Genomic DNA, 894,339 nt, shown 5'->3' on the forward strand with positions numbered 1-894,339 from the left:
CCCAGGCGCGCGAAGGCGCCGGTCGGGACGGTGGTCCAGGTGCGGGCATGGCGTTCGCCGCAGAGCGTGAGCGTGACCGGCTCGCCGCGGCGGGCGGCGTCGAGCAGGGCGGCGATCTGGCCCGTGTCGAGTGCCTCCCAGGCGGTTTTCCAGACAGCCCAGTCGTTGCGCAACGCGGCCTGGCGCAGGGCATCGGGCATGGTGGGCGCTTCGGCCAGCGCCGGCACCGCATCGAGCGCGCCCGCGCCATGCACCCAGAAGCCGTTGACCGGCAGCAGGCCGCGCGCGGTGCGCGCATCGTGCACCGGGTGGGTATAGAAGAGCATCTGCGCTTCGCTTTGCAGCCGCTTGAGCAGGCGCGCACCGGCCGGGTTGGCAGGGCTTTCGGCCAGCCAGATGTCGACCATGCGGCCGCTCACCCGGTCCAGGCTGCCGCTGGCGATGCCCCGCAATGGCTCACCGCTGGCATGCCACTCGGTCGGGCTGTCCCAGCGCAGGGTGATGCCGTCCTCCAGGCACAGGGGCGCAAAGGCATCGAACAGGGCGCGCGAATCCGCCGCGTCCAGGCCCAGTTGCGCCCCTGGCAACAGCGAGACCTGTTCCATGCCGACCTGGTAATGGCACAGGCTGAACCAGGCCTGGGGCTGCGTGGGGGTGTCGCTCTGCGCCGCCGCCCAGGGCGTCAGCCCGTCAGACGCCGGCAAACCGAGCGCGCGGGCCAGTGCGCGTTCGTGCGGCGGGCTCAGGCTGTGGTCGTCGCAGCGGTCGGCCAGCTGTTCGCCCAGCAGCGGCAGCAAGGCTTTCAGATGGGGCAGGGCGAGCGACGGCAGCAGCGCCTGGCACTCGGGAGCGCTGGCGGCGGCAAAGGGGATCAGGAGGTGTTGGGGCACGGGGGCGGGGAGTACAGCGCGTTACGGAAGGGATTGTCGGGGATGCCACAATCGCCGCTGGATTCCATCGATGCAAACCCCTTACGAACTCATTCTTGGCTGGCGCTACACCCGCGCTGGTCGCGCCACCCGGCGCAACGGCTTCATTTCCTTCATTTCGGGCGTGTCCATGCTGGGCATCGCGCTGGGCGTGGCAGCACTGATCGTGGTGCTGTCGGTGATGAACGGCTTTCAGAAAGAAGTGCGCGACCGCATGCTCGGCGTGCTGTCGCACATCGAGCTGTATGCGCCTGGCGGCGAGGCGATTCCCGATCTCGCATCGGTGATGGCGACGGTCCGCAAACACCCGGAAGTGATCGGCGTCGCGCCCTTCGTCGGCGCACAGGCGCTGATGGCACGCGGCGAAGACATGAAGGGCGCGCTGGTACGCGGCATCGACCCGGCGCAGGAGCCGCAGGTGACCGAACTGGCCAAAGAGCTGTCGCAGACCTCGCTGCCGCGGCTGGTGCCCGGTTCTTTCAACGTGATCCTGGGCGGTGAACTGGCCCGCAACCTGGGTGTCGGCAACGGCGACACCGTGACCCTGATCGCACCCAGCGGCCAGGTGACACCTGCCGGTGTGGTGCCGCGCGTGCGCCAGACGACGGTGGTCGGCACCTTCGATTCCGGCCACTACGAATACGACTCGGCGCTGGTGCTGCTGCACCAGGACGACGCCGCGCGCATCTTCCGCGTCGAAGGCCCGACGGGGGTGCGCATCAAGATCAAGGACCTGCACCGGGCGCGCGAAGTGGCGCTGGAGCTGGCGCCGACGCTGCCCGACGGCCTGCTGATCAAGGACTGGACGCGCCAGAACCGCAGCTGGTTCGCGGCGGTCCAGCTGGAGAAACGCATGATGTTCATCATCCTGACGCTGATCGTCGCGGTCGCTGCCTTCAATCTGGTGTCGACGCTGGTGATGACTGTGACCGACAAGCGCGCCGACATCGCCATCCTGCGCACCCTAGGCGCGAGCCCGAAAAGCATCATGGGCATCTTCATGGTCCAGGGCGCGATGGTCGGCGTGATCGGCACCGGGGTCGGTCTGCTGCTCGGTCTGGGCATCGCGTTCAACATCGACACCATCGTGCCGGCGATCGAACATGCGCTGGGCGCCAGCTTCCTGCCCAAGGACGTCTACCTGATCAGCCAGATGCCCAGCGACCCGCAGCGCGCCGACATCCTGCCGGTGGCAGTGATCTCGCTGGTGCTGTCGTTCGTGGCCACCATCTACCCGAGCTGGCGTGCCAGTCGTGTGAATCCCGCCGAAGCGCTCCGATATGAATGACGTTGTTCTGCAGGCCACCGGCCTGACCAAGCGCTTCTCCGAAGGCCGGCTGGATGTGATCGTGCTTCACGGCGTGGACCTCACGGTGCGTGCGGGGGAGACGGTGGCCATCGTCGGCGCTTCGGGTTCGGGCAAGAGCACCTTGCTGCACCTGCTGGGCGGGCTGGACGCGCCGACCGCCGGCAGCGTGACGCTGATGGGCCAGGCGCTGGCCGGGCTGAGTGCGGCGCAGCAAGGCGACCTGCGCAACCAGTATCTGGGCTTCGTCTACCAGTTTCACCACCTTTTGCCCGAATTCAGCGCGCGTGACAACGTGGCGATGCCGCTGTGGATCCGGCGCATGGATCGCGCAGCTGCGGGCGAGCAGGCGGCGCAGGTGCTGGCGAAAGTGGGGCTGTCGGAGCGGTTGCTGCACCGGCCGGCCGAACTCTCGGGCGGCGAACGTCAGCGTGTGGCCATCGCGCGGGCCCTGGTGGCGAAGCCGGCCTGCGTGCTGGCCGACGAACCGACCGGCAACCTGGACCGCGGCACGGCCGACGGTGTGTTCGACCTGATGATGCAGCTGGCCCGCGACCAGGGCACAGCCTTTGTCGTCGTGACGCACGACGAGACGCTGGCCGCGCGTTGCAGCCGCGTGCTGCGCCTCACGGCCGGGGTGCTGTCCTGACGAAGCGCAGCGGCTGGTCCATGCCCTGCGCGTGGATCAGCAGCGTGTCGCCCTTCACCTCGTAGCGCTGCGCCTTCTGCAGCGCGCCCAGGTAACGCGACTCCTGTTCGCTCGCGCCGCCCATGCAGGCCATCTTGGTCGAGGCCAGCGGGCCGAACTTCAGGCGGTCGCGCTCGATCTCGACGGTGCCGAAGAAGCGGTTGCAACTGCCTTCTCCAGCGACCTGGCCGCTTTTGGGAAACGTCAGTGTGGCGGCCTTTTGGGGCAGTGCGGCCTGGCCGCCGATGTCCTGCAGCCGCCACTCGCTGCCCCACAGCGGCTCCGGAGCCGCGGCGGGTGCCGGGGGAGTGCCCGCCGCACAGGCGCCCAGTGCGCCGGTGACGGTCAGGAGCGTGAGCGACAGGAAACGGTTCAGGCGTGGCGACATGGGAATTCCTCCGTGGTGAAAACCTGCCGAGGTGGCAGGGGCACAATCTTCGGAGGAGTTATACCCCCGATGTGGATCGACACCCATTGCCATCTCGACGCCCCGGAGTTCGGCCCCGACCATGGTCTGGCCCGGCAGGCGCGCGCACTCGCGGCACAGCGCGGCGTGGGGCTGTGCGTGATCCCGGCGGTGATGCGCAAGAACCTCGACACGGTGCGTCTGCTGGCACACCGGATGGGCGACGCCTACGCGCTGGGCATTCATCCGCTGTACGTGCCGCAGGCGGTCGATGAGGATCTGGATGCGCTGGACGCGGCGCTGACCGCGCACCGGGGCGATCCGCGCCTGGTTGCAGTGGGCGAGATCGGGCTGGACTTCTTCGTGCCGGCGCTGTGCGAGCCGGCCATGCGCGAGCGGCAGGCGTTTTTCTACCGCGCGCAGTTGCGCCTCGCGCGCCAACACGGCCTGCCAGTGATCGTGCATGTGCGGCGAAGTGCCGATGCCGTGCTCAAGCACCTGCGCGAGCTGCCCACGGGCGGCGGCATCGCGCACGCTTTCAACGGCAGCGCCGAGCAGGCGCACGCCTTCATCGGCCAGGGTTTCGCGCTGGGCTTCGGTGGCGCGTCGACCTTCGAGCCGGCGAAGCGCTTGCGCGCGCTGGCGGCCGAGCTGCCGCTGTCGGCGCTCGTGCTGGAGACCGACGCGCCCGACATTCCGCCGCAGTGGCTCTACGCAACCGCCGCCGAACGCGAAGGCGGCAAGCCGCAGGGACTGAACACGCCGGCCGAACTGCCGCGCATCGGCGAAGTGGTCGCAGGACTGCGCAACATGACACCCGACGCGCTGGCGTCGGCGACCACCGCCAACGCCGTGCGCGTGTTGCCGCGCCTGGCCGCGCTGGAGCCTGTCGCCCGATGACCCGCCTGGTGGGCCTGCCGCCGGTGATCGGCCCTGGCACGCGTCTGCTGGTGCTCGGCAGTTTTCCGGGCGTGGCTTCGTTGCGCGCGCAACAGTATTACGGCCACCCACAGAACCAGTTCTGGAAGATTCTTTCGGTGCTCTGGAGCGTCGATCTGGTCGGCCTGGCCTACGAAGACCGGCTCGACGCGGTGCGCACGCGCGGCCTCGGCATCTGGGATGTGTACGGCGCCTGCGAGCGGGAAGGCAGCCTCGACACCGCCATCCGCCACGCCGAACTCAACGATTTCGCCCGGGTCCTGCGCGAGTGCCCGGTGCTTCAGGCCATCGCACACAACGGCGGCGAGAGCTTCCGCCACGCCAAGCACACACAGGCGCTCGGCCTGCCGGTGCACAGGCTGCCCTCCACCAGCCCCGCCAACGCCAGCTGGAGCTTCGAGAGGAAGTTCCAGGTCTGGCGGGAGGTATTTGCGACCAGCGGTCTGCTGGCCTGAGCGCTCACACCGTGCGGTGCGCGACGGGGGTTTCCGGCACCGGGTAGCCGGCCGCGCCAAACGTCGTGACGATCGCCTTGTGGGTGTCGAAGTAGACCTGCCAGTAGCTGTCGTTGTGGGTGTACGGGCGCACGCACAGCAGCGGGCCTTCGGGCGTGAACTGCAGGATTTCGATGTCCGGCGCCGGCGAGTCCTTGACGTTCGGGATCGCGGCGATGGCCGGGCGCAGGCGGGCGATGGCGTCCATCACGTCCACGCTGTTGGCCACCTTGGCCACGCAGTCGACGCGGCGGAACGGTTCGGCGCTGAAGTTCTGCACGTTGTCCGAGAACACCTTGTTGTTGCCGACCACGGTCATCACGTTGTCGGGCGTGAGGATGGTGGTGGCGAACAGACCCAGTTCCTTGACCGTGCCCAGCGTGCCGCCGGCGTTGATGAAGTCACCGACCTTGTAGGGCCGCAGCACCTGCAGGAACAGCCCAGCCGCGAAGTTGCCCAGCATGCCGCTCCAGGCGGCACCGATGGCCAAGCCCGCGCCGGCCAGAAGGGCGGCGAACGAGGTGGTCTTGATGCCGAAGATGTCGAGGATCGCCAGCACCAGGATCAGCGTCAGCAGCACCGAGATGATGGACTTGAGGTACTGCGTCAGTGTGGCGTCAATCTTCTTGCCCTTTTCGAGCCCCGAGCCGATCAGCCGCACCGCCAGCGAAATCAGCCAGCGCCCGATCACCCAGGCGGCAATCGCACCCAGGATCTTCAGACCGAAGTCCGTGCCCTGCGTGCTGAGGAAATTCCAGACCACTTCCATGTTCATAATGAATCCTTTCTCCTGGAACACCTTGTCCCGATGCGATCTTTGTTCGCCAAAACGAATCCCCCGCGACATGCACGCCTCTCGAACAGGCTTGGCGTGCCTTTTGTGATGTGCGTGTTGCTTTCCGTTGTGACAGGGGGCTTCGCATGAGGACTCCGTCACGCAGCCCCAAGGTGGAACTGCCCGAAGTGACGCTGTCGGAAGACGGCGAGGTGCGGTTCCTGCACCTGGGCACGGAATGGATCCAGGGCTCGATGATCATTGACGACCCGTTCGCCATCGAGCTGGACTATGTGCAGCGCATGATGGCCTGGCTGCTGTTCGTGGAACCCGACTCGGTCGGCAAACGCCGCGCCATGCAGCTGGGGCTGGGCTCGGCCGCCCTGACCAAGTTCCATTACAAAAAGTTACGAATGGACACGACGGCGGTCGAGATCAATCCGCAGGTGGTCGCCGCCTGCCGGGGCTGGTTCAAGCTGCCGCCCGACGGACCGCGTCTGCGGGTGCTGCTGGCCGACGCCGGCACCGAGATCCGCCAGGCGGTGCACCAAGGCGTGGTCGACGCCCTGCAGGTCGACCTGTACGACCACGAGGCGGCGGCGCCGGTGCTCGACAGCCCGGATTTTTATGCCGATTGCCGGGCACTGCTGAGCGACGAGGGGGCCATGACGGTCAACCTGTTTGGCCGCGACGCCAGCTACGAGCGTTCGCTGGAAAGCATCTGCGCGGCGTTCGGTCGCGACGCGGTGTGGGCCTTCAAACCGACGCGCGAAGGCAATACGATTGTGCTGGCGCAGCGGACGGCCTCGCGCCCGACGCGCATGCAGCTGCTGGCGCGGGCCGAAGAAATCCGCTCGCGCTGGGACCTGCCGGCCGTCAAGTGGCTGCGCATCTTCAAACCGGTGGAATGAAACACGCATGAAAACCTCGACCAAGTCCGCACCGTCCAAGAAGGATGCGTCCGGCCCGCTGGACTGGCGCAATCTGGTCAGCTGGCTGCGCGAAGACGGTGTGATCTCGTCCGACGAGGCGGCGCGCACGGTGGCCCGCTGCGCGTCGGCGCACAGCGCCCAGCACCCGCTGCAGCGGCTGGCGATCGTGGGCATGACACGGCAGTCTGACGGGCAGGTGATGGATGTCGAGATGCTGACCCAGTGGTTGGCCGTGCGCAGCGGACTGGAGTATTTCCGCATCGACCCGCTCAAGGTCGACGTGGGCAAGGTCGGCGAGGTGATGAGTGCGGCCTATGCCGAGCGCCACAAGGTGCTGCCGGTGCAGGTGGGTCCGGCCGAGGTGGTGGTGGCGACGCCCGAGCCGTTTGTTCGCGACTGGATTCCGGAAGTCGAGCGCCAGACACGCAAGAGCGTGCGCGTGGTGGTGGCGCCGCCGCAGGACGTGGCGCGCTACACCGGCGAGTTCTTCGCTCTGGCCCGTTCGGTCCGCGCGGCCAGCAAGATGGGGAACCAGGCCAACCCCTTCGGTACCTTCGAACAACTGGTCGAACTGGGCAAGGCCAACAAGCTGGACGCCAACGACCAGCACGTGGTGCAGGTGGTCGACTGGCTCTGGCAGTACGCCTTCGACCAGCGCGCCAGCGACATCCACCTGGAGCCACGCCGCGAGCAGGGTGTGATCCGCTTCCGCATCGACGGTGTGCTGCATCCGGTCTACCAGATGCCGATGACCGTGATGAACGCGATGATCGCGCGCATCAAGTTGCTGGGCCGCATGGACGTGGTCGAACGCCGCCGCCCGCAGGACGGTCGCATCAAGACGCTGCGCCCCGGTGTCGGACAGAGCAAGGGCGACGAAGTCGAAATGCGTCTGTCGACGCTGCCGACGGCTTTCGGTGAAAAGCTGGTGATGCGGATCTTCGACCCGGACGCGACCGTCAAGGACCTGGCCGCGCTGGGCTTCTCGTCCGTCGACGCTCCACGCTGGGAGGGACTCACCAAGCGCCCGCACGGCATCATCCTGGTGACCGGTCCGACAGGCTCGGGCAAGACCACGACGCTGTACGCCACGCTCAAGCGGCTGGCGACCGAAGAGGTCAACGTCAGCACGGTCGAGGACCCGATCGAAATGATCGAGCCGGCCTTCAACCAGACCCAGGTGCAGCCACACCTCGACCTGGACTTCGCCCAGGGCCTACGGGCCCTGATGCGGCAGGACCCGGACATCATCATGGTGGGTGAAATCCGCGATCTGCCGACCGCAGAGATGGCGGTGCAGGCGGCGCTGACTGGTCACCTGGTGCTCTCGACGCTGCACACCAATGACGCGCCCAGCGCGATCATGCGGCTGATGGAGCTGGGTGTGCCGCCCTATCTGATCAATGCGACGGTGCTGGGGGTGCTGGCGCAGCGGCTGGTGCGCACGCTGTGCCCTTCCTGCAAGGTGCGCGAGGACGACGCCACGACAGCGACCTCGCTGGTGGCGCTGGCCGAGGTGGTCAAACCCTGGCAGATCAGCGGCTCCTACCGGCCCTACCAGCCGGTCGGCTGCGTCGAGTGCCGCATGACCGGCTACCGCGGTCGCACCGGCCTGTACGAGCTGCTCACGATCAGCGAAGCCTTCAAGGACAAGGTCAACCACGAACCGCGGATGGAAACCCTGCGGCGTCAGGGTGTGACCGATGGCATGCGCCCACTGCGCCTGGCCGGTGCAGCCCGGATCGCCGAAGGCCTGACCACGCTGGAAGAGGTGCTGGCCAGCACGCCGCCGGTCAACGGATGAGGTCGAACGCGTGATTCCCATCAAGACCGAATCGGCCTGGCGCGGCACCGCGGATTGCCGTGCCTGCGGCATCCGCGAGGAGATGCTGTTTGCCGACCTGCACGACGAAGACTTCGACCTGATTCACACGCCGATCGACGATCTGGAGTACGCGCCCGGACAGCCGCTGGCGCGTGCGGGCGACACGGCGACTTCGCTGTTTGCCGTGCGCTCGGGCATGGTCAAGCTGGTGCGCAACACGCTGGATGGCCGACAGCGCATCGTGCGTGTGCTGCGCAGCGGTGACGTGATCGGCCTGGAGGCGCTGCTGGGGCCGGTGTACGAGTCGGATGCGATCGCGCTGACCAGCGTCAAGGTCTGCCGCCTGCCGCTGCAGGTGATCCAGCGTCTGGACCGGGAAACGCCGCGCCTGCATCAGCGCCTGCTGGAACGCTGGCACAGCAGCCTCAAGGAGGCCGACGACTGGCTGGCCGACCTCAACTTCGGCAATGCGCGCCAGCGCCTGGCCGGTCTGATCCTGAAGATGCGGTCTCCGCACGATCCGGACATCTCCACGCTGTTCTCGCGCGAGGACATGGGCGCGATGCTCGATCTCAAGCTGGAAACCGTCAGCCGCACCCTGAACGCATTTGCCCGCGAGGGCCTGATCGAATCCATGGACAAGATCGGCCGTGTCTACCGCATCGTCGATGCGGCCCGCCTGGCTTCGCCCAAAGACTGACGGCGAAGGCGCCCATCGCCAAGTGCGACAGCCCGTGCGCCGGGCGCTGCCGATAATCGAACCGATGACGGTTTCCGCCTCCCGACCTCCCCACCTGGTTTCCGGCCTGATCCTGGCGAGCGCCGGATCGATCGCGTTCAGCGGCAAGGCCATCATCGTCAAGCTGGCCTACCGCCACGGCGTCGACGCCGTGACGCTGATCATGTACCGCATGCTGTTCGCGCTGCCGATGTTCCTGGCGCTGGCCTGGTGGGCCACCTACCGGCAGGGCGGCGGTGCGCGGACGCCGCTCACCCGCAAGGACTGGCTGGGCATCCTAGGCCTCGGGGTGACCGGCTACTACCTCGCGAGCTTTCTCGATTTCTGGGGGCTGAGCTACATCAGCGCCAGCCTGGAGCGGCTGATCCTGTACCTCAACCCGACCCTGGTGCTCGTTCTCGGCTGGCTGCTGTACGGCCGGCGCATCAGCGGCCTGCAGGCGGGCGCCATGGCGGTGAGCTATGCGGGCGTGCTACTGGTGTTCGGCCACGAGGCCAACTTCGCCGGTCAGGGCGCCGTGCTGGGCGCGGTGCTGGTGTTCGGCAGCGCCATCAGCTACGCGATCTATCTGGTCTACAGCGGCGAGATGGTCAAGCGGCTGGGTGCGATGCGCCTGGTCGGGCTGGCGACCAGCGTGGCCTGCCTGCTGTGCCTGGCGCAGTTCGCGCTGCTGCGGCCGATGAGCGCGGCACAGGTCGCGCCCGAAGTGATCTGGCTGTCGGTGCTCAACGCGACTGCCTGCACCTTCGCGCCGGTGATCATGGTGATGATGGCGATCGAACGCATCGGCGCCGGACTGGCGGCGCAGACCGGCATGATCGGTCCGATGTCGACCATCGCCATGGGCGTGCTGATCCTGGACGAACCCTTCACCGGCTGGATCGTCGCCGGCACGGTGCTGGTGGTGTCCGGCGTGTTCATCGTCACGCGCTTCGGTCGTCCGGTGACCGAGACCAGGCAAGCGTAGACGTCCTCAAGTAACCGGAGCAGAAAACATGGATCTGGGCATCGCAGGCAAACGGGCGCTGGTGTGTGGCGCGAGCAAAGGCCTTGGCCTCGGGTGTGCGCAGGCGCTGGCCGCCGAGGGGGTGAATGTCGTGATGGTCGCGCGCGGTGCAGAGGCTCTGCAGGCGTCTGCAACGCGGCTGCGCGAAGCGTTCCCGGGCGTGCAGATCATTGCCGTGGCTGCCGACATCACCACTGCCGAAGGCAGGGCCGCAGCCTTCTCGGTGCCAGGCGGCCCGGGTACGGACTTCGACATTGTGGTCACCAATGCGGGTGGTCCGCCGACGGGTGACTTCCGCAGCTGGGACCGGGATGCATGGATCCGGGCCGTGGACGCCAACATGCTGACACCGATCGAGCTGATCAAGGCCACGGTCGACGGCATGGCGGCGCGCGGTTTCGGCCGCATCGTCAACATCACCAGCAGTGCAGTGAAGGCGCCGATCGACATCCTGGGCCTGTCCAACGGTGCGCGCAGCGGCCTGACGGGTTTTGTGGCGGGCGTGGCGCGCAGCGGCATCGCGGCGCAGGGCGTGACCATCAACAACCTGCTGCCTGGCAAGTTCGACACCGACCGCCTGCAGGGCACGCTGGCCGGCGCCGCAGCCAAGACCGGCAAGAGCGTGGATGAGGTACGGGCCGCGCAGGTGACACAGATTCCAGCCCGGCGTTTCGGCTCGCCCGACGAGTTCGGTGCCATCTGCGCCTTCCTCTGCAGCCGGCAGGCGGCGTACATCAACGGGCAGAACATCCTGCCCGATGGCGGCGCCTACCCCGGCACGTACTGAGGCCTAGCGCCGCGAGCTGACGAGGATCCCGCCCACGATCAGCACGAAGCCGGCGAGGTGGTACAGGTGTGGCGGCTCGCCCAGCAGGGTGGCCGACATCAGCGCGGCGAACAGCGGTGTGAGGTTGCTGAAGAAGCCGGCCACGGTCGGGCCGACCCTAGCAACGCCGGCGCCCCAGGCGCGGTAGGCCAGCAGCGACGGACCGACCGCCACATAGAGCAGTGACAGCGCCAGCGGCCAGCCCCAGCGCAGGTGATGCTCGCCTTCGGGCAGCGTCGGCAGCAATGCCCATTCGCCTGCCGTCATCACGCTGGACCACATCAGACCAAACGTGACCTGGGTCAGGAGGAACGCCGCCCAGTCGCGCCGCACCTCGGCCGGTTCGCTGCCGGGCGCGGGCCGCGCCAGCATCCAGCTGTAGCCGGCCCAGGTGATGGATGCGGCGACCATCCAAGCGTCGCCCGGCACCAGCTGCAGCGCGCGCAACTGGTGCCAGTCGCCGCGGGTCAGCACCACCACCACGCCGGACAGCGAGAACAGCGCACCCAGTGCCGCACGGCGCGTCACCGCCACCCCGTAGAACACACGTCCCAGCAGCAGCATCCAAACCGGCATGCTGGCGGCGACCAGGGTCACATTGATCGGTGTCGAGGTCTTGAGCGCCATGTACTGCAGCGCGTTGTACAGCGCCACGCTCAGCAGGCCCAGCAGGGCAAATCGCCGCCAGTGGGCCCAGACGGGGCTGCGCCGGCCGATGGCCCAGGCACCCAGCGGCAGCAGGAGGGCAAACGCCAGCACCCAGCGCAGAAAGTTGAAGGTGATCGGCGGGATGCTGCCCTGCATCAGCCGGCCGACGATGGCGTTGCCGGCCCACAGCAGCGGCGGGACCAGCAGCAAGGCGGCGGTGGCAGGTGTCAGGCGGGCAGAGGCAGTCATCGGGCGACTGTACCCACGCGGCCATGCCCCGCGCCGGCGAGGGGCTGGTCGCCTGTGCTGCTGGCGACACGATGGAATCGTGGCAGCATGTGCGCTGTTGCCAACCTGAGGAGACAAGACATGACCCAGACCAGCCGCGCCGTGCGCATCCACGCCCATGGCGGCCCCGAACAGCTCGTGGTCGACACCGTGGAGGTGGGCGATCCCGGCCCCGGCGAAATCCGCATCCGCCACCACGCCATTGGCCTGAACTTCATCGACGTGTACCAGCGCACCGGCCTGTATCCCAACCCGATGCCGCTGGCGCTGGGCATGGAAGGTGCGGGCGTGATTGAGGCAGTGGGCGAAGGTGTCACCCACCTCAAAGCCGGTGACCGCGCGGCCTATGCGGCCGGCAAGCCAGGCAGCTACTGCGATGTGCGGGTGATGCCGGCGATGAACGTGTGCCAGCTGCCCGATGGCATCTCGTTCGAGACCGGCGCGGCCATGATGCTCAAGGGCCTGACCGCGCAGTACCTGCTCAAGCGTTGCAAACCGGTCGAGGGGCTGGAGCCGGGCGACTTTGTGCTGTTCCACGCCGCCGCGGGCGGTGTGGGGCTGATCGCCTGCCAGTGGGCCAAGGCGCTGGGCCTGCGCCTGATCGGCACGGCGGGCAGCGACGACAAGTGCGCGCTGGCGCGCGAGCACGGCGCCGAGTTCAGCGTCAACTACCGCACCGAAGACTTCGTCGCCCGCGTGAAAGAGATCACCGGCGGCCAGGGCGTGAAGGTGGTCTACGACTCGGTCGGCAAGGACACTTTCGAAAAGTCGCTCGACTGCCTGCGGCCCTTTGGCCTGATGGTGAGCTTCGGCAACGCCAGCGGCCCGGTGGCGCCGTTCGCGCCCGGCATCCTGGGTCCCAAGGGTTCGATCTACGTCACGCGCCAGACCCTGTTCACCCACATCAGCAACCGCGAACGCACGCAGGCCATGGCCGACGACCTGTTCGCCGTGGTGGGCAGCGGCGCGGTGAAGATCCGCATCGACCAGCGCTTTGCGCTGACCGATGTGCGCAAGGCCCACGAGAGCCTCGAAGCCCGTGCCACCACGGGCTGCACCGTGCTGCTGCCCTGAGCGTCAGAAGCGGAAGCCGACGCCGGCGGTGATGCCGCCGAGTGTCTTGCTGTCCTTGTCCTGGTAGCGGGTGTAGTCGAGGTTGAGGTAGGTCGTCTTGCTCAGGTCGTAGGTCGCACCCGCGCCATAGGCCAGGCCGGTGCTGGTGTCGGAGACACCGCCGAACTTGAGGCTGGTGCGCGCCACGCCGACGCGGCCGTAGAGCTTGAAGGCGTCACCCAGGGGCAGCTGTGCCTTGCCGAACACGCCGATGGTGTTGTCCAGCTTGAGCGTGCTGCCCGCGACGGTGTCCGACTTCGCGTTCAGACCGAGCACGCCTTCCACCGCAAGCTGCGGCGTGATCTCGTAGCCGATCAGGCCGCGGACCATGCCGGGACTGGCCTTGAGGCCCGAGGCCTTGTAGTCCAGACCGGTGTAGCCCACCTCGCCGTACATGTTCTGCGCCTGTGCAGCGGTGGCCAGCAGGGCTAGGCCCAGGGTGGTGCTGAGGGTAACGATTCGGGTCATGGGATCTCCAGAAAGATAAGGGTGATGCGCAGGGATTGCGCACACCCTCATCGTGGAGTTCTCACATGGCTGAGGCGTATCGGCCGCTTGTCGACTGCGTGAAGTCGTGTGAACGCATGTTGCATGCGCACACTCGATGTGTCTGCCGTGTCAGGCTGGCACGGCAGCGGGCGCCACCGTGGCGAGCGCAGTGCGCAGGTGGTCCACTGTGTGGTTCACGTCGTGCCACTTGTCCAGCCCGAACAGGCCGATGCGGAAGGTCTTGAAGTCCGCACCTTCGTCGCATTGCAGCGGCACACCTGCGGCGGTCTGCAGGCCGGCGGCGAGGAATTTCTTGCTGTTCTGGATGTCGGGGTCGGTCGTGTAGCTGACCACCACGCCGGGTGCCTGGAAGCCGGCCGCCGCCACGCTGGCGAAGCCGTTCGACTCCAGCAGCTCGCGCACTTCGCGGCCGAGCGCGATCTGTTCGTCGCGCACCTTGGCGAAGCCGTAGGCCTTGGTTTCCTTCATGGTGTCGCACAGGCGTTGCAGCGCGTCGGTCGGCAGGGTGGTGTGGTACGCGTGGCCACCGCCTTCGTAGGTCTCCATGATCTGCAGCCACTTCTTGAGATCCATCGCGAAGGTGGTGCTCTGCGTGGCGTCGATGGCTTGCCGGGCACGCTCGCTGAGCATGACCATGGCGCAGCAGGGCGAGCTGCTCCAGCCCTTTTGCGGGGCCGAGATCAGGATGTCGACGCCCGTGGCCTTCATGTCGACCCACATCGCACCGGAAGCGATGCAGTCCAGCACGAACAGGCCGCCCACGGCGTGCACCGCCTCGGCCACGGCCTGGAGGTAGTCGTCGGGCAGGATCATGCCGGCCGCGGTTTCGACGTGCGGCGCGAACACCAGCGCCGGCTTCTCTTTCGCGATCGCGGCCTTCACTTCATCGATCGGCGCGGGCGTCCAGGGCGACTGCGCGCCGGGTGTCACTTGCCGCGCCTTGAGCACCGTGTGGCTGGCCGGGATCGAACCCATGTCGAAGATCTGGGTCCAGCGGTAGCTGAACCAGCCGTTGCGGATCACCATGACATGCTTGCCGTGCGCGAACTGGCGCGCCACCGACTCCATGCCAAAGGTGCCGCTGCCGGGCACCAGCACCGCCGAGTTCGCACCGTAGACCTGCTTGAGCATGGTCGAGATCTCGGTCATCACGCCCTGGAAGCGCTTGGACATGTGGTTGAGGGCGCGGTCGGTGTAGACGACCGAGAATTCCAGCAGTCCGTCGGGATCGATGTGGGGCAGCAGTCCGGGCATGGTGTGTCTCCAGTGGGGAAAATCGAAAAATCAGGTTAGCACAGCGCCTTGTGTTCAGTGGCGAGGCGGAGTCTCCAGGCCCTGCAGACGGCTGTCACGCAGGCGGCTGGGTGCGAGGGCGCCGGCCGAGTCGAGGATCGGGTAGGCGATCGAGCAGATGTGCGAGTTGATGCGCTTCAGATCGCTGATCAGGTCGATGTGCAGCGAGCTGCTCTCCATGCTGGGCGTGCTGCGGTCGGCCAGACGTTCCAAGTGGCTGCTGGCGTACTCGCGCTCCATCTCGCGAAAGCGCACCTTCTCTTGCAGCAGGCGCTGCGCGTCGCGCACATTGCCGTCGAGGAAAACGCTCATGCCCAGGCGCAGGTTGTCCAGCAGCCGCGCGTGCATGGCGCTGATCTCGGTCATACCGGCTTCGGAGAACTCGCGGCCCTTGCGGATCTTCTTGTCCTCGATGTCCAGCAGCACCCGCTCGACCGTGTCACCGATCTGCTCCATGTTGATCGTGAAGCTGATGATGTCGGTCCAGCGGCGGCTTTCCTTGTCGGTGAGCTGTTCGCGCGAAATCTTGGTCAGGTAGTACTTGATGGCTGAGTACAGTCCGTCGACCGTGTCGTCCATCTTGCGCAGGTCCTGCGCCAGCTGCAGGTCGTTGGTCTTGATCACCGTCATCACGCCGCGCAGCATCGTTTCCACCACGTCGGCCTGGTGCAGCGCCTCGCGCGCCGCGCAGGAAATCGCCAGCGACGGCGTGGCGAGCGCGGAAGGGTCGAGGTGGTTGGGGCGGTCCAGCGCGCTGCCCGAGCGCTGCAGCGGCATCAGGCGGTCGACCCATCCTGCCACCGGGCCGGTCAATCCGATGAAGCAGGTGCCCACCAGCGCGTTGAAGCAGAGATGGAACAGCACGGTCTGGGTTGCAGGGTCGGGGACCATTGGCGAGACCCATTTGAGCCACAACGGAATGAGTGCCGGAGCGATGGCCACGCCCATCAGCTTGAACAGCAGGTTGCCCAGCGGCACCTGACGGGTGGCGAGGTTGGACTTGGCGGTGGTCAGCACTGCCAGCAGGCCGCTGCCCAGGTTGGCGCCCAGCACCAGACCCAGCGCCACATCGATGCCGACCACGTTGATCGCCAGCGTCGCGGTCAGCAGCACCACGGCCAGACTCGAATACGACAGCACCGCGAGCGTGGCACCGACCAGGATCTCGAGCACCCGGTCGCTGGTGAGCGATTCCAGCATCAGCTGTACCGCCGGGTTGCCGGTGAGCACGTGGGTGGCCTGACCCACCAGCTGCAGCGCCAACAGCATGAGTCCGAGGCCGATGAGCACGCGGCCCACGTCACCGATCTGCGACCCCTGGCGAAGGATGAACAGCGTCACTCCGACAAAGATGAAGAGCGGCGAAAGCCAGGACAAGTCGAACGAGAACACGACGGCCATGACGGCCGTGCCGATGTCGGCGCCCAGCATGACGGCCAGTGCGGCCGGCAGGGTGATCAACCCGCGGCCGACGAAGGAGGCGGTGATGAGGGCGGTGGCGGTGCTGGACTGCACCAGGGCTGTCACGCCCAGGCCCGAGAGCGCGGCCTTGAAGCGGTTGGACAGGCTGGCCGCCAGCACCTGCCGCAGCTTGCTGCCCATCACCCGCAGCACACCGGTGCGGACCAGATGGGTTCCCCAGACCAGCAGCGCGATGGCCGCCAGCAGATTGAGCAGCTGTTTCATGACTGCGCAGACTATACGCCGGGCCGCAGAGCGGGGGAGCGTGGGGGCGACCGATCCGGCGCCGGGCCGCCCCAAGCCGGATCGGCCCCACACCCGGCAATGACCGGGCGATTCCCGCTCCTGGGGCAGCGACCCGCGCAGCGGCGGAGCGTGGGGGCGCTCCTTCTAGCGACTCTTGCGGACCCGCAGGATCTCGTCGAGGATCAGCGCGATGGCACCGATGGTGATGCCCGCGTCGGCGATGTTGAAGGCCGGGAAGTGGCCGCCGGGGAAGATCCCGGCGAGGAACGGCCAGTGGAAGTCGAAGAAGTCGACCACGTAACCGTGCACCACGCGGTCGATCAGGTTGTTGCCGATCGCGCCGGCCAGGATGCTGGCGAGCGCGAAGGAAAACAGCTTTTGGTTGGCATGCGAGTGCAGCATCCAGACGATGAAGCCGGCCACGGCCGTGCTCAGGCCGATGAAGAACCAGCGCTGCCAGCCACCGGCCGAGGCCAGGAAGTTGAAGGCGGCGCCGGTGTTGTGCACCCGCACGATGTTGAAGAAGCTGGTGACGGGCGTGCTGTCGCCCAGCTGGTACTGGCCGAGGATCAGCCACTTGGTCAGCTGGTCAAGCAGCACGATGCCCAGGGCCAGCGCCAGCCAGGGCCAGAGGGAAGCTTTGCGTTTGGCCATCAGGCGATCGTCCTCGTTTCACCGGCGCCGGTGCCGGCCGCTTCGGCCAGGTTGCTCACGCAACGGCCGCAGAGGGTCGGATGCCCGGCGTGGCTGCCCACGTCGTCGACGTAGTGCCAGCAGCGCTCGCACTTGGTCGCAGCACTGGGCGTCACCGTGACGGCCAGTTCGGCGCCGTCAACCACGGCCACGGCCGAGGTGATGGTGACGAACTTCAGATCGGCGCCCAGTGAGCGCAGCAGGGCCGCGTCGTCTGGGCCGGCGGTGATCGTCAGCGTGGCCTGCAGCGAGGCGCCCACCTGTCCCGCGGTGCGCAGGTCTTCGATCGCCTTGTTGGCGGTGTCGCGGATCTCGCGGATGCGTGCCCACTTGGCCAGCAGCGCCTCGTTGGCCGAGGGCAGGGGCGAGAAGGTCTCGAAGAAGATCGAGCCCTTGGTCGAGTCCTTGGCGAACACGGCCCAGGCCTCTTCGGCGGTGAAGCTGAGGATGGGCGCCATCCAGCGCAGCATGGCGTGGGTGATCTGGTGCAGCGCGGTCTGGGCCGAACGGCGCGCCAGGCTCTTGGGCGCCGTGGTGTAGAGCCGGTCCTTGAGCACGTCCAGGTAGAACGCGCCCAGGTCTTCCGAGCAGTAGACCTGCAGCTTGCTCACCACCGGGTGGAACTCGTAGACGTCGAAGTGCGCCAGGATCTGTGCCTGCAGCTCGCTGGCGCGGGCCAGCGCGTAGCGGTCGATCTCCAGCATCTGGTCCAGCGGCACGGCGTCCTTTGCCGGGTCGAAGTCGACCGTGTTGGCCATCAGGAAGCGCAGCGTGTTGCGGATGCGGCGGTAGGCGTCGACCACACGGGCCAGGATCTTGTCGTCGATGTTCAGGTCGCCCGAATAATCGGTCGCGCCCACCCACAGGCGCACGATCTCGGCGCCGAGCTTGCTGGTGACCGACTGCGGCTCGACCGTGTTGCCCAGCGACTTGCTCATCTTGCGGCCCTGGCCGTCGGTGGCGAAGCCGTGGGTCAGCAGACCCTTGTACGGGGCACGGTCGTAGATGGCGCAGCCCAGCAGCAGCGAGCTGTGGAACCAGCCGCGGTGCTGGTCGTGGCCCTCAAGGTACAGGTCGGCCTCGGGGCCTTGCGCGTGGCTGGCGCCGTTCGGATACGCCTTCGCGTGCGAACCGCGCAGCACGTGCCAGAAGGTCGAGCCGGAGTCGAACCACACTTCCAGGATGTCGGTGCTCTTGGTGTACTGCGGAGCGTCGGCGCCCAGGATCTCTTCGGCGGTCACGCGGCTCCAGGCTTCGATGCCGCCCTTTTCCACGATGTCGGCCGCCTGGTCGAGGATCTCCATCGTGCGCGGGTGCAGCTCGCCCGAATCCTTGTGGAGGAAGAAGGGCACCGGCACGCCCCACGAACGCTGGCGCGAGATGCACCAGTCGGGGCGGTTGGCGATCATGTCGCGCAGGCGGGCCTTGCCGTTCTCGGGGTAGAAGCTGGTGTGGTCGATCGCGTCCAGCGCGAGCTGGCGCAGGGTCTTGGGCGCCTTGTCTTTCGTGAAGACGCCTTCACCCTCGTCCATGCGCACGAACCACTGCGCGGCGGCGCGGTAGATCACGGGCGTCTTGTGGCGCCAGCAATGCGGGTAGCTGTGGGTGATGGCCTGGGTGGCCATCAGGCGGCCATGCTCGCGCAGCGTCTCGATGATGACCGGGCAGGCCTTCCAGATGTGCTGCCCGCCGAACAGCGGCAGTTCTTCCGCATAGACGCCGTTGCCCAGCACCGGGTTGAGGATCTGGTCGTAGCGCAGGCCGTGGGCCACGCAGCTGTTGAAGTCGTCCACACCGTAGGCGGGGGCCGAGTGCACGATGCCGGTGCCGTCGCCGTCGCTGACGTAGTCGGCCAGGTACAGCGGCGAGAGGCGCTTGTAGCTGTATTCGTTGCCGCTGTCCGGCAGGTCGCTACCCACGTCATATAGCGGATGGCGGAACACCTGGCCGCGCAGGGCCTCGCCCTTGGCCGTGGCCAGCACGTTGCCGGTCAGGCAGAAGCGCTCCAGGCATTTCTCGACCAGGCTGGCGCCCAGCAGCAGCACGCCCTTGGGCGTGTCCACCAGGGCGTACTCCAGCTCGGGGTGGGCGTTGAGCGCCTGGTTGGCGGGGATGGTCCAGGCGGTGGTGGTCCAGATGACGGCAAAGGCCTGTTTGCCGGCGGGCAGGGCGCTCAGGCCAAAAGCCTGGGCCAGGCCGGCTGCGTCATTGGACTCGAACGCCACGTCCAGCGTGTCGCTCTTCTTGTCGGCGTATTCGATCTCGAACTCGGCCAGCGAGCTGCCGCAGTCGAAGCACCAGTACACCGGCTTGAGGCCGCGGTAGACGAAGCCGCGCTCGATCACGCGCTTGAAGGCGCGGATCTGGCCGGCTTCGTTGGCCGGGTCCATCGTGCGGTACGGGCGCTCCCAGTCGCCCAGCACGCCCAGGCGTTTGAAGTCTTCGCGCTGCTGGTTGATCTGTTCGGTGGCGTAGGCGCGGCTCTTGGCCTGCATGTCGTCGCGGCCCAGGTTGCGGCCGTGCAGCTTCTCGATCGCGTTCTCGATCGGCAGACCGTGACAGTCCCAGCCGGGGATGTACTGCGCGTCGAAGCCGGCCAGTTGGCGCGACTTGACGATCATGTCCTTGAGCACCTTGTTCAGCGCATGGCCGATGTGCAGCTTGCCGTTGGCGTACGGCGGGCCGTCGTGCAGCACGAACAGCGGCGCGCCCTGGCGTGCGTCGCGCAGGCGCTTGTACAGGCCACCTTCGTTCCATTCGGCCACCCAGGCCGGTTCGCGCTTGGGCAGATCGCCGCGCATCGGGAACGGCGTGTCGGGCATGTTCAGCGTGGCGCGGTACGCGCCGCCGCTGGCTTCGGGCTTGGCCTCTTTTTTCGGGGCAGCGGGTTGGTCAGACATGGTGTTTCGGCTTTCGAATTCGGGAAGGCAAGGGCAGGCTCGGTGGTGCGGCGGGGCGCACGGGAAGGGGGCGGGTCGCCCCGAGCCAGTCAGAGGGCGCGCGGCCCGGGGCGTTCACCCCGGCAGCGGCGTCAAATTCGGTCGCGCGTGGTCTGCCGGTGCGTCTGGGTGTGCAGCGAGGCAAAAAACGCGCGTGCGTCGTCGCAGTCCTTGGCGATGCCCTTGGTCAGGGCGTCCAGGCTGTCGTACTTGAGCTCGTCGTGCAGTTTGTGCAGCAGTTCCACCCGGATGATTTTACCGTAGGCCTCCCCATCGGGCAGGGTCGCGGCCAGTTCGGCTGGCCAGTCCAGGCAATGGGTTTCGAGCAGAACACGCCCACCGTTGACGTCGTCGGGGTCCAGCGAGGGGCGCACCCCCAGGTTGGCCACGCCCGCGATCGGCGGGCTGCCCGCAGGCATCAGACCGTGCACCTGCACCGCGAAGATGCCGCTGGCGGCCGGCTTCCAGTGCGAAAAGCGCAGGTTCAGGGTGCGAAAGCCATCGCCGCGACCGGGTGCCGATTCGGCCAGCTGGCGGCCCAGCTTGCGACCATGCACAACGTGTCCGCTGACGGCGTAGGGGCGGCCCAGCAGCGCTGCGACACGGTCCATGTCGCCAGCCGCCAGGGCCTCGCGCACGGCCGAACTGCTGACGCGTGTGCCATGCACCTCGTAACTCTGCATGCGCGCAACGTCGAAGCCCATGCCGGAACCGGCGGCGTCCAGCATCGCGTAGTCGCCCGCGCGCTGGGCGCCGAAGCGGAAGTCGTCCCCCACCAGCACGTACTTCACCCCAAGCGCATGGACCAGGATGTCCTGGATGAAGGCTTGCGGCGGCAGCGCCGCCAGCCGCTGGTTGAAAGGCAGCACCACGCACTGGTCGACCCCGCAGCGTTCCAGCTCTTCGAGTTTGTCGCGCAGGGTGGCGATGCGGGCCGGGGCGAGTTCGGGCTTGCGGTGCACAGCAGCAAAGAAGTCGCGCGGATGCGGCTCGAAGGTCATGGCGCAGGTTGGCACGCCGCGGTGGCGTGCCTCGTTGCGCAGCAGCGCGAGCATGGCCTGGTGGCCGCGGTGCACGCCATCGAAATTGCCAATGGTCAGGGCGCAGCCGGTGGCGGCGGGGGCGCGGTTCCAGAGGCCTCGGAGGATTTTCATGAATGGTTCCGGCCGGGCGTTCCGCCCCGCGTCGGGTGTCTGTCACACAAGCGCGTTATATTGACACATGCGCGGAGGCCCTTTCAGGGCAGGCTGGCGCGGCAAAGACAGATGTTCCGGTTGTGTTTCAACATGGAGGTGGTCTTGAAGGTCTTGAAGCTCTCTGCCCAGGGGCTGCCACAGTCGTGGATCAGCCTGGAGGAAGCGGTCCTGCATTACGCCGCGGACGAGGTGCGCTGGGAAATGGGCGCCGAGATTGCCGTGTTCCACGGTGGTCACAACGCCATCACCGGGCGCCAGTCGGTGATCGCCGTCAACTCGATCATCGGCACCAAGGGCGTGCCCAACATCAATCCCTTCGACCTGCGCCCGTCGCTGACCAACGCCAAGCTGTTCGCCCGCGACCGCTGCCTGTGTGCCTACTGCGGCCAGCATTTCCACGACGACATGCTCACCCGCGAGCACATCGTGCCCATGGCCCAACAGGGGCGGGACCACTGGATGAACGTGGTGACGGCCTGCAAGGCCTGCAACCACCGCAAGGCCAACCGCACACCCGAACAGGCGCACATGGCGCTGCTCTACGCGCCCTATGTGCCCAGCCTCTGGGAGGACTTCATCCTGCGCAACCGCCGCATCCTGGCGGACCAGATGGAGTTCCTGATGTCGTATCTGCCCCGCAACTCGCGGCTGCACGGCTGAACCCCGCGCCGACGGTGCTGCGGGCCTGCTCTGGGCCCGTTTTTCCCTCTTTTTCCGGCGATTGCCCGGTGACCCCGTCGATAGCATGGGTTCATGGTTTCAACGCGCCCGCTCCGCCTGCTGGTCACCGACGACGACCCCATCCAGCTGCGGGCCGCTGCACGCCTGCTCAAGACTCTGGGACACACCGGCGCACTGGCCACCCAGGGCCAGATGGCGCTGGACCTGCTGGAGCGCCAGAGCTTTGACGTGATGCTGCTGGACCTGCGGATGCCGGTGCTGGACGGTCTGGAAACCCTGGCGCGGCTGCGGCCCAGGCATCCGAAGCTGCCGGTGGTGCTGGTCAGCGGGGACGACCTGGGCGTCAACTGGTCCTTCTATCGCGATGCCGGCGCCGACGCCTATCTGGTCAAACCGCTGGACATCGACACCCTGTCGGCCTTGCTCCAGCGGCGGTTGCGCTGACATGGCTCCCGGCGTCTTCCGTCACCAGCGCCACCTGACCATCGGCCTGATGGTCATCGGGGGCCTTCTGACGCTGGCAGGGCTGCCGCTGCTGCACGGTCGGTGGTGGCACACCGACTACAGCCTTGGCGCGGGCGTCGCCCTGCTGCTCACCGGGGCCTGGCATTGGCATTCGCTGGGAAAGACCCGCCTGCTGTTCCATGAGCTGACGGGCAAGCTGGCGATGATGGCGCGGGTGGCCCAGCACACTGGCAGCCCCGTGCTGGTGATGGACGAGGATCTCAAGGCGGCCTGGTGCAACCAGGCCTTCGAGCGGGACACCGGTTTCGGGTTGGCAGAGATCCGCGGCCAGCGGATGGGGCGCATCCTGCGTTCACCCAACGCCGACCCGGTGGCACTGGCCCGCATCCGGGACGCGCTGCGCAGCCACACCGACATCGACATCGAACTGTTGCACCGCTACCGCGACGGGCGCGACCGCTGGGTGCGGGTCATCCTGGCGTCGCAGCGGGACGACGCGGGCACGTTCTGCGGCTTTGTCGCGGTGATGGTCGACATCGACGCGCAGTGGCGCATCCGCGAAGACCACCGCAAGTCGCTGCGCGATCTCAGTGCGCTGATGAGCACGCTGGAGCGCTACGTCATCGTCGCGGAGACCGATGCCCAGGGCCGGTTGACGCGGGTCAACCGGCGCTTCACCGACATCAGCGGCTACAGCGAGGCCGAACTGCTGGGCCAGCGCTTCTCCCACATTTCGTCAGGCTGGCACAACAAGACCTTCTGGGAAGAGATGTGGTCACGCATCGGCCGTGGACTTCCCTGGCAGGGTGAGATCTGCAACCGCAGCAAGGAGGGACGCCTGTACTGGGTGCAGACCTTGATCGCGCCTTTTGTCGGGCCCCGCGGAACGGTCGAGAAATTCGTCGCCTTCCAGACCGACATCTCCGAACACCGGCTGGCACGGATCGAGCTGAGCAAGAGCCAGACGCTGCTGACACGCACCAACCAGCTGGCCGGCGTCGGCGGCTGGTACGCCATGCTGCCGGGCGGCATCCTGACCATGACGCCGGAATGCCGCCAGGTGCTGGGCGTGCGGGAAGGTGAAGCCGGATCGGTGCAGGAACTCTGGCGCCTGTTTCAGCCTGGGGCGCGGCTGGTGGTGCGGCGGCAGCTGGAAGACCTGGTGCAGCGCCGTTGCCAGGAGGTGAGCTTCCTGGCACCGCTGCGCAGTCCACCGGACGGCGCCCCCGGCGAGCCCACCCGCTGGGTGAAGCTGGTGGCCAGCTTCGGCGACTCGGACGGTGGCGGCGCGGCCCGCCAGCACGCCCGCATCATCGGCGCGGTGCAGGACTACACGCCGCAAGTCCGCGCGCAGGAACGCATCCGCGGCGAGCAGCGCCTGCTGCACAGCGCGATGGATTCGATCGGTGAGGCGTTTGCGCTGTACGACCCGGACCGCCGGCTGGTGTATTTCAACGACGAGTACGCTGCCTGGATGCCCCCCGGCGAGTCGCTGCGTCTGGGCATGCGCCACGAGGACGTGCTGCAGCTGAGCCTGAAGCATTCGCCGTTCAAGGACGCCGAAGGACGCGAAGCGGAATGGATGCAGGAGGTGATCCGCGCGCCGCGCTCGAACGAACCCGACCGCATCCGCCAGACGGCCGACGGACGCTGGATCCGCTTCGTGGACCGCATCACGGCCGACGGCTACCAGGTGGTGTTCCGCTACGACGTGACCGAGCTGCAGAACGCGCTGATCCAGGCCGACGCCGCGGCGGTGAGCAAGGGCCAGTTCCTGGCCAACATGAGCCACGAGATCCGCACGCCGATCAACGCGATCATGGGCATGCTGCAACTGCTGGGCTACACGTCGCTGGATGTCAAACAGTCGGACATGGTGAGCAAGTCGCTGGGTGCGACGCGCTCGCTGCTGGAGATCATCAACGAGATCCTGGACTTCTCCAAGATCGAGGCCGGCATGATGCGGCTGCACCTGGGCAGCTTCCGCCTGTCGGACCTGCGCAGTGAGATCGAGGTGATCCTTTCCGGCGCCCTGGGCAGCAAGCCGGTGGCGCTGGTCTACGAGATCGATCCGGCCCTGCCCGAGGTGGTGGTGGGCGATCCGGTGCGGCTGCGCCAGGTGCTCATCAACCTCGGCGGCAATGCGATCAAGTTCACCCCGGAAGGCAGCGTGACCATGCGCTGGCATCTGGTGCAGCGTGAGGCGGGGAGGGCGCGCATCCGGTTCGCAGTGGAGGATACCGGCATCGGCATCGCCGCCGATCAGCAGGCCAGCGTGTTCGAGAGCTTCTCGCAGGGCGAGTCGTCGACCAACCGCCGCTTCGGCGGCTCTGGCCTGGGGCTGACGATCAGCCAGCATCTGGTGAGCTGCATGGGCGGCCGCATCGCGCTCACCAGTGCGCCCGGCCAGGGCAGCACCTTCCATTTCGAGATCGATCTGCCCGAGGGTTCGGTGGCCGACCTGCCGCAGGGCGACGGGCTGGCGTCGGGGTCGCAGGGTGGACGGCTGCAGGGCATCCGCCTGCTGCTGGCCGAGGACAACGCGCTGAACCAGGAAGTGGCGACCGAGATGCTGCAGCGGGAAGGGGCGAGCGTGGTGCTGGCCGAAAACGGCCTGCAGGCGGTGGACGCGCTGCGGGCCTCGCCGACGGGTTTCGATGCCGTGCTGATGGACATGCAGATGCCCGAACTCGATGGCCTGCGCGCCACCGAGCGCATCCGCGAGGAGTTGGGCCTGCGCGAGCTGCCGATCATCGCGATGACGGCCAATGCCATGCCCGCCGACCGGGACCGTTGCCTGCAGGCCGGCATGAATGCGCACATTGGCAAGCCCTTCGACATCCACGAGGTGATTCGCGTCGTGCGCCGTTTCACCGGCCGGCACAATGCTACGGACGAACCAGGCCTCGCCACCCGTCCTGCAGAACTGCCTGGGCGATCGGAGGAGCCGCAATTGCGTGGCGACGAGGCAGCCCTGCGGCGGCTGGGCGGCAACCGGGTGCTGCTGGCGCAGTTGCGGGCCCGCTTCACCCATTCTTCGGAAGAGCTGCTGCGACTGGCGCAGGCATGCGCCGCCCGCAGCGACTGGGCTGGCGCTGCCGACGCGGTGCACCAGCTCAAGGGCAGCGCCAGCGTGGTCGGTGCCGAGCGGCTGGCGCTGGAGGCCGCCAGTGCGGAGCGCATGCTGAGGCCCGGTTCGGCAGAGTCTGTAGTGCGTGGCCGCAGCACAAGGCTGCAGTCGCTGGGTCAGTTGCTCGGTGACTTTCTGCAGGCCCTGGCGGAGGACCCTGGCCCGGCTCCGGTCGCACCTGCACCCTCAACACCCGCCCTCGGCCATGGCACTGGTGCGGATGCCGAAGTGGCCTGTCTCGAAGCGCTTCATACGGTCAAACCGTTGCTCGACGACGCCGACATGTCCGCCATTGATGCGTTCGATGCGTGGCAGGAGCAATTCCCCGCGGCACGGGGCGAGCGCTACGCGCCACTGCGGTCGGCGATGGATCTCATGGACCTGCAGGCGGCGGCCGAGGAGTGTGGCCGCCTGTTGCTGGCGACCGAGGGCGTCGATCTGGAAATCGAATAAAGGCCTCGGAATCACCAACTTATGCGGCCTTCGGTCCGGCGTCTGCCTCGGGACAATGAGAAAAACTTCCGGTGCGTGTGGCCCATGGGCACATCCCGGTCCGTCATCCTTCCACTCCACCAGGCCCGAGCATGAGGAAGAACCTACCCGTCAGCCAGAAGCAGTACGACTTTCCGGCTGACCAGACGCTGATCTCGGTGACCGACCTCAAGGGGCGGATCACCTACTGCAACTCGAACTTTGTCTCGGTCAGCGGCTATGCACGGCCGGAACTGATGGGGCAGCCACACAGCATCGTGCGCCACCCGGACATGCCGGAAGAGGCCTTCCGCGATCTCTGGGCCACCGTCGAAAGCGGCCAGCCCTGGACCGGCATCGTCAAGAATCGCCGCAAGAACGGCGACCACTACTGGGTGCGCGCCAATGCAACGCCGGTGCGCAACGGCGAGCGGATCGTTGGCTACCTCTCCGTGCGTTCCAAGCCCAGCGAAGAAGAGATCCAGGCGGCCGATCAGCTGTACGCGACCATGATCGGCGAAGCGGAGTCCGGCCGGCTGGTGCACCGCCTGCACCGGGGGGAGGTGGTCAAGTCCGGCCCGCTCGGATGGCTGCAGCGGTTGCGCTCGCCCAACCTGCATGTGCAGCTGTTCCTGCTCTCGGTGTGGGCTGCGGCGGCGCCGGTGCTGAGCGCCTTCTTCGATGCGCCGCTGCCGGTCACGGTCGGTGCGGCCCTGCTGTCGATCGGCAGCGCCTCGTTCCTGTGTTCGCGCGTGGCGCTCAAGCCGCTGAGCGATCTGGTGAACATGGCCAACCTGATCGCCAGCGGAGACCTGACCCACTCGGTGACGGTCAATGGCCGTGGCGAGATCCGGCAACTGCAGCTCGCACTGGCGCAGCTCGTGGTGTCGGTGCGTACCGTGGTGCGCGATGTGCGCCATGAGGTCGCCAACCTGCGAGGCGCGACCCAGGAAATCGCCGCCGGCAACCAGGACATGTCGGTGCGCACCGAATCGCAGGCGGCCAACCTGGAGCAGACGGCCTCGTCGATGGAAGAGATCAACGGCACCACCCAGCACACCAGCCAGCTGTCGCAGGACGGCGCGCAGGTCGCGCGCGAAACCTCGGGCGCCGCGCGGCGCAGCAACGAGGCGGTGGTCGCGGTGGCGGACACGATGCAGGGCATCGCCGATTCGTCCAAACGCATCGGCGACATCATCCAGGTGATCGAAGGCGTGGCCTTCCAGACCAACATCCTGGCGCTCAACGCCGCGGTCGAAGCCGCCCGCGCCGGCGAGCAGGGGCGCGGCTTTGCGGTGGTGGCGGCCGAGGTGCGGGCGCTGGCACAGCGAACTTCCGCGGCCTCGCGCGAGATCCGCGACCTGATCGAGGAGTCGGGCCAGCGGGTGGAAGTGGGCGCCCAGCGCACCGCCGACGCACGCATGCGCATGGACGAAGCCATGCATTCTGTGGAGCGTGTGAGCTCGGTGCTCGAAGAAATCAGTCACGCCACGCAGGAGCAGACCACGGGCGTTTCGCGCGTCAGTGCGGCGCTGATGGACATGGACGGCATCACGCAGCAGAACGCGGCCATGGTCGAAGAGCTGGCGGCGGCGGCCAAGTCGCTCAACCACCAGGTCGAGCAGGTGCACGACTCGATCCGCGTGTTCCGCCTGACCGACCGCGACATCACGCTGGCCGAAACGGATGCTGTCGAACTGCGCCGGGCCGGCAAGAAGGCCAGTCCGGGGGCCGACGGATCGGTTGATCAGGAAGAGGTGATGCGGGAGCACCAGAAATGCGTGGTCGACCTTCGCAACGCCATCCTGCGCAAGCTGCAGATGGACGTGAGCGCCATGCAGCGGGACGACTGCTGCCACCTCGGCCAGTGGCTGTCGGTTGGCGGCGCGCGCTATGGACACGCGCCGGTGTTCCGCGAACTGGTGCGCCAGCACAAGGCGCTGCACGAAGACCTCGGCCGCGCGGCCGACAGCGTGAACCAGGGGCGCTATCCCGAGGTCCGCGCCATGCTCGAGCCCGGACAGAAGCTGCAGCACACCTCGCGCGCGATGATGGGCGCGCTCAAGGGCCTGCTGGAGCAGTTCTCGCCGGTGGTCGAAACCGAGTCGGCGGACTACTGATCCCGGCCCCAGTAGCCGGGTCGGCGGTCAGGCAAACACGCCGGCCGTTTCTTCCATGCGCGCCGACACCTCACCCAGGTGGTGCAGGGTGTCGCCGAAGCTCATTTCCAGCTGGGTCAGCTTCTTGAAATAGTGGCTGACGATGTACTCGTCGGTCACGCCGATGCCGCCGTGCAGCTGTACCGCCTGCTGACCGACGTAGCGCATCGACTGCCCCAGTTGCACCTTGGCGCGCGAGAGCGCGCGGCGGCGTTCGTCGGCCGGCGCATTGAGCTTGAGGGTGGCGTAGAAGCTCATCGATCGCGCCAGCTCCAGCTGCATCTTCATGTCGGCGATGCGGTGGCGCAGCGCCTGAAAGCTGGCGATGGCGACGCCGAACTGCTTGCGGGTGTTCAGGTACTCGGCCGTCACCGCCACCGTCTTGTCCATCACGCCCACGGCTTCGGCGCAGGCCGCCGCGATGCCGATGTCCACCGCGTGTTCCAGCGCGGCCAGGCCGTCGGCCGTGACCAGCGTGGCGGGCGCGTTCTGCAGCGTCACTTCCGCCGCACGGCCGCCGTCCTGCGTGCCGTAGCCCTGGGTCGACACGCCGCTGGCACTGCGTTCGACCAGGAAGAGGGCGATCTTGCCGTTGGCGTTGGCGGGCACGAGGAAGGCATCGGCCTGGTCGCCAGCCGGCACCACGCTCTTGGCTCCGCTGACCGTCCATCCACTGCCGGCCTCGGTGGCCGTGGTCTTGCAGACGTCCAGCCGGTAGCGCGCGGCGCGCTCCTGCTGCGCCAGCACCACCAGCGCTTCGCCCGAAGAGATCCTGGGCAGCCAGGCAGCCTTCACGTCCGCACCACCGTAGGCGCCGATCACACCGCCGCTGATCAGCGTCTGCGTCAGCGGCTCCAGCACGATGCCGCGACCGAGCTCTTCCATCACGACCATGCCTTCGACAGGGCCCATGCCCAGGCCACCGTCGTGTTCGCTGATGTACAGACCCGCCAGGCCGAGTTCGGCCAGCTCGTTGTAGGCCGCACGGTCAAAGCCGCCCGCCTTCACGATCCCGCGGCGGCGCTCGAAGTCGTAGCCCTTGTCGACCCACTTGCGCACCGCGTCGCGCAGCTGTTCCTGGTCGTCGCTGAAATCGAAATCCATGTGAATGCTCCTTAACCGAGGACCGTCTGGGCGACGATGTTGCGCTGCACTTCGTTGGAACCGCCATAGATGGTGGTCTTGCGCATGTTGAAGTAGGTCGAGGCCAGCGGCGCGTTGGCCACCACGCCACCGGGGAAGTTGCCCTGCCAGCCGGCCTCCATCGCTTCTTCGATGAAGGGTGTGGCGAATGGCCCGGCGGCCAGCATCATCAGCTCGGCGTAGCGCTGCTGGATCTCGCTGCCCTTGATCTTGAGCAGGCCGGCGATGTCCAGCGGGTTCTTGCCCGACTTCTCGGCCGAGAGCACGCGCAGCACCAGCATTTCCAGCGCCACGATGTCGACCTCGATCAGGGCGATCTGGTCGCGGAAACGGGCGTCGTCCCACACGCCTTCGGCCTTGGCGATGCGCTTGAGGCGCTCCAGCTCGCGCTTGGCGCGGTTGACGTCGGCGATGTTGGTGCGCTCGTGCGAGAGCAGGTGCTTGGCGTAGGTCCAGCCCTTGTTCTCTTCGCCGATCAGGTTCTCCGCCGGCACCTTGACGTTGTCGAAGAAGACTTCGTTGACCTCGCACTCGCCGTCCAGCAGCTTGATCGGGCGCACGGTCACGCCGGGCGACTTCATGTCGAGCAACAGGAAACTGATGCCAGTCTGCGGCTTGCCTTCGGTGCTGGTGCGCACCAGGTTGAACATCCAGTCGCCGTACTGGCCCAGCGTGGTCCAGGTCTTCTGGCCGTTGACGAGGTAGTGGTCGCCGTTGCGTTCGGCGCGGGTTTTGACCGAGGCGAGGTCCGAGCCGGAACCCGGTTCGCTGTAGCCCTGGCTCCACCAGACCTCACCGCTGGCGATGCCAGGCAGGAAACGCTCCTGCTGCGCCTTGTTGCCAAACGCCATGATCACCGGCGCCACCATCACCGGTCCGAACGGCACGACGCGTGGCGCGCCGGCCAGGGCGCACTCTTCTTCGAACAGGTGCTTCTGCACGGCAGTCCAGCCCGGGCCGCCGAACTCCTTGGGCCAGCCGTAGCCCAGCCAGCCCTTCTTGCCCAGGATCTTGGCCCAGCGCTGCATGTCGTCGCGCGAGAGGCGCAACGCGTTGTGGACCTTGTGGGCGATGTCGGCGGGCAGGTTGTCCTTGACCCAGCCGCGAATCTCGTCGCGGAACGCCAGCTCTTGCGGCGTGAATGCCAAATCCATGCTTGTCTCCGTGGTCGGGGGATCGACGGCCGCCGGGGGTGGCGACCCGATCCACGGAGTTTCGCACGACCGTTCGTTTTAAGGCTGTCCGGGCTGCGACAAGCCGAGCTGTTCGCGCAGCTCGGCCACTTGCGCCTGCAGGGCTGCGACCAAGGCTTCCAGCGACTCGACGCGCGCGGCCAGGACGCTGTCTCCGCCCGATGGTTCGGCCGCCGCCGGAGCCGTCAGATCCACCGGACCGCACAGCAGGTGGGCCCAGCGCTGCTCGCGGGCGCCGGGCGCGCGCGGCAGCCTGACCACCAGCGGGCCGCCTTTTTCGTCGCTGCGGTCCTGCATCTCGTCGAGAAAGCCCTCGACCGAAGCGATGTCGAGAAACTTGTACCAGCGGTCGGCATTGATGCGCAGCTCGCCCGCGGTCTGCGGACCGCGCAGCATCAGCAGGCCCAGCAACGTGGCCGACTGGTCCGGCACGCCGGCCGCGCGGGGAAAGTTGTGTTCGTAGCGCGGCACCCGCGAGCCGCTGGACTCGATGACCATGGCGTAGTCGCGCAGCACGTCGATGGCGTCGCCGATCTCGGCTTCACTCAGGTTCATCACCGGTTCGCGCGCGGTTTTCTGGTTGCAGCCGCTGTGCAGGCTGTTGAGCGACAACGGGTAGCTGTCGGGCACGGTGCGGGCCTTTTCCATCAGGGTGGCCAGCACGCGGGCGTCGGCGGGGGTCAGGGGGCGGGTGCGGAAGTCGTGGGTCATTACACTTGGCGGCCCCATCGGGCTTTGAATCGGGCAGTGAATCGGGTCGTGAACAAGAACATCGTCATTCTCATCTCAGGCGGCGGCTCCAACATGGCCGCCATCGTCCAGGCGGCGCAAAAAGGCCACTGGCGCGAGCGTTTCGGCGCGCAGGTTGCGGCCGTGATCAGCAACAAGGCCGAGGCCGGCGGCCTGGCCTGGGCCCGCGAGCACCACATCCCGACCGCCAGCTTCGACCACAAGGCTTACCCCTCGCGCGAAGATTTCGACGCGGCCCTGATGGAAGAAATCGACCGCTTCGCCCCCGTGCTGGTGGTCCTGGCCGGATTCATGCGCATCCTCACACCCGGTTTCGTGGCGCACTACGAAGGGAGGCTGATCAACATCCACCCCAGCCTGCTTCCGGCATTTGCGGGGCTGCAGACCCACCAGCGCGCGATCGACGCCGGCTGCCGATTCGCCGGCTGCACCGTGCACCGGGTGACCGCCGAACTGGACCACGGCGAATACCTGGACCAGGCCGTGGTGCCGGTTATGCCCGGCGACACCGCCCAGACCCTCGCCGCCCGCGTGCTCACGCAGGAGCACCTGATCTACCCGCGGGTGGTCGAGCGCCTGGTGGCGACCGCCTGACGCCAGCGTCTCAGCGTTCGCTCAGCGCCAGTTTGCCCGCCATGGCTGCAAAAGCGGCCGCAAATCCTTGGCGCAACCGGTTCTGGATGGTCTTCGACCCCAGCACGCGCTCGCGGAATGCATGGGCCAGCAGCCCGTAGAGAGCGAAAACCCCCAGCGTCATGCCCATGAAGATGAGGCTCAGCAGGCCAAATCGCCACAGCGGGGCTGGATCGGTGGGCGATACGAACTGCGGAAGGAACGCCATGAAGAACAGGGTGAGTTTGGGGTTGAGCAGGTTCAGCAGGATCGCCTTGCCCACGAGAGGGAGCGGCGCCATGGGCGCTGCCGCTGGGTCCGCCGAAAAAGCCGTGTGGTCGCGCCAGGTCATGAAGGCCAGGTAGAGCAGGTAGGCCACACCCGCCAGCTTCAGCGCCTGGAAGGCCAGCGCGCCCGCGTGCAGGACAGCGCTCAGACCCACGGCCGCAGCGACCATGTGGGGCACGATGCCGAGCGTGCAGCCCAGGGCCGCCCACAGGCTGGCCAGTCGGCCCTGCGAAAGGCCGGTCGAGACGGTGAACAGCACGCCGGTGCCGGGTGTGATCACGACCACCGCCGAGGTGAGGAGGAACTCGAAACTGACCAAGGGAGGCTCCTGTGAGGACTGAGACCCGGTCGGGTCGGTGTCCTGCACTGTGGCGCCACCGGCGCTGGCGGTCTTGAACGTTATTGCAGAGGGCTGGCCATGGCCCGCTGCCACTGGCCGGGCGTGCAGCCGAAGCTGCGTGTGAACTGGCGGTGCAGGTGGCTCTGGTCGGCGAAACCACAGGCCGCTGCCGCTGTGGCCAGCGGGGTTCCCGCCGCGACCATCTGCCTGGCGGCGCACAGCCGCTGCTGTTGCAGCCAGGCAAAAGGCGGCAGCCCCTGCCAGCGGGTGAACTGCCGCACCAGCTGGAAGCGGGACAGACCGGCGATCTGTGCCAGATGTCCGAGTGGGGGCGGGTCGTCGAGCTGGTCCAGCAGGCAGTCCCGGACCCGGTGCAGGTGCGCAGGGGCGTCCACCTTGCAGCGGCGGTTGGAATGTCGCCAGGCCAGCAACCCGCAGGCCTGTGTCAGGGCCTCTTCGAAGCCGCCGATCTCCAATGGGGTGGTGCGCGCATCCAGGTCGTCCCAGCAGGCGAACAGGCGGTCGATCGACTGGCGGACGGCGGCGTCAGCGAACACAGGCCGGGTGTATTCGCGCTCGTCCATGTCCACTAGGCGGGCCATGGCCCCGGGTGACACATGCACCATGCGCCAGCGCCGGGCCATGGAAGCGAGCGGGATGCCGTCGTGCACCTCCGCGGGGTTGGACGTCACGATGTGGCCCGGCAGTGCCTCCACGGGACCGCGCCCGCTGGCGGAGCGGTGACCACCCGCATCCATCACACCAAACCCGTAGCTGTCGTGCCAGTGCCGGCCAAAGCTGCGCGCGCTGCACAGGACTTCCGCATGCACCCCTTCGAGGGGGCTGCGCCGGACCCGGGCCTGGTGAATGGGTGGGTTCACATCGATTTGTGGAACACGAGACCGGCGTGCTCGCGCATGGCGTGGAACTTGATTTTCGGCCAGTTGGCCTCCACCGCGCGCAGCGTCGCCCCGTGGTCCAGCAGGACCGTCGGCGCGTCCACGGCGTCCAGCGCCACGCGGTGGGCGTTGGCGTCGATGAAGCGCTTGAGTTCCTGCTCGCCGCCGTCTTCGGGGGCGCAAGTCACCCAGCGCGCCACGTTGTAGGAACTGCCTGTGATGCGGGCGCGCACGCCGTACTCGTGCTCCAGCCGGTGCGCCACCACCTCGAACTGCAGTTGACCGACGGCACCCAGCAGCAACACCGTGCCCGCCACCGGGCGGAACACCTGGATCGCACCCTCTTCGCCGAGCTGGGTCAGCCCGGCGCGCAGCTGCTTGGTCTTGAGCGGGTCGGCCACTTCCACGCTGCGGATGATTTCCGGCGCGAAGAAAGGCAGGCCGGTGAATTGAAGGGCTTCGCCTTCGGTCAGGGTGTCGCCCAGCTGCAGCACGCCGTGGTTCGGGATGCCGATGATGTCGCCGGCAAAGGCCTCGTCCAGCAGCTCGCGGCGCTGCGACAGGAAGCTCACCACGGTGTTGGGCCGCAGTTCCTTGCCGCTGCGCACCACCTTCAGGCGCATGCCGCGCTCGAAATGGCCGCTGGCCACGCGCACGAAAGCGATGCGGTCGCGGTGCGCCGGGTCCATGTTGGCCTGGATCTTGAAGACCACGCCGCTGAACTTGGGCTCCACCGGTTCGACCACGCGCTGGATTGCTGCCTTGGCGCCGGGCTGCGGCGCCAGGTCGACCAGGGCGTCCAGCACCTCGCGCACGCCGAAGTTGTTGACGGCCGAGCCGAACAGCATGGGCGTCTGCGTGCCGTTCAGGAACGCTTCCTTGTCAAAGGCCGGCGACGCGCCTTCGACCAGTTCCAGCTCGTCCTTGGCCTGGGTCCATTCCATGCCGAAGCGGCTGGCGCTCTCGGCATTGTCCAGGCCGGCCAGCACCTCCTCGTCGCCGCCGCGGCGGTCTTCACCCGCGGCGAACACGCGCATCTGGTTCTCTCGGCGGTCGTACACACCGCGGAACATCTTGCCCATGCCCACCGGCCAGGTGAAGGGCACGACGGTCATGCCCAGCTCGCGCTCGATCTCGTCCATCAGGTCCAGCGGCGACTTCACCTCGCGGTCCATCTTGTTGACGAAGGTGAGGATGGGCGTGTTGCGCGCGCGGCAGACCTGCAACAGGCGCCGGGTCTGTGGTTCCACGCCATTGCCGGCGTCGATCACCATCAGCGCCGCGTCCACGGCGGTGAGCACGCGGTAGGTGTCTTCCGAGAAGTCCTGGTGACCCGGGGTGTCCAGCAGGTTGATGACGCAGTCGCGGTACTCCATCTGCATCACCGACGAGGCGACGGAAATGCCGCGCTGCTTTTCGATCTCCATCCAGTCGGAGGTGGCATGGCGCGCGGCCTTGCGCGCCTTGACCGAGCCGGCGATATTGATGGCGCCCGAGAACAGCAGCAGCTTCTCGGTCAGGGTGGTCTTACCCGCGTCGGGGTGCGAAATGATGGCGAAGGTGCGGCGGCGCTGCACCTGTTGGGCGATGTCGGACATAACCCTCGATTATCCCCGGTGGGACAATACCGCCCATGCACCCCAAAGCCCTCCTGGACGAAAGCGCCAGCCTGATCGAGAAAGTCTTCAAGTTCGACCACCCGGCCGACGCCGTGGCCGCGCGCCATTTCCGTGAGAACAAGTCGCTTGGTCCGCGTGAGCGCGCCACGCTGTCGGACACCGTGTTTGCCGTGCTGCGCGAGCGGCTTAAGTTTGAGTGGCTGGCCCGTTCGGGCAGCGGCTCCAAGTGGCGCAGGCTGGCGATCCTGGCGTTTCCGGGTGAGCGTGACTTCCTCAAGAGTGCGCTCAGCGACGCGGAAAAGACCTGGTGGGACGCCTGTGTGAAGGTGCCCGATTCGGAACTGATGGCGCAGCACCGCCACAACCTCCCCGACTGGCTGGCGCAAGCGCTGCGCGAGCAGGTGGGCGACGAGTTCGATGCCCTTGCCACCAGTTTGCTGAGCCCGGCGTCGCTGGACCTGCGGGTGAACACCCTCAAGCAGAAGCGCGAGGTGGCGCTGGCCGCGATCCGTCAGGCTGGTCTTTCGGCCGAGCCCACGGCCCATTCGCCATTGGGCATCCGCCTGTCCGGCAAGCCCAACCTGGCCAAGCTGCCGGTGTTTGCCAGTGGTGAGGTGGAGGTGCAGGACGAAGGATCGCAGCTGCTGGCCCTGCTGCTCGGCCCCAAGCGCGGCGAGATGGTGACCGACTTCTGCGCCGGCGCCGGCGGCAAGACGCTGGCCCTGGGTGCCGCGATGAAGAACACGGGGCGCCTGTATGCCTTTGACACCTCCGGCCACCGGCTGGACGCGATCAAGCCGCGGCTGGCTCGCAGCGGACTGTCCAATGTGCATCCGGTGGCGATCGCGCACGAACGTGACGAGCGCATCAAGCGCCTGGCGGGCAAGATGGACCGGGTGCTGGTCGATGCGCCGTGTTCCGGTCTGGGGACGCTGCGCCGCAGCCCGGATCTGAAGTGGCGCCAGACGCCCAAGACGGTCGCCGAACTGGCCGAGTTGCAGCTGCGCATCCTCACCAGCGCCGCGCGGTTGCTCAAGCCTGGCGGTCGGCTGGTTTACGCGACCTGCAGTCCGCTGCCGCAGGAAAACGAGGCTGTGGCGCAGGCTTTCGGTCAAGCGCACCCCGGTTTTGAACCGGTGCCGGTGGCCGATCTGCTGTCGGCCGGGCAGGTACCCGATGTCGCCGGACTCTGTTCGGCGGATGGCCGCTTCATGCGCCTGTGGCCGCATCGCCATGGGACCGACAGCTTTTTTGCCGCCGCCTGGCAACGCAAGGACTGACTGGTTTCTGCGACTTGATTTCACATCGTGGTGCGCAACTTGGGGAAATCGGACCCCGCCGGTAAAATCCCAAGGTTTCGCGCAAGGGCGCGCATTTAGGAAATCAATGTCTTCTTCCGACTCCGGGATCCTGTCCCTTCTGTGGGACAGGCTGGTCGACTTTTTCGCCAATGGCCTGACCCATGCTTCTGGCTGGCAGATGCTGCTGGTGGCGCTGGTGCTGACCCACATCACCATCGCGAGCGTGACCATCTACCTGCATCGCCATCAGGCTCACCGCTCGATGGACCTGCACCCGATCGCCTCGCACTTTTTCCGCTTCTGGCTCTGGATGACCACCGGCCAGGTGACCAAGGAGTGGGCCGCGATCCACCGCAAGCACCACGCCAAATGCGAGCGTGAGGGCGACCCTCACAGCCCGCATGTGTTCGGCATCAAGACGGTGTTCTGGACGGGCGCCGAGCTGTACCGCGCCGAGTCGAAGAATGCCGAGACCATGGAACGTTATGGTCACGGCACGCCCGACGACTGGATCGAACGCAAGGTCTATTCGCGCTATTCGGCGCTGGGCGTCAGCCTGATGCTGATTCTTGATGTGACGCTGTTCGGTCTGGGTGGTCTGGCGGTGTGGGCCCTGCAGATGGCCTGGATCCCGATCACGGCCGCCGGCATCATCAACGGCATTGGCCACTGGTGGGGTTACCGCAACTTCGAAGCGGCCGATGCCAGCACCAACATTTCGCCCTGGGGCATCATCATTGGTGGCGAAGAGCTGCACAACAACCACCATACCTACCCCACTTCGGCCAAGCTCTCGGTCAAGCCCTACGAGTTCGACATCGGCTGGATGTACATCAGCATCCTGAAGGCCCTCGGTCTGGCGTCGGTGAAGAAGGTCCCGCCCAAGATGGCGTTTGGCGAAGTCAAGCCGGTGGCTGACGAAAAGACACTGGAAGCGATCATTGCCAACCGCTACGAAGTGATGGCCGGTTTCGCCCGCGAATTGCGTGCGGCCTGCCAGCGCGAAGTGGAGGCCCTCAAGACCCGCAGCGGCGATGCCGCCGCGCTGGACGCCGCCCGTCGCTGGCTGCACCGCGACGACGACAAGGTGCCCGCCGAGGTCAAGCCTCAGCTGGCGCTGGCCCGTGCCAAGCACCCGGTGCTGGACAAGATGGTCACCATGCGCGAAGAACTGCGTTCGCTGTGGACGGGCACGAACGTGACCCGCGAACAGCTGGCAGCCGATCTGCAGGCCTGGTGCCGCCGCGCCGAAGAAAGCGGCATTGCTGCCCTGCGCGATTTCTCGATCCAGCTGCGTTCCGCGCGAGCCTGATCGAGGCATCTATCCCGTGCCGCGAAAGTGGCGCGGGCAACAAAAAAGCCGCTGTTTCCACAGCGGCTTTTTTGTTGGAGAAATGGCTGAATTACTTCAGCTTGATTTCCTTGTAGTCCACGTGCTTGCGAGCCTTCGGATCAAATTTCTTGATCAGCATCTTCTCGGGCGTGGTCTTCTTGTTCTTGGTGGTGGTGTAGAAGTGGCCGGTCCCAGCGGTGGATTCCAGCTTGATCTTCTCGCGTGCGCCTTTGGTTGCCATGGTCGGTTACTCCTTAAGCCTGGCCACGTGCGCGCAGGTCGGCGAGCACAGCGTCAATACCGTTCTTGTCGATCAGGCGCAGGGCAGCGCCCGAAACGCGCAGGCGAACCCAGCGGTTTTCGCTCTCGACCCAGAAACGGCGGTATTGCAGGTTCGGCAGGAACCGGCGCTTGGTTTTGTTGTTGGCGTGGGAAACGTTGTTCCCGACCATGGGCTTCTTGCCCGTGACGTCGCAGACGCGTGCCATGTGGACACTCCGATACTTTTAAACAGCTGCCGCAGCGGGTCGGCTGGTCTGACTAGCAGAAACAGCCAACTGGCGGTCGAGCCTCACCTCGCCAGGAAAGGGTGGCGGTAACCCGGGATTCGCTGCGCAACCAGCCCTCAAAGGGCTCAGGAATACGCAGAAAAGCCTGCCATTATAGCCTCAAGCCGGGTGTTGTTCCAGGAAGCGCTGTGCGTCCAGTGCCGCCATGCAGCCGGTACCGGCGCTGGTGATGGCCTGGCGGTAGATGTGGTCCTGCACGTCGCCGGCTGCGAACACACCGGGCACGCTGGTCATGGTGGCCAGGCCGTTGTTGCCCGATTGGGTGACGATGTAGCCGTCTTTCATTGTCAGCTGGCCTTGGAAGATTTCGGTGTTGGGGCTGTGGCCGATGGCGATGAAGCAGCCCTTGACCGCGACGTCTTCGGTGCCGCCGGTCTGCACATTCTTCAGCCGTGCGCCGGTCACGCCGCTGGTGTCGCCCAGCACCTCGTCGAGCACGCTGTGCAGCTTGAGCTCGATCTTGCCTTCCTTGACCTTGTCCATCAGCTTGTCGATCATGATGGCTTCGGCGCGGAAGTTGTCACGGCGATGCACCAGCGTGACTTTGTTCGCGATGTTCGACAGATAGAGTGCTTCCTCCACCGCGGTGTTGCCCCCACCGACCACGGCCACTTCCTGGCCCCGGTAGAAGAAGCCGTCGCAGGTCGCGCAGGCGCTCACGCCCTTGCCCATGAACGCCTCTTCTGAGGGCAGTCCCAGGTAGCGGGCCGATGCGCCGGTGGCGATGATGAGGGTGTCGCAGCTGTATTCGCCGCTGTCGCCCTTGAGCACGAAGGGGCGCTTGCTCAGGTCGACCGCATTGATGTGGTCGAACACGATCTCGGTGTTGAAGCGCTCGGCGTGCTGCAGGAAGCGCTGCATCAGGTCGGGGCCCTGGACGCCGTGCACGTCGGCAGGCCAGTTGTCGACCTCGGTGGTGGTCATGAGCTGACCGCCCTGGGCGATGCCGGTGATCAGCATTGGGTTCAGATTGGCGCGTGCAGCGTAGACGGCTGCGGTGTATCCGGCGGGGCCGGAACCTAGAATGAGAACTTTGGCGTGCTTCATCTGGATATCCCCGACGAACGCGGGGAGCAAGTGGTTTAGAGTCGATGGGTATGCAATCGGGAACATGGTCCCGTCGTGCCGCGACGCAATGGATTGATCGGCATTGTAAGTAACGCGCCTTGTGCGCATTCACTGCAAAGGTATTTGGCATGGCCATTCTTTCCAACCTGGAACTGATTCGTCGGGTTCCCCTGTTCTCCACGCTGACACAGGCGCAGGCCGAGTCGGTCGCCGAGGCGGTGGTCAAGCGCCGCTACAAGCGCGGCGAGGTGATCGTCGAACAGGGCAAGAAATCCAATTTCCTGGCCATCGTGCTCACTGGGCGTGCGCGTGTCATCACCACCGACAGCCGTGGGCGCGAGGTGATCCTGGCAACGATGAACCCGGGCGATTACGTGGGTGAGATGAGCCTGATCGACAACCAGCCGCACTCGGCCACGGTGCGTGCCGAGGTGCAGACCGATGTGCTGATCCTGGGGCGGGTGGAATTCGCCCGCTGCCTGCCGGAAAACACCTCGATGGCCTATGCCGTCATGAAGGGACTCGTGCTGCGTCTGCGCCACGCGGACCGCAAGATCGAATCGCTGGCGCTGATGGACGTGTACGGGCGTGTCGCCCGAGCATTGCTGGAGTTCGCTGCGCCCGACAAGGATGGCCGCCTGGTCATCCGCGACCGGGTGTCGCGCCAGGACGTGGCCAAGATGATCGGCGCCTCGCGCGAGATGGTCAGCCGCGTCATGAAGGACCTTGAAGACCGCGGGTTCATCGAGGTCGATGCCGATGGCACGACCATCATCAAGGAACGCCTGACCTCGCTGGGCTGAGCGTGTGGCAGCACGGAACATCCGTGCAGTTCTGACACAAGGTTTTACCAATGCGGAGCGGTGCCGTAGCCGCCATCCGTTGGGGTAAGCTCGCCGCAGGACATCTGCGAGGTCTATGACGTATTCACTCAACACGCTCAATGCCGACCGGGCCAATGCGCCACCGAGCGGCCTGTCGCGTTTCGCTCATGAAGTGGCACTGGTTGCTGGAGCCTTGGCGCTGGGCTTCTGGCTGGTTGCGCTGCTGAGCCACTCACTGGCCGATCCCGCCTGGAGCACGACCGGCAACCGCGATCTGGTAGGCAACTGGGGCGGACAGTTCGGCGCCTGGCTGTCGGACGCGAGCTATTACCTGTTTGGCTTTTCGGTCTGGTGGCTGGTGTTCGCAGGACTGCGCGTCTGGCTGTCGGCGCTGGCGGACCGGTTGCGCGGCAATGCGCTGTCTCCGGTGGCAGCGCCTGCCGACGAAGTGGAGTTGCCTCTGTGGCAGCGCCCGGCGGTGCGGCGCCTGGCCGCCGTGCTGTCGCTGGTGCTGCTGATGGTGGGCAGCGTGATTCTCGAGTGGAGCCGTCTGTACCGTTTTGAGCCTTTGCTGCCGGGGCATGGCGGCGGCGTGATCGGTCACCTGCTGGGACTGTGGGGTGTGCGCTGGCTCGGTTTCACGGGTTCGACGCTGCTGGCGCTGGCATTGATTGTGATCAGTCTGCCCAGGGTGTTCCATTTCTCCTGGGGTCAGTGGGCCGAGCGCCTGGGCAGCCTGTTTGACGGCTGGTTCGAGTCGCGCCGCGAAAAGCGGGAAGCGGTGGAGGACCAGCGCATCGGTGAGCAGGCCGCGCGGGAGCGCGAAGAAGTGGTCAAGGTCGAGCGGGTGGAGATCGAGGAGCACCACCCGATGCCGGTCGTGATCGAGCCGACGCTGGTCGATGTGCCCAAGAGCGAGCGCGTGGCCAAAGAGCGCCAGAAACCGCTGTTCACCGAGATGCCCGACAGCAAGCTGCCGCAGGTCGATCTGCTGGATGCCGCGCCTGTGCACCAGCAGGGTGTGGATGCGCAGACGCTGGAGATGACCAGTCGCCTGATCGAGAAGAAGCTCAAGGATTTCGGTGTCGACGTGCGCGTGGTCGCCGCCGCACCGGGGCCGGTCATCACGCGCTACGAAATCGAACCGGCGACGGGCGTCAAGGGCTCGCAGATCGTCAACCTGGGGCGTGATCTGGCGCGTTCGCTGTCGCTGGTGTCGATCCGCGTGATCGAGACCATTCCGGGCAAGAACCTGATGGCACTGGAGCTGCCCAATGCCAAGCGCCAGACCATCAAGCTCAGCGAGATCCTGGGTTCGCAGGTCTACCACGATGCCAAGAGCATGCTGACCATGGGCCTTGGCAAGGACATCGCCGGCCTGCCGGTGGTGGCCGATCTGGCCAAGATGCCCCACTGTCTGGTGGCGGGTACTACCGGCTCGGGCAAGTCGGTCGGCATCAACGCCATGATCCTGTCGCTGCTGTACAAGGCCGACGCCAAGGACGTTCGATTGCTGCTGATCGATCCCAAGATGCTGGAGCTGAGCGTCTACGAGGGCATTCCGCACCTGTTGTGTCCGGTGGTGACCGACATGAAGCAGGCAGCCAACGGCCTGAACTGGTGCGTGGCCGAGATGGAGAAGCGCTACAAGCTCATGAGCAAGATGGGCGTTCGCAACCTGGCCGGCTTCAATGCCAAGCTGGACGAGGCCCGGGCGCGCGGTGAAATTATTGGCAATCCGTTCAGCCTGACCCCCGAGCAGCCGGAGCCACTGGAGCGTCTGCCCCACATCGTGGTGGTGATCGACGAGCTGGCCGACCTGATGATGGTGGTGGGCAAGAAGATCGAGGAGCTGATTGCGCGTCTGGCGCAGAAGGCGCGTGCGGCCGGCATCCACCTCATATTGGCGACACAGCGACCCAGCGTGGACGTGATCACGGGCCTGATCAAGGCCAACATCCCGACCCGCATTTCCTTCCAGGTCAGCAGCAAGATCGACAGCCGCACCATCCTTGACCAGATGGGCGCCGAGAGCCTGCTGGGCATGGGCGACATGCTCTACATGCCTTCCGGCACGGGTTTCCCGATCCGGGTGCACGGTGCTTTTGTCAGCGACGACGAAGTGCACCGGGTGGCCACCTACCTGAAGGACCAGTTCGGCGAGCCCAACTACATCGACGGTGTGCTGGAAAGCAGCCTGGGTGACGGTGAAGGCGGCGACATCTTCGGCGAAGGTGGTGGCGATGGCGGCGAAAAAGATCCGCTGTATGACCAGGCCGTGGCCATCGTGCTGCAGGACCGCAAGGCCAGCATTTCGTATGTGCAGCGCAAGCTCAAGATCGGCTACAACCGCGCCGCGCGTCTGCTCGAAGACATGGAAAACGCCGGTCTTGTCAGCGCGTTGACGAGCAGCGGCCAGCGCGACATCCTGGTCGCGCCGCGCGGCGACTGATCCGCCGGGAAACCTTTTCGGGAGCCCGAGGCTCCTAGCCTTCATGAACCTCAAGAACCTGATTCCCGCCGCTCTGGCCTTGACACTGCTGTCGGCCCAAGCCGATGGTCTGCAAGACCTCGAAGCCTTTTTGCGCGACGTCAGGAGTGCCCAGGCCGGCTTCACCCAAGTGGTGACGTCGCCCAAGCGAGAGGGCGAGGCGGTGGGGCGCAGCAAGACTTCCAGCGGCCGGTTTGAATTCCAGCGCCCGGGGCGCTTCCGCTTCGAATACACCAAGCCCTTCGAGCAGACCATCGTGGCCGACGGCCAGACGCTCTGGCTGTACGACGCCGATCTCAACCAGGTCACCGCGCGCAAGCAGCAGGACGTGCTGGGCAGCACGCCCGCAGCCTTGATCGCTTCGGGCACCGACCTCAAGGCGCTGTCGGAGTCTTTTGAACTGAAGGCCGCGCCCGCGAAGGACGGCATGGAATGGGTCGATGCGCGCCCGAAGGCCAAGGACGGACAGTTGCTGAACGTTCGGGTTGGCTTCAAGCAAGGGCAGCTTTCCGTGCTGGAGATTCTGGACAGCCTGGGTCAGCGCTCGGTGCTCAGTTTTGCCCAGTGGCAGGGCAACGCGGCCATCAAGCCCGAGCGGTTCAAGTTCCAGCCGCCGGCTGGCGCCGACGTCATCCGTCCCTGACCTCCGTGGCCACCGCTGCCCACCAGCCTCTAGCCGAACGCCTTCGCCCGCGCACGCTGGGTGAGGTGATCGGCCAGCAGCACCTGCTGGGAGAGGGCATGGCGCTGCGGCTGGCGTTCGAGTCGGGGCAACCGCATAGCTGCATCCTCTGGGGCCCGCCGGGCGTGGGAAAGACCACGATCGCTCGTCTGATGGCCGACGCGTTTGACGCGCAGTTCATCACCATCAGCGCCGTGCTGGGCGGGGTCAAGGACATCCGTGAGGCGGTCGAACGGGCCGAGGCGGCGCGCGATGGACTGACGTCGCAGCGCACCATCGTGTTCGTCGACGAGGTGCACCGCTTCAACAAGAGTCAGCAGGATGCCTTCCTGCCCCATGTGGAGAGCGGTCTGTTCACCTTCATCGGCGCGACCACCGAGAACCCGTCGTTCGAAGTCAATTCCGCCTTGCTGTCGCGAGCAGCGGTGTACGTGCTGCAGCCGCTGGGCGAAGAAGACCTTCGGCAGTTGCTGGTGCGCGCACAGGACATCGGAGCGGTACCGGCCGCGGAGAAGGCCGCTGCCGATCGCCTGATCGCCTACGCCGATGGCGACGCCCGCCGCCTGCTCAACACCCTGGAGACGCTGGCGGTGGCGGCCGGTCGCGAAAAGCTGACCGAGGTCACTGACACATGGCTGTTGCGTGTGCTGGGCGAACGCATGCGCCGCTATGACAAAGGTGGCGAGCAGTTCTACGACACCATCAGCGCTCTGCACAAAAGCGTGCGTGGCTCCGACCCGGATGCGGCGCTGTACTGGTTTGTGCGCATGCTCGATGGTGGTGCCGATCCGCGCTACATGGCGCGCCGGTTCATCCGCATGGCGGCCGAAGACATCGGTCTGGCCGACCCGCGCGCGCTGCGGTTGGCGCTGGACGCGGCCGAGGTGTACGAGCGTCTGGGTTCGCCTGAAGGAGAACTGGCGCTGGCCGAGTGCGTGGTCTATCTGGCGGTAGCGCCCAAGTCCAATGCGGTCTACAAGGCCTTCAATGAGGCCAAGGCCTTTGTGAAGAAGGATGGCAGCCGGCCGGTGCCGATGCACCTTCGCAATGCACCGACCAAGCTGATGAAGGATCTGGACTACGGCAAAGGCTACCGCTATGCCCACGATGAGGCAGGCGGCTTCGCCGCGGGCGAAAACTACCTGCCCGAGGGCATGACCGGTACGCAGTTCTACCGGCCGGTGGACCGCGGCCTGGAAATCCGCATCGGCGATAAGCTACGCGAGCTCAAAAAGCTCAATGATCAAAAAAACTAATGAATTGCCTGATGCGCTGATGCAGCGCGTTCCAACCGTCCGAAACAAGGGAAAACCCGCGCCAGATCAGGGCTCCCACGTATCCGGGGCCTCGTCACCCTTGGCTACAATCCGCCTCCAACCCGCCGTCTGCCCTGTGACAAGGTCCGACCTGGCGGGTTTTTTGCTAAGTTGAAGCGGGTCTGAACACGGGGCCCCGCGCTGCACAACGGCGCGGGATCGGATTTCCCGGTCGATGTGTCCCGGCCTGTCAAAAACACGGAGAAAACTTCATGGACGTCTTGCTGCAGCAGATCATCAATGGTCTGGTCCTGGGCAGTATGTATGCGCTGGTGGCGCTGGGATACACGATGGTGTACGGCATCATCGGCCTGATCAACTTCGCGCACGGTGACGTGCTCATGGTCGGCGCACTGACCAGCTGGACCATCATCGGCTGGATGAGCAGTGCCTCGCCCGACCTGCCGGGCTGGCTGGTGCTGCTGCTGGCCACGCTGATTGCGATGGTCGTTTGCGGTGCGCTGAACTACAGCATCGAAAAACTGGCTTACCGGCCGCTGCGCAATTCGCCGCGCCTGGCACCGCTGATCACCGCGATCGGCATGTCGCTGCTGTTGCAGACCTTTGCCATGATCATCTGGCAGCCCAATCCCAAGGCCTACCCGGCGATGTTGTCGCGCGAACCGATCGAGTTCGCCGGCGCCGTGATCTCGGTGACGCAGATCGTCATCCTGGCCGCGACCGCGATCACCCTCGCCTTCCTGATGTGGCTGGTCAACAAGACCAATCTGGGCCGCGCGATGCGTGCCACCGCCGAGAACCCTCGCGTGGCCGCGCTGATGGGCATCAAGCCCGACGTGGTCATCTCTGCCACCTTCATCATCGGCGCCATGCTGGCCGCGATCGCTGGCGTGATGTGGGCCTCCAACTACGGCACCGTGCAGCACGCCATGGGCTTCATGCCCGGCCTCAAGGCCTTCGTGGCAGCCGTCATGGGTGGGATCGGCAACCTCGCCGGTGCAGTGGTCGGCGGCATTGCGCTGGGCCTGATCGAGTCGCTGGGCGCCGGTTATCTGGGCGAGCTGACCGGCGGCGTGCTGGGCAGCCAGTATGTCGACATCTTCGCCTTCATCGTGCTGGCACTGGTGCTCACGCTGCGTCCTTCGGGCCTGCTGGGTGAACGTGTGGCCGACCGCGCCTGACCGGGAGACGCACCATGACGAACACCAAGAACGGCAAGATCATTGCCTTTGCACTGGCCGGCATCGCTCTGCTGGTCCTACCCCTGCTGCTGCAGGCCACGGGTTCCAACTCCTGGGCCCGCATCGTGGACCTGGCGCTGCTGTATGTGCTGCTGGCACTGGGCCTGAACATCGTGGTCGGCTACGCCGGCCTGCTGGATCTGGGCTACATCGCGTTCTACGCGGTGGGCGCCTACATCTACGGCCTGCTGGCTTCGCCGCACCTGGCCGATACCTTCCCGGCCATCAAGGAAATGTTCCCCAATGGGGTGCACGTCAATGTCTGGCTGGTGATGCTCGCGGCCGCGGCCATTGCGGGTCTGGTCGGCATGATCCTCGGCGCGCCGACACTCAAGCTGCGCGGCGACTACCTGGCGATCATCACGCTGGGCTTCGGTGAAATCATCCGGATCTTCATGCTCAACCTGGACCGCCCGGTGAACATCACCAACGGTCCCAAGGGCATCGCGCAGATCGACGCGCTCACCGTGTTCGGCCTCAACATGGGGCAGCGGCAGACCTTCTCGCTGGGCGACTGGAGCTACACCTTCCAGCCCGTGACGATGTACTACTACCTGTTCCTGTTCTTCGTGCTGCTGTCGGTACTCGTGTCTTACCGCCTGCAGGACTCTCGCATCGGCCGCGCCTGGATGGCCATCCGCGAAGACGAGATCGCCGCCAAGGCCATGGGCCTGAACACCCGCAACCTCAAGCTGCTGGCCTTCGGCATGGGAGCCACCTTTGGCGGCATGTCCGGCGTGCTGTTCGCGTCGTTCCAGCGTTTCGTCTCGCCCGAATCGTTCTCGCTGATGGAGTCGGTGATGGTGGTGGCCATGGTGGTGCTGGGCGGTATCGGCCACATCCCCGGCGTGATCCTGGGCGCGCTGATGCTCGCCGGTCTGCCCGAACTGCTGCGTCACATGCCCGACCTGTCCTATGTGACCGGCGGCCGGTTGGGCCCAGAGGTGTTGCGCCAGCTGCTGATCGCGCTGGCCATGGTGGTGGTGATGCTGCTGCGTCCGAAGGGTCTGTGGCCCTCTCCGGAACACGGCAAGGCTCTGACGAAGTAACCGAAGGACACCACCATGAGCGAAACCATTCTGAAAGTGGCCAATGTGTCCAAGCGCTTCGGCGGCCTGCAGGCCCTGAGCGACGTGGGCATCACCATCGAGCGCGGCCAGGTCTACGGTCTGATCGGCCCCAACGGCGCCGGCAAGACCACGTTCTTCAACGTGCTGACCGGCCTTTACACGCCCGACAGTGGCAGCTTCGAGCTGGCTGGCAAGCCCTACACGCCGACCGCGGTGCACGAAGTGGCCAAGGCCGGCATCGCCCGCACGTTCCAGAACATCCGCCTGTTTCCCGAAATGACCGCGGTGGAAAACGTGATGGTTGGCCGCCACGTGCGCACGCATTCGGGCCTGATCGGCGCCGTGCTGCGCACGCCGGGCTTCAAGAAGGAAGAGGCCGAGATCCGCAGCCGCGCGATGGAACTGCTGGAGTACGTGGGCATTGCCAAGTTCGTCGACTACAAGTCGCGCACGCTGAGCTACGGTGACCAGCGCCGTCTGGAAATTGCCCGCGCTCTGGCCACCGACCCGCAACTGATCGCGCTGGACGAACCCGCGGCCGGCATGAACGCGACCGAAAAGGTGCAGCTGCGCGAACTGATCGACCGCATCCGCAAGGACAACCGCACCATCTTGCTGATCGAACACGACGTGAAGCTGGTGATGGGCCTGTGCGACCGTGTGACCGTGCTCGACTACGGCAAGCAGCTCTCGTCCGGCACGCCGGCCGAGGTGCAGAGCGATCCCAAGGTGATCGAGGCGTATCTGGGCACTGGTGGCCACTGAAAGAGAGAGCAGACATATGGCAAACACACTCCTCAAAGTCAGCGGGCTGAAGGTCTCCTACGGCGGCATCAAGGCCGTCAAGGGCGTCGACCTGGAAGTGCGCGAAGGCGAGCTGATCTCGCTGATCGGCTCCAACGGCGCCGGCAAGACCACCACCATGAAGGCCATCACCGGTTCGCTGGGCTTCGAAGGCGGCGACATCGAATACCTGGGCCAGAGCATCAAGGGCCGCGGCGCCTGGGATCTGGTCAAGCTGGGTCTGGCGATGGTGCCGGAAGGTCGCGGTGTCTTCACCCGCATGACCATCACCGAAAACCTGCAGATGGGTGCCTACATCCGCACCGACAAGGCTGGCATCGCCACCGACATCGAGCGCATGTTCGGCATCTTCCCGCGCCTCAAGGAGCGCAAGGACCAACTGGCCGGCACGATGTCGGGCGGCGAGCAGCAGATGCTGGCGATGGCGCGTGCGCTGATGAGCCAGCCCAAGGTGCTGCTGCTGGACGAGCCCTCGATGGGCCTGTCGCCGATCATGGTCGACAAGATCTTCGAGGTTGTGCGCGACGTGTCCGCACAGGGCGTGACCGTGGTGCTGGTCGAGCAGAACGCCCAGCGGGCGCTGCAGATCGCCGACCGCGGCTATGTGATGGACTCCGGCCTGATCACCATGACCGGCGCCGGCAAGGACCTGCTGGTCGACCCGAAAGTGCGTGAGGCGTACCTGGGGCATTGACCTCCAGGCCGGAACTTACAATGACGGGTTGCGCTTTTCGGGCGCAACCCGTTTTTATTTGTCCCACACCATGACCACCGAACACCCACCCACCGACGACAACCAGCTGATTGCGGAGCGGCGCGAGAAGCTCAAAGGCCTGCGCGAAGCGCAGCAGCGCGGCGAGGGCGTGGCCTTCCCGAACGACTTCAAGCCCCGCGACACCGCCGAAGCGCTGTTCGCCACGCACGGCGAATCGAGCAAGGAAGCACTGGAAGCCAATCCGGTGCGCGCCAGCGTGTCCGGCCGCATGATGCTCAAGCGCGTGATGGGCAAGGCCTGTTTCGCGACCATCCAGGACGCCACCTTCGGTCCCAGCGGCGGCCGCATCCAGCTCTACCTGAACACCGACAGCGTGGGCGAAGAGAAACTGGCCGCGTTCAAGCACTGGGATCTGGGCGACATCGTGGCTGCCGAGGGTGTGCTCATGCGCACCCGCACTGGCGAACTGTCGATCCATGCCGACCAGATCCGCCTGATCACCAAGAGCCTGCGTCCGCTGCCCGACAAGTTCCACGGTGTGGCCGACCAGGAGATCAAGTACCGCCAGCGCTATGTGGACCTGATGACCGACGAGGCCTCGCGCCGCCGTTTCGTCACCCGCAGCAAAGCCCTGTCCAGCATCCGCGACTACATGGTCAGCCACGGCTTCCTGGAAGTGGAGACGCCCATGCTGCACCCCATTCCCGGCGGTGCCAACGCGAAGCCCTTCAAGACGCACCACAACGCGCTGGACCAGGAAATGTTCCTGCGCATCGCGCCCGAGCTGTATCTGAAGCGCCTGCTGGTGGGCGGGTTCGAGCGTGTGTTCGAGATCAACCGCAACTTCCGCAACGAAGGCATCAGCGTCCGCCACAACCCCGAGTTCACCATGATGGAGTTCTACGCGGCGTACTGGAACTACCAGGACCTGATGGACTTCAACGAGCAACTGATCCGCCACGTGGTCAAGCAGGTGCACGGCGACACGCCGCTGACCTACAACGGCCAGCCGGTGGACGTGTTCTCGCCCTTCGAGCGCCTGACGATCCGCGAAGCCATCCTCAAGTACACCGAGGCCGGCGCCGGGGTGGACGACCCGGCCTGGCTGATCCCGGCGCTGCGCAAGCTGGGCATGAGCGAAGAGAAGCACCAGCTCTCGACCCGGTCGCTGGCCAGCCTGCAGGTGCTGTACTTCGAAGAGACGGTCGAAGAGAAGCTCTGGAACCCGACCTTCATCATGGAGCACCCGACCGAGATTTCGCCGCTGGCCCGCGCCAACGACGACCGCCCGGAAGTGACCGAGCGTTTCGAGCTCTACATCACCGGCCGCGAATTCGGCAACGCCTTCTCAGAGCTGAACGACGCCGAAGACCAGGCCGCGCGTTTCCACGCACAGGTTGCGGCCAAGGACGGTGGCGACGAAGAGGCGATGTACTACGACGCCGACTTCATCCGCGCGCTGGAATACGGCATGCCCCCGGCCGGCGGCTGCGGCATCGGCATCGACCGCCTGATGATGCTGCTGACCGACTCGCCCAGCATCCGCGACGTGATCCTGTTCCCGGCGCTGCGTCGCGAGGCCTGATGGTGCGGCGTGGCTTCGACCGGTAAAAAGGAAACCGCCCTCGGGCGGTTTCCTTTTGGGTGATCCGCTGCGGATCAGGCGAATTCGGCCAGCGCCTTGCGCATCTTCTTCATGGCCGCGACTTCGATCTGGCGAATGCGCTCGGCGCTCACGCCGTACTCGGCCGCCAGTTCGTGCAGCGTCATGCCGCCCGAGCCGTCGTCGTTCACCTTGAGCCAGCGCTCGGTCACGATGCGGCGCGAACGGTCGTCGAGCTCGCCCATGGCGCGCGCCACGCCTTCGGTGGCCAGCGCGTCGCGTTCGGCGGATTCGAGCACGGCGGTCGGTTCGTGGGTCGCGTCGGCCAGGTAGGCGATGGGGCCGAAGCTGTCTTCGCCGTCTTCGCCGGGGCTCGGGTCGAGCACCACGTCGCCACCCGAGAGCCGGGTTTCCATCTCGCGCACTTCTTCGGGCTTGACCTTCAGGTCGCGCGCGACCAGATCGACCTCACCGTCGGAAAACGCTTCGCGGTGCGTGTCACCGTCCAGCGCTTCGGCACGGAAACCCTGCTTCATCGAGCGCAGGTTGAAGAACAGCTTGCGCTGGGCCTTGGTCGTCGCGACCTTGACCATGCGCCAGTTCTTCAGGATGTATTCGTGGATCTCGGCCTTGATCCAGTGGATCGCGTAGCTGACCAGGCGCACGCCCTGTTCGGGGTCGAAGCGCTTGACGGCCTTCATCAGACCGACGTTGCCTTCCTGGATCAGGTCGCCGTGCGGCAGGCCGTAGCCCAGGTACTGGCGGGCGATCGAGACCACCAGGCGCAGGTGCGACATCACCAGCTGGCCGGCGGCGTCGAGGTCGTTGTGGTCGCGCAGACGGCGGGCGGCCGACTGCTCTTCTTCCAGCGTCAGCAGCGGCATGCGGTTGACGGCGGAGATGTATGCGTCCAGGTTGCCCAGCGGCGGCAGCGTCAGCGAACGGCTCCACGGGCTGGCAACGGCCAGCGTGGCGGAGGGCAGGGCAGCAGCGGGGGCAAGCAGGGTGTTGGACATCAGAAAGAACCTCCTAAGTGGTCTTGCTCAAATATTAGCACTCTCTATGAGTGAGTGCTAAAAGAATGGTTCCTTGACCGTGAAGGCCTTGGTGGACAATCGCTCCGGTTTCTTGTACTGTACATAAAAACAGTATTTAGAGCCTTGAATTTGCCATGTCCGCCTTGCCCCAGCGTCTGTCCGGCGACTTGCCGGAGGTTTCCGCGTCCGTTGCCGTTGTTGGCCGGCTGCCGCGCGAAACCATGCCGCAGGCGCTGCCGCGTGCGGTGGCCGAGGCGATCTGGCGCGGTGACCAGCTGGGGCGCCCGGTCATGGCCACGCTGTCCAGCGGGTTCGAGTCGCTGGACGCCGCCTTGCCCGGTGGCGGCTGGCCCTGCCAGGGGCTGACCGAGGTCCTCAGCACCCAGGGAGGCATGCTGGAGTGGCGTCTGCTGGGGCCGGCGCTGTCCCGGGTCTGCGCCGCCGGTCGCAGCGTGGTGCTGGTCGGGCCGCCGCAGCCGCCGCACCTGCCGGGTCTGCGTTTCGAGGGGGTGACCGAGCGGCAACTGGTCTGGGTGCAGGCCGAAACGCCGGCCGAGCGCCTGTGGGCGACCGAACAGCTGCTCAAGGGGCGCTCCTGTGGCGCGCTGATCGCCTGGCTGCCCAAGGCGCGGCCCGAGCAGCTGCGCCGCCTGCAGGTGCTGGCCGGGGCGGGCGATGCGCCGGTGTTCCTGTGCCGGCCGGCGGAGGCGGCCCGCAGCGCCTCGGCCGCGCCGTTGCGGCTGCTGGCGCGGGTGGCGCCGGACTGGTGCCTGGCGGTCGAGGTGTTCAAGCGCAAAGGGCCGCCGCTGGAGACTCCGTTGCACCTGCACGCCATGCCGGGAGGTCTTCAGGCCATCCTGACGCCGCGGCTGCGCCAGCCCAGCATCCTGCTGCCGCGCGATCCGGCGCGTGTGCCCGAACCGGTGGTGCCGGCCGGACCGGCTTTTCACGAGAGCGACCATGCTCTGGTCAGCGCTGCTGCTGCCACCGCCCGACGACAGCGCCTTGCCCACTGACGCGGCGCTGCAGGCGCTGGCGCTCTGGGCCCTCCAGTTCACGCCCCGGGTCGCCGTCGCCGACGAAGCCGTGGTCATGGAGCTGGCGGCCAGCGTGCGCCTGTTCGGTGGCCGGCGTGCGCTGCACGAGCGCGTACAGGCCGAAGGTGCGGAACTGGGTGTGGGCCGGATGGCCTGGGCGCCCAACAGCCTGGCGGCGCTGGCGCTGGCGCGTGCCGGCATGTCCAACGGATTGGCTGGACCGCTGGGGGCGCTGCTCGACGCCCTGCCCATGGAGACGCTCAGCGCCGTGCGCCCGCACCGGCTCACGCTGGCGCACATCGGTTGCCGCACCCTGGGCGATGTGCGCCGACTGCCGCGGGGTGGCGTGGGCCGCCGCTTCGGCCAGCCGCTGCTGGCGGCGCTCGACCAGATCTACGGCCGGGCGCCCGAGGTGCACCAGTGGATCGAGCCGCCCGAGCGCTTTGCGCAACGGCTGGAGCTGATGTTCCGGGTGGACGACGCGCCGGCCCTGCTGTTCGGCGCGCGGCGCCTGCTGCTGTCGCTGTGCGGCTGGCTGGCGGCGCGCCACAGCGGCACCACCGCGTTCACGCTGCACTGGGCGCACGACGCCATGCGCGCGAAGTCGGCGGGCGAGGGCGGTTGCCTCACCGTGCGCACGGCAGAGCCCACGCGCCAGATCGACCACCTGTGCCGCCTGCTGGCCGAGCACCTGGCCCGGGTGGAACTGCTGGCGCCGGTGGGCGACCTGGAACTCACCGCCGACGTCGTGCAGCCGCTGGAGGAGCACAGCGCCTCCTGGCTGCCCGACGAGGACGCCGGCAGAGAGGCGCTGCCCCTGGTGCTGGAGCGCATCGCCGTGCGCCTGGGACCGCAGCGTGTGCTGCGGCCGGTGCTGTGCGAAGACCACCGCCCCGAGTGGATGTGCCGCTGGCAGCCGGCGGGCGAACCCTTGCCGCGCAAGCCCGTCCCGGACAGCGATGTGCCGCAGCCCGGGTTCATCCTGCCGGTGCCGCTCAAGCTGCTGGTGCGTGGTGACCGGCCGTATTACCAGGGTGAGTTGCAGCTGCTCGCCGGCCCGCAGCGGGTCGAGGGCGGCTGGTGGGACCGCGACGAGGCGGCCGGCCAGATCCGCCACGTGGCACGTGATTACTGGGTCGCGCAGTCGGTGCACGCGGGCGTGCTGTGGGTGTTCCAGACGCGGCTGGATGCGGCACCTGCATGGTTCCTCCATGGAATATTTGCCTGACCCCCGCCGCGCTGCGCGCGACCCCCTTCCAGGGGGCGATGCGAGCGGCCCGGCAAAGCCGGTTCCACCGCATCCTGGGTTCGGGCATGTCGCGCCGGAGCGGTCACTATGACGCCTGCAACACCCGGCATTCCGTCCTACGCCGAGCTGCTGTGTTGCTCCAACTTCAGCTTCCTGCGCGGAGCGAGCCGGCCGGAAGAGCTGGTGCAGCGCGCGCATGCGCTCGGCTACCACGCGCTGGCGCTGACCGACGAGTGTTCGCTGGCCGGGATCGTGCGCGCCCACGTGGCCGCGAAGGCACTGGAGTTTCCGCTGCTGGTGGGCAGCCAGTTCCAGGTGCAGAGTGATGCGCCGTTCACGCTGGTGGTGCTGGCCACCAACCTGAATGGCTACGGCAACCTCTGCGAATTCATCACGCGCCTGCGCCGCACGGCGAGCAAGGGCACGTACCGGCTGTTATTGAAGGACATCAGTGCCGACGCGCTGGCCGACTGCCTGGTGATCGCCGTGCCGCAGCGCGGCAGCGCGCAGGCGCAGATGGACACGTTGGCGCGCTGGCTGCTGCAGCACTTCGTGGGGCGCTGCTGGCTGGGCGTGGAGCAGCTGCGCCTGATGGACGACGAGATGCGCCTGCACCGGCTGCGCCAGAGCAGCGAGCTCACGGCGGTGCCGCTGGTGGCGGTGGGCGACGTGCACATGCACGTGCGCTCGCGCAAGGCTCTGCAGGACGTGCTCACCGCGACCCGCGTCGGCAAGCCGCTGACCGGGTGCGGCCACGCGCTGGCGCCGAACGCCGAGCAGCACCTGCGGTCGCGGCTGTCATTGGCGCAGTGTTACCCCGAGGCCCTGCTGGCCGAGACGCTGAAGGTGGCCGAACGCTGCCGTTTCTCGCTCGACGAACTGGCCTACCAGTACCCCAGCGAGGTGGTGCCGGCGGGCGAGACGCCCGCGAGCTACCTGCGCCGCCTGGCCTACGAAGGCATGGGCCGGCGCTGGCCCATGGGCGCGTCCGCGAAGGTGCAGCAGCAGGTCGAGCACGAGCTGGCGCTGATCGCCGAGCTGGGCTACGAACACTACTTCCTCACCGTGTACGACATCGTTGCCTTCGCGCGTTCGGAGCACATCCTCTGTCAGGGGCGCGGGTCGGCGGCCAACAGCGCGGTCTGCTACTGCCTGGGCGTGACCGAGGTGGACCCCGACCGCACGGCGGTGCTGTTCGAGCGCTTCCTCTCGAAGGAGCGCAACGAGCCGCCCGACATCGATGTGGATTTCGAACACGAACGGCGCGAGGAAGTCATCCAGTACCTCTACGCCAAATACGGCCGCGAGCGCGCGGCGCTGACCGCCACCGTCATCAGCTACCGACCGCGCAGCGCTCTGCGCGACGTGGGCAAGGCGCTGGGTTTCGACGAGGCCGCGCTCGACGCGCTGGGCAGTGGCCACCGCTGGTGGGGCGAGGACGGCTTCGCGCCCGAACGCATCCGCGAAGCCGGGCTCGATCCGGACAGCCTGCAGGTGCGCCAGCTGGTCCGGCTGACCGCGGATCTCATGGGCTTCCCGCGCCACCTCTCGCAGCACACCGGCGGCTTCGTGCTGACCCAGATGCCGCTCTCGCGCATGGTGCCGATCGAGAACGCCGCCATGGCCGACCGCACGGTGATCGAGTGGGACAAGGACGATCTCGACGCCATGGGCCTGCTCAAGGTCGATGTGCTGGCGCTGGGCATGCTGACCGCGATCCGCAAGTCGCTGGACTTCATCGGGCAGCGCAAGGGCTTCGTGTTCCAGATGCAGGACATCCCGCCCGAAGACCCGGTGACCTACGACATGATCTGCGCCGCCGACACCGTGGGCGTGTTCCAGATCGAGAGCCGTGCGCAGATGGCCATGCTGCCGCGCCTGCTGCCGCGCTGCTTCTACGACCTGGTGGTCGAGGTCGCGCTGGTGCGTCCCGGTCCGATCCAGGGTGGTGCGGTGCACCCGTACCTGCGGCGGCGCCAGGGCAAGGAACCCATCGACTATCCCAAGGGGCTGGAGGGCGCACTGGAGCGCACGCTGGGCGTGCCGGTGTTCCAGGAGCAATGCATGCAGATCGCCATGATCGCGGCCGGCTTCACCCCCGGCGAAGCCGACGGCCTGCGCCGCGCCATGGGCGCGTGGCGCCGCACCGGCGGGCTGGGCGCCTACGAACACCGGCTGGTCGACGGCATGACCACACGGGGCTATCCGCTCGAGTTCGCGCAACGTGTGGTCGAGCAGGTCAAGGGGTTCTCCAGCTACGGTTTTCCCGAGAGCCACGCGGCCAGCTTCGCGCTGCTGGTCTACGCCAGCTGCTGGATCAAGCGCCACCACCCGGCCGAGTTCCTGGCCGCCATGCTCAACAGCCAGCCGCTGGGCTTCTATTCACCCAGCCAGCTGGTGCAGGACGCGCAGCGGCACGGCGTCGAGGTGCGGCCGGTGGACGTGATGGACAGCGACTGGGACTGCACGCTGGAGGAGACGGCGGACGGGCAGGCCGCCGTGCGGCTGGGGCTGCGCATGGTCAGCGGGCTGTCGATAGCGGAGGGGGAGCGCCTCATGGCGGCGCGCATCCTGGGGCCTTTCATGGACACCGAAGACCTGGCCCGGCGCGCGGGGCTGGACCGGCAGACCATGGAGCAGCTCGCCGCCGCCGACGCGCTCATGGGCCTGAGCGGTCACCGCCGCCAGCAGGTCTGGGATGCGGTGGCCCTCAAGGCGCCGCCCGCGCTGCTGCGGGACGCGCCGGTCGAGGAAGACGTGCTCGAGCTGCCCGAGGCGCCCGAAGGCGAAGCGATCGTGTGGGACTACGCGAGCCTGGGCCTGACGCTGCGCCGCCATCCGCTGGCGCTCTTGCGCGAGCGATTGAACCAGCGCCGCTTCATGACCGCCGCCCAGCTCAGGGACGCGCCCGACGGACGCCTGGTGCGCGCCTGCGGCATCGTCACCGGGCGCCAGCAGCCGGACACTTCGCAGGGCGTGGTGTTCGTGTCGCTGGAAGACGAGACCGGCGTGGTGCAGGTCATCGTCTGGAAGTCCGTGCGCCAGCGCCAGCGCAACGAACTCACCCGCGCAAGGCTGATGGCGGTACACGGCGTGTGGCAGCGCGAAGGCAATGTCTGCAACCTGATCGCCGGCCGCCTCGAAGACCTCACCCCGCTGCTGGGTCGGCTGGCGACGGAGAGCCGGGACTTTCACTGAGCGCGTCCAGCAGCTCGATCTCGCCGTAGTGCAGCCGCAACCGGCCGCGCGCTTCCAGCGTCTTGAGCGCCTTGTTGATGCTCTGGCGGCTCACGCCCAGCATCTGCGCGAGCACCTCCTGCGCCAGCCGGATGCGCCGGCGAGGCGCATCGCGGCTGCCGTAGCCCAGGGCCACCAGCTGCAGGCGGCGCCAGACGCGTTCTTCCAGCGGCAGCTGCGCCAGCTCCTCGATGGCCACGAAGACCACCCGCAGCTTGCGGCAGGCCAGCTTGCCCAGTTCGCGCCACATGGCCGGGTGGGCATCGAGCCAGGCCAGCAGCGCCTCGCGCGGCACCACCAGGACCTGTGAAGGGACGTCGGCCACGGCGTCGTGGGTCCGCGGGCGACCGTCGATCAGCGAGATCTCGCCGAACCACTGGTAGGGCTCCAGGTACGCGAGCAGGGCGCTGTCGCCCTCGGCATTGAGGGCGCCGATGCGCAGCGCACCGGCCATGACGCAGCACAGGCCTTCGGCATCGCCGCCGCGCGCGAACAGCGACTCGCCGGCGGCCAGCTTGCGCACCCGGCCCAGGCGCAGCAGCTCGTCGCGCAGCGCCGGGGCACAGTGGCCGAACCATTCGTCGCTGGCCAGGGCGGCGTGCAGACCGGGGGGGACAGGGGTGGAAGGTGGCATGGCGCGGGCTTTGTCGAAATTTTGACAGACGCTCCCGCGCCATGCAGCGATCCTTGCCGCTTTGCCGAACAACCACAACAGGAGACCACCATGGACTTGGCCACCCGCCAGCTGATCGAGTACGCGCGTTACCACCGCGACCCGCGCAACATCGCCACCCACTTTGTCGGCATTCCGCTGATCGCCTTCGGCATCGCGGCGATGCTGGCGCGAATCCCGCTGGGCGCCGCCGCCGCGCTGTTGCCCGGGGCGCACTGGCTGGTCTGGGCCCTGACCGGCGTCTGGTACCTGCGGCAGGGGCGCTGGTCGCTCACGGTCCCGACCATGGCGGTGCTGGCGGCTCTGGTGGCGCTGGCGCAGACGCTGGGTGACGCGCCCACCACCGTCTGGCTCACCTGGGGCCTGGGCAGCTTCGTCGTCGGCTGGGTGTTCCAGGCGGTGGGGCATGTCTGGGAAGGCCGCAAGCCGGCCTTCTTCGACGACCTGCGCGGCCTGCTGGTTGGTCCGATGTTCGTGCTGGCCGAGATCCTGATGGCGCTGGGGCTGCAGCCCGGATTGCGGGAAAGCATCGATGCGGCCGCCGGACCGGTGCAGCGGCGGGGCCCGCGCGCGGTGGCTGGCCGATGACGGTTGCGCAGAACGATCCGAAGGCGGCCGGGACGGTGCTGGTGATGGGCGCCGGTCTGGTCGGGTGTTACCTGGGGGGCCGCCTGCAGGCGGCCGGTGTGCCGGTGGACTTTGTCGGGAGACCGGCAGTGCTGGCGGAACTGGCGATGCACGGTCTGCGCCTGACGGATCTCGGCGGGGGAGAGTGGCGGGTGCCTGTGTCCGAACTGCGCCTGCATGAAGACATTCCGGACGGTTGCCGGCCTGCTCTGGTGCTGCTGTGCGTCAAGCGGCCGGCGCTGACGTCGGCCCTGCGGCGGCTGGCGCAGGTGCTGCCCAGGGAGACGCCGGTGCTGTGCTGGCAGAACGGCCTGTTCCCGATCGCCGATGCCACGCTGGCCTCGCCCCAGCTGCATCTGCTGCCGGCCATGGTGCCGTTCAACGTGATGCGGCGCGGGCCGGGGCACTTCCACCAAGGCACGGCCGGCCAGCTTGCGGCCCAGAGTGCGGCCTGCCTGGCGCCGTGGCAGGCGGTGTTCCTGCGCGCCGGCCTCTCGCTCGGTCTGCATGCCGACATGCGACCGGTGCAATGGGGCAAGCTGCTGCTCAACCTCAACAACCCGGTCAATGCGCTCTCGGGCCTGCCGCTGAAGGCGCAACTGCTGGATGCGACCCACCGCCGCCGATATGCGGATCTGGTGGACGAGGCGTTGCGCTTGCTGCGACAGGCCCACATCGAGCCGCACCGCGTGACGCCGCTGCCGTGGGACCGCTTCCTGCGTGTGCTGCGCCTGCCGACGCCGCTGTTCCGCCTGATCGCCTTTCGCATGCTGCGCATGGACGCACACGCCCGCTCCAGCATGGCGGAGGACCTGGCGGCCGGGCGCCAGACCGAGATCGACGACCTGTGCGGCGAAGTGGTGCGGCTGGCGCATTCGCTGGGCACCCGGGCACCCCTGAACGCGCAGATGGTCGAGGCCATCCATCTCCTGCGTGGAGCGGGAAAACTTTCTGGAGGAACCACATGACGTCATGGAACGAGGACCGGGCGACGCGCCGGACCGACGGGATGACCGCGGTGCTGATCGCCGCCGCCAGCCTGCTGCTGGTGTTTCTGGCGGCGGCGTGGACGCGCGAGTGGTCGCTGTTCTCGCTGTCGCCGCCCGGCGGCAGCGCGCCGGACGTGCTGCCCGGTCAGCGCGAGGACCTGCACCGCACCTTTTTCACCATCTGGGCCTCGCTGCTGCTGGCGGCACCCGCATTGGCGCTGCTGCCGCTGGCCGGTCGCTCGGCCATCGCGGCGCGCTTCTGGCGCATCTGCTGGACCGCGTCGCTGCTGGTGTTCGCGGTGCACTTCTGGTGGGCCGTGGTGGTGCTGTTCGGCAACGACTGGTCGCGCGTGCTGCACACGCCACGCGTGAGCGCACCGCGGCTGGACACGGTGTTTGCGGTCTGGTGGTGTGTGGACGTGTTGCTGGCCTGGACCGTGCGGCCTGACCGGGTCTGGGTGCGGCTGCAGCGCGCCGGTGTGCACCTGCTGGCCTTTGTGCTCTTCTTCATGGGCGCGGCGCGCGAGGGCGAGTTGCCGGTGTCGCGGGCGTTGGGGTGGTCGTTCTCCGCGGTGGTGGCGCTGGGCCTGGCCGCCTGGGCGTTGCGGCGGATCAACCGCCCAGCAGCTGCCCGGTGATGAAGCGCCAGTGCGCCTCGGTCACCGGCGTGATCGAGAGCCGGCTGCCACGCTGCAGCACCACCATCTCGGCCAGCGCTGGCGTGGCGCGCAGCTCGGGCAGGCCGATCAGGCGGGTCTTCTTCAGCGCCTGCACGTCGCGCAGCAGCCAGCGTGGCGCGTCGACTTTGGACTTGCCGTCGAAATAGGGCGAGGCCGGGTCGAACTGGGTCGGGTCGGGGCGGATGTCCGAAGCCACGCGCGCCAGGCCCACGATGCCCGGCTCGGCGCAGCTGGAATGGTAGAACAGCACGCCGTCGCCGATCTGCATCGCGTCGCGCATGAAGTTGCGCGCCTGGTAGTTGCGCACGCCGGTCCAGGGCACGGTGGCCTGCGGGGCCGCCAGCGCGTCGTCGATCGAGCACTCCTCGGGCTCGGACTTCATCAGCCAGTACTGGGTCATGGCGCGATCTTAGCGAGGGGTATCGCGCTGCGGACGGGGTCTGTCAGCGAATCGGGGTAGCCTCGGGGTTTTTCGCCGGGCCGAGCCCGCAGCCCCGCCCGCATGACCGAATCCTCCGCACGCCCCCAGCCGCACGGCTGGCTGATCGCCAACCTGCTGGCGCAGCTCGCCTTCGGCCTGCTGGCCATGACCATCTGCCTGCCCTCGATGCAGGAGTGGGGCGCGATCTTCGGCAGCTCGCAGGCGGCGGTGCAGCTGAGCTTCAGCGGCTACGTCGTGACCTACGGTTCGCTGCAACTGCTCTACGGCCCGCTGTCGGACCGGCTGGGCCGCAAGCGTGTGCTGCTGTTTGGCCTCTCGGTGTCCTTCACGGGTTCGGTGCTGGCTGCGCTGGCGCCCAGCCTGCCGCTGCTGGTGGCTGCACGCGTCCTGCAGGGCGCAGGCGCGGCGGCCGGCATGGTGGTCGGTCGCGCCATGGTGCAGGACCTGTTCGCCGGCCCGGAACGCACCCGGGTCATGGCGTATGTCGGCATGGCAATGGGCCTGTGCCCGCCGCTGGCAACCATCATCGGCGGGCAGTTGCATGTGCGCCTGGGCTGGCAGGCCAACTTTGTGGTGATGGCGGCGCTGGCAGTGGTGCTGTTCGTGGCTGCCTGGCGCGGCCTGCCAGACCACCGCGCCCCGACCACCGTGCAGCCGCACTGGCTGACGGCGATGCTGGGCTCCTACGCCCGCCTGGCGCGCGAACCCTCGTTCCTGCTGCATGTGGCCATCCTGGCGATGACGACGGCCACCTTCTACGCCTTTCTCGGCGGCGCGCCGATCGTGCTGGGCAGCTACGGCGTGAAGCCCGACGGCATCGGCTTCTACATCATGTGCGTGCCCGGCTCGTACATCGTGGGCAACTTCCTGGCGGCGCGGCTGGCGATGGGCACCGGGCCGGTGCCCATGATGCGCTGGGGCCAGGCGCTGACCCTGGGTGGCATTGGATTGATGCTGGTGCTGGCCTATGCAGGATGGCGCTCGCCGCTGGCGTTCGCGCTGCCGCTGACCCTGCTGGGCATCGGGCATGGCCTGCTGGTGCCACCGGCGCTGGCAGGCACGGTCGGTCTGGTGCCGGCGCTGGCAGGATCGGCAGCCGCAGTTGCGGGGCTCTCGCAGCAGCTCACGGGCGCGGTCGGCGGATTCGCCGTCGGCCTGTTCCCGCACGACGGCGCCGGCAACCTGGGCTGGCTGATGATGGGGTTTGCGCTCTGTGGCGCGCTGGCACAGTGGGCGCTGCACCGCCGGCCACGGCCCTGACACCGGCGACAGCACTGGCCCGCCCCATCGGGGAAAATCAGCGGCTTTCGCCCACCTGCCGAGGTTTGCCTTGCCGTTGCCGCCGCCCGCTCCCCGTTCCCTGATGCACACCCGCCGTGTCGAATACCGCGGCTTTCGCCGCGAGGATGGCCTGTGGGACATCGAAGGCGACCTGCTCGACACCAAGCCTTACGCGTTCGAGATCGAAGGCGAGGGCGAATGGGCGCCCGGTGAGGCGATCCACCAGATGAGCATCCGCGTGACGCTGGACGAGGCGATGGTGATCCGCGATGTGGTCGCCTGCATGGACGCCCATCCGCACGATCCCTGCCCGCAGGCCATGCCGCCGATGCAGGGCCTGATCGGTGAGACACTGGGCAAGGGCTGGCGCAAGACCATCGAGCGCCACCTGGGCGGCACGGTCGGCTGCACCCATCTGCGCGAACTGCTGTTCAACCTCGCCACCGCGGCCTTCCAGACCAAGGCCTCGTCGTTCGCACCCGCCGGCGACGGCCGGCCACCCATGCACCTGGGCCAGTGCAAGGCATGGGCCTTCGACGGACCGGTGGTCGAAAAGGTCTATCCGATGTTCTTCCGCTGGCAGCCGCCGGCAAAGACCGCAGGCTGAACCGCATGGCGCTGGAGATCCACTTCGACGCGGTCGACACCGCCCCGATCGATTCGGCGACCGTGATGGTGCTGCGCGACGGCCCGCAGGGGCTGGAGGTGCTGATGGTGCGCCGTCACGGCGACTCGGGCGTGCTCGGGGGCGCGCATGTGTTCCCCGGCGGCAAGCTGGACGCCACCGACGGCGAGACCGCTGTCCGTGGCGAGCCGCGGGAGCCATCGTGGTACGCCGCCACCCTGAATGAACCGCGGCTGCCGCCCTCCGTGGCGCGAGGCCTGTTTGCGGCCGCCGTGCGCGAGACGCGCGAGGAATGCGGCCTTGACCTGCCGGTGGACAGCTTGTGGCCCTGGTCGCGCTGGATCACGCCGCGCCAGCCTTCGGTGTCCCGCAAACGCTTTGACACCCGTTTCTTCGTGGCGCCGGCGCCGCATGGGCAGGAAGCCATTCACGATGCGGTGGAAGCCACCGAAGCGGTCTGGCTGATGCCCAGCAACGGGCTGCAGCGCTACTGGGCCGGCGAGATCGACCTGGCGCCGCCGCAGATCATGAGCCTGGTGCAACTGGTCCGCGTCGCCAATGTGGCGCAGGCGATGGACGCCGCACGGCAGCGGCCACCGGTGCTGGTCGAGCCACATCCGTTCGACGAGGACGGTGAACGGGTCATCTGCTACCCGGGCGATCCGCGGCATCCGGTGCGCGGGACGGCGTGGCAAGGGCCGACCCGCCTGCGGTTCCGCAACCGCCGCTTCGAACCGGAAGGCGGTCTGGAGGCCCTGCTGGGCTGAGCACGCAGACGACAGAAACGACAACGCCCACCGAAGTGGGCGTTGCGCGGAATGAATTCCTGGCGGAGAGAGAGGGATTCGAACCCTCGGTACAGGAATACCTGTACGCCGGATTTCGAATCCGGTGCATTCGACCACTCTGCCATCTCTCCGTGTCGAAGCCCGAGATTCTAGCAGCAGCCAGCAAGCCACTTTTGTGTTGCTTTTCCGGGGTTCACATCACGATGTGCGGTGCGACAATCGCCGCCACTGAGCGCCTTCCATGCTTGTCGATACCCAGCCCGCCACCTACCAGCACGTGCCGGCCACCGCCGAAGTGCGTGACCAATGGGTGAACTCGCGGCTGATCGCGGTGCTGATGGACAATGTGATGCCGACCTTGGGCGCCGCGCTGCTGGCGATCCCTCTGGTGGTGTTCATGCTGTGGAACGAGGTCAACGGCTACCTGCTGGCCGCCTGGGCGTCCGCGCTGCTCTGCATGATTGCGTTCCGCTACCGCATGCTGGGCATCTACCGCCTGCGTTTCGACAGCCAGGAAGGCCCGCAGCGCATGGCCTTCATCAAACGCTATCAATGGTCCTGGGTCGTGATCGGGATCCTGTGGGGCGGCGTGGTGGGGCTCAGCTACGGCCGGGCCAGCATCGGCGTGCAATTCATCTGCGGCATGCTGGTTCTCGGACAGGGGCTGATCACCCTGGTGTCATTCAGTTCCTACCTGCCGGTGTTCCGCCGCTATGCAAATACCGTGGTCGCGGTGGTTGCGCTGACCCTGTTGGCCGATGCACTGCTCAATCGCGAACCTACTGCAATGCCGCTGCGCACCAGCACCGGACTGCTGGCGCTGCTGGCCCTGTTCTGGTGGCTGCTCATGATGGCTGGCAAACGCTTGCACCAGGTCTATCGCTCCAGCTTCGAACTGCAGTTTTCCAACCAGGAACTGATCGATTCGCTGACCCAGCAAACCCGCGCTTCCTTGCGCGCGGTGGCGACCAAGAACCGTTTTCTCGCGTCGGCAGCCCACGACCTGCGCCAGCCGGTGCACGCGCTGAGCCTGTACGCCGACTGGCTGGCGACCGAGCCGGACATGGCGCGCGAAATTTCACCGCGCATCCTGCAATCGACGCGGGCGATCAACGAGCTGTTCGACTCCCTCTTCGACCTGACCCGCATCGACGCGGGCAACTACAAGGTGCGGTTGCAGCACGTGGACGTCCAGCAGCTGTTTGCCGATCTCTCGCTGCAGTTTTCCCCGGTGGCGGCGGGAAAGTCGCTCAAGCTCAAGACCCACACCCGTCCCCTGCAGCTGTGGGGCGACCCGGTGGTACTGCGCCGCATCCTGGGCAATCTGCTGTCCAACGCCCTCAAGCACACGAGCAAGGGCGGTGTGCTGCTGGGGCTGCGGCAGAAGGAGGACATGCTGGTGTTCGAGGTCTGGGACACCGGCGTGGGCATTGCCCGCGAACACCAGCAGGCGATCTTCCAGGAGTTCTTCCGCGTGTCCCAGCATCACGGGACGGAGGACAGTCTGGGCCTGGGGCTGACCATCGTGTCCAAGCTGGCGACGATGATGGGCTATCAGCTCGCGCTCTCTTCCGAGGCGAACCGGGGCAGCGTGTTCCGGGTGATGCTGCCGATCTACACCCAGCAGCAGGGCATGCCGGACGTGCCGACCTGAATCACATGTCCAGGAGACCGGCGGTGCGGGCCAGGTGGCTGGCTTGCGAGCGGCTCTTGACGTTCAGGCGACGGAACAGGCGCCACAGGTGCACCTTGACCGTGTGTTCGCTGATCTGCAGCGCTTCGGCGATGTCGCGGTTGGACAGGCCGCGATCCAGCATCACCAGCAGCTGTTTCTGCCGCTTGGAGAGCTTCTCGGGGATGGTCGGCGCGTTTTCGTCTTCCGGTTCGTCCGCCAGGAATTCGCGCAGCACGCGCCCGATCTGAGCCGCACCGGCCGACTTCTCGACATAAGCGTCGGCGCCGGCTTCCTTGGCCAGGTCTTCGTAGTCGGAAGCCGGCGAGGCCGACAGCACGATCAGCGAGGTGTCGGGCAGCATCTGCCGGACTTCCCGCACACCGGAGACGCCATGGGTGTCGGGCAGCTTGAGGTCCAGACACACCAGCTCCGGCTCACCGTGTTCAGCGATGGCCCTGCTCACGGTGGCCAGCCGCTCCAGTTCCACGACCTGGGTGGAGGTTCGCAGGCGCCGCAGCAGCATCACGACGGCTTCGCGCATCAGGGGGTGGTCGTCGATGACAAAGATACTCATGGCAGAGACTGGAATGTGTTGGGTCTGTAGTAGTGCAGCATATCCATATCGGGTGCTCTTGGCGATAGCCAAAAGGACATGAATGCAGACCTTGTTTTTAGTTTTGCCGGCCCGGGCATGCGCTCATGGGAACTCCGGACTTCCTGAAGAATTGTCTCACCCGGGCGCACCTTCTCGGTGCTCTGGGCGCTCGAAACGCAGGGATCAAGCGGAATTCTGCGCAAAAAACCGAAGCGCATCCGTGACTTTCGAGATGTCTGCCAACAGATTCAATCGCCCTTTGAGCGCGGTCAAGCCGGCATCGCCGTCTTGTTGCAGCTGGGCAATGGCCTGGGCGGCGTCGCGCGGAGCGGGGAAACCGGTGCTTTGCAGCAGCAAGTCGCCCTGGGCGTCGACCAGTTTGAAATAGAACTGGCCGTCCTTCTCGCGGTACTGCTTGAAGGAAGGAGCTGCGACCTTGGCGGCTTTCGTGGCTTTCTGCCCAGACATCTGGTCCAGCGAGCGCAGGCCCACGGCGTGGCGCAAGCGGGCAGTGAAGGGCGTGGCGATGCTGCGGGCCTTCTCGGCGCCGGCCTTGAGGGTCTTCTCGATCCGGGCCGGTTCCTGGATCAGCTGGTCGTAGACCTCGCGCATCGGGGCGATCTCGCGGTCCAGGCGCTCGAACAGCACCTGCTTGGCTTCACCCCAGGCGATGCCATCGGCATAGGCCCTGGCCAGCGCGGCGGTTTCGTCGGTACTGGCAAAGGCCTGGTAGAGCTGGAACAGGGCCGAACCTTCGGTGTCCTTGGGTTCGCCGGGCGCGCGCGAGTCGGTCAGGATGCCCATGATGAGCTTCCTGAGCTGTTCCTTCGGGGCAAACAGCGGAATGGTGTTGTCGTAGCTCTTGCTCATCTTGCGGCCATCCAGGCCCGGCAACAGGGCGACGTGATCTTCTGTCACCGCTTCGGGCAGCGTGAAGTGCTCGCCGTAGAGGTGGTTGAAGCTGGAGGCGATGTCGCGCGCCATTTCAATGTGCTGGATCTGGTCGCGGCCGACCGGCACCTGGTGGGCGTTGAACATCAGGATGTCGGCCGCCATCAGCACCGGGTACATGAACAGTCCGGCGGTCACGCCCGCGTCCGGGTCTTCTCCGGCGGCGTTGTTCTTGTCGACCGAGGCCTTGTAGGCATGGGCGCGGTTGAGCAGGCCCTTGCCGGTGACGCAGGTCAGCAGCCAGGTCAGTTCGGGAATCTCGGGGATGTCGGACTGGCGGTAGAACGTGACCTTGTCCGGATCCAGTCCGCAGGCCAGCCAGGTGGCGGCAATCTCCAGTGTGGAACGCTGCACGCGCACCGGGTCACCGCCGGTCTTGATCAGCGCGTGGTAGTCGGCCAGGAAATAGAAGTTCTGGGTGTTGGCCTCGCGGCTGGCGCGCACGGTGGGGCGCACGGCGCCGACGTAGTTGCCCAGGTGGGGGGTGCCGGAAGTGGTGATGCCGGTCAGGACGCGTTGGAGGCTCATGGGCGGGAGAGTCGGGAAAATCAGAAAAGAAGGGCGCGCAGCGGGGTCAGAAGCAAATCGATCAGGGCTCTGGTCACGCTCATCAGCGGGTACATCCAGAGCGACCCGATGACGCCCATCACGACCAAGGCCATCACGATGAAGAAGCCCCAGGGTTCGATGCGGGAGACTGCCACGGCCTGCTTCCAGGGCAACAGGCCGACCAGAATGCGCCCGCCATCGAGCGGGGGCAGCGGAAAGAGGTTGAAGGCGAACATCACCAGGTTCACCGACACGCCTCCTTTCGCCATCTCGATGAAGAAGCGCTCTTCGATGCCGGCAAACACCTGCAGGTAGAAGACGATGTTCCAGAGAATGGCCTGTACCAGATTGGCACCAGGACCGGCCAGCGCAACCCAGATCATGTCGCGCTTGGGATTTTTCAGCCGCCCGAACTGCACCGGCACCGGCTTGGCATAGCCGAACAGGAAGGCCCCGCCGGTGGAGAAGAACAGGATCAGCGGCATCACGATCGTGCCGACCGGATCGATGTGTTTGAGCGGGTTGAGCGTGATGCGCCCGAGCTTCCAGGCGGTGTCGTCGCCGAAATGTCTCGCGGCATAGCCGTGGGCAGCCTCATGCACCGTGATCGCGAAGAGCACGGGCAGGGCGTAGATGGCAATTTTTTGAACGATATCGGCAAAGTCCATGCCGCTATTGTCCCAGACTGCGCTGCAGCAACGGCCCGCCGCGGGTCGACCTCACAGACCCAGCGGCTGCAACGGTCCCTGGCCCTGCCGCACCACCTCGGGGTCACCGCCGTTGCCCATGGGCGTGAGATCGACCACCGTGGTCGGCTCCAGTGCACAGGCGCCGGCGTCGATCACGCCGTCCAGGAGCTTTTCGAAGCGCTCGCGGATCTCGCTGGCGTCGTTCATGGGTTCGCGCTCGCCAGGAGCGATCAGCGTGGTCGCCAGCAGCGGCGCGTTGTGCAGGTCGAGCAGGGCCTGCAGGGCGGTGTGCTGTGGCACCCGCAGGCCGATGGTCTTGCGCGAGGGGTGGCTCACGCGCCGCGGCACCTCCTTGCTGGCTTCGAGGATGAAGGTGTAGGGGCCCGGCGTGGCGAGCTTGAGCAGCCGGTACTGGCGGTTGTCGACTTTGGCGTAGCTGGCGAGTTCGCTCAGGTCGCGGCACAACAGGGTCAGGTGGTGCTTGTCGTCGACCTCACGAATGCGGCGCAGCCGGTCGGCGGCGGCTTTGTCGTCCAGATGGCAGACCAGGGCGTAGCTCGAATCGGTTGGCACGGCGAGCACGCCGCCGCGTTCGAGCAGCTGCACCGCCTGTTTGAGCAGCCGCGGCTGCGGATTCTCGGGGTGTACTTCGAAGAACTGGGACATGCGCGTATTGTGCGCGCGCCGCCGCGCCCGCTCAGGCCTCCGGCGGCTCCAGCAGGCGCTGGTCAGCCGCACAGCAGCGTGACCACGAGCAGTGTGATCATGACGAAGGCGGTGAATTCGCGCACCGGCTGAACTGCACGCTAACAGCCGAGGATGCTGATCGTGAGCGGCACGGCGCCGCGCAACACCTGCCAGCGCGGCGCGGCTTTACGGAACGCCCACGCGGGACGTGCTCACTGGATGCGCGATTCGAGCAGCGACCAGACCGGCGTGAGGCCGTTGGGCAGTTCGGGCAGCTTGCCCAGGTCGGTGTGGCTCTCGTCGGGGCTGTGGAAGTCGCTGCCGCGGGATGCCACGAGGTCGAACTCGCGACAGAACTCGGCGTACTTCACGGCGTCGGCCTGGCTGTGTGCGCCGGTCACAACCTCGACGCCCTGGCCGCCATGCGACTTGAACTCGTTGAACAGCGCGAACTCTTCGTTGGCGGTGAACTTGTAGCGTGCCGGGTGGGCAATCACCGCGACACCACCGGCGCCGGTGATCCACCGCACCGTGTCGCCCAGGTTGGCCCAGCGGTGTGGCACGAAGCCCGGCTTGCCTTCGGCCAGGTACTTGCGGAACACGGCGTTGGTGTCGGGGCAATGCCCCGACTCGACGATGTAGCGCGCAAAGTGGCTGCGCGAAATCAGGTCGGGGTTGCCGACGTACTTCATGGCGCCCTCGAACGCGTCGGGGATGCCCACGCGGGCCAGTTCGGCGCCCATCTGCCGGGCGCGTTCTTCGCGGCCACCGCGGGTCTCGCGCAGGCCGCGTTCAATCTGCGGATCGGTGGGATCAAAGCCCAGACCGACGATGTGCACCGTGACGTTGGCGAAGGTGACCGATACCTCGGTACCGGTCAGATAAGGCAGGCCGACCGCACGGGCCGCTGCCATCGCGCGCGCCTGGCCGCCAATTTCATCGTGGTCGGTCAGGGCCCAGAGTTCGACGCCGTTGGCCTTGGCGCGGGGCGCCAGTTCCTCGGGTGTGAGTGTGCCGTCCGAGACGACGGAATGGCAGTGCAGGTCGGCGTTGAGCTGTTGGGTCACGGATTCATTCTAGTGGGCCGACCAATCTCGCACAGTCTGCGTGGCGATCGGGCTCAGCCCGTGTTGCGCAAGCCGGCGGCGATGCCGTTAATCGAGATGTGGATGCCGCGGCGTACCTTCTCGTCGCGGTCGGCGTGGTTCTCGCCCGCGCGGTAGCGCCGCACCAGCTCGACCTGCAGGTGGTGCAGCGGGTCGATGTAGGGGAAGCGGTGGCGGATCGATCGCTGCAGCGCGGCGTTGTTGGCCAGGCGCTGCTTCTCGCCGGTGATCATCGTCAGCGCTTCGGCCGTGCGGTGCCACTCGGCCTCGATCGCGCCGAACACCCTGGTGCGCAGCTTCTTGTCGGGCACCAGCTCGGCGTAGCGGCTGGCCAGCGCCAGGTCGCTCTTGGCCAGCACCATGTCCATGTTGGACAGCAGGGTGCTGAAGAAGGGCCACTGCTTGCACATCTTCTGCAGCAGCGCCTTCTGCTTGGCGACGCCCTTGTCGCCCTCGGCATGCAGGAAGGCCTGCACCGCCGAGCCGAAGCCGTACCAGCCCGGCAGGGTGAGGCGGCACTGGCCCCAGCTGAAGCCCCAGGGGATCGCGCGCAGGTCTTCGATCTTCTGGGTCGCTTTGCGCGAGGCGGGGCGCGAGCCGATGTTGAGCTCGGCGATCTCGCGGATCGGGGTTGCCGAGAAGAAGTAGTCGGCGAATCCGGGGGTGTCGTAGACGAGGGCGCGGTAGGCCTTCATGCTCTGGCTCGACAGTGCATCGGCGGCCGACAGGAACTCGGCCGGCGCGTTGCGCGTGGGCTTGAGCAGCGTGGCTTCGAGCGTGGCCGCGACCAGGGTCTCGAGGTTGCGGCGGCCGATCTCGGGGTTGGCGTACTTGGAGCCGATGACCTCGCCCTGTTCGGTCAGTCGGATCTGGCCGCGCACCGTGCCGGGAGGCTGCGCCAGGATGGCCTGGTAGCTCGGGCCGCCGCCGCGGCCGACCGTGCCGCCACGGCCGTGGAACATGCGCAGGCGGATCGGGTGGTCGCTGCCTTTGTTGAGCGCGTCGAACAGGCCGACCAGCGCGGTCTCGGCGCGGTACAGCTCCCAGTTGCTGGTGAAGATGCCGCCGTCCTTGTTGCTGTCGGAGTAGCCGAGCATGATGTCCTGCTCGCTGTAGCCGCTGGCCGCGCCCCGCAGCACCATGGCGCGCACGCCGGGCAGTGCGTAGTAGTCGCGCATGATGGGCGCGGCGTTGCGCAGGTCCTCAATGGTCTCGAACAGTGGCACCACGATCAGGTCGGCCACCGCGTCTTCGGCCAGCAGGCCGCGCACCAGGCCGGTTTCCTTCTGCAGCAGCAGCACTTCCAGCAGGTCGCTGACGGTTTCGGTGTGGCTGATGATGGCGTGGCGGATCGCCTGCGCGCCCAGGCGTTCGCGGCCGGCGCGCGCGGTCTCGAAGATCGCCAGTTCGCTGCGGGTGTGATCGGAGTAGCTGGCGCCAGGCACGCGCAGCGGGCGTGCGTCGTTGAGCTGGCGCAGCAGCACCTCGCGCTTGGCCATTTCGTCGAGCGCGCTGTAGTCGGCCTCGACGCGGGCGGTGGCCAGCAGCTCGGCGATCACTTCTTCGTGCTTGTCCGAGCTCTGGCGCAGGTCGACCGTCGCAAGGTGGAAGCCGAACACCTCGACCGCTCGCATCAGCGGGCGCAGGCGGCCACGGGCCAGCGCTTCGCCGTGGTGCGAGAGCAGCGAGGCTTCGATGGTTTGCAGGTCGGCCAGCAGTTCGTCGGCGCTGCGGTACGGATCCTGCGGCGCCACGGCGTGGCGCGCGGCGTCGCCGCCGGTCAGTTCCTTGAGCGTGGCAGCCAGGCGCGCGTACATGCCCGTCAGGGCGCGGCGGTAGGGTTCGTCCTGGCGGTGAGCGTTCTTGTCGGGCGAACGTCCGGCCAGCGCCTGCATTTCTGGGCTGACCGAGGCCAGCATGGCCGAGACCGACAGTTCGGCGCCCAGCAGGTGCAGCTGCGTCAGGTGGTGGCGCAGCACCATTTCGCTCTGGCTCTGCAGTGCCAGCTCCAGTGTCGGCGCGGTCACGAAGGGGTTGCCGTCGCGGTCACCGCCGATCCACTGGCCCATGCGCAGGAACGGCGCCACGCTGCGGTCGCCCAGTCCTTCTTCCAGGTCGCGGTACAGGCGCGGGATCTGCGAGAGGAAGGTGCTCTGGTAGTAGCTCAGCGCGTTCTCGATCTCGTCGGCGACGGTCAGCTTGGTGAAGCGCAGCAGGCGCGTCTGCCACAGCTGCGTCACGCGGGCGCGCAGCTGGGCTTCATTGTCTTCGAGGTCGCGCGGCAGCAGGCCTTCGCGCTCGGCCAGCAGGTGGGCGATGGCGCGTTCGGCGTCCAGGATGCTCTTGCGCTGCACTTCGGTCGGGTGCGCGGTGAGCACCGGCGAGATGTGGCTGTTGGCCAGGGTCTCGACCACCTGTGCACTGCCGATACCGGCTTTCTTGAGCCGCTGCAGCGTCATCGCCAGGCTGCCTTCCTGCACGTCGCCAGCGCGGTCGTGGATGGCGCGGCGGCGGATGTGGTGCCGGTCTTCGGCCAGGTTGGCCAGGTGGCTGAAGTAGGTGAAGGCGCGGATCACGCTCACCGTCTGCTGGCCCGACAGGCCCTTGAGCAGCTTCTTGAGCGCCTTGTCGGCCGAAGCGTCGTCGTGGCGGCGGAAGGCCACCGAGAGCTGGCGGATCTGTTCGATCAGCTCGAACATGTCGCTGCCTTCCTGCTCGCGGATCACGTCACCGAGGATGCGTCCCAGCAGACGGATGTCACCGACCAGTGGCAGGTCCTTGTCGTTGCCCTTTTTCGAAGGGGCGGTGCGCGACCGAAGGGCAACGGAGGTGGGGCTCTTGGCGGTGGTTCGGCTCATGTGGAGGGCGGTGGAGGTGCAGAGGAGTTGCTGAAATTTTGGGCAGCGGCCATGCTAGCATCGTTGATTGCTTTTCCCGTTACCAAGCGGGTACGAAAACGCCCGAAGCGGCGTGATCTTTTCTGGATCTCCCGACGTGTCCATTTCAAACACCTCAGACAGCCTGAACATCACCATCGCCACCCGCGAAAGCCGGCTGGCCCTCTGGCAGGCCGAGCACGTGAAAGCGCTCTTGCAAGGTTTGGGCCACCGCGTGACGCTGCTGGGCATGACGACGCAGGGTGACCAGATCCTGGACCGCAGCCTGTCCAAGGTCGGCGGCAAGGGGCTGTTCGTCAAGGAGCTGGAGGTCGCGCTCGACGAGGGCCGTGCCGACATCGCCGTGCATTCGCTCAAAGATGTTCCGATGGACCTGCCGCCGGGGTTCGCACTGGCCTGTGTGATGGAGCGCGAAGACCCGCGCGATGCCTGGGTGTCGCCGGCCTGCGCCTCGCTGGCCGATTTGCCTCAAGGCGGCGTGGTCGGTACGTCCAGCCTGCGTCGCCTGGTGCTGCTGCGCGAATCACTCGACCGTCTGGGCCGCCAGGATGTGCGCATCGAACCGCTCCGTGGCAACCTCGACACCCGCCTGCGCAAGCTCGACGAAGGCCAGTACCACGCCATCGTGCTGGCGGCCGCGGGCCTCAAGCGCCTGGGCCTGTCCCCGCGCATCCGAGCCATCTTCGAGCCCGAACAATCCCTGCCCGCCGCTGGCCAGGGGGCGCTGGGCATCGAGGTCCGCGCCGACCGCACCGATCTGGTGAAAGCGCTGGCCCCGCTGGTGCACATGCCCACCTGGCTGCGCGTGGCGGCCGAACGCACCGTCTCGCGCGCCATGGGCGGCAGCTGCTCGATGCCGCTGGCGGCGTACGCCCGCTGGGACCACGATGCGCCGCAGACGCTGAAGCTGGACGCTGCCTGGGGCGACCCGGAAGGCCGGGCGCCGGTGGTGCGTGTGGTCGAACAGGCGCGCATCGAGACGCTGGAACAGGCTGAGGCGCTGGGCCAACGCGTGGCGCAGGCGCTGCGCGCCGGTGGCGCCCTGGCTGCGGGAGGCTGAGGCTTGGTCGCGGCGCCGCTGACGCGCCCGACCCGCTGGTCCCGCGTCTTCGTGACGCGTCCCAGCGACGAAGGAATGGCCTGGGTCGATGCGCTGCGGAAGCTGGGCTGGCCGGCGCTGTCGCTGCCGCTGATCGACATTGGCGCGCCACGCGATCCGGCGGCTCTGGCCGCCCTGGCGCAGGCGCGCGCCAGCTGGCATGAGAAAGACGTACTGATGTTCGTCAGTGCGGCTGCGGTGCAACACTTCTTTGCCGACCTGCCCGCTCCGTCCTTGCACCAAGACCGCCGCACGCGCTTCTGGTCCCCCGGCCCCGGTACGGCCCGGGCACTGGCCCGGGCGCTGGCACCACTGGGCATTGAAGCGTCCCGTATCGACGCTCCGCCTCCCGATGCCGCGCAGTTCGATTCGGAGCATCTCTGGCCGGTGGTCGGGTCGCAACTCCATCCTGGCACGCACCTGCTCGTGGTGCGCGGCGCATCGACAGGCACCGACGGGGAATCGCAGGGTGGCGCCGCTGGCAGTGGCCGCGAATGGCTGCTGGAGCGCTGTCGCGAGAAGGGTGCGCAGGTCGATCTGTGCGTTGCCTACGAACGTCACGCACCTCAATGGAGCGAGGCCTGGCGCGCCGAGGCCCTGGCAGGAACAGGTGCCGACAGTCTCTGGCTGTTCAGCAGCTCGGAAGCGATCACTCACCTGGTGGCCGCGCTGCCCGCCGCCGACTGGTCGCGCGCGCAGGCCCTGTGTACGCACGAGCGCATCGCGCAGGCGGCGCGGGACGCCGGCTTCGGGGCGGTGTTCTCCAGCCGGCCGGCGCTGGACGATGTGTTGCGCAGCCTAGAATCGCTGCAAAGCCTGCCATGAGCACAGATACCCTCGACACACCCACTTCGGCACCCGCTGAGACGACATCCGTTTCGAGCGGAGCGCCCGTCGCCGCCCCTGCGGCTGGCCGCGGCTTTGGCGCCTGGCTGACCTTGGCCGCGCTGGGCGTGGGTGGGCTGGCGCTGGTGATGGCGGGTCTGCTGTGGCAGAAGCTGGACTTCACTCAGCGCGAACTGGCCCGCCGCAGCCAGGACAGCGCGACCCAGTCGGCGGAGACCCGCACGCTCGCGCTGCAGGCCGAGGCACAGACCAAGGAAATGCTGGCGCGGCTGGCCGTGGCCGAGGTCAAGCTATCCGAGGTGAGCCTGCAGCGTTCGCAGCTGGAAGAGCTGATGCTGACCCTCTCGCGTTCGCGCGACGACAACCTGGTGCAGGACATCGAGTCGGCCCTGCGTCTGGCGCAGCAGCAGGCCCAGCTGACCGGCAGCGTGCAGCCTTTGCTGGCAGCGCTGCAGGCGGCCGATGCCCGCATCGCACGCGCGGCCCAGCCCCGGCTCAATCCGGTGCAGCGCGCGATCGCCCGCGACGTGCAGCGCATCCGTGGTACCACGGTTGCCGACGTGCCCGCGCTGGTGCAGCGGCTGGACGATCTGGTGCGCAAGGTGGACCAGTGGCCGGTACCGAATGAAGTGGGGCCTCTGGCCACCGCGACCCGTCCCAAGACCGCTGCGCCAGCGAAAGCGCCGGTGCGTGCTGCGGCCAAAGGTGAGGCCAAGCCAGCGGCGCCGGTCAATGTGCCGACGCCGATCGGTCCGACCGAGCCCGTGGTGTCGGGCTGGGATGGTGCCGTGCAGTCCTGGAACGGTTTCTGGCGCCAGGTGTGGGACGAGACCACGCGCAGCGGCCGCGAACTGGTGCGGGTCAGCCGCATTGACCGGCCCGAGGCCGTGCTGCTGGCGCCCGAGCAGGCTTTCTTCCTGCGCGAGAACCTGAAGCTGCGTCTCCTGAACGCGCGACTGGGCCTGCTGGCTCGGCAGATGGACGCGGTGCAGGACGACCTCAAGAACATCGATGCCGCGCTGGTCCGCCATTTCGATGCCAGCTCGCCTGAGGTTGTGGCAGCGCAGGGTGTGGTCACCCAGCTGCGCGCCGAACTGGCCGTGACCCAGCTGCCCCAGCCGGAAGAAAGTCTGGCGGCGCTGGCCGTGGCGGCCGGGGGACGTTGATGCTCGGGCCGCACCGTCAGTCGGGCGCCATGCGCAATGTGTTCTGGCTGTTGGGGCTGGCCGCACTCGCGGTCGCGCTGGCGCTGCTGGTGGGACACAACCAGGCCATGGTCAGCCTGTTCTGGCCACCGTACCGCTTCGACGTGTCGTTCAACTTCGTCCTGTTGTGCCTGGTGGTGGGCTTTGTGCTGCTCTATCTGGCCATCCGCGCGGTGACCATGCTGCGCGAACTGCCGCGCCAGGCCAAACGCTGGCGCAGCCTGCAGATGGAGCGCGCGGCGGTCGGCGCGGTGATGGATTCGCTGGCCCACCAGCTGGCCGGCCGCTTTGTGCGGGCGCAGTCGGCGGCGCTGTCGGCACTGGAACAGCTCAATGGCCAGCCGGCCGAACAATGGCCGCGGCGTGGTCAGCTGCAGTTGCTGGCACACCTGCTGGTGGCCGAAGCGGCGCAGTCGCTGCAGAACCGCAGCACGCGCGACGAACACCTGCAGGCCGCCCTGCATCCCCAACTTGCCAAGGCCTCGCCCGAAGTCCGCGAAGGCGCCTTGCTGCGCGCAGTGCGATGGGCGGTGGAAGACCGAGACGTGCAGGCGGCCCGCAGCCACCTGGCCGAGCTGCCGCAGGGTGCGGCCCGGCGCATCCAGGCGTTGCGCCTGAAGCTGCGCGTGGCCCGTCTGGGCGGTGCCACCGGGGAGGCGCTGGAAACGGCACGCCTGCTGGCCAAGCACCGGGCGTTCTCGCCCGAAGCCTCGCGCAGCATCGTGCGCGGCCTGGCGCTGGACGCCTTGCGAGAGGCGCACGACATTTCCCGACTGCAGACGGTCTGGTCGAAGCTGGACGCTTCCGAACGGGCCATGCCCGAGCTGGTGCTGGCCGCGGTGGACCGTGCCCACCGCTTTCCTTCGGACGACCCGCACGGTGACGAAACGACGCAGGTGCACACACTGGTCAGTGCCTGGATGGAGCCGCTGTGGCCGCAGTTTGCGTCGCTCGGTGCCGATCAACAGAAGCAGCTGGCGCTGGCGCTCGAACCCGGTCTTGCCCGGCTGGAGGCGGCGGGCCTGGCGCGGCTGGAACAGAGCCAGCGGCAATGGCCCAACAATCCTTATTTGCAATACCTCACCGGTCAGGCCTGTCGCCAGCGGCAGCTCTGGGGCAAGGCAGCACAGCTGCTGGGGCAGGCCAGCCACAGCCTGAACGACCCATCATTGTTGCGTCGCACCTGGTGCGCACTGGCGATGCTGGCCGAGGAGCGGGGCGATGTCGCAGGTGCGCAGAATGCCTGGAAGCGGGCTGCGCTCATGGACCACTGAGACATGCGCCCACTTCAGGGTGCCCAACAAAAAAGCCGACCTGCTGGTCGGCTTTTTTGTGGCTCCCTCCCGCGCAGGAGGAGAGTAGGGAGTTTCCAGGGTCAGTGGTTGTCGAAAGGCAGGCTGACGTTGCTCAGATCCTTGCGGGTCTCGACCAGCACCAGCGGACCTTCATCGACCACCACCACCGGCTTGAGTTCACGCGGCACATGGATCGGCTTGGGTTCGGCGGCGATGGCGGCCTGCACCTGGGCGACCTTGGCAGCGTCCGAGTTCACCCACTCCAGACCACTGGCCTGCGCCACCTGGCTGAGCTGGTCCAGCGACAGCGTGTACGGAGCAACCTTGGGCATGCCAGCGGCGACCGGGGCCGCCACGGCGACGGGGGCGGCCACCGGGCGGGGTGCCGGCGACTGGCGCACCGGCGCCGCAGGTGCTTGTTCCGCCACGATCACCGGCTCTGCGGCCGGCGGCGTCACTGCGGCAGCAACCGGTGCGGCCGGCTGGGCGAAGTAGCTGCGAGCAGGGCGCTGTTCGCTGCTGTCTTCGGCGATGGGGGCCGCAGGAGCGACTTCGGTCACCGCATCAGGCTGCGTATCGGCCTGGGCCTCGGCGGTGTCGCCGTCGCGCGGGCCACGGTCACCACGGCGGTCACGGCCGTAGCGGTCGCGGCTGCGGCGCTCGCGCGGAGCGCGGGGTGCCGCGTTGTCGCCGTCGGCGCCTTGCACTGCGTTGCCGTCCACAGGCGCATCGGCAGCTGCTTCGGCAGCTGGTACACCGACATCGGCCACCAGAGCTTGCGCAGGTGCCTCGCTGCCGTCACCCTGGCGGCGGCGGTTTTCACCGCGGCCGTTGCGGCGTTCACGGCGACCATTGTCGGCGGCGGCATCGGCAACTTCTGCGGTCGGCAAGGCAACGTTCAGGTTGTCCGTAATGCCAGCTTCGGCTGCATTGACGGCGTTGGCGTCGGTGCGGTTGTCGCGGCGGCCGTCGCGGCGCTGACCATTGCGGCCCTGGCCTTCGGTGCGTTCGCCTCGGTTGTCGTTGCGGCGTTCACCGTTGCGACCTTGGCCTTCGGTGCGCTCACCGCGGCCTTCACCTCGGTTGTCGCCCCGACCTTCACCTCGCGGCGGACGGTTGCCGTCGCGGCGTTCACCGTTGCGGCCCTGGCCCTCGGTGCGTTCACCGCGACCTTCGCCACGGCCTTCACCGTTGCGGCCACGGCCACCACGCCCGTCGCGCGGGCCCTTGTTGCCATCGGCGCGATCGCCCTTGGTGGTGTCCGACACGGCTGGCGCGGGCGCCACGGGCGCAGGTGCCGGTGTGGCACCGAACAGGTTCTTGATCCAGCCGAAGAAACCCTTCTCTGCCGGCGCCTTGGCCACCGGGGCCGGTGCAGCAACCGGAGCGGGCGCCGCCACCGGAGCCGGTGCGACGACCGGAGCTTCGGGCTTGGGCGTGGCGACCGGGGCCGGACCATCGAACACGACACCCTTGATCACCGGGTCCTGCTTGTTGGTGCGTTCCTGGCTGCGGCGGGTGAAGCCGGTCGCGTCGTCGGCTTCTTCGGCGAGCTTGTAGCTGGCGTCGAGGTTGTCCAGGCGCGGGTCGTCGTGCTTGAGGCGTTCGAGCTTGTAGTTGGGCGTGTCCAGCGACTTGTTGGGCACCAGCAGCACACTGATGCGCTGCTTGAGTTCGATCTTGGTGATCTCGGTGCGCTTCTCGTTGAGCAGGAAGCTGGCCACTTCGACCGGTACCTGCACCAGCACGGCGGCCGTGCTGTCCTTGAGCGACTCTTCCTGAATGATGCGCAGGATCTGCAGCGCTGAGCTTTCCGTGTCGCGGATGTGGCCGGAACCACCGCAGCGCGGGCAGGGGATCGAGGCGCCTTCGCTGAGCATGGGTTTCAGGCGCTGGCGGCTCATTTCGAGCAGGCCGAACTTGCTGATGGAGCCGAACTGCACGCGGGCACGGTCCTGGCGCAGCGCGTCGCGCAGGCGGTTTTCCACTTCGCGGCGGTTCTTCGACTCTTCCATGTCGATGAAGTCGATCACGATCAGGCCGCCGAGGTCGCGCAGGCGCGCCTGGCGCGCCACTTCGTCGGCGGCTTCCAGGTTGGTGCGGGTGGCGGTTTCTTCGATGTCGCCGCCCTTGATGGCGCGGGCCGAGTTCACGTCCACCGCCACCAGCGCTTCGGTCTGGTCGATCACGATGGCACCACCGCTGGGCAGCTGCACGATGCGGCTGTAGGCGGTCTCGATCTGGTGCTCGATCTGGAAGCGGCTGAACAGCGGTGCGTCGTCGCGGTAGCGCTTGACGCGGTGGCCGTGCTCCGGCATCACGTGGCTCATGAACTGGTGAGCCTGCTCGTAGATGTCGTCGGTGTCGATCAGGATCTCGCCGATATCACCATTGAAGTAGTCGCGGATCGCGCGGATCACCAGGCTCGATTCCTGGTAGATCAGGAACGCGCCCTTGCCACCCTTTGCGGCGCCGTCGATCGCGGTCCACAGCTTGAGCAGGTAGTTCAGGTCCCACTGCAGCTCGGGTGCGTCGCGGCCGATGCCGGCGGTGCGCGCGATGATGCTCATGCCGTTGGGGTATTCGAGCTGGTCCAGCGCCTGCTTGAGTTCCTGGCGGTCTTCACCCTCGATGCGGCGGCTGACGCCACCACCACGCGGGTTGTTGGGCATCAGCACCACGTAGCGGCCGGCCAGGCTGACGAAGGTGGTCAGGGCCGCGCCCTTGTTGCCACGTTCTTCCTTTTCAACCTGTACCAGCAGTTCCTGACCTTCCTTGATGACGTCGTTGATGCGGGCCTGCGACGGCGAGACGTTGCCCTGGAAGTACTGTTTGGAGATTTCCTTGAACGGCAGGAAGCCGTGGCGGTCTTCGCCGTAGTCGACGAAACAGGCTTCCAGCGAAGGCTCGACGCGCGTGACGACGGCCTTGTAGATGTTGCCCTTGCGCTGTTCGCGTCCTTCGATCTCGATTTCGTAGTCGAGCAGTTTCTGCCCGTCGACGATCGCCAGGCGGCGTTCTTCAGCCTGCGTGGCGTTGATCAGCATGCGCTTCATGATGCGTTTCCTTTTTCACTGTCACTGACAAAAGCGCGCGGACAGGCCGCACGCCGGTTTGCCGGGAACCAGCGAAAAAACGCGAACAGGGGAGGAATTGCCGGAGAGCCGTTGACCTGGAACAGTCCCGAGCAACTCGGGCGCTCATGTTGTCGGGTGCAAGGTTGCGGCAATGCGCCACCTCGCACCGGGCCGGGTCAGGGCGTAGGCGCGTGGATGTGGGTGAGCAGGCGGGGCCAGATGGATGTCGTCGACATGGATCTTGCCGGTTCGGTCTCTGTCTTCACTTTGTCCTCGGTCAGCCCCTGTGTCCGGCGCGCTGGGCGCCGTGGGAGTGGCTGGCCGATTGGGGTATTCCGTAATCGGGTTCGCTTCTTTTCAGGCCGGTTCTCCTGCTGCGCTCTTCCAGAGTGGCCCTGTCGGGAGCGTCGATCACGCATTCCGGACAAGGGTCCCAACCGGCTGCAGCAGGTGGCACGGGTTACCCGTCGCGCCCGTTTTCAGCCTTGCTGTCCGGGCCTGGTTGCGGGTGACTGCCTTAAACTCAGGAAAATCAATCACTTACAACGCACGACTGGTGCGACACATTATAGGGGGCTGCCCCGGTCTGTGGCGCAAAGTTGGCGGTGGCAAACCCTTGAATTCTTCTTTTTCTGATGGTCCGGCGGCCGTGCGCCATCTCCTGGTGGACGAAGAGTCCGCCGGGCAGCGCCTGGACAATTTCCTCTTCCGGGAGCTCAAGGGCGTTCCCAAGACCCACATCTACCGGATCATCCGGTCCGGGGAAGTGCGTCGCAACAAGGGCCGGATTTCTGCCGACGACCGGGTCGAAGCGGGAGATTTGTTGCGCATTCCGCCGATTCGCCTGTCCGAACGTGCTGCCGAAAAGGCGCAGGCCGTGGTACCAGCGCGTTCGTTTCCCGTGCTGTTCGAGGACGAGGCCTTTCTGGCGCTGGACAAACCTGCTGGGGTGGCGGTGCACGGCGGCAGTGGCGTCAGTTTTGGTGTCATTGAGCAGTTGCGCCAGGCTCGCCCTCAGGCCCGCCTGCTGGAATTGGTCCACCGGCTGGACCGGGAAACCAGCGGATTGCTGCTGATTGCCAAGAAGAAAAGCGCGCTCAAGGCCTTGCAGGACCAATTCCGGGAGCGGGAAACCGGCAAAACCTATTTGACGCTGGTGAAAGGCCGGTGGCCGGAGCGTCTGAAGGTGTTGGACCAGCCTCTGCACAAATACTTGCAGGCTGACGGGGAGCGCCGGGTGCGGGTGGTGGAGCCTGGGCATCCCGACGGCATGCGGTCGGTCACGCTGGTGAAAGTGCAGCAGCACATTCCCGCCAGGGCCGGCCTTGAAGCGCTTTGCCCAGAAGGCCTGACGGTGCTGGAGGTCACGATCAAGACTGGCCGCACCCATCAGATCCGGGTTCACCTGTCGCATGCAGGACACCCGATTGCTGGTGACGACAAGTACGGGGATTTTGAGCTGAACCGCCAATTGGCCAAAACCGGACTGCGACGGATGTTTCTGCACGCCTGGCGATTGCGGCTGGCCCATCCGATATCGGGTGAAGCCATGGAGTTACATTCGGAATTACCTTTGGAGTTGAAAAAGTGGCTCGAATCCTGAAGGATGCCTATTAGAATGCCCTCCGGACATCGTTGGGATGTCGAGATCGTTGGAAGCAACCCAATCAAAGGACAATCAATGGCAACCTATTCCGAACTGATGGCGCAAGCCCAGGCACTGATGAACCAGGCCGAACAGGCCCGTAAAAACGAGCTTTCGTCGGCAATTGCAGACATCAAGGCCAAAATGAAGCAATACGGCATCACCGTCGCTGACCTGGGCGGTGCTGCAGCGGGAGGCGCCAAGAAGCCGGCCAAGTCCAAATCGAAGGCTGCTGCCAAGTACAAAGGCCCCAACGGTGAACTGTGGGCCGGCGGACCGGGCCGCAAGCCTGAGTGGGTGCGTGCTGTGCTGGCTTCGGGCAAGAGCATCGAAGACTTCCGTATCTGACCCGTCAGGGCAACACGACCAAGGCACCTTCGGGTGCCTTTTTGTTTTCTGGTGGCATCGATAATCGGAGCACTTTCACTCCTTCGTCCCATGCGCCCGCGCCAATTCGACCTCATCGCCTTCGACTGGGACGGTACCCTGTTCGACTCCACCGCCCTCATCGTGCGCTGCATCCAGGCGGCAGTGAAAGATGTCGGTGGCACCGTACCTACCGACGCGGCGGCGAGTTACGTGATCGGCATGGGGCTGATGCAGGCGCTGGCACACGCGGCGCCGGATGTGCCGCCCGACCGCTATCCGCAACTGGGCCTGAGGTACCGTCACCACTACGCCGCGCACCAGCACGACATCAGCCTGTTTGCAGGGGTGCTTCCGATGCTGGCGGCGCTCAAGGCCAGGCACCACTGGCTGACCGTGGCGACCGGCAAGAGCCGGCGCGGGCTGGACGACGCCTTGCATGCGGTGGAGCTGCAGGGCTTGTTCGACGGCTCGCGCACCGCCGACGAGACCGCGGGAAAGCCCAGCCCACTGATGCTGGAACAGTTGATGCGCGAGTTCGGTGTTGCTCCTGAGCGCACGCTGATGATTGGCGACACCACCCATGACCTGCAGATGGCGGTCAACGCCGGTTGTGCCAGTGTCGGGGTGAGCTACGGCGCCCACGAACCCGACACTTTCTCTGCCCTGTCGCCTCGGTTCGTGGCGCACTCGGTGGCTGAACTGGATGCCTGGCTGCGCGCCAACGCCTGAAGGAGGCAGCATGTCCGGGAGTGACCTTCACCCTCTGTGCAACAGCAAGGACCTGGCCGAGGGCGGTGTGGCGGTGCCATTCGATGTGATGCATGCCGGGCAGACCTGCAGGGCGTTCGCGGTCCGCTTCCGCGGCGAGGTGCATGCCTACCTGAACCGATGCTCGCACGTGGCCATGGAAATGGACTGGCAGCCCAACCGTTTCTTTGACGACAGTGGTCAGTGGCTGCTGTGCTCGACCCATGGCGCGGCCTATGACCCGGCAACCGGGGCCTGCCGGGGTGGTCCGTGCCGTGGCGGACTGGTGCCAGTGCCCGTGGTCGAGCGCGAGAACGTGGTGTACTGGCAGGCACAATACCCGTTTGCGCCTCTGGCCTTTTGAGTGGCATTCACATGAACGACAAAACGCAAGATCCGTCTGCCTCCTCGGCAGTGCCGTCCCAACCTCAGCCGCAGACCCCGCGGCATGAGGTGGCCTGGGAACGCGAGACGATCGAAAAGCTGGTGCTCGCGACCGTGCGGGAGCAGCAGTCTGCCCGGCGCTGGAAGCTGTTCTTCCGGCTGGCCTGGCTGGTCTTGTTTGCGGCGGCCATCTGGACATGGGTCAAGCAGACCGAAGGGCAAGGGCCGGTGAGCAAGCCGCATACGGCGCTGATTGAAATCAAGGGCGAGATCGCCTCCGGTGCGGGCGCCAGCGCCGACAACGTGCTGGGCTCGCTGCGCACGGCGTTTGAAGACGATGGTGCGCAGGCCATCGTGCTGCTGATCGACTCGCCCGGCGGCAGTCCGGTGCAGGCGGGCATCATCAACGACGAGATCACGCGGCTCAAGGCGGTCCACCACAAGAAGGTGTACGCCGTGGTCGAAGAGACCTGCGCCTCGGCCGCGTACTACATCGCGGCCGCCGCGGATGCGATCTATGTCGACAAGGCCAGTCTCGTGGGCAGCATCGGCGTGCTCATGGACGGCTTCGGGTTCACCGGCCTGATGGAGAAGGTGGGTGTTGAGCGCCGCCTGATGGTGGCGGGCCAGAACAAGGCCATGCTCGACCCGTTCAGCCCGCAGGACGATGCGCAGCGCGCCTATATCCAGGCCATGCTGGGCGAGATTCATGCTCAGTTCATTGCCGTGGTCAAGCGTGGTCGGGGCGAGCGTCTCAAGGAGACACCCGACACATTCAGTGGCCTGGTCTGGAGCGGCCAGCAGGCGGTGGCTCAGGGTCTGGCCGACGGCCTGGGCAGCCTCGACTACGTGGCGCGCGAGATCGTCAAGGCCGAAGACATCGTGGACTACACCCAACGCGAGAACGTGGGCATGCGCCTGGCGCGCGAGCTGGGTGTGCACATGGGCGTTGGCGTGGTCAAGGCCGCTCGCAGCGCAGGCATTTCACTGCGCTGACACGCACTCAACATCACAACCACAGCGAACACTCGTATGCAGATCCAGAAAGCAGTCTTTCCTGTGGGTGGCATGGGCACCCGTTTCCTCCCGGCCACCAAGGCCATCCCCAAGGAGATGCTGCCGGTGGTCGACAAGCCGCTGATCCAGTACGCGGTGGAGGAGGCCTACGCAGCGGGCATCCGCGAAATGATCTTCGTGACCGGGCGCCACAAGCGCGCGATCGAAGACCATTTCGACACGGCCTACGAGCTGGAGGCCGAACTCGAAGCCGCCGGCAAGAAGGCCTTGCTGGATCTGGTCAATTCCATCAAGCCCGACGACATGGACTGCGTCTACGTGCGCCAGCCCAAGGCGCTGGGGCTGGGGCACGCGGTGCTGTGTGCCGAGCGGCTGGTCGGCAACGAGCCGTTTGCGGTGCTGCTGGCCGATGACCTGATGCTCGGCACCCGGCAGGGCGATGGCGGGCCCACGGTGCTTCAGCAGATGGTGCAGGCGTACCAGTCAAACCCCGGCACCGTTCTGGCGGTGCAGGACGTTCCCAAGGAAGAAACCGGGCGCTACGGCGTGGTGGATGTGCATGGTGCGCATGCCACGGTGGCTGAAGTGTTCGCCATGGTCGAGAAGCCCAAGCCGGATGTGGCGCCGTCGACGCTGGCGGTGGCCGGGCGCTACATCCTGACGCCGGCGGTGTTCGAGAGCATCCGCCGACAGCCGCGGGGCGCCGGTGGCGAGATCCAGCTGACCGACGGCATCGCGGCACTGATCGGTACCGAGAAGGTGTATGCCTTCCGCTACGAGGGCAAGCGCTACGACTGCGGCAGCAAGGAAGGTTTCCTGCAGGCGACCATTGATCTGGCGCTGGCCAATCCGGAACTGAGCGCCGCCGTTCGCGCTCACATGGTGGCGGCGCTGGCCTGAGCCGGCTGCGGCCGCCAGCTTCTCAGCGCCCGATCAGGAACACCGCTGGCAGCGCCAGCGGAAGTTGCGAGGACAGGTTGCGTGACTTCCACTCGTTCACCAGAGCGCTGCGGGTGCACTGGCGCGGCAGTCCGAGTCCGCAGGCCACCGCCAGACGGGTGTGCGGGTGCAGGCTTTGCTGCAGGGCCTGCAGCAGCGCGGTGTTGCGGTAGGGAGTCTCGATGAGGATCTGGGTTTGCCCGGTCTTGAGCGCCAGCGATTCGAGATCCCGCAAGCGCGCGCCCCGCTCGCGCGGATCCTGCGGGACGTAGCCGACAAAAGCAAAATCCTGGCCATGCAGCCCACTGGCTGCCAGGGCCAGCATCAGCGACACCGGGCCGGTCAGCGGAATCACTTCGATGCCCAGCGCATGGGCTGCGCGCACCACCGAACTGCCCGGGTCGGCGATCGCAGGCATGCCGGCTTCGCTCACCAGTCCCATGGCATGTCCTTCGAGCGCGGGCGACAGCAGCGCGCGCGCCTGCGCGTCGCCGGCGCTGGCCGGGGAGTGGTCGCCTTTCTTGTGGGCCTGCCGAGGCAGCTCGGTGATCTGTTGCGCTTGCAACGGTGCGGCAAGACGCTGCACTGCATCGACACGCTTGAGGAAGGCTCTCGCGCTCTTGGCGTTTTCTGCGATCCAGTGCGTGAGGCTGGCGGCCACCTGAAGCGTTTCGTTGGGCAGCAGCAGCTCCAGCGCCGCAGGCGTTTCGCCTTCAGGCACAGCGCCGAAGTCCAGGGGCGTCGGCACCAGGTAGAGCTTGCCCAGCGGTGTGGCGGGGGCGCTCACAGGATCTTCACGCCAGCGGCGCGCAGCATGTGGCAGGTGCGGATCAGCGGCAGGCCGACCAGCGCGCTCGGGTCGTCGTTGTCGATGCGGGCCAGCAGGGCGATGCCCAGTCCTTCACTCTTGGCGCTGCCCGCGCAGTCGTAGGGTTCCTCGGCCCGCAGGTAGCGCTCGATCTCGCCATCGTCCAGGTCGCGAAACACCACGCGCACGGGGGCGAGATCGACCTGTTCAAAGGAGGTCGCTTGACACACCACTGCCACCGCGGTCTGGAACACAACCGTCTTACCGCGCATGCGCTGCAACTGCGCCACTGCGCGCTCGTGGGTGCCTGGTTTGCCCAGCGGTTCGCCGTCCAGATCGGCCACCTGGTCGCTGCCGATCACGACCGCTTCGGGAAAGCGCCGGGCCACGTCCTGCGCCTTGGCCAAGGCCAGGCGCAATGCCAGCGCTTTGGGAGATTCACCGGGTTGCGGTGTTTCGTCGACGTCCGGGCTGGCGGAATCGAAGGGCAGTTGAAGGCGGGAAAGCAGCTCACGCCGGTAGCGGGAGGTCGATCCCAGCACCACGGTGCGTGTCGCGGGAGTAGAGGAAAGCGTGCTCATGAAGCGATTGTCCCCGGCTTTGACGGAGCCATCTTTTACACTGCCCGAATGAAGACAGCCGCCCACAAGTCCTGGAATCCCCGCCGCTTCGATGTGCTGGCGTTTGCCGAAGCCGGCGCATCGCTGGAAAGTGTCGATGCACTGGAGAGTTTTGAGCGACTTTTTGCGGAGCGCCATGCCGAAGGCGAGGCATTGTCCCTCGTGCAGTGGTCGGTTCAGGGCGAAATGCGCCCGGATGCCGGCGGCAAGCGGGCGCCTTGGTTGCATCTGGCGGTCCGGCTGGACCTGCCGGTGGGGTGCCAGCGCTGTCTGGGTCCGGTGGTCGTCGCCCTGGAAGTCGATCGCTGGTTCCGCTTTGTGGCCGACGAGGCCACCGCCGAAGCAGAGGATGACGACAGCGAAGAAGATGTGCTGGCGATGGAGCCTCGTCCGGACCTGCTCGGGCTGGTGGAAGATGAACTGTTGATGGCCATTCCCTTGGTGCCGATGCACGAGGAATGTCCAGAGCCCCTGACGGCTCCCCGCGAAAAAACTGGTGCCGACGCACAAGAGCTTCCCTCAGATGCGCGCCCCAACCCATTTGCGGCCCTGGCGCACCTCAAGAAATGAGCTTGCGGGCCAGATTTGGTGAGTCTGGCTTGTTCGGGCTATAATCCTTGGCTTTGCGCTGCCGCCTGTATGAACAGGCCGGATGGCGGGTGAATCCCACTTGGATATTCCCGGATCGGCGCAACCCTCACCAACACCGATTTCAGGAGCCCATCATGGCCGTCCAGCAGAACAAGAAGTCCCCCTCCAAGCGCGGTATGCACCGTTCGCACAATGGTCTGTCCGTCCCGGGCACCGCCGTTGAGCCGACCACCGGCGAAACCCACCTGCGTCACCACATCAGCCCGAACGGCTTCTACCGTGGTCGCCAGGTTCTGAAGAACAAGTCCGAAGCCTGAAGTGTCGGCAAGCTGCGCCCTGCCGCTTGAACGCGTCAGGTGCGATGGCTGCTGTCCAGGTACAGGCCCGCATGAACCTCATGCGGGCTTTTTTCATGCTGGTGGCGCCCGTTTGGGCGCCCCGATCGGGAAGTTGACATGATCACCGTCGCAGTGGATTGCATGGGGGGAGACGTCGGTCCGGCGGCCACCCTGCCGGCCTGTGCGGCCTTTCTCGCCAGCCATCCTCAGGCCCAGCTGTTGCTGGTGGGTCAGCCGGAGGCGTTCAAGCCCTGGCCTGAGTTGCTCAACAACGTGCGCTGCCAGGTCGTGCCCGCGAGCGAAGTGGTCACCATGGACGATCCCGTCGAGGTCGCCATGCGCCGCAAGAAAGACTCCTCGATGCGGGTGGCCATCCAGCAGGTCAAAGACGGCGCGGCAAATGCAGTGGTTTCGGCGGGGAACACGGGTGCGCTGATGGCGATTGCCCGCTACCTGCTCAAGACGATGGACGGCATCGACCGCCCGGCCATTGCCAGTCAGATGCCAAATGCCAAGGGCGGTGCCACCACGGTGCTGGACCTGGGTGCCAATGTCGACTGCACCGCCGAGCACCTGCTGCAGTTCGCCGTCATGGGCTCGGCCCTGGTGGTGGCGATCACTGGTCGCGAGGAGCCCACTGTCGGCCTGCTCAATGTGGGCGAAGAAGTCATCAAAGGCAGCGAAGTCATCAAAGAGGCGGGCGTTCTGCTGCGAAATGCGGCCAACACTGGCGATCTGAACTTTTTTGGCAATGTCGAAGGCAACGACATTTTCAAGGGAACCGTGGACATCGTGGTCTGCGACGGCTTTGTGGGCAACGTGGCGCTCAAGGCCAGCGAAGGTCTGGCGACGATGATCGGCAACTTCATCAAGGCAGAGTTTTCGCGCAGCATTTTCACCAAAATTGGTGCCTTGTTCGCCTATCCAGTGATATCGGCGTTCAAAAAACGCATGGATTACCGGCGCTACAACGGCGCAGCCCTGCTTGGTCTGCGTGGTCTGGTGTTCAAGAGCCACGGTTCGGCCGACGCCTTTGCGTTTGAGCAGGCGCTGGCACGGGCTTATGATGCGGCCCACAACCAACTGCTCGACAAGGTCAAGGAGCGCATTGCCCACGCGGCACCGCTCATCTCTCCGGAAGACATTCCCAGCGATCTCAAGAGCATTCCGACGATCTGACTGAGTCTTCCCTTTCCGCATGACACGTTTTGCCCGTATCTCCGGCACCGGCAGCTGCCTGCCTCCACAGCGCCTGACCAATGCAGACATGGTGACCCGGCTGGCGGCACGGGGCATCGAAACCAGCGACGACTGGATCGTCGAGCGCACCGGCATCCGGGCGCGGCACTTTGTGGCCGACGGCGTGTTTGCCAGCGACCTGGCCGCTGAGGCCTGCCGGCAGGCCATGGCCGCCGCCGGTGTCGCACCGCAAGACATCGACCTGATCATCGTGGCGACGTCGACGCCGGACATGGTGTTCCCGTCAACTGCGGCGATCCTGCAGCACAAGCTGGGTATCGCGGGTTGCCCCGTGTTCGACGTCCAGGCCGTTTGCAGCGGTTTCATCTATGCGCTGACCGTCGCCGATTCGCTGATCCGCACCGGCAGCGCCCGCAAGGCACTCGTGGTCGGTGCCGAGGTGTTTTCCCGCCTGCTCGACTTCAATGACCGCACGACCTGCGTGCTGTTTGGTGACGGCGCAGGCGCGGTGGTGGTGGAAGCCAGCGACGAGCCGGGCATTCTGGCCACCGACATCCACGCCGATGGCAAGCACGTGGGCATCCTGTGCGTGCCCGGCCATGTCAGCGGCGGCGAGATCCTGGGCGATCCGCTGCTCAAGATGGACGGCCAGGCGGTGTTCAAGCTGGCGGTTGGCGTGCTGGAAGAGACGGCGCGTGCGTCGCTGGCCAAGGCCGGCCGGACCGAGGCCGACATCGACTGGCTGATTCCCCACCAGGCCAACATCCGCATCATGGCGGGCACCGCGCGCAAGCTCAAGATGCCGATGGACAAGGTGGTGGTCACGGTGGACCAGCACGGCAATACCTCGGCCGCTTCCATCCCGCTGGCACTGGACCACGCGGTCCGGCTGGGCCAGGTCAAGAAGGGCGATACCCTGCTGCTCGAAGGCGTGGGCGGCGGCTTCACCTGGGGCTCGGTGCTGCTGGATTTCTGAGGCGTCCTCGCGTCACCATCCGCTCATTCTCTTTCCCGATCGATTCATCGCTGGACCTGTCCATGACCGCTTTCGCATTTGTATTTCCCGGCCAGGGCTCGCAGGCCGTCGGCATGCTCGACGCCTGGGGCGACCACCCCGAAGTGGCTCTGGTGTTGAAGGAAGCCTCCGACGCCTTGGGCGAAGACGTGGGCCGACTGATCCAGGAAGGCCCCAAGGAGGCGCTGGCGCTGACCACCAACACCCAGCCGGTGATGCTGGTGGCGGGCGTGGCGGCCTGGCGCGTCTGGCGTGCAGAAGGCGGCGCCTTGCCGTCCGTGGTGGCCGGGCATTCGCTGGGTGAATATTCGGCGCTGGTGGCGTCCGGGGTGCTGACGCTGGCGCAGGCGGCTCCGTTGGTGCGTTTCCGCGCCGCTGCCATGCAGGAAGCCGTGCCGGTGGGCACGGGTGCCATGGCCGCGATCCTTGGCATGCCTGCCGATCAGGTGATCGCCGGCTGCGCCGAGGCGCAGGCGACGTTTGCTACCGAAAGCGGTGAAGTGGTCGAGGCAGTGAATTTCAATGATGCGGCCCAGACCGTGATCGCCGGCAGCAAGGCCGCGGTCGACAAGGCTTGCGAAGTGCTCAAGGCCAGTGGCGCCAAGCGCGCGCTGCCCCTCCCCGTGTCGGCGCCGTTCCATTCCAGCCTGATGAAGCCGGCCGCCGACAAGCTGCGCGAAAAGCTTGCGACGACGGTGCTTGCGGCCCCGCAGATTCCGGTAGTCAACAACATCGATGTATCGGTCGAAACCGATGCCGACCGCATCCGCGACGCGCTGTACCGCCAGGCATTCGGGCCGGTGCGCTGGGTCGAATGTGTGAAGGCGATCAAGGCACGCGGTGTGTCCACGCTGGTGGAGTGCGGGCCCGGCAAGGTGCTGGCCGGCATGACCAAGCGCATCGACGCCGAGCTGACTGGCGCCGCGCTCTACGAGCCGGCCAGCCTGGCCGAAGTGAAAACCCTATTGGCCTGATCGAGGAGACGGCATGTCTGAAGTCAAGTTTGCGGGCCAGGTGGCCCTGGTGACCGGCGCCTCGCGTGGCATAGGCGCGGCCATTGCTGCCGAGCTCGTGGCGCGTGGTCTGATTGTGGTGGGCACCGCCACGTCGGACGACGGCGCCACCAAGATTTCCGCTGCCCTCAAGGCGGTGCCCGGTGCGGCCGACGGCTGCCGCGGTGCGAAGCTGGATGTAAATGACGCCGCCGCTGCCGAAGCGTTGATCGACGAGATCAACAAAGCACACGGCGCGCTGCATGTGCTGGTCAACAACGCCGGCATCACACGCGACATGCTGGCCATGCGCCTGAAAGACGAAGACTGGGATGCGGTGCTGGACACCAACCTCAAGGCGGTGTTCCGCATGAGCCGCGCCGTGATCCGTCCGATGATGAAGCAGCGCTACGGCCGCATCATCAGCATCACCAGCGTGGTCGGTGCTTCCGGCAATCCCGGCCAGGCCAACTACGCCGCAGCAAAGGCCGGGGTGGCTGGCATGACCCGCGCGCTGGCGCGTGAGCTGGGAAGCCGCAACATCACCGTCAACTGCGTGGCGCCCGGCTTCATCGAGACCGACATGACCGCATCGCTGCCAGAAGAACAGCAGAAGGCGCTTCTGGGCCAGATTCCGCTGGGCCATCTGGGCAAGCCGGCCGACATCGCGCACGCCGTGGCCTATCTCGCCAGCCCACAGGCTGCCTATGTGACGGGGCAGGAGCTGCACGTCAACGGCGGCATGTTCATGGTCTGATTCCGTACAGCCGCCGCGGAGCCGTCCGGCGGGCCGTCTAGGGACCTCTCCCTAGCCCGGCTAAAATGGCGGTTTGTCATCCAACCACCCTCAGAGGGACTTATGAGCGATATCGAAGCACGTGTGAAGAAAATCATTGCCGAGCAACTCGGCGTGGAAGAAGGGCAAGTGACCCCTGAGAAGGCTTTCGTGGCCGACCTGGGCGCCGACTCCCTCGACACGGTGGAACTGGTGATGGCTCTGGAAGACGAGTTCGGCATCGAGATTCCGGACGAAGACGCTGAAAAGATCACCACGGTCAAGAACGCCATCGAATACGCGCTGGCCCACCAGAAAGCCTGATGCATCCATGAGCCGTCGTCGCGTCGTCGTGACCGGTCTGGGTTGTGTCTCGCCCGTGGGCAACACGGTGCAAGACGCCTGGGCCAATATCCTGGCCGGCCAGTCCGGTATTGACCTCATCACCAAGTTCGATGCGTCGGGCATGGCCTGCAAAATTGCGGGTGAGGTCAAGGGGTTCAATCTCGAGTCCTACATCAGCGCCAAGGAGGCGCGGACGATGGACAGCTTCATCCATTTCGGTATCGCTGCGGCCCACCAGGCCGTGATCGATTCCGGCTTGCCCACGGGTGAGGCACTGGATGAAGAAATGGCCACGCGCATCGGCTGCATCGTGGGTTCCGGCATCGGCGGCCTGCCGCTGATCGAGGAAACCCACGCCGAATACGTCAATCGCGGGGCTCGGCGGATTTCGCCTTTCTTCGTGCCGGCGTCGATCATCAACATGATCTCCGGCCATGTGTCGATGCGCTTCGGTTTCAAGGGGCCGAACCTAGCCGTGGTGACCGCGTGCACCACCGGCCTGCACTGCATCGGCGAAGGCGCCCGCAAGATCGAGTACGGCGATGCCGACGTGATCGTGGCGGGTGGTTCCGAAGCGACGGTCTCTCCGTTGGGGGTCGGTGGCTTTGCCGCGATGCGAGCCCTGTCTACCCGCAACGATGATCCCAAAACGGCTTCGCGTCCCTGGGACAAAGACCGTGACGGCTTCGTGCTGGGTGAAGGCGCTGGCGTCGTGGTGCTCGAAGAGTACGAACACGCGAAGGCCCGTGGCGCCAAGATCTACGCAGAGGTGGTCGGTTACGGCATGAGCGCCGACGCCGGGCACATGACGGCGCCGAACATGGACGGCCCGCGCCGCGCCATGCTCAATGCGCTGCGCAACGCCGGCGTCAATGCCGACGAGATCGACTACCTGAACGCGCACGGGACTTCGACGCCGCTGGGCGACGTCAACGAAACCAACGCGATCAAGGCCGCGCTGGGTGAACATGCCCACAAGGTCGTGGTGAACTCGACCAAGTCGATGACGGGTCACCTGCTGGGTGGTGCCGGTGGCATCGAAAGCGTGTTCACGATCCTGGCGTTGCATCACCAGAAGAGCCCGCCGACCATCAACATCTTCAACCAGGATCCGGAATGTGATCTGGACTACTGTGCCAACACAGCTCGGGACATGAAGATCGACGTCGCTGTGAAGAACAACTTCGGCTTTGGTGGCACCAACGGCACGCTGGTGTTCAAACGCGTTTGATGTTTCACGGTAGCCCCGGCTGACAGGACATGCGCAGCGCCCCATCGGTCACATACCCGGTGGGGCGTTCTGCTTTTCTGGGTTGGCTTCTGGCCGGTTCAGGTGCAGCCTCCCTTGCTGCGCTGCTGTTGGGGGTGAGTTATCAGATGCAGGCAATGGCGGGCTGGTGGCTGGTCATGGGCGCTTGGGTGCTGTGGGTAGTCATCGCAGGGTCTGCATGGCGGCGGCAAGCGGGAGGCCAGCTCGCGTGGAAAGCGGCGCCACGCCGGCCCGAGGGTCATTTAGCGGAGCCGTCTCGCGGTGAATGGGTCTGGATCAGCGCTGCGTATCTTGAGGGGGTCACCCTGCAGCGGGTTGAGCGGGTTTACGACCTGCAGGCCTGGATGCTGCTTCGTCTGCACAATCCCGACGGCGCACGCATCTGGGCCTGGGTTGAACGGTCCAGGGACGCCCGGCGGTGGGGCGATCTGCGGCGTGCCTTGGTGGCGCACGCCTGAACTTCCCCGCACTAACGGGGCTTGGGTTATATTTCCGCCGCCCCATTGCCTCACGCATGACACCGCCCGAAGACCATACAGCTCCTCCCTCACCGGACAGCGACGCCATGCTGGTGCAGCGCACCCTGGCGGGCGAAATGCGGGCCTTCGAACTGCTGGTGCTGAAATACCAGCGCCGCGTGGAGCGCCTGATCGGCCGCATGGTGCGCGACAGCGATCTGGTGCAGGACATCGCGCAGGAAACCTTTATCCGGGCTTACCGGGCACTGGCGCAGTTCCGTGGCGACGCCCAGTTCTACACGTGGCTCTACCGCATTGCGGTCAACACGGCCAAGAAGCAGTTGATGGAGCTCAAGCGGGATCCATTGGTGTTCCAGTCCCAGCTCAGTTCGGGCGACGACGATGAAACTTCCTCGGTCGAACGCGAACTAAGCAGCAGTGCGACCGACTCCGAGACGCCAGAAGCGGTGTTGGCCAGCAAGGAGATCGCCGAAGCAGTCAATGCGGCGATGGACGCTTTGCCCGAGGAATTGAGGATGGCGATCACTCTGCGGGAAATCGAGGGCCTGAGCTATGAAGAAATCTCGGTTGCCTTGGATTGCCCGATCGGAACGGTGCGCTCCCGGATCTTCCGGGCGCGCGAAGCGATCTCGAACCGGATCAAGCCCATGCTGGAACGCCAGACGGGCAAACGTTGGTAGTGCACATCCTGTGAGCCAGTGACCCATTGGGAATCAGACATGAATGCAGAAATGCGCAAACCTTTTTCTGACAGCCAGTCACCGGGGCTGGAGGACCGTCGCGCTATGGCGGTGTCTGCACTGGTCGATGGTGAGTTGTCGATGGCCGAACTGGATGAGCTGTTGCGCGACGAAGGCACCGCCGTCTTGCATGCCGAATGGACGGCCTACCACCTGATCGGCGACGTGTTGCGCAGTGGTGGGGTGGGGCTTGCGGCCCGGTCCGGTGACGACCTGGCCTCCATGATCAGCCGCCGCCTTCGCGACGAGAAACTGGAGCCCGGCCCGCAGGCCGGAGCGGTGGTGCATGTGCGTGGTCCTGCTGCAAATGCTTCGGTGTTCCGCTGGAAGCTGGTCGCCGGTATCGCGTCGGTGACGGCGGTCGCTGCGGTGGGGTGGGCGCTGACCGGTTTGGTCGGCGGTCCGGCCAATACCGGCGGTCAGCTCGCGCTGATTTCTCCGCAGAACGCGCCCGTCGCCGTACAGGAAGTGGTCGTGCAGACGCCGCAAGGGCCCATGTCCCGCGACCCCCGCCTGGAGCAACTGCTTGCCGAGCACCGGCAGTACGGCGGCATGTCGGCGTTGCAGACGCCAACCGGTTTCCTGCGCAATGCTACCTATGACACGGCTCCCCAGCGCTGAATCCGCCATGCCCGCTTTCGTTTCTCGTGCCGCGTATTGCCGCAACCGCTGGAAGCATTGGTCTGCCGCCGGGCTGCTCGCGCTTGGCCTGTGCCAGACGCTGCTGGCCCAGACATCGGCAGAAGCGCCGCCTTCGCGCAGCCTGACCGAGTGGCTCACGCGCATGCATGAAGCATCGCGCCAGCGCGCCTACACCGGCACGCTGGTCGTGTCCTCCGCCTCGACCATGTCGGCCTCGCGCATCTGGCACATCTGCGACGGTACACAGCAGATGGAGCGGGTCGAAACGCTGACTGGCGCGCCACGCTCGACCATTCGGCACAACAACGATGTCATCACCTTTGTGCCGGACCACAAGGTGGCCTGGGTCGACCGCCGTGAGTCGCTGGGTGTGTTTCCCGAACTGCTGCGCACTCCGAGCAACAGCCTGCCGGAGTTCTACAGTGTGCGCGAGGGTGCTGCCGAGCGTGTAGCAGGCCACCTGGCCGACGTCGTCGACATCCTGCCGCGCGACAACCTGCGGTTCGGCTACCGGATCTGGTCGGAAAAGAAAACCGGGCTGGTGGTGAAGCTGCAGACCCTGGGCGAGCAGGGCGCGGTGCTGGAGCAGGTGGCCTTCTCGGAATTGCAGCTGGATGCGCCGGTGCGCATGGACAAGCTCAAGAAGATGATGGGCGACACCAAGGGCTACGACGTGCACAAGCAGGTCCTGCGCAAGACGACCGCCGAAGCTGAGGGCTGGCGCCTGAAAGAGACCGTGCCGGGCTTCCAGTCGATGAGTTGCCACACGCGTGAGACCGAAGCGGCCGGCACACCGGGCCAGGCACCCATGCAGTGGGTGTTCTCCGATGGTCTGGCGTCGGTGTCGATGTTTGTCGAACCGTTTGACCCGAAGCGCCATGGGACGGAAGGCGCAGCCGTGACAGGCGCGACGCATTCGGTGACCCGGCGCATCGGCAACCATTGGGTGACTGTGCTGGGTGAGGTCCCACCTGTGACCGTGCGCCGCTTTTCGTTGGCGCTTGAACGGCTTCGCTGACCATGCGCTGCAGCGGCTAGAAATTCTCCGCTTGGGCACCTGAATATCTGTCGGGTTCCTGCTTGTTTGTGAGGACTTAGATGAACTTTGCCTTTTCTCGCCAACGCCTGTCGACGCGTGCTGTGCTGAGCGCCACTCTCATGGGGGCTTGCACCTTGATGCTGCCGGTCATTCCGGTGGTGGCGGGCGCGCAGTCTGCTCCCGTGGTGCGTGGGTTGCCGGACTTCACCGAACTGGTGGAGCAGGTCGGACCGTCGGTGGTGAACATCCGGACTTTGGAGCGTGCCAGCGCTGATTCCGGGACGGGGAGTGCCGACGAGCAGATGCTGGAGTTCTTCAAGCGTTTTGGCATTCCGGTGCCGCCCGGGGCTGTGCCCAAGACGCCGCGGCAGGATCGTGCTCCGTCGGAAGAGGCTCAGCCCAGAGGGGTGGGTTCCGGTTTCGTCCTCAGTGCAGACGGTCTGATCATGACCAATGCGCACGTGGTTGAAGGCGCCGACGAGCTGGTGGTGACGCTGCCGGACAAGCGCGAGTACAAGGCCAGACTGGTGGGCACCGACAAGCGCACCGATGTGGCGGTGGTGAAGATCGAGGCGAGCGGTCTGAGCGCGGTGCGCATTGGTGACGTGAACCGGCTCAAGGTGGGCGAGTGGGTGATGGCCATCGGATCACCGTTTGGTCTGGAGAACACCGTCACGGCTGGCATCGTGAGCGCCAAGAAGCGCGACACGGGCGACTTCCTTCCTTTCATTCAGACCGATGTGGCGATCAACCCCGGCAACTCTGGTGGGCCGCTGATCAACATGCGGGGCGAAGTGGTCGGCATCAACAGCCAGATCTACTCGCGCTCGGGGGGCTTCCAGGGCATTTCCTTTGCGATTCCCATCGACGAGGCCGTGCGCGTGTCCGACCAGTTGCGCAGCAGCGGTCGCGTGACCCGCGGACGCATCGGCGTTCAGATTGGTCAGGTCAGCAAGGATGTGGCCGAGTCGATCGGCTTGGGTCAACCGCGCGGGGCATTGGTCAACGGTGTGGAGCCCACCTCACCCGCGGCGAAGGCGGGACTGGAACCGGGTGACATCATCTTGAAATTCGATGGGCGAGAGATCGAGAAGTCGACCGATCTGCCACGCATCGTCGGTAACACCAGGCCTGGCAATCGCAGCACCGTCACGGTGTTCCGGCGCGGCAGTCAGCGCGACCTGTCGATCACCGTGGCTGAACTGGAGCCCGAACGCGCAGACCGCAAGGCAGCTGCGCCGGAGGCCAAGCCACCAGCCTCCGGTGTGGTGACTTCGCTGGGCCTGACGCTCGGTGAGCTGACAGCCGCGCAGAAGAAGGAGCTCAACATCAAGTCCGGCGTACGCGTCGACGGTGCCGAAGGTGCAGCGGCCAAGGCCGGGCTCCGCGAAGGCGATGTGATCGTGGCCGTCGCCAATACTGAGGTGGGCAGTGCCAAGGAACTGGAGGCGGTGGTCGCCCGCCTGGACAAGTCGCGCCCGGTCAACGTGCTGTTTCGCCGCGGCGAATGGGCGCAGTACACGGTGATTCGTCCGTCTCGGTGAGGCGCTTGGAAGAACTCGAAATTTGTTGAGCAGCCGTGAATAACCCCTTGTCCTGATTGGGATTAAGGGGTTATTGGTCGAGTTGGTTGTTTTGCCACAGGGTGGTTTCGGCCCTCCAAACGTCCAGGAGCGAGAGATTGGTTGGTGACCGCTCACAAGCTTTTGGGGCATGTTGACCGATTTCGATAAAATCGGGGCTCTCGAACCATGATTGCGGCATCGAACACTGTTCAGTGTTCACCATGTGGGAACCTGTCGACTCAGGTTCCAGTGCTCCACAGCTGGTGCACAAGTTACCCAGTTTTCTTGTGGATGATCTGTGGATAAAATGGGCGTTGTTGCGCTGCAACGGGCGTTGTCCGTGGGTTTCAGGGTGTGCAGCCCGGGCTTTTTGCCTACAATGAAATCCCAACTATCGCAGTTGCCATTGATTGTTGGTTACGGGCGCGTCACGACCTGACGCGCCCTTTTTTATGGTCCGCCATCAGGTGGTGCCGACCCGGTTTCCTGACTGTTTCCCGATGAATCACATCCGCAATTTTTCGATCATCGCGCACATCGACCATGGCAAGTCCACGCTGGCCGATCGCATCATCTCGCGCTGTGGTGGCCTCTCCGACCGTGAGATGAGCGAGCAGGTGCTCGACTCGATGGACATCGAGAAAGAGCGTGGCATCACCATCAAGGCGCAGACCGCAGCACTCAAGTACAAGGCACGCGACGGCAAGGTCTACAACCTCAACCTCATCGATACGCCTGGGCATGTGGACTTCTCCTACGAAGTGAGCCGCTCGCTTTCAGCCTGCGAAGGCGCGCTGCTGGTGGTCGATGCCAGCCAGGGCGTGGAGGCGCAGACGGTGGCCAACTGCTATACCGCGCTCGACTTGGGCGTGGAAGTGGTGCCAGTGCTCAACAAGATGGATCTTCCCAACGCCGATCCGGACAACGCCAAGGCCGAGATCGAGGACGTGATCGGCATCGACGCGACCGACGCCATTCCCTGTTCGGCCAAGACCGGCATGGGCGTGGAAGACATCCTCGAAGCGGTGGTCGCGCGCATCTCGGCGCCCAAGGGCAACCCGGATGCTCCTCTGCGCGCCATGATCGTTGACAGCTGGTTCGACACCTATGTGGGCGTCGTGATGTTGGTGCGCGTGGTCGACGGGCGTCTGCTCAAGGGCGAGCGCTTCAAGATGATGGCGACCAACACGGTCTACAACGCCGACAACCTGGGCGTGTTCACGCCAGCCAACGAATCGCGCGACTCGCTCGAAGCCGGCGAGGTGGGCTACATCATCGCGGGCATCAAGGAACTGCAGGCGGCCAAGGTCGGCGACACGATCACTCTGGAAAAGAAGCTGCCCAACAATCTGGGCCCGGCTTCAGAAGCCCTTCCGGGCTTCAAGGAAGTGCAGCCACAGGTGTTTGCCGGCCTGTACCCGACCGAGGCCAGCGAATACGACGCGCTGCGCGATGCCCTGGAAAAGCTCAAGCTCAACGACGCTGCGCTGCATTACGAGCCCGAGGTGTCGCAGGCGCTGGGCTTCGGGTTCCGCTGCGGTTTCTTGGGCCTGTTGCACATGGAGATCGTGCAGGAACGCCTGGAGCGCGAGTTCGACCAGGACCTGATCACCACCGCGCCGAGCGTGGTGTACCAGGTGGTCCGGGGCGACGGAGAGGTCATCATGGTCGAGAACCCGTCCAAGATGCCCGACCAGGGACGCATCGAAGAGATCCGTGAACCGATTGTGACGGTGCATCTGTACATGCCGCAGGAATACGTGGGTGCGGTCATGACGCTGGCCAACCAGAAGCGCGGCATGCAGCTGAACATGGCCTACCACGGCAAGCAGGTCATGCTGACCTACGACATGCCGCTGGGCGAGATCGTGCTGGACTTCTTCGACAAGCTCAAGTCGGTCAGCCGCGGCTATGCGTCCATGGACTACGAGTTCAAGGAATACCGCGCGTCCGACGTGGTGAAGGTCGACATCCTGCTCAACGGCGAAAAGGTCGACGCTCTCTCCATCATCGTGCACCGGTCGCAGTCGCAGTACCGCGGGCGTGCGGTGGCTGCCAAGATGCGCGAAATCATCAGCCGCCAGCAGTTCGACGTGGCGATCCAGGCGGCCATCGGTGGCAACGTGATTGCGCGCGAAACCATCAAGGCTCTGCGCAAGAACGTGCTGGCAAAATGCTACGGCGGTGACATCACCCGCAAACGCAAACTCCTCGAAAAGCAGAAAGCAGGCAAGAAGCGCATGAAACAGATCGGTTCGGTCGAAGTGCCCCAAGAGGCATTTCTTGCCATTCTGCAGGTGGAGGATTGATGCAAAAGACCATGGGTGTGGTCACCTCCGTGATCCTGGCGGCTTTTGCCGCCTACGCCGCCGCGTTCTTCTTCGGCGTCATCGAAGGCAACTTTGCCTTGTTGCTGTTGCTGGCAACGACCATCACCGGCTTGTACTGGGTGGCAGAGAAGTTCTACTTCCTGCCAGCGCGGCGCAAGGCCACCGAGCAGGCCGCCCAGGATATCCAGCGACGCCAGGAAGAGTTGGCCCGCCAGGGAATCGCCCGCACGGACCTGAGCTTTGACGAGGGCACCCGCCAGAAGCTGCTCTCGCAGCCCTGGTGGCTCGACTGGACGGCAGGACTGTTTCCGGTGATCGTTGCGGTGTTCGTGCTGCGCAGCTTTCTGTTTGAGCCGTTCAAGATTCCTTCGGGCTCCATGATTCCGACGCTGCGCGTGGGTGACCTGATCCTGGTGAACAAGTTCTACTATGGCGTGAGGCTGCCGGTGATCAACACCAAGGTGATCGCCAACCACGATCCCCAGCGCGGCGACGTGATGGTGTTCCGTTACCCGCCACAACCTAGTCTGGACTACATCAAGCGGGTCATTGGCGTGCCTGGCGACGAGGTGGCCTATCTGAACAAGCGTCTGACGGTCAATGGCCAGCCTGTCCCGCGAAGCAATCAACCGGACTTCTTTGATGGCGAGCAGATGCGCTATGTGAAGCAGTTCGGCGAGGACCTCGGCGGTCGTCGCTACAACACGCTCAACGACGACATGCGACCGCCGTTCGTGACGCCAATGGTGGAATACAGCTTCCGCGAGAACTGCCGCTATCCGGCAGAGGGCGTGGTGTGCAAGGTGCCACCTGGCCACTATTTCATGATGGGCGACAATCGGGATAATTCGCTGGATTCCCGTTTCTGGGGGTTTGTACCGGAGTCCAACATTGTGGGCAAGGCCTTTTTTGTCTGGATGAATTTTGGCGACCTCGGGCGCATTGGTTCGTTCGAGTGAGTGACGCAACTACTGGAGGTAGGGTGATGAAGCTGAAGCAACGGCAACGCGGCCTGACGTTTTTCGGTCTGCTGTTCGTGGGCATATTCCTGGCCTTCGCGGGCGTGACGCTGGCGCAAGTCGTACCGACCTATATCGAATACATGGCTGTTCAGAAAGCTGCGCAAAAGGCCTCTGGTGGTTCCACTGTGGCGGATGTACGCAGTACCTTCGACAAGGCGGCCCAGATTGATGACATCACTTCGATCACAGGCAAGGAGCTCGAAGTGAGCAAACAAGGTGACAAAGTGATCGTGTCCTTTGCATACAGCCGCGAGATTCATCTGATGGGACCTGCTTATCTGGTGATGAAATACGAAGGTGCGTCTCGGTGATGCGGAAATTCCCACTGCCTGACAGGGGCAGTTGCGCGTGTCTTTGACGGCGGAGTTGACGGCGCTCCAGCGGCGCCTTGGTCATGTCTTTGCCAATCCGCGCCTGCTTGAGAGGGCGCTGACACATCGCAGCTTTTCGGCCGATCACAACGAACGGCTGGAATTCCTGGGTGATTCGGTCTTGAATCTGTCGGTTTCAGGCTTGCTGTTCGAGAAACTCGACCAGATGCCCGAGGGCGACCTCTCGCGGGTGCGTGCCAACCTGGTGAAGCAAGACACCCTGCATCAGCTGTCGGTTGGACTTGGCCTGTCGACCAGCTTGCGACTGGGCGATGGCGAGAAACGCTCTGGGGGTCACAAGCGACCTTCCATCCTGGCCGATGCGCTGGAAGCCGTGATCGGGGCCGTGTATCTGGATGCCGGGTTTGAAGTGGCCTGCGCGCTGGTGCTCCGCCTCTACAGCGGTATCGAGCTGAATGCACAGATGAGCGCCATGGGCAAGGACCCCAAGACCGATTTGCAGGAATGGCTGCAGGGGCGCAAGATGAAGCTGCCGCAATACCGTGTGGTGGCCACACTGGGTGAGGCGCACCGGCAGACCTTCGACGTGGAGTGCACGGTGGAAGAACTCAACCGCAGCGAGCGAGGCATTGGTGCCTCCCGCCGCGCTGGTGAGCAGGCGGCTGCCGCCGCCATGCTGCTGCACTTGCGGGCAGCCGAGCCGTCGCATCCGGCGGCATCCCGTTGACCTTCGTCCGCCCTGTTACCCGAACACCTTTTCTTCCATGCCCCGCTCGACCCGTCCTTCTTCCGATCCCGCACCCACTGCCGCACCCGACGCTGATCTGGAGGCCATGCTGGCGTCTGCATTGGGCAAGAGCGTTCCGGCACCAGCGGAGGCTGAAGCACCGGAAGTTCCCGAGCCCGTCGACCCGGCGCAACAGCGGTGTGGCTATGTGGCGATTGTCGGCAAGCCCAACGTTGGCAAGTCGACGCTGCTGAACGCCCTGGTGGGCCAGAAGATCAGCATCACGTCGCGCAAGGCTCAAACCACCCGGCACCGCATCACCGGGTACCGCACGGTGGGTGCTCACCAGTTTGTGTTTGTCGACACGCCTGGATTCCAGACCCGGCACGGCAACGCCCTGAACCGCGCGCTCAACAAGACGGTGCTGGGCGCGGTGGCCGATGTGGACCTGATCCTGTTTGTGGTCGAGGCCGGGCATTTCCAGCCGGGCGACGCCAAGGTGATGGAACTGCTGCCCGACAACGTGCCCGTGATCCTGCTGGCCAACAAATTCGATCTGGTGCACCGCCGCGGTGATCTGGCGCCCTGGCTCAAGTCGATGCAGGAAAAGCGTGCCTTTGCCGAGTTCGTGCCGATGTCGGCCAAGACGCCGCGCGACATCCAGCGCCTGTTTGCCATCTGCGAGAAGTACCTCCCCCAGCAAGCCTGGATGCACGACCCCGAAGAGCTGACCGATCGCAGCGAGCGCTTCATGGCCGCCGAGATGGTGCGCGAGAAGCTGTTCCGTCTGACCGGAGACGAACTGCCCTACACCTCGACGGTGGTGATCGACAAGTTCGAGGACGAGGGCACGCTCAAGCGCATTGCCGCCACCATCGTGGTCGAGCGCGAAGGTCACAAGGGCATGGTGATCGGCGAGAAGGGCGAGAAGCTCAAGCGCATCGGCACAGAGGCCCGCCAGGAGCTGGAGAAAATCTGGGACTGCAAGGTATTCCTGGAGCTGTGGGTCAAGGTGCGTTCGGGATGGGCGGACGACGACGCGCGTGTTCGCTCCTTCGGCTACGAGTGATGAATGGCCACGCGCCGCACCTCTGAAGAACCTGCTTTCGTCCTGCACCGCTACGACTGGAGCGAGTCCAGTCTCATCCTCGAGGTCTTCACCCGCCACCACGGCCGTATTGCGATGGTGGCCAAGGGGGTCAAGAAGCCGACCTCGCAGTTCCGCCCGGTACTGCTGCCTTTGCAGCCCTTGCACCTGTCCTGGGGTGGCGATGCCGAGGTGCGCACACTCAAAGCGGCGCAGTGGCAAGGCGGTCATGTCATGCCCACCGGCGACGCACTGCTTTCGGGCAGCTACCTCAACGAACTGCTGATGCGCCTGCTGGCGCGCGACGATCCGCACCCCGGGCTGTACGACCACTATGCGCTGGCGGTGCAGCTGCTGGCGGAAAAGTCCGATGCGCAGCAGCTGATCCTGCGGGCCTTCGAGCTGCTGCTGCTGCGCGACATCGGTTTGCTGCCCGACCTGTCGTGCGACGGCAGCACGCTGGCGCCTTTGCAGGATGCGGTGGGCTATGTGGTCAGCCCGGAGACCGGTCTGAGGATGGCCCACGGCGATGACACACACTCTCTTGACGGTGTCCAATGGCGGTCGCTGCAGGCGGCACTGGATGATCACGACCCGCTGATCGCGACCCTGCGTGCCTGCGCTGGCTGCCAGCAGTCCCTGCAACCCCAGTTGCGCGCGCTGCTGCACTACCATAGCGGCGTCCGGGTGTTCCGGACCCGCCAGCTGATGCTGGACGTGCAGTCCCTGGTCCGGCCGAGAACGGGCGACGATCAGGACGCTTCCTCCGGTCCCTCGACCTCCTGACCATGGCCCACGCTGCATTCCATCCGACCGCGCTATCGGTCAACCTCAACAAGGTCGCGCTGGTGCGCAACACACGCCACCTCGGCATTCCATCGGTCACCCGCGCTGCGACCCTGTGTCTCGAAGCCGGCGCGCGTGGCATCACGGTGCACCCGCGCCCCGACGAGCGCCACATCCGCCTCCACGACGTGTTCGATCTGGCCGCACTGCTGCAGGCCTGGCCCGACCGCGAATACAACATCGAGGGCAATCCGTTCCACAACCTGATGGCGGTCGCGCGCGAGGTCAAGGAGCGCGGCCTTCCGCTGCATCAACTGACCTTGGTGCCCGACAGTGAAGGCCAGTTCACCAGCGACCATGGCTGGACGTTCCCGCAGGACGCCGAGCGTCTGCGACCCCTGATCGCCGAGGCGCAGGCGCTGGGTGCTCGCGTAAGCCTGTTCATGGATCCCGAGCCTGCACAGATGGCGGCCGCGAAGGCCGTGGGCGCCGATCGGGTGGAGCTTTACACCGAACCTTATGCCGCAGCCTGGCACACGTCGGACCGTCAGAACCAGCTCGAGCGTTACCGCGCGGCGGCACAGGCGGCGCTCGATGCCGGGCTGGGTGTGAACGCCGGCCACGATCTCAACCGCGACAACCTCACGGCCTTCCTGCGCACCGTGCCGGGCGTGAGCGAGGTCTCGATCGGCCACGCGCTGATTGCCGACGCACTGGAGCTCGGTTATGCCGCGACGATCGTGGACTACAACCGCTGCATCGCGGATGCCTTTGCATGATTTTCGGCATCGGCACCGACATCTGCGACGTCCGGCGCATCGAGGCGACCTTCCAACGCCAGGGTGAGCGCTTCGCACAAAAGGTGCTGGGCGACCAGGAACTGGCGATCTGGCAGAGCCGCAGTGCTCGCTGGCCACAACGTGGCCTGAGTTATCTGGCGACCCGCTTTTCGGCCAAGGAGGCGTTCTCCAAGGCCATCGGACTGGGCATGCGCATGCCCATGACATGGCGCAGCTGCGAAATTCTCAATCTGCCCAGTGGCCAGCCGGTGATCGTCCTCCATGGCGAGCTGAAGATCTGGTTCGAGGCACAGGGCCTGCGCGCCCACGTGACGGTGACCGACGAAACCGACTACGCCGCGAGCTTCGTGGTCGTGGAAAAAGACTGACATGCACACACACGCTCCCCTCATCATCGACGTCGCCGGCTTCGAGCTGACCGACACCGACCGCCAGCGCCTGGCCCATCCGCTGGTCGGCGGCATCATCCTGTTCGGCCGCAACTGGCAGAACCGCGATCAACTGACCCGCCTGTGCGCGCAGGTCAAGGCAGTGCGGGCGGACCTGTTGATCGCGGTGGACCACGAAGGTGGGCGCGTGCAGCGCTTTCGCACCGACGGCTTCACTCATGTGCCGCCGATGGCCGCCTTCGGCCAGTTGTGGCTGTCTGCGTCGAAGAAGGGCGAAGGGGAGGGCGGCCCTGCCATGCGCGCGACCAATGCGGCAGCGGCGGCGGGCTACGTGCTCGGCGCCGAACTGCGCGCCTGCGGCGTCGATCTGAGCTTCACGCCGGTGCTCGATCTCGATTACGGCGAGAGCTCGGTGATCGGTGACCGCTCGTTCGGGCGCGATCCCCGTGTGGCGAGCGTGCTGGCGCAGGCGCTGATGCACGGCCTGCGGCAGAGTGGCATGGGCAACTGCGGCAAGCACTTTCCAGGGCACGGCTTCGTGAAAGCCGACTCGCACCTGGCGATCCCGGTCGACAAGCGCAGCCTCAGGGCCATCCTGGCAGAAGACGCGGCGCCCTATGGCTGGCTGTCGGCCAGCCTGGATGCCGTGATGCCGGCGCACGTGATCTATCCGAAGGTGGACACGCGACCGGCGGGATTTTCATCGCGCTGGCTGCAGGACGTGCTGCGACACCAGCTGGGTTTTACCGGCGCCATCTTCAGCGACGACCTGAGCATGGCCGCGGCACGAAAGATCGAAGGCCGCGAGGTGAGTTTCACCGAGGCAGCGCTGGCGGCACTGGGTGCGGGCGGGGACATGGTGCTGCTGTGCAACCAGTCGGTGGTGGACGGTGGCGCGCCAATCGACGAGGCGATCGAGGCCTTGTCCAAGGCGCTGGTGCTGGGTGACTGGCAACCCAATCCGGCAAGCGAAGAGCGTCGACAGGCACTGCTGCCGCGAGGTGACGCCATGGACTGGGACAGCCTGATGGTCAGCGCGCGCTACATGCAGGCGCTGTCATTTCTGCCTTGACTAACGTTCCACGCCGAGTTTGTCGAGCAGGTCCGAGATCAGTTCGAGCCGCAGCATCGGGTTGTCCAACGCCATCAGACGCTGCTTGAGTTCGGCCGGTGCCGGCAGCAACTCGGTCCAGCGGTTCGCCACCCAGCCGCTGTCGTCCCACTGGTAAGGCGGCTGCAGCGGCAACTCGTTCATAGACTCGGGTTCGCGCTCTCGCAGGTTGGCCAGCACGCGTTGCAGCGCATCGCGCGTGCTGCGCAGGTGTTCGGGCACCGGCACCACCCGTTCTGGCTCGTCCAGCTGCACATCGGCCACCCACAGGCCGTGTGGCAGGCGATGGCTTCCAGTGATGCGGAAGCGCTGTAGTCCCCGGCAATGAATGACCATCAGACCCGCTTGCGGGTGCTCGATCTGTTCGATGCGGGCCAGGGTGCCGACCGGGTGGAACGCCTCGTGCGCAAAGCTGTCGGGGGAAGCCGGATCGACCCGCCGCACCTCGCTGCCCTCGCTCAGGCAGACCACGCCAAACGGCGCCCCCGCAGCATGGCAGCGCTTGATCATGTCGAGATAGCGCACCTCGAAGATGCGCAGCGGCATCCAGCCGCCGGGAAACAGGACAGTCTGCAGTGGAAACAGCGGCAGCTGTTTCAGCGTCAGCGGACCGTCTCCGCTCAATCGGGCACCACCGCGTCGGCGCTCTGGCGCTGCAGCATGGCCAGGGTGTTGGCCACGGTGCTGCGCAACTCGCGGCGGTCGCAGATGAAGTCCACGGCGCCCTTGGTCTGCAGAAACTCGGCGCGCTGAAAGCCCTCGGGCAGCTTCACGCGCACGGTGTTCTCGATCACGCGCGGACCGGCAAAACCGATCAGCGCCTTGGGCTCGGCGATCACCACGTCGCCGACAAAAGCAAACCCAGCCGAGACACCGCCCATGGTCGGGTCGGTCAGCACGCTGATATAGGGCAGGTTCTTCTTGGCCAGTCGGGTCAGCGATGCATTGGTCTTGGCCATCTGCATCAGCGACAGCAAACCTTCCTGCATGCGCGCGCCGCCGGTGGCGGTGAAGCAGACGAAGGGGACCTTCTGGGCGATGGCTTCCTCAACACCGCGCACGAAGCGCTCGCCGACCACCGAACCCATGGAGCCGCCCATGAAGTCGAACTCAAAGCAGGCCACGACCAAGCTGATGCCCTGCACCGCGCCGCCCATGACGATCAGCGCATCGGTTTCGCCGGTGTTCTCCAGTGCTTCCTTGAGGCGCTCGGGGTACTTGCGGCTGTCCTTGAATTTCAGAGCATCGACCGGCAGCACCTCCTGCGCCAGTTCGTAGCGGCCTTCGGCATCGAGGAATGCGTTCAGCCGCGCGCGCGCGCCAATGCGGTGGTGGTGGCTGCAGTGCGGGCAGACATTCTGGTTTTTTTCCAGATCGGTCTTGTAGAGCACGGCCTCGCAGCTCGGGCATTTGATCCACAGGCCTTCGGGCACGCTGCGGCGCTCGGCCGGGTCGGTGTGCGTGATCTTGGGCGGCAGCAGTTTTTCAAGCCAGGACATCGGATGCTCCTATCGACACGCCGGGCCGGGGCCCGGAAAAAGTGAAACGGATTATGCGTCCAGCGCTTTTCGGATGGTGCGCAGGAAATGCGCTGCCACCGGGACGACTTTTTCGAACGGTTCGTCTTCGATCAGCTGGATGATCTTGCTGCCGATGACGACCGCGTCCGCGGTCTTGCCAATCGCCTTGGCGGTCTCGGCGTCGCGGATACCGAAGCCCACGCCGACCGGAATGCTCACATGCGCGCGGATGCGCGGCAGCATCGCTTCCACCTGGCCGACGTCCAGCGTGCCGGCGCCGGTCACGCCCTTGAGCGAGACGTAGTAGACGTAGCCGCTGGCCACGCGCGCGACCTGCGCCATGCGCTCGTCGGTGGACGTCGGGGCCAGCAGGAAGATCAGGTCCATGTTGGCCGCGCGCAGCGCCGCCGCGAAGTCTTCGCATTCCTCGGGCGGGTAGTCCACCACCAGCACGCCATCCACGCCGGCGGCCGATGCATCGCGCACGAAACTGCCCGCGCCATGTTTCTGGTCGTAGCGCTCGATGGGATTGGCGTAACCCATCAACACCACGGGTGTGCGGTCGTTGTCCTTGCGGAACTCACGCACCATGGCAATCACCTGCGCCAGGCCGATGCCCAGCGCCAGCGCGCGGTCGCCAGCCTTCTGGATCACCGGACCGTCGGCCGACGGGTCGGAGAACGGGACGCCCAGTTCGATGATGTCGGCGCCGCCGTCGACCATGCCGTGCATCAGCTTGGGTGTGACGTCGGCGTAGGGGAAGCCGGCTGTGACGAAGGGGATCAGTGCCTTGCGGTTCTGTGCCTTGAGATCGGCCAGTGCTTTTTCGATGCGGCTCATTTGGAGACCTTCACAACAGATTCGGCGCCGCCCTTGACGGACTGGCCGCGGCAGCTGGGGCGGCAATAGAAGTCGGCATTCGACAGGTCGGCCACCGTGCCAATGTCCTTGTCGCCACGGCCAGAGAGATTGACCAGCACCGACTGCGTGGGCTTCATGGTCTTGGCCAGCTTCATGGCGTAGGCCACGGCGTGGCTCGATTCGAGCGCGGGGATGATGCCCTCGGTGCGACAGAGGTAGTGGAAGGCTTCCAGCGCTTCCTTGTCGGTGATGCCAACGTACTCGGCGCGGCCAATGTCCTTGAGGAATGCGTGCTCGGGGCCGACGCCCGGGTAGTCCAGGCCGGCGCTGACACTGTGCGTCTCGGTGACCTGGCCGTTGTCGTCCTGCAGCACATAGGTGCGGTTGCCGTGCAGCACGCCGGGGCTGCCCTTTTGCAGAGAGGCCGAGTGCTTGCCGCTGTCCAGGCCTTCGCCAGCTGCTTCCACGCCGATCAGGCGCGTGGAATTGTGGTTGATGTAGGGATGGAAGATGCCCATGGCGTTGCTGCCGCCGCCCACGCAGGCGACCACGGCGTCGGGCTGCTCGCCCTCGCAACCCGCCTCTTTCAACATCTGCGGCATCTGCACCAGGCACTCGTTGCCGATCACGCTCTGGAAGTCGCGAACCATCATCGGGTAAGGATGCGGGCCGGCCACGGTGCCGATGATGTAGAAGGTGTTGTCCACGTTGGCTACCCAGTCGCGCATGGCTTCGTTGAGCGCGTCCTTGAGCGTCTTGCTGCCCGACTCCACGGGCACGACGGTCGCGCCCAGCAGTTTCATGCGGTAGACGTTGGGGCTCTGGCGCTTGACGTCCTCGCTGCCCATGTAGACCACACACTCCAGCCCGTAGCGGGCGCAGATGGTGGCGGTGGCCACGCCATGCTGGCCGGCACCGGTTTCGGCGATCACGCGCGGCTTGCCCATGCGCTTGGCGAGCATGGCCTGACCGATCACGTTGTTGATCTTGTGTGCGCCGGTGTGGTTGAGGTCCTCGCGCTTGAGGAAGATCTGGGCGCCGCCCTGTTCGCGGCTCATGCGCTCGGCGTGGTAGATCGGACTGGGCCGGCCGACGAAGTGCGCCAGTTCCTTGCGGAATTCGGCCAGAAACTCGGGGTCGTTCTGGTACTTCGCGTAGGCGGCCTTGAGTTCGTTGATGGCGTGCGTGAGCGTCTCGCTCACGAAGCTGCCACCGTAGATGCCGAAATGGCCGCGGGCGTCGGGTTGCTGGTAGTTGCTGGTGTCCATGGGGTGTTTCGGTTCTGGGGCCCGAGCCACCCGTTCACATTCGAACGATGGGTCAGCTGGGGCGGGAGTTTTGCGCATCGGCCGCGCGCACGGCGGCCACGAAGGCGAGCATCTTGTCGGGGTCCTTGATGCCTTTGGAGACTTCGACCCCGGAGCTCACGTCAACGGCCCAGGGCCGTACGCGGCTGATGCCATCGGTCACGTTTGCAGGCGTGAGTCCACCAGACAAAACGAGGCGAGAGCTGGCGTTTAGTTGTGGATGTGACCAAGGGAAAGCATTCCAGTCGAAAGATTGACCACCGCCGCCATAGCCCTCGACGTGGGCGTCGAGCAGGATGGCTTGGGCCGCAGCGAAGTCGGATGCATATTTTATGAGATCAAAGCCCGCGCCGACAGGCCCAGGGGGAATGCGGGCAGCGCGCAGGAACGGGCGACCGGCGGCAGCGCAGTCGGCCGGCGTTTCGTCACCGTGGAACTGCAGCAGGGCGTTGGGCACCGCCGCCACGCCCTGGGCGATGAACTCGCGGCTGGCGTTCACGAACAGCAGCACCGGTGTAACGAAGGGCGGCAGGCGGTTCGCCAGTTCACCCGCACGCTCCGGGCTCACGAAACGTGGGCTCTGTGCGTAGAGCACGAAACCGATCGCGTCCGCCCCAGCGTGCACAGCGGCATCCACGTCACTCTCACGTGTGAGGCCACAGATCTTGATGCGGGTGCGGTGCATGGGCGTTTCAGGGCAACCAGTCGAAGGCGGGCGTGCGTTCCGGGATGTTCCACGACGGATCGTAGACCGGGCCAAGGAAGTACAGCCCGTCGGGGGCAAAGGTTGGCGCAGCGGCGTCGCGGCTTTTTGCGGCCAGTACCTCAGCCATCCACGCTGGCGGCCGGTTGCCGCTGCCGATGGCGATCAGGCAGCCCATGATGTTGCGGATCATGTGGTGCAGGAAAGCCGAGGCCTCAAACTCGAAGCGCCAGTAGGCGCCACGGCGGGCGATTTCGATGCGGCGCATGTCCTTGACCGGGGTGTGTGCCTGGCAGGACGACGCCCGAAACGAGGTGAAGTCGTGCACTCCGAGCAGCACGCTGGCGGCCTGTTCCATCGCCTTCTGGTTCATCGGGCGGAATACCCAGCCCACCTGCCCGTCGTCGACGCTGGGACGAACGGGCGACTCCAGCAGCACGTAGGCGTAGCGGCGCGATGTGGCTGCGGCACGTGCATGAAAACCGGCTGGCACGTGGCGTGCCCACTGCACCGCAATGTCGGAGGGAAGAAAGCTGTTGGTGCCACGGACCCAGGCGTTGTCGGGGCGTTCCAGCACGCAGTCAAAATGGACCACTTGCATCAGGCCGTGCACGCCAGCGTCGGTACGGCCGGCGCATAGCGTGCTGACCGCAGGCGCATCGAGAAAGCGTGCCAGCGCGCGTTCGAGCTTGTCCTGCACCGTGTTGCCATTGGGCTGGCTCTGCCAGCCGTCGTAGGAACGACCGTTGTAGCTCACCCCCAGCGCCACACGCCCACCAGCCCTTGAGGGCAGGGAGGCGTGTTCCGTATCCAGGTCGGTCAAGGGGCTCGGATCGATCAGGCCAAGTCGGCCAGGAAGGCCGTGGCCTTGGTCTTGAGCGTACCGCTGGCCTCTGCCAGAACCTCTTCCGCCAGTGATCGGGCGCCTTCAAGGTCACCAATCGCACGGAACTCTTCGGCCAGCGACAACTTTGTCTCCAGCGGGCTTTCGGCGCCCAGCGTTCCGTCGGTGGTCGGGGTGTCTGCGGCAGACGGCTTGTTCAGGTCCAGGTTCAGGTCACCCAGGTCAAAGGACATCAGGTCCCCAGGCTTGGATGGCTCGGCCGGTGCAGGTTCCGAGGGCGCCGACAGGTCGAAGTCGGGCAGAACCTCTCCATCGTCGAAGGTCGAGCTGGCTTGCGCAACGGGTTCCGGCGTCAGCGGCATCGGGTCGGACGGGAAGTCCAGATCGAAGTCCATCGGACGCGAAGCCGGCGGGTTGAGATCCACCGGCTTGGAGGTCAGCGCGTCGGTCTGAGACAGGTCGTCCATGGCCGACACCGGCGGCCGATCGACCACACCCGCTGCGCTGGCCAGCGGGGCGCGGACCGACTCTTCGATGAAGTCCAGATCCAGATCCAGATCGCCGTCTTCGCCGGGCTTGGAGTTCTGGCCCAGCGTGCTGCTGCCAAACGGCACGGTGTTGGGGGCACCACCACCCACCGGCACCGGCATGCCCGCGCGCGCAGCGGGAGCGCCGCCCGGCTGGTACATCGGATTTTCCGGATCCAGATCCTTGCCAAGCTGGCAGGCGTGTTCCCACTCTGGGCCCTGACCCTGGGTCAGGCTGTAGGCTTCGGTCGCCACCACCTCGAAGGCCTTCGAGTCACGGCGCTTGGCATAGATTTCCAGCAGCTTGTTGTGGATGGCCACGCGGGTGGGCGCGCTGCGCATCGCTTCCTTGAGGATTTCCTCGGCTTGCAGATCGCGGCCATAAGCCAGATACACATCGGCTTCGGCCACCGGGTCCACGTCACCGGCTGCATCGAGCTGGCTGGGGGAATAGACCATCGACGAACCCGATGCCGGAGCTTCGTTGGTGTCGATACGCTGGCCGCCGCTGGAGCCGAAGAACGAGTCGGGTTGAAGACGGCTTTCCAGGAACGAGCTGTCGACGCCATTGCCTTTCTTCTTCTGGCGCATGCGGTAGAAGCCGAAGCCACCCAGCAGGGCCAGCAGCACGCCAGCGCCCGGAAGCACAAGCGGGTTTTCCGTCAGCTGGCTGATGAAAGACGTTTCTTCGGGTTGCGGTGCCGGAGGGGGAATGACGACTGGCTTCTTCAAGGCGGGCGCTGGTGCCGGTGCGGGCTCAGGCGCGGGAGTGGCAGGCGCGGCAGCGGCGGGTGCAGGTTCTGTGGCCGGTGCAGGTGCAGCTGCGGCAGGGGCTGGTGCAGCCGCTGCCGGTGCTGGCGCGGGTGGCGTTGCAGCCGGGGCTGCGGGTGCCGGTGCGGGAGGAGCGGCAGGAGCGGCAGGAGCAGGCGCGGCGGCGGGCTTGGGTGCCGCGGCCGCAGGGGCCGTCGCCGGAGCACCGATCGGTACCGCAGGCGTGGGGACGGCGGCGCCGGGTTTGGCGGGCGCTGCAGCGGATCCCGCGGGTGCCGGGGGTGTCAGCTTGGAAAGGTCATTGATGTTGCGTGAAATCTCGGCAACCCGGGTCGAAGACTCCTGGGCCTGCCGATCTTTGGCGATCTTCTCTTCCTTGGCGTTCTGGCCTGCAGAGCCTTTTGACAGCGTGAGCTTGTCCTGGGTGGCTGGTGCCGGTTTCTTGTCTTCGACCTCGGTCTGCACCTTGCCGGTGGCCTGGCGGTCGGCGGCGGACACGCCGGCCGCTGGCACGGCGCCTGCGAGACGGCGACGGAACTCGTTGAAATCACGGCTTTGCGCGGCCACGATGCGGCGCGCTTCGGGAGCGGTCACGCCGGTGGACCCTCCATCGGTCGGCAGATCCAGAATGGCGCCGGCCTTGATGCGGTTGACGTTGCCGCCGATGAAGGCCTTCGGGTTGGACCTGAGCATGGCCACCAGCATCTGGTCCAGCGAAGCGTTGGACGGCAGGTTGGCTGCCGCAATGCGACCGGCGGTTTCTCCAGCCTTGACGCGTACTTGCTTGCGGTCGCCTTCTTCGGCGGCCGATTTCTCGGCGGGCTTGGCGGCAGGGGCTGCAGCCGGTTCGGCCTTGGGCACTGCTGCGGGCTTGGCGGTCTTGGCAGCCGGACGGCCGGAGGCTTCCGGTGCCGTCACTGCGGCTGCCGGCGCGGCAGCGGTCGGAGCTGCTGAAGCCGGGGCGGGTGCACGTGCCACCGCAGCATTTAGCGGCGCAGGTGCCGGAGCGGCGATCTTCGGCGGATCAAGCAGCAGGGTGTAGTCCCGCACCAGCTTGCCAGACGCCCAGTTGGCTTCGAGCACCATGTCCACGAACGGTTCGTTCACCGCGCGCGAGCCCACCAGGCTCAGATAAGGGCGGCCATCGGCCCGGCGTTGCAAAGTCACCTGCAGACCACTGAGCGCACCGTTGAACTCCATGCCCGCGGCACGGAAGGCGTCGACGGTTGCCAGGCTCACACGCAGGCTGCCTGCCTCTTCCGGGGTCATTTCCAGCACGTCGACCTCGGCGCGCAGGGGTTCACCCAGCGCGGATTGCACTGCGACACGTCCCAGCGCGAGGGCCGAAGCATCTCCGTGGTGCATCAGGCTGGCGCACAGCAGCGCGGCGGCGGCCACGGTCTGTAACCTCATTGCGCCTCGCCTTCCGGCATCAACGGGAGCTGTCTGGGTCCCGAACAAAGGGGTGTGGCGGGTGGAATTGGGCACATGAACCTCAACGTAAAAATCCGAGAATTGACCTTAACATCAACGTATTACGGTGACAAGCTGAGAATCCGCTTGAGTTTCCCGGGCGACCTTTGGTCGGTTGATGGGTGGCTTTGTCGTTGCGGCCTCACAACGACAAAGCCGGCGCAGGGCCGGCTTTGTTGTGAAAGTAGGTAAGAAGTAGTGTCAGGCGTCGAGCAGGATGCGCAGCATGCGGCGCAGCGGCTCGGCAGCGCCCCAGAGCAACTGGTCACCGATGGTGAACGCGCCGACATACTCCGGGCCCATCGCCAGCTTGCGGATGCGCCCCACCGGGATCGACATGGTGCCGGTCACGGCGACGGGCGTCAGATCCTTGATCGTGGCCTCACGCGTGTTCGGCACCACCTTGGCCCAAGGGTTGTCGGCGGCGATCATGGCTTCGATGTCGGCCACCGGCACGTCCTTCTTGAGCTTGAAGGTCAGGGCCTGGCTGTGGCAGCGCATCGCGCCCACACGCACGCAGAAACCGTCGACCGGGATGGCGGCCGAGCCGAAGCCCTCGCCCAGACCCAGGATCTTGTTGGTTTCGGCCATGCCCTTCCATTCTTCCTTGGACATGCCGTTGCCCAGGTCCTTGTCGATCCAGGGGATCAGGCTGCCGCCCAGCGGCACGCCGAAGTTGGCAGTCTCGCCAGCGGTCAGGGCACGCTGCTTGGCGATGACCTTGCGGTCAATTTCCAGGATGGCGCTCTTGGGATCGTCCAGCAGGGCCTTCACCTCGGCATTCAGCGTGCCGTACTGCGTCAGCAGTTCGCGCATGTGCTGGGCGCCGCCGCCAGAGGCCGCCTGGTAGGTCTGGGTGGACATCCACTCGACCAGACCGGCCTTGTACAGCGCTCCCACGCCCATCAGCATGCAGGAGACGGTGCAGTTGCCGCCGATCCATTCCTTGCCGCCCTTGGCCAGGGCGTTCTTGATCACCGGCATGTTGACCGGGTCGAGGATGATGACGGCGTCCTTTTCCATGCGCAGGGCGGAGGCGGCGTCGATCCAGTGCCCATTCCAGCCAGCGGCGCGCAGCTTGGGGTAGACCTCGTTGGTGTAGTCGCCGCCCTGGGCGGTGATGATGATCTCGCAGCGCTTGAGGGCGTCGATGTTGTTCGCGTCCTGCAGCGTGGTCTCGTTCTTCGCCATCGCGGGGGCCTTGCCGCCGGCGTTCGAGGTGGAGAAGAACAGCGGCTCGATCAGGTCGAAGTCTTTTTCTTCGACCATGCGATCCATCAACACGGAGCCGACCATGCCACGCCAGCCGACCAGACCAACCAACTTGCTCATTTCAAACGCCCTTTCAAGTGAATAAACAGGTCCAGACCAGACCGACTTGCCCGGCTCGTCTGGCCGGGGAGGGCGCACGACGAACCAGGCTGGATCAGCCCTTAATGGTCGTGGTTTTGATGGTGATTGCGCGCGCAGCGACACCGGCCATGGCGGCGGGTGCTTTGTTCAGGAGGAACGGGCTGGCGACAAACATAGCCGGCGATTCTAGTACAAGGCCCTTGACACGAATCTGACCGTTGGTCAGGCGTTGTGCGGCTGCACCAGATAGGAGGCCGTACCTTGGGACCATGCAACGAGGCGGTCGATGTTAGGGTGCTTGCCCGGGTTCGCAGCCGCATCCGCGGTGTGCTCGGCGTACCACTGCAGGCCCAACGCCGCAGCGGCGGGGGTGATCTTTCCATCGTGCTGTTGCGCCAGGCCGTGATAGACCGCCAGCGAGCCCGCCTGTCCGGGCTTGTTGTGAAGAGAGGCGATGACCTGGCCGCCGCTGTCCAGCAGGTCGAGCGAGGCAAGGTGGGCGACGGAAGGCAGGGTCTTGAGTCGTTCTGCAAAATTCATGGGCCGCATTGTCGCTGCTCCATCCCCATCAGACCCATGACAACAGCCTCAGCTTCTCATGCCTTCTATCCCATCGGTGCACCCGGACAGCCCTGGGGATTGGCCGAAGTGGCTCAATGGCGCGCGGCCCAGCGGCGCCAGCGCAGCCATGCTCTAGAAGTGATGGGGCCGATCGAGCGGTTGGGCTCCCGCTTCGATGTGCAGAGTTACGGCGAAGTGGTCTACGGCGAAGAACGCTACCCGCTGCCGGTGCTGCGCAACCGCACCTGGGTGGCGGGTCGCCCGGTCGTGCTCATCACCGGCGGCGTGCATGGCTACGAGACCAGCGGCGTGCATGGCGCATTGCGGTTTCTCGACCAGCATGCGCAGGCTTATGAAAACCGGGTCAACCTGCTGGTGGTGCCTTGCGTCAGTCCTTGGGCGTACGAGCGCGTCCAGCGTTGGAACCATGATGCGATCGATCCCAACCGCTCATTCCGCACACCGAGCCCGGCACAGGAGTCGGCGGCGCTGATTCAACTGGTGGCAACGTTGAAGGGGCAGTTCGCCGCGCACATCGACCTGCACGAAACCACCGACACCGATGAATCCGAGTTTCACCCGGCCAAGTCCGCCCGCGATGGGGAAGTCTTCGAGCCCTGCACGATCCCCGACGGTTTCTATCTGGTCGATGACACCGAGAACCCTCAGCCGGCATTTCAGCAAGCCATCATCACTGCGGTGGAGCGGGTGACACACATCGCTCCCGCTGACGCGCAGGGGGGCATCATCGGCTCGCCTCTGGTGGCGCATGGCGTGATCCGCTACGCGCTGCGCGAGCTCGGACTGTGCACCAACATCACCGGCGCGCGCTACACGACCACCACCGAGGTCTACCCCGACAGTTCGCGTGCGACACCAGAGCAATGCGACGCTGCGCAAGCGGCGGCGGTCTGCGCGGCCATCGAATTCGTGCTGCAGGGGGATCAGTAACTGTGCTCTTTTTTACGAAGCGGTAAGGCCAATACAACACTGGTCTGATCGGGCATTGGCTCGGCGGCAACGGAGCCTTGCCCGGCGCTGCCGGGCGCGTAGAGTGGGTCGGTGATGGCCACTTTCAAACCACTTGACGATGTCTTTCCCGGTCGTGCCCTGCCCCTGGCGCGCATTGACCGCGAAGGTCGCCCTACACAGCTGTATTGCCAGGTTCCTGACCTGGCGTCCTTGCAGGAGCTGGAGCGCTCGACCGGGCGCGTGGCGCTGACCTACGTGCCCGTGCTCGGCTGGGCGGAGCATGCCCTGGCGCGCTGGGAGCGTGAGCAAGGCACTGTCGTTGCCACCCCTTGGCGCTCTTGCTCCGGCGGACTGGCTGTGCCCACACCGGTGTACCGGCTGGACGAAGAGGGGCTGGCGATCGTGGACGAGGCGGGGAGCGTGAAGGCGGTGCTCGACCTGGGGCAGCATGTGACGCACATGCCGGGTATCTTTCTGTCCGAACCGGCCGGGTTCGATGCCGAGGGGTTGGACGAGGCCTGCTGATCGCTGCGTTCAGACCACACCCTGCATCCAGGCGGACCAGTGTTCGATGCAGGCGCGGATCTTGGGCAGGCGGTGGCGCTCGTGCAACATGACCGCGTAGATCGGCACCCGGCTGCGGTCGAACCAGTCGTCCAGCAACGGCACCAGTTCGCCCGATGCGAGATGACGACGGCTGGCCACATCATTGAGCCGCGCGATGCCCACACCTTGCAGGACCAGCGCCAGCGTCAATGAGGTGTTGTCGCTGCGTGTGTGGCCCTTGGCCTGGAACACGCTGTCCTTGGACTGACCCGCCTTGGCCGACCAGGGCCAGCGGTTGAGCAAGGGGCTGGCGCTGCTGGTGATCAGGCGGTGCTGCGCGAGATCGTCGGGGTGCTGGGGCGTGCCAAAGCGTTGCAGGTAGGCGGGAGAGGCGAACAACCGCCGGCCGTGTTCGGCGATCGGGCGCGCCACCAGGTTGTCGCCAGCGGGTGAACCGGTGCGGATTGCGATGTCCACGCCGTCGCGCGCCATGTCGTGCAGGCGATCGTCTGCCATCACGTCCACCTGCAACTGCGGGTACTTCTCGTAAAGCGAAGGCAGGCTAGGCGCAATCACCGCTTCGGCCAGCACCGGGCTCACCGCCAGCCGCACCCAGCCGCTGGGCCCGCCGCGCTTGATGTGCAGCGCCGCCGCCAGTTCGTCGCGTGTGTCCACCAATCGCCGCGCGTGGGCGGCGAACGTGTCGCCCTCGTCGGTCAGGCTCAGTCCGTGGGTGGTGCGGTGCATCAGGCGCACGCCGCAGCGCGCCTCCAGCCGCGCCAGCGTGCGCGAGACCTGGCTCACCGGCGCATTGCGCTCGCGCGCTGCGGCCGACAGCGAGCCGAGCTCGGCCACACGCAGGAAGAGGGCGGCTTCGTCCAGGTCCAGATTCATCAAGGGCTCCTCGGTGTTGCAAGAACTGCAAAGCCAATTGTCTCTGATGGTGGTTTCCGTGTTCTGGTTTTGCTGTGAAAGTGCAGTCACCGCCAACCATCCATCGGAGCCCGCCATGACACCCGACCGCCTCGACACCCTCATCCGCGCCCATCAGCATGCCGCCGCACGTCGCTTGGCCGAGGCCGACCGCCAGGTTGCCATCAACGATTTCTGGCGCGGTGCCGACGCCGCCTGGGCAAGGATCCAGCAGGGCGCCAGCGAGCGACTGAGTCGCAGTACCCGCCGGTTGCAGGCGCGGCTGGACCGCCGCGCCGCCGCCTGACCCCGACCGGAGCAGCCACCATGCCACTCGTCACCCTGACCCTGAGGCAGCGCCGGCCCGCCGTGTACAAGGCCGCCGTGCTCGACGCCATCCACGCCGCGCTGGTGCAGGCCGGTGTGCCCGGGACCGACCGCTTCCAGCGCGTCTTCACGCTCGATCCGAGCGACGCCCACATCGACCCGACCTATCCGGACCTGGCCCGCCCGCGCACCGACGACGCGCTGCTGATCGAAATCCTCTGGTCGGTCGGCCGCAGCGTGAAGGTCAAACGGGCGTTGCTGACCGACCTGATGCAACGATTGGCGGCGCTGGGCATCGATACCGAACAGGTGATGGTGGTGCTGCAGGAAACCGCCTGGGAGAACTGGAGCTTTGGCGGCGGACGGCAGTTGCACGCCTAGGCCTCAACCCGCGATCAGCTGTGCCAAGTCCAGGTGCCGGTACAGATTCGCCTGGCCGTGGCGGTAGGTGATCTCACGCTCCAGGGTCGCGCCGAGTCGCTGCGCCACCGCCTGTGAGGCCGGGTTGTGCACCGACACCACGCTGACCGCCGTGGTCCAGCCGAAGTCTTCGTACGCGGCCTGCAGCGCCCGGCGCGCGCCTTCGGTGGCGTAGCCCTTGCCGTGGGCGCCGGGCACCAGCGCCCAGGTGATCTCCGGTTCGGCCCAACCTTCGGGGTACCAGAGGCCGGTGAGACCGACATACTGGCCGGAAGCCTTGTCTTCCAGTGCCCAGGGACCGTAGCCGCGCAGCAGCCAGTGGCCCGAATACACCGCGAACTTGCGCCACGCATCTTCGCGACTGCAGGGCCCTCCGTAGTAGGCCGACACCGGGTCGGCGAAGAACGCGGCCATCGGCTCGAAGTCCGACTGGCGGAACGGCCGAAGGATCAACCGCTCTGACTCAAGGGTAGGTATCGGGGAGATCGACATGGCGGATGGAGCAGGCTCAGAGGTCGTACTCGACCGATGTCTCGGGCAACACGCTCAGGTCCAGCGGCCGCACGGCGCCCATCCACAGGGCGCGGTCGCGGTGATCGACCAGATCCTGCCCGGTGATCGGGTGGACGAACACCACCAGACCCTGGCGGTTCAGGAGCAACCAGGGGATCACGTCGGCGAACAGGGCTGCCTTGAAGGCCAGCTGGCAGCTCCAGTCCGGGTGCGGCCCCACAGGCTTCTCATGCACCCGTCCCATCTTGAGTGGAAAGCGGGCTGCGGCCGCCTCGCACAGGGAGCGCGCTTGCGCGAGCGTGTCGGCGTTGAAGTACACATGGGCGTGATAGCCGTAAATACGGGGATCGGTCGCCGAGGGGGTGTCGGTGGGCGTGGTCATGGTGCGTATGTTCCCACGATAGGTTCAGCGCCCGTCGACCTCGACCGCCTCGACCTCGATCACGCCTTCGAACAGATCGATCGCCGTCGCCGCGACCTGTGCGGTGTCGACGTAGGCATAGGCACCCATGCCGACCGCGCCAATCACCGGTACCCAGCGCGCCATGCCCTTGCCTGCCGCCTTCTGCGCCAGCTTCGCGCCGATGCGGCGGGTGATGTTGCGGATCAGCAGCGGCGAGGCCTTGCGCACCAGCGCGCGCTCGCCCACGCGCACCACCAGATCGCGCACACCCTGCGCCGCTGTGTGCTGGAACAGGCAGTACACGACCTGCTCCGGCGTCAGCGTCGACTGCTTGCCGTAGATCGCCGCGATGTCGGCCACCAACTGCTTCTGGATCTTCCAGACACCCATCATTTCCGGAAGGATCGTCAGCCACCCGACCACGCCCGGTGGAAGCGCCAGCGCGCCCGCGGCGAGCGCCGCCTTGGCCGCCGCAGCGTTGGCCTTGCGGCGCGCGTCTTGCGCTGGCTGGCGGCTCTTGGGTTCCTTGGACGACGGCACCTTGCCGATCAGCGAGAGGATGGCCTGGCCGATCAGTGACGGGTCGGCATTGTCAGAGCGAGTGTGGGCGGACTTGCGATTGCGGGTGGTCATTCGGGATTGGGCAGTCACTGTGTGGCGCTTTGAGAAAGCTGATGGTTCCGCCTCTCACCGTATGGAACCATTGGCCGGAACTTCCAAGAGTGCAGGATTCTTCGCAAGTTCGATGCAGGTGTAGAACCGCGAGGGTTGCTTCCACAAGGCCATGGCTGGCGCGTCGCCGATTCCGGGCTGGAGCTTCCGGAAAGTATTCCAGTCCTTGGCCATGCACGCGTAGTAGGCAAACGCATTGAGGTTCCACTGTGAGTTGGGGTAGTCCTGCATCAGGCGTTCGAAACCCTGCTTCATCGGAAGCCACTCCGCGTTGCCGGCATCGAAAGTTTTGTCTCCCAGTTCAGACAACATGTACCAGTAGATGCGCGTGTACATGGTCATGCCTTCGGTTGCCTTGGTACGGGTGACTGCGTCATCCACGAATTTTCGTATCTGGGCTTTGCTCCCGTGCCATTGAGGCAGGTAATAGTCTGCAGCCTTGAAATATAAAAACTCATATCCAGGATAGGCGGTGACGGCTGCGTTGAACAATGCACCAAAGCTCTGTGGGTCCCAGGATTGGAGATTGGCAATCGTCAGCATCTGGAGAAACCAGAGAGGGTGCTTTTCTTTTTCGAAGGTGGGACTTTCCAGGAGGCTGCGGGCCTCTCCAACCATCCGGTTGAAAAAGCGCAACCGTTCCGGATCGATCTGCGAGGCGTAGCCGCCACCTCGGATTGCCCATGCATATCCCAGCTTGATGTAGGACGAGGCGATTTTCGGGGCGGAGTTGAACGGGGTCTGCATGTCCCAATTCACGACCAGTTGGGACTTCACCCCCCATTCTTCGTAGTTCTTGTTGTTGAAGCTGGCGGAGTCCAGTTGGTCGTACAAAAAGGTGACGCTCCAACGCCCGTCCGAGAGGCGTTGCCTTTCTTTGACTGTCCTCAGCTCCTTGTCCAAATCGTTGATCGCCTGGAACTGGCGGGTGTAGAAGAGCTTGTCCACCGTCTCGGAGATCTGACGAGCCTCCTCAACCGCGTCGCCAAGAGAGCTGGCAGCAAAGGCCGGTGTAGCCAGAAGCAGCGAAAAGACCCAACGCAATAAAGCCATTTATCCTCCCTTTGGTATTTGTCCAGCAAAGCTCAAGCTTGCCACACGGAAACCCTCCCGGTGTCTTGAAACTGCCTGAAAGTCGAGGGTCACCTGTTGCTGGCAACAGCGCAGGGGACGTAGCATTTCGCCACGTCTGCACCGTTTTGCAGGAACCCACCACATGAGCGAAGTCGACCGGCTGCCAGCCATCAAGCAGGGCCATTGGTTCTATGGCGGGTTGACCGCTTGCCCGGTGCGCATCGTGCAGCACCACACGCTGTTCGGCACGCACGATCCCGAAGACCCGCCAGAGCTCGCCGCCGACCAGGCGACCGAGTGCTTCTACATCCGCTACCACCCGCCCGGGCGGCACGAGTCATGGCACGACGGCGGCATTGCGCTGTCGCTGCGCGAGGCGGTGTTCCTGGCGGAGCGCAAGCTGGGGCCGGTGGTTCAGTGGGAGGCGTGAGCCCCGCGTTCCTCCATTCCCGTCGTTGCCCGGGGTGGTCAGCATGCCTGGTTGGCCCGGCTGGTGGTGTCGTTTCAGTGTGGGCTCCCTGAATCTGCCTTGGTGCGTGCGATTGACACAGGGTTGAAACCTGTTTGTCGTAAAACGGGTCATGGTCAAGACACACAAGCCTTCCCGTTCGCACCCGTCCGCATCCTCGACGCCGTTGTGGGACCGCGAAGTCTGCCTCTCCTTGATCGATCGCCTTTGGGCGCTGCGCCGGTCGATGCTGGACAGCGAGCAGCGATTCGCGGCTGCCATCCAGCGTGTCGGCGCCCATCAGCGCGACAGCGCCCGCAACCTGGTGCATTTCCTGGCGATGCGGGCAACCGACTTGCGCGATCTGCAGGGGCAGCTGGCGTGGCTGGGAGTGTCCTCCCTGGGGCGCTCGGAGTCCCATGTGCTGGCCAGTGTGGACAAGGTGCTGGGTCTGCTGCATCGGCTGACCGGCCAGGGGTGGCACGACCACTCGGACGAAGAGCCGGTGGGCAGCGTGTCGGGGCCGGCGTTGTTGCAGTTGCACTCGCTGGCGCTCCTGGGACCAGTGGCCCGCGACCGGCAGGTGCGCATCATGGTGACGCTGCCCAGCGAAGCTGCCACCGACCTTGCGATGGTGCGCCGGCTGGTGGAGGCCGGGATGGACGTGGCGCGCATCAACTGTGCGCACGACGATGCGTCGGCCTGGAAGTCCATGGCCCGGCTGGTGCGGCGTGCGGCCAAGGCGGCGCAGCGTGAAGTGAAGGTGCTGATGGATCTGGGGGGTCCCAAGATCCGCACCGGGCCTCTGGCCGAGGGGCCCGCGGTGCTCAAGCTCAAGCCGCTGCGCGACGAACTCGGCTTTGCCACCCATCCCTGGCGGCTGCGCTTGGAGCACACGGCATCCGATGCGGCGACAGCCGCTGTGCCTTGCGTCGTGGTCGACAAAGACTGGCTGGCACGTCTGCGCACCGGGCATCAGGTCCACCTCACCGACGCCAGGGACAAGAAGCGCCGCCTGCTCGTGGTCGAAAGCGATGACCGAGGTGCGGTGGTCGAGGGCATGGACACCTGCTACCTCACGCCAGAGACGCCGCTGTCGGTCAAGTCTCCGCACGGCCGCCGGATCCACACCGCTTATCCCGCCGGCATCGCACCCACACCGGCCGCGATCCGGCTGCACCGGGGCGACCTGCTGCACCTGACCGCCGATCCCGTGCCGGGCGACGACACGGAGGGCGCTGCGCCGCCGAGGATCTCCTGCACCCTGCCCGAAGTCATCGGCCAGGTGCGCGCCGGCGAGCGGGTCTGGATGGACGATGGTCGCATCGGCGCCGTGGTGCGCAAAGCCTCGCGCCGCCACCTGGAGCTGGAGGTCGTGCAGGCGCGCGACACCGGCGAAAAACTCATGGCCGACAAGGGCATCAACTTCCCCGACAGCCAGCTGGACCTGCCAGCCCTGACCGACAAAGACCTGCAAGACCTGCAGACCGTGGCGACGGTGGCCGACGTCGTTGGCCTGTCGTTTGTGCAACGGCCGGACGATGTCCACCAGTTGCTGCACATGCTCGAGGCCTTGGGCGGCGACAAGGTCGGCGTGCTGCTGAAGATCGAGACGCTGCTGGGCTTCGAGAACCTGCCCGAGCTGATGCTGGCCGCGATGGCCGCTCCTTCGGCGGGCGTGATGATCGCGCGAGGCGACCTGGCGGTCGAATGCGGCTACGAGCGCATGGCCGAAGTGCAGGAAGAAATCCTCTGGTGTTCCGAAGCCGCGCACATGCCCGTGGTCTGGGCGACGCAGGTGCTGGAAACGCTGGCCAAGACAGGCATACCGTCGCGCGCAGAAATTTCCGACGCCAGCATGGGCGTGCGCGCCGAGTGCGTGATGCTCAACAAGGGCCCGTACATCGACGAGGCCATCCGGATGCTCGACGACATTCTCCGGCGCATGGCGGGGCACCAGTCCAAGAAGACGCCGATGCTGCGCGCGCTGCGGGCCTGGACTGCGCAACCCTGACGCCCCCCGGGAAATGGTCGCTCGGGTCGATGCTGGCGTCCGGAAAAGGCGAGCCTTCACGGCCCATATCTGCCCTTAGGTGAACTGCGTTGCTCTTTATCCTGCAAGGAGACATTCACCGGAGCCACCATGACCACGAGCCTGAGCAGTTCGCTGCACGACGCCCATGAGCGCACCCAGCTCACCAGCAACAACCAGTTCGAGCTGATGCTGTTCCGGCTCGGCGAGGCGCCCGACAGCGAGCGCCGCGAGCTGTTCGGCATCAACGTCTTCAAGGTGCGCGAGATCCTGGTCATGCCCAAGATCACCGGCATCGCCAACGCGCCGCCGCAGGTGCTCGGCGTGGCCAACATCCGCGGCCAGATCATTCCCGTGATCGACCTGCCGGCCATGGTGGGCTGCACGCCCAAGCGCGGGCACAACATCCTCATGGTCACCGAATACGCGCGCACCACCCAGGCCTTTGCGGTCGAAGAGGTGGACGAGATCGTGCGGCTGGACTGGACCGACGTGCTGGCCGCTGAAGGCAATGGCGGTGACCTCGTCACCAGCATCGCCAAGCTCAACGGCGACACCGAAGACTGCCGGCTGATCCAGGTGCTGGACGTGGAGCAGATCCTGCGCAACGTCATGCCTGGCAACAAGGAAGAGACCGCGCTGGAGGAGGCGGGCGACGCGGTCGTGCTGCCACAGGGCACCATCGTGCTGGCCGCGGACGATTCGCCGGTCGCGCGCATGATGATCGAGCAGGGGCTCGGCGCCATGGGTGTGTCCTTCGTCATGACCAAGACCGGCCAGGAAGCCTGGGACCGCCTGCAGACCATCGAAGCCGAGGCTCAGGCCGAAGGCCGCACGGCGCTGGACAAGGTGGCCGTGGTGCTGACCGACCTGGAAATGCCGGTGATGGATGGCTTCACGCTCACCCGCAACATCAAGCAGGACCCGCGTTTCAAGTCCATCCCGGTGGTCATCCACTCCTCGTTGACCGGCACCACCAACGAAGCCCATGTGCAGTCGGTCGGGGCCGACGCCTACGTCGCCAAGTTCATGGCCTCCGAGCTGGCCGCCGCGCTGCGGCAGGTCATTCACCACTGACCGCACCGGGGTGTCCGCCGCTGGAATACCATGCGGCCATGAGCGACACCCCCACCCCCAAGACCCCCTACACCCCTCCCGCCGTCTGGACCTGGGACCAGGCCAACGGTGGCAAATTCGCCAACATCAACCGGCCCATCGCCGGGCCCACGCACGACAAGGCGCTGCCCGTCGGCAAGCACCCGCTGCAGCTCTATTCGATGGGCACGCCCAACGGCGTGAAGGTGACGGTGATGCTCGAAGAGCTGCTGGAGCTCGGCCACGCCGGCGCCGAGTACGACGCCTGGCTCATCAAGATCAACGACGGCGACCAGTTCTCCAGCGGCTTCGTCGACGTCAACCCCAACTCCAAGATTCCGGCCCTGCTCGACCGCAGCACCGAGCCGCCCACTCGCGTGTTCGAGTCCGGTTCCATCCTGCTGTACCTGGCCGAGAAGTTCGGCGCCTTGCTGCCCAAGGACCATGCCGCGCGCACCGAGACGCTCAACTGGCTGTTCTGGCAGATGGGATCTGCGCCTTACCTCGGCGGCGGCTTCGGGCATTTCTACGCCTACGCGCCCGAGAAGTTCGAGTACCCGATCAACCGCTTCGCGATGGAAACCAAGCGCCAGCTCGACGTGCTCGACCGCCACCTCGCCACGCACACCTACATGGCCGGCGACGCATACACCATCGCCGACATCGCGATCTACCCGTGGTACGGCTGGCTGGTCGAAGGCAAGCTCTACAGCGCTGGCGAATTCCTGTCTGTGCACGAGTACACGCACGTGCAACGCTGGGCCAAATCCATCGGCGAACGCCCGGCCGTCAAACGCGGTCGCCGCATCAACCGCGTGTGGGGCGACGAGGCAGACCAGGTGCCCGAGCGGCACTGAGCGAGGCCTGCCAAAGGAACTTCGGCCCGGCGCCGGGGTCTGTCATGCAGGGCCGAGGCGGGGCGGACATCTTTCTTGGCTGCCTGCCCGCAAGGAGCAACCGCATGAACAGCCCTCCCAAAGCCCTCCGGCGCCTGGCCTGCGCACTGGTCCTCATGGCGCCGCTGGCACACGCCTTCGCGGCTGGCATCGACCGCAACACGATCAACGCCCAATACCAGACCGACCGCAGCACGTGCATGGGCAAGCAAGACACTGACGCGCGTCAGTCCTGCCTGCGCGAAGCGGGCGCTGCCCGTCAGGAGGCCCTGCAGGGCAAGGCTGGCGACAACACCACCTCCACCGACTGGCGCCGCAACGCACTGGCCCGCTGCGGCGTGCACAAGGATGCAGCCGACCGCGCGACTTGCGAGCGCCTGGTCAATGGCGACGGCCAGGCGCGGGGCAGCGTCGACGGCGGGGGCGTGATCCGCGAGATCACGACGGAAGTGAAGCCAGACGCGGCGCCATCCCGGTGACCAGCCACCAGATCAAGCCTGCCAGACCCCGAACCCCGCCGAGCGCAGGTCGATGCCGATCTCGACCTCGCGTTCCTGCGCAGCCTTGTAGGTCATCGGATTGAAGCCTTCGTAGAGATCGGGCAGCAGCCGCAGCCCGTACTTCGTCACGTACGCGTTGGCCTGGATGCCGGCCTTGTGTTTGTCGAAGCGCACGTCCGGGTCCAGCCCCGTCATGCCCACATACACGCACGGCTTGCCTTCGACGTAACCCGGGTTGCACTGGCGGAACTTGCGCTCCTGCAGCACATCCGGGTGCAGTTCGATCACATAGACGTGGTGGTGGGGGCGGGGCATCGGGTGGCGCAGCAGCACGGGTTGGGAAACACCCGCATTCTCGGCTGCCGCGTCAGACCAGGTTCTCCGCCGGATACCGCGTCCCGCGCGGCACCACGTTCACCTCTGCCGATTCGGCCCAGAACGCGATCGACAGCAGGTTCTTCACTTTCTCGGTGTCCATGTCGTTCTGGCAGGTGTAGACGTCGGCGCTCACGAAGCGGCGGGCGGGAAACGTGTGGAAGCTGATGTGGCTCTCGGCGATCATCACGAAGCCGCTCAGGCCGCCCGGGTCCTTGCGGTTGAGCGGGCCGACTTCCACCACGCAGGGCTCGCAGATCGCGTGCATCCCCAGCGCGCGGGGAAGGTCCTTGAGCAGGTTGCGCAGCATGTCGAGGTTGGACAGGCGTTCGGGCGAAGCGCCGTAGCCGTCGAACATCAGGTGAACGCCAAACTGTTCGGTGCGGATCATGATGGACTCCTTGGAGAAGGTGCGGGCGTTGCGCTCGGCGTCCTGATCGGCCGCAGGCGGTCAAAGCACCAGTGAAAAACCCAGGCATAGACGGTGTAGAACAGGGTCAACCCCAGATCGAGCAGGAGGGCGTCGAACCACGAATAGCCGCCCATCCACACAATCAGCGGCAGCGTGGCGAACAAGGTCGACAGCTCGTGGCTGAACGCGTGCACCCAGCGCGAAGCCCCACGGCGGTCGCTGGCCACGCGGCCAAACCAGCGGGCATCGAGCCAGTCGAACACCGTGTTGTGAACCGGTGACCACAGCATCACCGCGACCGACAGCGTCACCAGCAGCTGCAACGACTCGCCCGCCGACACCCTGAACAACCACTGGTACAGCGGTGCGGCGATCAGCAGCGCCCCCAGCTCGTACGACAGGGTCTGGATCACGCGCTCGCGCAATGAACGCAAGGGGACGTTTCGCTCGGTGGACATCCGGCACCTCCATGCCCGAAGGACATGCGCGAATGCTAGGAACCCGAGGCGAGCGCCGCATCCTTCAGGAGGAGGAAACGGGTACTCCGAGAGGGGAGGAAAGCGGTCTCCCTGCGCTTCAGCGCGCGTCGGTACCTCTACGCATTCCGCATCGGCAACGTCGCCCGGCACCGCGGGTAGTTCACGCAACCCCAGAACGCCGCGCCGCCGTTCTCCGGCGCACGCTCCACCATCTTCACGCCGCAGCTCGCGCAGGTCGGGCGCCAGTACTCGCCTTCGGTCGCGACCGCCAGCAGCGCGGCCTGCTGCTCGGGCGAGCGGCTGCGGATCATGCGCAGCAGGGCGCTGCCGTCTTGCGCGTTGATGCCGTTGGCCTTGGCGAATGCGAGCGCGTCGCTGGTGTAGGTCGACGAGGTCGCGTAGGTGCCGCGCTGGAGGCCGTGCGACACCATCACGCCCAGGAACTCGCGCATCTCACGCACGCCCACCGGCTTTCCCTGCCAGTGCTTGCACTGCACCACCGCCACCGGCCCCTCGGCGTTCTTTGAATGCAGCCAGATATCGACGCCGCCGTCCGCACCGTGCGACTGGCTGCGTGTCTCGAAACCGGCCTGTGCAAACAGCGCCTCGACCAGTGCCTCGAAACGGCGCCACTCGATCACTGCCAGCACGTCGTCGTTCCACGAGGTCAGCGCAGGCGGCTGCTGCTCGCTGGGGAGCGGCGCCATCACCGGGTCTTTGCGCTCGGTGGCGTTGCGGCTGCGCCGCGGTGTGGTCGCGCGGGGAGAGCTTGGAGCTTCTTCCTCTGGTTCAGCGGCTCTCCTGACCAGCGCGTAGATCACCAGCAGCACCGCGCCGATGCAGGTCAACAGCTGGGCCGGTATCCGCAAGCCTTTAGCCAAGGCGCCCAAGATCGGGTTCCCGTTGAGGAACACCGGCGCCACCCAGAGGGCAATGCCGATGACCAGAACGGTCAAGCCTGCTTCAAGCAACTTTTCGGAGCGGCGAGGGTTCGAATGCCGCTCCCTGTTTTCAAGTGGTTTTGTCGGGCTCATGCTGCGGTGATTCCTCCTGGCCGATCAGCCATATCTTTGGCTGTTGCATCACGCGGTTGATGAACGCATTGTCGCCCTCCAGCCGGGCGCGGAAATCGGCTGCGGTGTAGAGGGCAGGGTTGATCGGTCGGCCCAGCGTCTGACTGGCGTTTTCCAGCGCGCCAAACACCTCGCCGTAACCCAGCGTGTCGCTCACCACCAGCAGGTCCACATCGCTGGCCGCTGTGTCCTGCTGACGGGCGATGGAGCCGAACACGAAGGCCCGCTCGATCTGCGGCGCCAGGGGCGCCAGCGCAGCGCGCAACACATCGGCCAGCCCCATCGTCTTGAGCACCAGCCCGCGCAGCTCGGCAAACACCGGCGACGCTGCGTTGGCCTGAAAGTGCTTCTGGTTGCCTTGCTTGCGCACAGTGAGCAAACCCGCACCGGCCAGATCGGCCAGCTCGCGCTGCACCGCGCCCGCACCCGACTGCGCCAGGCCGATCACCTCGTTCGTGTAGAAGCTGCGGTCCGGCGCGCCGAACAACACGGCCAGCACCCGCTGGCGAACCTTGGGGAAGAGGGCGTCGGCGGCGGACGAAGGAGTGGGAGTGCTTGAAATACCCATATTGGGTTCAATCATACCCAAAATAGGTTTTCAAAGCCACACCGACCTCGGCGCTGGGCTGGTCTGGATCTGGAAGTCGGGCGTGCCGCCCAGCACGAACGCGCCCAGCACCAGGCTCAGCACCGCAATGAACAGGCTGGCCCACAGCGCCGTCCAGAACCCGTCGACCTTGAAACCGTTCACCAGCTTCGCCACCAGCAACAGCATCAGCGCATTGATCACCAGCAGGAACAGGCCGAAGGTGATCAGGGTCAGCGGCAGCGTCAGCAGCACCAGCAGCGGTCGCACCACTGCGTTGGCCAGCCCCAGCAACAGCGCCGACACCACCAGCGCGCCCGTGCTGCTGAACCGGATGCCCTTGAACAAGTGGCTGGCAACCCACAGCGAGACCGCGGTGATGGCCCAGTGGAGCAGGAAGGGGGTGAGGTTGGCGAGCATGTAGGTGACACTCAAGTACCGTGACTTAAAGAGAGTCGGCTGCCTTTGGTTGGCTCTGCGCCTGGAATCCTCTGTATGCGCAGGTGTTTAATCGATATTTGGTAGAAGGAATAAACCTCTTAGAAATGATCTAAGAGGTTTTAGGAATTCTGGATCATTTTTAATGATCCAAGAAATTAGAGCTGGAGTGTCTCTTGTTTTCCTAAACTCCACTTTTGCGTTAGAGGTCTCTAAGAAGATGCCTCTAAGTGCAGATGCGCCATCTATCATTGAAATACTTTCTTCTGCCATTAATTTGCCTAGTATGGCTTCTATAGACTCAATGGAGGTGCTGGTTCCTCGATCCATTAGAATGGCTTGAATGGCATTGGGATTGAGAATGTAATTCTCAATCATTCTTCTGTCAAGAAACCTTAGCTTGCCTCGGGATTCGTCTGTGGCTTTGTTTTTTTCGTCTACGCTTTTAGTTTCGCCATCCAGTAAAATGCACACCATTGGCGGGGCAAGAGCAGATGATTCTGACAGTCGAGAATAGATGCTGGCAACTTCGGACGCTGCAATGCTCTTCTTTCCGAATGTTCCGGTCTTCTCCACTCGCAACACCGCTATGCCTGCGGCATGTTCAGGGCATGACCAACGGAGAAGGTCTGGGAAGGCGATTTCTTCTGTTTGTCCCTCAACCCATAGCACACGGTCTTTTGAGTGAAGATCCGTTATTCGAATCCCAAGATCAGATAGCTCGCTGCGAACTTGGTACAGCTCTTTGTGGTCAACTTGCTTTGCGGTTGTGCAATAGTTTTTAAGTTCCAGTATGGTTATTGTTGTAGGTTTGATTGCGGTAAGTACGTCTGCAGAGTGAGCGGTAAGAATGTATTGATGCTGACTGCCATTTGTTTCGAGGATGGATAGTAGTTCTCTCAATGCCCTTGGGTGAAGAAATGCATTTGGTTCATCTATTGCAATGACCTGTGGAAGGCGTGAGGTGAGGACTACATATAGGATTGCAATGACATTTCCTATCCCTGCTCCCATCGAAGATACCGATTTTGCAAGATCTGGTCTTTGCTCTCGCGGATGCTCTGGAAGGCAAATCAGATCAAACATTCCCCCCGAGTTTGGAGGCGCTTGAATCCAGGCTACATCTGGAAAGATCCTATTTACCCAAGAGCAAAGTTGCTCATGGGCATGCGAATCTGTGGAGTTTAGATGGTTAATGCAGTATGGCAGTGTTGTCGCTTCTGCATCTAAAATTGGTGTTGTTGCTACGCCGCAGGTGGCACTCGGTCTACGAAGCGCATTGAACTTATAGATTCTGTTTCTATAGGTTTCAAATTGGACGGCGCACTGATTGTTGGTGTCTCCATTTCCTCCAATTTCGATTGAAAATTCGTTTTCTTGCTGGGCTTTTGTGATCTTCCCGGAGAAAACTACTGAGCCTTCATATACGTTACTGGAGACTATCTCTTTTAGCGAATTCTCGTATGTATAAAATAGCTTGCTTATTCCGGATCCAAATTCGTAGTTTAATTTTATTATTCCGTCTTCGGCAATGAATTGCTTGATTTTTTCTTGCAATTCATTAATTGGCGTGGAAGTAAGTGGAAGTGCTACGAAGTTGGTTCTGTTTGAGCTCCAGTATTCAGAAAACTTGCATGCAAGGGTTGCAGTGAGTATTGACGCTGAAGGTTGAAAATGACCAAACTCTGGCGACGTGATGCGAGATCGGTGGGGGTCTACAAGATTTGGGTCTAGTCGTAAGCAGTCAAGAATGGAAGTCTTGCCGGAGTTGTTTGATCCTATTAATAGATTGAATCCCTGGTCGAGCGCTATTTCCTGTCTTGAAAGGAAGCTCTTGTAATTTTGGATAGATAGGGATTTGAGAATCATGCAATTTCCCGGAGGCCGCTCTCTGCTTTTATGTCAACAAGAAACCAATCTGAATCAACTGGGAAGATCACTTCCCCCAAGAATCCTTCAACCCCGTCACCCGGTTGAACACCACTTTCCCACCCACGCCGTGGTCCGCCCTGTCGGCCACAAAGTAGCCGTGGCGTTCAAACTGGAATTTCTGGTCCGGCTTCGCGGCGGCCAGTGACGGCTCGACGTAGGCGGTCACCACCTTCAGGCTGTCGGGGTTCAGCGCGTCCAGGAAGTTTTTGCCGCCCGCGTCGGGTTGCGGGTCGGTGAACAGGCGGTCGTACAGGCGCACTTCAGCGCTCACGCCGCTGGCGGCGCTCACCCAGGTGATGGCAGCCTTGGCCTTGACGCTGTCGGCGCCGGGGGTGCCGCTCTTGGTGCCGGCAATCACTTTGGCGTGCACTTCGGTCACCTTGCCTTCTGCGTCTTTGGCGCCGACGCCGGTGCATTCGATGACGTAGCCGCCTTTGAGGCGGACGACGTTGCCGGGGAACAGGCGCTTGTAGCCCTTGGGCGGCACTTCTTCAAAGTCTTCGCGTTCGATCCACACGTCCTTGCCGATCTTGAACACGCGGTCGGGCGGGGGCGTTTGCCCTTCGGCAATGGCGCTGTGGGGCAGGGCGGGCTGGGTGCAGTCTTCGGTGTAGGCGTCAGAGCCGAACACCTCGGTCCAGTTGGTGAGCACCAGCTTGACGGGGTCGAGCACGGCCATGCCGCGGTGGGCCTTGTTTTCCAGGTCTTCGCGCAGGCAGCCGTCGAGCGTGCTGTAGTCGATCCAGGAGTCGCTCTTGGTCACGCCGATGCGTTCGGCAAACAGCTGGATGGCTTCGGGCGTGTAGCCGCGGCGGCGCAGGCCGACGATGGTGGGCATGCGCGGGTCGTCCCAGCCGCTGACTTTTTTCTCGTTCACCAGCTGCGCCAGCTTGCGTTTGCTGGTGATCACGTAGGTCAGGTTCAGTCGCGCAAATTCGTACTGCCGCGGCGGCGGGGCCTTGAGCAGGCCGCCCACGACGCTGCCGTCAGGCAGGGTCACCGATTCCGACAGGCGCTCCAGCAACCAGTCATAAAAGGGGCGCTGGTCTTCAAACTCCAGCGTGCAGATGGAGTGGGTGATCTGCTCCAGCGCGTCCTCGATGGGGTGCGCGAAGGTGTACATGGGGTAGATGCACCAGGCGTCGCCCGTGTTGTGGTGCGTGGCGCGGCGGATGCGGTAGATGGCCGGGTCGCGCAGGTTGATGTTGGGCGAGGCCATGTCGATCTTGGCGCGCAGCACGGCGGCGCCGTCGGCCAGCTTGCCGTCGCGCATTTCGCGGAAGCGGACCAGGTTTTCGTCCGGCGTGCGGCTGCGGAAGGGGCTGTCCACGCCGGGCTTGCCGAAGTCGCCGCGGTTGACGCGCATTTCTTCGGCGGTCTGTTCGTCCACATAGGCGTGGCCGGCGGTGATGAGGTGTTCGGCCGCGCGGTACATGAAGTCGAAGTAGTTCGACGCGTAGTACAGGTGGTCCTCGGTGACGGGTCCGTTGGGGCCGTTGAAGCTGCTCTGCCAGTTGAAGCCCAGCCACTGCACCGCGTCGAGGATGGAGTCCACGTACTCCTTCTCTTCCTTCTCGGGGTTGGTGTCGTCAAAGCGCATGTGGCAGACGCCGCCGTAGTCGCGCGCCAGGCCGAAGTTCAGGCAGATGCTCTTGGCGTGGCCCACGTGCAGGTAGCCGTTGGGCTCGGGCGGGAAGCGGGTGCGGATCTTGGCCGGGTCGGGCTGGCCGGCGTCGTGGAAGGCGGCATCACCCGGGCCACCGCCCCACTGTCGGCTGGCGTAGGTGCCAGTCTCGAGGTCTTTCTCGATGATCTGGCGCAGGAAGTTGGAGACCTTGTGCTCCTCGCCTTCGGCGGCGGCGGGAGCGTTGTTTTTAGGGGGGTTGGAAGAGGCGTTGGTGGGGGTGTTGGAGCTCATTCGCCCATTCTAGGGCGGGGCCGAACCCGAAATCGCGGGTATTCAGACCGACATCACAGGTGCTTCGGGCGTGCGCGCCTCGGCGTACTGGTGCGAGGCCTGTGTCTGTGCGTTGGTCTGTTCTCGCTGGTCGGCGCTGGCCATCTGGGCGCGCGAGTCGGCGGCGTCGGTGTTGGCGGCCGTGCGGGCGTCCACCTGGCCTTCGCGAATGCCAAACCCGTCCTGCTGCGCAAAGCGGATTTGTCCGTCCTTGACTTTGAGGTGGTCGATGCCGGTCATGCCTTGTTCGCGGGCTTCCAGCGCGACCGCATGGACGGTGTTGTCCATGCCCTGGTCCCAGGCAAGCTGGTGGCGGTCGGTGAGGGCGCGGACGTGACGCTCGCTGTCCTTCAGAAGTTGCTGGCTCTCGGGAGCGAGGGCGAGCTGGAATTCGGTCGGTGCTGGCTGGTTGTTGTTGAGGGAAATGGCCTCACCGATGTTCGAGATGCCCAGGTCCTCCGATGATCTGGGTTTGACATCCTTGTCCAACGGCTTTCCCGAACCCGGTGCCAAATGTCCCGTGATGCCGTCCTGGGTCGGTTGTTTCAGTCCGGCATCGTTGAGAACGCTGTCCGCCAGGGTGTTCGAGTTCTGGCGGATCGGGTCGTAGGGATACAGGTTGTCTTTGGTCTTGGCGTTCTCGACCATTTCCGACCACTTGGCCGAGAGGTCGGCTCCCTCGGTGATGGTTTCGCGGTACTGCTTCTGGTCGGGATGTCTTTCGGCCGAATCAGGGTTTTCTGAGTTGTAGGGTGCGTCTGCCAACACCCTGATTTTTCCAAAGGGCAGTTCTTTCGAGGTGTTGGCTTCGTCGGTCCAGCCGCTGATGGTGTGCTGGTTCCCCGACTTGTCGGTGTAGAGCAGGAACTTGTGGTGGTAGTCCACCCCGCCCATCGTCCCGATGTTGCGATAGCCCACCTCGATCTTTTCGACAGCCATGGTGGCCTCCCGAATTACAGGTTGTTCGACTTGTCGATGTGGGAGGTGAGGGACTGGATGTTGTTGTTGGCGTCGAACTGGATCTTCAAGAGGATGTCGCGGCGGTTTCCTTTGATTCCTTCACCCTGACGGGTTGTGTAGGCGATGTGGCCGGGGGTCTCATCGATCTTGCCTTCTCCCAGACCCTTGAGAAGTTCGAGCGTTTTGGTTCTGCTGGTTCCAACAGGCAGGTACCTCGAGACGATGCCGCTGACGTCGGCGCGTTGCGTTGCCACATTGGTGATTTTTGTGCCGTAGATTTCATTCAGCATGGAGCTGTCCCCGCTGGTGGTGTTTGTTGGTTGTGCGCAAGCAGCCATCGCTGCGGTGATGAAGATCGGAAAAATGAGTTTTTTCATGAATTGCCTCACCTGATTCTTTGGTTTTAAGGGGGGTGTTGAAAGTCGTCTGCGTAGCGCAACCGCTGGCGTCTTGCAGGGAGCAGCGAAGGACCGAATTTGTATCGTACAAGCGGTCACCGGTCGCGGCCCTTGTCTGGAGCCGTACTGACTTTCTTCGGGATCTGCGAGAACACGGCGTCGAAATGCGCGCGGTGACCGGCGCTGGTGCACAGCGAGTCGTCGCCGCTGGCGGGCAATGCCCAGCCAGCCGGTTGGTTTTGCGGGTTGGAAGACACGGGAACGTCCGCCCGGCCATTGACATAGAAGAACGTGCCTTTGTGCGTGGCGACGGTCAGGTAAGGTGCCCCGGCCGGCGTCATGCCTGTCGACATGTGCTTTCGAAAGTCCTTGGCCTGTGCAGGAAAGGTGGATGCGCCGTGGCCGGTGGAGGCAGTCATCGTCAGATAGACATGGCCGGGGTTGTCCTTGGGATTGCCGGGGAAGGTGTCGAAGCCGTTCGAAGCGCACAGGGCGATCACGCGGTGGTCCCGCAGCTCGCAGGAAAAGCCAATCGTCTCGCCGGCCTTACAGGGGGACGGGGCTTGCGCTGCGGCAGTTGGCGAGCTTGTGCGAGCGGGTTGGCCTGCGGACAGGGGGATGCTGGCGAAAAACAGCATGGCTGCAGACAGCTGCAGCAGTCGGAATGAAGCGTACTGGCGGGGAGCGTTCATGGCGGAAGGCAAGTCGGGATGTAAGTCATTGTGATTCATTGAGGCACGATTCTTGGGGGCTGACAGGCAACGAATTGTTTTTTGACCCGTTAGAATTTCTGTCTTGACAGAAATTTCGGATCGGCGCACGATTTCGCCCATGGAACTGACCGATACCGCACGACGCTTCGTGGTCCACTGGGGCGAAATGGGCACTGCCTGGGGCGTGAACCGCACCGTGGCGCAGATTCATGCGCTGCTTTTCTTCCACGGCCGCCCGCTGCACGCCGAAGACATCGCGACCACGCTGGTGGTGGCGCGCTCCAACGTGAGCACCAGCCTGCGCGAGCTGCAGAACTGGGGCCTGATCCGGCAGACGCAGGTCCTGGGCGACCGGCGCGACTACTTCGAAACCTCCTCGGACGTGTGGGAACTGTTCCGCACCATCGTGCGCCAGCGCAAGGAGCGCGAGTTCCAGCCGACGGTGCAGATGCTGCAGTCGCTGGTGGGCACGCCGGAGTTCGAGAAGGAGTCGCCCGACGCGCAGGACCGCGTGCGCGAGACGCTGCGTTTCATGCAGACGCTGGGCGTCTGGACGGACGAGATGCTGCGGCTCTCGCCGGCGACGCTGGAAAAGGTGATGCGCCTGGGCGCGTCGGTGCAGAAGTTCGTGCGCTCCGAGACCTGACCGGTCGCAGGGGCTTTTTTTTCGGTTCATATTTCTGTCTAGACCGAAATAACTGAATTGTTCAACAAGGAGTTCGCGATGGCCGAGACGCTGTATCCCCTGACGCTGTACTACGACGGTGCTTGCCCGTTGTGCATGGCCGAGATGCGCAACCTGATGCTGCGCAACGAGCGCGACCAGCGCTTGCGCTTCGTGGACATCGCCGCTCCGGGGTTCGAGACGCCGGCCGGTGTGACGAAGGAGGCGCTGGCGCGCCTGCTGCACGCGCGTTCTGCCTCGGGTGAGTGGCTGCGCGGGGTGGACACTTTTGTGGCGATGTACGAGGCGGTGGGTGTGTCTTGGGTGGCGCGTTCGCTGAATTGGCGCTGGCTGCGGCCGCTGGCCGACCGCTGGTATCCGTGGGTGGCGGATCACCGCCATCTGTTCCCGCGCTGGCTGGCGCACCTGGTGTTCGAGACGGCCTGGCGCCGTGCGGCGCGCCGCTCGGTGTCGCCGTGCGCCGATGGCGTGTGCCGGAGGGACGCATCATGAAAGTCTTTGTCGTTGGAGCTTCGGGCTTCGTGGGGCGGCATGTGTCGGCCGCGCTGTCGGCGGCGGGGCATGAGCTGGTGACCGGGCCGCGCGTCGATTTCGCGCAGGCGACGTCGGCGGCCGACTGGTTGCCGCGGCTGCAGGGCGTGGACGCGGTGGTGAACGCGGTCGGGGTGCTGCGCGACACGCGGCGGCGGCCGATCTGGCCGACGCACGCCGAGGGGCCAAAGGCGCTGTTCGATGCCTGCGCGCAGGCGGGCGTGCGCCGCGTGGTGCAGGTGTCTGCGCTGGGCGTGGACAAGAGCGAGACGGTCTACGCGCGCAGCAAGCGCTCGGCCGACGAGCACCTGTGGTCGCTGGTGCAGGCGAGCAAGCTGGACGCGGTGGTGGTGCGGCCGAGCGTGGTGGTCGGGCCGGGCGGCGCGTCGACGGCGATGTTTCTCGCACTGGCGAAGCTGCCGGCGGTGATCCTGCCCGGGCCGGTGGCGCGCGGGCTGGCGCAGCCGGTGCATGTGAACGACGTCGCCGAAGCGGTGCGGCGCAGCCTGGAGGGCGAGGCGGATGCGCTGGTGGCGGGTGGGCCGAATGCGCTGCCGGTGGTCGGGCCGGAGGTGTTCACGCTGCGGGCGCTGATCGCGGGTTGGCGCGCCGCGCTGGGCCGTTCGCCCGCGCTGGTGGCGCTGCTGCCGGACGCGCTGAGCCGGCTGAGCGCGCGGATGGGCGACCAGGTGCCGGCGGTGCCTTGGTGCACCGAGGCGATGGCGCTGCTGGCGCAACCGAACACGGGCGATGTGCAGCCGCTGACGCGCCTGCTGGGCCGGGCGCCGGTGTCGGTGCGGGAGTGGCCAAAGGAGCTGCGGTCGTGAACGGCCTGGAGCGCTGGAGCCTGGTGGCGCTCTGGTGGGGCACGGCGCTGGTGTCGGCGCTGGGCTGGGGCGGCATCAGCCACGGGCTGGTGAGCGAGGCGGGCCTGGTGCCGGCGTCCTGGGTGTCGCCGCTGGTGGCGGCGGGCATCGCGCTGGATGTGGCGATGGGCGCCTGGCTGGTCTGGCGGCCCGGGGCGGCGGCCTGCCGCGCGGGCATCGTGGTGGTGCTGGGGTTCACGGCGCTGGCGACGCTGCTGGTGCCGGGGGCCTGGCTGCACCCGTTCGGGCCGCTGTTGAAGAACCTGCCGATCCTGGCGCTGATGGTGCGCGGCAGCGGCTGGTGGGGCATGGACGCCGGGGAGGGCGTGCGATGAACCTGTATCTCTTGCTCAAGACGCTGCACATCGTGTCCAGCGTGGTGCTGGTGGGCACGGGCTTCGGCTCGGCGTTCTATCTGTTCATGACCAACCGCAGCGGCTCGGTGGCCGCGCAGGCGGTGGTGTCGCGCCTGGTGGTCAAGGCCGACTGGTGGATGACGACGCCGGCGGTGATCGTGCAGCCGCTGAGCGGCATCGCGCTGGCGCATCTCGCGGGCTGGCCGCTGACCACGCCGTGGATCGCGTTGGCGCTGGGGATGTATGTGCTGGCGGGGCTGTGCTGGCTGCCGGTGGTGGCGCTGCAGTTGCGCATGGCGCGCATCGCCGACACCGCAGCGCGCCGTGGCCAGACGCTGCTGCCGGCCGCCTACTGGCGCATGGCGCGCTGGTGGGAAGGGCTCGGTTACCCGGCCTTCGCGGCGATGGTGGTGGTCTTCTGGCTGATGGTGTTCAAGCCGCCGCTCTGGGGCTGAGGCCGCTGGCCGGGGCTCAGAAGCTGGTGTGGCCCCAGCCGGTGGCGGCGACCAGCCGTTCCAGGGCGAAGGCGCCGAGCACCGAGTTGCCCTTGGCGTCCAGTTCGGGCGCCCAGACCGCGACCGTGCCGACCTCGGGCACGATGGCCACGATGCCGCCGCCCACGCCGGTCTTGACTGGCAGGCCGATGCGGTAGGCGAAGTCGCCCGCGGCGTCGTAGGCGCCGCAGGTCAGCAGCAGGGCATTGACGCGCCGGGTTTCGTCCGGGCCGAGGAACTGCTCGTCCGGCTGCCCGGTGCGGCTGAGGTCGCGGCCGTTGTTGGCCAGGAACAGCGTGGCCTGAGCGAGCTGGGCGCAGCTCATTTCGGTGGCGCACTGGCGGCAGTAGTTGTCGAGCACGGTTTCGGGCGCGTTGTGGAAGTTGCCGTGGCTCTTCATGAAATACGCCATCGCCATGTTGCGGTGGGCGGTTTCGCGCTCGCTGCGGGCCACGCGCGGGTTCCAGTGCAGCTCGGGCTCGTCGGCCAGCCGCCGCAGCGCGCCCAGCAGGGCGTAGTCGAGGTGGGCGTATCGGGTGGTCAGGATGTCGGTGATGACCAGGGCGCCCGCGTTGATGAACGGGTTGCGGGGCACGCCGTTTTCGGTCTCGAGCTGGACGATGGAGTTGAAGGCTGCGCCCGAGGGTTCGCGGCCGACCCGCTGCCAGAGGGCGTCGCCCTCCAGCTTGAGCGCCAGCACGAAGGTGAACAGCTTGGTGATGCTCTGCAGCGAAAACGGCGTGAGGGCATCGCCGACGCTGTGGGTCTGCCCGTCGACCGTGGCGATCGCCATGCCGAACTGGTGAGGATTCACTTCGGCCAGCGCCGGAATGTAGTCGGCCACCTGCCCCTGGCCGAACAGCGCCTGGGCGTCCTGGTGGATCTCGGCCAGCAGGGCCGGAAGGTCGTTGTGTTTTTGCATGGTGGGCGCGGATTCTAGGCGCGGGCAGCCGACAAGGGGAGCGCGGGGGGGTGTCAGCGGCTGGCGGTTTCCGATATCGTTGCAGGCATTCGTAAAACCCGTGCTGTCGCATTGGAGAGGGCGAGAAGATGAACAAGGACAACCCCGACACCTTCGTGATGGAGGACACGAGCGAATGGGAAGCCACCCAGGTCGACGATGTCTTTCTGCCCTCGGTGCAGGTGCTGATCCGCTGGAGCGATGTGGAGGCGGCGGTGGCGCGTGGTGCCGTCGTGCCGACCGAAGCCCACGGCCTGTGGGCCAGCTGGGCGGCGCCGGGCAGTTCGCTGCGGCGCATGGGGCAGACCATCGAGCAGCCTTTCCAGTCGACGCAGCCGCCGGACTCCGAGATGGACGACCTGCCGCCCCTGCCGCCCCCGGGTGGTGGCATCAAGCAGGTGGTGATGCTGCTGATTGGCGTGGTGGTCGGCGCCGCGCTGATGTTCGCCCTGGGCCGCTGAGCGGCTTCTTCCTTCTTCTTCAGTCGGGCTGGTTCCAGCCTTTGGCCGGTGCATGCTGGCGCTGCTGCGCCAGGTCTTCCTGCATCTGCCGCTCAAATTCTTCCCTGGCTTCGCGCATGCGCTTGACGATGTCGTCGCGCTCGTCCACCTGACGCATCTGGCGGGCGTGTTTCACCGCGCCTTCCGAGTGGCGCCGGAAGTCGTCGGCCAACTGCCGGGCGTGGAAGCGGTCGAAACCCAGCAGTTCCAGCGTGACGCGGGCACTGCGCAGCGAGCTCTCCAGCACCTCGCGCTGGGCATGGTGCACATGCGCGTCCATCAGGTCCATCTCGTGCACCGAATCGAAGGCGCGCGCGACGATCGGCAGGTCCGGGTGGCTTTCGTGAAGCTCTTGTGCGAGCCGCGTGGCCTGCGTGCGGTCGTCGATGGCGATCACGAAGGCGCGCGCCTTGCCCACGCCGGCCGCGTGCAGCAGGTCGGGTTGGGAGGCGTCGCCGAAGTGCACCTTGAAGCCGAAGCGGCGCGCGGAGTCGACGGTGTCGGCGTCGTGGTCGATCACGGTCGGCTTGATGCCGGCGCTCAGCAGCGTGCGCGCGACGATCTGGCCGTAGCGGCCGAAACCGGCCAGCAGCACCGGCGACTCGTTGTCTTCGATGGTGTCGGCGGGGCGGTCGTCGGTGTCGGGCCGGCTGTGGCGGTCGAAGGCGATCAGCAGCAGCGGCGTGGTCACCATCGACAGCGCAGCGATCAGGGTCAGCAGGTCGGCGGTGGCGGGCGGCAGCACCGAGGAGGCCTTGGCCGCAGCGAGCACCACGAAGGCGAACTCGCCCACCTGCGACAGCAGGATCGCCAGCAGCGAGCGTTGCGAGCCGGTGAGGCGGGCGACCGGGCCGAGCAGCCACAGCCCCAGCGCCTTGAGCCCGACCACCAGGACGAGGCCGACGATCACCTGCAGCGGCGCTGTCAGCAGCAGGCCCAGCTGCATGCTCATGCCGACCGCGATGAAGAACAGACCCAGCAGCAGGCCCTTGAACGGCAGGATGTCGTTCTCCAGCGCGTGGCGGTACTCCGAACTCGCCAGCAGCACGCCGGCCAGGAAGGCACCCAGGCCCATCGACAGGCCGACATACTCCATCAGCGCCGCAACGCCCAGCACCAGCAGCAGCGCGAAGCCGGTGAACAGCTCGCGCACCTGGATGCGGGCCACGAAGCGCATCGCCGGGTAGGCCACATAACGGCCGACCACGACCACGCCGCCAATCGCCGCTGCCTGCAACAGCAGGCCGCCGTGGGCAGCGCCGTGGCTGGCTTCGGCGGCTTCGGGCGCAGCGGTGCCGAGCACGGCAGCCAGCGCCAGCAGAGGGATCGCCGCGATGTCCTGGAACAGCAGCATGGCGAAGCCGGTCGTGCCGACCGGGCGCGGCATCAGGTTGCGCTCTTGCAGGATCGCCACCGCGATCGCGGTCGACGACAGCGACAGCGCCAGCGCGGCGACCAGCGACGCCTGCCAGCTCCAGCCCAGCAGCAAGCCCACCGGCATCAGCAGCGCCGCACAGAGCAGCATTTGCAGCGCGCCGCCGCCGAACACCGCCTTGCGCATGGCCCACAGGCGCTGCGGTTCGAGTTCGAGGCCGATCACGAACAGCATCAGCACCACGCCGAGTTCGGACACGTGCAGGATCGCGGTCGGGTCGTTCACCAGACCAAAGCCGACCGGACCGATCACCATGCCGGCCACGAGATAGCCAAGCACCGAGCCCAGCCCGGCGCGCACCGCCAGCGGCACAAACACCAGCGCGGCGAGCAGGAACAGGATCGCCTGGGTCATGCGGCACCCCTGCCCAGAGCGGCCTGCGCCTGCGACAGCCGCTGCAGCAGGCCGCCGCAGCAAGCGCTGATCTGCGCAGGCGAGTTGGTGTGGCCGCCGTGCACGACGTAGGGTTCGAGCCAGTGCATGCCGCAAAAGCGCGCCGTGTGTTCGATCGGGGCCACGAAGTCCGCAAACGGGCGACCGTGCACGCCGCCCGGTGTGTAGTCGCTCAGCTGGCCGCCCGCGCTCGTGACCCACCAGGCGGTCTTGCCGCGCAGCGCATGCGCGTCTGGCCCGTAGGCCCAGCCGTAGGCGAGCACCTGTTCGTACCAGAGCTTCATCAGCGCCGGCACGCTGTACCAGTGCACCGGCGACAGCCAGATCACCAGTTCGGCCTCCAGCAGCGCCGCGCGTTCGGCGGCGATGTCGATGTCGAAGTCAGGGTAGAGGTCGTAGAGCGCGCGCACGGCCGTGTCGGGCTGTGCTTCCAGGGTGCGGCGCAGGGCCTGGGTGACCAGCGAGGCGCTGGCGCGCGGGTGGGCGTGGATGACGAGAGTCTGGGGCATGGGGCCGGGGTTACTGCCCGAAGCGCGGGCCGTTTTGCAGGAAGGCTTCTTCTTCGGCGGTGCTGGTGCGGCCCAGCACGGCGTTGCGGTGCGGGAACCGGCCGAAGCGCGCCACGATGTCGGCATGTTCGCGGGCAGCCTTCAGGTTGCCGTCCAGGCGCCCCTGCAGCGCGGGCGGGCTCTGCCGCCACAGGGCTTCGAACTTGATCACGCATTCGTCCTGCAGCGCCGGGCTCTCGGCGTGCATCAGCGGCATGTAGAAGAACACCCGGCCGACCACGGGCAGCTCGGCGTCCTGCTCCAGCGCCAGGCTCTGCAGCACCAGCCGCTGCGCCCGGCCATCGCCGGCGAAGGCGCGCGCCTGCCCGCGGTGTGCGTTGCGGGTGAACTGGTCGAGCAGGATCACCAGCGCCAGCCGCGAGGTGGGCGTGGCTTCCCAGGCGGTCAGGCCCCCGTCCAGCGCCTGCTCCACCAGCGGACCGAAGCGTTCCCGGATCTCGGCGTCGAGCGCCGGGCCGCCACGGAACCACAGCCCGCTGCGGTCGTCGGATGGCCATCCCAGGGCCAGGCCGTCGCCGAACCAGAAGTCGAGGATGTCTTGCGGATCAGAGGTCATGCGGGTAAACGATGGGGCTGCTGTTACGAATGGCTACGACATTGACGGTGCGTGGGGTGCAGGTTACCGGCAATCGGCCTGTAATTCGTCCATGGGAGCTATTTCAGCGCCATTGACATGGAGAACCTCACGATGAATACCCTGACTCACCGCCTGCCCGGCACTTCTCCCGGGCTTCGTGCCCTCGCCGCGCTGGGTCTGGTGGCCGGCGCCTGGGCACTGACGGTGGCCGCCAGCAGCGCCCACGCACGCAGCGATGTCTACTGGTCGGTGGGCGTGAATGGCCCCGGCGTCGCGATCGGTGCCTCCAACGCTCCGGTCGTGGTGGCATCGCCGCCCGGCTACTACTACGACCCGCGTCCGGTGGTGGTCCGCCCCGCTCCGGTGTATGTGCAGCGGCCGCCCGTGGTGTACGCACCGCAGGTGGTCTACGGCCCGCCGGTCGTGTACGCGCCCCGTCCGGTGGTGATCGGTGGCCCTGCTTACTGGGACGATGACCGGGGGCATGGTTACTGGCGCGGCCATCGCCATGGGCACCGGCACGACCGCGACTGGGACGACGATCGTCGCGGTGATCACCGGCGTTAAAGACCCCCACGCTCCGCCGCTGCGCGGGTCGCTGCCCCCCGAGGGGGCTGATCCGCCTTGGGGCGGCCCGGTGCCGGCTCGCTGACCGCCCACTACCCGCGGGCCATGCGGGCCGCGATGCGGGCGGCGACCCGGGCGGTCACGCCGGCCGGGTCCATCGCGGGGTTGAGCTCCGCAATGTCGCTGGCGACCAGGCGTCCCGACGCCAGCACCTGATCGATGAAGGTTTCGACCTGGGCCAGTGGCAGGCCCAGCGTCGACGGCGCGGAAACGCCGGGCGCGATCGGCACCGGCAACACATCCAGGCACACCGTCAGGTACACACCATCGCAGGTCTGCAGCGCCTGGGCGAGCGATGCCTGGGCCTCGGCCATCTGCGCCGGACTCTGCAGGTCTTCATCCAGCCGGTAGCGGACGCCGAGTTCCTCCGCGCGGTCGAACAGCGCGCGCGTGTTGGCGAAGCGGCTGATGCCCAGCACGTGGTAGTCGAACGGGCGCCCCTGTGCCGCGCACCACTGGGCGATCTGGCGAAACGGCGTGCCCGAGTTGCCGCGAGCGGCCTGGCGCAGATCGAAGTGCGCGTCGAGGTTGACGATGAGCGGCTTTTTCAGATCCGGCCGGGCGAGCATCAGGCCCTGGAACGTGCCCCAGGCAACCTCGTGGCCGCCGCCGAGCACCAGCGGCCGGCAGCCCTGCGCCATCACCGCGGCGACGCGTTGCGCCAGCGCTTCCTGCGCAGCTTCGAGCGCGTCGTCGGTCGTGTCACCCGCGCATTCCACATCGCCCGCATCCCACAGCGCAGGTTCACCGAGCACCGGCATGTTCGCCAGTGCGGCGCGCAGGGCCCGCGGGCCTTGCGCCGCGCCGGGCCTTCCGCCGTTGCGGCGCACGCCTTCGTCGACCGCGAAGCCGATCAGCGCCACGCCGTCGCGCGAGCTGGCTTCGAAGGGCGAGACGCGCTGGTGCCAGCGCGTGCTGTCGCCGCTTTCTTCGGCGTCCACGCGGCCCTGCCAGATGAAGGGGGCGTTGGAGGGGGTGTTCATGCTCGCTCCTGTCCCGCCGCCACGACGCGGCGGCAGGGGTTGTGGCCGAACCAGTAGGTCAGCTCGTTCGGGTGGTCGAGGTCCCAGGCGACGAAGTCGGCGCATTGGCCGGCGGCGAGTTGTCCGCGGTCGCGCAGACCGAGCGCCTGCGCGGCGTGGACCGTGATGCCGCGCACCGCTTCGAGTGGCGTGAGGCGAAAGAAGGTGCAGGCCATGTGGGCCGCCAGCAGCAACGACAGGCCGGGCGCCGTGCCGGGGTTGTGGTCGGTCGAGACCGCCATCGGCACGCCGGCTTCGCGCAGCGCCGCCATCGGCGGCAGCTTGGTTTCGCGCAGCATGTAGAACGCGCCCGGCAACAGCACCGCGACCGTGCCGGCTGCTTTCATCGCGGCGATGCCGTCGGCGCTCAGGTGTTCGAGGTGGTCGCAGGACAGGGCACCGAACGAGGCCGCCAGCGCGGCGCCGCCCTGGTCGGAGAGCTGCTCGGCGTGCAGCTTGACCGGCAGCCCCAGCGCCCGCGCGGCCTCGAACACGCGACGCGTCTGGGCAGGCGTGAAGCCGATGGTTTCGCAGAAGGCGTCGACGGCGTCGACCAGGCCTTGAGCATGCAGTTGAGGCAACCAGCCGCAGACCGCATCGATGTAGTCGTCGGGCCGGCCTTCGAACTCCGGGGGCAGGGCGTGGGCGCCGAGGAAGGTGGTGCGCACGCCGACGCGGCGGTCGCTGCCGATCTGCCGCGCCACGCGCAGGCAGCGCGCCTCGGTCTCCAGCGACAGACCGTAGCCCGACTTGATTTCCAGCGTCGTCACGCCCTCGTCCATCAACGCCTGTGCGCGCCGGGCCGCCTGGGTGAACAGCTCGCCCTCGCTGGCGGCGCGCGTGGCCGCGACGGTGGAGCGGATGCCGCCGCCCGCGCGGGCAATGGCTTCGTAGCTCGCACCGTTCAGCCGCATCTCGGCCTCGGCGGCGCGGTGGCCGCCGTAGACGAGATGGGTGTGGCAGTCGACGAGGCCCGGGGTCACCAGCAGGCCGCCCAGGTCGACCTCGCGCGCGCCGTCGGCCGCCACCGGCCGTTCGCGCAGCGGGCCGGCCCAGACGATGGCGTCGCCCTCGGTCAGCAGCGCACCGTCGTCGATCAGGCCCCAGCCGTCGGCGGCGCCATCGGCCAGCGTCGCCAGCCGTGCGTGGTGCCAGAGCGTGCGCGTGGCCATGGGTTCAGGCCCAGAGTGCTGCGAGCAGGTCCTGCTGGCCTTCGCCTGCGGTGCCGTCCAGCACCAGGCGCCGTGCCGCTTCGATGTCGGGGGCGAACAGCCGGTCTTCGCCATAGAACGGGACCTGTGCGCGCAATGCACCGTGGGCCTTGGTCAGGCGCGGGCTGGTCGCCAGCGGGCGGTGGAAGTCCACGCCCTGCGCCGCGGCCAGCCACTCGATGCCGAGGATGGTGGCGGTGTTGTCGGCCATCTCGGCCAGGCGGCGGCCGGCGTAGGTCGCCATGCTCACGTGGTCTTCCTGGTTGGCGCTGGTGGGCAGGCTGTCGACGCTGGCCGGGTGGGCGTGCGACTTGTTCTCCGATGCCAGCGCGGCGGCGGTGACGTGGGCGATCATGAAGCCGCTGTTGAGGCCCGGGTTGTTCACCAGGAAGGGCGGCAGGCCCGAGAGCGTGCTGTCGATCAGCAAGGCGATGCGGCGTTCGGAGATGGCGCCGATCTCGCTGATGGCCAGCGCCAGCGTGTCGGCGGCGAAGGCGACCGGCTCCGCGTGGAAGTTGCCGCCCGAGAGCACCTCGTTGGTGTCGGTGAACACCAGCGGGTTGTCGGTGACGGCGTTGGCTTCGATCAGCAGCGTGCGCGCGGCGTTGGCGATCAGGTCGCGGCAGGCGCCCATCACCTGCGGCTGGCAGCGCAGGCTGTACGGGTCCTGCACGCGTTCGTCGCCCTCCATGTGCGAGAGGCGGATCTGGCTGTCCGCCAGCAGGGCGCGGGTGACGCTGGCCTGCGCGATCTGGCCGGGCTGGCCGCGCACGGCGTGGATGCGCGGATCGAAGGGCGCGTCGCTGCCCTTGGCGGCGTCGACGCAAAGCGCGCCAATGACGGTGCCGGCTTCGAGCAGGCGCTCGGCCATGAACAGGCCGTGCAAAGCGAGCGCGGTCGAGACCTGGGTGCCGTTGATCAGGGCCAGCCCTTCCTTGGCCGCGAGCGTCAGCGGCGCGATGCCGGCGGCCTTCAGCGCTTCGGCGGCCAGGCGCATCTCTCCGTTCACGCGCACCGGGCCTACGCCCATCAACGCGAGTGTCATGTGCGACAGCGGCGCGAGGTCGCCCGAGGCACCGACCGAGCCCTTGACCGGGACCACGGGCATCACTCCGGCGTTCAGCAGCGCCAGCAGCGTGTCGATCACCACAGGGCGCACGCCCGAGTAGCCGCGCGACAGGCTGGCCGCCTTCATCAGCATCACCAGCCGCACAGTGGCGTCGCTCATCGGTTCACCGGTGCCGACCGAGTGCGAGAGGATCAGGTTGCGCTGCAGCTGCTCCAGCTGCGCGTCGGGGATGCGGGTCTTGGCCAGCTTGCCGAACCCGGTGTTGATGCCATAGGCGGCATCGCCCTTGGCAACGATGGCGTGGATCGCGGCGGCCGAGGCGTCGATGGCGGCGCGCGCGTCGTCCGTCAGCGCGACGGTCACCGGCTGCTGCCAGACGGTGCGCAGGTCGGCCAGGGTCATCTGGCCAGGGTGGAGGGTGAGGGTGTGTTTCATGGTGGGAAGTGTCATCCGATCATGGGCAGCTTCAAGCCCTGCTTTTTCGCGGTCGCAATCGCCAGTTCGTAGCCCGCATCTGCGTGGCGCATCACGCCCGAGCCGCAGTCGTTGACCAGCACGCGCGCCAGCCGCTCGGCCGCGGCGTCGGTGCCGTCGGCCACGATCACCATGCCCGAGTGCTGCGAGTAGCCCATGCCCACGCCGCCACCGTGGTGCAGGCTGACCCAGCTCGCACCGCCCGCGGTGTTGAGCAGGGCGTTGAGCAGCGGCCAGTCGGAGACGGCGTCGGTGCCATCTTTCATCGCTTCGGTCTCGCGGTTGGGGCTGGCGACCGAGCCGGTGTCCAGGTGGTCGCGGCCGATCACGATCGGGGCCTTGAGTTCGCCGTTCCTGACCATCTCGTTGAAGGCCAGACCAGCCACGTGTCGCTCACCCAGGCCCAGCCAGCAGATGCGCGCGGGCAGGCCCTGGAAGGCGATACGCTCGCGCGCCATGTCCAGCCAGCGGTGCGTGTGGTGGTTGTTCGGGAACAGTTCCTTGATCTTGGCGTCGGTCTTGTAGATGTCTTCCGGATCGCCCGAAAGTGCGACCCAGCGGAACGGGCCTTTGCCCTCGCAGAACATGGGGCGGATGTAGGCGGGCACGAAACCGGGAAAGTCGAAGGCGTTGCCCACGCCTTGATCAAACGCGACCTGGCGGATGTTGTTGCCGTAGTCGACCGTGGGGATGCCCATGGCGTGGAAATCCAGCATGGCCTGCACGTGCACCGCACAGCTTTTGGCGGCGGCGTCCTGGAGCGCGGCGTGCTGCGCCGGATCTTTCTGAGCGGCCTTCCACTGCGCCACCGTCCAGCCCACCGGCAGGTAGCCGTTGATCAGGTCGTGGGCCGAGGTCTGGTCGGTGACGATGTCGGGGCGGATGCCGCCGGCCTTCGCGCGCTTGACCAGCTCGGGCAGCACTTCGGCGGCGTTGCCCAGCAGGGCGATGGAGACGGCTTCGTGCCTGGCCGTGTGTTCCCGGATCAGTTCGAGCGCGTGGTCGATGTCGCGCGCCTGCTTGTCGACATAGCGCGTGCGCAGGCGGAAGTCGATGCTGCTCTGTTGGCATTCGATGTTGAGCGAGCAGGCGCCGGCCAGAGTGGCGGCCAGCGGCTGCGCACCGCCCATGCCGCCGAGACCGGAGGTGAGGATCCAGCGGCCCGAGAGGTCGTTGCCGTAGTGCTGCTTGCCGGCCTCGACGAAGGTCTCGAAGGTGCCCTGCACGATGCCCTGGCTGCCGATGTAGATCCAGCTGCCGGCGGTCATCTGGCCGTACATGAACAGACCCTTGCGGTCGAGCTCGTTGAAGTGTTCCCAGTTGGCCCACTTGGGCACGAGATTGGAATTGGCCAGCAATACGCGCGGGGCGTTGCTGTGGGTCTTGAATACGCCGACCGGCTTGCCCGACTGCACCAGCAGGGTCTCGTCGTCGTTCAGGTCCTTGAGCGAGGCCAGGATCTGGTCGAAGCAGGCCCAGTCGCGCGCGGCGCGGCCGATGCCGCCGTAGACCACCAGGTGCTGCGGGTTCTCGGCCACCTCGGTGTCGAGGTTGTTCTGCAGCATGCGGTAGGCCGCTTCGGCGATCCAGTTCTTGCAGGTCAACGTGCTGCCGCGCGGGGCGCGGATCACCCGGGTCGGGTCGAGGCGGGGATCGGTGTTGGTGCTCATGGGTGTCTCCTTCTGTCCGGACAAGTCAAGCCATCGGTTGGCTAAATGTATATACAAATTGTGCCGAAGTAAACTGAGCTGTCAAGTCAATAACCCTGCGGCGATGAGCAACACCCCGACCCCACCGGCCTACCAGCGCGTCAAGCAGCACGTGCTGGAGCGCATCCAGAACGGGCAGTGGAAAGAGGGCGACGCGATCCCGGGCGAGGAAGCGCTGGCGCGCGAATTCGGCGTTTCGCGCATGACGGTTAACCGCGCGATCCGCGAACTGAGCGACGAACAGATCGTCGAACGGGTGCAGGGCTCGGGCACCTATGTGGCACAGCAGAAGTACCAGTCGACGCTGGTCGCGATCCGCAACATCGCCGAGGAAATCGCCGCGCGCGGCCACCAGCACCGCAGCGAGCTGCACAAGCTGGAGCGCGTGAAGGCGGGCGAGGTGCTGGGGCGGGCCTTTGGCCTGAAGCCCGAAGCAACGCTGTTCCATTCGGTGGTGGTGCACTTCGAGAATGGCCAGCCGATCCAGGTCGAGGACCGGCATGTGAACCCCGAGGTCGCGCCGGACTACCTGGCGCAAGACTTCACCTCACAGACCCCCAACGCCTACCTGATGCGGGTCGCGCCGCTGCAGGGCGTGAGCTTTGCGATCGAGGCCTGCCTGCCGCCGGCGGGCATCGGCGAGATGCTGGCGATGCCGGCGAACGAGCCCTGTCTGGTGCTGCGGCGGCAGACGCGGTCGATGGGGCGGGTGGCGTCGGTGGCAGCGATGTGGCACCCGGCTTCGCGGTATCAATTCACCGGGAGTTTTTGAGACTCCCCCCTGCGCCGCTGCGCGGCTGACCTGGAACCAGGCTACCTGTCTCGGGATGCGCTTACATCGCCTTGAAACGGCCTGCGTACAGCCGGCTGACCGGCACGCGCTCTTTCAGCCCGCGCACTTCCAGGCTGAGCTTGCCGGCCTCGTCGCGGTGCACGCTGCGGATCGCGGTGGCGCGCACCACGGTGCCTCGGTGCACCTGCCAGAACACGCTGGCGTCCAGCTGCGGCAGCAGGTCCTTGAGCGGGGTGCGGATCAGCAGGTCGGCCTCGCCGGTCAGCACCCGCACGTACTTGTCGGCGGCCTCGAAACACAGCACCTCGTCGACCGGCACCAGGCGGATCTGCTGGCCGACACCGGCCTGGATCACACGCAGCGGCTCGACCGCGGCAGCACCCGACGGAGCGAGCAGCGCGCGCAGCTTCTCCAGCGTCGCATCCAGCGGCGCATCGACGGCCGGTGAAGGCGATGTCGCCGTCGTGCGTTGCGCCAGCAGCGACTGCACCCGCTGCACGGTGCGCGCCAGGCGCTCGGCCTGCACCGGCTTGAGCAGGTAGTCGACCGCCTGTGCCTCGAAGGCCTGCACGGCGTACTGGTCGTAGGCGGTCACGAACACCAGCGCGGGAAACGGGGCACCGTCGGTGGGCCATTCGTCGGCCAGCTCGGCCGCGGCTTCGAGGCCGCTCATGCCAGGCATCCGGATGTCCATGAACACCACGTCAGGGCGCAGGGTCAGTGCCTTGTCGACGGCGGCTGCGCCGTGGCCGGCGGTGGCGACGATGCGCAGTGCGGGCCAGGCGCGCGCCAGTTCGGCCTGCAGCGCGGCAGCCAGCAGCGGTTCGTCTTCGGCGATCAGGGCGGTGGCGTTCATGCGGGTTCGGCGTGGTTCAGCGGCAGCGCGAGGCGGATGGTGGTGCCCGCGCCGGGGCGGCTGTCGACGTCCACACGGCCCGGGCCGCCTGGCAGGCTGTCCATGCGCTCACGCACCTGCGACAGGCCAAAGCCGCCGTCGCGGCGTGGCGCCGGGGTGGCCGTCGTGTCCATGCCGACGCCGGTGTCGGCGACTTCCAGGATCAGCAGGTCGCCGTCGCGGCGCGCACCGACGCTGATGTGGCCGCCTTCGACGCGCGGCTCCAGCCCGTGGCGGATCGCGTTCTCGACCAGCGGCTGCAGCAGCAGCGGCGGCAGCGGAAAGGCCTGCAGGTCATCGGGCAGCGTGAAATCGAAGGCCAGCCGCGTTCCCATGCGCACCGCCATCAGTTCGAGGTAGTCGTTCAGTCGTGCGAATTCATCGGCCAGCGTGTGCGTGCCGGCGGCGGTGTCGCTGCGCGAGGCGCGCAGCGTGGCGCGCAGGTAGTCGTTGAGCCGGTCCAGCATCTGGATGGCGCGCGGCGGGTCGATGGCGATCAGCGCGCGCAGATTGGCGAGCGTGTTGAACAGCATGTGCGGTTCGAGCTGGCTCTCCAGCAGCTTCAGCCGCGCTTCGGTGGCCTGGCGGTGCAGGTCGTCGGCCTTGGCGCGCTGGTAGAAGCCCAGCACGAAGAAACCCGAGATCACCAGCCCGGACACCCAGAAGCCCAGCAGGCGCAGCGGCGACTGGTGGACCATGTCCCAGGTCGAGCGGCCTGCGTAGGCGTCGCCGACGGCGGTGCCCAGTGCGTAGCCGACCGTGCTGCTGACCACCATGTACGCCAGCATGCGCAGCGAGGGCTTCCAGTAATGGGGCGGCGCAACGCCCAGCCAGCCGCGCAGGGCGATGCGCACCGGATCGCTGAGAAACCAGATCGCCGTGCTGATTGCGTAGCTGTAGACTAGGGCGATGTCCAGCGGATGCGTGCGCGCACCCGAACCCCAGAGGATGAGACCGATCGCCAGCGCCACGGTCCAGACCACCACCAGGCGGCGCAGGGTGCGCTCGCGCACGCCAGCGGGGAGCCAGCCGAACAGGCGGTTGGCGATCAGGCGTTTCATGGTTGGGTCATCAGGTGCTGGCGGTGGAACGCGACGATTCTGTCATGCGCCTGCGTCAGGAGCGCCGGATCGAGACCCGGCGTGACATCGCCGCCGCGCACCTGCCCGGCCGCGACCTCGCGTGCCACCGCCTCGGGCCAGGGGCGCAACAGGTCGAAGTGGCCTGCACCCGGCAGTTCGGTCAGCAGGCGGCAAGTGCTGCAGTTCGCCAGCACCTGGCCACTGTGAAACCGGGGCAGCAGCACACGGTCATTCTGCGTTGCCACGATACCGACCGGCACGCGGATGCGCGCCAGGCTCTCGGGCGTGAAGATCGCCGCGACCGGCACGGCCAGCGTGACCGCTGCGATGCGCGGATCCGGCCGCGGTTCGGGCTGGTCGGTGGTGGGCGTGCGGCCGCCTTGCAGGGCGCGCAGGTCGGCCGGCAAGTAAGCGTCGGGCACGCCCTTGGCCGCTTCGAAGCGCTTCGCGCGCTCGGCCTTCTGTTCGGGTGTGACCGCGCCCTGCAGGCAGAAGCCGGGGTCCTCGTCGAGATGCGCGCCGCAGTGACGGACCAGCGCCAGCATGCTCCACTGCCCACCCGCCAGCGACAGCGCCGTCACGCCGCCGGCCGACATGCCGTGCACGCCGACGCGGGAGAGGTCGAGCTGCTTCGACCACTTCGGGTCGGCGGCCAGCGCGTCAATGGCCTGAACCGCCTCGGCGGGGCGCCGGCGGAACGAGTCGGGGCCGGAGAGCCGGTGGTCACGGAAGTTGTCGCCCTCATGTTCGACCTGGGCGACGACGAAACCGGCGCGGGCCAGCGCGGCGGCCAGCGCGTGGTCGGCGGTGGCCGATCCACCGGTGCCGTGCGACATCACGATCAGGCGGTGCTGGCCGGGCGACAGCGGCGCATCGGGTGCGACGTCCAGACGGAAGGGGCCGAATTCGACCGCGCGTGCGGTGCTGGCGGTGGGATAGACCAGGGTCAGCGGGCGGCCCTGGACGGGCAGGGTGGCCAGCCCGACCTGGGCCTGGGCCGACAGCGCGGTCAGCAGGGCCAGGCCGGTGGCGAGGCGGGTGAGGTGCTTGTGCATGGGCGTGTCCGGTGGAGCCGTTGGGTCAGGCGGAGTGCGGGCCTTGCTGACCCTGCAGACGCTGGCGTTCGGCCTGCACCATGCGTTCGCGCAGCCCGCTGCCGGTCACCAGCACGCGCAGACCGTGGATGGCGAGTGCCAGTCCCCAGCCCAGCGCGGCGCCCACCGGCAGGTGGCGGCCGTTGGTGTAGGCCAGCAGGCTCAGGCCGCCGATGACGGCAAGGTAGACGGCGGCGTGGGTCAGCCAGCCCAGGCGGGTCTTGACGGTGCGGCGGGCCTGGCGGTCGAGGTCGCGGGAGAGGTCGGTGGTGTGGGTGGTGTTCATGGTGGGCTCCTGGAAAAGGGGAAAGAGGGTATTGAGGGTGACGACAGGGAAAGCGGTTCAGGCGCAGGCCGGGGTGGCGGGCTGGCGGGCGGCCAGTTGCCACAGCGAGAAGGGGCGGGCGGCGAAGTAGCCGGTGAGGGCGCCGTAGCCGGCGCACATCCCCAGGGCGAAGGCGGGTTCTAGGCGCAGGGTGGGCTGCATCGCGAGTTCCACGCCGATGCCGTACTTCAGGAAGAAGATCGCCAGGATGGTGAGCAGCGGCACCACACTGCCAGGCACCACGAATCGGTCGGCAGACGCGTCGTAGCGGGTGCCGGGGCGGGGACCGGAGCGGGTGCCCAGCAGCATCAGCACCGCGAAGGCGGCCAGCCAGACCAGCAGGCCGGGGGCCAGCCAGGGCGTGGACGACAGGTCCCGGGCCAGGTTCACGAGCGAAAACAGCGCCAGGCCGATGGCCGGGGCGACGGCGCGGCGCCAGGTCAGGCGCCGGGTGCGCAGTTGCGACACCCCCAGCAGCACCAGGGCGGCCAGCAGCCCCCAGACCCAGGATGGGGTCTTCTGAACGATGGTGAGGGCGGCTTCGGGGTGGTCGGTGAGCAGTTGGAACAGCATGGTGGTCTCCGGTGGGTGGGTCGATGGAACGCACTGTGCCGACGGGGCTGCGCCGGCGCCACGGCCGCGGGACGGAATGGCCGGATCGGTGCGCGAAACGTTTCCTGACGGGAGCGAAACGCGGGTCTTCCTACAATCGCCCGTCCGGCTGCCCCTGCGACAGCCACCCTTGTCGGACCTGAAAAGGACCATTTCCCATGCATCTGACGACCCCGTTGCGCCGCCGGCTCGCTTTTGGCGCCCTGATGGCGCTTGCCCTGGCCGGTTGCGGCGGGCTGCCCACCGGCCCGCGCCAGATCGACATCAGCGAGAGCCAGCTGCTGGCGCGCATGTCCGCCCAGCTGCCGGTCAAGCAGCGGTACCTCGGCCTGTTCGAGGTCACGCTGGACCAGCCGCGGCTGCGTCTGCGGCCGGAAGAAAACCGGCTCGGCAACGATGTGGCCTACCGCATCGAAGTGGCGCTGCCCGGCATGGCCGACATCCGGGGCCGGCTGGAGATGAGCTACAGCCTGCGCTTCGAACCGTCGGACACCACGCTGCGCCTCACGCAGGCGCGCATCGAGCGACTGGATGTCGAGGGGCTGAACGCTGCCCAGGCGGCGCAGGTGAGGAAGGTGGGCGGCCTGCTGAGCGAAGACCTGATGAAGGAAGCGGTGGTGCACCGCTTCCGGAAAGAAGACCTGGAGTCGCTGGCCGGTCGCGGATACCGGCCCGGTGCGATCCGTGTGGTGCCCGGCGGGCTGCGCATCCAGCTGGACCTGATTCAATAAGACCAAGCGAACATGGACCTGATTTTTCTGATCAAGACCGCCCTGATGGGCGTGGTGGAAGGACTGACCGAGTTCCTTCCCGTGTCATCGACCGGCCACCTGATCCTGGCCGGCTCGTTGCTGGGTTTTCACGACGAACGCGCCAAGGTGTTCGAGATCGCGATCCAGACCGGTGCGATCCTCGCGGTCATCATCGTCTACTGGCAACGCATCCGCCAGACCATCGTTGACCTGCCCAGCCAGCGGCAGGCGCAGCGATTCGCGCTCAATGTCGTGATCGGCTGTGTGCCGGCGGTGGTGCTGGGTCTGCTGTTTTCCAAGGCCATCAAGGCGCACCTGTTCAACCCGACCTCGGTCGCGATGGCGTTCATCGTCGGCGCCTTCGTGATCCTGTGGGCCGAGAAGCGGCCGCAGTCGGCGGCGCGCGTGCAGGCCATCGACGACCTCACGCCCATCGATGCGCTCAAGGTCGGGCTGGCGCAGTGCTGCGGCCTGATTCCCGGCACCAGCCGCTCGGGCTCGACCATCATCGGCGGCATGCTGTTTGGCCTGTCTCGGCCGGTGGCGACCGAGTTCAGCTTTTTCCTGGGCATCCCGATCCTGATCGGTGCCGGGGCCTACGACACCTACAAGGCGCGGGCACTGCTGTCGGCGGCCGATGCGCCGATGTTTGCGGTCGGCCTGCTGTTCTCATTCCTCAGCGCCTGGGTCTGCATCCGCTGGCTGCTGCGTTATGTGGCCAGCCACAGCTTCACACCGTTTGCCTGGTACCGGATCGCCTTCGGAGCACTGATCCTGCTGTCGGCCCACTTCGGTTGGGTCAACTGGGCAGGGTGAAGCTGAAGGTGGCGCCCTGACCGGGGGCGCTGTGGGCTTCCAGCACGCCACCGTGGCGCTGCACGATGAGGCGGGCGGTTGCCAGACCGATGCCCAGACCGGCGAACTCGTTGGGCTGGTGCAGACGCTGGAACGGCTGGAAAAGCTTGTCGGCGCGACCCATGTCGAAGCCGGCGCCGTTGTCGCTGACGCAGATGAACCTCGCACCGTCGCGCAGCTCGGTGAAGACCCGGATCTGCGCGCGCGGCGCGGCCGAGGTGTATTTCCAGGCGTTGTGCAGCAGGTTCTGCATCAGGGCTTCGATCAGCGGCGGGTCGGCCAGCACCTCGATGTCCGGTTCGACCGACCAGTCGACGTGGCGCAAGGGGTCTGCGGTCGTGAGCTCGTCGAGCTGGTGCTGCGCGATGCCGCTGATGCTCAAGGGCACCCGCTGCACCTCACCCCGTCCGTACTGCGACAGCTTGAGCAGGCCGTCGATCAGCTCCCCCATCTTCTTGCTCGCGGCCATGATGCGCGAGAGGTGGTCGTGTGCGGCGGTGCCCAGGTCGGGCTGGTCTTCCTTGAGGGCCTGCGCGAAGCCGTTGATGATGCGCAGCGGTGAGCGCAGGTCGTGCGCCACGGCGTAGGAGTAGCTTTCCAGTTCGTCGTAGGCATCGCGCAGGGCACGCGTGCGGTCCTGGATGCGCTGCTCCAGCGAGGCATTGAGCCGCTGGAATTCAAGCTCGATGCGCTTGCGGTCCGTGATGTCCAGCGTGACGCCCAGGGCACGCACCGCATTGCCCTTGTCGTCGCGTTCGAACTCTGCCTTGACCGAGTGCCAGTACTCCTTGCCCTCGAGCAGAACCCGGTATTCGATCTCGTACGGCACCTCGCCCTTGACCGCCCTGGCCCATTGCTTCTGCACCCTGGGCTGGTCGCTCGGGTGGATGTGTTGCAGCACCTCGCTGATCGCATAGTCGCCGCGCGGAAAGCTCAGGAACGTGCTGCTGCCCGGCAGGGCCGAGATGCGGCTGGTCTCCATGTCGGCTTGCCAGGCCCCCATCCGGGCCAGCTTCTGGGCCTGGTCGAGCAGGTTCTTGCTTGTGCGCAACGCTTCTTCGGCCGACTTCTGCGCGCTGATGTCCTGTGCCACGGAGATGAAATAGTCCGGCTGGCCGTGGGCCTTGCGCACCAGGGCCACGGTCAGCTGGGCCCAGACGGTGTGGCCGTCCTTGTGGAAATAGCGCTTGACCAGGGTGTAGGCCGAGCGACGACCGGCCAGGGCTTCCTGCAGCAGGGCCAGATCGGGGGCGAGATCGTCCGGGTGGGTGATGTCCTGGAAGCGCAGCGTCTCCAGCTCTTCCTTGCTGTAGCCGATCATGTCGCAGAAGGTCTGGTTGGTGCGCAGCAGGTGACCGTTGATGTCGACGTGGCTGATGCCCGAGGCGGCGTGTTCGAAGGTGTCGAGGAAACGCTGCTGATTGAGCTGCGCCTCGCGGATCACGTCTTGCATGTGCCGGTTCTGGCGCTGCATGATCCCGATCGTGCCTATCACCACCGCCTGCGTCAGCAGGTGCCATGCGTTGAGCCAGAAAGCCTCGGAGGGGTTGTCGATCGCCAGCGTGCCGTAGGGAGCGACGAGGAAAAAATTGACCAGCACCGTGCCGAGAGCCGTGCTCAGGATGCCAGGGCCCACGCCGCCGAACAGCGCCGACAGGACAACCGCCAGCGAAGCGGTGACAAAGCGGCCGCCCGAATCGGCCGGTGCCAGGGCGATGCGGATCCAGATCGCCAGCACGGTCAGCACAATGGCTGCGCCGTAGCGCTGCCAGGCCGGCCGTCCATGCGGCAACCAGCCTTGGTCAGGCACCCGGGACGCATTGTCCCGGTCGTGCAGGTCGGTGAATCGGGCGCTCATGTCAGCGCACGATCCTACTCTTTGGGACGGCGTTTCACCCTGACAGGGCCTGCAGGACGCCGTCGATGCTGGCGGCGGTGTCCTGGGGATGCTCCATCGGGAACAGGTGGCTGCCCTCGACCATGCGGATGCGCTCGGGGTGCGGGCCGACCAGGCGGTGGGTCATGGACATGCCGACCTGCTGCATTTCCAGCGACCCGGTGCCGCCCAGGAAACCGACCGGGCACTGCAGCGGATGGCGGCGCAGCAGGCGGTCGAGGTTGTGCGGCAGGGTGTTGTAGATCGCGGTTTCGACCTCGCGGTCGAAGGCCAGGACACGCTGCGTGCCGTGGGGCATGTCGGCGTCGACCGTGCCGTGTTCGATGTAGTCGCGCAGCACCTGCGGGTCCCAGCGGGCGAAGGCCTTCTTGCGGGCAAAGTGGTCGAAGGCCGACTGCGCGTCGGTCCAGGCATTGCGGCGCCTGCGGCTGATCTTGCCGGGCGAGATCGAACCCACCAGCTGGGTGCGTTTGGCCAGTTCCAGCGCCCGGGCGCGCCAGCCGCCGAGCACCGGCGAGTCGATCAGCAGCACACCACGTACCCCATGCCCACCCAGCTGCGGATGCCGCGCGGCGCACATGATGGAGAGGAATCCGCCCAGCGAATGGCCGACCAGCCAGGCCGGCTTGCCGTGCTTCTGAATCTCCGGGCCGGCAAAGTCGGCGAGTTGCTGCACCAGGTGCGGCCAGTTGCTGCTGACCGGGTACTTCGGATCGTGACCGAACTTCTCCAGCGCCCGCACCGTGTGGCCGCGGGAGCGCAGCGACTTGAACAGCACGCCATAGGTGCTGGCCGGGAAGCTGTTGGCGTGGGAGAAGACGATCAGCGACATCAGATCAGCTTCTCTTTGGGGTTGGTGATCTTCTTGAGTGGCAGGCTGCGGGCCGTGTCGCAGATCAGCGGGACATTGGTCGGGCTGCCGTCCCACGCCGGGTCTTCGATGCTGTCGAACACCTCGCGCAGCTTCTGGCCCCAGGTGCTGTGCACCATGCGGAAGTAGGGGTTGTTCTCGTCGATGCAGGTGATCTTGTCGCTCTGCAGCTTGTTGGCTTCGTAGACCGCCATGTCCAGCGGAAGTCCCACCGACAGGTTGGACTTGAGGGTGCTGTCCATGGAGACCAGCACGCACTTGGCGGCTTCGTCCAGCGGTGTGTCGGGCGTGATCACGCGGTCGAGCACCGGCTTGCCGTACTTGGATTCGCCGATCTGGAAGAACGGCGTCTCGGGCGTGGCTTCGATGAAGTTGCCGGCCGAATAGACCTGGAACAGGCGCATGCCTTCGTTGCCGATCTGGCCGCCGAAGATCATGGAGACGTTGAAGTCCACGCCAGCGCGTTTGAGCGAATCACCGTCGCGCTCGAACACATGCCGCACTGCCGAGCCCAGCACCCGGGCGGCGTCGAACATGCTCTTGGCGTTCCAGATCGTGACCGGCGCTTCGCCTTCGTCGCCCGACAGTTGTTCGACCTGCAGGATCTCGCGCACCGACTGCGAAATGCTCAGGTTGCCGGCCGAGAGCAGGCACATGAAGCGGTCTCCCGGCTTCTCGTAGACGATCATCTTGCGGAAGGTGCTGATCTGGTCCAGGCCCGCATTGGTGCGGGAGTCGGAGAGAAAGACCAGTCCGGCCTTGAGTTTGACGGCGACGCAGTAAGTCATGGTTGTTGTGAAAGTTTCTTGAGGGCGTACAACTGGTCCAGCGCCTCGCGCGGACTCAGGGTGTCGGGGTCGATGGCGGCCAGGGCGGCGACCACCGGGGGCGTTTCGGGTTCGGGCGCGGCGGGCGGCGGCGCGAACAGGTCGACCTGCACGCGGCTGCTTTCGCTGTGGGCTTCGAGTGCCGCCAGCGCGTGTTTCGCGTGTTGCACCACCGCGCCGGGCACGCCAGCCAGGCGCGCGACCTGGATGCCGTAGCTGCGGCTGGCCGGACCGGGTTCGATCTGGTGCAGGAACACGATGCCGCTCTTGCCGCCGCCTTCGACCGCGCTCACGTGCACGTTGACCGCGCCATGGTGGCCGGCGGGAAACTCGGTCAGCTCGAAATAGTGGGTGGCGAACAGGGTGAAGCAGCGTGCCTTGTCGTGCAGGTGGGCGGCGATCCCGCCGGCCAGTGCCAGGCCGTCGAAGGTGGAGGTGCCGCGGCCGATCTCGTCCATCAGCACCAGGCTCTCGGGCGTCGCGGCGTGCAGGATCTGCGCGGCCTCGGTCATCTCGACCATGAAGGTGGACTGGGCATTGGCCAGGTCGTCGGCCGCGCCGATGCGGGTGTGGATGGCGTCGATCGGTCCCAGTCGGCAGCTGGCGGCGGGCACGTAGCTGCCCATGCTGGCCAGCAACACGATCACCGCGACCTGGCGCATGTAGGTGCTCTTGCCGCCCATGTTGGGGCCGGTGATGACCTGCATGCGCTGTTTGCCGCCCAGCACCGTGTCGTTGGCGATGAAGCTGCCGCCGGTGGTTTCATTGAGCCGCGCTTCGACGACGGGATGGCGACCGCCGCGGATCTCGATGCAGGGCTCGGGCGTGAACTGCGGTTCGGTCCAGGCCAGTGTCAGCGAACGCTCGGCCAGGGCGCACAGCGCATCCAGTGCGGCCATGGCGCGGGCCAGCTTCGTCAGCGGGTCGATCCAGGCCTGCAGTTCGTCCAGCAGCAGTTCGTAAAGATGTTTCTCTCGCGCCAGTGCACGGTCCTGCGCCGACAGGGCCTTGTCTTCGAAGGCCTTGAGTTCCGGTGTGATGAAGCGCTCGGCGTTCTTGAGCGTCTGGCGGCGGCGGTAGTCGCCCGGCACCTTGTCGATCTGGCCCTGCGTGACCTCGATGTAGAAGCCGTGCACCTTGTTGAACTGCACCCGCAGGTTGGCAATGCCGGTGCGGGCGCGTTCGCGGGTTTCCAGGTCGATCAGGAAGCCGTCGCAGTTGGTCTGGATGGCGCGCAGTTCGTCCAGCTCGGCGTCGAAGCCGTCAGCAATCACGCCGCCGTCGCGGACCAGCGCGGCCGGCTCGGGCTGGATCGCCTGCGCCAGCAGTTCGGCGCAGCCGGCCGGTGGCTTCAGTTCGCCGGCAATGCGCTGCAGCAGCGCCGGGGGCGTGGCGCCCAGACCTGCGGAGAGCGTGCGCGACAGTTGCAACGAGCGTCCGAGCGTGGCCGTCAGCCCGACCAGTTCGCGCGGGCGCACCTGGCGCAGCGCGGTGCGGGCGGTGATGCGCTCGACGTCGCTCGATCCCTTGAGTTCGACCCGCAGGGTCTGCCACAGGCCATGGCGCAGCAGACCGATGGCGGTCAGCCGCTCGCGCGCTTGCGTGCGCTCGCGGCGCGGCTCGAGCATCCACTGGCGCAGCGCGCGGCTGCCCATGCCGGTGTGGCAGCTGTCCAGCAACGAAAACAGCGTGGGGCTGGTCTCGCCGCGCAGGGTGTGGGTGAGTTCGAGATTGCGTCGTGTGTTGACCGGCAGGTCGATGAGCTCGCCGCTGCGGGCGACCTGCAGGCTCTTGACATGGGTGAGGGCCCGGCCCTGCGTGTGTTCGGCATACGACAGCAGGGCGGCGGCAGCGCCGTGGGCGTCTTTCAGGTCCTGTGCTTCCCAGGCGGCCAGGCTCGCGGCCTGCAGCTGTTCGAGCAGCTTGCGTTCGCCGAGGTTGCCATCAAACGCCCAGGCCGGCCGAACCACCGCCACCGCGCGCTGCCCGCTGGGCAAAGGCTGGGCCGTCAACTGCTGCAGCGTTTTTTCAAACGCGGGCGTGACCTCGGCGCTGTAGAGCAGCTCGCCAGGGCCGACGCGGGCGATCCAGTCGCCCAGTTCGTCGCTGGCGCACTGGGCCAGGAAGACAATGCCCTGCGTGACCGAGAGCCAGGCCAGACCCATGCCCTGCCGGGCACCCGGATGCACGGCCATCAGCATCGCCTCTGTCTTTTCCGACAGCAGCTCGGTGTCGGTCAGGGTGCCGGGCGTGACCACGCGCACCACCTTGCGCTCGACCGGGCCCTTGGCGGTGGCCACGTCGCCGACCTGTTCGCAGATCGCCACCGACTCGCCGAGCTTGATCAGGCGGGCCAGGTAACTTTCGACCGATTGGAACGGGACGCCGGCCATGATCACCGGCTCGCCGGCCGACTGGCCGCGCTGCGTCAGCGTGATGTCCAGCAGCCTCGAGGCCTTTTCGGCGTCGCCGTAGAACATCTCGTAGAAGTCGCCCATGCGATAGAACAGCAGCGTGTCCGGATACCCGGCCTTGAGGGCCAGATACTGCTGCATCATGGGAGTGTGGCGGTCCAGCGGGGCGGTCAAGGCGGGCTCGGAAAACGGGGCGGAAAAGCGGACTACTTTAGCAGTTCGGGCTCTTCCCCTGCCTGCGGCGGTGCCCCACAATGGCCCGGTTTTCCACCCGTGTCGCCCCGTCCATTGCTTCATGCCGTCCGACCCCACCGAAACCCCGCCACCGAACGGTGTACCCGCTGCGGCATCCTCGCTGCCCTTTGACCGGATGTTCGAGGCGTCGCCGCTGGCGGCCTGTCTCACGCGCCGTGCCGACGGGAGGTTCATGGCGATCAACCGCGCCTGGGAGGCCTTGACCGGCCTGTCGCGCGAACAGGTGATCGGGCGCACTGGCGTCGAACTGGGACTTTGGCACCAGGTGCAGGACCGCGAGCAGTACGTCAACGCGCTGCAGTTTGGCGACGGCCCCAGCTGCGCGACCATGATCCGGGGACAGTTGCGCCATGTGCGCATGCTCACTTCCGTGATCGAACATGGAGCTGAACCGGCGTTGCTGGTCTACCTGCTCGATATCAGCCACGAAGTCGAGGCCGAGAAGGAACGGGATCGCACGCAGGAAGCCCTGCAGGCCGCGAACCGCGATCTGCAGCAGCAGGTCGAGCTGCACGCCGCCATCGAGAAGACCGCACAGGTCGGGCACTGGACCAACGCGCCCAGCGATGAAGAGGTGATCTGGTCGCCCGGGCTGTATGAAATCACGGGACTGACACCGCAGCCGACATTGCGGCGCGGCCTGGGACGGGGTGGGATCCATCCCGATGACATGCCCGCCTGGCTGGCGGCGCGCGAGGCCTGCGACGGGAGCGACGTCGAATTCCGATGGACGCGCCCCGATGGGCAGGTGCGCTGGATGCGCACCCGCATCAGCCAGACGGCAGTCAAGGGCATCCCGCGCACCGACTTCGGGGTGGTGCAGGACATCACGCCGCAGCGGGACGCCATCCGCGTGCAGGCCGAGCAGCTGAGCCTGCTGCAGAACATCACCGCGCGGGTGCCCGGCGTGGTGTTCCAGGGACGGGTTCCCGTCAAGGGGTGGGGCAACTTCCAGTACGTCAGCGACATGGTGCGCGACCTGATCGGGCTGGAGCCGGAGCAGCTGTACCTGGACGGCCGTGCCCTGTTCACACGCGTGCATCCGGACGACGTGATGCCGATGAGCACGTCCATCTGGGAATCCACCACGCAACGGACCTTCTGGTGCCAGGCGTTCCGCGTGAACCACCCGACCAAGGGACTTCGCTGGTGCAGCGCGGAGGGCCTGCCGCAGCTGCAGCCCGATGGGTCCGTGCTGTGGCACGGCTATGTGCACGACGTGACCGAAGCGCGTCAGGCAGCCCAGGAGATGGAGCGCCAGCACCGCATGCTGGACGCGGTCCGTCTGGCTCAGGCTGCCTACATCGAGGCCGACGACAAGCGCCAGGCCTTCGACGGCCTGCTCACGGCTTTTCTCGCGGTCACCGACAGTGCCTTCGGATTCGTGGGGGAGGTGCTGTACGACGATGGGGGGCTTCCCTACCTCAAGACCCACGCGATCACCAACATCGCCTGGAACGATGTCACCCGCCAGATGGTTGCCGAGCAGATGGATGCGGGTCTGGAGTTTCGCAACCTCAAGACCCTGTTCGGTCACTCGCTCGTGACTGGCGAGACCGTGATCACCAACGACCCCGCGTCCGACCCGCGCAGTGCGGGCCTGCCGCAAGGTCATCCGCCGATGTTGTCCTATCTGGGCATTCCGCTGGCCATCGGCGGGAAGCTCATTGCGATGGTGGCCCTGGCCAACACGCCGGGTGGCTACCGGGAAGAAGACGTGGAGTTCCTGCAGCCGCTGCTGGGCACCGTGCGGCAGCTGGTGATGGCGCGGCGTGGCCACGCCGAGCGGCAGCGCTCGCGGCTGCAGCTGCAGGCGACCAGCGCGCTGCTGGCCGAAAAAAGCGCCGCCCTGCAGGTCACTCTGGACAGCATCAGCCAGGGGCTGTCCAAGATGGACGCCACCGGGCGGGTCACCGTCTACAACCGCCGCCTGCTGGAACTGCTGGACCTGCCCGACGAGCTGCTGTCAAGCCAGCCTTCGCACGAGTTCATCGTGCGGTACCAGACCGAGCGGGGGGACTTCGGTCCAGGTTTCGAGCTGGTGGAGCCGGCCGCGCGCGAATACATCTCGACCCACAAGGTGCCGGCACCAGACAGCTACTGGCGACGCACGCGCGATGGCCGCACGCTGGAGATCCGCTCACGCACCCTGCCCGAAGGTGGCCTGGTGCGCACCTACACCGACGTGACCCCGTACATCGAGGCGGAAGAGGCTTTGCGGGACGAACGGCAGCGCCTGGAATGGGTGCTTGAGGCCACTGGCCCAGGAATCTGGGAGCTGGACGTCACGACCGAACAGCTCATGTTCAGTGAGCGCTGGGCTGCGCTGCTGGGCTACCGGCAGCGCGAGCTGGAGGCGGCGACACGCGACACCTGGCGCGCGCTGGTGCATCCCGACGACCTGGCACGGGCCCAGTCGCTGCTGGAGACGCATCTTCGGGGTGAATCACCGGTGTACGACTGCGACCTGCGCATGCGCCACAAGCGCGGCGACTGGCTCTGGTTCAATGACCGGGGCCGGGTGCACCAGCGCGATGAAAACGGCGCTCCGCTGTATATGTCCGGCACCCTGCTGGACATCCACCTGCGGGTGACGGCCCAGGAGGAGGTTCGTGCGCTCAACGCCAGCCTGGAGCGGCGCGTGGCGGAGCGCACCGCCGAACTGGAACGCTCGATGCGCGACATGGAAGTGATCTCCTACTCGATCGCCCACGACCTGCGTGCGCCGCTGCGCTCGGTCAACGGGTTCGCTTCGCTGGTCGAGGAGCTGGACGGCGAGCACCTGAGTCCCGAAGGTCGCATGATGTTCGTGCGCATTGTCGCGGCCTCGCGCAACATGGGCCAGATGATCACGGACATGCTGGAGCTGCTGCGCGTCGTGCGGGTCGAGATCGAGCCGGTGGCGGTCGACATGAACGCCCTGGCCCGCTCGGTGGTCGAGGCGCTGGCGCCGGGCGTGCCGCACGCTCGGATCAACCTGCACCCGCTGCCACGCGTGATGGGCGACGCCAAGCTGCTGCGACAGCTGCTGGCCAACCTGATGGACAACGCGCTGAAGTACTCGCGCCACCGCGGCGAGCCGGTGATCGATCTCGGGTACAGCAGCGAGCGCTCGGCTTTCTACCTGCGCGACAACGGCATGGGCTTCGACATGGCGCATGCCCACAAGCTCTTCGGCCTGTTCCAGCGCCTGCACGCGGGAGCCTCGGCGCCTGGCGGCACGGGTGTGGGGCTGGCGATTGTGGCGCGCACCCTGGAGCGGCACGGCGGCCGCATCTGGGCCGAAGCAGAGCCCGGGGTCGGCGCCACCTTCTGGTGGAGCCTGCCCCTGGTCTGAGGGCCGGTCAGAACGGGGCGACGTGCACCGTGGGCGGGAAGTCGTCGGCCGGCGGTTCGTCGCCATCGGGCTTGCCTTCTGCGGCAGCAGCCGGTTGGCTCGCCTGGCGCACCGCAGCCTTGTCGCCGGCGCTGGCGAACTTGCTGTACTTGCCGGTCAGGCCCACCAGCTGGCCGTAGATCCGCGGGTTGGCGGCCAGGCACTCGCGCTGCTCCAGGAAGTTCGATTCTCCGGTGAAGTTGCCGATCAGGCCACCGGCCTCGGTCACCAGCAGGGCGCCGGCGGCCACGTCCCAGGGCGAAAGTCCCATCTCGAAGAAACCGTCGGTCATGCCGGCGGCCACATAGGCCAGATCCAGCGCGGCCGAGCCGGGACGGCGCAGGCCGGCGCACTTGGGCATCACGTCGGCAAACATCTGCATGTAGGTCTGGAAGGCGTCGCCCGGACGGAACGGGAAGCCGGTGGACAGCAGGCACTCGCGCATCGAATTGCGCTTGGCCACGCGAATGCGGCGGTCGTTGAGGTAGGCGCCGCGGCCACGGGTGGCGCAGAACAGGTCGTTGCGGGTCGGGTCATAGACCACGGCCTGTTCGATCCGGTCGTTCACCATGAGCGCGATGCTCACGCAGTAGACAGGGAAACCGTGGATGAAATTGGTGGTGCCGTCCAGCGGATCGATGATCCAGACGTGGTTCTTGTCGCGGCCCTTGCCTTCTCGTCGTCCGGATTCTTCGGCCCAGATGCCGTGGTCGGGGTAGGCCGTCTGCAGGGTTTCGATGATCACGGCCTCCGCCGCATGGTCGACTTCGGTCACGAAGTCGTTGGTCTGCTTGACCGAGACGCGCACGGATTCGACGTCGAGCGCGGCGCGATTGATGATGGCGCCGGCGGCGCGGGCGGCCTTGATGGCCACGTTCAGCATGGGGTGGAGGGTGGACGACATGAATTGTGTTCCTTGACGGGCCGCTGGAAGCGGTCGTGGGCAGGGGGATGAGCGGGAGCGCGGGTTCCGGCGATGCGGGGCGGCGACAATGGTGCCCATTTTACCGGGCGCGGCCGATCCCGCCGAGACAGATTCCACACGATGCGCACGAGATTCATCCTGATCCAGACCAGCCACGCCGGCAATGTGGGCGGCGCCGCCCGCGCCATGAAGGTCATGGGCTTCGACGAACTGGTCCTGGTCGCGCCGCGCTGGCCCAACGTGCTGCGCAAGGAAGAGACCATCCAGCGCGCCAGCGGCGCCAACGACGTGCTGGCGAATGCGCGCATCGTCGAAACGCTGGACGAGGCGCTGGTCGGCGTGAGCCACCTCTGCGCCACCGCCATGACGCCGCGCGATTTCGGCCCGCCCACACGTGCCCCGCGCGAACATTTCGCGCAGTTCCTGGCCGAGGCAGCGGCGCCCGGCGCGGTGCAGCCCGAAGGCATCGCTTTCCTGTTCGGCTCGGAGCGCTTTGGCATGCGCAACGAAGACGTCTACCGCTGCCACGCCTGCCTGTCGATCCCGACCAGCGAAGGTTTTGGCTCGCTCAATCTCGCTGCGGCGGTGCAACTGATCGCCTATGACTGGCGCCAGGCAGTGGGTGGCTTTGCGCTGCCGCCGACCACGCCGGAGCGTCCTGCCGCCGACGCGGCTTCGGTCGCGGGCATGCTCAGCCATCTGGAGCAGGCGCTGGTGGCGGTCGACTTTCTCGACCCGGACGCGCCGAAGAAGCTGATGCCGCGGTTGAACGGTCTGTTCAACCGGGCGCAACCGACACCCGAAGAAATCCACATCCTGCGCGGTGTTGCCAAAGCCATGCTGCAAACCGCCGAACGCGCAAAGCGCTAGACTGGCTCCCCGTTCACATACTCCCGGCCCCATGTTCGCCCGCATCCGATCCGACATCCAGTGCATCCTCGAGCGCGACCCTGCCGCGCGCAGCACCTGGGAAGTGATCACCTGTTACCCCGGCCTGCACGCCGTCTGGCTGCACCGCCCGGCGCACTGGTGCTGGACCCACGGCCTCAAGTGGCTGGGGCGCTTCACCTCGCACATGGGCCGCTGGCTCACCGGCATCGAGATCCACCCGGGCGCGAAGCTCGGCGAGCGCGTGTTCTTCGATCACGCCATGGGCACGGTGGTGGGCGAGACGGCCGAAATCGGCGACGGCTGCACGATCTATCAGGGCGTGACACTGGGCGGCACCTCGCTCTACAAGGGCGCCAAGCGCCATCCGACACTGGGCAAGGACGTGGTGGTCAGCGCCGGCGCCAAGGTGCTGGGCGGCTTCGTGGTCGGCGACGGCGCGAAGATCGGCAGCAATGCGGTGGTGATCAAGCCGGTGCCGGCGGGCGCGACGGCGGTCGGCATTCCGGCGCGCATCATTCCGAGCAAGTCGGGCGAAAGCGCCGATGTGACCGAAGCGCACCCGAAGTTTCAGGCCTACGGCATTACGCAGGAAGACGACCCGTTGTCGCAGGCAATGCGCAGCCTGATCGACAGCGCGGCCGGGCAGGAGCACCAGATTGCCTTGCTGTGGCAGGCGATCGAGAAGCTGTCTTGCGCGCAGAAGGGCAACTGTGTGCCATCGGACGCGGCGCGCGAAGAGTGTTTCGAGGCCGACAAGCTCAATCAGCTGGTCGGGAAGTAGATCCAGCCCCGCGGCGCGGGGGTGGGTCAATGGTGATGGCCGTGTGCGCCGTGCGCATGGCCATGCGCGATTTCTTCCGCTGACGCAGCCTTCACGTCCAGCACCTTGAGCTGGAACGTCAGGGTCTGCCCGGCCAGCGGGTGGTTGCCGTCGAGGTGCACGGTGTCGCCCTTGATCTTCACAACCGTGAAGACCTGGTGGCGGCCCTGCTCGTCGTGGCCTTCGAGTTGACCGCCGACCTTCACGCCGGGCGGAAATTCTTTCTTCGGCATCGTGGTGACCAGCGATTCGTCGCGTTCACCGAAAGCGTCGGCGGGAGCGAGCTTCACTGTGGCCTGGTAGCCGGCTTCCTGGCCTTCGAGCGCATTTTCAATGCCGGCCAGGGTGTTGCCGTAGCCGCCGTGCAGGTAGCTGCGCGGGGTCTTGCCGTCTTCGAGCAGCTTGCCGGTGGCATCGCTGGCGCGGAAGGTGAGGGTGACGACGGTGTCTTTGGTGATGTTCATGGGCTTATTTCTTCTTCGGACGCCAGGCCTTGATGACCTCGTCGTTGGTTTCGATGTAGGGGCCGTCGATCAGGTCGATGCAGTAGGGCACGGCGGAGAAAATGCCGTTGACTCTGGGTGTGCCGTCGGCGTTCTTCAGGCCTTCGAGCGTCTCGGCAATCGCCTTGGGTTGACCGGGCAGGTTGATGATCAGGCTGTTGTCGCGGATCACGGCGACCTGCCGCGAGAGGATGGCGGTGGGCACGAAGGCCAGGCTGACCTGGCGCATCTGTTCGCCGAAGCCGGGCATTTCCTTGTGTGCGACCGCCAGCGTGGCCTCGGGCGTCACGTCGCGTTTGGCCGGGCCGGTGCCGCCGGTCGTGAGTACCAGCGCGCAGCCGGCGTCGACCAGGGCAATCAGGGCCTCGCTGATGAGAGGTTGTTCATCCGGGATCAGGCGTTCGTCGAAGGTGATCGGGTTCTTCAGCGCCTTGCCCAGCCATTCCTTGAGTGCGGGCAGGCCCTTGTCTTCATAGACGCCGCTGCTGGCGCGGTCGCTGATGGAAACGATGCCGATTCGCACCGGGTCGAAGGCATTACTCATCGTCATCCTCTGAATCGCTGTCGTTGTCTGCTTCCTCGTCGTCGCGCGAGAGCGTCGCACGAACCAGCTGGAAGATCTCGCGGAAAGCCTTGCCGTGGCGTTGCGCCTCGCCCGGGCGTTCGCTCACGCCCTGGGCGTCCTTGCGGGCCTGGCGGATCAGGGCGCGCAGCTGCTGCACGTCGGCTTCCGGGTCGGACTGCAGCCACTCGGTGAGCGCACCGTCGTCGGCGATCAGGCGGTCGCGCCAGTGTTCGGCCTGGTGCAGCGCCAGGGTTTCGCGTGCCGAGGGCTTGCGCTGCTCTTCGAGCGCGGCCTCGATGCCAGCGATCGTGGCGTCGTCGAGCTTGCGCATGAGCTTGCCGATGAACTGCATCTGGCGGCGCTTGCCCTCGAAGTTGGTGATGCGCCTGGCTTCCTGCAGCGCTTCGATCAGCTTGTCGCCGATGTCTTCATGCTGCTCGCGCAGCTTCGCCATCAGGTCGCTGCGCAGGGTGAGCAGACTCTCGCCCAGCGCCTGCAGGTGGTCGCTGTGCTTCTTGAGGTCGGTCTTGCTCATGTCGACCGAACCCTTGAGTTCGCGCTTGAGTTCGAGGTCCAGTTCGCTGCCGGAAGCGACGAATTGGCCACGGACGAAGTAGCCTTTTGTGGGTTTGCGGGACATGGGAGGGGGGAGAAGAGGGCGGCAAGTATCATAGCCGCCGACATGAAAAACACCTCTGCCACCCCCATTTCGACCCCTGCCGACCCCGCGATGCCGCTGGCCGGGTTCCAGTATTCGCGCAGCCGTTTCGAGGAGGTGGTGGATCTGGCCCTGCAACATGCGAAGAAGCTGGGCGCTGCCGACGCAGCGGCCGAGGTGTCCGAAGGCGCTGGCCTGAACGTGGGCGTGCGCAAGGGCGAACTGGAAAACGTGGAACGCAACCGCGACAAGTCGCTGGGCGTCACGGTCTATCTCGGCCACCGCCGCGGCAACGCGTCGACGTCCGACTTTTCGCCCGCCGCGATCCGCCAGACCGTGCAGGCTGCCTATGACATCGCGCGCTTCACCGCCGAAGACCCCGTCGCCGGATTGCCCGATGCCCAGGACATTGCCGACACCTTTTCCGACCTGGACCTGTTCCACCCCTGGGCGATCACGTCCGATGAGGCCGTGCGCGTCGCGCTGGCCTGCGAACAGGCGGCGTTTGCCACCAGCCGCAAGATCAGCAACAGCGAAGGCGCCAGCGTCTCGGCACAGCAATCGCATTTTTTCAGCGCCCAGATGCGCGGCGGCGAGCGCGGCAAGCCCGGCATCTTCAGCGGTGGCTACGCCAGTTCGCGCCACAGCATTTCGGTCGCGCCGATTGCCGGCAAGGGCGCGCACATGCAGCGCGATTACTGGTACAGCTCGGTGCGTGCGCCGCAGGAACTGGCCACGCCCGAGGCCGTGGGCCGCTACGCCGCCGAGCGCGCGCTGGCCCGCCTGAACGCCCGCAAGATCGCAACCACCGAGTGCCCGGTGCTGTTCGAGTCGCCGCTGGCCGCCGGCCTGCTCGGCGCCTACGTGCAGGCCACCAGCGGTGGCGCGCTGTACCGCAAGACCACCTTCCTGGCCGGCAGCCTGGGCAAGAAGGTCATGGCACCGCACCTGGACATCCTTGAAGACCCGCACATCGTTGGTGGCAAGGGCAGCGCGCCGTTCGACGACGAGGGTGTGAAGACGGTGCGCCGCAAGGTGCTGTCGGCCGGCAAGGTGCAGGGCTATTTCCTGTCGACCTATTCGGCCCGCAAGCTGGGCATGCGCACTACTGGTAACGCCGGTGGATCGCACAACCTGACGCTGACCAGCCGCCTGACGCAGCCCGGGGACGACCTCAAGGCCATGCTGAAGAAGCTCGGCCGAGGCCTGTTTGTGACCGAGCTGATGGGCCAGGGCGTGAACTACGTGACGGGCGACTACTCGCGCGGTGCGTCCGGCTTCTGGGTCGAAAACGGCGAGATTGCGTTCCCGGTGCAGGAAATCACCATTGCAGGCAACCTGCGCGAGATGCTGCTGGGCATTGAAGCCGTGGGCGCCGATGCCTACACCTACGGTTCGAAAACCGTCGGATCGATCCTGGTCAACCGGATGAAGCTCGCCGGTAGCTGAGTCGTGACCCCTGCTCCACACTGCACGGGTCGCTGCCCTCGGTGGGGGTAATCCCCCATCTTGGGCGGGGTAGTTGCCCATCCAAAGGTATTTCCATCCCGAGCATTGAACGCAAGTCGTTGATTTGCATGGAATGCCTGGCTGGTACACGGTGTGCAAGAAGGACGTTGGCGTGCCGCTTCCGGTCGCCGGTTGTCCAACTTCCCAGGAGCTGCTCATGCGCCATACCTTCGCCCGCCTCGCCCTTCCCGTTCTCGCCACCCTCGCGGTCGGTGTTCTCTCGCCGTCGCTCGCCGTGGCCCGTGAGGGTGCCCAGAGCGTTGGTCATGGCATCAAGTGCTACACCGCCGCCGTGACCAACGCGGACGGCACCGTCACCTACACACGCGTCTGCTACAAGGGCGTCTGATGGGGTGGCGCTGGCCAGTGCGGCGGACAGCCCACCGCATCCTGGCCGGCGTGGCACTGGTGTCGACGGCGGCCCATGCGGCCCCGATCGACGCCGGGTTGCCAGTGATGCAAGAGCCAGCCGTCCGCGTCGATGTCGAAACGGGCATCGGCCACGAGTCGCAGCAGGCGCCGCTGTTTCAGGTCTCTCCCGAGAGCGCCATCATCTATCTGGATGGCGTCCAGCGCCACGGCGGCGGGCATCTGCGCTGGCGCGTGCAAGGCTCTTACGAAAGCCCGCTGGACCAGGGGCGGGGGTTCGGCATTCAGGCCGACCTCCAGGTCAAGCGCGCACCGCGCGAACGCCAGCTCGACCTCTACAGCGCCTCTGTGCAGCCGTTGTGGCACGTCGCCTGGGGCGGCGACAGCATCGGCGGTGGACTCGACCTGCAGACCATGGGGGTGGCCGGCCAGGCGTTTCGAGACTCTGCGTCGTGGGTGGGGCACTGGACCCGTCCGGTGCCGGGTGGTCTCTGGGCATTGATCGGCGAGTGGGGACGCGATCGCCACCACGGCGATTTCTCCGACATGGATGCCAGGATCCACAACGCCGTGCTGCAGCGCCGCTGGAACGAACCCTTCCATGGCGTGAACGGGGCGACGCTGACCGTGCTCGCGGGCAGGGAGTCCAACCAGCGCGGCCTGCCGGAGCTTTCCCACCGCAGCCTGATGTTCAGCGCATCGCTGGAGGGCAGCAGTGCGGGGCTGGACTGGACCCTGCGTGCCAGCCGGCTCACCGCACGGTTTGATGCGGGCGTGTTTGCCGGCGAAGCTGCCCGCCGCGACCGGACCTCGATGCTGGATGCCATCGTCGAATGGCCGGTGACCGATCTGGACGATGTGCGGCTGGAGTGGAACCTGCTGGACAACCGGTCCAGTGTCCGCCTCTACGACACCCGCTACCGGCAGTGGTCGCTCAGCTGGAGCCGCCACTGGCGGTGACGGGCCTCACTTCTTGCGCTGCACCACCAGGTTGCGGCGTGCGTCTTCCGGGTAGGCAAAGGTGATGGCACCGCTCTTGACCTTGCCCATCACCAGCATGTTGGGCGTGATGGCGTCCTTGTCGTCGAGACTGAAGGGTTTGTCGTAGGTCGAGACGACCCCGTAGTACACCCGGGAGATGTTCTCCAGCGCGGCCTTGATGGCGGGGCCGTTGAACTTGCTGTCGCGGATCCCCAGCAGCGCGTAGGTCAGCAGGTAGGTGGTGTCGTAGGACTGGGCTGCGGCCATCGGCACGGCAATCTTCTGCTTGAACTTGCGGTTGTAGGCCGAGAGGAAGGCGGCGCGGCGCTCGTTGCTGGGTTCGGCAATGAAGGTCTGCGCCATCAGCGCGCCGTCGGCGGCGGACTTGGCGCCGTCGATGAAGAACGGGAAGGACAGCGTCCACGCGCCCACCTGCGGCACGTCCCACTTGATTTCCTTCTTGCTGTTGGCGATGACCGCGTTCTCCGGGCCCACGGTGTAGCTGAAGACCACATTGGCCCCGGCGTCCTTGGCCGCCGCCATTTCCTTGGTGAGGTCCTTCACCCCGAGGCCGAAGCGGGCCACGTACACCGGCTTGAGCTGCTTGGCGGCCAATGCGGCTTCCACGTCCTTGAGACCGGCTTCCCCGTAGCCGGTGGTGTCGGCAAAGATGGCCACCTTGGTCCAGCCGCGCTTGACCAGATCGTCGACCACGAACGGCGCCTGAATGGCGTCCCGCGCCGAGGTGCGGAAGATGTAGCTCTGTGGAGCGGGGAACTTGGTGGTCAGCGGTGTGCCGGTGGCGCAGGGGATGATCAGGGGCATCTGCCCGTTCTGGAACACCTCCAGCGACTTGGCCGCGACGCCGGTGTTGCAGAAACCGATGGTGGCGATCACGCCCGGGGTGTTGGCGACCTCCTGAGAGGCCTTGAGGCCGACGTCGGGGTTGCCCTGGTCGTCCTTGACCACAAGCTCCAGCGGGCGGCCCAGGTAGCCGCCAACGGCGTTGATTTCGTCCACCGCCAGCTGCACGCCGTGCAGCATCGGGTTGCCGAAGTCAGAGGAGGGGCCGCTGAACGGACCGATCACGCCGATGCGCACCGGCATGCCGCTCTGGGCATGCACGGTCGAAGCCGTCAACAAGGCTGCTGCCAGAAGCCCGGAAGTTGCGGACAGGCGGACGATGGAACGGAACACGGGCACCTCCAGAAAAGTGCCGCGAGTGTAGGCAGGGCCGGAGCGGTCGCGTGCCCCGGTTTACCCTGAATCAGCGCCGATGTTTGCGCTGCGTCAACCCGCCAGGGCGGCTTTCACGGCAGCCGAGACCTGGCCCATGTCGGCCTTGCCTGCCAGGCGCGCTTTCACCGCACCCATGACCTTGCCCATGTCGCCCGGGCCTTTGGCACCCAGCTCGGCCACGATGGCCCTGACCTCGGCCGCCACTTCCTCGGCCGACAGGCGCGTCGGCAGGTAGGCCTGCAGCACCTTCATCTCGGCGCTTTCCTTGTCGGCCAGGTCCATGCGGTCGGCCTTGGTAAAGGCTTCGATGCTGTCCTTGCGCTGCTTGATCAGCTTGTCGACGATGGCGACAACCATGGCGTCGTCCAGCTCCACGCGCTCGTCGACTTCCTTCTGCTTCATCGCGGCCGTCAGCAGGCGGATGGTGCCCAGGCGTTCCGTGTCCTTGGCGCGCATCGCTGCCTTCATGTCTTCGGTGATCTGTTCCTTGAGGCTCATGGTGTGCTTTCCGTGATTCGGTGAACCGGCGATTGTCTCAAACCTGTTCCAGCGCCAGCAGCTCATCCACCGTCTGGCGGCGGCGGATGAGGCGGTGGCTGTCACCGTCGACCAGCACCTCGGCCGCCAGCGGCCGGCTGTTGTAGTTGCTGGACATCGAGGCGCCATAGGCCCCTGCGTCGTGCAGCACCAGCAGGTCGCCCACCTGCGCCTGCGGCAGCGCGCGCGTGAGCACGACGCCGCCTTCGGCCTGGGTGAACACGTCGCCCGACTCGCACAGCGGGCCGGCGACCACGGTCTCCACCGTCGCGCGCGGTGTGTCGTCGGCCGGGATCAGGCCCATGCCGTGGTACGCGCCGTACATGGACGGTCGCATCAGGTCGGAGAAGCCGGCGTCCACCAGGGTGAAGCGGTTCGATCCCATGGGCTTGATAGCGCGCACTTCGGTGACCAGCACGCCGGCCTCGGCCACGAGGAAGCGGCCTGGTTCGAGTTCCAGATGCACGGCGTGACCGAGGAGATGGGCAATCTCGCGGCGCGCGTCGTCCCAAAGGCTGAAGTAGTGCGCGGTGTCGATGCGCGGCTCACCGTCGCGGTAGGGGATGGACAGGCCGCCGCCTGCCGAGATCGCCTGCAGGTCGGTGCCGGCGCGTTTCACCAGCTGCACCATGGCCTGGCAGACCTCCTGCAGGTGCGCGTAGTCCACGCCCGAGCCGATGTGCATGTGCAGGCCGACCAGCTTGAGGCCGTGTTGCTTCACGGCGGCCAGTGCGTCTTCCAGCTCGGCGTGCCAGATGCCGTGCTTGCTGTGTTCGCCACCGGTGTTGGTCTTGTTGCTGTGGCCGTGGCCAAAGCCTGGGTTGATGCGCAGCCAGACCGCGTGGCCGGGCGAGACGGCGCCGAGCTGGTGCAGCATGTCGATGGAGCCGGCGTTGACCGGCACGCGGTGTTCCACCACGGTGGCCAGGGTGGCGTGGTCGAACAGGTCGGCGGTGAAGACGATGCCTGATGCGCCCTGGACGTTCACTTCGGCGGTATAGCCGGCGGCCAGCGCGCGAAGGATTTCGCCACGCGAGACTGCGTCGACCACCACACCCTGCTCGCGCATCAGGCGCAGCAGGTGGATGTTGGAGTTGGCCTTCTGGGCAAAACGGATGGTGTCGAAGGCGCGCAGTTCGGCAATGCGGGCGCGGATCGTGGCGGCGTCGTAGACCCACAGCGGGGTGCCGTGCTGGCGGGCGAGGGACTGGAGGAGGGCGTCGGAGAAGGGGTTCATGTTGCCAATGATCCCGGTTCTGGTCATATTGAGCAATGCCAGATAATTCCATATCAATTCAAATTTGATATGAAACTCAGCCACCGCCAGATCGACTTCTTCCGTGCCGTCATGGGCACCGGCCACGTCACGCGCGCGGCCGAGCTGCTGCGCACCTCGCAGCCCACGGTGAGCCGCGAGCTGGCGCGGCTGGAGCAGGTGCTGGGATTTGCCTTGTTCGAGCGCGTCAAGGGGCGCCTGAAGCCCACCGTGCGGGCGCTGGCGCTGATGGAGGAGGTGGAGCAGTCCTACGTGGGGCTGGAGCGCATCGCTGCCACGGCGCTGGGCCTGCGCGCATATGCCCATGGCCGGCTGCAGCTGGCCTGTCTGCCCGCGCTTTCGCACGCCTTGCTGCCCGATGCGATTCGCCGCTTCGCCCTGCAGCAGCCCGAGGCAGCGGTGGGACTGACGCCCATCGAGTCACCGCAACTTGAAGCGGCATTGTCGGAGCAGCGCTTCGACCTGGGCCTGAGCGAACGCCACGAGGCGCCGGCCGCCTGCACGCTGCAGACCCTTTTGGTGGCCGATGAGGTGGCGGTGCTGCCGGCGGGGCATGCGCTGGCGCAGAAGGCGGTGCTGGCGCCCGCCGATTTCGCGGGCCACTCCTTCATCAGCTTCGCGCCGGCCGACCCCTACCGCCAGCAGGTCGACGCGTTGTTCGCCGCCGCCGGGGTGGAGCGACAGCTTCGGCTGGAAACCCCGAGCGCGGTCTCGGTCTGCGCCCTGGTGCGGCAAGGGCTGGGGCTGGGCATCGTCAACCCGCTGACGGCGCTGGAACTGGCCGGGGAGGGTCTGGTGGTGCGGCCGCTGAGTGTGAGTGTTCCGTTCCATGTGGCGCTGATCCGCCCCAGCTGGCGCACCGAGCATCCGCTGCGGGCGGCCTTCGAAACGGCCTTGACCGAGGCCGCTGGCGCCCTGAAAACCCGACTGGCCCGGACCGCGCAGACGTAAAAAAACCCGCTGCAGCGTCCTGAGCGGGTTCTTGTCGAAGCGACTGAAGAATCAGTACAGCTTCTTGGGCAGCTGCATGCTGCGCACGCGCTTGTAGTGGCGCTTGACGGCGGCGGCCTTCTTGCGCTTGCGCTCGGCGGTCGGCTTTTCGTAGAACTCGCGGGCGCGCAGGTCGGTCAGCAGACCCAGTTTTTCGATGGTGCGCTTGAAGCGACGCAGAGCGACGTCGAACGGCTCGTTGTCTTTAACACGGATGGTCGTCATTGAAGGAGAGATTCCAGAATGCACAGAAAGAGGATGAACGGGAAGATCGGGCCCAGGCATCGTTTCTGCAAAGTTCCCCCGCCTGTTAACTAGTATTGGCCGACGGGGGTTTGCCAGCAAAGCCTTGGATTATAGCGTCCTGCCGGTAGAACGCCAGCCCCGTTGTGGTTGGCCTGAACGGTGTTCAAAGCGACGGTCAGAGAGCGACTGCGCACGCGTGCGCACTCGCCCAGGCCCACTGGAAGTTGTAGCCGCCCAGCCAGCCGGTCACGTCGACCACCTCTCCAATGAAGTGGAGGCCCGGCTGTTTCGATTCCATGGTCTGCTGCGACAGGTCGCGGGTGTCCACGCCGCCCAAGGTCACCTCGGCCTTCTTGTACCCCTCGGTGCCGGTGGGCACCAGTTCCCAGCGTGCCAGCCGCTCGGCCAGCCGGGCCAGTGCCTTGTCGCTGCATTCCGCCACGGGGCGCTGCCATTCCTTGTCCTGTTCCACCCAGGCCTCGGCCAGGCGGGACGGCACCCACTGCGCCAGTTCGTTTACGAGCAGCTTGCGGGAGCGCTGCTTCGCGTCGGCCAGCGCGGCCGGCAGGTCGACCTCGGGCGCGAGGTTGATGCGGATCGGGGTGCCGGGTTTCCAGTAGCTGGAGATCTGCAGCACCGCTGGGCCAGAGAGGCCGCGGTGGGTGAACAGCAGGTCTTCGGCGAACACCATGCGGTTCTTCTTGTCGCCGGTTTCGATCAGCACCGGCAGGGCCAGGCCGGCCAGTCCCGCGTAGGGCGCCCAGCCTGTGCCATCGAAGGTCAGAGGCACCAGGCCGGGGCGCGGTTCGACGGTGCGTAGGCCGAACTGCTTCGCGACCCGGAACCCGAAGTCGGTCGCGCCGATGGCCGGGATCGACAGACCGCCGGTGGCGATCACCACCTTGTGCGTCTGCACCAGGCCTTGGTCGGTGTCGAGTTCGTAGCCGCCGTCCGCGGCAGTGCGCAGCTCTTTCACGCCGCAGGGCTGCCGGCGCTCCACACCGCCGACCGCACATTCGGCCAGCAGCATGTCGATCAGGTCGCCGGCCGAGCGGTCGCAAAACAGCTGGCCTTTGTGCTTTTCGTGAAATGCGATGCCGTGCTTGTGCATCAGGGCGATGAAATCGGCCGGCGTGTAGCGCGAAAGCGCCGAGCGGCAGAAGTTCGGGTTCTCGCCGACGAAGTGCTTGTGCGGCTGGCGCACGTCGATGTCGCGGTTGGTGAAGTTGGCCCGGCCGCCACCAGAGATGCGCACCTTCTCGGCCACCTTCTCGCTGTGGTCGAGCAACAGTACCTTCAAGCCGCGCTGACCGGCGATGCCCGCACAAAAAAGGCCGGCCGCGCCCGCGCCGACCACCACGACATCGAACCGGCTCACGGGTTCAGCCTTTCCAGACGAAGGGGAACTTCACCTGTTTCCAGAAACCGTTGGGAACATAGTCGCCCAGCACGCCGTAGCGTTCGGGCCAGGCCTTGTCGCTTTTCACGGCGGTGCCAAACAGGTGGTCGATGAAGGCGAAGTGCGCCGCATAGTTTTTGTCCAGCGCCTCCTGGTCCTGGCTGTGGTGCCAGTGGTGGAAGTTGGGCGTGACGATCAGGTAGCGCAGCGGGCCGAGCCGCACGCTGACGTTGGCGTGGTTGAACACCGCCTGGAAACCGACCACGATGATGTAGGCGTCGATCACGTCCTTGGAGAAACCCATCATGTAGACGGGGACCAGCACCAGCGTGCGGGTGATCAGGATTTCGATGACGTGCTGTCGCGAACCGGCCAGCCAGTCCATGTGTTTGGCGCTGTGATGCACTGCGTGCAGGCGCCACAGCAGCGGCACCTCGTGGTAGGCGCGGTGGGTCCAGTACTGCACCAGGTCGGCCGCCAGAATGAGCAACGGCAGCGCCACCCAGAACGGCAGCCCGCCGACCCAGCCGCGCACGCCGTCGACCGCGGCCCAGCCGAACAGCTTGTGCACCAGCAGGTTGGTCGCCAGCAGCATGAAGCCGATCAGCATGTGGTTGACGATGAAGTGGTGCAGGTCGGTCTGCCACTCGGGGCGGAACACCGGCTGGTCCTTGCGAAGGGCGAACAGTTTCTCGATGAAGATGAAGATCAGCGCCGAGCCCAGCAGGTCCAGGATGAACCAGTCCAGGCCGATGTAGGGCGTGTGGTCGGGGAAGTTGGGATCGACCTCGACCTTGTGGCCGCCCAGCAAGGCGCACAGCAGCACCAGCGCGAACGCGGCACCCGCCAGCCAGGGCGCGCGCCGGAACACGAGGTTGACCAGGCTGAGCGCACCCGCGACCACCAGCGACCAGAACATCAACTGGCGGATCATCGCCACGTCGTAGCTCTTGCGCAGCTCGGGCGTGGTCAGGTACTCGGGGAAGTGGAAGGCCAGCACGCCCAGGAAACACAGAAAGGCCAGGCTGAGCGCCAGCACGCCGGTGACCAGGCCACGCCCCGGTTTGAGTGCGCCGTGGCCTTCGGTCAGTTCGTTGAGTTTGTCGAGCACGTGGTTCCCCCTCGCGCCGCTGTGGGCGGCCTGTTGTGGTAGTGGTGCGGGAGTGTAGCGGGCGCGTTAAGCGCGTTGATCCGGGGTCTGCGAATCTGATCGAGGGCAACGACCTTTAGGTGCTAAGGCTGCTGCATCGGATTCAGGCTGCCCAGCAGTGCACTGTCAATCAAGGTATGTTCATCGCGCTGCGGCAGCTCGTAGTGCCACCACTCGTGAGGCAGGTGCTGAAAGCCCGCTTGCTCCATGGTGTTCAGCAGCAGCAGCCGGTTGGCCTGGGCCACGGGTGATACCTGGTCAGAAAAGTGGTGCGACAGTGCGCTCATGTGGTCGAAACCGGTGCCCATATCTAGCTCATGGCCGTTGGCATCCACCAGTGTCAGGTCGATGGCCGTTCCGCGGGTGTGGTTGGACCCCAATTTGGGGTCGGCAACATACAGTTTGTCCACCGCTGTTTCCCACAGCTCGACCTGGGCCTCATGGGGTCTGAAGGCATCAAATATTTTGAGTTTGCAGCCCGCCTGGGCCGCCAGCCGCACGGCCTTTCGCAAACACAACTCGGCATCTCGGTGCAGCAGACACAGCTGGCGCCCATATATGGGCCGGCCCGCGATGTTGTTGGAGGTTGCGTAGACCAGATCCACGATCACATCGTGGGTCGCTTCGCTCAGGGGAACCAGGGGATTCATGGAGTCCAAAAACAGGGGAAAAGAAAGCCGTCAATGGGTGCGGGAGACGCCAAAGCCCGAGGCGCAGCGCTCCATGCTTTTCATGGAGTGTCCAGGGCGGGTATGGAATGTCACTGCCGCGCAAAGGCCTGCAACTCACCGGCTCGGTGGCAGCGCGCAGCATGGGGGCCCGACCCCTGCTCTAGCAGCGCCTGGGGCTGATCGCAACCGCTGGCAGCAAACGGGCAGCGCTCGCGAAAGAAGCAGCCCACGGGCAGGCGGCGGTTGCTGGGCAGTTCGGTCTCGCCCACGGCCAGACCGGCGTCCAGCGAACGCCCGATTTCCGGCACCGAATCAAGCAGCAGCCGGGTGTAGGGGTGGGCGGGTTGGCTCAACACCGAGGCAGCATTGCCGATCTCCACGATCTGCCCCAGGTACATCACCGCGATGCGGTCACACATGTGGCGGATCACCGAAATGTTGTGCGAGATGAGGATGTAGGTCAGACCCCGGCTTTTGCGCAGCTCGACCAGCAGGTTGAGGATTTGCGCCTGCACCGATATGTCCAGGGCCGAGGTCGGCTCATCGAGCACGATGACATCCGGCTGCGACGAGAGTGCACGCGCAATCGCAATGCGCTGGCGCTGGCCGCCAGAGAACTCGTGCGGGTAGCGGTCGAGCTGCTCGCGCCGCAGGCCCACCTGCTCGGCCAGTTCAGCGGCCAGTTCGCGCAGCGCGGTGGTGCTGCGCTGCTCTTTCAGAAACACCGGCTCGGTGATGACGCGCCAGACCGGCAGCCTCGGGTCCAGCGACGACTGCGGGTCCTGGAACACGATTTGCAGCTTGTGTGCCGTGCCCTCCGCCCAGACCATACGGCCTTCGGTCGGTGTGACCAGGTGGGTCAGCACATTCGCCAGCGTCGACTTGCCGCAGCCTGACTCGCCCACCACACCCATCACCTCGCCCTTGGCGACAGACAGGTCCAGGCCATTGAGCGCGTGCACCACTGCAGTGGGGCGGCCGCGCCAATCGGCACCTACGGGAAAGAGGACATGCACTGCGTCCAGTGTCAGCACAGGGGGCGTGTTCATAGGGTCTCCTGGGTCAGCCAGCAGGCTGTGCGGTGGTGGTGGGCAACCGTGTGCAGCGGCGGCTTGCTGCTGCACGGGGCCTGCGCCTGAGCACAGCGTGGCGCAAAGCTGCAGCCGGCCAGGGGCTGCGACAGGTTGGGCACGGTGCCGGGGATGGACTGCAGCAAGGCGCCAGGCTGGGCGTTTTCCGGCAGCGCACGCAGCAAGGCGCGGGTGTAGGGGTGCATGGGCGTGCCCAGTACCGCGCCGGTGGGGCCGTCTTCGACCACGCTGCCGGCGTACATCACATACACACGGTCACAAAACTGCGACACCAGCGCCAGGTCGTGACTGATGAAGAGGATGGCTGTGCCCAGGTCACGCGCCTTGGCACGCATCAGCTGCAGCACCTGGCGCTGCACCGTGACGTCCAGCGCGGTGGTGGGTTCATCGGCAATGATGATTTGCGGGTCGCAACTGAAGGCCAGCGCGATCAGGATGCGTTGGCGCATGCCGCCCGAGAGTTCAAACGGGTAGCGCTGCATCACCTGCTCAGGGTCCGCAATGCGCATGTCGCCCAGCAGGCGGATGGCCAGCGCGCGGGCTTGCGGCTTGCTGCAAGGGCGGTGCAGGCGGATGACCTCCAGCATTTGCCGCTCAATGCGCTGAGTCGGGTTGAGCGCGGTGAGCGGCTCCTGGAAGACCATGGAGACATCGCGTCCGCGGATGTCCAGCATGTCGCGCTCCCGAACGGCCAGCACATCGCGACCCAGCAAGCTGACCGAGCCACCGGTCACCTTGAAGCGCCCTTCGGGCAGCAGGCGCATGGCCATCATGGCGGTGACCGATTTGGCCGAGCCGGACTCACCCACAATGCCCACGACCTCACCGCGTTCCATCTGCACCGTCACGCCGTTGACCGCGCGCACCGCGCCTTGGTAGATGGGGAATTCAATCGACAGGTTCTGGATGTCCAGTACCGTCTGCAGGGATGGCTGATTCATTTCAACGGCCTTTTTGCTTGGGATCGAGCAAGTCGCGCACACCGTCGCCCAGCAGGTTGAAGCCGGTGGCGGTGAACAGGATGGCAAAGCCCGGGAAGGCCGAGTACCACCACTGGTCGAGGATGTAGTTGCGCCCGGTGGAGACCATGGCACCCCATTCGGCCGTGGGTTGCTGCGCACCCAAACCGATGAACGACAGGGCCGAAGCCATCAGGATGGCGCCACCCAGATCGAGTGTGGCCTGCACGATCAACGGCGGCATGGCGTTGCGCGCCACGTGCCAGCGCAGGATCTGCCAATTGGAGGCGCCGAATATTCTGGCGGCCTTCACGTACGGCATCTCACGGATGGTGAGTGCCTGCCCACGGGCCAGGCGCACATAAAAAGGAACGCGCACCAGGGCCATGGCGAACATCGCGTTCACCAGGCTGGGGCCCAGGGCGGCGGCGAGTGCCATGGTGATCACCAGCGAGGGCACGGACAGCACCACGTCCATGATGCGCATCAGCACGGTGTCGACCTTGCCGCCCACGATGCCGGAGATGCAGCCCAGCAGGGTACCACTGATGCCAGCAATGGCCACGACAAACACCCCCACCCCGACGGACAGCCGGCCGCCGTAGATCACGCGGCTGAACAGGTCGCGGCCCACCTCGTCGGTGCCGAACCAGTGCTGGGCCGATGGCGCCAGCAACCGCATCTTGAGGTTGATGGCATTGGGGTCGTGGGTGGCGATGAAGGGGGCGAAGAGCAGCAGCAGCAACACCATCACAATCATCACCAGGCCCACCAGCGTCAAGGGGCTGCCGCGCAGGCGGTGCCAGAGAAAGGCCCAGTCAAAACCGCTGGCTGGTGTGGCAACGGAGGCGGCGGGCGCCATGGCCATCGGGGTGCTCATCTCAGTTCACTCCTTGGATGCGGGGATCAATCAACAGGTACACCAGATCCACCGCCAGGTTCACCAGAACATAGGCAAACGACACAACCACGGCAAAGCCCATTACGGCCGGAAAGTCCAGCGACTGGATGGAATTGACCACGTAGGCGCCCATGCCCGGCCAGGCAAAAACGGTTTCGGTCAGCACGGCGCCGTAGAGCAGGTCGCCCAGCGCCAGGCCGAGCACGGTGACTGATGGAATCAGCGCATTGGGCAGGGCGTGGCGCAGGATCACTCGCCACTTGGAGACGCCATTGGCGCGTGCCGTGCGCACATAGTCCTGCTGCAGCTCGTCGAGCAGGGCCGAGCGGATTTGCCGCGCCACCACACCCAGGTGAATGAAGCTCAGGGTGAACGCCGGCAGGATCAGATGCTGCAGCGAGCTCACAAAGGCCGGCCAGTCGCCCGCCAGCAGGCTGTCGACCAGGTACAGGCCAGTCACCCTGTCGGGCGGCAGCATTTCTGTGCCGATGCGGCCCCCGCTGGGCAACCAGCCCAGGTTGCCGTAGAAGGTCATGATCAGCAACAGGCCCAGCCAGAAGGCGGGCGTGGAGATGCCGGTCACGGCCAGGGTGCGCACCACATGGTCGATGGGTTTGTCCCGGTAGACCGCGGACAGCACACCCAGTGGTGCGCCCACCAGTACCGCCAGCAGCAGCGCCACCAGGGCCAGCTCCAGCGTGGCGGGGAAGAAAATGTTCAGGTCTTCGGCGACCGGGCGGTTGGTGCGCAGCGATGTGCCCAGGTCGCCCTGCACGGTGCCCGTGAGGTACCTCCAGTACTGCTCTGGCAGCGGGCGGTCCAGCCCCATCTGCACCCGGATGCTCTGCACCACCTCTTCGCTCGCACGCTCACCGGCCACCAGGCGCGCCGGGTCACCCGGTATCAGGTGTGAAATGGAGAAGGTGATGACCGATACGCCCAGCACCACCAGCAGCAGGAAGAGCAGGCGCTTGCGAATGACATTGACAAAGGACATGGTGATCTTTCTGGATCAGGATCGACGGCGAACCCAAGCAGGCAGGACCCGGCACGCGCATGCGCATACGGCGTGCCGGTCCTGCCACTTTCGTCAGCGCAACTGGGCGCGACTCAGCGCACTTCAGCGCGACTTGGACATACCGCCGAAGTTGTAGATCTGCTCCAGCATCGGGTTGAAGACAAAGCCGCTGACGCGGTCGCGCATGGCGATCTGGCTGTTCTTCTGGTAAAGCAGCACGTAGGGGGCTTCCTGCACCACGATGTCCTGTGCCTGCTTGTAGAGCTTCACGCGCTGTGCCTGCGCGGTCTCGGATGCGGCGCTGCGGATCAGCGAGTCCACCTTGGGGTTGTTGTAGAAGGCCCGGTTGCCGGCCATGCCCTGTTTCTTGGAGTCGAACCAGAAATTCATGAACATGTACGGATCGGCGAAATCGGGACTCCAGTTGCCGATGGCGATTTCGAAATCGCCTTTGCCCAGGCGTTCACGAAAGGCGGCCTGCGCCAGCTTTTCCAGTTTGACCTCGATGCCCAGTGGCGCCAGATTCGCCTGCAAGGTCAGGCCGATGGGTTCCCAGCGAGGGTCGCGGTCGGAATACAGAAAGCTCAGCTTGCTGGGCTTGTTGCCCGCCTTGGCAAACTCGGCCTTGGCTTTGGCCAGGTCGAGCTTGTACTGGAAAACGCCGGGGTCGGCCCCCCACATGCCCACGGGGATGGGTCCGCGCAGCTGCTTGGCTTTGCCGTCAAGAATGCCGTCGATGATGCCGGTGTAGTCCACCGCCCATGAGATGGCGCGGCGCACTTCGGGCTTGTCCAGACCCGGCTTGGTGTTGTTCAGGTACAGGATGGTGGTGCTCAGGCTGGGGAACTCTTCGATCTTGAGTCCGGACTTGCCTTTCATCGCGCTGAGCTGGTCGCTGGGCAGGTCCTCGGCAATGTCGAGGTCACCGCTCTCCAGCTGCAGACGTCGCGCGGAGGCTTCGCCGATGATCTTGATGCGCACCTTGGAGAACGCCGCTTTGGGTCCGGCGAAGTGGGGGTTGGGCTCCAGCACCAGGCTCTGTCCCTTCTCCCAGCTGACCAGCCGGTACGGGCCGGAGCCTGCCGTGTTGCCGGCCAGCCAGCCCTTGGCCGCGTCACCGTCCCGCACCTTGGCTTGCACCTTCGGGTTGACAATGCCCGCGCCGTTGTTGGCCAGTGTGTACAGGAAGGGGGTGTAAGCCGTTGCCAACTTGAAGCGCACCGACATGGGTCCGGTGACGGTGACCACGGTATCCGCCGGGAAGGCCTCTGAGGGGCCCTGCTTCAAAGCGAACAGGCGGTCGAAGGTGAACTTGACGGCCGCGGCGTCCACCGTCGTGCCATCGTCAAACTTGTTGCCCGCCTTGAGTTTGAAATCCCAGGTCAGGCCATCTTTCGACACCTTCCAGCTCTCGGCCAGTTCGGGCTCCACTTCGGTGCTGCCCTTGCCGCCGGCCGACTGGTAGCGCACGAGGCGCTGATAGGCGTGGTAGGACGCGGTCCAGTCGTTGTTGTCCATGGTCACGCCGGGGTCCAGCGTTTGCGGATCTGCGGTCTTGCCGATCACCAGCACATCTTTGGCACTTTGCGCGAACACGGGGGTTGCGCACAGCGCCAGCGCCGCGAACAGGGCGGCCAGCACGGTGGAAGGACGGGAAGGCATCCGCTTGCGCGATGCGGCCGGACGGTGGTCAATGGTCATCTGTCACTCCTGTTGCTAAAAAAACGACTTCGGCAGCCCATCTGCCGAAGCCCCTACCAAAAAAAGGCAAACGAATGCCCCTGCAGCCCAATAAGCGCGCTGCACCGGTGAACGAAACGGGGGGGGGGCGTGGTTACTTCATGTACTGGCCAAACAGCTCTTGCGCCTGAGACAGCAGCTTCATCTGCTCGCGCACGCTGTCGCCCAACTCGTCAATGACGTCCTGAATCAACAGGTTCAAGCTGAAATGGATGGCCGTGGTGGGGCGGAAAAAGAAGCCCTCCTCGGAAGGCAGGGCCACCACATAGGGCGTGATCGACGCCGCCCAGTCGCACAGCTCGTCGCAAAAAATCACCACATCCGCTCCGCGGTCGCGGGCTGCCTTGGCCAGCACCGGGCCGTTGCGGCCATAGCGATAGGTGTCGATGATGATGAGCGTGCGCCGGGGGGCCGGATCGGTCAGCAACCTGGCGTACACGCCGTCGGTGCCATCAAGTTCGTGCACGTTGGCGCGCACATAGCCCAGTCGCTGGACCAGGCCATTGGCCAGGTAGCCCATGGTCTGAAAGCCGGTGGCGTACACGCTGTCGGCCTGCGCCACCAGGCGCACGATGTCGCGCCAAAAAGGCTCTTGGCAGACCTCGCAGGCCCGGCTGGTGGCGGCTGCTGCAGACTGGAAATGCGCAGAGTGGTCAGAAGCAGCCCGCGAACGCTGGAACTCGTCGAAGCGTTTGCCGATGGTGCGCATCTCGCTGCCATACAACTCGCTCTTCAAAGCGTCCTTGGCAGCGGCGGCGCTGTCAAAACCCAGCTTCTTGAAGAAGCGTGTCACCGTCATCGGGCTGACATGGGCACGCTCGGCAATGGTGCCACTAGTCTCCACCACCAGGGCGGTGGGATGGGCAACGAAATACGCCGCAATCCGTCTCTCCAGCTTGGTCAATACGTCGTGCCGGTCATAGACCAGCGCTATGAATTCGTTTTCCATGTCAGGTATGCGGAGGTGTTGGATGCAGCGTGAGGGGTGGAGTCATTGCAGCAGGTATTGATCTAACATTCCATAACAAAAGATATGAACAAAACATTTTTCCTTGGTCGTCACTGGGTTGAAGTGTTCAGGGTGGCTACGGATGCCAGTCAAACGATGGACCGGTGTGCACGTCGATTCCTTTGGTGGAAAAGGCGCTGTTGATCAGCCCGACGAGGGAGCACCGATCGCGCAAGAAACGGCAGTTGACCGCGTGCTTTCCGTTGGGAATACCCGTGAGCACCGACGAGATGGCCCACAACGGTGTTCCAGGCGCGGGTGATGGCCCGAATGGTCCTTTGGGCACACCATGGGGTGTGCTGGCTGGGGCCGCTTGCGGCTGGCTGTGGCTGGCTGCGTTGTTCCGCCTGGCCTGAACACTCCCAGGCGATCTATTCGGGTCTTCCCAGCTGCAGCCGAGAGGTTGTGCCCGGGTCGCTTGAATCAACGGTACGCAGGTGGCGTGAACAGCGCCTTGTTCAAAAGCGGTCAGGCAGCGTGTTGCTGCGGCGATGGAACGGCCACGGCCGCGATGCCGCGCACCACGTCGCCGACCACGATCACCGAGGGGCTGCCAAGGCCTTCGCTGGCCAGGGTGGCGGTTAGCGTTCCCAGGGTGCAGACCGCGTGGCGCTGCTGCGGCAGGCTGGCGTGCTGGACGATCGCCAACGGCGTGTCGGCCGGCAGTCCGGTCAGCAGGTCGGCCTGGATCTGGGTGGCGCTGGAGACGCCCATGTAGATCACCAGCGTGAGCTTGGCGTCGCGCGCGGTGGCGGCGAGCTGCTGCCAGTCGGTGCCGGAATCGCCGGGCTTGGCGTGGCCGGTGATGAAGACGACGCCGTGCGCGTGGTTGCGGTGTGTGAGCGGTGCGCCCAGCAAGGTGAGGCCGGCCAGGCCGGCCGTGATGCCGTTGAGCACCTGCACGGTGATGCCGGCTTCGCGCAGGTGTTCGACTTCTTCGCCGCCGCGGCCGAAGATGAACGGGTCGCCGCCCTTGAGCCGCACCACGACCTCGCCTTCGCGCGCGGCCATGACCATCAGCTTTTCGATGAAGGCCTGCGGCGTGCTCTTGCAGCCGCCGCGTTTGCCCACGTGCACGATGCGTGCGCGCGGGCTGGCGTGTTCCAGCACACCGTCGCTCACCAGATCATCGACCAGCAGCACGGTGGCCGCGGCAATCGCGCGGGCGGCCTTGATGGTCAGCAGTTCCGGGTCGCCGGGGCCAGCGCCCACGAGGGTCACGGTGCCGGGAAGGAACTGGGTGCGGGATTCAGTGGGCATGGGCAGGGGCTGCATGGTGCGACAGCTCTCGCAGGATGTGTGCCACCTGCAGGGCGATCGGGGTGGGCACGGGGAGACGGCCATCGAGGACCTCGCGGATGTACGCGGCGGTGGCTTCGGCAGCAATGTCTTTGGGCAGGTCGGGCAGTGCGCCGAGAGAACCTTCCTGCGCGGGCTGCAGCAGGATGCGCTCGCCGTTGCGGAAAGCGTCCATCTGCGGTGTGCGCCGAGCATCGGCCACGGGCTCGCCTTCGGTGCCGCGCAGCAGCAGGGCGTGCGCGCCGACCAGGGCGAAGGTGTCGGCCATGGACACCGCGTATTCCGGGTGCGTGTAGCTGCCCACGATCAGTGCGCGGCCTTCGCAGGGGTTCATGAGCTTGACCAGGCTGTGCGCCGGGTTGCGCAGGCCGACCACGCGGCGCACATCCAGCAGGCGCTTGAGGCCGGGGTGCAGCACCTCGGTGGGGACGAAGGCGCATTGGCCGGCCGACAGTGCGGTGACGGTGGTCCAAGCCGAATGCCCCAGCGCAGCGAACACCGCCTCGCTGGTCACGCGCTTGTTTTCGGTGGCGGTGCCGTGCACCAGCACGGCCGCGCCTTCGCGCGCCAGCAGCAGTGCCAGCAGGGGGGTGAGCACCGGCAGCTTGCGCGCACCGTTGTAGCTGGGCAGCACCACCACAGGTGCACCGGCATCGGGCAGGCGCGAAAGGCGCTGGTGCGTGGCGTCCAGGAAGCCGGCCATCTCGTCGGGCGTCTCACCCTTGATGCGCATTGCCAGGCAGAAGCCGCCGATCTCCAGGTCGGTCACCGTGCCATCCAGCACCTGACCGAACAGGTCGCAGGCCTGCTCACGCGAGAGCGAGCGGGCGCCGTCCTTGCCGCGGCCGATTTCCTTGATGTAGTGGCTGATGCTCATGGGGCGCCATTGTCCGCGAGGCCAGATGACTTCAGGTTATATGCAAACCTCGCGATCACACCGCCACCAACGATGCTGGCACGGCCTTCACCAGCCGCCGCAACTCGGGGATGCACGATCCGCAGTTGGTGCCGCACCGGAGCTTGCCCTGCAGTTCCGCCAATCGCTGGTCAGCGCTGCCGCCGCAACGCGGCAAAGCGGCGCGGATCGCTTCCTCGCTGACGTTGAAGCAGGTGCAGACCTGGGGGCTTCTGGCGACCACCGCGACCGGGGGTGAGGCGCCCGGCATGAGCAGCAGGCGACCGTAACTTCCCGCAGGAAGCTCTTCCTGCAACAGGGTCTTGATCCACGACTCGGCCCTGGTGTCGCCGGCCAGCATGAAGCCTTCGAGTGTGGTGGTGTCGCCGCTGCGTTGCAGGCGCGCCGTGCGGCGCTGCTGGCGGCGCTGGTCCACGTAGCGCAGGACTTCGGGGGTGTTCAGGCCCAGCAGCGCTTCGATGCGCTCGATCGTGGCCGGGTCCGGCGCCTCGTGCGCGGCGGCCCGGAACAGCACACCGGTGCGCTCGCGGCCGAACGGGACACACGATGCGAAGTCGAACGATGGCATCAGCGCGCGCAACGCACCTAGCGCCGTCAGCGCCACGTCATCGGGCAGCCAGGCCACGCCCAGCAGGGACCAGGGCAGTTCAGCCTTGAGGATCTTCACGGCCGCGTGCTTGAGCTCGGGCTGTTTGGAGATGGGGCAGAAGGCGGACGTGGTGAGGGCGTTGACACCCGCCAGCGGCTCACCCTGGCTGCTGCGGCCGCTCAGGTATTCGGGGCCCCAGTGCATGGCGATGAAGGCCTGTGTGGTGTGGACCGTGCGCGAGCCTTGCACCGGCAGCACGATGGCGCCGCGTTTGCTGGTCACGTGCACCAGCTCGCCGTCCTTCAGACCGCGGCGCTCCATGTCCTGCGGGTTCATCTGCACCGACGGCTCGGCCACATGACCGAACAGCCGGCCGAGTGTGCCTGTGCGCGTCATGCCATGCCAGTGGTCGCGCAGGCGGCCGGTGGTCAGCGAGAACGGGAAGCGTGATTCGCGCGGCTCGGCGGTCGGCCGGTAGGGCAGGGCGGCGAAGCGGGCCTTGCCATCGATGGTGGGGAACACACCGTCGGCGTAGAGACGCCGTCTGCCTGTCTTGTCGCCCACGCGCAGCGGCCATTGTTGCGGGCCCTGGTTCTCCAGCATGTCGTACGACAGGCCCGTGATGTCGAGGTCGCGACCGCGGGTCGATGCGCGGTGTTCGTTCCAGATGGCTTCCGGCGACGCGTAAGGGAACAGCGTCGCGTGCCCTTGACGCAGTTGCACCTCGAGGCGCTGCGCCACGTCGACCGCGATGCGCCAGTCGTGCCGCGCCTCACCGGCGGGCGGCACGGCCGCGCGCACGCGGCTGATGCGGCGTTCGCTGTTGGTGACGGTGCCGTCCTTTTCGCCCCAGGTGGTGGCGGGCAGCAGCAGGTCGGCGAAGTCGCAGGTCGCGGCGGTAGAAAACGCTTCCTGCACCACCACGAATTCGGCGCGCTCCAGTGCGCGGCGCACGGTGGCCTGGTCGGGCATGGACTGGGCCGGGTTGGTGCAAGCGATCCACAGCGCCTTGATCTCGCCGTCGGCCGCGGCCTGGAACATCTCCACTGCAGTCTTCCCGGGTTTTGCGGGGACGTCAGCCACGCCCCAGAGCGCGGCCACTTCGGCCCGGTGCTGCGGGTTGGCCAGGTCGCGGTGTGCGCTCAGCAGGTTGGCCAGGCCGCCGACTTCGCGCCCGCCCATGGCGTTGGGCTGGCCGGTCAGGCTGAAGGGGCCGGCGCCGGGCTTGCCGATCTGGCCGGTGGCCAAGTGCAGGTTGATGAGGGTGGCGTTTTTGGCGGTGCCGCTGCTGCTCTGGTTCAGGCCCTGGCAGTAGAGGCTGAGGGTGGCGGCGCGAACCTTCGGGTCGCTGCTTGCTCCTGTCGCAAACCACTGTGCGGCCTTGAACAGGTCTTCCTTTGGCAGGCCGCAGGTCTGCGCAACCACGTCGGGCGTGCATTCGCGCACCAGCGTCTTGAGGTCGTCGAAGCCACTGGTGTGCGCAGAGATGTAGGCGTTGTCGATCCAGCCTTCCCACAACACGGTGTGCAGCAGGCCGTGGAACAGCATCACGTCGGTGCCCGGCTGCAGCGGCAGGTAGAGGTCGGCCAGTTCGGCGGTGTCGGTGCGGCGCGGGTCGGCCACGATCACTTTCATGCCCGGGTTCTTCTGCTTCGCGGCTTCGATGCGACGGAACAGGATGGGGTGGGCGTAGGCCGCGTTGCTGCCGACGATGAACAGGCACTGTGCATGGTCCACGTCCTCGTAGCAGGCGGGCGGTGCGTCGGCGCCCAGCGTGGCCTTGTAGCCCGCGACCGCGCTGCTCATGCACAGGCGCGAGTTGGTGTCGACATTGTTGGTGCCGATCAGGCCCTTGGCCAGCTTGTTGAAGACGTAATAGTCCTCGGTCAGCAACTGGCCGCTGAGGTACAGGCCCACGGCGTCGGGGCCGTGGTCGCGCACGATGCGGCCGAAGGTGCTGGCAACCTTGTCCAGTGCCGCATCCCAGCCGATGGCCACCGGCGCCTGGCCGCGCTGCAGTCGCTGCATGGGCTGCAGCAGCCGGGTCTGGCGCGTGATGGCGGGCGTGGCCGTCAGGTGCAGCGTGCTGCCCTTGGTGCAGAGTTTGCCGAAGTTGGCCGGATGGTCCGGATCGCCGCGCACACCGGTGATCTGCGGGCCATCGCTTTCGATGATGACGCCACATCCCACACCGCAGTACGGGCAGGTGGAGCGTGTTTCGGTCATGGCGTTCAGACTTTCGCAGCGCGGCGCACGGGACCGGCGATCGGTCGGACCAGATCGGTCCCGTGCGTCGCCAGTTCGTGCGCATCCAGGAACACCTGGCCGTTCTCCACCTTCACACTGAACTTGGGCGTGCAGCCTTCGTCGGGTGCCGAGGCCTGGCCGTCACACAGACCAATGGTCCAGTTGTGCAGCGGGCAGGCGACGTGCGTGCCGAACACGATGCCTTGCGACAGCGGACCGCCCTTGTGCGGGCAACGGTCGAGCAGCGCAAACACCTCGTCCTTGTCGTTGCGGAAGATCGCGACGTCCAGACCCTGTTCACGCGCCACGCGGCGCGAACCCAGCACGGGGATTTCTTCCACCTGGCAGATGGGGCTCCATTGGCTCATGTTCATGGCTCTCTCGATGATCGGAACGGGGCTCAGGCCTTGACCAGGGCCACGGGTTCGAACTGGCGTGTGTCGACGGCCGCTTCCTGGAAGTCGAACCACGGATCGGGCTCGCCGTCGAGCGCGAACTGCAGCTGTTCCCACAGCGCCTTGCGGCCGGCCGCGTCGTCCAGGATGCGCTTCTTGATGTAGTCCAGGCCCACGCGGTTGACGTAATGCACCGTGCGCTCCAGGTACCAGCCTTCCTGGCGGTACAGCTCGCAGAAGGCGCCGGTGTACTCCATCACCTCCTCGGCCGTCTTCACCTTCACCAGGAAGTGCGCCACCTCGGTCTTGATGCCGCCGTTGCCGGCGATGTACATCTCCCAGCCCGAGTCGACGCCGATCACGCCCACATCCTTGATGCCGGCCTCGGCGCAGTTGCGCGGGCAGCCCGAAACGGCGAACTTGACCTTGTGCGGCGCGTACATGCGCCACATGGCTTTTTCCAGGTCCTTGCCCATCTGGGTCGAGTCCTGCGTGCCCATGCGGCACCACTCGCTGCCCACGCAGGTTTTCACCGTGCGCAGCGCCTTGGCGTAGGCATGGCCGCTAGGCATGCCAATGTCTTTCCAGACGTTGACCAGGTCTTCCTTCTTCACGCCCAGCAGGTCGATGCGCTGGCCGCCGGTGACCTTGACGGTCGGAATCTTGTACTTGTCCACCGCGTCGGCGATGCGGCGCAGCTCGTCGGCCGTGGTCTCGCCGCCCCACATGCGCGGGATCACGCTGTAGGTGCCGTCCTTCTGGATGTTGGCGTGCGAGCGCTCGTTGATGTAACGGCTTTGCGGATCGTCCTTGGCCTGCTTGGGCCAGGTGCTGATCAGGTAGTAGTTGATGGCCGGGCGGCAGGTGGCGCAGCCGTTGGGCGTCTTCCAGCCCAGGGCGCTGAAGGTGTCGACGATGGTCAGCAGTTTGTCGTTGCGGATCGCGTCTCGCACGTCCTGGTGGCTGTGGTCGGTGCAGCCGCAGATGGCCTTTTTCTTGGGAGTGGCCGAGTAGTCGCCACCGGCCGTGAACATCAGGATCTGCTCGACCAGACCGGTGCAGGAGCCGCAGCTCGCGCTGGCCTTGGTGTGCTTCTTCACCTCGTCCAGCGTGAACAGGCCTTTGTCCTTGATGGCCTTGCAGATCGCGCCCTTGGTCACGCCGTTGCAGCCGCAGACCTCGTCGCTGTCTTTCATCGCGGCGGCCTTGTTGTGGCCCTGGTGGCCCACGTCGCCGATGTTCGATTCGCCGAACATCAGCTTGTCGCGGATGTCGCTGACGGTGCGGCCTTCGCGCAGCAGCTTGAAGTACCAGCTGCCGTCCACCGTATCGCCGTACAGGCAGGCGCCGACCAGCCTGTCGTCCTGGACGACCAGCTTCTTGTAGACGCCGCCGACAGGGTCGCTCATGACGATCTCTTCCGTGCCTTCGCCACCGGTGAAGTTTCCGCAGGAGAACAGGTCGATGCCTGTCACCTTGAGCTTGGTCGAGGTGAGCGATCCGGTGTAGCGGCCGATGCCGAACTCGGCCAGGTGCGTCGCGAGTACCTTGCCCTGCTCGAACAGCGGCGCCACCAGGCCATACGCAATGCCGCGGTGCGCCGCGCATTCGCCCACCGCGTAAATGCGCGCATCGGTCACCGTCTGCAGCGTGTCGCTGACCACGATGCCCTTGTTCACATGCAGACGCATGCTCTCGGCCAGCGCGGTGTTGGGCCGGATGCCCACGGCCATCACCACCAGATCGGCCGGTACCTCGTTGCCGTCCTTGAAGCGGATCGCCTTGACCCTTCCATCCTCGTCGCCCACCAGCTCCTGCGTCTGCGCGCCGATCAGGAACTGCATGCCGCGCTCTTCCAGCGACTTCTGCAGCAGCTTGCCCGCCACGTCGTCGAGCTGGCGTTCCATCAGCCAGGGCGCGACGTGCACCACGCTGACGGTCATGCCGCGCTTCATCAGGCCGTTGGCCGCTTCCAGGCCGAGCAGGCCGCCGCCGATGACAACGGCATGCTTGTACTGGGTGGCCGCGTCGATCATGGCCTGGGTGTCTGCGATGTCGCGGTAGGCCAGCACGCCCTGCAGGTCCTTGCCGGGGATCGGCAGGATGAAGGGGTTGGAGCCGGTGGCCATGATCAGGCGGTCGTACCCGGCCGAGATCTGCTCGCCATTCGGACCGACCGAATGCACGATGCGTTTGACGCGGTCCACCTCGGTCACCTTGTGACCGGCGTGCAGAGTGATGCAGTGGTCGGTGTACCAGGACCAGTCGTTGAGCACGATCTCGTCTAGCGTCTGCTCACCCGCGAGCACCGGCGACAGCAGGATGCGGTTGTAGTTCGGGTACGGCTCGGCGCCGAACACGGTGACTTCGTAAAGGTCCGGAGCGATCTTGAGCAGCTCTTCGAGCGTGCGCACACCGGCCATGCCGTTGCCGACCATCACCAGCTTCATCTTTGCCTTGGGGTTCGCGCGCATGTCCATGGCAGCCTCCTCAGGCGACTTTTTCCACATGCGACTGGCGCGTGTAGAGGAAATCGATCACGGCCTTGCGGTACTGCTGGTACTGCGGGTCGTCGGCCAGGGCCACGCGGTTGCGCGGGCGCGGCAGCTCGACGCTCAGCACTTCACCGATGGTGGCGGCCGGGCCGTTGGTCATCATCACGATCTTGTCGGACAGCAGCACGGCCTCGTCCACGTCGTGCGTGACCATGACCACGGTGGCGTGGGTCTTGGCGACGATCTCCAGCAGCTCGTCCTGCAGCTTGGCGCGGGTCAGGGCGTCGAGTGCGCCGAAGGGTTCGTCCATCAGCAGCACCTTGGGTTCCATCGACAGGGCCCGGGCGATGCCCACGCGCTGCTTCATGCCGCCAGAGATTTCGCCGGGGCGCTTCTGCGCGGCGGCGCTCAGGCCCACCAGGGCCAGCGCGGCCTCGGTGCGTGCTTTCAGTTGCGCCTTGTTTTCTGTGGCGCCAAACACCCGTTCGACGGCGAGGTAGATGTTCTCGAAGCAGGTCAGCCAGGGCAGCAGAGAATGGTTCTGGAACACCACGCCGCGCTCGGGGCCGGGGCCGGCGATTTCCTTGTCGGCGCACAGCAGCACGCCGCTGGTGGGCGTGGTCAGGCCGGCGATCAGGTTCAGCAGCGTGGACTTGCCGCAGCCCGAGTGGCCGATGAGGGCGACGAACTCGCCCTTGGCGACGCTGAGGTGGATGTCCCTGAGCGCCGGGAAGAGGCCCTTCTTGGTCTTGAAGGTCTGGTCGACGTTCTGGATGTCGATGTACTTCGTGTTCATGCCTTCACCTCTTCATAGGTAAACAGGGACGCCAGCTTGATGAGCGCGAACTCCAGCAGCAGGCCGACGATGCCGATCACGAAGATGGCGATGATGATCGACGAGACGTTGAGGTTGTTCCACTCGTCCCAGACCCAGAAGCCGATGCCCACGCCGCCCGTCAGCATTTCGGCCGCCACGATCACCAGCCAGGCGGTGCCGACGGCCAGTCGCACGCCGGTCAGCAGGTAGGGCAGCACGGCGGGGAACAGGATCTTGGTGAAGATCTTCCATTCGCTGAGGTTGAGCACGCGGGCCACGTTCATGTAGTCCTGCGGCACGCGCTGCACGCCCACCGCGGTGTTGATGACCATGGGCCAGATCGAGCAGATGAAGATGGTCCAGATGGCGGCCGGGTTGGCGCCCTTGAACACCAGCAGGCCGATCGGCAGCCAGGCCAGCGGCGACACCGGGCGCAGCAGGCTGATCAGCGGGTTGAACATGCGCGAGAGGAACACCGAGCGGCCAATCGCAAAGCCCGCCGGAATGCCGACCAGCGCAGCCAGGCCGAAGCCGACCGCCACCCGCTTGAGCGAGGACAGGATGTTCCAGCCGATGCCCTGGTCGTTCGGGCCGTTGCTGTAGAACGGGTCGGAGAACACCTTGACCGCTTGCGCCCAGGTTTCGGCCGGCTTGGGAATGCCGCTGTTGGAGGTCGACGCGATGCCCTGCCAGACCAGCACCAGCAGCGCCAGACCGAGGATGGGCGGCAGCACCGCCATCCAGAAGCCGCGCCAGTCGCGCGCCGGTTTCTTCGGTGCTGGAGCGGCCGTCTCGGCAGCGGTGACGGGCTGGGTCATGGGCTTGGCGGGTGAGGTCGGTGCGGCGCTGGCGGTCGGCACGGTGGACGCCTCCAGCGGTGAGTGAAAAACAGCGGCAACCATGGTGGTTCTCCTTGGCGGGAATCAGGCCTTGACCTTGAACGAGTCGGCGTACTTCTTCGGGTCCTTGCCGTCCCAGACCACACCGTCCATCAGCTTGCTGCTGCGCATTTCGGACGGCGGCAGCGGCGTGCCCGAGGCGGTGGCGGCCTGCTTGTAGATGTCGATGCGGTTGACCGCCTTGGCCACGGCGAGGTAGTCCGGGTGGTCCTTGAGCAGGCCCCAGCGCTTGTGCTGCGTGAGGAACCACATGCCGTCCGACAGGTAGGGGAAGTTCACCGCGCCGCCGTCGAAGAACTTCATGAAGTTCGGGTCGTCCCAGGTCTTGCCCAGGCCGTTCTGGTAGCGGCCCAGGATGCGCTGGTTGATCGCGTCGACGCCGGTGTTGACGTACGACCGCGAGGCAATCGTCTCGGCCATCTTGTTCTTGTTGGACAGCCCGCTGTCGATCCACTTGCCGGCTTCCAGGATGGCTGCCGTCACGGCGCGCGCCGTGTTGGGGTACTTCTGGCAGAACTCGGCCGTGGTGCCCAGCACCTTCTCGGGGTGGTCTTTCCAGATGTCCTGCGTGGTGGTGGCGGTGATGCCGATGCCGTCGAGGATGGCGCGGTGGTTCCAGGGTTCGCCGACGCAGTAGCCGTCCATGTTGCCCACGCGCATGTTGGCCACCATCTGCGGTGGCGGCACGGTGATGACCTTGGCGTCCTGCATCGGGTTGATGCCGTTGGCCGCCATCCAGTAGTAGAGCCACATGGCGTGCGTGCCGGTGGGGAAAGTCTGGGCGAAGGTGTATTCGCGCTTCTCGGCGGCCATCAGCTTGGCCAGGCTGGCGCCGTCCACCGCGCCCTTGTCGGCCAGCTTCTTCGAGAGCGTGATGGCCTGGCCGTTGCGGTTGAGGTTCATCAGCACGGCCATGTCTTTCTTGGGGCCGCCGATGCCCATCTGCACGCCGTAGATCAGGCCGTACAGCACATGGGCGAAGTCCAGTTCGCCGTTGACCAGTTTGTCGCGCACGCCGGGCCAGCTCGCTTCCTTGCTGGGCACGATCTTCACGCCGTACTTCTTGTCGATGCCCAGTTCGGCCGCCATCACCACGCTGGCGCAATCCGTCAGCGGGATGAAGCCGATCTTGACCTCGGCCTTTTCGGGGGCGTCGGAGCCGGCCGCCCAGACGCCGCTGTGGCCCAGGGTCGAGAAGAAGGTCGCAGCGGCCGCGCCCTTCTTGATGAAGTCGCGGCGCGAGCTGTCAGCGGCGGGGGCGGCGGTCTCGGATGTCGTGGCGCGGTGGTCGGTCATGCTCAACTCCTTAGAAGAAAAAACTGAAAAAGCAAATCCGGAAAACAAAAACGGCGTCCATTTCGGGACCCCGTTGCGGGGGTCGAGAAATGGACGCCGTTGTCCTGTGTGTCTTGAAAGACGGTCGGGATGGTGTGCCGCCGTTGGCACGTCCCGTTGCGTCACCTGATGCAGGGACCGTGCCAGGCCGAGGGTTTGTACCCATACTGGCGGCAGTGCACGCGTAAGTGCTTGATTTGAAAGAGATGGCCTTGCCGGCCCGGGCGGCGATCGCTCCGGTGGCAGAGCATCAATCTGGTGCGCAGACCGGGCGGGGCACGCTATTTGTGCACCGCCCCAGAGCTGTCAGCGCTTGCCGGACGGCAGGATCTCGGCCATGGCCAGCACGGCCTGCGCCACGTCCACCAGGCGCCGGTTCTGGTTCATCGCCATCTGGCGCAGGGCGGCATGCGCTTCGTGTTCGCTGAACTGGCGGTGTGCCATCAGCAGTCCCTTGGCGCGTTCGACCAGCTTGCGCTCGTTCAGACTCGCGCGCACCGTGTCCAGCTCGTCGCCCATCTGCTGCAGCCGCTGGCCCTGTTCGTGCACGAGTTCCAGGATCGAGCGGTCGACCTGCGGCCCATAGCCCTGCACCGGGGGTGTCGGCGCCGCCTGGCTGTCGCCGAAGAAGTCGCTGCTGCCTGGCAGCGCCGGGCCGGCTTCTTCCCATTGACGCAGGCTCTCCAGTTCGTGCTGCGCTGCTTGCAGGCGATCGCGGCAAAGGGCCTCCAGCTCGGCGGCCAGCGCGTCTTCGACCGTCTTCATGGCGTCCATGTGCGCGGTGCAGGCGTCGAACCAGACCTGGCTCAGGGCGGTGTCCAGCGGGCCGCCCGGCAGGGAGGTCGCGAGGATGCGGCGCAGCCGCTCCAGCGAAGCCAGGGTGTCATGGCGCTGCACCGCCTTCCAGGCCTCGCGCAGCGGCTCGCTGGCGAAATCGGCGAACACTTGCAGGCAGCGTTCCTGCGAATCGATCAGGTGCAGCAGCCGCTGTTGCCCGTCTGGCCCCGCCGTGCCGGAGGCGAACAGCGCGGAGCCGGTGGCGCGCTCCTGGCCGGCGAACTCCTTGCCCTGCATGAAGTTGAAGAGGGCGACCAGGCGGCGCGAGATGCCGGGGTCGGAGGCGCTGTCGGCCGCCTCGAACACCACCGCCAGCAGGCCCTGGATCAGGCGGATGTAGCCGTCGGTGGCCCGCGCGGCGTTCCACTGGCGGGTCTGCACCCGCTGGCGCAGCACCGGCAGTGCGTCCAGGCCCTGCAACACATAGGCAATGCGGCCGAACAGGCGCGTGCCGTGGCCGGCGCGGGCAGAGTCTGTGTCCAGCGAGTCGAAGGCGGCCCGCACCTCGGCCTGCAGCGCGTCGCAATGCGTAGTCTGTGCCAGGCGTTCATCGGCCCAGCGCTGGCCCTGCGAGGCCAGATAGAGGTTGGACAGTCCACGCTCGCGCTGCAGCGCGTGAATCAGGCGACCGGTGGCGTTGACCAGGGCACTGGTCAGCGCGAGCTGTTCCAGCCCGGCGATTTCTCCGCGCTTGGCGGCGATGAGGAAGCTGAAGGCCGATTTCATCGGTGTGTCGGGAATGGCATGAAAAACACTTGGCAATAAGCGTGCCATCGTGCACGAACCGTGCGGCCGGTCGGGCGCAGCACGCCGCCTGTCAGCCTCAAAGGCTCTTGCGGCTCACCACCCCCGCCGCATCGGGTCCAATCCACTCTTTGCACACGATTTGGACATGGTGTCCGGGGGATTGAACATGGGTTGGATGTCACGGCGTTGTGCCTGGGTAGCGGTGGTTTCGGCGGTCTGGCTGGCCGGATGTGGTGGTGGCGCGCAGACCACCGACGCACAGACCAAGTCGCTGCAGACCGTGGCGGTGACACCCAAGGTGGCCGACGCCGAACGCGTGGCGGTTTTCCGGTTTTACAACACCGGCGCCGGCGTGCACTTCTACACCTCCAGCGTGGACGAGCGCGAGCAGGTCTACCGCACCGCGACCTACATGGAGCCGGAAGGCGAAGCGTTTTTTGCCGCCAGCGTGCCCTCGGCCGGCGTGAGCCCGGTGTACCGCTTCTTCAATTCCCAGACCGGCGTCCACTTCTACACCATCAGCGAAGAAGAAAAGAACACGGTGCAGGCCAGCCTGCCCCAGTACCGCTACGAGGGCATCGCCTACTACGCCAGCCTGACACCGGCTGCCGGCTTCACCCCGCTGTACCGCTTCTACCTGAAGGGCAAGGGTGTGCACTTCTACACGGCGAGCGCCGAAGAGAGCCAGTCGGTGCAAGCCAATCTGGGTGCGACCCACCAGTACGAAGGCATCGGCTACTACGTGATGACCGCCGCCTGCGGCTCGCCGCCCTGCGGTGTGGTCGGTCCGAACCGCCCTCGCGTGTTTATTCCGCTGACCGGAAACAACGACCTGGCCACCAACGCGGCATTTGATGCGCAGTGGAGCTATGTGCGCCAGAACGCGCATGGCATCTGGGGCAACAACGCAGGCATCACCGATCCCGAGAGCGCCAGCCTGATTCGCAAGCTGAACACCCGCAAGCTGATCACCGAATACCCGGTGCCGTCGCCAGGCAGTGCGTGGCTGCCCCTGGAGGCGTTCACCAACATCCAGCGCCTGTACCCCGACATCCTGCTCAACCCCGAGGCGATCGCGTTCTACACCAACCAGCCCAGCCAGTGGAACGGCCGCACCATCGCGCAGGCGGAAGCGATCTACACCGACTCCTCGGCGCCGGCCACCCAGCGCTACCACGACGTCTACACCGGCTGGCAGCCGCAGAACTTCGACGCGGGCAGCAGCTTGTACCTGTACGCCAACCCGGCCGCGATCCTGGCCTTCCGCAGCAGCGAAGGCACCTTTGTCGAATGCCCGGTGAACCTGTGCGCCAGCGGACCGTTCGGTGACATGTTCCGCCGCGCGATCCGCGAGACGCATGTGCGCGGCCGGCCGTTCATCTGGTTCACCAGCAACACCAGCATGTCCTCGGGCTGGCTCACCGCGTTCCAGGAAACCTACAACGCGATCGCGGCCGAGGGCCTGTGGCGGTCCGACGACGTGGTCGTGATCGTCAACTACGGCGGCCGGTACCCCAAGGTTCCCGAATCGGTGGGCAGCGCCGCGGCCGACACGGCGATGGGTCTGGCCTACTGGGCCATCAAGCAGCGGGTCGCCGCAACGCCCTGAGTGCAGCGGCGGAACGTGGAGGCTCAGACACCTTCCATGCCGTGGCGGCGCTTGAGGTCGGCGGTGTCCGGGCTGGCGAGGAACTGCAGGAAAGCCTGCACGGCTTCGGGCTGCGCGCTCACGCTGGCGCACGCGGCCGAGAAGGTGGTGACGATCTGAACCGCCTCGGGCAGGCCGCCGATCACTTCGATGTCCGCCACGCCCATCATCTCGCTCAACTGCTGGAAGCCCAGCGCGACCTCACCCTTGGCGACCAGCGAACCAACCGACACGCCCGGCGGCGGGGTGACGATGCGCGGGGCGATCTGTTCGGCGATGCCCCAGCGTTCAAAGAGCTTGGCCAGCTGAACGCCGCTGGGTCCGGTCGAATAGCCCAGGGTCGGCGCGGCGAGCACGGCAACCTGGAGGGCGGCTTCTGTCGAGATGTCGGGGCGCGGCGTGCCGGCCGGAATCGCGACGGCGACGGCCGAACGCACCATGTCGACCCGGGTTGCTTCCTGCACATGACCGTTGGCGGCGAGCTTTTCGATCGCGTCCGAAGCCAAGGCCACGATGTCGAAGGCTTCGCCGGCCTGCACGCGCTTGGCGGCGTCGACGCCGCCGACCGAGGTCACGGTCACCGCGACCTCCCGATGTTGCTTCGCGTACTCGGCCACCAGATCGGCCAGCAGGGCCTTGGTGGCCATCGAAGAGATCAGGGTCAGGGGTGTGGTCGGCATGGCGTGGGCGGGCGTGGGTGGAGCCTGCCAGCGTAGCAAACCGGGCGCCGTCTGGCCCCGGGTCGGGCGTTCTTTCTGTTATCAGGCCGCGGCATGGAACGCCGCGGGCGCGTCGGCCCCGACCGCCGGCGCAGCCTGCACCAGCTGGGCCCGCACCGACACCACTCCGCCGATCATGATCAGCGCAGGTGGGCGCACCTGGTGACGCAGCGCCAGCGCGGGCAGCTCGGCCACCGTGCCGGTGATGCAGCGTTCGTCGGGCAGCGTGGCTTTTTCGACCAGCGCGGCCGGCGTGTGCCCGGGCAGGCCGTGGGCCTGCAGCTGGCGACAGATCTCGGGCAGGTTGTTCACGCCCATGTAGAGCACCACGGTCTGGCGCGCGCGGGCCAGCATCGCCCAGTCCATGTCCAGTCCCTGGCCGTCGCGCAAGTGGCCGGTCGCCAGGACCAGTGAGCAGGCGTGGTCGCGGTGGGTCAGCGGGATGCCGACCGAGGCGGCAGCACCCTGCGCCGCTGTCAGACCGGGCACCACGGTGAACGGGATGCCCTCGGCGGCCAGTGCCTGCGCTTCCTCGCCGCCGCGACCGAAGATGTAGCCGTCGCCGCCCTTGAGCCGCAACAGCGAGCGGCCGCTGCGGGCCAGCCGCACCATGAGTTCGATGATCGAGGCCTGCGGCAGGGTGTGGCGCGAGGACTCCTTGCCGACGTAGATGCGCTCGGCGTCGGGGCTCAGATGGTCCAGTACCGCCGGGCTGACCAGGTGGTCGTACAGCACCAGCCGCGCCGCCTGCAGTGCCTTCACCGCCTTGACCGTCAGCAGTTCGGGGTCTCCGGGACCGGCACCGACCAGGGTGACCGTGCCCGGGGGGACCAGGGCGCCATCGGCGGGGACAGGCCGGGCGGGGGTGAGCAGGTTGACCAGGTTCATGCAGTGCTCCGTCGTCATGGGGCGGCGGCCCGGCAGGTACGCCGGGCCGTCTGTGTGGTTGGTGCCCATTGTTGGGAAGCCACGAAGGGCCGTCCTTGAACCAGTTCAAGGACAGGCTGCGCCGCTGTGCCGACCATGGTTCCCGTGCGCACGGCCATGGACAGCCGCCGGGCGGACGGGCCACGGGTCCTCCCAGGGACGGCCACTTCAAACGCTGATCCACGACGGAGAGAGAACACCATGAAATCCCGCACCACGATTCGCCTGACGATGCTGGCGATGGCGGCCCTGGTTGGCGCTGGCGCGTTTGCGCAGACGGCGGCCGACAAGAAGGTCAGCCCGGCCGAGGCCAACTACCAGGCTGGCGGATCGCCCCTGGCCACCGAGCCGATGTACCAGGCGACCAATCCCAAGGCGCCGCCGATGACGCAGGCCGAGTTCGACACCGCCCGCAAGATCTATTTCGAACGCTGCGCGGGCTGCCACGGCGTGCTGCGCAAGGGCGCGACCGGCAAGCCGCTGACCCCGGACATCACCGTGGGCAAGGGCACCGACTACCTCAAGGTGTTCATCGCCTACGGCTCGCCGGCCGGCATGCCCAACTGGCAGACCAGCGGCGAACTCAATGAAAAAGAAGTGGACCTGATGGCCCGCTACATCCAGCACGACGCTCCCACGCCGCCGGAATACAGCCTGGAAGACATGAAGAAGACGTGGAAGGTCATCGTTCCGCCGGAGAAGCGTCCGACGAAGAAGATGAACAACTACAACATCGCCAACATCTTCTCGACCACGCTGCGCGACACCGGTGAAGTGGCGCTGATCGACGGTGACACGAAGCAGATCATCAACATCGTCAAGACCGGCTACGCGGTGCACATCTCGCGCACCTCGGCGTCGGGCCGCTACCTGTTCGTGATCGGCCGCGACGCCAAGGTCAACATGATCGACCTGTGGATGGAAAAGCCCGACAACGTGGCCGAGATCCGCACCGGTCTGGAAGCCCGCTCGGTGGAAACCAGCAAGTACAAGGGCTTTGAAGACAAGTACGCGATCGCCGGCACCTACTGGCCGCCGCAGTTCGTGATCATGAACGGCGACACGCTGGAGCCGCTGAAGATCGTGGCGACCCGCGGTGTGACCGTCGACAAGCAGGAATACCACCCCGAGCCGCGCGTCGCCTCGATCGTGGCCAACCACTTCAAGCCCGAGTTCGTGGTCAACGTGAAAGAAACCGGCAAGACCCTGCTGGTCGACTACTCGAACATCGACGCGCTGAAGATTACCGAGATCGGTACCGCGCGCTTCCTGCACGACGGCGGCCTGGACTCCTCGCACCGCTATTTCATGGTGGCCGCCAACAACAGCAACAAGATTGCCGCGGTGGACCTCAAGGAAGGCAAGCTGGCCAAGCTGATCGACGTGGGCAAGATCCCCCACCCGGGCCGCGGCGCCAACTTCGTGCACCCGCAGTTCGGCCCCGTGTGGTCCACCGGCCACCTGGGCGACGAGACCATCTCCCTGATCGGTACCGATCCCAAGCGTCACCCGAAGGAAGCCTGGAAGGTCGTGCAGACCCTCAAGGGCCAGGGTGGCGGCGCGCTCTTCATCAAGAGCCACCCGAAGTCCACCCACCTGTACTCGGACACGCCGCTCAACCCCGATCCGAAGCTCTCGCAATCGGTGGCCGTCTACGACATCAAGCACCTGGACAAGGGCTACACCGTGCTGCCGATCGCCGAATGGGCCGACCTCAAGGACGACGGTGCCAAGCGCGTGGTGCAGCCCGAGTTCAACAAAGCCGGTGACGAAGTCTGGTTCTCGGTCTGGAGTGCCAAGAACAAGCAGAGCGCGCTGGTCGTCGTCGACGACAAGACGCTCAAGCTCAAGGCCGTGATCAAGGACCCGCGCCTGATCACGCCGACGGGGCACTTCAACGTGAACAACACCCAGCACGATGTGTATTGATCTCCCCCCTGCGCCGCTTCGCGGCTTCCCCCCGTAGGGGGGACGGCCCTGGTGGCCCAGCGAAGCCGGTTCCACGGGGCCCTTGGGTTGAGTTCACTTCGTCTTCGTTGTGTTCCTTCTTTCTTCTGGAGAAATTCATGAAAGCTGTTTTTTCTGCTGTGTCACTCGCTGCTTTTGCGCTGTCTTCCGGCGCGGCGTTCGCGGATGCGGACGCGGTGCTGAACAAGGCCGGGTGCATGGCCTGCCATGCCAAGGACAAGAAGGTAGTCGGTCCGGCGTTCAAGGACATCGCCGCCAAGTACAAGGGCAAGGACGCCTCTGCGCAGCTGTTCGACAAGGTGCGCAAGGGCGGCTCGGGCGTGTACGGACCGGTGCCCATGTCGCCCAATGGTCCCGACAAGATCAGCGATCCTGATCTCAAGGAAGCCATTGAGGCCATCCTGAAGTCTTGATCCGGTGGACATGCCTGTGCGCACCGCTGTTCTTCTGCCGTTGCTGCTCGGGCCTTTGCTGGCTCTGGCGCAGGCGCCCGCTGCACCGGATACCGCCCGCTCGCGCGAGCTGGTGCGCATGGTGCGGCAGGACTGCGGCTCGTGCCACGGCATGCGCCTGACCGGCGGCCTCGGCCCCGCGCTCACCCGCGAGGCCTTGGCCGAATTCCCTCTCGACAGCCTGGCCGCCGTGATCTTTCACGGCCGGCCGGGCACCCCCATGCCGCCCTGGAAGGCGATGCTCAGCGAGCTCGAAGCACGCTGGATCGCGCAACGCCTCCAGCAGGGCTTTCCTGAAGAAGTGGTGAAAGCACCATGAAGCGCCGTGAATGGCTGGCCGCTGCGGCCACCCTGTCTTCTGTCGCCGCCCTTGGCGGCCTCACCGGTTGTGCCGCGCCCACGCTGCGCGGCACCGGCGACCTGGGGGTGGTCATTGGCCGCGCCAACGGCACGCTCTATCTGGTCGACACGTCCAGCCGCAGCCTGATCGGCGAGGTGCCCGGGCTGGGCGATCTCTCGCACGCCTCGGTCGTGTTCTCGCGCGACGGGCGTTTCGCCTATGTGTTCGCCCGCGATGGCGGCCTGACGATGGTCGACCTGCTGACCCAGCGCATCACCCGTCGCGTGATGCAGGCTGGCAACTCGATCGGTGGTGCCATCAGCGACGACGGCACGCTGGTCGCGGCGCAGAACTACACGCCCGGTGGCGTGAAGGTGTTCGACGCGCGCACGCTTGAAATCGTGGCCGACATCCCGGCTCTGTACGACCCGTTGGGCACGCCCGGCAAGCTCTCCCGCGTGGTGGGCCTGGTCGACCTGCCGGGCCGCCGTTTCGCCTACAGCCTGTTCGACGCCGACGCGATCTGGGTCACCGACTGCTCGGACCCGAAAAAGCCTCTCACACAGAAATTCAACGGCATCGGTCGACAGCCCTACGACGCGCTGGTGACCCCCGATGGCCGCCACTACATTGCCGGCCTGTTCGGTGAGGACGGTCTGGCGATGCTCGACCTCTGGGCCGACAACCCTGGCGTGCGCCGCATCCTCGGAGGCTACGGCAAGGGCCAGGAGCCGCTGCCGGTCTACAAGATGCCGCACCTGCGCGGCTGGGCCGTGGCCGGGCGCCGTGCCTACCTGCCCGCCATCGGCCGCCACGAGGTGCTGGTGGTAGATACCGACAACTGGCAGGAAGTGGGCCGCATCCCGGTCGCCGGTCAGCCGGTGTTCGTGATGGCGCGGCCCGATGGCCGCCAGGTCTGGGTCAACTTCGCGGTGCCCGATTACCACCGCGTGCAGGTCATCGACACCCAGCGCCAGCAGATCGTGCAGACCATCGAGCCGGGCAAGGCCGTGCTGCACATGGAATTCACGCCACGCGGTGACGCCGTGTGGATCAGCAGCCGGGACGACGACCGGGTGAGCGTGTTCGACACCGCAGGCTTTCGCCGCCTGGCGCAGCTTGAGGTGCCCGCGCCCAGCGGCATCTTCTTCACGTCGCGCGCAGCGCGCATGGGGTTCTGAACATGAATGCCCCGACGGATGCACGCTTTCGTGTGCTTAACGAATGGCAGCACGGGTTTCCACTGTGCGCCGATGCCTTCGGTGTGCTCGCCCGGGAAGCCGGTCTGGACCGGGCGACGGTGCTCGACACCCTGCGCATGGCGCAGGAAGACGGCCGCCTCAGCCGCATCGGTGGCGTGTTCGCCCACGGGTCGGGAGGCGACGCGGTGCTGGCTGCCATGGCTGTGCCCGCGCACCGCATCGATGCGGTGGCCGACACGGTCTCGGCCCACCCGGGCGTCAACCACAACTACCTGCGCGAACACCACCACAACCTCTGGTTCGTGATGACCGGTGCCAACCGCCAGGCGGTGGAAGCCGGCGTCGCGGGCCTGGAGTGTGCGACTGGTCTGCCGGCATTGCAGCTGCGCATGCTGCGGCCCTACCGCATCGACCTGGGCTTTGACCTGCGCGGCGAGACGGCGCAGGCTCCCATGCGCCGGTCCTTGCCGGTGCCGACCGCACCGCTGCCGACCGATCTCTGGCCGCTGGCGCGGCTGGTCGAGAACGGACTCCCGCTGGTCGATGAGCCCTTCGCCCCATGGGCCGCCGCACTCGGCCGTGGCCAGATCTGGGTGCTGGAGCGCATCGGCGACTGGCTGGACCAAGGCCGGCTCAAGCGCTTCGGTGTCGTGGTGCGGCACCACGAGCTGGGCTTCGATGCCAACGCCATGACCGTGTTCGACGTGCCCAACGACCAGGTCGATGCCTGCGGACAGGCATTGGCCGAGCAGACGGGCGTGACCCTGGCCTACCGGCGTTCGCGTGCCGAGGGGTGGCCCTTCAACCTCTACGCGATGGTGCACGGCACGCACCGCGACGCGGTGACCGCCGTGATCGATCGTGTGACGCACGTGGCCGGCCTGTCCCGCTATCCGCGTGAGGTGCTGTTTTCCACCCGCCGCTTCAAGCAGACCGGCGCGCGCCGGTTCCGGGGCTGGGCGTCGGCCCCCGCCGTTGCTCCCTTGCCGGAGGTGCGCCATGCCCTCGCCCGATGACCTGCGCCTGATCGACCGCCTGCACGGAGGCTTCCCGCTCTCCGACCGGCCGTTTGCCGACGTGGCCGCTGGCCTGGGCTGCAGTGAGGACATGCTGATCGACCGCCTGCAGCGCCTGCTGGCGCACGGCGACCTCACGCGCTTCGGCCCGCTGTTCCAGATTGAGCGCGCCGGCGGCCGCTTCGTGCTGGCCGCGATGGCCGTGCCCGAGGACCGTTTTGACAACGTGGCGGCGCAGTTGGGCGCGCTCAAGGAGATCGCCCACAACTACCGCCGCGAATCTGCCCACCCCGACCAGCCCGGCGCGACCACGCTGAACATGTGGTTCGTGATCGCGGTCGAAGCGGCCGGGCAGATCGACCGCGTGATCGGAGACATCGAGGTGATGACCGGTCTGCCGGTGTTTGCTTTTCCCAAGGAGCGCGAGTTCTTCGTCGAGCTGCGCCTGCCGCTTCTGCCTGGAGCCCACCATGGCGCTTGACGAGATGGACCGCCGCATCGTCCACGCCACACAGTCGGGCCTGCCGCTGGTGCAACGACCCTACGAGGCCGTTGGCGCTGCGCTGGGCATCAGCGGCGGGCAGGTGCGCGAGCGCCTGCAGGCCATGCTCGAAGAGGGGCTGATCCGCCGCATCGGCGCCGTGCCCAACCACTACCGCCTGGGCTTTACCGCCAATGGCATGAGCGTCTGGGACGTGGCCGACGAACGTGTCGACGAACTCGGCGAGCAGATCGGGAAGCTGCCCTTCGTGAGTCACTGCTACCGCCGCCCGAGAAGACAACCGGTCTGGCCCTACAACCTGTTCGCCATGCTGCACGGTCGCTCGCGCGACGAGGTCGAGCAGCAGGCGCAGGAAGTCGCAGCCCTGCTGGGCGAGGTCTGCCGCGCCCACGACATCCTCTATTCGACCGCGATCCTCAAGAAAACCGGTCTGCGCATTTCCGAAAGCTGAAACACCATGTTCCGCATCAGCCAGTACCTGCGCGAACTCGCGCAAGCCGAACAGACCGGGCAATGGCCCGCCGCCAGTCGCCGCAGTTCGGGCGCACCTTCCGGTCCCGTCGTGATCTGGAACCTGATCCGCCGTTGCAATTTGACCTGCAAACACTGCTACGCCCTCTCGGCCGACCACGACTACGCGGGCGAGCTGAACTGGCGCGAAGTGGTCACGGTGATGGACGACCTCAAGGCCTTCCGCGTGCCTGTGCTGATTCTCTCGGGCGGCGAACCGCTGATGCGGCCCGACATTTTCGATATCGCCCAGCGCGCCAAGCTGATGGGCTTCTACACCGGCCTGTCGACCAACGGCACGCTGATCGACGCGCCCATGGCAGACCGCATCGCGGCCCAGGGCTTCGACTACGTGGGCATCAGCCTGGACGGGCTGCGCGAGACACACGACAAGTTCCGCCGGCTCGAAGGCGCCTTTGACCGCAGCCTGGCGGCCGTGCACCTGCTGCGCGAACGCGGCGTCAAGGTCGGCCTGCGCTACACCATGACCGCGGTGAACGCGCACGACTTTCCGCCGCTGCTGGACCTCATGCGCCGCGAGCGGGTCAACAAGTTCTATTTCTCACACCTGAACTACGCCGGCCGCGGCAACATCCACCGCGGCAAGGACGCGCAGTTCCAGTCCACCCGCGAGGCGCTGGACCGGCTCTACGACCGCGCCTGGCAGGCCGCCCGCGAAGGTCTGGACGAGGAATACGTGACCGGCAACAACGACGCCGACGGCCCCTACCTGCTCCAGTGGGTGGCGCGCCGCTTCCCGCAGTGGGAAGCCACTCTGCGCGAGCGCCTGGTCGCCTGGGGCGGCAACGCCAGTGGCGTCAACGTCGCCAACATCGACAACCTGGGTGAGGTGCACCCCGACACCATGTGGTGGCACCACAACCTGGGCAATGTGTGCGAGCGGCCGTTTTCGCAGATCTGGATGGACACGAGCGACCCGCTGATGGCCGGCCTGAAGGCGAGCCCGCGCCCGGTCGAAGGCCGCTGCGCCCGGTGCCAGCATTTCGCCATCTGCGGCGGCAACACGCGCACCCGCGCACAGCAGCTGACCGGCAACGCCTGGGCCGAAGACCCGGGCTGTTACCTGACCGACGAAGAGATTGGCCTGTCGCCTGCACAGGCCGCCGCGTCCCCCCGCAGGACGACCATCCTGCTCAAGGAGGAGGCCGCCAATGCGTGACGCTCTCCGCCAACGCTGGGTCGACCTGCTGGCCGACCTGGCGCGCACGGCCCTGGTCGCCGGCCTGTGCTGGATGGGCGTGGACATGGCCAGCGCGCAGAACGCGCCCGCGCCAACGACCCCGGTCAATGCCGCCGCGCTCTACCAGCAACACTGCGCCGCCTGCCACGGTGAACAGCGCACCGGCCTCATGGGACCGGCCCTGCTGCCCGAAAGCCTGGAGCGCCTGCGACCGGCCGAAACGCTGCAGGTGATCACCAAAGGCCGACCCGCCACGCAGATGCCGGCCTTCGCCGACCAGCTCAGCGCCGCCGACATCGCGGCGCTGGCCGCGCACATCCGCACGCCGGTGGTGCCCGCGCCGCGCTGGAACGACAGCGACATTCGCACCTCGCGCAGCTTCAACGCCGCGCCCGCCGGTGAGCCTGCCACACCGCTGTGGACCGCCGACCCGATGAACCTGTTCGTGGTTGTCGAAGGCGGCGACCACCACGTCAGCCTGGTCGACGGCGACAAGTTCGAGGTGATCACCCGGTTCGCCAGCCGCTTCGCGCTGCACGGCGGGCCGAAGTTCTCGCCCGACGGCCGCTACGTCTACTTCGGCTCGCGCGATGGCTGGATCACCAAGTACGACCTCTGGCGCCTGCGCGTGGTGGCCGAGGTGCGCGCCGGCCTGAACATGCGCAACGTCGCGGTCAGCGGCGATGGCCAGTGGGTCATGGCCGCCAACTACCTGCCGCACACGCTGGCCCTGTTCGACGCCGACCTGAACCTCAAGCAGAGCTACAGCGCCGCCACGTTGGACGGCAAGCAGACCTCGCGCGTCTCGGCCGTCTACGACGCCACGCCGCGCCACAGCTTCGTGGTCGCGCTCAAGGACATTCCCGAACTCTGGGAAATCTCCTACGACCCACAGGCCGCGCCGATCTACGACGGTTATGTGCACGACTACAAGATGGGCGAGGGCATCGCCAAGCCGGGCTTCCTCGGAGTGCGTCGCACGCCGCTGGACGAACCGCTGGACGACTTCTTCTTCGACCAGAGCTACCGCCACGCGCTCGGCGCCACCCGACCGAAGTCGGGCGACGGCGCCGCCACGGCGCAGGTCGTCAACCTAGACGCCCGCCGCAAGATCGCCGACCTGCCGATCGCCGGCATGCCGCACCTGGGCTCGGGCATCACCTTCGCATGGAACGGGAGCACCGTTCTGGCCTCCCCCAACCTCAAGGGCGGTGCGATCGACGTGATCGACATGAAGACCTGGAAACCGGTGGCGACCATTCCCACCCCCGGCCCCGGCTTCTTCATGCGCAGCCACGAGAACACGCCCTACGCCTGGACCGATTCGATGATGAGCCCGACCGCCAAGGACACCATGACCATCATCGACAAGGCCACGCTCAAGCCGGTTGCGACGGTCATGGAACCCGGCAAGACCCTGGCCCACATCGAGTTCACCAAGGACGGCAAGTACGCGCTGGCCAGCGTCTGGGAGATGGATGGCGCCCTGATCGTCTACGACGCAGCGACCTTCAAGGAGATCAAGCGCCTGCCCATGAGCAAGCCGGTCGGCAAGTACAACGTGTGGAACAAGATCAACAGGTCCGAGGGAACGTCCCACTGATGGCGGTCGCTCATGAGGAGCCGCGCCTGGCCGGCGACGGTGTGGTCTGGTTGCTGGTGCTGGCCGAGCTGCTGACCTTTGGCCTGCTGTTCGCTTCATTCGCGGTCGCGCGCTGGCGCGAGCCCGCCCAGTTCGCGCAGGGGCAGTCGGCGCTGAGCCTGCACACCGGTGCGCTCAACACGCTGCTGCTGATCGCAGCCAGCTGGGCGGCGGTGCGGGCGGTGAAGGCGTTTGCATCGGACCGGGGCGATGTCGGCGCGCACTGGCTGCTGGCCGCGCTGGCCGGTGCGCTCGGTTTTCTGGTTGTCAAGTCGCACGAGTTCACGGGAAAGATCGCCGCCGGCTTCGACTGGGCCACCAACTCGTTCACGCTGCTCTACACCTTGCTCACGGGGTTTCACTTCCTGCACGTGGTGGTGGGCGCCATCGTGTTCACCTTGCTCTGGCGCAAGGCACGGGCCGGCGCCTACGGGCGGGCGAACCACATGGCGCCGGCCTCCGGTGCGGTGTTCTGGCACATGGTCGACCTGCTGTGGATGGTGCTGTTTCCGCTGGTCTATGTGATCCGCTGAGGAAAGGAACCAGCATGCGCTTCACCCGCACCGACACCGTCTTCACGCTGCTTGCACTCGCCACGCTGGCGGGCTGGTGGCTGGGGGAGGGTGCGGCGGTCAGAGGTCAGCGCCTGGGCGGCGTCACCACCTTGGCGGTGTTGGCGCTCGCCGCCTTCAAGGGGGTGTTGATCGCGCTGGACTACATGGAGCTGCGCAGCGCGCCCGCGCTGTGGCGGCGACTGGTGCTTGGCTGGCTGGCGGTGATGCTGGGGCTGATCGCGCTGTTCAGCCTGCTGTCGCGCGGCTGATCAGCGCCCGCGCCGCACCGCGCGGACCATCACCGCGCCGAACAGCACGAAGGCCAGCGCATGGCCGGCGCCCGCCAGCATCAGCCCGGTGGGCCATGCCGTCACCGCCGACGCGACCCGCAGCGCCAGGCTCGCTCCCAGCAGCGACAGCGGCAGCAGCGCCCAGCGGGTGGGCTCGGGCCGCCAGCCGGCCAGGGTGGGCAGCATGATGGGCGCGTGGCCGAACACCATGGCCATGACGAAGCCCAGCCAGAGCGCGTGCCAGGCGACGGTCTGGCCCAGCAGGCCCAGCACGGCGGCCATCGCCAGCCAGACGTAGCCCACCAGTAGGCAGATGGCAGTGTGACCGGCCCAGCCATTGGCGCGCCACTGCCGCGTGGCCACGTCCCACCGCAGCAGCCAGGCGGCCAGCAGTGCCATGGTGATCCACCAGAGCATGCCTGCGAGATCGGGCCTCAGCAGGGCCATCAGCACGGCCGCGACCGCTCCGGCCCACCCGCCCAGGAATGCTTTCGAAGCCCAGCCCGGCAGCTTCACCAGCCGCGTGAGCTCGCGCCGTTCGCCGGCAATGGTGAGCACCAGGAACGCACTCCAGCCGATGCGCGCGGCCTCGGGCTGGCCCAGGGTGAACGCGGCGTTGGCGACCAGCAGTGCCAGCGCGCCCGAGGCCTCGACCGCCAGCGGCAGCGACACGGCACGGTGTGATCCGGCCCAGGCATATAGCCAGACCAGCCCAGCGGCGGAGGTGACCCACAGCACACCCGCGGCGGTCCATTGGCCCACGCCCCAGCCGAGCCAGCCACCCAGCGCGGCCAGCACCGGCACCCACAGGCCGTGCCGCAGGGCGACCACGCGTTCGAGCGCGATCAGCGCGCCGAAGAAGCCGGCCATCATCACCGCGCCATGGCCGCCGATGGCCTGTGCGCCCGTCGGGCCGAGGTTCGTGGCAGGCAGGGTGCCCAGCCGCACCAGGCCGCCGACGACGGCGCTCAGCAGATTGGCGATGGCCATGAGGGCGGCCGCACCGATGGCCCAGCGGGGCAGGGGCGGCGGATCGGCCGCGCGTGGCCGGGCGGTCGTCACCATCCGAAGCGCTCGCGCAGGGCCGGGGCCAGCTGTTCGGGCGACCACGTGGTGTCCCAGTCCATGTGAACGTCCACCTCGGTGCCGGGCGGACAGACTCGCTGCACGGCGGTGAGGGCGTCGTCCACCACCACGTCGGCCATGGGGCAGGTGGCGCTGGTCGGGATCAGGCTGACGCGCACGCTGTCGCCTTCGACCAGCAGCTCGCCGACGACGCCCAGGTCCACCAGGTTCTCGCCCATCTCGGGGTCGTCCACGCTGGCCAGGGCGGCCATCACGGCCGCGTGCAGATCGGTGTCGGGTGTCTTGGTTTCCATGGGGCCTCACTGTGATCGGGCCTTCGGACCCCATCCTTGAACCAGTTCAAGGACAGTACCCGAGCAAAAAAGGAGGATTCGTCCATCAATCAGTGATGGAGGGCTTCATGAGCCAAACGCAAAGCGGGTTCACCAAACAGACCGCCCGCAACATGTTCTACGGTGGCAGCGTGTTTTTCGTGCTGCTCTTCGCGGCCATCGTGTTCGACAGCGAACGGCGAATACCCGAGCGCTCGAACGCGCAGGCCATCACACCCGCCGTGGTCGCCGGCAAGAAGATCTGGGAGACGCGCAACTGCATCGGCTGCCACACGCTGCTGGGCGAGGGTGCGTACTTCGCCCCCGAGCTGGGCAACGTCTACCAGCGCCGCGGTGGCGACTTCATCAAGGCCTGGATCAAGGCGCAGCCGACCGGCGCGCCGCACCGCCGCCAGATGCCGCAGTTCAACCTGAGCGACCAGCAGCTGGATGACCTGGTCGAGTTCCTCAAGTGGACCAACGGCGTGAACACCGAAAAGTGGCCACCGAACATCGAAGGCTGAGAGGAGAAACACCATGCACATTCCTACCCTCAAGTACCAGAGCCAGTCGGTCTCCAAGCTGTATTTCATCGCCGCCATGGCGCTCTTTGCCGGGCAGATCCTGTTCGGCATCGGCCTGGGCCTGCAATACGTGATCGGGGACCTGTTCTTCCCCTACATCCCCTTCAACGTGGCCCGCATGGTCCACACCAACCTGCTGATCGTCTGGCTGCTGTTCGGCTTCATGGGCGCGGCCTACTACATGGTCCCCGAGGAAGCAGAGACTGAGCTGCATTCGCCACTGCTGGCAAAGGTCCTGTTCTGGGTCTTCCTGGTGGCGGGTGCCCTGACCATCGTCGGGTACCTGACGGTGCCCTACGCCAAGCTCGCCGAACTCACCGGCAACGCGCTGCTGGAGACCATGGGGCGCGAGTTCCTGGAGCAGCCGCTGCCGACCAAGGTGGGCATCGTGATCGTCGCGCTGGGCTTCCTGTTCAACATCAGTATGACGGTGCTCAAGGGCCGCAAGACCGCGATCTCCATGGTGCTGCTGATGGGGCTGTGGGGTCTGGCGTTGATGTTCCTGTTCAGCTTCGTCAACCCGAACAACCTGGTGCGCGACAAGATGTACTGGTGGTTCGTCGTCCACCTCTGGGTGGAGGGCACCTGGGAGCTGATCCTGGGCGCGCTGCTGGCCTATGTGCTGGTCAAGACCACCGGTGTGGACCGTGAAGTGATCGACAAGTGGCTGTACGTGATCATCGCCTTCGCGCTGATGTCCGGCATCCTGGGTACGGGCCACCACTTCTACTTCATCGGCCTGCCCGGCTACTGGCACTGGATCGGCTCGATCTTCTCGGCCATGGAACCGATCCCCTTCTTCATGATGACGGTCTTCGCCTTCAACATGGTGCAGCGCCGCCGCCGCGAACACCCGAACCAGGCCGCCGTGTTGTGGGCCGTGGGCACCTCGGTGCTGGGCTTCCTGGGTGCCGGTCTCTGGGGCTTCATCCACACGCTCAGCGCCGTCAACTACTACACCCACGGTACGCAGATCACCGCGGCCCATGGCCACCTGGCGTTCTACGGCGCCTATGTGCTGGTGGTCATCACGCTGATCAGCTATGCCATGCCCACGCTGCGCGGCCGCATCGCCAACAGCGCCAAGGCACAGAACGTGGAAATGTGGAGCTTCTGGATCATGACCATCGGCATGGCTGTCATGGTGCTGGCCCTGACCGGCGCCGGCATCCTGCAGGTCTGGCTGCAGCGCATGCCCACGACCGGTGCGATGGGCTTCATGGCCACGCAGGACCAGCTGAACTTCTTCTACTGGACCCGCATCGCCGGCGGCGTGATCTTCCTGATCGGCCAGTTCACCTACTTCTCCAGCTTCTTCATCGGCGGGGAGCCGGTGCGGGAAGGCAGCGTCAGCAACGGTCTGGTCGGCGTCCGCGCCGCCTGAGCCTCAAGGGTGAACCACCATGGACCACAGTGAACTGCAGCACCTGATGGCGGCGCCGTTCTACGCCGAACAGGCGGGCGAGATTGCGCTGTTCGAGCACGCACACCGCCAGCGCCTGCCGGTGCTGATCAAGGGACCGACCGGCTGCGGCAAGACGCGGTTCGTGGAACACATGGCGGCTCGGCTGGGCCGGCCGCTCATCACCGTGAGCTGCCACGACGACCTGAGCGCGGCCGACCTGGTCGGCCGCCACCTGATCGGCGCCGACGGCACGGTCTGGCACGACGGGCCGCTGGCCCGCGCGGTGCGCAGCGGCGCGATCTGCTACCTCGACGAGGTGGTCGAGGCCCGCAAGGACACGACGGTCGTGTTGCATCCGCTGGCCGACGACCGCCGCGTGCTGCCGATCGAACGCACCGGTGAACAGCTGGTCGCACCGCCGGGTTTCATGCTGGTCATCAGCTACAACCCCGGCTACCAGAACCTGCTCAAGAGCCTCAAGCCGAGCACGCGCCAGCGCTTCGTGGCGCTGACCTTAGGCTACCCGGCACCGGAGGTCGAGCGCCGCATCGTGAGCACCGAGGCCGGCGTCGACCCGTCGCTGGCCGGACGGCTGGTGAAGCTGGCCGAGGCGCTGCGGCGCCTGACCGACCACGACCTGGAAGAAACCGTGAGCACGCGCTTGCTGGTGATGGCGGCGCGGCTGGTGGCCAGCGGCCTGCCGCTGCACCTTGCCTGCCGCTCGGCCATTGTCGATGCGCTGACCGACGACCACGAGACCGCCGCCGCCCTCGACGAGGTCGTGCAGGCGATGCTCGGATCGGTCATCTGAATTGTTTTGCAGCGGCGGCGCTGCGCCTCTCCTCCTCTGTTTGCCACACACCATGCAGCGCCGCCGCCTCTTCTTCCAGTTGGGCTTCTTTGCCCTGTTCCTGCTCGCCCCTGCGTTGAACCTGCTGCGCTTCGATCTGAACGAGGCACAGCTGTGGTTCCTGGGCCAGCGCTGGTCGCTGGGCATCGACGCCTTCCGCGCCGGTGACATCACGGCCAACCAGGCCGCGATCCAGATCTTCGCGCGCGCCTTCCTGCCGGGCATCGCACTGATCGTGGCCTTCCTCGCGGTGGCCTGGCGCTACGGGCGCCTGTACTGCGGCTGGCTGTGCCCGCACTTCACCCTGGTCGAGACGCTCAACACCGCGCTGCACCGCGCCTGCGGCAAGCTCAGCGTGTGGGACCAACACCGGACGCCGCGCGCGGGCGTGAAGCCTTCGGTGCGCTGGTGGCCGGTGTTCTTTGTGTTGTGCGTGGTGTTCGGTTTTCTCTGGGCGATCACGCTGCTGAGCTACCTGCTGCCGCCCGCTGAGGTCTGGGGGAACCTGCTGACCGGCCAGTCCACGCCCAACCAGGCGCGTTTCCTCATCGCCGGCAGCACCGTCTTCACGCTGGAGTTCGCGTTCGCCCGCCACCTGTTCTGCCGCTTCGGCTGCGCGGTCGGCTTCTTCCAGAGCCTGGTCTGGATGGCCAACCCCAAGGGCATGGTGGTGGCCTTTGACCGCGACCAGGCGCGCGATTGCCGCTCCTGCAGCACTGCCACCTATCCGCAGGGCTCAGCCTGCGACAACGGCTGTCCGATGCGGCTGCATCCGCGCAACATCAAACGCATGATGTTTTCCTGCGTGCAGTGCGGGCAGTGCCTCGACTCGTGTGAGGAGACGCAGGCATCGAAGGCCCGCGAGCCGCTGCTGGAGTGGAAGGTCGGTGCCGATGCGGTGCGCGAAACGCTGCGACAACGCAAGGCAGACCGTGAAACGGCCGTCCTGTTCGAAAGGAAGATCTGATGGAAGAGTGGGTCGGCAAGCAGTGGGACCGCTTCATCCGCCGCGTGGCGCACCGCCAGCACGATGAGGCCGCCGTGTCGCTGTCGCAGGTGCAGCGCAGCATCGGCCTGATGTTCCGCGCGGCCGGTGGTGCGGCGGCGGTGCGGGTGGGCGAGGCCGGTGAGACCCGCGTCGGTGGCGCGCGCGACTGGCTGCAACGCGTCGCTGGCACCGGCACCCACGCGGCCACCGCGCGGCTCGAACCCGAGGTGCTGTCGCTGCCGCCGCGCATCGCGGTGCATGTCGATGCGGCCCTCAACCGCGCGCTCTACCTCTGGCTGGCCGTCCAGGCTGCGCACATCGAACCGACCGGTGACTGGATCGCCGACAACCGGCGCGCCAGCCTGCGCGCACTCGAACAGTTTCCCGGCCTGCGCGATCGCCACGAACGGCTGCTGGCGGCCGAACGCGCGCTGCGGCCTGATCCGTCGCACCTGCGGGGTCCTGCTGCCGAGGCCGAGCGGCTGGTGCAGCAGGCGCTGGCAGGGCAAGGCGCCGACGGAACCGGCAGTGTGCAGCCCGAAGCGGTGGCGCCGGTCTGGATGTGGCTGGACACTTCGGCGGCCTCCTTGTCGCCGGTGGCCCGCAACCAGGACCCGGCCGCGACCGATGCGCAGCGGTCGCCCACCACCCAGAACGCGCGCCGCCGCAAGGCCCAGGCGGTGATCGACGAGCGCGACAAGGCGCCGCTGATGATGTTCTTCCGCGCCGAGTCCATCCTGTCCTGGGGCGAGTTCGTCAAGGTCAACCGTGCCAGCGACGATGACGACGACGGCAACGCGCTGGCGGCGGCCAATGACATGGACGTGCTGGCCATCGCGCCCGAAGGGCAGACCACGGCCTCGCGTGTGAAGTTCGATCTCGACCTGCCCAGCGCCGCGGCCGACGACCGGCCGCTGGGCCCAGGCATCCGCCTGCCCGAGTGGGACTGGCGGCGCGGCGCGCTGATCCCTGACCATTGCACGTTGCAAACCCTGGAGAGCGCGGCGCCGCCGACTTTCGCTCCCGCACCGTCGCTGCGAGTGACCGCCCGCCGCGTGCGCCGGCGCATGGAAGTGCTGCGCGGTGGGCTGGGGCGGCTGCATGCCCAGCCCGACGGCGAAGAGATCGATCTCGACGCCTGGATCCGGCACCACGTCGAAGCGGCCGCTGCGCCCCGCAGCGACGCGCCCGCGGTGTTCACGCGCCGGGTACGCAGCGAGCGCAGCCTGGCGACGCTGCTCCTGGCCGATCTCTCCCTGTCGACCGACGCCTACGCGACGCAGACCGCGAGGGTGATCGACGTGATCCGCGACGCGCTCTACGTGTTCGGCGAGGCGCTGTCGGCCAGCGGCGACCCGTTCGAGGTGCTTGGCTTTTCCTCGGTGCGGCGGCAGAACGTGCGCATCCACCAGCTCAAAGGCTTCGGCGAAGCCTGGGGCACGCGCACCCGCGACCGTGTCGGCGCCATCAAGCCCGGTTACTACACGCGCATGGGCTCGGCGATTCGCCACGCCACGGCGCGGCTCGAACAGCGCCCCGAGCGCCAGCGCCTGCTGCTGCTGCTGACCGACGGCAAGCCCAACGATCTCGATGTGTACGAGGGCCGCTACGGCCTCGAAGACACGCGCCACGCGGTGCAGGCCGCGCGCGCCGCCGGGCTGCTGCCGTTCTGCATCACCATCGACGAAACCGCGCACGACTACCTGCCCATGCTGTTCGGTCAGCAAGGCTATGCCCTGGTCCACCGGCCGCAGGACCTCGTCAACAAACTCTCGGCAGTGCACCAGCGCTTCATGGCCCGTGCGGCCTGAGGGCTGCACCTAGGACGGCCGCCGGTTCGCGGCTACAGTTGGCAGCCCTGCCGAACCGCCTGCTCATGCCCATGGATCTGTCCCGCTTCGACCTGCCGCGCTACCTCTCGATGCTGCCGCTGTTCCAGGAGATGCGGGCGGAAGAGTTGCAGCGGCTGGCGCAAGGCAGCCGCCTGCGGCAGTTCGCGCGCGGCGAGGATGTGTTCCGCACCGGTGAGCCCTGCGAGGAGTTCCATGTCACGGTGTCGGGGCAGGTCAAGCTGTTTGCGATCTCTCCGGCCGGGCAGGAAAAAATCATCGAGCTGGTTGGACCCGGGAGCACGTTCGCCGAGGCGCTCATGTTCATGGAGCGCCCTTACATCATCAATGCGCAGGCGCTGACCGACACGCTGATGCTCAGCGTCTCGCGTGAGGCCGTGCTGCGCGAAATCCACAACGACCCGCAGTTCTCCATGCGCATGCTCGCCGGCCTCTCACGCCGGCTGCACGGGCTGGTGAATGACGTGCAGGCCTATTCGCTGCACAGCGGCGTCGAACGCGTGATCGGCTACCTGGTGCGCGACCTGCCCGAAGACGGCGGCGAAACCGCCGCCAGCGTGCTGCTGCCCGTCAGCAAGGCCTCGATCGCCTCGCGCCTGTCGATGACGCCCGAGTACTTCTCCAAGGTGCTGCGCGAGCTGGAAGACAAGGGGCTGATCGAGGTCGACAAGCGCGAGATCCGGATTCCAGATCCGCAACGGCTTACCCGTTACCCCCTGCGCTGAGCCGCCCCGTACACTCGCGGCCCATGCTGATCCTCGGATTCGAATCCTCCTGCGACGAGACCGGTGTGGCGCTGGTCGATGCCAGCGGCACGGCCACGCCGCGCCTGCTCGGCCACGCGCTGCACAGCCAGATTGAAATGCACCAGGCCTATGGTGGTGTGGTGCCCGAGCTGGCCAGCCGTGACCACATCCGGCGCGTGCTGCCGCTGACCGACGCCGTCATGGCACAGGCCGGTGTGCCGCTCTCGGCGGTGGACGTGATCGCGCACACCCGCGGGCCTGGCCTGGCAGGGGCGCTGCTGGTGGGTTCGGGTGTGGCCTGCGCGCTGGGCATGGCGCTGGGCAAGCCGGTGATCGGCGTGCACCACCTCGAAGGGCATCTGCTCTCGCCGTTCCTGAGCGCCGATCCGCCGGAATTTCCATTCGTGGCGTTACTGGTCTCGGGCGGTCACACGCAGCTGATGCGTGTCGACGGGGTGGGGCGCTACGAGCTGCTGGGTGAAACCATTGACGATGCCGCGGGCGAGGCCTTCGACAAGTCGGCCAAGCTGCTGGGCCTGGGCTATCCCGGCGGTCCTGCATTGTCGAAGCTGGCGCAGCAGGGCGACCCGGCCGCGTACAAGTTGCCGCGCCCGCTGTTGCACAGCGGCGATCTCGATTTTTCCTTCGCCGGCCTCAAGACGGCCGTGCTGACCCAGGTCAAGCGGCTGGCGAAGGCGCATCCGGACGGCCCGGCCACCATGCACCTAGCCGATCCATTGACCCTGCAACAGAAGGCCGACGTGGCAGCCAGCGTGCAGGCGGCGATCGTCGATGTGCTGGTGAAAAAATCTCTCGCCGCGATCGCGGACACGGGGTTGAAGCGCCTGGTGGTGGCCGGCGGTGTCGGCGCCAATGCGCGCCTGCGCGAACAGCTCAACGCCGCCTGCGCGCAGCGGCAACTGCGCGTGCACTACCCCGAGCTGCACCTGTGCACCGACAACGGCGCCATGATCGCGCTGGCTGCCGGGCTGCGGGTGCAAGCCGGACTGGTCGACCTCGCGGCGGCCGGCGGCGACTACCACTTCGACGTGAAGCCGCGCTGGCCCCTGGCCGAACTCGCCTAAACCACAGCGGCCCTGTGACGGGTGCTTGCAGAGCTTGCCGGGTGTTGCAAGGGCAGGGCGCGCCCGCTGAACAGAATGGTTGCAGGAGGGCCTGGCGACCATGAAACATCTGCGCGGCATCGACGATCTTGAGACGGCCGACATCGCGGCGGTCTTTGACACCATCTGGCGCTACCGCGCGGGCCGGGCCTTTCCCAGGACGCTGGAGGGCAAGCAGGTCTGCCTGGCGTTCTTCCAGCCCAGCACGCGCACCCGGGTCGGGTTCCAGCGCGCCGTGGGTCTGCTCGGCGGCACCGTGACCGGGTTTTCCGGGCTGGGCGAGACGCGCGCGGTGCCGCCCTATGGCGAAAGTATGTCCGACAGCCTGCAGGTGCTCGCGCAGATGGCCGACGCGCTGGTGTTGCGCAGCCCGGTCGAACTTGGCGACATCGACGATGTGGAGTGGCTGGACGTGCCCTTGGTCAACGCTGGTGACGGTCACCACGAACATCCCGTGCAGGCGCTGACCGACGCCTGGTGCATTGCCTCGCGCCGTCCCGAGTGGGCCGACCTGACGCTGGGCCTGGTCGGAGACATCGGCGCGCGGGTGGTGCGCAGCCTGCTCAAGCTGTGTGTGCGGCTCGGCTTGCGCCGCTGCCTGGCATACGCTCCCGACGTCGAGGCCCTGCCGCCCGACGTGGCCGAGCTGCTGCGGGTTCGTGGCGTGCGTTTTGATTTCGTCGATCGCCTGGAAGACCTGGTGGCGCACAGCGATGCGATCGAAGTGTTGCCCTACCGCATGCCCGATCGCGAGCGCGGTCCCGCACCGCCAGATCCGGCGCGCACGGTGACGAAGGCACTGGTGCGGCGCTGCAACCCGCAACTGCTGGTGCTGCATCCGGGGCCGCGATCCTGGGAGTTGCACCCGGACACCGACGAACTGCCCCACAGCCTGTTTTACGAGCAGGTGCGGGCCGGTTGCGGCGCCAAGATGGCAGCATTGATGTGCTTGTTGGCACCCGCTGCGTTGGCGGTGCGGGAAAAATCGGGTTCCGGGGTGCGCAAGAGCCGGCAAGTACACTCCGCAACCCTGTCGCGCGTGTGACACATCACGCACTTTCCCTACCCGGTGGCCTGGGGTCACCGCCATTGTGAAGACCCGATGAACCGACGTTCTCTCGTTTCCCGCGCTGCCCGTTTGCTGGTAGCGGCCATCGCCTCTGTCCCCTTGTTCGTCTCCGCACAGACTGCTGCGCCGGTCCGCATCGGCATGATCGAAGGCCTCTCTGGCCCGTTTGCCAACACCGGTGAAGCGGTCTGGCGCAACCTGGTGTGGGCCACCGAGCGCGTCAATGCGCGAGGCGGTGTGAAGCTGCCCGGCGGCAACCGTCCGCTGGAGATCGTGCGCTTCGACAGCAAGGGCCAGACCGAAGAGGCGCTCTCAGCCCTGCGCGCTGCCGTCGACAAGGACATCGCCATCGTCACCCAGGGGAATTCGTCGGCCGCCGCGGCCGGCCTGATCGACGCGATCAACAAGCACAACGAGCGCGAACCGCAACGCCAGGTGCTGTTCCTCAACTACTCCGCCGTCGACCCGGTACTGACCAACGAGAAGTGCAGCTACTGGCACTTCCGCTTCGATGCCCACGCCGACATGCGCATGAGCGCTCTGATGAGCGTCGTCAGGGACGACAAGGCGCTCAAGAGCATCTACCTCATCGGGCAGGACTATTCCTTCGGGCAGACTGTGCTGGCCGAGGCGCGCAAGCAGCTCGCGGCCCAGCGGCCCGACGTGAAGATCGTCGGCGACGAGCTGCACCCGATGGCCCGCATCAAGGACTTTGCCCCTTACGCCGCCAAGATCAAGGCCAGCGGCGCGCAGGCCGTGCTGACCGGCAACTGGGGCAATGACCTGACGCTGCTGGTCAAGGCCGCGCGCGAAGCGGGCTTCGAAGGCAGCTTCTACACCTTCTACGGCAACGCGCTCGGCGCTCCGGCGGCCATCGGCGATGCCGGTATTGGCAAGGTGATCGCTGTGGCAGACTGGTTCCCCAACACGCCGGGCAAGGCGTCCGAGGCGTTCTATCAGTCGTTCCGCCAGCGTTTCCCCAATCCGGCCGACGACTACGTGCACATGCGCATGCAGCTGATGGTCGAGTCGCTGGCGCAGGCGATTGAAAAGGCCGGATCCACGAAAGCCGCCGACATCGCGGCCCAGCTGGAAAAGGTGCAGGTCACGCTCGCGGGCCAGACCGCCCAGATGCGTGCGGGCGACCACCAGTTCCAGCAGCCGCTGGCGGTGGCGGTGATGGACCGGCAGGGAACGCCCGGCGCGAAGTTCGACGTCGAAGGTTCGGGTTACGGTTTTCGTGTGATCCGACAGCTGACACCGAAGCAGGCCGAGCAGCCGCACACCTGTACGATGCAACGTCCCTGATACATAGGAGCGTTCATGCGGCCGGTGGTGGAAAGTCTGGAAGAGTCGCGCATCCGCGAGGTGGCGAATGCGGGCATGGGCCGCAAGGACGTGCTGAGGTTCTGGTTCGGTGAGAGCGACGAGGTCACGCCCGAGTTCATCCGTGACGCGGCGATTGCCTCGCTCAATGCCGGTGAGACGTTCTATGCCCATAACCTGGGCCTACCCGAACTGCGCCACGCCATCGCCGGCTACACGCACAGCCTGCACCCGCAGCAGCCGACCGACCACTGGTTTGACCGCATCGCCGTCAGCTCGGGCGGGGTCAATGGCCTGATGCTGGCGTCGCAGACGCTGGTCGAGGCGGGTGACGAGGTGGTGGTGGTCACGCCTGCCTGGCCCAACCTGGTCGCGCAGCCGCAGATCATGGGTGCCCGGGTGCGCACCGTGCCGCTGACGGTGGCCGCCAATGGCGCATGGGTGCTGGACCTGCAGGCGCTGCTGGCGGCGGTGACGCCGGCGACCAGGCTGCTGATCGTCAACGCCCCCAACAACCCCACGGGCTGGACGCTCAGCCGACCAGAGCAGCAGGCGATCCTCGACCACTGCCGCCGCACCGGCACCTGGATCCTGGCCGACGAGGTCTACGAGCGCCTGTATTACGCGGGCGATTCGGCCAACGGCGCTGCGCCGAGTTTTCTGGACGTGGCCGGGCCAGACGACCGGCTGATCGTGGCCCACAGCTTTTCCAAGAGCTTCCTGATGACCGGCTGGCGCCTGGGTTGGCTGGTGCTGCCTCCCGCGCTGACCCACGCGGTGGGCAAGCTGATCGAGTTCAACACCTCCTGTGCCCCGGTGTTCGTGCAGCGGGCCGCCACGGTTGCCCTTCAGCGCGGGGATGAGGTCACACCAGCACTGGTGAAGCACCTGCAGGCCTGTCGCGACACCCTGGTGCCGCTGTTGCAGGCGGTGCCCGGCGTGACCCTGGCCAACCCGAACGGTGGCATGTACGCCTTCTTCCGGCTGGAGGGCCACGACGACTGCCTGGACGCCGCCAAACGGCTGGTCCGGGAGGCGGGGCTGGGCCTGGCGCCTGGCAGTGCTTTCGGGCCGGAGGCCGCCGGATGGCTGCGCTGGTGTTTCGCCAGCCGCGACCTGCACCGGCTGGAGCAGGGCGTGGAACGGCTGCGCGGTTGGCTTGAAGGGCGGCCTGGGCTATAATTGCCGGTTGCCGTCTGTTCTGGATGGCAATTCACGCCCGTTGCGGCGGCCGTCACCCCCGGGTGAGCCCGGCCTGCTGCGTCGGGACGCACGTCACTGACAGGAAATCCAAATGATCGAAAAAACCGTCAAGGCCGCCGTGGTGGCCGACAACGCCCGCGCTGCCAACGATACCGGTAGCCCCGAAGTGCAGGTCGCCATCCTGACCGCACGCATCAACGAACTGACCCCCCACTTCAAGCAGCACGCCAAGGACCACCATGGCCGCCGCGGTCTGCTGCGCATGGTCAGCCGCCGCCGCAAGCTGCTGGACTACCTCAAGTCCAAGGACGCTGACCGCTACGTTGCCCTGATCGCCAAGCTGGGTCTGCGCAAGTAATCTTGAGCTTGCCCTGACACGCAAAACGCCTGAGTTGGTTCGCTGGCTCGGGCGTTTTTCACTTTGAATTTCGGAAAAAGGGGACGAGCAGAGCGAAGCTGTGTCATTCCAAGGGGTTTGCGTCATCGCAGATCCGCTGGAATGGCATCGTGTTCTGCAGGTTTCTGACTCCGGGCCGCGGGCGGCGCCAAAGACGCCCACTCAACAGGAGAGACACATGACCATGTTCAACAAAGTCACCAAGACCTTCCAGTGGGGCCAGCACTCGGTCCGCATGGAAACCGGCGAAATCGCCCGCCAGGCCAGCGGCGCCGTGCTGCTCGACATGGAAGGCACCGTGGTGCTGGCCACCGTCGTCGCCAAGAAGGACGCCAAGGCTGGCCAGGACTTCTTCCCCCTGACCGTTGACTACCTGGAAAAGTCGTATGCCGCCGGCAAGATCCCAGGCAGCTTCTTCAAGCGCGAAGGCCGTCCCAGCGAATTTGAAACTCTGACCAGCCGCCTGATCGATCGCCCGATCCGCCCGCTGTTCCCCGAAGGCTTCTTCAACGAAGTGCAGGTGGTCATCCACACCGTGTCGCTGAACCCGGAAGTGGATGCCGACATCGCCGCCATGATCGCCACCTCGGCGGCCCTGTCGATCTCCGGCATCCCGTTCAATGGCCCGATCGGCGCTGCCCGCGTGGGCTACGTCAACGGCCAGTACGTGCTGAACCCCGGCCAGACCGAGCGCCAGAACAGCCAGATGGATCTGGTGGTCGCCGGCACGCAAGCCGCCGTGCTGATGGTCGAGTCGGAAGCCGACCAGCTGTCTGAAGAAATCATGCTGGGCGCCGTGGTGTTCGGCCACGAGCAGGGCAACATCGCCATCGCCGCCATCAATGAGCTGGTGCGCGACGCCGGCAAGCCCGAGTGGACCTGGCAAGCCCCCGCCAAGGACGAGCCGCTGATCGCCAAGGTCGAAGCTCTTGGCAAGGCCAAGATCGAAGCCGCTTACCAGATCCGCAACAAGCAGGCCCGCACCCAGGCCTGCCGCGAAGCCTACGCCGCCGTGATGGACGGCCTGAAGGCCGAAGGCGTGGCGTTTGACAGCGTGGCCGTCGAAGGTCTGCTGTTCAACATCGAAGCCGGCATCGTGCGTGGCCAGATCCTGGCCGGCGAGCCCCGCATCGACGGTCGCGACACCCGCACCGTGCGTGCCATCGAGATTCGCAACAGCGTGCTGCCGCGGACCCACGGCTCGGCCCTGTTCACCCGCGGTGAAACCCAGGCCCTGGTGATCGCCACGCTGGGCACCGACCGCGACGCACAGCGCATCGACGCCCTGTCCGGCGACTTCGAAGACCGCTTCATGCTGCACTACAACATGCCTCCCTTCGCCACCGGCGAAACCGGTCGCGTGGGCAGCCCCAAGCGCCGCGAAATCGGCCACGGCCGTCTGGCCAAGCGCGCGCTGATCGCCGCGCTGCCGACCAAGGAAGACTTCCCCTACACCATCCGCGTGGTGTCGGAAATCACCGAATCCAACGGTTCGTCGTCGATGGCTTCCGTCTGCGGCGGCTGCCTGGCGCTGATGGACGCCGGCGTGCCGATGAAGGCGCACGTGGCCGGCATCGCCATGGGCCTGATCAAGGACGGCAATCGTTTTGCGGTGCTGACCGACATCCTGGGTGACGAGGACCACCTCGGCGACATGGACTTCAAGGTGGCCGGTACGACCAACGGCGTGACTGCCCTGCAGATGGACATCAAGATCCAGGGCATCACCAAGGAAATCATGCAGGTCGCACTGGCCCAGGCCAAGGAAGCCCGCATGCACATCCTGGGCAAGATGCAAGATGCCATGGGTGAAGCCAAGACGGAAATCAGCAGCTTCGCGCCCAAGCTGTACACGATGAAGATCAACCCCGAGAAGATCCGCGACGTGATTGGCAAGGGTGGTGCCGTGATCCGTGCGCTGACCGAAGAGACCGGTTGCCAGATCAACATTGAGGAAGATGGCACGATCACCATCGCCGCCACCGACGGTGCCAAGGCCGACGAAGCAAAGCGCCGTATCGGCGAGATCACGGCCGAAGTGGAAGTGGGCAAGGTCTACGAAGGCCCGATCACCAAGATCCTGGACTTCGGTGCCCTGGTCAACCTGCTGCCCGGCAAGGACGGCCTGCTGCACATCAGCCAGATCGCCCACGAGCGCGTCGAGAAGGTCACGGACTACCTCAAGGAAGGTCAGATCGTGAAGGTCAAGGTCCTGGAAACCGACGAAAAGGGCCGCGTCAAGCTGTCCATGAAGGCGCTCCTGGACCGCAACAGCGGTGGCGAGCAGGCCCAGCAACAGCAGCAGTAAGCCGCGGAGCGTCCGAGGTCCATGCAAGCGGTCGAAATCAGCAGCTTCGGTGCCCCCGAGGTCCTGCGCCTGACGGAACGTCCAGCGCCGGTCGCGGGCGCCGGCGAGGTATTGATCCGCGTACGGGCTTCGGGTGTGAACCGGCCCGACGTGCTGCAGCGCAGCGGCGCATATCCGCCACCACCCGGAACTTCGGACCTGCCGGGTCTTGAGGTCGCCGGTGTCATCGAGTCTGGAGATGCCGATGCGATGGCGCAGGCGGGCTTCAAGGTTGGGGACCGCGTTTGCGCACTGGTGGCTGGCGGCGGTTACGCTGAACAATGTGTAGCTCCCGTGGGCCAGTGCCTGCCGGTGCCAGCCGGTCTCGACGACGTGCAGGCCGCAGCGCTGCCCGAAACCTTCTTCACCGTCTGGAGCAACGTGTTCGATCGCGGGCACCTCCAGCCGGGTGAAACCTTGCTGGTGCAGGGCGGCACGAGCGGCATCGGCGTGACCGCGATCCAGCTGGGCAAGGCGTTCGGCGCGACCGTGATTGCCACCGCCGGCAGCGACGACAAGTGCGCCGCTTGCCTGGAGCTTGGTGCTGACCATGCGATCAACTACCGCACACAGGACTTCTTGGCCGTGGCCAAGGATCTGACGGGCGGACAAGGTGTGAACGTGATCCTCGACATGGTGGCGGGCGACTACGTGGCGCGCGAGGTCGAGTGCCTGGCGGAAGACGGCCGGCTGGTCATCATTGCGGTGCAGGGTGGCGTCAAGGCTGGCTTCAACGCAGGCCTGGTGCTGCGGCGCCGGCTGGTGATCACAGGTTCCACATTGCGTCCGCGCCCGGTCGCGTTCAAGACCGCGATTGCGCAGGCGCTGCGCGCCAGGGTCTGGCCATTGCTGGAGCGGGGGCTGGTGAAGCCGGTCATTCACAGCACCTTTGCTGCTGCACATGCGGCCGACGCCCATGCATTGATGGAAACCAATCAGCATATCGGCAAGATCGTGCTGACCTGGGCTTGAACCAGGAATTCCCGGAGACTTTGATGAGCAGAAAACTGATCGCAGGCAACTGGAAGATGAACGGCGGACTGGCCGCCAACGAGGCGCTGATCAAGGCCATGCTGGCTGACATCGGCCAGCCGGCTGCGGATGTCGCACTGTGCGCACCCGCACCCTATCTCGCCCAGTTGCAGGGATTGCTGCAAGGTACCCCGATCGGCTGGGGCTCGCAGGACGTGTCCGCTCACGAGCAGGGAGCCTACACGGGTGAGGTGAGCGTCGCGATGCTCAAGGATTTTGGTTGCCGCTACGCCATCGTCGGTCACAGCGAACGACGCCAGTACCACGGCGAAACGGATGAGCTGGTGGCCGCCAAGGCACAGCGCGCTCTGTCGGTGGGCGTGACTCCCATCGTGTGTGTCGGCGAGACGCTGGCGCAGCGGGAAGCCGGCGAAACCGAGGCTGTGGTCAAGCGCCAGTTGGCTGCCGTGATCCATGCGGTCGGCCATTGCATTACCGAGTTGGTGGTGGCATATGAGCCCGTGTGGGCAATTGGTACCGGCAAAACTGCCACGCCCGAAATGGCACAGGCGGTGCACGCGGTGCTGCGTGCGCAGCTGGCCGCCGCGACCACGAACTCCAAGCGGGTGCACATCCTCTACGGCGGCAGCATGAATGCCACCAATGCCGCCAGCCTGCTGGCGCAACCTGACATTGATGGTGGTCTGATCGGGGGCGCTTCCCTCAAGGCTGCCGACTTCCTGCAGATCGTCGCCGCTGCTGGCTGACGCTCGCACTTTTCTCGAATTTTCGGAGCAGACATGAACGTTTTGATGACCATCCTCCAGGCTGTCCAGATCCTTGCCGCGATCGGCATGATCGGCCTGATCCTGATGCAGCACGGCAAAGGCGCCGACGCTGGCGCCGCCTTTGGGGGCGGTGCTGGCTCCGCCAGCCTGTTTGGTGCCACCGGTGGCGCGAACTTCCTTTCGCGGATGACGTCGATCCTGGCGGGCGTCTTCCTGGCATCTACCCTGGGCCTGGCTTACTTCGGGCACAGTGTGCCGGCGGCGGCCAAGACCGGCAGCGTGCTCGAGTCTGCAGTCCCCGCTGCGCCGGCCAATACCGCACCTGCTGGTGGCGCTGCTCCTGCTGCATCGACCCCTGCCCCTGCCGAAACCCCTGCAGCGCCCGCAACGGGCGCTGCGCAGATCCCCGGTAAGTAAGTCGGCTGACAGCCAGCTTTCGCAGCGGTGATGGCTGTGGCGCCATCACCGCTGCGCCCCTGAAAAAGCCTCGGGTTGCTCCAAAACCCGGGGGGTTTCAGGGTAAACTCTATGGGTTGTCAAGAACGCTCACATCAGCCCTCGTGAGCCAGACAACGCAGACCCAGCCGACGTGGTGAAATTGGTAGACACGCTATCTTGAGGGGGTAGTGGCGAAAGCTGTGCGAGTTCGAGTCTCGCCGTCGGCACCAAATACAGGCAGGCATGGCGCCAAAGCCATGCGCATGGAACCGACCCACGATGAGTCTCGAACAATATCTCCCCGTGCTCTTGTTCATCCTGGTCGGTCTGGCCGTTGGCGTGATCCCCCAGGCCCTTGGCTACATCCTGGGTCCCAATCGCCCGGATGCCGCAAAGAACTCGCCGTACGAATGCGGCTTCGAAGCCTTCGAAGACGCCCGCATGAAGTTCGACGTTCGCTACTACCTGGTGGCGATCCTCTTCATCCTCTTCGACCTTGAAATCGCGTTTCTGGTGCCGTGGGCCGTTGCGCTGACCGACATCGGTTCGGCCGGTTTCTGGACAGGTGTGGTGTTCCTGATCGACCTGCTGGTCGGGTTCATCTACGCCTGGAAGATTGGCGCCCTGGACTGGGAATGATGCGCCGTCAGGCGATCTGGAGCACACATGATTGAAGGCGTCCTCAAGGAAGGTTTCATCACGACGAGCTATGACTCGGTGGTGAACTGGGCCAAGACCGGCTCGCTCTGGCCCATGACCTTTGGTCTGGCCTGTTGCGCGGTGGAAATGATGCATGCCGCTACGGCCCGCTACGACATTTCGCGTTTCGGCGCTGAAGTGTTCCGCGCCAGTCCGCGGCAGTCCGATCTGATGATCGTGGCCGGCACGCTGTGCAACAAGATGGCACCTGCCCTGCGCAAGGTGTATGACCAGATGGCCGAGCCGCGCTGGGTGCTGTCGATGGGGTCCTGCGCTAACGGTGGCGGCTATTACCACTACAGCTACTCCGTGGTGCGCGGTTGCGACCGCATTGTCCCGGTGGATGTCTACGTGCCCGGCTGCCCGCCGACCGCCGAGGCTTTGCTGTACGGAATCATCCAGCTGCAGCAAAAGATCCGCCGCACCAACACGATCGCACGCGCCTGACCCGCAGGCCACTGTCCGAGAAAGCCGATCCCATGAGCGATACCGCCCAAGCTTTTGCCCTGCGCCCCGAGGCGATCAAGGAGGCGCTGTCAGCGCTCCTTGGTGATCGCGTGAAGTCGATCCAGGTGGCGCGTGAAGAAGTCACGGTCACTGTCGATGCTGCGCAGTACGTCAGCGTGATGCAGACCCTGCGCGATGCTCCCGAAGCCCGTTTCGAGCAGTTGATCGATCTCTGCGGACTGGACTACTCCACCTATGGCGAAGGTCGCTGGGAAGGCGCCCGCTTCGGTGTGGTGGTCCACCTCCTGTCGGTGAGTCTGAACCAGCGGGTGCGCGTGCGCGTGTTCGCTCCGGAAGACGACTTTCCGGTGGTGGCCTCGGTGTCGGAACTGTGGTCATCGGCCAACTGGTACGAGCGCGAGGCGTTCGATCTGTACGGCATCGTGTTCGAGGGCCACAACGACCTGCGACGCATCCTGACCGACTACGGTTTCATCGGTCATCCCTTCCGCAAGGACTTCCCGCTGTCCGGGCACGTCGAAATGCGCTACGACGCCGAGCGTCAGCGCGTGGTCTACGAGCCGGTGACGATCGAGCCGCGCGAGATCACGCCGCGCGTGATCCGTGAAGACAACTACGGCGGATTGCACTGATCATGGCTGAAATCAAGAACTACACCCTGAACTTCGGTCCTCAGCACCCGGCCGCGCACGGCGTGCTGCGACTGGTGCTCGAGCTCGACGGTGAGGTCGTGCAACGCGCCGACCCGCACATCGGGCTGCTGCACCGCGCCACCGAAAAGCTGGCCGAGCACAAGACCTTCATCCAGTCGCTGCCCTACATGGACCGCCTGGACTACGTGTCGATGATGTGCAACGAGCACGCTTACTGCCTGGCGATCGAGAAGCTGCTGGGCATCGAGGTGCCAGTTCGGGCGCAGTACATCCGCGTGATGTTCAGCGAAATCACCCGCATGCTCAATCACCTGATGTGGCTGGGTTCACACGGCAACGATTGCGGCAGTTCCACAATCCTGATCTACGCGTTCCGCGAACGCGAAGACCTGTTCGACATGTACGAGGCGGTGTCTGGCGCCCGCATGCACGCCGCCTACTTCCGTCCGGGTGGCGTTTACCGCGACCTGCCGGACACCATGCCGCAGTACAAGCACAGCAAGATCCGCAATGCCAAGGCAATGGCGGAGATGAACACGAACCGCCAAGGTTCGCTGCTGGACTTCATCGACGATTTCACCCAGCGCTTCCCGACCTACCTGGCCGAGTACCACACGCTGCTGACCGACAACCGCATCTGGAAACAGCGCACGGTCGGCATTGGTGTCGTCACACCCGAGCGCGCGCTCAATCTGGGCATGACCGGACCGATGCTGCGCGGGTCCGGCATCGCCTGGGACCTGCGCAAGAAGCAGCCCTATGAAGTGTATGACCGCGTCGACTTCGATGTTCCGGTCGGCAAAACGGGCGATACCTACGACCGCTATCTGGTTCGCATGGAAGAGCTCAAGCAGTCCAACAGCATCATCAAGCAGTGCGTGGACTGGCTGCGCGCCAATCCGGGGCCGGTCATCACCGGCAACCACAAGGTGGCGCCGCCCTCGCGCGAGGCGATGAAGTCGAGCATGGAAGAGCTGATCCACCATTTCAAGCTCTTTACCGAAGGTTTCCATGTGCCCGAAGGCGAGGCCTATGCCGCCGTCGAGCACCCCAAGGGTGAGTTCGGCATCTACCTGGTGAGCGACGGCGCCAACAAGCCGTACCGCCTGAAGATCCGCGCCCCCGGTTTCACGCACCTGTCCACGCTGGATGAAATGGCCAAGGGTCACATGCTGGCCGACGCGGTGGCCATCATCGGCACGATGGACATCGTTTTTGGAGAGATTGACCGATGATCTCGACCCCCGCACACAACGGTCCCGTGACTGCCATCGAGCTGTCCGAGGCGACCAAGGCGCGTTTTGCCCGCGAGGTCGCCAAGTACCCTGCCGAACAGGCGCAGTCGGCCGTGATGGCCTGCCTGTCGATCATCCAGCAGGAGCAGGGATACGTTAGCAACGCCGCCGAGCAGGCGATTGCCGACTACCTCGGCATGCCGGTGATGGCCGTCCACGAAGTGACGACCTTCTACAACATGTACAACCAGCGGCCGGTGGGCAAGTTCAAGCTCAACGTCTGCACCAACCTGCCGTGCCAGCTGCGCGACGGTTACACCGCGCTGCACCACCTGGAAAAGAAGCTGGGTATCGCGATGGGCGAGACCACGGCCGACGGCATGTTCACGCTGCAGCAAAGTGAATGCCTGGGCGCATGTGCCGACTCGCCGGTAATGTTGGTGAACGACCGCCACATGTGCAGCTTCATGAGCAATGACAAGTTGGACCAGCTGATCGACGGCCTGAAGGCCTCGGAGGGCAAGCAATGAACGCCCAGCAAGTGTTGTCGCAGTTCAGCGCCACCGGCGCGCAGACCTGTTTCCACGGTCGTCACATCGAACCCCAGATCTACAAGGATCTGAACGGCAGCAACTGGTCTCTCAAGGAATACGAAGCCCGCGGCGGCTACCAGGCCCTGCGCAAGGTGCTGGGCATGGACGGTTCGGCGCCGAACCCCGAGACCGGCTTTGTGGGCATGACCCAGGACCAGGTGATCGCGACCGTCAAGGACTCCGCGCTACGCGGTCGTGGCGGCGCCGGTTTCCCGTCGGGTCTGAAGTGGAGCTTCATGCCCCGCCAGTTCCCGGGCCAGAAGTACCTCGTCTGCAACTCCGACGAAGGCGAGCCGGGTACCTGCAAGGACCGCGACATCCTCATGTACAACCCGCACATCGTCATCGAAGGTATGGCGATTGCGGCGTATGCCATGGGCATCAACGTGGGCTACAACTACATCCACGGCGAGATCTTCGAGGTGTACGAGCGCTTCGAAGCGGCCCTGGAAGAAGCCCGCGCCGCCGGCTACCTCGGCAACAACATCATGGGCTCGAACTATTCGTTCCAGCTGCACGCGTTCCACGGTTTTGGCGCCTACATTTGCGGTGAAGAAACCGCGCTGCTGGAATCGCTGGAAGGCAAGAAGGGCCAGCCCCGCTTCAAGCCCCCGTTCCCGGCCAGCTACGGCCTGTACGGCAAGCCAACCACCATCAACAACACCGAGACCTTCGCTGCGGTGCCCTGGATCATCCGCAACGGTGGTTCGGCCTACCTTGAGTGCGGCAAGCCCAACAACGGCGGCACCAAGATCTTCTCGGTCAGCGGTGACGTGAACCTGCCGGGCAACTACGAAGTCCCGATGGGCACGCCCTTTGCCAAACTGCTGGAGCTCGCCGGTGGTGTTCGCACCGGCCGCCAGCTCAAGGCTGTGATTCCTGGTGGTTCGTCCTCGCCGGTGCTGCCCGCGTCGGTGATCATGGAATGCACGATGGATTACGACTCGATCAGCAAGGCTGGGTCGATGCTGGGGTCCGGCGCCGTGATCGTGATGGACGATTCGCGCTGCATGGTCGAGTCGCTCAAGCGCCTGTCCTATTTCTACATGCACGAGTCCTGCGGCCAGTGCACACCCTGCCGTGAGGGCACCGGCTGGCTCTGGCGACTGGTCGACAAGATCGAACGCGGCGAGGCCAAGCCCGCCGACATGGACCTGCTGGACAACGTGGCCGAGAACATCATGGGCCGCACCATCTGCGCCCTGGGCGATGCCGCCGCGATGCCTGTGCGCGCCATGCTCAAACATTTCCGGCACGAGTTCGCGGCCATGATCAAGGCCGATGTGGCCGCCTGAACACGAGACGACACACCATGGTTGAAATCGAACTCGACGGCCAGAAGGTCGAAGTGCCCCCGGGCAGCATGGTCATGCATGCGGCCGAGAAGGCGGGCACCTACATTCCGCACTTCTGCTATCACAAGAAACTCTCCATCGCCGCCAGCTGCCGCATGTGCCTGGTGGAGGTGGAAAAGGCCCCCAAGCCCATGCCCGCCTGCGCCACGCCGGTGACCATGGGCATGATCGTGCGCACCAAGTCCGACAAGGCCATCAAGGCCCAGAAGTCGGTGATGGAATTCCTGCTGATCAACCACCCGCTGGATTGCCCGATCTGCGACCAGGGCGGCGAGTGCCAGTTGCAGGACCTGGCCGTGGGCTACGGCGGTGGCGCCTCGCGCTACGACGAAGAAAAGCGTGTGGTGTTCCACAAGGACGTGGGTCCGCTGATCTCCATGGAAGAGATGAGCCGCTGCATCCATTGCACCCGCTGCGTGCGCTTTGGTCAGGAAATTGCCGGCGTGATGGAGCTGGGCATGTCCCACCGTGGTGAACACGCCGAGATCGAGACCTTTGTCGGCCAGTCGGTGGACTCCGAGCTGTCGGGCAACATGATCGATGTCTGCCCGGTGGGTGCGCTGACCAGCAAGCCCTTCCGCTACAGCGCCCGCACCTGGGAGCTCTCGCGCCGCAAGAGTGTGAGCCCGCACGATTCGACCGGTGCCAACTTGATCGTGCAGGTCAAGAACCACCAGGTCATGCGCGTCGTCCCGCTGGAAAACGACGCCGTCAACGAGTGCTGGATCGCCGACCGCGACCGTTTCTCGTACGAAGCTCTCAACAGTGAAGATCGTCTGACCCAGCCCATGCTCAAGCAGGGTGGTGAATGGAAGACGGTGGACTGGCAGACCGCACTGGAATACGTGGCCAATGGCCTGCAGCAGGTCAAGGCCAGCCATGGCGCCGGTGCGATCGGTCTGCTGGCCAGCCCGCACAGTACGGTCGAGGAGCTCGCACTGGCTGGCGCTCTGGTCCGCGGCCTGGGCAGCGAGAACATCGACAGCCGACTCCGCTATGCCGATTTCGGCAACGCGACATGGGCCAACCAGTCGCGCTGGCTGGGTCGCCCCATCGCCGAATTGTCGCAACTCCAGCGCGTGCTCGTGGTGGGATCGAACCTGCGCAAGGACCACCCTCTGCTGGCGCAACGCATTCGCCAAGCCGCTCGCAAGGGTGCACAGGTCAATGTCCTGAACGCTCAGGCGCAGGATTGGGCCATGTCCCTGAAGAATGTCGTGCTGGTCGACAGCAGTGTCTGGGTCAGCGCGCTGGCCGGTATCGCTGCCGCCGTGGCTGCCGAAACCGGCGTTCAGTCGCCCGTCGCCGGCAACGTGAACGATGAGGCCCGTGCTGTGGCCAAGTCTCTGCTCGGTGGTGAACAGAAGGCCATCCTGCTGGGCAATGCGGCCGCTCACCATGAGAAGGCTTCCAGCCTGCTGGCGCTGGCCAACTGGATCGGTCAACAGACCGGTGCCACGGTCGGCTACCTGACCGAAGCGGCCAACACCGTGGGCGCCCAACTGGTGCGCGCCCTGCCGGGGCTGGGTGGTCTCAACGCTGGTCAGATGCTGGGCGGCCATCTCAAGGCGGCCGTGCTGCTCAACACCGAGCCGGCCTTCGACACCGCGGTCGGTGCTGACGGACTGAAGAGCGCCGACATGGTGGTCACGCTCAGCCCGTTCAAGGCCAACCTGGACATCAGCGACGTGCTGCTGCCGATCGCTCCGTTCACCGAGACGTCCGGTTCTTTCGTCAACGCCGAAGGCCGCCTGCAGAGCTTCCACGCTGTGGTCCGGCCACTGGGCGATACGCGTCCTGCCTGGAAGGTGCTGCGAGTTCTGGGCAACCTGCTGGGTCTGCCTGGCTTTGATGCCGATACGTCGCAGGCCGTGCTGTCCGCCGCCCTGCCGGGCGTGGCGTCCGGTGCGGTTGTGGACGCGGCCCGCCTGAACAATGCCGATGCGAGCGTGGGACCGGCTGCTGCCGACCAGTCGCCGGCGCAGTCTTCCCCCTGTGTGGCAGCGATCTACCAGCTGGACGGCCTGGTGCGCCGAGCCACCTCGCTGCAACTCACGAGCGACGCCCGAGGAGCCCGCGCATGATCGACGCGATGTACAACGGGGGCCTCGGCCTCATCAATGCCGCCTGGTGGACCACCGCAGCATGGCCTGTCATCTGGGGCCTGATCAAGATCGTGGCCGTGCTGGCACCGCTAATGGGCGCCGTGGCCTACATGACGCTGTGGGAACGCAAGCTGCTGGGCTTCATGCAGGTGCGTGTCGGTCCCAACCGTGTGGGTCCCAAGGGTCTGCTGCAGCCAATCGCTGACGCGGTCAAGCTGCTGACCAAGGAACTGATCAATCCGACGGCTGCCAGCAACGGCCTGTTCCGCCTGGGGCCGGTCATGGCCATCATGCCGGCGCTGGCCGCATGGGTGGTTGTGCCGTTTGGCCCGGAAGCCGTGATTGCCAACATCAACGCTGGCCTGCTGGTGATCCTGGCGATCACATCGATCGAGGTCTATGGCGTGATCATCGCTGGCTGGGCGTCGAATTCGAAGTACGCCTTCCTGGGCGCCCTGCGCGCCTCGGCGCAGATGGTGAGCTACGAAATCGCCATTGGTTTCTGCTTCCTGATTGTGGTGATGGCTGCTGGCAGCCTGAACCTCGGTGACATCGTTGTCGCGCAGTCGACCGGCCGCTGGGCCGAGTTCTGGAAGGGCATCGGCCTGGACTTCATGGGCTGGAACTGGATCCTGATGGCTCCGGTGTTCCTGGTCTATCTGATCTCCGGTGTCGCTGAAACCAACCGCCATCCGTTCGACGTGGTCGAAGGCGAAGCTGAAATCGTGGCCGGTCACATGGTCGAGTATTCGGGCATGGGTTTCGCCATCTTCTTCCTCGCCGAGTACGCCAGCATGTGGCTGGTGTCGATCCTGGCCGTCCTACTGTTCATGGGTGGCTGGAGTTCGCCAATCGGCTTCCTTTCGTTCATCCCTGGCTGGATCTGGCTGGGCGCGAAGACCTTCTTCGTGATCTCGTGCTTCATCTGGATCCGCGCCACCTTCCCGCGCTACCGCTATGACCAGATCATGCGTCTGGGCTGGAAGATTTTCATTCCCGTGACCCTGGTCTGGCTGCTCGTGGTTGCCGCCTTGATTCAGTCTCCCTGGAATCCCTGGAAATAACAGCGGGCGAAAGAAAGATATGTCCACTACCGCCGTCGCTCCCTTCTCGCTGCGCGACTTCTTCAAGAGTTTCATGCTGGTGGAGCTCTTCAAGGGTATGGCCCTGACCGGCCGCTACGCCCTGCGTCGCAAGGTCACGGTTCAGTTCCCGGAAGAGAAAACCCCGCTGTCGCCACGCTTCCGCGGTCTGCACGCGCAGCGCCGCTATGAAAACGGTGAAGAGCGTTGCATTGCCTGCAAGCTTTGCGAAGCCGTTTGCCCAGCGATGGCCATCACCATCGAGGCTGGCGAGCGCGAGGACGGCACGCGCCGCACCACCCGCTATGACATCGACCTGACCAAGTGCATCTTCTGCGGTTTCTGCGAAGAAGCCTGCCCGGTCGACGCCATCGTCGAAACGCACATCCTGGAATACCACGGCGAAAAACGCGGTGACCTGTACTTCACCAAGGAAATGCTCCTGGCCGTCGGTGACCGCTACGAGCCCGAGATTGCCGCCGCCAAAGCCGCGGACGCGAAGTACCGCTGAATCAGCCGGCGAAAGACAAGACCATGGACTACCAGACCGGCTTCTTCTACCTGTTTTCGGCGGTGATGCTGTTCGCCGCCTACCGCGTCATCACGTCGCGCAATCCTGTGCACGCCGTGCTCTACCTGATGCTGGCTTTTTCCCAGGCGTCCGGCCTGTGGCTGCTGCTGAAGGCTGAATTCCTCGGTCTGACCCTGGTGCTGGTGTACCTGGGTGCCGTGATGGTGCTGTTCCTGTTCGTGGTCATGATGCTCGACATCAAGCTCGACGGTGACCGCTGGGGCTTCTGGCAGAACTTCCCCCTGGCCGCGACGCTGGGTGGTCTGGTTGCTGCCGAACTGATCGCCGTGCTGTGGATTGGCTTTCCGAAGCTGGTGGCACCGGTGGCCGAACAGGCCGCCAATGTGCCGAACACCAAGCTGCTGGGTCAGCTGATGTACACCAAGTACCTGTACCCGGTCGAAATCGCCGCCGTGATCCTGCTGGTCGCCATGTTTGCCGCCATCGCACTCACCCTGCGCCAGCGCAAGGACAGCAAGGCCATCGATCCGGGTTTGCAGGTCCGTGTGCGTGCCGCAGACCGTCTGGTGGTCGTGAAGATGGCCGCCACCAAACCATCCGCGCCTGCCCAGGCAGTCGCCGCCGAGGAGGGCAAGGCATGAGCCTCACATTGGGACATTTCCTGTCGGTTGGCGCGATCATGTTCGCGCTGTCCGTGATCGGCATCTTCCTGAACCGCAAGAACATCATCGTGCTGCTGATGGCCATCGAACTGATGCTGTTGGCGGTCAACATGAACTTCGTTGCCTTCTCGCACTACCTGAACGACCTCAACGGTCAGGTGTTCGTGTTCTTCATCCTTACCGTGGCCGCCGCCGAGTCGGCCATCGGCCTGGCCATCCTGGTGCTTCTGTTCCGCAGCAAGACGACCATCAGCGCCGAAGAACTCAACACTCTCAAGGGTTGACGCCCGGGACACGACAGGCAAGCACACCATGAGCACCACCCTTTCCGCAACGACCCTGCTGGCCGTGCCCCTGGCACCGCTGGTGGGTTCGGCCCTCGCCGGCATTCTGGGCACCACGTTCGGCGGCAACCTGATCGGTCGCCGCGCTTCGCATTCCCTCACGATCCTGGGTGTGCTGGTGGCCTTCGTCATTTCCGCCCTGACGCTCAAGAGCGTGGCGGTCGACGGCGCCCGGTTCAACCAGACCATCTACGAATGGATGACGGTCGGCGGCCTGAAGATGGAGATCGGATTCCTGATCGACGGTCTGACCGCCATGATGATGTGCGTGGTCACCTTCGTTTCGCTGATGGTCCACCTCTACACCATCGGCTACATGGAAGAGGACGCCGGCTACAACCGCTTCTTCGCCTACATCTCGCTCTTCACCTTCTCCATGCTGATGCTGGTGATGAGCAACAACCTGCTGCAGCTGTTCTTCGGCTGGGAAGCGGTGGGCCTGGTGTCCTACCTGCTGATCGGTTTCTGGTTCAACAAGCCGACCGCGATCTTCGCCAACATGAAGGCGTTCCTGGTGAACCGCGTGGGTGACTTTGGTTTCATCCTCGGCATCGGCCTGATCGTGGCCTATGGTGGTTCCCTCAACTACACCGAAGTGTTCGCCAAGGCGCCCGAACTGGCCAAGATGGGCTTCCCCGGTACCGACTGGCTGCTGGTCACCGTGATCTGCATCTGCCTGTTCATCGGTGCCATGGGCAAGTCGGCCCAGTTCCCGCTGCACGTCTGGCTGCCGGACTCGATGGAAGGTCCGACCCCGATCTCCGCGCTGATTCACGCCGCCACCATGGTGACGGCCGGCATCTTCATGGTCACGCGCATGTCACCGCTGTTCGAGCTGTCCGACACCGCGCTGAACTTCGTGATGGTGATCGGTGCCATCACGGCGCTGTTCATGGGCTTCCTGGGCATCATTCAGAACGACATCAAGCGCGTGGTGGCCTACTCGACACTGTCGCAGCTGGGTTACATGACCGTGGCTCTGGGGGCTTCGGCCTATTCGGTCGCGGTGTTCCACCTGATGACCCACGCGTTCTTCAAGGCGCTGCTGTTCCTGGCTGCGGGCTCGGTGATCATGGGCATGCACCACAACCAGGACATCCGCTGGATGGGAGGCGTGCGCAAGTACATGCCGATCACCTGGATCACCTCGCTGCTGGGCACGCTGGCCCTGATTGGCACACCGCTGTTCTCGGGCTTCTATTCGAAGGACTCGATCATCGAGGCGGCCCACTTCTCGAACCTTCCAGGCGCCCATTTCGCCCACTTTGCTGTGCTGGCCGGTGTGTTCGTGACCTCGTTCTATTCGTTCCGCCTGTACTTCCTGGTCTTCCATGGCAAGGAGCGCTACGACCAGAACCCGGACGCGCACCATGGTCACGACGAACACCACGACGACCATGGCCACCATGGCGATGGCAAGCCGCATGAAACCCCCTGGGTGGTGACCGTGCCGCTGCTGCTGCTGGCCATTCCTTCCGTTGTCATCGGCTTCATGACCATCCAGCCGATGCTGCTGGGTGATTTCCTGCGCGATGCCATCACCATCAACACCGAGCTGCATCCGGCGATGGAGAAGTTCGCCGAGGAGTTCCACGGGCCGCTGGCCATGGCCATGCACGCATTCACGACCGCACCGTTCTGGCTGGCTCTTTCCGGTGCCGTGCTGGCCTGGTACATGTATCTGATCAATCCGGCGGTACCGGCTGCGATCGGTCGCGCGCTCAAGCCGATCGTCACGATTCTGGAAAACAAGTACTACATGGACTGGTTCAACGAGAACGTCCTCGCCCGCGGCGCTCGTGCTCTGGGTACGGGGCTGTGGAAGGGTGGAGACCAGGGTGTGATCGAGACCGGCGTGGTCAACGCAAGCTGGCGCTTCGTCGGCGGCTTCTCGTCGGTGGTGCGTGGCTTCCAGAGTGGTTATCTCTACCACTACGCACTGCTCATGATCGTGGGCGTGTTCCTGTTCATGACGTATTTCGTGTGGCTCGCCAAATAAGGAGAACAAGAAGATGGGTTTGCTGAGCCTTGCGATCTGGACACCGGTCCTCTTCGGTGTCGTGTTGCTGGCCCTTGGTCGCGATGACCAGGCCAGTGTGGTGCGTTGGATCGCCCTGGTGGGATCGCTGATCTCCCTGGCGGTGACGATTCCGCTGTACACCGGCTTCAAGCTGGGAACGGCTGCCATGCAGTTCGTGGAGAAATCGGTCTGGATCGACCGTTTCCATGTCAACTACCACCTGGGCGTGGATGGCATCTCCCTGTGGCTGATCCTCCTGACCGCATTCATCACGGTGATCGTGGTGCTGGCGGGCTGGGAAGTGATCACCGAGCGTGTGAACCAGTACATGGGCGCCTTCCTGATCCTCTCGGGTCTGATGATCGGTGTCTTCTCTGCGCAGGACGGCATGCTGTTCTACGTGTTCTTCGAAGCCACTCTGATCCCGATGTACCTGATCATCGGTATCTGGGGAGGTCCGAACAAGATCTACGCCGCGTTCAAGTTCTTCCTCTACACGCTGATGGGCTCGCTGCTGATGCTGGTGGCCCTGATCTATCTGTACAACCAGTCCGGTGGCAGTTTCGATCTGGCGACCTGGTACAAGCTGCCGCTTGGTGGCCATGCACAGACCCTGTTGTTCTTCGCTTTCTTCGCGGCGTTTGCCGTGAAGGTGCCGATGTGGCCAGTGCACACCTGGCTGCCCGACGTGCACGTGGAGGCCCCGACCGGTGGCTCCGCCGTGCTGGCGGCCATCATGCTCAAGCTGGGTGCCTATGGTTTCCTGCGCTTCTCGCTGCCCATCCTGCCCGACGCTTCGCACCAGTGGGCGTGGCTGATCATCGGTCTGTCCCTGGTTGCCGTGATCTATGTCGGCCTCGTGGCCATGGTTCAGAAAGACATGAAGAAGCTGGTGGCCTATTCGTCGGTGGCCCACATGGGCTTCGTGACCCTGGGCTTCTTTGTTTTCAGCGACCTGGGTGTCTCCGGGGCCATCGTGCAGATGATTGCCCACGGTTTTGTCTCGGCCGCCATGTTCCTCTCCATCGGCGTGCTGTACGACCGCGTGCACTCGCGCGAGATCGCCAGCTACGGGGGTGTCGTCAACACGATGCCCAACTTCGCGGCGTTTGCACTGCTGTTCACCATGGCCAACTGCGGCCTGCCGGGAACGGCTGGTTTCGTGGGTGAGTGGATGGTGATCCTGGCTGCGGTCAAGGCCAACTTCTGGATTGGCATGGCAGCGGCGTCGGCACTGATCTTCGGAGCGGCTTACTCGCTGTGGATGTACAAGCGGGTGTATCTCGGCCCGGTCGCCAACGACCATGTCAAGGAGCTCACCGACATCGGCAGCCGCGAATTCCTCGTGATGGCGCTGCTGGCGATTGCCGTGCTGGTCATGGGTGTCTATCCCAAGCCGTTCACCGATGTGATGGATGCGTCGGTGGCCGAGCTGCTGCGCCACGTCGCCGTGTCCAAGCTGCACTGATCCCTAGCCGAGCCAACGAATAAGCGAGTCTTCTCATGATTGACCAACTCAGCTGGGTGGCGGCCTACCCGGAACTTCTTTTGCTGACGATGGCCTGCGTGATCGCGCTGGTCGATCTGTCGGTCAAATCCCCCAAGCGCAACGCGACCTACGGCCTGACGCTGCTGACGCTGGCCGTGGTGGCCTACCTTCAAGGCACTGTTGCGGCCACTGGCCAGACGATCCTGGGCTTTGGCGGCCTGATCGTCAGTGACCCGATGGGCCAATGGCTGAAGTGCTTCGCCGCGCTGGCGATGATGGTGACCCTGGTGTATGGCCGTGACTACGCCAGTTCGCGCGACATGCTGCGTGGCGGTGACCTGTTCACGCTGTCGCTGTTTGCGCTGCTGGGCATGTTCGTGATGATTGCCGGCCACAACTTCCTGGTGATCTACCTGGGTCTGGAGCTGCTGACCCTGTCGAGCTATGCCCTGGTGGCGCTGCGCCGCGACGACGGCAAGGCGATTGAAGCTGCCATGAAGTACTTCGTGCTGGGCGCATTGGCCAGCGGTTTCCTGCTGTACGGCCTGTCGCTGGTGTATGGCGCGACCGGATCCCTGGACGTGACGGGTGTGATGAAGGCCATTGCCGGCGGTCCTGCCACGCTCAAGGGTTCGTCGCAGGTCCTGATGCTGGGGCTCGTGTTCGTGGTGGCCGGTCTGGCGTTCAAGCTCGGTGTGGTTCCGTTCCACATGTGGGTGCCCGACGTCTATCACGGTGCTCCGACAGCCATCACGCTGATGGTCGGTGGTGCACCCAAGCTGGCCGCCTTTGCCATCGTGATCCGGTTGCTGGTCGAAGGCATGGCGCCGTTGGCTGTCGACTGGCAGCAGATGCTGACGGTGCTGTCGGTGGCCTCGCTGCTGATCGGTAACCTGGCGGCCATTGCGCAGACCAACCTCAAGCGCATGCTGGCGTTCTCCACCATCTCCCAGATGGGCTTCATGCTGCTGGGTCTCCTGGCCGGTGTGGTTTCCAGTGCCAAGGGCCTGGACACCAGCAACATGGCCAACGCCTACGGTGCGTCGATGTTCTATGTGGTGACCTATGTGCTCACCACCTTGGCCACGTTCGGAGTGATCCTTCTTCTCTCCCGCGATGGCTTCGAGTCCGAAGAGATTCGTGACCTCGCCGGTCTGAACCAGCGCAGCCCGTTCTATGCCGGCGTGATGGCGGTGTGCATGTTCTCGCTCGCCGGTGTGCCGCCGCTGGTCGGCTTCTACGCCAAGCTGTCGGTGCTGCAGGCGCTGCTGGCCTCGTCTCAACCGATGTACATCGGTCTGGCGGTGTTCGCCGTCGTCATGTCGCTGATCGGTGCGTTCTATTACCTGCGACTGGTCAAGGTCATGTACTTCGATGCGCCGACACAGACGGCTGGCATTTCGGCCGGCATGGACGTGCGCTCCGTGCTGTCGGTCAACGGTGCGCTCGTGCTGATCCTGGGCATCGTGCCTGGTGGCCTCATGACCCTGTGTGCGAAGGCGGTTGCTTCGCTGTTCGCGTGAACGCTTCCGTTTCGGTCTGGCTGGTGCTGGCTGCGGCCATCGTTGGCGCCAATCTGCCGTTTCTGAACCAGCGCTGGCTGGGGGTGATTCCACGGTCGGCGCCCAAGACCCTTGGGCTGCACGTGGCGGAGCTGGTGGTCTGCTACTTCCTGGTGGGAGCTCTTGGGCTGGCGCTGGAAAAGGCCGACGGCCAGATCTACCCGCAAGGGTGGGAGTTCTATGCCACCACCGCCGCACTGTTTCTCACGCTGGCGTTTCCCGGCTTCGTCTACCGCTACCTCTTCAAGCGGCACGCCTGATTCTGTCGCCGCATGAGCCAAGACGCCCACTTGCGTGAAGAGCCGGTGTCCCGCTCAGAGTTGCTGCGCGGACATTTCCTGCATGTGGTCCGCGACACCGTGCGCCTGCCTTCCGGGCGAGAGGCGACCCGCGAGTACGTGCTGCATCCTGGCGCCGTGATGGTGATCGGTTTGCTGGACGATGGCCAGCTCATCATGGAGCGGCAATACCGCTACCCGATGCGCAGCACCATCGTCGAGTTCCCTGCGGGCAAGCTGGATGCTGGCGAGGGCAGTCTGGCCTGCGCCAGACGTGAGCTGCGGGAAGAAACCGGGTACAGCGCCAACGAGTGGGCGTTTGCCGGACGTCTCGCACCGACCATCGCTTATTCAGACGAGATCATCGACATCTGGTTTGCGCGCGGACTCGTGGCTGGCGAACGCCATCTGGACGAGGGAGAGTTCCTGGATGTGTTCAGTGCCTCGCCCGACGAGTTGCAGGCCTGGTGCCGCGACGGCACGATCATCGATTGCAAGACCCTGGTGGGCGCCCTTTGGCTGCAAAACGTTCTGTCGGGGGCATGGTCGCTCGACTGGTCGGGTGCCATGCCGCCCGAGGTCGCCAGATAATCTCTGCATGAAGGTTCTCAACCTGCAGTGCGCGCACCAGCACGACTTTGAAGGCTGGTTCGCGTCGGAAGTTGATTTTCACCAGCAGCTGGATCGTGGCTTGCTGAGCTGCCCGCTGTGCGGGGATGCGCAGGTGCGCAAAATGCTGTCGGCACCCCGTCTCAACCTTGGCAGGTCGCGTGAGGAGGCTGCTGCCCGTCCAGCGGCAGCGGAAGGACAGGTCGAGCTCGGGCGCACGGCGCCGGGCTCCGAGTTGCAGGGGCGACTGCTGCGCGCGATGCGCGAAGTAATGCAGCAGACCGAAGACGTGGGAGAGCGTTTTGCCGACGAGGCGCGCGCCATGCACCACGGCGAGATGGAGCAGCGAAATATCCGCGGTCGCACCACGCCCGACGTGGCGATGGAACTGATCGAGGAGGGCATCGAGGTGATGCCCTTGCCGTCACTGCCGCCGCTCAAGGAAACCTTGCAGTAAAAAGCCCCGCATCGCGGGGCTTTTTGTCGGGTGTCAGGGATACAGACCGCGCAGGTCGCGCGCATGCAGGATGCGCTTGCAGGCGACGATGAAGGTCGCGGTGCGCAGGCTGACCTTGTTGTCCTGTGCCACCTGCCAGACGGCGGCGAACGCGCCCTTCATGATCTTCACGAGGCGCTCGTTGATCTCGTCCTCGCTCCAGAAGAAGCTGGAGAAGTCCTGCACCCACTCGAAGTAGCTCACCGTCACACCGCCGGCATTGGCAATCACGTCGGGCAGCACCAGGATGCCGCGGTCGTGCAGGATGTCGTCGGCCTGCGGCGTGGTCGGACCGTTGGCGCCTTCGATGACCATCTTCGCCTGGATGCGGCCTGCGTTGGCTTCGGTGATCTGCTGCTCCAGCGCGGCCGGGATCAGGATGTCGCAGGGCACGCCCCAGAAGGCGTCGTTGTCCATCACTTCGGCGTCGGTGAAGCCGGCGACCGAGCCGACACGGGCCACGTGGGCCAGCAGGGCGGGAACGTCCAGTCCCGACTCACGGTAGATGGTGCCGCCGTGGTCCTGCACAGCAACCACCTTGGCGCCGGCGTCGGCGAACAGCTTGCCAGCGACACCGCCGACGTTGCCGAAGCCCTGCACCGCCACGCGTGCCTTGCTGATGTCCATGCCGATGTGTTTGGCGGCTTCGGTACCGACGGTGAACACGCCACGACCGGTGGCTTCGCGACGGCCGAGCGAGCCGCCCAGGTCCACTGGCTTGCCGGTGACGACACCGGTAGCGGTCGAGCCTTCGTTCATGGAGTAGGTATCCATCATCCAGGCCATCACCTGCTCGTTGGTGTTGACGTCGGGCGCGGGGATGTCCTTGGTCGGGCCAATGATGATGCCGATCTCGCTGGTGTAGCGGCGGGTCACGCGTTCGAGTTCGCCGAGGCTCAGCTGGCGCGGATCGACGCGGATGCCCCCCTTGGCGCCGCCGTAGGGCACATTGACGGCCGCGTTCTTGATCGACATCCAGGCCGACAGTGCCATTACTTCGGACAGGGTCACGTTCTGGTGGAAACGCACGCCGCCCTTGCCGGGTCCGCGGCTGGTGTTGTGCTGCACGCGGTAGCCTTCGAAGTGGGCCACGGTGCCGTCATCCAGGTGAATTGGCACGTCGACAATCAGGGTGCGCTTGGGGCGCTTGAGCGTGTCGACCCAGCGCGCGAGGCTGCCCAGGTAAGGGGTGACGCGGTCAACCTGTTGCAGGTAGATGCCCCAGGGGCCGAGGTTGGCCGGGTCGAGGTAGGAAGGCAGGGCGTTGGTGAAGGCGGCGGGGCTGTTGGCCGCGGCGCCGGCCGGGTGCGGTGCTTGTGACATGTGCGAGGGGTCCTTGTGGGTTGTCTCATCGCTTCCGTGTGGAACCGATGGGCGCGACTGTACGGACCCCGCTCATGAACTGTCCAAGGCCGAGTTGCCATCTGGTTATGCATCGGACGCATAACCATGGCTGTTGTGCTCCGACTCAGGAACCCCAGACCGCGCGCGCCACCCGCGCCATGTTGCCGCCCAGCGCCCCTGCGATCTCAGCATCGTTCATGCCAACGGCACGCAATGCCTCGGGCATCTGTGGCCAGGCGTCCACCGGGGCGTAGCGCATCTGGCGGATGCCGTTGCCGTAGCCTTCCGATGCGGGCCACCAATAGCCCGGATCGAAGGGCGGCGGTGGATCGTCGTCCAGACCCGGCTGGCCAAAGCCGATGTCCAGTCCCAGGCCGACGTGCTCGGCGCCGACCAGTTGCGCGACATAGGCCATGTGGCGGGCCATGTCGGTCGCACAGGGTTCTTCCACGCCAAGAAAGCGCGACACCCCGGACATGCAGACCACGCCGCCGGTCGCGGCGCAGGCGCGGATCTGCTCGTCGGTGATGTTGCGGCCATGCTCGACCAGAGCCAGCGGATTGGCGTGGCTGAACACGACCGGCTGGGCCGAATGGGCCAGGATGTCCAGCGTCGTGCGGCGCTCGGTGTGCGAGCAATCGAGGATCACGCCCGCCGCGTTGGCTGCTTCGACCATGCGCCGGCCCAGCGCGGTCAGACCCTGCGGCTCGTCGTGGCAGCCGCCCGCGACGCTGTTGTTGCGGTTGTAGGCGAAGTGCATCTGGCGCACGCCAAGATCGCGGTACAGCGCCACCATCTCTGGCCGTTCGAGCAGCGGCAGAGCGCCTTCGAGGTCAAAACCGACCGCGAGTTTTCCCTCGTGACGCGCGCGTTCGATGTCCGCTACCGTGTCGGGCAGCAGATAGCGTTCGGGATGCGCGGCGATCTGTGCACGAAAGGAGGCGATCACCGGCAGGATCTGCGTGAGCGGGTTCATGTCCATGCCCACATTGATGCTCACGTAGTGCACGCCGGCGGTGCGGTAGCGCTCCAGTGGTGCAAGCGTGGCGTCGGGGTGCAGGGGCAGACAGGTGTGGGCTTCCCAGAGGATCATGTGAGTGCTCGTTGGCGCGTGCTGCGCAGTGGCACCGATTTTGCAACCCTTGATGCGGGTCAAGTGGACCCTTTGTTCTGCATCGGTGGCTCCACCGTCGGTGACAGGGCTGTGACTTTTTGTATTGATAATGCTTTTTCGCATGACGGCCCGGGAATCCGCCCGGGTCGACCAACCTGAGGATGACCTATGTTTGAACTGAAGAAACTGGCCGTGGCACTGGGCCTGACGGCGGTGGCGATGGCTTCGCATGCAGCGGGCACGCTGATCTACTGTTCCGAAGCCAGCCCCGAAGGCTTCGACAACGCGCAGTACAGCGGCGGCAACACCTTCGACGCCTCCGGTCACGCGATGTTCAACCGACTGGTCGAGTTCAAGAAGGGCTCCACCGACATTCGCCCCAGCCTGGCCGAGTCCTGGACCATCTCCCCCGACGGCACCGTGTACACCTTCAAGCTGCGCAAGGGCGTGAAGTTCCACACCACCGACTTCTTCAAGCCCTCGCGCGAGTTCAACGCCGACGACGTGATCTTCACCTTCGGCCGCATGGCCGACAAGGAACATCCGTTCAACAAGGCCTATCCGGCCACCTACCCGTTCATGTCGGACACCGGCCTGGACGGCAACATCGAATCGATCACCAAGACCGATCCGCTGACGGTGATCTTCAAGCTCAAGAAGCCCGACGCCGACATGCTGTCGAAGATCGCGCTGCCCTTCGCCTCCGTGCTGTCGGCCGAGTTCGCCAACAAGCTGGTCGCCGAAGGCAAGGCCTCGCAGATCAACCAGCAACCGGTCGGCACCGGCCCGTTCGTGCTGCGCCGCTACGAGAAGGACGCCCAGATCCGCTACGTGAAGAACAAGGAATACTGGAACGCCAAGGACGTGCTGGTCGACAACCTGATCTTCGCGATCACCACCGATGCCTCGGTGCGCTTCCAGAAGCTCAAGGCTGGCGAGTGCCACATCATGTCGCAGCCCAAGCCGCAGGACATTGCCGCGATGAAGGCCGACCCGGCCCTGAAGGTCGACACCGCGCCAGGCTTCAACATCGGCTACCTGTCCTACAACACCGAAAAGCCCCTGTTCGCCAAGCCCGAAGTGCGCCAGGCGCTGGACATGGCGATCAACCGCAAGGCCATCCTCGACGCGGTCTATCAGGGCCAGGGCCAGGAAGCGACGAACCCCTTCCCGTCGTCGCTGTGGTCCTACAACCCCAAGCTGAAGAACGCCGCCTACAACCCGGAAAAGGCCAAGGAGCTGCTGAAGAAGGCTGGCGTGGCCGAAGGCACCGAATTCACCCTGTGGGCGATGCCGGTGCAGCGTCCGTACAACCCCAATGCCAAGCTGATGGCCGAGATGATCCAGGCCGACTGGGCCAAGATCGGCATCAAGGCCAAGATCACGCAGTACGAATGGGGCGAGTACCTCAAGCGCCTGAAGCAGGGTGAGCACGACACGGGCCTGATCGGCTGGACCGGCGACTACGCTTCGCCCGACAACTTCCTGGGCGTGCTGCTGACCTGCGAAGCCATCGGCGGTTCCAACTACGCGCGCTATTGCAGCAAGGAGTTCGATGCCCTGGTGCTCAAGGCCCGCAACAGCGTGAACCAGAAGGAACGCACCGAGCTGTACACCAAGGCGCAGGAAGTCTTCAAGAAGGACCTGCCGTGGTCGACCATTGCCCACTCGATGGTCAACCAGCCGATGCGCAAGGAACTCAACGGCTTCAAGATCAGCCCCTTCGGTGACTACAACTTCGAAGGCGTCAGTGTGAAATGACCCCCCGCGCCGCCCGCGGCGTCCCCCCCCCGGGGGGCAACGCGAGCGGCCCGGCGGAGCCGGTTCCGCCGCGTTCTGGTTCAGACACGTTGCTCCGGAAAGATGGCGGGCGTCATTTTTGACGCCCGTTGTCGTATTCCTTCAAGAACAAGAGGCATCTGCGCATGCTGAGTTACATCTTCCGGCGTCTGCTGGTGCTGATCCCCACGTTTCTGGGTGTCACGCTGCTGACCTTTTCCCTCATTCGCCTGATTCCTGGCGACCCGGTGGAGGTCATGGTGGGCGAGCGCACGCTCGATCCCGAGATGCACGCTGCGGCACTGAAGCGACTGGGCCTGGACCAGCCGCTGCACGTGCAGTACGGCCGCTACCTGGGGCAGTTGCTGCAGGGTGATCTGGGCCATTCGCTCAAGACGCAGGCCAGCGTGTGGAGCGAGTTCAAGACCCTGTTTCCGGCCACGCTGGAACTGGCGCTCTGCGCGCTGCTGATCGCGCTGGTGTTTGGTCTGATCGCTGGCGTGATGGCGGCGGTCAAGCGTGGCAGCTGGATGGATCACACGGTGATGACGGCGGCCCTGACCGGCTACTCGATGCCGATCTTCTGGTGGGGCCTGCTGCTGATCCTGATCTTCTCGGTCGGGCTGGGATGGACGCCGGTGTCCGGACGGCTGGACCTGATGTTCGACGTACCGCCGCAGACCGGCTTCATGCTGGTCGATGCCTGGCTGGCGGAGCGCGCCGATCCCGAACTCAACAACGGTGCGCTGTGGGATGCAGTGCGCCACCTGATTCTCCCGGCCATTGTGCTGGGCACGATCCCCCTGGCGGTGATCGCGCGGATGACGCGTTCGTCGATGCTGGAAGTGCTGCGCGAAGACTACGTGCGCACGGCGCGCGCCAAGGGCCTGTCGCCCGCCCGCGTGATCTTCGTGCACACACTGCGCAACGCGCTGATCCCGGTGCTGACCGTGGTCGGCCTGCAGGTCGGCACGCTGATGGGCGGCGCGGTGCTGACCGAGACCATCTTCTCCTGGCCGGGCATCGGCAAGTGGCTGATCGAAGCCATCGGAAGGCGTGACTATCCGGTGGTGCAGAACGGCATCCTGCTGGTCGCCACCCTGGTGATCCTGACCAACTTCACCGTGGACCTGCTCTACGGTGTGGCCAACCCACGCATCCGGGTGACGTCATGAACTTCGGCGAATTTTGGCGGGCGTTTTCGCTCAACAAGGGCGCGGTGGCCGGGCTGGTCTTCATGGCGATCGTGGTGGTGCTGGCGCTGCTGGCGCCCTGGGTCGCACCTTACAGCCCGGTCGAGCAATACCGCGAACACTTCCTGCAGGCGCCGTCCTGGGCCGGTGGCAGCAGCCAGTTCCTGCTGGGTACCGACGAGCTCGGGCGCGACCTGCTCTCGCGGCTGATCCACGGCGCCCGGCTGTCGCTGCTGGTCGGACTGATGTCGGTGCTGATGGCGATGGTGCCGGGCGTGATCCTCGGGCTGGTGGCGGCGTTCGCCGGCAAGTGGGTCGATGCCAGCATCATGCGGGTGATGGACATCGTGATGGCACTGCCCTCGCTGCTGATGGCGGTGGCGATCATGGCCATCCTCGGCCCGGGCCTGCTCAACGCCATGATCGCGATCGCGCTGGTGCAGCTGCCGGCCTATGTGCGGCTGGTGCGGGCGTCGGCCATGAGCGAGCTGCAGCGCGACTATGTGACGGCCGCACGGCTGTCGGGCGCGCGCACGCTGCGCCTGATGTTCGTGACGGTGCTGCCCAACTGCACCGCGCCGCTGATCGTGCACGCGACCATGAGCTTCTCCGCCGCCATCCTCGAAATCGCGGCGCTGGGCTTTCTCGGTCTGGGCGTGCAACCGCCGCTGCCCGAGTGGGGCACCATGCTCGCCTCGGCGCGCGACTACATCGAACGTGCCTGGTGGGTGGTGACGCTGCCGGGACTGACGATCCTGCTGTCGGTGCTCGCGATCAACCTCGTGGGTGACGGCCTGCGCGACGCGCTCGACCCCAAACTCAAGTCGGCTTCATGAGCACGCAGGAAACACACACCATGAGCCTGCTGGACATCCAACAACTGAGCGTCGAGTTCGGCGCGAAATCCAAGGCCACGGGACACGCCTTCCGCGCCGTCGACGGGCTGGACCTGCAGCTCGACCAGGGCGAGGTGCTGGGCATCGTCGGCGAGTCGGGCTCGGGCAAGTCGGTCGCGATGATGGCGATGATGGGCCTGCTCGCGGGGCAGGGTCGGGTCAACGCCGAACGCCTGCACTTTGATGGTCAGGATCTGCTCAAGATCAGCGACCGGCAACGCCGCAAGATCCTGGGCAAGGACATGGCCATGATCTTCCAGGATCCCATGACCTCGCTGAACCCCTGCTTCACCGTGGGCTATCAGCTCGAAGAGGTGCTGCGCGAGCACATGGGCCTGCGGGGCGCGGCGGCGCGCGCGCGGGCGCTGGAGCTGCTGCAGATGGTCGAGATCCCTGGTGCGGCCAGCCGGCTCGACAGCTACCCGCACCAGTTCTCGGGCGGCATGGCACAGCGCGTGATGATCGCGATGGCGATCGCCTGCAACCCCAAGCTGCTGATCGCCGACGAACCGACGACGGCGCTGGATGTGACCATCCAGGCGCAGATCATGGAGCTGCTGGTGCAGCTGCAGAAGGCGCACCACATGGCGCTCATCCTCATCACCCACGATCTCGCGGTGGTGGCCGAGGTGGCGCAACGCGTGGCCGTGATGTATGCCGGCCAGGTGGTCGAGCAGGGCGCCGTCTCGCGCCTGTTCGCCGCACCCTCGCACCCTTACACCGCAGCGTTGCTGCAGAGCGTGCCTGAACACAGCCGCGGCGCGCGCCGCCTGCACACCCTGCCGGGCATCGTGCCGGGGCAGCACGACCGGCCGGCCGGCTGCCTGCTCGCGCCGCGCTGCCCGTACGTGCAGGACCGCTGTCAGAACGAGCGCCCGCCCTTGCGTGCGCACGAAGGTGAACAGGTGCGCTGCTTCTTCCCGTTGATGGCCCAGGAGGCGTCATGAGTTCCGCCCCCGAAACCCTCGCCGCCGGCGTGCCCGTGATGGTCGCCGAGTCGCTGACCCGGCATTACGGTGTCTCGCAAGGCGCGCTCAAGCCCAAGCTGACCGTCAAGGCGCTGGTCGATGTGTCGTTCCAACTGGCCGCGGGCCAGACGCTGGCCGTGGTCGGTGAATCCGGTTGCGGCAAGAGCACGCTGGCGCGCCAGCTCACCCTGATCGAACCACCGACCGAAGGCCGGCTGCAGGTGGGCGGCGAGTGGGTGGTACCCGGCGACCGCGCGCAGTACAAGCGCCTGCGCAGCCAGGTGCAGATGGTGTTCCAGAACCCCTATGCGTCGCTCAATCCGCGCCAGAAGATCGGCACCCAGATCGCCGAGCCGCTGCTGTTGAACACCACGCTGTCGTCCGACGAGCGCCGGCAGAAGGTGCAGGAGATCCTGCAGCGCGTGGGTCTGCGGCCGGAACATGCCGACCGCTATGCCCACATGTTCTCGGGTGGCCAGCGCCAGCGCATCGCGATCGCGCGTGCCATGGTGCTGCAGCCCAAGATCCTGGTGGCCGACGAGCCGACCTCGGCGCTGGACGTGTCGATCCAGGCGCAGGTGCTCAACCTGTTCATGGATCTGCAGGAGCAGCTGAACACGGCCTACGTGTTCATCTCGCACAACCTCGCCGTGGTCGAGCACATCGCCGATCACGTGATGGTGATGTACCTGGGGCGCGTGGTGGAGTCGGCGCCGAAGAAGACGCTGTTCGCCAACGCGTTGCACCCGTACACGCAGGCGCTGCTGTCGGCCACGCCGTCGATCGATCCGGCGCAGCGGCAGAAGAAGATCCCGATCACCGGGGAGCTGCCCAGTCCGCTGAACCCACCGTCAGGTTGTGCGTTTCACAAGCGGTGTCCGCGGGCGGATGCGCGCTGTGCCGCCGAGTTGCCGTTGTTGCGGGAAGTCGAAGGGCGGCTGGTGGCTTGCCACCACGTGTGATGTCTCTGGTTCAGGCGTTGAACTGCAACGCCGCCAGCCGCGCATACACCCCGCCCAGCGCCACGAGTTCTGCGTGCGTGCCTTGCTCCACCAGACGCCCGTGGTCCAGCACCACGATGCGGTCGGCCTGCTGCACGGTCGCCAGGCGGTGCGCGATCACCAGCGTCGTGCGGTCTTTCATCGCCGACTCCAGCGCCGCCTGCACCATGCGCTCGCTCTGCGCGTCCAGCGCACTGGTGGCTTCGTCGAGCAGCAGCAGTGGCGGGTTCTTGAGCATGGCGCGCGCGATCGCGATGCGTTGACGCTGCCCGCCCGAGAGCCGCACGCCGCGTTCGCCCAGGAACGTGTCGTAGCCCTCGGGCAGTCGGGTGATGAACTCTTCGGCGAAGGCCGCGCGCGCGGCGGCCCGCACCTCCTCGTCGCTCGCGCCGGGCTTGCCGTAGCGGATGTTCTCCAGCGCGGTGCCTGAAAAAATCACAGGGTCCTGAGGCACGATGCCGATGCGCTGGCGCAGGTCGTGCAGGCTCATCTGCTGGACCGGCACGCCGTCGAGGGAGATCGTTCCGGACGACGGGTCGTACCAGCGCAGCAGCAGGCCGAACACGGTGGTCTTGCCGGCGCCACTGGGGCCGACCAGCGCGACGGTCTGGCCGGGCAAGACGTCCAGCGACAGGTCGGTCAGCGCAGGCTGCGTGGGGCGCGACGGATAGTGGAAGCCCAGGCCGTCGAATCGCAGTGCGCTGCCGCCCTGAGGCCAGGGCACGGCGACGGGTTGTTCGGGCGACTGCACTGGCGAAGTCATCGCCAGCAGTTCCATCAGGCGTTCACTCGCACCGGCGGCACGCAGCAGATCGCCATAGACCTCGCCGAGCACGGCGACCGCACCCGCGAAGATGATGATGTAGACCACGGTCTGGCCGAGGTGGCCGGCGGTGATCTCGCCGGCGATCACTGCCTGTGTGCCCTGGTAGAGGCCCCAGAGCAGCAGGGCGGCGGTGCTGATGATGATGAAGGCCACCAGCGCGGAGCGGGCGCGGCTGCGGCGCACGGCGGTGCCGAAGGCGTTCTCGGTGGCGGCGGAGAAACGGTCGGATTCGCGGTCTTCGCCGTTGTAGCTCTGCACCACCGGGATGGCGTTGAGCACCTCGGCCGCGATGGCGCTGGAATCGGCCACGCGGTCCTGGCTCGCGCGCGAGAGGCGGCGCACGCGGCGGCCGAACCACATGCTGGGCAGCACCACCAGCAGGATGATCAGCGCCACCTGCAGCATCACATACGGGTTGGTCCAGACCAGCATCACCAGCGCGCCGATGCCGGTGACGGCATTGCGCAGCCCCATCGACATCGACGAGCCGACCACGGTCTGCACCAGGGTGGTGTCGGTGGTCAGGCGCGAGAGCACCTCGCCGGTCTGCGTGGTCTCGAAGAACTGCGGGCTCTGGCGCAGCACATGGCTGTAGACCGCGTTGCGCAGGTCGGCCGTGACGCGTTCGCCCAGCCAGCTCACGAAGTAGAAGCGCGCCGCCGAGGCCAGCCCCAGCACCACCGCCACGCCGAACAGCAGCACGAACTGGCCGCGCAGCGCCATCGCCTGCTCGCCGCGCAGACCAGGCACCAGTCCGCCGTCGATCAGGCCGCGCAGGGCCATCGGGAACATCAGGGTGGCGCCCGCAGCCAGCATCAGGAAGAACACGGCCGTGGCGACCTGCCAGCGGTAGGGCCGCAGGAAGGGCCAGAGGCCACCGAGGGACGTGGGGCGGGTGCTGCGGGGGCGGTCGCTGCCGGTGGGAACGCTCATGGGGTGGGGGCGGGATAATCGCGGGTTTGTTTCCGTCGTGACAGAGCCGATGAACCTTTTACCACTTCGATCCCGTCTTCTGCGTCTGGCACTCCCGCTTGCCTGCGCTTTCCTCACGGCCTGTGGTGGCTCGGCGGGCAACGACGGCAGTCAGGTCACCATGGACACCTGGGCGCGCTTCAATGCCTCTGGTGCTCCGTTGCCCGAGCTCTCGGAAGACGAGAAGAACGAAACGATGCTGGGCCATGCGGCGCGGCTCAACCGCAGCGAGCTCGACACCAAGCGGGCACAGGCCCTGCGGACCGGCGGCAGCCAGCTCTCGGGCCTGACGCGCAAGGTCTACGCCGATCAGATGCCGGTCTACCGCTTCTACAACAGCAGCACCGGCGCGCATTTCTTCACTGCCGCCGAGGCCGAGCGCGACCAGGTGATCGCCTCCCTGCCGCAGTTCCAGTATGAGGGGCAAGCCTTCGTGGTCAGCCGCAGCGCCCAGCCGGGGCTGTCGCCGGTGCACCGCTTCTACAACGCCGCCCGCGGCGTGCACTTCTTCACCATCAGCGAAAGCGAAAAGGCCTACATCCAGGCCAACCTGCCCGCCTACCAGTACGAAGGCATCGCCTACCACGCCAGCGCCACGCCGGGCGCCGGGCTCAAGCCGCTGTTCCGCTTCTACCGGCTGGGCGTGAAGTCCCATTTCTACAGCGGCAACGTTGGCGAGCGCGACACGGTCGTCCAGACCCACTGCGATTACCGCTACGAAGGCACGGCCTACTACGTGATCGACCCGTCTGCCAGTGGTGTCGAACCGCCCGCGCCGCACACCAACCGCACCGTGCTGCTGATCGGCGATTCGCTGACCCAGGGCTACGGCTACGGCGTGACCAACGAGTGGTTCTCCTTCGTGTCGCCGGGGCAGGTCTGGTCGCAAACGCTGGCGGCGGCCATCCCGGCGCGCACCGGCCACGGCTGCGACCGGCTGGTCGACGTGAGTCTGGGCGGCATGCAGACCCACCACGGCGTCGAGCGCCTGGGCGGCTGGCTGGACCGCTACTGGCCGTCGCACATCATCCTGGCGCAAGGCACGAACGACGCCTGGCAGTCGGTCGACATGGACGATATCCGCGCCAACCTGAACTGGATGGCGCAGACCACCCGCAATGCTGGGGCGCGGCTGTATGTCATGGACTTCCTGTTCTATCCGCGGGGCGACGACTACCAGCGCGAGCTGACATCGACCTACCAGTGGGTGGCGGCGGCAAACGGGGGCGTGTACATCAGCGCCACGGGCCATCTGCCCAGGGTCGACACCTACTTCTTCCCGGACGACGTGCACCTGCGCGACGCGGCGCAACCGTCGATCATGGAGACGGTGTGGAGTGCCCTGCAGCCATCGTTCTGAGCCCCAGGCTCAGAGCGGCGCGTGGGGGTTGCCGAGCACCCGCGTGTGCACCGCTTCCAGATCGTGGATCAGCACGTCGATCTGTTCCATGAACTGGTCGCGGCTGGCGTGGGGATGGCGGGTGATCAGCTCCGTGGACCGGTCGGCCAGTTCGGGCTCGCCGGCCTGGCGGGCCCAGCGGCGCACTTCGCAGTAGGCAAGCAGGGCCAGCCGCCCCATGTCGCCGGTGCGGCGGGCATGGACCATTTCCCCGAGGATGTCCTCAAGGCCGTGTTGCAGGGGAGCGATCAAAGTACTCATGTTGCAACGCAGCATTATCCGGATAACGGTAACGTCTTGCAACGAATAGGCTTACTTTAGGGGTGGCACCCTTGCGGCAGCGGTTTCATACCCCGGATGCGCTGCACCGCGACCGTCTGGCAATGAAAGCGGGCGATCACATCGTGGGCATCGGCCCGCAAGGCACACAGCTCGCCGGCCGTGCTGGCACGGGCGATGCGGCGCTGCAGGCGCAGGGAACTGGTACTGGCGCAGTCGCGGACCGCATCGTGCAGGGCGTTGCGCATGCACTGCAGTTCGGCCAGCGTCACAGGCCGGGGTGACGGCACCGGGGTGCGCCGGAATTTGTCGAACAGTCGCTGCAGGTCGGTCTTCATGGTGGAGCCCTGAATGGATCGCATCGCGGGATCGGCGTCCGGTCTTGTGGATGGCTGCCGATGCTTCAAGAATGAATTGTTCCGGTTTGCGCTCCACATTTGCCGGGAGCGCAGTCCAGACGCGCAGTGCAATGCGTCACGGATCTGTGGACGCGCCGCCCCACACCCGCGCACCTGTCGGCAGGGATGACCGGTGGTCCGTCACCGCGGCCATGGTGCGCCAGCGCACCGACGCCAGCGCACACACGGCCTAAGGTCAGCCCCATGGTTTCTTCAGTTCGCTGACCTGCCATGGGGCGCCGCCTCCGGTGGCGCTGACCGATCCACACCGTACAGAAAGCCCCTCATGAAACTCCAGTCACATGTTGCATTCGTCCTGCTCGCCACCGCGTCGTTCGCCTTTCTCGGCGGCTGCGCATCGTCGTCAACCCAGGAAAGCACCGGCCAGTACGTCGACGACACCGCGATCACCACCAAGGTGAAGGCGGCGATCTTCCAGGACGACGTGCTGAAGTCGGCCGAGATCAATGTCGAGACCTACAAGGGTGCGGTCCAGCTCAGCGGATTCGTGCGCAGCGAGGCCGACATCCAGCGCGCGGTCGCACTCGTGCAGAAGGTCGGTGGCGTGCGTTCGGTCAAGAACGACATGCGCCTGAAGTAAATCCACGCCAATCCGGCCATCCCCTTTTTTTCCCCCATTCCAGAGGCATCCCCATGAACACCAGCAACGATCCCCTCAAGACCCTCGGTGAAGACGCCGCTTCGGTGGCGCACGCCGTCGCGCAGACCACCGAACACGCCATGCGTTCCGCCCAGCAAGGCATGGACCGTGTGTCCGACAGCATGAACGTGGCGCGCAACCAGTCCGGTACCGCGTTGCGGCAGTTCGCGCACCAGACCGAAGCCCTGGCCAGCGACGGCATGGAAGCGGTGCGCGAAGGCGCCCAGCAGCTGCGCGAGAAGTCGCTGCAGGTGCGCGACGCCACCACCAACTACATCCAGCACGAGCCGGTCAAGTCGGTCCTGATCGCGGCCGCGGTGGGTGCCACGCTGATGGGCCTGGTGGCTCTGTTCAGCCGGCACGGCAGCACCGGTCGCTGAGGCACGGGCCTGGCCATGATCCATCCGGTGTTCCGTCTGGCGGCGGCACAGCCCCTGTGGCTGGCCGAGCATGCCGCGGCCTACGCAAGCCTGCTGTCCGAGGAGCTGGTGCGCAACGGCGAGCGGTTGCAGCGCCGGCTGGTCCTGCAAATGGCGGGCGGCGCCTGTCTGCTGGTCGCAGCCACGCTGGCCGGTGTGGCGCTGCTGCTGTGGGCCAGCCTGCCCGACGCGGGAAGCATGCGCATGCCCTGGCTGCTGTGGGTCACACCGGCCGTGCCGGCGCTGCTGGGCCTGTGGGCGCTTCGGATCGCGCAGGCGCCGGTGACGCAGGAGCCTTTCGCCCGCCTGCGTGAGCAGCTGAGCATGGACGCGGCGCTTCTGCGCACGCCGGACGCACCATGAAACCCGACACCCCGTACAAACCGAGCCCCGCTGCGGCCAGCGCCGCGCAGGTGCGGCTGGCCGAGAGCCGGGAGCGTCTGGCGCTCTGGCTGGCGGCCGACCGCGCCGGGCAGGGCCGTCCTACGCTGGGGGCGCTGGCCGCCGGCGTGGTGTGGCCGCTGCTCAAGGGCTTGCGCGAACATCCGTCGGCCTCGCTGGCGCTGGGCGCTCTCGCTCAGGGCCTGCTGCGTCCGACGCCAGCGCGCACCGCCTTGCGCGAAGCGACACCGCCAGACGCGAGCGAGGGTCTGGCGCTGCTGCGCCGCCATCCGAAGGCGGCGCTGGCCCTTGCGGCCGCTGTGGGCGCCGTGTGGTTCTGGAAACGCTCGCGCACCCGTTCCCCCACCCGTTGAAACAAGGAGTCTTCCATGCTGTACACCATCGCACTCATCCTGCTCATCCTCTGGCTGCTGGGGCTGGTGACGTCCACCACCCTGGGTGGCTTCATCCACGTCCTGCTGGTGATTGCCATCGTCATCGTGCTGCTGCGGGTGATCAGCGGCCGCAACCCGCTCTGAGCTTTTCCTCCAGCGCAAAAAGGGTGGCATTGCCACCCTTTTTGTTTGGGACCCTTGCCGGGTCATCGGCCCCGCCGCCGACCCGGTCACCGCTTCAGTCGCGCGGCTCGCCGTCTTCGTTCACCGTGATGCCTCGGCCCTGCGGTGGTGAACGCATCTGCACGTGGTGCGTGACGCCGCGGAAGCGGTAGATCACGTCCCAGTAGGCGGGCTCGCTGCTCACGGCGTCGTTTGAGCATCGCTGCACATCGCGCGTGGTCACCGGATTGCCGTAGCGGTCGTTGCCCACGCTGGAACCGATGAGCACGCCGGCCACCGCACCACCCGCGGTCGCAATGTCCTTGCCGGTGCCGCCGCCGACCTGGTGGCCGAGGATGCCGCCCAGCACGCCGCCGATGATCGCGCCGGGCACGTTGGGTGCCGGACGCTGCGGCGCCACCGATTCGCGTTCGATCCAGCAGTGCTGTCCACCCGGACCCATCACGGCGCGCACCGAGGTGATGTCGGCTTCGTAGAGCCGTTCGTTGTCGCGCCGCTGGTAGTCGCGGCCGGGTGAGGAGCGCCAGTCGGATGCGGGTGCGCGTGCCTGGACGATCATCGGCTCGCCTTGCGGATAGGGGGCTGCGCATGCCGTGAGGACCACGGTGGCGGCAGCGATCGGCCACCCCTTCAGATGCTGGAACAAGGTTCGGGGCTGTTGGGTGTTCATGGGGATTCCTGTGGAGTTGGTGCCCCACGGTAGGGCGGCCAGACGGCAAGGTCTGTTCGTCGGCGCACAGACCGCCGGCACGCTGCGCCGTACAACCGGAACACGCTGCAAACCCACCCCTTCCACCTTCACACGAGGTCCTGGCCATGCCCAAAGTTTCTTCACTGGCTCCCAGCTGGGACACCGCTTCCCTGGGCCATCCGGCAGACATCTCTCCCCTGGAACTGTCGGTGCTCGGCGAGCATCTGAACCTGTGTGGTCACCTGCGCGGGCCGTGGCAGAGCCTGCAGGCCGGCGCCGACCAGATGCAGGGCTTTCTGGCCGGGCGCGTGGTCACCACGGTGCTGGTGGTGACCCTGCTGGCCGGCGGCTTCTGGCTGATGCTGTAAGGCATGGTCGCCGCAAGCCTGTCGTCGCGCTGGAGCTGGGTGCCGCAGAGGCTGGCACAGACCCTGGATGCCGCGCACGGCGTCGCACTCGACCCGATCCGCGCCGAAATCTTCGGCCCCGAGCGCTTTGCCCAGCACGGTGCCAGCCTGGGCGCCACCCACCGGGCCGGGCCGGCGCGCTTCGGGCAGGCGACCTTCTACCCGCGGCTTCAGAGCAATGTGCGCACGCTGCGCCTGGCCTACCGCTACATCGCGGCGGAAGCGCAGGAGGGCCACGACATCAGCCCGGCCGCCGAATGGCTGCTGGACAACTTCCACCTGATCGAAGCCCAGTTGCGCGAGATCCGCGAGGGCCTGCCGCCGCGCTACTACCGCTCGCTGCCGGTGCTGCAGGACGCGCCGCTGGTGGGCCTTCCACGCATCTACGGCGTGGCCTGGGCTTTTGTTGCGCACACCGACAGTGCCTTCGACGAAGCCCTGCTGCTGCGGTTTCTCGACGCGTACCAGGATGCACGCGAACTCAACCAGGGTGAACTCTGGGCGCTGCCGACCACGCTGCGGGTGGTGCTGGTGGAGAACCTGCGCCGTCTGGCCGACCGGATCGCCAGCCACCGCGCGGCGCACGAACTCGCCAGCCTCTGTGCGGCCCGCATTGGCGGGCTGACGCTCGACGGCGTGCGGGCCATGCTGGCGCTGATGGAGCGCCGTGGCGTCGGGCGGGTGTTCCTCTCGCACCTGGCGCAGAGCCTGGCCGGCCATGCGCACTCCGCTTCCTCTCTCGTCGCCCACGCCGGTGCCGACTCACCGCTGTCGCAGGTACGGCGGTGGTTGCATGAGCAGGAGCCAGACCTGGCGGCGCTGCAGGCGCAGCAGCACGCGGCACAGGCGGCCGACCACCTGAGCGTGGGCAACGCGGTCACGGCGCTGCGCCTGATTGGGGCGGCCGACTGGGCAGACCTGGTCGCGCGCACCAGCCGCGTGGTGCGCGTGATGCTGGCCTCGCCGGTGTTCGCGGCCGAAGACGACGCCACCCGCAACACCACGCTGCACGGCATCGAGCGCCTGGCGGCGCAGAGCGGGCAGAGCGAGTCGGCGGTAGCTCAGGTGCTTCTGGGCCTGATGGGCACACACACCGACGATGCCGCGCTGGCTTCGCACTGGCTGCAGGGCGAAGGCCGGGTGGCGATGGAGCAAGGGCTGGGCCTGCAGCGGCGCGCGGCGCAATGGTGGCGTTCCGCATGGTCGGTCTCGCGCACCCCCGCCTACCTGGGCGTCTTGCTGCTCGGTTCGCTGCTGTTGGTGGCCATGCTGCTGCGCCAGCCAGGCTGGCTGTCGGCCGGATGGGTGACACAGCTGGGCACGCTGCTGCTCGCGGCCCTGATGCTGCTGCCAGCGTCGGAGACCGCGGTGGCGGTGCTCAACCGCCTGATCGGCGAGTCGGTCAAACCGTCGCATCTGCCGCGCCTGCTGCTGGCCGAGGGCATACCGTCCGAGGCCCGCGTGATGGTGGTGGTGCCCGCGATGCTGAGCCACCGCGCGGCGATCACGCAATTGGTGCACCGGCTGCACCTGCACCACCTGGCCAACCCCGAAGCCTTCGCACAGTTCGCGTTGCTCAGCGACTGGGCCGACGCCGACACCGAGCAGCACGCCGACGACCTGGGCCTGCTGGCCTTCGCCGAACAGGCCATGACCGCGCTCAACGCCCGCTACCCCGCCGCAGGGGGACAGGCGTCGCGATTCCTGCTGCTGCACCGTGCACGCGAACTGAGCGCCACGCAGGGTCGCTGGCTGGGCTGGGAGCGCAAGCGCGGCAAGCTAGAGCAACTGGTCGCCGCCCTCGCGACCGACAGCGCCGGGCCGTTCCTCGATCTGGGTGCGCTCTCGCGCGCCGCGCCGCACACGCGCTACATCCTCACGCTGGACAGCGACACGCAACTGCCGCCGGGCCGCCTGCGCACCCTGGTCGGTGTGGCCGAACATCCGCACAACCAGCCGCATCTGGACGCCAGCGGGCGCGGCGTGGCGCGTGGCTACGGCATCCTCCAACCGCGCGTGGTGCCGCCGCTGGCGGGCGACGAGCCGCGCACCGCGTGGCAATGGCTGTTCGACGGCCAGCGCGGCATCGACCCCTACAGCGCGATGAGCTCCGACGTCTACCAGGACCTGTTCGGCGAAGGCAGCTTCACCGGCAAGGGCCTGCTGCACGTCGCGACACTGCACGCCGTGCTTGGCGGTCGTTTGCCAATCGACCAGGTGCTGAGCCACGACCTGCTCGAAGGCGCCCTGGTGCGCTGCGCGCTGGTGAGCGACGTGACCCTGATCGAACCGGAACCCGCCCATGCCGACGCGGCCGCCGCGCGCGGACACCGCTGGGTGCGTGGCGACTGGCAGCTGCTGCCCTTCCTGCTGCGGCACCGGCTCTGGCCCTTGGGTGCCATCAACCGGTGGAAGCTGCTGGACAACCTGCGCCGTTCGCTGGTGGCGCCGGCTTCGCTGCTGCTGATCGGGCTGGCCATGCTCGGCTTCGGCCTGACGCTGCCGGTGGCGCTGGCGCTCACCGTGGCCGCCTATGCCGCCGGACCGCTGATGGGTGCACTCGCCGCCTGGGTGCCGCGACACTGGCACCTGTTGGGCGAACGCTTTGCGCTGGCCGCAGCGCACGATCTGGCGCGCGCCGTGGGCGGCGGGCTCTGGCACCTGGCGCTGCTGCAGCAGCAGGCCCTGATGTCGCTTGACGCCGCGCTGCGCACCCTGCACCGGCTGGCCGTGAGCCGGCTGCGCCTGCTCGAATGGACCACCGCCGAATCCGCGCAGGCCGGCCTGAGCACGCGCCTGTGGCCCACGCTGCGGCGCCACCGCGCCGAACCAGCCGGCGCGCTGCTGTGGATGGCGGGGCTCTGGCTGCTGGCCACGCCGCCGGGCGCACTGGCGATGGCGGTGCTCGCGCTCTGGGGGCTGGCGCCGCTGCTGGTCTGGGGCGCCAACACGCCGTGGCCGCGCCGCCGCCAGGCCCTCCCGGCCGCCGACCGCACGCTGCTCGATGGCGTGGCGCGCGACACCTGGCGGCTGTTCGAGCGCTGCGTCGACGCGCAGAACCACCACCTGCCACCCGACAACCTGCAGATCGCGCCCTACGAGATGCTGGCCCACCGCACCTCGCCGACCAACATCGGGCTGTACCTGCTGGCCACGGCCTGCGCACGCCAGTTCGGCTGGATCGGCACGCAGGACCTGCTGACCCGGCTCGAAGCCACGGTGGCCACACTGCAGCAGATGGAGCGCCACCGCGGCCACTTCCTGAACTGGTACGACACCGAGACCCTGCAGCCGCTGCTGCCGCGTTATGTGTCGACGGTCGACAGCGGCAACCTCTGCGCGCACCTGCTGGCGGTGGCGCAGGCCTGCACCGCGCTGGCCAGCGATCCGCACGACCGCGCCCCAGCCCTGCGCGCCATCGCGCTCTCGCGCGAGCGTCTGCAGGCGCAGCTTCCCGTGCTGCAGAAGCTGCTGCACCAGCCGCTGGCGCACACCGCGATCGGTCGCCTGCTCGCGACCGAACCACCCGACGCCTGCGAGCCAGCGGCCTGCGCCGCGTTCCACGCGATGCTGCTGGAGGCCGAAGGCGAGCTGGGCAGCGTGCTGCAGGCGCGCAACCCGGCCATCGTGAACCACCCCACCACGCCGCAGGACGAACTGCGCTGGCTGCTGGCCGACCACCTGGCCACCCTGCATTCCGAAGGTCTGGACGCGGCCGCCCGCGGCGCAGGTGGCGGCGAACGCGCCGCACAGCGTCTGCGGTCTCTTGCGGTGCAGCTCGACGCCCTGGCCTGGGAGGCCGACTTCCGGTTCCTCTACCAGCCCAAGCGGCACCTGCTGCACATCGGCTACCAGGTCGACAAGCAACTGCTGGACACCAGCTTCTACGACCTGCTGGCTTCCGAATCGCGCACCACCAGCCTGCTGGCGATCGCCAAGGGCGATGTGCCGGTGCGCCACTGGGCTGCGCTGGGGCGGCCGTTCTTCGCCAGCGGCCGGCGGGCGGTGCTGCAGTCCTGGTCGGGCTCGATGTTCGAATACCTGATGCCGGCCCTGGTGGTGGCGCAGCCGCGCGAGAGTGCGCTGGCCGAGGCCGGCCGCTCGGCGCTGCAGGAACAGATCGCCTTCGTGCGCGGCTCGTCCATGCCCTGGGGCATCTCCGAGAGTGCCTACGCCGGGCAGGACCACACGCTGGCCTACCAGTACGCGCCGCAGGGCGTGCCACGGCTGGCGCTGCGCCGCACGCCGCTGTCCGAACGGGTGATCGCGCCGTACGCGACCGTGCTGGCCGCGCAGGTCGACGCGCGCCTGGCCTGCCGCAACCTGCGCGCCCTGAGCGTGCTGTCGGCGCGTGGGCGCTACGGCTTCATCGAGGCGCTGGACTTCACCGTTTCGCGCCAGATCCACGGCACGGCCTGCACGCCGGTCCACACCTTCATGGCACACCACCAGGGCATGAGCATCGTGGCCCTGGCCAATGTGCTGCTGGGTGGCGTGGCGCAGCGCTGGGGCATGGCGCATCCGCGCATCGAGGCGCAGATGGCGCTGCTGCACGAACGCGCACCGCGCGAGCTGCCCGCCATGCGGCCGCTGGAGCGCCAGCCACGGCAGGACCCGTCGCGCCGTCTGCCGGACCACGTGCGCACCCTGCATCCCGGCGCCCAGGCGCTGGAGCCGACCCATCTGCTGTCCAACGGCCGCTACAGCGTCACGCTGCGCGCGGGCGGCGCGGGCTGGAGCCGCTGGGGGCAGACCGGCATCACCCGCTGGCGCGACGACGCGCTGCGCGACGCCAGCGGCGCCTTCCTCTACCTGCGCATGGGCGAGGGCGGCGCGCCGGTCTCGCTCACCAGCCGTCCCGCGCCCGATCCGGGCGCCAGCTACCAGTGCCGTTTCCACACCGACCGCGTGTGTTTCGACGCGGCGTGGCCTGAGTTGCGCGCCAACACCACGGTCTGGGTCAGCCCGGAAGACGACATCGAGCTGCGCAAGGTGGTGCTGTCCAACCGCAGCAGCGAAACGATGGAGCTGGAGCTGATCTCGGCGCTGGAGGTGACCCTGACCAGCCACGCCGCCGACGAGGCGCACCCGGTGTTTTCCAACCTGTTCGTCAAGACCGACTGGCTGCCCGGTCAGCAGGCGCTGCGCTGCGTGCGCACGCCCCGGCTGCACACCGAGAACACGGTTCAGGCGGCGCACTTCGTGGCCGCGGTCGAGGGCGAGGTGCTGGGTCTGCGTTGCCAGACCGACCGCCTGAAATGGCTGGGTCGGCTGCACGCGCCGGGCCAGCCGCTGGCGCAGCTGGACCCGGTGCCGCTGGAGCCGGTGGCGCTGGACACTGGGCTGGACCCGGTGGCGGTGCTGGGCGTGCGGCTGCGCATCGCACCGGGCGCGCAGGCCACCGTCACCTTCGCCACCGCGGCCAGCGACGACGCAGGGACGCTGATGGCCGTGATCGACAAGTACCGGCAGCCCAGCTACGTGGAGCGCTCCTCGGTGGTGTCGGCCACGCTCGCCGGCATTCCGGCGCTGCCGTACCGCCCGCGCACCGACCACCTGCCGGCGATGCAGGCGCTGACCACCGCGATGGTGCTCACGCTGCCCCGGGCCGACGTGGTGCCTGCGTTGCAGGTCGATGTGTCGCCACGCAGCGACCGCCGCGCGCTCTGGCAGCTGGGCATCTCGGGCGACCGTCCGCTGCTGCTGGTGCACGCCGGTGCGCCGCAGGGGCTGGGGCTGCTGCGGGTGCTGGCGCTGGTGCTGCGCGAATGGTCGCGCGGTGGCGTGGCTTGCGATGTGGTGGTGCTCAGCCGCGAAACGCATTCGTACGAGATGCCGCTGCAGCGCGAGCTGGGGCTGCTGGCCGAACAGCACGAGGCCGACCTGCAGCTGCGCCCCGGCCTTGCCGTGACCGGCTGGCACCTGCTGCGCACCGACGAACTCTCGCCGGAGCAGATCGCCACACTGCAGGCGCTGGCCCGGGTGCAGCTGCAGGCCGACGGGCAGACCCTGGCGCACCAGGTGCGCGCCTGGTGCGAGCGCCACGAGACACCGGTTTCGCGGCTGTGGATCGGGCTGAGCGTGGCGTCCGATCCGGTGCCGCTGCATGGTGGCGAGACGGCCTTGCGCGCCCCGGTGGGCCGCTTCAGCGGCGCGCGCAGCGACTTCGTGTTCGAGGCCGGTGCCGGCGTGGCGCCGCTGCGGCCGTGGGTCAATGTGCTGGCCAACCCGGACTTCGGTGCGCTGGTCTCCGACAGCGGGGCGGGCAACACCTGGGCGGGCAACAGCCGGCTCAACCAGCTGACCGCCTGGGCCAACGACCCGGTGGCCGATCCGCCGGCGGAGTGGTTTCTGATCCAGGACCGGCGCAGCCGCGAGATCTGGAGCGTGGCGCCGGGCGCCTGGGGCGAGGCCGGCCTGCACCACGAGGTGGTGCACAGCCAGGGCCTGACCACGATCCGACACCAGCGCGGTTCGCTGGCGATCACGGTGAGCTGGTGTGTCGACGCGGACCACGCGGTCAAGCAGGTGCGCATCCGGCTGGAGAACCGCGGCACGGGCAAGGCGCACCTGCGCATCGTCGGCATGGTCGAGTGGATGATGGGCGAGAAGCGCAGCGACCGCGCCAGCCTGGTCACGCGGCCGCACATCATGGGCGCGCCGGGCGCCGGCCTGATCGGCCTGCTCTGCACCCAGACCGAAGCGGCGGGCGGGCTGGGCGGTGGCACCGCGTTCTTCTGCGAATCGCGCGCAGGCGTCGACGACCCCGAGGGCATGGACTGGACCTGCGACCGCCGCGCGTTCTTTGACGCGTCGGGCCGGCTGGTGCTGCCGCAGCGCCTGGGCCGGCAGAGCGGTCACGGCCTGGACCCCTGCGCCGCGCTGTCGCGCCCGCTCACATTGCGCGCCGGCGCGACGCTGGAGCAGGTCTTCCTGCTCGGCCATGCCGCCGATGCCGAATCGGCGCGTGCGCTGATGCACCGTGCCCGCAGCACCGACGCCGACGAGCGCGAACGCACGGTGCAGGCGCGTTGGGACAGCCTGCTCGGCGCCACGCAGGTGGCCACGCCCGACCCTTTGTTCGATGCCATGGTCAACCGCTGGCTGCTTTACCAGACCGTGTCTTCGCGCTTGTGGGCCAAGGCCGGCTTCTACCAGGCCGGCGGTGCGACCGGCTACCGCGACCAGCTGCAGGACACGATGGCGCTGGTGTGGGCGCGGCCGGACATGCTGCGCCAGCAGATCCTGCGCTGCGCCGCGCGCCAGTTCGGCGAGGGCGACGTGCAGCACTGGTGGCACGCGCCGGGCGGTGCCGGCGTGCGCACGCGCTTTTCCGACGACCTGCTGTGGCTGCCGCACGCGACCAGCCACTACCTGCGCTCGACGGGCGATGCGGCGCTGCTCGACGAAGCGGTGCATTTCCTCGACGGGCCGCCCGTGCCCGAAGGTGCCGAAGACCGCTACGACACGCCCGCCGTCAGCGAACACAGCGCCAGCGTGTACGAACACGGCGCGCGCGCCATCGACCACAGCCTGCGGGTGGGCACACACGGCCTGCCGCTGATGGGCGGGGGCGACTGGAACGACGGCATGAACCGCGTCGGCATCGAGGGCCGCGGCGAGTCGGTCTGGCTGGGCTGGTTCCTGTGCGCCATCGTGGTCGACTGGCTGCCGCTGGCGCGTGCGCGCGGCGAGGACGAACGGGTGCAGCGCTGGGAGAGCGCCCTGTCGGGATGGCAGGAGGCCCTGCGCACCACGGGCTGGGACGGGGCCTGGTACCGGCGCGCCTTCTTCGACGACGGCAGCCCGCTGGGTTCGGCCACGCAGTCCGAGGCCCGCATCGACCTGATCGCTCAGGCCTGGGGCGTGCTCTCGGGGCAGGCGCCGCCCGATCGGCAGCGGCTGGCGATGGACGCGGTCGAGGCGCAGCTGGTGGACCCGGACCTGGGCCTGATCCGGCTGCTGACGCCGCCGCTGACGCACGCACAACCGAGCGCGGGCTATATCCAGGCCTATCCGCCCGGCGTGCGCGAAAACGGCGGGCAGTACGCCCACGCAGGGGTCTGGGCGCTGATGGCCGCTGCGGCGGTGGCGCTGAACGAGCCCGGACATCCGTACGCGCACAACACGCCGTACCGCTACTTCACCTACCTCAGCCCGGCGCACCGCGCCGCGCAGGCCCGCTGGGGCGCGGTGTATGGGGTGGAACCGTATGTGGTCGCGGCCGACGTCTACAGCGCCGAGCCGTACGCGGGGCGTGGCGGCTGGTCCTGGTACACCGGCGCGGCCGGCTGGCTGCACCGCGCCTCGCTGGAGTCCATTCTCGGTCTGCACATCGAAGCCGGCGTGTTGTGGTTCACGCCCTGTCTGCCGGTGCACTGGCCGCGCGCCGAGCTCACCCTGGTGCGCGAGGGCCGGCGGCTGCGCTGTGTGCTGCTGCGGGGCGATGCGTCTGCGGTGCTGGCCGCGTGTGACGCGCTGCAGGCCCAGACGTTGCCGGTTGGTGCGCGGCTGGTGTGGGGCGATCTGCCGTCAGACAGCTGCCGTGTGATTCCGTTGGACAACGCGGCCTGAACCGCGTCGCACAAGGGTGTTCAGCTTCGCCGTGGGCCGGCGGTCTGCCGGACGGTCTTGTGGCCCGCGGTCTGCATCACATGGTCCCAGAAGCCACTGGTCACGCCATAGCAGCAGGGTTGTTGCAGGTGGTGGTGGCGGGCGTGCCAGTACTTGCGCCGCTGCAGCCAGAGAGCATTCGACGACCAGTGGTGGACCGCGTGGTGGGTGACTGCGTAGCCGAGGTAGCCGGTCAGCACCCCCAGGGTGAGCGCGCTGCCGTGCCACTGGCCCATCAACCCGACGGCCGGCAACCACACCAGGCCCCCGATCAGCGACGCGCTGAGCAGGGTGGGGGCGCAGATCAGTGCCGCGGGGCGCCGGTGGTGCTCACGGTGCCAGCCCTTGAACGGCGGCAGGCCGTGCAGCACGAAGCGGTGCAACGCGTACTCGAGCGCGCTCCAGGCCAGCAGGCCCGCACCCGCCAGCGCTGCGAGTTCCAGGCCACTGCCTGTCGGCCCCAGCAGCGTCAGCCAGGCGCCCAGCGCGATGACGGCACTGCCGTAGAGCACGAAATCGGCCCGGTAGGCCCAGCGGCTGTGTTCGATCGACATCCATGTCATGCGGTGTTCCCCAGGCGCGGCGCCACCGGCGGTGGCGCAAAGATCGCCTCGTCACATGCTGGCAGGCGGCCGGTGGCCGGTCTGTGCAGTGACGCACAGAGGAGAAACACGGGCGGGACATTGATGTATGTACGCTGGCGCACATACGGCGCACACTGCGACCTTTACAGTCGAAAACGTCACACACCCCGTCTCCAGGCGTCGCGCCTGCAATGAGAACCGCCATGGAAAAGATCATCGACCCGTCAGCCAACGACCTGCTGGCATCCCTGCCGCCGGCCGAGTGGGAGCGCCTGAAGCCTCTGATGGAAGCGGTGGACCTGCCGCTGGGCCAGGTGCTCTACGAATCCGGCAGCAAGATGGGCCATGTGTATTTCCCCACCACGGCCATCATTTCGCTGCTCTACGTGATGGAGGATGGCGCGTCCGCCGAAATCGCGGTGGTGGGGCACGAAGGCCTGGTCGGCATTGCGCTGTTCATGGGCGGTGAAACCACACCCAGCCGGGCGGTGGTGCAGAGCGCTGGCAAGGGCTACCGCCTGCGCGCCCAGGCCGTCAAGGACGAGTTCAACCGCTCCGGCCCGCTGATGCACCTGTTGCTGCGCTACACGCAGGCCCTGATCACCCAGATGGCCCAGACGGCGGTCTGCAACCGCCACCACTCGCTGGACCAGCAGCTGTGCCGCTGGCTGCTGCTGAGCCTGGACCGCCTCAGCGGCAACGAGCTGGTGATGACGCAGGAGCTGATCGCCAACATGCTGGGCGTGCGCCGCGAGGGCGTGACCGAGGCGGCGCTGAAGCTGCAGAAGATGGGCATCATCCGCTACGCACGCGGTCACATCACGGTGATCGACCGGCCCGCGCTGGAAGAACGTGTGTGCGAGTGCTACGGGGTCGTCAAGGCGGAATACGACCGCCTGCTGCCGGCCCGGATCGCGGCCTGAACCGCGGCCGGGCTCCCCGCCGCACTCACTGCCACTGCACCTGCAGCTGTCGGTCATCGCCGTCGGCGGTGACGATCCAGTCGGGGCCGTCCTGGCGCACCGACGCATGGCCGCGCACCACCCTGAACTGTTTCTTGTCGCCCTTTGGCAGCACCCAGGCGAGCTGGTTCAAGCTCGCGCTGCTGCTGGCGATGAACCCGCCCTGCGTGCCTTCGCCGGGTGTGGGTTGCCATTGCACCAGGGCGCGCCGGTTCATGAAGTCCGAGAGCTGCGCCATGGTGTACCAGCGAAAGCGTCCGAGGTCGGCCAGGCGCCGGCTCTCGGCCATCAACACGTCGATGCTGACCAGGTGCTGTGTCGCGGCCGGCGGGTGGAAGTAGAACAGCCGGGCCTCGTGCGTGTCGGCCACGAAGCGGGTGAGATCGGCCAGGTAGGCCGCCATCTCCTGCGGTGGCACGGGCGGCTCTTCGTTGCCAATCTCCTCGAACGTGGCCACGCGCCGGTAGCTTGACACTGGAAAGGCCCACAGGTTCGATGGCTCGGGGCGGCGGCCCTGCTCGTAGGAGCGGGTCGGCCCCAGGCCGTTGTCGCCGGTGGAGTAGAAGCCCTTGAAGCCTTCGCGGCGCAACCAGGCGGTGGCCCAGGCGGGCTGGTTGCCCATGGGCGCCGAGTAGCTGCTGGGGACCGAGCCCGTGGCGGCGCTCATGCTCATCTGGTTGAGCGCCAGCATGGGCTCGAAACGGTCGCGGTTGGCCTCGCTGGCCTGCTTGCCGAACAGGTTGTGGTTCCAGCCGCCGTGGTTGCCGACCTCGTGTCCGCGCGCGATCTGGCGGCGCAGGAACGACTTCATGTCGGGGTTGTCCTTCACGCCCACGCCCAGCCCGTCGCCTTCACTCTCGGTGTCGGGGCCGGCGGTGACGTGGATCGAGAACGGCCCCTGGTCGAACCAGCCTGCCTCGTCAAGCACTTTCAGTGGCTTCAGCGAGGCGTTGGAATCCACATGCAGGTTGAGCACCAGGCCGCCGATGGCCTGCGGCACCGGTGAAAGGTGCGGCTGCTGCAGCATGCTGCTGGCGAAATGGCCGAGCAGGCGGTGCAGCAGGTAGGCGTCGGTGCGGGTCTTGAGGTAGCCCAGGGGCAGGTTGGCGAACAGCACCTGGCCTTTGCCGTAGTGGTTGGTCGACACCACCACGTCGCCGTTCTCCGAGCTCAGCAGGGTCCTGGCGCTGGTCGGCGCATCGGTGCGGAAATGACTGTGGCGCAGGTGCGGGTAACCGTAGGTGGTGAGCTCGCCCAGTGGCAGCCGGGTGCTGGTGCTGAAGTCGAACTTGCCGGGCTGGAGCCCCAGCGTCTTCACGCTCCCGGCGCTGCCGTAGACCGGGCCGAGCGCGATGGTCTGGTCCTTGAGCTGGGCGTACATGGCGTAGCGCACGCCCGCGAGCGTGGACAGGCGCGACTGCGCAGCGGCGTAGAAGCCATTCTGGCTGTCGAGCAGGGCGGCGTCGAAGGTGAGGAAGAGCTGCCCGCCGGCCTCGACATAGCGGTGCAGCTGGTTCACCAGCATCTCGGAAGCCTGCGGGTGCACCGTGTCGGGCAGGATCACGCCCGCGATGCGCTGGCGGTCGCCGCCATAGCGCAGGAAGGTGTCGTCGGTCATGGGCGTCAACGACAGGCCTTCTTCCTGCGCCGCGTCGATCCAGGCCTGCGTCACCGGCAGCGCCAGCGCGGCCTCGCTGGGCACCAGCAGCACGATGGAAGGACCCGTCGCGAGCGAACGCGAGTACAGCGTGGCCACACCGCCGAGCAGCAGCAACGCGCCCAGCAGCACCCACAGACGGGTCGGGATGGCCGGCCACCACCGCTTCATCGCCGATCTCCTCCGGACAGCGCGCGGGCCGGGGCCGTGCTGGCCAGCCAGGCATACAGCGCCACGAACACCATCAGGTCGAGCACGGCGCCGAAGCACAGGTACAGCATGGGCATGAAAAGGGCCGAGAAGTGCTGCACCACCACCGCGTGCAGCAGGGCCTTGTGCGGCAGCATGACCGCGAAGTACGCGAGCATCAGCACCGGGTAGAGCAGCTTCTGGTGCAGCGGCACGCGCAGCACACCCCAACCCAGCGCCAGCAGCAGCGGCATCGCCAGCATCAGGTAGAAGCCGGCGTTCAGCATGGCTGAGAGGTGCCCGGTCATCGTGTAGGGGAAGCGGTCGGGCGTGAACATGAAGAACAGCAGGGCACTGGCCTGGACCACGCACAGGGTGCGCACCAGGTACTTCAGCGGCACCTGCCGGTCGCTCATCCACCAGGTGCTGGCGAAGGCGCCGATCACCGCGGCAGCAGTGAGCACACCGGTGAGTGGCGTGGGCACCAGGCTGCCGGTGTAGCTGACCAGCCATTCGAGCGAGGTGTTGTCGCCTGTGCGCACCAGTTCCAGCGGCAGACCCAGACGCTGGCTCCACCAGAGCATCACGCTCTGCCATGCGTCCATCAGTTGCGGGCGCACGGCGAGCAGGGCAGCGCCGGGCAGCACCGCCATGAGCAGCAGCTCGATCGCGCCGCGCGGCGTCATGCGCAGGCTGGCGTTGTCCGGTGTGGCGCCGGCGGACCGGGAGGCACGGGCCAGGCGCACGGTGGCCTCGTGGATGGCTGCCTGTTGCGCCGGGCCGACGGTGAGCTGGCTGGCCGGGTTCATGGCAGTTCCCAGAACAGGCCGAGCGTGGCGCCGGCGCGGTGGTAGTAGGGGTTGTGGTAGCGCTCGATCCCGGCGGCCAGGCCCCAGTCCGCACCGAGCCAGTGGCGCAGGTTCAGGCTGCTCTGGTGGCTGGAAAAGTCGACCAGGGCGTCGCCGTTGCCAATGGTCTGGTAGCCCTCGCGGCCCCAGGCGTGGCGCGCCGTGATCTGGGTCTGCTGGTCGCGGCCCCAGGTGAGGGCCACGAACTGCTGGCGCGTGGTCACGCTGCCGGGACGGCTGTTGTTGAAGCGCACCTCGCCCTGCAGGATCCAGGGTTCGCTGAAGTAGTAGGTGGCGCCCAGGCTGGCGCTGCGGTCGTTGTGGCCGTCGGGCGCGCGGTAGTAGGCCGCGCCCAGGCTGGCGATCAGGTTGCGGTCGGCCAGCAGCTTGCGGTGGATGAAGCCGTCGATCCGCGCGCGGGGCAGGTAGGACGCGCCGTCTCCGGCACCGACCGACAGGCTGCCGAACCAGTCGGGATCGAAGGAGTAGGTGTCGCCCAGGCCGATGAAGTTGCCCGACTCGCCGAAACGGCGCATGGTCGCGGCCTCGCCTTGCAGCACATGGGCACCCATCGTGTGCGAGCCGCGCACACCGATTTCTTTCCAGTTGCCCAGGCCAGCCGTCAGGTGCTGCGCGCTGGTGTAGAGCAGCAGGTCGGTGCGCGTCGCGCCCGGCTGTGCCGATGCCTCCGGCGAAGGCATGACCGGCTCCCGCGGCGCCGTGGTCGACGGCTCCATCAGGGACGACTGCGCGCGCACGGGCAGGCTGAGAGTCAGCGCCGCGAAGGCGCCCAGGGCGGCCGCACTGGCGGCCAGTTTCATGGGGGTGTGCATGGTGGAGCCTCCGGGTTCAGGCGGTGGTGGAAAGGATGTCGGCGATGCGTTCGGCCGAGTGGCCGTCGCCGAAGGGGCTGGTGGTCAGCTGCATGCCCTGGTAGGCCTCGGGTTGATCGAGCAGGCGCGACGCGGCTTCGACGATGCGCGCGGTGTCGGTGCCGACCAGCAGCGCCCCGCCGGCCTGCACCAGCTCCTGTCGCTCGGTGCTGTCGCGGGCGATCAGCACCGGACGTCCCAGCGCCGAGGCCTCTTCCTGGATGCCGCCCGAGTCGGTGAGCGTGAAGTGGCAATGCGCGAGCACGGTGATCAGGGCGGGGTAGTCCAGCGGGTCGGTCAGGCAGGCGCGCGCGCGGCACTCGGGGCTGAGGCCGTTGAACACCGACTCGACGTCGTTGCGCACGGCGGGGTTGGGGTGGATCGGCCAGACCACGATCAGGTCGCGGTGCTGTTGCAGCAGCTGGCCGACCGCGGTGGCGATGTTGCGGATCGGCTGGCCCCAGTTCTCGCGCCGGTGCGCGGTGACCAGCAGCAGGTGCGCACCCGGATGCGCTGCGAGGAATTCGGGCAGTGGCGGGGGCAGGGCGGCGAGGGCATCGCTGGCCATGTGTTCGCGCACCCACAGCGCGGTGTCGATCACCGTGTTGCCGACCAGGTGCACCTGGGCGGGCGCGATGCCTTCGCGCAGCAGGTTGTCGCGCGACTGCTCGGTGGGCGGAAAGTGCCAGTGCGCCAGACGGCCGATCAGTTCGCGGTTCTTCTCTTCGGGGAACGGTTCGCGCTCGCCGGTGCGCAGGCCGGCCTCGATGTGCGCCACCGGCCGGTCGTTGTAGTAGCCGGCCATGGCGCCGACCAGGGCCGAGCTGGTGTCGCCCTGCACCAGCACCACGTCGGGCCTGGTCTCGGCAATCACGCGGTCGACGTTGTCCAGCAGATCGGCGGTCAGGTTGCCCAGCCGCGGCGAGGTGCGCTGCAGCCGGATCTGCAGGTCCGGGCCCATGTCGAAGAAGCGGTAGAGCACGTGCGCCATCTCTTCGTGTTGCCCGGTGTGCAGCACGCGGATGCTGTCGCCGCGCGCCTTGAGCACGCGGTGCAGCGACGCCATCTTGATGATCTCGGGGCGCGTGCCGATGCAGGCGAGGTAGCTGGTCATTGGCAGTTCTTTTCAGGAGGTTGGGGAGCGATGGAACGCGCTTGCAGGATCTGTTGCACCACTTCGTCGGTCACGGTCCAGTGCGGGCCGTGGCGCGCGGGCAGCGCTTTCTGTTGCCAGCAGCGCACCGAGACCAGGTCGCCCTGGTGCAGCGACACGGTCGCGATCAGGCCCCAGGCGAAATCGGTCTCGACCTGCCGCAGCCATTCGGCGCGGTGCTCGGTGATCCAGCGGCGGTAGTGCGCCTTCGCGCCGCCGGGGATGAAGGGAAAGTTCACCGTGTGCGGAAAGATCTGCGCCACGGCGTCGGGGTAGAACTTGCTGGCGGCCGTCTTCTGCTCGGGCTGGGTCGACACGTGGTAGCGCAGACGCTCGGGGTCCCAGAACACCGACTGGATCGAGGCGCCAAACGAAGGGCGGGCCTTGTTCTGCGTGGCCGCGTGGGCGGGCAGGTAGGTCCACACCTCCAGGTTGTCCATGAACAGGCCGTGCATGTAGACCGGCGAGACCAGGTAGATGCCGGTGGGCGGGCTCACCAGGCGCAGCAGCGTGGCGCTGGCGGCAGCGGCGCTCTGCACGAAGGCGGGTTCCTGTCGTACTGCAGCCGGCAGCGTGTCGATGAAACGCAGCCACAGGGCCAGCAGGGCATCGTCGGCGTCGGCGGTCTTGCAAGGCTGCCAGACCGGGCCGTTGCGGCAGAAGCGGTCGAAGGTGGCGTCGGGCTTCTGCCGCGCGAGCAGCCAGCGTGCCCACGGCACGTCCAGCCCGCGGGTGTCCAGGCCGTTCTCCTTGGCCAGCAGCAGTGCCTGCAGGGTGAAGTAGGGGTCGACCGTGTTGCCGCGGTGCTGGATGGCGACGGCGCCCGAGGTATCGGTGTAGCCGCCCAGGTCCAGCACCTGCGTGTGACCAAGGGTGCCTGTGGCCATGCACAGGACGAGCAGGCTTGTGGTCGTGAGGCGGCGCAGCGCGCGGACCGGGTTCATGCCGGGCCCCACACCAGACCGGCCTGCGAAGCGCGCACGCTGCCGTGGGCGGTCGCGCCGTCGCCGGCGAGGATCACGGCCGCGCTGACGCTGGTGGGCGCGCGCAGGCTTCCAAGCCGGGCCCCCGAGCCCAGCTGCAATACCGTTTCGCAGACCAGCGGACCGCCCACGAATGCGTCGTCGAAAAGGCGCACGCCCTGATCGCTGACCACACTGCCGGTCACCCGCGCGTGTTCGCCGATCAGCACACCCTGGTGCGCCTTGACGTCGCCTTCCACACAGGCCCCCTTGCCGATCGACAGCAGGCCGGTGACCACCAGCGAGCCGTTGAAATGCTGGCCGCCCTGGATGACGCAGTCGCCCGCGACCCGCCAGCCGTGCAGTCCCCAGCGCTGTGCACCCATGATCGGGGCGTGTTCGGGCTGGCGGTGGGCCTCGGAGCCGTCATGTTCCGGCTGGCGACGGTGGCCGAACACGATGCGCGGCGCATCGATCTGCTGGAAGCAGCTGCCCTGGGCGAACGCAAGGCCTTGTGCCTGGGCATCGCTGGTGCCCGCGCCGTCGGTGCGGTCGACCAGCGTCGGCGAGATGCCGGACAGGACGTCCTGCAGCGAACCGGAGGCCACGGCCTGACCGCTGCCGCGCAACTGGGACATCTGCTGGCGCAACAGGCGCGCCAGGCTGGCCTGGCTGTCGTCGCCGGCCGCCATGCGCAGGGCCAGCCGGTCGGTGGGCCGCTGCCACTCGCGCCAGGCGGGGTAGAACGGCAGCAGCAACAGCGCCGCGCAGACCAGCAGGAAGAGCGCCAGCGCCAGGTCCGGATCGGCGCTCATGCCTTCACCGCCACGCGGTATCGCAGTGTCTTGTGCCAGACCATCTCGCGGCCCAGCAGGCGGTCGGTGATCGATTCGAGCAGCGCCTGAGAGATCGCGAAGAGGCTGGCGAAGAAACACAGCAGGTTGATCGGCAGCAGGCGGATGCGGCGGCGGTGGCCGTCGATCAGCACCGCCATCACGATCTCCAGGAACGCTGCGAAGTTGCCCAGCGCGCCATAGGCGACCAGCGCCATCAGCGGAATGAACACCGCGACCAGCGAACCGGCATTGAGGTAGTACAGCACCAGTGCCAGCGACCAGCCCAGCAGCAGCACCGGCGGCATCAGGAAGACCTGCAGCAGCATCAGACCGTCGATGCGCTCGCGCAACGTGACGTACGGGCTGGTGAGCAGCTGGCGCCAGTAGCGGAACAGCACCTGGTTGTGGCCCTTTGCCCAGCGGCGCACCTGGCGCATGCGCACGGCCCACTCTTCCGGCACCTCTTCGTAGCACTCGGCGCGGTTGTTGTAGACCGTTTTCCAGCCGTTGATGAGCAGGCGGAAGGTGATGTCGGTGTCTTCGGCCAGCGTGTCGTCGTGCCAGCCGCCGACGGCCTGCACCGCCGACAGGCGCACGCCGCCCACGGTGCCGCCGTACTGCGGTACTGCGCGCAGGTTCATGCGCGCCTGCTGGTCGACCTGGTAGCCGGCCGCGCGTTCGAGATCGAGCATGCGGGTGAGCAGGTTGGTGCCCGCATTCACCGGCACCACGCGCCCCATCACGGCGCCGACCTCCGGGTCGAAGAATGGCGCGGTGAGTTGGCGCAGCAGGCCAGGACCGGGCGTGTAGTCGGCGTCGAAGATGATGGCGATGTCGCCCACGGCCAGCGCCATCGCTTCCTTGAGCGCCGCGGCCTTGCCGGGTTTGCCGCCGGTGCGGTGGAACGGCACGATGCGACCCGGAAAGCGCGCCACATAGTCGTCGACGATGGCCCGTGTGCCGTCCTGCGAGCGGTCGTTGACCGGCACGATGCGGATGCATTCCGGCGGGTAGTCGGTGTGCAGCAGCGCGTCGAGGCAGCCGGCGATCACCTTCTCTTCGTTGTGGGCGGCGATGAACACCGTGATCTGCGGCCAGGTGGCGGTGTGGATGCCAGCGTACGGATAGCGCTGGCCGCTGAACAGGCGGCTGAGGGTGAAGACGACGTGGCGCACGCCGTAGGTCGTCATCACGATCACGATCAGCCCCAGCAGCAAGGCCAGGCCCAGCACCACGGGGCGCTCGGTCCACGACTCGGTGATGGTCATCGCCGCGGCGCTGGCCAGGGGCTGGTCGGACCACGGTGAAGCAGCGACGGCGCTCTGCAGGAAATCGCGAACGGGAGGCATGCTGGGGTTCCTTGGACGTGGGCTTCAGTGGGTGCCGCGATTCTGTGGATCGCGCCTCCCCGGGTCTGTGCGTCAGCGAACACGGGCCGGCGAATGTCAGCAAATGTGGGTTCGTCAACGCACAGACCGGAAGGCCCGGTTTGCCTAGCCTCGCGCAGCGGATGTGGTGACCTTTCGTCGCCGTGCCGAACCCCTCCAATCACTGAAAGAATCTCCATGCAGCTTCAACGCATCTTTGGCACCGACGGCGTGCGCGGGAGGGTTGGCCAGGCACCCATGACCCCGCAGACCGTGATGCATCTGGCCCAGGCGGCAGGCGCGGTGCTGGTCGAGCAGAACCTCGGTGTCTGCGCACGGCCGGCGGTGGTGATCGGCTCCGATACCCGCGTGTCCTCGGACATGGTGGAAGCCGCCTTGCAGGCGGGTTTTGCGGCCGCGGGCGTGGACACGGTGATGTGCGGCGTGCTTCCGACGCCGGCGGTCGCCTACATCGCGCGGCTGCGCGGATTTCAGGCGGGCGTCGTGGTCAGCGCCTCGCACAACCCGTACGAAGACAACGGTATCAAGTTCTTTTCCGGCGAGGGCGACAAGCTCGGCGACGCCGCGGAGCTGGCGATCGAGCGCCGCATGCAGACGCCACAGGACTGTGTGCCTTCGCGGCTGCTGGGACGCAGCTGGCGGATGCCGTCGGCCGGTGGTCTCTATGTCGATTTCTGCAAACGCAGCCTGCCGGCCGACGTCGACCTGTGCGGCATGCGCATCGTGCTGGACACGGCACACGGTGCCGGCCATGCCCTGACACCCCAGGTGTTCGAGCAGCTGGGCGTGCAGGTGGTCTCGACCGGGGCTTCGCCCAACGGCCTGAACATCAACGACCAGGTCGGCGCGACGCGGCCCGAGCACCTGTCCGAGATGGTCCGGCACCACCACGCCGACGTCGGTATCGCGCTCGACGGCGACGGTGACCGGCTGGTGATGGTCGATGCGTCGGGCCAGATCTTCGATGGCGACCAGTTGCTCTATCTGCTGGCGATGGACGCGCTGCAGCGGGAGCAGCGTTGCGAAGGTGTGGCCGGGACCGTAATGAGCAACCTCGGACTGGAGCAGGCACTGAACCAGCAGGGGCTGGCGTTTGCACGCGCCGCCGTCGGCGACCGGCACGTGATGCAGGTGCTGCGCGAGCGCGGCTGGCGCCTGGGTGGTGAGACCTCGGGGCACATCCTCTGCCTGGACCAGCACACGACGGGCGATGGCGTGATCGCGGCACTGCAGGTGCTGGGCGTGATGCGCCGCTGGCACAAGGACCTGGCCCAGCTGTGCGAAGGCCTGAGCCTGCACGCGCAATGCCTGATCAATGTCCCGGTGCCCGCTGGTGTCGATTGGACCGGACACGAAGGCATCCGCCGGTGCCGGGAATCCACCGAGCGCCTGCTGCGAGGCCGTGGCCGGGTGTTGCTGCGGGCCTCGGGGACCGAGCCGGTGTTGCGGGTGATGGTGGAATGTCAGGATGCCGAGCAGGCCGCGGGGCTGGCCTCGACACTGGCGTCGGAGGTAGAGCTGGCCCTGGGTGCACGCGCCTGGAACGAACTGGCGGTGGCCTGAAGAAAAAAAGGCCTGCGACCTGCCCTCGGGCAGGTCGCAGGCCTGGAGGCTCAGTGGGTGCCGCTGACCTCGACTTCGACGCGGCGGTCCGGCTGCAGGCAGGTGATCAGCTTGGCCCGGGACAGCTTGTCGGAGCAGTCTTCGGCCTTGGTCACCGGTGTGCCCTCGCTCATGCCGACCGCGCTGATCTTGGCCGGGTCCAGCTTGCCGGCCGTGACCAGATAGTCCTTGACCGACGAGGCGCGTTCGTTCGAGAGGCCCTGGTTGTAGTCCGACGAACCCATGCGATCGGTATGCCCTTCGACCTTGATCGACTGGTAGGTGGCGCCGTTCAGCTGGTTGCTGAAGTTGTCGAGCGCCACCTTGCCTTCAGGGCGCACGGTGGACTTGTCGAAACCGAACAGCGTGTCGGCCGAGAAGCTCACCCGCTGGGGCACTGGTGCCGCAGGCATCGGGGCGGGCGCAGGAGCGGCAGCGACGACGGGCGCCGGCATGGGGGGCGGCGCGACATAGGCCGGCTCGGCCATGGCCACACGCTGCGCAGCCGGACGACCGAACGGGAACACCAGGCTGGCCGAGGCCACATCGACGTTCTTGCGGCGGCCGGTGATGTCCTTGACCCGGTAGCGTTCCAGTTCACCGCGGATCCACACCGACGGGGTCATCTCGTACTGCACGCCCAGGCCGACCTTGTAGCTGGGGTCGTTGTGCTTGGTGGTGCTGGAGACGCTGGCGCCGGCACCGGTGCCGCGGAACTGGTCCTTGGACCAGGCCTGCTGGAAGCCGACGCGGGCCAGGCCGGAGAACTTCTCGGTGAAGGGCGCCTTGCCCACCAGGTCGATGTTCATGCCCTGCACCCGGGTTTCACCGGTCAGCGTGCCGGCCGGCGAGGTCTGGGAGATGAAGCGGCTCTTGCCGAGATCGAAGTACCCGCTTTCGACGGCGAGGTTGGGGGTGATCTGGTAGCCGCCAAACAGCTTGAAGGCGGTGTCGCTGCGGTCAACACTGCTGCCAATGGTGTTCACGCCCGGCAGCACGATGCCGGTGGTGCGCGGGGTGTCCATCTGGGAGCGCGACTGGCCCACGGAGACGCCGCCGTAGAAGTTGGAACTCATCTGTGCCATGGCAGGAGCAGCGAGCAGGGTGCCGATGCCGGCGAGGCTGAGCAGTCGGAAGGTGTGGTGGCGGGTCATGGAGGCCTTTCTTGCGTCGGGGACGCGTTGCGCGATATGCGTGACCCGGTTGTAGGTGTGCGTGTGGGCAGCGTCGGTGCGCTGGCGAACATGCGCGCACACATCACACCAAACTGTGTGCGGTGGCAGACAGTCAGGGCCGCGCAGCCGGTTCCACACTGCCTGCATGCCTACGAACACCGCCCGCAACTTGCTGATCCAGCGCCTTCCTTCTGCGGAGAGGGCCCGTCTGCTGACACTGTGCGAGCCCTTTGACATGCTGCTCTCCGCACAGCTGAGCGTGCGGGACAAGCCTTTGACCCATGCCTACTTTCCGCTGGAAGGCTTCGTGTCGCTGGTGATCGATGTCGACACCTACCCGGCGCTGGAGGTAGGCATGGTGGGGCGCGAATCAATGATCGGCTCTGAGCAGGTGCTGGGCCTGGCGCCCACGCCCTGGCGTGCGCTGGTGCAGGGCGCCGGTACCAGCCTGCGCATTGCCAGCCAGAGTCTGCGCGCCGAGATGGATGCCAGTCCCGCCCTGCGGCAGGTGGTGCAGACCAGCCTGCTGGTGCGGCTGCACCAGCAGACGCTGGCGTCGGCTTGCGAGCGCTTCCACATGATCGGTCCGCGCCTGGCGCGCTGGCTGCTGATGAGCCAGGACCGCGCGCAGTCCGACAGCTTTCACGTCACGCAGGAGTTCATGGCGCTGATGCTCGGCGTGCGCCGCGTCGGTGTGACGGTGGCGGCGGGCGCGCTGCAGAGCCAGGGCATGATCCGCTACCACCGCGGCGAACTGACCGTGCTCAACCGGCCCGCGCTGGAGGCGCAGGCCTGCAGCTGCTACGCCATCGACAAGGCGATCCACACGCGCCTCACGCGGCGCTGAACGGGTGTCGCGGCGCTCAGAGCACCAGGCGCCGCGCGTAGCCGGTCATCTCCAGGTAGCCGCGGCCGACGCGTTTGTTGTTGCTGTCGAACAGGTCCGACAGGCCTTCCCAGTAGACCGTGCCGGTGCTGGACTGGCCGTCGAGTTCCTGCGCGTCGATCACCGCCTTGATGGTGTAGAAGTCGGTCGGCGTGCGCACCATCCACTCGACCGGGTAGCGCGCCCGCGTGCGCGGACTGGTCCAGTAGCGTTGCGGCCGCCAGTCGAGTTCACCGGGCCGGAAGCGGTAGATGTCGTTCGGGTCCTGCGCGCCCGAGGCTGCGCGGAACGAACCGCCGGCCCAGAGCGCGCTGCCGTCCTTGCGGCGCAGCTGGAAGGCGGTGATGCTGTGGCCGCCTTCGAGGTTCATGCCGATCCAGTCCCATCCCACCGCGTCGGGGTGCATCAGCGATTCGCTCCATTCGTGGTCCAGCCAGGCCGCACCCTGCACCTCGAAGCGCTGCCCCTGCAGCCCCAGCGTGCCGCGCACCGCCAGCTGCGGCTGGCTGACGTAGAAGCTGGCCTGCGAGGGGTCTGGACCTTTGCGCGAGAAGCCCTTGTCGCCTTGCAGCAGCCAGGTTTGCGTGGGTGTCGCGCTCAGATCGATGGTCAGCGCGTCGCTGTGCGCGGTGGCGGTGTAGGCGCCACTGGACTCGCGGCGCAGGCGCCAGTCACGGATGGCGACGTGGGTGTCTTCGGTGCTGGCGAACACGGCGTTGTCGCTCTGCGCTGGCGGTGCGCCGTTCCAGCGGCCGATGCGCTGTTCGTGCCACAAGCGGCCGCCCTGTACGTCGGTGATCGCTGCGTGTGCAAACACCAGCTGCCGCGCGGCGAGCCGGCTTTGCAGCGCCTCGGTGCCGTCGACGCGGCTGCGGAAGAAGGTCAGCTGGAAGCCGAACTCGCGGCCCTTGGTGTCCCTCGCATGGCCCGTGAGGTACCACCACTCGGTGCGGGTGTCGTTGTGCGAGCCGTGGTCGCGCGGGAACACGAGGCTGCGCGGCGAGAGTGCTGGCGCATCGGCGGCCAGCGTGGGCACCAGCGGCGTCGCGAGGCCGGCGGCGATTAGCGCGCGGCGGGTCAGTCCATCCATCACCAGTCCTCCTTGACCGCCTGCACCGCATCGCGGCTGGCGGCGGCGCGCCCGGCCAGCCAGGCCGTCGCCGTGCCGGCCACCACCACGGCGGCGCACAGCGCGAGCAGGCGCCACCAGGGCAGGGCCAGCTCCATCGTCCAGTGAAAGCTCTGCGGATTCACCACGTGCACCAGCACCACGCTCACCGCCAGCCCCAGCGCCAGGCCGGCAAGCGCACCGAGCACCGTCCATGCCAGGCCTTCGAGCGCGACCACCCCCAGGATCTGCTGCCGCGTCAGTCCCAGGTGCGCCAGCAGCCCGAACTCCTTGCGCCGCGCCAGCACCTGCGCGCTGAAGCTGGCCGCCACGCCGAACAGCCCGATGCCGATCGCCACCGCCTGCAGCCAGTAGGTCACCGCGAAGCTGCGGTCGAAGATGCGCAGCGAGATCGCGCGGATCTCGCCGGCCGACGCGAACTCGATCAGGTCCTGGGCGCCGGACGATTGCGCCAGCGAGCGGATCGCGGCGCGCACCTGGTCTTCGTCCGCGCCCACCGCCAGGTGCAGCGCCAGGTCGTTCACCCGCGTGTCGCCCGAGAGCCGCACATAGTCCGCCAGATCGATCACCACGCTGCCGTGCTGGCGCGCGTAGTCGCGCCACACGCCGGCGACGAAGAACCGCGTGGCGTCGGGCAGGCGCGGGAAGGCGCTGGCCAGCGGGTCGAGCCAGGAGCCGGGACGGGCGCCATACAGATCCACCATCGCTTCGCTGACGTACACGGGCACCGCCTTGGTGCCGGTGGGTGGCAGGATCGCCGGCGCGACCAGCGGCAGATGCTGGCCCGCCACGCCAGCGTCGTCGTGCGCCAGCGGCCGCGCCAGCAGGGTCACCGCGGGGCGGGCCGGGTCGATCAGCACCGTGGTCGCGCGCAGCGGATCGGCGCGCTCGATGCCCGGCAGGCGGCGCACGGCCGACACGAAGTCGGGCGGCAGGGTCTGACCGTCGCCCAGTCCGTTGCCGCCGCTGCGCACATACAGCTGCGCGGGCAGCACGCCGTTGAGCCATTGCGTGACCGAGTCGCGGAAGCTCGCGACCATCACCGTCAGCGCGACCGACAGCGCCAGACTGGCGACCACGCCGCTGGTCGCGACGGCGGCGGTGTCGCGCAGCCGCCGCGAACGTTCCACCGCGAGCAAGGGCAGGGCCCGGCGCGCGACACGCGGTGCGAGGCGGTCCAGCAACACGCCCACGGCCAGCGGCAGCGCCGCGATGCCGCCGACCAGCAGCAGACCCACCGACACATAGGCCGCCAGCGGAACGCCGGCCACCGGTGGCGCCCAGGCCAGCGCCACCGCCAGCAGCATCAGCGCGATGGCAATGCGGTGGTTGCGCCGGCCGTCTGCGTTCACCGGCCCCAGGCCCTTGAGCGCCAGCGCAGGCGCCATCGACGCGGCCGCCCGCGCCGGCCACCAGCCGCCCACCAGCGCCGCGACCACGCCCAGCGCGCCGTACGTCAGGGCCGCGGGCGTGCTCCAGTGCAGTGTTGGCGCAACGCCGGAGAAATAGCCCCCGCCCAGGTCGCCGCCCAGCAGCCGCAATGCCAGCGCCGCCAGCCCCGTGCCCAGTGCGATGCCGAGCACGCTGCCCAGCAAACCCACCAGCGCCGATTCGGCCAGCACCAGCCGCATGCGCTCGGGCGCAGACAGGCCGAGCACACCGAGCAGCGCGATCTGCTGCTGGCGCCGCGCGACCGACAGCGAAAGCACGGAGAACACCAGGAAGCCGCCGGTGAACAGGGCCACCAGCGCGAGCACGGTCAGGTTGACGCGGTAGGCGCGCGAGAGGTTGTCCGCGCGTTCGCCGTCCTCTCCGGGGCGCTGCGCGATCACCTGCGGCGGCAGCCCGAGCGAAGCCAGCAATGTGGCGGGATCGGTCCCCGGCCGCAGCCGCAGGTCGACCCGGCTGACCGTGCCCACCCGCTCCATCAGTTGCTGCGCCGCTGCCACGTCCGTCACCAGCATCGGGGCGCCAGGCGCGTTAACCGATCCGGCGACCCGCAGGTCCACAAGCCCCAGTCCGCGCTGGATCTGCACGGTGGCCGGCGCCGCGGCGCCGTTCGACAGCGCCTGCCGCGCGGTGGCGTTCAGGTACACGGCGTCGGGTGCGAACAGGTCGAAGCGGCTGCGTTGCTCGCCCTCGACGGCCGGTGCGGGCACGGGCATCAGGGCGGGCGATACGAGCGCGACCGAGAGCGCGTCGACCCCGACCAGGCGGACCGCGATCCGCTTCGCGCCGGCGCCGCCAGTGGTGGCCGAGGTGCCCAGCTCCAGCACCGGACTGGCCGCCGCCACGCCCGGCGCCTGCGCCACCCGCTCGACCAGCGCATCGTCCAGGCCACCCTGGCGCGCACGCAGCGACAGGTCCGGCTGTCCGTTCACGGCGCTGACTGCGCCGGAGAACTCCGCCAGCGCCGAGGCATTGATCAGTTGCACCGACAGCGCCAGCGCGACGCCCAGCATCACCGCCGCCACCGCCGCGGCCGTTCGCCAGGGGTGGTGCCGCAGTTCCTGCCAGGAGAAGGTGCAGAGCAGCGCAAACATGGCATGAGCTTAGCCCCTCGGCCCCAAGCCCATGTGATTGTCATGTTAATAAGTGCCAGGGCGATAATTGCCTAGGCATATATAATTTGCCCATCTCACCGGAATCCACCATGTCTCCACCTGTCGAACCCGCCCGTTTCTACAGCGCCAAGAACTTCGCGGCCGAAGAAAGCGTCGGCTTTCTGATGAAGCGCGTGATGCTGTCGCTGAGCCAACAGATGGACCAGCGCCTGGCGTTGTACGACCTGACCACGGCCCAGTGGAGCCCGCTGATGCGTCTGAAAAAGGAAGGCCCTTGCACCGTGGCCGAGTTGGCGCGATACCAGCCGATCGACGCCGGTGCCATGACCCGTCTGCTCGACCGGCTGGAGAAAAAAGGTCTGTGCAAACGCACGCGCTCTCTCGAAGACCGCCGCGTGGTGCAGGTCGAACTGACTCCTGAGGGCCACGCCGCGCTGCGCAACGTGCCGGCCATGCTGTCTGAAGTGCTCAACCTGCACCTGGCCGGCTTCAGCGAAGACGAATGGAACACGCTGCGCAATCTGCTGCGCCGTCTGGCCGAGAACGGCGAGAAGCTGCGCGACCCCAACTGAATGACCGAACCCACCATGAAGCTCCCTGTTTTGTTCCAACGACCCGCTGCCGTGCTGTTGTCGGTGGCTGCTGCCGCACTGATGGCCGCCTGCGCCAGCAGCAGTGGGATCGACGCCAAGGCCAACCGCATCGATCCGGCCACCGTCGGTCTGGCGTCTGGCCCGGCCGAAGTCGTGCCAGCGGTACGCGCCCAGTGGTGGCGCGATCTCGGCGACGCCAGCCTCGACGCGCTGGTTGACCGCGCGCTGGCAGGCAACCCGAACCTGGGCGTGGCGCAGTCGCGGCTGGACCGCGCAAACGCCGCGATCGCCGGGCAGGAAGCCGATGGCGGCGTGAAGGTGGGCTTCTCGGCCGACACCACCCGCCAGCACTTCAGCGCCAACAGCATCTATCCCGCGCCCTTGGGCGGGTCGACCCGCACGCTGGCCAATGCGCAGTTCGCCGGTTCCTGGGAGTTCGACTTCTTCGGTCGCCACCGCGCGTCCATCGACGCCGCCGTCGGCGGTGCCCGCGCCGCCGAGGCCGAGCTGGCCGCCGCACGTCAGCTCCTTGCCACGCAGGTGGTGCAGGCCTATGTGCAGCTTGCGCTTCTGCGCGACCAACGCGTGGTCGCCGAGCGCGCGCTGCAGCAACGCCAGGAACTGCTGGGGCTGGTGCGCCAGCGGGTCTCGGCCGGCCTGGACACCAGGATCGAGCTGCGCCAGGGGGAAGGCGCGTTGCCCGACACGCGCCAGCAGATCGAACAGATCGACGAGAAGATCATCGCCACGCGCCTCGTGCTGGCCGCGCTGACCGCTCAGCCGCCCGCCGCGGTGTCGGGGCTCGCACCCTCGCTGGCTGCGCTCAAGTCCATCGCCCTGCCTCAAGCCGTGCCGGCCGACCTGCTGGGCCGGCGCGCCGACATCGCGGCCGCCCGCTGGCGCATCGAGTCGGCCACGCAGGGCGTGCAGGCCGCGAAGGCGCAGTTCTATCCCAACGTCAACCTCAACATCTTTGCCGGGCTGGCCAGCATCGGGCTTGACGAACTCGTGAAGTCAGGCAGCCGCCAGTACGGCATCGGCCCGGCGATCCACCTGCCGATCTTCGATTCGGGCGCGCTGCGCGCCAACCTGGGCGTGCGCACCGCCGACCTCGACACCGCGGTGCAGACCTACAACGTGGCCGTGGTCGACGCGGTGCGCGAGACCGCCGACCAGCTCAACACGCTGCAGTCGGTGGCGCGCCAGCAGGCCCAGCAGGTGCAGGCGCAGTCCGCGGCCGAGTCGGCCTATGACATCGCCCGCCAGCGCTACCGCGCCGGTCTCACCAACCAATTGGTGCTGATCCAGGCCGAGACCGCGGTGCTGTCCCAGCGCCGCCTTGCCCTCGACCTGCAGGCCCGAGCGCTGGCGGCGCAAGCCGCGCTGGCCCGCGCTCTCGGCGGCGGCTACGCCCCACAGGCCTGAGACACCCCGACTTTTCACGCACACACCGATCACCGATTTCCCTGGAGTCCGACATGACATCCCCCGCACAGAACAACAACCCCGCACCGTCCAGCGCCAACCCGGCGCGCAAGAAGGCCCTGGCCGCCGTGGCCGCCATCGTCGTCCTGGGCGGCGCCGCCTACGGCACCTACTGGGCCCTGGTGCTCAACCACTTCGAGACCACCGACAACGCCTACGTGCAGGCCAACGTGGTGCAGGTGACGCCGCAGATCGGTGGCACGGTGCTGGCGATCCAGGCCGACGACACCGACCACGTCAAGGCCGGGCAGTCGCTGGTGCGTCTGGACCCCGCCGACACCAAGGTCGCCCTGGAGCAGGCCGAAGCGCAGCTGGCGCAGACCGTGCGCGAAGTGCGCACGCTGTACGCCAACAACCGCGTCTCGCAGGCACAGGTCGCGCTGCGCAGCGCCGACCTCACGCGCGCCAAGGCCGATCTGTCGCGCCTGCAGGAAGACGTCGACCGCCGCCAGCCGCTGGTGGCCACCGGTGCCGTGGGCCGCGAAGAGTTCCAGCACGTCTCGTCGCAGCTGGTCGCGGCGCGCAGCACCGTGGCCGCCGCCGAATCGGCGCTGCAGGCAGCGCGCGAACAGCAGCTTTCGGGCCAGTCGCTGACCGAGGGCACGACACCGGAGGAACACCCGAACGTGCTGCGCGCCGCCGCCCGCGTGCGCGAGACCGCGCTCGCGATGCAGCGCACCGACCTGCTCTCGCCGGTCGATGGCTATGTGGCCCGCCGCAACGTGCAACTGGGGCAACGTGTGCAGGCCGGTGCGCCGCTGATGTCGGTGATCTCGCTGGACCAGGTCTGGGTCGAAGCCAACTTCAAGGAAAGCCAGCTGGCGCGCCTGCGTCTGGAACAGCCGGTCGAGCTGACCGCCGATGTCTACGGCAAGAAGGTGGTCTACCACGGCGTGATCGAAGGCCTGGGCGCTGGCACCGGTGCAGCGTTTGCGCTGCTGCCGGCGCAGAACGCCACCGGCAACTGGATCAAGGTGGTGCAGCGCGTGCCGGTGCGCGTCAAGCTCGATCCCAAGGAACTGGCCGAACACCCGCTGCGCGTGGGACTGTCGATGGAAGCCAAGGTCGACATCAGCCGCACCGAAGGCCGCGTGCTGTCCGATGCGGCGCGTCCGGCGGCCACCATGCAGACGGCTGTGTTTGATCAGGACGCTGCGGCGGCCGATGCGCGCGTGAGCGGCATCATCGCCCGCAACCTGGGCATCAGCCCGGCCAAGGCTGCCGCCGCCCTGGCGCATGCGACCTCGGCACCGCTTGCCGTGAGCGCGGCGCAACCTGCTCCCCACGCCACGCTGGCTCTGGCCCACTGACCGCGTTGAAAGCTTCCTGAGATGAACACCGACGCGATCAACGCCGCCGGACCGGCGCGGCCAAACTCCGCCCCGCCGACATCGGCGCCACCACCGCCCGGCCGCGCACCCGCCTTCGCGCCGCTGCAGGGTGGCCAACTGGTGCTGGGCACCGTGGCCCTCTCGCTGGCCACGTTCATGAACGTGCTTGACACCTCGATCGCCAACGTGTCGATCCCGGCGATCGCGGGCGACATGGGCGTGAGCCCATCTCAGGGCACCTGGGTCATCACCTCGTTCGCGGTGGCCAATGCGATCTCGGTCCCGCTGACGGGCTGGCTGACGCAGCGCTTCGGACAGGTGCGCCTGTTCATCATGAGCGTGCTGCTGTTCGTGGTGGCGTCGTGGCTGTGCGGCCTGGCGCCCAACATCGGCATGCTGATTGCCTTCCGCGTGCTGCAGGGCCTGGTCGCCGGCCCGATGATCCCGCTGTCGCAGACGCTGCTGCTGGCCAGCTATCCACCGGCCAAATCAGGCATGGCGATGGCGATGTGGGGCATGACGGTGCTGGTGGCTCCGGTGGCCGGGCCACTGCTGGGCGGCTGGATCACCGACAACTTTTCCTGGCCCTGGATCTTCTACATCAACATTCCGGTCGGCATCTTCGCTGCCGCGCTGACCTGGTCGATCTATCACAAGCGTGACCCGGGGCCGCGCCGCGTTCCGCTGGATGTGGTCGGCCTGGTGCTGCTGGTGCTGTTCGTCGGCGCGATGCAGATCATGATCGACAAGGGCAAGGAACTCGACTGGTTCCAGTCGGGCGAGATCATCCTGCTGACAGTGGTTTCCGCGGTGAGCTTCCTGTTCTTCCTGGCCTGGGAACTGACCGACAAGCACCCCATCGTCGACCTGCGCCTGTTCGCGCGCCGCAACTTCGTCACCGGAACGCTGTCGCTGTCGGTGGCCTACGGCCTGTTCTTTGGCAACGTGGTGCTGCTGCCGCTGTGGCTGCAGCAGTTCATGGGTTACACGGCCACCTGGGCCGGCCTGGCGACCGCGCCCGTCGGCCTGCTGGCGATCGTGCTCTCGCCTTGGGTGGGCAAGAACGTCAGCCGCATCGACCCGCGCAAGCTGGGGACGGTCGCGTTCGTGGGGTTCGGGCTGGTGCTGTGGATGCGTTCGCACTTCAACACCCAGGCCGACTTCTTGACCATCCTGATTCCGACCCTGTTGCAGGGCGCGGCGATGGCCTTCTTCTTCATCCCGTTGCAGGCCATCGTGTTCTCGGGCCTGCCGCCGGAGCAGATGCCCTCGGCCGCAGGCCTGTCGAACTTCGTGCGCATCACGGCCGGTGCGGTGGGCACCTCGCTGTTCACCACGTTGTGGGAGAGCCGCGCCGCGATGCACCATGCGCATCTGGTCGAGGCCATCCATCCAGGCAGCCAGACCGCGATGGCGACGATCAGCCAGCTCATGGCGGGCGGCCTGACGCGCGAGCAGGCGCTGGCCAGTGTCGACCGGCTGGTGAACCAGCAGGCCTTCACGATGGCGGTGACCGACCTGTTCTTCCTGTCGTCGGCGCTGTTCTTCGTGCTGGTGCTGGTGATCTGGACCTCGCGCCCGGTGCGCGGGGCGGGAGCGGGCGGCGGTGGAGCGCATTGACAGGCGAACCCCCACGCTCCGCCGCTGCGCGGGTCGCTGCCCGGCGCTGAATCCTGGCTCTTTCATCTCGCGAAAGCGGCGTGTTCTTCCTGTGGTCCAATAGGGGGTTTTCAACCAATCTCCCCCTGGAACCGACATGGGCAACAAACTGATCACCGAAGCCGACCGCCGTGCCACCCCCCGTCCCACCGCCGCCAATGGCGCCGTGCTGCCGACCCCCGGTCGCGGCCAGCGCGTGAGCCTGGAGCGTGGTGTTGCCACCCGCACCAAGAAGAACCCCGGCAAGCGCTCGAAGAAGGGCGGCTGATCACCGCAGGCCGGTTCAACGCCGGTCCTCAACGATCCCTGCAAAGGCCCCGTTCGGGGCCTTTTGCTTTGGCGCCGCCCGGTTCAGCGGCGCAGGTGCAGGAAGCGGCCCTTGAAGGCCTCGCCGTTCTCCAGCTGACGCTCGGCCGACTCCATCGTCAGCACGAAACCCAGCAGCGCCATCTCGCGACCGAAGGCGCTGCGGTTGCCACGGTCCGGGTCGACGATCAGCACCTCGGCGCCGGGCGCGGCGTGCTGGTCGATGAATCGCGCCAGCTGGGCCGGCTGCTGGCGTTCGTAAAGGATGTCGCTGCCGATGATCAGGTCAAAGCGCCCCAGGCCACTGGCGCCGTCGGCGTCGTCGACCGACCAGTTGCCGGCGTGCACCTGCAGCGGCCCCAGCCCATTGGCCTGCAGGTTCTGCTGCAGGAATTCGGCGGTCAGCGGGTGCCAGTCGCTGACCGTGATGTCGCCACCGCGCCGGTGGATCACCAGGCTCGCCAGCGCCAGCCCGGCGCCAATCTCCAGAACGCGCTTGCCCGCGATGTCATGGCTGTCCATCGCCAGCGCCAGTACGCGCGCCGACGGCCAGACCTGGCCGAACAGCGGCCATCCAGACGCGCCCATGCCGGTGTCTTCGGCCGTCCCTTGCGGGTCGGCGTATTGCTGGTTGTCGAGCAGGGAGCGGATGGCATAGTCCCGACCACCAATGGTGACGGTCTGGTGCCTGACCTGGTAACCGGGCATGGGCGAGGGTTCTCATGATGAGCGCGGTGCAAATGGTTCTGATCGAACGGGCACACATCGCCACCGGGCGAACCGGGCAGGGCACATGCAGGGTCGAGGAGTTCCTCGGAGCCACCCGTGGGGTGACCGGTGCACCATAACACGCACTCCCGCAGGGTCCGTTCTACAATGCGGGCCTTCACCGGGGGTGCCGGTCCCGCAAGGGCCGGCTGAGAAATACCCCTCTCACCTGATCTGGGTTGTGCCAGCGTAGGGAGCGTGACAAGCCGGTCCGCCGTTTGCCGTGGCCCGTCCTTTTCAGCCCCGAAGCGGGCGTTTGACAAGGCGGCTTCACATGCAACGGCGGATTCTTCTTTCGGCTTTCTTCTCCCTCACCTCGCTGTCCTTCGCGGGCCTGTCCCACGCGCAGTCGCCCATGCCGCTGCGGGTGCTGACCCACGCCTCGTTCGACCTGCCCAAGGACCTGCTGGCACAGTTCGAGAAAGAAGCGGCGGTCACGCTGCAGATCGTCAAGGCCGGCGATGCCGGCGAGATGGTCAACAAGCTGATCCTCACCAAGTCCGCACCCATCGCCGATGTCGCCTTCGGCATCGACAACACCCTGCTGCCGCGCGCGCTGTCGGCGGGCGTGGTGGACCCCTACACCGGTCCGGCCGCGCAACGCAAGGCCGAGGTCGCGATGTCGGGCGGTGTGGTGCCGGTGGATTTCGGTTACGTCAATCTCAACATCGACAAGGCTTGGTTCGCCAAGGCAGGCCTGGCACTCCCCGCTTCGCTGGACGATCTTGCCAAGCCGGCCTACGCCAAGCTGCTGGTGGTGCAGAACCCCGCGACCTCCAGCCCCGGCCAGGCCTTCCTGTTTGCCACCATCGCCGGCCTGGGCGAAGAGGGTGCGTTCAACTGGTGGGCCAAGGCCCGCGCCGGTGGCGTGAAGGTGGTCAAGGGCTGGAGCGAGGCCTACTACACCGAGTTCACGCGCAACGGCGGCACGCGCCCCATCGTCGTGAGCTATGCCAGCAGCCCGGCAGCCGAAGTGTTCTACAGCAAGGAAAAGATCACCGAGTCGCCGACGGCCAACCTGTTCCTCAAGGGCGGCGTGTTCCGACAGGTCGAGGGCGTGGCCCTGGTCAAGGGCGGCAACCCCGCGGCGCGCGAGGCCGCCGGCCGCTTCATCGAGTTCATGCGTTCTGCACCGGTGCAGCAGGCGCTGCAGACGTCGATGTGGATGTTCCCGGTCGAGGCCGGCGCCGCGCGCGTCGATGTGATGAAGGCCCATGCGACCGAGCCGGCGAAGTTCGACAACGCCACGGCCGAACGCATGGACGCGAACGCCAAGGCCTGGCAACAGCGCTGGACGCAGACGGTCTTGAAGTGAACCCTGAAGTCGGATGACCCCCCTGCGCCGCTTTGCGGCTTCCCCCCTGAAGGGGGGAAGCACCTGGTGCGCCGGCGCAGCCGGTTCCACGGGTGCCTTGGCCAAAGTCCTTCCGGCCTTGCCATTCCTGTTTCTGTTGGTGATGCTGGTGGCGCCGGTGCTGCGGCTGCTGGCCGAGGGGTTTGCGGACGGTGCCGAAGTGCGCTGGCTGCTGGTGTGGACCGATCCCTATCTGCGATGGCGGGTGTTGTGGTCATTGGCGCAGGCGGCCATCACCTGCGTGCTGGCGCTGCTACTGGGAGTCCCTTGCGCCTGGGTGCTGGCGCGGCGCGTGTTTCCTGGCCGGGCGCTGGCGCTGCGCCTGCTGATGTTGCCCTTCGTGGTGCCGACGCTGGTCGCGGCCATGGGCGTGCTGGCGCTGTGGGGGCCGCGTGGCCTGTTCGGCGCGCCGCTGGCCGAGGCCGGCATTGATCTGAGCGATACGCCATGGCTGCTGCTCTACGGCAACCTGTTTTTCAACCTCTGCCTCGTGGTGCGCGCGGGTGTCGATGCACTCGGGCAGGTGAGCGCGCAGCGGCTGGCGGCGGCGCGCACGCTGGGCGCCACGCCCTGGCGCGCCTTCTGGCGCATCGAGTGGCCGGCGATCGCGCCCTGGCTGGCGTCGGCGCTGTGCCTGGTGTTTCTCTACTGCTTCGCGGGCTTTGGCCTCGCGCTGATCCTGGGCGGGCAGCGCTACGCGACCGCCGAGGTCGAGATCTACACCCTGGTCGCCCACGAGCTGGAGCTGGGGCAGGCAGGTGTGCTGGCGGTCTGGACCATGGCGCTGACCGGTGCGGTGGCCTTGGCCTACGCCTGGCTGGAGCGGCGGCTGGCGGCGCCCGCGCGCGTGACGCCCATCCTCCCGCGCCCACCGCAGGGCGCGGGGCAGTGGCTGGGCGTGGCCGGCGCGATGGCCTTGCTGGCGCTGGTGTGCGCCGCGCCGCTGGCGGCCATTGTGTGGCGCGCGGCGTCGTCGCTGCTGACCGGGCAGGGCTGGGCGGTGTTGATGGAGGGCGACACGCTGGCCGCGCTGGGCAACACGCTGCGCTTCTCGCTGGTGGCCTTGCTGCTGGCAACGGCGCTGGGCCTGGCGCATGCGCTCTCCGTGACGGCCCGTGGTCACCTGTCGCTGGCCTGGCGGGCGACGGCGTTCCTGCCCTTCGTGGTGTCGCCCGTGAGCGTCGCCTTTGGCCTGTTGCTGCTCTATCCAGACTGGAGCGCGAGCCTGGCGATGCTGCTGGGCGCGTACGCGCTGCTGGCCTGGCCCTTCGTGTCGAAATCGCTCACCGCCGCGCTCGACAGCCTGCCCGCGCAATATGCGCAGGCTGCGGCCTCGCTCGGCGCACGGCCCTGGCGTGTGTTCTGGCGCGTCACGCTGCCGCTGGTGGCGCCCGCGCTGCGGCGTGGCATGGCGTTTGCCGCTGCCACCGCACTGGGTGAATTCGCGGTCACGCTGTTTCTCTCGCGCCCGGAGTGGTCCACGCTCACCACCCTGATTCACCAGCACCTGGGCCGGCCCGGCGCCGCCAATCTCGACGCCGCCTTTGTGCTCGCCGCGCTGCTGATGGTGCTGGCGCTGCTGGCGTTCACGCTGATCGAAGGCCCCGCCTCGAAGGACAATGCCCGCCATGCTTGAACTGCGCGACATCCACAAACACTGGGAGGCCTCTCCCGAGTGGTCGCTGCTGGCCGGAGTGAACCTGCGTGTGGACGCGGGCGAAACGGTCGCGCTGCTTGGCGCTTCCGGCAGCGGCAAGAGCACCCTGCTCAAGATCGTGGCCGGGCTCGAAGCGCCCGAACGCGGCAGCGTCTGGTTCGACGGGGTGGACATCACCCACTTGCCGCCCGAGCGGCGCGGCTTCGCACTGATGTTCCAGGACTTCGCGCTGTTCCCGCACCTCAACGTGCGCGACAACGTCGCCTTTGGCCCGATCGAGCAGGGCGTACGCAAGGCCGAAGCCCGCGAACGCGCACAGGCCATGCTCTCGCGCTTCGGCCTCGCCAATCACGGCGATGCGCGGGTCTGGACGCTGTCGGGCGGGGAACAGCAGCGCGTGGCGCTGGCGCGTGCACTCATCACGCAGCCGCGTGCGCTGCTGCTGGACGAGCCGTTTTCCGCTCTCGATGCCGCACTGCGCGAGCAGCTGCGCGCCGAATTCCGCGAACGCATCACCGAAGCCGGCATGACCGCGATCCTGGTGACGCACGACGCGCAGGAGGCGCGCGCCATGGCCGGCCGCATAGTTTCGCTGGATGCCGGGCGCCTGGTGCCGGTGGCCTGAGCAGCTGCTTCAGCCGGGCCGCAGCGCTGCGTCGTACGCCGCGTAAAGCTCGGTCAGCACTTCGAGTGTGCGTTCGCTGGTGGTCGCCGCGTTCTGCAGTGCGGCAACGTCGGTACCAGCCTGTGTCAATGTGGCGCGCAGGAACGTCCACTGACCTTCGATGAGCGGCATGGCCGCGTCCGTCCTGGCGCTGCGGACTGGTGACTGCTTGAGGTTCTGCAGCAGCGTTTCGAAGGCACGCCGGCCGGTGTCCACTTCCTTGAGCTGCTCGGTCGGGTCGATGCCTGCCCGCGACAGGAGGTAATGCACGGCCAGATGCTGCGTGAGGCGCTGCAGATCGGCCGTGGTCTGGAGCACCGAGGCCGTGGGCTGACCGATGGCCTGCACATACGCTGTCACCAGCCTGTCGATCGAGGCACCAGCCTTGTCGGCGAGGACCGCGAGCTTGCCCAGACCCGCCCTGTCCTCGGTGCGGAAGCTCTCACTGGCACTGAGCAAGGCGCCCAGATCCTGCTCCGCGCTGGCCAGCAGGGGGGCAATGGCGGCCGCGCCTGCGCCTTGCTGCTTCAGGGCTGCCATGATGGTGCGGGCTTCGGCCACGGAGTCGGCCAGCATGCGTTCGGCGCGGGGCGTGAGCACGCCCAGCAGGCGTTGTGCCTGACAGCGCGTGATGCGGTCGGTGAGGATCGACAGGCGGGTGCCCCTGGACACCATGCCGCGGTAGTCCACCGCAGTCTTGGCGGACTGAGCGAACACGGCCGCAGGAAGACCGGTGAAGACCAGCGCAAAAGGAGCCATCGACGTCAGGCGGCGGCGGGAAAGGGTGAAAGTCGGTGGTGTGCAGGCTGGAAGAGCGGAAGACATGTTGTGCCAAGTCGGCGGGCTGAAGCCCTTGTGGTGTTCCCTGAATGTCAAAATCGATTCTGCGCCGGAACGTCTTCTGGCCACAAGGAGGTTTCGATGGGATGGTTTTCCAGGAGTACAGACGGCTTTTTCCTCAGCACCACCACGCCGCCCGACATCGCGCGCAGCCAGTACGTGGGTGTGGTTAACGGCGAAGCCATCATCGGCGCCAACATCTTCCGGGACATGTTCTCGTCCGTGCGCGACGTGGTCGGCGGGCGGGCCGGTGGCTATGAGCGCGCGCTGTCGGGTGCGCGAGATGCGGCGCTCGAAGGCTTGGTCGAGGCCGCGAAAGAACTGGGCGCCAACGGCGTGATCGGCATCGACTTCGACTACGAAGTCATGGGCGAGGCCAACGGGATGATGATGGTGGCCGTGAGCGGGACCGCGGTGAAGCTGGGGTGAAACCGGTCAGCAGCGCGGCATAGTCATCTGGGTGCAGTGCCCGCACTTGGCGTTGTTTCGACCGCCGCCCCTAAATGTCCATGTGGGCGTCGAGCACTCGGCAAAGCAGGCCGCACTGGCTTCGTAGGCCTTCTTCAGTGCTTCGCACTCGTCCTGCGAATACTTGGCCTTCTTTTTCGGATCTGGCAACTTGGTCTTGTTTGCAGGGACCGTCGGGGCGGCAGGTGTCGGGGGAAGGGCATCGCCAGAGGCGTCGGTCGGGACCGGCACAAACCGTTTGGCGACATTGGGGGGCGGGATCGCCACCGGCTTGTCCTGCCGGTTCTCGGGAGTGGACACCTTGTCGGCGAAGTGCTTCCTGCCCTTCTCGTCGGTCCACGTGTACACATCCTGGGCGCTCGCCCACAGGTGGCTGCACAGCAAGCCCCCGACCATGACCCATCTCCACCACCACGTTGAACGCTTCATCATTGTTCTCCCTGTTGGTCCGGATTCTGCGCCCTGACTCAACGCCCGCGCAATGCGCGCAGCAGCTTCATCCCTCCACGCCCGTTGACCTCCTGCCCCAGCCGCGCCTGCTCGATGCGGATGGCGGCGCGGCTCTTGTCGCCGAGCATGCCGTCGACCTCGCCGATCTCGTGACCGCGCAGCACCAGCAGTCCCTGCAGTTCGCGGCGTTCGGCGCGTGAGAGGCCGGGGTCGTCGGTCGGCCAGGGGGTGACGAACGGGCCGGCGCCGCGCAGGCGGTCACTCAGGTGCGCGATGGCCAGGCCGTAGCTTTCGGCGGCGTTGTAGCCGTAGATCGCATCGAAGTTCCTGAACACCAGGAAGGCCGGGCCCTGCGGGCCGGAGGGTGTCATCAGGCCGGCGCTGCCGAGGCTGGCGGGCAGGGGTGAACCGTCGGCCTTGCGCACGCCGCGCGCGATCCATTCGCTGATCGGGCGCTTGCTGCGCCGCCCTTCCTCGGCGGTGTTGAGCCCGGCGGGCAGCTTCACTTCGAAGCCCCAGGGCTGTCCGCTCTGCCAGCCGGCCTTGGACAGGAAGTTGGCGGTGGAGGCGAGCGCATCGGCGGTGTTGTCCATCAGGTCGCGCCTGCCGTCGCCGTCGCCGTCGACCGCGAGGCGCTCGAAGGTGGTGGGCATGAATTGGGTGTGGCCGAAGGCGCCGGCCCAGGAGCCGACCAGGCGCTCGGGCGCAATGTGGCCGGCCTGCAGGATGCGCATGGCCGAGTACAGCTCGCCGCGGAAGAACGTCTGGCGCCGGCCGATGCAGGAAAGCGTGCCCAGCGCCTGCACCAGCGGGTACTTGCCCAGGCTCTGGCCGAAGTTGCTCTCCACGCCCCAGACCGCGACCACGGTTTCCGCCGGGACGCCGTAGCGCTGCTGCACACGCTCGAGCACAGCCGCGTGTTGCCGCAGCATGGCCTGACCCTGCTGCACGCGCTCGTCGTCGACCAGACCGCTGAGATAGTCCCAGATCGGCATCTGGAACTCGGGCTGGTAGTTGAGCTTGTCGATCACGCTCATGTCGGGCACCAGGCCACGCGTGAGCGTTCGGTAGGTGGCTTCGGAGACGCCTGCCGCGCGGGCCTCGCCCTGCAAGCCGTCGATGCAGCGGCTGAAGTCGGGCGGAGCGGTGGCCGGCGTGGTCTGGGCGAGCGCGGACAGGGAGGCCGCGAGCGAGGCAGCCAGGAAGATGGGTTTCAGCAGGGACATGTGGTTGAGAAGATGGTCAATCCGGAAAGTTTCAGGCAGCCCAGGTGCTGCCGTGTTCGGGGACGAGGGCGCGCCAGCCCAGTTCGTGTTCGATGCGCTGGCGCAGCGTGTCGGAGGCGGCCAACTCGCCGTGCGTGACGAACACGCGGTGCGGCGCCGAGGGTGAGGCGCGCAGCCAGTCCATCAGCTGGCTGGCGTCGGCGTGGGCCGAGGCGGAGGCCAGCTGCACGACCTCTGCGCGGATGGGAATGTCCTGGCCATGGATGCGCACAGTGGGGCTGCCGCCGGCCATGGTGGCGCCGCGCGTGCCGGGCGACTGGTAGCCGGTGAGCAGCACCATGTTGCGGTGGTTGCCCAGGTGCATCGCGAGGTGGTGCAGCACGCGGCCGCCGGTGGCCATGCCGCTGGCCGAGAGGATGATCTTGGGGCCGTGCTGCTGGGCAATCGCCTTGGACTGATCGACCGAGGTCACCATCTGCGCACCATGCTCCATGTCGTGACACTGCGCGGCACTCAGCCGGTGCTCGCCCAGGTGGCGCGCGTACAGGCCGGTGGTGTGCACGGCCATCGGGCTGTCGAGATAGACGGGCAGGGCGTGCGGCAGGTCGCCGCGCGCCTTGAGCTGCGCTATCGCATGCAGCAGCGCCTGCGCCCGGCCGACGGCGAACACGGGGACCACGGCGGTGCCACCGCGCGCCGCGACGCGCTGCAGGGCCGGCGCCAGTTCGGCCAGCACGTCTTCTTCCGGATGCTCGCGGTCGCCGTAGGTCGACTCGATCACCACCACGTCGGCCGCGGGGGGCGCCTCGGGCGGCTTCATCAGCAGGTCGTCGGGGCGGCCGAGGTCGCCCGAGAACAGGATGCGCTTGCCGCCGACTTCCAGCAGCAGGCTGGCCGCACCAAGGATGTGGCCCGCACCGGTGAAGCGCGCAGTCCAGCCCCGCAGGGGTTCGAAGGCTTTGCCCATGGGGGCCGTGTGCATGAGCTTCAGGCAGCGCAGTGCGTCGTCTTCGGTGTAGAGCGGCAAGGCGGGCGCGTGCTTGGAGAAGCCCTTGCGGTTGGCGAAGTTGGCGTCTTCTTCCTGGATGTGGCCGCTGTCGGGCAGCAGGATCTGCGCAAGGTCGCGCGTGGCCGCGGTGGACCAGACCTTGCCATGGAACCCTTCCTTGGCCAGCAGCGGCAGGTAGCCGCTGTGGTCCAGGTGCGCGTGCGTCAGCAGCACGGCGCCAATGTGGTTGGGCATGACCGGCAGCGGGTCGCGGTTGCGCAGGCGCAGCTGCTTGAAGCCCTGGAACAGCCCGCAGTCGACCAGCAGGCTCTGGCCGTCGTGCTCGACCAGGTACTTGGAGCCAGTGACCGTGCCGGCGCCGCCAAGGAATCGGATATGGACGTTCATCCGGGCATGGTACCCCCCACGCATGGGCCGTTACCCGGTGCAGACCACCGGGGGCTGTGGAGGTTGCTTAGTTGATTTGGTAATAAACAAGTGAGAACGTATTCGTTCCAGTTTTGACGACCGGCTTTCATGATCCGCTCCGTTGTCCATTTCCCCCCGGAGAAAAACCATGCAAACCCGCCGCAGCTTCCAGTTCGCCCTGCTCGCCGCCAGTCTCGTGACCGCCGCCGGCGCCGCCCTGGCCCAGACCGCCCCCGTCACCTTGCTCAACGTGTCCTACGACCCGACGCGCGAGCTCTACGTGGAATTCAACGCCGCCTTCGCCAAGTACTGGAAGGGCAAGACCAGCCAGGACGTGACCATCAAGCAGAGCCACGGGGGCTCGGGCAAGCAGGCCCGTTCCATCATCGACGGCCTGGACGCCGACGTCGCCACCCTGGCCCTGGCCGGTGACACCGACGCCCTGAACGCCAACGGCGGCTGGATCCCCAAGGACTGGCAGAAGCGCCTGCCGCACAACAGCACGCCCTACGCCTCGACCATCATCCTGGCCGTGCGCGAAGGCAACCCCAAGGGCATCAAGGACTGGGACGACCTGATCCGCCCGGACGTCAAGGTCATCACCCCGAACCCCAAGACCTCGGGCGGCGCCCGCTGGAACTACCTCGCGGCCTGGGAATTCGCCAAGCGGAAGTACGGCGGCGATGCGAAGGCCAAGGAATTCGTGGCCAAGCTGTTCGGCAACGTGCCCGTGCTCGACACCGGCGCCCGCGGGTCCACCATCACCTTTGCGCAGCGCAACCAGGGCGACGTGCTGATCGCCTGGGAAAACGAGGCCTACCTGCTGGAGAAGGAGTTCAACACCAAGTTCGACGTGGTGTACCCCTCGATCTCCATCCTGGCTGAGCCGGCCGTGACCGTGGTCGACAAGAACGTGGACAAAAAGGGGACCCGCGCCGTCGCGACTGCCTACCTGGAATACCTGTATTCCGAAGAAGGCCAGGACATCATCGGCAAGAACTTCTACCGCCCGGTCATCTCCGCCAAGGCGCAGGCCAAGTACGGCAAGCAGTTCCCCAAGCTGAACCTGTTCAAGATCGACGAAGCCTTCGGCGGCTGGGACAAGGCGGCGAAGGACCACTTTGCTGACGGCGCCTCGTTCGACCAGATCTACACCAAGAAGTAACCCTCTTCGGCTGTCACACAAGGAGTCTCCGAAGATGTCTGTCCTTCTGATTGCAGGAAGTCCCACCGAGCACTCGCGGTCAGCCACGTTGCTCGACGGGGTGGAGACGCGGCTGCATGCAGCAGTCGATGACCGTCGGCTGCACGTCGACCGGCTGCGCATCCGCGACCTTTCACCTCAGGCCTTGCTACTGGCCGACTGGGGTCACCCCAGCATCGTGCGCGCCATCGAACAGGTGGCCAATGCCCGGGCATTGGTGATTGCGACACCGGTCTACAAGGCGGCCTACAGCGGCGTGCTCAAGGTCTTTCTCGACCTGCTGCCGCAGACGGCGCTCAAGGGCAAGGCAGTGTTGCCACTGGCTACCGGGGGCAGCCCCCACCACATGCTGGCGCTGGACTATGCGTTGCGGCCGGTGCTGCAGTCGCTGGGAGCGCGTCACATCCTGCCGGGCGTCTACGCCTCCGACAGCCAGATCCCCAAGGACGAAAACGGTGGCTATGTCATTGAAGGCGAGATCGCCCAACGTCTGGACGACGCGACCCACATCCTGCTGCATGAGGGTTTGCGCCTGTTGCCGACCCCCGGGTTCAAACCGGTTCCCTTTGCACAGGCGCAGTACAGCGTGTGAGCCCTCCATGAAGCCGTTCGACGAAAGTCCCTTGCCCCGGGAACTGCCGGATTCGCTGGACCCTTCGGAGGGCATCACCGATGCAGAGCGGGTGGTGAATCTGTTGGTGGCAGCCGTCCTGGTGGCCTTCGGCCTTTACGCCTGCTTCAAACCCTTCTGATTTTTGAAACCCATTCTTTTTTACTTTGGAGTCTTCTATGTCTATTCAGGCCATCAATGTGCGCAACCAGTTCAAGGGCAAGGTCCGCGAGATCATCCGCGGCGACGTCGTCTCCGAGATCGACGTCGAGACGCCCTGGGGGATCGTCACCTCGGTCATCACCACCCGCTCGGTCGATTCGCTGGAGTTGAAGGTCGGCTCCGATGTCGTCGCCCTGGTCAAGTCCACCGAGGTGTCGATCGCCAAGATCTAAGCATGAACTTTCAACAACTGCGCTCGGTCCGGGAGACTGAGCGCTGCGGATTCAACCTGACCGAGGTGGCGGCCACGCTGCACACCTCGCAGCCCGGCGTGAGCCGCCAGGTCAGGGAGCTGGAGGAAGAGCTCGGCGTCGAGCTGTTCGTGCGGTCGGGCAAGCGCCTTCTGGGCATGACCTCAGCCGGCCGCGCGCTGATGCCGATCATCCACCGCGTGCTGCTGGACGCTGAAAGCCTGCGCCGCGCGGGACAGGAACTTCAAGGCCGCGAAGAAGGCCGTCTGTCGATTGCAGCGACCCACTCGCAGGCGCGCTACGCGTTGCCGCATGTGGTGCGCGACTTCCGCCAGCGCTATCCGCGCGTCACGCTGCATCTCCACCAGGGCTCACCCAAGCAGGTCGCTGAGATGCTGCTGGCCGGCGACGCCGACATCGGCGTGGCGACCGAGGCGCTGGCCGGTTATGACCAGTTGGTCACGCTGCCCTGCTACCGCTGGAGCCACAGCATCGTGGTGCCGCCGGGGCACCCGCTGCTGTCGATGGGCCGGCCGGTGACGCTGCTGGATCTGGTGGCGTTTCCGATCATCACTTACGAAGTCGGCTACACCGGACGCTCCCACATCGACGATGCGTTTGCCGCCGCAGGCCTGCACCCGGACGTGGTGCTGACCGCCATGGATGCGGACGTGATCAAGACCTATGTCGAGCTGGAGATGGGCGTGGGCATCGTGGCATCGATCGCCTTCGATGAAGAGCGCGACACCCACCTGCATGCCATCGACGCCGGGCACCTGTTCCAGATCAACCTGACCCGCCTGGGGCTGCGGCGCAACCACTGGCTGCCGGGGTTCGCCTACGGATTCATCGAGACGTTCGTGCCGACGTTGAACCGCGAGGTGGTGATGCAGGCGCAGGAAGCGGGCTGAGGCCCGCTTTCTTCTATTCCTCCTGCGCCCTTGCGCGCGCCACCAGCAGCACCAATGGGGCGCACACCAGATAGCCGGCCTGCAGGCCGGCCCAGGCTCCGAAGGATCCCCCCAGCAGACCGCCCAAGAGGGCGCCGCCCGGACCGGCAATGGCATTGAGCCCGGCCATGCGCCCTTGACCAAGCCGGGCACCCAGCGCCGCCATGCGGCCCAGCACCTGCACCTCGACCACGCCCAGTCCCAGACCGAGCAGGGCGCTGCCCACTAGCAGCAAAGGCATGCCACCGGCTTCGCCAAGACAGACGCAACCCAGCGCCGCCAGCGCAGCGCCAGCTGCAGTGGCGCGGCGACCCAGCCGCTGGATCGCCGTGCCCAGTGCCAGAAGGGCGAGGATGAAGGCGGCCCCCTGCACTGCCACCAGGCTGCCGGCCGCTGCGGCGGGCACGTGCAGGTCCTGAACTGCGATCACGACGATAAAGAACGCGTGGTACATGTTCAGGCCCTGGATGCAGGCCTCGGTCAGTGCCAGCCGCCGCGCTTGCGGATGCGCCAACACCTGCGCCATCGATGCGCGGATGCCTGGCCGCTGTGGCGTGACCGGTGAAGCCGGCGCCGGCAGCGGGTGCAGCAGTACGCGCTGCGACAGTGCGACCGTCAGCAGGAACATCAGCGCCACCAGCCAGTAGCTGCCCGCGTGACCCAGGTGGGCAATCACCGAGGCGGTGATCAGCGGGCCGAGCAGCAGCATGCCCGACATGTGGGCTGCGCGCTGCCAGCCGGCGTTGGCGGTGCCGATCTGCTGCAGCATCGCCATGAAGATGGTCTGCAGCGAGACGAAACGCGTGGGCATGACCAGCCCGGTGAGCACCGTCATGCCCAGCAGGAATGCAGCGTGCGGCACCAGCGGCAGCAATGCATAGAGCAGGCCGCCCGCGAGGCTGCCTGCCATGAACAGGCGGCGCGGACCGACGCGCTCGACCCACACACCGACCGGCAGGGCGGTGATCAGGATGCCGACGCTCTGCGCGCTGGCGATGGCACCCAGCCACCAGCCATGCGCACCCAGCTGCAGCGCGTAGAGAGTGGTGGTGACTTTGGCCAGCCCGACGCTGATTCCCATGAACAGGGACAGCACTGCGAAGGACAACAAAAAGCGGTGGCGTGTGTGCCACGCCACCGCCTGTCTGGCGAAACCGGACAACTCAGGCCGCCCTGGCCTGAGGCTCTGCGTAGCGGCTTGCCGGGCGCTCCAGGCCCAGGTTCTCGCGCAACGTCGTGCCTTCGTAGGCGGTCCGGAACAGGCCGCGCTTCTGCAGCTCGGGCACCACCAGATCGACGAACTCGTTGAGCGATGCGGGCAGCACCGGCGGCATGATGTTGAAGCCGTCGGCCGCGCCGTTCTCGAACCATTCCTGGATGCGGTCGGCGATCTGCGACGGCGTGCCCACCACCACCCAGTGGCCACGCGCACCGGCGAGGTATTCGTACAGCTGGCGCACGGTGTACTTCTCGCGGCGTGCGAGTTCAAGCACGACGTGGGCGCGGCTGTTGATGCCTTTGGGTGGTTCCGGGATGTAGGGCGGGCGGGCATCGAGGTCCCACTTGGACAGGTCTTCGCCCGGCCAGAATTGCGCCAGCGTGGCCAGGCCGACCGAAGGATGGATCAGCCCCTGCAGTTCGGCCCACTTGGCCTTGGCCTCCTCTTCGGTGCGGCCGATCACCGGTGAGATGCCGGGCAGCACCAGCAACTGCTCAGGCCGGCGGCCGTACTTGGCGAGACGCCCCTTCACGTCCTTGTAGAAGGCCTGGGCTTCTTCAAGGCTGGTCCAGGCGGTGAAGATGGCTTCGGCGGTGGCAGCGGCGAGCTCCTTGCCGTCTTCGGACGAGCCGGCCTGCACGATCACCGGGTATCCCTGCGGTGGTCGCTCGATGTTCAGCGGCCCCTTGACCTTGAGGAACTTGCCGATGTGGTTGAGCTCGTGCAGCTTGTCCGGGTCGAAGTAGACGCCGGAGGCCTTGTCTCGGCTGAAGGCGTCATCCTCGAAGCTGTCCCACAGACCTTTGACCACGTCCACGAACTCGTGCGCCCGCTCGTAGCGCGTGGCCGGGTCCGGGTGGGCTTCGAGACCGAAGTTGCCGTGCACGTTCTCGGCGCTGGTGGTCACCACGTTCCACGCCGCGCGGCCCTTGCTGATGTGGTCCAGCGAGGCGAACTTGCGCGCCAGAAGATAAGGGTCCTCGTAGGTGGTGGACGCGGTGGCGACGAAGCCGATGTGTTTGGTCACCGCCGACAGCGCGGCCCACAGCGTGACCGGTTCGAAGTGCGAGAGCCGGCCCTGGCGGCTGAACGATTCGCGGTCGCCTTTGTGCCAGATTCCTGGGCTGTCGGCCACGAACACCTGGTCGAACAGGCCGCGCTCGGCCGTCTGGGCCAGTTCGATGTAGTGGTCGATGTTCACGCCGGCATCGGCCTGCGATCCGGGGTGCCGCCAGGCGGCGATGTGGTGGCCGGTGGCCATGATGAAAGCGCCCAGGCGCAGCTTTCTTTTCGGGTGCAGTTGCTCTTGTGTCATGTCGGTTTCCTCCTTGTGGTGCGATCAGAAGGTTTTGTCGGCCGTGATCGTGATGCGGTGCAGCTTGCGGTGCTGCGGGAAGAAGTCGCCGACCGCGTAGTGCTGGGTCGAGCGGTTGTCCCACACGGCCAGCGAGCCGGGGGCCCAGCGCAGGCGGGCCTGGAATTCGGGCACACGGGCCAGTTCGAACAGCTGGGTCAGCAAGGCGTCGCTGGCCGAGCGCGTGAGGCCCTTGATGTGGCTGGTGAATGTGCTGTTGACGTACATGATCTTCTTTCCCGTGACCGGGTGCACGCGCACCACCGGGTGTTCCACCGGCGGGTACTTCGCGCGCGCGGCCTTGAGTTCGTCGCCGCTGGCGTCCTTGGCCAGCAGGTACTCGGTCCAGCCGCTGATTTCCCAGGTGTGCACTGCGGTCAGTGTTTCCAGGTAGGCCTGGAAGGCCGGTGGCAGGCTCTCGTAGGCCTTGGTCAGACTGGCCCAGACGGTGTCGCCGCCGGTGGCGGGGATCACCTGCGCGTACAGGCTGGTGCCCAACGGGGGCTGTTCCCGCCAGGTGATGTCGGCGTGCCAGTTGCTGGCGGCCTTCTGGCGCTCGGCCGTGCTTTCGACGATTTCGATTTCAGGGTGGCTTTCAAGCCGCGGGAAGAAGGCCTTGACCTCGGCGACACCGCCGAAGGTTCGCGTGAACGCGACGTGCTGTTCGGGTGAGAGGTCCTGGTCGCGGAAGAAGATCACTTCGTGGCGGGCCAGCGCATCGCGCAGTTCGTCTTGCGTCGCCGGGTCCAGCGGGTGGCGCAGGTCGAGACCGTGGACCACGGCGCCGATGTTCGGGGTGTAGGGCTCGACCTTGAAGCGGGTGTACGTGCCGGGCAGATCGTTGAGCTGGGACATGGGAACTCCTTGGGATGAATCGGTGGTGTCGGAACGCGCCGGATGCGCCGTCCTTTTTTCAATCTAGGTGCGCAGGCACTCGACGGGAACGAAGCGTTTTGCATATCCATGCGCGGCAAACACAGGGTGCATATGCCTTCGCGCCATGAACTCATCACCCAAACATCGGCGAGCTTGTTTATCCGTTTTGATTCGTTCCGCGAGCAAGGCAAGGTCCGTAGATTCCGTCCGGTCAACAGCCATCCATACCACCGGAGGAAACATGCATCCACGTCGACGTCTGAGCCTGCTCGCGCTGGCCTTCTCCTTGTCTGTCACGGGTCTTGCCCTGGCCCAGACCGCACCCGAGCCGCTGAAAACCATCCGCATCGGCGTGGCCACCGGCGGGGTCGGCAGCAACCCGATCCGCCACGGCGGCACGACCACTGCGCTGGCCTACACCGACGGCGCCTTCGAAGAGGAGTTCCGCAAGGACGGTGTGGAGATCAAGTGGGTGTTCTTCAAGGGCGCCGGTCCGGCGGTCAATGAGGCCCTGGTCAACAAGCAGCTGGACTTCGCCTGGCAGGGCGATCTGCCAGCGATCGTGGCGCGCGCCAACGGTGTGAAAACCAAGCTGATCGCGGGCAGCGGTGTGCGCACTGGCCTCTACGTCGCGGTGCAACCGGAATCGGGCATCCAGAAGCTGGAAGACCTGAAGGGAAAACGTGTTGCGCTGTTCAAGGGCACCAACCTGCACCTGGCGGCGTCGGCGGCGCTGGCAGCGCACGGCCTCAAGGAAAGTGACCTCAAACTGATCAACCTCGACCTGGCCGGTGGGCGCACGGCTTTTGTCAACAAGGACGTGGACGCCATCTTCGATTACGTTGGCGCTTTCGACCTGCGCGACAAGGGGCAGGCGAAGATCATCTGGTCGGCCGCAGCCGACAACTACAAGTACACGCGCCAGACGCACCTGCTGGTGACCGAAGACTTCGCCGCGAAGAACCCCCAGGCAGTACAAAGGATCGTGACCACGCTGGTGAAAGTGGCACACCGCTATTCGAACGAAGCCAACCGGGCCGACCTGTTCGAACGCTGGGGCAAGACCGAGTACCCGGAGAAGATCTGGCGCGAGGACTTCATCGGCCAGCCCCTGCGCGTGCGCCTGTCTCCGCTGCTCGACCCCTTCCTGGTCTCTCGCTACAAGGAAGCCGCCAAGGATGCCTACGCGCTCAAGCTCACGCGTAGCGTGCCCGAGATCGACAGCTGGTTCGACCGCCGCTATCTGACCGTCGCCCTCAAGGAACTCAAGCTCGAGACCTATTGGCCGGTCTACGGCCCGGATGGCCAGCTGGCGAACTGACGCAGCGCCTTTAGTGGAGAGCACGACCATGTCCTCATCTCTCGGTGCGACCGTGTCATTGCCCTCGCCGGTACCTGCCGATGCCGTGCGACACGCCCACGCCTTGCGCTCGCGATGGCCGCTGCAATGGCTCTGGGCCTGGCCGTTTCCGCTGGCGGTGCTGCTGCTGTGGCACCTGTCGTCTGTCTGGGGCTGGGTGCCCGAGCAGGTGCTGCCGCCGCCGGCCGTGGTGTTCCAAACCTTCTGGGACATGCTGGTCAGCGGTGAGCTCTGGACCAACCTCTGGATCAGTCTGGTGCGGGTGTTCACCGGGTTCTCGATCGGCTTGGTCGCGGGCCTGCTGCTAGGCGTGTCGATGGGCCTGTCGCCCGCGGTGCGCGACTACCTGCTTCCCTCGTTCAAGGCCTTCAGCCAGGTGCCGGTGATCGGCTGGCTGCCGCTGCTGATGCTGCTGGTCGGCATCGACGAAGGTCTGAAGTTCCTCCTGATCGCCAAAGCCACCCTGGTCCCGGTGACGATCAACACCTGCCTGGGCATCCAGAACGTGCCCAACCGCTTCATCGAAGTGGCCAAGGTCTATGGCTTCACGCGCTGGCAGATGCTGACCAAGGTGGTGTTCCCGGCCGCCACGGCGCCGATCTGGAACGGTGTGCGCTATGGCCTGACCCACGCCTGGCTGGCGCTGGTGGTGGTGGAGCTGCTGGCCTCGTCCGAGGGCATCGGTTTCCTGATCGTCTACGGCCGCCAGCTGTTCCAGCTGGACGTGGTGCTGGCCTCGGTGCTGGCGGTGGGCATCGTGGGGTTGGTGATCGACAAGCTGCTGTCGCTGACCGAAGCCTGGCTGCTGCGCTGGCGCAAGCCGGGTCTGTGAAGGAGGGCGATCCATGTCCCAAGAAGAATCCTCCGGCCTCGTGCCGCCCGCACTGCGCGGCTGGGTGCTGCCGGTGCTGCTCCTGGTGTTCTGGTGGTGGGCCGTGGGCTCGGGCTGGTCGACCTCGCCACTGCTGGTCTCGCCGGTCGCGGTGTGGGACCGCGCGGTGCAGCAGGTCGCCAGCGGCGACCTCTGGGCAGCGCTGGGCGCCAGCCTGTGGCGCAACGCCTGGGGCTTTGTCATCGGTGCCGCTGCCGGTCTGCTGGTCGGCGTGCTGATGGGCTGGTCGCGCTGGTTCGACCGTCTGGTCGGCCCGTCGTTCCACACGCTCAAGCAGATCTCGCTGTTCGCCTGGATCCCGATGCTGTCGATGTGGTTCGGCCTGGGTGACGGCGCCAAGATTGCCTTCATCGCCATGGCGGCCTTCTTCCCGATGGTGCTCAACACCTTCGAGGGCCTGCGCAGCGTACCGCGCGAATACATCGAGGTCGGGCGGGTCTACCGCTTCGGCGTCTGGCAACTCCTGAGCCGCGTGATCGCGCCCTCGGCCGCGCCCTCGGTCTTCACCGGCGTGCAGCTGGCGCTGATCTACAGCTGGCTGGCGACGCTGGGCAGCGAGTACCTGATGGCTTCGGGCAAGGGCATCGGCAACACGCTGATCGATGGTCGTGAGCACTTCTGGATGGACCTGGTGCTGTTCGGCGTGGTCGTGATCGGCCTGGTGGGCTTTGCATTGAACTGGACGCTGGGCGCCCTGGAGCGTCGACTGCTGGCTTGGCGCGACCGCACCGTCGCGCGCTACTGAACACGAAGGAGAAACACAACATGGCACACGCCGGCACCCTCGACATCCGGGGGCTCAACAAACAGTACGAGGTCAAGGGCCAAGCCCTGCCCGTGCTGCAGAACATCGACCTCACCATCGAACCGGGTGAGTTCGTCAGCATTGTCGGCACCAGCGGCTGCGGCAAGTCCACGCTGCTGCGGCTGATCATCGGGCTGGAGGAGGGCTACCAAGGCGAGATCCTGCTGGACGGTACCCGCATCAAGGGCACCAACCTCAACCGCGGCATCGTGTTCCAGGAGCACCGATTGTTTCCCTGGCTGACGGTGGAGAAGAACATCGGGCTGGGTCTGTTGAACGCAGGGCTGACCGAAGGCCAGCAGCGCCAGACCGTCCGCGAACACATCGAACTGGTGGGACTCAAAGGTTTTGAGACCGCCTACCCGCACCAGCTCTCAGGGGGCATGTCGCAACGTGTCGCCATCGCCCGAGCGCTGGTGAACCGGCCCGACATCCTGCTGCTCGACGAGCCCTTCGGCGCGCTCGACGCGATGACCCGCGCCCATTTGCAGCAGGAACTGCACCGCATCTGGCAGGCCGAGGGCATCACCATGATCCTGGTCACGCACGACGTCGAAGAGGCGGTCTACCTGGGCGACAAGGTGGTCGTGATGGAACCCCGCCCGGGCCGCATCCGCCGCACGATCCCGGTGCCGCTGGCGCACCCGCGTGACCGCGCGTCCTTCGCCTTCACCACGGTCAAGGAGACCGTGCTGCGCGAGTTCGGCGAGCACAGCGCGGCCGACCTGGCCGAGCCACCTCTCAAGCCGGAGCGCCTCGAACCCGAGGTAAGCGCCTGGCAGTTCGCGATCTGATTTCCTTCTCCCACCTCTGAGCCGACCCATGAAAAACAATCTCCCAACTTCCCTCCCGCGCCGGCGGTTCGTCGCCGGCCTCGCCGCCGCCGGTCTGGCCACGCCCTGGCTGGCCCGCGCGCAGTCCGCACCCGCCAAGCTGGTGCGCATCGGTTCGCCCGATCTGGGCACCGCCGGCAAGCCCTCGCCCGGCGCCAGCAGCCTGGCGATCCTTCAGGCCAACAAGTGGCTTGAGGAAGAGTTCGCCAAGGACGGCATCGAGGTGCAGTGGAACTTCTTCCGCGGCGCCGGCCCGGCCATCGCCGAAGCCCTGGCCGCCAGGCAGCTGGACATCGTGTACCTGGGCGACTTGGCCTCAGTGCTGCACAAGGCCCGCGGCCTGCCCACGCGCTTCATCGCCGCCACCAGCCGCGGCACCGACAGCTACCTGGCGACTGCGCCGGGGTCGACCATCAAGACCGTCGCCGACCTCAAGGACAAGAAGGTCAGCGTGCTCAAGGGCACGGCCTATCAGCGTCCTTTCGACAACCTTCTGGCCGCTGCCGGCCTGACCGAAAAGGACGTCAAGCTGATCAACATGGACTGGCCCAGCTCCAAAGCCGCGGTGGTGTCCGGACAGATCGACGCCACCTTCGGCGGCCCGGACCTGTTCATCCTGCGCGAGAAAGGCGTGAACATCCTGCCGCTTACGCGCGGCAAGGGTCCGGCGTTCACCATCAACTCGGGCATGCTGGCCACTGAGGACTTCCTGGCCGGCAACGCGCCGATCGTGCAGCGCGTGGTCAAGCAACTGGTGCGCGCCTCGGCCTGGGCGTCGCAGGAAGCCAACCGTGACGCACTGATCAAGCTCTATGTTGCCAACAGCGGCAACCCCGACCTGGCCTTCCGCGAAGAGCTGGCCGGCGACAACCTGGCGGTGCGCTATTCGCCTTTGCTCGACGAAGGCTTTCAGTCCAACTATCAGCTGGTGCTCAACGATGGCATCCGCCTGGGACTGATCCGCGGCGAGGGTTTCGACGTCAAGACCTGGTTCCAGCCGCAGTTCGTGCAGCAGGCCGTCAAGGACCTGAAGCTGGAGAAGGTCTGGCGCGAGACCGACGCCAGCGGCAAGGCGAAGGGTGCCGCATGAGCGGTGCATCGAAGCAGCCCAACATCGTCTTCATCCTGGCCGACGACCTCGGCTGGGCGGATCTGAGCGTCTACGGGCAGAACCACTACAGCACGCCGCACCTGGACGCGCTCGCGGCCGGCGGCGTGCGCTTCACGCAGGCCTATGCCAACTCGGCGGTGTGTTCGGCCACCCGCTTCGGCCTCATCACCGGGCGCTACCAGTACCGCCTGCGCGGCGGGCTGGAAGAGCCGCTGGTGCGCACCGCGCATCTGCACGGCTTGCCGACCGACCACCCCACCCTGCCGTCGCTGCTGCGCGATGCGGGCTATGAGACGGCGCTGATCGGCAAGTGGCACCTGGGCAACCTGCCGAACTACGGCCCGCTCAAGAGCGGCTACAACCGCTTCTTCGGCAACTACGGCGGTGCCATCGATTACTTCACCCACAAGCCGGGCATCGGCGCGGCGGTGCCGCGCGACCTTTACGAGGGCGAAATGCCGGTCGAGCGCGTGGGCTACTACACGCAGCTGCTGGCCGACGAGGCTTCGTCGTGGATCGGCCAGCAGAGGGATGCGAAACCATTCTTCCTCTCGTTGCACTTCACCGCGCCGCACTGGCCCTGGGTCGGTCCAGAAGACGAACACGTCTCGCGCGACCTCACAGACATCTTTCACTACGACGGAGGCAATCTGCACACCTACGCGAAGATGGTGCGCTCGCTCGACGCCGCGGTGGGGCAGGTGGTGCAGGCGCTCAAGGCCAAGGGTGTCTTCGACAACACCATCGTGATCTTCACCAGCGACAACGGCGGCGAGCGATTCTCGAAGACCTGGCCCTTCACCGGCCAGAAGACCGAGCTTCTCGAAGGCGGAATCCGTGTGCCGACGCTGCTGTCCTGGCCCGTGCGCCTGAAGCCACAGGTCAGCGAGCAGGTCACCATCACCATGGACTGGCTGCCCACGCTGCTGTCGGCCGCGGGCACGGCGCCTCACCCCAGCTACCCCAGCGACGGCGAGAACATCCTGCCGGTGCTGCAAGGTGAGGTGCCGGTGCATGAGCGCCGTCTGTTCTGGCGCTACAAGGCGCAGCGCCAGCGCGCGGCGCGCGAAGGCCGTTTCAAGTACCTGCGCATCAACGACAACGAGTTCCTGTTCGACGTCGAATACGACACACTGGAGCGCGCCAACCTCAAGGACAAACATCCCGAGTTGTTCACCCGCCTGCGCCAGGCATGGGAGGACTGGAACGCGCAGTTCCTGCCGATCACCGACGAGGTGCTGACGCACGGCGTGACGCCGGACATCCAGGCCGACCGCTACGCGCCCGAGCGGGACGGGCGAGGAATGTGAGGCTGTGGCGGTGCGGCGGGCGATGCCCGCGGCACCGCCCGCGCTTCAGGCTGCGGCTGGCTGGAGGGCTCCAGCCGCCTCGGCGGCCTGCCGCAGTGCGCGGATATCGTCCGGCCCGGTGCGGCAGCAGCCACCGATGAGGCGGGCGCCGCGGCCATGCCAGCGCATGGCCTGCGCGGCAAAGTCGTGCGCCTGGCCATCGCCTTGCCACACCTTGTCCACCGCGTCGTAGTGTTCGCCGGAGTTGGGGTAGACCACGATGGGTTTTCCCGTGCGCGCACGGGCGCGCTCGACCAGCGAAGGCACATACTCGGGCGACGTGCAGTTCAAGCCCACCGCTGCCACCTGGGGCACGCTGTCCAGCGCGGCCACGCAGTCCGCCAGCGCCTCGCCCTGGCTGTTGTGCTCGCCGTCGCGGCACGAGAAGCTGATCCAGGCCTGCACCCCGGGGAATTCGGGCAGGAGGTCGGCGATGGCCAGGCCTTCGGCCAGGCAGGGCAGGGTCTCGCAGGCCAGCAGGTCCGCTCCGGCGTGGGCCAGCACCTGCAGCCGGGGGCGGTGGAAGGCGGCCAGGGCCTCGCGCGACACGCCTCCGTAGCCGCGGTATTCCGAGCCGTCGGCCAGCATGGCTCCGTACGGCCCCACAGAGGCGGCCACCAGGGGCTTGCGCCGGCCCGTGCGGTTGATCGGGTCCGACCAGAAGGCGTCACGGGCTTCGCATGCCAGCTGGACCGAGCGGCGCATCAGGTTCGCCGCCTGTTTGTGGTCGAGACCGCGCCGGGCAAACGCTTCAAAGGTGGCCTGGTAGCTGGCGGTGGTGGCCACGTCGGCGCCCGCGAGAAAGTAGTCCAGGTGCACCTGCCGGATCAGATCGGGCTGCTCGATCAGCAGCTTGGCCGACCATAGCGGGTCCTTGAGGTCGGCTCCGCGCCGCTCCAGTTCAGTGGCGAGGGCGCCGTCGAGAACGAAGAGGCCTTGTTCGGCCAGGGCTTGTTGCAAGGGGTTGGAGTGCATGTTCATGTCGGGGTGGGAGTTCATGTGGAGCCGTGGTCGGGTGGTCTAGCGTCGGCCTGCAAGGCCAAATCGTTTTTCGATGAGCCGCACTGCCAGCACGATCAACAGGGTGATGGCGCCATACACCACGCCGGCCATGACCAGGGCATCGGTGGTGTATGCGGCCGTAGACAGGCGACGGGCCACGCCGGTGAGGTCCAGCACGGTGATGGCGCTCACCAGCGCGGTGGCTTTGAGCTGCGCGATCACTTCGTTGCCCAGGGCGGGCGTGGCGATGCGCCAGGCAGCCGGCAGCACGATTCGCCGGTTGACCCGGTGGACGCCCATGCCCAGGGCCAGGGCCGCCTCCTTCTCGCCGATGGGCACGGCCAGGATGCCGGCGCGCAGGTCCTCGGCCATGTAGGCTGCCAGGTTCAGGCTCAGCGCCAGCAGACCGCAATAGAACGCGTCTTCCAGCAGCCACCAGAGGGGTGAGTTGCGCACCGCTTCAAACTGGCTGACGCCGTAGTAAAGAAGGAAGAGCTGCACCAGCAGCGGGGTGCCACGAAACGCAGCGCTGTAGCTGCGCGACAGTCGGGCCAGCCACGGGCTGCTGGAGGTGGCCGCCAGCGCAAGCGGAACCGCCAGCACCAATGCCAGCACCACCGACCCCGCCAGCAGTTGCACCGTGATGACCAGACCTTCCCAGACCTCCAGGGCGCTGTCGGCGGGCAGGCCCAGCCAGGATTCCAGCTGCTCGAAGTTCATGCGGATCTAGGTCCGAAGCCTGCACCTGCGCGCTGCTCCAGCCAGCGCTGAACAGGTTGGGACGCTTGAAGAAAGACGAAGTAGACCGCCGCGGCCGCCAGCAGGAAGACAAAGGGCTGGTGGGTGGCCTGGCCGGCCATGTTGGCTTTCTTGAGCAGGTCTTCCAGCCCGACCACAGACACCAGCGAGGTGTCTTTCAGCAGCGACTGCCACAGGTTGCCCAGGCTGGGAAGGGCAACGCGCCAGGCTTGCGGCAAGCGCACGGCAAAGAAGGTCTGCGCGGGCCGCAGGCCCAGGGCCTGTGCTGCTTCGATCTGGCCTTTGGGGATGGCTGCGAAGCTGCCACGGAACACCTCGGCGGCGTACGCGGAAAACACGATGGACAACGCAAACACACCGGCCACGAACGGGCTCAGGTCGAAGGAACCGCCGAACTGGGTGTTGATCACATTGGACAGCCAGAAATAGCAGACCAGCACGATCAGGAACTCGGGGATGCCGCGCAGCACCGCGGTCCACAGCATCACTGCCCGGCGCAACAGGGGCTGCCGGCTCAGACTGCCCGCCGCCAGCAGCAGGCCAAGCACCATGCCCAGCGCCAGCGAGCACACGGCCAGCTGCACGGTGATGCAGGCACCCTGCAGCACCTGATCGGCATACAGCCACAAGTCATCCATGTGTTCCCACCCGAGAAAAGAAAAACCAGGCCATCGAAACGGATAGCCTGGCCAGGACACCTTCCCGCTTACTTGGAGGTCGGTGCGATGCTGAAGGGGAACACCTTCTTGTTTTCGGCAGCAAAGCTGCCATCGCTCAGCACCTGCTTGATCGCACCGTTCAGGCGCGTGCGCAAGGGGTCGCCTTTGCGCACAGCGATCCCGGTGCCTTCACCGAAGATGGACAGGTCGCTCAAAGGCTTGCCGACCAGCGCGAAGCCCTTGGCCTTGCCAGTCTTCTCCAGCCATTCGTGGGCCACCGTGGTGTCTGTCAGTGCGGCCTGCACCCGTCCGGCTTCAAGGTCCAGCCAGATCGGGTCCTGTGACGGGTACGACTTGGTGGCGATTCCCGACGTGTTCTTGGGCAGGCGCTTCTTGAGGTAAGTCTCGTGGGTCGACCCGCTGTATACGCCCACGGTCTTGCCCTTGAGTGTGGCCGGATCGTCGGAGATGCCCGAGCCTGCCTTGGCCACATACTGCACAGGGGCCAGCGTGAACAGGTCGGTGAAGTCCACCTCCTTCTTGCGTTCCTCGGTGATCGACATCTGGGCCACCACCGCGTCGATCTTCTTGGCTTTCAGTGCGGGGATCAGGGCATCGAAGTCGATGGTCACGAACTCGCACTTGGCTTGGATGTTCTTGCACATGATCTTGGCCAGCTCGATCTCCATGCCCTTGAGCTCACCCTTGGCGTCGCGGTATTCGAAGGGCGCGTAGTCCGACAGGGTGCCGATGCGGACTACGTCCTGTGCGTGGGCGAAACCACTGACCGACACCACGCCGGCCACCAGCCAGCTCAACAACGAACGACTCATTTTTCAATCTCCAGAAGAAAACACGTCGGAAACCCGACAGAACAACTCCGCCGGCAGTGCCGGGGATCAAGGAATGGGCAACCATGGAAGGCAAAACAGGTGCCATTGCCGGTACCGCCCATCACGACGGGGAAAGTGTCCCGGTGTGAGGAACAAACTGCATTTTTTCAGCGCAAAAAGCTTGGGAAGTATCAATGCTCGGAAAGCGGCGTGGCGGCAAAAACGCTGTGTATGGCGCTGCCAGGCCGCGAATCGGGTTGGTGTGCTGCGCGGCAGCGGCGCGCGCACGCCGTGCCTAGAATCGCCGCATGGACAGCGAACTGGACGTTTTCGACCGCAAGATCCTGGACCTGGTCCAGAAAGATTGCCAACTCAATGCCGAGGTGATCGCCGAGGCGGTGGGTCTGTCTGCATCGGCCGTCCAGCGCCGCCTGCGGCGCATGCGCCAGGACAAGACCATCAGCGCTGAGATTGCGGTGGTGGACCCGCAGGCGGTGGGCAAGGCCATGCATTTCCTGGCGGGGCTGGAGATCAAGGACAACTACGAGACCTTGCCGCGAATTCGCCAGTGGGCACAGGGTGAGCCGACGGTGCAGCAGGTCTATTACGTGACGGGCAGCTTCGACATCATGATGGTGGTGGTGGCCAGCGACGTGAAGGCTTACGACGCGTTGTCGGCCCGGCTGATGGCCCACATCCCACAGGTGGTGCGCATGACCACCCACGTTGTGATCGACACCATGAAGCAAAGCCTGTACGTGCCCGTCCAGTAGGTCGGGGCGCGGACGGAGCGGGCAGGCAAACGCTCGCCAAAGGACGTTGCGGGCGCACGGCATGAACGACCGTCGGGTGGTCTTCGCCTTCAAGTGGGCTATGCGGCGTTGCCTTGTCAGGCCATCGCGGCGAGCGCAGTTGAGCGCCACAGTCGCGCGATCGACCGGTCCCCTGGCTGACCGGCCCGTGATGACGCGGTGGCTGCATGCTTCGCCGCCCGCATGGGCGCGGGGTCACTCGCTTTTCTCATAAGCAAACGCAGAAACCTTCGTTCGTGTTCTGTGGTGCGGCTCCTAGAGTGAGGTCCATCGCTTCAACGAGCCACACCGAAAGAGACACACCATGAGCGCGACCTTGGACACCACCCCGGAACTTGAAGCCCTGGCGCAGGCGCGCCAGGCCGCGGCCGTTGCTGGCCTGAGCTACGCAGGCGGCGTGTCCCCTCAGCTGGCCTGGCGCCTGTTCGACACCGGGCAGGCGGTATTGGTTGATGTGCGCAGCGCCGAAGAGCGCAAGTTTGTCGGGCACGTTCCGGGCAGTGCGCACATCGCCTGGGCCACCGGCACCAGCCTGACGCGCAACCCGCGCTTCGTGCGCGAGCTCGAAGCCAAGCTGGGCAAGGTGCAGCCAGTGCTGCTGCTGTGCCGCAGTGGGAAGCGTTCGGTGGCGGCGGCCGAGGCCGCTGCGGCCGCCGGCCTGCACAACGTGTTCAACGTGCTCGAAGGCTTCGAGGGTGAGATCGATGACCAGCAACACCGCGGCGGCAGCGATGGCTGGCGTTTTCATGGTCTGCCCTGGGTGCAGGACTGATTCAAGGAGCTCCCATGTCACAAAACATCTTCGACGACAACGCGCTCTCCATCGGCCGCACCCCACTCGTTCGCCTGAACCGCATCACCGACGGTGCCAAGGCAACGGTGCTGGCCAAGATCGAGGGCCGCAATCCGGCCTATTCGGTCAAGTGCCGCATCGGCGCGGCCCTGATCTGGGACGCCGAGCAGCGTGGCCTGCTCGGCCCGGGCAAGGAACTGGTCGAACCCACCAGCGGCAACACCGGCATCGCGCTGGCCTTCGTGGCCGCCGCCAAGGGCATTCCGCTGACCCTGACCATGCCCGAAACCATGAGCGTGGAGCGGCGCAAGCTGCTGCTGGCGTACGGCGCCAAGCTGGTGCTGACCGAGGGCGCCAAGGGCATGAAGGGCGCGGTGGCCAAGGCTGAGGAAATCGCGGCCAGCGATCCGGGCAAGTACGTGCTGCTGCAGCAGTTCAAGAACCCGGCCAACCCGGCGATTCACGAGAAGACCACCGGCCCTGAAATCTGGGACGACACCGCGGGCGCGATCGACATCCTAATTTCCGGCGTCGGTACCGGCGGCACCATCACCGGCGTCTCGCGCTTCATCAAGCAGGCCAAAGGCAAGGCCATCACTTCGGTCGCGGTCGAACCGACCGCCAGCCCCATCCTCACGCAACAGCGCAACGGCGAAGAGCTCAAGCCCGCGCCGCACAAGATCCAGGGCATCGGCGCTGGCTTCGTCCCTGATGTACTCGACCTCTCGCTGGTGGATGCGATCGAACAGGTCAGCAACGAAGACGCGGTGCTGTTCGCCCGCCGGCTGGCGCGCGAGGAGGGCATCCTTTCGGGCATTTCCTGCGGCGCGGCAGCGGCGGCGGCAGTGCGCTGGGCACACAAGCCCGAGAACGCCGGCAAGACCATCGTGGTGATCCTGCCCGACTCGGGCGAGCGCTACCTCAGCTCGGTGCTGTTCGAAGGCATCTTCGACGCCAGCGGTCTTCCTGCCTGAGGACGCCATGGCTGCATTCGAATCCGAGGCCGCTCCGGTGGTCGATGTAGGCGCGATCGTGTCCGACCTGCGCGCCGTGCGCCGCGATTGGCGCCAGTCGCAGGGCCGCTCGCTCGAACCCGGCGGGCGCGAACTGCCCTCGCGCGAGGTGCTGAACGACGTCCTGACCGACCTGCGGGGTGTGCTGTTCCCGATGCGGCTGGGACCGCCCGAGCTGCGGCAGGAGGTCGAAGACTTCTATGTCGGCGTCACGCTGGACAAGGCGCTGCATGCGCTGTCGGCACAGGTGCGGCTGGAGCTGCAGCACTCGGCGCGCCACGCCCATCTCGGGCCGCGCGACGTGCAGGCACGCACCGACCACATCGTGCGCGAGTTCGCGCTGGCGCTGCCGGGAATCCGGCGCCTGCTGGACACCGACGTGCTGGCCGCCTACCACGGCGACCCGGCCGCACACAGCGTGGACGAAGTGCTGCTGTGTTACCCCGGCATCCACGCCATCATCAACCACCGCCTGGCCCACACCTTGTATTCCCTGGGGGCGACCATGCTGGCGCGTCTGATCTCGGAGATCGCGCACGGCCAGACCGGTATTGACATCCACCCCGGCGCCACGATCGGTTCTGGCTTCTTCATCGACCACGGCACCGGCGTCGTGATCGGCGAGACCGCGACCATTGGCGAGCGCGTGCGCATCTACCAGGCGGTCACGCTGGGTGCGAAGCGCTTTCCGCTCGATGCCGACGGCCACCTCAAGAAGGGCCTGCCCCGTCACCCGAACATCGAGGACGACGTGGTGATCTACGCCGGGGCCACCGTGCTCGGGCGCGTGACCATCGGCCGTGGCGCCACCATCGGCGGCAACTTGTGGGTGACCCATGACGTGCCCGCGGGCGCCAACCTTTCGCAGGCCCGGTCGCTGGACAACACACCGGCCCCCTCTGCCTCCGCCGCACTGGCTGCGTGAACCGCGTCCCTCTTCTTTTCATCCCTTCCCAACACGGAGTTCCACATGTCCGACAAACCGAATGCGCAGCTGGCCCTTGGCGACAGCGCCGCGCGGCAACTGGCGAATGCCACCAAGACCGCCCCGATCCTGTCGACCATCAGCCCACGCTGGCTGACCCACCTGCTGCAGTGGATTCCGGTCGAAGCGGGCATCTACCGCCTCAACAAGGTCAAGAACCCCGAGGACGTGCTGGTGGCCTGCGCCAAGCGCGACGAGAGCGAACTGCCGCAGACCTTCGTCGACTACGACGCCCAGCCGCGCGAGTACTTCCTCAACGCTGTGTCCACCGTGCTGGACGTGCACACCCGCGTGTCTGACCTCTACTCCAGCCCGCACGACCAGATCAAGGAACAGTTGCGCCTGACGATCGAGACGATCAAGGAAAAGCAGGAGTCCGAGCTGATCAACAACCCGGACTACGGTCTGCTGGCCAGCGTGCACCCCGACCAGATCGTCTACCCGCTCACGGGCGCGCCGACGCCCGACGATCTGGACGAACTGCTGACCAAGGTCTGGAAAGAGCCCGCCTTCTTCCTGACCCATCCCCTGGCGATTGCCGCCTTCGGCCGCGAATGCACCCGCCGCGGTGTGCCGCCCCCGACCGTGAGCCTGTTCGGCTCGCAGTTCCTGACCTGGCGCGGTATTCCGCTGGTGCCCAGCGACAAGGTGCCGGTGGCCGACGGCAAGACCAGGATCATCCTGCTGCGCGTGGGCGAGAAGCGCCAGGGCGTAGTGGGTCTGTTCCAGCCGGGCCTGCCGGGCGAACAGAGCCCGGGCCTGTCGGTGCGCTTCATGGGCATCAACCGCAGCGCCATTGCTTCCTACCTCATCAGCCTCTACTGCTCTCTGGCGGTGCAGACCGACGACGCGCTGGCCGTGCTGGAAGACGTCGAAGTCGGCAAGTTCCACGACTACCCCGATACCTACAAATAAGCGGGCGGCCCCAACATGTCCGACATCCTTTCCGCCAGCGGTCCGTCGGTGCCTGCGGGCCTGCCTGATCCGGGAGAGCTGGCGCGCCTGGCGAGCCAGTTCTTTGCGGCCTTGCTGGGCTCGGCGCCTGCCGTGCCCACCGGGCCATCGGCCGTGGGCGGCGTGCCGGTGCCGGCCAATCCGCAGCCGGCTGGCTTGAGCCTGCCACCGGGCAGCTTCGGCCCGTCGACACCGGCGGCGGTACCGGTGGTCGGTGCCGTGCCGGGCAGCAACCTGGCCCCGACCTCGCCGCAGACGCCGGTCAATGCGGTGGCTTCTGCGCCGGCCCTGGTGCCTCATGCGCAAGCACCCAACGGCTTGCCCGACCACGCGATCGAAGCCGCGCCCGGCTATGACGGCCGTCTGGGCAGCCAGGCGCTCAGCGTCCCGCCGATCGCGCCTTCGGCCGAGTCGTTCGGATTGCCGGGCGACGCGGCGCTGCACCAGCTGCTGCGTGACGACCTGTCGCTCACCCGTGCGCCGGCCGCTCCGGCCGGTGGCAGCGGGTTCTACTTCCTCAGCCCCGATGTGACCGGCCTGCCCGGGAACGACCGGCGTGAACCGTCGGCCGCGCCGCAGGTGCCGGCCGTGGCCCGTCCGTCGTTCGACATCCACGCCGTGCGCCGCGATTTTCCGATCCTGCAGGAGCGGGTCAACGGCAAGCAACTGGTCTGGTTCGACAACGCCGCCACGACGCAGAAACCGCAATCCGTCATCGACCGCATCTCGACCTTCTACGAGCACGAGAACTCGAACATCCACCGCGCCGCCCATGAACTGGCCGCGCGCGCCACGGATGCCTACGAGAAGGCGCGCGAGACGGTACGACGCTTCATCAATGCCCGCTCGACCGAAGAGATCATCTTCGTGCGCGGCACCACCGAAGCCATCAACCTGGTGGCCAAGACCTGGGGCGTGCAGAACGTGGGCGCGGGCGACGAGATCATCGTCAGCCACCTTGAACACCACGCCAACATCGTTCCCTGGCAGCAGCTGGCGGCGCAGCAGGGCGCGATCATCAAGGTGATCCCGGTCGACGACTCGGGCCAGGTGATCCTGAGTGAGTACCAGAAGCTGCTGTCACCGCGCACGAAGATCGTCTCGGTCACACAGGTGAGCAACGCGCTGGGCACCGTGGTGCCGGTGCGCGAGATCGTGGCGATGGCGCATGCGGCGGGCGCGAAGGCGCTGGTCGACGGCGCGCAGTCGGTTTCGCACATGCGCGTCGATGTGCAGTCCACCGATGCCGACTTCTTCGTCTTTTCGGGCCACAAGATCTTCGGTCCGACCGGCATCGGCGTGGTCTACGGCAAGCGGGAGATCCTCGAAGACATGCCGCCGTGGCAGGGCGGCGGCAACATGATTGCCGACGTCACCTTCGAGAAGACCGTCTACCACGGACCACCGACCCGCTTCGAGGCTGGCACCGGCAACATCGCCGATGCAGTGGGCCTGGGCGCGGCGCTGGAGTATGTGGAGCGCATCGGCATCGAGAACATCGGTGCCTATGAGCACGCCTTGCTCGAATACTCGACCGCGCTACTCAAGCCGATCCCCGGCGTGCGGCTGGTCGGCACAGCGTTCGACAAGGCCAGCGTGCTGTCTTTCGTGCTTGAGGGCTATACCACCGATGAGGTGGGGCAGGCCCTGAACAAGGAAGGCATCGCCGTGCGCACGGGTCATCACTGCGCGCAGCCCATCTTGCGCCGGTTCGGGCTGGAGTCCACGGTGAGGCCTTCGCTGGCGTTTTACAACACCTGCGAAGAGGTGGACCGGTTCATCACCGTGATCCGCGGGCTCAGCCAAAGACGGAATCCGAATAAGCAAACTACCTATCAGTCGTTTGTGTAGGGAAGCACGCTGCCCAGAATGGCAGCATGTCTTCCCCCACCGTCATCATCGTTCCGGGTTGGCGCAACTCCGGCCCGGGCCACTGGCAGAGCCTGTGGACCGCCCGTCTGCCCCGCGTCCTGCGGGTCGAGCAGGACGACTGGATCAGTCCGCTCAAGCGGGCCTGGGTCCAGCAACTCATCGACACCATCGATAGCGCCCCGGGGCCTGTGGTGATCGCGGCCCACAGCCTGGGCTGCATTGCCACGGTGCATCTGCCGGACCCGGTCAAGGCGCGCATCCAGGCCGCGCTGCTGGTGGCGCCTGCCGATCCCGAGCGCCGTGGCGTGCTGGCCGACTTCGCGCCGGTGCCGTACCAGCGGCTGCCGTTTCCCAGCATCGTGGTCGCCAGCAGCAACGACCCGTTCTGTCCGGTGCGGCTGGCTGGCGCCTACGCGCGGGCGTGGGGCAGCGAGTTCATGCGCCTGAACGAAGCGGGGCATATCAATGTGGATTCGGGCCATGGTGAATGGCCGCTGGGCCTGGCCCTGCTGCAGGCACTCGGCGCCGAAATCACGCCAGCGCAGGCACTGCCACTCGCGGCCTGATCCTTATTCTTTAATCGAATAAGAAAACAAGAACAAAGTCGTTTGTTTCAGTTCGAGCGGGTCCCACAATGCCATGCATTCCCTCTATCGGAGACCGATTTCCATGAAGAACACCCTCAAACTCACCCTCGGCGCCATCGCGCTGGCCGCTGCCTCCGCTGCTTCGGCGCAGGCCTCGCTGCTCAACGTGTCCTACGACGTCGCTCGCGAGTTCTACAAGGATGTCAACACCGCGTTTGTGGCCAGCTACAAAAAGAGCACCGGCAAGGACATCAAGGTCGACCAGTCGCACGCCGGCTCCAGCGCGCAGGCGCGTGCCGTGGCCGATGGCCTGGACGCCGATGTGGTGACCATGAACACCACCACCGACATCGACTTCCTGGCCGAGAAGGGTGTGGTCGCCAAGGACTGGCGCCAGAAATTCCCCAACAGCGCTGCGCCCACCACCTCGACCATGCTGTTCCTGGTGCGCCAGGGCAATCCCAAGGGAATCAAGGACTGGGACGACCTGGTCAAGCCCGGCGTGCAGGTCGTGGTCGTGAACCCCAAGACCGGCGGCAACGGCCGCATGGCCTACCTGGCCGCCTGGGGCCAGGTGCGCGCCAAGGGTGGCACCGACGCACAAGCCGCCGAGTTCGTGGGCAAGCTCTACAAGAATGTGCCGGTGCTGGCCCGCGGCGGCCGTGACGCAACCGGCATCTTCCTGCAACGCAACATCGGCGACGTGCTCGTGACCTTCGAATCCGAAGTGGTGTCGGTGGACCAGGAATTCGGCGCCGGCAAGGTCGACGCGATCCATCCGAGCGCCTCCGTCGTGGCCGAGAACCCGGTTGCCATCGTCGAGCGCACCGTGGCCAAGAAAAACACCGCCGCCGAAGCCAAGGCCTACCTCGACTTCCTGTACAGCCCCGAGGGCCAGGAGATCGCCGCCAAGCACAACATCCGCCCGCGCAACGAGGCCGTGCTCAAGAAGTACGCCAGCGCGTTCAAGCCGATCAAGCTGTTCACGGTCGAGCAGTACTTCGGCTCGCTGGCCGAGGCGCAGAAGGTGCACTTCAACGACGGCGGCCAGTTCGACAAACTCTATACCGCAGGCAAGTAAGCATGTCCGGACACGTTGTTTCGCTGCCGGGCACGGCGCCGGCGGCCGGGAACGGTGCGCGCCGCAGCAGCGCGCGCGTGCTTCCGGGCTTCAACCTCACGCTGGGGTACACGGTGCTGTACCTGAGCCTGATCGTGCTGATCCCGCTGTCGGCGCTGCTGCTCAAGACCTTCACCATGACCTGGCCGCAGTTCTGGGAGGCGGTCACTTCGCCCCGTGTGCTGGCCTCGTACCGCCTGACTTTCGGTGCCTCGTTCATCGCGGCACTGGTCAACGTGGTGTTCGGTCTGCTGGTGGCCTGGGTCCTGGTGCGTTACCCGTTTCCAGGCAAGAAGATCGTCGACGCGCTGGTGGACCTGCCGTTCGCGCTGCCCACCGCAGTGGCCGGCATTTCGCTGACCGCGCTCTTGGCCGGCAACGGCTGGATCGGCCAGTATCTGGAGCCGCACGGCATCCAGCTCGCGTTCAACCCCAACGGCGTGGTGATCGCGCTGATCTTCATCGGCCTGCCCTTCGTGGTGCGCACGGTGCAGCCGGTGCTGGAAGACGCCGAAAAGGAACTGGAAGAAGCCGCGACCTGCCTGGGCGCCACGCGCTGGCAGACTTTCAGCCGCGTGATCTTCCCGAGCATCGCGCCGGCGCTGCTGACCGGTTTTGCCATGGCCTTCGCCCGCGCCGTCGGTGAGTACGGCTCGGTCATCTTCATCGCCGGCAACATGCCCATGGTCTCCGAGATCACGCCGCTGATCATCATCGGCAAGCTGGAACAGTACGACTACGCCGGCGCCACGGCGGTGGCGACCGTGATGCTGGGCATTTCCTTCCTCCTGCTGCTGGTCATCAACGGCCTGCAGGGATGGCAGCGCAAGCGTTCGGCGGGGAATTCCCAATGAGCCAGAACAACGTTCGCACCGCCCAGCGCGGCACCACCGAAGCGCCCTGGATCCGCTGGACGCTCACCGGCATCGCGCTGGTGTTCATGTTCCTGTTTCTCGTGTTGCCACTGGCGGCGGTGTTCACCGAAGCGCTGCGCAAGGGCTGGGATGCCTACTGGGAAGCGCTCAAGGAGCCCGACGCCTGGGCAGCGATCCGCCTGACCCTGCTCATCGCCGCCGTGGCTGTGCCCCTGAACCTGGTGTTCGGCGTGGCGGCGGCCTGGTGCATCGCCAAGTACGAGTTCAAGGGCAAGTCCTTCCTGACCACGCTGATCGACCTGCCGTTCTCGGTCTCGCCGGTGGTGGCCGGCCTGATCTATGTGCTGGTGTTCGGCGCGCAAGGCTGGTTCGGCCCCTGGCTGATGGAACACGACATCAAGATCGTGTTCGCGGTGCCCGGCATCATCCTGGCGACCATCTTCGTGACCTTCCCGTTCATCGCGCGCGAGTTGATTCCGCTGATGCAGGCCCAGGGCAACGACGAGGAGCAGGCCGCCATCGTGCTCGGCGCCACCGGCTGGCAGACCTTCTGGTACGTGACCCTGCCCAACATCAAGTGGGGCCTGATCTATGGCGTGATCCTGTGCAACGCCCGGGCCATGGGCGAGTTCGGTGCGGTCAGCGTGGTCTCGGGCCACATCCGCGGCCAGACCAACACCATGCCGCTGCACATCGAGGTGCTCTACAACGAGTACCAGTCGGCCGCCGCCTTCGCCGTTGCCTCGCTGCTGGCGCTGCTGGCCCTGGTCACGCTGGTGATCAAGAGCGTGGTGGAGTGGCGCCACGAGCGCGAGATGAAGGCGATTGCCGAACTTCCGCCCGAGAACCCGAATGCACGGCCCGCGCCCACCGTGGCCGCCACCGCCGCCTGACCTGAATGAGGACAAGACCATGAGCATCCAGATCCGCGACGTCAACAAGCACTTCGGCACGTTCCACGCGCTCAACAACGTCAATCTCGACATCGACTCCGGCGAACTTCTGGCCCTCCTGGGCCCGTCGGGCTGCGGCAAGACCACGCTGCTGCGCATCATTGCCGGTCTGGAAACGCCGGACACCGGCAGCATCCACTTCAGCGGCGAAGACACCACCGACGTGCACGTGCGCGAGCGCAACGTGGGCTTCGTGTTCCAGCACTACGCGCTGTTCCGCCACATGACCGTGTTCGAGAACGTGGCCTTCGGCCTGCGCGTCAAACCGCGCGGCGAGCGCCCCAGCGACGCACAGATCAAACAGAAGGTGACCGACCTGCTCAAGCTGGTGCAGCTGGACTGGATCGCCGACCGTTACCCCTCGCAGCTTTCGGGCGGCCAGCGCCAGCGCATCGCGCTCGCCCGCGCCCTCGCGGTCGAGCCCAAGGTGCTTTTGCTCGACGAACCCTTTGGCGCACTGGACGCCAAGGTGCGCAAGGAACTGCGCCGCTGGCTGCGCCGCCTGCACGACGAACTGCATGTGACCTCGATCTTCGTCACGCACGATCAGGAAGAGGCGCTGGAAGTGGCCGACCGCGTGGTGCTGATGAACAAGGGCGTGATCGAACAGGTTGGCTCGCCGCAGGACGTGTGGGACCAGCCGGCCAGCCCGTTTGTCTACGGCTTCCTGGGCGACGTGAACCTGTTCCACGGCCGTGCCCACGAAGGCCTGCTGCACCTGGACGGCGTGGCGATCCAGACGCCCGAACACGCCAGCGCGCAGAACGCCCAGGCCTTCGCCTATGTGCGCCCGCACGACCTGGACGTGCACCGCTACCAGCCCGGCAGCGAGGTCGATGCCGCCGGCCGTCCGCAGGGCATCGTGGTGCGGCTGGACCGTGCCATCGTGGTCGGCCCGATCGCCCGCCTGGAACTCATGCCGGTGGACAGCCAGCCGCGCGAAGGCCACGACCCGTTGATCGAGGCCCAGATCCCGGCGCAGCAGTTCCGCGAACTCGGGTTCCAGGAAGGCGAGACGCTGGTCGTGTCGCCGCGCAAGGCGCGCGTGTTCCTGCAGCCGGCCTGATCGCCGATACTCGGGCGTTGACCCCGCCCGAGCCATGCGATTCAAGAAGCTAGACCTGAACCTGCTGGTGGCGCTCGATGCGCTGCTGACCGAACGCAATGTCACGCGGGCGGGCGAACGCATCTTCCTGAGCCAGTCGGCGATGAGCAATGCGCTCTCGCGGCTGCGCCAGTACTTCGACGACGAACTGCTGGTGCCCGTGGGCGGCAAGCTGGAGCCGACGCCGCGGGCCGAGCTGCTGCACGAAGCGGTCAAGGACGTGCTGTTGCGCATCGACACCACGGTCGCGGCCCAGCCGGAGTTCGACCCCCGCACCTCGGACCGCGAGTTCACGATGTTCGTGTCGGACTACTCGATGGAGGTGCTGATCCCGCGCCTGCTGGCTCTGGCCTCGCAGCAGGGCAGCCGGGTGCGCCTTCGCCTCAAGCCCCAGGTGGCCCATCCGTACCGCAGCCTGGAGCAGGGCGAGGCGGACCTGCTGATCATTCCGGACATCTTCTGTTCGCCCGACCACCCGCAGGAACTGCTGTTCGAGGACCACTTCGAGTGTGTGGTCTGGAAGGACAGCCCGCTGGCGGTGGGAGACATGACTATCGAGCGCTACATGGGTGCCTCGCACGTGACCATGAAGCCCACCGACGAGGAAATGCCGGTGCTGGAGAAGTGGTTCACCGTCAGCCAGGGGCTGGACCGGCGGATTGCCGTCTCGACCTACAACTTTGGCGCCATTCCGTTCATGGTCGTGGGCACGGACCTGATCGGAACCGTGCACTCGCGGCTGGCGCGGCGTGTGCTGCCGGCCATTCCGGTGGTCCTCAAGCCGGTGCCGCTGCCGGCGGTGAGCTTCCACCAGACCATGCAGTGGCACAAGTACCGCACGCGCGACCCCGGCCTGGTCTGGCTGCGCGGCCTGCTGCATGAGGCGGCGAACCACCTCGACGATCCACTGGACGCTGGAGCCGCCTGATTTCCGTCCTGCCGGGTCAGAGCGGTGCCAGCGAACGCCGCACCAGCGTCGGCAGGTCGCCGTCGTGCGCGAAGCCGGCGGCCTCTGCAGCGAGTGTCTGCACGGCAGGGAAGCGCCCGAACAGCCGCTCGATCCGTTCTTCAGGCGCCCAGCGCACCAGGGTCTGCGCCGGTGTGCCGTAGACCTGTGCCACGGCGGCTGCCAGTTCGCCCATCGCAAAACGTTGCGTCGGCAGCAGCAGACAACGCGAGACCGGCAGGCGGTCGGCGGCGACAGCGGCCGCATGCAGCAGGTTGTCCAGCACGTTGTGGATCGACGAGGCCCAGGTGGTCGCGTCGGGGCCGGTGGGGCAGGCGAAAGCGCGGCCCTGCGAGAGCTCGCGCAGCAGGTCGCTCATGAAGGCCGAGAGCTGTCCGGTCGGCGCGGGCGGACGGGCCAGCACACCGGGCAGGCGCAGCGAGACGCCGTCGGCCCAGCCGCGCCGGCTCGCATCGGCCAGGGCGATCTCGCCCATCCACTTCTGCGCGCCGTAGCTCATCTGCGGTGAGCACGGCGTGTTGTCGTCGACCCGGTCGGGCATGGGCAGACCGTAGACCGCGATGGTGCTGGCAAAGACCACACGCGGTGCCACGCCGCCGGCCTCGACCTGCAGACGGCAAAGGTCGAACAGGTCCAGCGTGGCGCCGAGGTTGACGCGGCGCGCGAGGGCGGGCTGCGCTTCGGCCGTGCCGCCGGGCACGCTCGCAAGGTGGAACACGGTGTCGACCGGTCCACCAAAGAGTGCGTCCTGCGTCGCCGCCAGCGAGAGGTCCGCGGCCACGCACCGCAGACGCGCATCGCGCGGCAGGCCATCGAGTCGCAGATCGGTGGCGACCAGTTCGCGCAGTGTCCGGCCGGCGATGTGGCCATCGGCCAACAGGCGCCGCACCAGCGCGCCGCCGACGTAGCCGCCGGCGCCCGTGACCAGCACCCGCATCAGGCCGCTCCGCCTCTGACCACGCGCTGGTCGATCGCGCCAAACGGCCCATCGCGACCGTCGTCGAAGCGCGCCGCCATGCGCACACGGTCGCCGAAGGCCATGTAGGGCGTGCGCGCCGCCCCTTCGTCCAGCATCTCGATCGCCCGGCGCTCGGCGATGCAGGAGGAGCCGACCTCGCGGTAGTCCGGGTTGGAGACCGTGCCGGAGCCGATGAGCGTGCCGGGCACGAGGTCGCGGCTGTAGGCGGCGTGCGCCACGAGGTCACTGAAGCCGAAAGCCATGGCACCGCCGTGCGCAGCACCGAAGCGGCGCCCGTTCCAGTCCACTTCGAGCCGCATCCGTACCCGGCCGCTTTGCCAGGCTTCGCCGAGTTCGTCGGGTGTGACCGCGATCGGTGCCACGCTGCAGGCGGGCTTGGCCTGGATCCAGCCGAATCCGGTCTTCATCTCCACGGGTGCGATGCGGCGCAGCGACCAGTCGTTGATCAGCACGACCAGGCGGATGTGGGCCGCGGCCTCGGCCTTCGATGTGCCCATGGGCACGGCGTCGGTGATCACGCCGAACTCGCCCTCGAAGTCGATGCCGTCCTGCTCGCTGGGCAGCGGCACGTCGGCGGTCGCGGGCAGGAAGCGGTCGGACAGCCCCTGGTACATCAGCGGGCGTTCGTCGTAGGTGTGGCGCTCCGTGCCGAACACCGTGGCCATCAGGTCGCCGTGCGACTGGAAGGCCGAGCCGTCCAGCCATTGCCAGGCGCGCGGCAGCGGCGCAAGCGCTTTCGGGGGGTCGAAGGGCATGGCCGCAGCACAGCGGCCCGCGTCCAGATCCTGCGCGCGTTGGCGCAAGGCGGGTTCGACGTCCGCCCAGCGTTCCAGCGCGACTTGCAGAGTGGGGGCAATGCCATCGGCAACGGCGCATCGAGTGCCGTCGGCCGAGACCACGGCCAGTTGCCCGTCGGGTGTGCCGTTGGGGAAGGTGCAGAGTTTCATGGGGTCAGGTGTGTGGGGTGAGAGACTGGGCGATCACCGGGTTGTATCGGCCATCGACCAGCACGAACAGCATGCGGCAGGGCTTTCCGGAGCGGTTGGCCCAGGCGTGGTTGGTGCCGCGCTGCACGACCACGCTGCCGGGCTTGAGCAGCACCTCCGAATCGTCGAGCACCAGCGTCATCTCGCCCTCGATCACGATGCCGTAGTCCACGCTCTCGGTGCGGTGCATCAGCGGGTGCGGCGAGTGCGTCTGCACGGTCGACGCCTTCTCGTCGCCGATCTGACTGAAGGCGGCCCTCATGTTGGCCGCGCCCTGCGCGAGGAACTCGGCCGTGTCGGGCGGGATGTCGACAAAGCGCATGCGCGTGCCCAGCTTGGGAGGCGGCAGCATCAGCGGGCCCAGCGTCGGGTCGGCGCCGTTGTCGACCGGGGCCGGGGAACCGGTGGTGCTCCAGACCTCGTGGAACACGGTGCCGGGAATGGCCTGGATCTCGACCACAGTGGGCAGCGGGCCGTTGTGCGCGATGACGGCTTTGCCGCTGGCGTCGTGCCCGGTGACGACGCGGTGGATGGCGGGGAATGTCATGGAAGTTCAGTCCTCGAAAATGGCCACCGCCCGTGTCCAGCCGGCAGAGGCGCCTCGGATCTTGTGCGGAAAGCAGCTGATGGTGAAACCCGTCGCCGGCAGGGCTTCGAGGTTGTGCAGTTTTTCCAGGTGGCAGTAGCCGATGTCGCGGCCGGCCTTGTGGCCTTCCCAGATCAGGGCCTTGTTGCCGGTCTCGGCGATCTTCTTCGCGGTGTACGAAAAAGGCGCGTCCCAGCTCCAGGCGTCGGTGCCGGTCAGGCGCACGCCGCGTTCGAGCAGGAACATCGTGGCTTCGTAGCCCATGCCGCAGCCGGCGCCGAGGTAGTCGTTGTGGCCGTAGCGCGAACCGGCACGGGTGTTGACCACCACGATGTCGAGCGGCTCCAGCGTGTGGCCGATGCGGGCCAGCTCGGCCTCGACGTCGGTCGCGGTGGCGACGTAGCCATCGGGGAAGTTCCGGAAGTCCAGCTTCACGCCGTTCTGGAAGCACCATTCCAGCGGCACCTGGTCGATGGTGATGCTCGGGCGGCTGCCGCCGTTCTTCGCGTCCTGCGTGGAATGGAAATGCCAGGGCGCGTCCAGGTGGGTACCGTTGTGTGTGGTCAGGGTGACCCACTCGGCGGCCGCGGCCTCGCCGTCGGGATAGTCCTCGGGCGTGGTGCCCGGGATCATGGCCATGAACTCGGGCAGGGTGTCGGCGTGCTGCTGGTAGGTGATCTTCGGCGCCAGCGGCGGCGGGTCCGACCGCACATCGTTTTCCAGGTAGATGGACAGGTCGACGAAGCGGCGTGTGGGCTTCATGCAGCCTCCTGGGCGAGCGAAGAAGGTGCATGCCCCGGCAGGCGGGACATGCACAAGACGGCCAGGGTGCCGATCAGCACCGCCGCCAGACCCAGACTGCCGTAGCCGGCCGTCTTGACAAGGGTTCCGCCGAGCACCGGGCCGATGGCGGCGCCCACCATCAGCATCGCGGGCGTCGCGGCCATGGCGCGGCCGCTGGGTTCGAGGCGCGCCATCAGGCCGAAGGCGAAGGTGTGGGTGAAGATCATCACCGCCGCAAACACCGAGGCCGCGGCGGCGTAGGCGTAGAAGCCCGGCGCATTCATGATGACCGCGGCGAGCAAGGCCTGGATCACCGGTCCGGCCAGCAGCACGCGGCGCGCACTCCAGCGCTTTTCCAGCATGGCCGCCAGCGCCGCCGGCAGCAGGTTGACCATGCCCAGCACCACCAGTACGCCGGTGATCGCGTTCAGGCTGAAGCCGCGGTCGTTGCCGACGCGCTCCAGGAAGCTGAAGGTCATGGACTGCACCAGCGCCATCGCGCTGATGCCCAGGATGCCGAACCAGACAGTGCGGGGGATGCGTTCGACCACGGTATCCCCGGCGGCGGATGCCATGCGTTCGGGTTCCGGAAAGCCGACCGCGCAGACCAGGGCCGCGATCAGCATCACGCCGCCGAAGATGGCGAACAGCATGTAGCCGCCGGCCGCGGCGATGACCTTGGGCGACACCCCCAGGAACAGCACGGCGAAGATGCCCAGGCCCACGCCCACGATGGCGAACTTCAGGTGCGGGTTCGCGCTGCGTGCGATCGTGCCGTGGGTGACGCTCAGCGCGGCGCCAGCGGCCAGGCCACCGACGGCGTGCAGTGCGGCCATGACCGGGTAGTCCAGTGGCTGCGAGAGCAGGCCAAAGCAGATGGCCGCCAGCGCGTACCCGCAGGCCGCGATCCAGCGCCCCTTCACCCGCTGGAAGCGCGACGCGAGGAAGACGCTGGAGAGCACGGCGCCGATCAGGAACAGGGTGGCCAGCCCGCCAGCCTGCTGCGGGTCGAGCTTGAAGTGCTGGATCAGGGTGCCGACCCAGACCGGCAGCGCGACCAGGTCGACCATGCCGGCGCAGTGCGCGACCATCAGGGCGACATGGCCCAGGGTGCTGGTGGAGCGTGTGTTCATGCGTGCTCCCGTCAGATCGGCTGGGCCAGGGCCATCAGTGACTCGCGCATGATGCGGCCGTGCTCCTGCTTGTCGCCGCCGTCGATTTCGATGCGGCACAGGGCCTCGGAGTTGCGGATCACCAGTTCGCAACGCTTGAAGCGGCGGGCGTGGAACCGGTCCAGCGCGGTCTGCAGGTCGTCGGTGGTCGCCAACTCTTCGGCCAGCACGATGCCGCTCTCGATGCCGATGCCCGCGCCCGAAGCCAGGTGCGGCGTGGTCGCGGCGACGGTGTCACCGATCAGGACCACGCGGCCGCGGTTCCAGGGCGCAGGCACCAGCAGGTTGGCCAGCGGCCGGTAGTCGATCGCGGCCTCTGGCGTGAGCGCGTGCGGGATCAGGGCTTCGATCAGCGGGTCGGGGAAGCCCTTCATCAGCCCGGCAAACACCTGCGGCCAGGTGACCGGATCGATGTGCTCCTTGGTCGGCCGGTCCTCGGTGATGAACATGTACATGTGCGTCTTCGAGACCGGGTTGACGCCGACCTTGATGTGATGGCCCAGCCACATGCGCGGGCGCAGGATGGCGTCGGGCCGGGGCATCACCGCGCGCCAGACGCCTTGTCCGATGTACTCGGGCGGCTTCACCTCGGGGAAGAGCGTTTCGCGCAGCGTGGAGTGCACGCCATCGGCGCCGATCACGAGGTCGTAGCGACCGGTGCGGCCGTCGGTGAAACGCACGTTCACGCCACTGGCGTCCTGTTCGATGGCGCTGTGCGTGCAGCCCAGGTGCACCGCGACGCCAGCCGCACGGGTGGCGTCGGACAGGATGCGCGCCAGCACCGGTCGCATGATGCCGCCGCCACCGCCCACGGTCGAGCCGACCGGACGCGGTGTCGGCATGTCGGCCACCTTGTGGCCGTTGGGCATGAAAATCTCGACGCCATCGGAGACGAAGCCCTGTTCAGCCACCACCAGGTAGACGCCCAGGGTCTCCAGCGCGCGCAGCGTCGGGCCGCTGACCGTGATGCCCGCACCCAGCGGACACCAGTGCGGGTCCTGCTCCACCAGATCGACCGCGATGCCCGCCTTGCGCAACTGGATCGCCGCGGCCATGCCGGAGAAGCCGCCGCCGACCACCAATACCTTGTTCACTGCTGTCATGTCTCCACCTCGTTGGGTTGATGTTTCAAAGCTTGTCTTGCAGGGCCAGCAACTGCACCTGGCCATCATCGTTGGTCACCAGGTCGCAGCGGCGCAGCGATTGCCCCAGGCAGGGCCCCTGCACGCACAGCCCGCTGGCCTTGTCGAACAGCGCGCCGTGCGCGTGGCACTGCACATGGGTGCCCGCCGCGTTCAGGTACGCGTGCCGGCGCCAGGCCATGGGCACGCCCATGTGCGGGCAGGCGTTGGCCCAGGCATGCAGCCGGCCCTCATGCCGCAGCACGAACAGCGTGTCCTGACCTGTGCCTTCGGGGTCGAAGCCACGCACCTGGCCTTCCGCCAGGTCGTGGTCGTGACACAGCGGCCCGCGGGGAGGACCCAGTGCATTCATGCGTAGTCGCCGGCCTCGGGCGTGCCCGGACCCGGCATCCACTTCTTGCGGTAGCCCAGCAGGAAGGCCTGCGAGGCGTCGGCACCCATCGGCACTTCGCGCGCGGTCCAGGTGTTGTCGTGCAGGTCCATGTCGGCGTCCATCTCCATGTGGCAGGCGAACGGGCTGTTGAAGTACCAGAACCAGTTGCTGCCCAGCTGGTGGCGGCCCGGGCCCCAGAAGGCCTGGTAGCCCTTGTCGATGAAGCGGTAGCCGTTCTGCAGCACCTCGGTCGGCCCGCTGAAGTGGAACGTGAAGTGCTCCACGCCCTTCATGAACTCGGGCGCGCCGATCAGGAAGTGCGAGTGGTGCTCCAGTGAGCCGCCGGGTTGCAGGAAGGGGCCGACGCCGGTGAAGCGGTCGGTGCAGCGAAAGCCCAGGCGGTTCACATAGAAGGCCTCGGCCTTGGCCACGTCGGGCACGAAATAGACGATGTGCGAGAGCGTGCGTGCAAGGATCTGGCCCACGGCCGCGTTCACGCCCAGGTGGTTGGCGGGGCGCTGGAAAGGCGAGCCCGGCACGTTGGCGATTTCGCCGGGCAGGCCCGGGTCGCGTTTGCGGCTGATCTGGAAGCCGAGCGTGAAGCCGGCGTCGTCGACCGATTCGAGGCTGCCGTCGGCCAGGCGCTGGACGTCGCGGTCCTTGCCCAGCTCGGCCGCGATGGCGTCCAGCGTCGCGGCATCGGCCACGCCCAGCACCGTCTTGCGCAGCAGGCAGCCGTTGGGCATGGCCGGGGGGAGTTTGCTGTCGCCGGCCAGGGCCAGTTCGACCGCGGAGCCGTCGAGCGCTTCGTAGCGGCCGCCGGCGGCGTCTTCGCTGGCGGCGACCAGTCCGTAGTCCTTGAGGTACTGCGCACAGCCGGCGAGGTCTTCCACGCCAAAGACCAGGGTTTCGAGTCCGGTGATTTTCATGAGGGGTTCCTTGGTGATGAAAGGGCTCAGGCCGTGCGGCCACCCAGGGTTTCGGCCACCCAGTCGGCGATGTACTGGCCGGCGTTGATGCTGTTGTCGAAGCTCGCGTGCTGCGAACCGCCTTCGCGGTCGGTGAAGACCTTGAGTTCGCGTTTCGGGCTGTTGACCAGCTGCTCGTACGTGCGGTGCGCCCACTTGAGCGGGATCTGCGAATCGCGCTCGCCGTGCGTGACGAGGAAGGGCACCTTGATCTTCTCGACCACGCCGTCCAGATGCACGTCTTCGGCAATGCGCATGAAGTCGTCGATGTCCTTCGCGCCCCAGACCCAGCAGACATGGGCCCAGTAGTGCGGGACCGGGAAGTCGCCTTCCTTCTCCAGCCGGCGCTTCTGCACGTCGCGCCAGTCGTGGTTGGCGCCCCAGCACACGCCTGCGGCAAAACGCGGCTCCATCGCCACGCTGCGCGGGCAGTAGTAGCCGCCCAGCGACACGCCTTCGCAGCCGATGCGTTTCGGGTCCACGGCAGGGTGTTGCTCCAGCCAGTCGACCACGCGGCTGGCCCAGTGTTCGGTGTCGAAGCGTGCGGTCAGGCCCTGGAGCCGCAGCGCCTCGCCGGTGCCTGGCTGGTCGACCACCAGCGAAGACACGCCGCGCTTTGCAAGCCAGGCCGGCAAGCCCACCAGGTACTTCATTTCCTTGGTCGAATCCAGGCCGTTGAGCTGCACCAGCATCGGCGCGCGTTCACCGGGTTGCAGCCCGTCGGCCGGGTAGTACAGGGCCGACAGGTGCGTGCCTTCGTAGGGGATCTCCACGCGCTGCACCCGGTCGCCCAGCAGGTGCGAACCCTTGAGGAACAGCTCCAGCTCCCGGCGGTAGATGTCCAGCCGGCCTGGTGCATCGTGCGCCTGCAGGCGTTCGGCGGTGATCAGGTAGCTCGATGCGCGGCGGTATTTCTCGCCGGCAGAGAACCGGCGGCCCTTGGCCTCATCTTCGGCGGCCAGCTCGCACAACTGGTCGGCCATCTTGACCCAGGTCTCGCGGAAGGCCCTGGTGCCGGCGGCGTCGGGTGCCCTGGCGGCTTCCTGCAGCGGGGCGCACATGGCTTCGATCTCGCCGATGCGCGCGCCCATCTCGATGGCCAGGTCGACCGAGAGGTTCCAGACGTAGTTGGTGGGGAAGTACTTGAACATGGTGGGGTTCAGGGTTTGACGGAAGGACGTGCGGCACGCGGGCCGATGCCCAGCGTGGCGAAGAAGACGGCGGTGGGCTCGTCGCGGAAATCGGGCGCGAAGCGGAAGGCGTGAATCAGGCCGTTGCGCACGCGCACGATGTCCTGGCCGACGATGCGCTCGGCGCCCGCCTGGGTGTAGAGCGGGCTGCGGACCTCCAGGTCCACCGCAACCGTGTCGCCGTCGACCCGGCGACCGACGACGGTCAGACGGGCTTTCGGTCGAACCACCGTCGCTTCGATGTAGTGCGCCAGACAACTCGGGTGGTCCATCTCGGGACGGCAACCCACGAAGTCGGAGCGCTCCACATCGGGAGCGATCAAGGCGCGGACGGCCGCCATGTCGCCTGCGTGCACCGCGGTCACGTAGCGGTCGAACACGGTGTCGGGAGAGTCCGCGGACCAGGCGGTGGTCGCCACGCCCAGGGTCAGGCAAAGCGCCACCAGCGGGCGACGCATCAAGGAAGCGTTCATGGAGTGGGCCTCAATGAGAGGGGGTTGGAAATTGCAGCCGGCACCTCGGTGCGCTGGGCCTGGGGCTTGAGCAGGAAGTGCGCGAGCGCGGGCACCAGCACCAGGGCGCCGAGCATGTTCCAGAGGAACATGAAGGCCAGCAGCAGGCCCATGTCGGCCTGGAACTTGATCGGTGAGGCGACCCAGGTGACGACGCCGATGGCCAGGGTGACGCCGGTCAGCATCACCACCTTGCCGGTGAACAGCAGGGCGCGGTAGTAACTCTCGGACAGGCTCTTGCCATCGCGCAGCTGTGCCAGCGTGACCGACAGGATGTAGAGCGCGTAGTCGACGCCGATGCCCACGCCCAGCGCGATCACCGGCAGCGTCGCCACCTTCACGCCCATGCCCAGCGCCACCATCAGCGCCTCGGCCAGCAGCGAGGTCAGCACCAGCGGCAGCACGGCCACCAGCACCGCGCGCCAGCTGCGGAAGGTGATGAAGCACAGCAGCACCACCGCGCCGTAGACCAGCAGCAGCATCAGCCCCCAGGCTTCCTTGACCACGATGTTGGTCGCCGCCTCGATGCCGGCCGACCCGGCGGCCAGCAGGAACTTCGTGTCGGCGGTGTCGTTGGCTTGCGCAAAACCCTCGACGTGTGCCACCACGCGCGACAGCGTTTCGGCGCGGTGGTCCTGCAGGTACACGTACACCGTCAGCAGGCCGCAGGCGTCGTTGTAGAGACCGCGCGGTGCACCCGCCGTCACGGTGTTGAGCATGTCCTGGTTGGGCAGAAACTCGTACCAGCGCGGGTTGCCCTCGTTCAGGCCCGAAAGCATGCGGCGGTTGAGCAGGGCGAGCGTGCTGGTCGACTCCACGCCCGGCAGTTGTCGAAGCTGCCATTCCAGCGCGTCGACCTTGTTGAGCGTGTCGTACTGCGAGCACTGGCCGTCGGGCGTTTTCACCATCACCGCCAGCACGTCGCTGCCCGCGCCGTAGTGGCTGGTCATGAACGCGACGTCGCGGTTGTAGCGGCTGGCGGCGCGCAACTCGGGCGCGCCCGGGTCGAGGTCGCCGATCTGCAGGTGGCGGCTGGTCGCGTAGCCGGCCGCACCGAGGACGGCCGCCACCAGCACAGCCGCCGTCGCCCACCGCCGCGCGGTGAAGCGGTCGAGCAGGGCCCAGAACGGGTGACGCGCCTGGCCCTGGGCATCGGCGGCTTCGGCGCGCAGGCTGCGCGCGGCGGCGGCCGGGCTCACGCCGATGTAGGACAGTCCGATCGGCAGCAGGATCAGGTTGGTGAAGATCAGTGCGGCGACGCCGATGGAGGCGGCCACCGCCAGTTCGCGGATCACCTGGATGTCGATCACCAGCAGCACCGCGAAGCCCACCGCGTCGGCCAGCAGGGCGGTCAGCCCGGCCAGGAACAGGCGCCGGAAGGTCATGCGTGCAGCCACCAGCCGGTGCATGCCGCGGCCCACGTCCTGCATGATGCCGTTCATCTTTTGCGCGCCATGGCTCATGCCGATGGCGAACACCAGGAAGGGCACCAGGATGGAGTACGGGTCCAGCGCCTGACCCATCAGCGGCAGCAGCCCGAGCTGCCACACCACCGCCACCAGCGAGGCCAGCACCACCAGCGTGGTCGAGCGCACGCAGCGCGTGTACCAGAACACCATGGCGGTGGCGATGGCCACGGCCAGCGCGAAGAAGCCCAGCACGTCGCGCACGCCTTCGATCAGGTCGCCCACGATCTTGGCAAAGCCGGTGATGTGCAGGCGCACGCCCTCGGCCTCGTAGCGGCCGCGCAGGTCTTCCAGGCGCGTGGCCAGTTGCGTGTAGTCGATGGCCTGGCCCTGGGCGTCGCGCGCCAGCAGGGGCACAAAGATCACCGAAGAGCCACCGTCGCGCGCCACCAGCTGGCCGACCTCGCCCGAGCGATTGACGTTGGCCGCCAGCTGCTGCAGCCTGGCCGGCGAGCCGTCGTAGCCGTCCGGGATGACCGGGCCGCCTTCGAGGCCGTCTTCGGTCACGCCGACCCAGCGCGTGGTCGGGGTCCAGAGCGACTTCATGCGCGAGCGGTCCACGCCGGGAAGCAGGAACACTTCATCGGACAGGCGCCGCAAGGTGTCGAGGTACTTCGCGTCGTAGATGCTGCCCTGTGGCTTCTCCACCGCGATGCGCACCGCGTTGCCCAGACCGCTGAGCTCGCCCTGGTACTGCAGGAAGTTCTGGATGTAGGGGTGGCTGCCGGGGATGGTCTTTTCGAAGCTGGCGTTGAGCTGCAGGCGCGTGGCCTGCCAGCCCAGCAGCAGCGTGACCAGGGCGCACAGCAGCACGACCCATTGGCGGTTGGTGAACAGCAGGCGCTCGACCCAGGAGCCCGAGCGCGCATCGAAGCTGCTGGCTTCGCCGGTCGTCACGGGGGCGGAAGGCATCCTCATGGCTGGCCTCCCGACACGGCGGTGGCTGGGAGCACGGCGATGCCCGCCATGCCCAGCACGGTGAGCGCGCCGTCGGCGTGCGGCAACAGACCGGCGGGCAAGGGCAGCGGCTCGCCCTTGAGCGGCACGGCCGCGTCGCCCTGCAGGCGCAACAGCAGGCCGGCCTGGCTGGCCAGCAGAGTGCGACCGGTGCGGTCGGTGGCTGAGGCGACGATGCTCGCGGGAACCGGCACGTTGACCGCGCTCCATTGCTGGCCGCCGTCGGTGCTGCGCCAGACGTTGCCGCGCAGGCCGGCCAGCAGCCATTGGCCGTTGGCTGCCATCTCCGCGGTGAACCAGCTGCCCTTGTAGGGCGAGGCGAGTGCCTGGAAGCTGGCGCCATCGTCGGTCGAACGCGCCAGCAGGCCCTGTTCGCCGGCCAGCAGCAGCGTGTTGCCGGCGCGGCGCACCGCGTACCAGTGCATGCCGCGCGGGTTGGGCAGGCGGCCCATCCAGGGTTCCCAGGTCTCGCCGCCATCGCGGGTGTGCATCGCCAGGCCGTAGGCGCCCACGGCCAGCATGCGCTGTGCATCCCACACCACGACGTCGAGAAAGGGCTTGTCCGGGCCGTCGGCCGCGAGACGTTCGGCCTCGGCGACGGTCTGCGGTGAGCTGGCACCGCGGCGCGCCACCTCGGCCAGGCGCCGGCCGTCCAGCCGCACCGTCCAGCTCTGGCCACCGTCGGCGCTGGTGAGCACGGTGCCGCCGTGGCCCACGGCCACGCCGTGCTGTGCATCGGCGAAGCGCACCATGGTCAGCGTCACGCTCACCGGGCAGGGCACCTGTTGCCAGGTCTTGCCCTGATCGGCGCTCGTCGCCACCAGTCCTCGCTCGCCGACCGCGACCATGCGCGTCCCGGCCCAGGCGGCCGAGAGCAGCACGGCACGGGCCGGATCCCGCACCATCAGGGCAGGCCGCTGAAGCGCATCGCCAACGGATGCCCCAGGCGCAGCGGAATGCACCGACCCCGCCGCCAGCGCCAGGGCAGCCACCATCACTTTCACAGACGTCATCGGGCCTCTTTCAGCGCACGCCTTCGGCGGCCATGGCGTCGGGGGTGAAGAAGCTGTCGGCGCGGCGCGGCACGATCTTGTAGTGCAGCGACCGTTCGTTGACCACGCCGCTGGCGTACCAGGCGCCCGAGATCAGGTCGTTGAAGCCCCATTGCTGTTGCGGCGTCGTTGCTGGCAGGTCGGGCATCACCACCGGGTGCGACCAGATGGTCTTCCAGAGCTGGCCGTTGGCGTCCCAGCGGTCGCCCAGCACGGCGACCCAGGTGTCTTCGTCGACGTAATAGCGGCTCTTGGGTGCCTGGTGGCGCTGGCCGGGCTTGAGGTTGGCCTCGATCACCCAGACCCGGTGCAGTTCCCAGCGCACGTGGTCGGGGTTGAGGTGGTTGGCCAGCAGCACGTCGCTGTCCTTGAGCGGGGTGTGCAGGCGGTTGCTGTTGTAGGGGATCAGCATCTCTTTCTTGCCGACGATCTTCCAGTCGAAGCGGTCGGCCCGGCCGGAGAACACATCGACCTCGTCGAAGCTCGCGACACCGCTGGTGGCGGGCGTGGGTGTGTCGCAGCAGGCGTTGGGCAGCTTGCGCACGCGGCGCTGGCCGGTCAGGTAGACCCAGACGCCGGTCTTGTCCGGCTCCATGTTCTGGCGCCCGGTGATGGCTTCGCCTGCGCGGACCGGCGGCCCGCTGTTGACCAGGCGGATCAGCCAGTAGTCACCGCCAAACTTGTCGGCCTGGCCGTTGGCGTAGTACGGCATCTGGAAGTCGCCGGTGCCTTCGACCGACAGCACGCGCTGCCCGTTGGCCGTGCCCAGGTAGCCGCGGAAGTCGGCCTGCCAGGCTTCGCCGCGCCAGTGCAGTTCGTTGTTGGCCATCACCTCCTTGCCGGTCTTGGGGATCGGGAAGGGAATGCCGCCGAAGGCGCCCTTGACGACTTCACCGTCCAGGCTCGCGCTGGTCGCGTTCTTCAACGTGTTGTCGTAGACCCATTGCGGCGCGGCGGCCGTGCGGTGGGTCTTGTAGACGTCGACGCGGAAGCTCTGCGGGTACTTCTTGAGCAGGGCCTGCGTGCCGTCGGACAGCTTGTCGGCGTACTGCGCCATGTTCGCCGGCGTGATGCTGTAGAGCGGCTTCTCGTTGGCAAACGGGTCGCCGCGGCGGCCGCCGTTCTTGAAGCCGGGGATGGCGGTGGTGTAGCCACCGGTCCAGGCCGGAATGCTGCCGTCCTTGTTGCCGGCCTTCTCGGCGCCCAGGGGCGTGAGTTCGCTTTTCAGTTTGGCGGCCTCGTCGGCGGTGACGCCGGCGTGGGCCGGCAGGCTCAGGGCCAGGGCGCACAGGCCCGCCCAGACCAGACCTTGCTGGGATGTGTTCATGGGGTGTCTCCTCGAATCAGAAAGTCGTGCGCAGCGACAGCGTCAGGTAGTTGCGGTCCTTGAGGGCCTGCAGGTACTGGGCGTTGTTGTTGGCGTCCAGCGTGGTGCCGGTCTTGCCGAAGTAGCGGACGTAGTTCAGCGCCAGGTTCCACTGGCCCAGGTAGACCGCGGCCAGGCCGATGCTCAGATCGCCGCCCTTGTCGGGGCCGAAGGCCGGGCCGACGGCCGATGAGCGGCCGTTGGTGTAGCCCACGCCGATCGAGGGCGTGAGGTCCAGGCCGGGGAGCACCTGGCGGTAGGTCGGCGCATAGACCGTGCGGACCGCCCACGCCGACTTGGTGGCGTTGGGGTTGAGCATCTGCGCGTTCTTCGTGACCTTGGTGCGGGTGTTCCACGCCACCTCGCCCAGGAAGCTCGCTTCCCTGGAGATGAAGCTCGGCCCGAGCGTCGCCAGCCAGGAGAACTGCGCGTGTGCCGACTCCCCGACCGCATAGGCCGGGTTGCTGTTGTTGTTCAGGCCGGTGTTGACGCGGATGGTCGACAGCGCGGCCTGTCCCGAACTGGCCAGCGGCGTGTTGGTGCGGTAGGACACCTCACCGGCCAGGCTCCAGTCGTCGACGGCCTTGGCGAAGCTGGCACCGAAGGCCTTCACGCCCTCGTGGTAGATCCACTGGTAGCTGCTGGGCACGACCGCGGGTGGCACGCCGGTCAGCGTGGTGACGATGTTGCTCGGTGTGGTCGCGTGGTAACGGATCGCGTAGAAGCCAAAGTCGGTGTCCAGCGCCGGCGCGCGCATGCGCACCTGCACGCCGCCCTGTCCGCTGTTCTTGGCATCCATGTCCGCGCTGCGGGTGAAGCTGGCGGTCGGGCCGGCCAGGATGCGCTCGGCGCCCGGACCCATCGAATCGCTGGTCGAGAGGTAAGCGCCGGCCGGGATCAGACGCGTCTTCTCCCACTCGTAGTTGAGGTAAGCACCGACCGAGACGTCGGACGAGAGCTGCACCTGACCCGAGACCTTGCCGGTCGGGCGGGCGACTTCCTTGAAGGTCGCGTTGGGCACCGACAGCAGCTTGACCAGGTCCAGTGGCGCCTGGCCACCCGCGATGCCGTTGGCGCCGAAAAACAGGCTCTCGCCCCAGAGCAGGGTGTGGCGGCCCAGGCGCACCGTGGCGGGCTTGTCGCCGAGGTCGGCCTTGGCGTAGACGAAGGCGTCCAGCAGCTCGGCCTTGCGGCCCATGACGTCGCGCGTCTCGGCGGCGAACTCGGTGCCCGGGAAGTGGTTGGCCGTGAACGAGGTGTTGTCGGTCTTGCCGTTGTATACGCTGTCGTACCAGGCTGCGGCGCTGACGCGGGCGCCGTAGCCCGGGCCGGCCAGGTCGAGTTCGGACAGCAGGTCCAGCCGGCTGGACACCACGCCCTTGCGGAAATTGTTGTCGCCGTCGTCCTGGTTGGCGGTCAGCGGCAGCTGTGCCGACAGGGCAGGCGAGGCACTGCCCAGTCGCGTCATGAGGCTGGCCTTGACTGTGTTGTCCCAGCGCAGTTTCCAGTCCGGATTGCCGGTATCGATCTCGATGGCACTGGCCGACTGCGCCGCCAGCATGCCCATCACCAGTGAACAGAGCGCACGTCGCCGGCCGGGCGGCAGCACAGCGGCTGCCCCGACTTGAAGTCGAACTTTCATGGGTTGTCTCCGAAGTTGTTTTGACTCTCATCCGGCCGGTTCAGCAAGCCTGGCTCGGATGGGGCGCAACTCTACGGAGACGGGTGGTATCCGGGAAATGGATTGTGCGGATTCAGGAAATCGATGCGATCAATATCAGGGTGAACCCGCAGTGGGTGGCGGGCACCCCGCGGCTCGATCAACCGCGCTGCAGCTCGACCGTGACATGCACGATCTCTTCGTGCACCGACAGCCAGCGGCGCACGTCGTCGGCGGTCAGCGTGCCGTTGTGCGTGAACAGCGTGAGCGCGCAGGCCCAGGCGCCGCGACCCACGCGCCAGACGTGCAGGTCGGTCAGCCGCAGACCATCGGCGGCCGCGTGTTCGGCGATGACCTCGCGGATTTCCTCGACCACGGGGTGGTCCATCTCGCGGTCCAGCAGCACCTTGCCGGTCTCGACGATCAGGCCCTTGGCCCAGATGGCCACCAGCACCGCACCGACCACGCCCATCACGGGGTCGAGCCAGCTCCAGCCAAACCACCAGCCGCCCGCGAGCGCGGCGATCGCCAGCACCGAGGTCGCCGCGTCGGCGATCACATGCAGGTAGGCCGAACGCAGGTTGAGGTCATCGTGGTGATCGTGCCCATGGGCGTGCCCGTCTTCGTGGCCATGACCATGGCCATGGTCGTGGTGCGCGTGGCCCAGGATGAAGGCGCTCGCCAGATTCACGACCAGGCCGAGCACGCCGACCGCCATCGCCTCGGCATAGCGGATTGGCTGCGGGTCCAGCAGGCGCTCGACCGAGCCGGCGACCATCATCGAGGCCACGCCGAGCAGGAACAGCGCGCTCGAATAGCCGGCCAGCACCTCGATCTTCCAGGTGCCGAAGGCAAAACGCGGGTCGGCAACCAGGCGCCGTGCCATCGCATAAGCCAGCGCAGAGAGGCCAATCGCCACCGCGTGCGAACTCATGTGCCAGCCGTCGGCCAGCAGGGCCATCGAGTTGAACCACCAGCCGGCAGTGATCTCCACCGCCATGGTCACGAGGGTCAGCCACATCACCACCCGCGTGCCGCGTTCCGCCGCCGGGTTGCCGCTGTCGAAGGCGTGCTGGTGGGAGCAGTGCGGAGGGTGGACGGACGGGATCGAAGTGGGCATGGCGGGCGGGCAGATGGATGCGGATGATTGTCCCGCATGCTGCGCCGCCGCCGCGGCTTCACATCGGCGATCAGACCAGTTGTGCGCTCAGTGACTGCACTTGTTGGCGCAGGTCGGCGTTTTCCGCTTCCAGCTGGGCGACGCGGCGGCGCAGTGCCTGCACCTCATCGCTGGCTGTGTGTTCATCGTCTGTGCCCACGGCGTTGTCGGTTGGCGTGTCAGCGTCGTCCCGCGGCTTGCGGCGCGACTCGCGCACGCGTTTGGCAGCCTGTTTGAGCTCGTCCTTGCCGGCGATCGCCGCCGCGCGCTGTTCTTCTTCCGGCAGCGTGGCCACGACGGCCGCCGCGTTGAGCGAGATGTCGCCGGCGCGCACAGCCGCGACCAGTTCGGGCGTTGCCTGTTTCTGGATCTTTTCGATCATGCCGACCTGGCTGCTGCTCAGGCGCGCGGCGCGCGCGATGTCTTCGCGGCTTTGCATGGGCTTGGGTTCGAGCACGGCGGCCATTGCAGACGCCTGCGTGGTCTGCTCGTCGACGGCATCGTGGGCCGTCGTTTCGGCGGACACCAGCTTCTCTGCCTTGGCACGCGAGCGCCGCCCGGCCACGATCTCGCGCTTGCGCAGCGCCAGCACGCCGCGCTGGAAGTCCGACAGGCTGCGGCGCCCCAGGTGCTGGTCGATCATCCACAGGTGCACGTCTTCCATCGACATGAAGCGCGGGTTCTGCACCGTCTGGAACGGCAGGCCGTGCTTCTGGCAGATGCCGTAGCGGTTGTGGCCGTCGACCAGGATGTCGCCCCACAGCACCAGCGCGTCGCGGCAACCTTCGGCCAGCAGACTGCGCTCCAGCGCATCGTGTTCGTCCGGGGTGAGCGGCTCGATGTAGGCTTTGAGTTCTTCCAGGACGACGATGTTCACGACAAGCTTCCCTCGGGCAAAAGGGCGCGATTGTAGAGAAACGGAAGTCGTCAGAACCCCACGGCCATGCCGTCGCGCCGCGGATCACTGGCGGCCACATAACCTTCCGCACCCGGATCGCCCAGGCGCCAGATGAACTGACCGGCCCCGAAGTCCTGGTACGGGTCGTCGATGCTCCGTGTCTGGTGGCCCAGGTCTTTGAGGCCTTGCACCACGGCCGGATCCATCGCCGATTCGACGTTGATGTGCAGCCCGGCGTCGAAGCGCCAGCGCGGCGCGTCGCAGGCGGCCTGCGGGTGCTGGCCGTGGTCAAGCATGCGCACGAGGGTCTGCACATGGCCCTGTGGCTGCATGTTGGCGCCCATCACGCCGTAGCTCATCACCGGTTGCCCGTCCCTGGTGAGGAAGGCCGGGATGATGGTGTGGAAAGGGCGCTTGCCCGGCGCGACCAGGTTGGCGGTGTTGCGGCCCGGGCCGGCACTGAGGTTGAAGCCGTGGCCGCGGTTCTGCAGGCTGATGCCGAAGCTGGGCTCGACGGCGCCGGAGCCGAAGCCCATGTAGTTGCTCTGGATGAAGCTGACCATCATGCCGCGCTCGTCGGCGGCTGTGAGATAGACCGTACCGCCCCTGGCCGGGTTGCCGGCGCCGAAGTCCTGCGCGTGGAGCGGGTCGATGAGTTTCGCTCGCTGCTGAAGGTACGCCGGGTCGAGCATCTGCGCGGCCGTCGCGTCCATCGCACTGGGCTCGGCCACGAAGCGGTAGACATCGGCAAAGGCCAGCTTCATCGCCTCGATCTGCAGGTGCTGCGCCGCGACGCTGTCGACTTTCATGGCAGACAGGTCGAAGTTCGAAAGGATGCCCAGGGCGATGAGCGCCGCGATGCCCTGGCCGTTGGGCGGGATCTCGTGCAGCGTGTACCCGCGGTAGTCCTGTGCAATGGGGGTGACCCATTCAGGTTGGTAGTTCGCAAGGTCGGCTTCGGTGAGCGCGCCACCCTGCGCTGCCGAAAACTGGGCCAGCGCCTGCGCAATGGCGCCGCGGTAGAACGCCTCGCCTTTGGACTCCGCGATGGCGCGCAGGCCGTTGGCGGCGGCCGGAAAACGGAACAGCTCACCCACCTGCGGCGCGCGGCCCCGCGGCAGGAACGCGTCCGCAAAACCGGGCAGCGCATACAGCTCTGGCGTCGCCGCGGCCCATTTCTGCTGCACCACGACCGGTACCGCGTAACCGCGTTCGGCCAGTTCGATCGCGGGTTGCATCAGGTCGGCAAACGGCAACTGGCCAAATCGCTGGCTGAGCGCGGCCCAGCCTGCCACGGCACCCGGCACGGTCACTGCGTCGAGTCCACGTTTGGGCGGCGTGAGTGCGTCGCCGCCGTACTTGCGTTGGAAGTAGTCCGGAGTCCACGCCATCGGCGCGGGACCGCTGGCGTTCAGGCCGTGCAGTTGCTGGCCGTCCCAGAGGATGCAGAACGCGTCCGAGCCGAGCCCGTTGCTGACGGGTTCGGTGATGGTCAGCGCGGCGGCGGTGGCAATCGCCGCGTCGACCGCGTTGCCGCCCTGCAGCAGCATGCGCAGACCGGCCTGCGCAGCCAGCGGATGCGAGGTGCTGACGATGTTGCGCGCGAACAGCGGCAGACGCCGGCTGGGGTAGCCGGCGTGGGCATCGAAAGCGTAGGGCGCGCCGTTCATCCCGAGGTCGGCACGCGACGGCGCACTTCGATCAGGCAACCCGCATCGCGGTGGTGGTTTGCAGGAATGTTGCGGATGACCGATTCGGTGGTGCGCAGCTGTTCATGGAGACCGGTGATCTCCCAGCTGCCGTCGGCCTTCTGTGCGCGGCGCAGACCGAAGCCGGACGCCACGCACTGGATCGGCGTCGTGGCTTCGATGGGTTCGCTGCGCGTCGGCAACTGGTGGGCCGGCTGGCGTCCAAGCCCGGTCACGACCCAGGCGCGCCCGCCGGCGTTGACGGCCGCCGCCGCAGGCACACCGCTGGGCAGCGACAAGGGGCTGCCGTTGTCGCCGGCGCGCGGATCGCCGGGCAGGCTGGTGGGACCGGTGCCTGAGCCGGTCGGGACGTTCGGGACACCGAGGCCGATGTGAGGCGTCGGGGTCACGACGGTCGGCGTCTGGCCCGGACCTGTAGCGGTCTGCGCAATGGTGATGGGCGGCTGGGCCTGCACCTGCGCAGGCCCGGGCTGACGGACCGGCGGAATGGCCACCGGCGGCTGCGCCGTGATCACCGTCGGCGGCAGCGTGGGCTGTGCCAGCGGCTGTGGGGTCGATGTCGTGACCGGAGGCCGCTGCGCCAGGGGGATAGCCGGGTTGACTGTCGTCACTGGCACCTGCGGCTGAGCCGTGATCACGGGTGGCTTGGGTTGCTTGCCGGGGGGCACCGAGACTGGCGGCTGGTTGTTGCCGGTGGTCAGGATTGGCAGCGTTGGCTGCGCGATCGGCTGCGGCGTGGAAGAGATGACAGGCTGTTGCTGCGCCAGCGGAATGGCCGGGTTCGCTGTCGTCACTGGCACCTGCGGCTGCGCGGTGATCACGGGTAGCCTGGGTTGCTGGCCGGGCGGGATTGCCAACGGAGGCTGGTTGTTGTCGGTGGTCACGATTGGCAGCGTTGGCTGCGCCAGTGGCTGCGGGGTCGAGGTGACGACAGGTTGTTGTTGCGCCAGCGGAATCGCAGGGTTGCTGGAGGTGACCGGGACCTGGGGCTGTGCCGTGATCACGGGTGGCCTGGGTTGCTGGCCAGGCGGCATTGCCACCAGAGGCTGGGTTTTGCCGGTGGTCACGATTGGCAGCGTTGGCTGCGCCAGCGGCTGCGGGGTCGAGGTGACGACAGGTTGTTGTTGCGCCAGCGGAATGGCCGGATTGCTGGAGGTGACCGGGACCTGGGGCTGTGCCGTGATCACGGGTGGCTTGGGTTGCTGGCCGGTCGGCACCGAGACTGGCGGCTGGTTGTTGCCGTTGGTCACGATTGGCAGCGTCGGCTGCGCCAGCGGCTGCGGGGTCGACGTGACGACAGGCTGTTGCTGCGCCAGCGGAATGGCCGGATTGACTGTCGTCACCGGAACCTGCGGCTGCGCCATGACCACCGGCGGCCGTTGCGGTTGTACCGTCGGAACGGCCACGGGCGGTTGCGGCGTCTGCACGGACGGCCCCTGCACGGACACCGTCAACGGCGGCACGGACTGCACCTGTGGAACCTGTGTCGGGATGCGGGTGGGTGGCAGCGACGGAGCCTGCTGCATCAATGGCCCATCGACGAAGCGCGGTCCTTGCGGCGGTGCCTGGATCTGCGTGGGTACCGGCGTCTGTGTGGGTGGCCGCACCGGCGGCTGCGGAGGCAGCACCGGCAGACGTTGGGCCGTGGTCAGCGGCGGCACCGACTGCACCTGCGGCGTCTGGGTAGGGGTGCGGGTGGGCGGAAGCGCGGGAGCCTGCTGCATCAACGGCCCATCGACGAAGCGCGGTCCTTGCGGCGGGGCTTGCGTGCCGGATGTTGCGCCGGTGCCGGGCGGGTTGTAGACCGTGGTCTGCGGCGGGCCGACGACCGGCTGCGGGCGCGGCCGATGGATCACGATGCTCGGCACCGCCTGGGTCTGGGTCGTGGTGGTCGGCTGCTGGGTGATCGCCCCGGGGTTGGTCTGCGGATCGACAACGGTGGTGCTGGTCTCGCCGGTGACCGTGACAACCTGCGGCGTAGGGCCTTGCGTGGTCCCGGGTTTGACGTTGCCGCCATTGGGGGTGACGTCCGGGGTGTAGCCGTAGTTGCCGCCGGAATTGTGGTGCCCACCAGAGCAGCCCATGTTGCTGTGCGGGTTGTGGACTCCCTGGCACCAGCCGGTGTGATGGCCGTCGGCCAGGACAGGCAGTGCCTGGAGGACGGCTGCGGCAACGACGCAGAGCGTTCGTGTCGAGGGGTGGATGTTGGACTTCATGGCTTCACCACTGGGTGCCGATTTGCAGGTAGAAGGCGGGGTCACGTTTTTCCGACAGCGGACCGTCACGCAGCGGCCACGCGCACCATGCTTCCACGCCGATGCGGTCGACCGGGTTGCCGCGCAGGCCGACCCCGGTCGAGGCCAGCGTGCGCGCGCTGCTGGCCGCGAACGCGGTCGCGACGGTGGATGCGCGGCCGGCGGACACGAAGACGAACGGTGAGAGCCGGTTCGTACCGCCGTCGTGTGATCCGTGATGGGCCAGTTCGAAGGTGAAGGCCGCACCGCGGTCACCAGCGACTTCGGCGGGCGCGTAGCCGCGCAGGAACGGGTAGTGGCCCAGGCTGAACTTTTCCACCGAAGGCAGCGACTGCGAGGTCCATTGCCCCAGGCTCTCGAAGCGGTAGCTCATGAGCGAGCGGCCCAGTGTCCAGTGGCCCGAGGTGCCCAGGCCTGCCCGGGCGTGCACGAAGCGGGAGCGCCCGTCGTCGGCTTGACCCGTTGGGGTCGACGGTCGCACACCGGCGCTGAGTTCGACGGTGTACTGCAGCAGGCGGCCATCGCTGGCGGTGTCGCCGTTGACCAGGTAGACGCGGGCGGCGGTGGCTTCGCTGCGTGGTGTCGCGTCGCCGACCTTCATGCGGGCGCGCGAGAAGTCGAGTGCGCCGATCACGTAGCTGAAGGCGTGCAGGTCGCGCTGGACCGGGTAGCCCCAGGCAGCGGTGACGTTGGTGCCGCGCAGTTCGGTGCTCAGCGCCAGTCCACCGGGATCGCGGTCGGAACGGCCGTTGCCACCGATGATTTCCAGGTAGTCGCCGTCGTCGCCGCGTGGTGTGCGGTAGTGGAAGCGGGCGAGCCAGGAATGGCCATCGCTGCGGTCGCGCGTGACCATGCCTTGCAGGCGCAACAGGTCGCCCGCGTTGATCACGCTGTAGCGCTCGTGCTGCAGGCCCAGACGGGTGGAGTAACCGGGTCGCATCGGCACCCAGTCGATGCTGGCGGAGGTGAACGGCAGGTTCTGTGTGACCGTCGCGTCCAGGCGGTGGCCGTCACCCTGCAAGGGCACCAGCGAAGAGGTGACGTTGACGTTCGCCAGGTCGTCGGCCAGGGCGACCGCGCGCTCCAGTTCCGACTGCATCAGCGGTGCCGGGTGCAGCACCGAGTTCAGATAGCGCTCGATGCGCAGCCGGGTTGGCCCGTCGGCGCCGATCACGTTGACCTGCGCCACATGGCCTTCCATGACTTCCCAGCGCAGCGACGCGGTGCCCGGGTCGGGGCGGACCGCCACTTCGGCGAGGGCGTGGCCGTCTTCACGATAAATCTGCTCGATGCCCTCGGCCACCGAGCGGGCCGTGACCGGTTGACCGCGGCTGCGCAGCCAGGCCAGCGAGAACTTCAGCAGGTCTTCGGCGGCATAGGCCCTGGCACCGGTCACTTCCAGGTGTGCGGGCCGGTACGGCAGCTCGGCGAAATCGGCAGCGGGTGGAGTCTGCGCCTCGCCAGTGGCGCAGGCCATGACAAGAACCGCGCCGCCAACGAGGCGCGAAATCGGTGGTGTGGTGTGTCTGGCTGGATGCATCCCTGGCCCCCCTGGTTTTGCGGCTCCCGTCGTGTTGCGACACGGGAACCCGAACGCCAATTTGTCATACTGCCCCCATTCTTTTCCCAGTCGGGAGGCTTGTCATGCGATTTCGTGGTCCTGAAACCGGGCTGTTGGACGAAAGCCTCAACGCTGCCGGACGCGGAAGCGGCCCCGATCCGCTGGACCGCCGGGCTCCGGTCTGGGGCGTGCTGCTGGTCGCGTTCGTGCTGCTGGGCTGGGGCGAAATCCGGGCCACCGACCCCTACACCAGTCCGGCTTTCGTGGTCGGCTACTTCTGGACCGAACTGCAGGTGTCGGCGCTGCTGCTGGTGGCCACCGCGCTGTTCTGGCCCAGGCAGCGGTTGGGGCTGAGCGCGCCACGGCCTGCGCCGCTGCGGTACCTCGCGCCGCTGGCGTTGCTGGTGGCAGCGGCTGTGGCCGTGCGGATCTGGGTGGCGACGCAGATTCCCGTGGACGCGGCGCCAGATGCGGCGACCAGCTGGAAGCTGCTGCGCACGACGCTGGTGGTGGGCCTGAACGAGGAGTGGCTGTTCCGTGGCCTGGCGTTGGCAGCCTTCTGCCGCTGGTGGGGCTGGCGGCGCGGCTGGCTGGCGGCCCTGCTGGCGTTTGCCTGCGTGCACCTGCTCAACCTGATCGGCGGCGTGCCGCCCATCGGAGCCGTGTTCCAGTTCGTCAACACCTTTCTGATGGGCTCGGTGTTCCTGCTGGTGGCGGTCAACACCCGCTCCCTGCTCCTGCCCATGCTGGGCCACGCGGTCTACGACTGGTCGGTGGTCGATACCGTGCGCTACGTCGCGGCGGGAGCCCCCAACACCGCCTCGCTGACGCTGTCGGTGTTCGCCTTGCTGCTGGGGCTCTTCAGTCTGTGGACGCTCTGGCGCACGCCCGCGCTGGCGCCATACACAGACTGACCCGTCAACGGATCAGGCCCGGGGCGTCAGGGGCGGCTGGGGCTGGCGCGCGGCCCAGGCCGCGTCGGGAGCCACGACCTGCGGCGACGGCGGGTCGGTCATGTAGTGCGGCGACATGATCTGCACGCTGTTTTCGTTGAACACATCCTGCACGTTGGCGTTGAGATGGCTCATGGCCTTGGCGCGGCTGTCCGGGGCGGCGCGGTTGCTCTGGGCGCAAAGGCGGTATTCCACATAGAAGTCCGACAGCGCCGTCTGCACCACGTAAGGCGCAGGTTCCGGTGCCACACCCGGCGTGCGGCGCGCGGCCTCCAGCAGCATCGCGTGCACCTGGCGCCACGGCGTGGCGTATCCGATGGTCACCGTGGTCTGCAGCACGAAGCGGCCGTCCTGCACCAGGCGCGAGAAGTTGCGCACCGGCTGGCCGAACACCACCGAGTTGGGCAGGCTGACCTCTTCGCCCATGCCGGTGTGCAGCTTGGTCGCGAAGACGCCCAGCTGGGTCACTGTGCCTTCGGTGTCACCGATGCGCACGTACTCGCCCACGCGCAGCGAGCGCGAATACATCAGCGACATGCCCGCCATCACCTGACCGATCACGCCCGACCCGCCGAGCGACAGCATCAGACCGACCAGCACCGACACGCCACGGAAAGCGTCGCTGTTGGCACCGGGTAGATAGGGGTAGGCCATCGCCAGGGCGAACAGCCAGATCGCCACATTGCTGATGCGGCGCGTGGGGGTGACGGTGTCCATGTCCAGCCAGCCCACGCTGGCCTCGCCGCGCTGCACGCGGTTGAGGAACGCCGAGTTGGCGCGCGAGACAAGCCGTGCCAGGGTGAAGATCAGCACCGCTACCACCAGACCCGGCAAGGCCCCGGCGATGCTGGTGGCCAGGTGGCTCAGGGTTTCGATCAGCCAGGCGGTCGAGCGCTCGCCCCACGGGCGGGTGGCGTCGAACTGCTCGAGCACGAAGGTCACCCAGACGTCGGCGAGCAGGAAACACAGACCCCAGAGGATGACGTCGCCGAGGAACTGCAGCGACGAGCGTGCGAAATCGACGTAGTGGCTCAGGGAACCCTTGCGCTCGCGCAGTGCGGTCTGCACCCGCAGTCGCAACCAGCGGCGCGTGTAGAGCATGGCGCGCAGCAGCAGCCAGGCCAGCAGCGTGGCCAGCAGGGACCAGGCCAGTCCGATGCCCACGGACTTCAGCAGGGACAGGGTGTTCGGATCGAAGGTCATGTGCGCCGGATTCGTTCGGGTGCACCGATTATGCAAAGGGCGCGGCGGCCGGGAGCACCCAGACGCGCTGCCCGCCGACCGCATGGAAGTTTCGGCCCGGTGCCGCGGGCATGAGGTGACCGCCGGTGAAGGCGCCGAAGGCGGGCAGGACGGCCTGACCCGCCTCGCTGACGAAACAGGGCAGACGCAGCGCGTCGTTGGCCCTTCCGCTCAGGCGACAGACCGGGTGCAGGTGTCCCGCCAGGACGAAATGTGTCGGGTGGGTTTGTGGATGGTGGCAGCAGGCGAACGGGCCGAGCAGCCAGGGCTCGTCGACCACTTCGATGCTGGTCTCGGGCGGCGGGTCGCCTGCTCGGTCGTCGTGGTTGCCACGGACCAATGTCATGTCAATGCCGCGGTGCCGCTCGCGCCAGTCTTCCAGGGCCTTGAGGAGCGAGGGCGTGCGCCCGGCGGCCGCGTGCATGAAGTCGCCCAGGAACACCAGCCGTTGCGGCCGGTGCCCGGAGATCAGTGCGTCCAGCCGGGCGAGGTTCTCGCGCGTGGTGCCGCCCGGCACGGGCTGACCCTGCGCCCGGTAGCTGGCGGCCTTGCCCAGGTGCAGGTCGGCGATGAGCAGCGTCTTACCTGCCGGCCACCACAGGGCATGGCTGGGCAACAGGTGCAGCGCCTCACCGGCCCAGTGGACGGTGGCGTGGGTGCTCATGCGTAGTCGTATTCGCCACCTTTCTTCAGCGCGGCCTGGTAGGCCGGGCGGGTGTGGATCTTCTTGAGCCAGGCCATGGTGGCGGGTCGCGAAGCGCCGAGGCCGCCGCGCGACACGGCCGCTTCGAGCGGGAAGCTCATCATGATGTCGGCGGCGGTCATCTGCTGGCCCGCGAACCAGGGGCGCGAGGCGAGTTCCTGCTCGATGTAGTCGAGGTGAACGTCCAGCATGGGCTGCACCTTCCGGATCGCGATCTTTCCCATCAACGGGATCTTGGACATCGCCAGGATCAGCAGCAGCATGGGCATGACCGAGCCTTCGGCGTAGTGCAGAAACTGCCGGTAGCGGCGCACTCCCACACCGCTGTCGGCCGGACCGAGACGGCCCGTTTTCTCGACCAGGTATTCGCAGATCGCGCCGGTCTCCACCAGCTTCACCGCACCGTCTTCCAGCACCGGCGACTTGCCCAGCGGATGGACTTCCTTCAGTTCGGGCGGCGCGAGCATGGTGAGCTTGTTGCGCTCGTAGAAGCGGATTTCGTAGGGCAGCTCCAGCTCTTCGAGCATCCACAGCAGGCGCTGCGAGCGGGAGTTGTTCAGGTGGTGGACGATGAGTGTCATGGGATTTCCGTGGAAGGCGTGAAGCGACGGATTGTGTTGGTGAATGGGGGTTCTGGGCTGGGGCGCGCAGCCTAAAGGGGTCTTCGGGGCCGGTGCGGGCGCCGGTCACGCTTCTCGCGGGGCGCTGATTTGTCTGGTGCTCCCTCGCGGCCAAAGGCCAGCGAGCCGCGCACCGCTTCGGCATCGCTGCCAGGCGCTCCACCAGCCGCTTTCTCCAGCTGCGCCAGCATGCGCGCGATGCGGTCGGCCACGCTTTCGTTGCTCAGTTTCTCTCGCAGGCGCTCGACCATCAGCGGAAACGCGAATGGTGTTGCGCGTTCGAGGGTCTTGAGAACCAGGGTCTGCCGCGCCATGCGGCGCAGGGCGTCGCGCAGGCGGCCGACCTCCAGTTCCTGCGCCAGCAGTTCGGTTTCTGCCTGCTGCAGCAGGCGGTTGTCCGGGTCGTACTTGCGGAACACCTCCCAGAACAGGCTGCTGGAGGCCTGCAGTTGCCGGCTGCTGCGTTTCTCACCGGGATGGCTCTGGAAGATCAGACCCGAGACACGTGCGATCTCGCGAAATCGCCGCTGAGCCAGCTCGCTCGCGTTCAGGCTCTGCAGGATCTCGCCCAGCAAGGCGCCATCGTCCGTCTGCTCCTGCAACAGCGTGGGCAACAGGGAGGACCAGTCGATGTCCGTCGCGCTCAGCAACTCGAAGCCGTAGTCGTTGACGGCGATGGAGAAGGTGTTGGGCGCCCGCTGCGCCACGCGCCAGGCAATCAGGCTGGCCAGGCCCAGGTGCGCATGGCGGCCGCCGAAGGGATAGAGGAACAGGTGTGTGCCTTCGCGCGAGTGCATTGTCTCGGCCAGCAGCGTGTCGGGCGAGGGCAGGGCGGACCACTGGGCCTGCAGTTCCAGCAGCGGCCGTGCGGCCTGCAGTTCGGGGTCATCGAAATCACCCATCCGGACCCTCGCCAGCTGCGCCACCATTGCGTCGGCCAGCGTGGTCGACAGTGGCATCTTGCCGCCGTTCCAGCGTGGCACGGCGGGCTTGCGGCCGGTCGCGCGTTTGACCCAGGCCGTCATGTCGTGGATGCGCACCAGCTCCAGCAGGCGCCCGCCGAAGGTGAAGCAGTCACCCGGCTTCAATCGGGCCGCGAAGCTCTCTTCGACATTCCCGATCTTGCTGCCGCCCAAGTACTGCACCGCCATGCTGGCGTCGCTGACGATGGTGCCGATGTTCATGCGGTGGCGCCGCGCCAGCCGCGCGTCCGGCACGCGCCAGAGGCCGTGTTCGTCGGCCACCACGCGGTGGTAGTCCGGGTAGGCGGCCAGCGAGGCACCGCCCTGCGACACGAAGTCCAGGCACCAGCGCCATTGCTCATCCGTCAGCGCGGCATACGCGGCCGTCGTGCGGACTTCGGGCAGCAGTTGATCGGGCCTGAAGCCACCGCCCAGCGCGGCGGTGACCAGGTGCTGCACCAGCACATCCAGCGGCTGCCGAGGCGTCTCGCGGGCCTCGATCTGTCCGGCTGCGACCGCCGCGCGCGCCGCTGCACCTTCGACCAGCTCCAGGCTGTGCGTGGGCACGATGCTCACGCGCGAAGGCCGACCCGGAGCGTGGCCTGAGCGGCCCGCGCGCTGCAGCAACCGCGCGATGCCTTTGGGCGAACCGATCTGCAGCACGCGCTCGACCGGCAGGAAGTCCACACCCAGGTCCAGGCTGCTGGTGCAGACCACGGCGCGCAGCTCGCCCGCCTTGAGCCCGGCCTCGACCCACTCGCGCACCGCACGGTCCAGTGAGCCGTGGTGCAGCGCGATCAAACCTGCCCACTCTGGTTTGGCGCCGAGCAGTGCCTGGTACCAGATCTCCGCCTGCGAGCGGGTGTTGGTGAACACCAGCGTGCTGCCGCTGCCCTCGATTTCGTTCACCACCGCCGGCAGCATGGCCAGGCCCAGGTGCCCGCCCCAGGGGAAGCGGTCCACGCGCGGCGGCAGCAGGGTGTCCACGGTCAGTTGCTTGGGCGTCTGCCCGCGCACCATGCGGCCGGTCGCGGCGGCCTGCGGGCCGAGCAGCGTCTGCATGGCTTCATCGAGATTGCCCAGTGTGGCCGACATGCCCCAGACCTGCAGGCCCGGGTTCCAGTGCCGCAGCCGCGCGATGGCCAGCTGCGCCTGTACGCCGCGCTTGTTGCCCATCAGCTCGTGCCACTCGTCCACCACCACAAGAGCGGTGCGACCCAGCGACTCCTTCGCGTCGGCCCGCGCAATCAGCAGGGTCAGGCTTTCGGGTGTGGTCACCAGCACCGTCGGCAGGCGCTCGGCCTGCTTCGCACGTTCGCTGCTCGACGTGTCACCGCTGCGCGCGCCGGCGGTCCACGCGGGCGCCAGAGCGGGCAGCGGCGTCTGCAGCGCCCGCAGCGTGTCGGCCGCGAGCGCACGCATCGGCGTGAGCCAGACCACGGTCAGCGGCGGTGTGCGCTTCGCATCGGCATCTGCCAGCGCTTGCAGCGCACCCAGCCAGACCGCGTAGGTCTTGCCCGCGCCGGTGGTGGCGTGCAGCAGGCCGCTTTCTCCGCGTGCCATCGCGGCCCAGACCTCGCGCTGGAAAGGGAAGGGCGACCAGCCGCGCGCGGCCATCCAGGCGGCGGCGTCGGGTCGTGGGGTTGGAGGGGTGCGGGGGGGCACGGTGCGGCCATTCTGTCACCCGACCGCGCGTCGCCGTGGTGCAGGGTCAAGACCGGGGCCGCGTCACCCACCAGGCCGAGGCGACGATCAGCAGCCCGCCCAGCCAGCCCTGCAGAGTCGTCCGTTCGCCCAGCCACATGACCGCAATCAGTGCGCCCCACAGCGGCTCGCTGCCCATCAACAGCGCGACCCGAGAAGGGCTGGTGCGGGAGGCCGCATAGTTCTGTGCAAAGAAGGCCAGCACCGTGCACAGCAGCACCAGAAAGGCCATGGCCCACCAGAACGTGGCGGTCACGGGCAGCGTCACCCACCCTGGCCCTGGGACCACCAGCAGCAGCAAAGCAGAACCCAGCGTCATCACACCCATCTGCACCGCCGTCATCGTCAGAGCTGGAAGGCCATGGCGCTGACCCTGGCGCCGCGTCAGGCAGACCATGACGCCCCGCAGGAACGCGGCCAGCACCATCAGCGCATCGCCGCAGGCCAGGGTCGACAGCGTGCCGCCGTGCTGGAAGGCCAGCAGGCCCGCACCCAGCAGCGACAGCGCCGCCGCGGCCAGCACGGTGCCGGTGGGCTTGTGTCCCAGCAACCACCATTCGCACAGCGGCGTGAACGCCACACACAGGCTGATCAGAAAGGCCGCGTTCGACGCCGTGGTCAGCGACACGCCAAAGGTCTCGCAGACGAAGACCGCCAACAGGTTGCAGCCCAGCAGCGCCGCTCCGGCCAGCGCCGATGGCCAGGCAGGGACCGCCAGCCCGCGCAGCGCGGGCAGCAGCAACACGAAGGTCAGGCCGAATCGCAGCACCAGGAACTGCAGCACCGGGATCTGGTCGGTAGCGATCTTGGCAGCGCTGTAGCTGCCGCCCCAGATGGCAGCGACCAGGAGCAGCAGCCATTCGACGCGGGGCATTCGGGAGCGGGAAGCGGGCAGGGTGATCGAAACAGGCATGCACCGATTGTTCGGGCGCACTCGCCAGCCGACTAGACTGGCCGACAGAACAGGAGCTGTGCGCGGTGAGAACAGATGACGTCCTTGAGGTGATGCACGAACTGGTGGCCTTCGTCCGTGTGGCGGAGGCGGGCAGCTTTTCGGCCGCGGCGCGGCAGCACGGACTCACGCCCTCGGCCGTCAGTCGGCAGGTGGCGCGGCTGGAGAAGGCGATGGGCGTGGCCCTGCTGCAGCGGAGCACGCGGCAGCTGCGCCTGACCGAGGCGGGCCTGGAGGTGCTGGAGCGCGGGCGCGAAATGGTGGCGGCCGCACAGGCCACGGTGCGCGTGGCCGAGGGCCATGTGGGTGAACCCCGGGGCCGGGTGCGCATCAGTGCGCCCAAGGCCTTTGCGCGCCAGGTGCTGCAGCCGCCCTTGCTGGAGTTCCTGCACCGCTACCCGGAGGTGGACCTGCACCTGATGGTGGTGGACCGCCCGGTCGATGCGCTGCGCGAAGGCGTGGATCTGGTGGTGCGCCTGACCGACAACCCGCCGCCTGGCATGGTGGCCCGCGCGCTCATGCAGGTGCAGCAATGCGTGCTGGCCAGCCCGGCCTACCTGGCCGGCCGCGCGCCGGTGCAAACGCCCGAGGACCTGATGGCGCACAGCTGCCTGGCGCTGGGAGAGCAGGAGCTCGACAGCCGCTGGCGTTTTGTGCGGAATGGAGAGTCCGTCGAGGTCGCGGTCGATGGGCGATACACCGTCAACCACAGTGAAATGCGATTGGCCGCGGTGGAGGCTGGCCTGGGTGTGGGCTGCGTGCCCGACTTCGTGGCGCGCGAGGCGCTGGCCGCCGGACGCGTGGTGCGGCTGCTGCCCGACTGGGTGTTCGACAACGCCTACCAGGGCACGGCCTACCTGCTGTTCCCCGCCTCGCGCCACACCGCGCCCAAGGTGCGTGTGCTGATCGATCACCTGGTGGCCGCGCTCGGCCCAGGCGCTCAGAGGGTCTGACCGGGCAGCAGAGCCGACAGGGTCTGCAACGTGTCGGCCTCGTCCACCGACTTGTCTTCCCGCCAGCGCAGCATGCGCGGAAAGCGCACCGCGATGCCGCTCTTGTGGCGCGGGCTGTGCGCGATGCCTTCGAAGCCCAGCTCGAACACCAGCGTGGGCCGCACGCTGCGTACCGGACCGAAGCTCTCGATGGTGGTCGCGCGGATGATGGCGTCGACCTTGGCCATCTCGGCGTCGCTCAGACCCGAATAGGCCTTGGCGAAGGGCACCAACGCGCGGCCTTCGGTGCCCGGCGGCGCGTTCCAGACCGCAAAGGTGTAGTCGCTGTACACGCTGGCGCGGCGGCCGTGGCCGCGTTGCGCGTAGATCAGAACTGCGTCCACGCTCATCGGATCGGTCTTCCACTTCCACCAGGTGCCCGCGGCCTTGGTGCGGCCCACGCCGTAGCCGCTGGTGCGCTGCTTGAGCATGAAGCCTTCGGTGCCACGCTCGCGGGCTTCTTCGCGAAGTTTTGCGAGTTCTGACCAGGTGTCGCCGGTCAGCACCGGGCTGGCGATCAGCAGCGGGTGGTTCAGGTCCTGCACCAGTACGTCCAGCGCCGCGCGGCGCGCGTGCAGCGGCTGTTCGCGCAGGTCCTGGCCGTCGCGCTCGAGCAGGTCGTAGGCCAGCAGCGCCACCGGCAGCTCGCGCAGGATCTTGGGGCCCAGCGTCTTGCGTCCGATGCGCTTCTGCAGGTCGGCGAAGGGCTGTGGTTTCCCTTCTCTCCAAACCACGATTTCGCCGTCGAGCACCGTGCCCTCCGGCAGCGCATCGCCCAGCGCAGCCAGTTCCGGGAAGCGTTCGGTCACCAGTTCCTCGCCGCGCGACCAGAGCCACACCTGGCCCGCGCGCTTCACGAGTTGCGCACGGATGCCGTCCCACTTCCACTCCACCTGCCAGTTGGCGGGTGGGCCGAGCAGTTCGTCGAACCGAACCAGCGCTTCGTTGAACGGATGCGCGAGGAAGAAAGGGTAGGGCTGTCCGCTGGTTTGCTGGTTTTGTTCGGTGGTGCTTTCCGGCGCCACCAGCGCCGCATAGTCGGCGGCCGAGGGCAGGGCGCCGATGTGGGTGTAACCCATGAGCCGCTGTGCCACGCGTTTGGCATCGACATCGGCTACCGCCGCGAGCGCCTGCGTGACCTGCAGCTTGGATACACCGACACGGAAGCCGCCGGTGATGAGCTTGAAGTAGACGAAGCGCTGGTCGTCGGGCAGCGCGACCCACTGCGCACGCAGCTTGTCGGCCAGTGGTTCGGGCTGCAGACCGCGCAGCGGCAGCAAGTGCTGCGTCAGCCATTCGGCCAGCCCGCGATCCACCGGTGCGCTGGCCGGCGGCAGCAGCAGCGAGACGGTCTCGGCCAGGTCGCCCACGGTCTGGTAGCTCTCTTCGAACAGCCACTCGGGCAGACCTGCCGCCGCCTGAGCCAGCTCACGCAGGGCGCGCGTGGGCACGGTCTGGCGCGGCTTGCCGTCGGCGAGGAAGTACACCGCCCAGGCCGCATCGGCGGCGGGTACCTCAGCAAAGTAGCGCTGCAGCGCGGCCTGCTTTTCGCGCGTGGCGGTGCTCGCATCCAGCTCGCGGTAGAGCGCGGCGAACCGCTTCATACAGCAGGCTCCTCTGGTACCACCTCAGGCGCCTTGTCCGGCGCGTCCTCGTCGCCGTACGCGGTCTCGAACGCCTGCGCGTCCAGCCCCAGCTCGGTCAGCCAGCGCACCAGCACCGGCACACTGCCGTGCGTGACACGGATGTGCTCCGCGCCCGTGGCTTTGATCGCGCTCATCAGCCCCGGCCAGTCCGCGTGGTCGGACATGACGAAGCCCCGGTCCACGCCGCGCCGGCGCCGTGTGCCACGCACCAGCATCCAGCCGCTGGCAAACGCGTCGACCGCGTCGGCTCCGAAGCGCTTCATCCACGGCGTGCCCTGGGCCGAAGGCGGGGCGAGCACCAGCGACCGTTGCAGCGCGGTCTTGTCCAGCTCGGTCACGCGGTGTGTGGATGGCAGCGCCACGCCGGCTTCGCGGTACACCGCGTTCAGGGGCTCCACCGCGCCGTGCACGACGATGGGTCCGATGCTGGCGTCCACCCCATGCAACAGCCGCTGCGCCTTGCCGAAGGCGTAGCACAGCAGCACCGAGGCACGGCCCTCGTCGGCGTTGCGGCGCCACCAGGCGTTGATTTCGTCGAACAGCACCGCCTGCGTGGGCCAGCGGTAGACCGGCAGGCCAAAGGTGCTTTCGGTGATGAAGGTGTCGCAGCGCACCGGTTCAAACGGCGCGCAGGTGCCGTCGGCCTCGGTCTTGTAGTCGCCCGAGGCGACCCAGACCCGACCGCCATGCTCCAGGCGCACCTGCGCCGAGCCCAGCACGTGGCCCGCCGGGTGCAGCGAAAGGCGCACCCCGTGGTGTTCGATCATTTCGCTGTAGTCCAGTGTCTGGAGGTTGATGTCGGCACCCAGCCGCTGGCGCAGCGTGCCCGCGCTGTGCGTGTGGGCCAGGTAGTGCGCGTGGCCCCAGCGCGCGTGGTCCGAGTGGCCGTGCGTGATCACGGCCCGCTCCACCGGCCGCCAGGGGTCGATGAAGAAGTCTCCCGCCGGGCAGTACAGGCCTTCTGGGCGGGCGACGATGAGGTCGGAGGCTGGCGTGACCATGGTGCTCACAGTGTGCCGCAGCTGCGTGCGTAAGATGGCGTGACCAGTCACGAGACCCGACGCTACCTATGTCGAAGCAATTCCTCTTCCTCATCGCCTCCACCCGCGAACCCGGCCACGTCGGCAACACCGAATGGCTGGCCCGGCAGGCCGCGGCCAGCCTGTCCGCCGACGCCACACAGACCTGGGTGCACCTCGCCCGCGCCGGCATCCCCGAATTCATCGACCAGCGCCACACCGTCGGCAGCTACCCGATGCCCGAAGTGGGCAGCGTGATGCGCGGCCTGCTGGAGCAGACCCTGGCCTGCACCGACCTGGTCTTCGTCGCGCCGGTCTACTGGTTCAGCTTTCCCGCCACGCTCAAGGCCTACCTGGACCACTGGAGCGCCTGGCTGCGCGTGCCGGGGCTGGAGTTCAAGGCGCAGATGGGCCAGAAACACCTTTGGCTCGTCACCACCAACGGTGACCGCGCGAAGGCGCAACCCATGATCGACTCGACCGCGATGTGCGCGAAGTTTCTGGACATGCCGCTGGCTGGAGTACTGTGGGGCAAGGGCGGGCCACCGGATGCTGCCAAGGGCGATGCCGATGCCGTGGAGAAGGCCAGCAGTTTTTTTCTTGGGTAGCGGCCCAAAGGTGACTCAACTTCTCGGACGGGTACCGGTTTGAGTCTCCAACCGGAGTGACGTTCCTCAACCTCTGCTCCCGACTGGCTCCGAAACTCGAGGAGACTTCACCGGGTGTGCTGTGTTATTTCGAGGTCCGGGCGTGCTGAAACTTTAACGCGCACCAAGGCAATGTTTTATTTGGGGGGTTTCATGCAGAAGTTCCATCAGAGGGCCACGCTGCTCATTGTGATTGTTTGGGCTCTAGGCCTTGCTGCCTGCGGTGGCAACCAGGGCGAGGAGCGCTTGTCCGGTGTCAAGGCGGGCAGTGAATCCACCGACATCCCCAGCTCCGAGCAAACCGCTGCCCTGCTCACGAAGGCTGCCTCTCTCAACAGAGCCGAGCTGCAGCGCGCTGCGCGTACCGTCTCCCGTGACCAGGGGACCGCGTTGTCCTCAGCCGGCAGATCCAAGGCGTCGAATCCTGCCGCCTCCTACCTCCCCACGCCTGCTTTTCGTTTCTACAACAGCCGCGTAGGCTCGCATTTCTACACCAGCAGCGCCATGGAGCGCGACCAGTTGATCGCCCTGGCGTCGGACTTCTCGTACGAGGGGCAGGCGTTCTTGGTGACCGCCTTCGCATCCCCTGGCCTGAGCGTGGTTCACCGGTTCTTCAACTTGCAGAACGGCGTCCACTTCTACACCATCAGCGAAGACGAAAAGGCGTTTGTCAGCGCCAACCTGCCGCAGTTCCAGTACGAAGGGCCGGCGTATCTCGCCAGCCAGGTCCCGGGGGCTGGCCTGAGGCCCTTGCATCGCTTTTACCTGCGCAACAAGGGCTACCACTTCTACACCACCAGTGAAAGCGAAAAGGCCCATATCGAGGCCAATCTGGGGGCAATCTACACCTATGAAGGTGTGGCTTACTACGTACTGGAGCAGGCACCGGCTGAACCGTTCGTTGGCGTGCTGCCGCATTCCGGCGTGACCAGTCAGCAGTGCTACCAGGCCGGTGGCTCCACCCTGGTCGCGTGTGACTCGTCCGGAGCCCTGTCGCTCAACAGCCAGCAAGACGGCCAACGGATCACCCAACACGCCATGAGCTACGGTGAGCTCCCCAATGGCAGTGGAGGCTCCTATGCCCGTACCGAATGTGTCGTGGACAACGTGACTGGTCTGGTCTGGGAGGGGAAAGCCGCCAGTGGCATACGCGCCGGCAGCGCTACCTTCACCCATTACACCGACCCCACCACGGGTCAGAGGTACGACGCGACCTTGGGCTATGTCAGACCCACGCTGACCGAGATCAACGCCTTGACCAACAGCATCGGCTATGTGAACCACGTCAACAGCATTGCTCTGTGCGGTTTCACAGACTGGCGCCTACCCGAGCGCAGTGAGTTGGTGGGCTTGGTGAACTACGGTGTTGCGGGCGCTGGCCTGAAGATCCAGACCGCCTGGTTTCCTCATACGAGCACCAACGGGTATTGGGCAAAGGGAACAACCGGTCCCGGCTCATGGCGCGCTGACTTTGTGGACTTTCAAACGGGTCAGACCCAATCGGGCGAGCGCAATGCCTTCCCGGGTGTTCCCAAAGCCATTCGCCTGGTGCGTGGACCTGGCAAGGATGTGCAGGCAGTCTGCCCTTCCATGCCGACTGCATCGCGCTTTGCGTTGGACGGCGACCGTGTGACCGACCACAAGACCGGGCTGGTCTGGGCCCGCTGTAGCCACGGACAAAGCTGGAATGGCAGCGCATGCACAGGCGCAGCCAGCTCGCTGACCCATGAGCAGGCATTGCAACAGGTGCCTGCCGGCGGTTGGCGCCTGCCCAACGTCAAGGAACTTGCCAGCCTGGCCGATCCCTGGTGCAGCGTGGCAGCCATCGACGCCACGGCTTTCCCCGGTACCACGGGCACCCGGTATTGGTCGGCATCACCCGTGGTGGATGACTCCACGCAAGCTTGGACCGTTGATTTTTCAGACGGACATGTCTTGCCGCTGGCGCGAGTCGGTTCAATGAGCGCGCAAGTCCGTTGGGTTCGTGCTCCATCGTGAAGCCAGCTTCCTGGTGACTCAGGTTTTCAACGGGCTTCGATGGTCACGCTCCGCCGGATATCGATGTGGAGGTCACGGTTTGAGCCGCCGTTATGGCCCGCTTCGCCATTGCCGTTGAAGCGGATGCACGTGCCCGTCGTCGAAGGTATGGGGGCTCTCGGTGCACAGCTTCTTCGGCTTCCTGAACCTGCTGAGGCCCGCCGTTGGCGCTTTTCTTGCTCAACTGCCGTGCGATACTTTTGCTCGTGGCAGTGCGCCTTCATGGCGCTATTGGTGCTTTCTTGAAGTCTGCGTTTTTTGAACTTCTATAACCGCTTCTTGGGCCGGAGTTTTTTTGGCCTGATGTCTTCAGGGATGCTCGAATATCCGGGAAACACACCCGATGCGTCTATCTGCTGCCGATTTTCCGTTTGGAAACCTGTTTCGCCCCAAACGGAAGTTGATTGAAAACGTCTCGGTGATTGTCCTCACCCAGGACTCGGAAACGCGGCTTCCGCTGCTGCTTGAGTCCCTCGCTGGGTATTTCAGCGAAATTGTTGTGGGTGTCGATACGAAAAGTTCGGATGGCACGCTGGCTGCAGCCAGAAAGCTTGCGGGAAAGGTCGTCAGCATTGACAACCCTGCGGGAACCGTCGAGGCGACGATCGAACAGCTGGCGAGCATCTGCTCAAACGAGTGGGTGCTGCGCCTTGATGACGATGAACTGATCTCGCACGGACTGTTGCGGTTCATTGAGCAGCATCTGGAATTCCTGTCGGTTGAAGCCATCGGCATCCATCGAAAATGGTGCCGTGTGAACCTGGCGGGCGCGCATCTTGAGTATTCCACCAACCCACTCTATGGGTATGACTGGCAATGGCGACTGTTTCGCAAGTTCTCGGTGGGTTACTGCAAGGATTTCCATACGCCCGGGATTTGTTTCCGCACGGAAACCAAGGCGCCGCTGGACGGATTCATCGTCCATCTGGACTGGATTTACCGGGATTTTGGCTACCGGAAAAGCAAGGTTGCCAGATACGAAGCGATCAGTGCAGGCAAAGGCCATGGTGCCTACTATCTCTATGAATTGGATTCGATGCACCGATCTTGTTTTGCACCGCTTTTCCTGAGTGAGTTTGACGAAGTTGCAAGGCGCCTTCTTCCGATTCAGGAGAAATCAGACTTGGTTTCCGCGGAGCTTCTGAAGCACGAGAAATACTGATTCCACAATGCGAAGGGGCGACGGTCACCCGTCGCCCCTTCGCTTTTCTGAACCCTTCAGTGGCAATCAGCTGAAAAAGCTCTTTGCCTTCTCGAACCATCCCTTGTCGTTCGGGCTGTGCTTGTGGCCACCCTTCTTGAACGACTCGTCGAGTTCCTTGAGCAGCTTGCGCTGGTGTTCGGTCAGCTTGACCGGCGTCTCGACCGCGATGTGGCAGTACAGGTCACCGGGGTAGCTGCTGCGCACGCCCTTGACACCCTTGCCGCGCAGGCGGAAGGTCTTGCCGCTCTGCGTGCCTTCGGGCAGGTCGATGGTGGCCTTGCCTTGCAGGGTGGGCACGTCGATCTCGCCGCCGAGCGCGGCGATGGTCATGCTCACCGGCACCTGGCAGTGCAGGTCGTCGCCTTCGCGCTCGAAGATGTCGTGCTTGCGCAGGCGGATCTCGATGTAGAGGTCGCCCGATGGGCCGCCATTCTGGCCGGGTTCGCCGTTGCCGCTGGAGCGGATGCGCTGCCCGTCGTCGATGCCCGGCGGGATCTTGATTTCCAGCGTCTTCTGCTTCTTGATCTTGCCCTGGCCGCTGCAGGTGGTGCAGGGCTCGGGAATGATCTTGCCGCTGCCGTGGCAGTGCGGGCAGGTCTGCTGCACGCTGAAGAAGCCCTGGCGCATCTGCACAACGCCCTGGCCGTGGCAGGAGGTGCAGGTCTTGGCACTGGTGCCCGGCTTGGCGCCGGTGCCCTTGCAGGTTTCGCAGTCGTCCCAGCTGGGAATGCGGATCTGCGTTTCCTTGCCGGTGGCCGCTTCTTCGAGGCTGATCTCCATCGCGTACGACAGATCGGCACCGCGGTAGACCTGACGGCCACCGCCGCCACGGCGCTGGCCACCGAAGATGTCGCCGAAGATGTCGCCAAAGGCTTCGCCGAAGCCGGCAAATCCTTCCGCGCCTGGGCCGCCCGGGCCGCCGCGCATGTTGGGGTCCACACCGGCGTGGCCGTACTGGTCGTAGGCCGCCTTCTTCTGCGGGTCCGACAGCATCTCGTAGGCCTCTTTGGCCTCCTTGAACTTTTCTTCGGCGACCTTGGCGGCGTCTCCCTGATTGCGGTCAGGGTGGTGTTTCATCGCCAGCTTGCGATACGCCTTCTTGATCTCGTCGTCCGAAGCGTTCTTGGGCACGCCCAGCACTTCGTAAAAATCGCGTTTGGCCATGGTGGTGAATCGGGGTGGCGGTTGAGCAGAAACGCCGCGTCAGGTTGCCCCGACGCGGCGATGGGTTGAACGCGGGAGCGTGGCGATCAGCCCTTCTTCACTTCCTTGACTTCGGCGTCGACGATGTCGTCGTCCTTGGCGGAGGACGATGCACCGGCAGCGGCCTGTTCGGCACCACCGGCAGCGCCGGCCGCCGCGGCTTCGGCCTGCGAGGCGGCGTACACCTTCTCGCCCAGCTTCTGGCTGGTGGTCATCAGTGCTTCGGTCTTGGCTTCGATCGCGGCCTTGTCGTCGCCCTTGGCGGCTTCCTCGAGGTCCTTGATCGCGGCTTCGATGGCTTCCTTCTCGCCGGCGTCCAGCTTGTCGCCGTGCTCACCCAGCGACTTCTTCACGCTGTGCGCCATGGCTTCGGCCTGGTTGCGGGCCTGCACCAGCTCGACCTTCTTCTTGTCGTCGGCGGAGTTCAGCTCGGCGTCCTTCACCATCTTCTGGATCTCTTCTTCCGACAGGCCGGAGTTGGCCTTGATGGTGATCTTGTTTTCCTTGCCGGTGCCCTTGTCCTTGGCGCCGACGTGCAGGATGCCGTTGGCGTCGATGTCGAAGGTCACTTCGATCTGGGGCATGCCGCGCTGTGCGGCCGGGATGCCTTCGAGGTTGAACTCTCCCAGCAGCTTGTTGCCGGCGGCAATCTCGCGCTCGCCCTGGAACACCTTGATGGTCACGGCCGGCTGGTTGTCTTCGGCGGTCGAGAAGACCTGCGAGAACTTGGTCGGGATCGTGGTGTTCTTGGCGATCATCTTGGTCATGACGCCGCCCATGGTTTCGATGCCCAGCGACAGCGGGGTCACGTCCAGCAGCAGCACGTCCTTGCGGTCACCGGAGAGCACCTGGCCCTGGATGGCGGCGCCCACGGCGACGGCTTCGTCGGGGTTCACGTCCTTGCGCGGGTCCTTGCCGAAGAACTCCTTGACCTTCTCCTGCACCTTGGGCATGCGGGTCATGCCGCCGACCAGGATCACGTCGTGGATGTCACCGACGGCCACGCCGGCGTCCTTGATGGCGGTACGGCAGGGGGCGATCGTGCGTTCGATCAGCTCTTCCACCAGGGCTTCGAGCTTGGCGCGCGTGAGCTTGATGTTCAGGTGCTTCGGGCCCGAGGCGTCGGCGGTGATGTAGGGCAGGTTGATGTCGGTCGCGGCCGAGCTGGACAGCTCGATCTTGGCCTTCTCGGCGGCTTCCTTCAGGCGTTGCAGGGCCAGCACGTCCTTGGACAGGTCCACGCCCTGGTCCTTCTTGAACTCGCCGATGATGAAATCGATGATGCGCTGGTCGAAGTCTTCGCCGCCCAGGAAGGTGTCGCCGTTGGTCGACAGCACTTCGAACTGCTTCTCGCCATCGACGTCGGCGATTTCGATGATGGACACGTCGAAGGTGCCGCCGCCCAGGTCATACACGGCGATCTTGCGGTCGCCCTTTTCGGTCTTGTCCAGGCCGAATGCCAGCGCGGCCGCGGTGGGCTCGTTGATGATGCGCTTGACTTCCAGGCCGGCGATGCGGCCAGCGTCCTTGGTGGCCTGGCGCTGGGCATCGTTGAAGTAGGCCGGCACCGTGATCACGGCTTCGGTCACGGCTTCGCCCAGGTAGTCCTCGGCGGTCTTCTTCATCTTGCGCAGGATGTCGGCCGAGACCTGCTGGGCCGAGATCTTCTTACCGCGCACTTCCACCCAGGCGTCGCCGTTGTCGGCGGGCACGATGGAGTAGGGCATCAGGTCGATGTCCTTCTGCACTTCCTTCTCGGTGAACTTGCGGCCGATCAGGCGCTTGATCGCGTAGAGCGTGTTCTTGGGGTTGGTCACGGCCTGGCGCTTGGCCGAGGCGCCGACCAGCACTTCACCGTCTTCCTGGTAGGCCACGATCGACGGCGTGGTGCGCGCACCTTCCGAGTTTTCGATCACCTTGGTGGTGTTGCCTTCCATGATGGACACGCAGGAATTGGTGGTGCCCAGGTCGATGCCGATGATTTTTCCCATTTTTTTGCTCCGGTTCGAAAGATTGAATAACTGTGTGGGTGGGCTGTGGGCCCGTTGTGGAGGAGGTGTGGATAACCGGTGGACTTTTCAAGACCGGCTGGCCGGGATTCCTGCCTTTATTTGGGGGCCGCGACGGTCACCAGGGCCGGGCGCAGCACGCGCTCGGCGATCAGGTAGCCCTTCTGCAGCACGCTGACCACGGTGTTGGTCGGCTGGTCGGCGGGCACGAGGCTGATGGCCTGGTGCTGGGCGGGGTCGAATTTGGCACCGGCTTCGGGGGCGATGGCGATCACCTTGTTGCGCTCGAGCGCGCTGCGCAGCTGCTTGAGCGTCGCGTCAGCGCCTTCCCGGATCTGCTGCACCGAGGCTTCCTGCGCGGCGAGGCCGGCTTCCAGGCTGTCGAGCACCGGCAGCAGGCTCTCGGCAAAGCTCTCGACCGCGAACTTGCGGGCCTTGCTGATTTCTTCGTCGGCGCGGCGGCGGGCGTTTTCGGCCTCGGCCTTGGCGCGCAGGAACTGGTCGGCCAGATCGGCGTTCTTGGCCTTGAGGTCGCTGACCTCGTTGGTCAGGGCGGCCAGCGCGTCGGCTTCGGCCACCGCGGCAGCGGCCAGCGCTTCTTCGGTGCTCTGGTGGGCGGTCTGGGGGCTGTCGGCGGGGTTCAGTGGTTGGCTCATGGCAAACAAGGTTCCAGAAAATCAGGGCAAAGCTGCCCGTGCGCGGCACATGGGGGCGCCCGTGGGGGCTTCAAGGGGGCGACAGGAAAAAAGCCAGTGCGGCCTCAGAATGGCGGGTTTTCAGCCCCAAAACACGAGGAAAACCGCATGAAACTGATTCGCCACGGCCTTCCCGGCGCGGAAAAACCCGGTCTGATCGACGCGGGCGGGGTATTGCGCGACCTGTCGGGCGTGGTGCCGGACATTGCCGGCGCCGTGCTGGGGCGTGATTCTATGCGGCGGCTGGCGGCGCTCGATGCGGACTCGCTGCCGCTGGTGCCGGCCGGCGCCCGTCTGGGTCCCTGCGTCGGGGCGGTGGGCAATGTGGTCTGCATCGGCTTGAACTACGCCGAGCATGCGGCCGAATCGGGCATGAAGGCGCCGGGGCAGCCGATCGTCTTCAACAAGCACAACGGCGCCATCAGCGGCCCCGACGACCACATCTGGATCGCGCCCGGCTCGCAGAAGCTGGACTGGGAGGTGGAGCTGGGCGTCGTGATCGGCGAGCGCAGCTTCCAGGTCAGCGAGGCCGATGCGCTGAACCATGTGGCGGGCTACTGCCTGGTCAACGACGTGTCGGAGCGCGCGTACCAGATCGAATACGAAGGCCAGTGGACCAAAGGCAAGAGCTACCCGACGCACTGCCCGATCGGCCCCTGGCTGGTGACGCCCGATGAGCTGGGCAATGTGCAGGACATCGACCTATGGCTGGATGTCAACGGCCAGCGTCGCCAGACCGGCAACACGCGGACCATGATTTTCGGCGTGGCGCAGATCGTGAGCTACCTCAGCCGCTTCATGGCGCTGCAGCCAGGTGACGTGATCCCGACCGGCACCCCGCCGGGTGTCGGCATGGGGCACAAGCCGCCGCTGTTCCTGCGCGAAGGCGACGTGGTCACGCTGGGCGGGCGCGGCCTGGGGCAGCAGCGCCAGACCGTCGTGCCAACCCCCTGAAGCGAGCGCGGGGCCGATTCAGGGCGAGAGCGTTGCGACCGGGCTCGGGGTGGCAGCTACCGCCATCGCTGCCCGTGCCTGCAACTGGGCCCAGCGGCCGGCGAACTGCTGCACCTCGGTCATGCGCCGGGCAAGTTCGGCGCCCTGGGGCGTGAGGCGGTAGCCATCGCCGGTGTGGTCGACCAGCCGCGCGGCACGCAGTTCCTTCAACCGGGTGTTGAGGGTGTTGGGCGTGACGCCGCCGACGCTGTCCTGCAGCAACCGGAAAGTCTGCGGGTGCCCGTCGCTCAGGGCCCAGATCACGCGCATGGCATAGCGCGATTCCAGCAGGTCGAACAGCTGAATGACCGCCGCTTGGTCTTTGGCACTCATGGGTTGTCTCCTGGACCAGCCTTCTGTGTCGAGGCTTGAACCCACTATACGGCGCGCGCTAGCAGTTCGCTAGCTGGGCAAGCCCGTGAGACGGGGAAAGCACGGTCGGGATTTACCCGGATTGCAGAACGTGGCCCTCACGCTCCAACGCTGCGCGGGTCGTTAGCCCCGGTACACCTTGCGCAGCAGGGTCTTGAGGGTGTCCAGCTCCTGCGCCGTGAGGCGGCTGGCCACATCGCTTTCCAGCTGGGTCGCGGTGGCCTGGGCGCTCTTCTGCAGCTTCCTGCCTGCGGGCGAAAGGTGCAGCCCCTGGGCGCGCCGGTCGGTCGGGTGGGGCCGCCGTTCGATCAGTCCGCGCTGGTCCAGGCTCTTGATCATGCCCACCAGGTTGGGCGGCAGGATGTCCAGCGCCGAGCAAAGCTGGCGCGAGGTGATGCCCGGGTTGTGGGCGATCAGCGTCAGCACCGAGAAGTCGACCGGACGCATCCCGTAGGTCGCCATGCGCTGCAGGAACACGCCGATCACCGCCAGCGCCGCACGCCGGGCGTTGTATCCCAGCAGTGTTTCGAGGTAGCTGGTGTCGATGCCGGATTCGGTATCGACCGACGGCGCGGCTGCGGCGGAAGCGGCGGTCTTGCGCGGTGCGCGCGGGCGGCGCAGGGTGTTGGCGACGGAGGTTTCGGACATGGGTGCCAAGGATAACGGGGTCGCTGCCGCGCTCAGGGGGCGATCACCCGCCAAGGGTGGTGGACATCATGTCCACGCGCATGCCGAACTCGGGCCAGACCCAGCGCCAGAAGCCCTGTTGCGCGGTCTGCCAGCGGTCAGCGTCTGCGCCGGGCGTGGCGCCGATGCGAGACCAGGCCCAGGCCATCAGCAGCAGCGTGAGCGCGCGCAGGAAGTCGTCGGCCAGCCAGTGCGACAGGTCGGCGGGAGCGTCCTTTGCGGTGGCGCGCGGCAGCAACTGTTCCCGCAGGAAGCTCGCGAAGCGCGTCAGTTCGGCCTTGGTGCGCGTGGCCTGAGCGTCGTGACCGAGATCGTTCTGAAGCTCGTCCAGCAGCGTCAGCAGCGACGCGCCGCTGTCGGGCAGGGTCTTGCGCAGCAGCAGGTCGATCGCCTGGATCTCGTTGGTGCCCTCGTAGATCATGGACACGCGCGAGTCGCGCACGATCTGTTCGATGCCCCATTCGCGCACATATCCGTGGCCGCCGAACACCTGCAGGCAGGCGCTGGCGCCGTGGAAGGCCTGGTCGGTCCACGCGGCCTTGAGCACTGGTGTGACCAGCGTGCACCAGCGGCTGGCGGCTTCGCGGCGCGAGGCATCGCCATGGTGTTTGAGGATGTCAAGTTCAAGGGCAGTGCGGTAGGCGACCACGCGACCAGCGTCGATCCAGGCGCGCTGTGCGTCGAGGATGCGGCGCATGGCGGGATGCTGCTCGATCAGGTCGGCTTCGCCGGCCTTGGCGCTGCCGCCGGGCGCGCGCATCTGGCGCCGCTCCTTCGAGTAGGCGTCGGCCTTCTGCCAGGCGGCTTCGAGCAGGCCGATGCCCTGCAGGCCCACGTGCAGCCGCGCAGCGTTCATCATCACGAACATCGCGTTCAGGCCCTTGCCGGGTTCGCCCACGATCCAGCCCGGCGCTTCGTCAAAGCGCATCACGCAGGTCGGGCTGCCATGCAGGCCCATCTTTTCTTCGATGCGATCACAGACGGCGGCGCTGCGCGCGCCGTCCGGGTAGAACTTCGGCAACAGGAACAGCGACAGGCCCTTGGGGCCGGGCGGCGCGTCTGGCAAGCGGGCGAGCACCAGATGCACGATGTTGTCGGTCAGGTCGTGCTCGCCGCCGGAGATGAAGATCTTGGTGCCCGACAGCGAAAAACGGCCGTCGGCCAAGGGCACGGCCTTGGTGCGGCACAGGCCCAGGTCGGAACCGGCGTGCGGCTCGGTCAGGCACATGGTCGCCAGCCACTCGCCGGTCGCGACCTTCTCCAGGTACTGCGCCTTCAGCTCGGGCGACGCGTGGTGCTTGATGCATTCGTAGGCGCCGTGCAGCAGGCCTGGCGCCATGGTCCAGCCGTGGTTGGCGGCGCTGAGCATCTCGTAGAGCATGGCTTCGAGCACGGCCGGCAGCCCCTGGCCGCCGTCTTCGGTGGCGCAGGCCAGGGCCGGCCAGCCAGCCTGCCAGAAGGCCTTGTAGGCGTCGCGAAAGCCCGGCGGCATGGTGACCGTGCCGTCCTTCCACTGCGCGCCGATCTCGTCGCCTTCACGCGTCAGCGGAGCCACCACCTCGGCCACGAACTTGCCCGACTCTTCGAGCACCTGTTGCATCAGGTCGGCGTCGGCTTCCGAGTGCGCGGGCAGCGCCTGCAGCTGTTGCGGGGCCTGCAGCACGGACTGCAGGATGAAGGCCATGTCGGCGGTGGCGGGCTGGAAGTGGTTCACGGTGTGCGGTGGCGAGAGGGGAGAGCGTCAACGGCCGCCGGTGGCGTCCTGCGTCTTGTCGGGCGAGCCTTCAAGGCCGGCCAGCAGCGCCTTGTTGCTGCCGGGGATGACCATCTGGAACTTGTTGTCGACGGTGGTGTAGTCGTAGTAGCCCATGCGCGCGATCGGCTGGATCTTGAGCACGTCGACCATCCCGTTGCCGTCGATGTATTCGTCATCGATGTGGATGCCGACCACGCGGCCGAAGACCACATCCACGGTACCCATCGGGGGGCGGCCCGGGAAGCGCAGGGTGTTGAGGTACTCGCACTCGAACTGGATCGGCGATCCCTTGACCCGCTTGGGCCTGACCAGCCGGCTCTCCAGCTTCTCCAGGCCGGCGCGCTGAAATTCGTCGACGCCCAGGGGCAGTTCCTCGGCGCTGATGTTGACCGCTTCGCGCAGCGCATAGGTCGCCATGTTCCAGACGAACTGGCCCATCTGCTCGGCGTTGCGCACCGAGTCCTTGCGTTCGCCCTGCGTGGTCTGGTTGGCGCTGAACATGACGATCGGCGGATCGAAGGTCACGTTCTGGAACTGGCTGTAGGGCGCGAGGTTGTCGCGACCCTGCGCGTCCACCGTGGAGATCCAGCCGATGGGGCGCGGGATCACGCAGGACTTGAACGGATCGTGCGGCAGACCATGGGGCGTCTTGCCCGGTTCGTAGTACATGCGTGTCTCCGTGCGGTGGACGTGAAGAGTGTGGTTCAGCGGCAGCTGAAGTTGGCGGCGTCTTCGAGCGAGCCCGAACCCTTGTAGGTCGCGACGGTCGGGTAGGCACACAGCGGGCGGCTGCGGCTGGCCGACCAGTCAGCGGGCAGCTCGGTGTTCGCGCCGCCGGAGTTCCCCACGCCGCGCGCGGTGGCGAGCACCGCCTGCGGGGGCACGCCCTGTTCGACCCACTTGACCAGCGGCGAGAGCAGGTCGAACTGGTCGGTGGCCGGGCCGCCGCTGCAGTGCGACATGCCGGGCACCGGGAAGAAGCGGGCGAAGCTGTCGGCCTTGCCACCCAGGGCCTGGTCCAGGCGCAGCAACCACTGGCGCGTGTCTTCCGCCGAGAAGATCGCGTCGGCCACGCCGTGGTAGATCACCATCTTGGCACCGCGGTCCTTGAGCTTCGCCAGGTTGACCGGGTTGTCGTTGCCCGGCGGGGTCATCAGCGACAGGCCCGATTCGCGGTACACGTCGTTGGTCGCGCTGAACAGCGGCAGGCGGGCGTTCACGTCGTCCTTGAGCGGATCGATCGGGCCGGGTGGCGTGCTGAACACGGTGCCGACCGACAGCGGGTCCAGGGCCACCGAGTTGGCGAACTTCCACATCGCCCAGTTGTCACCGGCCAGACCCGGGTCGAGCGGGAAGGCGGAATAGATGGCCTGGCCGGCCTTCGTGCGGCCCCCGGCGAACACGCTGGCGATCACGTCCTTCTGTGCGCCGCTCAGGCACTGGCCGTTGCGTTCGCCAGTGCAGGTCGCGACATCGGTCTTGAGATTGAAGGTCGACTGGCAGGCCTGCGTGGCCTGCACCATGCCGTCCTTCGCGCCGTCGAGCGCATCGCACTTGGCGAGGATGGCGTTGGCGACCAACTGTCGCTCGGTCTTGGTGAAGGCGCCGCTCAGGTCCGGGATGGATGCGCTCGGATTGAGTGGGTGCTTGGCGGTGGCTCCGGCCACGGCCAGCGGCGCCCACTGCTGCGCGCCCCAGAGCTGGGCCAGTGCCGCGTTGGGCAGGCGGTAGCCAGGCGCACCGACGAGGTAGCCGTCGTAGGCCTGACCGCGAGCGGCCTCGACCATGGCGTGGCGGCCGCCGTTGGAGCAGCCGCCCAGATAGGAACGGTCCGGTCCCTTGCCGTAGGCGGTGGCAATCAGAGCCTTGGCCATGGGTGTGAGCTTGGCGACGGCCTGGTAGCCGTAGTCCAGCCGCGACTGCGCTTCGACACCAAAGAAAGGCGTTTGCGCGCCAGTGTGGCCGGCGTCGGAACTGATGACGGCAAAACCCTGCATCAGTGCCCCGGTCAGCGGGCCACCACCCATCGCGCCTTCGGCCGGACGCACGGCACCATCCAGCCCACCGTTGCCCTGGTAGTAGAAGCGGCCGTTCCAGTCCTTGGGCAGACGCATCTCGAAACCGATCGCGTAGTCGCGGTTGTCGCTGCCCTTTCGCTTGAACATCGCGCCCTTGATGAGGCAGTGTTCGGCGACCGGATTTCCGCCTGTGGGCTGCGCCGGTGCCGCACCTTGCGGGAGCGGGCGTGAGTGCTCGTGCCCGCCAAGCCGCAGCGTGCCGGCCGCAACCACGGTGGCCGAATCGATGGCGGTCTGGTCATACCGGAAGCTGGCGGCCAGCGTCTCGCACTGCTGAAGCGCCGCACCTTGGGCGGCCTTGGGTGCGCCGCTGGCGTTGCCGCCTGCAGGCAGGCCGCCGCAAGCACTGAGCACCAGGCCGAGGGAGGCCGGCAGCACCAGTTGCAGGGCGCGCGGACGGTGGGAGGACGGTGTCTTCATGGGCTGTCTCCTGTGTGGTGCGGTCAGGCCGCTTTTTTTGCGCTACCGAGATAGGTCTCGATCACGCGGGGATCGTTGGCGAGCTGGTCGGCCGGGCCTTCGGCGCTGAGTTCGCCCATTTCCAGCACATAGCCATGGTCGGCCACCTGCAGCGCGGCGCGCGCGTTCTGCTCCACCAGCACGATGGTCACGCCGGTCTTGCGCAGGTTGTCGATGATGGAAAAGATCTCGCGCACGATCAGCGGCGCCAGGCCCAGGCTGGGTTCGTCGAGCATCAGCAGGGCGGGGCGACCCATCAGCGCACGGCCCACGGCCAGCATCTGGCGCTCGCCGCCCGACAGCGTGCCGGCCAGTTGGGCGCGGCGTTCCTTGAGACGCGGGAAGATGTCGAACACGTCGGCCAGCCGGTCGCGCCACTGCGCATTGCCCAGCCGCATCTGTCGGAAGCCGCCCAGCAGCAGGTTGTCTTCGACCGACATGGTGCCGAACAGCTCGCGCTTTTCGGGCACCAGGGCCATGCCCAGCATCACGCGCTCTTCGAGCGTGAGGGCGCTGATGTCCTGGCCATCGAACCGGACGCTGCCCTTGCCGGGCAGGATGCCCATCATGGTGTTGAGCAGGGTCGACTTGCCGGCGCCGTTGGGGCCGATCACGGTGATGACGCTGCCCTTGTCGGCGTGCAGGCTGATGCCGTGCAGCACCTCGGCGCGGCCGTAGCCGGCGCGCAGGTCGCTGATCTGGAGAAGGGGTGTGCTCATGGGACAGGTTCCCCGTTCAGTGTTCGGTGCCGAGGTACGCGGCGCGCACCATCGGGTCTTGCTGCACATGCTCGGGCGTGCCCTGGGTGAGCAGGGTGCCGAACTCCATCACCACCAGGTGGTCGCAGATCTGCATGACAAGGTCCATGTCGTGCTCCACCAGAAGGATGCTCATGCCTTCCGACTTGAGCTGGCGCAGCACGTCGGCCAGGCCCTGCTTTTCCTTGTGGCGAAGGCCGGCGGCGGGTTCGTCCAGCAGCAGCAGGGCCGGGTCGGCGCACAGGGCGCGCGCGATTTCCATCAGCCGCTGCGGACCCATGGCCAGGTTGCCGGCCTGTTCGTGCAGGTAGTCACCCATGCCAATGCGTTCGAGCTGGCGCTGCGCTTCCTTGAACAGGCGCTTCTCTTCGGCGCGGTTGGTGCGCAGCATGGCCGAGAGCACGCCCTTGCCGCCGCGGGTGTGAGCACCCAGGGCCACGTTCTCCAGCACCGTCATGTCGGGGATCATCTTGACGTGCTGGAAGGTGCGCGCCATGCCCTTGCGCGAGATCTCGCGCGAAGAGAGGCCGCTGATGGTCTCGCCGCGGAACTTCACCGAGCCGCTGGTCAGCGACAGCACGCCGGTGACCAGGTTGAAGGTGGTGGACTTGCCGGCGCCGTTGGGGCCGATCAGGCCGACGATCTGGCCCGACTTGATCTGGAAGCTGATGTCGTTGACCGCGGTCAGACCGCCAAACTGCTTGCGGATCTTGTCCACGTCCAGCACCAGGTCGCCCTGCGCCGGTTTGTCGCGCGCCGGCAGCGCGGGCGCTTCGTTCCAGTCCTGCTGGCGCTTCGGTGCCGGCATCTTCCTGCCGACCACCGACCACAGGCCGTCTGGCAGGTACTTGAGCACCAGCACCATCAGCACGCCGAACACGATCACCTCGTAGCTGCCGCTGGTGCCGATCAGCTTGGGCAGCAGCACCTGCAGCTGGTCGTCCAGGATCTTGATCAGACCCGCGCCGACGATCGCGCCCCAGACGTGGCCGACGCCGCCGATCACGGTCATGAACAGGTACTCGATGCCCATCTTCAGGCCGAAGGCCGAGGGGTTGACCGTGCGCTGGAAGTGCGCGAGCAGCCAGCCGGCGACCGAGGCCAGCACGGCGGCCAGCACGAAGATCGTGACCTTGTAGCGGAAGGTGCTGATGCCCATGGCCTCGGCCATCTGCGAGCCGCCCTTGAGCGAGCGGATGGCGCGGCCGGCGCGCGAGTCGAGCAGATGCAGCATGCCGGTCGCCGAAGCGATCAGGATGCCCCAGGTGAGCACGAAGAAGGCCCGGCCCTGGCCGATGTCGAAGCTGCCAATCGACAGGCTCTTGAGACCCAGCAGCCCGTCGTACTTGCCCAGCGCGTCCAGGTTGCCCATGAGGTAGTAGAGCGACAGGCCCCAGGCAATGGTCGCCAGCGGCAGGTAGTGGCCCGACATGCGCAGCGTGATGACACCGACCACCAGCGCGCTGACCGCGGTCAGTGCCATGCCGATGAACAGCGTGAGCCAGGGCGAGACACCCATGTTCAGAGTGAGCCAGGCGGTGGTGTAGGCGCCGATGCCGACGAAGGCGGCCTGGCCGAACGAAGTCAGGCCACCGACGCCGGTCAGCAGCACAAGACCCAGGCAGGTCAAGGCGTAGAGGCCGATGTAGTTGAGCTGCGTGACCCAGAAATCGGGCAGTGGCAGCACCGCGATCAGCGGCACGGCGGCGATGAGGGCCAGCAGGCCGGTTTTGCGGATGTCCATGTCAGTGGTCCTCGTCGGAATGGCTGCTGCCCAGCGAACGCACGAGCAGCACCGGCAGGATCAGCGTGAACACGATGACCTCCTTGAACGCGCTGGCCCAGAACGAGCCGAACGACTCGACCAGACCGACAAACAGCGCGCCCAGCAGCGCGCCGGGGTAACTCGACAGGCCGGCGACCACGGCCGCCACGAAGCCCTTGAGGCCGATCAGGAAGCCCGAGTCGTAGAACACGGTGGTGGTGGGGCCGATCAGCAGGCCCGAGAGCGCGCCGATGAAGGCCGCCATGGTGAAGGTCAGCTGGCCGGAGGCGTGGGTCGAGATGCCCATCAGGCGCGCACCGGTGCGGTTGACCGCGGTCGCGCGCAGCGCCTTGCCGCGCAGCGAGCGTTCGAAATACAGGTAAAGCATCACGATCAGCGCGAGCGAGCACAGCGCGATCACGATGGTCTGGCCGGACAGTGCGACCGGGCCGAGTTCCAGCCGGTAGTCCCAGAAAGGCGGGTTGCGGAAACCTTCGGCGCCGAAGAACAGCAGACCCAGGCCGGTCATGGCAAAGTGCACGCCGACCGACACGATCAGCAGCACCAGCGGCGTCGCGCTTTCCAGCGACTGGTAGGCCACGCGGTAGACCAGCGGGCCGAAGGCAGTGACGATCGCCAGGCTCAGGGCGGCCTGTGCCCACATCGGGAACTGCTGCGGCGCGGCCCAGATGCTGACCAGCGCGACCACCACCGGAGGCACCAGCGTCTTGGCCGCCGAGCGCAGTGCGCGCAGCGGCTGGCCATGGTGGCGCCAGCGTTCGACCAGCTCCATCAGCGACGCGACCACCGCCAGGATCAGCAGCAGCCACACGGTGCCCGGGGTCTTGCCGGCCTGCATCATGGCCAGCGTGAGCGCGCCGTAGGCGACGAACTCGCCCTGCGGAATGAAGATGACCCGGGTGACGGTGAACACAAGCACCGTCGCCAGGCCCAGCAGGGCATAGACAGCGCCGTTGGTCAGGCCGTCCAGCGCAAGAATGCTGGCGATTGAAAAGTCCATATTTACCTTCTGCGAAAGAAGAAGCGCTCACAAAGCCAGGGACACCGCGGAACCGGCTTGGCCGGGCCGCTGGTGTCGCCCCCCTCCCGCCGAAGGCGAGAGAGAGGGGGGAGGCGCCGAAGGCGACGCGGGGGGTGTCAGTCGGCTTTGAACTTCCCGTCCACGACCTTGAGCATCACGCCGGTTTCCAGCGTATAGCCCCAGTGGTCGGCGGCAGTCCAGTTCATCACGCCGTGCGAGAACACGGTGCGGCCCATGGTTTCCATGGCGTCACGCAGGGCGGCGCGGAACTCGGGCGTGCCCGGCTTGGCCTTCTTCAGCGCCACGGGCACGATCTTTTCCAGCACGATCTGGGCGTCGTAGGCGTGGCCGGCGAACTGGTTGCGCGAATTCGGGCCGTAGGCCTTCTCGTACTTCTGCACGAAGTCGATCGCGACCGCCTTGGACGGGTGCTTGTCGGGCAGCTGCTCGGCGATCACGGCCGGGCCGGAGACCACCAGGGTGCCTTCGACGGCCTTGCCGCCAACGCGCATCAGATCCTGCGTGGCCGCAGCGTGGGTCTGGTAGATCTTTCCCTTGAAGCCGCGCTCGACGATGGCCATCTGGGGCATGGCGGCGCCGGAGCCCGAGGCCACGACCAGCACCGCGTCGGGGTTGGCCGAGGTGATCTTCAGGGCCTGTGGGGTGACGCTGGTGTCTGTGCGCGCGAAACGCTCGGTCGCGACGATCTTGATGCCGGCCTTGTCCAGCTGGGGCGTGAGTTCCTTGAGCCACTGTTCGCCGTAGGCGTCGGTGTAGCCCAGGAAGCCGATGGTCTTGATGCCCTTTTCCTTCATGTCTTCGACCACGGCGTGGCCCATGACGGTGTTGGACTGCGGCAGGCGGAACATCCACTTGTCCTTGCCGGCGGGCACGCCCACGGGCGAGGCGGCCAGCTGCACGGTGCCGGCTTCGCTGGCGATGTCGGTCATGGCGGCGGCGACGGCGGTGATGCACGAGCCGATGATCATGTCGACCTTGTCTTCGGTCACGAAGCGGCGCGCATTGGCGGCACCCTTGCCCGGGTCGGTGGCGTCGTCCAGCACGATCAGGTTGACCTTCTCGCCGCCGATGGTCTTGGGGAACAGCTTGAACTGGTTCTGCATCGGGATGCCCAGGCCGGAGCCGGGGCCGGTCAGCGCGAGGCTGACGCCGATGTTGATGTCGGCTTGGGCGGCGCCAGCGGCGAGCAGGGTGACGGCGGCGGCAACCAGGGTCTTGAGGGCTTTCATGCGATGTCTCCTAGGGGTGGAACGGGAACAGGGAACGGAAAACGGTGGATGGGGTCAGGAACACTTGGCCCGGATGTCGTCCGGGATCGGGATCGCCTTGATGCGGTCCGGGTTCTCCGGGTCGCGCATGCAGAACGCGCGGGTCTCTTCGCCCTCGCACAGCACGGTGTCGCCGCGCTTGACGATGTGTTTGTGGATCAGCACTTTTTCGCGCCACTCGGTGACGCTGGTGTGGATCTGCAGGCGCTCGCCGTAGGTGGCGGGCTTCATGAATTTGGTGTGGATCTCCAGCAGCGGTGTGCCGATGATCCCCGTCGTCTTCACCAGTTCGCGCCAGGGCGGTACGCCGCACTGCACGAAGAAGTTCAGCGACGAGGCGTCCATCCACTTGCTGAAGTTGGGGAAGAAAACGATGCCGGCGGGATCGCAGTCGCCGAACATCACTTCCACCTCGTAAACAACGGTTTTGCTCATGGTGTGTCGTTCAGCGGGGAGCCATGCGCAGGGCGCCGTCGAGACGGATGACTTCGCCGTTGAGGTGGCCGTTGCTGACGATGTGTGCCGCCAGCTCCGCGAACTCCTCGGGCTTGCCCAGGCGGTTGGGGAAGGGAATGCTCTTGGCCAGCGATTCCTGCACGGGTTCGGGCAGTTCCTTCATCAGCGGCGTGGCGAACAGGCCGGGGGCGATGGTGCAGACGCGGATGCCGTGCTGCGCGAGGTCGCGCGCCATCGGCAGCGTCATGCCGGCCACGCCAGCCTTGGAGGCGCTGTAGGCCTGTTGGCCGACCTGGCCGTCGAAGGCGGCGACGCTGGCGGTGAACACCATCACGCCGCGCTCGCCGTCTTCCATCGGGTCCAGCTTGGCGCAGGCCGCGGCGAACAGGCGGGCCGCGTTGTATGTGCCGATCAGATTGACGTTGATGACGCGGGCAAAGTCGGCCAGCGGCGCGGCGTTGCCGTCCTTGCCGACCACGCGCTTGGCGCTGCCGATGCCGGCGATCTGCATCAGGATGCGGGCCGGACCATGGGCCGCGGCGGCCGCGTCGACGGCGGCCTGCATGCTGTCCGGGTCAGACACATTGCATTGCACCGCCACGCCGCCGATGTCCTTGGCGACGCGCTGGGCGTTCTCGAGGTTGAGGTCGAGCACCGCGACCTTGGCGCCCAGGCGGGCCAGCTCGCGGGCCGTGGCCTCGCCGAGGCCGGAGCCGCCGCCGGTGACGAGCGCAGCATGTCCTTGAATGTTCATCTCAGTTTCCTTCCAGGTTTTCAATGAGGAGGGCAATGCCCTGGCCACCGCCCACACAGGCGCTGGAAATGCCGTACTTCTTGCCACTGCGCTGCAGTTCACGCGCCAGCGTCAGCGTCAGGCGCACGCCGGTGGTGGCCAGCGGATGGCCCAGCGCGATGGCGCCGCCGTTGACATTGAGCCTGCCAATGTCCATGCCCAGTTCCTTCGCGACCGCGAGGGTCTGCGCGCCCTGGGCTTCGTTGACTTCGAAGCGCGCGATGTCGTCGAGCTTGAGGCCGGTGCGTTCCAGCAGCAGGCGGATGGCGGGCGCCGGTCCGATGCCCATGATCTCGGGCGGTACGCCCACGGCGGCTGCGGCGACCAAGCGCGCCAGCGGCTTCCTTCCCTGGGCTGTTGCGTAGGCGCCGGAGCTGACCACACAGGCCGCCGCTGCGTCGACCAGGGCCGAGCTGTTGCCGCCGGTCTGCACGCCGTTCTCGAACACCGGCTTGAGCTTGGCCAAAACCTCGATGGGCGAAATGCGCGGGTGGGTATCGGTCGTGACCTCGGTGACCTTGCCCTGCAGGCGGATGCCGCGCGGCTTGTAGCCCTCGATCTCGAACTTCTCGCTGATGACCGGCACGATCTCGCCGGCCAGGAAGCCGCTTTCCTGCGCGGCAACGGCCTTGGCAAACGACGACGAGGCGAACGCGTCGACCTCATCGCGCGTGATGCCGTATTTCTTCGCGAGGTTCTCGGCGGTCTGGATCATGTTGATGCCGGCCGCCGGGTCCTTCAGCGCCTCCCACATGTAGTCCTTGAAGCCCACCGGCGCGCCGAGCTTGAAACCGGTGCGGTGGTCAAAGGCGGCGATCGGGTTGCGCGTCATGCTCTCGGTGCCGACGACCAGCGCCACATCGGCCGCACCGCCCTGGATGTGTTCCCCGGCCTGGCGGAACAGCTCGAAGCCGGTGCCGCAGATGCGCTGCGCCATGATGGCCGGCACCTCCACCGGCACGCCGGCGTACAGGCCGATGTGGCGCGGCAGGAAGAACTGGTCGAAGTCGCCGGGCGCCATGTTGCCGGTCACGACCGAACCGATCTCGCTGCCGGCCACGCCCGCGCGCTTGAGCGCTTCGCGGGCGGCCTTGATGCCCAGGTCGGTCGGCGAGAGGTGGCCGAGCGCACCGCAGTAGTCCACCATCGGCGTGCGCACGCCGTCGAGGATCACCACATCGGCGAATGCGTTGAAGAAGCCTTTGCGGGTCATGGGCGTCTCCTCAGGCGGTCGGCTTGATGATGAACCGCAGCCCGTCGCTGTGCAACTTGGCCACCGTGTCGGCGCGGTGCGAGAGCACGGAGCGCTGGTTGATCGAACCCTTGTCGGTGATCTCGCCGCGGTCGATGGTCGGCGGATCGGCCAGCAGGCAGAGGCGGGCGATGCGGTTGGCCGAGCCGGTCGAGTTGCGCGAGAGCTCGTCCACGATCTTCTGGAACTGGGCCAGCACGCCCGGTGCGTCGAGCACATCGTGCATCGAGGCGTCGGCCGGCAGGCCGGCCAGCTGGCGCACGGCCGCGGTCGGGAACACCATGGCGCCGACTTCCTTCATGTTCAGGCCTGTGAGCACCACGTCCTGGATGTAGGGCGCACCGGCCGCGATGATCTTGCCGCGCAGCGGGCCGACACTCACGAAAGTGCCGGTGGCGAGCTTGAAGTCTTCGGCGATGCGGCCGTCGAACTTCAGGCCCTGGTGCACGTCGGTCTCGTCGATCCACTTGACCGCGTCGCCGGTCTTGAAGAAGCCTTCTTCGTCGAATGCGTCGGCGGTCTCGTCAGACTGGCGCCAGTAGCCCGGCGTGATGTTCGGGCCCTTGTAGCGGACCTCGGTCTTGCCCTGCATGTCGACCAGCTTGAGCTCCAGGCCGGGTGTCGGCAGGCCCAGGTCGCCGGCCTTGACGTTCGGGTTGGTCACGAAGATGCCGAACGGCCCGGACTCGGTCATGCCCAGGCCGGTGGTCATCACGACGCGTTCGCCAATTTCGCGTTCCTGGCTCTCGAACAGGCTGTCCCAGATCGGCTGTGCGAGGGCAGCGCCGGCGTAGAAGAACATGTTGACCTTGGCCAGCAGGGTCTTGCGCAGCAGGTCGTCGGTCTGCATCGCGTTGGCGATCGCTTCGAAGCCGGTCGGCACGTTGAAGTAGACCGTGGGCGAGATTTCGCGCAGGTTGCGCAGCGTCTCGTGCATCAGGGCCGGCGTGGGCTTGCCGTCGTCGATGTAGAGCGTGCCGCCGTGGTAGATCACCATGCCGAAGTTGTGGTTGCCGCCGAAGGTATGGTTCCAGGGCAGCCAGTCCACCAGCACCAGGTCTTTCTCGGCCAGCACCGGCATCGAGGCCGTCATCTGCGCCTGGTTGGCGCACCACAGGCGCTGCGTGTTGATCACGGCCTTGGGCATCTTGGTCGAACCCGAGGTGAAGAGGAACTTGGCAATGGTGTCGGGGCCGGTGGCGGCCATGGCGGCGTCGACAGCGGGGGTCGGCTCGGTCGCCATCAGGGCACCGAACGAAGTGGTGTCCCGGCCGGGAATGGTGCCGTGCGTGGTGACCAGCTCGACATCTTCAGCGACGGTTGCGAGCATGGCGCGGCTGTAGCGCAGCGCGTCGCTGGCAAACACCATGCCGGGCGTCAGCGTCTTGATGACGTGCTTGAGCTTGTCGAAGTCCTGGCTGATCAGCGAGTAGGCCGGCGAGGTCGGGCAGTAGGCGACGCCGGCGTACAGGCAGCCCAGGGCGAGCAGGGCGTGTTCGAGGTCGTTTTCGCTGAGGATCAGCACCGGGCGCTCGGCCGACAGGCCGCGGTTGAGCAGGCCCTGGCCGATGCGGCGCGCGGCATCCAGCGCCTGTGCGAACGTGATGTGCTTCCAGTCGCCGCTGCTGCCGTCGGCGTTCTTCATGCGGCGTGCAAACAGGGTCTGGTCAGGGCGCTCTTTCGCCCAGTGCACCAGGCGGTCGGTCAGTCGCTCGGGGAACGGTCCGAGTTCCTGGTCGGCGCGCAGGTAGTGCACGCCGGTCTCCCCGTCGCGCAGCGTGGCGCGGGTGACACCGAACTTCAGGGGGCGGTATTTCGCTGTGGTCATGCTTGTCTCCAATCGTGTCTTTTGTCCAAGGATGCCGAGGAGCCGGCTTTGCCGGGCCTCTGGCATCGCCCCCTTTTCAAGGGGGTGGTGTCGAAGGCGGCGCGGGGGTCACCCCTTCTGCACCTTGGCAGCTTTGCCCTGCAGGAACGCACGCACGCGCTCCTTGGCTTCTGGCGCGCTTTGCGCGATCGAGGCCATCAGGGCTTCGGTGAACAGGCCGTGGTCGGCGGGTTGTTCGGCAATACGGGGCAGGGCGTGCATCAGCGCGAAGTTGGTCATGCGTGCGTTGGTGGCGATGCGCGTGGCCAGCTCGATGGCCTTGTCCCGCGCGGTGCCGGTGGGCACCAGGTACTGCGCCAGGCCGACGCGCTCGCCGTCGGCAGCGTTGTAGACGCGGCCGGTGAGCATCATGTCGGTCATGCGCGCGGCGCCGATCAGCTTGGGCACGCGCACCGCGCCGCCGCCGCCGACGAAGATGCCGCGCGTTCCCTCGGGCAGGGCGTAGAAGGTCGACTCGTCGGCCACGCGGATGTGGCAGGCGCTGGCCAGCTCCAGGCCGCCGCCGACCACCGCGCCGTGCAGCGCCGCGATCACGGGCACCGTGCCCTTCTCGACGCAGTCCAGCGCGGCATGCCACATGCGCGAATGGAACACGCCCTCGGCGGCGTCGCGTTCGCTCAGCTCCGACAGGTCGAGACCGGCACAGAAGTGTTCGCCTTCGCCGTCGATGACGGCCGCCTTCACGCTGGCGGGCAGGTTCTGGAAGGCGTCGCGGATCGCGAGAATCAGGCCGTCGTTCAGCGCGTTGCGCTTGGCCGGACGGGTCAGGGTGACGATCGCGACTTCCTGTTGTTCGCCGTGCAGGCGGACGCTCAGATCGGGGTGCTGGGTGGTCATGGTGGTGCGGGTTTTCGTGCTTGTTGGGTGTTCGAATTATTGTTATAAACAATAACCAAATCAAGCGAAACCCGGCCCGGATACCCCCGGATTTACCCCTAGTACCGACCCTTGTCAGGAGACACCATGGACCACCAGAACCTGATCGCCATCGACATCCACACCCACGCCGAAGTGAGCTGCTGGAACCCGTTCGACAACTATGGCGAAGAGTACGACCGCGCCGCCGACAAGTACTTCGGCAGCAACCGCCGCCCGACCATCGAAGAGACCGTCGCCTACTACCGCGAACGCAAGATCGGTCTGGTGATGTTCACCGTCGACAGCGAGTCCAAGCTGGGCCGCCGCCGCATTCCCAACGAGGAGATTGCCAAGGCGGCGCGCGAGAACAGCGACATGATGATGGCGTTCGCCAGCATCGACCCGCACAAGGGAAAGATGGGCGCGCGCGAAGCCGAGCGCCTGATCAAGGAAGAGGGCATCAGGGGCTTCAAGTTCCACCCGACGGTGCAGGGCTATCACCCCTACGACAAGATGGCCTGGCCGATCTATGAGGTGATCAACGCGCACAAGATGCCGGCGATCTTCCACACCGGCCACAGCGGCATCGGCAGCGGCATGCGCTGCGGTGGCGGCCTGCGGCTGGAGTACAGCAACCCCATGCACCTGGACGACGTGGCGATCGATTTCCCCGACATGCAGATCGTCATGGCCCACCCCAGCTTCCCCTGGCAGGACGAGGCGCTGTCGGTCGCCACGCACAAGCCCAACGTCTGGATCGACCTCTCGGGCTGGAGCCCGAAGTACTTCCCCAAGCAGCTGGTGCAGTACGCCAACACGCTGCTCAAGGACCGCATCCTGTTCGGCAGCGACTACCCGCTGATCACGCCCGAGCGCTGGATGAAGGACTTCGAGGTTGCCGGGTTCAAGCCCGAAGTCATGCCCGGCATCCTCAAGGGCAATGCCGTGCGCCTGCTGGGCCTTGCCTGACCGTTCTGTTGCACTTAGGGTAAATACCGACAGAGCAGACTTGCATAGCTGAATGTGGGTAATGCCGCTTTTCAAAAAGGGAAGAAGCCCGGACAGTCGCACTGCACTCACTTGTGGTCCATGCCCCGTCCGGGCAATACCGTGTTGAACACCTGAAGGAGACCTCCATGACCTACCGTTCCGTTCGCCGCAGTCTGCTTGCCACACTGGCTGCCCTGTCCGCCCTGGCGGCCGTGCCTGCCCAGGCCCAGACTGTCACGCTGCGCCTGCACCAGATGCTGCCGGCACAGGCCACCATCCCCGCCCGCGCCATCGTGCCCTGGGCGCAGAAAGTCGAAGCCGAATCGGGGGGCAAGATCAAGGTCCAGATCTTCAACGCCATGCAGCTGGGTGGCGCGCCTCCGCAGCTGTTCGACCAGGCCAAGGACGGCGTGGTCGACATCACCTGGACGGTGCTGGGCTATACACCCGGCCGTTTCCCCAAGACCGAAGTGTTCGAGCTGCCGTTCATGAGCAGCTCGGGCGAGTCGTCGTCCAAGGCGCTGCAGGAATATGTCGAGAAGTTCGCGGCCGACGAGTTCAAGGACGTCAAGCTGATCGCCGTGCACACCCACGGCCCCGGCCTGTTCCACACCAAGCAGCCCGTGGTTGGTCTGGAAAGCCTGCGCGGCATGAAGATCCGCGGCGGCTCGCGCATCATCAACAACATGCTGACCAAGCTGGGCGCGACGCCAGTGGGCATGCCGGTGCCGGCGGTGACCGACGCGCTGTCCAAGGGCACGATCGACGGCACGACCATTCCCTGGGAAGTGGTGCCTTCGCTGAAGGTGCATGAGCTGGTGAAGAACCACACCACCTTCGCCGGCAAGGAAGGCCTGTACACCCAGACCTTCGCGTTCTCGATGAACAAGGCCTCCTACGACAAGCTGCCGCCCGATCTCAAGAAGGTGATCGACAACAACTCCGGCCAGGTGGCTGCCGCCATGTTCGGCAAAGCCATGGACGACGGCGACAAGGCCGGCCGCGAAATCGCCACCAAGGCGGGCAACAAGATCACCGAACTGGAACTGGCGGAAGTGCAGCGCTGGCGCCGCACGGCCTCGACGGTCGAGACCGACTGGGTCAACGAAGTCAAGGCCAAGGGCATCGATGGTGCCAAACTCGCGTCCGAAGCCCGTGCCCTGATCGCGAAGTACAACAAGTGATCCGGCGGCGGACCTGTCGCCGGAACCTCTCCGGGATTTCGATGGGTTGAACGGGTTTCACAATCCGTAACTTCCGGCTATAGTCCGCCCCGTTTCGCTCCAATACCCCTCAAGGTGATCGTTTGAAAATCCTCTCTGCCCTGGCACGGCTTTGTGCCATCCTGGCGGGTGTGCTGATGACCGCCATCACGCTGGTGACCTGTGCCAGCCTGATCGGCCGCAACACCACCGGCGCCACCTTGCTCGGCGACTACGAGCTGACGGCGGTGACCGCCGGTGCGGCGGTGGCGCTGTTCATGCCCTGGTGCCAGCTCCGGCGCGGCAACATCATCGTGGACTTCTTCACCGCCAAGGTGCCCGAGCGCATCAACGGCCAGCTGGACCGCTTCGGTGCCCTGGTGATGGCCGGCATGATGATCCTGCTGGCCTGGCGCACGGGCGTCGGCGCCATGAATGCCTACAGTTCCCAGACCACGACCATGATGCTGGGCTTTCCCGAGTGGATCGCCTACACCTCGATCGTTCCCCCCCTCTGCCTGACCGGTCTCATTGCCTTGTACCAGGCCTTCATCGGCGACTTCGAGGAGCAAGCGCAATGAGTTCGATTTCCATGGCGGGCGCCATCTTCGGCGTCATGCTGGTCCTGATGGCCCTGCGGGTGCCGATTGCCGTCTCGATGTTCGCGGCCGGCGTGTTCGGCTATCTGACCCAGGTGGGCTGGCTGCCGTTCTCCAACAACCTCAACGGCATGGTCTATGCCCGCTTCGCGAGCTACGACCTGTCGGTGATTCCGCTGTTCATCCTGATGGGCAACTTCGCCACGCAGGGTGGCATTTCCAAGGCCTTGTTCGAAGTGGCGGCCGCGCTCATGGGTCGCTTCAAGGGTGGCCTGGCGATGGCCGCCGTGGTGGCCAGCGCGGCGTTCGGTGCGATTTGCGGTTCGTCGGTGGCCACGGCTGCGACGATCACCTCGGTGGCGTTGCCCGAGATGAAGCGCCACGGCTACTCAGGCCGCCTCTCGACCGGTACGCTGGCCGCCGGGGGCACGCTGGGCATCCTGATTCCGCCATCGGTGCCGCTGGTGATCTACGCCATCCTGACCGAGCAGAACATCGCCAAGCTGTTCGCCGCCGCGATGGTGCCCGGTGTCATTGCCATGACCGGCTACCTCATCGCGATCGCGATCTACGTGCGCGTGGTGCCTGGCCAGGCGCCCGACCACGACGACGAAAGCCAGCCCAAGCTCAGCGCCAAGATGGCGCTCGGCGTGGCACCGATCGCGGTCGTGTTTGCCATCGTGTTTGGCGGCATCTATGGCGGCCTGTTCACCCCCACCGAAGGTGCGGGCGTCGGTGCGGCAGCGACCTTCGTTGCGGCCCTGCTCAAGCGCGAACTGACCTGGGCCAAGGTCAAGCAGTGTTTCTTCTCGACCGCCGAAGCCAGCGCCATGATCTTCATGATCTTCATCGGCGCCGACCTGATGAACTCGTCGCTGGCGCTGACCCAGGTGCCCGCCATGCTGGCCGAGGTCGTCAATGGCTGGGGCCTGTCGCCCCTCATGGTCGTGACGGCGATCCTGCTGTTCTACGTGGTGCTGGGCGCGGTGATGGACGAGCTGTCCATGATCCTGCTGACCATCCCGATCTTCTTCCCGATGATCATGGGCATGGACTTCGGCATGACCAAGGAAATGACCGCCATCTGGTTCGGCATCATGGTGCTGATGACGGTGGGCTTCGGTCTGCTGGCGCCGCCGGTGGGGCTGAACGTCTACGTGGTCAACGGCATGGCCAAGGACGTGCCGATCAGCGAGAGCTACAAGGGTGTGATGCCGTTCCTGATGAGCGACGTCGTCCGCACCACGCTGTTGCTACTGTTCCCGTCGATTTCGCTCTGGTTGGTCCAGTTCGTCGGAAACTAGTCCGCGACCAGCCGCCCGGCATCCATCACTTTCGGGCATATCTGAAAGGGCCTGCGAGCGATTGCAGGCCCTTTTTCTGTTCACTACAGTCGTCGTCCGTGCACCACAAAAACCGAGGAGACATTCCATGGCACCGCATCCGTCCCGTTTCCGCCGCGCCCTGCTGTCGGCCGGTATTGCCCTGACGATGCTGGGCTTGTCGGGCCTGGCTTCGGCCCAGAGCTTCCCGAGCAAGCCCCTGCGCATCGTGGTGCCCTTTGCGGCCGGTGGTGCGGGCGACCTCACGGCCCGCATCGTCGGTGCCGAACTGAGTCAGTCGCTGGGGCAGCCGGTCACCATCGAGAACAAGCCGGGCGCTGGTGGCGTGGTGGCGGCCGAGACCGTGGCGCGTGCCGAGCCCGATGGCCACACGCTGTTCCTGATGTCCAACGGTACCGCCGTGACCGCCAGCCTGTTCAAGAGCCTGCCGTATGACACGCTCAAGGACCTGGCACCGGTGTCGACGCTCGGGACGTTTGACCTCGCCGTGCTGGTGCCGGCCGACTCGCCCTACAAGACGCTGGGCGAGCTGGTGGCGTTTGCGAAGTCCAACCCCAACAAGCTCAACATCGGCAGCATCAACATCGGCAGCACGCAGAACCTGGCGGCCGAGCTGTTCAAGTCCAGTGCCGACATCGACGCGCAGATCGTGCCCTTCAAGGCCACGCCGGAGCTGATCGGCGCGCTGCGCGGCAAGCAGGTGGACGTGGGTGTCGAGATCCTCGGCCCCGCGCTCACTCAGATCAAGGGTGGTGCCTTCCGCGCGCTGGCCGTGACTGGCAAGAAACGTTCGAGCATGTTGCCGGACGTGCCGACCGCGGTAGAGGCGGGTGTCAAGGGCTTCCAGGCCTCGTCGTGGAACGCGCTCGCGGTGCCGGGCAAGACACCGCGTGCCGTGATCGACCGGCTCAACAAGGACATCGTCGCCGCACTCGCCAAGCCGGAGGTGAAGAAGAAGCTTGCAGACCTCAACATCGATGCCGACAACAGCACACCCGACGAAGCCATGCAGCTGCTGGCCGCCGACATCAAGCGCTGGGGCGCGGTGATCGAAAAAGCAGGCATTCCCAAACAGTGAGCGGGGTGCGGCATGGATGAACTGCGCATCGGCCTGATCGGCTACGGCGAGGTGGGCCGGACATTCACCGCCGGCCTGATGGAGAAGGCAGCCTGGACCGGCGCCTGGGATCTGAAGTTCGCCGATCCGTCGCTGCGTGACGAGGCGCTCGCCCATGCTGCCGCGGCTGGTGTCGTGGCGTGCGACGGTGCTGCGGCGTTGTGCGCGCAGGCGAATCTCGTGATTTCGGCGGTGACGGCCAGCAATACGCTGGCGGTCGCCGAAGCGGCGGCGCCGCACATCCGGCCGGGCAGCGTGTTCCTCGACCTGAACTCCGCCTCACCAGGCACCAAGCAGAAAGCCGCCGCGCTGATCGATGCGGCTGGCGCGCACTACGTCGAGGCCGGCGTGATGACCTCGGTGCCGCCCTATGGCATCCGCGTGCCCATGCTGATCGGCGGCGCGCATGCCGTGCGGCTGCAGCCGGTGCTGGCGGCGCTGGGCATGGACGCCAAGGTCGCGAGCGAACAGCTCGGCATCGCCTCGGCCACCAAGATGTGCCGCAGCGTGATGATCAAGGGGCTGGAGGCGCTGGTGCTGGAGAGCTACACGACCGCGCGGCACTACGGCGTGGAAGACGCCATGGTCGCAACGCTGCAGGAGACCTTCCCCGGCATCGACTGGACGAAGCAGGGTGCCTATTTCTTCAGCCGCGTCGCGCAGCACGGCAAGCGCCGCGCCGAAGAGATGCGCGAAGTGGCCAACACCGTGCGCGAGGCAGGCTTAGAACCCTTCATGGCCGCCGCGATTGCGCAGAAGCACGACTGGATGGCCGCGCAGGCCCGCGCCGGACACTTCACCGGACTGGGCCAGAACCCTTCCTGGCAGGGCTACGCCGACCGGCTGCTGGCGGCCCGTGGACCGGCCGCCAACGACGACTGACACCGACAGCGCCCATGTTCGACATCCTGGCCATCACCGGCCCGATCTACCTCTGCATTGCCCTGGGCTACCTGGCGACCCGGCGTGGCCTGTTCGAGCGCGGCGACATGCGCGTGTTCGGCAAGTTCGTGATCAACCTTGCGCTGCCCGCGTTGCTGTTCAATGCGCTGTCGCAGCGCAGCGTCGGCGAGATCTTCAACGGCCGCTATCTGCTGGCCTATGCGCTGGGCAGCCTGTTCCTGCTGAGCGCTGCCACCTTCTGGTTTCACAAACTGCGCGGCGAGAGCATGAGCCGGTCGGCCATCATGGCCATGGGCATGTCCTGTCCCAACAGCGGCTACGTCGGGTATCCGGTGCTGCTGCTGACGCTGGGTGCACCGGTCGCGGGCGTGGCGCTGGCGCTGAACATGGTGGTCGAGAACCTGGTCGTGATACCGGTCCTGCTGGCGCTGGCCGACCTGGACCGACACGAACCGGGCCACTGGCACAAGCTGATCGTGCAGACCCTGCAGGGGCTGGTGCGCAACCCGCTGATCATCGCCATCGTCGCCGGCTTCATGGTGTCGGCGCTGGGGTTGCACATGCCCTCGCCGGTGTCGCGCACCGTGACCCTGTTCGCCCATGCCAGCAGCGCGCTCTCGCTGTTCGTGATCGGTGGCAGCCTGGTCGGGCTGCAGTTGCATGGCCTGAAATCGGCGGTGGCGCAGATCGACATCGGCAAGCTGGTGCTGCACCCGCTGTGCATGCTGGCGGTGATGACCTGGCTGGTGCCGATCGACGACACGCCGCTGAAGGTCGCACTGCTGCTGACCGGCGCCATGCCCACCATGGGCATCTACACCATCCTGGCCCAGCGCCAGGGCCACGAGGGACTGGCATCCGCGGCCCTGCTGGTGGGCACGATGGCCTCGTTCTTCACCCTCAGTGGGCTGCTCTGGGTGTTGCGCCACAGCGCGGGCTGGCTGGCCTGAGCTTGGGCTTCTTTCGGCGCCGGATCAGGGCTTCCCGGGGGCCTCGACGGTTTCTTCGCTGATCTTCCAGCCATCGGCGCCGCGCACGAAGACCAGGCGCTTGCGCACCCGGTCGTCCAGCGATCCGGCGCGGTAGCGCTGCAGGAAACGCACGGTGGCGCGGTCCCCGTCGATGCCAATTTCCAGTTGTTCGACCAGCACCCGCAGACCGCGGGCATTGCGCAACCGGTCTTTGCGCTGCGATACCCAGGCTTCGTGGGAAGTCCCTTCCGCGGGACGGAAGTCGGCAGCGTAAGCGGCAAGGTAGCGCTGCACGTCGCGCGCGGCCCATGCGCTGCGCCAGGCTTCGACAGCGGCCGTGACCTCCTGTCTGGAATCGTCGGCTGGCGGCGCGGCTGGGGGCGGTGCAGGGTTCGCCGGCGTGGCTGGAGGTGCAGAAGTGACTGGTGAGCTCGGGGTGGTGGGAGGGCTCACCACATCGGTCGCCACACCAGAGGGCTGCGGATTGGTCACGTGCGTCGACGTCAGGGGCCGGAAGGCGACATAGGCCACCGCCAGCAGCGAACACACCAGCACCACGGGCAGCGGCCAGCGGCGTGCCTGGTGGCGGGTGAACAGCTGGAAACCGCTGGCGCCACCGACCGGGCGCGCGCGCAGGCTGTCGGCCGAAAACAGCACGACGATGAACCCCAGCACCAGGATCAGCAGGGCCACGGCGAGCGTTTCGGCCGACAGCCGTCCGGCGATGGACAGCATCAGGGCCATCGCACCGAAGGTCGCTCCGAAGGCGGCAATCAGGGTGAACATGGTGCTTGGGAAGGGCGCATCGTCTTGGAAAAGTGCTGCATTTTATGCAGCAGCTCCTTCAGAGCCCCAGGGCACTGCAGACCTCGGCAATGAGGCCGAGCGCCGTGCGCTGGGTCAGTGTGGCTGGCCGCTGCGAGCTGGTCGCCAGACTCACGCGGGTGCGCAGGCGCGGTTCGACCGGGCGCATGCGGTAGGCCGAGGGCCGGATCGACGAGGCGACCGCGTGGCGCGAGAGCAGCGCCGAGCCGGCACCATCGGCGACCAGGTCGAGGATCGCCGACACGCCATCGATTTCCAGCCCGACGGCTGGACGGCAGCCGATGGCGGCCATTTCGGCCTCGACATGCATGCGGATCGCATTGGGCCGGCTCGGGATCACCAGCGGCAAGGTCGCCACCTCGGCCAGCGGAATCGGCGACGGCGGCGGATCTTCCGCCAGGCCCGGCGGGCGGGGCTGAACCAGCACCAGTTCTTCCTCCATCAGCGGTGTGATCTCGATGTCGGGCGCTGGCGTCGCGTTGTAGAGCACGGCGATGTCCAGCCGGCCGGTGTGCAGCCATTCCTGCATGGTGGCCGACAGGCCTTCGCTGATGGATAGGCTGGCCTCGGGCAGCTGCGCCCGGAAGGCACGTGTCAGCGGCACCGCCATTACCCTGGACAGACTGGGGGGCAGGCCGATGGCCACACGGCCGGCCAGCGCACCGCGCACCCGACCCAGCTCTTCGCGCGCGCGCTCGACCTGGTGCAGGATGCCGCGTCCGTGTTCGAGCAGCAGCTTGCCGGCTTCGGTGGGCGTGGCGCCGCGGCCGTTGCGGATCAGCAGGTTCTGGCGCAGCTCCACTTCGAGCAGGCGGACCTGGCGCGACAGCGCTGGCTGGGCCACGTCCAGCGCGAGCGCGGCCTTGGTGAAGCTGCCCAGCTCCGCCACGCGCACGAAGTATTCGAGTTGCTTGAGGTCCATGCAGGTCCCGGTGAGGAGACCTGATTATTCCACTCTGCGATAGCTCGATCCGGGATATCCGGATTTGGTCGGTTTCAGTCTGCCTTCACCCGGCCCGAGGTGATGACCGGCCGCCAGCGCTCGATTTCTGCCGCGATGTACTTGCCAAAGGCTTCCGGGCTGGTCGGGTTGGCGACCGCGCCTTCGGCATTGAGGCGCTTCTTGAGCTCGGCCGAGTTGAGCGCGGCGTTGATGGCCTGATTGAGGCGGGCCACGATGTCGGCCGGCGTGCCGGTCGGAGCGACCACGCCGTACCACTGGTCGGCCTCGAAGTCCTTGAGGCCCAGCGCCTCGTTGACCGTCGGCACCTCGGGCAGGGCATCGACGCGCTGCTTGCCCGACACGGCTAGCGCCTTGAGCTGGCCGCTGCGGATCTGGCCGATCACGGCGGGCACGCCGGTGAACAGCACCTGCGTCTGGCCGGCCACCAGGTCGGTCACGGCTGGCGCTGTGCCGCGGTAGGGGATGTGCACCAGCGAGATGTTGGCGCGCAGCTTGAGGTATTCGGTCGCCAGGTTGGCCGCGCTGCCATTGCCGCCGGAGCCGTAGTTGAGCCGTCCGGGATTGGACTTCGCGTAGGCGACGAAGTCCTTCATCGTGCCCGCCGGCGTCGACGGGTGCAGCACCAGCACGTTGGGCACGTTGGCGACCCAGGCCACGGGCGCGAAGTCCTTGAGCGGGCTGTAGGGCAGCTTGGTGTAGAGGCTGGGGTTGACCGCCAGCGTGCCGATGTGGCCCATCAGCAGGGTGTAGCCGTCGGGCGCGGCCCGGGCCACTTTCTCGGCGCCGATCGCGCCGCCCGCCCCGGGCACGTTGTCGATCACCACGGTCGCGTTCCAGGCTTTGCCCAGCTCCTGGCCGATGGCGCGCGCCAGGATGTCGGTGCTCCCGCCCGGCGTGAATGGCACCACCAGCCGGATGGGGCGGCTGGGGTAGGTCTGTGACCAGGCGGCCAGTGGCAGGACGGCCAGCAGCGCCAGGGCGCCCACGCCTATCCGCTGACCCAGGCGCCGGCGAGGCAAGGTGTTGTTCATGCGTGTCTCCTCGTGGGTGTTGTGCGGCCAATCTATCAGTGCCAGCAACGGCTGGTCAGTCGCGCGGGCATCTCTCAGCGATCACAGCCCGGCATGGATTGTTGTGTTCATGAGTTTTTGCGATATCTGGTAGAGGGCTATCACACTTGTCTCTGGCTGGAGTGGTGCCCAGAATCCCGGTCATCCCACAGAACGGAGACCGGACATGTCCCTGCAGAAGCCTCTCATCATTGACTGCCACGGCCACTACACCACGGCCCCGAAGGCGCTGGAGAACTGGCGCAACGCGCAGATCGCCGGCATCAAGGACCCGGCCGCCATGCCGAAGGTCGCCGACCTCCAGATCAGCGACGACGAACTGCGCGAGTCCATCGAGACCAACCAGCTCAAGCTGATGAAAGAGCGCGGTTCGGACATCACCATCTTCAGCCCACGCGCCAGCTTCATGGCCCACCACATCGGCGACTTCAATGTGTCGTCCACCTGGGCTGCGATCTGCAACGAACTCTGCTACCGCGTCAGCCAGCTGTTCCCCGACCACTTCGTGCCGGCGGCCATGCTGCCGCAGAGCCCCGGCGTGGACCCCGCGACCTGCATTCCCGAACTGGTCAAGTGCGTGGAGCAGTACGGCAACGTCGGCCTGAACCTGAACCCCGATCCGTCGGGCGGCCACTGGACCAGCCCGCCGCTGACCGACAAGTCCTGGTACCCCATCTACGAGAAGATGGTCGAGTACGACATCCCCGCCATGATCCACGTCAGCACCAGCTGCAACGCCTGCTTCCACACCACCGGCGCGCACTACCTGAATGCCGACACCACGGCCTTCATGCAGCTGATCCAGGGCGACCTGTTCAAGGACTTCCCGACGCTGAAATTCGTGATCCCGCACGGCGGCGGCGCGGTGCCTTACCACTGGGGCCGCTTCCGTGGCCTGGCGCAGGAAATGAAGAAGCCCCTGCTCAAGGACCACCTGCTCAACAACGTGTTCTTCGACACTTGCGTCTACCACCAGCCGGGCATCGACCTGCTGACCAAGGTGATCCCGGTGGGCAACATCCTGTTCGCCTCGGAAATGATCGGCGCCGTGCGCGGCATCGACCCCGAGACCGGCAACTACTACGACGACACCAAGCGCTACGTACAGGCCACCGGCAACCTCAGCGACGAGCAGCGCTACCAGGTCTATGAAGGCAACGCGCGCCGCGTGTTCCCGCGCCTGGACGCCCGCCTCAAGGCCGCAGGCAAGTAACCCACACCGATCCGAGGAGAACAAACATGTACGAACTGGGCGTTGTCTACCGCAACATCAACCGCGCCGACCGCGCAGCCGCCGACGGCCTGGCCGCCCTGGGCTCGGCCACGGTGCACGAAGCCATGGGCCGCGTTGGCCTGTTGAAACCCTACATGCGCCCGATCCAGACCGGCGTGCAGGTCTCGGGAACCGCCGTGACCGTGCTGCTGCAGCCGGGTGACAACTGGATGATGCACGTCGCGGCCGAGCAGATCCAGCCGGGCGACATCGTGATCGCCACCGTCACGGCGGAGTGCAGCGATGGATACTTTGGCGACCTGCTGGCCACCAGCTTCCAGGCGCGCGGCGCCCGTGCGCTGGTCATCGAAGCCGGTGTGCGCGACGTGAAGACACTCAAGGAAATGAACTTCCCGGTCTGGAGCCGCCACATCTCGTCCAAGGGCACCATCAAGGCGACCCTTGGCTCGGTGAACATTCCCATCGTGTGCGCGGGGGCCTATGTGACGCCTGGCGACGTGATCGTGGCCGACGACGACGGCGTGGTCTGCGTGCCCGCCGCCCGCGCGGTGGAGACCCTGGCCGCCGCGCAGAAGCGCGAAAGCTTCGAGGGCGAGAAGCGCGACAAGCTGGCGTCGGGCGTGCTGGGCCTGGACATGTACAAGATGCGCGAGCCGCTGGCCGCTGCCGGTCTCAAATACATCGACTGAGGGAGCCACCATGAGCAAGACCACTTCCGGTGACTTCACCAAGACCGCTGGCTGGATGGACTGGTACACCGGCCCGTCCAAGCCCCGCTTCCAGCTGCCGGCGGGCGCGGTCGACGCGCACTGCCATGTGTTCGGTCCTGGTGCCGAGTTCCCCTACGCACCCGAGCGCAAGTACACGCCGTGCGACGCGAGCAAGCATGAGTTGTTTGCACTGCGCGACCATCTGGGCTTCGCACGCAACGTGATCGTGCAGGCCACCTGCCACGGCGCCGACAACCGCGCCATGGTCGATGCCTGCCTGTCCTCTGGCGGCAAGGCGCGTGGCGTGGCCACGGTCAAGCGCTCGGTGACGGACGAAGAACTGCAGGCCCTGCACGCCGCCGGTGTGCGCGGTGTGCGCTTCAACTTCGTCAAGCGCCTGGTGGACTTCACGCCCAAGGACGAGCTCCTCGAGATCGCCGGCCGCATCAACAAGCTGGGCTGGCACGTGGTCATCTACTTCGAGGCCGTGGACCTGCCCGAGCTGTGGGACTTCTTCACCGCGCTGCCCACCACGGTAGTGGTGGACCACATGGGCCGTCCGGACGTGTCGCTGCCGGTCGACGGCCCGCAGTTCGCGCTGTTCGAGAAGTTCATGCGCGAGCACACCAACGTGTGGAGCAAGGTGAGCTGCCCCGAGCGCCTGTCGGTCACCGGCCCCAAGGCGTTGGACGGCGAGCAGAACGCCTACACGGACGTGATCCCGTTTGCGAAACGCATCGTCGAGCAGTTCCCCGACCGCGTGCTCTGGGGCACCGACTGGCCGCACCCCAACCTGAAAGACCACATGCCCGACGACGGCTTGCTGGTGGACTTCATCCCGCACATCGCGCCGACCGCCGAGCTGCAACAGAAGCTGCTGGTGACGAACCCGATGCGTCTCTACTGGCCCGAGGAGGTCTGATATGTCCCTCAACAAACCCTATCTGGACGTGCCCGGCACCATCATTTTTGATGCCGAACAATCGCGCAAAGGCTACTGGCTCAACCAGTTCTGCATGTCGCTGATGAAGGCCGCCAACCGCGAGCGCTTCAAGGCCGACGAACGCGCCTATCTCGACGAGTGGGCGATGACGGAAGAGCAGAAACAGGCCGTGCTGGCGCGCGACCTCAACTGGTGCATGCGCACGGGCGGCAACATCTACTTCCTGGCCAAGATCGGCGCCACCGACGGCAAGAGCTTCCAGCAGATGGCGGGCTCCATGACCGGCATGACCGAAGAGGAATACCGCAACATGATGATCCACGGCGGCCGCTCGGTTGAAGGCAACCGCGTGGTGGGCGAAGATGGCGACGCACAGGCACACCGCCAGCCCCAGGGCGCTGCAGGAAAGAAGGCATGACCATGGCAAAGATCACCGCATCCGTTTTCACGTCGCACGTGCCCGCCATTGGCGCGGCCATGGACCTGGGCAAGACGACAGAAGACTACTGGAAGCCGCTGTTCGCGGGGTACGACTTCTCCAAGCAGTGGATGAAGGACAACAAGCCCGACGTCATCTTCCTCGTCTACAACGACCACGCCACGGCTTTCAGCCTGGAGATGATTCCGACGTTCGCCATCGGCACGGCGGCCGAGTTCACGCCGGCCGACGAGGGCTGGGGCCCGCGCCCGGTGCCCAAGGTGATCGGCCACCCCGATCTGGCCTCGCACATCGCGCAGAGCGTGATCCAGCAGGACTTCGACCTCACCATCGTCAACAAGATGGACGTGGACCACGGCCTGACCGTGCCACTGTCGCTCATGTGTGGCGAACTCGATCCGAAGAAGGACGCCTGGCCCTGCCCGGTGATCCCGTTCGCGGTCAACGTGGTGCAGTACCCCGTGCCGTCGGGCAAGCGTTGCTTCATGTTGGGCCAGGCCATTCGCAAGGCGGTCGAGAGCTACGACGACAACCTGAACGTGCACATCTGGGGCACGGGCGGCATGAGCCACCAGCTGCAGGGCGCGCGCGCCGGCCTGATCAACCGCGAGTGGGACAACGCCTGGCTTGACAAGATGATCGCCGACCCGGTGGGCTGCGCCGACACGCCACACATCGACTACGTGCGCGAAGCCGGCAGCGAAGGCATCGAGCTCGTGATGTGGCTGATCGCGCGCGGCGCCATGTCCGACATCGTCGATGGCAAGGTGCAGGGTACTGCGCCGACCGTGAAGCACCGCTTCTACCATGTGCCCGCCAGCAACACGGCGGTGGGCCACCTCATCCTGGAGAACAACTGACATGACCATCAAAGTCGCACTCGCCGGCGCCGGCGCCTTCGGCATCAAGCACCTGGACGGCATCCAGAACATCGACGGCGTAGAGGTTGTCTCGCTGATCAGCCGCGATCTGGAAAAGACCAAGGAAGTCGCCGACAAGTACGGCATCGGCCACATCACCACCAAGCTGGAAGACAGCCTGGCGCTCAAGGAAGTGGACGCCGTCATCCTCTGCACACCGACGCAGATGCACGCCGAGCAGACCCTGGCCTGCCTGAAGGCCGGCAAGCACGTGCAGGTGGAGATTCCGCTGGCCGACAGCCTCAAGGGCGCGGAAGAAGTGGTGGCCCTGCAGAAGCAGACCGGCCTGGTCGCCATGTGCGGCCACACCCGCCGCTTCAACCCCAGCCACCAGTACGTGAACCAGAAGATCACGGCCGGCGAATTCAATATCCAGCAGATGGATGTGCAGACCTACTTCTTCCGCCGCACCAACACCAACGCGCTGGGCCAGGCGCGCAGCTGGACCGACCACCTGCTGTGGCACCACGCCGCGCACACGGTCGACCTGTTCGCCTACCAGTGCAACAGCCCCATCGTGCAGGCCAACGCCATCCAGGGCCCGATCCATCCGGTGCTGGGCATCGCGATGGACATGAGCATCCAGCTCAAGGCCGCCAACGGCGCCATCTGCACGCTGAGCCTGAGTTTCAACAACGACGGGCCGCTGGGCACCTTCTTCCGCTACATCGGCGACACCGCGACCTACCTCGCGCGCTACGACGACCTGTTCACTGGCAAGGAAGAGAAGATCGACGTGAGCAAGGTGGCGGTGTCCATGAACGGCATCGAGCTGCAGGACCGCGAATTCTTCGCTGCGATCAAGGAAGGCCGCGAGCCGAACTCCAGCGTGGCCAAGGTGTTCAACTGCTACCAGGTGCTGCACAACCTCGAAAAGCAGCTGGCCTGATCCGGGGACGGCGGGCGGCGATATCCTTCGCGGATGAACTGGAAAACGCTCGCCTTTGTTGCGCTGGTCGGCTTTGGCGCCTACCAGACCTATCACAGCCGCCCGGTCCACCGGGCGCCAGGTGCCGTGGCGGCCGCCTTGCCGCAGCAGAGCGACGCGGGAGCGGCCGAGTTCCCGTTCAAGGGCTACACCCTGCAACCCTTGCAGGACTTCAGGATCGAGGCGCGGGTCCTGGCGAGCGAGACCTACCGGACAGACCGTGAAGCCGAGCTCTCCCCGGTCGATCTGGCGCTGGGCTGGGGCCGCATGTCCGACAGCGCGGTGCTCGACAAGGTCCGCATCAGCCAGGCCGGCCGTTTCTACGCCTGGCACGTCGATGAATTTCCGATTCCGCGCGAAGAGATCGAGCGCTCCAGCGCCAACATGCACATGATTCCGGCCGACGGCGCGATCGCTGGCCGCATCAAGGACGTGCGGCCCGGGCAGGTCGTGCGCATCCAGGGCTGGCTGGTCGAAGCCCGTGCCGGCGACGGCTGGCGCTGGCGCAGTTCACTCACCCGCAACGACACCGGCGCCGGCGCCTGCGAAGTCATCTTCGTGCGCGACCTTCAGGTGCTCTGAATCCATCTTTACCAGGGAATATTCCATGCAACAGCGACAACTCGGTTCCTTCAGCGTCGGCGCCATCGGTCTGGGCTGCATGAACATCTGCCACGCCTACGGCGCACCGGCCAGTTTCGAGGAGGCCGAGCGCCTGCTGCTGACCGCGCTCGACCACGGCGTCACCCACTTCGACACCGCTGCGCTTTATGGCTTCGGCCAGAGCGAGACCGTGGTCGGCAAGGTGCTGTCGAAGCACCGCGCGAAGTTCACGCTGGCCAGCAAGTGCGGCATGACCGGTGTGCCCAACGCCGAGGGCGTCAAGGTGCGTGTGATCGACGGCCATCCGGCCACGATCAAGGCCACCTGCGACGAAGCCCTGCAGCGTCTGCAGACCGAGGTGATCGATCTGTATTACCTGCACCGCTGGGACAAGCAGGTGCCGATCGAAGAGAGCGTGGGTGCGCTGGGCGATCTGGTGCGAGCAGGCAAGATCCGCAGCATCGGCCTGTCCGAGGTTTCGGCCTCGACCCTGCGCAAGGCGCACGCCGAGCACCCCATCGCGGCGCTGCAGACCGAATATTCGCTCTGGACCCGAAACCCGGAGATCGCGGTGCTGCAGGCCTGCCGCGAGCTGGGGGTGAGCTTCGTGGCGTTCAGCCCGGTGGCGCGCGGTTTCCTGTGCAGCCCGCTGGACGTGAACGCTCTGGATGCCAAGGACATCCGCCGCAGCATGCCGCGCTTCTCGCCCGAGAACCACGCGAAGAACGCGGCGCTGCTGCCGGCCTACAACGCCATGGCGGCCGAGGTCGGGTGCACGCCGTCGCAGCTGGCGATCGCCTGGCTGCTGCACCAGGGCGACGACATCCTGCCGATCCCGGGCACACGCAGCGTCGACCACCTGCTGGACGACCTCGGCGCTGCAAAAGTGTCTCTGTCGGCCGACGTGATCGCGCGCCTGAACGCTCTGATCAACCAGCACACGGTGCACGGCTCGCGCTACAACGCGCAGGGCAACAGCGAGGTCGACACCGAGGTGTTCTGACCCCGGTGCGCCCGCGCCGCCTCAGCCGTGGTCAGCCCTGGTTGAAGTGCGCGGGGCGCTTGTCCAGCCGGGCCCGCATGCCCTCGTGTTTGTCGGGGCTCGCGAACGACGTCTGGAAGGCATTGCGCTCGAACTCCAGACCGGCCGACAGCGGCGTTTCCATCGCCATCAGCACCGACTCCTTGACCAGACGCAGCGCGAGGGCCGGGAGTTCGCATAGTTGCTGCGCCATCGATATCGCACGGGCTTCCACTGCCTCGTCGTCCAGCACCTCGGCCACCAGGCCGATGCGGGCGGCGGTCTCTGCGTCAACGGGTTCGCCCAGCAGCAGCATCCTCATCGCGCCGAACTTGCCCAGCGCGCGGGTCAGCCTCTGCGTCGCGCCGCCGCCCGGCATGATGCCGACCTTGACTTCGGGCTGACCGAAGCGCGCGCTGCGCCCGGCCAGGATCAGGTCTGCGTGCAGCGCGAGTTCGCAGCCGCCGCCCAGCGCATGGCCACGCACGGCGGCGATCACCGGCTTCTTGCAGGCCGCGATGGCACCCCAGAGCAGGTCGTGGCGGCGCTGCAGCAGATCGATGGGGCTGGCGTCCACATATTCGCCGAGGTCGGCGCCAGCGCAGAAGGCCCTGGGGCCGCCTGCGAGAACGACCACGCGCACGGCAGGATCGGCGTCGAGCCGCCGGAAGGCTTCGGCCAGCGCGCGGCGCAACGCGAGGTTGAGCGCATTGAGCACCTCGGGCCGATGGATGCGCAGCACCACGACGCCATCGGCCGGGCGTTCCTCCAGAAGTGGGCTGTCGGCGACGGGGCTCATGCATCGCCTCCGCTGAACACCGGCGTGCGCTTTTCGAAGAAGGCTGCCACCGCTTCCGCATGGTCGGCCGTGTGGTGCGCCAGACCCTGCAGGCGCCCCGCGGCGTCGAGCGCTTCGTCCAGCGTGCCAGTGCGCGCCTGCTGCAACAGCTGTTTGGTCCAGCGCAGCACCTGCGGCGGGTTGGCGGCGATGCGTCCCGCCAGCTTCAACGCTTCGGGCAACAGCTCTTCTGGCGCGACCACACGCGAGACCAGACCGATGCGTTGTGCTTCGTCGGCGTCGATGGGGTCGCCGGTCAGTGCCATCTCGGCCGCGCGCGCATGGCCGATGACACGCGGCAGCAGCCAGCAGCCGCCGTCACCCGGGATGATGCCGACCTTGACGAAGCTTTCGGCAAAGCGCGCGGTGGTGGACGCGATGCGCAGGTCGCACATGCAGGCCAGGTCGTTGCCGGCGCCAATCGCCGGGCCGTTGACCGCAGCGATCAATGGCACCTGCAGCCGGGTCAGCGCGCGCGGAATGCGCTGGATGCCCTGGCGGTAGCGCTCGGTGATCTCGTCGGCCGACCCCGCGAACATGCCGATGCGGTCGCGCATCTCGGCCACGTTGCCGCCAGAGCAGAAGGCCGTGCCCGCGCCGGTGAGCACGGCGGCGCGCACCGACAGGTCGGCGTTGAGGTCGTCGACCAGCGATTCGAAGGCCGCGAACATCTCTTCGCCGCTGAGCGCGTTGCGCGTTTCGGGGCGGTTGAGCGTGATGAGCGCGACGTGGCCGCGGCGGGTGATGAGCAGGGGAGCCGTCATGTGGTTTCTCCAAGGTGTTCGATGGCCATGGCCACGCCCTGGCCCACGCCGACGCACATGGTGACCAGGCCGTAGCGGCCACCGGTGCGCTGCAGCTGTCGCGCAGCGGTGAGCACCAGACGCGCACCGCTCATGCCCAAGGGGTGGCCGAAGGCAATGGCACCGCCGTTGGGGTTCACGTGCGGCGCGTCATCGGGCAGGCCGAGCGCGCGGGTCACAGCCAGGCCCTGCGCGGCGAAGGCTTCGTTGAGTTCGATCACGTCGAAGTCCTGCACCCGCAGGCCGGTCTGTGCCAGCAGCTTGTGCACCGCCGACACCGGGCCGAAACCCATGACGCGCGGCGCGATGCCGGCGCTGGCGTAGCCGACGATGCGCACCAGCGGGCGCAGGCCATGCCGCGACACGGCGGACTCATTGGCGAGCAGCAGGGCGGCCGCACCGTCGTTCACGCCCGAGGAGTTGCCGGCGGTGACCGTGCCGTCCTTGCGGAAGGCGGGTTTGAGGGCGGCCAGGCTTTCGGCGGTGGTCTCGGCGCGCGGGTGTTCGTCTTTCGTGACCTGCGTGATCGCGCCTTTGCGGCCCGGCACGTCGACCGGCGTGATTTCTTCAGCAAGCACGCCCATGCGCATGGAAGCGGTGGCGCGCTGCTGGCTGCGCAACGCAAACGCGTCCTGGTCGGCGCGCGAGACGCCATGTTCGCGTGCCACGTTCTCGGCCGTCTCGCCCATGGCGTCGGTGCCGTGCATCTGCTCCATGCGCGGGTTCACGAAGCGCCAGCCGATGGTGGAGTCGTGGATTTCGGCATGGCGCGAAAACGCGGCCGTGGGCTTGGGCATGACCAGCGGCGCGCGGCTCATGCTCTCCACGCCACCTGCGATGGCGAGCTGGGCCTGGCCGGTGTGCAGCGCGCGTGCCGCCTGCGCCACGGCTTCCAGGCCCGAACCGCACAGCCGGTTCACCGTGACCGCCGGCACCTCGACCGGCAGGCCCGCGAGCAGCGCGCTCATGCGCGCCACGTTGCGGTTGTCCTCGCCGGCCTGGTTGACGCAGCCGTAGATGAGTTCGTCGATCAGCGCCGGATCGAGACCGGGATGGCGCGCCATCAGCGCACGGATCGGTATCGCGCCGAGATCGTCGGTGCGGACCGACGAGAGCGCACCACCGTAGCGCCCGATCGGCGTGCGCACCCCATCGCAGAGATAGGCGTCCATGCTCACAGACCCAGCACGCGCTCGGCGTTCCCGTGCATGATCTTTTCCATCACCTCGGGCTTGTAGCCCAGCTCGTCCCACTCGCGCAGGATGCGTTCATAGGGCAGGCTGGGGTAGTCGCTGCCGAACATGATCTTGTCCTGCAGGCGGCCGCGGATGTCGACCTTGAGGTTGCCCGGGAAGTGCTTGGGCGCCCAGCCCGACATCTCCCAGTACACATTGCCCTTGTGCAACGCGACGGCGGTGGTTTCGTCCACCCAGGGCCAGCCGGGATGGGCCATGATGATCTTGAGCTTGGGGAAGTCGGCCGCCAGCTGGTCGATGTGCTCGGGGTGCGCGTGGCGCACCAGAGCGCCGTTGCCGCCCGGCATGCCGGCGCCCATGCCCGTCGTGCCCACGTCCACCATCACCGCCGCGCCCATGGCGTTGATCTCTTCGAACAGCGGGTAGTAGCGGCGGTCGCTCACGGCGAAGTGCTGCATGATGGGGTGAAAGTGGAAGCCGATGAAGCCCAGCTCCCGGATCGCCTTGCGGGCCTGGATCATCGCGATCTCGCCCTTGGCCGGCTCCACCGCGCCCCAGCACTGGATGATGCGTTGCGGGTGGCGCTTCCACATGCCGTGCACGTATTCGTTGTTGCAAGGCGGGGCGGCCACGGTGGTCTCCAGGTCGAGTGCGACGAGACAGGCTTCGACGCCCGCGCCAGTGAACTCGGCCACCACGTCTTCTTCGCTCTTGCCCACCCAGTCGCGCTTCCAGTAGCGGGCGAGTTCGGCCGGGTACGGGCCTTGGGATTCGATCCAGGTGGGGGTGCCGGGGTAGCAGTGCAGGTCGATGATGCGCATGGCGTGTCTCTTGGTTGTTGGGGTCAGTGGGCTGCGGTGGAGGTCTGTTCGACCTGCAGCTTCTGGGCGACCAGTTCGCCCAGGGCCTTCTTGGACACCTTGCCGAAGGTCGAGACAGGGAAGTCGGGCAAGACCTCCAGTCGCTCGGGCAGCTTGAACTTGGCGATCTCCTTGGTCAGCAGGAAGCCCACCAGTTCCTTCAGGTGCAGCGTCTGGCCGGCCTTGAGGATCACGAAGGCGCACATCTTTTCGCCCATGGCCGCGTCGGGCATGGGCACGCAGGCCACGTTCTGCACCGCGGGGTGCATGAGGATCAGGTTCTCCACCTCCTCGGCGCTGATTTTTTCGCCACCCCGGTTGATCAGGTCCTTCTTGCGGCCCTCGACGATGTAGTTGCCGCTGGGGTGCTTGCGCATCAGGTCGCCGGAGCGGTAGAAGCCCTCGGGCGTGAACTGGCGCGCGTTGTACTCGGGCACGCCGTAGTAGCCGCGCAGCGTGTAGGGGCCACGCACGGTGAACTCGCCCACCTCACCGTCGGGCACCACGTTGCCTTCGTCGTCGAGCAACAGCACCTCGTCGTCCTCGCAGACCGGGCGGCCGCAGGTTTCCAGCTTGACCTCTTCCGGATCGCTGGCGCGCACGAACATCAGCGTGCCTTCGGACATGCCGAAGTTCTCCTGCACGAACACGCCCGGGATCAGCGCACGCGTCTTCGCGCGCACCTCGGGCTGCATGCGCTGGCCGCCGCTCTGGATCAGCTTCAGGCTGGACAGGTTGAAGTTCTCCACCGCCGGGTCGTTGATCAGGCGGATCAGCAGCGCCGGCACGACCTTCAGGTGCGTGGCCTTGTGCTTCTCGATCAGCGCGCACATCTCGGCCGGCCGCGTGTTGCCATGCAGGACGACCTTGGCGCCCTTGAACATGAAGCCCTGGATGCCCGGGCAGGCCAGCGGCAGGTTGTGTGCGATCGGCAGCACCAGCAGCAGCGTGGAGTCGGCGGTGATCTCGGTGACCTCGGCGGCCACCTTGGAGTTGTAGGCGTAGTCGTTGTTGGTGCGCGGGATCAGCTTGGGGATGCCGGTGGTGCCGCCCGATAGCTGGAAGATGCATGGGTCGGTCGGGTCGATCTGGATCTCGCTCAGGCGCGATGCGGGCAGCGTCGCGGGCTTGCGGATCAGTTCGCGCAACGACACCTCGCCCGCGCCGGCCTCACCCAGCACGATGCGGAACTTCAGCGACGGGTGCTCGGCCTGCACGCGGTTGATCACCGGCGCGAAGGCGAAGTCGCCCGCCGTGTCGGGATAGACCGCCGTCGTGGCGCCGGACAACTGAACGAACTGGCTGATCTCGGCGTAGCGGTGCGTGACCAGGGCGGCGATCGGGATGCAGCCGATCTTCTGCAGCGCGAAGTACAGCACCACGAACTCGTGCACGTTGGGCAGCGTGGGCACCACGCGGTCCAGCGGCTGCAGTCCCAGTTCGAGCAGGTTGAGCGCGAGGTTGGCGCTGACGCGGTCCAGTTCGGCGTAGGTGTAGACCTTGTCGCCGTCGATCAGCGCAATGCGGTCGGCGTAGCCCTGGAACACGGCGTCGAACTCCTGGGCCAGCGACCGGTCCTGCCAGTAGCCCTTGGCGCGGTAGCGCGCCGCGTATTCGGGGGGGAAGGGAACGAAACCTTCAAGCATGGAAGTCTCCTCGGGTGTCAGGTGGAACTCGTGAAGCCGCCGTCGATGACGACCACCTCGCCGGTGACAAAGCGCATGCCGGTGACCAGGTTCAGCATCACCTCGGCCACGTCGTCGGCGGTCACGCAGCGCTTGAGCGGCGTGGCCTTGGCGCGCGCACCCATGAGCGCGTCGTACTTGTCACCCAGCATGCGTTCCATCCAGTCGCCTTCCATCCAGCCCGGGGCGACAGCGTTCACGCGGATGTCCGGGCCCAGGTTCCAGGCCATCATCTTGGTCAGGCTCACCACAGCGGCCTTGCTGGCGGCGTACGGTGGCGGCTGCGGGCCGGGGCGCAGGCCCACGATGCTGGCGGTGTTGACGATGCAGGGCTCACCACCGGTCTCCTTGCTCTTGCGCAGCAGCGCCACCGCCGCACGCGTGACCTGGAAGTTGCCGCGCACGTTGACCGCAAAGGTGCGGTCCCAGGCGTCCATGTCCAGGCTCTCCAGGTCCTTGACCTTCCAGTTGGCGGTGGTGCCGGCGTTGTTGATCAGGGTGTCGAGATGACCGAAAGCTTCACCGACCTTGGCGAGCATCTGGCGCACGGCCGCGTCGTCGCTGACGTCGCACTGCAGCAGCAGGGTCTGGGCGCCCAGGGCCTGGGCTTCTGCGGCCACTTCCTGTGCTGCCTTGGCGCTGGAGGCGTAGTTGATGGCGACGTCGAAGCCGGCGCGGGCCAGGGCCAGCACGGCGCTGCGGCCGATGCCGGTGCCGCCGCCGGTGACGAGGGCTTTTTTGCGGGTACTCATGGAAATGCTCCGTGGAATGAAAGGGGTTACTGCGGCTGGATGCCGAGATCGGTGACGAGGCGCTTCATCGCCTTCTGCTGCTCGTCGAAGAAATCGCCTGCGGCCTTGACGCTGTCCTGGCGCGGGTAGACACCCATTTCATTGAGCCTGGCGGTGACTTCCGGGGAGGCGGTGATGCGGTTCACGTCGGCATTGATGCGCTCGACGATGGCGGCCGGCGTGCCGGCGGGCACGATGATCTGGAACCAGCCGATGGCTTCGTAGCCCGGATAGGTTTCGGCCACGGCGGGCACATCGATGCCCGGCAGGCGCTTGGCCGCGGTGACGCCGATCGCGCGCAGACGACCCGACTTGACGTGCTGCAGCAGGCCCGGCACGCCGTCGATGGTCAGCGTCGCGTCGCCGGACAGCACGGCAGTGACCGCTTCGGGCGGTGCGCGGAACGGCACGGTGAACAGGCCCATCGCGCCGGCCTTGCTGACCATCTCGCCGGCCAGGTGCGGCAGCGAGTTGAGCTGCGGCGCCGCGAAGTTGACCTTGCCCGGGTTGGCCTTGGCGTGTTTGGCCAGATCGGCCACCGAGTGGATGCCGCTGGACGCCGGCACCGCCAGCATCAGCGGGCTGATGCCCACCGTGGCGGCCGAGGCGAGTTCGGTGTCGGGATTGAACTGCGGGTTCTTGAACACCAGCGGCGTGATGGTGCCCATCGCGGCAGGCACGAAGCCGATGGTGTAACCGTCTGGGGTCGAGCGGGCCAGCGCCGACATCCCGGGAATGCCGCCGGCGCCGGGCTTGTTGTCCACCACCACGCCCTGGCCCCAGGCGGCCGAGAGCTTCTCGCCAATGATGCGGGCGATCACGTCGGGCGCGGCGCCCGCGCCCGCCGGCACGATCAGGCGCACGGGTTTGGTCGGCCACGCCTGGGCCATGGCGCCGGTGCTGGCAAGGGCCAGCAGCGAGAGGGTGGCCCGCAGCAGGCCGCGCTTGGAAATCAGTGTCATGTTTGTCTCCGTCTTGTGGTTCTGGACCGTCCCCGGGTTCGGGGTGGGGCGAACTCTAGGCAGAGGAAGAGATTCCAATAAGATGGCGCGATCTATAAAGTGATTTGATTAATGAATCGCCCATTGCGGACCGCCGAACATGAAGCTCGAACAGCTGCAGCACCTGATTGCCATCGTTGAACACGGCAGCCTGCGTGCGGCCGCGCGCCGGCTCGACGAACCTCAGCCCGCGCTGACGCGCAGCGTGCGGGCGCTGGAGCGGGAACTGGGGGTGGACCTGTTTGCGCGCCAGACCACAGGCATGGTGCTGACGGCAGAGGGCGTGCGTTTTCACCGCCGCGCCTGCGCGATTGCCAACGAGGCGCGGCGCGCGCGCGAGGAGGTGCAGCAGCCGGGGCCGGGCTACGAGGGCACGGTGTCGGTGGCGCTGTCCATCATGCCGCACCTGGGCATGCTGCCCGAGGCGTTGCCGGTGTTCCGCCGCACCTATCCCAAGGTCAAGCTGAGCATCACCGAGAGCCTGTTGCCGGCGGTCGAGGGTGCACTGCGCGACGGCAGCATCGACTTCTACCTCGGCGCCGCGCCGCGCCTCAAGCCCGCACCGGGCCTGGCGCTGCAGCACCTGTGCGACAACACGCGTGTGGTGGTCTGCCGCAAGGGGCATCCGCTGGCGCGGGTGCGCAGCCTCAAGGCACTGGCGAACGCCGAATGGGCCGCGACCACCATCGACCACAACGCCGAGGAAGACCTGGCGCGGCTGTTCGGCGCACACGGCCTCGAAGCGCCGCGCGTGATGCTGCGCGCGCACTCGGCACTGTCGGTGCAGGTGGCGCTGGCCCAGACCGACCTGCTGGCGATGCTGCCGAAGCAGTGGATGAGCTTTGCGATGACCCGCGATGTGCTGGACGTGGTGCCGGTGCGCGAGGTGTTGCCGGCGCCGGCCATCGTCCTGGTGCGCCGACCCGACCTGCCGCTGTCGCCGCCGTCCGAATTCTTCTGCGACGTGTTGCTGCGCGGCCTGCCGCGCGACTGACCCTTCGGGTCAGCTCACGCGGCGCAGACCCGGTGCACGAAGGCCGCCAGTGGTCCGCCGACGGTGCTGTCGTCGCTGCCCAGCGAGGCACCGGGGGTGAAATGGTCGTGGCCGCGCCACCAGTGCAGTTCGGGCGCGTAGCCTTGTTGCGTGACCAGGCGTGCAAAGAGTTCGCCAGCCTGCACCTGCATCTGCAGCAGGTCGCGCTCGGCAGCCGCGATCAGCAGCGGGAAGGGCGGTGCATCGACCTGGTCCACCGTGCTGGCCTGTGCCCAAAGCGAAGAGTCCTCGCCGAAGTAGGCGTTGTTGCGGATGTCGGGCGAGGGAATGCCCAGCGCATTCGCGGCTTGTGCTTCGAGACCGGCGTTGTAGGGGCCGGAGAGCAGGGCCGCGCCGGCGATGCGCCAAGCTTCGGGCTGGAAGCGGGTCATCAGCGTCGCGGCGGCCACGTGCGCAGCGCCGGCCGACTCGCCGATCAGCACGATGCGGGCAGGACTACCGCCCCACCCGGTGGCGTGTTCGCGCACGAACTGCCAGACCGCAACGACATCCTCCGCACCGCTGGGCCAGCGGTGATCGGGCGCGAGCCGGTAGTTCGCGAGCACGGTCACGAACCCCTGCGCTGCGCCCCAGGCGCCGACGTTGGCCCGGTCGCGCTTGTCGCCGCGGATGAAGCCGCCGCCGTGGAAGAACACAAGCACCGGCGCGTCCTGAACACCGGCCGGACGGAATACGTCCAGCCGCTGCCTCGCGTGCGGCCCGTAGGCCAGGTCGGTCAGGAGAGAGGCGGCATCGAACATGGGTGTGACAGCGTTGGAACGGACCCGCACTGTAGGACGCGGGCCTTTCGCACGCCAGATGCCGTTTTCCCGGCCGTGATGCGTTCAGTGCATCACCCGGGCCTGTGTGACGCTTACCGCGCCTTGAGGAAGTCGCCGACCTCCAGCAGGATCAGCTCGTTGTCGTCGGCCTGGTTGGGCGAGCGGCTGCTGGAGAACGGCAGGTTGTTGTCGTTGCCGACCACGATGTGGGTTGCGTCGACCACCTCCACGTTTTCGATGGTGAAGAACGGGAAGCTGAGTTCGCCATTCACCAGCGGCTTGCGCGCCAGCTTGGCCGGATCGGCGATGTGCAGCAGGTCGATGTAGCCGATCTTGCGTAGCGGAGCGCCGACGTTCGCTTCGGTCAGCTCGATCTTGTAGACCCGCTTGAACTGCGGCAGGTCGTGGAAGCAGTCGGGGCGTTTCTCGCCCGCCGGGCAGGCCTTGTCGGGCGTGCCTTCGCCGTTGTCGCGCTCGATGATCAGGCCGGTGGTGGCGTCGATCATGTTGAAGTCGCCGATGGCGTGGTGGTTGGCTTCGAGCACATACTTCCAGTGCCGGCCGGTCCAGCGTTCGGTCTTCACGTCGAACTCCAGCACGCGCAGGTACTGCTTGCCGTCCACCGTTTCGTAGGCCTTGGACGCGTCGTCCCACAGCGCGCCTTCGAGCAGGGCGTAGAGCTTGCTGCCGTCGGGTGACGAGGCCATGCCTTCGTAGCCCTTGGAGCGGCGTGACTGGAACTTCACCTCGCCACCGGGCGCGCCCGGGGTGGTGACCGAAGGATGGTCGGGCGAGACGATGGTCTTGCCATCCACCTTCGTTTCAATGACGGCCCGTACCCGACCCTTCATGTCGGTCTTGATGAGGTACGGACCAAACTCGTCGCCGATCCAGATCTCGTCGCCGATGATCTGGACGCTTTCGGTGTCGAAATCGGAGCCCGTCAGGTAGCGCTCCTTGGTGCCTTCGTGGACGATGCGGAACGGCACCTTCTTGTCGGGGTCGTGCAGGAACACGGTCTGCTGGCGCTTGAACTGGCCCGACTTGAAATCCACCGCGTAGCGGTTGAGGTAGAGCATGAAGTCGGGCGAGTTGGCCTTGGAGCCGGCGCCGTTGTCGGTCAGCAGCCAGAAGCTGCCGTCGGCCATGCGCTTGATGCCGGAATGTCCCTGCACGGGCTGGCCCTTGAACGGCAGCGACACGCCGGTGGAGCGACCGGCCGACTTGCCTTCGACCGTGCCGATGGCTTCGACGCGCTGGCTGGTGGTGAACTTGCCACTGAGCTGCAGGTCGGCGGGTGCGTCCTTGGGCGCGGCAATGAAGCTTTGTGCCGGGAGGATGGCGTGACCCGACAGGGTGGCCGGGAAGGAAGTCTGGGCGTGGGCGCTGCCCAGGGCCAGGGAAATCAGTGCGGGCAGGAACCGAAGTGCGTGGGGCATGGTGTCGTCGTCGAAGGGTGGTCGGACGGCGCAGCATCTGCTGCACCGCCGAACAGCTTCGCCGGTCAACATGAAACCGGGACGACAGCGGCGTGACGACGGAGTGACGGTTCAGGCGCCGCCGCGGAACAGCGAGAAGCCCCAGGCCGTGAACTTGAACGGCAGGTGGTAGTGCTGCGCCACGTCGGCGATGTGAAAGCGGTAGGGAACCACTTCCAGAAACCCCGGGCCGGGCGCAGCGTGACCCAGTGTCCGGTAGAAGTCGCCGACAAAGAAGCGCACCTCGTAGCCGCCAGAGGTGATGGCATCGCCCATCAACGCCGGATCCGCGAGCAACCCATTGGCGCCGATCTGGCCCTGCGCGAGCAGCGGACCCGTCGGCTCGCCATCGGGTCCCAGCCGTTGCAGCGTGACACGCAGCCCAGTGGCCACGCGACCGCTGGCCACGTCCACGCAATGGATGGAGACGCCTCCGCCCATGGCTCAGTTCAGCCGTGCGCCGGAAGCCTTGACCTCCGGTGCCCACTCGGTCACCTGGTCGGCCACGAACTTCGAGAATTCCGCCTGGCTCATCTTCTCCGGCGTGACGCCGAGGTCGGCCAGACGCTTCGCCACATCGGGACGGGCGACGACTTCGGCCACGGCGGCGTGCACCTTGTCGACCACTTCCTTGGGCACGCCGGCCGGTGCAGAGATGCCCAGGAAGTTTTCGGCCAGCAGCTTGGGGTAGCCCACCTCGACCACCGACGGCACGCCAGGCACCATCGGGGAGCGGCTGCGCGAGGTGACGGCGATGCCCACCAGCTTGCCGTCCTTCATGTAGGGCACGTTCTGTGTCAGCGTGTCCACCGCGAACTGCAGCTGGCCGCCCAGCAGGTCGGTGTGCATCGGCGACGAGCCCTTGTAGGGCACGTGTTCCATCTTCAGCTTGTACTGGTTCTTGAACACCTCGCCGATGATGTGGCCGATCGAGCCGACACCGCCAGACCCGTAGTTGACCGGTGTGGATTGGGAGTTGATCCACTTGATCAGCTCGGGCAGCGTCTTGGCCGGCACCGAGGGATTGACCACGAACACGTTCGGCACCGAGCCGATGTAGGCGATGTGGGTGAAGCTCTTGATGGGGTCGTAGGGCGACTTGTCCATCATGAACGGCGAAATGCTCATCGGCGCGGTGTTCGACAGCAACAGCGTGTAGCCGTCGGGCGCCGCCTTGGCCACGTCGTTGGCGCCGATGGTGCTGCCCGCACCCGGCTTGTTCTCGACGATCACGGTCTGCCCGAGCTTCTCCTGCAGGCCCGGCTGCAGCAGGCGGGCCACGATGTCGGACGATCCGCCGGGGGCGAAAGTGACGACGATCTTGATCGGCTTGGCTGGCCAGGCCTGGGCATGGACCACGGCAGGCGCCAGGGGCAGCAGGACGCTGGCGGCAAGGACGAGACGGCGGGGCATGTTCATGATGGGCTTCCTGCGAGGGTGGGTGGGGTGTCGGGGGAGGGATGCGGAGTCGGGTCGTCGGTCACGGTGCGTTCCAGCCTGCCGCGCATCACTTCGCAGACCTGCTCCAGCGCAGTGCGACGCTCGGTGACGTCGTCGTGGGTCAGGCGCTGTTCAACGTCGGTGAGCACCGAGTCCAGCGAGGCGTGCAGGCGCAGCGCGGCGATGAAGGGGAAGCCGAAGCGCTCGCGGTAGCGTCGGTTGAGGTCCTCGATGCGGCGGACGGTGGGCGCATCCAGCCGCAGCAGCCCCAGACGGCCTTGTTCGGACTGCGAGTCGGTGGTCATGCTGCCCGCGCGCGCTTCCTGTCCGGCCAGCTCGGGGTGGACCCGCAGCAGCGCCAGCTGTTCCTCGTCGCCCGCACCACGGATCTCGGCCGCCAGGGCGTCGAAGAGCGCCTGGCGGGTCGCGAAGGGCCCGCGGCTCCAGGCCCGCCGCGCCACCCAGGGCGAGTGTTCCACCAATGAGCCAAGCCGGTCCGCAAAGCGGTCCTGTTCCAGCGTCCGGATCGACGCCAGGCTCAGGGAAGTGTGGGTTGGGGAGGACATGACAGCCGCAGTGTGCGATCCGCTTGCATTGCTGTCCATCGCATAATTGAACACATTGCATTCTGTTTTTTCGCACAGATGAGCAACCTCAACAACCTGCTGCACCCCAAGGCCTTGCGTTACATCGCTGCCGTCGCACAGCTCGGGTCGGTCCAGGCGGCGTCGCGCGAGGTGTCGATTTCGGCCTCGGCCATCGACCGCCACATCCTCATGCTGGAGGAGGATCTGGGGCTGCCGCTGTTCGAGCGTCAGCCGCGCGGCATGCGGTTGACGGCCGCTGGAGAGTTGCTGCTGGCGCTGTCGCAGCGCTGGAAGGCCGACCTCAACCGCACGCTCTCGGACATCAAGCACTTGCAGGGCGTGAGCCATGGCCAGCTGAGGCTGGCGGCGATGGACAGCCACACCAATGGCTTCCTGCCCGAGTTCGTGCAACTGGTCGCCCAGGAACATCCGGGCATCGTGCTCGAAGTCGATGTGCTCAGCCCGGACGAGGCGGTGCAGCGCCTGCGCGAAGGCGAGGTCGATCTGGCGATCGTGTTCAACCTCAAGCCCTCGCGCGAGGTGCATGTCGTCGCCAGTGCGGAGTTACCGCTGGGCTGTGTCGTGGCGCCGGACCACCCGCTGGCGGGCCTGGCGCAGGTCGGGTTCAAGGACGTGGCGGCCTGGCCGCTGGCGGCCCAGAGCCGGGCGCTGGCGATCCGCCGCTACCTGGAAAAGCGGCACAACTGGCTGCTGCAGGAGGCGCGCCCGCCACTGGTCACCAATTCGCTGCAGCTGGTCAAGCGCCTGGTGCGCAGCGGCAGCCATGTGGCTCTCACTTCCGAGCTGGATGCGGGACCCGAAATCCTGAAAGGGCAGCTGCGCTTCATTCCCCTGCAGGACCGAAGCGCCCAGCCGCAGACCGTCGGCGTCGCCATCAGCGCCACCCGGGCTCAGTCGCGCATGGCGCGCGTTCTGGCCGAGCGACTGGGCGTGCACCTCACGGAGTACCTGGCGCGCGTGCGGCAGGCCGGTGCTGAAACAAACCGAAAAAAAGCGAGACCGCGCTGACACCCGGCGGCGGGTCCGCGCCGGCACCATGACGGTCATGTTCAACCGCTTCCCGAAAGGAACACCGTCATGAAACCCTGGATCAAACGCTCTCTCATTGGCCTGGCCGTCGCCACCGTGGCGCTGGGCGGCCTCACCGCCTGCGGTTCGCGCGGCGACCACGCCCGCGGCTGGAGCGACGAGAAGATCACCGAGATGCGCGGCAAGGCGGTCGAGAAGATCAGCGGCAAGCTCGATCTCAACGCCGAGCAGAAGGCCAAGCTGGGCGTGCTGGCCGATGAGATGATTGCCTCGCGCAAGGCCTTCCGCGGCGAGTCGGCCAACCCGCGAGCCGACATGGCCACGCTGATCGCCGGCGACAAGTTCGACCGCAGCAAGGCCCAGCAGATGCTGGATCAGAAGACCACCGTGTTGCAGGGCCAGGGGCCCAAGGTCGTGGCCGCCTTCGGCGACTTCTACGACAGCCTCAACCCCGAGCAGCAGAAGCAGGTGCGCGAGAAGATGGAGCGCCGTGGTCATGGCTGGTGGGGCCGTGGCTGACGCCATCCACGTGCTCGCCCGGCAGGGCCGCCCGCACACGGCGGCCCTGCTGGCCGGTGCCGACGACCCGCACGCCGAGCTGCTGACCCTGTTCTGGGGGCCACAGTTCGACCGCGAACACGCGCTCGCGCTCTGGGCGCGCTTTTCGCAGCACCAGCCGGTCGAGGCCGTGCCGCTGCTGCCCGAGTTGCTGTCGGTCGGCGAGCGCTTCGACGCCCTGGCCCGAGACGAGCAGCACCGGCTGCGCCGCCTGATCCTGCGCCACCGCGCCCTGTCAGAATGAACCGATGAACCGCATCCTGCTGATCGACGACGACGAAAACCTGGGACCACCGCTGGCCGCCTACTTCCAGCGCTTCGAGCTGCAACTGGTCCACGCCACGCGGCCCAGTACCGGGCTGGCGCAGTTGCGCGGCGGCGGTTTCGATGCGGCGATCCTGGACGTCATGCTGCCCGAGATGGACGGCTTCGAGCTGTGCCGCACCATCCGCAAGGACAGCGACATCCCCATCGTCATGTTGACCGCGCGCGGCGAGGTGATGGACCGCATCGTCGGGCTGGAGATCGGTGCCGACGACTACCTGCCCAAGCCCTTCGAGCCGCGCGAACTGGTGGCCCGGCTGCAGACCGTGCTGCGCCGGCTCAAGCCCAATGGCAACGGCCATGCCGCCGTGCTCAGTGCCGCACCGACGCTGAAGTTCGAGGGGCTGGAGATCGACACCGCGCGCCGCAGCGTCCTGCGCCAGGGCGAGGCCATCGAACTGACGGGCACCGAATACGAGCTGCTGCTGATGCTGGCCCGCGAGCCTGGACGGGTGTTCAGCCGCGACGACATCCTCAACCAGTTGCGCGGCCACGAAGTCGACCTCTACACGCGGGCGGTCGACATCGTCGTCAGTCGCCTGCGCAAGAAGCTGGAGCCGCTGGACTGCATCAAGACCTTGCGCAACGCCGGCTACTCGCTGGCGTTGCGCCGGGAGGCCGAATGAGGCCAGAGAGAAAGTCGGCCTGGCGCCGCGCCAAGCACCGCATTGCACACTCGATCAAGCTGCGCATGGTGCTGGTGTTCCTGGTGCTGGCGGCGGCGCTGAGCTTCGTGTTCTTCACCGGCGCACAGAAAGCCTTCACCATGGGCTGGCGCGACGCCGCGCGCCCGATCCTGATGGACTACGTGGACCGGCTCGCACTTGAGGTCACCGGCGGCGGGACACCTTCGGTTGAACGTGCCCGGTCCATCACCCAGCGCCTGCCGCTGACGGTGCGCATCAGCGGACCGGTGGTCACCTGGGCCTCGCATCCCGACCAGGGTCCGCCCGACTGGATCCGCGCCCGCACCGACGAAGTTCCCGCCGTGGGTCAGGACTGGGGCAACGGCAAAGACTGGCCGCGCATCCTGCACCGCCAGACCGCCGACGGCCACACCATCGAGTTCGGCATCAACGGGGACGCCTTCGAGCACAAGCCGCGCATGATCGGCTACCTGCTGGGCGCACTGCTGCTGCTCACGCTGATGGCCTGGATGTACGTGCGGCGACTGCTCAAGCCGCTGGACGCGATCGGCGAAGGCGCCCGGCGTTTCGGCGCCGGCGACTTCAGCCAGCCGATCCCCGACCGCTGCGTGCACGGCCCCGACGAGCTGGGTGAACTCGCGCAGACCATCAACACCATGGGCCGCGACATCCACCAGATGCTCGAGGCCAAGCGCGCGCTGCTGCTGGCGATCAGTCACGAATTGCGCAGCCCGCTCACGCGCGCACGGCTCAACGCCGAGCTGCTGCCCGAGTCGGCCGAGGTCAACCCACAGCGTGACGCGCTGCTGCGCGACCTGCAGGAGATGGCGCTTCTGATTTCCGATCTGCTGGAGAGCGAACGTCTGGCCGGCCACCACGCAGCGCTGCAGCGCGAGCCTACCGACCTGGCGGCGCTGGCGCGGTCGGTGGTGCAGGATCTTGGCGCCCGCCATGCGGGTGCGTCGCAGGTGACCGTGGATGCACCGACCGACTTGCCGTCCGTGGCGGTTGACCCTGCGCGCGTGCGCCTGCTGATCCGCAACCTGCTGGACAACGCCCTGCGCCACGGCGCAGGTGCGGGGCAGGCACCGATCGTCCGGCTTGCCGTGGAAGGACAGAAGGTCCGCATCGAGGTGCGCGACCATGGACCCGGTGTGCCCGAGGACCAGATCGAGCAGCTGGCGCAGGCGTTCTACCGGCCCGACAGTGCGCGCACCCGCAGCGCCGGCGGCGTGGGGCTGGGTCTCTATCTGTGCCGGCTGGTAGCCAAGGCCCACGGCGGCAGCTTCGAGGTGCGCAACGCCCAGCCCGGTCTGCAGGTGACGGTCACGCTGTCGCTGGTTTGATCGCGGTCATCGCGTTGCAGTGTGTGTTGTGACATGCTGCAGCGATGACCACCCATCACACCGCATCGCTGCCCGGCTTCGCCACCCCTGCCACCCGCTTCCTGTTCTTCACCGGCAAGGGCGGGGTGGGCAAGACTTCGCTCTCTACCGCCACCGCGATTGCCCTGGCAGATGCGGGGCAGAAGGTCTTGCTGGTCAGTACCGACGCCGCGTCCAACCTCGACGAGATGCTGGGCGTGGCGCTGTCCAACCAGCCGGTGGAGGTGCCCGGCGTGCCGCGGTTGCAGATGCTCAACATCGACCCCGACTCGGCCGCCGAGGCCTACCGCCAGCGCGTGCTGGCGCAGATGGACGCGGGAGCCACCGACGGTGAGCGCGCCACGGTGCGCGAGCAGCTCTCGGGCGCCTGTACCACCGAGATCGCCGCCTTCGATGAATTTGCCGCGCTGCTGGCGGGCGAAGGTGGAGAACGCGGCTACGACCACGTCGTGTTCGACACCGCACCGACCGGCCACACCCTGCGCCTGCTGAGCCTGCCCAAGGCCTGGACCGGCTTTCTCGCCGGCAACGACCGCGGTGCGTCCTGCCTTGGCCCGCACTCGGGCCTGAAGATGCAGGAGGCGCGCTTCAACGCCGCGCTCAAGGCCTTGAGCGATCCGGCACTGACGACGGTGGTGCTGGTGACGCGGCCCGATCCGCGCCCGATGCAGGAGGCCGCCCGCACCGCCGAAGAACTGCAGCATCTCGGTCTGGCCAACCAGCGGCTGGCGATCAACGGCGTGTTCCACGCCATCAGCGCCAGCGATCCCATCGCCACCGCCATCGAACGGCTGGGCCGCGAAGCGCTGGACAGCATGCCCGATGCGCTCGCCCGACTGCCGCGCGACGAGGTGCCGTTGCGCGCCTTCGACACCGTGGGCCTGCCCGCATTGCGTGCGCTGCTGCAGGGCGGCGAGGTCGCGATGCCCGAGGCCGCATCGCCGGAAACGGAGCTGCCGGCCGAACCCCTGTCCCGCATGGCCGACGAGCTGTCCGCCACCGGACACGGACTGATCATGGTGATGGGCAAAGGCGGCGTGGGCAAGACCACCATCGCCGCCGCGCTCGCCGTAGGCCTCGTGCAGCGCGGCCACAGCGTGTACCTGACCACCACCGACCCGGCCGCCCACGTGGCCGATGCGCTCAACGGCAGCCTCGAAGGCCTGAAGGTCGGGCGCATCGACCCCAGGGCCGAGACCGCCGCCTACATCGCCAAGATCATGGCCACGCGTGGCAAGGACCTCGACGAACAGGGCAAGGCCCTGCTGCTCGAAGACCTGCAGTCACCCTGCACCGAAGAAGTCGCGGTGTTCCACGCCTTCAGCCGCGTGGTCAACGAGGCGCGGTCGTCGTTTGTCGTGCTCGACACCGCGCCCACCGGCCACAGCCTGCTGCTGATGGACGCCACCGGCGCCTACCACCGCCAGATGACGCGGCAGTACGAAGGCCAGACGGAACGCAAGGGTCTGCACATCATCACGCCGCTGATGCGGCTGCAGGACGGCAGCATGACGCGGGTGGTCATCGTGACCCTGCCCGAGGTCACACCGGTCAGCCAGGCCGCTGCGCTGCAGGACGACCTGCGCCGCGCGAAGATCGAGCCTTGGGCCTGGGTGATCAACAAAAGCATCGCCGCCACGGGTACCACCGACCCGCTGTTGCAGGCGCGGCTGGCGGGCGAAGTCCGGCAGACCGAGCGCATTGCGGGCGGGCTGGCGAAGCGGACGTTTGTGCTGCCGTGGTTGCCGCAAGCGCCGGTGGGGGTGGCGGCGCTGGGTGCGCTGGTGGGTTGACGATGCCTCAGGTGGTCAGAAGGCTTGCCAGATCGAAGCTCGTATCGCCCGCCTGATCGCGCGTCGGTGACACGCCAGCGTCCAGCAGCTTGCGCGCCTGCAGGTGGTCCTTGGCGGCGTTGACGCTGTCCACCGCGATGAGCCGCGCGCCCTGGAAGTGGTAGACGCTGAAGCCGGTGCCGGCGGCTATGTCGCCGCGCACGGCCCAGCCGTCGGCGCCCATGGACAGGCCCGCCATCTGCAGCTTCCTGTCGTACTGGTCGCTCCAGAACCATGGGGTGGCGATGAAGGGCCGTTCCTGTCCGAGCAGCGCAGCGGCGGCGCTCTTGCCCTGTTCGGTCGCGTTTTGTACCGACTCCAGCCGCAACAGCGAACCGCCGGCCAGGCGCCGCGCGGTGCAGTCGCCGGCCGCGACGATGCGCGGGTCGCTGGTGTGGCCGCAGGCGTCGACGACGATGCCGCGGTCGCATTCGAGTCCGGCGGCTTTCGCCAGTTGGTCGTTGGCGATGACACCGATGCCCACCACCACGAGTCCCGCAGGAACAACGTTGCCGTCGGCCAGCTTCACGCCGGTCACGCCTCGTGCGTCGGCTTCGATGCCTGCCACCTGTGCGCCCAGCATCAGCTGCACGCCGTGACTGCGGTGCAGCTCGGCGTACCAGTCGCTGAGCACCGGCGCCAGCACACGACCCAGCAGACGGGGCGCGGCTTCGAGCACGGTGACCTTCAAGCCCTTCTTGCGTGCGGTGGCCGCGACTTCGAGGCCGATGAACCCGCCACCGATGACCACGACGGGGCGGTCCTGTTCGATGCACGCGGTCATGCGTTCGGCGATGGCGCTGGCATCGTCCTTCGAGCGCAGGGCGAGCACACCGGGGGCGCCGCCGCCGGGCAGCGGCAGGGCACGAGGCGTGGAGCCGGTGGCGAGGACCAGGCCCTCGTAGGACAGGGCGCTGCCATCGGCCAGCTGCACCGTTTGCGCCGCGCGGTCGATCGCGATCACGCTCACGCCGGTGCGCAGCTCGATCTGCTTGCGCGCCAGCATCTCGGGCGCGCGCATCGCCAACTGCGCCGCGTCCATCTCGCCGGCCAGCCAGGCCTTGGACAGCGGCGGTCGGTGGTAGGGGCCATGGGTTTCGTCACCCAGCAGGGTGATGGCGCCGTTGTAGCCGCCCGCGCGCAACGCTTCGGCGGTCATCACGCCGGCCTGGCCCGCGCCGACGATGAGGATGCCGGCGCTCATGCCTGCGCCCTCATTCCTGGCACTCGGGCAGGGTCACCACGCCGCCGTCGAGCGCGGCGCTGGCCTTGATCTGGCAGGACAGCCGGCTGTTGGGCCGGCGTTCGGCTGCCACGTTCTCCAGCATGTCCAGCTCACTCTGTGAGGGCGGTGGCAGCACGCCGGCCAGCAGCTCGTCGACGTAGCAGTGGCAGGTGGCGCAGGCCAGCGAGCCGCCGCATTCGCCGAGGATGCCGTCGACGCCGTTGGCGGTGGCGCCCTGCATCAGGCTCCAGCCGTCGGGCAGGTTGGCGGTGGTGGAATGGCCGTTGGCCTCGATGAAGGTGATGCTTGCCATGGTGGTCTCACTGAACCCTGAGTTGCAGCACCAGCGGGCTGCGGAAGGTGGACGAGGGCATCCACGCCAGCTGGTCGGCCACGCGCTGGTAGTCGGGCACGACCTGGTGGAATTCCTCGAACGCGATTTTGACCGCCAGGCGCGCGATGGCGGTGCCCAGGCAGGCGTGCACGCCGCCGCCGAAGCCCAGGTGCCCGCGCGGTTTGCGTGCGATGTCGTAAACGTCGGGGTTGGGGTACTGGCGCTCGTCACGGTTGCCGCTGCCGTAGGCCAGGCAGACAAAGTCGCCTTCCTTCATGGTCTGGCCGTGGAGGGTCACGTCCTTCATCAGGCGGCGGCGGAAGCGCTGGGCGGAGGTGTTGAAGCGCAGGCTTTCCTCGATCGCGTCGGGCAGCAGGGCCGGGTTGGCCACCACGGCGCGGCGGGCCTCGTCGAAGGTGGCGAGGTTGTAGGCGAACATCATCATGAAGCCACCGAGCGATTCGACGCCGGCCATGATCAGCGTGGTGGTGGTCAGCAAGACCTCGCGGTCGTCGAGCCGGTCGCCGTCGATCTCGGCCAGCGCAAAGTGGCTGATCAGGTCGTTCTTCGGCTCGGCGCGGCGCATGGCGATCACCTTGCCCGCGTAGTCCTGCATCCAGTTGTAGGCCGCGATGTGTTCGGGGCCCTTGGCCCGGGTGCGGGCGTCGCTCTGCACCATCAGCACGGCGTTGTCGCGCACCTCCTGCTCGGGCACGAGGGCGTCCTCGCCCATGGGCAGGCCCAGCGCGGCCATCAGCACCTTGACGGTGAATTGCGAGGACACGTCCTTGAAGTCGAACTCGCCGACACCCTGCAGCTGGCCGAAGACCTTTTTCGCGACGTCGCGGATGGGTTCTTCCAGCGCCAGCAGGTTGCGCTTCATGAAGGCGTGCTGGATCAGGCCGCGCAGGCGGTCGTGTTTCGGTGGGTCGGAGCTGCCGAGCGTTGCGCCGGCGCGGCCGGGCAGCTCGGTCATCAGGTTGCCGCTGGCGCTGGAGTAGGTCTGCCAGTCCTGGCCGGCGGTGACGATGTCCTGGTAGCGCGAGAGGATCCACATCTGGGCCTCGTCGCTCCAGAAGCAGGGGTGCTCGTCGCGCAGGTGCCGGTAGTAGGGAAAGGGGTCGGCGTCGATGGCCGGGGAATACGGGTCGAAATGGAAGCTGCCGAGGTTCATGTCTTGTCTCCTGTGTGGGGCATGCGAGACGGACTGTAGGGCGCCAGCGGCCACAAGGCACTGCACAAAGCAGGGATAATTCTTGTACTTTTCGATCAATCCGACCAGCGATGCCCCGCACCATCCCGCGTTTCGCCCTCTACGGCGAGGCCGCCACGCCCGGCCAGGAGATGCTGCACATCGAAGAGGTGCAGTCGCGCAGCCAGCTCTACCGCTGGGAGATCGATCCGCACCTGCACCAGGGCCTGTACCAGGTGCTGTGGCTCTGGCGCGGTGCGGCTTCGGTGCAGCTGGATGAGTGGAAGGCCGAGGTCGACGGACCGGCCGCCATCGTGGTGCCACCGGGGGTGGTGCACGGCTTCCGCTTTGCGCCCGGAACCGATGGCCGCGTGCTCACGCTGAGCGCACGGTTTTTCGTCGAGGGGGATTTTCAGGCCGCGGGTGAAGCGTTCCGGGCGCTGTTCGCTGGCCCGGGTGTTGTGCACTTTTCGCCGGAGGAGGTCGGCACACAGCGGCTGCATGCGCTGCTCGAAGCGTTGTCGGCCGAGTTCGCTCTGCCGGGTTCGGCCGGGTCGCCGGTGGTGCAGTGGCTGGCACGGTCGGTGGTGTGGCGGCTGGCGCGCGCCAGCGAACAGGGACGGCGCGAGGGCAGCGGACTGGCGCACGGCCACCAGGCGTTGTTCACCCGCTTCCTGTTGCTGGTTGAGGAGCACTTTCTCGAGCACTGGCCGATGGAGCGCTATGCCTCGCGCCTGGGGCTGTCGATCCAGCGGCTCAACCGCATGGTGAGGGCCGAGAGCGGGCGCAGCGCGCTGGATCTGGTGCACGAGCGCCTCACCCGCGAAGCCTGCCGCCGCCTGGTGTACATCGCTGCCCCCGCGGCCAGCCTGGCGCACGAACTGGGCTTCGAAGACCCGGCCTACTTTTCGCGCTTTTTCAAGCGCCGCACCGGCATGAGTCCGCAGCGCTGGCGGCAGGCCCAGCAAACGAAGCTGTGACCCCGCTCAGCGGGCCGGCCCGGGGGGAGCGTCGCCCGCCATCACACCCGGCACCAACGCCTCCAGTTCCCCGCGCAGCCAACGGTGCGCCGCGTCGTCCTGGTGGCGGCGGTGCCAGATCAGGTACATCGGCAGCTTCGGGCAGGGCAGGGGCAAGGGCACGCTCGCGAAACCGGCCAGCAGGCCGCGGCCCAGCAGGCTCGGAGCGGCCGCCAGCAGCTGGCTGCCGCGCAGGAAGCCGGGCATCCCTGCAAAGCCGGGCACCATGATGGCGAAACGCCGCCGCACACCGCGCTCAGCGAGCGTGCGATCCAGGTCCAGCGCCCGCCGGGGTTCGTAGACCACGGTGATGTGGTCGGCGGCGAGGTAGTCCTTCAGCGACGCTGGCGCGGCGCGGGCAGCCGGGTCGTGGAACACGCGGTACTCGTCCTCGAACAGACGCTTTTGCAGGATGTCACTGCCCTCGGGCGGTCTCGGGCTGATCGCCAGATCGCAGGCGCCGTCGCGCAACATCTCCAGGCTGGGAATCGCCGACGGAATCACCCGCAGCGCGACGCCGGGCGCTGCTTCGCGCAGGCGCGCCATCAACGGTGGCAGGAGCACATCGCGCTGGAAGTCGTTGGCCGCGATGGTGATCGTCGCCTGCCAGCGCGCGGGGTCGAAGGCGCCGGAGTGGGCAAAGCCCTGCAACTGGCGCAGCAGTTCGCGCGCCTGCACCGCCAGTTCGCCAGCGCGCGCGGTGGCGACGATGCCGCGGCCGCTCTTGACGAACAACGCGTCGCCGGTGATCGCGCGCAATTTGTCCAGCTGGTGGCTCACGGCCGACTGCGTGACGCCCAGCGCATGGGCCGCGCCGGTGATGCTGCCCGCCTCGACGACCGCGACCAGCAGCTGCAGCAACCGGGCATCGAGGTCTGACCAATCAAATTCATTCATGCATTTGATGATCATTCATCTGTTTATCTTTGGCAATGGTCTGGGAATACTCCCGCCTTGACCGACGTCAATCCACCCACGCAGGAGACAGATGTGAGCAAGACCATTCCTGGCACCACGCCGTTCGACGGCGGCGCGGCACAGAAGGGCTACGCCCTAAACAAGATGTGCTACTCGTTCAACCACAAGGCCAACCGCGACGCCTTCCTGGCCGATCCCGAGGCCTACATGCAGCAGTTCGGCCTGAACCACGAGCAGGCCGAGGCCATCCGCTCCAAGCAGGTGCTGGCCCTGATTGATGCGGGTGGCAACGCCTACTACCTGGCCAAGTTCGCCGGCATCTTCGGCCTGGACATGCAGGACATCGGCGCCCAGCAGACGGGCATGACCAAAGAACAGTTCAAGGCCAAGCTCGTTGCGGCCAATCAACAGTGCTGAACCAGGAGACACAGACATGGCACAACTCATCGGTGGCCTGGCCACATCGCACATCCCCGCCATCGGCGGCGCCATCCACCGGGGCGCCCAGAACGAGCCCTACTGGAAGCCCTTCTTCGACGGTTTTCCGCCGATCCATCAGTGGCTGGGCAAGGTCAAGCCGGACGTGGTGGTGGTGTTCTACAACGACCACGGCCTGAATTTCTTCCTCGACAAGATGCCGACTTTCGCCGTGGGCGCCGCCGCGACCTACAGCAACGCGGACGAAGGCTGGGGCATTCCGACGCTGCCGCCGATCCCGGGCTGCCAGGATCTGTCGTGGCACCTGATCAACGAGCTGATCGCGAAAGAGTTCGACATCGTGACCTGCCAGGAGATGCTGGTGGACCATGCCTGCACACTGCCGTTCAAGCTGTTCTGGCCCGAGCACGAAGTGGCGCCGGTGCAGATCGTGCCGATCAACATCAACACGGTGCAGTTCCCGCTGCCGACGGCGAAGCGCGTTTACAAGCTGGGCAAGGCAGTGGGCGAGGCGATCCAGAGCTGGCAGAGCGACAAGCGTGTGGCGGTGATGGCCACCGGTGGCCTGTCGCACCAGCTGGATGGCGAGCGCGCCGGTTTCATCAACAAGCAGTTCGACCTGCAGTTTCTGGACAGCATGGAAACCAACCCGGAGTGGGCGACGCAGTTCAGCGATCTGGAGCTGGTGGAGAAGGCGGGCACGCAGGGCGTGGAGCTGCTGATGTGGCTGGCGATGCGGGCGGCGCTGACGGCGGCAGGCTCGGGTGTGCGCAAGGTGCACAGCAACTACCACATCCCGATTTCCAATACGGCTACGGGTGTGCTGGCGCTGGAGACGGTCTGATTGTTCTTTTGCTTGTCTCGGAGGGGCCTTTGGGCCCCTTTTTCATGCCAGCTTGACTAGCGAGTGCCGGAAGCGACCGGTACCTGACTCCGCTCATGTCCCCCGAACCGGCTGCGCCGGTTCTCCTCCTTTACTTCGCTGCGTCAGGCACGGATCACTTCCGTCACCGAGATACTGTTGGCGCACCACCGTGGGCGCACTCGGGTGATCGCGTTGACCGTGGCTGGGTGGGCCTGCAGAGCGAAGTAAAGGAGGAGGCGGCCGCAGGCCGCCGGGGGACATGAGCGGCGCAGGCCCACCCAGCCGCGGTCAACAAGGAGGGGAGTTCAACAACAGGGAGCACAAAACAAAACGGGAGCCCGAAGGCCCCCGCTGTGTGACAAGAAAACGCTGAACCGGATTACAGCGAATCGATGAAGCTGCGCAGCTTGTCCGAACGGCTCGGGTGCTTGAGCTTGCGCACCGCCTTCGACTCGATCTGACGGATCCGCTCACGCGTCACGTCAAACTGCTTGCCCACTTCTTCCAGCGTGTGGTCGGTCGACATCTCGATGCCGAAACGCATGCGCAGCACCTTGGCTTCGCGCGGCGTCAGACTGTCCAGGATCTCCTTGACCACTTCACGCAGGCCCGCCTGCATCGCCGCCTCGATGGGCGCCGTGTTGGCCTGGTCTTCGATGAAATCGCCCAGGTGCGAATCGTCGTCGTCACCGATGGGGGTTTCCATCGAGATCGGCTCTTTCGCGATCTTCATGATCTTGCGGATCTTGTCTTCCGGCATCTCCATCTTCTCAGCCAGGATGGAAGCATCGGGTTCAAAGCCGTGCTCCTGCAAATGCTGGCGGCTGATGCGGTTCATCTTGTTGATGGTCTCGATCATGTGCACCGGGATACGGATCGTGCGCGCCTGGTCGGCGATCGAGCGCGTGATCGCCTGGCGGATCCACCAGGTGGCATAGGTCGAGAACTTGTAGCCGCGGCGGTATTCGAACTTGTCCACTGCCTTCATCAGACCGATGTTGCCTTCCTGGATCAGGTCCAGGAACTGCAGGCCGCGGTTGGTGTACTTCTTCGCGATCGAGATCACCAGTCGCAGGTTGGCCTCGATCATTTCCTTCTTCGCGTCGCGCGAGGTCGACTCGCCCTGGTTCATCCGCTTGTGGATGTCCTTGAGGTGGGTCAGCGGAACCACCACGCTGTTCTGGATGTTCATCAGGCCGGTTTGCAGTTCCTGCACGGGCGGGATGTTGCGCTCCATCACCACGCTCCAGGACTTGCCGGCGGCGGCCTGTTTCTCGATCCACTTGAGGTTGAGCAGGTTGGCCGGGAATTCCTTGATGAAGGTTTCCTGCGGCATGCCGCACTTGTCCACGATGATGCGGCGCAGTTCGCGTTCCTTCTTGCGCACTTCGTCGACCTGGCCGCGCAGCGTGCCGCACAGCTTCTCGATCGCCTTCGCGGTGAAGCGGATGGTCATCAGCGTCTCGGTGATGGCCTGCTGCGTCTTCACGTAGTGGGGCGTGCCGTAGCCTTCCTTGTCGTAGATCTTGTGCAGCTTCTCGAACTGGTCACGCATCGTGTCGAAGCGCTGCAGCGCTTCGCGCTTGAGTTCTTCCAGCTTGCGGGTCAGGGCCTTGGAGCCGCCCTTGCCGTCGTCGTCATCGGCTTCGTCGTAGTCGTCGAAGTCTTCTTCGGCCACGTAGTCGTCGGCCGCATCGGCGTCGGCGAAACCGTCGACCACGGTCGAGATCACGACCTTGCCTTCACGGATTTCTTCGGACATCGCCAGCAGCTCGGCGATGGTGGCCGGGCTTTCGCTGATCGCGGCCATCATGTCGTTGAGGCCGCCTTCGATGCGCTTGGCGATCTCGATTTCGCCTTCGCGGGTCAGCAGTTCCACCGTGCCCATTTCGCGCATGTACATGCGGACCGGATCGGTGGTGCGGCCGAACTCGCTGTCGACAGACGACAGCGCGGCTTCGGCGGCTTCTTCGGCTTCTTCTTCGCTGGAGCCCGTGGGCGCGTTGTCGGTGATGATCAGCGCTTCGGCGTCCGGCGTCTGCTCGTACACCGCCACACCCATGTCGTTGAGCAGGGCGATCACGACTTCCAGCGTTTCGGCGTCGATCAGCTTGTCGGGCAGGTGATCGTTGATTTCCGCGTGGGTCAGGTAGCCACGCGTCTTGCCCAGCTTGATCAGGGTCTTGAGGCGTTCGCGGCGCAGCTTGGCTTCTTCTTCGGACAGGACGGTTTCGTCCAGGCCGAATTCCTTCATCAGCGCGCGCTCCTTGGCCTTGCTGATCTTCATGCGCAGCGGCTTGACCTTCTCGGCCGGCGCCGCCGGATCGGCGACTTCCTCGACCACCTCTTCGGCCAGATCCTCTTCGATGTCGCTCAGGTCGGCATCGTCGAGGTCGCTCTCTTCCTTGGCGGCAGCCTTGGGCTTGCGACCGCGCTTGGCGGCCGGCTTGTCGGCGGCGGCTTTGGCGGGGCGGCCAGGTTTCTTCTTTGCCGGCTCTTCGGCGTCGACGGTGTCGAGTTCTTCGGCCTTGGTCTTGCCGGTTTTGGCAGCGGCTTTCGCGGGGGCCTTGGCGGCGCTCTTGGCAGGGGCTTTGTCGGTCACGGGGGCAGGAACTTTCTTTTTCGGCTCGGGAGCTGCGGCTTTGGCGGCAGGCTTCTTGGCGGCTTTGGTGCTGGGGGCAGGCGTACTGGCTTTCTTCGCGGGCATGGGAACCTCAAAAAACGTCAGGAAAGGAACCGGCTGAGACACACAAAAAACGCCAGAGTGCCGCCATTTCGGGCGCAGATCCGGTGGTTTTTGTCGGGCAAATCAAGCACAGAAGCCCGTACTTCGCCGGGGAAGTGCGGGCCTGCAAGCTGTGTGGGCGAACATTTGGTGTGCAGTCCTTGCGGGGTGCGCCGGGACCGGGGTGCGGTCGCCGGGTTGGCCTGGGGGAGTCCCGTGTAACCCCTGTCCTGGGGAGTGGCCGGTGCCGGAGGTGCTGCTGTCGCGCTTGCGGTGCAAACCTTGGATTATATCGGATGGCCCGGTTTCAGGGCCTTGATGCGCTCATTGAGCTCGCGCAGACGCTCCCGGGCCGCCGGATCGGTCTCGGCCTGCACCGACAGGGCCTGGCTCAGCCGCATCAGTTCGTCGCGCCGCAGCAGGTCCATCACGCCGGCCAGTTCGCTCAGCTCGGAGTCGCTGTCGGCGGCCACAGTGGCCTGTTCGACCTCGGCGCAGGCATAGGTCTCGAAGGGTTCATCGCGCAGGGCTTCTCGCAGCGCGGCCCAGGCCTGGGCGCCGTGTTCGTGCAACTGGGCTTCGAGCCAGGCGAAGACCGGACCGTGCGGTGCAGGCATGTGCGCCAGCATGGCGTGGTCGTCGGCCGACAGGCTGTCCCAGGCGGCGGCGTTGGCCAGCAGCAGCCCGACCGCTCGGTCCGCACGGCTCTTGCTCGCGGTCTGGCGACCGAGCATGCGAGGCGGCGGAGGCGGGCCCTTGCGCCAGCCGTTGCGGCCACTTCCGCTGTTCCACTGGCTCCGGCTGTAGGTTTCGGTCGGTGCGCTCCAGGCGCCGGGGCCGCTTTGCGGTGCCGGAGCGGAGGTTGACGTGGAATAGGGCGACGACTGGTGGTCCGTGCCCGTCGGTGCAGCCTGACCCTGGGGCGCCGGCATGGATCGGTCCTCACGCGGCCGGCGAGCGCCACGGTCGTCGCGCTGCCAGAGTTGCTGCAGGTCCGGCGTGCCGATGCCAATCTGCTGGGCGAGCTCGCCCAGCAGCTGCCGCTTCAGGGCGCCTTCGGGCAACAAGTTCCACAGCGGGCGCGCCTGGCTGGACAGGCGGGCGCGTCCTTCGGCGGTGGCCAGATCGCAGTCGGCGCTGGCAGCATCTATCAGGAACCTGGACAGCGGCACTGCCTGCTTGACGAAGTTGGCAAAAGCATCGGCGCCGTGTTCGCGGATGTAGCTGTCCGGATCGTGCTCCTGTGGCAGGAACAGGAACTTGACGCTGCGAATGTCGGTCGCCAGCGGCAGGGCGGCGTCCAGCGCCTTGCGTGCTGCACGGCGGCCGGCCCCGTCGCCGTCGAAGCTGAACACCACCGCGTCGGTGAACCGGAACAGCTTTTGCACATGGTCGGGCGTGCAGGCCGTGCCCAGCGTGGCCACGGCGTTGGCAAAACCCAGCTGTGCCAGGGCGACCACGTCCATGTAGCCCTCAGTCACCAGGGCGTAGCCGTGCTGGCGGATCGCGGTGCGTGCCTCGAACAGGCCATAGAGCTCGCGCCCCTTGCTGAACACCGGGGTTTCGGGCGAGTTCAGGTACTTGGGCTCGCCCTTGTCGAGCACGCGCCCTCCGAACCCAATGCATTCGCCCTTGACGTTGCGGATCGGGAACATGATCCGGTCGCGGAAGCGGTCGTAGCGCTTCGCTTCGCCATCCTGGCCCTTCTCGTCCTCGTGCTCGATCACCAGGCCGGACTCGACCAGCAGCGGTTCGCTGTAGTTGGGAAACACGCCGGCCAGGTGCCGCCAGCCCTCGGGCGCGTAGCCCAGGCCGAAGTCCTTGGCGATCTGGCCCGACAGGCCGCGACCCTTGAGATAGTTCACCGCGCGGGGCGATGCCTTGAGGTCTTTCTGGTAGGCCTTGGCGGCCTTTTCCAGCACGTCGGTGAGCGTCGCCTGCTTCTGGCGCTGCTGGGCGGCGCGCTCGCGGTCCTGCGGCGAGACGTCGTCTTCGGGCACCTGCAGACCGATCTGCTGGGCCAGGTCCTTGACCGCCTCGATGAAGCTCATGCCGGCGTGTTCCATCAGGAAGCCGATGGCGTTGCCGTTGGCCCCGCAGCCAAAGCAGTGGTAGAACTGCTTGGTCGGGCTGACGCTGAACGACGGCGACTTTTCGCCGTGGAACGGGCACAGCCCCATGAAGTTGGCGCCGCCCTTTTTCAGCTGGACGTACCGGCCCACCACATCGACCACGTCGACGCGGTTGAGCAGTTCCTGGATGAAAGATTGCGGTATGGCCACGGGGCTATTCTCGCCCACGTCATTTCAGGAACAACGGAGACCCGCATGACCAGCATCTACGACCAGGACCTGCCCCGCAACGAAGCCAACTTCGCGCCGCTCTCGCCGCTGTCGTTCATCGAGCGCACGGCCGAGGTCTACCCAGACCGGCTGGCCATCGTGCACGGCAGCTTGCGCCAGACCTGGGCCCAGACCTACGCCCGCACCCGACAACTCGCCAGCGCCCTGCAACGCGCCGGGATCGGGAAGAACGACACGGTGGCGGTGATGCTGCCCAACACCCCGCCGATGGTGGAGGCACATTTCGGCGTGCCCATGGCCGGCGCGGTGCTCAACGCGCTCAACACCCGGCTGGACCCGGAGGCCATCGCCTTCATGCTCGACCACGGCGAAGCCAAGGCGGTGATCGTCGATCCCGAGTTCGCCGGCACCATGGCCAAGGCGCTCAAGCTGCGCCAGGCCACCTCACCGCTGCTGCTGATCGACGTGCAGGATGCGCTGTTCACCGGCGATAGCCAACCCCTCGGCAGCACCACCTACGAAGCCTTCCTGGCCGGCGGCGACCCGGCCTTCGCCTGGAACCTGCCAGGCGACGAGTGGGACGCGATCGCGCTCAACTACACCAGCGGCACCACCGGCAATCCCAAGGGCGTGGTCTACCACCACCGCGGCGCGGCCACGAACGCCATCAGCAACATCCTGGAATGGGACCTGCCCAAGCACGCGGTCTACCTCTGGACGCTGCCGATGTTCCACTGCAACGGCTGGTGCTTCCCCTGGACCATCGCCGCGCGGGCGGGGGTCAACGTCTGCCTGCGGCGCGTGGAAGCGCAGGCCATCTTCGACGCCATGCGCGACCACGGCGTGACCCACTACTGCGGCGCCCCCATCGTGCACGGTCTGCTGGTGAATTCGCCGGCCGCGATGAAGGCTGGTGTGCCGGCCGGCATCAGGGCCATGGTCGCCGGTGCCGCGCCGCCGGCTTCGATGATCGAAGGCATGGAGCAGATGGGCTTTGACCTGACCCACGTCTACGGCCTCACCGAGGTCTATGGCCCGGCCACGGTCTGCGCCAAGCACGAAGCCTGGAATGCGCTCGACATCGGCGAGCGCGCCCGGCTGAACGCGCGCCAGGGCGTGCGTTACCACCTGCAGCGCGACGTGCGCGTGCTCGACCCCGAGACGATGATGCCGGTGCCGCTGGACGGCGAGACCATGGGCGAGATCATGTTCAAGGGCAACATCGCCATGAAGGGCTACCTGAAGAACCCGAAGGCGACGGCCGAGGCCTTTGCCGGTGGCTGGTTCCACAGCGGCGACCTGGCGGTGCAGTACGCCGACGGCTACTTCAAGATCAAGGACCGCAGCAAGGACATCATCATTTCGGGCGGCGAGAACATCTCGTCGATCGAGGTCGAGGACGTGCTCTACCGCCACCCCGACGTGCTCGCCGTGGCGGTGGTGGCGCGGCCCGATCCGAAGTGGGGCGAGACGCCGTGCGCTTTCGTCGAGTTGAAGTTCGGCGCACACACGACGCCGGAAGACATCGTGCGGCACTGCAAGCAGCACCTGGCCGGGTTCAAGGTGCCGCGCTATGTGGTGTTTGGCGAACTGCCCAAGACAAGCACGGGCAAGATTCAGAAGTTCGAGTTGCGCAAGCGGGCAGGTTCCGCATCCGCCATCGACGTCTAGTCGCCGGCAACGATCCCTTCGCGCCGGGGATCGGCCCCGCCCAGCCAAACGGCCTTGCCGTCTGCCGACCCGCGCTGCAAGGCCTGCAAACCACTGGGCATCGGCGTTTCGCTGACCGTGTGACCCAGCCCCTGCAGCGCCTGCACCGTCGCGGCCGGAAAGCGGCCAGCTTCCAGCAACAGCGGCCCGCCGACCGACCCGAAATTCGGCAGGTCGATGGCCGCCTGCGGGCCCAGGCCGCCGTTGAGCGTACCCAGCAGGGTTTTGGCGGTGAAATGGATGATCAGTGCGCCGCCCGGGCTTCCCGCGCTCATCAGCAACTCGCCCGTCGCCTTGTCGAACACCAGCGTGGGCGACATGGAGGAGCGGGGACGTTTGCCTGGCTCGACACGGTTGGCCACCGGACGTCCTTGTGCGTCGCGCGGGGTGAAGCTGAAGTCGGTCAGCTGGTTGTTGAGCAGGAAGCCGCCGGGAAGCCTGGCGTCGCCGACCATCAGGCGCGCGCCGAAGGCGGACTCGATGGTGGTCGTCATTGCGAGCGTGTTGCCGAACGGGTCGGCGATGCTGATGTGGCTGGTGCCGTATTCCGGCTGGTCGGGCATCGGCGCCCAGGACATGACCGCGGCCGCGCCCGGCTGTCCGGCAGGCGCCTGCGGCAGACGCTGGGTACCGATCAGACGCGCTCGCTGGTCGAGGTAGGCCGGGTCCAGCAGGCTGCTCCAGCGCCCTGCGGGCGGCGGCACGCGGTCGGGGTCGCCCAGGTACAAGGCGCGGTCGGCGAATGCCAGCCGCGAGGCTTCGGTGTATGCGTGCAGCCATGGCGCATCGGGCGTGCCGTCCAGCGGGCGGTTGCCCTGCGACGTGCGCGCCAGCAAGCCCAGGATCTGGCCGATCGCGACAGCGCCGGAACTCGGCGGCGGAAAACCACAGATGCGCAAGGCGCGGCCCTTGGCGCTGTGGTCGAAACACAGGGCTTCGCGCTCCAACGGCCGGTAGTTGCGCAGGTCGTCGGTGCTCAGCAGTCCGGGGTTGGCGGCGTGTTGCCGCACGCGGCCGGCGATGGCCTGCGCCAGTGGGCCTTCGTGCAGCGCCTTCGGTCCTGTTGCCGCGATGTCGCGCAGCACCTTGGCGAGGGCAGGGTTCTTCAGCACATGGCCGACCGGGTGCGGCGTGCCATCGGTCTGGTAGAAATAGGCTGCGGCGACCGGATCGTTTTTGAGTGCGCTTTCTTCGGACAGCAGGGTGTGGAGGCGCGGACTGACGGCGAATCCTTGTTCGGCGAGCGCAATCGCGGGTTCGAACAGGCTGGCCCAGGGCAGACGGCCGTGCTGGCCGTGCGCCAGCGCCAGCATGGCGACGGCGCCGGGCGTGCCGACCGAACGGCCACCGACCACGGCCTCTATGAACGGCATCGGCTTGCCATCGCCGCCCAGGAACAGAGCTTCGGTCGCGGCAGCCGGCGCGGTTTCGCGGCCATCGAAGGCTTGCAGCCGCCGGCCGTCGTGGTGCAGCAGGAACGCGCCACCGCCGATGCCGCTGGACTGCGGTTCGACCAGGGTCAGCACCATCTGTACCGCGATCGCCGCGTCCACTGCGCTGCCACCGGCCTTGAGCACCTGCAGGCCGGCGTCGGCCGCGAGCGGATTGGCCGCGGCCACGGCCATGCGCGGGAAGGCCCAGCCGGGTTTGGGCGTCCAGCCCGAGGCCGCTTCGGGCTGGGCGACAGCCTGGGGCGGCGGGCGGTAGAAACCGGCCTGCGGGCCCGTGTGCTGGCCGGTAGAGCCACATCCGGCCAGCGAGGCGGCCAGCCCCAGAGCGAGAACGTGGAATAACGCACGCATCTTCGACGGAAGCATTGTTGGGGTTCTCCTCTGGGCCGGGCGGCGCTTGCCCGGGATCAAACACATTGTTACCGGTATGGGGTATTTTGTTCTCAGGGCCTGCCTTGCACAGGCCACAGGAGCCCAGATGACCCTCACCGCGACACCGGACCGTTCGAGCGCCTCTTTTCTGGCGACTGCCCGCGCAGCGGTCCATACCTTGCCGCAGCTGCTGGCGGCACAGGAACTGAACCATCGCCTGCCCATTGTCGGGCTGCCCGACGCGCTGTTGCAGTTGCGCCTGCTGGACGAAGCCACCTTGCATGCACTGATGGCCGAAGACCCTGACCTGCTTCGCTCCCGCTCGGGAGAACTGGTGCAGCGCCTGCTGCTGACCGAGGACGAGTTGCAGCGTGCACTGGCGCGGGTGGCGGGACTGCTGGAAATCGAAGTGCTGGGTTTCGACGGCGATCCGAAGGCCTTCCAGCTGCTGCCTTTGCGCCAGGCGCATGCGCTGCACGTGGTTCCACTGGGGATGGCCAACGAGCAGTTCTACGTCGCCTCGTGCGCACCGACCAGCAAGGAGCTGCACCACCAGCTGTGTTCCTTGAGCGGGCACTCGGTGGCCATGGTCTGGGCCAGCCGCGAAGCGATCGAACGGCGACTGGAGGTGCAGGACCGGATGGAGCGGTCGGGCCATGCCCACAGCGCACCGGCCATCGTCGACGAAGTACGCCGACGGGTCACGCCCGCGGGTGTGGCCGCGCCGCCGGAGCATGCGGCCGTCGAAGACCTGGTGATGCAGGCGATGGTGGAGGTCGGTTCGGCCGCCGAGGCCGAGCAGCTGGCATCGGCCAGCGAGTCGGCCGGCATGGTGCGGCTGGTCAACGAAATGATCGGCGAAGCGCAGCGCCTGCACGCTTCGGACATCCACATCGAATCCAATGCCGGCGAGGCACTGACGGCGATCCGCTTCCGTCGCGATGGGGACCTCGAACCCTATCTCTGGCTGCCCGCCAAGCTGCGCGCACCGCTGGTCTCGCGGCTGAAGATCATGGCGCGGCTGGACATCTCCGAGCGCCGGCGGCCGCAGGACGGCAAGATCGATTTCGCCGAGTTCGGCGGCCGTCCGCTGGAGCTGCGGGTGGCGGTCATGCCTACCCACGACGGGCTGGAGGATGTGGTCCTGCGCCTGCTCGAATCGGCCAAGCCGCTGCCGCTCTCGGGACTGGGCCTGCAGCCGCGTGATCTGGAAACCATCGCGGGTTTCTCGCAGCGCAGCTTCGGCATGGTGCTGGCCGTCGGCCCGACCGGTTCGGGCAAGACCACCACGCTGCACTCGATGCTGGCCGAGGTCAATACGGCCGACAAGAAGATCTGGACCGCCGAGGACCCGATCGAGATCACCCAGGCCGGCCTGCGCCAGGTGCAGATGAACCCCAAGGTCGGGCTGACCTTTGCCAGCGCGATGCGCAGCTTCCTGCGGGCCGATCCGGACATCATCATGATCGGCGAGATCCGCGACGCCGAGACCGCCAAGATCGCGATCGAGGCTTCGCTCACCGGTCACCTGGTGCTCTCGACCCTGCACACCAACAACGCCAGCGAGAGCGTGGTGCGGCTGCTCGACCTGGGCATGGACCCGATGAACTTCGCCGATTCCCTGCTGGGACTGGTGGCGCAGCGCCTGGTGCGCGCGCTGTGCACGCACTGTTCGCACGAGCGCGAACTCGACGACGTCGCGTGGACGGCCCTGCTGGAGGAGTACCGCGAGGGCAGCGACATGCCGCTGTCGCTGGCGCAGGAGCGGCTGCTCGAAGCCGCCGGCGCCTCTTCGCCGACCGGGGTGCGGATGCGCCATGCGGTCGGGTGCGACCACTGCGGCGGCAAGGGCTACAAAGGTCGCCTGGGCATCTACGAGATCCTGCAGAACAGCCGGGCCATCAAGCAGCTGATCCAGCAGCGCGCCCGCCCGACCGACATTTTCGATCTCGCGGTGCGCGAAGGCATGCGCAGCCTGCGCCACGACGCGCTGGAAAAGGTGGTGCAGGGCCGCATCGACCTCAAGCAGGCCCGCACCGCCTATCGCTGACCCCCCACGCTCCGCCGTCAGCGCACTCAGCGAGGGGCGAGGCGGATCGCTCCGTCCAGGCGGATCACTTCGCCATTGAGCATGTCGTTTTCGATGATGTGCATGGCCAGCTTGGCATAGTCCTGCGGCGTGCCGAGGCGGCTGGGGAAGGGCACGCTGGCGGCCAGCGCGTCCTGCACCTCCTGCGGCATGCCGAACAGCATGGGCGTGCCGAAGATGCCGGGGGCGATGGTCATGTTGCGGATGCCGTTGCGAGAAAGGTCGCGGGCGATCGGCAGCGTCATGCCCACCACGCCGCCTTTGGACGCCGCGTAGGCGGCCTGGCCGATCTGACCGTCGTAGGCGGCGACGGAGGCGGTGGAGATCATCACGCCGCGTTCGCCGGTGGCCTCTGGCTCGTTTTTGCACATGGCTTCGGACGCCAGACGGATCATGTTGAAGCTGCCGACCAAGTTGACCATGATGGTCTTGGTGTACACGGCCAGCGAATGTGCGCCGTTCTTGCCCACGGTCTTCTCGGCGGGAGCGATGCCGGCGCAATTGACCAGGCCCATCAGCTTGCCCATGGAGACGGCCTTGGCCACCACGGCCTGACCGTCGGCCTCGCTGCTGACGTCGCACTTGACGAAGGCTCCGCCGATTTCTCTGGCGACCGCCTCGCCCTTTTCAGCCTGCATGTCGGCGATGACCACGGTGCCGCCGTTGGCCGCCAGCACGCGTGCCGTGCCTTCGCCCAGGCCCGATGCGCCGCCGGTGACGATGAAAACCTTGCCTGCAATCTCCATGTGCTGCTCCTCTTGGGTGGAATTGACGTTAACGTAAACGTCAATTATGGCCGACAAAAAAGCCCGCGGGAAGCGGGCTTTCGGATCGAAGGCGGTCAGCCTTACTTGAACCCGACCCGGTCCAGCATCTGCTGCACCTTGACCAGGTTCTTGGCGACCACACCCAGCGGAATCTGTTCTGCCTTGAAGCTGTCGCCGCCCATGGCCTTGAGCGCCGGGTTGTCGATCTTCACGCCCTTGGCGGCCGCGAACTCGTGGTTGCCGTTGGCGAAGTATTCCTGCGCGAATGGGCTGGCCAGGTATTCCATGAAGGCGATCGCGTTCTCGCGGTTCTTGGCGTACTTCGCGACCGCGGCACCGGCGATGTTCACGTGCGTGCCGGTAGTGCCCTGGTTGGGGAACACGACGCGCACCTTTTCCATCACGGCGCGCTCCTGCGGGTCGGCCGATTTGATCAGTCGCGCCGCGTAGTAGGTGTTGGTCAGGGCCACACCGCATTCGCCGGAGGCCACGGCCTTGATCTGGTCGGTGTCGCCGCCCTTGGGCGCGCGGGCCATGTTGGCGACCACTCCCTTGAGCCAGGCCTCGCCTTTGGCGTCGCCCAGACGCTCGACCACCGTGGCGAACAGGGACAGGTTGTAGGGGTGCGAACCCGAGCGGGTGCAGACGAGTCCCTTGAGCTTGGGATCGGCCAACTGCTCGTAGGTGGCGACATCGGCGGCCTTGACGCGCAGCGGGTCGTAAACAATCACGCGGGCGCGGGTGGAGAAGCCGGTCCAGGTCACGCCGTCCTTGGTCGCATCGGCGCGCAGGTGGGCAGGAATCGCTGCGTCCAGCTTGGCCGACTTGATCGGCTGGAACAGCCCCTGGGCATCCGCCGTGGCCATGCGGGCGGCGTCGACCAGCAGGATCACATCGGCCGGCGAGGCCGAACCCTCGGCCTTCAGGCGCGCCACGATACCGGCGTCGTCCGCATCGACGCGGTTGATCTTGATGCCAGTGGTCCTGGTGAAGGTGTCGTACATCACCTCATCGGTCTGGTAGTGGCGGGCCGAATAGATGTTCAGCACCTTGTCCTGCGCCAGGGCGCTCAGGGAAAGCGTGGCAGCGGCGAGGACAATTGGAACGTTCAGAAGCTTGCGCATGGCGGTTTTCATGGGCGGTTGGTGAATGGGTAAGATGCTAACACAAATGCGAATGGTTCGTAATATGTATCGTTTGAGGCAAGTCAGCGCGATGGTCCTGGCGCTGCTGCTGACCGGTTGTTCCACATTTCAGTCCCCACCGACGCCGGTGTTCGAGGCGCCCCAGCGGCCTCCGCGACTCGGGCTCGCCCTCGGCGGTGGTGCGGCCCGCGGGTTCGCGCATGTCGGAGTGATCCAGGTGCTGGAGCAGAACGGCATCCGGCCCGACGTGGTGGCTGGCACCTCGGCGGGCAGCCTGGTCGCGGCGCTGTACGCCAGTGGCAAGGGTGCCGCGGAGCTGGAGCGCGTGGCGCTGGGCATGGACGAAGCCACGCTGACCGACTGGGTCATGCCGCTGACCAACCGAGGGTTGATGCGCGGCGAGGCCCTGGCCCGCTATGTCCGGCAGGCCGTGGGCGGCAAGCTGATCGAGCAGATGTCAATGCCCCTGGGCATCCTGGCGACCGATCTGGGCAACGGCAATGGCATCCTGTTCCGGCGTGGCGACGCGGCGCAGGCGGTGCGCGCTTCCAGTGCGGTCCCCGGTGTGTTCAATCCGGTGACGATCGCAGGGCGCGACTACGTGGACGGCGGTCTGGTGGCACCGGTGCCGGTGCACCAGGCACGTGAGATGGGGGCCGAGGTGGTGCTGGCGGTGGACATTTCCGCCGATCCCCAGGACATCTCGTCCGACGGCTTGCTGACCCTGCTGCCCAAGACCACCGCCATCATGGGGCAGAGCATCAACCGGCTGGAGCTGGCCAAGGCCGATGTCGTGATCCGGCCGGCGCTGGCTGGCGTCGGCAGCGCCGACTTCACGGCCCGACAGCGCTCCATCGAGGCGGGGCGTGCCGCGATGCTGGCCGCCTTGCCGCGCCTGCGGCAGGCACTGGCGAAGTTGCGCCCGGTCGAAATCCGCTGATGCCGCGAGGGCATAAAAAAAGCCCCCGCTTTGCAGCGAGGGCTTGAAGGGGTCCGATGAAATCGGAATTTCGAAAAGGACCCGAGGAGACAACCATAAAAACGGTCTGAGGTTTCAGCGCCGCCTTCACAGGTCAGGCGCCAGTCTGCTTGGGTTCCATGTTATTCGCCTTGACCGAGGTCAAAGCCCGGAACACCGGCAGCAACGCCCCGTTGATCAACGCTTCTTGGCGGTGGCCTTGGTGGCGCTGACGGCTTGGGCGGTGACCGTGTTGAAATTGGCTTCAGCCATTTCGGTGGCTTGCTTGACAGCCTTCTGCACCGATTCCAGGGCGTTGTTGCTGGCGGAAACAGCGCTCTTGAACACGGCCACGGCGGTTTCGGTACCGGCGGGAGCGTTCTTGGCGGCGTTGTCCACGAATGCGTTGAACTTCTTCTGTGCGTCGGTGGCCTGGGCTTCAGCAGCCTTGCCGAATTCGGCGCCGGTGCCCGAAGCGATGTCGTACAGGTGGCGGCTGTAGGCCACGGTCTTTTCAGCCAGCGGCTGGAACAGGGAAGCTTGCAGCGTCAGCAGTTCCTGGGCGTCCTTGACGGACAGCAGGGCTTGCGTGCTGTTGGCGGACTCGGCGAGGGCAGCCTTGGTGGCTTGCACATTCAGCTCGACCAGCTTTTCCACGCCTTCGAAGGCTTTCTGGGTCAGGCCGAAGAGGGTTTCGATGTTGGCTTTCTGGGCGGCAACGATTTGTTCAGCGGTCAACATAATTCTTTCTCCTGTGAGGGTTTGAAGGGGTAGTTGAAGGCTGCTTCGAGAACCTGGCGCTGTCTGGACGCTGTTGTTGTCGTTCGCTTTGCTGCGCTGCAACATGGGTGGAATTATAGGGACACCAACGTGGTGCGCAAGTGTTTTTTGTTGCGCTGCAGCAATCTAGGGTCGGATTTCTAAAACCGGGGCGCGTCGCCCTGGCTTCATGCCCGCGCGACAATCGATCTGTGCACGTTTTCTACGCCGACCACTTCATCTTGCCGCTGCCTGCCGGGCACCGGTTTCCCATGGCCAAGTACGGCCGGCTGCGCGAACGGCTGGCGGCCGAATGCCCGGCCGTCCAGCTGGGGCAGGCGTTGCCGGCCAGTGATGGCGAGCTGGCACTGGTGCACGACCCCGCCTACATCCAGGCCATCCAGCAGGGCACGCTGAGTCCGGCCGCCCAGCGCGAGATCGGATTTCCCTGGAGCCCGGCGATGGCCGAGCGCGCGCGCCGCTCGGTCGGCGCGACCATTCAGGCCTGCCGAACCGCCATCGGCGGCGAAGGCATGGCGGCCAACATCGCCGGGGGCACACACCACTCCTACGCCGACAAGGGCAGCGGCTTCTGCGTGTTCAACGACGCCGCCGTGGCCGCGCGCCTGATGCAGGCCGAACATGCACGGCAGCACCGGGCGCGCGGGCCCTTGAAGGTGGCGATCGTCGACCTCGACGTGCACCAGGGCAACGGCACGGCACGCATCTTCGCCAACGACGACTCGGTGTTCACGCTCTCGCTGCACGGCGAAAAGAACTTCCCGTTCCGCAAGGAAGCCGGCGATCTGGACGTGGAGCTGCCCGACGGCACGGGCGACGCCGCCTATCTGGAGGCGCTGGAGCGCGCGCTGGACGAACTGGTGCACCGCTTCGAGCCCGGATTGGTGATCTACCTGGCCGGCGCAGACCCGCACGAGGGCGACCGGCTCGGCCGACTGAAGCTCACATTCGACGGTCTGGAGGCACGCGACCGCCGCGTGATGGACTGGGCCTGGCAGCGCCGCCTGCCGCTGGCCTTCGCCATGGCCGGCGGCTATGGCACCGACATGGAAGCCACGGTGCAAGTGCAGATGAACACCTACCGCGTGGCGCTGGAATACCACGCCCGCTGGATGGCGCTGGCCCGCGACGGTGATCGCGCGGCGGTGACAGCGGCCTGAACGGCGCGGAGGCAGAATCCGCCGCCATGAACGCCCCCGCCACCCCGAACGCCCGACACCAGGCCAAACCCCGCGATCACTACCGCGTGTTCCGCTCCATCGGCACGCGCTGGATGGACAACGACGTCTACGGCCACGTGAACAACGTCGTCTACTACAGCTGGTTCGACACCGCGGTCAACGCCTGGCTGATCGAGCAGGGCGCGCTGGACATCCACGCCGGCGAGGTGATCGGACTGGTCATCGAGACCCAGTGCAACTACTTCGCGCCGCTGGCGTTTCCTCAGACCATCGAAGCCGGGCTGCGCGTGGCGCACCTGGGCAGTTCCAGCGTGCGCTACGAGGTAGGTCTGTTTGCACAAGGGGAGCCGCTCGCGGCCGCCTGTGGCCACTTCGTGCACGTGTACGTGGACCGAGAAACGCGCCGGCCTGTGGCGCTGCCGGCCGTGCTCAAGAACACCTTGCAGACCATCGTCTGAACCCTGTCCTGCAGACAACGGGGCAGATGGACATAATTGACGTTAACGTAAACGTCACAACAGGAGACACCCATGAGTCAGAACCCGCCCGCCGCTGCGCCCGTGATCGATGCGGCCAGCGTCGACGCTGCCATTACCACGCGCCTGTCGGCGCGCGCTTTCCTGCCCAAGGCGGTGCCGCGCGAGACGATCGAGCACATCCTGCAGGTCGCCAGCAGGGCGCCCTCGGGCACCAATACCCAGCCCTGGAAGGTCTATGTGCTGCAGGGTGCCAGCCGGGACAGCCTGGTCGACAAGTGCTGCGCGGCGCACGACGCGATGCGCGCAGATCCCTTGCTGGCCGAGCAGTACCGCGAGGAGTACGACTACTACCCGACGCAGTGGGTCAGCCCCTACATCGACCGCCGCCGCGAGAACGGGTGGAGCCTCTATGGTCTGCTGGGCATCACCAAGGGCGACAAGGACAAGATGCACGCCCAGCACCAGCGTAACTTCCGATTCTTCGACGCGCCCGTTGGCCTGATGTTCACGCTGGACAAGGTCATGGGCCGCGGCTCACTGGTCGACTACGGCATGTTCCTGCAGAACATCATGGTCGCCGCCAAGGCGCATGGCCTGGACACCTGCCCGCAGGCGGCCTGGAACGGTTTCTCGAAACTCATCCTGCCGCACATCGGTGCGGGCGAGAACGAGATGCTGGTCTGCGGGATGGCGCTGGGTTACGCCGATCCCGCAGACAAGGTCAACGGCTTCATCACGCCGCGCGAAACCGTGGCCTCATTCACCCACTGGCTGGAGTGATCAGCGGTCCGGGTCGGGCACATAGCCGCGGTTCGCGCCTGGGAAGGCGCTCGGACGGCGGTCGCGCCAGCGCGGGCGGTCCGGCGGGATGACGCCCATCGCGATCAGGTTCTCGCGGCTGTCGTAGCGGATGCGGATGATTTCGTCGGGCCGCCCGCTGCGGCGCAGGAAGTCGGTTTCGCCCACACGGTCCCGCTCGATGTCGCCATGGCCCGTGCCCAGCGGCGCGCCCGGCTCACCACCACGTGCCGATTTCTCCTGCAGCTGCGGGCTGGACTTGGTGCCCGACTGCGGGGAGCTGCGGTCGAACGGCGGGAACGGAGGCCGTGGCGGGCGCGGCGGCGTGAAGGCCTCGCGTTCGCGGAACACCGCCACGCCGATCACACCCACGTCGTCAGGGCGACCGGTGCGGGCTGCGTAGGAGTTGGACAGCCGCGTGAACTCGAAGGCGGCGATGTCGCGCTGGCTCTTGCGCCAGCCATTGACTTCGTAGCGCTGGTAGGGGTCGAGCACGTAGCCGGCCTGGTCGAACGACGCGGTCTGGCCGGTGACGACGTTGACACCGTCGACCGACACCACGTTGAGCAGCCGCTCGCGACTGTCGTTGCGCAACTCGATGCCGTAGCGTGCGCCCGGTTCGCCAGCCACCCAGAGTTCACCCCGGTACTGGTACATCGGCATCACCATGTCGCGGTCGCGATCCACGACGCGCACATCGGTCAGGCGACCCATGGCCATGGTGGGCACCGTGGTCAGCAGGGCTGCCGCGGCGGCTGCGCCCAGCGCCATGCGACGGGAGAGAAGCGGGGTGTTGGTGGTCATCAGTGGTCTCCTCGGACCGTTGTTTGGGGTGGCTGCAGTACACCGCCCCTGCGTCAAGATTTTTGCCCTGGACTGCAAAGTCTGTGTAAACAGGTGTTCGAAGTGGTGCCATGCGCTGGTCACCGGAGCTCCTCGCGCAGGGCTGGAATAATCGGCCTTCCCCTTTTTACACCCGAGGACTTTTCCATGATCACCACTCCCAGCGGCCTGCAGTACGAAGACACCGTGGTCGGCAACGGCGACATCGCCAAGGCCGGCCGTCCCGTGCAGGTGCACTACACCGGCTGGCTCTTCAACGACGGCGTGCAGGGCGCCAAGTTCGATTCGAGCAAGGACCGCGGTCAGCCCTTCGAATTTCCGCTGGGCGCAGGTCACGTGATCAAGGGCTGGGACGAAGGCGTGCAGGGCATGGCCGTCGGCGGCACGCGCCGTCTCGTGATCCCGGCCGCACTGGGCTATGGCGCCCGCGGCGCTGGCGGTGTCATCCCGCCCAACGCCACGCTGCTGTTTGAAGTCGACCTGTTGGCCGTCTGATTCACCGCCCATGAGCCGCCCCGCCATCCTGATCGCGCGCAACGTGTTCCCCGAAGTGGTGGAACGCCTGCGCGAACATTTCGATGTCGAGACCACTCCACCTGGCGTGGTCTGGTCCGCCAGCGAGTTCGTCGAGCGCCTCCAGGGCAAGGCGGGCGTGCTCACCACCGGCGGCGAGCGCATCGATGCGGCGCTGCTGGCGGCCTGCCCGCAACTGAAGATCGTGTCCAACCTCGCGGTCGGCTACAACAACTTCGATCTGGACGCGATGACGGCGGCCGGCGTGCAGGCGACCAACGCGCCCGACGTGCTGACCGAGACCACGGCCGACTTCGGCTTTGCGTTGCTGATGGCGACCGCGCGGCGCATCGCCGAGAGCGAGCATTTCCTGCGCGCAGGCCAGTGGAAGCAGTGGTCGCTCGACCTGTTTGCTGGCGCCGACATCCACGGCAGCACGCTGGGCATCCTCGGCATGGGCCGCATCGGTCAGGCGATCGCCCGCCGTGGCGCGCATGGCTTTGGCATGCAGGTGATCTACCACAACCGCTCAAGGCTCGATGCCGACAAGGAAGCCACTTGCGGCGCGCGCTACGTCTCGCGCGACGACCTGTTTGCGCGGGCTGACCATGTGGTGCTGGTGCTGCCTTACACCCCCGCTGCGCACCACACCGTGGGCGCGGCCGAACTGGCACTCATGAAGCCGACCGCCACCCTGGTCAACATCGCGCGCGGCGGCATCGTGGACGAGAACGCGCTGGTTGCGGCGCTGCGCGAAAAACGCATTGCGGCCGCCGGGCTGGACGTGTTCGAGGGCGAGCCCCAGGTCAACCCGGACCTGCTGACCGTGCCCAACGTCGTGCTCACGCCGCACATTGCCAGTGCCACGCTGCCGACCCGCATGGCGATGGCGATGCTCGCGGCCGACAACCTGATTGCCTACCTGACCACCGGGCGAGCGAAGTCGCCGCTCAACAGCGTCGCGCCACGCTGAAGCGGCAAGCTCAGCGCAACAGCGGTAGCAGCTCCGGGTGACCGGCGCGCTCCGCAAGGTCGGCAGCGCTCAACCCTTGCGGGTCGCGCAGCTCGCGGTCGGCACCCGCATCCAGCAGCAGCTGGACGATCGCGCCGTCACCACGGACTGCGGCCAACATCAACGGTGTACGCCCCTTCGCATCGCGCTGGTTGGGACGGCCACTGCTGGCCAGCCACTGACGCACCGCAGCCGCATCGCCCGCCGCCACCGCCGCGTGCAGCGGCGACACGGGAGGAGTGGTCACCGCGTCGGCCACACTGTTTTCACGCCGTTCCCTGGACAGTCCCGGCGCGATGTTGCGCGCCGGAGCGCCCGCGCCCGCTGCAGCACCTTCGGCGAGAGCAGGGGCAGGGGCCAGTGCAGGCGCTGCTGGCGCCGGAGTCACGGGTGCCATGGTTGCCGGCGCTGGCGCCGGTGCAGCTTTGGGCATGGGCGCCGGTGTGGGCGCGGTCATCGGGGCAGTGGCCGCCACAGGAGAGGGTGGTGCGGGTGGCGCCAATGCGCCCTCGGCTTCCTCGGTCGACGCCTTCCTGGACGCTCTCTGGGCACTGTCGGCCGCGGCAGGCTTGGCCGCAGAGGGTGCCGGACGTGGCACCACCGAGGGTGTGACCGCAGGGGCAGCGGCAGCAGCCGTCTCTGCAGGTTCTTTGGCCATGTCCATCGGGGCGGTGGCTGCCGCAGGCTCGGTGGCGGTGTTTGGTGTGGGCGCCGCACCTGCTGAAGGTGCTGCGGGAGCCGATGCCGTTGGCGCAGGGCGTTGCATTTCTGTGCCGAACGCCGCCTCCTTCTCCTCGGGAGAGCCCCGGTCGAACTGCAGCGCCAGCAAGCCCACCAGACCGATCACTGCCAGGCTGGCCAAGGCCTTCCAGGACCAGACACTGTCGTTTGCCGCCGCCGCGTCTGTCGGGGTGGGCGCCTGTGTGCGTGAGTTTGCCATCGCTCGCGCATGCGCCAGCACGTTCTCGCGCAGCGCCGGACCGGGGCGCGCCGGGTCCAGTGTGTTGGCCTCGCGGTAGCGCTCCAGCAGTTGGTCCTGCGGCGTGTCGTCGGGATGGTCGCGGCTCATGCGTGGGCCTCCAGGGTCTCGCGCAGACGGGCGCGGGCGTAGCGCAGACGGCTCTTGGCAGTTTCCTGGCTGACGCCGGTGGCCTGTGCGATCTCGGCCAGGCTCATGCCCGCTTCGGCCTGCAGCAGGAAGGCTTCACGCTGCACCGGCGGCAGCGCCGCCAGCGCATCGAGCAGTGCCTGCGCCAGCTCGCGCGAATTGAGTTGCCGTTCGGGGCCGAAGCCCGATTCGGCGGCCAGCATGTCGGCCAGCGACGCGCCGTCTTCCGACTCGGCATCCAGGCTGGCATGCGCCTTGTGTGTGCGCCAGTGGTCGACCACGCGGTGGTGGGCCATGGTGAACAGCCAGGTGCGGAACTTGGCCCTCGCCTCGTATTGCGGCGCCTGCCGGACCACGGCGAACCAGACTTCCTGCACCAGATCGTCGGCCAGCGCGGCGTTCTGTACGCTGCGCTGCACGAAGCGCCACACCGGCAGGGCGTGGCGGTCGTACAGGGTCTCGAAGGCGCGCGCGTCCCCGCCAGCATAGGCGTGCATGAGGTGCTCGTCGGTGGGGGCGTCGGCCGCGGACATGCGGCGATTATGGAAGGCCCGCGCGCCGATCAGTACGGATCGGGCACATAGCGTTGAGGGCGCGAACCCGGGAAGGCCTGCGGCCACGCGGGTGCGGCGTCGGGCTGCAGCACGCCCATGGCGATCAGGTTCTCTCGGCTGTCGTAACGGATGCGGATGACCTCGTCGGGGCTCTGGCTGCGGCGCTCGAAGCTGGTGTGGCCCACGCGGTCGGTTTCGCGTTCGCCGTGGCCCGTGCCCAGCCGCGGTGCGGCGGTGGGTGCCGGCCGGCGCAGCGCGTCCGAGGCGTCGGCGGCCGCGCTCTTGGCGCTGCCGGCGCCGGAAAAAGACTCGTTGGCAGCGGCCGGCGCTGCGGGGACGGCGCTGCGCTGAAGCTGGTCGCGCTCCATTTCGCTGAGCTCGCGGCGCTCGCGCCAGGACGGGCGCACCGGCTCGGGCGGCGTGACGCTCACGGGCGGCGCTTCCTTTTCGCGGAACACGGCGACGCCAATGACGCCGACGTTGGCCGGCCGGCCGGTGCGCGCCGCGTACGACGAGGGCAGGGCGGTGAAGTGGAAGGCGGCGACCTCGGCGTCGGTCTTGCGCCAGCCGGTGATGTCGTACTGCTGCCAGGGACTGAGCACGTAGCCGGTCTGGCCCCAGGCGGCGGTTTCGCCCGACACCACATTCACGCCGTCGACCGAGACCACGCTCATCAAGCGGCCGGGCGCGGCATTGCGCACCGACACGGCGTAGCGCGCCCCCGGTCGCCCGGCGACCCAGTATTCGCCGCGGTGCCGGACCACCGGCAGGGTCTCGCCGCTGTCGCGGTCGATGATGTTGATGTCGGCCAGGCGACCGACCGCCTGGGCTGGCAGCGCGGCGAGCAGGGCAAGGGCTGCGAGGGCGGGCAGCGTGAAGCGACGCAGGGTGGTGTTCATGAGGGCTCCTGAAAAGGTGGTGGAGCCCTCTGAAACGAACCAGGACGACGGACGGGGTTAGAGCAGGCTGCGCAATTTGCAACCGGATGTATGCGATTCCGTTCAGCAGGCGGAACAGCTGGCCAGTGCGCGCGCGACACCTTCGCGCGTCTTCTCGGTCAGGTGGTCGAGGAACACCTGCGTGCGCTGCGGCAGGAACTTGCGGCTGGGCAGGGCGGCATACAGCGTGAAGCGGCCGGTGATCCAGGGTGCCAGCACGCGCACGAGCGCGCCGCTGGACAGGTGGGGTGCCGCCAGTTCGACCGTGGTGCCGGTGATGCCGGCACCGTCGAGGGCTGCGCGCATCAGGGTGTCGGTGTGGTTGGCCCACAGCACCGGCTTCACGTCCAGCAGTACTTCGTCATCGCGGTCGCTGCGGAACAGGCGCCACTGTCTGCTGCGCATGCCCATGTCGGGCTTGATGCGCAGGCAGTCGTGCTGCAGCAGTTCCTGCGGCGTGGCGGGCACGCCCTTGCGCGCCAGGTATTCCGGTGACGCGACCAGAAAGGCCTCCGTGGCATTCACCTTGCGCGCAATGATGTTGGCGTCATAGCCCTCGTCGGCGCCCATGAGCGTGATGTCAAACGCCTCGATGGGCGGTTCGCGGTGGTTGGCTACCTCGATGTCCAGCAGGATCTGCGGGTAGCGCTGGTGAAAGCTGGCGACCATGGGAGCCAGCACGTGCGTCGCGAGCACCGGCGACGCCAGCACGCGCAGCGTGCCCGAGAGCTCCTGCGTGTGCGAGCTGACCAGCGAATGCGCATCGTCGAGGTCCTGCAGGATGTGGCGCACCCGCTCCAGGTAGGCCTCACCCGCGTCGGTCAGCGACTGCCGGCGCGTGGTCCGCTGCAGCAGCCGAGTCCCCAGGTGCTCCTCCAGGTCGGCCACCAGCCGTGTCACCACGGCGGGCGACATGTCCAGGGCACGGGCAGCGGCGGCGAAGCCGCCTTCGTCCACCACCCGCAGGAATACACGCATCGAAGTCAGTCGGTCCATGGGGCGATTCTGTGGGTCAACAAGCACTGGATTATTTCTGAAATCGAAATGGACTGTCGACGATCAGGTGATTTTTCTCTTTGGATGGAAATTTTAAAGTTCACCCATCGCAGCGGCAAACGCTTCAGAAACACAGTGCAAAGAAGCGATACCGCCCCGAAAAGACAGCCGGCCGACCGGTCGACACCATTGATTCCGTTGTTCACCACTTCTTGAAAGGAAGCATCATGAAAGCCAACGTCCTCTCCTCCATCGCCCTCGCCGTGGCCGCCCTGTCGGCTGGCCAAGTCTTCGCCGCCGACGCCGACGCTCCCCTGACCCGCGAACAGGTCCGTGCCGAACTGATCCAGGCCCAGCAAGCCGGTGACGTGATTGGCGACGTCGAATCCGGCCGCACCCTGCGCGAGATGTATCCGAACCGCTACCCGGCCGCCGCTACGGCACAGGCCAAGTCCCGCGCCGAAGTCAAGGCCGAACTGGCGACCGCCCAGCGCGAAGGCAATGTGATCGCCGACAACGAGTCCGGCCGCACCGCCCGGGAAATCAATCCCAGTGCCTACGCCGCTGCGCCCAAGGCCGCCGGCCTGACCCGTGAGGAAGTGCGCGCCGAACTGCGTGCCGCGCAGCAAAGCGGCGACGTGATCGGCGACAGCGAATCGGGCCGCAAGCTCAACGAGATCTACCCGAACCGCTACCCGAAGCAGACCGTGGCACAGGGCAAGACCCGCGAACAGGTGAAGGCCGAGCTGGCCGAAGCCATCCGCACGGGAGACATCGTGGCCGATGGTGAAAGCGGCAAGAAGCTCAACGAGCTGTTCCCCGGCCGCTACCCGAAGGCGAACTGATCTCCCGGACCGGCCACGCCCGGTCGTCTGGTACAACCCTGAGCCTCAGGAGATGACCATGACGACCTTCAACAAGGTGGTGCTCTACACGGGCACCAACGGGCGGGCCGCGTTCCGCGAGGAAACGGTTGCCCTCAGCGAAGGCACGCCAGCGGCGTGCCTTTCGCCGTTGATGCCCTCGGGCGGCTACCAGCTGCGCCAGAGTCCGGTGGGCTTTCGCAGCCAGTTCCACTGCACGGGCGCGCCGCAATGGCTGTTCGTGCTGCAGGGGCAGATGGAAATCGGGCTGCAGGACGGCACGTCACGCATCTTCGGTCCGGGCGACCACTTCTACTCGGCCGACACGCTGCCCGACGGCGCGACTTTCGACCCGGCAGTGCACGGCCACTGGAGCCGGCAGGTCGGCGATCAGCCGCTGGTGACGTTGTTCGTCAGGGGCTGATCCGGCAACTTCAACCGCAGCAGTGCGCGCACGAATCCGTGATCGCTGCGGCTGCGGTCGCGGCCTTCGTTGAGATGGTCGTTGAAGACCTCCACACGCCGCACGTCGCCGATCGAAGCACGGCTGGTTGACACGAACTCCTCGCTGACCAGCAACTGGTCCAGCACCTCAGGGTAGCCCTGGTGGATGTGGGAATAGGCGACATCGCGACGCAGCGCCGCATCGCCCTGCACGTCCCAGGCACTGAACAGCGCGTTGTCGCGCGCGCCCTTGTCGTAGGCGACCTGTGAGGTAGCCGCGATGAGTTGGGTCGTGACGCTGTGCGGACCATCGTTGAGGTCACCCATCACGATCAGCGGCAGCCGCGTGCGGTGCAGCAGTTCCACGACCTTCAGGCGCAGTGCCAGCGCCTCGGCCGCCCGCATGATCAGCGAGCGCAGCGATCCCACGGCCTGCACGGCGGGATCTTCGGTGTCTTCCAGTGTCTTGCCCTGAGCGTCCTGCAGGTACTTGGGCCGCTTGGACTTCAGGTGGGCGGTGATGACGGCGATTTCCTGCCCGTGTTTCATGCGCAATGTCGCCAACAGGGGCGGGCGCTCGAAACGGGTGTGCGGCCCCAGGCCGGGCACCTGCACGACAGCGGCGGCCGGGAAATCGGTAATCGACTGCACCGATTCGACCTTGAGCCTCGTCACCATACCGACGCGCGGCGTGCCCTGTGCGCCGTGCTGTCCCGGTCCGTTTTCGGCGCCGGGCACCAGCACCGTGCCGTACTGCAGGCCACTGCGGGAGACGGCGGCGCGCAGGGCGAGTTCGTCCCACACTTCTTGCACGGCCAGCACGTCGGCGTTGAGCACGCGAAAACGGTCACCGAGCCAGTCCACCTTGCGCTCGAATTCGTTCTGGCTGTACGGATCCTGGCCATCGTAGAAATGGCGTCCTGGCTGTGCCAGGTTGAGTACGTTGCAGCTGGCCATCATGAGCGTGGCCCAGCGATTGGTTGGCGCGGGAGTGTTGGCGGTCATGGGCCGACTTTACCCAGATGCGGACGAAAAAAAAGCGGGACTGGCGTCCCGCTCTTTTTGGAGAGAAGCTGAAAAATCAGGACTTCTTCTCTTCTTTCTTTTCTTCCATCTTGGCAGGAGCAGCAGCCTTCTTGGCCTTCTTCTTGGCCTTCTTGGCGGGAGCAGCTTCAGCCTTCTTCTCTTCAGCCTTGGCGGCCGGAGCGGCTTCAGCCTTCTTTTCTTCGGCCTTGGCGGGGGCAGCGGCGGCGGGAGCGGCAGCCTTCTTTTCTTCAGCCTTGGCGGGAGCAGCAGCGGCCGGAGCGGCAGCGGCGGCAGGAGCAGCGGCGGCGGCCGGGGCAGCAGCGGGAGCGGGGGTGGCGGCCACGGCAGCGGCGGCGGACACGGAGGCGATCAGGGCAATCAGCAGTTTGTTCATGATGTCATTGGAAAGGTAGTCAGCCCGGGGCGGGTGCCCAGAGCGCGCCGATTATGGCGGAACCCCGGCGCTGAAAATTAAGGTTCGCTTATGGTTGAAGGGCGCCCATCGGCAGCCGGATACGCACCGTGAGCCCACCCCCGGGCGTATCTTCCAGCAGCAGCGAACCGGCATGCATTCCCACGGTTTCCCGAACGATGGCCAGCCCCAGGCCGCTGCCGGTGACGTCGGTCTGGTTCAGGCGCACGAAACGCCGCAGAACCTTTTCGCGGTCTTCGGGCGGGATGCCGGGCCCGTTGTCAGAGACCTCGATCACCGCCTCCGCACCGTCGCGTCGCAGGCTCACGTCCACGCAAGAGCCCGAGGGCGCATAGCGCAGGGCGTTGTCGATCAGGTTGTCGAGCATGGCGCGCAAGGCCTGGCGATCGGCGGACATTTCCAGCGGTTCCGTGTGGATCAGGCCCAGGTCCACGCCCCGAAGGTCCGCCTGGGCCGAGAACGCGACCACGGCCTGCCGCACCAGCTTGTCCAGCGCCACTGGCTCGCGGTGCGGCTCGCGCTGATCGGGTTCCAGGCGGGCGAGCTGCAGCAACTGGGCCGCCAGGTGGATGGCGCGCTCGATGCCGGAGTCCAGATCGTCGAGTGCCGCCTGCCGCTCGGCAGCGTGGGCGCGGCGGGCCAGCTGGGCCTGGAGCTTGATGGCCGCCAGCGGCGTGTTGAGCTCGTGTGCCGCATCGGCAAGGAACTGGCGCTGGCCGGCCAGCAGATGGTCCATGCGGGCCAGCAACTGGTTCAGGGTGTTGGCCAGTGGCGCCAGCTCATCGGGGAGGTCCTCCAGCGGCACCGCGTGCAGCTGCGCAACATCGCGCTGCCCGATCTCGTCGCGCAGCCGGTCCAGAGGATGCAGAGCACGCGAGACAGCCTCGTGGATCAGCACACCCAGCAGCAGCACCAGCACCGCCATCGGCAGCAGCAGCCACATGACCAGTGTCGAGAATCCCTGGTTGCGTTCGGCGCGGCTGACGGCGACCTGGGCGGTCCGGGTTTCGCGGGGCAGGGTGAAAACCCGCCAGGTGTGGTCTTGCCAGACCACCGTGTGCAGGCCCGGCGGCTGCAGCGGCGGACCTTCGTCCAGTGCCGACGAATAGATCAGCTTGCCTTTGGTGCTCCAGATCTGGCTGACAAACTGCCCCTCGTCGGGTTCGTCGTCGGCCGGTTCCTCGATGGTCGGCTCTTCGTCGGCGGTGATTGCAGGATCCGGTGTTTCAGCGCCGGTGGTGTAGGTCGGCGGCTTCACAGGCAGCTTGCGCCCGGGCGGCGCCGGCACGGGCGTCTCGTCATGCCGCAGCACGGTGTGGGCGATCTGCTCCAGCCCGTAGTCCTGGACCTCGTTGAAACCGTCGAGCGCCAGTCGATAGGTCAGCAGGCTCACCACCAGTGCCGTGATCAGCAGGGCAGAGATCTGCCAGAGCAGCAGCCGGGAACGGATCGAGCTCAAGCGACTTCCACCAGCTTGTAGCCGACGCCGCGCACGTTGCGGATCCAGGGTTCGCCCAGTTTGCGCCGCAGGTGGTGCAGATGCACCTCGATCGCGTTGCTGGAGATCTCTTCGCCCCAGCCGTACAGCTTGCTTTCGAGCTGTTCGACCGAGAGCACGGCGCCCGGTTTCTGCATCAGCGCCTGCAGCAGGTCGAACTCACGCTGCGAGAGCGACAGCAGCTTGTCACCCAGACGCACCTCGCGCTCGATCGGGCTGAGCGTCAGCCGGCCCATCTTCAGTGTCGGATTGGCCTGGCCCGGCTGGCGGCGTGCCAGCGCGTGGATGCGTGCCACCAGTTCGTCGAGATCGAACGGCTTGGTCAGGTAGTCGTCGGCGCCCTGGTTGAGACCGGCGACGCGGTCGCGGATGGCATCGCGGGCGGTCACCATCAGGACCGGTGTGGCCTGGCGGCGCTGGCGCATGTGCTGGAGCACCTGAAGGCCATCGACCTCGGGCAGGCCAATGTCCAGCAGGACCACGTCGTAGTTCTGGGCCTGCAGGGCGTTGAGGGCGTGCTGGCCATGGCGGACCCAGTCGACGGTGAAACCCGCCTGGGTCAATGCCTTTTCCATGCTGGAGCCCAGCATGGCATCGTCTTCAGCAAGCAGCAGTTTCATGGGCGTGAGTGGCCGACTGGAATTCCCGCATTGAAACAAAAAAAGGCGGGTCGCCCCGCCTTTTTCATGAGAAGCCCGAGATCAGGACTTCTTTTCTTCCATCTTGGCAGGAGCAGCGGTCTTCTTGGCGTGCTTGGCCTTCTTGACATGCTTGGCAGCCTTCTTGGCGGGAGCGGCTTCAGCCTTCTTCTCTTCGGCCTTCGGGGCAGCGGCAGCCGGAGCAGCAGCGGCAGGCGCGGCAGCAGCGGCAGGTGCAGCAGCCGGGGCCGGCGTGGCAGCGTTGGCAGCGAAAGCGGTGGCGGAAACGATCAGGGCGGCGAGGAGCTTGTTCATGGTGAGATTCCTTGGGTTGGGTCCAGGAGATGTTCCCCTGTGACACGCCCATTGTTCTGACCAGCACTTAGCAAGGACTTAATGCCACTTACCGGTTGCTTAAGGTCCCCGTTCCGCGCCGCCGCTATGTTCAGCGGATGCGGCCGAAGCTGGTGCGCAGAGGGTCGGCACCGCCGCCGTTGCCACCACGCTGACCGCCACCACCGCCGCCGCCACCACCGCGGTTCTTGTTGTTGCGGTTGCCCGAACGCATCGAGTCGATGCTGGTGCGCAGTGGATCGGGCTGGCCGCCGGGTGCCGCGGCGCGGGCACGCGGCTCGCGGATGCGCAACTGGCCCAGGTGGGCATTCGGGCCGGGCTGGCGCTCGGGGCGGTCTTCACCGTCGAACCGGTCTTCACGCGGCGCGCGCGGCGGACGGTCGTTGCGGTCGTTCTGGCGCGGCTGGTTGTTGCCGTTGCTGTTGGCATTGGCCTGGCGCGGCTGGCTGTTGCCTCCACCACCGCCACGGCGGTTGCGGTTGCGCCGGCGGCCTTCGCCCTGGCCCTCGGCGGGTGGCTGGCCTTCACCGGCTTCCGCAGAGCGCTGGCGCGGCTGCTGGTTGCCACCACCGTTGCCGCGTCCGCTGCCGGTGCTGCCATCGGCCTTCTTCTCGCGGATGCGGGTCATCATTTCCTGGCGCGCGGCCTTGGCGGCGGCGGCCATCACGTCGCGGCTGGGCGGCTTGCCGGCGCCGCCCCAGATGGTCTGGCGACCCATGGCGATCGGTTCGGCTTTTTCACCGGGTTCGGGCATGAACTCCTGGAAGATCTCGACCGGAATCTCCTGCTTGGTGAAGCGCTCGATGTCCATCATGAAGCCTTCTTCGTCCAGGCTCACGAGGTTGACGGCTTCACCACTCTTGCCGGCGCGACCTGTGCGGCCGATGCGGTGCACATAGTCTTCGCAGACGTTGGGAATTTCGTAGTTGACGACGTGCGGCAGCTCGTCGATGTCGATGCCGCGGGCGGCGATGTCGGTGGCGACCAGGGCACGGATCTCGCCGCTCTTGAAGCCGGCCAGCGCCTGGGTGCGGGCACCCTGGCTCTTGTTGCCGTGCAGAGCCATCGCCTGGATACCGTTCTTGGTCAGGTACTCGGCGACGTTGTTGGCGCCGAACTTGGTGCGGGTGAACACCAGCACCTGGCTCCAGTTGTGCTTGTTGATGATGTGGACCAGCAGGGCCTTCTTCTTGCCGCGGCCGACCGGGTGGATCACCTGGGTGATGCGCTGCACCGTGGTATTGCGCGGCGTGACCTGGATGCTCAGCGGGTCCTTGAGCAGGTTGTTGGCCAGGTCGCGGATCTCGTCGCTGAAGGTGGCCGAGAAGAGCAGGCTTTGCTTGCTCTTGGGCAGCAGGGCCAGCACCTTCTTCACGTCGTGGATGAAGCCCATGTCCAGCATGCGGTCGGCTTCGTCGAGCACCAGGATCTGCACCTGCGAGAGGTCCAGGAAGCCCTGTTGCTGCAGGTCCAGCAGGCGGCCTGGCGTGGCCACCAGGATGTCGACGCCACGCTTCATGGCGTTGATCTGCGGGTTCATGCCGACACCGCCGAAGATCACGGTGGAGGTCAGCGAGAGGTGCTTGCCATAGGTGCGCACCGACTCTTCCACCTGTGCCGCCAGTTCGCGGGTGGGCGTGAGCACCAGGGCACGGATGGCGATACCGCCGAAGCGGTTGGCGCCGCGTTCGCTTTCGGAGAGACGCTGCAGCATGGGCAGCGTGAAGGCAGCGGTCTTGCCGGTGCCGGTCTGGGCGCCACCGAGCAGGTCGCGTCCGGCCAGGACAGCGGGGATCGCTTCGACCTGGATAGGGGTTGGGGTTTCGTAACCGTGCTCGCGCACAGCTTGCACGATGGCCGGGGCCAGGTTCAGATCGTCAAATTTCATTGGTGAGGCGCCCGTCCAGGGCGCTGGGGGCATCTGCCTGGGCGGTCACCGCAGTGACCGTTCAGTTGAAGGCAGACGGGGTCTACAAGATGGACCGGCGGGCTCGAGAATCGGGTCGACGGGCCTCCAGCGGGGGTGCTGGTGTTGCGAGCCACTGATACTGCGCAACAGCCCATATTGTCGCACGTCTTGTCTTTTGACCGTCCAGCGCACCGGCCGGGCCGTTCAGGATGCCTTCCTTTCATAATGGTGTGCGCATGGTGAACCGCTGCCGATCGGCGGCGCCGCGCCATCCTGGCAAGGCCTGAAACCTGTCCGAGAGTCCGAATGACAACCCCGAAAATGATCCGCGCCGGCGTGGCCAACGACACGAGCCGGCTCAAACCCACGCTGCAGCATTGCCTGGAAGCGGCCCTGTCGATTGCGGACAGCATGGTCGACGAGATGCTCGAAAAGGTGGCGATGATCGTCGACCCGGACCGGCTGACGCCCTTGCCGATGGAGCTGGAGGCGATCGATCAGGACCTGATCCTGCATCTGCTGGACGAATCCGACGTCATCAAGGCCGCCTGGCAGCACCACCTGCGCAGGTTTTTCTTCCATGGCGAGGGACGCGATCCGGAAGCGCCGTCGGTCGTGCGTTTCGACGACCTGCGGTTGATGGACGACCAGCACATCGACGCCAGCATCGAGTTCTCGATGGTCGAGCAGGCGCTGATGAAGTCGACGTCGGACCTGCTGCCGCGCCTGAACGCGCTGGTGAGCAGCCTGATGGGCTGGATGACCGTGCAACCGGACCTCAACCCGCTCAAGCCTTCGGCGTACGCACGCGCGCTGCGTGCCGTGATGGTCGAGCAGGTGGATGACACCGAGCAGCGCAAGGCCCTGTTCGTGCCCCTGGCCGGCATCCTCGGTGACAGCCTGCGCACGGTGTATCGCGAGCTGATCCAGTGGCTGCTGGCGCACGGTGTCGAACCGATCGAGAGCGCGTCGCAGGTTGCGCCCACGGACGGCCCGCCGCGCAATGCGGTCGGCCGTACCCTGCTGACGTTCGGCCGCCTGCGCCAGTTGCTGGCGGGGGACCTGAACGCGCCCCCGCAGGGCGGGCCGGCGTACCTGCACACCGTGCCGGCGTCTCTGACCGCCATCGAAGACATGGACATGATCGAGCCGCTGCTGGCGCGCCTGCGGCAGCGGGCCACCCCCGATCCGGCCAAGTCGAATGTGGTCGAACTGCCGGTGGTGTCGGGCCAGAGCCTGGGTCGCCTGCTGGGTCAGGAGGTGGTGCGGCTGATGCTGGACAACCTGACCCAGGACGAGCGTCTGCTGCCCGCGATCCGGCAGCAGCTCGGCCTGCTCGAACCGGCCCTGGCGCTTCTGTCACAGAACGATCCGCGCTTTTTCAGCGACCGGCAGCACCCGGCGCGCCAGCTGCTGGAAAGCATCACCCAGCGCAGCCTGGCCTTCACGAGCCAGAACGAAGAAGGGTTTTCCGACCTGCTGCATTCGGTGCGCGGTGCGGTGCGCTCGCTGGCGCGCGTGCCAGCGACCGAAGAGGTGTTTGCCCGCCTGCACAAGCGGCTGCGCCGTCGCTGGGAAGACGACGATGCCCGCAAGAACCAGCGCCGCATCGAGGCGGCGCGGGCACTGATGCACGCCGAGCAGCGCCAGTTGCAAGCCGAACGCCTGGCGCTGGAATTCCAGCAGCGCATGCAGGACAAGGATGTGCCCGAGTTCGTGCAACGTTTCCTGGTCGGCCCCTGGGCGCAGGCCCTGGCGGAGTACCAGCTGCTGGCGGTGGTGCCTGGCGACGACACGGAAGCGCTGGAGACGGTGGCCGACGACCTGCTCTGGAGCGTGCAGCCGACGCTGATCCGCCGCGACGTCGATCGCCTGGCGCGCCTGGTGCCCCGCCTGCTGTCGCAGATTCGCTCTGGCCTGCAGCGCATCGACTATCCGCTGGAGGCGACCGGGCAGTTCTTCGATGCCCTGGTGTCGCTGCACGAGAAAGCCTTCGACACACCGACACTGACCGCGGTGGATGCCGTGGATCCCGAACCGGCCGCCGACGTGTCGGCCACTGAAGTCAGCGAGGCCGTTGGTCCGGCGGCACCGGCGGAAGAGACCTTCTGGATGGCGGGCAAGGAAGCCGAAGACGCGGGCTTTGTCGACGCCGACACCGGGCCGATGTCGCTCGAAGGCATGACCGTGGTCGAGATGGAGCTGTCCACCGGCGCCTGGGTCGACCTGAAGGTGCAGGGCGAATGGGTCCGCGCCCAGCTCACCTGGACCAGTCCGCGCGGTGGTCTGTTCATGTTCATTTCCGCCAGCGGTCTGGCCCACTCCATGACCCGCCGCACGTTCGACCGGCTGCTGGGCGCAGACTCGCTGCGCATCGTCTCGCGCGGCGGCGTGGTCGAGAGCGCGCTGGACGCCGTCGCCCAGCAGGCCCTGCGCAATACCCATGAGGGTGACCCCTCTGGCGATGCAAGCTCCGCCGACTTCCAACCCTGACCTTTGCAACGAGGACTCTCCTGCGTGACCACCACTTTCGGCTACCACCCTTCCCAGGACCGCATCTGGATGCGGGTGCACGAGCAGGACATCACCATCTGGCTGACCCGGCGCATGGTGCGCAGCATCGTCGGGCCGATGCTCAAGGTGTTCGAGGCCTCGACCCCGGGGCAGCAGGGTGGCGCTGCGCCAAGGGCGCGCGCCTCGATCGAACACCAGCTGTCGCTGCACGAGACGGCGCCCGGGCAGAAACCGGCCCAGATCCGGGCCGGGCACGAGCAGCCCAGTGAGGAGTCCGATCCCCAGGAGCGCCTGTGCACCCAGATCACGACGCAGGCGACCGCACAAACGGTGACCTTGAACTTTGAAACCGGCGCGGGTCCACTGGCGCTGCGGCTGAGCCGCCAAGGCATGCATCTCTGGTACCGGGGGCTGGCGATGGTGATCCGGCAGGCCCAGTGGGACCTGAGTGAGGCCATGCCCGACTGGCTGCAGACCAGCATGACGCCGCCGGCGGTGCAGGCGCTGATCGACAAGCCGCTGCCGCCCGAATCCGACGAAGCAGCCCCCGGGCGATAATCGTCGACTTTCCCTTTTGCCCCCTTTTGCGCGGATCACCGCGATCGCACAGCCATGGCCCAATACGTCTTTTCCATGAACCGAGTCACCAAGACCGTGCCGCCCAAACGGCAGATCTTGAAGGACGTCTCCATCAGCTTCTTCCCCGGCGCCAAGATCGGCGTGCTGGGCCTGAACGGCTCGGGCAAGTCCACGCTGCTGAAGATCATGGCCGGCATCGACAAGGAGATCGAGGGCGAGGCGATCGCGATGCCGGGCATCCAGATCGGCTACCTGCCGCAGGAGCCGCAGCTCAACCCCGACCAGACCGTGCGCCAGGCGGTGGAAGAGGGCATCGGCGGTGCGCTCAAGGCCAAGGCCCGGCTGGATGAGGTGTACGCGGCCTACGCCGAAGAAGACGCCGACTTTGACGCCCTGGCCGCCGAGCAGGCCGAGCTCGAAGCCATCATCGCCGCCAGCGGGTCTGAAAACTCCGACCTGCAGCTCGAACTGGCCGCCGACGCGCTGAACCTGCCGCCCTGGGACGCCACCATCAAGAACCTGTCCGGTGGTGAAAAGCGCCGCGTGGCCCTGTGCCGCCTGCTGCTCTCGCGCCCCGACATGCTGCTGCTCGACGAACCGACCAACCACTTGGACGCCGAATCGGTCGAGTGGCTGGAGCATTTCCTGCAGCGTTTCCCCGGCACCGTCGTGGCCATTACCCACGATCGCTACTTCCTGGACAACGCGGCCGAGTGGATCCTCGAACTCGACCGCGGCCACGGCATTCCCTGGAAGGGCAACTACTCCGACTGGCTGGACCAGAAGGAACGCCGCCTGGAGACCGAGCAGAAGTCCGAAGACGCCCGCACCAAGGCGATGAAGGAAGAACTCAAGTGGGTGCGCTCCAACGCCAAGGGCCGCCAGGCCAAGAGCAAGGCGCGTCTGGCCCGCTTCGAGGAACTGAGCGACGTCGAATACCAGAAGCGGAACGAGACCAACGAAATCTTCATTCCGGTGGCCGAGCGCCTGGGCAACCAGGTGATCGAGTTCAAGGGCGTGAGCAAGTCCTTCGGCGACCGCGTGCTGATCGACAATCTGAGCTTCTCGGTGCCCCCGGGCGCCATCGTCGGCATCATCGGCCCCAACGGTGCCGGCAAGTCGACGCTGTTCCGCATGATCCAGGGCGTTGAGACGCCGGACTCGGGCACGGTCGAGATCGGTCAGACCGCGAAGCTGGCCTTCGTGGACCAGAGCCGCGAGAGCCTGGACGGCAGCAAGACCGTGTGGCAGGACGTCTCGGGCGGTCTGGACAACATCACCGTGGGCAAGTTCATCATGCCCAGCCGCGCCTACATCGGCCGCTTCAACTTCAAGGGCAACGACCAGCAGAAGCTGGTGGGCAACCTCTCTGGCGGTGAACGCGGCCGCCTGCACCTGGCCAAGACGCTGGCCCAGGGCGGCAACGTCCTGATGCTCGACGAACCGTCGAACGACCTGGACGTGGAAACCCTGCGCGCGCTGGAAGAGGCGCTGCTGGAGTTCGCCGGCTCTGCCATGGTGATCTCGCACGACCGCTGGTTCCTCGACCGCATCTGCACCCACATCCTGGCCTGCGAAGGCAACTCGCAGTGGTACTTCTTCGACGGCAACTTCACCGAGTACGAAGCCGACAAGAAGAAGCGCCTGGGCGAGGAAGGCGCACGTCCGAAGCGCGCCCGCTTCAAATCCATCTGATGCCGGCCATGGAACTGACTGACGAACAGGTCTTGGCCGACACCCGCCGCTGGATCGAGAAGGCGGTGATCGGGCTGAACCTGTGCCCGTTCGCGCGGTCGGTGTACGTGAAGAACCAGGTGCGCATCGTGGTCAGCCGCGCGCGGCACCTGGATGCGTTCCTGGACGAGCTGGACCGGGAGCTGGACCTGCTGGTGAACACGCCGGCCGAAGAGATCGACACGACCTTGCTGGTGCACCCCACGCTGTTCCCGGACTTCGAGGTCTTCAACGACTTCATGAACGTGGTCGACGACGTGGTGGCCGAGCGCGAGCTCGAAGGCGTGCTACAGGTCGCCAACTTCCACCCCGAATTCCTGTTCGAGGGTGAGGCGGAAAGCGACCCCAGCCACTTCACCAACCGCGCCCCTTATCCGACGCTGCACCTGCTGCGCGAAGACAGCGTGGAGCGCGCCGTGGAATCGGACGCGGGCGACGCCGAGAAGATCGTCGAACGCAACATCACCACCCTGCGGGAGCTGGGTGCCGAAGGCTGGAAGGCCTTGCTGAAGCCCTGAACTGGGCGGTTTTCCGGGGCTGATCCGGGCTTTGCGCCCGGGCCGGGTGCCCACAATCGTCGGACAACAGTCTGACTTTGCACCCCTTCGCTCCGACCATGAACGCCCGCGCCGAACTGCCGTTTGACACCTGCATCCAGGAGGCCCTTTCGCTCTCGGGAGGCTGGATGGCGCGCTGGGTGTCCCAGCTGGGCGCCGCATTGTCGCAACAGGAGGTGTTGACCCCCACCTCGCAGGGCAAACGTGGTCAGGCCCAGGCCCGCGCCGCGTTGGCCGCCTGCAGCGACCGGCTGGCGCCGCGCTGGAGCACCACCTTCACCGACGCCGTGCGGGCCGACATTGCCCGCGAGGGGCGCGCCGCCCCGGGGTCCCGGCAGCCTGCGCAGAGGATGCTCAGCCTGCAAGAACTGGAGCTCATGGACCACGGCCAGGTGCAGACCTCGGTCGAACTCGCGCGGCTGCACCAGGTGATCAAGCTGGCGGTGGACGACGACCTGATTGCGCTGACCGCGCTGCTCAGCGCAGCCCAGGGCCTGCGCAGCGTGCGTCCCGAAGCCAACCCCCTGCGTCCTGAAGTGGTGGTCGATTCGCTGACCACGGCGCTGGTGCAGCTCAATGTCGACGACGCCTCGCGCCAGCGATGGTTCCACGCCGGCGCGGTGGCGCTGGGGCAGGCACTCAAAGGCTTCTACGGTGGCTTGATCCAGCGGCTGGAGCAGCAGGGCGTGCAGCCGGCCGGGTTCGTCGTCGTGCCCGTGATCGCGGCGCGCGGCCCGGCGTCGACCCACCGCGGCGCTCCCAACGTCGCCAGCGAGGCGGACGGCCAGCCGCTGGTACTGACGCTGGACCACCTCCACCAGTTGCTGGTGGGCAATCTTGCCCACAGCGGTTCGGGCGTGTCCGATCAGGGCACTTCGGGGTCGGGCAATGCCATGGTGCGTACGCTGGCGGGCGAGGTGGTGGCGCAGATGCTGCGCAGCATTGCCGACGACCGCCGCCTGCTGGAGCCGGTGCGCGAGCTGGTGCTTCAGCTCAAGCCCGCGTTGCTGCATCTGGCCAAGACCGATCCGCGTTTCTTTGCCGACCGCAACAACCCTGCGCGCCGATTGCTGGAAGTGATCACCGCGCGCGGCCTGGCCTTCTCCACCGAGCAGGACACGGGTTTCGGCGAATTCGCGCTCCAGGTGCAGCTGACGGTGCAATCGCTGCAGACGCCTTCGCCCGGCCTGCCCGAGCGCTTTGCCGAGCGCCTGCGCCGGCTGGCGAGCTTCGGTCCGCCCGAAGACGGCGCGGCGATGGAGACGCTGGTGCGTGTCGAGCAGCGCAACCTGCTGGCCGAGCGCATTGCCAGCGAGATCCGCGCACGCCCGGACTTCGTGCGGGCGCCGGCGCTGGTCCGGCGCTTCCTTGTCGGTCCCTGGGCGCAGGTGATCGCCCACGCGCGGCTGCACGTCGAAGTGCTTGGCGAGTCGCCGCTGCTGGCCGAACTGCCGGCCGAACAGGATGCGCCCGCCCAGCGCTACATGGACATCCTGGCGGATCTGCTGTGGTCCTGCCAGCTTTCGCAGGCGAGCCTGAACCGGCCGCGCCTGATCCGGGTCGTGCCGCTGGTGCTGCGCACACTGCGCGAAGGCCTGGACGCGATCGACTTTCCCAGGGCGCAGGCCGAATCGATCTTCCACATGCTGATGGGCCTGCACGAAGCGGCGTACAAGACGCAGCGCAGCGAGGACTTTCTCAATTCGTCACTGCGGCACCCGTCCGATGCGCCGCACGAACCCTGGCTGCATGGCAGCGAGGCCAGTGCATCGGGATTCATCGACACCCAGCTGATCGAACCCGATTTCCTCGACACGGTCCCCATGGGCGCCGAACTGCAGGTGGCGGAAACCCTGTCGGTGGGGGCCTGGGTGGAGTTGCTGCAGAACCAGCAGATGCAGCGCTGCCAGCTGCGCTGGGCCAGCCCGCACCGCACCATGTTCCTGTTTGCCACCGCAGAAGGCCGGCCGGTCTCCCTGACGCGCCGCGGCATGGACCGCATGACCACCCTGGGCCGCTTGCGCGTCGTGGCGGAGCAGGGCGTGGTCGACGAGGCGCTGGCAGCGGTGGCCCGCTTGGCCTGGGTGAATTCGGGCAAGCTGGGCTGAAGGCCGCCTTGCGGCGGCTCAGCCCTTGCGCAGCAGCTTCTTGCGCACCAGCCCGATGTTGCTGCGCAGGGCGTACAACTCGTCGGTGTATGACAGGGGAACCACGACCTGTTCCACGCGCGATTCGAGCTGGTCGAGCTGTTCGAGCAGCTCGTCGACAGGCGCCGGTGCCTCTCTGGTGTCGGTGAAGCGTTGCTCGATGCTGCGCAGTTCGGCGTACCAGCGGAACACGCGCGAGCGGATGCGGAAGGTGTAGAGCGGCGGCAGCACGCGCGAGAGCGGCAAGGCCAGCGCCAGGATCAGGCCCATCGCCAGCCACATGCGTTCGACCAGGTTGGCCAGCCAGAACGGCAGGTATCGCTGCAGGAACGGCGGGCCGCTCTTGATCGCACGCACCGCTTCCGGCGAGATCGGCACCTCGCTGTGCTCCAGGCTCGGGTACTCGCGGGCCCGGTTGAACCAGCTGCCGCCGCTGTGCAGGCCGGTCGCCGTCTGTGCGAACAGCTGCAGGATGGCGGGGTGGGTCTTGGCACCGGCGAGCAGGCTGGTGGTTGATGCGACGAGGTGCATGTCGCGCTCCGGGATGTTCTTCGACAGGTCGACCACCCCCTGCGGCATCACGACCGGCGTGAGGTAACCGAAGCGCCGCGAATAGGCCTCGCTCTGCGTGAAGTCCAGCAGGCGCACGCCGGGCGACTGCAGCAGCATCTGCACCATCAGCGACTCCGGCGCGGAGGCAAACACCACCGCGTCGATCTGGCCGTCAAGGAAGGCGACCGTGGCTGGCGTCTGCTCCAGTTCGCTCAGCTGCAGCTGCTGCCGGTCGATGCGGTTGACGTCCAGCAGGGTCGAGAACAGGCGCGGCACGCCACTGCCGGGCGTGCCCACGTTGACGCGCCAGCCGGTGAGGTCGCCCAGCGACTGGATCGTCGGGCGCTGCTTCAGGCGCATCGCGGCGTCTTCGCGGTAGAACAGCCACAGCGGCTCGACGAACAGGCTGCCCAGCGAGGTGATGGACTCCTCGTCGTCGTAGCCGATGTCGGCACTGCCGCCCTGCACGAAGCCCAGGTCGGCCTTGCCCGTGCGCAGCAGTTCGAGGTTGGCCGAGGAGCCTTGCGAAGGCAGCAATTCGACCTGAATGCCGTAGCGTGCCAGTGCTTGCGCGTAGCGTTTGCCGAATTCGTCGTAGGCGCTTTGCGCCGGCCCGGTGGCGAGGATCACGCGCTTGGGCGGGTTGGGATCGAGCCACCAGTAGGCCAGCGCCAGCAACAGCAGGGTCAGCAGCGCGAACGGACCGAACGACGCCAGCAGGTCCCGCAGCGACAGCAGGGTGTAGCGGATGTGTTGGGGCATTCCGCTACCTTAGCATGGGAGGTTGTGCCTCCCGGAACGGGCCTCAGGCGTGCAGCCGGAACACCTTGACCGATTCCTGCATCACCGACGACTGGCTTTGCAGCGAGGCGGCTGCCGCGGCGAGTTCCTCGACCATTGCCGAGTTCTGCTGGGTCACTGCGTCGAGTTGCCCGATCGCCTGGTTGACCTGCGCCAACCCATGCGACTGCTCTTCGACCGCGCCCGAGATGTTGGCGATCAGGGCGTTGACCTGCCCGACCGCGCTCACCACATCACCCATGGTGTGACCCGCGCCGTTGACCAGTTCGCTGCCGCGGCGTACCTGCCCCGCCGAATCTTCGATGAGCTGCTTGATCTCGCGCGCGGCGGCCGAGGTCCGCTGCGCCAGGCTGCGGACCTCACTGGCCACGACGGCGAAGCCGCGACCCTGTTCGCCGGCCCGTGCGGCTTCCACCGCAGCGTTGAGCGCCAGGATGTTGGTCTGGAACGAGATCCCTTCGATGACCTGGATGATTTCCCCGATGCGGCTGGACGAGCGGCTGATGTCGCCCATGGTCTGGATCACCGCGCCCATCGCCTCGTTGCCCTGTTGCGCCACACCCGAGGCCTTCGCCGCCAGGGTCGTGGCTTCCCGCGCCGAGCTGGCGTTGTTCTGCACCGTGGCAGTCAGCTGCTCCAGCGAGGCCGCGGTTTCTTCCAGGTTGCTGGCCTGTGCTTCGGTGCGGGCCGACAGGTCCTGGTTACCCCCGGCGATCTCGCCCGAAGCCACCTGCACTCCCTCGACCTCGTGGCGCACGTCGGTGACCACGGCGGTCAGGTTCACGTTGAGCTGGTTCAGGGCCCGGGTGAGCTCACCAATCTCGTCGGCCTTGCTCGCCTCGCCACGCGCCGAGAGGTCGCCGGCCGCCATGCGGTTGGCCAGCCCCAGCACTTGCTGCACCGGTCCCACCAGCATGCGCTTCATGACCACAGCCGCCACCACCGACAGCACGGCCGTCAGCGCGAAGGCGCCGATCTGCACCACTTCGGGCATGCCCTCGGTGGCGCTTTCGATGAACTGCACGCCATATGCCAGCGCCAGTGTGATCAGCGCCAGCTTGCGGCCCAGCGTGGGCCGCGTCCAGTCGCGCCACTTGCCCCGCCAGCCGGTGCGCACCACGTGTCCACTTCGCAGCGCGATGGTGCGTCGCCCGGATTCGGCCTCGGCACGCATGCGCGCGTAGAGCGATTCGGCGGCCTCGACCTGTTCCCGCGAGGGTTTGGTCCGCACCGACATATAGCCCGTGACCTGTCCTCCCTCCATCATCGGTGTGGCATTGGCCATCACCCAGTAATGGTCGCCATTCTTGCGGCGGTTCTTGACCAGTGCACTCCACGGCGAGCCGCTCTGCAGCGTGGCCCACATGTCGCGGAACGCTTCTTCGGGCATGTCCGGGTGCCGCACGAGGTTGTGGGGCTGGCCGATCAGCTCCTCACGGCTGTAGCCGCTGACAGCCACGAAGTTCGGGTTGCAGTAGGTGATGCGGCTGGTCAGGTCGGTGGTCGAGACCAGGGTAACGCCATCCGGCATCACGAACTCGTGCTGGGTGACAGGCAGGTTGGTGCGCATGGGGTGGATCCGGGGGGAGTATTGGAAGACTTTCGTCAATCGGTTGCAGAACTTGATGCCGTTCGTCTCAATATGAGACCGCCCGGCTGGGAAGTCTGCGCGTTCATGGACATCTGGATCACCCGAGCAATGGCACCAATCTGCCTCTGTTCCCAGGCTCAAGGGGAAGAAACGATGTCCACCACGGTGTACGTCCCCTTGATCTGGTCGGCCCGGAAGCGGACCTTGTCGCCCACCTTCAGGCCGGTCAGCTGTGCCGGGTCCCTGAGCTGGAACACCATGGTCATGCCCGGCATGTCGAGGTTCGGAATGTCGCCATGTTTGAGCGTGACCTTGCCGGCCGCGCTGTCGATCTTGCGGATCTCGGCATCCACCTGGGGCAGGGACTGCGTGGGGGCTGTGGTCGCGAGAGGTGCAGCGTTCTGCGCCATCACCGGGGTGGGCGAAACGCCGGCCAGCGTGACCATCAGGCAGGGCACGGCGAGCAGGGTACGGATGTTTTTCATTGAAGGTCTCCTGGGTCAGCTGCGGAAATAGGAGCGGTAGACGCGGCTGCTGCCGTCGGCCATCACCAGCAGCACGTCGAACGGGTCCTTGCGGCCACCGTATTCCGGTCCGTCCATGCCGGGGCTGCCCACCGGCATGCCCGGCACGGCCAGACCGACTGCCCTGGGCTGCTCGGCCAGCAGGCGGCGGATGTCGGCCGCTGGCACATGCCCTTCGATCACGTAGCCGCCGATTTGGGCGGTGTGGCACGAGCCGAATTTCGCCGGCAGCCCCAGCCGTTGCCGGACCGCGGCATTGCCGGTTTCGAACACCTGGGTCTGGAAGCCGTCGCGCTGCAGGTGGGCGATCCAGTCCTTGCAGCAGCCACAGCTGGGGTCTTTCCAGACCTGGGCCACTGGCAGGGTGGCGGAGGGGGCGGCCGCGCGCGCCATCAGGGTCGTGGCGCCCAGCAGGGTGGTCGCGCCGATGAGCAGGGAACGTCGTTGCATGGTGTGCTCCTTGGGATGGGTCAGGGCTTGGGGATCACGCGCACGGTGCCGCGCATGCCGGCCTCGTAGTGGCCGGGGATCAGGCAGGCGAACTCGAAGTCGCCGGGCCGGTTGAAGGTCCAGGTGATGTCGCCGCGCTGGCGCGAAGGCACATGGGCCATGTAGGGCTCGTCGTGCTGCATGCCCGGGTGCTTCTTCATCAGTTCTGCATGGGCCTGCAGCTCGTCGCTGGTGCCCAGAACGAGTTCGTGCAGCACCTTGCCGCGGTTGGCGATGCGCAGGCGCACCGTCTCGCCTTCGCGCACCTCGATGTGCGATGGGGTGAACCGCATGTCGTCGCCCATGCGGATATCGATGCGCCGGGTCGCTTCGGCGGGAGCGGCGGCGATGCCCCAGGGCTTCTGCTCGCGCACCACCTCGGCGCTGGGCACTTTCGGGTGGGCGTCGCCGTGGGCGAGGGCGGACAGGGGCAGCAGCGCCGGTGTGGCGAGAGCCAACAGTTGGCGCAGCGCGTTGCGTCGGTGGATGGTGGTCGTCGGTTTCATGGGGCTGTTCAGTGGTTGTGTGCCGGACCTGGCTTGCGGGCGGTGGCATCCGCCGTGGTGCTGGCTGGGTGGGAGGCTGGAGTGCCAGGTGCCCGCGCAGCCTGAGCGGGCGCGGGCACCTCGCGGGCCTGTGTGCCGGGCGGCATGGCGTACCAGCCCGGATCGCTGTAGTCACCGGGCTTCTGCTCGGCGCGTACCTTGATCGTGCTGAACATGCCGCCCATCTCGATCGGGCCGAAGGGGCCGGTGCCGGTCATCATGGGGAAGGTGTTGTCGGGCAGTTCCATCTGCATTTCGCCCATGTCGGCCATGCCGCGTTCGCCCATGACCATGTAGTCGGGCGTGTGGCGCTGGATCTTCTGCACCAGGCCACGGTGGTCGACGCCGATCATGGTCGGCACGCTGTGGCCCATCGCACCCATGGTGTGGTGGCTCTTGTGGCAGTGGATCGACCAGTCGCCGGGTTCGTCCGCGGTGAACTCGATCTGCCGCATCTGGCCGACGCCGATGTCGGTCGTGACCTCGGGCCAGCGCGCGGTTCTCGGGATCGGGCCGCCGTCGGTACCGGTGACCTCGAACTCCATGCCGTGCATGTGGATCGGATGGTTGGTCATGGTCAGGTTGCCGATGCGCAGCCGCACCCGCTCGCCCAGCCGTGCCACCATCGGACTGATGCCCGGGAAGACGCGGCTGTTCCAGCTCCAGATGTTGTGGTCCAGCATCGTGTTGACCTGCGGCGTGCGGCTGCCAGGCTCGACGTCGAACGCGCTGAGCAGGAAGCAATAGTCGCGCTGCACCTCGGCGATCAGCGGGTGCTTCTGCCGCGGGTGGGTGATCCACAGTCCCATCATGCCCATCGCCATCTGCGTCATTTCGTCGGCGTGGGGGTGGTACATGAAGGTGCCGGGCCGGCGCGCGACGAACTCGTAGACGAAGGTCTTGCCGGGCGCAATCTGCGGCTGCGTCAGTCCGCCCACACCGTCCATGCCCGCGGGCAGGCGCTGGCCGTGCCAGTGCACGGTCGTGTGCTCGGGCAGGCGGTTGGTCACGTAGAGGCGCACCCGGTCGCCCTCGAGCACCTCGATCGTCGGGCCCGGGCTCTGTCCGTTGTAGCCCCACATGTTGACGGTGAAGCCAGGCGCCATCTCGCGCACCACCGGCTCCGCGACCAGGTGGAACTCCTTGACGCCGTCGTTCATGCGCCAGGGCAGTGTCCAGCCATTGAGCGTGACCACAGGGTTGTAGGGGCGGCCTGCGCCAGTGACCCCGGGCGGTGTCCAGGGAGCGGCGGTCTCGGCCGAGGTCTGCTGCACCGCCTCGGGAATGGCGGCCAGGGCGGCGCGGCCCACGCTGGCGGCGGCCAGAGCGGTCGCGGCGCCGGTGAAGAAGTGGCGTCGTTGCATGTCAGTGGTCCTTGGTCGGGGCGCCGGCAGCGGCCGACGGGGATGCTGCGCCCTGGCTGGCGCGGTGGGGGCCACCGGCAGCGAGCAGCTCCCAGTCCAGCAGGGCGGTCCAGTAGCCGTGGCGGGCTTGCGCGGCGGCGGTGGCGGCGGCCATGCGTTCGCGCGTGGCCTCCAGCAGGTCCCAGGTGCTCTGGAGCATGCCGTTGTAGCGCAGCTGGGTTTCCTGTTCCTGCGCCTCCAGCAGCGGCAGCAACACCGATTGCGTTTGCTGCGCCAGGGCATGCTGGTCCTGCAGGCGGCCCCAGGCCTCGCGGGCCTGGGAACGGCGTTCGGCGGTGGCGCGCAGCAGCGCGGCGGCGGCCTCGTCCGCTTCGGCCAGTGCGTGGTCGCGGGCGATCCCTGGATCGGTGATGTCGATGCGGCTGGCTGGCTGGCCTGTGGCGCTCAGTGACGCCAGGGCCTGCTCCCGAGCCTGTCGGGCCTGCACCAGCCGTCCGGCCGGCACCGCGGCGATCAGGCGGTCGGTGTCCAGGCGCTGCTGCGCCAGTGCCGCGTCGGCCTGGAGCACCAAGGTTTCCGGGTCGGCGGGCACGGCGGCTGCGACGCTGGCTGGCAGTGTCGGCACGTCGGCCGGGAGGCGGCGGGCGAGCAGAGTCAACGCATCGGCACTCATTGTTCCGATCTGGCGAGCCAGCGCTTCGCGGGCCGTGCGTTCGGCCTGGCGCGCCTGCAGCAGTGCGACGCTTTCCCTTGCCTGGGTGACCCGCTCACGCAAGCCGCGCGCCGCGCTCCAGTTGCCGGCCGCCACCATGCGGCGGCCCAGCTCGGCACCAGCCTCGGCGACTTCGCTGCGGGCTTCCTGCAGCCGCAGTACTTCGACCGCGAGCACGGCATCGAGCCATGCCTGCCGGACGCTGGTCGCCAGAGCCAGCTGCGCCTGGTGCCGTTCACGCTCCGCAAGCCGTTCGGGGCCGGCGGCAACGATCAGGTCGGGGCGCAGGGCCAGCGCCAGCCGCACGGCTTCGTCGACCAGCATCGGCCGATCCGGGCTGGAGGCAGCGTTTGCTGCTGGAAGGTTCTTGCGCTCCCAGCGCAGGATGTCGGCGTGGCCGCGCGGGAATTCACCCACGCGGTCCATTTGTTCGCGCCACACCGAGGCCGGATCTGGCGGCGCATCGGGGGCGGCCCAGGCGGGCGAGAGGGGGGCGGCCAACGCCATGACGGCAGGCCAGGCCCGTTTCCAAGAAAACATGGTTCATCTCCTGACTTCACAAACCGGTAAGCGCGCACGGCAGGGCCATGCGGACGCACCACGGGTGGGGAAGGTCAGGCGATGGGCGGCTTGCGGCCGGCGCGCAGCAGGGCGCTGGCGAAGAGCACCGGCCCGGTGCTCTGGCGCGCCTGGGGCAACGGCGCCTGCACCGTTGGCAGCGTTGGCGATGGTGCGAGCGCGGGGCCGTTGCAGACATCGCAGACCGCGTGCGCCACGGTACCGTCGACCCTGGCGTGGTCGCTGCCTTGGTCGGGCGAGGCCATGGGTGCCGCAGCCTGCAAGGCGTGGTCGGCACAGTGAGCCGCGGGGGATGTGGTCCCCGGGACGGCCATCGTCATGGCGTCAGCAGCCCAGGCACGCCAGGGCAGCAGGACGATCAGGAAGATGACGAACCAGCGGCGCATGGTTGGATGATACGTCCGGTGCCCGAAAGTTCAGGCCGGCACGGCTTCCAGCTCGCGCCGGGCCTCACGCACCACCGTCACGCCAGCGGTGAGTGCCAGCACCGCCATCACCGCGGCCACCACCAGGTCGGGCCAGGCCGAGCCGGTACCGAACACGCCCAGCGCCGCCAGCATCACGGCGATGTTGGACAGCGCATCGTTGCGCGAGCACAGCCAGACGCTGCGCATGTTGGCGTCACCCGTGCGGAACGCGTAGAGCAGCACCGCCACCCCGGCGTTGACGACCAGCGCCAGTGCGCCGACCAGGCCCATGGTCATGGGCTCGGGCACGGTGCCGCTGCGCAACACCCAGAAGGCCTTGCCAATCACGAACAGGCCATAGGCCGCCATCGACAGGCCTTTGACCATCGCCGCGCGGCTGCGCCAGACCACCGCCATGCCCAGCACCGCCAGCGACAAGGCGTAGTTGGCCGCGTCGCCGGCAAAGTCCACCGCATCGGCCAGCAGCGAGACCGAGTCGGCCTGCAGTCCGGCCGTCAGCTCGACCGCGAACATCAGGGCGTTGAGCACCAGAGCGATCCACAGCGCGCGGCGCCAGGCCGGGTTGGCGACGCTGTCGAGGGCGCGGGATTCGATGGTGCAGTGATCGTGGCATTCGCAGGACATGGACTTCTTTCGGCTGGAGGGGATTCGTGCCACCATTGGAAAGCTTCAAGTCACTTCAAGGTCAAGCCCATGGTTCTGGCGTCTTCTGCATTGCAATGGAAGATCGGCGAGGCGGCCCGCCGCAGCGGCGTGAGCGCCGCCAACATCCGCTACTACGAGCGCGAGGGCCTGCTGGCGCCGCAGGCGCGCAGCAGCGACAACGACTACCGGCTGTACAACGCCGACGATGTGCATCGGCTGCGGTTCATCCGCCTGTGCCGGGCGATGGACATGTCGCTCGACGAAGTGCGCACCCTGCTGGCGCTGGACCTGGGCCGCAAGGCCGACTGCTCGCGGGCCTGCGAGGTGCTCGACGAGCACCTGCGCCATGTGCGCGAACGGCTGGCCGAGCTGAGAGCGCTGGAGAAAGACCTGCGCGGCCTGCGCGAACGCTGCGATGGTTCCGACGACCACTGCCACATCATCGAAGCCCTGCACGAGCGGGCCGATGCGGCGGCGCTGGCGCCGGTCACGGCCGGGCCTCGCCGGCACGTGTGACGGTGGTCTGGTCCGCGCTCAGCGGGCCGCCAGCACGGCACCAGCCTTGTCGATCCACAGTTGCACGCTGTCGGCCAGGTCACTCTGGCTGAACGAGCAGCTTTCTTCGGCAAACAGCGCGCTGCTTTCCAGTCGGTCCAGCAGGCCGTTCAGCACCTCGGCGTAGCGAGGAGGAAGAGCGGCCAGCAAGGCTGTCTCACCGCGCGCGGCGGCAGAAAAAGCGTGCGGCGACAGCGCGCCGCTGCGCAGGCCGGCGAGCGCCTGTTGCAGAGCGCCAAGCCGGTCCCGGAGGTCCTGCGTCATGACCGTTCTCCTGTTTCAGTGGCCCAGGATTTTGGACAGGAAGTCCTTGCTGCGTTCGTTCTGCGGGTGGTTGAAGAACTCCTCGGGGGTGTTCTGCTCGACCACCTGGCCCTGGTCCATGAAGATCACGCGGTCGGCCACGGCCTTGGCGAAGCCCATTTCGTGCGTCACGCACAGCATGGTCATGCCCTGGTCGGCCAGGCCAATCATCACGTCCAGCACTTCCTTGATCATTTCCGGGTCGAGCGCCGAGGTCGGCTCGTCGAACAGCATGATCTTGGGTTTCAGGCACAGCGCACGCGCGATCGCCACGCGCTGCTGCTGACCGCCAGAGAGCTGCAGCGGGTACTTGTTGGCGTGCTCGGCGATGCGCACGCGTTCGAGCTGGTGCATGGCCTTCTCGATCGCCTCGTTGCGGGGCATCTTCGCGACCCAGGTCGGCGAGAGGATCAGGTTTTCCAGCACGGTCAGGTGCGGGAACAGGTTGAACTGCTGGAACACCATGCCCACTTCGCGGCGCACCTTGTCGATGCCCTTGAGGTCGTCGCCGATCACGGTGCCGTCCACGGTCAGCTTGCCCTGCTGGTATTCCTCCAGCGCGTTGACACATCGGATCAGGGTCGACTTGCCGGAGCCGGAGGGACCGCAGATCACGACCTTCTCGCCCTTGGCGAATTCCAGGTTGACGTCGCGCAGCACGTGGTAGCCATTGCTGGCGTACCACTTGTTGACGTTCTCGAAGCGGATGATGGGGGCTTCTTGTTGGCTCATGTTGGTTTCCTTGTCTGGTGCGGGCGTTCAGCGGACCTTGCTGACGGCGGTGCGCTGCTCGACCCAGAGGGAGTAGCGCGACATCGCGAAGCAGAACGTGAAATAGATCAGGGTGATGAAGAAATACGCCTCGAGCTTGAACGGGCGCCAGTCGGCGTCGGAGTTCAGCGCCAGCGCCAGCGCGCCGGTCAGCTCGTACAGCGAAACGATGGTCACCAGCGAGGTGTCCTTGAACATGCCGATGAAGGTGTTCATCAGTGACGGCACGACCAGCGACAGGGCCTGTGGCAGCACGATCTTGCGCTGCGTCTGCCAGTAGGTCAGGCCCAGCGTGGCGGCCGCTTCGGTCTGACCCTTGGGCAGGGCCTGCAGGCCACCACGCACCACCTCGGCCATGTAGGCGGCCGAGAACAGCGTGATGCCGACCACGACGCGGATCAGCACGTCGATGCTCACGCCCTGCGGCATGAACAGCGGCAGCATGAACGAGGCCATGAACAGCAACGTGATCAGCGGCACGCCGCGGATCAGTTCGACATAGAGCGTGCAGAGGGTCTTGATCGCCGGCATGGTCGAGCGGCGCCCCAGCGCGACCAGGATCGCCAGCGGGAAGGCCATCGTCATCGAGATCACCGTGAGCATCACGGTCAGCGGCAGGCCGCCCCACTGGTCGGTGGGCACCTCGGTCAGACCCAGCACGCCGCCCTTCATGAGCGTGAAGTACACGACCAGCATCACGGCCCACATCACCGGCAGCGTCCGGTTCCAGAAACGCGGCATGCAGCTGGCAGCGACCACCGCCAGCATCAGCGCGGTGGCGATCACCGGCCGCCAGTGTTCGACCAGCGGGTAGCGGCCCATGACAATCTGGCGTCCCTTTTCGGACACCACGCCCCAGCAGGCGCCAATGCCGCGCACGCTGTTGCACGCTTCGAGGTTGGCACCGAATACGGCGTGCACCACGGCCCAATTCAACGCGTGGTAGAGCGCGAACAGTGCCACGCTCAGCAGAGCCAGCGTCATCAGGCTGTTGAGCGGTGTCGAGAACAGGTTGGTCTTGAGCCAGGCGCTGGCCCCGGTGGAATTGCCCGGCATCGGGCGCGGCGAGATCGGTTGAAAAGTGGCTTGGTTCATGGTGCGCTCCTCAACGTTCGCGGATCGCCGCACTGGCGTTGAACCAGTTCATCAGCGCCGAGGTGATCAGGGACAGCGTCAGGTAGACCGCCATCACGATCGACAGCGCTTCGATGGCTCGACCGGTCTGGTTGAGCGAGGTCTGCGCAATCGACACCAGATCGGGATAGCCGATGGCCACCGCCAGCGACGAGTTCTTGGTCAGGTTCAGGTACTGGCTGGTCAGCGGCGGAATGATCACGCGCAGCGCCTGTGGCAGCACCACCAGCCGCATCGACTGGCGCTTGGTCAGACCCAGCGAGGCCGAGGCTTCGTGCTGACCGAGGGAGACCGAGGCGATGCCCGAGCGCACGATTTCGGCAATGAACGACGCGGTGTAGAACACCAGGCCGATCAGCAGGGCCATGAACTCGGGCGTGACGGCGGCGCCGTTTTCGATCTGGAAGTCACCGCGGGTCGGCAGGCTCCAGGTGGTCGGTGCGCCGCCGAGCAGCCAGCCAACGAGCGACAGTCCAACGATCAGGGCGAAATTGACCAGGAACACAGGGCGTTGTTGTCCGGTCTGGTCGAAGTGCCGGCGCGCCATGCGGCTGTAGAACCAGGCCGCGAACACGCCCGCCGCCCCACCCGCCAGCGCCAGGCTCTGGCCGGTGTGCCATTCGGGCCAGGGGAACGAAAAGCCGTTCTTGCTGAGGTAGAAATGGCCAAGCTGCCAGGCGTCTTCATAGGCCGGCAGCACTTCGGTGAACACGATGTACCAGATCAGGAGTTGCAGGTACACCGGCACATTGCGGAAGAACTCGACATACCAGTAGCAGATCTTGCGCAGCAGGAAGTTGCCGGAGAAACGGCCTACGCCGACCAGCGTGCCCAGCAGGGTGGCCAGCACGATGCCGACGATGGCCACCTTCAGGGTGTTGAGCAGGCCGATGGAAAAGGCTGTCCAGTAGTTGCTCATCACGTCGTACGGAATGAGCGTCTCGCTGATGTCGAAGCCGAACGGTTCGCTGAGGAAGTCGTAACCGCTCTGGATGCCACGTTCGCGCATGTTGGTCAGCGTGTTGCGCACCAACAGCGCCACAAAGCCGACCACCGAGAGCAGGGCAATGACTTGATAGAGGACACCGCGTCCTTCGCGGCTGTTCCAGGAAATGGATCGGCGGCGCCGGCCGGGTTGCGGCCGCGCTTCGATCATCGGACTTGTGTTCATGACGTCGGTCCCGATTCAGGATTCAAGAGGCGTAAAAAAACCGGCACAAGCACCTGGGGAATTCCTTCCACAGGCCACTTGTGCCAGTGTTCGTCCACGAAAGTGGAGAAAGATCAGCGCAGGGGAGGGGCGTACAGGAAGCCGCCGTTGCTCCACAGCGCGTTCTTGCCGCGAGGCAGGTTCAGCGGGGTCTTCGGACCAACGTTGCGCTCGAAGATCTCGCCGTAGTTGCCCACGGCCTTGATCGAGCGGGCCAGCCATTCTTTGTCCAGGCCCAGGAGCTTGCCCAGGTCTTCGGTGGAGCCCAGCATGCGGCCGACCTGCGGGTCGGTGCTGGTTTTCTGCTGGTCGACGTTGGCCTGGGTGATGCCGTATTCCTCGGCTTCGATCAGACCGTTGAGCACCCATTTGGTGATCGCGAACCATTCGTCGTCGCCGCGGCGCACCATCGGGCCCAGGGGCTCTTTGGAGATCAGCTCGGGCAGGATCACGTGGGCAGCCGGGTCCTTGGCTTCCTTGGCACGGGTCGAGGCCAGGCCGGAGGCGTCGGTCGTGTAGGCCTGGCAGCGGCCGGAGAAGTAGGCGCCGGTCGATGCTTCGAGCTTCTCGAACACCACAGGCTTGATGTTGAGCTTGTTGGCGCGCGAGTAATCGGTCAGGTTCTTCTCGGTCGTGGTGCCGGACTGCACGCAGACGGTGGCGCCCTTGAGCTGCTTGGCGCTGGTGATCTTGCCCTTGGGCACCAGGAAGCCTTGGCCGTCGTAGTAATTCACGCCGACGAAGTTCAGGCCCAGCGAAGCGTCGCGGGTGAGTGTGTTGGTGGTGTTGCGCGACAGCACGTCGACTTCACCGGACTGCAGGGCGGTGAAGCGCTGCTGAGCATTCAGCGGCACCCACTTGACCTTGGTGGCGTCGCTCAGCACGGCGGCGGCCAGGGCTTTGCAGTAGTCGGCGTCCAGGCCGGTCCAGTTGCCGCTGGCGTCTGCCTGCGAGAACCCGGCCAGGCCAGTGTTGACGCCGCAGATGACCTGACCACGGCTCTTGATGGCGTCCAGCGTCTTGCCGGCGTGTGCGGGCAGGCTGGTCAGGGCGGCCACGGCACCCAGGGACATCACGGCCAGTTTCAGGGAATTCATTTTCATCGGTCACTCCGGTTTGTAGGGAAGTTGTGAACAGACAGGGTCAGGGTGCACCGGATCGGGGCACCCCGCGCCCGCCGAACGAATGTATTCCCGCCCAGCAGGGCAGGACATCGGGGTTTACGTGGGAAAACTATGCGAAGAATGTATGGCCGCATCGTTTGCCGCTTGGGCCCCGGATCCGTGGTTTTTCATCAGCAGGTTCCATGCCAGCTGGCCGTGCTGTGGGCCGTCCCGCCAGCGACAAGTGTGCTTTCCTTTTCGGAGCACCCGAACGTATGCTTCGTTCGAAAAAAGGCACCAGGAGACAAGCCCATGACGACCGACTCGCCAGCCACCGTCCGCCCGCACCACCGCTTCTGGCCACGGCGTCTGCCGCACGCCATCACACCGCCCGCGACTTCGCTGTGGTTCAACCTCTGGGTCAGTGCGCAGCGCTATCCGGACAAGCCTGCGCTGGTGTTCTTCGACCGCACCACGACCTACCGCGAACTGCACGATCAGGTCGAGCGCCTTGCTGCGCACCTGCACCAGCAAGGTGTGAAGGCGGGGGACCGGGTGATCCTGTTCATGCAGAACTGCCCGCAGTGGATCGTGGCGCACTACGCCATCCTGCGTGCGAATGCGGTGGTGGTGCCGGTCAATCCGATGAACCGGGCCGAGGAACTCAAGCACTACATCACCGATCCCGACGTCAAGGTCGCCATCAGCGCGGCCGATCTGGCCGGCGACCTGCTGCAGGCCAACGCTGCCCTGCCCGAACCACAACGCCTGTCTCACCTGGTCGTGGCCCACTATTCGGACGCCATCGGCGCCGACGCAGCCATTCCGCCGACGTGGACCGCCTGGCTCGCCACGCGGCATCCGTTGCCCCAGATGGCGGGAGGCACGGTGGCCAATTGGGCGGACGCCCTGGCATGCACCGCCGCAGCGCCGGTGCATGACCGCCTCCCTTCCGACCTGAGCGTCTTGCCCTACACCAGTGGCACCACCGGGCTGCCCAAGGGCTGCATGCACACGCACGCCTCGATCATGCACAACGCCGTGGCCGGGCAGCTCTGGACGGGTGGCTCGCACGAGAACGTGTCCCTGGTGGTGGTGCCCATGTTCCACATCACGGGCATGGTGGTCGGGATGCATTCGGGCATCTACACCGGTGCCACGCTGGTGCTGATGCCGCGCTGGGACCGCGAACTCGCCGGGCGGCTGATTTCACAGTGGAAGGTCACCCACTGGACCAACATCCCGACGATGGTGATCGACCTGCTGGCCAGCCCGCGGTTCGACCAGTACGACCTTTCCAGCCTGGTGCTCATCGGTGGCGGAGGGGCGGCCATGCCCCAGGCCGTGGCCCAGCGCCTGTTCGAGCAGTTCGGGCTGCGGTACGCCGAGGGCTATGGCCTGACCGAAACCGCTGCACCTTCGCACAACAACCCGGCCGACAACCCGAAGCAGCAGTGCCTGGGCATCCCGTTCCTGAGCGTGGACGCCCGGGTGGTGGATCCTGACACCTTGAAGGAAATGCCCCAGGGCGAGGCGGGCGAGATCATCATTCGAGGCCCGCAGGTGTTCAGCGGCTACTGGAAGCGACCAGATGCCACCGAAGCCGCCTTCATCGACTTCAATTGTCAGAGGTTCTTCCGCTCCGGCGACCTGGGCCGGGTCGACGAGGACGGCTACTTCTTCATCACCGACCGTCTCAAACGCATGATCAACGCCAGCGGTTTCAAGGTCTGGCCGGCCGAAGTCGAGGCGCTGATGTTCAAGCATCCGGCAATTGCCGAAGCCTGCGTGATCAGCACGAAAGACGAGTACCGCGGTGAGAGCGTGAAGGCCGTGGTGGTGCTGCGTGACGCGGCGCGCGGTCAGACCACCGAGCAGGACATCATCGACTGGTGTCGCGAGAACATGGCGGTCTACAAGGCGCCTCGCGTGGTGCAGTTCGTCGATGCACTGCCCAAGAGCGGCAGCGGCAAGGTGATGTGGCGCCTGCTGCAGGAGAAGGAGTGAGTCGCGCTCACTCCTTCGGGACGATCTGCCGATAGGCGTGCCAGGTCGCGTGGCCGATCACCGGCCCCGCAACGAACAGGCCGAGGAACAGCGGCAGCATCGCCAACAGGATGGTGCCGGTGATCAGAGCGCCCCAGAGAAACATCACACCCGGGTTCTGCAGGCAGGCCCGGATGCTGGTGAGTCCGGCCGAGACAGCGTCCACCTTGCGGTCCATGATCATCGGGATCGAGATCACGCTGGTCGTGAAGATGATGCTGGCGAACACGGCGCCCACGATGACGTAGGTGATCACGAAGCCGATGTTCTCGGGGTCGATCAGCATGGCCAGCAGGTTGGCCTTCTCGGGCAGGGTGTTGAAACTGACCGCAAACACCACCAGCGAGGCACGGCCCCAGAGCATCTCCAGGATCAGCAGCACGCCGGCAAAGATCGCCATCGTGCTCTTGGTGGGGCGCCAGGCCTGCAGCGAGGCGCGCAGGGACGGGCGGTGGTCCTGCGTCTGCAGCGCCTTGCTGGCGTCGTACAGGCCCAGGCAGAGGAACGGACCCATCAGCAGGAAGCCGGCGCTCAGCGCCAGCACATAGGCAGGGGCGTTGGCGAAAACCGCCAGCAGCGCATGGCCCATCAGGAAGAAACACAGACCGTAGAACAGGCCGATGCGGGGGCAGCGCCGGAAATCCTGCCAGCCCAGCCGCATCCACTGCACCGGGTCGGAGGTCTTGAGCTGGGCCAGGGGCAAGGAGAAAATCGACGCTTCGCGCTCGGCCGCTGCGCGGGCCTCTCCGTCCGCGACCGGATCGGTATCGGAAATGTTCCCTGCTATCGCTGCGGCATCTGCCTGCAGTACTTCCGCCATGGAGATCTCCTTTTGACAAAGATCAATATAGCCATGACTGCATTGGGGGCTTACATGGTTTTCCCCGAGACCCTGCCGGTGACAGGGGTCAGGTCGGTGCGTGGATCCGGCCACTGCGCGACGTTTCACGCCGCACCGGTGCCTCCGCCTGCGCACTCCGCATGTGCAGCGCCAGCGCCGCATCCAGCGACTGCGTGTGCTTGGCGAACCAGACACCCAGTTCACCCGCCATGTTGCGCACCGAAGCGAAATCGCCGCCTCGCGCCAGCGCCAAGCCCTCCCGCAGCACATTGAGCACCACCTTGTGCTGCATGATGTGGTTGTCGGCGGCGGCGAACCTGGTGCGCCGCATCCATTCGTCCTCTCGTCCGAAATGCAGGGCGGTGTGGTCAATCACCGCCGACCACGCGGACGGCAGGGCGTCGTCGGGCGCGGTCTGCGCCAGCGCCAGCAGATCCACGAATGCATGGTGCACGTCGTCCATCGGCGGGTAGTCCAGCACCAAAGCTCCGGACCATTCAATTGTGTTCATGCGCACCTCCGTGTCAGTTGGTCCAGCTTGGCAGCGCAACCCGGGGCGATGTTTGATCCAGCGCAGAAACTTCGCGCATCGCGCCCATTGGCGGCCCGGTTTCCGCGCGGAAATTGAGCCACCGCAGACCGCTACACTGCCCGGATGACCCGCGCTTTTGACCCACCTTACACACCTCTTGTGCGCCGCGACACGGACCTCGCTGCGCACGGTTTTGCATTGCTTGGCGCCGCCGACGTGCGCGAATGGCTGGCGACCGATGCCAGCGAACTCGAGCAGTTGCACCGTGCCTGGAACGATCTGCCCGCCGACGGCTACCTGCGCGATGGAGGCCGCTACCGGCGCCGTCGCCACAGCTGTTTTGTGGTCGAGGGCGCGGCCGTGACCGAAGCGCCGCACCGCGCGCACTGGCAGCCGCTGGAATACAACGCGCTGCATGGTGGCATGCAGCGCTGGTTCGAGCCGATGGAACCGGCCACGACAGCGAACCCGCTGTGGCAGCGCATCCTGGTGCGGGTTGGCGAGGCGGTATCGGCGCTGCACGGCGACCGTCCCTGGTTCGTCGAAGCCCATCCGTTCCGCATCGACACCACCGACGGCATCGGCCGGCCGACACCCGAAGGCGCCCATCGCGATGGCGTCGACCTGGTGGCCGTCTTCATGCTGGAGCGCCACGACATCAAGGGTGGCGAGAGCCGCGTCTTCGAGGCGGACGGTCCGGCCGGCCAGCGTTTCACGCTGACCGATCCGTGGTCGCTGGTATTGCTCGACGATGCGCGCGTGATCCACGAAACCACGCCGATCCAGCCGCTGGCGCAGGACCAGCTTGGCTGGCGCGACACGCTGGTGCTGACTTACCGCCGCAACGGTTTCCAGGGCGATTGAGACCGCCCGCTGTCGGCGCGCGCGTCGGCGTGCTCCCGGATATGCGCTGGCAGGCGCGACAGCAGCCAGCGCAATGCCAGCGGCACGATCACCAGATCGTCGAGCACGCCCACGACCGGCAGCACGTCCGGGATCAGGTCGATGGGTGAGAGCAAATAGAGCACGATGGCGGCCGCACCGGCCTTGAGCCAGGTGGGCGCCTGCGGATGCCCCAGCGCGTACCAGAGCCGTTTCGCATCACCGCGCACGGCCACCCAGATCACCGACAGACGTTTCCACATGGGGTTCACCTCCAGAACACTTGCGGCCCGGACCATCCGGACGCCGCGAAGTGTGGGGCAGTGGACCCCGATTGCAAGGGCAGGGTTCCCCCCGTTGGTCATCTGGCGCCGGACGTGCGCAAAACGCACGCTCAGCGCCGGATGGCGTTGGGAAAATACATCGCCGTCAGGCTGCGGCTGTGGACGGGGGAGAAACCCTCGGCCACTGCGCTGCCGGCCTGGCCGTAGCGCCGCCAGTCGCGCACCCAGTGCAACGTGTCGCAGATCTCGACCAGCCCGATGGTCTCGCGATCGCCGATCAGAATGCCATGTACCCGCAGCGCCAGTTGCGCCTTGGTGCCACGCAGTCTGGCCAGAGCGGCGGGTGTCAGGCCGAACTCGCCGTCGCTGACGATCAGCACGTCGGCGTCCTGCCAGCCCTGCTGTTGCACCTGTTCGATGGCGCGCTCGATCGGCGTCTGCACATCGGTGCCACCGTCGAAGGACTGACCCATGAGATCCAGCAGCGCGTCCAGTCCGGCGGCATCGCGCGTCAGTGGGCGCTCCATCAGCTCGCCAGGTCCACCAAAGGCCAACAGCTGGCAGGCGCGATTCCCTGTGTGGGCGCTGCGCAAAGCCTGCAGCACGCAGGCCTTGGCCACGTTCTCGGGGGCGCCCTGCATCGAACCCGAGGTGTCCAGGCAGATGATCATCGGGCCATGGCCAAGTTGGGCTTCTTGCTGGCGCGCTGCGGTGCCGTCGGGCTGCGGGCGCGGGTCGGGCCTTGGTTCGCGCGCGCGGTCGTCGTAGGTCAGCAACTGGCCCTCTGCAAAGCGCGCGCGCCACAGGCGGCGCAGCACGGGGTGGGTGAGATTCAGGCTTTCGCTGCCGGTCATGCGGGCAATCACGCGCGAGCGGTGTACGCCGTCCACCGCGGTGGGTTCGGGGCGGCGCTCGTCGTCCTCGGTGGGCCGAGGTGCGGCCCGGTCCGTGGCCGGCTGTTCTGGTCTCGCGCTGCGTGCGGTGGGCTGGTGGGCGTCCTGCGCGCGCCGCCCCACACCGTCAATGAAGTGCGCCAGGGCCGGCAGGCGTTCGAGCAGGCCACCGATTCGCCGCGCTTCGGTCCATTCGCGCCGACTGAGCTGGCCCTTGAGGTCGTCCCAGTGCAGATGCGAGAGGTCGCCCAGCGACTTGAGCAGCGACATGGCTTCTTCCCAGCCCTGGCGCTGCAGCGTCCAGTTCTCCCGGAATTCGCCGGCCATGCGTTCAATGGCTTCGGCGCGCGTTTCCTGGACTGGCCGGTCGATCAGGCCGTCCAGATGCCAGAGCAGGCTCTGGACCATTTGCCGCGCCAGCGAGGGATTGCCCTGGGTGATCGTCAGCAGGTCCAGTTCGATCAGCAGGTGGCGCAGCGGTGTGGTGGCGTCGGGGTCGCCGAGGTCCAGTGCCACATCGGGCAACCGCCCGGCCAGCAGCGCATCGTGCCAGGGCGCGGCCTGGGCCAGCCGGTCTTCTGCTGTGCCGCTACTGCAGACCACCGACCAGCGCCAGAGTTCGCGCGGGAGGCCGTCGAGGTGGTGGTAGGGGCGGTCGGCGGGCTGTGTAGACATGGCCGTGTAGCCTGGGGCGCAGCTTGCTCAGTCCTGCCAGCTGACCGGGGTCGGTACAAATGCCGACTGGTCTTCGTCCAGCCGGGGCAGGGTGGCGAAGCCATCGTGCAATTCGGCCAGCCGCGCAGCCAGCGCGTCGACCTGCGCGCGCCGCTGTGCGTGCATCGTCTCGATGCGCTCCCGCCACGAGGGCGGCAGCCAGCCGTGGTCATTGGCCTGGGCCAGCACTTCATCGGCTGTCGCGTGCACGGCGGACTGCGTGTGCTGCACCCGGCCCAGCACCTCGGCCACCTGCGCCACGCGGGCGCGGATGTGCAGTGCGCCGTAACGGCGGTGCGCTCGCTCGCTGGTGATGCGCACCAGCTCGCTTTCCGATGTCGGGCCCGCGATGGCACGCGCCAGGGCCAGTTTGCCGGCGCTGTCGTCCTGCGCGTCGGCCGGTGCGCGGCGCTCGATGTCGAGCTGCTGTTCGAACGCCTGCGCGGCACGCTCCAGGCCGTCGATGGCCAGCGGTGTGGCCTTTGCCACCGTCTGCAGGAACCAGTCGGTCCAGCCGGGCACCTGTTGCGGGTCGCCGGCGAGCACAAAGGGCAGCACCCAGGCGTCCCAGACCGACACCTCGTCTGCGCTGCGGCTGGCCGCCTGTACCTGCAGCAGCGCGGCGGTCTGGCGCCAGCGGCGGTCAGAGACGGTCTGTTGCGTGGAACTGGCACGTTCGCGCGCAGCACCCAGCAGGGCGATCGCCGCATCGCCCAGCGACACCCGGGCGGCTTGCTCACGCAGCGCCGCCAGCGATGCGGACGACAGCTGGGCATCGGGATGCGCGTCGCCTTCGGGACGCTGTGCCTGCAGCAGCGCGGCGAAGTGCGCATCGTCCACCGGCGTCACCGGCACACGCAGCAGGAAACGGTCGTAGAAGGCGTGCAGGCTTTCGTCCTGGGGCACCTCATTGCTGGCACCGACCAGACAGACCAGGGGCACGTCCACGCGCTGGCTGCCGTTGTCGAAGCAGCGTTCGTGGAGCAGGCCGAGCAGGGTGTTGAGGATGGCCGAGTTGGCCTTGAAAACTTCGTCGAGGAAAGCGACTTCGGCCGAGGGCAGATAGCCCGCAGTCAGCCGCTCGTAGCGGTCGTCTTCCAGGGCCTTAAGGGACAGCGGGCCGAACAGCTCCTCGGGCACCGAGAAGCGGGTCAGCAGCCGCTCGAAGTAGTGGGCCCCGGGCAGCAGGCGCTGCAGGCGGCGCGCCAGCTCGCTCTTGGCCGTGCCCGGCGGGCCGAGCAGCAGCACATGCTCCCCGGCCAGCGCCGCCAGCAACAGCGCCCGGGCTGCGACGTCGCGCTGGAGCAGGCCGCGCTCAAGTTCATCGATGGCGGCTGCCCAGCGCATGGCGTCACACGCGTTCAAAGATGGCCGCGATGCCCTGACCGCCCCCGATGCACATCGTCACCAGTGCGTAGCGGCCGCCGATGCGCTGCAGTTCGTACAGCGCCTTGACGGTGATCAGCGCGCCAGTGGCGCCGATCGGGTGACCGAGCGAAATGCCCGAGCCGTTGGGGTTGACCTTGGCCGGGTCCAGGCTGAGCTCTTTGGTCACGGCACACGCCTGGGCGGCGAAAGCCTCGTTGGCCTCGATCACGTCCATGTCGTTGACCGTGAGGCCGGCCTTCTGCAGCGCCAGGCGCGAGGCCGACACCGGGCCCATGCCCATGATCTTGGGGTCCAGGCCCGTGTGGGCGTAGGCCACCAGGCGGCCCAGTGGCTTGGCGCCACGCGCCTTGGCGGTACCGGCTTCCATCAGCACCACGGCCGCGGCGGCGTCGTTGATGCCCGAGGCGTTGCCGGCGGTGACGGTGCCGTTTTCCTTCACGAACACCGGCTTGAGCTTGGCCATGTCCTCCGGTTTGCAGCCCGGGCGGAAGTGCTCGTCGGTGGCGTAGGCGACCTCGCCCTTCTTGCTCTTGAGCATGACCGGGACGATCTGGTCCTTGAAGCGGCCTTCGGCGGTGGCACGCTCGGCGCGGTTGTGGCTCTCGACCGCCAGCGCGTCCTGCATCTCGCGAGTGATGCCGAATTTGGCGGCGACGTTCTCGGCCGTCACACCCATGTGGATGGTGTGGAAGGGGTCGTGCAGCGCGCCGACCACCATGTCCACCATCTTGGTGTCGCCCATGCGGGCGCCCCAGCGGGCGGAGAGGCTGGCGTAGGGGCCACGGCTCATGTTCTCGGCACCGCCGCCGATGGCGATGTCGCAGTCGCCCAGCAGGATGGACTGGCTGGCCGAGACGATGGCCTGCAGGCCCGAGCCGCACAGGCGGTTGACGTTGAAGGCGGGCGTGCCTTCGGCACAGCCACCGTTGACCGCGGCGACGCGGGACAGGTACATGTCCTTGGGCTCGGTGTTCACCACGTGGCCGAACACCACATGGCCGACATCCTTGCCGTCCACGCTTGCGCGTGCCAGCGTTTCCTTGACGACCAGGGCGGCCAGCTCGGTGGGCGGCGTGTCCTTGAGGCTGCCCCCGTAGGTACCAATGGCGGTGCGGGCGGCGCTGACGACAACTACTTCTCGGCTCATGTTCATCTCCTGTGCTTGTGGTGGGTGTGGGTTCTGGTGCGGCCGGTTTCGGCCGCTCAGCCAGTCATGGTATGCGCGTGAGGCTTACACGGGCCTTGTGCGCCGCAGGCCAGTCAGGCTCTCACATCGGCCACCACGTCGGTGCCGAAATCGGGGTGCTTGAGAAATGAGAGCACCTGCGTGGCCGCCTGCCCGGGGCTGGCGAGCTGGTGCTGTTCTTTGAGCTGCTGGAAGCGGGCGAGATCGGGAAATCCGGCGGGATCACCAGCGCGCAACTGGACCTGCATGTCGGTGTCAATCACCCCGGGTGCCAGCGAAACGATCTTGGCGCCGTGCTGGCGCCGCGCTTCGTCCAGCGCCACGCAGCGGGAAAAGTGGTCCATGCCCGCCTTGGCGGCGCAGTAGGGCGCCTGCGCGGCCATCGCCCGCCGCCCCAGCCCGGAAGAAATGTTGAGCACCTTGCGCGGACCGCGCCAGCCGGCCTCGACCCAGGCGCCGCTGGCATTGAGGAAGGCGGCCGTGAGCAGCATCGGCGCTTCGAGGCCGACCCGCAGTGCGTTCGCGATGCCGTCGGGCGGACAGTGTTCGAGCGGTGCGATTTCGGGAATCACGCCCGCGTTGTTGATCAGGGTGGCGCTGGCCAGGCTGGGCGCATCCAGCTGCGACAGCCACTGTTGCAGCCGCGTTGCCACGGGCGCGGGATCGGCCAGGTCAACCGACCACTGCAGCACGGTGGCGCCGCGGGCTTGGGCCAGTTCGGTCAGGTCGGGACGGGTCTGGCGCGAGAGGCAGAGCAGCGGGCGGCCGGGAGCGACCAGCTGTCGTGCCATCGCCAGCCCCATGCCGCGCGAGGCGCCGGTGAGGATGACAAGGTCTTGCATGGTGGAGAGTGTGACAGGCGCCGGCCGGGGCGTCAGAACGGGCAGGGCGTTTCAAAGCGCATCGTTGCATCGGTGACCGGGTGCGGAATCTCGATCGCCTGCGCGTGCAGCAGCAGGCGCGGCGCCATCGCCTCCCGTGTCTCGCTGGCGTACAGCGGATCGCCGACGATGGGGAAGCCGATCGCCATCAGATGCACGCGCAGCTGATGCGAGCGGCCGGTGATGGGTTCGAGGTCGAGCCGGGTGGTTTCCGGCATCGGTGCCGGCTCGGCCGCGATGCGCCAGCGTGTCTGGCTGGGCTTGCCGATCTCGTGGTCGACCTTGCTGCGCGGGCGCGCCAGCCAGTCCACGATCAGGGGCAGGTCGATGGTGTTCCAGCCGTTGTCTGTCAGGGGGTTGTTCAGGGAGCCCGCAACGACGGCCATGTAGCGCTTGTGCACTAGGCGTTTCTCGAAACTCATGCTGAGCCGCCGCTGTGACTCGATGCCGCGCGCCATCACGATCAGGCCCGAGGTGGCCATGTCCAGCCGGTGCACGATCAATGCGTCGGGATACACGGCCTGCACGCGGGCGCTGAGGCAGTCCTGGTTCTCGGGGCCACGACCGGGCACGGCCAGCAAGCCGGCGGGCTTGTCGAACACCAGCAGGTGTTCGTCGGCAAACACCAGGGGCAGCGGGCCAGTCATTCCTTAGCTGGGGCCAGCGCGTTGCGGACCTCGTCGGCCGGCAGGCTGCGGGCAGCTCCGAAGCCGGCGACCTGGCGCGCGCCCTGCACCTGCAGGTGCACGAAGCGGAAGTCGCCGAGCGTGGTCATCATCTCGGCCTCGGGGAAGCGCTGCAGGTAGACATCCCGGGCTCTGGCCGCAGCTTCGCTGCCCGGTTCGGCGATCGCTGCGATGGCGTCCAGTGTCACGCGCGGCAGCGCGTGCACCGGTTCGCCCTCGGTTTCGGCGGCGGTGACCAGCAGTGAAACCCTCGGATGGCGTTGCAGGTTGCCGGTGTGGGCCGCCAGACCGCTGACGTGCAGCACCAGCTCCTGCGTACTTGGGTCGATGGCAAACGGCACCATGGAGACGAACACCTCGCCATCAGCGTCGCGGGTGCCCAGGGCGGCGGTGCGGCGTGCGAGCAGCAGCTCGCGCAGTGCCCGGGTCAGGCTGTGCTCTCCCATCGGCGCCTTCAGCGGACGATGATCTCGGCCCGGCGGTTGCGCGGCTCGGCGACGTCGTCGTCCGTCGGCACGACGGGCTCACGCTCGCCGCGGCCCACCGCATCGACCAACTCGGCCTTGAAACCCTTGCCGGTGAGGATGTCGCGAATGGCGTTGGCGCGCCGCAGCGAAAGCGCGTCGTTGGCGTCGGCAGCACCCTGGCGGTCGGTATGACCGACGATCACGATCTCACCACCTGCGCGCGCGCGCGCCGTGGCGATGATGGCGTCAAGCTCGCCCGCCGACTCGGGCGTGAGGTCGGAAGTGCCCGGCAGGAAGCGCAGGGTGAATCTCTGGGGCGGCGGTGGCTGCAGACGCAGCAGGTCCGGGTAGCTCTCCTTCACCTCGGACTCACTGGAGCTTGCCTTCTTGAGCTCGCCCTTGTCGCTCACATCGGTGGCGGCGTAGGGTGTGTCCAGGAGGGCATTGCCCTTGGCGGTACTGACAGTGACCGCAGTGGATACATTGGGCTGCGGCAGCAGCACCACACGACCCGCGGGGGCGCAGGCAGCGCAGAGCATGGCGGCGAGGGTGGCCGATGACCACCGGAACAAGGTCTGGACCATGTAGGGATCAGCCGCGACAGAGTGTGTCGCAGCGCACGGAGATGTTGCTCGGGAGCGTCATCGCCGCAGTCTACTATGGTCTCTCCAGTGGTGATTCAAATAAAACTGAAGGGGCTCCAGCTTGGGAGCCGCCTCGACGATGAAGTCGGTGCCGCGCACGCCCACCACGGCCGTGGGCGTCTTGACCTTGAAGCGGTCCGGATTGATCTTGGCCAGCAGCCCGGTCACCACGCGCAGCGAGCCCTGCAGCAGATCCAGGGCGAAGTTGCCTTCCTGGGTGGTGGCGTCGTACTGGAACTGGCTCAGGTCGGCAGTGGTGTTGGGCCCAAGCGTCAGCACCGTGCCATCCTTGAGCACCACGCTGGCGGCACCGTCGCGGCCAGTAGCGATGCGTTCGCCGGAGCGCACCGCGTCACCGGACTGCGGCGCAGACCTTGTGCCGTCCTTGCCCAGGCGGACCTCCCCCTGCACCTGCTTGAAGGTGCCTGCCCGGCCGGCATCTGCTGCGGCGGCCACAGGAGCCTGCGCCCACGCCAGCGAGGCGGACAACGCCAGTGCCAAGGCCGCAAGGGGGCAGAACAGGCGGCGGGCGGTGGTGGGTGACATGCGGATCTCCGTACAACAATGCATTCCGGATGGTAGCCGCTGCACGGCGGCACAGGACGGTCGGCCACCTACAATCGCGCCCCTGGCTGGCCACCCCGTGACGCTTGTCACTTTCCCCTCTGGCCCCGTTTCCTTTTGATGACTCCGACCCTGCTGCTCGCGCCGATGGAAGGCCTGCTGGACGCCACGCTGCGCGACGTGCTCACGCGCACCGGCGGGGTGGATCGCTGCGTGAGTGAATTCATCCGGGTCACCGACACCCTGCTGCCCGAGCGGGCGTTCGTGCGCGTGGTGCCCGAGCTGCTCAACGGCGGGCGCACCCGGGCCGGGGTGCCGGTGCGGCCGCAGCTGCTGGGCTCCGACCCGGTCTGTCTGGCCGAGAATGCGGCGCGCCTGGCTTCTCTGAGTCCGTTCGGTGTTGACCTGAACTTCGGTTGCCCGGCCAAGACGGTCAACCGCAGCCGGGGCGGCGCCGTGCTGCTGGACGAGCCCGAGCTGATCGGCCGCATCGTGTCGGCGGTGCGGCGCGCCGTGCCCGCCCACCTGCCGGTGTCGGCCAAGATGCGGCTGGGTTACGGCGATGACGCGGTGGCCGAAGACTGCGCGCGGGCCATCGCCGAAGCCGGGGCCGATGAACTCGTGATCCACGCCCGTACGAAGGCGCACGGCTACCGGCCGCCCGCCTACTGGGAGCGCATCGCCGAGGTCAAGGCAGCCTTGCCAGCCGGTCGGCACCTTCCGGTGGTGGCCAACGGAGAAGTCTGGACTGTGGACCAGGCGCGGCGTTGCCTGGACGTCACCGGTTGCGACGCTCTGATGATCGGTCGTGGCATGGTCACCGACCCCGGGCTGGCACTGGCGATCAAGACCGAAGGCGCAGTGCCCTGGTCGCAGATTCCGCCCCTGCTGGCGACGTTCTGGATCCAGGTCAGCGCGCGGGTGGACCGCCGCCACCGGGCCGGGCGGCTCAAGCAGTGGCTGAACTACCTGCGCAAGCGCTACCCCGAAGCGCAGACCGCTTTCGATGCACTGCGCGAATCCAACGATCCGGCCCATGTCGACGCCTGGCTGGCGCATCACGCGCCCCAGCCGCACCAGTTGCCCGGGGAAAACCCCGCGGGCCGCCTGCCACAGGCGGCGATCTCCGTGCCTCAGGCAGAGATTGCGGTGGCGTGCTAACGTGCGGCCGCAGTCAAGACAAGAGACCAACATGAAGACCCTGCAACAGCGGCTGGAGAGCCTGGGACCCGAACGCATCAAGGGCATGCGGCGCGGACTGGAGAAGGAGAGCCTGCGCGCACAACCCGATGGCCGGCTTGCGCTCACACCACATCCCGCGGCGCTGGGCAGTGCCCTCACGCATCCGCACATCACCACCGACTACTCCGAGTCGCAGCTGGAGCTGATCACCGGCGTGCACCCCAGCGTCGAGAGCTGCCTCGCCGAACTGCAGGAGGTCCACCAGTTCACGCTGCGCGCCCTGCGCGCGCAGGGCGGGGCGGCGGGCGACGAAATGCTCTGGGCATCCAGCATGCCCTGCGGTCTGCCGACCGACGAAACCATTCCACTGGGCGTCTACGGCAACAGCAACGTCGGCCGGGCCAAGAGTGTCTACCGCATGGGCCTGGGCCATCGTTACGGCCGGCGCATGCAGACCATCAGCGGCATCCACTACAACTGGTCGATGCCTGGCATCGACAACGATGGCTACTTCGCGCTGATCCGCAATTTCCGCCGGCACGCGTTCCTGCTGCTGACGCTGTTCGGCGCGTCTCCGGCCCTCTGTTCGACCTTCGTCGAAGGGCGCGACCACGAGCTGCAACCCTTGGGAAGCAGCGGCTCGCTGCACATGCCTTACGGCACCAGCCTGCGCATGGGGCGTCTCGGCTACCAGAGCGATGCCCAGTCCTCGCTGTCGGTCAGCTACAACGGGCTCGAAGGTTATGCCGCCTCGCTGCACGACGCGCTGACCCGCCCCTGGCCGGCGTACGAGGCGGTCGGCATCCGCAACCCGGGCGGCGACTACAACCAGCTGGCGACCACGCTGCTGCAGATCGAGAACGAGTTCTACGGCACGATCCGGCCCAAGCGCGTGATCCGCCAGGGCGAACGCCCGCTGCACGCCCTGCGCGAACGCGGCGTCGAGTACATCGAAGTCCGCCTGATGGACCTCAACCCGTTCGAGGCGATCGGCATCGACGCGCAGACGCTGCGTTTCCTGGATGTGTTCCTGCTGCACTGCCTGCTGGCCGACAGCCCGCGCGACACGCCGGAAGAGATTCAGGAACTGGCCCGCAACCAGCACCTGACGGCAGCGCGCGGGCGCGAGCCGGGTCTGCAGCTGATGCGCCACGGTGAAGCCGTGCCGCTGCAGCAATGGGGTCTGGAGATCGTCGACCAGCTGGTGCCGATCGCGGCCGCGCTCGACGCCTCCGGTGGTGGTTCCCTGCACGCCGAAGCGGTGGCGCAGGCGCGAGCATCCCTGCTGGCGCCCGACACGCTGCCTTCGGCGCGCGTGCTCGCGGCCACGCAGCGTGAGCACAGTGCCTCGTTCATCCATTTCGTGCGCACCCGTTCGCAGGGCATTCGCCAGCAGTTGCTGGACCTGCCCTGGACCGAGGCCCAGCAGGCGCGGTACGAAGCCATGGCCAAGCAGTCGGTCGCTGACCAGAAAGCGATCGAAGCGAGCGACTCGATGCCGTTCGAGATCTACCGCCAGGAATACGTGTCGCCCGCGCGCCTGATGCCGCGTTCGGCCCTTCCCCAGGCCGCCTGAGGCCGCCCGGAAACCCTGCTGGCGCAGGGTGTATCGCGGACGTCAACGATCGGGCCTAAGCTGCGCTCTCCACACTTTTTGGGAGACCGCCATGGCACCGACCCCGCGCCTGACCGCCGCCGATTTCGACCAGGAACTGCTGATCCTGTTCGACGCTTACGTGCACGGCGACATCGACCGGCGCGGCTTTCTCGACCGTGCGGCCAAGTTCGCGGTTGGTGGCCTGACGGCTGCCGGTCTGCTGGCTGCCCTTAGCCCCGACTTCGCGATCGCGCAGGTGGTGCCGCAGGGCGATCCTCGCATCACCACCGAGCGGATCGAGTTCGATTCGCCCTCGGGCTACGGCAAGGTCAAGGCCTATCTCGCCAAGCCCGCCAACGCCAGCGGCAAGTTGCCGGCGGTGCTGGTGGTGCACGAGAACCGCGGCCTCAATCCGCACATCGAAGACATCGCGCGCCGGCTGGCGGTCGACGGTTACCTCGCGCTGGCCCCGGACGCGCTCACACCATTGGGCGGCTACCCGGGTGATGAGGACAAGGCCCGCGCGCTGTTCGCCCAGCTGGACCAGGCCAAGACGCGGCAGGATTTCATCGCTGCTGCCGGTGCGCTCAAGGCCCGACCCGAAGGCAATGGCCGCATGGGTGTGGTCGGCTTCTGCTATGGCGGCGGCATGGCGCACATCCTGTCCACTCAGCTGCCCGATCTCGCCGCGGCGGTACCGTTTTATGGCAACCACCCGCCCGCCGAAGATGCGGCCAAGGTCAAGGCGCCGTTGCTGATCCATTTTGCGGGCGTGGACGAGCGCATCAATGCCGCCTGGCCCGCCTACGAGGCTGCGCTCAAGACGGCCGGCGTGCGCTACACCGCGCACCAGTACGCGGGCACGCAGCATGGCTTCAACAACGACACCACGCCGCGCTTCGACGCGGCGGCGGCCAAGCTGGCCTGGGACCGCACCCTCGCGTTCTTCGCGCAGACCCTCAAGGCCTGAGGCGATCCGGTCGCTGGTCAGTCGCGCGGTGGCGTCAGGGTGACGTCGCTGGTCGCGAACGCCACGCAGGGCAGCACGGCGCCCCCTGTCTTCTCCTCTGGCAGCAGGCCGGGCCACTCGACGCCGTAGCGCACCGTTCCCGACGCCAGATGGCCGATGCAGCTGCGGCAGGTGCCGTTGCGGCACGAAGCCGGCCAGGGGATGCCGGCCAGCTGCATCGACTGCAGCAAGGTCCGGTCCTGCGGCACCGGCAACGACACGCCGTGTGCAGGGAGGTGCAGGGTCCACGGCTGGGGATGATCTGGTTCGGGCATGCCCCGAATCTAACCGCACACCGGACTGCCTGTTGAACAGGCAAACTGTAGAAAATCCATGCAGAACAAGGACTTGGGCCGGCCGTACAGGGCTTCTCCACACTTATCCACAAGCTTGTCCCGGATTTCTTGGGACAAGTTGAGAAGCATCAAACCGGTCAGGGGGTGCGTCGGGTAAAGTTCGGGTTTTCCCTAGCCCCAAGTTCCTGACCATGTACAGCCTGACCGGCGCAGACCGGACCTACCGCTTCTTCTGTGGCGCCCTGATTCTCTTGGCCGCCATGTTCTCGCTCACTGGCGTGTTGCAGGTGCTGGCCCTTGCCTCCGCCGGCCTGGTGCTCACCACCGCGATCATCAACGCCTGTCCGCTGGTGGAACTGCAGGTTCGCGCCGAATCCTGATCAGGCTTCGCCACCGAAGCGTTTGATGAGGTTGGCGATGTACTTCTCGACGAGTTTTTCGAACTCGCCCTCGACCACCGGCACGACAACCATCTTCATCAGGCCGGGCAGCGGCACCTCGATGTCGCCCTGGATCGCCAGCACAATGCCTGTCGACTTCTTCTGATCGGTGACGGCCCAGCTGCCCGAGACCTGGGCATTGCCCACGCCCTTGACCGGCGTCCATTTCACCGAACCCTGGCCCTTGGCCGTGTCCCACTTGCTGGCGTACTTGCAGGCGTAGACGGTCTGGATGTTGACCTGCGCCGTGCCCACTTTTTCCATCTCCCAGCGGTAGGTGTTGTTGCCCATGTCGACCAGCTGGTCGACTTTGGGAAAATGGCTGACCGATGTCGGTACATCGGAGAGCACCTCGAACACGTCGGCGGCCTTGGCCTTGACGGCAAACTCGTAGCCCAGATCGATCTTGACGGTGATGGCCATGTGTCTCCTCTTCGGGTGGTGTGTCTGAAAATTCATTGTGGCACGCACCCGCGTGCTTCCACCAGAGAGCCGACTCCAATGTCGGCCGCGAACAGAAAGCTCCCCGTTCCATGAGCATCCAGTGGTTCCCCGGACACATGCACCTGACGCGCCAGGCGATCGCCGACCGCGTCAAGGAGATCGACGTCGTGATCGAGATGCTCGACGCGCGCCTGCCCGGCAGCAGTGCCAACCCGCTGATGCAGCAGCTCACCAGCGGCCGGCCCACGCTCAAGGTGCTCAACAAGCAGGACATGGCGGACCCCGGGCGCACAGCACTCTGGCTGGCGCACTACAACGCCTTGCCCGACACGCAGGCCATCGCGCTGGATGCCAGCGTGACCGCGCCGGCGCGCGCACTCATCGACGCCTGTTTCCAGCTGGCGCCCAAGCGCGGCGGCATGGTCAAACCGATGCGGGTTCTGATCTGCGGCATTCCCAACGTCGGCAAGTCCACGCTGATCAACACGCTCAAGGGCAAGCGCGCGGCCAAGACCGGCGACGAAGCCGGCGTGACCCGCACCGAGTCGCGCATCGCCCTGGCCGACGACTTCTACCTCTACGACACGCCGGGCATGCTCTGGCCGCGCATCTTCGTGCCCGAGAGTGGCTACAACCTGGCCGCCAGCGGGGCGGTGGGCAAGAACGCCTACGACGAGGAAGAGGTGGCCTACGAGCTGATCGCCAAGCTCAAGACCGACTACCCGGCGCTGATGGAAGCGCGCTACCCGCTGGGTCTTTCGCCCGAGGCCTGGGCGCAGACGCACGACGACGAGCTGCTCGAAGCCATCGGCCGCAAGCGGGGCGCGCTGGCCGGCGGCGGCAAGGTGAACATGCAGAAAGCGGCCGAACTGGTGATCGCCGATTTCCGTTCGCAGCATCTGGGCCGCATCACGCTCGAAACGCCCGAACAGTTCGCGCGCTGGCTCAAGGCCGGCAAGCAGGCCGACGCCGAGCGCGCGGCGCGCAAGAAGAAGCTGCGCGACGAGGGGCACATCAGCCCGGAGCGCAAGCCCAAGGTGGATCAGCGCACTGCAGCGCGCAAGTCGCGCTGAACCCGCCCCTCACAGGAGAACACCGATGTCCACCGTTGCCCCGAACCCGAACCCCGAATCCGATCCTCGCGTGAAAGCGGTGTTCGACGACATCCGTGCCACGCGCAAGACGGATTTCATCAACAACATGTGGCGCTACCTGGCCTTCGACCCGGCGCTGCTGGAGCAGACCTGGGCCGAGGTCAAGCGGGTGATGGCGACGCCGTCGACGCTGGACCCGCTGACGAAGGAGATGGTTTACATCACCGCGTCAGTGATCAACGGCTGCAGCTACTGCGTGCACTCGCACACGGCGGCCGCGACGGCCAAGGGCATGACGCGCGAGCAGCACGCCGAGCTGATGTCCATCATCGCGCTGGCCGCCAAGACGAACCAGCTGGCGACGGCGTTGCAGGTGCCGGTCGACCCGGTGTTCGACCAAGGCTGAACCCCCTGCGGGGAAAGGGCTCAGCCCTCGACCTTCACGCCCTTCCAGAACGCCACGCGCCCACGGATGTTCTCCGCTTCGGGCTTGGGGTCCGGGTAGTACCAGGCGGCGTCGGTATTGAGTTCGCCATTGACCAGCAGCGAGAGGTACTTCGCTTCGCCTTTCCACGGACAGGTGGTCCGGTGGTTGCTGAAGGTGACGAACGTGCGGTTGAGGGCAGCTTCGGGGAAGTAGTGGTTGCCTTCGACCAGCACAGTGTCGTCGCTGTCGGCGATCACGGCGCCGTTCCAGGTGGCTTTCATGCGGCTCAGCTCCGGCTCACTTGAACTTGTCCTTTTCCTTGCCGCGCGGAATGACCGACGTGGTGGGGGCGACCGGGCGGTCCGAGGTGGCGGGGCCCTTGGGCAGCGAAGAGTCCTTCTTCGGTTTCTTGCTCATCTTTTCGTTGCGCTGTTCTTTGCCCATGGTGTGCTCCAGAAAGGGCCGCGGGAGGCGGCGGATGCCCCCGATATTAATGGCGCCGCGCGGGCACTTACTCCGCGGCCTGCAGGACCTTGAGTTCTTCCGGCGGTGCGACGGTGACGGCCACCTTCAGCGTGTGCTGCGCGCCGCCCTGGATCACGCCCCGCATGGGCGAGACGTCGGAGAAGTCGCGTCCGGTGGCCAGCTGCACATAGTCTTCGCCCGGGCTGCTTTCGCCAGCCCGGTTGTTGGTCGGGTCGAAGTGGAACCAGGCGCCCTGTCCCGGCACGCTCGGCGCCGGCTCGGGCACATAGACCGCGACCCAGGCGTGCGAGGCGTCGGCACCGATCAGGCGCGGCCGGCCCGGCGGCGGCTGGGTCAGCAAGTAGCCGCTCACATAGTAGGCAGGCAGGCCCAGGCTGCGCAGGCAGCCGATCATGATGTGGGCGAAATCCTGGCAGACACCTTTGCCCTGCGCGAGCGCGGTCAGGGCCGGGGTGTTGATCTCGGTGCTGGCGGTCTCGTAGGTCAGCTCCGTGTGAATGCGTGCCATCAGTGCGGTGGTGGCTTCGAGCATGGGCCGACCGGGCGCGAAGGCCGGCCGCGCGAAGGCGGCGAAGCGGTCGTCCCGTGGAACGTGGGGCGAGGCGAACAGGAACTCGCTGGCGGCGTTGAACGGCGCGTGGGCGCGGTAGCGGAACTGTTCGCGCACGGCCTCCCAGCCCAGCGCCTGCCAGGCCGGCGAGGCAACGCCCGAGGGCACCGGGCGCGGCACGCGGGTCCGCACCAGGCAGTCGGCTTCGACGGTGAGCGTCTCGTGTGGCGCCTGGAGCGAAAAAAAACTGCAGACGTTGCCGTAGGCGTCGCGCACATCGTTGCGCGTGGCGGGCTCGGGGTCGATGCGCAGCGCGTGCGAGAGCACCAGCTGGTTGGCGGTGTTGACCGGCGTCAGATGCACCATGTGCTGGGCGAGATCGACGCTGCCCTGGTAGGCATAGGTGGTGGTGTGAACGATGCGCAGATCCATGGCGGCGATGTCAGGCGCTCAGGCTCTGGCGGCGCTGGTCGGCGTGGCTGAAGTGCAGCCGGGTGATCTCGTCCGAAAGTTCTGCGGCCGCAGCTTCGCAGTCGTCCAGCAGGGCCTGCAGCGCGCTGTGCGTGCGCTGGCCGTCTTCTTTGCGCTCCCAGCCGCTGAGCTCGGTCAGCACCCAGGCATCGGGATCGGGCAGTCCCTGCGCAAGCACGGCGTCCTGCGGCGTGGCGCTCTGCGAAAGCTTGGCCAGCCGAGCGCGCAGCGTCTGCACGACCCAGGCCAGCGAGCGCGGGTTGTCGCGGTCCATCACCAGCAGGTCGACCAGCGCCACCATGTCGCGCCGCTGCTGGTACATCGCGTGGAAGGTGATGGTGCTGTCGAACAGGGCCACCACGGCCTCGAAGCCGCTGGGGTCGTCCAGGCTGTGGTGTTCGAGCGCGAGACGCAGGGCGCGCGAGAGCGTGATGAGGCGTTCGATGTGGCGGCCGACCGAGAGCAGGCGCCAGCCACTGTCGCGCACCATGCGGTCGGTCTGGGCGCCGGTGATGGCGGCCAGCCGTTCGCTGGCATTCTGCAGCGCCGCCATGGCTTCGGTGGTGGCGTATTCGGCGTCGGCGTCGGCTGCCATGGCCATGCAGTCGCTGGCGAATTCGGTGTCGGCGTGTTCGATCAGGTTCCAGTGCTCGGGCGAGAGCCGGTCGCGCACCTGGGTGGCGGCCTGGCGCAGCGCGTGCAGGTTGAAGCCGACGCTGAAGCTGGAGCCGTGCAGCGCAGAGTCTGGGTCGGGCGAGAGGCCGGCCATCAGTGCGCGCGCAAACACGCGCACCGACTGTTCGGCGGCGGGCACGTCGGGCAGCACCAGCGCGTTTTCCACCGCAATGGCCGAGAGCCAGCCAAGCAGGGCGCGCGAGCTGGGTTCTTCGCCGCCCAGGTGGTCCAGCGCGATGCGGGCCAGGCGAATGCCGTTCTCGGCGCGCTCGGTGTAGCGACCGAGCCAGAACAGGTTTTCGGCGGCGCGGCTGGTGACGGGACGCTTGTGGTGCGCCAGAGCCAGCGTGCTCGGCGCCGACTGCAGAAGGCTGGTGGTGTCGACCTCGTCGCCGGTGTCGACCCAGCAGTCGGCGCTGCTGCCGCCGCGCTGCATCGAAGCCATGAGCTGGCCGCGCGGCGCCAGCCGCACCAGTCCGCCGGGCAGCACGCGCCAGCTTTGCGGGCCGTCGGCCAGCGCGAACACGCGCAGCAGCGACGAGCGCGGCAGCAGGCGGTCGCCGGTCCATGTCGGGGTCTGCGACAGCGGCAGCCAGGCCTGCACCGTGTAGTCGTCGGGGTGGCGCACCATGCGGCCGGCCCATTCGTCCAGCTCGCGCGGGTTCAGGCTCTGGCCGATGGCGGTGTCCAGGCCCGAGCTGGGGTAGGTGGGCTTGATCACGCCGTCTTTGAGCAGGGGCAGCACTTCGCGCAGCGCCGCGTCTTCGCCGCACCACCAGGTGGGCAGCGAGGGCAGGCGCAGCTCTTCGCCCAGCATGTGGCGGCTGATGGCGGGCAGGAAGCCCAGCAGGGCGCTCGACTCCAGCGGCGCCGAACCTGGCGCGTTGGCCAGCAGCAGGTTGCCGGCGCGCAGCACCTGCAGCAGACCGGGGATGCCCAACGCCGAATCGGCGCGCAGCTCCAGCGGGTCCAGCCACTCGTCGTCGACGCGCTTGACCAGCGCATGCACTGGCTCCAGGCCCTTGAGCGTCTTGAGGTACAGCCTCTGGTCGCGCACCGTCAGGTCGTTGCCTTCGACCAGTGTCAGGCCAAGGTAGCGCGCAAGGTAGGCGTGCTCGAAATAGGTTTCGTTGTAGGGGCCCGGTGTCAGCAGCGCGATGCGGGCGTCCTGGCCTTCGGGCGCCATGGACTTGATGCCGTCCATCAGGGCACGGTAGCTTGAAGCCAGGCGTTGCACCTTCATGGCCGAGAACGCCTTGGGGAACTGGCGCGCGACCGCGATGCGGTTTTCCAGCAGGTAGCCCAGGCCCGAGGGCGCCTGGGTTCGCTGGCCGATCACCCACCAGCGGCCGTCCGGGCCGTGCGCCAGGTCGAAAGCCACGATGTGCAGCCAGGTGCCGCCGGCCGGCGTCACGCCCTGCATGGCGCGCAGGTAGCCCGGGTGGCCCTGCACCAGCGCAGCCGGCAGCAGGGCGCGCTGCACCAGCTCCCGCGGGCCGTAGAGGTCCGCCATCATGGCGTTGAGCAGCTTCGCGCGCTGCAGCACACCCGCCTCGATCTGTGCCCAGTCGCTGGTGCCCAGCAACATCGGAAACAGGTCCAGCGCCCAGGGGCGCTGCTGGCCCGATGCGTCGGCGTAGACGTTGTAGGTCACGCCGTTGTCCCGCACCTGCCTCTGCAGGTTGTGGTTGCGCCGGTTCAGGTCGGCCAGGCCTTCGGTGCCGACATGCTCGACGAACTGCGACCACAGCGGCGAGAGCCCGTGCCCGGAAGCGTCGCGCAGCCGGTCGAGGTGGCCCGGGTCGGCGGGCACCGACATCGCCAGCGCCCAGTCGGCGGGCGAGTCGGGGCTCAGGTCGTCAAAGAGGGACTCGGGGTTATCGTGGCTCACGGTGTCCGAGTATGCCCGGCTCCCCCGTCAGGAACGCAGGTCCAGGGTGAAGGGGAATTCCCGGCTTGACGTGGCCGGTCCTGGCACCAGCTTGCCCGAGGTATGTCCCATCTGGAAGAAGCGCGAGAGACGGCGGCTCTCGGCTTCGTAGGCGTTGATCGGGAAGCTGTCGTAGTTGCGGCCGCCCGGGTGGGCGACGTGGTACTGGCAGCCACCGAGCGAACGGTCCATCCAGGTGTCGACGATGTCGAAGGTCAGCGGCGCATGCACGCCGATGCTCGGGTGCAGGGCCGAGGGCGGGTTCCAGGCCTTGTAGCGCACGCCAGCCACGTACTCGCCGGCCGAGCCGGTGGGCTGCAGCGGCACGGTGCGGCCGTTGCAGGTGATGACGTATCGGCTGTCGTTGTAGCCCGAGACGCGCAGTTCGACGCGTTCGAGCGACGAGTCCACATAACGTACCGTGCCGCCCGCGGCGCCTTCTTCGCCCATCACGTGCCAGGGTTCCAGCGCGTTGCGCAGCGTCAGCTCGATGCCGCGTGCGGTGACCTGGCCGATCAGCGGGAAGCGGAATTCGAAGTGCGGCTCGAACCAGGCCATGTCGAACGGGTAGCCGGCTTGCTTGAGATCCGCCAGCACGTCTTCGAAGTCCATGCGCAGGAAGGTCGGCAACAGCATGCGGTCGTGCAGCTCGGTGCCCCAGCGGGTGAGCTTGCCGATCCAGGGCTTCTGCCAGAAGCGCGCGATCATGGCGCGCAGCAGCAGCTGCTGCGCGATGCTCATGCGGGCGTGCGGCGGCATCTCGAAGGCGCGCAGCTCCAGCAGGCCCAGGCGTCCGGTGGACGAGTCGGGCGAGTAGAGCTTGTCGATGCAGAACTCGCTGCGGTGGGTGTTGCCGGTGACGTCGATCAGGATGTTGCGCAGCGTGCGGTCGACCATCCACGGCGGCATGTCTTCGCCGTGGGTCGCGCGGTTCTTCTCGATCTGCGCCAGCGCGATTTCCAGTTCGTAGAGCTGGTCGTTGCGCGCTTCGTCCACCCGCGGCGCCTGGCTGGTCGGGCCGATGAACAGGCCGCTGAACAGATAGGACAGCGAGGGGTGGTTGTGCCAGTAGGCGACCAGGCTGCCCAGCAGCTCGGGCCGGCGCAGGAAGGGCGAGTCGGCGGGCGTCGCGCCACCGAGCACGAAGTGGTTGCCGCCGCCGGTGCCGGTGTGGCGGCCGTCGGTCATGAACTTCTCGGCGCACAGGCGTGTCTGGTGCGCAGCTTCGTAGAGGAATTCGGTGCGCTCGACCAGTTCGGCGAAGCTGCTGCTGGGGTGGATGTTGACCTCGATCACTCCAGGGTCGGGTGTGACCTGCAGCATCTTCAGGCGCGGGTCGCGCGGCGGCGGATAGCCTTCGAGCACCACCGTCACGCCCAGCTTGTCGGCCGTGGCCTCGACCGCGGAGAGCAGGTCCAGATAGTCTTCCAGCCGCTGCATCGGCGGCATGAACACGTACAGGTGCTGGCTCTTGCCGCCGCTGTCCTTCTCGGCCTTGGGGCCGTTGGCGCGTTGCGGGTCGCGGGCCTCGACGCACAGCGCGGTGCGGGTCAGCCAGGCGGCCGACTCACCACGCTGCGGGAAGCGCGCCGACAGCGCCTGTGCGGGCGCGGCGCCCGGGTGGGGCTGGCCGCGGCGCAGGCCCAGGGCTTCGGATTCGCCACGGTGGTCGGCCTCTTCGAACCAGTCGGTGCTTTGCAGCGAGACCGTGCCGCCTTCGGCAAATCCGCCACCCACAGCGTGCGGGTGGACCTGGTGGCGCAGCGCCGTGCCGGTGGGCAGCGGGTCACGGGCGGAATGCGGATCCTGCTCGATGTGGTACGGGTAGTCGCCCATCGACACCCACGGCAGCGAGTCCAGCGGCAGTCGGTAACCCATGGGTGAGTCGCCCGGGATCAGGTACATGCGCTCTTCGCGGAAGAACCACGGGCCGGTGGACCACATTGCCCCCGAGACGCGGTGGTAGGCGCTCTTGCCGTTGTTGGAAAGCGGCCCCTGGCCCGAGGCCTGCAGCGGCAGCACGTAGCCGATCACGCTCTCCAGCCCTTGGCCGAACACGCGCCTCAGCCGTGAGCGCTCCTGTTCATCGTCGAGCTTGCTGTCCAGCGGGTCGACGTTGACTGGCAGGCGGCGCTCGCGCCACAGGAAGTACCACGTGTCTTCATAGCCGGGCGTGATGTACTGGGTCGACAGGCCGAGCTTGCGTGCCAGGGCTTGCGTGAAGCGCTGTGCGTCGTCGGCGGTGTAGTGGGCCTCGTCGCGCTCGTCGGCCAGCAGGGCCGGGTTGGTCCAGCAGGGCTCGCCATCGGCGCGCCAGAAGATCGACAGCGCCCAGCGCGGCAACTGCTCGCCCGGGTACCACTTGCCCTGGCCCATGTGCACGAAGCCGCCGTGGCCGTACTGTTCGCGCAGCCGGCCCAGCAGTTCGGTGGCGTAGCCGCGCTTGGTCGGGCCCAGGGCGTCGGTGTTCCATTCGGCCGCGTCGCGGTCGGCGGTGGCGACATAGGTCGGTTCGCCGCCCTGCGTCAGCCGCACGTCGTGCTTGACCAGATCGGCGTCGACCGTTTCGCCGAGCTTGAGCACTTCGGCCCACTGGTCTTCGGTGTAGGGCTTGGTGACGCGCGGCGATTCGTAGACGCGCGTGACCTTCATTTCGTGGCTGAAGGTGACTTCGCACTTGTCCATCACGCCTTCGACCGGCGCGGCGCTGGACGGCTGCGGCGTGCAGGCCAGGGGCACATGGCCTTCGCCCGCGAGCAGGCCCGAGGTCGGGTCCAGCCCGATCCAGCCAGCACCCGGCAGGAACACCTCGCACCAGGCGTGCAGGTCGGTGAAGTCCTTCTCCGGGCCGCTGGGGCCGTCGATCGCCTTGACGTCGGGGGTGAGCTGGATCAGGTAGCCCGAAACGAAGCGCGCGGCCAGACCCAGGTGGCGCAGCAGCTGCACCAGCAGCCAGCCCGAGTCGCGGCAGGAACCGCTCTTGAGCTTGAGTGTTTCTTCGGGCGTCTGCACGCCCGGCTCCATGCGGATGGTGTAGCCGATGTCTTTCCAGAGCTTCTGGTTGATGCCGACCAGGAAATCGATGGTGCGCTGCTCGCTGCGGTCGACCGTCGTCAGGTAGTGCTTGAGCAGCGGCGTCAGCGGCGCGGCGGCCAGGTAGGGCGCCAGCTCCTGCTTCTGCCCTTCTTCATAGGTGAAGGGGAACTTCTCGGCGCGCGGCTCCAGGAAGAAGTCGAAGGGGTTGTGCACCGCCATCTCGACCACCAGGTCGATGGTGACCTTGAACTCGGTCGTCGGCTCGGGGAACACCAGGCGGGCCTGGTAGTTGGCAAATGGGTCCTGCTGCCAGTTGATGAAATGGCCGGCTGGTTCGACCTTCTGCGAGTAGGAGAGGACCTTGGTGCGGCTGTGCGGGGCCGGCCGCAGGCGGACCACCTGCGGGCCCAGCTTGACCAGCCGGTCGTATCGATAATGGGTGATGTGGCTCAGAGCGACATGGATGGCCATGCTGGGATCACTTTCAACAGGGAGGCACAAACAATGAACAGGCAACCAGTGCGGCTAGCCGCACGCGTCCGATCCGAACTAGCAAGTCCCGCGCCACGGGGCAGCAGCCAGATCGATTGAGCATGATGCACCCAGTGTGGGCAGTGCTGCCCGGCGTGGTGCTGGGCGTGGCGCTGCAACTGCAGCAGGCGCGGCTGTGGAGCGGGGCGACCCACGCCATCTTGCTCCTTGCCGCCGCTTTGCTGGCGTTGATCGCGGGTTGGGCCCACCGGCGGCGCTGGCAAGCCCGGTTTGTGCTGGGCGCCGGGCTGCTCGCCGGAGTGCTGTCGGCCGGTGGACTGACCGGCCTGCGCGCGGTGCACTTCGCCGGACAGGCACTGGCGCCCGTGCTCGAAGGCGTGGACATCACCCTCACTGGCCAGATTGCGTCGATGCCGCAGCGTGGTGCGGACAGCGACCGGTTCGAGTTCAGCGTCGACAGCGCGGAGCGGGACGGGCAGACGGTCCGCGTGCCGCCCCGGCTGCTGATCAGTGATTTCCACGGAACGGCCGCGGGGCGGGCCTGGCGGGCCGGCGACGCGTGGCGCCTGGTGGTGCGGCTGCGCCGGCCGCACGGCCTGTCGAACCCGCACGGATTTGACCGCGAGCGCTGGCTATGGGAGCAAGGCATCGGCGCGACCGGCAGCCTGCGCGACGGCCCACACGACGTGCCGCCGGTGTGGCTGGGCCGCCCGGGGCTGCACCCGGTCGAGGCCGCACGCCAGTGGGTCGGAGAGCGCATTGCTGCCCGGGTGACGGACCCACGCAGCGCCGGTGTGCTGGCGGCGCTGGTGGTGGGGGACCAGAGTGACATCGATCATCAGGACTGGGCGCTGTTCCGGCAGACGGGCGTGGCCCACCTGATGAGCATTTCCGGCCTGCACGTCACGGCCTTTGCCTGGCTCGCGACCTTGTGTATCGGTGCGGGCTGGCGGCGGCTGGCGTTTGTCTGGCCCGGGGCACTGATGGCGCTGCCGGCGCCGGTTGCTGCGGGCTGGGGCGGGGTGGTCGCGGCCGCGGCCTACGCGCTGTTCGCCGACTGGGGCGTGCCAGCGCAGCGCACGGTGCTCATGCTGGCCTTGGTGGTGGGCCTCAAGCTGTCTGCCCGGCGCTGGCCGTGGCCCATGGTCTGGCTGCTGGCGATGGTGGCGGTGTTGCTGCTCGATCCCTGGGCCTTGCTGCAGCCGGGCTTCTGGCTGAGTTTTGTGGCCGTCGGCATCCTGTTTGCGGCCGACGACCCCGGGCGCCGCCTGACCGAAGTCTCCGATGGCTTGCCGCGCTGGCGCCGTGTCGTGCGGCCGGTGGTGGCCCTGCTGCGTGAGCAGGGCCTGGTCACGGTGGCGCTGGCGCCGCTGGGGCTGCTGCTGTTCGGTCAGGTGTCGCTGGTGGGACTGGTGGCCAACCTGTTTGCCATTCCCTGGGTGACGTTTCTCGTGACGCCGATGGCGATGCTGGGCGTGGTGGTTCCTGCGCTGTGGGATCTGGCGGCCCTTGCGGTGCAGGGGCTGGCGGCGCTGCTGGATTGGCTGAACCAATGGGCCTGGGCGGCGGTCTTCCGGCCCATTCCTCCCTGGCCGCTGGCCGTGTTCGGCGTGCTGGGAGGCTCGCTGCTGGTGCTGCGCCTGCCGCTGGTGTTGCGCTCGGCGGGTCTGCTGATGGTGGCGCCCATGCTGCTCTGGACACCCGGCAGACCGGCCAGCGGAGAGTTCGAGGTGATGGCGGTGGACGTGGGGCAGGGCAGCGCTCTGCTGGTGCGCACCGCCGCTCACAGCCTGCTCTACGACACCGGGCCGCGCTTTGGCACTGGCAGCGACGCAGGTGACCGGGTCGTGGTGCCGTTGCTGCGTGCGCTGGGCGAGGCGCCGGACACCGTGGTCGTGAGTCACCGCGACAGTGATCACTCGGGCGGTTCTGCTGCGGTCCGCGCGGCCTGGCCGTCGGCACGCTGGCTGGCCTCGTTCGGTGAGGGTGAGCGCTGTCTGGCTGGACAGCGCTGGACCTGGGACGGCGTGTCGTTCGAGGTGCTGCACCCGGCGCTGGAGCTTTACGGTCCGGACGGCGAAGGCCGGCTGTCGACCAATGCCATGTCCTGTGTTCTGCGCATCGACAACGGGCGGCGCTCGGCCTGGCTCAGCGGCGACCTGGACGCTGAGCGCGAAACACGGCTGGCAGTGGCCCGACCCGAGCTCAGGGCCGATCTGTTGATCGCGCCGCACCACGGCAGTGCATCGTCGAGCAGCCCGGTGCTCCTCAACACCCTTCAACCGACGGTCGCTTTGGTGCAATCGGGCTACCGGAACCGCTTCGGGCACCCGGCCCCGCTGGTGACCGACCGTTATCGGGCACGTGGCATCCACTGGGAAGATTCGCCCCAATGTGGTGCGGCAACGTGGCGCAGCGATGCCCCGGATCAGGTGTTTTGCCACCGCGAAATGGCCCGCCGCTACTGGCACCATCCGGGTGCAGAGACCTTGGTGGTGACAGACGATGGAGAACCCGGTTTCTGACCACTGGCCCACTCCTTGCTATGCTGAGAGCAGGAGAAAAGCCCATGAGCCGACCGATGTTTGACGAAATGAACGCCTCGCCCAGCGAGGTACGGGCCCACTACCAGAACTACGCTCGGTGGCTGGCACAGCAACCCGAAGAGGTCATGGCATCCCGCCGCGAAGAGGCGGAAATGATCTTTCGCCGCGTGGGCATCACCTTCGCGGTGTATGGCGCCAAGGACGAAGACGGTGCGGGCACCGAGCGCCTGATTCCGTTCGACCTGATCCCGCGCATCATCCCGGCGCACGAGTGGAAGAGCATGCAGGCCGGGCTGGTGCAGCGCGTGACAGCGCTCAACCGCTTCGTGCACGACGTCTACCACGAGCAGGAGATCGTCAAGGCCGGCATCATCCCCGCCGACCAGATCTTCCAGAACGCGCAGTTCCGGCCCGAGATGATGGGCGTGGACGTGCCCGGTGGCGTGTATTCGCACATCTCCGGCATCGACATCGTGCGCGCTCCCAATGCACAGGGCGTGGGCGAGTACTACGTGCTCGAAGACAACCTTCGCGTGCCCAGCGGCGTGAGCTACATGCTCGAAGACCGCAAGATGATGATGCGTCAGTTCCCCGACCTGTTCACCCAGAACCGGGTCGCGCCGGTCGCGCACTATCCCGACCTGCTGCTCGAAACTCTGCGTGCCGTCAGCCCCGCGACCACGGCCGAGCCCACGGTGGTGGTCCTCACGCCCGGCATGTACAACAGCGCCTATTTCGAGCACGCCTTCCTGGCGCAGCAGATGGGCGTCGAGCTGGTCGAAGGCCAGGATCTCTTCGTCAAGGACAACTTCGTCTACATGCGCACCACCAAGGGGCCGCGCCGGGTGGACGTGATCTACCGCCGCGTCGACGACGACTTCCTCGATCCGCTGGTGTTCCGCCCGACCTCGACGCTGGGCTGCGCCGGCCTGCTGGGCGTGTACCGCAGTGGCAACGTGACGATCTGCAATGCGGTCGGAACGGGTGTGGCCGACGACAAGTCAATCTACCCCTACGTGCCCAAGATGATCGAGTTCTACCTGGGTGAGAAGCCGATCCTCAACAACGTGCCGACCTTCATGGGCCGCAATCCCGACGACCTGAAGTACATGCTCGACAACATGGCCGAGCTGGTGGTCAAGGAAGTGCACGGCGCCGGCGGCTACGGCATGCTGGTCGGCCCCGCCGCCACCAAGGCCGAGGTCGACGAGTTCCGCGCGGTGGTCAAGGCCAAGCCCGACGGCTACATCGCGCAACCGACGCTGAGCCTCTCGACCTGCCCGACGTATGTGGAAAAGGGCATCGCCCCGCGCCACATCGACCTGCGACCGTTCGTGCTCTCCGGCAAGGAGGTGCAGATGGTGCCTGGCGGCCTGACGCGCGTGGCCCTCAAGGAGGGCTCCCTGGTCGTCAATTCGTCACAGGGCGGTGGTACCAAGGACACCTGGATTCTGGAGAACTGAGCATGCTTTCGCGTACCGCCGACCACCTCTTCTGGATGTCCCGCTACACCGAGCGGGCTGAAAACACCGCGCGCATGCTCGATGTGAACTACCAGACTTCGCTGCTGCCGCAGTCCGCCGCCGTGGCGCAGGTCGGCTGGCAGGGCCTGCTGTCGATCAGCGAGCTGATGCCCAGCTACACCGCCAAGTACGGCCAGGACATCACCTCGCGCAACGTCATGGACTTCATGGTGCGCGACGAGTCCAACCCGTCGAGCATCGTTTCATGCCTGCACGCGGCGCGCGAGAACGCCCGCGCGGTGCGCGGCGCGCTGACCACCGAACTGTGGGAAACGCAGAACAGCACCTGGCTCAAGCTGGCCGGCTACCTCAAGTCCAGCGACTTTGAACGCGACCCGGGCGCATTCTTCGAGTGGGTCAAGCACCGTTCACACCTCTCGCGTGGTGTGGCGGTCGGCACCATGCTGCAGGACGAGGCGTTCCACTTCTACCGCATGGGCTCGTTCCTGGAGCGATCGGACAACACGGCGCGGCTGCTGGACGTGAAGTTCCACGCGGTGCAGAGCGACTTCTTCGGCGCTGCCAGCGAGCAGGATCAGGAATACGACTTCTACCACTGGAGCGCGATCCTGCGTTCGGTCTCCGGCTTCGAGGTCTACCGCAAGGTCTACCGCGATGTCATCACGCCCGAGCGCGTGGCCGAGCTGCTGATCCTGCGCCCGGACATGCCGCGCAGCCTGGCCGCCAGCATGAACGAGGTGGTGGCCAACCTGAGCGTCGTGGCCAACGACATTTCGGGCGAGACGCAGCGCCGTGCCGGCAAGCTCAAGGCCGACCTGCAGTACGCGCGCATCGACGAGATCCTCTCGACCGGACTGCACGCGTTCCTGACCCAGTTCCTGGACCGCGTGAACGAACTGGGTGGCCGGATCAGCCAGGACTTCCTCGTCCCCTCGGTGCATTGATTCGTCCGGGTACCATGCGGGTCCCCGGCGCAACCCGGAGCCCGCATGAAACTCGTCATCCACCACAACACCCTTTTCCGTTACAGCCAGCCGCTGCTCTACACGGTGCAGACACTGCACCTGTGGCCCGCCAGCAGCGAATGCCAGAGCGTGGAGTACTGGGAGCTGCGCGTGCCCGGCACGCTGCACACCCAGCCCGACATCGAGGGCAACCGCGTGCACAGCTTCTCGCTGTCGGCCCGTCCAGAACAGGACCTGCGCGAGAACAGCATTGCCGGTCGCGGCACGGTGCTGACCCATGGTGTGTCCGAGTTCACCGACCCGCCGACGCTGCCGCCGCCGGGCTTCTACCTGCGATCCACCCCGCTGGCGGAGCCGCATCCGCGCATGGCCATGTGGGCACTGCAGGTGGTGCCCGGGCTGGTGGCGGCGCTGGCGCGCGGCGAGCTGCCCGCGGTGGCTGACCTGGTGGCCCTGGCTTCGGCGGTGGGCGACAAGGTGCAGTACCGCAAGGGCAGCACCGGGGTGGAGACCACGGCGCTCGAAGCCTTCGACTGGGAGCTGGGCGTCTGCCAGGACCAGGCCCATGTCATGGTGGCGGTGTGCCGCAGCATCGGCCTGCCGGCGCGTTACGTCAGCGGCTATTTCTACGCGGCCAACGAGCCCGATCTGGCCAGCCATGCCTGGGCCGACGTGTGCGTGGATCCGGTGAACCGGCGCTGGCTCAGCCTGGACGTGACCCACCGCTGTCCGACAGACGAACGGCACATCCGGCTGGCGGCGGCCACCGACTACAGCGCCTGCCTGCCGATCAAGGGACTGCGCCGGGGCGGGGGCGAAGAGAGCATGGCGGTGGACATCCGCATCGGGCCCTGGGCATGAATGTGACCACCCCCGCAGCGCTTCGCGCTTCCCCCTCAAGGGGGCGGCACTGGCCGTCCGGCGAAGCCGGCACGGCGGTGCCCTGGTCGAAGGCCTTTGTTACGGTCGGCGGTTGACCAGGGCTTCGATGGTCTGGCCCAGCTCGATCACCGCCATGGCGTAGTAGCTGCTCCAGTTGTAGCGGGTCACGGCATAGAAGTTGTCGGTGCCCGCCACGTAGGTCGGCGCCGATCCGCCGTTGGTCGGGTCGCCGTTCTGCAGTTCAATCAGCGCCAGCTTGCCCACGTGCTTCTGACCCTCGGCATCGAGCACCGCGCCCTTGGCGCTGAAGCTCTCGATGCTGAAGCTGGGCAGGATGTCCGGCGCCAGCAACCCTTCCTTGTCGAGCCGGGTCGTGTCAAAGGTCACCGGGTAGTGGGTCGGTTGCCCGGTCTGCCACCCGTATCCCTTGAAGTAGTTCGCGACCGAGCCGATCACGTCCGCCTGGCTGTTGAACAGGTCGACCTTGCTGTCGCCGTCGTAGTCGATCGCGTAGCGGGTCCAGCTGCTGGGCATGAACTGCGGCCAGCCCATGGCGCCAGCGTAGCTGCCGCGCACGGCCAGCGGGTCCATGCCGGTGCGGTGCGTGAGGCTGAGGAACTGTTCGAGTTCGCTGCGGAAAAACTCGGCGCGTGCCTCCGCGCGCGGGTGGCTGGCCGGAAAGTCGAAGGCCAGCGTCGCCAGCGCATCGATCACGCGGTAGTTCCCGGTGTGCTGGCCGTAGATGGTTTCGACGCCGATCACCCCGACGATCAGGCTGGCGGGCACGCCGAATTCGCGCTCGGCGCGTTCGAGCGTTTCACGGTTGGCTTCCCAGAAACGCTGACCGGCACGGATGCGCACCGGTTCGATGAAGCGGGCGCGGTAGGCTGCCCAGTTCTTGTACGCAGCCCTGGCGACCGGCAGCGAGAAACGGATCACGCTGGGCTGGCGGCGGGCGGCGCCGACCTGCTGGCGCACCCACTGCACATCCAGGCCCCGGCGTTGCGCGAGATCCTCGGCGAACGCCATGGCGACCGGCGACTGGGCATAGACCGACACGTCGGCCGGTGCCGTCGCCACGGAAGGCGTTTCGCCGGTGGCCTGTGCCAGCGGAGCCAAGAGAACCAGGGTGGTGGCCCACAGGCGGGAGAAGGACGGGAATCGGGCGCTCATCGTGTTGCCCGTGCGGGCCAGGTGATCTGTCGGAGTTCGGATTGCAGCGACTCCAGCGTATCGCCACTGCGGGGTGCGTAACGCAAGGCCTCCAGCCGCAGCAGCCAGGCACCCAACTGGCGCGTGAAATCGTTGTCGCCGAAGTGTGCGGACGCCACACGCGCGAGCTCGCGCGGCGTGCTGTGCTCGGTCGGGGTGAGTCCGGCCTCCGTCAGGCGGCGCCGCACCCTGGCGAGCGCGCGCAGCCATGGATCGTGCTGCTGTCGTTCCCAAAGTGTCCATGCCGCACCCGCGAGGCTGACCGCCACGATCACGCCGATCAGCACGTAGGCCAGGTCGGTCCAGCTGGGCGACTCGAACCCGAGGTTCTTGAGCAGGTCGAGCTGGCGGCCTTGCGTGTAGTTCAGCACCCACTGGTTCCACCCGTTGTTCACTGCATCCCAGGCGTCGCGCATGCGCTGCACCAGGGTCGGATCGATCGTGCCCAGGGCGGTGGCGATGGCGCCCTCAGGGGTGCGCAGTCGCTCCATGGAACCGGTGCGCCCCGGGGCCACCGCACCGGTCGGGTCGACCCGAACCCAGCCTCGGCCTTCCAGCCAGACCTCGGCCCAGGCATGCGCATCGCGCTGGCGCACCACCCAGTAGCCGTCGACCACATTGAGCTCACCGCCCTGGTAGCCGGTGACGATGCGCGCAGGGATGTCCAGCGCGCGCATCAGGATCACGAACGACGAGGCGATGTGCTCGCAGAAGCCTTCCTTGCGGTCAAACCAGAACTCGTCGGCGGTGTGGCGGCCGTACACGCCCGGGTCGAGCGCATAGGAATACCCGCCGGTGCGAAGCCGCGTCAGCGCTGCGTCGACCAGTGCCGTGGCCGACTGCGGTCCGGTCCCGACTTCCCTGCGCATGCTTTGCGCCAGGGCCATCGTGCGCGGATTGAAGCCTGGGGGCAGGGCGGTCTGGTCCGCCAGCGCGACAGACGGCTGCAACGGCCCGTGGCGGAAGTCCGTGTGGCTTTCGGCGCGGTAACGCAGCAGTTCGGTGATGGGGCGCCGCGTCAGCCATTGCAGCTCGGGTGTCATGAACGGCCTGTAGTTGGGCAGGTCGGGAGCGGTGGTCGTCGCCTCCAGCATCAGAAGCCAGGGCCGCATGGTCGGCTCCATCGTGACTTCATAACGCACCGGCGCGCCCGCCACCTTCAGCTCGGCCTGAAGCTCCATGTGCGCCGGGAACGCCGATTGCAGCGGCTTCCACTCGACGCCATCGAAGGTGGTCAGCACCGGCCCCCGGAAGTACAGGTCGCGCTGTGCTGGCGGAGCGCCGTCGAAGCGCACCCGCAGGGCGATGCGTTCGTCCAGCGCCAGTTCTGCGAGCTGCCCCACGCGCATGTTGGCCGACAGCCCCATGCGGCTTTCCGACGCGTCGCCCGGCATGCCCCACAGCGGCGAGAGCCGCGGGAACAGCATGAACGCAACGAACATAATCGGCGTGCCCAGCGCCGCCATGCGCGCGGCGATGCCCACCATCTGCAGCAGCGGCGGACGGCCGACCGGCATGTGGGCGTTGACCACTGCCGTGAGCAGGCCGAGCAGAGCCACCAGGATGCCCGCGGCGGTCAGCAGGGACTGTGAGTAGAAAAAGTGCGTCAGCAGAGTGAAGAAGCCCAGGAAGAACACCACGAAGGCGTCGCGGCGCGCCCGCAGCTCCAGCGTCTTGAGTGCCAGCAGCACGACGATCAGCGTGACGCCCGCGTCGCGGCCCACCAGCGTCTTGTGTGTGAACCAGGTGGCGGTCACCGTCACCAGCAGCAGTCCCACGCGCCAGGGCCACCCCGGCAGGGGCTTGCCCCGCAAGGCCAGCGACGCGCGCCAGAGCAGTACGCCCGCGGTCAATGCCGAGCACCACCAGGGGATGTGCTGCACCTGCATCAGCATCACCCATGCGATGACCGCGAGCAGGAAGAGGGTGTCCCGCGCGTCTCTGGGCAGGTTGGCGGGGAGGGCGATCTTGTTCAGCACAGCGCCATCGCCTCCAGGCAGCGCGACCGGTGCGCAGCGCCCTGGTCCGGTGAAAACTCGTGTCCGGGAATGCGCAGGCCGTAGTCCAGCCCCATGCGTTCGGCCATCAATACCCAGGCCGTCAGCCGCGAGAGCCGTGCCTCCATGTCCGGCGCGCCACAGCGGTTGTGGTCGAGCCAGAGTTGCTGGCGCTGCGTCGACAGCGCGTCGCGGCTGACCAGATCGTTGCGGCCGGCGGCGAAGGTCTGTGCGGCCTTCTTCCAGACGATGGATTTCTGCGGATCGCCCCGGCGGTAGGCGCGCACGCCGTCGAACTCGCCGGTGGTCTGCACCCGTGCATTGCCGGCGAAGCCAGGCTGCGGTTCGCCCGGTGGCAGCGGTGGCGGGTGTGCCTCGGGGGCCGGGTACACCAGCAGCTGCGCGGCCGGCCGCCAGACTGTCCAGACCCGGAAGGTGCCGAGCGGAAACAGGGTCACGGCGGTGAGAGCGGGCAGTGCATGCAGGCCGCGCCGCGGTGCGGCCCAGGCCACCTGCATCGTCGCGCTGCCCTGTGGCGGCACATCGGTCCAGGCCAGGTGGGTGTCGTCCTTCAACTCGTCGGTGTTCACGCCGACACCGATGCCATGGCGCGGCGCCGCACGGTCGTTGCCCAGCCGCAGTACCAGCATCGCGGGCTGTCCGGCATGGGTGGGGGCGGGTGGCGTCAGGTGCAACGCCAGTCCACGCAGATTCGAGTGGCAGATGTGCATGCCGACGACCGCGCTGCCGGCCAGCAGGAAGGTCAGCAGATATCCCAGGTTGAGCTGGTAGTTGATGCTGCCCACCAGCAGGATCAGCAGCGTGAAACCGAGCATCCAGCCAGCGCGGGTCGGCAGGATGTAGACGTTGTGCTGGTTCAGCACCAGCGTGTCGGTGCGAGGCAGCCGCTCCAGGAACCAGCGGCGCAGGCGTTGGCGCAGCGGGACGAGCGGGTTCACGGGAGCGGCGTGGCGTCGATCATGGCCCGCACCTGTTCGCTCGCGCCGCGGCCGGCGTCGCTGACCGGAATCATCCGGTGCGACACGGTCTGCGGGAGGATGGCGGCGATGTCGTCGGGTGCCACGTAGTTGCGACCCTGCAGGAAGGCCTGTGCCTTGGCGGCGCGCAACACCGCCAGCGTGGCGCGTGGCGAAAGGCCCTGAGCAAACCAGCGGCCAGAGCGCGTGGCAGCCACCAGGTCCTGCAGGTATTCAAGCACTGGCTCGGCGGCGTGCACGGACAGCACCTCTGCCTGCAACCGGGCCAGTTCCTCCGGCGACAGCACGGCCGGCATCTGTTCGATCAGTTCGCGCCGGTCGGCACCGCGCAGCAGTTCGCGCTCGGCAGCCCGGTCGGGGTAGCCCAGCGAGATGCGCATGTGGAAGCGGTCGAGCTGCGACTCGGGCAGGGCGTAGGTGCCCAGCTGGTCGAACGGGTTCTGGGTCGCGATCACGAAGAAGGGCAGCGGCAGGGCGCGGGTTTCGCCCTCCACCGTGACCTGCTTTTCTTCCATCGCTTCGAGCAGTGCGCTCTGTGTCTTGGGGCTGGCGCGGTTGATCTCGTCGGCCAACAGCACCTGTGCGAACACGGGGCCCGGGTGGAATACGAAGGCCTCGCGGCCGCGCTCGTAGATCGAGACGCCGACCAGGTCGCTGGGCATCAGGTCGGCGGTGAACTGGACACGCGCGAACTGCAGGCCGAAGGAGCGCGAAAGTGCGTGCGCCAGCGTGGTTTTCCCCACCCCCGGAACGTCTTCGATCAGCAGGTGTCCACCGGCCAGAAGGCAGCCGACGCAGTCGGAAACCTGGGGGGCTTTGCCCACAATGACCGTGTTAAGCTGGTCCAGAAGCTGTCGGATTTTTGTATCGGCATGCATCCGTGAACCTTACCGTAAAAATGCGATGAGTCAGGCCACCGGTTATTTCACCCACCCGGACTGCCGGAGACACGAAATGGGTCCGGGTCACCCCGAATGTCCGTCGCGGCTGGATGCGATCGAAGACCGGTTGCTGGCCAGCGGACTGGGTGCGGCACTGGTTCGCCGCGAGGCCACGCCAGCGTCGATGACCGAGCTGGAACTGGCCCATGGCCGCATGCACCTGGCCTCACTGCGCGGCCTGTCCGACGGACTGCGCGACGAGATCGCCGCCGGCGGACCCACCCACGCGCAGATCGATCCCGACACCTCGATCAACATCCATTCCTGGGACGCGATCCTCGTCGCCGCCGGTGCCGCCATCGATGCGACCGACGCAGTGATGGCCGGTGAGCTGGCCAATGCGTTCTGCGCGGTTCGCCCGCCCGGCCACCACGCGACCCGCAACCAGGCAATGGGCTTCTGTTTTGTCAACAACGTGGCGGTCGCGGCCAAGTACGCACTGGAGCGCCACGGTCTGGAGCGCGTGGCCATCATCGACTTCGATGTGCATCACGGCAACGGCACGGAGGACATCGTCGCGGGCGACGAGCGCATCCTCATGTGCAGCTTCTACCAGCACCCGTTCTACCCGCCCTGGGACCATTCGACTGCCCCGAACCTGGTGAACCTGCCGGTTCCGGCCTACACCAGGGGCATGGACATTCGCGAGCTGGTCGACATGATGTGGCTGCCGCGGCTGGACGCCCACAAGCCGCAGATGATCTTCATCAGCGCCGGTTTCGATGCGCATCGCGACGACGAGATGGGCCAGCTGGGCATGGTCGAGAACGACTATGCCTGGATCACCGAACGCATCAAGGAAGTGGCCAGGCGCCACGCGAAGGGCCGCATCGTGAGCTGCCTTGAAGGCGGCTACGACCTCGGCGCCCTGGCCCGCAGCGTGGAGGCCCATCTGCGCGCGCTGGCCGACCTCTGAACTTTCTTTCGATCTGCACCATGAGTGACGACATCCTGATCCACCGCCGCGACGAGCGCGGCGTGCACACCCTGACGCTGAACCACCCCAAGGCCTTCAATGTGCTGTCGGAGGCCATGCTGGCCGCCTTCCAGCGCGCGGTCGATGCGGTCGTTGCCGATGCCGACGCGCGGGTGGTGGTGATCGGCGCCGAGGGCCGGGCGTTCTGCGCCGGGCACGATCTCAAGGAGATGCGCGCGCGGCCCGAACTGGCCTACTACCAGTCGCTATTCGCGACCTGCTCGAAGCTGATGATGGGCCTGCGCAGGCTGGAGGTGCCGGTGATCGCACGCGTGCACGCGCTGGCCACGGCGGCCGGTTGCCAGTTGGTCGCGCAGTGCGACCTCGCGGTGGCGACCGAGGGCGCGACCTTTGGCGTCAATGGCATCGACGTTGGCCTGTTCTGTGCCACCCCCGGCGTGGCCCTCTCGCGCAACATGCTGCCCAAGCAGGCGATGGAAATGCTGCTGACCGGCGACTTCATTTCGGCGGCCGAGGCGAAAGCGCGCGGGCTCGTGAATCGGGTGGTTTCGGCCGACGCACTGGATGCCGAAGTCGAGGCCTTGGTGGCGCGCATCCTGGGCAAGCCGCGCGAGGCCATCGCGATGGGCAAGACGCTGTTCTACCGGCAGCTGGAAACCGGCATGGAGTCGGCCTACCAGCTGGCGGGCCAGACCATGGCCTGCAACATGGTGCACGGTGTGGCGCAGGAAGGCGTGCAGGCATTCATCGAGAAGAGGGCGCCGCAATGGTGAAGGGTGTGACCACGCCGCCGCCGATCCAGGACCTGGACGCCTGGCTGGCCGGTTTCAAGCAGGCCACGGTCTGGATTGAGCTGATCGGCCTGGGCCTGAGTGTGCTGGCCGCCTGGGCCTTGGCGGCGCTGCTGCGCAAGGCGCTGAACAAGCAGGACGACCGGTCTTCGATCCTGTTCGGGCGCAAGGTGATTGATGGTGTGCTGTTTCCCTTGCTGCTGCTGGTCTTTGCCCACATCGCCCGCGGCGTCATTGCCGCCGAACTGCCGCTGGCGGTCTTCAAGGTGGCGATCCCGGTGCTGGTGTCGCTGCTGGTGATCCGGCTGGGTGTGAAGGTGCTGCAGGCGGCGTTTTCCGAAGCGCCGTGGGTGCGGGTGATGGAACGCACCATCTCGTGGCTGGCCTGGGGCGTGATGGTGCTGTGGGTCAGTGGCTTGCTGCCGGTGGTGTTGACGGAAATGGAAGACATCACCTGGCACATCGGCAACAGCACGGTGAGCCTGCGGACCCTGATCGAAGGCGCGCTCACGGCGGGCGCGATGCTGATCCTGACGCTCTGGCTCTCGGCGGCGATCGAGGCGCGGCTGCTGCGGTCGGCGGTGGGCGGCGACCTTTCGCTGCGCAAGGCGCTGAGCAATGCCACGCGCGCGGTGCTGATGTTTCTGGGCCTGATCGTTGCGCTGTCGGCGGTCGGCATCGACCTGACGGCGTTGTCGGTGCTCGGCGGCGCGGTGGGCGTCGGCATCGGCCTGGGTCTGCAGAAGCTGGCGGCCAACTACGTCAGCGGCTTCGTGATCCTGACCGAGCGCAGCATGCGCATCGGCGACAACGTGCGGATCGACAACTTCGAGGGCCGGATCAGCGACATCACCATGCGCTACACCGTGATCCGCTCTGCCACGGGCCGCGAATCCATCGTGCCCAACGAGATGCTGGTCACCAACCGCGTGGAAAACCTCTCGCTGGCCGATCCCAAGGTCTGGCAGTCGACCGTGGTTTCGGTGGCCTATGAGAGCGATGTCGAACTGGTGCGCCAGTTGCTGTCGGAGGCGGCCATGTCGCAGGACCGGGTGCTCAAGGATCCGGTGCCCAACGCCGCGCTGTCGGCCTTTGGCCCGGACGGCCTGGAGTTCACGCTGGGTTACTGGATCGCTGATCCGGAAAACGGTCAGCTCAACGTGCGCTCGTCGGTCAACATCGCGGTTCTCAACGCGCTGAGGTCACGGGGCATCGAGATCCCGTACCCGCAGCGCGTCGTGCACACGAAGACTGTCTCCTGAGCGCAGGTCGATCCGGTCACTTCATCAGGCTCGGGAGCCACAGCGAGATCGCCGGGAAAGCGATCAGGATCGCCAGGCGAACCACGTCGGCTGTCACGAACGGCCAGACGCCGCGGAAGATCGCGCTGAGCTTCACATCGGGCAGCAGGCTGTTGATCACGAACAGGTTCATGCCCACCGGCGGGGAAATCATGCCGATCTCGACGATGGTGACGATGAGGATGCCGAACCATACCGGGTCAAAGCCCAGGGCCGTGATCATCGGGAAGAACACCGGGATGGTCAGCAGCACCATGGACAGTTCCTCCATGGCCAGACCGAGCACGATGTAGATGCCCATCATCATGATCACCACCATGATTGGGTTTGGGCTGAACTGCACGATGAAGTCACGCAGGTCACCCGGCATCGACGTGAAGTTCACGAAGTTGCTGAAGATCATTGCCGCGATCAGGATGGTGAACAGCATCGCGGTGGTGCGTGCGCTTTCCACCAGGATGTCCATCAGCGTACGGGGCGTCAGCGACCCCCGCAGCAGGGCGAACATGAAGGCCCCGGCAGCGCCGACGCCCGCCCCTTCGGTGGCGGTGAACACCCCGCCGTAGATGCCGCCGATCACCAGTGCAAACAGCACCACCACGCCCCAGACACCCCGGATCGCCGCCCAGCGCTGGCTCCAGGTGGCGCGCTCGGCGGGAGGTCCGGCGGCGGGATCGCGCCAGGTGATGAACACGACCGCCAGGCACAGGCAGACGATGGCCACGATGCCGGGCAGGATGCCGGCAACAAAGAGCTTGCCAATGTCAGTCTCGGTGATGATGCCGTAGATCACCATGATGGTGGACGGCGGGATCATGATCCCCAGCGTGCCACCCGCGCCGATGGCACCGGCTGCCAGCCCGTCCTTGTAGCCGTGTGCCTTCATTTCGGGGTAGGCGACCCGCGTCATGGTGGCGGCCGTGGCAATCGACGAACCACAGATGGCGCCGAAGCCGCCCGAGGCGATCACGCTGGCCATGGCCAGTCCACCGCGTTTGTGGCCGACGAACGCATTGGCAGCCGCAAAGAGTTCCCGGGCCATGCCGGCGCGCGCCACGAAGTTGCCCATCAGGATGAACAGCGGGATCACCGACAGCACGTACTGGAAGCCGGTTTCGAAGATCACCTGGCTGGTGCTGGCAAAGGCTGGCGACCAGCCGCGCATGAGACCCAGACCGGCAATGCCCACCAGTGCCATGGACACCGCCAGCGGCACCCGCAGCAGCGCGAGCAGAAAGACGGCCGCGAAGCCCAGAGCCGCTTCGGTCATACCGCACCTCCCTGTTCGACGCTGTCGGCTTCATGCTGCGGTGAGAACACCAGCACAAGGTGAACCAGCGCGGTCAGGACCAGCAGGCCGGTCATCAGCCAGGCCACCGGTGCAATCGAGAACTGCAGGTACACCGTGGTGTCTCCATATTCAGCGAAACGCAGGGCCCGTTGGTTCATGAGCCAGGCCAGCCCGCCGAACGTTAAGGCGCACACCAGTTCCACCAAGCGGTTCTGGATGTCCTTGACCAGCGGTGGAATCAGGTGATCCAGCGAGTCGAACACCACGTGCTCGCCACGCCAGGACACCAGCGGCAGCGCTCCGAAGATGACCACCACCATCAGGATCTCGGTCAGTTCGAGCCCGCCCGGGACCGAGTGGTTGAAAAACTTGCGGCCGGTGACATCGAAGAGCGTGAGCCACATGATGGTGAAGAGGCCCATCGCGGCCATCAGCCCTGAGGACCACTGCAGCACTTTTTCAAAGGTTTTGAGCATAGGAAGACTGGAACGTGAACAAAAAAGCCGGCGGGGCAGCTGTTGTCACTGCCCCGCCGGCCATCAGACGGTGGTTGTCTGAATCCGGCCTTACTTCACCTTGGCGATTTCGGCGCGGAACTCGGCCAGCACGCCCTTGGGGTTCTTCAGGCCCTTGGCTTCGGCCGCGGCCGCCCACTTGTCTTCCAGGGCAGCCTGCTTGGCCTTGATCTCGTTGACGAACGCCTCGCTGGCCTTGATGCGTTGCACGCCCTGGGCCTTCTGGGCGCCGTTGACCGAGGCGTCGTCCACCTTGTCCCAGCCGGCGCCGAACAGGCGGGCTGCATATTCGCCCGAGAGCTTGTCCACCACGGCCTTGTCCTGGGCCGACAGTGCGTCGTACTTGGCCGGGTTCATCATGAACACGAAGCTGGTGTTGTAGAGGCCGCCCGGGAGCACGGTGGCGTACTTGATCATGCTCAGCTTGAAAGACGCGATCGACTCGTCGGGGAACAGCGTTCCGTCCATCACGCCGGTGGACAGCAGTTCGAACGCTTCGGTGGCCGGCTTGAGGGTGGTGTTCCAGCCCATCGCCTTGGTCAGTTCGTTGATGTTGCCACCACCGATGCGCCACTTCAGCGTTGCGCCGTCGGCGAGGCTGGTGACAGGCTTTTTGCTGTTGAAGATGGTGCCGGGACCGTGCGTGAACACTCCCAGCACCTTGACACCACGGTGCTCACCCAGCGGGGCAAAGTACTTGCTGTAAATACGCTGATAGGCGACCGATGTGGCCATGGAGTTGTCGCCCAGGAACGGGAACTCGGCCACCTGGGTGTTGACGAAGCGGCCCGGGGTGTAGCCGTCCACCGTGAACGAAATGTCGGCCAGCCCGTCGCGCACAGCATCGAAGGTGCCCGGAGGCGCCGACACCATCTTGGGCAGGATGTTGCACTTCATGCGGCCGGCACTTTCCTTCTCCAGCGCATCGCACCATTCCTTCTGGCCAACGCTCAGCGTGTGGGTCGGGGGCACCCAGCTTGATGCCGTGAACACCGTCTGGGCGTAAGCCTGCGCGCCAACGAACAGGGTGGAAGCCAAAGCGGCCGAGCAAGCCAGACGGAATTTCATGCAGTGTCTCCGGAGGAATGTGATTGGTTATTCAATATAAGCACATGGCTTGATTTCACTATAGGCGAATACACGCGGGCCGGTTCTAATGACTTACCCGAATTAACCGACCGATCGGTTGGTTTTCAGGGATTTCCCTTGCTTTGTCGTCGGGATGGCAGACGCGCGCGAGGGCATTGGCGATCATCCGGACTCTTCCTCTATAATCATAAAAAAGCACGACCGTTCGATTTTTTGGCCATGCAGCAAAGGTATGCCCAAAATTGTCGCGGTGCCTGCCGGACGCCTACAATCCGAATTGACGTGCACGTCAACTCGGGCACCCGTTTCAACCCGCCTTTCCCATTCATCAGGAGCAACCGAACATGAAGGTCATCGTCCCCGTCAAACGCGTGGTGGACTACAACGTCAAGGTGCGCGTCAAGAGCGACGGCACTGGCGTGGACATCGCCAACGTCAAGATGAGCATGAACCCGTTTGACGAGATCGCGGTGGAAGAAGCCGTGCGCCTGAAGGAGAAGGGCGTGGTCACCGAAGTGATCGCTGTCTCCTGTGGCGTGGCGCAATGCCAGGAAACCCTGCGCACGGCCATGGCCATCGGCGCAGACCGCGCCATCCTGGTGGAAACCGATGTCGAGTTGCAGCCGCTGGCCGTGGCCAAGCTGCTCAAGGCCTTGGTGGACAAGGAGCAACCCGGATTGATCATCCTGGGCAAACAGGCGATCGACGACGACGCCAACCAGACCGGTCAGATGCTCGCTGCGTTGGCCGATCTGCCGCAGGCCACCTTCGCCAGCAAGGTCGAAGTCGCCGACGGCAAGGCCAAGGTCACGCGTGAAATCGACGGCGGCCTGGAAACGCTGGAAATCACGCTGCCTGCCGTGGTCACCACCGACCTGCGCCTGAACGAGCCGCGCTACGTGACGCTGCCGAACATCATGAAGGCCAAGAAGAAGCCGCTGGAAACCGTCAAGCCCGCCGACCTTGGCGTGGACGTGACGCCGCGCCTGAAGACGATCAAGGTCGCAGAGCCCGCCAAGCGCGGCGCCGGCATCAAGGTGCCCGATGTGGCCACCCTGGTCGACAAGCTCAAGAACGAAGCCAAAGTGATCTGAGGAAGAAACAACATGACCGCACTCGTCATTGCCGAACACGACAACGCCTCCATCAAGGGCGCGACCTTCAACACCGTCACCGCCGCCGCTGCCTGCGGGGGTGATGTGCACGTGCTGGTGGCAGGCCACAACGCCGGCGCCGCCGCCGCACAGGCTGCGCAGATCGCCGGCGTGTCCAAGGTGATCCACGCCGACGCCGAAGGCTTCGCCCACGGCCTGGCCGAAAATGTGGCCGCCCAGGTGCTCGCCATCGCCGGCAGCTACAGCCACATCCTGTTCGCTGCCACCGCCGGTGGCAAAAACGTGTCCCCGCGCGTGGCCGCCAAGCTGGACGTCGCGCAGATCAGCGAAATCAGCAAGGTGGTCAGCGCCGACACCTTCGAGCGCCCGATCTACGCCGGCAACGCGATTGCCACCGTGCAGAGCAGCGACGCCACCAAGGTCATCACCGTGCGCGCCACCGGCTTTGACGCCGCGGGCCAGGGCGGATCTGCTGCCGTGGAAACCGTGACGGCAGCAGCCGGCAACGGCAAGAGCGCCTATCTGGGCAGCGAGATCGCCAAGAACGACCGCCCCGAACTCACCGCCGCCAAGATCATCGTCTCCGGTGGCCGTGCGCTGGGCAGCAGCGAGAAGTTCAACGAAGTGATGACGCCGCTGGCCGACAAGCTGGGCGCTGCCATCGGCGCCAGCCGTGCTGCCGTGGACGCCGGCTACGCCGCCAACGACCTGCAGGTGGGCCAGACCGGCAAGATCGTCGCGCCACAGCTGTACGTGGCCTGTGGCATCTCGGGCGCGATCCAGCATCTTGCCGGCATGAAGGATTCCAAGGTAATCGTGGCGATCAACAAGGACCCCGAGGCACCGATCTTCTCGGTGGCCGACTATGGTCTGGAGGCCGATCTGTTTGCGGCTGTGCCTGAACTGGTTTCGAAGCTGTAAGCCGACAGCACCCACAAGGGCATCGCTTGCGATGCCCTTTTTTTGCACCCGCATTCGAACTCTGGAGACTTTCATGATCTATACCGCACCCCTCAAGGACATGCTTTTCAACATCGAGCACCTGGCGCGCATCGACCAGGTCGCCGCCTTGCCCGGCTTTGAAGACGCCGGTCTGGAGACTGCCCAGGCGGTCCTGGAGGAGTGCGCCAAGCTCAATGAAGGTGTGATCGCCCCACTGAACTGGGAGGGCGACAAGAACCCGTCCTTCTTCAAGGACGGCAACGTGACCACCACGCCTGGCTTCAAGGAGGCCTTCAAGCAGTACGCCGAAGGCGGCTGGCAGGGCCTGCAGCATCCGGTGGACTTCGGCGGCCAGGGCCTGCCCAAGACCATCGGCGCGGCCTGCGGCGAAATCCTCAACAGCGCCAACATGAGCTTCGCGCTCTGCCCGCTGCTGACCGACGGCGCCATCGAAGCGCTGATCACCGCCGGCAGCGACCAGCTCAAGGCCGTGTACCTGGAAAAGCTGGTCAGCGGCCAGTGGACCGGCACCATGAACCTGACCGAGCCGCAGGCCGGTTCCGACCTGGCTGCCGTGCGCAGCCGCGCCGAGCCGCAGCCCGACGGCACCTACAAGGTGTTCGGCACCAAGATTTTCATCACCTACGGTGAACACGACATGGCCGAGAACATCGTCCACCTCGTGCTGGCCCGCGTGACCGGTGCGCCCGAGGGCGTCAAGGGCATCAGCCTGTTCGTGGTGCCGAAGTTCATGGTCAACGCCGACGGCTCGCTGGGCGCACGCAACGACGTGCACTGCGTGAGCATCGAACACAAGATGGGCATCAAGGCCTCGCCCACCGCCGTGCTGCAGTACGGCGACCACGGCGGTGCTGTGGGCTATCTGGTCGGGGAAGAGAACCGTGGCCTCGAATACATGTTCATCATGATGAATGCCGCCCGCTACGCCGTGGGCGTGCAGGGCATCGCCGTGTCCGAGCGTGCCTACCAGAAGGCCGTGCAGTATGCCAAAGACCGCGTGCAGAGCCGCCCTGTCGACGGCAGCTTCACCACCGCCGCGCCCATCATTCACCACGCTGATGTGAAGCGCATGCTCATGACCATGCGCGCTGCGACCGAAGGCTGCCGCGCCATGGCCAGTGTGGCCGCGGCTGCCTACGACGCCGCGCACCACCACCCCGACGCCGAGGTGCGCAAGCAGAACGCGACGTTCTATGAATTCCTGGTGCCGCTGGTCAAGGGCTACAGCACCGAGATGAGCCTGGAAGTCACCTCGCTGGGTGTGCAGGTGCATGGTGGCATGGGCTTCATCGAAGAAACCGGTGCGGCGCAGTACTACCGTGACGCGAAGATCCTGACCATCTACGAAGGCACGACCGCCATCCAGGCCAACGACCTGGTCGGTCGCAAGACCTCGCGCGATGGCGGTACTTCTGCCAAGGCGATTGCGGCGCAGATCGAGAAGACCGAGGCCGAGCTCAAGGCAAGTGGCAGCGCCAATGCGCTGGCCGTCGCCAAGCGCCTGACCGCGGCCCGTCTGGCTTTTGTCGACGTGGTGGACTTCATCGCCGCCAACACCCGCAGCAATCCCAACGCCGCCTTCGCTGGCAGCGTGCCCTACCTCATGCTCGCCGGCAACCTGATGGCGGGCTGGCAGCTGGCGCGCGCGCTGCTGGTGGCCGAAGACCTGTCCGCCAAGGGACAGGACACGCCGTTCATGCACGCCAAGATCACCACCGCCCGCTTCTATGCCGACCACCTGCTCAGCCGCGCGCCGGGCGTGCGCGATGCGATCGTGGAAGGCGCCGACGCCGTGACGGCGCTGCCCGCCGAAGCGTTCTGAACAACAAACCGGAGATGACATGACCCTACGCCAACGCTACCTGCCACCCGTCCTGCAGAACCTGCCGTTCCCGGTGATCGGCTCTCCGCTGTTCATCATCAGCAACCCCAAGCTGGTCATTGCCCAGTGCAAGGCCGGTGTGGTCGGCTCCATGCCTGCGCTGAACGCGCGCCCGGCCTCGCAACTGGACGAGTGGCTGGCCGAGATCACCGAGGCGCTGGCCGCGCACGACAAGGCCAACCCGGACCACAAGGCCGCACCGTTCGCGATCAACCAGATCGTGCACAAGAGCAACGACCGGCTGGAGCAAGACCTGCAGCTGTGCGCCAAGTACAAGGTGCCGGTGATCATCACCAGCCTGGGTGCGCGTGAGGACGTGAACCAGGCCGTGCACAGCTGGGGCGGCGTGGTCCTGCACGACGTGATCAACAACGTGTTCGCGCACAAGGCGATCGAGAAGGGCGCCGACGGCCTGATCCCGGTGGCGGCCGGTGCCGGCGGCCACGCCAGTGTCAAGAGCCCGTTCGCGATGATCCAGGAGATCCGCGACTGGTTCGACGGCCCGGTGGCGCTGTCGGGTTCCATCGCCTCGGGCGGCGCCATCCTGGCGGCCCAGGCCATGGGCGCCGACTTCGCCTACATGGGCTCGGCCTTCATCGCCACCGATGAAGCCCGCGCGGTCGACGGTTACAAGCAGATGATCACCGAGTGCAACTCGGACGACATCGTCTACAGCAACTTCTACACGGGCGTGCACGGCAACTACCTCAAGGGCAGCATCAAGAACGCTGGCATGGACCCGGACAATCTGCCGGTCAGCGACCCGAGCAAGATGAACTTCAGCACCGGTGAAGGTGCCAATGCCGCGAAGGCCTGGAAGGACATCTGGGGCTGCGGCCAGGGCATCGGCGCGATCCGCGAAGTGGTGCCGGCGGCCGACCTGGTGGCGCGCCTCAAGCGCGAATACGCAGAGGCCAAGGCCCGCATCTGTGGGATGAACTAAGCACGGCGGCGAGCGCCGCGCTTACTTGAACAGGTCCTTGATCGCGTCGAGGATCGTGGGCGGGCCGGCCAGTGCGGAGCCGGCGCCGTCGGTGATCGATTCGACCGCACCGCCATTGACCCATTCGGCATAGAGCCAGTCGTCCTTGGCACGCGCCAGGCCGGCAGGCGCTTCGCCTGGTGGTGCCACGGGCACGCCCTTGAGCGCGGCGGCCATGTAGTCGTTCCAGATCGGCAGCGCCAGCCGGCCGCCCGATTCGTGGTCACCCAGGCTGCGCGGCTTGTCATACCCCATCCACACCACGGCGGCCACACCAGGCTGGTAGCCCGCGAACCAGGCGTCGAGCACGTCGTTGGTGGTGCCGGTCTTGCCGTAGATGTCGGTGCGCTTGAGGCGCGCCTGCGCCTTGGCGGCGGTGCCGACGCGCGTCACGTCGTTGAGCAGGCTGCTCATGACGTAGGCGTTGCGGGCCGGGATCGCGCGGTTGTCCTCGCTGAGCACCGCGGTCGGCGGCGCTTCGAACAGCACCTTGCCCTGCGCGTCGGTGATTTTCTCGATCACCACCGGCTCCAGCGACCAGCCGCCGTTGGCCAGCGTCGAGTAGGCGCGCACCATCTGAAGCGGCGTCACCTGTCCGGTGCCCAGCGCCAGCGTGAGGTTGTCGGGTTGTTTGCTCACATCCAGACCGAAGCGCCCGAGCCAGTCGCGCGCCTTGGCGGTGCCGGTGTGCTGGAGCACGCGAATGCTCACCAGGTTGTTGGATTTCGCCAGACCCTCACGCAAGGTGATCGGGCCGCCGGCACTGGGAGCAGCGTTGCCCGGCGTCCATCCATTGGCGGCCGTGAACGGCGATTCGTCGACCAGCGTCGACGGCATCACCCGCTCCTCCAGCGCCGCCGAATACAGCAGCGGCTTGATGGTAGAGCCTGGCTGGCGCCAGCCCTGGGTCACGTGGTTGAACGGCTGGCGGTTGAAGTCGAAACCGCCGACCAGCGCGCGGACGCGCCCGGTGTGCGTGTCCAGCGACACCAGTGCCGCCTCGGTTTCGGGCCACTGGCTGATGGACCAGTCCTTGCCCTCCTGAATCAGGCGCAGCACCGAGCCACGCCGGATCTTCAATGTGTTGTCGGCCTTGGCGGACAGCCCGGGCTGGGCCCAGCGCAGGCCTTCTCCGGTGATGCGGACCTGGTCTCCGCTGGCCAGCTGCACGCGCACTTCCTTGGCGCCGGCGGCCAGCACCACGCCAACTTTCAGCAGGTCGTCGTCCTGGTGGTCCTTCAGCACTTCGGCGGCTGCGCGCTCGAGTTCCGCACCGTCGGTCGGCAGATCGCCATAACCCTCCGGGCCGCGCCAGGGGCCACGCCGGTCCTGGGCCAGCACGCCGCGCTGCACCGCCGCATAGGCGGCGCGCTGGTCGGCGGCCCGCAGTGAGGTCGTCACCCGGATGCCGCGCGAGTAGGCCACTTCGCCAAAGCGGTCGACCACGGCGCGCCGCGCCATTTCGGCCACATGCCCCGCTTCGACATCGCGCTGGCCCGGCGGCCGGATCACCAGCTTCTCGGCGCGTGCGGCGGCCAGTTGTGCATCGTTGATCACGCCCACGGTGCGCATGCGCTCCAGCACGATGCGCTGGCGGGCCGTGGCGCGCTCGAAGTTGGCGACGGGGTTGGCGTAGTAAGGGTTCTGCGGCAGGCCCGCTAGCATCGCGGTCTCGGCGATGGAGAGTTGCTCCATCGACTTGCCGAAGTAGGTCTGCGCGGCGGCGGCAAAGCCATAGGCGCGCTGACCCAGGAAGATCTCGTTGAGGTAGATCTCGAGGATGCGGTCTTTCGACAGCGCTTCCTCGACCTTGAAGGCCAGCATGATCTCCTTGGCCTTGCGCTCGAAAGTCCGCTCGCGCGTGAGCAGCATGGTGCGCACCAGCTGCTGCGTGATGGTGCTGGCACCCTGCTTGCGGCCGCCGGTGATCAGGGCCAGGGCGGCACGCGCCATGCCCTTGGGGTCGACGCCCGAGTGCTCACGGAAGCGCGCGTCTTCCACCGCCAGCAGCGCGTCCTGCATGAGTTTGGGTGTTTTCGACAGCGGCACGTATTCACGCCGCTCGGCGCCGAATTGCGCCAGCTCCACCCCATCGGAGGTGAACACCTGCAGCGGCAGCTTGGGCTGGTAATGGACGATCCGGTCGATGGGGGGCAGGTCGACCAGACCAGCCTGCGTCGAGGTCGGGGCCAGAAGACTGCCGGTCAGGGCCAGCGGAGCCAGGGTCAGGAACGCACGGCGGCGAAGGGTGGGGCGCATGGGGCGAAATTATCCAGCGCCACTGTGAAGCGGGTATGCAGTGAATTTCCCACCCTGTAACCGATTGTGCAGTGCCGCACGCCGCGGCAACCGGACTCGGCCATTGAGCAACGGATAGACCGCCTGCCACCAGTCAAGAACAGGAAGCAGACATCAGGCGGCGCCTTTGAAGCGCGTGAGACTCTGCTTGCGGAATTCGGTGGGCGTCATGCCCTTGATTTCCAGGAAGCGGCGGTTGAAGTTGGCAACGTTGTTGAAGCCGACTTCGTAGCAGATGTGGGTGACCTGCTGGTCGGTGTCCATCAGCAGCTGACAGGCGCGGCTGATGCGCACCCGGTTGACGAAGTCGGTGAAGGTGTTACCGGTGGCTTTGCGGAAGAAACGGCTGAACTTGCTTTCGCTCATGCCCAGCTCGGCGGCCAGGGCGCCCGCCGAGTGGTCGTCGGCCAGGTGATCGGTGATGCGGCTGACGACGGCGTGGATCTGGTCGATCGAGGCGTCGTCGTCGTCGCTCTGCAGCTGCACGCTGGAGAGCAACCGGTAGTCGGTGCAGGCCGCCAGGTCGGCCAGGTAGTCGCAGAAGGCCGTGAGGCGGCGCAAGCCGCGCGCGGACTTCACGCGGTGCCAGTGTTTCTCGGCCAGCTCCGACATGCCAAAGAACTCGATGCCGTTCTTGGCGCGTTCGAGCAGCGGCAGCACTTCGCGCAGCTCGGGAATGGTCTCGGCGGCGCGCACCAGAGGCTCGTGCGTGAACTGGATCACCAGATCGCGCTGCGCCACGCCGCCCTCGGGCATGTCCATCGTGACCCAGTTGTGCGGCAGGCGCGGGCCGGTGAGCACCAACTGGCCGGCCTGGAAGGGTCCGATCCAGTCGCCCACGAACACCTTGCCGCTGGTGCTGGTGATCAGGTGCAGCTCGTACTCGTCGTGGTAGTGCCAGCGGGCCAGCGGTGTCGGAAAACCATGGTCCAGACAACGCACGAAGCCGACGTCGGACGACAGCTCGTAGCCCAGGTCGGGCGAGCGAACGAACTCGTGCTCCAGCTCGGGCTTGAGCTGGCGCGGGGCAACGGGCATCTTCACGGTCATGGTGGGCTCCGACGTCAAGGGCGCCTAAGTTACACCGGATCAGGCCCTGGCGCGTTCCGCCACGAAAGCCTGCACGCGGGCGTAGGCCTTGCGCAGCGCGTCGACCAGTTCTGGTCGGTTGGCCATTTCGCCCCACAGCGTGGTGTCGGCGGCGTAGGCGGCGACCGGGTCGGCCGCGTCGCAGATTGCATGCGCCACGGCCGGGTCCATCGCCTGGTCCTGGTAGGTGTAGGGAATCTGGCCCTGGTGCCAGCGCTGCAGGTAGGCCAGGAACAGCGCGGGCAGCATGGCCACGCTGTCGAATGACCCACCGCGGGCCAGCTTGTCTCGGATGGTGGGCGCGATCATGCCGGGGATCTTGGAGAAGGCGTCCATCGCCACGCGCTGGTTGGTGTCCTGGATGGCGGGGTTGCCGAAGCGGTCGAGCACCACGTCGCGGTACTTCTCCAGGTTGATCGGGCAGGGCAGCAGGACCGGGATCGCGTCGTCGGTCACGTAGTCGAAGGCCATCTTCCGGATGGCGGCGTCGTGGGTGCCTTCGTGGATGTAGAGGTACCCGGCCAGTGTGCCGGCCCAGGCGATGCAGCTGTGCGTGGCGTTGAGCAGGCGGATCTTGGCTTCTTCGTAGGCCTGCACCGAATTGACCATCTCGACCCCGACCTTTTCCCACTCGGGGCGGCCGGCGATGAAGTTGTCTTCGATCACCCACTGGATGAAGCTCTCGCCCATGACGGCGGCCTTGTCGTCCCAGCCGGTGGCGGCTTTCACGCGCTCTGCCACGTCGGGCGTGGGGCGCGGCGTGATGCGGTCGACCATGGCGTTGGGGCTGCGGGTGTTTTCCTGCACCCAGGCCTTGAGCGCGGTGTCGCCCAGCGCGTCGATGAACTGCAGCAGGCCGCCGCGCGAGCGCTCGCCGTTGTGGCGCAGGTTGTCGCAGTTCATCAGCGTGACCGCACCGGCGCCGGCCTTCATGCGCGCCTTCAGGATGCTGACCAGGCCGCCGTAGATCGTGTGGCCGGCCTTGCCGCCCTTCACGGCTTCGAGGTCGGCGCGCAGGTCGGGGAAGGTGGGCCAATCGAGCTGGTTGTTCGCGTCAAGGTAGTAGCCGGCTTCGGTGACGGTGAAGGAAATGATGCGCGTGGCCGGGTCGGCGCCGACGGCGATCAGCGGGGCCAGGTCTTCCTGGTAAGGCACCACGCGCTGGATCGACTCGATGCGCGTGTAGTTGCGCTCGCCCTGGGGCGTGACGGTCTCCAGCGTGTAGGCGCCGCCCTGCGCCTGCAAGGCCGCGATGGTGTCGAGCATGTCGGGACGCAGGTTGCCGCCGGTGATGGACCAGCGCCGGTCTTCGGTCTGGCCCTGCTGGCGCAGCTGGTGGACGTAGACGGCCTGGTGGGCGCGGTGGAAGGAGCCCAGTCCGAGGTGAAGGATGGTGTACATGATCGGTCGCGTGAAAAGGGCGGGGTCAGAGGTCGAAATTCGTGGGCATCATCACCACGTCGCGGATCGTCATGCCGCGCGGGCGCGTGAGCATGAACAGCACGACGTTGGCGACTTCCGAGGCTTCGATCAGGCTGCCACTGGCCTTGGCCTCTTCGAGCTTCTCGGCCGGCCAGTCGGCCAGCAGCGAGGTGATCACCGGACCGGGCGAGATCGAGCCGACGCGGATGCCGTGTTTGAACACCTGGCGGCGCACGGTCTGCACGAAGCAGTTCACCGCCCATTTGGACGAGGCGTACACCGGCTCCCAGGGCGTGGGGAAGTGCGCGGCCAGCGAGCTGGTCACGATGATGTCGCCAGTGCCGCGCGCGATCATGTGGGGCAGGACGTTGTGCACGTTCTTCATCACCACATTCACGTTCAGGTTCAGCATTCGGTCGATGGCATCCGGATCGGCGTCGACCAGGTCACCGCCGACGTACAGGCCGGCGTTGGCGTGGAAGATGTCGAGCTGTCCGGCAATGGCCAGCGTGCGGTCCAGCAGGCTGGCGCACTGCTTCGTGTCAAGCAGGTCCAGCACCAGTGGCGACGCGCTGGCGCCGATGGCGGCGCAGGCCTTGGCCAGCGCTTGTTCGTCGCGGTCGATCAGCACCACGCGGGCACCGGCATTGGCCATGGCCTGGGCGCTGGCAAAGCCGATGCCCGAGGCCGCGCCAGTGACGGCGGCAACCTTGCCTTGCAGTTCTTGTCCGGGAGTCATGGTGGTCATGCGTGCTGTGCGGCCACGATGCGGCCGGCGGTGTCGAACCAGTGGGCCTGCGAGGCGTCGATGTCCAGGCTGACGGCGTCGCCGGCGTGCAGGACGGTGCGCTCGTTCTGGCGGGCCACGAACTGCGCGCCAGTGGGGGTACTCACATAGATCAGGGTCTCGGCGCCCAGCGCCTCAACGAGATCGACCTGGCCGGAGACCGGCGTGGTGCCGGTGCTGCGCACGCTGATGTTCTCGGGGCGCAGGCCGATCGAGCCGCCCACGGCGCCCACCGGCGCCTGTTGCGCCACCAGGGCTGGAACCTGCTGCAGCGGAAGCACGTTCATCTGCGGCGTGCCGATGAACTGCGCCACGAACTGGTTGGCCGGCTTGTCGTACAGCTCCAGCGGCGTGCCCACCTGTTCGATGATGCCGTCGCGCAGCACCACCACGCGGTCGGCCAGGGTCATGGCTTCGACCTGGTCGTGTGTCACGTAGATGGTGGTCGCGCCCAGGTCGCGGTGCAGCTTGGCGATCTCGACCCGGGTCTGGCCGCGCAGTGCGGCGTCCAGGTTGGACAGCGGCTCGTCGAACAGGAAGACCTTGGGCGAGCGCACGATGGCGCGGCCGATGGCCACGCGCTGGCGCTGGCCGCCCGAGAGTTCCTTGGGTGTGCGTTGCAGGTACTGCGTGAGGTTGAGGATGCGCGCGGCGTTCTGGACCTTGTCTTCGATCACCTTGGGATCGACCTTGGCCAGCTTGAGCGCGAAGCTCATGTTCTCGTACACGCTCATGTGCGGGTAAAGAGCGTAGCTCTGGAAAACCATCGCCAGGTCGCGCTTGGAAGAGGGCAGGTGGGTGATGTCCTTGCCGTCCAGCGTGAGTTTGCCGCCGTCGATGTGTTCGAGGCCGGCGATCAGGCGCAGCAGCGTGGACTTGCCGCAGCCCGAAGGGCCGACGAAGACGATGAACTCGCCCTTCTCGATGGTCAGGTCGATGCCCTTGATGGCGCGGTGGGACCCGAAGAACTTTTCGATGCCCTGGAGTTGCAGGTAGGCCATGGGAATGTCTCTTGATAGGGGTTACTTGACGGCGCCGAAGGTCAGGCCCTGCACCAGTTGCTTCTGGCTGAACCAGCCGAAGACGACGATGGGGGCGATGGCCATCAGCGAGGCCGCGGACAGCTTGGCCCAGAACAGGCCCTCGGGGCTGGAGTAGCTGGCGATCAGGGTGGCGAGCGTGCCGGCCTTGGCCGAGCTGAGGTTGAGCGACCAGAAGGCTTCGTTCCAGCTCAGCACCAGACACAGCAAGCCCGTGGAGGCCAGGCCGCCCATGCCCAGCGGCAGCAGCACCTTGAAGGCTTCCTGCCAGAGCGTGGCGCCGTCCATGCGCGCCGCTTCGAGGATCTCGTTGGGGATCTCCTTGAACGACGAATACAGCATCCAGACCATGATGGGCAGGTTGGAGAGCGTGAACACGATGATCAGGCCCAGTTGCGTGTCCAGCAGCTGCGTCTTCTGCGCCATCACATAGATCGGCACCAGCGCGCCGACGGCCGGCATCATCTTGGTCGAGAGCATCCACATCAGGATGTCCTTGTCGCGCTTGCCTTTGTGAAAGGCCATGGCGTAGGCCGCGGGCGCGGCAATCGCCAGCCCCAGCAGCGTGGATACCACGCTGGTGACCACCGAGTTCCATGCGTAGTGCAGGTAGTCGCTGCGCTCCTGCACCTCGTGGAAGTTCTCCAGTGTGGGCTCGAAGATGAACAGCGCCGGCACATTGATGGCCTGCAGCTCCGTCTTGAACGCAGTCAGCAGCAGCCAGCCCAGCGGGAAGAACAGCAGCAGGGCCACGGCCCAGGCGGCCACGGTGCGCACCGCGTAGGCGGGGGTGAAGGTCGATTGACGTGCCATGGTGGGTGGGCCTTATTTGTCGAGGTTCTTGCCGACCATGCGGATCAGGAAGATCGCGGCGATGTTGGCCAGCAGCACGGCAAACAGGGCGCCTGCGGATGCCACGCCGGCATCGAAGTTCAGCAGTGCCTGTTTGAAGATCAGGAAGGCCACGTTGGTGCTCGCGTCACCGGGACCTCCACCGGTTGTGGTGTAGATCTCGGCGAACACGCTGAGCAGGAAGATCAGCTCGATCATCACGACCACGGCCACCGAGCGGCCCAGGTGCGGGATGTAGAGGTAGCGCAGCTGCTGGCCGTAGGTCGCGCCGTCCATGCGCGCGGCTTCGAGCTGCTCGCGGTCCATGCTCTGCAGCGCGGTCATGAAGATCAGCGTGGCAAAGGGCAGCCATTGCCAGGAGACCATGACGATCACCGACAGCAGCGGGTAGTCGGTCAGCCAGTCGATGGGCGTGGCGCCGAAGAAGATCCACAGCTGTGCCAGCACGCCGTAGATCGGGTTCATCATCATGTTCTTCCACAGCAGCGCGTTGACCGTGGGCATGACGAAGAAGGGCGAAATCAACAGCACGCGCACCAGGCCGCGGCCGGCAAAGGGCTCGTTGATCAGCAGGGCGACGGCGACGCCCAGCAGCACGGTGATCAGGATCACGCTGCCCAGCAGCAGCACGGTGTTGATCACCGAGGTGGTGAACGAGGGGTCGGTGACGAAGTACTCGAAGTTCTCCAGTCCGGCGAACCCGGACACATCCGGCTGCATCAGGTTGTAGCGGATCAGGGAGAAGTAGATCGTCATCACCAGCGGCACGATCATCCAGAGGAAGAGCGTGGCCACCGCGGGCGTCAGCAGCAGGCGCGGTATGAGGCGTTTCATGGGTGTCCAGGCAGGAAGGGACCGAGGGGCGCCGATGGATCACACCGGCGCCCTGCGAAGAGTCGGAAAGGGTGGGCAGGGCGCTGGCCCTGCCCGTCGGCGGCTTACTTGTAGTAGCCGGCCTTCTTCATTTCGCGGTCGGCGGCGACCTGGCCGGCCTTCAGCGCGGCGTCGACCGTGGTCTTGCCGGCCAGGGCAGCGCTCATCTGCTGACCCACGGCGATACCGATGGCCTGGAACTCGGGAATGGCCGCGAACTGCACGCCGACGTACGGGCTCTTGGGCAGGGTCGAGTCGTTCGGGTTGGCCGATTCGATGGCCTTGAGCTCAGCCGAAGCGAAGCGGGCGGCCTTCTGGAATTCCGGCGAGGCGTAGGTCGACTTGCGGGTGCCGGTCGGTACGTTGGCCCAGCCGTTGGTCTTGGCGACCAGCTGGATGTAGTCCTTGCTGGTGGCCCAGGTCACGAACTTCTGGGCAGCGTCGACCTTCTTCGAGCCGGCGGGGATCGCCAGGTTCCAGGACCACAGCCAGTTCGCGCCCTTGGGGGTCGCGGCGGTGGGGGCCTGGGCGAACGCCATCTGGTCGGCAACCTTGGACTGCTTCGGATCGCTCACGAACGAGGCAGCGATCGTGGCGTCGATCCACATGCCGCACTTGCCCGAGTTGGTCAGGGCCAGGATTTCGTTGAAGCTGTTGGCAGAGGAGCCGGGAGGGCCGTAGTTTTTCAGCAGGTCGACGTAGAAGGTGATCGCGTCGTGCCAGGGCTTGCTTTCCAGCTGCGGCTTCCAGCTCATGTCGAACCACTGGCCACCGTAGGTGTTGACCAGGGTGGACAGGAAGGCCATGTTGTCGCCCCAGCCCGGCTTGCCGCGCAGACAGATGCCGTACACGCCGGCCTTGGGATCGTGGATCTTCTTGGCGAGTTCGGCGATCTGCGGCCAGGTCGGGTTGTCCGCGACCTTGATGCCGGCCTTGTCGGCCAGGTCCTTGCGGTACATCAGCATCGAGGACTCGCCGTAGAACGGGGCGGCGTAGAGCTTGCCACCCACCGTCAGGCCACCGCGCACGGCGGGCAGCAGGTCGTCGACGTCGTAAGCGCCGTCGGTCTTGAGTTCCTGCAGCCAGCCCTTCTTGCCCCAGATCGGTGCTTCGTACATGCCGATGGTCATGATGTCGAACTGGCCGCCCTTGGTGGCGATGTCGGTCGTCACGCGCTGGCGCAGCACGCCTTCTTCCAGCGTCACCCACTTGAGCTTGATGTCCGGGTTGGCGGTTTCGAAGTTCTTCGACAGCTTCTGCATCTCGATCATGTGGCCGTTGTTCACGGTGGCGATGACGAGTTCGGTGGCGGCGTTGGCGCCTGCGGCGGCCATCAGGCCGGCGGCAAACACGGTGGCAAGGCGGAATTTCACGGAATGTCTCCTGAGGTGGATGGGAGGTCTTTGGGGTTCAACGGTGTCTGATACCGTGGGGCGATTCTGGGGACCTTCTGACCCGCAGTTTGTACGAAAAAGACCAAGACATGTACAGAATTGCGCCATAGCGTCGGGAAATACCCTAGTGTCTGGCAAATAGTATTCGTAATCGCCGAAAAAGTACTTCGCAGTTGCAGCATCGTATTGATCCGGATCCTTTGGGTGGGCTTTTGGCGGCGCATGCGCTACCCTGACCGGCCCACGCCCCAGGGGAGACCCATGAACTTCCTTCATACGCTCACCGGCTCCTTCGCCCAGCCCGCCGCCGAGAACCCGACGGTGGCCATGATTGAAGCCGCCTACCGGCACCACCGAATGGAATGGCGCTACGTCAACTGCGAAGTGCCGCCGGAAAAGCTGGCCGACGCCGTGCGCGGCGCCCGTGCCATGGGCTGGGCGGGCTTCAACTGCTCGCTGCCGCACAAAGTCACGGTGATCGAGCATCTGGACCATCTGGCTCCGTCTGCGGAAATCATCGGTGCGGTCAATACCGTGGTGGTGCGCGATGGGCTGTTGATTGGCGAGAACACCGACGGGCAGGGCTTCATCGAAGCGCTGCGCGGCGTGGGCGAGATCGAAGGTCAGCGTGTGCTGCTGTTTGGTGCCGGTGGCGCGGCGCGTGCGGTGGCGGTCGAACTGGCGCTGGCCGGTGCGGCCCACATCACCGTCGTCAACCGCGGGCGCCTGCATGGGCAGGAACTGGCCGACCTGGTCACCGCGAAGACTTCGGCCACCGGGGAGTACCTGCACTGGCACCCGGCGATGCCGATTCCGGCCGACACGGGCATCGTGGTCAACGCGACCTCGATCGGGCTGTACCCGCATGTCGACGACCAGCTCGACATCGACTGGACAACCCTGCGCCCCGGCATGGTGGTCGCCGACGCCATCCCCAACCCGCCGCGCACCCACCTGATCCGCAGCGCCGAAGCCGCGGGCTGCACCGTGCTCGACGGCCTGGGCATGCTGGTGAACCAGGGAGCAGTCGCGATCCGGCTGTGGAGCGGCGTGGATGTGGACCGGGGTGTGATGCGGCGGGAACTGGAGCGGGTGCTGGGTGTGGCAGAGTAGCTGCTTCGTTGTCCGTGCCCTGCTCGATGCCCCACATCCTCCTTCTCGAAGACGAACCCGCGATTGCCGACACGCTGCTCTACGCGCTGCGCAGCGAGGGCTTCGAGGTTGCGCACGTGCAGCTGGCGCGCGAGGCGCTGGCGGCGTTTGCCCGGCAGCCGCCGGACCTCGCGATCCTTGACGTCGGTGTGCCGGACGGCAACGGGTTTGACGTCTGCCGCGCCATCCGCAAGACCAGCGAACTGCCCATCGTCTTCCTGACCGCGCGCAACGAAGAGATCGATCGCATCCTCGGCCTGGAGCTGGGCGCGGACGACTACGTAAGCAAGCCGTTTTCGCCGCGCGAGGTCTGCGCGCGGGTCAAGGCGATCCTGCGGCGCACGGCCAACGGCAAGACCGCCGAACAGGGCGCAGCGCAAGTGGCGGCGACGGTGCTTTCACCGTTGCGGCTCGACGAGGCCGCGCAGCGCATCGCGTGCGGCGGCGACTACCTGGCGTTGACCCGTTATGAGTACCTGCTGCTGGCGACGCTGCTGCGCCGGCCAGGGCGCATCTTTTCGCGCGCCGAGCTGATGGACCTGGTCTGGGCCGACGCACCCGACACGCTGGACCGCACGGTCGACGCCCACATCAAGATGCTGCGCGCCAAGCTGCGCGAACGAGGCCTGTCGACGGAGCTGATCCAGACGCACCGGAACATGGGGTATTCGCTGACCCTCTCGGTCTGACGCCATGCGCATCGGCCTCCGTCTCCTGCTCGCCTTCTTTCTGGTCCTCGGTCTGGCGCTGTTTGTCGTGCTGCGCGTCTTCATCGAAGAGGTGAAGCCGGGTACGCGGCTGGCGATGGAGGACAGCCTGGTCGATGCGGCGAACGCGCTGGCGTTGGTGGCGGCGCCGGACATGAAGGCCGGGACCATCGCGAGCGGTTCATTCGCGCGGGCGATGACGGCGCTGCCGCAAGTCGATCCCGGCGCCACCATCTGGGGCTTCCAGAAGGACCGCCTGCACTACCGGATCACGGTCACCGACGCGCGCGGCATCGTGGTCTTCGACAGCCGGGGCGAAGACCTGGGCAAGGACCATTCGCAGTGGAACGATGTGCTGCGCACTCTGCGCGGCCAGTACGGCGCGCGTTCCAGCGGCGAGAACCCATATGACGCCGACCGCACGGTGATGCATGTGGCGGCGCCGATCCGCGATGGCCAGCAGATCATTGGCGTGCTCACCGTCTCGCGGCCCAACCAGACGCTGGAGCCGTATATCCAGCGCAGCCGCGACCGCATCCTCAACTGGTCGTGGGCACTGCTGGGCATTTCGCTGGCGATCGGTTTGCTGTTCACCTGGTGGATGGCGAGCTCGCTCTCGCGCCTGCGCGGCTATGCCAACGCGGTGGCGCGCGGCGAGCGGGCCGAGCTGCCGCGCATGGGCCGGCTCTCGGGCAACACCGAGTTCGCCGACCTCGCGCAGGCGGTCGAGCGCATGCGCATCCGGCTCGAAGACAAGGCCTATGTCGAGAATTACGTGCACACGCTGACGCACGAGCTCAAGAGCCCGCTGGCGGCGATCCGCGGTGCGGCCGAACTGCTGCAGGAGCCGATGCCCGAGGCAGACCGGGAACGCTTCGCGGGCAACATCCAGCGCCAGACCGAGCGGCTGCAGCAGTTGATCGACCGGCTGCTGGCACTGGCCGATGTGGAGCAGATGCGCGGCCTGAACACGGTGGAGCCGGTGGATCTGGCGGCGCTGACGCGCGAGCTGCTGCACACGGCCGAACCGAAGTTGCGACTCAAGCAGCTGCGGGTGGTCGAGCAGCTGGGCGATGGCCTTGTGGTCCAGGGCGACCGGTTCCTGATCGCGCAGGCGCTGCAGAACCTGCTGGACAACGCGATCGATTTTTCACCGTCGGGTGGGGCGCTCACGGTGTCGGCGGGCCGCGAGGGTGCGGCGGTCACCTGGTCGGTGCGCGACGAAGGCCCCGGCATTCCCGACTACGCACAGGAGCGCATCTTCGAGCGCTTCTATTCGCTGCCCCGCGACGACACGCACGAAAAGAGCTCGGGTCTGGGACTTTGTCTCGTGAAAGAGGTCAGCGAGCTGCACGGCGGATCGCTCACGATCGGGAACGTGAGTGACCCGCGCGGTTGCCGCGCCAGCTGGACCCTGCCGGCCTGACTCCGCCGTTGGCGCTCAGCGCCCAGCCCGCGTGGCGTCGAAAATGAAGCAGGTGGTGGTCGCGTGGGCGTAGAGCTTGCCGTCGGGGCCGACGATGCGGGCTTCGGCGGTTGCCATCTGCCGGCCGCTGTGGATCACCTTCCCGATGGCGCGCAGCGGACCGGTTCGGTCGTTGGCGGCGCGCACGATGTTCAGGCCCAGTTCGGCGGTGGTGTATCCCGTGCCTGCGGGCAACTTGGTCTGCACCGCGCAGCCCAGGGCAGAGTCCAGCAGGGTCGCGTACCAACCGCCGTGCACCGTGCCCAGCGGGTTGTAGTGCTTGAACTGCGGTGCACCCTGGAACACGGCGTGGCCGTCACTGACTTCGATCAGGGAGAAGCCCAGCGTTTCGCTGATGGGCGGGAAGGGAAGTTCGCCACGCAACAGCGACTGCATGATCTCCAGGCCCGTCTTGCCGGCGATCTGCTCCGGGGTGGAGACGCCGGCCCTGGCGCCGCTGGCCTCGATGCGTTGGCGAACGGCGGCTTCTTCGTTCTCCCAGCGCAGGCGGATGTTTTCGGTGTCCATGAACGGTCTTTCTCAAAATGGTTGTATCTGCAAGTATTGTAGATACAATCAAAACATGTCTGCAACCGCTCACCCGAAAGCCCTGCCGCAAGGCTGCACCAATCTCAAGCTGCGCCAGTTCATGCGCCGCGTGAGCCAGTACTACGACATTGAGATGGCGCAGGCGGGCATCAAGACCACGCAGTACTCGCTGCTGTCCTATGTCGACAAGCTCGGGCCGATGCGCCCGGGTGAGCTGGCGGCGGGCCTGAAGATGGACGCCTCCACGTTGACGCGCAACCTGCGGCCGCTGGTGGACGCAGGCTGGGTCGTGGTGTCGGCGGGCGAAGACGCACGCAGCCGCCTGGTGAGCCTGACGCCGGCGGGGCGCGAGAAACGCGCCGAGGCCAAGCGGCGATGGAAGGTGGCGCAGGAAGGCATCAACCGCCTGCTCGGTGCTGAGCAGGTGGTGGCGCTGCATGCGCTGATCGACCTGTCAATGGACAAGCTCGATCCGGTGGAGTTGGCGGGAGAGCGCGATGAGTGAGCACGCCCCACCCGAGCCGTCGCCGCTGCTGACAAGTCCGCTCTTGCCGACGCTGCTGCGCTTTGCGCTGCCCAACATGGGCGCGATGCTGGCAACGGCGCTGGCGGCGATCGCCGAAACACGGTATGTCGGCAGCTTCGGCTCGCCTGCGCTGGCGGGCATGGCACTGGTGTTTCCCTTCGTGATGTTCCAGATGATGTTGTCGGCCGGTGCGATGGGCGGCGGCGTGTCGTCCGCCGTCAGTCGCGCTCTGGGCGCGGGAGATCCGGCGCGGGCCAATGCGCTGGCGGTGCACGCGCTGTGGATCGCGCTGGCGGCGGGTGCGGTCTACATGGTCGCGATGCTCACAATGGGTGAGATCCTGCTCGCGAAACTCGGGGGGCAGGGTGAAGCACTGGCGCAGGCCATGGCGTATGCCAACGTGGCCTTTCTTGGCTCGGTGTTTGTCTGGCTGGTGAACACGCTGGCCTCGGTGATCCGTGGCTCGGGCAACATGGCGGTGCCCTCGGTGACGCTGTTTCTCGTGGCGCTGCTGCAGGTCGCCATGGGTGGCGCACTCGGGCTGGGCTGGGGGCCGTTTCCTCGCCTGGGCATGGCGGGGGTCGCAGCGGGCAGCGTGATTGCCTACGGCCTGGGCGCTGCCTGGCTGTGGGGCTATCTGCTCTCGGGTCGGGCGCGCATTGCGCTCCGCGTCGGCAGCACGCCGCTGCAGCGCGCGTTGTTCGCCGACATCCTGCGCGTGGGCGCGGTGGCCTGCATCTCGCCGCTGCAGACTGTCTTGACCATCCTGATCCTCACGCGGCTGGTGGCGCAGTTCGGCACCGACGCGCTGGCGGGCTACGGCATCGGCACGCGGCTGGAGTTCCTGCTGGTGCCGGTCGCTTTCGCGATCGGTGTGGCCTCGGTGCCGCTGGTCGGTATGGCCATCGGTGCCGGTCGCATCGCCCGTGCCCGGCGCGCCGCATGGACCGCGGCCGCGCTGGCGACCGCCATCCTCGGCGGCCTGGGCCTGATCGTGACCGTGGCGCCCGATCTCTGGACGCGGCTGTTCACGCAGGACCCCGCGGTGCTCGCCGCGGCAGCCAGCTATTTCGGCTGGGCCGGCCCGGTGTACGGTCTGTTCGGACTGGGCCTGTCGCTGTACTTCTCATCGCTGGGGGCGGGCAAGGCCATCGGCCCGGTGCTGGCGGGCACGCTGCGGCTGGTGATGGTGGCCGGCGGCGGCCTGTTGCTGGCGATGTGGCAGACGCCGACATGGACCATCTTCGCGCTGCTGTCGGCCGGCATGGCGGTCTATGGCTTCAGCTCGGTGCTGTTCGTGCATTTCACGCCCTGGGGAGAGGAGTCTGAGCCCCCACGCTCCACCGCTGCGCGGGTCGCTGCCCCAAGACCGGGTAGGGCCCCGGTCTCCGCCGGGTCTGGGGGCTGATTCGGCTTGGTACGGCCCGGCGCCGAGTCCCGAGCCCCATGCTCCGCCGCTGCGCGGGTCGCTGCCCCCCCGCGGGGGCTGATTCGCCTTGGGGCGGCCCCGCGCCGAATCGGATGAGCGCCCGCGGGCGATGTCCGCATTTCACATTCGCTTCACACCGCCTGCGTGAGCGCCGCACAGGCGCTTTCCAGAATCGCTCCGTCACAACCCAAGGAGCGAGACGTGAACCGATTTCCCCTGCTGAGCAAGACCGCCATCATCGGCTTCCTGATGGTGCTGCTGCTCATTCCTCTCTCGATGGTGCGCGAGGTGATCGCCGAGCGCACCCAGAACCGCGAACAGGCCACGCACGAGGTCGCCCGCGCCCATGCTGGCGAACAGACCCTGACCGGCCCGGTGCTGCAGGTGCCCTACACCGAGACCTACATCCGCACCGTGATCGTCGACGTGGCGCGCAACACCCAGCGCGAGGAAACCGTCAAGGAGTCGCACGTGGCGACGGTGTTTCCCACCACGCTCGACACGCGCAGCCGCCTGACCACCGAAACGCGCTGGCGCGGCATCTTTCCGGTCACGGTCTACAACAGTCGCCACGACAGCGCCGGGCGCTTCGTGTGGAAGGGCGTGACGCCGCGCGAGAAGGGCGGGCAGATCACGCTGGGCCAACCCTGGCTGAGCTTTGGCGTGAGCGACCTGCGCGGTCTGCTCGGCCGGCCGGAACTCAAGCTCGGCGGCCATGCACTGGCGATCGCAGCCTCGCCCGCCGGTGCCCACCTGCCCCTGCCACTGGCCGCCCCCCTGGACGCCACGCTGCTGCAGCCGGGCGCCACGCTGGACTTCACACTGGGCATGGACCTGGCCGGTACAGAACGCATCGGCTTCGTGCCGCTGGCAGACGACAACAAGGTCACGCTGACCTCGCCCTGGCCACACCCGAGCTTCGACGGCGACTTCCTGCCGCGCAGCCGTGCGGTGACGGCACAAGGCTTCGAGGCGAGCTGGAGCGTGCCGTCGCTCTCGACGCAGGCCCAGCAGCAGTTCCTGAACGAAGCCAAGGACCGTCCGCCGGTCGACAGCTTCTCGGTGTCGCTCGACGACCCGGTCGACGTCTACCGCCTGACCGAGCGCGCGACCAAGTACGGCCTGATGTTCATCGTGCTGACCTTCGCCGCCTTCTTCGTGCTGGAGATGGTCAAGCGCTGGCGCATCCACCCGATGCAGTACCTGATGATCGGCGCGGCCCTGGTGCTGTTCTTCCTGCTGCTGCTCTCGCTGTCCGAGCACCTGGATTTCCGCATTGCCTATCTGGTCGCCAGCGCCGGCTGCATCGCGCTGCTGGCCCACTACCTGCGCCACGTGCTCGGCGGATGGCGCGCGGGTCTGGGCATGGGCGGCATGCTGGTCGCGCTGTACGGTGTGCTCTACGGCATCCTGATCTCGGAGGACAACGCGCTGATGATGGGGTCGCTGCTGCTGTTCGGCGTGCTGGCCGCGATCATGGTCGCCACCCGCAAGATCGACTGGTACAACGTGATGGGCTCTGGCGTTTCCGCCGCGGACCCGACCGTGTCGACCAGCCGCGCCTGAGGCTCGCGCCACCATGGCCACCTATCTGCACTTTGCCCCCGCGGTGGCGCTGGCCGTCGCGGTCGGCGCCCGCACCGTGGGCTGGCGGCTGATGCTTGCCGGCGCCGCGTGCGGCGTGCTGCCCGACCTCGACTTCCTGTCGATCACGCTGCATTTCGACCGCTACAGCGGCACCTACGGGCACCGCGGCTTCACCCACTCGCTGGGCTTTGCGCTCCTGATCGGCCTCATCGGTGCGCTGTGGCCTTCCGGCGGCGCCACAGGCTGGCGGCGGCGGGCCGGGCGCGGTGCCTTCCTCGCGCTGTGCACCGCGTCGCACCCGCTGCTCGACAGCCTGTTCGACGTGGGCATCTGCAGCGCCTGGTTCTGGCCGCTGGATGGTGCGAGGCATTGCTTCGACTGGCGTCCGGTGCCGATGCAGGGCATCGACCTGTTCGGCGAGGAACGCTTCCTGCTGGAGCTGCAATGGATCGGGATGCCGCTGTTGTTGATGGCCAATGCAGGCATGCTGGTGCGGCATGGGTGGCATGCCATTCGCAAGCGGCTTGACCGACAGCGGCAACAACCATCGAAGGCGGAACGGAGCCCGGTTCCAGACCAACTGGCCGGTCCCCGGGAGCGCCGTCGGCAGCGCGCCGAAGCCATGCAGGCGGTGGGTCGGGCCTGGATGGGACAGGCGCAGAGGCGCTAGCCTTCAGTCCAGTGGCAACGCACTCGTGGACTTGAGTTCGTTGAGGCACACGCTGGAGCGCACGCCGTTGACGCCGGGCTGCTGCGCCAGCGTGCCGAGCAGGAAGTCCGACAGTCCCTTGAGATCGCGGGCGACCACCTTGCAGACGTAGTCGAAGTCGCCGGTCACGGCGTGGCACTCCAGCACCTGCGCCATCTTGCCGACGGTGCGCTGGAACTTCTGCACTTCCTTGTGCTGACCGCGCTCCATGGTCACGTGCACGAAGGCTGTCACGCCCAGGCCGAGCCGGTCCGCGTCCAGCCGTGCTTCGTAGCCGCGGATGTAGCCCATCGCCTCCAGCCGCTTGTGGCGCCGGTTGGCCTGGGCGGGCGAGAGGTGCACCTGCGCGGCCAGTTCCTGGTTGCTGATCCGGCCGTTGGCCTGCAGCGCGGCGAGGATGCGGCGGTCCAGCCGGTCGAGCGAGGACGGGTGCAAGGATTCTTCGTCGATGGCTGGGTTCATGAAAGGGTCTCTCGCTGGAATGGCTTGGCGGCGGATGAAACGAGAGCAAATTGTCCGCCATGCGGCGCAAACTGCCCAGCCATTCGAACCAACACAGGAGACAACCCGATGACCCCGCTCACCCCGGACGAGATCCGCGAACGCCTGGCCGCCTTGCCGGACTGGACGCTGGACGCGGAGCAGGGCGCGATCGCGCGCAGCTTCTTGTTCGGCAACTTTGCGGAAGCCTTCGGGTTCATGACGCGCATGGCGCTGGTGTCCGAGAAGCTCGATCACCATCCGGAGTGGTTCAACGTCTACAACCGGGTCGATGTCACGCTGACCACGCACGACGCCAATGGCCTGTCCGAGCGCGACATCACCTGGGCCAAGGCCGCCGACGGGGCCTTTGCCAGCCGCACGCGGCAGGGAGCCTGAGATGCAGGCCGAAGCGGATACCCCCACCAGACACGGCCTGGCTGCCGGAGATGCCGGCCGCCCCACCAGCGCCGACTGGACCATCGACCAGGGATGGAGCCGCTACACCGCGGCCGAACATGCGACCTGGAAGACCCTGTTCGAACGGCAGACCAGGCTGCTGCCCGGCCGCGCCTGCGATGCCTTCGTGCAGGGGATGAAAGACCTGCCCATCGGGCCGGACGAGATCCCCGATTTCCGGCGCCTTTCCGAGGTGCTGCACCAGCGCACCGGCTGGGAAGTGGTGGCGGTGCCGGGCCTGGTGCCCGACGAGGTGTTCTTCGACCACCTGGCGAACCGGCGCTTCCCGTCTGGCAACTTCATCCGCCAGCCGCACGAACTGGATTACCTCGAAGAGCCCGACGTGTTCCACGACGTGTTCGGCCATGTGCCGATGCTGATGAACCCGTCCATCGCGGACTTCATCCAGGCCTACGGCCAGGGCGGCCTGCGCGCGCAGCAGCTGGGCTGCCTGCCGCAACTGGCGCGGGTCTACTGGTACACCATTGAATTCGGTCTCGTGCAGCAGGCCGATGGCTTGCGGCTGTTCGGTGCCGGCATTGCCTCGTCGTTCACCGAATCGGTGTTCTGCCTCGACAGCGCCTCGCCCAACCGCCTCCGCTTCGACCTGGAGCGCGTGATGCGTACGCACTACCGCATCGACGACTTCCAGGAGAGCTACTTCGTGCTCAGCGATCTCGACGAGCTGCTCGACTTCACGCACATCGATTTCGCGCCGCTGTACCAGCGCGCGCTGACCGGGCCGGAACACCAGCCGGGCGATGTGCTGCCCGGCGACACGGTGTTCCATCGCGGCGACGGCAGCTACCACCGCAGCCGCCGCTGAGCCTGCGAGGTGGGCGGTCAGTTCGGTGAGACAAACGCCTCGGCCACGAGGCCGTAGGCGCCCATGCTCGGGAAGCGGCGCGGGTTGCCCAGCACCTTCATGCGCGAGATGCCCAGGTCGCGCAGGATCTGGGCTCCCAGACCGTAGGTGCGCAGGTCGGCGTCATGGCCGGTCTCGGCCTTCGGCGGTTTGGACGTGCGGGGCGCGCTGGCCGCGCGCAACAGGTCTTCCGACGATTCCGAGGGGTTGAGCAGCAGGGCCACGCCCTTGCCTTCGGCCTTGATGGCACCCAGCGCGGCAGACAGCGGCCAGGAGTGCGGGCTGGTGGCCGTGTCGAGCCAGTCCATCAGCGACAGCGGCTCGTGCACCCGCACCATCACCTGCTCGTCGGCCGACCACTGACCCAAGGTCAGCGCAAGGTGGGCGCCGCCGAACTCGTCCTGGTAGGTGTGCAGGTCAAACTCGCCGTAGGGCGTGGTCACCGGGCGCTTGGCCACGGTCTTGACCAGCTTCTCGTTCTGGCTGCGGTAGCGGATCAGGTCGGCGATCGAGCCGAGCTTGATGCCATGCAGCTTCGCGAACTCGACAAGGTCGGGCAGGCGGGCCATGGTCCCGTCGTCCTTCATGATTTCGCAGATCACCGCGGCAGGCTGCAGGCCGGCCAGCGCCGACAGATCGCAACCGGCTTCGGTGTGACCGGCGCGCATCAGCACGCCACCGGCGGCGGCGCGCAGCGGGAACACATGGCCCGGCTGCACCAGGTCGGTCGGCACGGTGTTGCGGTCGACGGCCACCTGGATCGTGCGCGCGCGGTCGGCAGCCGAAATGCCGGTGTCGACGCCGGTCGCGGCTTCGATCGAGACGGTGAAGGCGGTGCTGTGCTTGGTGCCGTTGCGGGCGGCCATGGGGGGCAGACCCAGGAAGTCGCAGCGCTCGGCCGTCAGCGTCAGGCAGATCAGGCCGCGGCAGAAGCGGGCCATGAAGTTGATGGCTTCGGGCGTGATCTTGTCGGCGGCGATGATGACGTCGCCTTCGTTTTCACGGTTCTCGTCGTCGACGAGCACGACCATGCGGCCGGCGGCGATCTCGGCAACGAGTTCTTGGATGGGGGCGAGCTGGAATTCGGACATGGCTTCGGTCGTCAAGGTGGAACGGAATCGGCGGACTCCGCTCTCAGGGCGCGACAAAGCCAAGACAGCCACGGCGCTGCAAAAGCGCGTGGCTGAAATGGTTCACGTATCTCTTTCATCCGGACTGTGACCGTCGGCCATGGCTTCGGCACCGCGTTTGCATTGCCTTCCATGTCTGCTGACCCTGACGGCGAAGCCGCCAGGCGCTTGCGGGCTCCCGGGGCGACAGCCCCGAACACCGCCGGTGGGGAATTGCACCCCGCCCTGAGAACGTGGGCGGAATTATGCCCGCGGCTACCATTGCCTGCATGAACCGCCTTGACACCGAGCACCAGCGCCTGTTTTCCTCCGACGACGACACCCTTGCCGCCGGGCTGGTGCGGCGCATGGTGCTGGGCATTGCCGGTCCCGCCGACTGGCCGATGCTGGGCGCTGTCTGGCGCGGGGTGCAGGCCGACCTCGATCTGCCGGCGCCGGCCATTGCCGTCAACGGCGTGGATGCCTTCGAGCTGTGGTTTTCGCTGGCCGATCCGCTGCCGGCCGACACCGCGGCGTCTTTCCTCGAGAGTCTGTGCACCCGCTACCTGCCCGAGCTCGCGGCCTCCCGTCGGAGGCTCTCGCCGTCGCCCGAACCGGGCCTGAGCGCTGAGCCGGCGCGCGTTCCCCAACTGCACGCTGACACCGGCGGCTGGTCGGCCTTCGTGGCGCCCGATCTGGCGGCGGTTTTCGGCGACGACCCGTCGCTGGACATCCCACCTGGAGAAGACGCGCAGGCCGATCTGCTCTCGCGCATCAAACCGATCACCCGCGCAGAGTTTCAGATCGCCATGGCGAGGCTGACACCCGAGCCATCGCCGTTCCTGCACGAGCCCGCTTTTGCCGCGGTGCCGCAAGTACCGGCGGCCAGTGGCTCACGCAATGGGCCGTCCACACACTACGACGATCCGCGGCAGTTCCTGTTCGACGTGATGAACGATGCGTCGGTGGCGATGGAACTGCGCATCCAGGCCGCCAAGGCCCTGTTGCCATGAGCGTCGTGTTGCGATCCATCGCACTCTGGCTGGCGCTTGTCGGCAGCGCACACGCCGCCGAGCCGGTCGAGTTGGACTACCGCCTGCGACCCGAGCGCGATCTGGTCAGCGACCAGGTCAACGAAAACGTGATCACGATGCGGGTGCTGTCCGACCGCGGCGTGGTTGCCCGCTCGGCCACCAACGGCACCTCGTTTCCGCTCACCTACCACGTCGTCAACCGCCAGCGCTACCGCTACACCACCGGCCCGGCCGAGGCCGACGGCAGCTTCCGGGCGACCGTCTCCGTGCTCAGTCGCCGCGCCAGCCTGCGGCTGGCGTCGGGCGAAGAGCAACCCATGCCCGGCCAGCCCGAGCTGGACAACCTGGTGTTCAAGGCGACGGTCGATCCCGAGAGAAGGCTGCTGCAGCCGGCGCTGGTCTCCGAGGGTGGCGATGCGGAAAGCCGCGAGGCGCTCAAGTCCGTGCTGGCCAGTGTGCTGGAGCAGGCCGCGCGCATCGAGCCGATCCGCGTCGCGCAAGACCAGGCGGCGCAACAGGTGGTGCGCATGAAGGTGCCCCTGCCCGGCATCGCAGCGCTTGACCTCAAGATCACCGCGTCCAACCGGCTGGTGGCGGTGGACGACGGCGTGGCCCGGGTCGAGATGGTCTATGTGATGGAGTTCGGGGTGCCCGACGGACCGGTCAAGATCGATGCGACAGGTACCGGCGGCGGCACCATGGTCTACGACATCGCCGCGAAGATCGCGCGCAGCGTCGAAACCAACACGCTGATGACCATCGTCGCCGACGTTCCCGACGGCACGCTGGAGTTCCAGATGAACACGCGGCAAACCCAGAAGACGCAGGCGGCGGAGCGCTGACGTGGAACTTGACCACGTCTTTTTGTTCATCCAGCCCGATGGGCTCGAGGTCGACGCGCTGCAGCGCCTGGGCCTGACGGAGACCTACCGCCGCGCACACCCGGGGCAAGGCACGGCCAACGTCTGCTTTGCCTTCGACAACCTTTTCCTTGAATTGCTCTGGCTCACCAGCGAGGCCGAGGCCCGCAGCCCGGCGATTGGGCGCACCCGGCTGTGGGAGCGCAGCCAGTGGAGCGAGAAGGGCACTTGCCCGTTCGGTATCGCGGTCCGCGGTGACCTGGCCGGCGCGGGCCTGTCCACCTGGGACTACCGGCCGCCGTACCTGCCCGACGGCTTGTCGATTCCGGTGGCCACCGCGGGCGACGAACCGGCGCTGCCGATGGTGTTCGTCTCGCCGGGAGATCAGCGCCCGGTCGACTGGCCGCAGGTGCGCCGTGGCCAGTTGCAGGCGCCAGCTGGTTTCGGCGAAGTCCTGTCGGTCGAATTCGGTATGCCCAGGGCCGCAGCCGCAGCGCCGTTGCTGCGCACCCTGTCGTCGAGGGTTCCGGGCCTGGTGGTTTCGAAACGGCCTGCCCAGCACCACAGTCTGCGCCTCGCGCTGGCGGACCCGGCCGGGCGACATTCCCACACACTGGAACTGGCGTCCACCGGCCTTGGTCGGTGGCGCGCGTCGCTCATCGACGAAGGCCTGCCCGCGCGCTCCTGGCAACGCGCCTGGGCAGCGCTGGGCTTGCGTGCGCCCGACGGCCTGATACAGCGCCTGCTCGATGCCTGGGCCGAACCGCAGCGCCGCTATCACACGCAGCAGCACCTGCGCGAATGCCTGGCTTTGCTGGAACCCGCGCTGGACCTGGCGCAGCACCCGGGCGAAGTCGAACTTGCGCTCTGGTTCCACGACGCGGTCTACGACCCGCAAGGCAAAGGCAACGAAGCCCGCAGCGCCGACTGGGCCTGCGAAGCGCTTGCGCAGGCCGGAGCGGACAGTGAGGCGCAGCAGCGGGTGCGCGCGCTCATCATGGCGACCTGTCACGACGCCGAGCCGATGGACCAAGACGCGCGGTTGCTGGTCGACATCGACCTCGCCATCCTCGGCGCTGATCCGGCGCGTTTTGCCGAGTACGACGCGCAGGTGCGGGAGGAGTACCGATGGGTGCCGGGCTGGATGTACCGTCGCAAACGCAAGGAGGTGCTGGCGAGGTTTCTGGCGCGCGAGGCGATCTATGGGACAGAGCGGTTCAAGGAGCGGTTCGAGGCGCAGGCAGGAGCGAATCTGCGATAGGCCACACAACCATGAAGTTGCTGCGTCGTCGATTGCTGGTGGCCTGCCTGAGTTTGGGCCCGCTGACAATCAAGGCGAGTGAATTCAATACCAAGGGTGGAAGCATGCATCCAACCACATCAGCCGCGGAGTTCCAATCGTTCCTGGCGAGGCGCGGCATCCTGCTGTCCTCCATCGACATTCCGCAACTGGTTGAAAGTGCGCTGTCGTTCTACGAAACCGTCAAAGCCGCAGGTCTCGCAGAGGGATCTGGAGCAGATATGTTGCTTTGCCAGTGGGGCGTCTACAACTGGGGCCAAGGCGAGCACTTTGAGTTCGACATTACCCGCCAGTTTGTGGGTGCCGAAGACGACGATGATGACGCGATGAGCCAACTGAGATGCACGGCCTACTTTGAGCCGTTGCCGGCGCTGCGGGCGATACCGGCGTCCAATCGCTGGTGCGAGTCCTTGGCCAACCTGCCGGCGTTCTCTGTGTTCGTCAGGGAAAGTGCGGCGTTTCAAGCCGTGCAGTCTCTCAAGCCATTGAAGGTGTCTGTTGAATGGTCCGGTGTGTGAAAGGAGTTCAACGAACGGCGGCGCTGCTTGTCGGCACTCTGGCGGTGCACCTGTCTGTTCATGCGTGCAGTTGCATAGACATGACGGGCTCCGCGAGATATGCCCGCTTCCCGACGGTGTTTGTTGGACGTGTGGTGTCGACCTCTCTCGCTACCAATTCAGACGGGAGCTCAGCCTTGGGGCGCGAAGTGGTGCAGGCAACGGTCGTTCCCACCGAAGTGTTCAAAGGTTCGCTAGGGCGCCTCTACAAGTTGAACGGTGGAGCGGAATACCAGTCAGCTCTGTGTGCCGTGCCGTGCCGTGCCGTTGCTGGCAGGTGCCGAATACCTGTTCACCGTCGACGAGAACGCTGAAGTTTCGAGCTGCAACACCTGGTTCGCAGACAGCCCTTCGAGCAAGGAGCTTTTGCGCACCTTTCGACGCCTGAAGGCGCAGAAAAAGTGAATCGACATCTGACCCGTCCTCCGATCGCCCCTTGACGCATGGACTACCTCCAACGCATGGTCGAACTGGCACTGCACAAAGAGCTGCAGGGCATCCATTTCTGGGCCACGGTCTACGTGCTGACCGTGCTGGCGGGGTCGTTGTAGCACGTCTTGCGCGTGCGTCGCTGGCCCAGCACCCAGGGCCAGTTGCTGGAGCTGGGCATGCGGCCTTTAGGCACTCCCGAGTCGGGCTCCGGCGATCAGGACCATGTGCCGTTGGCGCTGTACCGCTACCGTGTCGATGGCGTGGAGCATCGGGGCAGAGAGATCTCCGTCTGGAAGATGTCCGCTTCTGGTGCTTTCAGGAAAACGGCACTGCTGCTGCCCAGGCTGGTGCAGGCGGACGCGTCAGGGGCGGTGGACGTCTTCTACAACCCTCGCCGGCATCACAAGAGTCTGCTGCTGCGACCGGGCTGGCGCAGTGTGCTCTTTCTCTGCGCCGCCATGGTGATCACTGCCGGTTTCTATCTCTGGCGGTGGTGATGCTGTCCAGCAGCACCCGCGCCGTCGCGACGTTCGTCGCACACGGCACGTCGTGCACGTCGCACGCCCGCACCAGCGCATTGATGTCGGGTTCGTGAGGCTGCGCGGTCATGGGGTCGCGCAGGAACACGACGGCGTCGACTTGCCCCATCGCCAGCCGCGCGCCGATCTGCAGGTCGCCGCCCAGCGGACCGCTGAGCAGGCGTTCGACGTTAAGGCCCACTTCGTTCTGCAGCCGGCCGCCGGTGGTGCCGGTGGCCATGAGGGTGTGCTGCTGGAGCAGGGCCGCGAACTCGGTGGCCAGGGCCACCATCTCGTCCTTCTTGCGGTCGTGGGCGACGAGGGCGATGCGCATCAGGCCTGCTTTTCCATCGACTTCGCCATCGTCTTGCCCAGCTCCACGCCCCACTGGTCATAGGCGTTGATGCCCCAGACGGCGGCCTGCACGAAGACCTTGTGTTCGTACAGCGCGATCAGCGCGCCCAGGCGGTGCGGGGTGAGCTGGTCGATCCAGAGCACGCTGTTGGGCACGTTTCCTTCGAAGCTGCGCTGGCTCACGAAGGGCTCGGCCTGTTCGACGGTCTGACCCTCGGCCATCAGGGCCTTGAGGGTGTCGGCGGCATTGCGACCGACGGCCAGGGCCTGCGACTGCGCGCGCAGGTTGAGGTTGACCACGCGGTGGTGTTCGGCCGCCAGCGGCAGGGCGGTGTCTTCGGTCTCGACGCCGACGAACTCGACCGGCACACGGTGCGTGCCCTGGTGCAGCAGCTGGAAGTAGGCGTGTTGTCCGTCGATGCCCAGGCCGCCCCAGAGGATGGGGCCGGTGCCGGCCTCGACGGGCTGGCCGTCCTTGCGCGTGCGTTTGCCGTTGCTTTCCATGTCCATCTGCTGCACGAAGGGCGCAAAACGCACCAGGCGGCTGGGGTAGCAGCTCAGAAGCTGCGTCGGGCAGTTCAGGAAGTTGCGGTTCCAGACGCCGCTCATCGCAAGGATGACGGGCAGGTTCTGCTCCAGTGGCGCCGAGCGGAAGTGCGCGTCCATGGCCTGGCCACCGGCGAGGAACTCGCGGAAGGCCTTGGCGCCGATGGCCATCGCCAGCGGCATGCCGAGTGCGGACCAGACCGAATAGCGGCCGCCGACCCAGTCCCAGAAGGTGAAGGTGTGTTCGGCCGGGTAGCCGGCGGCGCCCGACTTCTGCGGCGCGGCGGTGATGGCGACCAGGTGCGCGCTCTGGGCTGCGCCGGTGACACCGCCGTCTTCCAGCCAGCGGCGGGCGCTGGCGGCGTTGGTCATGGTTTCCTGCGTGGTGAAGGTCTTGCTGGCGACGATCACCATTGTGGTTTTCGGGTCCAGGCCGCGCAGCGTGCTGTACAGGGCCCAGGCGTCCGGGTTGCTGACGAAGTGCACCCGCAGAACGCCGACCTTTCCGTTGGGGCCGTCACTGCACAGCGGCGCCAGTGCGTCGGCGGCCATGCGCGGGCCGAGGTCCGAACCGCCGATGCCGATGTTCACCACGTCGGTGAAAGCGGCGCCGGTGCTGCTCTTCACGTCACCCGCGCGCACGCGCTCGGCGAAGGCGCAGACGCGGTCGAGTTCGCTCTGCACCAGCTGCTGGACTTCGCCGCCCCAGGGAGCGTTGTTGCCGGTCGCGCCGGGTGTGCCGCGCAGGGCGACGTGCAACACAGCACGCTGCTCGCTGGTATTGATGACGTCGCCCTTGAACATCGCGTCGCGCTGGGCTTCCACGTCCGCCTCCTTTGCCAGCGACAGCAGCGCCGACCAGATCGCGCCGTCGAAGGCCTGGCGGGTGAAGTCGACGCGGATGCCGGTGCCGTCGGCGGTGGCCTGCATGGCGTCGCGGCCGGGCTGGGTCAGACGTTCGCGCAGGTGCGGCTGCGGCAGGGCGGCGAGCTCGGCCAGACGTTGCCAGGCGGGAAGGGATGTGGGATTGGTATGGGACATGGTCTGGGTCGGTGTGGCCAGAGGGAGTGCGCTGTTTATACCTGCGCGGCCAGCTCGGTCGCCTCGCGCGCCAGCTTCGTGATGCGCGCCCAGTCGCCGGCCGCCAGCGCATCGGCCGGGGTCAGCCAGGAGCCACCGGCCATCGCCACGTTGGGCAGCTTGAGGAAGTCCTTGAGGTTTTCGGGGCTGACGCCGCCGGTGGGGCAGAACATCACGTCGGGGATCGGTGCGCCCAAAGCCTTGAGCATGCCCAGGCCACCGGCCTGCTGCGCGGGGAACAGCTTCATCAGCGAGAAGCCCTGTTCGCGGCGGTGCATGACTTCGCCAGGTGTCATCACGCCGGGAATGAAGGGCAGGTTGGCGGCCTTGACGGTGCTGACGAGCTGGTCGGTCGCGCCGGGCGAAAGTGCGAATGTGGCGCCCGCGTCGATCACCTGCTGGACCTCGGCCACGCGGGTCACGGTGCCGGCGCCCAGGTGCATCTGCGGGACGGCCTTGGCCACCGCTTCGATGGATTTGAGCGCGGCGTCAGAGCGCAGCGTGATCTCCATGACGTCGATGCCGCCTTCGAGCAGCGCGTGCGCCAGCGGCACGGCATGCGCCGGGTCGGCCAGCACGATCACGGGCACGACGCGGGACTTGAAGGCAGGGCGGGAGAAGCAGGTGGTGGTCATGGTGTGTGGGTCCAGGTCAGGGGCGGTCGCCAAACAGCGGGGATGCGCCGGATTCGGGGGTGCTCGCGTGTGCACGGAACAGGCCGAACAACTCGCGGCCGGTGCCGTGCGCGTTGTGGCTGAGGTCGGGGTGGTGCACCGGGCGGGCAGCGAAGGTGGCGGCGTCGACTTCGACTTCCAGCACGCCGCGCTCGCAGTCGAGTGTGATCATGTCGCCGTCCATCACGCGCGCGATCGGGCCGTCGGCCAGCGCCTCGGGGCTCAGGTGGATGGCGGCCGGCACCTTGCCCGAGGCGCCGCTCATGCGGCCGTCGGTGACGAGCGCCACCTTGAAGCCCTTGTCCTGCAGCACGGCCAGCGGGGGCGTGAGCTTGTGCAGCTCGGGCATGCCGTTGGCGCGCGGGCCCTGGTAGCGCACGACGGCGATCAGGTCCTTCTCCAGCTTGCCGGCGTTGAACAAAGCGAGCAGGTCCTGCTGGTCGCTCACGACCACGGCAGGCGCGCGCACCACGCGGTGTTCGGGCGCGACGGCCGAGACCTTGACCACGCTGCGGCCCAGGTTGCCTTGCAGCAGGCGCAGGCCGCCGTCGGCGCTGAAGGGTTCGCTGACCGGGCGCAGCACGCTGGTGTCGGCGCTGGTCGCGGGCACCGGGCGCCAGGCGAGCGCACCGTTGTCGAGCCAGGGCTCCTGCGTGTACGCCGCCAGGCCGTCGCCCATGACGGTCTTGACGTCGCCGTGCAGCAGGCCGTTGTTGAGAAGCTCCTGCATCAGGAAGCCCATGCCGCCCGCGGCGTGGAAGTGGTTCACGTCGGCCTTGCCGTTGGGGTAGACGCGGGCCAGCAGCGGGATCACGCCCGAGAGCTCGGCGAAGTCGTCCCAGTCGATCAGGATGCCGGCGGCGCGCGCCATCGCGATCAGGTGGATGGTGTGGTTGGTCGAACCGCCGGTGGCCAGCAGGCCGACGATGCCGTTGACGATGGCCTTCTCGCTCACGATGTCCGCCAGGCGCACCACCGGCTGGCCGGTGCGACCGGTGTTGGCGAAGGCGCGGTCCATCGCGGCCTTGCTCAGCGCTTCACGCAGCTCTGTGCCCGGATTCACGAAGGAAGAACCCGGCAGGTGCAGGCCCATGATTTCCATCAGCATCTGGTTGCTGTTGGCGGTGCCGTAGAAGGTGCAGGTGCCGGGCGAGTGGTAGGCGGCGGCTTCGCTTTCCAGCAACGCGTCGCGGCCGACCAGTCCCTGCGCGTACTGCTGGCGCACCTTGGCCTTGGCGTCGTTCGACAGACCGGTGGTCATCGGGCCGGCCGGGACGAACACCGTCGAGAGGTGGCCGAACTGCAGCGCGCCCATGAACAGGCCGGGCACGATCTTGTCGCAGACGCCGAGCATCAGCGCGGCGTCGAACACGTTGTGCGAGAGCGCGACGGCGGTCGAGAGCGCGATCACGTCGCGCGAAAAGAGCGAGAGCTCCATGCCGGCCGCGCCCTGCGTGACGCCGTCGCACATGGCGGGCACACCGCCCGCGACCTGGGCCGAGAAGCCGAGTGAGCGGGCATGCGCGCGCAGCAGCTCGGGGTAGTGCTCATACGGCTGGTGGGCCGAGAGCATGTCGTTGTAGGCGGTGACCACGCCCAGGTGCGGCGCCTTCTCGGCGTGGATGCGCAGCTTGTCGTTGGACGGCATCGCGGCCGTCGTGTGGGCCATGTTGGCGCAGCCCATGCCGGCGCGCTGGGTACCCGCCTTGGCCGAGGTCTCGACGGTGTGCAGGTACTGGCCGCGCAGGTCGGCGGAGCGGTCGATGATGCGCCGGGTGACGCGGGCGAGGGTGGAGTGAAGAGGGGCGTTCATGGGGGTGTTCCGTTCAGGCGATCCAGACGCTCAGCGGGGCCTGGTCCTGGTGCAGGACGAGGGAAATGGGCATGGCTTCTTCGCGCGAGAGCGCGGCTTGCCGGTAGACGACGACCTTGGATTCGCCGGCGATGGAGAGCAGCAGTTCGCGCGCGGCGAGCAGGGCGCTCAGGGTGAAGGAGATGCGTGCATGCGGCGCCGTGTCGGGGACGACCCAGGCCAGGCGCTGATCGGTGGCGATTGCGCGGGCGTAGCCGGCGGCGCCGGGGAAAAGCGACGCGGTGTGGGCGTCCTCGCCCATGCCGAGCACGGCCACGTCCAGCGGCCAGGGCAGGTCGGCGATGCGCGCTTGGGCGTCGGCGACCAGGGCGTCGAGCACTTCGGCGTTGAATTGCATGGGCAGCTCGCCGAAGAAGGGCAGGAAGCGGGCGGCCGCGGCCGCGCCCTGCAGCAGGTGCCGGCGCACCAGGGCCGTGTTGCTGTCGGCGTGGTCGTGCGGCACGACACGCTCGTCGACCAGCACCACGGTGACCTTCGACCAGTCCAGCGCGGCGTCGCGCAGCGCCTCGAACACCGGAATCGGCGACTTGCCACCCGAGACCGCGAGGCTGGCCTGGCCGCGCGCGGCGATGGCGGCGCGCAGGGCGTCGGCGATGTGGGCCGCGATGCTGGCCGGCGTCGCACCGGGGTGTTCGGTCACGGCCATGTTCAGGATTCCTCGACCCAGGACGAGCCTTCGCGCGCCATCAGCGCCGAAGAGGCGGCGGGGCCCCAGCTGCCCGCCGTGTAGGCCTTGGGCTTTTCGCCCAGCTGCTGCCAGCCGTCGATGATGGGTTCGACCCAGGCCCAGGCGGCTTCGAGCTCGTCGCGGCGCATGAAGTGCGTCAGGCGGCCCTTGATGACGTCGATCAGCAGGCGCTCGTAGGCTTCTGCGCGTCGGCCGGTGAAGGCGGTCTGCAGGTCCAGGTCGAGCTTGACCGGGCGCAGCTTCATGCCGCTGCCGGGTTCCTTGGCCATCATCTGCAGCTGGATGTGTTCCTCCGGCTGCAGGCGGATCAGCAGGCGGTTGACCGACTTGTGGGCCGAGTCGTTGAAGATGGTGAAGGGCAGTTCGGCGAACTCGATCACGATCTCCGACTGGCGCGCGGCCAGGCGCTTGCCGGTGCGCAGGAAGATCGGCACGTTGGCCCAGCGCCAGTTGTTGATGTGCGCCTTGAGCGCGACGAAGGTTTCGGTGCCGCTGTCTTCGGGGATGTTCTCTTCCTGCAGGTAGCCCACGGCAGCTTCGCCGCCCGAGGCGCCGGCGGTGTACTGGCCACGCACGGTGTCGCTGGCCACGTCGGCGATCGTCATCGGCCGCAGCGAACGCAGGACCTTGAGCTTCTCGTCGCGCACGGCGTCCGGGTCCAGCGAGACCGGCGGTTCCATCGCCACGATGCACAGCAGCTGCAACAGGTGGTTCTGCACCATGTCGCGCATGGCGCCAGTGCCGTCGTAGAAGCCGGCGCGGCTGCCCACGCCCACGCTCTCGGCCACGGTGATCTGGATGCTCTTGATCTGCGGGCTGCGCCACAGCGGCTCGAAGATGCTGTTGCCAAAGCGCAGCACCATCAGGTTCTGCACCGTTTCTTTGCCCAGGTAGTGGTCGATCCGGAACACCTGCTGTTCCTCGAAGTACTGCGCCACGTCGTTGTTGATCTGGCGCGCCGAGGCCAGGTCGTGGCCCAGCGGCTTTTCGAGCACCACGCGGGCGCGCTCGTCGATCAGGCCGGCGCCATGCAGGTTCGCGCAGATGCCGACAAACAGGCTGGGCGCGGTGGCCAGGTAGTAGACGCGGTCGGAGCCGGGCTGCATCTCGGCCTTGAGATCCAGGAAGCTGGCGGCGTCGGTGGCGTCGACGCAGGTGTAGGTCAGACGGCGCACGAACGTGGCCCATGCCTCGTCGGTGTACGCCTTCTCGCCGATGAAGCCACGCACTTTTTCCTGGATGAAGTGCAGGAAGGCGGCTCGGTCCCAGGTCTGGCGGCCCAGCGCGTGGATGCGGGTCTGCTCGGGCAGGTTGTTGTGCAGGTGCGCCATGTAGAGCGCGGGCAGCAGCTTGCGGACCGACAGGTCGCCCACGCCACCGAAGATGACGAGGTCCAGCGCAGCGGCGGGCAGGGGAGTGGGGGAAGTGGCCATGGTTGAACCTGGTTACCTTTGGTGGGCGGAGTTTATGGTAATTAAGTTACATCGTGGGTACTTTTTGCAGCAGACCCTGCAGACGGCATGCGCACCGCGGCGGGGCGCTCAGGCCAGCGGCTTGAAAAACGGCCGGCCGTTGGCCAGGCGTTGCAAGACCTGTTCCCGCGTCGGCGGCACACAACCGGTCTCCATCACGCACAGACTGGCGCAGGCGATCGCGTTGGCCAGCAGGTCCTCGATGTCGCTGGCGTCCAGCGCCAGTTCGGCCGCCGTGTTCGCGGCGCGCATCGCAGGTCGGTCCAGCAGCGCGACCAGCATGCCGGTCAGGAAGCTGTCGCCCGCACCCACGGTGTCGGCGACCTTGACCGCCTGCGACTCGGCGGCCTGCCAGGCGCCTCCGTCGCGCGCCAGGATGACCGCACCCTTGGCGCCCATGGTCAGGGCCAGCCAGCGGGCAGGCGTCTTCGCCAGCAACTCGCGTGCGGCGACCAGTGGGTCCGGGTTTGTGAAGCCGAGGATGCTCAGGTCGTCGTCGCTGACCTTGACGATGTCCGCCTCGCCCAACGCGGCCATGACGCTGGCCTGGTAGGCGGCCATGTCGGGCACGATGGCCGGGCGCAGGTTGGCGTCCACGACCACCAGCTTGCCCGCGGCGCGCTGGGCCTGCAGCCATGGCAGGTACTTGTGCGAGTCGTCGGCCACCAGGGCCAGGCAGCCGGTGACCACCATCTTCAGCGCTGGCTGGGCCGCACACTGCGCGGCCATCGTCGCGGCGTCGACACGGCGGTCGGCCACGCCTTCGCGGTAGAAGCTGTAGCTGGCCTTGCCGGCTTCGTCGAGGCTGACCACGGCCAGTGACGTCGGCTCGTGCGCCGGCTCGGGATGGGCCAGGGTGACGCGGGCCTGTGCGATGGCGTGGGCGAGGCCGCGACCGAAACGGTCCTGCGACAACGGGTTGAGATAGAGCGTGCCCACGCCCTGCAGACCCAGCGCACGGGTGAGGTTGTAGACGGCGCCGCCGTCGCAGGGGCGCAGGCGGCCGTCGGCCTCCTGAATCATGTCCATCAGCGCTTCGCCAGCGGTCGCGACGGTGATCGGGGTGTTGGGCATCGGTGGGTTGGGGCTAGGGAAAACCATAACTAAATCCAGTTGATTTATTAAACCTGTTCCAACTATAGTTCAGCCACTCCGCAGCCAGACTCGGAAATACCCGAAGTCCCGGACGCAGAGAAAACCTGGTTCAACAACGTCTGACTCCATCCATCCTCCTCAGGAGACATCTGTGAAAAAAATCGCTTCCATCTTCGTTCTGTCCGCCACCGCCCTGGCCGCCGGCTCCGCCTTCGCCGCCGAGCCCATCATCGGCCTGATCACCAAGACCGAAACCAATCCCTTCTTCGTGAAGATGAAGGAAGGCGCACAGGCCGAAGCCAAGAAGCTTGGCGCCAAGCTGATGAGCGCCGCCGGCAAGAAGGACGGTGACACCGCCGCCCAGATCACCGCCATCGAAAACATGGTCACCGCCGGTGCCAAGACCATCCTGATCACGTCCTCCGGCGACGCCATCATCCCGGCCGTCAAGAAGGCTCAGGCCAAGGGCGTGCAAGTGATCGCCCTGGACAGCCCGTTCGACGGCGCCGACGCCCTGTTCGCCACCGACAACTACAAGGCCGGCATCCTGATCGGCCAGTACGCCAAGGCCGCCCTGGGTGGCAAGCCCGCCAAGATCGCCATGCTGGACCTGTTCCCCGGCCACCCCGTCGGTGCCCAGCGCCACAACGGTTTCATGAGCGGTTTCGGCCTGAAGGCCAACGACGCCAAGTCCAACGAACTGTCGTCCACCGCTGAAACCGTCTGCGCCGCCGACACCGACGGCAACCAGGCCAAGGGCCAGACCGCGATGGAAAACTGCCTGCAGAAGGATCCGTCGATCAACGTGGTGTACACCATCAACGAACCCGCTGCCGCCGGTGCCTACAACGCACTGAAGAAGGCCGGCAAGGACAAGGACGTGATCATCGTGTCCGTCGACGGCGGCTGCGCCGGCGTGGCCGATGTGGGCAAGGGCGTGATCGCCGCCACCTCGCAGCAGTACCCCCTGAAGATGGCTTCCATGGGCGTGGCCGCTGGCGTCGAGTACGCCAAGGGTGGCAAGAAGGCTTCGGGCTACGTCGACACCGGCGTGACCCTGATCGCCAACAAGGCCGTGGCCGGCGTGGACAGCAAGGACGTCAAGATCGGCACCGAACTGTGCTGGGGCGACAAGAAGTAATCCTTCTTTCTCTCGTCGCCAAATCGGCGCCAGGGGCGCCCCTCTGAACCGGGAACCATGTGTCCCGGCGCGGCAAGGGCGCCCTTTTTCTTTTCTTCTTCGCTCTTTTCCGGGGAACTCGCCATGAGCTCTTTCAAGGACAGACTGCCGCCAATCAGTCAGATGGGTCCCTTCATTGCCCTGGTGATCGCGTGTGCGATCTTCGGCATGACGACCGACAACTTTTTCACCGGCGCGAACTTCGCGCTGATCCTCCAGCAGGTCATGGTCGTGGGCGTGATCGCCATCGGCCAGACCCTGGTCATCCTGACCGCCGGCATCGATCTTTCCTGCGGCATGGTCATGGCCCTGGGCAGCATCGTGATGACCAAGTTCGCGGTCGAACTGGGCATGCCCGCCCCGCTGGCCATCCTCTGCGGCATCGGCGTCACGGCCGGTTTCGGTCTGATCAACGGCCTGCTGGTCACCCGCATCAAGCTGCCTTCCTTCATCGTCACCCTAGGCACGATGAACATCGCTTTTGCCATCACCCAGCTCTACTCCGGTGCGCAGACGGTCTCCAACCTGCCGCCGTTCATGACGGCACTGGGCGGCACCTTCGACATCGCCGGCACGCCGGTGGCCTACGGCACCGTGCTGATGATGGCCCTGTATCTGGGCGCCTGGTTCTGGCTGCGCGAGACCGCCTCGGGCCGACATGTCTACGCCGTCGGCAACAGCCCCGAAGCGACGCGTCTGGTCGGCATCCCGACCGAGCGCGTGCTGCTGTGGGTCTATGTGCTGGCCGGCATCTTCTACGGCATCGCTTCGATGCTGCTGGTGGCGCGCACCGAAGTGGGAGACCCCAACGCGGGCCAGACCGAGAACCTGGACGCCATCACCGCCGTGGTGCTGGGCGGCACCAGCCTGTTCGGTGGCCGCGGCGTGGTGCTCGGCTCGCTGGTCGGTGCGATTGTGGTGGGCGTGCTGCGCAACGGCCTGACGCTCATGGGGGTCTCGTCGGTGTACCAGGTGCTGATCACCGGCATCCTGGTCATCATCGCCGTGACCGTGGACCAACTGTCTCGCAAGGGAGCTCGCTGATCATGAGCACTTCACCCAAACTCGTGATGCAGGCCAAGGGCCTGGTCAAGCGCTACGGCCAGGTCACCGCCCTCGACGGCGCCGACTTCGAACTGCGCGCCGGCGAAATCCTGGCGGTGATCGGCGACAACGGCGCCGGCAAGTCCAGCCTGATCAAGTGCCTCTCGGGCGCCACTGTGCCCGACGAAGGCGAGATGTTCCTGGACGGCCAGAAGATCCATTTCAACACCCCGATCGACGCGCGCCGCGCCGGCATCGAGTGCTGCTACCAGGATCTGGCCGTCGCCCCCGCGATGACCATCGCCGAGAACCTGTTCCTGGGCCGCGAGATGCGCCGCGAAGGCTTCCTGGGCAGCACGCTGCGCATGCTGGACAAGAAGAAGATGCTGGAGACGGCGGTGCAGCGCATGGCCGACCTGAAGGTGGGCATCCGCTCGATGACGCAGGCGGTCGAGACGCTCTCGGGCGGCCAGCGCCAGTGCGTGGCCGTCGCCCGCGCCGCCGCCTTCGCGCAGCACGTGGTGATCCTGGACGAGCCGACGGCGGCGCTGGGTGTGAAGGAAGGCAACATGGTGCTGGAACTGATCCGCCGTGTGCGCGACAAGGGCCTGCCCGTGATCCTGATTTCGCACAACATGCCGCACGTGTTCGAGATCGCCGACCGCATCCACATTGCCCGCCTGGGCAAGCGGGCCTGCGTGGTCAATCCCAAGAACATGAGCATGAGCGATACGGTGGCCGTGATGACGGGTGCGCGCGATCCGTCGACCCTGCCGCCGGAATGCCTCGCCTGAGGACGGAACCCCATGCTCAAAGGCATTGATCCGTTGCTCAGCCCGGAGCTGCTCAAGCTGCTGGCCGAGATGGGGCACGACGACGCCGTCGTGCTCGCCGACGCCAACTTCACCGCCATGAGCCTGGGCGCCGGCAAAACGGTGCTGCGCCTGCCCGGTGTGGGCATGGCGCGCACCGTCGACGCCGTCGCCAGCGTGTTGCCGCTGGCCGAGGACGTGGACCATCCGGTCGCGTACATGCAGGTCGGCGGCACCGACGCCGGCTACCGCTCGGCCCTGCAGCGCGAGACGCTGGCGGTGCTGGAACGCCACGGCATGCGCGAAGGGCAGGCCGAAGCGGTCGAGCGCTACGCTTTCTACGAGCGGGTGAAGAAGGCCTACGCCATCGTCGTCACCGGCGAACTGGAACCCTGGGGCAATTTCATCCTGCGCAAAGGCGTGCTCGGACAGGCGCTGCGTCCCTGAACCATGTCACACTCCGCGCCCGTGATCGACGACAAACTTGTCCAGGAACCTGTCGAACCGAACGCGCCCGAATCGGGCGTGGAGGCGGCGGATGCGCCGCGCCTGCGCCAGCGCGGGTCGAACCAGATCGGCATGCGCCAGTTCAACGACCGCGTGGTGCTGCAGGCGCTGCGCGTGCACGGCAGCGCGCCCAAGGCCGAACTGGCGCGCCTGACCGGGCTGACGGCACAGACGATCGGCCTGATCACGGCGCGGCTGGACGAAGACCAGCTGCTGGTGCGCGAAGCGCCGGTGCGCGGCAAGGTGGGCCAGCCCTCGGTGCCGCTGGGCCTGAACCCCGACGGCGCGTTTGCGGTCGGCATCAAGATCGGCCGCCGCAGCGCAGACTGGCTGCTGGTGGATTTTCTCGGTCGCGTGCGCAAGCGCCTGTCGCTGAATTACCCGTTCCCCGATGCAGCCGTGCTGCTGCCGGCGATCGAAACCAACCTGAATCGCCTGCTCGACGGTCTGGGCCCGATGCGCAGCCGCGTGGTCGGGGTCGGCGTGGCCGCGCCGTTCCAGCTCGGCGGCTGGCACCGCATGCTGGGCCTGACCGAAGCCCAGTCCGACGCCTGGAGCCATCTCGACCTGGCGGCGGAAGTGCAGGGCATGACCGATCTGCCGGTGAGTTTCGCCAAGGACACTTCGGCCGCCTGTGTGGCCGAACTGCTGCAGGGGCGCGGTCGCGACCTGCACAGTTTTCTCTACCTGTTCATGGACACCTTTGTCGGCGGTGGTCTGGTGATCGACTCGCACCTGCACCGCGGCGCCAACGGCAACGCCGGTGCCGTCGCCTCGCTGCCGCTGCAGGTGGCGCACTCGCGCTACCAGCGCGAGCTGCCGCCCCAGCTGATCAGTCAGGCCTCGCTGTGGGACCTGGAACAGCGCTTTCGCGAGCATGCGCTGGACCCGATGGCGGCCTACGACGCGCGCGCGCTGTTCGAACCCTGGCTCCCCTACACCCGCGAGTGGGTGGACCGCGCGGCGCTGGCGCTGGCACACTGCATCGTGGCCGGTACCGCCTTCCTTGATGTCGAAGCGGTGGTGATCGACGGTGTGGTGGCGCCCGACCTGTTGCGCGATCTTTGGATGCGCACCGGCGACGCACTCAAGGCATACAACCAGGAAGGTCTGCAGGCCATGCCCCGGCTCGAACTCGGCACCATCGGCTCCGACGCCCGCGCCCTGGGAGGGGCGCTGCTACCGCTGCACGCCACCTTCGCCCCCGACCGCGACCTGTTTCTCAAGGTGTAACTGGAACCCACTGCCCTTGGGCTGTGGGTGGGTCATCCAGCCCCATTGGGTGGGGCATTTCTCCCGGAAGCCCCGATCGGCGCGAACAATCGTTTGCGTCGCGTGGGAAAAAGTCACACAAAATCAAGGCCATGCGGTTCTCCCCTGCTGGCGGGCCTGCGGGCCCGGATGTTGCGGGAAAGTGTTACCCGCAGCGGCTTGGGCCGACGGGAACACCCCAACCACCCAAGGAGAACCTACATGCAACACACACGTCTGTTCCGTCGCCTGTCGCTCGCACTGGTCGCCGGTCTGCTGGCCGTTGGCGCCACACTGCCAGCGATGGCCAAGAGCACGTTCAGCCAGGGCCATGGCGTCAAATGCCACTGGGTGCTCACGGACCAGCCGGATGGCACGCAGGCCTACATCTGGGTCTGCTACCGCGGCGTCTGACCGGTCGAGAGACTGGCCTGCGGTGAGAGCCGCAGTCCATCTGCCGTGAGGTGCAGCACCCGGCTCGCCCGCGCAGCGGCGTGCGCCGAGTGCGTCACCAGGATCAGCGTGGCGCCGCTTTCAGCCGCCTGCTGTTCCAGCAGGTCCATCACCAGTGCCGCCGTCGACGGATCCAGGTTGCCGGTGGGTTCGTCCGCCAGCAGCAGCCGCGGCCGGTGCACGAGCGCCCGCGCAATCGCCACCCGTTGCAGCTGCCCCCCTGAGAGCTGCGCCGGCAACCGTCCGCCCAGCCCCGCCAGCCCGACGGCATCCAGCATCTGCTCCACACGCGCGGGGTCGGGCCGGTTCAGCAGCAACAGCGGCAGACCTACGTTCTGCGCAACGTCCAGGTGCGGCAGGACATGAAAAGCCTGGAACACAAAACCCAGGTGCTCGCGCCGCCAGTGCGCGCGCGGCACCTCGCCCAGCGTGCCGAGGTCGACACCGTCGTGGGTGATCGAGCCCTCGCTCCAGTCGTCCAGCGCCGCCATGCAGTTGAGCAGACTGGACTTGCCCACGCCCGACTCGCCGACGATGGCGACGAACTCGCCCGGTGCGACCGTGAGCGAGACGTTGGAGAAGACGGGTGTATCGCCGTAGCGCTTGCCGAGTTGATGAAGAACGAGGCTCATGTATGCATTGTCGATGAGGGGCTTCTCTAGGGCAGCACGTCGGCGGAACTGACAGATGACTGGCCTTGATACAAAATGTTGTCTCCAGAGTGGAGTCGCTGTTGACCCACTGACAGGGGGACAGATGACGGCTTGGAAATGGATGGCGTGCGCGCTGGTGAGCGGTGTGATGGTGGCATGCGGTGGTGGTGCAGAAGGACCTTCACTGCAGCCGGCAACCAATGCGAAGACTGTCTGGGCGGATGCCTCAGGCCAGGACCTGATCAACGGTCAGGCTTCTGGGATCGGCAATTCATCGTACGGAAAGCCGGTGGAGGGCGTGGATCGAGTCCGAATGCAGCAGCGACTCTCCAAGTTCTTCAATGGAAAGCACGCCAGCGACCCCGAGTCGCTCATGGGAAATCGGCGCCTGGCCTCGGGTTTCGCTGCATACAGCGGAAGCACCAAGGATTTCAGCCGGCAGCCGTTGCCTGTGTACCGGTTCTTCAACAACAGTACCGGTGTCCACTTCTACACGATGTCCGATCAAGAGCGCGACGCCATCAGCGCCACGCTGCCCCAGTTCAGTCTCGAGGGGCGAGCCTTTTATGTGTTGCCCGACTTCGACGTACCTCGAAGCCCCGTGTATCGCTTCTACAGCATCTACACAGGCACGCACTTCTACACCATCGACAGCGAAGAGATGTACTACGTGAGGACGAACTACGCTGAGTACTTCAATTTCGAGGGAGTTGCCTGGTGGGCGACCACCCATGCAGGGCCGGGCTGGATGCCAGTGCACCGTTTCTTCAATACGGCCTCCTCAACCCACTTCTACACCACCAGCGAAGAGGAGCGCCTGAAGCAGGTGGCCACAGCGCCCTACATGGAATATGAAGGCATTGCCTACTATGTTCGCGCCGACGGCATTCCGTGGCAGGGCTCCAGCGTGACCAACAGTCGGACCGACACCTGCATTGGACCGACGGGGCTTTACGACACCGGTTGCGCGATGCCCGACGCTTTGCCAACTGCCGCGCAAGTCGATGGCCGGCGCCCGGCGCCGCAGTTCATGGTCACCGAGCGTTTCGAATCTCTCGGTGAATGCGCACGAGACTCCATCACCGGCCTGGTCTGGGAGAAAAAGGCCTATTCAGGCTTGCACGACAACACGCTGAGGGTCACCCACCTGACGGGCAGTGACGAATACCAGGTGATGACCTCGACCGGTACGGGCAGCATTTCATATGTTCCTCGCAAGCCGTCGGCGTTGGAGATCGCGTCTTCGGAGAACAGCGTCGGGTTCATTGCGGCGGTCAATGCGCAGTCCCATTGCGGGTTCAACGACTGGCGACTTCCGTCAGCTTCAGAGCTCATCAATGTGATGCACTTCGGCCATCGTTGGCTGGAGTTTCCTCCGTTGTTCGATGGACGCTACCTGACAGCGGACAGCGTGGCCTTCAATCACGACACGATCAACGGTCAAGGCCAGACGCAATCACTGCCCGTGCAAGGGGTTGTGTCGGTCACGACCTTCCCCAGCTCCTTGACCGCGGCAGATTTCATCAAGCCTGTTCTGGACGTGCGCTATCGTGCGATCGAAGCGGCCGGTACGTTTTCCTCGGATGGCAAGTTCAGCATCGTTTTGGTCCGCGGGCCGCAGACGTCGGAAGCCAGCCGGTTTTCCGTGATCTCGTTGCCCTATGGCAGAGACCAGTCCAACAATGCACTGGTCGACAATGTGACCCAGCTGCAGTGGCGCCGCTGTCTCGAGGGACAGATCTGGAACGGCGTGGCCTGTTCCGGTCAGCCATTGACCTTTGACCTCTATGGCGCGCTGTCACTGGCGATCAACCGTCCTGGTTGGCGGATGCCGGGAGTCAAGGAACTGCAGTCCCTGCAGCGCTGGGATGTTGCTCCTGGACAGCCGTTCACGTGGGCCGACGTGACTCCGACCAATGCATTGCCCGGGCAGAACCTGGCGTTTTGGTCAGGGTCTGTGTATGGTGCGCCAGTGCTTGACCCGTTGAGTGGCTTGGTCAAGACGCCGGCGTACCAGGTGGGTTTTCAGAACACCGTATCCGGACTCCCGTCCGCTTCCATCGGACTGGTTTCCCGTGACCGCGCCGGTTTTGTCCGTCTCACACGGGTCCATCCCTGAACAACGGTTTCAGAGACGCTATAGCAACCTGTCGACACCCTCACACAGACGATCCTCAGCGTCGGGCGCATCGCAGGCAATCACGCGCCGCTGCGGCATCGAGCGCAGCCAGGTGATCTGGCGTTTCGCAAGCTGGCGGGTAGCGAAGATGCCGCGGTCTCGCAGTTCGGCCAGTTGGGCGGATGTCAGCGGCGCATCGCCCGCCGTGTCCAGAGCCTCCCAGGCCTGGCGGTAGCCGACGCAACGCATCGAGGGCAGGTCGGGGTTCAGGTCGCCGCGGGCGCGCAGGCTGCGCACTTCGTCGACAAGGCCTTGCGCCAACATGGCGTCGAAACGTTGCGCAATGCGCTCGTGCAGCCAGGCGCGGTCGGCTGGTTCGAGACTGAAGAAGGCGCCGTCGGCAATGGGGTTGCTGGCCGCACGCTGGTTGCCGGTCTGGAAGCTGGAGATCGGCCGGCCCGAGACCTCGAAGACTTCCAGCGCGCGCTGGATGCGCTGGCTGTCGGCGGGTGCGAGCCGGGCAGCCGTCACCGGGTCGACCTTCGCGAGCTCGGCGTGCATGGCGGGCCAGCCAAGTGCTTTGGCCCGGGCTTCAAGCCGTTCGCGCACGGCGGTGTCGGCGCGGGGCATGTCGTCCAAGCCTTGCATCAGCGCCTTGAAGTAGAGCATGGTGCCGCCAACGAGCAGCGGCGTGCGGCCGCGCGCGGCGATTTCGCCGATCAGGCGCTGCGCATCGCGCACGAACTCGGCCGCGCTGTAGGCCTGGAGCGGGTCGGTGATGTCGATCAGGTGGTGCGGGGCGGCCGCGAGTTCGGCCGGCGTCGGCTTGGCGGTGCCGATGTCCATGCCGCGGTAGACCAGGGCCGAGTCGACGCTGATGATCTCGACCGGCCAGCGCCTTGCGATGGCCAGGGCTGCGGCGCTCTTGCCGCTGGCCGTGGGACCCGCGATGGCGATGCAGCGCAACGGCTCAGCGGACATCGGCGGCTCCGGTCGTGGCGCGCACGGGCGGGGTCTTCACCTCTCCATGCCGTTGCACGAGCGTCCAGGCGGTCAGCGCGATCAGCACGCTCCAGAACCAGAGGCCGTCGGTCAGCGGTCGCACGCTGCCGGGGTTCTCGGCCAGGCTCTTGCCCAGCCAGCCGCCCATGAAGAAGGCCGTGACCATCATCAGGAAGCCGCTCATGGCCGATGCGGCACCGGCCGCCTGCGGGAACGGGCCGACGGCGCCGCTCTGGCCGCAGGGCTGGTGCACACCGTGGCCGAGCATGAACAGGATGAAAGGGCCGAGGATCGCGGCCGGGTGCTGGATGCCGGCCAGGGCGAGCAGTCCCATGGTGCTGCCCGCCACCAGCGTGCAGGCACCGGCGATGGCCACTGTGCGCCGCACGCCCAGGCTCGGCAGCAACCGGCGGCAGACAAAGGTGCCGACGATGTACGACAGCGACATCACCAGCATCAGCAGGCCGTAGGCCGTCTTGCCCAGGCCGAGCACGCCGATGAAGACGAAGGACGAGGCGGCGAGAAAGGTGAACAGGCCGGCATAGGAAGTGGCCGAGAGCAGGGTGAAGGCCCAGAAGGTCGGGTGGCGCACGATCGTGCCCCAGGTGCGCAGCAGCATCAGCGGCTCTAGCGCGCGCGGATTCTTCTGCGCCAGCGTCTCTTCGAAGCGCCAGGCCAGCAAAGCCAGCGTGCCGGCGCCAAACACGGCCAGTGCGCCGAGCGCGAAACGCCAGCCGAACAGGTCCGCCAGCAGCCCGCCCACCGGCGCGCTGGCACAGGCGATCACCCCCAGGCCGGTCAGTCCCTTGGACATCACCCGCGCGCCATCGACCGGCGCGAACAGGTCACGCACCACGGCACGCGCGCACATCACGCCCGCCCCCATCGCGATGCCCTGCAGGACGCGCCAGACGATCAGCTGCTCCATTGACGCCGAAAAGCTGCTGCCCGCCGCCGCGAACACATACAGCGCCGTGCCGCCCAGCAGCACTGGCCGTCGCCCGAAGCGGTCCGACAGCGGGCCCCAGACCAGTTGCGAGAGCCCGAAGGCCAGCAACAGCGCGGTCAGTGTCAGCTGGGCCTGCGGCATGCCGGCGCCAAATCCCCGGGTGATCGACGGCAGGGCGGGCAGGTAGAGATCGGTGGTGACAGGCTGCAGTCCCAGCAGCAGGGACAGCACCAGCACGATCAGGCCGGGGGACATTGTGGAACGGGAGGCGGACATCTGATTGAGGTTAGCAGATGGCCTCAACGGTCACGGCCGACCCAACAGCATCTCCGGCGCGACGTGCCCGCGTCCAGGATGCGGTGGAACCGGCTTGGCCGGGCCACTCGCATCGCCCCCTGGGGGGTGACGCCGCAGGCGGCGCAGGGGGGATCACCTCATCCCGAACAGCTCGGCCAGCGCCACCCGGTACTGCGGCAGGCCCAGTGTGTTGGTGTTGTGGTGCGAACCGCCTTCCACCAGGACGAAGCTTTTCTTCCCCGTCGCCGCGTCATACAGCCGCTTGCCCAGCTCGGGCTTGATCGTGGCGTCTTCGCTGCCGTGCACCACCAGCAGCGGCGAGCCGATCTGTGCCACGCGATCGATCGCGTCAAAACGCTGGGTGATCAGCGGCCCGACGGGCAACCAGCCCCACCTGTAGGAGGCCACCACGTCGGGAATCGAGGTGAAGGTGCCTTCGACCAGGGTGCCGGCCTCGTCGGGCACCCGGGCCGCCAGGTCGATCGCGATCGCGCCACCCAGCGAGTGGCCGAAGATGTAGCGTGGCCGGTCGGGGTACTGCTTCGCCAGCCAGTCCCAGGCGGCGCGGGCGTCTTCGTAGGCCATGGTTTCGGAGGGCAGGGCGGGCGAGCTCTTGCCAAAGCCCCGGTAGTCGATCGCCAGCACCGAGAAGCCCAGCGCCTGCATCTGTCGTGCCCGGAAGGCCGAGCCGACCACGTTGTAGCGCGCGCCGTGCAGGTAAAGCAGCACGGGCGCCCTCGGGTCTTTCGCGAAGTGTTCGTTCGCGGCCCACAGGCCGTGCAGCCGCGCCGCCTCGCCGGTTTCCTGCGACGCGAAATCGATCCACACATCCTGCATGCCCTGCGCCGCTTCTTCGCCGCGCCACCAGGTGCGGTCGGACGGCTGGAAGATCCAGCCGCGCTGGCGTTCGTCGAGGTTGGCGCAGCCGGAGAGCGCGGCGGCGGCAAGCAGCAGGAGGGCGAGCAGGCGTTTCATCGCATGGAAAGACGCGGCCGGGCGGCAAAAGTTCAATGGCGCTCGCCGGTGCGCCGCAGCACCCGTACCGGCGTCTCCAGCCGTTCCCGGAATCCCAGCCGGCGGTACATGGCGCGGGCGGTCTCGTTGCTGGCCATGGCATGCAGGAATGGGCGTTCACCGCGCTGCAACTGGCGCCGCACGACCTCGTGGGTCAGCGCGCGGCCCAGGCCGTTGCCTTGGTGTTCCGGATGGGTGCAGATGCCGCTCACTTCGTGCCAGGCGCCGGCCCGGGTGCGTTCGCCGGCCATCGCGACCAGCGTGCCGTCCGGAGCAAAGTGACCGAGGAACTCGCCCATCGACAGCGTGTGCGGGCCGAACGGACCGGGTCGGGTGAGATCCACCAGCGCCATCACGGCGGGCAGGTCGTCGGCGCCGAGCGGGCGGCAGGACAGTGCGGCGGGTTCGGGCACCGGCCCGCCGTCCCAGGCCATGCAGACCATGGTCGCGTCGACCTCGATCAGCCAGTCCCCCGACGCACAGGCGCCGTCCCAGCCCGCGACGTAGAACGACTCGCCGGATGCGCTCAGCGCGGCCAGGCTGTCGAGATCCGGCGCCGACGGATCGGCGAAGGCGGCGATGGGCGAATAACCGGCGCGGTAGCGGCGCGCGCCGCCCTGTGCTGCCGACAGGTCGCGGTGCGGACCGTCCAGACAGCGCCAGAAGATGTGGTGCAGCAGGGCCGGATCGTCCGTTGCCATGGGTTTACCGACCGCGCAGGAACAGCGCGTCCAGGTCCTTCATGCCCAACTGGCGCCAGGTTGGCCGGCCGTGGTTGCACTGGTCGCTGCGTTCGGTCACTTCCATCTGGCGCAGCAGCGCGTTCATCTCGTCCAGCGTCAGGCGCCGGTTGGCGCGCACCGCGCCGTGGCAAGCCATGGTGGCCAGCAGTTCGTTGCGCGCGCGCTGAACCACGGTCGAGGCGTCGTGCTGGCCGAGTTCGGCGAGCACGCTGCGCGCGAGTTCGACCGGGTCGCCCGCAGCCAGCGTCGTGGGCACCGCGCGCACCGCCAGCGTCTTTGGCGAGAACGGCACGACCTCCAGGCCGAGCGCGGCCAGCACCTCGGCCGTGGACTCGGCGGTGGCGACTTCCTCGGGGGTGGCGGCGAAGGTGGCCGGGATCAGCAGCGGCTGGCTGCTGATCTGGTGGGCGTCGAGTTGCTGCTTGAGTCGCTCGTAGACGATGCGCTCGTGGGCGGCGTGCATGTCGACCACGACCAGCCCCTGCGCGTTCTCGGCCAGGATGTAGACGCCGTGCAGTTGCGCTACCGCGCGGCCCAGTGGCCACTCGCCGTCGGGCAGTGGCGCCGGGGCCGCTTGCCCAGACGGGCCGGGCGGGAACACCGGCTCGGCGCGGCGGATGTCGGGTACGTCCAGCGGCGCGCTGATCCGCTCGCTGGGTCGCCAGAGCGCTTCGAGGTCGCTCACCCGCTGGCCAACCTGCGGCGTGTCCGGCCGCCAGGGCAGGGGCTGCTGGCGCGGCAGGGCGGCGAGGAAGCTGGTGTCCGGCTCGGCGGGCATGGCGGAGGGGACCGGGGCCGCAGGGGCCTGCCCCGAACGCGGTGCGGCCAATGCGCTTTCGACCGCGTGCCGCACCGCCTGGTGCACCTCGCGGCTGTCGCGGAAACGGACCTCGATCTTGGTCGGGTGCACGTTCACGTCGACCCGTGTCGGGTCGATGCTCACGTAGAGCGCGTAGACCGGTTGGCGGTGGCCGTGCAGCACGTCTTCGTAGGCGCTGCGCGCGGCGTGGGTGATGACCTTGTCGCGCACGAATCGGCCGTTGACATAGGCGAACTGCCAGTCGCCACGCGAACGCGCCGCGTCGGGCACACCCGCGAATCCCCAGACGCGCAGGCGCTGCACGCCGTCGCTGCTGCCGAGCGCCCCGGGCGCGTCATCGGCCGGCCAGTTCACGGCCACGGCCTGTTCAATGAACTCCTCGCCCAGCACATCGGCCAGGCGGCGGCGCAGCGCGTCCAGCACATGCTCGCCGCCGGCCAGGTCGGGCGCGACCGCGCGCCACTGCGCGACCAGCTTGCCGTCGTGCCAGATCGCGAAGCCGACCTCGGGCCGGGCCAGCGCGTGGCGGCGCACGGCCTCGATGCAGTGGGCCAGCTCGGTGCTTTCTGACTTCAGGAACTTGCGGCGCGCGGGCGTGGCGAAAAAAAGTTCGCGCACCTCGACCGTGGTGCCGCGCACGCGGGCGGTGGGCTGCAGTTCGCCGCTGCGGCCGTCGAGCAGCCAGCCATGCGACGCACCTTCGTCGGTGCGGGTCAATACCGAGACCTCGGCGATCGAACAGATCGCGGCCAGCGCCTCGCCGCGGAATCCCATGGTGTCCACGGCTTCGAGGTCGCGCAGGCTGGCGATCTTGCTGGTCGCGTGGCGCTTGAGCGCGGTGGGCAGTTCGTCGCGCAGGATGCCGATGCCGTCGTCCTCGACGCTGATGAGGCGGATGCCGCCGGCCTGCAGGCGCACGGTGATCTGGGCTGCGCCCGCGTCCAGCGCGTTGTCCACCAGTTCGCGCACTACCGAGGCCGGCCGCTCGACCACCTCGCCGGCGGCGATCTGGCTGATCAGCTCGTCGGGCAGTTCTCGAATGGGGCGTCGGGGGGCAGGGTGAGGGGCGTTCACCCGGGGCATTCTAGGCGCCGGGGATGACCCGGGAGGGCCGGGGATAATCGAGGGTTATGGAATTCGCCCTCTACCTTCTCGACTTCGTGCTGCATGTGGACAAACACCTGCAGGCCTTCGTGCAAACCTATGGCAACTGGGTCTATGCGCTGCTGTTCCTGATCATCTTTGTCGAGACAGGACTGGTGGTGATGCCCTTCCTGCCGGGCGACTCGCTGCTGTTCATCGTCGGCGCGCTGTGCGGCGCGGGGCTGATGGAGTATCCGGTGGCGGCTGGCCTGATGCTGGCGGCGGCGATCCTGGGCAACCAGACCAACTACACCATCGGGCGGTATTTCGGGCCCAAGGTGTTCCAGTGGGAGAACTCGCGCTTCTTCAACAAGAACGCCTTCAACCAGGCCCACAACTTCTACGAGCGCTACGGCGGCATCACCATCGTGATGGCCCGCTTCATGCCGTTCGTACGCACGTTCGCGCCCTTCGTGGCCGGCGTGGCGCAGATGACGCGCAGCAAGTTCACCTTCTACGATGTGACCGGCGGCGCGTTGTGGGTGATCGGCCTGACGGCGGCGGGCTACTTCTTCGGCAACCTGCCCTGGGTGCAGGCCAACCTGTCCAAGATCATCTGGGCGCTGATCATCGTGCCGGGCCTGATCGCGGGCTTCGGCGCCTGGCGCGCGCACCGCGCCGAGAAGGCGCGTCTGGCGGCCGAGGCCTGATCACACCTGTTTTCTGGCCAGCGGCGGATTCGCCGCGAAGTACTTGACGATGCCCTTGAGCAGGGCATCGGCCAGCTTCTCCTGGTAGTCGTCGCTGCGCAGCCGCGCCTCTTCGTCGGGGTTGCTGATGAAGGCGGTCTCGACCAGCACGCTCGGAATGTCGGGCGCCTTGAGCACCGCAAAGCCTGCCTGTTCCACGCTGCCCTTGTGCAGCTTGCCCACGCGACCCACCTCGCCCAGCATTGCGCTGCCCAGCTTGAGGCTGTCCTTGATCTGCGCGGTGGTGCTCATGTCCAGCAGGGTGCGCTGCAGCGTGGCGTCCTTGACCTTGGTGTTGATGCCGCCGATCAGGTCGGCCGCGTTTTCCTTGTTGGCCATCCAGCGTGCGGTGGCGCTGCTGGCGCCCTTGGTGCTCAGCGCGAACACGCTGGCGCCCTGCGGTTGGGGGGTCAGGAAGGCGTCGGCGTGGATGCTGATGAACAGGTCGGCGCGCACGCGCAGGGCCTTTTGCACCCGCGTGCCCAGCGGCACGAAGAAGTCGGCGTCGCGCGTCATGTAGGCGCGCATCGGGTTGCCGTTGACCTTGGTGGCGTTGATGCGCTCGCGCAGTTTTTGCGCGACCTGCAGCACCACGTCTTTTTCCTGCGTGCCGCCGGGGCCGGTGGCGCCCGGGTCTTCGCCGCCGTGGCCCGGATCGAGCGCCACGATGATCAGCCGCTCGGTCTTGCCGCCGCCCGAAGGCTTGCTGTCCACCTTGGCTTCGGTTTTGGTGTCGCCCTTGGGCGCGGTCTTGCTGGCGTCGGCGTTCTTCGGCGGTGTCGGGCGTCCGCGCCCGGCGATCAGGTCGCCCAGCGGGTCGTCGGCGGCTGCGGGCGCCGTGGAGGGCGTGCCCGCCTTGAGTTCGGCGCCCAGCAGCTCTGCCGCGCGGGCCGAGGCGTCGTCCACCGCCAACGCGCGCTGGCGGATCAGTTCTTCCAGCGGATCGACCGTCTGCACCGGGTACAGGTCGAACACCAGGCGGTGGGCGTAGGCCGCGACCGGCTGGAGATTGAATACCTGCGGCTTGATCGGCTTCTTCAGGTCCATGGTCAGCCGCGCCAGGTTGGGGCCGACCGGCGCGACCTTGATCGCGGCGATGTTGGGGTCGTCGGACTGCAGCTTGCCGATCAGCTCGCGCATGCCGTCCAGCAGGTCGATGCCTTCGATCTCGACCGTCAGCCGCGTCTCGTTCGCCTCGGTCTTGCGGGCCTTGAGCTCCCCTTCCGATTCGAGCGTGACGCGCGTGTAGTCCTGCGCCGGCCAGATGCGCACCGCGATGACGCGGCCTGCGTGGGCCAGGTGCGGCGCGCCGATCAGCAGCACCAGCGTGCCCGCCTTCAGCAGGCGGCGGCGGTCGGGGTGGTGAACGGGTTCGGTCATGCGTCCGTCATGGGGCTAGGGCGGCCAATAGCTGGCGACCGGTGTCGGTGAAAGCCTGCATGGTCACACGGCGCGGGGCGTCGGTGCCGTCGGATTCGTCACCGGGCGTTTCTTCCGGCCCGATGTCCAGGGCCGCGTCGACCGCCGGCATCAGCCCGGCCGCGCGCTCGGGCCACTCGACCAGCTTGAGGCCCGCGCTCGCGAACAGTTCCCGAAATCCCGCGTCTTCCCACTCGCGCGGATCGCCAAAACGGTAGAAGTCGAAATGCCAGGCCGACAACGGCCCGTGCGGCCCGGCCTCGGCGCGGTGCGGCTCGACCACGGCATACGTCGGGCTCTTGATGCGCCCGGTCACGCCCAGCGCGCGCAGCAGGTGGCGCACAAAGGTGGTCTTGCCCGCGCCCAGGTCGCCGGCAAGCGTGATCGTCGCGCGGGTGATCGCGGGGCACGCTGCCAGGCGCTGTGCGAAAGCCGCCGTGCCGGCCTCGTCCGCCCAGCGGCCGTCCCAGCGCGCCAACGGCTCGGCGGGGGCGGGCGTTCCTACAATGGGCGGAAGATGCGATCCGGATTCGATGCTGCTCAACTGATGACTCAGGTTCAGGCCTGGGGCCGGGAACTCGGATTCTCCCAAATCGGCGTGGCTGGCATCGACCTCTCCAGCGCAGAGCCGGGTCTCGAAGCCTGGCTCGCGGCCGGATTTCACGGCAGCATGGACTACATGGCCCGCCACGGCCTCAAGCGCGCGCGCCCTGCCGAGCTGGTGCCCGGCACCGCCAGCGTCATCACCGCGCGCATGGACTACCTGCCGCGCGACACGCCCGACGGCTGGCAGGCGCAGGAACTGCAGCGCCTGCAACGCCCCGGCGAAGCCATCGTCTCGGTCTACGCCCGGGGGCGCGATTACCACAAGGTGCTGCGGAACCGTCTGCAGCAGCTGGCCGAACGCATCGCCGCCGCCGTCGGCCCGCTGGGCCACCGCGTCTTTACCGATTCCGCGCCCGTGCTCGAAGCCGAACTCGCGCGCCGCAGCGGCCAGGGCTGGCGCGGCAAACACACGCTGATCCTCAGCCGCGAAGGCGGCTCGATGTTCTTCCTCGGCGAGATCTACGTCGACCTCGCCCTGCCGCCCACCGAGCCGGTCAGCGACCATTGCGGCGCCTGCAGCGCCTGCATCGACGTCTGCCCCACGCAGGCCATCGTCGGCCCGCACCGCCTCGACGCACGCCGTTGCATCTCTTACCTCACCATCGAACACGAAGGGCCGATCCCCGAAGACCTGCGCCCGCTGATCGGCAACCGCATCTACGGCTGCGACGACTGCCAGCTGGTCTGCCCCTGGAACAAGTTCGCCCAGCGCAGCCCACTGCCCGACTTCGACCCGCGCGAAGGCCTCACGGGCGCGACCCTGGTCGAACTGTTCGGCTGGAGCGAAGAAGGGTTCCTGCGCCGCACCGAAGGCAGCCCGATCCGCCGGATCGGGCATGCGCGGTGGTTGCGCAACATCGCGGTGGCGATGGGGAATGCGCTGCGGGTGGGGGAGGATGCCGGGGTGCGGGCGGCGTTGGTGGCGCGGTCAGGGCATAGGGATGCTGTGGTTGGCGACGCTGTTGGGTGGGCACAGGGAATGCGGCCCCCTCGCTGATGCCATAGCGTGATCGACGGAATGCAAGCCACGGGGTGAGCAGGCCCAGAGCGACGTAGAGCACCAAAGGGTGCAACCCTATCGATCCAGCCCCCGTGCCGCCCGTGAAGACGCTCCGTGAGCCTGATCTACCCAAAGGCTGCTACCAGCCAAACGATGACCAGGCCAACGGCCAGGTCCAACAGGAACCACTGAACCAGCCCCCACGGCTTGGGAGAAGGCTCCATCACTTTCCCTTCGCCTTCGGTCAAGGGTTGACCCAGTGAATCTTGCCGCGCAGCGGGGGCCTGGACATGTCGTACCCCGTGTACATCTCGAACCTCAGGTCCAGCGACTTGAGTTGGCCGTTGTCGAAGCTGACGTTGTCCACGGCCATCCAGCTGATCGTGGCGAGCTGTTGACCTCCGTTTCTGTACCAGAGCAGACCACCGGTTTCCGAGGATTGACCGTGGCCTTGGGGCAGGTTGGTGTACAGCCCTGGCTGCAGCACGGTGAATGACTTGGGCGGGTAGAGGTAGCCTTCCCAGTCGTTGGCACCATCGATGAGCACGGTGAGGTAGGCACCGGCAAGCGTGACCGACATGGGCGTGTTCTGGGGTGTGAACAGTTCGGTCAGGCCCCTGCCAAACGGTTCCCGGTGCTCGCTCTCCAGGTAGACATAGTTGCCCGTCGCGGGAGTCGTGCCGGCGGCAGGCTCCCATTGGCCGATGGGCAAGGGCTCGAAGGGCGGCTCGACATAGCGTTCGCCGCGGAATTCGCCCTTGACCGAAACGCCGTGGCCTGAGCAGAACCGCTCGAACCGCATGGCGATGGCAGCAACTTCGTTGCCCACGTACCGGATGTCATCGATCGCGACCCAGCCGTTGCTGTCGCTCGTGGTGCAACGACTCGCATGGTTGTCGAGGTAGAGCCGAAAAGCGGGGATGTCAAACACCCTCGAACCCTCGGCACCCGGGTAGAAGCCTTTGGCCAGCTTCACATCGTCTTTGTTCGTTCCGACCGAAAGTGTCCAGGTGCTCTGCAGGCGCTCGGTCACGCTAAGGCCGACCTGGTAGGCGTTGCCCGACCAGTTGAGCGAGGCGTTGTAGAGATTGAGCAGGTAGGTGTTGCCGGCGCCGCCGGTTTCGAAGGGCTCGCTTTCGAGATACAGGTAGTTCCCTGACGCGGGGCGCACCGCATCGGGCGCGCGCCAGAGTCCTGCGGGAACGGTGTCGAACCGTCCGGAGCCTGGTGCGGCGTCTTCCCGCGACCACCGGACCTTGCCACGCAGTGCCGCACCTTCGCCGTTGCAGTGCTGCTCGAACCGCAGCTCCATCGAGGCAAGGTGCTGGTCGGCGGTCCAAGAGACACTGTCAATGACAAACCAGCCCTGGATGTTTCGGCAGGTCTGGCCAGGCTTCTTCCACCCCATGCTGCCCCGGTACGGCGAATGCTTGCCGTAGAGCGAGAGGCGATCAAACAGCGCCGGTTTCATGGTGAACAGCGCTTCCATTGCCTGGAAGTCACCCTCCCAGTTTTCGTCGCCTTGCACCAGGACGCCGACGTACGCACCGGCCTCGACGGGGAGCGAGGAAACGCTGTTCCGGTGCCAGGCGGTGAGCACCGCGTTGGCGGGCGTGAAGAGCCGGGTCTGGCCCTGGCCAATGGAATCACCCGCGTCGCTTTGCAGGTAGACGTAGCTTCCGCTGGCCGGCGTGGCGCCCTCGGGTGGTTGCCACAGGTCCCTGGGCACTGGCCGGATCGGCGAGCGGATGAGGAAGGGCTTGTTGATGCCGTTGGCCCAAGCATCCGCGACAGAGCTCGCCTTCTCGTACCACTGATCGAGCAGGGAGGGGGGGGCATCGTTGCTGGCGACCGACCCGATCGGCGTTGAAGCGGTTGCTGAATCGGACCGCTCGCGCTGTGCGCCGTCTGTCCCATCCAGCCCACCCCCGCAGCCTGCCACCAGCAGGCTCAGTGATAACGCCAGAGCTGCGAAGCGCTTCATCGTGAGGTCCCCGGCGTATCAGTCGATGGTCCAGTGGACCTGACCACGCAACGGTGCCGTGGCACCGTCGCAGTACTGTTCGAAGCGGGCATCGAGCGCGGTGAGCAGATTGCCTTCGAACGCGATGGCGTCCACGACGAACCAGCCTCTGCTTTCGTTGCATCCATGTCCTTCGCCGGTCCATGACAGTCCTGGCCGAGTCGGATTGTTGAACGGAAAGCGGAATGCGTTGGCATAGAAGCCAGGCTGGAGGCGGTTCAACAGGTCCATGGCTTCAAAGGAGCCGTCCCACCAGGATGATCCCGCCTGAACCTGGACCTGAACCACCCGGCTGCTGGCGCCGACGTTTGCACGCATGTTGGCATTGCCTGGCGTGAAGAGGCGCGTGGCGCCACCGCCAACCCAATCTCCCGGTGTACTTTCCAGATAGACAAACGAGCCGGACGCGGGCGTTGCACCGGCCGCAGGTTTCCACAGGTCCGCGGGTGGCGGGTTTTGCGGTCCCGGCGGGGTTGTGGTGTCGTCGCTGCGCCAGTGGATCTTTCCGCGCAGGGCCTGTGACCAGCCCTCACAGTGCTGCTCAAATCGAAGGTCCACCGCTGTGAGGACCCCGGCGGTGACGCTGATGTTGTCGACAGCAAACCAGCCCGTGAGGGTGTTGCACCCCCGGCCGTCGCCGTACCAGGAGAGCCCGCCGCGCGCCGGGTCGTGGAAGGGGTAGCGCTGCAGGCGCGGGTAGTAGCCCGACTGGAGCGGAGACACGCCGGTCATGGCCTGGAAGTCTCCGTACCACCACTGGTCGCCGTCGACATGCACCCGGAGGTAGCCATCGGTCAGCATGAGGTTTAGTGCTGCGATCTGCGGGGTGTACAGAAAGGTGTTTCCATGGCCGACGTAGTCGCCGGCATCGCTTTCCAGGTAGACGTAGTTGCCCGTCAGGGGCGTGGCTCCGGCGGCGGGTTGCCACAGGTCGGCTGGCACGGCGGGCGGAGTCATGCTGCCGGGTGCCGTCCAGCGCAGCTTGCCGCGAACGACCCACGAGGAGCCCTCGCACTGTTGCTCTAAGCGCAGCTCGATGCGGACCAACTGGTTGGCGCTGTAAGCGACGTTGTCAACGGCGATCCAGCCAGAGGCAGTGGAGCACGAAGTGGCATTCGAGCGCCAGTTCATGCTGGCGTGCGACATGCTCGACGCAGGGTAGTTGAAGGCGCCGGGGTAGTAGCCGGTTTGCCACTGTTTTTGGCCACGGAGCGCCCGCAGACGTCCCTGCCAGCCTAGCGTGATGGCGTTTCCGATGATCAGATCCGTCCCCGTGGCGTTCAGCGTGATCGTCGCGTTGGGAGCGGCGAAGAGGGATGGTTGCCCTGCGCTCTCGATGTAGAGGGCATCTCCGGAGTCTGGCACGCTGCCGGCCGGAGGTTGCCAGGTGCCCACCGGAATCGCAGGCATGCTCGACGAAGGCGAGATTGGCTTGCGGGTGGTCGAAATCCAGGCGCCCGTCATCGTCCGGACCTTGTCATGGGCTGCAAGCAGCGTGGTCCCGGACTCGGGAGAGGCCGCCTTGTCAGCTGTCTCGCCAGTCGCCGCGACCTCAACGACCTTTTCGTTTGCGATCGCACCACCAGGGCCGGCGGAGCTGGAAGCTCCTCCGCCACATCCGGCCAACAGCAATGCCAATGAAAGGCTTGCGCCCCCAAACAGCGCCTGAAGCGTCTTGTTCATTATCCATTCCTCCGCATTCACCAGATGTTACATCTACGTGCAGAGGCCGGCCACCCCGGGCTCAGGGGATGTGTTGCGCCTTCACGCCAGGCGCCCCCGCAGCTCTCGCTTCAGCAACTTCCCGCTCGGGTTCTTCGGCAGCGCGTCGGTGAATACCACGCGCTTGGGGCATTTGAAATGCGCCATGTGGGCATTGCAATGCGCGATCACTTCTTCTTCGCTCAATGATTGTCCGGCCTTGACCACGATCACGGCGGTCACCGCCTCGACCCATTTCGGGTCGGGCAGGCCGATCACTGCCACCTCGCTGACCGCCGGCAGGCGGTAGACCATTTCTTCGACCTCGCGGCTGGCGACGTTTTCGCCGCCGGTCTTGATCATGTCTTTCTTGCGGTCGACGACGGTGATGTAGCCCTCGGCGTCGATGGTGGCGAGGTCGCCGCTGTGGAACCAGTTGCCGCTGAAGCTGGCGGCGGTTTTTTCGGGGTCGTTGAAGTAGCCGAGCATCAGGTGGGGCGAGCGGTGCACGATCTCGCCGACCTCGCCCACGGCGACATCGTTCATGTCGTCGTCGACCACGCGGGTCTCGACGTTGATCACGGCCTTGCCGCACGAGCCGGGTTTGCGCAGTTGGTCGTCCGGGCCGAGCATGGTTGCCAGCGGCGCGATCTCGGTCTGGCCGTAGAGGTTCCACAGCCGCACGTTGGGCAGCCTGGCCGCCAGTTCCTTCAAGACCTCGACCGGCATGATGGACGCGCCGTAGTAGCCCTTGGCCAGATGCTGGAGCTTCTCGGCGTCGAACAGCGGCGATCGCAGCAGCGCGATCCAGACCGTGGGCGGCGCGAAGAAGCTGGTGATCTGGTGCTGCTCCAGCAGGGCAAGCAGGTTGTCCGGCGTGGGCTTGCCGGTGATGACGTTGCTGCTACCGATGTAGATCGCCGGGCCGAAGAACACGTCCAGTTGGGCGCAGTGGTACAGCGGCAGGGCGTGCAGCGTGCGGTCGGTCTCGGCCACTTCGGCGTTGATGACGCAGCTGACGTACTGCCAGAGCACGGCGTCGTGGGTGAGCATGGCGCCCTTGGGCATGGACTCGGTGCCGCTGGTGTAGACGATCTGGGCCAGGTCGTGGCTCTGCGTGCGAACCTCGGGCAGCGGCTCGGTGCAGGCGGCCAGGTCGTCGAAGCGGTGCATGTTCGGCGCCGGCTCGCTCGGGTCTTCGCTGGGCAGCCAGACGAACTGCTGCACCTGCGTTTCCAGCGCCGAGGCCTCGCGCGCCAAGCCGGCCAGGCCGCTATCGGTCGCAAGCGTGCGGGCGCCGGCGTGGCGCAGAATGTAGGCGACCTCTTCGGCCTTGAGCATGAAGTTGATCGGCACCAGCACCGCGCCGCGGCGGGCCAGCGCGAAGCGCAGCGCGGCAAAGCCGTGCGAGTTGCGCGCCAGCACCGCCACCTTGTCGCCTTCGCCCACGCCGATCTTGTGCAGGCCCGCAGCCAGCCGCGTGACCAGGGCGTCGAATCCGGCGTAGGTCCAGGTGGTGGCGCCGCAGGTGATCGCGGGCTTGGCCGGCAGGCGCAGGGCGGTGCGGTGCAGTGCGTCGGCAATCGTCTGGCGGCGCACGGCGGGAGCGATGGCGGGGAGGGCGGCGGCAGCGGACATGGGCGAAATCTCCTGTTACAGCGGGGGCCGGGCGGCCGAGGCAAGATCGCCTCATTGAAAACCAGCCGCGCCCGTTTGCCATGGGCGTTTTCACCATGCCGCGCGCCCGGGCTGTCGCTTGGGTGTCGCGGGCTATCATCAACCGCATGTCCGGCTCTCCCTTCGCATCCACCGCGCTCGACCGCTCGCTCGGCGCCTGGTCGCGCCGCGTCCGCGCGTCGTGGGCCGCGTGGTGGCATGTGCTGCTGCTGGGCGCGCAGGTGATGGTGCTCGCGCTGGTGCCCTCGAGCTACGCACAAGGCGCGCAGCGCAGCGCGGTGCTGCGCCAGATCTACACCGCGTCGGCACCGCTGCTGACCTGGTTCCTGACCCTGTCGGCGCTGCTGAGCCTGGTGCTGATCCGCATCGTGGTCGCCACGGCCTACAGCTACGGCCTGTCGCAGTACGCGCTGGAGGTGCTGGTGCGCACCCTGGTGCTGGAGCTGATTCCGCTGTACGCCGCGATGTTCGTGGCGCTGCGCCACACCATGCCCGAGGCCCAGCGCATCCGCCGCCTGCTGGCGCAGCAGCACCGCAGCGGCGTGCGGCACGACGAGCAGACCCTGTTGCGCAGCGAACTGCTGCCGCGCGCCCTGGCGGGGGTGTTTTCGGTGCTGCTGCTGGCAGCGGTCAGCTGCGTGATCGCCCTGGTGCTGACCTACCTGAATGTCTACGGTTTTTCGCACTGGGGCCTGCCGGCCTACACCCGCGCCGTGGGCCAGGTGTTCACGCCGGCCGTGACCCTGATCTTCGGGCTCAAGACGCTGTTCTTCAGCCTTGCGGTGGCGATCGTGCCCCTGGCTGCCAGCGCCCGCCGCGACCTGATGGGCGGCTACGGGCGGCTGAGCGACATCTCCGAGTTCGCGCGCCTGCTGTCGGTGCTGCTGATCGTCGAGGTCGTCTCGCTGCTGGGCAACTACTACTGACCGATGGACCCACAACCGATGAATTCTCCCGAGACGCCGCCCCCGCTGGAGCCATCGCCGCCGCCGGTGAAGAACCTGGAGCTCAAGGCGGCGCTGCTGCTGCTGTTCCTGCTGCTGCTGGTGGTCGGGTCGGCGCTGTATGTGGCCTATGCACGCGGCGCGTTCGAGCGCACGCAGCGGCTGGTGCTGGTCGCCCCCGATTCCGAAGGTGTCGCGGTGGGCATGAACGTGACCTTCGCCGGCTTTCCCATCGGCAAGGTCGGGCGCATCGAACTGGCCGACGACGGCAATGTGCATTTCCTGGTCGACGTGCCGGTGAAGGATGCAAAGTGGCTGCGCAGCTCCAGCATCTTCACGATGGAGAAGTCGCTGGTTGGCGGCACCAGGATCCGCGCATTCAGCGGCGTATTGACCGACCCGGCACTGGAAGACGGCGCGGTGCGCCAGGTGCTCAGCGGTGACGCGGCGGCCGAGATTCCGGGCATCGTGGCCTCGGTCAAGGAGCTGGTGGGCAACCTCAACGCCCTGACTGCCGCCGATGCGCCGCTGCCGCAGAGTCTGGTGCATCTGCAGGGCACGGCGGCACGGCTGAACGGGCCGCAGGGCGCGATGGGCGCACTGTTTGGCAACGACGCGGACGCGAAAAAGGTGATCGAAGCGGTGGAGCGGGCCAATGCTTTGCTGGCCAAGGTGGACAAACTCACGGCCCGGCTCGACGGTCTGGTCGCCAACGCCGACCGTCAGGTGTTCGGACAGGGTGCCGGCCCGGGCGGCAGCACCGAGGGCGGTCTGGTGCAGGACGCGCGTGGCACGGTCAAGCAACTTGACGGCCTGCTCGGCGAGGCGCGCGGCAGCCTGCAGAAGGTCGACAAGCTGCTGATCGATGCCCAGGGCATCGCCGCCAATACCCGCGAAGCCACCACCGACCTGGGCCAGCTGCGCGCCGAGGTCGACGCCAGCCTGCGCAAGGTCGAGTCGCTGATCAACGAGGTCAACCGACTTTGGCCGCTCAAGCGCGACGCCGACATCCAGCTGAAATGACCATGAATCCTGCACGCCTCCTTCTGTCTGGTGTCGTGGTGCTTCTCGCCGCCTGCGGCAGCACGCCGCCCCCGCCCGACTGGCAGATGAATGCCAAGGGCAGCGTCGACCGGGCCACCGAGGCCTGGCTCAGCGGCAACCAGAAGATCGAAGAGACCGAGTTCTCCCGCGCGCGCGTTGAGGTCTTGCGCACCGGACAGCCCGCGCTGGTGGCCCGGCTGGAGCTGACACGCTGTGCGACCCGCGTGGCGGCGCTGGTGTTCGAGCCCTGCGCGGGTTACGACGCGGTGGCGGCCGATGCGGCGCCGGCCGAGAAAGCCTATGCGCGCTATCTTGGCGGTCAGGCCACAGCCGACGACGGTGCCTTGCTCCCCGCGCCGCACAAGGGGCTGGTGGGCGCGAGCGGTGGCGAGGTGTCTGGCATCGAAGACCCGGTGTCGCGGCTGATCGCGGCGGGCGTGCTGATGCGCCGGGGCGTGGCGTCGCCAGCCGTGGTGGATGCGGCGGTGGACACCGCGTCGCAGCGCGGCTGGCGCCGTCCGCTGCTGGCCTGGCTGGGCGTGCAGCTCAAGCAGGCGCAGGCGGCCGGTAAAGCCGACGACGCTGCGCGCATCCAGCGGCGCATCGATCTCGTCGCACCGCGCTGAACCTGCGGGTCGCCGGCGAAGGCTGGCTCAGGTCAGGTCTTCGTGGAAGTCGCTGGCGCCGGGCTTCCAGTAGGCCGAGACCTTGACGTGGGTGCGCGCCAGTCCGCGCTCGGTGATCAGCACGTCGCGCAGTTGTGCCATGGTGCTGGCCTCGCCCGCGCACCAGACGAAACCCCCACCCTCCGGCAAGGCCACCGAGCGGACCGCGCCGACCAGCGCTGCCGCGTTGGGTAGCCATTGGCGGGTGAGGCCGGCCCGCGCAGGCAGCAGGTTCTGGTCCTGGGCGTAGCCGGTTTGCAGCAGCACCACCGTCCGGGCCGACGCGGGCAGCTCTTCCAGCCGGCGGGCGATCGCGGGCAGGGCGGTCGCATCGCCGGCCAGCAGGTACCAGTCGAGGTGGTCGGGAATGACCATGGAGCCGCGCGGCCCGCCGATCACCGCCGCATCGCCGATCTGCGCGCGCTGCGCCCAGTCGCTGGCGGCGCCGACGTCGTGCAGCGCGAACACCAGCGTCAGCTCGTTCCGGTCGGCGTCGAAGTGTCGCGGCGTGTAGTCGCGCCGCTGCTCGTGCCCATGCGCATCGCGGAAGATGAACTTCAGGTGGTCGTCGAACGAGAGGGAGGTGAAGCCGGTGAGCGAAGTGCCGCCGAAGGTGACGGCCTGCAGGCCTGGGCTCAGGCGCTCGGTGCGGACGACGTGCACGTCGCGGCGCACCAGTTCATGGCGCACGCGGCGGATCAGGCTCTGCTGGCGGTCGTCAGGACGGGAAAGGAATGACATGAGGATGAGCTATATGGTTGATAATGTCATCCATTCTGTCGAATGAAGTTGATAGTGTCAACCATCATGAAGAAACAAACCGACGACGACCTGATGGAAGCGGTGCACGAGCTGATGCACCTGGCGCGCGCGCAGCAGCGCCGGCACATGCCCGACGACGGCCTGCACCCGATGGAAGGGCGTGCGCTGGGCTTCTTCGTCCGGCGGCCAGGGGCGACGCAGAGCGATCTGGTCGAACATTCCGGTCGCGACAAGGGGCAACTGGCGCGGCTGATCGCGGTGCTCAAGGATCGCGGCCTGCTGGAGGCGCGGCCCGACGAGAAAGACCGGCGTGTGACGCGGCTGTATCCGACCGACGCGGCGCGGCAGCTGCACGAGTCGGTGCTGCGCCAGCGGCGGCAGGTGTCGGCCCGGGCCGCGGCCGGTCTCGATGCGAGCGAGCGGCAGGAACTGCTGCGCCTGTTGCGCCATATGCAGGACAACCTGCGGGACGCGGAGCCGGGCGGAGCATGAAAAAAGGCCTCGTAAAAACGAGGCCTTTTTGAAGAGAAGTGGTGGAGACGAGGAGGATCGAACTCCCGACCTTCGCATTGCGAACGCGACGCTCTCCCAGCTGAGCTACGTCCCCACGAACCGGCGAAGTTTACCAAAGCACCGGTGTCAGCGCGCTGTTTTCTCGGCCGACGGGCGCTCCATGGTCAGTTCCACCCGGCGGTTGTGCACGCGGTCGACCGGGTTGTCGCGCGAACCCAGCGGGCGCGTGTCGGCAAAACCGCTGGCCTGCACACGCTGCGGCGCGATGCCGTGTTCGATCAGGTAGCGGGCCACGGCGGCGGCGCGACCGGTGGAGAGCTCCCAGTTGGAGGGGAAACGCTCGGTGTGGATCGGAATGCCGTCCGTATGGCCCTCGATCACCAGCCGCAGGTTCGGGTCGGCGTTGAGCAGGGGAATCAGCTTGTCCAGCGCCGGCTGGCCTGCGGCGGCGAAATTGGCGTTGCCGGACTCGAACAGCAGTTCGGTGCTGATGCGAAAGCGCACCGCGTCGTCGTTCATCAGCACCTCGATGTCGCTGCCCAGCTTGTCGAGCTCGAAGCCGTTGAGGGTCTTGGGCGTGGGTTTGGGCGGTTCGGGCTGGGCCGGCGTGGCGTTCGGCTGCGGCGGCACGATGCTGCCCGACGGCGCGGCGGCCGGCGGCGCGCCCGGCACCGGTCCGGCGGAGGCTGCTGCGGCCGCGGCCGGCGATTCGTCCTTGCTCTTGCCGTCCTTGCCCTTGCCCGGACCGGCAAAGGCCAGCATCACGATCATCATCACCAGCATCAGGGTGAAGACGTCGAGGTAGGTCATCATCCAGATGTCGTCTTCCTGCACCGGCACGGTGTTGACGTGCCAGCGGCGGTAGCGGCCGACGGCACGCGCGGCGGCACGCGGCTGGCGCGCCGGTGAGGAAGCGGTCGAAGAGACAGCGGCCATGCTCAGCGGCCCTTGGCCCGTTTGGCGTCCTTGCCGTCGTAGATCTCGTCGTCGTACTGGGCGACGAAAGCCTTGAGCGTCTCGCGCATCAGCGACGGGCTGCGGCCCACGCACATCATCGAGATGCCTTCGAGGATCATGTTCATCAGGATCAGGCGCTGCTCGGTGCGCCGCTCGAGCTTGACCGCGATCGGTTTGAAGATCAGGTTGGCCAGCAGCACACCGTAGAAGGTGGCGATGAAGGCGATGCCCAGCTGCGCGCTGATGGTGCCGATGTCGCCACTGCCGACCAGGCCCATCAGGTTGATCAGGCCCAGCAGCGTGCCCACCATGCCGAAGGCCGGCGCGTAGGCGGCCATGACGCGGAACAGCTGCGCTTCGGCGGCTTCACGCTGGCGCAGGTGCGCGATGCGCCACTGCATCAGGTCGATGATTTCTTCTTCGGGCGTGCGGTCCAGCACCATCTGCACGCCCGTGCGCAGGAACGGGTTGGTCACATAGCCCAGTGACTTTTCCACCGCCTGCAGGTCGCCCTGGATCCAGAGCTTGGACAGGCTTACCAGCTCTTCGATGTCGTGTTTCGTGTCGAGCTTGTCCTCGCGCATGGCGTGAGCCACCAGCGTGAACACGCGCTTGAGCTCGCTGATCGGGTAGCTCAAGAAGGTCGCGGCGAGCGTGCCGCCCAGGACGATGGCGATCGCCGCCGGGTCGATGAAGACGGCCGGCTTGTCCGAGGCGAAGATCAGGGCGATGGCCAGCAGCGCAAAACTGCCCACCATGCCGATCAGGGTGGACGGGTTCACGCGAAGGCCTCCGGGGATGTGCGGTGCATACGGGCATTGTGGTCAGCCCGGTTGCGCTCAGCCGCCGGAAAAGCGGGGTTGGGACGGTGCTTTTCCGCCCCGCGGGCTCAGGCGCCCGAATCGGTTGTGAGGCGCCAGGCCCCTGGCAGCTGTCCGATGCCCAGCATCACCAGGTAGAGCAGCATGGTGGCCGCGCCCAGGTCGAACGCGATGAGCACCCGGTCGGCGGCGGTTTCCAGGTGCCACTTGAGCTCGAAGTAGGTGGTCAGGAACACGGTGAACAGCACCGCGGCATATCCCATCACCACCAGCACCGAAGGAATCGCGAACCAGAGCCGCCGCCAGCCCGCCGCCACGATCACCAGTGCCACGGCCAGCATGGCGAAATACTCCTGCGACAGGATGCGGAAGAAATGGAGGATGAGGCCAAATTCGCTGAACGACTGCATGCGCTTGATGCCCCGTTCGAGCAGGCTGCCGTTGCGCAGCAGGTCACTGGTGATCGCCGCGTGCGAGACCGGCAGCTTCCAGACCAGGGCGAACACCAGCCAGGGCAGGACGACGCACCAGGCCAGCTTCGGCCGGCGCACGAAGGCGGGAGCCACCGCCAGCGACAGCAGGCCGGCCAGCACCGAGCCCTCGTTCTTCAGGAAAAGCAGGTGCAGCAGCGAAGCCGCCAGCACCACCGCAGGCCCGGTCGGCGCGGGCGCTTCCCGATCGGCGCTGCGGCGATAGATCTCGGCGACGGCCACCAGCGCCAGCCCGAAGTGGATCGCGACCAGGCTGTCCATGTAGCCGCTGAGCAGCTCGCCCCAGCAGACCAGCAGCATCAGGCTGACCCAGGCGCAATAGCCGGCGAGCGAGCGGAACAGGTAGGCGGCGAAGAACAGCGGCGGGGCCAGTGCGATGGCGACCGAGGCGCGCGGCACGATCTCGTTCCAGTAGCCCATGGTCCGGGCGAGAGAGGCGGCGATGGCCGGCACCAGCACCGGGTACTCGTTGTGGGTGTAGGGCGCGTAGTTGTCCAGCTGCGCGTAGAGGGTGCCGTCGAGGTAGATGCGTTTGGCGTGGAACAGCCAGATCGAGCGCGCGTCCCAGCCGGTGACTGGGTGCAGCAGGGGAATGGTCACGAAGACCACCATCAGGCCGACCGCGATCAGGCCGTTGAGTTTCTGGTGGCGCAGCGCGGGCCACAGGCACAGCAGCAACACGGCCGCCCAGGCCCAGACCGGCAGGTACAGGCCCGCGGCCCAGAGCAACATGTTCAGCAGGTTCAGCGCCGTGAACACGGCACCGGCCATCAGGTAGGCGTCGGATTCAGGGACGGCACGCATACAGAACGATGTTGGGGGTTTTGTCGACAGGCTGGCACTCGCCGAACCGGGGCTCGAGCGGTACATCCACCCGCCCGAACACCCACTCGGACTGGTGCACGATGCGCGAGGGGTAGAGGTATTCGGTGGCGCGCTGGAAGACCTCGCTCTCGTCGTCGCCCTTGCCCATGTCGCCGGCCAGCACGAAGGCGTGATCGCCGTGGCGCTGGACCAGCGTCTTCATCTCGCGCACTTCGATCGGCACCGCTTTGCCCACACCGTCTCTGGCGAAGGTCTGGGTGATCGGGCTGAGGTCGAAGTGGGTGTAGAGCTGGATGAACTCCAGCAGCATGTAGATCAGCACCACGCCGGCGGCGATGTCCAGCGCGAGCCCGGTCCAAGCGCTGCGGGCGGTGCTGCCATCCAGCAGCGCGAGCGGGCGGCGGAACCGGCCGGTGAAGCCCAGGTGGTGCTTGCGGATCACCACGGCCAGGAACACCACCATCGACGCCGACACGAACCAGGCCAGCAGGTAGTTGAGGTTGACCACACGCTGCGGCACTTTCAGCACCTCGGGCGGCAGCGGCACCAGGAAGTTCGGGTCGTTGCCGACGGTGTCGAAACGCAGCACCCCGTTCTCGATCCGCACGTTGGTGATGTCGTTGCCGGCCTTCACATGGGGTTCGAGCTCCTGCACCGTCAGCGTGTGCACGCCGGTCAGGGTGTGCAGCGTGAGGGCACCCATCTGGATCTGGTTGGGCGTCGTTGCCGGGTCGATGCGCAGGCCGCTGACCGGCCGGGTCGAGCGCACGATGCCGCGGACCAGCGCCAGGGGCGGCGGTGCCTCCTGATTCCCCACGATGTGCATTTCCTCGACCTGCGTGTCCTTGAAGTCGGTCGGGGTGTTCTTGCGGTTGGAGTGGTACACGTAGACCGGCGTCGGGATCTCATGGCGGTACAGCATGTCCAGCCGCAGGCGGTACGGCTTGATCATCGAATGGACCCAGGGAGCCAGCAGCAGGCTCAGGACCAGGAGCAACAGGAGCGTTCGGGCGCGCTGACGGGTCATGTTCGGTTCATCGGCACCCGCAGACCGGGCCGTGTCACCGGTTCCCGAAAATCCTTGGCGCGATCTGTTCGATGAAGTAGCTGGAGGCGGCGACGGTCAGGTGACCGTAGTCGAAGGTCGTGGGTTCGCTGGCCCGTTCGTTCAGGCGTGTCAGACAGCCGTTGGGGTCGCAGAAGACGTCCAGCCCGGAAATGAACTCGCCTCCCGCCCGTTCGGTCCGCATCTGCACCTCGCGCGAATAGGCCTGAATATGATCGTCGAGGAACGAGTTAGGGAGACGTAAGGGCGGCGTACTCTGCGGCGGCCCTTGTTTCCAGATGTTCAGCAGGATCTCGGGCAACGGTCCGCGCCACAACGGTGCATTGCCGATGACGACCACCCGACCGGCACCCGCGGCACGGATGGCTTCGATGGATTTCTCGAAGTTGGCCATGTCGTAGCGCTGGTGGACCAACTGCTCGTGCCAGTACGCGTACAGCACCACGATCTCGGGCTTCAGCCTCCGGACGTCCTCGAGGTTGCTGTCGTTGAGCGCCTGGCACAGCGGGCGCGGTTCGTGGCCCAGCACCGGCGGGCAGATGGCGGCGGTGCGCTCGGTGATCCCGAAGCGGTAGTCGCCCTTGTCCTGCAGCGCCTTGAAGCCGGGGTAGAGCGCACCGGCGTGCGAGTCGCCCCAGAGGAAGACCATGGGGCGTGGCGCCGTTTCGGTGCAGAAGGGCTTGAAGTCGCGCCCGGTATGCTCGAAACCAAGCATGCAGTCTTTGACCCGCCAGCCTTCGGTGAGCACTTTTTCGCCGACCCGGGTCTGCAAGGTCTGGATCAGGGGCGGGGCGCCGGCGGTGGCCGGGCTCGGGCGGGACAGCCAGAAACCGGCGACCGCCATCGCCACCAGCCCGGCGCACAGCACGCCCACCACGGCCGGCCGGCGCTTCCAGCGGCCAAAGCGCACCGGCTGTTCGACCCAGCGCCAGGTCAGCCAGGCCAGCAGCACGCTCGCGCCGACCCAGTACCACTGCTGCGCGACCGGCGGCAGGCCGCCGTGGTGGATGCGGGCCAGGGTCAGCAGCGGCCAGTGCCAGAGGTAGAGCGGGTAGCTGATCAGCCCGATCCAGACCATCACGCGGTTGGACAGCAGCCGGCGGTGCAGGGCGGTGTGCGGTCCGCTGAGGATCAGCAGCGCCGTGGCCGAAACAGCCGCCAGCGCCCAGCCGCCCGGGAAGCGGCGCTCGGGCGTGAGCCGGACCATGACTATGGTCAGCAGCAGCAGACCGGCGACGGCCAGCACCGTGCGCCAGCGGCGGCTGCCCGGTGCGTCGCCATCGGGGGTGTGGAGCGTGTGGGCCGCCAGCAGCGCGCCGGCCGCCAGTTCCCAGAAGCGGGAAAGCGGGTGGTAGAAGGCGGCGGTGCGGTCGGCCTTGAGCAGCCACAGGCTGTAGAGCAGCGACAGCATCAGGACCACGCCTATGGCGCCGCGGCCCAACCGCCAGCGGTGCAGCAGCCACAACACGCCCGGCCAGACGATGTAGAACTGCTCCTCGATCGCCAGCGACCAGAGGTGCAGCAGCGGTTTGCGGAAGGCCTCGGCATCGAAGTAGCCCGACTCGCCCCAGAGCGTGAAGTTGGAGGCAAAGACGGCCGCCGACATGGCATGCCGGCCCAGGCGCATCAGGTCCAGCGGCAGCAGCACCAGGCTGGCGGCGGCCAGCGTGGCGGCCATGACGACCAGCAGGGCGGGCAGGATGCGGCGGATGCGTCGGGCGTAGAAGCCCGCGATGCTGAAGCGCCCCTGGTGGAGGTCTTCCAGCAGCTTCTGGCTGATCAGGTAGCCGGAGAGGACGAAGAAGATGTCGACGCCGACGAAGCCGCCCTGGATCGCGTGCGGGAAGGCGTGGTGCAGGATGACGGCAACGACCGCGATGGCGCGAAGGCCGTCGATGTCGGGGCGGTAGGTGTGGCTGGCGGTGGCGTTGGGTATCGTCGTCGTCATGTCAGCAGGCTGGCCACCGCACCAGCCCGCGTCGGGTGGTGCTTATTGCAGCATCGGGAACAGCGCACTGGCGGCGTTGTTCTTGATCAGAACCTGGGCGGCATCCGTGAAGTGAGTGCCGTCGAAATGGTAGTAGTTCCCGTCGTAGGGAATGCCATTGGACATGTTCACGTAGGTGCTCTTGGTGTTCGAGGCGGCTTTCTGGTAGGCCGCCGAGTAGGCTTGGGCGGTTTCGCCGCCGTAGGCCTTGAGCGTGAACTCGCCGAAGATGACCTTGGCGCCCGCGTCCTTGGCCATCTTGGCCATCGCCTCCAGATAGGGGCGGGTGATGACTTCGGCGCACTCGGGGCAGAACGGCGGAATGTCGTTGGTGCCGTGCATCAGGAAGATGTGGGTCGGCTTGTGGGCGGCCAGTACGTCGGGCAGCCGGTTCAGGGCGGCCTGCGAGTCTTCGCCGCCCAGGCCTTCGTTGACGATCGTGATGGAGCGCTTGGCGGTCAGGCCGTCGGCCTCGACCTGCGCCTTGAGCTTCTCCACCCACAGCTGATCGGGCGTCACCCACTGGCCACGGTCGTTGGTCAGCGAGTCGCCAAACATCACGACAACCGCTGCTCCGCCGGAGTCGCTGCCGCCGCCGCAGGCCGACAGCAGGAGCATGGAGAGGGACACAAGGAGGATGGACAGCTTTTTCATGAAGGGCGGCCGGAGGTGGGGAGCCCGTGCGGGCGACAACCCGCGATCATAAATGGCGGGCCGTTGGCAATTCCTAACGCCCCGCCGGGCGGCTCAGCGCATGCCGTTGCGGCTGGCCAGTTCCATGAAGAGCGCCGAATGGTCCAGGTCGGCCAGTCCGTGCTCGGCCGCCTGGGCGAACAGCGACTCGAACAGGCCGGTGATCGGCGCCTCGAACCCGATCTCGCGGGCGGTGGTCATGGCGTTGCGCATGTCCTTGAGTTGCACCGTGATGGCGGCGCGTTTGGCGAAGTCGCGATCGACCATGCGCTGGCCGTGCACCTGCAGGATGCGGCTGTCGGCAAAGCCGCCGGTGATGGCCTGCCTGACCTTGCCCATGTCGGCGCCGCCTTTCTCGCACAGCAGCAGGGCCTCGGCGACGGCGCCGATGGTGATGCCGACGATCATCTGGTTGGCCAGTTTGGCCAGCTGGCCTGCACCGTGCGGGCCGACGTGGGTGGCGCGGCCCAGCACCGCGAAGACCGGCAACGCGCGTTCGAAATCGGCCGGTTTGCCGCCCGCCATGATGGCCAGGCTGCCGGCTTCGGCACCCACGGTACCGCCGGAAACGGGTGCGTCCAGGTGGCTGACGCCCAGCGCGGCCAGGCGGGCTGCGTGGTCGCGGGCCTGGCGCGGCTGGATGGACGACATGTCGATCACCAGGGTGCCAGGGCGCAGGCCCTGGGATGTGCCCTGTTCGAACAGCACGCTGTCGACCGCCGCACCGTCTTCCAGCAGGCAGATCACGAGATCGGCCTGGGCGACGGCCTGCGCCGGCAGGTCGGTGACCCGGGCGCCAAAGGGCAAGAGGCGCTCGGCCTTGGCGCGCGAACGGTTCCAGGCCGTGACCTGGTGGCCGGCCTCGCACAGACGGCGGGCCATGGGCAAGCCCATCATGCCGATGCCGAGCACGGCGATGGAAAGGGGCGAGGAGGAAGGGGAATCGGACATGCGAAAAGTGTAGGGGGCCGGCCGGGTGGGGCGCTGCGCCGGAAAGAAAAAAGGCGGTTCCCGGAGCGGGCCCCGGAAACCGCCCGAAATGGTTCAACGAACCACGGAGTTGTCGGTTGCCGCGGCTGCCATGGGGGCCGGTGTCGCGTTCTGGTGGGACAGGTAGTCACCCGCCTGCAGGCTGTGCTCGCGCATCAGGCGCTCGGCGCGCTCGGTGTCGCCGTCGGCCACCGCCTGGGCGATGGCGGCGTGTTCGTCCCAGACCGGGGCGCGCAGGAAGTCGTGTTGCAGGGCCTCGCCCATGGCGCGGCGGATGTGGTGCCAGTGCAGCAGGGCGCTCTGTTCGATCAGCGGGTTGGCCGAGGCCTGGTAGAGCGCCTGGTGAAACGCCAGGTCGGCGTCGATCATGGCCTTGATGTCATCTCCGGCCACGGCGGCGCGCCCCTGCTCGATCAGCGTCGGGTCGATCCGGCTGCGGCGCTGGGCCGCCAGTCTGGCGGCCAGGGTGTCGAGTGCGCCGCGCACCTCATAGACCTGGGCGATCCAGCCCGGGTCCAGGGGGGTTACCTGCAGGCCGCGGCTGCGGCCACTGGGCGCGCCGGCCAGCGGCGCGTCCTGCACGAACCCGTCGCGCTTGAGCAGGCGCAGCGCCTGCATCACCGGCTGGCGCGAGACCGCGAGCCGTTCGGCCAGGTCTTCCTGGGTGATGCGCTGCCCCGGCGCCAGCGCGCCCGCGCTGATGGCGTCCAGCAGGGCGCGGTAGACCTGGTCGACCAGGTCGGGAGCGGTTTCGAGTTGCAGCAGCTGGGCAGTCATGGCTGAAATTTGTACTCTGTATACAGAATACATCAAAAACCGGCGACAGGTCGAGCTTCTGCCGGCCGGCATGCCGGTGCCACAATCCGCGGCATGAACGACAGCACCCCGCTCAACGATCCGGCCTGGCTGGAAGTCCAGTACAACAACCGCGCCCGCGTGCCGGAGCACGTCCAGCACTTCGAGCGCTGGGGCCGGCTGTCCCGCGAGGCCCGCGAACGGCTGGTCTGCCTGCCGGACGTCGCCTACGGCCACGGACCGCGGGAAACGCTGGACATCTTCCCGGCCAAACGCCGCGACGACGAGCCGCTGGCGCCGGTGCTGGTGTTCGTCCACGGGGGCTACTGGCGCAGCCTGGACAAGTCGCAGCACAGCTTCCTCGCGCCGGCCTTCGTGAACCGGGGCGCCTGCGTGGTCATGCCCAACTACGCACTGTGCCCGTCGGTGACGATCCCGGACATCGCCCTGCAGATGGTGCAGGCGCTGGCCTGGGTGTACCGGAACATCGCGGTGCACGGCGGCGATCCGCGCCGGATCTCCATCGTCGGCCACTCGGCCGGCGGGCATCTGGCCGCCATGCTGCTGGCCTGCGACTGGGAACGTTATGCGGCCGACCTGCCGGAAGATCTGGTCAATAACGTGCTGTCGATCTCGGGCGTGTTCGATCTGGAGCCGCTGCGCCATACGCCGTCGCTGCAGGATGCCCTGCGCCTGACGCCGGAGGCCGTGCGCATGGCCAGTCCGGCCTGGCTCCCCTGCGTGCTGCCGGCCGAAGACGAGCGCGGCGTGCTGCTGAGCGTGGTCGGTGGCAACGAAAGCGAAGAGTTCATCCGTCAGGCCCGGCTGATCCGCGACACCTGGGGAGAGGTGCTGGTGCCCATCTGCGAGGTGCTGCCGGGCCTGAACCACTTCACCGTGCTGGATGCACTGATCCAGCCCAGGCACCGGCTGCACAAGCTGGCGCTGCAGCTTCTTACATGAACAGGTGCTCGCCGGCGTTCTCGCCGCCGAGGATCACGTAGTTCACCTTCTTGAGATCGGTCAGCTGGGTGCCGCCGGCGTAGCTGATGGAGCTCTGCACGTCTTCCTGCATCTCGCGCAGCGTGTCGGCCAGCTTGCCCTTGATGGGTTCGAGAATGCGCTTGCCTTCGACGTGCTTGTACTCGCCCTTGTTGAAGTCGCTGGCCGAGCCGTAGTACTCCTTGTAGAGCTTGCCGTCGACCTCGACCGTTTGGCCGGGCGATTCTTCGTGGCCGGCGAACAGCGAGCCGATCATCACCATCGTGGCGCCGAAACGCACGCTCTTGGCGATGTCGCCGTGGTGGCGGATGCCGCCGTCGGCGATGATGGGCTTGGTCGCCACGCGCGCGCACCACTTGAGCGCCGAGAGCTGCCAGCCTCCGGTACCAAAGCCGGTCTTGAGCTTGGTGATGCAGACCTTGCCCGGGCCCACGCCGACCTTGGTCGCGTCCGCGCCCCAGTTCTCCAGATCGATCACCGCCTCGGGCGTGGCGACGTTGCCGGCGATCACGAAGGCCTGGGGCAGCTTCTTCTTGATGTGTTCGATCATCAGGCGCACGCTCTCGGCGTGGCCATGGGCGATGTCGATGGTGATGTAGTCGGCGCCGACGCCGTCGGCGGCCAGGCGGTCGATGACCTCATAGTCCGGTGCCTTGACGCCCGAACTGATGGAGACGAACAGGCCCTTCTCGCGCATGCGCTTCGCGTAGGCGACGTTGTCCAGGTCGAAGCGGTGCATCACGTAGAAGTAGCCGTTGGCGGCCAGCCACTCGCTGATGGACTCGTCCAGCACCGTCTTCATGTTGGCCGGCACCACCGGCAGCTTGAAGCGCCGGCCGCCAAACTCGATCGAGGGGTCGCACTCGCTGCGGCTCTCCACGCGGCATTTGCGCGGCAGCAGCAGGATGTTGTCGTAGTCGAAGATTTCCATGTGGGCCTTTCAGTCACTCCGTGGCGGGGTGCGTTGGTGAAAAGGCGCTTGGAACTGGCCGGTGCTTGATTCCGGAGCCGGAAAAAAGAAACCGGGCGCAATTGCTTGGGCCCGGTGCTTGATTCTAGGCGGGTTGCCCTTCTCGCAGGGGCTTTTGCAGCTGTATGGGCGTCATATCGCGTTCCATATGGACGGTCTGGCGGCCAGCCGCTTCCTACAATCCCCGGATGCTGTTTGAAGATCCCTCTCCGCTGCTCCATGGTCTCAACCCGGAGCAGGCCGCCGCCGTCACCCTGCCGCCCGAGCACGCGCTCATTCTCGCGGGGGCCGGGTCGGGCAAGACCCGGGTGCTGACCACGCGCATCGCCTGGCTGCTGCAGAGCGGGCAGATCGGGCCGGGCGGCGTGATGGCGGTGACCTTCACCAACAAGGCGGCCAAGGAAATGATGACCCGGCTGTCGTCCATGTTGCCGGTCAACGTGCGCGGCATGTGGATCGGCACGTTTCACGGCCTGTGCAACCGCTTCCTGCGCGCGCACCACCAGCCGGCCAACCTGCCGCAGACCTTCCAGATCCTGGACTCGCAGGACCAGCTCTCGGCGATCAAGCGCCTGTGCAAGCAGCACAACGTGGACGACGAACGTTTTCCGCCCAAGCAGCTGCAGTACTTCATCGGAGGTTGCAAGGAAGACGGCATGCGCCCGCGCGACGTGGTGGTGCGCGACGACGAGACGCGCCGCAAGGTCGAGATCTACCAGCTCTACGAGGACCAGTGTCAACGCGAGGGCGTGGTGGACTTCGGCGAGCTGATGCTGCGCAGCTACGAGGTGCTGCGCGACAACGACCCGATCCGCGCGCACTACCAGCGGCGCTTCCGCCACATCCTGATTGACGAGTTCCAGGACACCAACCGCCTGCAGTACGCGTGGATCAAGATGTTCTCCTCGCCGCCGATCGAAGGCCTGCCGCCTTCGGGCAACGCGGTGTTCGCCGTGGGTGACGACGACCAGAGCATCTACGCCTTCCGCGGCGCGCGCGTGGGCAACATGGCCGACTTCGTGCGCGAGTTTCAGGTGAAGCACCAGATCAAGCTGGAGCAGAACTACCGCAGTGTCAGCAACATCCTCGACACGGCCAACCACCTGATCAGCCACAACAGCCACCGCCTCGGCAAGAACCTGCGCACCGACGCGGGTGCGGGCGAGCCGGTGCGCGTCTACGAATCGGTCAGCGATTTCGCCGAAGCGCAGTGGATCGTCGACGAGATGAAACAGCTGGAGCGGGAAGGCACGGCGCGCAGCGAGATGGCCGTGCTCTACCGCAGCAACGCGCAGAGCCGGGTGGTCGAGACCGCGCTGTTCAATGCCGCGATTCCCTACCGCGTGTACGGCGGCCTGCGCTTTTTCGAGCGCGCCGAAATCAAGCACGCGCTGGCCTACCTGCGCCTCTTGGAGAACCCGCACGACGACACCAGCTTCCTGCGCGTGGTGAATTTCCCGCCGCGCGGCATCGGCGCGCGCAGCGTCGAGCAGCTGCAGGACGTTTCCCGCGCCAGCGGCTGCTCGCTGCACGACGCGGTCAGCGCCGTGACGGGCCGCGCTGGTGTGGCGATCGGCGGCTTTGCGGCCAAGCTGGACGTGATGCGCGAGCAAACGCAGGGCATGACCCTGCGCGAGATCATCACGCTGGTGCTGGACCAGAGCGGGCTGCTCGAACACTACCGCGCCGAACGCGAGGGCGAAGACCGGGTGGAGAACCTGGAGGAACTGGTCAACGCGGCCGAAAGCTTCGTGATGCAGGAAGGATTCGGGCGCGATTCGGTGGCGCTGCCGGTGGACGAGCACGGCCCCAACCTGTCGCAGAGTCCCGTCAGCCAGGGGCTGGACCCGAACGCACCGGTGCCGGACGAAGCCTTGCCGCCGCTGGCGCCCGACGCCGAAACGGGCGAGACCCTCAGTCCGCTGGTGGCCTTTCTCACGCACGCGGCGCTGGAATCCGGCGACAACCAGGCGCAGGCGGGTCAGGACGCGGTGCAGCTGATGACCGTGCACGCGGCCAAGGGCCTGGAGTTCGACTGCGTGTTCATCACCGGCCTGGAAGAAGGCCTGTTCCCGCACGAGAACTCGATGAGCGACCGCGAGGGGCTGGAGGAAGAACGGCGCCTGATGTACGTGGCAATCACGCGCGCCCGAAAGCGCCTGTACCTGAGCCACTCGCAGACCCGCATGCTGCACGGACAGACGCGCTACAACCTGCGCAGCCGCTTCTTCGAGGAGCTGCCGGAAGGCTGCCTGAAGTGGCTTACGCCGCGCGCCCAGCAGTGGGCCGGCGAACCGGCGGCAACGGGCGGCTGGCAGACCGGACGCCGCGGTGCGCCGGGCCAGGGTCCGGCCAGGTCCACCGGGCCCAACCCGGCCTGGACACCGGGCTGGCTCAGCGGCGACAGCGTCAAGACCAAGGCGCCCGAGCCGGACCGCGGGGTCGATGTCCGCTCCGGTCAGAAGGTGTTCCACACCAAGTTCGGCGAAGGCAAGGTGCTGGCGCTCGAAGGTGCGGGCGCCGATGCGCGGGCCCAGGTCAACTTCAACCGCCACGGCGTCAAGTGGCTGGCGCTGTCGGTGGCCAAACTCACACCCGTCGACGAATGAAAAAAGCCACCGGCGCGAACGCCGGTGGCATCAAACCGTTGCGCAGACTCTGAAACCGGCAAAACGCCCTGCGCAACACACTCCCGAGACAGTGCTCAGAAATCGTGGCGCAGGCCGAAGGCGACCAGGCGCGTGTCGGTGGTCTTCGTGCCGACAGCGTTCTTGATGTTGTGGGTGCGGAAGCCGCCGTACACCGTGGTGCGCTTGGACATCGCATAGGTCGCGCCGATGCCGATGCCCGAAGCCTTGGCGGCGGTGGCGCCGGCAATGGTGGTCTTGCTGTTGGCGACGCTGAACGACAGGTTGACGGCGCTGCCCAGCGGCACGATCACGCCAGCCTGCAGTTCCTTGTCGTCGCCGTTTTTGGCGTTGCCGCTGCGGGTGTTGTAGCCGCCCGAGAGCTTGACCACGCCCAGGTCGTACGAACCGGCCAGCAGCATGTAGTCGTTTTCCTTGCCCTTTTCCTGCTGGACGCCCAGCGCCACGTCCAGCGGACCGGCCTTGTAGCCGACCTTGGCCGCGAGCATGTTGGCCTTGACGGCCGGGTCTTCGTCCAGCGCGTATTCCAGGCCACCGTAGAAGCCACCCAGGCTGGGCAGGGTGTAGGCGATCTTGTTGTTGAAGCGGCTGCTGTAGTCGCCACCCGAACCCCAGACGCCGTTGGCGGCGGGGGTGAACGCCGAGTCGAACACGTTGGCGCTGTTGGCCAGCCCGCGCACGTCGTCGTACAGCGTGAGGCTGCGGCCGAGCTTGACGGAGCCGAAGCCGCCGGACAGGTTCACGGTGGACTCGCCCTTCCAGAACGGATCCTGCGTGGTGCCTTCGTCGGCATTGAAGCGGTGCTCCAGCTTGAAGCCGGCCGTGAGGCCGCCGCCGAGGTCTTCGGTACCGCGGAAACCCAGGCGCGAGGTGGTCAGGCCACCATCACCACCGTTGAACAGCTTGGTCATGCTGCCCTTGTTGAGTTCCTTGAGGCTGCCGACGGAGAGGTCGACGCGGCCGTAGACGGTCACGGAGGACTGGGCCGACGCGGCGGTGGAAGCGGCCAGCACGGCCAGAGCGATCAGGCTCTTTTTCATGTTTTTTCCTTGATGGATGGGGGGAGACTTGTGGGCCGGAGCCCACCCGAAGCGAGTGGCGTTCAGGTGGATGCATTGCAACCGCCGTGCATAAAAGCTCTGTGACAACGTTGGCGAATTGCTACACATACCGCAGCAGACATCGCTGTCATCGTTTGGTCATGCGGGCTTGCCGCGGTGGCCGGACTCGGCACGGCCGGGCGTGCGCTCAAGCCATGTGGTGCAGCCCGCCGTCGACGTAGATCACGTCTCCCGTCATGCCCGAAGCGCCACCGCCGACCAGAAACGCCACGGCACGCCCGACCTCGGCGATGTCGACCAGACGGTGGCCGGGTGAGCGGGTGACCGCCATGTCGATCAGCTCGTCGAAGTGCCCGATGCCCGAGGCGGCGCGCGTGCGCAGTGGCCCCGGCGAGACCGCGAACACGCGGATCTGCTTCTCGCCCAGTTCCTTGGCCATGTAGCGCACGCTTGACTCCAGCGCCGCTTTCACCGGGCCCATCAGGTTGTAGTTGTTCACGACCTTGTCGGCACCGTAGTAGCTCATGGTGATGAGCGCGCCGCCGGGGTTCATCAGCGGCTCGGCCAGGTGCGCCATTTCGATGAACGAATGGCAGGACACCTGCATGGCCTGCAGGAAGCCGGCCTGCGAGCAGTCCACGATCCGCCCGTGCAGGTCGTCCTTCGGGGCAAAGGCGATCGAGTGGATGACGAAATCCAGTGTTCCCCAGTTCCGGCGGATGGTGTCGAACACGGTCTCGATGTCTCCCGGCCGCGTCACGTCCAGCGGCATCAGCATCGAGCAGCCGAGCTGCTCGGCCAGCGGCTCGACGTGCGGCCTGGCCTTTTCGTTGAGATAGGTCAGGGCGATGTCGGCGCCAAAGGCGCGCAGCTTGGCGGCGCAGCCGAAGGCGATGCTGTCGCCGTTGGCCACCCCGACGACCAGGCCACGGCGGCCCTTGAGCATGTCGCCGATGCGGGTGTCTTCGTCCCAGACCTTGGGCAGCGGATCCAGGGAATGCGGGTCGTTGAACATGGTGGCTCCTTTCAGTGGTCGGTGGTCTGGAGGCATTGCAGCGCGTGTTCGGCCAGCATGCGTTCCTCATCGGTCTTGAGCACCAGCACCCGCACGCGGGAGCCAGGTGTGTTGATCACGGTGTCGCTGCGTAGATTGGCCTCGTGGTCGATGGCGATGCCCATCCACTCCATGTCGGTCAGCATGGCCGAGCGCACGCGCACGGCGTTCTCGCCGATGCCGCCGGTCATCACCAGGGCATCGATGCCGCCCAGGCAGGACGCGAGGCCACCGATTTCCCGGCGCCCCCGGTCGGCGAAATAGGCCAGTGCTTCGCGGGCGGCCGGGCTGGACGAAGCCTCCAGCGTGCGCACGTCGTGGGACTCGCCCGAAAGGCCCCTGAGCCCGGCGTTCTTGTAGAGCAGGTCGCTGATGGCCGAGGTGTCCATGCCCTTCTCGCCCATCAGGTAGAGCAGCACACCGGGGTCGAGCTGCCCGCAGCGCGTGCCCATCGGGAGGCCGTCCAGCGCGGTGAAGCCCATGGTCGATGCCACCGAGCGGCCATCCAGCATCGCGCACATGGAGGCGCCGTTGCCCAGGTGGGCCACGATCACGCGGCCACGGGCCAGCACCGGGTCGAGTTCGCGCAGGCGGCGCGTGATGAATTCGTAGGACAGGCCATGAAAGCCGTAGCGGCGGATACCTTCGTCGTAGAACCGCCGCGGCAGCGCAAAGGTGTCGGACACGAAGGGGTGGCTGCGGTGGAACGCGGTGTCGAAGCAGGCGATCTGCGGCGTGCCGGGGAAGGCCGCGCGCGCGGCGCGGATGCCGGCCAGGTTGTGGGGCTGGTGCAGGGGCGCCAGCGGCACCAGCTGTTCCAGTTGCGCCAGCAGTGCCTCGTCCACCGGCAGCGGGTCGGTCAGCGCCACGCCACCGTGCACCACGCGATGGCTGACGGCCGCCACCGGGCGGTCGGCCTGCGTCCGCTGCAACCATTGCAGGATGGCCTGCACGGCGGCGTGGTGGTCCGCGTGACCGTCGAGAGCAGGGGCGTGGTTCGCGTTGGCGGGTTCGGCGGTCTTTACCGAAAAGCGTGCGCGTTCGCCCAGCCCCTCAATCTGGCCGGAGGCCAGCCAGTCCAGGGTGGAGGAGGCGCCATAGGCCGCGAACTTCACGGACGACGAGCCCGCGTTGAGCGTGAGCAGGATGGCTGGAGCGTTCATGAGGGCATGGAGACGGGCAGGTGGGGCGGTGCGACCGCAAACTCGGCCACCCGGTCCAACCAGCGGTGGATGCAGTCGGTGGCGTCCTGTTCATCGAGAAACGGTGCGTGCCCGCGGTCGGGCACTTCGGCGAAAGACATGTCCGGTCGCCGCTCGCGCATCGCCTGCGCGGTCTCGCGCGACAGCACGTCGGAGTTCGCGCCCCGCAGCAGCGCCAGCGGCAGGCCGGCACAGGCGTCAAACAGCGGCCAGGCGTCGGCCGGTGGCGCGCTCATCGCCGCGGCCAGCGCGATGCGCAGATCGGGGTCGTAGGTCAGGCCGACCCGGCCATCGAGCTGCTCATAGTGGCGCACGGTTTCTTCCACCCAGCGCATGGGCGGCACGTGCCGGAAGCCGGGCATCGCCTGTGGCATGCGGTCGGCGATCTCTTCCAGCGTGGCGACCGTGGGCGTGATGCCCACGTAGGTGGCGATGCGTTGCAGACCGGCGCGTTCGAGGACCGGGCCCACGTCGTTGAGACACAGGCCCAGCAGCCGGTGCTTCTGTGTGGCCGCCAGCACCATGCCCAGCAGCCCGCCACGCGAGGTGCCGAGGATGGCCACCCGGTCCAGCGCCAGGTGATCGAGCAGGTTCACGACGTCGTTGGCCTCGCGCGGCACGGTGTAGGTGGCCGGTCCGCTCCAGGCCGACTGGCCGCGGCCCCGGCTGTCCAGCCGGATCAGGCGCACACCCGCCGGCAGACGGCGTTCCAGGTAGTCGAAGTCGCGGCTGTCGCGCGTCAGGCCACCCAGGGCCAGCAGGGGCAGACCTTCGCCGTCGTCGGCGTAGGCCAGCCGGGCTCCGTCGTCGGCGTGGAAGAGGTTCATCGGCGGCAGCGGTCCGGACCTTGCTCGGTCAACCCAGGCACATCTCGGGCACCGACCCGGGCACCAGCAGGCGCGCACTGGTGGCCGCCACGATTGCGTCCAGCCCAACGCCCGGCGCGCGTTCGCGCAGCAGCAGACCGTCCGGACCGGGCTCGATCACCGCCAGGTCGGTCACGATGAGGCTGACCCTGCGTTGCGAGGTCAGCGGCAGGCTGCAGACCGGCACGATCTTGGATTCGCCTTTGGCTGCGTGCTGCATTGCCACCACCACGCGAGCGGCACCGGTGACCAGGTCCATCGCGCCACCCATGCCCGGCACCATCCTGCCCGGCACCTTCCAGTTGGCCAGGTGGCCAGCCTCGTCCACCTGAAGGCCACCGAGCACCGTCATGTCCAAATGGCCGCCGCGGATGATGCCGAAGCTCATCGCGCTGTCGATGCTGGCCGCACCGGGCACGGCCGAGACGAAGCCGCCGCCCGCGTCCGTCAGGTGCGGGTCCTGCATGCCTTCGGGCGGTCGGGCGCCGAGCCCGATCACGCCGTTCTCGGCCTGGAAGAACACGCCCGAATGCGCGGGCACGAAGTTGGCCACCATCGACGGCAGCCCGATGCCCAGGTTGACCAGCATCCCCGGGCGGATTTCCTGCGCCACGCGGCGCGCAATCAGTTCCTTGGCGTCCATCTCGGCCTCCGTTCAAGTGGTGCGGACCAGCAGGTGGTCGACCAGCACGCCGGGCGTCTTGACCGCGTCGGGCGGGATCACGCCGACCGGCACGATGCTCTCGGGCTCGGCGATCACCGTTGCGCCGGCGAGGGCGATGACGGGGTTGAAGTTGTGCGCGGTCAGCGAGTAGCTGAGATTGCCCACGTAGTCGGCCTGCCAGGCGCCGACCAGGGCGAAGTCGGCCTTGAGCGGGGTCTCCAGCAGGAATTGCTGCCCATCGACCTCGATCACCCGCTTGCCGTCTTCCACCTCGGTGCCCAGGCCGGTGGGCGTGAGCACGCCGCCCAGGCCCATGCCGCCCGCGCGGATGCGCTCGACCAGCGTGCCCTGCGGCACCAGCTCCACCACGATCTCGCCCGAGATCATGCGGGCCTGCGTCTCCGGGTTCAGGCCGATGTGCGACGCGATCACGCAGGCCACTGCACCCGCGCTGATGAGCTTGCCGATGCCCTTGCCGGGCATGGCGGTGTCGTTGGCGATGACCGTCAGGCCGCAGGCGCCGCGCGCCACCAGCGCGTCGATCAGGCGTTCGGGCGAGCCGACCGCCATGAAGCCGCCGATCATCAGTCGCGCGCCGTCGGGAATCATGGCCGCGGCAGCCTGCGGTGTCAGTGCGCCTTTCATGTGGCCCCCCGGGCGTTGTGCAGGGCGGCCACCGCGCAGGACGCGAGCCGCGACATCGCGCTGTCGGAGCGGGAATTGAGGATCACCGGCACCCGCGCGCCCAGCACCAGGCCGGCGCCTTCGGCGTGGCTGATGAAGGCCAGCTGTTTGGCCAGCATGTTGCCGGCGTCCAGCCCCGGCACCACCAGGATGTTGGCGCGCCCGGCCACACCGCCGCGCAGCCCCTTGGTGCGCGCCGCGCCCATGTCCACCGCGTTGTCCATGGCCAGCGGCCCTTCCACCTGGCCGCCCCGGATCTGTCCGCGGTCGGCCATCTTGGACAGCAGCGCTGCGTCGATGGACGACTGGATCGCCGGGTTCACCGTCTCGACCGCGCTGAGTACACCCACGCGCGGCTCCATGCCCAGCGAGAGCGCGAGGTCGATCGCGTTCTGGCAGATGTCCACCTTGGTGGGCAGGTCAGGCGCGATGTTGATGGCCGCGTCGGTGACCATGACCGGCTCGGGCTGACCCGGCACGTCCATCACGAACACATGCGTGAAGCGGCGGCCCACGCGCAGGCCGGTGGCCTTGTCCAGCATGGGCTTGAGCAGGTCGTCGGTGTGCAGGTGGCCCTTCATCACGGCCGCCACACGGCCTTCGAGCACCAGTCGGCAGGCCAGGGCGGAGGCGGCCTCTTCGCTGCCGGGCACGTCGATGAGTTCGATGCCCGAGAGGTCTTCACCGGCTTCGGCGGCGGCTTTGCGGATGGCCTCGGCGCGGCCGATGAGGATGGGTGTGATGATGCCTTCGCGCGCCGCCAGCAGCGCACCGCCGAGCGAGTTGGCGTCGTCCGGGCAGACCACGGCGGTGGGCAGGGCGGGCAGAGGGCGGGCGCGTGCGAGCAGGGCCTCGAAGTGGCGGTGCCGCTGCACGATCAGGCCCGGAACCTCCACCTGCTGCAGGCTGATCTTGGTGGGGGGTGGCAGCACTTCGGCTTCGCCCGAGAGGATCAGCGCGTCGTCGCTCAGGCGCCGCACCGTGGTCGCCAGGCGGACATGGCCATCGCCGAGCTTCTCGCGGACTTGCACCCGGCACAGCAGTTCTTCGCCGGCGTGGGCGCGCTGGTGAAAGTCCAGCACCTGGCGGCGGTACAGCGTGCCGGCGCCCGGCAGCTGGGTGCCCAGCACGGCGGAGATCAGCGAGGCGACGAACATTCCCGGCGCCACGCGTTCGCTTTCGCCGTTGCCGTCCAGGTCGCTGTCGGACAGGTGCATGGGGTTGTAGTTGCCCGACGACGCGGCGAACACGTACAGGTCGTCCTGGGTGACCAGGCGGCGCAGCTCGGCGCTGTCGCCTGGCGCCAGTTCGTCCAGGGTGCGGTTGGTGAGTTGCATGTCAGCGCTCCCGCTTCTGGGCGCGCGTGCGGGTGGCCGGCGGCCGCGGGTTGGTTTTTGGGGTGGCTGCCCGGGCGCGGGCCACCTTGCGCGGCGCGGCCGGCGGTGCGTCATTGACCAGCACCACCAGCGGGTCTTCGTCGATGTCGTCCGTCAGCGGGGGCAGGTCCAGCACATGCCGGAAGCGCTGCAGGAGGTCCAGCGTCTTCGGCGACATCTCGTCGATCCGGCCGGGCACGTACTGCACCACCTGCAAGGCCAGTGCCCGCTCTTCGGGCGTCTGCAGCAACAGGGGCAGGGTCTCGATCGCCCTTTCCGGGTCGAAGGACGCGATCAGGGTCTGCTGGTGAATGATCATGGCGCGGCGTTCGGCGCCCAGCGAGCGGAAGGGTTCGTCCTGCGTCAGCACGCGGCTGGAGCGTTCCAGCCGGTCACGACGCACCTGTCCGCGGTTCTCGGCCAGCAGCACCAGCATGCGGATCACCGCTTCGGCGAAGCCGCCCTGTTCGATGGCGTAGAGCGCCTGTGCCACTTCGGGCAGGCCGCGCAGTTCTTCGTTGCTCTTGAGGGTGCGGCGCGCCTCGTGCGTGGCGCCGAACGCCCGGGCCCAGGGCGTGCCCCAGAGACCGTGGAAGGCCAGCTCGTAGCCCATGTCGCGGCTGTCGCGCAGCAGGTCGATCATCTGTTCGGTCGACTGGACCCACAGCGCCTCGGCGGCCAGGAAGGGGTTGTCGGGCGATGCCTTCTGGCGCTTGCGCCGCAGCTGCTCGGCCGCATCGGCCACGGGCTTCATGGCGGGATTGCGCGACGACACCAGCGCGCGGCTCAGGCGCTGCGGGTGCAGGGCGCGGCTCATCTCGGCGGTGGTCGGCGTGACGGTCGCTTTCACCCAGGGGCGGACCAGTGCGTCGTACACCTGCGCCTGGACCTCGGAGGCGCGGGCCACGGCGGCAAACGGTCGCTCATCGTGGTGGCCATCGTCCAGGGTGCGGATGTCGTCCAGCGTGCGCTCCACGAAGCCCACGGTGAAGTGTTTCTTGCCGTTCTTCTCCACCACGTCCTCGATGCGCATCTCGTACAGGCCCGGGGCCAGCGCCTCGATGGTCTTGAGCGTCGAGGCCACCTCGGCGTGTTCCTTGTTGGCGATCTGCGACGACACGAAGATGCCCAGGTGACCGACCTGGTCGTGCACCATGTAGACGATGCGCTGGCCGCGGATGCGGATCTCGGACACATCGGCGTAGGTCTCGGCGATCCAGTTGAGCGCCTGCTGCGGTGGCGTGATGTTGTCGCCATGGCTGGCGAACACGATGATGGGCGCGCGGATGGCCTTGAGGTCCACCGGCCGGCCTGGCTCAATGCGGGCTTCGTTCTTGGTCAGGCGGTTGCCCACGAACAGCTGTTCGACGATCCAGCGGATCTCCGCTTCGTTGAGCAGAAAGTAACCACCCCACCAGGTTTCGAATTCGAGGAAGCCCTCGTCGCCCTGGTCGATGTCGCGGAACAGGTCGGTGTATTTGCGGAACAGGGTGCGGCCCGGGTTCAGCAGTTCGAAGTTCTGCACCAGGTGCGCGCCGTCGAACTTGCCGCCGCCGATGTCCGACAGCAGCATCGGAATCCAGGTGCCGCCCAGCACGCCGGCGTTGTAGCGCATCGGGTTCTCGCCCACCTTGCCTGCCCAGGGCGCCACCGGTGCGCCGTTGATGACGATGGGGCCGGTCAGGTCGGTGTGGGTGGCGGCCAGCAGCAGCGTGGCCCAGCCGCCCTGGCAGTTGCCGGTGATCACCGGCCTGGACGCTTCGGGGTGGCGCCGCATCACTTCGCGCACGAACGCCGCTTCGGTGCGCGTGACGTAGGACAGGAACTGGCCCGGTTCGGGGTCGCGGCGGAAGGCCACGAAATAGACCGGATGGCCTTCGCGCAGCGCGACACCCACCTGGCTGTCGGTCTTGAAGCCGCCGATGCCGGGGCCGTGCCCGGCGCGCGGGTCGATGATGATGTAGGGACGTCGCGTGTCGTCGACGACCACGCCCTCGGGCGGCAGGATGTGCAGCAACATGTAGTTGGACGGAAAGGGCAGGTCCTTGCCGTCCATCACCACTTCATAGTCGTACACCAGCACCGGAGGGCAGCCGGCGGCCTCGTGCTCCAGAAAGATGTCACCGCGCTTGCGCAGGGTGTCCAGGCTAAGCATGGCCCGCTCGGCCGCGTCGCGCAGGTAGCTGGTCCAGTCGTTCAGCAGCGCGCCGCCTGCCTGGGCATTGCGCAGTCCTTCCACCAGTGCCTCCGCCTTGCCGAGCGTGTCATGGGCGCGGTCAGAGTGCACGGCGCCGATGCGCTGTGCGTGCCGGGAAGCGGCCGTGGTCAGGATGTCGGTGGTGTCCGACGAGGCACCGAGCTCGCCCTCAAAGGTCCGCATGGCGCGGCGCAGTGCCTCCAGCGCATCGCCCTCGGGGCGTGGCACGGCCGGCTGCTGGGCAATATCGAACAGGTCAAAAACATTGGCCATGGGGCGAGGATCCCTGAGTGGAAGAAGAACGTGCTGTCGATGGCCGGTCGACCACCGCGGGTGTGAACCCATGGTGCGCTCCTTCTGTTGCAGCGCAGTGACGCCGCCAGCCCTGTTCAGGTCCGGGTCGCGGTGACCCAGTCGCGCACCTGCTGCGCCACCCATCGGGGCGCGTCCTGCGGCAGGTCGTGCCCGGCGCTTGGGTGGGTCTTGAGCGGGCAGCCCCATGCGCTCGCCATCGCCTGCGAGCAACGGCTGCTGACCAGGTGGTCCTGTGCGCTGCTCAGCAGCAGCATGGGGACCGACGGCGCCTGCAAGGGAGCGCGGTATCTCGCCGCAGCGAGCAGTTGCCGCAGCGCGTTGCGCGGTGCCACCGGGCGCTGGGTGCGCACCTGCGTCCATCGCTCGACCGTGTCTCGCTGCTGGTCCGGGTGGTTGCAGGTCATCCTGAACACTTCCCGTTCCGCTTCCTGAGCATTGAGGCCGCCCATGACCAGCCGACACAGGGCGAGGTAGTTGCGCGGCTGCAACCGGTGATGGAACGGGCTGAAAGGGCGAAGGCTGGTGTTGATCAGCACACAGGCCGCCAGCTCTTCGGGTGCGACCCTGGCCCACTCGGTGGCCACCATCGCGCCCATGGACATGGCCAGCAGATGCACCGGGCCTGCAGCGCCAAGACGCCGCCGCTCTGCACGGCAGGCGTCCACCATGCCAGCGACGGTGCACGGGCTGGTGTCCCGGTGCTGTTGCCCGTTGCCTGGCAGGTCGATCAGGTGCACGGTGCTGCCGGGGATCGCCGCCTGGAAGAGTGCCGGAAACGTGCCCCAGTGAGCCGACTCGCGGGTGAGGCCGCGCAGAAACACCCAGTTCGTCACGCCGGTCGCCCCGTGGGCAGCCACTGTGCATGGCTGCTGCCGGCGCGGGCCAGGAAATCCAGCAGTGCCATGTGACGGCGCAACACGCGCTGTTGCCGGTGGCTGATCAGCGGATTGAAGATGCCTTTGCGCGAAAACAGCTGGCGCGGGTTCTTCTTGACCCAGAGCCACGACCCCATTTCCAGCGTCAGCGGCAGGAAGGTGCGGGCCGGGTTGCCGCAGGCCTGCAGATAGAGGTGGTCCCACAGGTCGCCATGGGTCAGGTACTGGTCGCTCTGCGGTTCGATGATGTACGGATGGTGGTGGTGGGCCTGTTCGAAGATGCCCTTGAGCGCCTGCACCTGTGGCAGGTGCGGAATGGGTTCGCGCGTGTGCGCGTAGGGAAACCAGAGGCGGTCACTGACACCAAATCCCGAGTGGCAGTCCAGTGCCAGCGAAAACGGGCGGGACAGCAGCTCCGTCTCCACGACTTCGCACAAGGCCGCACTTTCGGCCTCCATCGGATCACCCAGACGCCCGCGGTACCACGGCAGTCCCGCACTCAGGCGCTGTCCACCCAGCAGATACGGCACCTTCTCGCGGGCCTCCACCGGGGCATTGCGCATGAGGTCCACCCCGCGCGGGTTGGCGCGGGTCGATGCCCACATGCCACCCGGATTGACGATCGGCATGAACACCAGCCGGACGTCCTCAAGCAGGCGATGCAGCGTCCGGTCCCAGTTCAGGCGGGTGACGATGTTCTGCAGGTAGGCCATCACCACTTCGGCGCCGATGCGCTCCAGACCGTGCACGCCGCCGAAGAAGCCCACCCCGGGGCATTGCGCATCGGGGTTGCCCAGCGCAATGGCGTAGACCGGAAACGCTGGCCCGCCCGGCACATGGACGCGGCGGACTTCCCGGCATTCGAGGTGGCGGCCACCGATACCGATCAGGCGCTCCAGCGTCTGGAGTTCCAGCAGGTCAGGGGCCAAGGACTTCATGGGGTTGTGACACGCCGATGTCACATGCGGTGGCTACCGTGGGTGGTCGTCCTGAACGAGCTGAACACATGCCAGACATTGCCCGCGATCCCTTGCGTTGCCCCGCCAGACGGACGCCGGCCAGCCGGTGGGTGCAAGTGTGTGTGGTCGCCTTTGGACTGGCGGGCGGGGTGGTGGAGCTACTGGCGCTGCAGCGCAGGCGGCTCCAGGAAAGGCAGCGGGTTGCACCCGCGCCATGGTGGTACTGACGAGCCGCAGGCGCTGCGGTCAGGCGGTGGCCTTGGCCGAGGTGGCCGCTGTTTCAGACTTCGCCATCTCGCCCAGCTGGACGGACAGATCCAGAAGGCGGACCTTGCTCATGTAGTAGCGATCCAGCCGCCATTCCTGCAGCAGCTCCAGCGCAAGTTCGAAGTCGTCGTAGTTCAGCTTGTACAACTCGTTGACGGGGAACGGAGCCTCCGACTCCAGGGCCACCACCAGGGCAGAGAGGATGCGCGCTTCGCTGGAATCCGGCGTGGTTTCGATCAGCTTGCGGGCTTTTTTGAGGGCTTTCACATGTGGCCTTTCTTCCGATATTGGTCATTGGGGCCGGTCGTTTTGTCCGGCATCCGTCTGACTGAGCTTACCGGTCAGGCGGACGGATTTGATGACGGTTTTGTGAAAGAAAGCTGACACAAGCTGAGGACCAGAGGCCACTGCAGCCAACTCCGGCGACACGGCGACGCCATTCAATCGGTCGGTTGTTCCGTCTCGGAGAAGCTGTCGCGGAAGCTGAACCAGATCGATGTGAAGAACATCGAAACCACCAGCAGCACGGCGGGATACATGATGGCGCTCGAGGCCTCGGAGCCGCCCAGCAGCATGCGGAAGACACTCATCAGCACGCCCAGCAGCGAGAACACCACCAGCCAGCCACAGAGGAACAGCATCAGTGCGCCCTTGTTGGTCCAGGCCGCGAGGGCGCTGAAAAACAGGCTCTTGACCGGCGTGACACCGTGCCAGAACAGCAACGCAGGCGCGTGCCAGAACAGCACCTGCAGCGGCATCATCAGCAGCATGCCGATCCACAGCGCGGGGCTGGACAGCATGGCCTGCATGGCCTGTTCCTGCGTCATCGCGGCGGTGTCGACCTGCGGCGACATGGCGCTGTCGAGCACCCCGACCAGCAGCAGGATCACCAGCAGGCAAAGGCCGTAGAGGCCGCCCAGGGTGATCATGCCGCGCGTGCGGACCGGGCCGCCCCGGAACGCGGTCAGCAGCTGGGTCGGCATCGGGAACCGGCCCGCCTCCGCCTCGCGCGTGGCCGACATCAGGCCGAGGTTGATGGCTGGCGTCAGCAGGGCCGAGATCGCCGCGCCCAGGAAGGGCAGCATGGACAGCACCGACACTGCGGCCATGAACATGAAAAACAGACCAGCCATCGCCAATGGCTGCTTCAGGAAGGTGCGCACGCCCATGCGCACCCATTGCAGGCCGGTCGCGGCGGGGACGGTGAGAAGCTTCATGCGGGGCAATCAGGCGGGCACGCCGCCGGCTTCGATCGCTGAGGCGGACAGCTGGCTGGCCTGCTGCAACCGTTCTCGCAGCACGCGCTCGAAGTGCGTCGGGTCGTGCGGCTTGAGCATCGAAGCCTCGCGCGGCAGGTACCAGTCCCACAGGCGCGAGAGCCAGAACCGCAGGGCGCCTGCGCGCAGCATGGCGGGCAGCAGCTGGCGTTCGGCGGCGGACAACGGACGCACCGACTGGTACGCCGCGAGCATCGCCTGCGCGCGTGCTTCGTCGTGCATGCCATCGGCGCCGAGGTCGCCGTGGAAGATGCACCAGTCGTTGAGCGTCACTGCGAGGTCGAACAGGAAACTGTCGTTGCCGGCAAAGTAGAAGTCGAAGAAGCCGCAGAGCGTCTCGCCGTCGAACATCACGTTGTCGCGGAACAGGTCGGCGTGCACCGGTCCGCGCGGAAGGGCCTTGTACGCGGGCAGGCTGGCGACGTGGTTCTGGAACGCGAGTTCGGCCTTCAGCAGTGCACTCTGGTCGGCATCGAGGTGGGGCAGCACGACCGGGGTGGTCTCGTTCCACCAGGGCAGTCCACGCAGGTTGGGCTGCTGCAACTCGAAATCGCGCCCGGCCAGGTGCATGCGCGCCAGCATCGCACCCACCGCGGTGCAGTGCGCGACGGCGGGAGCGAGTTCGCTACGGCCGTGCAGCTTGTTGACCACGGCGGCGGGCTTGCCCTGCAGCTTGTGCAGCAGCTCACCTTTGGCGTCGGCGGCCGGTTCGGGCACGGGAATGCCGCGTGTCGCCAGGTGCTTCATCAGCCGCAGGTAATACGGCAGCTGCTCGAAGCCCAGGCGCTCGAACACGGTCAGCACATGTTCGGTTTCCACGCCGTCCAGCACGGTGGTGGCGAAATAGTTGGTGTTTTCAATGCCGCCATGGATGCCACGCAGTGCGGTCAGCTCGCCCAGGTTCAATGCGCGCAGCAAGGCCGCAGCTTCGTCCTGCGGGACTTCGGTGTAGACAGCCATCGGGGAATCAGAAACTGAGGATGCGCCAGCGGCTGCGCCCGGTGCTGCCCTGTCCTTCGGAGGGGTTGTCGGCACCCGACAGCGGCTTGATTTCGTAGCCGGACGCGCCGTTCTTGGGCTTGACGTCGATGCTGCGGGTTTCACCGCCAACGCGCACTTCTTCGATGCGCGAGAGCGCGTCTTCATGGGAGATGCGCTCGATCGCCTTGGTCTCGCCCGCAGGCAGCGGAGCGGATTCGGCGGGGGTGACTTTGGCGGCGCCGGTCTGGGCCAGGGCAGGCAAGGCTGCGCATAGGACCACGACGGGCAACACACGGCGGGACAGGGAGAGGAAAAGGGCGCGCATGCCCCATTGTAAGTAGGCGCGGACCGCCAGTACCACCCGCGCCGGCTTTCCCCAGGTTTCCCCGACAATGCCCCCCATGTCCGAATCCACCACGCCCACCCCGCGCCTGCTGCTCGTCGACGGCTCCAGCTACCTCTACCGCGCCTTTTTCGCCGGCGGCGAGGCCATGAGCACCACCCTGCCCGACGGCACGGTGCTCAAGACCGGCGCCATCCGCATCATGATCAACATGATGCAGAAGCTGCTCAAGGACTACCCGTCGACCTGGGCCGCCTGCGTGTTCGATGCCAAGGGCCCGACCTTCCGCGACGCGATCTACCCCGAGTACAAGGCCCAGCGCAGTCCGATGCCGGACGACCTGCGCAGCCAGATCACGCCGATCCACGAGGTGGTGCGGCTGTCGGGCTGGCCGGTGCTGGACGTGCCGGGCGTCGAGGCCGACGACGTGATCGGCACCCTGGCCGTGGCTGCCGCCAGCCAGGGCATCGAAGTGCTGATCAGCAGCGGCGACAAGGACCTGGCGCAGCTGGTCAATCAGCACATCACCATCATCGACACCATGAGCGGCAAGCTGCGCGATCTGGCCGGGGTGGAGGCCGAGTTCGGTGTGCCCGCGCGCCTGATGCTGGACTACCAGATGCTGGTGGGCGACCAGGTCGACAACGTGCCCGGGGTGCAAGGCGTGGGGCCCAAGACCGCCGTGAAGCTGTTGCAGGAATATGGCTCAGTGGACGCCCTCATCGCGCAGGCGGACCAGATCAAGGGCGCCGTGGGCGAGAAGTTGCGCAAAGCGATCGACTGGCTGCCCACCGGCCGCCAACTGCTGACCATCAAGACCGACTGCGAACTCAATGGCTGGGTGCCCGGGCTGCCCGCGCTGGACGCGGTGCGCATGGGTGAGCCGCAAAAAGAGCCGCTGCGCAGCTTCTACGAAACCTACGGCTTCAAGGGCCTGGCCAAGGCGCTGGGTGGTGGCGAAACGCCTGCGCCGGCACCCGCTGCCGCACCGGGCGGCACCAACGACCTGTTCGCCGAGCCTTCCGCGGCCGCTCCGCGAACCAGCAACCTGGCCTACGACACCATCCTCACCTGGGACGCCTTCGATGCCTGGCTGGCGAAGATCGAAACCGCCGACCTGACCGCCATCGACACCGAAACCACCTCGCTGGACGAAATGGTCGCCACCATCGTCGGCATCTCGTTCAGCGTGACGCCGGGCGAAGCGGCCTACATCCCGCTCATGCACGCGGGCCCGGACGCACCCGAGCAGTTGCCGCTGGACGAGGTGCTCGCCAAACTCAAAGCCTGGCTGGAGAACCCGGCCAGACACAAGCTCGGCCAGCACATCAAGTACGACCGCCACGTCTTCGCCAACCACGGCATCGAGGTGCAGGGCTATGTGCACGACACCATGCTGCAAAGCTATGTGCTCGAAGTGCACAAGCCGCACGGCCTCTCCAGCCTGGCCGAGCGCCACCTGGGCCGCAGCGGCATCCGGTACGAAGACCTGTGCGGCAAGGGCGCGCACCAGATTCCGTTCGCGCAGGTGGATGTGGCCAAGGCGGCCGAGTACTCGTGCGAAGACAGCGACCAGACGCTGGACGTGCACCGCGTGCTATGGCCGCAGATCGAAGCCGACGCGAAACTGAAGTTCATCTACGAACTGGAAATTGCCAGCAGCGAGACGCTCTACCGCATCGAGCGCAACGGCGTGCTGATCGACGCGCCCACGCTGGCCAAGCAGAGCCACGAACTGGGCCAGCGCATCTTCGCGCTGGAGCAGGAAGCGTACGAAATTGCGGGCCAGCCGTTCAACCTCAGCAGCCCCAAGCAGCTGGGCGAGATCTTCTTCGACAAGCTGGGTCTGCCGGTGATCAAGAAGACCGCTACCGGCGCGCGCAGCACCGACGAAGAAGTGCTGGAGAAGCTGGCCGAGGACTACCCGCTGCCGGCCAAGATCCTGGAGCACCGCAGCCTCATCAAGCTCAAGGGCACCTACACCGACAAGCTGGCGCAGCTGGCGAATCCGCGCACAGGCCGAGTCCACACGCACTACGCGCAGGCGGTGGCCGTGACCGGGCGCCTGTCCAGCAACGACCCAAACCTGCAGAACATTCCGATCCGCACCGCAGAAGGCCGCAAGGTGCGCGAGGCCTTTGTCGCCGCGCCGGGCCACGTGATCGCCAGCGCCGACTACTCGCAGATCGAGCTGCGCATCATGGCCCACCTGAGCGACGACCACGCGTTGCTGCGCGCCTTCCACGAAGGCCACGACGTGCACCGCGCCACCGCGGCCGAGGTGTTCGGCATCACGCCGGCCGAGGTCAGCAGCGAACAGCGCCGCTACGCCAAGACCATCAACTTCGGCCTGATCTACGGCATGGGCACCTTCGGCCTGGCCAAGTCGCTGGGCATCGAGAACGCGGCGGCCAAGACCTATATCGACCGCTATTTCGCGCGCTTTGCCGGCGTCAAGCAGTACATGGACGACACCCGCGAGCTGGCCAAGCAGCAGGGTTACGTGGAAACCGTGTTCGGCCGCAAGCTGGTGCTGCCCGATATCCAGAATGCCAAGGGCGCCAAGCTGGCCGCGCTGGAGCGCCAGGCCATCAACGCGCCCATGCAGGGCACGGCGGCCGACCTGATCAAGCTGGCCATGGTGGCGGTGCAGAAAGCGCTGGACGATCAGGGCAAGGGCACCCGGATGATCATGCAGGTGCACGACGAACTGGTGTTCGAGGTGCCTGAAGCCGAGGTGGACTGGCTGCGTGTGGAGATCCCGCGCCTGATGGCCGCGGTCGCCGATCTGAAGGTGCCGCTGCTGGCCGAGGTCGGCGTTGGTCCCAACTGGGACCAGGCGCACTGACCCCTAGCGCGCACCAACGGGTCAGCGGGCCGGCTGGATCACTTGCGTCATCGGCTGCGGCTCGCCTTCGGCCCACCAGTTGGCCCACAGCCGCCCCTGTCCGCCGGGCGGGTCGGCCTGCAGGGTCAGGAAGTTGCGGCAACCGAGAACCCGTCGCCCGTTGCCGGGCAAGGGGTCCATGCGGCCGGTGATGCCCGGTTCCAGCGTTTCAGTCTCCAGACAGGCTTGCTCAAGGAAGTAACGCGCCACGCCAGGCGGGGCGGGGTGGGTGATGCCGCTGGCGGTGAGTTGCACCAGGCTGCGTTGGGGCATTGGCAGATCGGGCTGGTCCCGCTCGATGACGGCGGTGGCAGCCACATGCACATCGCCCGAGAGCATGGTGATCCGGACACCGCTGTGTGCCGCATCCAGCAGGCGGTGGACCAGCCGCAGACGCTCGGCCTGGTGCGCCGGACTGGTCCAATGGTCGCGCAGGTCGTCTTCGAGTTCTTCGATCGCGGGCAGGGCGCCGAGCATCCTTTCCAGCTGCGCGTAACCCGGGTGCATGACCGGGATGCTGCTCATCACCAGCAGATGGCGCAAGTCGCCGGTCGCCCGTTGCTGGTCGAGCCAGGCATAGACCGCTGTCCAGCCGGTCGGGCTGATGACCTGTTCGGGCATCAGGTGCGTGGCGCCGTCGGTGGTTGTGCGGACGTGGGCCGGCTGGCGTTCGCTGCGGGTGTCGAGCACCAGCAGCGCAGTGTCACCGAAACGGTAGGCGCTGTGGTGCGACGGCTGGCCGGGCAGGGTGGCCGGCGGCGGGGCGCCGAGCATCTGGCGCTGGAACAACTCGAAAGCCTCGCGCGCGGCGGCGAAGATGCCCTGAAACACCGGGCTGGCGTGGAGGTCGGCGGGGTGTGAGCCCCAGCCGTCGATGATGTCGTGGTCGTCCCACATCATCACGCTGGGCACCGAGGCCAGCAGCCGGGCGGTGGCGGGCTGGCTCCAGCGTTCGAGGTAGCAGGTCGCAAAGTGCTTCTTCAGTGCGGCGCGCAGGCCGGCGGTCAGGGGGAGCGTGCTGCGGGTGTGCCAGTCCAGGCCGCTCCAGACGCGCAGCTCGTCGACCACCGACCAGATCTCGTCGCTGTAGATCTGGTCGCCGCCCATCAGCAGCAGCTCCAGCGGGCCGAACCGGGTGTCGCCCACGGTGTCGCGCTCGCGGTGCAGCCGGTCAAGACGGTCCCACATGGCGTTGGGCTGGCGGGTGGTCTTGCGGGCGCGGGCGTCGGAGAAACCGTTGCAGGAGAAATAGGCAATGGCCGGGGTGGCGCCGAGTGCGGGCACCTGGAACTGGTGGTCCTGGCCGGCCACGCGGTAGTCGACGGTCTGTGCCGCCGCGGTCTGTTTCACCGCGATGTCGAAACGCCAGGCGGTTGCTGACAGGCCGGGCACCGTGCCGCTGCGGCCGTCGACCAGCTCGGCGGCACCCTTGAGACGCAGGGCGGGTTGGGGGTCGTCTGCGTCGCAGATCACCAGCAGGCTGATGCCCCAGACGCCGCTCTGGCATCCGAGAAACTGCAGAATGGGCCCGGTCTGGATCATGTCGCCTCCCCGCGAGTGATTCCGGCCGATGGTCGGGGCTTTGCGGTTGGGTGACAAGCCCCACCCGGAGGATGGTTTCGGGCGTCCGGGAACCTCGGGCCGGTTTGTCGGTCCACTTCCGGGGCGCCACGCCCTTTCCATCCTGACCCGACGTTTCCACCCACCACCGCAAGGAGCCCCCGATGCTGAACACCGACCTGATCACCGACGGACATGCCCTCATCGACGCCGATCCCGCCCGAGGGCAGGCCAACCGCCGGACCGCCCTCAAGGCTGCGCTCGGCGTGGGCTATGCGGCCGCCGTCCTGCCCACGCTGGCCCAGACCGCGGTCAAGACTTCTGCCGATGGCCTGACCGTCGGCGAGGTCACGATCGACGTCAACGGCTTCAAGCTGTCGGCCTACCGCGCGGCGCCGGCCGGCAAGACCGGCCTGCCAGTGGTGCTGGTGCTGTCGGAGATCTTTGGCGTGCACGAGTACATCGCCGACACCGCGCGCCGCTTTGCCAAGGCGGGCTATCTGGCCATTGCGCCCGAGCTGTTTGTGCGCCAGGGCGACGCCAAGGGCTATGGCGACATTGCCAAGCTGATGTCCGAAGTGATCGGCAAGGTGCCCGATGCCCAGGTCATGGGCGATCTGGACGCCACGGTGAAATGGGCCGCAGCCAACGGCGGCGACACCAGCAAGCTGGGCGTGACCGGTTTCTGCTGGGGTGGCCGCCAGGTCTGGCTCTACGCCGCGCACAACCCGGCGGTCAAGGCGGGCGTGGCCTGGTACGGGCGGCTGGTCGGTCAGGCCAGCGAGCTGACGCCCAAGCATCCGGTCGACATTGCGGCCAAGCTTTACGGCCCGGTGCTGGGTCTGTATGGCGGCGCCGACACCGGCATCCCGCTTGACACGGTTGATAAGATGAAATCTGCCTTGGCGGCCGGCAATGCCGCGGCCAAGGCCTCGAACTTTGTGGTGTACCCGGAGGCGCCGCACGCTTTTCACGCCGACTACCGGCCGAGTTTCCGCAAGGAGCCGGCCGAAGACGGATGGAAGCGGGCGCTGGCCTGGTTCCAGCAGAACGGCGTGGCCTGACCACGGCGCTGCCGACTCCCACATCGGGGCCGCGGTTGCGGCCCTTTCTTTTGGCGGACGGATTCTGATGACCCTGATTGCGATTTTGTTGGGCACCGTGGCGGCCGGCGTGGGCAGCGTGTGGCTGGCCGCCGTGCTGGGCATGGCGATGCTAGCGCGGTTCACCCAGCACATGCTCAGCCTGGCGGCCGGCGCGCTGATGGCGACCGCCTTCATGCACCTGCTGCCCGAAGCCTTCGAAAGCCAGGCCGACGCGCACACGCTGTTCGGCCTGTTGCTGGGTGGTCTGGTGTTCTTCTTCCTGCTGGACAAGGCAGAGCTCTGGCACCACGGCCACGAACACCACCATGGCGTCGCAGAGGGCCTGCCGAACGACCACGGTCACGACCATGCCCACGGGCATGAACACGGTCACGCGGATCACCACGACCACGGCCAGCGCTCGGGCGGCTGGACGGTACTGGCGGGCGACAGCGTGCATGCCTTTGGCGACGGCATCCTGATCGCCTCGGCCTTTGTCGCCGACATGCGGCTGGGCATGGTGACGGCGCTGGCGGTGCTGGCGCACGAGGTGCCGCACCACATGGGCGATCTGGTGGTGCTGCAGCAGACCTCGCGCACCCGGCGTGCGGCGCTGGTGAAGGTGTCGCTGGCGGGCACGGTGACCGCGCTGGGCGGCCTGGTGGGCTATTTCCTGCTCGAACAGCTGCACGACTACCTGCCGTACTTCCTGGTCGCGGCCTCCAGCAGCTTCGTCTATGTGGCGCTGGCCGACCTGATTCCCCAGCTGCAGAAGCGCCTGGGCATGCGGGAGACGGTGGCGCAGGTGGCCTGGCTGCTGGCCGGCATTGCCCTGGTGTCGCTGGTCAGCGGCATGGCCCACTCGCACTGAGCGGCCTCCAGCGGCGCTCAGTGCAGGGCGCCACTGCCGAAGGAAAACTCGAAGCGCGCGCCCTGACCGACAGCGCCTTCGCCGCGGATGTGGCCGCCGTGGCGCTCCAGGATGCGCCGCACCGTGGCCAGGCCGATGCCCGAGCCCTCGAACTCGTTGCTGGCGTGCAGGCGGGTAAAGGCCTTGAACAGGCGGTCGGCGCGCGAGGGATCGAAGCCGGCACCGTTGTCTTCGATGCAGAAAACCGCCGGGCCGCCATTGGCGGCGTGCTCCAGCCGCAGCGTGATGTGCGGTTCGGCCGTGTGGCGCGTGTATTTCCAGGCGTTGCCCAGCAGGTTCTCCAGCACGATGTGCGCCAGCCGCGGGTCGCAGTCGGCGATCAGTCCCTGGTCGATGTCGATCCTCACCTGCCGCGTCGGGTCCCGGTGGCGCTCCTGCCGGATCACGTCCTGGGCCAGCTCGCTGATGTCGGTGTGCATGCGCTGCAGCGTGCCCTGGCTCACGCGCGCCAGTGCGAGCAAGTCGGTGATCAGCCGGTTCATGCGCTGCACCGAGGCGTCCACCCGCTCGAACAGCAGTTCGTCGTCGGGCGTCAGGCGCGGGGCCAGCTGTTCGCGCAGCAGGTGGTTGAAGCCGTCGATCGATCGCAGCGGCGACTTCAGGTCGTGCGAGACGGTGTAGGCGAAGGCATCCAGCTCGCGGTTGAGATATTGCAGCTGGGCTGTGCGGGCGGCCACGCGCTGCTCCAGGGTGTCGTGCAGCTTGCGGATTTCGCGGTCGCGCTGCAGCCGCAGCAGCTCGGCGTTGCAGCGGCTGGCGAAGATGGTCAGCAGGGCGTCGATCTGCGAGTCCTGCGGCGGCGTCTGGCGCCAGACGGCGGTGAGCAGGCCGACCGCCGAGCCGTCGGCGTCGCGCAGCGGCAGGCCGACGAAGGCGCGCAGCCCGGTTTCGACAAACGGTGGCACCAGCGGCAGGTGGGTGGCCGTGGGGCTATGGAACCGCAGCAGTTCCGGCTGCTGCAGCGCCTGTTCGCACATGGTGTCCTGCAACTCATGGCTGACGTTGGGCTGCAGCACGCCGTCCCAGACCGTTGCCAGCGTGTTCAGCTGATGGCTGGCATCGACCTCGCCGACCATCACGCCGTCCGCGCCGATGGCGCTGGCCAGTCTCTCGACCAGTGAACGGAAGAAAGCCTCGCCGGTCTCGCCCGACACCCCCTTGGCCACGTTCAGCAGCATGGCTTCGCGGCGCTTTTCGTCGGCCACGTTCAGGGTGAACGACAGTGCGCAGGGCTCGTTGTCGATTTCGATGATCTCGGCCCAGACCCGCACGTCGACCACGGAGCCGGACTTGGTGCGCATGCGGGTTTCGAGGGCTTGCAGCCGGCCATCGCGCTGCAGGGTTTCAACGTAGCGCTGCCGGTCGGCATCGCTGACCCACACGCCGACCTCGGTCGCGGTCTTGCCCTCGAAATCGGCCCGGTTCCACCCCAGCACGCGTTCGTTGGAGGGGTTGACCTCGACGAACATGCCGTCGCGCAGACGGGTGATGGTCATGCCCAACGGGCTGAAATTGAAGGCTTTGGAGAATCGGTCGCGCGACTGCTCCAGTTCGTGGCGCGAGGCGACTTCGGCCGAGACGTCGATCACCACCGCGATCAACAGCTTTTCGCTGCCACTGTCGGTCACCTCGGCATAGATCGTGGCGTGGAAGACGCTGCCATCGCGCCGCAGTGCGCGCACCGGCATGCCGGACACGCGTCCCTGGCCATCGATGGCCCGGCGGAAGGCGGTGTATTCGTCCAGGTCGGCCCACAGCCGAGGAGGGCGGTGCCCCACCAGGTCCTTCTGCCGGTGGCCGAACAGCGACTGGAAGGCTTCGTTGGCGTCGATCACGTCACCGGTGGCGAGCGACTGCACGAGGCAGGCGGCCGGCGTGCTGCGGAACAGGGCCTGGAAGCGCGCCTGGCTCAGCCGCAGCAGGTGCTCGACCTCGCGAGCGTGCTCAAGCGTGATGTGCTGGGTGTGGTAGGAGTCGATCAGGCGCCGCCGTCCGAAGTTGACCGTGATCACCAGACTGACCAGCACCACGGTCTGCGTGATCCAGACCGCCCAGCCGGTGTGCACCGGCGGCACTGGCAGCATGCCGGCGTTCTCGGCCACGTTGAGGACGGCCAGCAACACGATGCCCAGCGCCGCGCTGACGATCATGTTGCGGCGCGAGAGCAGGATGCCCGAACCCACCACGGCGGCCATCATCACCAGGATGGCCATGCTGCGGACCGTGCCATGTGCAGCGGTGGCGGCGCCGGAGGCAATGATCAGCATGTAGACCAGCAGCGTGGCCACGAGCCGCCGCGGGCCGCGCAGGTAGAGCAGCAACAGGCCATAGGTGCACAGCGTCAATGCGATCGCCACCCAGGTGAGCGGACCGATGCCATCGCGCAGGTAGACACCGAACGACACCAATGGCCCCGCGATGCCGATGCAGATCAGCAGCGCCAGCAGCGAACGCTCCTGGTATTGCTGCAGGTGCAAGGGCTGGTCGGGTGCCAGCGGGTCGCTGGAATAGAAGGATGTCACAGGCGGGATGCTGCAGGGGTGAGCGAAAAGCGGAACTCGGCACCTTGTCCGGGGTGGGACACGCCTTCGATGTGGCCACCGTGGCGCTCGACGATGCGGTGCACCGTCGCGAGTCCGATGCCGGTGCCTTCGAATTCGCTGGGCTGGTGCAGGCGCTGGAACGGCTTGAACAGCTTGTCGGCGTAGGCCATGTTGAAGCCGACACCGTTGTCGCGCACGACGAAGCTGCCGGGGCGGGCACCGTCCTCGCGCAGGCGCCGCAGTTCGATCATCGGCGCGGGCTGGTCGCGGGTGTATTTCACGGCGTTGCCCAGCAGGTTCTCCAGCACGATGCGGGCCAGCCGCGGATCGCAGAGGCACGACAGGCCAGGCTCGATTCCCCAGGAAATGACACGTTGCGGCTGCTTGGCCTGTTCCGCCTGCATCACCTGTTCGGCGATGTCGCTGAGGTTGGTTTGGCCCAGCTCCAGTTCGCCCTGGCTGACCCGGGCCAGGGCCAGCAGGTCGGCGATCAGGGTGCTCATGCGCCTGGTCGAGGCCAGCACCCGATGGAACAGCTGCTCTTCGTCCGCGGAAAGACGACCTTCCAGTTGTTCGCCCAGCAGGCGGGTGAATCCGTCGATGGCCCGCAGCGGTGATTTCAGGTCGTGCGAGACGGAGTAGGCGAAGGAGTCGAGCTCGGCGTTGAGCTTTTCCAGTTCCGCCGTGCGCAGGCGCACCCGCTGCTCCAGGGTCGCGTTGAGCTGCTGGATTTCCCGCTCGCGCCGCAGCCGTATCAGCTCCGCGGCGGCCCGGCTCGAAAAGATCGACATCAGGGCCGTCATTTCGGCGTTGAGGGTGATCGGCTGGCGCCACAGGGCTTGCAGCACGCCGGTCACGGTGCCGTCCTGGTCGTGCAGGCGCTGACCGATGTGCGCCTCACCCTGGACACCGGTGAGCACGGCCACCTGCGGGTAGGCCGCGTCCAGTCCGTGTTCCAGGTAGCGCAGGTCTGGCCCCCGAAGGGTGTCTCCGCAGGGGGTCAGCGACGGGTCGTAGCGGAAATGGGGGAGCGCCGTGCCGTCTTTCCAGGCCGCCAGAGTTTCGATGCTTCCATCGTCCTCCAGTTCTCCGACCACCACCAGATCGGCCTTGAGCGTCAAAGCGACATGGCGGGTCAGCGCGGAGAAGAAGGCCTCGCCGGTCTGCCCCGCCATGCCTTGCGCGACGCTGAGCAGCAGGGCCTCGCGGCGCTTTTCTTCCGCGGTGTTGACGAAACAGGAAAGGATGCAATCCTCACCATCGATTTCGATCAGTTCGGCCCACATCTTGGCGTCGATCACGCTGCCATCGACGTGCCTCATCTGTATTTCGTAGCCGCTGACATGACCCTCGCGCAAGATGCGCTCGACGAATACCTGGCGATCCCTTGGACTGAGCCAGCCACCGACCTCCAGGGTGGTTTTCCCCAGCAGATCGTTTCTGTAGAGCCCCTGTACAGGATCTCTTGCCTGGTTCACCTCGACGAAGGTGCCATCGCTCACCCGTGTGATGGTCATCTTCAGAGGGCTGAAGTTGAACGCCTTGGCGAAGCGCTCCTCGGAACGGCGCAGGCGCTCGACCGCCTGGTCCTGCTCAGTGATGTCGGTCACGGTGGTGATGATCAGCAGGTCCTGCGGGTCGTTGCCCATCTCGCTGGAGATCAGGGCCTCGAAGTGGCTGCCGTCGCTGCGCAGGCCGGTGACGTGTTCCTGATCGGCACGCCGGTCCGCGAACAGGCGCCGCAGATAGGCAGCGCGCTGTTCCGGTTCGGCCCAGAGGAAGGTGTCGGCGCGGCCGAGCAACTGGTCGCGCGTGTAGCGGTAGCAGCGCTCGAAGGCCGGGTTCACGTCCAGGATGGCTCCGCTGCGCGCCGATTGCGCCAGCATGGGGCTGGGGCTGGTGCGGAAGATGCGGGCGAAGCGCTCGTTGCTGAGGTCGCGTTCCTGTTCGATGCGCTTGCGGTGCTCCAGCTCCGCCACCTGCGCGTCGAACGCCATTTGTGCCCGGCTGCGGCTGTAGTACACCAGCACCGCGATCACGCTGAGGACGGTGGCGTGTGTGAGCCAGACCTTGACACCCACCTGGAAGTTGGGCGTCTTCAGCCAGCCCCGGAGCTCTGCCACGGTGAGCAGGCCCAACGAGGTCACGCTGTACAGCACCGATCCGATCAGCGCCGTGCGGCCCAGGAAGATGCCGGCGCCTGCCACGGCCGCGACAAACAGGAAGCCACCGGCAGTGCGCACCGACCCGAATGCCAGCACCTGCAGGCTCGCGGCGGTCAGCACCGAGTACACGACCAGATGTGGCATGTAGCTGCTGTATCCCCGCCGCAGCAGCAATACGGTGACCCAGCCAATGACGGCCAACGCCGCTGTGGCCCACGTTTCCATGGGATTGGGGCTGGAGAGGTAGACCAGCGGCCCGACGACCGTGGCGGCGCCCGCGATCAACCACGCGATCACCCGCATCGTCGCAGCGCGAAACGCGAGCTGGGTTGTCGCGTGTGAGGACGGTTCGATGGCGGTCACTTGGAGGCGGGGAGGGGCTGCCCTGGCAGATTTGCTGGCGTGGATGTGTTTACGGGCATCCCCTGTTTCGGCTCAGGCGGCGGAAACTTGACTCCGGGCACAAGGCAGTCCCGGCGTGTTGCACCACTCGCTCCAGCTGCCGGGAAAGAGCCTGCTTCGGCCCAGTCCCGCGATCTCCATCGCCAGCAGGTTCGGAACGGCGCTCACGCCGCTGCCGCACTGGTGAACCACGCTGGCGGGGTCGCGCCCGGCCAGCAGCTGTTCGAACTCGGCCCGCAACTGGGCCGGCGGCTTGAACAGACCGTCCGGGCCAAGGTTGTCGGTGAACGGGCGGTTGAGCGCCCCGGGGATGTGACCGGCGACCGGGTCCAGCGGTTCGACCTCGCCGCGGAAGCGGGCAGCACCCCGCGCATCGATCACGGTCAGGTCGGGGTGACCCAGTTGCCGGGCCAGCTCCTGGGCATCCAGGGTCCACGCCAGAGGTGCGCGCAAATGGAACGATCCATCGGTGCCGGCGACAGGCGCCGAAGGGCCCGCCGCGACAGTGCCGCCGCTGGCCTGCCAGGCGGGCAGGCCGCCATCGAGCACCGCCACCGATTCATGGCCGCACCACTTGAGCATCCACCACAGCCGGCCGCAGTAGTTGGCGCCCTGGCGGTCCATGACGACGGCCTGCATCTGCGAGCCCAGACCCAGCGCCTGCAGCCGCCTGGCGAATGTTTCGCGCGATGGCAGCGGGTGTCGCCCGCCACTGGCACGGTCGCTGCCGGTCTTGTCGCTGAGGTGCTCGTCCAGATCGACGTACACCGCACCGGGAAGGTGCGAGGACTCGAACTGCTGGCGCCCGGCGGCGGGATTGGTCAGGTCAAAGCTGCAGTCCATGACCAGCAGGGGCTGGCCGCTGTCGATCAGCCCCTGCAGCTGGGGGGAGGAAATAAGGGTGGAGAACATGCTCTGCATTCTGGTGCAGAGCGACGCGCAAGGCGATCACACCAAAGGCCTACACAGGGCGCCTCGGCGTGCAGCCGCGCACGCCATCAGTGTTCTTCGGCCGGTGCGTGGGGCACCGTGCGTTCGCGCAGCACGGTGGCGGTGATGCCACTGACGATGATCAGTCCCATGCCCAGCCAGCCAATCAGCGGCATCTGGTCGCCGAACACGGTCAGGCTGTAGATGCCGGCGAACACGATGCCCGAGTACTGCAGGTTGGCGACCACCAGGGTGGCGCCGCTGGCATAGGCGCGGGTCATGCACAACTGGCCCAGCACCGCGAGCAGGCCGATGGGCAGCAGCCACAGCGCGGCGGGCCAATGCCACGGGGACATGCCGACAAACACCATGCCCAGCGCCCCGGCCAACACTGCGCCCAGGGAGAAATAGAACACGGTGCGGGTCTCCGGCTCGCCGACCCTGGACAAGGCCGAGACCTGCAGATAGGCCAGCGCCGAGGTCACGCCCGATGCCAGGCCCACCAGCGCGCCGATCAGCTGTTCGGGCGCGATGGTGGGGCGCAGCACCATGGCCACGCCCGCAAAGCCGGCCAGCACGGTGGCAAACAGCGGTCCCTGGCGCAGCACGGCGAGATCACGGCCCTGCATCAGCAGCGAACCACCGAGCAGAAAGGCCGCGATCCAGATGCTGCTCATGTAGTTGAGCGTCATCGCGGTGGCCAGCGGCAGGATGGCGATGGAATAGAACCAGGCGGTCAGCGAGAGCGTGCCCACGATGCTGCGCCACACGTGCATGGACGGAACCGTCGTGCGCAGCGAGACGCCGCGGGCGCGGGTGACCCACCAGAGGAACGCGACGCCGAACAGGCCGCGGTAGAAGACGATCTCGAAGCTGTTGAAATGCACCGAGGCGAACTTGATGCACACCCCCATGGTGGCAAACAGGAACGCCGCCAGCAGCATCCACAGCGCTTGCATCAGGGCGTGCTCATCCGGGTGCGGTACCACTCGTGGAAGTGCTGCATTCCGTCTTCCATCGGGCTCTGGTAGGGACCGACTTCGTTGTCACCGCGTTGGTGCAGGGCCTTGCGGCCGGCGTCCATGCGCTCGGCGATCTCGTCGTCCTCGACGCAGGTTTCCATGTAGGCCGCGCGCTGGGCCTCGACGAAGTCGCGCTCGAACGCGGCGATCTCTTCGGGATAGTAGAACTCCACCATGTTCAGCGTCTTGTCGACGCCGATCGGGTGCAGGGTCGAAACGGTGAGCACGTGCGGGTACCACTCGACCATGATGTGCGGGTAGTAGGTTAGCCAGATCGCGCCGTGTTCGGGCGCCGCGCCATTGCGGTACTGCATCAGCTGCTGGTGCCAGCGCTGGTAGACCGGGCTGCCGGCCTGCCCGAGCAGGTTCTGCGCGCCCACGGTCTGCACCGAGTACTCCGGCTGGAACTCCCAGCGCAGGTCGGAACAGGTCACAAACTGTCCCAGCCCGGGGTGGAAGGGCTCGACGTGGTAGTCCTCCAGGTAGACCTCGATGAAGGTCTTCCAGTTGTAGTTGCAGGTATGCAGCTCGACATGGTCGAGCACCATGCCGTCGAAGTTCAGCGCCGCGCGCGGCCCCATGCCGGCCAGGTCGGCTTCGATGTTGCGGCCGTTGTCCTCGAACAGCAGACCGTTCCACTCGCGCAGGGCGTAGCGGTTCAGGTCCAGGCAGGGATCGTGCGAAAAATGCGGTGCGCCCAGCAGGCTGCCGAGCTTGCTGTCGGCGTTCTGGCCACCGTTGTAGGTCCAGCGGTGCAAGGGGCAGACGATGTGGCCGCCGCTGTGGCCCTTGGCGTTCTGGCCCAGGTTGCCGCGGCCTTTGAGCATCACTGCCTGGCGGTGGCGGCAGATGTTGGACACCAGTTCCACCCCGTTGGCGGTGCGCACCAGCGCACGGCCTTCGCCCTCGTGGGGCAGGGCGTGGTAGTCGCCGATCTCGGGAACGGCGTTGGCATGCCCCACGTAGCGGGGCCCGCGCTGGAAGATCGTTTCAAGTTCCCGTCGGAACAATGCCTCGTCGAAATAGCTGGAAACCGGCAATTGGCTTTCGGCCTGCTGGAGTTGAAGACTCAAATCAGACATGGTGGTCTTGACCTAAAGACTCCCCCTATGAAGGGGCAGGAGCGCGTAACGGGTGAACGATCGGCGCGGGGTGGGTGAAGTGCTGCGTCCCTCCGGGCGTATGAGGCCCGTCAGTTGAACAAAAAAGAGGCGGGATTGTACCCTTGCGGACCCTGTGGCCAGGGTGGGTTCGGGCCACAAGACCGTGCGGTGGATAAAATCCGCGTTTGTCCGCGCCAGGTCACCTACCCCCTACGAATGACATCCTCCAGTCCCGCGAAAGCCCCCCGCAGCGCCCGTGCGCCAGAACGCACCGAGCCCGTGGCCAGCAGCTATGAAGCTGCGCTTGGCGAACTGGAGCAACTGGTTGCCCAGCTTGAAGGCGGGCAGTTGCCGCTGGACCAGCTGCTGACGCGCTACCAGCGTGGCGCGGAACTGCTTTCTTTCTGCCGCTCGCGGCTGGAAGCGGTGGAGAACCAGATCAAGGTGCTCGAAGGCGGCGAACTCAAACCCTGGGACAGCCAATGAGCGCGGTGCTTTCAGACAACGCCAGCTTCGTCGCCTGGCGCTCGCTGCAGCAGGAGCGCATCGAGCAGGCTCTGTCGGCCTGGGTGTCCGCCGATGCGCCGGCCGGCCTGGGCGAAGCCATGCGCTATGCGGTGCTCGACGGCGGCAAGCGCTTGCGCCCCTTGCTCGCACTGGCCGCCTGCGAGGCGGTGCAGGGCGATGCGGCGGCGGCGATGCGAGCAGCCTGTGCGGTTGAACTGATCCATGCCTATTCGCTGGTCCACGACGACATGCCCTGCATGGACAACGACGTGCTGCGCCGGGGCAAACCCACCGTGCACGTGAAGTTTGGCGAAGCACAGGCCCTGCTGGCCGGAGACGCCCTGCAGGCGCTGGCGTTCGAGTTGCTCGTGCCCGACGACGGGTCCATGGCTGGCACGCTGTCGGCGCGCCTGTGCCGCCAGCTGGCCCAGGCGGCCGGCGCCACCGGCATGGCCGGAGGGCAGGCGGTCGACCTAGCCAGCGTGGGCATCGCCCTGGACCGTCCGGCACTGGAAGCCATGCACCGGCTCAAGACTGGCGCCCTGTTGCAGGCCAGCGTGATGATGGGCGTGTCGACCGGCTCCGTCGACGCCGCCGTGCAGGCCCATCTCTCGGTCTACGGCGCCAGTCTCGGCCTGGCCTTCCAGGTGGTCGACGACATCCTGGACGTCACCACCGATTCCGCCACGCTGGGCAAAACCGCCGGCAAGGACGCCGCCAGCGACAAGCCGACCTTCGTCTCCCTGATGGGTCTGGATGGCGCTCAAGACTATGCCGACCAGGTGCTGGACCAGGCGCACCGTGCGCTGGACGCCAGCGGTCTGGCCCACACCGACACCTTGCACGCGCTGGCCGACTGGGTTGGCCGCCGTGTTTCCTGATTTCCGGACGCATCGCTGCGCAGCGAACCCCACCTCGCCATGAGCAACCTCCTGTCCACCATCGAATCGCCGGCCGACCTGCGCCGTCTCAGTCGCGCGCAGCTGCGCCCCCTGGCCGACGAGCTGCGAGCCTTCGTGCTCGACAGCGTGTCCAAGACCGGCGGCCACCTCAGCTCCAACCTGGGCACGGTCGAACTGACCGTGGCGCTGCACTATGTGTTCAACACGCCCGAAGACCGTCTGGTCTGGGACGTGGGCCACCAGACCTATCCGCACAAGATCCTGACCGGTCGCCGTGAGGGCATGAGCACATTGCGCCAGCAGGGCGGCGTCAGCGGTTTCCCGCGCCGCGACGAGAGCGAGTACGACACCTTCGGTGTCGGCCATTCGTCCACCAGCATCTCGGCCGCGCTGGGCATGGCCTTGGCGGCGAAGATGAAGGGCGAGAGCCGTCACTCGATCGCGATCATCGGCGACGGCGCCATGACCGCGGGCATGGCCTTCGAGGCACTGAACAACGCGGGAGTCGAACACGGCCGCCTGCTGGTGATCCTCAACGACAACGACATGTCGATCTCGCCGCCGGTGGGCGCGCTCAACCGCTACCTCGCGCAGCTGATGAGCGGCCAGTTCTACGCGGCCGCCAAGAACGTTGGCAAGACCGTGCTCAAGGGCGCGCCTCCGCTGTTCGAACTGGCCAAGCGGCTGGAGGAACATGCCAAGGGCATGGTGGTGCCGGCAACCCTGTTCGAGAAGTTCGGCTTCAACTACGTCGGCCCGATCGACGGCCACGACCTCGACTCGCTGATCCCGACGCTGGAGAACGTTCGGCACCTGATCGAACACGGCGACGGCCCGCAGTTCCTGCATGTCGTGACCAAGAAGGGCCAGGGCTACAAGCAGGCCGAGGCCGATCCGGTGGCCTACCACGGCCCCGGCAAGTTCGATCCCGCCGTGGGCCTGGTCAAGCCCGCCACGCCACCCAAGCCCACCTTCACCCAGGTGTTCGGCCACTGGCTGTGCGACATGGCCGAGAAGGACGACAAGCTGGTCGGCATCACGCCCGCCATGCGCGAGGGCTCGGGCATGGTGGAGTTCCACCGCCGTTTCCCGGAGCGCTATTTCGACGTTGGCATCGCCGAGCAGCACGCGGTGACCTTCGCTGCCGGCCTGGCCTGCGAAGGCATGAAGCCGGTGGTCGCGATCTACTCCACCTTCCTGCAGCGTGCCTACGACCAGCTGATCCACGACGTGGCGCTGCAGAAGCTGCCGATGGTGTTCGCGCTGGACCGCGCGGGCCTGGTGGGCGCCGATGGCGCCACCCACGCGGGTGCCTACGACATCGCCTTCCTGCGCTGCATCCCGAACATGTCGGTCGCCTGTCCCGCCGACGAAGCGGAGACGCGCCAGCTGCTTTCCACGGCCTACGAACAGGATCACCCCGTGGCGGTGCGCTACCCGCGTGGCTCCGGAGTGGGCGCTGTGGTGCCGGCCAGCCTTGCCGGCCTGCCGTTCGGCAAGGGGGAAGTGCGCCGCCGCGGCCGTGGCATCGCCATCCTGGCCTTTGGCACCCTGCTGCATCCGTCGCTGGTGGCGGCCGAGGCGCTGGGCCTGAGCGTGGCCAACATGCGCTGGGCCAAGCCGCTGGACATGGACCTGCTGCGCGAGATGGCGCAGAGCCACCAGGCGCTGGTGACGGTGGAAGAGGGCTGCATCATGGGCGGCGCGGGCGGTGCTGTGCTGGAGGCCCTGCAGGCCGAAGGCCTCAGCCTGCCGGTGCTGCAGCTGGGGCTGCCCGATGAGTTCATCGAACACGGCGACCCGGCCAAGCTGCTGGCCAATGTCGGTCTGGATGCAGCCGGCATCGAACGCTCGATCCGCCAGCGGTTTGCCGATTTGCTGGGCGGAACTGCGGGCCTCAAGGTCGCGGCGTAACTTTTTTCACGCTGCGCGTGAAGCCGTTTCACGCCTGACAGATCAAAGCGAGGCGGAAGCTTGCAAAAGCCTGAATGCCCACGCTCGGCTGCTCTCATTTCGAGGGAAAACCCCCACGGGTGAGGGGGGGGCGCTTCCTACAATGGCCTCGACTGTAGAAGTCCCTGCCTCCAAAAGGCGGGCGTGAAATCAACCACGGAGTCAAATCACATGGATCGTCGTTCCCTCATCAAGCACGCAGGCATCGCCGGCGTGCTGGCCGCCGGCACCGCACCGGCGGTGTACGCGCAGTCCGCCGTCCGCTGGCGCCTGGCCTCCAGCTTCCCCAAGTCGCTGGACACCATCTTCGGCGCCGCCGACACATTCTCGAAGTACGTCAGCGACATGACCGGTGGCAAGTTCGTCATCTCCGTGCACGCAGCCGGTGAACTGATGCCTGCCTTCGGCGTGGTGGACGGCGTGCAACAGGGCTCGATCGAGTGCGCCCACACGGCCCCCTACTACTTCTTCGGCAAGGACGAAACCTTCGCCCTGGACTGTGCCATTCCCTTCGGCATGAACAGCCGCCAGATGACGGCCTGGATGTTCGAAGGCAACGGCATGAAGCTGATGCGCGAGTTCTATAACGAATTCAACATCGTCAACTTCCCGATGGGCAACACGGGTGCCCAGATGGGTGGCTGGTACCGCAAGGAAATCAACACGCTGGAAGACCTCAAGGGCCTGAAGTTCCGCACCGGCGGTTTCCCCGGCCGCGTGATGGAGCGCATGGGCGTGGTGCCGCAGAACATCCCCGGCGGCGAAATCTACCAGGCGCTGGAAAAGGGCACGATCGACGCCGCCGAATGGATCGGCCCGTACGACGACCTGAAGCTGGGCTTCAACAAGGTTGCCAAGAACTACTACTACCCTGGCTGGTGGGAAGGCGGCCCGCAGCTGTCGCTGCTGGTCAACAGCAAGGCCTACGCCGCGCTGCCCAAGGAATTCCAGGCGGTTCTGGATGCCGCTTCGGCCTACGCCCATGTGGACATGCAGGCCAAGTACGACGGCCGCAACCCCAACGCGCTCAAGCAGCTCGTGGGTTCCGGCGTCAAGGTGCTGCCGTTCTCCAAGGTCATCCTGGACGAAGCCTTCAAGCACTCCATGGCCCTGTACGACGAGCTCAGCGCCAAGAACCCCAAGTGGAAGAAGGTGTACGCCGACTACTCCGCCTTCCGCAAGGACCAGAACCTGTGGTTCCGCTTCACCGAAGCCACGTTCGACCGCTACATGCAGGCAGCCAAGCTGTAATCTGCAGCGTGATTCCAACAAAAAAACCCCGCCTCGGCGGGGTTTTTTTGTTGGCCGGTCGGGACTCAGCGCCCGGTGCGTGCGCGGGCGATTGTCTCGAACGCTGCCCACAGTTCGGGGCTGGCACCGTGGTAGCCGATCCAGGGGCCAGGGCCGGACCGCACATACAGGCGAGGCGCCACCAGCCACTCCAGGCCGCGCCAGCGCATCAGGCGCGCATCGCTGATGGCCGCCAGCGGCACTTCCTTGCGCCAGAACCATGCCTGGCGCAGTTGATCCGGTCCCACGGTGGTGGTGCTGCGCAACAGGACGATGCCCATGTACAGCACCACCAGGAAGCCGCACAGGCCCCAGAGCGTCAAGGGTGACCGCAACTGCGAGGCCGGCAACTGCAGGGCCAGTCGTGCACCCCAGACGGTCAGCGCTGCCAGGCAGAACAGCAGCAGCAGCTTGTAGACGCGCCCATAGGCAGGGCCAATGACGGGTTGCTCAAAGCGCAGGGAGTCTGCTGCAGAGGGTTCGGCGTTCATGGGTTGGTTGCTTTCCAGAAAAAAGAGCCACCCGGCGGGTGGCTCTTGAGGCAGATGTCGAAGTGGATCAGGGCTGCTTGTTGGTGCCCTTGGCGGCTTCTTCCAGCGCCTTCATCGGGTCGACTTCGGCGCCTTCGGCAGGCTTGGCTCCCGCCGCATCCGGCTTGGCCTGCTCGATGCCGTCCATGCTGGCGGCCTTGTCGTCGAACGCGCCGGCTGGAGATTCGATCTGCACCTTGTCCAGGTCGATGGCCACCTCCTTGTCGAGGAAGGCGGTGACAGTCTCTGGCACGAAGATCACGATCGCCACCAGGATCAGCTGCATGATCACCCATGGGATCGATCCCAGGTAGATGTCCTTGGACAGGATCGGTTTCTCGATCCGCTTTTCCTTGAACAGCGTGTCTGCGATGCCGCGCAGGTAGAACAGCGCGAAGCCGAACGGTGGGTGCATGAAGCTGGTCTGCATGTTCACGCACAGCAGCACGCCGAACCAGACCAGATCGATACCCATCTTGTCGGCCACCGGCGCCAGCATCGGAACGATGATGAAGGCGATCTCGAAGAAGTCCAGGAAGAAGGCCAGGAAGAACACGAACACGTTCACCGCGATCAGGAAGCCCAGCTGGCCGCCCGGCAGGTGCGAAAGCATGTGCTCGACCCACTTGGCACCGTCGACACCCTGGAACACCATGGAGAACACGCGCGAGCCGATCAGGATGAACACCACCATGGCCGACAGGCGCATCGTGCTGACCATCGCTTCCCACATCAGGTGCCTGTCGAGTCGCTTGTGCATGGCCGCCAGGATCAGCGCGCCCACGCAGCCCATGGCGCCGGCCTCGGTCGGCGTCGCGATGGCTGTGTTCATGCCGGGCAGGCCGCCCATCGAACCCAGCACCGCGAAGATCAGCACGGCCGAGGGGATGATGCCGCGCAGGCACTTCCCCCAAAGGGCCCAGCCGTCAAGGGTGCGCGCCTCCTTGGGAATGCCGGGCAGGTAGTCCGGCTTGATGCGGGTGATGGCGAAGGTGTAAAGCGCGAAGATCAGGATCTGCAGGATCGAAGGACCCCAGGCGCCCTTGTACATGTCGCCCACCGGCTTGCCCAACTGGTCGGCCAGCACCACCAGCACCAGCGAGGGGGGCACCAGCTGCGTGATGGTGCCCGAGGCCGCCAGCACGCCGGTGGCGTAGCGCATGTTGTAGCCGTAGCGAATCATCACAGGCAGCGAGATCAGCGCCATGGCAATCACCTGTCCGGCCACGGTGCCGGTGATGGCGCCCAGGATGAAGCCCACCAGGATCACCGAGTAGCCTAGGCCGCCGCGCACCGGGCCGAACAGCTGGCCCATCGAGTCGAGCATGTCCTCGGCCAGGCCGCACTTCTCGAGAATGGCACCCATGAAGGTGAAGAACGGGATCGCCAGCAGCAGTTCGTTGGAGAGGATGCCGAACACGTTCAGCGGCAGGTTGGCCATGAAGCCGGCGGGGAACCAGCCCATCTCGATCGCGTAGAAGCCGCTGGCCAGGCCGAGGGCGCCCAGCGAGAACGCCACCGGGAAGCCGATCAGCATGATCAGCACCAGGCCGGCGAACATCATGGGCGGAAAGTTTTCCAAGCTCATTGGTTGTCCTTGTTGTCTTTGTCCGGGAGATTGAAGATCGGGCCGTTCACTGCACCGGCTTCTCGTAGTGCGTGTCCATCTTGATCACGCCGCCGATGTAGAGCAGCCGTTTGAGCAACTCGGCAACACCCTGCAGGAACATCAGACCGAAGCCCACCGGCAGCAGCAGCATGGCGGGCCAGCGGATCAGGCCACCGGAGTTGTTGGACATTTCGCCGGTGAGGTACATCTTCATGAACAGCGGCCAGGTCAGGTAGACCATCAGGCCACACAGCGGCAGCAGGAACAGCAGCAGGCCCATGATGTCGACCCACACCGGCGCATAGCCTTTGAGCTTGCCGTAGAGGATGTCGACGCGCACGTGCTCGTTGACCTTGAGCACATAGGGGCCGCCGAGCATCACGGTGGCGCCGAACAGGTACCACTGGATCTCGAGCCAGCCATTGGAAGTGATGTCCAGTCCATAGCGGACAAAGGCATTGCCGGCCGAAATGAGGGCAGCGGAAATCACGGCAAACGCCGCGACATGGCCCAGCTTTTCGGTGATCCAGTCGATCAAGTGAAGGATCTTGATGAGGGAATGAAGCACGGTGGTTTCTCCTGTCCGCAAGGGGGCGGCGGGTGCCGGTCCAGCGGGTTGCGTATTATCGATTCCTGCCCTTTCGGGGGGACTTCCCGGGCATGAGGGCAAACCCTCGAAGAACCGCCCTTGTTGGGGCTTTGTCAGCTTGGCAGGGCCCTGCACAACGAGGGCGCGCAGGCGTCCTCAATTTCCCTCACAACCATTGTGAAATTTCATGCAGATTGATCTGAAAATCCTCGACCCGCGCATGGCCGACATGCTGCCCGCCTATGCCACGTCGGGCAGCGCTGGGCTGGACCTGCGCGCCTGTCTGGACGCGCCACTGACCCTGGCACCCAACGCCTGGCAACTGGTGCCGACCGGGCTGGCGATCCACCTGTCCGATCCGGGCTACGCGGCGGTGATCCTTCCCCGCTCAGGGCTGGGTCACAAGCACGGGATCGTGCTGGGCAATCTCGTGGGACTGATCGACAGCGACTACCAGGGCCAGTTGATGGTCAGTGCCTGGAACCGCAGCGACGTGGCGTTCACGATCGAGCCGATGGAGCGCATTGCGCAGATGGTGATCGTGCCGGTGGTGCAGGCGCGCTTCAACGTAGTCAGCGAGTTCTCGCAATCCAGTGAGCGTGGTGCCGGCGGATACGGATCGACCGGTCGGGGCTGACGCGCCCCGAGTCGTCAGTGCAGGGTGCGGGGAGCTGGCGGGGCCTCGCCAGGCTCATCGACCTGCATGCGAAAAAAGCCGGTGCCCAGCGTGCCCTGGCCAATTTCGCTGATGGTCGCCTCGCGCACCGAATGCACTTTCAGCCGGATGCGCAGCGCAATGCCTGCCAGCGGGTGGTTGCCGTCCATGACCACATGGTCGGGATAGATGTCGCTGACGAAGTAGAGGCGGTCGCGGGGAGCCGTCGGGTTGCTGCCTTCGGGCAGACCCTCGAAGCCCATGCCTTCTTCCAGTTGCTCGGGAAACAGGTGGCGTGGTTCGAGGAACAGCAGCCGGTCGTCGTAGTCGCCGAAAGCGTCCTGTGGCTCCAGCTGGAATTCCAGTGAGTCGCCGGCGACGTGCCCTTGCAGGGCCTTTTCCAGGCTCGCCAGCAGGTCGGTGCCGCCCACCAGGAACTCGACCGGTTCGTCCAGCACGTCCAGTTCTTCGCCCAGCGTGTCCTTGAGCGTCCAGGTCAGTCCCACGACGCATTGATCGGTGATTTTCATCCGACAATTGTCCCATGACACCACACACCGAATCCAGCCAGGGCGCACTCCCTGTGGACCAGCCGGCACAGATGCTCGGCGGTCTCACGCCTGCCCAGTTCATGCGCCGCTACTGGCAGAAGAAGCCGCTCCTCATCCGCAATGCATTCCCCGGTTTTCAGCCCTTGCTCAGTCGCGCGCAGCTGTTTGCGATGGCCGGCCAGGAAGCGGTCGAGTCGCGCCTGATCGTGCACCGCGAGAGCGGGTGGAAGCTGCGCCACGGCCCGTTCGGCAAGAGTGCGTTTCCGCCGTTTCGCCAGCCACGCTGGAGCCTGCTGGTGCAAGGCGTGGACCTGCACCTGGACCCGGCCCATGCCCTGCTGCAGCGCTTCCGTTTCGTGCCGGATGCGCGGGTTGACGACCTGATGATTTCATGGGCCAGCGACGGCGGCGGCGTGGGGCCGCACTTCGACAGCTACGACGTGTTCCTGCTGCAGGCCAGCGGGCAGCGGCTGTGGCGCATCGGGCGGCAGAAAGACCTGTCGCTGGAGCAGGGCGTACCGCTGAAGATCCTCAGCCATTTCCAGCCCGAAGAAGAGCATCTGCTCAACCCCGGCGACATGCTCTACCTGCCTCCGCGCTGGGCCCACGACGGCATCGCGGTGGGCGACGACTGCATGACCTATTCGGCCGGTTTCCGGGTGCCGCAGCGCGGTGGCCTGGCGGGCGAATTGGCCCTGCGCATGGCCGACGAGTTCGAGGATACGACGCTGTATCGCGACCCTGGGCAGCCAGCCACCGCGAATGCAGCGGAGATCCCTGCCGGGTTGCAGGACTTCGCTGCCGACGCACTGCAGCGCATGTTGGCCGACCGCCGCTCGCTCGCATGCGCGCTGGGCGAAGTGATGACCGAGCCCAAACCACGCGTCTGGTTTGATGAGCCTGCAATCGAGTGGAGCGAGGCAGGAGTCAGGCTCGACCGCAGGACGCGCATGATGTATGACGCGGATCATGTCTTCATCAATGGCGAGGGGTTCCGTGCCGCCGGTGCCGATGCGCGGCTGATGCGCGAGCTGGCGGACCGGCGCGAGCTCGCGGTCCAAAGGGTGTCACGGGCCAGCGAAGGTGCCCGGCAATTGCTGCGCGACTGGTTTGAGGCAGGCTGGCTGCACCTGCTGGCGTGAACTGCACTGCCAAAGGAGGTCGACATGGAGAGCATCGGGCACAAAGAACCGCCTAGTCTTCCAGAAGGGCGTCTGCAGGGCAGGCATGCTTTCTCCGATCTGGTGCGCCAGGCGCTGGCCTGCGCGGTGCAGGAGCGCTGGAACCATCTGATCCTCAGCGATCCCGACTTTGCCGACTGGCCCCTGGGCGAACGAGCCGTGATCGAAACGCTCACTGCCTGGGCCGGGCGGGGCCGCCGCATTCAGTTTCTCGCACGCGACTTTGGCCGCCTGCGGGAATTGCACCCGCGCCTGGTGCAATGGCGCACGACCTGGTCCCATATTGTCGAGGCCCATGCCAGCCGCCCGATGGGTGGCGGCGAGATACCCAGCGCGATCTGGACACCGGACTGGGTCATGGAGCGCCTGGACGTCGAGCACTGCGTGATGGTCGCTGGGCGCACACCCGAGCGCCGCGCCGATCTGCAGGAACGGCTGCAGGCCTGCTGGCAGCAAGGGGCCCCGTCCTTCCCTGCGACGACCCTTGGCCTGTGACGGAACGGGTGACTGTTGGCTTTTTGTAACGCTTTCTGTCAACAAATGAAAAAGTGGACGAGGGTAAATACGGATACGGATTTCCCGGCTATCATCTTGGGCTAGACCGCAGGGTGTGTTCAATGCCCGCGCGGCGGGGTCGACCAAGCCCGAATTCAGATTCGGGTTTTTTTATGGTTGATTCAAGTTCAGTTTTCTTTCCATCCAATCCTGAGGAACTACCATGAAAAAGACCGTTCTGCTGGCCAGCCTGCTCGCCGCCATCGCCCTGACCGCCTGCGGCAAGAAGGAAGAAGCTCCTGCTGCTCCCGCCGCTGCTGCTCCTGCCGTTGAAGCCGCCAAGGACGCTGGCGCCGCTGCTGGCGCCGCCGCCGGTGCTGCTGCCGACGCCGCCAAGGACGCCGCTACCGCTGCTGGCGCTGCCGCTGGTGCCGCTGCCGGCGCCGCCGCTGGTGCTGCTGCCGACGCTGCCAAGGACGCCGCTGGCGCCGCTGCCGACGCCGCCAAGGCTGGCGCTGCTGCCGCTACCGACGCTGCCAAGGACGCCGCTGCCAAGGCTGCTGACGCTGCCAAGGCCGCTGCCAAGCCGGCTCAGTAATCTCCAGATTCCGGGTTTCGGGCCCGGTCTCTTCGAGACACGAAAAAGCCGCCCTCGGGCGGCTTTTTTCATTGGCGGGTTCTTTCTGTTTACTTCAGGTCGTTGGCGAGCAACTGCACGATGCGCTGGGCATCGGCGGAACCATCGGGCTGTCCCTGGGCGTTGAGCACGGACACCGTCGTGGTCTGACCACTGGTGCGCACAGAGATGCGGTACTGCGCTGGCTTGACCGGGGTTTCGCTGCCACCAAACAGCTTGGCAAAGAAGCCGGGCTTTGCGGTGTCGGCAGATGTCGCGGCCACGAAGCGCACGAAGTAGACACCCTGACTGCGGTCACGGTCCTCGACAGTGAACCCGGTACGGTCCAGCGACAGGCCAACACGGCGCCAGGCGCGATCGAAATCGTCGTCCAGCTGGACGGCCGGCAGGTTGTTCACCTTGGTCACTTTGGCGGCAACTTGGGTGGGCGCTGTGGCGACTACCGCCTTGGCCTGTGCTTCCGTGGCGCCCAGCTTGAGCATCATGCGGCGCATGAACTCGGTTTCGAGCTCGACGTCGGCTGCTCGCGGCTGCCACACGGTCTGGTCCTTGCGGGCGTCGGTGTACACCTCGACCATGCCACGGTGGCTGATATAGATCTCGGTGCCGCCCGTCGCGCTGCGCTCCAGGCGGGTGCGGAACTTGTCCTTCTCGCCGGTGGAGTACAGGCTGTCGAGCACCTTGCCCAGCGTCTGCCGGATGATGTCCTGCGGCAGTTTCGCGCGGTTCTCGGCCCAGTCGGTTTCCATCACGCCGATGGCTTCCTGGTCGGTGGTCAGGTTGAAACCGCTTTCGTTCCAGAAGTCCTTGACGGGTCCCCACACCTTGTCGGCCGGGCGGTCCACCACCAGCCAGCGCAGGTTGCCAGCACGTTCGATGCGCACGTCACCCACCTTGACGGTCGCGGTATCGCTGGAACCGGAGGCCGGCTGTGCTGTCTGGTAGCCGCTGGCCGTCACCGTGGAGCCCGGCACCTGGTAGCGCGAGTCGCGGCTGAGCTGCGTCAGGTCCGGCGGAACTTCGAGGGCGTTGGACTGACGGGCACTGCGGTAGTCGATCTTGTCTTCCTGCAGGACCGAGCAGCCGGAAGCCAGAAGGGCTGCCAGGGCCACCGCGCCGAAGCGGTAGGACCTGAGACGGCGGTCGGTGCGCGAGGACTGGGTGCGGACGGAAATTTGCATGAGCAGGCTCAGGTCGGTGGATGGGGCCGGAAATCAGTCGATCAGGCCGCTGTCTTTGAGCGCGGCTTCGACCAGGGGTTCGAGGTGGGTGCTCATAGGGGTCAGCGGCAGACGCATGGTGCCACCGCAGAGTTCCATGCGCTGCATGGCCCACTTCAGCGGGATCGGGTTGGCTTCGACGAAGAGGTTCTTGTGCACCGGCATCAGGCGGCGCTGGATGTCCATGGCCTTGCGGGCGTCGCCGGCGATGGCCGCCACGCACAACTCATGCATCAGGCGCGGCGCGACGTTGGCGGTCACACTCACGTTGCCATGGCCACCGCACAGCATCAGTGCCACTGCGGTCGGATCGTCACCCGAATAAATGGCGAATCCTTGAGGGGCCTCCCGGATCAGCCACTGGGCGCGCTCGATGTTGCCGGTGGCTTCCTTGATGCCGACGATGCCCGGAACGGTCGCCAGACGCAGCGCCGTGTCGACCGACATGTCGGCGACGGTACGGCCGGGCACGTTGTAAAGAATGATCGGAAGGTCGCCGGTCGCTTCGGCAATCGCCTTGAAGTGCTGGTACTGGCCTTCTTGCGTGGGCTTGTTGTAGTAGGGCACGACCTGCAGCTGGCAGTCGGCGCCGACCTTTTTGGCGAACCTGGCCAGTTCGATCGCTTCGGCGGTCGAGTTGGCGCCGCAGCCGGCCATGATCGGTACGCGCTTGGCAGCCTGTTCGACCGAGACGCGGATGATTTCGCAGTGTTCTTCGACGCTGACGGTGGGCGACTCGCCGGTGGTTCCAACGACGCCGATGCAGTCGGTGCCTTCGGCAATGTGCCAGTCGATCAGCTTGCGCAGGGTGGGGTAGTCGACGCTGCCGTCGGGGTGGAAGGGGGTGACAAGGGCAACGATGCTGCCAGTGATGGTCTTCATGTTCTCGGGCTCGAATCAGAGGCGCCCGTGCCAGGCGCCGGAAGGAAAAGGACAGATCCGGCGGCAGCGCGCGCGAATCACACATTCTACCCAGCGCACCCTGGTGTCAGACCAGCAGGTGGCGCGGAGGCAGGGTGGGCGTGCCAGGACGTTTTCGTACCGCGGCAATGCGTTGCACAAAGCGCTCGGGGTGGTCGCAGAAGCCGTCTTCGTAGGCGACCACGTGCAGGCCGGCGCAGGCCTGCAGCAGCTCGCCCGGCTGCAGCAGGAAATCGGGCCGCGAGGGCTTGCCCACGGATTCGTTACCGGATGCAAACGTCTCGTAGATCAGCACGCCGCCGTCGGCCACGCTGTCCACGATGACCGGCAGCAGCGCGCGCCAGAGGTAGTTGGTCACCACCACCGCGTCGAACCGTTCACCGGCGAACGGCCAGGGGCCGTTCTCGATGTCGGCCTGGATCACCCGGCCCACGCCGGCCGTGGCGGCAACGGCGGCCGGGTCGCGGTCGACGCCGGTCACCGCATGGCCCCGGCCGGCGAACCAGCGCAGATGCCGGCCCGCGCCGCAGGCCACGTCCAGCACGCTGCCTGCGTCGGGCACGAGGTGCGACCAGCGACTGACCCACGGTGAAGGCGCTTCGGTGCCGTGCATCAGAAACAGCTCCAGAGCTGGTCGGCCATCTGGACGAGGAAGTCCGGGCGGGTGTATAGCACCATCGTGCCCGCCAGCGCCAGCAGCACGCCGGCCCAGATCAGCGCCCGGGAGGCGGCTGGTCTCATGCGGCTGCTCCCATGCGCTGCGGGCCACGGGCAATCGCGGACTCGCGCACCGGCAGGTTGACCAGCCCGGCAAACACGCCCAGTGCGATGGCGATGTACCAGACGATGTCGTAGCTGCCGGTGGTGTCGTACAGGTAGCCGCCGAGCCAGACGCCCATGAAGCTGCCGATCTGGTGGCTGAAGAACACGAAGCCGCCCAGCATCGACATGTGCGCGACGCCGAAGATCTGCGCCAGCACCGCATTGGTCGGCGGTACGGTCGAGAGCCAGAGCACGCCCATCACGGCCGAGAAGACGTAGACGCTGGTCGGCGTCAGCGGTGCCCACAGGAACACGACGATGGCGATCGAGCGGGCGAAGTAGATGAAAGCAAGGATATGGCGCTTGGCCATCCGCTGGCCCAGCGACCCGGCCGCGTAGGTACCGAACACGTTGAACAGGCCGATGATGGCCAGCGCATAACTCGCGACCTGGGGCGAGAGGCCGTGGTCCTTCAGATAGCTGGGCATGTGCACGCCGATGAACACCACCTGGAAACCGCAGACGAAGTAGCCCGCCATGAGCAGCTGGAAGCTGCGGTAGCCAAAGGCCTCACGCAGCGCCTGGCCAATGGTCTGATCGCGCTGCGGTACCGCGCCACCGGCAAAGCCCGGTTCGCGCAGGAACAGTGCCAGAGGCATGATCAGCAGCGCCGCGGCGGCCAGGATCAGCAGCGCCTTCTGCCAGCCGAAGCCGCCGATCAGCCAGCCTTCGACCGGCACCATCAGGAACTGGCCGAAGGAGCCTGCGGCTGCGGCCACACCCATGGCCCAGGAACGGCGCTCGGCCGGGATCTGTCGGCCGATCACGCCGTAGACGATGGCATAGGTGCAACCGGCCTGCGCCATGCCGATCAGCAGACCGGCTGTGAGCGTGAACAGCAGCGGGGTCGGCGACAGCGCCATGCCGGCCAGACCCAGTGCGTACACCGCCGCTGCCACCACCAGCACGCGAAAGGCGCCGAAGCGGTCGGCAGCCATGCCGGCGAAGATGCCGAACACGCCCCAGGCCAGGTTCTGGACCGCCAGCGCGAAGGCGAAATTCGCGCGCGTCCAGCCCATGTCCTGCGTGATCGGCTGCAGCCAGAGGCCGAAGCCGTGGCGGATGCCCATCGACAGGGTGACGATGGCGGCGCCGCAGGTCAGGACCTGGACGGCAGACAGGCGCGCGGCTTGGGCCGGTGGATGGGTGGCGGAAGACATCCCGGGACTGTATCGAATCCGGCCTTCCCGCAGGTGTCGCGGGGTGGTCCAAGGGCCGTGAAATTTTCCGCCCCGATTGATGCGGAGCGGGCATCGCCAGCATCGATCGGGCATGACATCTGTATTTGCATACAGCCTTTTTCTGCGGGGGTCTTACAATTTGGCGATGGCTACCCAATCGAACGACTATTCTGAAAGCTCCATCCGCGTCCTCAAGGGACTGGAGCCGGTCAAGCAGCGGCCGGGCATGTACACCCGCACCGACAACCCGCTGCACATCATCCAGGAAGTGCTGGACAACGCCGCTGACGAAGCGCTGGCCGGGTTTGGCAAGAAGATCAAGGTCACGCTGCACACCGACAGTTCGGTCAGCGTGGAAGACGACGGGCGTGGCATTCCCTTCGGCATGCACCCCGAAGAAAAGGCGCCGGTGGTCGAGCTGGTGTTCACCCGCCTGCATGCGGGTGGCAAGTTCGACAAGGGCAAGGGCGGCGCCTACAGCTTCTCCGGCGGTCTGCACGGCGTGGGCGTGAGCGTGACCAATGCGCTGTCGACCCGGCTGGAGGTCACCTGTTTCCGAGACGGCCAGGTGGCGAAGCTGGCGTTTTCGGCCGGAGACGTGGTCGAGCCACTGGTGGTGGGCCCCAAGGGCGAAGGCGACCGCAAGCAGGGCACGACGGTGCGCGCCTGGCCGGATGCGAAGTACTTCGATTCCGCCGTGCTGCCGGTTGGCGAGCTGACGCACCTGCTGCGCAGCAAGGCGGTGCTGATGCCGGGCGTGCAGGTCACGCTGGTCAACGAAAAGACGAAAGACACGCAGTCCTGGCAGTACAAGGGCGGTCTGCGCGATTACCTGCAGCAGACATTGACCACCGATCCGGTGATCCCGCTGTTCGAAGGCGAGGGCTATGCCGATGCCAAGGACGACAGCTTCGCCGACGGCGAAGGCGCGGCCTGGGCCGTGGCCTTCACCGAAGACGGTGCACCGGTGCGCGAGAGCTACGTCAACCTGATCCCCACCAGCGCCGGCGGCACGCACGACAGCGGCCTGCGCGACGGTCTGTTCCAGGCGGTCAAAGCCTTCATCGAGATGCATGCGCTGCTGCCCAAGGGCGTGAAGCTGCTGCCCGAAGACGTGTTCGCCCGCGCCAGCTACGTGCTGAGTGCGAAGGTCTTGGACCCCCAGTTCCAGGGCCAGGTGAAAGAACGCCTGAACTCGCGAGACGCGGTGCGGCTGGTCGGCGGCTTCGTGCGCCCGGCGCTCGAACTCTGGCTCAACCAGCACGTCGACTACGGCAAGAAGCTGGCCGAGCTCGCCATCAAGGCGGCGCAGAGTCGCCAGAAGGCCGGGCAGAAGGTCGAGAAGCGCAAGGGTTCGGGTGTGGCCGTGCTGCCGGGCAAGCTGACCGATTGCGAGAGCCGCGACCTTGCACACAACGAACTCTTCCTGGTCGAGGGCGACTCGGCCGGCGGCAGCGCCAAGATGGGCCGCGACAAGGAAAGCCAGGCCGTGCTTCCGCTGCGCGGCAAGGTGCTCAACACCTGGGAGGTGGAGCGCGATCGCCTGTTCGCCAACACCGAAATCCACGACATTTCGGTCGCCATCGGCGTCGACCCGCACGGTCCGTTGGACACGCCGGACTTGAGTGGCTTGCGCTACGGCAAGGTGTGCATCCTGTCGGACGCCGACGTGGACGGCTCGCACATCCAGGTGCTGCTGCTGACCCTGTTCTTCCGCCACTTCCCCAAGCTGATCGAGGCGGGCCACGTGTATGTGGCGCGGCCGCCACTGTTCCGCGTCGACGTGCCGGCGCGCGGCAAGAAGCCGGCGGCCAAGCAGTACGCGCTGGACGACGGTGAGCTCAATGCCATCCTCGACAAGGCCGAAAAAGACGGCGTGGCGCGCGAGAAATGCCAGATCAGCCGCTTCAAGGGCCTGGGCGAAATGAACGCCGAACAGCTGTGGGACACCACGCTCAACCCGGACACCCGCCGCTTGCTGCAGGTCACGTTGGGCGCCATGGACTTCGCCGCCACTGAGGCGCTGATCACGCGCCTGATGGGAAAAGGCGAAGCGGCCGCGCGCCGCGAACTGATGGAAATCCACGGTGACTCCGTGGAAATCGACGTGTGATGTTGCCCAAGGCTTCCGTTCTTCTCACTCTGGCGGTGCTGGCGTCGACGCTGGCTGCGCCGGCGCGCGCAGAGATCTGGGCCTACCGCGACCGGAACGGCGTCACGCAGTACTCCGACCGTCCGCTGAATGCGCGCTCCGAACTGCTCTACCGCGGCTCGGGCATGGGCGGCCCGATCGCCCGGCCCGGCGCCGGTGCCCGCGCCATGGCCTCGACCCTGTCGGTGACGCAGCTGGAGTTGTCCACCCGCTTTCGCGCGGTGCGGCACCTGATCCGCGAAGCGGCCAGCGAACATGGTCTGGAGTTCGAGTTGCTGCAGGCGGTGATCGCGACCGAGTCGGGATTTGACCCTGGTGCCGTCAGTCCCAAGGGCGCGGTCGGCCTGATGCAGGTCATGCCCGACACGGCCGAACGTTTCGGTGTGCGGCCGGTGGGCAAGCAGAGCGTGAGCGAGCGCCTGACCGACCCGCGCACCAACATCCAGGCTGGCTCGCGCTACCTGGCCTGGCTGATCAACACCTTCGGGGGTGATGTGCGGCTGGCGGTGGCGGCCTACAACGCGGGAGAAGGTGCCGTGCTCAAGGCCGGCCGACAGGTGCCCAACTACCCCGAGACCATCGACTACGTGCGCAAGGTCACCAACCTGCACTACAGCCTCAAGCCGCCGCGCACGGTCAGCCAGGCGCGCTCCGACACCCTTCCCCAGACATTGCCATCCCGGCCCCCGGGCCGGGTGTGACCGCGCCGGCTTCAGCCGGCCCCTCCCGCACCGCTTGCAGCGATCCGATTCGTTTCCGTTTCCATGACCCAAGACCTGATCACTCTCGAACCGCCGACCGAACCCGGTGACGACAACCTCGCCGCCTATGCGCAGCGCGCCTACCTCGAGTACGCGCTGTCCGTCGTCAAGGGCCGGGCGCTGCCCGACGTCTGCGACGGCCAGAAGCCGGTGCAGCGCCGCATCCTGTTTGCCATGGAGCGCATGGGCCTGGGCTTCAGCGGACCCAACAACAACACGGCGGCCAAGCCGGTCAAGAGCGCCCGCGTGGTCGGCGACGTGCTCGGCAAGTACCACCCGCACGGCGACAGCGCGGCCTACGACGCGCTGGTGCGCATGGCGCAAGACTTCTCTCAACGCTACCCGCTGATCGACGGCCAGGGCAACTTCGGGTCGCGCGACGGCGACGGCGCCGCCGCGATGCGTTACACCGAAGCGCGGCTGGCGAAGATCACCAGCCTGCTGCTCGACGAGATCGACCAGGGCACGGTGGACTTCATTCCCACCTACGACGGCTCGTTCGAAGAGCCGAAACAGCTGCCCGCGCGCCTGCCGTTCAACCTGCTCAATGGCGCCAGTGGCATCGCCGTGGGTCTGGCGACCGAGATCCCCAGCCACAACCTGCGCGAAGTGGCCGACGCCTGCGTGGCGCTGGTGAAGAACCCGAAGCTGGGCGACGACGAACTGCTCGCGCTGATCCCCGGCCCGGACTATCCCGGCGGCGGCCAGATCATCAGCCCGGCCGGCGACATCGCCGATGCCTACCGCAGCGGGCGCGGCAGCCTCAAGGTGCGCGCGCGCTGGAAGATCGAAGACCTGGCGCGCGGCCAGTGGCAACTGGTGGTCACCGAGCTGCCGCCCGGCGTGAGCAGCCAGAAGGTGCTCGAAGAGATCGAAGAGATCACCAATCCCAAGGTCAAGGCCGGCAAGAAGGCGCTGACGCAGGAGCAGACCCAGCTCAAGGCCAGCATCCTGCTGGTGCTGGACGGCGTGCGCGACGAGTCGAGCAAGGACGCGCCGGTGCGCCTGGTGTTCGAGCCCAAGAGCAGCCGCATCGAGCAGGCCGAATTGATTACCGCGCTGCTGGCCCACACCAGCCTGGAAACCTCGGCCCCGATCAACCTGACCATGATCGGGCTGGACGGCCGGCCGACGCAGAAGAGCCTGCGTCTGATGATCGAAGAGTGGATCGAGTTCCGCCAGACCACCATCACGCGCCGCACCCGGCACCGCCTGAACAAGGTGCTCGACCGCATCCACATCCTCGAAGGCCGGCAGCTGGTGTTGCTGAACATCGATGAGGTGATCCGCATCATTCGCCACAGCGACGAACCCAAGCCGGCACTGATCGAAGCCTTCCGGCTCAGCGACCGCCAGGCCGAAGACATCCTGGAAATCCGCCTGCGTCAGCTGGCCCGCCTCGAAGCGATCAAGATCGAGCAGGAGCTCAAGGAATTGCGCGAGGAGCAGGGCAAGCTTGAAGACATCCTGGGCAACCCCAGCAGCCTCAAGCGCCTGATGGTCAAGGAGATCGAGCAGGACGCCAAGACCTTTGGTGACCCACGCCGCACGCTGATCCAGGCCGAGAAGAAGGCCGTCGCCGAGATCAAGGTGGTCGACGAGCCGGTCACGGTCGTGATCTCCAGCAAGGGCTGGGTGCGCGCACGCACGGGCCATGGTCACGAGGCCGCCAGCTTCGCCTTCAAGGCCGGCGACGGCCTGTACGGCACCTTCGAGTGCCGCACGGTCGACACCCTCATCGTGTTCGGCAGCAACGGCCGCGTCTACTCGGTGCCGGTCGCGGCTCTGCCTGGCGCGCGCGGCGATGGCCAGCCGATCACGACCCTGATCGAGCTGGAATCCGGCACGCAGCCGCTGCACTACTTCGCCGGCCCGGCCAACGCCACGCTGCTGCTCTCGGGCACCGGTGGTTACGGCTTCCTGGCGACGGTCGAGAACCTGGTCTCGCGCCAGAAGGCTGGCAAGGCCTTCATCAGCGTGGGCGAGGGCGAAACCATCTGCGCGCCGTCCCACGTGGCGAACAGCTCGGGTGGCCAGCCGCTGGCGCACGCGACGCACGTGGCCTGCGCGTCGGCCGGTGGCCGCATCCTGACTTTCGACATCAGCGAACTCAAAGCGATGGAAAAGGGCGGTCGCGGCCTGATGCTGATCGACCTCGAAGCCAAGGACACGCTGGCCGGCGCCGCCGCCTACACGCGCAGCATCCGCATCGACGGCATCGGCCGCGGTGGCAAGGAGCGCGACGAGACGCTGGAGATCCGCAGCCTGAACAACGCCAAGGCCGCGCGCGGCCGCAAGGGCAAGGCCGCGGACCTGGGCTTCAAGCCCAACCGTGTCACGCGGGTGGAGTGACCGACATGGACAGCTCCAGTCTCTTCCTTCTGCTGGCCAGCGGTGCGCTGACCTTCTTTGTAGGGCGCTTCGTCGGCAAGCGGTACCGTGCCCGCCGTGCGGCGCAGCAGGCGCAGCGCAAGCTGGCCGGACAGAGCCGCCAGGTGCGCAGGGCGCAGGCGCGCAAGAATCCGGATTGACGCGCCCGTCGCTTGGCCGGGAAACACCGGCGCTGGCAGGGACTTGTGCCGCCATGGCTTGAAATACGGCCCATCGCTGGCATGTTCTGGGGCCCGGCCTTTGCACAGGCCGCCACAAGGAGTCCGATGAAATCGATGGGCAAACGGGCCGACGGCCAGCGCCTGGAGCGCATGAAGGCGTCGGCGCAGTGGCTGGGCAATGGTTTTCGCAATGTGTTTCCCGTCGCGCCCGGTCTGCGCGATGCCAGCGTGCCGTTCCCCGGCGTGCGCGACTTTCTGTGGGGCGGCGAGCGCCGCGTGCCCTCGGCGCCGCTGCCTTCGATGGATCCGCGCGAGGCCTGGCGCGGCAAGCCGCAGAGCGGGCTGCGCGCCACCTGGCTGGGCCACTCCACGGTGTTGATCGAAATCGGCGGCCTGCGAGTGCTGACCGATCCGGTCTGGGGGCCGCGCGCCTCGCCATCGACGCTGGTTGGCCCCAAGCGCTTCCAGCCGGTGCCGGTGGGCGTGAAACAGCTGCCGCCGGTGGATGTCGCGCTGATCTCGCACGACCACTACGACCATCTGGACTACCCCACCATCCGCGAACTCAACCGCCTTGAGGTGCCTTTTGTCACCTCGCTCGGCGTGGGCGCTCACCTGCAGGCCTGGGGCGTGCCGGCCGAGCGCATCACCGAGCTGGACTGGTGGGAAGAACACCGCTTGCCCGGCAGCGACGTCACCATCACCGCTGCGCCGTCCCAGCACTTCTCGGGCCGTGGCCTGAAGGACCGCAACGCCACGCTGTGGTCCTCGCTGGTCATCCGCTCGGACAAACACAGCGTGTTCTTCAGTGGCGACACCGGCCTCACCGCCCAGTACGCCGAGATCCGCGAGCGCCTCGGCCCGTTCGACCTGGTCATGCTCGAAGTCGGCGCCCACCACCCCGCCTGGGGCGACATCCACCTGGGTCCCGACAACGCGCTCAAGGCGCACCAGTTGCTCGGCGGCGGGGTGCTGCTGCCGGTGCACTGGGGCACCTTCAGCCTGGCCATGCACGCCTGGGACCAGCCGGCCGAAGTGCTGATCGAAAAGGCCGACCGGCAGGACACGCCGCTGCTCATGCCCATCCTCGGTCAGGCCGTGGAGCCCGCGCATGTGGAGAAAACACGGCCCTGGTGGCGCAGCGTGGAAACACAGGCGGCGCCTGCGCACCCGGCTGCGCCAGAACCCGAGGCCGATCCGCCGCTGCCCAAGGGCATGACCTGGCCGCTCGACTGAGTGCGGGCATGATGCGTGGCGGGGCAGCGGCCAAGCCGGGCGCCCGATCCATCCGCCAGAACGCATTGCCATGAACTCCAGCGAACCCTCTTTCGGTCCCCACCTCAAAGGCTTTCCCGCTAGCAGCGCGCCGCTCACGCGCGCACAGATCCCGGCCCAGGGCTGGAATGTGCTCCGGGGCGATCTCGCGCTGCCGCTGGCCGTGCTCAAGCAGTCGGGGCTGCGGCACAACCTGCACTGGATGCGCGACTTCTGTGCGCAGCGCGGCCTGCACTTCGCGCCGCACGGCAAGACCAGCATGTCGCCCGAGTTGTGGCAACTGCAGCTGGACGCCGGTGCCTGGGGCATCAGCTTCGCCACGGTGTTCCAGGCGGCCATCGGCGCGCGCCACGGTGTGCCGGTGCTGCTGATCGCCAACCAGGTGATCCAGCGCGCCGAACTCGATGCGCTGGCGGCGCTGCACGCCGAGCGCCCAGCGCTGCGTTCGATGTTTCTGGTCGACTCGGTGGGGCAGGTGGAGTCCATCGAGGCCTGGGCCGCAGAACGCCGCTTCACGGGTCGTTTCGAGGTGCTGCTGGAGCTGGGCATCGCCGGGCAACGCACCGGATGCCGCACGGCCGACGAAGCGCGGCAGATTGCGGCCCGCATCGCCGCCAGCCCGGTGCTGCAGCTTGCCGGCATCGAGTGCTACGAAGGCACGACCGCCTACTGTGACCACGCCAAGGACCGTGCCACGGTGCAGGGCCTGATGGACCGCGTGGACGCCATCGCGCGCGAAGCCATCGCGCAGGGCTGGTTCGCGCACGACGAGATCATCCTCACGGCCGGCGGCTCGGCGATCTTCGACCTCGTCGCCGATCGCCTCACGCCCGACCTGGGCCGCCCGGTGCGCGGCGTGCTGCGCTCGGGCTGCTACCTCACCCACGACCACCAGCGCTACACGCGCTACCTGTGCTGCGTGGGCGAACGCCTGAACCTGAAGGAAACCCTCAAGCCCGCGCTGGAGGTGCTGGCTTGCGTGCAGAGTCAGCCCGAGCCGGGCCTGGCGCTGCTGTCGATGGGCAAGCGCGACGTGGCCTACGACCTGGACCTGCCGCAGCCGGTCTGGCGATCGGACGGGCAGGGCGGTGCGCCACTGGGTGTGCCCGCCCACTGGCGCATTGACACGCTCAACGACCAGCACGCCTACCTGCGCTTCGACGCCTCGGCGCCACCCGCCGAATGGCCGCAGCTGGGGCAGACGGTGGCCTCGGGCATTTCGCACCCCTGCACCACGTTCGACAAGTGGCGCTGGATGCCGGTGGTGGACGATGGGTACACCGTTGTGGACGCTGTCACGACCTGGTTCTGATTCGCGAAATCTGCCGTTGGGGCCGTGCTACGCTGTGCGGATCTGTGTTCCATCCGACGAAGAGGCAAGCATGACAAGACTGAGGAAACTCCTGGGCATGGTGGCCGTGGCCACTGGCGCGTTGACGGCCTGTGGCGGTGGCAGTGATCCCACGCCCTACGGTTCGGTGGCCTGGGATGGCAGCCGGCCTGCCGCAGCGATCACGATCAACTACGTGACCCAGGAACAGGCCAATGCTGCTGCGCTGGAGCGCTGCGGTGGCGGTGCCTGTGCGGTGGTGCTGGAGTTTTCGGGCAAGGGCAGTTGCGGGGCCATCGCCGTGGGCACAGGGCTGGTGGCTGGTGTGGGCAAGGGCGCCAGCCAGGGCGACGCCGAAGCGGCCGCGGTAGCCGATTGCGGCGCGAAGGGTGGTGGTTCCTGCTCGATTCCGAGCTCGCTGCCCGGCAAGTGCATGTGATGCCATTGCGATCCGCCACCGGGGACGGCCTGGCGGTGGATCGGCTGGCTCAGGCTGCGCTTTCCGCGTATGCCTTGTAGTTGTTCAGGATCGCCTGCCAGCCGCCGACCTGGTACTCCGCCGGGAAGGTCGAATCCGGCGTGAAGCGCACCGTCAGCTCGGTGAGGCCGCCGGCCTCTTTGAACGTCGCGACCACCTGGCGTTCGTCGCCCATCGCATAGACCAGGCGCTCCATCGGCACCACCTCGGTGTAGGTGCCTTCGAAGTCAAACCCCATCGATCCGTCCCGCGCTTCCATGCGCGATTTCAGCGTGCCTCCGACGCGCAGGTCGTTCTCGGCCCGCGGGCAGTGCCACTCGGGCGCCGCGAAGTTCCACTGCACGATCGCCTTCGGGGCGGTATAGGCGTTCCAGGCGCGGGCCAGGCCGCATTGCAGCGTTGTCTGGACGGTGAGCATGTCGGTGGTGGTCAAGCTTGGTCTCCTTCAGGGGTTGAGCAGGTTCTTCTCAAAGAATTCAGCGATCTTCTTGTTGATCAGTGGCACGGTCGCCGCCCGGTCAAACCCGGGCGGGTCGGCTTGCAACTGTTCGGCAATGCTGCCCGGTTCGAACGGGGGCATGGGCGAGAGCATCGCACCGTGACCCGCGTCGGGCAGGGTCATCAGGTCGGTGCAGCGCGGCAGGCAGGCGGCCTTGATGGCCTCGATGTGAAAGCGCGGCACCTGGTTCACGTCTTTGGCGGCGGTGATCAGGCCCAGCGGCACGCGCGGCGTCGCCAGCGACGCCGGGTCGAAGTCGGCCGCGAACGGCACCATCGCCACCACTGCTTTCACGCGCGGGTCCTCGTGCGCCTGTGGTGTCTCGTCGGCAAAGCGTGAGCTGATGGTGCGCCGCGCCAGCCAGAGCTTGGCGCCATCGAGGACGCCGCCCGTGAGCCGGGTGGTGAAACCCATGCAGGACGCAAAGTCTGCTTCGATGTTCGCCAGGCAGTGGTCGCGAAAGCGCGCCGGGGACCAGATGCCGCCGGTCATCGACAGCGCGGTGTGCCCGCCCGCGGAGCCGCCGAACACGCCGACCTTGTTCGGGTCGAGCTTGTCGAGAAACCTGGGCATCGCCAGCGTCACGTCGATGGCGTGGCTGACCTCGGCCGGTCGCTTCTTCCAGCTCTCCGGCCCCGGCGTCTTGTTGTCGGCGGCGTTGTCGCCCGCGTGTGTCGGCACCACCACCACGAAGCCATGCAGCACCAGCTCGCGCGCAAGGTCGGTGTGGACCCAGGGCGTTCCGCCAGAGCCGTGCGAGATCACGATCAGCCGTCCGTTGCCCGGCGCCAGGGGCGCGTCGGCCGCCCAGCTCAGCGAGAACGGCCCGCGCCGCTGTGGTGCCTCGGCCGCCAGCGTGGGGTAGAAGAAGCTGGTCATGCCGTGCGTGGGATGCTGCACGCTCACATAGCCCAGGTTCAGAGGCTGGGCCTGCGAGGTGCCCGCCAGCAGTTGCAGACCGGCGAACAGGAGGGCGAACAGGGTGCGCTTCATGAATCCATTGTCGCCCGCCGCCAGCCCGGTTTGGGTGTACATCTCTAATTTGCTGCGCTGCAACAAAAAATGCTTGCCAACTCCGGGATTACCCGTAGAATCGCGGTCATGCTGCACTGCAACATAACCCGGATTCACCGGGCTGTGTCCAAGGGGCGGCTCCTCAACCCTCCACTTAAGGAAACCGAAATGAGCAACCCCGCCGAACAAATCATCGCCGCCAACAAAGCCAACCTGGAAGCCTTCGAAGGCGCCACCAAGAAGGCCTACGCCGGTGTCGAAAAGCTGGTCGAACTGAACATGGCTGCCTCCAAGGCTGCTCTGGGTGAGTCCTTCAGCTACGCCCAGGCCATCATGTCCGCCAAGACGCCCCAGGAATTCATGACCGTGCAGACCGGCTTCTTCCAGCCCCTGGCTGAAAAGTCCGCCGCCTACTTCCAGCACGTGCAGACCATCGCCACCGAAGGCAGCGCCGATTTCACCAAGCAGCTCGAAGCCAAGATGGCCGAAGCCCAGAAGGCCATCGGCGCTTCTGTCGACCAGATGGTCAAGAACGCACCCGCCGGCTCCGAAGCCGCCGTGGCCGCTTTCCAGAACGCCCTGAGCAACGGCCAGAAGGCCGTCGAGTCGACCCAGGCCGCCATCAAGAAGGCCACCGCTCAAGCCCAGGCCAACTTCGCCGCTGCTTCCAAGCAAGCGACCGATCTGGCCAAGAAGGCCGCCAAGGTCTGATGGACCGCGGTGTGAACGGCCCTCGGGCTGTTCACCAACAAAAGAGGCTCCTTCGGGAGCCTCTTTTGTTTTGCGTCGCCAGATGCTCCCCGCGGTCTCAGAGCTGGCGGGCCTCCAGCCAGAGCCGATCCACCGTCATGCCCCTGAACCATTCGTTGAAGCGGTTCCGGTGCGCCTCCCAGGGCTCGGCCAAGGGAGCACGCGGGTCTTCGCTCAGGGCATAGGCCATGCCCTCGACGAACCAGGTCGGCAGCAACAGCCGACGGGCAAGACCCAGACGCTGCCCCTGCAGCACGTGGATCAGTTCATGTCGCACGAAGTAGGGCTTCCATGCGCGCGGTGCATACACGGTGCCCCAAGTGCCCACCGTCACAGCCGCCCGCGCACCCAGCCCGAAGCGGTCGGCACAGGCTTGCGTCGCGCAGAACACCGCCCGGGGTGCTCCCTCGACCGGTGCCACGGCAACCGACACAAAGGCCATGCCTTCGGCATAGAGTGAATTGGCCACGGGCCATTGCTCAGGATCCTCGGTGCAGACCGGCCCCCGGTCGCAACTCAGCCCAACCAGCGATGGCGCGAGCACACGCACCGGCTTGACCAGCATCCAGGCCGCGAAAGGCACGATCACCAGCAGCAGTACGGACAGCCGCCAAAGGGAAGGTCTCCGGACTTTCATCCCCGGGCTTGAGCGTTCAATCTGGAGACCCTGTCTCCGCCATCCGTCTGAGCCGCGCCAGCGTGACCGGCAGACCCGTGTCCAGCTGCCGCTTCATCGCCGGTCCGATCAGCCAGGCCAACAGCCCCGACAGCGTCACCCGGTGCACCACCTCGGTCTGTGACGGTCCGAGCGCGACCAGTTCGTGTTCGAACACCATGCGAAGCAGCAGCGGGATGCGCGACTCCACAGTGAAGCCCCGCGCCGGGTCGGCGAAGGTCACCACCATCGGCACCGTGTTGCCCTTGGTCGGCGTGAGCGAACCGCGCGAGCCGACGGCAAACGGACCATTGAGCGAAGAGGCCTTCGTGTCCGGGTCCCAGCGGGGCCAGTTCGAGACGTCCGCGTACAGGGAGTAGACCGGACCAGGTGCAGTGCCGACCGCGATGCGGTGTTCGACGACGGTGCTCATCAGGAGACTCCAGGGTCAGGTGCGACAGGAGCTCCCGTTGCATAGAAGAACCCGCCCGCCACATGGTGCAGGCTGCGCAGTACGTCAGGTGCCGACTCGAAATGCCAGCGCCCGCCGGAGAACACCCGCTCGTCCGCCCAGGCGCTGACCACTTCGGCCAGGATCAGGTCGTGTGGCCCCGCCACATGGGCGGTCGCTGGCAGGACGCGGCACTCCATCCAGGCGATCGCACCATTTACCAGTGGGCAACCGGTTTCAGGGCCTGGCTCGAAAGCCACGTCACAGCGCTGGAGCTTGTCGGGATGGTCCTTGCCACTTTCGCCGCCAACGGCGCGGGCGAGGTCAGCCTGGGAGACACAGGGCACGCACACACTGAGCACGCCGCTGGCTTCGATGAGTTCGCGGGTCAGCGTGGCCTTGTCGACCACGACCGCCACCTTGGGTGGGTCGAAGTCCAGCGGCATGGCCCAGGCCGCGGCCATGACATTGATGCGCCCGCCGTGGGCGCTGCCCACCAGCACGGTGGGACCGTGGTTGAGCAGGCGGCTGGCCTTGTCGAGCGGGACGGGTTGCATGGCCATGTCCTCGCTCCTCCCTGAATGAAGGTTGTGTTTACGCCAGTTCGGCGATCAGTTCGATTTCAACGCAGGCACCCAGCGGGATCTGCGCGACGCCGAAGGCGCTGCGTGCGTGGGCGCCGACCTGCGGGCCGAAGACCTCGCCGATCAGTTCGCTGGCGCCGTTGGTGACCAGATGCTGTTCGGTGAAGGTGCCAGTGCTGTTGACCAGGCTCATGACCTTGACGATGCGCTTGACGTCGTCCAGGGTCTTGCCGGCGGCCAGGCAGGCGGCGGCGAGCGTGCCCATGAGGTCGATCGCGATGGCGCGGGCGGCGAGCTTGCCTTCTTCCGTGGTCATGGTCAGTCCGAGCTGGCCGACCCAGGGCTTGCCGTCTTTCTTGGCGATGTGGCCGCTCAGAAACACCAGATGGCCGGTCTGCACGAAAGGCACGTAGGCGGCGGCGGGAATGGCGACGGGGGGCAGGGCGATGCCCAGTTGGTTCAGCTTGTCGTAGACGCTCATCGGGGGCTCCTGAGGATGGGGTTCAAGGGATCGGTCCATTCTATCGAGAGGCCCCTCGCCGATAATCGCCGCCATGTCTGATTCGCTCTCGATCTGGGTGGTGCTGGGCCTGCTGATGCAGGTGCTGATCCTGCTGGCTTTGTTGTGGTTGTTGCTGCGGCGCAAGCCCGAGGACCCGGCGCAGGCTGCGCACCGACAGGAACTGCTGTCGGTGATCCAGGCGCAGGCCGCGTCGACCATGCAGCGCATCGAACACGTCGAGGGAGAGCTGCGGCGCGAGGTCGGCGACAACGCGCGCGGTGGCCGGCAGGAGATCCAGCAGACGCTGGCGACCTTCCAGGAAACACTGACGCGCCAGGGCGCTGAAACCACCCGCACGCAGAACGCACAGATCGACGCTTTCGCACAGCAGCTGGTGCAACTGCGCGGCACGCTGGGCGACACGCTGACCAACCAGCTCAAGGACCTGAGCGAGGCCAACGCCCGCCGCATGGCCGAGGTGCGCGCGACGCTGGAAACCCAGCTGGCCAGCCTGCAGCAGAACAACGCCGCCAAGCTCGACGAGATGCGCGCGACGGTGGACGAAAAGCTGCACGCGACGCTGGAGGCGCGGCTGGGCGAGAGCTTCAAGCAGGTGGCCGAGCGGCTGGAACAGGTGCACAAGGGCCTGGGCGAGATGCAGACACTGGCGCAGGGCGTGGGCGACCTCAAGCACCTGCTCTCCAACGTGAAGACACGCGGCATGTTCGGCGAGGCGCAGCTGGCGCAACTGCTGGAACAGGTGTTCGCGTCCGACCAGTACGCGGCTCAGGTCGCGACCCGGCCGGGCAGCCGCAACGTGGTTGACTTCGCGATCAAGCTGCCGGGGCGCGGCGACGACGGCGCGCCGTGCTGGCTGCCGATCGACGCGAAGTTCCCGAACGAAGACTACGAACGCCTGCTGGATGCGCAGCAGCGCGCCGATGCCGAAGGCGCGGAGGCGGCTGCGCGCGGACTGGAAAACCGGATCAAGCTCGAAGCCAGGTCGATGGCCGACAAGTACCTGGAGCCGCCGAACACGACCGACTTCGCGATCCTGTTCCTGCCGACCGAGGGCCTGTATGCCGAGGTGCTGCGCCGGCCGGGCCTGATGGAGGTGTTGCAGCGCGAGTACCGCGTCACGCTGGCCGGGCCGACGACGCTGATGGCCATGCTCAATTCGCTGCAGATGGGCTTTCGCACGCTGGCGCTGGAGAAGCGCAGCTCCGAGGTCTGGCAGGTGCTGGGTGCGGTCAAGACCGAGTTCGGCAAGTTCGGCGACGTGCTGGCCAAGGTCAAGAATCAGACCCAGACCGTGCTCAACACGCTGGATGCTGCCGAGACCCGCAGTCGTGCGATGGGCCGCGCGCTCCGCACGGTCGAGGCGCTGCCGCAGGAGCAGGCGCAGAGCCTGCTGCCGCTGGACCGCGAAGACGACTGATCCCGAACAAAAACAGGAGACCAACCACATGCTCACCGCGATGATCGCGATCTTCGTGCTGGCCTATGCGGCCATTGCGCTGGAGCACCCGCTCAAGGTCAACAAGTCGGCCTCGGCCCTGCTTGGCGCGGGTCTGCTCTGGACGATCTATGCCATGGGAACGGGGGATGCGCACCGCGTCGGCGACGAGCTGGGTGAGTCATTGATGGGCACGGCGCAGATCGTGTTCTTCCTGATCGGCGCAATGACCATCGTCGAGGTGGTCGATGCACACGACGGCTTCGAGGTGATCACCGCGCGCATCAAGACCACGCAACTGGCCGGCCTGATGTGGTTGGTGGGTTTCGTGACCTTCTTCCTGTCGGCAATCCTGGACAACCTGACGACCACGATCGTGATGATTTCGCTGATGAAGAAGCTGCTGGACAGGCAGAGCGACCGCCTGTTTTTCGCCGGCATCATCGTCATCGCCGCCAACGCTGGGGGCGCGTGGACACCGATTGGCGACGTGACCACGACCATGCTCTGGATCGGTGGCCAGATCACAGCGCTGGAGATCATGAAGGGTGTCTTCGTGCCATCGATGGTCAACCTCCTGGTGCCGCTGGCGATCACCGCCTATCTGCTGCGCGGGCAGCCGGTGGTGGCGCCACCCAAGGTGGATCGGCATGGCGGCTTCGTCACCACCGCGTTCGAGAAGAACACCATGTTTTTCCTCGGCCTGGGCATCCTGGTGCTGGTGCCGGTGTTCAAGACCATCACCCACCTGCCACCGTTCATGGGTGTGCTGTTCGGCCTGGGCATCCTCTGGCTGGTCGGTGACCTGATCCACAAGGACAAGGATGAAGACACGCGCCAGCCGCTCACGCTGGCCAGCGCGCTGGCGCGGATCGACATGGGCTCGATCGTGTTCTTCATCGGCATCCTGCTGTCGGTGGCGACGCTGGAACACACCCACATCCTGTCCGCGCTGGCCACCTGGCTCGACCAGACGGTGGGCCGGCAGGACATCATCGTGCTGCTGATCGGGCTGGTGAGTGCCGTGGTCGACAACGTGCCGCTGGTGGCCGCGTCGATGGGCATGTACAGCCTGGAGCAGTACCCGCCCGACAGCTTCCTCTGGGAGTTCATGGCCTATTGCGCCGGCACCGGCGGCTCGATCCTGATCATCGGCTCGGCCGCGGGCGTGGCTGCGATGGGGCTGGAGAAGATCCAGTTCTTCTGGTACGTGAAGAAGATCAGCGGCCTGGCCCTGGTGGGCTACCTGGCCGGCGCGCTGGTCTACATCGCGCAGCAGCACCTGTTCCACTGAACGATCCCTCCCGTTTCGCTTGACCCAGCGCATCCGCTCCACGCTCACCCGCCTGATCGGCGCGCAGGTCTGCCTGCACGCCGCCATGACTGGACTGCGCATGGCGGCACCCCTGATGGCGCTGCGCGAGGGCTACAGCCCGGCGGCGGTCGGTCTGTTGCTGGCGCTGTTTGCGCTCTCACAGGTCTTTCTCGCGCTGCCGGCCGGCCGCTTCACCGACCGCCACGGCATGCGCCGTCCGGTGCAGCTGGCGGTGATCGTGGCGGTGATCGGAAATGCGCTGGCTGCGGCTTGGCCGCTGTTTCCCGTGCTGTGTCTCGCGGCGCTGCTGACCGGCGCGGCGTCGGGCCTGACGGTGATCGCACTGCAGCGCCACGTGGGTCGCATGGCGCAGGACGCGAGCGAGCTGCGGCAGGTGTTCAGCTGGCTGGCCATCGGGCCGTCAATTTCCAACTTCCTCGGTCCGTTTCTGTCGGGGTTGCTGATCGACGCCAGCGGCTTTCGCCCTGCCTATCTGATGCTGGCGCTGCTGCCGCTGTTGGCCTGGTTCGCGGTCGGCGGAGTGCAGGAACATGCGCGGGTGGAAACCCCGGAAGGGCATCGCCAGGGTTCGTCGTGGGACCTGCTGCACGACAAGGCGTTCCGAAACCTGCTGCTGATCAACTGGATGTTGGCCTCCTGCTGGGACGTGCACACCTTCGTCGTGCCAGTGATCGGCCACGAACGCGGCCTGTCGGCGACCGTGATCGGCTCGATCCTGGGTGCGTTCGCCCTCGCGGCGACCGCGATCCGGTTGGTCATGCCCTGGCTCTCCGAGCATCTGCGCGAGGGTCGGGTGATCGGCGGCGCGATGGTGGCGACCGCGCTGCTGTTCGCGCTCTACCCGCTGGTGCACACGGCCTGGCTGATGGGCGTGCTGTCGGTGCTCCTGGGGCTGGCGCTGGGGTCGGTGCAGCCGATGGTGATGAGCACCCTGCATCAGATCACGCCACACCATCGACACGGCGAAGCGCTGGGCCTGCGTTCGATGGCGATCAATGGTTCGAGCGTGGTGATGCCGTTGCTGTTCGGGTCGGCCGGCGTGGTGGTCGGCACGGCCGGCGTGTTCTGGGCGGTGGGCTCGGTGGTCGGTCTCGGCGCGCGGCTGGCCTGGCGCATGTCGGCGGGCCACCATCCCGCGCGCAGCCATTAACATGGGCCGATGAACAACGCACAACGCGATGGCCTGCTGCTGGCGGGCAGTGCCGTGACCGGCATGGTGGTGATGAACAGTGGTCTGGCCGAGGGCGCGCACCATCTGCTGGCGATGCCTCTGCAGGTCGGCGTTGGCGACTGGGTGCTGGCCAAGCCGCTGGAACTCTGGATCAACGATTTCCTGATGGCGATCTTCTTCCTGCTGGTCGGCGTGGAGATCAAACACGAGTGGCAGCACGGCGCGCTGGCCACGCCACAGGCGCGGGTGCTGCCACTGGGGGCGGCGGTTGGTGGCATGGCGCTGCCGGCACTGATCTATCTGGCCATCAACTGGGGCCAGCCACCCAATTTCGCGGGCTGGGCGATTCCGGCCGCCACCGACATCGCGTTCGCGATCGGCCTGATGGCGCTGGCGGCGCCGGGCATGCGCGCGCCGCTGCTGGCCTTCCTCACGGCGGTCGCCGTGATCGACGACCTGGGCGCGATCATCGTGATCGCGCTGTTCTACACCGACCAGCTGAGCAAGAGCATGCTGGGCTTCGCGGCCGTGGGCGTGGGTGCCCTGTTCGTGCTGTCGAGCCTGCGGGTGCAGCGCATCTGGCCGTACGTGGCGGTGGGGCTGTTCCTCTGGGTCTGCGTGCTCAAGTCGGGCGTGCACGCGACGCTGGCGGGCGTGGTGCTGGGCCTGTTCCTGCCGGCTTCGCAGGACGGCAACAGCCCGGCCGAGAAGCTGGACCATGCGCTCAAGCCCTGGGTGAGCTGGCTGATCCTGCCGCTGTTCGGGGTGGTGAACGCGGGCGTGCCGCTGGGCGGCGTGTCGTGGGACGTGTTGCTGCAGCCGGTCACGCTGGGCGTGGCCGCCGGCCTGCTGGTCGGCAAGCCGGTCGGCATCCTGGCCGGCACCTGGGTCGCCAGCCGTCTGGGCGGAGGTCTGCCCGACGGGATGCGGCTGCGAGACTATGTGCCGGTGGCCTGTTTCTGCGGCATTGGTTTCACGATGGCTCTCTTCATCGCGACCCTGGCCTTTGCGCCAGGGAGCCCGTCGGCCGACGCGGCCAAGATGGGGGTGCTGCTGGGCACCTTGTGCGCCTTTGCGCTGGGCGCAGTGACAGCACGTTGGGCCGCAGGCGCGAAGCCCAGCCCGGTCAGGTAGGTATCCACCGTCTGGCGGCCGACCTTCACGAGGTCGAAAGCGTCGGGGGAGAGCAGCCAGTTCTGGATCAGTCCGTCGACGATCACGTGCAGGCCCAGCGCGGCGGACTCGATCGTCACGCCCAGCTTCAGCGACTGCTTCATGGCGGCGGCCTTGAGCACCTGCGCGGTTTGCTTCATGCAGTCGTTGCGCACCTGAAGGTGGCGTTCGCGCACGGCGCCCATCTCGTCGTTGTATTCGACCTGGTGCGTCGCAATCTCGAACACCCGGCGGGTCTGCTCGTCGGTCGCGGTGCGGTGCATGGCCACGCGCATGGCCTCGCGCAGCGACTGCAGCGGGTCGTCCATCTCCTGGGCGGTCGCGCCGGCGCAGGCGATCGAGTCTTCCAGCGGCAGGGTGACGCGCTCCATCATGGCGTTGAACAGGTCGGCCTTGTCCTTGAAATGCCAGTAGATCGCGCCGCGGGTGGTGCCGGCGGCGGTGGCGATGTCGTTCAGCGATGTGCGTGAAACGCCCCGCGACTGGAACAGAAGTTCGGCGGCGTCCAGCAGGCTTTGCCGGGTGGCTTCGGCGTCGGCTTTGGTGCGGCGGACCATGACAGGCTCTTTGCAAAGTAGAAACCCCACGAATATACATACATTCGTGTGTGTATGTATACTGCCGCTCCTTCAAGGGTCATGGCATGCGCCTTGCACGCCAGCGACCCGGCGCCCAGACGCATCCCATTCCAAAGCCCTTTGCGAGGTCCTTCATGTCCGCTTCCCCCGCCGAACCCTTGCCGCCACAAGCGGCACATTCCTTCTCCGGCACGCGCCTGCGCCAGGTGGCGCTGCTGCTGCCGCTGGTCGCTGCACTGGCCGCCTGCGGCAAGGCGGACGCCCCGGCCGCGGCAGGCGGTGCACCGGGCAAGGGCATGCCCGCGCCGGAAGTGGGCGTGGTCACGGTGCAGCCCGGCGACGTCGGTTTGCAGACCGAATTGCCTGGCCGCCTCGAAGCCTCGCGCGTGGCGCAGGTGCGTGCCCGCGCGGCCGGCATCCTGCAGCAGCGCCTGTTCAAGGAAGGCAGCGATGTCAAGGCGGGGCAGGCACTGTTCCGCATCGACCCCGCGACCTACCAGGCCACGCTGCAGAGTGCGCAGGCCAGCCTGGCGCGCGCGCAGGCCAATCTGGTGAACGCCACGACGGTGGCCGAGCGTTACAAGCCGCTGGTGGCCGAGAACGCGATAAGCCAGCAGGAGTACACCACCGCGGTCGCGGCCCAGAAGGCGGCCGAAGCCGATGTGGCGTCTGCCAAGGCGGCGGTGCAGACGGCGGGCATCAATCTCAATTACGCCAATGTGACCGCGCCGATCTCGGGCCGCATCGGCCGCGCACTGGTCACCGAAGGTGCACTGGTCGGTCAGGGCGAAGCCACGGCGCTGGCCGTGATCCAGCAGGTCGATCCGCTGTATGTGAACTTCACCCAGTCGGCCAGCGAGGCCATGAAGCTCAAGCGCGCGATGGAATCCGGCCAGCTCAAGGGTGCCGGCCAGGGCGCTGCTGCCGTGAAGGTGGTGCTCGACGACGGCAGCGAATACGCCAAGCCGGGCAAGCTGCTGTTCACCGATCTCACCGTCGATTCGACCACCGGCCAGGTGACATTGCGCGCCGAGGTGCCCAACCCGGGCGGCGCGCTGCTGCCGGGCCTCTATGTGCGCGTGCGGCTGGAGCAGGCGGTGGCCAGCGATGCGATCGCCCTGCCGCAGCAGGCCGTGAACCGTTCGGCGCAAGGCGACTCGGTCAAGGTCGTGAGCGCCGACGGCAAGATCGAGCAACGCCCGGTCAAGGTCGGTGGCCAGCAGAGCGGGCGCTGGGTGATCCTTGACGGCCTGAAGGCCGGTGAGCAGGTGATGGTCGACGGCTTCCAGAAGGTGCAGATGCTGCCGCCGGGCACGCCGGTGAAGGCCGTGCCGTGGACGCCGGGCGCCGCTGCGGGCGCCAAGCCCGCCGACACCAAGCCTGCCGACGCCAAGCCGGCAGAGGGCAAGCCTGCTGAAGCGAAGCCCGAGGCCAAGGCTGAAGGCAAGGCCGACGCGGCCCCCGCGAAGTAAGGAGCGGCCGACATGGCAAAGTTCTTCATCGAGCGCCCCATCTTCGCGTGGGTGATTGCGCTCTTCATCATGGTGGCGGGTGCGGTCTCGATCACCCAGCTGCCGATCTCCCAGTACCCGCCGGTGGCGCCGCCGTCCATCGTCATCAACGCGACCTACCCGGGCGCCTCCGCCAAGACGCTGGAAGACAGCGTCCTGTCGGTGATCGAGCAGGAAATGAACGGCTCGCCCGGCCTGATCTACATGGAAGCCGTGGCGCAGGCCAACGGCACCGGCAGCATCACGCTGAGCTTCCAGCCGGGCACCAACCCCGACCTGGCGCAGGTGGATGTGCAGAACCGCCTCTCGCGCGCCACGCCGCGCCTGCCCTCGGCGGTGACGCAGCAGGGCGTGCGCGTGGACAAGTCGCGCAGCAACTTCCTGCTGTTCGCGATCCTGTCCTCGGACGACCCGGCCTGGGACCCGGTGGCCCTGGGTGACTTCGCCTCGCGCAGCGTGGTGCCGGAAATCCAGCGCCTGCCCGGCGTGGGTCAGGCCCAGCTGTTCGGTACGGAACGCGCCATGCGCATCTGGATTGATCCGGCCAAGCTGCTCGGTTTCAACCTGAGCGCCAGCGACGTGACCAACGCGATCCGCGCGCAGAACGCGCAGGTCTCGGCCGGTGAAATCGGCGCGCTGCCCAACGTGGCCGGTCAGTCGATTGCCGCCACGGTGGTGGTCAACGGCCAGCTCTCGAGCGTCGAGCAGTTCGGCAACATCGTGCTGCGCGCCAAGAGCGACGGTTCGACCGTGCGACTCAAGGACGTGGCCCGCATCGAACTCGGCGCCCAGGCCTATGCGACCTCCGCGCGCCTGAACGGCAAGCCTTCGACGGGCATCGGCGTGCAACTCTCGCCCAACGGCAATGCGCTGGCCACCGCACAGGCGGTGCGCGCCAAGATGGGCGAACTGGAAAAGTTCTTCCCCAAGGGCATGAGCTGGACGATTCCCTACGACAGCTCCAAGTTCGTGAAGATCTCGATCCAGGAAGTCGCCAAGACGCTGATCGAAGCGGTGGCGCTGGTGTTCCTGGTGATGTTCCTGTTCCTGCAGAACTGGCGCTACACACTGATCCCGACGGTGGTGGTGCCGGTGGCGCTGCTGGGCACCTTTGCCGGTCTGCTGGCGATGGGCTTCTCGATCAACGTGCTGACCATGTTCGGCATGGTGCTGGTGATCGGCATCGTGGTGGACGACGCCATCGTGGTGGTCGAGAACGTCGAGCGCATCATGAGCGAGGAAGGTCTGCCGCCGGTCGAGGCGACGCGCAAGGCCATGGGCCAGATTTCGGGCGCCATCATCGGCGTGACCGTGGTGCTGATCTCGGTGTTCGTGCCGCTGGCCTTCTTCAGTGGCTCGGTCGGCAACATCTACCGCCAGTTCGCTGCCGTGATGGGTCTGTCGATCGCCTTCTCGGCATTCATGGCGCTGTCGCTGACGCCTGCGCTGTGCGCCACGCTGCTGCAAAAGGTCGAGGCTGGCCACGCGCACGCCAAGACTGGTTTCTTCGGCTGGTTCAACCGCGGCTTTGCCCGTACCGCCAAGAACTATGAGGGCGGCGTGGCCCGCCTGCTGCCGCGCGCCGGCCGCACGCTGATCGTCTACGCAGTGATCGTCGGTGTGGCGGTGTTCGTCTACCAGCGCCTGCCGACTTCGTTCCTGCCCAACGAAGACCAGGGCACCATGCTGGTCAACGTGCAGCTGCCGCCGGGCGCGACCCAGGAGCGCACGCTGGAGGTGATGAAGCAGGTCGAAGGCTTCGTGCTCAAGCAGCCGGAGGTGCAGAGCATGGTCGGCGTGCTGGGCTTCAGTTTCTCCGGCCAGGGACAGAACGCGGCACTTGCCTTCGTGACTCTCAAGGACTGGGACGAGCGCAAGGCGCCGGGCAGCGACGCGCAGTCGATCGCCGGTCGGGCCTTCGGTGCGCTCTCGGGCATCCGCGACGCTTTCATCTTCGCGCTCAACCCGCCGCCGATTCCCGAGCTGGGTGCGTCGTCGGGCTTCAGCTTCCGCCTGCAGGACCGTGCCGGTCAGAGCCGCGAGGCCCTGGTCAATGCGCGCAACCAGCTGCTGGGCATGGCCTCGCAGAGCAAGCTGCTGACGCAGGTGCGCCCCGACGGTCTGGAAGATGCGCCTCAGTTGCAGATTGACATTGACCGCGACCGCGCCAACGCGCTGGGCGTGAGCTTCGACGGCATCAGTGCTGCCATCGGTACCGCGCTGGGTTCGGCCTATGCCAACGACTTCCCGAACGCCGGCCGCCTGCAGCGCGTGATGGTGCAGGCCGATGCGGCCGCCCGCATGCAGCCCGACGACGTGCTGAAGCTGACGGTGAACAACAGCAGCGGTCAGGCCGTGCCGCTGTCGGCCTTCGCGTCGACCAAGTGGATCACCGGCCCAATGCAGACCGTGCGCTACAACGGCTATCCGTCGATGCGCCTGAGCGGCAGCGCCGCGCCGGGCGTGAGCACCGGTCAGGCAATGGCCGAGATGGAAGCGCTGGCGGCCAAGCTGCCTGCGGGCTTCGGCTACGAGTGGACCGGCCAGTCGCGCGAAGAAAAGCTCGCCGGCAGCCAGGCCCTGATCCTCTACGGCTTCGCCATCCTCGCGGTCGTGCTGTGTCTGGCCGCGCTGTACGAAAGCTGGACGATTCCGCTGGCGGTGATCCTGGTGGTGCCGCTGGGTGTGCTTGGCGTGCTGCTGGCGACGCTGTTGCGCAGCTACTCGAACGACGTCTATTTCCAGGTCGGCCTGATCACCATCATCGGTCTGTCCGCTAAGAACGCCATCCTGATCATCGAGTTCGCCAAGGACCTGCAGGCTCAGGGCCGCAGCGTGATCGAGTCGGCACTGGCCGCGGCCCACCTGCGTTTCCGTCCGATTGTCATGACTTCGCTGGCGTTCACCCTGGGCGTGCTGCCGCTGTTCCTGGCCTCGGGTGCCGGGTCGGCCAGCCAGCGTGCCATCGGCACCGGCGTGATCGGCGGCATCCTGACCGGTACGGTGCTGGCGGTGTTCTTCGTTCCCATCTTCTTTGTCGTCGTGCGCTCCATCTTCAAGGGCAGCGAGCGGCAACGGCTCCACGACATCGAGGAAGCCAAACACCATGGAGTGAATCATGTCTGAGCGCGCCACCTTCCGACTTTCCGCGCTGGCGCTGGCGGCCCTGCTGGGCGGCTGTTCGCTGACACCTGCGCTGGAAAAGCCCGCGGCGCCCGTCGCGGCCAGCTACCCGGGGCAGGCCGCTGCGGCGACCGCCACCGGTCAACTGCCGGCCTGGGAGAGCTTTGTCACCGACGCGCGGCTGCGCGAGGTGATCAAGCTCGCGCTGCAGAACAACCGCGATCTGCGCGTTGCCACGCTCAACATCGAGCAGGTGCGTGCGCAGTACCAGGTCAAGCGTGCCGACCAGTGGCCCAGCGTCAACGCTGTGGTGAGCGGCAACCGCCAGCCCACCACCAGTGGCGGCATGAGCAGCGTCTACACCGCGGGCCTTGCGATGGCCAGCTGGGAGATCGATTTCTTCGGTCGCCTTGGCAGCCTCAAGGACGCGGCGCTGGCGCAGTTCCTGGCCAGCGAAGAAGCGCGGCGCGCGGCGCAGACCAGCCTGGTCGCGTCGGTCGCGAGCACCTGGCTGAGCCTGCAGACCGACGAGGCGCTGCTGGCCCTGACCCAGCGCACGATGTCCACGCGCGAGGATTCGCTGCGCCTGTCCAAGCTGCGCTTCGACAACGGCGCCACATCGGCGCTGGACCTGCGGCAGGCCGAGTCGCTGACGGCGGCTGCGCGCAGCACGCTGGCCCAGCAGCAGCGCGCCCGTGCGCTGGACATCAACTCACTCACCTTGCTGGTGGGTCAGGAGGTGCCGGCGAATCTGTTGCCCGGTGCGGCCGACGTCGCGCCGTTCCAGGCGGTGCCCGAGGGTCTGCCGTCGGAGCTGCTGACGCGCCGCGCCGACATCCGACAGGCCGAGCAGGCGATGGTGGCGGCCAACGCCAACATCGGCGCCGCACGCGCGGCCTTCTTCCCTCGCATCTCGCTGACCACCAGCGTGGGTACCGTGAGCAACCAGCTCTCGGGCCTGTTCAAGGACGGTTCGTGGGGCTTCTCGCTGGCGCCCCAGGCGCTGCTGCCGATCTTCGACATGGGTCGCAACCAGGCCAATCTCGATGTCGCCAAAGTCGGTCGCGACACCGCCATCGCGCAGTACGAAAAGGCGATCCAGGTCGCGTTCCGCGAGGTGGCCGATGCGCTGGCCGGGCGGGCGACGCTGGGTGAGCAACTGGCCGCGCAGGAGTTGCAGGCCAAGGCCGAAGCCGAGCGCTTCCGCCTGGCCGAACTGCGCTACAAAAACGGGGTGTCGAGCTACCTCGACGTACTGGACGCGCAGCGCTCGCTGTTCGCGACCCAGCAGGCGCTGGCGCAGTCGCGCCTGGCCCAGCAGCAGAACCAGGTCGCGCTCTACAAGGCCCTCGGTGGAGGCTATTGAGTCTTCAGGTCGTAGAAGTGCGCGATGTGATCCCAGGCGGCCTGCGGGTCGTCGACGACCTTGAACAGGTTCAGGTCTTCGGGTGAAATGGTGCCTTCTTCGACCAGCAGCTCGAGATCGAACAGCCGCTTCCAGTAGGCCGAGCCGAACAGCACGATCGGTACCGGCTTGGCCTTCTTGCACTGCACCAGCGTGATCACTTCGAACAGCTCGTCCAGCGTGCCGAAGCCGCCGGGGAATGCGACCAGGGCCTTGGCGCGCATCATGAAGTGCATCTTGCGCAGCGCGAAGTAGTGGAACTTGAAGCTCAGGCCGGGCGAGATGAATCGGTTGCCTGACTGCTCGAACGGCAGCGAGATGTTCAGGCCAACGTTGAGCGCACCCTCGTCATGGGCGCCGCGGTTGGCAGCCTCCATGATGCCCGGTCCGCCGCCGGTGCAGACGAACATCTGGTCTTCCTTGGGCGCGCGGGCGCTGTAGCGGGCCACCAGACGACCAAAGGCACGCGCATCGTCGTAGTAGTGGGCGTTGCGCAGGATCGCTTCGGCCTTGCGGATGCTTTCTGCGTTGCCACCTTCGCGGGCCGTTGCCAGCGCGGCTTCGGCCTCCGCCCGTTCGCGAAACCGGGCGCTGCCAAACACGACGACGGTGTTTTCAATCCCCAGCTGCTGCTGCGCCAGATCGGGCTTGAGCATCTCCAGCTGGAAGCGGATGCCGCGCGTTTCGCGCCGCAGCAGGAACTCGGGGTCGGCGAACGCCAGCCGGTAGGCGTCGGCCTGCAGGGCATTGCCGTTGTTGGCGTGGGCCTGCAGGTCGGCCCAGGCGTCTGCGATGCGCTGTTCGCTCAGGTTTTGGGTGGTTTCCATGCGGGAAGTCTCGTTGGAAAAAATGCGATTGTGTCGCGAAGAATCTGCTCAGAGGCCGATGGCCAGCGCGAGCGGTACAAAGACCACCGCCAGCGCATTGCCCAGCATGATCATGGCTGCGACCTTGTCGGGTTCCTGGTGGTAGCGCTCGGCCAGCATGAACTGCATGACGGCCGGGGGCAGCGCAGCGAACAGCAGCAACTGTCCGCGCGCAGCTCCTTCGATGCCCAGCGCCCAGGCCAGTGGAATGCCGATCGCCAGTCCGATCAGCGGGCGAGCCAGCGCGCCGAGCAGACCCAGCGCCAGTCCCGCCCGTGTGAGCGAGGTCAGTCGCACGCCAAGCGCGAACAGCATCATGGGCAGCAGCGCGTCGCCCAGGAGTTTCAGGCCCGACAGCAGCACGTCGGGCGGGCGGATGTCGGTCAGGGCGCTGGCAAAGCCCAGCGCGGTGCCGATCATCAGCGGGCTGGTGAGCAGATCGCGGGTGCGGGCCGACGCGCTGGTGATGCGCGCGCCGATGGAGAAGTGGAACAGGTTGCTGACCGAGAACAGCGCGACCGCGGCGCCGAAGTTCTGCGGCCCGAACGCCAGCAGCGCCAGCGGCAAGCCCATGTTGCCGCAGTTGTTGAACATGGCGACGGGCACCAGGGTGCGCGGCTGCGCACCGAATAGCTTCGCCACCGGCCAGGCCAGCAGGCCACTGCCCAGGATCAGCACCGTGCCGCCAATCAGCAGCGGCACATGGCTGGCGAGGTGGAAATCTCTCGACGACAGCGCCGAATACACGAGCACTGGCGCCAGCACGTCCAGCGCGATGCGGTTGAAGACCGACATGTCCGGCGCCTTGCGGCGGGCGTAGACATAGCCGATGGCCACGATCAGGAAGACCGGGATGATGACGTCCGCGATGCGGGTGACGAGTTCCATGCGTACAGGAAAAGAAAAAGGCTCCCGGGGGAGCCTTTTACATCAACAGTCCGAATGATCAGACGCGCTTGCGGTATTCACCGGTGCGGGTGTCGATTTCGATCTTGTCGCCCTGGCTCACGAACAGCGGCACGGGCACTTCAAAGCCGGTGGCAAGCTTGGCGGGCTTGAGCACCTTGCCGGACGTGTCGCCCTTGACGGCGGGTTCGGTCCAGGTGATTTCGCGCACGACGCTGGTCGGCAGTTCGACGGAGATGGCCTTGCCTTCGTAGAACACCACTTCCACGGCCATGCCGTCTTCCAGGTAGTTCAGCGAGTCGCCCATGTTTTCGGCTTCGACTTCGTACTGGTTGTACTCGGCGTCCATGCAGACGTACATCGGGTCGGCGAAGTAGGAGTAGGTGCACTCCTTCTTGTCCAGGATGATCTGGTCCATCTTGTCGTCGGCCTTGAAGACGACTTCGGTGCCGATGTTGCCCAGCAGGCCCTTGAGCTTCATGCGGACGGTGGCCGCGCCGCGGCCGCCACGGGCGTATTCGGTGCGCAGGACGATCATCGGGTCCTTGCCGTGCATGATCACATTGCCGGCGCGGATTTCTTGGGCGATTTTCATAGGGATTCCAACTGTTGGGCCGCGGGTTCCGTCGGGGCGCTGGGCCTGCGGAAGGTCTGGAAGGCCGCGATCTGCGCGGCGAGGCAGATGGCTGGCGGGTAACGGGTGGCGGCGTTTGACCGACCCGGTTTACAGCAAAGCCTTGAATTTTAACGCTTTTCGGCGACGAATCCGAGCAGCTGGCTGGTCAGGTCGGCCTGTGCCAGCAGGCGCTGGCGGGCGGCCCGTGCGCATTCGCCCCAGCCGTGCACCGTTTCCCAGCCTGGCCAGACGGATTCCGGGTCGGTCAGGGCGTTCCAGGCGCGGTGGAAATCGCGCAGCGAACCCGGGGCCTGGAGCCAGTCCAGGAAGGCCTCGAGCTTGGCGTGGTGGGCGTTGTCGTGTTGCGGGTAGATGTGCCAGACGAACGGCCGGCCGGCCCACAGCGCGCGCACCAGCGAGTCCTCGCCGCGCACGAAATTGAGGTCGCAGCTCCAGAGCAGGTGGTCGTAGCCGTGCTGGGTCAGGCGGGGCACGGTGTGCCGCCGCAGAGTGGATGTTGCGGAAGGCAAGTCCTCTTGCACCGCGGCCACGGCGTCGCTGGCACGGCCGGCGGTCACCAGCCAGTCGCTGGCGATGTCGCGCCCGGCCTGATGCAAGACGGCTGCCAGCGCCGGTGGTTCGTAGCAGAACAGGCTGGCGCGCGGTCGTTCTCCGGACGGCAGACCCTGCGCGTCCAGCCAGGTGCCTGCATCGAAGTCCTGTTGCCGCAAGGGCAGGTCGGCTTCGCGCAGCAACCCTCCGGTGGCGGGTGTGAAGCCCGGAAACAGGAACCACTTGGTCAGGCCCCGCAGCGGGCCGGTCATGATCGGGGAGGGCAGGCGGTGCGAACGCTCGACCCAGGCCTCGGCGCTCATGTATTCGAGGTTGATCCAGACCGGTGGCGCATTGCCGGCCTGCACGCGCCGGGCCAGGTCGCCCAGAAACTCCTTCGCCGGGTCGCAGCCGAAGGCCTCGATCCACACGTCGGCGGGTGCGAGTGAGTCGACCAGCCCTTCGGGCAGCGGATCGGCCCATCGGAACACCTGCACGCCGGGCCAGCGGCCCTCCAGCGCGCCGGGTGCCATCCAGGCCAGGTCGTCCGGCACGTCGATCCACAGCCGCACCTTTTCACCGCGGCGCGCGAGGTCGGCGCACAGGCGCCAGCAGACGCCGGTGTCGCCCAGGTTGTCGATGACGCGGCAGAAGATGTCCCATTGCATGGCGCCGATTGTCCAACGTGGAGCTGGTGGGGTGGACAGGGGTGTTGGCCGGACTTAGAGTCCGGTCGAGCTTGTCGCGGTCTGGCTGGAGATACACCATGAAGCAGTTGCTGAAGGTTCTTGTCCTGTGGCTCCTGTGCCTGTTTCCGGGCCTTGGCGTCGGCCTGTCCTGGGCACAGGACCTTCTGACCGACATGGCGGCAGGGCCACCCTCTGGTCGCTACGCCTTCGGCAGCTCGACGCCCAAGAGCCTGCCCGAGCTGCTGCGTGGACCCGGGCAGGGCGACCCGGCGAGCATCGTTGGCCATCTTTTCCTGCCCGCCGAACCCGCGGCAGGCAAGGTGGGCGCGGTCATCCTGGTTCATGGCTCGGGGGGTATCTACGACGCGATGCTCGACTACTGGCCCAAGCGCTTCAATGCCGCAGGCCTGGTGGTGCTGTCGCTTGACACCTTCGGCCCCAGGGGTGTCAAGAGCACCGCCGAGGACCAGTCCCAGGTGCCTTTTGCAGCCGACACCGCCGACGCATTCGTGGCCTTGCGGATGCTGGCCTCGCATCCCCGGATCGATCCGAAACGCATTGCCGTCATGGGCTTTTCCCGAGGCGGGATCACGGCGTGGCGAAGCGCCATCAACCGCATCATCGTTTCCCAGAAGCTGCCTGGCGACCTGCGGTTCGCGGCCCATGTGCCGGTGTATGCCGGCGGGTGCGTCGGCATCTTCCGTGTCACGCCAAAGGCCGGGGTCTTTTCGCCCGCACCCATGCTCTGGGTGCATGGTGACGCCGACGACTACACGCCCATTGGCGCCTGCCGTGAATACTCGGAAAAGATCGGACAGACTGGCACGCCGGTGACCTTCGTCGCCATTCCTGGCGCGCAGCACAAATTCGATGCCGACGACACCCGGAAGATCACGGTGCGGGGGGCACAGCGGACGGTCGAGGACTGTCCGCTGGAGACCGACATCGATGCGATGGTCGTGATGGACCGCAAGACCGGGCAACGTCTGACGGGCGATGCGCTGGCCGCTGCGCAGAAAGCCTGCGCCGCCGTTGGTGCGAACGTGCAGGGCGACAAGGCGGCACGCGACAAGGCGGCGGAAGCCATCGTGGGGTTTCTGACGAAGGTGCTGGCGCCGCGTTGACGGGCAGGTCCGGGCCACAATACGGCCCCATGTCCAGCCCCGCATCCGACGCACCGCATTCCGAACAACTGCTGAGCGAAGTCGCGGCACTGCCCGGCCTGCCGGGGGTCTACCGCTATTTCGATGCCCAGGGCCAGCTGCTCTATGTCGGCAAGGCGCGCAACCTCAAGAAACGCGTCAGCAGCTATTTCCAGAAGAACCACGACGGCACCCGCATCGGCCAGATGGTCAGCCGCATCGTGCGCATGGAGACCACGGTGGTGCGCACCGAGGCCGAGGCGCTGCTGCTGGAAAACAACCTGATCAAGACGTTGAACCCCAAGTTCAACATCCTGTTCCGCGACGACAAGAGCTACCCCTATCTCAAGATCACCGGCACACGCGAGACCTTCCGCACGGCCGGGACGATGCCAGTGCCCATGCTGGCATTTCCGCGCATGGCGTACTACCGCGGCGTGGTGGACCGGCGCCACAGCTACTACGGCCCTTACCCCAGCGCGTGGGCGGTCAAGGAAACCATCACGCTGCTGCAGAAGGTGTTCCGACTGCGCACCTGCGAAGACACCGTGTTCGCCAACCGCACGCGGCCCTGCCTGCTCTACCAGATCAAGCGCTGCACCGGCCCGTGTGTCGACCTGGTCGACATGGAGGCGTATGGGCGCGACGTGGCCGACGCCGAGAGATTCCTGCGCGGCGAGACGCAGGAGGTGCTGGACGCGCTCCAGGCGCGCATGATGGCGCACGCCGACCGGCTGGAGTTCGAGCAGGCGGCCGAGATCCGCAACCAGATGAGTGCCCTGTCCAAAGTGTTGCAGCAGCAGGCGATGGACAACCTGTCGGACAAGGACGTCGATGTGCTGGCGGTGAAGGTGCAGGGTGGCCGCGCATGTGTCAACCTGGCGATGATCCGCGGTGGCCGCCACCTGGGCGACCGACCGTATTTCCCCGCACACGTCGAGGATGCGACACAGATCGATGAAGCGCTGGAGACCGAGGGCGAAGCGCTGCCCGTCGCCGATCCGCTGGAGCGGGTGCATGTGCGTGTGCTCGAAGCCTTCATTGCGCAGCACTACCTGGGCGCTGCATTGCCGCACACGCTGGTGACCAGCCACCCTGTGCGCCGTTCGCTGGTCGAGGCGCTGACCGAACAGAGCGGTGCCAAGGTCAACGCGGTGCACCACCCGCGCGAGCACCGCCGCATCTGGCTGGAGATGGCGCAGAAGAACGCCGAGATTGCGCTGGCGCGGCTGCTGGCCGAAGAGGGCTCGCAGCAGGCGCGCACGCGTGCGCTGGCCGAGGCGCTGGGGCTGCCCGACGACAACCTCGACGAGCTGCGCATCGAGTGTTTCGACATCTCGCACACCGCCGGTGAATCGACCCAGGCGTCCTGCGTGGTGTTCGAGGCCCACAAGATGCAGAACAGCCAGTACCGCCGCTACAACATCGAAGGCATCACCGGTGGCGACGACTATGCCGCCATGCGGCAGGTGCTGCTGCGGCGCTACGGCAAGATTGCCGAGGCGCTGCGGGCGGAGCAGGGCGTCGAGGCGGCACCGATGACAGAACAGTTGGCCGATCAGCAGATGCCGGAGGTCGCCGATGCGACGGCACCAGACACGACAGGCGCTTCGCAGGAAGCACCCAAGGGCCCGCGCATGCCCGATCTGGTGCTGGTCGACGGTGGCAAGGGACAGGTCAGCATGGCGCGTGAGGTGTTTCGGCAACTGGGTCTGGACCTGTCGCTGATCGTCGGCGTCGAGAAGGGCGAAGGACGCAAGGTCGGTCTCGAAGAGCTGGTGTTTGCCGACGGCCGCGAGAAGGTCTACCTCGGCCACGACTCGGCGGCGCTGATGCTGGTGGCGCAGATCCGCGACGAGGCCCACCGCTTCGCGATCACCGGCATGCGGGCACAGCGGGCGAAGGTGCGCACCGGCGGCAGCAAGCTCGAAGACATCCCCGGTGTCGGTCCGAAGAAACGCGCGCGGCTGCTGCAGCGCTTTGGTGGCGTGCGTGGCGTTTCGGCGGCGAGTGTCGAAGACCTGAGCACCGTGGAAGGCATCTCGGCCGAAATGGCCGACGCGATCTATCGCGCTCTGCACTGACGCGCTGGCGCGCGCATCACTTGCTCGTGAGCAGGAAGCTGCCGTCCCAAGCGGGCGGCGGTGGCTGGTCGAGGTATTGGCGGCAACGGCTCAGCAGCACCTTCGATGGCGGATCGTGCGGCTGCTGTTCCAGCAGCGCGATGGCGGCGGCGAATTCCCGCTGCTGGTAGGCGGTGAAGGCCGCCTCGTAGTCGGTCAGCACGGCCATGCGCGCTTCAGGCACTTCACCCTTGCGACCCACCAGTTCGTAGACCTTGATAGGAACCGACTTGCCCACCGGCACCAGCTGATCCACCCGCCGTGTGATGAAGGTGTCTGGCCGCAACTCGTCGCGTGTGTGCTGGGACAGCAGCACCGAAGTGCCGTAGTTCTTGTTGGCGCCTTCGAGTCGGCTGGCCAGGTTCACCTGGTCGCCGATGGCGGTGTAGCTCATGCGCTCGTCCGAACCAATGTTGCCGACGATGGCCTCACCCGTATTGATCCCGATGCGGGTCCGGAAGCTGATGCCCAGGCCGCGGCGTTGCCAATCGGCATTCAGTGCCGCAATCGCTGTCTGGGCTGCGAGCGCGGCCTCGCAGGCGCGCTGCGCGTGATCGGGCGTGGGTTCCGGTGCATTCCAGAACGCCAGCACCGCGTCGCCCACATACTGATCAACGGTCGCGCCGGTCTGCAGCAAAGCAGCGGAAACCGTCGTCAGGTATTCGCTGAGCAGGTGCACCAGCTGGTCCGGCGGCACGCGCTCACTGAGCGAGGTGAAGCCTTCGATGTCTGACATGAACACCGTCAGCGCCTGCTGCGCGCCGCCCGGCTCGGCATCGACACCGCGCGCAATCAGGCGCCGCACCAGCTCGGCCGGCACGTATTTCTGGAACGAGCGCAGCCCCGAGCGCATGCTCTCCAGCTGCTGAACCATGCTGTTGATCTCGATCACGCGCGAGCGGATCGGGGGTGTGCTCTCCAGGTTGAACTGGCGCACCTTCATCATGTCGGCCTCCAGCCGCGACAGCGGACGCCGGATGCGCTGTGCGATCAGATACGCGAGCGGCATCAGCAGCAGCGTGACCAGGCCTCCAGCTCCCCAGAGCACGATCTGGTAGCGACGCTCCTTGGACAGCACACGCTCGGCCGAGATGTCCATGCCCAGTACTGCCTCCACCCGACCGTCCGGCAGGAAGAGCGGAGCGTAGGCCGACATCCAGGTGCCCCAGGCATCGGTGTAGAAACGATCGGTCACAAACGAAGGGTGCTCGCCTCGCTTTGCCTTGAAGGCTTGCAGCAATGCGGGGCTCACATCCCGATAGACGTCGCCCAGCGTGCTGAACTCGGCCGGGTTCTCTTCTGCATCGACCACGAACACCACCTGACCATCGGGCAACTGGCGCGTGGTGTAGATGAAGCGGATGTCGGTGCCCTTGTCGCGGATCTCGCGCAGCCGGTCGCGCAGGGCGCGGTAGTCCGGGCTGGCCTGATCGCCCTTGTCCTGGAGTCGCTGGTGCTTGGCCACGTCGATCTGGGTCGCGGCCACCGACGACAGGTCGGCCAGCCGCAGCCGGAACTCGTCGCGCACGAAGTCGCCCACCAGGCGGCTGGTTGCCAGGCCGATGACCAGGCTGACCAGCAAGGTGACGCCGGCGAATGCCGCAACCAGCGTGAACCGCAGGGTAAAGCGGCCCACGCGCGGGCCGGGTGCGGAATCGGGTCGGGTCATGGAAGGGCAGTGTACAAAACCGCCCCCATAATCTCGCCCATGTTCTTCAACCTTCCCACCCTGCTGACCTGGGCGCGCATCGTCGCCATTCCCCTGATCATCGGTGTGTTCTATCTGGAAGGTGTGAGTACGGTCCAGCAGAACCTGATTGCCACGGTGATGTTCGTGGTGTTCGCGGCGACCGACTGGGCCGACGGCTTCCTGGCGCGGCGTCTGAACCAGACCTCGGCCTTCGGTGCCTTTCTCGATCCGGTGGCCGACAAGTTCCTGGTCTGTGCCAGTCTGCTGGTGCTGGTCCACCTGAAGCGGGCCGACGTGTTCGTGGCGCTGATCATCATCGGGCGGGAGATCGCGATCTCCTCGTTGCGCGAATGGATGGCCATCATCGGCGCGACCAAGAGCGTCGCGGTGCACATGATCGGCAAGGTCAAGACCTCGGTGCAGATGACGGCGATTCCCTTCCTGCTGTTCAATGGCAAGCTGCTGGGCGTGATCGACACGCATGTCTGGGGCACCTGGCTGATCTGGGCGTCGGCGGTGCTCACCGTGTGGTCAATGGTCTATTACCTGCAGAAGGCGCTGCCCGAGATCCGCGCCCGCGCGCGCTGATGACCGGCGACCGGCCTGACGACAACGCGTGGCTGCGCGCCATGCCGTGGGTGTTCGTGCTGATCTGGAGCACGGGCTTCATCGTCGCCCGCTACGGCATGCCGCACGCGCCGCCGATGTCCTTCCTGGCGGTGCGTTACGCGCTTTCCATCCTTTGTTTTCTGCCCTGGATCGTGCTGGCGGGCGTCAAGTGGCCAGCCAACCGAAAGCAGGCCATGCACCTGGCTGTGACTGGTGTGCTGATGCACGCGGGTTACCTTGGCGGCGTGTGGGCTGCGGTCAAGGCTGGCATGGGCTCAGGCCTCTCCTCGCTGATCGTCGGCATCCAGCCGGTCCTCACCGCAATCTGGCTGACCAGCGTCGGCGGCCAGCATGTCTCGCGCCGCCAGTGGCTGGGACTGCTGCTGGGTTTCGCAGGCCTGGTGCTGGTGGTGTCGCGCAAGTTTGGCGCGGGCGGGCCGGGGGACTCGGCCAACTGGCACAACCTTTCGTTCGCGGTGATGGCGCTGTTCGCCATCACCGCAGGCACGCTCTACCAGAAGCGCTTCGTGCAGCCCTGCGATGTGCGCACCGCCAACACGGTGCAACTGGTTGCGGCACTGCTGGTGACCTTGCCACTGGCGATGCTGGAGGCCGAGCCGATGCGGTGGAACGCCGAGCTGGCCGGCGCCATGGCCTGGTCGGTGCTCGGTTTGACACTCGGCGGCAGTTCGCTGCTCTACATGCTGATCCAGCGTGGTGCGGCGGCCTCGGTGACCAGCCTGATGTACCTTGTGCCGCCCTGCACCGCGATGATCGCCTGGCTGCTGTTTGCCGAGCCGATCACGGCCGTGACCGTTGCTGGCACGGCACTCACCGCGTTTGGCGTGAGCCTGGTGGTGCGGCCGGCGCGCTGACGCGTTTCTCGGTCTTCTTCATCTGCTGGTGCCGCCAGGGTTCGCCCTTGAAGCGCTCGGCCAGAAAGTCCACCAGCAAGCGGATGCGGCGTGGCGCCTGTGCGCGGTAGGGTGCAATCCAGTGCACATCGGCGTCGGGCATCGAGTGTTCTGGCAGCACCCGTTGCAGCGCGCCGCTCTCCAGTTGTGATGCTACGTCCCAGAGACTGCGCAACATGATGCCCTGCCCGGCCAGACACCAGTCGCGCACCAGCTCCCCGGAGTTGCTCGACAGCGGACCGCGCACCGGTACATGCAGCCAATGGACCTCGCCCTCGCGGCGCAGCCGCCAGTGGTCATAGCGTTGGTCCGGCCCGCCGCCGTTTTCCCGCACCACCAGGCAGTCGTGCGCCGACAGCTCTTCCAGTGACGCCGGGACACCACGTCGGCGCAGGTAGGACGGCGCAGCGACCAGCACGCGCTGGTTGGCGGCCAGCTTGCGCGAGACCCATTCACCAGCGCGCTGCGGCGGCGCGTTCCAGAGCCAGATGGCGCCGTCCAGCCCGTCGACCACCAGGTCCGGCAACTGCTCGGTCAGCTGCACCTGCACGCTGACCCTGGGATACAGCGACTGAAAATCCGCCAGTGCCGGCCCCAGCCACTGACGCCCGAAGCCAAAGGTGGCCGCCAGACGGATCGGGCCAGAAGGCTCGGCTTGCCGTTCGCGCAGTTCGGCCTCTGCCGCCGCGAACCCGCGCAACAGCTCCTGTGCGCGCTCGCACAGGGCCTCGCCATCGGCGGTCGGGCTGACGCGCCGCGTGGTGCGCTGGAACAGGCAGGCTCCCAGTCGGGCTTCCAACGCGGCCAGGCGTTTGGTGACCACCGAGGGCGCCAGCCGCAGCGCGCGCGCTGCCGTGACGAGGCTGCCGTGGCGCTGCACGGCGAGCACCAGTTCCAGATCGGGACGGTCCAACTCTTTCCTCTGTGGAAACAATCAATGGACGAATTATTGCTTTGAATTCCCCTAAGCTTTCGTCCAAACCACAGGAGATTTCCCATGAGCAAACCGCACCGCATCGCAGTCATCGCTGGCGACGGCATCGGCACCGAAGTCATGCCCGAGGGCCTGCGCGTTCTCGAAGCCGCTGCGTCGAAGTTCGGCATCGGCCTGCAGTTCGACCACTTCGACTTCTCCAGCTGCGACTACCACGAGCGCCACGGCAGGATGCTGCCCGACGACTGGAAAGAACAGATCGGCGGACACGACGCAATCTACTTCGGCGCCGTGGGCTGGCCCGACAAGGTGCCCGATCACATCTCGCTCTGGGGCTCGCTGCTGATGTTCCGCCGCGAGTTCGACCAGTACGTCAACGTGCGCCCGGCGCGGCTGATGCCCGGCGTGCGGGCGCCAGTGGTGCGGCGCGACGGCAGCCCGCGCGAACCCGGCGAGATCGACATGGTCATCGTGCGCGAGAACACCGAGGGCGAGTACTCGAGCATCGGTGGCCGCATGTATGGCGGCACCGAGCGCGAGATCGTGGTCCAGGAAACGGTGATGTCGCGCATCGGCGTCGACCGCGTGCTGCGCCACGCCTTCGAGGTTGCGCGCTCGCGTCCGAAGAAGCACCTGACCAGCGCCACCAAATCCAACGGCATCGCCATCACCATGCCTTACTGGGACGAGCGGGTCGAGGCCATGGCGAAGGAGTATCCGGATGTGAAAGTCGACAAGTTCCATATCGATATCCTCACCGCGCATTTCGTGCAGCGACCCGACTTCTTCGACGTGGTGGTGGGCAGCAACCTGTTCGGTGACATCCTGTCCGACCTTGGGCCGGCCTGCACCGGCACCATCGGCATCGCGCCCAGTGCCAACCTCAACCCGACGCGCCAACACCCTTCGCTGTTCGAACCGGTGCATGGTTCAGCGCCCGACATTGCCGGCAAGGGCATTGCCAATCCGATCGGCCAGATCTGGTGCGGCGCAATGATGCTGGACTTCCTGGGCCATGGAGATGCACACGATGCGATCATGCGGGCGATCGAAGCCTGTCTGGCGCCCGACAGTGGTGCACCGCGCACGCCCGATCTGGGTGGAACGGCGACCACCAGTGACCTGGGCAAGGCCATCGCTGAGGGCGTTCGGCACCAGTAAGCAAGGTGGCGAAAGTGACATGCCTTTCGTCACGAGTGCGTCGCGAAACCGCATAGAATCTCGCGGTTCTGGCGCTCGTTGGGCGTTTTGGCTGCGGCTGTATTGACAGTGGCGCAGCGCCGTGGGTCTAATGAAGAGGCGCATGTATGGAGAGATTTCCCGTACCAATGCGACGCGTGACCTGACCAGAATCAGCAGGCAGCGGCAACCGGTGGCGCCACGTCACCTGCCCGCCTGAAGCAACGAACTTTCATCTCATATAGAGGGGCTTTTTGTGAACAAAACAGAACTCGTCGAGCACATTGCCAAGCACGCCGACATCTCCAAGGCCGCTGCTACCCGCGCTCTGGATTCCACCATCACCGCCATCCGCACCACGCTCAAGAAGGGCGGTACGGTGTCGCTGGTGGGCTTTGGCTCGTTTGCCGTGACCAAGCGTCCCGCCCGCAAGGGTCGCAATCCCCGCACCGGCGCTGAGATTAAAATCAAGGCCGCCAAGGTGCCGAAGTTCCGTCCGGGCAAGGCGCTCAAGGACGCTCTGAACTGAAGCGGACCCCAGGGTTTCCGGTGGGGTGCTTAGCTCAGTCGGTAGAGCGGCGCCCTTACAAGGCGTAGGTCGGCGGTTCGACCCCGTCAGCACCCACCACCATCAAAAAGGCGAACTCGGGTTCGCCTTTTTTGTTGTCGACATTCCCGTGTCGGCGTTTGTTTGATTTGCAGGATTCCAGGCATGTTCGATTCCATTCGCAATCACAAGAAGTACCTCATGGGCTTCCTGATGATCCTGATCATTCCGTCCTTCGTCCTGTTCGGCATCCAGGGCTTCACCAGCTTCGGCCAGAAGGGTGAGACCGTGGCCACGGTAGACGGACACGACATCAGCAAGGCCGACTGGGACCAGGCACACAAGGCCGAATCGCAGCGCCTGCGCGAACAGATGCCCAACGTCGACCCCAAGATGCTCGACAGCGACGCGGCAAAGTACGCCACGCTGGAACGCCTCGTGCGCGACCGCGTGCTGGCCACGGCGGTGCAGAAGGAACACCTCTACACCAGCGACCAGCGCCTGGCCCGAGCACTGCAGGAAGATCCGAACATCGCCGCATTGCGCAAGGCCGACGGTTCGCTGGATGTTGAGCGCTACCAGCAGTTGCTTTCCCGCCAGGGCCTGACCCCCGAGGGCTTCGAAGCGCGCGTGCGCTCGGATCTTTCGCTGCGTCAGGTGCTGGGTGCCACGCAAGCGACCGGGTTTGCACCGCCGTCGGTGGCCAATGTGTCGCTCAACGCCTTCTTCGAGCGCCGCGAGATCCGCGTGCTGCCAGTGGTGGCCAAGGACTTCGCTGCCAAGGTCACGCCGACCGATGCAGAAATCGAGCAGTTCTACAAGGACAACCAGCCGATGTTCCAGGCTCCCGAGCAGGTCGACATCGAATACGTGGTGCTGGACGCCAAGGAACTGGCCAAGACCATTGCTCTGCCCGAGGACGACCTGAAGGCTTACTACAAGGAAAACGTTTCGCGCCTCTCTGGCGACGAAGAGCGCCGCGCCAGCCACATCCTGCTGAACGCTCCGGCCAACATGCCAGCGGCCGAGCGCGAAAAGGTCAAGGCCAAGGCGCAGGGCCTGCTGGAGCAGGTGCGCAAGTCGCCGGACACCTTCGCTGCCGTGGCCAAGGCCAACTCGCAGGATTCGGGCTCGGCCACCAAGGGCGGCGATCTGGATTACTTTGGTCGTGGCGCCATGGTCAAGCCGTTTGAAGACGTGGTGTTCGGCCTGAAGAAGGGCGAGATTTCGAACCTGGTCGAAACCGAGTTTGGCTTTCACATCATCCAGCTGACCGACATCAAGGCGCCCAAGCAGAAGACCTTCGAAGAGATGCGCCCGCAGATCGAGGCCGACCTGAAGAAGCAGCAGGCGCAGAAGCGCTTCGCGGAAAGTGCCGACGCCTTCGGCAACATGGTCTACGAGCAGGCCGAGAGCCTCAAACCGGCTGCCGATCACTTCAAGCTGGAAGTCAAGACTGCCAAGGGCCTGCTGCGCCAGCCCGTGCCGGGTTCTGGCGTGCTCGCGAGCGAACGCCTGCTGGGTGCCGTGTTCGCACCCGAAGCCATCCAGAGCAAACGCAACACCGAAGCGGTCGAGACTGCCTCGGGACAGATGACAGCCGCGCGCGTGGTCAACCATGCCCCCGCGCGCACCCTGCCGCTGGCCGAAGTGCGCGACAGCGTGCGCACGCGCCTGGTGGCTCAGCGCTCGGCCCAGTTGGCCAAGGAAGAGGGCGCGAAGAGGCTGGAGGCTCTCAAGTCGGGCAGCGACAGCAGCGCCATGCCGGCTTCGGTGGTGGTCTCGCGCGACAACCCGCAGAACGTGGCTGCCCAGGCGGTCAAGGCAGCACTGAGTGTCGACCCCAAGCAACTGCCGGCCTGGACCGGTGTGGACATGGGTGAGCAAGGCTATGCCATCGTGAAGGTGGAAAAGGTGTTGCCCCGCAATGTACCCGCGCCGAAGAATCAGGAGCTTCAGCAGTATTCGCAGTGGTGGAACAACGCGGAAGCGCAGGCCCAGTACGAAGCCCTCAAGCAGCGCTTCAAGGTCAAAATCCTGGTGGCTGAGCCCAAGCTCTGATTTGGGCGCGCTATAATCGTTGGCTTGCGGTGGCTGTAGCTCAGTTGGTAGAGTCCAGGATTGTGATTCCTGTTGTCGTGGGTTCGAGTCCCATCAGCCACCCCAGATAATTCAAAGCGCTGCGGCTTCAAAAGTCGCAGCGCTTTTTTGTTTCTGGGGCTCGCTGGAGCGCGTCGACGCTGCCGCTCAACGAGGTGCCACGGTATTCCCTCGGCGCTTTGCGCCTGCACCGGCGCTCAGCAAAGCGTCTGCACTCCGCATCCTCCCGGATACTGCGCTGTGCGCTTGTTCACGATAATGGGCGAAAAAGTCCCCCATTCGCGACAAGTCCACCGTCCATGCAGTCTGACAGCACGTCATTTCCGCTGACCCAACCTCTCTCCGAGGACGGAGAACAGCTTACTGGATGGACTGCAAACAGCCGACTCATGTTTGGCGTTCTGCTGCTGCTTTGCCTGCTCGTCATGTACCTGCAGGCGTCGCGTTGGGCCAACGGTGCGCACAGTCCGGCCCGCCTGTCGCTGTACAGCGACGCCACTGGCAAGGCCGGGATCGAAGGCATCACCGCGTTGCCGCTGAGCGCCTTTGATCCTGTTGCCGCACAGGTTTCGCTGGGCGTTTCCTCTGCTGCCCGCTGGTTCCGGGTGGAGGTGCCACCGCAGGCGCAAGGTGTTCGCGTGCTGGTGGTTCAGCCGAGCTATCTGGACGACGTACGGATCTACCTGCGCGATCCGGGCAGTTCGACAGGGTGGAGGGCCTTCCAGCAAGGCGACCAGTTTCCGTTTTCGCAGAGGCCTCGCAGCGATCTTGCCTTTTCCGTCGAGCATGAATTCGCTGCCAATGAAGTGGCGTATGCCCGGGTCCAGACCCGCCACGCCCACAACATCCGCATCCGCCTGCTGGACCCGTGGGCCGAAAGCGTTGAGAACGCGCGCACCCTGGTCCTGATGGGGCTGTACTGCGGTGTTGTGCTTCTGCTGGCAGGGGCTTCGGCGCTGCTGGCGGCCATGCAACGGGACCAGTATTGGGCGGCCAACGCCCTTTTTCAGTTGTCGACCCTGGGCACGATGGCGTTCTATTTCGGCCTGGGCAGCCAGTTTCTCTTTCCGGAAAGTCCCGGGTTGGCCAGCCAGCTCTCGCTCTGGCTCGGTTTTGTCCAGTTCTTCTTCGGTGCGCTGTTCTACCGGCTGTTCTTCCAGCAGTTCGGCGTCCCTCGCTGGCTGTTGGCGCTGTTGTCTTCGCTTCTGCTGTTCCTGCCGGCGCAGGTGTTCGTGCTCCTCACCGGACACCTTGATGCCGCGCACCGGCTCAACGAGCTCCTGCACCCGTTGGCAATCGTGATCTGTGTGCTCTGTGTGGCGCTGGTCCGGTGCGACGACGCGTTCCTGCTGAGCCTGCTTCGTCTCAATGCCGTTTGCATCGGCACGTATCTCCTGCTGACCCTCGCCACCGAACAGGGGTGGCTGGAGCCCAGGTACCTGGATCTGTACCCCGGTGTCACCATCAATCTGCTGACCGTCGTCATGCTGCATCTGGCACTGGTTCGCCGGGGCGAGCGGCTTTCCATCGAGCGGCATTCCGTCCAGAGGAAGCTGGCCCTCGCGCGCCAGCAGGTGCAACTTGAGCGAAGGCAGCGCAGAGAAGATGGCCGGTTTCTGGGGATGTTGCTGCATGAGCTGCGCTCGCCACTGGCCGTGATTGCGGTGGCGCAGAGTGCCCTGGAGCGCAGGCTTCCCGCCACGGGCGCCCAGCAGGACAGCACCAGCCGCGACCTTCACCGCATTGGGCAGTCGGTGGGGCAGATGCGCGATGTGTTGCAGCAGGTGCAGGCGGTGACCGAGCTGGAGCATCGAATCGGGGAGGTCGCGGCCGAGGTGCCCACCCACGAGGTATGCAACCTGGCGGAGCTGCAGGCGACGCTGGCAGAGCGCTGGCACGGGGAAACCAGGCTGCAGGCGGATTGGCGTCCGGCCAATGCCGAGTCTGAAGCGTCCCGGCGGGTGGTCGGTGCCTTTTCCCTGATCGAGATGATGGTTCGCAATCTGCTGGACAACGCGCTGAAGTACTCGCCGCCGGGATCGGTGGTCCATTGCCACTGCCTGTCCAGGAAGGAACCCGTCTCCGGCGTGGACCTGCTGGTCATCGCGGTGGTCAATGAAGAGGGGCCGGCTGGTGCGCCGGATCCCGACAAAGTGTTCAAGAAGTACTACCGGGCGCCGAATGCACACCAGTACTCAGGGTCGGGCCTTGGGCTGTACTGGGTGCGCGGAGTGGCCCTTTCGCTGGGCGGCGATGTACGCCTTGTGCCAGAAGCGTCCCGGGTGCGCTTCGAACTTGAATTGCCGCTTGTGCCGGAGTGAGGTCATCGATGTGGAATGTGCTGGTCTGCGAGGATTTCACCAACCTTCGGGAAGCGCTGGTCGACTTCCTGGAGGAAAGCGGTCGCTGGAGCGTGCGGGCCGTGGCCGATGGCCAGGCGTTGCGGCAGCAACTGGTCGACCGGTTGCCGGACGTGCTGCTGCTGGATGTGGGTCTTCCACACGAGTCGGGCGTGGACATCGCGCGGTGGCTCCGCAGCACCTACCCGGGCATCGGCATCGTGCTGCTCTCGGGACGAGGCGCGCCGCCCGACCGCCTGGCCGGCTGGCGGGCCGGGGCCGACGCCTATCTGCTGAAACCGGCCGAGATGGAAGAGGTTGAGCTGGTCCTGCGGTCGGTGGTGCAGCGCGCCAGGACGGCGGCTTCGCCATCCAGCCCGGGCAGTGTCTCTTTCAGTCGCCAGCGCGGCACGCTGACAGGGTTGAGCGGCCAGGAGCAGCGCCTGACGTCCCGGGAGGGCGCTCTACTGCACGCCCTTGCCATGTCGCCGGGGGTGCTGGTGGAGATGGACACGCTGTGCACCTTGCTCTGGACCGAAGGTGAGCGGGAGGTGGATTTCAACAACGCGCTGTTTTCGCTGGTGCGGCGTTTGCGCCGCAAGCTTGAACTCTGCGATCTGCCGCCCGATGCCATCGCGGTGATGCGCGGACGGGGCTACCGCTTCACTGCCAGCCTGCATCTGTTGCCCTGAACACACATATGCACAGCGCGCCATGTGTGCAGTTTTTGGGGATAACCCGCGATTCCGGTGAGTTGTATCTGAACGTGACAGCTTGTGACAGTTTCTTTCGGTTGTAGTTTCTAGGCTTCGCATACCGCATCAATGTCACGGAGAAGCTTATGAAATATGGTTTCCGTCGCCCCATCACCCTCGGTGGTCGACAAAAGCAGTCTGGTTTTACGCTGGTGGAACTGGCGGTTGTGCTCGCCGTGATCGGTCTGATCATCGGTGCCATGGCCATCGGCAAGGACGTTCAGCGCAACGCCGAATACACCAAGATCAAGAACAAGTTCGTCGACCAGTGGGAGCAGGCCTACAACCAGTACTACCAGCGCACTGGGGTGGTGGTGGGCGACAACCAGGTTGCACCCCGCGTGATGGTCAATGGCGCGGCCTATACCGCTGCCGTTGGCGCACCGATTTCCGGTGGCGACATGACCTCCGCGACCGAGCCGGGTCGTGCCTGCGACAAGGCCGAGGGTGCCAACATGACGGTTCGGACCGGATCGACCACCAACCTCCGGACGATGATGACCCAGACCGGCATTCGCATGCCGCCGGGTCGTGCCGAAGGTTTCGAGGACCGCTACGTGTACCTCGACAGCAACGGCAACCCGCAGGAAGTGCAGGTCTGCTTCCAGTGGAATCGGCCGGATCGGCCCGAGGGTTCGGGCAACGTCATGATCATTTCCGGTCTGACGCCGGAGCTGGCGCGCATGCTGGACCAGATGGTCGACGGCAAGCCGGACGCGCGGGAAGGCCGATTCCGCCAACAAGCGGTTGGCAACGGCGCAGCCAACGCTCCGGGCGTCCAGTGGGACCGTACCAGCGACGACTCCCTCCCGGGCAGCGCGGCAACCGGCGACAACGTGCAGCGCGATGAATCGCAAGTCGCGACGGTTGTGGCCGTCTACAAGATGAACCAATAAGCGCTGTCCATCCTCCGGAGATCCAGACCATGAAAAATTCCAAGTTCTCTCGCCGCGCCAGCCAGGGCGGCTTCACGCTGATCGAGCTGGCGCTGGTGCTGGCGGTGATCGGCCTGATCATCGGCGCCATCGCCATCGGTAAAGATGTGCAGCGCAACGCCGAATACACCAAGGTCTCGAACAAATTCCTCGAACAGTGGAAGATGACCTACGACCAGTATTACCAGCGCACGGGCACCGTGGTGGGCGATTGCCAGCAGGCGCCGACCTACATGGTGAACGGTTCCGAAACCTCGATCAGCGGCACCAATGCATGCCAGCGTCCCGGTCGCCAGGCAGTGGCTGGCATCCCTGAAAATTTCACCGCCACCGGCCTGAAGGTCTGTGAGGGCCAGGGCTATGCCGAGGGACAGACGGGTGGAAACGACGCAGGCCTGGCCACCCAGACCCTGCGCGCCCTGATGACGCGTCACGGCGTTCGCATGCCGCCGGGCCGCGGTGAAGGCCACGAAGATCGTTATGTCTACCAGGACACCAACGGCAACAGCACCGAAGTGCAGGTCTGCTTCCAGTGGAACCCTGCCGGTACGGCCAGCGGCGCCGGCAACGTGATGGTGGTGCGTGGCCTGACGCCCGACCTGGCTCGCTACCTTGACCAGTTGATCGATGGCAAGCCCGATTCGCGCGAAGGCCGCTTCCGCATCCAGGGTCGCGCAGCCCACACGCAGACCACGGAGGCCAACGCCCCTGGTACGGCTTGGGAAGCCAACAACACGGTGGCTAGCAACATTGCTGGCAACAGACACGCCAGCAGCGACAACACGGCCATCGGCGCGGGCAACCCCACTGGCGCCACTGCAACCGGTCGTGAATATGACGAAGACCGTGTGACCCTGTTGACGGCCCACTGGTCGATGGATCAGTGATGGACAGATCGCGACGCCTGCGTCTCATCGGTCTGGCGATCGTCACCGGCCTGATGGCGCTGGCCACCTGGTATGCGCTGCAGGCGCTGGGGCGCCTGGGGCAGGCCCAGTCCCAGGCGGCCCTGGCGCGCTCCGAGCTGACCCAGTTGCGGGGCCTGCTGCCCGCGATCGAGCAGCACGAGCGCTACGCCCGGGACGGTGAAGACATCAAGGTCATGATCGGCAAGGCGGGCTTCGACCCGGCCCGCTGGGCCAACCGCAAACTCCAGCGCGCGGCGGCCCTGCTGCCGCGCAAGGACGCGGAGACCCTGCTGGTGCAGCAAATCGGGGCCAATGGCGCCCAGTGGTTCGCTGCGGACTACTTCGATGTGTCGGTGGCTTCTGCTGGCGCCGGTCTGTTCACGCCGGCCACGCCGGACGACCGCGGCTTCAATGTCGAGATGGCCGGTGTTCTCTACTTTCCCTTGGTGGGCAAATGAAAGCTGAGCAGATCCTCCTGGTCACGTCGCAGGGCTGGTCTTGCCTTGCACAAGGCGAGCTGCGCCCGGTGTCTCCGTGGCCCGACCTCAAGGGTTCCGCGATCGTGGTGGTCGATTTCACCGACGCGCAGGTCGGCGTGCAGTCGTCCAAGGGCAAGGCGGAATATGCCGCCGCCCAGATTGAAAAGTCGGTGCGCGACGAAGGTGCGGTCGAAGGCCCCCTGAAGGTTTTCGTCCACAAGCAGGTGCGACACACCGACAGCAGCCAGTCGCTCTACACCGCGGTGTCCCTGGAGGACTGGCAGCAGTTCGAGACCTGGTCCTCGCGTCAGCCGGACCACTGCCTGATCGTGCCCGTCGTGGCGCTGCTGGCGGCTGCAGGGGTGGGCGACAAGATCCGTTTGCTGCGGATCGGCCAGAACCTGCACGCCTATGCCGAGTCGGACAACCGCCTGCATTTCGCGACCGCCGCTGCCCTGGGCAGCGATGCGACCGATTTCGTCGCGCCGGTCCGGACCGTGCTGGCCCAGTTGCGGGCCAGCGGATGGAAGGGGTCGAACGAGGTGCGCTGGGGATCCGCCCTGGCGGACGATCTCACGACCGAACAGGATCTGCTGACGCAGCTGGCCGCCCTAGGTGCGACCGACGGCAAGCTGCTGGCGCACGAGTCGTACCGCGCCGGCACCGGCAAGGCGGTGTCGGCACTCCCCGGCCTGCTGGACGCGCTGGATGCCCGATCCCTGACCGCGTCGTTCCTTCAACGGATGGCCTGGCTGAGCGAGCGCTACGTGATGCCTCTGATGGCACTGGTCGCGGTGGTCACGCTGGGCCTCGGTGCCTTTGCGCTCTATGCCGAGCAGATGATCGCCCGGGAGCGCGTGTCCATTGATTCCCTGCAGGGCGAAATCGGGCAATTGCGTGCACGGGTCGAAAAGGTCACGGCGGCGCAGGCTGCCTCGGTGGAGGGGGGCGATCTGGCCTTCGCCCGCCAGCTGGGCTTTGCCGCCACGCACGATCCGATCCGGATGCTGACCACGGTGCGCCGCGCCGCCGGCAGCACGGTGCGCGTGCAGCGGGTGCAACTGGCCAAGGTCGACCAGTCGACGAAGGCGCGGTTCCGCGTGGACGGCGTGGTGGCCAACGGGTCCAGCACCGAACTCAGCCGGTTCCTCGGCGAGTTGCGCGCGCAGGGCTGGCAGGCCGAATCCACAACCCCCAGCGACGGCACGGCTGGCGCCTTTGCCTATTTCCTTCGTCCTGTGGCCCCCGGCGGGAAGAGCTGATCGTGAGGCCGGCGATGGATGACGCTCCATTGCCGACCGACCACCCATGCGGCTTCAGTCCGCCTTTTGACACACCAAGCACCCGATGAAATACGTTGCCCTGACCCTCAGCCTCGTCGCCTCCGTGCTGCTTCTGCTGGCGGTCGGTGCGATCGGCCACCGCATTGGCGCGGAACGGCGTGCACCGGCCCCGATCCAGACGTCCCTGCCGCCGTTGTCGCCGCAGGACGTGTCCGATCAGGCCGAACTCAAGACTTCGCTGCAGGCCCTGCTGGACTCGGCAGCCCGGCGCCCCGCCGGCCTGATGGCCGCCAGCGTCAACCCGGGCATCCGCCCGATCGACAGCTTCGACAGCCTGTTTGCCCTGTCGGCCGACAGCAAGCCGGTCGCAGCCGCCGGTCCGCTGCGAGTGGCCCATGTGCGCGCACCGCTGAACGCGATTCCCCTGCCCAAGGTCAGCGTGGTGGTTGAGGGTTCCGAGCGCAAGGCCATCGTGAATGGCGCCCTGGTGAAGGTGGGTGACCCGGTGGGTGACGGGCTGGTGGTCAGCGCGATCCAGGTCGGCTCGGTGAGCTTTGCCTACGGCAAGGAAGAGCTGCAGGTGGCGGTGCCCCTGGAGCGGCTGCGCGTGCTGGGTGCGTTCCCGTCGCGGGTGAAGGGCAATTGATGAACAGAGGGGCGCTCGTCGGAGGCGTTCTGGGCGTCGTCGTGCTCGCCTTCCTGGGCGGGTACTGGCTGGCGAACCCGGCGCCCAACAGCGCGACCTCCGCCGATGCGAGCCGGTCCGCCGCGGGTGCCCCGTCGGCGGCCCCGGGCGGTCTGACTCCGCCTTCGAACACCACCCGCGGGGCGGACGGTACGTCGGTGGCCGCCGGCACCCCGCGGGCTCCCTGGATGAACCCGCCGGCAGCGGGTGCTGCCGACCCTGCTGCATCTGCCGGTGCGGCGCCGGTGACCGAGATGTCGCGGGAAGAGCGCCGCAAGGTGCGCGAGCAGGTGCGCAAGAAGCTCGCCGATCTCCAGGCCAAGGGCCCGAACGTCACGATTGCCGAGGTGCAGTCGCTGATGGACGAGGTTGAGGTGCTGGGGCGTGGCGTCTTTGATCCACGCTACTTCCAGACCATGCGCCAGATGCTGGAGCAGTCTGCGCGGGTGCAGGCGCTGGGCAAGGAGTTGCAGGTAGTGGCTGCCAGCTCGGCCCCGAAGGATGTAGCGCGCCGCCAGCAGATCCTGGCCGAGATGCGCAACCTGAGCGACCAGATCAGCCAGGGTTCGGCCGCCCTGCAGAGCTACGCCAACGCCACGCTGGCCAAACCGGTGAAGCAGCCATGAAGGCGCTCGCGTTCGCACCGTTCTCCACGGCGACCGCGCGGCGCAGCCGGGGCTTCTCGTTGCTGGAAGTCACGATAGTGCTGGTGGTCGCCGGCCTGCTCAGCTGGGCGTCCTTCTCCGCGTACCAGACCGTGTCCGAGCAACAGGAGCGCGAGCAGGCGCAGTCGCTGGCGCGCCAGATGCAGGGCAGCCTGCGCGCTTTTGCCATGCGTCACGGCCGCCTGCCTTGTCCCGATGGTGGCGCCACCGCGACTGGCTACGAGTCCCTGACTGGCGGCGTGTGCACCTCGGGGCAGTCGGTGGGCTGGTTTCCGTATGTGGCGATGGACATGGAGGTGCCGCAGGAGGCCCTGCGTGCCCGCTACGCCGTGTACCGCGCCGCCAACGGCACGGCGGCCCAGGACGCCGATCTCGCGGTGACGACAGAGCGCACCGGCGATGTGGCCGGTGACCGGAGTTTTCAGGACATCAACGACCTGATCGTGGCGCTGGGCAACAGCGCGGGTCTGGCCCTTTCGGCGTCGCAGCCCCATCTCACCGGTGACGCTGGTGCGGCCGGCGCGATCAACTGCGGCAGCAACCGTGTAATGAACGTCGCCTATTGGCTTGTCATCCCCCTGAACGACCGCAGCGGAGATGCCCAGCGCCTTGACCCCCCACATACGCTGAACAGTTCCTGCGTCAGCAGTCCCAACGCTCCTGTCCGTGTCGACGCCGATGATGTCGTCCTGGCCGAGTCCCCCACCCAGCTCGCCGGCTGGCTCAAGAAGAGCATGCCCTGACCGGAGCGGATCCGGCCTTCGATTTTTCCTGTAACCACCACTGCCATGCACAAGATCCAAATGCCCATCCAAAAGACCGTAATGGCAAAGGCTGCAGCCGTTTTGTCGGCTGTGCTGCTTTCGGCATGTGTGGCACCGCCGCCGCAAAGCGCCAAGAACCTGAGCGATCCGGACATGGAGTCGCTCAAGCGCATGCAGGACGTGGCACAGGCTGAGTCGCGCAAGCTGCTGGAGCAACAGCAACGCCTTCTGGCCGAGTTGCGCAAGGCCGGGACGCCCAAGCCGGTGGAACCGGCGGCGCCGCAGTACGACCCGCTGGAAGGCAAGACCATCAGCGTGGCGATCTCGAATGGCACCATCAGCCAGATCCTGACGGCGTTCTCCGACGCGGCCAAGGTCAATCTGATCGTCGAGCCGGCCGTGGTCCAGCAAGGCGCGCTCACCGACATGTACCTCAAGGACGTCTCGCTGCGTGAGGCGTTCAACGAACTGCTGCGCAGTTACGACGTGTCCGGCGAGATCCGCAACCAGACCATGCGCATCAAGCTGCATGAGGAAAAGTTCTTCGCGCTGAACTTCCTGAACGTCAACTCGCAGATGTCGCTCAACTCGGGCGGCAACGTGTTCGGTTCCAACTCCAGCACCGGCAACTCGGCCATCTCTGGCAGCCTGTCGATGACGGCTTCCTCCACGCAACGCACCGACCCGTACACCGAAATCGAGGGCAACCTGCGGGCCATCCTCGGCGAGAACAAGCCGGCCAGCGAAACGCCCGCGCCGCAGCAGATGACCACCGGCCCCAACGGCACCACCGTCCGTGCAGCGCAGGAGCCGGCCCAGGTCGTGCAGCCCAACCAGAACCAGGCCTTCACCCTCAACCGCACCTCGGGCACCCTGTTCGTCAAGGCCCGTCCGTCGCAGATGCGCTCGGTGGAAAAGCTGATCAAGCAGACGCAGGACATGCTGACCAAGCAGGTCTACATCGAGGCACAGCTGATCGACGTCCAGCTCGGCGACGGTTTCCAGCTCGGCGTGGACTGGACCCAGCTGCGCAACCGGCTGGCGATCAACTTCGGCGTCGACTCGCTTACTTTCAGCGGCGGCTCTGCCAATCTCAATGGTCCGAACGGGGTCAATGTCAACTACCCGGGCACCGCGGTCACCATTCCTTCCCGTGTGCTGGGTTCGGCCGCCGGCCTGGCGGCCGGCGCCCTGGGCTATGTGGACAAGGACGGCTCTGCGGTCATCAACGCCCTGCGCGCCTTCGGCAACCTGCGGATCCTCTCCAACCCCAATATCCAGGTGCGCAACGGCACACCGGCAATGCTCTCGGTCGGCACGAGCATGAAGTATGTGTCGCGTTCGAGCGCGGCCCTGAACAACATCGGTGGCGGTGCGTCCACGACCTCGTCGGAAGTGCAGACCGACTCGGTGTTTTCCGGCGTGATGGTCGGCGTGCTGCCGATGATGCGCGACGACGGCAAGATCGAGCTGCTGATCAACCCGGTGCAGAGCGACGTCGACCCCAAGAGCCTGGAGCTGGTCCAGGTCAACCAGTTCAACAGAGTCAGCCTGCCGCAGGTGTCATACAAGGGTCTGACCACAACGTTGAACGTCTCGGACGGCGATGTGGTGGTGGTCGGTGGCCTGATCGACCAGAAGTCGTCGGGCTCCAACAGCGGAGTGCCTTTCCTGGCCGACGTGCCGTTCTTCGGCAAGCTGGTGTCACAGGAAGGCGACAACCGTTCCTCGCGTGAACTGATCGTCGTGCTGCGTGTCCGCCTCCTATGAGTCTGATTTATCAGGCCCTGAAACAGAACGAACAGCAGGCGCCCGTCACCGTGGTGGTGGGCGCCCCGTCTCCGGCTGCGCCTCCCGCAGTGGTTGCACCGGCCCCATCCGCCGCGGGCTGGATGCGCCGCTCGATGCTGCTGGGCGGGCTGCTTCTGGGCGGAGGGGTGCTGGCGGGTCTGTTGCTGGGCCAGCGGTCAGGCTCCGCGCCTTCCCCGGTGCCGGCTCCCGCGCCAGCGGCCTCTGTGGCGCCACCGGCTGCCGTGGCCGTGGTGGAGCCGCCGCCGTTGCCCAAGGCGGCTGTGGTCGCTGCCGCACCCGCATCTGTTCCCGCGCCCGCGCCCACTCTTGTTCCTGCTCCCGCGGTGGCGCCGGTTGCCGCAGTGGCGAACCCGCAGGCGGTGGCGCTGCCCAAGGCCGAGCCACCATTGCCCACGGTCGGTCCACGCCTGACGCTGTCGACCACCCTGTCGGCGCAGCCGGTCCCTGCAACGGCACCGGAGCCGAAGGCTGCGCCGGCCACCCGCCCGGCCAACGTGGAGGTGTCCGTCAAGTCCGGGAACCCGGTGCCCGAGCCCGCGGGCACCGCCGGCATGGACGTGGCCGAGCTGTTCGACGGGCTCAACCGCGCGCTGGACACCCGCGACGAAGCAACCGCGTCACGCAACATCCAGGCGATCCGGGTCCGGCTGCCCGAAAGCTCGCTGGCGCGCATGCGCGCCGAAGGCTGGTATGCCTTTCGCAACGGCGACCTCGAGAAGGCCCAGCGGTTCTACCGCCGCCTGCTCGACAAGCTGCCTGGCGATGAAAACGCCAGCTTGGCGCTGGCATCGATCGAACGGCAGGAGCAGCGCCCGGATCAGGCGCGTGAGGTGCTGAGCCGATCGCTCAAGGCCAATCCTGGCTCCACCGTCCTGCGTTCCGCGCTGGACCAGAGTCCGAACGAGGCCAGCCGATGATCGCCCGCAACAGCCACCTGGCGGCGCTCGGACTGATCCGAAACCCGTTCCCCTACACGCCCGATGCCGGCTGCTATTTCACGACGCCGCACCTGGACGAACAGGTGGTGGAGATCGAGCACTGCATCCTCGCGCGCAAGGGCTTCTGCCTGCTGACCGCTGAAGTCGGCATGGGCAAGAGCACGCTGGTGCGGCGCCTGATGGCCGACCTCGCGTCCAAGAACGTGGTGTCGGCCCTGGTGTTCAACACCTTCCTGCAAGGCACCGAACTGCTGGCCGCGGTGCTGCACGACTTCGGCCTGGAGAGCACGGGCAACATGGCGACCGACATCGCCACGCTCAATAGCTTTCTGCTGGAGAACCACCGCCAGGGCAAGACCTGCCTGCTCATCGTCGACGATGCGCAGAACCTGACCGAAGACTCGCTGGAGTTGATCCGCCTGCTGTGCAACCTGGAGACCGACCAGGAAAAGCTGCTGCAGATCCTGCTGGCCGGCCAGCCCGAGCTGGAAGACACGCTGTCGCGCCACAACCTGCGCCAGCTGCGCAGCCGCGTGGTCAAGCACGCCCGGCTGTTCGGCCTGAACAGCACCGAGATCGCCGACTACATCCGTTTCCGCTTCGAGTCTTCGGGCAGCGACGGCACCCTGCTGCTGGCGACCGACGCCTGCCAGATGCTGCTCAAGGAGACGGCCGGTGTGCCGCGGCAGATCCACCTGATCATGGACCGCTGCCTGTATGGCCTGGCGGCCCGCAACGCCCGCGTGATCGACGCCGCCCTGATGAAGCAGGCCATCGACGACAGCCGGGTGACGCTGGGATCGAAGGCCGACGTGGCGCCCGCCCGGCCGGTAACAGCTGCTGTGCAGCCTGCGCCGTCGCCGGTCGCGGTCGTCCTCGCGCTGGCCGTGGTGATCGGCGCGATCGGGTTCGCCTGGTACCAGTCCTCGGTGCCGGTGCAGGCCAAGGTGGTGACCCGCGCAGAGGTCCCGCCCGCGAAGACGCCCGCGCCCCCACCGGTCCAGGTGGCGGTCGCAGCACCAGTGACCTCCGCAGCGCCGGTGACGCCGGTGGAAGACAAGGCCACGCCGGCGTGCCCGCTGACGGACAGCGGCGATGCGGGCGGACAGACCCTGCATGAAAAAGCACTGCCCGATCTGGCGTTTCGCCTGCTGGGCGCGCGGCTGGCGCGCGAGGAGGGTGTCTGCCTGTCGGGCGCCGACGGACAACACCGCCTGAGCTGGAAGGCTGCGACGGCGACCCACGACCTCAGGGACCGGCCGACCGTGGCCCGGATGCAGATCGCCCTGTCGCACTACGGCAGCCTCGCGGCCACGGACGTGGACGGACTCTGGGGCGAGCGCAGCCGGAGCGCGTTGCGGCGGTTCCAGTCGGGCATCGGCCTGGAACCGTCGGGGGAGATCGACGCATTGAGCGCATTGATTTTGGAGAAGTTCTATGTACAAGCACAGTGACGGTACCGATGCCGCCACGGGAGGGGGCCGTCGCAGCCTGAGCGAAATGCTGGTTTCCAGCGGTCTGGTCAGCCAGGTCGTGATCGACTACGCGCGCCAGAAGCAGGCGGTGGAAGGCCAGATGCTGGGCCGGATGCTGGTCGAGCTGGGGTTCCTCAGCGCCAAGGATCTGGCCCGCCAGCTGGGCATCCAGCGCAACATCGAGTTCCGCTCGGTGCCCGCGATCGACGCCGATGTGGCGGCGGCGTTCAACCGCAGCCTGTGCCTGTCGCACAACTTCCTGCCCATCGGGCGCGAGGGCGACAAGCTGCGCGTGCTGCTGGGCGACGCCGAACCCGAGGCGGTGGCCGCGATCGTGCAGCGCCGGGTCGGGCAGGAGGCGGTCTTCTGGCAGGGCGACTTCTTCGCCGTGGTCGATGCGATCCATCAGCACTACTACTTCCAGGAAAACCCGGTCGAGAAGCTGATCGACATCGAGATCCGCCGGCTGGCCGACGATCGCGACCACGCCTTCAGTCCCGAGCGACTGATGGAGCTGATCCTGCACACGGCGGTGCGCGAGCGCGCCACCGACGTGCACCTGGCGCCCACGGCCAACAGCCGCACCGTGCTGATGCGGGTCGACGGCGTGCTGCGGCCGATGTTTGCCATGCCGCCCTCGCTGGACCGGCTGGTCGCGTTCATCAAGCTCAAGGCCGACATGGACGCCAGCGAGCAGCGTCTGCCCCAGGACGGCAGCTTCACCATCAGCCTGATGGATGCGGCCTACACGATCCGTGTCTCGACCATGATTTCCGAGTTCGGCGAACGCATGGCCCTGCGCCTGCTGGCCGAACGCAGCGACCTTGACCGCCTGCAGGATCTGGGCTTCCTCGACGAAGACGTGGCCGAGATGGAGCGCTCGTTCTCGCGCCCGCACGGCCTGATCCTCATTACCGGGCCGACCGGCTCGGGCAAGAGCACGACGCTGCACGCCGCGTTGCGGGTGCAGCCGCTGGTGGAGCGCAACGTGCTGACGGTCGAAGACCCGGTCGAATACCGCGTGCCGGTGGCCTGCCAGACCGAGGTCAACCGCCGCGCCGGCTACGACTTTGCCAGCGCGATGCGCCATTTCCTGCGCCACGATCCGGACATCATCCTGGTCGGTGAAGTGCGGGACGCCGAGACCGCCCGCGCAGCCCTGGACGCGTCCTCAACCGGTCACCTGGTGCTCTCGACGCTGCACGTCGGCGGCATCTTCGGCGTGGTGCCCCGCCTGCGCCTGCTGGGCGTGGATGCCGAGACCGTGGCCGAGAACCTGGTCGCCGTCATCAACCAGCGCCTGGTGCGCTGCATCTGCCCGCACTGCAAGACACAACGGCCGGCCACCGACGAAGAGCGCCGCTGGCTCGGCGACGGCGTCGACCAGGTGTTCCATGGCGCAGGCTGCGCGCACTGCCGCGGCACCGGTTACCGCGGACGCGTGCCGGTCTACGAAATCCTGACGGTGCGCCGCGAAATGGCCGATGCGATCGTGGCGGAGGCCTCGCGGTCCCGGCTGCGCGAGCTGGCCGAAGCGGGCGGACTCAAACCCATGGAGCGGCTGGCCCGCCGGCGCGTGCTGGCCGGTGAAACCACGATGGAAGAAATCCGTCGCGCCATCGGACTGGATTGACCATGAGCACAGGCCTGCGCACCTACTTCTACCGGGTCCTTCTGCCGCACGGCAAGGTCCAGTCCGGTTTCCTGCGGCTGCTGGTCGAGAAGGACCACTCGGCCCGGCTGCGGCTGGAGCAGCAGACCGAGGGCACGGTGCTGACCCTGACCCGTCTGCCGCAGGTGCTCACAACGCTCAACGACGTGCGGCTCAAGCTCTTCCGGGGGCATGTACGCCCCGAGGACCTGGCGGGTTTCCTGCGCGACATGGGCATCATGCTGGAGGCCGGCGTGCCGATGATGGAGGCCTTGCGCACCCTCATCGAGGACCAGTCCGGCCACGCCGGCGTGCCCGAAATTGCAAAGCGTGTGTACACCGACATGGGTTCGGGCATGCGCATCACGCAGTCGTTTGCCCGCCACCCCGACGTGTTTCCCGAGACGGTCCGCAACCTGGCCGAGATCGGTGACGAGTCGGGCGCGCTGCCCAAGATGCTGATCGAGGCCGCGTCCCACATCGAACGCCTGATCGACATCCGCCGCGACATCCGCACGGCCATGATCTACCCGCTGCTGGTGCTGGGCTCGATCGTGGCGGTCGGGTTCTTCTGGCTGTATTACGTGGTGCCCAACCTGGCCCAGCTGTTCAAGCAGCTGCGGGCCAAACTGCCGCCGCTGACGCAGTGGCTGATCAACGTCTCTGACGTCCTGGTGCAGTCGCTGGTGCTGGTGCTGGTGGGCATCTTCGTGCTGGTGATGCTGCTGATCTGGATGTACCGCAGCATCCCGCGGTTCAAGCTGGGTTGTCACGAGCTGATGCACCGGCTGCCGATCCTGCGCACGCTCTCGACCTCGTCGGGCATGGCCTTCATCAGCGAGCACCTGTCGCTGCTGGTGCGCGCTGGTCTGGATTTCATGATGAGCCTGGACGTGCTGGCGCGCGCCACCTCCAACGAGTACTACCGCGCCCGGCTGCTGAAGGTGCGCGATGGTGTGGCCCGCGGCGAAGGCATCGGAGCCTCGATGCGTCGCGTCGGCGGTTTCCCGCCGATGGCTGTGCGCATGATCTCCGTCGGTGAGGAGTCGGGTTCGCTGGACAAGCAGCTCGATCGCCTGGCGGTCGAATACCGCAAGCGGCTGGACGTGGTGGTCAAGTCTCTGGGCGAAATCATCAAACCCGCGCTGATCCTGCTGGCTGGTGGCCTGTTCATCTTCCTGATCGTGGCGCTGCTGCTGCCGATCTACGACCTGGTGCGCCAATCGGTCAGCCAGTCCCTGGGAGCGGGTTGATGGGTTCGGTGCGACCGCTGCGTTCACGGTCTCGTCTGGAGCGGGGTTTTGGCCTGCTCCAGGTGATGCTGCTGATTGCCGTCCTCACCGGGTTGTCCACGATGGGCTACCTGGAGTGGCGCGAACGCACCGCGGTCGAAAACGCCAGGCTGGAGCGCCTGAACCTGTCGCAGGCCGACCTGGCCCTGCAGACCTTCGCCACCGCTGTCCGGCGCCTGCCTTGTCCGGACACCGACCGGGACGGGCTGGAGGACTGTGGCGGCACCGACCAGAAAGGCTGGCTCCCGGCCACGACATTGCGCATGGCCGGCGCCGACCCCGGGGTCGACATCGGCCAGATCCGTTATGTGGTCCAGCGCGGCGCCGGCACGTTCGATCTCACCGTGCTGGACGATTCCTGGCGGCCGCTCGAGTACGACGACGATGCCGCGAGCTTCTTCGCCATGCGCGAAGCCCCGCCCTACCAGGCCAACATCCGCACCCTGGCCGATTTCTGCCAGCGGCTGCAGGAAGGCGTCGACACGGCGCTGACGGCCGACATGGCCCAGGTGAACGCCTCGCCCGCGCGGGCGGTCGCCTATGCGCTGGCCCACCCGGGCGACGAAGACACCGATGGCGACGGCTCGCTGTTTGACGGCGCCAACGCCAGCGCCGCCAACGGCCTCGAAGACCCGCAGCGTGCGCCACTGCTGGCCGCCTACGACGACATCGTGCTCGACCGCTCGTTCGGCGCCCTCCGCACGGCCTTCCATTGCGAGGTGCTGACCGACTCGATCAACACCGTGGCACTGGCGCACGACATCTCCAGCTCGGTCGACGAGATGAAGGAGGAGAACATCGAGGCAGCGACCCGCGCGATCATCTTCGCTTCCATCGGTGCCGCGATCACGGCGGTGGAGACCGCGGCGGTGGTCATCGAGGGTGTCAGCGACGCCGGCAATGCCGCCGCAGAGTGGGTCATCTGCATCGCGTCGCTGGGCATTGCCGCCAACGCCTGCGCCGCGGCGGGCATCCACACGGCGGCCGCCGCGCTCACCGCCGGGGTGATCATCGCCAACGTGGCCTCGATCGCGGCCAACGTGACGGCCGCGGTGATGGCCGGCAATGCGCTGGCGCTGGCCGACAGCTCCGTGAATGCGTCTTCACTGAGCTGCACCGTGCCCGACCTGACCGCCCAGGTGAACCAGGCCAAGGCCGAGCTGGACGATGCGATCGCCGACCGGCAGGCCATCGTGAACCAGATCGCGGCCAAGCAGACCGAACTCGCCAACGCCGTCGCGGCGAGGAACCAGGCCATTGCCAACCTGCGCTACTGGGTGCGGCTGGGCACCGACTGGTCGTCGATCGACGGCCGTGTCGATGCCGTGCTGTCGTCTGCCAACAGCTGGGGCACCGCCAACGACAGCTACACCTCGGCCAGCGCCGAGGTGCAGCGGTACCAGGACGCGGTGACCAACTGGACGGCCACCCGCGACGACTACGCGAACATGATCGCCAACCGGACTTCGATGGTCAGCCAGCTGCAGGCAGAGATCGCGGCGCTGGACACGCAGATCGCGGCCGAAACCAACCAGACCACGAAAGCGGCGCTGCAGCAGCAACGCCTGGAGAAGACCGCACGGCTCTCGTTGTTGCAGGACCCGACCGCGCTGCAGAACGAATACAACAAGGCGGTGACCGAGCTGGCGAATGCACAGTCTGGCCTGGGTGCGGCGCAATCGGCGATGACGGCGGCCCAGGGTTCGATCAACTCGGCCCAGTCGTCCTACGCGACGAACTACAACAACCTGCTCAATGCCGGTCGATACCAGCTGCACTCGGGACTGAGCGTCTTTGACGCCTGCACCACCGCCGCGATCAACGTCTGCCAGCAAAACGACTTCGTGACCTACGGCATCATCCAGCAGATGCTCGGGGAACTCTTCGGCCCGGCCTCCAACATCGCGGCAGCGCCTGGCTCCGACAGCATCTACTACCGGCCAGCCAAGATCCAGAAGGAGATCGACGCCCTGAACGATTCCCTGGGTGCTGCGGACGACCGCATCGATGCAGCGCAGGATTCCTACGACACGCTCAAGGCCAGGGCCGACAACCCGCCGCCCTGCAACATCACAGGGTCCGGCGTGACGCCGATGCCGCCGAGTGCGGCCGAGAGCATCCTGATCAACGTGGACATCAAGGGAGGCACGCGATGAGGCGGCCACCGTTCAGACAACGCGGCTTCTCCCTGGTCGAGATGGGGGTCGTCATGCTGGTGGTCGGCATCATCGGCATGATCGCCTGGCGCTGGGTCGCCACCTCGCAGGCGCCGATGACGCGCCCAGAGATGCAACGCCAGCTCAACGAGGCCCAAGCCGGTGTCGAGGGGTTCCTGCTGGCCAACAGCCGGCTGCCTTGCGCGGCCTCGGACACGGGCGGAACGGAGAACTGCGGCGACGCGACCGCGGTGCGTTTTCCCTGGCGCACCCTGGGCATGGGCAGCGAATTCGCGGCGCTCCACTACGGCGCGAACCGTGGCGGCGGGGCGGACCTCGCGGCCGTGCCGGCTGCCGTGGACTGGCCCGATCTCGGCCTGACCTTCACCGAGGTGCCGGTGTTCCCCGCACTCAGCCCCGTGCCGGCCGATGTGTCCGCCGCGGGTGCCCGGGTCGGTGCTTCGTACGCGGCCGCCCTGGCCCGGCGCACGGTGGTCAACGGGCTGGACTGGTGTACCGTGGTGCGCCGATATGCGGCGAACAACGCCGCAGCCGGTGTGCTGCGGGCCGGTGCTGCCGGCGCCAGCGTGCCGGTAGGCTTCGTGATCGCCCACCCGGGTGAAAACCGCCAGTTCGACGGCAACAATGCCGAAGGGGCCAGTGCCTCGTTCCGCTTCGACCTGCCGGGCCGTTCGCAGGACCTGAACTACGACGACCTCATGCTCGCGGTCGGGCCCGGCGATCTGGGGGCGAGGCTCGGTTGCGCCGCACGGCTCAGCGAGGCCCAGTCGGCCATCCAGGCCAACTATGCCGCCTACGACACCGCGCGGGTGATGCAACAGTACTGGTCGCTGCTGCGCTTCGACATCGACCAGGCCGAGTCGGCGGTGGATGGTGCGGAGTCCGGTGTGGCGCTGGCTGCGATGGGACTGGCGCTGGCCACGACCAGTGCGGTGCTCAGCGTCGCCTCGGCCGCCAACACCGAGGGTGTGACCGTCTTCGTCGTGGTGATGGCGGCGGTCAACGTGGCCGCGTCCATCGCCGAGACGGTGCTGGCCGCGCAGGACCTGACCGCCGCGCAAGAAGACCTGGTGGCGGCGCGCGCCAAGCTGGTCGCCGGCAATGCCTATGCCATCCATGTCTACAACACCCTTGCCGACGCGCTGGACAACGCGGTGGTGATCGATCAGAAGGGACTCACACCATGAGCAAGCACCGTCAGGCGGGCTTCTCGCTCGTCGAACTCTCCGTGGTGCTGCTGGCGCTGGGCCTGGTGCTCATCGGTGCCGCGGTGTACTGGCAGTTCCAGGAAAAGCAGCGCGTTGGCACGGCGCAGATGGATGCCCAGCTGCAGGCGCGCGATGCGCTGGTCGGCTTTGCGCATGCGCAGTACCGCCTGCCGTGCCCGGCGGTGGATGCCAATGGCGTCGAGAGCTGCGCCGCCGGGGGCGGGCTGCGCCAGACCGGCTATGTGCCTTGGCAGACCCTGGGCCTGCCGCGGCCGGAGGCAGGGCGCCTGCGTTACGGCGTGTACCGCGAGGCCTCGGCGACCGCCGCCAGCGACCGCGATCTGGCGGTGGCGCTGGACCGCATGAACCCGCGGCGCGCGCTCACGCCCAATCCGCGCCCGCAGAACGGCAACGGCCCCAACGGGAACATGCCGCCGATACCGACCCTGGCCGAAACCCAACTCGGGGCGACGCAGGCGAGCACCGGGACCGATCCACTGAACACGGCCTGCAACGCCTCCAACAGCCCGCCGTGTCCCGCGGGAGGCGCCCGGTCGGTCAACCAGATCGACCTGTGCCTGGCGCTGAACACCGCCACCGACGCGCTGGCCGCGCCGGCCGGACGGCTCGCGGTGTCCGCCTCGGGCACGCGGCGCGCCGTGGCCTTTGTGGTGGCGGCTCCGGGCCTGCTGGATGCCGACGGCAATGGCCTGGCTTTTGACGGCCTCAATGTCACTGCCGGCGACGCCGACCCGACCTTTGCCGCTCCCCGCACGCCCACCACGCAGGCCTACGACGACCGGGTGATCGCCATGAGCGCTGCCGAGCTGTTCTCCGAACTGCGTTGCGGTGGCGCGCTGACGGCGGTCTCACACGCGCATTTCAATGCCGCCACCGGCGCACTGGTGATGGAGCGCGCACTGTACGACTACCGAGACCAGCTCTACGTGGCCCTCCGGCTGGCGGAGGCCGACATCGCCGCCTCAGCCGCGGGCATTGCCGGTGCGGCTTCGGCCGTCCTGGATGCGGCCAAGGAAATGCTGTCGGCCGTGGGCGACACGACCATGAGTGCGGGCGCCCGTTCGTTCCAGATTGGCCTGGCGGCCGCCGGCATCGTGACAGCTGCCGCTGGAACGGCGGCAGCCATCGCTTCGATGGTGCTCGCCGTGGAAGCGCGCGACTCCGCACAGCAAGACCACAACGACTTCGCGAGCCGGACCACTGCGGCCACCGACCTGTCGATCTCCGTGAACAACAATGCCCTGCGCGCCGACGCGATCGGCTACTGATGGCGACCGAACCGAGGGGAACACCGTGAGCACCACCCGATCTTTTCTTGAGCGCGCCGGTCAGGCCCGCCAGCGCGGCTTCACCCTGCTGGAGCTGAGCATTTCCCTGCTGGTGATCGGCCTGTTGCTGGGCGCCGTGGCCGTGGGCCGGGACCTGCAGCGCACCGCCGCATACCAGCGCCTGTCGACCGATTTTGTGCAAGGGTGGCAACTGGCCTACGAGGCCTACGTCAATGGCGTCGGCTATCCGCCGGGCGACAACCCGACCGATCCGACCGGGCGGGTGAACGGCAGTGCGACGCCGGCCGGCACGGCGCTGTGTGGCAACGACATGATCAATGCCTTCCTGGCGGCGGGTGTGCGGCTGCCGGAAGGCCGCACCGAAGGTCAGCAGGACCGCTATGCCTACCTCGACAGCAACGGCAACCCGCAGGAGGTGCAGGTCTGCTTCCAGAGCGTGAGCTGGGCCGAACCGGGGGCGAGCGTCGGGACCTACGTCACCCGCACCCGCAACGTGATGACGATGCAGCGTGTGACCTTTTCACTGGTGGGCATGCTGGACCAGGAGATCGATGGCAAGAGCGATGCCCGCTTCGGCAAGTTGCGGGACATGAGCTTGGCCAACTCCACGGCCGTGACCACCGGGCAGGTCTGGCCGCTGGATGACCGCATGGCCTGGGGCTCCACCGCCACGGCCAATCCGCTGGACGAGGCGCAGGTGGCGGTGACGACCGCGTATTTCCAGATGCTGCGCTGACCGCCGGGCCCGGTGGCCCGGAGCACTCACATGACGGGAGTCAGGTGTTGTCCGGCCCAGGCCAGCAACTGCCAGAACACGATGACTGGCGAGAGGGCGAAGACCCAGAAGAGCAGGGATTCCAGGGCAGATTGCGCGAGATGGGTGAAGGTGTAAAGCATGGCTGGTCTCCTTGTGCGGGCCTACCATGGCTGTTGCAGCGGCTGAAACAGGCCGATAGCAGGTCGCTGATGCCATTCCTATCGGCGTGGCATGGCCCGGCTTGAGCGTCTGGCTGGGGTGGAGACCCGGGAAATTGTCAGGATTTGTTGCTGCTGTCCGGTGCGCCTGAAGGGCGCATCCGCAGCAAAGAGCAATCACTTAGTGCGATGGTTCTTGTGTGCGGTCGGCGATGCGCGAAAAGGTATTCGCAACGCGGGCGACACGCCAAAAACAAAGCCCGGCAGAGCCGGGCATTGTTTTTTTGGGGCTTCAGCAGCGAATCAGTTCACCAGCACCAGTTTTCCCTTGACCGAACGCGATCCCATGATGGCGTACGCCTTGGGCAGGTCCTTCATGGGCAGCGTCTGGTCGATGACGGGCTTGATCTCGCCCTTCATGTACATCGTGGCCAGGGTCTGCATCATCTGGGCGTTGGCTTTGGGTTCGCGTTTGGCGAAATCTCCCCAGAACACGCCCACGATGCTCGCGCCCTTGAGCAGCGACAGGTTCAGCGGCAGGCTCGGGATCGGGCCGCTGGCGAAACCCACCACCAGGTAGCGCCCGCGCCAGGCGATGGAGCGGAAAGCCGGTTCGGCGAAGTCGCCGCCCACCGGGTCGTAGATCACGTCGGGTCCTTTGCCCCCGGTCAGCCGCTTGATCTCGTCGCGCAACGTGGTCTGCGGCGTGTGCACGCTGTAGTTGATGGTCTCGTCGGCGCCCAGCTGCTTGCACAGCGCACACTTCTCGTCGTTCGAAGCGGCAGCGATCACGCGGACGCCTGCGGCCTTGGCCAGCTGGATCGCGGCCGTGCCCACGCCACCAGCGGCACCGAGCACCAGCACGGTCTCGCCGGCCTTGAGCGCCGCGCGGTCCATCAGCGCGTGCCAGGAGGTGGCGTAGATCATGATGAAGGCGGCCGCGTCCACCGGCGGAAAGCCGGGCGGCAGTGGCATGCACAGGGCGGCCGGTGCCAGCGTGTGGGTGCCGAAGCCACCAGTACCGCTCAGGCAGGCCACGCTCTGGCCGACCTGCAGATGCGTCACGCCTTCGCCGACCGCGCGCACCACGCCCGCGTACTCCGAACCCGGCACGAAGGGCAGGGGCGGCTTCATCTGGTACTTGTTCTGCACGATCAGCAGATCGGGGAAGTTCAGGCTCGCGGCCTGGATCTCGAGCAGCACCTCACCCGCCTTGGGCTCGGGCGTGGGCAGTTCCTTCCAGGTCAGGGCTTCCACGCCCACAGGGTTCTCGCAAAGCCAGGCTTGCATGCTGTCGTCTCCGGTTGAATGGTCGAGGGCGCATGATAGGCAGGGCATTCCCTGATGGCTTGCGGGTCGGCCCCGGTTTTTGTCCCCCGCGCGACGTGGCGCGTCGCCAGCGCCGTTGTGGCCCGGCACCTAAAATCCCCCCCATGAAAATTCTCATCTCCAACGACGACGGCTTCCAGGCGCCGGGCATTGTGGCCTTGTACGAAGCGCTCAAGGACCTGGCCGAGGTGGAGGTGGTGGCTCCCGAGCACAACAACAGCGCCAAGTCCAACGCGCTGACCCTGCATTCGCCGCTGTACGTGCACCGGGCCTCCAACGGCTTTCGCTACGTCAATGGCACACCGGCCGACTGCGTGCACATCGCGCTGACCGGATTGCTGGGCTACCGGCCCGATCTGGTGGTTTCGGGCATCAACAACGGCGCCAACATGGGCGACGACACGATCTATTCCGGCACGGTGGGTGCCGCCATGGAAGGTTATCTCTTCGGCATTCCGGCGATTGCCTTCTCGCAGACGGAAAAGGGTTGGGCCCACCTGGACGTGGCAGCGCAAAAGGCCGCGGAGCTGGTGCGTCACCTCCTGCCCACCTTGCCGCCCGCCGATGACGCCGCACGGCGCCAGGCCCCCTGGCTGCTGAACGTCAACATTCCATGCCGCCCGGCCGCCGACATCAAGGGTTTCAAGGTGGCCCGGCTGGGGCGGCGCCATGCGGCCGAACAGGTCATCACCCAGACCAACCCGCGCGGTGACACCATGTACTGGATTGGCAGCGCAGGCCCGGCCAAGGACGACGCCGAAGGCACCGACTTCCACGCGACCGCCCAGGGCTATGCCTGCATCACGCCCTTGCAGGTGGACCTGACCGATCACGAACGCCTGGCCTATTGGGCGCCCACAGCGGCGGCCATGGGAACGGGCAAGCCATGAAGCGTTCCGGACCGCTGACGCCCCCGAAAGCGCCTGCATCCGGTGCGGCAGCCCGGCCACGCCCCGCGTTTCCGGCGCGGCTGGACACCTCGGCACCCACACCAGTGAACAGACCTGGCGCAGCCCCTGCCGCCACGACACGGCGCGTGGCCGCCCCGGTGGCGGTGACCAGCGGCATCGGCATGGATTCCCTGGCCGTGCGCCAGTCCATGGTGCGCAAACTGCAGGCGCAGGACATTTCGCACCCGGCGGTGCTGGCGGCCATGCTGGCGGTCGAGCGCCACCGGTTTGTCGACACGGCACTGGCACCGCAGGCCTACGAAGACACCAGCCTGCCGATCGGCCTCGGACAGACGATCTCCAAGCCCAGCGTGGTGGCGCGCATGTTGGAGCTGCTGTGCCACGGCAAGTCGGAGAAGCTGGGGCGGGTGCTGGACATCGGCACCGGCTGCGGCTACCAGGCGGCAGTGCTCAGCCACCTGGCGCGCGAGGTTTACAGCATCGAGCGGCTCAAGGGCCTGCACGAGAAGGCGCGCGACAACCTGCGCGCTTTCCGGCTGGCCAATGTGCACCTGCTGTTTGGCGACGGCATGCTGGGCTATCCGCAAGGAGCGCCCTACGCGGGCATTGTCGCGGCGGCCGGTGGGAACGATGTGCCGCAGGCCTGGATCGAACAACTCGCGGTCGGGGGGCGGCTCGTGGCGCCTGCCGTGACCGGCGCGGGTCAGCAGCACCTGGTCGTGATGGAAAAAACTTCTCAGGGGGTAACGAGGTCCGTGCTGGAGCCGGTCCTCTTCGTGCCCCTAAAATCAGGGATTGCGTGACACCTTGGCCGGCCCTTCCGGCAAAACGGGGTTCATGCGCTGGGCCTGGGTGGTAACGGGCCAGACTTCAGGTAGGAATCAGTGATGAACATGCGGTATTTGGTCAATGAGCCGGTGAACGCCGTGCGCCCCTCGTGGCGCGGTGTGGCGTTGTGTGCGATGGTGGGTGGCCTGCTGCTGACGGCGGGATGCTCCACCCGCAGGCTGAGCCAGCCAGCGCCGGTCGAAGACCGTTCGTCCACCACCCGCCCAGCCGATGTGCGCCCGGTGGCGGGTGCCGAAAACGCTGGAAAGCCCGGTTTCTACACCGTGCGTCCTGGCGACACCCTTTACCGCATCGCCCTGGAAGCGGGGCAGTCGCCCCGCGACCTGCAAGCCTGGAACAACCTCGCCAATCCCAACCTGATCGAGGTCGGACAGGTGCTGCGCGTCACGCCGCCGGTGGCGAACTCCGCCGGTATGCCCCCTGCCACGACTGGCGTGGCGACGGCACCCGTGGTGGCGCCTGGCGTGGTGGCCCGACCCCTGAACACGCCGGCGACCACCACTCCCGCGCCGGCCACGGGGGCGCCCGCGGTGACTGCCACGCCGGTACCAGCACCAGCGCCCACACCGGAACCCGCCTCGGCAGGAGCCGACGACATTGCGTTCGTCTGGCCTGCCCAGGGCTCTGTCATTGCCCCGTTCGACGAAGGCAAGAACAAGGGTGTGGCGATTTCGGGCAAGGTGGGTGATCCCGTGCTGGCGGCTGCCGACGGTCGCGTGGTGTATGCCGGCGCCGGCCTGCGCGGCTACGGCAACCTGGTCATCCTCAAGCACAACAACACCTACCTGACCGCCTACGCCCACAACCAGGCGCTGCTGGTGCGCGAAGACCAGACGGTCAAGCAGGGCCAGCGCATCGCCGAAATGGGCAGCAGCGACGCCGACCGCGTCAAGCTGCATTTCGAGGTGCGCCGCAACGGCAAGCCCGTCGATCCGATCGGTTACCTGCCCAAGCGCTGAACGCCCGCCATGGCCTGGCCGGTCCTGGTGTTCGACATCGAGTCGATCCCCGACATCGCCGGCCTGCGCCTGTTGCGCGACGACCCTGTCGACTGGTCGGACGCGCAGATCTACGAGGCATGGCTGGCCGAGCGCAAGGCCAAAGGACAGAACGACTTTGCACCACTGCACCTGCAGCGGGTACTGGTCATCAGCGTGGTGTTCCGCAACGCCGAGGGTCTGCGCGTGCACTCCTTCGTCGATCGCGATGGCCAGAGCGAAGGCAAGGTCGTGCAGACCTTCTTCCATTCCATCGAGAAGCACCAGCCACAACTGGTGAGCTGGAACGGCGGCGGCTTTGACCTGCCTGTGCTGCACTACCGCGGCCTGCGCCATGGCGTGGAAGCCGGGCGCTACTGGGACATGGGCGAGGACGACCGCGAGCACAAGTGGAACAACTACATCAGCCGCTACCACATGCGCCATCTCGACCTGATGGACCTGCTGGCGATGTACACGCCCAAGAACAACGCGCCGCTGGATGCGCTGGCCAAGCTCTGCGGCTTTCCGGGCAAGCTGGGCATGGACGGCTCGCAGGTCTATGCGCAGTACCTCGAAGGCCGGCTGGAGGACATCCGCCGCTACTGCGAGACGGATGTGATGAACACCTATCTCGTCTACTGCCGCTTCCAGAAGATGCGCGGTGGTCTTACTGAGGCTGAGTACGACCAGGAAATTGCCTTCGTGAAAGAGACACTGGGCAATCTGGCACCGGCTGAGCCGCACTGGGACGAGTACCTGCGCGCGTGGACGTAGCTCAGGGCCTGAGACAATCGGGGCATGAGCCAAGACAGCCCCGCACAACTAGAACCCCAAGCCCCTGTTTCTCCGTCCGCCGGACTGCCCGAAGGCCAGCTCTTCGTGGAGTCGCTGGACATCGAAGCACAGGGCATCGCGCACCGGCCCGATGGCAAGGTGGTTTTCATCGACGGTGCCTTGCCGTTCGAGATCGTCAGCGCCAAGGTCCACCGCAAGAAAAACAACTGGGAAGCGGCGACGCTGACCGAGATCCACCGCGAGTCGCCGCAGCGGGTCACGCCCGGTTGCCCGCACTTCGGTCTGCACGAAGGCGCCTGCGGCGGCTGCAAGATGCAGCATCTGCACGCCAGCTCGCAGGTGGCGATCAAGCAGCGCGTGCTTGAAGACAACCTCTGGCATCTGGGCAAGGTCAAGGCCGAAACCCTGCTGCGCCCGATCGAAGGACCGGCCTGGGGCTACCGTTACCGTGCCCGTCTGTCGGCGCGTTTCGTGCACAAGAAGGGTGTGGTGCTGATCGGCTTCCATGAACGCAAGAGCCGCTACGTGGCCGACATGCAGGTCTGCAAGGTATTGCCACCGCACGTGAGCGCCATGCTGATGCCGCTGCGCGAGATGATTTTCGGCATGGACGCGCGCGAGACCTGTCCGCAGATCGAACTGGCCTGTGGCGACGAGGTGACTGCGCTGGTGCTGCGGCATCTGGAGCCGCTGAGCGACGACGACCTGGGCCGGCTGAGGGCATTTGGCCAGCAGCACGGCGTGCAATGGTGGCTGCAGGCCAAGGGTCCGGACACCGTCAAGCTGCTCGACGAAGGCGGCACGCCGCTGAGCTACAGCCTGCCCGAGTTCGGCGTCACCATGCCGTTCAAGCCCACCGACTTCACCCAGGTCAATCCCCACATCAACCGCGTGCTGGTCGGGCGTGCACTGCGGCTGCTGGATGCGCGGAAAAACGAGCGCGTGATCGACTGGTTCTGCGGCCTGGGCAACTTCACGCTCCCGATCGCGACCACTGCCGGCGAAGTGCTGGGCATCGAGGGCAGCGAGACACTGGTGGCGCGTTCGCGCGAGAACCTGTCGTTCAACCAGCAGGGGCGCCCGTCGCCGCTGGCGCCGACGCAGTTCGTCGCCCGCAACCTGTTCGAAATGACACCGGAGATGCTGGTGGCCGACGGCGTGGCCGACAAGTGGCTGGTCGATCCACCGCGCGAGGGCGCGTTCGCGCTGTCCAAGGCGCTGGCCGACCTGCACCAGCAGCCCGAACTGCGGGGCACCTGGACGCCGCCGCGGCGCATCGTCTACGTCAGCTGCAACCCGGCCACGCTGGCGCGCGATGCGGGCCTGCTGGTGCACCAGGCAGGCTACCGCTGCACGGCGGCGGGGGTGGTGAACATGTTCCCGCACACCGCGCACGTCGAGAGCATGGCGGTGTTCGAGCTGGACGTGTGATGCCGCAAGCCTGAGCGGAAGGCCCGGTGGCCACGTTCAGGACTTGTGGGTCTTGGTGTCGTGGGCGTCCTTGCCGGCAGGCGCCTTTTCTGCCGAGGCTTTTTCCGCTGCGGGTTTTTCGGCGGATGCTTTGCCAGATGCCGGCTTCTCGGTGGCCGATTTTTCGCTGCCGTGTTCAGCTGCGGGGTCGGCCTCTGCGTCCTGGGCTGCCGCGTCTGCGGGAGGCTCGGTCACCGCGGGGGTAGGCATGCCGACAATCTGGTTGTCGCGCATGTACTGGTCCATCTCTTTCCAGCCCGCGAACACGGAAGCCTTGCCGGCCTTGGGGTTGGTCTTGAAGCAGTCCTCGATGCTGCGGATCGCATGGCGGCAGGCGCTGCCGATGGCGTGTGCCTCCGCCTGCTTGCGCTCGGCCACCTTCGTCGAACTCTCGATGCCCAGCGCGTCGCACCCGGCCAGCAGGCTGGCAGCGCTCAGGCAGAGGGGCAGGGCAAGGTGTCGCATGGTGGTTGGAGGCTGGTTGCCTTCCTTTTCGGCCACCACCGGCCGAACTTGAGCCTGCCCTGGCCGGGTGGTTCAGTCCCGTTCGCCGCCGAAGATGCCCAGCAGCGACAGCAGGCTCTGGAAGATGTTGAACAAGTCGAGGTAGACCGCCAGCGTGGCGGTGATGTAGTTGGTTTCGCCACCGTCAACAATGTTCTTCAGGTCGTACAGCAGGTAGGCGCTGAAGACCAGGATGGCCAGGGTCGCGATGGTCGCGAACATCGCCGTGCTGCCGACGAACACGTTGATGATGCCGCCGATCATGATGGCCAGCGCGCCGACGAACAGCCACTTGCCCATGCCCGAAAGGTCGCGCTTGATGACGGTGGAGAGGCTGGCCATGACGGTGAACACGCCTGCCGTGCCGGCGAAGGCGGTCATGATCAGGCTGGCGCCGTTGCTCAGGCCCAGGATGGAGCCGATCAGGCGCGAGAGCATCAGGCCCATGAAGAAGGTGAAGCCCAGCAGCACTGGCACGCCGGCAGCCGAGTTCTTGGTCTTCTCGATCGCGAACATGAAGCCGAAAGCGCCGGCGAAGAATACGATCAGGCCCAGGCCGCCGCGCAGGCTTTGCGTGATGCCGGTGGCGACGCCCAGCCAGGCGCCCAGCACCGTGGGCAGCAGCGACAGCGCCAGCAGCCAGTAGGTGTTGCGCAGCACCTTGTTGCGCTGGACGGCAAAGGCGTCGGTGGAGCCGTAGTGCTGGATGTTGTCGGACATGTTTCTTTTCTCCTGTGTGACCGCGGGCGAAGCCGCATCCGGCGGATTGTAGGCCGCGGCCTCTCCCGGCAGTTGCTGTGCGGCTCAAGCCCCAAAGTTCTGAACAGTTTTGACCTCAGAAGGGGCAATGGTCGGGGTATCGTCGGGTTTTCAATCCATTTTTGCAGGAACGTCTCCATGAAAACCAAAGCCGTGCTCGAACTGGCCGACGTCAAGGCCATCGCGGCCGCCGCCGAAGCGGAAGCCCAGAAGAACCAGTGGGCCGTCACCATCGCCATCGTCGACGACGGCGGCCACCTGCTGTGGCTGCAGCGGCTGGACGGGGCGCCGGCCATGTCCTCGCACATCGCGCCCGCCAAGGCCCACACGGCCGCGCTCAGCCGCAAGGAAAGCAAGGTCTATGAGGACGTGATCAACCAGGGCCGCACCTCGTTCCTGAGCGCGCCGACCGTACAGGGTCTGCTCGAAGGCGGCGTGCCGGTGCTCAAGGACGGCCAGTGCATCGGCGCGGTGGGGGTCAGCGGCGTGAAGTCCAGCGAAGACGCGCAGATCGCCAAGGCCGGCATCGCGGCCCTCGGCCTCTGAGGGAAAAAACGCCTGGCTATCGGGGCACGTGGCCCCCTGGCTGGCGAAAAACGACGCTTGGGGAATTGCTCAAACCCCGGGTCGCCCCACGATTGGTACCTCAAGGCAGGCCACTCACTTGGTGAGAATGAGCTTGCCCTGGCGTGTGGTCTGCAGCCGATAGACCGCGCCGTTGTGTTCAATGACCACCGAACTTCGGCCCTGCAGCACGGCCTGGCTGTCCAGGACTGGTAGCAGTTCGCGTGTCGAAGGCGCGCCGGCCTGCTCTTCGCGGGCGGTCGCTGCCTCTGTCGGTTGGTTGGAGCACTGCAAGCGGTTCATGGCAACGCGGGCTCCGTGATGAAGCCGATCTTGCGTACGCCCGCGCGCTGCGCGCTGGCCAGGGCCTGCGCCACGCGCTCGTAGCGTACAGCCTTGTCGCCGCGCAGGTGCAGCTCGGGCTGCGGCTCCTGCGCCGCGATCTGCGCCAGACGCGTGCCCAGCTCGGCATCGGTCAGTGGCGCGTCGTTCCAGTAATAGGTGCCGGCGGCGTCCACCGCCAGCCTGATGTTCTGCGGCTTGTCGGCCAGCTTCTCGTTGCTGGCGCGCGGCAGGTCGACCTTGACCGCGTGCTTGATCACCGGCACGGTGATGATGAAGATGATCAGCAGCACCAGCATCACGTCGATGAACGGGATCATGTTGATCTCGGCCAGCATGTCGTCGCTGTCGTCCTGGGTTCCGATGGCCATGTGGGTCTCCTGGTCAGGCCTTCTTCATCGGCAGCACCTTGCCGTCGCCGCCGCTGGCCACGCGGGCGCCGGTGACGAAGTAGGCGTGCAGGTCGTGTGCGAAGCGGTTGAGCCGGTGCAGCACGTTCTTGTTGCCGCGCACCAGGGCGTTGTAGCCCAGCACCGCGGGAATCGCGACCACCAGACCGAGGGCGGTCATGATCAGCGCCTCGCCAATCGGGCCGGCCACCTGGTCGATGCTGACCTGGCCGGCCGCGCCGATGCCCAGCAGGGCGTGGTAGATGCCCCAGACGGTGCCGAACAGGCCGACAAAGGGCGCGGTCGATGCCACCGAGGCCAGCACCGGCAGGCCGCTCTGCGCGCGGGCCGTGTGGTCGTCCAGCGTGCGGCGCAGGCAGCGCTCGATCCAGTCGCTGACATCGAGGCTGTCGTGCAGCTGCGGCGTCTGGCGGCCGTCCTTGTGCAGGATGTGGCGCTGGGCTTCGCGGCCTTCGACCGCCAGGGCGCGGAACGGGTTGTGGTCGGCCGGGCCGAGCTTGTCCAGGCCTTCCGCGAAATCGGCGCTGTGCCAGAAGCCCTCGCAGGCCTTGGCCTGCTGGCGCTGGGTGCGCTGGTCCAGCAGCTTCCACAGCAGGATGATCCAGGTCGCCAGCGACATGCCCAGCAGCACCAGGGCGACGGTGCGGGTGACGGCGTCGCCTTGCGACCAGACGTGGGCCAGGCCCGAGCTTGTGATGGAGGTGTCCATGGTGTGAAGACGGGATGAGGTGTTGGAAGATGTGGGTCAGTTGAGTTCGAAGCGAACCACGTACTGGTAGGTGTCGGGACGCGGCGATCCGCCGCCGCGCGGCACATAGCGCCAGCGCAGTGCAGCCTTCACGGCGGCATCGTCGAGGCGCGGGAAGCCGCTGGAGCGGACCACGTCCGCGCTGCTGGCTGTGCCGTTGGATTCGACCTTGATGGCCAGCAAGACGGAGCCCTGTTCGTTCATGCGCACCGAGGTGGGTGGATAGGGCGGTGCAGGCAGATCCTGGAAGTTGTCACGGACGTCGTTGGAGATGCGGGCTGGCGCTGGAGCGGGTTTGGTCGGTGCCGCCTCCGTCACTGCCGGGGCTGCTGGCGCCACCGGTTGCGGTGCGACCACGCCTGTCGGTGCCTGCGGCGCCGGTTTCGGATCGGCCACGGCCAGCGGCATCGGCGCAGGGGACTGGGCGACACGCGGTGCGGGAGCCAGTGGCTTGGGGGCGGGTGCCGGCTTGGGCGGTGTGGGTTCGGGCGTGACCTGTGGCTGCGGTGGCTCGATCAGGTCGGCGACCACCGACACCGGCACCACCAGCTCCACCGCCCGCTGCAGCAACCCGGCCTGCAGCGCCCAGAGTCCGGCGACGTGCAGGCCGATCACGGTGGCCACGATCAACAGGCGGCGGTCCATGCGGGGCGGATGGTTCGTTGCTCCTTGCGGCGACTGCGCGGCAGGGATGTGGTGGGAGCCGAGAACGGCGGAGTTCATGAGTGTAGGCGCGCGAAGAATGGCCACCTGCTCAGCGGCGAAACACCCAGCCAAGCGCGCCGAGCAACAGCACGAGGCTGCCGAACAGGGAGAGAAGTGTGCTGGTCATGCTGGTGTTTTCCGGAGAAGGCGTTGAATCTGGAATTGAGTATAAATGAGAATTGTTCGCAAATAAGAGCGAAGTGATGTCTTTTTTTGACGGACCGGTCAGCCGCACAGGTGCCGCGACGAAATCTGGTCCAGCGTGCGGCAACCACACAGTGCCATCGCGACCTCCAGCTCGTCGATCAGCAGCCGCAGCACATGGGCCACACCATGGGCGCCGCCGGAGGCCAGACCGTGCAGCACCGGTCGCCCGACCAGCACCGCCGACGCGCCCAGTGCCAGGGCCTTGAACACGTCGGTGCCGCGACGGATGCCGCCATCGACCAGCACCGGTACCCGGCCGCCCACGGCGGCCACGATGTCGGGCAGCAGCGTGGCCGTGGCGGGCATGGTGTCGAGCGTGCGTCCACCGTGGTTGGACACGATCAGGCCCGCAACGCCGTGTTCGACCGCGAGGCGGGCGTCGTCGGGATGGGTGATGCCCTTGAGCAGGATGGGCAACGTGGTCTGCCCACGCAGCCACGCGAGGTCTTCCCAGGTCGGGCTGCTGCGCAACAGGGTGTCGAAGAGACTGCCTCGGGTGTCTGGCCGCTGGACGGGCGGCGGCAGGTTGACCGCCGCGATGCCGGGTGGCAGCTGGAAGCCCGCACGGCGCTCGCGGTCCCGCGCACCTTGTACCGGCGCGTCCACGGTCAGCACCAGCGCCTCGAACCCGGCAGCCTCGGCGCGTCGCACGAGCGAGAGGGTGTCGTCGCGCGCGGATTGCAGGTAGAGCTGAAACCAGAGCGGCCCACGCGCGGGCTCACCCAGCACCAGTGGCGCCACCTCTTCCAGCAACACCGATGCCTGGGTACTCAGGACATAGCCGGCGCCCAGCACAGCCGATGCGAGCGCACTGGCCAGTTCTCCCTGCGGATGGGCCAGGCGCTGGTAGGCCATGGGCGCGACCAGGATGGGATGTGCCTGGGTGCGGCCGAGCAGCGTCAGCCGGGTGTGGCCGCCGGCGAGGGGCTGCAGCACCCGTGGGCGGAGTTGCAGCCGCTGCCAGGCTTCGCGGTTCTCGCGCAACGTGATCTCGTCGGCTGCGCCTCCGCAGAGGTAGGCCCAGGCGCCGGGCTCCATGCCTTGCTGCGCGAGCCGTTCGTGGTCGGCGAGCGTGACCGGCACATTCATGTGTCGGCCCACATGCGCAGGAGGTTGTGGTACGTCCCGGTCAGGCCGGTCGTCTCTTCGGTTTCACCGTGCCGCTGGCGCAGGGTCAGCAGGTTCATGTCGAGCTCGTACAGCAGGCGGCGCTGTTCGTCGCTGCGCACCATGCTCTGCACCCAGAAAAAGCAGGCGATGCGCTCGCCACGGGTGACCGGCGTGACCTGGTGCAGGCTGGTGCCGGGGTAGAGCACGGCGTGCCCTGCGGGCAGCTTGATGCCGCGGGTGCCGTAGGTGTCGCTGACTGTGAGCTCGCCGCCGTCGTACTCGTCGGGGTCGTTCAGGAACACGGTGCAGGAGACGTCGGTGCGGACGTATTCCGTACTGCCATCCGCCATGGCCTTCAGGCGCACGGCGTTGTCGATGTGGTTGCCGTAGGCGTTGTGTTCTCCGCTGTAGCGGTTGATGCGCGGCGTGAAGAAACGCAGTGGCAGCGCGGCGCTGAAGAACAGCGGCGAGCGGTTCAGGCCGTCCAGCACCCGTTGCCGGATGAACCGGGCGGCCTCGCAGTCGTGCGGCAGCTGCTGGTTGTTCTTGACGGTGCGGGCCTGTGGGCCCGCACTCTCCCGGCCGTCGGCCCACGGAGCGTCGCGCAGCAGGTGCCGGGCATCGCGCAGGTCGTCGGCCGAGAGGATGTCCGCCAGGGTCAGCAGCATGCCGGGCCTCAGAACTTCAGGCTGGCCGTGACCTGCAGCGTGCGGCCGGCGCCCGGCACATAGTGCGCGGGGTAGATCTGGTCGGCATACAGCTTGTTGGCGGCGTTGGCCAGGTAGGCCTTGAGCGAGAGGCGCTCGAAGTCGAATACGTACTCGGCCATCAGGTCCACCGTCGCGTAGGCGGGCACCTTCCATTCCGCGCGGATCGGGCTTTGCGCGCTGCGGAAGTTGACGCCGGCGCCCATGCGCAGGCGCGGTGTGAACTGGTAGGTGGTCCAGACCGTGCCGCTGTGCTCTGGCGTCAGGGCCGGACGGTCGCCCGGGCGTTCGCCGACCACCGCCTGGGTGCAGGTGCCGGTGGCGGGGCAGGGCGCTGCCGCGTCCACCCTGGCGACCGGGATCCACATGTAGGAGCCGTATACCTCCCACTGCGGCGTCAGGCGACCGGTGATGTCGGTCTCGAAACCGGCCACATGGCGCTTGCCGGTCAGCACGGTGACGGGGCGATCGGGGTCGGTGTTGCGCTCGTTGTACTTGGTCGAGCGGAACACGGCTAGGCGCGTGGTGAAGCGCTTGTCTTCCGAGTTGAGCTTGGCGCCGATTTCGAGGTTGACGCTCTTTTCCGGATCGGTGTCGGCGTTGGCGGCGCTGAGTGAATAGGCGTCGCCCGAGGTGTTGAACGACTGGCCGGCGGAGACGTGGAAGGAATGCAGTGGTGTGGGCTGGTAGAGCGCGCCGATGCGTGGGCTGAATTCGGCCACGTGCATGCGGTACTTGGTGGTCGTCACCGGGCCGGCGGCCGAGGTCGGGAGGGTGTTGATGTCGTAGTCGCCGTTGAGGTTGTCGTAGCGCACGCCGCCGACCAGCTTCCAGGCCGGAGCGATCTGGACGACGTCCTGCACATAGGCGCCGACGCCCGTCGAGACGTAGGCATTGCCGACGCGAAGCACCCGCCGCGACTCGTCGATCGCGGCACCTTCGCCGGGGCTGCCAAGCGTGGTGGTGGGTTTGCTCAGGGTCACGCCGCCCTGGGCCGCTGTCCGTTCGGCGTACACCGTGCGCTTCTCGCGCGAGAGGTCGACCCCGGCCAGCAGTTCGTGCTTCACGCCCAGCGCGTCGAACTTGCTGCTGAAGTCCGACTGGACCTGCAACGTATCCATCTTCTGGACCTTCAGGGCCGTTCCCCGGGTGAGGATGGTGCCGCTGCCCAGGGTGTCCAGCGACACCGAGCTCGGGCACTGCGGGTTGGTGACGGCGCCGGTGGTGGCGTTCACCGAGCGGGTGCAGGCGCGGATGATGCTTGCGCGCAGGTCGCGGTCAAACTGGCCGACGCGCACCTGGGTCTTGAGTTCGCTGTCGCGGCTGAAGCGGTGGGTGTGCGCGAAACCGGCGATGGTTGCGCTGGAGTCGTTGTAGTCGCTGGACAAGCCATAGTTGGTGTCCGGGTCGACGGGGAGAAGTACCCGGTCGAACGAACCCGCCTTGGGCGCGACAAAGGGCATGCCGTAGTTGATGCCGTTGCGGTTGTCGAGGTGGTAGAGTGTGCCAAGGAACTCGTCCTGCTCGCCGATGCCGGTGCGGTAGGCGATGCCCATGCCGCGCTTGTCGATGCTGGAGCCACTGCCGTTGTTGTCGGCCTTGTTGACCATGGCGTTCAGGCGCAGGGCCGAGCTTTCGCCGGTCTTGATGTTGAAGTCGCCGGTGGCGCGCACAAAGTTGTGCGTCCCCACGGTGAGGTCGACCTGGTGTTCGTCCAGCAGGCGCGGTGTCTTGCTGACCTGGTTGACCGCGCCGCCGGTCGAGCCGCGGCCAAACAGCATCGAGGCCGAACCACGCAGCACTTCCATGCGGTCGAGGTTGAAGGTGTCGCGGTCGTAGATCGCGGGGTCGCGCATGCCGTCGATGAACAGGTCACCGGTGGACTGCAGGGCGAAGCCGCGCAGGCGGATGTCCTCTTCACCGCCTTCGGCCGCCTGGAAGGTGATGCCGGCGGTGTTCTTGAGCGCTTCCTTGAGCGTGTCGAGGTTGCGGTCGTCCATCAGGCGCTCGGTGACGACGGTGACGGATTGCGGGATGTCGCGCAGCTGCTGTTTGCCCTTGCCGATGCCGGTGTCGGTGGCCTGCAGGGCGTCCTTGCCTTCGGGGGCCAGCGCTTTTTCACGCACGACCACCGTCGGCAGTTTTTTTTCGTCGACCGGGGGTGTGGTTTGCGCCAAGGCGCCGAACGAGCCGGCCAGCAGCATGGCACCCAAGGGCAGGGCCACGCCCGCGCTGGTGCCCAGGGCAGAAGATGAAGAGGGAAGGGGACGGACGGCGCGGGCCGGTGCTTGCTGGTTGCGTTGGGACATGGAAGCTCAGGTCGAACGGGTTGTCGGCTGGCTTCAACGCATCGCGCTGTGGCTGGCTGGAGTCGCGATCTTAAACTAAAATGCGAACGATTCGCAATAAGATTGTTGCAGGCAGAATACAGATGAATGTTGCAGAGCAATAAATCCTATCGATGTCATGCAAACTATCAATGCGGCAAATCAATAGATGTGAGCTATGATTTCCTCCGTCGCGATATCCATCGCAACTCTTCCCTCAACCTGTCACAGGAAAACACCATGTCCCTGATCAACACGCAAGTGCAACCGTTCAAGACCACCGCCTTTGTCAACCGCGCCGGCAAGGGTGAGTTCATCGAAGTGACCGAGCAGTCCCTCAAGGGCAAGTGGTCCGTGCTGATCTTCATGCCGGCCGCCTTCACCTTCAACTGCCCGACCGAGATCGAAGACGCAGCGGACAACTACGCCGCCTTCCAGGCCGCTGGCGCAGAGGTCTACATCGTCACGACCGACACCCACTTCTCGCACAAGGTGTGGCACGAAACCTCCGACGCCGTCGGCAAGGCCAAGTTCCCCCTGGTCGGCGACCCGACCCACGCCCTGACCAACGCTTTCGGCGTGCACATCCCCGAAGAAGGCCTGGCCCTGCGCGGCACCTTCGTGATCAACCCCGATGGCGTCATCAAGACGCTAGAAATCCACTCCAACGAAATTGCCCGCGACGTGTCGGAAACCCTGCGCAAGCTCAAGGCAGCCCAGTTCACCGCCGCCAATCCTGGCCAGGTCTGCCCGGCCAAGTGGAAAGAAGGCGCCAAGACACTGACACCCAGCCTCGACCTCGTGGGCAAGATCTGATCCTCGCTGAGTGTTGAGCGTCGGGCGTTCGGCGCATATGCCGAGCGCCCTTCCCCCAACGTTTCGCGCACCATCTTCCTGGAGTTCCCCATGCTTGACGACACCCTCAAGGCCCAGCTGCAGCAGTATCTGGGCATGCTGCGCCAGCCCATCGTGCTGATCGCCTCGCTGGACGCCAGCGAGACCGCTACCGAGATGCGCTCGCTGCTGGAGACCATTTCCAGTCTGTCGGACAAGGTCACGCTGGACATTACGGGCAACGACGCCCGCAAGCCTTCGTTCGTGATCGCCCGTGCCGGCGAAACACAAGGTGTGCGCTTTGCCGGCCTGCCGCTGGGCCATGAGTTCACCTCGCTGGTGCTGGCGCTGCTGTGGACCGGCGGCCACCCCCCCAAGGTCGAGCAGGAAGTGATCGAGTCGATCAAGGCGCTGGACGGTGACTTCAGCTTCGAGGTCTACATGTCCCTGACCTGCCACAACTGCCCGGACGTGGTGCAGGCGCTGTCGCTGCTGGCGATCCACAACCCCAGGATCAAGACCGTGGTGATCGAAGGCGGTGCCTTCCAGGCCGAGGTCGAGGCGCGCCAGATCATGGCGGTGCCCATGGTGTTCCTCAACGGCGAGGTGTTTGCCTCCGGCCGGATGAGCGTTGAAGAGATCGTCGCCAGGCTGGACACGAAGTCCGGTGAGCGTGAGGCCGCGAAGCTCAACGCCAAGGACGCTTACGACGTGCTGATCGTCGGTGGCGGCCCCGCGGGTGCTGCCGCGGCGGTGTACGCCGCCCGCAAGGGCATCCGGGTGGGCGTGGCCGCCGAACGCATGGGCGGCCAGGTCAACGACACGATGGCGATCGAGAACTACATCTCGGTGCTGGAAACCGACGGCCCGAAGTTCGCTGCTGCGCTGGAAGCGCAGGTGCGCCACTACGAGGTGGACGTGATGAACCTGCAGCGCGCGAACAGGCTGATCCCTGCCAGCGAGCCGGGTGGTCTGGTCTCCGTGCAGATGGAAAACGGTGGCGTGCTCCAGGCGCGCAGCGTCATCCTGTCCACCGGCGCGCGCTGGCGCAACGTCAACGTGCCCGGCGAGCAGGAATACAAGAACAAGGGCGTGGCGTACTGCCCGCACTGCGATGGCCCGCTGTTCAAGGGCAAGCGCACGGCGGTCATCGGTGGCGGCAACTCGGGCGTGGAAGCGGCCATCGACCTGGCCGGCATCGTCGAGCATGTGACCCTGGTCGAGTTCGCCGATCAGCTCAAGGCCGACGCCGTGCTGGTGAGCAAGCTCAAGAGCCTGCCCAACGTCACGATTCACGTGAATGCGCAGACCACCGAGATCACCGGCGACGGCAACAAGGTCAACGGGCTGAAGTTCAAGGACCGTGCGACCGGCGAAGAACACCTGGTGCCGCTGGCCGGGGTGTTCGTGCAGATCGGCCTGGTGCCCAACACCGAGTTCCTCAAGGGCACGGTCGAACTCAGCCGCTTTGGCGAGATCGTGGTCGACGCGAAGGGCCACACCAATATGGACGGCGTGTTCGCGGCGGGCGACTGCACCACGGTGCCGTACAAGCAGATCGTGATCGCCGCGGGTGAGGGCGCCAAGGCCGCGCTCAGCGCCTTCGACCACCTGATCCGCCAGCCGGTGGCAGCGCCGGTGAGCGTGGCGGTCGCCGCCTGAATCTGGCGCCCTTCAGGAGTCGCCCAAACAAAAAAGCCACCGGTTGCCCGGTGGCTTTTTTTGTTGGGTGAAGCGGACCGGGAGGTCCGCCGCCCGATGTGGGTCAGTGACCCGATGCACCGGATGCGCCGATGCCGGTTTCCGAACGGACCTGCTGGGCCAGGAAGCCCGCGCGGTCTTCCTTGGCACGGGCGCTGTTGTCCAGGATGGAGAACAGCCAGATGCCGAAGAAGCCGATGGCCATCGAGAACAGGGCCGGCGAGGTGTAGGGGAACAGCGCCGAACCCTTGGGGTTGCCCAGCGTGGCTTCCCACACCGACGGCGACACCACGGTCAGGGCGACCGACGAGATCAGGCCCAGGAAGCCGCCGATCACGGCGCCCTTGGTCGTGCAGTCTTTCCACAGCACGCTCATGAACAGCACCGGGAAGTTGGCAGACGCGGCGATGGCGAAGGCCAGCGACACCATGAAGGCGATGTTCTGCTTCTCGAAGGCAATGCCCAGCACCACGGCAACGATGCCCAAGGCAATGGTGGTCATCTTGGAGACGCGCAGTTCGTCGGCGCTGTCGGCCTTGCCCTTCTTGATCACGGTGCCATAGATGTCGTGCGACACGGCCGAGGCGCCCGAGAGCGTCAGGCCGGCCACCACGGCCAGGATGGTCGCGAAGGCCACGGCAGAGATGAAGCCCAGGAACACGTTGCCGCCGACGGCGTTGGCCAGGTGAACGGCAGCCATGTTGTTGCCGCCCAGCAGCGCCTTCTTGGCGTCCAGGAACTGCGGGTTGGTCAGCACGAAGGTGATGGCACCGAAACCGATGATGAAGGTCAGCAGGTAGAAGTAGCCAATCCAGCCGGTGGCCCACATCACGGACTTGCGCGCTTCCTTGGCGGACGGCACGGTGAAGAAGCGCATCAGGATGTGCGGCAGGCCGGCGGTACCGAACATCAGCGCCATGCCGAAGCTGATGGCGGAGATCGGGTCCTTCACGAAGTTGCCCGGGCCCATGATCGAAGCACCTGCCTTGGCGGCGTCGGGCATCGCATTGGCCGTGGCCAGATCCTTGGCGGCCTTGGCGACGGCTTCCGGCGTGGCTGCTGCCGAGCTGGCGGCGTTGGCGGCGGCGATGGCGGAGTCCTTGGCGGCTCCACCCAGCTGAGCCTTGATTTCAACGGCCTTGGCGAACATGGCTTCGGGGCTGAAGCCGAAGTGCCACAGCACCATGAAGGCCATGAAGGAAGCGCCGCCCAGCAGCAGGCAGGCCTTGATGATCTGCACCCATGTGGTGGCCGTCATGCCGCCGAACAGCACGTAGACCATCATCAGCGCGCCCACGATGATCACGGCGATGTAGTACTCCAAACCGAACAGCAGCTTGATCAGTTGGCCGGCGCCCACCATCTGGGCAATCAGGTAGAAGGCCACCACGACCAGCGTGCCCGAAGCCGCGAAGATGCGGATCGGCTTCTGTTCGAAGCGGAACGCGGCCACATCGGCAAAGGTGAACTTGCCCAGGTTGCGCAGGCGCTCGGCCATCAGGAAGGTGATGACAGGCCAGCCGACCAGGAAGCCGATCGAGTAGATCAGGCCGTCGAAGCCGGAAGCCATCACGGCCGCGGAGATGCCGAGGAACGAAGCCGCGGACATGTAGTCACCGGCGATCGCCAGACCGTTCTGGAAGCCGGTGATGCCGCCACCAGCGGTGTAGAAGTCCGCCGCGCTCTTGGTCTTGGCGGCGGCCCACTTGGTGATGAACAGCGTGAACACCACGAACAGCGCGAACATGGTGATCGCGGTCCAGTTGGTGGCCTGCTTCTCGGCCTGGCCGAGGTCGGCACCGGCGGCGTGTGCGCCCAGCGCCAGGCCGGTCAGGGCCAGCGGCAGCAGGGTGCGGAGGGAGGTACGGATGGGATGCTTCATTTCTGGACCTCGGCGACGATGGCGTTGGAGAGTTCGTCGAACTCGGTGTTGGCGCGCCGCACGTAGATGGCGGTGATGATGATGGTGAACACGATCACGCCGAATCCCACCGGGATGCCGACGGTCATCACGCCACTGCCCAGTCGCTGGGACAGGAATTCCTTGTTGAAGGCCACCAGCATGATGAAACCGTAGTAAACGATCATCATGGCGGCGGTCAGGATCCAGCCGAAACTGGATCGTTTGGCCTTGAGTTCCTGGTATTTCGGATTGCTGATGATCCGTTGTGTCAGCTTGTCGTCCATGGGGGCTCCTCTGCGTTTTAGAGAAGACCAGCTTAGGCCGACGGACTTACCCTCGACTTACCTCAAAATGACTGCCCGCTGACGGTCGGATGCTCTGCAAATCGCAGCGGCGCCCTCAGGTATTCGGGGTTGCCAGCCGGTCAAAGGGCAGGTGCTGCTTGACCAGGATGACCGTGCAGGGCGCGTCCATGGCCACCTTGATCGGCACAGTGGCCACAAACCGTTGCATCTGCAGGCCATGCGTGGCGGCGCCCATGACGATCATGCTGACCTGGTTGCCTTCGGCGTATTGCACCAGTGCCTGGGCCACATCGCTGGCTTCCAGCACGTGGTAGGAGGTCTGGTGGCCCGAGAGGTCCAGCGGCTGGGCCCACTGGCGCAGCATCGACAGGTGGCGCCGGTGCACGGCGGTCTCGCTGCGTTCGGCGTCGGTGCTGCTGGTGGCACCCGGGGAAATCACCGTCACGCACGCCAGCCGGGCACCCGGGCGGATGCCCAGCGAGCGGGCGACGGCCTGGCGCAGCGAGTACAGCGTGGCGTCCGTGACATCGTGGTGCGGCACGGCAACCATCACGATCGGCACGTCGTCGATGTTCTGGGCCGGCTTGGGGCTGGGCTGGTAGTGCTTGCCGGCCGCGCGGATCCACCGCTTGAAGTGTTCCTTGAAGCCGGTGCCCTCGGTGCGCTGCGCGCGCTCGGTGAGCGTGACGTCGGCAGGGTGCGTCAGGTCAAAGGCCAGGTGCGCGGCCGACGAATGCCGCTGCGCCGCTTCGGGTTCCAGGCAGCGCAGGATGATTTCCTGCAGCCAGGGGGCGATGTCCGCGCGCAGGGCTCGCGGTGGTTTGGGGTCCATCCACAGGCGCTGGCGCATGCCGCCATCGCTCTGCGGTGTGCCAAACGGCAGGTCGCCTGTGGCCAGCTCGTAGAGGATCACACCGATGGCGAAGATGTCGCTGCGCGTGTCACCGCGCACACCGACCACCTGCTCGGGAGCGATCCACGCAGGGGAGCCCACCGCCTTGCGCAGCTCTTCCGCCAGCAGGTCGGGGAAGTGCGCGTGGCAGGACAGGCCGAAATCCAGCAGCACCGCGGTGCCGTCGGGTTCGATCAGCACGTTGGCGGGCTTGAGGTCGTGGTGGCAGACGTTCTGCCGGTGCAGGCTGTGCACCGCATGGGCGAGCGCAGCACCCAGTTTCGCCACTTCCTCGGAAGGCAGGGGCGTGAAGGGTTCCCCCGGTTGCGGCATCCAGTGGTCCAGCGTCTTGCCGTCCACGTACTCCATGACCAGGTAGGGCACGTTGTCGAGATCGCCGGCCGCGACGAAGTGCGGCACGTGCGGGCCGGTGAGCACCTGCAGCAACTGGTGCTCGACCTCGAAGCTGACGATGTTCTCGGCGCCGTCACCCGCGGTCATGCGCGGGATCTTCATCACCATCCGGAAGCCGGGGTCGCCGGCGCCATTGGCGTAGTGCACGGCGTAGATGTGGGCCATGCCCCCGGAGTGAATGCACTCGTCGACGACAAAGCCGTCGAGCTGGGCTCCCGGTTCCAGCAACTTCATTGCGCGATGTCACCTTCCATCTTCGAGACGCTTGGCAAAAAATTCCGGCAGGCCGGCGCGCCGGACCGAGGCGGCGGCGGCAGCATGGTCATACGGTATCCGCTGGAAGCACAACCGCGCCTGATCGGTGTCAAACACCGCGTACATCGCGGTGGGCAGCCCGTCGCGCGGCTGGCCGACCGAGCCGACGGTCGCGATCCACTGCCGGTGAGCGGGGGTGGGAATTTCGACCCCGGGTGTGGGCTTGAAGGCCATCAGGCCGCGGCCGCTGCCCTTGTAATACAGGGTCTGGTGGTGCACGTGGCCACCGAACACGTAGCGGACGCCAGGCTGTTGCATGGCGGCTTCCAGGCTGACGCCGGCGCTGCGCTCGTCTTCCACATAGCGCCATTTCTCGGGTGCGTCTGCACTGGCGTGCACCAGCAGGCAGGCGCCCAGCGTTGCCGTCATTGGCAGGGCCGACAGGAACTCCAGCTGTTGCGCTGAAAGCTGCTCGTGGGTCCAGCGGGCGGTTGAGTCGCCCATCTGCTGCGACTGCGCCGGGGGCTCGACCGCCATCGCATCGTGGTTGCCCTTGATCACCAGCGCACCGTCCTCGGCCAGCGCCATGACTTTCTGCATCACCGCACCCGGGTCACCGCCATAGCCGACGAAATCGCCGAGCAGGGCGAACCGGGTGCACCCGTTGAGCCAGGCGTGTTCCAGGCAGGCGTCCAGTGCCTGCACGTTCGAATGGATGTCGGAAAGCAGGGCCAGTTTCATGGGGTGGATGACCAGGGTTGTCGGCGGTCGTCAGGGTGGCGGCACGCCCAGGGCCTGCGCCAGTTCCTTCACGGCGGCCGAGGGTGCGGACTTGGCAATCGCTGGCAGCAGGGCGACGAGGTCGTCATAGCCCCCTGCGCCCTCCACCGCGAGATTGAGGCGGAACCCGCGCAACCCGAGGGCCGCGGTGATGCGGATGGCGATGGGGTACGCCTTTTTGTATCGATCGACGTCCGATTCCCCGGAGGGAGTCTTGTTTTCAGTTGCTGGTGCTGGCGCTGCGCTGGCGCCAGCCTGTGCTACCGGAGCCTGGAGGAATTCCTTCTCCACCAGGTCCAGGATGTCGGCCTGGGTCACTCCCAGACCGACGGTGGAGGACAGCACCTCTTCCAGTGGGCGTTGTCCATCAAAAAGTATGAAGGCGGCTCGCTGACGTGCAGACATCAACGGACTGCGTTGCTTGAATGCCTGTTGACCCGCCTCAGTTTTCTGGTAGCGCAAATCGAATGGCCGATGGGGTGCCGTCGACGCTTACGGCTTGGCCGGAGCAGCCGGGGCAGCTGCAGGTGCTGCGGCTGGAGAGGCAGCCGGGGCATCGGACTTGGCCGGCTCGCTGTGCGTGGCCTCGCTGCCGTGCTTTTCACCGCTCATGTCGATGTCGCCACCACTCTTCATGAGCATGAACAGGGCGAGCGCCGCGAAGACGATGAAACCGATGAGGATCTTGATCATGAAACTTACCTTCCTAGTAAAAAGAAACCCATGCAGGGCATGGGCTTGTCGGGAACCGGGTGAGCACCGGTTCGCCGCCCTGCGGACGGCGAACCGTCTCACAAACTTCAGTCGTTGGCGTAGATGTCAACGTCCTTGGTTTCCTTGATGAACAGCGTGCCGATGACGAAGGTCGCCGCCGCAATGATGATCGGATACCAAAGGCCGTTGTACATGTTACCGGTCTGGGCCACGATGGCAAAGGCCGTTGTGGGCAGCAGGCCGCCGAACCAGCCGTTGCCGATGTGGTACGGCAGGGACATGGAGGTGTAGCGGATGCGGGTCGGGAACAGTTCCACCAGCATGGCGGCGATCGGGCCATAGACCATGGTCACCAGCAGCACCAGGTAGGTCAGGATCACGACGATCATGACCTTGTCCAGCTTGGCGGGATCGGCCTTGGTCGGGTAGCCGGCGGCCTTGAGGGCAGCGCCCAGCTTGGCGGTCAGCGTGGCGTCCTTGGCCTTCTTCTCGTCGCCCAGGGCCTTCACGGCGTCTTCCGCGGCCTTCAGGGCCTTGGGATCGGCGTTGCCGGCAGCGGTCATGTCGGCGACCTTCTTCTCGGCGGCGGCCTTGGCGGCGGCGATGTCTTCCGGCGTGATGGCCGTGCTGATCACGGTCTCACCAACCTTGATGCTGGCGGGCGTGCCGGCCGGAGCCACTTCGTTGGAGTAGCTCACCGAGGCGGAGGCCAGCTTCTGCTTGGCGATGTCGCAGGAGCTGGTGAACTTGGCGGTGCCGGTCGGGTTGAACTGGAACGAGCACTCGGCCGGGTTGGCGGTCACGACCACCTTGCTGGACTGCTGGGCCTTGTGCAGGTCGGGGTTGGCCGCCTTGGTCAGGGCTTCGAAGACCGGGAAGTAGGTCAGCGCGGCCAGCAGGCAGCCTGCCATGATGATCGGCTTGCGGCCGATCTTGTCGGACAGGGCGCCGAACACCACGAAGAACGGGGTGCCGATCACCAGCGAAGCAGCGACCAGGACGTTGGCGGTGGCGCCGTCGACCTTGAGCGACTGGGTCAGGAAGAACAGGGCGTAGAACTGGCCCGAGTACCAGACCACGGCCTGGCCGGCGGTCAGGCCGATCAGAGCCAGGATCACGATCTTCAGGTTCTTCCATTGGCCGAAGGACTCGGCCAGAGGAGCCTTGGAGGTCTTGCCCTCAGCCTTCATTTTCTGGAAGGCGGGCGACTCGTTCATCTGCAGACGGATCCACACCGAGATCGCCAGCAGCACGATGGACACCAGGAACGGCACGCGCCAGCCCCAGTCGGCAAAGGCTTCTTCGCCGAGCGCGGTGCGGGTACCCAGGATCACCATCAGCGACAGGAACAGACCCAGCGTGGCCGTGGTCTGGATCCAGGCGGTGTAGGCGCCGCGCTTGCCGTGAGGAGCGTGCTCGGCCACATAGGTGGCAGCACCGCCGTACTCACCGCCCAGCGCCAGGCCCTGCAGCATGCGCAGACCGATCAGGATCACCGGAGCGGCGACACCAATCGATGCGTAGTTGGGCAGCACGCCGACGATGAAGGTCGCGCCACCCATGATCAGGATCGTGACCAGGAAGGTGTACTTGCGGCCGATCATGTCGCCCAGACGGCCGAACACGATGGCACCGAAGGGACGCACGATGAAACCGGCCGCGAAGGCCAGCAGCGCGAAGATGAACGCGGAGCCTTGGTCAAGGCCGCTGAAGAACTGTTTCGCGATGATGGCTGCGAGCGAGCCGTACAGATAGAAGTCGTACCACTCGAACACGGTGCCGAGGGAAGACGCAAAGATCACCTTGCGTTCCTCGGGCGTCATTGGCCGGGATGCGGTTGTCGCCATGAATTTGTCTCCTGTTGATAACGATGCGGTGACCTGTTTCCGATCACCTGAAATCGATTTTTTGGAGGCCGCCTGACGGCGTTCTGACGAAATGTCACAAATGCCCGGCAGGGCACGCGTTTCTAGGGTTAGTCCCTACCCAAACACGTTAGGTGTTTTCCCGAGGGGTTCAGTAGGCGAGGCGCTCGGGCCGGATTTCCTGCAGGATCGTGGTGGCGATTTCTTCGATCGACTTGGTGGTGGTCGAGAGCCAGCGGATGCCCTCGCGGCGCATCATGGCTTCGGCCTCGTTGACCTCGGCGCGGCAGTTTTCCAGGCTGGCGTAACGCGAGTTCGGTCGCCGCTCGTTGCGGATCTCGGCCAGCCGCTCGGGCGCGATGGTCAGGCCGAAGATCTTCTTGCGGTGCGGTACCAGGGCAGGAGGCAGCTTGCGGCGCTCGAAGTCTTCGGGGATCAGCGGGTAGTTGGAGGCCTTGAGACCGTGCTGCATGGCCAGGTAGAGCGACGTGGGTGTCTTGCCGCTGCGGCTGACGCCGACCAGGATCACGTCCGAGCCCTGCAGGTCCTTGTGACTCTGGCCGTCGTCGTGCATCAGCGAAAAATTGATGGCCTCGATCCGGTCGTGGTACTCCTTGCTCTTGGACGCGTCGGAGAAGCGGCCCACGCGGTGGTTGGACTTGATGCCCAGCTCGTCTTCCAGCGGCTCGACGAAGGTGCCGAACATGTCCAGCATCATGCCGTTGCAGTGCTCCTTGACCACCGCCAGCACCTCCATGTTGACCACGGTGGCGAACACCAGCGGGCGCTTGCCTTCGACTTCTGCCGTGTGGTTGATCTGGCGCACCGCCTGGTGGGCCTTGTCCACGTCGTCCACGAACGGCAGGCGCACGCGCCGCACCGTGGTTTCGAACTGGGCCAGGATGGCGTTGCCGAAGGTTTCGGCGGTGATGCCGGTGCCATCGGAGATGAAGAAGACGGTGCGGTTGGTCATGGGGGAGCCTGGTCGGGATGCAAGAAATTTCAGCAGCGCTCCCCGCCGATTTCAAGGCGGCAGGGCGCGAAAGCCGCGGTCGGGCCGATGGCGCCATCCTACAATCACGGGCGCACAGAATGCCCGCCCCCTGCCCGGTGCACGACCCATAACAGAACCACAGGTCACCCGCTGGCGCATGGAGCCCCCCGGTTTTTCAACCTTAGGAGTCTTCCATGTCCAACCTGTTCGAGCCGACCGATCTGGTCGTGCCTTTCGAAAAACTGCGAATGAGCGATGTCGAGGTCGTCGGCGGCAAGAACGCCAGCCTCGGCGAAATGATTTCGCAACTGCCCCAGGGGGTGAAGGTGCCCACGGGCTTCGCCACCACGGCCCACGCCTTCCGCGAGTTCCTGAAGTTCGACGGTCTGGCCGACCGCATCAATGCGCGCCTGGACGCGCTCGATACCGAAGATGTGCGTGCGCTGGCCGTGGCCGGTGCCGAAATCCGCGCCATGGTCGAGAACCAGCCGTTCCCGGCCGACCTCGAAAAAGCGATCCGCGAAGCCTTCGTCACCCTGGTCGGCGGCAACGACAAGGCCACCTTCGCGGTGCGCTCGTCGGCCACGGCCGAAGACCTGCCCGACGCTTCGTTTGCCGGTCAGCAGGAAACCTTCCTGAACGTGCACGGCATCGACGAAGTGCTGCACAAGATGAAGGAGGTGTTCGCCTCCCTTTACAACGACCGCGCTATCAGCTACCGCGTGCACAAGGGCTTTGCCCACGCCGACGTGGCCCTGTCGGCCGGCGTGCAGCGCATGGTCCGCTCCGACACTGGCGCGGCCGGCGTGATGTTCACCATCGATACCGAATCCGGCTTTGAGGACGTGGTCTTCATCACCTCCAGCTACGGCCTGGGTGAGACGGTGGTGCAGGGCGCCGTGAACCCCGACGAGTTCTACGTGCACAAGCCCATGCTCAAGGCGGGCAAGCGCGCGGTGATCCGCCGCAACCTGGGCTCCAAGCTGATCCAGATGGTGTTCTCCACACCGGAAGAGAAGGCGGCCACCAAGAAACTGGTCAAGACCATCGACGTGCCGGTCGAGCAGCGCAACCGCTACAGCCTGAGCGCCGAAGACGTCGAGCAGCTGGCGCACTACGCGCTGGTGATCGAGCAGCACTACGGCCGCCCGATGGACATCGAGTGGGGCAAGGACGGCACCGATGGCCAGCTCTACATCCTGCAGGCCCGCCCCGAGACGGTGAAGAGCCAGGCCGCCGGCAAGACCGAGGTCCGCTACAAGCTCAAGGGCAAGGGCGCCGTGCTGGCGTCCGGCCGCGCGATCGGCCAGAAGGTCGGTACAGGCCCGGTGCGCCTGGTGCACAACATCAGCGAGATGGACAAGGTCCAGCCCGGTGACGTGCTGGTGACCGACATGACCGACCCGAACTGGGAGCCGGTGATGAAGCGCGCCAGCGCCATCGTGACCAACCGCGGCGGCCGCACCTGCCACGCAGCCATCATCGCGCGCGAGCTGGGCATCCCGGCCGTGGTGGGTTGCGGCAACGCCACCGACCACCTCAAGGACGGCACGCTGGTCACGGTCAGCTGCGCCGAGGGCGACACCGGCCACATCTACGACGGCCTGCTGGAAACCGAGATCACCGAAGTCCAGCGCGGCACCATGCCCGAGGTCGACGTGAAGATCATGATGAACGTCGGCAACCCGCAGCTCGCGTTCGACTTCGCGCAGATTCCCAACGGCGGCGTCGGACTGGCCCGCCTGGAATTCATCATCAACAACAACATCGGCGTGCACCCCAAGGCGATCCTGGACTACCCGGCGGTCGATGCCGACCTGAAGAAGGCGGTCGAGTCGGTGGCCCGCGGTCACGCTTCGCCGCGTGCCTTCTACGTCGACAAGGTGGCCGAGGGTGTGGCGACGATTGCCGCCGCGTTCTGGCCCAAGCCGGTCATCGTGCGTCTGTCGGACTTCAAGTCCAACGAGTACCGCAAGCTGGTCGGCGGCAGCCGCTACGAACCCGACGAAGAGAACCCGATGCTGGGCTTCCGCGGCGCGGCGCGCTACATCAGCGAGGACTTCCGCGAAGCCTTTGCGATGGAGTGCGAAGCCCTCAAGCGGGTGCGCGAAGACATGGGACTGACCAACGTGCAGGTGATGGTGCCTTTCGTGCGCACGCTGGAACAGGCGCGCAAGGTGACCGAGCTGCTGGCGGCCAAGGGCCTGAAGCGCGGTGAAAACGAGCTCAAGCTGATCATGATGTGCGAGATCCCGAGCAACGCCGTGCTGGCACACGACTTCCTGCAGTACTTCGACGGCTTCTCGATCGGCTCCAACGACCTGACCCAGCTGACCCTGGGCCTGGACCGGGACTCTGGCCTGGAACTGCTGGCGCACGACTTCGACGAACGCGACCCGGCTGTCAAGGCGCTGCTCAAGCTCGCCATCGGCGCCTGCAAGGCCGAGGGCAAGTATGTCGGCATCTGCGGCCAGGGCCCCAGCGATCACCCCGACTTCGCGCAGTGGCTGCGCGACGAGGGCATCAGCTCGATCTCGCTGAACCCGGACTCGGTGGTCGACACCTGGCAGCTTCTGGCATCGACGGCCAAGTGAACTGACCGCGTCTGATCGCTTCGACGGCCGGGCTTTCGCCCGGCCGTTTTCATTGGTGGCGGGTGCGTAAGGCCGGGGTCAGTGCCCGGCGCACAATCGGCTGCAGAGGCGTGCCGCCGAGCGCGCCCACGACAGAGGAGACGCGCATGCTTCAGGAACTGGACGCCCAACGGCTGGTGGCCCTGTTCGTGGCGGGACTGGCGCTGTTCAATTTCCCGCTGCTCGCTCTGTGGGACCACGACGTCCGTGTGTTCGGGTTGCCGCTGTTTCCCCTGGCCATGTTCCTGATCTGGGCGCTGCTGATCGCGGCCGTGGCCTGGATCGTCGAGCGCTCCCCGGACCTGCCTGCGCCGGACGACGGACCGACCTGAACCATGTTGCCTGTCCCGCTGGTCATCGGCGTCGCGTTCGCCTACCTGTTGCTGCTGTTCGCGGTGGCGTACTGGGGCGACCGCCGCGCGCGCCAGGGACGGTCGGTGATCGGCAACGCCTGGGTCTACGCGCTGTCGATGGCGGTGTACTGCACCGCCTGGACCTACTTCGGCAGCGTCGGCCGCGCCGCCAGTTCGGGAGTCTGGTTCCTTCCGATCTATCTGGGGCCGATGCTGGCCATGATCCTGGCCTGGATGGTGGTGCGCAAGATGATCCGCATCGCCCGCACCTACCGCATCACCTCGATCGCCGACTTCATCGCCAGCCGCTACGGCAAGAGCCGCCTGCTGGCAGGCCTGGTGACGCTGATCACCGTGGTCGGCATCGTTCCCTACATCGCATTGCAGCTCAAGGCGATCGCCAGTGGTTACGCCGTCATGACCTCGCCGCTGGGTGAGGCAGCGTCCGCGCCGGTGAGCTGGTGGCGCGACAGCACGCTGTATGTGGCGCTGGCGCTCGCGGGCTTCACCATGGTGTTCGGCGCTCGGCATCTGGACAGCACCGAACGCCACGAGGGCATGGTGGCGGCCATCGCATTCGAGTCGGTGGTCAAGCTGCTGGCGTTTCTGGCGGTGGGGTTGTTCGTGGTCTTTGGTCTCTACCAGGGGCTGGGCGATCTGTTCAATCGCGCGCAGGGCGACGCCGCCATCCACCGCCTGCTGCAGTTCGACCAAGGCAAGCCGTTCGCCTACGCGCAGTGGACCGGGCAGACGCTGCTGGCGATGCTCTCGGTGCTGTTCCTGCCGCGCCAGTTCCAGGTCATGGTGGTCGAGAACGTGCGCGAACAGCACCTGCGGCGCGCGGTCTGGGTGTTTCCGCTGTACCTGCTGCTGATCAATCTCTTTGTGCTGCCGATTGCCATCGGCGGGTTGATGCACTTCGGTCCTGGGCGCATGGACCCGGAAACCTTCGTGCTGTCGCTGCCGCTCTCGGCTGGCTGGCACGGCCTGGCGCTGGTGGCCTTTGTGGGCGGGCTGTCGGCGGCGACCGGCATGGTGATCGTCGAGGCGATCGCGGTCTCGACCATGGTGTGCAACGACCTGGTGATGCCGCTGCTGCTGCGCGGCCGGGCGCTGGGGTCGGGCGCCTCGGGCGACTTGACCGGCCTGCTGCTGCTGATCCGGCGGCTGGCGATCCTGGCGGTCCTGCTGATGGGGTACCTGTACTTCCACCTCGCGGGCGAGGCCTATGCGCTGGTGAGCATCGGCCTGATCAGCTTCGCGGCGGTGGCGCAGTTCGCTCCCGCGATGCTGGGCGGCATGTACTGGAAGGGTGGCACGCGCCGAGGCGCGCTGGCGGGGCTGCTGCTGGGCTTCCTGCTCTGGGCCTACACGCTGATGCTGCCGTCACTGGCCAAGTCGGGCTGGCTGGCCGACGGGTTCCTGCAGCACGGCCTGTTCGGCTGGACTTGGCTGCGGCCGGAAGCCTTCCTGGGCCTGGCCGGGCTGGACAACCTGACCCACTCGCTGTTCTGGAGCCTGCTGGTCAATGTGGGCGCGTATGTCGGGGTGTCGCTCTGGCGCGCGCCGTCGGCGGCCGAAACCAGCCAGGCGCTGCTGTTCGTCGATGTGTTCCGGCGCACGGAGGCCGCACACCCGGTGTTCTGGCAAGGCAGGGCACAGGTCGGCGCGCTGCAGGCGCTGATGGCGCGCTTCATGGGGCCGGCCCGGGCGCAGCAACTGGTCGACAGCTTTGCCGCCGAGTCCGGGATGGTGCTCACGCCGCAGATGCCAGCGCACCCGCGGCTGGTGCAGTTCGCCGAGACGCAGCTGGCGGGCGCGATCGGCAGCGCCTCGGCGCGGGTCATGGTCGCTTCGGTGGCGGAAGAAGAGGCGCTGGAGCTGGACGACGTGATGCGCATCCTGGACGAGGCCTCGCAGCTGCGCAGCTATTCGCGGGCACTGGAGGAGAAGTCGCTGTCGCTCGAGCGCGCGACCACCGAACTGCGCGAGGCCAACCAGAAGCTGCAGAGCCTGGACCACCTGAAGGACGACTTCATGTCGTCGGTGACGCACGAGCTACGCACGCCCTTGACATCCATCAGGGCGCTGTCGGAACTGATGCGGGACGATGACGACATGGACCTGCCCCAGCGGCAGCAGTTCCTGGGGATCATCGTGGCCGAGGCGGAGCGCCTGAGCCGACTGGTCAATCAGGTGCTGGACATGGCCAAGATCGAGGCCGGGCATGCCGAGTGGACGGTGGACGACGTGGACCTGCGCGAGGTGGCCGGGCAGGCCGCGGGCAGCATGGCCGAGATGTACCGCGAGCGCGCGGTGGTGCTGGAGCTGCGGCTGGACGCGGACAACGCCGTGGTCCGGGCGGACGCGGACCGCCTGACCCAGGTGGTGCTGAACCTGCTGTCCAACGCGCTGAAGTACGCGCCGCGCGACGGCGGGCGGGTGGAGTTGGCGCTGCGCCGGGATGGTGGCGACGCGGTGGTCGAGGTGCAGGACAACGGGCCTGGCATTCCGGCCGACCAGCAGGCCACGGTGTTCGAGAAGTTCCGGCAGGTGGCGGGCGATGCGCACTACCGGCCCGGCGGGACCGGCCTGGGGCTGCCGATCAGCCGGCAGATCGTCGAGCACTTCGGCGGTCGCATGTGGCTGCGCTCCGTGCCGGGGCAGGGCGCCTGTTTCGGATTTGCGCTGCCGGCGGCCAGACCCGGCGAGAGACAAGACAACAACGATGGAGACCAATGACATGACGACCAAGATCCTGATTGCCGACGACGAGCCCAACATCCTGATCTCGCTGGAGTTCCTGATGAAGCGCGAAGGCTTCGAGGTGGTGCTGGCGCGCGACGGGCAGGAAGCGATCGACGCGATCGTGCGCGAGCGTCCGGAGCTCGTGCTGCTGGACGTGATGATGCCGGTCAAGACCGGTTTCGACGTGTGCCACGAGGTGCGTGCCAACGAGGCGGTGCGCGACACGCTGATCGTGATGCTGACCGCCAAGGGGCGCGACACCGATGTGGCCAAGGGCCTGGCGCTGGGGGCCAATGCGTACATGACCAAGCCGTTCTCGACCAAGGAACTGGTGCAGAAGGTGCGCGAGCTGCTCGGAGGCGCTGCATGAGCGGTCAGAAGCGGATCGACCGGCGCCTTTGGTGGCTGCTCGGCGGTGCGGCCGGGGCGTCCTTGCTGTGGCTGGCCGCAACCTTTGGCCTCATCGGGTCGGCGATGGATGCGCAGGAGCGCCAGGCGGTGCTGCAGACGGTCGGCGACCGCCTGATCCTGATTCTGTTGACGTGGGCCGCCGGCATGGCGCTGATCGGCTGGGGCCTCAAGCGTTGGTTCGACCTCTGGGTGACGCCGTCGGTGCAGCTGGCCGAGGAAGCGCAGGTGCTGCTGCGGACCGATGTGGTGCGCGAGCTCACCCCCAAGGGCAATGCCGAGACCAAGGTGCTGGTGGGGCTGTTCAATCAGCTCGTGGGGCAGCGCGAGGCGCTGCGCAATCAGATGGACGCTCGCGTGCGCGAGGCGGCGCAGGGCATCGAGCAGGAGAAGAGCCGACTGGCGGCACTGATGTCCGAGCTGACCCAGAGCGTGGTGGTCTGCAACCTGGACGGCCGCATCCTGCTTTACAACAACCGCGCGCGCATGCAGTTCCGCGCCCTGTCACAGGCGCCTGGCGTCGCCGGCGGTGCCGAGCTGATCGGTCTGGGTCGTTCGGTATACGGGGTGTTCGACCGCAAGCTGGTGGCGCATGCGCTGGAAAACATCCGCCAGCGCATGCAACGCGGTGCCAGCCAGCCCTCGGCCCAGTTCGTGACCACGACACCCGCCGGTCAGCTGCTGCGGGTGCAGATGGCGCCGGTGCGTGCGCCCTCCGTCGACCCTGCGGAAGATCGCTCGACCGAGCTGACCGGCTTCGTGCTGATGCTGGACAACATCACCCGCGAGTTCGAGGCGGAATCGGCCAAGGACCAGGTGCTGCACACGCTGACCGAGCGCAGCCGAGCGGCAATGGCCAACATGCAGGCGGCGCTGGACATGCTGGACTACCCCGACCTGGAGGCGCCGATGCGCGAGCGCTTCCTGGGCGTGCTCCGCGACGAGACACGCTTGCTGAGCCAGCGCATCGGCGAGCTCGAAAGTGGATCGGCCGACAGCCTCAAGACCCGTTGGCCGCTGGAGGACATGCTGGGCACCGATCTGGTGACGGCGTCGCTCAAGCGCATCGAATCGGTGTCCATGCCCGCCACCGCGGCCGAGGTCGATGCCTCGCTGTGGCTCAAGGTCGAGAGTTTCTCGCTGATGCAGGCGCTGGCCTACCTGTCCGGGCGGCTGGCGGACGAGTTCGAGGTGCGCTTTGTGCAGCTGCGGCTTCAGTCGGCGACCGGTTCGGCCGACAAAGCATGGCTGGACCTGATCTGGAGTGGTCAGGCGATGAGCACCGAGACCGTGATGAGCTGGGAGATGGACCCGATGAAGGTCGCCGGTGAAGCCCTGCGCCTGACCGTGCGCGATGTGGTCGAACGGCACAACGGCGCGTTCTGGTTCGAGCGCGAGCGCATCCGCCACCAGGCTTTTTTCCGCTTCCTGCTGCCCCTGGCCAATCCGCAGGAGCAGGCAGAGTCGGCGGCGTTCGCGGCGGGCGACAGCCGGCCCGAGTACTACGACTTCGACCTCTTCAAGACCACCGAGCAGACGCGATCGATGGACGACCGCCTGCTGACGGACCTTGTCTACACAGTGTTCGACACCGAAACCACCGGCCTGAACCCCGCGCAGGGCGACGAGATCATCCAGATCGGGGCCGCGCGCATCGTCAACCACAAGCTGCTCAGGCAGGAGTGCTTCGAGCAGCTGGTCAACCCCCGGCGCCTGATTCCGCCGGCCTCGATCCCGATCCACGGCATCCAGCCCGAGATGGTCATGGGAAAGCCCACGATCGACCAGGTGTTGCCGGCCTTTCATGCCTTCGCGCAGGACACGGTGCTGGTGGCGCACAACGCGGCGTTCGACATGCGCTTTTTGCAGCTCAAGGAAAAGGTCGCCGGGGTCGTGTTCGATCACCCGGTGCTGGACACGCTGCTGCTCTCGGCGGTGGTCCATCCCAACCAGGACTCGCACAAGCTGGAGGCGATTGCCGAACGCTTCAACGTCACCGTGGTCGGCCGGCACACCGCGCTGGGCGACGCCATGGTGACCGCCGAAGTCTTCGTCAAGCTCATCCCGCTGCTGGCCGAAAAAGGCATCCACACGCTGGGCCAGGCGCGCGAGGCGGCGCAGAAGACGTACTACGCCAGGATCAAGTATTGACCCCCCCGCGCCGCCTGCGGCGTCACCCCCCAGGGGGCGGCACTGGCGGCCCGGCAAAGCCGGTTCCGCGGTGCCCTGGAACCAACTCCCCCTCGACACCCAGACCCTTTCTCCGGAGTGCGTGACCGATTCGAGGATGCGGTGGAACCGGCTTCGCCGGGCCACTCGCATCGCCCCCTGGGGGGTGACGCGCCGCCAGGCGCGGCGCGGGGGGGTCAGAATCTCCCGGCCTGGTACCGGTGCCCCAGTGCCTTCTGCATCGACTGCACCACCACGAACGCGTCCTTGAGCTGGGTTTGCTCGAAGTTGGAGAGTTCCTCGGGGCGCAGGTGGTTGTCGGGCGAGATGCCTGCGTTCATCTGCCGCGTCTGGTGCTGCAGACGCAGGAAGGCGAGGAACTCCAGCGCGTCCTGCAGGTCGCGCGCGTTCTTTTCGTTCAGTGAGCCGCTGGCGTTCGCGGCGCGCAGGCGGTCCTGGGTGTTGACGTCTTCGTTACCACCGGCCAGCGCGTAGACGCGCGCCATGTCGACGACCGGTACCACCCCGTGGTGCTTGAGGTCGACCGTGCCCTTGTGTTCGCCACTGCGTACGGTGGCGATGCCCTTGAACATGCCCAGCGGTGGCTCGCGCAGCAGGGCGTTGCCAACGAGATGGGCCAGGAAGATGGTGTTGCCGCGTGTGCGCTGCAGCACGTGGCGGCGCACGGCGCTGAGCAGCTCGCCGTTGCCGTGGATGGCGCGCATGTCGAAGAACACGCAGGTCAGCATCAGCGCGGTAGGGTCGGGCTGGCTGGTCCACTCGGTGAAGTACTCGATCCAGCGCCGGCGCGGCTGGCGCCACTGGTCGGTCATGGCCATCATCTCGCCCGGGCAGTAGACGTAGCCGCAGGCGTTCAAGCCGTCGCACACGAACGTCGCCAGTGACTTGAAGTATTCGCCGTGGGTCGCCTCGTCATAGGCGTCGTCAAGGACCATGCAGTTGTCCTGGTCGGACTTGGCAGTTTGTTCGCTGCGGGCTTGCGAGCCGGCCGCGACCCAGACGTAGTCGACCGGCGGCGGTCCCAGTTTCGCTTCGCCGAGTTGCAGCAGGCGTGTGGTGATCGCGTCGGTGATGGTGGTGATGATGCGGCCAGTGTTGTCGGCCGAGGCCTGCGCCGCCGCAAGACTCAGCTGCAGGCGTCCGATCTTGCCGGCGGCGGCCTGCAGTCCTTCGACGGTGGACTGCTTGTAGATGTCGCCCGCGAGGTAGACCGCCGAGGTGCTGTGCTGCTCGGTCAGGTCGGTGGCGGTGATCATGCCGGCGATCTGCTGCCCGTCAAGCACCGGCACATGGTGGATCGCATGGCGGGCCATCAGCAGCAGGGCGTCGAAGGCCGGCGCCCGCACATCGACACTCATCGGCGCCAGCGTGGCGATGTCGGCGATCGGTCGGGCGGTGTCCAGCCCGGCCGCGATGACGCGGTTGCGAAGGTCGCGGTCGGTGATCAGGCCGAACAGCAGGTCCTGCTCGACGATCAGCACCGACGACACGCGCTGCTCGCTCATGATGCGCGCTGCCTCGCGGATGCTGGTCTGTGGCGAGAGCGTGATCGGCGCGCGCCGGATCAGCGCCCGCACCGGGGTAGTCATCAGGTTCAGAGCGGGGTCGCTGCCAGACAGGCGCACGGTCTGCGCGCTGTTGGCGGTCGCACCGTTTCCAAGCAGATACGCCATGCCCGGCGACCCCTCGCACCATGCCTGCAGCGTGGCGGCATCGAAACGGGCGAAGGAGACCTGGCCCTTGGCCAGCGCAGCATGGACCCCCGCAGCGCCAGCATGATTGGCCCCGAACAGGTCGTTCGCGCGCAGCGCCAGAACGGGCTCGCCGTCGGCGTCCAGCAAGGCACATTCACCCTCGATCAGCCAGTACAGGTCGGTCGCCAGCTGCTGCTCGTCGGCCAGACGCTCACCGTTGGCGGCGGATAGCACCGTCAATGACGGTGCCAGCGCCTCCCTGGTCGCCGGAGGCAGAAGCCCGAGCACCCGGTGTGACCCCATCAATGCAGCCAATGGCGTGGTGGTTCCTTCAGGGTGATGCATGCTCGATGTGTTCGGGGGCAAAACGGCCATGCTACACCCGCGGTGCAGACGGGCTGCGGGTTTACCCTGTCGGTGTTTGACCGGACCGGGATCGCGTGCGGGTGCTTTGTAAGCGGTTGGTAAGATGCCAAAACAGAATGGGCTGACTTTGACGCGATGCTTACATGTTGACCCTCATCACCACCGTCAAACTGGTCGTCGAAATTGCTCTCATGGCACTGCTCGCACAGTGGGTGCTGGGACTGATCGCCGGACCGCGCAAGGACAGCAACCTCTTCTATCAGTTGCTCCAGCAGGTGGGTCGCCCCTTCGTCCTGCTGGTCGGCCGGCTGACTCCCCGCTTCGTGCTGCAGCGCCACCATCCCCTGGTGGCGTTTCTGATGCTTGGCTTCGTCTGGGCGCTCGTGACGGTCGCCAAGATTTCCCATTGCCTCTCGGTCGGGGTCCAGCTGTGTCGTTGAAGGCCAGCCTGGCCGGCTGGTGCATGCGCTGGCAGGTCCGCCTCTGGTTGGTGGCCGGTCAGAAGTCGCGGGCCAGCGACTGCCTGACACAGCGCCTGGCCGTGCAACCGGACGACCGCTATGCGCTGGCTTCCCTGGCGGTCCTGCAGGCCGGGCAGGGCAACCGTGCAGGCGCCGTGCAAACGCTCGAACACCTCGTGCGGGTGGCGCCCGGGCTGGCGACGGCCTGGTTCAATCTCGGCTTCCTGCTGGAGACCATGGACCGGCTGGAGGACGCCGAAGCCGCTTTCCGCCGTGCGACCGACATGGATCCCGGGCTGGACCGGGCATGGTACGGACTGGGCATTTGCCTGATCCGGCTGCGCCGCTTCGACGGGGCGGTCGAGGCGCTGCGCCGGAACACGGCGCTGCAGCCGATGAGTCCGTTCGGCTGGTACCAGCTCGCGCGGGTGCATGCGGACCGGCAGGAGCCGGAAGAGGCACTGCGGATCATTCGCCACCTGCGCGGATTCGAGCCGCGGGTGGCGGCGCAGCTGGTGCGAGAAACCGGCCTTGGTCTGCCGGGCGCATCCGCCGATGGGGCCGTGGCATGTCCCTGAACCGTCAGGTAGCGCAGAGAGGTCGGTGCCGTGGAGCCCAGTGAGAGCCGCCGCCACTACTGGCGCAAGAACCTCGCCGTCATCGCCGTGTTGATGGTGATCTGGTTCGTAGTGACCTTTGTCGTGGGCTACTACGCGCGCGAGCTCAGCTTCAACTTCTTTGGCTGGCCCTTCAGCTACTGGGTGGGCGCGCAAGGGGCACCGGTGGTGTACTGCCTGATCATCGGCTTCTACGCCTGGTACATGCACCGCCAGGATGTTGGTCACGACGTGGACGAGGACGAAGAGTGACCCGGGTGTCGAAAAAGGCGTTCAAGCAACAGCTGGACAAGGTGTACTCTTGGTACACGATCGGCTTCTTCGTTTTCGTGGGGACCCTCGCTGCGCTGGAGCAGGTCGGCCTGTCTCGGGAGTGGATCGGCTTCATCTTCCTGCTGGCCACCGTGGGCCTGTACGCCGCGATCGGCATCATGAGTCGCACCACCGACGCGGCCGAGTATTACGTGGCCGGCCGGCGCGTGCCGGCGGTCTACAACGGCATGGCGACCGGCGCCGACTGGATGTCGGCCGCCTCGTTCATCGGCCTGGCCGGCACGCTCTACCTGACGGGTTACGCGGGGCTGGCGTTCATCATGGGCTGGACCGGCGGCTACTGCCTGGTGGCGCTGTTTCTCGCGCCCTACCTGCGCAAGTTCGGCCAGTACACGATTCCCGACTTCCTCGGCGAGCGCTACGGCGGCAACCTGCCGCGATTCATCGGCATTGCCGCGGCCATCCTCTGTTCGTTCACCTATGTGGTTGCGCAGATCTATGGCGTGGGCCTGATCACCTCCCGCCTGACCGGCGTGGCCTTTGAACTGGGCATCTTCCTTGGCCTGGGGGGGATCCTGGTCTGCTCGTTCTTGGGCGGCATGCGCGCCGTGACCTGGACCCAGGTCGCGCAATACATCATTCTGATCGTGGCCTACATGATCCCGGTCGTCTGGTTGTCGGTGAAGCAGACCGGCGTGCCGGTGCCGCAGGCGGTCTACGGTTTCCAGCTGGAAAAAGTCACTGCCAAGGAGAAGCTGCTCACCAACGATCCCAAGGAACTGGAGGTGCGCGAGATCTACCAGAAGCGCGCCGCCGAACTGGACGCCAAACTCCGTCACCCGGCGGTGGCGCTGGCCGCCGACCGAGCGGCCGCCCAGGCCCGGCTGGCCGAGGTGCGTGCAGCGAATGCCCCGATGGGCAAGATGGCGGCGGCAGAGAAGGCTCTGGCGGCCGTGCCCAAGGACGAGTCTTCTGCCATCGCCGAATGGACCCGGATCAAGGCGCTGGCGGAAACCAAGTCGCGGCCGCTCAACGGCATGCCTGCCCATTCGGCCCAGTTCTCGGGCGACCCTCAGGGCAGCGAGCCGGAACGCAAGGCCTTCAACGATTCGCGCCGCAATTTCCTGGCGCTGATCTTCTGTCTGATGGTCGGCACCGCCGCTTTGCCCCACATCCTGATGCGCTACTACACGGTGCCCAGCGTGCGCGAAGCCCGGCAGTCGGTGACATGGTCCCTGTTCTTCATCTTCCTGTTGTACGTGACCGCGCCGGCGCTGGCGGTGATGGTCAAGTACGAGGTGTTCCATGTGCTGATCGGCACGCCCTTCGACCAGTTGCCGCAGTGGGTGGCCGCCTGGAACAAGGTCGACCCGACCCTGCTGTCGCTGACCGACGTGAACCGGGACAACATCCTGCAGCTCAACGAGATGACGATCGGTGGCGACATCGTGGTGCTGGCCACACCCGAAATTGCCGGGCTGCCGTATGTGATCTCCGGGCTGGTCGCCGCCGGTGGACTGGCCGCTGCCCTTTCCACGGCCGACGGCCTGCTGCTGACCATCTCCAGCGCCCTGTCGCACGACCTGTATTACAAGATGATCGACCCCAACGCCTCGACCGCGCGCCGGGTGACGATCTCCAAGATGCTGCTGCTGATCGTCGCCCTGCTGGCCGCCTACGTGGCAGCGCAGAAGCCGGCCGACATCCTGTTTCTGGTGTCGGCGGCGTTTTCGTTTGCGGCGGCTGCGTTCTTCCCCGCGCTGGTGCTGGGCATCTTCTGGAGGCGCGCCACCGGCATCGCTGCTTCGCTGGGCATGATCGCCGGCCTGGCCATGACCACCTACTACATGGTGATGAACCAGCCCTGGCTGCGCGGCATCTTCGGTGTGACCCGCCCCGTGCACCTCTGGTGGGACATTCAGCCCATTTCGGCCGGTGTTTTTGGTGTTCCGGTGGGATTTCTGGTGATCATCCTGATCAGCCTGTTCACCCACACACCCAGCCGGAAATCCCAGGAGCTGGTCGAGCACGTGCGCTACCCCAATCTGAAGATGAACTGATCCGACGGGAAATTTGCTAGAATCATGGGCTTCGCCTTGCCGCACCCCGTGTTGACGCCGGGGGTGGCTATTCATCAGAAACCGTGTTCCCCCGGGGATACGGCCTCATCCACAAGGAGAGTCCATGCGTCATTACGAAATCGTTTTGCTGATCCACCCGGATCAAAGCGAACAAGTTCCGGCCATGCTGGAGCGCTACAAGGGCATGATCACCACCGGTGGTGGCAAGATCCATCGCGTTGAAGACTGGGGCCGCCGCCAGCTGGCTTACCAGATCAACAAGCTGTCCAAGGCCCACTACCTGTGCGTCAACATCGAAGCCGACCAAGCCGTGATGGGCGAACTGGAACACGCGTTCAAGTTCAACGACGCCGTGCTGCGCCACCTGACCGTGCAGAAGAAGAAGGCCGAAACCGGTCCTTCGAGCATGATGAAGGCGGTCGAGCGCGAGGAAGCCCGCAAGCTGGCTGCGCCCGAGCAGCGTGAAGGCCGCGAATCCCGCGAGCCTCGCGAACAGCGCGCCGAGGCCTGATCCCGGAGCGTGACATCGCCAGCGGGCATCAACCGGTTTGAAGTGGCGGCCACGGTGGTGCAGGTCCAGAGCCTGCGCTACACCCCGGCCGGCATCCCGGCAGTCAATCTCGTGCTGGAGCACGAATCGACCGTCGTCGAACTGGATACCCCGCGAGCCGTGAAACTGCAGATTCGCGCCGTGGCCTTCGGGGCACTGGCCGAAACCCTCTCAAGGCAGAGCCTTGAAATGGCAGGCAGGTTTCAGGGATTCATGGCGAATGCGCGCAACGGCAAAGGCGTTGTGTTCCATATCCAAGATTTCAGCAAGACATAGGAAAGGCCCATCATGGCTGCACCGAAACGTTTCAACAAAGACAAGCGCCCCAAGCGCAACACCCAATCGCTGCTGTTCAAGCGCAAGCGCTTCTGCCGCTTCACCGTCGCCGGTGTGGAAGAAGTCGACTACAAGGACGTGGACGTCCTGCGCGATTTCATCTCCGAAAACGGCAAGATCATTCCCGCCCGCCTGACCGGCACCCGCGCGATCTACCAGCGCCAGGTGACCACCGCCATCAAGCGCGCCCGCTTCCTGGCCATGCTGCCGTACAGCGACCAGCATCGCGTCTGATAGGGAGATTCACATGCAAATCATTCTGCTCGACAAAGTTGTCAACCTCGGTTCGCTGGGTGATGTGGTCAAGGTCAAGGACGGCTACGCCCGCAACTTCCTGATCCCGTCCGGCCGTGCCCGCCGTGCTACGCAAACCGCCGTGGCCGAATTCGAAGCCCGCCGCGCCGACCTGGAAAAGGCCGCTGCTGCCAAGCTGGCAGAAGCTCAGGCCCTGGGCGAGAAGATCGCTGGCGTGAACCTCAAGCTGAGCCAGAAGGCCGGCGTGGACGGTCGCCTGTTCGGCTCCGTCACCAACCACGACGTGTCCGAAGAGCTGACCAAGCAAGGCTTCGCCGTGGCCAAGGCCCAGGTGCGCATGCCCAACGGTCCGCTCAAGACCGTCGGTGAGTACACCGTCAGCGTGAACCTGCACACCGACGTCACGGTCGACGTGGCCGTCACGGTGCTGGGCGAAACCGCCTGATCCCCCGGACGGCACCAGCCGTCCTGAAAAAGGCCGCTGCCTTCGGGTCAGCGGCCTTTTTGTTTCTGTCAGGCACTTATCCCGTCGGTTCCCCAGGCTGTGCACGTGTTGTCCACAGACTTGTCCCATGACAGCATGGGGGGGGCGGCGTACCATTTCAGGATTCACAGGAACGCCATGGCCACCGTCTTTCCCTCTTCGCTTTCTTCCTTCGATGCCGGCATGGATGAGGCCGGTTTCGGTGCCGACCAGCAGCTCGCGCAGCTGCGCGTACCCCCGCATTCCATCGAGGCCGAGTCCAGCGTGCTGGGCGGACTGCTGCTGGACAACGGGGCCTGGGACCGGGTCGCGGACCTGATCAACGACTCGGACTTTTACCGCTACGAGCACCGCCTGACGTATTCGGCGATCGCAACGCTGGTCAACGCCAGCAAGCCGGCGGACGTGGTGACGGTGTACGAACATCTGCAGAACCTGGGCAAGGCAGACGAGGCGGGAGGCCTGGCCTACCTGAACTCCCTGGCGCAGTACGTGCCCAGTGCCGCGAACATCCGGCGCTACGCGGAGATCGTGCGCGAGCGCGCCATCCTTCGCAAGCTGGTGACCGCCAGCGACGAAATCGCGACCGCGGCCTTCAATCCGCAAGGGCGCCCGGTGGCCAAGATCCTGGACGAAGCCGAGCAGAAGGTCTTCAAGATCGGCGAGGAAGGCTCGCGTATGAAGGATGGATTCCAGAGCATGGACACCCTGGTGGTGGACCTTCTTGACCGCGTGCAGGAGATGGCCGACAACCCCAACGACATCACGGGGGTGCCGACCGGCTTCATCGACCTGGACCGCATGACCTCGGGTCTGCAGGCGGGTGACCTGGTTGTGCTGGCGGCGCGTCCTTCGATGGGCAAGACCGCGTTCGCCATCAACATCGCCGAGCACGTAGCGCTCAACGAGGGACTGCCGGTGGCGGTGTTCTCGATGGAAATGGGGGCGGCCCAGCTCGCGGTGCGTATCGTCGGCTCCATCGGCCGCATCAACCAGGGCCACCTGCGCACCGGCAAATTGACCGACGACGAGTGGCCGCGCCTGACCGAAGCCATCGAGAAGCTGCGCACCATCTCGCTGCACATCGATGAAACCCCGGGCCTGACGCCCAGTGAACTGCGCGCCAATGCCCGGCGACTGGCGCGGCAGTGCGGCAAGCTCGGCCTGATCGTGGTCGACTACCTGCAGCTGATGAGCGGCTCCAGCACTTCGGGCGGTGACAACCGCGCCACCGAGCTGGGTGAGATTTCGCGGGGCCTGAAGATGCTGGCCAAGGAGTTGCAGTGCCCGGTGATCGCGCTGTCGCAGCTCAACCGCTCGGTGGAACAGCGCACCGACAAGCGCCCCATGATGTCCGACCTGCGCGAATCCGGCGCCATCGAGCAGGATGCGGACATCATCATGTTCATCTACCGCGACGAGTACTACAACAAGGAAACCTGCAAGGAGCCGGGTGTGGCCGAGATCATCATCGGCAAGCAGCGTAACGGGCCGACCGGGACTTGCAAGCTGGCTTTCCTGAACATGCTGACCCGGTTCGAAACGCTGGCGGGTGGCGGAATGGGCGGCAGCGACTACTGATCAGGCAAGCACCCGCTTCTTCCAAGCAAAAAGCCCGACCTTGTCGGGCTTTTTGCTGGCAGAGCCGGTCTCAGAGAACTTCTGAGGCGAAGTCCGCCAGCCGCGAGCGCTCCCCGCGAGCCAACGTGATGTGGCCGCCGTGTGGCCAGCCCTTGAACCGGTCCACCGCGAACGTCAGGCCCGACGAACCTTCGGTCAGGTAGGGCGTGTCGATCTGAGCTAGGTTGCCCATGCAGATGATCTTGGTGCCCGGGCCGGCGCGTGTGATCAGCGTCTTCATCTGCTTGGGCGTCAGGTTCTGTGCCTCGTCGATGATGACGTACTTGTTCATGAAGGTGCGGCCGCGCATGAAGTTCATGCTCTTGACCTTGATGCGGCTGCGGATCAGCTCGTTGGTCGCAGCGCGGCCCCACTCTCCGGCGCCGCCGGCATCTCCCTTGGCCAGGAACTCGAGGTTGTCGTCCAGCGCACCCATCCACGGCCCCATCTTTTCTTCCTCGGTCCCGGGAAGGAAACCGATGTCCTCGCCCACGCTGACCGTGGCGCGGGTCATGATGATCTCGGTGTAGCGACGGTCGTCCAGCACCTGCGTCAGGCCGCTGGCCAGGGCCATCAGGGTCTTGCCGGTGCCGGCCGTGCCGGCCAGCGTCACGAAATCGATCTCCGGATCCATCAGCAGGTTGAGAGCGAAGTTCTGTTCGCGGTTGCGGCTGGTGACGCCCCAGATGGCGTTCTTCAGGTGGGTGTAGTCCTTGAGCGTCTTGAGCACCGCGGTCTTGTCGCGGATTTCGGTGACGCGGGCATACAGCGACGGTTCGCCCGGTGCCTCGAAGTAGACGAACTGGTTGATGTGGAACTGGGTCACGGCCGGGCCGCTGACCCGGTAGAACGTGTGACTGCCACTCTGCCAACTCTCGATGGTCTTGCTCTGGCGGGTCCAGAAGTCCTGCGGCAGGGCAAGGGCGCCAGAGTACAGCAGTTCGCCGTCGTCCAGCGTCTTGTCGTTTTCGTAGTCTTCGGCGGCCAGACCCAGGGCGCGGGCCTTGACCCGCATGTTGATGTCCTTGGACACCAGGATGACTTCCCGCTGCGGGAACTTGTCTCGCAACGCATGGACCACGCCCAGGATCTGGTTGTCGGCCTTGCCCTTGGGCAGGCTGGACGGCAACTCGTCGTGCAGCGGTTCGGTCTGGAAGAACAGCGTGCCTCGTGCGGCCAGGTGGCCGGTGGCCGAGAGCTTCAGGCCCTTGGCCATGTCGCCACCAGTCTGGGCGGCGAGTGCATCGAGCGTGCGGCTGGTCTGGCGCCCGTTGCGGGCCACTTCGGTCATGCCCTTCTTGTGACCGTCCAGCTCTTCCAGCACGATCATCGGCAGGAAGATGTCGTGTTCCTCGAAGCGGAACAGGCTCATCGGGTCGTGCAGCAGCACATTGGTGTCAAGAACGAACAGGCGGGTCGGGCCAGTCGGGGTCGACGCCGTGCTGCGTCCGCGCCGGGCCGGTGCGGGTTGGGGCGCCTTGGCGACCACCGGAGCCTGTACCGGCACTGGTGTCGGTGCCAGGACCACAGCCGGCTCCGGCGACCGGACGACCGGCGCGGGGGCTGGTGACGGGGCTGTGGCCGGTTTGGCCGTTCCTTTGCCGCCGTCTTTTCGTTTGCCATTGGTGCTCGTGCGTGCAGCGGCGGCTCTGGGGCCAGCCTCTGCCTGCCGTGCCATCGGAGCAGGCGCGGGGGGCGCAAGGTCTTCAAAGTGGTCGTCGCTGGATTTCAGGCTGTATGCCTCAGGGGCAAGCAGGGCGGCACGTTTGGTGGGGGCGGGAGGCAGTGGCATGTGGCAGTGGTTCAGCGCGGACCGGAAAATGAAAAAGCCGCCAGGAAAACCGGGCGGCTTTGCATGAAGCGAGGCAAACGGCAGAGGGTTGGTTCAATCGGTCTGACCTGGGTCATGAACCCATTATGCACGACTGAAACGACGCGTCCGTGGCGTTTTCAGGCGGCCTTCTTCAGGGTCTTGACGGCCTTGAGGACTTCCTCAACGTGGCCCGGCACCTTCAGGCCGCGCCACTCCTGCTTGAGCTGGCCGTCGGCACCGATCAGGAACGTGCTGCGCTCGATGCCCTTGACCTTCTTGCCGTACATGATCTTGTTCTTGACCACGCCGAACATGTGACACATCTTTTCTTCGGTGTCGGCGATCAGCTCGAACGGCAGTTCCAGCTTGGCCTTGAAGTCGTCATGCGACTTCATGTTGTCGCGCGAGACGCCGAACACCTGGGCTCCGGCCTTGACGAAGTCTTTGTACTTGTCGCGGAACTGCATCGCTTCGGTGGTGCACCCAGGGGTATTGTCCTTGGGGTAGAAGTACAGCACCACTGTCTGGCCCACGTGCGTCTGGTTGCTGACCTTGATGCCACCGGTGGCCATGGCTTCAAATTCGGGAATGGGTTTGTTGACAACGACTGCCATGCTGCGTGGACCCCTGACGTAGGTTGGTGGTGATGCGTTGGTCTTCCCGTCGCCCTCCCTGGGCAACGGCCACTCTGCGGTGACCGGAGGAAAACAATCGGCTATTTTACCCTGAACACCGCACTTCCCCGCTCTTCGAGGGGAAAGAAGCGTCCGCCAGGCGTCATCAGATCGTCCGCAGGGGTGTCAGTTCTCGATCAACAGTGCGGCCATGACCCGGCGGCCCTCACCGGCCAGGATGTTGAAGGTCCGGCAGGCGGCGCCGGTGTCCATGGTTTCCACGCCGATCCGACGCTCGATCAGCGGCCGAAGCAGGGAAGGGGGCACGAAGCGCAGGCGCGTTCCGCTGCCGAAAATCACCAGTTCCGGAGTGGCAGCACTGTCTTCGATCAGTCCGGCAAAGTGCTCCGCCGTCAACGCTTCCAGCCGCGCGACGTCCCAGCGGCGCACGGTGCCGCCCGAGCCGATCACGAGGCTGGTGGCATGGCGTTCTCCGTTGACGGCGATCCAGCCGTCTCCGTAGGCGGTGACAGACAGCTGGTCGGGTTTGTCGGCGTGCAGCTTCATGGGTAGTCGGGAGGCGTCCGGTCGCGGCGTCTGCCCGGTGAACTGTGGTCAAATTGAGGGTTTCCCCAGAGGGGCTGCGCAATATAGCGCACCCGTTGTTGGCGCAACCGCGTCTCCTGCCTGTCTGACCTGTCCGGAGGGACTTTGAAAACCATCCAGAAATCCGCCAAGCTGGCCAATGTGCTGTACGACGTTCGTGGCCCGATCGTCGAAGCGGCCAAGCAGATGGAGGACGAAGGCCAGAAGATCATCAAGCTGAACATCGGCAACCTGGCGCCGTTCGGCTTCGACGCTCCTGAAGAAATCCAGCAGGACATGATCCGCAACCTGCCCAATTCGGCAGGCTATTCGGACAGCAAGGGCATCTTTGCGGCCCGCAAGGCGGTGATGCACTACACCCAGCAGCAGGGCGTGGCTGGCGTGACGCTGGAAGACATTTACCTGGGCAATGGTGCCAGCGAACTGATCGTGATGGCGGCCAATGCGCTGCTGGACAACGGCGACGAGCTCCTGGTGCCCTCGCCCGACTACCCGCTGTGGACGGCGGCCACCAGCCTCTCGGGCGGCACGCCGGTGCACTATCGCTGCGACGAAGCCAATGGCTGGCAGCCTGACCTGGCCGACATGCGAGCCCGGATCACGCCGCGCACCAAGGGCATCGTCGTCATCAACCCGAACAACCCGACCGGCGTGCTCTACAGCGACGAGCTGCTCAAGGGCATCGTGGCGCTGGCGCGCGAGTTTGGTCTGGTGCTGCTGGCCGACGAGGTGTACGACAAGGTGCTGTACGAGGGCGTGACGCACACGGCCATGGCCAGCCTGTCGACCGACGTGCTGACCCTGACGTTCAACTCGCTGTCCAAGGCCTACCGCTCCTGTGGCTACCGCGCCGGCTGGATGGTGATCTCGGGTCCGAAGGAAATTGCCAAGGACTTCATCGAAGGCCTGAACATGCTGGCCAACCTCAAGCTCGGCTCCAACGTGCCGGGCCAGTGGGCGATCCAGACGGCGCTGGGCGGTTACCAGAGCATCAACGACCTGGTCAAGGAAGGCGGACGCCTGCGCCGCCAGCGCGACCTGGCCTACGAACTGATCACCGCGATTCCGGGCGTGACCTGTGTCAAGCCGCAGGCGGCGCTCTACATGTTCCCGCGGCTGGACCCCAAGGTCTATCCGATTGCGGACGACCGCCAGTTCTTCATGGAAGTGCTGCGCGCCACCCGCGTGATGCTGGTCCAGGGCTCGGGCTTCAACTACCCGGACAACCAGCATTTCCGCATCGTGTTCCTGCCGCACGAAGACGACCTGCGCGAGGCGATCAACCGGCTGGCGCGGTTCCTGGAGGGCTGGCGCCAGCGCCACGGCACCTGAAGCGAGCATCAATGCGCGGGCGGCCTTTCATCAATCGAAGGTCGCATTCCCCGCACCATGTGAGGGGAGCCTCGCACCCAAGTTTTTTTCTGAAGTGACACAAGCATGAAACCGATCCAAGTAGGCCTGCTGGGCATTGGCACCGTGGGCAGCGGCACGTTCAACGTGCTCCGACGCAACCAGGAAGAGATCCAGCGCCGTGCCGGTCGCGGCATCGAGATCACCATGGTGGCCGACCTGGACGTGGCGCGTGCGCAGTCCGTCGTCGGCCCGGACGTGAAGGTGGTCAACGACGCAAGCGCCGTGATCGCCAACCCCGAGATCGACATCGTGATCGAGCTGATCGGTGGCTATGGCATTGCCAAGGCGCTGGTGCTCGAAGCGATCGCCGCCGGCAAGCACGTGGTCACCGCCAACAAGGCGCTGCTGGCCGTGCACGGCACCGAAATCTTTGCCGCCGCGTCGGCCAAGGGCGTGATGGTCGCCTTCGAAGCCGCCGTGGCCGGTGGCATCCCCATCATCAAGGCGCTGCGCGAAGGCCTCACCGCCAACCGCATCCAGTGGATCGCCGGCATCATCAACGGCACGACGAACTTCATCCTGTCCGAGATGCGTGACAAGGGGCTGGACTTCGACGTGGTGCTCAAGGAAGCCCAGCGCCTGGGCTACGCCGAGGCCGACCCGACCTTCGACATCGAGGGCGTGGACGCGGCGCACAAGGCGACGCTGATGAGCGCGATCGCCTTCGGCATCCCGGTGCAGTTCGACAAGGCCTATGTAGAAGGCATCACCAAGCTGGGCGCAGTGGACATCCGCTACGCCGAGCAACTGGGTTACCGCATCAAGCTGCTGGGCATCACCAAGCGCACCGCCAAGGGCGTGGAACTGCGGGTGCACCCCAGCCTGGTGCCGGCCAAGCGCCTGATCGCCAACGTGGAAGGCGCGATGAACGCCGTGGTGGTGCACGGCGACGCCGTGGGCACCACGCTCTACTACGGCAAGGGCGCCGGCAGCGAACCCACCGCTTCGGCCGTGATTGCCGATCTGGTGGACATCACCCGCCTGCACACCGCCGACCCGCTGCACCGCGTGCCGCACCTGGCCTTCCAGCCCGACGCGATGAGCGACGTGGCCGTGCTGCCGATGAGCGAGGTGGTGACCAGTTACTACCTGCGCCTGCGCGTGGCCGACCAGGCCGGCGTGCTGGCTCAGGTGACGGGCCTGCTGGCCAGCGCCGGCGTGAGCATCGATGCCGTGCTGCAGCGCGAAGCCGACGAGGTGGGTGGCGAGGGTTCGACCTCGACCGACCTGATCATCCTCACGCACGACACGCGCGAAGGCACGATGAACGAAGTGATCGCACAGATGCAGGGGCTGCCTTCGGTCCTGGCGCCCATCACCCGCATCCGCAAAGAAGAACTGAACTGAGATGCTGTACCTGTCGACCCGCGGCCACCCGGACCGCAAGCGCTTCTGCGAAATCCTGCTTGAAGGCCTGGCGCCCGACGGCGGTCTGTACCTTCCCGAGGCCTATCCCCAGGTCGACGCCGCCACCCTGACGCGCTGGCGCGCGGTGCTGGCCGAGCAGGGCTACGCGGCGCTGGCCTTCGAGGTGCTGTCGCTCTACATCGACGACATCCCGGCCGCCGACTTGAAGGCGCTGTGCGCCGAGACCTACACGGCGGACGTTTTCGGCACGAAAGAGATCGTGCCGCTGACGAAACTGGAAGACGGCCTGCAGCTCGAAGCACTGTCCAACGGCCCGACCCTGGCCTTCAAGGACATGGCGATGCAGCTGCTGGGCAACCTGTTCGAGTACGAACTGGCGCGCCGCGGCGAACAGCTCAATATCCTGGGGGCGACCAGCGGGGACACCGGCAGCGCGGCCGAATACGCGATGCGCGGCAAGCAGGGCGTGCGCGTGTTCATGCTCAGCCCGCACGGCCGCATGAGCCCGTTCCAGCAGGCGCAGATGTTCAGCCTGATGGACGCGAACATCCACAACATCGCCGTCGAAGGCGTGTTCGACGACTGCCAGGACATCGTCAAGGCGGTGAGCAACGACCTGGATTTCAAGCGCAAGTACAAGATCGGCACGGTCAACTCGATCAACTGGGCCCGGCTGCTGGCGCAGGTCGTCTACTACTTCGCCGGCTATTTCTACGCCACGAAGTCCAACGATGAAAAGGTGAGTTTCGCCGTGCCTTCGGGCAACTTCGGCAATGTGTGTGCGGGTCATGTGGCGCGCCAGATGGGCCTGCCGATCGGGCGCCTGATCGTGGCGACCAACGAGAACGACGTGCTCGACGAGTTCTTCCGCACCGGCACCTACCGCGTGCGCGGCAGCGCCGACACCTACGAGACGTCCAGCCCTTCGATGGACATTTCCAAGGCGAGCAACTTCGAGCGTTTCGTGTTCGACCTCTTGGGCCGCGACGGTGAGCGCACGAAGAAGCTGTTCGACGACGAGCTGCGCCTGCATGGCCGCTTCGACCTTGGCGCCGATCCGCTGTTCGCGAAGGCCGCCACGCAATACGGCTTCGCCAGCGGCAAGAGCACGCACGCCAACCGGCTTGCGACCATCAAGGCCACGCACGAAGCCTTCGGCGTGATGATCGACACCCACACCGCCGATGGCGTGAAGGTGGCGCGCGAGTTGCGCACGAACGGCGAAAACGTGGTGGTGCTGGAAACCGCGCTGCCAATCAAGTTCGCCGAGACCATCCGTGAAGCGCTGGGCCGCGACCCCGCGCGCCCGGCCAAGTTCGACGGCATCGAAGCCTTGCCCAAGCGGGTGCAGGTGATGGGGGCGGACGTGGTCGCAGTCAAGCGTTACGTCACAGACCATTGCCCGGTCTGAAGCCGCGCGGCGTTTGTCCATGAAAGTCGTCGGTTTTGCAGGTTTCTCCGGGGCAGGCAAGACCACCCTGGTCGAGCAACTGATCCCTGCGCTCCGGCGGCGTGGGCTGCGGGTGTCGGTGATCAAACATGCCCACAAGGGTTTGGACGTCGACCACCAGGGCAAGGACACCTGGCGACACCGGGAGGCCGGCGCCTACGAGGTATTGGCGGTGTCGCCGGAGCGGCTGGTGCTGCAGCGCAGCTTCGAGCAGGCCGGTGAGCGCACTGTCCACGAGGTGCTGCCGGCGCTGCACCCGGGTGTCGACTGGGTGCTGGTGGAAGGCTACCGGGACAGCGACCTGCTCAAGATCGAGGTCTGGCGACCGGGGATCGACCGGCCCGCCCGCTATCCCGACGACCCCTTCATCGTGGCCATAGCGACCGACACACCGCTTCAGTTGCCCGAGCCCACCCTGCGCCCGGTGCTGGAACTGAACAATGCCGACATGGTGGCAGCCTGGCTGGTCGACAATGGCGGCCGATTCGACTACGTTCCAGAAGCCTACCGCTGAGCCGCTCTGTGCGGCCGGACCCCGAACATGAATGCTCCGCAACCCGCCCGCAAACCCCTGATGGCGCTGGACGCCGCGCTGGCTGACCTGCTGGGCCGTGTGGCTCCACTCGCCGTCACCGACACCGTGGCCACGCTGCAAGCCGATGGCCGCGTGCTGGCCGCCGAGCTGGTCTCGGCGCTGCACGTGCCGCCGCAGGACAACTCCTCGATGGACGGCTACGCCGTGCGTGTGGCCGACGTCATTGAGAAAGGCGTGGTGCTGCCGGTGAGCCAGCGCATTCCGGCCGGCCATCCCGCGCAGCCGCTCGAACCCGGCACCTGCGCCCGCATCTTCACCGGCGCGACCGTTCCGCCCGGAGCCGATGCAATCGTGATGCAGGAGGATACGCGCGAGGTCGGCGGCGACTTTCACGCGGTGCACATTGACGCAGTGCCCGCGACAGGCCAGTGGATCCGCCGCGCGGGCGAAGACGTGACCCGTGGCGCCGTGGTGCTGCCGCGCGGCACACGACTCTCGGCCGCCAGCCTGGGGCTGGCCGCGGGTATCGGTTCTGCGCAACTGCGTGTGACGGTCAAGCCGCGCGTGGCGCTGTTCTCCACCGGCGACGAACTGGTCATGCCCGGTGAAGTCCCGCCGGAGCAGATGAAGCCCGGCGCGATCTACAACAGCAACCGCTTTTTCCTGCGCGTGCTGCTGGAGCGCCTGGGCTGTGAGGTCAGCGACCTGGGCATCGTTCCCGACCAGCGTGAAGCGACCCTGGCCGCGCTCAAGACCGCGGCCGACCACCACGACCTGATCCTCACCAGCGGTGGCGTGTCGGTCGGTGAAGAAGACCACATCAAGCCTGCGGTGCAGCAACTGGGCAGCCTGGACCTGTGGCAGATCGCCATGAAGCCGGGCAAACCCTTTGCCTACGGCACGGTGCGGCGCGACGCGGGGGCGGGCGCCGATGCGATTGGCCATTGCCATTTCATCGGCCTGCCGGGCAACCCGGTGTCCAGCTATATCACCTTCCTGCTGCTGGTGCGGCCGTTCCTGCTCAAGCTGCAGGGCGCTGCCGAATCCGTGTACCAGCCGCCATTCCGCGCCATGAAGCTGCGCGCCGACTTCGACCTGCCGCGCGCCGACAAGCGCCGCGAATTCCTGCGGGTGCGCCGCAACGAAGCCGGTGGCCTGGACCTGTTTCCCAACCAGAGTTCGGGCGTGTTGACCTCGACCGTCTGGGCCGACGGCCTGGTGGACAACCCGGCCGGCAGCACCATCGCCCGGGGTGACCTCGTGAACTACATCGCTCTTTCGGACCTGCTCGCATGAAGATCCAGCTGCGTTATTTCGCCTCCATCCGCGAAGCCATCGGCAGCGGCAGTGAAACCCTCGAAACTGCGGCGGCGACCCTGGCCGCGCTGCGCGACGAACTGGTTGCCCGTGGCGGAGCGCACGCCGAGGCGCTGGCGCGCGGCCGTGCGGTGCGCGTGTCGCTGAACCAGACCATGGCCGACGAGTCCGCCGCCCTGTCCGACGGCGCCGAAGTCGCCTTTTTCCCGCCGGTGACGGGAGGTTGAAGATGGGCTCCGGAACCTTCCCGCGCGTCAGCATCCAGTCCGAGGACTTCGACCTGTCGGCCGAGGTCGCCCGCCTGCGTGCCGATGAAAAAGGTGTGGGCGCGGTCTGTACCTTCGTGGGCACCGTGCGGGATCGCAACGATGGCCAGTCGGTGTCGACGATGGAGCTGGAGCACTACCCGGGCATGACCGAAAAGGCCATCGAGCAGATGATCGACGAGGCGCACCGGCGCTTCGACATTTTCGGCGCGCGGGTGATTCATCGCGTGGGTCTGCTGCAGCCACTGGACCAGATCGTGCTGGTGGCCGTGACCTCCGCGCACCGTGGCGAGAGCTTCCAGGCCTGCGAATTCCTGATGGACTACCTGAAGACCCAGGCCCCGTTCTGGAAGAAGGAGCAGACGCCCGAAGGCGCGCGCTGGGTGGACGCACGGGTCAGCGACGACGCCGCGCTGGCCAAGTGGGGCATCGTGGCGAGCAACGCCTGACCCACCTGTCTGACGCGTCCATGAACCTGAGCGCTACCGACATTGAAGCCATCGAACGGGCCACACTGACGGCGGTTGCTCCCGAGCAGGTGCAAACCATCGATGGCTGGTTGCTGCCGATGGACACTGGCACCGTGGGCCGCGCGCACAGCGCCGTGCCGTTGCACCACGGCGTGCACGATCCATCCCGCATCGAGACCGTCGCGCAGCGTTACCGAGGCGCCGGCCTGCGGCCTGTGTTCCGCCTGCCGGACGTGCCGGCTTTCGAGGCCTGGTGGCCAGCGCTGGCCGCACGCGGCTTCCGGCGCGAACAGCCGACGCTGACGCAGACCGGCGTACTCGACGGCCTGCTGGCGCTTGCCGGCGAAACCGGGGGCGTCTCGCTGGACGCACGCCCCGATGCCGACTGGATGGCGATGTTTCTCGGCGAAGGAATGGACCCGGTCGACGGAGCCAGCCGGTCGAAGGCGCTGTCGCGCGCCGACGGCACACTGTTTGCCAGCCTGCGCGAGGGCGGGCAGACCCTGGCCTGTGGCGCGGCCTGTTACGCGCAGGGCTGGCTGAGCATGCACGGCCTGCGCACCGCGGCCAGCCAGCGCGGTCGCGGTCTGGCCGGCCGGATGATCCGCGCGATGGCGCTGGAAGCGCAGCGCCGCGGCATCGCCCGGGCCTTCCTGCAGGTGGACGGAAGCAATGCACCGGCGCTGGCGCTGTACCGCCGCGCCGGCATGGCGACGGCCTGGTCGTACGCCTACTGGCGCTGAAGCGCGCGCAGGGCTTCAACAACCCGCAGGGGACGTTCCCGCTGGATATAGTGCCCCGCGTCGCCGACGGTCTGCAGTTGTGCGCCCGGGATCAGGCGCAGCCAGTCCTGGCGCAGGCGGTCGAGCATGGGCACCATGGCCTGTTCTTCCGGGCGGCGCTGCCCGCTGGCGAGGATGGTGGTCGGGATCACTCTGCCGCCGGATGGTGCGACCTGGTCCAGACAGAGCGACTGCGCATCGAACTCGCCGCGGTCCGCCTGGCTGAACAGCGTGGTCCGCACACCTTTCATGAGCAGCGCGAGATCGGGGTGCTCCTGCTGCAGGCTGCGCCAGTGGTCGGGGTGCGTGGGGTCGATCAGCACCACGGCCGCGACCTCTTCGGGGTACCGGCGCAAGTAAGCGAACTGGTACAGGCCGCCAAGGGAGTGGCCCACCAGGATATATGGCGGTGGCAGGCCGGCCCGCTGCAGCAGCGCGCGCTGTTCGGCGGCGATGGTGCAAGGATCGCGGGGTGCAACCGTGAGCGGATGCTGGCCGCGTCCCGGCCGGTCGTACCGGAACACCTTGTGCGTCGGCTCAATCAGCGCCGACAGGTCTTGCCACACCTCCTGACCATCCCCCAGGCCGCTTTGCAGCACCACGACCGGGCGTCCCCGACCGCTGACGGTGGCAATGGCGGTCAGCGCCGGCTCCACCGCCAGCGTGGAGGCCGGAGCCGCACAACCGGTCAGCCCGGCGAGCAAGATGGCGGCGCAGGCCGCGCCGAGGCTGCTCATGCGTGTCATGGTTGGGTGCGCACGAACCGCAATCCGGAGGCTTCGAAGCCGGGCTGGCCATCGATCTTCTGCAGACGCACCACGTCGCCGTGGTCGGCGAGGCCGCGCAGCGCCCGGGCCTCGCGATCGGACACGATCTTGACCGGCAGGAATTCTTCCTCCCCGCCTTCGATCTCGGCCATGTGCACCCGTGCAATCAGCGCCTGGTGGTCCAGGTACAGGGTGATGCTCTCCACCGGAACGGGCGTGCCGCCCTGCATCGGTGCCGCCGGCCGGTAGGTGCCGAGCCAGCCCGCGGCCAGGGTCTGGTCCTGCGGCGTGATGCGCTCACCCAGCAGCAGTTCCTGTCCACCCGACCGGGCCACCAGCAGCTCGCGCCCCTGCACCTGCCGCCGAAACAGGGTGACCTGCTCCAACGCGCCAATGGACAAGGGCAGCAGACCCAGCAGCTTGTACCGCAGGCCCGCACTGCCGTCGGCGCCGGGCAGCAGGCTCAGCACCTGGCTGCCGGTGTGGGCGAGCAGGCTGTTGCCGCTGCGCTCCACCCGGGCGTGGCCGGCGATGGTGGTGTAGTGGCCTTCCCAGGTCCGCATCTGCGCCTCGGTCCAGCCGGTGGGCAGGGGTTCGAAGCCGGGCGCCGGCGGCGGCTGGCGGATGCCTTTCTTCGCTTCCAGCACCATGTCGAGGGCGCGCTTGGCCACGGTGTCCACCAGTGTGCTGGTGTTCGCCGAGTTGGACGCGACGATGACGCCCAGCCGATGCTCCGGCAGCAGATACATCTGGCTGCTGTAGTGCGGCGTGGCGCCGCCGTGGTGGGCCACCAGGCCGGCATTGCGCAGCGTGTCCGGACCGATCGAGTTGAGCATCCAGCCCAGGCCGGTGCGCATGTCCATGTCCAGCGGGTTGCCGGGGTTCTGCACCCGCAGCATCTCGGCCAGCGAAGCCGGTGTCAGCAGCGTCTGGCCGTCGCGTGTCTTGCCGTTGGCGAACACCATCATCATGAAGCGGCCCATGTCCTGCACGCTGGCGTTCAGGCCGCCGGCCGGCATGTCGCGCAACGACGGTTCATCGGCTGGCTGACCTCTCTTGTAGGGTCTGGCCGCTGTGGCGGGCAGGGCGGTCGAGAAGCTGGCGGTGCCCATGCCCAGCGGCGTCAGCACCCGACGCTGCAGAAGGCGGTCGAACGGCTCCTGCGCGACCTGCTCCACCGCCGCACCGAGCACGGTCATGCCCACGTTCGAATAGGAAAACAGCAGTCCGGCCGGATAGCTCTGGTCGTCGGGTTGCAGCGACATCACCATGTCGCGGAACGGACCCACCTGCCGGCCCCACATGCCCTGGCCCACGTCGCGCGTCAGACCGGCGTGGTGGGACATCAGGGTGCGCGGGGTGATGGCGGCCTGTCCCGGCGGCGGGTTCACGCGAAAGCCGGGCAGGGCGGACTGGATCGGCGCATCCAGCGACAGCCGCCCGTCCTGCGCCAGCTGCAGCGCGGCCAACGTCGTGAACAGCTTGGAGATCGACCCCATGCGGTACACGGTCTGGTCGGTGGCGGGCAGCTTCTTTCCGGCATCGGCCCAGCCAAAGCCCTTGGACCACAGCACCCGCTGGTCGTCGACGATGGCGATGCTCAGCCCGGTAGCTTTGTCGGCGCGCATGCCGGCGTCGATCATCGATTCGAGGTGCTTCCAGACAGCCTGCTCGTCGCCCATTGCAACCGAGGTCGGCCGGGGCGGCATCGGGCTGCTGCAGCCAGCCAGCAGTGCTGCGCCGATCAGCAGCGCTGGCGGGCCTTTTCGCCACGCCGGAGAGTGGCGGTCAGGTGCGCGGTTCATGCCCGCCCCCTCAGAAGCTGATGCCCACGCCGGCCGTCAGGCCCTGGACGGTGACGCCGTCTTTCTTGCGGTAGCGCATTTCGTCCAGCGTGAGCGTGACGTTCGGGTGGACGCGGTAGCTGGCGCCGATGCCGTAGGCGAAGGAGCCGGCGCGGTCGGTGGTGCCATCGGCCTTCGTCACCTTGGTGCGTGCATAGCCGATGCGGCCTGTGATCTCGAAATCATTGCCCAGGCCGAGGATCTTGGGTTTGACGAAGACGCCCATCATCTGGTTGATCTTGGGTGCACCGCCGCCGGTGCCCATGCCCAGCATGCCTTCGACCGACAGCTGCGGGTGCAACTCGTATCCGACGACGTTGCGCACCATGCTTTCGCTGGAGGTGCGGCTGCCGGCCACCTTCAGGTCGAGGTCCGAGTAGCCGATCTCTCCGTAGAGGCCGCCGGCGTGGGCGGTGTTGAAGGTCATGGCGGCCATGGCGGCTGCGGCGAGCGGGGTCAGGTATTTCATGGGAAGCCCTTTCGTGGTTGAAACAGGGCGCCAGTGTCGGAGCGCCAACCTTGGGCTTTCCCAAAGCGCGGTGGTGGCGTGCCCGTGGCGAGGTCATAGACTTCGACCATGCACATCCTGATCGTGGAAGACGACGTCGATCTCGGGCGCGCCTTGCTGGCGGCGCTCAAGGCCGAGGGCCTGACCGGGCTCTGGGTGCGGCGCCTCGCGGACGCGCCCGACCCGCAGGCCGACGGCGTGGACTGCGTGCTGCTCGACCTGTCGCTGCCCGACGGGCTGGGCCTGCAGCTGCTGCAGCACTGGCGCCGCGCGGGGCTGCAGGTGCCGGTGATCGTGATCACGGCGCGTTCTTCGCTGGACGACCGGCTCAGCGGCTTCGACAGCGGCGCCGACGACTTCATCGTCAAGCCGTTTGCGATGTCGGAGCTGATGGCGCGCATCGGCGCGGTGACCCGGCGCAGCGCGCGGCAGGCCAGCCCGGTGTGGCAGGTCGCCGACCTGAAGCTGGAGCCGCGGGCGCACCAAGCCTGGCGCAACGGCGAGCCGCTGGATCTCTCGCTGCGCGAGTTCCGGCTGCTGATGGAGCTGGCGCGCGATCCGGCCTTGGTCGTGTCCAAACGCGACCTGGGCCGTCGCATGGAGCCGCTGGGCGAACCGCTGGACGCGGCGACCATCGAGGTGCATCTGTCCAACCTGCGGCGCAAGATCGGCGCGGACCGCGTGCGCACGGTGCGCGGCGTCGGTTACCAGCTCGTGCCATGAAGGCGTTGGGCACGGCCCTGTTCACGCCCTCGCTGGTCCGGCGGGTGGTGGTGGCGCTGCTGGCGGCGTTTGCACTGGTGTGGGTCACGCTGGTGGTGGTCGACTTCGCCGAATTCCGGCGCGCCACCCGCACCCAGGAAGGGCTGCAACGTGCGGTACGTGCGCTGGCGGCGTCGCTGGATTTCGACGACGCCGCCCGGGCGGCGCAGGTGATGCAGGCCACGGAGACCCAGTACAACCTGTTGCGTGCCGAATCGGTGCCGGTGCCGTTCGGGCCGATATTGATGGAGCTTGCCCGTCCGGACGGCACGCGGGTGTACGCATCGAAGGGACTGCAAACACAGGCCCTGCCGGCGGCGGGGACCGAACCGGCCCTGTGGACCGTGCAGGGCAAGCGCCACGGCATGGCCACGCTCGCCACCCCGCACTGGCGCATTCGCATGCTGGAGCCGGCGCTGACCGATGCCGAGGCGGTCTGGCTGATTGCCCGCAACCTGGTCAAGTCGATGCTGATTGCGTTTCCGCTGGTATTGCTGCCGCTGTGGCTGGCGGTGCGTCGTGGCCTGCGGCCGCTGCGTGCCCTGGTCCAGCGCGTGGCGGAGCGGCCGCCCGCAGATTTTTCGCCGCTGACGCTGGATCTGCGTTACGCCGAGCTGCAGCCGCTGGAGCACGCCTTCAACGAACTGCTGCGGCAGGCGCGCAGTGGCATCCAGAGCGAACGCGGCTTTGTGCAGGACGCGGCGCACGAGCTCCGCACGCCGCTGGCGGTGATGGCGGCGCAGGCCCACGCGCTGGCGGCGGAAGACGATCCGCAGCGGCGGGCCCAGGTCCGGGTCGAGCTGGAACACGCCATTGGCCGCGCCTCACACCTGGTGCACCAGCTGCTGACGCTGGCACGGCTGGAGTCCAGCCCGCCTCCCAGCCGGCAGGCCACCGATCTGGTGGAGCTGGTGCAGGGCGCCCTGGCGCGGGCCGAGCCAAAGGCACTGGCGCGGAGCATCGACCTGGGGCTGGAGGCCCCGGACGCGCTGGTGGCCGAGGTCGACGCGCAGGTCCTGCTGTCGGCGCTGGAGAACCTGGTCCACAACGCGCTGGCCTATGTGCACGAGGGCGCCCGCGTCACGGTGACGCTGGGCCGGGACGGCGAACAATGGCGCTTGCGCGTGGCCGACAACGGACCGGGCATTGCGCCCGAAGAGCGCCCGCGGCTGATGGAGCGCTTCCAGCGCGGCCGCGACGCCCGCACCTCCGGCACCGGACTGGGCCTGGCCATCGTGGCGCAGGCGGCGCGCCAGCTTGGCGGCAGCCTGCACACCGTGGACGGGCTGGACGGGCGGGGCATCGGGTTTGAAATCTGCGGACCTGCTTGAAACCCGGGGATCCGGCTCCACATTCAAGGGAATTCAATATTCCGGAGGGTCACGATGCGACTCGACAAACTCACGACGAAGTTTCAGGAATCCTTGGGAGAGGCCCAGACACTGGCACTGGGCGCCGACCATGCCTACATCGACCCGGCCCACGTGCTGCTGGCCATGCTGCGCCAGGCCGACGGTCCGAAGTCGCTGCTGCAGCGCGCCGGCGTCAACGTGGCCGGCCTGACCAAGGCGGCCGAGGCGGCGGTCAAGCGCCTGCCCGAAGTGCAGGGGCAGGAACAGGTGCAGGTCGGACCCGACCTTTCCAAGCTGCTGCAGGCGACCGAAAAGGAAGCCATCAAGCGCGGCGACGAGTTCATCGCCAGCGAGCTGTTCCTGCTGGCGGTGACCGACCACAAGGGTGAGGTCGGCCGCATCGCCAATGAAAACGGCCTGACACGCAAGAGCCTGGAGTCGGCCATCGACGCCGTGCGCGGCGGCCAGAAGATGGACAACCCCGAGGCCGAAGGCCAGCGCGAGGCGCTCAAGAAATACACGCTGGACCTGACCGAGCGCGCCCGCATGGGCAAGCTCGACCCGGTGATCGGCCGCGACGACGAGATCCGGCGCGCCATCCAGGTGCTGCAGCGCCGCACCAAGAACAACCCGGTGCTGATTGGCGAACCTGGCGTGGGCAAGACGGCGATTGTCGAAGGCCTGGCGCAGCGCATCGTGGCTGGCGAAGTGCCAGACTCACTTAAGGGCAAGCGGGTCCTGAGCCTGGACATGGCCGCACTGCTGGCCGGCGCCAAGTTCCGTGGTGAGTTCGAGGAACGCCTGAAGGCCGTGCTCAACGAGCTGGCCAAGGACGAAGGTCAGACCATCGTCTTCATCGACGAAATCCACACCATGGTCGGCGCAGGCAAGGCCGAGGGTGCGATGGACGCGGGCAACATGCTCAAGCCGGCGCTGGCACGCGGCGAGCTGCATTGCGTGGGCGCGACCACGCTGGACGAATACCGCAAGTACATCGAGAAGGACGCCGCGCTGGAACGCCGCTTCCAGAAGATTCTCGTGGGCGAGCCGACGGTGGAAGCGACCATCGCCATCCTGCGTGGCCTCAAGGAACGCTACCAGGTGCACCACGGCGTGGACATCACCGACCCGGCCATCGTGGCTGCGGCCGAGCTGAGCCACCGCTACATCACCGACCGTTTCCTGCCCGACAAGGCTATCGACCTGATCGACGAGGCCGCGGCCAAGATCAAGATCGAACTCGACTCCAAGCCCGAGGTGATGGACAAGCTCGACCGCCGCCTGATCCAGCTGCAGATCGAACGCGAAGCCGTCAAGAAGGAAACCGACGAGGCCTCGCAGAAGCGCCTGGCGCTGATCGAAGAAGAGATCACCCGTCTGCAGAAGGAAATCGCCGACCTTGACGAGATCTGGAAGGCCGAGAAGGCCACCGCCCAGGGCAGCGCCCAGGTGCGCGAAGAGATCGACAAGCTGCGCCAGCAGATCGAGACGCTGACCCGCAAGGGCGACCTGGCCAAGGTGGCCGAGCTGCAATACGGCAAGCTGCCGGAGCTGGACAAGCGGCTGAAGGAAGCGCAGGCCAAGGAGGCCGGCAAGGCGCTGGGTGGCCAGGGGCCACAGCTGCTGCGCACCCAGGTCGGCGCCGAAGAAATCGCCGAGGTCGTGGCGCGCGCCACCGGCATTCCGGTCGCCAAGCTGATGCAGGGCGAGCGCGACAAGCTGCTGGTGATGGAAGACAAATTGCACCAGCGCGTGGTGGGGCAGGACGAGGCGATCTCGGCCGTGGCCAACGCCATCCGCCGCTCGCGCTCGGGCCTGTCGGACCCGAACCGCCCGACCGGCTCCTTCCTGTTCCTCGGCCCGACCGGCGTGGGCAAGACCGAGCTGTGCAAGGCGCTGGCCGGCTTCCTGTTCGACAGCGAAGACCACCTGATCCGCATCGACATGAGCGAGTTTATGGAGAAACACTCCGTGGCCCGCCTGATCGGCGCGCCGCCCGGCTACGTGGGCTACGAGGAGGGCGGCTACCTGACCGAAGCCGTGCGCCGCAAGCCCTACAGCGTGCTGCTGCTCGACGAGGTCGAAAAGGCGCACCCGGACGTGTTCAACGTGCTGCTGCAGGTGCTGGACGACGGTCGCCTGACCGACGGACAGGGCCGCACCGTGGACTTCAAGAACACGGTGATCGTGATGACGAGCAACATCGGCTCGCACCTGATCCAGGCCATGGTGGGTCAGCCCTACGACGAGATCAAGGAAGCTGTGTGGGGCGAGCTCAAGGACCACTTCCGGCCCGAATTCCTCAACCGGATCGACGAGACCGTGGTGTTTCACGCGCTGGACGCACAGCACATCGCGTCGATTGCCGGCATCCAGCTCAAGGCACTGCAGGCCCGCCTGCAGAAGATGGACCTGCGGCTGGACGTGGCGCCGGCGGCCCTGGAAGAGCTGGCCAAGGTCGGCTTCGACCCGGTGTTCGGCGCCCGCCCGCTCAAGCGCGCGATCCAGCAGCGCATCGAGAACCCGCTCTCGAAGCTGCTGCTGGAAGGCAAGTACCCGCCCAAGTCGGTGATCCCGGTGGGCGTGGACCCGGTGCACAACCCGGGGGTGTTCGAGTTCGCGGACGCCATCGCGTTCGATTGATGGACGGGGTGCCCCGCTGGGGCGCCCCCTCTACCGCGGCGAGGGGCACGCTCCTATGATGGTCCGATGACCCAGACGCCCCCCGATCTTCCCTTGCGCGCGCTGTTCGACGCGCAGTTCCAGGCCAGCCGTGCGCAGATCGATGTGCCGCTGTCTCTGCGGCTGGACAGGCTGTGCCGTATCCGCGCACTGATCGACAGCCACGGCGCGGCCCTGGCCGACGCGGTGCAGGCCGATTTCGGCGTGCGCTCGCCCAAGCTGACCGAGGTCGCCGACTTCTTTGTGCTGCGCGCCCTGATCGGCGATCTGGAGCGCCACACCGGCGCCTGGATGAAGACCCGCCGCGTGCGCACACCCCTGTACCTACAGCCGGCCAGCGCCCACATCCAGCGACAGCCGCTGGGTGTGGTGGGCGTGATCGGCCCCTGGAACTACCCGCTGCAGCTGACCATCGGCCCGGCCGCGACCGCGCTGGCCGCGGGCAACCGCGTGATGATCAAACCCAGCGAACTCACGCCCCACAGTTCGGGCCTGCTGGCCACACTGCTGCACCAGGCGTTCTCGGCCGACGAAGTCTGCGTGGTGCAGGGCGGGGCGGACGTGGCGCACGAATTCGCCAGCCTGCCGTTCGATCACCTGTTCTTCACCGGTTCCACCCTGGTGGGGCGCAAGGTCGCCGCTGCCGCTGCCGCCAATCTCACGCCGACCACGCTGGAACTGGGCGGCAAGTCGCCGTGCATCGTCGACGCCTCGGCCGACCTCGATGCGGTGGCGATCAAGATCGCACACGGCAAGCTGCTCAACGCCGGCCAGACCTGCATCGCGCCCGACTACCTGCTGCTGCCACAGGGTCGTGAGGCCGAATTCGAGCGGGCCTTTGCCGCGGCCGTGGTCAGGCTGTTCCCGACCGGCGCCGCGCACCCCGACTACGCCAGCATCGTCAGCGACCGTCACCATGCCCGGCTGCTGGCGCTGGTGGACGAGGCACAGGCCAAGGGTGCCCGCGTGGTGGAGGTGGCCCCGAGCAGCGGTTCGGTCCATGTGCGCCAGATGACGCCGGTGCTGGTGTTCCAGCCTGCAGCCGACACGCGGCTGATGCGCGAGGAGATCTTCGGTCCGGTGCTGCCGGTGCTGAGCTATACCAAGCTCGACGAGGCCATCGCCACCATCAACGCCGGGCCGCGGCCGCTGGCGCTGTACTGGTTCGGCAGTGATGGCGCGTCACGTGACCGGGTGCTGCGGGGCACGGTCAGCGGGGGCGTGACGGTCAACGACACACTGATGCACATCGCCCACGAAAACCTGCCGTTTGGCGGCGTCGGCGAGAGCGGCTGGGGGGCGTATCACGGCGAAACCGGCTTCCTGCGCTTCACGCAGCAGAAGCCGGTGCTGGTGCAGTCGCGCTGGGCCGCGGGCAGCCTGTTCTATCCGCCGTATGGGGCCGCCTTCGACCGCGTGATGGGCCTGCTGCGGCGCTGGCTCTGACGGCGCTCGCCGCTGTTCAGGCGTTGTCGTTTTCCCCGTACAGCATCAGCGGCACGGGTTGCAGGTAGCCCTGCTGGAACAGGCCTTCGGTGAGGTCGCTCACGTCGCTGCCGAGCAGGGCGGACAGCTCACGTTCGCTGCGGCGGCCGTTGGCCATCAGCAGCAGGCTGTGGGCGCGGCGGCCGATGAGGTCGGGTCGCGCGAGGGCGTCCCAGGCCTTGGGCGTCTTGGCAATGCGTTCCTGGTGTTGAAGGTTCATGGTCGGCCCCTGCGTCTTCTTTCTTGCGAGAAGCATTGCAAGATACGGGCCCGCCGTGACACGGTCGTGACAGGCGTGGATGCACCGGCCGCGGGCGTTATGCTCGGCCGCGATGCATCCGGAGCACCGACATGAAGCCAGGCAGCGACTCGATCACCATCTTCCACAACCCCAACTGCAGCACCTCGCGCCAGGTGCTCGCGACGATCCGCGAGGCCGGGTTCGATCCGGTGGTGGTGGACTACCTCAAGAAGCCGTACACGCGGGAGCAGCTCGCCGGGCTGCTCAAGGCCATGGGCCTGCAGGCGACTGGCGTGTTGCGCCGCAAGGGCGACCTCTACGCCGAACTGGCGCAGGCCAAGGCGGACCGCAGTGAGGCCGAATGGCTGGACCTGATGGTGCAGCACCCGGTGCTGGTCGAGCGTCCGATCGTCGTCGCGCCCAAGGGCACGGTGCTGTGCCGGCCCAAGGAGCGTCTGCAGGAGGTCCTCTGATCAGTGCCCTGTCGGACCGAAGCGCGAGGGCGGCTGCCCCAGAGCAGCGCGAAACATCGCGCTGAAGGCGCTGTCGCTGGCGTAGCCGCTGGCGGCCGCCACCTGGCTCACCGGCGCACCGCGCGCCAGCATGGGCAGGGCGTGGGCCAGCACCACCTGCTGGCGCCAGCGCTGGAAACCGGTGCCCAGTTCGTCCCGGAACAGCCGCGCCAGCGTGCGCTCGCTGGCGCCGCTTTGTGCGGCCCATTCGGCCAGCGTTGCATGTTGCGCCGGTGCGTTCATCACCGCCTCGCACAGCGCGCGCAGCCGCCGGTCGCCGCGCTGCGGATCGGGCATCGGCACACCGAGCGGTTGCGTCGGCGCGTGGGCCATCTCGGCCAGCACCAGTGTCGAGATCGAGCGCTGGCGTTCTTCGTCGCCCACGTGTTGCGGCAGCTCCATGCCCAGCACCAGTTCGCGCAGCAGCGGCGACACCACCAGCACCCGCGAGCGTTGCCAGTCGGGCGCCACGACCGAGGGGTCGATGTACAGCGTGTACAGCTGCGAGGCCTCGAGCATGCTGACCGCGTGGCGGGCGCCCGGCGGAATCCAGACGGCGCGCGAGGGCGGCACGATGGTCGTCGTCTCCATGGCAGGCGCCGCTTCCGGCGCGTGGGCGGCGACCGTGACCTGCAGCAGGCCGCTGGCGCAGTACGCCACCTGGCCCCAGGGGTGGTGGTGCGGCTCGAACTGGGTGTCGTGGCCCATCGAGCGTGCACGGCAGCGCACCGGCCGCTGCGGTGTCGGCCGGTACGGGTCGGTGTCGCCGACAGGGACGGCGCGGCGTGGGCGGCGGGTGTTCATCGGGGCAGGTTGGTTTGGCGGGAATTCGACAAGAGTTGTCTTTTTATCGCAGAACGGTCGCGCGCGTGCGCCGTACCATGCGCCGGATGAACACCGCTACCCTGGACGCCGCGCCGCCGGCCAACCCCGTTCCCCTCAAGCAGGACGCCGCCGTCATCGGACTGGTCGGCCTGGCGCACGGCACCTCGCACTTCTCGCACCTGCTGCTGGCGCCGCTGTTCCCGATCTTCATGCGCGACTTCGGGCTGAGCTATTCCGACGTCGGCCTGCTGATGAGCATCTTCTTCATCATCTCGGGCTCCGGCCAGGCGATGGCCGGCTTTGTGGTCGACCGCATCGGTGCGCGGCCGGTGCTGTTTGCTGCCATCAGCTGCTTCCTGCTGGCCTCTCTGGCGGGATCGATCGCGACTGGCTACTCCGGCTTGGTGCTGGTCGCGGTGCTGGCCGGTCTGGGCAACGCGCCGTTTCACCCGGCCGACTTCACCATCCTGAACCAGCGCGTCTCGGCGCCACGCCTCGGTTACGCCTTCAGCGCGCACGGCCTGACCGGCAATCTGGGCTGGGCGCTGGCGCCGGCTTTCCTGGTCGGCATCACGGCGCTGGCCGACTGGCGCACCGCCTACCGTTGCGCCGCGCTGCTCTACATCGCGGTGCTGGCCCTGCTGTTCTGGCAACGCGAGAAACTGCGCACCGAGGTGTATGTGCGCCATGCCGATGCGCCCAAGGGCTCGGACCTGGCCTTCATGAAGCTGCCGGTGGTCTGGTGGTGTTTTGCCTTCTTTTTCCTTTCGACCATGACCCTGGCGGTGGTGCAGAGCTTCGCGCCGTCCATCCTCAAGCAGCTATACGGCGTGGGCGTCGAGGCGGCGACTCTGACCGTGAGCGCCTACATGCTGTGCGGCGCGTTGGGCATGTTCGTCGGCGGCTTCGTGGCGGCGACCTCGAAACACAGCGACCGCGTGGTGGCGATGGCCATGACGGCGGGGGCGGCCCTGCTCGCCCTGTGCGCCACCGGCTGGCTCGGCGGGACCGGCACCATGGTCGTGCTCGCCGCGACCGGTTTTGCCGTCGGCATCGGCGGCCCGAGCCGCGACATGATGATCAAGAAGGCCACGCCCAAGGGCGCGACCGGGCGCGTCTATGGCACCGTGTATTCGGGCCTGGACGTCGGCTTCGCGGTTTCGCCCATGGTCTTTGGCGCCTTCATGGACCGGGGCTGGTATGCGGTCACGCTGGGCGGCGCGGCGCTGGTGCTGCTGCTGTCGGTCTATGCGGCCATCGGCGTGGGCCGGCGCACTGTGGCGCGTTGAGACCGTGAGTCCGTTCGCAGCGAACGACAATGTCGGGCATGACCACACAGATTGCCGGACACCTTCTCGTTGATTGCCTGATCGCCCAGGGCGTGACCCATGCCTTCGGGGTACCGGGCGAAAGTTATCTCGCCGTGCTCGACGGCTTCCACGACCGCGCGGACCGCATCCGCTTCGTGATCAACCGCCAGGAAGGCGGGGCGGCCTTCATGGCCGAGGCGCAGGGCAAACTGACCGGGCGGCCTGGCGTCTGTTTCGTGACCCGCGGACCGGGCGCGACGAATGCGTCCATCGGTCTGCACACCGCGTTCCAGGACTCGACGCCGATGGTGCTGTTCGTCGGCGACGTGGCCAGCGAAGCGCGCGACCGGGAGGCCTTCCAGGAGGTCGACTACAACGTCTTCTTCGGTCCGAGCACCAAGGGCATGGCCAAGCGCGTGGAGCGCATCGACGACGCGAAGCGCATTCCCGAGTACGTGGCGCGCGCCTTCGCGACCGCGATGAACGGACGGCCCGGCCCGGTGGTGCTGGTGCTGCCGGAAGACATGCTGACGCAGACGGTTGATGCGGCGCCGTTGCCGCGCGTGGAGCCGGTGCAGGCCTGGGCCGACCCGGGCGCACTGCGCGATCTGCGCAGCCTGCTGCTGGCCAGCGAACGGCCACTGGTGATCGCCGGCGGCGGTGGCTGGACGCCGCAGTCGGCAGCGGCGCTGCAGCGCTTTGCGGAGAACTGGCAGTTGCCCGTCGCCAACGCCTTCCGCTTCCAGGATTGCTTCGACAACCACCATCCGCAGTACGCCGGCGATGTGGGTCTGGGCATCAGCCCCGCGCTGGCGCGGCGTATCCAGGAGAGCGACCTGATCCTGGCGATCGGGCCACGTCTGGGCGAGGCCACCACCGGCGGCTACACCCTGATCGAGGCGCCACTGCCGAAACAGAAGCTGGTGCACATCCACGCCAGCGCAGAAGAGCTGGGCCGGGTCTACCAGCCAGCGCTGGCGATCCAGTCGACCATGAACGCGGCCGCACGCAGCCTCGAGGTGCTCAGCGCACCGCCGGGCATCGCCTGGGGGCAGTGGACGCAGGCTTGCCACGCCGAGTACCTGGCCAATATCGACGTTGGCAACGGCGGCATCACACTGCCGGGCCCCGTCGACATGCCGGCGCTGATCCACACGGTGCAGAAGCTGCTGCCGGCCGATGCCGTGCTGACCAATGGCGCAGGCAATTTCGCCAGCTGGCTGCACCGCTTCTACCGCTATCACGGCTTGGTCAAGGGGCTGAAGACGCAGCTGGGTCCGACCAATGGCGCCATGGGCTATGGCGTGCCGGCCGGCATCGGTGCCGCCATCCTGACCGGTCGCACCGTGTTCACCATCGCTGGCGACGGAGACTTCCTGATGAACGGGCAGGAACTGGCGACCGCGGTGCAGCACGGCGCCAAGACGGTGATCGTGCTGCTCAACAACGGCACCTACGGCACGATCCGGATGCACCAGGAGCGCGAGTACCCGGCGAGGGTCAGCGGCTCCGATCTGGTGAACCCCGATTTCTGTGCACTGGCCAAGGCCTATGGCTACGCGGCGGAGCGCGTGACGCACACCGCCGAATTCGAGCCGGCGCTGCAGCGCGCGCTGGCGGCGCAGGGTGGCTCGCTGATCGAGGTGATGCTCGATGCCGAGGTCCTGACGACCCGCGGAACGCTGTCGGCGATCCGGAACAAATCCCGTTGATGCCCTTCTTTGTGTTGTGTTTGTACAACTGAACTTGTGAATACCGCACAGGCTGGCGGGCAATGGCACACGGGCCAGAAAGGGCTCCGGTTTTTAAGCTTTCCCCATCGCAACCAACGAGGAAAGCGCCATGGAAACCACCACCGAACGCCAGCCGGTCGAACGCAACGCCCGAGACCTGTTCTTCCACGCTGATCCATTGGCCCAGGCCCAGGACCATCTTGGCCAGGCCATCCTCCTGCGGGTGCTCGATGAGGTTGACTACGGCCTGCTCGTGATCGACGCCCAGGGCCGCATCCGCCACGCCAACCACCTGGCGCGCCACGAAATGTCGACCGGCCGGGTGATCATGACCCACGCCCGCTCGCTGCTCGGGCATTCCACCGACATCACGACACAGATCCAGGTCGCACTGGAGCAAGCACTGCGCGGGCAGCGCCGCCTGCTGCTGCTCAAGCAGGGCGACCACGAGCTGTCGGTGGCCTTCGTGCCGCTGAACCACCCTCTGGAGTTCGATTCGCCGAACGTGCTGGTGCTGCTCTCGCGCAAGAACGCCTGCGACAACCTGGCGCTGCGCATGTATGCCCGCTCGCAGAACCTCAGCCCGAGCGAAGAGTCGGTGCTGCTGGCGCTGTGCCGCGGTCTGTCGATTCCCGACATCGCGCGCGACCACGGCGTGGCCGAGTCGACCGTGCGCAGCCAGATCAAGGCGCTGCGGGAAAAGACTGGCTGTGGCAGCATCCGTGCCCTGATGCAGCGGGTGCACAGCCTGCCGCCCGTGGTGCCCGCCTTGCGTGCCTTCTCCGGCGTGCCGCACAATCCACGGGAGTTTCTACAACCCTGAGCCTGGATGCCACACGTTCCCCTGCCGTCTGCCGATGACCAGCCTTCTGCCCATGTCAGGTCACTCGCGGCACTGGGGGTGCAGCGCCACTACCGCAACGGTGCGCTGCTGATTCAGGAGGGGGAAACCGGCGACTCGATCTACATCGTGCTGCAGGGGCGGTTGCGGGCGTTCCTGGGCGACGGCAGCGGCAAGGAACTCACCCTCGGGTTCTACGGTCTGCTGGACTATGTGGGCGAGATGTCGCTGGACGGTGGGCCCCGCTCGGCCAATGTCGAGACGGTCGGACCGACCACCTGCTCGGTGATCACCCGGGCGACCCTGCTGGGCTACATCGCGGCCCATCCCGAATTTGCTCTGGAACTGATGTCCCGCCTGATCCGTCGCGCCCGGCTGGCCACCGAAAGTGCGGGCAATGTTGCCCTGATCGACGTGTATGGCCGCCTGGTGCTGCTGCTCAACCAGCTGGCCGGCGAACCCGACGGGTCGGGCCACCGCCAGCTCACCGAACGTCTGACCCACCAGGCCTTCGCCCAACACCTGGCCTGTTCGCGCGAGATGGTGAGCCGGCTGCTCAAAGACCTAGAAACCGGCGGCTACATCGCCGTGCGCGAGCGCTGGATCTGGCTGCTCAAGCCTCTGCCAGCGCGCTGGTGAGCGATCAGCATCTTCAGAAGTTCTTGCGGGCGGTCTGTGGCGAAGCACAACTGGTGCCGTAGAGCCGCACCACGCCGCCGCTGCGGCTTCCAGCCCCCAGCACCCCCCACAGCGCTGCGCTTTCGTCGCTGACGGCCAGCGTATTGGGGATCTTCTTGACACCAACGCGCTGGGGCTGCCGTGAGGCGTCGGGATCGGGCAGCCTCGGGCTGTAGCTTGCCGCCGGATCGAAGGCACTGGTCGCAAACCGGACACCACCGGTGACCATCGGTTTCTGGCCGGTACCGATGCTGTTGAAGACTCCGCTGCGGCGAATCGGTGTTGGAAGGCCGGGGTCATCGACAAAGCTGTCGATGTTGCCGCTCGTGTCGTACATCGCATCGAGGAAGTAGGACTGCCTGGCTCCGGTGTGCGTGCCCAGCGCCACGTCGTCGCGCTCCACATAGGCGTCCAACACCACCGGATGGAATCCCCCGTTGCGGACCTTCACGCGCCACACGCCGGCAGGTACCAGCCGGTCCGCCGGATCGTTCGAGGCAGTCGGGCACAGCGCGAGCAGGGCGCAGGTGCCGTTGCGCCCCAGAGCAGTTTTCCTGGGAAAGATCAAGGCAAGCCGCGGGGCGGATGCCGACGGCCAGCAACCGGCATGGCCGATCGTCAACGGCTCAAGCACCTGTCCGCCAGGCAGGGTGACTTCGATGCTGACATCCTGCAGTACTTCCTCTGGCAGTTCCGGATCGCCGAGCCAGAGCTCCAGAAAGCTCTGGGTCCGGTCGTCTGGCTGCACGTGCCAGTGCAGCTCGGCGGGGGCGCCGCCTGGAAGCAACGTCTGGTTCGCATGCGTGCGGTCCTGGTAACCGTTGCCCGCGGGAATGAAAACCTGCAGCCGTTCGGCGCCGCGCAGGGAGATCAGGTGGTCGATGGCCGCTTCCAGGACCGAGGTGCCGTCGTGCGGGCCGGCCAGTGTGCCCCAGCTGATGTTGACGACCACCTGGGCGTCGTCGGTCACGCGGTTCAGGATGTACATCAGGGCATCCAGCACGCTGACGTTCATCGCTCCACCCGAGGTGTCGACGACGTTCGACCAGTCCAGCTGCACCGCGATCAGCGGCGCCTGGCTGGCTGCGTCGCCGGCCGGGTGCATTTCCGGAGTCTGGGCGCCGCTGCTCATGCGGGAGGTGGTCAGCCAGGGACCAGCCGCCAGACTGGCCACCACCGTACCGTGGTTGACCGGGTGCTTGAGGTCCCAGCACTGGAGGTGCTCGTAGAGATCGTCTTCGTCGACCGAGCCGTTCAGCGTGAAGCGGGTCATCGCCGAACGGATGTCGGCCGCCGTCAACTCATGGCCGTAGCCCATTTCCGCTGGTGTCGGGCCCGCGCGGTGGTCGGTCAGGCGGCTGTGAAGGCGGCGTCCCAGGCCCGGTCCGTACGGGCCGTCGAATTCGTCCTGCCGCCAGAAGTACCGCACCCGCGGCTGACCCTGGGGACCCAGAAACGCGGCATGTGCCATCGCCAGGCCACCGTCGATGATGCCCATCACCTTGCCGCCCACCCGCTGTGCGACAGTGGCCGCCGTGTCGCCGGGGCACGCCGGGTCCTTCAGGGGGCCGGTGTGTTCTTCGACAGGAAGGCCCAGCTCGAACCGCCGGACGATGCGGGCCAGGTCCGAACGCTTGCGCAACTGCGCAAAAAACCCCCTCTTGACGCGGGCGGTGCAAAAGCGCAGTCCCGCCAGCAGCAGGTAGGCCTTGGGCATCTGCAGCCACTTCTCGTCGGCCGCCTGCAGCAAGTCCTGCACGCCATACCCCTGGTGCAGTTCGATCGCCACCGGCAGCCACTTCGGCTGGGCCGCCCTGCCTTCTCCCAGCCGGTAGCCTTCGAAGCGGTCGGCTTCCGCCCACGCCAGGTACGGGTCGGCGCCTTCGATGCTGCCGGGCAAGGACCAGTCCGTGCCGGTGACCTCGCCTTTGGGCAGTGGCAGCCAGGGCTGGGGGGTGAGTCCCCCGCTCATGACCACTCCTTCAGGGCCTCCTGCCACAGCCAGCCCAGCGTGTCGGCCTTGGGCAACGGGATCGCCGGGCCGCCCACGCTGTAGGCGCCTGCGTCCATGGGGTCGCTGAGCCTGAAGTCCTTGGGGGCACCATCCGATTCAACGAATTTGTCGCTGTCAAAGCCACGCAACCGGACGCTGCCGCTGGTGGCACGGGCCACGAAAAACTCGCCGAGGCTGGTGCCCAGCAGGCGGCCAACCGCGCTGTCCACCGGATAGTGCACGCCGGCCACCGTGCGGTTGACCGCGATGCGCGCCGCCAGCCGCTGCAGCTGGGTCCGGCTGTTCTGTCCGTCGTTCTTGCCGGGGCGGGCGTGGTCCATGAACGCCTCCAGCGAAGTAGCCACCGCAAACGCTTCGGTGGCATGGCCGCTGGGCCAGCTGCCGTGTCCTGGCGTGGGAATCATGGGCTGGATCTGCGGCGACAGCTCCACCGGTCGCAAGGCGGCAAAGATGTGTTTGAACCGCATCTCGACATGCACGCAGAGGCCCAGAGCGATCTCTATCAGCTGGAGCGTCTTCTTGTGGCGGTGGGCCGACAGGCCCAGCACGGCCGACCAGTAGCCGACGGGAGCGGTCAGCTGGTCCAGCACTTCGGCCGCGCGGTCATTGCGCAGGTCGGCATAGGCTGCGACCAGATCCAGTTGTTGCTTGAGGAGATTCTTCGACGGACCCTGTAGCTGCACCAGTGTCCGGTTCTTGATCGTCGTCGCGCCGAGGTTGGCGAACTTCAGGTCGGCCTGTCTGGTGCTCGCAGACGCGGTGACGGAGAGACCCTCGATCATTTCTTCGAAGCAGGTGGTCATCCGTGGGCCGTCGGCCCAGAGGCGCAGGTTCAGACTCTGGTCAAACCCCGGCACAGACGGGTGCAGAACCGCGCCGGCGAATGGTCCGGCTATCGCAGATCGGCTGAGGTTCAGCGCATCGGAAGAGACTAGGCCCCCACTGCTGACACCGCCGCTGACGCCACCACTGACTCCACCGCTCACACCACCACTGACTCCACCGCTCATGTCATCTCCTTTGGATCAGGATTTCGGAAGGCCAAGGGCTTCCATTGCCTTGGCAGTTCGCAACCTGGCCTGGCTGATTCCTGCCGAAGCCAGGTAGCGACTGACGGTAAGTTCGGGCTGCATTGCCCGCAGCAAGTCAAAGGTGGCCTTGGCGTCATCCGTGCGACCCAGCTCGTATTGGGAGACGAGGAGCGCGCGAATGGTCGGAAGATGGAAGCGGTTCTTGCGCAAGGAAGCCTCGCACATGACCACCGCATCCTCCATCTTGCCCAGCGCCAGATAGCAGTTGCCCAGCATCATTTCAAAGTAGTACTTCTGCGGATCCAGTGGCGACAGCTGGAGCGCACTCTGGGCTTCAATCACCGATTGTTCCGGTGAGCCCCACATCGTTGACCAGACACTGCTGTACAGCCACCCCATCGGGTCGTTGGGGTTGCTGTGGGTGGCCTCGAGAAGCAAGTGGTGGGAGCCCTGAATGTCTTTGCCCAGATGGCACATGGCATGACCCTTGACCGACAGCGCAAGGGCGCTGTCGGGGGTCATGTCCAGCGCACGATCCGCGATATCGATCGCGCGCTGGAAAGAAGCATTGGGGTCGGGTGCCATGCCTTGGACCACCTGCATGATGTGCCACTTGGCCAGCCAGGCCCAGGGAGCCACCGAGCGCTTGTGCCGGTCCACCAGGGCCTCCAGCAGTTGCTGGCTGCGCTCGAGATCGCGGCGGGTGGATCGGTGCATCAGGTTGATGGCGCCCAGCATCAGGGCACTGCTGTCCAGCCGGGGCAGGGCCTGGGTCAGGGTGCGTTGCACCTCTGAATGCAACAACTGGTCGGCACAGGTGGACGCCAGTGTGTTGATCAGTTCGCTCTCCTGTTGGAGCACGTCTGTCACATTGCCGGTGATGCGGTCTGCCCAGACGACCTCGTGGTGACGGGTATCGCACAGTTCTGCCGTCACCAGCACGCGGTCGCCATGGGCCACGTAGCTGCCGGACAGCACGAAGTTGGCGTCCAGCTGCTGGCTGGCGGTCTGGTTCGCATCTTCCCGTCCCCGCAGGACCGAGGTCGAGAGCCGGGAGATCACGCGCAACTGATGGCTGCGCGAGAGTTGCACGATCACGCCATCCGCCAGCAATTCGCCGATGACGAAATGTTCGGCGGCATTGCCACGGGACACGAACGGCAGAACGGCGATGGTCGCCCTGAAGTCATCGGGCTTGGTCGGGGCCGCTGGCCTGAAGAGAAACCCGGTTCCGGAGGGCGGAGACAGCGTCCATGTGCGGACCGGTTCGGGCCAGTGCTTGAGGTAGCTCTCGCCCATGTCCTGCATGTCGGCGTCCACGCCGTCGACCAGCGCGTCATGCACATCGGCTGTGATCACGGTCTCGCCGGGGCCGGCCAGCCCCGCCACGCGGGCCGCCAGATTCACGCCGTGGCCGAAAACGTCATTCTGGTCCACGTACAGGTGCGTCGCATTGATCCCGGCCCGCAGCCACAGCTTGTGGTCGTCGTCGCGCCGCAGGTTTTCGGTATCGAAGTAACGGTGCAGCTTCAGCGCCGCCCTGGCCGCGGGCACCGCGTCGTCGAATTCCGCGAGGATGCCGTCACCCAGGCTCTTGACCAGACGACCGCCGTGGCTGGGCAGCACATCGTCGCGCGCGTGCTGCAGGAAGCTGTGCCACTGCAGCACCACCGACACTTCGTTCGAGGCCATCAGCCTCACGGACTCCACCAGATCCATCACCAGAACCACCTTGTTGTGCTGCAAGGGCAACGAAGGCACAACCGGTGGTTGTGCCGGCTCGCCGGAAGAGCCAATGGTGATGGGGGTCGGCTGGCGTGTCATACCTCGAACGGGGGAAGTGCTGTTTCAGTTTCTCACATTTGCCTTTTCTCCGGGGCAGTGGAAAAACGGCGAAAAAAAAGAGCCGGGGTGGCCGGCTCTTCTGGGGCGAGGGACACGCCGTGTCCCTGCGGACCGACGATCACTTCAGGTGTTCGTTGATCATCTTGGTCATTTCGAACATCGAAGCCTGGGCCTTCTTGAAGATTTCCTTCAGCTTGGCGTCGGCGTTGATCATGCGCTTGTTGACCGCGTCCTGCAGCTTGTTCTTCTTGATGTATTCCCAGACCTTCTTGGTCACTTCGGTGCGCGGCAGCGGGTTGTTGCCGACGATCGCAGCCAGAGCGGCGCTGGGGGTCATGGCCTTCATGAAGGCAGCGTTGGGGGTGCGCTTCTTTGCAGGGGCCTTCTTCGCGGGAGCAGCCTTCTTCGCGGGAGCAGCGGCCTTCTTGGCGGGTGCAGCCTTCTTCGCAGGAGCAGCAGCCTTCTTGGCCGGAGCAGCCTTCTTCGCGGGCGCAGCGGCCTTCTTCGCGGGAGCAGCGGCCTTCTTCGCGGGAGCTGCAGCCTTCTTGGCCGGAGCGGCTTTCTTCGCAGGAGCTTTCTTTGCAGTTGCCATGATGGGTTTTCCTTCTAGAAGTGGAATGACACCAGAGGAGAACGCGCTCTCTCACTGGTGTCTCGGATGCTAATGGAGATGTTTCTTCCTTCCAAGGTGGAGGCGCGGTTTTTTTGCGTGTTTTCATAGGGAAAACGGCCGACATTGGCCCCGAAAACAACACTCGATGCGCCTGCAGGGCGTCGCTGGTGAACACAGGCCCGCTGCATGATCCAATTTCGTCTGCGAAAAACCTGTGTCCAACCTGTCCTTTTGCGAGTGAAACGAGATGACTTCCACGCCTGATTTCGCCACCTGCGACCTGTGCGATGCCCACAAGGGCGACACCTCCGGCGCGTTCCGGGTTCTGCCTCCGGTGTTCCGTGATTTCGGCGCTCACCGCCGCTTTGCAGGCCCTGTGGTGACGGTGCAGTGCCTGGACGACAACACGGTGGTCAAGGCCGCTGTCGAGAGCCCTGGCGAGGGGAGGGTGCTGTTGGTGGACGGTGGCGCTTCATTGCGGCGCGCGCTGCTGGGCGGCAACCTCGGCGCAGCTGCTGCGCGCAATGGATGGGCCGGCGTGCTCGTTGATGGCTGCGTGCGCGATGTCGCCGAGCTGGCCGTGTGCGAGACGGGCATCCGCGCACTCGCTTCGATGCCGCTGCCCACGGACCGCCGCAACCAGGGGCTGCGCGATGTTGTCGTGCGCATCCAGGGCGTGACGGTGCGACCCGGTGAGTGGCTCTACGCCGACGAAGATGGCACTGTGATCGCCGACCGTCCGTTGCACCAGATTGGCTGAGCCAGCGTCAGCCAAACAGCTCAGGCCGTCAGACCTTTGTAGAGCATGTAGGCGGCCAGCAGATAGAGCACACCGGCGAAAGCACGCTTGAGCGACTTCACCGGCAGTGCGTGGGCAGCCTTTGCGCCGAGGGGCGCCATCAGCACACTCGCCGCGCCGATCACCGCGAGCGCCGGCAGAAAGACATAGCCGACGGAGCCCGCCGGCAGGTCGGACACGTTCTGCCCCGCGATCACATATCCAATCGCATTTGCCAGTGCGATCGGAAATCCGAGCGCCGCGCTGGTGGCGACGGCGTTGTGGATTGCCACATTGCACCAGGTCATGAAGGGCACGCTGATGAAGCCGCCGCCGGCGCCGACCAGCCCGGAGAGGAAGCCGATCACGGTCCCCGCGCCCACTTGCCCGGCGGGGCCGGGCAGCGTGCGTGAGGCTTGCGGCTTCTTGTCCAACAGCATCTGCGTGGCCGAAAACCCGACAAAGAGGGCAAACAACAGCGCCAGCGAGCCACCCTTGAGCAGGGCGAACACGCCCAGGCTGGCGATGGCTGCACCGATCACGATGCCGGGCGCCAGGCGCCGCACGATGTCCCAGCGCACGGCACCGCGTTGGTGGTGCGCACGCACGCTGGAGATTGAGGTGAACACGATGGTCGCCATCGACGTCGCGATGGCCATCTTCACCGCCAGCCCGTCGGACACACCACGGTGCGAAAGGATCGCGCTGATGAACGGCACCATCACCATCCCGCCGCCAATGCCCAGCAGCCCCGCCAGAAAGCCGGAGCACAGCCCCAACAGGGCGAATTCAACGATCAGCAGCGGTTCAAGGGACATGCCAGCAACCCATTCGGAGAAGGTGCCCAGACGAGGGTGGCCGTGGACCCGGCTCCGCCGGTCCACAGGCCACGTCCCCCTTCCCGCAGGAGAGGGGGGAAGCCGCGAAGCGGCGCAGGGGGGAGTGGGGAATTAGGTGTCTGCAGATGCCGCCGGACCGTCATCCTGAACCGGGGGTTCAGGTGGGCGAGGGCAACGGGGCTTCGGGTTCATCTGACGCGAGACGCTCACACCAACCACGTTATGTACCAAGCCCGGGCTCAATGAGCATTGGTTCAAGGAAATATAAAGCCCGGCGCGCACTGCAGACAGCGAAATTGTAGGCCCGTGGGGCGCCAGTGCCGGTGCGTCCGTCGGAAAATTTTCCGACGCCAGTCCGAAGCTCAGATCAGCTGGCCGTCGCTGCCCAGCGCCTGGTCCAGCCGCCGAACCAGATCGTCGACACGCGCCTGTGCCTGCGGGTCATCGGCTTCCAGTGCGGCGGTTGCAGATGGTTCGGCCAGCGTTGAGGGCTCGGAGGTAGCAAACGACGGCACCACCAGGCTCTGGGCTTCCTTCTGAGAGAGTTCGAAAGCGAGGTTCAGCGAAGCCAGCACGGCGATGCGGTCACGGGCCTTGACCTTGCCGGCATCGCGGATGCGGCACATGGCCGTGTCCACGCGCTCGACAGCGTCCAGCAGGGACGACTCGCCGCCGGGCGGGCACGACAGAAGGTAGCTCTGGCCCATGATCTGGACCTCGATCTGTTTGGCGACCTGTTTGTTCATCGGGAGTCTTTCGGCGTCTCCGCCTCGTTGCCGGCGGGCAACCGGTCGAGCAGGGCATCGATGCGCGAGCGGGCGGCGTTCAGCCGGGACTTGAGCGAATCGCGCTCGGTTTTGAGCGCGGACACCTGGTCCAGCAGCAAGGCATTGGTGCGCTGAAGTTCTTCATGGCGCAGGAGCAGTCGCTCAACGCGCTCGGCGATCAGTTCAAGATGCTTGGGATCGGCCATGGTGACAACAGGTAAGTGAGCCATTGTAGGGTTGCCGCAAGGCCCCCGGGCTTACAATGCCCGCCGTTGGTGCTCGCGGTGTGGTTCGCATGCCGCAGTTCAACGGGAAGCAGGAGGGAAAGTCCACACCGGACCGACCTAACCTGCGCTGCCCCCGCAACGGTAAGCAGACGGGAAACACGGCCAGCAGGCCTTGCGTCCCCGCTTTCATCCCGCAGCCACTGGGAGTCCGGTTTTCCGGCCCCGGGAAGGCGATGAGAGTTGTTCTGCCAGCCCGGATACCGGCCAACACGGTGGTGACACGTTCCTCGGAGCCGTCACCGTGACGCCCATGCGCTGTCGGGGAAGACGGCGAGGGCAATCTTCTGTCTGTTCTTCTCACATGTCTTCACGCGTTTTCAATGCACGCCTTGCCGTGCTCCCGCTCGCCTGCACCTTGTCCGTGGCCGCCTGGGCCCAGAAATCCCCGACCGTCGTCGTGGTCAGCGCCACCCGCTCCGAGTTGCCCATCACCGACGTTGTCGCCGACGTGACGCTGGTCGACCGCCTGGCGATCGATCGTCTGGGCGCAGCCTCCGTGGCCGACGTGCTCGAACGTCTGCCCGGCGTGACCATCAACCGCAACGGCGGCCCAGCGTCGACCACCAACATCTACCTGCGTGGCGGCGAAAACCGCTTCACCGCGGTCTTCGTCGACGGCGTGCGCATCGACTCGCAGTCGACCGGCGGCGCCAGCTGGAACGCGATCCCGCTGTCCCAGGTCGACCGCATCGAGGTGCTGCGCGGCCCGGCCGCGGCGGTCTATGGCTCCGACGCCATCGGTGGCGTGGTGCAGATCTTCACGCGCCAGGGCGAGACCGGTTTCTTCCCGTCGGTGCGCGTGGGCATCGGCTCGCACAACACCCGTGAGGTGAACGCCTCGCTGCGCGGCGGGGAGGGCGCGGTCGACTACGCGTTCGGCCTCGGCGCCGAGCGCAGCGATGGGTTCAACGCCAAACCCACCGGCAACCCCGACAAGGACGGCTACCGCAACGAGTCGTTCTCCGGACGCCTCGGATGGAAACTGACCCCTGACCAGAAGCTGGAAGCCACGCTGCTGGATAACCGCCAGAAGGCGGGCTACGACGGTTTTGTGGCCGGCAAGGACGACCAGACCAAGAGCCACCTGCAGACCGTGGGCCTGAACTGGAACGGTCACTGGAGCGACGACTGGAGCACCCGCGTGGGCTTCACCCGTGGCACTGAGCGCTACGAAACCTCTCCCTCTACCTATCTCACCGAGACCCAGGTCGACAGCTGGCTGCTGCGCAACGAACTGCGCGTCGGCCCCGGTCGCCTGACGGTCGACCTGGAGCGCCGCGAGGACCGTCTCGAGAACGCCAGCACGACGCCCCAGAACACCGACCGCCACCAGAACGCGCTGGCGGTCGGCTACGGCCTGCGCGCCGGCGACCACACGCTGCAGGCCAACCTGCGCCGCGACGACGACAGCGAGTTCGGCGTCAACAACACCGGCTCCCTGGCCTACGGCTATGCGCTGTCCAAGAGCCTGCAGCTCACCGCCTCGGCGGGCACGGCCTTCCGCGCGCCGACGTTGTTCCAGCGCTTCAGCATCTACGGCACACCCGACCTCAAGGCCGAGACCGCGCGCAACGTCGAGGCCGGCCTGCGCTGGCAGGAAGGCGTGAGCCGTGCATCGGTGGTGGTCTACCGCAACCGGGTCAAGGACCTCATCAACTATGTGTCCGGCGCCGGCAGCTGTGTCAACGGCGTGGGTGACTTCGCAGGTTGTTACGGCAACACGGGCCGCGCGACCTACACCGGCGTGACGCTGGCGGGCGGATCGAAGCTGGGCGATGTCAATGTTGGCGCGTCGCTGGACCTGATGCGTCCGAAGAACGCCGACACCGGTCTGCTGCTGGCGCGCCGCGCCAAGACCCAGGCCACGCTGACTGCCGACATGCCGGTGGGCGGCTGGCGCATCGGCGGTGAAGTGCAGCACACCGGCCAGCGCTACGACGACGCGGCCAACAAGAAGGCCCTGTCCGGCTATACGCTGCTGAACCTCACGGCCAGCACCGACATTGCGCGCGACTGGCGCCTGCTGGCGCGGGTGGACAACGCCACCGACAAGGACTACGAGTCGGTGCTGGGCTACGCCACCGCCGGCCGCACGTTCTACCTCGGCCTGAGCTGGACGCCGCGCTGAGCCGGGTCATGATGACGTCAACCTGCCCCGCCCTGCTGATCGCTGCCCCGGCCTCCGGCCAGGGCAAGACCACCGTCACGGCAGCGCTTGCGCGTCTGCTGGCGCGGCAAGGTCGGCGGGTGCGCGTGTTCAAGTGCGGGCCGGATTTCCTGGACCCGCACTGGCACCAGCTCGCCAGCGGCCAGCCGGTGCACAACCTGGACCTCTGGCTCAACGGCGAGGCCGACATCCGCGCCCGGTTGCACGAGGCGGCCACCAACAGCGACCTGATCCTGATTGAAGGGGTGATGGGTCTGTTCGATGGTGAGCCGAGTGCGGCGGACCTGGCGGTGAAGCTGGGCATTCCAGTGCTGGCGGTGATCGATGCCGGTTCCATGGCCGGCACCTTTGGCGCGCTGGTGCATGGTCTGCGCCACTACCGCCCGGGTCTGCCCTGGGCGGGTGTGCTGGCCAACCGCGTGGCCAGTGCAGGGCACGAGAAGATGCTGCAGGCGTCGGTGCTCCAGGACGACTTGGGCGCGGAGCCCGTGGGCATCGACGCCGGCTGGCTCGGTGCGCTGCACCGCGACGCAGCCTTCTCGCTGCCCGAACGGCACCTGGGCCTGACGGTGGCGTCCGAGTTGCCCGATGCCATGGCGCGGCTGGATGCGCTGGCCGATGCCTTGGCGTCCACGCCGCTCGGGCAACTCGTTGCCGCGGGCTGGCAGCGCTGGGCGGTGCCGTTTCACGCGCAAGCCGAGCGCCCGGTGGCGCCGTTGCTGCAGGGGCGCACCGTCGCGGTCGCCCGCGATGCGGCGTTCTGCTTCATCTACCCAGCCAACCTCGATGTGCTGCGCGCGCTCGGTGCGAAGCTGGTGTTTTTCTCGCCGGTGGCGGACGAGGCGGTGCCCGACTGCGATGCGGTCTGGCTGCCGGGTGGCTACCCCGAACTGCATGCATCCGCGCTGGTGGATGGCATCCGTTGCCGCGCCTCGCTGACCGCGCACATCGCGGCGGGCAAGCCGGTCTGGGCCGAGTGCGGGGGCATGATGCCGCTGTTCGACGGACTGACACTGGCCGATGGCGCGCGCGTGCCGATGTGGGGCCTGCTGCCGGGTGAGGTGGCGATGCAGCCGCGCCTGGCCGCCCTCGGTCCGCAGCAGTGGGACACGGCGTCGGGTGAGCTGCGCGGCCACACTTTCCACTTCTCGCTGACCACCTCGCCGCTGGCGCCGGTGGCCCAGACGGTGCCGGGCAGCAAGTTCGGCCGGCCCGAGGCCGTCTACGGCCAGGGATCGGTGCGGGCCAGCTACTTCCACGCCTGGTTCGCGTCGAACCCAGACGCGACAGCACGACTGCTTCTGCCGGAGGCCGCATGAGCACCCTGCTGCCCGGACCTCAACGCATCGTCTGCCTGACCGAGGAGACGACCGAGTGGCTCTACCTGCTGGGGCAGGAGGCGCGCATCGTCGGCATCAGCGGCTACACCGTGCGGCCGCGTCGGGCGCGCGACGAGAAGCCCAAGGTCAGTGCATTCCTCAGCGCGAAGATCGACAAGATCCTGGAACTGCAGCCGGACTGCGTGTTCGGTTTCTCGGACCTGCAGGCCGACATTGCGGCGGCATTGATCCGCGCGGGCGTGCAGGTGACGGTGTTCAACCAGCGCAGCGTGGAGGGGATTTTTTCCATGCTCTACCAGGTGGCCGCCATGGTCGGTTGTGCCGACGACGGGCTGGCGCGCATCGCGGTGCTGCGCCGGCGGCTGGACGCGATCCGTGCCGAAGTGGCCGCGCTGGTGGCTTCGGGCAAGCGCCGTCCCAAGGTGTTTTTTGAAGAGTGGGACGAGCCGCACATCAGCGGCATCCGCTGGGTGTCGGAGCTGCTGGGCATCGCGGGGGGCGACGATGTGTTTCCCGAACTCGCGGTGCAGTCGCTGGGCAAGCACCGCATCATCGCGGACGGTGCGGAGATCGTGGCGCGCGCGCCCGACATCGTGATCGGGTCCTGGTGCGGCAAGAAGTTCCGTGCCGAGAAAGTGGCTGCGCGCGCTGGCTGGCAGGACGTGCCCGCTGTGAAGAACGGCCAGCTGTTCGAGATCAAGTCGGCCGACATCCTGCAGCCTGGCCCGGCGGCATTGACCGACGGGGTGGAGCACATGCACCGCATCGTGAAGCAGTGGATGGTGGTCCATGGCTGATCTGGTGCGCAGCGAATTCATCCTTGGCGGTCAGCGCAGCGGCAAGTCGCGCCGTGCAGAACTGCTGGCGCGCCGGTGGCTGGAGCTTTCACCTCAGCATCGCGCCGTGATGATGGCGACTGGCCAGGCCTGGGACGGCGAGATGCGCGAGCGCATTGCGCGCCACCAGGCCGACCGTGCGCTGCGTGTGCCCGGCATGGCGACCGTGGAAGAGCCACTGGCGCTGGCCGATGCCTTGCGGAAGCACAGCGACACAAGCACCTTGATCGTGGTCGACTGCCTGACGCTGTGGCTGACCAATCTGATGATGCCGGCCGACACGGCGCAGGCACGGGACGAAGCCGCCGTGATCGCATACGGCGAGGCCCTTTGCAAAGCCATCGCGGCCGCGCCTGGGCCGGTGGTGCTGGTGGGCAACGAGATTGGCCTGGGCGTGATCCCGATGGGGAGCGATGTGCGCGCCTTCGTGGACGCGCTGGGCCGGCTGAACCAGCAAGTGGCGGGATCCTGCCAGCGCGTGACGCTGATGGCGGCCGGCTTGCCACTCACTTTTAAGGACGTGACATGAACACGATGCGCAACACCTTTGCGGGCCTGGCCCTGGCGGCCCTGGCCGTGTTGTGCGCGCCCGCGCAGGCAGCCCTGCAGATCACCGACGACGCCGGCGTGGCGGTGAATTTCGAGCGCTCACCGCAGCGCATCGTCAGCCTGCTGCCGTCGCTGGCCGAGACGGTGTGCGAGCTGGGTCAATGTGCGCGGCTGGTGGGGGTTGACCGCTACTCCGACTTTCCGGAAAGCCTGAAGAAGCTGCCGCAGGTGGGGGGCGGGCTGGACCCGAACATCGAAGCCATCGTCGCGTTGCGGCCCGACGTGGTGCTGATGGCGACCTCATCGCGTTCTGGCGAGCGCTTGCGCGCGCTGGGCCTGAAGGTGGTGGCGCTGGAGCCGAAGACGCATGCCGACGTGCAGCGCGTGATGCTCAAGATCGGACAGCTGCTGGAAGTGCCCGACGCTCAGAAGATCTGGCGCGCCATCGACGCCGCCGTCATGGCCGCGGCGCAGTCCATCCCGGCCAACGCCCGTGGCGCGCGGGTGTATTTCGAGGTGAACCAGGGACCGTACGCTGCCGGTGAGAGTTCGTTCATCGGCGAGACCCTGACCCGCCTCGGGGCGAAGAACATTGTGCCGGCTGCGCTCGGGCCGTTCCCCAAACTCAATCCCGAATTCATCGTGCGCGCCAACCCGGACCTGATCATGGTCGGCCTGCGCAACGTGGAGGGCATGGCACAGCGGCCCGGCTGGGCGGGCATGCGCGCGATCCGAGAGCAGCGGGTGTGCGTGTTCCCGGTGGCCGAGTCCGACACCCTGGTGCGTCCGGGCCCACGCATGGCCGAAGGCGCGCGCATCATGGCGCGCTGCCTGACCCAGAAGGCTCCGGGGGCACGGCCGTGAACGCTCGCCGCGCGTCCTGGCTGGTGGCCGGCATGTTGCTGGTCGCGCTGGTTCTGGCCGCGCTGGGTGTCTGCGTGGGCAGCGCCGGTTTCGAGAACCTGATCGGCCCGCTGCTGAACCGGCAGGCCGATCCATCGGCCACCGCGATGGCGCAACAGATCGTGTGGGAGATCCGCCTGCCGCGCACGCTGGGTGCCTGGGGTGCAGGTGCCTTGCTGGGTCTTGCCGGCGCGGTGGCGCAGGGGCTGTTCCGCAACCCGCTGGCCGATCCGTTCCTGCTCGGCAGCGCTTCGGGTGCCTCGCTGGGCGTGGCGCTGGCGCTGGCTGCCATGGGCGGCGGCGCGGGCATGCTCGGCGGCAGCATGATGAATGGCGCTGCCGTCAGCGTATTCTCGGGCAGTGCGCTGGTGCGGCTGGGCCTGACCGGAGCGGCTTTCGTTGGCGCGGTGTTGGCGGTGCTGCTGACGCTGGCACTGTCGCGCGGTGTGCAGCACACGCTGCGCTTGCTGCTGGCAGGCGTGGTGGTGGGCGTGGTGCTGGCCGCCCTGACGCATCTGGTGCTGGTGTTTTCGCCCGAATCGCTGCAGGCCATGCAGGCCTTCATGCTGGGCTCGACCAGCTTTGTGGGCTGGACGGCCTGCCTCCTGATGGCGGGTGTGTGGGTGCTGTGTGCACTGGCGGCCTGGCTGTTTGCGCGCGTGCTCGACGGGCTGAGCCTGGGTGACGCCACGGCTCGCAGCCTGGGCCTGCCGCTAGGCCCGATGCGCGCGGCGCTGGTGGGTGTGTTGGCGCTGGCCACCGGCACCGCGGTCGCGCAGACCGGACTCATTGCTTTCGTGGGCTTGGCCGCGCCGCACCTGGTGCGTTCGCTGGTCAAGACCACCAGCGCCCGGCTGATGCTGCTGGCCAGCTGCATGGGCGGCGTGCTGCTCATGGCGGCCGACACGCTGGCGCGCTGGCTGATCGCGCCGCAGGAGTTGCCGGTGGGCGTGCTCACGGCGGTGCTGGGCGGGGGCTATCTGCTGTGGCTGATGCAGCGCAACACGCGCGTGTCGCGGGGAGCCGGGCTGTGAACGCGGTGGCCCAGTTTCCTGCCATCGATGCGCGCGACCTGACCGCGCGCCTGGGCGATGCCGAGATCCTGCACGGCGTGAACCTGTCGCTGTCGATGGCGCGCTGGACCAGCATCGTCGGTCCCAACGGTGCCGGCAAGTCGACCTTGCTCAAGACGCTCGCGGGGCTGTTGCCGCACAGCGGCGGTGTCAAGCTGATGGGCCGGCCGCTGGCCGACTGGCCGCACCGGCTGCGTGCGCAGCAGCTGGCCTGGCTGGGGCAGAACGAAACCAGCGCCGACGACCTGACGGTGTGGGATGTGGCCATGCTCGGCCGCTTGCCGCACCAGCCTTGGTTCAGCCCGCCCAGCGCCGCCGATCACGCCGCCGTCCAGCGTGCGCTCCAAAGCACGCAAGCCTGGGAATGGCGCGCCCGCACGCTCGGCCAGCTCTCGGGCGGCGAGCGCCAGCGGGTGCTGCTGGCTCGCGCCCTGGCGGTCGAGGCCGAGGTGCTGCTGATGGACGAGCCGCTGGCCAACCTCGATCCGCCGCACCAGGCCGACTGGCTGGCGCTGGTGCAGGACCTGGTGACGCAGGGCAAGACGGTGGTGAGCGTGCTGCACGAAGTGGGCATGGCGCTGCACGCCGACGAGTTGGTGGTGATGGCGCAAGGCCGGGTCGCGCACCAGGGGCCTTGCGCCGATGCGTCGACCCACCGCGCGCTGGAAGCCGTGTTCGACCACCGCATCGAGGTGCACGCACTGCAAGGACAGTGGGTGGCGCTGCCGCGGATGAACCCTTTGAAGAAACCAAACCATGCAGATTGAAACCCCGCCAACCGAGAAGCCCTACGACAAAGCCGAGGGCGAGCGCCGCGGCATCGTGATCGTCAACACTGGCGACGGCAAGGGCAAGAGCACGGCCGCCTTCGGGCTGGCGCTGCGCGCCCATGGCCGCGGCAAGGCCGTGAAGATCTACCAGTTCATGAAGGTGCCGTCGGCGCGCTTTGGCGAGCACCGCATGTTCGAGCAGATCGGCATTCCGATCGAGGGGCTGGGCGACGGCTTCAGCTGGAAAAGCCAGGACCTGGAGCGCTCCGCCCAGCTCGCGCGGGACGGCTGGGAGAAGGCGCGCGCCACCATCCTCGGTGGCGAACATTTCCTGGTCGTGCTCGACGAGATCACCTATCCGCTGATCTACGGCTGGTTGCCGCTGGACGGCGTGTTGCAGACGCTGCGGGAAAGGCCGAGCCATGTGCACGTTTGCCTGACCGGTCGCCGCTGTCCGCCCGAGATTGTCGAGCTGGCCGACACCGTGACCGAGATGACCAAGATCAAGCATGCGTTCAACGCCGGCATCCCCGCTCAACGTGGGATTGAGGATTGACCCCCCTGCGCCGCTTCGCGTCTTCCCCCAGGGGACCACGCCAGTGGCCCGGCAAAGCCGGTTCCACGGCGTGTGCTGACCCAGACACGGCGATCAAGATGGACCTTTTTGGAGCGAACAACCCATGAACAATGTTGTTGAATCCCCCGTGACCCTGCACCGCCCGGCCAAGGCCGCGCCGGCCACCGAAGGCCGCTGGTCTGTGGCCGCCGTGCAGGCCCTGCTGGACCTGCCTTTTCCGGAACTGCTGCATCGCGCCCAGACCGTGCACCGCGAGCACCACGACCCGACCCACATGGAGCTGGCGACGCTGCTGTCGATCAAGACCGGCGGCTGCCCGGAAGACTGCGGCTACTGCCCGCAGTCGGTGCACCACGAAACCGGCGTGCCCGCCACCAAGATGATGACGCCCGAAGCCGTGCGCGAAGCGGTGCTGGGCGCCAAGGCGGCGGGCGCCTCGCGCTTCTGCATGGGTGCGGCCTGGCGCGCGCCCACCGACCGCGACCTGGAGAAGGTCGAGGCACTGGTGCGGATGGTCAAGGACGAAGGCCTGGAAGCCTGCTGCACCCTGGGCATGCTGAGCGGCGACCAGGCGCAGCGCCTCAAAGGCGCAGGGCTGGACTACTACAACCACAACCTGGACACCGCGCCCGAGCTGTACGGCAACGTCATCAGCACCCGCGACTACCAGGACCGGCTGGACACGCTGGGCCATGTGCGCGAGGCGGGCATCCACGTCTGCAGCGGCGGCATCGTGGGCATGGGTGAATCGCGTGCCGGGCGCGCCGGCCTGATCGCGCAGCTGGCCAATCTCGAGCCGTACCCCGAGTCGGTGCCGATCAACCACCTGGTCAAGGTGCCCGGCACGCCGCTGGCCGACGAGCCCGACCTCGACCCGCTGGAGTTCGTGCGCACGGTCGCCGTCGCCCGCATCACCATGCCCAGAGCCAAGGTGCGCCTGTCGGCCGGGCGCCGGCAGATGGGCGATTCGACCCAGGCCCTGTGTTTCATGGCAGGGGCCAATTCCATCTTCTATGGCGACAAGCTGCTGGTGACCGGCAATGCGGATGTGGAAGCGGACCAGGATCTGCTGAAACGCATGGGCATGCACACGACCCGCGCACACGCCTGATCGCCCCATGAGTTTCACCGGCCTGCCCACCCCCGACGCCGCCGTGCTGGCCGGCGCGGTGCTGGTCGCGCTGGGGCTGGACCTCGCGTTCGGCGAGCCGCCGGCGCGGGTGCATCCGGTGGTGGCCATGGGCCGTTACCTCAGCGTGGTCGGACGCTGGGCGTCTCGAGGGATGGGAGCGGTGCCGCGACCTGGCGCCGAGTTCTGGGGCGGCGCGATGGGCTGGTGCCTGGGGTCTGCGCTGGTGATCGCCGTGGCGGCCGGGTGCGTGTCGGCGGTGCTGGGCCTGCACCCGGTCTGGCAGGCACTGCTGCTGGGCCTGCTGCTCAAGCCGATGCTGGCCTGGCGCATGCTGCGCGACGAGGTGCGGGCGGTGGAAACCGCGCTGGGCGACTCTTTGCCTGCAGGACGTGCGCGCCTGGCCTGGCTCGTGAGCCGTGATGTGAAGACGCTGGACGCCGGGCAGGTGCGAGAGAGTGCGATCGAGACCCTGGCCGAAAACCTCAACGACTCGGTGGTGGCGCCACTGTTCTGGTTCGCCATCGCCGGACTGCCCGGGGCCGCGCTGTACCGCTTCGCCAACACGGCCGACGCGATGTGGGGCTACCGGGGTGAACGCGGCGGCCGAGACTGGACCTGGGCTGGCAAGTGGGCGGCGCGGGCAGACGATGTCTTGTCCTGGCTGCCAGCGCGCCTCACGGCGTGCCTGCTGGGCTTGCTGGGGATGGCCGGTCGCTGGCGCGAGCTACCGGCGCAGGCAGGGCTGACGCCGTCGCCCAACAGCGGCTGGCCCATGGCTGCGATGGCTCTGGCGCTGGATGTGCGCCTGGCCAAGCCCGGCGTGTACACCCTGCACCCCGCAGGGCGCAGCCCGCTGGCGGAGGACACCACGCACGCCCTGCAACTGGCAGGCCGCGCGGTGGCGATGCTGGCCTTGTCGGCAGCGGCGGTGGACCTGGCAAAGGTGTTCACATGAGCCACATCCACGGCGGACCCGATGTCCACGGCGTGCCGCGCTGGGACTTCTCCACCAACGCCAACGCCTGCGGCCCATGCCCGGCGGCACTGGCCGCGGTGCAGCGTGCCGATGCGGCGCATTACCCCGACCCAGCCTACTCGCGGCTGGGCGACGCGCTGGCGGCGCACCACGGCGTAGCGGCCGAACGCATCGTGGTCGCCGGCAGTGCCAGCGAGTTCATCGCGCGCATCACTGCCGCGGTGGCGGGTGGTGGCGGGCGCCGCTTCTGGCTGCCGGCACTGGCCTATGGTGACTACGCCCAAGCCGCGCGGGCCTGGGGTCTGCAGCGCGTGGACGATCCGGCACAGGCCGACCTGGCCTGGCTGTGTGAGCCGTCCAGCCCGCGGGGTATGGCCGAAGCCATGGCGACCTCGGTGGCCGAGGCATGTTCGGTGGTGGTGCTGGACAGGGCCTACGAACCGCTGCGGCTGGGCGGCCGCTGCAGCCTGGACGCCGCTGCGCTGGACCGCGTCTGGCAGCTCTGGTCGCCCAACAAGGCGCTGGGCCTGACGGGGGTGCGGGGTGCCTACGCCATTGCACCGCTTCAGGGCCTGGCGCTGGCGCGGCGGCTGGAGCAACTGGCGCCGTCGTGGCCACTGGGCGCACATGCCGTGGCCATGCTTTCGGCCTGGGTGTTGCCCGAAGTTCAGCAATGGCTGGCGCAGAGCCGGACACAGCTCGCGCGCTGGAAGGCCGAACAGCTGGCCCTGCTGCAAGGCGCGGGCTGGCAATGCCTGCCCAGCGAGGCCAACTACTTCTGCGCCCGTGCGCCACACCCGGTCGATGTGGCCGCCCTGCGCGCGCAAGGCATCAAGCTGCGCGACACGGCCTCGATGGGCCTGCCGGACCACTGGCGCCTGGGCGTTTTGCCGACGGAGGCACAGGCTGCGCTGGCCAAGGCGCTGACCATTCCACAGGAGCTGACCCAATGACCGCCGTTTGCGTGATGGTTCTGGGCACGACCAGCGGCGCCGGGAAGAGCTGGCTGACCACAGCCCTGTGCCGCCACTACGCGCGCCAGGGATTGAAAGTGGCGCCGTTCAAGGCGCAGAACATGAGCAACAACGCCAGAGTCGTTGCCCCCACGCTCCACCGCTCGCGCGGGTCGCTGCCCCCCGAGGGGGCTGATGCGCCTTGGGGCGGCCCGGCGGCGCACCGTGTCGCGGAGATTGGCGCGTGGGAACGTGGAGGCGAAATCGGTTCGGCCCAGTACTTTCAGTCTCTCGCGGCGCGAGCCGAGCCCGACGTGCGCATGAACCCGCTGCTGCTCAAGCCCGAGGCCGACACGCGCAGCCAGGTGGTGCTGATGGGTGAGGTCAGCCGGGAGCTGAGCGACATGCCCTGGCGCGGCCGCAGTGAAAGGGTCTGGCCGGCCATCATGGCGGCGCTGGATGCGCTGCGCGCCGAGAACGACGTGGTGGTGATCGAAGGTGCCGGCTCGCCAGCCGAGATCAACCTTCACGCCAGCGACATCGTGAACATGCGCGTGGCGAGGCACGCGCAGGCGCGCTGCCTGCTGGTGACCGACATCGACCGGGGCGGAGCGTTTGCCCATCTCTATGGCACCTGGGCGCTGTTGCCCGAGGATGAACGCGCACTCATCCAAGGCTTTGTGCTCAACAAGTTCCGTGGCGACGCATCGCTGCTCGCGCCAGCGCCCGAGATGCTGCAGGAGCTGACCGGCGTGCCGGTGGTCGCGACGCTGCCGATGTGGTGGCAACACGGCCTGCCCGAAGAAGACGGCGTCTTCGATGACCGGACCCGGGCGGCGGGCGTCGTGAACAAGACCATCGCCGTCATCGCCTGGCCGCGCATCAGCAACCTCGACGAGTTCCAGCCGCTCAAGAACGTGCCGGGGGTGCGTCTGGTCTGGGCGCGCACGCCGGCCGACTGCGCGGGCGCCGACTGGATCGTGCTGCCCGGCTCGAAGTCGACCGCAGCCGACCTGCAATGGCTGCGCCACCAGGGGCTGGATCAGGCCGTGGCCGAGCATGCCGAGCAGGGCGGGGCGGTGCTGGGCATCTGCGGCGGGCTGCAGGTGCTGGGCGAGGCGCTGATCGACACGCACGGCATCGATGGCAACGCGCCGGGTCTTGGCCTGTTGCCGCTGGTGACGGCCTTCGATGCCGACAAGACCGTGTGCCGCACGACCACGACCTTCGCAGAACTCGCCGGCCCCTGGAGTGCGTTGTCGGGAGTGACGGTCTCGGGCTACGAAATTCACCACGGCCAGACGGCTCAACACCCGGCCATGGCCGCCAAGGGCGACATCGCCCGCGAAGTGATGCCCGGCCTGGCCTGGCTGAACGCGGCCGGCAATGTGCTCGGGTGTTACCTGCATGGCCTGTTCGAAGACCCCGCCGTGCTGCAGGCGCTGTTTGGCGCCACGGTGCCGACGCTGGAGACCGTGTTTGACGGCCTCGCCGATTTTCTTGAACGACATGTCGAGCCGGGAGTGCTCGACGCCCTGATTTCCAAGGACTGAACCATGATCTTCGCCATTCCCTCCATCGACGACATCACCCAGCCCGCCCTGGCCGCACGCCTGCAGCACCTGCTGGACAACAAGACCAAACCGGTCGGTTCGCTGGGCCAGATCGAGCGGCTGGCGCAGCGCATCGGCCTGGCGCTGGGCAGCGAAGCGCCCGAGCTGAAGGACCCGCAACTGGTGGTCTTTGCCGGCGACCACGGCCTGGCCGCACGCGGCGTCTCGGCCTACCCGAGCGACGTGACCTGGCAGATGGTCGAGAACTTCCTGGCCGGTGGCGCGGCGGTGAGCGTGCTGGCGCGGCAGAACGGCATCGGCCTGACGGTGGTGGATTGCGGCGTGCGGCACGACTTCGCGCCGCGGCCGGGTCTGGTGATCAGCAAGATCGCGGCGGGAACCGCCGATGCGCTGGAAGGCCCGGCCATGACCGAGGCGCAATGCAAGGCGGCGATGACGGCCGGTACCGCGCTGGTCAAGAACTTGCCGGGCAACGCCCTGCTGCTGGGCGAGATGGGCATCGGCAACACCTCGGCCGCGTCGCTGCTGATGAGCCGCCTGGCCGGGCTGGACATCGTGGATTGCACGGGCGCCGGTACCGGGCTGGACGCCGAAGCCGTGCAGCGCAAGATCGGCATCCTGCGGCAAGTGCTCGCGCGCCACCCGGATGCGACGGAGCCGCTGACCGCGCTGGCGGCATTCGGCGGTTTCGAGATCGCGACCATGGTCGGCGCGGTGCTGCAGGCCGCGAGCGAGCGGCGCGTGATCGTGGTCGATGGCTTCATCGCCAGCTCGGCCGTGCTGGTGGCGAGCAAGCTGCAGCCGGCGGTGCTGCAGCGCTGCGTGTTCGCCCACCGCTCGGGCGAACGCGGCCATGCGCTGATGCTCGCCCACCTGAAAGCCGAGCCTTTGCTGGACCTGGGCCTGCGCCTGGGTGAAGGCTCGGGTGCGGCCCTGGCCTGGCCGCTGCTGATGTCGGCCTGCGCCATCCTGCGCGAGATGGCCAGTTTTGAATCGGCTGGCGTGTCGCGACAGGAAGAGCATTCCGGACCCGCGCCGGTTGTGGCACGCTGACGGGATGTCCTTCGTCCGCCACTTCCTGCTCGCCGTCCAGTTCTTCACCCGCATTCCCATCACCGGGCGGCTGGCGGACTGGGTTGGTTTTTCCCCCGAGATGCTGCGCGCCAGCGCGGCGCATTTCCCGGGGGTGGGCTGGGTGGTGGGCCTGCCGACGGCCGCCGTGTTTGCCGGTGTCTGGTGGGTACTGCCCGCACAACCGGCTGCGCCCTGGGTCGCGGCGCTGGTGAGCACGGTGTTCAGCGTGCTGCTGACCGGCGCGTTCCACGAAGACGGGCTGGCCGACCTGAGCGACGGCCTGGGCGGTTCGGCCAACCGGGAGCGGGCGCTGGAGATCATGAAGGACTCGCGCATTGGCTCTTTTGGCGCGATCGCGCTGGTGCTGGCCTTGGTGACCAAGGTGGCTGCGCTCGCGCTGATTGCGCAGGCTGGTGGTGCCGCCATCGCCGCGGTGGCGCTCTTCGCGGCGCACGTGAGTTCGCGCCTGATGCCGCTGTTCGTGATCCACACGCTGCCGCACGTCGGTGACACGCCGCAGTCCAAGTCCAAGCCGCTGGCCGAGAGCATCGGTCGCGGAGGGCTGGCGCTCGGCGTGCTCTGGTGGGCGCTGGCGATGGTGCTCGCTGTCGTGCTGCTGCCGACTGTGAAATGGATGCTGGCGGTGCTGGGTTCCTTGCTGGGCCTGGTGTGGATGTGGCGTTTGCTGAAACGGCGGCTGCAGGGCTTCACGGGGGACGGTCTGGGTGCCACGCAGCAGGTCTGCGAGATTGGTTTCCTGCTGGCGCTGGCCGTGACACTGCCGGCGGTGGCGCCATGAAGCTCTGGTTGCTGCGGCATGCGCGCGTGGTGTTGGAGCCTGGCCTTTGCTACGGCGCCAGCGATGTGGCCGCCGACGAAGCATTGACCGCCGAGGGTGCACAGGCGATGGCGCCCTTGTTGCCGACCGGGTTGCCGGTGCGGGTATCCGATCTGGGCCGCGCCCAGCAAATGCACCGGGCCTTGCGGGCACACCGGCCCGATCTGGGCGAGGCGTTCACCGATCCGCGCATTCGCGAGATGGACTTCGGTTCCTGGGAGCTGCAGCGCTGGGACGCGGTGCCTCGCGCCGCCTTTGATGTCTGGATGGCCGACTTTGCCTCGCACCGGTTTGGCGGAGCGGAAAACGTGGACATGCTCATTGGGCGCGTGGCCGATGCGCTGGATGCCACCCGCGCGCAGGTCGGTGCAGAGGGCGAAGCGCTCTGGATCACGCACGCCGGCGTGATCCGCTCCGCCGAATTCCTGGCCCGGCACGGGCGGCGCGGCCTCGCGTCGGTCCAGGAGTGGCCCAAGGACGCGCCCGAAACGGGCGGCTGGACGGTGCTGTCGTTCTGACGCAGCGCTTGGCGATGCTCAGGCCGTGGTCTTGGGCTTGAAGTCGCAGCAGGCCGGCACGGCACACTGGTGGCACAGCGGCTTGCGCGCCTGACAGACATAACGCCCGTGCAGGATCAGCCAGTGGTGCGCGTCGACCAGGTACTTCGCCGGGATGCGCTTGAGCAGTTGCTGTTCCACCGCCAGCGGCGTCTTGCCGGGCGCCAGTCCGGTGCGGTTGCCGACGCGGAAGATGTGGGTGTCGACCGCCATGGTCGGTTCGCCGAACGCGACGTTGAGCACCACGTTGGCTGTCTTGCGACCCACGCCGGGCAGGGCTTCTAGCGCCTCGCGCGTGCGGGGGACGGTGCCGCCATGCCGCTCGACCAGGATGCGGCAGGTTTCCATCAGGTGTTTCGCCTTGCTGCGGTACAGACCGATGGTCTTGATGTAGGACTCCAGGCCCTCGAGCCCGAGGTCAAGGATCTGTTGCGGCGTGTGGGCGACGGGAAACAGCTTGCGCGTGGCCTTGTTGACGCCGACGTCGGTCGCCTGCGCCGACAGCAGGACCGCAGCGAGCAGTTCAAAGACGCTGGTGTATTCCAGCTCGGTGACCGGCTGCGGGTTGGCGGCCTGCAGGGTGGCGAAGAAGGTCTCGATCTGCGCGGTTTTCATGCCGCGCAGTGTAGTGCGGGGTTCAGTGCAGCCGCGAGGCCTCGACGTAGCGCTGCGCCTGCGGAAGCCGGTTGCGCATCCAGTCGGCGTCGACCTCGAGCGCTTCCAGCACATCGGCTGGCAGCTCGTCGATCGCTTCCAGCGATGGCGAGGGAACAGCGGCCAGCAGTTCGGCCACGTGCAGCACGGCGCCCAGCCGCGAGAACGGTTGCGCCGCCAGTGGCTTGGCGGCCGCGTCCAGCGCGTGGATCATCTCGTCAGGGAAGTTCCAGGCGCGCGCCAGTTCGGCGCTGACCTCTCCTTCGGTGAAACCGAACAGCGAGCTCTCTCGCTCCCAGCGGGCGCCGGGGAAGCGAGGTTCACGCTCGAACTCGGCCACGCTGTTGGGCGACTTCATGCCCATCAGCAGCTCGCCGACCCGCACCATGAAGCCGGTGAGCCAGGCCTGCTGGCCATCGGTGCCGACGCCGCTGGCCAGCCACTGCGCCATGCCGCCGCGCTCCTGGCTTTCGCGCCAGAAGGCCTGGCGGTCCAGACCGGGTGTGACCGGAAAGGCGTCGTTGAACATCGCCGCCAGCGCGAGCGCGCGGACCTGCGCCGTGCCGACGCGGGCGATGGCGTCTTCGATCGTGCCCACCTTTTCCCGGGCACCGTAGTGCGCGCTGTTGGCCAGCCGCAGCAGATGCACGGCGAGTGCCGGGTCGCGCGCGATCGCTTCCCGCAGGTGCGACAGCGGCACGTCCTCTTCGTTGAGCGAACGGATGAGGTCGTGCGCCACCTGCGGCATGGTCGGCAGGGTCAGGTCTTTGAAGAAATCGGCCGCGGTCATGGGTGGCTCCGGTCGAGGGTGGGGTTCATGTGCCGGATTTTTCCGCAACGCCGCCGGCGCCAAGCCCGGAAATCCGGCACAAATCCGTACCAGTTCCGGGGCGGGCGGTACCATTTGCGCACTTTTTCACCGAATCCGAGACATCCGCATGAGCTTTGCCATCCCCTTTGCCGACCGTCTGAACAACGTCGAAACCTCCGCCATCCGCGAACTCTTCAAGCTGCTGGGCAAGCCCGGCATCATCAGTTTTGCCGGCGGCTTCCCCGACAGCGCCATGTTCGACGTCGACGGCATCCGCGAGGCGGTCAACGCCGCATTGACCGAAGAAGCTGGCGGCGCCTTGCAGTACGGGGCGACCGAAGGCTACAACCCGCTGCGCGATCAGCTCGCGGCTTTCATGACCAGCAAGGGCAACCAGGGCGTGACGGCGAACGACCTGATCGTCACCACCGGCAGCCAGCAGGCGCTGGACCTGCTGGGCAAGACACTCATCTCCCCCGGCGACAAGGTCATCGTGGAAGGCCCGACATTCCTGGCCACCATCCAGTGCTTCCGCCTTTACGGCGCGCAGTTGGTGACGGCGCCGGTGGACGGGCAGGGCGTGGTCACCGACCGGCTTGAAGACCTGATCGTGGAGCACAAGCCCAAGTTCATCTACCTGATCCCCACCTTCGGCAACCCCAGTGGCGCCATGCTCAGCCTGGAGCGCCGCAAGAAAGTACTGGAACTGGCGGTGCAGCACAACGTGCTGGTGGTGGAGGACGACCCGTACGGCGACCTGTACTTCGGGGATGCACCGCCGCCCAGCCTGCTGGCCCTCAGCAGCCAGGTGCCCGGCAGCCGCGAGCGCCTGGTGCACTGCGGCTCGCTGTCCAAGGTGCTCAGCCCTGGCCTGCGCGTGGGCTGGATGGTCGGGCCGGCCGAGCTGCTGGCCAAGGCCACCATGTGCAAGCAGTTCAGCGACGCCCACACCAGCACCTTCGCCCAGGCCACGGCGGCGCAGTACCTAAAGGCCGGCCGCATGCCGGCCACGTTGGCCAAGGTGCGCGCCGTGTACGCCGAGCGCGCGACGACCATGGGCAATGCCCTGCGCCGCGAGCTGGGTGATGCGATCGAATTTGTGCAGCCGCAGGGCGGCCTGTTTGTCTGGGCCCGCCTGACGGGCGCGGGCGGCAAGCTGGCCGACGGTGGTGAACTGGCCAAACGTGCGATCGAGAAGGGTGTGGCGTTTGTGCCGGGCGCGCCGTTCTATGCGAACAATCCCGACCATGCGACCCTGCGCCTGTCGTTCGCGACGGTGGGGCTGGACAAGATCGAAGAGGGCATCAGCCGCCTGAAGACGGCGGTCTGAACCCGCCGCAGCGCCGGGGCTGGCTTACCAGGCTTCGGCGATCTGCGGTGATCCGCCCGGCTTGCGGGTCTTGAGCAGACTGGCGGGCAGGCTGCCGCGGAACAGCGGGCGCAGCGATTCCAGCGCCTTGATCGCATGCAGCTCGTTGTGCCACTGGCACAAGTCGGCGTACAGCTCGGCGCGGGCGTACCAGAGGCCTTCGGCGTCCTGCGTGTGGCGCAGGCGGTGGTTCAGGCGCGGGTTGTTCATGCGGCCGACATCGCCGTGAATGCGCAACATGGCGCGGCGGATGCGCGCGACGGCCACGTCGTTGTGGCGCACCTTCTCGACGCCCAGAATCGAGCCGATGCCTTCGCGCAGACTGCTCGAGAGCGTCGACAGCGAAGACAGCGGTCCTTGGAAAGTGGTTTCGCGGCTCACGCCACAAGGTTACGCAATCCGGGGGACGTTTTGCCCTGCGGTCGTGAAACGCTTTGTAGCCTTGTTACAGGTCAGCGCCCTGATCGAACTGGCTGGCGTTCTTGCCCTTGAAGGGCTGGTAGAAGGCCTTGATGTGCGCCATGTCGGCCTCGATGTCGCCGGTGGGCTGAAACACCGGGCCGAGGCCGCTGCGCCGTGTGGCGTAGTCCATGTAGGCCAGGATGATCGGTACCTGCGCGGTGTTGGCGATGTAGTAGAAGCCGGTCTTCCAGTAGCGGGTCTTGCTGCGCGTGCCCTCGGGCGGCACGATCAGCTGCAGCGGGCCGTCGGCCTCGGCAATGGCCTGGGCTGACGCAGCGACCAGATTGTTGGCTTTCGACCGGTCGACCTCGATGCCGCCGAGCCAGCGCATCAGGCCACCGAATGGAAACCTGAAGATGCTGGCCTTGCCCATCCAGTAGGGATTGAGGCGCAGCGCGAAGGCCACCATCAGGGTATAGGGCAGGTCCCAGTTGCTGGTGTGCGGTGCGGCAATGAAGACGCTCTTGCCCGCATTCGGGGGCAGTTCGCCTTCGATCGTCCAGCCGGTCAGCCGCAGAAAGGCCACCGAAAACCCGCGCAATAACGTATTGACCACGGGCGTGGTGAAGATCGTGCGCTGCATCCGGGGAGTATCGCCGATGACGCGCGGGAGACCGCCGTTCGCGCCCCGCGCGCTACCATCGCCCGCCATGTTTGTCACGGAGAACCCACCCATGAGCGAGACACTGAGTGTGCAGGGCATCGAGGTGCGCATCGACGGTGCAGGACCGACGGTGGTCATGCTGCACGGCTGGCCCGATTCCCCTGCGCTGTGGGACCAGGCGGTGGCCGCGTTGCAGGACAGTTACCGCTGCGTGCGCTTTGCATTGCCGGGCTACGACCTGCGCCAGCCGCCTCGCCCGGTGTCGGTGGACCAGATGTGTGAACTCGTGGCCGCCATCGTCGACACGGTCAGCCCAAGCGAGCGGGTGACGCTGATGCTGCACGACTGGGGCTGTTTCTTCGGCTATGAATATGCGGCCCGGCACCAGGACCGGGTGGCGCGCGTGGTCGGCGCCGACATCGGCGACACGAACACCGGTGCCTACCTCAAGAAGCTGACCGCCAAGGAGAAACTCATGATCGCGGGTTACCAGCTCTGGCTGGCGATTGCCTGGAAACTCGGGCCGCTGGCGCCTGGCCTGGCCGACCGCATGACGCGCTGGATGGCGCGAACCATCGGGTGCCGCACACCGGCCGCCGAGATCGGCTGGCAGATGAACTACCCGTATGCGATGCAGTGGTTCGGTGCCTTTGGTGGATTGCGCGGGGTGGCGCGCGTCGACAAAGTGTTCGGACCGAAGCTGCCGACGCTGTTCTTCTTCGGCAAGCGCAAGCCCTTCATGTTCCATTCCGACCGCTGGCTGGCGCAGCTGGGCTCTACGCCGGGCTGCGAGGTCCACGGTCTGGAGTCTGGTCACTGGCTGATGAAGCAGCAGCCGGAGGCGTTCAACCGCGCGGTACGGCAATGGCTCGACCGGGGAACCATGCTGCGATGAAGCCGGAAGATCTTGAGCGCCTGCTGACGGTGGAAATGCCCTTTGGCAAGTACAAGGGGCGGGTGATCGCCGACCTGCCGGGCAACTACCTGAACTGGTTCGCCCGGGAAGGATTCCCCCATGGCGACCTCGGGCGCCTGATCGCGCTCATGCACGAGATCGACCACAACGGGCTGGAGGAGCTGCTCACCCCTTTGCGCCGCCTCAAGGCTTCGCGCTGATCGGTTCGGCCGGGCGGTCTTTCAGGGCGCGGTGCACCACTGCCGCTGCCCAGGCGTCGTTGGCCGCGTAGATCAGCTGGCTCTCGGTCAGGCGCGGGTTGGCCCAATTGGAAGTGGCGGCCTTCTTGGACTTGATGAAGCGCTGTCCGAACAGCACCGCGACCGCGCCTTTGACGCCCATGTCCTTGCGGTAGCCACGCGCGCGGAACAGGTGGTTGAGCTCGATCACGCCCGCCGGCTCCACGCCCAGCTTGGCGCGGATGCGTTTGGTGTCGTCGCCCAGCCCGAAGCCGGCCTTGGTGTGCCCGGCATCGGCCAGCAGCTGCGCACCCAGGTCGCGACTGGCCGTGTCATGCAGCAGGAAGACCCAGGCGCGTTCGAGCGTGGCCAGCTGCAGGATGTGCGGCCCGTCGGACACCTCCCCTTGCACGAAGGTCGGCTTGCTCTCGGTGTCGAAGCCCCAGTCGGCCTGATCGCGCAGGGCCGCAACGGCTTCGCGCGCCGACACCGCCGAGTCGACCAGCGCGATGCGGTCCAGCCCCAGGCGGGGAAACTCGGGCAGCAGGGCGATCTCGTCCTTGCCAGGGGTGGCGCGGGTGGTGTTCATGGAACCTGGGGCGCTGCGATGCGCGGGGGGAGGGCGGGGATAATCGGGTCATTGTGCCTGCCACCATGCCCTACATCCTCAAGCTCTACGTTCCCGACGACACTCCGCCCGGTCAGCGCCAGGCGGCCGAGCGGCTGTTCCGTGAGGCGCTGGAGGCGGCGCTGGGCAATGCCGCGCTGGTGGCGCCGGTCTACAGTGCCTACCTCGCGATCCTGGGTCAGTACGGCGAGACACCCGACCCCGAGGCGCTGACGGTGGACGAGCGCACGGTGCTGGAGCACTGGCAGCAGGCCGAAGCGGCTGCGCTGGAGGCCGTGTTCGGCCCGCACCGGCACCTCGACGAAGGCGGCTACGAGATCGTGCTGCCCGCATAATCCGGGTCCGTTTCACGTCCTGCCGGGGCGAACGCACCCACCCAAGGACATCCCCCCATGAGAAAAACCTACCCGCTGCGCCCCGAAGGCAAGCACCCGGACCGCGTGCTCGACGCGGTCAAGCACGACATCCGCAAGTACCAGAAGCGCGAACGCCGCCGTGAGCTGCCCGAAGGCGCCCACTTCTGGGACTTCGACTGCCGCTTCGGTGCCGACCAGGACAGCGCCCAGACCGTGCATCCGGCCGAGCTCTTCGGCCTGCTCGACGCACTGGCCAAAGAAGGCGCGCCGCAGTGTTATGTCGAACTGCTGGCCAAACCCGGCGTTCGCCAGCCCCGACCGGCGGGTGCCGAGCCCGAAGCAGCCAGCGAACAGGACAGCGACGAAGAGTAAGGGGGGCAGCGACCCGCGCAGCGGCGGAGCGTGCGGGCTACTTGTTCGCCGCAGCCCGCAGCTTGTCTTTCTTGCTCGGGCGTTTTCCCTTGATGCCGCCATTGCCTTGGACATCGACCGACTCGGGCGGCGTCTCGGTCGGCTCGAAGCCGTCCACCGTTTCCAGCGGCAGGCTCAGGCCCTGGCGCTTTTCGATCAGGCGCCAGTGCGCCAGCGTGGCCGCCGTCACGAAGCTCACCGCCAGCCCGTTCTGACCCGCGCGGCCGGTGCGCCCGATGCGGTGCACGTGGTCCACGGGCGAGCGTGGCAAGTCGAAGTTCACCACCACCGGCAGTCCCTCAATGTGGATGCCGCGCGCGGCCAGATCGGTGGTCACCAGCACGTCCCAGCGCTTGGCCTTGAACTCGTCCAGCGTCTGCCGGCGGGCGCCCTGGCTCAGGCCACCGTGGAAGGCGGTCGCATAGACCTCGTCCTGGTGGAGCTTGGTCGCCAGCCGTTCGGCCGCGTACTGCGAGGCCACGAACACCAGCACCTGCTTCCAGCCCTCGGTCTTCATCAGTTGCCTCAGCAACTGGGTGCGGCGTTTTTCGTCGACCGCGATCGCGCGTTGCAGCACCATGGGCGCCACCTCATCGGCCGGTGTGGGCACGTCGATGCGTGCCGGTTCGTGCAGCATATCCCGGGCCAGAGATTCGACAGCAGCCGGGAATGTGGCCGAGAACAGCAGGTTCTGCCGGCGCGGCGGCAGCAACGCCAGCACGCGCGCCAGTTCGTCGGCAAAGCCCAGGTCGAACAGCCGGTCGGCCTCGTCGAGCACCAGGGTGTCGACGCCACCAAGCCGCAGCCCGTTGTGATCGACCAGATCCAGCAGCCGTCCGGGCGTGGCGACGACCACATCGGCGCCGCCGCGCAGCGCCATCAGCTGCGGGTTGATCGATACCCCGCCGAACGCGACCACCAGTCGGGGCCTTGGTGTCAGCGATTGCGCGAGTGAGCGGAGCACCTCGCCGACCTGTGCGGCCAGCTCGCGCGTCGGCACCAGCACCAGCGCGCGGGTGCGGCGTGGGCCATCCGTTGGCGTCGACAGCCAGCGCTGGAGCAAGGGCAGGGCATAGGCGGCCGTCTTGCCGGAGCCGGTGCGGGCGGTGGCGAGCACGTCGCGTCCGGTCAGCACGGCCGGAACGGCCTCGCTCTGGATCGGGGTGGGTTGGGTGAGACCGAGGTCGGCAGCGGCCTGCGCGAGGGCGGGCGCGAGGCCCAGGGAAGAAAAAGGCATGGGGCGATTGTCGGCGACGCGCTACGATCCCGCCCCATGAAATCCAGAGCCTCTTCCGGCGGCCTCGTCTACTCGACCGAATCGGGCCGCATGTGCCCCGATTGCCGACAGCCCGTCGCGTCCTGCCGCTGCGGGCAGATTGCGCTGCCCAAGGGCGACGGTGTGCTGCGCGTGTCGCGCGAAACCAAGGGCCGCGGCGGCAAGGCCGTGACCGTGGTCAAGGGTGCCGCGCTGGACGCCGCCAGCCTCTTGGCGCTTGGCAAACAGTTGCGCACCGCCTGCGGCAGCGGCGGCACGGTCAAGGATGGCGTGATCGAAGTGCAGGGCGATCACGTCGAGCGCGTGATCGAAACGCTCAAGGCCCATGGCCACACCGTCAAGCGCGCGGGCGGCTGAGGCTGTTCAGGCGGGCGCGCTGCACAGCGGCACCAGGGGCGAGTTGCCGCTGTCGTCGACGGGGAAGAACCCCGTCATCCCGTGCACGTAGAACGATGCGTAGCTGGAGAACGCCATGCTCCATTCGCTGAAGCGGCGCTGCTCGATCGGCTGGCGGGCCAGCAACTCGATGTTGTGGTGCCGGTCGTCCTTCAGCAGGCTCTGCCACAGGCGTTCGATGTTTTCCGACGGCCCCTCGATGCACTGTGTGAACTGGCCATCGAGGTAGAGCAGGTGGCCGGTGATCTGCAGCTGCTGATTGCGCAGTCGGGCCTGGGTCAGAAGATTGAAGAGGTGCAGCGATCCGAAATCGTGGCTCGCGGTGGACTGGTAAACAAGGCGCTCGAACATGGTGGGTCAACGGCTGGGTCAATCAGCCGAAACCCCGGAACGGCTGCTCCGCAGAAGATAACCCCTCTGCCTTTAAGGACTCTGACGGCGAGCCGTGTTCAGAGTTCCCCCGCGGAAATCAGCGACAGCACATCGGGCTGCATCAGTTCGTCCAGTGCCGGGTCCTGCACCGGTCGCAGCAGCCACAGGCCCAGCGCCAGCAGCAGCACCATCCCTGTCCAGCGCAGCGGGTGTTGGCGCCACGCTGCCCGCAGGGTAGCCGCCGGCCCGCCGCCCACGGTCACCGGCTGGTGTGGTCGCGCCTGTCGCCATTGCGTGAGCACCCGCGCCTGCAGGGCCTGCGTGTCGGCAGGCTGGGAGGCGTTCAGACCAGACTTGAGCTGTTGTCGCAAGGCGCGGTCGCGCTCGTTGTCGGCATCGCGCGGTGAGGTGGAGGTCATGGCGTGTTCTCCTGAAAGCAGCGGCGCAGAGTCTGGCGGGCCCGGTGCAGCAACTGATGGGCAGCGTTGGTGTCGAGTTCGAGTGCCCGGGCGATGTCGGCAGCATCTGCATCGGCATAGGCCCACATCGCCAGTGCCATGCGCTGTCGCGGGGGCAGCCGGTGCATCGCGGCCTGCAGGCGCTGCGCGTCCAGCGCGGGGCCGACCGGATCGCCCTCGCCGTGGTCCGGCGTCTGTGCGTCGGCCCACCCGGTCAGCTCCTCGGGATCGGTGCTCAGCTCGCGGCGCCGCGTCAGCCAGGTCTTGCTGCGGTTGATGACGATGGTGTTGAAGTAGGTCGCCAGCGCAGCCCCACGGGCCTCGTCCGGCCGGGCGCTCCAAAGACGCAGAAAGGCTTCCTGCACGACGTCTTCGGCGTCTTCCTGCCGGTGCAGCAGCTGGCGCGCCAGGCCCATGGCTTGCGGCGTGAGCTGGCGCACCAGCGCGGTCGCACTGCCTTCGTCGCCACCGCAGGCGGCCTGCCAGAGCGCCCAGCCCGCGTCCTTGGGGACGGCGACAGTCGGAGGTGCAAGGGTCTTGCCGACCCAGCGGCCGAAGCTGTTGAGGGTGGCGCCCAGGCCAGAGGCGGCGGGAGGTGGACTCATGCCGCTGTCAATCCGCAGGCAGCTTCTCGCGCAGGGCGCGGCGTTCGGCCGGGCTCATGCGGTCGAGCATTTCGCGCCGCTGCATCAGCAACTCGCGCCGTTCCCCCGGCGTCATCTGGCGCAGCTTGTCGCGGCGCTCGTCGGCCAGACGTTGGCGCTCCTGCGGCGTCATGCTCTGCCAGCGCTCCCGTGCGCCGTCGATCAGGGCGCGGCGTTCCTGCGGGGTGATCGACTCCAGCTGCTGGCGCAGCTGATCGCGGAAGGCCTTGCGTTCGGCCGGGCTGGCGGATCTCAGCTGTTCGCGCAGTTCGGCCTGGCGCAGCGCCTGCTGTTCGGGCGTGAGGCGCGACCAGTCGCGGGCGTTCGGCACCATCAGCGGCCCGGCCTGGGCGGTCGCGGTCCACAGCAGCGCGGCGCCGAGCAGGCAGCGGATCAGGAACTTGGCAATCGGGGATGGCATGGTGGCATCGGTGAAGGGCACCCTTTCGGTGACAGTGGTTGAACCTCTGGGTTGCCCGTCGCTTACGCTTTTCCGATGAATTTGGTGGGGTATTGGTCTGGCCACGTAAGCCCACACGCTGGCCCGGGTTCAACAGGGACACGGACCTTCCGTGCCTGTCACACCACACTCAAGGAACCCTCATGTCATTCTGGCTCAAACCCCTGACCGTCTCCGCACTTGCCCTCGGACTTGGCGCTGCGTCCCTCGCGCAGGCCGCCACGCCCGCCGAACTGCAGGCCCAGCGCGTCGACAACCGGCAGGCGCGGCAGGACGCCCGCATCGACCAGGGCGCGGCCTCCGGCCAGTTGACTCCGCGCGAGCAACGCCGCCTGCGCCACCAGCAGCAGCACGTCAGCAACCTGGAAGACCGGGTCGAGGCCGACGGCAAGGTGACCGGCAAGGAAGCGGCCCACATGGAACACGCCCAGGATCGCGCAAGCCGCAACATCTACCGCAAGAAGCACAACCACAGGAATTGAACGAGAGCCCCCACGCTCCGCCGCTGCGCGGGTCGCTGCCCCCCGAGGGGGCTGGGCCTGCCTTGGGGCGGCCCGGCGGCTGGCCCTGTCGCCCCCACGCTCCACCGCTGCGCGGGTCACTGGCTTCGCGCGAGCGTGGCGCTGGGGCTTTCGCCGTAGGCCTGCTGGTAGGCGGCGGCGAAGCGGCCTGGGTGCTCGAAGCCCCATCGTGATGCCGTCTGCAGCACGCGGGTGTCGGCGCCGGGATGCATCAGATCATGGCGCACGCGCTCCAGTCGCAGGCGCCGGATGTGCGCCAACGGTGTGGTGCCGCGTTCGCGGGCGAAGAGCTGCTGCACCAGGCGCACGCTGCTGTGGACCACCCGCGCCAGATCGGCCACGGTCAGCGGTTGGTCCAGGTGCGCCTCGATGTAGTCCTCCAGCTGTCTCAGCTTGGGTAGGGTGGCAGACGCCGGTGCCCGGCTCACCGTGGCGGGCGCCCAGGCCACGCGCAGCAGCATGGCCAGCACATGGTCTTCCAGCATCGCGATGTGGAGGCCTGACGAGGGGTGTTCACCGCCAGGCTGCAGCAGGGCCGAGAGGTAGTGCATCAGCTGCCACCAGTGCGCGCCCGAGCCCTGGCGCAAGTCCAGCTGTGGCGCCAGCCGCAAGGTGGCCGCGGTTTCCTGGCCGCTGATGGCCGCCGCCACGTGCAGCAGCCGCTGGCGATCGATGCGCAGCATGAACTGGTCGCAGTCGCCCGACCATTCCATGCGCACCGCGTCCTGCGGCGAGATCACTGTGGCCTGTCCCGCACTGCAGTGGTGGCAGGCGTTCTGGTGCCACACGGCGGCCTCACCGGCCAGCGGCATCTGCACCAGGAAGAAGTCGTCCAGCCGGTCCGGGTCGATGCGCACCGCCGCGCCATGGGCCAGCCGGTTGAGCGAGACCGAGGGGCCCAGTGCGCGGTGGTGCATGCGGGCGCGCACGCGCTGGCGGGTGCCGATCACGGACAGGTCGTGCGGCTTGTAGATGCGTGCGATCTGCTCGCGGGTTTCGTCGAGGTCGTCGGAGGCCAGCACCGACAGCGCCGACCAGGGGGCGCCGCGCGGCTCGTGGCGGTCCAGCCAGCCGGGGCTGGCAGCGGAAAGAGCCAAAGGGGAGGGCGCGGGGCTGGGAGCCATGCGGCGCATGTTAGTGATTACCCGGGGTTTTTCACTTATCGGATACCCGCGTTCGTTTCGCGGATGGTCGTGGCGGCGGGCTGATTCCAGAATGGTCCGGTTCGCTGTCCACCCCTGTTCCACCCTTTCAGGAGACCCGCCATGACGCTGCAGACCAAGTACCTGCTCGACGAAAGCCAGATGCCCAAGTTCTGGTACAACATCCAGGCCGACCTGCCCAAGGCGCTGCCGGCCGTGTTGCACCCTGGCACCTTGCAGCCGATCGGCCCCGATGACCTGGCGCCGCTGTTCCCGATGGAACTGATCCTGCAAGAGGTCAGCACCGAACGCGAGATCGAGATTCCCGAGCCGGTGCGCGACATCTACAAGCTCTGGCGTCCGGCGCCGCTGTACCGCGCCCACCGTCTGGAAAAGGCGCTCGGCACGCCGGCCAAGATCTTCTACAAATACGAAGGTGTCAGCCCCGCCGGCAGCCACAAGCCCAACACCGCGATTCCGCAGGCCTTCTACAACAAGCAGGCGGGCGTCAAGCGCCTCACCACCGAGACCGGCGCTGGCCAATGGGGCACCTCGCTGTCGTTCGCGGGTTCGCTGTTCGACCTCGAAGTGCTGGTGTTCCAGGTGCGCGTTTCCTACGACCAGAAGCCCTATCGCCGCGCTGTGATGGAGACCTACGGCGCACGTTGCCTGCCGTCACCGTCGAACCAGACCGAGTACGGCCGCAGCGTGCTGGCCCAGCGGCCCGACCATCCGGGTAGCCTTGGCATCGCGATCTCCGAGGCAGTCGAGCTGGCGGTGCAGCGTGAAGACACCAAGTACGCGCTGGGCTCGGTGCTGAACCACGTGCTGATGCACCAGACCATCATCGGCCTTGAAGCCATGGAGCAGATGCAGATGGCTGACGCCTGGCCCGACGTGGTGGTCGGCTGCACCGGTGGCGGCTCGAACTTCGCCGGCATCGCTTTCCCCTTCATCGGTCACGCGCTGCGAGGTGGTCGCAAGTCGCGCATCGTCGCGGTCGAGCCGGCGGCCTGTCCGTCGCTCACGCGAGGCAAATACGCCTACGACTTCGGCGACACCGGCCACATGACGCCGCTGACCAAGATGCACACCCTGGGCAGCACCTTCACACCGCCGGGCTTCCACGCCGGTGGCTTGCGTTACCACGGCATGGCGCCGCTGGTGAGCCATTGCAAGGAGCTGGGCTTGCTGGACGCCGTGGCCTACACGCAGGGCGAGTGTTTTGAAGCGGGCGTGACCTTCGCGCGCGCCGAAGGCATCGTGCCGGCGCCCGAGGCCAACCACGCGGTCAAGGGAGCGATCGCAGAAGCCCTGCGCTGCAAGCGCGAGGGCAAGAGCGAGACCATCCTGTTCAACCTCTGCGGCCATGGCCACTTCGACATGGCGGCCTACCAGAAGTACTTCGCCGGTGAGCTCAAGGACGAGCAGTACGACGAGAAGGAACTGGCAATGGCCCTGTCCGGGCTGCCCAGCGTCCCGGAACCCGCCTGAGTTTCAGACGGAGCGGGCGCTCAGGGCTGGACCACTTCGAGCAGGCGGTCCAGCCCGCCCATGTCGATCGCGACCCTGGCCTGCGCGCGCACCTTGGGCTTCGCGCGGTAGGCCACCGACAGACCGGCCACACCCATCATCTCCAGGTCGTTGGCGCCGTCGCCCATGGCGATCGCCTGCGCCGGTGAGCAGCCGATCAGGCTGCAGGTGCGCATCAGGGTCTCGCGCTTCATCGCGCCGTCACAGATGTCGCCCCAGCTCTGGTCGAGCAGGCGGCCGGTGAGCTTGCCGTCGACGATTTCCAGCTGGTTGCTGCGCGCGAAGTCCAGCGCCAGCCGGTCGCGCAGGCGCTCGGCGAAGTAGGTGAAGCCGCCACTGACCAGCAGCACCTTCAACCCGGCTGCCTTGCAGGCCAGCACCAGCTCGGCGGCGCCGGGGTTCAGGCGCAGGCGCGCGCGGTAGACCTGGGCCAGGTGCTCTTCGGTCACGCCCTTGAGCAGGGCGACCCGCTGGCGCAGGCTGTCCTTGTAGTCGGTGATTTCGCCGCGCATGGCGGCTTCGGTGATGGCAGCTACCTCGGCCTTTCGGCCGGCGGCGTCGGCGATCTCGTCCACGCATTCGATGTTGATCAGCGTGGAGTCCATGTCGAACGCGATCAGCTTGAAATCGCGCAGGTTCAGGGGTGGCGTGATGCCCTGGACCGTCAGACCCGGGGCGAATTCGGTGGGAGAAGTCATCCCGGAATTATCGCGGGAGCCGGGATGACCCTCTGCGTCAGGGCTTGGCCGCAGCGGGCAGCACCTTCGACATCGTGCCGATCTGCTTGCGCAGGTCGCCGCCCACCAGATCGGCCACCGACTGCTGGTCGCTGGTGACGGTCAGGCCCTGGGCCTGCAGCTTGGCCTTGAGGTCGTCGGTGCTGGTGCCGGCGACCTGGGCGAGCACCGTGATCGGGGCCTTGGCCAGGGCACGCACCGGCGGGGCGAAGCCGGGCTCGCTGCCTCCCTCACCGCCGGCCGGGATGAAGCTGAGCGCCAGGACCACGGCAAAGGCGCCGACGATGGCGCGACCGGTGTTCTGGTTGAAGTAGCGCTTGAACGCCGGCATGTTCAGCAGCACGTGCAGGGTCACGCCGATCACCATGGCCCAGCTGAGCCATTCGTGGGCCGTCTTGTTCAGGCCCGAGTCGAGGTGGAAAAACATCAGCACGCCGGTGACGGCGGACAGGGAAAAGGCGCCGATGACGACGGGGGTGATCCAGGGGCGTTGGGCGGAGAGGTTCATTTTTCTTCCTTCAAGTTGAACGCTTCGATGCTGAAGCTTCTGCGTTGAAGTTTGGTCGCCGCTGTGTGAACGCCGGGTGAACGTGGGCTGCGGGTGATCCTGTTTTTGATGTGGGTCAGGGCCGGGACCAAGGTCAGGCAGCCTTTGCGTCGGCCTTCAGCGGCTGGCCGAGCGACCGCAGCACGTCCCGCACCAGCTGCACCCGGTCTTTCACCTCGGGCAGGGCGCGTTCGATGCGCAGCTTCTCGTTTCCGGCCAGCTTGATGTGCTTGTTCTTCTGGATCAGCTCGATGATGCGCATCGGCTCGATCGGCGGGTTGGGCTTGAAGGTGATGTTCACCACACCCGGCGCAGCATCGACCTTGACCACACCGTACGGCGCCGACAGCACCCGAAGGCGGTGCACGTCGATGAGGGTCTGGGTTTGCGGCGGCAGCTTGCCGAAGCGGTCGACGATCTCCTCCAGCAGGCCGTCGACCTGGTCGGTGGTCTTGGCGGTCGCCAGCTTCTTGTAGAACGACAGGCGCAGGTGCACGTCGCCGCAGTAGTCGTTGGGCAGCAGGGCGGGGGCGTGCAGGTTGATGTCGGTGGTGACCGACAGCGGGCTCAGCAGATCCGGCTCGCGCCCGGCCTTGAGCGCGCTCACCGCCTCGCTCAGCATCTCGTTGTAGAGCTGGAAGCCGACCTCGAGCATGTTGCCGCTCTGGTTCTCGCCCAGCACCTCGCCGGCGCCGCGGATCTCCAGGTCGTGCATGGCCAGGTAGAAGCCCGAGCCCAGCTCTTCCATCTGCTGGATCGCGTCCAGCCGCTGCGCTGCCTGCTTAGTCAGGCCCTCGATTTCGGGCACCAGCAGGTACGCGTAGGCCTGGTGGTGGCTGCGGCCGACACGGCCGCGCAGCTGGTGCAGCTGGGCCAGGCCGAACTTGTCGGCGCGGCTCATGACGATGGTGTTCGCCGTGGGCACGTCGATGCCGGTCTCGATGATGGTCGAGCACAGCAGCAGGTTGTAGCGCTGCGCCACGAAGTCGCGCATCACGCGCTCCAGGTCCCGCTCGGGCATCTGGCCGTGGGCAATCGCGATGCGCGCCTCTGGCAGGATTTCTTCCAGTTTCTGCTTGCGGTTCTCGATCGTGTCGACCTCGTTGTGCAGGAAGTAGACCTGGCCGCCGCGCTTGAGTTCGCGCAGCACGGCTTCGCGGATCACGCCATTGCCTTCGTTTCGGACAAAGGTCTTGATCGCCAGCCGGCGCTGCGGCGCGGTGGCGATGACCGACAGGTCGCGCAAGCCTTCGAGCGCCATGCCCAGCGTGCGCGGGATCGGCGTTGCTGTCAGGGTGAGCACGTCCACTTCGGCGCGCAGCTGCTTCATCGCCTCTTTGTGGCGCACGCCGAATCGGTGTTCCTCGTCGATGATGAGCAGCCCCAGGTTCTTGAACTGCGTCTTCTCGCTCAACAGCTTGTGCGTGCCGACGACGATGTCGACGCTGCCGTCGTTGATCCCCTTCATCGCGGCCGTGATTTCCTTCTGCGAACGGAAGCGGCTCATCTCCGACACCTTCACCGGCCACTTGGCAAAGCGGTCCACCAGCGTCTGGTAGTGCTGCTCGGCCAGCAGCGTGGTGGGGGCCAGGAAGGCGACCTGCTTGCCGCCAGTGATGGCGACGAAAGCGGCGCGCAGCGCGACTTCTGTCTTGCCGAAACCGACGTCGCCGCAGACCAGGCGGTCCATGGGCTGCGGGCTGATCATGTCCTGGATGACCGCGTGGATCGCGGCCTTCTGGTCGGCGGTTTCCTCGAAGCCGAAGTCATTGGCGAAGATCTCGTAGTCCTGCGCGCTGAATCGGAAGGCGTGGCCCTGGCGCGCGGCGCGGCGGGCGTAGATGTTCAGCAGCTCGGCGGCGGCGTCGCGCACCTGCTCCGCCGCGCGGCGCTTGGCTTTTTCCCACTGGCCGCTGCCCAGCTTGTGCAGCGGCGCCTCGTCGGCGCTCACCCCGGTGTAGCGGCCGATCAGGCTGAGCTGGCTCACCGGGACGTAGAGCACGGCCTTGTCGGCGTATTCCAGGTGCAGGAACTCCTGCAGCGCGGGCGTGCCGTCGGGGTTTCTGTCCCCCATGTCCAGGTTCACCAGTCCGCGGTAGCGGCCGATACCGTGCGCGCTGTGCACCACGGGGTCGCCCACGTTGAGTTCGGAGAGGTCCTTGATCAGCGCGTCGACGTCGCTGACCTGTTCCTGTTTCTTGCGCCGGCGCGTGGTCGGGCCGGCGGCGAACAGTTCGGTCTCGGTGACGAAGTCGATGCCCGCTTCCTGCCAGGCAAAGCCCACGGTCAGACCCGAGGTGGCGATGCCGATCTTCTCGTCGCTGCCTCGGAACTCGTCCAGGGAGTCGAAGGCCGGTGGGTTCAGGCCGCTGGCGCGGATGAAGTCCAGCAGACTCTCGCGCCGGCCGTCGCTCTCGGCCAGCAGCAGCACGCGGTGCGCCGTTGCAGCCACGTGGGCCTGCAGGCGGGCCAGCGGGTCTTCAGCGCCGCGCACGGCGGTGAGGTCGGTCAGCTTCTGGGCGAAGGCGTTGTCGGCGATGTCCTCGACCGCTGGACGGATCGCGAGCTGGGCGTGGCGGTTGGACAGCGCGTAGAACTGTTCGATCGACAGGAACAGGCTCTCGGGCGGCAAGGCCGGTCGGTCCGGGTCGTTGCGCACGATGCGGTAGCGGTCCTGCGTGTCCTGCCAGAAGCGCTGGAAGGACGGTTCCAGATCGCCGTGCAGCACGACTGTTGCCTGCTCACCCAGGTAGTCGAAGACGGTCGCGGTCTCTTCGAAGAACAGCGGCAGGTAGTACTCGATGCCGGCGGTGGCAACGCCGTTGCCCATGTCCTTGTAGATGCGGCTCTTGGTCGGGTCGCCTTCCAGCAGTTCGCGCCAGCGGCTGCGGAAACGCGCGCGCGCCGGCTCGTCCATCGGGAATTCGCGGCCGGGCAGCAGCCGCACCTCGGGCACCGGGTAGAGGCTGCGCTGGCTGTCGGGATCGAAGGTGCGGATCGAATCGATCTCGTCGTCGAACAGGTCGACGCGGTAGGGCACTTGCGAACCCATCGGGAAGAGGTCGATCAGGCCGCCGCGCACCGCGTATTCACCGGGGCTGACGACCTGGCTCACGTGGTTGTAGCCTGCCAGCGTGAGCTGCCCCTTGAGTTTGGCCTCATCCAGCTTCTGCTTGACCTTGAACTGGAAGGTGTAGCCCGCGAGGAACGACGGCGGCGCCAGCCGGTACAGCGCGGTCGTGGCCGGCACCAGCACCACGTCGGCGCCAGTGTCCTTGTCCTGCTGCTGGATGCGCCAGAGCGTGGCCAGGCGTTCGGAGATCAGGTCCTGGTGCGGCGAAAACGCGTCGTACGGCAGCGTCTCCCAGTCGGGGAACAGCGCGCAGCGCAAGCCGGGCGCGAAGAACGCCATCTCGTCCATCAGCCGCTGCGCATCCGTCGCGTCGGCGGTGACGATGGCGGTCGGCCGTCCGGCGGCTTTTTCCCGCTGCGCCAGTTGAGCCAGCAGCAAGGCATCGGCGGAGCCGGCCGGGCGGGGCAGTTGGAAACGTTTGCCAGGAGTGAGCTTGGGCAGGTCCATGGATTCGGGCGGAAATGGCGAAACCCCCCGGTCACAGAGACAGGGGGGTATGGTGCAGTGATTCTAGAATGCCGCGGACCATGAACGATTCCTCTGTCACACCCGCCAGCCTCGTGCGGTGCCACGCGCTGCTTCCCTGTGCGGGTACCGGGTCGCGCGCCGGCACCACTGGCCCCAAGCAGTACCAGATGGTGGCGGGCCTGCCGATGGTGTTGCACACGCTCACCGCCTTCAACGAGGTCTCGCGCATCACACAGACCCTGCTGGTGGTGGCGCCCGAAGACCGCTTCCTGACCGTCGACTATCCCGAACTGCGACTGGCGCAATGCGGCGGCGCGACCCGGGCCCACAGCGTTTTCAACGGGCTGGAGGCGCTGAAGACGCGCGGCGCGGCGGACAACGACTGGGTGCTGGTGCACGACGCGGCACGCTGCCTGATCACGCCGGCGCAGATCGATGTGCTGATCGACGCCTGCTGGAACGATCCGGTGGGTGGCCTGCTGGCGCTCAAGCTGCCGGACACCCTCAAGACCGAGTCCGAGGGCCGTGTTTCGGCGACCGTCGACCGCTCGGACAAGTGGCTGGCGCAGACGCCGCAGATGTTCCGCCTGGGCCTGCTGCACAGCGCGCTGGCGGCGCAACAGGTCAATGGTTTTGCCGGTGTGACCGATGAAGCCAGCGCGATGGAGATGGCAGGGCACAAGCCGTTGCTGGTGCCCGGCAGCGCCCAGAACTTCAAAGTGACCTATCCCGAAGATTTCGCGCTGGCCGAAGCCATTCTCGCCAGCCGCACCTGATTGCCGCCATGAACCACATTCCTTTTCGCATCGGTGAGGGCTGGGACGTCCACGCCCTCGTGCCCGGCCGTCCCCTGATCATCGGCGGCGTCACGATTCCGCACAGCGCCGGTCTGCTGGGCCACTCGGATGCCGACGTGCTGTTGCACGCGATCACCGACGCGCTGCTCGGGGCAGCCGCGCTGGGCGACATCGGCCGGCACTTCCCCGACACCGATCCGCGTTTCAAGGGTTCCGATTCGATGGTGCTGCTGACCGAGGTCGCGCGCCGCGTGCGCGACGCAGGCTTCGAGATCGGCAACGTCGACAGCACAGTGGTCGCGCAGGCGCCCAAGCTGGGCCCTCACATCCCGGGCATGTGTGAACGCATCGCGCAGTCGCTAGGCGTGCCGGTCGGCTGTGTCAATGTGAAGGCCAAGACCGCCGAGAAGCTCGGACCGGTGGGGCAGGGGCTTTCCATCGAGGCGAGGGCGGTCGCGCTGCTGGTGCTCCGCTGAGACCGCGACCAGCGCCTTGCGGCGCGCGGGTCGTTACTTCTTTTCCTTTTCTCCGACCGGCAGCTTGATGTGGGCAGCCAGGCCGCCCGAGCTGCTGTTGGCCAGCGCGAAGCGGCCACCCATGCGCGCAATGGCGCGCTCGACGATGGCCAGTCCCAGGCCGGTGCCGGTGGCTGCGCTGCGCGAGGCGTCGCCCCGGAAGAAGGGCTGCGTCAGCTGCGCCAACATGTCCGGGTTCACCCCCGGCCCGTGGTCCCGCAGCTTGACCAGCACCCAGGTTTCCTTGGTCTTGGCGCCGATGTCGATTTCGGTCACGCCGGTGATCGGGTTTCGGCCGTAGCGCACGGCGTTCTGCAGCAAATTGGAGAACACACGATTGAGCTCGACCGCATCGCCCATGACCATCGTCTCCGGCGGAATGCTGGTCTTGACCACCACGTCCGGCGGATTGCCCAGCGAGAAGACCGCAGCCTCGATCACCTCGTTGAGATTGACCAGGTGCAGTTCGATGTGGTCCGGCCGCGCGTAGTCGAGGAACTTGTCGATGATCGCGTTGACCTGTTCGATGTCGGCCGACATGTGCTCCCGCGCTTCCCGGTCCGCCACGCTCATCTCGGTCTCCAGCCGCAGCCGGGCCAGCGGCGTGCGCAGGTCGTGCGAGATACCCGCCAGCATCAGCGCGCGGTCCTGCTCGATCTTGGACAGTCGCTGCGCCATGCGGTTGAAGCCGATGTTGACCTGGCGGATCTCGCTGGTGGCGACGGCTTCGTTGAGCCGGCTGGACGTGAAGTCGCCCTCGCGCACCCGGCTGGCCGCGAACGAGAGCTTCTGCAGGGGCCGGTTGATCAGGCGGGCAATCAGTGCCGCACCCATCAGCGACAGCACGGCGGCAGTGCTCAGCCAGATCATCCATGTCGTGCCCGTGACCAGCTCGACCCGCGATGGATCGGCCTGAAGCCAGTAGGGGTCGCCGTCGATCGAAAAGCCGATCCACAGGCCCGGCTTGCCATTGACCTCGCGCGCCACCACCGTGTCCGGCCCCAGCCGTGCGCTCAACTGGGCGCTCACCGTGCGGCTGAGCGGGTCGGCGTCGTACAGGCGGTACTTGTCGCCAGGTTCGCGCGGAGCGATGCGCACCTTTTCCTCGTCGGCCATGGTCTTGACCAGCGAGACGCGCGCAATCGAGTCCGAGTGAACCAGCGCCGCCCGGCTCAGGTTCACCAGCGAGGCCAGTTGCTGCGCACTCTGAAGCGTTCGGGGTTCGAATTCGAGGGCACGAAACGTCTGCAGCCAGGCCACGATACAACCGAGCAGCAGCAGACCCAGCAGGAAGAAGGTCCGCCAGAACAGGCTGACCTCCCGCGGCCGCCGCGATTCCAGCGGGGCCGGCAGCGTTTCCAGTGCGGCTGGCTCGGTCTCGAAGCTCGGGACCCGCGATTCGTCGATCATCAGGCGTTGCCGTCCGGCACAAACACGTAGCCCACCCCCCAGACAGTCTGCAGGTAGCGGGGCGAGGCTGCGTCTTCTTCAATCAGCTTGCGCAGGCGCGAGACCTGCACGTCCAGGCTGCGGTCGAACGGTTCGAACTCGCGGCCGCGGGCCAGCTGGGCCAACTTCTCGCGCGACAGCGGCTGGCGTGGGTGGCGCACCAGCGCCTTGAGCATGGCGAATTCGCCAGTGGTCAGCGGCAGGTCGGCGCCATCCTTGCGCAAGGTGCGCAAGCTCAGGTCGAACTCGAACGGGCCGAAATTGACCACCTCGGCATCCTGCGAAGGGGCTCCCGGCACTTCGGCGGGCGGGCGGCGGCGCAGCACAGCATGCACGCGGGCCAGCAGTTCGCGCGGATTGAACGGCTTGCCCAGGTAGTCGTCGGCGCCGACCTCCAGACCCACGATGCGGTCCACATCTTCGCTCTTGGCGGTCAGCATGATGATCGGCGTGCGGTCGCCGTTGGCGCGCAGGCGCCGGCAGATCGACAGGCCATCTTCACCCGGCATCATCAGGTCCAGCACGATCAGGTCCACTGCTTCGCGCTGCAACACCCGGTTCAGGGCCTTGCCGTCTTCGGCCAGCATGACTTCGAAACCTTCCTGCATCAGGTAACGACGCAGGAGGTCACGGATGCGGACATCGTCGTCAACGACCAGGATCTTGTTGGGGCGGGTGGCGTTTTGTGGCATGGAAGCAACTCCCGGTAAATGTAACAAAGGCGATTGTGTCAGCGCCAAGTGCTTGTCAGGCCTTGTTTTTTGGTTTTTTGACCGGCTGTTACAAATGTTGCCTGGGGCGCTCACACCGTTACCATCTGCCCGCCCAGAATTCTCCCCATTGCCTTGACTTCCCGGATTCATGACCGACTTCCGCATTCCAATTGCCGCCGCCTTGCTGGGTGTTTCGCTGTGCGCAGCGGCGCTGGAGCAGCGCGAGCGGCCTGTTCATACGATGGTGGTGGTGCCTGTGACGGCTTCGCCAGCCGACAGCGGAGATGGCCGGCCTCCTGCGCCGCGCCTGCGTGAGGCCTTGCGCCAGCCGAAGAGCGAGGGTGAAGGGCTGGGCAAGCCCTACCGCCTCAGCCCCGAAGAGCGCCAGCGGCTGCGGGAGCAGTTGCGCGACCAGACCACCACCGAAGCTTCCCGCGAAAAATGAGTGTTTGCATCTTCAGAGCGGCCACGTTGCCCGTGGGCCGCGGTCTGGTTGTTGTCCTGTCTGGCCTTTTGCTCGCCGGCGGGGTCCGGGCGCAGGCGGCCAAACCGGAGATTCCCGCCAACGTGGCGGTCATCTCTGCCAGCGGCCAGCTCGATGTGCCACAGGACTGGTTGACGATGACCTTGACGGTGTCGCGCGATGGCGGTGACGCATCCGTAGTGCAGACCCAGTTGCGTCAGGCGGTCGATGCGGCGATGGCGATTGCCAAACCGCAGGTTGCAACCAAGCAGCTGGAAGTGCGGACGGGTTCGTTCGGCGTGTTCCCGCGGCATGGCAGCAACGGCAAGATCGCGGGCTGGCAGGGCACGGCAGAGCTGATCCTTGAAGGACACGATTTCCTGCGCATCAGCAGCACCGCTGGCAAGGCCACGTCCATGGGTGTCGGCAACGTCGCGTTTTCGCTCTCGCGCGAAGCCCAGCAGAAGCTTGAGTCTGAGGCGCAGTCGATGGCGATCGAGCGTTTCAAGGCCAAGGCCGCCGAGGTGGCCAAGGGTTTTGGTTTCGCCGGATACACCCTGCGGGAGGTGTCGGTGAGTTCGGCCGGTCAGGGCGAGCGGCCGGTCTACGCGCGGTTTCAGCAAGCACCCATGGCGGCGTCCGTCGCATCCGATGCGCCATTGCCGCTCGAAGCCGGCAAGAGCCAGGTGACCGTCACGGTCTCCGGCTCCGTCCAACTGCGCTGAGGCCTGCTGCTCAGCGGCTTACTGGGCGGTCCAGCCGCCGTCCATGTTCCAGGCCACGCCACGCACGTTGGCGCCAGCCGGTGAGCAGAAAAACACCGCCAGTTCGCCCAGCTCTTCGGGCGTGGTGAACTGCATCGAGGGTTCCTTTTCGCCGAGCAGCTGTTTCTTGGCATCTTCGTTGGAGATGCCCAGGGCGGCGGCTTTGGCGTCGACCTGTTTCTGAACCAGCGGCGTCAACACCCAGCCCGGGCAGATGGCGTTGCAGGTCACGCCTGTGGTGGCATTCTCCAGGGCGGTCACCTTGGTCAGGCCGACCACGCCGTGCTTGGCGGCCACATAGGCTGACTTCTCGGCCGACGCCACCAGCCCATGCACCGAGGCAACGTTGATGATGCGGCCCCAGTTGGCTGCGCGCATGGCGGGCAGCGCCAGTCGCGTTGCGTGGAAGGCGCTGGAGAGGTTGATGGCGATGATGGCGTCCCACTTCTCGACCGGAAAGTCCTCGACGCGGGCGACATGTTGGATGCCGGCGTTGTTCACGAGGATGTCGACCTGGCCGAACTGGGCGGCGGCGAACTTCATCATGTCTTCGATCTCGGCTGGCTTGCTCATGTCAGCCCCGTGATAGGCGACCTTCACACCCAGCGCGGCAATCTCTGCCTTGGGTGCTTCAGCATCGCCGAACCCGTTCAACACGATATTGGCCCCCTGGCGGGCAAGAGCCTTGGCAATGCCCAGGCCGATGCCGCTGGTGGAGCCTGTGACGAGAGCGGTTTTGTTCGCGAGCATGGGGGATCTCCAGTTCCATTACGATTGGTTGAACAACATGCAAACCATTATCACGGAGTCCCCTGGGATGTACGGATCCAGCCAGCCGCCAGCACTGCGTTTCCTTGAGGTCGGTGGCGCTGTGGCCGCATCCGGCCAACCGCGACGCCTGGCATATTGGGACTGGCCGGGCCAGATGGGCGTCGACCCCCACCGTGTGGTGATCTGCGTGCATGGCCTGTCCCGTCAGGGGCGGGACTTTGATGTGCTGGCGACGGCGCTCAGCGCCCATTCACGCGTGATCGCGGTGGATGTGGCGGGGCGGGGCCACAGCGACTGGCTGGCCGATCCGATGGCCTACCAGGTGGGTACCTATGCCGCAGACCTGGCCCAGTTGGTGGCCAGCCTGCGCGCCGTGGATGCCGACCTGAAGGTCGACTGGGTGGGGACCAGCATGGGCGGGCTGATTGGCATGGTGTTGGCGGCGCAGCCGCAGATCGGCATCCGCCGCCTGGTTCTCAACGATGTCGGGCCGGTGATCCAGTGGGAGGCCCTGTGCCGCATCGGCAGCTATCTCGGACGCAACCCGTCGTTTGAGAGCGAGCAGGAGGCCGCCAACTACCTTCGCTCCATTTCGACCGGTTTCGGACCGCACAGCGACGAGCAGTGGATGGCACTGTGCCGGCCGTTGCTGCGTCAGAGGGACGGACGCTGGTGGTTGCACTACGACCCATCCATCGCAGTGCCGGTGCGGGCGCTCACGGACAACGTCGATCAGGCCGCGGCCCGCAAGTCGGTGGCCGACGGTGAAGCATTCCTCTGGGGTTTGTACGACGCCATCACGGCCAGAACCTTGCTGCTGCGTGGAGGCGACTCCGACCTGCTCACCCGCGAGACGGCGCGCAGCATGGGCGAACGTGGCCCCAAGGCACTTTGCGTCGAATTCACCGGCGTCGGCCATGCGCCGACGCTGGTGGCGCAAGACCAGGTGGGCTGTGTCCGTGACTTTCTGACCGCCGCCTGAGGACGTTAGACGGTCATGCAGTACCCGACCCCCGCGCCCTCCGCGCCGACGGCGGCCATCGTCGCCGCCATCTCCGACAGCCTGCCGCAAGAGGCCCAGGCGCTTGCGCGCGCGCGCGCTTTTGCCGAACCGCTGCTGGCCTGTGAACAACTGGATACCGGCGAAAACATCCTGGAGCACGCCGATGCGGTGGCCGCGGTGTTGCGCGACATTGGCGGCTCCGAAGCCATGCAGGCGGCTGCTTATCTGGTCTACGCCTGCCAGCATCTGAACCGACCTCAGGAGGTGATTGCCAAGGCCTTTGGCGACAACTTCGCGGCCCTGGCGATGGAGACGACCAAACTGGTGCAGCTGCAGCGGCAGGCGCGCATCAAGTCGGCCGAAGCTCAGGCGAAGAAAACCGAAGAACGTCAGGCCGCCCTGGAAGCTGCCTTGCCCGTGGCTTCTCCCGGCAAGACGGCCGTGTCGGAACTGGCTGCCAGCCAGACCGAGAACGTGCGCAAGATGCTGCTGGCGTTTTCGCGCGACCTGCGGGTTGTCATGTTGCGGCTGGCCTCCCGGTTGCAGACGCTGCGCTATTTCGCGGCCTGCAAGGGTGATCCGGGGGCGGCGCTGGCCAGTGAATCGCTGCATGTGTTCGCACCGCTGGCCAATCGGCTAGGGATCTGGCAGATCAAGTGGGAGATGGAAGACCTCGCGTTCCGCTTCCTGGAGCCGCAGACCTACAAGCAGGTGGCGCGGCTGCTGGACGAGAAGCGTGCCGAGCGCGAGGCGCACATCGAGCAGGTGCGCCAGCAACTGGAGACAGACCTCCAGGCGCATGGCATCCGTGCTTCCGTGCAAGGCCGGCCCAAGCACATCTACAGCATCATCAAGAAGATGCGCGGCAAGTCGCTGGACTTCAGCCGCGTGTTCGACATCCGGGCATTGCGCGTGGTCGTGCCGGACAAGGACGACTGCTACAGCGTGCTGGCGCTGGTTCACGCGCAGTTCACGCCGGTGCCCGAGGAGTTCGACGACTACATCGCCAAGCCCAAGCCCAACGGCTACCAGTCGCTGCACACCGTGGTGCGCGACGACCAGGGCCGCGCGTTCGAGATCCAGATCCGCTCGCAGGAAATGCACGACCACGCCGAGCATGGCGTGGCGGCGCACTGGGCCTACAAGGAAGCTGGCACCAAGGGCTATGCAGGCGTGTCGGCCAGTTCGGAGTACGACGCGAAGATCGCCGTGCTTCGACAGCTGCTGGCCTGGGAGCGCGACCTCAGCGGCCCGTCCAAAGGGTTGTTCGACGATCGCATCTACGTCCTGACCCCCGATGCAGCGATCGTCGAGTTGCAGCAGGGCGCCACGCCGGTGGACTTTGCCTATTCGGTGCACACGAACCTGGGACACCGCTGCCGTGGTGCGCGGGTCGACGGCGCCATGGTGCCGCTGAATACGCCCCTGCAGAACGGGCAGACCATCGAGATCATCGCGGCCAAGGAGGGTGGCCCGTCCCGCGACTGGCTCAACGCCGAGCTGGGCTACCTGGTTGGGCACCGCGCAAAGAGCAAGGTGCGCGCGTGGTTCAACCAGCTGGCGATGGAAGAGACCGTGGCGCGGGGGCGTGAAGCGGTCGAGCGCCTGCTGCAGCGCGAGGGACGCACGGCAGTGCGGTTCGAAGAACTGGCCAGCATGGTCGGTCTGTCTTCGGCGCAGGAACTGTTCGAGCAGGTGGGCAAGGACGAGCTGTCGTTGCGCGCACTGGAAGTCCATCTCAGACCGGGTGAGCAGCCAGTCGTCGACGACGTGCCGCCGTGGCTGAAGAAGCCACGCCCGGCGCGCGGTGGAAGCAGTGGTGGTGTGCTGGTGGTGGGTGTGGACTCGCTCATGACCCAGCTGGCCAAGTGCTGCAAGCCGGCGCCGCCGGACGACATCCGCGGTTTCGTCACCCGCGGCAAGGGCGTCAGCATCCACCGCAGCGACTGCGGCGATTTTGCTCACCTGCAGCGAACCAACCCCGATCGGGTGATCGAGGTGCAATGGGGTGGCGCTGTGTCCGGGGTGAAGGATGGCGGGTCGGCAATGTACCCGGTGGATGTGGCCGTTGAGGCCAACGACCGCCAGGGTCTGCTGCGCGATATCTCGGATGTGTTTGCCCGAGAAAAGATGAATGTGATTGGCGTTCAGACGCAGTCGGTCAAAGGCATCGCATGGATGACGTTCACCATAGAAGTGACCGATGCACGGCAAGTGTCCCGCGCCATGTCGGTGGTGGGCGATGTGGCCGGTGTTCGCATGGTCCGGCGCAAATGATCTGGCTACGTTCGAAAAATCGCTCAGAACCTGCTATACTGCGAGGCTTCGGACAGTTTGCAGGCGCGTAGCTCAGCTGGTTAGAGCACCACCTTGACATGGTGGGGGTCGTTGGTTCGAGTCCAATCGCGCCTACCAAACATCTCCGAAACCGCAAGGGCCCGACGTTTTCGTCAGGCCCTTTTTCTTTGCGGTGTTCGCTTCGCAGCGTGGCATGATCAAGATTCGCACAGGGAAAACCCATCTGACCGAAATCGGTTGTGGTTCCTAAAATGGTGCGTTTGGGCAGCTCCCTTTCCCTGGGGGCTTACCGGTCTTACGTGAAGGTCCCGTCGTGCAAAAAAGCAAGGCCGATGCCCACGCCTCCAGTCCGGAGGCCGTGCGGGTCATCAAGAAGTACCCCAACCGCCGTCTCTACGACACCGATACCTCGTCGTACATCACGCTCGCCGAGGTCAAGTCGCTGGTCATGGACAACGAACGTTTCGTGGTCCGTGATGCCAAGTCCAACGAAGACCTGACCCGCAGCATCCTGCTGCAGATCATTCTCGAAGAAGAAACGGCCGGCGTGCCAATCTTCACCGAGCAGGTGCTGGCCAACATCATCCGCTTCTACGGCCACGCGATGCAGGACTTCATGGGGTCCTACCTCGAGAAGAACGTGCAGATCTTCATGGACCTGCAGTCCAAGATGGCCGAACAGTCCAAGGGCCTCAACCCCGAGGTCTGGAAGCAGTTCATGAACGTCCAGTCGCCGATGATGCAGGGCATGATGGGGACGTATCTGGAACAGTCGCGCAGCGCCTTCACGCAGATGCAGGAGCAGATGCAGAAGAACAGCGAACAGATGCTGGCGGCCTTTGGCCTCAAGCGCTGAGCAACTGGCGCTGGTCTGAGACAATCAGGGGATGAGTGAATCCCCTGTTTCTCCGGGCGCCGTGGCGCCCAAAGTCGGGTTCGTGAGCCTGGGCTGTCCCAAGGCCCTCACGGACTCCGAGCTGATCCTCACGCAACTGAGCGCCGAGGGTTACCAGACCTCAAAGACCTTTGCCGGTGCCGACATCGTCATCGTCAATACCTGCGGCTTCATCGACGACGCCGTCAAGGAAAGTCTCGACACCATCGGAGAGGCGCTGGCCGAAAACGGCAGGGTGATCGTGACCGGTTGCCTGGGCGCGCGCGAAGGTGAGGGCGGCGGCAACATGGTGCAGCAGATGCACCCCAGCGTGCTCGCCGTCACCGGGCCGCACGCTACCCATGAGGTGATGGAAGCGGTGCACAAGCATCTGCCAAAGCCACACGACCCCTTCGTCGATCTCGTGCCTCCGCAGGGCATCAAGCTCACGCCGCGGCACTACGCTTACCTGAAGATCAGTGAGGGCTGCAACCACCGCTGCACCTTCTGCATCATCCCGTCGATGCGTGGTGATCTCGTGAGCAGACCGATCGGCGACGTGCTGGGCGAAGCGCGCAAGCTGTTCGAGGCTGGCGTGAAAGAGTTGCTGGTGGTCAGCCAGGACACCTCGGCTTACGGCGTCGATGTTCAGTACCGGACCGGCTTCTGGGACGGCAAGCCTGTCAAGACCCGCATGCTGGATCTGGTGCGCACGCTGGGTGAACTGGCGCGCAGCTATGGCGCATGGGTGCGCCTGCACTATGTGTATCCGTACCCGCATGTGGACGATGTGATTCCGCTGATGGCCGACGGGCTGGTGTTGCCGTACCTCGATGTCCCGTTGCAGCACAGCCATCCCGATGTGCTCAGGCGCATGAAGCGCCCGGCCAGCGGTGAGAAGAACCTGGAGCGCATCGCACGCTGGCGCGAACTGTGTCCCGAAATCGTGGTGCGCAGTACCTTCATCGCGGGCTTCCCTGGCGAGACCGAAGCAGAGTTCCAGCACCTGCTGGACTTCGTGGCGGAGGCTCGCATCGATCGCGCGGGTTGTTTCGCATACTCGCCCGTGAACGGTGCGGCAGCCAACGACCTGCCTGATCCCGTGCCCGACGTGCTGCGCGCCGAACGGCAAGCGCGGTTCATGGCATTGGCCGAGGCGGTGTCGGCGGAAAAGCTGCAGACCCGTGTGGGTGCCACCATGCAGGTGCTGGTGGATTCGGCGCCAGGGTTGGGAAAGAAGGGCGGTTTGGGGCGCAGCTACGCGGACGCACCGGAGATCGATGGTGTGGTGCGGCTGCTGCCGCCCGAGAAGATCAGCAAGACGATGAAGGTTGGCGAGTTCACGAAGGCACGCATCGTGGCGGCCGAGGGTCACGATCTCGTGGCGCTGCCGGTCTGATGACAAGGTGCGAAATGGGGCTTTGCGAGCGGCCCCTTTTCGCATTCATTGCTGCAACGAAAAAAGAAAAGGGCTTGCAAACTCATCGTTTGCAAGCCCTTATGATTGGTGCCCAAGAGAGGACTCGAACCTCCACGCCTCTCGGCGCTAGTACCTGAAACTAGTGCGTCTACCAATTCCGCCACCTGGGCATCTCAGGAAGACCGCTAGTATAGCATCAAAAAACAGAAACGAAAAATCTTGAACGAAAAAAACAGCCTGCTGGCCGAATTCGAAGGTGTCGTCTCCGGTCATCGCGACGGGCACGGATTTGTGGTCCGCGACGACGGACAACCCGACATCTATCTTCCCTCCAATGAAATGCGGGCGGTGCTGCACAAGGACCGCGTGAAGGCGCGGATCGTGCGCCTGGACCGCAAGGGGCGCCCCGAGGGTCGTGTCACCGAAATCATCGAACGCTCATCTGCACCGATCATCGGGCGCCTGCTGCAGGAGAGTGGCGTCTGGCTGGTGGCGCCTGAAGACAAGCGCTACGGTCAGGATGTATTGGTGCCCAAGGGTGCGACCGGTTCCGCCAAACCGGGCCAGGTGGTGGTGGTCGAGCTGACAGAGCCGCCAGCGCTCTACGGGCAGCCGGTGGGTCGTGTCAAGGAAGTGCTGGGCGAGATCGACGATCCGGGCATGGAGATCGAGATCGCCGTACGCAAGTACGGCGTGCCGCACGAGTTCTCCGATTCTGCGATGGCACAGGCTCGCGCGCTGCCGGATCACGTGCGCTCTAGCGACCACAGGCACAGAGTGGACCTGCGCGACGTGCCGCTGGTCACCATCGACGGCGAGGACGCGCGCGACTTCGACGATGCGGTGTATTGCGAGCCGGCCAAGGTGGGCCGCGCCAAGGGCTGGCGCCTACTGGTGGCGATTGCCGATGTGAGCCACTACGTGCAGACCGGCTCGGCGATCGACGTCGACGCTTACGACCGAGCGACTTCGGTGTACTTCCCGCGTCGCGTGATTCCCATGCTGCCGGAGAAGCTCTCCAACGGCCTCTGCTCGCTCAACCCGGGCGTCGAGCGTCTGTGCATGGTCTGCGACATGCTGATCAACGCCAAGGGTGAGATTCACGCTTACCAGTTCTACCCGGCCGTGATGTTCAGTCACGCGCGTTTCACCTATACCGAGGTGGCTGCGATCCTGCAGAACACGCGTGGACCCGAGGCCCAGAACCGCAAGCCGCTGGTGACGTATCTGCTCAACCTGCACGACGTCTACCGCGCACTGCTGACGGCGCGCAATGCGCGTGGCGCGGTGGATTTCGAGACGGTGGAAACCCAGATCGTCTGCGATGAATCGGGACGCATCGAACGGATCGTGCCGCGCACCCGCAACGATGCGCACAAGCTGATCGAGGAAGCCATGCTGGCGGCCAACGTCTGCTCGGCCGAGTTCATCGCCCAAGGCAAGCAGGCGGGCCTGTTCCGCGTGCACGAAGGGCCAACGCCCGAGAAACAGGAGACGCTGCGCAACTACCTCAAGGCGATGGGTGTGCCGCTGTCGATCAGCGACAACCCGCACCCGTCGGAGTTCCAGCAGATCGCCAATGCCACCAAAGACCGGCCGGAGGCGCAACAGATCCACACGATGCTGCTGCGCTCGATGTCGCAGGCGATCTACACGCCGATGAACCAGGGCCATTTCGGCCTGGCCTTCGATGCATATACCCACTTCACCAGCCCGATCCGCCGCTATCCGGATCTGCTGGTGCACCGGGTCATCAAGGCCATCCTGGCGAAGCAGAAGTACCAGCTTCCCGATTTGCCCACGCCGGGAGAAGCCCACGCCAAGCTCAGCAAACGACTGGCCAGCCGCGTCAAGCCGCCGGCACCCGGTGAAGCCGCCAAGAAGCCTTCTGCCGACCAGATGGCGTGGCAGGCTGCTGGCTTGCACTGCAGCGCCAACGAGCGCCGCGCCGACGAGGCCAGCCGCGATGTCGAAGCCTGGCTCAAGTGCAAGTACATGCGCGAGCATCTGGGCGAGGAATTCAGTGGTGTGGTGACCTCGGTCACCAGCTTCGGTCTGTTCGTGACACTGGATGCGATGTATGTCGAAGGTCTGGTGCACATCACCGAACTGGGCGGAGAGTACTTCCGGTTCGACGAGGCACGCCAGGAGCTGCGCGGCGAGCGCACTGGTATCCGCTATGCGCTGGGCTCACGTGTCCAGGTGCAGGTCAGCCGGGTGGATCTGGATGGTCGCCGCATCGATTTCCGGCTGGTTTCGGGCAACGACGATGTCGTGCTCAGGGCGATGCGGGACAAGACCGGTGGGCAGCCGATTGCTGACGAGAGCCGGGGGCGCGAGCGACCACGCAACGAGCGTGCTCCCGAGAAGGGCAAGCCGGCCAAGGCCCCGAAGCCATCCGGTTCGCGCGCGGCACGCAAGGCAGCTCGGGGTCCGGACAGGGGCACCGAGCGCGGAGCGCCAGGCAATACCCGGAAGGGGCGTCGCTGATGCGGGCGGTGGTGCTGTTCCTGCTGGAGACGGCAGGCTTCCTGATGGTGGGCGCGGCGTTGCTGCGTGCCTGGATGAACCAGGTGAAGGTCAACATGTCAGCCCAGCCCGGTCGCTTCGTGATGGCCCTGACCCACTGGCTGGTAGCGCCTCTGCGCAAGCTGTTGCCGCGGTCGCTGGTCCAGAGCCGCGTCGACTGGGGCAGCCTTGCCGCCGCGGTGGTGCTGGCGCTGGGTTACGGAGTGCTTTGGGTGCTGCTGCAAGCGGCCTTGCTGCCAGCCGCGGTGTCATCGTCGATCCTGCTGGTCATTCCCGAACTTGCATTGAGGTTGCTGGTGCGGGTGATGCTGCAGGGGCTGATGGTGATGCTGCTGGTCTACGCTGTGTTGTCCTGGGTGCAGCCGGGATCGCCGTTGATGGGCATGCTGGACCGGTTGTGCAGCCCGATCCTCAAGCCAGTTCGCCGGGTGCTGCCGCTGATCGGTGGAGTGGACCTGTCGGTGCTGGTGCTGATCGTTCTGTTGCAGGTCGGTCTGATCCTGCTGGGCTGATCAACGTATTCCCGCTGAACCGATGCCCATCGCAAGGCGGTGGGCGGTGAGCGTTTCTTCGCTCCCAGCCACCCACTGGTCGGCCAGATGGCCGTGTGCGAAGACCGCGGCGAGTACGGCGGTCAGCGGATCGCTACCTGCCCGTCTGGCCTGGGTCAAAAGGGAGCCGATCCAGCCGGCCAGCACATCGCCAGTGCCGGCGGTGGCCAGCGCGGGATTGCCACTGCTGTTGATGTGCGGTGTCTGCCCTGGTGCAGCAACGACGGTGCCCGAGCCCTTGAGCACGCAGGTGACGCCGAAGCGCAGGCTCAGGGCGGTTGCCGCTTGCAACCGGTCCCCCATCACTTCCCGGGTGCCGGTGCCCAGCAGTCGAGCTGCTTCCAGCGGGTGGGGAGTGATCACCGTCTGGACGCCACGCGTCTGGCGTTGCGCCATGAGGGTTTGCAGGACGGGGTCTTCCGCCAGATGGTTGAGCGCATCGGCGTCGAGCACCAGCGACACACAGCTCGAGAGCAGGACTGGCAGCACATCGGCCACCGCCGTTCCTCCGCCGCAACCACAAACCACGGTCGCGTCCGCCATCAGGTCACGCGCCTGCGCAAGCAGCCCGGAGCGGCGGAACATCAGTTCGGGACACAGCGGGTCCCAGCGGACCGCGTCGCTGTGGTCACCCAGCAATCCGACGTAGACGCGTCCCGCGCCGGCATGCAGGGCGGCCCGGGCCGCCAGGATGGCCGCACCGGTCATGCCAGCACCACTTTGGGTGATGTCCTGCCCACCGATGACCACCACGTCGCCTTGGGAGCCTTTGTGGGTGGCATGCGAACGGCTCGTTGGCTTGCCGCCGTCCTGTCCGAACAGCTGCGCGACGGGCAGGGGGCTGGCCGACCCATGGGGCTCCAGCGGGTCGAACCACACGGTGCCAGCCAGATCCCGACCGTCGGCGGTGAACAGACCGGGTTTGAGCGTCAGCAGGGAGAGTGTGTGGCGCGGGGCATTCGATGTGTGCGGCGCGGGCCCGAGGTAGACACCAGTGTCTGCCATCAGGCCGCTGGGCACATCGACAGCCAGCACCGGGCATGCCAATGCATGCATCTGCAAGAGGTGTTCCGCGATCAGGGCGGAGGGAGCATTTCGTGCGCCGATGCCGAGCAGGGCGTCGATCACCAGGTCGGCACCGTCGGGTGGGGCGTGGGCGATGCAGACACCAGCAGCCAGTGCTTCGGCGAGTGCTCTCGCTGCGTCTTCAGGAAGCCGTCCCGGTTCGGTGCAGCACAGGGTGACCACAACCTCCGCGGCACCGGGGTGGGTGTGCCGCGCCTCGTGCAGGTGGCGGGCAGCGACCAGGCCATCGCCACCGTTGTTGCCGGGCCCGCAGGCGATCCAGATGCGCCGGGCGTGGGGGGCCAGTGACCGAGCGAGCTGCGCCGTGGCCGTCCCGGCGCGGGTCATCAAGGCAAAGGGCGGAAGGGCAGAGGTCAGCGCATGCTCGATGGCACGCGTGGCCTCCACGCTGTACAGCGGCTCCGGATGGTGGCTGCCGATACGCCGCATGCCACTCAGGCGGGAGGGATGCGCAGCACCTGACCCGGGTAGATCTTGTCCGGGTGGCTCAGCATCGGGCGGTTGGCTTCGAATATCTGCGGGTACTTGTTGGGCGTGCCGTAGAACTCCTTGCTGATCTTCGACAGGTTGTCGCCCTTGACCACGGTGTACATCTGCGACTCAGGTTCCGGGGTCGAGACCGTCATCAGGTCGTTGACGGTGGCGACGTTGGCCACGTTGCCGCAGCACAGGATGACCTTTTCCTTGGTGGTCTGGTCCGGTGCGACACCCGACACCGTGACGGTTTCGCTGGCGGCGTCGTAGCCCACGTCCAGCGCGTCCACATTGAGATTCATGCTCTGGATGTATTTGGCGATCGCCTGGGCGGCGGTCTGGTTCAGCGCAGCGATCTGGTCTGCGCCGGGGGCAGCAGGGGCTGCAGCTTGCGCAGCCTGAGCGTGACCGATGCCGAACAGCTTTTCGCCGGCTTCCTTGATGAAACTGAACATTCCCATGATCTGACTCCTTCGGGTTGAGAAAAATGCCTGTCGATCCTGCGGGGCCGATCCATGCACGTCAAGGAGGCCGTTTGCGGTCACGCCTCGCCCGAAGGGCTTTGCGTCAATTCTGTGCAGTCGATGGCGTTTCTGATGGCATTTCACCACGAACCCGTGGCAAGGCGATGGCAAGTGCCGTCAGTTGGTCCAGCGCTGTGCGCTGTAGGCCCCGGCGTCGATCTCGGCAGTGAGTCCGCCGACCTGGTCTGCCAGCAGGCGGGCACTTGCACAGGCCATGACCCAGCCGTGCACGCCATGCCCGCTGTTGATCCATACGTGCGGCACAGCAGTCTCACCGATTACAGGCAATGCATCGGGGGTGTTGCTGACCTGGGCGCTCCACTCCTGAACTCCGCCAGCCTGACCCAGGCGGATCGCACCGGGAAACCAGTCATCGAGCACCTTGTACAGACGTCTGAAATGCTCCTCCGGGCGATCTGTTTTGCTGGTTCTGTTCAGTGGGCCACTGACGCGCACCCGCTGTGCCATGCGGGCAATCGAAACGCCTTGACGCAGGTCGTGCACGACGGCCACCGGGGCATCGATCGATTCGCGCACCGAGGCGCTCAGCGAGTGCCCGACGTGGTTCTCCAAAGGAAGCTCAACACCAATTTGCCGCAACAATGCGTCGGAGGTCGCCCCTGAGCACAGCACCACACCGTCGAACTGGTCCGTCTCGCCGGAGCCATGCACCAGGTGGACCGGTCGCCCAGGCTGCAGCGCAGTGACAGGCCGCCCGAACTCGAACCGGCAGCCATCTTGCTGTGCGCGTGCACGCAGGGCCAGTGTGAACTGGCGGCAGTTCACCGACCAGGCATCTGGCATGACCATGGAGCCGTGCAGCGGGGTCTCGGTATTGAGTGCCAGTTCAAGCGCACGGGCCTGGTCGCCAGGCATGAGGTGGCATTCGCCACCCATGGCACGCATGCTGGCGCGCAGCTCCTCTGCGACAGCACTGTCGCGCGGATCTCTCCAGACCACCATCATTCCCTGATGGCTGTCGACGGTGATCTGCAAGTGCTCGCAAAGGGCGGCCAGCCGTTCTGCGCCGTACTTCGCGATGGCCAGAATGCCTGGGCCTGGATCCAGATAGGTTGGTTGTTTGGTGCGCGTGAGGCCTTGCCACCAGCCGCCCAGCCCCGATTTCTGTGCATTTTTCCAGTGCAGGGATGCTCTTGCGGCCATCCATTCGGGTGCCAGCAGACCCGCATTGGCAAAACTGGCGCCCTCGGCGGCTGTGCTGCAGCGTTCGAACACCGTGACTTCGTGCCCGTCCTGCGTCAGTTCGTAAGCAGTCGTGACGCCCACAACCCCGGCTCCGACGACGGCGAGTCTCAAGAGATGCTCCGGTTGCAGGTGTTTTGGAAACTCGCTGTTCTCCCGACAGGTGCGGAGACGGAACTGGGTGTCTGGAGGGAGGCTGACATGAAAGGGTGTGCGTGCAGTGACGACCGATGTTCGCTGTCAAGCGTCGCGGACGCCATTGCCTGGGGCGAAGGGAAACCTGGATGGCCTGCTATAATCGATGGGCTTTGCTGATCTAGGGTGCGGAAGCGCCCAAAGCAGCATAGCAAATCCCAAACCAGCCCAACCAGGTGCCGGGTCGATGAATCAACTGCTTTCAGGCGGTGAATCTCGAACCGGTCGGGGCTGGATTTTAGACCCAACCTCTGGAATACATCATGTCCATCTCCATGCGCGAAATGCTGGAAGCCGGCGTCCACTTCGGACACCAGACCCGCTTCTGGAACCCCAAGATGGCGCCGTTCATCTTCGGCCATCGCAACAAGATCCACATCGTCAACCTCGAAAAGACGTTGCCGATGTTCGAGGAAGCTGCCAAGTTCGTGAAGCAGCTGTCCGCCAACCGCGGCACCATCCTGATGGTCGGCACCAAGCGCACTTCGCGCGAAATCGTTGCCGCTGAAGCCCGTCGCGCCGGCGTGCCCTTCGTTGACCAGCGCTGGCTGGGTGGCATGCTGACGAACTTCAAGACCGTCAAGACCTCCATCAAGCGCCTCAAGGACATGCAGGCCCAGCAGGAAGCTGGCCTGGAAAGCATGAGCAAGAAGGAGCAGCTCATGTTCGCCCGCGAAATGGAAAAGCTTGAGAAGGACATCGGCGGCATTCAGGACATGAACGCCCTGCCGGACGCCATCTTCGTGATCGACGTGGGCTTCCACAAGATTGCGATCTCTGAAGCCCAGAAGCTGGGTATTCCGCTGGTGGGCGTGGTGGACACCAACCACTCGCCGGTCGGCATCGACTACGTGATTCCAGGCAACGATGACTCGGCCCGCGCCGTGGCCCTGTACGCCCGTGGCATCGCCGACGCGATCCTCGAAGGCCGTGCCAATGCCGTGACCGATGTGGTCAAGGCTGTGGCCGAAGGTTCCGACGAGTTCGTCGAAGTCAAGGAAGACGCGGCCGCCTGAGCCTCGCCGCCTGTGCGAACGAGGGGCTCCAGTAGCCCCTTTTTCACAAGCGAAACCGATCAATGAACAGTGTGGACCCGCCTGGCGGGTCCGGACAATGGAGAACTGACATGGCAATTACCGCAAGCATGGTCGCCGAACTGCGCGCCAAGACCGACGCTCCCATGATGGAGTGCAAGAAGGCGCTGACCGAGGCCGATGGCGACATGGCCAAGGCCGAAGAGCTGCTGCGCGTCAAGCTGGGCACCAAGGCTGGCAAGGCCGCCAGCCGCGTGACCGCCGAAGGCGTGGTTGCTTCCGCCATCAATGGCGCCACCGGTGCCCTGATCGAAGTCAACTGCGAAACCGACTTCGTGACCAAGAACGACAGCTTCCTGGCGCTGGCCAATGCCGCCGCCAAGCTGGTTGCAGATCACAACCCGGCCGACATCGCCGCCTTGGGTGCTCTGGCCTATGAGCAGGACGGCTTCGGCCCCACCCTGGAAGACGTGCGCAAGGGCCTGATCGGCAAGATCGGCGAAAACATGTCGTTCCGCCGCTTCCAGCGCTGGGCCAACGGCGGCCAGCTGGCTGGCTACCTGCACGGCACCCGCATCGGTGTGGTCGTGGAATTCGATGGTGACGCCGTGGCCGCCAAGGATGTGGCCATGCACGTGGCTGCCATGAAGCCGGTCTCCCTGACCAGTGCCGATGTGCCGGCCGAGCTGATCGAGCGCGAGCGCTCGGTGGCTGCCGCCAAGGCCGCCGAGTCTGGCAAGCCGGCCGACATCGTCGCCAAGATGGTGGACGGTTCGGTGCAGAAGTACCTCAAGGAAGTGTCCCTGTTTGACCAGGTCTTCGTGAAGGCTGCCGACGGCAAGCAGACCGTGGGTGCCTACCTGAAGGCGGCCAACACCACCGCCAAGGGCTTCACCCTGTACGTGGTTGGTGAAGGTATCGAGAAGAAGGTCGACGACTTTGCGGCCGAAGTGGCTGCCCAGGTGGCTGCTGCCAAGGGTGCCTGATACCGCGGATCTCGCGCCTGCCGCTGATCCAGACAACGGGCCGCAAGGCCCGTTGTCACATCTGGCTGGCCGATTTTTACGGAGTCATGACCTTGGGTACCTGAATCGGGTGCCGGTCCTCGCTACACTTGCTGGCTGGGTACGCAGCAAGCGCTACAACAAGAGTTGAATACAGGAATTTGTCCATGCCGTCCTACCAACGCATTCTGCTGAAACTCTCCGGTGAGGCCCTCATGGGCGACGATGCCTTTGGCATCAACCGGGCCACCATCGTCCGCATGGTGGAGGAGATTGCCGAAGTGACTCGCCTAGGTGTCCAGGTGGCGATCGTGATCGGCGGCGGCAACATCTTTCGCGGCGTCGCTGGCGGGGCTGTCGGGATGGACCGCGCCACGGCCGACTACATGGGAATGCTGGCCACGGTGATGAACTCGCTGGCCTTGGCCGACACCATGGACAAGGCCGGGCTGGTCGCTCGCGTGATGTCCGCGATTGCCATCGAGCAGGTGGTCGAGCCCTATGTGCGCCCCAAGGCCCTGCAGTACCTCGAAGAGGGCAAGGTGGTGGTCTTCGCCGCGGGTACCGGCAACCCTTTCTTCACCACAGACACGGCGGCGGCCTTGCGTGGCGCCGAGATCGGCGCCGAGATCGTGCTCAAGGCGACCAAGGTGGACGGCGTCTACACCGCCGACCCCAACAAGGATCCCAAAGCCACCCGTTACGCCTCGCTCACTTTCGACGAGGCCATGGCCAAGAACCTGCAGGTCATGGACGCCACTGCGTTTGCGCTGTGCCGCGACCAGAAGCTGCCGGTCAAGGTGTTTTCGATTTTCAAGCCCGGTGCACTGCGCAATGTGGTGCTGGGCGGCGACGAGGGAACCCTGGTTCACGTCTGACGCAGGCGTGGCTTCGAGCCCCCGTCATTCTTAGGAGCATTCATGAGCATCGCTGAAATCCGTCAGAACGCCGAACACAAGATGCAGCAGTCGCTGGAGTCGCTCAAGGGCAGCATGTCCAAGGTGCGCACCGGGCGTCCCAACCCCCAGATTCTGGACACCGTGCATGTGGACTACTACGGTTCCATGCTGCCGCTGTCGCAGGTGGCCAACCTGTCGATGCTGGATGCCCGCACCATTGGTGTGGCGCCCTGGGAAAAGGGCATGGGTGCCAAGATCGAGAAGGCCATCCGCGAGTCCGATCTGGGGCTGAATCCTCAGAGTCAGGGCGACCTGATCCGTGTGCCGATGCCTCCCATGTCCGAAGAGCGCCGCAAGGAAATGACCAAGATGGTCAAGGGCGAAGGCGAGGGCGCCAAGGTGGCGATCCGCAACCTGCGCCGCGATGCCAACGAGCACATCAAGAAGCTGGTGAAGGACAAGCTGGCGTCGGAAGACGATGAGCGCCGCTCGGTGGAAGACATCCAGAAGCTGACCGATCGAATGATCGTCGAGGTGGACCGGCTGGTTGCCTCCAAGGAGCAGGAAATCCTGGCGGTCTGACCCCAGCGCATTCCGCGTCCCCATGGCTTCCCGTTCCCAATCTGTCAACACGCCCGTCGCGGTGGTGCCGCGCCATGTGGCCATCGTGATGGATGGCAATGGGCGCTGGGCCAAGAAACGGCATCTGCCGCGCGTGGCTGGGCACAAGCAGGGGGTGGATGCTTTGCGCCGGACGGTGCGGGCCTGCCTGGAGCGCAATGTCCAGGTACTCACCGTGTTTGCGTTTTCTTCCGAGAACTGGAACCGCCCGCAGGAAGAGGTGTCTGGCCTGATGGAGCTGCTGGTGCTGGCCTTGTCGCGGGAAGTGCCCAAGCTGAACAAGAACGGCGTTCGTCTGCACTTTCCCGGCGACTCGACTGGTCTGTCGCCGCGCCTCCTGCAAGGCCTTGAAAAGGCGCAGCAGACCACGGCCGCCAACGATCGCATGGTCCTCAATGTCTGCTTCAACTACGGGGGGCGATGGGACATTGCCCAGGCAGCCCGCAAGCTGGTAGAGCAGGGACGTGAAGTCACCGAAGCAGCATTGTGTGAAACCACAGCGCTGGCGCACGTGGGCGATCCGGATCTTCTGATCCGTACCGGCGGCGAGATGCGCATCAGCAACTTCCTTCTCTGGCAGTGCGCGTACACGGAGCTGTTTTTCACATCTTGCCTCTGGCCCGACTTCGATGCCGGCGAGCTCGACCGGGCATTTGCAGATTTCGCCGGTCGTGAGCGCCGCTTCGGACAGACCTCGGAGCAAGTGACGCAGGCTCCGCCAGCTGCAGTTGGCCGGACGCATGCTTAAGCAGCGCATCATCACGGCGCTGTTGCTGCTGGCAGTTCTGTTGCCAGCCATGTTCCATGGTTCGATCGGACCGTTTGCCGCGCTCGCCGTGCTGATGGTGAGCGCCGCAGGCTGGGAATGGGCACGTTTGAATGGCATTGGCGCGATGGGCGCCCGCCTGGTGGGCGTCGCGCTGGGGCTGCTGATGCTCGCGTTCTGGTGGTGGGGTGGGCTCGACCGGGGATGGTTCCCGGTCTGGGCAGGCGCCTCGGCAACCTGGCTGCTGCTGGCACTGGTGATGTTGCGACGCGGTGTGAGCGGCTGGCAGGCCTGGCCTGCGTTGCCGCGGCTGGTCGTCGGCTTGCTGCTGCTGGGCTGCGCTTGGCTCGCACTGGTGCAGGCACGCCAGATCGGGCTCGTGTTTCTGCTGTCCATCCTGACTTTGGTCTGGGCTGCCGACATCGCAGCGTATGCAGGCGGTCGGGCCTTTGGAAAACGCAAACTCGCGCCGACCCTGAGCCCGGGCAAGAGCTGGGAAGGCGCCATCAGTGGCTTTGCAGGTGTCGGCCTGCTGGCGTGGTTCTGGCTGTGGTTTGATGCCACCTACGATGTGGGTGCGCCGAGCCTGTTCAGCCGCCTGTGGGACGCCGGGCCGCTGTGGTTGGGTTTGGCGGTCGTGTTTCTGACCGCCACCAGTGTGGTGGGAGATTTGCTGGAGTCGCTGGTCAAACGTGGCGCCGGCATGAAGGATTCGAGCCAGCTGCTGCCAGGTCACGGCGGCGTGCTGGACCGGGTCGATGCATTGCTGCCGGTGCTGCCGGTGGCGATGTTGCTGACCCAACTGATGGAGACATGAGCTTGGCATTGCAGAACGTCACCGTCCTGGGGTCTACCGGATCGATCGGCACGAACACGCTGGACGTGATCGCACGCCATCCGGACCGCTACCGGGTGTTTGCGCTGACCGCGTCGACCCAGGTCGATCTGCTGCTGGCGCAATGCCAGGCACACCGTCCGCAGTACGCCGTGATGGCCAGTCAAGTGCATGCGCGCGAGCTCGCCGCCAAGGTCAAGGATCTGGGCTTGGCGGTGACGGTGCTGGATGGCACCAGGGCCCTGTGCGAGGTCAGCGCCGATCCGCAGGTGGACGCCGTGATGGCCTCCATTGTGGGGGCCGCCGGTCTGGAGCCGGCGTTGGCGGCGGCGCGTGCCGGGAAAAAGCTGCTGCTGGCAAACAAAGAAGCGCTGGTGGTCGGCGGCGACTGGTTCATGCAGGCCGTGCGTGATGGTGGCGCCACGCTGCTGCCCATCGACAGCGAGCACTCCGCGGTGTTCCAGTCGTTGCCCGAAGATGCGTCCACCTGGTCGCGCCGCGTCGAGAAGATCCTGCTGACTGCCTCGGGCGGTCCGTTCCGCCAGAGGGACCCGGCAACGCTCTCGCGAGTGACGCCGGAGGAAGCCTGCGCGCACCCGAACTGGGTCATGGGACGCAAGATTTCGGTCGACTCGGCGACGATGATGAACAAGGCGCTGGAAGTGATCGAAGCGCATTTCCTGTTCGGTCTGGAGCCATCAAGCATCGAGGTGGTGATCCATCCGCAGAGCGTGATCCACTCGATGGTGCAATACCATGACCGCTCGGTGGTCGCCCAGCTTGGCACGCCCGACATGCGCGTACCGATCGCCTACGGCCTGTCCTGGCCGGAACGCATGGCGTCCGGCGCTTCCGCGCTGGATTTCTCCACGCTGGGTGCGCTGACGTTTGAAAAGCCGGACGATCTGCGTTTCCCTGGTCTGAAGCTGGCCTGGGAAGCGTTGGCAGGCCCGTCGGGCACGACAGCGGTGCTCAATGCGGCCAACGAAGTGGCCGTTGCCGCGTTCCTGGACCGGCGCCTGAGGTTTGACCAGATCCATGCGGTCAACCATGCAACTTTGGCAGCCCTGGTGCCCTCCAAACCTGGCAGTCTCGAAGACTTGCTCGAACTGGATGCACAGGCGCGCGCCCTGGCCTCCACCCAGGTGGCTCGCAGCGGCGGTTGATCCCATTCCATCCGGTCGGCCCAAGCAGCCCCGGGCCTTTTGAATCGCGGAGGATCCATGACCACGTTGATTGCTTTTGTCGTTGCGCTGGGCCTGCTGATTGCAGTGCATGAATACGGCCACTACCGGGTGGCGGTCGCCTGTGGCATCAGGGTGTTGCGGTTTTCGGTCGGTTTCGGCAAACCACTGCTGCGCTGGCAAAAGGCTGGCAGCCCGACAGAGTTCGTGATCTGTGCACTGCCGTTGGGGGGGTATGTGCGCATGCTCGATGAACGGGAGGGGACGGTGGATCCTGCCGAGCGGCATCTTGCTTTCAATACCCAGCCGCTGCGGTCCCGTGCACTGGTGGTCGCCGCGGGGCCCGTGGCCAACCTGTTGCTGGCGATGGTGCTGTATGCCGTGGTGAACTGGAGCGGGGTTGAAGAACCCAAGCCGGTGCTGGCCGCCCCGGTTGCGGGTTCCTTGGCCGAGCGCGCAGGCTTGTCTGGCGGCGAATGGGTGCGCGAGGCAGCGGCTGGCGAAGACGAAGCCACCGACGTGCGCTCCTTTGAAGATCTTCGCTGGCGCTTGACCCAGGCGGCTTTGTCGAACACCGATATGCGACTGGCTGTGGCGAGGGAAGAGGGTGGAGCGACGCGCGAAATCACGTTGCCGCTGAGCCAACTCGATGTCAAGGAGGCTGACGCAAAGCTGTTTCAGCGCATCGGAATTCTGACGCCCTGGACCGAGCCGGTCATGGGCGAGATCATGGCTGACGGTGCGGCCGCTGCATCCGGCCTGCGAGAAGGGGACCGGGTGCTTCGCACCGACGGCAAGCCGGTGACCGACGGTGCTGCCTTGCGTCAGAGAATTCGTGCGGGCGTGGACGCCGACGGCAAGGCTGTCGAACAGATCTGGGACATCGTCCGTGGCGGACAGTCGCTGAGCCTGAGGGTTTTGCCCAGGCCGGAGAGGGCGGGAGACGTCTGGATCGGGCGCATCGGCGCGTTTGTTGGTGCGGCGCCCGCCATGACAACGGTTCGTTACGGTTTTCTCGAGGGTGCCTGGATGGGGGTCCAGCGCACCTGGGAAGTGTCCTGGCTGACCCTGAAGATGATGGGGCGCATGGTGATTGGCGAGGCTTCGCTCAAGAACATCAGCGGCCCGCTGACGATTGCCGACTACGCAGGCAAATCCGCCAGCATGGGCCTCACGCAATATCTCGTGTTTCTGGCGCTGATCAGCGTGAGTCTGGGCGTGCTCAACTTGCTGCCACTGCCCGTCCTCGATGGAGGGCACCTGATGTATTATCTTTGGGAGGGTGTGACCGGCCGCGGCGTGTCCGACGTCTGGCTGGAGCGGCTGCAGCGAGGGGGAGTGGCTGTGCTGCTGGCCCTCATGTGCGTTGCCCTCTTCAACGATATCTCCCGTCTCGTGGGCTGAACGATCTCTCTCTTCATGAAACCAATTACCTCCGGCCTGCGTGGACTGAAGCTGTCCGCCGTTGCCTCCGCTCTCCTGATGGCACTGCCCGCATGGGCCGTTGACCCGTTCCTGCTCAAGGACATCCGTGTCGAGGGCCTGCAGCGCGTCGAACCAGGAACGGTATTCGCCTCGCTGCCATTCCGGATCGGTGACCAGTACAACGACGACAAGGGGTCCACGGCGATCCGTGCGCTGTTCGGGCTGGGACTGTTCTCCGATGTGCGCCTTCAGATCAATGGTGATGTCCTGGTGGTGATAGTTGAAGAACGGCCCTCGGTGGCCGACGTCAGCTTCACAGGCATCAAGGAATTCGACGCCGACATCCTCAAGAAGGCCTTGCGGGATGTGGGACTGGCTGAAGGGCGTCCGTTCGACAAGGCCCTCGCCGACCGTGCCGAGCAGGAACTCAAGCGTCAGTACATCAACCGCAGCATGTATGCGGCTCAGGTGGTCACCACGGTTACGCCGGGTGAGCGCAACCGTGTGAACCTCAACTTCAACGTGGTCGAGGGTGACACTGCCAAGATCAAGGAAATCCGGATCGTCGGCAACAAGGCCTTCTCCGAGTCCACCCTGCGCGATCTGTTCGATCTGGACACCGGCGGCTGGATGAGCTGGTATACCAAGGCCGACCGTTACTCGCGCGCCAAGCTCAACGCCGATCTCGAAACGCTGCGCTCCTATTACCTCTCGCGCGGCTACCTGGAGTTCAAGGTCGATTCGACACAGGTGGCCATCTCTCCCGACAAGCGCGACATGTCGGTCACGGTCAACGTGACCGAAGGCAACCGTTTCGTTGTGTCCGGCATCGCGCTGGAAGGTGAGTACCTCGGCAAAGAACAGGAGTTCAAGTCGCTGGTGACGATCAAGGCCGGTGAGGCCTACAACGCGGAAGAAGTCAGTCGCACGGTCAAAGCCTTCACCGATTATTTCGGTGCTTTCGGTTACGCCTTTGCCCAGGTCGAGGCGGTGCCGCTGGTCGACCGCGCCAACAACCGCGTCTCGTTTGCCCTGCGAGCGCAACCGTCGCGCCGCGTGTACGTGCGCCGCATCAACATCGAAGGCAACAACCGCACCCGCGACGAAATCATCCGTCGCGAGTTCCGTCAGCTGGAGTCGGCCTGGTACGACAGTGACCGGATCCGTCTCTCGCGCGATCGCATCGACCGTCTGGGCTTTTTCACCGAAGTCGGCGTGGAAACCGAACCTGTGCCGGGCACCAACGACCAGGTGGATGTCACCGTGACGGTTGCTGAAAAGCCCACCGGCAACCTGTCCATCGGTGCCGGATATTCGCAGGCCGACAAGCTCTCGTTCATCGCCAGCATCAAGCAGGAGAACGTGTTCGGTACCGGCAACTACCTCGGCCTGGACCTGAACACCAGCAAGTACAACCGTCAGTTCGTGCTGAGCACGACCAACCCGTACTTCACGCAGGACGGCATTTCCCGGACCTTCGACGTGTACTACAAGACCACCCGTCCGTACGACGCACAGGGTGGCGACTACGAAATTGCCACTCCCGGCGTCGGTGTCCGCTTCGGCGTGCCGTTCACCGAAACCGACACGGTGTTCTTCGGCGTGGGGGCGGAACGGGTCAAGGTCACCGCCGGTGACAAGCTGCCCGAGGCCTATGCCGACCAAGGTGGTACCTACCTGCCGGCGACCATCGGCTGGGCTCGCGACAACCGCGACAGTGCACTGGTGCCGACCACAGGGAGGCTGCAGCGCATCAACTCGGAGTTTGGACTTGGTGGTGATCGCCGCTACGCCAAGCTGACCTACCAGTTCCAGCAATATCTTCCGATCACCCGCCAATACACCTTTGCGTTCAACACCGAGCTGGGTGTTGGCAAGGGACTGGGTGGCAAGCCGTTCCCGGTTTTGCGCAACTTCTACGGCGGTGGCCTTGGCTCGGTCCGAGGCTTCGAGCAGGGCACACTGGGTCCGACCTCAGCGGTCACGGGTTCGACAACGGGTGAAACCGTCAATATCGGTGGCTCGCGCAACATCGTGTTCAACGCCGAATTCATCGCTCCGTTCCCGGGTGCCGGCAACGACCGGACGCTGCGCTGGTTCGCCTTCGTGGATGCAGGCAACGTATACGGTGAGTCCGAGAGCGTCGACCTGAGCAAGATGAGGTCGTCGGTGGGCATCGGCCTGAGCTGGATCTCCCCGGTCGGCCCCCTGCGTTTCGCTCTGGCGAACCCGGTGCGCAAGTTCTCGGGCGATAGAATCCAGAAATTCCAGTTTCAGATCGGAACCTCGTTTTGATGAAGACCCTTCAGCGCCGCAATCTCCGCCCTCTGTTTGTCCTGATGGCGGCTGCCTGCGTGAGCCTGTCGGCCATGGCCCAGGATTTCCGTATCGGTTTCGTGAACACCGAGCGCGTGCTGCGCGAGGCCAACATGGCCAAGGCTTCACAGGCCAAGCTGGAGCAGGAGTTCTCCCGCCGCGAGAAAGATCTTCAGACGGTCGGTGCCCAGCTCAAGGCTGCTTCCGACAAGTTTGAGCGCGATGCGCCCACACTGCCCGAAGCGCAGCGTGTGACCCGCCAGCGGCAACTGGTGGATCAGGACCGTGACTTCCAGCGCAAGCAGCGGGAGTTCCAGGAAGACGTCACCATGCGCAAGAACGAAGAGCTGCAACTGGTGCTTGACAAGGCCAACCGTGTCATCAAGCAGGTGGCCGAGTCCGAGAAGTTCGACCTGATCCTGCAGGAAGCGGTGTACATCAATCCCAAGCACGACATCACCGACAAGGTGCTCAACGGCTTGAACAGCGCCAAGTAAGGCCCGGGGCCCATCGTGTCCCGGCCTCTCGGCGCCATCGTCGAAGCCCTGGGTGGGCAGTTGCTGGGTGATGCCCAGCTTTCCATTGAACGACTTGCTCCACTGGCATCTGCCGGTGGCAATGAGCTTTCGTTTGTTGCCCAGGCGCGTTACGCCAGCCAGATCCAGACCACCGCGGCCGGCGCCCTGATCGTGCCGCCCGCGTTGCAGGAGGCCGCCAGCGGTCGTGGCCCCTGCATCGTCACCGACGACCCCTACCTCTATTTCGCGCGCCTGACCCAATGGTGGCGTGCGCAGCATGCGCCCGTCGATCCTCCGCGGATCGATCCCCTGGCGAGCATCCATCCAACGGCCGTGATTGGCGCGGACGTGTCGATTGCGGCGTTTGCGGTGATCGGGGAGGGCGCCCGTGTGGGGGATGGGGCCCGCATCGGATCCCATTGTGTGCTGGGCAGGGATTCCGTGCTTGGTGACGGCACGTTGCTGTATGCACGCGTCACCATCGGCGAACGCTGTGTGGTCGGGCGACGCTGCATCCTTCACTCCGGGGTGGTCATCGGAGCCGACGGCTTTGGCTTCGCGCCGCATCAGGGCGAGTGGGTCAAGATCGAGCAACTGGGCGCCGTGCGCATCGGCGACGACGTCGAGATCGGCGCCAACACATGCATCGATCGTGGCGCGTTGGATGACACAGTCATCGGCAACGGGGTCAAGCTCGACAACCTGATTCAGATCGGCCACAACGTGCGCATCGGCGATCACACGGCCATGGCCGGTTGCGTCGGCGTGGCAGGTACGGCCACGATTGGCGCGCATTGCACCGTTGGCGGTGGCGCGATCGTGCTGGGGCATCTGACGCTTGCCGACCGCGTGAACATCTCGGCCGCGACCGTGGTCACGCGCTCGATCCACAAGCCGGGGCTGTACACCGGCATGTTCCCCATCGACGACAATGCGGCCTGGGAAAAGAACGCCGTCTCGCTCAAGCAGCTCAACCGCCTGCGCGAGCGCGTGCGTGCCCTCGAACAACGCAACGACACCGACTCCAACAAGAATTGAGCCTCACCATGGACATCCACCAGATTCGCAAGCAACTGCCGCACCGTTATCCGTTCCTGCTGGTGGACCGGGTGCTTGAGCTGGAAAAAGGCAAGCGCATCAAGGCGCTGAAGAACGTCACGATCAACGAGCCGTTTTTCGGCGGCCACTTTCCGAACCGTCCGGTGATGCCGGGTGTGCTGATGCTCGAAGCCATGGCGCAGGCCGCGGCGCTGCTGGCGTTCGACACAGCCGGCGTGACCATGGACGACAACACGGTTTACTACTTTGCGGGCATCGATGGCGCCCGATTCAAGCGTCCGGTCGAGCCCGGTGACCAACTGATCATGGACATCGAGCTGGACCGCGTGCGCGCCGGCATCTACAAGTTCAAGGGCGTGATTCGTGTGGGCAACGACGTGGTGTGCGAGGCCGAGCTGATGTGCACCATGCGCACGGTCTCCTGACCGGCCGGGAGCGCGTCATGACGCAGGTTCATGCCACCGCCCTGGTGGACCCCGCCGCCGAGCTGGACAGCTCGGTCGCGGTCGGGCCATACACCATCATCGGCCCCCATGTGAAGGTAGGCCCCGGCACAACGATCGGCGCGCACTGCGTGATCGAGGGCCGCACCACGATCGGTGCACACAACCGCATCTTCCAGTTCAACTCGATCGGCGCGGTGCCGCAGGACAAGAAGTACGCGGGCGAGCCGACCGAACTGATCATCGGTGACCACAATACGATCCGCGAGTTCTGCACCTTCAATCTCGGCGTGCCGGGAGCGGGCGGCGTGACCACGGTGGGCAACCACAACTGGATCATGGCGTACACGCACATCGCACACGACTGCCATGTGGCCAACCACACCACCCTGGCCAACAACACCACGCTGGCAGGGCACGTGAACCTGGCCGACTGGGTGACGGTGGGCGGTCTGACCGGCATTCACCAGTTCGTCTCGGTCGGTGCGCATGCCATGGTCGGTTTTGCCAGTGCCGTCACGCAGGACGTGCCGCCGTTCATGCTGGTGGACGGCAACCCGCTGGCAGTGCGCGGTTTCAACCAGGTGGGCCTGCGCCGCCGCGATTTCTCGCCGACCCGCCTCGCTGCTGTGAAGCAGATGCACAAGCTGCTCTATCGCCAGGGCCTGACCCTGGAGCAGGCACGCACGGCCATCGAGGCGCTGGGCCAGGAAACGCCCGAGTGTGCGGAGGACGTTGACATGATGGGCCGCTTCCTCGCCGCCGCCACGCGTGGCATTGCCCGCTAGTCCGGTCGTTCCCCACATGGACGCGACCCGCCGTTTTGCGCTGGTGGCCGGGGAGGCCTCTGGAGACCTGCTGGCCGGGCTGCTGCTGCAGGGGCTCAAGGGCCGTTGGCCCGGTCTGACGGCCGGCGGCATCGGTGGCCCGTCCATGGTCCGCCAGGGCTTTGATGCCTGGTGGCCCAGCGAGAAGCTGTCGGTGCGCGGCTATGTGGAAGTGCTGCCCAAGCTGCGCGAAATCCTCGCCATCCGCCGACAGCTGAAGGAGCGCCTGATGGGCGAGTCGCGTCCGGACCTGTTCATCGGGGTCGATGCGCCCGATTTCAACTTCGGCCTGGAAACCGCGCTGAAGGCCGAAGGCATTCGCACGGTGCATTTCGTCTGTCCGTCGTTCTGGGCCTGGCGCCCGAAGAAGGTGATGAAGCTGCGCGCGGCGGCCGATCACGTGCTGTGCATTTTCCCGTTTGAACCCGAATTGCTGGCTCGCCACGGTGTGGCCGCGACCTATGTCGGGCATCCGCTGGCGAACGTGATTCCGCTGGTTCCAGACCGCGCGGCCGCGCGGCGCGCCCTGGGGCTGGAGGAGCAGGGCGACGTGATCGCCATCCTGCCGGGCAGCCGGCGCTCCGAGGTGCAGTACCTCGCGCGCCGTTTCTTTGATGCGGCGGTACGGATGCGGGCCCAGCGGCCGGAACTGCGGTTTGTCGTTCCGGCGGTGCCTGCCTTGCGCGAGGCGATCGCGGAACATGCCCGTGCGGCCGGTCTGAACGATGTGCTGATTCTCGAAGGCCGTTCGCACGAAGCGCTCGCCGCGTGCGACGCGACACTGATCGCGTCGGGCACGGCCACGCTGGAAGCTGCGCTGTTCAAGCGGCCCATGGTGATCGCCTACAACATGCACTGGCTTTCCTGGATCATCATGCGGCGCAAGCAGTTGCAGCCTTGGGTCGGCCTGCCGAACATCCTGAGCCAGGAATTCGTGGTGCCCGAGCTGCTGCAGGATGCCGCGACGCCGCAGGCCCTGGCCGACGCCACGCTGGCCTGGCTGGATGCGCCGCAGCGCGTACAGGCGTTGCAGGCCCGATTCACCGACATGCACCATCTGCTGCAGCGCGACACCGCGCGACTGGCCACCGATGCGATCGAAAAAGTTCTTGAAGGCTGAACAGGCGCCGCTGGCCTGGGACGCTCCCGGGCTGGTCGCGGGCGTCGACGAGGCTGGGCGCGGACCGCTGGCCGGACCGGTGGTGGCGGCGGCCGTGATCCTCGACGACCATGCGCCGATCAAGGGCCTGGCCGACTCCAAGAAACTGACCGCGTTGCGTCGCGAAAAACTGTTCGACGAGATCCGCGCCAAGGCGCTGTGCTGCAGCGTGGCCCTCGCCACGGTGGAAGAAATCGACCGGCTCAACATCCTGCAGGCCACGATGCTGGCGATGCAGCGGGCGGTCAAGGGCCTGCGCCTGAAGCCGACCAAGGTGCTGGTCGACGGCAACCGGCTGCCGGTGCTCGATGTGGTGGCCGAGGCGATCGTTTCGGGCGACGCGCTGGTGCCGGCGATTTCGGCGGCATCCATCCTGGCCAAGGTCACGCGCGACCGCATGCTTGGCGAACTGCATCTGCAACATCCCGGTTACGGCTTTGATCGTCACAAGGGCTATGGCACGGCCGAGCACCTGCGCGCCCTGCGCGAGCTGGGACCGTTGCCCGAACACCGCCGCTCGTTTGCACCGGTGGCCCAACTGCTGCAGGAGCGCGGCGCATGAACGATCCGACGCACATCTCTTCCCGCGACAACCCCTTGCTCAAGCGCCTGCGCGTGCTGGCGCAGGACAGCACGGCCTACCGCAAGCAGGGTCAGGTCTGGCTGGAAGGCGACCATCTCTGCCGCGCCTTGCTGGCCCGTGGACATCGCCCGGCGACCGCCGTGTTCAGCGATCGGTACTGGCCGGTGGCGCCGCATGCGCTGCGCGACGCCTGTGAACACCGCGTGCTGGTCCCCGAGGCCTTGATGGCAGGAATCAGTGGCCTTGAGTCGCCGGCTGGCGTGGGCTTTGTATGGGACCTGCCGGCGACAGTGGGCCCGAAGTTGGGGCAGGCAGCCGTGGTGCTCGACCGCCTGCAGGACGCGGGCAACGTGGGTTCAATCCTGCGCAGCGCTGCAGCCATGGGCTTTGCGCAGGTGCTGGCGCTCAAGGGCACAGCCGCACTGTGGTCGCCCAAGGTGCTGCGCGCCGGCATGGGGGCGCATTTCGCCCTGCATCTGGTGGAAGTACTCGCTCCCGAAGACCTTGGCGATCTGGGCGTGCCCATGCTGGTGACCAGTTCCCACCGAGGCGATTTCCTGCACCAGGCGACATTGCCCTGGCCCTGCGCCTGGGTGCTGGGCCACGAAGGGCAGGGGGTCGGCGCCGCGCTGGAAGCCTTGGCCAGCCAGTCGGTGCGCATCGTCCAGCCCGGTGGCGAAGAGTCGCTGAATGTGGCGGCCGCCGCGGCGATCTGCCTGCACGCCAGCGCCGCCGCGCGCTGAATGCGTCGGCCTTCCAGGGCGGGCGCAAAAACAGTGTTCAGACAGGTCCTTGTAAGGGCGATCACCGAAGGCGAGCGGCTATAATTCCGGGGTTTACCCGCAATCGACGCATCCCGCGCGTCCGCCCCGGCTTCCTGCCAAGGTCCCCCGTCCTTTCCCCCCATGTCGCACCCTTGGTGCGGCCCTGCGGGAGCGAGCGCGAATCTCCTCGGTCTGTGTCCCATGGCGGCAGTGGGAGTGTCCGAATCACCTCTGGAGAAAACCGTGCTTCCCGTCCACCCGAAAGCCCTACTAGCGCTCGCCGACGGCACGGTCTTTACAGGGATTTCCATCGGCGCCACCGGTCAGACGACCGGCGAGGTGGTGTTCAACACCTCGATCACCGGCTACCAGGAAATCCTCACCGATCCGAGCTACTGCCAGCAAATCGTCACCCTCACGTACCCGCACATCGGCAACACCGGCGTGAACCGTGAGGACGTGGAGGCCGACCGCATCCATGCCGCTGGCCTGATCATCAAAGACCTGCCTCTCCTGGCGTCCAACTTCCGCAGCGAAGAGACCCTGTCCCAATACCTGCAGCGTGAAGGCACGGTGGCCATCGCCGACCTCGACACCCGCGCACTAACCCGTCTGCTGCGCACCAAGGGCGCTCAGAACGGCTGCATCGTGGCCCTGCCGGCAGGAGAGGCCATCACCGACGCCCACCGCACACAAGCTGTCGCCGCCGCCCAGGCCGCGCCCAGCATGGCGGGCCAGGATCTGGCCAAGGTCGTCTCTGCCACCGCGTCCTATCCCTGGAGCCAGTCCGAGTGGAAGCTCGGCAGCGGCTACGGCGAGCAGACCGAACCGAAGTTCCACGTCGTGGCTTACGACTTCGGCGTCAAGAAGAACATCCTGCGCATGCTGGCCGAGCGTGGCTGCAAGGTCACGGTGGTGCCCGCGCAGACGCCGGCTGCCGAGGTGCTCAAGCACCAGCCCGACGGCATCTTCCTGTCCAACGGCCCCGGCGACCCGGAGCCCTGCGACTACGCGATCGCCGCCGCCCAGGAACTGATCGAAACCGGCACGCCGACCTTCGGCATCTGCCTGGGTCACCAGATCATGGCGCTGGCCTCGGGTGCCAAGACCTTCAAGATGAAGTTCGGCCACCACGGCGCCAACCACCCGGTCAAGGACCTGGACAGCGGCCGCGTTTCCATCACCAGCCAGAACCACGGTTTTGCGGTCGACGAAAAGACCCTGCCGGCCAACCTGCGCCCCACGCACGTGAGCCTGTTCGACGGCACGCTGCAGGGCCTGGCCCGCACGGACAAGCCAGCCTTCTGCTTCCAGGGCCACCCGGAAGCCTCGCCCGGTCCCCACGACATCGGGTACCTGTTCGACCGCTTCATCGGTCTGATGGAACAAGCCAAGGTCTGACATGAAGCTCTTCAGTTTCCCGGTCTTCGCCATCGAGAAAGCCATCGCCAAGCGCATGCTGGTGCTCGAATCGCCCCACAAGGAGTGGTTCGCCCAGCGCTGGGCCCAGAAGCCCTACCGCAAGGCTTTCATCGAAAACAAGGCTTCGCCGCTGGTGACCCTGATCGCCAAGGGAAAGACCTGGGACGACGAGACCTTCAACACAGAGATGGCCGCCTGGGACGCCCAGTTCTATCCGGCCGAGGCCGAGGTGCTCAGGCCCATCATCGAAGGCGACGGCCTGCTGCAACTGATGCAGAAAAACGTGCCCGCCGAGCGCATCCAGGCGCTGCTGAACAAACTGGAAACCCAGCGCCAGGCCTGAGTCCGGCGCCCTGACACACACGCGAACCCATGCCCAAAAGAACAGACATCCAGACCGTCCTCATCATCGGCGCCGGCCCGATCATCATCGGCCAGGCCTGTGAGTTCGACTACTCCGGCGTGCAGGCCTGCAAGGCGCTGCGCGAAGAGGGCTACAAGGTGGTGCTGATCAACAGCAACCCCGCCACCATCATGACCGACCCGGCCACGGCCGACGTCACCTACATCGAGCCCATCACCTGGCAGACGGTCGAGAAGATCATCGCCAAGGAGCGTCCGCTGACCGCTGGCGGCTTTGCCATCCTGCCAACCATGGGTGGCCAGACTGCGCTGAACTGCGCGCTGGACCTGTGGCGCAACGGCGTGCTCGACAAGTACAAGGTCGAGCTGATCGGTGCCACGCCCGAAGCCATCGACAAGGCCGAAGACCGCCTGAAGTTCAAGGACGCCATGACCAAGATCGGTCTGGGCTCCGCGCGCTCGGGCATCGCCCACAGCATGGAAGAGGCCTGGACCGTCCAGAAAATGACTGGCTTCCCGACCGTGATCCGCCCTAGTTTCACGCTGGGCGGCACCGGCGGAGGCATTGCCTACAACCCGGAAGAGTTCGAAACCATCTGCAAGCGCGGCCTGGAAGCTTCGCCGACCAACGAGCTGCTGATCGAAGAATCGCTGCTCGGCTGGAAAGAGTACGAGATGGAAGTGGTGCGCGACAAAGCGGACAACTGCATCATCGTCTGCTCGATCGAGAACCTGGACCCGATGGGTGTGCACACCGGCGACTCGATCACCGTGGCCCCGGCCCAGACGCTGACCGACAAGGAATACCAGATCCTGCGCAACGCCTCGCTGGCCGTGCTGCGCGAGATTGGTGTGGACACCGGCGGCTCCAACGTGCAGTTCTCGATCAACCCGGCCGACGGCCGCATGGTCGTGATCGAGATGAATCCGCGCGTTTCGCGTTCCTCGGCGCTGGCTTCAAAGGCCACCGGTTTCCCGATTGCCAAGGTCGCGGCCAAGCTGGCCGTTGGCTACACGCTGGACGAGCTGCGCAACGAGATCACTGGCGGCGCCACGCCTGCGTCGTTCGAGCCCTCGATCGACTACGTGGTGACCAAGATCCCGCGTTTCGCCTTCGAGAAATTCCCGACCGCCGACAGCCGCCTGACGACACAGATGAAGTCGGTGGGCGAGGTGATGGCCATGGGTCGCACCTTCCAGGAGTCGTTCCAGAAGGCCCTGCGCGGCCTGGAAGTCGGCGTCGACGGCATGAACGAAAAGACCCAGGACCGCGAGATCCTGGAACGTGAACTGGGCGAGCCCGGTCCCGAGCGCATCTGGTACGTGGGCGATGCCTTCGCCGCTGGCTGGACGCTGGACGAGGTGCACCACTTCACCAAGATCGACAAGTGGTTCCTGATCCAGATCGAAGAGATCGTGAAGATCGAGCTGCAGCTGGAGAAGACCAGTCTGGACGCGATCAATGCCGACACACTGCGTGGCCTGAAGAAGAAGGGCTTCTCTGACCGCCGTCTGGCCAAGCTGCTGCAGACCACCGACGCCGCCGTGCGCGAGCGCCGCAAGCTGTTCAATGTGCGCCCGGTCTACAAGCGTGTGGACACCTGCGCCGCCGAGTTCGCCACCGACACAGCCTACCTGTACTCGACCTACGAAGGTCACGGAGACGGCGAGTGCGAGGCCGAGCCGACGAACAACAAGAAGATTATGGTGCTGGGCGGTGGTCCCAACCGCATCGGCCAAGGCATCGAGTTCGACTACTGCTGCGTGCACGCTGCGCTGGCGATGCGCGAAGACGGGTACGAGACCATCATGGTCAATTGCAACCCGGAAACCGTATCGACCGACTACGACACCAGCGACCGCCTGTACTTCGAGCCGCTGACGCTGGAAGACGTGCTGGAAATCGTCGACAAGGAAAAGCCCGTCGGCGTGATCGTTCAGTACGGCGGCCAGACGCCGCTCAAGCTCGCGCTCGGCCTGGAGGCCAACGGCGTGCCGATCATCGGCACCACACCCGACATGATCGACGCGGCCGAAGACCGCGAGCGCTTCCAGAAACTGCTGCATGACCTGGGCCTGCGCCAGCCGCCCAACGCCACCGCGCGCGCCGAACCCGAAGCGCTGGAAAAAGCCTCGGCCCTGGGCTACCCGCTTGTGGTGCGCCCCAGTTATGTGCTGGGCGGACGCGCGATGGAAATCGTGCACGAGCAGCGCGACCTGGAGCGCTACATGCGCGAAGCCGTCAAGGTGAGCAACGACTCGCCGGTGCTGCTGGACCGCTTCCTGAACGACGCCATCGAGTGCGACGTCGACGCCGTGCGCGACGCCTCGGGCCGCGTCTTCATCGGCGGCGTGATGGAACACATCGAACAGGCCGGCGTGCACTCGGGCGACTCTGCCTGCTCGTTGCCGCCGTACTACCTGTCCAAGGCCACGGTGGACGAACTCAAGCGCCAGACTGCGGCAATGGCCGAAGGCCTGTCGGTGGTCGGCCTGATGAACGTGCAGTTCGCGATCCAGGAGGTCGACGGCAAGGACGTGATCTACGTGCTCGAAGTGAATCCGCGCGCCTCGCGCACGGTGCCCTTCGTCTCCAAGGCCACGGGCATCCAGCTGGCCAAGGTGGCCGCGCGCTGCATGGCCGGCCAGACGCTGGACCAGCAAGGTATCGGCGCGGAAGTGAACCCGCCGTACTTCAGCGTCAAGGAAGCCGTGTTCCCGTTCGTGAAGTTCCCGGGCGTTGACACCATCCTCGGTCCCGAGATGAAGTCGACCGGCGAAGTCATGGGCGTGGGCAAGACCTTCGGCGAAGCCTTCGTCAAGAGCCAGCTGGGCGCCGGCACCAAGCTGCCGACTTCGGGCAAGGTGTTCCTCACGGTCAAGAACGGCGACAAGCCGCGCGCCGTTGCTGTGGCCCGCGAGCTGCATGGCATGGGCTTCGAGCTGGTCGCCACCCGCGGCACCGCCGCTGCGATCTTGGCCGCCGGCGTGCCGGTGGCTACCGTGAACAAGGTGACCGAAGGCCGCCCGCACATCGTGGACATGATCAAGAACGGCGAGATCGCCCTGGTCATCAACACGGTCGAAGAGCGCCGCAACGCGATCGCCGATTCGCGCCAGATCCGCACTTCGGCCCTGCTGGCCCGTGTGACCACCTTCACGACCATCTCGGGCGCCGAAGCGGCCGTCGAAGGCATGAAGCACATGAACAGCCTGGGCGTGATCTCGGTGCAGGAAATGCACGCGCAGCTGTAGCACCCACGCTCCACCGCTGCGCGGGTCGCTGCCCCCCGAGGGGGCTGGGCCAGCCTTGGGGGCGGCCCGGCGGCTGGCCCGTCTGGCCCCATGCGCAGCTGCGGCGCTGGTGCTTTTCCTCTTGTCCCCGGCGGGCATGGTCGCTAGATTGCGTCCATGCCCGCTGTGCTTTCAGCCTCTGCTTACCGTCTGCGCGAATGGACGACCGCGCAGGCGCGTGCGCCTGAGCGCCTGGACTACTGGGTGGGTGCCATCTGCGAGGCCTTTCTCGAAATGGATTGCAGCTCGCGGGCGGCCGACTGTTTCGACGGCGAACTGACCCACTTGCCGCTGACGCAGCTGGCGGTGAACCGCGTCCGCGCATCGACCCAGGACGTCTACCGCACACCCGCCGCCATCGCGCGCAGCCGCTCCCAGCCGTTCTACTTGATCACCCAGACTGAACACGCGTGGCACGTGAAGCAGGGCGGTCACACGTTGCATCTGCGGCCCGGCGATGCGGTGCTGGTCGATGCGGTGCAGCCATACGAGCTGCATTTCCCGCATTCGGTGGGGTGCTTGTCGGTGCAGATGCCCCGGGCCTGGGTGGGCCAGTGGTTGCAGACCGTGGACACCGCGGCTGCGCGGGTGGCTCACCGTGAGCAGGGTTGGGGCGCGATGTTGTCCGCCCTCTGCCTGCAACTGGGTCGGCAGCCCGAACTGGCGCTGCAGATGGCACCCGACTGGCTGGAGAGCCAGTTTGGTACCTTGCTGACGGCGGCGCTGGAACCAGTGTCTCCGGATCGACAGCCCAGGCCGCTCCAGGCGCTGCACCAGAAGGCGCAGCAGAGCATGCTCGAACGCCTGGATCAGCCAGGCTGGCGCGCGGCCGATCTGGCCGCCGAACTGGGCGTGTCACTGCGCACCCTGCACCGCGCGTTCACCGACGCGGGTGAGACGGTGGCCGGGCGCTGGCGCCAGCTACGCATGGAGCGTGCGCGCTCCTTGCTGTCACAGCCCAGGCTGGCCGGACTGGCGATGTCGGACATCGGCCTGCGCTGCGGCTACACCGACGCCTCCCATTTCGCGCGCGATTTCCAGCGCGCCTTCGGCCAGACGCCGCTGCGCTGGGTGCGGGCGCGGCGCGGCGACTGATCTCCGGAACGGTCCGCGGGATTGGCGCATTCCGGCGAAGCCGCTGGCGCAAATCGGCGATTTTTCCCCTTGATGGGCTTCTAGATTGGCGGTTGTGCGGCAAATGGCCGCCATTCTGTAAACCCATCCCTAGGAGACATTCATGGCCGATACCTATGTTCTGGTCCACGGTGCCTGGCACACCGGCGAACTGATGGAGCCCGTCGCGCAGCACCTGCGCGACAAGGGACACACCGTCCATTGCCCGACGCTGGCGGGCAACCGTCCGGGCGACGACCGCAGCACGACCGGGCTGGCCGAGGCAGCCGGTTCGCTGGTCGACTACCTCAATCAGCACGACCTGAAGGACGTGCGCCTGATGGGCCACAGCTACGGCGGCATGGTGATCAGCCATGCGGCCGACCAGGTCGGACACCGCATTCGCCGCCTGATCTACTGGAACGCCTTCGTGCCACTGGACGGCGAGAGCCTCAATGACCTGGTGCCGCCACACTATGTGGCGCTGTTCGATGGCATCGCCGCGGCGAACAATGGTGCCGTGATGCTGCCGTACCCGATCTGGCGCGAAGCCTTCATCAACGATGCGGATGCGGCGCTGGCCGAGAAGGCCTTCGGCCTGCTCAACCCACACCCCAACAAGACTTTCACTGACAAGGCGAAGCTTTCGACACCGCTGGCCGCCATGACCATTGGCAAGAGTTACATCAATTGCCAGCAGGACACGGCGTTGCCGCACAGCCTGCCCTGGCACCCGCGGCTGTCGGAAAAGCTGGGTCTGTTCCGGCTGGTCGAATGCGCCGGCAGCCACGAACTGTGCTTCACCGATCCGCAGCGGCTGGCCGATGCGATCGAGCGCGCCGGGCGGGACTGAGCAGGCAGGGATTCAGGGCATAATTTCGCGCCAATGGCCGCCGACCGGAAACGCTCGGCGGTTTGCTTTTTGCCGATCCCGGAGTTTGCCCATGTCCACCTATCCCATCACCAAACGCGGTGCCGAAATGCTCAAGACCGAGCTGCACCGGCTCAAGACCGTGGACCGTCCTGGCGTGATCCAGGCGATCGCCGAAGCACGGGCGCAGGGTGACCTCAGCGAAAACGCCGACTACGACGCGGCCAAGGAGCGCCAGGGCTTCATCGAAGGCCGCATCGCCGAGATCGAGGGCAAGCTCTCGGCCGCGCAGGTGATCGATCCGTCGACGCTGGACGCGGGTGGCCGGGTGGTGTTTGGCTCCACCGTTGAGCTGTCCGACGAAGACAGCGGGAACGAGATGACTTACCAGATCGTGGGCGAAGATGAGGCCGACCTCAAGCAGGGCCTGGTCAACATCAGCAGCCCGATCGCGCGTGCGCTGATCGGCAAGGAAGAGGGCGACACCGCCGAGGTGCAGACCCCGGGCGGCACGCGCCGCTTCGAAATCGTGGCCGTGCGTTACGTCTGATCCGGCGCATATGCCGCTGCACCGCCTGCCGGTCTTCATCGCCGCCCTCTGGTGGGGCGGCATCGCCGGGATGAGCTTCGTCGCCGTGCCGACCATCTTTGCGACGCTGGGCAATCCGGCCATCGCCGGTCCCGTGGCAGCGCGCATCTTCTCCCTGCAATGCTGGGCCGGCATGGCGCTGGGCGCCTTGTTGATGCTGGTGCTGCGCCGCCAGCGTTCCTCGCTGCCGGCCGACGCGTCGCCGCAAACGGTGGCGGCCCTGCGCGGACTGCTCGTCACGATGGCGCTGGTCGCATTTGCGGTCTTGCTGGCGATGCTGCAAGAGTGCGGTGTGGCGCAGAAGATCGTGAGCGCACGAGCGACCGGCGGCAATCTGCGCGTCTGGCACAGCCTCGGAACGGTGCTGGTGCTGGGGCAGTGGCTGTGTGCCTCTGCGGTGCTGTGGCGCCTGATCGGTCGCGCCGGACGACCATGAGCCGCTGGCGTGCACTCCCTTCGTTGCCGGAGCGGGTGCCGGCACGGTGGGTGCACGCGATCCTGCTGCTGCTTGGGGTCTTGCTGGCGGCCCGCCTGATCGGCCTGACCTGGCTGATGTCGGTCAATGTGCCGTTCTCGGACCAGTGGGCGGTGCTGCGCTCGCTCGAAGACGGTTTCCAGTGGAGCGATGTGCTGACCGCGTTCCGCTGGCAGCACGGCCCGCACCGGCAGGGCCTGAGCTTTGCATTCATGCTGCCGGCATACCACTTCAGCCACTGGAGCGTGCGGCTCGACAGCCTCGTGATGGTCGTGGAGCAGCTGGTTGCGGGCCTGCTGGTGTTGCGCCTGCGTCGGCAACTGGTGCCCGGACCCTGGAGCCTGTGGGACGCGATCCTGCTGCTGGTGTTCTGGGGTGTCTGCACCTTCGAAACCATGACGGTGGCGCCGAACGCCTCGCACAGCATCTTTCCCCTGCTGCTGCTGATGCTGGCGGCCAATGTCTGGTTGTGGCCGCTGGGGCTGGCGCGTCTGGCAGTGTTGTCGGTCCTGATCCTGGGCCTGACCTTCACCGGATTCGGGATCACGGCGATCCCGGCCATCGTCGTAGTTTTGCTGCTGCAGGTCTGGCGCGCGGACGGCGCCGGACGCTGGCAGGCGATGTTCTTGCTGGCGGCCAGCGCGGTTTCCATGGGCCTGTTCCTGCAGGACTACCACTTCGTGGTCGCCGCCGACGGCTTCGAGGCGATGCAGCCCAACCCGCTGGACTACCTGCATTTCATGGTGGCGATGTTCAGCCACTTCACGCTGATGCTGCACCGCGCGCCGCGCTGGCTGCTGTATCCCGTGGGTGCCCTGGTGTTGGGTGCACTGGTGATCGGGGCGCTGCGTTCGCTCAAGGCGCTGACGGCGCCAGGCACGGGTGTGGATGCGGATGCGGATGCGCAGGCGCCCGGCGATCGCCGGCTGTTCGAGATCTGTCTGATCCTGATCGGTTGCAGTCTCGCGTTTGCGCTGCTGACCGCGTACGGTCGCGTGCAGCTGGGGGTGGCGGCGGCGACCGCCTCGCGTTACACAGCGCTGATGATGCCGGGCGTGGCAGCGGTCGTGCTGCTGCTCATGCGATTCCGTCAGCGCATGGCGCCGGTGCTCCTCGTCGTGTTGCTGCTGTTCACGGTGCGTTTGGTGCCGGAGACCCGGCAGGCCTGGCTGCAGTCGCGGTACTACGCGTCGATGAAGCTGTGCTGGCTGGAAAACTACCGCCCGTCGCGCGACTTTGATGCTGCCAGTGAGCGGGTCAAGGCGCTGGACGGATTCAAGACCTTCCAGGAGGTCTGGATGGGTGAGCCGGGCACCTGGCAGATGCTGGCCGAGCAGGCGTCGGGACCGTTCGCGGCCGGTGGCGACGACTCGCCGTTCCTGAAGGTCTACCCGCACCCCTGCGAGGTGCTGCAGGCTCCCTGAGCGAACCTGCAGCGCTAGGCGGTCAGCGCAGGTTGCGCTCGGCCGATTCCAGCGTGTTGACCATCAGCATGGTGATCGTCATGGGTCCGACACCGCCGGGCACCGGGGTGATGTAGCCGGCAACTTCCTTGGTGCCCGCGAAGTCGACGTCGCCGCAGAGCTTGCCTTCGTCGTTGCGGTTCATACCCACGTCCAGCACCACCGCGCCGGGCTTGACCATGTCGGCGGTCAGCACATTGCGTTTGCCCACCGCGGCGACGATCACGTCGGCCTGCAGGGTCATGGCCTTCAGGTCTTTGGTGCCGCTGTGGCAGATGGTCACGGTGGCGTTCTGCTGCAGCAGCATCATGGCCATGGGCTTGCCCACGATGTTGCTGCGACCGATCACGACGGCGTGCTTGCCCTTGAGGTCGTAGCCGATGCTCTCCAGCATCTTCATGCAGCCATACGGCGTGCAGGGCCAGAAGCCCGGCAGGCCGGTCATCAGCGCGCCCGCGCTGGCGATGTGGAAGCCGTCCACGTCCTTGTTGGGCGAGATGGCCTCGATCACGCGCTGAGCGTTCATGTGCGGCGGCAGCGGCAGCTGCACCAGGATGCCGTGGATGCTGGCGTCGTTGTTCAGCGCGTCCACCCGGGCCAGCAGCTCGGCTTCGGTCATGGTCGCGGGCCAAGTCTCCAGCACCGAGTGCATGCCCGTGTCTTCGCAGGCCTTGACCTTGTTGCGCACATAGACCTGCGAGGCCTGGTTGTCGCCGACCAGGATCACCGCCAGACCAGGCGTGATGCCCTTGGCCTTGAGCGCGGTCACGCGGGCACCCACGTCGGCGCGCAGTTGTTTGGAAAGGGCGTTGCCGTCGATGAGTTGGGCGGTCATGGTGGTGCGGGCAGTAGGTGGAAACGGAAACGCCCGCCGGTGTCGGCGGGCGTCAAGGATGGGGGTTGTCGGTTCAGGCCTTCGCGGGTGTCTGTCCCAGGGCGATCTTGAGCAGGTCGGCCACGGTGTTGGCGCCCAGCTTCTCCATGATGTTGGCACGGTGCGCTTCCACCGTCTTGATGCTGATGCCCAGGTCGTCGGCGATCTGCTTGTTCAGGCGACCGGCGACGATGCGTTCGAGCACCTGTGCCTCGCGGCCGGTGAGCTTGGAGAGCAGAGCATCGCGGCTGGCGGCCTGCTGGTGGGTCGCGAAGGCTTCCTTGGCGGTTTCCAGCATGCGCTCGACCAGCAGCACCAGCTGGTCTTCCTTGAACGGCTTCTGGATGAAGTCCAGCGCGCCTTTCTTCATCGACTCGACCGCCATCGGCACGTCGCCGTGGCCGGTGATGAAGACGATGGGCAGGGGGGATTGGCGCTCGATCAGCTTTTCCTGCAGTTCCATGCCGCTCATGCCACCCATGCGGATGTCGGCGATCAGGCAGGCCACTTCGCGCGCGTCGTAGCGGCTGAGGAAGGCCTCGGCGGATTCAAAGCACCGCACCCGGTAGTCTTTGCCCTCGAGCAGCCATTGCAGGGAGTCGCGCACGGCTTCGTCGTCATCGACGACATAGACGGTGCCTTTTTTGGGAATCAAACTCATCTCGCTCTTTCCATGTCCGTCAACGGCGTCGCGGCAGACGCTGCAGGTTCGGTCTCCGGTTTCAGGCGCGAATGCACCGGGATCCAGAAGGAGAAGCAGCAGCCCACCACTTCATCCCCATTGTAGATGTTCTGCACCTGCATCCGGCCATGGTGCGACTCGACGATGCTGCGGCACAGCTTGAGGCCGATGCCCATGCCTTCGCTCTTGGTCGAGTAGAACGCTTCGTAGATGCGCTCAATCATTTCGGCCGGCACGCCGTTGCCCGAATCGCGCACCGAGAACTCGACCACTTCCTGGTCGTCGAGCCGGCGCGGCCCGACGCGCATTTCAATGTAACGCTCGCCTGGCGGGCGGCCCGCCTGCGCGATCGCCTCGCCCGCGTTCTTGAGCAGGTTGATCAGCACCTGCTCGATCAGGATCGGGTCCACCATCAGGCTGGGCAGGCGCGCGGCGACGTAGGGGGAGAGCCGCACCTGCTGGCGCCGCAGTTCGATGTCGGCCAGTTCGATCGCGTTGCTCACCATCTGCGCCACGTCGGACGGCATCGGGTTGGGCTCGCTGCGCTTCACGAAGGCGCGGATGCGCTGGATGATCTGGCCGGCGCGCTGGGCCTGCTTCGCGGTTTTCTCCAGCGCCGCCAGCATGTCGTCTTCGGTGATGCGCTGTTCCTTCAGGCGCGAGATCATGCCGTTGCAGTAGTTGCTGATCGCGGTCAGCGGCTGGTTGAGTTCGTGCGCCACGCTGGAGGCCATCTCGCCCATGGTGATCAGGCGGCTGGCGGTCTGCGCGCGTTCGGCCTGGCGGGCCGCCTGTTCTTCGGCGTTGCGGCGCGGCGTGATGTCGCTGGCGATCACCATCTGCGCCAGGCGCCCGTCGACCCAGGTCAGGTAACGGGTGCGGACTTCGAGCCAGCGGTCCAGCTCTTCGACAAACACTTCGGCGTTTTCCGAGCCGGCATCGGTCAGCGTGTCGGTGGGCATGCCGGCGAAGGCGTCGACCGCATCGCCGTTGTCCGGGGCTGGCGTGGGCTGGGTGCCGGTGAGGTCGACCAGTTGCCGGTGACCCTGGCCGCGGGTGCCGAACCACAGCCGGTACATCTTGTTGGCGAACAGCATTTCATCGCTGCCCAGCGGCGCGACCGACACCGCGGAATCGAGCGATTCCAGCACGGTGGTGAAGCGCTCGTACGACGCCGACAGTTCCTCGCGGATGCGTTTGGGCTCGGTGATGTCGGTCATCGAGGTCATCCAGCCGGTCTGGTGACCCTTGGGGTCGATCAGCGGCGAGACGTACATGCGCGAGTCGAAGATGCTGCCGTCGCGCCGCCGCACGCGCACCTCGAAGCCACCGGGTGTCGAGCGGCCGCTGAGCTCGTCTTCCAGCCTCGCCGCCAGCTGGTCGTGGTCGTCGTCGGGCCAGTAGGGGAAGGGCGCGGTGCGGCCGACCAGCTCGCTCTCGGTCCAGCCGGTCATCGAACAGAAGGCCGGGTTCACATAGGTGATGCGGCCCTGCATGTCCAGCGCCCGCATGCCGGTGAGCATGGAGTTTTCCATGGCGCGGCGGAAGTTGGTTTCGGACACCAGTGCCTGTTGCGTCTGCACGCGCTTGCGGGTGTGCCGCCAGGTGCCTAGCAGCATCCAGACCGTGAGGGCCGACAGAGCGCCGATGACCCAGAAGAAGCCGTTGCCGACGATGTCCTGCGAGGTGCGGTAGCCCTGCGCCTTGAGGATCAGGCCATTGCCGACGGGCGAGACCGGCACCTCGTGCTCCAGCGCCTGCGCCGACCAGGGCAGCAGGCGCAGCACCGAGCTGGGCGTCTGCAGGTTGCCGGCCAGGACCCGTCCGCGGTCGTCCATCAGCGCCACCGCGTAGCGCGACATCACTTCCGGTGGCAGGCCGAATCGCATGAGGCCGTCGACCGAGTACTCGCCCATCACCGTGCCGGCAAACCGTCCCTGCTCGGCCAGCGGCACCTGCAGCAGCAGCGTGGCCAGTCTCGGCTCATCGCCGAGCGGGCGCGAATAGACTGGCTGACGCAGGTCGCGCGCCAGTTCAAAAGAACCGTCGGTGTCGCCAGTGGTGAGGGTGCTGCCCTGGGCGCGCAGCAGTGCGGCGGGCGCACTGGGCGAGGCGTAGCTGGCCTGCACGGAGCGGCGCGCGTCGACCCAGCTGATGGCCTGCAGCTCGGGAAACTGGCTGATCAGGGTCTCGGCCTGGAAGGCGAACTCCTCGGTGTTGATCTCCTTGTTGTCCACCTCGCGCGCCAGGCGCATGAGCTGCTCCTGCCGCTCCAGCAACCGCAGGCGCAGGCGCTGCTGCGCGTACTCGACATCGCGCGTTACGGCTTCCTGCTCGCGGTCGAGTTCCTCGTAGCGCAGGTAGGTGATGGCCACCACGATGGCGGCGAGGAACAGCAGCACCGACAGCAGCGGTGCCAGGGTGACGAAACGGTCCTGCCTCGACGGCGGCAGGCGGCGCCACCAGCGCCTCCAGCGGGCCAGCGGAGAGCTGCCGGTCTCTTGCAAAGCCTGTGGATCGGGTGCGGAATTCATTGGTTCGAGTGTACGGCTGGCCCCCGGAAAAACGGATTTCGGCACCGTCCCGAGCGCGTCAAATGCTACAGAAATGATATTTCAAAAGTTCACAATATAAAAAGTGAAAGCACATATTGAAATTGGCGGCGTTGTGTGGAAAAATCCCGGACACTGCGAAAACAGCTTTGCAGATGAATTCACACCTTAGGAGACAAACATGTCAGCGTCAGACGCTCTCAATGGCCGTGGTGCCGGCGATATCGATGCCCAGGAAACCCGCGAATGGATGGAAGCGCTGGCCGCTGTCATCGAAAAAGAGGGCCCCGAACGCGCCCACTTCCTGCTCGAACAACTGCTCGAAGAAGCCCGCCAGAACAGCATCGACATGCCGTTCTCGGCCAACACCGGCTACGTCAACACCATCGAGACGACCGAAGAGGCCCGCTGCCCCGGCAACATCGAGATCGAAGAGCGCCTGCGCGCGTACATGCGCTGGAACGCGATGGCGATGGTCGTCAAGGCCAACCGCCACAACCCCGAAGACGGTGGTGACCTGGGCGGTCACATCGGTTCGTTCGCCTCGCTGGCCCACATGTTCGGCGCCGGCTTCAACCACTTCTGGCACGCCGAATCCGAGAACCACGGCGGCGACTGCCTGTACATCCAGGGCCACGTGTCGCCCGGCGTCTACGCCCGCGCCTACCTCGAAGGCCGCCTGACCGAAGAGCAGTTGCTGAACTTCCGCCAGGAAGTGGACGGCAAGGGCCTGTCGAGCTACCCGCACCCCAAGCTGATGCCCGAGTTCTGGCAGTTCCCGACCGTCTCGATGGGCCTGGGCCCGCTGATGGCGATCTACCAGGCGCGCTTCCTGAAGTACCTGCACGCCCGCGGCATCGCCAACACCGAGAACCGCAAGGTCTGGGTGTTCTGCGGCGACGGCGAAATGGACGAGGTCGAGTCGCTGGGCGCCATCAGCCTGGCCGCGCGCGAAAACCTCGACAACCTGATCTTCGTGGTGAACTGCAACCTGCAGCGCCTGGACGGCCCGGTGCGCGGCAACGGCAAGATCATCCAGGAACTCGAAGGCGAATTCCGCGGTTCCGGCTGGAACGTGATCAAGCTGCTGTGGGGGTCCAACTGGGACCCGCTGCTGGCGCGCGACAAGGACGGCGCGCTGCGCAAGATCATGATGGAGACGCTGGACGGTGACTACCAGGCGTTCAAGGCCAACGACGGTGCCTACGTGCGCAAGCATTTCTTCGGCCGCGATCCCAAGGCGCTGGAACTGGTCTCGCACATGAGCGACGACGACATCTGGAACCTGCGCCGCGGTGGCCACGACCCGCAGAAGGTCTACGCCGCCTACCACCAGGCCGTGAACCACAAGGGTCAGCCGACCGTGCTGCTGATCAAGACGGTCAAGGGCTTCGGCATGGGCAAGGCCGGTGAAGGCAAGAACACCGTCCACCAGACCAAGAAGCTGACCGACGAGGACATCAAGTACTTCCGCGACCGCTTCAACCTGCCGATCCCCGACAGCGAACTGGCGAAGATTCCGTTCTACAAGCCGGCCGACGACACCCCGGAAATGCAGTACCTGCACGAGCGCCGCAAGGCCCTGGGCGGCTACCTGCCAAAGCGCCGCGTGAAGGCCGACGAGAGCTTCACCGTGCCCTCGCTCGACACCTTCAAGGCCGTGCTGGAGCCCACCGCCGAGGGCCGCGAGATCTCCACCACGCAAGCCTATGTGCGCTTCCTGACGCAACTGCTGCGCGACCAGGCCCTGGGCCCGCGCGTGGTGCCCATCCTGGTGGACGAGGCCCGCACCTTCGGCATGGAAGGCCTGTTCCGCCAGGTCGGCATCTACAACCCCGCTGGTCAGCAGTACACCCCGGTCGACAAGGACCAGGTCATGTACTACAAGGAAGACAAGGCCGGGCAGATCCTGCAGGAAGGCATCAACGAAGCCGGCGGCATGAGCAGCTGGATTGCGGCGGCCACCTCGTACAGCACGTCCAACCGCATCATGGTGCCGTTCTACGTGTACTACTCGATGTTCGGCTTCCAGCGCATCGGCGATCTGGCCTGGGCGGCCGGCGACATGCAGGCGCGTGGCTTCCTGCTGGGCGGCACGTCGGGTCGCACGACCCTGAACGGCGAAGGCCTGCAGCACGAAGACGGCCACAGCCACATCCTGGCCGGCACGATCCCGAACTGCATCAGCTACGACCCGACCTTCGCGCACGAAGTCGGCGTGATCCTGCACCACGGCCTCAAGCGCATGGTGGAGAAGCAGGACAACGTGTATTTCTACCTGACCCTGCTCAACGAGAACTACGCCATGCCCGGCCTGACCGCCGGCACGGAAGAGCAGATCATCAAGGGCATGTACCTGTGCAAGCCGGGCGCCGAAGGCGACAAGCGCGTGCAGCTGCTGGGCTCCGGCACCATCCTGCGCGAGTCGATCGCTGCGCAGGCGCTGCTGGCGACCGACTGGGGCGTGCAGGCCGACGTGTGGAGCTGCCCGAGCTTCAACGAACTGACCCGCGACGGTCAGGACGCCGAGCGTTTCAACATGCTGCATCCGACCGAGCCGCAGCGCACGTCCTTCGTGGCGCAGCAGCTGGAAAAGCACGCCGGCCCGGTGGTCGCCTCGACCGACTACATGAAGAACTACGCCGAGCAGATCCGACCCTTCATCCCCAAGGGCCGCTCTTACAAGGTGCTGGGCACCGACGGCTTTGGCCGCAGCGACTTCCGCAGCAAGCTGCGCGAGCACTTCGAGATCAACCGCCACTACATCGTGGTCGCCGCACTGCGCTCGCTGGCCGACGAAGGCAAGCTGCCGATGGCCAAGGTCGCCGAAGCGATCAAGAAGTACGGCATCAAGACCGACAAGGTCAACCCGCTCTACGCTTAATTTTCCGGAGACAAGAACATGGCACTGGTTGAAGTGAAAGTCCCGGACATCGGCGACTTCGACGAAGTGGCGGTCATCGAACTGCTGGTCAAGGTGGGTGACACCGTGAAGGCCGAGCAGTCGTTGATCACGGTCGAGTCCGACAAGGCCTCGATGGAAATCCCGTCCAGCACCGCAGGCGTGGTGAAAGAGCTGCGCGTGGCGCTGGGCGACAAGGTGAAAGAGGGTTCGGTGGTGCTGCTGGTGGAAGCTGCCGGTGAGGCCGCTGCGCCCGCGCCTGCTGCAGCGCCTGCCGCTGCCGCGCCGGCACCTGTCGCGGCCGCTCCGGCTGCTGCACTGGCCGCTGCGCCCGCAGCTGTACCTGCTTCAGGCCCGGTCGAAGTGCGCGTGCCCGACATCGGCGACTTCAAGGACGTCGCGGTCATCGAGGTGTTCGTCAAGCCTGGCGACACCGTCAAGGTCGAGCAGAGCCTGATCACTGTCGAGTCCGACAAGGCTTCGATGGAGATCCCGTCTTCGCACGCCGGGGTGCTCAAGGAACTCAAGGTCAAGGTCGGCGACAAGGTCAACATCGGTGACTTGCTGGCGATCCTGGAAGGCGCTGCGGGGGCTGCGGTTCCGGCAGCGGTTGCTGCCGCGCCTGTGGCTGCGCCCGCCGCTGCAGCCGTGGCCGCTCCGGCCGCTGCCGCGGTGTCGGCTCCGGCCGCCGCACCTGCGCACAACCCCACCGGTACGCCCGCACTGGGCTTGCCGCACGCTTCGCCGTCGGTGCGCAAGTTCGCCCGCGAACTGGGTGTGCCGCTGGACGAAGTCAAGGGCTCCGGCCTGAAGGGCCGCATCACGGCCGACGACATCCAGTCCTTCACCAAGTCGGTCATGGCAGGCAGCCTGCAGACCAAGGCGCAGGCCGCCAAGGCGCCTGCATCGACCGGCGGTGGCGGCTCCGAGCTGGGCCTGATCCCCTGGCCCAAGGTCGACTTCGCCAAGTTCGGCCCGATCGAACGCAAGGAGATGGGCCGCATCAAGAAGATCAGCGGCGCCAACCTGTTGCGCAACGCGATCATGATCCCGGCCGTCACCAACCACGACGACGCCGACATCACCGACCTCGAAGCCTTCCGCGTTTCCACCAACAAGGAAAACGAGAAGAGCGGCGTCAAGGTGACCATGCTGGCCTTCCTGATCAAGGCTTCCGTCGCTGCACTCAAGAAGTTCCCCGAGTTCAACAGCTCGCTGGACGGCGACTCGCTGGTCTACAAACAGTACTGGCACATCGGTTTTGCCGCCGACACCCCGAACGGCCTGGTCGTTCCGGTCATCAAGGACGCCGACAAGAAGGGCGTGCTGCAGATCAGCCAGGAAATGGGTGAGCTGGCCAAGAAGGCGCGCGACGGCAAGCTCGGTCCGGCCGACATGTCCGGCGCCACCTTCACCATCTCCAGCCTGGGCGGCATCGGCGGGCGCTACTTCACGCCCATCATCAACGCGCCCGAAGTCGCCATCCTGGGCGTCTGCAAGAGCCAGATGGAACCGGTGTGGGACGGCAAACAGTTCGTGCCGCGCCTGATGCTGCCTCTGAGCCTGACCTGGGACCACCGCGTGATCGACGGCGCCGCTGCGGCCCGCTTCAACGCCTACCTCGGCCAGATCCTCGGCGACTTCCGTCGCGTGCTGCTGTAAAGGAACCGGAACATGGCACTCATGGACATCAAGGTTCCCGACATCGGCGACTTCGACGAGGTCGCGGTCATCGAACTGCTGGTCAAGCCGGGCGACACCGTCAAGGCCGAGCAGAGCCTCATCACCGTCGAGTCCGACAAGGCCTCGATGGAGATCCCCTCGTCGCACGCCGGCGTGGTGAAAGAGCTCAAGGTCAAGCTGGGCGACAAGGTCAGCGAAGGCTCGGTGGTGCTGGTGCTGGACGCGGAGGGCGCTGCGGCTGCTCCCGCGCCGGCTACAACACCCGCACCAGCTCCCGCGGCTGCTGCTGCGCCCGTGGCTGCTCCCGCCGCTGCTCCGGAGGTGGCACCAACGGCCGCCAGCTTCGGCGGCTCGGCCGACATCGAATGTGACGTGCTGGTGCTGGGCGCTGGCCCTGGCGGCTACTCGGCCGCGTTCCGCGCCGCGGACCTGGGCCTGAAGGTCGTGATCGTCGAGCGCTATGCCCAGCTGGGCGGCGTTTGCCTGAACGTGGGTTGCATCCCGTCCAAGGCGCTGCTGCACGTGGCCGCCATCATGGACGAGGTCTCGCACCTTGGCGACCTGGGCGTGGAGTTTGGCAAGCCCACGGTCAGCGTGGACAAGCTGCGCGCCCACAAGGAAAAGGTCATCGGCAAGCTGACCGGTGGCCTGGCGGCCATGGCCAAGATGCGCAAGGTCACCACCGTGCGCGGCTACGGCGCCTTCGTCGGCCCCAACCACGTCGAAGTGGAAGAGACCACCGGCACGGGCCAGGAAAAGACGGGCACCAAGAAGGTCGTGGCCTTCAAGAAGTGCATCATCGCTGCCGGCTCGCAGGCGGTGCGCCTGCCCTTCATGCCCAATGACCCGCGTGTGGTGGACTCCACCGGTGCGCTGGCGCTGCAGGGTGTGCCCAAGAAGATGCTCATCGTCGGCGGCGGCATCATAGGCCTGGAGATGGGCACGGTGTACAGCACGCTGGGCGCTCGCCTGGACGTGGTCGAGATGATGGACGGCCTGATGCAGGGCGCCGACCGTGACCTGGTCAAGGTCTGGGAGAAGATGAACAAGGGTCGCTTCGACAACATCATGTTGAAGACCAAGACCGTCGGAGCGACGGCGACGCCCGAGGGCATCAAGGTGCAGTTCGAGGGCCTCGATGGCACCAAGAGCGAAGGCACCTACGACCTGGTGCTGCAGGCCGTGGGCCGCACGCCCAACGGCAAGAAGATCGCCGCCGACAAGGCCGGCGTGGCCGTGACCGACCGCGGTTTCATCAACGTCGACATCCAGATGCGCACCAACGTGCCGCACATCTTCGCCATCGGCGACATCGTGGGCCAACCCATGCTGGCGCACAAGGCGGTGCACGAAGCGCACGTGGCGGCGGAAGTCATCGCCGGTGAACTGCAGGGCAACAAGGAACTGGCCGCGGCCGCCTTCAACGCCCGCGTGATCCCCAGCGTGGCCTACACCGACCCCGAGGTGGCCTGGGTGGGCCTCACCGAGGACCAGGCCAAGGCGCAGGGCATCAAGGTCAAGAAGGGCCTGTTCCCGTGGACGGCCTCGGGCCGCGCCATCGCCAACGGCCGCGACGAAGGCTTCACCAAGCTGCTGTTCGACGACTCGCCCGAGGCCCATGGCCACGGCAAGATCCTGGGCGGTGGCATCGTGGGCACCCACGCCGGCGACATGATCGGCGAGATCGCGCTGGCCATTGAGATGGGCGCCGACGCCGTGGACATCGGCAAGACCATCCACCCGCACCCCACGCTGGGCGAGAGCATCGGCATGGCGGCAGAAGTGGCGCACGGGTCTTGTACCGACTTGCCGCCGAGCAAAAAATAAGCGGCTTCAGCGCCTGCTGAAAACAGAAGCCCCGGACGGGAAACTGTCCGGGGCTTTTCTACGCGAACTGGACGCGATTGACCCAAGGTCCACTCGACGAACCGGGCAGCCGCCTGCACGCGCTGCAAGCGTTGGCAGGCACCTCTCCACCCGGCCCTTCTCAGCAGGTTGAAGCCCCTCCAGCCACGCTACTCCAGCACAAAGCCTTTAAGCTCCGCTGCCCGGACCATCCACGCAGGCAGGTGTCCCCTTCGCCGCATGCGCAGCCGTTCGAGCTGCTGTTGGTACTGGGCCATGTCCGGTGGCAGGCTGCCATGGTGATTTGCCCATGCGCAAGCCAGCAAGTAGATCTGTTCCCAGTGAACATGTTGTGCGCCAGACATGCTTCCCCAGGCTAGCCAGGCATCGTCCAGCGCGGACAAAGCCGCAATGCCATCCTGGGCGGCCAAAGACAGTAGCGCGGCCCTGAAAAAGCGGTTGGGCCTCTGTGAGTGAGGATCGTCTACTTCGGGCTCCCAGTTCGCCGCTAGGACCAGGTTGCCATTTCCCGCAAGCCATGCAAGAAGCGCTGTGAGCAGCTGAGCATTGTCGGCATCGACTTGGTAGCGAGCTGAGCGTTCGATGGCCAGTCGTTCCCAAATGTCCAGCGCGAGGTTTGCGTGCTTGAACGCCTCGCTGAGTTGGCCGATATCGGCTAAGACATTGGCTAAGCTGTTCAGGGACGTGGCCCAAACTGGCTCGAAGCGTTCTGGCTTGGTCTGTGCCAGCCGTTTGTGAATGTCCAGCGCGAGCTTGGCGTGCTTAAGTGCCTCAGTGAGTTGGCCTTCATCGGCCAAGCGATTGGCGTAGTTGTGCAGCGACATGGCCCATTCGGGCTCAAAGCGTTCTGGCTTGGTCTGTGCCAGCCGTTTGTGAATGTCCAGCGCGAGCTTGGCGTGCTTAAGTGCCTCAGTGAGTTGGCCTTCATCGGCCAAGCGATTGGCGTAGTTGTGCAGCGACATGGCCCATTCGGGCTCAAAGCGCTCTGGCTTGGCTTGGGCAAGCCGTTCGTGAATGTCCAGCGCGAGCTTGGCGTGGTTGAGCGCCTCGGTGTGTTGGCCGTCATCGGCTAGCAAATTGGCGTAGTTGTTCAGCGACGTGGCCCAATCGGGCTCAAAGCGCTCTGGCTTGGCTTGGGCCAGCCGTTCGTGAATGTCTAGCGCGAGCTTGGCGTGGTTGAGCGCCTCGGTGTGTTGGCCGTCATCGGCTAGCAAACTGGCGTAGTTGTTCAGCGACATGGCCCAATCTGGCGCAAAGCGCTCGGGCTTGGCCTGTGCCAGCCGTTCCCGACTGTCCAGCGCGAGCTTGGCGTGCTTGAGTGCCTCAGTGTGTTGGCCGTCATCGGCAAGCAAATTGGCGTAGTTGTTCAGAGAAGCCGCCCAATCGGGCTCAAAGCGCTCGGGCTTGGCCTGGGCCAGCCGTTCGTGAATGTCCAGCGCGAGCTTGGCATGCTTGAACGCCTCGGTATGTTGGCCGTCATCGGCCAAATGGCTAGCGTAGTTGCTTAGCGACGTGGCCCAATCGGGCTCAAAGAGCTCGGGTTTGGCCTTGGCCAGCCGTTCCCGAATGTCCAAGGCCTGCTTGCCCCGCTTGAGCGCCTCGGTGTGTTGCCCGTCATCGGCCAGACGATTGGCGTAGTTGTTTAGTGACATGGCCCAATCAGGCTCAAAGAGCTCGGGTTTGGCCTTGGCCAGCCGTTCCCGAATGTCTAGGGCCTGCTTGCCCCGCTTGAGCGCCTCGGCGTGTTGCCCGTCCTCGGCCAGGAAGTTGGCGTAGTTGCTTAGCGCCATAGCCCAAGTGGGACCAACGCGTTCGAGCTGGCTATGTGCTAGCGGCTCTAATTTTTCGACCGACATACGGGTGTATGCAAGCGCGTTGTTGTTGTCACCAACCTGGTTGTGCGCCGTGCCCAAATTCAGCAAGGCTCCTCCCCACCTTTCCCAGTCGTCCACGCTAGGCCTTTTGGCGGATTCGCACCGCTTTTGGGCCTGGTCGCTCAAGGTCTGACGAATCAGCAGTTCAAGACCGCCCAAGGGCAACACATCGTCCTTGAAGTCACTTTCCAGCAGACCCGCAACCTGGAGCTTTTGGGCGTTCGACAGATGTTTGAAGCTGGCCTCGGCCACCTGGGGCAGGGGGCTGGGGGTTTGCACGGTGACCTTGACCATCCCTTTGGCGCACGCTGCAAAGTGCGCGGCCAAGGCGTCTTCGACCAATTGGGTCAGGTCGGAGCGGTATCGCAGCAGGCGCGACAAGACAGTAAGCGCGTGAAGACGTTGTGCCTCAGTGACGACCTTTCCCAGTACTGCAGCCAAGATGGCCGCGCCGTGCGTGCCCAGCAATTGCTGTGCGACCAGTGCTTCGCCCAGCAGGTCTGGGCGTAGGCCACCCAGACCTTGGGTTTCGGGGTATAGCGGCGCCAGTGCGTTGAACAGAGGCTTGAGCTGAGCGGCCTCGCCCTCGACAGAACGCCAGAGAGGCTCAAGGTCTCTGGGGCGGGCTGCGGGGCCGCTCAGTGTGACCAAGCTCATGAGCAGCGCGCAACTGCTTTCGTTCGAAGGGGTGCCGGTGGCTTTGTGCCAGTAACGCTGCTCGTGACGCACCAGGGCCAAAGGCAACGCTCCGGCAGAAGCCTGGCGTTCGCCCAGCAGGGCCAGAAGTGCGGCCATGTGCAGGTACAGGGGCTTGCCATAGGCGGTGGCATGCAAATCGGGTTGTATGTCTGGGGCGGCACAATGCAACACAGATGCAAAGGCGCGCAAGGCTTGTGCAAAAGCGACTTGCCGCTGCGAGGGAGTGTCATACAGCGTGGGCACAGGGTAGGGGCCTGTGGTGGCGGCACCGTCAAGCAGGGATTCACAGCGTGCGTCGATACCTGGCAATTGCCCCCACCAGTCGCCGCTGCTGCGCGCCAGGAGCAGGAGGCGTACCTTGTGTTTGCTCGGCAGCGTCAAGGCCTGGGCCAGCAGCTCCAGAAGTTGGAGGCTTCGTGTTTCTGCGTAGTCCAAGACGATCAAGACGGGGCGCTCGGCCCTACCGAGCTCATTCGCCACTGTGGCTGCCTCGCGGGGCTGGAGGTTGTGCCGCAAAAAGCCGCTGTTCCAGCCCTGTTGGCGTAGGCGCTCGCACAGCTCTAGGGCCAGCCTAGTCTTGCCTGTACCGCCCTCGCCAGTAAGCAGTCGCACCCCGATGGGGTAGTCGATGACTGTGGCCCATGTCATCTGCTCATCTAGGAAGGGCTCGGATTCCGGTGCAAAAGGGACCAACGCTTCTTCCGCCCGCAACAGCTGGCTGGGGTGGAGCCCAGCGTGAGCGCTCCACTGCGGCCGGGGTTGCTCTAGCCATTGGGAAAAGGGGTGGGCAGTGGGGGTGGCCAGTGTGGGGCCATCGGGGCTGATGGGGGCCGCCGCGCTCGGAGCTATGTTCGGTGCTTGCCAGCCTAGTTCCTGAGCAAACGCATCAGCTCCGTTGCGCCATGTGTATTCGTTCAGCAGTTGTGCTCTCAGCAAATGGGCTTTTTCATGAAATTTTTCCGGATGCTGTGCAACTTGTATCAAGGCATCGGCGGTGGCTTGCTTGTCGTCCTCTGTGAAGTAAGGGGGTAGGTGACTGCCTTTGATATCAAGGGGCTGCACCCATTGTTCGAGATGCTTCTGCTTGAGCAATTGATAGACACCGCTTTTCTGGCTCAGGATCAATGGCACGCCCGCCGCAATGGCCTCCCAAGCAACCAAGCCAAATCCTTCGTGCCAAGAGGGCATCAGGCAGACGCTTGCGGTGCGCAGTTCGTTAAACAGCTCTTGCCGGTTGTGGCAATAGGGCAGCGCTTGGAGATTGATGGCGCGATGGGCATGAGCCTCAGCGAACGCTCTGAGCTCTTGCTCGGCATCGGCGAAGCCGGGGTCCGCGGGTACTTCCATGTCGATGCCGCGAAGCAGAATCTTCGGTTCCCCCGCACCCTTCAGGCTGTCGGGCAGGCCAGCAGTGCGATCGCACTGATGCACGGCGTGGGCAAATCCGGCCAACCCAAGCTGCGCTTGTTTGATTTTTCTCGCCCCAGCGTCCAGCCGCCCGCTGATGAAAGCGACGAACTTCCTATGGTGCTTCTTGACCTCGATCTCCGCCAAGCCAGGAACAAGCATCGGGATCTCGGAACTGGGCACATCAAGCATGTCTGCCAGTGCATCGCGCAGCAACGGGCCTACAGCCATGCGCACAGTGGCAACTTCAAATAGGCTTTTCTGCAATCTCTGTTTTTCCGCCGCTGTCCGGCTGCTTTCAGCAAACGACTCGTAGTGGTCGTAGCTCATGTGGTGAATGAGCGCAGAGCGGCCGCCATACTCAGCGGCCATGGCGTTTGCAATGGCCCCGGTAATGCGGTCGTGGCCCAGCCAAACGGTGTCCGAAAAATCGAGCGCGTCCAGTTTCGACTTCACCAGAGGGACATGCTCATGACCCATCGCCCCAGTTGAAAGCCCAAGGTTGATCAATGTGACTTGGTCTTGGGTCAATGCGGTTTGTACATCTGCTTCATCACATGCCGCGACGACGCAGATCACGCGCAACCGCTGCCAGTGTGCTGCAGCGATGGCCTGCAGCAGATCCATGTTGAAGGCATTGATGCCTCCAAACTTCGGCCCCCAGGCGGTGGCAAAGGCCACCAGAGTGAACGGCTTTGTTGTAGTTGAGCTCATATGTGGGGACTAGTTTGAAGCAGGTGCATCTGTTGCTAGAGAAAGCAGTGTGTCAGCGATGCAAAGTGCAGATTGAGCCAAATCGCTATGAGTGCTGAATTCGCAACTGACTCAGGTCAAAACTTGAGTCCATTGGATGTTGGTCAAGGCGCAAATCTTGCCATCGAGAAAGGTTCTGGCCTAAGTGTGGCCTGGGTGGGCCTCTCCGAGGACCAGGCCAAGGCCCAGGGCATCAAGGTCAAGAAGGGCCTGTTCCCCTGGACGGCCTCGGGCCGCGCGATTGCCAACGGCCGCGACGAAGGCTTCACCAAGCTGCTGTTCGACGACTCGCCCGAGGCCCATGGCCACGGCAAGATCCTGGGCGGCGGCATGGTCGGCACGCACGCCGGAGACATGATCGGCGAGATCGCGCTGGCCATCGAGATGGGCGCCGACGCCGTGGACATCGGCAAGACCATCCACCCGCACCCCACGCTGGGCGAGAGCATCGGCATGGCGGCGGAGGTGGCGCACGATTCGTGTACCGACCTGCCGCCGAGCAAGAAGTAATTCGCTGTCACGCGCAGAAGCAATAGCCCCGGACGGGAAACTGTCCGGGGCTTGGTTCATTTCGCTAGCGTCTGACTACGGGTAGAAGGCCGAATCGGACTTGAACAGGACGGTGCCTTTCCCGTCACGGACAACAAACTCCAGGGTGTCGTCTGAAAAATGCTCCCGACACGTTTCATCCAGGCTGAACAGTCTCGATTCCCCAGCGTTCAAACGAACAGACACATCGAAGGGGGAGAAGCGACTGGCGGTGATCGGCGCGAGCCAATGACAACGCTCCCGGGTTCCGGACGTGTTGCGGACCGACGCCATCCGCAGATCGACGAAGCCGGTGGCGTGGTTGACGACTCTCAGCGCACCCGATTCCCTGTTCATTTCAAGCATTGGAGGGACTGTTCCCGGCGGTGCGTGGTCCAGGACCTTGTCCACTGATTCTTGAAGGTGCGGCGAAGACTGCGGCGCAGGCAACTCGGGGCGCCGGGTGGGTTCAAGCCCGAGGTCCATCTCCTGTCGTACAGCAGCTTCATGCGTGGTGATCGTGGCCGGGGCCCTTTCGGCCCTGACGGGCGGCCTGTCGGGTCCGACCCGGTTTTGGATTTGGAATCCGAAGTACGTGGCTGACAAAGCACCTACCAGCAGGCACAACCTCGGCAGGTAGTGCAAGCGCATCGCCGCCAGGGTGAGCACGCCATGCGTCACACCCGCCAGTGCCAGGAACAGGAACATGCCCAGCAGGACGAAAAGGAACCCCCCGTACCCTAAATCGCCTTTTGGGAGTTGGGTGGCCCAGACCCACCGCGTCACCACGATGCCGAACAGAATGCTCGCGGGAAGAACGAATATCTGGACCAAAAGCCAACCGGGCGTCCATTTCTCGGCGGAAGACGCAAAGGCTGCGCTTGTCGCCGTGTTGTGGGTGAGGCGAACTGTCGCCCCGGCTTTCGACGCGCCAGGGAGTTCGGCGCCTTGGTCTGTGATTGACATGACTCCTGATGGCGCTGCGCCGGTGGCGGTTCGCTGGCGAGGCAGTGATTCGTCGTCGTCGACCGTCGTCTTGTCGGGGGTGTCCGGAGAAACCCTGACGTAACGACCGATCAGGAATGCGATCAGCAAGGCGCCCAGCCCGGCCAGAGCGGACAGGTTGGCGAACTCTCTGTCTCTCTCGATGCGCTGTTGCGGCGAGTCGATCACCGCGCCGCTCAGATCGATTCCCCAGACGACGCTGCTTCCTGCGCGGTGCGTGATGGTGATCGGGACCGCCTGGATTCGAAGGACGCTGTCCAGCTTCTGGTCGGGGCCGCGGTACTCGAACACCGTTTCATGCCCTTCGAGCCGAATCTCGGCCCGTTGGCTGACCGAAGTGCGACCCAGTTTGTAATAACGGTATTGGCTCGACTGCAGCGTTCCGTGCGTCTGTTGCAGATCGTTCGGCGGCTGATCGTCGAAGAACAGGACGCGCGGTGACAGGCACACCAAGCCAATGCCTACACCCCACATCAGGGTGCGCCGCTTGCGTTGCTCGGTCGACATCCAGCGAAAAAACTGGACCACCACCAGGATGGCACAGATCGTTAACGTGACGGCTTGGACAAACGAGTTGGACATTGGAACTGTTGCCCTGAACAAGACGATTGCTCGGAATCGCAATGTCAGGAGCGGTTTCTGCCACTGTACGGGATGCGGTTGCGGAGGTATCCACGTCCCCTCGGCTTCATCACCACACAATGCGTCAACCAATTGGTTGGAATGGTGGGCTCTTGCGTGGGAGGCTCCATGTTGCTCTCCGGGGCCCGACAATGGCGCCCATTGAGGCCGGCACCATTGTTCGGCCTCTAAATCCAGACGAGGAGCCTTGCCATGATTTTTTACGATGTGTTGGCGAAGGTGGTGGCCGTGGTGGGAGCCGGTACCGTGAAATGGCGAAGCCTGCAGGGTGGTCCGAGGACGCCGGCGGTGGGGGAGGCTCCGCAGATCCCGGCGGCCCGTCCGCAGGGCAGCCTTCCGACCTTGAAGATGCCAACCGCCCGCGGCTGGGCGCCGGGTCAGTTGCCGACCGCGGCCCCCGGGCTGAAGGTCAACGCCTTTGCGTCCGGGCTGAAGCACCCGCGCTGGATCCTGGTGCTGCCCAACGGCGACGTCACCGTGGCCGAGGCCTTGCAGTCCGGCGGGCAACCGCGGACTCTGTTCGACCACGCGATGGTCGCGACCATGCGCCGTGCGGCGGCCTTTGGCGAGAGTCCCAACCGCGTCACGCTGCTGCGCGATGCCGACCGCGATGGTGTGGCCGAAGAGCGCCACACGTTGCTGGAGAACCAGAGCCAGCCCTTCGGCATGGCGCTGCTCGGTGACACTTTCTATGTCGGCAATACCGACGGCGTGATGGCCTTTGCCTACCGTCTGGGCGACACGGCCATCCGCGCACCGGCGCGGCGGCTGACCACCTTCAAGCCCGACGGTCACTGGACGCGCAGCCTGTTGCCCAGCCCGGACGGCCGACGTCTCTATGTCGGGGTCGGCTCGCTCACCAACATCGCCGACGGCGGCTTCGAGGTCGAGGAGGGCCGTGCCTGCATCTACGAACTGGACCTGGAGACGAACGCTTGCCGTGTCTTCGCCGGGGGCCTGCGCAACCCGGTGGGCATGGCGTGGGAGCCGACCACGCAACGGCTGTGGACTGTGGTCAACGAGCGCGACGGCCTGGGCGACGAGACGCCGCCCGACTATCTGACCTCGGTCGCCGACGGCGGGTTCCACGGCTGGCCTTTCTGCTACTGGGGCCAGACGGTGGACGACCGGGTGCCACAGGACGCCGCGAAGGTGGCCACCGCGCGCACGCCCGACTACGCGCTGGGCGGGCACACCGCCTCGCTGGGCCTGTGCTGGATGCCGGCCGGCACGCTGCCGGGGTTTGATGTCGACGGCATGGTGATCGGTCAGCACGGCTCGTGGAACCGCAGCACGCTCAGCGGCTACCGGGTGGTGTTCGTTCCGTTCGCCAACGGCCGACCCGCCGGCCCGGCGCGCGACATCCTGTCGGGCTTCCTGGCGCCTGACGAATCGGTGTCGTATGGCCGACCAGTGGGTGTGGCGATCGGGCCGGACGGGCATTCCCTGCTGGTGGCCGACGACGTGGGCGACGTGATCTGGCGCGTGACCGGTGCCGGTCCGGGCCGCTGAACGCCGGCGTTCCACGCCACCCGGCCGGCTGGGTAAGGCATCACCGTCCTCGGCGATGCACGCCCGGGTTGTGCCCGAGTTCATTCAAGCTACAGGGCGATGTAGTACTTGATGATTAGCCCTGTCCTGATCTAAATTCGCGAACCGGAGCCCCTGCAGGCTTTGCAGTCCCCAACGTCTCCCTCTGGCGCGAAAGGTCACTTGCCCAATGGAACGGATCAAGCTCGAGATATTGAAGGCCAGAGAAGGCGCTCAGCAGCATCGGCACGAGGCCGCAGATGCCTCCTTGGGCCTTTCGGCCTCGCCGTCCGACAGAGCCCCCGCGGGCTCGCCTGGCCGCGGGGCTGTCCGATCCGGCGGGCATGGTGGTCCAGGGCGCCGGTTCTGGCGGCTGGCGGGCTCACTGTTCCTGGGCCTGGCAGCGGTGCTGGCCATCTGGACGCTGAAGCCTGACACCGTGGCCATGCCCACGTTGGCCACCGTTTCGACAGAAGCAGCGCCAGCGCCGCGGGCGGCAGTGGTCACGCCGGTTCGGCCCGCAGAACCAGCGAAGCCGGCGGAAGTTCGCAGTGCGATCGCCGCGAGCGTTGGCGCGTCGGCCGCCGTTGCCGAAGCGACCAAGAACCCTGCTCCGACCGCCTCACAGGATGTTCAGGTCGTGGCGGCGGTGGAGGCGTGGCGGCAAGCGTGGTCGAAGCGGGACATGACGACTTACCTGGGCTCCTACAGCGAATCGTTCACTCCGCCGGATGGCATGTCGCGTGAAGACTGGATCGCCAGCCGGTACCGGAACGTGGGCGGACGCAAGTCCATCGACGTGCAGATTCAGCGGCTGCTCGTGCTGACCCCCGAGGAGGGGCGCGCGCGCGTGAGCTTCCTGCAGGACTACACCTCGGGCGGCTTGCGCGAATTGAAGCGGCCCAAGACGCTCGATCTGGTTAGGGGCGCCGACGACAGTTGGCGCATCGTGGGCGAGTGGCAGGGCAATCCTCCTCCCGCTGTCGGGCCGGGCAAGTCCTGAGCGCCGGGGGCACGCGGGCACGGCCTTTTCGGGAAGCGTGTCCCCATCGGTAGAACGCGCTGACGGCTGCTCGCGCCCGGGTAGAGTCGGGTGGGCGTTCGTCCCTCAACCCGAGTCCGTCTGATTTGAAAACCACCTCGCTCAAGGCGCACCAGCACAAAGTGCTCGAGATCCGCTTCCGGTCGGAGACCGCCTACGCGCAACCGTTCAAGGACGTGGAGCTGGATGTGGCCTTCACCACGCCCGGCGGGAAGACCTTGCGGGTTCCCGCCTTCTGGGCGGGTGAACAGACCTGGTGTGTGCGCTATGCCTCGACGGAAACCGGCACGCACGCCTTCAGAAGTCTGTGCAGCGACGAATCCAACCCCTCCTTGCACGGTCAGGTCGGCGAAGTCGAGATCGAACCCTACTTCGGCGACAACCCGCTCTATCGGCACGGGGGCATCCGCGTCGCGGACGACCGGCGCCATTTCTGTCACGCGGACGGCACACCGTTCTTCTGGCTGGGCGACACCTGGTGGATGGGCCTGTGCGGGCGCCTGTCCTGGCCGCAGGACTTTCAGGCGCTGGCGCAACACCGCAAGGAGACCGGCTTCAACGTGATCCAGCTGGTCGCGGGGCTGTACCCGGATATGCCGCTGTTCGACGAGCGGGGGCGAAGCAGCAGTGGTTTCAGCTGGGAGACCGACCTGAGCCGGATCAATCCCCGCTTCTTCGACGAAGCCGACCAGCGCATCTTCCATCTGGTCGAGCAGGGGCTGACGCCTTGCATCCTGGGTGCCTGGGGCTACTACCTGCCCATGATCGGGCTGGACAACATGCAGCGCCACTGGCGCTACCTGATCGCGCGCTGGGGGGCGCTGCCCGTGGTCTGGGCCGCGGCGGGCGAGCAGACCATGCCGTGGTACCTGGAGAGCGATGACCAGAAGGCGGTTTCAAGGGCACAGCTGAGATCGGACTGGAGCCAGGTGATCGCCCACATGCGTTCCATCAACACGTTCGGTCGCCCGGTCACCACCCACCCTTTTGAAAGTGCCCGTGCATCGGTCACCGACACCGCATTGCTCGACGTTGAGATGCAGCAGACCGGTCACGGGGCGCCCACGGCACACCACGCCATGCGGGCCTGGCAAGGCTGGTGTGCGCAGCCAACCATGCCGGTGATCAGCGCGGAATCCCGCTATGAAGGGCTGGACATCAACCCGACAGTGACCCCCCGCGACGCGCGCGAGGCGTTCTGGGCGCACGCGCTCAACAGCGGCCTGGCCGGGCACACCTACGGCGCCAACGGCATCTGGCAGGTCAACACGGTGCAACAGCCGTTCGGCGCCTCGCCCACGGGGTCCTGCTGGGGCAACATGCCCTGGGATCAGGCCATGCATCTTCCCGGCGCCAGACAGCTGGGCCTGGCGGCGCGATTTCTGGAGACGCTGCCGTGGCACGAGATCGAACCGCAGGCGGTCTCGCAAGACCGTCTGGAGACGTTTCTGCAGCAGCGGCCGCGCCTTCGACGGGTCGCACTGAAGCTGGGGTGGCGGCCGGACCCTCCGGCCCCCATCGCCATGGGCCGCGCCCGCGACAGGTCGGTTGCCATGGCCTACACGGTGTCCGACCAGCCGTTCAGCCTGGACCTGGCTCCGTTCAAGAGACCTGTCAAAGCGACCTGGATCGATCCGACGAATTTTGATGAGCACGCCGTTCGCTTCACTCGGCGAGGTCGCCAGATGCACGTTCAACCGCCGCACAGAAACGCCGCCGGTGACAGTGACTGGCTCTTGTTGTTGAAATCCGCCGAAGCGCCGGCTGCGGGCGAAGGGAGTGGTCATGTCTGAAGGTCCGGGTCCTACCCTGTGGCTGACCGGCTTGAGTGGTGCGGGCAAGACCACGCTCGCCCACGCGGTGGCCGAACACCTGAACCAGGCGGGCCGCCGCTGCGTGGTGCTGGACGGCGACGTGTTGCGCACCGGCCTGAACCGCGACCTGGGCTTCGATCCGCGCGACCGCAGCGAGAACATCCGCCGCACCGCCGAAGTCGCACGGCTGATGAACGAAGCGGGCCTGGTCGTCATCGCGGCGCTGATTTCTCCGCTGCGGGCCGACCGTGCCACGGCGCGCGCCATCATCGGGGCACCGCGTTTCCACGAGATCCACGTCAGCACACCGCTGGCGGTGTGCGAGGCGGCGGACGTCAAGGGTCTGTATGGCCGCGCCCGGCGGGGCGAGCTGGCGCAATTCACGGGTGTCAGCGCCGCCTATGAAGTGCCTGAGGCGCCGCGCCTGACGATTGAACCGATGCGCGCCGGGCTGCAGCCGGCCGTGCTCACGCTGATTGCACTGTTGGAGGACTTCACCCCATGAACGCCGTGTACGCCCCGATGCCGGTCATCGTCGGCGCGCCGCGCTCGGGCACGACGCTGCTGCGCCTGATGCTCGATGCCCACCCTGATCTCGCGATCCCGCCCGAGACCAGCTTCTTTGCCTACATCGCGGCCCTCGAAGGCTCGGGCGACGCACTGCGCACGCGCTTTTTCGACCTGATCACCGCCTTTCCGCCCGACGCCCCCAACTGGCACGACTTCGGTGTGGACCGCGAGGCGTTTGCCCAAGCACTTCGCGCGATCGAGCCGTTCACCGTCGCCGATGGCCTGCGGACCTTCTACCGGCTCTATGCGCAGCGGTTCGGCAAGGCACGTTGGGGTGAAAAGACGCCGGACTATTCGCGACATGTCGGAACCTTTGCGGCGCTGCTGCCGGAAGCCCGCTTCATTCATCTCATACGCGACGGTCGCGATGTGGCGGCGTCCTGGCGCCAGCAGTGGTTTTCACCGGGGCGCGAACCCGAGGTGCTGGCGCATGCCTGGATCGAGCGCGTGCAGGCCGCCCGCAGCGCGGGTGCGCAGGGCATCCACTACACCGAGGTGTTCTACGAAGAGCTGGTGTCGCAACCCGAACCGGCCATGCGCCGGCTCTGCGACTACCTGGACCTGCCATGGTCCGAACAGGTCCTTAACCACCAGGAACGCGCGCCGCAACGGCTGGAAGAACACCGCGCGCGCATTGCCCTGGACGGTCGCGTCGTGGTGAGCCGCGAGCAGCGCCTGCGTCAGCAGCAGCGGACCATGGAGCGGCCCGGCACCGGGCGCATCGGCTCCTGGCGCGAGGAGTTCGACGCCGACGAGGTGCAGCGCTTCGAGCGCGTGGCGGGTGGTCTTCTGCGTGAGCTCGGTTACCCGCTGCACCACGGGCTTTGATGGCTGGTCAGAGGTGGGCGGCTGACGCTTCGGCCAGCAACTGGTCGATGATGGCCTGCCGCGACGGCTGCTCCAGCTTGGCCTGCAGGCGGTTGATGTAGCTCTTGAGGGTGCTGGTCGTGACGCCCAGGTGGCTGGCCAGCTGCTGCGAACTGGGCTGGCGGGTGCTGGCCACCAGGATGCGTTTTTCCTGTGTGGACAAGGGCCAGTCCATCAGCTGGCGTGCCACGGTGATGTCGGTCGGCTCCAGATGGGTGATGGTCACGGCCACTTGCGGCTGACCGGTGCCGGTCACCAGCAGGCGCTCGGCCCGGAAGTCGAAGCGCCCGGCGTCCAGGTTCAACGTGCAGCGTGCGACGTCGTGCCCCGCGGGTTCGGACAGCAAGCTCTGCAGCATGTCGCGCGCAGGAGCGGGCAGTGCGGTCAGGTCGTCCGCCGCCCAGTCGAGCATGCCCATGCGGGCGTCATGGCACAGATACAGCAGCTCGATGGCTTTCTGGCCCTTGGCCAGCATGGCCCCGGCAGCGTCCAGGTTCAGCACGGCGGTGCCTGCCGGCCGCAGCGGGCAAGGGGGCAGGTCTGCCTCGGGGTGCTCGTGCAGGGCCCGCAAGCGGTCGCGCGCAGCGCGCAGAAGGGCCTGTTCATCGTTGGTGAACGGCCCCCCGGCGGCACTGCGGTACAGGTACAGGAAGCCGTCGCAGGCGCCTTGCTGATCGAGCACCGGCACGCACATGGCCCAGCGGATGCCCAGCGGCTCCAGGATCTCCCGGTGGTGCCAGTGGTCTTCGTAGCCGGGCGAAGCCTGGATCAGGCGGACCACCTCGCCGTCCGACTCCAGTTGCTGGCGCAGCGGGAACTCGGTGAACATTTCATCCTGGTGGGCCGCCAGGGCGCGCAGCGCCGGCACCGTCATGCGCTCGGTCCAGTAGGCCACGGGCTGCAGGCGCTCGCCGCTCACCAGCCCGAATCCGCCAAAGTCGGCGTTGAACCCGCGCCGCAGCGCCGCCAGCACGGTGGGCATCAGCACCGGCGCCGGGTAGGGCAGGCCGGCCAGCAGTTCCAGGTGGTCGAGCCAGGCGTTGGTCTGGCGGCGGGGCATGGGCTCTCGGGGTCCATTCATGGGGCGGATACCAACCGCGGTTGGCTTTCTTGTTTTGCGGTGCTCAAAACAATATCAGCGGACAGAGTTCCAGCCAACCCGGGGCGATGCCTAGGTGGTTCGCAGGACCTGTCCATTGTTCCGGACTGCTGTTTCATGACCCAACGCCGCTTCTGGCACGAACTCGACCTGCTGTGCCGCATCGGCGTGGGGCTGGCCCCCGTCGCCCCCGACCTGACCGCACTGCTGCGCCAGATGGTGGGGGCGGACGCGGCCGCGCTGTTCTGGCTGGACGAGTTCGGTCTGCCCGAGGGTTTTCACCACGAGGATTCCCCCGACAGCGTGAAGGACCTGTTCCTCAACGAGTTCGAGCGGCTGTTCGTGGGTGAGCGGGAAATCAACGTCTTTGCACTCGCCCAGCGCCAGGACCGGCGCGTGGGTCACTTACTGGAGCCGGGGGCCGATTACTTCAAGTCCAACACCTACAACCTGCTGGTGCGGGCCAGCGGCCACCACCATTCGCTGGACCTGCGGGTGGATGTCGATGGCCGGGCGCGGGCCGTGGTGTTGCTGTTCCGCGCCGCCAGCCGCCCGTTTGCCGACGGCGATGCGGCCACCCTGCTGCGGGTGGCGCCGTACCTCCAGCGGGCCATCGAGATCAGCCTGCCGCCCGATGTCTGGCAGGGGGCGGGGGCGCTGAACGGTCACCTGCTGCTGGACGGGGCGGGCCAGCGAATTGTGTTGATGAACGATCCTGCGATCACCCTGCTGCGCAACGCAGGCCAACGGGGGATGGGCTGGCACCAGGGCACACCGCCCGAGGCGCCCCCGCCCCTGGTCCAGCAACTGCTGGCGCAACCCCACCGCCCATTGCACCTTCCCGTGCCGGGCGGAGTGCTGGTGGCGCAGATGCACCCCATGAGTCGCCCGGGCCAGGCGCATCCCGGGGAGGGCGGTGGCCCGCCCGAGCACCTGCTGGTGGAACTGGCGCTCAAGCGCCCCCGGCGCATCGAGGTGGTGCGGCGGGTGCTGTCGTTGCAACTCAGCCCCTTGCAGCGCGAGATCGCACTGCTGGCCGGCCTGGGTCATGCGCGCGCCGACTGCGTGGCACAGATCGGCGTCAGCCCCGAAGCTCTGAAAAAGCACTTGCGCGCCATTTTTGCGGCCACGGGCACCCGCGACTGGGACAGCCTGGCGCGCGCCCTGGGCGGTTGAGAACCATGTTGCAAGCCCACGACCATTCCCCCTCGGGGGAGTGCACAAGCCCGACACCGCTCCAGACAATCCCCCCACTTTTTTCAACTCCTTCATCCGTCATGCGCCGACTCTCCTGTTCCTTGCTGGCCACCCTGCTTGTTTCCGCTTTGCATGCCCTCCCTGTCGCGGCGCAGACACCCGCCGCGGCCAAGGCCTGCGTGCTCACCCCCGAGCAGTTGGCCAAGACCCTGGGCGGCAGCTTTCAGGCAGGCAAGGAGGAGGGTGACCAGGGCGCTCTGGGCAATGCCTGTACCTACAAGGGCAAGGACTACACGGTGTGGGTGATCCAGACCAAACCGGCGCAATTCGGCATGACCACCCAGCAGTTGCTGAAGTTGACCGAGCCCGGCCAGTTCAAGCCCCTGGCGGGTGACCCCGACGGCCTCCAGTTCCACCAGCCCAAAGAAGGGGTGCCGCCCTTCCCATCCATCGTCTACGAACGCAAGGGGGTGGTGGTCAAGGTGCGCATCGTCGGCCCGACGCCCGAGCCGGTCGATGCCATGAACGCCAAGCTGGTCAAACTGCCGCGCCTGCCCTGAACCCGTACTGCTGCACTGCACCCATGAACAAGAACCGCACTGGTTTTCGCTTCGGCCTGATCTTCCTGCTGTCGGTCCTGCTGGCCGCCTGCGGCGGCAACGGCTCCTCCTCGACAACAGTCAGCGATCGGGCAACGGCGGAGAGCCCGCAGCCCGGGCCGTCGGCCTCGCTCAATGCGCGCTCGCTGCAGGACGCCGAGGCACAGGCCAAGGCCACCCCGGCTGCGTCGGCGCCGCTGGAGAGCCTGCGTCCGGGACAGTTGGCTGCTTGGGAAGACTATGCGTCGGGGAAGGTGGTGCGCAAGGTCTCGAACCGGCTGGGCGTCTACCGCCTCTACAACACCCGGACCACGGCCCACTTCTACACCGCCAGCCAGACCGAACTGGACACCATCCTGGCCACGATGCCGCAGTTCCGTCTCGATGGCGTCGCGTTCCAGGCCGCGGCATCGTACTCACCGGGCCTGTCGCCGGTCTATCGCTTCTTCAACAACCAGACCGGCGTGCACTTCTACACCATCAGCGAAGTGGAAAAGAACAACATCCTGGCCACGATGCCGCAGTTCGTGCTGGAAGGCACGGCCTACCACGCCAGCCTGGTCAGCGGCCAGGGCCTGACCCCGCTCTACCGCTTCTACATGCCTTCGCGGGGCTTTCACTTCTACACCGCCAGCGAGACCGAGAAGAACAACATCCAGGCCAACCTGAGCGGCACCTATACCTACGAAGGCATCGGCTACTACGTGCTCGACAACAACTGGAGCACCCTGAAGCTGCCGCATACGGGCCTGGGCAGCAACCATTGTTATGGCGTGGACCTCTTGACCTCCACCGACTATTTCTCCAGCTGCGACTTTGGTGGGGGCATCTCCATCTCGGTCAATCAGGACGCACAGCGCACGGGTTTCAATGCCATGCAGTACCGCAGCGTCACCTACATGCTGGGCCAATTCCTCGCGGCGTATCCGGCCACCAGCTGCGTCGCCGATGCCGTCACCGGGCTGGTCTGGGAAGGCAAGACCGACGACGGCGGACTGCGCGACAAGGACAACACCTACACCAACCAGGGTGGTGGCGCTGCCACGGATGCCAGCGGCTACGTGGCCGCCGTCAACGCCGCTGCGCTCTGCGGCTACACCGACTGGCGCCTGCCGACGATGCTCGAACTGCACACGCTCTTGAACTACAGCGTCACGGCCACGCCAGCCCTGGACCCGACCTGGTTCCCCAACGCCATCCTGGCCAACTACTGGAGTTCCGACAGCCAGTCGTCCAACACCGCCTGGGTGCTCTACACGTTGCCGCAGGTCGACCCGAGTCAGTATTTGCGCAGCCAGAACCTGTCGGTGCGGCTGGTGCGCGGACGGCTCAATGCCAGCGCGCCGCGCCTTTCCCTGGGTACCGTGGCTTACGGCAGTGACGCCAGCAACAACGTGGTCAACGACGCCGTGACCGGGTTGCAATGGCGCCGCTGCCTGGAGGGCCAGACCTGGAACGGATCGGCCTGCACCGGCACACTGAACGTCTACAACCACCGAGGAGCACTGGTCTACGGAGACACGGTGTCAGGGGGGACGTCGAGCTGGCGGCTGCCCAACGCCAGGGAGGCCCGCAGCCTGCTGGAGATCAACCACGCAGCCCCCTACCTGAATGCGCTGTTTCCCACGCCGCCCATGGCAGTCACCTGGACCACCACAGCCGACGTCACGGATCCGTTGGTCAGGGCCTATGCGCTGCTGACGGACGTCGGCAGAGTCGCACCCGCCAACCGCAGTGGCTTCTACCCGGTGCGGCTGATCCGGATACAGCCCTAGCCTGCATCCTGTTGGTGCATGGTTGTGGCGGCGTTCCAACGATGACCGCACTTCTTGTGGTGTCCTTGAGCCCGTTGGCGTCGGGGAGCCGGGTCGGGCCCTATCCTCCCAAGGGCAGTTGCCCTGGCCCTCCCGCCCCCCGTGAATACCGACCACACACCACCCAGACCGTCGCAAGGCGCGCTTCGCGTGGCGCTGGTGTACGCCGCATTTGCGGGTGTCTGGATCCTGCTGTCCGACCGGGCGATGGGCCTGCTGTTCAGCGACCCCGAGATGCTGGTGGAAGCCAGCATGGTCAAGGGCTGGGCTTTTGTGGCGGTCACGACCTTGCTGCTGTATGTGCTCGTGACCCGGCTGGTCGGTCAGCTGAACGCGTCCCACCGGCGGGAGCGGGCTGAAGCCGAGGAAAAGCATCGGGCCACGCAGCTGCTGACCTCGATTGCCGAGAGTTCCAGCGACGCGATCTTTGCCAAGGATGGCCAGGGGCGGTACCTGCTGGTCAACAACGCCGCGGCCCGCTACATGGGCCGGTCTGTCGCGGACCTGCTCGGGCACGACGACCGTGTGGCGTTCCCGGCCGAACAGGCGGCGCGGATCATGGCCGTTGACCAGCAGGTGTTTTCATCGGGGGAGATCGTCGCGGGCGAAGAGCGGCTGAACACCGCCGAAGGTGAGCGCGTGTTCTTCTCGACCAAGGGACCGCTGCGCGACGCGCACGGTGAAACCTTTGGAACCTTCGGCATCTCGCTCGACATCACCGGGCGCCGGCAGACCGAGAAGGCCCTGCACGACAGCGAGGAGCGGTTGCGGCTGGCCCTGGTGGCCGCGCGCCAGGGCATGTACGACCTGTGCCTGGAAACCGGTACGGTCACGGTGAGCCCGGAGTACGCCACCATGCTCGGCCACGACCCGCAGACATTCCAGGAAACCCATGCCGGCTGGCGCGAACGCGTGCACCCGGACGACCGCGCGGCGGTTTTCGAGAAGCTGGACGCCTACCTGGAAGGGCGTCTGCCCGACTACCGTGTGGAGTTCCGCCTGCGCACCCGCGATGGCGCCTGGAAGTGGATTCTCTCGGTGGGTGAGATCCAGGAGTGGTCGGCCGACGGCAAACCGCTGCGCATGCTGGGCACGCACACCGACATCGACGCGCTCAAAGGGGCCGAAGCCGCCCTGCGCGACATCAATGCGACCCTCGAAGCCCGGGTCGGCGAACGCACGGCCGAGCTGACTGCGGCGAACCAGGAGCTGGAGACGTTTTCGTATGCGGTCTCGCACGACCTGCGGGCGCCGCTGCGCGCGATGAGCGGCTACTCGAAGGCGCTGCAGGAAGACCACGGCGCTTCCCTGCAGGGTCAGGCCAGGGTCTATCTCGACCAGATCGGCCTGGCTGTCCACAAGATGAGCGAGCTGATCGACGGATTGCTGGCCTTGTCGCGCAGCACGCGCGGCGAGCTGCGACAGGACCGCGTCGACCTGTCGGCGATGGCGCGGCGGCGCCTGGCCGAGCTGGCGGAAGCCGAGCCGCAGCGCAAGGTGGCGGTCGAGGTCGAGGGCGGCCTGGTGGTGCAGGGCGACGAACGCATGCTTGCCAGCGCCCTGATCAACCTGATCGACAACGCCTGGAAGTACACCGGTGCCACCGCGGCGCCCAAGATCCGCGTGCACGCGGGCGAGGTCAATGGCCTGCGGGGCGTCTGCGTTTCCGACAACGGCGCGGGGTTCGACATGGACCAAGCCGAGCGACTGTACAAGCCGTTCCAGCGCCTGCATCGCCAGGACGAGTTTCCGGGGATCGGCGTCGGGCTGGCCACGGTGCAGCGCATCGTGCAACGCCATGGCGGCGCGATTGCTGCCCGTGGTGTACCCGGGCAGGGGGCGACCTTCTGCATCGCCTTGCCGTTGCTTTCGAATGACCAGGGAAGAGAAACAGACACATGACATCCATCACTCACGCCAACATGACGAACGCCTGGCGGCGGTGGGCCGCCAGACTCGGCCTGATGCTGCTGATCGGCCAGTTGCTGGTTGGCTGTGCCTCGCAGACCATCGGCCACCCCGCAGGCCCCAGGCCAGAGCCTGAACATGCGCAGCCGCCCAGCGCCACCAGCCGTTTCGCGCCGCTGGAGGCAACGATCGCCGAAAAATACGGCCCTGACCGTTCCGGCTTCAACCTGCTGGAGCGCAGCGACCGCGCCGTGCTCTGGCGCCTGGCGCTCATCGATTCGGCGACGCAGAGCATCGACCTTCAGTACTACGTGTGGTTCGGCGACACGCTGGGGCGGCTGGTGATGGATCGGGTGATCAAGGCGGCCGACCGGGGCGTGAAGGTGCGCATCCTGTTCGACGACCTGAGCACGATGCTGCACGACATGTCGCACATGGAACTGCGCGACGCGCTGATGGCGCGCATCGATCACCACCCGAACATCCACATCCGGGTCTTCAACCCCTGGAACGACCGCTCGCTGATCGGCCGCGGGCTCGACATGCTCAGCGATTTCCCGCGCCTGAACCGCCGCATGCACAACAAGCAGATGGTGGTGGACAACCGGGTGGCGATCATCGGTGGCCGCAACCTGGCACAGGAGTATTTCGGCCTCAGCCCCGAGTTCAATTTCCACGACCTCGACGTGATCGGCGTGGGGCCGGTCGCGCGCCAGGCCAGCCAGGTGTTCGACCGCTACTGGAACAGCGACTGGGTGCGCCCGATTCCCAAGCCGGCCGAGGTGCCCGGCATGCCGGTGGATACCGAACTCAGCCGCAGCGCAATCGAGGAATTGATGAAGCACCCCAGCCTGGTCGCGCTCGGCGCCAGCCGCACCGACTGGAGTCCGCAGATCGAGGAGCTGTCCACCCTGCTGGTGCCGGGCAGCAGCCAGGTGCACACGGATTCCCCCGTGCGCGATGCCAAGACGCGCAACCACATGCCGGACGCGATCCGGGCGCTGATCCGCTCGGCCAAGAGCGAGCTGCTGATCACCAACGCCTACTTCATTCCGGACCAGCACTTCATGGCCGACCTGCAGGAGCTGATCGGCCGTGGAGTGAAGGTGCGGATCCTGACGAACTCGCTGGCCTCGCACGACGTCCCGGCCGTCAACGCCCACTACGAGGTGTGGCGTGAGCCGTTGCTGGAAGCCGGCGTCGACCTGCACGAGCTGCGCCCCGACGCCGACATGCGCCACGAACTGGCCGAGGTCGCACCCCTGCAGGCGCGGTTCATTGGCCTGCACACCAAGTCCATGGTGATCGACCGCCAGCGGGCCTTCATCGGTTCGATGAACCTCGACCCGCGCTCGGAGGTCCTCAACTCCGAGATGGGGGTGATCGTCGACAGCCCGCCGCTGGCCGAGAAGCTGGCCGAGCGCATGTCGCGCGACATGGAGGGCGCCAACAGCTGGCAGGTGGTCCGGGGCACCGATGGCAAGCTCGTCTGGCGCAGCAACGCCGGTGAACTGAGCACGCAGCCGGTCCGCCATTTCGGGCAGCGCATCCAGAACCTCTTCTTCAAGGCCTTCCCGGTCGAGCTGTACTGATGCGGCCTGCGGTTTTTTGCCAGCGCATGCGGCTTCTGGCCGCGCCACTGCTGATCGCGGTGCTGGCCGGCTGCGCCGGCACACAACCCATGACGGCGCCCGACGCCGTCGACGGTGGCCGCTACCAGCCGCTGACCACACCCATCGTCGCCCTCGGCGACACCCAGGAGCACCTGTCGACCGGCTTCCCGCTGCACGACAACGACAGCGCGGTGGATGCCTATGTCGAAGTCGCCCAGCGTCCTCCGGAGCAGGCGCTGTTTGGCCGCAGGCTGATGGAGTTCGCCCTGCACAGCGAACCCGACGAACCCTTCCTGCACCTGGGCGATGTCATGGACCTGTCGTGCCGCATCGAAGCGGCGCGCATGGCCCGGATCTTTCGCGAGTCGCCACAGTCTGGCGCCATCCTGCCCGGCAACCACGACGGCCTGATGTTCGGCATCTACGCCTACGGCACCCTGGGCACCCGGCCGGGCGAGCCGCCGATCCCCCGCGAACACCGCTGGAACCGGGCCTGCCGGCGCGGCGCTTCCAGCGCCGACAACGGTCACCAGACGGACACCGAAGCCCTGACCAAGCGCGAGTTCATCGCGCTCTACATCGCCGAACACACGCAGCGCCAGCCCGCCAAACCCGGCCTGCAGCCGCCGCCGGCGACCGGTCGGCACGCGGTCAGCTGGCGCAGCCCCAACCCCGACGACTTTCTTTCCGGTGTCGAGACGCGGCTGGTCGACGGCAGCGCCTATGCCGACTCGTTCATCGCGCAGCGCCTGAAGATGCCGCGTGCGCCCGGGGCCACGCGCGACACCATCGTTGTCGGTTTCGACACCAACCAGGCCGGCTTCCTGGTCGACACCTGGGACACGCTGATGGGCCGCAGCCCCGGCGACATGGGCCACATCCACCAGGACCAGATCGACGCGGTCACAGCGTGGGTGGACGAGGCCAGGGCGCGGGGCGACATCGTGGTCTTCGCGGGGCACCACAACTGGCGCTCGCTGAGCCTGTCAACGCGCGTGCGCGTGGCTGCCCTGATGGCGCGGCTGGACCAGCCGCTGGTCTACCTGTCGGCCCACACCCACACCGGTTTCTGGACCGTGCACCGCGCGCTGGCCAGCCAGCCGCTGCTGGAACTCAATGTCAGTTCGCTGTCCGACTGGCCGCTCGCCTACCGGCGCATCAGTTTTGCCTACGACGAAGCCGCCAGGCGGATCCAGGTGCGCGGCGAACTGATGCCCAAGGGCGTCAAGCCCACGCGCAGCGACGCCGACCTGCTCGATGCCTGGAACGCCCAGACCTGCGAACGCTCGGGCGTGCCGCCGGCGCGCATCAGCGCCGAAGACCTGGCGCTGGTCAAGCTGCAGCGCGATTCGCGCGGCAGCCTGCTCGAATGGCTGGTGTCGTCGCTGCAACCGATCTGTGAACGCTGCGAGGCGCCGCTGTACCAGCACGGTCTTTCCTACCTCGACGAGATGCTGCAGGTGCTGCTGCAGGTCGACAAGGACCTCGACCGCAAAGCGAGCCTGCTGCACACGCTCAAGCTGCCGGACTGGTGCGGTTCCCTCGATTTCCCGGCCTGCGCTCGGGGCCTGATGGCCGAGCAGCCCGCCGATTTCAAGGCCAGCACGGCGCTGTTCCGCCGCAAGGCGGCACTGGTCGCGTTGCTCAACGACCACCTCGACGACCTGACCGCGCCCGAAGCCAAGGCCTACATGACCTGCCGCGCGGTGCGGGCTGCCAAGATCGACTACGACCTGATCGACGACGAGAAGAAGCAACGCCGCCATGAAACCCAGCGGCGCGACGAACACTTCTTCCTGATCGAAGCCAGCGTGGGCATGCAATGAGTGTCCGCGACTGGTCCGGATCGTTCTGCCGTCTGCTGGTGTCCGCTGCGCTGCTCGGGCCGCTCGCGGCCTGCATGACGATCAACCGCTACGAAGGTCTCAAAACCATGCCGCTGGGGCAGGTGCAGCCGAGGGTCTCGCCAGCGGCCAACGGTGCGCCGCGTCTGGGTATTGCCTTTGGCGGTGGCGGGGTGCGCGGATTCATGCACCTGGGCGTGCTGCGCGCGCTGGAAGAGGCAGGCATCCGGGCCGATGTCGTGACCGGCACGTCGGTTGGCTCGATCGCCGCCACGCTGTACGCCAGCGGCATGCCGTACGCGGAAATCGAACAGCGGGTCAAGGCCGTCACGCGCTTCGAACTGCTGGACCCGGTGTTCAGCGTGGAAGGCCTGGTCAATGGCCGGGCGCTGGCGGCCTGGGTCCGGGGCACCACTGGTGGGCGTTCGATCGCCGAGCTGCCGGTGGCCCTGGGCATTGCCGTCACCGACTTGGGCGGAGGCAGTTCGCTGCTGGTGGTCGATGGCGATCCGGGCGAAGCGGTGCAGGCCTCGGCCAGCGTGCCCGGCACCGTCACACCGGTGCGCTCGGGCGATGCGACCTTCGTCGATGGCGCCATCCTGAGCGTGGTGCCGGTGCGCTACGCACGCGCGATGGGTGCCGATGTGGTGATCGGCATCGACATCTATTGCGGCAAGAACCCGGCGCTCAAGGGCCACGCCATCGACACCATCCTGCGGACGTTCCGCCTGCAGGGCTGCACGCTGAGCGAGACCGAGATCCACGAGGCGGACTTCCTGATCCGGCCGGACTTCGAGCCCGTCAGCCCGACCAGTTTCGACCAGCGCGACGACGCGATCCTGGCCGGTTACCGGTCGATGCAGGCGGTGATTCCAAGCTTGAAGGAACGGCTGGCGGCGCGCAAGACGCCGTGAGCCGTGTTTCCCGCCCTGTGTAAAGTCTCCAGATTGGCCAACATGTCCCGATGAGCCCCAGGAAATTGCCCATGCGCCTGCCCATCCTTGCTTTCCTCCTGGTCTTCCTGACCGGTTGCGCCTCCATCGTTCCCGATCCTCTGGCGCAGCGCTTCGGCCCCGCCGACCCGACGCGGCATGACCAGCCTGCCGTGGCGGCGGCTGGTGTACCGACTTACCAGCAGCACATCAAGCCCATCTTCGACAGCCGCTGTGTGGTCTGCCACGGCTGCTACGACGCGCCCTGCCAGCTCAAGCTCACCAGCTGGGACGGCGTGGCGCGCGGCACGAGCAAGGCCAGCGTCTACGGCGAGTTGCGACTGCTGGAGGCGCCGCTGACGCGGCTGGGGGTCGACGCACAGCGTGCGTCGCAGTGGCGGGAGAAGGGTTTCGATCCGGTGCTCAATGAGCGCAGCCTGTCTCCTGAGCACCAGCTGGCCGCCAGCGTGCTCTGGCGCAGCCTGCAGCTCAAGCAGGACCACCCGCTGCCCGCAGGTTCTGTGCTGCCCGCGAAGGATTTCGACTTCGCGCTGGACCGCAGCAACAGCTGCCCTCGGCTGGACGAGTTCGACGAGCACGCACAGCGGCAGCCGCTCGCCGGCATGCCTTACGGCATGCATGGACTGAGCGGGCCGGAGATCGAACTGGTGCGCCGCTGGCTGCAGGCCGGCGCGCCCGACGGTCCGGCGCCGCCGCTGCCGCCGGCCATCGAGCGCCAGGTCAACGACTGGGAACGCCTGCTCAATGGCGGATCGCGCAAGGAGCAGCTGGTCGGGCGCTACCTGTACGAGCACCTGTTCCTCGGCCATCTGGTGTTCGACGGCGACGATCAGCGCCACCAGTTCAGGCTGGTGCGCAGCACCACGCCGCCGGGCCAGCCGGTGCAGATCATCGCCAGCCGACGGCCGTTCGACGAACCGGGTGTGGACCGGCCGTACTACCGCTTCGTGTGGGACCGCGAGACTGTGCTGGCGAAGACGCACATGCCGTATGTGCTGAGCCCGCAGCGCATGGCGCGCTGGCGCGGCTGGTTCCTGCAGTCGCCCTACGAGGTGGCCAGCCTGCCGGGCTATGACGGCGACACCGCGTCCAACCCGTTCCGCGCTTTCGCCGCCATTCCGCTGCAGTCGCGCTACCGCTTCCTGCTCGACGACGCGGGCTACTTCGTCAACAACTTCATCAAGGGCCCGGTGTGCCGCGGCCAGACGGCGCTGGACGTCATCAACGACCGCTTCTGGGTGTTCTTCGTCGATCCCGAGATCGGGGGCAACGACGACGCGGCGCAACTGGTGGAGCGAGAAGCCGAGATGCTGCGCATGCCGGCGGCCGAGGGCAGCAATGCTGGCCTGCTGCAATGGCGCGCCATCGCCAAGGCGGAAGACCAGTTGCTCGAAGCCAAGACCCGGCACATGGACATGGTGTTCGGCGCTGGCCGCAAGCCGATCAATCTGGACTTTGTCTGGCGCGGCGATGGCCGCAACCCCAACGCCGCGCTGACCATCTTCCGCCACTTCGACAGTGCCACGGTGGAGCAGGGCCTGATCGGAGATCCGCCCAAGACCGGCTGGGTCATCGGCTACCCGCTGCTTGAACGCATCTACTACCTGCTGGTCGCCGGTTTCGATGTCTACGGCAACACCCCGCACCAGGTGCAGACCCGGCTGGCGATGGACTTCTTGCGCATGGAAGGCGAGGCCCACTTCCTGATGATGCTGCCCAAGGACGCGCGCATTCCCGTGCGCGACGCCTGGTACCGCGGCACCAGCGACGAGGTGAAGGGGCGTGTCATGGGCGGCGCCTACCGGTTCGAGGCCGAGACCGGCATCCGCTACCCCAAGGGTGTGGACCCGCAACTGCACCTCTTCAGCCAGCTGCGCCAGCAACTGGCGCCGGTGCTGGCCACGCGCCACGAGATCGACGCCCGCAACGAGCCCGACCCGCAAGCCCGGCAGGCACTCAAGCAACTCGCGGCCCTCGAAGGAGCCGCGCTGCAGTGGATGCCGGAGTTGTCCGTGCTGCGCATCGACGCGGGCCCGCAGCCCGACGGCGGCCAAGGTGCACGCTACGTGAGCCTGCTGCGCAACACCGCGC

At 66.6% G+C, this 894,339-nt stretch carries 835 protein-coding genes, 7 tRNA genes, 1 other RNA gene, 4 pseudogenes and 3 riboswitches (2 of these 850 running past the window's edge); of the genes and pseudogenes, 451 read left to right on the forward strand and 396 right to left on the reverse strand.

All coding sequences use genetic code 11. The annotated features are described in order from the left end of the window. Positions 1 to 890, reverse strand: partial view of a phosphoglycerate mutase gene (locus ACLIJ1_RS00275; protein WP_411363477.1) — the 5' portion only. Its footprint begins 61 nt before the window's first position; 890 of the gene's 951 nt are visible here — the first part of the coding sequence; its start codon is at positions 888 to 890; its stop codon lies beyond the left edge, outside the window. A 70-nt stretch (positions 891 to 960) separates the two neighbouring features. Between ACLIJ1_RS00275 and ACLIJ1_RS00280 the strand changes: the two genes are divergently transcribed. Then, entirely contained in the window at positions 961 to 2,217 is a 1,257-nt protein-coding gene (locus ACLIJ1_RS00280) for a lipoprotein-releasing ABC transporter permease subunit (RefSeq protein ID WP_411363478.1), read from the forward strand. Then, positions 2,210 to 2,884 carry a lipoprotein-releasing ABC transporter ATP-binding protein LolD gene (lolD, locus tag ACLIJ1_RS00285; protein WP_411363479.1) on the forward strand — a complete coding sequence of 225 codons (675 nt, stop codon included), beginning with the start codon at positions 2,210 to 2,212 and terminating at the stop codon, positions 2,882 to 2,884. Before ACLIJ1_RS00280 ends, lolD begins: the two co-directional genes overlap by 8 nt. Here the strand turns inward: lolD and ACLIJ1_RS00290 are convergent. Further along, positions 2,862 to 3,311 carry an META domain-containing protein gene (locus tag ACLIJ1_RS00290; protein ID WP_411363480.1) on the reverse strand — a complete coding sequence of 150 codons (450 nt, stop codon included), beginning with the start codon at positions 3,309 to 3,311 and terminating at the stop codon, positions 2,862 to 2,864. The genes lolD and ACLIJ1_RS00290 overlap by 23 nt on opposite strands. A 69-nt stretch (positions 3,312 to 3,380) precedes the next feature. Here ACLIJ1_RS00290 and ACLIJ1_RS00295 point away from each other — a divergent pair, with 69 nt between their 5' ends. Together ACLIJ1_RS00295 and ACLIJ1_RS00300 are read left to right on the forward strand one after the other, a co-directional pair. Further along, positions 3,381 to 4,229: a TatD family hydrolase gene (locus ACLIJ1_RS00295; RefSeq protein WP_411363481.1), complete on the forward strand. Its 849-nt coding sequence runs from the start codon at positions 3,381 to 3,383 to the stop codon at positions 4,227 to 4,229. Further along, a complete protein-coding gene (locus ACLIJ1_RS00300) occupies positions 4,226 to 4,723 on the forward strand; it encodes a DNA-deoxyinosine glycosylase (RefSeq protein ID WP_411363482.1) in 498 nt (165 codons plus the stop codon). Before ACLIJ1_RS00295 ends, ACLIJ1_RS00300 begins: the two co-directional genes overlap by 4 nt. 4 nt (positions 4,724 to 4,727) lie before the next feature. Here ACLIJ1_RS00300 and ACLIJ1_RS00305 read toward each other — a convergent pair whose 3' ends face one another. Further along, complete coding sequence (locus ACLIJ1_RS00305; RefSeq protein ID WP_411363483.1) at positions 4,728 to 5,537, reverse strand: mechanosensitive ion channel family protein; 810 nt, start codon at positions 5,535 to 5,537, stop codon at positions 4,728 to 4,730. 146 nt (positions 5,538 to 5,683) lie between these two features. On the opposite strand from ACLIJ1_RS00305, the gene ACLIJ1_RS00310 reads away from it, so the two are divergent. From ACLIJ1_RS00310 to ACLIJ1_RS00330, 5 genes are all read left to right on the forward strand, one after another. After that, positions 5,684 to 6,448 (forward strand): spermidine synthase, encoded by a 765-nt coding sequence (locus ACLIJ1_RS00310; protein WP_411363484.1) that lies wholly within the window; start codon positions 5,684 to 5,686, stop codon positions 6,446 to 6,448. A 7-nt stretch (positions 6,449 to 6,455) separates the two neighbouring features. Further along, the gene (locus ACLIJ1_RS00315; protein ID WP_411363485.1) at positions 6,456 to 8,273 is read left to right on the forward strand and encodes a GspE/PulE family protein; all 1,818 of its coding nucleotides are present in this window, start codon (positions 6,456 to 6,458) and stop codon (positions 8,271 to 8,273) included. Between the two features lie 10 nt (positions 8,274 to 8,283). After that, positions 8,284 to 8,994: a Crp/Fnr family transcriptional regulator gene (locus ACLIJ1_RS00320; RefSeq protein WP_411363486.1), complete on the forward strand. Its 711-nt coding sequence runs from the start codon at positions 8,284 to 8,286 to the stop codon at positions 8,992 to 8,994. 64 nt (positions 8,995 to 9,058) lie between these two features. Next, a complete protein-coding gene (locus ACLIJ1_RS00325) occupies positions 9,059 to 10,000 on the forward strand; it encodes a DMT family transporter (protein WP_411363487.1) in 942 nt (313 codons plus the stop codon). Between the two features lie 28 nt (positions 10,001 to 10,028). Then, entirely contained in the window at positions 10,029 to 10,826 is a 798-nt protein-coding gene (locus tag ACLIJ1_RS00330) for an SDR family oxidoreductase (RefSeq protein WP_411363488.1), read from the forward strand. 3 nt (positions 10,827 to 10,829) lie between these two features. On the opposite strand, the gene ACLIJ1_RS00335 is transcribed toward ACLIJ1_RS00330, so the two are convergent. Then, the gene (locus ACLIJ1_RS00335; protein WP_411363489.1) at positions 10,830 to 11,762 is read right to left on the reverse strand and encodes a DMT family transporter; all 933 of its coding nucleotides are present in this window, start codon (positions 11,760 to 11,762) and stop codon (positions 10,830 to 10,832) included. A 120-nt stretch (positions 11,763 to 11,882) separates the two neighbouring features. Here ACLIJ1_RS00335 and ACLIJ1_RS00340 point away from each other — a divergent pair, with 120 nt between their 5' ends. Then, positions 11,883 to 12,875 (forward strand): quinone oxidoreductase family protein, encoded by a 993-nt coding sequence (locus ACLIJ1_RS00340; protein WP_411363490.1) that lies wholly within the window; start codon positions 11,883 to 11,885, stop codon positions 12,873 to 12,875. A gap of 3 nt (positions 12,876 to 12,878) precedes the next feature. On the opposite strand, the gene ACLIJ1_RS00345 is transcribed toward ACLIJ1_RS00340, so the two are convergent. The 6 genes from ACLIJ1_RS00345 to ACLIJ1_RS00370 all read right to left on the reverse strand — a co-directional run bounded on the left by ACLIJ1_RS00345 (position 12,879) and on the right by ACLIJ1_RS00370 (position 21,210). After that, a complete protein-coding gene (locus ACLIJ1_RS00345; protein WP_411363491.1) occupies positions 12,879 to 13,382 on the reverse strand; it encodes a porin family protein in 504 nt (167 codons plus the stop codon). A gap of 150 nt (positions 13,383 to 13,532) precedes the next feature. Then, complete coding sequence (locus tag ACLIJ1_RS00350) at positions 13,533 to 14,678, reverse strand: aminotransferase class V-fold PLP-dependent enzyme (RefSeq protein ID WP_411363492.1); 1,146 nt, start codon at positions 14,676 to 14,678, stop codon at positions 13,533 to 13,535. Between the two features lie 54 nt (positions 14,679 to 14,732). Then, the gene (locus ACLIJ1_RS00355; protein WP_411363493.1) at positions 14,733 to 16,403 is read right to left on the reverse strand and encodes a Na/Pi cotransporter family protein; all 1,671 of its coding nucleotides are present in this window, start codon (positions 16,401 to 16,403) and stop codon (positions 14,733 to 14,735) included. A 165-nt stretch (positions 16,404 to 16,568) separates the two neighbouring features. Further along, positions 16,569 to 17,078: a signal peptidase II gene (lspA, locus tag ACLIJ1_RS00360; RefSeq protein WP_411363494.1), complete on the reverse strand. Its 510-nt coding sequence runs from the start codon at positions 17,076 to 17,078 to the stop codon at positions 16,569 to 16,571. Continuing rightward, a complete protein-coding gene (gene ileS / locus ACLIJ1_RS00365) occupies positions 17,078 to 20,017 on the reverse strand; it encodes an isoleucine--tRNA ligase (protein ID WP_411363495.1) in 2,940 nt (979 codons plus the stop codon). Before ileS ends, lspA begins: the two co-directional genes overlap by 1 nt. A gap of 131 nt (positions 20,018 to 20,148) precedes the next feature. Continuing rightward, complete coding sequence (locus ACLIJ1_RS00370; RefSeq protein ID WP_411363496.1) at positions 20,149 to 21,210, reverse strand: bifunctional riboflavin kinase/FAD synthetase; 1,062 nt, start codon at positions 21,208 to 21,210, stop codon at positions 20,149 to 20,151. A 144-nt stretch (positions 21,211 to 21,354) separates the two neighbouring features. Between ACLIJ1_RS00370 and ACLIJ1_RS00375 the strand changes: the two genes are divergently transcribed. The 4 genes from ACLIJ1_RS00375 to ACLIJ1_RS00390 all read left to right on the forward strand — a co-directional run bounded on the left by ACLIJ1_RS00375 (position 21,355) and on the right by ACLIJ1_RS00390 (position 28,119). Continuing rightward, the gene (locus ACLIJ1_RS00375; RefSeq protein WP_411363497.1) at positions 21,355 to 21,912 is read left to right on the forward strand and encodes an HNH endonuclease; all 558 of its coding nucleotides are present in this window, start codon (positions 21,355 to 21,357) and stop codon (positions 21,910 to 21,912) included. 93 nt (positions 21,913 to 22,005) lie between these two features. Further along, entirely contained in the window at positions 22,006 to 22,377 is a 372-nt protein-coding gene (locus ACLIJ1_RS00380) for a response regulator (RefSeq protein WP_411363498.1), read from the forward strand. Position 22,378: 1 nt separating this feature from the next. After that, entirely contained in the window at positions 22,379 to 25,981 is a 3,603-nt protein-coding gene (locus tag ACLIJ1_RS00385; RefSeq protein ID WP_411363499.1) for a PAS domain-containing protein, read from the forward strand. A gap of 131 nt (positions 25,982 to 26,112) precedes the next feature. Then, on the forward strand, positions 26,113 to 28,119 hold the full coding sequence (locus ACLIJ1_RS00390) for a methyl-accepting chemotaxis protein (RefSeq protein ID WP_411363500.1): 2,007 nt from the start codon (positions 26,113 to 26,115) through the stop codon (positions 28,117 to 28,119). A gap of 27 nt (positions 28,120 to 28,146) precedes the next feature. On the opposite strand, the gene ACLIJ1_RS00395 is transcribed toward ACLIJ1_RS00390, so the two are convergent. The 3 genes from ACLIJ1_RS00395 to ACLIJ1_RS00405 form a co-directional block, all read right to left on the reverse strand. Next, a complete protein-coding gene (locus ACLIJ1_RS00395) occupies positions 28,147 to 29,262 on the reverse strand; it encodes an acyl-CoA dehydrogenase family protein (protein ID WP_411363501.1) in 1,116 nt (371 codons plus the stop codon). An 11-nt stretch (positions 29,263 to 29,273) separates the two neighbouring features. Then, positions 29,274 to 30,455 (reverse strand): acyl-CoA dehydrogenase family protein, encoded by a 1,182-nt coding sequence (locus ACLIJ1_RS00400; RefSeq protein ID WP_411363502.1) that lies wholly within the window; start codon positions 30,453 to 30,455, stop codon positions 29,274 to 29,276. 78 nt (positions 30,456 to 30,533) lie between these two features. Continuing rightward, positions 30,534 to 31,205: a YceH family protein gene (locus ACLIJ1_RS00405; protein WP_411363503.1), complete on the reverse strand. Its 672-nt coding sequence runs from the start codon at positions 31,203 to 31,205 to the stop codon at positions 30,534 to 30,536. A 48-nt stretch (positions 31,206 to 31,253) separates the two neighbouring features. Here ACLIJ1_RS00405 and purN point away from each other — a divergent pair, with 48 nt between their 5' ends. Next, positions 31,254 to 31,838, forward strand: coding sequence for a phosphoribosylglycinamide formyltransferase (purN, locus tag ACLIJ1_RS00410; protein ID WP_411363504.1), 585 nt, complete (start codon positions 31,254 to 31,256; stop codon positions 31,836 to 31,838). Positions 31,839 to 31,848: 10 nt separating this feature from the next. On the opposite strand, the gene ACLIJ1_RS00415 is transcribed toward purN, so the two are convergent. The 3 genes from ACLIJ1_RS00415 to ACLIJ1_RS00425 form a co-directional block, all read right to left on the reverse strand. Beyond that, positions 31,849 to 32,463 (reverse strand): LysE family translocator, encoded by a 615-nt coding sequence (locus ACLIJ1_RS00415; protein ID WP_411363505.1) that lies wholly within the window; start codon positions 32,461 to 32,463, stop codon positions 31,849 to 31,851. 80 nt (positions 32,464 to 32,543) lie between these two features. Next, positions 32,544 to 33,365, reverse strand: a complete 822-nt coding sequence (locus tag ACLIJ1_RS00420; RefSeq protein WP_411363506.1) for an AraC family transcriptional regulator — start codon at positions 33,363 to 33,365, stop codon at positions 32,544 to 32,546. Next, positions 33,362 to 34,981: a peptide chain release factor 3 gene (locus ACLIJ1_RS00425; RefSeq protein WP_411363507.1), complete on the reverse strand. Its 1,620-nt coding sequence runs from the start codon at positions 34,979 to 34,981 to the stop codon at positions 33,362 to 33,364. Before ACLIJ1_RS00425 ends, ACLIJ1_RS00420 begins: the two co-directional genes overlap by 4 nt. Before the next feature lie 35 nt (positions 34,982 to 35,016). Between ACLIJ1_RS00425 and ACLIJ1_RS00430 the strand changes: the two genes are divergently transcribed. Next, complete coding sequence (locus ACLIJ1_RS00430; protein ID WP_411363508.1) at positions 35,017 to 36,282, forward strand: RsmB/NOP family class I SAM-dependent RNA methyltransferase; 1,266 nt, start codon at positions 35,017 to 35,019, stop codon at positions 36,280 to 36,282. Between the two features lie 106 nt (positions 36,283 to 36,388). Then, positions 36,389 to 37,615 carry an acyl-CoA desaturase gene (locus ACLIJ1_RS00435; protein ID WP_411363509.1) on the forward strand — a complete coding sequence of 409 codons (1,227 nt, stop codon included), beginning with the start codon at positions 36,389 to 36,391 and terminating at the stop codon, positions 37,613 to 37,615. A 91-nt stretch (positions 37,616 to 37,706) separates the two neighbouring features. Here ACLIJ1_RS00435 and rpmG read toward each other — a convergent pair whose 3' ends face one another. The 3 genes from rpmG to trxB all read right to left on the reverse strand — a co-directional run bounded on the left by rpmG (position 37,707) and on the right by trxB (position 39,252). Then, on the reverse strand, positions 37,707 to 37,877 hold the full coding sequence (rpmG, locus tag ACLIJ1_RS00440; RefSeq protein ID WP_056269543.1) for a 50S ribosomal protein L33: 171 nt from the start codon (positions 37,875 to 37,877) through the stop codon (positions 37,707 to 37,709). Positions 37,878 to 37,890: 13 nt separating this feature from the next. Beyond that, a complete protein-coding gene (gene rpmB / locus ACLIJ1_RS00445) occupies positions 37,891 to 38,124 on the reverse strand; it encodes a 50S ribosomal protein L28 (protein ID WP_056269541.1) in 234 nt (77 codons plus the stop codon). Positions 38,125 to 38,304: 180 nt separating this feature from the next. Next, complete coding sequence (gene trxB, locus ACLIJ1_RS00450; RefSeq protein WP_411363510.1) at positions 38,305 to 39,252, reverse strand: thioredoxin-disulfide reductase; 948 nt, start codon at positions 39,250 to 39,252, stop codon at positions 38,305 to 38,307. Positions 39,253 to 39,401: 149 nt separating this feature from the next. On the opposite strand from trxB, the gene ACLIJ1_RS00455 reads away from it, so the two are divergent. The 9 genes from ACLIJ1_RS00455 (at position 39,402) to lysS (ending at position 49,962) form a co-directional block, all read left to right on the forward strand. Then, a complete protein-coding gene (locus ACLIJ1_RS00455; protein WP_411363511.1) occupies positions 39,402 to 40,076 on the forward strand; it encodes a Crp/Fnr family transcriptional regulator in 675 nt (224 codons plus the stop codon). A 115-nt stretch (positions 40,077 to 40,191) separates the two neighbouring features. After that, on the forward strand, positions 40,192 to 42,549 hold the full coding sequence (locus ACLIJ1_RS00460; protein WP_411363512.1) for a DNA translocase FtsK: 2,358 nt from the start codon (positions 40,192 to 40,194) through the stop codon (positions 42,547 to 42,549). A 43-nt stretch (positions 42,550 to 42,592) separates the two neighbouring features. Then, on the forward strand, positions 42,593 to 43,231 hold the full coding sequence (gene lolA, locus ACLIJ1_RS00465; protein ID WP_411363513.1) for an outer membrane lipoprotein chaperone LolA: 639 nt from the start codon (positions 42,593 to 42,595) through the stop codon (positions 43,229 to 43,231). Positions 43,232 to 43,236: 5 nt separating this feature from the next. Then, complete coding sequence (locus ACLIJ1_RS00470) at positions 43,237 to 44,526, forward strand: replication-associated recombination protein A (protein ID WP_411363514.1); 1,290 nt, start codon at positions 43,237 to 43,239, stop codon at positions 44,524 to 44,526. 272 nt (positions 44,527 to 44,798) lie between these two features. Further along, positions 44,799 to 45,728: a branched-chain amino acid ABC transporter permease gene (locus ACLIJ1_RS00475; RefSeq protein WP_411363515.1), complete on the forward strand. Its 930-nt coding sequence runs from the start codon at positions 44,799 to 44,801 to the stop codon at positions 45,726 to 45,728. A gap of 14 nt (positions 45,729 to 45,742) precedes the next feature. Further along, positions 45,743 to 46,837, forward strand: coding sequence for a branched-chain amino acid ABC transporter permease (locus ACLIJ1_RS00480; RefSeq protein WP_411363516.1), 1,095 nt, complete (start codon positions 45,743 to 45,745; stop codon positions 46,835 to 46,837). Between the two features lie 15 nt (positions 46,838 to 46,852). Beyond that, positions 46,853 to 47,623, forward strand: coding sequence for an ABC transporter ATP-binding protein (locus ACLIJ1_RS00485; RefSeq protein WP_411363517.1), 771 nt, complete (start codon positions 46,853 to 46,855; stop codon positions 47,621 to 47,623). A gap of 16 nt (positions 47,624 to 47,639) precedes the next feature. Continuing rightward, positions 47,640 to 48,356 carry an ABC transporter ATP-binding protein gene (locus ACLIJ1_RS00490; RefSeq protein ID WP_411363518.1) on the forward strand — a complete coding sequence of 239 codons (717 nt, stop codon included), beginning with the start codon at positions 47,640 to 47,642 and terminating at the stop codon, positions 48,354 to 48,356. A 70-nt stretch (positions 48,357 to 48,426) separates the two neighbouring features. Next, positions 48,427 to 49,962: a lysine--tRNA ligase gene (gene lysS, locus ACLIJ1_RS00495; RefSeq protein ID WP_411363519.1), complete on the forward strand. Its 1,536-nt coding sequence runs from the start codon at positions 48,427 to 48,429 to the stop codon at positions 49,960 to 49,962. A 74-nt stretch (positions 49,963 to 50,036) separates the two neighbouring features. Here the strand turns inward: lysS and rpoH are convergent, their stop codons facing one another. Then, positions 50,037 to 50,996, reverse strand: a complete 960-nt coding sequence (gene rpoH / locus ACLIJ1_RS00500; RefSeq protein ID WP_411363520.1) for an RNA polymerase sigma factor RpoH — start codon at positions 50,994 to 50,996, stop codon at positions 50,037 to 50,039. Positions 50,997 to 51,151: 155 nt separating this feature from the next. Here rpoH and imuA point away from each other — a divergent pair, with 155 nt between their 5' ends. The 3 genes from imuA (at position 51,152) to ACLIJ1_RS00515 (ending at position 56,501) form a co-directional block, all read left to right on the forward strand. Next, positions 51,152 to 52,033, forward strand: a complete 882-nt coding sequence (gene imuA, locus ACLIJ1_RS00505; RefSeq protein WP_411363521.1) for a translesion DNA synthesis-associated protein ImuA — start codon at positions 51,152 to 51,154, stop codon at positions 52,031 to 52,033. Beyond that, on the forward strand, positions 51,978 to 53,282 hold the full coding sequence (locus ACLIJ1_RS00510) for a Y-family DNA polymerase (RefSeq protein ID WP_411363522.1): 1,305 nt from the start codon (positions 51,978 to 51,980) through the stop codon (positions 53,280 to 53,282). The genes imuA and ACLIJ1_RS00510 overlap by 56 nt, the downstream gene beginning before the upstream one ends. A 108-nt stretch (positions 53,283 to 53,390) precedes the next feature. Further along, positions 53,391 to 56,501 (forward strand): error-prone DNA polymerase, encoded by a 3,111-nt coding sequence (locus ACLIJ1_RS00515; RefSeq protein WP_411363523.1) that lies wholly within the window; start codon positions 53,391 to 53,393, stop codon positions 56,499 to 56,501. On the opposite strand, the gene ACLIJ1_RS00520 is transcribed toward ACLIJ1_RS00515, so the two are convergent. Continuing rightward, positions 56,452 to 57,174, reverse strand: coding sequence for a Crp/Fnr family transcriptional regulator (locus ACLIJ1_RS00520; RefSeq protein ID WP_411363524.1), 723 nt, complete (start codon positions 57,172 to 57,174; stop codon positions 56,452 to 56,454). The two genes, ACLIJ1_RS00515 and ACLIJ1_RS00520, sit on opposite strands and share 50 nt — an antisense overlap. Before the next feature lie 90 nt (positions 57,175 to 57,264). On the opposite strand from ACLIJ1_RS00520, the gene ACLIJ1_RS00525 reads away from it, so the two are divergent. The 3 genes from ACLIJ1_RS00525 to ACLIJ1_RS00535 are packed head-to-tail and all read left to right on the forward strand — an operon-like array spanning position 57,265 to position 59,467. Then, positions 57,265 to 57,801 carry a DUF962 domain-containing protein gene (locus tag ACLIJ1_RS00525; RefSeq protein ID WP_411363525.1) on the forward strand — a complete coding sequence of 179 codons (537 nt, stop codon included), beginning with the start codon at positions 57,265 to 57,267 and terminating at the stop codon, positions 57,799 to 57,801. Continuing rightward, complete coding sequence (locus tag ACLIJ1_RS00530) at positions 57,798 to 58,808, forward strand: 2-dehydropantoate 2-reductase (protein WP_411363526.1); 1,011 nt, start codon at positions 57,798 to 57,800, stop codon at positions 58,806 to 58,808. The genes ACLIJ1_RS00525 and ACLIJ1_RS00530 overlap by 4 nt, the downstream gene beginning before the upstream one ends. Continuing rightward, positions 58,805 to 59,467, forward strand: coding sequence for a hypothetical protein (locus ACLIJ1_RS00535; RefSeq protein WP_411363527.1), 663 nt, complete (start codon positions 58,805 to 58,807; stop codon positions 59,465 to 59,467). Before ACLIJ1_RS00530 ends, ACLIJ1_RS00535 begins: the two co-directional genes overlap by 4 nt. Here the strand turns inward: ACLIJ1_RS00535 and ACLIJ1_RS00540 are convergent. After that, a complete protein-coding gene (locus ACLIJ1_RS00540) occupies positions 59,442 to 59,909 on the reverse strand; it encodes an EVE domain-containing protein (RefSeq protein ID WP_411363528.1) in 468 nt (155 codons plus the stop codon). The genes ACLIJ1_RS00535 and ACLIJ1_RS00540 overlap by 26 nt on opposite strands. A gap of 102 nt (positions 59,910 to 60,011) precedes the next feature. Here ACLIJ1_RS00540 and ACLIJ1_RS00545 point away from each other — a divergent pair, with 102 nt between their 5' ends. The 3 genes from ACLIJ1_RS00545 to ACLIJ1_RS00555 all read left to right on the forward strand — a co-directional run bounded on the left by ACLIJ1_RS00545 (position 60,012) and on the right by ACLIJ1_RS00555 (position 62,624). Further along, positions 60,012 to 61,211 carry a multidrug effflux MFS transporter gene (locus ACLIJ1_RS00545; protein WP_411363529.1) on the forward strand — a complete coding sequence of 400 codons (1,200 nt, stop codon included), beginning with the start codon at positions 60,012 to 60,014 and terminating at the stop codon, positions 61,209 to 61,211. 103 nt (positions 61,212 to 61,314) lie between these two features. Continuing rightward, positions 61,315 to 61,839, forward strand: a complete 525-nt coding sequence (locus ACLIJ1_RS00550; protein WP_411363530.1) for a DUF2889 domain-containing protein — start codon at positions 61,315 to 61,317, stop codon at positions 61,837 to 61,839. Between the two features lie 5 nt (positions 61,840 to 61,844). Further along, positions 61,845 to 62,624, forward strand: coding sequence for an NUDIX hydrolase (locus ACLIJ1_RS00555; RefSeq protein WP_411363531.1), 780 nt, complete (start codon positions 61,845 to 61,847; stop codon positions 62,622 to 62,624). A gap of 60 nt (positions 62,625 to 62,684) precedes the next feature. Here ACLIJ1_RS00555 and ACLIJ1_RS00560 read toward each other — a convergent pair. Further along, positions 62,685 to 62,776 (reverse strand) — tRNA-Ser (locus tag ACLIJ1_RS00560). Positions 62,777 to 62,886: 110 nt separating this feature from the next. Between ACLIJ1_RS00560 and ACLIJ1_RS00565 the strand changes: the two genes are divergently transcribed. After that, positions 62,887 to 64,299, forward strand: a complete 1,413-nt coding sequence (locus ACLIJ1_RS00565) for a sensor histidine kinase (protein WP_411363532.1) — start codon at positions 62,887 to 62,889, stop codon at positions 64,297 to 64,299. 1 nt (position 64,300) lies between these two features. Here the strand turns inward: ACLIJ1_RS00565 and ACLIJ1_RS00570 are convergent, their stop codons facing one another. From ACLIJ1_RS00570 to ppc, 6 genes are all read right to left on the reverse strand, one after another. Then, the gene (locus tag ACLIJ1_RS00570) at positions 64,301 to 64,894 is read right to left on the reverse strand and encodes a LuxR C-terminal-related transcriptional regulator (protein WP_411363533.1); all 594 of its coding nucleotides are present in this window, start codon (positions 64,892 to 64,894) and stop codon (positions 64,301 to 64,303) included. Between the two features lie 204 nt (positions 64,895 to 65,098). Then, positions 65,099 to 66,394: a tryptophan--tRNA ligase gene (locus ACLIJ1_RS00575; RefSeq protein ID WP_411363534.1), complete on the reverse strand. Its 1,296-nt coding sequence runs from the start codon at positions 66,392 to 66,394 to the stop codon at positions 65,099 to 65,101. A 20-nt stretch (positions 66,395 to 66,414) separates the two neighbouring features. Next, positions 66,415 to 67,083, reverse strand: a complete 669-nt coding sequence (locus ACLIJ1_RS00580) for a site-2 protease family protein (protein WP_411363535.1) — start codon at positions 67,081 to 67,083, stop codon at positions 66,415 to 66,417. Between the two features lie 51 nt (positions 67,084 to 67,134). Next, a complete protein-coding gene (locus ACLIJ1_RS00585) occupies positions 67,135 to 67,770 on the reverse strand; it encodes an L-threonylcarbamoyladenylate synthase (protein ID WP_411363536.1) in 636 nt (211 codons plus the stop codon). Between the two features lie 233 nt (positions 67,771 to 68,003). Next, positions 68,004 to 68,858: a 3',5'-nucleoside bisphosphate phosphatase gene (locus ACLIJ1_RS00590; protein ID WP_411363537.1), complete on the reverse strand. Its 855-nt coding sequence runs from the start codon at positions 68,856 to 68,858 to the stop codon at positions 68,004 to 68,006. 53 nt (positions 68,859 to 68,911) lie between these two features. Beyond that, positions 68,912 to 71,755: a phosphoenolpyruvate carboxylase gene (gene ppc, locus ACLIJ1_RS00595; protein ID WP_411363538.1), complete on the reverse strand. Its 2,844-nt coding sequence runs from the start codon at positions 71,753 to 71,755 to the stop codon at positions 68,912 to 68,914. Positions 71,756 to 71,897: 142 nt separating this feature from the next. Between ppc and hemC the strand changes: the two genes are divergently transcribed. The 4 genes from hemC to ACLIJ1_RS00615 are packed head-to-tail and all read left to right on the forward strand — an operon-like array spanning position 71,898 to position 76,218. After that, the gene (gene hemC / locus ACLIJ1_RS00600; protein WP_411364756.1) at positions 71,898 to 72,854 is read left to right on the forward strand and encodes a hydroxymethylbilane synthase; all 957 of its coding nucleotides are present in this window, start codon (positions 71,898 to 71,900) and stop codon (positions 72,852 to 72,854) included. A gap of 3 nt (positions 72,855 to 72,857) precedes the next feature. Further along, the gene (locus tag ACLIJ1_RS00605) at positions 72,858 to 73,718 is read left to right on the forward strand and encodes a uroporphyrinogen-III synthase (protein ID WP_411363539.1); all 861 of its coding nucleotides are present in this window, start codon (positions 72,858 to 72,860) and stop codon (positions 73,716 to 73,718) included. Then, on the forward strand, positions 73,715 to 74,905 hold the full coding sequence (locus tag ACLIJ1_RS00610; RefSeq protein ID WP_411363540.1) for a uroporphyrinogen-III C-methyltransferase: 1,191 nt from the start codon (positions 73,715 to 73,717) through the stop codon (positions 74,903 to 74,905). The genes ACLIJ1_RS00605 and ACLIJ1_RS00610 overlap by 4 nt, the downstream gene beginning before the upstream one ends. A gap of 29 nt (positions 74,906 to 74,934) precedes the next feature. Continuing rightward, a complete protein-coding gene (locus ACLIJ1_RS00615) occupies positions 74,935 to 76,218 on the forward strand; it encodes a heme biosynthesis protein HemY (protein WP_411364757.1) in 1,284 nt (427 codons plus the stop codon). A gap of 101 nt (positions 76,219 to 76,319) precedes the next feature. On the opposite strand, the gene ACLIJ1_RS00620 is transcribed toward ACLIJ1_RS00615, so the two are convergent. After that, positions 76,320 to 79,295: an Rne/Rng family ribonuclease gene (locus ACLIJ1_RS00620; RefSeq protein WP_411363541.1), complete on the reverse strand. Its 2,976-nt coding sequence runs from the start codon at positions 79,293 to 79,295 to the stop codon at positions 76,320 to 76,322. Between the two features lie 577 nt (positions 79,296 to 79,872). On the opposite strand from ACLIJ1_RS00620, the gene ACLIJ1_RS00625 reads away from it, so the two are divergent. From ACLIJ1_RS00625 to galU, 6 genes are all read left to right on the forward strand, one after another. Further along, positions 79,873 to 80,919, forward strand: a complete 1,047-nt coding sequence (locus tag ACLIJ1_RS00625; RefSeq protein ID WP_411363542.1) for an RluA family pseudouridine synthase — start codon at positions 79,873 to 79,875, stop codon at positions 80,917 to 80,919. Between the two features lie 78 nt (positions 80,920 to 80,997). Continuing rightward, positions 80,998 to 81,309, forward strand: coding sequence for an H-NS family nucleoid-associated regulatory protein (locus ACLIJ1_RS00630; protein ID WP_411363543.1), 312 nt, complete (start codon positions 80,998 to 81,000; stop codon positions 81,307 to 81,309). Positions 81,310 to 81,399: 90 nt separating this feature from the next. Then, positions 81,400 to 82,059: an HAD family hydrolase gene (locus ACLIJ1_RS00635; RefSeq protein WP_411363544.1), complete on the forward strand. Its 660-nt coding sequence runs from the start codon at positions 81,400 to 81,402 to the stop codon at positions 82,057 to 82,059. A gap of 10 nt (positions 82,060 to 82,069) precedes the next feature. Further along, positions 82,070 to 82,441: a Rieske (2Fe-2S) protein gene (locus tag ACLIJ1_RS00640; protein WP_411363545.1), complete on the forward strand. Its 372-nt coding sequence runs from the start codon at positions 82,070 to 82,072 to the stop codon at positions 82,439 to 82,441. A gap of 11 nt (positions 82,442 to 82,452) precedes the next feature. Beyond that, positions 82,453 to 83,457 (forward strand): S49 family peptidase, encoded by a 1,005-nt coding sequence (locus ACLIJ1_RS00645; protein WP_411363546.1) that lies wholly within the window; start codon positions 82,453 to 82,455, stop codon positions 83,455 to 83,457. Positions 83,458 to 83,493: 36 nt separating this feature from the next. Then, positions 83,494 to 84,378 (forward strand): UTP--glucose-1-phosphate uridylyltransferase GalU, encoded by an 885-nt coding sequence (galU, locus tag ACLIJ1_RS00650; RefSeq protein ID WP_411363547.1) that lies wholly within the window; start codon positions 83,494 to 83,496, stop codon positions 84,376 to 84,378. Positions 84,379 to 84,400: 22 nt separating this feature from the next. Here the strand turns inward: galU and ACLIJ1_RS00655 are convergent, their stop codons facing one another. Both ACLIJ1_RS00655 and ACLIJ1_RS00660 read right to left on the reverse strand, forming a co-directional pair. After that, positions 84,401 to 85,204 (reverse strand): SAM-dependent methyltransferase, encoded by an 804-nt coding sequence (locus ACLIJ1_RS00655; RefSeq protein ID WP_411363548.1) that lies wholly within the window; start codon positions 85,202 to 85,204, stop codon positions 84,401 to 84,403. Next, a complete protein-coding gene (locus ACLIJ1_RS00660; RefSeq protein ID WP_411363549.1) occupies positions 85,201 to 85,806 on the reverse strand; it encodes a Maf family nucleotide pyrophosphatase in 606 nt (201 codons plus the stop codon). Before ACLIJ1_RS00660 ends, ACLIJ1_RS00655 begins: the two co-directional genes overlap by 4 nt. 48 nt (positions 85,807 to 85,854) lie before the next feature. Between ACLIJ1_RS00660 and ACLIJ1_RS00665 the strand changes: the two genes are divergently transcribed. The 22 genes from ACLIJ1_RS00665 to nagZ all read left to right on the forward strand — a co-directional run bounded on the left by ACLIJ1_RS00665 (position 85,855) and on the right by nagZ (position 105,381). After that, positions 85,855 to 86,415, forward strand: coding sequence for a YceD family protein (locus ACLIJ1_RS00665; RefSeq protein ID WP_411363550.1), 561 nt, complete (start codon positions 85,855 to 85,857; stop codon positions 86,413 to 86,415). 155 nt (positions 86,416 to 86,570) lie between these two features. Continuing rightward, positions 86,571 to 86,753: a 50S ribosomal protein L32 gene (gene rpmF / locus ACLIJ1_RS00670; RefSeq protein WP_411363551.1), complete on the forward strand. Its 183-nt coding sequence runs from the start codon at positions 86,571 to 86,573 to the stop codon at positions 86,751 to 86,753. Between the two features lie 138 nt (positions 86,754 to 86,891). After that, positions 86,892 to 87,953: a phosphate acyltransferase PlsX gene (plsX, locus tag ACLIJ1_RS00675; protein WP_411363552.1), complete on the forward strand. Its 1,062-nt coding sequence runs from the start codon at positions 86,892 to 86,894 to the stop codon at positions 87,951 to 87,953. A gap of 19 nt (positions 87,954 to 87,972) precedes the next feature. Beyond that, on the forward strand, positions 87,973 to 88,950 hold the full coding sequence (locus tag ACLIJ1_RS00680; protein WP_411363553.1) for a beta-ketoacyl-ACP synthase III: 978 nt from the start codon (positions 87,973 to 87,975) through the stop codon (positions 88,948 to 88,950). 62 nt (positions 88,951 to 89,012) lie between these two features. After that, on the forward strand, positions 89,013 to 89,963 hold the full coding sequence (gene fabD / locus ACLIJ1_RS00685; protein ID WP_411363554.1) for an ACP S-malonyltransferase: 951 nt from the start codon (positions 89,013 to 89,015) through the stop codon (positions 89,961 to 89,963). Between the two features lie 13 nt (positions 89,964 to 89,976). Further along, the gene (fabG, locus tag ACLIJ1_RS00690) at positions 89,977 to 90,738 is read left to right on the forward strand and encodes a 3-oxoacyl-ACP reductase FabG (RefSeq protein WP_411363555.1); all 762 of its coding nucleotides are present in this window, start codon (positions 89,977 to 89,979) and stop codon (positions 90,736 to 90,738) included. Positions 90,739 to 90,840: 102 nt separating this feature from the next. After that, complete coding sequence (gene acpP, locus ACLIJ1_RS00695) at positions 90,841 to 91,080, forward strand: acyl carrier protein (protein ID WP_411363556.1); 240 nt, start codon at positions 90,841 to 90,843, stop codon at positions 91,078 to 91,080. Positions 91,081 to 91,087: 7 nt separating this feature from the next. Next, positions 91,088 to 92,332 carry a beta-ketoacyl-ACP synthase II gene (gene fabF, locus ACLIJ1_RS00700; RefSeq protein WP_411363557.1) on the forward strand — a complete coding sequence of 415 codons (1,245 nt, stop codon included), beginning with the start codon at positions 91,088 to 91,090 and terminating at the stop codon, positions 92,330 to 92,332. Positions 92,333 to 92,361: 29 nt separating this feature from the next. Then, entirely contained in the window at positions 92,362 to 92,829 is a 468-nt protein-coding gene (locus ACLIJ1_RS00705; protein WP_411363558.1) for a hypothetical protein, read from the forward strand. 56 nt (positions 92,830 to 92,885) lie between these two features. After that, entirely contained in the window at positions 92,886 to 93,530 is a 645-nt protein-coding gene (rpoE, locus tag ACLIJ1_RS00710; protein ID WP_411363559.1) for an RNA polymerase sigma factor RpoE, read from the forward strand. A 39-nt stretch (positions 93,531 to 93,569) separates the two neighbouring features. Beyond that, complete coding sequence (locus ACLIJ1_RS00715) at positions 93,570 to 94,211, forward strand: sigma-E factor negative regulatory protein (RefSeq protein WP_411363560.1); 642 nt, start codon at positions 93,570 to 93,572, stop codon at positions 94,209 to 94,211. Positions 94,212 to 94,218: 7 nt separating this feature from the next. Then, positions 94,219 to 95,250, forward strand: coding sequence for a MucB/RseB C-terminal domain-containing protein (locus ACLIJ1_RS00720; protein WP_411363561.1), 1,032 nt, complete (start codon positions 94,219 to 94,221; stop codon positions 95,248 to 95,250). An 80-nt stretch (positions 95,251 to 95,330) separates the two neighbouring features. Further along, positions 95,331 to 96,815, forward strand: a complete 1,485-nt coding sequence (locus ACLIJ1_RS00725) for a Do family serine endopeptidase (RefSeq protein ID WP_411363562.1) — start codon at positions 95,331 to 95,333, stop codon at positions 96,813 to 96,815. A gap of 521 nt (positions 96,816 to 97,336) precedes the next feature. Further along, positions 97,337 to 99,145: a translation elongation factor 4 gene (gene lepA / locus ACLIJ1_RS00730; protein ID WP_411363563.1), complete on the forward strand. Its 1,809-nt coding sequence runs from the start codon at positions 97,337 to 97,339 to the stop codon at positions 99,143 to 99,145. Beyond that, positions 99,145 to 100,125 (forward strand): signal peptidase I, encoded by a 981-nt coding sequence (lepB, locus tag ACLIJ1_RS00735; protein ID WP_411363564.1) that lies wholly within the window; start codon positions 99,145 to 99,147, stop codon positions 100,123 to 100,125. Before lepA ends, lepB begins: the two co-directional genes overlap by 1 nt. A 26-nt stretch (positions 100,126 to 100,151) precedes the next feature. Further along, on the forward strand, positions 100,152 to 100,499 hold the full coding sequence (locus ACLIJ1_RS00740) for a DUF4845 domain-containing protein (protein WP_411363565.1): 348 nt from the start codon (positions 100,152 to 100,154) through the stop codon (positions 100,497 to 100,499). Positions 100,500 to 100,542: 43 nt separating this feature from the next. Further along, positions 100,543 to 101,247 carry a ribonuclease III gene (rnc, locus tag ACLIJ1_RS00745; RefSeq protein WP_411364758.1) on the forward strand — a complete coding sequence of 235 codons (705 nt, stop codon included), beginning with the start codon at positions 100,543 to 100,545 and terminating at the stop codon, positions 101,245 to 101,247. Between the two features lie 37 nt (positions 101,248 to 101,284). After that, a complete protein-coding gene (era, locus tag ACLIJ1_RS00750; protein ID WP_411363566.1) occupies positions 101,285 to 102,316 on the forward strand; it encodes a GTPase Era in 1,032 nt (343 codons plus the stop codon). 3 nt (positions 102,317 to 102,319) lie between these two features. Next, a complete protein-coding gene (gene recO / locus ACLIJ1_RS00755; protein WP_411363567.1) occupies positions 102,320 to 103,120 on the forward strand; it encodes a DNA repair protein RecO in 801 nt (266 codons plus the stop codon). A 2-nt stretch (positions 103,121 to 103,122) separates the two neighbouring features. Further along, positions 103,123 to 103,899, forward strand: coding sequence for a pyridoxine 5'-phosphate synthase (locus ACLIJ1_RS00760; protein ID WP_411363568.1), 777 nt, complete (start codon positions 103,123 to 103,125; stop codon positions 103,897 to 103,899). Continuing rightward, positions 103,896 to 104,288 carry a holo-ACP synthase gene (acpS, locus tag ACLIJ1_RS00765; protein WP_411363569.1) on the forward strand — a complete coding sequence of 131 codons (393 nt, stop codon included), beginning with the start codon at positions 103,896 to 103,898 and terminating at the stop codon, positions 104,286 to 104,288. The genes ACLIJ1_RS00760 and acpS overlap by 4 nt, the downstream gene beginning before the upstream one ends. Position 104,289: 1 nt before the next feature. Then, positions 104,290 to 105,381 (forward strand): beta-N-acetylhexosaminidase, encoded by a 1,092-nt coding sequence (nagZ, locus tag ACLIJ1_RS00770; protein WP_411363570.1) that lies wholly within the window; start codon positions 104,290 to 104,292, stop codon positions 105,379 to 105,381. Here the strand turns inward: nagZ and ACLIJ1_RS00775 are convergent, their stop codons facing one another. The 9 genes from ACLIJ1_RS00775 to ACLIJ1_RS00815 all read right to left on the reverse strand — a co-directional run bounded on the left by ACLIJ1_RS00775 (position 105,382) and on the right by ACLIJ1_RS00815 (position 115,319). Further along, positions 105,382 to 106,044 (reverse strand): LON peptidase substrate-binding domain-containing protein, encoded by a 663-nt coding sequence (locus tag ACLIJ1_RS00775; RefSeq protein ID WP_411363571.1) that lies wholly within the window; start codon positions 106,042 to 106,044, stop codon positions 105,382 to 105,384. Beyond that, complete coding sequence (gene accD / locus ACLIJ1_RS00780; RefSeq protein WP_411363572.1) at positions 106,041 to 106,919, reverse strand: acetyl-CoA carboxylase, carboxyltransferase subunit beta; 879 nt, start codon at positions 106,917 to 106,919, stop codon at positions 106,041 to 106,043. Before accD ends, ACLIJ1_RS00775 begins: the two co-directional genes overlap by 4 nt. Positions 106,920 to 106,970: 51 nt before the next feature. Then, positions 106,971 to 107,780 carry a tryptophan synthase subunit alpha gene (trpA, locus tag ACLIJ1_RS00785; protein WP_411363573.1) on the reverse strand — a complete coding sequence of 270 codons (810 nt, stop codon included), beginning with the start codon at positions 107,778 to 107,780 and terminating at the stop codon, positions 106,971 to 106,973. Then, positions 107,777 to 109,069: a tryptophan synthase subunit beta gene (gene trpB, locus ACLIJ1_RS00790; protein WP_411363574.1), complete on the reverse strand. Its 1,293-nt coding sequence runs from the start codon at positions 109,067 to 109,069 to the stop codon at positions 107,777 to 107,779. The genes trpA and trpB overlap by 4 nt, the downstream gene beginning before the upstream one ends. Positions 109,070 to 109,121: 52 nt before the next feature. After that, positions 109,122 to 109,793, reverse strand: a complete 672-nt coding sequence (locus ACLIJ1_RS00795; protein ID WP_411363575.1) for a phosphoribosylanthranilate isomerase — start codon at positions 109,791 to 109,793, stop codon at positions 109,122 to 109,124. Between the two features lie 7 nt (positions 109,794 to 109,800). After that, on the reverse strand, positions 109,801 to 110,634 hold the full coding sequence (truA, locus tag ACLIJ1_RS00800) for a tRNA pseudouridine(38-40) synthase TruA (RefSeq protein WP_411363576.1): 834 nt from the start codon (positions 110,632 to 110,634) through the stop codon (positions 109,801 to 109,803). Between the two features lie 14 nt (positions 110,635 to 110,648). Next, the gene (locus tag ACLIJ1_RS00805) at positions 110,649 to 113,366 is read right to left on the reverse strand and encodes a FimV/HubP family polar landmark protein (RefSeq protein WP_411363577.1); all 2,718 of its coding nucleotides are present in this window, start codon (positions 113,364 to 113,366) and stop codon (positions 110,649 to 110,651) included. Between the two features lie 261 nt (positions 113,367 to 113,627). Further along, a complete protein-coding gene (gene asd / locus ACLIJ1_RS00810) occupies positions 113,628 to 114,758 on the reverse strand; it encodes an aspartate-semialdehyde dehydrogenase (protein WP_411363578.1) in 1,131 nt (376 codons plus the stop codon). A gap of 243 nt (positions 114,759 to 115,001) precedes the next feature. Then, positions 115,002 to 115,319: a DUF2322 family protein gene (locus tag ACLIJ1_RS00815; protein WP_411363579.1), complete on the reverse strand. Its 318-nt coding sequence runs from the start codon at positions 115,317 to 115,319 to the stop codon at positions 115,002 to 115,004. Positions 115,320 to 115,355: 36 nt separating this feature from the next. Here ACLIJ1_RS00815 and ACLIJ1_RS00820 point away from each other — a divergent pair, with 36 nt between their 5' ends. Next, on the forward strand, positions 115,356 to 116,291 hold the full coding sequence (locus ACLIJ1_RS00820; protein WP_411363580.1) for a M14 family metallocarboxypeptidase: 936 nt from the start codon (positions 115,356 to 115,358) through the stop codon (positions 116,289 to 116,291). Between the two features lie 114 nt (positions 116,292 to 116,405). Further along, positions 116,406 to 116,837, forward strand: coding sequence for a hypothetical protein (locus ACLIJ1_RS00825; protein ID WP_411363581.1), 432 nt, complete (start codon positions 116,406 to 116,408; stop codon positions 116,835 to 116,837). A gap of 9 nt (positions 116,838 to 116,846) precedes the next feature. Here ACLIJ1_RS00825 and ACLIJ1_RS00830 read toward each other — a convergent pair whose 3' ends face one another. Next, the gene (locus ACLIJ1_RS00830; protein ID WP_411363582.1) at positions 116,847 to 117,752 is read right to left on the reverse strand and encodes a LysR family transcriptional regulator; all 906 of its coding nucleotides are present in this window, start codon (positions 117,750 to 117,752) and stop codon (positions 116,847 to 116,849) included. Between the two features lie 115 nt (positions 117,753 to 117,867). On the opposite strand from ACLIJ1_RS00830, the gene ACLIJ1_RS00835 reads away from it, so the two are divergent. Both ACLIJ1_RS00835 and ACLIJ1_RS00840 read left to right on the forward strand, forming a co-directional pair. Next, the gene (locus ACLIJ1_RS00835; protein ID WP_411363583.1) at positions 117,868 to 118,077 is read left to right on the forward strand and encodes a hypothetical protein; all 210 of its coding nucleotides are present in this window, start codon (positions 117,868 to 117,870) and stop codon (positions 118,075 to 118,077) included. A gap of 20 nt (positions 118,078 to 118,097) precedes the next feature. After that, positions 118,098 to 118,478 (forward strand): tautomerase family protein, encoded by a 381-nt coding sequence (locus ACLIJ1_RS00840; protein ID WP_411363584.1) that lies wholly within the window; start codon positions 118,098 to 118,100, stop codon positions 118,476 to 118,478. A 3-nt stretch (positions 118,479 to 118,481) separates the two neighbouring features. Here the strand turns inward: ACLIJ1_RS00840 and ACLIJ1_RS00845 are convergent, their stop codons facing one another. Genes ACLIJ1_RS00845 through ACLIJ1_RS00860 form a run of 4 tightly spaced genes read right to left on the reverse strand, consistent with a single transcriptional unit; the run spans position 118,482 to position 121,158 of the window. After that, on the reverse strand, positions 118,482 to 118,970 hold the full coding sequence (locus ACLIJ1_RS00845; RefSeq protein ID WP_411363585.1) for a GNAT family N-acetyltransferase: 489 nt from the start codon (positions 118,968 to 118,970) through the stop codon (positions 118,482 to 118,484). A gap of 55 nt (positions 118,971 to 119,025) precedes the next feature. Continuing rightward, positions 119,026 to 119,412, reverse strand: coding sequence for a DOPA 4,5-dioxygenase family protein (locus ACLIJ1_RS00850; RefSeq protein ID WP_411363586.1), 387 nt, complete (start codon positions 119,410 to 119,412; stop codon positions 119,026 to 119,028). Positions 119,413 to 119,436: 24 nt separating this feature from the next. Beyond that, positions 119,437 to 120,066 carry a hypothetical protein gene (locus tag ACLIJ1_RS00855; RefSeq protein WP_411363587.1) on the reverse strand — a complete coding sequence of 210 codons (630 nt, stop codon included), beginning with the start codon at positions 120,064 to 120,066 and terminating at the stop codon, positions 119,437 to 119,439. A gap of 54 nt (positions 120,067 to 120,120) precedes the next feature. Beyond that, positions 120,121 to 121,158 carry a hypothetical protein gene (locus ACLIJ1_RS00860; protein WP_411363588.1) on the reverse strand — a complete coding sequence of 346 codons (1,038 nt, stop codon included), beginning with the start codon at positions 121,156 to 121,158 and terminating at the stop codon, positions 120,121 to 120,123. A gap of 163 nt (positions 121,159 to 121,321) precedes the next feature. Between ACLIJ1_RS00860 and ACLIJ1_RS00865 the strand changes: the two genes are divergently transcribed. The 5 genes from ACLIJ1_RS00865 (at position 121,322) to ACLIJ1_RS00885 (ending at position 126,129) form a co-directional block, all read left to right on the forward strand. After that, entirely contained in the window at positions 121,322 to 121,609 is a 288-nt protein-coding gene (locus tag ACLIJ1_RS00865; RefSeq protein ID WP_411363589.1) for a hypothetical protein, read from the forward strand. A gap of 205 nt (positions 121,610 to 121,814) precedes the next feature. Then, positions 121,815 to 123,641 carry a pyruvate kinase gene (locus tag ACLIJ1_RS00870; RefSeq protein WP_411364759.1) on the forward strand — a complete coding sequence of 609 codons (1,827 nt, stop codon included), beginning with the start codon at positions 121,815 to 121,817 and terminating at the stop codon, positions 123,639 to 123,641. A 129-nt stretch (positions 123,642 to 123,770) separates the two neighbouring features. Further along, the gene (locus tag ACLIJ1_RS00875; RefSeq protein ID WP_411363590.1) at positions 123,771 to 124,736 is read left to right on the forward strand and encodes a chemotaxis protein; all 966 of its coding nucleotides are present in this window, start codon (positions 123,771 to 123,773) and stop codon (positions 124,734 to 124,736) included. Positions 124,737 to 124,774: 38 nt separating this feature from the next. Beyond that, positions 124,775 to 125,611, forward strand: coding sequence for a glutathione-dependent disulfide-bond oxidoreductase (yghU, locus tag ACLIJ1_RS00880; RefSeq protein WP_411363591.1), 837 nt, complete (start codon positions 124,775 to 124,777; stop codon positions 125,609 to 125,611). Between the two features lie 104 nt (positions 125,612 to 125,715). Further along, positions 125,716 to 126,129, forward strand: a complete 414-nt coding sequence (locus ACLIJ1_RS00885) for a hypothetical protein (protein ID WP_411363592.1) — start codon at positions 125,716 to 125,718, stop codon at positions 126,127 to 126,129. A 12-nt stretch (positions 126,130 to 126,141) separates the two neighbouring features. Here ACLIJ1_RS00885 and ACLIJ1_RS00890 read toward each other — a convergent pair whose 3' ends face one another. The 11 genes from ACLIJ1_RS00890 to ACLIJ1_RS00940 all read right to left on the reverse strand — a co-directional run bounded on the left by ACLIJ1_RS00890 (position 126,142) and on the right by ACLIJ1_RS00940 (position 135,593). Next, the gene (locus ACLIJ1_RS00890; protein ID WP_411363593.1) at positions 126,142 to 126,465 is read right to left on the reverse strand and encodes a hypothetical protein; all 324 of its coding nucleotides are present in this window, start codon (positions 126,463 to 126,465) and stop codon (positions 126,142 to 126,144) included. A gap of 52 nt (positions 126,466 to 126,517) precedes the next feature. Beyond that, on the reverse strand, positions 126,518 to 126,916 hold the full coding sequence (speD, locus tag ACLIJ1_RS00895) for an S-adenosylmethionine decarboxylase (protein ID WP_411363594.1): 399 nt from the start codon (positions 126,914 to 126,916) through the stop codon (positions 126,518 to 126,520). Continuing rightward, positions 126,913 to 127,395: a PACE efflux transporter gene (locus ACLIJ1_RS00900; RefSeq protein WP_411363595.1), complete on the reverse strand. Its 483-nt coding sequence runs from the start codon at positions 127,393 to 127,395 to the stop codon at positions 126,913 to 126,915. Before ACLIJ1_RS00900 ends, speD begins: the two co-directional genes overlap by 4 nt. Positions 127,396 to 127,532: 137 nt before the next feature. Further along, the gene (locus ACLIJ1_RS00905) at positions 127,533 to 128,372 is read right to left on the reverse strand and encodes a restriction endonuclease (protein WP_411363596.1); all 840 of its coding nucleotides are present in this window, start codon (positions 128,370 to 128,372) and stop codon (positions 127,533 to 127,535) included. Between the two features lie 55 nt (positions 128,373 to 128,427). After that, positions 128,428 to 129,072 (reverse strand): nucleotidyltransferase domain-containing protein, encoded by a 645-nt coding sequence (locus ACLIJ1_RS00910; protein ID WP_411363597.1) that lies wholly within the window; start codon positions 129,070 to 129,072, stop codon positions 128,428 to 128,430. A 15-nt stretch (positions 129,073 to 129,087) separates the two neighbouring features. Next, positions 129,088 to 129,495: a phage holin family protein gene (locus ACLIJ1_RS00915; protein WP_411364760.1), complete on the reverse strand. Its 408-nt coding sequence runs from the start codon at positions 129,493 to 129,495 to the stop codon at positions 129,088 to 129,090. Positions 129,496 to 129,582: 87 nt separating this feature from the next. Further along, on the reverse strand, positions 129,583 to 131,382 hold the full coding sequence (locus ACLIJ1_RS00920) for an ATP-dependent nuclease (RefSeq protein ID WP_411363598.1): 1,800 nt from the start codon (positions 131,380 to 131,382) through the stop codon (positions 129,583 to 129,585). A gap of 67 nt (positions 131,383 to 131,449) precedes the next feature. Next, a complete protein-coding gene (locus tag ACLIJ1_RS00925; protein ID WP_411363599.1) occupies positions 131,450 to 133,363 on the reverse strand; it encodes a glutamine--tRNA ligase/YqeY domain fusion protein in 1,914 nt (637 codons plus the stop codon). A gap of 42 nt (positions 133,364 to 133,405) precedes the next feature. Continuing rightward, positions 133,406 to 134,341 carry an XVIPCD domain-containing protein gene (locus ACLIJ1_RS00930; protein WP_411363600.1) on the reverse strand — a complete coding sequence of 312 codons (936 nt, stop codon included), beginning with the start codon at positions 134,339 to 134,341 and terminating at the stop codon, positions 133,406 to 133,408. Positions 134,342 to 134,355: 14 nt separating this feature from the next. Next, entirely contained in the window at positions 134,356 to 134,739 is a 384-nt protein-coding gene (locus ACLIJ1_RS00935; RefSeq protein ID WP_411363601.1) for a hypothetical protein, read from the reverse strand. A gap of 116 nt (positions 134,740 to 134,855) precedes the next feature. Then, a complete protein-coding gene (locus tag ACLIJ1_RS00940; RefSeq protein ID WP_411363602.1) occupies positions 134,856 to 135,593 on the reverse strand; it encodes a hypothetical protein in 738 nt (245 codons plus the stop codon). Here ACLIJ1_RS00940 and ACLIJ1_RS00945 point away from each other — a divergent pair. From ACLIJ1_RS00945 to ACLIJ1_RS00965, 5 genes are all read left to right on the forward strand, one after another. Then, positions 135,592 to 136,119, forward strand: coding sequence for a GbsR/MarR family transcriptional regulator (locus ACLIJ1_RS00945; protein WP_374410550.1), 528 nt, complete (start codon positions 135,592 to 135,594; stop codon positions 136,117 to 136,119). The two genes, ACLIJ1_RS00940 and ACLIJ1_RS00945, sit on opposite strands and share 2 nt — an antisense overlap. 78 nt (positions 136,120 to 136,197) lie before the next feature. Next, a complete protein-coding gene (locus tag ACLIJ1_RS00950; protein WP_411363603.1) occupies positions 136,198 to 136,650 on the forward strand; it encodes a thiol-disulfide oxidoreductase DCC family protein in 453 nt (150 codons plus the stop codon). Then, positions 136,647 to 137,516 carry an NAD-dependent epimerase/dehydratase family protein gene (locus tag ACLIJ1_RS00955; protein WP_411363604.1) on the forward strand — a complete coding sequence of 290 codons (870 nt, stop codon included), beginning with the start codon at positions 136,647 to 136,649 and terminating at the stop codon, positions 137,514 to 137,516. Before ACLIJ1_RS00950 ends, ACLIJ1_RS00955 begins: the two co-directional genes overlap by 4 nt. Further along, on the forward strand, positions 137,513 to 137,890 hold the full coding sequence (locus ACLIJ1_RS00960) for a DoxX-like family protein (protein WP_411363605.1): 378 nt from the start codon (positions 137,513 to 137,515) through the stop codon (positions 137,888 to 137,890). The genes ACLIJ1_RS00955 and ACLIJ1_RS00960 overlap by 4 nt, the downstream gene beginning before the upstream one ends. Further along, a complete protein-coding gene (locus ACLIJ1_RS00965; protein ID WP_411363606.1) occupies positions 137,887 to 138,366 on the forward strand; it encodes a DUF2269 family protein in 480 nt (159 codons plus the stop codon). Before ACLIJ1_RS00960 ends, ACLIJ1_RS00965 begins: the two co-directional genes overlap by 4 nt. Positions 138,367 to 138,382: 16 nt before the next feature. Here the strand turns inward: ACLIJ1_RS00965 and ACLIJ1_RS00970 are convergent, their stop codons facing one another. Then, positions 138,383 to 139,327 (reverse strand): glutaminase, encoded by a 945-nt coding sequence (locus ACLIJ1_RS00970; RefSeq protein ID WP_411363607.1) that lies wholly within the window; start codon positions 139,325 to 139,327, stop codon positions 138,383 to 138,385. A 128-nt stretch (positions 139,328 to 139,455) separates the two neighbouring features. On the opposite strand from ACLIJ1_RS00970, the gene ACLIJ1_RS00975 reads away from it, so the two are divergent. Then, the gene (locus tag ACLIJ1_RS00975; RefSeq protein WP_411363608.1) at positions 139,456 to 139,827 is read left to right on the forward strand and encodes a hypothetical protein; all 372 of its coding nucleotides are present in this window, start codon (positions 139,456 to 139,458) and stop codon (positions 139,825 to 139,827) included. Between the two features lie 19 nt (positions 139,828 to 139,846). Here the strand turns inward: ACLIJ1_RS00975 and ACLIJ1_RS00980 are convergent, their stop codons facing one another. Genes ACLIJ1_RS00980 through ACLIJ1_RS00990 form a run of 3 tightly spaced genes read right to left on the reverse strand, consistent with a single transcriptional unit; the run spans position 139,847 to position 142,819 of the window. Beyond that, positions 139,847 to 141,655, reverse strand: coding sequence for a monovalent cation:proton antiporter-2 (CPA2) family protein (locus ACLIJ1_RS00980; RefSeq protein WP_411363609.1), 1,809 nt, complete (start codon positions 141,653 to 141,655; stop codon positions 139,847 to 139,849). Further along, a complete protein-coding gene (locus tag ACLIJ1_RS00985) occupies positions 141,652 to 142,203 on the reverse strand; it encodes an NAD(P)H-dependent oxidoreductase (protein WP_411363610.1) in 552 nt (183 codons plus the stop codon). Before ACLIJ1_RS00985 ends, ACLIJ1_RS00980 begins: the two co-directional genes overlap by 4 nt. Positions 142,204 to 142,213: 10 nt before the next feature. Then, entirely contained in the window at positions 142,214 to 142,819 is a 606-nt protein-coding gene (locus ACLIJ1_RS00990) for a DUF924 family protein (RefSeq protein WP_411363611.1), read from the reverse strand. A gap of 132 nt (positions 142,820 to 142,951) precedes the next feature. Between ACLIJ1_RS00990 and ACLIJ1_RS00995 the strand changes: the two genes are divergently transcribed. Further along, the gene (locus ACLIJ1_RS00995; protein WP_411363612.1) at positions 142,952 to 143,407 is read left to right on the forward strand and encodes a hypothetical protein; all 456 of its coding nucleotides are present in this window, start codon (positions 142,952 to 142,954) and stop codon (positions 143,405 to 143,407) included. A 92-nt stretch (positions 143,408 to 143,499) separates the two neighbouring features. Here ACLIJ1_RS00995 and hutG read toward each other — a convergent pair whose 3' ends face one another. From hutG to hutU, 4 genes are read right to left on the reverse strand one after another with little or no spacing between them, the layout of a single operon-like run. Beyond that, positions 143,500 to 144,450 carry a formimidoylglutamase gene (hutG, locus tag ACLIJ1_RS01000; RefSeq protein WP_411363613.1) on the reverse strand — a complete coding sequence of 317 codons (951 nt, stop codon included), beginning with the start codon at positions 144,448 to 144,450 and terminating at the stop codon, positions 143,500 to 143,502. After that, on the reverse strand, positions 144,447 to 145,661 hold the full coding sequence (gene hutI / locus ACLIJ1_RS01005; RefSeq protein ID WP_411363614.1) for an imidazolonepropionase: 1,215 nt from the start codon (positions 145,659 to 145,661) through the stop codon (positions 144,447 to 144,449). The genes hutG and hutI overlap by 4 nt, the downstream gene beginning before the upstream one ends. 4 nt (positions 145,662 to 145,665) lie before the next feature. Further along, a complete protein-coding gene (gene hutH / locus ACLIJ1_RS01010; RefSeq protein ID WP_411363615.1) occupies positions 145,666 to 147,204 on the reverse strand; it encodes a histidine ammonia-lyase in 1,539 nt (512 codons plus the stop codon). 11 nt (positions 147,205 to 147,215) lie between these two features. After that, the gene (hutU, locus tag ACLIJ1_RS01015; RefSeq protein ID WP_411363616.1) at positions 147,216 to 148,913 is read right to left on the reverse strand and encodes a urocanate hydratase; all 1,698 of its coding nucleotides are present in this window, start codon (positions 148,911 to 148,913) and stop codon (positions 147,216 to 147,218) included. 103 nt (positions 148,914 to 149,016) lie between these two features. Between hutU and hutC the strand changes: the two genes are divergently transcribed. Beyond that, positions 149,017 to 149,724: a histidine utilization repressor gene (gene hutC, locus ACLIJ1_RS01020; protein WP_411363617.1), complete on the forward strand. Its 708-nt coding sequence runs from the start codon at positions 149,017 to 149,019 to the stop codon at positions 149,722 to 149,724. 61 nt (positions 149,725 to 149,785) lie between these two features. Here hutC and ACLIJ1_RS01025 read toward each other — a convergent pair whose 3' ends face one another. Genes ACLIJ1_RS01025 through ACLIJ1_RS01045 form a run of 5 tightly spaced genes read right to left on the reverse strand, consistent with a single transcriptional unit; the run spans position 149,786 to position 153,714 of the window. Further along, the gene (locus tag ACLIJ1_RS01025) at positions 149,786 to 150,601 is read right to left on the reverse strand and encodes a LytR/AlgR family response regulator transcription factor (RefSeq protein WP_411363618.1); all 816 of its coding nucleotides are present in this window, start codon (positions 150,599 to 150,601) and stop codon (positions 149,786 to 149,788) included. Then, positions 150,598 to 151,701, reverse strand: coding sequence for a sensor histidine kinase (locus tag ACLIJ1_RS01030; RefSeq protein ID WP_411363619.1), 1,104 nt, complete (start codon positions 151,699 to 151,701; stop codon positions 150,598 to 150,600). The genes ACLIJ1_RS01025 and ACLIJ1_RS01030 overlap by 4 nt, the downstream gene beginning before the upstream one ends. After that, on the reverse strand, positions 151,698 to 152,777 hold the full coding sequence (locus tag ACLIJ1_RS01035) for an alpha/beta hydrolase family protein (protein ID WP_411363620.1): 1,080 nt from the start codon (positions 152,775 to 152,777) through the stop codon (positions 151,698 to 151,700). Before ACLIJ1_RS01035 ends, ACLIJ1_RS01030 begins: the two co-directional genes overlap by 4 nt. A 25-nt stretch (positions 152,778 to 152,802) precedes the next feature. Continuing rightward, positions 152,803 to 153,102, reverse strand: a complete 300-nt coding sequence (locus ACLIJ1_RS01040) for a 2TM domain-containing protein (RefSeq protein WP_411363621.1) — start codon at positions 153,100 to 153,102, stop codon at positions 152,803 to 152,805. A gap of 57 nt (positions 153,103 to 153,159) precedes the next feature. Next, on the reverse strand, positions 153,160 to 153,714 hold the full coding sequence (locus tag ACLIJ1_RS01045) for a DUF6622 family protein (protein ID WP_411363622.1): 555 nt from the start codon (positions 153,712 to 153,714) through the stop codon (positions 153,160 to 153,162). Between the two features lie 197 nt (positions 153,715 to 153,911). Between ACLIJ1_RS01045 and ACLIJ1_RS01050 the strand changes: the two genes are divergently transcribed. Together ACLIJ1_RS01050 and ACLIJ1_RS01055 are read left to right on the forward strand one after the other, a co-directional pair. Continuing rightward, entirely contained in the window at positions 153,912 to 154,484 is a 573-nt protein-coding gene (locus ACLIJ1_RS01050) for a hypothetical protein (RefSeq protein WP_411363623.1), read from the forward strand. A 12-nt stretch (positions 154,485 to 154,496) separates the two neighbouring features. Continuing rightward, positions 154,497 to 155,321 (forward strand): undecaprenyl-diphosphate phosphatase, encoded by an 825-nt coding sequence (locus tag ACLIJ1_RS01055; RefSeq protein ID WP_411363624.1) that lies wholly within the window; start codon positions 154,497 to 154,499, stop codon positions 155,319 to 155,321. Here the strand turns inward: ACLIJ1_RS01055 and ACLIJ1_RS01060 are convergent. Genes ACLIJ1_RS01060 through mutS form a run of 4 tightly spaced genes read right to left on the reverse strand, consistent with a single transcriptional unit; the run spans position 155,305 to position 161,513 of the window. After that, a complete protein-coding gene (locus ACLIJ1_RS01060; RefSeq protein WP_411363625.1) occupies positions 155,305 to 157,218 on the reverse strand; it encodes a PAS domain S-box protein in 1,914 nt (637 codons plus the stop codon). The two genes, ACLIJ1_RS01055 and ACLIJ1_RS01060, sit on opposite strands and share 17 nt — an antisense overlap. A 34-nt stretch (positions 157,219 to 157,252) precedes the next feature. Further along, entirely contained in the window at positions 157,253 to 158,089 is an 837-nt protein-coding gene (locus ACLIJ1_RS01065) for an alpha/beta fold hydrolase (protein WP_411363626.1), read from the reverse strand. Next, entirely contained in the window at positions 158,089 to 158,916 is an 828-nt protein-coding gene (locus ACLIJ1_RS01070) for a peptidase (protein WP_411363627.1), read from the reverse strand. Before ACLIJ1_RS01070 ends, ACLIJ1_RS01065 begins: the two co-directional genes overlap by 1 nt. Beyond that, positions 158,913 to 161,513 (reverse strand): DNA mismatch repair protein MutS, encoded by a 2,601-nt coding sequence (gene mutS, locus ACLIJ1_RS01075; protein ID WP_411364761.1) that lies wholly within the window; start codon positions 161,511 to 161,513, stop codon positions 158,913 to 158,915. Before mutS ends, ACLIJ1_RS01070 begins: the two co-directional genes overlap by 4 nt. A 151-nt stretch (positions 161,514 to 161,664) precedes the next feature. Here mutS and ACLIJ1_RS01080 point away from each other — a divergent pair, with 151 nt between their 5' ends. Beyond that, positions 161,665 to 164,961 carry a PAS domain-containing protein gene (locus ACLIJ1_RS01080; protein WP_411363628.1) on the forward strand — a complete coding sequence of 1,099 codons (3,297 nt, stop codon included), beginning with the start codon at positions 161,665 to 161,667 and terminating at the stop codon, positions 164,959 to 164,961. A 7-nt stretch (positions 164,962 to 164,968) separates the two neighbouring features. Here ACLIJ1_RS01080 and ACLIJ1_RS01085 read toward each other — a convergent pair whose 3' ends face one another. After that, the gene (locus ACLIJ1_RS01085) at positions 164,969 to 165,904 is read right to left on the reverse strand and encodes an inositol monophosphatase family protein (protein ID WP_411363629.1); all 936 of its coding nucleotides are present in this window, start codon (positions 165,902 to 165,904) and stop codon (positions 164,969 to 164,971) included. Between the two features lie 141 nt (positions 165,905 to 166,045). Here ACLIJ1_RS01085 and ACLIJ1_RS01090 point away from each other — a divergent pair, with 141 nt between their 5' ends. Then, positions 166,046 to 166,795, forward strand: a complete 750-nt coding sequence (locus ACLIJ1_RS01090) for an RNA methyltransferase (protein ID WP_411363630.1) — start codon at positions 166,046 to 166,048, stop codon at positions 166,793 to 166,795. A gap of 31 nt (positions 166,796 to 166,826) precedes the next feature. Continuing rightward, positions 166,827 to 167,597 (forward strand): serine O-acetyltransferase, encoded by a 771-nt coding sequence (gene cysE / locus ACLIJ1_RS01095; protein ID WP_411363631.1) that lies wholly within the window; start codon positions 166,827 to 166,829, stop codon positions 167,595 to 167,597. A 26-nt stretch (positions 167,598 to 167,623) separates the two neighbouring features. On the opposite strand, the gene ACLIJ1_RS01100 is transcribed toward cysE, so the two are convergent. The 3 genes from ACLIJ1_RS01100 to yjgA are packed head-to-tail and all read right to left on the reverse strand — an operon-like array spanning position 167,624 to position 169,344. Continuing rightward, entirely contained in the window at positions 167,624 to 168,100 is a 477-nt protein-coding gene (locus tag ACLIJ1_RS01100; RefSeq protein ID WP_411363632.1) for an FKBP-type peptidyl-prolyl cis-trans isomerase, read from the reverse strand. A 4-nt stretch (positions 168,101 to 168,104) separates the two neighbouring features. Continuing rightward, on the reverse strand, positions 168,105 to 168,683 hold the full coding sequence (mog, locus tag ACLIJ1_RS01105; RefSeq protein ID WP_411363633.1) for a molybdopterin adenylyltransferase: 579 nt from the start codon (positions 168,681 to 168,683) through the stop codon (positions 168,105 to 168,107). Continuing rightward, entirely contained in the window at positions 168,676 to 169,344 is a 669-nt protein-coding gene (yjgA, locus tag ACLIJ1_RS01110) for a ribosome biogenesis factor YjgA (protein ID WP_411363634.1), read from the reverse strand. The genes mog and yjgA overlap by 8 nt, the downstream gene beginning before the upstream one ends. A gap of 42 nt (positions 169,345 to 169,386) precedes the next feature. Here yjgA and pmbA point away from each other — a divergent pair, with 42 nt between their 5' ends. The 3 genes from pmbA (at position 169,387) to ACLIJ1_RS01125 (ending at position 172,200) form a co-directional block, all read left to right on the forward strand. Beyond that, the gene (gene pmbA / locus ACLIJ1_RS01115) at positions 169,387 to 170,811 is read left to right on the forward strand and encodes a metalloprotease PmbA (protein ID WP_411363635.1); all 1,425 of its coding nucleotides are present in this window, start codon (positions 169,387 to 169,389) and stop codon (positions 170,809 to 170,811) included. A gap of 217 nt (positions 170,812 to 171,028) precedes the next feature. Then, positions 171,029 to 171,220 carry a hypothetical protein gene (locus tag ACLIJ1_RS01120; RefSeq protein WP_411363636.1) on the forward strand — a complete coding sequence of 64 codons (192 nt, stop codon included), beginning with the start codon at positions 171,029 to 171,031 and terminating at the stop codon, positions 171,218 to 171,220. Next, positions 171,220 to 172,200, forward strand: coding sequence for a hypothetical protein (locus tag ACLIJ1_RS01125; RefSeq protein WP_411363637.1), 981 nt, complete (start codon positions 171,220 to 171,222; stop codon positions 172,198 to 172,200). Before ACLIJ1_RS01120 ends, ACLIJ1_RS01125 begins: the two co-directional genes overlap by 1 nt. Positions 172,201 to 172,206: 6 nt before the next feature. Here the strand turns inward: ACLIJ1_RS01125 and ACLIJ1_RS01130 are convergent, their stop codons facing one another. The 3 genes from ACLIJ1_RS01130 to lysA all read right to left on the reverse strand — a co-directional run bounded on the left by ACLIJ1_RS01130 (position 172,207) and on the right by lysA (position 175,234). Continuing rightward, positions 172,207 to 173,418 (reverse strand): ABC transporter substrate-binding protein, encoded by a 1,212-nt coding sequence (locus ACLIJ1_RS01130; protein WP_411363638.1) that lies wholly within the window; start codon positions 173,416 to 173,418, stop codon positions 172,207 to 172,209. A 93-nt stretch (positions 173,419 to 173,511) separates the two neighbouring features. Further along, complete coding sequence (locus ACLIJ1_RS01135) at positions 173,512 to 173,958, reverse strand: GatB/YqeY domain-containing protein (protein WP_411363639.1); 447 nt, start codon at positions 173,956 to 173,958, stop codon at positions 173,512 to 173,514. 37 nt (positions 173,959 to 173,995) lie between these two features. Then, positions 173,996 to 175,234: a diaminopimelate decarboxylase gene (gene lysA / locus ACLIJ1_RS01140; protein ID WP_411363640.1), complete on the reverse strand. Its 1,239-nt coding sequence runs from the start codon at positions 175,232 to 175,234 to the stop codon at positions 173,996 to 173,998. A gap of 69 nt (positions 175,235 to 175,303) precedes the next feature. Between lysA and ACLIJ1_RS01145 the strand changes: the two genes are divergently transcribed. Then, complete coding sequence (locus tag ACLIJ1_RS01145; RefSeq protein ID WP_411363641.1) at positions 175,304 to 176,224, forward strand: LysR family transcriptional regulator; 921 nt, start codon at positions 175,304 to 175,306, stop codon at positions 176,222 to 176,224. 51 nt (positions 176,225 to 176,275) lie between these two features. Here the strand turns inward: ACLIJ1_RS01145 and rpsU are convergent, their stop codons facing one another. From rpsU to ACLIJ1_RS01240, 19 genes are all read right to left on the reverse strand, one after another. Beyond that, on the reverse strand, positions 176,276 to 176,488 hold the full coding sequence (rpsU, locus tag ACLIJ1_RS01150; protein ID WP_056273869.1) for a 30S ribosomal protein S21: 213 nt from the start codon (positions 176,486 to 176,488) through the stop codon (positions 176,276 to 176,278). Positions 176,489 to 176,684: 196 nt separating this feature from the next. Then, positions 176,685 to 177,887, reverse strand: coding sequence for an NAD(P)/FAD-dependent oxidoreductase (locus ACLIJ1_RS01155; protein WP_411363642.1), 1,203 nt, complete (start codon positions 177,885 to 177,887; stop codon positions 176,685 to 176,687). Positions 177,888 to 177,891: 4 nt separating this feature from the next. After that, entirely contained in the window at positions 177,892 to 179,019 is a 1,128-nt protein-coding gene (locus ACLIJ1_RS01160; RefSeq protein WP_411363643.1) for a sterol desaturase family protein, read from the reverse strand. A 122-nt stretch (positions 179,020 to 179,141) separates the two neighbouring features. After that, positions 179,142 to 179,708: a D-alanyl-D-alanine dipeptidase gene (gene ddpX / locus ACLIJ1_RS01165; RefSeq protein WP_411363644.1), complete on the reverse strand. Its 567-nt coding sequence runs from the start codon at positions 179,706 to 179,708 to the stop codon at positions 179,142 to 179,144. Positions 179,709 to 179,818: 110 nt separating this feature from the next. After that, positions 179,819 to 180,778, reverse strand: coding sequence for an oligopeptide/dipeptide ABC transporter ATP-binding protein (locus ACLIJ1_RS01170; protein ID WP_411363645.1), 960 nt, complete (start codon positions 180,776 to 180,778; stop codon positions 179,819 to 179,821). Further along, the gene (locus ACLIJ1_RS01175; RefSeq protein ID WP_411363646.1) at positions 180,775 to 181,761 is read right to left on the reverse strand and encodes an ABC transporter ATP-binding protein; all 987 of its coding nucleotides are present in this window, start codon (positions 181,759 to 181,761) and stop codon (positions 180,775 to 180,777) included. The genes ACLIJ1_RS01170 and ACLIJ1_RS01175 overlap by 4 nt, the downstream gene beginning before the upstream one ends. 1 nt (position 181,762) lies before the next feature. Further along, positions 181,763 to 182,659 (reverse strand): D,D-dipeptide ABC transporter permease, encoded by an 897-nt coding sequence (gene ddpC / locus ACLIJ1_RS01180; RefSeq protein WP_411363647.1) that lies wholly within the window; start codon positions 182,657 to 182,659, stop codon positions 181,763 to 181,765. A 1-nt stretch (position 182,660) separates the two neighbouring features. Continuing rightward, entirely contained in the window at positions 182,661 to 183,677 is a 1,017-nt protein-coding gene (locus ACLIJ1_RS01185; protein WP_411363648.1) for an ABC transporter permease, read from the reverse strand. A gap of 123 nt (positions 183,678 to 183,800) precedes the next feature. After that, positions 183,801 to 185,399: an ABC transporter substrate-binding protein gene (locus tag ACLIJ1_RS01190; RefSeq protein WP_411363649.1), complete on the reverse strand. Its 1,599-nt coding sequence runs from the start codon at positions 185,397 to 185,399 to the stop codon at positions 183,801 to 183,803. Between the two features lie 133 nt (positions 185,400 to 185,532). After that, a complete protein-coding gene (locus ACLIJ1_RS01195; protein WP_411363650.1) occupies positions 185,533 to 186,387 on the reverse strand; it encodes a MurR/RpiR family transcriptional regulator in 855 nt (284 codons plus the stop codon). Between the two features lie 528 nt (positions 186,388 to 186,915). Then, positions 186,916 to 187,707 carry a uroporphyrinogen-III C-methyltransferase gene (gene cobA, locus ACLIJ1_RS01200; protein WP_411363651.1) on the reverse strand — a complete coding sequence of 264 codons (792 nt, stop codon included), beginning with the start codon at positions 187,705 to 187,707 and terminating at the stop codon, positions 186,916 to 186,918. Beyond that, the gene (gene ybiB / locus ACLIJ1_RS01205) at positions 187,697 to 188,623 is read right to left on the reverse strand and encodes a DNA-binding protein YbiB (protein ID WP_411363652.1); all 927 of its coding nucleotides are present in this window, start codon (positions 188,621 to 188,623) and stop codon (positions 187,697 to 187,699) included. The genes cobA (ACLIJ1_RS01200) and ybiB overlap by 11 nt, the downstream gene beginning before the upstream one ends. Positions 188,624 to 188,678: 55 nt before the next feature. Then, positions 188,679 to 191,477, reverse strand: a complete 2,799-nt coding sequence (locus tag ACLIJ1_RS01210) for a molybdopterin-dependent oxidoreductase (RefSeq protein WP_411363653.1) — start codon at positions 191,475 to 191,477, stop codon at positions 188,679 to 188,681. Between the two features lie 5 nt (positions 191,478 to 191,482). After that, positions 191,483 to 191,866, reverse strand: coding sequence for a nitrite reductase small subunit NirD (nirD, locus tag ACLIJ1_RS01215; protein ID WP_411364762.1), 384 nt, complete (start codon positions 191,864 to 191,866; stop codon positions 191,483 to 191,485). 32 nt (positions 191,867 to 191,898) lie between these two features. Continuing rightward, entirely contained in the window at positions 191,899 to 194,373 is a 2,475-nt protein-coding gene (gene nirB, locus ACLIJ1_RS01220) for a nitrite reductase large subunit NirB (RefSeq protein ID WP_411363654.1), read from the reverse strand. Positions 194,374 to 194,383: 10 nt separating this feature from the next. After that, a complete protein-coding gene (locus ACLIJ1_RS01225) occupies positions 194,384 to 195,184 on the reverse strand; it encodes an ABC transporter ATP-binding protein (protein WP_411363655.1) in 801 nt (266 codons plus the stop codon). After that, positions 195,181 to 196,107, reverse strand: coding sequence for a nitrate ABC transporter permease (gene ntrB / locus ACLIJ1_RS01230; RefSeq protein WP_411363656.1), 927 nt, complete (start codon positions 196,105 to 196,107; stop codon positions 195,181 to 195,183). The genes ACLIJ1_RS01225 and ntrB overlap by 4 nt, the downstream gene beginning before the upstream one ends. 21 nt (positions 196,108 to 196,128) lie before the next feature. After that, positions 196,129 to 197,400 (reverse strand): CmpA/NrtA family ABC transporter substrate-binding protein, encoded by a 1,272-nt coding sequence (locus tag ACLIJ1_RS01235; RefSeq protein WP_411363657.1) that lies wholly within the window; start codon positions 197,398 to 197,400, stop codon positions 196,129 to 196,131. Positions 197,401 to 197,745: 345 nt separating this feature from the next. Continuing rightward, positions 197,746 to 199,002 carry a nitrate- and nitrite sensing domain-containing protein gene (locus tag ACLIJ1_RS01240; RefSeq protein ID WP_411363658.1) on the reverse strand — a complete coding sequence of 419 codons (1,257 nt, stop codon included), beginning with the start codon at positions 199,000 to 199,002 and terminating at the stop codon, positions 197,746 to 197,748. Positions 199,003 to 199,189: 187 nt separating this feature from the next. Between ACLIJ1_RS01240 and ACLIJ1_RS01245 the strand changes: the two genes are divergently transcribed. After that, positions 199,190 to 200,632, forward strand: coding sequence for a hypothetical protein (locus tag ACLIJ1_RS01245; protein ID WP_411363659.1), 1,443 nt, complete (start codon positions 199,190 to 199,192; stop codon positions 200,630 to 200,632). A gap of 23 nt (positions 200,633 to 200,655) precedes the next feature. Here the strand turns inward: ACLIJ1_RS01245 and ACLIJ1_RS01250 are convergent, their stop codons facing one another. Together ACLIJ1_RS01250 and cobA (ACLIJ1_RS01255) are read right to left on the reverse strand one after the other, a co-directional pair. Then, on the reverse strand, positions 200,656 to 201,351 hold the full coding sequence (locus tag ACLIJ1_RS01250; protein ID WP_411363660.1) for a substrate-binding domain-containing protein: 696 nt from the start codon (positions 201,349 to 201,351) through the stop codon (positions 200,656 to 200,658). Between the two features lie 81 nt (positions 201,352 to 201,432). Next, entirely contained in the window at positions 201,433 to 202,278 is an 846-nt protein-coding gene (gene cobA / locus ACLIJ1_RS01255) for a uroporphyrinogen-III C-methyltransferase (protein ID WP_411363661.1), read from the reverse strand. Between the two features lie 240 nt (positions 202,279 to 202,518). Between cobA (ACLIJ1_RS01255) and ACLIJ1_RS01260 the strand changes: the two genes are divergently transcribed. The 11 genes from ACLIJ1_RS01260 (at position 202,519) to ACLIJ1_RS01310 (ending at position 211,973) form a co-directional block, all read left to right on the forward strand. After that, positions 202,519 to 204,246 carry a cytochrome D1 domain-containing protein gene (locus ACLIJ1_RS01260; RefSeq protein WP_411363662.1) on the forward strand — a complete coding sequence of 576 codons (1,728 nt, stop codon included), beginning with the start codon at positions 202,519 to 202,521 and terminating at the stop codon, positions 204,244 to 204,246. Positions 204,247 to 204,383: 137 nt separating this feature from the next. Next, complete coding sequence (locus ACLIJ1_RS01265) at positions 204,384 to 204,698, forward strand: c-type cytochrome (protein WP_411363663.1); 315 nt, start codon at positions 204,384 to 204,386, stop codon at positions 204,696 to 204,698. Between the two features lie 10 nt (positions 204,699 to 204,708). Then, a complete protein-coding gene (locus tag ACLIJ1_RS01270) occupies positions 204,709 to 205,056 on the forward strand; it encodes a c-type cytochrome (protein WP_411363664.1) in 348 nt (115 codons plus the stop codon). Further along, positions 205,053 to 206,258 carry a cytochrome D1 domain-containing protein gene (locus tag ACLIJ1_RS01275; protein ID WP_411363665.1) on the forward strand — a complete coding sequence of 402 codons (1,206 nt, stop codon included), beginning with the start codon at positions 205,053 to 205,055 and terminating at the stop codon, positions 206,256 to 206,258. Before ACLIJ1_RS01270 ends, ACLIJ1_RS01275 begins: the two co-directional genes overlap by 4 nt. Positions 206,259 to 206,260: 2 nt before the next feature. Next, positions 206,261 to 207,295, forward strand: coding sequence for an Lrp/AsnC family transcriptional regulator (locus tag ACLIJ1_RS01280; protein WP_411363666.1), 1,035 nt, complete (start codon positions 206,261 to 206,263; stop codon positions 207,293 to 207,295). Beyond that, positions 207,279 to 207,776 carry an Lrp/AsnC family transcriptional regulator gene (locus tag ACLIJ1_RS01285; RefSeq protein WP_411363667.1) on the forward strand — a complete coding sequence of 166 codons (498 nt, stop codon included), beginning with the start codon at positions 207,279 to 207,281 and terminating at the stop codon, positions 207,774 to 207,776. The genes ACLIJ1_RS01280 and ACLIJ1_RS01285 overlap by 17 nt, the downstream gene beginning before the upstream one ends. After that, entirely contained in the window at positions 207,766 to 208,248 is a 483-nt protein-coding gene (locus tag ACLIJ1_RS01290; protein ID WP_411363668.1) for an AsnC family transcriptional regulator, read from the forward strand. Before ACLIJ1_RS01285 ends, ACLIJ1_RS01290 begins: the two co-directional genes overlap by 11 nt. 6 nt (positions 208,249 to 208,254) lie before the next feature. Next, entirely contained in the window at positions 208,255 to 209,487 is a 1,233-nt protein-coding gene (gene nirJ, locus ACLIJ1_RS01295) for a heme d1 biosynthesis radical SAM protein NirJ (protein WP_411363669.1), read from the forward strand. 73 nt (positions 209,488 to 209,560) lie between these two features. Continuing rightward, entirely contained in the window at positions 209,561 to 211,111 is a 1,551-nt protein-coding gene (locus ACLIJ1_RS01300; RefSeq protein WP_411364763.1) for a cytochrome D1 domain-containing protein, read from the forward strand. Then, positions 211,111 to 211,683 carry a cytochrome c oxidase subunit 3 gene (locus ACLIJ1_RS01305; RefSeq protein WP_411363670.1) on the forward strand — a complete coding sequence of 191 codons (573 nt, stop codon included), beginning with the start codon at positions 211,111 to 211,113 and terminating at the stop codon, positions 211,681 to 211,683. Before ACLIJ1_RS01300 ends, ACLIJ1_RS01305 begins: the two co-directional genes overlap by 1 nt. A gap of 14 nt (positions 211,684 to 211,697) precedes the next feature. Next, complete coding sequence (locus ACLIJ1_RS01310; RefSeq protein ID WP_411363671.1) at positions 211,698 to 211,973, forward strand: cytochrome C oxidase subunit IV family protein; 276 nt, start codon at positions 211,698 to 211,700, stop codon at positions 211,971 to 211,973. Here ACLIJ1_RS01310 and ACLIJ1_RS01315 read toward each other — a convergent pair whose 3' ends face one another. Together ACLIJ1_RS01315 and ACLIJ1_RS01320 are read right to left on the reverse strand one after the other, a co-directional pair. Continuing rightward, entirely contained in the window at positions 211,974 to 213,059 is a 1,086-nt protein-coding gene (locus tag ACLIJ1_RS01315) for a hypothetical protein (protein WP_411363672.1), read from the reverse strand. Continuing rightward, the gene (locus ACLIJ1_RS01320) at positions 213,053 to 213,373 is read right to left on the reverse strand and encodes a metal-sulfur cluster assembly factor (RefSeq protein ID WP_411363673.1); all 321 of its coding nucleotides are present in this window, start codon (positions 213,371 to 213,373) and stop codon (positions 213,053 to 213,055) included. The genes ACLIJ1_RS01315 and ACLIJ1_RS01320 overlap by 7 nt, the downstream gene beginning before the upstream one ends. A gap of 107 nt (positions 213,374 to 213,480) precedes the next feature. Between ACLIJ1_RS01320 and ACLIJ1_RS01325 the strand changes: the two genes are divergently transcribed. From ACLIJ1_RS01325 to ACLIJ1_RS01485, 33 genes are all read left to right on the forward strand, one after another. After that, positions 213,481 to 213,915 (forward strand): c-type cytochrome, encoded by a 435-nt coding sequence (locus ACLIJ1_RS01325; protein ID WP_411363674.1) that lies wholly within the window; start codon positions 213,481 to 213,483, stop codon positions 213,913 to 213,915. A 13-nt stretch (positions 213,916 to 213,928) separates the two neighbouring features. Next, complete coding sequence (locus tag ACLIJ1_RS01330; protein ID WP_411363675.1) at positions 213,929 to 215,359, forward strand: cbb3-type cytochrome c oxidase subunit I; 1,431 nt, start codon at positions 213,929 to 213,931, stop codon at positions 215,357 to 215,359. Between the two features lie 19 nt (positions 215,360 to 215,378). Then, positions 215,379 to 216,191 (forward strand): CbbQ/NirQ/NorQ/GpvN family protein, encoded by an 813-nt coding sequence (locus ACLIJ1_RS01335; protein ID WP_411363676.1) that lies wholly within the window; start codon positions 215,379 to 215,381, stop codon positions 216,189 to 216,191. Positions 216,192 to 216,243: 52 nt separating this feature from the next. Further along, complete coding sequence (locus ACLIJ1_RS01340; protein ID WP_411363677.1) at positions 216,244 to 217,197, forward strand: 4Fe-4S binding protein; 954 nt, start codon at positions 216,244 to 216,246, stop codon at positions 217,195 to 217,197. Continuing rightward, positions 217,197 to 219,029, forward strand: a complete 1,833-nt coding sequence (locus tag ACLIJ1_RS01345; RefSeq protein WP_411363678.1) for a nitric oxide reductase activation protein NorD — start codon at positions 217,197 to 217,199, stop codon at positions 219,027 to 219,029. Before ACLIJ1_RS01340 ends, ACLIJ1_RS01345 begins: the two co-directional genes overlap by 1 nt. A 71-nt stretch (positions 219,030 to 219,100) precedes the next feature. After that, on the forward strand, positions 219,101 to 219,793 hold the full coding sequence (locus ACLIJ1_RS01350) for a Crp/Fnr family transcriptional regulator (protein WP_411363679.1): 693 nt from the start codon (positions 219,101 to 219,103) through the stop codon (positions 219,791 to 219,793). A gap of 23 nt (positions 219,794 to 219,816) precedes the next feature. After that, complete coding sequence (gene tsaD / locus ACLIJ1_RS01355) at positions 219,817 to 220,899, forward strand: tRNA (adenosine(37)-N6)-threonylcarbamoyltransferase complex transferase subunit TsaD (RefSeq protein ID WP_411363680.1); 1,083 nt, start codon at positions 219,817 to 219,819, stop codon at positions 220,897 to 220,899. A 100-nt stretch (positions 220,900 to 220,999) separates the two neighbouring features. Beyond that, complete coding sequence (locus ACLIJ1_RS01360) at positions 221,000 to 221,983, forward strand: hypothetical protein (protein WP_411363681.1); 984 nt, start codon at positions 221,000 to 221,002, stop codon at positions 221,981 to 221,983. Between the two features lie 57 nt (positions 221,984 to 222,040). Then, positions 222,041 to 223,315 carry a branched-chain amino acid ABC transporter substrate-binding protein gene (locus ACLIJ1_RS01365; RefSeq protein ID WP_411363682.1) on the forward strand — a complete coding sequence of 425 codons (1,275 nt, stop codon included), beginning with the start codon at positions 222,041 to 222,043 and terminating at the stop codon, positions 223,313 to 223,315. A 15-nt stretch (positions 223,316 to 223,330) separates the two neighbouring features. Continuing rightward, positions 223,331 to 224,515 (forward strand): pyridoxal phosphate-dependent aminotransferase, encoded by a 1,185-nt coding sequence (locus ACLIJ1_RS01370; protein WP_411363683.1) that lies wholly within the window; start codon positions 223,331 to 223,333, stop codon positions 224,513 to 224,515. 112 nt (positions 224,516 to 224,627) lie between these two features. Beyond that, on the forward strand, positions 224,628 to 224,894 hold the full coding sequence (rpsO, locus tag ACLIJ1_RS01375) for a 30S ribosomal protein S15 (RefSeq protein WP_066254793.1): 267 nt from the start codon (positions 224,628 to 224,630) through the stop codon (positions 224,892 to 224,894). Between the two features lie 217 nt (positions 224,895 to 225,111). After that, the gene (gene pnp, locus ACLIJ1_RS01380; RefSeq protein WP_411363684.1) at positions 225,112 to 227,241 is read left to right on the forward strand and encodes a polyribonucleotide nucleotidyltransferase; all 2,130 of its coding nucleotides are present in this window, start codon (positions 225,112 to 225,114) and stop codon (positions 227,239 to 227,241) included. A gap of 21 nt (positions 227,242 to 227,262) precedes the next feature. Then, positions 227,263 to 228,252, forward strand: coding sequence for an NAD(P)H-quinone oxidoreductase (locus tag ACLIJ1_RS01385; RefSeq protein WP_411363685.1), 990 nt, complete (start codon positions 227,263 to 227,265; stop codon positions 228,250 to 228,252). 23 nt (positions 228,253 to 228,275) lie between these two features. Beyond that, complete coding sequence (gene tpiA / locus ACLIJ1_RS01390) at positions 228,276 to 229,019, forward strand: triose-phosphate isomerase (RefSeq protein ID WP_411363686.1); 744 nt, start codon at positions 228,276 to 228,278, stop codon at positions 229,017 to 229,019. 33 nt (positions 229,020 to 229,052) lie between these two features. After that, on the forward strand, positions 229,053 to 229,457 hold the full coding sequence (secG, locus tag ACLIJ1_RS01395) for a preprotein translocase subunit SecG (protein ID WP_411363687.1): 405 nt from the start codon (positions 229,053 to 229,055) through the stop codon (positions 229,455 to 229,457). Between the two features lie 166 nt (positions 229,458 to 229,623). Further along, positions 229,624 to 229,708, forward strand: a tRNA-Leu gene (locus tag ACLIJ1_RS01400). 49 nt (positions 229,709 to 229,757) lie between these two features. Then, positions 229,758 to 230,117 carry an NADH-quinone oxidoreductase subunit A gene (locus tag ACLIJ1_RS01405; protein WP_411363688.1) on the forward strand — a complete coding sequence of 120 codons (360 nt, stop codon included), beginning with the start codon at positions 229,758 to 229,760 and terminating at the stop codon, positions 230,115 to 230,117. 27 nt (positions 230,118 to 230,144) lie between these two features. Beyond that, the gene (locus ACLIJ1_RS01410; RefSeq protein WP_411363689.1) at positions 230,145 to 230,624 is read left to right on the forward strand and encodes a NuoB/complex I 20 kDa subunit family protein; all 480 of its coding nucleotides are present in this window, start codon (positions 230,145 to 230,147) and stop codon (positions 230,622 to 230,624) included. A gap of 32 nt (positions 230,625 to 230,656) precedes the next feature. Next, positions 230,657 to 231,277, forward strand: coding sequence for an NADH-quinone oxidoreductase subunit C (locus ACLIJ1_RS01415; protein ID WP_411363690.1), 621 nt, complete (start codon positions 230,657 to 230,659; stop codon positions 231,275 to 231,277). Between the two features lie 2 nt (positions 231,278 to 231,279). Beyond that, complete coding sequence (locus ACLIJ1_RS01420; RefSeq protein ID WP_411363691.1) at positions 231,280 to 232,533, forward strand: NADH-quinone oxidoreductase subunit D; 1,254 nt, start codon at positions 231,280 to 231,282, stop codon at positions 232,531 to 232,533. Further along, complete coding sequence (gene nuoE / locus ACLIJ1_RS01425) at positions 232,530 to 233,063, forward strand: NADH-quinone oxidoreductase subunit NuoE (protein ID WP_411363692.1); 534 nt, start codon at positions 232,530 to 232,532, stop codon at positions 233,061 to 233,063. Before ACLIJ1_RS01420 ends, nuoE begins: the two co-directional genes overlap by 4 nt. Continuing rightward, the gene (gene nuoF, locus ACLIJ1_RS01430) at positions 233,060 to 234,421 is read left to right on the forward strand and encodes an NADH-quinone oxidoreductase subunit NuoF (protein ID WP_411363693.1); all 1,362 of its coding nucleotides are present in this window, start codon (positions 233,060 to 233,062) and stop codon (positions 234,419 to 234,421) included. The genes nuoE and nuoF overlap by 4 nt, the downstream gene beginning before the upstream one ends. Positions 234,422 to 234,438: 17 nt before the next feature. Further along, the gene (gene nuoG, locus ACLIJ1_RS01435) at positions 234,439 to 236,565 is read left to right on the forward strand and encodes an NADH-quinone oxidoreductase subunit NuoG (protein ID WP_411363694.1); all 2,127 of its coding nucleotides are present in this window, start codon (positions 234,439 to 234,441) and stop codon (positions 236,563 to 236,565) included. Continuing rightward, positions 236,562 to 237,650: an NADH-quinone oxidoreductase subunit NuoH gene (gene nuoH / locus ACLIJ1_RS01440; protein WP_411363695.1), complete on the forward strand. Its 1,089-nt coding sequence runs from the start codon at positions 236,562 to 236,564 to the stop codon at positions 237,648 to 237,650. The genes nuoG and nuoH overlap by 4 nt, the downstream gene beginning before the upstream one ends. A gap of 19 nt (positions 237,651 to 237,669) precedes the next feature. Continuing rightward, entirely contained in the window at positions 237,670 to 238,179 is a 510-nt protein-coding gene (gene nuoI, locus ACLIJ1_RS01445) for an NADH-quinone oxidoreductase subunit NuoI (protein ID WP_411363696.1), read from the forward strand. A gap of 23 nt (positions 238,180 to 238,202) precedes the next feature. Next, a complete protein-coding gene (locus ACLIJ1_RS01450; protein ID WP_411363697.1) occupies positions 238,203 to 238,841 on the forward strand; it encodes an NADH-quinone oxidoreductase subunit J in 639 nt (212 codons plus the stop codon). Then, positions 238,838 to 239,146: an NADH-quinone oxidoreductase subunit NuoK gene (gene nuoK / locus ACLIJ1_RS01455; protein WP_411363698.1), complete on the forward strand. Its 309-nt coding sequence runs from the start codon at positions 238,838 to 238,840 to the stop codon at positions 239,144 to 239,146. Before ACLIJ1_RS01450 ends, nuoK begins: the two co-directional genes overlap by 4 nt. Positions 239,147 to 239,174: 28 nt before the next feature. Continuing rightward, positions 239,175 to 241,205 carry an NADH-quinone oxidoreductase subunit L gene (gene nuoL / locus ACLIJ1_RS01460; RefSeq protein ID WP_411363699.1) on the forward strand — a complete coding sequence of 677 codons (2,031 nt, stop codon included), beginning with the start codon at positions 239,175 to 239,177 and terminating at the stop codon, positions 241,203 to 241,205. A gap of 13 nt (positions 241,206 to 241,218) precedes the next feature. After that, positions 241,219 to 242,694, forward strand: a complete 1,476-nt coding sequence (locus ACLIJ1_RS01465; protein ID WP_411363700.1) for an NADH-quinone oxidoreductase subunit M — start codon at positions 241,219 to 241,221, stop codon at positions 242,692 to 242,694. A gap of 35 nt (positions 242,695 to 242,729) precedes the next feature. Then, complete coding sequence (gene nuoN / locus ACLIJ1_RS01470) at positions 242,730 to 244,238, forward strand: NADH-quinone oxidoreductase subunit NuoN (RefSeq protein WP_411363701.1); 1,509 nt, start codon at positions 242,730 to 242,732, stop codon at positions 244,236 to 244,238. Further along, positions 244,235 to 244,537 carry a DUF2818 family protein gene (locus ACLIJ1_RS01475; RefSeq protein ID WP_411363702.1) on the forward strand — a complete coding sequence of 101 codons (303 nt, stop codon included), beginning with the start codon at positions 244,235 to 244,237 and terminating at the stop codon, positions 244,535 to 244,537. The genes nuoN and ACLIJ1_RS01475 overlap by 4 nt, the downstream gene beginning before the upstream one ends. A gap of 12 nt (positions 244,538 to 244,549) precedes the next feature. Further along, positions 244,550 to 245,146: an NUDIX domain-containing protein gene (locus ACLIJ1_RS01480; RefSeq protein ID WP_411363703.1), complete on the forward strand. Its 597-nt coding sequence runs from the start codon at positions 244,550 to 244,552 to the stop codon at positions 245,144 to 245,146. Between the two features lie 7 nt (positions 245,147 to 245,153). Next, positions 245,154 to 245,621 (forward strand): DUF1178 family protein, encoded by a 468-nt coding sequence (locus tag ACLIJ1_RS01485; protein WP_411363704.1) that lies wholly within the window; start codon positions 245,154 to 245,156, stop codon positions 245,619 to 245,621. Positions 245,622 to 245,654: 33 nt separating this feature from the next. Here ACLIJ1_RS01485 and ACLIJ1_RS01490 read toward each other — a convergent pair whose 3' ends face one another. Both ACLIJ1_RS01490 and ACLIJ1_RS01495 read right to left on the reverse strand, forming a co-directional pair. Beyond that, entirely contained in the window at positions 245,655 to 246,983 is a 1,329-nt protein-coding gene (locus ACLIJ1_RS01490; protein ID WP_411363705.1) for a Glu/Leu/Phe/Val family dehydrogenase, read from the reverse strand. 145 nt (positions 246,984 to 247,128) lie between these two features. Continuing rightward, on the reverse strand, positions 247,129 to 248,097 hold the full coding sequence (locus ACLIJ1_RS01495; RefSeq protein WP_411363706.1) for a dipeptidase: 969 nt from the start codon (positions 248,095 to 248,097) through the stop codon (positions 247,129 to 247,131). Between the two features lie 189 nt (positions 248,098 to 248,286). On the opposite strand from ACLIJ1_RS01495, the gene ACLIJ1_RS01500 reads away from it, so the two are divergent. From ACLIJ1_RS01500 to ACLIJ1_RS01520, 5 genes are all read left to right on the forward strand, one after another. After that, complete coding sequence (locus tag ACLIJ1_RS01500) at positions 248,287 to 249,879, forward strand: ABC transporter substrate-binding protein (protein ID WP_411363707.1); 1,593 nt, start codon at positions 248,287 to 248,289, stop codon at positions 249,877 to 249,879. Positions 249,880 to 250,043: 164 nt separating this feature from the next. After that, positions 250,044 to 251,072 (forward strand): ABC transporter permease subunit, encoded by a 1,029-nt coding sequence (locus tag ACLIJ1_RS01505; RefSeq protein WP_411363708.1) that lies wholly within the window; start codon positions 250,044 to 250,046, stop codon positions 251,070 to 251,072. Further along, positions 251,069 to 251,926 carry an ABC transporter permease subunit gene (locus ACLIJ1_RS01510; protein ID WP_411363709.1) on the forward strand — a complete coding sequence of 286 codons (858 nt, stop codon included), beginning with the start codon at positions 251,069 to 251,071 and terminating at the stop codon, positions 251,924 to 251,926. Before ACLIJ1_RS01505 ends, ACLIJ1_RS01510 begins: the two co-directional genes overlap by 4 nt. Before the next feature lie 20 nt (positions 251,927 to 251,946). Beyond that, positions 251,947 to 252,933, forward strand: coding sequence for an ABC transporter ATP-binding protein (locus ACLIJ1_RS01515; RefSeq protein ID WP_411364764.1), 987 nt, complete (start codon positions 251,947 to 251,949; stop codon positions 252,931 to 252,933). Further along, positions 252,930 to 253,916 carry a dipeptide ABC transporter ATP-binding protein gene (locus tag ACLIJ1_RS01520; protein ID WP_411363710.1) on the forward strand — a complete coding sequence of 329 codons (987 nt, stop codon included), beginning with the start codon at positions 252,930 to 252,932 and terminating at the stop codon, positions 253,914 to 253,916. Before ACLIJ1_RS01515 ends, ACLIJ1_RS01520 begins: the two co-directional genes overlap by 4 nt. Positions 253,917 to 253,926: 10 nt before the next feature. Here ACLIJ1_RS01520 and ACLIJ1_RS01525 read toward each other — a convergent pair whose 3' ends face one another. Further along, positions 253,927 to 255,714 (reverse strand): ABC transporter transmembrane domain-containing protein, encoded by a 1,788-nt coding sequence (locus ACLIJ1_RS01525; protein ID WP_411363711.1) that lies wholly within the window; start codon positions 255,712 to 255,714, stop codon positions 253,927 to 253,929. 49 nt (positions 255,715 to 255,763) lie between these two features. On the opposite strand from ACLIJ1_RS01525, the gene ACLIJ1_RS01530 reads away from it, so the two are divergent. After that, positions 255,764 to 257,113 (forward strand): GDSL-type esterase/lipase family protein, encoded by a 1,350-nt coding sequence (locus tag ACLIJ1_RS01530; protein WP_411363712.1) that lies wholly within the window; start codon positions 255,764 to 255,766, stop codon positions 257,111 to 257,113. Between the two features lie 9 nt (positions 257,114 to 257,122). On the opposite strand, the gene ACLIJ1_RS01535 is transcribed toward ACLIJ1_RS01530, so the two are convergent. Then, positions 257,123 to 257,413, reverse strand: a complete 291-nt coding sequence (locus tag ACLIJ1_RS01535; RefSeq protein ID WP_411363713.1) for a hypothetical protein — start codon at positions 257,411 to 257,413, stop codon at positions 257,123 to 257,125. 56 nt (positions 257,414 to 257,469) lie between these two features. Further along, positions 257,470 to 257,793: a hypothetical protein gene (locus ACLIJ1_RS01540; protein WP_411363714.1), complete on the reverse strand. Its 324-nt coding sequence runs from the start codon at positions 257,791 to 257,793 to the stop codon at positions 257,470 to 257,472. Between the two features lie 322 nt (positions 257,794 to 258,115). Here ACLIJ1_RS01540 and ACLIJ1_RS01545 point away from each other — a divergent pair, with 322 nt between their 5' ends. From ACLIJ1_RS01545 to ACLIJ1_RS01565, 5 genes are read left to right on the forward strand one after another with little or no spacing between them, the layout of a single operon-like run. Beyond that, a complete protein-coding gene (locus ACLIJ1_RS01545; protein ID WP_411363715.1) occupies positions 258,116 to 258,430 on the forward strand; it encodes a BON domain-containing protein in 315 nt (104 codons plus the stop codon). Between the two features lie 53 nt (positions 258,431 to 258,483). Continuing rightward, entirely contained in the window at positions 258,484 to 258,870 is a 387-nt protein-coding gene (locus ACLIJ1_RS01550) for a hypothetical protein (RefSeq protein ID WP_411363716.1), read from the forward strand. A 15-nt stretch (positions 258,871 to 258,885) separates the two neighbouring features. Beyond that, positions 258,886 to 259,272, forward strand: a complete 387-nt coding sequence (locus tag ACLIJ1_RS01555; protein WP_411363717.1) for a hypothetical protein — start codon at positions 258,886 to 258,888, stop codon at positions 259,270 to 259,272. Further along, complete coding sequence (locus tag ACLIJ1_RS01560; RefSeq protein ID WP_411363718.1) at positions 259,269 to 259,664, forward strand: hypothetical protein; 396 nt, start codon at positions 259,269 to 259,271, stop codon at positions 259,662 to 259,664. Before ACLIJ1_RS01555 ends, ACLIJ1_RS01560 begins: the two co-directional genes overlap by 4 nt. 15 nt (positions 259,665 to 259,679) lie before the next feature. Further along, a complete protein-coding gene (locus ACLIJ1_RS01565; protein WP_411363719.1) occupies positions 259,680 to 259,829 on the forward strand; it encodes a lmo0937 family membrane protein in 150 nt (49 codons plus the stop codon). 94 nt (positions 259,830 to 259,923) lie between these two features. Here the strand turns inward: ACLIJ1_RS01565 and ACLIJ1_RS01570 are convergent, their stop codons facing one another. Further along, a complete protein-coding gene (locus tag ACLIJ1_RS01570; RefSeq protein ID WP_411363720.1) occupies positions 259,924 to 260,538 on the reverse strand; it encodes a glycine zipper 2TM domain-containing protein in 615 nt (204 codons plus the stop codon). Positions 260,539 to 260,684: 146 nt separating this feature from the next. Here ACLIJ1_RS01570 and ACLIJ1_RS01575 point away from each other — a divergent pair, with 146 nt between their 5' ends. Beyond that, entirely contained in the window at positions 260,685 to 260,927 is a 243-nt protein-coding gene (locus ACLIJ1_RS01575; protein ID WP_411363721.1) for a hypothetical protein, read from the forward strand. Between the two features lie 3 nt (positions 260,928 to 260,930). Further along, complete coding sequence (locus ACLIJ1_RS01580; protein ID WP_411363722.1) at positions 260,931 to 269,540, forward strand: GH36-type glycosyl hydrolase domain-containing protein; 8,610 nt, start codon at positions 260,931 to 260,933, stop codon at positions 269,538 to 269,540. Between the two features lie 20 nt (positions 269,541 to 269,560). On the opposite strand, the gene ACLIJ1_RS01585 is transcribed toward ACLIJ1_RS01580, so the two are convergent. After that, a complete protein-coding gene (locus ACLIJ1_RS01585) occupies positions 269,561 to 270,142 on the reverse strand; it encodes a sterol desaturase family protein (RefSeq protein WP_411363723.1) in 582 nt (193 codons plus the stop codon). Positions 270,143 to 270,366: 224 nt separating this feature from the next. Between ACLIJ1_RS01585 and ACLIJ1_RS01590 the strand changes: the two genes are divergently transcribed. Next, positions 270,367 to 271,086: a Crp/Fnr family transcriptional regulator gene (locus ACLIJ1_RS01590; protein WP_411363724.1), complete on the forward strand. Its 720-nt coding sequence runs from the start codon at positions 270,367 to 270,369 to the stop codon at positions 271,084 to 271,086. Positions 271,087 to 271,111: 25 nt separating this feature from the next. Here the strand turns inward: ACLIJ1_RS01590 and ACLIJ1_RS01595 are convergent, their stop codons facing one another. The 7 genes from ACLIJ1_RS01595 to ACLIJ1_RS01625 are packed head-to-tail and all read right to left on the reverse strand — an operon-like array spanning position 271,112 to position 278,910. Continuing rightward, positions 271,112 to 272,953, reverse strand: coding sequence for a hypothetical protein (locus ACLIJ1_RS01595; protein WP_411363725.1), 1,842 nt, complete (start codon positions 272,951 to 272,953; stop codon positions 271,112 to 271,114). Continuing rightward, positions 272,950 to 273,780: a hypothetical protein gene (locus tag ACLIJ1_RS01600; protein WP_411363726.1), complete on the reverse strand. Its 831-nt coding sequence runs from the start codon at positions 273,778 to 273,780 to the stop codon at positions 272,950 to 272,952. The genes ACLIJ1_RS01595 and ACLIJ1_RS01600 overlap by 4 nt, the downstream gene beginning before the upstream one ends. Beyond that, entirely contained in the window at positions 273,777 to 274,652 is an 876-nt protein-coding gene (locus ACLIJ1_RS01605; RefSeq protein ID WP_411363727.1) for a YaiO family outer membrane beta-barrel protein, read from the reverse strand. The genes ACLIJ1_RS01600 and ACLIJ1_RS01605 overlap by 4 nt, the downstream gene beginning before the upstream one ends. A 16-nt stretch (positions 274,653 to 274,668) precedes the next feature. After that, on the reverse strand, positions 274,669 to 275,805 hold the full coding sequence (wecB, locus tag ACLIJ1_RS01610) for a non-hydrolyzing UDP-N-acetylglucosamine 2-epimerase (RefSeq protein WP_411363728.1): 1,137 nt from the start codon (positions 275,803 to 275,805) through the stop codon (positions 274,669 to 274,671). Continuing rightward, a complete protein-coding gene (locus ACLIJ1_RS01615) occupies positions 275,802 to 276,788 on the reverse strand; it encodes a hypothetical protein (RefSeq protein WP_411363729.1) in 987 nt (328 codons plus the stop codon). Before ACLIJ1_RS01615 ends, wecB begins: the two co-directional genes overlap by 4 nt. Then, positions 276,785 to 277,621, reverse strand: a complete 837-nt coding sequence (locus ACLIJ1_RS01620) for a hypothetical protein (RefSeq protein WP_411363730.1) — start codon at positions 277,619 to 277,621, stop codon at positions 276,785 to 276,787. The genes ACLIJ1_RS01615 and ACLIJ1_RS01620 overlap by 4 nt, the downstream gene beginning before the upstream one ends. Further along, positions 277,618 to 278,910, reverse strand: a complete 1,293-nt coding sequence (locus tag ACLIJ1_RS01625) for a glycosyltransferase family 2 protein (RefSeq protein ID WP_411364765.1) — start codon at positions 278,908 to 278,910, stop codon at positions 277,618 to 277,620. The genes ACLIJ1_RS01620 and ACLIJ1_RS01625 overlap by 4 nt, the downstream gene beginning before the upstream one ends. Before the next feature lie 297 nt (positions 278,911 to 279,207). Between ACLIJ1_RS01625 and glmM the strand changes: the two genes are divergently transcribed. Beyond that, positions 279,208 to 280,593 (forward strand): phosphoglucosamine mutase, encoded by a 1,386-nt coding sequence (gene glmM, locus ACLIJ1_RS01630; RefSeq protein WP_411363731.1) that lies wholly within the window; start codon positions 279,208 to 279,210, stop codon positions 280,591 to 280,593. Between the two features lie 50 nt (positions 280,594 to 280,643). On the opposite strand, the gene ACLIJ1_RS01635 is transcribed toward glmM, so the two are convergent. Further along, on the reverse strand, positions 280,644 to 281,786 hold the full coding sequence (locus ACLIJ1_RS01635; RefSeq protein WP_411363732.1) for an OmpA family protein: 1,143 nt from the start codon (positions 281,784 to 281,786) through the stop codon (positions 280,644 to 280,646). Between the two features lie 166 nt (positions 281,787 to 281,952). Between ACLIJ1_RS01635 and ACLIJ1_RS01640 the strand changes: the two genes are divergently transcribed. Beyond that, complete coding sequence (locus ACLIJ1_RS01640) at positions 281,953 to 282,654, forward strand: Crp/Fnr family transcriptional regulator (protein ID WP_411363733.1); 702 nt, start codon at positions 281,953 to 281,955, stop codon at positions 282,652 to 282,654. Between the two features lie 16 nt (positions 282,655 to 282,670). On the opposite strand, the gene ACLIJ1_RS01645 is transcribed toward ACLIJ1_RS01640, so the two are convergent. Both ACLIJ1_RS01645 and ACLIJ1_RS01650 read right to left on the reverse strand, forming a co-directional pair. Next, entirely contained in the window at positions 282,671 to 283,783 is a 1,113-nt protein-coding gene (locus tag ACLIJ1_RS01645; RefSeq protein ID WP_411363734.1) for a lipocalin-like domain-containing protein, read from the reverse strand. After that, positions 283,783 to 286,365 carry an FtsX-like permease family protein gene (locus ACLIJ1_RS01650; protein WP_411363735.1) on the reverse strand — a complete coding sequence of 861 codons (2,583 nt, stop codon included), beginning with the start codon at positions 286,363 to 286,365 and terminating at the stop codon, positions 283,783 to 283,785. Before ACLIJ1_RS01650 ends, ACLIJ1_RS01645 begins: the two co-directional genes overlap by 1 nt. Positions 286,366 to 286,475: 110 nt before the next feature. Between ACLIJ1_RS01650 and ACLIJ1_RS01655 the strand changes: the two genes are divergently transcribed. The 5 genes from ACLIJ1_RS01655 (at position 286,476) to ACLIJ1_RS01675 (ending at position 291,722) form a co-directional block, all read left to right on the forward strand. Next, complete coding sequence (locus ACLIJ1_RS01655; RefSeq protein WP_411363736.1) at positions 286,476 to 286,958, forward strand: MarR family winged helix-turn-helix transcriptional regulator; 483 nt, start codon at positions 286,476 to 286,478, stop codon at positions 286,956 to 286,958. 15 nt (positions 286,959 to 286,973) lie between these two features. Beyond that, positions 286,974 to 288,404: an efflux transporter outer membrane subunit gene (locus tag ACLIJ1_RS01660; protein WP_411363737.1), complete on the forward strand. Its 1,431-nt coding sequence runs from the start codon at positions 286,974 to 286,976 to the stop codon at positions 288,402 to 288,404. Positions 288,405 to 288,457: 53 nt separating this feature from the next. Continuing rightward, the gene (locus ACLIJ1_RS01665; protein WP_411363738.1) at positions 288,458 to 289,774 is read left to right on the forward strand and encodes an efflux RND transporter periplasmic adaptor subunit; all 1,317 of its coding nucleotides are present in this window, start codon (positions 288,458 to 288,460) and stop codon (positions 289,772 to 289,774) included. Between the two features lie 21 nt (positions 289,775 to 289,795). Then, entirely contained in the window at positions 289,796 to 291,415 is a 1,620-nt protein-coding gene (locus ACLIJ1_RS01670; RefSeq protein ID WP_411363739.1) for a DHA2 family efflux MFS transporter permease subunit, read from the forward strand. Between the two features lie 136 nt (positions 291,416 to 291,551). Continuing rightward, entirely contained in the window at positions 291,552 to 291,722 is a 171-nt protein-coding gene (locus ACLIJ1_RS01675; RefSeq protein ID WP_411363740.1) for a hypothetical protein, read from the forward strand. An 83-nt stretch (positions 291,723 to 291,805) separates the two neighbouring features. Here ACLIJ1_RS01675 and ACLIJ1_RS01680 read toward each other — a convergent pair whose 3' ends face one another. Further along, a complete protein-coding gene (locus ACLIJ1_RS01680) occupies positions 291,806 to 292,468 on the reverse strand; it encodes a class I SAM-dependent methyltransferase (protein WP_411363741.1) in 663 nt (220 codons plus the stop codon). Between the two features lie 173 nt (positions 292,469 to 292,641). Further along, positions 292,642 to 292,742: riboswitch (TPP riboswitch) on the forward strand. 60 nt (positions 292,743 to 292,802) lie between these two features. On the opposite strand from ACLIJ1_RS01680, the gene ACLIJ1_RS01685 reads away from it, so the two are divergent. From ACLIJ1_RS01685 to ACLIJ1_RS01695, 3 genes are all read left to right on the forward strand, one after another. Further along, positions 292,803 to 293,843 carry a thiamine ABC transporter substrate binding subunit gene (locus ACLIJ1_RS01685; protein ID WP_411363742.1) on the forward strand — a complete coding sequence of 347 codons (1,041 nt, stop codon included), beginning with the start codon at positions 292,803 to 292,805 and terminating at the stop codon, positions 293,841 to 293,843. Positions 293,844 to 293,940: 97 nt separating this feature from the next. Beyond that, the gene (locus ACLIJ1_RS01690; RefSeq protein WP_411363743.1) at positions 293,941 to 295,518 is read left to right on the forward strand and encodes an ABC transporter permease; all 1,578 of its coding nucleotides are present in this window, start codon (positions 293,941 to 293,943) and stop codon (positions 295,516 to 295,518) included. Next, on the forward strand, positions 295,511 to 296,164 hold the full coding sequence (locus ACLIJ1_RS01695) for an ABC transporter ATP-binding protein (RefSeq protein ID WP_411363744.1): 654 nt from the start codon (positions 295,511 to 295,513) through the stop codon (positions 296,162 to 296,164). Before ACLIJ1_RS01690 ends, ACLIJ1_RS01695 begins: the two co-directional genes overlap by 8 nt. Before the next feature lie 9 nt (positions 296,165 to 296,173). On the opposite strand, the gene ACLIJ1_RS01700 is transcribed toward ACLIJ1_RS01695, so the two are convergent. Beyond that, the gene (locus ACLIJ1_RS01700; protein ID WP_411363745.1) at positions 296,174 to 297,028 is read right to left on the reverse strand and encodes a hypothetical protein; all 855 of its coding nucleotides are present in this window, start codon (positions 297,026 to 297,028) and stop codon (positions 296,174 to 296,176) included. A 96-nt stretch (positions 297,029 to 297,124) separates the two neighbouring features. On the opposite strand from ACLIJ1_RS01700, the gene ACLIJ1_RS01705 reads away from it, so the two are divergent. Continuing rightward, a complete protein-coding gene (locus ACLIJ1_RS01705; RefSeq protein WP_411363746.1) occupies positions 297,125 to 297,472 on the forward strand; it encodes a heavy metal-binding domain-containing protein in 348 nt (115 codons plus the stop codon). Between the two features lie 6 nt (positions 297,473 to 297,478). On the opposite strand, the gene ACLIJ1_RS01710 is transcribed toward ACLIJ1_RS01705, so the two are convergent. From ACLIJ1_RS01710 to ACLIJ1_RS01720, 3 genes are read right to left on the reverse strand one after another with little or no spacing between them, the layout of a single operon-like run. After that, the gene (locus ACLIJ1_RS01710; RefSeq protein ID WP_411363747.1) at positions 297,479 to 297,940 is read right to left on the reverse strand and encodes a DUF4124 domain-containing protein; all 462 of its coding nucleotides are present in this window, start codon (positions 297,938 to 297,940) and stop codon (positions 297,479 to 297,481) included. Positions 297,941 to 297,978: 38 nt separating this feature from the next. Beyond that, positions 297,979 to 299,187 carry a lytic murein transglycosylase gene (locus ACLIJ1_RS01715; protein WP_411363748.1) on the reverse strand — a complete coding sequence of 403 codons (1,209 nt, stop codon included), beginning with the start codon at positions 299,185 to 299,187 and terminating at the stop codon, positions 297,979 to 297,981. Between the two features lie 31 nt (positions 299,188 to 299,218). Further along, the gene (locus ACLIJ1_RS01720) at positions 299,219 to 300,583 is read right to left on the reverse strand and encodes an MBL fold metallo-hydrolase RNA specificity domain-containing protein (RefSeq protein ID WP_411363749.1); all 1,365 of its coding nucleotides are present in this window, start codon (positions 300,581 to 300,583) and stop codon (positions 299,219 to 299,221) included. A 169-nt stretch (positions 300,584 to 300,752) separates the two neighbouring features. Between ACLIJ1_RS01720 and ACLIJ1_RS01725 the strand changes: the two genes are divergently transcribed. The 5 genes from ACLIJ1_RS01725 to ACLIJ1_RS01745 are packed head-to-tail and all read left to right on the forward strand — an operon-like array spanning position 300,753 to position 303,742. Beyond that, a complete protein-coding gene (locus tag ACLIJ1_RS01725; RefSeq protein ID WP_411363750.1) occupies positions 300,753 to 301,769 on the forward strand; it encodes a sulfate ABC transporter substrate-binding protein in 1,017 nt (338 codons plus the stop codon). A gap of 34 nt (positions 301,770 to 301,803) precedes the next feature. Next, positions 301,804 to 302,400 carry an NADPH-dependent FMN reductase gene (gene ssuE, locus ACLIJ1_RS01730; RefSeq protein WP_411363751.1) on the forward strand — a complete coding sequence of 199 codons (597 nt, stop codon included), beginning with the start codon at positions 301,804 to 301,806 and terminating at the stop codon, positions 302,398 to 302,400. 7 nt (positions 302,401 to 302,407) lie between these two features. Continuing rightward, a complete protein-coding gene (locus tag ACLIJ1_RS01735; RefSeq protein WP_411363752.1) occupies positions 302,408 to 302,560 on the forward strand; it encodes a hypothetical protein in 153 nt (50 codons plus the stop codon). Between the two features lie 37 nt (positions 302,561 to 302,597). Next, positions 302,598 to 302,813, forward strand: a complete 216-nt coding sequence (locus ACLIJ1_RS01740; RefSeq protein ID WP_411363753.1) for a TOBE domain-containing protein — start codon at positions 302,598 to 302,600, stop codon at positions 302,811 to 302,813. Between the two features lie 2 nt (positions 302,814 to 302,815). Beyond that, the gene (locus tag ACLIJ1_RS01745; protein WP_411363754.1) at positions 302,816 to 303,742 is read left to right on the forward strand and encodes a CysB family HTH-type transcriptional regulator; all 927 of its coding nucleotides are present in this window, start codon (positions 302,816 to 302,818) and stop codon (positions 303,740 to 303,742) included. 13 nt (positions 303,743 to 303,755) lie between these two features. Here the strand turns inward: ACLIJ1_RS01745 and ACLIJ1_RS01750 are convergent, their stop codons facing one another. The 3 genes from ACLIJ1_RS01750 to ACLIJ1_RS01760 form a co-directional block, all read right to left on the reverse strand. Then, positions 303,756 to 304,862: an MFS transporter gene (locus ACLIJ1_RS01750; protein WP_411363755.1), complete on the reverse strand. Its 1,107-nt coding sequence runs from the start codon at positions 304,860 to 304,862 to the stop codon at positions 303,756 to 303,758. 82 nt (positions 304,863 to 304,944) lie between these two features. Then, positions 304,945 to 306,315, reverse strand: a complete 1,371-nt coding sequence (locus ACLIJ1_RS01755) for an LLM class flavin-dependent oxidoreductase (protein ID WP_411363756.1) — start codon at positions 306,313 to 306,315, stop codon at positions 304,945 to 304,947. Between the two features lie 24 nt (positions 306,316 to 306,339). Beyond that, positions 306,340 to 307,209 (reverse strand): TauD/TfdA dioxygenase family protein, encoded by an 870-nt coding sequence (locus tag ACLIJ1_RS01760; RefSeq protein ID WP_411363757.1) that lies wholly within the window; start codon positions 307,207 to 307,209, stop codon positions 306,340 to 306,342. Positions 307,210 to 307,471: 262 nt separating this feature from the next. On the opposite strand from ACLIJ1_RS01760, the gene ACLIJ1_RS01765 reads away from it, so the two are divergent. From ACLIJ1_RS01765 to ACLIJ1_RS01790, 6 genes are read left to right on the forward strand one after another with little or no spacing between them, the layout of a single operon-like run. Continuing rightward, positions 307,472 to 308,551 carry an ABC transporter substrate-binding protein gene (locus ACLIJ1_RS01765; RefSeq protein ID WP_411363758.1) on the forward strand — a complete coding sequence of 360 codons (1,080 nt, stop codon included), beginning with the start codon at positions 307,472 to 307,474 and terminating at the stop codon, positions 308,549 to 308,551. 28 nt (positions 308,552 to 308,579) lie between these two features. Continuing rightward, positions 308,580 to 309,422 (forward strand): ABC transporter permease, encoded by an 843-nt coding sequence (locus ACLIJ1_RS01770; protein WP_411363759.1) that lies wholly within the window; start codon positions 308,580 to 308,582, stop codon positions 309,420 to 309,422. A 13-nt stretch (positions 309,423 to 309,435) separates the two neighbouring features. Then, positions 309,436 to 310,227 carry an ABC transporter permease gene (locus tag ACLIJ1_RS01775; RefSeq protein ID WP_411363760.1) on the forward strand — a complete coding sequence of 264 codons (792 nt, stop codon included), beginning with the start codon at positions 309,436 to 309,438 and terminating at the stop codon, positions 310,225 to 310,227. Positions 310,228 to 310,247: 20 nt separating this feature from the next. Then, complete coding sequence (locus tag ACLIJ1_RS01780; RefSeq protein ID WP_411363761.1) at positions 310,248 to 311,081, forward strand: ABC transporter ATP-binding protein; 834 nt, start codon at positions 310,248 to 310,250, stop codon at positions 311,079 to 311,081. Between the two features lie 28 nt (positions 311,082 to 311,109). Continuing rightward, positions 311,110 to 312,210, forward strand: a complete 1,101-nt coding sequence (locus tag ACLIJ1_RS01785) for an ABC transporter substrate-binding protein (protein ID WP_411363762.1) — start codon at positions 311,110 to 311,112, stop codon at positions 312,208 to 312,210. Continuing rightward, a complete protein-coding gene (locus tag ACLIJ1_RS01790; protein ID WP_411363763.1) occupies positions 312,207 to 313,541 on the forward strand; it encodes a sulfatase in 1,335 nt (444 codons plus the stop codon). The genes ACLIJ1_RS01785 and ACLIJ1_RS01790 overlap by 4 nt, the downstream gene beginning before the upstream one ends. Positions 313,542 to 313,586: 45 nt before the next feature. Here the strand turns inward: ACLIJ1_RS01790 and mmuM are convergent, their stop codons facing one another. The 4 genes from mmuM to ACLIJ1_RS01810 all read right to left on the reverse strand — a co-directional run bounded on the left by mmuM (position 313,587) and on the right by ACLIJ1_RS01810 (position 316,833). After that, positions 313,587 to 314,579: a homocysteine S-methyltransferase gene (gene mmuM, locus ACLIJ1_RS01795; protein ID WP_411363764.1), complete on the reverse strand. Its 993-nt coding sequence runs from the start codon at positions 314,577 to 314,579 to the stop codon at positions 313,587 to 313,589. Between the two features lie 21 nt (positions 314,580 to 314,600). Continuing rightward, the gene (locus ACLIJ1_RS01800) at positions 314,601 to 315,302 is read right to left on the reverse strand and encodes an ABC transporter permease (RefSeq protein ID WP_411363765.1); all 702 of its coding nucleotides are present in this window, start codon (positions 315,300 to 315,302) and stop codon (positions 314,601 to 314,603) included. Then, on the reverse strand, positions 315,299 to 315,979 hold the full coding sequence (locus tag ACLIJ1_RS01805) for an ABC transporter permease (protein ID WP_411363766.1): 681 nt from the start codon (positions 315,977 to 315,979) through the stop codon (positions 315,299 to 315,301). The genes ACLIJ1_RS01800 and ACLIJ1_RS01805 overlap by 4 nt, the downstream gene beginning before the upstream one ends. Positions 315,980 to 316,047: 68 nt before the next feature. Further along, complete coding sequence (locus tag ACLIJ1_RS01810) at positions 316,048 to 316,833, reverse strand: transporter substrate-binding domain-containing protein (RefSeq protein ID WP_411363767.1); 786 nt, start codon at positions 316,831 to 316,833, stop codon at positions 316,048 to 316,050. A 308-nt stretch (positions 316,834 to 317,141) separates the two neighbouring features. Here ACLIJ1_RS01810 and ACLIJ1_RS01815 point away from each other — a divergent pair, with 308 nt between their 5' ends. From ACLIJ1_RS01815 to ACLIJ1_RS01870, 12 genes are all read left to right on the forward strand, one after another. Beyond that, positions 317,142 to 317,606, forward strand: coding sequence for an Lrp/AsnC family transcriptional regulator (locus ACLIJ1_RS01815; protein WP_411363768.1), 465 nt, complete (start codon positions 317,142 to 317,144; stop codon positions 317,604 to 317,606). A 343-nt stretch (positions 317,607 to 317,949) separates the two neighbouring features. Then, complete coding sequence (locus tag ACLIJ1_RS01820) at positions 317,950 to 318,417, forward strand: rhodanese-like domain-containing protein (protein ID WP_411363769.1); 468 nt, start codon at positions 317,950 to 317,952, stop codon at positions 318,415 to 318,417. A gap of 14 nt (positions 318,418 to 318,431) precedes the next feature. Then, entirely contained in the window at positions 318,432 to 319,412 is a 981-nt protein-coding gene (cysK, locus tag ACLIJ1_RS01825) for a cysteine synthase A (RefSeq protein ID WP_411363770.1), read from the forward strand. Positions 319,413 to 319,419: 7 nt separating this feature from the next. Then, a complete protein-coding gene (gene epsC, locus ACLIJ1_RS01830; RefSeq protein ID WP_411363771.1) occupies positions 319,420 to 320,376 on the forward strand; it encodes a serine O-acetyltransferase EpsC in 957 nt (318 codons plus the stop codon). A 45-nt stretch (positions 320,377 to 320,421) separates the two neighbouring features. Further along, positions 320,422 to 321,351: a family 2A encapsulin nanocompartment shell protein gene (locus ACLIJ1_RS01835; RefSeq protein WP_411363772.1), complete on the forward strand. Its 930-nt coding sequence runs from the start codon at positions 320,422 to 320,424 to the stop codon at positions 321,349 to 321,351. Between the two features lie 15 nt (positions 321,352 to 321,366). Further along, positions 321,367 to 323,241, forward strand: coding sequence for a family 2A encapsulin nanocompartment cargo protein cysteine desulfurase (locus ACLIJ1_RS01840; RefSeq protein ID WP_411363773.1), 1,875 nt, complete (start codon positions 321,367 to 321,369; stop codon positions 323,239 to 323,241). Between the two features lie 26 nt (positions 323,242 to 323,267). Next, the gene (locus tag ACLIJ1_RS01845) at positions 323,268 to 323,828 is read left to right on the forward strand and encodes an RBBP9/YdeN family alpha/beta hydrolase (RefSeq protein WP_411363774.1); all 561 of its coding nucleotides are present in this window, start codon (positions 323,268 to 323,270) and stop codon (positions 323,826 to 323,828) included. 103 nt (positions 323,829 to 323,931) lie between these two features. Then, entirely contained in the window at positions 323,932 to 324,930 is a 999-nt protein-coding gene (locus ACLIJ1_RS01850) for a sulfate ABC transporter substrate-binding protein (RefSeq protein WP_411363775.1), read from the forward strand. Positions 324,931 to 324,932: 2 nt separating this feature from the next. Continuing rightward, a complete protein-coding gene (gene cysT / locus ACLIJ1_RS01855; RefSeq protein WP_411363776.1) occupies positions 324,933 to 325,823 on the forward strand; it encodes a sulfate ABC transporter permease subunit CysT in 891 nt (296 codons plus the stop codon). Then, complete coding sequence (cysW, locus tag ACLIJ1_RS01860) at positions 325,820 to 326,737, forward strand: sulfate ABC transporter permease subunit CysW (RefSeq protein ID WP_411363777.1); 918 nt, start codon at positions 325,820 to 325,822, stop codon at positions 326,735 to 326,737. Before cysT ends, cysW begins: the two co-directional genes overlap by 4 nt. A gap of 19 nt (positions 326,738 to 326,756) precedes the next feature. Then, positions 326,757 to 327,863: a sulfate/molybdate ABC transporter ATP-binding protein gene (locus tag ACLIJ1_RS01865; RefSeq protein ID WP_411363778.1), complete on the forward strand. Its 1,107-nt coding sequence runs from the start codon at positions 326,757 to 326,759 to the stop codon at positions 327,861 to 327,863. 34 nt (positions 327,864 to 327,897) lie between these two features. After that, positions 327,898 to 328,830, forward strand: coding sequence for a LysR family transcriptional regulator (locus ACLIJ1_RS01870; RefSeq protein WP_411363779.1), 933 nt, complete (start codon positions 327,898 to 327,900; stop codon positions 328,828 to 328,830). A 16-nt stretch (positions 328,831 to 328,846) separates the two neighbouring features. Here ACLIJ1_RS01870 and ACLIJ1_RS01875 read toward each other — a convergent pair whose 3' ends face one another. The 19 genes from ACLIJ1_RS01875 to ACLIJ1_RS01965 all read right to left on the reverse strand — a co-directional run bounded on the left by ACLIJ1_RS01875 (position 328,847) and on the right by ACLIJ1_RS01965 (position 351,622). Continuing rightward, positions 328,847 to 329,806 (reverse strand): NAD-dependent epimerase/dehydratase family protein, encoded by a 960-nt coding sequence (locus ACLIJ1_RS01875; RefSeq protein WP_411363780.1) that lies wholly within the window; start codon positions 329,804 to 329,806, stop codon positions 328,847 to 328,849. After that, positions 329,806 to 330,795, reverse strand: coding sequence for a fumarylacetoacetate hydrolase family protein (locus ACLIJ1_RS01880; RefSeq protein ID WP_411363781.1), 990 nt, complete (start codon positions 330,793 to 330,795; stop codon positions 329,806 to 329,808). The genes ACLIJ1_RS01875 and ACLIJ1_RS01880 overlap by 1 nt, the downstream gene beginning before the upstream one ends. A gap of 4 nt (positions 330,796 to 330,799) precedes the next feature. Continuing rightward, entirely contained in the window at positions 330,800 to 331,381 is a 582-nt protein-coding gene (locus tag ACLIJ1_RS01885) for a cupin domain-containing protein (protein WP_411363782.1), read from the reverse strand. A gap of 6 nt (positions 331,382 to 331,387) precedes the next feature. Continuing rightward, complete coding sequence (locus ACLIJ1_RS01890) at positions 331,388 to 332,182, reverse strand: cyclase family protein (protein WP_411363783.1); 795 nt, start codon at positions 332,180 to 332,182, stop codon at positions 331,388 to 331,390. Next, the gene (locus tag ACLIJ1_RS01895; RefSeq protein ID WP_411363784.1) at positions 332,179 to 333,336 is read right to left on the reverse strand and encodes an MFS transporter; all 1,158 of its coding nucleotides are present in this window, start codon (positions 333,334 to 333,336) and stop codon (positions 332,179 to 332,181) included. Before ACLIJ1_RS01895 ends, ACLIJ1_RS01890 begins: the two co-directional genes overlap by 4 nt. Positions 333,337 to 333,347: 11 nt before the next feature. Further along, positions 333,348 to 334,478: an FAD-dependent oxidoreductase gene (locus tag ACLIJ1_RS01900; RefSeq protein ID WP_411363785.1), complete on the reverse strand. Its 1,131-nt coding sequence runs from the start codon at positions 334,476 to 334,478 to the stop codon at positions 333,348 to 333,350. A gap of 25 nt (positions 334,479 to 334,503) precedes the next feature. Further along, complete coding sequence (locus tag ACLIJ1_RS01905; protein WP_411363786.1) at positions 334,504 to 334,869, reverse strand: Rieske (2Fe-2S) protein; 366 nt, start codon at positions 334,867 to 334,869, stop codon at positions 334,504 to 334,506. Next, a complete protein-coding gene (locus ACLIJ1_RS01910) occupies positions 334,866 to 335,819 on the reverse strand; it encodes a VOC family protein (protein ID WP_411363787.1) in 954 nt (317 codons plus the stop codon). The genes ACLIJ1_RS01905 and ACLIJ1_RS01910 overlap by 4 nt, the downstream gene beginning before the upstream one ends. A gap of 26 nt (positions 335,820 to 335,845) precedes the next feature. Next, the gene (locus tag ACLIJ1_RS01915) at positions 335,846 to 337,009 is read right to left on the reverse strand and encodes an alpha/beta hydrolase family protein (protein ID WP_411363788.1); all 1,164 of its coding nucleotides are present in this window, start codon (positions 337,007 to 337,009) and stop codon (positions 335,846 to 335,848) included. A gap of 8 nt (positions 337,010 to 337,017) precedes the next feature. Then, on the reverse strand, positions 337,018 to 337,521 hold the full coding sequence (locus ACLIJ1_RS01920) for a nuclear transport factor 2 family protein (protein WP_411363789.1): 504 nt from the start codon (positions 337,519 to 337,521) through the stop codon (positions 337,018 to 337,020). After that, entirely contained in the window at positions 337,518 to 339,944 is a 2,427-nt protein-coding gene (locus tag ACLIJ1_RS01925; RefSeq protein ID WP_411363790.1) for an efflux RND transporter permease subunit, read from the reverse strand. Before ACLIJ1_RS01925 ends, ACLIJ1_RS01920 begins: the two co-directional genes overlap by 4 nt. Next, a complete protein-coding gene (locus ACLIJ1_RS01930) occupies positions 339,941 to 340,996 on the reverse strand; it encodes a WD40/YVTN/BNR-like repeat-containing protein (protein WP_411363791.1) in 1,056 nt (351 codons plus the stop codon). The genes ACLIJ1_RS01925 and ACLIJ1_RS01930 overlap by 4 nt, the downstream gene beginning before the upstream one ends. 10 nt (positions 340,997 to 341,006) lie before the next feature. Next, positions 341,007 to 342,362, reverse strand: coding sequence for a DUF1329 domain-containing protein (locus ACLIJ1_RS01935; RefSeq protein ID WP_411363792.1), 1,356 nt, complete (start codon positions 342,360 to 342,362; stop codon positions 341,007 to 341,009). Positions 342,363 to 342,378: 16 nt separating this feature from the next. Beyond that, the gene (locus ACLIJ1_RS01940; protein ID WP_411363793.1) at positions 342,379 to 344,043 is read right to left on the reverse strand and encodes a DUF1302 domain-containing protein; all 1,665 of its coding nucleotides are present in this window, start codon (positions 344,041 to 344,043) and stop codon (positions 342,379 to 342,381) included. A gap of 178 nt (positions 344,044 to 344,221) precedes the next feature. Beyond that, entirely contained in the window at positions 344,222 to 345,181 is a 960-nt protein-coding gene (gene dmeF / locus ACLIJ1_RS01945; protein WP_411363794.1) for a CDF family Co(II)/Ni(II) efflux transporter DmeF, read from the reverse strand. Positions 345,182 to 345,251: 70 nt separating this feature from the next. Continuing rightward, positions 345,252 to 346,097, reverse strand: coding sequence for a plasmid replication/partition related protein (locus ACLIJ1_RS01950; protein ID WP_411363795.1), 846 nt, complete (start codon positions 346,095 to 346,097; stop codon positions 345,252 to 345,254). A gap of 50 nt (positions 346,098 to 346,147) precedes the next feature. Then, positions 346,148 to 347,788: a gamma-glutamyltransferase family protein gene (locus ACLIJ1_RS01955; protein ID WP_411363796.1), complete on the reverse strand. Its 1,641-nt coding sequence runs from the start codon at positions 347,786 to 347,788 to the stop codon at positions 346,148 to 346,150. After that, positions 347,785 to 350,043 carry a hypothetical protein gene (locus tag ACLIJ1_RS01960; protein ID WP_411363797.1) on the reverse strand — a complete coding sequence of 753 codons (2,259 nt, stop codon included), beginning with the start codon at positions 350,041 to 350,043 and terminating at the stop codon, positions 347,785 to 347,787. Before ACLIJ1_RS01960 ends, ACLIJ1_RS01955 begins: the two co-directional genes overlap by 4 nt. A 4-nt stretch (positions 350,044 to 350,047) precedes the next feature. Further along, complete coding sequence (locus tag ACLIJ1_RS01965; protein WP_411363798.1) at positions 350,048 to 351,622, reverse strand: ShlB/FhaC/HecB family hemolysin secretion/activation protein; 1,575 nt, start codon at positions 351,620 to 351,622, stop codon at positions 350,048 to 350,050. Between the two features lie 104 nt (positions 351,623 to 351,726). Here ACLIJ1_RS01965 and ACLIJ1_RS01970 point away from each other — a divergent pair, with 104 nt between their 5' ends. Continuing rightward, the gene (locus ACLIJ1_RS01970) at positions 351,727 to 352,557 is read left to right on the forward strand and encodes a CPBP family intramembrane glutamic endopeptidase (protein ID WP_411363799.1); all 831 of its coding nucleotides are present in this window, start codon (positions 351,727 to 351,729) and stop codon (positions 352,555 to 352,557) included. A gap of 12 nt (positions 352,558 to 352,569) precedes the next feature. Here ACLIJ1_RS01970 and ACLIJ1_RS01975 read toward each other — a convergent pair whose 3' ends face one another. The 5 genes from ACLIJ1_RS01975 to ACLIJ1_RS01995 form a co-directional block, all read right to left on the reverse strand. Beyond that, positions 352,570 to 353,799, reverse strand: coding sequence for a mechanosensitive ion channel family protein (locus ACLIJ1_RS01975; RefSeq protein WP_411363800.1), 1,230 nt, complete (start codon positions 353,797 to 353,799; stop codon positions 352,570 to 352,572). Between the two features lie 28 nt (positions 353,800 to 353,827). Further along, complete coding sequence (pdeM, locus tag ACLIJ1_RS01980; protein ID WP_411363801.1) at positions 353,828 to 354,502, reverse strand: ligase-associated DNA damage response endonuclease PdeM; 675 nt, start codon at positions 354,500 to 354,502, stop codon at positions 353,828 to 353,830. Beyond that, positions 354,499 to 355,122, reverse strand: a complete 624-nt coding sequence (locus ACLIJ1_RS01985) for a glutathione S-transferase family protein (RefSeq protein ID WP_411363802.1) — start codon at positions 355,120 to 355,122, stop codon at positions 354,499 to 354,501. Before ACLIJ1_RS01985 ends, pdeM begins: the two co-directional genes overlap by 4 nt. A 71-nt stretch (positions 355,123 to 355,193) precedes the next feature. Beyond that, positions 355,194 to 357,740, reverse strand: a complete 2,547-nt coding sequence (locus ACLIJ1_RS01990; RefSeq protein ID WP_411364766.1) for a ligase-associated DNA damage response DEXH box helicase — start codon at positions 357,738 to 357,740, stop codon at positions 355,194 to 355,196. Positions 357,741 to 357,834: 94 nt separating this feature from the next. Continuing rightward, positions 357,835 to 358,740, reverse strand: coding sequence for a DMT family transporter (locus ACLIJ1_RS01995; protein ID WP_411363803.1), 906 nt, complete (start codon positions 358,738 to 358,740; stop codon positions 357,835 to 357,837). 65 nt (positions 358,741 to 358,805) lie between these two features. On the opposite strand from ACLIJ1_RS01995, the gene ACLIJ1_RS02000 reads away from it, so the two are divergent. Further along, entirely contained in the window at positions 358,806 to 359,732 is a 927-nt protein-coding gene (locus tag ACLIJ1_RS02000; protein WP_411363804.1) for a LysR family transcriptional regulator, read from the forward strand. Here ACLIJ1_RS02000 and ACLIJ1_RS02005 read toward each other — a convergent pair. Then, complete coding sequence (locus tag ACLIJ1_RS02005; protein ID WP_411363805.1) at positions 359,720 to 361,375, reverse strand: ATP-dependent DNA ligase; 1,656 nt, start codon at positions 361,373 to 361,375, stop codon at positions 359,720 to 359,722. The genes ACLIJ1_RS02000 and ACLIJ1_RS02005 overlap by 13 nt on opposite strands. Further along, a complete protein-coding gene (locus tag ACLIJ1_RS02010; RefSeq protein ID WP_411363806.1) occupies positions 361,372 to 362,418 on the reverse strand; it encodes a ligase-associated DNA damage response exonuclease in 1,047 nt (348 codons plus the stop codon). Before ACLIJ1_RS02010 ends, ACLIJ1_RS02005 begins: the two co-directional genes overlap by 4 nt. Before the next feature lie 68 nt (positions 362,419 to 362,486). Between ACLIJ1_RS02010 and ACLIJ1_RS02015 the strand changes: the two genes are divergently transcribed. The 3 genes from ACLIJ1_RS02015 (at position 362,487) to ACLIJ1_RS02025 (ending at position 366,282) form a co-directional block, all read left to right on the forward strand. Continuing rightward, positions 362,487 to 363,044, forward strand: coding sequence for a flavodoxin family protein (locus ACLIJ1_RS02015; RefSeq protein ID WP_411363807.1), 558 nt, complete (start codon positions 362,487 to 362,489; stop codon positions 363,042 to 363,044). A 192-nt stretch (positions 363,045 to 363,236) separates the two neighbouring features. Next, the gene (locus ACLIJ1_RS02020; RefSeq protein WP_411363808.1) at positions 363,237 to 365,081 is read left to right on the forward strand and encodes a DUF1566 domain-containing protein; all 1,845 of its coding nucleotides are present in this window, start codon (positions 363,237 to 363,239) and stop codon (positions 365,079 to 365,081) included. Positions 365,082 to 365,463: 382 nt separating this feature from the next. Continuing rightward, positions 365,464 to 366,282 carry a glycosyltransferase gene (locus tag ACLIJ1_RS02025; RefSeq protein WP_411363809.1) on the forward strand — a complete coding sequence of 273 codons (819 nt, stop codon included), beginning with the start codon at positions 365,464 to 365,466 and terminating at the stop codon, positions 366,280 to 366,282. Positions 366,283 to 366,348: 66 nt separating this feature from the next. Here ACLIJ1_RS02025 and dnaJ read toward each other — a convergent pair whose 3' ends face one another. The 3 genes and pseudogenes from dnaJ to grpE all read right to left on the reverse strand — a co-directional run bounded on the left by dnaJ (position 366,349) and on the right by grpE (position 370,192). Next, positions 366,349 to 367,488 (reverse strand): molecular chaperone DnaJ, encoded by a 1,140-nt coding sequence (gene dnaJ, locus ACLIJ1_RS02030; protein ID WP_411363810.1) that lies wholly within the window; start codon positions 367,486 to 367,488, stop codon positions 366,349 to 366,351. Between the two features lie 86 nt (positions 367,489 to 367,574). After that, positions 367,575 to 369,524, reverse strand: a pseudogene (gene dnaK / locus ACLIJ1_RS02035) (molecular chaperone DnaK); the annotation flags it as partial. 110 nt (positions 369,525 to 369,634) lie between these two features. Continuing rightward, a complete protein-coding gene (gene grpE / locus ACLIJ1_RS02040; protein WP_411363811.1) occupies positions 369,635 to 370,192 on the reverse strand; it encodes a nucleotide exchange factor GrpE in 558 nt (185 codons plus the stop codon). 147 nt (positions 370,193 to 370,339) lie between these two features. Here grpE and ACLIJ1_RS02045 point away from each other — a divergent pair, with 147 nt between their 5' ends. Next, complete coding sequence (locus tag ACLIJ1_RS02045) at positions 370,340 to 371,185, forward strand: fumarylacetoacetate hydrolase family protein (protein ID WP_411363812.1); 846 nt, start codon at positions 370,340 to 370,342, stop codon at positions 371,183 to 371,185. A gap of 18 nt (positions 371,186 to 371,203) precedes the next feature. Here ACLIJ1_RS02045 and ACLIJ1_RS02050 read toward each other — a convergent pair whose 3' ends face one another. From ACLIJ1_RS02050 to ACLIJ1_RS02115, 14 genes are all read right to left on the reverse strand, one after another. Beyond that, entirely contained in the window at positions 371,204 to 371,557 is a 354-nt protein-coding gene (locus tag ACLIJ1_RS02050; RefSeq protein ID WP_411363813.1) for a winged helix-turn-helix transcriptional regulator, read from the reverse strand. 162 nt (positions 371,558 to 371,719) lie between these two features. Then, positions 371,720 to 372,244 carry a MarR family winged helix-turn-helix transcriptional regulator gene (locus ACLIJ1_RS02055; RefSeq protein WP_411363814.1) on the reverse strand — a complete coding sequence of 175 codons (525 nt, stop codon included), beginning with the start codon at positions 372,242 to 372,244 and terminating at the stop codon, positions 371,720 to 371,722. A gap of 43 nt (positions 372,245 to 372,287) precedes the next feature. Further along, entirely contained in the window at positions 372,288 to 373,967 is a 1,680-nt protein-coding gene (locus tag ACLIJ1_RS02060) for an acyl-CoA dehydrogenase family protein (RefSeq protein ID WP_411364767.1), read from the reverse strand. 57 nt (positions 373,968 to 374,024) lie between these two features. Then, complete coding sequence (locus tag ACLIJ1_RS02065) at positions 374,025 to 374,708, reverse strand: flavin reductase family protein (RefSeq protein ID WP_411363815.1); 684 nt, start codon at positions 374,706 to 374,708, stop codon at positions 374,025 to 374,027. Between the two features lie 35 nt (positions 374,709 to 374,743). Beyond that, entirely contained in the window at positions 374,744 to 376,537 is a 1,794-nt protein-coding gene (locus tag ACLIJ1_RS02070; protein WP_411363816.1) for a tannase/feruloyl esterase family alpha/beta hydrolase, read from the reverse strand. A 23-nt stretch (positions 376,538 to 376,560) separates the two neighbouring features. Next, positions 376,561 to 377,295: an ABC transporter ATP-binding protein gene (locus tag ACLIJ1_RS02075; RefSeq protein ID WP_411363817.1), complete on the reverse strand. Its 735-nt coding sequence runs from the start codon at positions 377,293 to 377,295 to the stop codon at positions 376,561 to 376,563. 16 nt (positions 377,296 to 377,311) lie between these two features. Further along, complete coding sequence (locus ACLIJ1_RS02080) at positions 377,312 to 379,078, reverse strand: ABC transporter permease subunit (protein ID WP_411363818.1); 1,767 nt, start codon at positions 379,076 to 379,078, stop codon at positions 377,312 to 377,314. A 1-nt stretch (position 379,079) separates the two neighbouring features. Next, positions 379,080 to 380,120, reverse strand: coding sequence for a branched-chain amino acid ABC transporter permease (locus ACLIJ1_RS02085; RefSeq protein WP_411363819.1), 1,041 nt, complete (start codon positions 380,118 to 380,120; stop codon positions 379,080 to 379,082). A 137-nt stretch (positions 380,121 to 380,257) separates the two neighbouring features. Then, the gene (locus tag ACLIJ1_RS02090; RefSeq protein WP_411363820.1) at positions 380,258 to 381,391 is read right to left on the reverse strand and encodes an ABC transporter substrate-binding protein; all 1,134 of its coding nucleotides are present in this window, start codon (positions 381,389 to 381,391) and stop codon (positions 380,258 to 380,260) included. Positions 381,392 to 381,445: 54 nt separating this feature from the next. Continuing rightward, a complete protein-coding gene (locus tag ACLIJ1_RS02095; protein ID WP_411363821.1) occupies positions 381,446 to 381,865 on the reverse strand; it encodes an acyl-CoA thioesterase in 420 nt (139 codons plus the stop codon). A gap of 10 nt (positions 381,866 to 381,875) precedes the next feature. After that, positions 381,876 to 382,640, reverse strand: coding sequence for an SDR family NAD(P)-dependent oxidoreductase (locus ACLIJ1_RS02100; RefSeq protein ID WP_411363822.1), 765 nt, complete (start codon positions 382,638 to 382,640; stop codon positions 381,876 to 381,878). A 1-nt stretch (position 382,641) separates the two neighbouring features. After that, positions 382,642 to 383,892, reverse strand: a complete 1,251-nt coding sequence (locus ACLIJ1_RS02105; RefSeq protein ID WP_411363823.1) for a thiolase family protein — start codon at positions 383,890 to 383,892, stop codon at positions 382,642 to 382,644. A 10-nt stretch (positions 383,893 to 383,902) separates the two neighbouring features. Continuing rightward, positions 383,903 to 385,759 (reverse strand): feruloyl-CoA synthase, encoded by a 1,857-nt coding sequence (locus tag ACLIJ1_RS02110; protein WP_411363824.1) that lies wholly within the window; start codon positions 385,757 to 385,759, stop codon positions 383,903 to 383,905. A 108-nt stretch (positions 385,760 to 385,867) separates the two neighbouring features. Beyond that, on the reverse strand, positions 385,868 to 386,656 hold the full coding sequence (locus ACLIJ1_RS02115) for a crotonase/enoyl-CoA hydratase family protein (protein WP_411363825.1): 789 nt from the start codon (positions 386,654 to 386,656) through the stop codon (positions 385,868 to 385,870). 126 nt (positions 386,657 to 386,782) lie between these two features. Here ACLIJ1_RS02115 and ACLIJ1_RS02120 point away from each other — a divergent pair, with 126 nt between their 5' ends. From ACLIJ1_RS02120 to ACLIJ1_RS02150, 7 genes are all read left to right on the forward strand, one after another. Continuing rightward, complete coding sequence (locus ACLIJ1_RS02120) at positions 386,783 to 387,646, forward strand: amidohydrolase family protein (RefSeq protein WP_411363826.1); 864 nt, start codon at positions 386,783 to 386,785, stop codon at positions 387,644 to 387,646. Between the two features lie 167 nt (positions 387,647 to 387,813). Further along, positions 387,814 to 388,851, forward strand: a complete 1,038-nt coding sequence (locus tag ACLIJ1_RS02125) for a TRAP transporter substrate-binding protein (RefSeq protein ID WP_411363827.1) — start codon at positions 387,814 to 387,816, stop codon at positions 388,849 to 388,851. 122 nt (positions 388,852 to 388,973) lie between these two features. Then, positions 388,974 to 389,450 carry a TRAP transporter small permease gene (locus ACLIJ1_RS02130; protein ID WP_411363828.1) on the forward strand — a complete coding sequence of 159 codons (477 nt, stop codon included), beginning with the start codon at positions 388,974 to 388,976 and terminating at the stop codon, positions 389,448 to 389,450. Beyond that, positions 389,447 to 390,772 (forward strand): TRAP transporter large permease, encoded by a 1,326-nt coding sequence (locus ACLIJ1_RS02135; protein WP_411363829.1) that lies wholly within the window; start codon positions 389,447 to 389,449, stop codon positions 390,770 to 390,772. Before ACLIJ1_RS02130 ends, ACLIJ1_RS02135 begins: the two co-directional genes overlap by 4 nt. Before the next feature lie 187 nt (positions 390,773 to 390,959). Next, entirely contained in the window at positions 390,960 to 391,889 is a 930-nt protein-coding gene (locus ACLIJ1_RS02140) for a Bug family tripartite tricarboxylate transporter substrate binding protein (RefSeq protein ID WP_411364768.1), read from the forward strand. Between the two features lie 12 nt (positions 391,890 to 391,901). Beyond that, entirely contained in the window at positions 391,902 to 392,810 is a 909-nt protein-coding gene (locus ACLIJ1_RS02145) for a DUF1932 domain-containing protein (RefSeq protein WP_411363830.1), read from the forward strand. A gap of 14 nt (positions 392,811 to 392,824) precedes the next feature. Beyond that, positions 392,825 to 393,781, forward strand: a complete 957-nt coding sequence (locus tag ACLIJ1_RS02150) for an AEC family transporter (RefSeq protein ID WP_411363831.1) — start codon at positions 392,825 to 392,827, stop codon at positions 393,779 to 393,781. A gap of 24 nt (positions 393,782 to 393,805) precedes the next feature. Here ACLIJ1_RS02150 and ACLIJ1_RS02155 read toward each other — a convergent pair whose 3' ends face one another. The 3 genes from ACLIJ1_RS02155 to ACLIJ1_RS02165 form a co-directional block, all read right to left on the reverse strand. Beyond that, on the reverse strand, positions 393,806 to 394,588 hold the full coding sequence (locus ACLIJ1_RS02155; RefSeq protein WP_411363832.1) for a YybH family protein: 783 nt from the start codon (positions 394,586 to 394,588) through the stop codon (positions 393,806 to 393,808). Positions 394,589 to 394,646: 58 nt separating this feature from the next. Then, complete coding sequence (locus ACLIJ1_RS02160; RefSeq protein ID WP_411363833.1) at positions 394,647 to 395,549, reverse strand: LysR substrate-binding domain-containing protein; 903 nt, start codon at positions 395,547 to 395,549, stop codon at positions 394,647 to 394,649. Between the two features lie 74 nt (positions 395,550 to 395,623). Beyond that, the gene (locus ACLIJ1_RS02165; RefSeq protein WP_411363834.1) at positions 395,624 to 396,622 is read right to left on the reverse strand and encodes a Bug family tripartite tricarboxylate transporter substrate binding protein; all 999 of its coding nucleotides are present in this window, start codon (positions 396,620 to 396,622) and stop codon (positions 395,624 to 395,626) included. 205 nt (positions 396,623 to 396,827) lie between these two features. Between ACLIJ1_RS02165 and ACLIJ1_RS02170 the strand changes: the two genes are divergently transcribed. The 8 genes from ACLIJ1_RS02170 to ACLIJ1_RS02205 are packed head-to-tail and all read left to right on the forward strand — an operon-like array spanning position 396,828 to position 403,441. After that, positions 396,828 to 397,874, forward strand: coding sequence for an amidohydrolase family protein (locus ACLIJ1_RS02170; RefSeq protein WP_411363835.1), 1,047 nt, complete (start codon positions 396,828 to 396,830; stop codon positions 397,872 to 397,874). Positions 397,875 to 397,900: 26 nt separating this feature from the next. Continuing rightward, positions 397,901 to 398,584: a 4-carboxy-4-hydroxy-2-oxoadipate aldolase/oxaloacetate decarboxylase gene (gene ligK, locus ACLIJ1_RS02175; RefSeq protein WP_411363836.1), complete on the forward strand. Its 684-nt coding sequence runs from the start codon at positions 397,901 to 397,903 to the stop codon at positions 398,582 to 398,584. Between the two features lie 10 nt (positions 398,585 to 398,594). Then, positions 398,595 to 399,527, forward strand: a complete 933-nt coding sequence (locus ACLIJ1_RS02180) for an amidohydrolase family protein (protein ID WP_411363837.1) — start codon at positions 398,595 to 398,597, stop codon at positions 399,525 to 399,527. Position 399,528: 1 nt separating this feature from the next. Beyond that, on the forward strand, positions 399,529 to 399,966 hold the full coding sequence (ligA, locus tag ACLIJ1_RS02185; protein ID WP_411363838.1) for a protocatechuate 4,5-dioxygenase subunit alpha: 438 nt from the start codon (positions 399,529 to 399,531) through the stop codon (positions 399,964 to 399,966). 2 nt (positions 399,967 to 399,968) lie between these two features. Then, entirely contained in the window at positions 399,969 to 400,847 is an 879-nt protein-coding gene (locus ACLIJ1_RS02190) for a class III extradiol dioxygenase subunit beta (RefSeq protein WP_411364769.1), read from the forward strand. Between the two features lies 1 nt (position 400,848). Next, entirely contained in the window at positions 400,849 to 401,796 is a 948-nt protein-coding gene (locus ACLIJ1_RS02195) for a Gfo/Idh/MocA family oxidoreductase (RefSeq protein WP_411363839.1), read from the forward strand. Between the two features lie 33 nt (positions 401,797 to 401,829). Continuing rightward, positions 401,830 to 402,417, forward strand: coding sequence for a hypothetical protein (locus ACLIJ1_RS02200; RefSeq protein WP_411363840.1), 588 nt, complete (start codon positions 401,830 to 401,832; stop codon positions 402,415 to 402,417). Between the two features lie 25 nt (positions 402,418 to 402,442). Next, entirely contained in the window at positions 402,443 to 403,441 is a 999-nt protein-coding gene (locus ACLIJ1_RS02205; protein ID WP_411363841.1) for an aldo/keto reductase, read from the forward strand. A 31-nt stretch (positions 403,442 to 403,472) separates the two neighbouring features. On the opposite strand, the gene ACLIJ1_RS02210 is transcribed toward ACLIJ1_RS02205, so the two are convergent. Genes ACLIJ1_RS02210 through ACLIJ1_RS02240 form a run of 7 tightly spaced genes read right to left on the reverse strand, consistent with a single transcriptional unit; the run spans position 403,473 to position 410,594 of the window. Continuing rightward, positions 403,473 to 404,258 carry an enoyl-CoA hydratase-related protein gene (locus ACLIJ1_RS02210; RefSeq protein WP_411363842.1) on the reverse strand — a complete coding sequence of 262 codons (786 nt, stop codon included), beginning with the start codon at positions 404,256 to 404,258 and terminating at the stop codon, positions 403,473 to 403,475. Next, the gene (locus ACLIJ1_RS02215; protein ID WP_411363843.1) at positions 404,255 to 405,061 is read right to left on the reverse strand and encodes a crotonase/enoyl-CoA hydratase family protein; all 807 of its coding nucleotides are present in this window, start codon (positions 405,059 to 405,061) and stop codon (positions 404,255 to 404,257) included. The genes ACLIJ1_RS02210 and ACLIJ1_RS02215 overlap by 4 nt, the downstream gene beginning before the upstream one ends. After that, positions 405,058 to 406,272 (reverse strand): 3-oxoadipyl-CoA thiolase, encoded by a 1,215-nt coding sequence (gene pcaF / locus ACLIJ1_RS02220; protein ID WP_411363844.1) that lies wholly within the window; start codon positions 406,270 to 406,272, stop codon positions 405,058 to 405,060. Before pcaF ends, ACLIJ1_RS02215 begins: the two co-directional genes overlap by 4 nt. A gap of 2 nt (positions 406,273 to 406,274) precedes the next feature. Then, positions 406,275 to 407,117, reverse strand: coding sequence for an amidohydrolase family protein (locus ACLIJ1_RS02225; protein ID WP_411363845.1), 843 nt, complete (start codon positions 407,115 to 407,117; stop codon positions 406,275 to 406,277). Between the two features lie 23 nt (positions 407,118 to 407,140). Next, a complete protein-coding gene (locus ACLIJ1_RS02230) occupies positions 407,141 to 408,802 on the reverse strand; it encodes a (2,3-dihydroxybenzoyl)adenylate synthase (RefSeq protein ID WP_411363846.1) in 1,662 nt (553 codons plus the stop codon). A 17-nt stretch (positions 408,803 to 408,819) separates the two neighbouring features. Continuing rightward, complete coding sequence (locus ACLIJ1_RS02235; RefSeq protein WP_411363847.1) at positions 408,820 to 409,593, reverse strand: SDR family NAD(P)-dependent oxidoreductase; 774 nt, start codon at positions 409,591 to 409,593, stop codon at positions 408,820 to 408,822. A gap of 26 nt (positions 409,594 to 409,619) precedes the next feature. Next, positions 409,620 to 410,594 carry a Bug family tripartite tricarboxylate transporter substrate binding protein gene (locus tag ACLIJ1_RS02240; protein WP_411363848.1) on the reverse strand — a complete coding sequence of 325 codons (975 nt, stop codon included), beginning with the start codon at positions 410,592 to 410,594 and terminating at the stop codon, positions 409,620 to 409,622. A gap of 139 nt (positions 410,595 to 410,733) precedes the next feature. Here ACLIJ1_RS02240 and ACLIJ1_RS02245 point away from each other — a divergent pair, with 139 nt between their 5' ends. Next, on the forward strand, positions 410,734 to 411,627 hold the full coding sequence (locus ACLIJ1_RS02245) for a LysR family transcriptional regulator (protein WP_411363849.1): 894 nt from the start codon (positions 410,734 to 410,736) through the stop codon (positions 411,625 to 411,627). Positions 411,628 to 411,641: 14 nt separating this feature from the next. Here the strand turns inward: ACLIJ1_RS02245 and ACLIJ1_RS02250 are convergent, their stop codons facing one another. From ACLIJ1_RS02250 to uraD, 5 genes are all read right to left on the reverse strand, one after another. Beyond that, positions 411,642 to 412,427 carry an alpha/beta hydrolase gene (locus tag ACLIJ1_RS02250; RefSeq protein WP_411363850.1) on the reverse strand — a complete coding sequence of 262 codons (786 nt, stop codon included), beginning with the start codon at positions 412,425 to 412,427 and terminating at the stop codon, positions 411,642 to 411,644. 113 nt (positions 412,428 to 412,540) lie between these two features. Then, positions 412,541 to 413,887, reverse strand: a complete 1,347-nt coding sequence (locus ACLIJ1_RS02255) for an esterase-like activity of phytase family protein (protein ID WP_411363851.1) — start codon at positions 413,885 to 413,887, stop codon at positions 412,541 to 412,543. Positions 413,888 to 413,998: 111 nt separating this feature from the next. Continuing rightward, positions 413,999 to 414,367, reverse strand: coding sequence for a hydroxyisourate hydrolase (locus tag ACLIJ1_RS02260; RefSeq protein ID WP_411363852.1), 369 nt, complete (start codon positions 414,365 to 414,367; stop codon positions 413,999 to 414,001). Between the two features lie 3 nt (positions 414,368 to 414,370). Further along, on the reverse strand, positions 414,371 to 415,345 hold the full coding sequence (locus ACLIJ1_RS02265) for a Bug family tripartite tricarboxylate transporter substrate binding protein (protein WP_411363853.1): 975 nt from the start codon (positions 415,343 to 415,345) through the stop codon (positions 414,371 to 414,373). Then, the gene (uraD, locus tag ACLIJ1_RS02270) at positions 415,342 to 415,932 is read right to left on the reverse strand and encodes a 2-oxo-4-hydroxy-4-carboxy-5-ureidoimidazoline decarboxylase (protein WP_411363854.1); all 591 of its coding nucleotides are present in this window, start codon (positions 415,930 to 415,932) and stop codon (positions 415,342 to 415,344) included. Before uraD ends, ACLIJ1_RS02265 begins: the two co-directional genes overlap by 4 nt. 78 nt (positions 415,933 to 416,010) lie before the next feature. Between uraD and ACLIJ1_RS02275 the strand changes: the two genes are divergently transcribed. The 6 genes from ACLIJ1_RS02275 to arsA all read left to right on the forward strand — a co-directional run bounded on the left by ACLIJ1_RS02275 (position 416,011) and on the right by arsA (position 421,710). Next, the gene (locus ACLIJ1_RS02275) at positions 416,011 to 416,982 is read left to right on the forward strand and encodes a LysR family transcriptional regulator (RefSeq protein ID WP_411363855.1); all 972 of its coding nucleotides are present in this window, start codon (positions 416,011 to 416,013) and stop codon (positions 416,980 to 416,982) included. A 69-nt stretch (positions 416,983 to 417,051) separates the two neighbouring features. Continuing rightward, positions 417,052 to 417,522 (forward strand): Spy/CpxP family protein refolding chaperone, encoded by a 471-nt coding sequence (locus ACLIJ1_RS02280; protein ID WP_411363856.1) that lies wholly within the window; start codon positions 417,052 to 417,054, stop codon positions 417,520 to 417,522. Beyond that, positions 417,515 to 417,805, forward strand: coding sequence for a hypothetical protein (locus tag ACLIJ1_RS02285; RefSeq protein WP_411363857.1), 291 nt, complete (start codon positions 417,515 to 417,517; stop codon positions 417,803 to 417,805). Before ACLIJ1_RS02280 ends, ACLIJ1_RS02285 begins: the two co-directional genes overlap by 8 nt. Before the next feature lie 4 nt (positions 417,806 to 417,809). Further along, the gene (locus ACLIJ1_RS02290; RefSeq protein WP_411363858.1) at positions 417,810 to 418,511 is read left to right on the forward strand and encodes a response regulator transcription factor; all 702 of its coding nucleotides are present in this window, start codon (positions 417,810 to 417,812) and stop codon (positions 418,509 to 418,511) included. Then, the gene (locus ACLIJ1_RS02295; protein WP_411363859.1) at positions 418,508 to 419,878 is read left to right on the forward strand and encodes an ATP-binding protein; all 1,371 of its coding nucleotides are present in this window, start codon (positions 418,508 to 418,510) and stop codon (positions 419,876 to 419,878) included. The genes ACLIJ1_RS02290 and ACLIJ1_RS02295 overlap by 4 nt, the downstream gene beginning before the upstream one ends. 44 nt (positions 419,879 to 419,922) lie before the next feature. Beyond that, on the forward strand, positions 419,923 to 421,710 hold the full coding sequence (gene arsA / locus ACLIJ1_RS02300) for an arsenical pump-driving ATPase (RefSeq protein ID WP_411363860.1): 1,788 nt from the start codon (positions 419,923 to 419,925) through the stop codon (positions 421,708 to 421,710). 7 nt (positions 421,711 to 421,717) lie between these two features. On the opposite strand, the gene ACLIJ1_RS02305 is transcribed toward arsA, so the two are convergent. The 3 genes from ACLIJ1_RS02305 to ACLIJ1_RS02315 are packed head-to-tail and all read right to left on the reverse strand — an operon-like array spanning position 421,718 to position 424,482. Then, complete coding sequence (locus ACLIJ1_RS02305; protein ID WP_411363861.1) at positions 421,718 to 422,953, reverse strand: NAD(P)/FAD-dependent oxidoreductase; 1,236 nt, start codon at positions 422,951 to 422,953, stop codon at positions 421,718 to 421,720. Positions 422,954 to 422,963: 10 nt separating this feature from the next. After that, positions 422,964 to 423,287, reverse strand: a complete 324-nt coding sequence (locus ACLIJ1_RS02310; RefSeq protein WP_411363862.1) for a 2Fe-2S iron-sulfur cluster-binding protein — start codon at positions 423,285 to 423,287, stop codon at positions 422,964 to 422,966. A gap of 7 nt (positions 423,288 to 423,294) precedes the next feature. Next, a complete protein-coding gene (locus ACLIJ1_RS02315) occupies positions 423,295 to 424,482 on the reverse strand; it encodes a cytochrome P450 (RefSeq protein WP_411363863.1) in 1,188 nt (395 codons plus the stop codon). A 110-nt stretch (positions 424,483 to 424,592) separates the two neighbouring features. Between ACLIJ1_RS02315 and ACLIJ1_RS02320 the strand changes: the two genes are divergently transcribed. Then, a complete protein-coding gene (locus ACLIJ1_RS02320; RefSeq protein ID WP_411363864.1) occupies positions 424,593 to 425,480 on the forward strand; it encodes a helix-turn-helix domain-containing protein in 888 nt (295 codons plus the stop codon). A gap of 6 nt (positions 425,481 to 425,486) precedes the next feature. On the opposite strand, the gene ACLIJ1_RS02325 is transcribed toward ACLIJ1_RS02320, so the two are convergent. Continuing rightward, positions 425,487 to 426,416, reverse strand: coding sequence for a LysR family transcriptional regulator (locus tag ACLIJ1_RS02325; RefSeq protein ID WP_411363865.1), 930 nt, complete (start codon positions 426,414 to 426,416; stop codon positions 425,487 to 425,489). A gap of 93 nt (positions 426,417 to 426,509) precedes the next feature. Between ACLIJ1_RS02325 and ACLIJ1_RS02330 the strand changes: the two genes are divergently transcribed. After that, positions 426,510 to 426,854 (forward strand): protocatechuate 4,5-dioxygenase subunit alpha, encoded by a 345-nt coding sequence (locus ACLIJ1_RS02330; protein ID WP_411363866.1) that lies wholly within the window; start codon positions 426,510 to 426,512, stop codon positions 426,852 to 426,854. A 16-nt stretch (positions 426,855 to 426,870) separates the two neighbouring features. Continuing rightward, positions 426,871 to 427,719 carry a class III extradiol dioxygenase family protein gene (locus ACLIJ1_RS02335; RefSeq protein WP_411363867.1) on the forward strand — a complete coding sequence of 283 codons (849 nt, stop codon included), beginning with the start codon at positions 426,871 to 426,873 and terminating at the stop codon, positions 427,717 to 427,719. Between the two features lie 400 nt (positions 427,720 to 428,119). On the opposite strand, the gene rpoD is transcribed toward ACLIJ1_RS02335, so the two are convergent. After that, positions 428,120 to 430,447 carry an RNA polymerase sigma factor RpoD gene (gene rpoD / locus ACLIJ1_RS02340; RefSeq protein ID WP_411363868.1) on the reverse strand — a complete coding sequence of 776 codons (2,328 nt, stop codon included), beginning with the start codon at positions 430,445 to 430,447 and terminating at the stop codon, positions 428,120 to 428,122. 305 nt (positions 430,448 to 430,752) lie between these two features. Beyond that, the gene (gene dnaG / locus ACLIJ1_RS02345; RefSeq protein ID WP_411363869.1) at positions 430,753 to 432,747 is read right to left on the reverse strand and encodes a DNA primase; all 1,995 of its coding nucleotides are present in this window, start codon (positions 432,745 to 432,747) and stop codon (positions 430,753 to 430,755) included. Between the two features lie 45 nt (positions 432,748 to 432,792). Between dnaG and ACLIJ1_RS02350 the strand changes: the two genes are divergently transcribed. Continuing rightward, on the forward strand, positions 432,793 to 434,439 hold the full coding sequence (locus ACLIJ1_RS02350; protein WP_411363870.1) for an acyl-CoA synthetase: 1,647 nt from the start codon (positions 432,793 to 432,795) through the stop codon (positions 434,437 to 434,439). Here ACLIJ1_RS02350 and ACLIJ1_RS02355 read toward each other — a convergent pair. Then, entirely contained in the window at positions 434,436 to 436,280 is a 1,845-nt protein-coding gene (locus tag ACLIJ1_RS02355; protein WP_411363871.1) for a gamma-glutamyltransferase family protein, read from the reverse strand. The genes ACLIJ1_RS02350 and ACLIJ1_RS02355 overlap by 4 nt on opposite strands. Positions 436,281 to 436,407: 127 nt before the next feature. Here ACLIJ1_RS02355 and ACLIJ1_RS02360 point away from each other — a divergent pair, with 127 nt between their 5' ends. Continuing rightward, positions 436,408 to 438,351 carry a GspE/PulE family protein gene (locus ACLIJ1_RS02360; RefSeq protein ID WP_411363872.1) on the forward strand — a complete coding sequence of 648 codons (1,944 nt, stop codon included), beginning with the start codon at positions 436,408 to 436,410 and terminating at the stop codon, positions 438,349 to 438,351. A 26-nt stretch (positions 438,352 to 438,377) separates the two neighbouring features. Here ACLIJ1_RS02360 and ACLIJ1_RS02365 read toward each other — a convergent pair whose 3' ends face one another. Together ACLIJ1_RS02365 and ACLIJ1_RS02370 are read right to left on the reverse strand one after the other, a co-directional pair. Continuing rightward, the gene (locus ACLIJ1_RS02365; RefSeq protein ID WP_411363873.1) at positions 438,378 to 439,136 is read right to left on the reverse strand and encodes a 3-hydroxyacyl-CoA dehydrogenase; all 759 of its coding nucleotides are present in this window, start codon (positions 439,134 to 439,136) and stop codon (positions 438,378 to 438,380) included. A 101-nt stretch (positions 439,137 to 439,237) separates the two neighbouring features. After that, positions 439,238 to 440,281 (reverse strand): extracellular solute-binding protein, encoded by a 1,044-nt coding sequence (locus tag ACLIJ1_RS02370; protein WP_411364770.1) that lies wholly within the window; start codon positions 440,279 to 440,281, stop codon positions 439,238 to 439,240. Between the two features lie 64 nt (positions 440,282 to 440,345). On the opposite strand from ACLIJ1_RS02370, the gene ACLIJ1_RS02375 reads away from it, so the two are divergent. Then, entirely contained in the window at positions 440,346 to 441,242 is an 897-nt protein-coding gene (locus ACLIJ1_RS02375) for a patatin-like phospholipase family protein (protein ID WP_411363874.1), read from the forward strand. A gap of 216 nt (positions 441,243 to 441,458) precedes the next feature. On the opposite strand, the gene phaP is transcribed toward ACLIJ1_RS02375, so the two are convergent. Next, positions 441,459 to 442,001: a TIGR01841 family phasin gene (phaP, locus tag ACLIJ1_RS02380; protein ID WP_411363875.1), complete on the reverse strand. Its 543-nt coding sequence runs from the start codon at positions 441,999 to 442,001 to the stop codon at positions 441,459 to 441,461. 230 nt (positions 442,002 to 442,231) lie between these two features. Between phaP and ACLIJ1_RS02385 the strand changes: the two genes are divergently transcribed. The 3 genes from ACLIJ1_RS02385 (at position 442,232) to ACLIJ1_RS02395 (ending at position 444,480) form a co-directional block, all read left to right on the forward strand. Then, positions 442,232 to 443,200 (forward strand): histone deacetylase, encoded by a 969-nt coding sequence (locus ACLIJ1_RS02385; protein ID WP_411363876.1) that lies wholly within the window; start codon positions 442,232 to 442,234, stop codon positions 443,198 to 443,200. Between the two features lie 26 nt (positions 443,201 to 443,226). Continuing rightward, positions 443,227 to 443,679: an acyl-CoA thioesterase gene (locus ACLIJ1_RS02390; RefSeq protein WP_411363877.1), complete on the forward strand. Its 453-nt coding sequence runs from the start codon at positions 443,227 to 443,229 to the stop codon at positions 443,677 to 443,679. A 72-nt stretch (positions 443,680 to 443,751) separates the two neighbouring features. Further along, positions 443,752 to 444,480, forward strand: coding sequence for a nitroreductase (locus tag ACLIJ1_RS02395; protein WP_411363878.1), 729 nt, complete (start codon positions 443,752 to 443,754; stop codon positions 444,478 to 444,480). On the opposite strand, the gene ACLIJ1_RS02400 is transcribed toward ACLIJ1_RS02395, so the two are convergent. Further along, a complete protein-coding gene (locus ACLIJ1_RS02400; RefSeq protein ID WP_411363879.1) occupies positions 444,481 to 445,302 on the reverse strand; it encodes a hypothetical protein in 822 nt (273 codons plus the stop codon). Between the two features lie 186 nt (positions 445,303 to 445,488). Here ACLIJ1_RS02400 and ACLIJ1_RS02405 point away from each other — a divergent pair, with 186 nt between their 5' ends. Further along, positions 445,489 to 445,836: an FKBP-type peptidyl-prolyl cis-trans isomerase gene (locus ACLIJ1_RS02405; protein ID WP_411363880.1), complete on the forward strand. Its 348-nt coding sequence runs from the start codon at positions 445,489 to 445,491 to the stop codon at positions 445,834 to 445,836. A 10-nt stretch (positions 445,837 to 445,846) separates the two neighbouring features. After that, positions 445,847 to 446,827 carry a 2-hydroxyacid dehydrogenase gene (locus tag ACLIJ1_RS02410; RefSeq protein WP_411363881.1) on the forward strand — a complete coding sequence of 327 codons (981 nt, stop codon included), beginning with the start codon at positions 445,847 to 445,849 and terminating at the stop codon, positions 446,825 to 446,827. Positions 446,828 to 446,837: 10 nt separating this feature from the next. Here ACLIJ1_RS02410 and ACLIJ1_RS02415 read toward each other — a convergent pair whose 3' ends face one another. The 4 genes from ACLIJ1_RS02415 to ACLIJ1_RS02430 form a co-directional block, all read right to left on the reverse strand. After that, positions 446,838 to 447,935, reverse strand: a complete 1,098-nt coding sequence (locus tag ACLIJ1_RS02415; RefSeq protein WP_411363882.1) for an ankyrin repeat domain-containing protein — start codon at positions 447,933 to 447,935, stop codon at positions 446,838 to 446,840. Next, positions 447,932 to 448,507, reverse strand: coding sequence for an RNA polymerase sigma factor (locus ACLIJ1_RS02420; protein WP_411363883.1), 576 nt, complete (start codon positions 448,505 to 448,507; stop codon positions 447,932 to 447,934). The genes ACLIJ1_RS02415 and ACLIJ1_RS02420 overlap by 4 nt, the downstream gene beginning before the upstream one ends. A gap of 29 nt (positions 448,508 to 448,536) precedes the next feature. Next, complete coding sequence (locus ACLIJ1_RS02425) at positions 448,537 to 449,427, reverse strand: hypothetical protein (protein ID WP_411363884.1); 891 nt, start codon at positions 449,425 to 449,427, stop codon at positions 448,537 to 448,539. Between the two features lie 102 nt (positions 449,428 to 449,529). Beyond that, complete coding sequence (locus tag ACLIJ1_RS02430; RefSeq protein WP_411363885.1) at positions 449,530 to 450,462, reverse strand: LysR family transcriptional regulator; 933 nt, start codon at positions 450,460 to 450,462, stop codon at positions 449,530 to 449,532. A gap of 227 nt (positions 450,463 to 450,689) precedes the next feature. On the opposite strand from ACLIJ1_RS02430, the gene ACLIJ1_RS02435 reads away from it, so the two are divergent. Continuing rightward, entirely contained in the window at positions 450,690 to 451,307 is a 618-nt protein-coding gene (locus tag ACLIJ1_RS02435) for a DUF4148 domain-containing protein (protein WP_411363886.1), read from the forward strand. 58 nt (positions 451,308 to 451,365) lie between these two features. Further along, entirely contained in the window at positions 451,366 to 451,749 is a 384-nt protein-coding gene (locus ACLIJ1_RS02440) for a hypothetical protein (RefSeq protein WP_411363887.1), read from the forward strand. Here the strand turns inward: ACLIJ1_RS02440 and ACLIJ1_RS02445 are convergent. The 6 genes from ACLIJ1_RS02445 to ACLIJ1_RS02470 form a co-directional block, all read right to left on the reverse strand. Then, positions 451,716 to 452,774: an endonuclease/exonuclease/phosphatase family protein gene (locus ACLIJ1_RS02445; protein ID WP_411363888.1), complete on the reverse strand. Its 1,059-nt coding sequence runs from the start codon at positions 452,772 to 452,774 to the stop codon at positions 451,716 to 451,718. The two genes, ACLIJ1_RS02440 and ACLIJ1_RS02445, sit on opposite strands and share 34 nt — an antisense overlap. Before the next feature lie 76 nt (positions 452,775 to 452,850). Then, positions 452,851 to 453,189, reverse strand: a complete 339-nt coding sequence (locus tag ACLIJ1_RS02450; RefSeq protein WP_411363889.1) for a hypothetical protein — start codon at positions 453,187 to 453,189, stop codon at positions 452,851 to 452,853. An 88-nt stretch (positions 453,190 to 453,277) separates the two neighbouring features. Beyond that, positions 453,278 to 454,687, reverse strand: a complete 1,410-nt coding sequence (locus tag ACLIJ1_RS02455; protein WP_411363890.1) for a sensor histidine kinase — start codon at positions 454,685 to 454,687, stop codon at positions 453,278 to 453,280. Continuing rightward, complete coding sequence (locus ACLIJ1_RS02460) at positions 454,684 to 455,346, reverse strand: response regulator transcription factor (protein WP_411363891.1); 663 nt, start codon at positions 455,344 to 455,346, stop codon at positions 454,684 to 454,686. Before ACLIJ1_RS02460 ends, ACLIJ1_RS02455 begins: the two co-directional genes overlap by 4 nt. An 81-nt stretch (positions 455,347 to 455,427) precedes the next feature. Then, positions 455,428 to 455,679, reverse strand: coding sequence for a hypothetical protein (locus tag ACLIJ1_RS02465; protein ID WP_411363892.1), 252 nt, complete (start codon positions 455,677 to 455,679; stop codon positions 455,428 to 455,430). A gap of 130 nt (positions 455,680 to 455,809) precedes the next feature. Then, positions 455,810 to 457,606 (reverse strand): DEAD/DEAH box helicase, encoded by a 1,797-nt coding sequence (locus ACLIJ1_RS02470; RefSeq protein WP_411363893.1) that lies wholly within the window; start codon positions 457,604 to 457,606, stop codon positions 455,810 to 455,812. A 327-nt stretch (positions 457,607 to 457,933) separates the two neighbouring features. On the opposite strand from ACLIJ1_RS02470, the gene ACLIJ1_RS02475 reads away from it, so the two are divergent. The 5 genes from ACLIJ1_RS02475 to ACLIJ1_RS02495 all read left to right on the forward strand — a co-directional run bounded on the left by ACLIJ1_RS02475 (position 457,934) and on the right by ACLIJ1_RS02495 (position 465,119). Further along, on the forward strand, positions 457,934 to 460,120 hold the full coding sequence (locus ACLIJ1_RS02475; protein ID WP_411363894.1) for a DUF1631 family protein: 2,187 nt from the start codon (positions 457,934 to 457,936) through the stop codon (positions 460,118 to 460,120). Positions 460,121 to 460,144: 24 nt separating this feature from the next. After that, entirely contained in the window at positions 460,145 to 460,699 is a 555-nt protein-coding gene (locus ACLIJ1_RS02480; protein ID WP_411363895.1) for a hypothetical protein, read from the forward strand. 54 nt (positions 460,700 to 460,753) lie between these two features. Next, the gene (gene ettA, locus ACLIJ1_RS02485) at positions 460,754 to 462,415 is read left to right on the forward strand and encodes an energy-dependent translational throttle protein EttA (RefSeq protein WP_411363896.1); all 1,662 of its coding nucleotides are present in this window, start codon (positions 460,754 to 460,756) and stop codon (positions 462,413 to 462,415) included. Positions 462,416 to 462,423: 8 nt separating this feature from the next. After that, positions 462,424 to 462,972 (forward strand): DUF1415 domain-containing protein, encoded by a 549-nt coding sequence (locus ACLIJ1_RS02490; protein WP_411363897.1) that lies wholly within the window; start codon positions 462,424 to 462,426, stop codon positions 462,970 to 462,972. 98 nt (positions 462,973 to 463,070) lie between these two features. Then, positions 463,071 to 465,119 (forward strand): DUF1631 family protein, encoded by a 2,049-nt coding sequence (locus ACLIJ1_RS02495; protein ID WP_411363898.1) that lies wholly within the window; start codon positions 463,071 to 463,073, stop codon positions 465,117 to 465,119. Between the two features lie 18 nt (positions 465,120 to 465,137). Here the strand turns inward: ACLIJ1_RS02495 and ACLIJ1_RS02500 are convergent, their stop codons facing one another. From ACLIJ1_RS02500 to ACLIJ1_RS02540, 9 genes are all read right to left on the reverse strand, one after another. Next, positions 465,138 to 466,472 (reverse strand): TAXI family TRAP transporter solute-binding subunit, encoded by a 1,335-nt coding sequence (locus ACLIJ1_RS02500; RefSeq protein ID WP_411363899.1) that lies wholly within the window; start codon positions 466,470 to 466,472, stop codon positions 465,138 to 465,140. A 43-nt stretch (positions 466,473 to 466,515) separates the two neighbouring features. After that, positions 466,516 to 468,081 carry a methyl-accepting chemotaxis protein gene (locus ACLIJ1_RS02505; RefSeq protein ID WP_411363900.1) on the reverse strand — a complete coding sequence of 522 codons (1,566 nt, stop codon included), beginning with the start codon at positions 468,079 to 468,081 and terminating at the stop codon, positions 466,516 to 466,518. Positions 468,082 to 468,239: 158 nt separating this feature from the next. Beyond that, on the reverse strand, positions 468,240 to 468,587 hold the full coding sequence (locus ACLIJ1_RS02510) for a copper-binding protein (RefSeq protein ID WP_411363901.1): 348 nt from the start codon (positions 468,585 to 468,587) through the stop codon (positions 468,240 to 468,242). Between the two features lie 15 nt (positions 468,588 to 468,602). Next, on the reverse strand, positions 468,603 to 469,076 hold the full coding sequence (locus ACLIJ1_RS02515; protein ID WP_411363902.1) for a DUF411 domain-containing protein: 474 nt from the start codon (positions 469,074 to 469,076) through the stop codon (positions 468,603 to 468,605). A 20-nt stretch (positions 469,077 to 469,096) separates the two neighbouring features. Further along, positions 469,097 to 469,621 (reverse strand): plastocyanin/azurin family copper-binding protein, encoded by a 525-nt coding sequence (locus ACLIJ1_RS02520; protein ID WP_411363903.1) that lies wholly within the window; start codon positions 469,619 to 469,621, stop codon positions 469,097 to 469,099. Positions 469,622 to 469,629: 8 nt separating this feature from the next. Next, positions 469,630 to 471,024, reverse strand: coding sequence for a multicopper oxidase family protein (locus ACLIJ1_RS02525; RefSeq protein ID WP_411363904.1), 1,395 nt, complete (start codon positions 471,022 to 471,024; stop codon positions 469,630 to 469,632). A 1-nt stretch (position 471,025) separates the two neighbouring features. Further along, positions 471,026 to 472,276, reverse strand: a complete 1,251-nt coding sequence (locus ACLIJ1_RS02530; protein WP_411363905.1) for a hypothetical protein — start codon at positions 472,274 to 472,276, stop codon at positions 471,026 to 471,028. 74 nt (positions 472,277 to 472,350) lie between these two features. After that, on the reverse strand, positions 472,351 to 472,701 hold the full coding sequence (locus ACLIJ1_RS02535) for a hypothetical protein (RefSeq protein ID WP_411363906.1): 351 nt from the start codon (positions 472,699 to 472,701) through the stop codon (positions 472,351 to 472,353). A 30-nt stretch (positions 472,702 to 472,731) separates the two neighbouring features. Then, the gene (locus tag ACLIJ1_RS02540; protein ID WP_411363907.1) at positions 472,732 to 473,367 is read right to left on the reverse strand and encodes a cation transporter; all 636 of its coding nucleotides are present in this window, start codon (positions 473,365 to 473,367) and stop codon (positions 472,732 to 472,734) included. A gap of 69 nt (positions 473,368 to 473,436) precedes the next feature. Here ACLIJ1_RS02540 and ACLIJ1_RS02545 point away from each other — a divergent pair, with 69 nt between their 5' ends. Continuing rightward, the gene (locus ACLIJ1_RS02545; RefSeq protein WP_411363908.1) at positions 473,437 to 473,904 is read left to right on the forward strand and encodes a Cd(II)/Pb(II)-responsive transcriptional regulator; all 468 of its coding nucleotides are present in this window, start codon (positions 473,437 to 473,439) and stop codon (positions 473,902 to 473,904) included. An 18-nt stretch (positions 473,905 to 473,922) separates the two neighbouring features. Here ACLIJ1_RS02545 and ACLIJ1_RS02550 read toward each other — a convergent pair whose 3' ends face one another. The 5 genes from ACLIJ1_RS02550 to ACLIJ1_RS02570 form a co-directional block, all read right to left on the reverse strand. Further along, positions 473,923 to 474,207 carry a hypothetical protein gene (locus tag ACLIJ1_RS02550; RefSeq protein ID WP_411363909.1) on the reverse strand — a complete coding sequence of 95 codons (285 nt, stop codon included), beginning with the start codon at positions 474,205 to 474,207 and terminating at the stop codon, positions 473,923 to 473,925. 15 nt (positions 474,208 to 474,222) lie between these two features. Continuing rightward, positions 474,223 to 474,978, reverse strand: coding sequence for an amino acid ABC transporter ATP-binding protein (locus ACLIJ1_RS02555; protein WP_411363910.1), 756 nt, complete (start codon positions 474,976 to 474,978; stop codon positions 474,223 to 474,225). Between the two features lie 27 nt (positions 474,979 to 475,005). Further along, positions 475,006 to 476,112, reverse strand: a complete 1,107-nt coding sequence (locus ACLIJ1_RS02560; RefSeq protein ID WP_411363911.1) for an amino acid ABC transporter permease — start codon at positions 476,110 to 476,112, stop codon at positions 475,006 to 475,008. 10 nt (positions 476,113 to 476,122) lie between these two features. Further along, complete coding sequence (locus ACLIJ1_RS02565; RefSeq protein ID WP_411363912.1) at positions 476,123 to 477,322, reverse strand: amino acid ABC transporter permease; 1,200 nt, start codon at positions 477,320 to 477,322, stop codon at positions 476,123 to 476,125. 113 nt (positions 477,323 to 477,435) lie between these two features. Continuing rightward, the gene (locus tag ACLIJ1_RS02570; RefSeq protein ID WP_411364771.1) at positions 477,436 to 478,458 is read right to left on the reverse strand and encodes an amino acid ABC transporter substrate-binding protein; all 1,023 of its coding nucleotides are present in this window, start codon (positions 478,456 to 478,458) and stop codon (positions 477,436 to 477,438) included. A gap of 318 nt (positions 478,459 to 478,776) precedes the next feature. Here ACLIJ1_RS02570 and ACLIJ1_RS02575 point away from each other — a divergent pair, with 318 nt between their 5' ends. Then, positions 478,777 to 480,471, forward strand: coding sequence for a long-chain fatty acid--CoA ligase (locus tag ACLIJ1_RS02575; RefSeq protein WP_411363913.1), 1,695 nt, complete (start codon positions 478,777 to 478,779; stop codon positions 480,469 to 480,471). Between the two features lie 7 nt (positions 480,472 to 480,478). Here the strand turns inward: ACLIJ1_RS02575 and ACLIJ1_RS02580 are convergent, their stop codons facing one another. Continuing rightward, the gene (locus tag ACLIJ1_RS02580) at positions 480,479 to 481,330 is read right to left on the reverse strand and encodes a DUF2189 domain-containing protein (RefSeq protein ID WP_411363914.1); all 852 of its coding nucleotides are present in this window, start codon (positions 481,328 to 481,330) and stop codon (positions 480,479 to 480,481) included. Positions 481,331 to 481,418: 88 nt separating this feature from the next. After that, a complete protein-coding gene (locus tag ACLIJ1_RS02585; protein ID WP_411363915.1) occupies positions 481,419 to 481,862 on the reverse strand; it encodes a bacteriohemerythrin in 444 nt (147 codons plus the stop codon). Between the two features lie 144 nt (positions 481,863 to 482,006). Between ACLIJ1_RS02585 and ACLIJ1_RS02590 the strand changes: the two genes are divergently transcribed. After that, a complete protein-coding gene (locus tag ACLIJ1_RS02590; protein ID WP_411363916.1) occupies positions 482,007 to 482,747 on the forward strand; it encodes a 2OG-Fe dioxygenase family protein in 741 nt (246 codons plus the stop codon). Here the strand turns inward: ACLIJ1_RS02590 and ACLIJ1_RS02595 are convergent. The 9 genes from ACLIJ1_RS02595 to ACLIJ1_RS02635 form a co-directional block, all read right to left on the reverse strand. Next, on the reverse strand, positions 482,717 to 483,028 hold the full coding sequence (locus ACLIJ1_RS02595) for a YkvA family protein (RefSeq protein WP_411363917.1): 312 nt from the start codon (positions 483,026 to 483,028) through the stop codon (positions 482,717 to 482,719). The two genes, ACLIJ1_RS02590 and ACLIJ1_RS02595, sit on opposite strands and share 31 nt — an antisense overlap. 131 nt (positions 483,029 to 483,159) lie before the next feature. Then, complete coding sequence (locus ACLIJ1_RS02600; RefSeq protein WP_411363918.1) at positions 483,160 to 484,617, reverse strand: vWA domain-containing protein; 1,458 nt, start codon at positions 484,615 to 484,617, stop codon at positions 483,160 to 483,162. Between the two features lie 27 nt (positions 484,618 to 484,644). Further along, the gene (locus ACLIJ1_RS02605; protein WP_411363919.1) at positions 484,645 to 486,003 is read right to left on the reverse strand and encodes an AAA family ATPase; all 1,359 of its coding nucleotides are present in this window, start codon (positions 486,001 to 486,003) and stop codon (positions 484,645 to 484,647) included. Between the two features lie 4 nt (positions 486,004 to 486,007). Further along, complete coding sequence (gene bktB / locus ACLIJ1_RS02610) at positions 486,008 to 487,192, reverse strand: beta-ketothiolase BktB (protein ID WP_411363920.1); 1,185 nt, start codon at positions 487,190 to 487,192, stop codon at positions 486,008 to 486,010. Positions 487,193 to 487,305: 113 nt separating this feature from the next. Continuing rightward, positions 487,306 to 488,073, reverse strand: a complete 768-nt coding sequence (locus ACLIJ1_RS02615) for an SDR family NAD(P)-dependent oxidoreductase (protein ID WP_411363921.1) — start codon at positions 488,071 to 488,073, stop codon at positions 487,306 to 487,308. A gap of 32 nt (positions 488,074 to 488,105) precedes the next feature. Then, a complete protein-coding gene (locus tag ACLIJ1_RS02620; RefSeq protein ID WP_411363922.1) occupies positions 488,106 to 488,759 on the reverse strand; it encodes an RluA family pseudouridine synthase in 654 nt (217 codons plus the stop codon). Further along, on the reverse strand, positions 488,756 to 489,244 hold the full coding sequence (locus ACLIJ1_RS02625; RefSeq protein WP_411363923.1) for a HugZ family protein: 489 nt from the start codon (positions 489,242 to 489,244) through the stop codon (positions 488,756 to 488,758). The genes ACLIJ1_RS02620 and ACLIJ1_RS02625 overlap by 4 nt, the downstream gene beginning before the upstream one ends. An 8-nt stretch (positions 489,245 to 489,252) precedes the next feature. Next, entirely contained in the window at positions 489,253 to 489,849 is a 597-nt protein-coding gene (locus ACLIJ1_RS02630) for an OmpA family protein (RefSeq protein WP_411363924.1), read from the reverse strand. Positions 489,850 to 489,906: 57 nt separating this feature from the next. Then, a complete protein-coding gene (locus tag ACLIJ1_RS02635; protein ID WP_411363925.1) occupies positions 489,907 to 490,455 on the reverse strand; it encodes a FecR domain-containing protein in 549 nt (182 codons plus the stop codon). Positions 490,456 to 490,593: 138 nt separating this feature from the next. On the opposite strand from ACLIJ1_RS02635, the gene ACLIJ1_RS02640 reads away from it, so the two are divergent. From ACLIJ1_RS02640 to ACLIJ1_RS02650, 3 genes are all read left to right on the forward strand, one after another. Beyond that, positions 490,594 to 491,634, forward strand: coding sequence for a tRNA dihydrouridine synthase (locus tag ACLIJ1_RS02640; RefSeq protein WP_411363926.1), 1,041 nt, complete (start codon positions 490,594 to 490,596; stop codon positions 491,632 to 491,634). A gap of 31 nt (positions 491,635 to 491,665) precedes the next feature. Beyond that, a complete protein-coding gene (gene gshA, locus ACLIJ1_RS02645; RefSeq protein WP_411363927.1) occupies positions 491,666 to 493,231 on the forward strand; it encodes a glutamate--cysteine ligase in 1,566 nt (521 codons plus the stop codon). A 91-nt stretch (positions 493,232 to 493,322) separates the two neighbouring features. Continuing rightward, positions 493,323 to 494,222, forward strand: a complete 900-nt coding sequence (locus ACLIJ1_RS02650; RefSeq protein ID WP_411363928.1) for a dienelactone hydrolase family protein — start codon at positions 493,323 to 493,325, stop codon at positions 494,220 to 494,222. A 17-nt stretch (positions 494,223 to 494,239) separates the two neighbouring features. On the opposite strand, the gene ACLIJ1_RS02655 is transcribed toward ACLIJ1_RS02650, so the two are convergent. Next, positions 494,240 to 494,536: a 2Fe-2S iron-sulfur cluster-binding protein gene (locus ACLIJ1_RS02655; RefSeq protein ID WP_411363929.1), complete on the reverse strand. Its 297-nt coding sequence runs from the start codon at positions 494,534 to 494,536 to the stop codon at positions 494,240 to 494,242. 212 nt (positions 494,537 to 494,748) lie between these two features. On the opposite strand from ACLIJ1_RS02655, the gene ACLIJ1_RS02660 reads away from it, so the two are divergent. Beyond that, complete coding sequence (locus ACLIJ1_RS02660) at positions 494,749 to 494,937, forward strand: YgaP-like transmembrane domain (RefSeq protein WP_411363930.1); 189 nt, start codon at positions 494,749 to 494,751, stop codon at positions 494,935 to 494,937. On the opposite strand, the gene ACLIJ1_RS02665 is transcribed toward ACLIJ1_RS02660, so the two are convergent. Continuing rightward, positions 494,938 to 495,420, reverse strand: coding sequence for an SRPBCC family protein (locus ACLIJ1_RS02665; RefSeq protein ID WP_411363931.1), 483 nt, complete (start codon positions 495,418 to 495,420; stop codon positions 494,938 to 494,940). 110 nt (positions 495,421 to 495,530) lie between these two features. Between ACLIJ1_RS02665 and ylqF the strand changes: the two genes are divergently transcribed. Beyond that, positions 495,531 to 496,514 (forward strand): ribosome biogenesis GTPase YlqF, encoded by a 984-nt coding sequence (gene ylqF, locus ACLIJ1_RS02670; RefSeq protein WP_411363932.1) that lies wholly within the window; start codon positions 495,531 to 495,533, stop codon positions 496,512 to 496,514. A gap of 25 nt (positions 496,515 to 496,539) precedes the next feature. Continuing rightward, positions 496,540 to 496,941, forward strand: a complete 402-nt coding sequence (locus ACLIJ1_RS02675) for a carboxymuconolactone decarboxylase family protein (protein WP_411363933.1) — start codon at positions 496,540 to 496,542, stop codon at positions 496,939 to 496,941. Positions 496,942 to 496,961: 20 nt separating this feature from the next. On the opposite strand, the gene ACLIJ1_RS02680 is transcribed toward ACLIJ1_RS02675, so the two are convergent. The 5 genes from ACLIJ1_RS02680 to ACLIJ1_RS02700 form a co-directional block, all read right to left on the reverse strand. Further along, positions 496,962 to 497,243, reverse strand: coding sequence for a DUF427 domain-containing protein (locus tag ACLIJ1_RS02680; RefSeq protein WP_411363934.1), 282 nt, complete (start codon positions 497,241 to 497,243; stop codon positions 496,962 to 496,964). Between the two features lie 16 nt (positions 497,244 to 497,259). Continuing rightward, complete coding sequence (locus tag ACLIJ1_RS02685; RefSeq protein ID WP_411363935.1) at positions 497,260 to 497,406, reverse strand: hypothetical protein; 147 nt, start codon at positions 497,404 to 497,406, stop codon at positions 497,260 to 497,262. Between the two features lie 67 nt (positions 497,407 to 497,473). Continuing rightward, positions 497,474 to 498,430 (reverse strand): transglutaminase family protein, encoded by a 957-nt coding sequence (locus ACLIJ1_RS02690; RefSeq protein WP_411363936.1) that lies wholly within the window; start codon positions 498,428 to 498,430, stop codon positions 497,474 to 497,476. 10 nt (positions 498,431 to 498,440) lie between these two features. Then, complete coding sequence (locus ACLIJ1_RS02695; RefSeq protein WP_411364772.1) at positions 498,441 to 500,963, reverse strand: circularly permuted type 2 ATP-grasp protein; 2,523 nt, start codon at positions 500,961 to 500,963, stop codon at positions 498,441 to 498,443. Between the two features lie 99 nt (positions 500,964 to 501,062). After that, entirely contained in the window at positions 501,063 to 504,581 is a 3,519-nt protein-coding gene (locus ACLIJ1_RS02700) for a DUF2126 domain-containing protein (protein WP_411363937.1), read from the reverse strand. Between the two features lie 122 nt (positions 504,582 to 504,703). On the opposite strand from ACLIJ1_RS02700, the gene ACLIJ1_RS02705 reads away from it, so the two are divergent. From ACLIJ1_RS02705 to ACLIJ1_RS02720, 4 genes are read left to right on the forward strand one after another with little or no spacing between them, the layout of a single operon-like run. Beyond that, positions 504,704 to 507,127 carry a DNA internalization-related competence protein ComEC/Rec2 gene (locus tag ACLIJ1_RS02705; protein ID WP_411363938.1) on the forward strand — a complete coding sequence of 808 codons (2,424 nt, stop codon included), beginning with the start codon at positions 504,704 to 504,706 and terminating at the stop codon, positions 507,125 to 507,127. A gap of 44 nt (positions 507,128 to 507,171) precedes the next feature. Beyond that, positions 507,172 to 508,611: a circularly permuted type 2 ATP-grasp protein gene (locus ACLIJ1_RS02710; RefSeq protein ID WP_411363939.1), complete on the forward strand. Its 1,440-nt coding sequence runs from the start codon at positions 507,172 to 507,174 to the stop codon at positions 508,609 to 508,611. Positions 508,612 to 508,613: 2 nt separating this feature from the next. Further along, positions 508,614 to 509,576: an alpha-E domain-containing protein gene (locus ACLIJ1_RS02715; RefSeq protein ID WP_411363940.1), complete on the forward strand. Its 963-nt coding sequence runs from the start codon at positions 508,614 to 508,616 to the stop codon at positions 509,574 to 509,576. Between the two features lie 45 nt (positions 509,577 to 509,621). Next, positions 509,622 to 510,458: a transglutaminase family protein gene (locus ACLIJ1_RS02720; RefSeq protein WP_411363941.1), complete on the forward strand. Its 837-nt coding sequence runs from the start codon at positions 509,622 to 509,624 to the stop codon at positions 510,456 to 510,458. Positions 510,459 to 510,557: 99 nt separating this feature from the next. Here the strand turns inward: ACLIJ1_RS02720 and mltB are convergent, their stop codons facing one another. Genes mltB through ACLIJ1_RS02740 form a run of 4 tightly spaced genes read right to left on the reverse strand, consistent with a single transcriptional unit; the run spans position 510,558 to position 515,564 of the window. Next, the gene (gene mltB, locus ACLIJ1_RS02725; protein ID WP_411363942.1) at positions 510,558 to 511,652 is read right to left on the reverse strand and encodes a lytic murein transglycosylase B; all 1,095 of its coding nucleotides are present in this window, start codon (positions 511,650 to 511,652) and stop codon (positions 510,558 to 510,560) included. Beyond that, complete coding sequence (locus ACLIJ1_RS02730; RefSeq protein ID WP_411363943.1) at positions 511,649 to 513,670, reverse strand: transglutaminaseTgpA domain-containing protein; 2,022 nt, start codon at positions 513,668 to 513,670, stop codon at positions 511,649 to 511,651. The genes mltB and ACLIJ1_RS02730 overlap by 4 nt, the downstream gene beginning before the upstream one ends. Then, positions 513,664 to 514,647, reverse strand: a complete 984-nt coding sequence (locus ACLIJ1_RS02735; protein WP_411363944.1) for a DUF58 domain-containing protein — start codon at positions 514,645 to 514,647, stop codon at positions 513,664 to 513,666. Before ACLIJ1_RS02735 ends, ACLIJ1_RS02730 begins: the two co-directional genes overlap by 7 nt. Continuing rightward, the gene (locus ACLIJ1_RS02740; protein WP_411363945.1) at positions 514,644 to 515,564 is read right to left on the reverse strand and encodes an AAA family ATPase; all 921 of its coding nucleotides are present in this window, start codon (positions 515,562 to 515,564) and stop codon (positions 514,644 to 514,646) included. The genes ACLIJ1_RS02735 and ACLIJ1_RS02740 overlap by 4 nt, the downstream gene beginning before the upstream one ends. Positions 515,565 to 515,589: 25 nt before the next feature. On the opposite strand from ACLIJ1_RS02740, the gene ACLIJ1_RS02745 reads away from it, so the two are divergent. The 3 genes from ACLIJ1_RS02745 to ACLIJ1_RS02755 are packed head-to-tail and all read left to right on the forward strand — an operon-like array spanning position 515,590 to position 518,617. Then, entirely contained in the window at positions 515,590 to 516,543 is a 954-nt protein-coding gene (locus ACLIJ1_RS02745; RefSeq protein WP_411363946.1) for a histone deacetylase family protein, read from the forward strand. 20 nt (positions 516,544 to 516,563) lie between these two features. After that, on the forward strand, positions 516,564 to 517,337 hold the full coding sequence (locus ACLIJ1_RS02750) for an enoyl-CoA hydratase (RefSeq protein WP_411363947.1): 774 nt from the start codon (positions 516,564 to 516,566) through the stop codon (positions 517,335 to 517,337). Next, positions 517,331 to 518,617 carry a mechanosensitive ion channel family protein gene (locus ACLIJ1_RS02755; RefSeq protein ID WP_411363948.1) on the forward strand — a complete coding sequence of 429 codons (1,287 nt, stop codon included), beginning with the start codon at positions 517,331 to 517,333 and terminating at the stop codon, positions 518,615 to 518,617. Before ACLIJ1_RS02750 ends, ACLIJ1_RS02755 begins: the two co-directional genes overlap by 7 nt. A 16-nt stretch (positions 518,618 to 518,633) precedes the next feature. On the opposite strand, the gene ACLIJ1_RS02760 is transcribed toward ACLIJ1_RS02755, so the two are convergent. From ACLIJ1_RS02760 to ACLIJ1_RS02770, 3 genes are all read right to left on the reverse strand, one after another. Continuing rightward, positions 518,634 to 519,926 (reverse strand): TRAP transporter large permease, encoded by a 1,293-nt coding sequence (locus ACLIJ1_RS02760; RefSeq protein WP_411363949.1) that lies wholly within the window; start codon positions 519,924 to 519,926, stop codon positions 518,634 to 518,636. After that, on the reverse strand, positions 519,923 to 520,423 hold the full coding sequence (locus tag ACLIJ1_RS02765; RefSeq protein ID WP_411363950.1) for a TRAP transporter small permease: 501 nt from the start codon (positions 520,421 to 520,423) through the stop codon (positions 519,923 to 519,925). The genes ACLIJ1_RS02760 and ACLIJ1_RS02765 overlap by 4 nt, the downstream gene beginning before the upstream one ends. Positions 520,424 to 520,513: 90 nt before the next feature. Next, positions 520,514 to 521,530: a TRAP transporter substrate-binding protein gene (locus tag ACLIJ1_RS02770; protein WP_411363951.1), complete on the reverse strand. Its 1,017-nt coding sequence runs from the start codon at positions 521,528 to 521,530 to the stop codon at positions 520,514 to 520,516. A gap of 365 nt (positions 521,531 to 521,895) precedes the next feature. Between ACLIJ1_RS02770 and ACLIJ1_RS02775 the strand changes: the two genes are divergently transcribed. From ACLIJ1_RS02775 to ACLIJ1_RS02790, 4 genes are all read left to right on the forward strand, one after another. Further along, on the forward strand, positions 521,896 to 522,645 hold the full coding sequence (locus ACLIJ1_RS02775) for an electron transfer flavoprotein subunit beta/FixA family protein (protein WP_411363952.1): 750 nt from the start codon (positions 521,896 to 521,898) through the stop codon (positions 522,643 to 522,645). 12 nt (positions 522,646 to 522,657) lie between these two features. Next, positions 522,658 to 523,587, forward strand: coding sequence for an electron transfer flavoprotein subunit alpha/FixB family protein (locus tag ACLIJ1_RS02780; RefSeq protein WP_411363953.1), 930 nt, complete (start codon positions 522,658 to 522,660; stop codon positions 523,585 to 523,587). A 73-nt stretch (positions 523,588 to 523,660) separates the two neighbouring features. Next, positions 523,661 to 525,451, forward strand: coding sequence for an acyl-CoA dehydrogenase (locus ACLIJ1_RS02785; protein ID WP_411363954.1), 1,791 nt, complete (start codon positions 523,661 to 523,663; stop codon positions 525,449 to 525,451). 19 nt (positions 525,452 to 525,470) lie between these two features. Next, positions 525,471 to 526,454 (forward strand): NAD(P)H-dependent flavin oxidoreductase, encoded by a 984-nt coding sequence (locus ACLIJ1_RS02790; protein WP_411363955.1) that lies wholly within the window; start codon positions 525,471 to 525,473, stop codon positions 526,452 to 526,454. Between the two features lie 21 nt (positions 526,455 to 526,475). Here the strand turns inward: ACLIJ1_RS02790 and ACLIJ1_RS02795 are convergent, their stop codons facing one another. The 8 genes from ACLIJ1_RS02795 to ACLIJ1_RS02830 form a co-directional block, all read right to left on the reverse strand. After that, entirely contained in the window at positions 526,476 to 528,752 is a 2,277-nt protein-coding gene (locus tag ACLIJ1_RS02795; protein ID WP_411363956.1) for a penicillin-binding protein 1A, read from the reverse strand. A 153-nt stretch (positions 528,753 to 528,905) separates the two neighbouring features. Next, positions 528,906 to 529,841 carry an AraC family transcriptional regulator gene (locus ACLIJ1_RS02800; RefSeq protein WP_411363957.1) on the reverse strand — a complete coding sequence of 312 codons (936 nt, stop codon included), beginning with the start codon at positions 529,839 to 529,841 and terminating at the stop codon, positions 528,906 to 528,908. 39 nt (positions 529,842 to 529,880) lie between these two features. After that, positions 529,881 to 531,281: a D-arabinitol 4-dehydrogenase gene (gene dalD / locus ACLIJ1_RS02805; RefSeq protein WP_411363958.1), complete on the reverse strand. Its 1,401-nt coding sequence runs from the start codon at positions 531,279 to 531,281 to the stop codon at positions 529,881 to 529,883. A gap of 25 nt (positions 531,282 to 531,306) precedes the next feature. Then, positions 531,307 to 532,041, reverse strand: a complete 735-nt coding sequence (locus tag ACLIJ1_RS02810) for an SDR family oxidoreductase (RefSeq protein WP_411364773.1) — start codon at positions 532,039 to 532,041, stop codon at positions 531,307 to 531,309. A 5-nt stretch (positions 532,042 to 532,046) separates the two neighbouring features. Then, on the reverse strand, positions 532,047 to 533,090 hold the full coding sequence (locus ACLIJ1_RS02815; protein ID WP_411363959.1) for an ABC transporter ATP-binding protein: 1,044 nt from the start codon (positions 533,088 to 533,090) through the stop codon (positions 532,047 to 532,049). Between the two features lie 21 nt (positions 533,091 to 533,111). Beyond that, on the reverse strand, positions 533,112 to 533,942 hold the full coding sequence (locus ACLIJ1_RS02820) for a carbohydrate ABC transporter permease (RefSeq protein WP_411363960.1): 831 nt from the start codon (positions 533,940 to 533,942) through the stop codon (positions 533,112 to 533,114). Between the two features lie 12 nt (positions 533,943 to 533,954). Then, on the reverse strand, positions 533,955 to 534,815 hold the full coding sequence (locus ACLIJ1_RS02825) for a carbohydrate ABC transporter permease (RefSeq protein ID WP_411363961.1): 861 nt from the start codon (positions 534,813 to 534,815) through the stop codon (positions 533,955 to 533,957). A 104-nt stretch (positions 534,816 to 534,919) separates the two neighbouring features. Then, positions 534,920 to 536,188: an ABC transporter substrate-binding protein gene (locus ACLIJ1_RS02830; RefSeq protein WP_411364774.1), complete on the reverse strand. Its 1,269-nt coding sequence runs from the start codon at positions 536,186 to 536,188 to the stop codon at positions 534,920 to 534,922. A gap of 321 nt (positions 536,189 to 536,509) precedes the next feature. On the opposite strand from ACLIJ1_RS02830, the gene aroE reads away from it, so the two are divergent. The 3 genes from aroE to creC are packed head-to-tail and all read left to right on the forward strand — an operon-like array spanning position 536,510 to position 539,533. Beyond that, complete coding sequence (aroE, locus tag ACLIJ1_RS02835; RefSeq protein ID WP_411363962.1) at positions 536,510 to 537,361, forward strand: shikimate dehydrogenase; 852 nt, start codon at positions 536,510 to 536,512, stop codon at positions 537,359 to 537,361. Between the two features lie 26 nt (positions 537,362 to 537,387). Further along, positions 537,388 to 538,089, forward strand: a complete 702-nt coding sequence (gene creB, locus ACLIJ1_RS02840) for a two-component system response regulator CreB (protein ID WP_411363963.1) — start codon at positions 537,388 to 537,390, stop codon at positions 538,087 to 538,089. A 4-nt stretch (positions 538,090 to 538,093) separates the two neighbouring features. After that, on the forward strand, positions 538,094 to 539,533 hold the full coding sequence (gene creC, locus ACLIJ1_RS02845) for a two-component system sensor histidine kinase CreC (protein ID WP_411363964.1): 1,440 nt from the start codon (positions 538,094 to 538,096) through the stop codon (positions 539,531 to 539,533). Positions 539,534 to 539,548: 15 nt separating this feature from the next. On the opposite strand, the gene ACLIJ1_RS02850 is transcribed toward creC, so the two are convergent. Then, entirely contained in the window at positions 539,549 to 540,100 is a 552-nt protein-coding gene (locus ACLIJ1_RS02850) for a PaaI family thioesterase (RefSeq protein ID WP_411363965.1), read from the reverse strand. A 55-nt stretch (positions 540,101 to 540,155) separates the two neighbouring features. On the opposite strand from ACLIJ1_RS02850, the gene ACLIJ1_RS02855 reads away from it, so the two are divergent. The 4 genes from ACLIJ1_RS02855 (at position 540,156) to ACLIJ1_RS02870 (ending at position 544,333) form a co-directional block, all read left to right on the forward strand. After that, complete coding sequence (locus tag ACLIJ1_RS02855) at positions 540,156 to 540,626, forward strand: MarR family winged helix-turn-helix transcriptional regulator (protein ID WP_411363966.1); 471 nt, start codon at positions 540,156 to 540,158, stop codon at positions 540,624 to 540,626. Further along, entirely contained in the window at positions 540,619 to 542,055 is a 1,437-nt protein-coding gene (locus tag ACLIJ1_RS02860) for an MATE family efflux transporter (RefSeq protein WP_411363967.1), read from the forward strand. Before ACLIJ1_RS02855 ends, ACLIJ1_RS02860 begins: the two co-directional genes overlap by 8 nt. Before the next feature lie 222 nt (positions 542,056 to 542,277). After that, a complete protein-coding gene (creD, locus tag ACLIJ1_RS02865) occupies positions 542,278 to 543,642 on the forward strand; it encodes a cell envelope integrity protein CreD (protein ID WP_411363968.1) in 1,365 nt (454 codons plus the stop codon). 13 nt (positions 543,643 to 543,655) lie between these two features. Then, positions 543,656 to 544,333: a metal-dependent hydrolase gene (locus ACLIJ1_RS02870; RefSeq protein WP_411363969.1), complete on the forward strand. Its 678-nt coding sequence runs from the start codon at positions 543,656 to 543,658 to the stop codon at positions 544,331 to 544,333. 3 nt (positions 544,334 to 544,336) lie between these two features. On the opposite strand, the gene ACLIJ1_RS02875 is transcribed toward ACLIJ1_RS02870, so the two are convergent. Beyond that, positions 544,337 to 544,834, reverse strand: a complete 498-nt coding sequence (locus ACLIJ1_RS02875; protein ID WP_411363970.1) for an Lrp/AsnC family transcriptional regulator — start codon at positions 544,832 to 544,834, stop codon at positions 544,337 to 544,339. A gap of 108 nt (positions 544,835 to 544,942) precedes the next feature. Between ACLIJ1_RS02875 and ACLIJ1_RS02880 the strand changes: the two genes are divergently transcribed. Together ACLIJ1_RS02880 and phhA are read left to right on the forward strand one after the other, a co-directional pair. Beyond that, positions 544,943 to 545,251 (forward strand): 4a-hydroxytetrahydrobiopterin dehydratase, encoded by a 309-nt coding sequence (locus ACLIJ1_RS02880; RefSeq protein WP_411363971.1) that lies wholly within the window; start codon positions 544,943 to 544,945, stop codon positions 545,249 to 545,251. Position 545,252: 1 nt separating this feature from the next. Then, positions 545,253 to 546,137, forward strand: a complete 885-nt coding sequence (phhA, locus tag ACLIJ1_RS02885; protein WP_411363972.1) for a phenylalanine 4-monooxygenase — start codon at positions 545,253 to 545,255, stop codon at positions 546,135 to 546,137. 17 nt (positions 546,138 to 546,154) lie between these two features. On the opposite strand, the gene ribBA is transcribed toward phhA, so the two are convergent. Next, positions 546,155 to 547,267, reverse strand: a complete 1,113-nt coding sequence (gene ribBA / locus ACLIJ1_RS02890; RefSeq protein ID WP_411363973.1) for a bifunctional 3,4-dihydroxy-2-butanone-4-phosphate synthase/GTP cyclohydrolase II — start codon at positions 547,265 to 547,267, stop codon at positions 546,155 to 546,157. Positions 547,268 to 547,369: 102 nt separating this feature from the next. Further along, positions 547,370 to 547,543, reverse strand: a riboswitch (FMN riboswitch). 32 nt (positions 547,544 to 547,575) lie between these two features. Between ribBA and ACLIJ1_RS02895 the strand changes: the two genes are divergently transcribed. From ACLIJ1_RS02895 to ACLIJ1_RS02920, 6 genes and pseudogenes are all read left to right on the forward strand, one after another. Continuing rightward, positions 547,576 to 548,298 carry a hypothetical protein gene (locus ACLIJ1_RS02895; RefSeq protein ID WP_411363974.1) on the forward strand — a complete coding sequence of 241 codons (723 nt, stop codon included), beginning with the start codon at positions 547,576 to 547,578 and terminating at the stop codon, positions 548,296 to 548,298. Beyond that, complete coding sequence (locus ACLIJ1_RS02900; RefSeq protein WP_411363975.1) at positions 548,295 to 549,161, forward strand: hypothetical protein; 867 nt, start codon at positions 548,295 to 548,297, stop codon at positions 549,159 to 549,161. The genes ACLIJ1_RS02895 and ACLIJ1_RS02900 overlap by 4 nt, the downstream gene beginning before the upstream one ends. A gap of 1 nt (position 549,162) precedes the next feature. Continuing rightward, positions 549,163 to 549,426, forward strand: a pseudogene (locus ACLIJ1_RS02905) (VOC family protein); the annotation flags it as partial. Between the two features lie 411 nt (positions 549,427 to 549,837). Further along, entirely contained in the window at positions 549,838 to 550,440 is a 603-nt protein-coding gene (locus ACLIJ1_RS02910; protein WP_411364775.1) for an N-methyl-D-aspartate receptor NMDAR2C subunit, read from the forward strand. An 11-nt stretch (positions 550,441 to 550,451) separates the two neighbouring features. Further along, positions 550,452 to 550,997, forward strand: coding sequence for a hypothetical protein (locus ACLIJ1_RS02915; protein ID WP_411363976.1), 546 nt, complete (start codon positions 550,452 to 550,454; stop codon positions 550,995 to 550,997). 602 nt (positions 550,998 to 551,599) lie between these two features. Continuing rightward, positions 551,600 to 551,965 carry a DUF3592 domain-containing protein gene (locus ACLIJ1_RS02920; protein WP_411363977.1) on the forward strand — a complete coding sequence of 122 codons (366 nt, stop codon included), beginning with the start codon at positions 551,600 to 551,602 and terminating at the stop codon, positions 551,963 to 551,965. Here the strand turns inward: ACLIJ1_RS02920 and ACLIJ1_RS02925 are convergent. The 7 genes from ACLIJ1_RS02925 to ACLIJ1_RS02955 all read right to left on the reverse strand — a co-directional run bounded on the left by ACLIJ1_RS02925 (position 551,934) and on the right by ACLIJ1_RS02955 (position 559,747). Further along, a complete protein-coding gene (locus ACLIJ1_RS02925) occupies positions 551,934 to 552,320 on the reverse strand; it encodes a methylglyoxal synthase (RefSeq protein ID WP_411363978.1) in 387 nt (128 codons plus the stop codon). The genes ACLIJ1_RS02920 and ACLIJ1_RS02925 overlap by 32 nt on opposite strands. After that, the gene (gene pgi / locus ACLIJ1_RS02930) at positions 552,320 to 553,927 is read right to left on the reverse strand and encodes a glucose-6-phosphate isomerase (protein ID WP_411363979.1); all 1,608 of its coding nucleotides are present in this window, start codon (positions 553,925 to 553,927) and stop codon (positions 552,320 to 552,322) included. The genes ACLIJ1_RS02925 and pgi overlap by 1 nt, the downstream gene beginning before the upstream one ends. Before the next feature lie 35 nt (positions 553,928 to 553,962). Next, positions 553,963 to 554,601: a bifunctional 4-hydroxy-2-oxoglutarate aldolase/2-dehydro-3-deoxy-phosphogluconate aldolase gene (locus ACLIJ1_RS02935; RefSeq protein WP_411363980.1), complete on the reverse strand. Its 639-nt coding sequence runs from the start codon at positions 554,599 to 554,601 to the stop codon at positions 553,963 to 553,965. A 16-nt stretch (positions 554,602 to 554,617) separates the two neighbouring features. Further along, complete coding sequence (edd, locus tag ACLIJ1_RS02940; protein WP_411363981.1) at positions 554,618 to 556,453, reverse strand: phosphogluconate dehydratase; 1,836 nt, start codon at positions 556,451 to 556,453, stop codon at positions 554,618 to 554,620. A gap of 13 nt (positions 556,454 to 556,466) precedes the next feature. Then, positions 556,467 to 557,159 (reverse strand): 6-phosphogluconolactonase, encoded by a 693-nt coding sequence (gene pgl, locus ACLIJ1_RS02945; RefSeq protein WP_411363982.1) that lies wholly within the window; start codon positions 557,157 to 557,159, stop codon positions 556,467 to 556,469. Positions 557,160 to 557,161: 2 nt separating this feature from the next. Then, positions 557,162 to 558,634, reverse strand: a complete 1,473-nt coding sequence (zwf, locus tag ACLIJ1_RS02950; RefSeq protein WP_411363983.1) for a glucose-6-phosphate dehydrogenase — start codon at positions 558,632 to 558,634, stop codon at positions 557,162 to 557,164. Positions 558,635 to 558,742: 108 nt separating this feature from the next. Beyond that, the gene (locus tag ACLIJ1_RS02955) at positions 558,743 to 559,747 is read right to left on the reverse strand and encodes a PfkB family carbohydrate kinase (protein WP_411363984.1); all 1,005 of its coding nucleotides are present in this window, start codon (positions 559,745 to 559,747) and stop codon (positions 558,743 to 558,745) included. Positions 559,748 to 559,919: 172 nt separating this feature from the next. Between ACLIJ1_RS02955 and ACLIJ1_RS02960 the strand changes: the two genes are divergently transcribed. From ACLIJ1_RS02960 to ACLIJ1_RS02985, 6 genes are all read left to right on the forward strand, one after another. After that, positions 559,920 to 560,909, forward strand: a complete 990-nt coding sequence (locus ACLIJ1_RS02960; RefSeq protein ID WP_411363985.1) for a sugar ABC transporter substrate-binding protein — start codon at positions 559,920 to 559,922, stop codon at positions 560,907 to 560,909. Positions 560,910 to 561,032: 123 nt separating this feature from the next. Next, positions 561,033 to 561,992 (forward strand): ABC transporter permease, encoded by a 960-nt coding sequence (locus ACLIJ1_RS02965; RefSeq protein ID WP_411363986.1) that lies wholly within the window; start codon positions 561,033 to 561,035, stop codon positions 561,990 to 561,992. Positions 561,993 to 561,994: 2 nt separating this feature from the next. Continuing rightward, positions 561,995 to 562,786 (forward strand): ATP-binding cassette domain-containing protein, encoded by a 792-nt coding sequence (locus ACLIJ1_RS02970; protein WP_411363987.1) that lies wholly within the window; start codon positions 561,995 to 561,997, stop codon positions 562,784 to 562,786. 12 nt (positions 562,787 to 562,798) lie between these two features. Then, on the forward strand, positions 562,799 to 563,251 hold the full coding sequence (locus ACLIJ1_RS02975) for an RbsD/FucU family protein (protein WP_411363988.1): 453 nt from the start codon (positions 562,799 to 562,801) through the stop codon (positions 563,249 to 563,251). A gap of 132 nt (positions 563,252 to 563,383) precedes the next feature. Next, on the forward strand, positions 563,384 to 564,544 hold the full coding sequence (locus ACLIJ1_RS02980; RefSeq protein WP_411364776.1) for an ROK family protein: 1,161 nt from the start codon (positions 563,384 to 563,386) through the stop codon (positions 564,542 to 564,544). A 240-nt stretch (positions 564,545 to 564,784) separates the two neighbouring features. Further along, positions 564,785 to 564,976 carry a hypothetical protein gene (locus ACLIJ1_RS02985; RefSeq protein ID WP_411363989.1) on the forward strand — a complete coding sequence of 64 codons (192 nt, stop codon included), beginning with the start codon at positions 564,785 to 564,787 and terminating at the stop codon, positions 564,974 to 564,976. Here ACLIJ1_RS02985 and ACLIJ1_RS02990 read toward each other — a convergent pair. After that, positions 564,961 to 565,647: an ABC transporter ATP-binding protein gene (locus ACLIJ1_RS02990; protein WP_411363990.1), complete on the reverse strand. Its 687-nt coding sequence runs from the start codon at positions 565,645 to 565,647 to the stop codon at positions 564,961 to 564,963. The genes ACLIJ1_RS02985 and ACLIJ1_RS02990 overlap by 16 nt on opposite strands. 124 nt (positions 565,648 to 565,771) lie before the next feature. Between ACLIJ1_RS02990 and ACLIJ1_RS02995 the strand changes: the two genes are divergently transcribed. Beyond that, positions 565,772 to 567,787 (forward strand): DUF1566 domain-containing protein, encoded by a 2,016-nt coding sequence (locus ACLIJ1_RS02995; RefSeq protein ID WP_411363991.1) that lies wholly within the window; start codon positions 565,772 to 565,774, stop codon positions 567,785 to 567,787. 18 nt (positions 567,788 to 567,805) lie between these two features. Here the strand turns inward: ACLIJ1_RS02995 and miaA are convergent, their stop codons facing one another. From miaA to mutL, 5 genes are all read right to left on the reverse strand, one after another. Beyond that, complete coding sequence (gene miaA, locus ACLIJ1_RS03000) at positions 567,806 to 568,768, reverse strand: tRNA (adenosine(37)-N6)-dimethylallyltransferase MiaA (RefSeq protein WP_411363992.1); 963 nt, start codon at positions 568,766 to 568,768, stop codon at positions 567,806 to 567,808. Beyond that, positions 568,758 to 569,993, reverse strand: coding sequence for a Bcr/CflA family efflux MFS transporter (locus ACLIJ1_RS03005; protein WP_411363993.1), 1,236 nt, complete (start codon positions 569,991 to 569,993; stop codon positions 568,758 to 568,760). Before ACLIJ1_RS03005 ends, miaA begins: the two co-directional genes overlap by 11 nt. A 174-nt stretch (positions 569,994 to 570,167) precedes the next feature. After that, positions 570,168 to 571,010: an alpha/beta hydrolase gene (locus ACLIJ1_RS03010; RefSeq protein ID WP_411363994.1), complete on the reverse strand. Its 843-nt coding sequence runs from the start codon at positions 571,008 to 571,010 to the stop codon at positions 570,168 to 570,170. Positions 571,011 to 571,042: 32 nt separating this feature from the next. Further along, positions 571,043 to 571,750 (reverse strand): GNAT family N-acetyltransferase, encoded by a 708-nt coding sequence (locus ACLIJ1_RS03015; RefSeq protein WP_411363995.1) that lies wholly within the window; start codon positions 571,748 to 571,750, stop codon positions 571,043 to 571,045. A 4-nt stretch (positions 571,751 to 571,754) separates the two neighbouring features. Beyond that, positions 571,755 to 573,695: a DNA mismatch repair endonuclease MutL gene (gene mutL / locus ACLIJ1_RS03020; RefSeq protein ID WP_411363996.1), complete on the reverse strand. Its 1,941-nt coding sequence runs from the start codon at positions 573,693 to 573,695 to the stop codon at positions 571,755 to 571,757. 47 nt (positions 573,696 to 573,742) lie between these two features. On the opposite strand from mutL, the gene ACLIJ1_RS03025 reads away from it, so the two are divergent. Next, positions 573,743 to 574,405: a DedA family protein gene (locus ACLIJ1_RS03025; RefSeq protein WP_411363997.1), complete on the forward strand. Its 663-nt coding sequence runs from the start codon at positions 573,743 to 573,745 to the stop codon at positions 574,403 to 574,405. Here ACLIJ1_RS03025 and ACLIJ1_RS03030 read toward each other — a convergent pair whose 3' ends face one another. Together ACLIJ1_RS03030 and tsaE are read right to left on the reverse strand one after the other, a co-directional pair. Beyond that, the gene (locus tag ACLIJ1_RS03030; protein WP_411363998.1) at positions 574,406 to 575,824 is read right to left on the reverse strand and encodes an N-acetylmuramoyl-L-alanine amidase; all 1,419 of its coding nucleotides are present in this window, start codon (positions 575,822 to 575,824) and stop codon (positions 574,406 to 574,408) included. It abuts the gene before it with no gap. Between the two features lie 7 nt (positions 575,825 to 575,831). After that, positions 575,832 to 576,398: a tRNA (adenosine(37)-N6)-threonylcarbamoyltransferase complex ATPase subunit type 1 TsaE gene (tsaE, locus tag ACLIJ1_RS03035; protein ID WP_411364777.1), complete on the reverse strand. Its 567-nt coding sequence runs from the start codon at positions 576,396 to 576,398 to the stop codon at positions 575,832 to 575,834. Positions 576,399 to 576,410: 12 nt separating this feature from the next. On the opposite strand from tsaE, the gene queG reads away from it, so the two are divergent. Further along, complete coding sequence (queG, locus tag ACLIJ1_RS03040) at positions 576,411 to 577,466, forward strand: tRNA epoxyqueuosine(34) reductase QueG (RefSeq protein WP_411363999.1); 1,056 nt, start codon at positions 576,411 to 576,413, stop codon at positions 577,464 to 577,466. A 247-nt stretch (positions 577,467 to 577,713) separates the two neighbouring features. Here queG and ACLIJ1_RS03045 read toward each other — a convergent pair whose 3' ends face one another. The 3 genes from ACLIJ1_RS03045 to ACLIJ1_RS03055 form a co-directional block, all read right to left on the reverse strand. Then, on the reverse strand, positions 577,714 to 579,453 hold the full coding sequence (locus tag ACLIJ1_RS03045; protein WP_411364000.1) for a hypothetical protein: 1,740 nt from the start codon (positions 579,451 to 579,453) through the stop codon (positions 577,714 to 577,716). A gap of 18 nt (positions 579,454 to 579,471) precedes the next feature. After that, positions 579,472 to 581,175: a hypothetical protein gene (locus ACLIJ1_RS03050; protein ID WP_411364001.1), complete on the reverse strand. Its 1,704-nt coding sequence runs from the start codon at positions 581,173 to 581,175 to the stop codon at positions 579,472 to 579,474. Between the two features lie 81 nt (positions 581,176 to 581,256). Next, a complete protein-coding gene (locus ACLIJ1_RS03055) occupies positions 581,257 to 582,831 on the reverse strand; it encodes an acyl-CoA synthetase (RefSeq protein ID WP_411364002.1) in 1,575 nt (524 codons plus the stop codon). Between the two features lie 146 nt (positions 582,832 to 582,977). Between ACLIJ1_RS03055 and ACLIJ1_RS03060 the strand changes: the two genes are divergently transcribed. Genes ACLIJ1_RS03060 through ACLIJ1_RS03070 form a run of 3 tightly spaced genes read left to right on the forward strand, consistent with a single transcriptional unit; the run spans position 582,978 to position 585,484 of the window. Next, positions 582,978 to 583,796: an MlaE family ABC transporter permease gene (locus ACLIJ1_RS03060; protein ID WP_411364003.1), complete on the forward strand. Its 819-nt coding sequence runs from the start codon at positions 582,978 to 582,980 to the stop codon at positions 583,794 to 583,796. Between the two features lie 18 nt (positions 583,797 to 583,814). After that, a complete protein-coding gene (locus ACLIJ1_RS03065) occupies positions 583,815 to 584,837 on the forward strand; it encodes an MlaD family protein (protein WP_411364004.1) in 1,023 nt (340 codons plus the stop codon). 2 nt (positions 584,838 to 584,839) lie between these two features. After that, complete coding sequence (locus ACLIJ1_RS03070) at positions 584,840 to 585,484, forward strand: hypothetical protein (protein WP_411364005.1); 645 nt, start codon at positions 584,840 to 584,842, stop codon at positions 585,482 to 585,484. 27 nt (positions 585,485 to 585,511) lie between these two features. On the opposite strand, the gene ACLIJ1_RS03075 is transcribed toward ACLIJ1_RS03070, so the two are convergent. Next, positions 585,512 to 586,264, reverse strand: a complete 753-nt coding sequence (locus ACLIJ1_RS03075; RefSeq protein ID WP_411364006.1) for a siderophore-interacting protein — start codon at positions 586,262 to 586,264, stop codon at positions 585,512 to 585,514. A gap of 66 nt (positions 586,265 to 586,330) precedes the next feature. Between ACLIJ1_RS03075 and ACLIJ1_RS03080 the strand changes: the two genes are divergently transcribed. After that, positions 586,331 to 586,777 carry a MarR family winged helix-turn-helix transcriptional regulator gene (locus ACLIJ1_RS03080; protein WP_411364007.1) on the forward strand — a complete coding sequence of 149 codons (447 nt, stop codon included), beginning with the start codon at positions 586,331 to 586,333 and terminating at the stop codon, positions 586,775 to 586,777. 39 nt (positions 586,778 to 586,816) lie between these two features. On the opposite strand, the gene ACLIJ1_RS03085 is transcribed toward ACLIJ1_RS03080, so the two are convergent. The 9 genes from ACLIJ1_RS03085 to ACLIJ1_RS03125 form a co-directional block, all read right to left on the reverse strand. Beyond that, positions 586,817 to 586,892: transfer RNA gene (locus ACLIJ1_RS03085), tRNA-Ala, on the reverse strand. A 32-nt stretch (positions 586,893 to 586,924) separates the two neighbouring features. Beyond that, positions 586,925 to 587,734, reverse strand: a complete 810-nt coding sequence (locus tag ACLIJ1_RS03090; RefSeq protein WP_411364008.1) for a flagellar motor protein MotB — start codon at positions 587,732 to 587,734, stop codon at positions 586,925 to 586,927. A gap of 2 nt (positions 587,735 to 587,736) precedes the next feature. Then, a complete protein-coding gene (locus ACLIJ1_RS03095) occupies positions 587,737 to 588,537 on the reverse strand; it encodes a motility protein A (RefSeq protein WP_411364009.1) in 801 nt (266 codons plus the stop codon). Between the two features lie 107 nt (positions 588,538 to 588,644). After that, entirely contained in the window at positions 588,645 to 589,871 is a 1,227-nt protein-coding gene (locus ACLIJ1_RS03100) for a hypothetical protein (protein ID WP_411364010.1), read from the reverse strand. Beyond that, on the reverse strand, positions 589,855 to 590,919 hold the full coding sequence (locus tag ACLIJ1_RS03105) for a hypothetical protein (RefSeq protein WP_411364011.1): 1,065 nt from the start codon (positions 590,917 to 590,919) through the stop codon (positions 589,855 to 589,857). Before ACLIJ1_RS03105 ends, ACLIJ1_RS03100 begins: the two co-directional genes overlap by 17 nt. 34 nt (positions 590,920 to 590,953) lie before the next feature. Further along, a complete protein-coding gene (locus ACLIJ1_RS03110; RefSeq protein ID WP_411364012.1) occupies positions 590,954 to 592,906 on the reverse strand; it encodes an acyltransferase family protein in 1,953 nt (650 codons plus the stop codon). Between the two features lie 42 nt (positions 592,907 to 592,948). Next, positions 592,949 to 593,599, reverse strand: a complete 651-nt coding sequence (locus tag ACLIJ1_RS03115; protein WP_411364013.1) for an SGNH/GDSL hydrolase family protein — start codon at positions 593,597 to 593,599, stop codon at positions 592,949 to 592,951. A 93-nt stretch (positions 593,600 to 593,692) separates the two neighbouring features. Continuing rightward, on the reverse strand, positions 593,693 to 594,589 hold the full coding sequence (locus ACLIJ1_RS03120) for an NAD(P)-dependent oxidoreductase (protein ID WP_411364014.1): 897 nt from the start codon (positions 594,587 to 594,589) through the stop codon (positions 593,693 to 593,695). Positions 594,590 to 594,682: 93 nt separating this feature from the next. Next, on the reverse strand, positions 594,683 to 595,405 hold the full coding sequence (locus ACLIJ1_RS03125; RefSeq protein ID WP_411364015.1) for a GntR family transcriptional regulator: 723 nt from the start codon (positions 595,403 to 595,405) through the stop codon (positions 594,683 to 594,685). Positions 595,406 to 595,498: 93 nt separating this feature from the next. Between ACLIJ1_RS03125 and ACLIJ1_RS03130 the strand changes: the two genes are divergently transcribed. Then, positions 595,499 to 596,386, forward strand: coding sequence for an alpha/beta hydrolase (locus ACLIJ1_RS03130; protein WP_411364016.1), 888 nt, complete (start codon positions 595,499 to 595,501; stop codon positions 596,384 to 596,386). Here the strand turns inward: ACLIJ1_RS03130 and ACLIJ1_RS03135 are convergent. Continuing rightward, positions 596,379 to 597,356, reverse strand: coding sequence for a GMP reductase (locus ACLIJ1_RS03135; protein WP_411364017.1), 978 nt, complete (start codon positions 597,354 to 597,356; stop codon positions 596,379 to 596,381). The two genes, ACLIJ1_RS03130 and ACLIJ1_RS03135, sit on opposite strands and share 8 nt — an antisense overlap. A 227-nt stretch (positions 597,357 to 597,583) precedes the next feature. Here ACLIJ1_RS03135 and ACLIJ1_RS03140 point away from each other — a divergent pair, with 227 nt between their 5' ends. Continuing rightward, positions 597,584 to 600,004, forward strand: coding sequence for a UvrD-helicase domain-containing protein (locus ACLIJ1_RS03140; protein ID WP_411364018.1), 2,421 nt, complete (start codon positions 597,584 to 597,586; stop codon positions 600,002 to 600,004). A 95-nt stretch (positions 600,005 to 600,099) separates the two neighbouring features. On the opposite strand, the gene ACLIJ1_RS03145 is transcribed toward ACLIJ1_RS03140, so the two are convergent. The 14 genes from ACLIJ1_RS03145 to ACLIJ1_RS03210 form a co-directional block, all read right to left on the reverse strand. Next, complete coding sequence (locus ACLIJ1_RS03145) at positions 600,100 to 601,083, reverse strand: porin (protein ID WP_411364019.1); 984 nt, start codon at positions 601,081 to 601,083, stop codon at positions 600,100 to 600,102. A 208-nt stretch (positions 601,084 to 601,291) separates the two neighbouring features. Continuing rightward, positions 601,292 to 602,050 (reverse strand): enoyl-ACP reductase FabI, encoded by a 759-nt coding sequence (gene fabI, locus ACLIJ1_RS03150; RefSeq protein WP_411364778.1) that lies wholly within the window; start codon positions 602,048 to 602,050, stop codon positions 601,292 to 601,294. A gap of 80 nt (positions 602,051 to 602,130) precedes the next feature. Continuing rightward, entirely contained in the window at positions 602,131 to 603,321 is a 1,191-nt protein-coding gene (locus ACLIJ1_RS03155) for an acetate/propionate family kinase (RefSeq protein ID WP_411364020.1), read from the reverse strand. Further along, complete coding sequence (locus tag ACLIJ1_RS03160; RefSeq protein ID WP_411364021.1) at positions 603,318 to 604,187, reverse strand: alpha/beta fold hydrolase; 870 nt, start codon at positions 604,185 to 604,187, stop codon at positions 603,318 to 603,320. The genes ACLIJ1_RS03155 and ACLIJ1_RS03160 overlap by 4 nt, the downstream gene beginning before the upstream one ends. A 28-nt stretch (positions 604,188 to 604,215) precedes the next feature. Continuing rightward, the gene (locus ACLIJ1_RS03165) at positions 604,216 to 604,869 is read right to left on the reverse strand and encodes a 3-oxoacid CoA-transferase subunit B (protein WP_411364022.1); all 654 of its coding nucleotides are present in this window, start codon (positions 604,867 to 604,869) and stop codon (positions 604,216 to 604,218) included. A gap of 12 nt (positions 604,870 to 604,881) precedes the next feature. Next, positions 604,882 to 605,535: a CoA transferase subunit A gene (locus tag ACLIJ1_RS03170; protein WP_411364023.1), complete on the reverse strand. Its 654-nt coding sequence runs from the start codon at positions 605,533 to 605,535 to the stop codon at positions 604,882 to 604,884. Next, positions 605,532 to 606,911 (reverse strand): bifunctional enoyl-CoA hydratase/phosphate acetyltransferase, encoded by a 1,380-nt coding sequence (locus ACLIJ1_RS03175; RefSeq protein ID WP_411364024.1) that lies wholly within the window; start codon positions 606,909 to 606,911, stop codon positions 605,532 to 605,534. The genes ACLIJ1_RS03170 and ACLIJ1_RS03175 overlap by 4 nt, the downstream gene beginning before the upstream one ends. Position 606,912: 1 nt before the next feature. After that, positions 606,913 to 609,420, reverse strand: coding sequence for a DUF3141 domain-containing protein (locus ACLIJ1_RS03180; protein ID WP_411364025.1), 2,508 nt, complete (start codon positions 609,418 to 609,420; stop codon positions 606,913 to 606,915). Between the two features lie 116 nt (positions 609,421 to 609,536). Continuing rightward, positions 609,537 to 610,295 (reverse strand): alpha/beta fold hydrolase, encoded by a 759-nt coding sequence (locus ACLIJ1_RS03185; protein WP_411364026.1) that lies wholly within the window; start codon positions 610,293 to 610,295, stop codon positions 609,537 to 609,539. Beyond that, positions 610,292 to 611,275, reverse strand: coding sequence for a M14 family zinc carboxypeptidase (locus tag ACLIJ1_RS03190; protein ID WP_411364027.1), 984 nt, complete (start codon positions 611,273 to 611,275; stop codon positions 610,292 to 610,294). The genes ACLIJ1_RS03185 and ACLIJ1_RS03190 overlap by 4 nt, the downstream gene beginning before the upstream one ends. Positions 611,276 to 611,542: 267 nt before the next feature. Next, on the reverse strand, positions 611,543 to 611,830 hold the full coding sequence (locus tag ACLIJ1_RS03195; RefSeq protein WP_411364028.1) for a hypothetical protein: 288 nt from the start codon (positions 611,828 to 611,830) through the stop codon (positions 611,543 to 611,545). 173 nt (positions 611,831 to 612,003) lie between these two features. Then, positions 612,004 to 612,780 (reverse strand): BPSS1780 family membrane protein, encoded by a 777-nt coding sequence (locus ACLIJ1_RS03200; RefSeq protein WP_411364029.1) that lies wholly within the window; start codon positions 612,778 to 612,780, stop codon positions 612,004 to 612,006. A 9-nt stretch (positions 612,781 to 612,789) separates the two neighbouring features. Next, positions 612,790 to 613,800, reverse strand: coding sequence for a homoserine kinase (locus ACLIJ1_RS03205; protein WP_411364030.1), 1,011 nt, complete (start codon positions 613,798 to 613,800; stop codon positions 612,790 to 612,792). A gap of 7 nt (positions 613,801 to 613,807) precedes the next feature. Next, on the reverse strand, positions 613,808 to 614,146 hold the full coding sequence (locus tag ACLIJ1_RS03210) for a hypothetical protein (RefSeq protein ID WP_411364031.1): 339 nt from the start codon (positions 614,144 to 614,146) through the stop codon (positions 613,808 to 613,810). 76 nt (positions 614,147 to 614,222) lie between these two features. Between ACLIJ1_RS03210 and polA the strand changes: the two genes are divergently transcribed. Beyond that, entirely contained in the window at positions 614,223 to 617,012 is a 2,790-nt protein-coding gene (gene polA / locus ACLIJ1_RS03215) for a DNA polymerase I (RefSeq protein WP_411364032.1), read from the forward strand. A gap of 21 nt (positions 617,013 to 617,033) precedes the next feature. Here the strand turns inward: polA and ACLIJ1_RS03220 are convergent, their stop codons facing one another. Then, positions 617,034 to 618,593, reverse strand: coding sequence for an alkaline phosphatase D family protein (locus ACLIJ1_RS03220; protein WP_411364033.1), 1,560 nt, complete (start codon positions 618,591 to 618,593; stop codon positions 617,034 to 617,036). A gap of 182 nt (positions 618,594 to 618,775) precedes the next feature. On the opposite strand from ACLIJ1_RS03220, the gene ACLIJ1_RS03225 reads away from it, so the two are divergent. Beyond that, positions 618,776 to 619,675: a dienelactone hydrolase family protein gene (locus tag ACLIJ1_RS03225; RefSeq protein ID WP_411364034.1), complete on the forward strand. Its 900-nt coding sequence runs from the start codon at positions 618,776 to 618,778 to the stop codon at positions 619,673 to 619,675. Positions 619,676 to 619,742: 67 nt separating this feature from the next. Further along, positions 619,743 to 620,567, forward strand: a complete 825-nt coding sequence (locus ACLIJ1_RS03230; RefSeq protein WP_411364035.1) for a ZIP family metal transporter — start codon at positions 619,743 to 619,745, stop codon at positions 620,565 to 620,567. 17 nt (positions 620,568 to 620,584) lie between these two features. Here ACLIJ1_RS03230 and ACLIJ1_RS03235 read toward each other — a convergent pair whose 3' ends face one another. The 5 genes from ACLIJ1_RS03235 to ACLIJ1_RS03255 form a co-directional block, all read right to left on the reverse strand. Further along, complete coding sequence (locus ACLIJ1_RS03235; protein ID WP_411364036.1) at positions 620,585 to 623,149, reverse strand: PAS domain S-box protein; 2,565 nt, start codon at positions 623,147 to 623,149, stop codon at positions 620,585 to 620,587. Further along, positions 623,146 to 625,698, reverse strand: a complete 2,553-nt coding sequence (locus tag ACLIJ1_RS03240) for a PAS domain S-box protein (RefSeq protein ID WP_411364037.1) — start codon at positions 625,696 to 625,698, stop codon at positions 623,146 to 623,148. Before ACLIJ1_RS03240 ends, ACLIJ1_RS03235 begins: the two co-directional genes overlap by 4 nt. Before the next feature lie 72 nt (positions 625,699 to 625,770). Then, positions 625,771 to 626,649 (reverse strand): sulfurtransferase, encoded by an 879-nt coding sequence (locus ACLIJ1_RS03245; RefSeq protein WP_411364038.1) that lies wholly within the window; start codon positions 626,647 to 626,649, stop codon positions 625,771 to 625,773. A gap of 86 nt (positions 626,650 to 626,735) precedes the next feature. Then, positions 626,736 to 627,626 (reverse strand): DMT family transporter, encoded by an 891-nt coding sequence (locus ACLIJ1_RS03250; protein WP_411364039.1) that lies wholly within the window; start codon positions 627,624 to 627,626, stop codon positions 626,736 to 626,738. Beyond that, positions 627,626 to 628,771 carry an aromatic ring-hydroxylating oxygenase subunit alpha gene (locus ACLIJ1_RS03255; protein ID WP_411364040.1) on the reverse strand — a complete coding sequence of 382 codons (1,146 nt, stop codon included), beginning with the start codon at positions 628,769 to 628,771 and terminating at the stop codon, positions 627,626 to 627,628. The genes ACLIJ1_RS03250 and ACLIJ1_RS03255 overlap by 1 nt, the downstream gene beginning before the upstream one ends. Positions 628,772 to 629,008: 237 nt before the next feature. On the opposite strand from ACLIJ1_RS03255, the gene xseB reads away from it, so the two are divergent. From xseB to ACLIJ1_RS03275, 4 genes are all read left to right on the forward strand, one after another. Beyond that, the gene (xseB, locus tag ACLIJ1_RS03260) at positions 629,009 to 629,278 is read left to right on the forward strand and encodes an exodeoxyribonuclease VII small subunit (RefSeq protein WP_411364041.1); all 270 of its coding nucleotides are present in this window, start codon (positions 629,009 to 629,011) and stop codon (positions 629,276 to 629,278) included. Next, positions 629,275 to 630,180 (forward strand): polyprenyl synthetase family protein, encoded by a 906-nt coding sequence (locus ACLIJ1_RS03265; protein WP_411364042.1) that lies wholly within the window; start codon positions 629,275 to 629,277, stop codon positions 630,178 to 630,180. Before xseB ends, ACLIJ1_RS03265 begins: the two co-directional genes overlap by 4 nt. Before the next feature lie 39 nt (positions 630,181 to 630,219). After that, positions 630,220 to 632,115, forward strand: a complete 1,896-nt coding sequence (gene dxs / locus ACLIJ1_RS03270; protein ID WP_411364043.1) for a 1-deoxy-D-xylulose-5-phosphate synthase — start codon at positions 630,220 to 630,222, stop codon at positions 632,113 to 632,115. Between the two features lie 210 nt (positions 632,116 to 632,325). Beyond that, the gene (locus tag ACLIJ1_RS03275; RefSeq protein ID WP_411364044.1) at positions 632,326 to 633,405 is read left to right on the forward strand and encodes a TRAP transporter substrate-binding protein; all 1,080 of its coding nucleotides are present in this window, start codon (positions 632,326 to 632,328) and stop codon (positions 633,403 to 633,405) included. Between the two features lie 65 nt (positions 633,406 to 633,470). On the opposite strand, the gene ACLIJ1_RS03280 is transcribed toward ACLIJ1_RS03275, so the two are convergent. From ACLIJ1_RS03280 to ACLIJ1_RS03290, 3 genes are all read right to left on the reverse strand, one after another. Next, positions 633,471 to 633,935, reverse strand: a complete 465-nt coding sequence (locus ACLIJ1_RS03280) for a hypothetical protein (protein WP_411364045.1) — start codon at positions 633,933 to 633,935, stop codon at positions 633,471 to 633,473. Positions 633,936 to 634,002: 67 nt separating this feature from the next. Continuing rightward, complete coding sequence (locus ACLIJ1_RS03285) at positions 634,003 to 635,562, reverse strand: TRAP transporter large permease (RefSeq protein WP_411364046.1); 1,560 nt, start codon at positions 635,560 to 635,562, stop codon at positions 634,003 to 634,005. A 46-nt stretch (positions 635,563 to 635,608) separates the two neighbouring features. Continuing rightward, a complete protein-coding gene (locus ACLIJ1_RS03290) occupies positions 635,609 to 636,151 on the reverse strand; it encodes a TRAP transporter small permease subunit (protein WP_411364047.1) in 543 nt (180 codons plus the stop codon). A 208-nt stretch (positions 636,152 to 636,359) separates the two neighbouring features. Between ACLIJ1_RS03290 and dut the strand changes: the two genes are divergently transcribed. Further along, positions 636,360 to 636,809 carry a dUTP diphosphatase gene (dut, locus tag ACLIJ1_RS03295; RefSeq protein ID WP_411364048.1) on the forward strand — a complete coding sequence of 150 codons (450 nt, stop codon included), beginning with the start codon at positions 636,360 to 636,362 and terminating at the stop codon, positions 636,807 to 636,809. Positions 636,810 to 636,823: 14 nt separating this feature from the next. Here dut and ACLIJ1_RS03300 read toward each other — a convergent pair whose 3' ends face one another. Beyond that, a complete protein-coding gene (locus ACLIJ1_RS03300) occupies positions 636,824 to 637,357 on the reverse strand; it encodes an FKBP-type peptidyl-prolyl cis-trans isomerase (protein WP_411364049.1) in 534 nt (177 codons plus the stop codon). Positions 637,358 to 637,371: 14 nt separating this feature from the next. On the opposite strand from ACLIJ1_RS03300, the gene ACLIJ1_RS03305 reads away from it, so the two are divergent. The 3 genes from ACLIJ1_RS03305 to ACLIJ1_RS03315 all read left to right on the forward strand — a co-directional run bounded on the left by ACLIJ1_RS03305 (position 637,372) and on the right by ACLIJ1_RS03315 (position 639,652). Beyond that, positions 637,372 to 638,520: a JmjC domain-containing protein gene (locus tag ACLIJ1_RS03305; RefSeq protein WP_411364050.1), complete on the forward strand. Its 1,149-nt coding sequence runs from the start codon at positions 637,372 to 637,374 to the stop codon at positions 638,518 to 638,520. Positions 638,521 to 638,544: 24 nt separating this feature from the next. Next, entirely contained in the window at positions 638,545 to 639,054 is a 510-nt protein-coding gene (locus ACLIJ1_RS03310) for a hypothetical protein (protein WP_411364051.1), read from the forward strand. Between the two features lie 223 nt (positions 639,055 to 639,277). Next, positions 639,278 to 639,652 carry a hypothetical protein gene (locus tag ACLIJ1_RS03315; RefSeq protein WP_411364052.1) on the forward strand — a complete coding sequence of 125 codons (375 nt, stop codon included), beginning with the start codon at positions 639,278 to 639,280 and terminating at the stop codon, positions 639,650 to 639,652. An 89-nt stretch (positions 639,653 to 639,741) separates the two neighbouring features. Here the strand turns inward: ACLIJ1_RS03315 and bamC are convergent, their stop codons facing one another. From bamC to ACLIJ1_RS03340, 5 genes are all read right to left on the reverse strand, one after another. Continuing rightward, positions 639,742 to 640,872 carry an outer membrane protein assembly factor BamC gene (gene bamC / locus ACLIJ1_RS03320; protein WP_411364053.1) on the reverse strand — a complete coding sequence of 377 codons (1,131 nt, stop codon included), beginning with the start codon at positions 640,870 to 640,872 and terminating at the stop codon, positions 639,742 to 639,744. A gap of 33 nt (positions 640,873 to 640,905) precedes the next feature. Beyond that, a complete protein-coding gene (gene dapA, locus ACLIJ1_RS03325) occupies positions 640,906 to 641,793 on the reverse strand; it encodes a 4-hydroxy-tetrahydrodipicolinate synthase (RefSeq protein ID WP_411364054.1) in 888 nt (295 codons plus the stop codon). A gap of 106 nt (positions 641,794 to 641,899) precedes the next feature. Then, positions 641,900 to 642,445: a class I SAM-dependent methyltransferase gene (locus ACLIJ1_RS03330; RefSeq protein WP_411364055.1), complete on the reverse strand. Its 546-nt coding sequence runs from the start codon at positions 642,443 to 642,445 to the stop codon at positions 641,900 to 641,902. Continuing rightward, a complete protein-coding gene (locus ACLIJ1_RS03335; RefSeq protein WP_411364056.1) occupies positions 642,445 to 642,573 on the reverse strand; it encodes a hypothetical protein in 129 nt (42 codons plus the stop codon). Before ACLIJ1_RS03335 ends, ACLIJ1_RS03330 begins: the two co-directional genes overlap by 1 nt. Further along, positions 642,570 to 643,814, reverse strand: coding sequence for an MFS transporter (locus ACLIJ1_RS03340; protein WP_411364057.1), 1,245 nt, complete (start codon positions 643,812 to 643,814; stop codon positions 642,570 to 642,572). The genes ACLIJ1_RS03335 and ACLIJ1_RS03340 overlap by 4 nt, the downstream gene beginning before the upstream one ends. 166 nt (positions 643,815 to 643,980) lie before the next feature. On the opposite strand from ACLIJ1_RS03340, the gene ACLIJ1_RS03345 reads away from it, so the two are divergent. From ACLIJ1_RS03345 to ACLIJ1_RS03375, 7 genes are all read left to right on the forward strand, one after another. After that, positions 643,981 to 645,948 (forward strand): DNA topoisomerase IV subunit B, encoded by a 1,968-nt coding sequence (locus ACLIJ1_RS03345; RefSeq protein ID WP_411364058.1) that lies wholly within the window; start codon positions 643,981 to 643,983, stop codon positions 645,946 to 645,948. Then, on the forward strand, positions 645,948 to 646,688 hold the full coding sequence (locus ACLIJ1_RS03350) for a lytic transglycosylase domain-containing protein (RefSeq protein ID WP_411364059.1): 741 nt from the start codon (positions 645,948 to 645,950) through the stop codon (positions 646,686 to 646,688). Before ACLIJ1_RS03345 ends, ACLIJ1_RS03350 begins: the two co-directional genes overlap by 1 nt. A 63-nt stretch (positions 646,689 to 646,751) precedes the next feature. Beyond that, entirely contained in the window at positions 646,752 to 649,100 is a 2,349-nt protein-coding gene (parC, locus tag ACLIJ1_RS03355; protein WP_411364060.1) for a DNA topoisomerase IV subunit A, read from the forward strand. Positions 649,101 to 649,105: 5 nt separating this feature from the next. Beyond that, positions 649,106 to 649,279, forward strand: a complete 174-nt coding sequence (locus ACLIJ1_RS03360) for a hypothetical protein (protein ID WP_411364061.1) — start codon at positions 649,106 to 649,108, stop codon at positions 649,277 to 649,279. A gap of 81 nt (positions 649,280 to 649,360) precedes the next feature. Continuing rightward, a complete protein-coding gene (locus ACLIJ1_RS03365) occupies positions 649,361 to 650,536 on the forward strand; it encodes an MBL fold metallo-hydrolase (RefSeq protein WP_411364062.1) in 1,176 nt (391 codons plus the stop codon). Positions 650,537 to 650,606: 70 nt separating this feature from the next. Beyond that, entirely contained in the window at positions 650,607 to 651,887 is a 1,281-nt protein-coding gene (locus ACLIJ1_RS03370; protein ID WP_411364063.1) for an alanine racemase, read from the forward strand. A 70-nt stretch (positions 651,888 to 651,957) separates the two neighbouring features. After that, a complete protein-coding gene (locus tag ACLIJ1_RS03375) occupies positions 651,958 to 652,344 on the forward strand; it encodes a DUF4189 domain-containing protein (RefSeq protein ID WP_411364064.1) in 387 nt (128 codons plus the stop codon). A gap of 49 nt (positions 652,345 to 652,393) precedes the next feature. On the opposite strand, the gene ACLIJ1_RS03380 is transcribed toward ACLIJ1_RS03375, so the two are convergent. Both ACLIJ1_RS03380 and ACLIJ1_RS03385 read right to left on the reverse strand, forming a co-directional pair. Further along, positions 652,394 to 652,816: an SRPBCC domain-containing protein gene (locus tag ACLIJ1_RS03380; protein ID WP_411364065.1), complete on the reverse strand. Its 423-nt coding sequence runs from the start codon at positions 652,814 to 652,816 to the stop codon at positions 652,394 to 652,396. Positions 652,817 to 652,828: 12 nt separating this feature from the next. Then, complete coding sequence (locus tag ACLIJ1_RS03385) at positions 652,829 to 653,917, reverse strand: alpha/beta hydrolase family protein (protein ID WP_411364066.1); 1,089 nt, start codon at positions 653,915 to 653,917, stop codon at positions 652,829 to 652,831. Between the two features lie 147 nt (positions 653,918 to 654,064). On the opposite strand from ACLIJ1_RS03385, the gene ACLIJ1_RS03390 reads away from it, so the two are divergent. After that, positions 654,065 to 654,607, forward strand: a complete 543-nt coding sequence (locus tag ACLIJ1_RS03390; protein WP_411364067.1) for a phasin family protein — start codon at positions 654,065 to 654,067, stop codon at positions 654,605 to 654,607. 97 nt (positions 654,608 to 654,704) lie between these two features. On the opposite strand, the gene ACLIJ1_RS03395 is transcribed toward ACLIJ1_RS03390, so the two are convergent. The 4 genes from ACLIJ1_RS03395 to ACLIJ1_RS03410 are packed head-to-tail and all read right to left on the reverse strand — an operon-like array spanning position 654,705 to position 656,817. Beyond that, positions 654,705 to 655,283, reverse strand: a complete 579-nt coding sequence (locus ACLIJ1_RS03395; RefSeq protein ID WP_411364068.1) for a hypothetical protein — start codon at positions 655,281 to 655,283, stop codon at positions 654,705 to 654,707. Positions 655,284 to 655,299: 16 nt separating this feature from the next. Next, positions 655,300 to 655,734, reverse strand: coding sequence for an SRPBCC family protein (locus ACLIJ1_RS03400; protein ID WP_411364069.1), 435 nt, complete (start codon positions 655,732 to 655,734; stop codon positions 655,300 to 655,302). Then, the gene (locus tag ACLIJ1_RS03405) at positions 655,734 to 656,315 is read right to left on the reverse strand and encodes a flavin reductase family protein (RefSeq protein WP_411364070.1); all 582 of its coding nucleotides are present in this window, start codon (positions 656,313 to 656,315) and stop codon (positions 655,734 to 655,736) included. Before ACLIJ1_RS03405 ends, ACLIJ1_RS03400 begins: the two co-directional genes overlap by 1 nt. 31 nt (positions 656,316 to 656,346) lie before the next feature. Further along, positions 656,347 to 656,817, reverse strand: coding sequence for a RidA family protein (locus ACLIJ1_RS03410; protein ID WP_411364071.1), 471 nt, complete (start codon positions 656,815 to 656,817; stop codon positions 656,347 to 656,349). Between the two features lie 73 nt (positions 656,818 to 656,890). On the opposite strand from ACLIJ1_RS03410, the gene rmuC reads away from it, so the two are divergent. From rmuC to nhaA, 4 genes and pseudogenes are all read left to right on the forward strand, one after another. Further along, positions 656,891 to 658,276: a DNA recombination protein RmuC gene (gene rmuC, locus ACLIJ1_RS03415; RefSeq protein WP_411364072.1), complete on the forward strand. Its 1,386-nt coding sequence runs from the start codon at positions 656,891 to 656,893 to the stop codon at positions 658,274 to 658,276. A 28-nt stretch (positions 658,277 to 658,304) separates the two neighbouring features. Beyond that, positions 658,305 to 659,588, forward strand: coding sequence for a sodium:proton antiporter NhaD (gene nhaD, locus ACLIJ1_RS03420; protein WP_411364073.1), 1,284 nt, complete (start codon positions 658,305 to 658,307; stop codon positions 659,586 to 659,588). Positions 659,589 to 659,619: 31 nt separating this feature from the next. Continuing rightward, positions 659,620 to 660,780, forward strand: a complete 1,161-nt coding sequence (locus tag ACLIJ1_RS03425) for an MFS transporter (RefSeq protein ID WP_411364779.1) — start codon at positions 659,620 to 659,622, stop codon at positions 660,778 to 660,780. Positions 660,781 to 660,852: 72 nt separating this feature from the next. Continuing rightward, positions 660,853 to 661,830 (forward strand): annotated as a pseudogene (gene nhaA, locus ACLIJ1_RS03430) (Na+/H+ antiporter NhaA); the annotation flags it as partial. Here nhaA and ACLIJ1_RS03435 read toward each other — a convergent pair. Continuing rightward, on the reverse strand, positions 661,740 to 662,531 hold the full coding sequence (locus ACLIJ1_RS03435; protein WP_411364074.1) for a TetR family transcriptional regulator: 792 nt from the start codon (positions 662,529 to 662,531) through the stop codon (positions 661,740 to 661,742). The pseudogene nhaA and the gene ACLIJ1_RS03435 sit on opposite strands and share 91 nt — an antisense overlap. A 155-nt stretch (positions 662,532 to 662,686) precedes the next feature. On the opposite strand from ACLIJ1_RS03435, the gene ACLIJ1_RS03440 reads away from it, so the two are divergent. From ACLIJ1_RS03440 to ACLIJ1_RS03450, 3 genes are read left to right on the forward strand one after another with little or no spacing between them, the layout of a single operon-like run. Then, complete coding sequence (locus ACLIJ1_RS03440; RefSeq protein ID WP_411364075.1) at positions 662,687 to 664,024, forward strand: efflux RND transporter periplasmic adaptor subunit; 1,338 nt, start codon at positions 662,687 to 662,689, stop codon at positions 664,022 to 664,024. Positions 664,025 to 664,036: 12 nt separating this feature from the next. Next, positions 664,037 to 667,189: an efflux RND transporter permease subunit gene (locus ACLIJ1_RS03445; protein WP_411364076.1), complete on the forward strand. Its 3,153-nt coding sequence runs from the start codon at positions 664,037 to 664,039 to the stop codon at positions 667,187 to 667,189. Continuing rightward, positions 667,182 to 668,552, forward strand: coding sequence for an efflux transporter outer membrane subunit (locus ACLIJ1_RS03450; RefSeq protein WP_411364077.1), 1,371 nt, complete (start codon positions 667,182 to 667,184; stop codon positions 668,550 to 668,552). The genes ACLIJ1_RS03445 and ACLIJ1_RS03450 overlap by 8 nt, the downstream gene beginning before the upstream one ends. On the opposite strand, the gene ACLIJ1_RS03455 is transcribed toward ACLIJ1_RS03450, so the two are convergent. From ACLIJ1_RS03455 to earP, 4 genes are all read right to left on the reverse strand, one after another. Further along, positions 668,546 to 669,418: a TIGR00730 family Rossman fold protein gene (locus tag ACLIJ1_RS03455; RefSeq protein WP_411364078.1), complete on the reverse strand. Its 873-nt coding sequence runs from the start codon at positions 669,416 to 669,418 to the stop codon at positions 668,546 to 668,548. The two genes, ACLIJ1_RS03450 and ACLIJ1_RS03455, sit on opposite strands and share 7 nt — an antisense overlap. A 48-nt stretch (positions 669,419 to 669,466) precedes the next feature. After that, positions 669,467 to 670,345 (reverse strand): AEC family transporter, encoded by an 879-nt coding sequence (locus ACLIJ1_RS03460; protein WP_411364079.1) that lies wholly within the window; start codon positions 670,343 to 670,345, stop codon positions 669,467 to 669,469. A 58-nt stretch (positions 670,346 to 670,403) separates the two neighbouring features. Next, positions 670,404 to 670,958 (reverse strand): elongation factor P, encoded by a 555-nt coding sequence (gene efp / locus ACLIJ1_RS03465; protein ID WP_411364080.1) that lies wholly within the window; start codon positions 670,956 to 670,958, stop codon positions 670,404 to 670,406. 149 nt (positions 670,959 to 671,107) lie between these two features. After that, a complete protein-coding gene (gene earP / locus ACLIJ1_RS03470) occupies positions 671,108 to 672,199 on the reverse strand; it encodes an elongation factor P maturation arginine rhamnosyltransferase EarP (protein ID WP_411364081.1) in 1,092 nt (363 codons plus the stop codon). Positions 672,200 to 672,297: 98 nt separating this feature from the next. Between earP and ACLIJ1_RS03475 the strand changes: the two genes are divergently transcribed. Together ACLIJ1_RS03475 and uvrC are read left to right on the forward strand one after the other, a co-directional pair. Continuing rightward, positions 672,298 to 673,344 (forward strand): dienelactone hydrolase family protein, encoded by a 1,047-nt coding sequence (locus ACLIJ1_RS03475; protein WP_411364082.1) that lies wholly within the window; start codon positions 672,298 to 672,300, stop codon positions 673,342 to 673,344. A 29-nt stretch (positions 673,345 to 673,373) separates the two neighbouring features. Then, positions 673,374 to 675,446 carry an excinuclease ABC subunit UvrC gene (gene uvrC / locus ACLIJ1_RS03480; RefSeq protein ID WP_411364083.1) on the forward strand — a complete coding sequence of 691 codons (2,073 nt, stop codon included), beginning with the start codon at positions 673,374 to 673,376 and terminating at the stop codon, positions 675,444 to 675,446. A gap of 16 nt (positions 675,447 to 675,462) precedes the next feature. Here the strand turns inward: uvrC and ACLIJ1_RS03485 are convergent, their stop codons facing one another. Then, positions 675,463 to 677,154 carry an adenylate/guanylate cyclase domain-containing protein gene (locus tag ACLIJ1_RS03485; RefSeq protein ID WP_411364084.1) on the reverse strand — a complete coding sequence of 564 codons (1,692 nt, stop codon included), beginning with the start codon at positions 677,152 to 677,154 and terminating at the stop codon, positions 675,463 to 675,465. 39 nt (positions 677,155 to 677,193) lie between these two features. Here ACLIJ1_RS03485 and pgsA point away from each other — a divergent pair, with 39 nt between their 5' ends. Next, the gene (pgsA, locus tag ACLIJ1_RS03490) at positions 677,194 to 677,763 is read left to right on the forward strand and encodes a CDP-diacylglycerol--glycerol-3-phosphate 3-phosphatidyltransferase (RefSeq protein ID WP_411364085.1); all 570 of its coding nucleotides are present in this window, start codon (positions 677,194 to 677,196) and stop codon (positions 677,761 to 677,763) included. After that, positions 677,763 to 678,659 (forward strand): DMT family transporter, encoded by an 897-nt coding sequence (locus ACLIJ1_RS03495; RefSeq protein ID WP_411364086.1) that lies wholly within the window; start codon positions 677,763 to 677,765, stop codon positions 678,657 to 678,659. Before pgsA ends, ACLIJ1_RS03495 begins: the two co-directional genes overlap by 1 nt. On the opposite strand, the gene ACLIJ1_RS03500 is transcribed toward ACLIJ1_RS03495, so the two are convergent. After that, positions 678,616 to 679,611, reverse strand: coding sequence for a LysR family transcriptional regulator (locus tag ACLIJ1_RS03500; RefSeq protein ID WP_411364087.1), 996 nt, complete (start codon positions 679,609 to 679,611; stop codon positions 678,616 to 678,618). The two genes, ACLIJ1_RS03495 and ACLIJ1_RS03500, sit on opposite strands and share 44 nt — an antisense overlap. 84 nt (positions 679,612 to 679,695) lie before the next feature. Here ACLIJ1_RS03500 and ACLIJ1_RS03505 point away from each other — a divergent pair, with 84 nt between their 5' ends. The 23 genes from ACLIJ1_RS03505 (at position 679,696) to ACLIJ1_RS03615 (ending at position 704,870) form a co-directional block, all read left to right on the forward strand. Further along, positions 679,696 to 680,793 (forward strand): tartrate dehydrogenase, encoded by a 1,098-nt coding sequence (locus tag ACLIJ1_RS03505; protein ID WP_411364088.1) that lies wholly within the window; start codon positions 679,696 to 679,698, stop codon positions 680,791 to 680,793. Positions 680,794 to 681,067: 274 nt separating this feature from the next. Next, positions 681,068 to 681,340: an HU family DNA-binding protein gene (locus ACLIJ1_RS03510; RefSeq protein ID WP_066158910.1), complete on the forward strand. Its 273-nt coding sequence runs from the start codon at positions 681,068 to 681,070 to the stop codon at positions 681,338 to 681,340. 23 nt (positions 681,341 to 681,363) lie between these two features. Continuing rightward, positions 681,364 to 681,439, forward strand: a tRNA-Val gene (locus ACLIJ1_RS03515). A gap of 84 nt (positions 681,440 to 681,523) precedes the next feature. After that, positions 681,524 to 683,419: a SurA N-terminal domain-containing protein gene (locus tag ACLIJ1_RS03520; RefSeq protein WP_411364089.1), complete on the forward strand. Its 1,896-nt coding sequence runs from the start codon at positions 681,524 to 681,526 to the stop codon at positions 683,417 to 683,419. Between the two features lie 29 nt (positions 683,420 to 683,448). Continuing rightward, positions 683,449 to 683,524, forward strand: a tRNA-His gene (locus ACLIJ1_RS03525). Positions 683,525 to 683,847: 323 nt separating this feature from the next. Continuing rightward, the gene (locus ACLIJ1_RS03530; RefSeq protein ID WP_411364090.1) at positions 683,848 to 685,779 is read left to right on the forward strand and encodes a 7TM-DISM domain-containing protein; all 1,932 of its coding nucleotides are present in this window, start codon (positions 683,848 to 683,850) and stop codon (positions 685,777 to 685,779) included. Between the two features lie 8 nt (positions 685,780 to 685,787). Then, positions 685,788 to 686,489, forward strand: a complete 702-nt coding sequence (locus tag ACLIJ1_RS03535; RefSeq protein WP_411364091.1) for a response regulator transcription factor — start codon at positions 685,788 to 685,790, stop codon at positions 686,487 to 686,489. A 149-nt stretch (positions 686,490 to 686,638) separates the two neighbouring features. Then, a complete protein-coding gene (locus ACLIJ1_RS03540; RefSeq protein ID WP_411364092.1) occupies positions 686,639 to 687,448 on the forward strand; it encodes a type II secretion system protein in 810 nt (269 codons plus the stop codon). A 29-nt stretch (positions 687,449 to 687,477) separates the two neighbouring features. Next, entirely contained in the window at positions 687,478 to 688,374 is an 897-nt protein-coding gene (locus tag ACLIJ1_RS03545) for a type II secretion system protein (protein ID WP_411364093.1), read from the forward strand. After that, entirely contained in the window at positions 688,374 to 688,853 is a 480-nt protein-coding gene (locus ACLIJ1_RS03550; protein WP_411364094.1) for a hypothetical protein, read from the forward strand. Before ACLIJ1_RS03545 ends, ACLIJ1_RS03550 begins: the two co-directional genes overlap by 1 nt. Further along, positions 688,850 to 690,136, forward strand: a complete 1,287-nt coding sequence (locus ACLIJ1_RS03555; protein ID WP_411364095.1) for a hypothetical protein — start codon at positions 688,850 to 688,852, stop codon at positions 690,134 to 690,136. The genes ACLIJ1_RS03550 and ACLIJ1_RS03555 overlap by 4 nt, the downstream gene beginning before the upstream one ends. Positions 690,137 to 690,221: 85 nt before the next feature. Continuing rightward, a complete protein-coding gene (locus ACLIJ1_RS03560) occupies positions 690,222 to 690,803 on the forward strand; it encodes a hypothetical protein (protein WP_411364096.1) in 582 nt (193 codons plus the stop codon). Beyond that, a complete protein-coding gene (locus tag ACLIJ1_RS03565) occupies positions 690,803 to 691,468 on the forward strand; it encodes a hypothetical protein (RefSeq protein WP_411364097.1) in 666 nt (221 codons plus the stop codon). The genes ACLIJ1_RS03560 and ACLIJ1_RS03565 overlap by 1 nt, the downstream gene beginning before the upstream one ends. Continuing rightward, entirely contained in the window at positions 691,465 to 692,250 is a 786-nt protein-coding gene (locus tag ACLIJ1_RS03570; RefSeq protein ID WP_411364098.1) for a type II secretion system protein, read from the forward strand. The genes ACLIJ1_RS03565 and ACLIJ1_RS03570 overlap by 4 nt, the downstream gene beginning before the upstream one ends. Before the next feature lie 81 nt (positions 692,251 to 692,331). After that, a complete protein-coding gene (mshL, locus tag ACLIJ1_RS03575) occupies positions 692,332 to 694,041 on the forward strand; it encodes a pilus (MSHA type) biogenesis protein MshL (protein WP_411364099.1) in 1,710 nt (569 codons plus the stop codon). Then, positions 694,038 to 695,000 carry a tetratricopeptide repeat protein gene (locus ACLIJ1_RS03580; protein ID WP_411364100.1) on the forward strand — a complete coding sequence of 321 codons (963 nt, stop codon included), beginning with the start codon at positions 694,038 to 694,040 and terminating at the stop codon, positions 694,998 to 695,000. Before mshL ends, ACLIJ1_RS03580 begins: the two co-directional genes overlap by 4 nt. Next, the gene (locus ACLIJ1_RS03585; RefSeq protein WP_411364101.1) at positions 694,997 to 696,475 is read left to right on the forward strand and encodes an AAA family ATPase; all 1,479 of its coding nucleotides are present in this window, start codon (positions 694,997 to 694,999) and stop codon (positions 696,473 to 696,475) included. The genes ACLIJ1_RS03580 and ACLIJ1_RS03585 overlap by 4 nt, the downstream gene beginning before the upstream one ends. Then, the gene (locus tag ACLIJ1_RS03590; protein WP_411364102.1) at positions 696,459 to 698,129 is read left to right on the forward strand and encodes a GspE/PulE family protein; all 1,671 of its coding nucleotides are present in this window, start codon (positions 696,459 to 696,461) and stop codon (positions 698,127 to 698,129) included. The genes ACLIJ1_RS03585 and ACLIJ1_RS03590 overlap by 17 nt, the downstream gene beginning before the upstream one ends. A 2-nt stretch (positions 698,130 to 698,131) precedes the next feature. After that, positions 698,132 to 699,400: a type II secretion system F family protein gene (locus ACLIJ1_RS03595; RefSeq protein ID WP_411364103.1), complete on the forward strand. Its 1,269-nt coding sequence runs from the start codon at positions 698,132 to 698,134 to the stop codon at positions 699,398 to 699,400. Further along, a complete protein-coding gene (locus ACLIJ1_RS03600; RefSeq protein ID WP_411364104.1) occupies positions 699,400 to 701,595 on the forward strand; it encodes a hypothetical protein in 2,196 nt (731 codons plus the stop codon). The genes ACLIJ1_RS03595 and ACLIJ1_RS03600 overlap by 1 nt, the downstream gene beginning before the upstream one ends. Continuing rightward, positions 701,592 to 702,803, forward strand: coding sequence for a type II secretion system protein (locus ACLIJ1_RS03605; protein ID WP_411364105.1), 1,212 nt, complete (start codon positions 701,592 to 701,594; stop codon positions 702,801 to 702,803). The genes ACLIJ1_RS03600 and ACLIJ1_RS03605 overlap by 4 nt, the downstream gene beginning before the upstream one ends. Next, positions 702,800 to 704,113: a prepilin-type N-terminal cleavage/methylation domain-containing protein gene (locus ACLIJ1_RS03610; protein ID WP_411364106.1), complete on the forward strand. Its 1,314-nt coding sequence runs from the start codon at positions 702,800 to 702,802 to the stop codon at positions 704,111 to 704,113. Before ACLIJ1_RS03605 ends, ACLIJ1_RS03610 begins: the two co-directional genes overlap by 4 nt. Positions 704,114 to 704,138: 25 nt before the next feature. Beyond that, entirely contained in the window at positions 704,139 to 704,870 is a 732-nt protein-coding gene (locus ACLIJ1_RS03615) for a type II secretion system protein (RefSeq protein ID WP_411364107.1), read from the forward strand. Positions 704,871 to 704,896: 26 nt separating this feature from the next. Here the strand turns inward: ACLIJ1_RS03615 and ACLIJ1_RS03620 are convergent, their stop codons facing one another. Both ACLIJ1_RS03620 and ACLIJ1_RS03625 read right to left on the reverse strand, forming a co-directional pair. Beyond that, on the reverse strand, positions 704,897 to 705,031 hold the full coding sequence (locus ACLIJ1_RS03620; RefSeq protein WP_411364108.1) for a hypothetical protein: 135 nt from the start codon (positions 705,029 to 705,031) through the stop codon (positions 704,897 to 704,899). Between the two features lie 321 nt (positions 705,032 to 705,352). Next, positions 705,353 to 706,339: an NADPH:quinone oxidoreductase family protein gene (locus tag ACLIJ1_RS03625; protein WP_411364109.1), complete on the reverse strand. Its 987-nt coding sequence runs from the start codon at positions 706,337 to 706,339 to the stop codon at positions 705,353 to 705,355. A gap of 143 nt (positions 706,340 to 706,482) precedes the next feature. On the opposite strand from ACLIJ1_RS03625, the gene surE reads away from it, so the two are divergent. From surE to rlmD, 5 genes are all read left to right on the forward strand, one after another. Then, positions 706,483 to 707,268: a 5'/3'-nucleotidase SurE gene (surE, locus tag ACLIJ1_RS03630; protein WP_411364110.1), complete on the forward strand. Its 786-nt coding sequence runs from the start codon at positions 706,483 to 706,485 to the stop codon at positions 707,266 to 707,268. After that, a complete protein-coding gene (locus ACLIJ1_RS03635) occupies positions 707,265 to 708,092 on the forward strand; it encodes a protein-L-isoaspartate(D-aspartate) O-methyltransferase (RefSeq protein ID WP_411364111.1) in 828 nt (275 codons plus the stop codon). The genes surE and ACLIJ1_RS03635 overlap by 4 nt, the downstream gene beginning before the upstream one ends. An 84-nt stretch (positions 708,093 to 708,176) precedes the next feature. Continuing rightward, positions 708,177 to 709,097: a peptidoglycan DD-metalloendopeptidase family protein gene (locus ACLIJ1_RS03640; RefSeq protein ID WP_411364112.1), complete on the forward strand. Its 921-nt coding sequence runs from the start codon at positions 708,177 to 708,179 to the stop codon at positions 709,095 to 709,097. Positions 709,098 to 709,106: 9 nt separating this feature from the next. Next, entirely contained in the window at positions 709,107 to 709,892 is a 786-nt protein-coding gene (locus ACLIJ1_RS03645) for a 3'-5' exonuclease (protein WP_411364113.1), read from the forward strand. 24 nt (positions 709,893 to 709,916) lie between these two features. Continuing rightward, complete coding sequence (rlmD, locus tag ACLIJ1_RS03650; RefSeq protein ID WP_411364114.1) at positions 709,917 to 711,344, forward strand: 23S rRNA (uracil(1939)-C(5))-methyltransferase RlmD; 1,428 nt, start codon at positions 709,917 to 709,919, stop codon at positions 711,342 to 711,344. Positions 711,345 to 711,380: 36 nt separating this feature from the next. Here rlmD and ACLIJ1_RS03655 read toward each other — a convergent pair whose 3' ends face one another. Next, positions 711,381 to 711,848, reverse strand: a complete 468-nt coding sequence (locus ACLIJ1_RS03655; RefSeq protein ID WP_411364115.1) for a hypothetical protein — start codon at positions 711,846 to 711,848, stop codon at positions 711,381 to 711,383. Positions 711,849 to 711,920: 72 nt separating this feature from the next. Further along, positions 711,921 to 712,607, reverse strand: coding sequence for a Bax inhibitor-1 family protein (locus ACLIJ1_RS03660; protein WP_411364116.1), 687 nt, complete (start codon positions 712,605 to 712,607; stop codon positions 711,921 to 711,923). Between the two features lie 177 nt (positions 712,608 to 712,784). Between ACLIJ1_RS03660 and ACLIJ1_RS03665 the strand changes: the two genes are divergently transcribed. Beyond that, a complete protein-coding gene (locus ACLIJ1_RS03665) occupies positions 712,785 to 713,192 on the forward strand; it encodes a GlcG/HbpS family heme-binding protein (RefSeq protein ID WP_411364117.1) in 408 nt (135 codons plus the stop codon). Positions 713,193 to 713,306: 114 nt separating this feature from the next. Here ACLIJ1_RS03665 and hemP read toward each other — a convergent pair whose 3' ends face one another. The 7 genes from hemP to ACLIJ1_RS03700 form a co-directional block, all read right to left on the reverse strand. Continuing rightward, on the reverse strand, positions 713,307 to 713,513 hold the full coding sequence (gene hemP / locus ACLIJ1_RS03670) for a hemin uptake protein HemP (protein ID WP_411364118.1): 207 nt from the start codon (positions 713,511 to 713,513) through the stop codon (positions 713,307 to 713,309). Further along, the gene (locus ACLIJ1_RS03675; protein ID WP_411364119.1) at positions 713,510 to 713,923 is read right to left on the reverse strand and encodes an ExbD/TolR family protein; all 414 of its coding nucleotides are present in this window, start codon (positions 713,921 to 713,923) and stop codon (positions 713,510 to 713,512) included. The genes hemP and ACLIJ1_RS03675 overlap by 4 nt, the downstream gene beginning before the upstream one ends. Before the next feature lie 13 nt (positions 713,924 to 713,936). Further along, positions 713,937 to 714,671, reverse strand: coding sequence for a MotA/TolQ/ExbB proton channel family protein (locus ACLIJ1_RS03680; protein WP_411364120.1), 735 nt, complete (start codon positions 714,669 to 714,671; stop codon positions 713,937 to 713,939). Between the two features lie 36 nt (positions 714,672 to 714,707). Continuing rightward, the gene (locus tag ACLIJ1_RS03685; protein WP_411364121.1) at positions 714,708 to 715,433 is read right to left on the reverse strand and encodes an energy transducer TonB; all 726 of its coding nucleotides are present in this window, start codon (positions 715,431 to 715,433) and stop codon (positions 714,708 to 714,710) included. A gap of 207 nt (positions 715,434 to 715,640) precedes the next feature. Continuing rightward, positions 715,641 to 716,711, reverse strand: coding sequence for an alpha-hydroxy-acid oxidizing protein (locus ACLIJ1_RS03690; RefSeq protein ID WP_411364122.1), 1,071 nt, complete (start codon positions 716,709 to 716,711; stop codon positions 715,641 to 715,643). Further along, complete coding sequence (locus tag ACLIJ1_RS03695; protein ID WP_411364123.1) at positions 716,708 to 717,400, reverse strand: Fe2+-dependent dioxygenase; 693 nt, start codon at positions 717,398 to 717,400, stop codon at positions 716,708 to 716,710. The genes ACLIJ1_RS03690 and ACLIJ1_RS03695 overlap by 4 nt, the downstream gene beginning before the upstream one ends. Positions 717,401 to 717,408: 8 nt before the next feature. Further along, positions 717,409 to 719,748, reverse strand: coding sequence for a TonB-dependent receptor (locus tag ACLIJ1_RS03700; RefSeq protein ID WP_411364124.1), 2,340 nt, complete (start codon positions 719,746 to 719,748; stop codon positions 717,409 to 717,411). Positions 719,749 to 720,006: 258 nt separating this feature from the next. Here ACLIJ1_RS03700 and ahpC point away from each other — a divergent pair, with 258 nt between their 5' ends. Continuing rightward, positions 720,007 to 720,582: an alkyl hydroperoxide reductase subunit C gene (ahpC, locus tag ACLIJ1_RS03705; RefSeq protein ID WP_411364125.1), complete on the forward strand. Its 576-nt coding sequence runs from the start codon at positions 720,007 to 720,009 to the stop codon at positions 720,580 to 720,582. Positions 720,583 to 720,672: 90 nt separating this feature from the next. Further along, entirely contained in the window at positions 720,673 to 722,262 is a 1,590-nt protein-coding gene (gene ahpF, locus ACLIJ1_RS03710) for an alkyl hydroperoxide reductase subunit F (RefSeq protein WP_411364126.1), read from the forward strand. A 103-nt stretch (positions 722,263 to 722,365) separates the two neighbouring features. Here ahpF and ACLIJ1_RS03715 read toward each other — a convergent pair whose 3' ends face one another. The 8 genes from ACLIJ1_RS03715 to ACLIJ1_RS03750 form a co-directional block, all read right to left on the reverse strand. Next, the gene (locus tag ACLIJ1_RS03715) at positions 722,366 to 724,183 is read right to left on the reverse strand and encodes a cation acetate symporter (protein ID WP_411364127.1); all 1,818 of its coding nucleotides are present in this window, start codon (positions 724,181 to 724,183) and stop codon (positions 722,366 to 722,368) included. Continuing rightward, a complete protein-coding gene (locus ACLIJ1_RS03720; protein ID WP_411364128.1) occupies positions 724,180 to 724,488 on the reverse strand; it encodes a DUF485 domain-containing protein in 309 nt (102 codons plus the stop codon). Before ACLIJ1_RS03720 ends, ACLIJ1_RS03715 begins: the two co-directional genes overlap by 4 nt. A 115-nt stretch (positions 724,489 to 724,603) precedes the next feature. Continuing rightward, a complete protein-coding gene (locus tag ACLIJ1_RS03725) occupies positions 724,604 to 726,049 on the reverse strand; it encodes a serine/threonine protein kinase (protein ID WP_411364129.1) in 1,446 nt (481 codons plus the stop codon). A gap of 9 nt (positions 726,050 to 726,058) precedes the next feature. Further along, a complete protein-coding gene (locus ACLIJ1_RS03730) occupies positions 726,059 to 726,811 on the reverse strand; it encodes a metallophosphoesterase family protein (RefSeq protein WP_411364130.1) in 753 nt (250 codons plus the stop codon). Between the two features lie 30 nt (positions 726,812 to 726,841). Then, positions 726,842 to 727,195 (reverse strand): hypothetical protein, encoded by a 354-nt coding sequence (locus ACLIJ1_RS03735; protein ID WP_411364131.1) that lies wholly within the window; start codon positions 727,193 to 727,195, stop codon positions 726,842 to 726,844. 147 nt (positions 727,196 to 727,342) lie between these two features. Then, the gene (locus ACLIJ1_RS03740) at positions 727,343 to 727,543 is read right to left on the reverse strand and encodes a hypothetical protein (RefSeq protein WP_411364132.1); all 201 of its coding nucleotides are present in this window, start codon (positions 727,541 to 727,543) and stop codon (positions 727,343 to 727,345) included. A 107-nt stretch (positions 727,544 to 727,650) separates the two neighbouring features. Beyond that, positions 727,651 to 729,411, reverse strand: coding sequence for an MFS transporter (locus ACLIJ1_RS03745; RefSeq protein WP_411364133.1), 1,761 nt, complete (start codon positions 729,409 to 729,411; stop codon positions 727,651 to 727,653). A 169-nt stretch (positions 729,412 to 729,580) separates the two neighbouring features. Further along, entirely contained in the window at positions 729,581 to 730,402 is an 822-nt protein-coding gene (locus ACLIJ1_RS03750) for a pyruvate, water dikinase regulatory protein (RefSeq protein ID WP_411364134.1), read from the reverse strand. A 215-nt stretch (positions 730,403 to 730,617) separates the two neighbouring features. Here ACLIJ1_RS03750 and ppsA point away from each other — a divergent pair, with 215 nt between their 5' ends. The 5 genes from ppsA (at position 730,618) to ACLIJ1_RS03775 (ending at position 738,716) form a co-directional block, all read left to right on the forward strand. After that, positions 730,618 to 733,017 (forward strand): phosphoenolpyruvate synthase, encoded by a 2,400-nt coding sequence (gene ppsA / locus ACLIJ1_RS03755; RefSeq protein WP_411364135.1) that lies wholly within the window; start codon positions 730,618 to 730,620, stop codon positions 733,015 to 733,017. A 146-nt stretch (positions 733,018 to 733,163) separates the two neighbouring features. Continuing rightward, positions 733,164 to 733,388 carry a hypothetical protein gene (locus tag ACLIJ1_RS03760; protein WP_411364136.1) on the forward strand — a complete coding sequence of 75 codons (225 nt, stop codon included), beginning with the start codon at positions 733,164 to 733,166 and terminating at the stop codon, positions 733,386 to 733,388. Positions 733,389 to 733,391: 3 nt separating this feature from the next. Continuing rightward, positions 733,392 to 736,151, forward strand: coding sequence for a sodium:solute symporter family transporter (locus tag ACLIJ1_RS03765; RefSeq protein ID WP_411364137.1), 2,760 nt, complete (start codon positions 733,392 to 733,394; stop codon positions 736,149 to 736,151). A 1-nt stretch (position 736,152) separates the two neighbouring features. After that, positions 736,153 to 736,527, forward strand: coding sequence for a response regulator transcription factor (locus ACLIJ1_RS03770; protein WP_411364138.1), 375 nt, complete (start codon positions 736,153 to 736,155; stop codon positions 736,525 to 736,527). Beyond that, positions 736,524 to 738,716 carry an exonuclease domain-containing protein gene (locus ACLIJ1_RS03775; RefSeq protein WP_411364139.1) on the forward strand — a complete coding sequence of 731 codons (2,193 nt, stop codon included), beginning with the start codon at positions 736,524 to 736,526 and terminating at the stop codon, positions 738,714 to 738,716. The genes ACLIJ1_RS03770 and ACLIJ1_RS03775 overlap by 4 nt, the downstream gene beginning before the upstream one ends. Before the next feature lie 215 nt (positions 738,717 to 738,931). On the opposite strand, the gene ACLIJ1_RS03780 is transcribed toward ACLIJ1_RS03775, so the two are convergent. After that, positions 738,932 to 740,794, reverse strand: a complete 1,863-nt coding sequence (locus tag ACLIJ1_RS03780; protein ID WP_411364140.1) for a putative nucleotidyltransferase substrate binding domain-containing protein — start codon at positions 740,792 to 740,794, stop codon at positions 738,932 to 738,934. Positions 740,795 to 740,958: 164 nt separating this feature from the next. Here ACLIJ1_RS03780 and ACLIJ1_RS03785 point away from each other — a divergent pair, with 164 nt between their 5' ends. The 9 genes from ACLIJ1_RS03785 (at position 740,959) to dnaB (ending at position 747,453) form a co-directional block, all read left to right on the forward strand. Then, positions 740,959 to 741,255 (forward strand): hypothetical protein, encoded by a 297-nt coding sequence (locus tag ACLIJ1_RS03785; RefSeq protein WP_411364141.1) that lies wholly within the window; start codon positions 740,959 to 740,961, stop codon positions 741,253 to 741,255. Further along, positions 741,246 to 741,854 carry a tetratricopeptide repeat protein gene (locus ACLIJ1_RS03790; RefSeq protein ID WP_411364142.1) on the forward strand — a complete coding sequence of 203 codons (609 nt, stop codon included), beginning with the start codon at positions 741,246 to 741,248 and terminating at the stop codon, positions 741,852 to 741,854. Before ACLIJ1_RS03785 ends, ACLIJ1_RS03790 begins: the two co-directional genes overlap by 10 nt. 30 nt (positions 741,855 to 741,884) lie before the next feature. Continuing rightward, entirely contained in the window at positions 741,885 to 742,145 is a 261-nt protein-coding gene (locus tag ACLIJ1_RS03795; protein ID WP_411364143.1) for a DUF4212 domain-containing protein, read from the forward strand. Positions 742,146 to 742,150: 5 nt separating this feature from the next. Next, a complete protein-coding gene (locus ACLIJ1_RS03800) occupies positions 742,151 to 744,226 on the forward strand; it encodes a sodium:solute symporter family protein (protein ID WP_411364144.1) in 2,076 nt (691 codons plus the stop codon). A 124-nt stretch (positions 744,227 to 744,350) separates the two neighbouring features. Beyond that, positions 744,351 to 744,758, forward strand: coding sequence for a 30S ribosomal protein S6 (gene rpsF, locus ACLIJ1_RS03805; protein ID WP_411364145.1), 408 nt, complete (start codon positions 744,351 to 744,353; stop codon positions 744,756 to 744,758). 9 nt (positions 744,759 to 744,767) lie between these two features. After that, positions 744,768 to 745,073, forward strand: coding sequence for a primosomal replication protein N (priB, locus tag ACLIJ1_RS03810; RefSeq protein ID WP_411364146.1), 306 nt, complete (start codon positions 744,768 to 744,770; stop codon positions 745,071 to 745,073). A 12-nt stretch (positions 745,074 to 745,085) separates the two neighbouring features. Beyond that, entirely contained in the window at positions 745,086 to 745,367 is a 282-nt protein-coding gene (gene rpsR / locus ACLIJ1_RS03815) for a 30S ribosomal protein S18 (RefSeq protein ID WP_066154570.1), read from the forward strand. 13 nt (positions 745,368 to 745,380) lie between these two features. Beyond that, positions 745,381 to 745,833 carry a 50S ribosomal protein L9 gene (gene rplI / locus ACLIJ1_RS03820; protein WP_411364147.1) on the forward strand — a complete coding sequence of 151 codons (453 nt, stop codon included), beginning with the start codon at positions 745,381 to 745,383 and terminating at the stop codon, positions 745,831 to 745,833. Positions 745,834 to 746,055: 222 nt separating this feature from the next. Further along, complete coding sequence (dnaB, locus tag ACLIJ1_RS03825) at positions 746,056 to 747,453, forward strand: replicative DNA helicase (RefSeq protein ID WP_411364780.1); 1,398 nt, start codon at positions 746,056 to 746,058, stop codon at positions 747,451 to 747,453. A 70-nt stretch (positions 747,454 to 747,523) separates the two neighbouring features. Here dnaB and ACLIJ1_RS03830 read toward each other — a convergent pair whose 3' ends face one another. The 3 genes from ACLIJ1_RS03830 to ACLIJ1_RS03840 form a co-directional block, all read right to left on the reverse strand. After that, the gene (locus ACLIJ1_RS03830) at positions 747,524 to 749,284 is read right to left on the reverse strand and encodes a PhoH family protein (protein ID WP_411364148.1); all 1,761 of its coding nucleotides are present in this window, start codon (positions 749,282 to 749,284) and stop codon (positions 747,524 to 747,526) included. Positions 749,285 to 749,442: 158 nt separating this feature from the next. Beyond that, positions 749,443 to 749,919, reverse strand: coding sequence for a peroxiredoxin (locus ACLIJ1_RS03835; protein ID WP_411364149.1), 477 nt, complete (start codon positions 749,917 to 749,919; stop codon positions 749,443 to 749,445). A 186-nt stretch (positions 749,920 to 750,105) separates the two neighbouring features. Beyond that, positions 750,106 to 750,486: an Mth938-like domain-containing protein gene (locus ACLIJ1_RS03840; protein ID WP_411364150.1), complete on the reverse strand. Its 381-nt coding sequence runs from the start codon at positions 750,484 to 750,486 to the stop codon at positions 750,106 to 750,108. A gap of 144 nt (positions 750,487 to 750,630) precedes the next feature. On the opposite strand from ACLIJ1_RS03840, the gene ACLIJ1_RS03845 reads away from it, so the two are divergent. The 8 genes from ACLIJ1_RS03845 (at position 750,631) to ACLIJ1_RS03880 (ending at position 758,087) form a co-directional block, all read left to right on the forward strand. Continuing rightward, positions 750,631 to 751,857: a pyridoxal phosphate-dependent aminotransferase gene (locus ACLIJ1_RS03845; protein WP_411364151.1), complete on the forward strand. Its 1,227-nt coding sequence runs from the start codon at positions 750,631 to 750,633 to the stop codon at positions 751,855 to 751,857. A 105-nt stretch (positions 751,858 to 751,962) separates the two neighbouring features. Further along, the gene (locus ACLIJ1_RS03850) at positions 751,963 to 753,285 is read left to right on the forward strand and encodes a homoserine dehydrogenase (protein WP_411364152.1); all 1,323 of its coding nucleotides are present in this window, start codon (positions 751,963 to 751,965) and stop codon (positions 753,283 to 753,285) included. A gap of 1 nt (position 753,286) precedes the next feature. Further along, entirely contained in the window at positions 753,287 to 754,717 is a 1,431-nt protein-coding gene (thrC, locus tag ACLIJ1_RS03855) for a threonine synthase (protein ID WP_411364153.1), read from the forward strand. A gap of 19 nt (positions 754,718 to 754,736) precedes the next feature. After that, entirely contained in the window at positions 754,737 to 755,270 is a 534-nt protein-coding gene (gene mobB / locus ACLIJ1_RS03860; RefSeq protein WP_411364154.1) for a molybdopterin-guanine dinucleotide biosynthesis protein B, read from the forward strand. Between the two features lie 27 nt (positions 755,271 to 755,297). Further along, positions 755,298 to 756,587 carry a gephyrin-like molybdotransferase Glp gene (gene glp, locus ACLIJ1_RS03865; RefSeq protein ID WP_411364155.1) on the forward strand — a complete coding sequence of 430 codons (1,290 nt, stop codon included), beginning with the start codon at positions 755,298 to 755,300 and terminating at the stop codon, positions 756,585 to 756,587. Further along, positions 756,584 to 756,835, forward strand: coding sequence for a molybdopterin converting factor subunit 1 (moaD, locus tag ACLIJ1_RS03870; protein WP_411364156.1), 252 nt, complete (start codon positions 756,584 to 756,586; stop codon positions 756,833 to 756,835). Before glp ends, moaD begins: the two co-directional genes overlap by 4 nt. Positions 756,836 to 756,837: 2 nt before the next feature. Beyond that, entirely contained in the window at positions 756,838 to 757,323 is a 486-nt protein-coding gene (gene moaE / locus ACLIJ1_RS03875; RefSeq protein ID WP_411364157.1) for a molybdopterin synthase catalytic subunit MoaE, read from the forward strand. A gap of 20 nt (positions 757,324 to 757,343) precedes the next feature. Continuing rightward, positions 757,344 to 758,087, forward strand: a complete 744-nt coding sequence (locus ACLIJ1_RS03880) for a GNAT family N-acetyltransferase (protein WP_411364158.1) — start codon at positions 757,344 to 757,346, stop codon at positions 758,085 to 758,087. Here the strand turns inward: ACLIJ1_RS03880 and ACLIJ1_RS03885 are convergent. Genes ACLIJ1_RS03885 through ACLIJ1_RS03895 form a run of 3 tightly spaced genes read right to left on the reverse strand, consistent with a single transcriptional unit; the run spans position 758,075 to position 761,206 of the window. Next, a complete protein-coding gene (locus ACLIJ1_RS03885) occupies positions 758,075 to 758,863 on the reverse strand; it encodes an alpha/beta fold hydrolase (protein WP_411364159.1) in 789 nt (262 codons plus the stop codon). The two genes, ACLIJ1_RS03880 and ACLIJ1_RS03885, sit on opposite strands and share 13 nt — an antisense overlap. Before the next feature lie 5 nt (positions 758,864 to 758,868). Beyond that, positions 758,869 to 760,698 carry a serine hydrolase domain-containing protein gene (locus ACLIJ1_RS03890; RefSeq protein WP_411364160.1) on the reverse strand — a complete coding sequence of 610 codons (1,830 nt, stop codon included), beginning with the start codon at positions 760,696 to 760,698 and terminating at the stop codon, positions 758,869 to 758,871. 10 nt (positions 760,699 to 760,708) lie between these two features. Next, the gene (locus ACLIJ1_RS03895; RefSeq protein WP_411364161.1) at positions 760,709 to 761,206 is read right to left on the reverse strand and encodes an outer membrane beta-barrel protein; all 498 of its coding nucleotides are present in this window, start codon (positions 761,204 to 761,206) and stop codon (positions 760,709 to 760,711) included. A gap of 108 nt (positions 761,207 to 761,314) precedes the next feature. On the opposite strand from ACLIJ1_RS03895, the gene ACLIJ1_RS03900 reads away from it, so the two are divergent. From ACLIJ1_RS03900 to ACLIJ1_RS03915, 4 genes are all read left to right on the forward strand, one after another. Continuing rightward, positions 761,315 to 761,968 (forward strand): response regulator, encoded by a 654-nt coding sequence (locus ACLIJ1_RS03900; RefSeq protein WP_411364162.1) that lies wholly within the window; start codon positions 761,315 to 761,317, stop codon positions 761,966 to 761,968. Next, positions 761,965 to 763,338 (forward strand): sensor histidine kinase, encoded by a 1,374-nt coding sequence (locus ACLIJ1_RS03905; RefSeq protein WP_411364163.1) that lies wholly within the window; start codon positions 761,965 to 761,967, stop codon positions 763,336 to 763,338. Before ACLIJ1_RS03900 ends, ACLIJ1_RS03905 begins: the two co-directional genes overlap by 4 nt. Before the next feature lie 54 nt (positions 763,339 to 763,392). Beyond that, positions 763,393 to 766,002: an ATP-dependent chaperone ClpB gene (clpB, locus tag ACLIJ1_RS03910; RefSeq protein WP_411364164.1), complete on the forward strand. Its 2,610-nt coding sequence runs from the start codon at positions 763,393 to 763,395 to the stop codon at positions 766,000 to 766,002. A gap of 66 nt (positions 766,003 to 766,068) precedes the next feature. Continuing rightward, positions 766,069 to 767,487 carry a coniferyl aldehyde dehydrogenase gene (locus ACLIJ1_RS03915; RefSeq protein WP_411364165.1) on the forward strand — a complete coding sequence of 473 codons (1,419 nt, stop codon included), beginning with the start codon at positions 766,069 to 766,071 and terminating at the stop codon, positions 767,485 to 767,487. 16 nt (positions 767,488 to 767,503) lie between these two features. Here the strand turns inward: ACLIJ1_RS03915 and ACLIJ1_RS03920 are convergent, their stop codons facing one another. Then, positions 767,504 to 767,746, reverse strand: a complete 243-nt coding sequence (locus ACLIJ1_RS03920) for a hypothetical protein (protein ID WP_411364166.1) — start codon at positions 767,744 to 767,746, stop codon at positions 767,504 to 767,506. 131 nt (positions 767,747 to 767,877) lie between these two features. Between ACLIJ1_RS03920 and arsC the strand changes: the two genes are divergently transcribed. Next, complete coding sequence (gene arsC, locus ACLIJ1_RS03925) at positions 767,878 to 768,240, forward strand: arsenate reductase (glutaredoxin) (RefSeq protein ID WP_411364167.1); 363 nt, start codon at positions 767,878 to 767,880, stop codon at positions 768,238 to 768,240. On the opposite strand, the gene ACLIJ1_RS03930 is transcribed toward arsC, so the two are convergent. Next, positions 768,241 to 769,083 carry an AraC family transcriptional regulator gene (locus tag ACLIJ1_RS03930; RefSeq protein WP_411364168.1) on the reverse strand — a complete coding sequence of 281 codons (843 nt, stop codon included), beginning with the start codon at positions 769,081 to 769,083 and terminating at the stop codon, positions 768,241 to 768,243. Positions 769,084 to 769,169: 86 nt separating this feature from the next. Between ACLIJ1_RS03930 and ACLIJ1_RS03935 the strand changes: the two genes are divergently transcribed. The 4 genes from ACLIJ1_RS03935 to ACLIJ1_RS03950 all read left to right on the forward strand — a co-directional run bounded on the left by ACLIJ1_RS03935 (position 769,170) and on the right by ACLIJ1_RS03950 (position 773,627). After that, positions 769,170 to 770,393, forward strand: coding sequence for an MFS transporter (locus ACLIJ1_RS03935; RefSeq protein WP_411364169.1), 1,224 nt, complete (start codon positions 769,170 to 769,172; stop codon positions 770,391 to 770,393). A 38-nt stretch (positions 770,394 to 770,431) separates the two neighbouring features. Then, positions 770,432 to 772,126 carry a thiamine pyrophosphate-binding protein gene (locus ACLIJ1_RS03940; RefSeq protein ID WP_411364170.1) on the forward strand — a complete coding sequence of 565 codons (1,695 nt, stop codon included), beginning with the start codon at positions 770,432 to 770,434 and terminating at the stop codon, positions 772,124 to 772,126. 130 nt (positions 772,127 to 772,256) lie between these two features. After that, positions 772,257 to 772,970, forward strand: a complete 714-nt coding sequence (locus ACLIJ1_RS03945; RefSeq protein WP_411364171.1) for a helix-turn-helix transcriptional regulator — start codon at positions 772,257 to 772,259, stop codon at positions 772,968 to 772,970. A gap of 6 nt (positions 772,971 to 772,976) precedes the next feature. Beyond that, positions 772,977 to 773,627 (forward strand): Crp/Fnr family transcriptional regulator, encoded by a 651-nt coding sequence (locus ACLIJ1_RS03950; protein WP_411364172.1) that lies wholly within the window; start codon positions 772,977 to 772,979, stop codon positions 773,625 to 773,627. Between the two features lie 13 nt (positions 773,628 to 773,640). Here ACLIJ1_RS03950 and ACLIJ1_RS03955 read toward each other — a convergent pair whose 3' ends face one another. The 4 genes from ACLIJ1_RS03955 to ACLIJ1_RS03970 form a co-directional block, all read right to left on the reverse strand. Then, complete coding sequence (locus ACLIJ1_RS03955) at positions 773,641 to 775,638, reverse strand: hypothetical protein (RefSeq protein WP_411364173.1); 1,998 nt, start codon at positions 775,636 to 775,638, stop codon at positions 773,641 to 773,643. After that, the gene (locus tag ACLIJ1_RS03960; RefSeq protein ID WP_411364174.1) at positions 775,635 to 776,690 is read right to left on the reverse strand and encodes a phosphatase PAP2 family protein; all 1,056 of its coding nucleotides are present in this window, start codon (positions 776,688 to 776,690) and stop codon (positions 775,635 to 775,637) included. The genes ACLIJ1_RS03955 and ACLIJ1_RS03960 overlap by 4 nt, the downstream gene beginning before the upstream one ends. Before the next feature lie 15 nt (positions 776,691 to 776,705). Then, positions 776,706 to 778,535, reverse strand: coding sequence for an adenylate/guanylate cyclase domain-containing protein (locus ACLIJ1_RS03965; RefSeq protein WP_411364175.1), 1,830 nt, complete (start codon positions 778,533 to 778,535; stop codon positions 776,706 to 776,708). A 139-nt stretch (positions 778,536 to 778,674) separates the two neighbouring features. Next, entirely contained in the window at positions 778,675 to 779,148 is a 474-nt protein-coding gene (locus ACLIJ1_RS03970) for an SWIB/MDM2 domain-containing protein (RefSeq protein WP_411364176.1), read from the reverse strand. Positions 779,149 to 779,416: 268 nt separating this feature from the next. On the opposite strand from ACLIJ1_RS03970, the gene rraA reads away from it, so the two are divergent. Further along, positions 779,417 to 779,929: a ribonuclease E activity regulator RraA gene (gene rraA, locus ACLIJ1_RS03975; protein ID WP_411364177.1), complete on the forward strand. Its 513-nt coding sequence runs from the start codon at positions 779,417 to 779,419 to the stop codon at positions 779,927 to 779,929. Between the two features lie 20 nt (positions 779,930 to 779,949). Here rraA and ACLIJ1_RS03980 read toward each other — a convergent pair whose 3' ends face one another. The 4 genes from ACLIJ1_RS03980 to ACLIJ1_RS03995 form a co-directional block, all read right to left on the reverse strand. Next, positions 779,950 to 780,765 (reverse strand): sulfite exporter TauE/SafE family protein, encoded by an 816-nt coding sequence (locus tag ACLIJ1_RS03980; protein WP_411364178.1) that lies wholly within the window; start codon positions 780,763 to 780,765, stop codon positions 779,950 to 779,952. A gap of 133 nt (positions 780,766 to 780,898) precedes the next feature. Further along, a non-coding RNA gene (gene ssrS / locus ACLIJ1_RS03985) (6S RNA) lies at positions 780,899 to 781,079 on the reverse strand. Positions 781,080 to 781,148: 69 nt separating this feature from the next. Beyond that, positions 781,149 to 781,532: a cell division protein ZapA gene (locus ACLIJ1_RS03990; protein ID WP_411364179.1), complete on the reverse strand. Its 384-nt coding sequence runs from the start codon at positions 781,530 to 781,532 to the stop codon at positions 781,149 to 781,151. Continuing rightward, positions 781,529 to 781,759, reverse strand: coding sequence for a DUF904 domain-containing protein (locus tag ACLIJ1_RS03995; RefSeq protein ID WP_411364180.1), 231 nt, complete (start codon positions 781,757 to 781,759; stop codon positions 781,529 to 781,531). Before ACLIJ1_RS03995 ends, ACLIJ1_RS03990 begins: the two co-directional genes overlap by 4 nt. Positions 781,760 to 781,809: 50 nt before the next feature. Next, a riboswitch (cobalamin riboswitch) is annotated at positions 781,810 to 782,064 on the forward strand. 77 nt (positions 782,065 to 782,141) lie between these two features. On the opposite strand from ACLIJ1_RS03995, the gene ACLIJ1_RS04000 reads away from it, so the two are divergent. The 15 genes from ACLIJ1_RS04000 to ACLIJ1_RS04070 all read left to right on the forward strand — a co-directional run bounded on the left by ACLIJ1_RS04000 (position 782,142) and on the right by ACLIJ1_RS04070 (position 797,120). Beyond that, complete coding sequence (locus ACLIJ1_RS04000; protein WP_411364181.1) at positions 782,142 to 783,968, forward strand: TonB-dependent receptor domain-containing protein; 1,827 nt, start codon at positions 782,142 to 782,144, stop codon at positions 783,966 to 783,968. 8 nt (positions 783,969 to 783,976) lie between these two features. Further along, positions 783,977 to 785,326 (forward strand): cobyrinate a,c-diamide synthase, encoded by a 1,350-nt coding sequence (locus tag ACLIJ1_RS04005; protein ID WP_411364182.1) that lies wholly within the window; start codon positions 783,977 to 783,979, stop codon positions 785,324 to 785,326. Continuing rightward, on the forward strand, positions 785,323 to 786,144 hold the full coding sequence (locus tag ACLIJ1_RS04010; RefSeq protein ID WP_411364183.1) for an ABC transporter substrate-binding protein: 822 nt from the start codon (positions 785,323 to 785,325) through the stop codon (positions 786,142 to 786,144). The genes ACLIJ1_RS04005 and ACLIJ1_RS04010 overlap by 4 nt, the downstream gene beginning before the upstream one ends. Next, positions 786,137 to 786,712 carry a bifunctional adenosylcobinamide kinase/adenosylcobinamide-phosphate guanylyltransferase gene (locus tag ACLIJ1_RS04015; RefSeq protein WP_411364184.1) on the forward strand — a complete coding sequence of 192 codons (576 nt, stop codon included), beginning with the start codon at positions 786,137 to 786,139 and terminating at the stop codon, positions 786,710 to 786,712. Before ACLIJ1_RS04010 ends, ACLIJ1_RS04015 begins: the two co-directional genes overlap by 8 nt. Continuing rightward, positions 786,709 to 787,596, forward strand: a complete 888-nt coding sequence (locus ACLIJ1_RS04020) for an ABC transporter substrate-binding protein (protein ID WP_411364185.1) — start codon at positions 786,709 to 786,711, stop codon at positions 787,594 to 787,596. The genes ACLIJ1_RS04015 and ACLIJ1_RS04020 overlap by 4 nt, the downstream gene beginning before the upstream one ends. A gap of 32 nt (positions 787,597 to 787,628) precedes the next feature. Further along, on the forward strand, positions 787,629 to 788,669 hold the full coding sequence (locus tag ACLIJ1_RS04025; protein ID WP_411364781.1) for a FecCD family ABC transporter permease: 1,041 nt from the start codon (positions 787,629 to 787,631) through the stop codon (positions 788,667 to 788,669). Positions 788,670 to 788,674: 5 nt separating this feature from the next. Then, positions 788,675 to 789,475, forward strand: coding sequence for an ABC transporter ATP-binding protein (locus ACLIJ1_RS04030; RefSeq protein WP_411364782.1), 801 nt, complete (start codon positions 788,675 to 788,677; stop codon positions 789,473 to 789,475). Next, positions 789,465 to 790,034, forward strand: coding sequence for a cob(I)yrinic acid a,c-diamide adenosyltransferase (gene cobO, locus ACLIJ1_RS04035; protein ID WP_411364186.1), 570 nt, complete (start codon positions 789,465 to 789,467; stop codon positions 790,032 to 790,034). Before ACLIJ1_RS04030 ends, cobO begins: the two co-directional genes overlap by 11 nt. A 124-nt stretch (positions 790,035 to 790,158) precedes the next feature. Continuing rightward, a complete protein-coding gene (gene bioB / locus ACLIJ1_RS04040; protein ID WP_411364187.1) occupies positions 790,159 to 791,166 on the forward strand; it encodes a biotin synthase BioB in 1,008 nt (335 codons plus the stop codon). A gap of 7 nt (positions 791,167 to 791,173) precedes the next feature. Beyond that, the gene (cbiB, locus tag ACLIJ1_RS04045; RefSeq protein ID WP_411364188.1) at positions 791,174 to 792,142 is read left to right on the forward strand and encodes an adenosylcobinamide-phosphate synthase CbiB; all 969 of its coding nucleotides are present in this window, start codon (positions 791,174 to 791,176) and stop codon (positions 792,140 to 792,142) included. Further along, positions 792,139 to 793,116 (forward strand): aminotransferase class I/II-fold pyridoxal phosphate-dependent enzyme, encoded by a 978-nt coding sequence (locus tag ACLIJ1_RS04050; protein ID WP_411364189.1) that lies wholly within the window; start codon positions 792,139 to 792,141, stop codon positions 793,114 to 793,116. The genes cbiB and ACLIJ1_RS04050 overlap by 4 nt, the downstream gene beginning before the upstream one ends. Then, the gene (locus ACLIJ1_RS04055; protein ID WP_411364190.1) at positions 793,113 to 794,669 is read left to right on the forward strand and encodes a cobyric acid synthase; all 1,557 of its coding nucleotides are present in this window, start codon (positions 793,113 to 793,115) and stop codon (positions 794,667 to 794,669) included. Before ACLIJ1_RS04050 ends, ACLIJ1_RS04055 begins: the two co-directional genes overlap by 4 nt. 3 nt (positions 794,670 to 794,672) lie before the next feature. After that, the gene (gene cobT, locus ACLIJ1_RS04060; protein ID WP_411364191.1) at positions 794,673 to 795,743 is read left to right on the forward strand and encodes a nicotinate-nucleotide--dimethylbenzimidazole phosphoribosyltransferase; all 1,071 of its coding nucleotides are present in this window, start codon (positions 794,673 to 794,675) and stop codon (positions 795,741 to 795,743) included. Between the two features lie 4 nt (positions 795,744 to 795,747). Continuing rightward, entirely contained in the window at positions 795,748 to 796,563 is an 816-nt protein-coding gene (gene cobS / locus ACLIJ1_RS04065) for an adenosylcobinamide-GDP ribazoletransferase (RefSeq protein WP_411364192.1), read from the forward strand. Continuing rightward, positions 796,560 to 797,120 (forward strand): histidine phosphatase family protein, encoded by a 561-nt coding sequence (locus ACLIJ1_RS04070; RefSeq protein WP_411364193.1) that lies wholly within the window; start codon positions 796,560 to 796,562, stop codon positions 797,118 to 797,120. Before cobS ends, ACLIJ1_RS04070 begins: the two co-directional genes overlap by 4 nt. Before the next feature lie 18 nt (positions 797,121 to 797,138). Here the strand turns inward: ACLIJ1_RS04070 and nth are convergent, their stop codons facing one another. Together nth and ACLIJ1_RS04080 are read right to left on the reverse strand one after the other, a co-directional pair. Next, positions 797,139 to 797,774, reverse strand: a complete 636-nt coding sequence (nth, locus tag ACLIJ1_RS04075) for an endonuclease III (RefSeq protein WP_411364194.1) — start codon at positions 797,772 to 797,774, stop codon at positions 797,139 to 797,141. Positions 797,775 to 797,796: 22 nt separating this feature from the next. After that, entirely contained in the window at positions 797,797 to 798,603 is an 807-nt protein-coding gene (locus tag ACLIJ1_RS04080) for an HDOD domain-containing protein (RefSeq protein ID WP_411364195.1), read from the reverse strand. Between the two features lie 160 nt (positions 798,604 to 798,763). Between ACLIJ1_RS04080 and ACLIJ1_RS04085 the strand changes: the two genes are divergently transcribed. Then, positions 798,764 to 799,954, forward strand: a complete 1,191-nt coding sequence (locus ACLIJ1_RS04085; protein ID WP_411364783.1) for a PLP-dependent aminotransferase family protein — start codon at positions 798,764 to 798,766, stop codon at positions 799,952 to 799,954. Positions 799,955 to 799,978: 24 nt separating this feature from the next. Here ACLIJ1_RS04085 and ACLIJ1_RS04090 read toward each other — a convergent pair whose 3' ends face one another. Both ACLIJ1_RS04090 and ACLIJ1_RS04095 read right to left on the reverse strand, forming a co-directional pair. Further along, positions 799,979 to 800,374 (reverse strand): hypothetical protein, encoded by a 396-nt coding sequence (locus ACLIJ1_RS04090; RefSeq protein WP_411364196.1) that lies wholly within the window; start codon positions 800,372 to 800,374, stop codon positions 799,979 to 799,981. Between the two features lie 64 nt (positions 800,375 to 800,438). Then, positions 800,439 to 801,038, reverse strand: coding sequence for a lysophospholipid acyltransferase family protein (locus ACLIJ1_RS04095; RefSeq protein WP_411364197.1), 600 nt, complete (start codon positions 801,036 to 801,038; stop codon positions 800,439 to 800,441). 91 nt (positions 801,039 to 801,129) lie between these two features. Between ACLIJ1_RS04095 and ACLIJ1_RS04100 the strand changes: the two genes are divergently transcribed. Continuing rightward, the gene (locus tag ACLIJ1_RS04100; protein ID WP_411364198.1) at positions 801,130 to 801,954 is read left to right on the forward strand and encodes an alpha/beta fold hydrolase; all 825 of its coding nucleotides are present in this window, start codon (positions 801,130 to 801,132) and stop codon (positions 801,952 to 801,954) included. Then, complete coding sequence (locus ACLIJ1_RS04105) at positions 801,951 to 802,175, forward strand: DUF3820 family protein (RefSeq protein WP_411364199.1); 225 nt, start codon at positions 801,951 to 801,953, stop codon at positions 802,173 to 802,175. Before ACLIJ1_RS04100 ends, ACLIJ1_RS04105 begins: the two co-directional genes overlap by 4 nt. Here the strand turns inward: ACLIJ1_RS04105 and ACLIJ1_RS04110 are convergent. Next, the gene (locus tag ACLIJ1_RS04110) at positions 802,159 to 802,782 is read right to left on the reverse strand and encodes a 3'-5' exonuclease (RefSeq protein WP_411364200.1); all 624 of its coding nucleotides are present in this window, start codon (positions 802,780 to 802,782) and stop codon (positions 802,159 to 802,161) included. The two genes, ACLIJ1_RS04105 and ACLIJ1_RS04110, sit on opposite strands and share 17 nt — an antisense overlap. Before the next feature lie 53 nt (positions 802,783 to 802,835). On the opposite strand from ACLIJ1_RS04110, the gene ACLIJ1_RS04115 reads away from it, so the two are divergent. After that, positions 802,836 to 803,156 (forward strand): hypothetical protein, encoded by a 321-nt coding sequence (locus ACLIJ1_RS04115; protein ID WP_411364201.1) that lies wholly within the window; start codon positions 802,836 to 802,838, stop codon positions 803,154 to 803,156. Between the two features lie 57 nt (positions 803,157 to 803,213). Next, a complete protein-coding gene (locus ACLIJ1_RS04120) occupies positions 803,214 to 803,549 on the forward strand; it encodes a DUF6172 family protein (protein WP_411364202.1) in 336 nt (111 codons plus the stop codon). Between the two features lie 37 nt (positions 803,550 to 803,586). Here the strand turns inward: ACLIJ1_RS04120 and ACLIJ1_RS04125 are convergent, their stop codons facing one another. Next, positions 803,587 to 804,825: a DEAD/DEAH box helicase gene (locus tag ACLIJ1_RS04125; RefSeq protein ID WP_411364203.1), complete on the reverse strand. Its 1,239-nt coding sequence runs from the start codon at positions 804,823 to 804,825 to the stop codon at positions 803,587 to 803,589. Between the two features lie 36 nt (positions 804,826 to 804,861). Between ACLIJ1_RS04125 and ACLIJ1_RS04130 the strand changes: the two genes are divergently transcribed. Next, positions 804,862 to 805,221, forward strand: coding sequence for a translation initiation factor Sui1 (locus ACLIJ1_RS04130; RefSeq protein WP_411364204.1), 360 nt, complete (start codon positions 804,862 to 804,864; stop codon positions 805,219 to 805,221). A gap of 6 nt (positions 805,222 to 805,227) precedes the next feature. Here ACLIJ1_RS04130 and ACLIJ1_RS04135 read toward each other — a convergent pair whose 3' ends face one another. The 4 genes from ACLIJ1_RS04135 to ACLIJ1_RS04150 form a co-directional block, all read right to left on the reverse strand. Beyond that, positions 805,228 to 805,611: a BLUF domain-containing protein gene (locus ACLIJ1_RS04135; RefSeq protein ID WP_411364205.1), complete on the reverse strand. Its 384-nt coding sequence runs from the start codon at positions 805,609 to 805,611 to the stop codon at positions 805,228 to 805,230. A 98-nt stretch (positions 805,612 to 805,709) separates the two neighbouring features. Continuing rightward, positions 805,710 to 806,051: a hypothetical protein gene (locus tag ACLIJ1_RS04140; RefSeq protein ID WP_411364206.1), complete on the reverse strand. Its 342-nt coding sequence runs from the start codon at positions 806,049 to 806,051 to the stop codon at positions 805,710 to 805,712. After that, on the reverse strand, positions 806,048 to 806,695 hold the full coding sequence (locus ACLIJ1_RS04145) for an RNA polymerase sigma factor (protein WP_411364207.1): 648 nt from the start codon (positions 806,693 to 806,695) through the stop codon (positions 806,048 to 806,050). Before ACLIJ1_RS04145 ends, ACLIJ1_RS04140 begins: the two co-directional genes overlap by 4 nt. A gap of 7 nt (positions 806,696 to 806,702) precedes the next feature. Beyond that, positions 806,703 to 807,155, reverse strand: coding sequence for a DUF3106 domain-containing protein (locus ACLIJ1_RS04150; RefSeq protein WP_411364208.1), 453 nt, complete (start codon positions 807,153 to 807,155; stop codon positions 806,703 to 806,705). A 182-nt stretch (positions 807,156 to 807,337) separates the two neighbouring features. On the opposite strand from ACLIJ1_RS04150, the gene ACLIJ1_RS04155 reads away from it, so the two are divergent. Next, entirely contained in the window at positions 807,338 to 807,676 is a 339-nt protein-coding gene (locus ACLIJ1_RS04155) for a hypothetical protein (RefSeq protein ID WP_411364209.1), read from the forward strand. A gap of 116 nt (positions 807,677 to 807,792) precedes the next feature. Here ACLIJ1_RS04155 and ACLIJ1_RS04160 read toward each other — a convergent pair whose 3' ends face one another. Then, complete coding sequence (locus ACLIJ1_RS04160) at positions 807,793 to 808,839, reverse strand: AraC family transcriptional regulator (RefSeq protein ID WP_411364210.1); 1,047 nt, start codon at positions 808,837 to 808,839, stop codon at positions 807,793 to 807,795. Between the two features lie 141 nt (positions 808,840 to 808,980). On the opposite strand from ACLIJ1_RS04160, the gene ACLIJ1_RS04165 reads away from it, so the two are divergent. Then, positions 808,981 to 810,351 (forward strand): TrpB-like pyridoxal phosphate-dependent enzyme, encoded by a 1,371-nt coding sequence (locus tag ACLIJ1_RS04165; protein ID WP_411364211.1) that lies wholly within the window; start codon positions 808,981 to 808,983, stop codon positions 810,349 to 810,351. 20 nt (positions 810,352 to 810,371) lie between these two features. Here ACLIJ1_RS04165 and serB read toward each other — a convergent pair whose 3' ends face one another. The 3 genes from serB to mfd all read right to left on the reverse strand — a co-directional run bounded on the left by serB (position 810,372) and on the right by mfd (position 815,254). Next, entirely contained in the window at positions 810,372 to 811,088 is a 717-nt protein-coding gene (serB, locus tag ACLIJ1_RS04170) for a phosphoserine phosphatase SerB (protein WP_411364212.1), read from the reverse strand. Between the two features lie 37 nt (positions 811,089 to 811,125). Next, a complete protein-coding gene (locus ACLIJ1_RS04175; RefSeq protein WP_411364213.1) occupies positions 811,126 to 811,635 on the reverse strand; it encodes a DUF4405 domain-containing protein in 510 nt (169 codons plus the stop codon). A 133-nt stretch (positions 811,636 to 811,768) separates the two neighbouring features. After that, the gene (gene mfd / locus ACLIJ1_RS04180; protein WP_411364214.1) at positions 811,769 to 815,254 is read right to left on the reverse strand and encodes a transcription-repair coupling factor; all 3,486 of its coding nucleotides are present in this window, start codon (positions 815,252 to 815,254) and stop codon (positions 811,769 to 811,771) included. A gap of 80 nt (positions 815,255 to 815,334) precedes the next feature. Between mfd and ispD the strand changes: the two genes are divergently transcribed. Next, positions 815,335 to 816,051, forward strand: coding sequence for a 2-C-methyl-D-erythritol 4-phosphate cytidylyltransferase (gene ispD, locus ACLIJ1_RS04185; RefSeq protein ID WP_411364215.1), 717 nt, complete (start codon positions 815,335 to 815,337; stop codon positions 816,049 to 816,051). An 8-nt stretch (positions 816,052 to 816,059) separates the two neighbouring features. Next, the gene (gene ispF / locus ACLIJ1_RS04190; RefSeq protein ID WP_411364216.1) at positions 816,060 to 816,548 is read left to right on the forward strand and encodes a 2-C-methyl-D-erythritol 2,4-cyclodiphosphate synthase; all 489 of its coding nucleotides are present in this window, start codon (positions 816,060 to 816,062) and stop codon (positions 816,546 to 816,548) included. A 33-nt stretch (positions 816,549 to 816,581) separates the two neighbouring features. On the opposite strand, the gene ACLIJ1_RS04195 is transcribed toward ispF, so the two are convergent. Both ACLIJ1_RS04195 and ompR read right to left on the reverse strand, forming a co-directional pair. Continuing rightward, entirely contained in the window at positions 816,582 to 817,997 is a 1,416-nt protein-coding gene (locus tag ACLIJ1_RS04195; protein WP_411364217.1) for an ATP-binding protein, read from the reverse strand. Next, positions 817,997 to 818,728: a two-component system response regulator OmpR gene (ompR, locus tag ACLIJ1_RS04200; RefSeq protein WP_411364218.1), complete on the reverse strand. Its 732-nt coding sequence runs from the start codon at positions 818,726 to 818,728 to the stop codon at positions 817,997 to 817,999. The genes ACLIJ1_RS04195 and ompR overlap by 1 nt, the downstream gene beginning before the upstream one ends. 169 nt (positions 818,729 to 818,897) lie before the next feature. Here ompR and ACLIJ1_RS04205 point away from each other — a divergent pair, with 169 nt between their 5' ends. Together ACLIJ1_RS04205 and ACLIJ1_RS04210 are read left to right on the forward strand one after the other, a co-directional pair. After that, positions 818,898 to 819,194 carry a hypothetical protein gene (locus ACLIJ1_RS04205; RefSeq protein ID WP_411364219.1) on the forward strand — a complete coding sequence of 99 codons (297 nt, stop codon included), beginning with the start codon at positions 818,898 to 818,900 and terminating at the stop codon, positions 819,192 to 819,194. A 122-nt stretch (positions 819,195 to 819,316) separates the two neighbouring features. After that, entirely contained in the window at positions 819,317 to 819,937 is a 621-nt protein-coding gene (locus tag ACLIJ1_RS04210) for an SIMPL domain-containing protein (protein ID WP_411364220.1), read from the forward strand. Positions 819,938 to 819,955: 18 nt separating this feature from the next. On the opposite strand, the gene ACLIJ1_RS04215 is transcribed toward ACLIJ1_RS04210, so the two are convergent. After that, positions 819,956 to 820,726 (reverse strand): 3-hydroxybutyrate dehydrogenase, encoded by a 771-nt coding sequence (locus tag ACLIJ1_RS04215; RefSeq protein ID WP_411364221.1) that lies wholly within the window; start codon positions 820,724 to 820,726, stop codon positions 819,956 to 819,958. Between the two features lie 148 nt (positions 820,727 to 820,874). Between ACLIJ1_RS04215 and ACLIJ1_RS04220 the strand changes: the two genes are divergently transcribed. From ACLIJ1_RS04220 to rimO, 5 genes are all read left to right on the forward strand, one after another. Beyond that, positions 820,875 to 821,729: an alpha/beta fold hydrolase gene (locus ACLIJ1_RS04220; RefSeq protein ID WP_411364784.1), complete on the forward strand. Its 855-nt coding sequence runs from the start codon at positions 820,875 to 820,877 to the stop codon at positions 821,727 to 821,729. A 15-nt stretch (positions 821,730 to 821,744) separates the two neighbouring features. Further along, positions 821,745 to 824,027: a RelA/SpoT family protein gene (locus tag ACLIJ1_RS04225; protein ID WP_411364222.1), complete on the forward strand. Its 2,283-nt coding sequence runs from the start codon at positions 821,745 to 821,747 to the stop codon at positions 824,025 to 824,027. 61 nt (positions 824,028 to 824,088) lie between these two features. After that, positions 824,089 to 824,165 (forward strand) — tRNA-Val (locus tag ACLIJ1_RS04230). Positions 824,166 to 824,361: 196 nt separating this feature from the next. Further along, positions 824,362 to 824,904, forward strand: coding sequence for a polyhydroxyalkanoate synthesis repressor PhaR (phaR, locus tag ACLIJ1_RS04235; RefSeq protein WP_411364223.1), 543 nt, complete (start codon positions 824,362 to 824,364; stop codon positions 824,902 to 824,904). Positions 824,905 to 824,935: 31 nt separating this feature from the next. Next, complete coding sequence (gene rimO / locus ACLIJ1_RS04240) at positions 824,936 to 826,321, forward strand: 30S ribosomal protein S12 methylthiotransferase RimO (RefSeq protein WP_411364224.1); 1,386 nt, start codon at positions 824,936 to 824,938, stop codon at positions 826,319 to 826,321. A gap of 106 nt (positions 826,322 to 826,427) precedes the next feature. Here rimO and ACLIJ1_RS04245 read toward each other — a convergent pair. Next, positions 826,428 to 826,512: transfer RNA gene (locus tag ACLIJ1_RS04245), tRNA-Leu, on the reverse strand. A 49-nt stretch (positions 826,513 to 826,561) separates the two neighbouring features. Between ACLIJ1_RS04245 and rnr the strand changes: the two genes are divergently transcribed. Further along, positions 826,562 to 828,832 carry a ribonuclease R gene (gene rnr / locus ACLIJ1_RS04250; RefSeq protein WP_411364225.1) on the forward strand — a complete coding sequence of 757 codons (2,271 nt, stop codon included), beginning with the start codon at positions 826,562 to 826,564 and terminating at the stop codon, positions 828,830 to 828,832. Further along, positions 828,832 to 829,383: a YggT family protein gene (locus ACLIJ1_RS04255; protein WP_411364226.1), complete on the forward strand. Its 552-nt coding sequence runs from the start codon at positions 828,832 to 828,834 to the stop codon at positions 829,381 to 829,383. The genes rnr and ACLIJ1_RS04255 overlap by 1 nt, the downstream gene beginning before the upstream one ends. On the opposite strand, the gene ACLIJ1_RS04260 is transcribed toward ACLIJ1_RS04255, so the two are convergent. The 3 genes from ACLIJ1_RS04260 to ACLIJ1_RS04270 all read right to left on the reverse strand — a co-directional run bounded on the left by ACLIJ1_RS04260 (position 829,384) and on the right by ACLIJ1_RS04270 (position 832,841). Beyond that, the gene (locus ACLIJ1_RS04260; protein WP_411364227.1) at positions 829,384 to 830,937 is read right to left on the reverse strand and encodes an NAD(P)H-hydrate dehydratase; all 1,554 of its coding nucleotides are present in this window, start codon (positions 830,935 to 830,937) and stop codon (positions 829,384 to 829,386) included. A 5-nt stretch (positions 830,938 to 830,942) separates the two neighbouring features. Then, positions 830,943 to 831,443, reverse strand: coding sequence for a peptidoglycan-binding protein LysM (gene lysM, locus ACLIJ1_RS04265; RefSeq protein WP_411364228.1), 501 nt, complete (start codon positions 831,441 to 831,443; stop codon positions 830,943 to 830,945). Positions 831,444 to 831,623: 180 nt separating this feature from the next. Then, positions 831,624 to 832,841 carry an NAD(P)/FAD-dependent oxidoreductase gene (locus tag ACLIJ1_RS04270; protein ID WP_411364785.1) on the reverse strand — a complete coding sequence of 406 codons (1,218 nt, stop codon included), beginning with the start codon at positions 832,839 to 832,841 and terminating at the stop codon, positions 831,624 to 831,626. A gap of 326 nt (positions 832,842 to 833,167) precedes the next feature. Between ACLIJ1_RS04270 and rpsB the strand changes: the two genes are divergently transcribed. The 24 genes from rpsB to ACLIJ1_RS04390 all read left to right on the forward strand — a co-directional run bounded on the left by rpsB (position 833,168) and on the right by ACLIJ1_RS04390 (position 857,892). Next, the gene (gene rpsB / locus ACLIJ1_RS04275; protein WP_411364229.1) at positions 833,168 to 833,920 is read left to right on the forward strand and encodes a 30S ribosomal protein S2; all 753 of its coding nucleotides are present in this window, start codon (positions 833,168 to 833,170) and stop codon (positions 833,918 to 833,920) included. Between the two features lie 110 nt (positions 833,921 to 834,030). Next, the gene (gene tsf, locus ACLIJ1_RS04280) at positions 834,031 to 834,924 is read left to right on the forward strand and encodes a translation elongation factor Ts (protein WP_411364230.1); all 894 of its coding nucleotides are present in this window, start codon (positions 834,031 to 834,033) and stop codon (positions 834,922 to 834,924) included. A gap of 185 nt (positions 834,925 to 835,109) precedes the next feature. Continuing rightward, complete coding sequence (gene pyrH / locus ACLIJ1_RS04285; RefSeq protein WP_411364231.1) at positions 835,110 to 835,820, forward strand: UMP kinase; 711 nt, start codon at positions 835,110 to 835,112, stop codon at positions 835,818 to 835,820. A gap of 42 nt (positions 835,821 to 835,862) precedes the next feature. Then, on the forward strand, positions 835,863 to 836,423 hold the full coding sequence (gene frr, locus ACLIJ1_RS04290) for a ribosome recycling factor (RefSeq protein WP_411364232.1): 561 nt from the start codon (positions 835,863 to 835,865) through the stop codon (positions 836,421 to 836,423). Positions 836,424 to 836,445: 22 nt separating this feature from the next. Beyond that, positions 836,446 to 837,210 (forward strand): polyprenyl diphosphate synthase, encoded by a 765-nt coding sequence (gene uppS, locus ACLIJ1_RS04295; protein WP_411364233.1) that lies wholly within the window; start codon positions 836,446 to 836,448, stop codon positions 837,208 to 837,210. Beyond that, a complete protein-coding gene (locus tag ACLIJ1_RS04300; RefSeq protein WP_411364234.1) occupies positions 837,203 to 838,045 on the forward strand; it encodes a phosphatidate cytidylyltransferase in 843 nt (280 codons plus the stop codon). Before uppS ends, ACLIJ1_RS04300 begins: the two co-directional genes overlap by 8 nt. Further along, positions 838,042 to 839,229, forward strand: coding sequence for a 1-deoxy-D-xylulose-5-phosphate reductoisomerase (gene ispC / locus ACLIJ1_RS04305; protein WP_411364235.1), 1,188 nt, complete (start codon positions 838,042 to 838,044; stop codon positions 839,227 to 839,229). Before ACLIJ1_RS04300 ends, ispC begins: the two co-directional genes overlap by 4 nt. Before the next feature lie 57 nt (positions 839,230 to 839,286). Continuing rightward, on the forward strand, positions 839,287 to 840,651 hold the full coding sequence (rseP, locus tag ACLIJ1_RS04310; protein WP_411364236.1) for an RIP metalloprotease RseP: 1,365 nt from the start codon (positions 839,287 to 839,289) through the stop codon (positions 840,649 to 840,651). Positions 840,652 to 840,666: 15 nt separating this feature from the next. Continuing rightward, complete coding sequence (bamA, locus tag ACLIJ1_RS04315; RefSeq protein ID WP_411364237.1) at positions 840,667 to 842,967, forward strand: outer membrane protein assembly factor BamA; 2,301 nt, start codon at positions 840,667 to 840,669, stop codon at positions 842,965 to 842,967. Further along, positions 842,967 to 843,485, forward strand: coding sequence for an OmpH family outer membrane protein (locus tag ACLIJ1_RS04320; protein WP_411364238.1), 519 nt, complete (start codon positions 842,967 to 842,969; stop codon positions 843,483 to 843,485). The genes bamA and ACLIJ1_RS04320 overlap by 1 nt, the downstream gene beginning before the upstream one ends. Positions 843,486 to 843,500: 15 nt before the next feature. Further along, positions 843,501 to 844,544 (forward strand): UDP-3-O-(3-hydroxymyristoyl)glucosamine N-acyltransferase, encoded by a 1,044-nt coding sequence (lpxD, locus tag ACLIJ1_RS04325; protein ID WP_411364239.1) that lies wholly within the window; start codon positions 843,501 to 843,503, stop codon positions 844,542 to 844,544. 8 nt (positions 844,545 to 844,552) lie between these two features. Beyond that, the gene (gene fabZ, locus ACLIJ1_RS04330; protein WP_411364240.1) at positions 844,553 to 844,990 is read left to right on the forward strand and encodes a 3-hydroxyacyl-ACP dehydratase FabZ; all 438 of its coding nucleotides are present in this window, start codon (positions 844,553 to 844,555) and stop codon (positions 844,988 to 844,990) included. Positions 844,991 to 845,007: 17 nt separating this feature from the next. After that, positions 845,008 to 845,796 carry an acyl-ACP--UDP-N-acetylglucosamine O-acyltransferase gene (gene lpxA / locus ACLIJ1_RS04335; RefSeq protein ID WP_411364241.1) on the forward strand — a complete coding sequence of 263 codons (789 nt, stop codon included), beginning with the start codon at positions 845,008 to 845,010 and terminating at the stop codon, positions 845,794 to 845,796. A 16-nt stretch (positions 845,797 to 845,812) separates the two neighbouring features. Further along, a complete protein-coding gene (gene lpxB / locus ACLIJ1_RS04340) occupies positions 845,813 to 846,955 on the forward strand; it encodes a lipid-A-disaccharide synthase (protein ID WP_411364242.1) in 1,143 nt (380 codons plus the stop codon). Continuing rightward, a complete protein-coding gene (gene rnhB / locus ACLIJ1_RS04345) occupies positions 846,927 to 847,556 on the forward strand; it encodes a ribonuclease HII (RefSeq protein ID WP_411364243.1) in 630 nt (209 codons plus the stop codon). Before lpxB ends, rnhB begins: the two co-directional genes overlap by 29 nt. Then, positions 847,553 to 848,320 (forward strand): TrmH family RNA methyltransferase, encoded by a 768-nt coding sequence (locus tag ACLIJ1_RS04350; RefSeq protein ID WP_411364244.1) that lies wholly within the window; start codon positions 847,553 to 847,555, stop codon positions 848,318 to 848,320. The genes rnhB and ACLIJ1_RS04350 overlap by 4 nt, the downstream gene beginning before the upstream one ends. 264 nt (positions 848,321 to 848,584) lie before the next feature. After that, positions 848,585 to 849,742: a glutamine-hydrolyzing carbamoyl-phosphate synthase small subunit gene (carA, locus tag ACLIJ1_RS04355; RefSeq protein ID WP_411364245.1), complete on the forward strand. Its 1,158-nt coding sequence runs from the start codon at positions 848,585 to 848,587 to the stop codon at positions 849,740 to 849,742. A gap of 1 nt (position 849,743) precedes the next feature. Beyond that, a complete protein-coding gene (locus ACLIJ1_RS04360; RefSeq protein ID WP_411364246.1) occupies positions 849,744 to 850,106 on the forward strand; it encodes a hypothetical protein in 363 nt (120 codons plus the stop codon). A 29-nt stretch (positions 850,107 to 850,135) separates the two neighbouring features. Then, complete coding sequence (gene carB / locus ACLIJ1_RS04365) at positions 850,136 to 853,381, forward strand: carbamoyl-phosphate synthase large subunit (RefSeq protein WP_411364247.1); 3,246 nt, start codon at positions 850,136 to 850,138, stop codon at positions 853,379 to 853,381. Between the two features lie 156 nt (positions 853,382 to 853,537). Continuing rightward, positions 853,538 to 854,515 (forward strand): helix-turn-helix domain-containing protein, encoded by a 978-nt coding sequence (locus ACLIJ1_RS04370; RefSeq protein ID WP_411364248.1) that lies wholly within the window; start codon positions 853,538 to 853,540, stop codon positions 854,513 to 854,515. A gap of 142 nt (positions 854,516 to 854,657) precedes the next feature. Then, positions 854,658 to 855,386 carry an alpha/beta fold hydrolase gene (locus tag ACLIJ1_RS04375; RefSeq protein ID WP_411364249.1) on the forward strand — a complete coding sequence of 243 codons (729 nt, stop codon included), beginning with the start codon at positions 854,658 to 854,660 and terminating at the stop codon, positions 855,384 to 855,386. 91 nt (positions 855,387 to 855,477) lie between these two features. Then, the gene (greA, locus tag ACLIJ1_RS04380) at positions 855,478 to 855,954 is read left to right on the forward strand and encodes a transcription elongation factor GreA (protein WP_411364250.1); all 477 of its coding nucleotides are present in this window, start codon (positions 855,478 to 855,480) and stop codon (positions 855,952 to 855,954) included. A gap of 10 nt (positions 855,955 to 855,964) precedes the next feature. Beyond that, entirely contained in the window at positions 855,965 to 856,429 is a 465-nt protein-coding gene (locus ACLIJ1_RS04385) for a DUF4149 domain-containing protein (RefSeq protein WP_411364251.1), read from the forward strand. Beyond that, positions 856,426 to 857,892: a hypothetical protein gene (locus tag ACLIJ1_RS04390; RefSeq protein WP_411364252.1), complete on the forward strand. Its 1,467-nt coding sequence runs from the start codon at positions 856,426 to 856,428 to the stop codon at positions 857,890 to 857,892. Before ACLIJ1_RS04385 ends, ACLIJ1_RS04390 begins: the two co-directional genes overlap by 4 nt. 22 nt (positions 857,893 to 857,914) lie before the next feature. On the opposite strand, the gene folD is transcribed toward ACLIJ1_RS04390, so the two are convergent. The 3 genes from folD to ACLIJ1_RS04405 all read right to left on the reverse strand — a co-directional run bounded on the left by folD (position 857,915) and on the right by ACLIJ1_RS04405 (position 862,021). Then, the gene (gene folD / locus ACLIJ1_RS04395) at positions 857,915 to 858,766 is read right to left on the reverse strand and encodes a bifunctional methylenetetrahydrofolate dehydrogenase/methenyltetrahydrofolate cyclohydrolase FolD (RefSeq protein WP_411364253.1); all 852 of its coding nucleotides are present in this window, start codon (positions 858,764 to 858,766) and stop codon (positions 857,915 to 857,917) included. A 73-nt stretch (positions 858,767 to 858,839) separates the two neighbouring features. Then, positions 858,840 to 859,466 (reverse strand): response regulator transcription factor, encoded by a 627-nt coding sequence (locus ACLIJ1_RS04400; protein ID WP_411364254.1) that lies wholly within the window; start codon positions 859,464 to 859,466, stop codon positions 858,840 to 858,842. Continuing rightward, complete coding sequence (locus ACLIJ1_RS04405; RefSeq protein ID WP_411364255.1) at positions 859,463 to 862,021, reverse strand: PAS domain S-box protein; 2,559 nt, start codon at positions 862,019 to 862,021, stop codon at positions 859,463 to 859,465. Before ACLIJ1_RS04405 ends, ACLIJ1_RS04400 begins: the two co-directional genes overlap by 4 nt. Before the next feature lie 199 nt (positions 862,022 to 862,220). On the opposite strand from ACLIJ1_RS04405, the gene aceE reads away from it, so the two are divergent. From aceE to lpdA, 3 genes are read left to right on the forward strand one after another with little or no spacing between them, the layout of a single operon-like run. Beyond that, positions 862,221 to 864,923, forward strand: coding sequence for a pyruvate dehydrogenase (acetyl-transferring), homodimeric type (gene aceE, locus ACLIJ1_RS04410; protein ID WP_411364256.1), 2,703 nt, complete (start codon positions 862,221 to 862,223; stop codon positions 864,921 to 864,923). Positions 864,924 to 864,941: 18 nt separating this feature from the next. Further along, on the forward strand, positions 864,942 to 866,603 hold the full coding sequence (aceF, locus tag ACLIJ1_RS04415; RefSeq protein ID WP_411364257.1) for a dihydrolipoyllysine-residue acetyltransferase: 1,662 nt from the start codon (positions 864,942 to 864,944) through the stop codon (positions 866,601 to 866,603). Positions 866,604 to 866,615: 12 nt separating this feature from the next. After that, on the forward strand, positions 866,616 to 868,451 hold the full coding sequence (gene lpdA, locus ACLIJ1_RS04420; protein WP_411364258.1) for a dihydrolipoyl dehydrogenase: 1,836 nt from the start codon (positions 866,616 to 866,618) through the stop codon (positions 868,449 to 868,451). Between the two features lie 188 nt (positions 868,452 to 868,639). Here the strand turns inward: lpdA and ACLIJ1_RS04425 are convergent, their stop codons facing one another. Next, the gene (locus ACLIJ1_RS04425; RefSeq protein ID WP_411364259.1) at positions 868,640 to 873,151 is read right to left on the reverse strand and encodes a tetratricopeptide repeat protein; all 4,512 of its coding nucleotides are present in this window, start codon (positions 873,149 to 873,151) and stop codon (positions 868,640 to 868,642) included. Positions 873,152 to 873,370: 219 nt separating this feature from the next. On the opposite strand from ACLIJ1_RS04425, the pseudogene ACLIJ1_RS04430 reads away from it, so the two are divergent. Then, positions 873,371 to 873,733, forward strand: a pseudogene (locus ACLIJ1_RS04430) (dihydrolipoyl dehydrogenase); the annotation flags it as partial. Positions 873,734 to 873,808: 75 nt separating this feature from the next. Here the strand turns inward: ACLIJ1_RS04430 and ACLIJ1_RS04435 are convergent. Then, complete coding sequence (locus ACLIJ1_RS04435; protein ID WP_411364260.1) at positions 873,809 to 875,338, reverse strand: hypothetical protein; 1,530 nt, start codon at positions 875,336 to 875,338, stop codon at positions 873,809 to 873,811. Between the two features lie 252 nt (positions 875,339 to 875,590). Here ACLIJ1_RS04435 and ACLIJ1_RS04440 point away from each other — a divergent pair, with 252 nt between their 5' ends. From ACLIJ1_RS04440 to ACLIJ1_RS04460, 5 genes are all read left to right on the forward strand, one after another. Beyond that, entirely contained in the window at positions 875,591 to 876,910 is a 1,320-nt protein-coding gene (locus ACLIJ1_RS04440) for a PQQ-dependent sugar dehydrogenase (RefSeq protein ID WP_411364261.1), read from the forward strand. Between the two features lie 208 nt (positions 876,911 to 877,118). Then, on the forward strand, positions 877,119 to 877,931 hold the full coding sequence (locus tag ACLIJ1_RS04445) for a hypothetical protein (protein WP_411364262.1): 813 nt from the start codon (positions 877,119 to 877,121) through the stop codon (positions 877,929 to 877,931). 125 nt (positions 877,932 to 878,056) lie between these two features. After that, positions 878,057 to 879,763, forward strand: coding sequence for a DUF4038 domain-containing protein (locus ACLIJ1_RS04450; protein ID WP_411364263.1), 1,707 nt, complete (start codon positions 878,057 to 878,059; stop codon positions 879,761 to 879,763). Beyond that, a complete protein-coding gene (gene cysC / locus ACLIJ1_RS04455) occupies positions 879,756 to 880,289 on the forward strand; it encodes an adenylyl-sulfate kinase (protein ID WP_411364264.1) in 534 nt (177 codons plus the stop codon). The genes ACLIJ1_RS04450 and cysC overlap by 8 nt, the downstream gene beginning before the upstream one ends. Next, positions 880,286 to 881,182 carry a sulfotransferase family protein gene (locus ACLIJ1_RS04460; RefSeq protein ID WP_411364265.1) on the forward strand — a complete coding sequence of 299 codons (897 nt, stop codon included), beginning with the start codon at positions 880,286 to 880,288 and terminating at the stop codon, positions 881,180 to 881,182. The genes cysC and ACLIJ1_RS04460 overlap by 4 nt, the downstream gene beginning before the upstream one ends. 7 nt (positions 881,183 to 881,189) lie before the next feature. Here the strand turns inward: ACLIJ1_RS04460 and ACLIJ1_RS04465 are convergent, their stop codons facing one another. After that, the gene (locus tag ACLIJ1_RS04465) at positions 881,190 to 882,281 is read right to left on the reverse strand and encodes a helix-turn-helix transcriptional regulator (protein WP_411364266.1); all 1,092 of its coding nucleotides are present in this window, start codon (positions 882,279 to 882,281) and stop codon (positions 881,190 to 881,192) included. Between the two features lie 156 nt (positions 882,282 to 882,437). Here ACLIJ1_RS04465 and ACLIJ1_RS04470 point away from each other — a divergent pair, with 156 nt between their 5' ends. From ACLIJ1_RS04470 to ACLIJ1_RS04505, 8 genes are all read left to right on the forward strand, one after another. Further along, on the forward strand, positions 882,438 to 883,496 hold the full coding sequence (locus tag ACLIJ1_RS04470; protein ID WP_411364267.1) for a hypothetical protein: 1,059 nt from the start codon (positions 882,438 to 882,440) through the stop codon (positions 883,494 to 883,496). 101 nt (positions 883,497 to 883,597) lie between these two features. Continuing rightward, the gene (locus ACLIJ1_RS04475; protein ID WP_411364268.1) at positions 883,598 to 884,077 is read left to right on the forward strand and encodes a hypothetical protein; all 480 of its coding nucleotides are present in this window, start codon (positions 883,598 to 883,600) and stop codon (positions 884,075 to 884,077) included. Positions 884,078 to 884,100: 23 nt separating this feature from the next. Next, positions 884,101 to 885,891, forward strand: a complete 1,791-nt coding sequence (locus ACLIJ1_RS04480; protein WP_411364269.1) for a DUF1566 domain-containing protein — start codon at positions 884,101 to 884,103, stop codon at positions 885,889 to 885,891. Between the two features lie 141 nt (positions 885,892 to 886,032). Beyond that, positions 886,033 to 887,832, forward strand: coding sequence for a sensor histidine kinase (locus ACLIJ1_RS04485; protein ID WP_411364270.1), 1,800 nt, complete (start codon positions 886,033 to 886,035; stop codon positions 887,830 to 887,832). Further along, complete coding sequence (locus ACLIJ1_RS04490) at positions 887,829 to 889,430, forward strand: phospholipase D-like domain-containing protein (RefSeq protein ID WP_411364271.1); 1,602 nt, start codon at positions 887,829 to 887,831, stop codon at positions 889,428 to 889,430. Before ACLIJ1_RS04485 ends, ACLIJ1_RS04490 begins: the two co-directional genes overlap by 4 nt. 26 nt (positions 889,431 to 889,456) lie before the next feature. Continuing rightward, entirely contained in the window at positions 889,457 to 891,277 is a 1,821-nt protein-coding gene (locus tag ACLIJ1_RS04495; RefSeq protein WP_411364272.1) for a hypothetical protein, read from the forward strand. Next, positions 891,274 to 892,209, forward strand: a complete 936-nt coding sequence (locus ACLIJ1_RS04500) for a patatin-like phospholipase family protein (RefSeq protein ID WP_411364273.1) — start codon at positions 891,274 to 891,276, stop codon at positions 892,207 to 892,209. The genes ACLIJ1_RS04495 and ACLIJ1_RS04500 overlap by 4 nt, the downstream gene beginning before the upstream one ends. Positions 892,210 to 892,280: 71 nt before the next feature. Continuing rightward, a protein-coding gene (locus tag ACLIJ1_RS04505; RefSeq protein ID WP_411364274.1) for a fatty acid cis/trans isomerase crosses the window boundary here: on the forward strand, positions 892,281 to 894,339 show its 5' portion. 317 nt of this gene lie beyond the right edge of the window; 2,059 of the gene's 2,376 nt are visible here — the first part of the coding sequence; its start codon is at positions 892,281 to 892,283; its stop codon lies off the right edge, out of view.

It is taken from the genome of Hydrogenophaga sp. RWCD_12, assembly GCF_046604225.1.
GTDB lineage: Bacteria > Pseudomonadota > Gammaproteobacteria > Burkholderiales > Burkholderiaceae_C > Hydrogenophaga.

Coding starts and splice junctions, on each gene's coding strand:
- ACLIJ1_RS00280 (WP_411363478.1), top strand. CDS start 961: ATGCAAACCCCTTACGAACTCATTCTTGGCTGGCGCTACACCCGCGCT.
- lolD (WP_411363479.1), top strand. CDS start 2,210: ATGAATGACGTTGTTCTGCAGGCCACCGGCCTGACCAAGCGCTTCTCC.
- ACLIJ1_RS00290 (WP_411363480.1), bottom strand. CDS start 3,311: ATGTCGCCACGCCTGAACCGTTTCCTGTCGCTCACGCTCCTGACCGTC.
- ACLIJ1_RS00295 (WP_411363481.1), top strand. CDS start 3,381: ATGTGGATCGACACCCATTGCCATCTCGACGCCCCGGAGTTCGGCCCC.
- ACLIJ1_RS00300 (WP_411363482.1), top strand. CDS start 4,226: ATGACCCGCCTGGTGGGCCTGCCGCCGGTGATCGGCCCTGGCACGCGT.
- ACLIJ1_RS00305 (WP_411363483.1), bottom strand. CDS start 5,537: ATGAACATGGAAGTGGTCTGGAATTTCCTCAGCACGCAGGGCACGGAC.
- ACLIJ1_RS00310 (WP_411363484.1), top strand. CDS start 5,684: ATGAGGACTCCGTCACGCAGCCCCAAGGTGGAACTGCCCGAAGTGACG.
- ACLIJ1_RS00315 (WP_411363485.1), top strand. CDS start 6,456: ATGAAAACCTCGACCAAGTCCGCACCGTCCAAGAAGGATGCGTCCGGC.
- ACLIJ1_RS00325 (WP_411363487.1), top strand. CDS start 9,059: ATGACGGTTTCCGCCTCCCGACCTCCCCACCTGGTTTCCGGCCTGATC.
- ACLIJ1_RS00330 (WP_411363488.1), top strand. CDS start 10,029: ATGGATCTGGGCATCGCAGGCAAACGGGCGCTGGTGTGTGGCGCGAGC.
- ACLIJ1_RS00335 (WP_411363489.1), bottom strand. CDS start 11,762: ATGACTGCCTCTGCCCGCCTGACACCTGCCACCGCCGCCTTGCTGCTG.
- ACLIJ1_RS00340 (WP_411363490.1), top strand. CDS start 11,883: ATGACCCAGACCAGCCGCGCCGTGCGCATCCACGCCCATGGCGGCCCC.
- ACLIJ1_RS00345 (WP_411363491.1), bottom strand. CDS start 13,382: ATGACCCGAATCGTTACCCTCAGCACCACCCTGGGCCTAGCCCTGCTG.
- ACLIJ1_RS00350 (WP_411363492.1), bottom strand. CDS start 14,678: ATGCCCGGACTGCTGCCCCACATCGATCCCGACGGACTGCTGGAATTC.
- ACLIJ1_RS00355 (WP_411363493.1), bottom strand. CDS start 16,403: ATGAAACAGCTGCTCAATCTGCTGGCGGCCATCGCGCTGCTGGTCTGG.
- lspA (WP_411363494.1), bottom strand. CDS start 17,078: ATGGCCAAACGCAAAGCTTCCCTCTGGCCCTGGCTGGCGCTGGCCCTG.
- ileS (WP_411363495.1), bottom strand. CDS start 20,017: ATGTCTGACCAACCCGCTGCCCCGAAAAAAGAGGCCAAGCCCGAAGCC.
- ACLIJ1_RS00370 (WP_411363496.1), bottom strand. CDS start 21,210: ATGAAAATCCTCCGAGGCCTCTGGAACCGCGCCCCCGCCGCCACCGGC.
- ACLIJ1_RS00380 (WP_411363498.1), top strand. CDS start 22,006: ATGGTTTCAACGCGCCCGCTCCGCCTGCTGGTCACCGACGACGACCCC.
- ACLIJ1_RS00385 (WP_411363499.1), top strand. CDS start 22,379: ATGGCTCCCGGCGTCTTCCGTCACCAGCGCCACCTGACCATCGGCCTG.
- ACLIJ1_RS00390 (WP_411363500.1), top strand. CDS start 26,113: ATGAGGAAGAACCTACCCGTCAGCCAGAAGCAGTACGACTTTCCGGCT.
- ACLIJ1_RS00395 (WP_411363501.1), bottom strand. CDS start 29,262: ATGGATTTCGATTTCAGCGACGACCAGGAACAGCTGCGCGACGCGGTG.
- ACLIJ1_RS00400 (WP_411363502.1), bottom strand. CDS start 30,455: ATGGATTTGGCATTCACGCCGCAAGAGCTGGCGTTCCGCGACGAGATT.
- ACLIJ1_RS00405 (WP_411363503.1), bottom strand. CDS start 31,205: ATGACCCACGACTTCCGCACCCGCCCCCTGACCCCCGCCGACGCCCGC.
- ACLIJ1_RS00425 (WP_411363507.1), bottom strand. CDS start 34,981: ATGTCCGACATCGCCCAACAGGTGCAGCGCCGCCGCACCTTCGCCATC.
- ACLIJ1_RS00430 (WP_411363508.1), top strand. CDS start 35,017: ATGCACCCCAAAGCCCTCCTGGACGAAAGCGCCAGCCTGATCGAGAAA.
- ACLIJ1_RS00435 (WP_411363509.1), top strand. CDS start 36,389: ATGTCTTCTTCCGACTCCGGGATCCTGTCCCTTCTGTGGGACAGGCTG.
- rpmG (WP_056269543.1), bottom strand. CDS start 37,877: ATGGCAACCAAAGGCGCACGCGAGAAGATCAAGCTGGAATCCACCGCT.
- rpmB (WP_056269541.1), bottom strand. CDS start 38,124: ATGGCACGCGTCTGCGACGTCACGGGCAAGAAGCCCATGGTCGGGAAC.
- trxB (WP_411363510.1), bottom strand. CDS start 39,252: ATGAAGCACGCCAAAGTTCTCATTCTAGGTTCCGGCCCCGCCGGATAC.
- ACLIJ1_RS00455 (WP_411363511.1), top strand. CDS start 39,402: ATGGCCATTCTTTCCAACCTGGAACTGATTCGTCGGGTTCCCCTGTTC.
- ACLIJ1_RS00460 (WP_411363512.1), top strand. CDS start 40,192: ATGACGTATTCACTCAACACGCTCAATGCCGACCGGGCCAATGCGCCA.
- lolA (WP_411363513.1), top strand. CDS start 42,593: ATGAACCTCAAGAACCTGATTCCCGCCGCTCTGGCCTTGACACTGCTG.
- ACLIJ1_RS00475 (WP_411363515.1), top strand. CDS start 44,799: ATGGACGTCTTGCTGCAGCAGATCATCAATGGTCTGGTCCTGGGCAGT.
- ACLIJ1_RS00480 (WP_411363516.1), top strand. CDS start 45,743: ATGACGAACACCAAGAACGGCAAGATCATTGCCTTTGCACTGGCCGGC.
- ACLIJ1_RS00485 (WP_411363517.1), top strand. CDS start 46,853: ATGAGCGAAACCATTCTGAAAGTGGCCAATGTGTCCAAGCGCTTCGGC.
- ACLIJ1_RS00490 (WP_411363518.1), top strand. CDS start 47,640: ATGGCAAACACACTCCTCAAAGTCAGCGGGCTGAAGGTCTCCTACGGC.
- lysS (WP_411363519.1), top strand. CDS start 48,427: ATGACCACCGAACACCCACCCACCGACGACAACCAGCTGATTGCGGAG.
- rpoH (WP_411363520.1), bottom strand. CDS start 50,996: ATGTCCAACACCCTGCTTGCCCCCGCTGCTGCCCTGCCCTCCGCCACG.
- imuA (WP_411363521.1), top strand. CDS start 51,152: ATGTCCGCCTTGCCCCAGCGTCTGTCCGGCGACTTGCCGGAGGTTTCC.
- ACLIJ1_RS00510 (WP_411363522.1), top strand. CDS start 51,978: ATGCTCTGGTCAGCGCTGCTGCTGCCACCGCCCGACGACAGCGCCTTG.
- ACLIJ1_RS00515 (WP_411363523.1), top strand. CDS start 53,391: ATGACGCCTGCAACACCCGGCATTCCGTCCTACGCCGAGCTGCTGTGT.
- ACLIJ1_RS00520 (WP_411363524.1), bottom strand. CDS start 57,174: ATGCCACCTTCCACCCCTGTCCCCCCCGGTCTGCACGCCGCCCTGGCC.
- ACLIJ1_RS00525 (WP_411363525.1), top strand. CDS start 57,265: ATGGACTTGGCCACCCGCCAGCTGATCGAGTACGCGCGTTACCACCGC.
- ACLIJ1_RS00530 (WP_411363526.1), top strand. CDS start 57,798: ATGACGGTTGCGCAGAACGATCCGAAGGCGGCCGGGACGGTGCTGGTG.
- ACLIJ1_RS00535 (WP_411363527.1), top strand. CDS start 58,805: ATGACGTCATGGAACGAGGACCGGGCGACGCGCCGGACCGACGGGATG.
- ACLIJ1_RS00540 (WP_411363528.1), bottom strand. CDS start 59,909: ATGACCCAGTACTGGCTGATGAAGTCCGAGCCCGAGGAGTGCTCGATC.
- ACLIJ1_RS00545 (WP_411363529.1), top strand. CDS start 60,012: ATGACCGAATCCTCCGCACGCCCCCAGCCGCACGGCTGGCTGATCGCC.
- ACLIJ1_RS00550 (WP_411363530.1), top strand. CDS start 61,315: ATGCACACCCGCCGTGTCGAATACCGCGGCTTTCGCCGCGAGGATGGC.
- ACLIJ1_RS00555 (WP_411363531.1), top strand. CDS start 61,845: ATGGCGCTGGAGATCCACTTCGACGCGGTCGACACCGCCCCGATCGAT.
- ACLIJ1_RS00565 (WP_411363532.1), top strand. CDS start 62,887: ATGCTTGTCGATACCCAGCCCGCCACCTACCAGCACGTGCCGGCCACC.
- ACLIJ1_RS00570 (WP_411363533.1), bottom strand. CDS start 64,894: ATGAGTATCTTTGTCATCGACGACCACCCCCTGATGCGCGAAGCCGTC.
- ACLIJ1_RS00575 (WP_411363534.1), bottom strand. CDS start 66,394: ATGAGCCTCCAACGCGTCCTGACCGGCATCACCACTTCCGGCACCCCC.
- ACLIJ1_RS00580 (WP_411363535.1), bottom strand. CDS start 67,083: ATGGACTTTGCCGATATCGTTCAAAAAATTGCCATCTACGCCCTGCCC.
- ACLIJ1_RS00585 (WP_411363536.1), bottom strand. CDS start 67,770: ATGTCCCAGTTCTTCGAAGTACACCCCGAGAATCCGCAGCCGCGGCTG.
- ppc (WP_411363538.1), bottom strand. CDS start 71,755: ATGAGCCGAACCACCGCCAAGAGCCCCACCTCCGTTGCCCTTCGGTCG.
- ACLIJ1_RS00610 (WP_411363540.1), top strand. CDS start 73,715: ATGAGCACAGATACCCTCGACACACCCACTTCGGCACCCGCTGAGACG.
- ACLIJ1_RS00615 (WP_411364757.1), top strand. CDS start 74,935: ATGCGCAATGTGTTCTGGCTGTTGGGGCTGGCCGCACTCGCGGTCGCG.
- ACLIJ1_RS00620 (WP_411363541.1), bottom strand. CDS start 79,295: ATGAAGCGCATGCTGATCAACGCCACGCAGGCTGAAGAACGCCGCCTG.
- ACLIJ1_RS00630 (WP_411363543.1), top strand. CDS start 80,998: ATGGCAACCTATTCCGAACTGATGGCGCAAGCCCAGGCACTGATGAAC.
- ACLIJ1_RS00635 (WP_411363544.1), top strand. CDS start 81,400: ATGCGCCCGCGCCAATTCGACCTCATCGCCTTCGACTGGGACGGTACC.
- ACLIJ1_RS00640 (WP_411363545.1), top strand. CDS start 82,070: ATGTCCGGGAGTGACCTTCACCCTCTGTGCAACAGCAAGGACCTGGCC.
- ACLIJ1_RS00645 (WP_411363546.1), top strand. CDS start 82,453: ATGAACGACAAAACGCAAGATCCGTCTGCCTCCTCGGCAGTGCCGTCC.
- galU (WP_411363547.1), top strand. CDS start 83,494: ATGCAGATCCAGAAAGCAGTCTTTCCTGTGGGTGGCATGGGCACCCGT.
- ACLIJ1_RS00660 (WP_411363549.1), bottom strand. CDS start 85,806: ATGAGCACGCTTTCCTCTACTCCCGCGACACGCACCGTGGTGCTGGGA.
- ACLIJ1_RS00665 (WP_411363550.1), top strand. CDS start 85,855: ATGAAGACAGCCGCCCACAAGTCCTGGAATCCCCGCCGCTTCGATGTG.
- rpmF (WP_411363551.1), top strand. CDS start 86,571: ATGGCCGTCCAGCAGAACAAGAAGTCCCCCTCCAAGCGCGGTATGCAC.
- plsX (WP_411363552.1), top strand. CDS start 86,892: ATGATCACCGTCGCAGTGGATTGCATGGGGGGAGACGTCGGTCCGGCG.
- ACLIJ1_RS00680 (WP_411363553.1), top strand. CDS start 87,973: ATGACACGTTTTGCCCGTATCTCCGGCACCGGCAGCTGCCTGCCTCCA.
- fabD (WP_411363554.1), top strand. CDS start 89,013: ATGACCGCTTTCGCATTTGTATTTCCCGGCCAGGGCTCGCAGGCCGTC.
- fabG (WP_411363555.1), top strand. CDS start 89,977: ATGTCTGAAGTCAAGTTTGCGGGCCAGGTGGCCCTGGTGACCGGCGCC.
- acpP (WP_411363556.1), top strand. CDS start 90,841: ATGAGCGATATCGAAGCACGTGTGAAGAAAATCATTGCCGAGCAACTC.
- fabF (WP_411363557.1), top strand. CDS start 91,088: ATGAGCCGTCGTCGCGTCGTCGTGACCGGTCTGGGTTGTGTCTCGCCC.
- ACLIJ1_RS00705 (WP_411363558.1), top strand. CDS start 92,362: ATGCGCAGCGCCCCATCGGTCACATACCCGGTGGGGCGTTCTGCTTTT.
- rpoE (WP_411363559.1), top strand. CDS start 92,886: ATGACACCGCCCGAAGACCATACAGCTCCTCCCTCACCGGACAGCGAC.
- ACLIJ1_RS00715 (WP_411363560.1), top strand. CDS start 93,570: ATGAATGCAGAAATGCGCAAACCTTTTTCTGACAGCCAGTCACCGGGG.
- ACLIJ1_RS00720 (WP_411363561.1), top strand. CDS start 94,219: ATGCCCGCTTTCGTTTCTCGTGCCGCGTATTGCCGCAACCGCTGGAAG.
- ACLIJ1_RS00725 (WP_411363562.1), top strand. CDS start 95,331: ATGAACTTTGCCTTTTCTCGCCAACGCCTGTCGACGCGTGCTGTGCTG.
- lepA (WP_411363563.1), top strand. CDS start 97,337: ATGAATCACATCCGCAATTTTTCGATCATCGCGCACATCGACCATGGC.
- lepB (WP_411363564.1), top strand. CDS start 99,145: ATGCAAAAGACCATGGGTGTGGTCACCTCCGTGATCCTGGCGGCTTTT.
- ACLIJ1_RS00740 (WP_411363565.1), top strand. CDS start 100,152: ATGAAGCTGAAGCAACGGCAACGCGGCCTGACGTTTTTCGGTCTGCTG.
- era (WP_411363566.1), top strand. CDS start 101,285: ATGCCCCGCTCGACCCGTCCTTCTTCCGATCCCGCACCCACTGCCGCA.
- recO (WP_411363567.1), top strand. CDS start 102,320: ATGGCCACGCGCCGCACCTCTGAAGAACCTGCTTTCGTCCTGCACCGC.
- ACLIJ1_RS00760 (WP_411363568.1), top strand. CDS start 103,123: ATGGCCCACGCTGCATTCCATCCGACCGCGCTATCGGTCAACCTCAAC.
- acpS (WP_411363569.1), top strand. CDS start 103,896: ATGATTTTCGGCATCGGCACCGACATCTGCGACGTCCGGCGCATCGAG.
- nagZ (WP_411363570.1), top strand. CDS start 104,290: ATGCACACACACGCTCCCCTCATCATCGACGTCGCCGGCTTCGAGCTG.
- accD (WP_411363572.1), bottom strand. CDS start 106,919: ATGTCCTGGCTTGAAAAACTGCTGCCGCCCAAGATCACGCACACCGAC.
- trpA (WP_411363573.1), bottom strand. CDS start 107,780: ATGAGCCGCATCGAAAAAGCACTGGCCGATCTCAAGGCACAGAACCGC.
- trpB (WP_411363574.1), bottom strand. CDS start 109,069: ATGGACACCAGCAACTACCAGCAACCCGACGCCCGCGGCCATTTCGGC.
- ACLIJ1_RS00795 (WP_411363575.1), bottom strand. CDS start 109,793: ATGCACCGCACCCGCATCAAGATCTGTGGCCTCACACGTGAGAGTGAC.
- ACLIJ1_RS00805 (WP_411363577.1), bottom strand. CDS start 113,366: ATGAGGTTACAGACCGTGGCCGCCGCCGCGCTGCTGTGCGCCAGCCTG.
- asd (WP_411363578.1), bottom strand. CDS start 114,758: ATGAGCAAGTTGGTTGGTCTGGTCGGCTGGCGTGGCATGGTCGGCTCC.
- ACLIJ1_RS00815 (WP_411363579.1), bottom strand. CDS start 115,319: ATGAATTTTGCAGAACGACTCAAGACCCTGCCTTCCGTCGCCCACCTT.
- ACLIJ1_RS00820 (WP_411363580.1), top strand. CDS start 115,356: ATGACAACAGCCTCAGCTTCTCATGCCTTCTATCCCATCGGTGCACCC.
- ACLIJ1_RS00825 (WP_411363581.1), top strand. CDS start 116,406: ATGGCCACTTTCAAACCACTTGACGATGTCTTTCCCGGTCGTGCCCTG.
- ACLIJ1_RS00830 (WP_411363582.1), bottom strand. CDS start 117,752: ATGAATCTGGACCTGGACGAAGCCGCCCTCTTCCTGCGTGTGGCCGAG.
- ACLIJ1_RS00835 (WP_411363583.1), top strand. CDS start 117,868: ATGACACCCGACCGCCTCGACACCCTCATCCGCGCCCATCAGCATGCC.
- ACLIJ1_RS00840 (WP_411363584.1), top strand. CDS start 118,098: ATGCCACTCGTCACCCTGACCCTGAGGCAGCGCCGGCCCGCCGTGTAC.
- ACLIJ1_RS00850 (WP_411363586.1), bottom strand. CDS start 119,412: ATGACCACGCCCACCGACACCCCCTCGGCGACCGATCCCCGTATTTAC.
- ACLIJ1_RS00855 (WP_411363587.1), bottom strand. CDS start 120,066: ATGACCACCCGCAATCGCAAGTCCGCCCACACTCGCTCTGACAATGCC.
- ACLIJ1_RS00860 (WP_411363588.1), bottom strand. CDS start 121,158: ATGGCTTTATTGCGTTGGGTCTTTTCGCTGCTTCTGGCTACACCGGCC.
- ACLIJ1_RS00865 (WP_411363589.1), top strand. CDS start 121,322: ATGAGCGAAGTCGACCGGCTGCCAGCCATCAAGCAGGGCCATTGGTTC.
- ACLIJ1_RS00875 (WP_411363590.1), top strand. CDS start 123,771: ATGACCACGAGCCTGAGCAGTTCGCTGCACGACGCCCATGAGCGCACC.
- yghU (WP_411363591.1), top strand. CDS start 124,775: ATGAGCGACACCCCCACCCCCAAGACCCCCTACACCCCTCCCGCCGTC.
- ACLIJ1_RS00885 (WP_411363592.1), top strand. CDS start 125,716: ATGAACAGCCCTCCCAAAGCCCTCCGGCGCCTGGCCTGCGCACTGGTC.
- ACLIJ1_RS00890 (WP_411363593.1), bottom strand. CDS start 126,465: ATGCCCCGCCCCCACCACCACGTCTATGTGATCGAACTGCACCCGGAT.
- speD (WP_411363594.1), bottom strand. CDS start 126,916: ATGATCCGCACCGAACAGTTTGGCGTTCACCTGATGTTCGACGGCTAC.
- ACLIJ1_RS00900 (WP_411363595.1), bottom strand. CDS start 127,395: ATGTCCACCGAGCGAAACGTCCCCTTGCGTTCATTGCGCGAGCGCGTG.
- ACLIJ1_RS00910 (WP_411363597.1), bottom strand. CDS start 129,072: ATGATTGAACCCAATATGGGTATTTCAAGCACTCCCACTCCTTCGTCC.
- ACLIJ1_RS00915 (WP_411364760.1), bottom strand. CDS start 129,495: ATGCTCGCCAACCTCACCCCCTTCCTGCTCCACTGGGCCATCACCGCG.
- ACLIJ1_RS00920 (WP_411363598.1), bottom strand. CDS start 131,382: ATGATTCTCAAATCCCTATCTATCCAAAATTACAAGAGCTTCCTTTCA.
- ACLIJ1_RS00925 (WP_411363599.1), bottom strand. CDS start 133,363: ATGAGCTCCAACACCCCCACCAACGCCTCTTCCAACCCCCCTAAAAAC.
- ACLIJ1_RS00930 (WP_411363600.1), bottom strand. CDS start 134,341: ATGGCTGTCGAAAAGATCGAGGTGGGCTATCGCAACATCGGGACGATG.
- ACLIJ1_RS00935 (WP_411363601.1), bottom strand. CDS start 134,739: ATGAAAAAACTCATTTTTCCGATCTTCATCACCGCAGCGATGGCTGCT.
- ACLIJ1_RS00945 (WP_374410550.1), top strand. CDS start 135,592: ATGGAACTGACCGATACCGCACGACGCTTCGTGGTCCACTGGGGCGAA.
- ACLIJ1_RS00940 (WP_411363602.1), bottom strand. CDS start 135,593: ATGGGCGAAATCGTGCGCCGATCCGAAATTTCTGTCAAGACAGAAATT.
- ACLIJ1_RS00950 (WP_411363603.1), top strand. CDS start 136,198: ATGGCCGAGACGCTGTATCCCCTGACGCTGTACTACGACGGTGCTTGC.
- ACLIJ1_RS00955 (WP_411363604.1), top strand. CDS start 136,647: ATGAAAGTCTTTGTCGTTGGAGCTTCGGGCTTCGTGGGGCGGCATGTG.
- ACLIJ1_RS00965 (WP_411363606.1), top strand. CDS start 137,887: ATGAACCTGTATCTCTTGCTCAAGACGCTGCACATCGTGTCCAGCGTG.
- ACLIJ1_RS00970 (WP_411363607.1), bottom strand. CDS start 139,327: ATGCAAAAACACAACGACCTTCCGGCCCTGCTGGCCGAGATCCACCAG.
- ACLIJ1_RS00975 (WP_411363608.1), top strand. CDS start 139,456: ATGAACAAGGACAACCCCGACACCTTCGTGATGGAGGACACGAGCGAA.
- ACLIJ1_RS00980 (WP_411363609.1), bottom strand. CDS start 141,655: ATGACCCAGGCGATCCTGTTCCTGCTCGCCGCGCTGGTGTTTGTGCCG.
- ACLIJ1_RS00985 (WP_411363610.1), bottom strand. CDS start 142,203: ATGCCCCAGACTCTCGTCATCCACGCCCACCCGCGCGCCAGCGCCTCG.
- ACLIJ1_RS00990 (WP_411363611.1), bottom strand. CDS start 142,819: ATGACCTCTGATCCGCAAGACATCCTCGACTTCTGGTTCGGCGACGGC.
- ACLIJ1_RS00995 (WP_411363612.1), top strand. CDS start 142,952: ATGAATACCCTGACTCACCGCCTGCCCGGCACTTCTCCCGGGCTTCGT.
- hutG (WP_411363613.1), bottom strand. CDS start 144,450: ATGAACACCCCCTCCAACGCCCCCTTCATCTGGCAGGGCCGCGTGGAC.
- hutI (WP_411363614.1), bottom strand. CDS start 145,661: ATGGCCACGCGCACGCTCTGGCACCACGCACGGCTGGCGACGCTGGCC.
- hutH (WP_411363615.1), bottom strand. CDS start 147,204: ATGAAACACACCCTCACCCTCCACCCTGGCCAGATGACCCTGGCCGAC.
- hutU (WP_411363616.1), bottom strand. CDS start 148,913: ATGAGCACCAACACCGATCCCCGCCTCGACCCGACCCGGGTGATCCGC.
- hutC (WP_411363617.1), top strand. CDS start 149,017: ATGAGCAACACCCCGACCCCACCGGCCTACCAGCGCGTCAAGCAGCAC.
- ACLIJ1_RS01025 (WP_411363618.1), bottom strand. CDS start 150,601: ATGAACGCCACCGCCCTGATCGCCGAAGACGAACCGCTGCTGGCTGCC.
- ACLIJ1_RS01030 (WP_411363619.1), bottom strand. CDS start 151,701: ATGAAACGCCTGATCGCCAACCGCCTGTTCGGCTGGCTCCCCGCTGGC.
- ACLIJ1_RS01035 (WP_411363620.1), bottom strand. CDS start 152,777: ATGCACAAGCACCTCACCCGCCTCGCCACCGGCCTGGCCCTGCTGACC.
- ACLIJ1_RS01040 (WP_411363621.1), bottom strand. CDS start 153,102: ATGAACACCACCCACACCACCGACCTCTCCCGCGACCTCGACCGCCAG.
- ACLIJ1_RS01045 (WP_411363622.1), bottom strand. CDS start 153,714: ATGCTGTTCCAACTGCTCACCGACCACCCCGAAGCCGCCCTCACCATC.
- ACLIJ1_RS01050 (WP_411363623.1), top strand. CDS start 153,912: ATGCATCTGACGACCCCGTTGCGCCGCCGGCTCGCTTTTGGCGCCCTG.
- ACLIJ1_RS01055 (WP_411363624.1), top strand. CDS start 154,497: ATGGACCTGATTTTTCTGATCAAGACCGCCCTGATGGGCGTGGTGGAA.
- ACLIJ1_RS01060 (WP_411363625.1), bottom strand. CDS start 157,218: ATGAGCGCCCGATTCACCGACCTGCACGACCGGGACAATGCGTCCCGG.
- ACLIJ1_RS01065 (WP_411363626.1), bottom strand. CDS start 158,089: ATGTCGCTGATCGTCTTCTCCCACGCCAACAGCTTCCCGGCCAGCACC.
- ACLIJ1_RS01070 (WP_411363627.1), bottom strand. CDS start 158,916: ATGACTTACTGCGTCGCCGTCAAACTCAAGGCCGGACTGGTCTTTCTC.
- mutS (WP_411364761.1), bottom strand. CDS start 161,513: ATGATGCAGCAGTATCTGGCCCTCAAGGCCGGGTATCCGGACACGCTG.
- ACLIJ1_RS01080 (WP_411363628.1), top strand. CDS start 161,665: ATGCCGTCCGACCCCACCGAAACCCCGCCACCGAACGGTGTACCCGCT.
- ACLIJ1_RS01085 (WP_411363629.1), bottom strand. CDS start 165,904: ATGTCGTCCACCCTCCACCCCATGCTGAACGTGGCCATCAAGGCCGCC.
- ACLIJ1_RS01090 (WP_411363630.1), top strand. CDS start 166,046: ATGCGCACGAGATTCATCCTGATCCAGACCAGCCACGCCGGCAATGTG.
- cysE (WP_411363631.1), top strand. CDS start 166,827: ATGTTCGCCCGCATCCGATCCGACATCCAGTGCATCCTCGAGCGCGAC.
- ACLIJ1_RS01100 (WP_411363632.1), bottom strand. CDS start 168,100: ATGAACATCACCAAAGACACCGTCGTCACCCTCACCTTCCGCGCCAGC.
- mog (WP_411363633.1), bottom strand. CDS start 168,683: ATGAGTAATGCCTTCGACCCGGTGCGAATCGGCATCGTTTCCATCAGC.
- yjgA (WP_411363634.1), bottom strand. CDS start 169,344: ATGTCCCGCAAACCCACAAAAGGCTACTTCGTCCGTGGCCAATTCGTC.
- pmbA (WP_411363635.1), top strand. CDS start 169,387: ATGAAAAACACCTCTGCCACCCCCATTTCGACCCCTGCCGACCCCGCG.
- ACLIJ1_RS01120 (WP_411363636.1), top strand. CDS start 171,029: ATGCGCCATACCTTCGCCCGCCTCGCCCTTCCCGTTCTCGCCACCCTC.
- ACLIJ1_RS01125 (WP_411363637.1), top strand. CDS start 171,220: ATGGGGTGGCGCTGGCCAGTGCGGCGGACAGCCCACCGCATCCTGGCC.
- ACLIJ1_RS01135 (WP_411363639.1), bottom strand. CDS start 173,958: ATGAGCCTCAAGGAACAGATCACCGAAGACATGAAGGCAGCGATGCGC.
- lysA (WP_411363640.1), bottom strand. CDS start 175,234: ATGAACCCCTTCTCCGACGCCCTCCTCCAGTCCCTCGCCCGCCAGCAC.
- ACLIJ1_RS01145 (WP_411363641.1), top strand. CDS start 175,304: ATGAAACTCAGCCACCGCCAGATCGACTTCTTCCGTGCCGTCATGGGC.
- rpsU (WP_056273869.1), bottom strand. CDS start 176,488: ATGACGACCATCCGTGTTAAAGACAACGAGCCGTTCGACGTCGCTCTG.
- ddpX (WP_411363644.1), bottom strand. CDS start 179,708: ATGAATCCCCTGGTTCCCCTGAGCGAAGCGACCCACGATGTGATCGTG.
- ACLIJ1_RS01170 (WP_411363645.1), bottom strand. CDS start 180,778: ATGAACACGCCCCCTGTGCTGACACTGGACGCAGTGCATGTCCTCTTT.
- ACLIJ1_RS01175 (WP_411363646.1), bottom strand. CDS start 181,761: ATGAATCAGCCATCCCTGCAGACGGTACTGGACATCCAGAACCTGTCG.
- ddpC (WP_411363647.1), bottom strand. CDS start 182,659: ATGAGCACCCCGATGGCCATGGCGCCCGCCGCCTCCGTTGCCACACCA.
- ACLIJ1_RS01185 (WP_411363648.1), bottom strand. CDS start 183,677: ATGTCCTTTGTCAATGTCATTCGCAAGCGCCTGCTCTTCCTGCTGCTG.
- ACLIJ1_RS01190 (WP_411363649.1), bottom strand. CDS start 185,399: ATGACCATTGACCACCGTCCGGCCGCATCGCGCAAGCGGATGCCTTCC.
- ACLIJ1_RS01195 (WP_411363650.1), bottom strand. CDS start 186,387: ATGGAAAACGAATTCATAGCGCTGGTCTATGACCGGCACGACGTATTG.
- cobA (WP_411363651.1), bottom strand. CDS start 187,707: ATGCCCACTGAATCCCGCACCCAGTTCCTTCCCGGCACCGTGACCCTC.
- ybiB (WP_411363652.1), bottom strand. CDS start 188,623: ATGAGCATCAGCCACTACATCAAGGAAATCGGCCGCGGCAAGGACGGC.
- ACLIJ1_RS01210 (WP_411363653.1), bottom strand. CDS start 191,477: ATGACCGAAACACGCTCCACCTGCCCGTACTGCGGTGTGGGATGTGGC.
- nirD (WP_411364762.1), bottom strand. CDS start 191,866: ATGAGCCAATGGAGCCCCATCTGCCAGGTGGAAGAAATCCCCGTGCTG.
- nirB (WP_411363654.1), bottom strand. CDS start 194,373: ATGGACATGCGCGCGAACCCCAAGGCAAAGATGAAGCTGGTGATGGTC.
- ACLIJ1_RS01225 (WP_411363655.1), bottom strand. CDS start 195,184: ATGAACACGAAGTACATCGACATCCAGAACGTCGACCAGACCTTCAAG.
- ntrB (WP_411363656.1), bottom strand. CDS start 196,107: ATGGTTGCCGCTGTTTTTCACTCACCGCTGGAGGCGTCCACCGTGCCG.
- ACLIJ1_RS01235 (WP_411363657.1), bottom strand. CDS start 197,400: ATGACCGACCACCGCGCCACGACATCCGAGACCGCCGCCCCCGCCGCT.
- ACLIJ1_RS01240 (WP_411363658.1), bottom strand. CDS start 199,002: ATGAAATCGGCCTTCAGCTTCCTCATCGCCGCCAAGCGCGGAGAAATC.
- ACLIJ1_RS01245 (WP_411363659.1), top strand. CDS start 199,190: ATGGGTTGGATGTCACGGCGTTGTGCCTGGGTAGCGGTGGTTTCGGCG.
- ACLIJ1_RS01250 (WP_411363660.1), bottom strand. CDS start 201,351: ATGCCGACCACACCCCTGACCCTGATCTCTTCGATGGCCACCAAGGCC.
- cobA (WP_411363661.1), bottom strand. CDS start 202,278: ATGAACCTGGTCAACCTGCTCACCCCCGCCCGGCCTGTCCCCGCCGAT.
- ACLIJ1_RS01260 (WP_411363662.1), top strand. CDS start 202,519: ATGAAATCCCGCACCACGATTCGCCTGACGATGCTGGCGATGGCGGCC.
- ACLIJ1_RS01265 (WP_411363663.1), top strand. CDS start 204,384: ATGAAAGCTGTTTTTTCTGCTGTGTCACTCGCTGCTTTTGCGCTGTCT.
- ACLIJ1_RS01270 (WP_411363664.1), top strand. CDS start 204,709: ATGCCTGTGCGCACCGCTGTTCTTCTGCCGTTGCTGCTCGGGCCTTTG.
- ACLIJ1_RS01275 (WP_411363665.1), top strand. CDS start 205,053: ATGAAGCGCCGTGAATGGCTGGCCGCTGCGGCCACCCTGTCTTCTGTC.
- ACLIJ1_RS01280 (WP_411363666.1), top strand. CDS start 206,261: ATGAATGCCCCGACGGATGCACGCTTTCGTGTGCTTAACGAATGGCAG.
- ACLIJ1_RS01285 (WP_411363667.1), top strand. CDS start 207,279: ATGCCCTCGCCCGATGACCTGCGCCTGATCGACCGCCTGCACGGAGGC.
- ACLIJ1_RS01290 (WP_411363668.1), top strand. CDS start 207,766: ATGGCGCTTGACGAGATGGACCGCCGCATCGTCCACGCCACACAGTCG.
- nirJ (WP_411363669.1), top strand. CDS start 208,255: ATGTTCCGCATCAGCCAGTACCTGCGCGAACTCGCGCAAGCCGAACAG.
- ACLIJ1_RS01300 (WP_411364763.1), top strand. CDS start 209,561: ATGGGCGTGGACATGGCCAGCGCGCAGAACGCGCCCGCGCCAACGACC.
- ACLIJ1_RS01305 (WP_411363670.1), top strand. CDS start 211,111: ATGGCGGTCGCTCATGAGGAGCCGCGCCTGGCCGGCGACGGTGTGGTC.
- ACLIJ1_RS01310 (WP_411363671.1), top strand. CDS start 211,698: ATGCGCTTCACCCGCACCGACACCGTCTTCACGCTGCTTGCACTCGCC.
- ACLIJ1_RS01315 (WP_411363672.1), bottom strand. CDS start 213,059: ATGGTGACGACCGCCCGGCCACGCGCGGCCGATCCGCCGCCCCTGCCC.
- ACLIJ1_RS01320 (WP_411363673.1), bottom strand. CDS start 213,373: ATGGAAACCAAGACACCCGACACCGATCTGCACGCGGCCGTGATGGCC.
- ACLIJ1_RS01325 (WP_411363674.1), top strand. CDS start 213,481: ATGAGCCAAACGCAAAGCGGGTTCACCAAACAGACCGCCCGCAACATG.
- ACLIJ1_RS01330 (WP_411363675.1), top strand. CDS start 213,929: ATGCACATTCCTACCCTCAAGTACCAGAGCCAGTCGGTCTCCAAGCTG.
- ACLIJ1_RS01335 (WP_411363676.1), top strand. CDS start 215,379: ATGGACCACAGTGAACTGCAGCACCTGATGGCGGCGCCGTTCTACGCC.
- ACLIJ1_RS01340 (WP_411363677.1), top strand. CDS start 216,244: ATGCAGCGCCGCCGCCTCTTCTTCCAGTTGGGCTTCTTTGCCCTGTTC.
- ACLIJ1_RS01345 (WP_411363678.1), top strand. CDS start 217,197: ATGGAAGAGTGGGTCGGCAAGCAGTGGGACCGCTTCATCCGCCGCGTG.
- ACLIJ1_RS01350 (WP_411363679.1), top strand. CDS start 219,101: ATGGATCTGTCCCGCTTCGACCTGCCGCGCTACCTCTCGATGCTGCCG.
- tsaD (WP_411363680.1), top strand. CDS start 219,817: ATGCTGATCCTCGGATTCGAATCCTCCTGCGACGAGACCGGTGTGGCG.
- ACLIJ1_RS01360 (WP_411363681.1), top strand. CDS start 221,000: ATGAAACATCTGCGCGGCATCGACGATCTTGAGACGGCCGACATCGCG.
- ACLIJ1_RS01365 (WP_411363682.1), top strand. CDS start 222,041: ATGAACCGACGTTCTCTCGTTTCCCGCGCTGCCCGTTTGCTGGTAGCG.
- ACLIJ1_RS01370 (WP_411363683.1), top strand. CDS start 223,331: ATGCGGCCGGTGGTGGAAAGTCTGGAAGAGTCGCGCATCCGCGAGGTG.
- rpsO (WP_066254793.1), top strand. CDS start 224,628: ATGATCGAAAAAACCGTCAAGGCCGCCGTGGTGGCCGACAACGCCCGC.
- pnp (WP_411363684.1), top strand. CDS start 225,112: ATGACCATGTTCAACAAAGTCACCAAGACCTTCCAGTGGGGCCAGCAC.
- ACLIJ1_RS01385 (WP_411363685.1), top strand. CDS start 227,263: ATGCAAGCGGTCGAAATCAGCAGCTTCGGTGCCCCCGAGGTCCTGCGC.
- tpiA (WP_411363686.1), top strand. CDS start 228,276: ATGAGCAGAAAACTGATCGCAGGCAACTGGAAGATGAACGGCGGACTG.
- secG (WP_411363687.1), top strand. CDS start 229,053: ATGAACGTTTTGATGACCATCCTCCAGGCTGTCCAGATCCTTGCCGCG.
- ACLIJ1_RS01405 (WP_411363688.1), top strand. CDS start 229,758: ATGAGTCTCGAACAATATCTCCCCGTGCTCTTGTTCATCCTGGTCGGT.
- ACLIJ1_RS01410 (WP_411363689.1), top strand. CDS start 230,145: ATGATTGAAGGCGTCCTCAAGGAAGGTTTCATCACGACGAGCTATGAC.
- ACLIJ1_RS01415 (WP_411363690.1), top strand. CDS start 230,657: ATGAGCGATACCGCCCAAGCTTTTGCCCTGCGCCCCGAGGCGATCAAG.
- ACLIJ1_RS01420 (WP_411363691.1), top strand. CDS start 231,280: ATGGCTGAAATCAAGAACTACACCCTGAACTTCGGTCCTCAGCACCCG.
- nuoE (WP_411363692.1), top strand. CDS start 232,530: ATGATCTCGACCCCCGCACACAACGGTCCCGTGACTGCCATCGAGCTG.
- nuoF (WP_411363693.1), top strand. CDS start 233,060: ATGAACGCCCAGCAAGTGTTGTCGCAGTTCAGCGCCACCGGCGCGCAG.
- nuoG (WP_411363694.1), top strand. CDS start 234,439: ATGGTTGAAATCGAACTCGACGGCCAGAAGGTCGAAGTGCCCCCGGGC.
- nuoH (WP_411363695.1), top strand. CDS start 236,562: ATGATCGACGCGATGTACAACGGGGGCCTCGGCCTCATCAATGCCGCC.
- nuoI (WP_411363696.1), top strand. CDS start 237,670: ATGTCCACTACCGCCGTCGCTCCCTTCTCGCTGCGCGACTTCTTCAAG.
- ACLIJ1_RS01450 (WP_411363697.1), top strand. CDS start 238,203: ATGGACTACCAGACCGGCTTCTTCTACCTGTTTTCGGCGGTGATGCTG.
- nuoK (WP_411363698.1), top strand. CDS start 238,838: ATGAGCCTCACATTGGGACATTTCCTGTCGGTTGGCGCGATCATGTTC.
- nuoL (WP_411363699.1), top strand. CDS start 239,175: ATGAGCACCACCCTTTCCGCAACGACCCTGCTGGCCGTGCCCCTGGCA.
- ACLIJ1_RS01465 (WP_411363700.1), top strand. CDS start 241,219: ATGGGTTTGCTGAGCCTTGCGATCTGGACACCGGTCCTCTTCGGTGTC.
- nuoN (WP_411363701.1), top strand. CDS start 242,730: ATGATTGACCAACTCAGCTGGGTGGCGGCCTACCCGGAACTTCTTTTG.
- ACLIJ1_RS01480 (WP_411363703.1), top strand. CDS start 244,550: ATGAGCCAAGACGCCCACTTGCGTGAAGAGCCGGTGTCCCGCTCAGAG.
- ACLIJ1_RS01485 (WP_411363704.1), top strand. CDS start 245,154: ATGAAGGTTCTCAACCTGCAGTGCGCGCACCAGCACGACTTTGAAGGC.
- ACLIJ1_RS01490 (WP_411363705.1), bottom strand. CDS start 246,983: ATGTCACAAGCACCGCACCCGGCCGGCGCCGCGGCCAACAGCCCCGCC.
- ACLIJ1_RS01495 (WP_411363706.1), bottom strand. CDS start 248,097: ATGATCCTCTGGGAAGCCCACACCTGTCTGCCCCTGCACCCCGACGCC.
- ACLIJ1_RS01500 (WP_411363707.1), top strand. CDS start 248,287: ATGTTTGAACTGAAGAAACTGGCCGTGGCACTGGGCCTGACGGCGGTG.
- ACLIJ1_RS01505 (WP_411363708.1), top strand. CDS start 250,044: ATGCTGAGTTACATCTTCCGGCGTCTGCTGGTGCTGATCCCCACGTTT.
- ACLIJ1_RS01510 (WP_411363709.1), top strand. CDS start 251,069: ATGAACTTCGGCGAATTTTGGCGGGCGTTTTCGCTCAACAAGGGCGCG.
- ACLIJ1_RS01515 (WP_411364764.1), top strand. CDS start 251,947: ATGAGCCTGCTGGACATCCAACAACTGAGCGTCGAGTTCGGCGCGAAA.
- ACLIJ1_RS01520 (WP_411363710.1), top strand. CDS start 252,930: ATGAGTTCCGCCCCCGAAACCCTCGCCGCCGGCGTGCCCGTGATGGTC.
- ACLIJ1_RS01525 (WP_411363711.1), bottom strand. CDS start 255,714: ATGAGCGTTCCCACCGGCAGCGACCGCCCCCGCAGCACCCGCCCCACG.
- ACLIJ1_RS01530 (WP_411363712.1), top strand. CDS start 255,764: ATGAACCTTTTACCACTTCGATCCCGTCTTCTGCGTCTGGCACTCCCG.
- ACLIJ1_RS01535 (WP_411363713.1), bottom strand. CDS start 257,413: ATGAGTACTTTGATCGCTCCCCTGCAACACGGCCTTGAGGACATCCTC.
- ACLIJ1_RS01540 (WP_411363714.1), bottom strand. CDS start 257,793: ATGCGATCCATTCAGGGCTCCACCATGAAGACCGACCTGCAGCGACTG.
- ACLIJ1_RS01545 (WP_411363715.1), top strand. CDS start 258,116: ATGAAACTCCAGTCACATGTTGCATTCGTCCTGCTCGCCACCGCGTCG.
- ACLIJ1_RS01550 (WP_411363716.1), top strand. CDS start 258,484: ATGAACACCAGCAACGATCCCCTCAAGACCCTCGGTGAAGACGCCGCT.
- ACLIJ1_RS01555 (WP_411363717.1), top strand. CDS start 258,886: ATGATCCATCCGGTGTTCCGTCTGGCGGCGGCACAGCCCCTGTGGCTG.
- ACLIJ1_RS01560 (WP_411363718.1), top strand. CDS start 259,269: ATGAAACCCGACACCCCGTACAAACCGAGCCCCGCTGCGGCCAGCGCC.
- ACLIJ1_RS01565 (WP_411363719.1), top strand. CDS start 259,680: ATGCTGTACACCATCGCACTCATCCTGCTCATCCTCTGGCTGCTGGGG.
- ACLIJ1_RS01570 (WP_411363720.1), bottom strand. CDS start 260,538: ATGAACACCCAACAGCCCCGAACCTTGTTCCAGCATCTGAAGGGGTGG.
- ACLIJ1_RS01575 (WP_411363721.1), top strand. CDS start 260,685: ATGCCCAAAGTTTCTTCACTGGCTCCCAGCTGGGACACCGCTTCCCTG.
- ACLIJ1_RS01580 (WP_411363722.1), top strand. CDS start 260,931: ATGGTCGCCGCAAGCCTGTCGTCGCGCTGGAGCTGGGTGCCGCAGAGG.
- ACLIJ1_RS01585 (WP_411363723.1), bottom strand. CDS start 270,142: ATGACATGGATGTCGATCGAACACAGCCGCTGGGCCTACCGGGCCGAT.
- ACLIJ1_RS01590 (WP_411363724.1), top strand. CDS start 270,367: ATGGAAAAGATCATCGACCCGTCAGCCAACGACCTGCTGGCATCCCTG.
- ACLIJ1_RS01595 (WP_411363725.1), bottom strand. CDS start 272,953: ATGAAGCGGTGGTGGCCGGCCATCCCGACCCGTCTGTGGGTGCTGCTG.
- ACLIJ1_RS01600 (WP_411363726.1), bottom strand. CDS start 273,780: ATGAACCCGGCCAGCCAGCTCACCGTCGGCCCGGCGCAACAGGCAGCC.
- ACLIJ1_RS01605 (WP_411363727.1), bottom strand. CDS start 274,652: ATGCACACCCCCATGAAACTGGCCGCCAGTGCGGCCGCCCTGGGCGCC.
- wecB (WP_411363728.1), bottom strand. CDS start 275,805: ATGACCAGCTACCTCGCCTGCATCGGCACGCGCCCCGAGATCATCAAG.
- ACLIJ1_RS01615 (WP_411363729.1), bottom strand. CDS start 276,788: ATGAACCCGGTCCGCGCGCTGCGCCGCCTCACGACCACAAGCCTGCTC.
- ACLIJ1_RS01620 (WP_411363730.1), bottom strand. CDS start 277,621: ATGAGCGCCGATCCGGACCTGGCGCTGGCGCTCTTCCTGCTGGTCTGC.
- ACLIJ1_RS01625 (WP_411364765.1), bottom strand. CDS start 278,910: ATGACCATCACCGAGTCGTGGACCGAGCGCCCCGTGGTGCTGGGCCTG.
- glmM (WP_411363731.1), top strand. CDS start 279,208: ATGCAGCTTCAACGCATCTTTGGCACCGACGGCGTGCGCGGGAGGGTT.
- ACLIJ1_RS01635 (WP_411363732.1), bottom strand. CDS start 281,786: ATGACCCGCCACCACACCTTCCGACTGCTCAGCCTCGCCGGCATCGGC.
- ACLIJ1_RS01640 (WP_411363733.1), top strand. CDS start 281,953: ATGCCTACGAACACCGCCCGCAACTTGCTGATCCAGCGCCTTCCTTCT.
- ACLIJ1_RS01645 (WP_411363734.1), bottom strand. CDS start 283,783: ATGGATGGACTGACCCGCCGCGCGCTAATCGCCGCCGGCCTCGCGACG.
- ACLIJ1_RS01650 (WP_411363735.1), bottom strand. CDS start 286,365: ATGTTTGCGCTGCTCTGCACCTTCTCCTGGCAGGAACTGCGGCACCAC.
- ACLIJ1_RS01655 (WP_411363736.1), top strand. CDS start 286,476: ATGTCTCCACCTGTCGAACCCGCCCGTTTCTACAGCGCCAAGAACTTC.
- ACLIJ1_RS01660 (WP_411363737.1), top strand. CDS start 286,974: ATGAAGCTCCCTGTTTTGTTCCAACGACCCGCTGCCGTGCTGTTGTCG.
- ACLIJ1_RS01665 (WP_411363738.1), top strand. CDS start 288,458: ATGACATCCCCCGCACAGAACAACAACCCCGCACCGTCCAGCGCCAAC.
- ACLIJ1_RS01670 (WP_411363739.1), top strand. CDS start 289,796: ATGAACACCGACGCGATCAACGCCGCCGGACCGGCGCGGCCAAACTCC.
- ACLIJ1_RS01675 (WP_411363740.1), top strand. CDS start 291,552: ATGGGCAACAAACTGATCACCGAAGCCGACCGCCGTGCCACCCCCCGT.
- ACLIJ1_RS01680 (WP_411363741.1), bottom strand. CDS start 292,468: ATGCCCGGTTACCAGGTCAGGCACCAGACCGTCACCATTGGTGGTCGG.
- ACLIJ1_RS01685 (WP_411363742.1), top strand. CDS start 292,803: ATGCAACGGCGGATTCTTCTTTCGGCTTTCTTCTCCCTCACCTCGCTG.
- ACLIJ1_RS01695 (WP_411363744.1), top strand. CDS start 295,511: ATGCTTGAACTGCGCGACATCCACAAACACTGGGAGGCCTCTCCCGAG.
- ACLIJ1_RS01700 (WP_411363745.1), bottom strand. CDS start 297,028: ATGTCTTCCGCTCTTCCAGCCTGCACACCACCGACTTTCACCCTTTCC.
- ACLIJ1_RS01705 (WP_411363746.1), top strand. CDS start 297,125: ATGGGATGGTTTTCCAGGAGTACAGACGGCTTTTTCCTCAGCACCACC.
- ACLIJ1_RS01710 (WP_411363747.1), bottom strand. CDS start 297,940: ATGAAGCGTTCAACGTGGTGGTGGAGATGGGTCATGGTCGGGGGCTTG.
- ACLIJ1_RS01715 (WP_411363748.1), bottom strand. CDS start 299,187: ATGTCCCTGCTGAAACCCATCTTCCTGGCTGCCTCGCTCGCGGCCTCC.
- ACLIJ1_RS01720 (WP_411363749.1), bottom strand. CDS start 300,583: ATGAACGTCCATATCCGATTCCTTGGCGGCGCCGGCACGGTCACTGGC.
- ACLIJ1_RS01725 (WP_411363750.1), top strand. CDS start 300,753: ATGCAAACCCGCCGCAGCTTCCAGTTCGCCCTGCTCGCCGCCAGTCTC.
- ssuE (WP_411363751.1), top strand. CDS start 301,804: ATGTCTGTCCTTCTGATTGCAGGAAGTCCCACCGAGCACTCGCGGTCA.
- ACLIJ1_RS01735 (WP_411363752.1), top strand. CDS start 302,408: ATGAAGCCGTTCGACGAAAGTCCCTTGCCCCGGGAACTGCCGGATTCG.
- ACLIJ1_RS01740 (WP_411363753.1), top strand. CDS start 302,598: ATGTCTATTCAGGCCATCAATGTGCGCAACCAGTTCAAGGGCAAGGTC.
- ACLIJ1_RS01745 (WP_411363754.1), top strand. CDS start 302,816: ATGAACTTTCAACAACTGCGCTCGGTCCGGGAGACTGAGCGCTGCGGA.
- ACLIJ1_RS01750 (WP_411363755.1), bottom strand. CDS start 304,862: ATGGGAATCAGCGTCGGGCTGGCCAAAGTCACCACCACTCTCTACGCG.
- ACLIJ1_RS01755 (WP_411363756.1), bottom strand. CDS start 306,315: ATGACACAAGAGCAACTGCACCCGAAAAGAAAGCTGCGCCTGGGCGCT.
- ACLIJ1_RS01760 (WP_411363757.1), bottom strand. CDS start 307,209: ATGTCCCAGCTCAACGATCTGCCCGGCACGTACACCCGCTTCAAGGTC.
- ACLIJ1_RS01765 (WP_411363758.1), top strand. CDS start 307,472: ATGCATCCACGTCGACGTCTGAGCCTGCTCGCGCTGGCCTTCTCCTTG.
- ACLIJ1_RS01770 (WP_411363759.1), top strand. CDS start 308,580: ATGTCCTCATCTCTCGGTGCGACCGTGTCATTGCCCTCGCCGGTACCT.
- ACLIJ1_RS01775 (WP_411363760.1), top strand. CDS start 309,436: ATGTCCCAAGAAGAATCCTCCGGCCTCGTGCCGCCCGCACTGCGCGGC.
- ACLIJ1_RS01780 (WP_411363761.1), top strand. CDS start 310,248: ATGGCACACGCCGGCACCCTCGACATCCGGGGGCTCAACAAACAGTAC.
- ACLIJ1_RS01785 (WP_411363762.1), top strand. CDS start 311,110: ATGAAAAACAATCTCCCAACTTCCCTCCCGCGCCGGCGGTTCGTCGCC.
- ACLIJ1_RS01790 (WP_411363763.1), top strand. CDS start 312,207: ATGAGCGGTGCATCGAAGCAGCCCAACATCGTCTTCATCCTGGCCGAC.
- mmuM (WP_411363764.1), bottom strand. CDS start 314,579: ATGAACTCCCACCCCGACATGAACATGCACTCCAACCCCTTGCAACAA.
- ACLIJ1_RS01800 (WP_411363765.1), bottom strand. CDS start 315,302: ATGAACTTCGAGCAGCTGGAATCCTGGCTGGGCCTGCCCGCCGACAGC.
- ACLIJ1_RS01805 (WP_411363766.1), bottom strand. CDS start 315,979: ATGGATGACTTGTGGCTGTATGCCGATCAGGTGCTGCAGGGTGCCTGC.
- ACLIJ1_RS01810 (WP_411363767.1), bottom strand. CDS start 316,833: ATGAGTCGTTCGTTGTTGAGCTGGCTGGTGGCCGGCGTGGTGTCGGTC.
- ACLIJ1_RS01815 (WP_411363768.1), top strand. CDS start 317,142: ATGGACAGCGAACTGGACGTTTTCGACCGCAAGATCCTGGACCTGGTC.
- ACLIJ1_RS01820 (WP_411363769.1), top strand. CDS start 317,950: ATGAGCGCGACCTTGGACACCACCCCGGAACTTGAAGCCCTGGCGCAG.
- cysK (WP_411363770.1), top strand. CDS start 318,432: ATGTCACAAAACATCTTCGACGACAACGCGCTCTCCATCGGCCGCACC.
- epsC (WP_411363771.1), top strand. CDS start 319,420: ATGGCTGCATTCGAATCCGAGGCCGCTCCGGTGGTCGATGTAGGCGCG.
- ACLIJ1_RS01835 (WP_411363772.1), top strand. CDS start 320,422: ATGTCCGACAAACCGAATGCGCAGCTGGCCCTTGGCGACAGCGCCGCG.
- ACLIJ1_RS01840 (WP_411363773.1), top strand. CDS start 321,367: ATGTCCGACATCCTTTCCGCCAGCGGTCCGTCGGTGCCTGCGGGCCTG.
- ACLIJ1_RS01845 (WP_411363774.1), top strand. CDS start 323,268: ATGTCTTCCCCCACCGTCATCATCGTTCCGGGTTGGCGCAACTCCGGC.
- ACLIJ1_RS01850 (WP_411363775.1), top strand. CDS start 323,932: ATGAAGAACACCCTCAAACTCACCCTCGGCGCCATCGCGCTGGCCGCT.
- cysT (WP_411363776.1), top strand. CDS start 324,933: ATGTCCGGACACGTTGTTTCGCTGCCGGGCACGGCGCCGGCGGCCGGG.
- cysW (WP_411363777.1), top strand. CDS start 325,820: ATGAGCCAGAACAACGTTCGCACCGCCCAGCGCGGCACCACCGAAGCG.
- ACLIJ1_RS01865 (WP_411363778.1), top strand. CDS start 326,757: ATGAGCATCCAGATCCGCGACGTCAACAAGCACTTCGGCACGTTCCAC.
- ACLIJ1_RS01870 (WP_411363779.1), top strand. CDS start 327,898: ATGCGATTCAAGAAGCTAGACCTGAACCTGCTGGTGGCGCTCGATGCG.
- ACLIJ1_RS01875 (WP_411363780.1), bottom strand. CDS start 329,806: ATGCGGGTGCTGGTCACGGGCGCCGGCGGCTACGTCGGCGGCGCGCTG.
- ACLIJ1_RS01880 (WP_411363781.1), bottom strand. CDS start 330,795: ATGAAACTCTGCACCTTCCCCAACGGCACACCCGACGGGCAACTGGCC.
- ACLIJ1_RS01885 (WP_411363782.1), bottom strand. CDS start 331,381: ATGACATTCCCCGCCATCCACCGCGTCGTCACCGGGCACGACGCCAGC.
- ACLIJ1_RS01890 (WP_411363783.1), bottom strand. CDS start 332,182: ATGAAGCCCACACGCCGCTTCGTCGACCTGTCCATCTACCTGGAAAAC.
- ACLIJ1_RS01895 (WP_411363784.1), bottom strand. CDS start 333,336: ATGAACACACGCTCCACCAGCACCCTGGGCCATGTCGCCCTGATGGTC.
- ACLIJ1_RS01900 (WP_411363785.1), bottom strand. CDS start 334,478: ATGACAGCAGTGAACAAGGTATTGGTGGTCGGCGGCGGCTTCTCCGGC.
- ACLIJ1_RS01905 (WP_411363786.1), bottom strand. CDS start 334,869: ATGAATGCACTGGGTCCTCCCCGCGGGCCGCTGTGTCACGACCACGAC.
- ACLIJ1_RS01910 (WP_411363787.1), bottom strand. CDS start 335,819: ATGAAAATCACCGGACTCGAAACCCTGGTCTTTGGCGTGGAAGACCTC.
- ACLIJ1_RS01915 (WP_411363788.1), bottom strand. CDS start 337,009: ATGTTCAAGTACTTCCCCACCAACTACGTCTGGAACCTCTCGGTCGAC.
- ACLIJ1_RS01920 (WP_411363789.1), bottom strand. CDS start 337,521: ATGAACGCTTCCTTGATGCGTCGCCCGCTGGTGGCGCTTTGCCTGACC.
- ACLIJ1_RS01925 (WP_411363790.1), bottom strand. CDS start 339,944: ATGAGGATGCCTTCCGCCCCCGTGACGACCGGCGAAGCCAGCAGCTTC.
- ACLIJ1_RS01930 (WP_411363791.1), bottom strand. CDS start 340,996: ATGACGTCTGTGAAAGTGATGGTGGCTGCCCTGGCGCTGGCGGCGGGG.
- ACLIJ1_RS01935 (WP_411363792.1), bottom strand. CDS start 342,362: ATGAACACATCCCAGCAAGGTCTGGTCTGGGCGGGCCTGTGCGCCCTG.
- ACLIJ1_RS01940 (WP_411363793.1), bottom strand. CDS start 344,043: ATGAAAGTTCGACTTCAAGTCGGGGCAGCCGCTGTGCTGCCGCCCGGC.
- dmeF (WP_411363794.1), bottom strand. CDS start 345,181: ATGCCCACTTCGATCCCGTCCGTCCACCCTCCGCACTGCTCCCACCAG.
- ACLIJ1_RS01955 (WP_411363796.1), bottom strand. CDS start 347,788: ATGAACGGCGCGCCCTACGCTTTCGATGCCCACGCCGGCTACCCCAGC.
- ACLIJ1_RS01960 (WP_411363797.1), bottom strand. CDS start 350,043: ATGAAGTCCAACATCCACCCCTCGACACGAACGCTCTGCGTCGTTGCC.
- ACLIJ1_RS01965 (WP_411363798.1), bottom strand. CDS start 351,622: ATGCATCCAGCCAGACACACCACACCACCGATTTCGCGCCTCGTTGGC.
- ACLIJ1_RS01970 (WP_411363799.1), top strand. CDS start 351,727: ATGCGATTTCGTGGTCCTGAAACCGGGCTGTTGGACGAAAGCCTCAAC.
- ACLIJ1_RS01975 (WP_411363800.1), bottom strand. CDS start 353,799: ATGACCTTCGATCCGAACACCCTGTCCCTGCTGAAGTCCGTGGGCATC.
- pdeM (WP_411363801.1), bottom strand. CDS start 354,502: ATGAGCACCCACGCCACCGTCCACTGGGCCGGTGAGGCGCTGCACCTG.
- ACLIJ1_RS01985 (WP_411363802.1), bottom strand. CDS start 355,122: ATGACACTCATCGTCCACCACCTGAACAACTCCCGCTCGCAGCGCCTG.
- ACLIJ1_RS01990 (WP_411364766.1), bottom strand. CDS start 357,740: ATGGCCGCGCGCGGCTGGTCGCCCTTCCCTTTCCAGCGCGAGGTCTGG.
- ACLIJ1_RS01995 (WP_411363803.1), bottom strand. CDS start 358,740: ATGCCTGTTTCGATCACCCTGCCCGCTTCCCGCTCCCGAATGCCCCGC.
- ACLIJ1_RS02005 (WP_411363805.1), bottom strand. CDS start 361,375: ATGAAGCGGTTCGCCGCGCTCTACCGCGAGCTGGATGCGAGCACCGCC.
- ACLIJ1_RS02010 (WP_411363806.1), bottom strand. CDS start 362,418: ATGGTCACGCCAGCCTCCGACCTCATCGTCGCCCGCCCAGAAGGCCTG.
- ACLIJ1_RS02015 (WP_411363807.1), top strand. CDS start 362,487: ATGTCGAAGCAATTCCTCTTCCTCATCGCCTCCACCCGCGAACCCGGC.
- ACLIJ1_RS02020 (WP_411363808.1), top strand. CDS start 363,237: ATGCAGAAGTTCCATCAGAGGGCCACGCTGCTCATTGTGATTGTTTGG.
- ACLIJ1_RS02025 (WP_411363809.1), top strand. CDS start 365,464: ATGCGTCTATCTGCTGCCGATTTTCCGTTTGGAAACCTGTTTCGCCCC.
- dnaJ (WP_411363810.1), bottom strand. CDS start 367,488: ATGGCCAAACGCGATTTTTACGAAGTGCTGGGCGTGCCCAAGAACGCT.
- grpE (WP_411363811.1), bottom strand. CDS start 370,192: ATGAGCCAACCACTGAACCCCGCCGACAGCCCCCAGACCGCCCACCAG.
- ACLIJ1_RS02045 (WP_411363812.1), top strand. CDS start 370,340: ATGAAACTGATTCGCCACGGCCTTCCCGGCGCGGAAAAACCCGGTCTG.
- ACLIJ1_RS02050 (WP_411363813.1), bottom strand. CDS start 371,557: ATGAGTGCCAAAGACCAAGCGGCGGTCATTCAGCTGTTCGACCTGCTG.
- ACLIJ1_RS02055 (WP_411363814.1), bottom strand. CDS start 372,244: ATGTCCGAAACCTCCGTCGCCAACACCCTGCGCCGCCCGCGCGCACCG.
- ACLIJ1_RS02060 (WP_411364767.1), bottom strand. CDS start 373,967: ATGGCCTTCATCCTGCAGTCCGTGCTGCAGGCCCCGCAACAGCTGCAG.
- ACLIJ1_RS02065 (WP_411363815.1), bottom strand. CDS start 374,708: ATGTACTACGAACCGGGCAAGACGCCCCATGGTCTGCCGCACGATCCG.
- ACLIJ1_RS02070 (WP_411363816.1), bottom strand. CDS start 376,537: ATGAAGACACCGTCCTCCCACCGTCCGCGCGCCCTGCAACTGGTGCTG.
- ACLIJ1_RS02075 (WP_411363817.1), bottom strand. CDS start 377,295: ATGAGCACACCCCTTCTCCAGATCAGCGACCTGCGCGCCGGCTACGGC.
- ACLIJ1_RS02080 (WP_411363818.1), bottom strand. CDS start 379,078: ATGGACATCCGCAAAACCGGCCTGCTGGCCCTCATCGCCGCCGTGCCG.
- ACLIJ1_RS02085 (WP_411363819.1), bottom strand. CDS start 380,120: ATGGACTTTTCAATCGCCAGCATTCTTGCGCTGGACGGCCTGACCAAC.
- ACLIJ1_RS02090 (WP_411363820.1), bottom strand. CDS start 381,391: ATGAAAGCCCTCAAGACCCTGGTTGCCGCCGCCGTCACCCTGCTCGCC.
- ACLIJ1_RS02095 (WP_411363821.1), bottom strand. CDS start 381,865: ATGAGCAAAACCGTTGTTTACGAGGTGGAAGTGATGTTCGGCGACTGC.
- ACLIJ1_RS02100 (WP_411363822.1), bottom strand. CDS start 382,640: ATGAACATTCAAGGACATGCTGCGCTCGTCACCGGCGGCGGCTCCGGC.
- ACLIJ1_RS02105 (WP_411363823.1), bottom strand. CDS start 383,892: ATGACCCGCAAAGGCTTCTTCAACGCATTCGCCGATGTGGTGATCCTC.
- ACLIJ1_RS02110 (WP_411363824.1), bottom strand. CDS start 385,759: ATGACCACAGCGAAATACCGCCCCCTGAAGTTCGGTGTCACCCGCGCC.
- ACLIJ1_RS02115 (WP_411363825.1), bottom strand. CDS start 386,656: ATGACCACCCAGCACCCCGATCTGAGCGTCCGCCTGCACGGCGAACAA.
- ACLIJ1_RS02120 (WP_411363826.1), top strand. CDS start 386,783: ATGGACCACCAGAACCTGATCGCCATCGACATCCACACCCACGCCGAA.
- ACLIJ1_RS02125 (WP_411363827.1), top strand. CDS start 387,814: ATGACCTACCGTTCCGTTCGCCGCAGTCTGCTTGCCACACTGGCTGCC.
- ACLIJ1_RS02135 (WP_411363829.1), top strand. CDS start 389,447: ATGAGTTCGATTTCCATGGCGGGCGCCATCTTCGGCGTCATGCTGGTC.
- ACLIJ1_RS02140 (WP_411364768.1), top strand. CDS start 390,960: ATGCTGGGCTTGTCGGGCCTGGCTTCGGCCCAGAGCTTCCCGAGCAAG.
- ACLIJ1_RS02145 (WP_411363830.1), top strand. CDS start 391,902: ATGGATGAACTGCGCATCGGCCTGATCGGCTACGGCGAGGTGGGCCGG.
- ACLIJ1_RS02150 (WP_411363831.1), top strand. CDS start 392,825: ATGTTCGACATCCTGGCCATCACCGGCCCGATCTACCTCTGCATTGCC.
- ACLIJ1_RS02155 (WP_411363832.1), bottom strand. CDS start 394,588: ATGTTCACCCTGATTGCCGCCTTCGGAGCGACCTTCGGTGCGATGGCC.
- ACLIJ1_RS02160 (WP_411363833.1), bottom strand. CDS start 395,549: ATGGACCTCAAGCAACTCGAATACTTCGTGCGCGTGGCGGAGCTGGGC.
- ACLIJ1_RS02165 (WP_411363834.1), bottom strand. CDS start 396,622: ATGAACAACACCTTGCCTCGCCGGCGCCTGGGTCAGCGGATAGGCGTG.
- ACLIJ1_RS02170 (WP_411363835.1), top strand. CDS start 396,828: ATGTCCCTGCAGAAGCCTCTCATCATTGACTGCCACGGCCACTACACC.
- ligK (WP_411363836.1), top strand. CDS start 397,901: ATGTACGAACTGGGCGTTGTCTACCGCAACATCAACCGCGCCGACCGC.
- ACLIJ1_RS02180 (WP_411363837.1), top strand. CDS start 398,595: ATGAGCAAGACCACTTCCGGTGACTTCACCAAGACCGCTGGCTGGATG.
- ligA (WP_411363838.1), top strand. CDS start 399,529: ATGTCCCTCAACAAACCCTATCTGGACGTGCCCGGCACCATCATTTTT.
- ACLIJ1_RS02190 (WP_411364769.1), top strand. CDS start 399,969: ATGGCAAAGATCACCGCATCCGTTTTCACGTCGCACGTGCCCGCCATT.
- ACLIJ1_RS02195 (WP_411363839.1), top strand. CDS start 400,849: ATGACCATCAAAGTCGCACTCGCCGGCGCCGGCGCCTTCGGCATCAAG.
- ACLIJ1_RS02200 (WP_411363840.1), top strand. CDS start 401,830: ATGAACTGGAAAACGCTCGCCTTTGTTGCGCTGGTCGGCTTTGGCGCC.
- ACLIJ1_RS02205 (WP_411363841.1), top strand. CDS start 402,443: ATGCAACAGCGACAACTCGGTTCCTTCAGCGTCGGCGCCATCGGTCTG.
- ACLIJ1_RS02210 (WP_411363842.1), bottom strand. CDS start 404,258: ATGAGCCCCGTCGCCGACAGCCCACTTCTGGAGGAACGCCCGGCCGAT.
- ACLIJ1_RS02215 (WP_411363843.1), bottom strand. CDS start 405,061: ATGACGGCTCCCCTGCTCATCACCCGCCGCGGCCACGTCGCGCTCATC.
- pcaF (WP_411363844.1), bottom strand. CDS start 406,272: ATGGACGCCTATCTCTGCGATGGGGTGCGCACGCCGATCGGGCGCTAC.
- ACLIJ1_RS02225 (WP_411363845.1), bottom strand. CDS start 407,117: ATGCGCATCATCGACCTGCACTGCTACCCCGGCACCCCCACCTGGATC.
- ACLIJ1_RS02230 (WP_411363846.1), bottom strand. CDS start 408,802: ATGCTTGAAGGTTTCGTTCCCTTCCCCCCCGAATACGCGGCGCGCTAC.
- ACLIJ1_RS02235 (WP_411363847.1), bottom strand. CDS start 409,593: ATGAGTACCCGCAAAAAAGCCCTCGTCACCGGCGGCGGCACCGGCATC.
- ACLIJ1_RS02240 (WP_411363848.1), bottom strand. CDS start 410,594: ATGACACTGATTTCCAAGCGCGGCCTGCTGCGGGCCACCCTCTCGCTG.
- ACLIJ1_RS02245 (WP_411363849.1), top strand. CDS start 410,734: ATGAAGCTCGAACAGCTGCAGCACCTGATTGCCATCGTTGAACACGGC.
- ACLIJ1_RS02250 (WP_411363850.1), bottom strand. CDS start 412,427: ATGTTCGATGCCGCCTCTCTCCTGACCGACCTGGCCTACGGGCCGCAC.
- ACLIJ1_RS02255 (WP_411363851.1), bottom strand. CDS start 413,887: ATGCCCCACGCACTTCGGTTCCTGCCCGCACTGATTTCCCTGGCCCTG.
- ACLIJ1_RS02260 (WP_411363852.1), bottom strand. CDS start 414,367: ATGGGCGGAGGCGTCTCCATCCATTGCGTGGACGTGGCCAGCGGTCGC.
- ACLIJ1_RS02265 (WP_411363853.1), bottom strand. CDS start 415,345: ATGAACATGCCCCGCCGTCTCGTCCTTGCCGCCAGCGTCCTGCTGCCC.
- uraD (WP_411363854.1), bottom strand. CDS start 415,932: ATGTCCTCCCCAACCCACACTTCCCTGAGCCTGGCGTCGATCCGGACG.
- ACLIJ1_RS02275 (WP_411363855.1), top strand. CDS start 416,011: ATGAGCAACCTCAACAACCTGCTGCACCCCAAGGCCTTGCGTTACATC.
- ACLIJ1_RS02280 (WP_411363856.1), top strand. CDS start 417,052: ATGAAACCCTGGATCAAACGCTCTCTCATTGGCCTGGCCGTCGCCACC.
- ACLIJ1_RS02290 (WP_411363858.1), top strand. CDS start 417,810: ATGAACCGCATCCTGCTGATCGACGACGACGAAAACCTGGGACCACCG.
- ACLIJ1_RS02295 (WP_411363859.1), top strand. CDS start 418,508: ATGAGGCCAGAGAGAAAGTCGGCCTGGCGCCGCGCCAAGCACCGCATT.
- arsA (WP_411363860.1), top strand. CDS start 419,923: ATGACCACCCATCACACCGCATCGCTGCCCGGCTTCGCCACCCCTGCC.
- ACLIJ1_RS02305 (WP_411363861.1), bottom strand. CDS start 422,953: ATGAGCGCCGGCATCCTCATCGTCGGCGCGGGCCAGGCCGGCGTGATG.
- ACLIJ1_RS02310 (WP_411363862.1), bottom strand. CDS start 423,287: ATGGCAAGCATCACCTTCATCGAGGCCAACGGCCATTCCACCACCGCC.
- ACLIJ1_RS02315 (WP_411363863.1), bottom strand. CDS start 424,482: ATGAACCTCGGCAGCTTCCATTTCGACCCGTATTCCCCGGCCATCGAC.
- ACLIJ1_RS02320 (WP_411363864.1), top strand. CDS start 424,593: ATGCCCCGCACCATCCCGCGTTTCGCCCTCTACGGCGAGGCCGCCACG.
- ACLIJ1_RS02325 (WP_411363865.1), bottom strand. CDS start 426,416: ATGAATGAATTTGATTGGTCAGACCTCGATGCCCGGTTGCTGCAGCTG.
- ACLIJ1_RS02335 (WP_411363867.1), top strand. CDS start 426,871: ATGGCACAACTCATCGGTGGCCTGGCCACATCGCACATCCCCGCCATC.
- rpoD (WP_411363868.1), bottom strand. CDS start 430,447: ATGCCCGCGAAGAAAGCCAGTACGCCTGCCCCCAGCACCAAAGCCGCC.
- ACLIJ1_RS02350 (WP_411363870.1), top strand. CDS start 432,793: ATGACCAGCATCTACGACCAGGACCTGCCCCGCAACGAAGCCAACTTC.
- ACLIJ1_RS02355 (WP_411363871.1), bottom strand. CDS start 436,280: ATGCGTGCGTTATTCCACGTTCTCGCTCTGGGGCTGGCCGCCTCGCTG.
- ACLIJ1_RS02360 (WP_411363872.1), top strand. CDS start 436,408: ATGACCCTCACCGCGACACCGGACCGTTCGAGCGCCTCTTTTCTGGCG.
- ACLIJ1_RS02365 (WP_411363873.1), bottom strand. CDS start 439,136: ATGGAGATTGCAGGCAAGGTTTTCATCGTCACCGGCGGCGCATCGGGC.
- ACLIJ1_RS02370 (WP_411364770.1), bottom strand. CDS start 440,281: ATGCGCAAGCTTCTGAACGTTCCAATTGTCCTCGCCGCTGCCACGCTT.
- ACLIJ1_RS02375 (WP_411363874.1), top strand. CDS start 440,346: ATGTATCGTTTGAGGCAAGTCAGCGCGATGGTCCTGGCGCTGCTGCTG.
- phaP (WP_411363875.1), bottom strand. CDS start 442,001: ATGTTGACCGCTGAACAAATCGTTGCCGCCCAGAAAGCCAACATCGAA.
- ACLIJ1_RS02390 (WP_411363877.1), top strand. CDS start 443,227: ATGAACGCCCCCGCCACCCCGAACGCCCGACACCAGGCCAAACCCCGC.
- ACLIJ1_RS02395 (WP_411363878.1), top strand. CDS start 443,752: ATGAGTCAGAACCCGCCCGCCGCTGCGCCCGTGATCGATGCGGCCAGC.
- ACLIJ1_RS02400 (WP_411363879.1), bottom strand. CDS start 445,302: ATGACCACCAACACCCCGCTTCTCTCCCGTCGCATGGCGCTGGGCGCA.
- ACLIJ1_RS02405 (WP_411363880.1), top strand. CDS start 445,489: ATGATCACCACTCCCAGCGGCCTGCAGTACGAAGACACCGTGGTCGGC.
- ACLIJ1_RS02410 (WP_411363881.1), top strand. CDS start 445,847: ATGAGCCGCCCCGCCATCCTGATCGCGCGCAACGTGTTCCCCGAAGTG.
- ACLIJ1_RS02415 (WP_411363882.1), bottom strand. CDS start 447,935: ATGAGCCGCGACCATCCCGACGACACGCCGCAGGACCAACTGCTGGAG.
- ACLIJ1_RS02420 (WP_411363883.1), bottom strand. CDS start 448,507: ATGTCCGCGGCCGACGCCCCCACCGACGAGCACCTCATGCACGCCTAT.
- ACLIJ1_RS02425 (WP_411363884.1), bottom strand. CDS start 449,427: ATGAACACCACCCTGCGTCGCTTCACGCTGCCCGCCCTCGCAGCCCTT.
- ACLIJ1_RS02430 (WP_411363885.1), bottom strand. CDS start 450,462: ATGGACCGACTGACTTCGATGCGTGTATTCCTGCGGGTGGTGGACGAA.
- ACLIJ1_RS02435 (WP_411363886.1), top strand. CDS start 450,690: ATGAAAGCCAACGTCCTCTCCTCCATCGCCCTCGCCGTGGCCGCCCTG.
- ACLIJ1_RS02440 (WP_411363887.1), top strand. CDS start 451,366: ATGACGACCTTCAACAAGGTGGTGCTCTACACGGGCACCAACGGGCGG.
- ACLIJ1_RS02445 (WP_411363888.1), bottom strand. CDS start 452,774: ATGACCGCCAACACTCCCGCGCCAACCAATCGCTGGGCCACGCTCATG.
- ACLIJ1_RS02450 (WP_411363889.1), bottom strand. CDS start 453,189: ATGAACAAACTGCTGATTGCCCTGATCGCCTCCGTGTCCGCCGCCGCT.
- ACLIJ1_RS02460 (WP_411363891.1), bottom strand. CDS start 455,346: ATGAAACTGCTGCTTGCTGAAGACGATGCCATGCTGGGCTCCAGCATG.
- ACLIJ1_RS02465 (WP_411363892.1), bottom strand. CDS start 455,679: ATGAACAAGCTCCTCGCCGCCCTGATCGTTTCCGCCACCGCTTTCGCT.
- ACLIJ1_RS02470 (WP_411363893.1), bottom strand. CDS start 457,606: ATGAAATTTGACGATCTGAACCTGGCCCCGGCCATCGTGCAAGCTGTG.
- ACLIJ1_RS02475 (WP_411363894.1), top strand. CDS start 457,934: ATGACAACCCCGAAAATGATCCGCGCCGGCGTGGCCAACGACACGAGC.
- ettA (WP_411363896.1), top strand. CDS start 460,754: ATGGCCCAATACGTCTTTTCCATGAACCGAGTCACCAAGACCGTGCCG.
- ACLIJ1_RS02490 (WP_411363897.1), top strand. CDS start 462,424: ATGGAACTGACTGACGAACAGGTCTTGGCCGACACCCGCCGCTGGATC.
- ACLIJ1_RS02495 (WP_411363898.1), top strand. CDS start 463,071: ATGAACGCCCGCGCCGAACTGCCGTTTGACACCTGCATCCAGGAGGCC.
- ACLIJ1_RS02500 (WP_411363899.1), bottom strand. CDS start 466,472: ATGCCCCAACACATCCGCTACACCCTGCTGTCGCTGCGGGACCTGCTG.
- ACLIJ1_RS02505 (WP_411363900.1), bottom strand. CDS start 468,081: ATGCGCACCAACCTGCCTGTCACCCAGCACGAGTTCGTGATGCCGGAT.
- ACLIJ1_RS02510 (WP_411363901.1), bottom strand. CDS start 468,587: ATGAAAAACATCCGTACCCTGCTCGCCGTGCCCTGCCTGATGGTCACG.
- ACLIJ1_RS02515 (WP_411363902.1), bottom strand. CDS start 469,076: ATGCAACGACGTTCCCTGCTCATCGGCGCGACCACCCTGCTGGGCGCC.
- ACLIJ1_RS02520 (WP_411363903.1), bottom strand. CDS start 469,621: ATGAAACCGACGACCACCATCCACCGACGCAACGCGCTGCGCCAACTG.
- ACLIJ1_RS02525 (WP_411363904.1), bottom strand. CDS start 471,024: ATGCAACGACGCCACTTCTTCACCGGCGCCGCGACCGCTCTGGCCGCC.
- ACLIJ1_RS02530 (WP_411363905.1), bottom strand. CDS start 472,276: ATGTTTTCTTGGAAACGGGCCTGGCCTGCCGTCATGGCGTTGGCCGCC.
- ACLIJ1_RS02535 (WP_411363906.1), bottom strand. CDS start 472,701: ATGCGCCGCTGGTTCGTCATCTTCCTGATCGTCCTGCTGCCCTGGCGT.
- ACLIJ1_RS02540 (WP_411363907.1), bottom strand. CDS start 473,367: ATGTCCTGCGAATGCCACGATCACTGCACCATCGAATCCCGCGCCCTC.
- ACLIJ1_RS02545 (WP_411363908.1), top strand. CDS start 473,437: ATGGTTCTGGCGTCTTCTGCATTGCAATGGAAGATCGGCGAGGCGGCC.
- ACLIJ1_RS02550 (WP_411363909.1), bottom strand. CDS start 474,207: ATGACGCAGGACCTCCGGGACCGGCTTGGCGCTCTGCAACAGGCGCTC.
- ACLIJ1_RS02555 (WP_411363910.1), bottom strand. CDS start 474,978: ATGAGCCAACAAGAAGCCCCCATCATCCGCTTCGAGAACGTCAACAAG.
- ACLIJ1_RS02560 (WP_411363911.1), bottom strand. CDS start 476,112: ATGAACCAAGCCACTTTTCAACCGATCTCGCCGCGCCCGATGCCGGGC.
- ACLIJ1_RS02565 (WP_411363912.1), bottom strand. CDS start 477,322: ATGAACACAAGTCCGATGATCGAAGCGCGGCCGCAACCCGGCCGGCGC.
- ACLIJ1_RS02570 (WP_411364771.1), bottom strand. CDS start 478,458: ATGAATTCCCTGAAACTGGCCGTGATGTCCCTGGGTGCCGTGGCCGCC.
- ACLIJ1_RS02575 (WP_411363913.1), top strand. CDS start 478,777: ATGACGACCGACTCGCCAGCCACCGTCCGCCCGCACCACCGCTTCTGG.
- ACLIJ1_RS02580 (WP_411363914.1), bottom strand. CDS start 481,330: ATGGCGGAAGTACTGCAGGCAGATGCCGCAGCGATAGCAGGGAACATT.
- ACLIJ1_RS02585 (WP_411363915.1), bottom strand. CDS start 481,862: ATGAACACAATTGAATGGTCCGGAGCTTTGGTGCTGGACTACCCGCCG.
- ACLIJ1_RS02590 (WP_411363916.1), top strand. CDS start 482,007: ATGACCCGCGCTTTTGACCCACCTTACACACCTCTTGTGCGCCGCGAC.
- ACLIJ1_RS02595 (WP_411363917.1), bottom strand. CDS start 483,028: ATGTGGAAACGTCTGTCGGTGATCTGGGTGGCCGTGCGCGGTGATGCG.
- ACLIJ1_RS02600 (WP_411363918.1), bottom strand. CDS start 484,617: ATGTCTACACAGCCCGCCGACCGCCCCTACCACCACCTCGACGGCCTC.
- ACLIJ1_RS02605 (WP_411363919.1), bottom strand. CDS start 486,003: ATGCGCTGGGCAGCCGCCATCGATGAACTTGAGCGCGGCCTGCTCCAG.
- bktB (WP_411363920.1), bottom strand. CDS start 487,192: ATGAGCCGAGAAGTAGTTGTCGTCAGCGCCGCCCGCACCGCCATTGGT.
- ACLIJ1_RS02615 (WP_411363921.1), bottom strand. CDS start 488,073: ATGCAAGACCTTGTCATCCTCACCGGCGCCTCGCGCGGCATGGGGCTG.
- ACLIJ1_RS02620 (WP_411363922.1), bottom strand. CDS start 488,759: ATGACTGGCCCGCTGCCCCTGGTGTTTGCCGACGAACACCTGCTGGTG.
- ACLIJ1_RS02625 (WP_411363923.1), bottom strand. CDS start 489,244: ATGGGAGAGCACAGCCTGACCCGGGCACTGCGCGAGCTGCTGCTCGCA.
- ACLIJ1_RS02630 (WP_411363924.1), bottom strand. CDS start 489,849: ATGGTCCAGACCTTGTTCCGGTGGTCATCGGCCACCCTCGCCGCCATG.
- ACLIJ1_RS02635 (WP_411363925.1), bottom strand. CDS start 490,455: ATGTCACCCACCACCGCCCGCCGCCTGTTCTGCCCCCTTGCGGCCTTG.
- ACLIJ1_RS02640 (WP_411363926.1), top strand. CDS start 490,594: ATGACTCCGACCCTGCTGCTCGCGCCGATGGAAGGCCTGCTGGACGCC.
- gshA (WP_411363927.1), top strand. CDS start 491,666: ATGAAGACCCTGCAACAGCGGCTGGAGAGCCTGGGACCCGAACGCATC.
- ACLIJ1_RS02650 (WP_411363928.1), top strand. CDS start 493,323: ATGGCACCGACCCCGCGCCTGACCGCCGCCGATTTCGACCAGGAACTG.
- ACLIJ1_RS02655 (WP_411363929.1), bottom strand. CDS start 494,536: ATGCCCGAACCAGATCATCCCCAGCCGTGGACCCTGCACCTCCCTGCA.
- ACLIJ1_RS02660 (WP_411363930.1), top strand. CDS start 494,749: ATGTACAGCCTGACCGGCGCAGACCGGACCTACCGCTTCTTCTGTGGC.
- ACLIJ1_RS02665 (WP_411363931.1), bottom strand. CDS start 495,420: ATGGCCATCACCGTCAAGATCGATCTGGGCTACGAGTTTGCCGTCAAG.
- ylqF (WP_411363932.1), top strand. CDS start 495,531: ATGAGCATCCAGTGGTTCCCCGGACACATGCACCTGACGCGCCAGGCG.
- ACLIJ1_RS02675 (WP_411363933.1), top strand. CDS start 496,540: ATGTCCACCGTTGCCCCGAACCCGAACCCCGAATCCGATCCTCGCGTG.
- ACLIJ1_RS02680 (WP_411363934.1), bottom strand. CDS start 497,243: ATGAAAGCCACCTGGAACGGCGCCGTGATCGCCGACAGCGACGACACT.
- ACLIJ1_RS02685 (WP_411363935.1), bottom strand. CDS start 497,406: ATGGGCAAAGAACAGCGCAACGAAAAGATGAGCAAGAAACCGAAGAAG.
- ACLIJ1_RS02690 (WP_411363936.1), bottom strand. CDS start 498,430: ATGGATCTGCGCATCGTTCACACCACCACCTATGCCTACCAGGGCAGC.
- ACLIJ1_RS02695 (WP_411364772.1), bottom strand. CDS start 500,963: ATGTCGGTGCCCGCCGACCCGGGCCACCTCGACCGGCTGCGCGACGCT.
- ACLIJ1_RS02700 (WP_411363937.1), bottom strand. CDS start 504,581: ATGGCCATCCATGTCGCTCTGAGCCACATCACCCATTATCGATACGAC.
- ACLIJ1_RS02705 (WP_411363938.1), top strand. CDS start 504,704: ATGATGCACCCAGTGTGGGCAGTGCTGCCCGGCGTGGTGCTGGGCGTG.
- ACLIJ1_RS02710 (WP_411363939.1), top strand. CDS start 507,172: ATGAGCCGACCGATGTTTGACGAAATGAACGCCTCGCCCAGCGAGGTA.
- ACLIJ1_RS02715 (WP_411363940.1), top strand. CDS start 508,614: ATGCTTTCGCGTACCGCCGACCACCTCTTCTGGATGTCCCGCTACACC.
- ACLIJ1_RS02720 (WP_411363941.1), top strand. CDS start 509,622: ATGAAACTCGTCATCCACCACAACACCCTTTTCCGTTACAGCCAGCCG.
- mltB (WP_411363942.1), bottom strand. CDS start 511,652: ATGAGCGCCCGATTCCCGTCCTTCTCCCGCCTGTGGGCCACCACCCTG.
- ACLIJ1_RS02740 (WP_411363945.1), bottom strand. CDS start 515,564: ATGCATGCCGATACAAAAATCCGACAGCTTCTGGACCAGCTTAACACG.
- ACLIJ1_RS02745 (WP_411363946.1), top strand. CDS start 515,590: ATGAGTCAGGCCACCGGTTATTTCACCCACCCGGACTGCCGGAGACAC.
- ACLIJ1_RS02750 (WP_411363947.1), top strand. CDS start 516,564: ATGAGTGACGACATCCTGATCCACCGCCGCGACGAGCGCGGCGTGCAC.
- ACLIJ1_RS02755 (WP_411363948.1), top strand. CDS start 517,331: ATGGTGAAGGGTGTGACCACGCCGCCGCCGATCCAGGACCTGGACGCC.
- ACLIJ1_RS02760 (WP_411363949.1), bottom strand. CDS start 519,926: ATGACCGAAGCGGCTCTGGGCTTCGCGGCCGTCTTTCTGCTCGCGCTG.
- ACLIJ1_RS02765 (WP_411363950.1), bottom strand. CDS start 520,423: ATGCTCAAAACCTTTGAAAAAGTGCTGCAGTGGTCCTCAGGGCTGATG.
- ACLIJ1_RS02770 (WP_411363951.1), bottom strand. CDS start 521,530: ATGAAATTCCGTCTGGCTTGCTCGGCCGCTTTGGCTTCCACCCTGTTC.
- ACLIJ1_RS02775 (WP_411363952.1), top strand. CDS start 521,896: ATGAAGGTCATCGTCCCCGTCAAACGCGTGGTGGACTACAACGTCAAG.
- ACLIJ1_RS02780 (WP_411363953.1), top strand. CDS start 522,658: ATGACCGCACTCGTCATTGCCGAACACGACAACGCCTCCATCAAGGGC.
- ACLIJ1_RS02785 (WP_411363954.1), top strand. CDS start 523,661: ATGATCTATACCGCACCCCTCAAGGACATGCTTTTCAACATCGAGCAC.
- ACLIJ1_RS02790 (WP_411363955.1), top strand. CDS start 525,471: ATGACCCTACGCCAACGCTACCTGCCACCCGTCCTGCAGAACCTGCCG.
- ACLIJ1_RS02795 (WP_411363956.1), bottom strand. CDS start 528,752: ATGCGCCCCACCCTTCGCCGCCGTGCGTTCCTGACCCTGGCTCCGCTG.
- ACLIJ1_RS02800 (WP_411363957.1), bottom strand. CDS start 529,841: ATGACCGTGAAGATGCCCGTTGCCCCGCGCCAGCTCAAGCCCGAGCTG.
- dalD (WP_411363958.1), bottom strand. CDS start 531,281: ATGTACACCATCCTTCACCTCGGACTGGGCTCCTTCCACCGCGCCCAC.
- ACLIJ1_RS02810 (WP_411364773.1), bottom strand. CDS start 532,041: ATGACTCCCGGACAAGAACTGCAAGGCAAGGTTGCCGCCGTCACTGGC.
- ACLIJ1_RS02815 (WP_411363959.1), bottom strand. CDS start 533,090: ATGGCCTACCTGCAACTCCAGGGCATCGAAAAGTTCTTCGGGTCCCAC.
- ACLIJ1_RS02820 (WP_411363960.1), bottom strand. CDS start 533,942: ATGGCACGTCAATCGACCTTCACCCCCGCCTACGCGGTGCGCACCGTG.
- ACLIJ1_RS02825 (WP_411363961.1), bottom strand. CDS start 534,815: ATGAAACGCCTCATACCGCGCCTGCTGCTGACGCCCGCGGTGGCCACG.
- ACLIJ1_RS02830 (WP_411364774.1), bottom strand. CDS start 536,188: ATGGCCGCCGCAGGCGCCAACGCCGCCACCGAACTCGTCATCGCCACC.
- aroE (WP_411363962.1), top strand. CDS start 536,510: ATGAACTTCCTTCATACGCTCACCGGCTCCTTCGCCCAGCCCGCCGCC.
- creB (WP_411363963.1), top strand. CDS start 537,388: ATGCCCCACATCCTCCTTCTCGAAGACGAACCCGCGATTGCCGACACG.
- creC (WP_411363964.1), top strand. CDS start 538,094: ATGCGCATCGGCCTCCGTCTCCTGCTCGCCTTCTTTCTGGTCCTCGGT.
- ACLIJ1_RS02850 (WP_411363965.1), bottom strand. CDS start 540,100: ATGGACACCGAAAACATCCGCCTGCGCTGGGAGAACGAAGAAGCCGCC.
- ACLIJ1_RS02855 (WP_411363966.1), top strand. CDS start 540,156: ATGTCTGCAACCGCTCACCCGAAAGCCCTGCCGCAAGGCTGCACCAAT.
- ACLIJ1_RS02860 (WP_411363967.1), top strand. CDS start 540,619: ATGAGTGAGCACGCCCCACCCGAGCCGTCGCCGCTGCTGACAAGTCCG.
- ACLIJ1_RS02870 (WP_411363969.1), top strand. CDS start 543,656: ATGGCCACCTATCTGCACTTTGCCCCCGCGGTGGCGCTGGCCGTCGCG.
- ACLIJ1_RS02875 (WP_411363970.1), bottom strand. CDS start 544,834: ATGAACCCAGCCATCGACGAAGAATCCTTGCACCCGTCCTCGCTCGAC.
- ACLIJ1_RS02880 (WP_411363971.1), top strand. CDS start 544,943: ATGACCCCGCTCACCCCGGACGAGATCCGCGAACGCCTGGCCGCCTTG.
- phhA (WP_411363972.1), top strand. CDS start 545,253: ATGCAGGCCGAAGCGGATACCCCCACCAGACACGGCCTGGCTGCCGGA.
- ribBA (WP_411363973.1), bottom strand. CDS start 547,267: ATGTCCGAATTCCAGCTCGCCCCCATCCAAGAACTCGTTGCCGAGATC.
- ACLIJ1_RS02895 (WP_411363974.1), top strand. CDS start 547,576: ATGAACCGCCTTGACACCGAGCACCAGCGCCTGTTTTCCTCCGACGAC.
- ACLIJ1_RS02900 (WP_411363975.1), top strand. CDS start 548,295: ATGAGCGTCGTGTTGCGATCCATCGCACTCTGGCTGGCGCTTGTCGGC.
- ACLIJ1_RS02915 (WP_411363976.1), top strand. CDS start 550,452: ATGAAGTTGCTGCGTCGTCGATTGCTGGTGGCCTGCCTGAGTTTGGGC.
- ACLIJ1_RS02925 (WP_411363978.1), bottom strand. CDS start 552,320: ATGCGCATCGCCCTCGTCGCCCACGACCGCAAGAAGGACGAGATGGTG.
- pgi (WP_411363979.1), bottom strand. CDS start 553,927: ATGTCCCATACCAATCCCACATCCCTTCCCGCCTGGCAACGTCTGGCC.
- ACLIJ1_RS02935 (WP_411363980.1), bottom strand. CDS start 554,601: ATGACCACCACCTGCTTCTCCCGCCCTGCCTTCAAGTCCCGCGTCGTG.
- edd (WP_411363981.1), bottom strand. CDS start 556,453: ATGAACGCCCCTCTTCACTCCACCCTCGCCCGCGTCACCCGGCGCATC.
- pgl (WP_411363982.1), bottom strand. CDS start 557,159: ATGGCCGTGACCGAACACCCCGGTGCGACGCCGGCCAGCATCGCGGCC.
- zwf (WP_411363983.1), bottom strand. CDS start 558,634: ATGGCCACTTCCCCCACTCCCCTGCCCGCCGCTGCGCTGGACCTCGTC.
- ACLIJ1_RS02955 (WP_411363984.1), bottom strand. CDS start 559,747: ATGCCCAACACCCCGATCACCGTCGCGACCGCTGGCGAAGCGCTGATG.
- ACLIJ1_RS02965 (WP_411363986.1), top strand. CDS start 561,033: ATGAGCTCTTTCAAGGACAGACTGCCGCCAATCAGTCAGATGGGTCCC.
- ACLIJ1_RS02970 (WP_411363987.1), top strand. CDS start 561,995: ATGAGCACTTCACCCAAACTCGTGATGCAGGCCAAGGGCCTGGTCAAG.
- ACLIJ1_RS02975 (WP_411363988.1), top strand. CDS start 562,799: ATGCTCAAAGGCATTGATCCGTTGCTCAGCCCGGAGCTGCTCAAGCTG.
- ACLIJ1_RS02980 (WP_411364776.1), top strand. CDS start 563,384: ATGCGCCAGTTCAACGACCGCGTGGTGCTGCAGGCGCTGCGCGTGCAC.
- ACLIJ1_RS02985 (WP_411363989.1), top strand. CDS start 564,785: ATGCAACACACACGTCTGTTCCGTCGCCTGTCGCTCGCACTGGTCGCC.
- ACLIJ1_RS02990 (WP_411363990.1), bottom strand. CDS start 565,647: ATGAGCCTCGTTCTTCATCAACTCGGCAAGCGCTACGGCGATACACCC.
- ACLIJ1_RS02995 (WP_411363991.1), top strand. CDS start 565,772: ATGACGGCTTGGAAATGGATGGCGTGCGCGCTGGTGAGCGGTGTGATG.
- miaA (WP_411363992.1), bottom strand. CDS start 568,768: ATGTCCGCTGAGCCGTTGCGCTGCATCGCCATCGCGGGTCCCACGGCC.
- ACLIJ1_RS03005 (WP_411363993.1), bottom strand. CDS start 569,993: ATGTCCCCCGGCCTGATCGTGCTGGTGCTGTCCCTGCTGCTGGGACTG.
- ACLIJ1_RS03010 (WP_411363994.1), bottom strand. CDS start 571,010: ATGAAACGCCTGCTCGCCCTCCTGCTGCTTGCCGCCGCCGCGCTCTCC.
- ACLIJ1_RS03015 (WP_411363995.1), bottom strand. CDS start 571,750: ATGGCAACGGACGATCCGGCCCTGCTGCACCACATCTTCTGGCGCTGT.
- mutL (WP_411363996.1), bottom strand. CDS start 573,695: ATGCCCCGGGTGAACGCCCCTCACCCTGCCCCCCGACGCCCCATTCGA.
- ACLIJ1_RS03025 (WP_411363997.1), top strand. CDS start 573,743: ATGGAATTCGCCCTCTACCTTCTCGACTTCGTGCTGCATGTGGACAAA.
- ACLIJ1_RS03030 (WP_411363998.1), bottom strand. CDS start 575,824: ATGACCGAACCCGTTCACCACCCCGACCGCCGCCGCCTGCTGAAGGCG.
- queG (WP_411363999.1), top strand. CDS start 576,411: ATGACTCAGGTTCAGGCCTGGGGCCGGGAACTCGGATTCTCCCAAATC.
- ACLIJ1_RS03045 (WP_411364000.1), bottom strand. CDS start 579,453: ATGAAGCGCTTCGCAGCTCTGGCGTTATCACTGAGCCTGCTGGTGGCA.
- ACLIJ1_RS03050 (WP_411364001.1), bottom strand. CDS start 581,175: ATGAACAAGACGCTTCAGGCGCTGTTTGGGGGCGCAAGCCTTTCATTG.
- ACLIJ1_RS03055 (WP_411364002.1), bottom strand. CDS start 582,831: ATGTCCGCTGCCGCCGCCCTCCCCGCCATCGCTCCCGCCGTGCGCCGC.
- ACLIJ1_RS03060 (WP_411364003.1), top strand. CDS start 582,978: ATGTCCGGCTCTCCCTTCGCATCCACCGCGCTCGACCGCTCGCTCGGC.
- ACLIJ1_RS03065 (WP_411364004.1), top strand. CDS start 583,815: ATGAATTCTCCCGAGACGCCGCCCCCGCTGGAGCCATCGCCGCCGCCG.
- ACLIJ1_RS03070 (WP_411364005.1), top strand. CDS start 584,840: ATGAATCCTGCACGCCTCCTTCTGTCTGGTGTCGTGGTGCTTCTCGCC.
- ACLIJ1_RS03075 (WP_411364006.1), bottom strand. CDS start 586,264: ATGTCATTCCTTTCCCGTCCTGACGACCGCCAGCAGAGCCTGATCCGC.
- ACLIJ1_RS03080 (WP_411364007.1), top strand. CDS start 586,331: ATGAAGAAACAAACCGACGACGACCTGATGGAAGCGGTGCACGAGCTG.
- ACLIJ1_RS03090 (WP_411364008.1), bottom strand. CDS start 587,734: ATGGCCGCTGTCTCTTCGACCGCTTCCTCACCGGCGCGCCAGCCGCGT.
- ACLIJ1_RS03100 (WP_411364010.1), bottom strand. CDS start 589,871: ATGCGTGCCGTCCCTGAATCCGACGCCTACCTGATGGCCGGTGCCGTG.
- ACLIJ1_RS03105 (WP_411364011.1), bottom strand. CDS start 590,919: ATGACCCGTCAGCGCGCCCGAACGCTCCTGTTGCTCCTGGTCCTGAGC.
- ACLIJ1_RS03110 (WP_411364012.1), bottom strand. CDS start 592,906: ATGACGACGACGATACCCAACGCCACCGCCAGCCACACCTACCGCCCC.
- ACLIJ1_RS03115 (WP_411364013.1), bottom strand. CDS start 593,599: ATGAAAAAGCTGTCCATCCTCCTTGTGTCCCTCTCCATGCTCCTGCTG.
- ACLIJ1_RS03120 (WP_411364014.1), bottom strand. CDS start 594,589: ATGTCCGATTCCCCTTCCTCCTCGCCCCTTTCCATCGCCGTGCTCGGC.
- ACLIJ1_RS03125 (WP_411364015.1), bottom strand. CDS start 595,405: ATGACTGCCCAGCTGCTGCAACTCGAAACCGCTCCCGACCTGGTCGAC.
- ACLIJ1_RS03130 (WP_411364016.1), top strand. CDS start 595,499: ATGAACGACAGCACCCCGCTCAACGATCCGGCCTGGCTGGAAGTCCAG.
- ACLIJ1_RS03135 (WP_411364017.1), bottom strand. CDS start 597,356: ATGGAAATCTTCGACTACGACAACATCCTGCTGCTGCCGCGCAAATGC.
- ACLIJ1_RS03140 (WP_411364018.1), top strand. CDS start 597,584: ATGCTGTTTGAAGATCCCTCTCCGCTGCTCCATGGTCTCAACCCGGAG.
- ACLIJ1_RS03145 (WP_411364019.1), bottom strand. CDS start 601,083: ATGAAAAAGAGCCTGATCGCTCTGGCCGTGCTGGCCGCTTCCACCGCC.
- fabI (WP_411364778.1), bottom strand. CDS start 602,050: ATGCTCAAGGGCCGCCGTGGCCTGGTCGTCGGGGTGGCCAACGGCGAC.
- ACLIJ1_RS03155 (WP_411364020.1), bottom strand. CDS start 603,321: ATGAACGCTCCAGCCATCCTGCTCACGCTCAACGCGGGCTCGTCGTCC.
- ACLIJ1_RS03160 (WP_411364021.1), bottom strand. CDS start 604,187: ATGAACCTCTTCCACGCCGACGACGGAGCCCGGCTGGCCTACGCCGAC.
- ACLIJ1_RS03165 (WP_411364022.1), bottom strand. CDS start 604,869: ATGGACGCCAAGGAACTGATTGCGCGCCGCGTGGCGCAGGAAATCCGC.
- ACLIJ1_RS03170 (WP_411364023.1), bottom strand. CDS start 605,535: ATGAAAGGCGCACTGACACCGCAGGCTGCCGCGGCCATGATTCCCGAC.
- ACLIJ1_RS03175 (WP_411364024.1), bottom strand. CDS start 606,911: ATGCAACTCACCAACCGCACCCTGGACGAACTGGCGCCAGGCGACAGC.
- ACLIJ1_RS03180 (WP_411364025.1), bottom strand. CDS start 609,420: ATGGCCAATGTTTTTGACCTGTTCGATATTGCCCAGCAGCCGGCCGTG.
- ACLIJ1_RS03190 (WP_411364027.1), bottom strand. CDS start 611,275: ATGAAGTCCTTGGCCCCTGACCTGCTGGAACTCCAGACGCTGGAGCGC.
- ACLIJ1_RS03200 (WP_411364029.1), bottom strand. CDS start 612,780: ATGAAGCTTCTCACCGTCCCCGCCGCGACCGGCCTGCAATGGGTGCGC.
- ACLIJ1_RS03205 (WP_411364030.1), bottom strand. CDS start 613,800: ATGGCTGTCTACACCGAAGTCCCGCAGGACGAAGCTGCGGCCTTGCTG.
- ACLIJ1_RS03210 (WP_411364031.1), bottom strand. CDS start 614,146: ATGCGCGCCCTTTTCCTCTCCCTGTCCCGCCGTGTGTTGCCCGTCGTG.
- polA (WP_411364032.1), top strand. CDS start 614,223: ATGTCCGAATCCACCACGCCCACCCCGCGCCTGCTGCTCGTCGACGGC.
- ACLIJ1_RS03220 (WP_411364033.1), bottom strand. CDS start 618,593: ATGATCCAGACCGGGCCCATTCTGCAGTTTCTCGGATGCCAGAGCGGC.
- ACLIJ1_RS03225 (WP_411364034.1), top strand. CDS start 618,776: ATGCTGAACACCGACCTGATCACCGACGGACATGCCCTCATCGACGCC.
- ACLIJ1_RS03230 (WP_411364035.1), top strand. CDS start 619,743: ATGACCCTGATTGCGATTTTGTTGGGCACCGTGGCGGCCGGCGTGGGC.
- ACLIJ1_RS03245 (WP_411364038.1), bottom strand. CDS start 626,649: ATGTTCTCCACCCTTATTTCCTCCCCCCAGCTGCAGGGGCTGATCGAC.
- ACLIJ1_RS03250 (WP_411364039.1), bottom strand. CDS start 627,626: ATGCAAGCGCTGTGGATGCTGCTGGCGGCGTTCCTGTTTGCCACCATG.
- ACLIJ1_RS03255 (WP_411364040.1), bottom strand. CDS start 628,771: ATGTCTGATTTGAGTCTTCAACTCCAGCAGGCCGAAAGCCAATTGCCG.
- xseB (WP_411364041.1), top strand. CDS start 629,009: ATGACATCCTCCAGTCCCGCGAAAGCCCCCCGCAGCGCCCGTGCGCCA.
- ACLIJ1_RS03265 (WP_411364042.1), top strand. CDS start 629,275: ATGAGCGCGGTGCTTTCAGACAACGCCAGCTTCGTCGCCTGGCGCTCG.
- dxs (WP_411364043.1), top strand. CDS start 630,220: ATGAGCAACCTCCTGTCCACCATCGAATCGCCGGCCGACCTGCGCCGT.
- ACLIJ1_RS03275 (WP_411364044.1), top strand. CDS start 632,326: ATGGATCGTCGTTCCCTCATCAAGCACGCAGGCATCGCCGGCGTGCTG.
- ACLIJ1_RS03280 (WP_411364045.1), bottom strand. CDS start 633,935: ATGAACGCCGAACCCTCTGCAGCAGACTCCCTGCGCTTTGAGCAACCC.
- ACLIJ1_RS03285 (WP_411364046.1), bottom strand. CDS start 635,562: ATGAGCTTGGAAAACTTTCCGCCCATGATGTTCGCCGGCCTGGTGCTG.
- dut (WP_411364048.1), top strand. CDS start 636,360: ATGCAGATTGATCTGAAAATCCTCGACCCGCGCATGGCCGACATGCTG.
- ACLIJ1_RS03300 (WP_411364049.1), bottom strand. CDS start 637,357: ATGAAAATCACCGATCAATGCGTCGTGGGACTGACCTGGACGCTCAAG.
- ACLIJ1_RS03305 (WP_411364050.1), top strand. CDS start 637,372: ATGACACCACACACCGAATCCAGCCAGGGCGCACTCCCTGTGGACCAG.
- ACLIJ1_RS03310 (WP_411364051.1), top strand. CDS start 638,545: ATGGAGAGCATCGGGCACAAAGAACCGCCTAGTCTTCCAGAAGGGCGT.
- ACLIJ1_RS03315 (WP_411364052.1), top strand. CDS start 639,278: ATGAAAAAGACCGTTCTGCTGGCCAGCCTGCTCGCCGCCATCGCCCTG.
- bamC (WP_411364053.1), bottom strand. CDS start 640,872: ATGCAAATTTCCGTCCGCACCCAGTCCTCGCGCACCGACCGCCGTCTC.
- dapA (WP_411364054.1), bottom strand. CDS start 641,793: ATGAAGACCATCACTGGCAGCATCGTTGCCCTTGTCACCCCCTTCCAC.
- ACLIJ1_RS03330 (WP_411364055.1), bottom strand. CDS start 642,445: ATGCACGGCACCGAAGCGCCTTCACCGTGGGTCAGTCGCTGGTCGCAC.
- ACLIJ1_RS03335 (WP_411364056.1), bottom strand. CDS start 642,573: ATGAGACCAGCCGCCTCCCGGGCGCTGATCTGGGCCGGCGTGCTGCTG.
- ACLIJ1_RS03340 (WP_411364057.1), bottom strand. CDS start 643,814: ATGTCTTCCGCCACCCATCCACCGGCCCAAGCCGCGCGCCTGTCTGCC.
- ACLIJ1_RS03345 (WP_411364058.1), top strand. CDS start 643,981: ATGGCTACCCAATCGAACGACTATTCTGAAAGCTCCATCCGCGTCCTC.
- ACLIJ1_RS03350 (WP_411364059.1), top strand. CDS start 645,948: ATGTTGCCCAAGGCTTCCGTTCTTCTCACTCTGGCGGTGCTGGCGTCG.
- parC (WP_411364060.1), top strand. CDS start 646,752: ATGACCCAAGACCTGATCACTCTCGAACCGCCGACCGAACCCGGTGAC.
- ACLIJ1_RS03360 (WP_411364061.1), top strand. CDS start 649,106: ATGGACAGCTCCAGTCTCTTCCTTCTGCTGGCCAGCGGTGCGCTGACC.
- ACLIJ1_RS03365 (WP_411364062.1), top strand. CDS start 649,361: ATGTTCTGGGGCCCGGCCTTTGCACAGGCCGCCACAAGGAGTCCGATG.
- ACLIJ1_RS03370 (WP_411364063.1), top strand. CDS start 650,607: ATGAACTCCAGCGAACCCTCTTTCGGTCCCCACCTCAAAGGCTTTCCC.
- ACLIJ1_RS03375 (WP_411364064.1), top strand. CDS start 651,958: ATGACAAGACTGAGGAAACTCCTGGGCATGGTGGCCGTGGCCACTGGC.
- ACLIJ1_RS03385 (WP_411364066.1), bottom strand. CDS start 653,917: ATGTACACCCAAACCGGGCTGGCGGCGGGCGACAATGGATTCATGAAG.
- ACLIJ1_RS03390 (WP_411364067.1), top strand. CDS start 654,065: ATGAGCAACCCCGCCGAACAAATCATCGCCGCCAACAAAGCCAACCTG.
- ACLIJ1_RS03395 (WP_411364068.1), bottom strand. CDS start 655,283: ATGAAAGTCCGGAGACCTTCCCTTTGGCGGCTGTCCGTACTGCTGCTG.
- ACLIJ1_RS03400 (WP_411364069.1), bottom strand. CDS start 655,734: ATGAGCACCGTCGTCGAACACCGCATCGCGGTCGGCACTGCACCTGGT.
- ACLIJ1_RS03405 (WP_411364070.1), bottom strand. CDS start 656,315: ATGGCCATGCAACCCGTCCCGCTCGACAAGGCCAGCCGCCTGCTCAAC.
- ACLIJ1_RS03410 (WP_411364071.1), bottom strand. CDS start 656,817: ATGAGCGTCTACGACAAGCTGAACCAACTGGGCATCGCCCTGCCCCCC.
- rmuC (WP_411364072.1), top strand. CDS start 656,891: ATGTCTGATTCGCTCTCGATCTGGGTGGTGCTGGGCCTGCTGATGCAG.
- nhaD (WP_411364073.1), top strand. CDS start 658,305: ATGCTCACCGCGATGATCGCGATCTTCGTGCTGGCCTATGCGGCCATT.
- ACLIJ1_RS03435 (WP_411364074.1), bottom strand. CDS start 662,531: ATGGTCCGCCGCACCAAAGCCGACGCCGAAGCCACCCGGCAAAGCCTG.
- ACLIJ1_RS03440 (WP_411364075.1), top strand. CDS start 662,687: ATGTCCGCTTCCCCCGCCGAACCCTTGCCGCCACAAGCGGCACATTCC.
- ACLIJ1_RS03445 (WP_411364076.1), top strand. CDS start 664,037: ATGGCAAAGTTCTTCATCGAGCGCCCCATCTTCGCGTGGGTGATTGCG.
- ACLIJ1_RS03450 (WP_411364077.1), top strand. CDS start 667,182: ATGTCTGAGCGCGCCACCTTCCGACTTTCCGCGCTGGCGCTGGCGGCC.
- ACLIJ1_RS03455 (WP_411364078.1), bottom strand. CDS start 669,418: ATGGAAACCACCCAAAACCTGAGCGAACAGCGCATCGCAGACGCCTGG.
- ACLIJ1_RS03460 (WP_411364079.1), bottom strand. CDS start 670,345: ATGGAACTCGTCACCCGCATCGCGGACGTCATCATCCCGGTCTTCCTG.
- efp (WP_411364080.1), bottom strand. CDS start 670,958: ATGAAAATCGCCCAAGAAATCCGCGCCGGCAATGTGATCATGCACGGC.
- earP (WP_411364081.1), bottom strand. CDS start 672,199: ATGCAATGGGACATCTTCTGCCGCGTCATCGACAACCTGGGCGACACC.
- ACLIJ1_RS03475 (WP_411364082.1), top strand. CDS start 672,298: ATGAAGCAGTTGCTGAAGGTTCTTGTCCTGTGGCTCCTGTGCCTGTTT.
- uvrC (WP_411364083.1), top strand. CDS start 673,374: ATGTCCAGCCCCGCATCCGACGCACCGCATTCCGAACAACTGCTGAGC.
- ACLIJ1_RS03485 (WP_411364084.1), bottom strand. CDS start 677,154: ATGACCCGACCCGATTCCGCACCCGGCCCGCGCGTGGGCCGCTTTACC.
- pgsA (WP_411364085.1), top strand. CDS start 677,194: ATGTTCTTCAACCTTCCCACCCTGCTGACCTGGGCGCGCATCGTCGCC.
- ACLIJ1_RS03495 (WP_411364086.1), top strand. CDS start 677,763: ATGACCGGCGACCGGCCTGACGACAACGCGTGGCTGCGCGCCATGCCG.
- ACLIJ1_RS03505 (WP_411364088.1), top strand. CDS start 679,696: ATGAGCAAACCGCACCGCATCGCAGTCATCGCTGGCGACGGCATCGGC.
- ACLIJ1_RS03520 (WP_411364089.1), top strand. CDS start 681,524: ATGTTCGATTCCATTCGCAATCACAAGAAGTACCTCATGGGCTTCCTG.
- ACLIJ1_RS03530 (WP_411364090.1), top strand. CDS start 683,848: ATGTTTGGCGTTCTGCTGCTGCTTTGCCTGCTCGTCATGTACCTGCAG.
- ACLIJ1_RS03535 (WP_411364091.1), top strand. CDS start 685,788: ATGTGGAATGTGCTGGTCTGCGAGGATTTCACCAACCTTCGGGAAGCG.
- ACLIJ1_RS03540 (WP_411364092.1), top strand. CDS start 686,639: ATGAAATATGGTTTCCGTCGCCCCATCACCCTCGGTGGTCGACAAAAG.
- ACLIJ1_RS03545 (WP_411364093.1), top strand. CDS start 687,478: ATGAAAAATTCCAAGTTCTCTCGCCGCGCCAGCCAGGGCGGCTTCACG.
- ACLIJ1_RS03550 (WP_411364094.1), top strand. CDS start 688,374: ATGGACAGATCGCGACGCCTGCGTCTCATCGGTCTGGCGATCGTCACC.
- ACLIJ1_RS03555 (WP_411364095.1), top strand. CDS start 688,850: ATGAAAGCTGAGCAGATCCTCCTGGTCACGTCGCAGGGCTGGTCTTGC.
- ACLIJ1_RS03560 (WP_411364096.1), top strand. CDS start 690,222: ATGAAATACGTTGCCCTGACCCTCAGCCTCGTCGCCTCCGTGCTGCTT.
- ACLIJ1_RS03565 (WP_411364097.1), top strand. CDS start 690,803: ATGAACAGAGGGGCGCTCGTCGGAGGCGTTCTGGGCGTCGTCGTGCTC.
- ACLIJ1_RS03570 (WP_411364098.1), top strand. CDS start 691,465: ATGAAGGCGCTCGCGTTCGCACCGTTCTCCACGGCGACCGCGCGGCGC.
- mshL (WP_411364099.1), top strand. CDS start 692,332: ATGGCAAAGGCTGCAGCCGTTTTGTCGGCTGTGCTGCTTTCGGCATGT.
- ACLIJ1_RS03580 (WP_411364100.1), top strand. CDS start 694,038: ATGAGTCTGATTTATCAGGCCCTGAAACAGAACGAACAGCAGGCGCCC.
- ACLIJ1_RS03585 (WP_411364101.1), top strand. CDS start 694,997: ATGATCGCCCGCAACAGCCACCTGGCGGCGCTCGGACTGATCCGAAAC.
- ACLIJ1_RS03590 (WP_411364102.1), top strand. CDS start 696,459: ATGTACAAGCACAGTGACGGTACCGATGCCGCCACGGGAGGGGGCCGT.
- ACLIJ1_RS03595 (WP_411364103.1), top strand. CDS start 698,132: ATGAGCACAGGCCTGCGCACCTACTTCTACCGGGTCCTTCTGCCGCAC.
- ACLIJ1_RS03600 (WP_411364104.1), top strand. CDS start 699,400: ATGGGTTCGGTGCGACCGCTGCGTTCACGGTCTCGTCTGGAGCGGGGT.
- ACLIJ1_RS03605 (WP_411364105.1), top strand. CDS start 701,592: ATGAGGCGGCCACCGTTCAGACAACGCGGCTTCTCCCTGGTCGAGATG.
- ACLIJ1_RS03610 (WP_411364106.1), top strand. CDS start 702,800: ATGAGCAAGCACCGTCAGGCGGGCTTCTCGCTCGTCGAACTCTCCGTG.
- ACLIJ1_RS03620 (WP_411364108.1), bottom strand. CDS start 705,031: ATGCTTTACACCTTCACCCATCTCGCGCAATCTGCCCTGGAATCCCTG.
- ACLIJ1_RS03625 (WP_411364109.1), bottom strand. CDS start 706,339: ATGCAAGCCTGGCTTTGCGAGAACCCTGTGGGCGTGGAAGCCCTGACC.
- surE (WP_411364110.1), top strand. CDS start 706,483: ATGAAAATTCTCATCTCCAACGACGACGGCTTCCAGGCGCCGGGCATT.
- ACLIJ1_RS03635 (WP_411364111.1), top strand. CDS start 707,265: ATGAAGCGTTCCGGACCGCTGACGCCCCCGAAAGCGCCTGCATCCGGT.
- ACLIJ1_RS03640 (WP_411364112.1), top strand. CDS start 708,177: ATGAACATGCGGTATTTGGTCAATGAGCCGGTGAACGCCGTGCGCCCC.
- ACLIJ1_RS03645 (WP_411364113.1), top strand. CDS start 709,107: ATGGCCTGGCCGGTCCTGGTGTTCGACATCGAGTCGATCCCCGACATC.
- rlmD (WP_411364114.1), top strand. CDS start 709,917: ATGAGCCAAGACAGCCCCGCACAACTAGAACCCCAAGCCCCTGTTTCT.
- ACLIJ1_RS03655 (WP_411364115.1), bottom strand. CDS start 711,848: ATGCGACACCTTGCCCTGCCCCTCTGCCTGAGCGCTGCCAGCCTGCTG.
- ACLIJ1_RS03660 (WP_411364116.1), bottom strand. CDS start 712,607: ATGTCCGACAACATCCAGCACTACGGCTCCACCGACGCCTTTGCCGTC.
- ACLIJ1_RS03665 (WP_411364117.1), top strand. CDS start 712,785: ATGAAAACCAAAGCCGTGCTCGAACTGGCCGACGTCAAGGCCATCGCG.
- hemP (WP_411364118.1), bottom strand. CDS start 713,513: ATGAACCGCTTGCAGTGCTCCAACCAACCGACAGAGGCAGCGACCGCC.
- ACLIJ1_RS03675 (WP_411364119.1), bottom strand. CDS start 713,923: ATGGCCATCGGAACCCAGGACGACAGCGACGACATGCTGGCCGAGATC.
- ACLIJ1_RS03680 (WP_411364120.1), bottom strand. CDS start 714,671: ATGGACACCTCCATCACAAGCTCGGGCCTGGCCCACGTCTGGTCGCAA.
- ACLIJ1_RS03685 (WP_411364121.1), bottom strand. CDS start 715,433: ATGAACTCCGCCGTTCTCGGCTCCCACCACATCCCTGCCGCGCAGTCG.
- ACLIJ1_RS03690 (WP_411364122.1), bottom strand. CDS start 716,711: ATGAATGTGCCGGTCACGCTCGCCGACCACGAACGGCTCGCGCAGCAA.
- ACLIJ1_RS03695 (WP_411364123.1), bottom strand. CDS start 717,400: ATGCTGCTGACCCTGGCGGACATCCTCTCGGCCGACGACCTGCGCGAT.
- ACLIJ1_RS03700 (WP_411364124.1), bottom strand. CDS start 719,748: ATGTCCCAACGCAACCAGCAAGCACCGGCCCGCGCCGTCCGTCCCCTT.
- ahpC (WP_411364125.1), top strand. CDS start 720,007: ATGTCCCTGATCAACACGCAAGTGCAACCGTTCAAGACCACCGCCTTT.
- ahpF (WP_411364126.1), top strand. CDS start 720,673: ATGCTTGACGACACCCTCAAGGCCCAGCTGCAGCAGTATCTGGGCATG.
- ACLIJ1_RS03715 (WP_411364127.1), bottom strand. CDS start 724,183: ATGAAGCATCCCATCCGTACCTCCCTCCGCACCCTGCTGCCGCTGGCC.
- ACLIJ1_RS03720 (WP_411364128.1), bottom strand. CDS start 724,488: ATGGACGACAAGCTGACACAACGGATCATCAGCAATCCGAAATACCAG.
- ACLIJ1_RS03725 (WP_411364129.1), bottom strand. CDS start 726,049: ATGAAGTTGCTGGAACCGGGAGCCCAGCTCGACGGCTTTGTCGTCGAC.
- ACLIJ1_RS03730 (WP_411364130.1), bottom strand. CDS start 726,811: ATGAAACTGGCCCTGCTTTCCGACATCCATTCGAACGTGCAGGCACTG.
- ACLIJ1_RS03740 (WP_411364132.1), bottom strand. CDS start 727,543: ATGATCAAGATCCTCATCGGTTTCATCGTCTTCGCGGCGCTCGCCCTG.
- ACLIJ1_RS03745 (WP_411364133.1), bottom strand. CDS start 729,411: ATGGCGACAACCGCATCCCGGCCAATGACGCCCGAGGAACGCAAGGTG.
- ACLIJ1_RS03750 (WP_411364134.1), bottom strand. CDS start 730,402: ATGACCAACCGCACCGTCTTCTTCATCTCCGATGGCACCGGCATCACC.
- ppsA (WP_411364135.1), top strand. CDS start 730,618: ATGTCCAACCTGTTCGAGCCGACCGATCTGGTCGTGCCTTTCGAAAAA.
- ACLIJ1_RS03760 (WP_411364136.1), top strand. CDS start 733,164: ATGCTTCAGGAACTGGACGCCCAACGGCTGGTGGCCCTGTTCGTGGCG.
- ACLIJ1_RS03765 (WP_411364137.1), top strand. CDS start 733,392: ATGTTGCCTGTCCCGCTGGTCATCGGCGTCGCGTTCGCCTACCTGTTG.
- ACLIJ1_RS03770 (WP_411364138.1), top strand. CDS start 736,153: ATGACGACCAAGATCCTGATTGCCGACGACGAGCCCAACATCCTGATC.
- ACLIJ1_RS03775 (WP_411364139.1), top strand. CDS start 736,524: ATGAGCGGTCAGAAGCGGATCGACCGGCGCCTTTGGTGGCTGCTCGGC.
- ACLIJ1_RS03780 (WP_411364140.1), bottom strand. CDS start 740,794: ATGCATCACCCTGAAGGAACCACCACGCCATTGGCTGCATTGATGGGG.
- ACLIJ1_RS03785 (WP_411364141.1), top strand. CDS start 740,959: ATGTTGACCCTCATCACCACCGTCAAACTGGTCGTCGAAATTGCTCTC.
- rpsF (WP_411364145.1), top strand. CDS start 744,351: ATGCGTCATTACGAAATCGTTTTGCTGATCCACCCGGATCAAAGCGAA.
- rpsR (WP_066154570.1), top strand. CDS start 745,086: ATGGCTGCACCGAAACGTTTCAACAAAGACAAGCGCCCCAAGCGCAAC.
- rplI (WP_411364147.1), top strand. CDS start 745,381: ATGCAAATCATTCTGCTCGACAAAGTTGTCAACCTCGGTTCGCTGGGT.
- dnaB (WP_411364780.1), top strand. CDS start 746,056: ATGGATGAGGCCGGTTTCGGTGCCGACCAGCAGCTCGCGCAGCTGCGC.
- ACLIJ1_RS03830 (WP_411364148.1), bottom strand. CDS start 749,284: ATGCCACTGCCTCCCGCCCCCACCAAACGTGCCGCCCTGCTTGCCCCT.
- ACLIJ1_RS03835 (WP_411364149.1), bottom strand. CDS start 749,919: ATGGCAGTCGTTGTCAACAAACCCATTCCCGAATTTGAAGCCATGGCC.
- ACLIJ1_RS03840 (WP_411364150.1), bottom strand. CDS start 750,486: ATGAAGCTGCACGCCGACAAACCCGACCAGCTGTCTGTCACCGCCTAC.
- ACLIJ1_RS03850 (WP_411364152.1), top strand. CDS start 751,963: ATGAAACCGATCCAAGTAGGCCTGCTGGGCATTGGCACCGTGGGCAGC.
- thrC (WP_411364153.1), top strand. CDS start 753,287: ATGCTGTACCTGTCGACCCGCGGCCACCCGGACCGCAAGCGCTTCTGC.
- mobB (WP_411364154.1), top strand. CDS start 754,737: ATGAAAGTCGTCGGTTTTGCAGGTTTCTCCGGGGCAGGCAAGACCACC.
- glp (WP_411364155.1), top strand. CDS start 755,298: ATGAATGCTCCGCAACCCGCCCGCAAACCCCTGATGGCGCTGGACGCC.
- moaD (WP_411364156.1), top strand. CDS start 756,584: ATGAAGATCCAGCTGCGTTATTTCGCCTCCATCCGCGAAGCCATCGGC.
- moaE (WP_411364157.1), top strand. CDS start 756,838: ATGGGCTCCGGAACCTTCCCGCGCGTCAGCATCCAGTCCGAGGACTTC.
- ACLIJ1_RS03880 (WP_411364158.1), top strand. CDS start 757,344: ATGAACCTGAGCGCTACCGACATTGAAGCCATCGAACGGGCCACACTG.
- ACLIJ1_RS03885 (WP_411364159.1), bottom strand. CDS start 758,863: ATGAGCAGCCTCGGCGCGGCCTGCGCCGCCATCTTGCTCGCCGGGCTG.
- ACLIJ1_RS03890 (WP_411364160.1), bottom strand. CDS start 760,698: ATGAACCGCGCACCTGACCGCCACTCTCCGGCGTGGCGAAAAGGCCCG.
- ACLIJ1_RS03895 (WP_411364161.1), bottom strand. CDS start 761,206: ATGAAATACCTGACCCCGCTCGCCGCAGCCGCCATGGCCGCCATGACC.
- ACLIJ1_RS03900 (WP_411364162.1), top strand. CDS start 761,315: ATGCACATCCTGATCGTGGAAGACGACGTCGATCTCGGGCGCGCCTTG.
- ACLIJ1_RS03905 (WP_411364163.1), top strand. CDS start 761,965: ATGAAGGCGTTGGGCACGGCCCTGTTCACGCCCTCGCTGGTCCGGCGG.
- clpB (WP_411364164.1), top strand. CDS start 763,393: ATGCGACTCGACAAACTCACGACGAAGTTTCAGGAATCCTTGGGAGAG.
- ACLIJ1_RS03915 (WP_411364165.1), top strand. CDS start 766,069: ATGACCCAGACGCCCCCCGATCTTCCCTTGCGCGCGCTGTTCGACGCG.
- ACLIJ1_RS03920 (WP_411364166.1), bottom strand. CDS start 767,746: ATGAACCTTCAACACCAGGAACGCATTGCCAAGACGCCCAAGGCCTGG.
- arsC (WP_411364167.1), top strand. CDS start 767,878: ATGAAGCCAGGCAGCGACTCGATCACCATCTTCCACAACCCCAACTGC.
- ACLIJ1_RS03930 (WP_411364168.1), bottom strand. CDS start 769,083: ATGAACACCCGCCGCCCACGCCGCGCCGTCCCTGTCGGCGACACCGAC.
- ACLIJ1_RS03935 (WP_411364169.1), top strand. CDS start 769,170: ATGAACACCGCTACCCTGGACGCCGCGCCGCCGGCCAACCCCGTTCCC.
- ACLIJ1_RS03940 (WP_411364170.1), top strand. CDS start 770,432: ATGACCACACAGATTGCCGGACACCTTCTCGTTGATTGCCTGATCGCC.
- ACLIJ1_RS03945 (WP_411364171.1), top strand. CDS start 772,257: ATGGAAACCACCACCGAACGCCAGCCGGTCGAACGCAACGCCCGAGAC.
- ACLIJ1_RS03950 (WP_411364172.1), top strand. CDS start 772,977: ATGCCACACGTTCCCCTGCCGTCTGCCGATGACCAGCCTTCTGCCCAT.
- ACLIJ1_RS03955 (WP_411364173.1), bottom strand. CDS start 775,638: ATGAGCGGGGGACTCACCCCCCAGCCCTGGCTGCCACTGCCCAAAGGC.
- ACLIJ1_RS03960 (WP_411364174.1), bottom strand. CDS start 776,690: ATGAGCGGTGGAGTCAGTGGTGGTGTGAGCGGTGGAGTCAGTGGTGGC.
- ACLIJ1_RS03965 (WP_411364175.1), bottom strand. CDS start 778,535: ATGACACGCCAGCCGACCCCCATCACCATTGGCTCTTCCGGCGAGCCG.
- ACLIJ1_RS03970 (WP_411364176.1), bottom strand. CDS start 779,148: ATGGCAACTGCAAAGAAAGCTCCTGCGAAGAAAGCCGCTCCGGCCAAG.
- rraA (WP_411364177.1), top strand. CDS start 779,417: ATGACTTCCACGCCTGATTTCGCCACCTGCGACCTGTGCGATGCCCAC.
- ACLIJ1_RS03980 (WP_411364178.1), bottom strand. CDS start 780,765: ATGTCCCTTGAACCGCTGCTGATCGTTGAATTCGCCCTGTTGGGGCTG.
- ACLIJ1_RS03990 (WP_411364179.1), bottom strand. CDS start 781,532: ATGAACAAACAGGTCGCCAAACAGATCGAGGTCCAGATCATGGGCCAG.
- ACLIJ1_RS03995 (WP_411364180.1), bottom strand. CDS start 781,759: ATGGCCGATCCCAAGCATCTTGAACTGATCGCCGAGCGCGTTGAGCGA.
- ACLIJ1_RS04000 (WP_411364181.1), top strand. CDS start 782,142: ATGTCTTCACGCGTTTTCAATGCACGCCTTGCCGTGCTCCCGCTCGCC.
- ACLIJ1_RS04005 (WP_411364182.1), top strand. CDS start 783,977: ATGATGACGTCAACCTGCCCCGCCCTGCTGATCGCTGCCCCGGCCTCC.
- ACLIJ1_RS04010 (WP_411364183.1), top strand. CDS start 785,323: ATGAGCACCCTGCTGCCCGGACCTCAACGCATCGTCTGCCTGACCGAG.
- ACLIJ1_RS04015 (WP_411364184.1), top strand. CDS start 786,137: ATGGCTGATCTGGTGCGCAGCGAATTCATCCTTGGCGGTCAGCGCAGC.
- ACLIJ1_RS04020 (WP_411364185.1), top strand. CDS start 786,709: ATGAACACGATGCGCAACACCTTTGCGGGCCTGGCCCTGGCGGCCCTG.
- ACLIJ1_RS04025 (WP_411364781.1), top strand. CDS start 787,629: ATGTTGCTGGTCGCGCTGGTTCTGGCCGCGCTGGGTGTCTGCGTGGGC.
- cobO (WP_411364186.1), top strand. CDS start 789,465: ATGCAGATTGAAACCCCGCCAACCGAGAAGCCCTACGACAAAGCCGAG.
- bioB (WP_411364187.1), top strand. CDS start 790,159: ATGAACAATGTTGTTGAATCCCCCGTGACCCTGCACCGCCCGGCCAAG.
- cbiB (WP_411364188.1), top strand. CDS start 791,174: ATGAGTTTCACCGGCCTGCCCACCCCCGACGCCGCCGTGCTGGCCGGC.
- ACLIJ1_RS04050 (WP_411364189.1), top strand. CDS start 792,139: ATGAGCCACATCCACGGCGGACCCGATGTCCACGGCGTGCCGCGCTGG.
- ACLIJ1_RS04055 (WP_411364190.1), top strand. CDS start 793,113: ATGACCGCCGTTTGCGTGATGGTTCTGGGCACGACCAGCGGCGCCGGG.
- cobT (WP_411364191.1), top strand. CDS start 794,673: ATGATCTTCGCCATTCCCTCCATCGACGACATCACCCAGCCCGCCCTG.
- cobS (WP_411364192.1), top strand. CDS start 795,748: ATGTCCTTCGTCCGCCACTTCCTGCTCGCCGTCCAGTTCTTCACCCGC.
- ACLIJ1_RS04070 (WP_411364193.1), top strand. CDS start 796,560: ATGAAGCTCTGGTTGCTGCGGCATGCGCGCGTGGTGTTGGAGCCTGGC.
- nth (WP_411364194.1), bottom strand. CDS start 797,774: ATGAAAACCGCGCAGATCGAGACCTTCTTCGCCACCCTGCAGGCCGCC.
- ACLIJ1_RS04080 (WP_411364195.1), bottom strand. CDS start 798,603: ATGACCGCGGCCGATTTCTTCAAAGACCTGACCCTGCCGACCATGCCG.
- ACLIJ1_RS04095 (WP_411364197.1), bottom strand. CDS start 801,038: ATGCAGCGCACGATCTTCACCACGCCCGTGGTCAATACGTTATTGCGC.
- ACLIJ1_RS04100 (WP_411364198.1), top strand. CDS start 801,130: ATGAGCGAGACACTGAGTGTGCAGGGCATCGAGGTGCGCATCGACGGT.
- ACLIJ1_RS04105 (WP_411364199.1), top strand. CDS start 801,951: ATGAAGCCGGAAGATCTTGAGCGCCTGCTGACGGTGGAAATGCCCTTT.
- ACLIJ1_RS04110 (WP_411364200.1), bottom strand. CDS start 802,782: ATGAACACCACCCGCGCCACCCCTGGCAAGGACGAGATCGCCCTGCTG.
- ACLIJ1_RS04120 (WP_411364202.1), top strand. CDS start 803,214: ATGAGAAAAACCTACCCGCTGCGCCCCGAAGGCAAGCACCCGGACCGC.
- ACLIJ1_RS04125 (WP_411364203.1), bottom strand. CDS start 804,825: ATGCCTTTTTCTTCCCTGGGCCTCGCGCCCGCCCTCGCGCAGGCCGCT.
- ACLIJ1_RS04130 (WP_411364204.1), top strand. CDS start 804,862: ATGAAATCCAGAGCCTCTTCCGGCGGCCTCGTCTACTCGACCGAATCG.
- ACLIJ1_RS04135 (WP_411364205.1), bottom strand. CDS start 805,611: ATGTTCGAGCGCCTTGTTTACCAGTCCACCGCGAGCCACGATTTCGGA.
- ACLIJ1_RS04140 (WP_411364206.1), bottom strand. CDS start 806,051: ATGACCTCCACCTCACCGCGCGATGCCGACAACGAGCGCGACCGCGCC.
- ACLIJ1_RS04145 (WP_411364207.1), bottom strand. CDS start 806,695: ATGAGTCCACCTCCCGCCGCCTCTGGCCTGGGCGCCACCCTCAACAGC.
- ACLIJ1_RS04150 (WP_411364208.1), bottom strand. CDS start 807,155: ATGCCATCCCCGATTGCCAAGTTCCTGATCCGCTGCCTGCTCGGCGCC.
- ACLIJ1_RS04155 (WP_411364209.1), top strand. CDS start 807,338: ATGTCATTCTGGCTCAAACCCCTGACCGTCTCCGCACTTGCCCTCGGA.
- ACLIJ1_RS04160 (WP_411364210.1), bottom strand. CDS start 808,839: ATGGCTCCCAGCCCCGCGCCCTCCCCTTTGGCTCTTTCCGCTGCCAGC.
- ACLIJ1_RS04165 (WP_411364211.1), top strand. CDS start 808,981: ATGACGCTGCAGACCAAGTACCTGCTCGACGAAAGCCAGATGCCCAAG.
- serB (WP_411364212.1), bottom strand. CDS start 811,088: ATGACTTCTCCCACCGAATTCGCCCCGGGTCTGACGGTCCAGGGCATC.
- ACLIJ1_RS04175 (WP_411364213.1), bottom strand. CDS start 811,635: ATGAACCTCTCCGCCCAACGCCCCTGGATCACCCCCGTCGTCATCGGC.
- mfd (WP_411364214.1), bottom strand. CDS start 815,254: ATGGACCTGCCCAAGCTCACTCCTGGCAAACGTTTCCAACTGCCCCGC.
- ispD (WP_411364215.1), top strand. CDS start 815,335: ATGAACGATTCCTCTGTCACACCCGCCAGCCTCGTGCGGTGCCACGCG.
- ispF (WP_411364216.1), top strand. CDS start 816,060: ATGAACCACATTCCTTTTCGCATCGGTGAGGGCTGGGACGTCCACGCC.
- ACLIJ1_RS04195 (WP_411364217.1), bottom strand. CDS start 817,997: ATGATCGACGAATCGCGGGTCCCGAGCTTCGAGACCGAGCCAGCCGCA.
- ompR (WP_411364218.1), bottom strand. CDS start 818,728: ATGCCACAAAACGCCACCCGCCCCAACAAGATCCTGGTCGTTGACGAC.
- ACLIJ1_RS04205 (WP_411364219.1), top strand. CDS start 818,898: ATGACCGACTTCCGCATTCCAATTGCCGCCGCCTTGCTGGGTGTTTCG.
- ACLIJ1_RS04215 (WP_411364221.1), bottom strand. CDS start 820,726: ATGCTCGCGAACAAAACCGCTCTCGTCACAGGCTCCACCAGCGGCATC.
- ACLIJ1_RS04225 (WP_411364222.1), top strand. CDS start 821,745: ATGCAGTACCCGACCCCCGCGCCCTCCGCGCCGACGGCGGCCATCGTC.
- rimO (WP_411364224.1), top strand. CDS start 824,936: ATGAGTGAATCCCCTGTTTCTCCGGGCGCCGTGGCGCCCAAAGTCGGG.
- ACLIJ1_RS04255 (WP_411364226.1), top strand. CDS start 828,832: ATGCGGGCGGTGGTGCTGTTCCTGCTGGAGACGGCAGGCTTCCTGATG.
- ACLIJ1_RS04260 (WP_411364227.1), bottom strand. CDS start 830,937: ATGCGGCGTATCGGCAGCCACCATCCGGAGCCGCTGTACAGCGTGGAG.
- lysM (WP_411364228.1), bottom strand. CDS start 831,443: ATGGGAATGTTCAGTTTCATCAAGGAAGCCGGCGAAAAGCTGTTCGGC.
- rpsB (WP_411364229.1), top strand. CDS start 833,168: ATGTCCATCTCCATGCGCGAAATGCTGGAAGCCGGCGTCCACTTCGGA.
- tsf (WP_411364230.1), top strand. CDS start 834,031: ATGGCAATTACCGCAAGCATGGTCGCCGAACTGCGCGCCAAGACCGAC.
- pyrH (WP_411364231.1), top strand. CDS start 835,110: ATGCCGTCCTACCAACGCATTCTGCTGAAACTCTCCGGTGAGGCCCTC.
- frr (WP_411364232.1), top strand. CDS start 835,863: ATGAGCATCGCTGAAATCCGTCAGAACGCCGAACACAAGATGCAGCAG.
- uppS (WP_411364233.1), top strand. CDS start 836,446: ATGGCTTCCCGTTCCCAATCTGTCAACACGCCCGTCGCGGTGGTGCCG.
- ACLIJ1_RS04300 (WP_411364234.1), top strand. CDS start 837,203: ATGCTTAAGCAGCGCATCATCACGGCGCTGTTGCTGCTGGCAGTTCTG.
- ispC (WP_411364235.1), top strand. CDS start 838,042: ATGAGCTTGGCATTGCAGAACGTCACCGTCCTGGGGTCTACCGGATCG.
- rseP (WP_411364236.1), top strand. CDS start 839,287: ATGACCACGTTGATTGCTTTTGTCGTTGCGCTGGGCCTGCTGATTGCA.
- bamA (WP_411364237.1), top strand. CDS start 840,667: ATGAAACCAATTACCTCCGGCCTGCGTGGACTGAAGCTGTCCGCCGTT.
- ACLIJ1_RS04320 (WP_411364238.1), top strand. CDS start 842,967: ATGAAGACCCTTCAGCGCCGCAATCTCCGCCCTCTGTTTGTCCTGATG.
- fabZ (WP_411364240.1), top strand. CDS start 844,553: ATGGACATCCACCAGATTCGCAAGCAACTGCCGCACCGTTATCCGTTC.
- lpxA (WP_411364241.1), top strand. CDS start 845,008: ATGACGCAGGTTCATGCCACCGCCCTGGTGGACCCCGCCGCCGAGCTG.
- lpxB (WP_411364242.1), top strand. CDS start 845,813: ATGGACGCGACCCGCCGTTTTGCGCTGGTGGCCGGGGAGGCCTCTGGA.
- rnhB (WP_411364243.1), top strand. CDS start 846,927: ATGCGATCGAAAAAGTTCTTGAAGGCTGAACAGGCGCCGCTGGCCTGG.
- ACLIJ1_RS04350 (WP_411364244.1), top strand. CDS start 847,553: ATGAACGATCCGACGCACATCTCTTCCCGCGACAACCCCTTGCTCAAG.
- ACLIJ1_RS04360 (WP_411364246.1), top strand. CDS start 849,744: ATGAAGCTCTTCAGTTTCCCGGTCTTCGCCATCGAGAAAGCCATCGCC.
- carB (WP_411364247.1), top strand. CDS start 850,136: ATGCCCAAAAGAACAGACATCCAGACCGTCCTCATCATCGGCGCCGGC.
- ACLIJ1_RS04370 (WP_411364248.1), top strand. CDS start 853,538: ATGCCCGCTGTGCTTTCAGCCTCTGCTTACCGTCTGCGCGAATGGACG.
- ACLIJ1_RS04375 (WP_411364249.1), top strand. CDS start 854,658: ATGGCCGATACCTATGTTCTGGTCCACGGTGCCTGGCACACCGGCGAA.
- greA (WP_411364250.1), top strand. CDS start 855,478: ATGTCCACCTATCCCATCACCAAACGCGGTGCCGAAATGCTCAAGACC.
- ACLIJ1_RS04385 (WP_411364251.1), top strand. CDS start 855,965: ATGCCGCTGCACCGCCTGCCGGTCTTCATCGCCGCCCTCTGGTGGGGC.
- ACLIJ1_RS04390 (WP_411364252.1), top strand. CDS start 856,426: ATGAGCCGCTGGCGTGCACTCCCTTCGTTGCCGGAGCGGGTGCCGGCA.
- folD (WP_411364253.1), bottom strand. CDS start 858,766: ATGACCGCCCAACTCATCGACGGCAACGCCCTTTCCAAACAACTGCGC.
- ACLIJ1_RS04400 (WP_411364254.1), bottom strand. CDS start 859,466: ATGAGTTTGATTCCCAAAAAAGGCACCGTCTATGTCGTCGATGACGAC.
- ACLIJ1_RS04405 (WP_411364255.1), bottom strand. CDS start 862,021: ATGAATTCCGCACCCGATCCACAGGCTTTGCAAGAGACCGGCAGCTCT.
- aceE (WP_411364256.1), top strand. CDS start 862,221: ATGTCAGCGTCAGACGCTCTCAATGGCCGTGGTGCCGGCGATATCGAT.
- aceF (WP_411364257.1), top strand. CDS start 864,942: ATGGCACTGGTTGAAGTGAAAGTCCCGGACATCGGCGACTTCGACGAA.
- lpdA (WP_411364258.1), top strand. CDS start 866,616: ATGGCACTCATGGACATCAAGGTTCCCGACATCGGCGACTTCGACGAG.
- ACLIJ1_RS04435 (WP_411364260.1), bottom strand. CDS start 875,338: ATGTCCAACTCGTTTGTCCAAGCCGTCACGTTAACGATCTGTGCCATC.
- ACLIJ1_RS04440 (WP_411364261.1), top strand. CDS start 875,591: ATGATTTTTTACGATGTGTTGGCGAAGGTGGTGGCCGTGGTGGGAGCC.
- ACLIJ1_RS04445 (WP_411364262.1), top strand. CDS start 877,119: ATGGAACGGATCAAGCTCGAGATATTGAAGGCCAGAGAAGGCGCTCAG.
- cysC (WP_411364264.1), top strand. CDS start 879,756: ATGTCTGAAGGTCCGGGTCCTACCCTGTGGCTGACCGGCTTGAGTGGT.
- ACLIJ1_RS04460 (WP_411364265.1), top strand. CDS start 880,286: ATGAACGCCGTGTACGCCCCGATGCCGGTCATCGTCGGCGCGCCGCGC.
- ACLIJ1_RS04465 (WP_411364266.1), bottom strand. CDS start 882,281: ATGCCCCGCCGCCAGACCAACGCCTGGCTCGACCACCTGGAACTGCTG.
- ACLIJ1_RS04470 (WP_411364267.1), top strand. CDS start 882,438: ATGACCCAACGCCGCTTCTGGCACGAACTCGACCTGCTGTGCCGCATC.
- ACLIJ1_RS04475 (WP_411364268.1), top strand. CDS start 883,598: ATGCGCCGACTCTCCTGTTCCTTGCTGGCCACCCTGCTTGTTTCCGCT.
- ACLIJ1_RS04480 (WP_411364269.1), top strand. CDS start 884,101: ATGAACAAGAACCGCACTGGTTTTCGCTTCGGCCTGATCTTCCTGCTG.
- ACLIJ1_RS04490 (WP_411364271.1), top strand. CDS start 887,829: ATGACATCCATCACTCACGCCAACATGACGAACGCCTGGCGGCGGTGG.
- ACLIJ1_RS04495 (WP_411364272.1), top strand. CDS start 889,457: ATGCGGCTTCTGGCCGCGCCACTGCTGATCGCGGTGCTGGCCGGCTGC.
- ACLIJ1_RS04500 (WP_411364273.1), top strand. CDS start 891,274: ATGAGTGTCCGCGACTGGTCCGGATCGTTCTGCCGTCTGCTGGTGTCC.